Origin of the sequence: Nonlabens ponticola (assembly GCF_003966335.1) — a bacterium.
In the GTDB taxonomy this organism is placed as follows: domain Bacteria; phylum Bacteroidota; class Bacteroidia; order Flavobacteriales; family Flavobacteriaceae; genus Nonlabens; species Nonlabens ponticola.
Map to the genome: position 1 here is coordinate 1245930 of NZ_CP034549.1, position 922746 is coordinate 2168675.

The 922746-nt window shown below is 40.2% G+C and carries 872 protein-coding genes, 4 tRNA genes, 2 other RNA genes and 2 pseudogenes (2 of these 880 running past the window's edge); 445 read left to right on the plus strand and 435 right to left on the minus strand.

The window, feature by feature from the left end; genetic code table 11:
• The 3 genes from proS to rpsT form a co-directional block, all read left to right on the plus strand.
• A protein-coding gene (proS, locus tag EJ995_RS05520) for a proline--tRNA ligase (RefSeq protein ID WP_126446435.1) crosses the window boundary here: on the plus strand, positions 1-492 show its end. It extends 987 nt beyond the left edge of the window; 492 of the gene's 1479 nt are visible here — the last part of the coding sequence; the start codon falls outside the window, past its left edge; it ends in the stop codon at positions 490-492.
• A 78-nt stretch (positions 493-570) separates the two neighbouring features.
• Positions 571-642, plus strand: a tRNA-Glu gene (locus EJ995_RS05525).
• A gap of 45 nt (positions 643-687) precedes the next feature.
• Positions 688-939, plus strand: a complete 252-nt coding sequence (rpsT, locus tag EJ995_RS05530) for a 30S ribosomal protein S20 (protein WP_126446436.1) — start codon at positions 688-690, stop codon at positions 937-939.
• A 106-nt stretch (positions 940-1045) separates the two neighbouring features.
• Here rpsT and EJ995_RS05535 read toward each other — a convergent pair whose 3' ends face one another.
• On the minus strand, positions 1046-1633 hold the full coding sequence (locus tag EJ995_RS05535) for a hypothetical protein (protein WP_126446437.1): 588 nt from the start codon (positions 1631-1633) through the stop codon (positions 1046-1048).
• A gap of 173 nt (positions 1634-1806) precedes the next feature.
• Positions 1807-3507, minus strand: a complete 1701-nt coding sequence (gene rho, locus EJ995_RS05540) for a transcription termination factor Rho (protein ID WP_126446438.1) — start codon at positions 3505-3507, stop codon at positions 1807-1809.
• A 204-nt stretch (positions 3508-3711) separates the two neighbouring features.
• On the opposite strand from rho, the gene EJ995_RS05545 reads away from it, so the two are divergent.
• The 4 genes from EJ995_RS05545 (at position 3712) to EJ995_RS05560 (ending at position 8447) form a co-directional block, all read left to right on the plus strand.
• On the plus strand, positions 3712-4122 hold the full coding sequence (locus EJ995_RS05545; protein ID WP_126446439.1) for a DUF4293 domain-containing protein: 411 nt from the start codon (positions 3712-3714) through the stop codon (positions 4120-4122).
• Between the two features lie 172 nt (positions 4123-4294).
• Complete coding sequence (locus tag EJ995_RS05550) at positions 4295-5047, plus strand: LytR/AlgR family response regulator transcription factor (protein WP_126446440.1); 753 nt, start codon at positions 4295-4297, stop codon at positions 5045-5047.
• Complete coding sequence (locus tag EJ995_RS05555; RefSeq protein WP_126446441.1) at positions 5034-8033, plus strand: sensor histidine kinase; 3000 nt, start codon at positions 5034-5036, stop codon at positions 8031-8033. The genes EJ995_RS05550 and EJ995_RS05555 overlap by 14 nt, the downstream gene beginning before the upstream one ends.
• 93 nt (positions 8034-8126) lie before the next feature.
• Positions 8127-8447, plus strand: coding sequence for a TM2 domain-containing protein (locus EJ995_RS05560; protein ID WP_126446442.1), 321 nt, complete (start codon positions 8127-8129; stop codon positions 8445-8447).
• Positions 8448-8568: 121 nt separating this feature from the next.
• Here the strand turns inward: EJ995_RS05560 and EJ995_RS05565 are convergent, their stop codons facing one another.
• Positions 8569-9057 (minus strand): metallophosphoesterase family protein, encoded by a 489-nt coding sequence (locus EJ995_RS05565; protein WP_126446443.1) that lies wholly within the window; start codon positions 9055-9057, stop codon positions 8569-8571.
• Between the two features lie 390 nt (positions 9058-9447).
• Between EJ995_RS05565 and truA the strand changes: the two genes are divergently transcribed.
• Genes truA through EJ995_RS05580 form a run of 3 tightly spaced genes read left to right on the plus strand, consistent with a single transcriptional unit; the run spans position 9448 to position 12430 of the window.
• The gene (gene truA, locus EJ995_RS05570; protein ID WP_126446444.1) at positions 9448-10206 is read left to right on the plus strand and encodes a tRNA pseudouridine(38-40) synthase TruA; all 759 of its coding nucleotides are present in this window, start codon (positions 9448-9450) and stop codon (positions 10204-10206) included.
• Positions 10199-10654: a hypothetical protein gene (locus EJ995_RS05575; RefSeq protein ID WP_126446446.1), complete on the plus strand. Its 456-nt coding sequence runs from the start codon at positions 10199-10201 to the stop codon at positions 10652-10654. Before truA ends, EJ995_RS05575 begins: the two co-directional genes overlap by 8 nt.
• A 3-nt stretch (positions 10655-10657) precedes the next feature.
• Entirely contained in the window at positions 10658-12430 is a 1773-nt protein-coding gene (locus EJ995_RS05580) for an ABC transporter ATP-binding protein (RefSeq protein ID WP_126446447.1), read from the plus strand.
• Here EJ995_RS05580 and EJ995_RS05585 read toward each other — a convergent pair.
• From EJ995_RS05585 to folP, 3 genes are read right to left on the minus strand one after another with little or no spacing between them, the layout of a single operon-like run.
• Positions 12427-13233: a DUF3667 domain-containing protein gene (locus EJ995_RS05585; protein WP_241234699.1), complete on the minus strand. Its 807-nt coding sequence runs from the start codon at positions 13231-13233 to the stop codon at positions 12427-12429. The two genes, EJ995_RS05580 and EJ995_RS05585, sit on opposite strands and share 4 nt — an antisense overlap.
• A 29-nt stretch (positions 13234-13262) precedes the next feature.
• Positions 13263-14039 carry a diadenylate cyclase CdaA gene (cdaA, locus tag EJ995_RS05590; protein ID WP_126446452.1) on the minus strand — a complete coding sequence of 259 codons (777 nt, stop codon included), beginning with the start codon at positions 14037-14039 and terminating at the stop codon, positions 13263-13265.
• Positions 14040-14056: 17 nt separating this feature from the next.
• Positions 14057-14887 (minus strand): dihydropteroate synthase, encoded by an 831-nt coding sequence (gene folP, locus EJ995_RS05595; RefSeq protein WP_126446454.1) that lies wholly within the window; start codon positions 14885-14887, stop codon positions 14057-14059.
• A gap of 53 nt (positions 14888-14940) precedes the next feature.
• Here folP and EJ995_RS05600 point away from each other — a divergent pair, with 53 nt between their 5' ends.
• The 3 genes from EJ995_RS05600 to EJ995_RS05610 all read left to right on the plus strand — a co-directional run bounded on the left by EJ995_RS05600 (position 14941) and on the right by EJ995_RS05610 (position 16447).
• Positions 14941-15477: a DUF1599 domain-containing protein gene (locus EJ995_RS05600; protein WP_126446456.1), complete on the plus strand. Its 537-nt coding sequence runs from the start codon at positions 14941-14943 to the stop codon at positions 15475-15477.
• Entirely contained in the window at positions 15474-15893 is a 420-nt protein-coding gene (locus EJ995_RS05605) for a hypothetical protein (RefSeq protein WP_126446458.1), read from the plus strand. Before EJ995_RS05600 ends, EJ995_RS05605 begins: the two co-directional genes overlap by 4 nt.
• Before the next feature lie 71 nt (positions 15894-15964).
• Positions 15965-16447, plus strand: coding sequence for a hypothetical protein (locus tag EJ995_RS05610; protein ID WP_126446460.1), 483 nt, complete (start codon positions 15965-15967; stop codon positions 16445-16447).
• Between the two features lie 71 nt (positions 16448-16518).
• Here EJ995_RS05610 and EJ995_RS05615 read toward each other — a convergent pair whose 3' ends face one another.
• On the minus strand, positions 16519-17073 hold the full coding sequence (locus EJ995_RS05615; protein ID WP_126446462.1) for a thioredoxin family protein: 555 nt from the start codon (positions 17071-17073) through the stop codon (positions 16519-16521).
• Positions 17074-17194: 121 nt separating this feature from the next.
• Here EJ995_RS05615 and EJ995_RS05620 point away from each other — a divergent pair, with 121 nt between their 5' ends.
• The gene (locus EJ995_RS05620; RefSeq protein ID WP_126446464.1) at positions 17195-17509 is read left to right on the plus strand and encodes a phosphoribosylpyrophosphate synthetase; all 315 of its coding nucleotides are present in this window, start codon (positions 17195-17197) and stop codon (positions 17507-17509) included.
• Positions 17499-17840, plus strand: coding sequence for a tRNA-binding protein (locus EJ995_RS05625; RefSeq protein WP_126446466.1), 342 nt, complete (start codon positions 17499-17501; stop codon positions 17838-17840). Before EJ995_RS05620 ends, EJ995_RS05625 begins: the two co-directional genes overlap by 11 nt.
• A gap of 178 nt (positions 17841-18018) precedes the next feature.
• On the opposite strand, the gene EJ995_RS05630 is transcribed toward EJ995_RS05625, so the two are convergent.
• The 3 genes from EJ995_RS05630 to EJ995_RS05640 all read right to left on the minus strand — a co-directional run bounded on the left by EJ995_RS05630 (position 18019) and on the right by EJ995_RS05640 (position 22839).
• Positions 18019-20559: a M14 family metallopeptidase gene (locus tag EJ995_RS05630; protein WP_126446468.1), complete on the minus strand. Its 2541-nt coding sequence runs from the start codon at positions 20557-20559 to the stop codon at positions 18019-18021.
• A 75-nt stretch (positions 20560-20634) separates the two neighbouring features.
• The gene (locus tag EJ995_RS05635) at positions 20635-21021 is read right to left on the minus strand and encodes a PUR family DNA/RNA-binding protein (RefSeq protein WP_126446470.1); all 387 of its coding nucleotides are present in this window, start codon (positions 21019-21021) and stop codon (positions 20635-20637) included.
• A gap of 57 nt (positions 21022-21078) precedes the next feature.
• The gene (locus EJ995_RS05640; RefSeq protein WP_126446471.1) at positions 21079-22839 is read right to left on the minus strand and encodes an ABC transporter ATP-binding protein; all 1761 of its coding nucleotides are present in this window, start codon (positions 22837-22839) and stop codon (positions 21079-21081) included.
• Between the two features lie 126 nt (positions 22840-22965).
• Between EJ995_RS05640 and EJ995_RS05645 the strand changes: the two genes are divergently transcribed.
• The 4 genes from EJ995_RS05645 to yajC all read left to right on the plus strand — a co-directional run bounded on the left by EJ995_RS05645 (position 22966) and on the right by yajC (position 25957).
• On the plus strand, positions 22966-24069 hold the full coding sequence (locus EJ995_RS05645) for a Glu/Leu/Phe/Val family dehydrogenase (RefSeq protein WP_126446473.1): 1104 nt from the start codon (positions 22966-22968) through the stop codon (positions 24067-24069).
• Positions 24070-24180: 111 nt separating this feature from the next.
• On the plus strand, positions 24181-25119 hold the full coding sequence (locus tag EJ995_RS05650) for a transcription antitermination protein NusB (RefSeq protein ID WP_126446476.1): 939 nt from the start codon (positions 24181-24183) through the stop codon (positions 25117-25119).
• A 68-nt stretch (positions 25120-25187) separates the two neighbouring features.
• Positions 25188-25658 (plus strand): DUF1573 domain-containing protein, encoded by a 471-nt coding sequence (locus EJ995_RS05655; protein WP_126446478.1) that lies wholly within the window; start codon positions 25188-25190, stop codon positions 25656-25658.
• A gap of 8 nt (positions 25659-25666) precedes the next feature.
• On the plus strand, positions 25667-25957 hold the full coding sequence (yajC, locus tag EJ995_RS05660; RefSeq protein ID WP_126446480.1) for a preprotein translocase subunit YajC: 291 nt from the start codon (positions 25667-25669) through the stop codon (positions 25955-25957).
• A gap of 94 nt (positions 25958-26051) precedes the next feature.
• Here the strand turns inward: yajC and EJ995_RS05665 are convergent, their stop codons facing one another.
• Positions 26052-26540, minus strand: a complete 489-nt coding sequence (locus EJ995_RS05665; RefSeq protein ID WP_126446482.1) for an SRPBCC family protein — start codon at positions 26538-26540, stop codon at positions 26052-26054.
• Between the two features lie 106 nt (positions 26541-26646).
• On the opposite strand from EJ995_RS05665, the gene EJ995_RS05670 reads away from it, so the two are divergent.
• The 4 genes from EJ995_RS05670 (at position 26647) to EJ995_RS05685 (ending at position 32902) form a co-directional block, all read left to right on the plus strand.
• The gene (locus EJ995_RS05670) at positions 26647-28581 is read left to right on the plus strand and encodes an alpha-1,4-glucan--maltose-1-phosphate maltosyltransferase (RefSeq protein ID WP_126446484.1); all 1935 of its coding nucleotides are present in this window, start codon (positions 26647-26649) and stop codon (positions 28579-28581) included.
• 84 nt (positions 28582-28665) lie between these two features.
• Positions 28666-30288 carry a maltokinase N-terminal cap-like domain-containing protein gene (locus EJ995_RS05675; RefSeq protein ID WP_126446486.1) on the plus strand — a complete coding sequence of 541 codons (1623 nt, stop codon included), beginning with the start codon at positions 28666-28668 and terminating at the stop codon, positions 30286-30288.
• Positions 30289-30332: 44 nt separating this feature from the next.
• A complete protein-coding gene (gene glgB, locus EJ995_RS05680) occupies positions 30333-32231 on the plus strand; it encodes a 1,4-alpha-glucan branching protein GlgB (RefSeq protein WP_126446488.1) in 1899 nt (632 codons plus the stop codon).
• A 272-nt stretch (positions 32232-32503) separates the two neighbouring features.
• Positions 32504-32902 carry a GlcG/HbpS family heme-binding protein gene (locus EJ995_RS05685; RefSeq protein WP_126446491.1) on the plus strand — a complete coding sequence of 133 codons (399 nt, stop codon included), beginning with the start codon at positions 32504-32506 and terminating at the stop codon, positions 32900-32902.
• A 130-nt stretch (positions 32903-33032) separates the two neighbouring features.
• Here EJ995_RS05685 and EJ995_RS05690 read toward each other — a convergent pair whose 3' ends face one another.
• Positions 33033-33899, minus strand: coding sequence for a DUF4382 domain-containing protein (locus EJ995_RS05690; protein WP_241234700.1), 867 nt, complete (start codon positions 33897-33899; stop codon positions 33033-33035).
• A gap of 341 nt (positions 33900-34240) precedes the next feature.
• Between EJ995_RS05690 and EJ995_RS05695 the strand changes: the two genes are divergently transcribed.
• Entirely contained in the window at positions 34241-36643 is a 2403-nt protein-coding gene (locus EJ995_RS05695; RefSeq protein WP_126446493.1) for a glycoside hydrolase family 31 protein, read from the plus strand.
• Between the two features lie 182 nt (positions 36644-36825).
• Here EJ995_RS05695 and EJ995_RS05700 read toward each other — a convergent pair whose 3' ends face one another.
• The 6 genes from EJ995_RS05700 to EJ995_RS05725 form a co-directional block, all read right to left on the minus strand.
• Positions 36826-37422 (minus strand): DUF3575 domain-containing protein, encoded by a 597-nt coding sequence (locus EJ995_RS05700; RefSeq protein WP_126446495.1) that lies wholly within the window; start codon positions 37420-37422, stop codon positions 36826-36828.
• A gap of 103 nt (positions 37423-37525) precedes the next feature.
• Positions 37526-37891, minus strand: a complete 366-nt coding sequence (locus EJ995_RS05705; RefSeq protein ID WP_126446497.1) for a DUF1801 domain-containing protein — start codon at positions 37889-37891, stop codon at positions 37526-37528.
• A gap of 8 nt (positions 37892-37899) precedes the next feature.
• On the minus strand, positions 37900-39132 hold the full coding sequence (gene pepT / locus EJ995_RS05710) for a peptidase T (protein ID WP_126446499.1): 1233 nt from the start codon (positions 39130-39132) through the stop codon (positions 37900-37902).
• Between the two features lie 146 nt (positions 39133-39278).
• Complete coding sequence (locus EJ995_RS05715) at positions 39279-39689, minus strand: hypothetical protein (protein ID WP_126446501.1); 411 nt, start codon at positions 39687-39689, stop codon at positions 39279-39281.
• An 18-nt stretch (positions 39690-39707) separates the two neighbouring features.
• Entirely contained in the window at positions 39708-41123 is a 1416-nt protein-coding gene (locus EJ995_RS05720; RefSeq protein WP_241234715.1) for a CCA tRNA nucleotidyltransferase, read from the minus strand.
• A 12-nt stretch (positions 41124-41135) separates the two neighbouring features.
• On the minus strand, positions 41136-41738 hold the full coding sequence (locus tag EJ995_RS05725; RefSeq protein ID WP_126446503.1) for an L-threonylcarbamoyladenylate synthase: 603 nt from the start codon (positions 41736-41738) through the stop codon (positions 41136-41138).
• Between the two features lie 86 nt (positions 41739-41824).
• On the opposite strand from EJ995_RS05725, the gene EJ995_RS05730 reads away from it, so the two are divergent.
• Positions 41825-42889 carry a glycosyltransferase gene (locus EJ995_RS05730; protein ID WP_126446505.1) on the plus strand — a complete coding sequence of 355 codons (1065 nt, stop codon included), beginning with the start codon at positions 41825-41827 and terminating at the stop codon, positions 42887-42889.
• The gene (locus EJ995_RS05735; protein WP_126446507.1) at positions 42882-43814 is read left to right on the plus strand and encodes a glycosyltransferase; all 933 of its coding nucleotides are present in this window, start codon (positions 42882-42884) and stop codon (positions 43812-43814) included. The genes EJ995_RS05730 and EJ995_RS05735 overlap by 8 nt, the downstream gene beginning before the upstream one ends.
• On the opposite strand, the gene EJ995_RS05740 is transcribed toward EJ995_RS05735, so the two are convergent.
• On the minus strand, positions 43811-44734 hold the full coding sequence (locus EJ995_RS05740) for an ATP-grasp fold amidoligase family protein (protein WP_126446509.1): 924 nt from the start codon (positions 44732-44734) through the stop codon (positions 43811-43813). The genes EJ995_RS05735 and EJ995_RS05740 overlap by 4 nt on opposite strands.
• A 126-nt stretch (positions 44735-44860) precedes the next feature.
• Between EJ995_RS05740 and EJ995_RS05745 the strand changes: the two genes are divergently transcribed.
• Positions 44861-45619, plus strand: a complete 759-nt coding sequence (locus EJ995_RS05745; protein ID WP_126446510.1) for a lipopolysaccharide kinase InaA family protein — start codon at positions 44861-44863, stop codon at positions 45617-45619.
• Here EJ995_RS05745 and EJ995_RS05750 read toward each other — a convergent pair whose 3' ends face one another.
• A complete protein-coding gene (locus EJ995_RS05750; protein WP_126446512.1) occupies positions 45620-46384 on the minus strand; it encodes a glycosyltransferase family 2 protein in 765 nt (254 codons plus the stop codon). It lies immediately after the preceding gene.
• Between the two features lie 86 nt (positions 46385-46470).
• Here EJ995_RS05750 and EJ995_RS05755 point away from each other — a divergent pair, with 86 nt between their 5' ends.
• Positions 46471-47301 carry a glycosyltransferase family 2 protein gene (locus EJ995_RS05755; protein WP_126446514.1) on the plus strand — a complete coding sequence of 277 codons (831 nt, stop codon included), beginning with the start codon at positions 46471-46473 and terminating at the stop codon, positions 47299-47301.
• On the opposite strand, the gene EJ995_RS05760 is transcribed toward EJ995_RS05755, so the two are convergent.
• The gene (locus EJ995_RS05760) at positions 47298-48362 is read right to left on the minus strand and encodes a glycosyltransferase family 9 protein (RefSeq protein ID WP_241234701.1); all 1065 of its coding nucleotides are present in this window, start codon (positions 48360-48362) and stop codon (positions 47298-47300) included. The genes EJ995_RS05755 and EJ995_RS05760 overlap by 4 nt on opposite strands.
• Positions 48362-49177, minus strand: a complete 816-nt coding sequence (locus tag EJ995_RS05765) for a 2,3,4,5-tetrahydropyridine-2,6-dicarboxylate N-succinyltransferase (RefSeq protein ID WP_126446517.1) — start codon at positions 49175-49177, stop codon at positions 48362-48364. Before EJ995_RS05765 ends, EJ995_RS05760 begins: the two co-directional genes overlap by 1 nt.
• Positions 49178-49332: 155 nt before the next feature.
• Between EJ995_RS05765 and ruvX the strand changes: the two genes are divergently transcribed.
• The 3 genes from ruvX to EJ995_RS05780 are packed head-to-tail and all read left to right on the plus strand — an operon-like array spanning position 49333 to position 50806.
• Complete coding sequence (gene ruvX, locus EJ995_RS05770; protein ID WP_126446519.1) at positions 49333-49752, plus strand: Holliday junction resolvase RuvX; 420 nt, start codon at positions 49333-49335, stop codon at positions 49750-49752.
• A gap of 11 nt (positions 49753-49763) precedes the next feature.
• A complete protein-coding gene (gene def / locus EJ995_RS05775) occupies positions 49764-50354 on the plus strand; it encodes a peptide deformylase (protein ID WP_126446521.1) in 591 nt (196 codons plus the stop codon).
• Positions 50355-50395: 41 nt separating this feature from the next.
• Positions 50396-50806: a DUF5606 family protein gene (locus EJ995_RS05780; protein ID WP_126446523.1), complete on the plus strand. Its 411-nt coding sequence runs from the start codon at positions 50396-50398 to the stop codon at positions 50804-50806.
• A gap of 109 nt (positions 50807-50915) precedes the next feature.
• Here EJ995_RS05780 and EJ995_RS05785 read toward each other — a convergent pair whose 3' ends face one another.
• The 4 genes from EJ995_RS05785 to rlmD are packed head-to-tail and all read right to left on the minus strand — an operon-like array spanning position 50916 to position 55004.
• A complete protein-coding gene (locus EJ995_RS05785; protein ID WP_241234702.1) occupies positions 50916-51596 on the minus strand; it encodes a DUF6048 family protein in 681 nt (226 codons plus the stop codon).
• Between the two features lie 10 nt (positions 51597-51606).
• On the minus strand, positions 51607-52116 hold the full coding sequence (locus tag EJ995_RS05790) for a DUF6452 family protein (RefSeq protein ID WP_126446527.1): 510 nt from the start codon (positions 52114-52116) through the stop codon (positions 51607-51609).
• Complete coding sequence (locus EJ995_RS05795) at positions 52109-53587, minus strand: TlpA family protein disulfide reductase (RefSeq protein WP_126446529.1); 1479 nt, start codon at positions 53585-53587, stop codon at positions 52109-52111. The genes EJ995_RS05790 and EJ995_RS05795 overlap by 8 nt, the downstream gene beginning before the upstream one ends.
• Entirely contained in the window at positions 53580-55004 is a 1425-nt protein-coding gene (rlmD, locus tag EJ995_RS05800; RefSeq protein WP_126446531.1) for a 23S rRNA (uracil(1939)-C(5))-methyltransferase RlmD, read from the minus strand. Before rlmD ends, EJ995_RS05795 begins: the two co-directional genes overlap by 8 nt.
• 151 nt (positions 55005-55155) lie before the next feature.
• Here rlmD and rocD point away from each other — a divergent pair, with 151 nt between their 5' ends.
• Positions 55156-56430, plus strand: a complete 1275-nt coding sequence (gene rocD, locus EJ995_RS05805) for an ornithine--oxo-acid transaminase (RefSeq protein ID WP_126446533.1) — start codon at positions 55156-55158, stop codon at positions 56428-56430.
• Between the two features lie 56 nt (positions 56431-56486).
• On the opposite strand, the gene EJ995_RS05810 is transcribed toward rocD, so the two are convergent.
• The 5 genes from EJ995_RS05810 to EJ995_RS05830 all read right to left on the minus strand — a co-directional run bounded on the left by EJ995_RS05810 (position 56487) and on the right by EJ995_RS05830 (position 59953).
• On the minus strand, positions 56487-56873 hold the full coding sequence (locus EJ995_RS05810; RefSeq protein WP_126446535.1) for a CCC motif membrane protein: 387 nt from the start codon (positions 56871-56873) through the stop codon (positions 56487-56489).
• A 93-nt stretch (positions 56874-56966) separates the two neighbouring features.
• Positions 56967-57335 carry a CCC motif membrane protein gene (locus EJ995_RS05815; protein WP_126446537.1) on the minus strand — a complete coding sequence of 123 codons (369 nt, stop codon included), beginning with the start codon at positions 57333-57335 and terminating at the stop codon, positions 56967-56969.
• An 11-nt stretch (positions 57336-57346) separates the two neighbouring features.
• Complete coding sequence (locus tag EJ995_RS13240) at positions 57347-57712, minus strand: CCC motif membrane protein (RefSeq protein WP_126446539.1); 366 nt, start codon at positions 57710-57712, stop codon at positions 57347-57349.
• A 10-nt stretch (positions 57713-57722) separates the two neighbouring features.
• Positions 57723-57977, minus strand: coding sequence for a DUF2752 domain-containing protein (locus EJ995_RS05825; protein ID WP_241234703.1), 255 nt, complete (start codon positions 57975-57977; stop codon positions 57723-57725).
• Positions 57978-58018: 41 nt separating this feature from the next.
• Positions 58019-59953, minus strand: a complete 1935-nt coding sequence (locus tag EJ995_RS05830; RefSeq protein ID WP_126446543.1) for a T9SS type A sorting domain-containing protein — start codon at positions 59951-59953, stop codon at positions 58019-58021.
• Positions 59954-60065: 112 nt separating this feature from the next.
• On the opposite strand from EJ995_RS05830, the gene EJ995_RS05835 reads away from it, so the two are divergent.
• Positions 60066-60257 carry a hypothetical protein gene (locus EJ995_RS05835; RefSeq protein WP_126446545.1) on the plus strand — a complete coding sequence of 64 codons (192 nt, stop codon included), beginning with the start codon at positions 60066-60068 and terminating at the stop codon, positions 60255-60257.
• Positions 60250-60780, plus strand: coding sequence for a Smr/MutS family protein (locus tag EJ995_RS05840; protein ID WP_126446547.1), 531 nt, complete (start codon positions 60250-60252; stop codon positions 60778-60780). The genes EJ995_RS05835 and EJ995_RS05840 overlap by 8 nt, the downstream gene beginning before the upstream one ends.
• 3 nt (positions 60781-60783) lie before the next feature.
• On the opposite strand, the gene EJ995_RS05845 is transcribed toward EJ995_RS05840, so the two are convergent.
• Positions 60784-61689: a hypothetical protein gene (locus EJ995_RS05845; protein ID WP_126446549.1), complete on the minus strand. Its 906-nt coding sequence runs from the start codon at positions 61687-61689 to the stop codon at positions 60784-60786.
• A gap of 74 nt (positions 61690-61763) precedes the next feature.
• On the opposite strand from EJ995_RS05845, the gene EJ995_RS05850 reads away from it, so the two are divergent.
• Entirely contained in the window at positions 61764-62918 is a 1155-nt protein-coding gene (locus tag EJ995_RS05850; RefSeq protein WP_126446551.1) for a cysteine desulfurase family protein, read from the plus strand.
• Positions 62919-63004: 86 nt separating this feature from the next.
• Here the strand turns inward: EJ995_RS05850 and EJ995_RS05855 are convergent, their stop codons facing one another.
• Both EJ995_RS05855 and EJ995_RS05860 read right to left on the minus strand, forming a co-directional pair.
• Positions 63005-65485 carry a TonB-dependent receptor gene (locus EJ995_RS05855; RefSeq protein WP_126446553.1) on the minus strand — a complete coding sequence of 827 codons (2481 nt, stop codon included), beginning with the start codon at positions 65483-65485 and terminating at the stop codon, positions 63005-63007.
• 9 nt (positions 65486-65494) lie between these two features.
• Positions 65495-67201 (minus strand): M23 family metallopeptidase, encoded by a 1707-nt coding sequence (locus EJ995_RS05860; RefSeq protein ID WP_126446555.1) that lies wholly within the window; start codon positions 67199-67201, stop codon positions 65495-65497.
• Positions 67202-67317: 116 nt separating this feature from the next.
• On the opposite strand from EJ995_RS05860, the gene EJ995_RS05865 reads away from it, so the two are divergent.
• From EJ995_RS05865 to rny, 4 genes are all read left to right on the plus strand, one after another.
• A complete protein-coding gene (locus EJ995_RS05865; RefSeq protein ID WP_126446557.1) occupies positions 67318-67605 on the plus strand; it encodes a hypothetical protein in 288 nt (95 codons plus the stop codon).
• Position 67606: 1 nt separating this feature from the next.
• Positions 67607-67897 carry a cell division protein ZapA gene (locus tag EJ995_RS05870; protein WP_164549932.1) on the plus strand — a complete coding sequence of 97 codons (291 nt, stop codon included), beginning with the start codon at positions 67607-67609 and terminating at the stop codon, positions 67895-67897.
• 52 nt (positions 67898-67949) lie between these two features.
• A non-coding RNA gene (gene ssrS / locus EJ995_RS05875) (6S RNA) lies at positions 67950-68058 on the plus strand.
• A gap of 44 nt (positions 68059-68102) precedes the next feature.
• A complete protein-coding gene (gene rny, locus EJ995_RS05880; protein WP_126446561.1) occupies positions 68103-69677 on the plus strand; it encodes a ribonuclease Y in 1575 nt (524 codons plus the stop codon).
• 286 nt (positions 69678-69963) lie between these two features.
• Here the strand turns inward: rny and EJ995_RS05885 are convergent, their stop codons facing one another.
• Together EJ995_RS05885 and xerD are read right to left on the minus strand one after the other, a co-directional pair.
• Complete coding sequence (locus EJ995_RS05885) at positions 69964-70911, minus strand: aldo/keto reductase (RefSeq protein ID WP_126446563.1); 948 nt, start codon at positions 70909-70911, stop codon at positions 69964-69966.
• Between the two features lie 138 nt (positions 70912-71049).
• On the minus strand, positions 71050-71955 hold the full coding sequence (xerD, locus tag EJ995_RS05890) for a site-specific tyrosine recombinase XerD (RefSeq protein ID WP_126446565.1): 906 nt from the start codon (positions 71953-71955) through the stop codon (positions 71050-71052).
• 159 nt (positions 71956-72114) lie between these two features.
• Here xerD and EJ995_RS05895 point away from each other — a divergent pair, with 159 nt between their 5' ends.
• The 4 genes from EJ995_RS05895 (at position 72115) to aroQ (ending at position 74720) form a co-directional block, all read left to right on the plus strand.
• Positions 72115-72714 carry a porin family protein gene (locus EJ995_RS05895; protein ID WP_126446567.1) on the plus strand — a complete coding sequence of 200 codons (600 nt, stop codon included), beginning with the start codon at positions 72115-72117 and terminating at the stop codon, positions 72712-72714.
• A 205-nt stretch (positions 72715-72919) separates the two neighbouring features.
• Positions 72920-73519 carry a porin family protein gene (locus EJ995_RS05900; RefSeq protein ID WP_126446568.1) on the plus strand — a complete coding sequence of 200 codons (600 nt, stop codon included), beginning with the start codon at positions 72920-72922 and terminating at the stop codon, positions 73517-73519.
• A 117-nt stretch (positions 73520-73636) separates the two neighbouring features.
• Positions 73637-74245 carry a porin family protein gene (locus EJ995_RS05905; protein ID WP_164549874.1) on the plus strand — a complete coding sequence of 203 codons (609 nt, stop codon included), beginning with the start codon at positions 73637-73639 and terminating at the stop codon, positions 74243-74245.
• Positions 74246-74288: 43 nt separating this feature from the next.
• Positions 74289-74720 carry a type II 3-dehydroquinate dehydratase gene (aroQ, locus tag EJ995_RS05910; RefSeq protein WP_126446572.1) on the plus strand — a complete coding sequence of 144 codons (432 nt, stop codon included), beginning with the start codon at positions 74289-74291 and terminating at the stop codon, positions 74718-74720.
• 77 nt (positions 74721-74797) lie between these two features.
• On the opposite strand, the gene EJ995_RS05915 is transcribed toward aroQ, so the two are convergent.
• A complete protein-coding gene (locus EJ995_RS05915; protein WP_126446574.1) occupies positions 74798-75145 on the minus strand; it encodes a TM2 domain-containing protein in 348 nt (115 codons plus the stop codon).
• Positions 75146-75191: 46 nt separating this feature from the next.
• Here EJ995_RS05915 and EJ995_RS05920 point away from each other — a divergent pair, with 46 nt between their 5' ends.
• Positions 75192-76070, plus strand: a complete 879-nt coding sequence (locus EJ995_RS05920; RefSeq protein ID WP_126446576.1) for a hypothetical protein — start codon at positions 75192-75194, stop codon at positions 76068-76070.
• A gap of 83 nt (positions 76071-76153) precedes the next feature.
• Here EJ995_RS05920 and lpdA read toward each other — a convergent pair whose 3' ends face one another.
• Positions 76154-77545: a dihydrolipoyl dehydrogenase gene (gene lpdA, locus EJ995_RS05925; protein ID WP_126446578.1), complete on the minus strand. Its 1392-nt coding sequence runs from the start codon at positions 77543-77545 to the stop codon at positions 76154-76156.
• Between the two features lie 75 nt (positions 77546-77620).
• Between lpdA and EJ995_RS05930 the strand changes: the two genes are divergently transcribed.
• A complete protein-coding gene (locus tag EJ995_RS05930; protein WP_126446580.1) occupies positions 77621-78661 on the plus strand; it encodes a quinone-dependent dihydroorotate dehydrogenase in 1041 nt (346 codons plus the stop codon).
• A gap of 111 nt (positions 78662-78772) precedes the next feature.
• Positions 78773-79390, plus strand: coding sequence for a LysE family translocator (locus tag EJ995_RS05935; RefSeq protein WP_126446582.1), 618 nt, complete (start codon positions 78773-78775; stop codon positions 79388-79390).
• Positions 79391-79408: 18 nt separating this feature from the next.
• Here EJ995_RS05935 and EJ995_RS05940 read toward each other — a convergent pair whose 3' ends face one another.
• A complete protein-coding gene (locus EJ995_RS05940; protein WP_126446584.1) occupies positions 79409-80020 on the minus strand; it encodes a hypothetical protein in 612 nt (203 codons plus the stop codon).
• 21 nt (positions 80021-80041) lie between these two features.
• The gene (locus tag EJ995_RS05945) at positions 80042-81823 is read right to left on the minus strand and encodes a glycoside hydrolase family 15 protein (RefSeq protein WP_126446586.1); all 1782 of its coding nucleotides are present in this window, start codon (positions 81821-81823) and stop codon (positions 80042-80044) included.
• Between the two features lie 95 nt (positions 81824-81918).
• Between EJ995_RS05945 and EJ995_RS05950 the strand changes: the two genes are divergently transcribed.
• Together EJ995_RS05950 and EJ995_RS05955 are read left to right on the plus strand one after the other, a co-directional pair.
• The gene (locus tag EJ995_RS05950; RefSeq protein WP_126446588.1) at positions 81919-84126 is read left to right on the plus strand and encodes a bifunctional alpha,alpha-trehalose-phosphate synthase (UDP-forming)/trehalose-phosphatase; all 2208 of its coding nucleotides are present in this window, start codon (positions 81919-81921) and stop codon (positions 84124-84126) included.
• A gap of 175 nt (positions 84127-84301) precedes the next feature.
• Entirely contained in the window at positions 84302-85165 is an 864-nt protein-coding gene (locus EJ995_RS05955; protein ID WP_126446590.1) for a hydroxymethylglutaryl-CoA lyase, read from the plus strand.
• Between the two features lie 47 nt (positions 85166-85212).
• On the opposite strand, the gene EJ995_RS05960 is transcribed toward EJ995_RS05955, so the two are convergent.
• On the minus strand, positions 85213-86196 hold the full coding sequence (locus EJ995_RS05960) for an IS110 family RNA-guided transposase (protein ID WP_126446592.1): 984 nt from the start codon (positions 86194-86196) through the stop codon (positions 85213-85215).
• Positions 86197-86550: 354 nt separating this feature from the next.
• Here EJ995_RS05960 and EJ995_RS05965 point away from each other — a divergent pair, with 354 nt between their 5' ends.
• The 13 genes from EJ995_RS05965 (at position 86551) to EJ995_RS06025 (ending at position 99219) form a co-directional block, all read left to right on the plus strand.
• Positions 86551-87627, plus strand: coding sequence for a 2Fe-2S iron-sulfur cluster-binding protein (locus tag EJ995_RS05965; RefSeq protein ID WP_126446594.1), 1077 nt, complete (start codon positions 86551-86553; stop codon positions 87625-87627).
• A gap of 199 nt (positions 87628-87826) precedes the next feature.
• Positions 87827-88789: a 1,2-phenylacetyl-CoA epoxidase subunit PaaA gene (gene paaA, locus EJ995_RS05970; protein ID WP_126446596.1), complete on the plus strand. Its 963-nt coding sequence runs from the start codon at positions 87827-87829 to the stop codon at positions 88787-88789.
• 59 nt (positions 88790-88848) lie between these two features.
• The gene (paaB, locus tag EJ995_RS05975) at positions 88849-89139 is read left to right on the plus strand and encodes a 1,2-phenylacetyl-CoA epoxidase subunit PaaB (RefSeq protein ID WP_126446598.1); all 291 of its coding nucleotides are present in this window, start codon (positions 88849-88851) and stop codon (positions 89137-89139) included.
• A 41-nt stretch (positions 89140-89180) separates the two neighbouring features.
• Complete coding sequence (locus tag EJ995_RS05980; RefSeq protein ID WP_126446600.1) at positions 89181-89534, plus strand: four helix bundle protein; 354 nt, start codon at positions 89181-89183, stop codon at positions 89532-89534.
• A 52-nt stretch (positions 89535-89586) separates the two neighbouring features.
• A complete protein-coding gene (paaC, locus tag EJ995_RS05985) occupies positions 89587-90387 on the plus strand; it encodes a 1,2-phenylacetyl-CoA epoxidase subunit PaaC (RefSeq protein WP_126446602.1) in 801 nt (266 codons plus the stop codon).
• Positions 90381-90881 carry a 1,2-phenylacetyl-CoA epoxidase subunit PaaD gene (gene paaD, locus EJ995_RS05990; protein WP_126446604.1) on the plus strand — a complete coding sequence of 167 codons (501 nt, stop codon included), beginning with the start codon at positions 90381-90383 and terminating at the stop codon, positions 90879-90881. Before paaC ends, paaD begins: the two co-directional genes overlap by 7 nt.
• A gap of 104 nt (positions 90882-90985) precedes the next feature.
• On the plus strand, positions 90986-91765 hold the full coding sequence (locus EJ995_RS05995; protein ID WP_126446606.1) for an enoyl-CoA hydratase-related protein: 780 nt from the start codon (positions 90986-90988) through the stop codon (positions 91763-91765).
• Positions 91766-92776: a metal-dependent hydrolase gene (locus tag EJ995_RS06000; protein ID WP_126446608.1), complete on the plus strand. Its 1011-nt coding sequence runs from the start codon at positions 91766-91768 to the stop codon at positions 92774-92776.
• A gap of 17 nt (positions 92777-92793) precedes the next feature.
• Positions 92794-94014, plus strand: coding sequence for a 3-hydroxyacyl-CoA dehydrogenase NAD-binding domain-containing protein (locus tag EJ995_RS06005; RefSeq protein WP_126446610.1), 1221 nt, complete (start codon positions 92794-92796; stop codon positions 94012-94014).
• A complete protein-coding gene (locus EJ995_RS06010) occupies positions 94014-94418 on the plus strand; it encodes a PaaI family thioesterase (protein ID WP_126448882.1) in 405 nt (134 codons plus the stop codon). The genes EJ995_RS06005 and EJ995_RS06010 overlap by 1 nt, the downstream gene beginning before the upstream one ends.
• A 51-nt stretch (positions 94419-94469) precedes the next feature.
• Positions 94470-95567, plus strand: coding sequence for a hypothetical protein (locus EJ995_RS06015; RefSeq protein WP_126446612.1), 1098 nt, complete (start codon positions 94470-94472; stop codon positions 95565-95567).
• Between the two features lie 32 nt (positions 95568-95599).
• Positions 95600-96811, plus strand: coding sequence for an acetyl-CoA C-acyltransferase (locus EJ995_RS06020; RefSeq protein ID WP_126446614.1), 1212 nt, complete (start codon positions 95600-95602; stop codon positions 96809-96811).
• A gap of 98 nt (positions 96812-96909) precedes the next feature.
• Positions 96910-99219, plus strand: coding sequence for a hypothetical protein (locus EJ995_RS06025; RefSeq protein WP_126446616.1), 2310 nt, complete (start codon positions 96910-96912; stop codon positions 99217-99219).
• A gap of 97 nt (positions 99220-99316) precedes the next feature.
• Here EJ995_RS06025 and EJ995_RS06030 read toward each other — a convergent pair whose 3' ends face one another.
• Together EJ995_RS06030 and EJ995_RS06035 are read right to left on the minus strand one after the other, a co-directional pair.
• Positions 99317-100111: a hypothetical protein gene (locus EJ995_RS06030; RefSeq protein WP_126446617.1), complete on the minus strand. Its 795-nt coding sequence runs from the start codon at positions 100109-100111 to the stop codon at positions 99317-99319.
• Positions 100112-100801, minus strand: a complete 690-nt coding sequence (locus EJ995_RS06035) for a hypothetical protein (protein WP_126446619.1) — start codon at positions 100799-100801, stop codon at positions 100112-100114.
• Between the two features lie 358 nt (positions 100802-101159).
• Here EJ995_RS06035 and paaZ point away from each other — a divergent pair, with 358 nt between their 5' ends.
• From paaZ to EJ995_RS06075, 8 genes are all read left to right on the plus strand, one after another.
• On the plus strand, positions 101160-103703 hold the full coding sequence (gene paaZ / locus EJ995_RS06040; RefSeq protein ID WP_126446621.1) for a phenylacetic acid degradation bifunctional protein PaaZ: 2544 nt from the start codon (positions 101160-101162) through the stop codon (positions 103701-103703).
• Positions 103704-103815: 112 nt separating this feature from the next.
• Entirely contained in the window at positions 103816-104115 is a 300-nt protein-coding gene (locus tag EJ995_RS06045; protein ID WP_241234704.1) for a GIY-YIG nuclease family protein, read from the plus strand.
• 50 nt (positions 104116-104165) lie between these two features.
• Complete coding sequence (locus EJ995_RS06050) at positions 104166-104918, plus strand: enoyl-CoA hydratase/isomerase family protein (RefSeq protein WP_126446626.1); 753 nt, start codon at positions 104166-104168, stop codon at positions 104916-104918.
• 108 nt (positions 104919-105026) lie between these two features.
• Positions 105027-106307 carry a S41 family peptidase gene (locus EJ995_RS06055; protein WP_126446628.1) on the plus strand — a complete coding sequence of 427 codons (1281 nt, stop codon included), beginning with the start codon at positions 105027-105029 and terminating at the stop codon, positions 106305-106307.
• Positions 106308-106358: 51 nt separating this feature from the next.
• Positions 106359-106958 carry an acyltransferase gene (locus EJ995_RS06060; RefSeq protein ID WP_126446630.1) on the plus strand — a complete coding sequence of 200 codons (600 nt, stop codon included), beginning with the start codon at positions 106359-106361 and terminating at the stop codon, positions 106956-106958.
• A gap of 214 nt (positions 106959-107172) precedes the next feature.
• Complete coding sequence (locus tag EJ995_RS06065) at positions 107173-108534, plus strand: dihydrolipoamide acetyltransferase family protein (protein WP_126446632.1); 1362 nt, start codon at positions 107173-107175, stop codon at positions 108532-108534.
• Between the two features lie 13 nt (positions 108535-108547).
• Entirely contained in the window at positions 108548-108946 is a 399-nt protein-coding gene (locus EJ995_RS06070) for a GIY-YIG nuclease family protein (protein WP_317126817.1), read from the plus strand.
• Positions 108943-111039, plus strand: a complete 2097-nt coding sequence (locus EJ995_RS06075; RefSeq protein WP_126448883.1) for an alpha-ketoacid dehydrogenase subunit alpha/beta — start codon at positions 108943-108945, stop codon at positions 111037-111039. The genes EJ995_RS06070 and EJ995_RS06075 overlap by 4 nt, the downstream gene beginning before the upstream one ends.
• A gap of 68 nt (positions 111040-111107) precedes the next feature.
• Here EJ995_RS06075 and EJ995_RS06080 read toward each other — a convergent pair whose 3' ends face one another.
• From EJ995_RS06080 to EJ995_RS06090, 4 genes are all read right to left on the minus strand, one after another.
• Positions 111108-111533: an META domain-containing protein gene (locus EJ995_RS06080; RefSeq protein ID WP_164549875.1), complete on the minus strand. Its 426-nt coding sequence runs from the start codon at positions 111531-111533 to the stop codon at positions 111108-111110.
• Positions 111534-111639: 106 nt separating this feature from the next.
• Positions 111640-112170, minus strand: a complete 531-nt coding sequence (locus EJ995_RS06085) for a DUF4136 domain-containing protein (protein ID WP_126446638.1) — start codon at positions 112168-112170, stop codon at positions 111640-111642.
• 101 nt (positions 112171-112271) lie between these two features.
• Entirely contained in the window at positions 112272-112424 is a 153-nt protein-coding gene (locus EJ995_RS13140) for a DUF5522 domain-containing protein (protein ID WP_164549876.1), read from the minus strand.
• Positions 112425-112441: 17 nt separating this feature from the next.
• A complete protein-coding gene (locus EJ995_RS06090) occupies positions 112442-114358 on the minus strand; it encodes an autotransporter outer membrane beta-barrel domain-containing protein (protein ID WP_126446640.1) in 1917 nt (638 codons plus the stop codon).
• 245 nt (positions 114359-114603) lie between these two features.
• Between EJ995_RS06090 and EJ995_RS06095 the strand changes: the two genes are divergently transcribed.
• The 4 genes from EJ995_RS06095 to hemL are packed head-to-tail and all read left to right on the plus strand — an operon-like array spanning position 114604 to position 117984.
• Complete coding sequence (locus EJ995_RS06095) at positions 114604-114939, plus strand: hypothetical protein (protein ID WP_164549877.1); 336 nt, start codon at positions 114604-114606, stop codon at positions 114937-114939.
• Complete coding sequence (locus tag EJ995_RS06100) at positions 114936-115886, plus strand: 1-aminocyclopropane-1-carboxylate deaminase/D-cysteine desulfhydrase (RefSeq protein ID WP_126446642.1); 951 nt, start codon at positions 114936-114938, stop codon at positions 115884-115886. The genes EJ995_RS06095 and EJ995_RS06100 overlap by 4 nt, the downstream gene beginning before the upstream one ends.
• On the plus strand, positions 115867-116685 hold the full coding sequence (locus EJ995_RS06105; protein ID WP_126446644.1) for a glucosaminidase domain-containing protein: 819 nt from the start codon (positions 115867-115869) through the stop codon (positions 116683-116685). Before EJ995_RS06100 ends, EJ995_RS06105 begins: the two co-directional genes overlap by 20 nt.
• 6 nt (positions 116686-116691) lie before the next feature.
• Positions 116692-117984, plus strand: a complete 1293-nt coding sequence (hemL, locus tag EJ995_RS06110) for a glutamate-1-semialdehyde 2,1-aminomutase (RefSeq protein ID WP_126446646.1) — start codon at positions 116692-116694, stop codon at positions 117982-117984.
• A 33-nt stretch (positions 117985-118017) separates the two neighbouring features.
• Here the strand turns inward: hemL and EJ995_RS06115 are convergent, their stop codons facing one another.
• From EJ995_RS06115 to lysS, 3 genes are all read right to left on the minus strand, one after another.
• Entirely contained in the window at positions 118018-118494 is a 477-nt protein-coding gene (locus EJ995_RS06115) for a hypothetical protein (protein WP_126446648.1), read from the minus strand.
• Between the two features lie 221 nt (positions 118495-118715).
• The gene (locus tag EJ995_RS06120) at positions 118716-119147 is read right to left on the minus strand and encodes a hypothetical protein (protein WP_126446650.1); all 432 of its coding nucleotides are present in this window, start codon (positions 119145-119147) and stop codon (positions 118716-118718) included.
• A gap of 160 nt (positions 119148-119307) precedes the next feature.
• A complete protein-coding gene (lysS, locus tag EJ995_RS06125) occupies positions 119308-120999 on the minus strand; it encodes a lysine--tRNA ligase (protein WP_126446652.1) in 1692 nt (563 codons plus the stop codon).
• A gap of 199 nt (positions 121000-121198) precedes the next feature.
• Between lysS and EJ995_RS06130 the strand changes: the two genes are divergently transcribed.
• The 3 genes from EJ995_RS06130 to EJ995_RS06140 all read left to right on the plus strand — a co-directional run bounded on the left by EJ995_RS06130 (position 121199) and on the right by EJ995_RS06140 (position 123330).
• On the plus strand, positions 121199-121357 hold the full coding sequence (locus tag EJ995_RS06130; RefSeq protein WP_126446653.1) for a YqaE/Pmp3 family membrane protein: 159 nt from the start codon (positions 121199-121201) through the stop codon (positions 121355-121357).
• Between the two features lie 110 nt (positions 121358-121467).
• Positions 121468-122181, plus strand: a complete 714-nt coding sequence (lipB, locus tag EJ995_RS06135; protein ID WP_126446656.1) for a lipoyl(octanoyl) transferase LipB — start codon at positions 121468-121470, stop codon at positions 122179-122181.
• A gap of 60 nt (positions 122182-122241) precedes the next feature.
• Complete coding sequence (locus EJ995_RS06140) at positions 122242-123330, plus strand: DNA topoisomerase IB (protein WP_126446658.1); 1089 nt, start codon at positions 122242-122244, stop codon at positions 123328-123330.
• Here the strand turns inward: EJ995_RS06140 and EJ995_RS06145 are convergent, their stop codons facing one another.
• Together EJ995_RS06145 and EJ995_RS06150 are read right to left on the minus strand one after the other, a co-directional pair.
• Positions 123331-125772 carry a hypothetical protein gene (locus EJ995_RS06145; protein WP_126446660.1) on the minus strand — a complete coding sequence of 814 codons (2442 nt, stop codon included), beginning with the start codon at positions 125770-125772 and terminating at the stop codon, positions 123331-123333.
• A gap of 60 nt (positions 125773-125832) precedes the next feature.
• The gene (locus EJ995_RS06150; protein ID WP_126446662.1) at positions 125833-126432 is read right to left on the minus strand and encodes a ribonuclease HII; all 600 of its coding nucleotides are present in this window, start codon (positions 126430-126432) and stop codon (positions 125833-125835) included.
• A gap of 133 nt (positions 126433-126565) precedes the next feature.
• Between EJ995_RS06150 and EJ995_RS06155 the strand changes: the two genes are divergently transcribed.
• The 5 genes from EJ995_RS06155 to EJ995_RS06175 all read left to right on the plus strand — a co-directional run bounded on the left by EJ995_RS06155 (position 126566) and on the right by EJ995_RS06175 (position 133325).
• Positions 126566-128515: a putative porin gene (locus tag EJ995_RS06155; RefSeq protein ID WP_126446664.1), complete on the plus strand. Its 1950-nt coding sequence runs from the start codon at positions 126566-126568 to the stop codon at positions 128513-128515.
• Between the two features lie 204 nt (positions 128516-128719).
• Positions 128720-129799 (plus strand): hypothetical protein, encoded by a 1080-nt coding sequence (locus EJ995_RS06160; protein ID WP_164549878.1) that lies wholly within the window; start codon positions 128720-128722, stop codon positions 129797-129799.
• Between the two features lie 84 nt (positions 129800-129883).
• A complete protein-coding gene (locus tag EJ995_RS06165) occupies positions 129884-130174 on the plus strand; it encodes a hypothetical protein (protein ID WP_126446666.1) in 291 nt (96 codons plus the stop codon).
• Positions 130175-130224: 50 nt separating this feature from the next.
• Positions 130225-132681: a TonB-dependent receptor gene (locus EJ995_RS06170; protein WP_126446668.1), complete on the plus strand. Its 2457-nt coding sequence runs from the start codon at positions 130225-130227 to the stop codon at positions 132679-132681.
• Between the two features lie 56 nt (positions 132682-132737).
• Positions 132738-133325 (plus strand): type 1 periplasmic binding fold superfamily protein, encoded by a 588-nt coding sequence (locus tag EJ995_RS06175; RefSeq protein ID WP_126446670.1) that lies wholly within the window; start codon positions 132738-132740, stop codon positions 133323-133325.
• Between the two features lie 173 nt (positions 133326-133498).
• On the opposite strand, the gene EJ995_RS13145 is transcribed toward EJ995_RS06175, so the two are convergent.
• The 7 genes from EJ995_RS13145 to EJ995_RS06205 all read right to left on the minus strand — a co-directional run bounded on the left by EJ995_RS13145 (position 133499) and on the right by EJ995_RS06205 (position 141984).
• Positions 133499-133642, minus strand: coding sequence for a hypothetical protein (locus tag EJ995_RS13145; RefSeq protein WP_164549879.1), 144 nt, complete (start codon positions 133640-133642; stop codon positions 133499-133501).
• Between the two features lie 26 nt (positions 133643-133668).
• Entirely contained in the window at positions 133669-133830 is a 162-nt protein-coding gene (locus EJ995_RS06180; protein WP_126446672.1) for a lmo0937 family membrane protein, read from the minus strand.
• A gap of 132 nt (positions 133831-133962) precedes the next feature.
• Positions 133963-135513, minus strand: coding sequence for a cryptochrome/photolyase family protein (locus EJ995_RS06185; RefSeq protein ID WP_126446674.1), 1551 nt, complete (start codon positions 135511-135513; stop codon positions 133963-133965).
• 202 nt (positions 135514-135715) lie between these two features.
• Entirely contained in the window at positions 135716-137041 is a 1326-nt protein-coding gene (locus tag EJ995_RS06190; protein ID WP_126446676.1) for a DASH family cryptochrome, read from the minus strand.
• Between the two features lie 12 nt (positions 137042-137053).
• Positions 137054-137197 (minus strand): DUF2256 domain-containing protein, encoded by a 144-nt coding sequence (locus tag EJ995_RS06195; protein WP_126448886.1) that lies wholly within the window; start codon positions 137195-137197, stop codon positions 137054-137056.
• Entirely contained in the window at positions 137197-137844 is a 648-nt protein-coding gene (locus EJ995_RS06200; RefSeq protein WP_126446678.1) for a flavin reductase family protein, read from the minus strand. The genes EJ995_RS06195 and EJ995_RS06200 overlap by 1 nt, the downstream gene beginning before the upstream one ends.
• Before the next feature lie 117 nt (positions 137845-137961).
• Positions 137962-141984 (minus strand): fibronectin type III domain-containing protein, encoded by a 4023-nt coding sequence (locus EJ995_RS06205; protein WP_126446680.1) that lies wholly within the window; start codon positions 141982-141984, stop codon positions 137962-137964.
• A 277-nt stretch (positions 141985-142261) separates the two neighbouring features.
• Between EJ995_RS06205 and EJ995_RS06210 the strand changes: the two genes are divergently transcribed.
• Complete coding sequence (locus EJ995_RS06210) at positions 142262-143071, plus strand: class I SAM-dependent methyltransferase (protein ID WP_126446682.1); 810 nt, start codon at positions 142262-142264, stop codon at positions 143069-143071.
• Positions 143072-143152: 81 nt separating this feature from the next.
• A complete protein-coding gene (locus EJ995_RS06215; protein ID WP_126446684.1) occupies positions 143153-144682 on the plus strand; it encodes a GH3 family domain-containing protein in 1530 nt (509 codons plus the stop codon).
• 83 nt (positions 144683-144765) lie between these two features.
• On the opposite strand, the gene EJ995_RS06220 is transcribed toward EJ995_RS06215, so the two are convergent.
• The 4 genes from EJ995_RS06220 to EJ995_RS13150 form a co-directional block, all read right to left on the minus strand.
• Positions 144766-145350 carry a hypothetical protein gene (locus EJ995_RS06220; RefSeq protein WP_126446686.1) on the minus strand — a complete coding sequence of 195 codons (585 nt, stop codon included), beginning with the start codon at positions 145348-145350 and terminating at the stop codon, positions 144766-144768.
• A 102-nt stretch (positions 145351-145452) separates the two neighbouring features.
• Positions 145453-147654, minus strand: coding sequence for a TonB-dependent receptor family protein (locus tag EJ995_RS06225; RefSeq protein ID WP_126446688.1), 2202 nt, complete (start codon positions 147652-147654; stop codon positions 145453-145455).
• A 129-nt stretch (positions 147655-147783) separates the two neighbouring features.
• A complete protein-coding gene (gene hemG, locus EJ995_RS06230) occupies positions 147784-149094 on the minus strand; it encodes a protoporphyrinogen oxidase (protein WP_126446690.1) in 1311 nt (436 codons plus the stop codon).
• Positions 149095-149239: 145 nt separating this feature from the next.
• Positions 149240-149380: a hypothetical protein gene (locus EJ995_RS13150; protein WP_164549880.1), complete on the minus strand. Its 141-nt coding sequence runs from the start codon at positions 149378-149380 to the stop codon at positions 149240-149242.
• Between the two features lie 163 nt (positions 149381-149543).
• On the opposite strand from EJ995_RS13150, the gene guaB reads away from it, so the two are divergent.
• From guaB to EJ995_RS06280, 10 genes are all read left to right on the plus strand, one after another.
• Positions 149544-151019 carry an IMP dehydrogenase gene (gene guaB / locus EJ995_RS06235; RefSeq protein WP_126448887.1) on the plus strand — a complete coding sequence of 492 codons (1476 nt, stop codon included), beginning with the start codon at positions 149544-149546 and terminating at the stop codon, positions 151017-151019.
• Positions 151019-151633 (plus strand): fumarylacetoacetate hydrolase family protein, encoded by a 615-nt coding sequence (locus tag EJ995_RS06240; RefSeq protein WP_126446691.1) that lies wholly within the window; start codon positions 151019-151021, stop codon positions 151631-151633. The genes guaB and EJ995_RS06240 overlap by 1 nt, the downstream gene beginning before the upstream one ends.
• Positions 151630-151968: an Hpt domain-containing protein gene (locus tag EJ995_RS06245; protein WP_126446693.1), complete on the plus strand. Its 339-nt coding sequence runs from the start codon at positions 151630-151632 to the stop codon at positions 151966-151968. The genes EJ995_RS06240 and EJ995_RS06245 overlap by 4 nt, the downstream gene beginning before the upstream one ends.
• Positions 151965-153221, plus strand: coding sequence for a CinA family nicotinamide mononucleotide deamidase-related protein (locus tag EJ995_RS06250; protein WP_126446695.1), 1257 nt, complete (start codon positions 151965-151967; stop codon positions 153219-153221). The genes EJ995_RS06245 and EJ995_RS06250 overlap by 4 nt, the downstream gene beginning before the upstream one ends.
• A gap of 59 nt (positions 153222-153280) precedes the next feature.
• The gene (gene rpmB / locus EJ995_RS06255) at positions 153281-153520 is read left to right on the plus strand and encodes a 50S ribosomal protein L28 (protein WP_126446697.1); all 240 of its coding nucleotides are present in this window, start codon (positions 153281-153283) and stop codon (positions 153518-153520) included.
• A gap of 21 nt (positions 153521-153541) precedes the next feature.
• Positions 153542-153724, plus strand: a complete 183-nt coding sequence (gene rpmG / locus EJ995_RS06260; protein WP_126446699.1) for a 50S ribosomal protein L33 — start codon at positions 153542-153544, stop codon at positions 153722-153724.
• A gap of 6 nt (positions 153725-153730) precedes the next feature.
• Entirely contained in the window at positions 153731-153883 is a 153-nt protein-coding gene (locus tag EJ995_RS06265) for a DUF4295 domain-containing protein (protein WP_126446701.1), read from the plus strand.
• A 139-nt stretch (positions 153884-154022) separates the two neighbouring features.
• Positions 154023-154976: a signal recognition particle-docking protein FtsY gene (gene ftsY, locus EJ995_RS06270; protein ID WP_126446703.1), complete on the plus strand. Its 954-nt coding sequence runs from the start codon at positions 154023-154025 to the stop codon at positions 154974-154976.
• A gap of 81 nt (positions 154977-155057) precedes the next feature.
• Positions 155058-156725 (plus strand): amidase family protein, encoded by a 1668-nt coding sequence (locus EJ995_RS06275; protein WP_126446705.1) that lies wholly within the window; start codon positions 155058-155060, stop codon positions 156723-156725.
• Positions 156726-156755: 30 nt separating this feature from the next.
• Positions 156756-157058, plus strand: coding sequence for a hypothetical protein (locus EJ995_RS06280; protein ID WP_126446707.1), 303 nt, complete (start codon positions 156756-156758; stop codon positions 157056-157058).
• 75 nt (positions 157059-157133) lie between these two features.
• Here EJ995_RS06280 and EJ995_RS06285 read toward each other — a convergent pair whose 3' ends face one another.
• Positions 157134-158354: an outer membrane beta-barrel protein gene (locus EJ995_RS06285; RefSeq protein WP_126446708.1), complete on the minus strand. Its 1221-nt coding sequence runs from the start codon at positions 158352-158354 to the stop codon at positions 157134-157136.
• Between the two features lie 59 nt (positions 158355-158413).
• Positions 158414-159667: a hypothetical protein gene (locus tag EJ995_RS06290; protein ID WP_126446710.1), complete on the minus strand. Its 1254-nt coding sequence runs from the start codon at positions 159665-159667 to the stop codon at positions 158414-158416.
• Positions 159668-159834: 167 nt separating this feature from the next.
• Here EJ995_RS06290 and rimO point away from each other — a divergent pair, with 167 nt between their 5' ends.
• A complete protein-coding gene (rimO, locus tag EJ995_RS06295) occupies positions 159835-161139 on the plus strand; it encodes a 30S ribosomal protein S12 methylthiotransferase RimO (protein ID WP_126446712.1) in 1305 nt (434 codons plus the stop codon).
• A gap of 10 nt (positions 161140-161149) precedes the next feature.
• Positions 161150-161824, plus strand: coding sequence for a TlpA family protein disulfide reductase (locus EJ995_RS06300; protein ID WP_164549881.1), 675 nt, complete (start codon positions 161150-161152; stop codon positions 161822-161824).
• A gap of 54 nt (positions 161825-161878) precedes the next feature.
• On the opposite strand, the gene EJ995_RS06305 is transcribed toward EJ995_RS06300, so the two are convergent.
• Both EJ995_RS06305 and EJ995_RS06310 read right to left on the minus strand, forming a co-directional pair.
• On the minus strand, positions 161879-162070 hold the full coding sequence (locus EJ995_RS06305; protein WP_126446716.1) for a hypothetical protein: 192 nt from the start codon (positions 162068-162070) through the stop codon (positions 161879-161881).
• A gap of 147 nt (positions 162071-162217) precedes the next feature.
• Entirely contained in the window at positions 162218-164098 is a 1881-nt protein-coding gene (locus EJ995_RS06310) for an ABC-F family ATP-binding cassette domain-containing protein (protein WP_126446718.1), read from the minus strand.
• 293 nt (positions 164099-164391) lie between these two features.
• Here EJ995_RS06310 and EJ995_RS06320 point away from each other — a divergent pair, with 293 nt between their 5' ends.
• The 19 genes from EJ995_RS06320 to EJ995_RS06410 all read left to right on the plus strand — a co-directional run bounded on the left by EJ995_RS06320 (position 164392) and on the right by EJ995_RS06410 (position 186107).
• On the plus strand, positions 164392-165189 hold the full coding sequence (locus EJ995_RS06320; protein WP_126446722.1) for a polysaccharide biosynthesis/export family protein: 798 nt from the start codon (positions 164392-164394) through the stop codon (positions 165187-165189).
• 5 nt (positions 165190-165194) lie between these two features.
• Positions 165195-167669, plus strand: coding sequence for a polysaccharide biosynthesis tyrosine autokinase (locus EJ995_RS06325; protein ID WP_126446724.1), 2475 nt, complete (start codon positions 165195-165197; stop codon positions 167667-167669).
• 5 nt (positions 167670-167674) lie between these two features.
• Positions 167675-168541, plus strand: a complete 867-nt coding sequence (locus EJ995_RS06330; protein ID WP_126446726.1) for an ABC transporter permease — start codon at positions 167675-167677, stop codon at positions 168539-168541.
• A 2-nt stretch (positions 168542-168543) separates the two neighbouring features.
• Positions 168544-169818 carry an ABC transporter ATP-binding protein gene (locus EJ995_RS06335; RefSeq protein ID WP_126446728.1) on the plus strand — a complete coding sequence of 425 codons (1275 nt, stop codon included), beginning with the start codon at positions 168544-168546 and terminating at the stop codon, positions 169816-169818.
• A 33-nt stretch (positions 169819-169851) separates the two neighbouring features.
• Complete coding sequence (locus EJ995_RS06340; protein ID WP_164549882.1) at positions 169852-170643, plus strand: protein kinase domain-containing protein; 792 nt, start codon at positions 169852-169854, stop codon at positions 170641-170643.
• Positions 170636-171571, plus strand: a complete 936-nt coding sequence (locus tag EJ995_RS06345; protein WP_126446732.1) for a glycosyltransferase family 2 protein — start codon at positions 170636-170638, stop codon at positions 171569-171571. The genes EJ995_RS06340 and EJ995_RS06345 overlap by 8 nt, the downstream gene beginning before the upstream one ends.
• Entirely contained in the window at positions 171568-172524 is a 957-nt protein-coding gene (locus tag EJ995_RS06350) for a glycosyltransferase family 2 protein (RefSeq protein WP_126446734.1), read from the plus strand. The genes EJ995_RS06345 and EJ995_RS06350 overlap by 4 nt, the downstream gene beginning before the upstream one ends.
• Before the next feature lie 44 nt (positions 172525-172568).
• Positions 172569-173456, plus strand: coding sequence for a glycosyltransferase family 2 protein (locus EJ995_RS06355; protein ID WP_126446736.1), 888 nt, complete (start codon positions 172569-172571; stop codon positions 173454-173456).
• Positions 173456-174394, plus strand: coding sequence for a glycosyltransferase family 2 protein (locus tag EJ995_RS06360; protein ID WP_126446738.1), 939 nt, complete (start codon positions 173456-173458; stop codon positions 174392-174394). Before EJ995_RS06355 ends, EJ995_RS06360 begins: the two co-directional genes overlap by 1 nt.
• A gap of 4 nt (positions 174395-174398) precedes the next feature.
• The gene (locus EJ995_RS06365; protein WP_126446739.1) at positions 174399-175616 is read left to right on the plus strand and encodes a glycosyltransferase family protein; all 1218 of its coding nucleotides are present in this window, start codon (positions 174399-174401) and stop codon (positions 175614-175616) included.
• 110 nt (positions 175617-175726) lie between these two features.
• Positions 175727-176632, plus strand: coding sequence for a glycosyltransferase family A protein (locus EJ995_RS06370; protein WP_164549883.1), 906 nt, complete (start codon positions 175727-175729; stop codon positions 176630-176632).
• 76 nt (positions 176633-176708) lie between these two features.
• Positions 176709-177554: a glycosyltransferase family 2 protein gene (locus EJ995_RS06375; protein ID WP_241234705.1), complete on the plus strand. Its 846-nt coding sequence runs from the start codon at positions 176709-176711 to the stop codon at positions 177552-177554.
• 242 nt (positions 177555-177796) lie between these two features.
• Entirely contained in the window at positions 177797-178585 is a 789-nt protein-coding gene (locus EJ995_RS06380; protein ID WP_126446745.1) for a hypothetical protein, read from the plus strand.
• A 294-nt stretch (positions 178586-178879) separates the two neighbouring features.
• Positions 178880-180238, plus strand: a complete 1359-nt coding sequence (locus tag EJ995_RS06385) for a hypothetical protein (protein ID WP_241234706.1) — start codon at positions 178880-178882, stop codon at positions 180236-180238.
• The gene (locus EJ995_RS06390) at positions 180235-181332 is read left to right on the plus strand and encodes a glycosyltransferase family 4 protein (protein WP_126446749.1); all 1098 of its coding nucleotides are present in this window, start codon (positions 180235-180237) and stop codon (positions 181330-181332) included. Before EJ995_RS06385 ends, EJ995_RS06390 begins: the two co-directional genes overlap by 4 nt.
• Positions 181332-182465 (plus strand): glycosyltransferase family 4 protein, encoded by a 1134-nt coding sequence (locus EJ995_RS06395; RefSeq protein WP_126446751.1) that lies wholly within the window; start codon positions 181332-181334, stop codon positions 182463-182465. Before EJ995_RS06390 ends, EJ995_RS06395 begins: the two co-directional genes overlap by 1 nt.
• Positions 182465-184000: a glycosyltransferase family 2 protein gene (locus tag EJ995_RS06400; protein ID WP_241234707.1), complete on the plus strand. Its 1536-nt coding sequence runs from the start codon at positions 182465-182467 to the stop codon at positions 183998-184000. The genes EJ995_RS06395 and EJ995_RS06400 overlap by 1 nt, the downstream gene beginning before the upstream one ends.
• A 53-nt stretch (positions 184001-184053) precedes the next feature.
• Entirely contained in the window at positions 184054-184980 is a 927-nt protein-coding gene (locus EJ995_RS06405; protein ID WP_241234708.1) for a glycosyltransferase family A protein, read from the plus strand.
• Entirely contained in the window at positions 184977-186107 is a 1131-nt protein-coding gene (locus EJ995_RS06410) for a glycosyltransferase family 4 protein (protein WP_126446755.1), read from the plus strand. The genes EJ995_RS06405 and EJ995_RS06410 overlap by 4 nt, the downstream gene beginning before the upstream one ends.
• 118 nt (positions 186108-186225) lie before the next feature.
• Here EJ995_RS06410 and EJ995_RS06415 read toward each other — a convergent pair whose 3' ends face one another.
• Both EJ995_RS06415 and EJ995_RS06420 read right to left on the minus strand, forming a co-directional pair.
• Positions 186226-186915, minus strand: coding sequence for an ABC transporter ATP-binding protein (locus tag EJ995_RS06415; protein WP_126446757.1), 690 nt, complete (start codon positions 186913-186915; stop codon positions 186226-186228).
• A 51-nt stretch (positions 186916-186966) separates the two neighbouring features.
• Positions 186967-187734, minus strand: coding sequence for an O-methyltransferase (locus tag EJ995_RS06420; protein ID WP_164549884.1), 768 nt, complete (start codon positions 187732-187734; stop codon positions 186967-186969).
• On the opposite strand from EJ995_RS06420, the gene EJ995_RS06425 reads away from it, so the two are divergent.
• From EJ995_RS06425 to EJ995_RS06440, 4 genes are read left to right on the plus strand one after another with little or no spacing between them, the layout of a single operon-like run.
• Positions 187726-188886 carry a glycosyltransferase gene (locus EJ995_RS06425; protein ID WP_126446761.1) on the plus strand — a complete coding sequence of 387 codons (1161 nt, stop codon included), beginning with the start codon at positions 187726-187728 and terminating at the stop codon, positions 188884-188886. The two genes, EJ995_RS06420 and EJ995_RS06425, sit on opposite strands and share 9 nt — an antisense overlap.
• A 6-nt stretch (positions 188887-188892) precedes the next feature.
• Complete coding sequence (locus EJ995_RS06430) at positions 188893-190302, plus strand: O-antigen ligase family protein (RefSeq protein WP_126446763.1); 1410 nt, start codon at positions 188893-188895, stop codon at positions 190300-190302.
• Between the two features lie 34 nt (positions 190303-190336).
• Positions 190337-191344, plus strand: a complete 1008-nt coding sequence (locus EJ995_RS06435) for a glycosyltransferase family 4 protein (protein WP_126446765.1) — start codon at positions 190337-190339, stop codon at positions 191342-191344.
• 36 nt (positions 191345-191380) lie between these two features.
• A complete protein-coding gene (locus EJ995_RS06440) occupies positions 191381-192772 on the plus strand; it encodes a sugar transferase (RefSeq protein ID WP_126446767.1) in 1392 nt (463 codons plus the stop codon).
• Positions 192773-192776: 4 nt separating this feature from the next.
• Here EJ995_RS06440 and lnt read toward each other — a convergent pair whose 3' ends face one another.
• The gene (gene lnt, locus EJ995_RS06445) at positions 192777-194390 is read right to left on the minus strand and encodes an apolipoprotein N-acyltransferase (protein WP_126446769.1); all 1614 of its coding nucleotides are present in this window, start codon (positions 194388-194390) and stop codon (positions 192777-192779) included.
• Positions 194391-194443: 53 nt separating this feature from the next.
• Positions 194444-195511 carry a putative type IX sorting system protein PorV2 gene (locus EJ995_RS06450; protein WP_126446770.1) on the minus strand — a complete coding sequence of 356 codons (1068 nt, stop codon included), beginning with the start codon at positions 195509-195511 and terminating at the stop codon, positions 194444-194446.
• Between the two features lie 117 nt (positions 195512-195628).
• Here EJ995_RS06450 and EJ995_RS06455 point away from each other — a divergent pair, with 117 nt between their 5' ends.
• Positions 195629-196390 carry a CDP-alcohol phosphatidyltransferase family protein gene (locus EJ995_RS06455; RefSeq protein WP_126446772.1) on the plus strand — a complete coding sequence of 254 codons (762 nt, stop codon included), beginning with the start codon at positions 195629-195631 and terminating at the stop codon, positions 196388-196390.
• Positions 196391-196395: 5 nt separating this feature from the next.
• Here EJ995_RS06455 and lptB read toward each other — a convergent pair whose 3' ends face one another.
• Complete coding sequence (gene lptB, locus EJ995_RS06460; protein WP_126446774.1) at positions 196396-197142, minus strand: LPS export ABC transporter ATP-binding protein; 747 nt, start codon at positions 197140-197142, stop codon at positions 196396-196398.
• A gap of 80 nt (positions 197143-197222) precedes the next feature.
• On the opposite strand from lptB, the gene EJ995_RS06465 reads away from it, so the two are divergent.
• Together EJ995_RS06465 and EJ995_RS06470 are read left to right on the plus strand one after the other, a co-directional pair.
• Positions 197223-197453, plus strand: coding sequence for a hypothetical protein (locus tag EJ995_RS06465; RefSeq protein ID WP_126446776.1), 231 nt, complete (start codon positions 197223-197225; stop codon positions 197451-197453).
• Positions 197446-198015, plus strand: a complete 570-nt coding sequence (locus tag EJ995_RS06470) for a phosphatase PAP2 family protein (RefSeq protein WP_126446778.1) — start codon at positions 197446-197448, stop codon at positions 198013-198015. Before EJ995_RS06465 ends, EJ995_RS06470 begins: the two co-directional genes overlap by 8 nt.
• Positions 198016-198027: 12 nt before the next feature.
• On the opposite strand, the gene EJ995_RS06475 is transcribed toward EJ995_RS06470, so the two are convergent.
• The 11 genes from EJ995_RS06475 to EJ995_RS06525 all read right to left on the minus strand — a co-directional run bounded on the left by EJ995_RS06475 (position 198028) and on the right by EJ995_RS06525 (position 208788).
• Positions 198028-198903, minus strand: a complete 876-nt coding sequence (locus EJ995_RS06475; protein ID WP_126446780.1) for a carboxypeptidase-like regulatory domain-containing protein — start codon at positions 198901-198903, stop codon at positions 198028-198030.
• Positions 198903-199937, minus strand: coding sequence for a methylmalonyl Co-A mutase-associated GTPase MeaB (gene meaB / locus EJ995_RS06480; protein ID WP_126446782.1), 1035 nt, complete (start codon positions 199935-199937; stop codon positions 198903-198905). Before meaB ends, EJ995_RS06475 begins: the two co-directional genes overlap by 1 nt.
• A 31-nt stretch (positions 199938-199968) precedes the next feature.
• Positions 199969-200313, minus strand: a complete 345-nt coding sequence (locus EJ995_RS06485; protein WP_126446785.1) for a DUF3140 domain-containing protein — start codon at positions 200311-200313, stop codon at positions 199969-199971.
• A 99-nt stretch (positions 200314-200412) separates the two neighbouring features.
• The gene (locus tag EJ995_RS06490) at positions 200413-201507 is read right to left on the minus strand and encodes a hypothetical protein (protein WP_126446787.1); all 1095 of its coding nucleotides are present in this window, start codon (positions 201505-201507) and stop codon (positions 200413-200415) included.
• 125 nt (positions 201508-201632) lie between these two features.
• Positions 201633-205046 (minus strand): preprotein translocase subunit SecA, encoded by a 3414-nt coding sequence (secA, locus tag EJ995_RS06495; protein WP_126446789.1) that lies wholly within the window; start codon positions 205044-205046, stop codon positions 201633-201635.
• Between the two features lie 118 nt (positions 205047-205164).
• Positions 205165-205386, minus strand: a complete 222-nt coding sequence (locus EJ995_RS06500; protein ID WP_055413277.1) for a DUF2795 domain-containing protein — start codon at positions 205384-205386, stop codon at positions 205165-205167.
• A 197-nt stretch (positions 205387-205583) separates the two neighbouring features.
• Positions 205584-206156: a cob(I)yrinic acid a,c-diamide adenosyltransferase gene (locus EJ995_RS06505; RefSeq protein WP_126446790.1), complete on the minus strand. Its 573-nt coding sequence runs from the start codon at positions 206154-206156 to the stop codon at positions 205584-205586.
• A gap of 17 nt (positions 206157-206173) precedes the next feature.
• A complete protein-coding gene (locus EJ995_RS06510) occupies positions 206174-206626 on the minus strand; it encodes a PH domain-containing protein (RefSeq protein ID WP_126446792.1) in 453 nt (150 codons plus the stop codon).
• Positions 206627-206632: 6 nt separating this feature from the next.
• Positions 206633-206989 (minus strand): carboxymuconolactone decarboxylase family protein, encoded by a 357-nt coding sequence (locus EJ995_RS06515; protein ID WP_126446794.1) that lies wholly within the window; start codon positions 206987-206989, stop codon positions 206633-206635.
• The gene (tatC, locus tag EJ995_RS06520; protein WP_126446796.1) at positions 206986-207819 is read right to left on the minus strand and encodes a twin-arginine translocase subunit TatC; all 834 of its coding nucleotides are present in this window, start codon (positions 207817-207819) and stop codon (positions 206986-206988) included. Before tatC ends, EJ995_RS06515 begins: the two co-directional genes overlap by 4 nt.
• The gene (locus EJ995_RS06525) at positions 207820-208788 is read right to left on the minus strand and encodes a KpsF/GutQ family sugar-phosphate isomerase (protein WP_126446798.1); all 969 of its coding nucleotides are present in this window, start codon (positions 208786-208788) and stop codon (positions 207820-207822) included.
• Positions 208789-208874: 86 nt separating this feature from the next.
• On the opposite strand from EJ995_RS06525, the gene recQ reads away from it, so the two are divergent.
• Positions 208875-211064 (plus strand): DNA helicase RecQ, encoded by a 2190-nt coding sequence (gene recQ, locus EJ995_RS06530; protein WP_126446800.1) that lies wholly within the window; start codon positions 208875-208877, stop codon positions 211062-211064.
• 14 nt (positions 211065-211078) lie between these two features.
• Here the strand turns inward: recQ and EJ995_RS06535 are convergent, their stop codons facing one another.
• Together EJ995_RS06535 and EJ995_RS06540 are read right to left on the minus strand one after the other, a co-directional pair.
• Positions 211079-211519, minus strand: coding sequence for a hypothetical protein (locus tag EJ995_RS06535; protein WP_126446802.1), 441 nt, complete (start codon positions 211517-211519; stop codon positions 211079-211081).
• A 213-nt stretch (positions 211520-211732) separates the two neighbouring features.
• The gene (locus tag EJ995_RS06540) at positions 211733-212083 is read right to left on the minus strand and encodes a hypothetical protein (protein ID WP_126446804.1); all 351 of its coding nucleotides are present in this window, start codon (positions 212081-212083) and stop codon (positions 211733-211735) included.
• A gap of 328 nt (positions 212084-212411) precedes the next feature.
• Between EJ995_RS06540 and EJ995_RS06545 the strand changes: the two genes are divergently transcribed.
• From EJ995_RS06545 to EJ995_RS06580, 8 genes are all read left to right on the plus strand, one after another.
• Positions 212412-213011 (plus strand): hypothetical protein, encoded by a 600-nt coding sequence (locus tag EJ995_RS06545; RefSeq protein ID WP_126446806.1) that lies wholly within the window; start codon positions 212412-212414, stop codon positions 213009-213011.
• Positions 213012-213128: 117 nt separating this feature from the next.
• Positions 213129-214061 (plus strand): peptidylprolyl isomerase, encoded by a 933-nt coding sequence (locus EJ995_RS06550; RefSeq protein WP_126446808.1) that lies wholly within the window; start codon positions 213129-213131, stop codon positions 214059-214061.
• 114 nt (positions 214062-214175) lie between these two features.
• Positions 214176-215267 (plus strand): BT_3928 family protein, encoded by a 1092-nt coding sequence (locus tag EJ995_RS06555; RefSeq protein ID WP_126446810.1) that lies wholly within the window; start codon positions 214176-214178, stop codon positions 215265-215267.
• The gene (locus EJ995_RS06560) at positions 215264-216337 is read left to right on the plus strand and encodes an ABC transporter permease (RefSeq protein WP_126446813.1); all 1074 of its coding nucleotides are present in this window, start codon (positions 215264-215266) and stop codon (positions 216335-216337) included. The genes EJ995_RS06555 and EJ995_RS06560 overlap by 4 nt, the downstream gene beginning before the upstream one ends.
• An 87-nt stretch (positions 216338-216424) precedes the next feature.
• The gene (locus tag EJ995_RS06565) at positions 216425-217003 is read left to right on the plus strand and encodes a hypothetical protein (protein ID WP_126446815.1); all 579 of its coding nucleotides are present in this window, start codon (positions 216425-216427) and stop codon (positions 217001-217003) included.
• The gene (tpiA, locus tag EJ995_RS06570; protein ID WP_126446817.1) at positions 216993-217745 is read left to right on the plus strand and encodes a triose-phosphate isomerase; all 753 of its coding nucleotides are present in this window, start codon (positions 216993-216995) and stop codon (positions 217743-217745) included. Before EJ995_RS06565 ends, tpiA begins: the two co-directional genes overlap by 11 nt.
• Positions 217746-217748: 3 nt before the next feature.
• Positions 217749-218597 (plus strand): 50S ribosomal protein L11 methyltransferase, encoded by an 849-nt coding sequence (gene prmA / locus EJ995_RS06575; protein WP_126446819.1) that lies wholly within the window; start codon positions 217749-217751, stop codon positions 218595-218597.
• A gap of 60 nt (positions 218598-218657) precedes the next feature.
• Positions 218658-218933, plus strand: a complete 276-nt coding sequence (locus EJ995_RS06580) for an ATP-dependent Clp protease adaptor ClpS (protein WP_126446821.1) — start codon at positions 218658-218660, stop codon at positions 218931-218933.
• A 3-nt stretch (positions 218934-218936) separates the two neighbouring features.
• On the opposite strand, the gene EJ995_RS06585 is transcribed toward EJ995_RS06580, so the two are convergent.
• The gene (locus EJ995_RS06585) at positions 218937-219608 is read right to left on the minus strand and encodes a M24 family metallopeptidase (protein WP_126446823.1); all 672 of its coding nucleotides are present in this window, start codon (positions 219606-219608) and stop codon (positions 218937-218939) included.
• A 103-nt stretch (positions 219609-219711) separates the two neighbouring features.
• Between EJ995_RS06585 and EJ995_RS06590 the strand changes: the two genes are divergently transcribed.
• From EJ995_RS06590 to EJ995_RS06605, 4 genes are read left to right on the plus strand one after another with little or no spacing between them, the layout of a single operon-like run.
• On the plus strand, positions 219712-220392 hold the full coding sequence (locus EJ995_RS06590; RefSeq protein WP_126446826.1) for a TetR/AcrR family transcriptional regulator: 681 nt from the start codon (positions 219712-219714) through the stop codon (positions 220390-220392).
• Positions 220385-222079, plus strand: coding sequence for a peptidase domain-containing ABC transporter (locus EJ995_RS06595; protein WP_126446828.1), 1695 nt, complete (start codon positions 220385-220387; stop codon positions 222077-222079). Before EJ995_RS06590 ends, EJ995_RS06595 begins: the two co-directional genes overlap by 8 nt.
• The gene (locus EJ995_RS06600) at positions 222072-223427 is read left to right on the plus strand and encodes an HlyD family secretion protein (RefSeq protein ID WP_126446830.1); all 1356 of its coding nucleotides are present in this window, start codon (positions 222072-222074) and stop codon (positions 223425-223427) included. Before EJ995_RS06595 ends, EJ995_RS06600 begins: the two co-directional genes overlap by 8 nt.
• Before the next feature lie 25 nt (positions 223428-223452).
• On the plus strand, positions 223453-224874 hold the full coding sequence (locus EJ995_RS06605) for a TolC family protein (RefSeq protein ID WP_241234602.1): 1422 nt from the start codon (positions 223453-223455) through the stop codon (positions 224872-224874).
• A 5-nt stretch (positions 224875-224879) separates the two neighbouring features.
• On the opposite strand, the gene EJ995_RS06610 is transcribed toward EJ995_RS06605, so the two are convergent.
• The 3 genes from EJ995_RS06610 to EJ995_RS06620 all read right to left on the minus strand — a co-directional run bounded on the left by EJ995_RS06610 (position 224880) and on the right by EJ995_RS06620 (position 226960).
• A complete protein-coding gene (locus tag EJ995_RS06610) occupies positions 224880-225596 on the minus strand; it encodes an acetolactate decarboxylase (RefSeq protein WP_126446834.1) in 717 nt (238 codons plus the stop codon).
• Positions 225597-225617: 21 nt separating this feature from the next.
• The gene (gene rluF, locus EJ995_RS06615; protein WP_126446837.1) at positions 225618-226370 is read right to left on the minus strand and encodes a 23S rRNA pseudouridine(2604) synthase RluF; all 753 of its coding nucleotides are present in this window, start codon (positions 226368-226370) and stop codon (positions 225618-225620) included.
• Between the two features lie 251 nt (positions 226371-226621).
• Positions 226622-226960, minus strand: a complete 339-nt coding sequence (locus tag EJ995_RS06620) for a single-stranded DNA-binding protein (RefSeq protein ID WP_126446839.1) — start codon at positions 226958-226960, stop codon at positions 226622-226624.
• 276 nt (positions 226961-227236) lie between these two features.
• Between EJ995_RS06620 and EJ995_RS06625 the strand changes: the two genes are divergently transcribed.
• From EJ995_RS06625 to EJ995_RS06640, 4 genes are all read left to right on the plus strand, one after another.
• The gene (locus EJ995_RS06625) at positions 227237-228097 is read left to right on the plus strand and encodes a DUF5677 domain-containing protein (RefSeq protein WP_126446842.1); all 861 of its coding nucleotides are present in this window, start codon (positions 227237-227239) and stop codon (positions 228095-228097) included.
• Between the two features lie 150 nt (positions 228098-228247).
• On the plus strand, positions 228248-228631 hold the full coding sequence (locus tag EJ995_RS06630; protein WP_126446844.1) for a hypothetical protein: 384 nt from the start codon (positions 228248-228250) through the stop codon (positions 228629-228631).
• Positions 228632-228825: 194 nt separating this feature from the next.
• On the plus strand, positions 228826-229164 hold the full coding sequence (locus tag EJ995_RS06635) for a hypothetical protein (RefSeq protein ID WP_126446846.1): 339 nt from the start codon (positions 228826-228828) through the stop codon (positions 229162-229164).
• 144 nt (positions 229165-229308) lie between these two features.
• Positions 229309-229590 (plus strand): hypothetical protein, encoded by a 282-nt coding sequence (locus EJ995_RS06640; RefSeq protein ID WP_126446848.1) that lies wholly within the window; start codon positions 229309-229311, stop codon positions 229588-229590.
• Between the two features lie 87 nt (positions 229591-229677).
• On the opposite strand, the gene EJ995_RS06645 is transcribed toward EJ995_RS06640, so the two are convergent.
• From EJ995_RS06645 to thrS, 7 genes are all read right to left on the minus strand, one after another.
• Positions 229678-230880, minus strand: a complete 1203-nt coding sequence (locus EJ995_RS06645; RefSeq protein ID WP_126446850.1) for an acyloxyacyl hydrolase — start codon at positions 230878-230880, stop codon at positions 229678-229680.
• Between the two features lie 195 nt (positions 230881-231075).
• Positions 231076-232002: a 2-hydroxyacid dehydrogenase gene (locus EJ995_RS06650; RefSeq protein WP_126446852.1), complete on the minus strand. Its 927-nt coding sequence runs from the start codon at positions 232000-232002 to the stop codon at positions 231076-231078.
• Positions 231984-232355, minus strand: coding sequence for a hypothetical protein (locus EJ995_RS13155; protein WP_164549885.1), 372 nt, complete (start codon positions 232353-232355; stop codon positions 231984-231986). The genes EJ995_RS06650 and EJ995_RS13155 overlap by 19 nt, the downstream gene beginning before the upstream one ends.
• Before the next feature lie 309 nt (positions 232356-232664).
• Positions 232665-233009, minus strand: coding sequence for a 50S ribosomal protein L20 (gene rplT, locus EJ995_RS06660; RefSeq protein ID WP_126446854.1), 345 nt, complete (start codon positions 233007-233009; stop codon positions 232665-232667).
• A 99-nt stretch (positions 233010-233108) separates the two neighbouring features.
• Entirely contained in the window at positions 233109-233306 is a 198-nt protein-coding gene (rpmI, locus tag EJ995_RS06665) for a 50S ribosomal protein L35 (RefSeq protein WP_041496324.1), read from the minus strand.
• A gap of 259 nt (positions 233307-233565) precedes the next feature.
• Positions 233566-234057 (minus strand): translation initiation factor IF-3, encoded by a 492-nt coding sequence (infC, locus tag EJ995_RS06670; RefSeq protein ID WP_126446856.1) that lies wholly within the window; start codon positions 234055-234057, stop codon positions 233566-233568.
• Positions 234058-234136: 79 nt separating this feature from the next.
• Positions 234137-236083, minus strand: a complete 1947-nt coding sequence (thrS, locus tag EJ995_RS06675) for a threonine--tRNA ligase (protein WP_126446858.1) — start codon at positions 236081-236083, stop codon at positions 234137-234139.
• A gap of 125 nt (positions 236084-236208) precedes the next feature.
• On the opposite strand from thrS, the gene EJ995_RS06680 reads away from it, so the two are divergent.
• The 9 genes from EJ995_RS06680 to EJ995_RS06720 all read left to right on the plus strand — a co-directional run bounded on the left by EJ995_RS06680 (position 236209) and on the right by EJ995_RS06720 (position 244911).
• Positions 236209-237726, plus strand: a complete 1518-nt coding sequence (locus EJ995_RS06680; protein ID WP_126446860.1) for a hypothetical protein — start codon at positions 236209-236211, stop codon at positions 237724-237726.
• Positions 237726-238475: a hypothetical protein gene (locus EJ995_RS06685; RefSeq protein ID WP_126446862.1), complete on the plus strand. Its 750-nt coding sequence runs from the start codon at positions 237726-237728 to the stop codon at positions 238473-238475. The genes EJ995_RS06680 and EJ995_RS06685 overlap by 1 nt, the downstream gene beginning before the upstream one ends.
• A 238-nt stretch (positions 238476-238713) precedes the next feature.
• Positions 238714-239073 (plus strand): BlaI/MecI/CopY family transcriptional regulator, encoded by a 360-nt coding sequence (locus tag EJ995_RS06690; protein WP_126446864.1) that lies wholly within the window; start codon positions 238714-238716, stop codon positions 239071-239073.
• A 2-nt stretch (positions 239074-239075) separates the two neighbouring features.
• Positions 239076-241943, plus strand: coding sequence for a M56 family metallopeptidase (locus tag EJ995_RS06695; protein WP_126446866.1), 2868 nt, complete (start codon positions 239076-239078; stop codon positions 241941-241943).
• Positions 241944-242032: 89 nt separating this feature from the next.
• On the plus strand, positions 242033-242188 hold the full coding sequence (locus tag EJ995_RS06700; protein ID WP_126446868.1) for an SsrA-binding protein: 156 nt from the start codon (positions 242033-242035) through the stop codon (positions 242186-242188).
• The gene (locus EJ995_RS06705; protein ID WP_126446870.1) at positions 242189-242989 is read left to right on the plus strand and encodes a helical backbone metal receptor; all 801 of its coding nucleotides are present in this window, start codon (positions 242189-242191) and stop codon (positions 242987-242989) included.
• Positions 242990-243061: 72 nt separating this feature from the next.
• Positions 243062-243664, plus strand: coding sequence for a LemA family protein (locus EJ995_RS06710; protein ID WP_126446872.1), 603 nt, complete (start codon positions 243062-243064; stop codon positions 243662-243664).
• Positions 243665-243670: 6 nt separating this feature from the next.
• Positions 243671-244111: a TPM domain-containing protein gene (locus EJ995_RS06715; protein ID WP_126446874.1), complete on the plus strand. Its 441-nt coding sequence runs from the start codon at positions 243671-243673 to the stop codon at positions 244109-244111.
• Entirely contained in the window at positions 244108-244911 is an 804-nt protein-coding gene (locus tag EJ995_RS06720) for a TPM domain-containing protein (protein WP_126446876.1), read from the plus strand. The genes EJ995_RS06715 and EJ995_RS06720 overlap by 4 nt, the downstream gene beginning before the upstream one ends.
• Before the next feature lie 384 nt (positions 244912-245295).
• On the opposite strand, the gene EJ995_RS06725 is transcribed toward EJ995_RS06720, so the two are convergent.
• Entirely contained in the window at positions 245296-247365 is a 2070-nt protein-coding gene (locus EJ995_RS06725; protein ID WP_126446879.1) for a DUF3857 domain-containing transglutaminase family protein, read from the minus strand.
• A gap of 231 nt (positions 247366-247596) precedes the next feature.
• On the opposite strand from EJ995_RS06725, the gene EJ995_RS06730 reads away from it, so the two are divergent.
• Together EJ995_RS06730 and EJ995_RS13160 are read left to right on the plus strand one after the other, a co-directional pair.
• Positions 247597-248865: a DEAD/DEAH box helicase gene (locus EJ995_RS06730; protein ID WP_126446882.1), complete on the plus strand. Its 1269-nt coding sequence runs from the start codon at positions 247597-247599 to the stop codon at positions 248863-248865.
• Between the two features lie 109 nt (positions 248866-248974).
• On the plus strand, positions 248975-249127 hold the full coding sequence (locus tag EJ995_RS13160) for a hypothetical protein (RefSeq protein WP_164549886.1): 153 nt from the start codon (positions 248975-248977) through the stop codon (positions 249125-249127).
• A gap of 59 nt (positions 249128-249186) precedes the next feature.
• Here EJ995_RS13160 and EJ995_RS06735 read toward each other — a convergent pair whose 3' ends face one another.
• Positions 249187-249690, minus strand: a complete 504-nt coding sequence (locus tag EJ995_RS06735; RefSeq protein ID WP_126446884.1) for a GNAT family N-acetyltransferase — start codon at positions 249688-249690, stop codon at positions 249187-249189.
• Positions 249691-249794: 104 nt separating this feature from the next.
• Here EJ995_RS06735 and EJ995_RS06740 point away from each other — a divergent pair, with 104 nt between their 5' ends.
• Positions 249795-251408 (plus strand): SulP family inorganic anion transporter, encoded by a 1614-nt coding sequence (locus EJ995_RS06740; protein WP_126446886.1) that lies wholly within the window; start codon positions 249795-249797, stop codon positions 251406-251408.
• Here the strand turns inward: EJ995_RS06740 and EJ995_RS06745 are convergent, their stop codons facing one another.
• Together EJ995_RS06745 and EJ995_RS06750 are read right to left on the minus strand one after the other, a co-directional pair.
• The gene (locus tag EJ995_RS06745) at positions 251409-251942 is read right to left on the minus strand and encodes a GyrI-like domain-containing protein (protein WP_126446888.1); all 534 of its coding nucleotides are present in this window, start codon (positions 251940-251942) and stop codon (positions 251409-251411) included.
• A complete protein-coding gene (locus EJ995_RS06750; protein ID WP_126446890.1) occupies positions 251929-252660 on the minus strand; it encodes an SIMPL domain-containing protein in 732 nt (243 codons plus the stop codon). Before EJ995_RS06750 ends, EJ995_RS06745 begins: the two co-directional genes overlap by 14 nt.
• Before the next feature lie 87 nt (positions 252661-252747).
• Here EJ995_RS06750 and EJ995_RS06755 point away from each other — a divergent pair, with 87 nt between their 5' ends.
• The 5 genes from EJ995_RS06755 to EJ995_RS06775 all read left to right on the plus strand — a co-directional run bounded on the left by EJ995_RS06755 (position 252748) and on the right by EJ995_RS06775 (position 258344).
• Positions 252748-253299, plus strand: a complete 552-nt coding sequence (locus EJ995_RS06755; protein ID WP_126446892.1) for a hypothetical protein — start codon at positions 252748-252750, stop codon at positions 253297-253299.
• The gene (locus EJ995_RS06760; protein ID WP_126446894.1) at positions 253296-253817 is read left to right on the plus strand and encodes a hypothetical protein; all 522 of its coding nucleotides are present in this window, start codon (positions 253296-253298) and stop codon (positions 253815-253817) included. Before EJ995_RS06755 ends, EJ995_RS06760 begins: the two co-directional genes overlap by 4 nt.
• A gap of 46 nt (positions 253818-253863) precedes the next feature.
• Complete coding sequence (locus tag EJ995_RS06765; RefSeq protein WP_126446896.1) at positions 253864-254676, plus strand: M23 family metallopeptidase; 813 nt, start codon at positions 253864-253866, stop codon at positions 254674-254676.
• Between the two features lie 100 nt (positions 254677-254776).
• On the plus strand, positions 254777-256405 hold the full coding sequence (locus EJ995_RS06770; RefSeq protein WP_126446898.1) for an acyl-CoA carboxylase subunit beta: 1629 nt from the start codon (positions 254777-254779) through the stop codon (positions 256403-256405).
• Between the two features lie 187 nt (positions 256406-256592).
• The gene (locus tag EJ995_RS06775) at positions 256593-258344 is read left to right on the plus strand and encodes a mechanosensitive ion channel family protein (protein ID WP_126446900.1); all 1752 of its coding nucleotides are present in this window, start codon (positions 256593-256595) and stop codon (positions 258342-258344) included.
• Between the two features lies 1 nt (position 258345).
• Here the strand turns inward: EJ995_RS06775 and pyrF are convergent, their stop codons facing one another.
• The 4 genes from pyrF to prfA are packed head-to-tail and all read right to left on the minus strand — an operon-like array spanning position 258346 to position 261465.
• Positions 258346-259158 (minus strand): orotidine-5'-phosphate decarboxylase, encoded by an 813-nt coding sequence (gene pyrF, locus EJ995_RS06780; protein WP_126446902.1) that lies wholly within the window; start codon positions 259156-259158, stop codon positions 258346-258348.
• A gap of 4 nt (positions 259159-259162) precedes the next feature.
• Entirely contained in the window at positions 259163-259795 is a 633-nt protein-coding gene (locus tag EJ995_RS06785; RefSeq protein WP_126446904.1) for a hypothetical protein, read from the minus strand.
• Between the two features lie 19 nt (positions 259796-259814).
• Positions 259815-260333 (minus strand): hypothetical protein, encoded by a 519-nt coding sequence (locus EJ995_RS06790; RefSeq protein WP_126446906.1) that lies wholly within the window; start codon positions 260331-260333, stop codon positions 259815-259817.
• A 55-nt stretch (positions 260334-260388) separates the two neighbouring features.
• Entirely contained in the window at positions 260389-261465 is a 1077-nt protein-coding gene (gene prfA, locus EJ995_RS06795; RefSeq protein ID WP_126446908.1) for a peptide chain release factor 1, read from the minus strand.
• Positions 261466-261557: 92 nt separating this feature from the next.
• On the opposite strand from prfA, the gene EJ995_RS06800 reads away from it, so the two are divergent.
• The gene (locus EJ995_RS06800) at positions 261558-262160 is read left to right on the plus strand and encodes a hypothetical protein (protein WP_126446910.1); all 603 of its coding nucleotides are present in this window, start codon (positions 261558-261560) and stop codon (positions 262158-262160) included.
• A 9-nt stretch (positions 262161-262169) separates the two neighbouring features.
• A complete protein-coding gene (locus EJ995_RS06805; RefSeq protein WP_126446912.1) occupies positions 262170-262643 on the plus strand; it encodes a peptide-methionine (S)-S-oxide reductase in 474 nt (157 codons plus the stop codon).
• Here the strand turns inward: EJ995_RS06805 and EJ995_RS06810 are convergent.
• The 11 genes from EJ995_RS06810 to EJ995_RS06860 form a co-directional block, all read right to left on the minus strand.
• Entirely contained in the window at positions 262637-263815 is a 1179-nt protein-coding gene (locus tag EJ995_RS06810) for an AIR synthase related protein (protein ID WP_126446914.1), read from the minus strand. The two genes, EJ995_RS06805 and EJ995_RS06810, sit on opposite strands and share 7 nt — an antisense overlap.
• 54 nt (positions 263816-263869) lie before the next feature.
• Positions 263870-264478, minus strand: coding sequence for a hypothetical protein (locus EJ995_RS06815; RefSeq protein ID WP_126446916.1), 609 nt, complete (start codon positions 264476-264478; stop codon positions 263870-263872).
• A complete protein-coding gene (locus EJ995_RS06820) occupies positions 264475-265635 on the minus strand; it encodes a cytochrome-c peroxidase (RefSeq protein WP_241234603.1) in 1161 nt (386 codons plus the stop codon). Before EJ995_RS06820 ends, EJ995_RS06815 begins: the two co-directional genes overlap by 4 nt.
• Before the next feature lie 64 nt (positions 265636-265699).
• Complete coding sequence (locus EJ995_RS06825; RefSeq protein ID WP_126446918.1) at positions 265700-267184, minus strand: hypothetical protein; 1485 nt, start codon at positions 267182-267184, stop codon at positions 265700-265702.
• The gene (locus tag EJ995_RS06830) at positions 267171-268616 is read right to left on the minus strand and encodes a RagB/SusD family nutrient uptake outer membrane protein (RefSeq protein ID WP_126446921.1); all 1446 of its coding nucleotides are present in this window, start codon (positions 268614-268616) and stop codon (positions 267171-267173) included. The genes EJ995_RS06825 and EJ995_RS06830 overlap by 14 nt, the downstream gene beginning before the upstream one ends.
• Positions 268616-271618, minus strand: coding sequence for a SusC/RagA family TonB-linked outer membrane protein (locus EJ995_RS06835; protein WP_126446923.1), 3003 nt, complete (start codon positions 271616-271618; stop codon positions 268616-268618). The genes EJ995_RS06830 and EJ995_RS06835 overlap by 1 nt, the downstream gene beginning before the upstream one ends.
• Before the next feature lie 69 nt (positions 271619-271687).
• Positions 271688-273136 (minus strand): T9SS type A sorting domain-containing protein, encoded by a 1449-nt coding sequence (locus EJ995_RS06840; protein ID WP_126446925.1) that lies wholly within the window; start codon positions 273134-273136, stop codon positions 271688-271690.
• 180 nt (positions 273137-273316) lie between these two features.
• A complete protein-coding gene (locus EJ995_RS06845) occupies positions 273317-275503 on the minus strand; it encodes a glutamine synthetase III family protein (RefSeq protein ID WP_126446927.1) in 2187 nt (728 codons plus the stop codon).
• A 102-nt stretch (positions 275504-275605) separates the two neighbouring features.
• Complete coding sequence (locus EJ995_RS06850) at positions 275606-276568, minus strand: calcium/sodium antiporter (protein WP_126446929.1); 963 nt, start codon at positions 276566-276568, stop codon at positions 275606-275608.
• A gap of 44 nt (positions 276569-276612) precedes the next feature.
• Positions 276613-277170, minus strand: coding sequence for a DUF421 domain-containing protein (locus tag EJ995_RS06855; protein ID WP_241234604.1), 558 nt, complete (start codon positions 277168-277170; stop codon positions 276613-276615).
• Positions 277171-277214: 44 nt separating this feature from the next.
• Positions 277215-278036: an SUMF1/EgtB/PvdO family nonheme iron enzyme gene (locus tag EJ995_RS06860; RefSeq protein WP_126446931.1), complete on the minus strand. Its 822-nt coding sequence runs from the start codon at positions 278034-278036 to the stop codon at positions 277215-277217.
• 107 nt (positions 278037-278143) lie between these two features.
• Here EJ995_RS06860 and fsa point away from each other — a divergent pair, with 107 nt between their 5' ends.
• Complete coding sequence (gene fsa, locus EJ995_RS06865) at positions 278144-278800, plus strand: fructose-6-phosphate aldolase (RefSeq protein ID WP_126446938.1); 657 nt, start codon at positions 278144-278146, stop codon at positions 278798-278800.
• 81 nt (positions 278801-278881) lie between these two features.
• Here the strand turns inward: fsa and EJ995_RS06870 are convergent, their stop codons facing one another.
• The gene (locus EJ995_RS06870) at positions 278882-280330 is read right to left on the minus strand and encodes a TlpA family protein disulfide reductase (protein ID WP_126446940.1); all 1449 of its coding nucleotides are present in this window, start codon (positions 280328-280330) and stop codon (positions 278882-278884) included.
• A gap of 137 nt (positions 280331-280467) precedes the next feature.
• Between EJ995_RS06870 and EJ995_RS06875 the strand changes: the two genes are divergently transcribed.
• The 5 genes from EJ995_RS06875 (at position 280468) to EJ995_RS06895 (ending at position 285874) form a co-directional block, all read left to right on the plus strand.
• Positions 280468-282090 (plus strand): ABC-F family ATP-binding cassette domain-containing protein, encoded by a 1623-nt coding sequence (locus EJ995_RS06875; protein WP_126446942.1) that lies wholly within the window; start codon positions 280468-280470, stop codon positions 282088-282090.
• A 109-nt stretch (positions 282091-282199) separates the two neighbouring features.
• On the plus strand, positions 282200-282478 hold the full coding sequence (locus tag EJ995_RS06880) for a riboflavin synthase subunit beta (protein ID WP_126446944.1): 279 nt from the start codon (positions 282200-282202) through the stop codon (positions 282476-282478).
• A gap of 8 nt (positions 282479-282486) precedes the next feature.
• On the plus strand, positions 282487-284316 hold the full coding sequence (mutL, locus tag EJ995_RS06885; protein ID WP_126446946.1) for a DNA mismatch repair endonuclease MutL: 1830 nt from the start codon (positions 282487-282489) through the stop codon (positions 284314-284316).
• Positions 284316-285011, plus strand: coding sequence for a rhomboid family intramembrane serine protease (locus EJ995_RS06890; RefSeq protein WP_126446948.1), 696 nt, complete (start codon positions 284316-284318; stop codon positions 285009-285011). Before mutL ends, EJ995_RS06890 begins: the two co-directional genes overlap by 1 nt.
• Positions 285011-285874: a rhomboid family intramembrane serine protease gene (locus EJ995_RS06895; RefSeq protein ID WP_126446949.1), complete on the plus strand. Its 864-nt coding sequence runs from the start codon at positions 285011-285013 to the stop codon at positions 285872-285874. Before EJ995_RS06890 ends, EJ995_RS06895 begins: the two co-directional genes overlap by 1 nt.
• A gap of 94 nt (positions 285875-285968) precedes the next feature.
• On the opposite strand, the gene EJ995_RS06900 is transcribed toward EJ995_RS06895, so the two are convergent.
• From EJ995_RS06900 to EJ995_RS06910, 3 genes are read right to left on the minus strand one after another with little or no spacing between them, the layout of a single operon-like run.
• Positions 285969-286616: a hypothetical protein gene (locus EJ995_RS06900; RefSeq protein WP_126446951.1), complete on the minus strand. Its 648-nt coding sequence runs from the start codon at positions 286614-286616 to the stop codon at positions 285969-285971.
• Positions 286573-287214 (minus strand): trimeric intracellular cation channel family protein, encoded by a 642-nt coding sequence (locus EJ995_RS06905; protein ID WP_126446953.1) that lies wholly within the window; start codon positions 287212-287214, stop codon positions 286573-286575. The genes EJ995_RS06900 and EJ995_RS06905 overlap by 44 nt, the downstream gene beginning before the upstream one ends.
• A complete protein-coding gene (locus EJ995_RS06910; protein ID WP_126446955.1) occupies positions 287215-287937 on the minus strand; it encodes an RDD family protein in 723 nt (240 codons plus the stop codon).
• Positions 287938-287975: 38 nt separating this feature from the next.
• On the opposite strand from EJ995_RS06910, the gene EJ995_RS06915 reads away from it, so the two are divergent.
• From EJ995_RS06915 to EJ995_RS06940, 6 genes are read left to right on the plus strand one after another with little or no spacing between them, the layout of a single operon-like run.
• On the plus strand, positions 287976-288953 hold the full coding sequence (locus EJ995_RS06915) for a stage II sporulation protein M (RefSeq protein WP_126446957.1): 978 nt from the start codon (positions 287976-287978) through the stop codon (positions 288951-288953).
• Complete coding sequence (locus EJ995_RS06920) at positions 288925-289842, plus strand: hypothetical protein (protein WP_126446959.1); 918 nt, start codon at positions 288925-288927, stop codon at positions 289840-289842. Before EJ995_RS06915 ends, EJ995_RS06920 begins: the two co-directional genes overlap by 29 nt.
• Positions 289839-290597 (plus strand): hypothetical protein, encoded by a 759-nt coding sequence (locus EJ995_RS06925; RefSeq protein ID WP_126446961.1) that lies wholly within the window; start codon positions 289839-289841, stop codon positions 290595-290597. The genes EJ995_RS06920 and EJ995_RS06925 overlap by 4 nt, the downstream gene beginning before the upstream one ends.
• The gene (locus EJ995_RS06930) at positions 290597-291937 is read left to right on the plus strand and encodes a DUF4350 domain-containing protein (protein WP_164549887.1); all 1341 of its coding nucleotides are present in this window, start codon (positions 290597-290599) and stop codon (positions 291935-291937) included. The genes EJ995_RS06925 and EJ995_RS06930 overlap by 1 nt, the downstream gene beginning before the upstream one ends.
• Before the next feature lie 5 nt (positions 291938-291942).
• Positions 291943-293088 carry an AAA family ATPase gene (locus tag EJ995_RS06935; RefSeq protein WP_206482229.1) on the plus strand — a complete coding sequence of 382 codons (1146 nt, stop codon included), beginning with the start codon at positions 291943-291945 and terminating at the stop codon, positions 293086-293088.
• Positions 293088-294419, plus strand: a complete 1332-nt coding sequence (locus EJ995_RS06940; protein WP_126446965.1) for a DUF58 domain-containing protein — start codon at positions 293088-293090, stop codon at positions 294417-294419. The genes EJ995_RS06935 and EJ995_RS06940 overlap by 1 nt, the downstream gene beginning before the upstream one ends.
• A gap of 11 nt (positions 294420-294430) precedes the next feature.
• Here EJ995_RS06940 and EJ995_RS06945 read toward each other — a convergent pair whose 3' ends face one another.
• Positions 294431-294619 (minus strand): Lacal_2735 family protein, encoded by a 189-nt coding sequence (locus tag EJ995_RS06945; protein WP_126446967.1) that lies wholly within the window; start codon positions 294617-294619, stop codon positions 294431-294433.
• 100 nt (positions 294620-294719) lie between these two features.
• On the minus strand, positions 294720-295424 hold the full coding sequence (locus tag EJ995_RS06950) for a DUF4197 domain-containing protein (RefSeq protein ID WP_126446969.1): 705 nt from the start codon (positions 295422-295424) through the stop codon (positions 294720-294722).
• Positions 295425-295495: 71 nt separating this feature from the next.
• Here EJ995_RS06950 and EJ995_RS06955 point away from each other — a divergent pair, with 71 nt between their 5' ends.
• The gene (locus EJ995_RS06955) at positions 295496-296074 is read left to right on the plus strand and encodes a hypothetical protein (RefSeq protein ID WP_126446971.1); all 579 of its coding nucleotides are present in this window, start codon (positions 295496-295498) and stop codon (positions 296072-296074) included.
• A 107-nt stretch (positions 296075-296181) separates the two neighbouring features.
• Here the strand turns inward: EJ995_RS06955 and EJ995_RS06960 are convergent, their stop codons facing one another.
• From EJ995_RS06960 to EJ995_RS07005, 10 genes are all read right to left on the minus strand, one after another.
• The gene (locus EJ995_RS06960) at positions 296182-296430 is read right to left on the minus strand and encodes a DUF6952 family protein (RefSeq protein WP_126446973.1); all 249 of its coding nucleotides are present in this window, start codon (positions 296428-296430) and stop codon (positions 296182-296184) included.
• Complete coding sequence (locus EJ995_RS06965) at positions 296411-296722, minus strand: thioredoxin family protein (protein ID WP_126446974.1); 312 nt, start codon at positions 296720-296722, stop codon at positions 296411-296413. Before EJ995_RS06965 ends, EJ995_RS06960 begins: the two co-directional genes overlap by 20 nt.
• A 70-nt stretch (positions 296723-296792) precedes the next feature.
• Positions 296793-297428 carry a peroxiredoxin gene (locus EJ995_RS06970; RefSeq protein WP_126446976.1) on the minus strand — a complete coding sequence of 212 codons (636 nt, stop codon included), beginning with the start codon at positions 297426-297428 and terminating at the stop codon, positions 296793-296795.
• A 144-nt stretch (positions 297429-297572) separates the two neighbouring features.
• A complete protein-coding gene (locus EJ995_RS06975) occupies positions 297573-298484 on the minus strand; it encodes a patatin-like phospholipase family protein (protein WP_126446978.1) in 912 nt (303 codons plus the stop codon).
• Between the two features lie 3 nt (positions 298485-298487).
• Positions 298488-299384 carry an MBL fold metallo-hydrolase gene (locus EJ995_RS06980; RefSeq protein WP_126446980.1) on the minus strand — a complete coding sequence of 299 codons (897 nt, stop codon included), beginning with the start codon at positions 299382-299384 and terminating at the stop codon, positions 298488-298490.
• An 81-nt stretch (positions 299385-299465) separates the two neighbouring features.
• Positions 299466-300749 (minus strand): PQQ-dependent sugar dehydrogenase, encoded by a 1284-nt coding sequence (locus EJ995_RS06985; protein ID WP_126446983.1) that lies wholly within the window; start codon positions 300747-300749, stop codon positions 299466-299468.
• A 14-nt stretch (positions 300750-300763) separates the two neighbouring features.
• The gene (locus EJ995_RS06990) at positions 300764-301183 is read right to left on the minus strand and encodes a type II toxin-antitoxin system VapC family toxin (RefSeq protein WP_126446985.1); all 420 of its coding nucleotides are present in this window, start codon (positions 301181-301183) and stop codon (positions 300764-300766) included.
• Positions 301180-301425: a DUF6364 family protein gene (locus tag EJ995_RS06995; protein ID WP_126446987.1), complete on the minus strand. Its 246-nt coding sequence runs from the start codon at positions 301423-301425 to the stop codon at positions 301180-301182. The genes EJ995_RS06990 and EJ995_RS06995 overlap by 4 nt, the downstream gene beginning before the upstream one ends.
• 45 nt (positions 301426-301470) lie before the next feature.
• Positions 301471-302973 (minus strand): Na+/H+ antiporter NhaC family protein, encoded by a 1503-nt coding sequence (locus tag EJ995_RS07000; RefSeq protein ID WP_126446989.1) that lies wholly within the window; start codon positions 302971-302973, stop codon positions 301471-301473.
• A gap of 232 nt (positions 302974-303205) precedes the next feature.
• Positions 303206-303754 (minus strand): cupin domain-containing protein, encoded by a 549-nt coding sequence (locus EJ995_RS07005; RefSeq protein WP_126446991.1) that lies wholly within the window; start codon positions 303752-303754, stop codon positions 303206-303208.
• Between the two features lie 116 nt (positions 303755-303870).
• Between EJ995_RS07005 and trxB the strand changes: the two genes are divergently transcribed.
• Positions 303871-304857, plus strand: a complete 987-nt coding sequence (trxB, locus tag EJ995_RS07010; protein WP_126446993.1) for a thioredoxin-disulfide reductase — start codon at positions 303871-303873, stop codon at positions 304855-304857.
• A gap of 73 nt (positions 304858-304930) precedes the next feature.
• Here the strand turns inward: trxB and EJ995_RS07015 are convergent, their stop codons facing one another.
• The 5 genes from EJ995_RS07015 to EJ995_RS07035 form a co-directional block, all read right to left on the minus strand.
• Positions 304931-306430 carry a hypothetical protein gene (locus tag EJ995_RS07015; RefSeq protein ID WP_126446995.1) on the minus strand — a complete coding sequence of 500 codons (1500 nt, stop codon included), beginning with the start codon at positions 306428-306430 and terminating at the stop codon, positions 304931-304933.
• 93 nt (positions 306431-306523) lie between these two features.
• On the minus strand, positions 306524-307348 hold the full coding sequence (locus tag EJ995_RS07020) for a GIN domain-containing protein (protein WP_126446997.1): 825 nt from the start codon (positions 307346-307348) through the stop codon (positions 306524-306526).
• A gap of 114 nt (positions 307349-307462) precedes the next feature.
• Positions 307463-309139 (minus strand): PspC domain-containing protein, encoded by a 1677-nt coding sequence (locus EJ995_RS07025; RefSeq protein ID WP_126446999.1) that lies wholly within the window; start codon positions 309137-309139, stop codon positions 307463-307465.
• Complete coding sequence (locus tag EJ995_RS07030) at positions 309136-309477, minus strand: PadR family transcriptional regulator (RefSeq protein ID WP_126447001.1); 342 nt, start codon at positions 309475-309477, stop codon at positions 309136-309138. Before EJ995_RS07030 ends, EJ995_RS07025 begins: the two co-directional genes overlap by 4 nt.
• A gap of 1 nt (position 309478) precedes the next feature.
• Positions 309479-309976 (minus strand): DUF4870 domain-containing protein, encoded by a 498-nt coding sequence (locus tag EJ995_RS07035; protein WP_126447003.1) that lies wholly within the window; start codon positions 309974-309976, stop codon positions 309479-309481.
• Between the two features lie 303 nt (positions 309977-310279).
• Between EJ995_RS07035 and EJ995_RS07040 the strand changes: the two genes are divergently transcribed.
• The 4 genes from EJ995_RS07040 to EJ995_RS07055 all read left to right on the plus strand — a co-directional run bounded on the left by EJ995_RS07040 (position 310280) and on the right by EJ995_RS07055 (position 313856).
• A complete protein-coding gene (locus tag EJ995_RS07040; RefSeq protein WP_126447006.1) occupies positions 310280-310732 on the plus strand; it encodes a PaaI family thioesterase in 453 nt (150 codons plus the stop codon).
• Between the two features lie 62 nt (positions 310733-310794).
• On the plus strand, positions 310795-311874 hold the full coding sequence (locus EJ995_RS07045; protein WP_126447008.1) for an o-succinylbenzoate synthase: 1080 nt from the start codon (positions 310795-310797) through the stop codon (positions 311872-311874).
• Positions 311840-312802, plus strand: coding sequence for a CPBP family intramembrane glutamic endopeptidase (locus tag EJ995_RS07050; RefSeq protein WP_126447010.1), 963 nt, complete (start codon positions 311840-311842; stop codon positions 312800-312802). Before EJ995_RS07045 ends, EJ995_RS07050 begins: the two co-directional genes overlap by 35 nt.
• A gap of 7 nt (positions 312803-312809) precedes the next feature.
• Positions 312810-313856, plus strand: coding sequence for an AMP-binding protein (locus tag EJ995_RS07055; RefSeq protein ID WP_126447012.1), 1047 nt, complete (start codon positions 312810-312812; stop codon positions 313854-313856).
• A gap of 24 nt (positions 313857-313880) precedes the next feature.
• Here EJ995_RS07055 and EJ995_RS07060 read toward each other — a convergent pair whose 3' ends face one another.
• Positions 313881-314348: a low molecular weight protein-tyrosine-phosphatase gene (locus EJ995_RS07060; RefSeq protein WP_241234605.1), complete on the minus strand. Its 468-nt coding sequence runs from the start codon at positions 314346-314348 to the stop codon at positions 313881-313883.
• Positions 314349-314350: 2 nt separating this feature from the next.
• Positions 314351-315778: a chromosomal replication initiator protein DnaA gene (gene dnaA, locus EJ995_RS07065; RefSeq protein WP_126447014.1), complete on the minus strand. Its 1428-nt coding sequence runs from the start codon at positions 315776-315778 to the stop codon at positions 314351-314353.
• Between the two features lie 277 nt (positions 315779-316055).
• On the opposite strand from dnaA, the gene EJ995_RS07070 reads away from it, so the two are divergent.
• Both EJ995_RS07070 and EJ995_RS07075 read left to right on the plus strand, forming a co-directional pair.
• The gene (locus tag EJ995_RS07070; RefSeq protein ID WP_241234606.1) at positions 316056-316382 is read left to right on the plus strand and encodes an acyl-CoA thioesterase; all 327 of its coding nucleotides are present in this window, start codon (positions 316056-316058) and stop codon (positions 316380-316382) included.
• A gap of 13 nt (positions 316383-316395) precedes the next feature.
• Entirely contained in the window at positions 316396-316956 is a 561-nt protein-coding gene (locus EJ995_RS07075) for a pyridoxamine 5'-phosphate oxidase family protein (RefSeq protein ID WP_126447018.1), read from the plus strand.
• Here EJ995_RS07075 and EJ995_RS07080 read toward each other — a convergent pair.
• The 3 genes from EJ995_RS07080 to ribD are packed head-to-tail and all read right to left on the minus strand — an operon-like array spanning position 316953 to position 319515.
• A complete protein-coding gene (locus tag EJ995_RS07080) occupies positions 316953-317561 on the minus strand; it encodes an IMPACT family protein (protein WP_126447020.1) in 609 nt (202 codons plus the stop codon). The genes EJ995_RS07075 and EJ995_RS07080 overlap by 4 nt on opposite strands.
• Positions 317562-317617: 56 nt before the next feature.
• Entirely contained in the window at positions 317618-318484 is an 867-nt protein-coding gene (locus EJ995_RS07085; protein WP_126447022.1) for an EamA family transporter, read from the minus strand.
• Positions 318481-319515 (minus strand): bifunctional diaminohydroxyphosphoribosylaminopyrimidine deaminase/5-amino-6-(5-phosphoribosylamino)uracil reductase RibD, encoded by a 1035-nt coding sequence (gene ribD / locus EJ995_RS07090; RefSeq protein WP_241234607.1) that lies wholly within the window; start codon positions 319513-319515, stop codon positions 318481-318483. The genes EJ995_RS07085 and ribD overlap by 4 nt, the downstream gene beginning before the upstream one ends.
• 77 nt (positions 319516-319592) lie before the next feature.
• Between ribD and EJ995_RS07095 the strand changes: the two genes are divergently transcribed.
• The 4 genes from EJ995_RS07095 to EJ995_RS07110 are packed head-to-tail and all read left to right on the plus strand — an operon-like array spanning position 319593 to position 324249.
• A complete protein-coding gene (locus EJ995_RS07095; RefSeq protein ID WP_126447024.1) occupies positions 319593-320069 on the plus strand; it encodes a GNAT family N-acetyltransferase in 477 nt (158 codons plus the stop codon).
• A gap of 8 nt (positions 320070-320077) precedes the next feature.
• On the plus strand, positions 320078-320935 hold the full coding sequence (prmC, locus tag EJ995_RS07100) for a peptide chain release factor N(5)-glutamine methyltransferase (RefSeq protein WP_126447026.1): 858 nt from the start codon (positions 320078-320080) through the stop codon (positions 320933-320935).
• A 6-nt stretch (positions 320936-320941) separates the two neighbouring features.
• Positions 320942-323014 (plus strand): NAD-dependent DNA ligase LigA, encoded by a 2073-nt coding sequence (gene ligA / locus EJ995_RS07105; RefSeq protein ID WP_126447028.1) that lies wholly within the window; start codon positions 320942-320944, stop codon positions 323012-323014.
• 11 nt (positions 323015-323025) lie between these two features.
• Positions 323026-324249 (plus strand): hypothetical protein, encoded by a 1224-nt coding sequence (locus EJ995_RS07110; RefSeq protein ID WP_126447030.1) that lies wholly within the window; start codon positions 323026-323028, stop codon positions 324247-324249.
• 182 nt (positions 324250-324431) lie between these two features.
• Here EJ995_RS07110 and EJ995_RS07115 read toward each other — a convergent pair whose 3' ends face one another.
• Genes EJ995_RS07115 through EJ995_RS07125 form a run of 3 tightly spaced genes read right to left on the minus strand, consistent with a single transcriptional unit; the run spans position 324432 to position 326796 of the window.
• Positions 324432-325058, minus strand: coding sequence for a hypothetical protein (locus EJ995_RS07115; RefSeq protein ID WP_126447032.1), 627 nt, complete (start codon positions 325056-325058; stop codon positions 324432-324434).
• Positions 325059-325069: 11 nt separating this feature from the next.
• Entirely contained in the window at positions 325070-326005 is a 936-nt protein-coding gene (locus tag EJ995_RS07120; RefSeq protein WP_126448894.1) for a bifunctional metallophosphatase/5'-nucleotidase, read from the minus strand.
• Complete coding sequence (locus EJ995_RS07125) at positions 326005-326796, minus strand: 5'-nucleotidase C-terminal domain-containing protein (protein ID WP_241234608.1); 792 nt, start codon at positions 326794-326796, stop codon at positions 326005-326007. Before EJ995_RS07125 ends, EJ995_RS07120 begins: the two co-directional genes overlap by 1 nt.
• 36 nt (positions 326797-326832) lie before the next feature.
• Between EJ995_RS07125 and EJ995_RS07130 the strand changes: the two genes are divergently transcribed.
• The 13 genes from EJ995_RS07130 to EJ995_RS07190 all read left to right on the plus strand — a co-directional run bounded on the left by EJ995_RS07130 (position 326833) and on the right by EJ995_RS07190 (position 339181).
• The gene (locus EJ995_RS07130) at positions 326833-327339 is read left to right on the plus strand and encodes a DUF6913 domain-containing protein (RefSeq protein ID WP_126447034.1); all 507 of its coding nucleotides are present in this window, start codon (positions 326833-326835) and stop codon (positions 327337-327339) included.
• A gap of 1 nt (position 327340) precedes the next feature.
• On the plus strand, positions 327341-328240 hold the full coding sequence (gene dapA, locus EJ995_RS07135) for a 4-hydroxy-tetrahydrodipicolinate synthase (RefSeq protein ID WP_126447036.1): 900 nt from the start codon (positions 327341-327343) through the stop codon (positions 328238-328240).
• A 52-nt stretch (positions 328241-328292) separates the two neighbouring features.
• Complete coding sequence (locus EJ995_RS07140) at positions 328293-329096, plus strand: outer membrane protein assembly factor BamD (RefSeq protein WP_126447038.1); 804 nt, start codon at positions 328293-328295, stop codon at positions 329094-329096.
• Between the two features lie 18 nt (positions 329097-329114).
• A complete protein-coding gene (locus EJ995_RS07145) occupies positions 329115-329438 on the plus strand; it encodes a DNA-directed RNA polymerase subunit omega (RefSeq protein WP_126447040.1) in 324 nt (107 codons plus the stop codon).
• A gap of 6 nt (positions 329439-329444) precedes the next feature.
• Positions 329445-330650, plus strand: a complete 1206-nt coding sequence (coaBC, locus tag EJ995_RS07150) for a bifunctional phosphopantothenoylcysteine decarboxylase/phosphopantothenate--cysteine ligase CoaBC (RefSeq protein ID WP_126448896.1) — start codon at positions 329445-329447, stop codon at positions 330648-330650.
• Positions 330625-331533, plus strand: coding sequence for a type IX secretion system protein PorD (porD, locus tag EJ995_RS07155; RefSeq protein ID WP_126447042.1), 909 nt, complete (start codon positions 330625-330627; stop codon positions 331531-331533). The genes coaBC and porD overlap by 26 nt, the downstream gene beginning before the upstream one ends.
• 196 nt (positions 331534-331729) lie before the next feature.
• Positions 331730-333376 carry a DNA repair protein RecN gene (gene recN, locus EJ995_RS07160; protein ID WP_241234609.1) on the plus strand — a complete coding sequence of 549 codons (1647 nt, stop codon included), beginning with the start codon at positions 331730-331732 and terminating at the stop codon, positions 333374-333376.
• Positions 333377-333408: 32 nt separating this feature from the next.
• A complete protein-coding gene (locus tag EJ995_RS07165) occupies positions 333409-334215 on the plus strand; it encodes an enoyl-ACP reductase FabI (RefSeq protein WP_126447046.1) in 807 nt (268 codons plus the stop codon).
• A 53-nt stretch (positions 334216-334268) separates the two neighbouring features.
• Positions 334269-335267, plus strand: a complete 999-nt coding sequence (locus tag EJ995_RS07170; protein WP_126447048.1) for a glycosyltransferase — start codon at positions 334269-334271, stop codon at positions 335265-335267.
• A 14-nt stretch (positions 335268-335281) separates the two neighbouring features.
• Positions 335282-336208 (plus strand): YbbR-like domain-containing protein, encoded by a 927-nt coding sequence (locus EJ995_RS07175; RefSeq protein ID WP_126447050.1) that lies wholly within the window; start codon positions 335282-335284, stop codon positions 336206-336208.
• Positions 336205-336798 carry a dephospho-CoA kinase gene (gene coaE / locus EJ995_RS07180; protein WP_126447052.1) on the plus strand — a complete coding sequence of 198 codons (594 nt, stop codon included), beginning with the start codon at positions 336205-336207 and terminating at the stop codon, positions 336796-336798. Before EJ995_RS07175 ends, coaE begins: the two co-directional genes overlap by 4 nt.
• Positions 336799-336911: 113 nt before the next feature.
• Positions 336912-338447 (plus strand): sensor histidine kinase, encoded by a 1536-nt coding sequence (locus EJ995_RS07185; RefSeq protein WP_126447054.1) that lies wholly within the window; start codon positions 336912-336914, stop codon positions 338445-338447.
• Between the two features lie 17 nt (positions 338448-338464).
• On the plus strand, positions 338465-339181 hold the full coding sequence (locus EJ995_RS07190; protein ID WP_041496414.1) for a response regulator transcription factor: 717 nt from the start codon (positions 338465-338467) through the stop codon (positions 339179-339181).
• Positions 339182-339188: 7 nt separating this feature from the next.
• On the opposite strand, the gene miaA is transcribed toward EJ995_RS07190, so the two are convergent.
• The 6 genes from miaA to uvrA (EJ995_RS07220) all read right to left on the minus strand — a co-directional run bounded on the left by miaA (position 339189) and on the right by uvrA (EJ995_RS07220) (position 349899).
• The gene (gene miaA, locus EJ995_RS07195) at positions 339189-340106 is read right to left on the minus strand and encodes a tRNA (adenosine(37)-N6)-dimethylallyltransferase MiaA (protein WP_126447056.1); all 918 of its coding nucleotides are present in this window, start codon (positions 340104-340106) and stop codon (positions 339189-339191) included.
• Positions 340099-340980 (minus strand): ion transporter, encoded by an 882-nt coding sequence (locus EJ995_RS07200; RefSeq protein WP_126447058.1) that lies wholly within the window; start codon positions 340978-340980, stop codon positions 340099-340101. The genes miaA and EJ995_RS07200 overlap by 8 nt, the downstream gene beginning before the upstream one ends.
• Positions 340980-343394 carry an alpha-ketoacid dehydrogenase subunit alpha/beta gene (locus EJ995_RS07205; RefSeq protein WP_126447060.1) on the minus strand — a complete coding sequence of 805 codons (2415 nt, stop codon included), beginning with the start codon at positions 343392-343394 and terminating at the stop codon, positions 340980-340982. The genes EJ995_RS07200 and EJ995_RS07205 overlap by 1 nt, the downstream gene beginning before the upstream one ends.
• Before the next feature lie 57 nt (positions 343395-343451).
• Positions 343452-346271 carry a gluzincin family metallopeptidase gene (locus EJ995_RS07210; RefSeq protein ID WP_126447062.1) on the minus strand — a complete coding sequence of 940 codons (2820 nt, stop codon included), beginning with the start codon at positions 346269-346271 and terminating at the stop codon, positions 343452-343454.
• A 97-nt stretch (positions 346272-346368) separates the two neighbouring features.
• Positions 346369-347058: an LOG family protein gene (locus EJ995_RS07215; protein WP_126447064.1), complete on the minus strand. Its 690-nt coding sequence runs from the start codon at positions 347056-347058 to the stop codon at positions 346369-346371.
• A 9-nt stretch (positions 347059-347067) separates the two neighbouring features.
• Positions 347068-349899, minus strand: a complete 2832-nt coding sequence (uvrA, locus tag EJ995_RS07220; protein WP_126447066.1) for an excinuclease ABC subunit UvrA — start codon at positions 349897-349899, stop codon at positions 347068-347070.
• Positions 349900-350123: 224 nt separating this feature from the next.
• Between uvrA (EJ995_RS07220) and EJ995_RS07225 the strand changes: the two genes are divergently transcribed.
• Positions 350124-350582 (plus strand): MauE/DoxX family redox-associated membrane protein, encoded by a 459-nt coding sequence (locus EJ995_RS07225; protein ID WP_126447068.1) that lies wholly within the window; start codon positions 350124-350126, stop codon positions 350580-350582.
• Here EJ995_RS07225 and EJ995_RS07230 read toward each other — a convergent pair.
• Both EJ995_RS07230 and EJ995_RS07235 read right to left on the minus strand, forming a co-directional pair.
• Entirely contained in the window at positions 350554-351261 is a 708-nt protein-coding gene (locus tag EJ995_RS07230; protein ID WP_126447070.1) for a hypothetical protein, read from the minus strand. The genes EJ995_RS07225 and EJ995_RS07230 overlap by 29 nt on opposite strands.
• A 95-nt stretch (positions 351262-351356) precedes the next feature.
• Positions 351357-351893: an inorganic diphosphatase gene (locus EJ995_RS07235; protein ID WP_126447072.1), complete on the minus strand. Its 537-nt coding sequence runs from the start codon at positions 351891-351893 to the stop codon at positions 351357-351359.
• Positions 351894-352092: 199 nt separating this feature from the next.
• Here EJ995_RS07235 and EJ995_RS07240 point away from each other — a divergent pair, with 199 nt between their 5' ends.
• From EJ995_RS07240 to EJ995_RS07250, 3 genes are all read left to right on the plus strand, one after another.
• On the plus strand, positions 352093-353232 hold the full coding sequence (locus EJ995_RS07240; protein ID WP_126447074.1) for a vWA domain-containing protein: 1140 nt from the start codon (positions 352093-352095) through the stop codon (positions 353230-353232).
• A gap of 140 nt (positions 353233-353372) precedes the next feature.
• A complete protein-coding gene (locus EJ995_RS07245; RefSeq protein ID WP_126447076.1) occupies positions 353373-354836 on the plus strand; it encodes an AAA family ATPase in 1464 nt (487 codons plus the stop codon).
• Between the two features lie 69 nt (positions 354837-354905).
• The gene (locus EJ995_RS07250) at positions 354906-355769 is read left to right on the plus strand and encodes a hypothetical protein (protein WP_126447078.1); all 864 of its coding nucleotides are present in this window, start codon (positions 354906-354908) and stop codon (positions 355767-355769) included.
• A 3-nt stretch (positions 355770-355772) separates the two neighbouring features.
• On the opposite strand, the gene EJ995_RS07255 is transcribed toward EJ995_RS07250, so the two are convergent.
• A complete protein-coding gene (locus EJ995_RS07255; RefSeq protein WP_126447080.1) occupies positions 355773-356519 on the minus strand; it encodes a thioredoxin family protein in 747 nt (248 codons plus the stop codon).
• A gap of 150 nt (positions 356520-356669) precedes the next feature.
• Here EJ995_RS07255 and mazG point away from each other — a divergent pair, with 150 nt between their 5' ends.
• A complete protein-coding gene (gene mazG / locus EJ995_RS07260; protein WP_126447082.1) occupies positions 356670-357446 on the plus strand; it encodes a nucleoside triphosphate pyrophosphohydrolase in 777 nt (258 codons plus the stop codon).
• Between the two features lie 41 nt (positions 357447-357487).
• Here the strand turns inward: mazG and EJ995_RS07265 are convergent, their stop codons facing one another.
• The 7 genes from EJ995_RS07265 to EJ995_RS07295 form a co-directional block, all read right to left on the minus strand.
• Positions 357488-357643, minus strand: a complete 156-nt coding sequence (locus EJ995_RS07265; protein WP_126447084.1) for a YqaE/Pmp3 family membrane protein — start codon at positions 357641-357643, stop codon at positions 357488-357490.
• A gap of 85 nt (positions 357644-357728) precedes the next feature.
• Positions 357729-359063, minus strand: a complete 1335-nt coding sequence (purB, locus tag EJ995_RS07270; RefSeq protein ID WP_126447086.1) for an adenylosuccinate lyase — start codon at positions 359061-359063, stop codon at positions 357729-357731.
• Positions 359064-359129: 66 nt separating this feature from the next.
• Entirely contained in the window at positions 359130-359690 is a 561-nt protein-coding gene (locus EJ995_RS07275; protein WP_126447088.1) for an adenylosuccinate lyase, read from the minus strand.
• Positions 359691-359692: 2 nt separating this feature from the next.
• On the minus strand, positions 359693-360376 hold the full coding sequence (locus tag EJ995_RS07280; RefSeq protein ID WP_126447090.1) for an SIR2 family NAD-dependent protein deacylase: 684 nt from the start codon (positions 360374-360376) through the stop codon (positions 359693-359695).
• Between the two features lies 1 nt (position 360377).
• Complete coding sequence (locus EJ995_RS07285) at positions 360378-361544, minus strand: class I SAM-dependent methyltransferase (RefSeq protein WP_126447092.1); 1167 nt, start codon at positions 361542-361544, stop codon at positions 360378-360380.
• Positions 361545-361547: 3 nt separating this feature from the next.
• Positions 361548-362648, minus strand: coding sequence for an AI-2E family transporter (locus EJ995_RS07290; protein WP_126447094.1), 1101 nt, complete (start codon positions 362646-362648; stop codon positions 361548-361550).
• A gap of 7 nt (positions 362649-362655) precedes the next feature.
• On the minus strand, positions 362656-363309 hold the full coding sequence (locus EJ995_RS07295; RefSeq protein WP_126447095.1) for a DUF4159 domain-containing protein: 654 nt from the start codon (positions 363307-363309) through the stop codon (positions 362656-362658).
• Between the two features lie 97 nt (positions 363310-363406).
• On the opposite strand from EJ995_RS07295, the gene EJ995_RS07300 reads away from it, so the two are divergent.
• Positions 363407-364156, plus strand: a complete 750-nt coding sequence (locus EJ995_RS07300; RefSeq protein WP_164549889.1) for a DUF1223 domain-containing protein — start codon at positions 363407-363409, stop codon at positions 364154-364156.
• Here the strand turns inward: EJ995_RS07300 and EJ995_RS07305 are convergent.
• Both EJ995_RS07305 and tsaD read right to left on the minus strand, forming a co-directional pair.
• A complete protein-coding gene (locus EJ995_RS07305; protein ID WP_126447099.1) occupies positions 364137-364850 on the minus strand; it encodes a 16S rRNA (uracil(1498)-N(3))-methyltransferase in 714 nt (237 codons plus the stop codon). The genes EJ995_RS07300 and EJ995_RS07305 overlap by 20 nt on opposite strands.
• Positions 364850-365866: a tRNA (adenosine(37)-N6)-threonylcarbamoyltransferase complex transferase subunit TsaD gene (gene tsaD, locus EJ995_RS07310; RefSeq protein WP_126447101.1), complete on the minus strand. Its 1017-nt coding sequence runs from the start codon at positions 365864-365866 to the stop codon at positions 364850-364852. The genes EJ995_RS07305 and tsaD overlap by 1 nt, the downstream gene beginning before the upstream one ends.
• Before the next feature lie 108 nt (positions 365867-365974).
• Between tsaD and EJ995_RS07315 the strand changes: the two genes are divergently transcribed.
• Complete coding sequence (locus EJ995_RS07315; RefSeq protein WP_241234610.1) at positions 365975-370372, plus strand: translocation/assembly module TamB domain-containing protein; 4398 nt, start codon at positions 365975-365977, stop codon at positions 370370-370372.
• Between the two features lie 2 nt (positions 370373-370374).
• Here EJ995_RS07315 and EJ995_RS07320 read toward each other — a convergent pair whose 3' ends face one another.
• From EJ995_RS07320 to recF, 3 genes are read right to left on the minus strand one after another with little or no spacing between them, the layout of a single operon-like run.
• Positions 370375-370674 carry a DUF721 domain-containing protein gene (locus EJ995_RS07320; protein ID WP_126447103.1) on the minus strand — a complete coding sequence of 100 codons (300 nt, stop codon included), beginning with the start codon at positions 370672-370674 and terminating at the stop codon, positions 370375-370377.
• On the minus strand, positions 370664-371080 hold the full coding sequence (locus tag EJ995_RS07325) for a lipocalin-like domain-containing protein (protein ID WP_126447105.1): 417 nt from the start codon (positions 371078-371080) through the stop codon (positions 370664-370666). The genes EJ995_RS07320 and EJ995_RS07325 overlap by 11 nt, the downstream gene beginning before the upstream one ends.
• Positions 371077-372159 carry a DNA replication/repair protein RecF gene (gene recF / locus EJ995_RS07330; RefSeq protein WP_126447107.1) on the minus strand — a complete coding sequence of 361 codons (1083 nt, stop codon included), beginning with the start codon at positions 372157-372159 and terminating at the stop codon, positions 371077-371079. The genes EJ995_RS07325 and recF overlap by 4 nt, the downstream gene beginning before the upstream one ends.
• 185 nt (positions 372160-372344) lie before the next feature.
• On the opposite strand from recF, the gene EJ995_RS07335 reads away from it, so the two are divergent.
• Both EJ995_RS07335 and ribH read left to right on the plus strand, forming a co-directional pair.
• Positions 372345-373121 carry a tetratricopeptide repeat protein gene (locus tag EJ995_RS07335; protein ID WP_126447109.1) on the plus strand — a complete coding sequence of 259 codons (777 nt, stop codon included), beginning with the start codon at positions 372345-372347 and terminating at the stop codon, positions 373119-373121.
• Positions 373122-373124: 3 nt separating this feature from the next.
• A complete protein-coding gene (ribH, locus tag EJ995_RS07340) occupies positions 373125-373643 on the plus strand; it encodes a 6,7-dimethyl-8-ribityllumazine synthase (RefSeq protein WP_126447111.1) in 519 nt (172 codons plus the stop codon).
• Between the two features lie 7 nt (positions 373644-373650).
• Here the strand turns inward: ribH and EJ995_RS07345 are convergent, their stop codons facing one another.
• The 6 genes from EJ995_RS07345 to EJ995_RS07370 form a co-directional block, all read right to left on the minus strand.
• The gene (locus tag EJ995_RS07345; RefSeq protein ID WP_126447113.1) at positions 373651-373842 is read right to left on the minus strand and encodes a hypothetical protein; all 192 of its coding nucleotides are present in this window, start codon (positions 373840-373842) and stop codon (positions 373651-373653) included.
• On the minus strand, positions 373835-374032 hold the full coding sequence (locus tag EJ995_RS07350; RefSeq protein WP_126447115.1) for a hypothetical protein: 198 nt from the start codon (positions 374030-374032) through the stop codon (positions 373835-373837). Before EJ995_RS07350 ends, EJ995_RS07345 begins: the two co-directional genes overlap by 8 nt.
• Positions 374033-374122: 90 nt before the next feature.
• The gene (locus EJ995_RS07355) at positions 374123-374875 is read right to left on the minus strand and encodes a hypothetical protein (protein ID WP_317126794.1); all 753 of its coding nucleotides are present in this window, start codon (positions 374873-374875) and stop codon (positions 374123-374125) included.
• Between the two features lie 79 nt (positions 374876-374954).
• Positions 374955-377378 carry a phenylalanine--tRNA ligase subunit beta gene (gene pheT / locus EJ995_RS07360; protein WP_126447117.1) on the minus strand — a complete coding sequence of 808 codons (2424 nt, stop codon included), beginning with the start codon at positions 377376-377378 and terminating at the stop codon, positions 374955-374957.
• 93 nt (positions 377379-377471) lie between these two features.
• Positions 377472-378275 carry a lysophospholipid acyltransferase family protein gene (locus EJ995_RS07365; RefSeq protein ID WP_126447119.1) on the minus strand — a complete coding sequence of 268 codons (804 nt, stop codon included), beginning with the start codon at positions 378273-378275 and terminating at the stop codon, positions 377472-377474.
• Positions 378276-378359: 84 nt separating this feature from the next.
• Entirely contained in the window at positions 378360-379004 is a 645-nt protein-coding gene (locus EJ995_RS07370; protein WP_241234611.1) for an NUDIX hydrolase, read from the minus strand.
• Here EJ995_RS07370 and EJ995_RS07375 point away from each other — a divergent pair.
• A complete protein-coding gene (locus EJ995_RS07375; RefSeq protein WP_126447120.1) occupies positions 378995-379708 on the plus strand; it encodes a peptidylprolyl isomerase in 714 nt (237 codons plus the stop codon). The genes EJ995_RS07370 and EJ995_RS07375 overlap by 10 nt on opposite strands.
• Here the strand turns inward: EJ995_RS07375 and EJ995_RS07380 are convergent.
• The 4 genes from EJ995_RS07380 to gcvP form a co-directional block, all read right to left on the minus strand.
• Positions 379705-380445: a metallophosphoesterase gene (locus tag EJ995_RS07380; protein WP_126447122.1), complete on the minus strand. Its 741-nt coding sequence runs from the start codon at positions 380443-380445 to the stop codon at positions 379705-379707. The genes EJ995_RS07375 and EJ995_RS07380 overlap by 4 nt on opposite strands.
• A gap of 83 nt (positions 380446-380528) precedes the next feature.
• Complete coding sequence (locus EJ995_RS07385) at positions 380529-381146, minus strand: DUF5004 domain-containing protein (protein WP_126447124.1); 618 nt, start codon at positions 381144-381146, stop codon at positions 380529-380531.
• 5 nt (positions 381147-381151) lie between these two features.
• Positions 381152-382210 (minus strand): 3-oxoacyl-ACP synthase III family protein, encoded by a 1059-nt coding sequence (locus tag EJ995_RS07390; RefSeq protein WP_126447126.1) that lies wholly within the window; start codon positions 382208-382210, stop codon positions 381152-381154.
• A gap of 117 nt (positions 382211-382327) precedes the next feature.
• Positions 382328-385165: an aminomethyl-transferring glycine dehydrogenase gene (gcvP, locus tag EJ995_RS07395; RefSeq protein ID WP_126447128.1), complete on the minus strand. Its 2838-nt coding sequence runs from the start codon at positions 385163-385165 to the stop codon at positions 382328-382330.
• Between the two features lie 138 nt (positions 385166-385303).
• On the opposite strand from gcvP, the gene EJ995_RS07400 reads away from it, so the two are divergent.
• Positions 385304-386119 carry a UbiA prenyltransferase family protein gene (locus tag EJ995_RS07400; protein ID WP_126447130.1) on the plus strand — a complete coding sequence of 272 codons (816 nt, stop codon included), beginning with the start codon at positions 385304-385306 and terminating at the stop codon, positions 386117-386119.
• On the opposite strand, the gene EJ995_RS07405 is transcribed toward EJ995_RS07400, so the two are convergent.
• The 4 genes from EJ995_RS07405 to purE form a co-directional block, all read right to left on the minus strand.
• Positions 386116-386364 carry a hypothetical protein gene (locus tag EJ995_RS07405; protein WP_126447132.1) on the minus strand — a complete coding sequence of 83 codons (249 nt, stop codon included), beginning with the start codon at positions 386362-386364 and terminating at the stop codon, positions 386116-386118. The two genes, EJ995_RS07400 and EJ995_RS07405, sit on opposite strands and share 4 nt — an antisense overlap.
• Positions 386364-386930 carry a sigma-70 family RNA polymerase sigma factor gene (locus EJ995_RS07410; protein ID WP_126447134.1) on the minus strand — a complete coding sequence of 189 codons (567 nt, stop codon included), beginning with the start codon at positions 386928-386930 and terminating at the stop codon, positions 386364-386366. Before EJ995_RS07410 ends, EJ995_RS07405 begins: the two co-directional genes overlap by 1 nt.
• A 24-nt stretch (positions 386931-386954) precedes the next feature.
• Positions 386955-389009 (minus strand): M3 family metallopeptidase, encoded by a 2055-nt coding sequence (locus tag EJ995_RS07415; protein WP_126447136.1) that lies wholly within the window; start codon positions 389007-389009, stop codon positions 386955-386957.
• Positions 389010-389301: 292 nt separating this feature from the next.
• Positions 389302-389796 carry a 5-(carboxyamino)imidazole ribonucleotide mutase gene (purE, locus tag EJ995_RS07420; RefSeq protein WP_164549891.1) on the minus strand — a complete coding sequence of 165 codons (495 nt, stop codon included), beginning with the start codon at positions 389794-389796 and terminating at the stop codon, positions 389302-389304.
• 122 nt (positions 389797-389918) lie between these two features.
• On the opposite strand from purE, the gene msrB (EJ995_RS07425) reads away from it, so the two are divergent.
• A complete protein-coding gene (msrB, locus tag EJ995_RS07425) occupies positions 389919-390443 on the plus strand; it encodes a peptide-methionine (R)-S-oxide reductase MsrB (RefSeq protein ID WP_394342067.1) in 525 nt (174 codons plus the stop codon).
• 43 nt (positions 390444-390486) lie between these two features.
• Positions 390487-390861: a peptide-methionine (R)-S-oxide reductase MsrB gene (gene msrB / locus EJ995_RS07430; RefSeq protein ID WP_126447138.1), complete on the plus strand. Its 375-nt coding sequence runs from the start codon at positions 390487-390489 to the stop codon at positions 390859-390861.
• Between the two features lie 203 nt (positions 390862-391064).
• On the opposite strand, the gene EJ995_RS07435 is transcribed toward msrB (EJ995_RS07430), so the two are convergent.
• Positions 391065-392204 carry a DEAD/DEAH box helicase gene (locus EJ995_RS07435; protein WP_126447140.1) on the minus strand — a complete coding sequence of 380 codons (1140 nt, stop codon included), beginning with the start codon at positions 392202-392204 and terminating at the stop codon, positions 391065-391067.
• Between the two features lie 102 nt (positions 392205-392306).
• On the opposite strand from EJ995_RS07435, the gene EJ995_RS07440 reads away from it, so the two are divergent.
• From EJ995_RS07440 to EJ995_RS07485, 10 genes are all read left to right on the plus strand, one after another.
• Entirely contained in the window at positions 392307-392906 is a 600-nt protein-coding gene (locus tag EJ995_RS07440; protein WP_126447142.1) for a DNA-3-methyladenine glycosylase, read from the plus strand.
• Between the two features lie 156 nt (positions 392907-393062).
• Entirely contained in the window at positions 393063-394955 is a 1893-nt protein-coding gene (gene htpG / locus EJ995_RS07445; protein WP_126447144.1) for a molecular chaperone HtpG, read from the plus strand.
• A 505-nt stretch (positions 394956-395460) separates the two neighbouring features.
• Positions 395461-396774: a hypothetical protein gene (locus tag EJ995_RS07450; RefSeq protein ID WP_126447146.1), complete on the plus strand. Its 1314-nt coding sequence runs from the start codon at positions 395461-395463 to the stop codon at positions 396772-396774.
• Positions 396775-396828: 54 nt separating this feature from the next.
• Positions 396829-398097 carry a hypothetical protein gene (locus tag EJ995_RS07455; RefSeq protein ID WP_126447148.1) on the plus strand — a complete coding sequence of 423 codons (1269 nt, stop codon included), beginning with the start codon at positions 396829-396831 and terminating at the stop codon, positions 398095-398097.
• A gap of 59 nt (positions 398098-398156) precedes the next feature.
• Positions 398157-399431, plus strand: a complete 1275-nt coding sequence (locus EJ995_RS07460) for a hypothetical protein (RefSeq protein WP_126447150.1) — start codon at positions 398157-398159, stop codon at positions 399429-399431.
• Positions 399432-399497: 66 nt separating this feature from the next.
• Positions 399498-400004: a hypothetical protein gene (locus EJ995_RS07465; RefSeq protein WP_126447152.1), complete on the plus strand. Its 507-nt coding sequence runs from the start codon at positions 399498-399500 to the stop codon at positions 400002-400004.
• 1 nt (position 400005) lies between these two features.
• Positions 400006-400737 (plus strand): CsgE family curli-type amyloid fiber assembly protein, encoded by a 732-nt coding sequence (locus tag EJ995_RS07470; RefSeq protein ID WP_126447154.1) that lies wholly within the window; start codon positions 400006-400008, stop codon positions 400735-400737.
• 2 nt (positions 400738-400739) lie between these two features.
• Entirely contained in the window at positions 400740-401165 is a 426-nt protein-coding gene (locus EJ995_RS07475) for a curli production assembly/transport component CsgF (RefSeq protein WP_126447156.1), read from the plus strand.
• Positions 401166-401175: 10 nt separating this feature from the next.
• Positions 401176-402687: a CsgG/HfaB family protein gene (locus EJ995_RS07480; protein WP_126447158.1), complete on the plus strand. Its 1512-nt coding sequence runs from the start codon at positions 401176-401178 to the stop codon at positions 402685-402687.
• Positions 402688-402689: 2 nt separating this feature from the next.
• The gene (locus EJ995_RS07485) at positions 402690-404159 is read left to right on the plus strand and encodes a carboxypeptidase regulatory-like domain-containing protein (RefSeq protein WP_126447160.1); all 1470 of its coding nucleotides are present in this window, start codon (positions 402690-402692) and stop codon (positions 404157-404159) included.
• Positions 404160-404527: 368 nt separating this feature from the next.
• Here EJ995_RS07485 and EJ995_RS07490 read toward each other — a convergent pair whose 3' ends face one another.
• The 3 genes from EJ995_RS07490 to EJ995_RS07500 are packed head-to-tail and all read right to left on the minus strand — an operon-like array spanning position 404528 to position 407541.
• A complete protein-coding gene (locus tag EJ995_RS07490; RefSeq protein WP_126447162.1) occupies positions 404528-406069 on the minus strand; it encodes a right-handed parallel beta-helix repeat-containing protein in 1542 nt (513 codons plus the stop codon).
• Positions 406066-406473, minus strand: coding sequence for an acyl-CoA thioesterase (locus EJ995_RS07495; protein ID WP_126447164.1), 408 nt, complete (start codon positions 406471-406473; stop codon positions 406066-406068). The genes EJ995_RS07490 and EJ995_RS07495 overlap by 4 nt, the downstream gene beginning before the upstream one ends.
• Positions 406474-406479: 6 nt before the next feature.
• Positions 406480-407541 (minus strand): glutaminyl-peptide cyclotransferase, encoded by a 1062-nt coding sequence (locus EJ995_RS07500; protein ID WP_126447166.1) that lies wholly within the window; start codon positions 407539-407541, stop codon positions 406480-406482.
• A gap of 87 nt (positions 407542-407628) precedes the next feature.
• On the opposite strand from EJ995_RS07500, the gene ffs reads away from it, so the two are divergent.
• Positions 407629-407728, plus strand: an RNA gene (gene ffs, locus EJ995_RS07505) — signal recognition particle sRNA small type.
• Between the two features lie 45 nt (positions 407729-407773).
• Positions 407774-408580, plus strand: coding sequence for an SDR family oxidoreductase (locus EJ995_RS07510; RefSeq protein ID WP_126447168.1), 807 nt, complete (start codon positions 407774-407776; stop codon positions 408578-408580).
• A gap of 11 nt (positions 408581-408591) precedes the next feature.
• On the opposite strand, the gene EJ995_RS07515 is transcribed toward EJ995_RS07510, so the two are convergent.
• Positions 408592-409467, minus strand: coding sequence for a sterol desaturase family protein (locus tag EJ995_RS07515; protein ID WP_126447170.1), 876 nt, complete (start codon positions 409465-409467; stop codon positions 408592-408594).
• A gap of 106 nt (positions 409468-409573) precedes the next feature.
• Here EJ995_RS07515 and EJ995_RS07520 point away from each other — a divergent pair, with 106 nt between their 5' ends.
• The 3 genes from EJ995_RS07520 (at position 409574) to EJ995_RS07530 (ending at position 412269) form a co-directional block, all read left to right on the plus strand.
• Positions 409574-411244 (plus strand): alpha-amylase family glycosyl hydrolase, encoded by a 1671-nt coding sequence (locus EJ995_RS07520; RefSeq protein ID WP_126447172.1) that lies wholly within the window; start codon positions 409574-409576, stop codon positions 411242-411244.
• 171 nt (positions 411245-411415) lie between these two features.
• Positions 411416-411919 (plus strand): pyridoxamine 5'-phosphate oxidase family protein, encoded by a 504-nt coding sequence (locus EJ995_RS07525; protein ID WP_126447174.1) that lies wholly within the window; start codon positions 411416-411418, stop codon positions 411917-411919.
• Between the two features lie 11 nt (positions 411920-411930).
• The gene (locus EJ995_RS07530) at positions 411931-412269 is read left to right on the plus strand and encodes a DUF3140 domain-containing protein (RefSeq protein WP_126447176.1); all 339 of its coding nucleotides are present in this window, start codon (positions 411931-411933) and stop codon (positions 412267-412269) included.
• 52 nt (positions 412270-412321) lie between these two features.
• Here EJ995_RS07530 and EJ995_RS13295 read toward each other — a convergent pair whose 3' ends face one another.
• From EJ995_RS13295 to EJ995_RS07540, 3 genes are all read right to left on the minus strand, one after another.
• A complete protein-coding gene (locus EJ995_RS13295) occupies positions 412322-412444 on the minus strand; it encodes a hypothetical protein (protein WP_262707145.1) in 123 nt (40 codons plus the stop codon).
• 72 nt (positions 412445-412516) lie between these two features.
• Positions 412517-414091, minus strand: a complete 1575-nt coding sequence (locus tag EJ995_RS07535) for a protein adenylyltransferase SelO (protein WP_126447178.1) — start codon at positions 414089-414091, stop codon at positions 412517-412519.
• A 104-nt stretch (positions 414092-414195) separates the two neighbouring features.
• Complete coding sequence (locus EJ995_RS07540; RefSeq protein ID WP_126447180.1) at positions 414196-417507, minus strand: T9SS type A sorting domain-containing protein; 3312 nt, start codon at positions 417505-417507, stop codon at positions 414196-414198.
• A 541-nt stretch (positions 417508-418048) separates the two neighbouring features.
• Here EJ995_RS07540 and EJ995_RS07545 point away from each other — a divergent pair.
• Positions 418049-418999 carry a YihY/virulence factor BrkB family protein gene (locus EJ995_RS07545; RefSeq protein ID WP_126447183.1) on the plus strand — a complete coding sequence of 317 codons (951 nt, stop codon included), beginning with the start codon at positions 418049-418051 and terminating at the stop codon, positions 418997-418999.
• 1 nt (position 419000) lies between these two features.
• Here the strand turns inward: EJ995_RS07545 and EJ995_RS07550 are convergent, their stop codons facing one another.
• Positions 419001-419390, minus strand: a complete 390-nt coding sequence (locus EJ995_RS07550) for a BLUF domain-containing protein (RefSeq protein WP_164549892.1) — start codon at positions 419388-419390, stop codon at positions 419001-419003.
• A gap of 281 nt (positions 419391-419671) precedes the next feature.
• Between EJ995_RS07550 and EJ995_RS07555 the strand changes: the two genes are divergently transcribed.
• The 3 genes from EJ995_RS07555 to EJ995_RS07565 all read left to right on the plus strand — a co-directional run bounded on the left by EJ995_RS07555 (position 419672) and on the right by EJ995_RS07565 (position 423347).
• Positions 419672-420454, plus strand: coding sequence for an Fpg/Nei family DNA glycosylase (locus EJ995_RS07555; RefSeq protein ID WP_126447187.1), 783 nt, complete (start codon positions 419672-419674; stop codon positions 420452-420454).
• 229 nt (positions 420455-420683) lie between these two features.
• Positions 420684-422621, plus strand: a complete 1938-nt coding sequence (locus EJ995_RS07560; protein WP_126447189.1) for a tetratricopeptide repeat-containing sensor histidine kinase — start codon at positions 420684-420686, stop codon at positions 422619-422621.
• Positions 422622-423347, plus strand: coding sequence for a LytR/AlgR family response regulator transcription factor (locus EJ995_RS07565; protein ID WP_126447191.1), 726 nt, complete (start codon positions 422622-422624; stop codon positions 423345-423347).
• A gap of 295 nt (positions 423348-423642) precedes the next feature.
• Here the strand turns inward: EJ995_RS07565 and EJ995_RS07570 are convergent, their stop codons facing one another.
• On the minus strand, positions 423643-423927 hold the full coding sequence (locus EJ995_RS07570) for a GNAT family N-acetyltransferase (protein WP_126447193.1): 285 nt from the start codon (positions 423925-423927) through the stop codon (positions 423643-423645).
• 55 nt (positions 423928-423982) lie between these two features.
• A complete protein-coding gene (locus EJ995_RS07575) occupies positions 423983-425512 on the minus strand; it encodes a DUF4301 family protein (RefSeq protein ID WP_164549893.1) in 1530 nt (509 codons plus the stop codon).
• A 187-nt stretch (positions 425513-425699) separates the two neighbouring features.
• On the opposite strand from EJ995_RS07575, the gene EJ995_RS07580 reads away from it, so the two are divergent.
• The gene (locus EJ995_RS07580; RefSeq protein WP_126447197.1) at positions 425700-427412 is read left to right on the plus strand and encodes an FAD/NAD(P)-binding protein; all 1713 of its coding nucleotides are present in this window, start codon (positions 425700-425702) and stop codon (positions 427410-427412) included.
• 41 nt (positions 427413-427453) lie between these two features.
• On the opposite strand, the gene EJ995_RS07585 is transcribed toward EJ995_RS07580, so the two are convergent.
• Entirely contained in the window at positions 427454-427966 is a 513-nt protein-coding gene (locus EJ995_RS07585; protein WP_126447199.1) for a hypothetical protein, read from the minus strand.
• A gap of 285 nt (positions 427967-428251) precedes the next feature.
• Positions 428252-428893 (minus strand): DUF6266 family protein, encoded by a 642-nt coding sequence (locus tag EJ995_RS07590; RefSeq protein ID WP_126447201.1) that lies wholly within the window; start codon positions 428891-428893, stop codon positions 428252-428254.
• Between the two features lie 413 nt (positions 428894-429306).
• On the opposite strand from EJ995_RS07590, the gene EJ995_RS07595 reads away from it, so the two are divergent.
• Positions 429307-429906: a hypothetical protein gene (locus tag EJ995_RS07595; protein ID WP_126447203.1), complete on the plus strand. Its 600-nt coding sequence runs from the start codon at positions 429307-429309 to the stop codon at positions 429904-429906.
• Positions 429907-430627: 721 nt separating this feature from the next.
• Here the strand turns inward: EJ995_RS07595 and EJ995_RS07600 are convergent.
• From EJ995_RS07600 to mnmE, 14 genes are all read right to left on the minus strand, one after another.
• Positions 430628-431068: a hypothetical protein gene (locus tag EJ995_RS07600; RefSeq protein WP_126447205.1), complete on the minus strand. Its 441-nt coding sequence runs from the start codon at positions 431066-431068 to the stop codon at positions 430628-430630.
• Positions 431058-431561 (minus strand): Panacea domain-containing protein, encoded by a 504-nt coding sequence (locus EJ995_RS07605; RefSeq protein ID WP_126447207.1) that lies wholly within the window; start codon positions 431559-431561, stop codon positions 431058-431060. Before EJ995_RS07605 ends, EJ995_RS07600 begins: the two co-directional genes overlap by 11 nt.
• Positions 431562-431744: 183 nt before the next feature.
• Positions 431745-431981 (minus strand): hypothetical protein, encoded by a 237-nt coding sequence (locus tag EJ995_RS07610; protein WP_126447209.1) that lies wholly within the window; start codon positions 431979-431981, stop codon positions 431745-431747.
• Positions 431978-432256: a hypothetical protein gene (locus EJ995_RS07615; RefSeq protein WP_126447211.1), complete on the minus strand. Its 279-nt coding sequence runs from the start codon at positions 432254-432256 to the stop codon at positions 431978-431980. Before EJ995_RS07615 ends, EJ995_RS07610 begins: the two co-directional genes overlap by 4 nt.
• Positions 432257-432307: 51 nt before the next feature.
• Complete coding sequence (locus tag EJ995_RS07620) at positions 432308-434476, minus strand: AAA family ATPase (RefSeq protein ID WP_126447213.1); 2169 nt, start codon at positions 434474-434476, stop codon at positions 432308-432310.
• The gene (locus tag EJ995_RS07625) at positions 434473-435834 is read right to left on the minus strand and encodes a restriction endonuclease subunit S (protein WP_126447215.1); all 1362 of its coding nucleotides are present in this window, start codon (positions 435832-435834) and stop codon (positions 434473-434475) included. Before EJ995_RS07625 ends, EJ995_RS07620 begins: the two co-directional genes overlap by 4 nt.
• 2 nt (positions 435835-435836) lie before the next feature.
• Positions 435837-438113, minus strand: a complete 2277-nt coding sequence (locus EJ995_RS07630; protein WP_126447217.1) for an N-6 DNA methylase — start codon at positions 438111-438113, stop codon at positions 435837-435839.
• Positions 438114-438174: 61 nt separating this feature from the next.
• Complete coding sequence (locus EJ995_RS07635; RefSeq protein WP_126447219.1) at positions 438175-438459, minus strand: helix-turn-helix domain-containing protein; 285 nt, start codon at positions 438457-438459, stop codon at positions 438175-438177.
• Positions 438460-438514: 55 nt separating this feature from the next.
• A complete protein-coding gene (locus EJ995_RS07640) occupies positions 438515-439408 on the minus strand; it encodes a hypothetical protein (protein ID WP_126447221.1) in 894 nt (297 codons plus the stop codon).
• Between the two features lie 4 nt (positions 439409-439412).
• A complete protein-coding gene (locus tag EJ995_RS07645; RefSeq protein ID WP_126447223.1) occupies positions 439413-439706 on the minus strand; it encodes a helix-turn-helix domain-containing protein in 294 nt (97 codons plus the stop codon).
• 105 nt (positions 439707-439811) lie between these two features.
• On the minus strand, positions 439812-441146 hold the full coding sequence (locus EJ995_RS07650; protein ID WP_126447225.1) for a DUF6617 family protein: 1335 nt from the start codon (positions 441144-441146) through the stop codon (positions 439812-439814).
• 4 nt (positions 441147-441150) lie between these two features.
• Positions 441151-442257: a site-specific integrase gene (locus EJ995_RS07655; protein ID WP_126447227.1), complete on the minus strand. Its 1107-nt coding sequence runs from the start codon at positions 442255-442257 to the stop codon at positions 441151-441153.
• 11 nt (positions 442258-442268) lie between these two features.
• On the minus strand, positions 442269-442703 hold the full coding sequence (locus EJ995_RS07660) for a helix-turn-helix domain-containing protein (protein ID WP_241234612.1): 435 nt from the start codon (positions 442701-442703) through the stop codon (positions 442269-442271).
• Between the two features lie 143 nt (positions 442704-442846).
• Positions 442847-444283, minus strand: a complete 1437-nt coding sequence (gene mnmE / locus EJ995_RS07665) for a tRNA uridine-5-carboxymethylaminomethyl(34) synthesis GTPase MnmE (protein WP_126447229.1) — start codon at positions 444281-444283, stop codon at positions 442847-442849.
• 141 nt (positions 444284-444424) lie between these two features.
• Between mnmE and EJ995_RS07670 the strand changes: the two genes are divergently transcribed.
• A complete protein-coding gene (locus EJ995_RS07670) occupies positions 444425-446896 on the plus strand; it encodes an alpha/beta hydrolase family protein (protein WP_126447231.1) in 2472 nt (823 codons plus the stop codon).
• Positions 446897-447174: 278 nt separating this feature from the next.
• On the opposite strand, the gene EJ995_RS07675 is transcribed toward EJ995_RS07670, so the two are convergent.
• On the minus strand, positions 447175-449544 hold the full coding sequence (locus EJ995_RS07675; protein WP_126447233.1) for a T9SS type A sorting domain-containing protein: 2370 nt from the start codon (positions 449542-449544) through the stop codon (positions 447175-447177).
• A gap of 228 nt (positions 449545-449772) precedes the next feature.
• Between EJ995_RS07675 and EJ995_RS07680 the strand changes: the two genes are divergently transcribed.
• A complete protein-coding gene (locus EJ995_RS07680; RefSeq protein WP_126447235.1) occupies positions 449773-450201 on the plus strand; it encodes a DUF4268 domain-containing protein in 429 nt (142 codons plus the stop codon).
• Here the strand turns inward: EJ995_RS07680 and EJ995_RS07685 are convergent.
• Complete coding sequence (locus EJ995_RS07685; protein WP_164549894.1) at positions 450191-450562, minus strand: Hpt domain-containing protein; 372 nt, start codon at positions 450560-450562, stop codon at positions 450191-450193. The two genes, EJ995_RS07680 and EJ995_RS07685, sit on opposite strands and share 11 nt — an antisense overlap.
• Before the next feature lie 12 nt (positions 450563-450574).
• Positions 450575-452113: a YifB family Mg chelatase-like AAA ATPase gene (locus EJ995_RS07690; protein ID WP_126447239.1), complete on the minus strand. Its 1539-nt coding sequence runs from the start codon at positions 452111-452113 to the stop codon at positions 450575-450577.
• A gap of 512 nt (positions 452114-452625) precedes the next feature.
• On the opposite strand from EJ995_RS07690, the gene EJ995_RS07695 reads away from it, so the two are divergent.
• Complete coding sequence (locus tag EJ995_RS07695) at positions 452626-453198, plus strand: nitroreductase family protein (protein ID WP_126447241.1); 573 nt, start codon at positions 452626-452628, stop codon at positions 453196-453198.
• Positions 453199-453312: 114 nt separating this feature from the next.
• Positions 453313-455190, plus strand: coding sequence for a DEAD/DEAH box helicase (locus EJ995_RS07700; RefSeq protein ID WP_126447243.1), 1878 nt, complete (start codon positions 453313-453315; stop codon positions 455188-455190).
• A 60-nt stretch (positions 455191-455250) separates the two neighbouring features.
• Here EJ995_RS07700 and EJ995_RS07705 read toward each other — a convergent pair whose 3' ends face one another.
• The 3 genes from EJ995_RS07705 to EJ995_RS07715 all read right to left on the minus strand — a co-directional run bounded on the left by EJ995_RS07705 (position 455251) and on the right by EJ995_RS07715 (position 459183).
• Complete coding sequence (locus tag EJ995_RS07705) at positions 455251-456183, minus strand: hypothetical protein (protein ID WP_126447245.1); 933 nt, start codon at positions 456181-456183, stop codon at positions 455251-455253.
• Between the two features lie 106 nt (positions 456184-456289).
• Positions 456290-457174 carry a hypothetical protein gene (locus EJ995_RS07710; protein WP_126447247.1) on the minus strand — a complete coding sequence of 295 codons (885 nt, stop codon included), beginning with the start codon at positions 457172-457174 and terminating at the stop codon, positions 456290-456292.
• Positions 457175-457206: 32 nt separating this feature from the next.
• Positions 457207-459183 (minus strand): endonuclease, encoded by a 1977-nt coding sequence (locus tag EJ995_RS07715; RefSeq protein WP_126447249.1) that lies wholly within the window; start codon positions 459181-459183, stop codon positions 457207-457209.
• A gap of 124 nt (positions 459184-459307) precedes the next feature.
• Here EJ995_RS07715 and EJ995_RS07720 point away from each other — a divergent pair, with 124 nt between their 5' ends.
• Positions 459308-460468: a DUF3095 family protein gene (locus EJ995_RS07720; RefSeq protein ID WP_126447251.1), complete on the plus strand. Its 1161-nt coding sequence runs from the start codon at positions 459308-459310 to the stop codon at positions 460466-460468.
• Between the two features lie 85 nt (positions 460469-460553).
• On the opposite strand, the gene EJ995_RS07725 is transcribed toward EJ995_RS07720, so the two are convergent.
• Together EJ995_RS07725 and EJ995_RS07730 are read right to left on the minus strand one after the other, a co-directional pair.
• Positions 460554-462002, minus strand: coding sequence for a glyceraldehyde-3-phosphate dehydrogenase (locus EJ995_RS07725; RefSeq protein WP_126447253.1), 1449 nt, complete (start codon positions 462000-462002; stop codon positions 460554-460556).
• Positions 462003-462209: 207 nt separating this feature from the next.
• Complete coding sequence (locus EJ995_RS07730; RefSeq protein WP_126447255.1) at positions 462210-463622, minus strand: S1C family serine protease; 1413 nt, start codon at positions 463620-463622, stop codon at positions 462210-462212.
• A 112-nt stretch (positions 463623-463734) separates the two neighbouring features.
• On the opposite strand from EJ995_RS07730, the gene dapF reads away from it, so the two are divergent.
• The 4 genes from dapF to EJ995_RS07750 all read left to right on the plus strand — a co-directional run bounded on the left by dapF (position 463735) and on the right by EJ995_RS07750 (position 466992).
• Complete coding sequence (gene dapF / locus EJ995_RS07735; protein WP_126447257.1) at positions 463735-464520, plus strand: diaminopimelate epimerase; 786 nt, start codon at positions 463735-463737, stop codon at positions 464518-464520.
• Positions 464517-465041, plus strand: coding sequence for a GNAT family N-acetyltransferase (locus EJ995_RS07740; protein ID WP_126447259.1), 525 nt, complete (start codon positions 464517-464519; stop codon positions 465039-465041). Before dapF ends, EJ995_RS07740 begins: the two co-directional genes overlap by 4 nt.
• Entirely contained in the window at positions 465034-466080 is a 1047-nt protein-coding gene (gene mltG / locus EJ995_RS07745) for an endolytic transglycosylase MltG (protein WP_126447261.1), read from the plus strand. The genes EJ995_RS07740 and mltG overlap by 8 nt, the downstream gene beginning before the upstream one ends.
• A 255-nt stretch (positions 466081-466335) precedes the next feature.
• On the plus strand, positions 466336-466992 hold the full coding sequence (locus EJ995_RS07750; protein WP_126447263.1) for a peptidoglycan-binding protein LysM: 657 nt from the start codon (positions 466336-466338) through the stop codon (positions 466990-466992).
• A 5-nt stretch (positions 466993-466997) separates the two neighbouring features.
• On the opposite strand, the gene EJ995_RS07755 is transcribed toward EJ995_RS07750, so the two are convergent.
• The 5 genes from EJ995_RS07755 to EJ995_RS07775 are packed head-to-tail and all read right to left on the minus strand — an operon-like array spanning position 466998 to position 471309.
• Entirely contained in the window at positions 466998-467714 is a 717-nt protein-coding gene (locus tag EJ995_RS07755) for a YggS family pyridoxal phosphate-dependent enzyme (protein ID WP_126447265.1), read from the minus strand.
• Positions 467707-468933 carry a DUF1015 domain-containing protein gene (locus tag EJ995_RS07760; protein ID WP_126447267.1) on the minus strand — a complete coding sequence of 409 codons (1227 nt, stop codon included), beginning with the start codon at positions 468931-468933 and terminating at the stop codon, positions 467707-467709. Before EJ995_RS07760 ends, EJ995_RS07755 begins: the two co-directional genes overlap by 8 nt.
• Positions 468934-468985: 52 nt before the next feature.
• The gene (locus tag EJ995_RS07765; protein WP_126447269.1) at positions 468986-469420 is read right to left on the minus strand and encodes a hypothetical protein; all 435 of its coding nucleotides are present in this window, start codon (positions 469418-469420) and stop codon (positions 468986-468988) included.
• A gap of 3 nt (positions 469421-469423) precedes the next feature.
• Positions 469424-470311, minus strand: a complete 888-nt coding sequence (locus tag EJ995_RS07770; RefSeq protein ID WP_126447271.1) for a 3-hydroxybutyryl-CoA dehydrogenase — start codon at positions 470309-470311, stop codon at positions 469424-469426.
• Between the two features lie 29 nt (positions 470312-470340).
• A complete protein-coding gene (locus EJ995_RS07775) occupies positions 470341-471309 on the minus strand; it encodes a Gfo/Idh/MocA family protein (RefSeq protein ID WP_126447273.1) in 969 nt (322 codons plus the stop codon).
• Positions 471310-471512: 203 nt separating this feature from the next.
• Between EJ995_RS07775 and EJ995_RS07780 the strand changes: the two genes are divergently transcribed.
• Positions 471513-472103, plus strand: coding sequence for a protein-L-isoaspartate(D-aspartate) O-methyltransferase (locus EJ995_RS07780; protein ID WP_394342068.1), 591 nt, complete (start codon positions 471513-471515; stop codon positions 472101-472103).
• A 60-nt stretch (positions 472104-472163) separates the two neighbouring features.
• Here EJ995_RS07780 and EJ995_RS07785 read toward each other — a convergent pair whose 3' ends face one another.
• The 4 genes from EJ995_RS07785 to smpB all read right to left on the minus strand — a co-directional run bounded on the left by EJ995_RS07785 (position 472164) and on the right by smpB (position 477445).
• Positions 472164-473075 carry a helix-turn-helix domain-containing protein gene (locus EJ995_RS07785; RefSeq protein WP_241234613.1) on the minus strand — a complete coding sequence of 304 codons (912 nt, stop codon included), beginning with the start codon at positions 473073-473075 and terminating at the stop codon, positions 472164-472166.
• Positions 473076-473077: 2 nt separating this feature from the next.
• On the minus strand, positions 473078-473956 hold the full coding sequence (locus tag EJ995_RS07790; protein WP_126447277.1) for an NAD(P)H-binding protein: 879 nt from the start codon (positions 473954-473956) through the stop codon (positions 473078-473080).
• Positions 473957-474432: 476 nt separating this feature from the next.
• On the minus strand, positions 474433-476916 hold the full coding sequence (locus EJ995_RS07795) for a DUF5686 and carboxypeptidase regulatory-like domain-containing protein (protein ID WP_126447279.1): 2484 nt from the start codon (positions 476914-476916) through the stop codon (positions 474433-474435).
• 64 nt (positions 476917-476980) lie between these two features.
• On the minus strand, positions 476981-477445 hold the full coding sequence (gene smpB / locus EJ995_RS07800; RefSeq protein WP_126447281.1) for an SsrA-binding protein SmpB: 465 nt from the start codon (positions 477443-477445) through the stop codon (positions 476981-476983).
• A gap of 52 nt (positions 477446-477497) precedes the next feature.
• Between smpB and EJ995_RS07805 the strand changes: the two genes are divergently transcribed.
• From EJ995_RS07805 to EJ995_RS07835, 7 genes are all read left to right on the plus strand, one after another.
• Entirely contained in the window at positions 477498-478259 is a 762-nt protein-coding gene (locus EJ995_RS07805; RefSeq protein WP_126447283.1) for a DUF6503 family protein, read from the plus strand.
• Positions 478260-478375: 116 nt separating this feature from the next.
• Positions 478376-479707, plus strand: coding sequence for a histidine kinase (locus EJ995_RS07810; RefSeq protein WP_206482231.1), 1332 nt, complete (start codon positions 478376-478378; stop codon positions 479705-479707).
• A 2-nt stretch (positions 479708-479709) separates the two neighbouring features.
• Positions 479710-480006 carry a 2TM domain-containing protein gene (locus EJ995_RS07815; protein ID WP_126447285.1) on the plus strand — a complete coding sequence of 99 codons (297 nt, stop codon included), beginning with the start codon at positions 479710-479712 and terminating at the stop codon, positions 480004-480006.
• Between the two features lie 7 nt (positions 480007-480013).
• Positions 480014-480787 (plus strand): LytR/AlgR family response regulator transcription factor, encoded by a 774-nt coding sequence (locus EJ995_RS07820; RefSeq protein WP_126448905.1) that lies wholly within the window; start codon positions 480014-480016, stop codon positions 480785-480787.
• Between the two features lie 109 nt (positions 480788-480896).
• Positions 480897-481589, plus strand: coding sequence for a DUF4331 family protein (locus tag EJ995_RS07825; protein ID WP_126447287.1), 693 nt, complete (start codon positions 480897-480899; stop codon positions 481587-481589).
• A gap of 24 nt (positions 481590-481613) precedes the next feature.
• Positions 481614-482240: a DUF4331 family protein gene (locus EJ995_RS07830; RefSeq protein ID WP_126447289.1), complete on the plus strand. Its 627-nt coding sequence runs from the start codon at positions 481614-481616 to the stop codon at positions 482238-482240.
• A 73-nt stretch (positions 482241-482313) separates the two neighbouring features.
• Positions 482314-483609 (plus strand): tetratricopeptide repeat protein, encoded by a 1296-nt coding sequence (locus EJ995_RS07835; protein WP_126447291.1) that lies wholly within the window; start codon positions 482314-482316, stop codon positions 483607-483609.
• A 150-nt stretch (positions 483610-483759) separates the two neighbouring features.
• Here the strand turns inward: EJ995_RS07835 and EJ995_RS07840 are convergent, their stop codons facing one another.
• From EJ995_RS07840 to EJ995_RS07885, 10 genes are all read right to left on the minus strand, one after another.
• The gene (locus EJ995_RS07840) at positions 483760-483975 is read right to left on the minus strand and encodes a putative signal transducing protein (RefSeq protein ID WP_126447293.1); all 216 of its coding nucleotides are present in this window, start codon (positions 483973-483975) and stop codon (positions 483760-483762) included.
• A 16-nt stretch (positions 483976-483991) separates the two neighbouring features.
• On the minus strand, positions 483992-484693 hold the full coding sequence (locus EJ995_RS07845; RefSeq protein WP_126447295.1) for a hypothetical protein: 702 nt from the start codon (positions 484691-484693) through the stop codon (positions 483992-483994).
• Between the two features lie 348 nt (positions 484694-485041).
• Positions 485042-485857, minus strand: coding sequence for an anti-sigma factor (locus EJ995_RS07850; RefSeq protein ID WP_126447297.1), 816 nt, complete (start codon positions 485855-485857; stop codon positions 485042-485044).
• On the minus strand, positions 485821-486357 hold the full coding sequence (locus EJ995_RS07855; protein WP_126447299.1) for an RNA polymerase sigma factor: 537 nt from the start codon (positions 486355-486357) through the stop codon (positions 485821-485823). The genes EJ995_RS07850 and EJ995_RS07855 overlap by 37 nt, the downstream gene beginning before the upstream one ends.
• A gap of 81 nt (positions 486358-486438) precedes the next feature.
• Positions 486439-487035 (minus strand): superoxide dismutase family protein, encoded by a 597-nt coding sequence (locus EJ995_RS07860; protein ID WP_126447301.1) that lies wholly within the window; start codon positions 487033-487035, stop codon positions 486439-486441.
• A gap of 79 nt (positions 487036-487114) precedes the next feature.
• A complete protein-coding gene (locus EJ995_RS07865) occupies positions 487115-487606 on the minus strand; it encodes a DUF1905 domain-containing protein (protein WP_126447303.1) in 492 nt (163 codons plus the stop codon).
• Positions 487603-488817: a bifunctional alpha/beta hydrolase/OsmC family protein gene (locus EJ995_RS07870; RefSeq protein ID WP_126447305.1), complete on the minus strand. Its 1215-nt coding sequence runs from the start codon at positions 488815-488817 to the stop codon at positions 487603-487605. The genes EJ995_RS07865 and EJ995_RS07870 overlap by 4 nt, the downstream gene beginning before the upstream one ends.
• Before the next feature lie 14 nt (positions 488818-488831).
• Positions 488832-491966: a WD40/YVTN/BNR-like repeat-containing protein gene (locus tag EJ995_RS07875; RefSeq protein ID WP_126447307.1), complete on the minus strand. Its 3135-nt coding sequence runs from the start codon at positions 491964-491966 to the stop codon at positions 488832-488834.
• 99 nt (positions 491967-492065) lie between these two features.
• A complete protein-coding gene (locus EJ995_RS07880) occupies positions 492066-493130 on the minus strand; it encodes a flavin monoamine oxidase family protein (RefSeq protein WP_126447309.1) in 1065 nt (354 codons plus the stop codon).
• Between the two features lie 53 nt (positions 493131-493183).
• The gene (locus EJ995_RS07885) at positions 493184-494620 is read right to left on the minus strand and encodes a S41 family peptidase (protein ID WP_126447311.1); all 1437 of its coding nucleotides are present in this window, start codon (positions 494618-494620) and stop codon (positions 493184-493186) included.
• 169 nt (positions 494621-494789) lie between these two features.
• On the opposite strand from EJ995_RS07885, the gene EJ995_RS07890 reads away from it, so the two are divergent.
• The 6 genes from EJ995_RS07890 to EJ995_RS07915 all read left to right on the plus strand — a co-directional run bounded on the left by EJ995_RS07890 (position 494790) and on the right by EJ995_RS07915 (position 498223).
• The gene (locus EJ995_RS07890) at positions 494790-495299 is read left to right on the plus strand and encodes an RNA polymerase sigma factor (RefSeq protein WP_126447313.1); all 510 of its coding nucleotides are present in this window, start codon (positions 494790-494792) and stop codon (positions 495297-495299) included.
• Complete coding sequence (locus EJ995_RS07895) at positions 495296-495760, plus strand: hypothetical protein (protein WP_126447315.1); 465 nt, start codon at positions 495296-495298, stop codon at positions 495758-495760. The genes EJ995_RS07890 and EJ995_RS07895 overlap by 4 nt, the downstream gene beginning before the upstream one ends.
• 26 nt (positions 495761-495786) lie before the next feature.
• Entirely contained in the window at positions 495787-496308 is a 522-nt protein-coding gene (locus EJ995_RS07900; protein ID WP_126447317.1) for a DUF4252 domain-containing protein, read from the plus strand.
• A gap of 33 nt (positions 496309-496341) precedes the next feature.
• Positions 496342-496920 carry a DUF4252 domain-containing protein gene (locus EJ995_RS07905; protein WP_126447319.1) on the plus strand — a complete coding sequence of 193 codons (579 nt, stop codon included), beginning with the start codon at positions 496342-496344 and terminating at the stop codon, positions 496918-496920.
• A 123-nt stretch (positions 496921-497043) separates the two neighbouring features.
• A complete protein-coding gene (gene ychF / locus EJ995_RS07910; protein ID WP_126447321.1) occupies positions 497044-498138 on the plus strand; it encodes a redox-regulated ATPase YchF in 1095 nt (364 codons plus the stop codon).
• A gap of 11 nt (positions 498139-498149) precedes the next feature.
• Positions 498150-498223 (plus strand) — tRNA-Pro (locus EJ995_RS07915).
• Positions 498224-498488: 265 nt separating this feature from the next.
• Here the strand turns inward: EJ995_RS07915 and EJ995_RS07920 are convergent.
• The 3 genes from EJ995_RS07920 to EJ995_RS07930 all read right to left on the minus strand — a co-directional run bounded on the left by EJ995_RS07920 (position 498489) and on the right by EJ995_RS07930 (position 500098).
• Positions 498489-498950, minus strand: coding sequence for a hypothetical protein (locus EJ995_RS07920; protein WP_126447323.1), 462 nt, complete (start codon positions 498948-498950; stop codon positions 498489-498491).
• Positions 498951-499355: 405 nt separating this feature from the next.
• Positions 499356-499577 (minus strand): VF530 family protein, encoded by a 222-nt coding sequence (locus tag EJ995_RS07925; protein ID WP_126447325.1) that lies wholly within the window; start codon positions 499575-499577, stop codon positions 499356-499358.
• Entirely contained in the window at positions 499577-500098 is a 522-nt protein-coding gene (locus EJ995_RS07930; RefSeq protein ID WP_126447327.1) for a SixA phosphatase family protein, read from the minus strand. The genes EJ995_RS07925 and EJ995_RS07930 overlap by 1 nt, the downstream gene beginning before the upstream one ends.
• 32 nt (positions 500099-500130) lie before the next feature.
• Here EJ995_RS07930 and EJ995_RS13165 point away from each other — a divergent pair, with 32 nt between their 5' ends.
• The 5 genes from EJ995_RS13165 to mscL all read left to right on the plus strand — a co-directional run bounded on the left by EJ995_RS13165 (position 500131) and on the right by mscL (position 505683).
• Positions 500131-500274, plus strand: coding sequence for a hypothetical protein (locus EJ995_RS13165; RefSeq protein WP_164549896.1), 144 nt, complete (start codon positions 500131-500133; stop codon positions 500272-500274).
• Positions 500258-502117, plus strand: a complete 1860-nt coding sequence (locus EJ995_RS07935) for a DNA topoisomerase IV subunit B (RefSeq protein WP_126447329.1) — start codon at positions 500258-500260, stop codon at positions 502115-502117. Before EJ995_RS13165 ends, EJ995_RS07935 begins: the two co-directional genes overlap by 17 nt.
• Positions 502118-502258: 141 nt before the next feature.
• Entirely contained in the window at positions 502259-502438 is a 180-nt protein-coding gene (locus EJ995_RS07940; protein ID WP_126447331.1) for a hypothetical protein, read from the plus strand.
• Between the two features lie 35 nt (positions 502439-502473).
• Positions 502474-505167: a DNA gyrase/topoisomerase IV subunit A gene (locus tag EJ995_RS07945; protein WP_126447333.1), complete on the plus strand. Its 2694-nt coding sequence runs from the start codon at positions 502474-502476 to the stop codon at positions 505165-505167.
• Between the two features lie 69 nt (positions 505168-505236).
• Entirely contained in the window at positions 505237-505683 is a 447-nt protein-coding gene (mscL, locus tag EJ995_RS07950; RefSeq protein WP_126447335.1) for a large conductance mechanosensitive channel protein MscL, read from the plus strand.
• A 3-nt stretch (positions 505684-505686) separates the two neighbouring features.
• Here the strand turns inward: mscL and EJ995_RS07955 are convergent, their stop codons facing one another.
• The 3 genes from EJ995_RS07955 to EJ995_RS07965 all read right to left on the minus strand — a co-directional run bounded on the left by EJ995_RS07955 (position 505687) and on the right by EJ995_RS07965 (position 507177).
• Positions 505687-506064, minus strand: a complete 378-nt coding sequence (locus EJ995_RS07955; RefSeq protein ID WP_126447337.1) for a DNA topoisomerase IV — start codon at positions 506062-506064, stop codon at positions 505687-505689.
• The gene (locus tag EJ995_RS07960) at positions 506030-506638 is read right to left on the minus strand and encodes a hypothetical protein (RefSeq protein WP_126447339.1); all 609 of its coding nucleotides are present in this window, start codon (positions 506636-506638) and stop codon (positions 506030-506032) included. The genes EJ995_RS07955 and EJ995_RS07960 overlap by 35 nt, the downstream gene beginning before the upstream one ends.
• 80 nt (positions 506639-506718) lie before the next feature.
• A complete protein-coding gene (locus EJ995_RS07965) occupies positions 506719-507177 on the minus strand; it encodes a helix-turn-helix domain-containing protein (RefSeq protein ID WP_126447341.1) in 459 nt (152 codons plus the stop codon).
• Between the two features lie 370 nt (positions 507178-507547).
• Here EJ995_RS07965 and EJ995_RS07970 point away from each other — a divergent pair, with 370 nt between their 5' ends.
• From EJ995_RS07970 to EJ995_RS07985, 4 genes are all read left to right on the plus strand, one after another.
• Entirely contained in the window at positions 507548-508642 is a 1095-nt protein-coding gene (locus EJ995_RS07970; RefSeq protein ID WP_126447343.1) for a M14 family zinc carboxypeptidase, read from the plus strand.
• Positions 508643-508718: 76 nt separating this feature from the next.
• Positions 508719-509192 carry an Lrp/AsnC family transcriptional regulator gene (locus EJ995_RS07975; RefSeq protein ID WP_394342056.1) on the plus strand — a complete coding sequence of 158 codons (474 nt, stop codon included), beginning with the start codon at positions 508719-508721 and terminating at the stop codon, positions 509190-509192.
• Positions 509193-509708 (plus strand): DinB family protein, encoded by a 516-nt coding sequence (locus EJ995_RS07980; RefSeq protein WP_126447347.1) that lies wholly within the window; start codon positions 509193-509195, stop codon positions 509706-509708.
• 115 nt (positions 509709-509823) lie between these two features.
• The gene (locus tag EJ995_RS07985; protein ID WP_126447349.1) at positions 509824-510369 is read left to right on the plus strand and encodes a type 1 glutamine amidotransferase domain-containing protein; all 546 of its coding nucleotides are present in this window, start codon (positions 509824-509826) and stop codon (positions 510367-510369) included.
• Positions 510370-510438: 69 nt separating this feature from the next.
• Here EJ995_RS07985 and dnaN read toward each other — a convergent pair whose 3' ends face one another.
• Entirely contained in the window at positions 510439-511554 is a 1116-nt protein-coding gene (gene dnaN / locus EJ995_RS07990) for a DNA polymerase III subunit beta (RefSeq protein ID WP_126447351.1), read from the minus strand.
• Positions 511555-511718: 164 nt separating this feature from the next.
• On the opposite strand from dnaN, the gene EJ995_RS07995 reads away from it, so the two are divergent.
• Positions 511719-513614, plus strand: coding sequence for a S8 family serine peptidase (locus EJ995_RS07995; RefSeq protein WP_126447353.1), 1896 nt, complete (start codon positions 511719-511721; stop codon positions 513612-513614).
• A 75-nt stretch (positions 513615-513689) separates the two neighbouring features.
• Here EJ995_RS07995 and EJ995_RS08000 read toward each other — a convergent pair whose 3' ends face one another.
• Both EJ995_RS08000 and EJ995_RS08005 read right to left on the minus strand, forming a co-directional pair.
• The gene (locus EJ995_RS08000; protein ID WP_126447355.1) at positions 513690-514145 is read right to left on the minus strand and encodes a transcription elongation factor; all 456 of its coding nucleotides are present in this window, start codon (positions 514143-514145) and stop codon (positions 513690-513692) included.
• A gap of 69 nt (positions 514146-514214) precedes the next feature.
• Positions 514215-514628 carry a glyoxalase gene (locus tag EJ995_RS08005; protein ID WP_126447357.1) on the minus strand — a complete coding sequence of 138 codons (414 nt, stop codon included), beginning with the start codon at positions 514626-514628 and terminating at the stop codon, positions 514215-514217.
• 153 nt (positions 514629-514781) lie between these two features.
• Here EJ995_RS08005 and EJ995_RS08010 point away from each other — a divergent pair, with 153 nt between their 5' ends.
• The gene (locus EJ995_RS08010) at positions 514782-516146 is read left to right on the plus strand and encodes an NAD-dependent succinate-semialdehyde dehydrogenase (protein WP_126447359.1); all 1365 of its coding nucleotides are present in this window, start codon (positions 514782-514784) and stop codon (positions 516144-516146) included.
• Between the two features lie 35 nt (positions 516147-516181).
• On the opposite strand, the gene EJ995_RS08015 is transcribed toward EJ995_RS08010, so the two are convergent.
• On the minus strand, positions 516182-516763 hold the full coding sequence (locus tag EJ995_RS08015; protein ID WP_126447361.1) for an NUDIX domain-containing protein: 582 nt from the start codon (positions 516761-516763) through the stop codon (positions 516182-516184).
• 93 nt (positions 516764-516856) lie between these two features.
• On the opposite strand from EJ995_RS08015, the gene EJ995_RS08020 reads away from it, so the two are divergent.
• Together EJ995_RS08020 and EJ995_RS08025 are read left to right on the plus strand one after the other, a co-directional pair.
• On the plus strand, positions 516857-519304 hold the full coding sequence (locus EJ995_RS08020) for a zinc-dependent metalloprotease (RefSeq protein WP_126447363.1): 2448 nt from the start codon (positions 516857-516859) through the stop codon (positions 519302-519304).
• A 130-nt stretch (positions 519305-519434) separates the two neighbouring features.
• Positions 519435-520865, plus strand: a complete 1431-nt coding sequence (locus EJ995_RS08025) for a hypothetical protein (RefSeq protein WP_126447365.1) — start codon at positions 519435-519437, stop codon at positions 520863-520865.
• 113 nt (positions 520866-520978) lie between these two features.
• Here the strand turns inward: EJ995_RS08025 and EJ995_RS08030 are convergent, their stop codons facing one another.
• The 12 genes from EJ995_RS08030 to EJ995_RS08085 all read right to left on the minus strand — a co-directional run bounded on the left by EJ995_RS08030 (position 520979) and on the right by EJ995_RS08085 (position 529670).
• Positions 520979-521605: a hypothetical protein gene (locus EJ995_RS08030; protein ID WP_126447367.1), complete on the minus strand. Its 627-nt coding sequence runs from the start codon at positions 521603-521605 to the stop codon at positions 520979-520981.
• Positions 521606-521828: 223 nt separating this feature from the next.
• Positions 521829-522422 (minus strand): acyl carrier protein, encoded by a 594-nt coding sequence (locus EJ995_RS13325; RefSeq protein ID WP_126447369.1) that lies wholly within the window; start codon positions 522420-522422, stop codon positions 521829-521831.
• Positions 522423-522581: 159 nt separating this feature from the next.
• Positions 522582-523142, minus strand: coding sequence for a hypothetical protein (locus EJ995_RS08040; protein WP_126447371.1), 561 nt, complete (start codon positions 523140-523142; stop codon positions 522582-522584).
• Positions 523143-523377: 235 nt separating this feature from the next.
• The gene (locus EJ995_RS08045; RefSeq protein WP_126447373.1) at positions 523378-523836 is read right to left on the minus strand and encodes a PIN domain-containing protein; all 459 of its coding nucleotides are present in this window, start codon (positions 523834-523836) and stop codon (positions 523378-523380) included.
• Positions 523836-524105, minus strand: a complete 270-nt coding sequence (locus tag EJ995_RS08050) for a hypothetical protein (protein ID WP_126447375.1) — start codon at positions 524103-524105, stop codon at positions 523836-523838. The genes EJ995_RS08045 and EJ995_RS08050 overlap by 1 nt, the downstream gene beginning before the upstream one ends.
• Before the next feature lie 165 nt (positions 524106-524270).
• The gene (locus EJ995_RS08055; protein ID WP_126447377.1) at positions 524271-524873 is read right to left on the minus strand and encodes a hypothetical protein; all 603 of its coding nucleotides are present in this window, start codon (positions 524871-524873) and stop codon (positions 524271-524273) included.
• Between the two features lie 149 nt (positions 524874-525022).
• Positions 525023-525805 carry a hypothetical protein gene (locus EJ995_RS08060; RefSeq protein WP_054560261.1) on the minus strand — a complete coding sequence of 261 codons (783 nt, stop codon included), beginning with the start codon at positions 525803-525805 and terminating at the stop codon, positions 525023-525025.
• A 157-nt stretch (positions 525806-525962) separates the two neighbouring features.
• Positions 525963-527459, minus strand: a complete 1497-nt coding sequence (locus tag EJ995_RS08065; protein ID WP_126447379.1) for a protein kinase domain-containing protein — start codon at positions 527457-527459, stop codon at positions 525963-525965.
• A gap of 157 nt (positions 527460-527616) precedes the next feature.
• The gene (locus EJ995_RS08070; protein WP_126447381.1) at positions 527617-528006 is read right to left on the minus strand and encodes a hypothetical protein; all 390 of its coding nucleotides are present in this window, start codon (positions 528004-528006) and stop codon (positions 527617-527619) included.
• A 158-nt stretch (positions 528007-528164) separates the two neighbouring features.
• Positions 528165-528458 carry an FEKKY domain-containing protein gene (locus EJ995_RS08075; protein WP_126447383.1) on the minus strand — a complete coding sequence of 98 codons (294 nt, stop codon included), beginning with the start codon at positions 528456-528458 and terminating at the stop codon, positions 528165-528167.
• 42 nt (positions 528459-528500) lie between these two features.
• Entirely contained in the window at positions 528501-528761 is a 261-nt protein-coding gene (locus tag EJ995_RS08080) for a hypothetical protein (RefSeq protein ID WP_126447385.1), read from the minus strand.
• 144 nt (positions 528762-528905) lie between these two features.
• Positions 528906-529670, minus strand: a complete 765-nt coding sequence (locus EJ995_RS08085) for a hypothetical protein (protein ID WP_126447387.1) — start codon at positions 529668-529670, stop codon at positions 528906-528908.
• Between the two features lie 162 nt (positions 529671-529832).
• Between EJ995_RS08085 and EJ995_RS08090 the strand changes: the two genes are divergently transcribed.
• Positions 529833-530636: a tyrosine-type recombinase/integrase gene (locus EJ995_RS08090; RefSeq protein ID WP_241234614.1), complete on the plus strand. Its 804-nt coding sequence runs from the start codon at positions 529833-529835 to the stop codon at positions 530634-530636.
• 101 nt (positions 530637-530737) lie between these two features.
• Here EJ995_RS08090 and EJ995_RS08095 read toward each other — a convergent pair whose 3' ends face one another.
• From EJ995_RS08095 to EJ995_RS08105, 3 genes are read right to left on the minus strand one after another with little or no spacing between them, the layout of a single operon-like run.
• Positions 530738-532036 carry an amidohydrolase family protein gene (locus EJ995_RS08095; protein ID WP_317126795.1) on the minus strand — a complete coding sequence of 433 codons (1299 nt, stop codon included), beginning with the start codon at positions 532034-532036 and terminating at the stop codon, positions 530738-530740.
• Between the two features lie 10 nt (positions 532037-532046).
• Positions 532047-535025, minus strand: a complete 2979-nt coding sequence (locus EJ995_RS08100; protein WP_206482232.1) for an amidohydrolase family protein — start codon at positions 535023-535025, stop codon at positions 532047-532049.
• Between the two features lie 59 nt (positions 535026-535084).
• Positions 535085-536191: a DUF3810 domain-containing protein gene (locus EJ995_RS08105; protein WP_126447395.1), complete on the minus strand. Its 1107-nt coding sequence runs from the start codon at positions 536189-536191 to the stop codon at positions 535085-535087.
• A 79-nt stretch (positions 536192-536270) separates the two neighbouring features.
• On the opposite strand from EJ995_RS08105, the gene EJ995_RS08110 reads away from it, so the two are divergent.
• Entirely contained in the window at positions 536271-537443 is a 1173-nt protein-coding gene (locus EJ995_RS08110; protein WP_126447397.1) for a GlmU family protein, read from the plus strand.
• Here the strand turns inward: EJ995_RS08110 and EJ995_RS08115 are convergent.
• Positions 537440-537847 carry a hypothetical protein gene (locus EJ995_RS08115; protein WP_126447399.1) on the minus strand — a complete coding sequence of 136 codons (408 nt, stop codon included), beginning with the start codon at positions 537845-537847 and terminating at the stop codon, positions 537440-537442. The genes EJ995_RS08110 and EJ995_RS08115 overlap by 4 nt on opposite strands.
• Before the next feature lie 70 nt (positions 537848-537917).
• Here EJ995_RS08115 and EJ995_RS08120 point away from each other — a divergent pair, with 70 nt between their 5' ends.
• Positions 537918-540332 carry a zinc-dependent metalloprotease gene (locus EJ995_RS08120; protein WP_126447401.1) on the plus strand — a complete coding sequence of 805 codons (2415 nt, stop codon included), beginning with the start codon at positions 537918-537920 and terminating at the stop codon, positions 540330-540332.
• 399 nt (positions 540333-540731) lie between these two features.
• On the opposite strand, the gene EJ995_RS08125 is transcribed toward EJ995_RS08120, so the two are convergent.
• Together EJ995_RS08125 and EJ995_RS08130 are read right to left on the minus strand one after the other, a co-directional pair.
• Positions 540732-542288, minus strand: a complete 1557-nt coding sequence (locus tag EJ995_RS08125) for an NAD(P)/FAD-dependent oxidoreductase (protein ID WP_126447403.1) — start codon at positions 542286-542288, stop codon at positions 540732-540734.
• 26 nt (positions 542289-542314) lie between these two features.
• Entirely contained in the window at positions 542315-542947 is a 633-nt protein-coding gene (locus EJ995_RS08130) for a hypothetical protein (protein ID WP_126447405.1), read from the minus strand.
• Positions 542948-543014: 67 nt separating this feature from the next.
• Between EJ995_RS08130 and EJ995_RS08135 the strand changes: the two genes are divergently transcribed.
• Complete coding sequence (locus EJ995_RS08135; RefSeq protein ID WP_126447407.1) at positions 543015-544166, plus strand: serine hydrolase domain-containing protein; 1152 nt, start codon at positions 543015-543017, stop codon at positions 544164-544166.
• A 48-nt stretch (positions 544167-544214) separates the two neighbouring features.
• Positions 544215-546941, plus strand: coding sequence for a DEAD/DEAH box helicase family protein (locus EJ995_RS08140; protein ID WP_126447409.1), 2727 nt, complete (start codon positions 544215-544217; stop codon positions 546939-546941).
• Positions 546942-547064: 123 nt separating this feature from the next.
• On the opposite strand, the gene katG is transcribed toward EJ995_RS08140, so the two are convergent.
• The 4 genes from katG to EJ995_RS08160 form a co-directional block, all read right to left on the minus strand.
• Positions 547065-549359: a catalase/peroxidase HPI gene (katG, locus tag EJ995_RS08145; protein ID WP_126447411.1), complete on the minus strand. Its 2295-nt coding sequence runs from the start codon at positions 549357-549359 to the stop codon at positions 547065-547067.
• 247 nt (positions 549360-549606) lie between these two features.
• Positions 549607-550377, minus strand: coding sequence for a hypothetical protein (locus tag EJ995_RS08150; RefSeq protein WP_126447413.1), 771 nt, complete (start codon positions 550375-550377; stop codon positions 549607-549609).
• Positions 550378-550380: 3 nt separating this feature from the next.
• Entirely contained in the window at positions 550381-550980 is a 600-nt protein-coding gene (locus EJ995_RS08155; protein ID WP_126447415.1) for a class I SAM-dependent methyltransferase, read from the minus strand.
• Positions 550981-551010: 30 nt separating this feature from the next.
• A complete protein-coding gene (locus EJ995_RS08160; protein WP_126447417.1) occupies positions 551011-552741 on the minus strand; it encodes a sodium:solute symporter family protein in 1731 nt (576 codons plus the stop codon).
• Between the two features lie 221 nt (positions 552742-552962).
• Between EJ995_RS08160 and pfkA the strand changes: the two genes are divergently transcribed.
• From pfkA to EJ995_RS08175, 3 genes are all read left to right on the plus strand, one after another.
• Positions 552963-553949, plus strand: coding sequence for a 6-phosphofructokinase (gene pfkA, locus EJ995_RS08165; RefSeq protein ID WP_126447419.1), 987 nt, complete (start codon positions 552963-552965; stop codon positions 553947-553949).
• Between the two features lie 79 nt (positions 553950-554028).
• Complete coding sequence (gene gap, locus EJ995_RS08170) at positions 554029-555033, plus strand: type I glyceraldehyde-3-phosphate dehydrogenase (RefSeq protein WP_126447421.1); 1005 nt, start codon at positions 554029-554031, stop codon at positions 555031-555033.
• A gap of 68 nt (positions 555034-555101) precedes the next feature.
• A complete protein-coding gene (locus EJ995_RS08175; protein ID WP_126447423.1) occupies positions 555102-555956 on the plus strand; it encodes a BadF/BadG/BcrA/BcrD ATPase family protein in 855 nt (284 codons plus the stop codon).
• A gap of 64 nt (positions 555957-556020) precedes the next feature.
• On the opposite strand, the gene EJ995_RS08180 is transcribed toward EJ995_RS08175, so the two are convergent.
• From EJ995_RS08180 to EJ995_RS08230, 11 genes are all read right to left on the minus strand, one after another.
• Positions 556021-556542: a CIA30 family protein gene (locus EJ995_RS08180; protein WP_164549898.1), complete on the minus strand. Its 522-nt coding sequence runs from the start codon at positions 556540-556542 to the stop codon at positions 556021-556023.
• A gap of 40 nt (positions 556543-556582) precedes the next feature.
• Positions 556583-557260, minus strand: a complete 678-nt coding sequence (locus tag EJ995_RS08185; RefSeq protein WP_126447427.1) for a hypothetical protein — start codon at positions 557258-557260, stop codon at positions 556583-556585.
• A 63-nt stretch (positions 557261-557323) separates the two neighbouring features.
• On the minus strand, positions 557324-559459 hold the full coding sequence (locus EJ995_RS08190; protein ID WP_126447429.1) for a DUF349 domain-containing protein: 2136 nt from the start codon (positions 559457-559459) through the stop codon (positions 557324-557326).
• Positions 559460-559522: 63 nt separating this feature from the next.
• Entirely contained in the window at positions 559523-560314 is a 792-nt protein-coding gene (locus EJ995_RS08195) for a shikimate dehydrogenase family protein (protein ID WP_126447431.1), read from the minus strand.
• Positions 560289-561332, minus strand: coding sequence for a DUF368 domain-containing protein (locus EJ995_RS08200; protein ID WP_126447434.1), 1044 nt, complete (start codon positions 561330-561332; stop codon positions 560289-560291). The genes EJ995_RS08195 and EJ995_RS08200 overlap by 26 nt, the downstream gene beginning before the upstream one ends.
• Complete coding sequence (locus EJ995_RS08205; RefSeq protein WP_126447436.1) at positions 561311-562267, minus strand: DUF368 domain-containing protein; 957 nt, start codon at positions 562265-562267, stop codon at positions 561311-561313. The genes EJ995_RS08200 and EJ995_RS08205 overlap by 22 nt, the downstream gene beginning before the upstream one ends.
• Positions 562268-562305: 38 nt before the next feature.
• A complete protein-coding gene (locus tag EJ995_RS08210) occupies positions 562306-563577 on the minus strand; it encodes an adenylosuccinate synthase (RefSeq protein ID WP_126447438.1) in 1272 nt (423 codons plus the stop codon).
• Positions 563577-564044: a Fur family transcriptional regulator gene (locus EJ995_RS08215; RefSeq protein WP_126447440.1), complete on the minus strand. Its 468-nt coding sequence runs from the start codon at positions 564042-564044 to the stop codon at positions 563577-563579. The genes EJ995_RS08210 and EJ995_RS08215 overlap by 1 nt, the downstream gene beginning before the upstream one ends.
• Before the next feature lie 3 nt (positions 564045-564047).
• Complete coding sequence (locus tag EJ995_RS08220; protein WP_126447443.1) at positions 564048-566249, minus strand: RelA/SpoT family protein; 2202 nt, start codon at positions 566247-566249, stop codon at positions 564048-564050.
• Between the two features lie 110 nt (positions 566250-566359).
• Positions 566360-567589: a CotH kinase family protein gene (locus EJ995_RS08225; RefSeq protein ID WP_126447445.1), complete on the minus strand. Its 1230-nt coding sequence runs from the start codon at positions 567587-567589 to the stop codon at positions 566360-566362.
• 83 nt (positions 567590-567672) lie between these two features.
• Positions 567673-568917: a CotH kinase family protein gene (locus EJ995_RS08230; RefSeq protein WP_126447447.1), complete on the minus strand. Its 1245-nt coding sequence runs from the start codon at positions 568915-568917 to the stop codon at positions 567673-567675.
• 162 nt (positions 568918-569079) lie between these two features.
• Here EJ995_RS08230 and murA point away from each other — a divergent pair, with 162 nt between their 5' ends.
• The 3 genes from murA (at position 569080) to EJ995_RS08245 (ending at position 572000) form a co-directional block, all read left to right on the plus strand.
• Positions 569080-570390, plus strand: coding sequence for a UDP-N-acetylglucosamine 1-carboxyvinyltransferase (gene murA / locus EJ995_RS08235; protein WP_126447449.1), 1311 nt, complete (start codon positions 569080-569082; stop codon positions 570388-570390).
• Positions 570391-570542: 152 nt separating this feature from the next.
• Positions 570543-571154: a hypothetical protein gene (locus tag EJ995_RS08240; protein ID WP_126447451.1), complete on the plus strand. Its 612-nt coding sequence runs from the start codon at positions 570543-570545 to the stop codon at positions 571152-571154.
• A 9-nt stretch (positions 571155-571163) separates the two neighbouring features.
• Positions 571164-572000: a hypothetical protein gene (locus EJ995_RS08245; RefSeq protein WP_126447453.1), complete on the plus strand. Its 837-nt coding sequence runs from the start codon at positions 571164-571166 to the stop codon at positions 571998-572000.
• Between the two features lie 8 nt (positions 572001-572008).
• Here EJ995_RS08245 and EJ995_RS08250 read toward each other — a convergent pair whose 3' ends face one another.
• On the minus strand, positions 572009-572602 hold the full coding sequence (locus EJ995_RS08250; RefSeq protein WP_126447455.1) for a pseudouridine synthase: 594 nt from the start codon (positions 572600-572602) through the stop codon (positions 572009-572011).
• 65 nt (positions 572603-572667) lie between these two features.
• Here EJ995_RS08250 and EJ995_RS08255 point away from each other — a divergent pair, with 65 nt between their 5' ends.
• Positions 572668-573894 carry a TlpA family protein disulfide reductase gene (locus EJ995_RS08255; protein ID WP_126447457.1) on the plus strand — a complete coding sequence of 409 codons (1227 nt, stop codon included), beginning with the start codon at positions 572668-572670 and terminating at the stop codon, positions 573892-573894.
• A 114-nt stretch (positions 573895-574008) separates the two neighbouring features.
• Here EJ995_RS08255 and EJ995_RS08260 read toward each other — a convergent pair whose 3' ends face one another.
• From EJ995_RS08260 to EJ995_RS08305, 10 genes are all read right to left on the minus strand, one after another.
• Positions 574009-574638 carry a carbonic anhydrase gene (locus tag EJ995_RS08260; protein WP_126447459.1) on the minus strand — a complete coding sequence of 210 codons (630 nt, stop codon included), beginning with the start codon at positions 574636-574638 and terminating at the stop codon, positions 574009-574011.
• 63 nt (positions 574639-574701) lie between these two features.
• Positions 574702-575991: an ammonium transporter gene (locus EJ995_RS08265; RefSeq protein ID WP_126447461.1), complete on the minus strand. Its 1290-nt coding sequence runs from the start codon at positions 575989-575991 to the stop codon at positions 574702-574704.
• Between the two features lie 245 nt (positions 575992-576236).
• Positions 576237-577070 (minus strand): alpha/beta fold hydrolase, encoded by an 834-nt coding sequence (locus EJ995_RS08270; protein ID WP_126447463.1) that lies wholly within the window; start codon positions 577068-577070, stop codon positions 576237-576239.
• A gap of 92 nt (positions 577071-577162) precedes the next feature.
• Entirely contained in the window at positions 577163-577780 is a 618-nt protein-coding gene (locus EJ995_RS08275) for an L-threonylcarbamoyladenylate synthase (RefSeq protein ID WP_126447465.1), read from the minus strand.
• A 3-nt stretch (positions 577781-577783) separates the two neighbouring features.
• Entirely contained in the window at positions 577784-578047 is a 264-nt protein-coding gene (locus EJ995_RS08280; RefSeq protein ID WP_126447467.1) for a hypothetical protein, read from the minus strand.
• Between the two features lie 9 nt (positions 578048-578056).
• Positions 578057-578269, minus strand: a complete 213-nt coding sequence (locus EJ995_RS08285; RefSeq protein ID WP_126447469.1) for a hypervirulence associated TUDOR domain-containing protein — start codon at positions 578267-578269, stop codon at positions 578057-578059.
• A gap of 113 nt (positions 578270-578382) precedes the next feature.
• Positions 578383-579756, minus strand: coding sequence for an aldehyde dehydrogenase (locus EJ995_RS08290; RefSeq protein ID WP_126447472.1), 1374 nt, complete (start codon positions 579754-579756; stop codon positions 578383-578385).
• A 3-nt stretch (positions 579757-579759) separates the two neighbouring features.
• Positions 579760-580446 carry an RluA family pseudouridine synthase gene (locus tag EJ995_RS08295; RefSeq protein ID WP_126447474.1) on the minus strand — a complete coding sequence of 229 codons (687 nt, stop codon included), beginning with the start codon at positions 580444-580446 and terminating at the stop codon, positions 579760-579762.
• On the minus strand, positions 580446-581567 hold the full coding sequence (locus EJ995_RS08300; RefSeq protein WP_126447476.1) for a GTP cyclohydrolase: 1122 nt from the start codon (positions 581565-581567) through the stop codon (positions 580446-580448). Before EJ995_RS08300 ends, EJ995_RS08295 begins: the two co-directional genes overlap by 1 nt.
• A 21-nt stretch (positions 581568-581588) precedes the next feature.
• Positions 581589-582464, minus strand: a complete 876-nt coding sequence (locus tag EJ995_RS08305) for a transporter (protein WP_126448906.1) — start codon at positions 582462-582464, stop codon at positions 581589-581591.
• Positions 582465-582567: 103 nt separating this feature from the next.
• On the opposite strand from EJ995_RS08305, the gene EJ995_RS08310 reads away from it, so the two are divergent.
• From EJ995_RS08310 to EJ995_RS08325, 4 genes are read left to right on the plus strand one after another with little or no spacing between them, the layout of a single operon-like run.
• Positions 582568-582843 (plus strand): DUF4834 family protein, encoded by a 276-nt coding sequence (locus tag EJ995_RS08310; protein WP_126447478.1) that lies wholly within the window; start codon positions 582568-582570, stop codon positions 582841-582843.
• Between the two features lie 29 nt (positions 582844-582872).
• On the plus strand, positions 582873-585338 hold the full coding sequence (locus EJ995_RS08315; protein ID WP_126447480.1) for a YfhO family protein: 2466 nt from the start codon (positions 582873-582875) through the stop codon (positions 585336-585338).
• Positions 585338-586621 (plus strand): glycosyltransferase family protein, encoded by a 1284-nt coding sequence (locus tag EJ995_RS08320; protein WP_126447482.1) that lies wholly within the window; start codon positions 585338-585340, stop codon positions 586619-586621. Before EJ995_RS08315 ends, EJ995_RS08320 begins: the two co-directional genes overlap by 1 nt.
• Complete coding sequence (locus EJ995_RS08325) at positions 586621-588090, plus strand: oligosaccharide flippase family protein (RefSeq protein ID WP_126447484.1); 1470 nt, start codon at positions 586621-586623, stop codon at positions 588088-588090. Before EJ995_RS08320 ends, EJ995_RS08325 begins: the two co-directional genes overlap by 1 nt.
• Positions 588091-588126: 36 nt before the next feature.
• Here the strand turns inward: EJ995_RS08325 and EJ995_RS08330 are convergent, their stop codons facing one another.
• The 6 genes from EJ995_RS08330 to EJ995_RS08355 all read right to left on the minus strand — a co-directional run bounded on the left by EJ995_RS08330 (position 588127) and on the right by EJ995_RS08355 (position 593907).
• A complete protein-coding gene (locus EJ995_RS08330) occupies positions 588127-589599 on the minus strand; it encodes a hypothetical protein (protein WP_126447486.1) in 1473 nt (490 codons plus the stop codon).
• A 271-nt stretch (positions 589600-589870) separates the two neighbouring features.
• The gene (locus EJ995_RS08335; protein WP_126447488.1) at positions 589871-590611 is read right to left on the minus strand and encodes a hypothetical protein; all 741 of its coding nucleotides are present in this window, start codon (positions 590609-590611) and stop codon (positions 589871-589873) included.
• Entirely contained in the window at positions 590598-591917 is a 1320-nt protein-coding gene (locus EJ995_RS08340) for a cryptochrome/photolyase family protein (protein ID WP_126447490.1), read from the minus strand. Before EJ995_RS08340 ends, EJ995_RS08335 begins: the two co-directional genes overlap by 14 nt.
• A gap of 3 nt (positions 591918-591920) precedes the next feature.
• Positions 591921-592613, minus strand: coding sequence for an SDR family NAD(P)-dependent oxidoreductase (locus EJ995_RS08345; RefSeq protein WP_126447492.1), 693 nt, complete (start codon positions 592611-592613; stop codon positions 591921-591923).
• A 2-nt stretch (positions 592614-592615) separates the two neighbouring features.
• Positions 592616-593125, minus strand: a complete 510-nt coding sequence (locus EJ995_RS08350) for an SRPBCC family protein (RefSeq protein WP_126447494.1) — start codon at positions 593123-593125, stop codon at positions 592616-592618.
• Positions 593126-593190: 65 nt separating this feature from the next.
• On the minus strand, positions 593191-593907 hold the full coding sequence (locus EJ995_RS08355) for a hypothetical protein (protein WP_126447496.1): 717 nt from the start codon (positions 593905-593907) through the stop codon (positions 593191-593193).
• A 115-nt stretch (positions 593908-594022) separates the two neighbouring features.
• On the opposite strand from EJ995_RS08355, the gene EJ995_RS08360 reads away from it, so the two are divergent.
• From EJ995_RS08360 to EJ995_RS08395, 8 genes are all read left to right on the plus strand, one after another.
• Complete coding sequence (locus EJ995_RS08360; protein ID WP_126447498.1) at positions 594023-594211, plus strand: CsbD family protein; 189 nt, start codon at positions 594023-594025, stop codon at positions 594209-594211.
• A 1-nt stretch (position 594212) separates the two neighbouring features.
• Positions 594213-594500 carry a 4a-hydroxytetrahydrobiopterin dehydratase gene (locus EJ995_RS08365; protein ID WP_126447500.1) on the plus strand — a complete coding sequence of 96 codons (288 nt, stop codon included), beginning with the start codon at positions 594213-594215 and terminating at the stop codon, positions 594498-594500.
• 136 nt (positions 594501-594636) lie between these two features.
• Positions 594637-595011, plus strand: coding sequence for a hypothetical protein (locus EJ995_RS08370; RefSeq protein WP_126447502.1), 375 nt, complete (start codon positions 594637-594639; stop codon positions 595009-595011).
• A gap of 107 nt (positions 595012-595118) precedes the next feature.
• On the plus strand, positions 595119-595484 hold the full coding sequence (locus tag EJ995_RS08375) for a hypothetical protein (RefSeq protein ID WP_126447504.1): 366 nt from the start codon (positions 595119-595121) through the stop codon (positions 595482-595484).
• Between the two features lie 99 nt (positions 595485-595583).
• The gene (locus EJ995_RS08380) at positions 595584-596327 is read left to right on the plus strand and encodes a YebC/PmpR family DNA-binding transcriptional regulator (protein ID WP_126447506.1); all 744 of its coding nucleotides are present in this window, start codon (positions 595584-595586) and stop codon (positions 596325-596327) included.
• A gap of 74 nt (positions 596328-596401) precedes the next feature.
• Positions 596402-596779, plus strand: a complete 378-nt coding sequence (locus tag EJ995_RS08385; protein ID WP_206482233.1) for a LysM peptidoglycan-binding domain-containing protein — start codon at positions 596402-596404, stop codon at positions 596777-596779.
• 275 nt (positions 596780-597054) lie between these two features.
• On the plus strand, positions 597055-602046 hold the full coding sequence (locus tag EJ995_RS08390; RefSeq protein ID WP_164549899.1) for a LamG-like jellyroll fold domain-containing protein: 4992 nt from the start codon (positions 597055-597057) through the stop codon (positions 602044-602046).
• Positions 602047-602072: 26 nt separating this feature from the next.
• Positions 602073-606032 (plus strand): PQQ-dependent sugar dehydrogenase, encoded by a 3960-nt coding sequence (locus EJ995_RS08395; protein ID WP_126447512.1) that lies wholly within the window; start codon positions 602073-602075, stop codon positions 606030-606032.
• A gap of 27 nt (positions 606033-606059) precedes the next feature.
• On the opposite strand, the gene EJ995_RS08400 is transcribed toward EJ995_RS08395, so the two are convergent.
• Positions 606060-606662, minus strand: coding sequence for an acyl carrier protein phosphodiesterase (locus EJ995_RS08400; RefSeq protein WP_126447514.1), 603 nt, complete (start codon positions 606660-606662; stop codon positions 606060-606062).
• 62 nt (positions 606663-606724) lie between these two features.
• Here EJ995_RS08400 and glmM point away from each other — a divergent pair, with 62 nt between their 5' ends.
• The gene (gene glmM / locus EJ995_RS08405; protein WP_126447516.1) at positions 606725-608119 is read left to right on the plus strand and encodes a phosphoglucosamine mutase; all 1395 of its coding nucleotides are present in this window, start codon (positions 606725-606727) and stop codon (positions 608117-608119) included.
• Here glmM and EJ995_RS08410 read toward each other — a convergent pair.
• Positions 608079-608990 (minus strand): lysophospholipid acyltransferase family protein, encoded by a 912-nt coding sequence (locus tag EJ995_RS08410; RefSeq protein ID WP_126447518.1) that lies wholly within the window; start codon positions 608988-608990, stop codon positions 608079-608081. The genes glmM and EJ995_RS08410 overlap by 41 nt on opposite strands.
• Before the next feature lie 50 nt (positions 608991-609040).
• Here EJ995_RS08410 and EJ995_RS08415 point away from each other — a divergent pair, with 50 nt between their 5' ends.
• Positions 609041-609679, plus strand: a complete 639-nt coding sequence (locus tag EJ995_RS08415; RefSeq protein ID WP_126447520.1) for a rhomboid family intramembrane serine protease — start codon at positions 609041-609043, stop codon at positions 609677-609679.
• Here EJ995_RS08415 and EJ995_RS08420 read toward each other — a convergent pair.
• On the minus strand, positions 609676-610794 hold the full coding sequence (locus EJ995_RS08420; RefSeq protein WP_126447522.1) for a TlpA disulfide reductase family protein: 1119 nt from the start codon (positions 610792-610794) through the stop codon (positions 609676-609678). The genes EJ995_RS08415 and EJ995_RS08420 overlap by 4 nt on opposite strands.
• A gap of 114 nt (positions 610795-610908) precedes the next feature.
• On the opposite strand from EJ995_RS08420, the gene EJ995_RS08425 reads away from it, so the two are divergent.
• Positions 610909-613299: a GAF domain-containing protein gene (locus EJ995_RS08425; protein WP_126447524.1), complete on the plus strand. Its 2391-nt coding sequence runs from the start codon at positions 610909-610911 to the stop codon at positions 613297-613299.
• Here EJ995_RS08425 and EJ995_RS08430 read toward each other — a convergent pair.
• The gene (locus EJ995_RS08430) at positions 613256-614458 is read right to left on the minus strand and encodes a Pycsar system effector family protein (protein WP_126447526.1); all 1203 of its coding nucleotides are present in this window, start codon (positions 614456-614458) and stop codon (positions 613256-613258) included. The two genes, EJ995_RS08425 and EJ995_RS08430, sit on opposite strands and share 44 nt — an antisense overlap.
• 43 nt (positions 614459-614501) lie before the next feature.
• Between EJ995_RS08430 and EJ995_RS08435 the strand changes: the two genes are divergently transcribed.
• Positions 614502-618224 (plus strand): metallophosphoesterase, encoded by a 3723-nt coding sequence (locus EJ995_RS08435; RefSeq protein ID WP_126447528.1) that lies wholly within the window; start codon positions 614502-614504, stop codon positions 618222-618224.
• Between the two features lie 161 nt (positions 618225-618385).
• On the opposite strand, the gene EJ995_RS08440 is transcribed toward EJ995_RS08435, so the two are convergent.
• The 10 genes from EJ995_RS08440 to EJ995_RS08480 form a co-directional block, all read right to left on the minus strand.
• A complete protein-coding gene (locus tag EJ995_RS08440; RefSeq protein WP_126447531.1) occupies positions 618386-619258 on the minus strand; it encodes a hypothetical protein in 873 nt (290 codons plus the stop codon).
• Between the two features lie 59 nt (positions 619259-619317).
• A complete protein-coding gene (locus EJ995_RS08445) occupies positions 619318-619809 on the minus strand; it encodes a Dps family protein (protein WP_126447533.1) in 492 nt (163 codons plus the stop codon).
• Positions 619806-619937, minus strand: a complete 132-nt coding sequence (locus tag EJ995_RS13300; RefSeq protein WP_262707146.1) for a hypothetical protein — start codon at positions 619935-619937, stop codon at positions 619806-619808. Before EJ995_RS13300 ends, EJ995_RS08445 begins: the two co-directional genes overlap by 4 nt.
• An 86-nt stretch (positions 619938-620023) precedes the next feature.
• Entirely contained in the window at positions 620024-620890 is an 867-nt protein-coding gene (locus EJ995_RS08450; protein WP_126447535.1) for a DUF1853 family protein, read from the minus strand.
• The gene (locus EJ995_RS08455) at positions 620883-621506 is read right to left on the minus strand and encodes a WbqC family protein (protein WP_126447537.1); all 624 of its coding nucleotides are present in this window, start codon (positions 621504-621506) and stop codon (positions 620883-620885) included. The genes EJ995_RS08450 and EJ995_RS08455 overlap by 8 nt, the downstream gene beginning before the upstream one ends.
• On the minus strand, positions 621506-623107 hold the full coding sequence (gene lepB / locus EJ995_RS08460) for a signal peptidase I (protein WP_126447539.1): 1602 nt from the start codon (positions 623105-623107) through the stop codon (positions 621506-621508). The genes EJ995_RS08455 and lepB overlap by 1 nt, the downstream gene beginning before the upstream one ends.
• A 51-nt stretch (positions 623108-623158) precedes the next feature.
• Complete coding sequence (dapB, locus tag EJ995_RS08465) at positions 623159-623860, minus strand: 4-hydroxy-tetrahydrodipicolinate reductase (protein ID WP_126447541.1); 702 nt, start codon at positions 623858-623860, stop codon at positions 623159-623161.
• Positions 623861-624460 carry a DUF5683 domain-containing protein gene (locus tag EJ995_RS08470; RefSeq protein WP_241234615.1) on the minus strand — a complete coding sequence of 200 codons (600 nt, stop codon included), beginning with the start codon at positions 624458-624460 and terminating at the stop codon, positions 623861-623863. It abuts the gene before it with no gap.
• Positions 624453-625349 carry a ParB/RepB/Spo0J family partition protein gene (locus EJ995_RS08475; protein WP_126447542.1) on the minus strand — a complete coding sequence of 299 codons (897 nt, stop codon included), beginning with the start codon at positions 625347-625349 and terminating at the stop codon, positions 624453-624455. Before EJ995_RS08475 ends, EJ995_RS08470 begins: the two co-directional genes overlap by 8 nt.
• Complete coding sequence (locus EJ995_RS08480; protein ID WP_126447544.1) at positions 625333-626118, minus strand: ParA family protein; 786 nt, start codon at positions 626116-626118, stop codon at positions 625333-625335. Before EJ995_RS08480 ends, EJ995_RS08475 begins: the two co-directional genes overlap by 17 nt.
• A gap of 117 nt (positions 626119-626235) precedes the next feature.
• On the opposite strand from EJ995_RS08480, the gene EJ995_RS08485 reads away from it, so the two are divergent.
• On the plus strand, positions 626236-627477 hold the full coding sequence (locus EJ995_RS08485; protein WP_126447547.1) for a glycosyltransferase: 1242 nt from the start codon (positions 626236-626238) through the stop codon (positions 627475-627477).
• A 315-nt stretch (positions 627478-627792) separates the two neighbouring features.
• Positions 627793-632496, plus strand: a complete 4704-nt coding sequence (locus tag EJ995_RS08490; protein WP_126447549.1) for a LamG-like jellyroll fold domain-containing protein — start codon at positions 627793-627795, stop codon at positions 632494-632496.
• A 176-nt stretch (positions 632497-632672) separates the two neighbouring features.
• Here EJ995_RS08490 and EJ995_RS08495 read toward each other — a convergent pair whose 3' ends face one another.
• Both EJ995_RS08495 and EJ995_RS08500 read right to left on the minus strand, forming a co-directional pair.
• Positions 632673-633032, minus strand: coding sequence for a hypothetical protein (locus tag EJ995_RS08495; RefSeq protein ID WP_126447551.1), 360 nt, complete (start codon positions 633030-633032; stop codon positions 632673-632675).
• Between the two features lie 6 nt (positions 633033-633038).
• A complete protein-coding gene (locus tag EJ995_RS08500) occupies positions 633039-634355 on the minus strand; it encodes a DEAD/DEAH box helicase (RefSeq protein WP_126447553.1) in 1317 nt (438 codons plus the stop codon).
• Positions 634356-634616: 261 nt separating this feature from the next.
• Here EJ995_RS08500 and EJ995_RS08505 point away from each other — a divergent pair, with 261 nt between their 5' ends.
• Positions 634617-635366, plus strand: a complete 750-nt coding sequence (locus tag EJ995_RS08505; RefSeq protein ID WP_241234616.1) for a LuxR C-terminal-related transcriptional regulator — start codon at positions 634617-634619, stop codon at positions 635364-635366.
• 194 nt (positions 635367-635560) lie between these two features.
• Here EJ995_RS08505 and EJ995_RS08510 read toward each other — a convergent pair whose 3' ends face one another.
• The 4 genes from EJ995_RS08510 to dnaK all read right to left on the minus strand — a co-directional run bounded on the left by EJ995_RS08510 (position 635561) and on the right by dnaK (position 641417).
• Positions 635561-636424, minus strand: a complete 864-nt coding sequence (locus EJ995_RS08510; RefSeq protein ID WP_126447555.1) for an RNA helicase — start codon at positions 636422-636424, stop codon at positions 635561-635563.
• Positions 636425-636729: 305 nt separating this feature from the next.
• Positions 636730-637572: a hypothetical protein gene (locus tag EJ995_RS08515; RefSeq protein WP_126447557.1), complete on the minus strand. Its 843-nt coding sequence runs from the start codon at positions 637570-637572 to the stop codon at positions 636730-636732.
• A 646-nt stretch (positions 637573-638218) separates the two neighbouring features.
• Entirely contained in the window at positions 638219-638608 is a 390-nt protein-coding gene (locus EJ995_RS08520) for a hypothetical protein (RefSeq protein WP_126447381.1), read from the minus strand.
• 907 nt (positions 638609-639515) lie between these two features.
• Positions 639516-641417, minus strand: coding sequence for a molecular chaperone DnaK (gene dnaK, locus EJ995_RS08525; RefSeq protein WP_126447559.1), 1902 nt, complete (start codon positions 641415-641417; stop codon positions 639516-639518).
• 691 nt (positions 641418-642108) lie between these two features.
• On the opposite strand from dnaK, the pseudogene EJ995_RS13340 reads away from it, so the two are divergent.
• Together EJ995_RS13340 and EJ995_RS08535 are read left to right on the plus strand one after the other, a co-directional pair.
• Positions 642109-642414, plus strand: a pseudogene (locus tag EJ995_RS13340) (GIY-YIG nuclease family protein).
• Positions 642415-642812: 398 nt separating this feature from the next.
• The gene (locus EJ995_RS08535; RefSeq protein WP_126447561.1) at positions 642813-646481 is read left to right on the plus strand and encodes a metallophosphoesterase; all 3669 of its coding nucleotides are present in this window, start codon (positions 642813-642815) and stop codon (positions 646479-646481) included.
• Here the strand turns inward: EJ995_RS08535 and EJ995_RS08540 are convergent.
• From EJ995_RS08540 to EJ995_RS08550, 3 genes are all read right to left on the minus strand, one after another.
• On the minus strand, positions 646478-647206 hold the full coding sequence (locus EJ995_RS08540) for an SAM-dependent methyltransferase (RefSeq protein WP_126447563.1): 729 nt from the start codon (positions 647204-647206) through the stop codon (positions 646478-646480). The genes EJ995_RS08535 and EJ995_RS08540 overlap by 4 nt on opposite strands.
• 87 nt (positions 647207-647293) lie before the next feature.
• Positions 647294-648655 carry an exonuclease domain-containing protein gene (locus EJ995_RS08545; protein ID WP_126447565.1) on the minus strand — a complete coding sequence of 454 codons (1362 nt, stop codon included), beginning with the start codon at positions 648653-648655 and terminating at the stop codon, positions 647294-647296.
• Positions 648656-648773: 118 nt separating this feature from the next.
• Positions 648774-650552, minus strand: a complete 1779-nt coding sequence (locus EJ995_RS08550) for an AMP-dependent synthetase/ligase (RefSeq protein WP_126447567.1) — start codon at positions 650550-650552, stop codon at positions 648774-648776.
• 457 nt (positions 650553-651009) lie between these two features.
• On the opposite strand from EJ995_RS08550, the gene EJ995_RS08555 reads away from it, so the two are divergent.
• Positions 651010-655731 (plus strand): beta strand repeat-containing protein, encoded by a 4722-nt coding sequence (locus EJ995_RS08555; RefSeq protein WP_126447569.1) that lies wholly within the window; start codon positions 651010-651012, stop codon positions 655729-655731.
• Positions 655732-655893: 162 nt separating this feature from the next.
• Here EJ995_RS08555 and clpB read toward each other — a convergent pair whose 3' ends face one another.
• Complete coding sequence (gene clpB / locus EJ995_RS08560; protein WP_126447571.1) at positions 655894-658503, minus strand: ATP-dependent chaperone ClpB; 2610 nt, start codon at positions 658501-658503, stop codon at positions 655894-655896.
• 176 nt (positions 658504-658679) lie between these two features.
• Between clpB and ytxJ the strand changes: the two genes are divergently transcribed.
• The 3 genes from ytxJ to EJ995_RS08575 are packed head-to-tail and all read left to right on the plus strand — an operon-like array spanning position 658680 to position 661269.
• Entirely contained in the window at positions 658680-659066 is a 387-nt protein-coding gene (gene ytxJ / locus EJ995_RS08565) for a bacillithiol system redox-active protein YtxJ (protein WP_241234617.1), read from the plus strand.
• A 10-nt stretch (positions 659067-659076) separates the two neighbouring features.
• Positions 659077-659904, plus strand: a complete 828-nt coding sequence (locus tag EJ995_RS08570; protein ID WP_126447573.1) for a M48 family metallopeptidase — start codon at positions 659077-659079, stop codon at positions 659902-659904.
• 51 nt (positions 659905-659955) lie between these two features.
• On the plus strand, positions 659956-661269 hold the full coding sequence (locus tag EJ995_RS08575) for an MFS transporter (RefSeq protein WP_126447575.1): 1314 nt from the start codon (positions 659956-659958) through the stop codon (positions 661267-661269).
• On the opposite strand, the gene EJ995_RS08580 is transcribed toward EJ995_RS08575, so the two are convergent.
• The 5 genes from EJ995_RS08580 to EJ995_RS08600 all read right to left on the minus strand — a co-directional run bounded on the left by EJ995_RS08580 (position 661262) and on the right by EJ995_RS08600 (position 665095).
• A complete protein-coding gene (locus tag EJ995_RS08580; RefSeq protein WP_126447577.1) occupies positions 661262-662029 on the minus strand; it encodes a CDP-alcohol phosphatidyltransferase family protein in 768 nt (255 codons plus the stop codon). The genes EJ995_RS08575 and EJ995_RS08580 overlap by 8 nt on opposite strands.
• A gap of 126 nt (positions 662030-662155) precedes the next feature.
• Positions 662156-662884, minus strand: coding sequence for a head GIN domain-containing protein (locus EJ995_RS08585; RefSeq protein ID WP_126447579.1), 729 nt, complete (start codon positions 662882-662884; stop codon positions 662156-662158).
• A gap of 24 nt (positions 662885-662908) precedes the next feature.
• Entirely contained in the window at positions 662909-663985 is a 1077-nt protein-coding gene (locus EJ995_RS08590) for a hypothetical protein (RefSeq protein WP_126447581.1), read from the minus strand.
• Positions 663972-664553 carry a hypothetical protein gene (locus EJ995_RS08595; protein ID WP_126447583.1) on the minus strand — a complete coding sequence of 194 codons (582 nt, stop codon included), beginning with the start codon at positions 664551-664553 and terminating at the stop codon, positions 663972-663974. Before EJ995_RS08595 ends, EJ995_RS08590 begins: the two co-directional genes overlap by 14 nt.
• On the minus strand, positions 664550-665095 hold the full coding sequence (locus EJ995_RS08600) for an RNA polymerase sigma factor (RefSeq protein ID WP_241234618.1): 546 nt from the start codon (positions 665093-665095) through the stop codon (positions 664550-664552). The genes EJ995_RS08595 and EJ995_RS08600 overlap by 4 nt, the downstream gene beginning before the upstream one ends.
• A 310-nt stretch (positions 665096-665405) precedes the next feature.
• Here EJ995_RS08600 and lon point away from each other — a divergent pair, with 310 nt between their 5' ends.
• Both lon and EJ995_RS08610 read left to right on the plus strand, forming a co-directional pair.
• Entirely contained in the window at positions 665406-667826 is a 2421-nt protein-coding gene (lon, locus tag EJ995_RS08605) for an endopeptidase La (protein WP_394342057.1), read from the plus strand.
• A gap of 207 nt (positions 667827-668033) precedes the next feature.
• Positions 668034-668483 carry a KTSC domain-containing protein gene (locus EJ995_RS08610; RefSeq protein ID WP_126447586.1) on the plus strand — a complete coding sequence of 150 codons (450 nt, stop codon included), beginning with the start codon at positions 668034-668036 and terminating at the stop codon, positions 668481-668483.
• A gap of 81 nt (positions 668484-668564) precedes the next feature.
• Here the strand turns inward: EJ995_RS08610 and EJ995_RS08615 are convergent, their stop codons facing one another.
• The 7 genes from EJ995_RS08615 to EJ995_RS08645 all read right to left on the minus strand — a co-directional run bounded on the left by EJ995_RS08615 (position 668565) and on the right by EJ995_RS08645 (position 675912).
• Complete coding sequence (locus EJ995_RS08615) at positions 668565-668951, minus strand: DoxX family protein (RefSeq protein ID WP_126447588.1); 387 nt, start codon at positions 668949-668951, stop codon at positions 668565-668567.
• Positions 668938-669411 (minus strand): RTX iron-regulated FrpC family protein, encoded by a 474-nt coding sequence (locus EJ995_RS08620; RefSeq protein WP_126447590.1) that lies wholly within the window; start codon positions 669409-669411, stop codon positions 668938-668940. The genes EJ995_RS08615 and EJ995_RS08620 overlap by 14 nt, the downstream gene beginning before the upstream one ends.
• 8 nt (positions 669412-669419) lie before the next feature.
• Positions 669420-670013: a hypothetical protein gene (locus EJ995_RS08625; protein ID WP_126447592.1), complete on the minus strand. Its 594-nt coding sequence runs from the start codon at positions 670011-670013 to the stop codon at positions 669420-669422.
• A 66-nt stretch (positions 670014-670079) separates the two neighbouring features.
• On the minus strand, positions 670080-670703 hold the full coding sequence (locus tag EJ995_RS08630; RefSeq protein WP_126447594.1) for a hypothetical protein: 624 nt from the start codon (positions 670701-670703) through the stop codon (positions 670080-670082).
• Positions 670704-674345, minus strand: a complete 3642-nt coding sequence (purL, locus tag EJ995_RS08635; RefSeq protein WP_126447596.1) for a phosphoribosylformylglycinamidine synthase — start codon at positions 674343-674345, stop codon at positions 670704-670706. It lies immediately after the preceding gene.
• 111 nt (positions 674346-674456) lie between these two features.
• Entirely contained in the window at positions 674457-674918 is a 462-nt protein-coding gene (locus tag EJ995_RS08640; protein WP_164549900.1) for a GNAT family N-acetyltransferase, read from the minus strand.
• An 82-nt stretch (positions 674919-675000) separates the two neighbouring features.
• A complete protein-coding gene (locus EJ995_RS08645; RefSeq protein ID WP_126447600.1) occupies positions 675001-675912 on the minus strand; it encodes an NHL repeat-containing protein in 912 nt (303 codons plus the stop codon).
• Positions 675913-676090: 178 nt separating this feature from the next.
• On the opposite strand from EJ995_RS08645, the gene EJ995_RS08650 reads away from it, so the two are divergent.
• On the plus strand, positions 676091-677098 hold the full coding sequence (locus tag EJ995_RS08650) for an alcohol dehydrogenase (RefSeq protein ID WP_126447602.1): 1008 nt from the start codon (positions 676091-676093) through the stop codon (positions 677096-677098).
• An 82-nt stretch (positions 677099-677180) separates the two neighbouring features.
• Here EJ995_RS08650 and EJ995_RS08655 read toward each other — a convergent pair whose 3' ends face one another.
• Both EJ995_RS08655 and EJ995_RS08660 read right to left on the minus strand, forming a co-directional pair.
• The gene (locus EJ995_RS08655) at positions 677181-679187 is read right to left on the minus strand and encodes an endonuclease (protein ID WP_126447604.1); all 2007 of its coding nucleotides are present in this window, start codon (positions 679185-679187) and stop codon (positions 677181-677183) included.
• Positions 679188-679197: 10 nt separating this feature from the next.
• A complete protein-coding gene (locus EJ995_RS08660; RefSeq protein WP_126447606.1) occupies positions 679198-680409 on the minus strand; it encodes an RsmB/NOP family class I SAM-dependent RNA methyltransferase in 1212 nt (403 codons plus the stop codon).
• A gap of 181 nt (positions 680410-680590) precedes the next feature.
• Between EJ995_RS08660 and EJ995_RS08665 the strand changes: the two genes are divergently transcribed.
• Entirely contained in the window at positions 680591-681604 is a 1014-nt protein-coding gene (locus EJ995_RS08665) for a WD40/YVTN/BNR-like repeat-containing protein (RefSeq protein WP_206482234.1), read from the plus strand.
• 233 nt (positions 681605-681837) lie between these two features.
• On the opposite strand, the gene EJ995_RS08670 is transcribed toward EJ995_RS08665, so the two are convergent.
• Together EJ995_RS08670 and EJ995_RS08675 are read right to left on the minus strand one after the other, a co-directional pair.
• A complete protein-coding gene (locus EJ995_RS08670; RefSeq protein WP_126447610.1) occupies positions 681838-682794 on the minus strand; it encodes a tRNA dihydrouridine synthase in 957 nt (318 codons plus the stop codon).
• Complete coding sequence (locus EJ995_RS08675) at positions 682794-684407, minus strand: ABC transporter substrate-binding protein (RefSeq protein ID WP_126447612.1); 1614 nt, start codon at positions 684405-684407, stop codon at positions 682794-682796. The genes EJ995_RS08670 and EJ995_RS08675 overlap by 1 nt, the downstream gene beginning before the upstream one ends.
• Positions 684408-684487: 80 nt before the next feature.
• Between EJ995_RS08675 and mtaB the strand changes: the two genes are divergently transcribed.
• The 3 genes from mtaB (at position 684488) to EJ995_RS08690 (ending at position 687063) form a co-directional block, all read left to right on the plus strand.
• Entirely contained in the window at positions 684488-685816 is a 1329-nt protein-coding gene (gene mtaB, locus EJ995_RS08680) for a tRNA (N(6)-L-threonylcarbamoyladenosine(37)-C(2))-methylthiotransferase MtaB (RefSeq protein ID WP_126447614.1), read from the plus strand.
• A 207-nt stretch (positions 685817-686023) separates the two neighbouring features.
• The gene (locus tag EJ995_RS08685; RefSeq protein ID WP_126447616.1) at positions 686024-686356 is read left to right on the plus strand and encodes a PadR family transcriptional regulator; all 333 of its coding nucleotides are present in this window, start codon (positions 686024-686026) and stop codon (positions 686354-686356) included.
• A gap of 2 nt (positions 686357-686358) precedes the next feature.
• Positions 686359-687063 (plus strand): hypothetical protein, encoded by a 705-nt coding sequence (locus EJ995_RS08690; RefSeq protein WP_126447618.1) that lies wholly within the window; start codon positions 686359-686361, stop codon positions 687061-687063.
• A gap of 334 nt (positions 687064-687397) precedes the next feature.
• Here EJ995_RS08690 and EJ995_RS08695 read toward each other — a convergent pair whose 3' ends face one another.
• The 3 genes from EJ995_RS08695 to EJ995_RS08705 are packed head-to-tail and all read right to left on the minus strand — an operon-like array spanning position 687398 to position 689827.
• Complete coding sequence (locus EJ995_RS08695) at positions 687398-688180, minus strand: energy transducer TonB (RefSeq protein WP_126447620.1); 783 nt, start codon at positions 688178-688180, stop codon at positions 687398-687400.
• Positions 688181-688221: 41 nt separating this feature from the next.
• Positions 688222-689025, minus strand: a complete 804-nt coding sequence (locus EJ995_RS08700) for an energy transducer TonB (RefSeq protein WP_126447622.1) — start codon at positions 689023-689025, stop codon at positions 688222-688224.
• Between the two features lie 43 nt (positions 689026-689068).
• Positions 689069-689827, minus strand: coding sequence for a tol-pal system YbgF family protein (locus EJ995_RS08705; RefSeq protein WP_126447624.1), 759 nt, complete (start codon positions 689825-689827; stop codon positions 689069-689071).
• Between the two features lie 64 nt (positions 689828-689891).
• Here EJ995_RS08705 and aroC point away from each other — a divergent pair, with 64 nt between their 5' ends.
• From aroC to EJ995_RS08740, 7 genes are all read left to right on the plus strand, one after another.
• Positions 689892-690956, plus strand: coding sequence for a chorismate synthase (aroC, locus tag EJ995_RS08710; RefSeq protein WP_126447626.1), 1065 nt, complete (start codon positions 689892-689894; stop codon positions 690954-690956).
• On the plus strand, positions 690953-691453 hold the full coding sequence (locus EJ995_RS08715) for a hypothetical protein (RefSeq protein ID WP_126447628.1): 501 nt from the start codon (positions 690953-690955) through the stop codon (positions 691451-691453). Before aroC ends, EJ995_RS08715 begins: the two co-directional genes overlap by 4 nt.
• Before the next feature lie 9 nt (positions 691454-691462).
• Complete coding sequence (locus tag EJ995_RS08720) at positions 691463-692791, plus strand: dicarboxylate/amino acid:cation symporter (protein WP_126447630.1); 1329 nt, start codon at positions 691463-691465, stop codon at positions 692789-692791.
• 163 nt (positions 692792-692954) lie between these two features.
• A complete protein-coding gene (gene gshB, locus EJ995_RS08725; protein WP_126447632.1) occupies positions 692955-693986 on the plus strand; it encodes a glutathione synthase in 1032 nt (343 codons plus the stop codon).
• A 1-nt stretch (position 693987) separates the two neighbouring features.
• On the plus strand, positions 693988-694818 hold the full coding sequence (locus EJ995_RS08730; RefSeq protein WP_317126797.1) for an N-formylglutamate amidohydrolase: 831 nt from the start codon (positions 693988-693990) through the stop codon (positions 694816-694818).
• Between the two features lie 5 nt (positions 694819-694823).
• Complete coding sequence (locus EJ995_RS08735; protein WP_126447636.1) at positions 694824-695987, plus strand: flavohemoglobin expression-modulating QEGLA motif protein; 1164 nt, start codon at positions 694824-694826, stop codon at positions 695985-695987.
• A 76-nt stretch (positions 695988-696063) separates the two neighbouring features.
• Positions 696064-696636 carry a PhnA domain-containing protein gene (locus tag EJ995_RS08740; RefSeq protein WP_126447638.1) on the plus strand — a complete coding sequence of 191 codons (573 nt, stop codon included), beginning with the start codon at positions 696064-696066 and terminating at the stop codon, positions 696634-696636.
• Here the strand turns inward: EJ995_RS08740 and gldG are convergent.
• From gldG to EJ995_RS08760, 4 genes are read right to left on the minus strand one after another with little or no spacing between them, the layout of a single operon-like run.
• A complete protein-coding gene (gldG, locus tag EJ995_RS08745; protein ID WP_241234619.1) occupies positions 696633-698306 on the minus strand; it encodes a gliding motility-associated ABC transporter substrate-binding protein GldG in 1674 nt (557 codons plus the stop codon). The genes EJ995_RS08740 and gldG overlap by 4 nt on opposite strands.
• Positions 698307-698314: 8 nt before the next feature.
• Positions 698315-699043, minus strand: coding sequence for a gliding motility-associated ABC transporter permease subunit GldF (gene gldF / locus EJ995_RS08750; RefSeq protein WP_126447642.1), 729 nt, complete (start codon positions 699041-699043; stop codon positions 698315-698317).
• Positions 699040-699336, minus strand: coding sequence for a putative quinol monooxygenase (locus EJ995_RS08755; protein WP_126447644.1), 297 nt, complete (start codon positions 699334-699336; stop codon positions 699040-699042). Before EJ995_RS08755 ends, gldF begins: the two co-directional genes overlap by 4 nt.
• Positions 699333-700169 (minus strand): SAM hydrolase/SAM-dependent halogenase family protein, encoded by an 837-nt coding sequence (locus tag EJ995_RS08760; protein ID WP_126447646.1) that lies wholly within the window; start codon positions 700167-700169, stop codon positions 699333-699335. Before EJ995_RS08760 ends, EJ995_RS08755 begins: the two co-directional genes overlap by 4 nt.
• A gap of 150 nt (positions 700170-700319) precedes the next feature.
• Between EJ995_RS08760 and EJ995_RS08765 the strand changes: the two genes are divergently transcribed.
• Together EJ995_RS08765 and EJ995_RS08770 are read left to right on the plus strand one after the other, a co-directional pair.
• Entirely contained in the window at positions 700320-701270 is a 951-nt protein-coding gene (locus tag EJ995_RS08765; RefSeq protein WP_126447648.1) for a PhoH family protein, read from the plus strand.
• Positions 701271-701419: 149 nt separating this feature from the next.
• On the plus strand, positions 701420-702379 hold the full coding sequence (locus EJ995_RS08770) for a phosphoribosylaminoimidazolesuccinocarboxamide synthase (protein WP_126447650.1): 960 nt from the start codon (positions 701420-701422) through the stop codon (positions 702377-702379).
• A gap of 521 nt (positions 702380-702900) precedes the next feature.
• On the opposite strand, the gene EJ995_RS08775 is transcribed toward EJ995_RS08770, so the two are convergent.
• Together EJ995_RS08775 and EJ995_RS08780 are read right to left on the minus strand one after the other, a co-directional pair.
• Positions 702901-703287: an endonuclease domain-containing protein gene (locus EJ995_RS08775; protein WP_126447652.1), complete on the minus strand. Its 387-nt coding sequence runs from the start codon at positions 703285-703287 to the stop codon at positions 702901-702903.
• A gap of 133 nt (positions 703288-703420) precedes the next feature.
• Positions 703421-705253 carry an ABC transporter ATP-binding protein gene (locus EJ995_RS08780; protein ID WP_126447654.1) on the minus strand — a complete coding sequence of 611 codons (1833 nt, stop codon included), beginning with the start codon at positions 705251-705253 and terminating at the stop codon, positions 703421-703423.
• 199 nt (positions 705254-705452) lie between these two features.
• Here EJ995_RS08780 and EJ995_RS08785 point away from each other — a divergent pair, with 199 nt between their 5' ends.
• The 3 genes from EJ995_RS08785 to EJ995_RS08795 all read left to right on the plus strand — a co-directional run bounded on the left by EJ995_RS08785 (position 705453) and on the right by EJ995_RS08795 (position 707742).
• Entirely contained in the window at positions 705453-706088 is a 636-nt protein-coding gene (locus EJ995_RS08785) for a phosphoribosyl-AMP cyclohydrolase (RefSeq protein WP_241234620.1), read from the plus strand.
• 65 nt (positions 706089-706153) lie between these two features.
• Positions 706154-706852: a DUF2490 domain-containing protein gene (locus EJ995_RS08790; protein ID WP_126447656.1), complete on the plus strand. Its 699-nt coding sequence runs from the start codon at positions 706154-706156 to the stop codon at positions 706850-706852.
• Between the two features lie 149 nt (positions 706853-707001).
• Positions 707002-707742 (plus strand): hypothetical protein, encoded by a 741-nt coding sequence (locus tag EJ995_RS08795; protein ID WP_126447658.1) that lies wholly within the window; start codon positions 707002-707004, stop codon positions 707740-707742.
• A 48-nt stretch (positions 707743-707790) separates the two neighbouring features.
• On the opposite strand, the gene EJ995_RS08800 is transcribed toward EJ995_RS08795, so the two are convergent.
• On the minus strand, positions 707791-709035 hold the full coding sequence (locus EJ995_RS08800) for an MFS transporter (protein WP_126447660.1): 1245 nt from the start codon (positions 709033-709035) through the stop codon (positions 707791-707793).
• Between the two features lie 5 nt (positions 709036-709040).
• On the minus strand, positions 709041-710150 hold the full coding sequence (locus EJ995_RS08805; protein ID WP_126447662.1) for a M42 family metallopeptidase: 1110 nt from the start codon (positions 710148-710150) through the stop codon (positions 709041-709043).
• 105 nt (positions 710151-710255) lie between these two features.
• Here EJ995_RS08805 and EJ995_RS08810 point away from each other — a divergent pair, with 105 nt between their 5' ends.
• Positions 710256-711053 carry a DUF4294 domain-containing protein gene (locus EJ995_RS08810; protein WP_126447664.1) on the plus strand — a complete coding sequence of 266 codons (798 nt, stop codon included), beginning with the start codon at positions 710256-710258 and terminating at the stop codon, positions 711051-711053.
• Here the strand turns inward: EJ995_RS08810 and EJ995_RS08815 are convergent.
• The 4 genes from EJ995_RS08815 to EJ995_RS08830 form a co-directional block, all read right to left on the minus strand.
• Positions 711050-712288: a M48 family metallopeptidase gene (locus EJ995_RS08815; protein ID WP_126447666.1), complete on the minus strand. Its 1239-nt coding sequence runs from the start codon at positions 712286-712288 to the stop codon at positions 711050-711052. The two genes, EJ995_RS08810 and EJ995_RS08815, sit on opposite strands and share 4 nt — an antisense overlap.
• A gap of 74 nt (positions 712289-712362) precedes the next feature.
• The gene (locus EJ995_RS08820; RefSeq protein WP_126447668.1) at positions 712363-713175 is read right to left on the minus strand and encodes a TrmH family RNA methyltransferase; all 813 of its coding nucleotides are present in this window, start codon (positions 713173-713175) and stop codon (positions 712363-712365) included.
• A 21-nt stretch (positions 713176-713196) separates the two neighbouring features.
• Positions 713197-713490 (minus strand): DUF3817 domain-containing protein, encoded by a 294-nt coding sequence (locus tag EJ995_RS08825; RefSeq protein WP_126447670.1) that lies wholly within the window; start codon positions 713488-713490, stop codon positions 713197-713199.
• Positions 713477-714400 carry a mechanosensitive ion channel family protein gene (locus tag EJ995_RS08830; RefSeq protein WP_126447673.1) on the minus strand — a complete coding sequence of 308 codons (924 nt, stop codon included), beginning with the start codon at positions 714398-714400 and terminating at the stop codon, positions 713477-713479. Before EJ995_RS08830 ends, EJ995_RS08825 begins: the two co-directional genes overlap by 14 nt.
• A 100-nt stretch (positions 714401-714500) precedes the next feature.
• Between EJ995_RS08830 and EJ995_RS08835 the strand changes: the two genes are divergently transcribed.
• The gene (locus tag EJ995_RS08835) at positions 714501-715751 is read left to right on the plus strand and encodes a protoporphyrinogen/coproporphyrinogen oxidase (protein WP_126447675.1); all 1251 of its coding nucleotides are present in this window, start codon (positions 714501-714503) and stop codon (positions 715749-715751) included.
• On the opposite strand, the gene EJ995_RS08840 is transcribed toward EJ995_RS08835, so the two are convergent.
• Positions 715748-716971: a GAF domain-containing sensor histidine kinase gene (locus EJ995_RS08840; RefSeq protein ID WP_126447677.1), complete on the minus strand. Its 1224-nt coding sequence runs from the start codon at positions 716969-716971 to the stop codon at positions 715748-715750. The genes EJ995_RS08835 and EJ995_RS08840 overlap by 4 nt on opposite strands.
• 337 nt (positions 716972-717308) lie before the next feature.
• On the opposite strand from EJ995_RS08840, the gene EJ995_RS08845 reads away from it, so the two are divergent.
• Positions 717309-717746: a PepSY-like domain-containing protein gene (locus EJ995_RS08845; RefSeq protein ID WP_126447679.1), complete on the plus strand. Its 438-nt coding sequence runs from the start codon at positions 717309-717311 to the stop codon at positions 717744-717746.
• 13 nt (positions 717747-717759) lie between these two features.
• On the opposite strand, the gene EJ995_RS08850 is transcribed toward EJ995_RS08845, so the two are convergent.
• A complete protein-coding gene (locus EJ995_RS08850; protein WP_126447681.1) occupies positions 717760-718941 on the minus strand; it encodes a PAS domain-containing sensor histidine kinase in 1182 nt (393 codons plus the stop codon).
• Between the two features lie 431 nt (positions 718942-719372).
• Between EJ995_RS08850 and EJ995_RS08855 the strand changes: the two genes are divergently transcribed.
• The 11 genes from EJ995_RS08855 (at position 719373) to EJ995_RS08905 (ending at position 730159) form a co-directional block, all read left to right on the plus strand.
• Positions 719373-719996, plus strand: coding sequence for a GNAT family N-acetyltransferase (locus EJ995_RS08855; RefSeq protein WP_126447684.1), 624 nt, complete (start codon positions 719373-719375; stop codon positions 719994-719996).
• The gene (locus EJ995_RS08860; protein WP_126447686.1) at positions 719993-721180 is read left to right on the plus strand and encodes an argininosuccinate synthase; all 1188 of its coding nucleotides are present in this window, start codon (positions 719993-719995) and stop codon (positions 721178-721180) included. Before EJ995_RS08855 ends, EJ995_RS08860 begins: the two co-directional genes overlap by 4 nt.
• Entirely contained in the window at positions 721177-722154 is a 978-nt protein-coding gene (gene argC, locus EJ995_RS08865) for an N-acetyl-gamma-glutamyl-phosphate reductase (protein WP_126447688.1), read from the plus strand. Before EJ995_RS08860 ends, argC begins: the two co-directional genes overlap by 4 nt.
• Positions 722154-723293: an aspartate aminotransferase family protein gene (locus tag EJ995_RS08870; protein WP_126447690.1), complete on the plus strand. Its 1140-nt coding sequence runs from the start codon at positions 722154-722156 to the stop codon at positions 723291-723293. The genes argC and EJ995_RS08870 overlap by 1 nt, the downstream gene beginning before the upstream one ends.
• Positions 723290-724228, plus strand: coding sequence for a Rossmann-fold NAD(P)-binding domain-containing protein (locus EJ995_RS08875; protein ID WP_126447692.1), 939 nt, complete (start codon positions 723290-723292; stop codon positions 724226-724228). The genes EJ995_RS08870 and EJ995_RS08875 overlap by 4 nt, the downstream gene beginning before the upstream one ends.
• A gap of 55 nt (positions 724229-724283) precedes the next feature.
• Positions 724284-724802 (plus strand): GNAT family N-acetyltransferase, encoded by a 519-nt coding sequence (locus EJ995_RS08880; protein WP_126447694.1) that lies wholly within the window; start codon positions 724284-724286, stop codon positions 724800-724802.
• Between the two features lie 38 nt (positions 724803-724840).
• Positions 724841-725686 carry an acetylglutamate kinase gene (locus tag EJ995_RS08885; protein ID WP_164549901.1) on the plus strand — a complete coding sequence of 282 codons (846 nt, stop codon included), beginning with the start codon at positions 724841-724843 and terminating at the stop codon, positions 725684-725686.
• Positions 725683-726741, plus strand: a complete 1059-nt coding sequence (locus tag EJ995_RS08890; protein WP_126447699.1) for a M20 family metallo-hydrolase — start codon at positions 725683-725685, stop codon at positions 726739-726741. The genes EJ995_RS08885 and EJ995_RS08890 overlap by 4 nt, the downstream gene beginning before the upstream one ends.
• Positions 726742-727147: 406 nt before the next feature.
• Entirely contained in the window at positions 727148-728419 is a 1272-nt protein-coding gene (gene argH, locus EJ995_RS08895) for an argininosuccinate lyase (RefSeq protein ID WP_126447701.1), read from the plus strand.
• 137 nt (positions 728420-728556) lie between these two features.
• The gene (locus EJ995_RS08900) at positions 728557-729480 is read left to right on the plus strand and encodes an EamA family transporter (RefSeq protein ID WP_126447703.1); all 924 of its coding nucleotides are present in this window, start codon (positions 728557-728559) and stop codon (positions 729478-729480) included.
• A gap of 169 nt (positions 729481-729649) precedes the next feature.
• Positions 729650-730159, plus strand: coding sequence for a hypothetical protein (locus EJ995_RS08905; protein ID WP_126447705.1), 510 nt, complete (start codon positions 729650-729652; stop codon positions 730157-730159).
• A gap of 108 nt (positions 730160-730267) precedes the next feature.
• Here EJ995_RS08905 and EJ995_RS08910 read toward each other — a convergent pair whose 3' ends face one another.
• The 3 genes from EJ995_RS08910 to EJ995_RS08920 all read right to left on the minus strand — a co-directional run bounded on the left by EJ995_RS08910 (position 730268) and on the right by EJ995_RS08920 (position 733567).
• Positions 730268-731008 carry a PA3715 family protein gene (locus EJ995_RS08910; protein ID WP_126447707.1) on the minus strand — a complete coding sequence of 247 codons (741 nt, stop codon included), beginning with the start codon at positions 731006-731008 and terminating at the stop codon, positions 730268-730270.
• Between the two features lie 18 nt (positions 731009-731026).
• Positions 731027-732574: a M20/M25/M40 family metallo-hydrolase gene (locus EJ995_RS08915; protein ID WP_126447709.1), complete on the minus strand. Its 1548-nt coding sequence runs from the start codon at positions 732572-732574 to the stop codon at positions 731027-731029.
• A gap of 108 nt (positions 732575-732682) precedes the next feature.
• Complete coding sequence (locus EJ995_RS08920; protein ID WP_126447710.1) at positions 732683-733567, minus strand: dienelactone hydrolase family protein; 885 nt, start codon at positions 733565-733567, stop codon at positions 732683-732685.
• Between the two features lie 240 nt (positions 733568-733807).
• On the opposite strand from EJ995_RS08920, the gene EJ995_RS08925 reads away from it, so the two are divergent.
• Positions 733808-733999, plus strand: a complete 192-nt coding sequence (locus EJ995_RS08925) for a cold-shock protein (RefSeq protein WP_126447712.1) — start codon at positions 733808-733810, stop codon at positions 733997-733999.
• Positions 734000-734421: 422 nt separating this feature from the next.
• Here the strand turns inward: EJ995_RS08925 and EJ995_RS08930 are convergent, their stop codons facing one another.
• From EJ995_RS08930 to EJ995_RS08940, 3 genes are all read right to left on the minus strand, one after another.
• The gene (locus EJ995_RS08930) at positions 734422-735036 is read right to left on the minus strand and encodes a hypothetical protein (RefSeq protein WP_126447714.1); all 615 of its coding nucleotides are present in this window, start codon (positions 735034-735036) and stop codon (positions 734422-734424) included.
• A 77-nt stretch (positions 735037-735113) separates the two neighbouring features.
• Positions 735114-735683, minus strand: a complete 570-nt coding sequence (locus EJ995_RS08935; protein WP_126447716.1) for a DUF4251 domain-containing protein — start codon at positions 735681-735683, stop codon at positions 735114-735116.
• A gap of 84 nt (positions 735684-735767) precedes the next feature.
• Entirely contained in the window at positions 735768-737633 is a 1866-nt protein-coding gene (locus tag EJ995_RS08940) for a T9SS type B sorting domain-containing protein (RefSeq protein ID WP_126447718.1), read from the minus strand.
• A 224-nt stretch (positions 737634-737857) separates the two neighbouring features.
• Here EJ995_RS08940 and EJ995_RS08945 point away from each other — a divergent pair, with 224 nt between their 5' ends.
• From EJ995_RS08945 to EJ995_RS08960, 4 genes are all read left to right on the plus strand, one after another.
• Positions 737858-738160, plus strand: a complete 303-nt coding sequence (locus tag EJ995_RS08945; RefSeq protein ID WP_126447720.1) for an HPF/RaiA family ribosome-associated protein — start codon at positions 737858-737860, stop codon at positions 738158-738160.
• Between the two features lie 3 nt (positions 738161-738163).
• The gene (locus tag EJ995_RS08950) at positions 738164-738565 is read left to right on the plus strand and encodes an arsenate reductase family protein (protein WP_126447722.1); all 402 of its coding nucleotides are present in this window, start codon (positions 738164-738166) and stop codon (positions 738563-738565) included.
• 72 nt (positions 738566-738637) lie between these two features.
• A complete protein-coding gene (locus EJ995_RS08955) occupies positions 738638-739621 on the plus strand; it encodes a TerC family protein (RefSeq protein WP_126447724.1) in 984 nt (327 codons plus the stop codon).
• A 75-nt stretch (positions 739622-739696) separates the two neighbouring features.
• Positions 739697-740005 (plus strand): hypothetical protein, encoded by a 309-nt coding sequence (locus EJ995_RS08960; protein ID WP_126447726.1) that lies wholly within the window; start codon positions 739697-739699, stop codon positions 740003-740005.
• A 108-nt stretch (positions 740006-740113) separates the two neighbouring features.
• Here the strand turns inward: EJ995_RS08960 and EJ995_RS08965 are convergent, their stop codons facing one another.
• The 6 genes from EJ995_RS08965 to EJ995_RS08990 all read right to left on the minus strand — a co-directional run bounded on the left by EJ995_RS08965 (position 740114) and on the right by EJ995_RS08990 (position 746501).
• The gene (locus EJ995_RS08965) at positions 740114-740878 is read right to left on the minus strand and encodes an SDR family NAD(P)-dependent oxidoreductase (RefSeq protein WP_126447728.1); all 765 of its coding nucleotides are present in this window, start codon (positions 740876-740878) and stop codon (positions 740114-740116) included.
• Position 740879: 1 nt separating this feature from the next.
• Positions 740880-741503 (minus strand): nitroreductase family protein, encoded by a 624-nt coding sequence (locus EJ995_RS08970; RefSeq protein WP_126447730.1) that lies wholly within the window; start codon positions 741501-741503, stop codon positions 740880-740882.
• Positions 741504-742220, minus strand: coding sequence for an MBL fold metallo-hydrolase (locus EJ995_RS08975; protein WP_126447731.1), 717 nt, complete (start codon positions 742218-742220; stop codon positions 741504-741506). It abuts the gene before it with no gap.
• Positions 742221-742312: 92 nt separating this feature from the next.
• Positions 742313-744874, minus strand: coding sequence for a phosphoenolpyruvate carboxylase (locus EJ995_RS08980; protein ID WP_126447732.1), 2562 nt, complete (start codon positions 744872-744874; stop codon positions 742313-742315).
• Between the two features lie 52 nt (positions 744875-744926).
• Complete coding sequence (locus EJ995_RS08985; protein ID WP_126447734.1) at positions 744927-745178, minus strand: acyl carrier protein; 252 nt, start codon at positions 745176-745178, stop codon at positions 744927-744929.
• A 42-nt stretch (positions 745179-745220) separates the two neighbouring features.
• Entirely contained in the window at positions 745221-746501 is a 1281-nt protein-coding gene (locus EJ995_RS08990; protein WP_126447736.1) for a beta-ketoacyl-[acyl-carrier-protein] synthase family protein, read from the minus strand.
• A gap of 127 nt (positions 746502-746628) precedes the next feature.
• On the opposite strand from EJ995_RS08990, the gene EJ995_RS08995 reads away from it, so the two are divergent.
• Positions 746629-747897 carry a POTRA domain-containing protein gene (locus EJ995_RS08995; protein ID WP_126447738.1) on the plus strand — a complete coding sequence of 423 codons (1269 nt, stop codon included), beginning with the start codon at positions 746629-746631 and terminating at the stop codon, positions 747895-747897.
• Here the strand turns inward: EJ995_RS08995 and EJ995_RS09000 are convergent, their stop codons facing one another.
• The 7 genes from EJ995_RS09000 to EJ995_RS09030 form a co-directional block, all read right to left on the minus strand.
• Complete coding sequence (locus tag EJ995_RS09000; RefSeq protein ID WP_126447740.1) at positions 747898-748338, minus strand: 3-hydroxyacyl-ACP dehydratase FabZ family protein; 441 nt, start codon at positions 748336-748338, stop codon at positions 747898-747900.
• An 8-nt stretch (positions 748339-748346) separates the two neighbouring features.
• Entirely contained in the window at positions 748347-749126 is a 780-nt protein-coding gene (locus EJ995_RS09005; protein WP_126447742.1) for an SDR family oxidoreductase, read from the minus strand.
• Positions 749120-750175, minus strand: coding sequence for a type III polyketide synthase (locus EJ995_RS09010; RefSeq protein ID WP_126447745.1), 1056 nt, complete (start codon positions 750173-750175; stop codon positions 749120-749122). Before EJ995_RS09010 ends, EJ995_RS09005 begins: the two co-directional genes overlap by 7 nt.
• The gene (locus EJ995_RS09015; RefSeq protein WP_126447747.1) at positions 750165-750875 is read right to left on the minus strand and encodes a class I SAM-dependent methyltransferase; all 711 of its coding nucleotides are present in this window, start codon (positions 750873-750875) and stop codon (positions 750165-750167) included. The genes EJ995_RS09010 and EJ995_RS09015 overlap by 11 nt, the downstream gene beginning before the upstream one ends.
• A complete protein-coding gene (locus tag EJ995_RS09020; protein ID WP_126447749.1) occupies positions 750872-751987 on the minus strand; it encodes an NAD(P)/FAD-dependent oxidoreductase in 1116 nt (371 codons plus the stop codon). Before EJ995_RS09020 ends, EJ995_RS09015 begins: the two co-directional genes overlap by 4 nt.
• A gap of 40 nt (positions 751988-752027) precedes the next feature.
• Positions 752028-752246, minus strand: coding sequence for a hypothetical protein (locus EJ995_RS09025; protein WP_126447751.1), 219 nt, complete (start codon positions 752244-752246; stop codon positions 752028-752030).
• A gap of 63 nt (positions 752247-752309) precedes the next feature.
• Complete coding sequence (locus EJ995_RS09030) at positions 752310-754295, minus strand: alpha-ketoacid dehydrogenase subunit alpha/beta (RefSeq protein WP_126447753.1); 1986 nt, start codon at positions 754293-754295, stop codon at positions 752310-752312.
• Between the two features lie 186 nt (positions 754296-754481).
• Here EJ995_RS09030 and EJ995_RS09035 point away from each other — a divergent pair, with 186 nt between their 5' ends.
• Positions 754482-755432, plus strand: a complete 951-nt coding sequence (locus EJ995_RS09035; RefSeq protein WP_126447755.1) for an isopenicillin N synthase family dioxygenase — start codon at positions 754482-754484, stop codon at positions 755430-755432.
• Positions 755433-755501: 69 nt separating this feature from the next.
• On the opposite strand, the gene EJ995_RS09040 is transcribed toward EJ995_RS09035, so the two are convergent.
• Positions 755502-756554 carry an NAD(P)-dependent alcohol dehydrogenase gene (locus tag EJ995_RS09040; RefSeq protein ID WP_126447757.1) on the minus strand — a complete coding sequence of 351 codons (1053 nt, stop codon included), beginning with the start codon at positions 756552-756554 and terminating at the stop codon, positions 755502-755504.
• 104 nt (positions 756555-756658) lie between these two features.
• Here EJ995_RS09040 and EJ995_RS09045 point away from each other — a divergent pair, with 104 nt between their 5' ends.
• Complete coding sequence (locus EJ995_RS09045) at positions 756659-757006, plus strand: DoxX family protein (protein WP_126447759.1); 348 nt, start codon at positions 756659-756661, stop codon at positions 757004-757006.
• Here the strand turns inward: EJ995_RS09045 and EJ995_RS09050 are convergent.
• The 3 genes from EJ995_RS09050 to EJ995_RS09060 form a co-directional block, all read right to left on the minus strand.
• Positions 757003-757380, minus strand: a complete 378-nt coding sequence (locus EJ995_RS09050; protein ID WP_126447761.1) for a DoxX family protein — start codon at positions 757378-757380, stop codon at positions 757003-757005. The two genes, EJ995_RS09045 and EJ995_RS09050, sit on opposite strands and share 4 nt — an antisense overlap.
• A 119-nt stretch (positions 757381-757499) precedes the next feature.
• Entirely contained in the window at positions 757500-758186 is a 687-nt protein-coding gene (locus tag EJ995_RS09055) for an OmpA family protein (protein WP_126447763.1), read from the minus strand.
• 25 nt (positions 758187-758211) lie between these two features.
• Positions 758212-758691, minus strand: a complete 480-nt coding sequence (locus EJ995_RS09060) for a lipocalin family protein (protein ID WP_126447766.1) — start codon at positions 758689-758691, stop codon at positions 758212-758214.
• A 172-nt stretch (positions 758692-758863) separates the two neighbouring features.
• Here EJ995_RS09060 and EJ995_RS09065 point away from each other — a divergent pair, with 172 nt between their 5' ends.
• The 3 genes from EJ995_RS09065 to EJ995_RS09075 are packed head-to-tail and all read left to right on the plus strand — an operon-like array spanning position 758864 to position 760679.
• Complete coding sequence (locus tag EJ995_RS09065; protein WP_126447768.1) at positions 758864-759790, plus strand: septum formation inhibitor Maf; 927 nt, start codon at positions 758864-758866, stop codon at positions 759788-759790.
• A gap of 2 nt (positions 759791-759792) precedes the next feature.
• Complete coding sequence (locus EJ995_RS09070) at positions 759793-760350, plus strand: mechanosensitive ion channel family protein (protein WP_126447770.1); 558 nt, start codon at positions 759793-759795, stop codon at positions 760348-760350.
• Between the two features lie 5 nt (positions 760351-760355).
• Positions 760356-760679, plus strand: a complete 324-nt coding sequence (locus EJ995_RS09075; protein WP_126447772.1) for a translation initiation factor — start codon at positions 760356-760358, stop codon at positions 760677-760679.
• Positions 760680-760733: 54 nt separating this feature from the next.
• Here EJ995_RS09075 and EJ995_RS09080 read toward each other — a convergent pair whose 3' ends face one another.
• Positions 760734-760922 carry a hypothetical protein gene (locus tag EJ995_RS09080; RefSeq protein ID WP_126447774.1) on the minus strand — a complete coding sequence of 63 codons (189 nt, stop codon included), beginning with the start codon at positions 760920-760922 and terminating at the stop codon, positions 760734-760736.
• 217 nt (positions 760923-761139) lie between these two features.
• Between EJ995_RS09080 and fumC the strand changes: the two genes are divergently transcribed.
• Positions 761140-762534: a class II fumarate hydratase gene (gene fumC, locus EJ995_RS09085; protein ID WP_126447776.1), complete on the plus strand. Its 1395-nt coding sequence runs from the start codon at positions 761140-761142 to the stop codon at positions 762532-762534.
• 73 nt (positions 762535-762607) lie between these two features.
• Here fumC and ccsA read toward each other — a convergent pair whose 3' ends face one another.
• Positions 762608-766003 carry a cytochrome c biogenesis protein CcsA gene (ccsA, locus tag EJ995_RS09090; RefSeq protein ID WP_126447778.1) on the minus strand — a complete coding sequence of 1132 codons (3396 nt, stop codon included), beginning with the start codon at positions 766001-766003 and terminating at the stop codon, positions 762608-762610.
• 87 nt (positions 766004-766090) lie between these two features.
• On the opposite strand from ccsA, the gene EJ995_RS09095 reads away from it, so the two are divergent.
• The 5 genes from EJ995_RS09095 to EJ995_RS09115 are packed head-to-tail and all read left to right on the plus strand — an operon-like array spanning position 766091 to position 769245.
• Positions 766091-766837 carry a Rossmann-like and DUF2520 domain-containing protein gene (locus EJ995_RS09095; protein ID WP_164549902.1) on the plus strand — a complete coding sequence of 249 codons (747 nt, stop codon included), beginning with the start codon at positions 766091-766093 and terminating at the stop codon, positions 766835-766837.
• Positions 766830-767360 carry a KdsC family phosphatase gene (locus EJ995_RS09100; RefSeq protein WP_126447782.1) on the plus strand — a complete coding sequence of 177 codons (531 nt, stop codon included), beginning with the start codon at positions 766830-766832 and terminating at the stop codon, positions 767358-767360. The genes EJ995_RS09095 and EJ995_RS09100 overlap by 8 nt, the downstream gene beginning before the upstream one ends.
• Positions 767357-768256: a geranylgeranylglycerol-phosphate geranylgeranyltransferase gene (locus tag EJ995_RS09105; RefSeq protein ID WP_126447784.1), complete on the plus strand. Its 900-nt coding sequence runs from the start codon at positions 767357-767359 to the stop codon at positions 768254-768256. Before EJ995_RS09100 ends, EJ995_RS09105 begins: the two co-directional genes overlap by 4 nt.
• A gap of 3 nt (positions 768257-768259) precedes the next feature.
• The gene (locus EJ995_RS09110) at positions 768260-768844 is read left to right on the plus strand and encodes a Maf family nucleotide pyrophosphatase (protein WP_126447786.1); all 585 of its coding nucleotides are present in this window, start codon (positions 768260-768262) and stop codon (positions 768842-768844) included.
• 2 nt (positions 768845-768846) lie between these two features.
• On the plus strand, positions 768847-769245 hold the full coding sequence (locus EJ995_RS09115; protein ID WP_126447787.1) for a hypothetical protein: 399 nt from the start codon (positions 768847-768849) through the stop codon (positions 769243-769245).
• 297 nt (positions 769246-769542) lie between these two features.
• Here EJ995_RS09115 and EJ995_RS09120 read toward each other — a convergent pair whose 3' ends face one another.
• Positions 769543-769962 carry a nucleoside-diphosphate kinase gene (locus EJ995_RS09120; RefSeq protein WP_126447789.1) on the minus strand — a complete coding sequence of 140 codons (420 nt, stop codon included), beginning with the start codon at positions 769960-769962 and terminating at the stop codon, positions 769543-769545.
• Between the two features lie 107 nt (positions 769963-770069).
• On the opposite strand from EJ995_RS09120, the gene EJ995_RS09125 reads away from it, so the two are divergent.
• The 7 genes from EJ995_RS09125 to EJ995_RS09155 all read left to right on the plus strand — a co-directional run bounded on the left by EJ995_RS09125 (position 770070) and on the right by EJ995_RS09155 (position 777215).
• Positions 770070-771134, plus strand: coding sequence for a DHH family phosphoesterase (locus EJ995_RS09125; RefSeq protein WP_317126798.1), 1065 nt, complete (start codon positions 770070-770072; stop codon positions 771132-771134).
• Complete coding sequence (gldI, locus tag EJ995_RS09130) at positions 771103-771654, plus strand: gliding motility-associated peptidyl-prolyl isomerase GldI (protein WP_126447791.1); 552 nt, start codon at positions 771103-771105, stop codon at positions 771652-771654. The genes EJ995_RS09125 and gldI overlap by 32 nt, the downstream gene beginning before the upstream one ends.
• A 76-nt stretch (positions 771655-771730) precedes the next feature.
• Positions 771731-772891, plus strand: coding sequence for a peptidylprolyl isomerase (locus EJ995_RS09135; protein ID WP_126447793.1), 1161 nt, complete (start codon positions 771731-771733; stop codon positions 772889-772891).
• Positions 772892-772971: 80 nt separating this feature from the next.
• Positions 772972-773370, plus strand: a complete 399-nt coding sequence (locus EJ995_RS09140) for a Rid family detoxifying hydrolase (protein WP_126447795.1) — start codon at positions 772972-772974, stop codon at positions 773368-773370.
• Complete coding sequence (locus EJ995_RS09145) at positions 773370-774239, plus strand: nucleoside phosphorylase (RefSeq protein WP_126447797.1); 870 nt, start codon at positions 773370-773372, stop codon at positions 774237-774239. Before EJ995_RS09140 ends, EJ995_RS09145 begins: the two co-directional genes overlap by 1 nt.
• A 45-nt stretch (positions 774240-774284) precedes the next feature.
• A complete protein-coding gene (gene ppk1, locus EJ995_RS09150) occupies positions 774285-776333 on the plus strand; it encodes a polyphosphate kinase 1 (protein ID WP_126447799.1) in 2049 nt (682 codons plus the stop codon).
• Between the two features lie 9 nt (positions 776334-776342).
• Entirely contained in the window at positions 776343-777215 is an 873-nt protein-coding gene (locus EJ995_RS09155) for a substrate-binding domain-containing protein (protein ID WP_126447801.1), read from the plus strand.
• Here EJ995_RS09155 and ung read toward each other — a convergent pair whose 3' ends face one another.
• The gene (gene ung / locus EJ995_RS09160) at positions 777216-777881 is read right to left on the minus strand and encodes a uracil-DNA glycosylase (RefSeq protein WP_126447803.1); all 666 of its coding nucleotides are present in this window, start codon (positions 777879-777881) and stop codon (positions 777216-777218) included. It abuts the gene before it with no gap.
• Positions 777882-777996: 115 nt separating this feature from the next.
• On the opposite strand from ung, the gene EJ995_RS09165 reads away from it, so the two are divergent.
• Genes EJ995_RS09165 through EJ995_RS09180 form a run of 4 tightly spaced genes read left to right on the plus strand, consistent with a single transcriptional unit; the run spans position 777997 to position 782241 of the window.
• Positions 777997-780159, plus strand: coding sequence for an endonuclease MutS2 (locus EJ995_RS09165; RefSeq protein ID WP_126447805.1), 2163 nt, complete (start codon positions 777997-777999; stop codon positions 780157-780159).
• The gene (locus tag EJ995_RS09170) at positions 780159-780560 is read left to right on the plus strand and encodes a thiol-disulfide oxidoreductase DCC family protein (protein WP_126447807.1); all 402 of its coding nucleotides are present in this window, start codon (positions 780159-780161) and stop codon (positions 780558-780560) included. The genes EJ995_RS09165 and EJ995_RS09170 overlap by 1 nt, the downstream gene beginning before the upstream one ends.
• A gap of 60 nt (positions 780561-780620) precedes the next feature.
• Positions 780621-781718, plus strand: a complete 1098-nt coding sequence (locus EJ995_RS09175; RefSeq protein ID WP_126447809.1) for an OmpA family protein — start codon at positions 780621-780623, stop codon at positions 781716-781718.
• 4 nt (positions 781719-781722) lie between these two features.
• Positions 781723-782241 carry a hypothetical protein gene (locus tag EJ995_RS09180; RefSeq protein ID WP_126447811.1) on the plus strand — a complete coding sequence of 173 codons (519 nt, stop codon included), beginning with the start codon at positions 781723-781725 and terminating at the stop codon, positions 782239-782241.
• A 78-nt stretch (positions 782242-782319) separates the two neighbouring features.
• Here EJ995_RS09180 and EJ995_RS09185 read toward each other — a convergent pair whose 3' ends face one another.
• From EJ995_RS09185 to EJ995_RS09240, 12 genes are all read right to left on the minus strand, one after another.
• Entirely contained in the window at positions 782320-783135 is an 816-nt protein-coding gene (locus tag EJ995_RS09185; protein ID WP_126447813.1) for a prohibitin family protein, read from the minus strand.
• A gap of 9 nt (positions 783136-783144) precedes the next feature.
• On the minus strand, positions 783145-785160 hold the full coding sequence (locus EJ995_RS09190) for a hypothetical protein (RefSeq protein WP_126447815.1): 2016 nt from the start codon (positions 785158-785160) through the stop codon (positions 783145-783147).
• A 12-nt stretch (positions 785161-785172) separates the two neighbouring features.
• Entirely contained in the window at positions 785173-785919 is a 747-nt protein-coding gene (gene fabG / locus EJ995_RS09195) for a 3-oxoacyl-[acyl-carrier-protein] reductase (RefSeq protein WP_126447817.1), read from the minus strand.
• Entirely contained in the window at positions 785916-786455 is a 540-nt protein-coding gene (locus EJ995_RS09200; RefSeq protein ID WP_126447819.1) for a hypothetical protein, read from the minus strand. Before EJ995_RS09200 ends, fabG begins: the two co-directional genes overlap by 4 nt.
• 34 nt (positions 786456-786489) lie before the next feature.
• Positions 786490-787362 carry a succinate--CoA ligase subunit alpha gene (gene sucD, locus EJ995_RS09205; RefSeq protein WP_126447821.1) on the minus strand — a complete coding sequence of 291 codons (873 nt, stop codon included), beginning with the start codon at positions 787360-787362 and terminating at the stop codon, positions 786490-786492.
• Between the two features lie 29 nt (positions 787363-787391).
• Positions 787392-787763, minus strand: a complete 372-nt coding sequence (locus EJ995_RS09210; protein WP_126447823.1) for a nuclear transport factor 2 family protein — start codon at positions 787761-787763, stop codon at positions 787392-787394.
• Positions 787764-787824: 61 nt separating this feature from the next.
• The gene (locus tag EJ995_RS09215; protein WP_126447825.1) at positions 787825-788781 is read right to left on the minus strand and encodes a UDP-3-O-(3-hydroxymyristoyl)glucosamine N-acyltransferase; all 957 of its coding nucleotides are present in this window, start codon (positions 788779-788781) and stop codon (positions 787825-787827) included.
• Position 788782: 1 nt separating this feature from the next.
• The gene (gene efp, locus EJ995_RS09220; protein ID WP_126447827.1) at positions 788783-789349 is read right to left on the minus strand and encodes an elongation factor P; all 567 of its coding nucleotides are present in this window, start codon (positions 789347-789349) and stop codon (positions 788783-788785) included.
• Between the two features lie 3 nt (positions 789350-789352).
• On the minus strand, positions 789353-790138 hold the full coding sequence (lpxA, locus tag EJ995_RS09225) for an acyl-ACP--UDP-N-acetylglucosamine O-acyltransferase (RefSeq protein WP_126447829.1): 786 nt from the start codon (positions 790136-790138) through the stop codon (positions 789353-789355).
• Positions 790138-791538 (minus strand): bifunctional UDP-3-O-[3-hydroxymyristoyl] N-acetylglucosamine deacetylase/3-hydroxyacyl-ACP dehydratase, encoded by a 1401-nt coding sequence (locus EJ995_RS09230; protein WP_126447831.1) that lies wholly within the window; start codon positions 791536-791538, stop codon positions 790138-790140. Before EJ995_RS09230 ends, lpxA begins: the two co-directional genes overlap by 1 nt.
• Entirely contained in the window at positions 791539-792561 is a 1023-nt protein-coding gene (gene lpxD / locus EJ995_RS09235) for a UDP-3-O-(3-hydroxymyristoyl)glucosamine N-acyltransferase (protein WP_126447833.1), read from the minus strand.
• Between the two features lie 23 nt (positions 792562-792584).
• Positions 792585-793790 carry an HD domain-containing protein gene (locus tag EJ995_RS09240; protein ID WP_126447835.1) on the minus strand — a complete coding sequence of 402 codons (1206 nt, stop codon included), beginning with the start codon at positions 793788-793790 and terminating at the stop codon, positions 792585-792587.
• Positions 793791-793818: 28 nt separating this feature from the next.
• Here EJ995_RS09240 and porX point away from each other — a divergent pair, with 28 nt between their 5' ends.
• Both porX and tsaE read left to right on the plus strand, forming a co-directional pair.
• Positions 793819-795369: a T9SS response regulator signal transducer PorX gene (porX, locus tag EJ995_RS09245; RefSeq protein ID WP_126447837.1), complete on the plus strand. Its 1551-nt coding sequence runs from the start codon at positions 793819-793821 to the stop codon at positions 795367-795369.
• A complete protein-coding gene (tsaE, locus tag EJ995_RS09250) occupies positions 795369-795779 on the plus strand; it encodes a tRNA (adenosine(37)-N6)-threonylcarbamoyltransferase complex ATPase subunit type 1 TsaE (protein ID WP_126447839.1) in 411 nt (136 codons plus the stop codon). The genes porX and tsaE overlap by 1 nt, the downstream gene beginning before the upstream one ends.
• A 54-nt stretch (positions 795780-795833) precedes the next feature.
• On the opposite strand, the gene EJ995_RS09255 is transcribed toward tsaE, so the two are convergent.
• The gene (locus EJ995_RS09255) at positions 795834-796112 is read right to left on the minus strand and encodes a hypothetical protein (protein ID WP_126447841.1); all 279 of its coding nucleotides are present in this window, start codon (positions 796110-796112) and stop codon (positions 795834-795836) included.
• A gap of 98 nt (positions 796113-796210) precedes the next feature.
• Between EJ995_RS09255 and EJ995_RS13250 the strand changes: the two genes are divergently transcribed.
• Genes EJ995_RS13250 through EJ995_RS09270 form a run of 3 tightly spaced genes read left to right on the plus strand, consistent with a single transcriptional unit; the run spans position 796211 to position 798138 of the window.
• Positions 796211-796522 (plus strand): hypothetical protein, encoded by a 312-nt coding sequence (locus EJ995_RS13250; protein WP_241234621.1) that lies wholly within the window; start codon positions 796211-796213, stop codon positions 796520-796522.
• 26 nt (positions 796523-796548) lie between these two features.
• Positions 796549-797748 (plus strand): alanine dehydrogenase, encoded by a 1200-nt coding sequence (locus EJ995_RS09265; RefSeq protein ID WP_126447845.1) that lies wholly within the window; start codon positions 796549-796551, stop codon positions 797746-797748.
• Positions 797749-797757: 9 nt separating this feature from the next.
• Positions 797758-798138, plus strand: coding sequence for a DUF4258 domain-containing protein (locus tag EJ995_RS09270; protein ID WP_126447847.1), 381 nt, complete (start codon positions 797758-797760; stop codon positions 798136-798138).
• Here the strand turns inward: EJ995_RS09270 and EJ995_RS09275 are convergent.
• A complete protein-coding gene (locus tag EJ995_RS09275; protein ID WP_126447849.1) occupies positions 798135-799304 on the minus strand; it encodes a proline dehydrogenase family protein in 1170 nt (389 codons plus the stop codon). The genes EJ995_RS09270 and EJ995_RS09275 overlap by 4 nt on opposite strands.
• 146 nt (positions 799305-799450) lie before the next feature.
• Between EJ995_RS09275 and aroB the strand changes: the two genes are divergently transcribed.
• Together aroB and EJ995_RS09285 are read left to right on the plus strand one after the other, a co-directional pair.
• The gene (gene aroB, locus EJ995_RS09280; protein WP_126447851.1) at positions 799451-800521 is read left to right on the plus strand and encodes a 3-dehydroquinate synthase; all 1071 of its coding nucleotides are present in this window, start codon (positions 799451-799453) and stop codon (positions 800519-800521) included.
• Between the two features lie 72 nt (positions 800522-800593).
• On the plus strand, positions 800594-800914 hold the full coding sequence (locus EJ995_RS09285; protein WP_126447853.1) for a hypothetical protein: 321 nt from the start codon (positions 800594-800596) through the stop codon (positions 800912-800914).
• Between the two features lie 132 nt (positions 800915-801046).
• On the opposite strand, the gene sucC is transcribed toward EJ995_RS09285, so the two are convergent.
• The gene (gene sucC / locus EJ995_RS09290) at positions 801047-802240 is read right to left on the minus strand and encodes an ADP-forming succinate--CoA ligase subunit beta (RefSeq protein WP_126447855.1); all 1194 of its coding nucleotides are present in this window, start codon (positions 802238-802240) and stop codon (positions 801047-801049) included.
• A gap of 692 nt (positions 802241-802932) precedes the next feature.
• Between sucC and lysA the strand changes: the two genes are divergently transcribed.
• The 17 genes from lysA (at position 802933) to EJ995_RS09375 (ending at position 821127) form a co-directional block, all read left to right on the plus strand.
• Complete coding sequence (lysA, locus tag EJ995_RS09295; protein ID WP_126447857.1) at positions 802933-804165, plus strand: diaminopimelate decarboxylase; 1233 nt, start codon at positions 802933-802935, stop codon at positions 804163-804165.
• Between the two features lie 40 nt (positions 804166-804205).
• A complete protein-coding gene (locus EJ995_RS09300) occupies positions 804206-804676 on the plus strand; it encodes a hypothetical protein (protein ID WP_126447859.1) in 471 nt (156 codons plus the stop codon).
• 450 nt (positions 804677-805126) lie between these two features.
• Positions 805127-805717, plus strand: coding sequence for a hypothetical protein (locus tag EJ995_RS09305; protein WP_126447862.1), 591 nt, complete (start codon positions 805127-805129; stop codon positions 805715-805717).
• Positions 805704-806774 (plus strand): DUF262 domain-containing protein, encoded by a 1071-nt coding sequence (locus EJ995_RS09310; protein WP_126447864.1) that lies wholly within the window; start codon positions 805704-805706, stop codon positions 806772-806774. The genes EJ995_RS09305 and EJ995_RS09310 overlap by 14 nt, the downstream gene beginning before the upstream one ends.
• 236 nt (positions 806775-807010) lie before the next feature.
• Positions 807011-807505 carry a hypothetical protein gene (locus tag EJ995_RS09315; protein WP_126447866.1) on the plus strand — a complete coding sequence of 165 codons (495 nt, stop codon included), beginning with the start codon at positions 807011-807013 and terminating at the stop codon, positions 807503-807505.
• A gap of 67 nt (positions 807506-807572) precedes the next feature.
• Positions 807573-808145 carry a M23 family metallopeptidase gene (locus EJ995_RS09320; protein ID WP_126447868.1) on the plus strand — a complete coding sequence of 191 codons (573 nt, stop codon included), beginning with the start codon at positions 807573-807575 and terminating at the stop codon, positions 808143-808145.
• Between the two features lie 56 nt (positions 808146-808201).
• Positions 808202-808714, plus strand: coding sequence for a hypothetical protein (locus EJ995_RS09325; RefSeq protein WP_126447870.1), 513 nt, complete (start codon positions 808202-808204; stop codon positions 808712-808714).
• A gap of 10 nt (positions 808715-808724) precedes the next feature.
• A complete protein-coding gene (locus EJ995_RS09330) occupies positions 808725-809093 on the plus strand; it encodes a DUF2200 domain-containing protein (protein WP_126447872.1) in 369 nt (122 codons plus the stop codon).
• Positions 809094-809777: 684 nt separating this feature from the next.
• A complete protein-coding gene (gene ald / locus EJ995_RS09335; RefSeq protein WP_126447874.1) occupies positions 809778-810863 on the plus strand; it encodes an alanine dehydrogenase in 1086 nt (361 codons plus the stop codon).
• A gap of 92 nt (positions 810864-810955) precedes the next feature.
• Positions 810956-811840 (plus strand): DUF808 domain-containing protein, encoded by an 885-nt coding sequence (locus EJ995_RS09340; RefSeq protein ID WP_126447876.1) that lies wholly within the window; start codon positions 810956-810958, stop codon positions 811838-811840.
• A gap of 31 nt (positions 811841-811871) precedes the next feature.
• Complete coding sequence (locus tag EJ995_RS09345; protein ID WP_126447878.1) at positions 811872-813299, plus strand: FAD-dependent oxidoreductase; 1428 nt, start codon at positions 811872-811874, stop codon at positions 813297-813299.
• Between the two features lie 112 nt (positions 813300-813411).
• Positions 813412-815253: a PLP-dependent aminotransferase family protein gene (locus tag EJ995_RS09350; protein ID WP_126447880.1), complete on the plus strand. Its 1842-nt coding sequence runs from the start codon at positions 813412-813414 to the stop codon at positions 815251-815253.
• Positions 815254-815337: 84 nt separating this feature from the next.
• Positions 815338-816123, plus strand: coding sequence for a TrkA C-terminal domain-containing protein (locus tag EJ995_RS09355; protein WP_126447882.1), 786 nt, complete (start codon positions 815338-815340; stop codon positions 816121-816123).
• Positions 816124-816252: 129 nt separating this feature from the next.
• Positions 816253-817023 carry a S1/P1 nuclease gene (locus EJ995_RS09360; protein WP_126447883.1) on the plus strand — a complete coding sequence of 257 codons (771 nt, stop codon included), beginning with the start codon at positions 816253-816255 and terminating at the stop codon, positions 817021-817023.
• Between the two features lie 60 nt (positions 817024-817083).
• Positions 817084-818322: a CotH kinase family protein gene (locus EJ995_RS09365; protein WP_126447886.1), complete on the plus strand. Its 1239-nt coding sequence runs from the start codon at positions 817084-817086 to the stop codon at positions 818320-818322.
• 114 nt (positions 818323-818436) lie between these two features.
• Positions 818437-820347 carry an acetate--CoA ligase gene (gene acs, locus EJ995_RS09370; protein ID WP_126447888.1) on the plus strand — a complete coding sequence of 637 codons (1911 nt, stop codon included), beginning with the start codon at positions 818437-818439 and terminating at the stop codon, positions 820345-820347.
• 129 nt (positions 820348-820476) lie between these two features.
• A complete protein-coding gene (locus EJ995_RS09375) occupies positions 820477-821127 on the plus strand; it encodes a class I SAM-dependent methyltransferase (RefSeq protein ID WP_126447890.1) in 651 nt (216 codons plus the stop codon).
• 68 nt (positions 821128-821195) lie between these two features.
• Here the strand turns inward: EJ995_RS09375 and EJ995_RS09380 are convergent, their stop codons facing one another.
• Both EJ995_RS09380 and EJ995_RS09385 read right to left on the minus strand, forming a co-directional pair.
• Positions 821196-821870 carry a DUF4290 domain-containing protein gene (locus tag EJ995_RS09380; RefSeq protein ID WP_126447892.1) on the minus strand — a complete coding sequence of 225 codons (675 nt, stop codon included), beginning with the start codon at positions 821868-821870 and terminating at the stop codon, positions 821196-821198.
• An 86-nt stretch (positions 821871-821956) separates the two neighbouring features.
• On the minus strand, positions 821957-822244 hold the full coding sequence (locus tag EJ995_RS09385; protein WP_126447894.1) for a DUF493 family protein: 288 nt from the start codon (positions 822242-822244) through the stop codon (positions 821957-821959).
• A gap of 82 nt (positions 822245-822326) precedes the next feature.
• On the opposite strand from EJ995_RS09385, the gene EJ995_RS09390 reads away from it, so the two are divergent.
• The 5 genes from EJ995_RS09390 (at position 822327) to EJ995_RS09410 (ending at position 826798) form a co-directional block, all read left to right on the plus strand.
• On the plus strand, positions 822327-822857 hold the full coding sequence (locus EJ995_RS09390; protein WP_126448913.1) for an AAA family ATPase: 531 nt from the start codon (positions 822327-822329) through the stop codon (positions 822855-822857).
• Positions 822847-824742, plus strand: coding sequence for a RecQ family ATP-dependent DNA helicase (locus EJ995_RS09395; RefSeq protein WP_126447896.1), 1896 nt, complete (start codon positions 822847-822849; stop codon positions 824740-824742). Before EJ995_RS09390 ends, EJ995_RS09395 begins: the two co-directional genes overlap by 11 nt.
• A complete protein-coding gene (gene fmt, locus EJ995_RS09400; protein ID WP_126447898.1) occupies positions 824735-825691 on the plus strand; it encodes a methionyl-tRNA formyltransferase in 957 nt (318 codons plus the stop codon). Before EJ995_RS09395 ends, fmt begins: the two co-directional genes overlap by 8 nt.
• Positions 825692-825844: 153 nt before the next feature.
• Complete coding sequence (locus EJ995_RS09405; protein ID WP_126447900.1) at positions 825845-826117, plus strand: HU family DNA-binding protein; 273 nt, start codon at positions 825845-825847, stop codon at positions 826115-826117.
• A 120-nt stretch (positions 826118-826237) separates the two neighbouring features.
• On the plus strand, positions 826238-826798 hold the full coding sequence (locus EJ995_RS09410) for a YqgE/AlgH family protein (protein ID WP_126447902.1): 561 nt from the start codon (positions 826238-826240) through the stop codon (positions 826796-826798).
• On the opposite strand, the gene EJ995_RS09415 is transcribed toward EJ995_RS09410, so the two are convergent.
• Both EJ995_RS09415 and EJ995_RS09420 read right to left on the minus strand, forming a co-directional pair.
• Positions 826795-827631, minus strand: a complete 837-nt coding sequence (locus EJ995_RS09415) for an aminotransferase class IV (protein ID WP_126447904.1) — start codon at positions 827629-827631, stop codon at positions 826795-826797. The genes EJ995_RS09410 and EJ995_RS09415 overlap by 4 nt on opposite strands.
• Before the next feature lie 49 nt (positions 827632-827680).
• Complete coding sequence (locus tag EJ995_RS09420) at positions 827681-828070, minus strand: START-like domain-containing protein (RefSeq protein WP_126447905.1); 390 nt, start codon at positions 828068-828070, stop codon at positions 827681-827683.
• A 146-nt stretch (positions 828071-828216) separates the two neighbouring features.
• Here EJ995_RS09420 and EJ995_RS09425 point away from each other — a divergent pair.
• Positions 828217-828290, plus strand: a tRNA-Met gene (locus tag EJ995_RS09425).
• 32 nt (positions 828291-828322) lie between these two features.
• Here EJ995_RS09425 and EJ995_RS09430 read toward each other — a convergent pair.
• Positions 828323-829327 carry a LacI family DNA-binding transcriptional regulator gene (locus tag EJ995_RS09430; protein ID WP_126447906.1) on the minus strand — a complete coding sequence of 335 codons (1005 nt, stop codon included), beginning with the start codon at positions 829325-829327 and terminating at the stop codon, positions 828323-828325.
• Between the two features lie 202 nt (positions 829328-829529).
• Here EJ995_RS09430 and EJ995_RS09435 point away from each other — a divergent pair, with 202 nt between their 5' ends.
• Positions 829530-834887, plus strand: coding sequence for a LamG-like jellyroll fold domain-containing protein (locus tag EJ995_RS09435; RefSeq protein ID WP_126447907.1), 5358 nt, complete (start codon positions 829530-829532; stop codon positions 834885-834887).
• On the opposite strand, the gene hisS is transcribed toward EJ995_RS09435, so the two are convergent.
• Complete coding sequence (gene hisS, locus EJ995_RS09440) at positions 834879-836249, minus strand: histidine--tRNA ligase (RefSeq protein WP_126447908.1); 1371 nt, start codon at positions 836247-836249, stop codon at positions 834879-834881. The genes EJ995_RS09435 and hisS overlap by 9 nt on opposite strands.
• Positions 836250-836385: 136 nt before the next feature.
• Between hisS and EJ995_RS09445 the strand changes: the two genes are divergently transcribed.
• From EJ995_RS09445 to EJ995_RS09455, 3 genes are all read left to right on the plus strand, one after another.
• Positions 836386-837630 (plus strand): ABC transporter permease, encoded by a 1245-nt coding sequence (locus EJ995_RS09445; protein ID WP_126447909.1) that lies wholly within the window; start codon positions 836386-836388, stop codon positions 837628-837630.
• A gap of 75 nt (positions 837631-837705) precedes the next feature.
• Entirely contained in the window at positions 837706-837993 is a 288-nt protein-coding gene (locus tag EJ995_RS09450; RefSeq protein WP_126447910.1) for a hypothetical protein, read from the plus strand.
• 215 nt (positions 837994-838208) lie between these two features.
• The gene (locus tag EJ995_RS09455; protein WP_126447911.1) at positions 838209-838748 is read left to right on the plus strand and encodes a methylated-DNA--[protein]-cysteine S-methyltransferase; all 540 of its coding nucleotides are present in this window, start codon (positions 838209-838211) and stop codon (positions 838746-838748) included.
• Here the strand turns inward: EJ995_RS09455 and EJ995_RS09460 are convergent.
• The 4 genes from EJ995_RS09460 to rpsF all read right to left on the minus strand — a co-directional run bounded on the left by EJ995_RS09460 (position 838745) and on the right by rpsF (position 840417).
• Complete coding sequence (locus tag EJ995_RS09460) at positions 838745-839239, minus strand: DUF6495 family protein (protein WP_126447913.1); 495 nt, start codon at positions 839237-839239, stop codon at positions 838745-838747. The genes EJ995_RS09455 and EJ995_RS09460 overlap by 4 nt on opposite strands.
• 63 nt (positions 839240-839302) lie before the next feature.
• On the minus strand, positions 839303-839755 hold the full coding sequence (rplI, locus tag EJ995_RS09465) for a 50S ribosomal protein L9 (protein WP_126447915.1): 453 nt from the start codon (positions 839753-839755) through the stop codon (positions 839303-839305).
• Between the two features lie 18 nt (positions 839756-839773).
• Entirely contained in the window at positions 839774-840070 is a 297-nt protein-coding gene (gene rpsR, locus EJ995_RS09470) for a 30S ribosomal protein S18 (protein ID WP_126447917.1), read from the minus strand.
• A gap of 2 nt (positions 840071-840072) precedes the next feature.
• Positions 840073-840417 (minus strand): 30S ribosomal protein S6, encoded by a 345-nt coding sequence (gene rpsF, locus EJ995_RS09475; protein WP_126447919.1) that lies wholly within the window; start codon positions 840415-840417, stop codon positions 840073-840075.
• A 210-nt stretch (positions 840418-840627) separates the two neighbouring features.
• Between rpsF and EJ995_RS09480 the strand changes: the two genes are divergently transcribed.
• Together EJ995_RS09480 and EJ995_RS09485 are read left to right on the plus strand one after the other, a co-directional pair.
• Positions 840628-841332: a LytR/AlgR family response regulator transcription factor gene (locus tag EJ995_RS09480; protein WP_126447921.1), complete on the plus strand. Its 705-nt coding sequence runs from the start codon at positions 840628-840630 to the stop codon at positions 841330-841332.
• A gap of 56 nt (positions 841333-841388) precedes the next feature.
• Positions 841389-842111 (plus strand): alpha/beta fold hydrolase, encoded by a 723-nt coding sequence (locus EJ995_RS09485; RefSeq protein WP_126447922.1) that lies wholly within the window; start codon positions 841389-841391, stop codon positions 842109-842111.
• Positions 842112-842233: 122 nt separating this feature from the next.
• On the opposite strand, the gene priA is transcribed toward EJ995_RS09485, so the two are convergent.
• The 5 genes from priA to nadC all read right to left on the minus strand — a co-directional run bounded on the left by priA (position 842234) and on the right by nadC (position 847614).
• On the minus strand, positions 842234-844684 hold the full coding sequence (gene priA / locus EJ995_RS09490; protein ID WP_126447924.1) for a replication restart helicase PriA: 2451 nt from the start codon (positions 844682-844684) through the stop codon (positions 842234-842236).
• Between the two features lie 68 nt (positions 844685-844752).
• Positions 844753-845169 carry a DUF2147 domain-containing protein gene (locus tag EJ995_RS09495; RefSeq protein WP_126447926.1) on the minus strand — a complete coding sequence of 139 codons (417 nt, stop codon included), beginning with the start codon at positions 845167-845169 and terminating at the stop codon, positions 844753-844755.
• A 60-nt stretch (positions 845170-845229) separates the two neighbouring features.
• Positions 845230-845793: a chalcone isomerase family protein gene (locus tag EJ995_RS09500; protein WP_126447928.1), complete on the minus strand. Its 564-nt coding sequence runs from the start codon at positions 845791-845793 to the stop codon at positions 845230-845232.
• 29 nt (positions 845794-845822) lie between these two features.
• Complete coding sequence (locus EJ995_RS09505; protein ID WP_126447930.1) at positions 845823-846752, minus strand: YihY/virulence factor BrkB family protein; 930 nt, start codon at positions 846750-846752, stop codon at positions 845823-845825.
• A complete protein-coding gene (gene nadC, locus EJ995_RS09510; protein WP_126447932.1) occupies positions 846745-847614 on the minus strand; it encodes a carboxylating nicotinate-nucleotide diphosphorylase in 870 nt (289 codons plus the stop codon). The genes EJ995_RS09505 and nadC overlap by 8 nt, the downstream gene beginning before the upstream one ends.
• A 78-nt stretch (positions 847615-847692) precedes the next feature.
• Here nadC and rlmH point away from each other — a divergent pair, with 78 nt between their 5' ends.
• The 9 genes from rlmH (at position 847693) to EJ995_RS09555 (ending at position 856929) form a co-directional block, all read left to right on the plus strand.
• The gene (gene rlmH, locus EJ995_RS09515; protein WP_126447934.1) at positions 847693-848166 is read left to right on the plus strand and encodes a 23S rRNA (pseudouridine(1915)-N(3))-methyltransferase RlmH; all 474 of its coding nucleotides are present in this window, start codon (positions 847693-847695) and stop codon (positions 848164-848166) included.
• A gap of 80 nt (positions 848167-848246) precedes the next feature.
• Positions 848247-849917 (plus strand): FAD-dependent oxidoreductase, encoded by a 1671-nt coding sequence (locus tag EJ995_RS09520; protein WP_126447937.1) that lies wholly within the window; start codon positions 848247-848249, stop codon positions 849915-849917.
• 42 nt (positions 849918-849959) lie between these two features.
• On the plus strand, positions 849960-850568 hold the full coding sequence (gene udk / locus EJ995_RS09525) for a uridine kinase (protein ID WP_126447939.1): 609 nt from the start codon (positions 849960-849962) through the stop codon (positions 850566-850568).
• A gap of 18 nt (positions 850569-850586) precedes the next feature.
• On the plus strand, positions 850587-850925 hold the full coding sequence (locus EJ995_RS09530; RefSeq protein ID WP_126447941.1) for an FtsB family cell division protein: 339 nt from the start codon (positions 850587-850589) through the stop codon (positions 850923-850925).
• A complete protein-coding gene (locus EJ995_RS09535; protein ID WP_126447943.1) occupies positions 850915-852312 on the plus strand; it encodes a methylmalonyl-CoA mutase subunit beta in 1398 nt (465 codons plus the stop codon). The genes EJ995_RS09530 and EJ995_RS09535 overlap by 11 nt, the downstream gene beginning before the upstream one ends.
• Positions 852313-852404: 92 nt before the next feature.
• Positions 852405-852794 carry a DUF5004 domain-containing protein gene (locus EJ995_RS09540; RefSeq protein WP_126447945.1) on the plus strand — a complete coding sequence of 130 codons (390 nt, stop codon included), beginning with the start codon at positions 852405-852407 and terminating at the stop codon, positions 852792-852794.
• 44 nt (positions 852795-852838) lie between these two features.
• Complete coding sequence (locus EJ995_RS09545) at positions 852839-853300, plus strand: hypothetical protein (RefSeq protein WP_126447947.1); 462 nt, start codon at positions 852839-852841, stop codon at positions 853298-853300.
• 2 nt (positions 853301-853302) lie between these two features.
• Positions 853303-855432, plus strand: a complete 2130-nt coding sequence (gene scpA / locus EJ995_RS09550) for a methylmalonyl-CoA mutase (RefSeq protein ID WP_126447949.1) — start codon at positions 853303-853305, stop codon at positions 855430-855432.
• Between the two features lie 63 nt (positions 855433-855495).
• Positions 855496-856929: an alpha/beta hydrolase gene (locus tag EJ995_RS09555; protein ID WP_126447951.1), complete on the plus strand. Its 1434-nt coding sequence runs from the start codon at positions 855496-855498 to the stop codon at positions 856927-856929.
• A 6-nt stretch (positions 856930-856935) separates the two neighbouring features.
• Here the strand turns inward: EJ995_RS09555 and EJ995_RS09560 are convergent, their stop codons facing one another.
• Both EJ995_RS09560 and EJ995_RS09565 read right to left on the minus strand, forming a co-directional pair.
• Entirely contained in the window at positions 856936-857727 is a 792-nt protein-coding gene (locus EJ995_RS09560; RefSeq protein ID WP_206482235.1) for a porin family protein, read from the minus strand.
• Positions 857711-858418, minus strand: a complete 708-nt coding sequence (locus tag EJ995_RS09565; protein WP_126447954.1) for a hypothetical protein — start codon at positions 858416-858418, stop codon at positions 857711-857713. Before EJ995_RS09565 ends, EJ995_RS09560 begins: the two co-directional genes overlap by 17 nt.
• A gap of 169 nt (positions 858419-858587) precedes the next feature.
• On the opposite strand from EJ995_RS09565, the gene EJ995_RS09570 reads away from it, so the two are divergent.
• The gene (locus tag EJ995_RS09570; protein ID WP_241234622.1) at positions 858588-859100 is read left to right on the plus strand and encodes a CIA30 family protein; all 513 of its coding nucleotides are present in this window, start codon (positions 858588-858590) and stop codon (positions 859098-859100) included.
• 6 nt (positions 859101-859106) lie between these two features.
• Here EJ995_RS09570 and EJ995_RS09575 read toward each other — a convergent pair whose 3' ends face one another.
• Entirely contained in the window at positions 859107-859850 is a 744-nt protein-coding gene (locus EJ995_RS09575) for a DUF6503 family protein (protein ID WP_126447958.1), read from the minus strand.
• 63 nt (positions 859851-859913) lie between these two features.
• Positions 859914-860264, minus strand: a complete 351-nt coding sequence (locus EJ995_RS09580) for a 4Fe-4S dicluster domain-containing protein (protein ID WP_126447960.1) — start codon at positions 860262-860264, stop codon at positions 859914-859916.
• Between the two features lie 37 nt (positions 860265-860301).
• On the opposite strand from EJ995_RS09580, the gene EJ995_RS09585 reads away from it, so the two are divergent.
• The 15 genes from EJ995_RS09585 (at position 860302) to EJ995_RS09650 (ending at position 870319) form a co-directional block, all read left to right on the plus strand.
• Positions 860302-861408: an acyl-CoA reductase gene (locus tag EJ995_RS09585; RefSeq protein WP_126447962.1), complete on the plus strand. Its 1107-nt coding sequence runs from the start codon at positions 860302-860304 to the stop codon at positions 861406-861408.
• Between the two features lie 71 nt (positions 861409-861479).
• Positions 861480-862541 carry a 3-phosphoserine/phosphohydroxythreonine transaminase gene (gene serC, locus EJ995_RS09590; RefSeq protein ID WP_126447964.1) on the plus strand — a complete coding sequence of 354 codons (1062 nt, stop codon included), beginning with the start codon at positions 861480-861482 and terminating at the stop codon, positions 862539-862541.
• Between the two features lie 2 nt (positions 862542-862543).
• A complete protein-coding gene (locus tag EJ995_RS09595) occupies positions 862544-863260 on the plus strand; it encodes a class I SAM-dependent methyltransferase (protein ID WP_317126799.1) in 717 nt (238 codons plus the stop codon).
• 3 nt (positions 863261-863263) lie between these two features.
• Positions 863264-864223 carry an NAD(P)-dependent oxidoreductase gene (locus EJ995_RS09600; protein ID WP_126447966.1) on the plus strand — a complete coding sequence of 320 codons (960 nt, stop codon included), beginning with the start codon at positions 863264-863266 and terminating at the stop codon, positions 864221-864223.
• 120 nt (positions 864224-864343) lie between these two features.
• The gene (locus tag EJ995_RS09605; RefSeq protein ID WP_126447968.1) at positions 864344-864742 is read left to right on the plus strand and encodes an STAS/SEC14 domain-containing protein; all 399 of its coding nucleotides are present in this window, start codon (positions 864344-864346) and stop codon (positions 864740-864742) included.
• A gap of 11 nt (positions 864743-864753) precedes the next feature.
• Positions 864754-865833: a serine hydrolase domain-containing protein gene (locus EJ995_RS09610; protein WP_126447970.1), complete on the plus strand. Its 1080-nt coding sequence runs from the start codon at positions 864754-864756 to the stop codon at positions 865831-865833.
• A 117-nt stretch (positions 865834-865950) separates the two neighbouring features.
• The gene (locus tag EJ995_RS09615) at positions 865951-866589 is read left to right on the plus strand and encodes a DUF937 domain-containing protein (protein WP_126447972.1); all 639 of its coding nucleotides are present in this window, start codon (positions 865951-865953) and stop codon (positions 866587-866589) included.
• A gap of 7 nt (positions 866590-866596) precedes the next feature.
• Positions 866597-867013 carry a hypothetical protein gene (locus tag EJ995_RS09620; RefSeq protein WP_206482236.1) on the plus strand — a complete coding sequence of 139 codons (417 nt, stop codon included), beginning with the start codon at positions 866597-866599 and terminating at the stop codon, positions 867011-867013.
• A 14-nt stretch (positions 867014-867027) separates the two neighbouring features.
• Positions 867028-867531: a DUF6787 family protein gene (locus EJ995_RS09625; RefSeq protein WP_126447974.1), complete on the plus strand. Its 504-nt coding sequence runs from the start codon at positions 867028-867030 to the stop codon at positions 867529-867531.
• 84 nt (positions 867532-867615) lie between these two features.
• Positions 867616-867689 (plus strand) — tRNA-Arg (locus tag EJ995_RS09630).
• A gap of 81 nt (positions 867690-867770) precedes the next feature.
• Positions 867771-867893, plus strand: a complete 123-nt coding sequence (locus tag EJ995_RS13305; protein WP_262707148.1) for a hypothetical protein — start codon at positions 867771-867773, stop codon at positions 867891-867893.
• 250 nt (positions 867894-868143) lie between these two features.
• Positions 868144-868539, plus strand: a complete 396-nt coding sequence (locus tag EJ995_RS09635) for an RDD family protein (protein ID WP_126447976.1) — start codon at positions 868144-868146, stop codon at positions 868537-868539.
• A 146-nt stretch (positions 868540-868685) separates the two neighbouring features.
• Positions 868686-869237, plus strand: coding sequence for a hypothetical protein (locus EJ995_RS09640; protein ID WP_126447978.1), 552 nt, complete (start codon positions 868686-868688; stop codon positions 869235-869237).
• A 130-nt stretch (positions 869238-869367) separates the two neighbouring features.
• Positions 869368-869964 carry a GTP cyclohydrolase I FolE gene (gene folE, locus EJ995_RS09645; protein ID WP_126447980.1) on the plus strand — a complete coding sequence of 199 codons (597 nt, stop codon included), beginning with the start codon at positions 869368-869370 and terminating at the stop codon, positions 869962-869964.
• 49 nt (positions 869965-870013) lie between these two features.
• The gene (locus EJ995_RS09650; RefSeq protein ID WP_126447982.1) at positions 870014-870319 is read left to right on the plus strand and encodes a hypothetical protein; all 306 of its coding nucleotides are present in this window, start codon (positions 870014-870016) and stop codon (positions 870317-870319) included.
• Position 870320: 1 nt separating this feature from the next.
• Here EJ995_RS09650 and msrA read toward each other — a convergent pair whose 3' ends face one another.
• Positions 870321-870845 carry a peptide-methionine (S)-S-oxide reductase MsrA gene (gene msrA, locus EJ995_RS09655; RefSeq protein WP_126447985.1) on the minus strand — a complete coding sequence of 175 codons (525 nt, stop codon included), beginning with the start codon at positions 870843-870845 and terminating at the stop codon, positions 870321-870323.
• A 110-nt stretch (positions 870846-870955) separates the two neighbouring features.
• Here msrA and EJ995_RS09660 point away from each other — a divergent pair, with 110 nt between their 5' ends.
• From EJ995_RS09660 to EJ995_RS09700, 9 genes and pseudogenes are all read left to right on the plus strand, one after another.
• Positions 870956-873409 (plus strand): DUF5916 domain-containing protein, encoded by a 2454-nt coding sequence (locus EJ995_RS09660; protein WP_126447987.1) that lies wholly within the window; start codon positions 870956-870958, stop codon positions 873407-873409.
• Between the two features lie 18 nt (positions 873410-873427).
• On the plus strand, positions 873428-874096 hold the full coding sequence (locus EJ995_RS09665) for an ABC transporter ATP-binding protein (protein WP_126447989.1): 669 nt from the start codon (positions 873428-873430) through the stop codon (positions 874094-874096).
• Positions 874097-874504: pseudogene (locus EJ995_RS09670) on the plus strand (DUF2721 domain-containing protein).
• A 7-nt stretch (positions 874505-874511) separates the two neighbouring features.
• Positions 874512-875279, plus strand: a complete 768-nt coding sequence (locus EJ995_RS09675) for a TIGR02757 family protein (RefSeq protein ID WP_126447992.1) — start codon at positions 874512-874514, stop codon at positions 875277-875279.
• 72 nt (positions 875280-875351) lie between these two features.
• On the plus strand, positions 875352-876554 hold the full coding sequence (locus EJ995_RS09680) for a sensor histidine kinase (RefSeq protein ID WP_126447994.1): 1203 nt from the start codon (positions 875352-875354) through the stop codon (positions 876552-876554).
• Positions 876555-876606: 52 nt separating this feature from the next.
• On the plus strand, positions 876607-878505 hold the full coding sequence (locus EJ995_RS09685) for a BatA domain-containing protein (RefSeq protein WP_126447996.1): 1899 nt from the start codon (positions 876607-876609) through the stop codon (positions 878503-878505).
• Entirely contained in the window at positions 878502-879752 is a 1251-nt protein-coding gene (locus tag EJ995_RS09690) for a dihydroorotase (RefSeq protein WP_126447998.1), read from the plus strand. The genes EJ995_RS09685 and EJ995_RS09690 overlap by 4 nt, the downstream gene beginning before the upstream one ends.
• Complete coding sequence (locus EJ995_RS09695; RefSeq protein WP_126448000.1) at positions 879745-880101, plus strand: hypothetical protein; 357 nt, start codon at positions 879745-879747, stop codon at positions 880099-880101. Before EJ995_RS09690 ends, EJ995_RS09695 begins: the two co-directional genes overlap by 8 nt.
• Complete coding sequence (locus EJ995_RS09700; protein ID WP_126448002.1) at positions 880098-880769, plus strand: alpha/beta hydrolase; 672 nt, start codon at positions 880098-880100, stop codon at positions 880767-880769. Before EJ995_RS09695 ends, EJ995_RS09700 begins: the two co-directional genes overlap by 4 nt.
• Here EJ995_RS09700 and EJ995_RS09705 read toward each other — a convergent pair.
• Together EJ995_RS09705 and EJ995_RS09710 are read right to left on the minus strand one after the other, a co-directional pair.
• Positions 880766-881269 carry a hypothetical protein gene (locus EJ995_RS09705; protein WP_126448004.1) on the minus strand — a complete coding sequence of 168 codons (504 nt, stop codon included), beginning with the start codon at positions 881267-881269 and terminating at the stop codon, positions 880766-880768. The two genes, EJ995_RS09700 and EJ995_RS09705, sit on opposite strands and share 4 nt — an antisense overlap.
• Complete coding sequence (locus EJ995_RS09710) at positions 881266-882039, minus strand: MBL fold metallo-hydrolase (protein ID WP_126448006.1); 774 nt, start codon at positions 882037-882039, stop codon at positions 881266-881268. Before EJ995_RS09710 ends, EJ995_RS09705 begins: the two co-directional genes overlap by 4 nt.
• Positions 882040-882122: 83 nt before the next feature.
• Between EJ995_RS09710 and EJ995_RS09715 the strand changes: the two genes are divergently transcribed.
• Positions 882123-883574, plus strand: a complete 1452-nt coding sequence (locus EJ995_RS09715) for a TonB-dependent receptor (RefSeq protein ID WP_126448008.1) — start codon at positions 882123-882125, stop codon at positions 883572-883574.
• On the opposite strand, the gene bcp is transcribed toward EJ995_RS09715, so the two are convergent.
• A complete protein-coding gene (gene bcp / locus EJ995_RS09720; protein WP_126448010.1) occupies positions 883571-884020 on the minus strand; it encodes a thioredoxin-dependent thiol peroxidase in 450 nt (149 codons plus the stop codon). The genes EJ995_RS09715 and bcp overlap by 4 nt on opposite strands.
• A 34-nt stretch (positions 884021-884054) precedes the next feature.
• On the opposite strand from bcp, the gene EJ995_RS09725 reads away from it, so the two are divergent.
• The gene (locus tag EJ995_RS09725) at positions 884055-884723 is read left to right on the plus strand and encodes an endonuclease III domain-containing protein (protein ID WP_126448012.1); all 669 of its coding nucleotides are present in this window, start codon (positions 884055-884057) and stop codon (positions 884721-884723) included.
• Positions 884724-884960: 237 nt separating this feature from the next.
• Here EJ995_RS09725 and EJ995_RS09730 read toward each other — a convergent pair whose 3' ends face one another.
• A complete protein-coding gene (locus tag EJ995_RS09730) occupies positions 884961-885545 on the minus strand; it encodes an RNA polymerase sigma factor (protein ID WP_126448014.1) in 585 nt (194 codons plus the stop codon).
• 205 nt (positions 885546-885750) lie between these two features.
• Here EJ995_RS09730 and uvrA (EJ995_RS09735) point away from each other — a divergent pair, with 205 nt between their 5' ends.
• From uvrA (EJ995_RS09735) to EJ995_RS09745, 3 genes are all read left to right on the plus strand, one after another.
• Positions 885751-888555 carry an excinuclease ABC subunit UvrA gene (gene uvrA, locus EJ995_RS09735; RefSeq protein WP_126448016.1) on the plus strand — a complete coding sequence of 935 codons (2805 nt, stop codon included), beginning with the start codon at positions 885751-885753 and terminating at the stop codon, positions 888553-888555.
• 18 nt (positions 888556-888573) lie between these two features.
• On the plus strand, positions 888574-889647 hold the full coding sequence (gene corA / locus EJ995_RS09740) for a magnesium/cobalt transporter CorA (protein WP_126448018.1): 1074 nt from the start codon (positions 888574-888576) through the stop codon (positions 889645-889647).
• A gap of 186 nt (positions 889648-889833) precedes the next feature.
• Positions 889834-890424, plus strand: coding sequence for a hypothetical protein (locus EJ995_RS09745; protein ID WP_126448020.1), 591 nt, complete (start codon positions 889834-889836; stop codon positions 890422-890424).
• A 220-nt stretch (positions 890425-890644) separates the two neighbouring features.
• Here EJ995_RS09745 and EJ995_RS09750 read toward each other — a convergent pair whose 3' ends face one another.
• The 5 genes from EJ995_RS09750 to EJ995_RS09770 all read right to left on the minus strand — a co-directional run bounded on the left by EJ995_RS09750 (position 890645) and on the right by EJ995_RS09770 (position 896165).
• Positions 890645-891901: an aminotransferase class I/II-fold pyridoxal phosphate-dependent enzyme gene (locus tag EJ995_RS09750; protein ID WP_126448022.1), complete on the minus strand. Its 1257-nt coding sequence runs from the start codon at positions 891899-891901 to the stop codon at positions 890645-890647.
• Between the two features lie 168 nt (positions 891902-892069).
• Complete coding sequence (locus tag EJ995_RS09755; protein ID WP_126448024.1) at positions 892070-892420, minus strand: hypothetical protein; 351 nt, start codon at positions 892418-892420, stop codon at positions 892070-892072.
• A 17-nt stretch (positions 892421-892437) separates the two neighbouring features.
• A complete protein-coding gene (locus tag EJ995_RS09760; RefSeq protein ID WP_126448026.1) occupies positions 892438-892995 on the minus strand; it encodes a hypothetical protein in 558 nt (185 codons plus the stop codon).
• A 15-nt stretch (positions 892996-893010) separates the two neighbouring features.
• Positions 893011-894051, minus strand: coding sequence for a PLP-dependent cysteine synthase family protein (locus EJ995_RS09765; RefSeq protein WP_126448028.1), 1041 nt, complete (start codon positions 894049-894051; stop codon positions 893011-893013).
• A gap of 62 nt (positions 894052-894113) precedes the next feature.
• The gene (locus EJ995_RS09770; RefSeq protein ID WP_126448030.1) at positions 894114-896165 is read right to left on the minus strand and encodes a S9 family peptidase; all 2052 of its coding nucleotides are present in this window, start codon (positions 896163-896165) and stop codon (positions 894114-894116) included.
• Positions 896166-896270: 105 nt separating this feature from the next.
• Here EJ995_RS09770 and EJ995_RS09775 point away from each other — a divergent pair, with 105 nt between their 5' ends.
• Positions 896271-896594, plus strand: a complete 324-nt coding sequence (locus tag EJ995_RS09775) for a YbaB/EbfC family nucleoid-associated protein (protein WP_126448032.1) — start codon at positions 896271-896273, stop codon at positions 896592-896594.
• A gap of 179 nt (positions 896595-896773) precedes the next feature.
• Here EJ995_RS09775 and EJ995_RS09780 read toward each other — a convergent pair whose 3' ends face one another.
• Positions 896774-897787, minus strand: coding sequence for a threonine aldolase family protein (locus EJ995_RS09780; RefSeq protein WP_126448034.1), 1014 nt, complete (start codon positions 897785-897787; stop codon positions 896774-896776).
• Positions 897788-897954: 167 nt separating this feature from the next.
• Between EJ995_RS09780 and prfB the strand changes: the two genes are divergently transcribed.
• The 3 genes from prfB to EJ995_RS09795 all read left to right on the plus strand — a co-directional run bounded on the left by prfB (position 897955) and on the right by EJ995_RS09795 (position 902201).
• Positions 897955-899061: a peptide chain release factor 2 gene (prfB, locus tag EJ995_RS09785; protein WP_126448036.1), complete on the plus strand. Its 1107-nt coding sequence runs from the start codon at positions 897955-897957 to the stop codon at positions 899059-899061.
• Between the two features lie 101 nt (positions 899062-899162).
• Positions 899163-901616: an outer membrane beta-barrel family protein gene (locus tag EJ995_RS09790; RefSeq protein WP_126448038.1), complete on the plus strand. Its 2454-nt coding sequence runs from the start codon at positions 899163-899165 to the stop codon at positions 901614-901616.
• Positions 901617-901709: 93 nt separating this feature from the next.
• Positions 901710-902201, plus strand: coding sequence for a hypothetical protein (locus EJ995_RS09795; protein ID WP_126448040.1), 492 nt, complete (start codon positions 901710-901712; stop codon positions 902199-902201).
• A gap of 51 nt (positions 902202-902252) precedes the next feature.
• Here the strand turns inward: EJ995_RS09795 and EJ995_RS09800 are convergent, their stop codons facing one another.
• The 10 genes from EJ995_RS09800 to EJ995_RS09845 form a co-directional block, all read right to left on the minus strand.
• Positions 902253-902723, minus strand: a complete 471-nt coding sequence (locus EJ995_RS09800) for a protease complex subunit PrcB family protein (protein ID WP_126448042.1) — start codon at positions 902721-902723, stop codon at positions 902253-902255.
• Complete coding sequence (gene bshA / locus EJ995_RS09805) at positions 902686-903813, minus strand: N-acetyl-alpha-D-glucosaminyl L-malate synthase BshA (RefSeq protein WP_126448044.1); 1128 nt, start codon at positions 903811-903813, stop codon at positions 902686-902688. The genes EJ995_RS09800 and bshA overlap by 38 nt, the downstream gene beginning before the upstream one ends.
• 12 nt (positions 903814-903825) lie before the next feature.
• Complete coding sequence (locus EJ995_RS09810) at positions 903826-906750, minus strand: glycoside hydrolase family 3 N-terminal domain-containing protein (RefSeq protein WP_126448046.1); 2925 nt, start codon at positions 906748-906750, stop codon at positions 903826-903828.
• Between the two features lie 138 nt (positions 906751-906888).
• Entirely contained in the window at positions 906889-907371 is a 483-nt protein-coding gene (locus EJ995_RS09815; RefSeq protein WP_126448048.1) for an ABC transporter ATPase, read from the minus strand.
• A 40-nt stretch (positions 907372-907411) separates the two neighbouring features.
• The gene (locus tag EJ995_RS09820; protein ID WP_126448050.1) at positions 907412-907633 is read right to left on the minus strand and encodes a hypothetical protein; all 222 of its coding nucleotides are present in this window, start codon (positions 907631-907633) and stop codon (positions 907412-907414) included.
• Positions 907634-907637: 4 nt separating this feature from the next.
• On the minus strand, positions 907638-908429 hold the full coding sequence (locus EJ995_RS09825; protein WP_126448052.1) for a (Fe-S)-binding protein: 792 nt from the start codon (positions 908427-908429) through the stop codon (positions 907638-907640).
• 120 nt (positions 908430-908549) lie between these two features.
• On the minus strand, positions 908550-908975 hold the full coding sequence (locus tag EJ995_RS09830) for an LNS2 domain-containing protein (protein WP_126448054.1): 426 nt from the start codon (positions 908973-908975) through the stop codon (positions 908550-908552).
• Positions 908975-910333 carry a (Fe-S)-binding protein gene (locus EJ995_RS09835; protein ID WP_126448056.1) on the minus strand — a complete coding sequence of 453 codons (1359 nt, stop codon included), beginning with the start codon at positions 910331-910333 and terminating at the stop codon, positions 908975-908977. The genes EJ995_RS09830 and EJ995_RS09835 overlap by 1 nt, the downstream gene beginning before the upstream one ends.
• A 3-nt stretch (positions 910334-910336) precedes the next feature.
• Positions 910337-911290, minus strand: a complete 954-nt coding sequence (locus EJ995_RS09840; protein ID WP_126448058.1) for an MlaD family protein — start codon at positions 911288-911290, stop codon at positions 910337-910339.
• 77 nt (positions 911291-911367) lie between these two features.
• Positions 911368-912450: an N-acetylmuramoyl-L-alanine amidase gene (locus EJ995_RS09845; RefSeq protein ID WP_126448060.1), complete on the minus strand. Its 1083-nt coding sequence runs from the start codon at positions 912448-912450 to the stop codon at positions 911368-911370.
• A gap of 142 nt (positions 912451-912592) precedes the next feature.
• Here EJ995_RS09845 and EJ995_RS09850 point away from each other — a divergent pair, with 142 nt between their 5' ends.
• The gene (locus EJ995_RS09850; protein WP_126448062.1) at positions 912593-915304 is read left to right on the plus strand and encodes a putative LPS assembly protein LptD; all 2712 of its coding nucleotides are present in this window, start codon (positions 912593-912595) and stop codon (positions 915302-915304) included.
• A 21-nt stretch (positions 915305-915325) separates the two neighbouring features.
• Here the strand turns inward: EJ995_RS09850 and EJ995_RS09855 are convergent, their stop codons facing one another.
• From EJ995_RS09855 to EJ995_RS09865, 3 genes are all read right to left on the minus strand, one after another.
• A complete protein-coding gene (locus EJ995_RS09855; RefSeq protein WP_126448064.1) occupies positions 915326-916786 on the minus strand; it encodes an aminoacyl-histidine dipeptidase in 1461 nt (486 codons plus the stop codon).
• A gap of 88 nt (positions 916787-916874) precedes the next feature.
• A complete protein-coding gene (gene mnmD, locus EJ995_RS09860) occupies positions 916875-917552 on the minus strand; it encodes a tRNA (5-methylaminomethyl-2-thiouridine)(34)-methyltransferase MnmD (RefSeq protein ID WP_126448066.1) in 678 nt (225 codons plus the stop codon).
• Entirely contained in the window at positions 917552-918109 is a 558-nt protein-coding gene (locus tag EJ995_RS09865) for a DUF4920 domain-containing protein (RefSeq protein WP_126448068.1), read from the minus strand. The genes mnmD and EJ995_RS09865 overlap by 1 nt, the downstream gene beginning before the upstream one ends.
• Before the next feature lie 86 nt (positions 918110-918195).
• Between EJ995_RS09865 and EJ995_RS09870 the strand changes: the two genes are divergently transcribed.
• From EJ995_RS09870 to EJ995_RS09880, 3 genes are all read left to right on the plus strand, one after another.
• Positions 918196-919257, plus strand: a complete 1062-nt coding sequence (locus tag EJ995_RS09870; protein ID WP_126448070.1) for a branched-chain amino acid aminotransferase — start codon at positions 918196-918198, stop codon at positions 919255-919257.
• 113 nt (positions 919258-919370) lie between these two features.
• Positions 919371-921380: an excinuclease ABC subunit UvrB gene (gene uvrB / locus EJ995_RS09875; RefSeq protein ID WP_126448072.1), complete on the plus strand. Its 2010-nt coding sequence runs from the start codon at positions 919371-919373 to the stop codon at positions 921378-921380.
• Positions 921381-921546: 166 nt separating this feature from the next.
• Positions 921547-922746, plus strand: the 5' portion of a protein-coding gene (locus tag EJ995_RS09880) for a hypothetical protein (protein ID WP_126448074.1). It continues 156 nt past the right edge of the window; only the first 1200 of its 1356 coding nucleotides appear in the window; it begins with the start codon at positions 921547-921549; its stop codon lies off the right edge, out of view.

Here is a 922746-nt window from a genome sequence, read left to right on the forward strand (position 1 = left end):
CGATCAATAGGAATAACCGTGAAGTTTGATGATCGCGATACGATGCGTCCAGGTGCTAAATTTGCACAGCACGAATTACAAGGTGTGCCATTGCGCATCGCAATAGGGGCAAGAGATCTAGCCAATGGAACGGTAGAACTTGCAAGAAGAGATACGTTAAGTAAGGAAACTATTCCAGTAAATGGATTATCGCAGCGCATTAAAAGTCTATTGGAGCAAATCCAGTCAGATCTCTTTAATAAAGCAGAAGTTTATCGCAATGAACATGTGACTGCTGTCGATGATTTTGAATCTTTTAAAAAGACTTTAGAAGAGAAAGGTGGCTTCATATCAGCGCATTGGGATGGAACAGCAGAAACTGAAGATAAAATTAAAGAGCTAACGAAGGCAACTATACGCTGCATACCAGAAGATCAAAAGCAAGAATCAGGCGTTTGTGTGCTTTCTGGTAATCCTTCACAAGGTCGAGTTTTATTTGCAAAAGCATATTAATGCAAAAAAATCTCTATAGCGTTTGCAAGAAATAAAAAAGTGTTTATTTTTGCATCCGCTTAACGAGCAAAACTAAATGGCCCGTTCGTCTATCGGCTAGGACGCATGGTTTTCATCCATGTAAGAGGGGTTCGATTCCCCTACGGGCTACTATAACAAATCACCGGTTCCTTTGAGAGCCAAGTTTAAAAAGATATGGCAAATCACAAAAGTGCTTTAAAAAGAATACGTAGAAATGAGGCTGCACGAGTAAGAAATAAGTACCAGCACAAAACTACACGTAACGCAATCAAGAAGTTGAAGGAGACTGAAGATAAGTCTGCTGCAGAGAAGTTGTTTGTAGAAGTTACTTCTATGATCGACAAGCTTGCTAAAAAGAATATCATTCACGATAACAAAGCAGGTAACCTAAAGTCACAACTTGCTAAGCATATCAACGCGCTGTAAATAGTTGACAAGATTATATTGAAAAGCCTCTCAATTGAGAGGCTTTTTTTTGCTTTGATGTTACATCATGTCCTACTGCTGAAAGCAATTGGAAAGCTTAAAGCTTTTAGGCTTGTTCTTTTTTAAGCCTAGACAGCTTATTGCGCTCATCCTGTAATTGTCTGCCCAGCTTTTGTTCCTTTTCTATAGACTTGCGTCTCAGTTCTTCTAGTTCTGCTTCAGTTGTAGCGAGTTCTTTTTTTGACTGGCTGGTCACATAGTGACTCTTCTTGAATTGCAGAAATAACAAAACCAGAGCTGCTGCAAGTACGCCAACGATTGACCATACCATAATACTATAGGTTGACTTATCAAGAGGTAAGCCTAGAAAAGCAATGGAATCCTTGTCATCTTGCAACGCGACGATCTCACTATTTGCAGTGTCAAGTTGCGATTGCAATTGGGACTGCGCTTCTTGTTCACCTGCTAGCTTTTGCTCAAGGCTATTGATGCTTTGGTTTAACTCATCAATATGCTGGCTCGCATTTGATCTGAGCTGTTGGAGCTCATTGAATTTCACAACCTTATAATTCTGATAATTATTGGAACTTTTGATTAGCTCTTCAAACTGTTGATCAATGGGATTGTCTGTGGTTGTTTCTTGAGCATAAAATAATGCTGGCAAGAAAATGATTGAGAGAAAAAGTTTTTTCATAGGGGCAAAGTTTAGCTAGCAAAGGGATGCTAGTATGAGATATCTACAAATAACGTGATATCATTTTAAAACGTATAGTGTTAGAGTTGTTTTTTGTGTAGTTACGCTTTCTCGAAAGCATAATAAAAAATGCCCCACTTGACAGTAGGGCATTTATTGATATGGTATTATTTCTAGTCGTTCATCGTTGCAAGAAACTCCTCATTGTTACGAGTTTGTTTGATGCGCTGCGACATAAACTCCATGGCTTCCACAGGATTCATATCTGCCAGGTATTTTCTCATAATCCACATGCGCTGTACGGTGTCTTTTTCAAGTAATAGATCATCACGACGCGTGCTTGACGATGTAAGATCGATGGCTGGGAAAATACGTCTGTTAGAGATATTTCGATCCAGTTGCAGTTCCATGTTACCAGTACCTTTAAATTCTTCAAAGATGACCTCGTCCATCTTAGACCCAGTCTCCGTTAGAGCAGTGGCAATGATAGATAGTGATCCACCACCTTCAATATTACGGGCAGCACCAAAGAATCGTTTAGGCTTGTGCAGTGCATTTGCGTCCACACCACCAGAAAGTACTTTACCACTAGCTGGCTGTACCGTGTTGTAGGCACGAGCAAGACGCGTGATGGAGTCAAGTAGTATGACTACATCATGACCACATTCTACCATGCGTTTTGCTTTTTCCAGAACGATGTTTGCGACGCGCACGTGATCGTGAGCCTCTTTGTCAAATGTGGATGCGATAACTTCACCATCAACATGACGTTGCATATCCGTTACTTCTTCAGGTCTTTCATCGATGAGTAATATCAATTGATAAACTTCTGGATGATTTGCTGCGATGGCGTTTGCAATATCCTTAAGCAACATCGTTTTACCTGTCTTAGGTTGTGCGACGATCATACCGCGCTGTCCTTTTCCTATAGGTGCAAACAGATCCATAACACGCGTGGATACCGAAGCTCGACGGTCAGCTAGATTGAATTTCTCGTCAGGGAACAATGGTGTCAAGTGTTCAAAAGAGACACGGTCGCGTACCACCTTAGGATCCAGGCCATTGATCTGAGAGATCTTGATGAGTGGGAAATACTTTTCACCTTCTTTAGGTGGACGTACCATTCCTAAAACGGTATCACCGGTCTTTAAACCAAACAATCTTACCTGTGATTGAGAAACATAAATATCATCTGGCGATGCTAGGTAATTGTAATCACTACTGCGCAGGAAACCATATCCATCAGGCATCATGTCAAGGACACCTTCACTCTCTATAATACCGTCAAATTCAAAGTCTGGATCACGGTAACGATTACGGTTATCCTTATTTCCTTTAGGGACGTTATTCTGGTTGTTGTTATTGTTGCGAGGATTCTTCTGGCGATTATCATTGCGATTTGAATTATCGTTGCGAGAATTCTTGTCGTTGCGATTGTTGCGCTGGTCGTTTTTACCTTTTGAGTCGGTATTGTCGCTTTTATCGTTGCTGTCACTATGCTTAGAACGCTGCGGCTTATTTTCTTTAGCGTCCTTTGGTTTAGCTTCTCTAGGTTTGCGTGGCTGTTTTGGCTTCGCAGTGTCTTTTGAGTCAGCGTTATCTGACTTCTTTTCTTTTGCAGGAACCTCTTTGCGCTCTCTAGGCTTGCGTTCCTGCTTTGCTGGTTTGTTGTCGTTAGAGTCGTTGCTTTGGGCAGTGGAATCTGTATCGGTGTCTAGTTGCTTGACGACATCAGGATTTGATGCCTGCAAATCTAGAATTTTATAGACTAGATCTAGTTTGCGCATGGCGCGATACTTGGGTACGTTAAGGTCTTTGGCGATTTCCTGTAATTCAGGAAGTTTCTTTGATTTTAAATCAGCTATTTGAAACATGTAATTATAAAAAGTGAGTTATTTTGTAGGGGATTGAATGAAACCGGAACTATAATAGAACATTTTTCCAGCGGTACTTAACCGATAAAGAGGTGGTTAAGTAAATATTGCTGCAATGATAAGCTAAAAATGTTATATGCGCTCTTGTTTTTTGTGATAGAACCTTATTTTTGCCCTGCTTTAGAAAAACTTTAGCTTTATCTCATGATACAACGCATTCAAACGATCTGGTTAATACTTGCTGCAGCCTGTGCTGGTGGTTTGAGTTTTCTGGTGGATGTCATGCTGGATGGTGAGAGTAATGAGGCTGTACACATGGGCGACAGTGCATATTTTGGCGCATTTGTGACCAGCGCCGTACTGGCATTCATAGCTATTTTTCTATATCGCAATCGACAATTACAAACGGTGGTAAACCGTCTCAACATACTATTAAACCTCATTCTACTAGGAGTTTTTCTTTATCGAGCTCTAACGATGTCTGGAGAGACGGCGGTCTCTGAGAAAGGCATTGGGATGTTCATTCCTATCCTATCTATCGTTTTACTGGTCCTTGCAAATAGGGCTATAAGAAAGGATGAACAGCTCGTAAAATCTGTGGATCGATTAAGATAAACACGAGAATCTTAGTACTATTAGTGTGAAAACCTGTAGGGCGCCACCCTGCAGGTTTTTTTATGCGATGTGGTTTGTGATGATTACGCTTTCGCGAAAGCGGAATTCTTCAAAATCACTTTGCATCCATCTAAAGTCAAGATCAACAAATAGTTTTTCCTACTTTTAATGTATGATACATGTGGTAATCGTGGACGATGAGTCCCATGCGCGTTCTTTTTTAACCAATCTGTTGGCTAAAGAACTAGGAGATCAGTTCTATCTGGTAGATAGCTGTGCATCTGTAAAAGATGCAGTTGCTACTATTAAAAATAACAAAGTAGATCTGGTTTTTCTGGACATACAGATGCCTGAAGAGGATGGTTTTGAACTCATGGGTTATTTTGACGAGATTGATTTTGAAATCATTTTTGTGACTGCCTATGACCAGTATGCCATCAAGGCTTTCAATTGTAGTGCGCTGCATTATCTGCTCAAGCCACTCGATCCAGAAAAAGTAAAAGAAGCCGTCAACCGATTTAAAAAGACAAGCGAAAGCAAGAAAGCCATCCTCAAAAAATTTGACGTGCTGGAAGAGTATTTGGAACGCCAGCAGGAAAAGAAACGTATCGTTTTCAATACATCCAGCGGTTTTGATGTGGTGGTCCTCAAAGAAATCATGCACATTGAAGCTGCCGGCAATTATTGTCAGATTCACCTTAAAGACCAACCTAAAAAACTTATCACAAGTTCTATGAAAGCGATCATGGAGTGTTTGCCCGATAGTCATTTTTGCCGTATTCATGACAAATACATCGTGAATCTCAATGAGGTAAGCTGTTTTATAAATGCAGATAAAGAGGTGCAGTTGCGCAACGGTACTGAGCTCAAAGTGTCTGAGCGCAAGCTTAAATTCTTCAAAAGCCAGATAGGTGAGATGGCTTAGCTTGCTGTTGCTCTTGCTGGTTTGTAGTCTGACCAGCGCACAACAATTCCCATCCACGCATTATACAGATCGTGATATATTGCCCAACAATACGGTGCGCAACTTGTTCCAGGCGGCTGATGGCGCTCTGTGGATAGGCACCGATAATGGTCTGGTGCGTAAGTTCAACGATCGTGTCGATACCTATTTTAAAGAAGATGGTCTTGCCCAGAACAATGTATGGGCAATCGCACAAGATCCTTCAGGCCGTTTGTGGATAGGCAGTTACGGCAATGGACTGTCAGTATTTGAGGATGGCAAACTGCGCGTTTTTGCTGGAAATTCAAACTTGCCAGATCAAGAGGTCACAAGGCTTATGGTCCACGACCAATCCTTATATATAGGGACTAGTAATGGTATCGCGGTTGTAGATCTAGCAGATGTCGCTTCTGTAAAATCCATAAAGCCAAATCCCAAACTAGATGAACCTTTTATTGTCCAGGATTTTATGGTCATCAATGATGCGGTTTATGTGCTGAGTTACTCTAATGGTATCTATAAAATCGATACTTCTGAAGAGCAATTGCAGCTGGAACAGGTCTGGAATGAGAAGTACTTGTATTCTGCTCATGTCGCCAACGATACTATTTACTTTAGCGGTAAAGAATATTTCAAGAAAGTAGCTGCAACTAAATTTAGTAATCTGGAATCTTTGAGAAGATTGAAACCTCAAGGACAATCTATTATTTGGGATTATGAGCAAGCTGGCGATCAGCTATTTGCCGCCGCATGGGGAATTTATGCAAATGATGGTGGCATTTATGTACTTGAGAATGATGGTATGCGGCAGCGTAATGCAGACTTTGGCATTGCAAGCACTCAGGTTACAAGTTTAGCCTATGATCAGGATTTAAAATTGCTGTATGCTGGAACATTAGATGATGGGTTTTATGAAATAAGGCTGGATGAGAATGTGCTTTTCTTTCCCAACGACCACGAGCAAGTTATCGATTTTGCAAGTGTAGATGACATCACGGCAGCATTGTATAATGACGGCTTACAGATAGGCAGTACTGAAATCCCAGCAGAGCTATTCAAACAAAAGCAGGTTGAATATGTGGCACAACATCCTAACGACCTACCGCGCTATGAGGACTATTTCTATGAATTGGATTATGAAACCAGAGCAGAGGACATAGTATTTTACAGTGTCAAGAGCCAAAAAGACAGCTTCTGGGTAAACGCGTCTATAGGCAACTATCAGTTTGATAAAAGTGGCAAGTTGATCAACTACATGCCAGTTCATGCACTAGAAATAGGTTTTACCGCGAGTGGCCAGTTGTTGGAACCCAACTTTTTTCATGGCACGAGAATCTATGATTCCGTCGCGCCGATGAACTACAAATACTTTGATGAAACGGCAACAGAGCAGAATCCGCGATTTGTGGTTGGAGTCATGCGAAAAGGAGAAAAAACATACTTAACTTCCATCTTTGACGGACTCTACGTTTATATGAATGGAAAGTTCAATTCTTATGAGGCAAACGACATCTGGCAAGAAAAGCGATTGAGATTTGTAACAGATTTTGGCGCTGACCAGATTGCTGTGTCTAATGAAGATGGCGATGTCTTTATCCTTAACGATGATCCAGAGAATTTTACCGCCACAAAAATCAACCGAAATAACGCTCACGGCAGTACGATCACATTCCTAACCTCGTATAAGAATACTCTGATCATAGGAACGCCGAAAGGTGTAGTATTACATCACGACGGTCGAGAAATTTTTCTCGATGGCGAGCAAGGCTTGAATGGAAAGATTCATAATGGATTTGTCAAGGGTGATACTTTACTGTTGGGTAGCGATAATGGCAGTTATCAATTAAAACTGGCAGACATACTTAACCAAGAAAATAGAATTGACCGCATTGCCGTAAAATCCATTCGTGTCAATGGAAATACCAGGTCTTGGAATCCAGATCAAACGCTACAACTATCCTCAAACGAGAACGCGCTGGAGATACAACTGGGTGTTGAAAAACATCCATACCCTAACAAATTAACTTACCACTATAGCTTTAATAGAGCAAGCGGCTGGATCCCTATGGAAGACGCAACCTTGAGTCTGCCATCCATGGATTCTGGAAAGTATAGGCTGTTTGTGCAGGTGCTGGATTCGTCAACGGGAATGACGGTAAATCAAGAGGTTCTGGCTTTCCGAATTGCGACACCTTTCTACAAGAGTATTTGGTTTATTGCCCTTTGTTTCTTGTTGGTTATGGGTTTGATGTTGGTATATTTTCGCTTGAAGCGAAAACGTGCAAAGCAAAAAGCAGCACAACAGGAAGCTGCTACAAAACGTATCGAGGAAGTTAAGATGGAAGCCTTGTTGTCGCAGATGAATCCGCATTTTGTGTTCAACTCGCTTAATTCTGTGCAGTATTTTATCAGCAATGACGAGAATGAAAAAGCGATGCGGTATTTAAGTATTTTTTCAGACCTCATGCGAGCTAATTTGAACAACACGACAAAGCCATTCTTGAGGTTGGAAGAAGAAATTGACTACCTAAAAAAATATATCGCACTAGAAAATGCACGATTCTCAGATCGAGTACGTGTAACATTTGTAGTCGATCCTAAGCTGTCCGTAACAGATACAATGATTCCCACGATGCTGCTACAGCCATTTGTAGAGAATGCTTTTGTCCACGCATTTCCAGACCGTATCCAGTCGCCACGATTGGATATTTCTTTTGAAACGGTAAATCATGAAGACACAGATTTTCAGACAATCGCTAATCCTAAAGCTGATGCAAATTATTACCGCTGCATCATAAAAGATAACGGCATAGGTAGCGCCAGCCTCACCAAAAACAAACGCCATACCTCAAAAGGCACACAACTGGTCGAGGAACGCTTATCGTTTTTAGGTTACGATCAACAGACTGCACTTCGCGTCAATTATACTGCTACAGGAACTACTGTCATTCTTATTCTAGAGCGCTAACACTTATCCTGGATTTTAGGGCGGTTATGGATTTGATCGATTTTTTTTGAGGGATTGGGTTAGGTTTATAATCCAATCAATAAAAATTTAATTATGAATAAACACATGTTAATGTCCCAAATGAAGTCCACTGGGACTGCTTATCTATGTTTCTTTTTTGGAGCTTTTCATTACGCTTATTTGGGTAAATGGGGACTTCAATTTCTTTTTTGGTTCACCCTTGGTGGAGTTGGAATTTGGTGGCTAATAGACTTGTTTACTATATCATCCAAGGTTGATGCTCACAATTATATCATCAGTCAACAGATTGAACAAATTGAAAAAGGGGAAAAAGAAGACGCCCACATGCGTAATATGCAAATGATGGCAATGGCAACAGGTGGAAACCGCAACGTCAATCAAGGAACCGCATAATTTATTACAAATGACACCCATCAAACCCAAGAAAATTTGGGGGAATAATCTTGCAAGTTTGATGGCAATAAGCTGGAAGTAATACTTCCAGTTTTTTTATACGCCAAACTTTACAAATGAACTACCTATCCTTCTCAACAACCTCCAACCCAGAAATCTTTCCATCAGCGATCTCAAACCTGAGCATCGTGCGCTTTTTGTGAAAGCCATGCATGCCTACCGCGCCTGGATTCATGTGTAGACAATTGATTTTTTTATCATTAATTACTTTAAGGATATGACTGTGTCCGCAAATAAAAATATCTGGCGGATTTGAATAAATCTCTGATCTGACGCGCTGATTATATCGTCCAGGATAACCACCTATATGAGTTATCCAGATATCCATTCCTTCACAATTAAACCTATTATTTAATGGAAACTGAATACGCGCCTGATCATCATCAATATTCCCGTACACGGCACGCAAGGACTTAAGTGCTGCGATCTTGTCCGTTACTTCCAGATTCCCAATATCGCCAGCATGCCACACTTCATCTGCTTGCAGGATATACTTTTCCATGAAATCATCATAATGACTATGCGTGTCTGAAAGGAGTAGGATTTTCATAGCTCAAAGATACCATTGCCGATTGCCTATTTTTGATTTGCCGTCGCAAATCTCAATTGCTTATTACTTTCATCTGCAAGGCTCTCAATTCTTAGTCATAGCTTTATGCTCATTTTCAAATTCTTGAATTTTCAATTCAGAAAACAGTTGCTTTTCCAATCATATAAGTCAGTCATTAACTTGTTTCCTCCAACGGAGGAAATGCCGACAGGCAAAGGAGGCCCACGCAAGAGTAAACAGAACGAAAGTTTCATTTTCTATCCATCCTAATCTTCACATAAAATATCAGGCACGAGTTCAAATTCAAATTCAAGTTGAAGTTCAAGTTCAAGTTCAAGATCCATTCAAAATTCATCAACACTATTCTTGTATCATTTACCTTTGTAGTGCATGAAAAAGCAGCGGTATTTTATAGAGTTTGCCTATGATGGTACTGCTTACCATGGTTGGCAAAAACAACCTGAAGCTATCACCGTACAGCAGGTTCTAGAAGAAGGTCTGTCCAAAATATTGAGAACACCCATCATAGTGATGGGCGCTGGTCGTACCGATGCAGGCGTACATGCCACACAAATGTTTGCCCATTTTGATGCAGATATTGACATGGATCTTGAGCAGCTGGTTTATAGATTAAACCGCTGGCTGCCGAAGGATATCGCAATATTTGAAATCAAGCCTGTCACCGAAAAAGCACACGCACGATTTCACGCTACCCATCGTTCCTATGAATATAGGTTCAATTTGCGACCAGATCCATTTAAAAATAGAACGACCTATATACTGTATCGATTACCAGATGTTGATCGCATGCAGCAGGCAGCAGAAATATTATTGGACTATAAAGACTTTGAATGTTTCTCGAGATCAAATACAGATGTCAAAACATTCATTTGTGATGTCAATGAGGCAAGATTTGAACAACAAGGCTATGAACTTGTTTTTCATATTACAGCCAACAGATTTTTACGCAACATGGTACGCGCGATAGTAGGTACGTTATTGGAAATAGGTTATGGTAAGCGTGAGGTAAATGATATGCACGACATTATTAATTCAAAGGATAGAAATAAGGCAGGTGCTAGCGCACCAGCTCAAGGTCTATATCTGACTCAGGTGTTATATCCAGAAAACATTTGGGCTCATGAATAAAGTGCTATTTCATGAAGAACAGCAGTTTAGGCAATGGTGGCTGTGGTTAATAATTATAGTTGTACTGATTGTACCTACCGTTTTTGCAATTTTCTTTACCGAGACAATGACGACCGATTGGAAGATTATCGTTGGCATTTTTAATGCTCTGTTGGTTTGGTTTCTGTGGTATTTGAAGTTGGAAACGACGATAACTAGCGAACATATCGATATTAAATACAGATTACTCACGCATAAAATGATACCTTGGGATACGGTAGATAAGGCCCAGGTTCTGGATTACGGGTTTGTAGGTGGTTGGGGTTTAAGATTATGGACTATTTATGGTACCGTCTATAATGTCAGCGGCAGCAAAGGTCTCAATGTCAAGGTAGGATCAAAGCAATACACCATAGGCACTCAAAAAGAAGAAGAATTGCGATCCAGCATCGCACATTTATTAAAATAAAATATGGCATCAACCACAGGTAATGCATTCAATACGACTCTCTTTAAAAGGCTGTTGTCGTTTACCAGACCTTATCGAGGCACCTACTATTTTGTAGCTATCAGTGCTATTTTGCTAGCAGTTGTGGCCATCGGTATGCCTTACTTAATTAAGGTCGCGATTGATGATCATATCATTCCACGCGAGTTTGATGGTTTTACCGGTGTTATCATGATGATGATAGGTGTCCTTGCGGCAGATGTCATCTTGCAGCTCAGCTTTATATTTTATGCCAACTGGTTGGGTCAACAGGTGATTAGAGATTTAAGGCTCAAGCTGTTCAATCACATGCTCAATTTCAAGATGAAGTATTTTGATACAAGCGCAGTAGGTAAGCTGGTAACCAGAGCCGTGAGTGATATCGAGACCATCGCCAGCATTTTTTCCGAAGGTCTTTTTGTCATCATTTCAGACTTATTAAAGATGGTGGTGGTTCTTGGATTTATGGCCTATTCCAGCTGGCAGTTGACCTTGATCACTCTGGCTGTCATGCCATTTTTATTATACGCTACCCGATTGTTTCAAAAGGCTATGAAAACAGCTTTTGAAGAAGTGCGTAATCAGGTGAGCAACCTCAACAGTTTTGTACAAGAACGCGTTACAGGCATGAAAATCGTGCAGATTTTCAATCGCGAGCGAGTAGAGTATGAGGAATTCAAGGAGATCAACAACAAGCACCGTAAGGCTTGGGTAAAGACAGTCTGGTATAACAGCATCTTTTTCCCTATTGCAGAGATGGCTTCCAGCATCGTCATAGGACTCATCGTTTACATAGGCGTCGTCATGAATATAGGTGCAGAAGTCAAGATGGTCGAGATAGGAACCATCGTCATGTTCATCGACTTGTCCCAAAAATTATTCAGACCACTGCGACAAATTGCTGATAAGTTCAACACGTTACAAATGGGAATGGTGGCCGCAAATCGTGTGTTCAAGATATTGGATACAGATGCTCAAATCGAGGATCAAGGCGAGCTTATCGCAAGCGATTTAAAGGGCGCCATTGAATTCAAGAACGTGGATTTTGCCTATGTTGAGAATGAGCTAGTGCTCAAGAATCTCAATTTTAAGGTACAACCAGGCGAGACTGTCGCTATCGTGGGCGCGACCGGCGCTGGCAAGAGTACTATCATCAATTTGCTGTCTAGATTCTATGAGATCAATGCAGGAGAGATTTTGATTGATTCCGCTTCCTCGAAAGCGTACGACCTACAATCATTGCGATCCCAGATAGCAGTTGTGCTGCAAGATGTCTTCTTGTTTGCAGATACTATTTTTAACAATATCACGCTGCAAAACCCTGAAATCACCGAAGAAGACGTCATCAAAGCCGCCAAAAAAATAGGCGTGCACAAGTTCATTAAATCATTGCCCAATGGTTACCAATACAATGTAAAGGAACGTGGTGTGATGCTCAGCTCTGGACAACGCCAGCTGATTGCTTTCTTGAGAGCTTATGTGTCCAATCCCAGTATTTTAGTATTGGATGAAGCCACTAGTTCTATTGATGCCTACAGCGAGCAGCTTATTCAAGATGCGACCGATATTATTACCAAGGGCCGCACATCCATCGTCATCGCTCACAGGTTAGCAACTATCAAAAAAGCCGATAAGATCATCGTTATGGATGCTGGCGAGATCGTCGAGATAGGCACACACAGTGAGCTGCTAGAAAAAGAAGGTGGTTACTACAAGAATCTGTATGAGGTGCAGTTTTTACAGCAAGAGGTCGCCTAAGTTTGCGCTGGTAAAAAGCCACTCAAATCATATCCCATTTTACTAGCGACAATTACTGTTATTGCCACAGTAAATATGAATACTAGCATTAGTAAAACCGCAGTTGCCACAAATACTATAAGCGCAATGAGCGATCTTAGTATAGTTTCTGCAATGGTAAGTTGAAAGCAGCGCTTATAGCTTTGAGCAGAGTGAAATAACAAATAAGCTAGCGCTAGATACGACCAATAAAGAAAAATTTCTGGCGATAGATAGGCCAGCAAAATACTGATAGGTGTTGTGAAAATAATCATGTGCGCATATACGTACAGGAAAAACACTACATGCTCTGTATAATTAAAAAATTTCCTACCCCAAAATGATATGCGGCCCACCAGCGCTAGAAACGGTATAGTGAATAGTAAGAGCAATCCTTGATAGTCTAGGAACTTTGACGCAAATTTTTGTTGGGCTTCAATTTGCTCGTCACTATAATTAGCGAGTGTATCTGCAGTCAAGATAGAATCGGCCATGTAGTCTTCCATGACGTTGGTTTGCTTCAAGACAAAAACATAGATACCGGTAATGAATAGCGAGAGCAACAGATATCTCACCGCATCCATATAATACATACGACGTCCTTGAACGTATCCTAAAATCACCGCTTCAGGCTTCCTGAAAAGATCCACGAATGTGTGCATGAACTTTGTGTCAAGTCCTATGTATAAATCGCCAAAGTCTGCCGCAACGTTACGCATGGTGATGCGCTTCTCGATCCATTTGGCACCACAATGCGCGCAATGGGTATGCGTGGCATAAAGCATGTGGTCGCAATTTTTACAGTGTCGTTCCATCAGTCCATCAGGGCTTTCATCTTGCTAGATAGATCATCCATATCATCATAGCTCTCAAACTCGCCATCGACGACCAGCGATACCTTACCGGTTTCCTCACTCACGATGACGGCAATGGCGTTGGTCCTTTCGGTCAGGCCTACTGCTGCGCGGTGTCTCAGGCCAAAACGCTGTGGTATCTTGCGACTATCCGATACGGGCAACACTACTCGCGTCGCAGTAATTTTATTGTCCTCGATAATCATGGCACCATCGTGCAGCGTGCTGTTCTTGTAGAAAATACTTTGAATAATAGGTGCATTGACCACGATATCCATCTCGTCGCCGCTGTTCTTGAGAAAGTCCAGTGAACCGTCACGTTTTATGGCGATCAGTGCACCAGTTTTGGTCGCGCTCATACGTTTACAAGCCGTCACGACGTGATCAACGATAGCAAGATTGGCATTTTGCTCTTCCTTAAAAATGCGCAATTGCCGCAAGAATCGGCGTCTTGAGGTAAAATTGGTCGATCCTATCATCAATAAAAATCGTCTTATTTCCTGCTGGAAAACCACAATCAGCGCAAAAACACCAGCACCAGTAAAACCACCCAGCACACGCGACAACATTTCCATCTCTAGAAATACTGTTACCTCATAGATCAGATAAATGATCACGATCCCGATAAAAATATTGATCGCCGCGGTTCCCTTGACCAGTCGATACAGGTAAAAGATCAACGCTGCAAAAAGCAGGATATCAATCAGGTCAATAATTCTAAAATCCGGTAACTGCATGTACGGTAAAAATAGAATTATTTTCCTTGAAGTGCTTGGTATAATTTCATGGTCTCCATAGCTTCTTTCACATCATGAACACGCAATATGCTAGCCCCATTGAGTAGGCAGGCCATATGTAGCGCAGTCGTACCGTTGAGTGCGACGGCAGCATCAGTTCCTAGCGTCTTGTAGATCATGGATTTTCTGGAAACGCCCGCCAATAAAGGTACACCATGAGATAGTAGCAATTCTTGATGGCTAAAGAGTTCAAAGTTTTGAGCTGTGGTTTTGGCAAATCCATAACCTGGATCAATGATAATATCGTGAATGCCGTGACTCCGAGCCATTGCGATACGTTCGGCAAAATAGCGATTGATGTCTATGATGAGATCGTCGTAATCAGTCAGCGTTTTCATGGTTTGCGGCGTTCCACGCATGTGCATCATGATGTAAGGCACCTTATGTTTTCCAACGGTTTCCATCATTTTGCGATCTAGTTGTCCAGCACTTATATCGTTGACAATGTCAATGTTGTGTTGTAGAGCTGTTTTGATTACGCTTTCGCGAAAGCTGTCACAACTAATCATCGAGTCAGGAAAATTCCTTTTGACCAGCTCAATGATCGGGATAACACGTTGCTGCTCAACACTGGCAGAAATATCAGTGCCATCAGGACGGCTGCTGTAACCACCTATGTCGATAAATGTCGCGCCATCGTGCAACATTTTTTCTACCTGCTGCAGCACGTCGCTATCATTCTTAAGTTTGCCACCATCATAAAAAGAATCTGGCGTGACGTTGACGATGCCCATGACGCGTGGCGTGGAAAGGTCAACAAGGCTGCCGCGGCAATTTATGGTGTGCATGGTCTAGGCAAATTGAAATAGAAAGGCGAAATTTACGCAAAATACAACCGTCCATGAGTGCTACCAGCCAGCAATATGATGCCGTTATCGCCACCTGCCGCGAGCTTTTTATCAATAAAATGAAAGATTATGGTGCGGCCTGGCGCATCCTGCGATTACCATCGCTCACAGACCAGATTTTCATAAAAGCACAACGCATACGAGGCCTGCAAACCCTAGCCGAATCCAAGGTCGATGAAGGACAGGAAAGTGAATTTATAGGCATCATCAACTATAGCATCATGGCGCTGATCCAGCTAGAAAAAGGCGTGGTAGAACAACCAGATCTTGATGTTGCCACGGCAACCGAATTATACGACCAGCAAATGGCGATCACCAAACAACTCATGATGGACAAAAATCACGATTACGGTGAGGCCTGGCGCGGCATGCGTGTGAGTTCGCTAACTGACTTGATCTTGCAAAAACTATTGCGCGTCAAGCAAATTGAGGACAATGCTGGTAAAACTATTGTAAGTGAAGGCCTGGATGCCAACTATCAGGATATGGTCAACTATGCGGTTTTTGCGATGATACATATGGGTGCGTGATGAGAAACGGTGTCAAGAATTTCATGATCGCATGTGCGGTAGGCACAATCATTGGCTGCTACTCACCTGACTCTGATTTTGATGGCACATGGTATTATGAGGATGCAACCCATTCTATGACTCTTGAATTGAAACAAGAAAAAGATAGCTTGATAGGTCATCACTGTTTAGTAATAGGTAAACAAGGTAAATTCATCGATTGTGCTGACGATAATAAAATATCAGTCAAGGGAATTTACAACAAGGATAAACAGGCTTTTGAATTAGAAATAGTAAGCGAGTACTTATATGAGGACACTCTTAAAGGTTATTTAAAAGCCGATGTAAAAGATCAGTTGTTATGGCAAACTACGAGTGAAAAGTTAGTTGAAGGAAGATTGCCAAAGCGTTTGATACTTAAGTCAATACAAGAATGATACTGTTGGCTTTAAAAGGATTAAATACAATTTCACCTCTAATTTTGGCTAGAGTTCTTTTAATCAGTCTTATGGTTAATTCAGTTGCTGCTCAAGGCATAGTTTCTGATTGGGCTAGAGATTTTGAAGAGGTTATTTCCGCACAAAATAGAATCACAGTTCACAATTACTATATCGATGAAATATTGGATTTTGAACGGCATGTACGTTCTATTGACAGATTAGGATTGGAGACCAACACGGTATATTTACAGTTTTTCTCACAAATTAATGCAACCTTGATTTTGGAATTGAATGGTATACCAATACCCAGTATTGAGGTTGACACGAGAGTAATTAAGGGTAATGGTTTTCCAGACATGATTTGGTATCCCATAAAAATACCTGAAGGTGAAACGAGTGCTATCTCAAAAGTTTCAAGTGTTGAGTATGGTAGCTTTGAGACTAAATTACGCCACGATAGACCCATGCTGTACTTAAAGCATGTGGAAGGTGATTGGTATTTAGAGCATACTACAGTGTTCAGGCTCGCACCATTCTTCTTTACTTACTGATAATAGTTTAATAGTTTAATAGTTATAGGTATTATAAGGGTCTAGAATAATCAATTTTTTGAGCTATTCTCTCACTTCCACTTAATCCCACAACCCACACTAGGATTTTGAATGGCTGGTAGTGGTTTGTTACCTAGCAGGGCATCCAGCGCCTCGCGCAAGGACCTACCAGTAAGTGGTATGCCATTTCTAGGACGGCTATCGTCTAGCTGTCCACGATATACTAATTCCAGTTTCTCATCAAATAAATAAAAATCTGGCGTGCAGGCTGTATCATATGCTTTCGCGACTTCTTGAGTAGGGTCGTATAAATAGGGAAAAGGATAGGCATTGTCATAGGCGACCTTTTGCATCAGGTCTGGACTGTCTTGAGGGTACTTTTCTACATCGTTGCTCGAGATAGCTACAAAACCAAAACCAGTCGCACGATAGTCGTTAGCCAGCCTTACCAGTTCTTCGTTCACATGAATCACAAATGGACAGTGATTACAAATAAACATGACCACCGTTCCTTTCTCACCACGCACGTTCTGTAAACTCAATAGTTCTTCACTTACCGTATCCAGCAATTTGAAACCTGGAGCTTTGGTGCCCAGCGGCATCATGGTAGAAGGCGTCAGTGCCATAACAGTCTTTTTCTCAAAGGTAAAAGATGCAATCTTGTTCTAGTCGCTTGACTTTACTAAAATTTTGAAAAGCATGACCAGCACCTCTGTACTAGTCTGTATTTTTAATAAAAACAGAACCATGACCGACTTTAAAAACGGATACGATACACTTTCTCAAGCCATTGAAGATTTACAGGACAAAGGCTACACCATAGATTATGACCTGGTAGAAGATGGACTCAAATCAAAAGATCTCAAGAAAAAATGGAAGGCAGAAGAGCTGGATGTCGTCAAATTTTACCGATTTGAAGGCATGGCAGATCCTGGTGACAATACTATCCTATATGTGATAGAATGTAACGATGGTAATAAAGGACTATTGGTAGACGCATATGGCGCAGACGTTTATGTATCGCCTAAAATGATCGAAAAACTAAGAATGAATGACCAATAATCTTTCTTGGAGTGACTTTATGAAAATAGACATGCGCATCGGTACCATTATCGATGCGCAACTGTTTCCAGATGCTCGCAAACCTGCTTACAAACTGCACATCGATTTTGGTCCAGACATAGGTCATAAAAAAACCAGTGCCCAAATCACAGATCACTACACTATTGAGGATCTTATAGGTAAGCAAATCATCGCCGTTGTCAACTTTCCAGAAAAACAAATCGCCAATTTCATGAGCCAGTGCCTAGTGCTAGGCTCCGTTGATGATCAAGGAAAAGTAATTTTACTGCAGGCTGAACGCACCGCAAACAATGGTGATCGCATCGGGTAATTTTTTTAGTCAGCTTTCGCGAAAGCGTAATAGCACAAACACACTGCACTTTTACAGCCGCATAAATTAATCATTAGTAAAACAAATTCAGAGGTCTAAATTCTGAATTATTTTGTCATAAGTCATACGTCATACGTCATAAGTCAAACTCCAAGACTCAAGAACTCAAAGACTAAAACTACATCGCCTTACTGAAGAAAATAGCGTTCATCAACAGCTTGTTGGTTCCATACCAAAAAGCCCTGAAGTTGGTGTTGTCTGTAAAACCGATGACCTCGCCACGGCCGTAGCTGTTATGCTTGAACGGAACGGTGTTTTTCAAGGCCTCTAGATTAGGCTTAGAAATATAACCAGCCATAAGCGGCTCGTTAGTGTACTTAATAGGATTGCGATAAGAAACACTATCTGCCTCTACAAACAAGGTCGTGTTGCGGAACATAGGCAGCTGTTCATCCTTATAACCAAAAGCAATAGGGTGCGAGCGGTCCAGTCTAGTCTCAAAAATAGCACCGCCTATAACTTGAGCGCCGTTGAAATTGCTGCGCTGCTCAAAAGTCACATCTTTAGCAGGATTTTCGGTTTCCTTAAAAGTCAGCTGCAATAGTTTCTCTCTGGACATCCATCTCAACCCATTGCGATATCCTATAAGTGTACCACCAGCTCGAGTCCAAGATTTAAGTTTGCTTACAACATCTTCTTCTGGACCACCATAAGTTGCAGGAAAGATAATGGTGCTGTACTTGCTCAGGTCATATCGAGATAGGTTTTCCAGCTGCAATTTGGTCACCACCATATCATAGCGTTGGTCCATCAAGTGCCAAATCTCACCAGCATCGTACGGATTGATTCCGTCGCCCACGACCAGTGCGATGTTAGGTTTATCCAGCGATACAAATGAATTGGATCCCAAATCAATACCAGTCGTCAAACCCGTAGTTACAGAAACTACTTCTACATTATTGTCATCTGAGAGCTCGTACAATCTCTTGTTAAGCTCTTGAGCATTCATTTTTTGAGCACTTACGGGTATCATGATGGTCCCATAATCATAAGACTGGCCAGCAAGATCAAAAGGTTGCATGGCCACCTTGGCTCTGATGCCAGCGTTGAGAATATTGCTCAGCACTTTGGGTGCGCCATACTCATTCCAGCGCATGAGGTAGGCATATTGTGATACGGGTAGTGCTTTGCGAGCAATCGTATTTCGAGCTGTGTCCAGTTTACCAGTCTCCTTATCTAGCGATATTGTTCTTCCAGCTTCCGCACCACGGGCGTTTAAGCTGTAATCCATATCAAACGCTAGTGGAAACGTCCAGGCGCTTATGTCATAGAACAAGCTGTCCTGAAAAGTGGTGATCTTCTGGAACATCGCATCGACCAGCTTGCTTTTGGTTTGTGTTCTAGGAATCATGTAGGCATATCCAGCTTTATACTTCTTGCCATCTATGGTAGCATCGCTTTTAAGTTCCTGCACTTTGATATCGTGTCTTAATAGTATTTCGGCTAGCGCATCAGTACGGCCGCTGTCTGTATAATCGCCAAAGATGATGTTCCCGGATTTCTGATTGCTGCGCACCTGATCATAGAAGTCGGCTTGATAATTCATGAGTTTATCACGCATTTGGTAACTGGCTTCTAGCGTACTCATGGCAGCCGTCAACTGATTGCGTATGGTAAACGGGAAAGTCAGGACGCCATTTACGGAATTCTGTGCGTGTCCTCTAGAGCTCGCTTGTTCAAAAAGAATCCCAACGCTACCATTAACATCTGGAAAGGTGGATCCTTTACCATAATAAAAGTCATCAAAACTCTCTTCGGTATAATAAAAGGAACCAATTTTATCTAGCGCTGCAGCGTGATAATTCCCCATTTCTTTGGTCAGATCTTGATTTATTTGTGGCGTCAATGGATTAGTCCTAGACGGTATTCCTGGCTGAAAAAAGAAAGAACTATTGGTGCCCATCTCGTGATGATCGGTAAGCACATTAGGCATCCACTGATTAAAACTGGCGATGCGCGCTCGTGATTCTGGTAATTGTACTGGCAACCAATCGCGGTTCATGTCAAACCAATAGTGGTTGGTACGACCACCAGGCCAGACCTCGTCATATTCACGGTCGTTGCCGTCAGGATTGATGTTTTCGCTTTTGTGTTGATTCACCCAACCTGCAAAACGTTGCAGGCCATCTGGATTAAAACTAGGATCTAACAAAATCACTACATCGTCTAGTTTTTCCAAGGTCTCTGCATCTTGAGAAGCCGCTAGATGATAGGCATAGAGTAGCGCAGCGTTGGATCCACTAGGCTCGTTACCGTGAATGGAAAATCCTTGATAGATCACTACAGGTGCAGCGTCATTACTTGCGCCCGTGATGCGTTGCTGGCGCTGTTCTTTAATCTGATCGATGCGTGCATGGTTTGCTGGCGATGTGATGGTCAACAAGTACAGCGGTCTATCTTCATAGGTGGTGCCTCGATTCTCGATCGTTATGCGATCACTAGCATCCGCAAGGGCTAGCATATACTGCGATAATTTATCGTGTGTGACATGCCATTTGCCTGGAACATAACCTATAACTTCTGCTGGTGTTGCGATGTTTGGATTGTAATTGTTGCTGGCTGGTAGGTAGTAATCTAATTGCGGATCAACGGTGACTTGAGCTTGTACCGCTTTCGCGAAAGCTAAAACCATCAAAATCCCTACTATTAAATGTCTCATATCGTGCTGTTGAATGGGTTGTAAACTAAAAAGCCTTTCTGCATGAGAAAGGCTCTTGAATATAATATGTGGTTTCTAGATGTCGTCAAAATCAACGTTGGTAAAACTTGCAGGATGATTAGGTTCTGCTGCTTGATCTGCCGCTGGCGTTGCTGGTTCTTCTTTCTTGAAGTCTGCCTGGTGACGATCTGAAATGACCTCGTCGCCTTTTTTCTCTATGATAAAGTCGGTCACTTCTTTGAGCGTATCGCCAAATTCTGCAAAGTCCTCTTTGTACAAGTAGATCTTGTGCTTCTTGAAATGAAAGCTGCCGTCGTCGTTAGTGAACTTCTTGCTTTCAGTGATCGTTAGGTAGTAATCGTCTGCCTTTGTGGATCGCACATCAAAAAAGTAGGTGCGTCGACCTGCTCTTACAACTTTGGAAAAAATCTCTTCTTGGTCTTGGTAATCTCTATCGCTCATGGCCGTTAAGTGGGTTAGTAGTGTCTCAAAAATAGGGAAAAACTATGAAATCCCTATCTATGCGATGGGTTGTTGTTCCAGCATTTGATTTGCGTACAACTCTGCATAGAAACCACCATTGTTTACAAGTGATTGATGGTCACCTTGTTCGATGATTCTACCTTCATCCAATACTATGATCATGTCGGCATTTTTGGCGCTGCTCACACGGTGGCTCACGATGATAGTGGTCGTATCCTGAGTCACCTTTTTGAGATTGTTCAGTATCTTTTCTTCAGTCTCTGTATCAACGGCACTCAAACAATCGTCAAACAATAGGATTTTAGGTTGCTTAATAATCGCACGCGCAATGGAAACGCGTTGTTTTTGACCACCACTTAATGTGATGCCACGTTCACCTAGAACGGTGTCGTATCCAAGGGTGAAATTCTTAATGTTTTTATGCACCACTGCATTTTTGGCAGCAGTTTCAATCTCCTCTTGACTGGCATCATTTTTACCAAAGGCGATATTTTTACCTATCGTATCAGAAAACAGAAACGCATCTTGAGGTACATAACCTATAGCTTGTCGCAAATCGTCAAGATTTACAGACTGGATCGCATCGCCATCGATGGTCACGACACCATCAGTAACGTCATATAATCTACCAATTAACTCTAGTACGGTACTTTTACCGCTTCCTGTTTTACCTAAGATCGCGAGTGTTTTTCCTGCCGGCACTTCAAAGCTCAGGTCTTTCAATGCATGAATATTAGTATCCTCATAAACGAAGTTGACATTCTTAAATTCAATATGACCCGTAACCCGTGATGATTCTGGTACTAGATTTTGAATTTGTGGTTCAATGTCTAGGAATTGATTGATGCGTTTTTGAGAAGCCTCAGCCTGCTGGATCATGTTAGTCACCCAACCTACAATAGCTACTGGCCAGGTAAGCATATTAACATATATCAGGAATTCTGGAATGGTACCTACTTCAATCTCACCGCTGATCACCTGTCGCCCACCAATGTAAATAACGGCAATATTACTGGCACCTATGAGCAGCACCATCAAAGGAAAAAATAAGGCCTGCACTCTAGCGAGATCTATATTTTTATCCTTGCTGTCATTTGCTACCTGCGAGAACTGCTGGTTCATCTGCGGCGCTAGATTATATGCCTTAATTACTGAAATCCCGCTAAAGGCTTCTTGCGATATCGTGTTAAGATTAGAAAGATATTGTTGTACCAGTGTCGATCGCTTGTGGATCTCACGGCTTACAATGTAGATCGCTATCGATAGGAAAGGCAAAGGTACGATGGTGTAAAGTGCTAGTGTTGGTGCCGTATTGATCATGGCAGGTATTACCACCGCAAACAAAGTGATCATATTAATACCATACATAATCGATGGCCCCATGTACATGCGCACTTTAGAGACGTCCTCGCTTATACGATTCATCAAATCACCTGTACGGTTGTTTTTATAGAAACCCAATGATAATCGCTGGTATTGCTGATAAATAATATTCTTAAGGTCGTATTCCAGATGGCGTGAAACGACAATAATTAGCTGGCGCATGATAAAAGTAAGACCAGCAGCTAGTAATGTCGCGCCCAGAATAATCCCGACAAAAGTGAGTAGCTCGCTGCGCAAGAATTCCATGTCAGTCACATCGCCTTGATCATAATCTCTCAGGAGATTGATAATCTTACCTACATATTTAGGAAGCACCAGCGATAGGACGCGCGATATGATGGTAACAACGATACCACCTATCAATTGCCATTTATATTTTGCAAATAAACGGTTGAGCTTTTTAAGTTCTTTCATGTAAAATAGCTCGCTGTTTTGAACCTGCGGCGCGGTGTGATATTAATGATACTGGTTGGTCAATTTGTAAAATCAAAGTACTTTTGCCAGCCCTTAATTGGGAACAAAAGAGCTTAAAAAATCATTATGTCTCAACAACAATTTACGACTCTGGATCAAATAATCAATCAGGATCCCGTATTTGGACAACTGTCCTTTAATGACCATGAACAAGTTGTGTTTTGCAATGACAAAGATACAGGTTTAAAGGCCATCATAGGAATTCATAATACGGTGTTAGGCCCAGCTTTAGGTGGCACCAGAATGTGGAATTATGACAATGAGTGGTCTGCACTCAATGACGCGTTAAGGTTGTCACGTGGGATGACTTATAAAAGTGCGATTACTGGACTTAATCTAGGTGGTGGCAAGGCCGTGATTATAGGCGATGCAAAAACACAGAAAACGCCAGAAATGATGCGTAAGTTCGGTGAATTTGTGCATTCTTTGAGCGGTAAATACATCACTGCCGAAGACGTAGGAATGACTACAGAAGACATGGATACCGTGAGAGAAGTCACTCCTTATGTTACAGGAATCTCACAGGAAAAAGGTGGTGCAGGAAATCCATCGCCCATCACGGCCTACGGTGTTTTTATGGGAATGAAAGCAGCGGCTCAATATAAATTTGGCACTGATGTTCTTGAGGATAAAGTGATTTATGTAGAAGGTATAGGTAATGTAGGTGAGACGCTGGTCGAGCATTTAACTGAAGAAGGCGCCAAGGTCTTCATCGCAGATATCAATCGCGAACGGCTGGAAGAGGTGAGAGCAAAGTATGGCGCGACCATCTATGAAGGATCAGACCTGCATGCAGAGCCTATGGATATCTATGCACCTTGTGCGCTGGGCGCGACTGTCAATGATAATAGCATCAATAAGTTTCAGGCCAGTGTTATCGCTGGTGCCGCAAACAATCAGTTGGCAGATGAGCATAAGCACGGCATGTTATTGCAGCAGCGTGGTATCGTCTATGCGCCAGATTTCTTGATCAACGCAGGTGGAATCATCAATGTCTATGCAGAGCTGGAAGGCTATGACCGCAACGAGATCATGCGCAAGACAGAGAATATCTATACCACGACGCTGGAAATCTTTAATAAAGCACAGGAAAATGGCGTGACTACACACCTTGCAGCTCTTCAAATCGCCGAGGCTCGTATCAATGCCAGGAGAAAGGACAACCACTAGTCAATAATGTAGCAACAAGCTTGTTGATTGCAGTGGGCTTGTTGTAATTTTGCTTTCGCGAAAGCTGAATCACCAACAGCTTTCAAAACATACCAAAGAAATTACGTTCTTATGCTTACTAGACGACAATTGCGCATCAAGGTTATGCAGGCAGTATTTTCATTTCACAGGCAGCGACCTGATGATTTGAAGGATCTTGAGAAATTCCTGAATTCCAGCATGACGCAAACGTTGACCTTGTTTTTGTACATGGCACAATTACTTGTTCGTTTGCATGAAATAGCGGTAGAAAAACATAAGGCGGCACAGTCACGCCATTTAGGGTCTCAGGCAGAGAAAAATATCACCAGCGCACTTATCGATAATGTAGTTCTCAAGCAATTAGCAAGTAGCGAGGTGCTCAAAGAAGCCCTTGCAAAACGTAAGTTGAAACCTTGGGATCTAGACTCAAAATATGTTGAGAACATCTACAACGACATTATCAAGAGTAAGGAATATGTGATGTATGCTAGCGAGCCTAGCCCATCCATTAAAAAAGATCAAACTTTCATCACTAACATTTATACTGATGTAATCGCGCCCAGCGACCAACTCATGGATTATCTAGAAGATGTGCATATCACATGGATGGACGATTATCCACTAGTAAATACGGCGATGATCATGTTCCTGCGCAAAGTGAAGCCTAACAAAGAGGTGAAGCTTCCAGAACTAGTTAAGGATACTGATGATATCAAGTTTGCGATGGAGCTATTCCGCAAGACGATCTTGAATCATGATGAGCTGGCTAAAAGAGTAGAAGGTAAAACGCCTAACTGGGATAAAGATCGTATCGCACAGATAGATAGCGTCCTCATTATGATGGCGCAATGTGAGTTTTTATATTTTCCAACGATACCTGTTAAGGTAAGTCTCAATGAATATCTAGAGATTTCAAAGGATTATAGCTCACCTAAGAGTAGCGTTTTTATCAACGGTATCCTCGATAATCTCCTCAAACAATTTCAAAAGAACGATCAGATCAATAAGATAGGTCGTGGAACAATGTAAGTAAAGTACGAGCGTTGTAAACAAGTAGCCATTTAAGTATATTTGAACCCTTAATTAAACAGCATAAAATGAAAAGATTAGTATTGATAGTTGCAGCAGCAACAGCGACATTATTTACAAGTTGTAACGAGAGCGCATCTGCCAAAATTGATGAAGCAAACCTTACAGCAGCAGCACAGCGTGATGCAGTAAAGCAAGATTACCCTGAGATGACTTTTGACGAGACGTCTTATGACTTTGGTACCGTGACTGAAGGTACAGTAGTAGAACACGAGTACACTTTTACAAACACAGGTTCATCACCACTTGTAATTGTAAATGCAAAAGGTAGCTGTGGTTGTACCGTTCCTACATGGACTAAGGAACCAGTAGCGCCAGGCGAGAAAGGTATGATGCTAGTAAAGTTCAACACCAGCGGTAAGCCAGATGCACAGACTAAAACAGTAACGATCAAAACCAATACTAAGTCTGGACAAGAGTCTATCACAATCAATGGTTTTGTTACTCCACGCGGTCAAGCGGCAACGCCTAACGCTTAATACATTTCATGGAACAGATTTTACAGTTTGCGCCGTACATATTAATTGTACTGGTCTTTTATTTCTTAATCATTAGACCACAATCCAAACGACGCAAAGAAGAAAAACAATTTGCCGAATCTTTAAAAGTAGGTGATAGAGTCATCACAACCAGCGGTATTCATGGCAAGGTTAATCAGATCAATGCCGAGAAAGGTACCGTAATGGTGGACACCAATGCAGGAAAGCTACTTTTTGAAAGATCAGCTATATCAGTTGAGCTTACAAGAAAGCTGCAAGCACCTGCTGAGAAGAAGTAATTCTAAATCAAATAGTTTTCAAAAACCCTCGATATTCGAGGGTTTTTTGTTTTGCTTTCGAGTTGCCTTCGAGAAACGCCGATTAAGAAGCTAATCAATAATTTTCCCGCATTCCAGGCAAGTTTTTCCAGCGATCTGACTCGGCAAACTCTTTGAGTAATTGATTGCGACGCTTTAATAAATCAGTCATGTATTTTTTGAGGAAAATGGCATCTACTAGTGAGCCTAGGATACCTAATGGCGAGTCGTAGTCAAAAATGTCTCGCATTATACATCCATTACTTGAGGTTTCAAAAAAGTGCTCATGTTTGAATCTCTTGAAAGCGCCACTTTTCATCTCATCAGCAAAGTAGTGATGAGGTTGCACGGCTATGATTTTGCTGGTAAGTTTTTGGGTGATGCCTAGATGCTTGGCTTGCCAGGTTACGGTCTCGCCTTGTTGAACCAATCCAGATGTTCTGCCTGCAATGGCTTTCTCATTAGTATGCTCCATCGAGTGCTCGTGCAAATCAATACTACGCGCCAGATCAAAGACTAGTTCAATGGGTGCTTTGATTTCGGTTCTCAGATGAATGCTGGGCATGAAGCTGTGGTCGTTAGGTTGAATGGTTACGGTGATCGCAATCGCTTTCGTAAAAATAACCCACGAGTAACATGTCATTTCATACATTTGAGAAAACCTTACCAACATGAATCAGGAACGAGTTGTCATTGAGAACGTCCAGCCGCAAATCAACGCTGGTAGACATCCCATAAAACGCATTAGTCAGGAAACGGTCCATGTGAGCGCAAATGTTTTGGTGGACGGTCACGATATCGTTCAGGCCTCTGTCATGTACAAACATGAAAAGGCTCGCAAGTGGCAAGAGAACAGACTTTTAGATCAAGGCAATGACCTTTGGAGTGGTTCTTTCCAAGTAGAAAAACTGGGTTCTTATGAATATAAACTTGTGGGTTGGGTCGATTACGCACTCAATTGGCAGCATGGAATTTCCCGCAAACTGGCAGATGGTCAACACGTGAAAAGTGAGTTGCTTGATGGAGTGATTCATTTGGAGCACGCTTTCGCGAAAGCAAACAAAACAGAGTCATCATACCTTAAAAAAACCATCGAACTATTTCAAAACGATGCTGACTATGACGCCGCAGTTCAGATAGCCACATCAAGCGAGTTGCACGACATTTTCTACAAATATCCAGCTAGATTATTCCTAGCCAGCAGCGATAGTTATACGTGTACTGTCGATAGAAAAAAGGCACGATTCTCAACCTGGTATGAGTTTTTCCCACGCAGTGCAGGCAGCAATTATGAGCACGGTACATTCAAGGATTGTGAGAAACTGTTGCCATACGTGCAGGAAATGGGTTTTGATACCTTGTATTTTCCACCAGTTCATCCAGTTGGAGACGTAAATAGAAAGGGAAAGAACAATACTACGACCGCGCACGGCGACGATGTAGGTTCTTGTTGGGGTATCGGTTCTAAGCATGGTGGTCATATGGCGTTGCATCCACATCTGGGTAGTGAGGAAGATTTTAAGGAACTTATCCAGCAAGCCAAATCCTTAGGTATAGAAGTGTCAATGGATTATGCATTACAAGCAGCACCAGATCATCCATGGGTAAAGAAACACAAAGCGTGGTTCCGTTGGAGACCTGATGGTACGGTTCAGTATGCAGAAAATCCGCCGAAAAAATATCAGGATATTCTACCTATTTATTTCGAGACGCCAGACTGGAAAAATCTTTGGAAAGAATTGCTGAAAATCGCTTTGTATTGGGTAGAAGAGTTTGATATCAAAGTATTTAGAGTTGATAATCCGCATACCAAACCTTTTCATTTTTGGGAATACTTGATAAGCGAGGTCAAGAAAAAGCACAACGATGTGATCTTTCTTGCTGAGGCTTTTACCAAACCTAAGGTGATGCAGCAGCTTGCCAAGGTAGGCTTCCAGCAATCCTACACTTATTTCACCTGGCGCAACAACAAACACGAGCTCACCGAGTATTTGACAGAGCTTACCCAGAATCAAGAACGTGAATACATGCAGCCCAATTTCTGGCCCAACACTCCAGATATCAATCCATGGGCACTGCAGTCGGGAAATGAGAGTGTGCATTTACAACGCTATGCACTAGCCGCAACTTTAAGTTCCAGTATCGGGATTTATGGGCCTGTTTTTGAGCAAATGATATCGAGTGCCTTGCCAGGCAAGGAAGAATATCTAGATTCAGAAAAGTTCCAGATTGCTAACTACGACTGGAGTTTACGCAACAAACTCACACTCTTGATCACCAAAATCAATCAAGCGCGCCATGATTTGCCAGCCTTGCAACAAACCAATAACCTACAGTTTTTGCACAATGATAATGACCAGCTATTGACCTATTATAAGTGGAGTGATAATCATCAAAGTGAGGTGATCGTGGCGGTAAACTTGGATCCACATTATGAGCAGGAAAGTTGGGTTGCCATGCCACTAGAGCGCATGCAAATAGATGAGCATCATACCTACACCGTTAAAGATGTGATCACAGGTAGCAGTTACAACTGGAAAGGCACGCACAATTTTGTAAAACTCAACCCAGTTTTGCCGTTTCACATTTTTGAGGTGCAGCGATAGATATAGAAAGCAAATCTGAGGTATTGAAAACCTACAGAATTATTTATATCTTCAAGGACACTACAATCAACCACCTGACCTACCATGTCTAAAGTAAAACTGACCAATCCCACGCGATGGGAAAACCTGCTGGATGATCCAGCTTTCAAGAAACAATTGACTGAAGATGTACTAGAGAACTATGTGGTCTCACAACGATGGTACGGTGGCAAGAGTAGTACACTCAAATACCTAGAGATTAGTGAGTTTTTTACCATAGCGCATAAAGGCGATCACTTTTATGGCTTGCTGCTTGAAGTCAATTTTAAAGAAGCTTTTTACCAGCATTATTTTCTACCGCTAGGCTTTGTGGAGGACAAAAAGGCGGCTGGCGATGGTCTTATTGCGCCAGTTCAATTAGGTGAGAAGACAGGTTACTTGGTTGATGCTTTATACCTCGATTCCTTTAGAAAAGTTCTCTTTGAAAAAATTATTGAGTCGCATCCTGTAGAAGGATTGGGTACTATAACTTTTCACGCAGGCGAGCAACTGGAAGAAACGGAGTATATAAGCAGCAGATTCCTGGGTGCAGAGCAATCCAATACCAGCATCATTTTTAATGATAAACACATTATCAAATTCTTCCGCAGGATTTATAGCAGTACCAATCCAGATTACCAGATTTGCCGCTACCTGACTGAGCATACCAACTTTGACAGATCGCCTACCTATACCGGTTCGATTAATCTAAATATTGTAAAGCGGCACGATATCACGCTGGCATTAATGCAAAAACTGGTGCCCAATGACGGTGATGGTTGGGAATGGATGTTGGGAGAATTAAAGACTGTTTTTAGCACGCTTTCGCGAAAGCATATTGACCCAAACACCTTGCCAGAAGTACAATTATTTTCTAGGCTCAAGCTGCGCGAGGTACCGCACGAGATCGTCGACTGGACTGGGCTGGATTTGTTGAAACGCATCAGGACACTTGCGTTGCGCACGGCACAATTTCACGTGGCGATAGGAGCAGAGCGCAATGATTTGAAATTTACAGCAGATAAGTACAATGGAGATTATAACGTATGGCTTAAGAATAGGTTGCTGTACATGTTCCAAAATCGACTGAATACGGTAGAGAACAACCTACATAAATTGAAAGATGAAGCGCTGGAATTGGCTCAAGAATTATTGGAGCGCAAGAATGAGGTGCGTGCGCGATTTATAGAATTTGACTGGCACCACATGAAAGGTGAGCGCATTCGTATCCATGGTGATTACCATCTTGGGCAAGTGCTGGTAGATGGCGAGGATTTTTATTTACTGGATTTTGAAGGCGAGCCTGAAAGTACTATTCGTGATCGCAAGGTGAAGCAAATGCCACAAAAGGATCTTGCAGGAATGTTCCGCAGTTTTCATTATGCCATTTATTCAACCATTTTTGAGCATCGTGATCAACTAGGTTTACCAATAGAAGATTTGTATAAAGCGGGCGAACTGTTGTACAAGTATTTGATTTCCATATTTCTAGACACTTATCTGCATCATGTACATAACAACAACTTAAACATAGGCTACCAGAAAGAGGTCAATTTCTTGTTACAATTTTGTCTGCTTGAAAAGGCAATTTATGAACTGGGATACGAATTCAATTCTAGACCTAGCTGGGCGATCATACCACTGCGAGGTATTCAAAGCATTATGAATCACAAGCAGCAAAAAGTCTAATTTACATATTGCAATCTCTAAAATCTTCAATCAATAAACCAACCATGTCCACCGTACTCACACATTCCCTATTTACTGACTTTGATATTGACTTGTTCAAAGCAGGCAAGCATTATCGATTGTACGAGAAGTTTGGTTCTCATGTCATCACTAAAGATGGAGTAGAAGGAACCTATTTTGCGGTTTGGGCACCAAGTGCCAAGGCTGTTTCCGTCATTGGAGATTTCAATTTTTGGGTAGAAGGTGAACACCCATTGCATGTGCGTTGGGATAGTAGCGGTATTTGGGAAGGATTTGTTCCTGGAGTCAAGCATGGTGCGACTTACAAATACAAGATTCACAGTTCGCATAACGATATCAAAACAGAGAAAGCCGATCCATACGCACGTCGATGCGAGCATCCACCAAAAACCGCTAGCGTGGTTTGGGATTACAAACCCAACTGGACCGACAAAAAGTGGATGCAAAAGCGCGCCAAACACAATGCGCTGGATAGCGCTTATTCTGTTTATGAGGTGCATCTGGGCAGCTGGAAACGCAAGATAGAAGAAGACCGCAGCCTGAGTTTTCTAGAATTGGCTGACGAGCTCGTGGATTATGCCAAAAAGATGGAATTCACTCATATCGAGTTTATGCCGATTATGGAGTATCCGTATGATCCATCTTGGGGTTATCAGATCACAGGATACTTTGCGCCTACCTCAAGATTTGGTTATCCAGAAGAATTTGCACAGTTGGTAGATTCCATTCACAATGCAGGATTAGGAGTAATTCTAGATTGGGTGCCATCACATTTCCCAGAAGATGCGCACGGTCTAGGATTTTTTGACGGTACCGCTTTGTATGAGCATCCAGATCGCAGACGCGGTTATCATCCAGACTGGAAATCATTGATCTTTAATTATGGTCGTAATGAAGTCAAAAGTTTTTTAATATCCAACGCTCTTTTCTGGCTAGATCAATATCATGTAGATGGCTTGCGAGTTGACGCAGTGGCCAGCATGTTATTCCTAGATTATTCAAGAGAAGATGGAGAATGGGAACCTAATGTTCACGGTGGTCGTGAAAACCTGGAAGCCATTGCTTTTATGCGTGAGATGAACGAGGCAGTCTATCTCAATTATCCAGACACGCAAACCATTGCTGAGGAAAGCACCAGCTTTCCTATGGTAAGCAAGCCTACCAGCATAGGTGGTCTTGGTTTTGGGATGAAGTGGATGATGGGCTGGATGCACGACACGTTGGAATATTTCAAGAAAGAGCCTATTTATAGACGCCACCATCAAAATGATTTGACGTTCTCCATGACTTATGCTTTTACAGAGAATTTTATGTTGCCACTATCGCACGATGAGGTGGTTTACGGTAAGTCCAGTATTATAGGTCGCATGCCTGGAGACGATTGGCAGAAGTTTGCCAACCTGCGTTTGCTTTACAGCTACATGTTCACGCATCCAGGCGGTAATTTACTGATGATGGGATCAGAATTTGGCCAGCATGAAGAATGGAAATTTAATGGCAGTCTTGACTGGCATCTAACAGACTTTGAACCACATAAAGGAATTCAAGCGGTACTTACGGACTTGAACAAACTTTACAAAAAACAGCCAGAGCTGCACGAGCTACAGTTTGATGCAGCAGGTTTTGAATGGATCTCACATGAGGATGCTGACAATAGTGTGATAAGCTATGTGCGTAAAGGCAAAGACTCACATCTCGTCATCGTTTGTAACATGACGCCAGTACCTAGAGAAAATTATCGCATTGGTTTGCCAGAAAATAAGAACTATAAATTGCTATTCAATAGCGATGAGTCCAAGTACGGTGGTAGCGACTTTAAAGTCAAAAAATCTATCAAATCTCAAGAAGAGTCGTGGCAATACCGTGATCAAAGTGGAGTAGTGGACTTACCGCCGTTGGGAGTTTTGGTGTATGGTATTTGAATCTAGTCTATGACTGACGAAGAGAGCTAATTATGCTTCTAGATGTTTAGAAAAAATAAGTGATGAGTTGTCGATAGCTTATCAAGACGATGATGGCCTAGGAGAGATCGCTAAAGGAGTAAAAAAATACGTTTGGAAAATAGCAGATCTGGCATCTGATAAAGAGAATCAGTTAAAATAATCCACCAACGTTTCCATTACTGCCGTTAAACTTCCCACAATCACAGCTCGATCGCTCATCCATCCTCTAACTTGTAAGAAAACAAGAAATGATGAATATTACCTTAAAGCAGGCGGAAGCCTTAATTGAAAAAGCAAAGTCTAAAGCGGTAGAGCTAGATACCAAAATGAACATAAGCATCGTCGATGCAGGAGCAAATCAGGTTGCTTTTGTACGTATGGATGGTGCTTGGTTAGGTAGCGCAGACATTGCACTCAAGAAAGCCAAAACCGCTAGATTTTTTGATATGCCATCTGGTGAGATTGGTAAAATATCACAGCCTGGCGAGTCGCTATTCAATATTGAGCATTCTAATGGTGGTCTTATTACGTTTCCAGGTGGATTGCCGCTTAAAAATAAGGATGGCGAGATCATAGGCGCAGTTGGCGTAAGCGGCAGTACCGTAGAAAATGATCACGCAGTGGCTAGCGCAGCAGCACAGGCTATGTAAAATAATTGTTGCTATCAAAATAATAAAAGCTCAGTCTGATAAAGGCTGAGCTTTTTATGATTCATAATCTGTCACAAAAAAACGCGACCATAAAAATATGATCGCGCTTTGATAAGTTTTTGATCTCTACTTAATCTTGATCAAAGTCCACTAATTCAAGTGTAGTCACTGCACCTGTGGAGACCTCTACATCGTTTACTACGATAGTACGAGTTTCTGTAGTGTCATCGTCTTCATCATTATCATTGTCACTACCAGGAACTTCTTGTTCAAAAGTCACTGTGTAGGTTCCAGCTGGTACACCACTCAGGCGATAATTACCATCTGCATTGGTAAAGGTCGTGATCTCGTCAACACCATTGCTGGCTGTCACAAGCGTTTGAACATCAATAGGGTTTACAGATCCTGCGATCGCGCCAGACGCAGCCTCAAGCTGTGTGCGTATGACTGGTTTTAATGAAAATCCGCCATTACCTTGTCTTACGATCGACTTATCGGCATCAAAATCCAAAACGAAATTGTAAAGAATACCGCTTTCAATCTCTTCGTTTACCTGCAGTTTTAATCCAGATTGTTGTGCACTAGGTGTTCTCAAAGGGAAAGATTCACCATCAATCACAACCGAATTGTCATCACCTAAAATCAGGCGTATCTGGCTTATTCTACCCGCAGGAATTTCATCGTCTGCAAGGATCACGTTCTCACCACCAGTAAGTTCCAGTAGGTCATAAACGCCGGTGTTATCCATGTTGATGATAACCGTGTTCTCATCTTCATCGATATCGTCAATGTCGTCGCTGTCATTATCATCGTCCACATCTCCATTGTACTTTACCACAATTCCTTGAACATCAACAAAAACATTGTCATAATCGCCAGGAGCATCGACCAATTTAAAAGTAACACGCGCGGTGCCATCATTGTTGTCATCATCGCTACAGGAAACAATTCCTATAAACATCAATGGAATTAACATCCATTTCAATACATTTTTCATAATTAGGGTTTTAATTAAAAATTTAGGCAATTCTAAGGGCGAACTGCGCTATCAAGATTCGGCTTAACTTTCTTTAACTGCGATCTTAACACGTCATTAAACATCAGAAATTAAGATATATTGCTCAATAGCCCGTATTTCTTAGGGTGATAAGCATTTGTTGTATTAGAATGATGTTTTTGTTTATGCTTTCGCGAAAGCGTAATTATCGACAAACTGCACCGCAAACCTTTGCGCAACTAGATCACCATCAAGCATGAGAACTAGTGGGATTTTATTATTTTACCAAGCACTAGCAGTAGGGTTAATTACTGCTTCAAAATACTGAATATCATCATTTTATGATTACAAATACTGAATTAAATAATCAGGGAAATGTCTTCCCTGGAAAGTTGACGTCCTTTGATCACACGGTCGATACCTTAATGTTTTCAACAGATAATGGCGTGATACTGCAATTGCAGGTGCTGCGTGACAGTGTGCTACGTTTTAGGTACGGTGTAGGCGGCAAGATGGAAGATGATTTTTCCTATGCCATCGATCATAGCGGTAATCGTGGTTACAATAAGTTAGAAGTAAGCGAGCATAAAGATTATTATGAGGTGCAAACCAGTAAGGTGCTGTGCCGCATTTCTAAAGCAGATTTGCGCTCACGCATCTTTGATATAGATGGCAAGATCATTTGTGAGGATGAGCTAGGCTTTCACTATGAAGAGAGCTATCAATACGGCGGTGAGATCGTCAAGATGTCCAAAAAAGCACAGCCTGGCGAGAGCTACTACGGCCTAGGCGACAAGCCAGCAGATATGAACATGCGCGCCAAGCGTTTTGAGCTTTGGGGTACTGATCAATATGCTTTTGGAAAACAAACAGACCCACTTTATAAGAATGTACCATTTTACGTAGGATTGCAGAATAAAACGGCCTACGGTATTTTCTTTGACAATACATTTAGATCCTATTTTGATTTTGCCCACGAGCGTCATCACGTGACCAGCTTCTGGGCGCAAGGTGGTTCCATGGACTATTATTTTATCTACGGTCCAGATGTGAATAGCGTCGTGAGCGGTTATACAGAGTTGACTGGTAAACCCGAGTTGCCACCATTGTGGGCGCTGGGTTATCACCAGTGTAAGTGGAGTTACTATCCTGAAAGCAACGTGAGAGAAATCGCGGCAAAATTCCGCGAGCTGCAGATTCCTTGTGATGCGATCTATCTGGATATTGATTACATGGATGGATTCCGTTGTTTTACATGGGATAATGATAAGTTCCCAGATCCTACCAAAATGATTAGCGATTTGCGGGAAGATGGTTTCAAGACCATCGCCATCATCGATCCAGGAATTAAGGTAGATCCAGATTATAGTGTCTACCAAGAAGCCATGGACAACGATTACTTCTGTAAGCGTGCCGACGGTCCTTACATGAAAGGTAAAGTGTGGCCAGGCCAGTGCTATTTCCCAGATTACACCAATCCTGAAGTGCGTGAATGGTGGGCTGGATTGTTTAAAGGCTTGATTGCTGATAATGGATTATCGGGTATCTGGAATGATATGAACGAGCCTGCGGTCATGGAAGTGCCTAATAAGACGTTTCCAGACGACGTGCGCCACGATTATGACGGGCATCCTTGCTCGCATAGAAAAGCGCACAACATCTATGGAATGCAAATGGCACGCGCGACGTATGAAGGCGTGAAGAAATTTATTTACCCTAAGCGCCCTTTTGTAATTACACGATCTGCCTATTCTGGAACGCAGCGTTATACCAGCAGCTGGTTTGGCGATAATGTAGCGACTTGGGAACACTTGAGCATTGCAAATATCCAGGCACAACGCATGGCGCTATCAGGAATGTCCTTTGCAGGATCTGATATTGGTGGCTTTGCAGAACAGCCTACAGGCGAGCTTTTTGCCAGATGGATTGCGCTAGGTGTGTTCCATCCGTTTTGTAGGGTGCATTCCAGTGGTGATCATGGCGATCAAGAACCATGGACTTTTGACGAGAACGTTACCAACATCACAAGAAAGTTTGTGGAGTTGCGATATAAGTTATTGCCATACCTATACACCACTTTCTGGCAATATGCTGAAGAAGGCACACCAATGCTGAAGTCTCTAGTGATCTATGATCAAGAAGATGCTCAAACACATTACCGCAACGATGAGTTCATTTTTGGTGATCAGATACTGGTTTGTCCAGTATTGGAGCCTAATGCTAAAGGTCGTCGCATGTACATACCGCGAGGCGAGTGGTACAATTACTGGACTCGTGAGACCATCACAGGTGGTCGTGAGGAATGGGTAGATGCAGATATTGACAGCATTCCGCTATTTGTGAAATCTGGTTCAATCATACCGCGTTATCCAGTGATGCAGTATGTAGGCGAGAAGAAGATTGAGTTCCTGACGCTAGACGTTTATTACACCATAGGCAAAGAAAAGTCCATCGTGTATGAAGATGCTAATGATGGTTACGATTATAAGAAAGGCCGTTTCAGTTTACGTAATTTGAAGTTCAAAGGCTCTGAAAAAGAGATGGTGATTTCACAATACAAAGACGGTAAATTCAAAACGGAATATGAAACACTGCGTTTTAATTTCATCGGTTTGCCATTTGAGATTGATTATGTTGAGGTTGATAATGCAAAAATCCCGCTAGAAGAATTGAAGTATGATGTCAAGACCCAAACCATGTACATCCACAAAGAATTTAGTGAGTTACATGTGGTAGGGAAATAGTGTTTATCACTATAATGAAATAAACCTGACTGTTTTAGAGCGGTCAGGTTTTTTGTTTTAGTAATTGTTGCTGTTCCGCTTTCCTGCCTGCCGGCAGGCAGGCGCGAAAGCGTAAATAACCAATAGGTCAAAACAAAAAAGGCGATCCACTGGATCGCCTTTTGATGTGTTTGAAGTATGTTCTAGAATCTCCAACCGAAATTCACGCCACCGCGACCGGTTACCTCTGGTAGATAATCATCTTCTGGTTCGTCTGCCAGACCTAGATTACGGCCTATTCCCAAATTGATATCGATTAAGAAACCAGAATTGCTTACCCATTTCCAGCCTATTCCGGCACCGATGGCTGTCTCAAAATAAGACTCACTTGTAGTTGTAGAAAAACCTTGATTGCTGTCGAAGTTGTAATAATCATCCTCAAAAGTGTAGAATTTCAAAAACCCTTCTGCGTAAAAGCCTTTAGCACCATAGTCCTCTTTAGAGAAGAAGTACTGTCTGTAGTAGGGCGTTAAACTAAAGGTTTCTCTATAATCAAGGTCATCCTCATCTGCTATACCGATGTTTAAGTCTGCACCAACACCACTGTAGCGTCCTAGAACATATTCATAACGCGGATTGATCCCTAAACCTGCGATACCTGCTACTACGTCTAGGCTAACTTCATGGCGTTTTTGATTATTGAATTCTTCTAGTCTTCTTTCTGAATCAGTTTGGTCCGTATCCTGGGCAAATGCAGTACCTGCTGCTAGTATTGCAGCTACAAATAATAGTTTCTTCATGATTGATTGGTTTATTCTAAGATGCCGAAGATAAGCAAAGGTTGCATCAGCTTTAGAATTTACTTACGGATAGTAGATTATCAGAATGAAACAATTCACGCAATTATTGCGACGCTAGTTCTAAATCGATGCACTCTTGAACATATTTTGCAATCAAAGCCCGATCTAATACTTCACCTTGCTGAAATTTCATCTGTCTTAGCATTTTGGTTTTTCCTGGCTGCGCATTTACAAGTACACCAAATGGGTCTGACAATAAGCTTCCCTTGTGAAACCAGAGCGCGCAATGATGTTTAAAGGCTACCATTCCTATCAAATTTTTGCCCTTTAAGGTGTAGCACGGCGCGCCCCATTTAATTTCTGGTACAAGTATCGTGTCTTCCAGGATTTCCCGCATGATGGTAAGCTGTTGTTCCCATTGCGGGTACATAGCGATGTATTCAGTTGTGTTGGTGGCTTTCGTTTTCATTGCATAGACTATTTCTTCCGTGCCACCAACTCTGCTATGCGCACGATGACCTTACTGGCTGCGATCATACTTTCTACAGGCACATATTCATAAGGCCCGTGAAAATTATGTCCACCTGCAAAAATATTGGGACAAGGCAAACCCATATAGCTTAGTTGCGATCCATCAGTACCACCTCGTATGGGTTTAATGATGGGTTCAATATCTAGGTCTTTCATGGCCTGTTCTGCAATTTCGACGATGTGCATGACGGGCTCGACCTTTTCTTTCATGTTAAAATATTGATCCTTGATCTCGATGCTTACGGCATCTGTATCATATTGTGCGTTGAGGTCGGCCACTAGCTTGCGCATCATTTCCTTGCGAGCCTCAAAATGATCCTTGTCATGATCGCGTATGATATAGTGCAATTTGGTTTCCTCAACGGCACCTTCCATATCGTGTAAGTGGAAAAATCCTTGATAGTCCTCTGTATGTTCTGGTGTTTCCAGTCGTGGCAGCGACCCTATAAACTCTGTCGCAATGTACATTGAATTGATCATCTTGCCTTTGGCATATCCTGGATGTACAATCTTGCCTTTGACCGTTACTACGGCACCAGCAGCGTTGAAATTCTCATATTCCAGCTCACCTATCTGACTACCGTCCATAGTGTAAGCCCAATCTGCACCAAATTTTGCCACCTCAAATTTGTGCGCGCCACGACCTATTTCCTCATCTGGTGTAAAGCCTATTTTAATGTCGCCATGCTTGATTTCTGGATGATCCATGAGGTGTTTTGCCGCTGTCATGATCTCGGTTATTCCAGCCTTATCGTCTGCGGCAAGCAGTGTAGTACCGTCAGTTGTGATGATGGTCTGGCCTTTGTATTGCTTTAAATCTTCAAAATAGTCAGGCGATAGGATCAGATCGCTGCCTTTGAGAGGTATATCATCGCCGTCATAGTTTTCTATGATTTGCGGTTTGATGTTAGCACCCGTAAAGTCTGGCGTGCTGTCAAAATGTGATATAAAACCTATGGTAGGTGCTTCACGATCAAGGTTTGATGGTATAGTCGCCATCACATAGGCATTCTCATCAATCGATGCATCACTCAATCCCATGTCCAATAATTCCTGATGCAGCTTGCGCGCAAGATTCCATTGTTTTTCTGTACTAGGCGTGGTATCGCTGGCTGGATCAGACTCTGTATCAATGGTGATGTAACTTATAAATCTATCGGTAATCTCTTGGTGTGTCATGATGTGCTATGAAAAATCTCGAATTTTGAATGGTGTCAAGATAACACTTGCACGTATTTGGACATGCTAGGATCAGCTTAAAATTTGCAGGATGTTGTTGTTGATTACGCTTTCGCGAAAGCTAAATAGCCACCAAAATTCTAACGCTAGAATTGCATATTGCAAGCGAAAGGATTTTCTATCTGTGAAAAAATCGTGTTCTTGCCAGCCTCGTAGAGCGCGCGATTAGTGTACTTGTACTTCACAGCATACTGGTCAACCGAGGTAAAATTAATGAGCATATTCTCATACGTTTGCGACAACTGGTCCTGGTAATTGTCGATTTGCATAGGAGAGACTGAACTTTGTACTGAAAATACTTGTGCATTTACCTTTAATGGATTCCAAAACCTAAGTCTTGAGGTATTGGTTTTCATAGGTTTTGATATTACAGAAGTAGGTTGATAGGCCACCGTATTGAGTAATAATGACTGAGATTTTTGTGCACTGTTAGACTGATGCTGAGCCAAAGCAAAACTTGCCATGAGGATCGTAAAGAATGTGAACGCTACTTTCATACTCTTAAATTAATAAAATTAGTGAACCTCAAGTCCTAATTCTTTCCCTTTTTTGAGCATCAATTCATAGGCCGCATCATGCTCATTAGGTATATCGCCGTCTAGAATGGCTTCTTTGATAGTTGATTTAATGATACCAATTTCGCGGCACGGCTTCAAACCAAAGGCTTTCATGATTTCCTCTCCAGAAACTGGCGGCTGGAAGTTGCGCACGTGATCACGCTCCTCAACCTCTACTATCTTGTCGCGCACCTTCTGAAAATTGTTGTGGTATTTCTTGAATCTGCGTGGATTTTTGGTGGTAATGTCTGCTTCACACAGCGTCATGAGATCCTCGATATAATCGCCTGCATCATGAACCAATCTGCGCACTGCGCTATCAGTCGCGCTCTCGTCAATCACCGCAATAGGTCTAGAGGACATGCGCACCATCTTCTGAACAAATTTCATATGCTCATTAAGTGGCATGCGCAATCTCTTGAACAGGTGGAAAACCATCTGCGAGCCTTTAAATTCATGACCATGAAAAGTCCAGCCCACTTTCTTGCTGAATCTCTTAGTAGGTGCTTTACCAATATCGTGCAGTAGTGCTGCCCAGCGTAACCAAAGACTATCAGTTTGTTGTGAGATATTATCGACTACTTCTAGCGTGTGGTAAAAGTTGTCTTTGTGTGTCTGACCTTCTAATTCCTCGATGCCTTTAAGGGCTGTAAGCTCTGGCAGGATGTGATCCAGCAATCCGCTTTTTTCAAGTAATAGAAACCCTAGCGATGGTTTGTCGCACAGCATGATTTTGTGCAGCTCTACATGAATGCGCTCATTGGTGATGATCTTGATGCGGTCAGCGTTCTTCCTGATGCTTTCAAAAGATTCTTCTTCAATCCTAAAACCTAATTGACTCGCAAACCTGATTGCGCGCAGCATGCGCAATGGGTCATCGCTGTAGGTGATATCTGGATCTAGTGGCGTGCGTATAATACGATCTTTGAGATCTTGCATGCCGTTAAATGGATCTACCAGCTCGCCAAATGTTCCCGGCATTAAAGAAAAAGCCATGGCGTTGATGGTAAAATCCCTGCGATTTTGATCGTCTTCTAGCGTGCCGTTTTCAACAATGGGATTGCGACTTTCCTGCTGATAGCTCTCTTTGCGCGCACCTACAAATTCCAGTTCTAGATCGCCCGTTTTGAGCATGGCGGTACCATAATTTTTAAAGATGCTGATCTTGGTACTTTGATCAAGCAGCTCTTTGGTTTTTTTGGCAAGTTCAATGCCGCTGCCTACGGCAACCACATCAATATCTGTTGCCTTTCCTCTTTTCAAAAAGAAATCACGCACAAAACCACCTATCACAAAGCTAGGCATGCGTAACTCGCTAGCCGCTTTTGATAATATTTGGAATACAGGCGCTTCAAGCGCTTCAGGATATTTGATGGAATCAGACACTTACTTTCTGATGATTTTGATGACGCCATCACTGGAAATCTTCATGATGGAACTAGGCTTGATATCTTTACCAGGTAACGGTAGATCCACAACATAATCTACTTTATTCTTTAGCTCTTCAGAAATATCTGAAAAGTGAACTGGTGATGGGTCGCCACTGAAGTTAGCGCTAGTAGACACAATAGGCCTGCGCAATCTGCTGATGAGTTTGCGACATAGAGGATCGTTTGTGACTCTTATTCCGATGGTGTTGTCTGCAGCAACCAAATTTTCTGCCATGCCCTTAGGCCTGTCGTAGATAATAGTCAGTGGTTTCTTGTTTAATTTGAGAACTTCCCAAGCCATTTCTGGCACTTCTTCAACATATTGATCCAGCATCTGAAAGCTGTCCACCAGTATCAACATTGATTTAGAATGATCTCTCTTCTTGATCTCATAGATCTTTTCTACAGCATCATAATTTGTAGCGTCACAGCCTATACCGTAGATGGTGTCTGTAGGATACAGGATCACATTACCCTGTTTCAATTGCTTGATGGTTTCCTGCAGCAATTCTTCAGGAACTGGTAGATCTACATCTTGATATTTTTTCTTCTTTGCCATAGTCTTGCAAAATTAAGGTTTTGAGGGCAACATGGCTAGAAGTGCAGTAAAAGTGATTTGATAAATTACTCTAGATTTGTGAGCTCATGCATCAGGCTGGAACCATTATCGTTTTGCACAAATCAGGCGAGCCATCGCATTATAGAGCTTTGGTGCATGCTGCAAATGCAAATGGTGTCCAGGTTGTTTTTAGAGAGTTCTCTATAATTAGTAAACTCTTCAAGGGAATTATCAGATTTAATGGATCGATTGTCAAAAAACAGTTGGTCAATCTAACCACGTTGATTTCCTTATGGTTTTCAAAAAACAAATTTGTGGTGTTGGGCATCGCGCCTTATGACAGCAAGCTCATCAGGATCTTGAAAGTCTTGAAAAATCATCATGTATATTATCATACATCCTGGCCCATTTGGGATGGAACGGATTATCCTAAACGTAAAAAGGTCACAAACAAAGTTCTTACTCGCTGGAAGCAGTTTCTAGAAAAGGACGTCGAGCATATTTATACAGTTACTGCAACTGCAAAGGAATCCTTGCTAGAAAATTATCAAATCACAGCGCCTATCACGGTAGTAGGTCATAGCTATGATCCATCCGTATTTAAGACATCTGATGTTGAACGAATCTATGATGCCTGTTATGCTGGTAGATTGGTCTCAGAAAAAGGTATTGATGATTTGTTGAAATGGTCGCAGCAGCATCCCGAATTCAAATTTGCTTTCATGGGATCAGGCGATGATGTGGATGCGGTTAAAACGGCTGCTAATCAAAATGATCATTTGCATTACCTACCTGCATCACAATCTGCGGTTGAGGTGAGTAGATTGTTTCAGCAATCGGATTACTTGATTTTATATGCGCGCAGGACGCAGCGCTGGCAGGAATTGTTTGGTATGGTCATAATTGAAGCTATGGCTTGCGGTTGTATTCCAATAACCACAGATCATGTCGGCCCTAAGGAAATCATAGATCATGCTGTGAACGGATATATATTTGAGGAAGACGTCTTTATCGGCAAATTAGCATCCATTATGAAAGATAAACCTAGCGCAGAAATGAAGATCGCCGCCCGGAAAAGAGCCAGCGATTTTGCCATCGAGAGTATTTCAAGTCGATGGATCAATGTAGTCAAAAACGCTGCTTATGCTTGATGTTTCTTGTATCATCGTTAACTACAACACGGCACAATTAACAATTGAAGCCATAAAATCTATCCAAAAGTTTACTAGCGACAATCTAGACTATGAGATTGTTGTTGCAGATAACGCCTCCAAATATGAAGACTTTGAGCAATTGAAGACATTAATTGATCAAATTGCCGATTCTAGATTAAAATTGGTGCGCAGCAGGATAAATACAGGTTTTGGTTCAGGAAATATGCTTGCCGTTTCTCATGCGGCTCCATCTAAATATTATGCCTTTATCAATAGTGATGTACTGTTTGTTCAACAGAATACTTTGAAGGATTTGCAGAATTTCATGACTACAAATCCACATATAGGTGTTTGTTCACCACAAATGCTGGGTCCAGATAGGAGCTTTAGATCTACCTTAGATCACTATGCCACACCAGCAAGGCAACTACTCAAACGAGGTTTTCTTGAAAAATGGGACAGCACTCGATACCCAAAACGCAAGATCAAGTATAATAAACCCATCAAAGCAGATTACATGCAGGGCAGCTTCCTATTTGTCGATGCAGTTGCTTTTAATCAAGTAGGTGGATTTGACCAGCATTTATTCTTGTATTATGAAGAGAGCGATTTATGCATGCGGCTTAAAAAACTGCTGCAAAAGGACGCTTACCTATATCCACAGCAGGAATATATCCATTTGCAAGGTGCCAGCACGACTAAAAACATCGTGATTAAAATGGAGCAAAAAATCAGCCTGCTCTATTTGATCCACAAACATCATGGATTCTTAGCGCATCGATTTATGTTGTGCTTTTATGTTGTGAAGTACTTCTTTTCTAGTCTTGTAAAACCTAAAAATTGGAGACTTTTTCAACTGCTACTGCGTGGTGCGCCCCTAAGTGCCTCGCTTTCTCAAAAACAGAAAGTACTAGACCGCTAGTAACTTATTCCTAAATCTGTAATTTCTTTTTGACCTGCTGGAATTTTTGGCAAGGTGATTTTATCACCTAGAATTCTATTATACTCATAAGGCTCAAATTGTCTGCGCGCATCAGATGGATAGAATGTCATCTCGCCAAAAACGATCTTGCCAGCTATATTGTAGAAGTCGCAGCGTACGAAGGGCAGGCCATTGGTTAGTTTTTTGGCTAACTCGATCATCTCTTCAAAGTTCTCTGGTCTGGTGGGTATCGCATCGGTTCGTTCCCTATGGGAATGCTTGAAGATTGTAGGTATCCAGTCCAGGGTCATAAAATCCTTGAAGTAAACTCCATCAACATGCTGATTGACTTGGACAAAATCTGGCTCACCATTAAAACAATAGAATTTATAATCAATCAAGTCATCCATGCCAGGTTGCACCAGTAGTTTTTCTATCAAAATACGACGCTCGATGTTTTTGTAGGCCCATTCTAGACCGCGACGCATGTAGTAATCTTCTTTGAGATATTTTCTAAAGAAAGCATTGAATTCTTTGCGGTTTACTTTGCTTTTGTCTAGAATAATCTTGTTGCGTCCTGCGCTGTGATTGACTTTGGCAACAAATTGATCTGGTAAGTCATCCCAATTAATATCTTCTGGGCGCTTATAGATACCGTAAACTTCATTCAGGTAGGATTCACCTATCCTTGACTTAACAAACTCGCGCACCTTGACCTTATCAGCGAGTGTTGTGATCATGGGATCGTGCAAGTACATCTTCATCCACGTGATCTTTTCATTGATCAATTTAGGATCTTCAAGATCAAGCTCGTGGTTATTATAATACTTATAAAAAGCCTTATAAAAATGCTCTTTGGACAACAGTGGTGCCCATCTCAAAAACTTAAACCATTTGCGTTGTAGCGTTGCTTTTATCACGTCTATCCTTTGATTTGAACAAAAATAGGCAATTGAAAATTCTAGCCGTCGATGCTTTGTAAGGCGATACCACTTTAGCAGTTAAAACGGTAAATTTGCAGGCAATTCATTTAATGTTGTCGATGTATGTCTATGGTAGAGAGGTTTGAGAGTATTACGCTTTCGCGAAAGCGTGTTCACCACATTCTACAAAACTTCAAAAAATCGTCTCAACAACTGGGCGACGACCGTAACGCGATTAGGATAGTGGAAGATAAAGGCAAAAAACTCGTTGTAAAGTCATTCAAGATTCCAAATGCCGTCAACAAATTGGCCTACCGATTTTTAAGAGATAGCAAGGCAAAAAGATCCTATGAAAATGCAGTCTATCTACAGCAACATAATATAGGAACCCCAGCACCACTGGCTTATCTAGAGCGTGTCGATACGTTGTCTTTTAAAGATAGTTATTACATAAGCGAGTACGCTGAGCATGATTATACCTATAGAGAATTGATCAACGATAATACTATAGAAAATAAGGAAGAAGTCCTGAAAGCCTTTACAGCTTTCATGTTCAAGATGCATGAGGCGCATATTTATTTCCTGGATCATTCACCTGGCAACACGTTAATCAAAAAAGTAGGAGATAGCTATGAGTTTTTCCTGGTGGATCTCAACCGCATGAAATTCTATGATATACCCTATGAAGATCGATTGAAAAACTTTGAACGCCTGTCACCTAAAAAATGGATGTACGACATCATGGGTGCAGAGTATGCTAGACTTTCAGGAAAGGATCCAGCTGAATCTATTGCTACTATGTGGTCTTATACACAGAAGTTTCAAGAGAAATATCATCGCAAGAAGCGATTCAAAAAAAAGCTCAAGAGTATATTCTCGTAATTACTTGAGATTACGCCTGTACAACCACAGCTTTACATAGCGCATAAAAATCATGTAACCGCGCAGGTAAGCAATTACAAAACCTACAAAACCATCCAAGAATCCACGTTGTAAAAAATAGTGTTTGAAGAATCCGTAAGTGGGCTTTATAAGCATATGAAAGGCTGTGATCTTACCTGTTTTCTTATCATAATCCTGTGCCTGTAGGCTGGCATATCGTTGTAGTTTCACAATATGCTTATCAATGTCGTTATACTTGTAATGCAAGAATTTTTGATTTAGCGACTCTACGCGGCCATCGGTCACAATCTCTGCATGCACGTGTAGATCTAGGTAGCGACATTTTGATTTTTTGAAGAATCTAATGACTTTATCATTCTTCCAGCCGCTGTACCGTACTTGTTTGCCCATGAAAAAGTTGCGACGTCCTATCCAGAATCCGGCTAGGTCATCATCATTTTCTTCTTCAAGTTTTTTAATGATTTCTTCCTGCAATGCTGGCGTCACGCGCTCATCTGCATCGACAAGTAGGATCCATTCATATTTTGATTGGGGTATGGCCCAGTTTTTCTGGCTGGCACTGTGTTCATACTCTCTTTGAAGAACGACGTCTACATAAGGTTGAGCAAGTTCAACGGTCCTGTCAGTGCTAAAGCTATCTACCAGCATCACTTCATCACAAAAGGAAACACCCTTCAAGACCTCTATAATATTGTGCTCCTCATTGTAACATGGGATTAAGGCTGTGATTGGGTATTTCTTCATCAAAATCTAGCGTGCTTTCTGACAAAAATAGGCTGTAGGTTGGAAATGATGCAGGTATTGTGGACTTTTATAAAAAATTGTCCAAAATGCCCAGAAAGCCTATCATCTCGTTGATTTTGAGTACTTATAATTCACTAGAATGGCTCAAAAAGACCTTATGGAGTTATGAGCATCAAATCTTTAGAGAGTTTGAGATCATCATTGCGGACGATGGTTCGGGAAATGAGACGATAGACTTTATTAAAGAGTACACTAGTCAAAGCGACCGTGTCATTAAACATGTGTGGCATGAGGATGATGGTTTTCAAAAAAGTAAAATTTTAAATAAAGCCATACTCGCCTGCGCAGCAGATTATGTGGTGATGAGTGATGGTGATTGTATCGCTAGAGAAGATTTTCTACAGATACATTATGAACGCAGAGAGCCAGGTTATTTTTTATCGGGCGGTTATTATAAATTACCACTAGAGTTGTCACAACTCATTACCAAGGAGGACATTCTTACACAACGATGCTTTGACCTAGACTGGCTTCATTCTAAAGGTTTACCTGAGAGTTTTAAGAACAAAAAGCTATCAAGTGGTTTTGTGGAAGCAAGTGTTATGGAAGCAATAACGCCAACAAACGCTAGCTGGAATGGACATAATAGTAGTGGTTGGTTAAAAGACATCATCAAGGTAAATGGGTTTGATGAGCGCATGCAATATGGCGGTCAAGATCGTGAACTAGGCGAGCGACTTTACAACATCAAGATCAAGTCAAAGCAAATTAGATATAGTGCTGTTTGCTTGCATCTGGATCATTCTAGAGGATACAAAAACGAGGAAACGCTCAAGAAAAATAAAGCAATACGCAAGGCAACTCGCAAGGAGAAAAGACAATTTACTCCTCATGGAATTAACAAAGAAGTATCTTAATAATGATACTGTATGAATTGATCTAAGGATTTGATGATCAATCCAGCATCAAAATTTTGATACATTTCTAGACTGTTTGACTTGAATGCGGCTGGTTTTTTATCACCGTACAATTCTGGTTTCAAATCTTTGAGGTGGACTGATAGGTGTTGCTCACCATCTTCTGAAATGTTCCATGCCTCTTGTGGTACCCATGGACTGTAGATAGAGAAACTAGGGATATCAAGTGCTTTGGCCATGTTTATGGCGCCACCTTCATTACCTATGATTGCTGTGCAGTTTGCCAACACTTTTAAGAAGTCTCGCAAGCTGGCTGTAAAATCATCTATTAAAATATGTTCACGAGTTTGTGGTTTGCACAGATGGTAGATGGCAAACGCATCATCTTTTTGTGAAGGAATGTAGTTAAAGAAAATCTGTGTGTTGGTTTTCTCAACTAGATGATTTAACAATTGTGCCATGGTCGCAAATGGCAAGGTTTTGACCTCACTGGATCCCAAAACGCTTATCATCGTAATCGATTTGTCTAGCTGCGCGCCACTTTGTTCTAACCACTGCTTCCCAGATTCTACCTCGGTTTCAGTGAGATGTATGCGTGGCTTTACACTGTAGTCGATATCATCAGTAATTGGTTCCAGCAATCGCAAACGACTGCCTATGGCCCAACCACTAGGGAACTGTTGCTTATCTGCCTGGTCACTTACCTTTTCTTGATAGGCAAGAAAACCAAACCATTTATCATATCCTATTTTGTGCTCTGCCTTGAGTAGTGAGCAAAGAAAGCCACTGTTATTTTTGCTATAAGCATCAAATATGTGCGTGTATTTATTGTTATTCAGCTTTCGCGAAAGCGTAATTATTCCAGCCAAACTGCTAAATTCCTGTGGCTTGACAAGTATCAAATTGTCAATCGCTGGATGCCCTTGAACTACAGGAACAGCGTTGTGCACAATCAAGTAATCGACAATCGCATTAGGATTAGATCTTTTCAACTCGTCTGCAACCACGGTGCTGGTGAGCACGTCGCCTAGCATCTTATATTGAATAAGCAGAACGCGCACTAGACGGCTACATCATATTCTCTCAAGGCATCGTTGAGTGAGGTTTTCTTATTAGTGCTTTCCTTGCGCGTTCCTATAATGAGCGCGCATGGTACGTTGTAGGTTCCGGCTGAGAATTCCTTGGCATAACTACCGGGAATAACTACCGATCGTGCAGGTACAACTCCTTTCATTTCTTTTGGCTTATCGCCGGTGACGTCAATAATTTTGGTACTTGCTGTTAGGACGACATTAGCACCTAGAACGGCTTCTTTCTCTACGCGTACACCTTCTACCACGATGCATCTAGAACCTATAAAAGCGTTGTCCTCAATGATTACCGGCGCAGCTTGTAGTGGCTCAAGAACACCACCTATACCAACGCCACCACTTAAGTGAACATTTGCACCTATTTGCGCACAACTACCTACGGTTGCCCAAGTATCTACCATGGTACCTTCAGAAATATGAGCGCCTATGTTGACATAACTAGGCATCATGATCACACCTTTTGAAATATAAGCACCGTGTCTCGCCACAGCGTGCGGTACAACGCGTATCCCTTTTTCTTTATAACCAGTCTTGAGTGGTATTTTATCGTGAAATTCTAATGGGCCACATTCAATGGTCTCCATTTTCTGGATTGGGAAGTAGAGCACCACGGCTTTCTTGACCCATTCATTGACTTGCCATGAACCTTCAATAGGTTCTGCAACGCGCAGTTCACCTAGATCAAGTAAATTGACAACACTGCGTATAGCATTTTGAGTTACTGGATTTTCTAACATGGAGCGGTCGTCCCATGCGTTTTCTATGACATTCTTAAGTTGTTCCAAAGCGTGGTTGTTTTATATCCCAAAGATAAAGCACCGGTAGTTATTTTTGCTTGACTTCACAGTACGGTGTGGATCGATTTGCATGACTGCCTTAACTTGAGATACTAGTGTTTGCAGCTGTTTTACCGCTTTAAATACCTATTTTTGCAGCGATTATGGGACGTATACTAGCTATAGATTACGGTAAAAAGCGCACGGGCATCGCGGTGACTGATCCACTGCAAATGATTGCTAGCGCCCTATGCACCGTAAAGACCTATGAACTCAAGAAATTTCTAGAAGATTACCTTAATCAAGAAGAGGTTGAAGCCATTGTGATAGGTGAGCCCAAACAAATGGATTATACCGATAGTGAATTGGGTGGTGTGATTAATGCTTTTGCTGGCGAGCTCAAGGAAAAATATCCGCAGTTGAGTATTGAGCGCGTAGATGAGCGTTTCACTTCAAAAATGGCATTCCAGTCCATGATTGATAGTGGTATGAAAAAGAAACAACGTCGCGATAAAGGCATGGTTGATCAAATTGCCGCTGCTATTATCTTGCAAACCTATCTGGATAAAAAACAACGACATTAAAAAGTGAGAATATGATTTTACCTATTGTGGCATACGGCGATCCTGTCTTGAGAAAAGAAACAGTAGAGATCGATGCAGATTATCCCAAGTTACAGGACTTTATTGCCAACATGTGGGAAACGATGGAAAATGCCAGTGGTGTAGGTCTTGCCGCACCGCAAGTGGGCGTTGCAGTACGTGTATTTGTAGTAGATACCGCACCATTTAGTGATGATCCCAATTTATCTTCAGAGGAGCAAAAAGAACTGGCTGCCTTTAGAAAAGTATTTGTCAATGCACAAATTGAGGATGAATCTGGTGATGAGTGGATTTTTAATGAAGGTTGTTTGAGTATTCCCAATGTGCGTGAAGATGTCTCAAGGCAGGAAAATGTCACTATCACTTACTATGATGAGGAGTTTAAAAAACATACAGAGACTTATGATGGACTTATCGCACGTGTTATCCAACATGAGTACGATCATATAGAAGGAATTTTATTTACTGATAAAATCTCCAGCCTTAAAAAGCGTTTGATTAAAAATAAACTGAATAATATTTCCAAAGGAAAGACTAGCGTTGACTATCGCATGCGTTTTCCTGATGTGAAAGGCCGCAGATAACTTGTGTTTTATATATTTGCGCCGCTTAAAAAAAGAACTTCATGAGTCTAGATAATATTTTATCGATCACTGGTAAACCAGGTTTATATCAATTGAAAAATAAAGCCCGCAGTGGTTTTGTAGTTCAGTCTATCGTGGACAATAAGACCTCGATTGTAGGTATGAACCACAATGTGAGCGTTCTCAAGGATATCTCGATCTACACTTATGATGCAGAGATGCCATTAAAAGATGTTTTCAATAAAATGGCAGCCAAAGAAGATCAAGGCCCAGCGATCAATCATAAAAGCAGTAAGGAAGAATTGTCTGCCTACTTCAATGAAGTGCTTCCAGAATATGATGAGGATCGTGTTTATCCCAGTGATATTAAGAAAGTAGTGCAGTGGTACAACATCTTACAAAAGAATGATTTACTGCCTAGTGAAGAAGACGCTGCAAGTGAGGAAGAATAATTCCTGCAGCTACTCAATAATAAAAGAGCTTCTACTGTGGTAGAGGCTCTTTTGTTTTTCAGCTTTCCTGCCTGTCCGGCAGGCAGGCGCGAAAGCTAACGCACGACCATCATTTCTTAAAAAACGGAATGCGGTACTGTATTCCATACGTGTAACCAACGCCTATCTCGTTAGTATCAAAAGTTCTCCCAAATCCTGGCACAAAAAGATTATCAAATCCATCAGGTTGATCTTCATTGACCAGTCTTTTAAGCTGCACGTTTGCCACCATGTATAAGTTGTCAATCAATTCTACCTTGACGCCAACTTGCAGTTCTATCCAGAACGCAGTAAGGTTGTTAAATTCCTGCTGCGCTTCAATGCTGTCAATAGGGAAATAATTATTATCCTGATTGATGTCAAATCGATCCAGCTGCTGCGAGAATGTGCTAAAACCTGTCCTAAAACCTGCGTAGATCATGTTATCCATGTTTACCCAGTTGCGATAGAGATTAAAGTCTGCACCAGCTTTAATAAATGATCCATCGGTTTCAAAATCAACAGCAGCACTGGTGCGATCTATACTTTCAGTACCTATCTCACCGGCAACATACCAACGATCTGTAAGTCTATAATCGGCTAATAGTTGGAAACCTGTGTAATCATCATCCAGAGCCGTTCGCAATGGTGAGGCAATGTCGAGTCCTATTCTCAAGCCATAGGTAACGATGTTATAAGTGGAATCTTGTGGGACTTCAAGTGCCTCTTGAGGTTGCTGTTGCTGCGCATGACTAAAGCTACACAGTATCATGAAAAGTAGGCTAATGGCGTATCTCAACATGAATATCTTGATTGTCGTTAATTTCAGTTTCTAACACGATGATGCTATCAATCCATGGATCGTCTGCATTAGGCTGTAAAGTTGTTATGAGATTTTCATAAACGCTTTTAAAGCCGCAGGCGCGTGAAATATATTCTTGATCTACCTCATATTCAAACGCTACATCATCAAAACTGTCCACTTGATTTAGAGACTGTATAAAAGTAAAGTCTGTCAATCCTTGATCGCTGCGCAAGGGTAGCGCAATAGAGTCCACCTGTGTCAAACTAGTGGCGCCATCGCGATTAAGCGGAGCAAATTCATCGCGATCTACCTCATTCACTCTGAGACTGGCTACATCCTTACGCTCACTGGGATTGAGCCTATCGGTAAAAATGACAATCATTCTGGGTGTGGTGTCATCTTCTGGAATACACAGGTCGTCACGCTCACAAGATGAGGTCGATAGACCAATCAAAGCTATAAAAATGATTATGATACGATTATTCATTGATAAGTTGCTCTAGGATTGTTCTTGTAGGCCCGTAGCTGGGACGATGAATATAGTCAGATTTTACGATCTCACCATCTTTATTGATTATCGTGTATGTTGGGAAACCTTCAATATTCAAGGCCTGCTGCATCCATACAGATTGTTCATCTTCTAGAAAATAGTGTACACCTTTAATCTCATATTGCGCGATGCTGGGTAAATACGTTTCTTTTCTGCTATTATGACATAGGTAAACAAAGTACACTTGATCTTGATAATCTGCATGCAGCTTTTTAGACGCATCTTTAAATTCCTGAATGCACGGCTGGCACCAGGTAGCCCAGTTATCTATGTAAATAACCTTACCATTTGCAGCCCTGATAAGATCATCAAGAAATGCGCTGGACGATTCGGCATTAAATTCTTCTATAATAGCCTCTTCTGGAAGTGCTGGATCTTCTAGTAATTTTTTGAGTTCATCATATCTATCAGCCAATTCCTCATAGAGCTGTTTTTCTTCAATAAAATCTTGAAGCTGCTCACGAGTATCTTCAAAGACCTTGAGGTCTTGATCATCAAAGCTGCGCATGATTAATTTATGGGCGACATAGGAGTGAAGCAGTCGCCTGTCCTCATTGCTCAAAATAAGTTTAACTGCTTTGATGTCGTTTTGAGTTTTGTCAAATATGGGTTCTTCGGATCCTTGTACGGCCGCCCGCATAGGATAATGGTACGACAAATTGTAAATGAGCCTCGATACTAGATTTGTGTTGACCAGATCATCATTTTCCAGCTCAGGAATATCAGCGACGAAATCAAAAAATGAATCGTCAGGATCTGGAGCTGGATAACCTCTATAATTTCTATAATTGACATAATCGATGAGCGTTGCTGCTGCAAAGTACTTTTCTTCGGCGCTGGTGTATTTTTCAAAAAGCGGTGTGGTTTCCAACTCATTAAACTGCTTATTGTACATGGCGACTGGTCGCTGATCTAACAAATATTGTTTAAGGTCCTGTGAGCCATTTTCTAGCTCAAGGTCATAGAACTCGTCAATGCCCAGAGACATTTCCTCGCGATAAGCTTTCAATAAACGATTCTCTTTAGAACGATCACCTTTAAATTCAATGCTGTTGGAATATTCTACTGGATTTATGTGATCCACAAAATTGATATGAATGGAGTCGCCTGGAACGGCTATGATTGGCATGACATTATATGCGGTAATCATTACTTCTTGAGGCTGTTTGATGTCAACGATTGCTTTAAAAGAGCCATCAGTTTTTACCTTGATATCTTCTACCTGCATGCTTGCCGTAGTGTAATCATAAAACCGCAAGCTCACAGCATTTCCTGCGGTGCTATCAGTTACCGTGATCTTACCAGCAATAATTGTTTCTGCGTCAACGTCATACTCGATGGATTGATCTTCCACGCAAGATGAAAGCAGCAATACAAAACCTACAAGCAACATTATTATTCTATTCATTGCCTCTCAATTCTAGCATGACAACATTCTCGACATGGTGCGTTTGTGGGAACATATCTACCGGTTGTAGTTTTGTAATTTCATACTTCTCATCTAGTAACGCAAGATCACGTGCCTGTGTTGCACTGTTACAACTTACATATACTATGCGTTGCGCCGCAAGAACCAGTAGTTGGGCCACGACATCCTTATGCATACCATCACGCGGTGGATCTGTTATCACCACATCAGGTTTGCCGTGCGTCGCTATAAAGTCCTCATTGAAAACGTCTTTCATATCACCTACATAAAAACTAGCGTTCTCTATATTATTATTACGAGCATTTTCTTGAGCATCTGCAATCGCCTGTGGTATAGACTCGATGCCTACTACTTTTTGAGCCTTTGCAGCAACGAATTGGGCGATGGTTCCCGTACCTGTATATAAATCATAAACCGTTTCATTGCCTGTAAGTCCTGCAAAATCTCTGGTGATGCGATAAAGTTCCAGCGCTTGTTGAGAGTTGGTCTGGTAAAAGGATTTGGCACTTATCTTGAATTTCAAATGTTCCATTTGCTCCATGATGTGATCCTCGCCGTCGTATAAAATCACGTCTTGATCATAAATGGTGTCATTTGCCTTCTCATTGATGATATATTGCAGCGATTTTATCTCAGGAAATTGATTTTTGAGATGTTCCAGTAAGGCTATTCTATGCTGTTTATGATCTTCAAAAAACTGGATGACAACCATTACTTCGCCGGTCGACGCCATGCGCAACATCAACGTTCTCAAGGTACCGTGCTTTTCTCTTGGGTTGTAGTAGGATATCTGTTCCGCTTTCGCGAAAGCGTGCACACTTAAACGAATACGCTCACCAATAGCTGGGTGCAAGTGACATTCATCCAGGTGCAAGATCTTGTCCCACATGCCAGGAATGTGAAAACCCAGTGCTTTTTTATCATCGATCTCAACGTCAGATTGTATTTCTTCTAGCGTCAACCAGCGATTTGCAGAAAAGCTGAATTCCATCTTATTGCGGTAATAGTATTGCTCACTACTACCAGCGATAGGAGTGATCTCTGGCAATTCAAGATGACCTATGCGCGTGAGATTTTGCACCACTTCTTTTTCCTTGAAATATAACTGGCTCTCATAGGTCATGTGTTGCCACTTACAGCCGCCACAAGTGTCAAAATGCTTACAAACGGGCGTCGTCCTGCGGTCTGACTTCTTGTGAAAGTTTGTGACCTTGCCCTCATAGAAGGATTTACGTTTTTTGAAGGTAGTTATGTCAACAACATCTCCAGGAACGGCATCAGTTAGGAAAATGACTTCGCCAGCTTCTGTTTTGGCAACGCTTTTTCCTCGCGCACCAGCATCGACAACGGGTACATTTTCAAATGTTTTTTGGGCTCTTCTTCTTCGTTTTGACATAGAATGCAAAATTAAGCCAATCTGTAACAAATGCCGTTTGACAGGTGATAAAACTAGCAAGTTCATGACTTAGCTGGTAACAGATTTTATCCCAGCTTTAAGGATAAGCAGCGACAAGGTTTTGTAAATTGCAATAAACTGAAATATTTACATGGAGTCCACAATAGCAAGCAAATCACAAGAATATATAGAACTAGAAAATGAGCACGGCGCGCATAATTATCATCCACTGCCAGTAGTCCTGGATCGTGGTGATGGCGTATATGTTTGGGATGTAGAAGGAAAGCGCTATTATGACTTTTTAAGTGCCTACAGTGCTGTAAATCAAGGGCATTGTCATCCAGCGATTGTAAATGCGATGAATGAGCAGGCACAAACCCTGACACTTACCTCGCGCGCTTTTCACAATGATAAGCTAGGTGTTTATGAAAAGTACATGACAGACTATTTTGACTTTGACAAGGTGCTGCCCATGAATACCGGTGCAGAAGCTGTTGAAACTGCTATCAAGATTGCCCGTAAATGGGCCTATGAGAAAAAAGGTGTGCCAGAACATCAGGCACAAATCATCGTGGCTGAAAATAACTTTCATGGTAGAACTACAACCATCATAAGTTTCTCAAACGATGAAGGAGCAAGAAAAAACTTTGGACCCTATACTCCGGGATTTATCAAGGTAGCTTATGATGATGTTGATGCACTAGAGAATGCGTTAAAACAAGAGAATGTTGCTGGCTTCCTTATTGAGCCTATTCAAGGAGAAGCTGGTGTTTATACGCCAGATGATAATTACATGCGTGAAGCACGTGAGCTTTGTAAAAAGTATGAAGCACTGTTTATCGCAGACGAGATTCAAACAGGAATTGCTAGAACTGGAGCCTTGCTAGCCGTTTGTGGTAAATGTACGTGTCAAGGACACTGCGAGCGTCAACAAACCTATGCTAGACCTGATATTTTAATTTTAGGTAAGGCTTTATCAGGTGGTGCCTATCCTGTTAGTGCTGTCCTAGCCGATAATGATATCATGAATGTAATCAAGCCAGGTCAACATGGTAGTACCTTTGGAGGTAATCCAGTGGCCGCCGCAGTTGCCATGGCAGCGCTAGATGTGGTAAGAGATGAGTCATTAGCGCAAAATGCGAGAAAACTAGGAGAGCATTTCAGAAAACGAATTAACGAATACATATCAACTACAGATACCGTGACGCTGGTAAGAGGTCGTGGTCTGCTCAACGCCATCGTTGTGAACGATTCAGAAACATCTGATACGGCATGGAATATATGTTTGAGATTGCGCGACCATGGTTTATTGGCAAAACCTACCCATGGTAACATCATACGATTTGCGCCACCGCTGGTCATGACAATGGAACAGCTCGATGAGTGTATTGATATTATCATCAAGACACTTAAGGAGTTTGAATAAACATTTAGAATTTCTATGAACTAAAAAAGGAATGTGATAGCGTTCCTTTTTTGTTTCTATTCTTCTGGTTTTCTTGATGGAGCATCGATCTCGTCCGCTTGTTCTGCATTTTTTGACTGCTCGATAAAAGTGTCTGGTAGTCCTAGGGTTTCCATGATTTCTACTTGTCTTTCTATTCGCTCTTCTTCACTATAAGCGATGTAGTGATAAGCGATCAAGGCTACCATGATGCTGCATAGGGTCACAGATGCCAGCGCTACCTTTCTTGCCTTACGCATAGCATCACCGTTAGAGAAAATATCTGGATTGCGTTTGATTTTACGCAAACCAGAGTTTGCCATCATGAGCGCGATGATTGCAGGAACAATACCTAGACCAAAACAACAACCCAATATTCCCAGAGCAGATAGAGTGTAAACGGACGTCGTATTGAGTTTTTGCATTATATGATATTATTGGAAAGACAAAAATGGCAAATTTTAAAATAAAAAGGGAAAGCGATGGCTTTCCCTTTTTCTAATTTATACCGGATTAGTTTACATACAGCCTTCCTGTTCCATTGCATCATAGAACGGTGCAAGTTGCTCGTCAGTTACATCAGGATTATTCTTAGCAAAATCTATATACCATTCATAAATCTCACATTTGTTATCAAATTGCGAGAAGAAGATGATATATCCCACCAATACAACTGCTGAAAGAACTAGAGCCACAATGGCAACAATTCTAGCGTTTTTCATGGCCTTGCCATTCTCATATTGCTCTGGATTTTCTTTATACTTTGATGATCCTTTTTGAGCTATGAATAAGGCAATGGCACTAGGAATGATACCTAGTCCTACACAGCAACAGATAAAACCTGCAACGGATAGAATGTAAATGGCGGTTGTATTGAGTTTTTGCATTTATGTTGCTATTACTCGTCCATACTAGCTTCAGCATCCGCTCTTGCCTGGTCGATTACCTCTTGAGGTACACCTATCATTTCCATGATTTCAAGAGTTTGCTCCAGCTGCTCTTCTTCTGTAGTTGTGAAATAGTTAAAAGCAGTCCATGCTGTTACAAGTCCAGAAACTATAAGAGAAACTAGAGCTACGGTTCTAGCTGTTTTCATAGCTGGTCCATTTGAATATTGTTCTGGATTCTCAGCGTATTTTTTCAATTCTTTGTTGGCGATAACAAAGGCGATTATAGCGGCGACTAATCCTAGTCCCCAAGCGCAACAGCACAGAAAACCTACAATAGAAAGTATGTAAACTGTGGTTGTATTTAATTTTTGCATAATGGTTGGTTTAAAAAATGGTTATTTTAATAATATAACTGGTTATAATGGTGCCAATGGTAATGATGGTCGCCCATAGCTTTATGTGCTCAGTACCCTTAACCTTATAGAATAAATCAAATGTAAGGAAAAACAATAAAAACCCTAGAGGAAATAATCCAGGGTACATTAAAAACGAGTCGATGATCTCGCCCTTGAATAAAAGAGAAATGGACCGCTGGATACCACATCCAGGACAGTCCATTCCTATTATTTTTTTGGTCATGCAGGGCAACATCCATTCATCCTGCATGCTCTGTACTCTTATTAGTTAGACACGCTAACTTTAGTAGATATTTCTTGCTCATCTTGAGTCGTTACTCTCACGATATATATTCCAGCAGCATAGTTGGACGTATTAAACGTGTAACGCTCCGCTAGATCACTATTGCTTTCACTAGTAATTAGTCTACCAGCAAGATCGTAGATAGAGATATCGGCTACATCTTGCATGTCGCGATTTAGAACTGTAAGAGTTGCATTGGTGTTGTTTTGGAAAATATTGAAGCTATCTTCATTAGCTAGAACATCATCGTTGCTTAATGTGCTTTGCTCTTCGAAAACAATGCTGTAACGATCTTCAAACGTTCCTTTCTCTACAGTGATTTCGAAGCTGTCATTTAAAATGTCGTGATACGTGTTATTCAACTTATCGTGTATGAAGATGTCTTCTGTATCAAAATTGATCATGTCATAAACACGTACATCAAAAGTAGAAGTAGCTTCTTGAGATGCGAATCCTAGTGGCACATCAGTTTCCTCTTTATTGAATGGTACCGTTTGTATAACAAACTCATTGTTTGCTAGAGGCATAAACATATCCGTGGCAACACGATTTGCTGCATTACTTCCTTCTAGACCACGATCCCAACCTATGGTACTATCATCACCAAAGGCAAGCGTGATACTTCTGTTATACTGACCGTTGATAAATGCATTAATCTTAATTCTAGATCTCATGGGAGTACCATTGGAATCTAATGCTTGAACACTAGATGATCCAGGAGCAGATTTAAATAAACTTGATGTTGGGTTTTCCCTAACGAAAACACGATGAGAATTTTTAAAAGTAGCATATCCGTCAGTGTTGAGTGTAAAACCATCCTCTACATTTCTTTGGATAACAAATCCTTGACCTATCGCAGCATATCTTCTGGAGGCCGTATTACCTACTGGTGTAATACCGCCATCTCTTCCTACAGATCCACTCAAGGGCTCGCCGCTAGAATCATATCTTCTAAATGTTGCATTTTCATACATACCATCTGTACCATCAGTTGCGGTTCCTGGAGTATAAACACCATAACCACCTTCATAATCTACCAATTTGTGTGTAGTAGGTTGAGAATCCCAGAAATAAGCCTCAGCCGAAATCTCTGTATTTTCTAATAAAAATGTTTTTAAGTCAAGTGCTGATGGATATGGATTACCAACTAATGAAAAATCACCAGCTTTTACACCTACGGTGATATCACCAGAATTAGGAATACCTCTAAAATCATATCGTTGTCCAGAGCCTAGTTCAGATGACTCAATGTTTGGTCCAGTTCCTAAAACGCCTTTCATAGTGAAACCATATCCTGGTAAAACGATCGCCGTTGGGTCTGCAAAAGCTTGCCACCCACTATAACCGCCACCACCGCCAGAACCATCACCTACGCTATTGTAACTGTATAACCACCTTGAAGCAATACGTAGATCCTTAGTCACTATCGTTGGACCGCTTTCAGTAGAAGGATTTGTAAAATCTTGCTCATCTGTCCGACCATCATTTCTTGATCTTTCATATAGTCTAGCGCGGTTTGCATCAATTACCAGATCAGTTTCTCTAGCAAATCCTTCCATCAATAGTGGATAGTAAATCTGCGTGTTAGAAAATCCAACTCCAGAATTTACAGGAGCACTCCAATAGTTGTAGGTAAAATTATCTGCAACACCTTCTTGAAATACAGAAAAAGTTCCAGCGCCGCCGTTAGCTGTCGCGTTTGGCTCTAACTGTATCAGTTGCGCCTCATCGCGCATGTAAATTGCAGATCCAGGTGTATCTGCCACCTCATCAGGTGCGTCGCGCAATACAATACCTTGCTTCACGACGATGTCGGTTCCTTTTGAGTAAATGAAGGCATTATTGTTTACCTGTACCTGCGCCATCGCAAGGCTGGTAGTGAATAATGCAACTAGAATTATGGTAATGTTTTTCATAAAAAACGTCTATACTTATTACAAAAATATACTCTTTAAATGAGTAATATCGTTAATTTCAGGCATATTACTACCTAAATACAAATAGGTCGGCAAAATACATATAAAACCGATGAACGAAAACAATAAGCAGCTATTTAACGGTATTTTAATTATCGTTGGTGGTGCGTTACTCATTTATACTCTGACAGTTACCACGGCAAGCATCTATACTCAAATCTTGGGTATCATCTTTCTCATGGTAGGTGCTTATCGCGCTAGTAAACATTGGTCTATTCATAAAAATGACCATCTAGATGAGTAAGTTCAAGAAAGGAGATCAAGTGCTGGTAATTGACGATGATGTGAGTGGTGTGGTAGCTTTCGCGAAAGCGGAACAAGTAACCATCCTATCCACAGACGACATAGAGTTACAGTATCATGAACAGGAATTGATACTAGATCAGCGTTTCAATGTCAAGGGCATCGTACCTATGAAAAAGGAAGTTGTTAAAAAATCAAAGCGCCGCATACAATCACGTAAAAAAGCAGCGTTCATACCAGCGGTTGAGGTAGATCTACACATACACCAATTGACCGATAAATCGCAGTACATGGACAATTACGACATGCTCAACCTGCAAATCGACACCGCTAGAGATAAAATTGAATGGGCAAAAAGAGAACGAGTACCCAAACTCATTTTTATCCATGGAGTAGGTGAAGGCGTCCTAAAACAGGAACTAGAATTCCTGCTAGATCGCTATGAGTATCTCAAATACTATGATGCCGACTATCAAAAATACGGTCTAGGTGCTACCGAGGTTTACATCTATCAGAACAGCTAGAATCTAGTCCTCTACAAATTCTGGTGTAACTGTAATTGAAATACCTGATGTAGTGAAAGATCCAAAATCTAATTGGTCAAAGACCAATTCCTTGCCTTCGCCATTGAGTACCAGATTTTGAAAATCAAATTGGAGTGCGCTGCGTCTAGTATAGCTATTAGGTCTGTATTCGTTTATAGGCGTTGACGCTTCGGCTCTAATTTCTGCGTTTAGATAAAACGGCGTTTCATCTTCATCTAGATCATCTCGAGGGTCCAGATTACCATTGAGGTCTTCCTGTATTGTTGGGATGCCATCGCCGTCATCATCAGGATCTAGATAGTTAGGTATATTATCGCCGTCTGTATCTAGACTCAAGTTCATCGATATCTGTCCATTGACGATTACGACGCCTTCTTGATTTGTGGGGACATTGTCACCATCATCGTCTGTATCAATGTTATCTGGTAATCCATCATTATCTGAGTCTAGACCTGATTCAAGATCTGATGGTATGCCATCGTTATCATCAAGCGAAAAAGTAGTCGTGGTAATAATAAAGGTTCCGTTCTCTGCATCAAAGGATTCTGTTACTCGAGGTGAGACCGGTGGTACATTACCGCAAAAATAGTCTCTATCTGGAGCAGCGTTGTATCGACGATAATCAACAATGTTGTCGTTGTTTAAATCAAAGTCACTATAAGTACCATCAACCGTTAAAATATCATCGCTAGTAGAAAATTCAAGAGAAAGGCTTTCAAAATTGCTCTGGTCAATTTTATAGAATACGTAGTCTCGATCTCCTGTTGTAGCGGTAGGCAAACAGGCCTGTAGTGCCACGCCGTCAAAATCCAAATCCTCGACAACGATGTCACCGTCATCACAAGATAAGATGATGCTGGCAATTAATAAGGGTAATATCTTTTTCATGAATTCAAAGGTAAGCGATCAGTTTGAAGTTGATAAACGTTTAATATGTAGGTAGATTATATACTTTTGCAAACATGAAGCAAGTTTATCTAGACAATGCTGCCACCACACAAATGCGTCCTGAAGTTGTGGAGCGCATGGTGCAAGTCATGAGTGAGGTGCATGGTAACCCTAGTTCAACACACAGCTACGGTCGTAGTGCAAAATCGTTGATTGAAACAGCTCGTAAAAATATTGCAAAGCAACTTAACGTCACCGCAGCAGAAATCATTTTTACCTCTGGCGGCACTGAGGCTGATAATCTAGCTATCCATAGTTGCGTGCGTGATCTAGATGTAAAACGCATCATCACCACTGGTATTGAGCATCATGCAGTGGTTTATATTGTGGATTATTGTGCAGCAAAATATGGTACAACTGTACAGCATGTCAATCTGCAAGAATGCGGTACGCCAGATTATGAGCATCTAGAAAAACTACTTAACGCTAGTGATGAAAAAACGCTGGTTTCTCTCATGCATATCAATAATGAGATAGGTAATCAACTAGACCTAGATCGAGTAGGTAAGCTGTGTCGAGAACATGGTGCATTATTTCATAGTGATTGCGTACAATCTATAGGACACTATGAAGTAGATCTTAAAAATACACCTGTAGATTTTACGGCGGTGAGCGCGCACAAGTTTCATGGACCCAAAGGTGTTGGTTTTGCTTTTATACGTAAAGGTACTGGACTCAAACCATTGATTTTGGGTGGTTCCCAAGAGCGCGGCATACGTGCTGGTACAGAGAGCGTCCATAATATAGTGGGCATGGATATCGCGCTACAAATAGCGTACGATAATCTTGAAAAAGAGCGTGCTTATGTACGAGGTCTCAAAGAGTATTTTAAGCAAGAGCTAGAGAAGCAAATACCAGCGGTAAAATTCAATGGAAAATGTGGCGATCATGAAAACAGTACGTACACCTTGCTCAATGTTTGCTTGCCATGCGATGCAGACAAAGCTGCCATGCTATTATTTACCATGGACTTGAAAGGAATTGCCTGTTCAAAAGGTAGTGCCTGTCAAAGCGGTAGCCAGAAAGGATCTCACGTTTTATCGCAAGTCCTGAATGATGAGGATCTCAACAAACCAAGTTTAAGATTTAGCTTCTCGATCTATAATACTAGAGAAGAGCTGGATTATGTTGTTGGTGTTTTGAAGGAGTATTTGGACAGCCTAAAGTAATTTTCAAGCATTCTAGTCGTCTTGTTGTAATAAAGTCATTTGATAATTTAACTGACGACTGACAACTGACAACTGACGACTATTAATCAGAACCTCATCGCCAGCCTGAAATTAAGAACTCGTGGCGTCAAAAAATTAGGTATAGCTATCTGGCGTGAATTGGCGATGTCGCGTACCCATATATTAGTAATGCTATTTTGGTTGTCGAACATGTTGTACAGCTCAACGCCTATAAATACTTCATCAAATTTTGAGAAGGTACGGCTGTCATTCTGCGCATCCTTGAATACATAATTGATACCCACATCCGCACGACGATAATCTCGCAGTCGGAATTGGAAGTCATAAGGATCTGCATAATTGGGTGAGCCACCAGGTAATCCAGTATTATAAACAAGGTTCAAGTACATGCGCACTTGAGGTATGTTGGGCACATAATCCTGAAAAAGCATTGCAAATTTTAATCGCTGGTCTGTAGGTCTAGAGATAAAGCCGCGATCGTTTAGGTTTTCCTCAGTTTTAAGATAACCAGCAGATATCCAACTTTCCGTGCCTTTGATGAATTCACCATTTAAGCGTAGATCGGCTCCATAAGCGTAGGCAGTCGCCTCATTGTTTGCACGATAGCGTATGCGTACATTTTCTAATGTGTATGTGTTGACGTCGCTTAAATTTTTATAATAAGCCTCGCTCGTCAACTTAAAAGGTCTATCATTCCAGCTAAAACTCCAGTCATTACCCAGTACAAGGTGAAAGGATTGCTGTGCCTTAACATCTGGCACAACGGCTCCATTTTCATCGCGCAATTCTCTATAAAAAGGTGGTTGGTGATAAATACCTGTCGATAGCCTAAAGAGCATGTCCGTATTTGCCCAATCCGGTTTGATAGCAAACTGACCACGCGGCGAGAATACCGTTTGGGTAACACTCTCGATGCCATCACCACTTACATTCCAGGTATGTGTACGAGCTCCTAGATTCCAGAATATCTCATGATCACCTAGATAACCGCGACTGCTGTATTGCGCAAAGGCTTGTAATCGTTGTATGTCCACATCATTATCGGCTCTAATACTAGTAAAAGGCACCAGCGGCGCGCTAAATGGTGTGTAGGGTTCATCATTGCGCAAGTCTGCAAATGGTGGTCGCACGCTAAAACCAGCACTGTCAATCACCGTGTATTCTCTCACACGATCGCGTATATTCTCCACATTGACTTTAACGCCCCATTCCAGCAGATCGCTCTCCTTTTTGCCATCGTCAAATACATAAGTACCTCGATGCTCAACAGTCCCTATAAGTGCATCAAGATCATTGCGACCATGCTCTAATTCTGATCCTATTCCTGTGACAAAATCTACCTCACCTAGATCGTCGCTACCTATATCGGTATTAGGCCTGCCCAATCCATATCTGGCTAGAATGTCATAATGCTCTTGCTCTTGAGTCAAATAAACGCTACTGATAAACCTCAAATTAAGCTGTTCACTTACATCATAACTAGCCTTGAGCGCTCCAAAATAAGTTTCATACTGGTCTTCTTCCTGTCCATCATAATTAATGACCACTGCCTGTGGTTCTTGTACGGTACCAAAGTTTGTCTGTCGATCTTCTGGTTCAAAATCATAACTGTTGACAGCAATGTTTCCCAAAAAATCCAGCTGAAACTTTGGTGTGATCTGGTAGGTCAAATAGGCTTGCGCATCAAAGAATCGCGGCACGGCGTTGGCCTGTGTTTCTCTTGAGTTGATAAATAGACTGTTGTCCCTATAGCGCAGTCCGACAATGGCTGTTAACGCTTTCGCGAAAGCGGTACCCTCTACAAACGCACTTGCACCCAATAAGCTGGCGTCTATACCAGCGCCAAAATCTGTAGGGCGTCTATAATCAATATTCAAGACGCTACTCAATTTATCGCCATATTTTGCCTGGAAACCACCTGCTGAAAAATCTACCGAACGCACCAAATCAGAATTTACCACACTCAAACCTTCCTGTTGACCGCTGCGTATCAAGAATGGACGATATACCTCGATCTCATTAATATAAATCAAGTTCTCGTCATAATTACCGCCACGCACTGCATACTGCGTGCTTAATTCATTATTGTTATTCACGCCAGGTAAGGAAAGAAGGATGTTCTCAATACCTGGCTGCGCGCCTGGAATACGTCTTAAAAGTTCTGGTTCAATAGTGGTAATACCTCTAAATTCTCTAGTATTTCTATTAGTAATGACAACCTCTGCAAATTGCTCAACATTCACATCAAGCACTGGGTTGAATTCAAAAATCTCACCTGGCTTCAAACGCAAGTCTTTAATGACAACAGGTTTAAAATTGATGCTGGTAAACCTTATTTCTAGTGATTGATTTGATGGCACTTGTAATTGATAGAAACCAGTGGCATTACTTGCAGTTCCCGTGCTTGAATCGTTGGCTAGTGAGATATTTACATTAGCAATAGGTTGCTGATCCTTATTGAGTACAACACCTTGAAACGTAGCAGTTTGCGCCAGACTTGCTTGAATTAAAAATAAAGGTAATAGGAGTAAAAGTAAATTTCTCAATACTGCGATTTAACTCTTTCGGTTGAATGTGGCCTCAAATTTAGTGCTATTTCCCACATTATCTGTAACGATGACCTTGAGTTCATTATTGCTGTCGGTCACTACGCCATCGGCAAAATCGTGTGTCAAACTATTAGTCTTATAGTCATATTCCATCAAGATGAATTTGCCATTTACCGTAGCTCGGTAGCCGTCAATACCAGAGTCTTTATCGTCAATAGATAATTTAAGCGTTTTATTCTTGCTTATCCATTGACCATCTTTAAAATTGATTGTTTTAATGGTGGGCGCCTCGGTATCTTTTCTCACGCTATAAGTTCCCAAAGTTCTGGTGTAAGCGGTCAAGGTATTTCCCTTGAGTTTTGACCGCACGTGATACGCAGCGCCCCATGATGTGATTCTTGCGAGGTAGTATTTGCTCATGTCATCACCTTTCTTGCTATTCATATCATACGATATGATCATGTTTTTATGCAACGGTATCACATCGTGATGAATCTTGAGCGTGTCGGTATGTTGTTTGATGTTAAGCAAGGCGTCTTCATATAAACTACCTGTTGGTATGGTAAGGTCAAATGCTCCTAGGGTCTTAGTGAAGGTTTGTTGTGCAGGCACATAAGTAGCGTCACCGGCGTCTACCATTTCAATTTCTGTAGCTTCTTCATTGTAAATGTCCAGCAGCAGGACGCTTTCATTACCCTTGAAATCTTGGATTTCTGCCTTGAATTGATGCGTTGTCCCAGGATCAACTAGCGTTAGTTTACCATTGTCGATAGTCTTGCCATACAAACTTAAGGGACTGCCGTCAGGAACGTAGAATTTGGAAATTCTGCTCTTGGAATTTTTGAAATGTTCATAATCAATCATTTGATTGATGTATCGTGTCTCGGCAAATGTGTATTTGTCAAACGTCATTTCAAAATTCTTCTTACCGTTGAAATACGTATTGACATGATAGATCCCATTCTGGTTATTAGCCGCATCTAGTCGATCGTTGGTATTGACACCTATACCTATTTTTCCATATGCGCTAAATTTCTCAGTCTTGAACTTGCCATCTTTTAGAGGAATCACGCGCAATAATTTACTCTCATGTTTGCCATTTATAGTCGCATCATCACTCAATGGATATGCTTTGACTTGCTTAACAAGAGGTCTTCTAGAATCTGCCACATCAATCCCAAACATAAATGGATTCATGGGTCTGGCGCTGCTGTCGCGTATTTCAAAATGTAAATGCGGGCCACCACTGCCACCAGTATTACCGCTATAGGCAACTACTTCACCTTTATCCACGCGCAAGTCCAGATCATCAGGATATAATTGGATGGTATAACTCTCCGCAGCATATTGTTTTTTCTTGAGGTATTCTTCAATGCGTGGTGAGAAGTTCTTTAAATGCGCATAAACTGTTGTGTAGCCGTTAGGATGCGTTATATAAAGTGCCTTACCATAGCCGTAGTGTTCAATCTTGATACGACTCACATATCCAGAAGCTGCTGCGTACACTTTGGCACCAGTGCGTTGGTTTGTTTTAATGTCTAGACCGCTATGAAAGTGATTGGAACGCAACTCACCAAAGGTTCCGCTTAATTTGAGCTCTATATCAAGAGGATGCTGGAAATAATCCTGTGGTAGATTTTGTATAGTTTGGCTTTCGCCGAAGCGTAACATAAAAAAAGCAAGGAAAACAAATAGGAAGTATCGTGACTGCATGACTAAATATAGAGCGTGAATAATGGATGACAAAAGCTTTTCAAAGTTTGTTCCATAAATATTTGAATTGTCTATTGGGAAAGGTATTTTTGATATAACCGCATTATTTTGTCGTTATGTCCCAGTTTTTGAACCAGATTAACCAGATTGAACTCAAGATCAGGACATTGATTGAAGAGAATAATAGACTTGCGCAGGAACATGCTGCTAGTCAAGAACGTATCGCAAGTCTTGAAAAGGATTTGAATGATGCTCAAGAAACTCTTAAAACAAGCAACGAGCACATCGTTGCACTCAAGACGGCAAATGCGATGCTAGGTAGTGATGATTATAAAGCAAAAACAAAGCTCAAGATAAATGCGCTGGTGAGAGAAATTGACCAATGCATTGCACAACTGGCTTAATATCATGGATAAACTCAAGATCAACATATCGATTGCAGATAGAGTCTATCCTTTGAATATAGATCCTTCTAAAGAAGAAGGATTGCGCAAGGCGGCAAAAAGTATCCAGGAAATGATTACCCAACTGGAGAAAAGCTATGCCGTGCGCGATAAGCAAGATGTTCTTGCCATGTGTGCGCTGCAATTTGCAGCAAGATCAGAGCAAAAAAATATTGATAGTGATGCCCATGGTAGCGAGGCACTAGAACGATTACAGGTTCTGGACCAGCTACTACAGCAGCATATATCATAGACGTTCTTTAAATACAACAGTTACTACCTGCACTTGTTTCATTTTTTGGTGAACTCAACACATAATTCTTTAAAAAAGGTGAGTCGTGGTTGTAAAAGCAAGCCGGCCTAGAGCCGGATCCTTGATCAGCCAGTTAGCCTTAAACTTTATTTAAGGAGTTCATACAAAACCCTAACTCGTGCAGGTTTTTTTATATATTAATTCCATGGATACAACAACTATCATAGCGGCCGTAGTCGCTCTTATTATAGGTCTAGCAGTAGGCTTTTTTATTGCAAAGTCAATCGTCGAGAAAGGCAAGGCCTCACAACTCATCGCAGATGCTAAAAAAGAGGCAGCATCAATAGTCAAAGATGCCGAGGTGGAAGGCGAGAAAATCAAATCTGAAAAAACATATCGAGCCAAAGAAAAATTTATTGAGCTCAAGGCAAAGCATGAGAAAGAAATCATGCAGCGCGAGAAGAAAATAGGCGACAGCGAGAAACGCACCAGAGATAAGGAGTCTAAGGTTTCTAGCGAACTAGCCAACAGCAAGAAACTCAACCAGTCGCTAGAGAGCAAGCAAAAAGATCTTGATGAGAAGCGTAGCGCTATTCTCAAGAAACAAGAAGAGACTGAAAAGATGCACCAGCAGCAAATCAAGCAGCTTGAGGTAATCAGTGGTATGTCTGGAGAAGATGCTAAAAAACAGCTAGTAGAATCGCTTAAAGACACTGCGCGTACCGAGGCTATGTCTATTGTTCAAAGCACTATTGAAGAGGCAAAGCTTACCGCACAACAAGAAGCTCGCAAGGTGATCATCAATACCATACAACGCATAGGAACTGAAGAAGCAGTTGAAAACTGCGTATCAGTATTCAATCTAGAAAGTGACGATGTCAAGGGACGTATCATTGGTAGAGAAGGACGTAACATTAGAGCTATTGAAGCCGCTACTGGTGTAGAAATTATTGTGGATGATACTCCAGATGCTATCATACTTTCTTGTTTTGATGCAGTGCGTCGCGAGGTAGCTAGACTATCACTACACAAGTTGGTGACTGATGGTCGTATTCACCCAGCACGTATTGAAGAAGTAGTGCGCAAGACCAGAAAGCAGATTGATCAAGAAATTGCTGAGGTAGGAAAACGTACGGTAATCGATTTAGGAATTCATGGTTTACATCCAGAATTGATCAAAATGGTAGGACGTATGAAGTACCGTTCATCTTATGGTCAAAACCTATTACAACACAGCCGCGAGGTGGCAAAGTTATGTGGTACCATGGCATCAGAATTAGGGTTGAACCCCAAACTTGCCAAGCGCGCTGGACTGTTACATGATATAGGTAAAGTACCTGAAACTGAGGATGAGACTCCACACGCAATCCTAGGAATGAAACTAGCTGAAAAACATGGTGAAAAAGGAGAAGTGTGCAACGCTATTGGTGCTCACCACGATGAGATAGAGATGACATCCTTATTGTCACCTATTGTGCAGGTATGTGACGCGATAAGCGGCGCGAGACCAGGCGCGAGACGTCAGGTGTTAGATTCTTACATCCAGCGATTGAAAGATCTTGAGGATATAGCTTTTGGGTTTAATGGTGTTGAGAAAGCTTATGCTATCCAAGCAGGTAGAGAATTGCGAGTAATGGTAGAAAGTGAAAAAATAAGTGATGAGAAAGCTGGACAACTATCTTTTGAGATTTCACAAAAAATCCAGACCGATATGACTTATCCAGGTCAGGTAAAGGTCACCGTTATACGAGAAACCAGAGCGGTAAACATTGCTAAGTAATCACAGGACTTAAAATTATAGAACTAAAAAACCGCTCAACTGAGCGGTTTTTTGCTTTCAGGCCCCTAATCCTGAAAACTTAGATCAATTTACTTTTTGTAGCCCCTTAGGAGAAACAAGTTTCTCACTACTTTCCATAAATTGATATAACAAATACTGCCTTTAATTGAGATCAATGCGTTGAACGTGTGCATTGCTATTTTAAAGACATGGTAAATATCACTAGAACTTTAGGTAAAAAAAATACCCTTTAAAGGGTATTTTTATACTCAGTATTGTACGAATTTTACTCGTCATAAATATTTTCATATCCCTTTTCTGGCACCTCAAAGAATTTACCGGTCACATATCTATAGTGACGATCTAATCCAGCGAGGTCTTTCATGTCCTGTTCGTCAAAATTTACCGCAGCACTGGCAATGTTGTCCTTAATATGTCCTTCACTGGTAGATTTAGGTATTACTGCCGTACCGCGCTGGTGCGACCATGCAATGAGAATTTGTCCTGGCTCTACATTATGCTTATCGGCTAGGGCTTTTACTGTCTCTAGCTCCAGCATGTTGGGTTCATTTTCCTGTTTCATACCATCAGATCTATCGCCGCTACCCAACGGTGAATAGGCAGTAAGATGGATCCCTTGTTTTGAGCAATACTCAAAAAGATCATTTTGTTGTAATAATGGATGCAATTCCACTTGATTCATTTCAGGAACCTCGTTGGTTTTGGAAAGTAGATCCTTAAGCTTAGTAACAGAGAAGTTGGAGACACCTATGTGTTTTGCAAGTCCCTTGTTTTTGAGCTCAATCATCGCATTCCAGGTGTCTATCACTGGCGCTTCTTGTGGTGTTAGAAAATCTTTAGGACCTTCTGGATTCATCACATCTGGTTTGAATGCAACGGGCCAGTGCATCAAGTAAAGATCTAGATAATCCAGTTGCAGATCTTTCAATGTTTTTTCAATGGCAGGCTGTACATCTTTAGGTAAGTGTGAATTGTTCCACAATTTTGAAGTAATCCAGACATCCTCGCGTTTGATCTTGCCTTCACTGAAAACCTCTGCAAATGCCTCGCCTATTTCTGCCTCGTTGCCATAGATCAATGCACAATCAATATGACGATATCCAGCGTCCAGTGCCATTTTTACAGCTTGTTTGACCTCTCCAGGTTTGGATTTCCATGTTCCTAATCCTATTGCGTCAAGCTCGTCGCCGTTCTTAAATTTTAATGTTTTCATGAATTTTTTTTGACAAGTTAGCTTTCGCGAAAGCGTAATCCCAATAATCCACCACCGTTTGACATAATTTTAATAGCAAATCAAAATGCAGGTTAACAGGTGAGCATCGCTATTCTGACTAATATTGTAAGAAACTAATCACTCAAACGTGTTGCGAGGATGGTGTTTTTGCAGCATTTCATGAAGGTAGGCGCGATCCATGTGTACATATATCTCAGTCGTTGTGATACTCTCATGACCTAGCATGAGTTGGATTGAGCGCAGGTCGGCGCCATTCTCTAATAAGTGTGTGGCAAATGAATGCCTGAATGTATGCGGGCTTACTTTTTTCTTGATTCCAGCCGTACGCTTTAGGTCTTTTACAATGGTAAAAATCATGGCTCTGGTAAGACCCGTGCCGCGACGATTCAAGAAAACCGTATCAGTATGTTGCGGTTGGATAGGTAAGTGTACGCGTACCTGATTCAAATAATCGTCCATAATTTTTATGGTGGAGGCTCCTATAGGTACAAAACGCTGTTTGTCACCTTTACCGGTTACTTTGATAAAACCATCTGGAAAAACCAGGTCGCTGATCTTGAGGTTAATCAATTCAGACACTCGCAGGCCGCAACTGTATAGCGTTTCTAGAATCACACGATTGCGCTCGCCATGAGCCGTAGATCGATCGATGGCGGCAATAAGTTGATCAATTTCTTGTGTACTCAAGGTATCTGGCAGCTTGCGTCCTAATCTGGGCGATTGAATAAGCTCCATAGGATCGTCCTCTCTATAATCTTCTAGCATCAAGTAATTAAACAAACCTTTTAAACTGCTGATAGCGCGTGCTTGAGAACGTGGACTCACCGTTGCGGCTAGATGATGAATAAATAGAATAAGCCCATCATGTTTAATGGTTTTGGGATCGTATCCAGATTCCTGTTGATCAATCCATTCTATGAATTTCTCAAGATCACGCCGGTAGGCAGCGATGGTATTTGCAGCCATACCGCGCTCTAATTGCAAGTAGATTTTATAGTCTGTGAGCGCTTGTTGCCAGGTCATGTTAAATGAGAACTAGCGTGAATTTACAATATGTCCACGCTAGATTCCTAATATTTCAAATCGTTAAAAATCATGTAAATTCTATCTGCAATCTTAGCGAATTTTTGGGATTGTGATATTGTCGAGTGAATAATTTTGCCGCAAATAAACATTCAAATTATGAAAAAAGTATTTGTAACAGTAGCAATCGCTTTAGGTTTTATTTCAACGAGTATAGCTCAGGAAATTGACTTTGGAGTTCAGGTAGGGGCAAATTTTGCAAAATTATCTGGTGAAGATATTGAAGATGCAGATGGTCGTACAGGATTCAATGTGGGAATCACCGGTGAGGTTCAAACGTCTCAACAATTTGGAATTCTAGTGGGTGCGATTTACTCGCAGCAAGGACTTGATGGTGAGGTTTTTGGAGAAGAAGCTACCTTAAAGCTGGACTATATCAATGTTCCTGTGTTGGCAAAGTTTTATTTAGGAGGTTCAGGTCTGGCTCTCGAGGCAGGACCACAAATTGGTTTCCTTGTCAATGATGAAATCGAAGTTAATGGAACTGATTTTGATCAATCCATATTTGAAGCTCAAAATATCGACTTTAGTGCTGGTGGTGGCATGTCATACAAGTTTAAGGAAGGTACCACACTTGAAGGTCTTGCCTTTGGAGCACGTTATATGATTGGTCTAAATAATGTTTATGAAGACAACGAGACCTTTGATGATGATGTAACAAACTCGGTTCTTTCAATCAATTTAGGATACAAGTTCTAACAACTGAAATCAAACTTTTTATTAAAGCCGCTCTTCTAGAGCGGCTTTTTTTATCATTTGATAATTCTATTTGAGCTTTGAAAGAAGTTCAGCTTTTTGTAGCTAATTCATTGAGAATAGATGTAAGATATTCTTAATAGTATTGTAAACCGTAGTGAAAGATTTTTGTAAAATGATCATATTGCAACTTTAAACTTTATAAGTCATGCGTGTTACTATTCTACTTTCCGTTTTGTTTATTTCATCTCTTTGCCATGCTCAATTGTCTGGTGATGTGACTGTGACGCCATTTATAGGTATTTCTAATAGTGTATTTGCCTCGAGCGCTGATGTTGATTACAAGTCACAACAAGGAATATCTGCAGGTATTACGGGTAATTACTTCCTGTCAGAAAGTTGGAGTTTGAGAACAGGAGTAATGTACACTTCTATGGGTGGTGAAGAAAAGGCCACTGGACGCGAGGAGCGATTGGGATACATTGCTGTTCCTGTAAACATTAGTTTGCACGTCACTAAATACAAGGATTTATCATTCAACTTTGGACCTATGTTTCTTTTTAACACTGCCTCTGAAGAAATGAGGAGTGACAACAATGAAGTAGAACAAGACTTTATCACTAACGATTACGATTTTGGTGTCAATCTTGGAGTAGGTTATCGCATACCTCTTGACGATAGGTTTGATTTATATTTTGACGCCCAAGGTTATGCTGGGTTTATTGATGTTTATGATAATGTCAATGAATTGTTTGAGGTGCGCAATTTTGCTGTAGCAGTGCATGTTGGCACCCGTATAAAATTATAACTAAGCACGCGATTTTGCTGATTACGCTTTCGCGAAAGCGTAATTGAAAATCATATTCTCATATCATCATGATGAATGGTTTTATGCTACTTTAGCACCTTTTTAAAACCAACCATTATGAAAACAACTATTACCACATTACTTTTATTATTAGCAGGTGTCACATTGAATGCGCAGGCAAACGACAAGGGAGACATCACGATTGCACCGCTTTTGGGAGTAGCATTTAGCACCTATTCATCTAGTGAAGACGTCAGTTTTGACGCTCGTACCGCAATAGCTGCTGGCGCGACTGTTGACTTTTATTTAAGTGATAGATGGAGCCTTAGATCTGGTCTTTCATATGCACCTTACGGTGCCGAGGATGATTTTGGCAATGTTGACAAAATCAATTATTTGAAAATCCCATTAAATGCTAACTGGCATTTTGGAGGTAAGCGCAATTGGTATTTGAATTTTGGTTTCTCAGCAAATGTCCTGTTAAATGCGAAAGGTGAACTAGAAGATGGTCAAGAAATTGACCTTGAAGATTTTATTGAACCATTTGATCTGGGTCTTGATCTAGGTATAGGATACAAGTTTTACATTAGTGAGGACGTGCAATTCTACGGTGAGTATCAGGGTTACACAGGGTTCTTAAATCTTCTCGACGTCGGGCCAGATGTAGATGTAGAGTTGCGTAATGCAGCGTCAATTTTCAATGTAGGTGTGATACTCAAGTTATAAGAGGCCTTAAAGAACCATATTTTAGCTTTCAAATAAGATTACTATGAAACTACTTATCATAAACGGTCCCAACCTTAATTTGCTAGGGAAACGAGAGCCTGACGTATACGGTAATAAAAGCTTTGATGACTTTTTTGCTGACTTGCAGTTTCATTTTAAGGATATCGAGCTTGCCATGTTTCAATCCAATATTGAAGGTGAATTGGTCGACGAGCTGCAACAGGCAAGCGAGAGAGGATTTCATGGCATTGTACTCAATCCTGCCGCTTACACGCACACATCAATCGCGGTAGCAGATGCTGTCGCGGCAATTAGCATACCCGTGGTCGAGGTGCATATCTCAAATGTGATGGATCGCGAACGAATAAGACACACTTCGTACGTCTCAAAAAATGCCAGTGGAACCATCTCTGGTTTTGGCCTGGACGGTTACAAGTTAGCCATACAAGGACTCAAACAGCAATTGAAAGCTTAATTGCCAATAACTTTTACGAATAAAAAAAGCCCTTTTTGAAATATCAAAAAGGGCTTTTCATTTTGAGTAATCGCAACTTATAGTCCAGGATAGTTACCTGTCAAAATATCAATCAAGTCGATAATTGCCCAGATGCCTAATCCACCAAAAGTTAGGATATATAAAATGTTCCAACCTACAGGGCTGCCTAAGTACCATCTGTGTCCAGCAACGAAGCCAAGGAAAAACCACAATACTGTAGCGATAGTTTGACTTTCTTCCCACACCACAGCGGCTGGAGATGATAATACAGTTGTTGTTTCTTCTACAGCAGTTTCTACATTTATAGTAGTCACCACATTGCGCTCCACAGGAAAGGAAGCATAACTGATAGAGCTGATAAGCATGAAGATACTTACTACAGCAAGTGTAAAGTTTGATTTCATAAAAAGGTTTGTTTGTTAGTTATCTTTACCAAATATACCCAAATTAATGAAAAGCCTTACAACGTTTCTTTTGCTTTTTAACATGCTCGCGGCGACCTCTCAAACTGTTGAATACAGCGGTTTAATAGCCTTACCAGACAGCACATTCATAACGTACAAGGTGGATATTATAGAAAATGATGGCTATATTTCTGGATATTCCTACACAGATCTCAATGGTCCTCATGAGAGCAAGAATAGTATTGTCGGTCGCTATGATGATAAATCAAATCATCTAGAATTTAGAGAAGTTGATTTGATCTATACCAAGTCGCCCATCGACGAGCTGGATTTTTGCTACGTCTACTACAGTGGACAAATGCGTCGATTGAATGGTAAATCTAATCTTGAAGGCAACTTTAAAAGCTACTACGATGATCTGGAACCATGCATCAATGGAGAACTCATGCTACAAAGTGCGGAAAAGGCAGAGCGCAAATTAGAAAAATTGAAACGTAAAATCGATAAGACATCAAGGATCGCAGACAGTGTAAAGCAACGACTTAATGAAAGTTCATTCTTTAATGTCAATAAACGCCAAGGCTTAAAAGGAGGCGAGACGCTCAATGTCTTATGGAATAGTAAAGTAGCCTATCTTGAAATCTGGGATCCAGGAACGGTAGATGGTGATGCAATGTCCATTTCACTGAATGGAAAAACCCTAGAAAAAAGCTATGCACCTAAAAAGTCCAAGCGCAAAATACCATTGATTCTCGACAAGGATCAAAGTAAATTAACTCTTATCGCCTTGACAGAAGGAACTGAGCCACCCAACACTGCTCAAATCAGACTTACCGATGGAAACGGCAAAGAAATAAGCATGCTGTCCAGTTTTAAAGTAGGCGAGAAAGTTGAGGTAGTTTTCTACTTCAAAGACTTGAAATAAAAGCTCAATACCTATGAACAAAAAATGCTGGAGAATCTCTCCAGCATTTTTGAATTAGATCAATCTGTTAACTTTAAAATTCTCTACAAGTGAATCACTTCATCATAAGCATCTGCAACAGCCTCCATCACAGCCTCACTCATAGTCGGGTGTGGATGCACTGCTTTTAATACTTCGTGTCCAGTCGTTTCTAGCTTGCGCGCGACCACTGCTTCAGCGATCATGTCGGTTACGCCAGCACCTATCATGTGACATCCTAGCCACTCGCCATACTTGGCATCAAAAATTACTTTTACAAAGCCATCCTTAGTACCAGCAGCACTTGCCTTCCCTGATGCACTAAACGGAAACTTACCTACTTTAATATCATAACCAGCTTCTTTGGCTTGTGCTTCGGTATAACCTACGCTTGCAATTTCTGGAGTAGAGTAGGTACAACCAGGAATATTGCCATAATCAAGTGGCTCAACGTGCATGTCTGCTATTTTCTCTACACACAAGATACCTTCAGCACTTGCAACGTGAGCCAGCGCTGGGCCAGCGGTTATATCACCAATGGCATAGTAACCTGGGATGTTTGTCTGGTACCAGTCGTTGACTAATACTTTACCTCGATCTGTTGAGATACCAACTTCTTCAAGGCCTATGCTCTTGATGTTGGTTTCAATACCTACCGCGCTTAATACGATGTCTGCCTCAAGAGTTTCTTCACCTTTTTTAGTCTTCACGGTTGCCTTCACGCCATCACCACTTGTGTCAACACTAGTAACCTCGCTTGAAGTCATGATGTTGATGCCTGTTTTCTTAAAGCTGCGTTCCATTTGTTTTGAAACATCCACATCTTCAACAGGAACGATGCGATCTAGATATTCAACGATAGTAACCTCAGTGCCCATTGCGTTATAGAAGTATGCAAACTCAACGCCTATGGCGCCAGAACCTACAATGATCATCTTTTTAGGCTGGCTCTCTAGTGTCATCGCCTCACGATAACCTATAACCTTTTTGCCATCTTGTGGCAATGCTGGCAATTCGCGAGACTTTGCACCAGTGGCGATGATAATATGGTTAGCCTCAACAGTAGATGTTGATCCGTCTTCTGCCTTGACCTCAATTTTCTTTGCTTTTTTAAGCGTGCCGTAACCCATGATCACGTCGATCTTGTTCTTTTTCATCAAGAACTGCACACCTTTACTCATGCCATCTGCCACGTCGCGAGAACGTTTTACCACAGCATTAAAATCTTTATCTACATTATCTGCCTTCAAACCATAGTCTGCAGCATGATTCAAATAATTGAATACATCAGCACTTTTGATGAGCGCTTTTGTTGGGATACAACCCCAATTGAGACACACGCCACCTAGCGATTCCTTCTCTACAATAGCCACCTTCATTCCTAGTTGAGAGGCGCGTATGGCAGTCACATATCCACCAGGACCACTACCCAAAACGATAACATCGTACTTACTCATATCTGTCGATTTTTAAGAGCTGTAAAAATATAGAATAAACGCCAACTGATCGTATTTTTGACCAACCCATTTACCATGTACAAATCACTTGTCAGGCCGCTGCTGTTCCGTTTTGATCCAGAAGGCGTACACCATTTCTCATTCAAGGCTATTAAATTATTGAGCAAGGTGCCTGGTTTTAGCACGCTTTCGCGAAAGCGTTACAAGCTCCAGCATCCTGCATTAAAAAGAAATCTATTTGGGTTAGAGTTTGAAAATCCTGTAGGTCTGGCCGCAGGTTTTGATAAGGATGCCAAAGCATTTGCAGAGTTCTCCAATCTAGGTTTTGGATTTGTAGAAATAGGCACGCTCACGCCTAAACCTCAAGAAGGAAATCCGAAACAAAGGCTTTTCAGGCTTAAGGATGATGCGGCGATCGTCAATCGCATGGGCTTTAATAATGGCGGCGTTGACGCTGCAGTTGAGCGATTGAAAAATAATAAAGCCAGCGAGGACCGTGTACTGATAGGCGGCAATATAGGTAAGAACAAAACGACACCTAATGAGCAAGCTGTCGAGGATTACATTATTTGTTTTAATAAGCTCTTTAACCATGTGGACTATTTCACGGTCAATGTAAGCTCGCCCAACACACCAGGATTACGCGAACTGCAAGACCGCAAACCATTGACACATATCTTGCAGACACTGCAAGATTTGAATAATGCACGACCACAGCGCAAACCAATTTTACTCAAAATCGCACCAGACCTGACTGACGAGCAATTGCTGGACATCATAGGAATCGTAGAAGACACTCAAATTGACGGTGTTATAGCAACCAATACGACTATCGAGCGCAAGGAGCTTAAAAGCGATATCACCCTGCAAAAAGAAGCAGGTGGTTTGAGCGGCGCACCACTTACAAATCGTGCGACACAGGTCATCAAATTTCTATATGAAAAAAGCCATGGAGCTTTCCCAATCATCGGCGTTGGCGGAATCATGACCGCTCAAGATGCCATTGATAAAATAAAAGCTGGCGCCAGCCTCGTACAACTATACACTGGTTTTGTCTATGAAGGACCTGCTTTGGTAAGAGATATCAATAAAGAGATTCTAAGACAAGGCTTGTAGAATTTTGAGTTGTCATGCTGCACTCGATGCGGCATCGGCTAGACTCTAATTCAAAATTTATTGAGGTGTCTGCTTAAGAATTATTTCAATGTAATACACTTGTAATCACCAATGCTAGAAACCTACCTAACATTCTCTTTCACCGCATTCTTGCTAGCCCTATCGCCAGGTCCAGACAATATCTTCGTACTCACGCAGTCCATAGCAAGAGGTGCGAGATACGGCATCGCAGTTGCAAGCGGCTTGATTACAGGATGTATACTTCATACCTCGGTAGTAGCGCTTGGCTTTGCTGTAATTCTAAGAGATAATGAATGGTTGCTGCTGCTTATCAAGATTTTTGGAGCCTTGTACCTGTTGTTCCTTGCCTACAAAGTCAATCAATCCAGCGACGAAATTAAGCTGGACGCTAGTGTGGTCAACAACAACTCATGGTGGAAGCTTTATCGCATAGGCATCACCATGAATCTGCTGAATACCAAAGTAACATTGTTCTTCCTGGCATTACTGCCTCAATTTGTAGTTCCCAACTCTACAGAAGAGTGGATCCAGATATACATTCTAGGCGGTATTTTCATGCTAGTGTCACTCGCAGTCTTCTACAGCATAGCTTTTTTAGGCGGCAGCGCTGCAAGGTTCATAAGATCTTCAAGATGGTTTGCACCAGTAATGAAGTGGTTGCAGATTGTAGTATTTGTAGGTATTGCGGTTGCGATTTTTATTTTGTGATTAAAACTATCTAATTCCTTACATGACGAGGTTTCGATTATAATAATCGGCCTCAAATCTCACGAATTGAATATTAGAGTTTAGTACCTGAGTTAAATCTTTCCAGCTAAATGATTTTCCTCTGCGTTGAGTCATTGCATTGGTTAGAACGATTTTATAGTAATAATGAACAGCTATAAACAAAGCGGATATGCTTTCTAAAACATTTTTGAGATTTGCTTCATAATAAAATTCATTTCTTTCGTACTTTACCTTATTATGAATCGTCCACCAATTTGGAGCTTTGCTTGAGGACCAACCTTCGTATGGTTTAATGGGATTCAAATTAGATCCGATAAAAACAGATTCTGTGAATAAATCTGGTAGTTTGATTATTAAATCTTTTTGGTACTTGTAAATATTATCTGCTTTAGAGCTGCTCGTCAATTTTTTACAAATGTGTTTTAGAATAACATCAATTTCAGCGCAGCTCGATAATAGCAATCTTGTAAATTCTATCGAATATGACGAGAAGTTATCTTCTGTAAAGTCTATATATCTGGAGGCAATCTTCAAATCATATTCCAAAGCACAGAAATAATCCCAATACTTCATTGATAGATCTTCTTCTGTAAGATTTTGAATGACCATAAATCTATAATTTAATTTTTTTCATTTAGAGAGAGCGGAACTTTCATTAAAATTAATCGCAGTCTCGATTAATGCCAGGTGAGAATAGGCCTGTGGGAAATTGCCCAGCAAACGCTTAGTCTTGAAATCAATATCCTCGCTAAACAAGCCCAAGTGGTTGCTATAGGAAAGGAGCTGATCAAAATAGGCTCTTGCTTTCTCTGTCTCACCAATCTTGTGCAGGCTGTCAATCAGCCAAAAAGTGCAAATTGTAAATGAACTGCTAGGCTCGCCAAAGTCGTCATTGTTCTTATAACGATACATCAATCCATCGTTGCACAGCTCACGCTCAGTAGCTTGAACGGTACTCACAAATCGCGGATCGGTCGCCTCTATAAAACCGTACTGCTGCATTAACAACGTTGAAGCATCTAGGTCTGGTGAGCCGTAGGATTGTGTGTATGCCTGGACTTCATCATTCCAGCCGTTTTGATAGATATCATCATGGATGGTCTGCCTTAATTCTTGCCACTCTTGTAGATATCTACTTTTACCAATGATCTCGCTGATTTTGATCGCACGATCTATGGCCACCCAACACAATAGTTTTGAGAATACAAAATGCCTGTCCTCTGTACGCAGTTCCCAGATTCCTTTATCTGGTTTCTGCCAGTTTTTATTGACGATCGATGTGATGCTCTTTATTATAGTCCACAGTTCCTCGCTATTTTCCAGACTGGTCTCAAATTGGTCAAACTGCTGATAGATTACCTCCATCAGGATACCATAGATGTCATTTTGCTTCTGGATATAGGCAGCGTTTCCTATTCTTACTGGACTAGAATCTTTGTAACCAGAAAGGTGGTCAAGAAATTCTTCAGTCAGGTCTTTCTCACCATTGATACCATACATGATCTGGATTTTCTCATCTTTTTCTGGAATCAAGTTGACGATAAATTGTAGGAACCTCTTAGCAGACTTGGTATGACCCAAACTCGTGATAACTCTAATAACCATAGATGCATCACGTATCCAGCAAAATCTATAATCCCAATTCCTTACTTCACCGATGGTTTCGGGCAAGCTAGTGGTGGCAGCGGCAAGCACGGCACCAGATTTCTCATAGGTCAGCGCTTTTAGGGTAAGTGCACTGCGTACGATTTCTTCATTGTAAAGCTGGTAGCTAGTCGTGCGCTCACTCCAGTTCATCCAGTAGGTTTTGGTGCGCTGGAATTTCAAATAACAGCGATCCAGTGTCTGGCTGGTTAGTTTTTCGTGGTACGACAACAACAGAAAAGCATTCTTTTCTAAGGTGATAATCTCCTGATTGAGTACCGCATCATAGTCCAAATCACTATACAAAAATGCCGACTCGTACTCGCCATCCTGCGTATTGCTGTGTATGTATTCTCCTTTATTAGTAGAGTGCGTCTCAACCGCAGCATATTTCAATCTAGGATTATAAGAAATTTTGAATTGCGGCTTGCCTTTCAGCAGCCTTAAAAACCTCACGATATCTGGCGGTGAATAAAAAGTGCCGTCTTTTTGCTCGTATCTAGGCATGAAGTCAATGACCTGAAAAGCGTCAGTGCCATTGTCAAAAGTCGTGCTCAGGATATTGGTTTGCCATAAATATTCCTGGTGCACTTGATAATCATCGTTCAACTTAAACGAGAGGCTACCACCTTTCTCATCATCAAGGATTTTAGCAAAAACAGATGCGCTATCAAAAATGGGCAAGCAGCACCAGTCGATGGACGCATTTTTTGAAATAAGTGCCGCACTTCTGCAATTACCTATGATACCGTAATCCAAATTCTCCATAAAGTCCTTAATAAAACCAGCTGGCTGGCTATTTTAAATATGATTTGCCGAAATTTAAGGATTAAACATCCATTCCAGTAAAGTAAGACCAGTTTATGAGCAAAACCATCATAGTTTCAAATCGATTGCCACTTCAATTATCTATTGAAAACGACCAGGTGAGTTCGCACCCCAGCGTTGGTGGACTGGCGACAGGTTTGAAATCGGTACACAGAGACAACAATGGCTTATGGATAGGTTGGACTGGACTCACAAAGGAAGAGACGCCCGACCACCTCAAATCTGAAATACAGCAAGCAGTCACAAATCAACAGTGTGCTGCTGTGGAATTGACCCAGCGCGATATGGATGGCTTTTACTATGGTTTTAGCAATCGTACTATTTGGCCGCTGTTCCATTATTTTATGGAATATGCAGAATTTGATGATGAAAATTGGGAAATCTATAAAAGCGTAAATCAGAAGTTTGCTCAGGTCGTGCTGGAAAATCTAGAAGATGGCGACACCGTTTGGGTACACGATTATCAATTGATGTTGCTGCCACAAATGATCAAAGAGCAGCGACCCGACGTTTCCATTGGATTTTTCCTGCACATTCCGTTCCCATCCTACGAGGTTTTTAGGACCTTACCATGGCGTGAACAATTGCTCAATGGCCTGCTGGGTGCAGATTTGTTGGGCTTCCATACCTATGATTATGAGCGTCATTTCTTGAGTTCGGTAAGTAGGATTCTGGGGCATGAGGTAAGCTTCAATGAGATCACGTTCAAAGATCGTCTAATCAAGGTAGACAGCTTTCCCATGGGTATCGATTATGAGAAGTTTTCCGCTTCCGCGAAAGCGAACTATCAACAAACTGATAAAACACAAAGCGAGCTACAACGTCGATTGGATCTTCATGCAACGGCCACGCCAGATGCCAAAATGATTCTTTCCATAGATCGTTTGGATTACACAAAAGGGATCGCAAATAGGCTGCGTGCATTTGAACATTTTCTAGAGAAATATCCGCATTATTCTGAGAAAGTCAGACTAGTCATGCTAGCGGTACCTAGCCGATCAAATGTGCCACAATATCAAGTGTTGAAGAAAGAAATTGACGAGTTGGTAGGACGCATCAATGGTAAATTTTCTACCGTGAGCTGGACGCCAGTCTGGTATTTCTATAGATCCATGCCTTTCGAGAATCTTATCGATCTCTATACATCATGCGATGTCGCGTTGATCACACCTATACGCGATGGAATGAATCTGGTCGCCAAAGAATACGTCGCCACCAGAATCGACCGCACTGGCGTATTGATCCTGTCAGAAATGGCTGGTGCCGCCAAGGAAATGAACGAGGCACTACTCATCAACCCAAACAACATTAATCTGATTGCGGATACCATCAAAGAAGCGCTAGAAATGCCCGTAGAAGAACAAAAGAAGCGTAATAAGTTCATGCAAAGCCGCTTGAAACGTTACAATGTGGAAAAATGGGCGAGTGATTTCATGGTCAAACTAGACGCAGTAAAAGGCAATCAAACCGTAGTCAAGGCAAAGCATATCAATGAGAAAAGGCAAACGGTAATTCTCGAGCAATTTCAAAAAGCCAATAAGCGCATATTCTTCCTTGATTATGATGGCACATTGCGAGGTTTTGTCAATAATCCAGGCGATGCAAAACCTGATGTAGCATTGCTGGAAATGATCAAAAAGCTGCAAGCACCTGACCAAAACGAAGTGGTGATTATTAGCGGTCGCGACAGCGTGACGCTAGGCGAGTGGTTTCAGGACGTGCCTGTCACGCTAATTTCTGAGCATGGTGTGTTGAAAAAAACATACGGGCAGGATTGGGAACTTACCGAAACTATGAACAATGATTGGGTACCTACCATCCAGCCTGTATTGCAAACCTATGTAGACCGTACACCAGGAACTTTTATTGAAGAAAAAAACTACAGTATTGCCTGGCATTACCGCAAAGCAGATCCACAATTAGGTGAGCAGCGAGCCAATGAGCTATCAAACGTGATACGGGAATTAACCAGCAATCATGGGTTGAGCGTGCTGTCTGGGAACAAGGTCATTGAGATCAAGAGTAGCAATGTCCACAAGGGTAAGGCAGCTAACAATCATATCCTGAACAAGAACTATAACTTTATATTCTGCATAGGCGACGACTGGACAGACGAGTTCATGTTTCACGATCTACCAGAAACTGCCATCACAGTCAAGGTAGGACTTGCTAATACCGCAGCTCGCTACTACGTTGATGATACAGATCAAGTCAGAGACATGTTGCAAATGTTTATTAAGTAAATGGCTAAGTCGATATTGCTATGCTGAAGTTGGACTCAAGAAACAGCTCATGTCCCTTATTTATTGGATTTCAAAACGATAGCCAGGCGAGAACTTGACTCAAGGAAAAATGGTAATACGTGACTGATGACTTTTGAGTTTCCGCAAACGATAGCGTAATGGTATCTTTACGCCAATGGAACGAGTCAAAATAATCGAGTGCCCGCGTGACGCCATGCAAGGAATCAAGGAAATGATTCCTACCGCTACCAAGGTACAGTACATACAATCACTACTGCGATGCGGATTTGACACCATCGATTTTGGCAGTTTTGTATCGCCGCGAGCCATTCCTCAAATGGTGGATACTGCCCAAGTTTTGGCTCAATTAGATCTTTCAAAAACGGATTCTAAACTACTCGCAATCGTTGCCAATCTGCGCGGTGCGCAGGCAGCCTGCGAGCATCCAGAGATTGATTATTTGGGTTATCCGTTTTCCATAAGCGAGAACTTCCAGATGCGTAACACGCACAAAACCATTGCGCAATCTGTAGAGCTGCTTCAAGAGATTTTGGATCTCGCTTTCGCGAAAGGGAAAAAAGTAGTCGTTTATATATCGATGGGATTTGGTAATCCATACGGCGATCCATGGAATGTTGAGATCGTAGGCGAGTGGACGCAGCAATTAAGCGCCATGGGCGTGGAGATCTTGTCACTGTCTGATACGGTAGGAACATCAGATCCTGAATCTATTGAATACCTGTTTTCTAACCTGATTCCTGCTTATCCAGCTATCGAATTTGGTGCACACTTGCATACCACGCCAACAAAATGGCACGAAAAAGTGGATGCCGCCTACAAAGCTGGTTGCCGCAGATTTGATGGTGCAATTCAAGGTTTTGGCGGTTGCCCTATGGCCAAAGATGAACTCACCGGCAACATGCCTACCGAGAAAATGGTAAGTTATTTCAATCAAGCAAAAGCCGATTCAGGCATCAAAATGACCTCATTTGAAAGCAGCTATAATGAGGCGAGTACTATTTTTGGGAGGTATCATTGAGTGGCTTTGCTTCAATCCGTAAATAATAATTATTGTCATGCTGATTTCTATGACAATGACAAGCTATTTTTATAAATAGTTTGGTTTTTGATCAGTGCGTAGATGATGTGAATGATTTTGTTCCTGACGGCATTTAATACACTCATCTTATTTTTTCCTTCTGCAATTTTTCTCTGGTAATAGTACTTGAGGTCACATTCGAGTCTCACGGCTCTCATGGCGGCCATGTGCAACAAGGTCTTCATGGACTTATCTGCCATGTGGGACACCCTATTTCTAGATTTGAGTGATATTCCCGATTGATAGTTGAAGGGAACCACGCCAGCACTGCAGGCAAGTTTCCTGGGATCGGTGTAGGTGTTGAAGCCTTCGGTCTTGATGACGATAGCCGTCGAGAGCACCGTTCCCACACCTGGCACACTGCGTACCAGTTCTATCTGTTCCCTTATGGTTTGATCCATGTCTATCAACTCTTCCAAGATGGCTTCAAGATCCTTTATCTGTTGGCTTACCAGCTTTAGGCTCTTGTTGAACATATTGACAAGTCTGCGCTTGAGCCTTGGATCCTTGATCAGTTTCAGGTCTCTTTGCTGCTGGAGCAGCCTGGCGCGTGTCTTTATCTTCGATCTTCTTTCAGTCATCACGTACTTCATCTCCATGATCGTTTCACTGCACGGTTTCCACGGATCGAGTTCCTTATGATTCTTCTCGACAAAATTGGCGATGCGCTCTGCATCGACCTTATCATTCTTTCCTCTGACAAGTCCCAGGCTTTTCTTTAAATGGAAGGGATATATCACAAAGGTCTTTAGCTCCAGCGTCCGCAGGACCTCATAGAGATTGTAATTGTACCTTCCAGTGTTCTCCATACCCAGCAGTATGTTCCTGTCCTTACTCACCAATGGTACAAGGAACTTCTTGATGGCACCCACCTTATTCTTGATCACGAAGAACTGATCACATCGTTGCTCTCTGATACAGATATCCAATGTCTGGGCACTGATATCTATACCGATAATTAAATCTGTCATACCTTTATTTTTGATTAATAATGAAGAGAGGAGATCATCAATAATTCAATTCCTTAATAATGGGCTCGTATCCCTAATTTCTATTTGAAAATTTGATGATTAGATAGGCTCAGGTCTGTATCAGCATATTGATTGATCGATCAAGAACTTATTATAGTGTACCTGAACCTATCCTCTCTTTTTCTATTGAAAATAATACATGCAAGTCTAAAGGAACTGGTTTCAGCATCTTACGTGGTCACTTTACTTACAAATCATTGATACTGCAATACTACGAACAGATCACATTGTTAAATCCTTTGCACATCAAACTAACAAGTGTTAGTTTCGTTAGGAAATAACGACTCAATATTTGTGAATAAATTTCATGACATAACGCTTTCAGAGGTTTACAAAGAAACCGAGGATACAACGGTACTCACATTTGATGTGCCGCAAGAATTGCGTGAAGAATTTAATTATCGTCAAGGCCAGTTTTTGACCTTACGAGCTACTATAAATGATGAAGACGTACGCCGCAGTTACTCGCTGTGCAGCAGTCCGCTGGACAATGAATGGAAGGTTGCCGTAAAGGAGATTTTTGAAGGTAAGTTCTCGACCTATGTCAACAGAGAACTTAAGGTAGGCGACACGATTAAGGTCGCAGCACCTAGCGGTGATTTTGGGATTGAGTGTGCGGATGAAAAGCAGACTAAAAACTACGTTGCATTTGCCGCAGGTAGTGGTATTACACCCATGCTCAGCATCATCAAGACACACTTGAAAAAAGAGCCAAATGCCAAATTCAAGTTATTCTATTTAAATCGCACGGCAAAATCCATTATCTTCAAAGAAGAGATAGAGGCTCTGAAAAACAAGTACTTAAGTAGGTTTGAGGTCTTTTATTTCTTGAGTCGTGAACAAAGAGATATACCACTTTTCAATGGTCGATTTGATCAGGAAAAGTTGCAGCAGTTGACACAGACATTGATTAACGCACCGCATACCGATGATGCATTCATCTGCGGTCCAGAAGAGATGATTTTCTTGATAAGAGACGAGCTTGTTACTGCAGGAATGAATAAGGAAAACATCTATTACGAGCTTTTCGTGAGTGGATTGAGTGATGCAGACAAAGCTAGAGCAGCGGCCGCGCTGGAGAAAAAAGTAGATGGTGTTGACGTGACGATCATCGATGGGAGCAAGGAATTTCACTTTGTGCTAGGTGATGATCACGATAATGTATTGGATGCAGCGATTGCCGCTGGTGCAGATTTACCATATGCCTGCAAAGGTGGCGTATGCAGCACCTGCAAGTGCAAGGTAGAAGAAGGCAGCGTAGAGATGAAAGTCAACTATGCACTCACGGATGATGAGGTCGATAAGGGTTACGTATTAAGCTGCGTGAGTGTCCCAACCAGTAAAAAGTTGGTAGTGAATTATGATGTATAACTGTCATGCTGAATTTATTTCAGCATCTCTCAGTTTTTTGCAGTACAGTTTTTGATGATTACGCTTTCGCGAAAGCGGATTCATTAAAAATCTACCGAGTAAAACGAATAACTAAAGCCATCCTGCGAGGGCTTGAATAGATAAACGAAAATGTTGCAAGCTGGCTGTTAACCAGTAACCGACAACTAATAACTACATTATGAGCGAAGCAGAAATTAAAAGTCTAGAAGAGCAGTTTGATGCAAAAATTGCCCGTGATGAGAAAATTGAGCCGAAAGACTGGATGCCAGAGAAGTACCGCAAGACGCACATCAGGCAGATAAGTCAGCACGCGCATTCTGAAATTGTAGGGATGCTGCCTGAAGGTAATTGGATCACACGCGCGCCATCGTTGCGTCGCAAAGTTGCTTTATTAGCAAAGGTTCAAGACGAGGCTGGACATGGCTTGTATCTGTACAGCGCCTGTGAAACATTGGGCATTACTCGTGAGCAGATGTATGAAGATTTGCATTCCGGAAAAGCAAAATATTCTTCCATTTTTAATTATCCTACAGTCACTTGGGCAGATATGGGTGCGATAGGCTGGTTAGTCGATGGTGCTGCTATTATAAATCAAGTACCACTTTGCAGTACTTCATATGGGCCGTATGCAAGAGCCATGGTGCGTGTTTGTAAGGAAGAAAGCTTTCACCAGCGACAAGGTTATGAGATCATGCTATCCCTTTGTAATGGTACTGATGAGCAAAAAGAAATGGCACAAGACGCGCTTAATAGATGGTGGTGGCCATCACTCATGATGCTAGGCCCTACTGATGCGGCTAGTACACATACAGAGCAGTCCATGAAATGGAAGTTGAAGCGCAAGACCAACGATGAATTGCGCCAGCAGTTTATTGATCAAACCGTTCCTCAAGCTGATATTCTAGGGTTGACGATTCCTGATCCAGATTTGAAATGGAATGAAGAAACGGGACATTATGATTTTGGCGAGATTGATTGGGATGAATTCTGGCAAGTGGTCAAAGGTCATGGTCCTATGAACAAATCAAGACTAGATGCGCGACGCGACGCTTGGGAAAACGGTGCATGGGTACGCGAGGCTGCCACGGCTTATGCAAACAAACAACGAGAGCGTAAAGAAGAAGCTGCGCAGGCTTCATAAGTTTTACATTCAAGCCGTCGTAGGACGGCTTCGCTTTTTATTTATCAGAAATTCGAAATATGTCCTCTAATCAAGAAACACCTCTTTGGGAAGTTTTTATAAGATCAAAGAATGGTCTAGAACACAGGCACTGCGGTAGCCTGCACGCAGAAGATGCAGAAATGGCTCTCAACAACGCACGCGATGTATACACACGCCGCAATGAAGGTGTCAGCATCTGGGTTGTTGAATCCAAAAACATTACCGCCAGCAGTCCAGACGATAGTGGCTCTTTATTTGAACCTGCTAGTGATAAAGTTTACAGGCACCCAACGTTTTATGAGTTGCCTGACGAATTAAAACACATGTAAATCTTTAAGTTGAAGATCAAGTCTAAGATTAAGTATAACGAATGGACGAAAAGAAATATGATCTTGAAGATCGATTGATCAAGTTCGCTGTAGAAATTATCAATTTATCTAGAAAGGCAGATTGGAATGACTACGCTTCAAGGTATTATCAGCAACAGCTGATACGTTCCTCTGGATCTGTCGCTTTAAATTTTGGAGAATTTTTAGGTGCCAGTAGTCAAAAAGACAAACTCAATAAACTGAATATTGCTCACAAAGAGATTAAAGAATGTAGGAACAATATACTTATTCAAATTGGTGCAGAACTCAATATAGTGTCAGAACTCAAAATACTATCGCGAGAATCACTTGAATTAATCAAAATACTGAGAGCTATTATAAAATCTAAATCTTAAAGTGAAAGACAAGGGTTAAACTTACACTTATCCTTCAACTCAAACTTCTCTCATGAAACCTATAAAAGAACTCAATCCACAATTTCTCGAGTCAAAAGAAAACAAACAACACCTAATTGATTACTTGTTAGGCGTTGCAGATAATTACTTAATATTAGGCCAAAGATTAGGAGAATTGTGCGGTCATGGGCCTAACCTCGAGCCTGATATTGCGATTACTAATATTTCATTGGATTTGCTAGGTCAAGTGCGTAGTTACTATCAATACATTGCACAGCTTAAAGGAGATAAAACTACCGAAGATGATATCGCATTTCTACGCAAAGAGCGTGAGTACAAGAATGTCTTACTAGTTGAGCAACTTAATACTGACTTTGGTTACGTGATCGTTCGTCAGTATTTCTTTGATGTTTACAACAGATTGTTTTTGAACGCCTTACAACAAAGTGCAGATGAGACATTAAGAGCACTTGCTTTTAAAGGGATCAAAGAGGCTAGTTATCACGAGCGTTTTTCTGGTGATTGGTTAAAGCGATTTGGCGATGGTACAGAAGAAAGCCACAATCGAGTACAGCAAGCCGTCAACGACTTGTGGATTTATACAGATGAGCTTTTTCACAAAACAGATGCAGACAGAGCGATGATAGAGGCTGGCGTTGCACCAGACATGCTTCAATTGAAAGAGTATTACTATGAAAAAGTAGAAGAGCAGCTGCGCACCGCTACGCTTGATATTCCAGAAGTTGAGTATTTTCAAAAAGGCGGTAAACAAGGAATTCACAGCGAGCACATGGGACGCATCCTGGCTGAAATGCAGTACATGCAGAGAACTTATCCTAACTCGAGATGGTAAAGCAGCAATTTGATATCGATCCTTTAATTCTAGAGATACTTGAAAGCGTAAAAGACCCAGAAATTCCAGTACTCAACGTCATCGACCTTGGAGTCATAAGAGATGTTCAAGTTGAAGGTAATGAGATTAATATAAAACTAACACCTACTTACAGCGGCTGCCCTGCGATGGATGTCATTGGTGATGACCTAGAACGAGCATTTAAGAAACATGGTTACACCACGCATGTACAGCTAATCATGAGTCCGCCGTGGACGACAGATTGGATTACAGAAAGAGGTCGCAAGGCTCTTGAAGAATACGGTATCGCCGCGCCGCTTGATGAGACGGCCGACAAGGACGTCTTGCTCAATGAGAAAAAGTTGGTCAAGTGCACCAATTGTGGCTCTCAAAACACAAAGCTGGTCAGCCAATTTGGTTCTACGGCCTGCAAGGCCATGTTCCAATGTCAAGATTGTCAAGAGCCATTTGACTACTTTAAGTGTTTAAAGTAAGTAGTAGATTTGAATGTTTTCGCTATCGCGAAAGCGAAATTTTAAAAGTCATCAATTAAAATAATAACCTAAGTCGTTCTTTGGCGGCTTCTGAAACCAATAGAATGTCCCAATCCATACAATTAGAAATCAATAACGGCATTGCCCAGATTACTTTAAATCGTCCGCAAGTTTTCAATTCTTTCAATAAAGAAATGGCTTTTGCCATGCAAGATGCTTTGGATCGCTGCAAGCAAGGTGACGTAAGAGCAGTGATGATTACTGGTAGTGGTAAGGCATTTTGCGCGGGTCAGGATATTCAGGAAATAACAGATCCAGAAAAGAATCCAGGTTTTGAAGCCATACTTGATGATCATTACAATCCTATAGTTACGCGCATACGTGATTTAGAAAAGCCTGTTGTTGCTGCCGTGAACGGTGTCGCAGCCGGTGCTGGTGCTAATATTGCACTGTGTTGTGACGTCGTCATTGCTACCAAGAGCGCTGCATTTATTCAAGCATTTTCAAAAATAGGATTGATTCCAGATAGTGCGGGTACGTACTTTTTGCCTAAGTTGATAGGTTTTGGAAAGGCTAGTGCGGTTATGATGCTAGCAGACAAAATCACTGCAACCGAGGCTGATCAAATGGGAATGATCTATAAAGCAGTAGAGGATGATGAGTTTTCAGCTTTCGCGAAAGCGGTAACCGAAAAGCTATCAAAACTACCTACCATCGCTCTCGCAAACACAAAGAAAGCCTTGAACGAGAGCATGTCAAACACAGTAGAACAGCAACTCGCTCTAGAATCTAAGCTACAAATCCAAAGCGCCAACACCGCAGATTATGAAGAAGGCGTCGCTGCATTTATGGAAAAAAGAAAGCCAGAATTCAAAGGCCAATAATTGGATAGCTTAACCCAAATCGTATTAGGCGCCGCTACCGGCGAAGTTGTTTTAGGACGTAAAGTAGGCAACAAAGCCATGCTTTATGGAGCTATTGCCGGCACGATTCCCGACCTAGATGTGCTTGTCAAAAACTTTACCGACACGATTACAGCTACAGAGGCTCATCGTGGATTAAGCCATTCCATTGTTTTTTGCGTGCTGGCAGCACCATTGCTAGGTTGGCTGGTCAATAAAATCGAGCGTAAAGCAAATCTAGGCTGGAAACCTTGGGCGTGGTTATTCTTTTGGGGTTTGTTCACGCATCCTTTATTAGATGTGTTCACAACTTGGGGAACGCAGTTGTTCTGGCCATTTGACCTGCGACTTGCGTTCAATAGCATATTTGTGATTGATCCATTTTACACGATTCCGTTTCTGGGTTGCGTGATTTGGGCGATGTTCTTGAATAGAAAGTCTGCTCAACGCAGGAAAGTCAACTGGGCAGGAATAATCTGGAGTTCTTGTTACCTACTTTTGACTTTAGTATTGAAATCAATAGTTCACGGCAAATTTGAAAAAGCGCTAGAAGATAAGGGATATTCCTATTCAGAAATATCTACCAGGCCAGCTGCATTCAACACGATCTTGTGGAATGGCAATGTAGATGCGCGCGATGCCTATCTCATAAGTGACTATTCTTTTTTTGATACGCAGCCTATCGAGTTTGAGAGATTCCCAAAAAATCGCGCTCAAGAACCCAACTATGAACCGCAGCAAGCACAAATCAATCTTAAAAGACTTATTGATATTTCGCAGGGTTGGTATCTTATGGAACAAAAGAAAAACACCTGGTTTTTCTATGATTTAAGATTTGGCCGCATACCAGTGAGCGATAGTGAGCAGAATTTTGTTTTTGCTTATGAGCTGGATCAAACAAACGAAACCTTAATCGCAACAGAGACAGAGAAAGACTTTGACAATGTCGATTTTATTCTGGAAAAACTTTGGGAGCGTATCAAGGGCAATTAAAAACGATATAATAGTATATGAATATTCAAAAAGTAGGGATAGTTGGCGCAGGAACTATGGGTAGTGGTATCGCTCAAGTTGCCGCTACTGCAGGATGTAGCGTCACACTCTTTGATGTGAATAGCGATCAACTAGTCACAGCGCAAGATTCTTTAGAAAGGATCCTGGCAAGATTGGTAGAGAAGAATCGGATTGATAATGAAGAGAGAGATAGGATATTGGGTAATATCGCTTTCAAGGAGCTAGGCGACGCAGAAGTTCATGCCGAGCGCAGTCGAGGTACGAAAGCGGAATCAGAACTATCATCCTGCGATTTAATTATTGAGGCAATCGTTGAGAATCTTGAGGTCAAAAAGAAGGTTTTTCAGAATCTGGAGAAAATCGTGAACGACGACTGCGTTATTGCTACCAACACATCTAGCCTAAGCGTGACCAGTATTGCAGCCTCGCTAGAAAAGCCAGAACGTTGTATTGGAATCCATTTTTTTAATCCAGCACCTTTGATGAAACTGGTTGAAGTAGTGCCAGCCGTGCAAACCAATACTGAGATCACTGAAGGAATAGTTGAAACTATCAAAAGTTGGGGTAAAACGGTTGCCGTCGCAAAGGATACACCAGGCTTTATCGTCAATAGAGTGGCACGACCATTCTATAGTGAATCGCTGCGCATGCTGGAAGAAGGCATGGCAGATGTACCTACCATAGATAAACTGGTGCGTCAAATGGGATTCCGTATGGGGCCTTTTGAGCTGACAGATTTCATAGGCCATGATGTGAATTATGCTGTGACAGAATCTGTTTTTGCGGCCTTTTACTATGATCCACGCTACAAGCCGTCATTAACTCAAAAGCGATTGGTTGAAGCTGGATGGTTAGGTAAAAAAAGGGGCAAAGGTTTTTACACCTATCAAGATGGAAAGAAACAGGAGCTAGATCACAATCCAGAAATGATCACTGGCGCAGATGGAAAAGCGATGCAAGACCGCTTGCTGGTCATGCTCATCAATGAAGCTGCGGATGCACTTTATCTAAATATCGCCAGTGCTGAAGATCTAGACAATGCAATGACCAAAGGAGTAAATTACCCTAAAGGGCTACTCGCCTGGGCAGATGAGAAAGGACTGGACTGGTGTGTAAATCAGCTGGATGCTTTGTATGATTTCTATAGAGAAGACCGCTATCGCTGCTCGCCATTATTGCGCAGCAAGGCAAGTAAGAAGGAAAGGTTTTTCGCATGATGGATGGAAAAAGCATTCCCGCTAAAATGCTCTCTCTGGATCCTTTCTCGCAATGGCTGGGAATAGAAATATTGAGCGTTGAGGTAGGTCGCGTGAAACTGGGTTTGACCATACGACCAGAAATGCTCAACAGCATGGGCAAAGCTCATGGCGGTATAACTTACTCGCTTGCCGACACGGCATTTGGATTCACCTCAAACACGCACGGTAAAAAAGCGGTCTCCATTGAGACCAGCATCAACCACATAGAAGCCCTAGAAGCTGGCGATTACATCACTGCAGAATGCACGCTGGATAAAACCAAAACCAAAGTTGGTTTCAATATCGTCGAGATCAAAAAAGACGATGAGTTGGTGGCGCTATTTAAGGGTGTGGTTTATAGGACTAATAAAGATTGGGAATAGTTTCGCTTTCGCGAAAGCGAACATGGTTTAGAATGATTGTTAAGTAGAAATATGGCAGAAAAGAAAATCACTTATTTATTTGGAGCAGGAGCTAGTTATTATGCGGTGCCTATTTTGAATGGCTTATCGGATAAGTTTCGATTGGTAGCCAAAGAATTAAAACAGTCGGTAAGTGCAGGCAGTAGGTATGGTAGCTTTGATACGAAACCCTATCGCAATACGATATTTGAATTCTCGAGAGATCTAGAACACCTCGCAGAAATGAGTGAACAGTATGGTACACTTGACACTTATGCTAAAAAGTTAGATTTGAATGCTGAAAACGAATCATTACAAAAACTCAAGTTTTTAGTCAGCATATTCTTCACTATATGGCAAGGGCATTTTCATAAGAAAGAGGTAATTGAAGAAAATAAAAATCAAAAGCTATTCTACAACGATATTGACTCGCGATATAAAAGTTTAGTTGCAAACTATTTAATAAAAGCATCGAACGCTGCGCCTAAATTGGATAATAATGTGAGATTTTTAAGTTGGAACTATGATAACCAGTTAGAAAGTGCTTTTTCATTATTTTTTAAAAGCCGACTTAATTTAACAGAATTGAATGAGCAGATAAAATTTTTACCAAATAATGAAAGCAAATTTCAAAATAACGAAATTCTCCATCTTAATGGTGTTTCCAATTTTTGGATCAACGACTCACAAATTTTAGATAGGATATTCCAGCAAGATGATGAGTTATCAAATAATGGAATTGTACGAAGAATTGCAGAATTATATAATCCATCAAATTTCAGTAAATGTCTTAGCTTAATTAATTATGCTTGGGACGATAATTCTTCAAAACTGAAAGAAGCTACTAGAATTTTGAAGCAGACAGATATTCTCATTATTATAGGTTACTCTTTCCCTACTTTTAATAGAGCAATTGATTCAAAATTATTAAGTGGACATGACAACACATTTGAAAAAATAATTTATCAAGATCCTAATGCGTCAGAAGAATTATTGGAATTGTTTCATATAAATTTCGTGGGAAAGAGTGATTTTAGAATTCTCAAACAGGTTGATCAGTTTCACATACCACCAGAATATTTTCCTCAAGGTCGGAAACGTAAAAGATCAATAAAAGCTCAAGGCTATTAATAAAGTCAAAGAGCATAAAGTATTATAACATTATGAACACATACATAATAGACGGAATAAGAACACCGGTAGGTAACTACAAAGGAACCTTGTCAACGATACGGCCAGACGATCTTGCAGCTTATGTCATCAAAACCTTGGTTGAGAAACATCCAGAAATACCGCAAGAAGATTATGCAGATGTCATTATGGGCTGTGCTAATCAGGCAGGTGAGGACAATCGCAATGTCGCGCGCATGGCTGGATTACTGGCTGGATTACCTTACAGTGTTCCTGGAGAAACGGTAAATAGATTGTGCAGTTCTGGATTAAGCAGCATCGTACATGCGCACAGAGCAATTCAAACTGGCGATGGCGATATTTTTATATCAGGTGGTGTGGAAAACATGACTCGTGGACCGTTGGTAATTGCAAAACCAAGCAGTGCGTTTGGCACGGACGCTAAAATGTATGACAGCAGTTTTGGCTGGAGATTTGTCAACCAGAAAATGGCAGATATGTACGGCGTGGATGGCATGGGAAATACCGCCGAGAATCTGGTCGCCAAGTTTGATATATCACGTGAAGATCAAGATGCTTTTGCAGCATGGTCACAGCAAAAGGCGGCAGCCGCAAGAGAATCTGGTAGATTGGCTAAGGAAATTATCTCGGTTGAAATACCACAACGTAAAAAAGATCCTATCATATTCAAGGATGATGAGTTTATCAAACCTACTACCACTAAAGAGGTATTGGCAAAACTGCGACCAGCCTTCAAAAAAGAAGGTGGATCTGTCACCGCAGGTAATTCCAGTGGACTTAACGATGGTGCAGCAGCCACCATTGTTGCGAGTCAAGATGCGGTAGATAAATATGGTTTGAAACCACTCGCACGTATTTTAAGTAGTGCAGCAGTAGGCGTGGAGCCTAGAATTATGGGAATAGGTCCTGTAGAGGCCAGCAATCGTGCTCTCAAAAAAGCAGGTCTGACTATGGCTGACATGGATGTAATTGAACTTAACGAAGCTTTCGCTTCTCAAGCGCTGGCTTGTATTAGAGAATGGGGCTTGAAAGATGACGATCCTAGAATCAATCCTAATGGCGGTTCTATAGCGATAGGGCATCCACTAGGTATGACAGGAACAAGACTCGCTTTTACCGCAGCGTTGGAGTTATCGCTTTCGCGAAAGCGGTATGCTCTCATCACCATGTGTGTAGGCGTAGGTCAAGGTTACGCCATGGTTATAGAAAATGTTGCTCTTTAATATATTCTCATTCTTGATAAGCAAATAAATTGCTTAATTCCTACAAATCTACATTCTGGTATAGAGCTTGTTGCGTATTACCTTTTAGAATATAGCTTATGAAATATCTGTACTTACTGTTTTTATCATTTGGAGTTTTTAGTGCTGCTCAAGAAAATGTTGCAAAATCTATTAATACGACTGCGTATAAAGATCATTACAATGTTCCTCACGAGGCTCTTTATCTTCATTTGAATAAGAATGTTGTGGTGCCCAGCGAGCCCATAGGCTATAGTATTTATGTAAAAGATATCGCACAATCAGGCATAGATACCTTGGCTACTAATGTTTATGTCACTTTAGAGAATGACCAAGGAAAACGAGTAGTTAGTGACCTCAATCTTTTATCGAAAGGATATGGTCATGGTCTAATAACAACTGATTCACTGGAGACCGGAAACTATATACTTAAGGCTTTTACTGGCTGGATGCGCAATTTTGACAATCCGCATTTTTTCCAAGAAACAATTACCATAGTAGATCCTACTGAAAATATAACACGTGCCAATGCGGCTAGAGAATTCGACATTCAATTGATGCCAGAAGGTGGTCATTTGGTAGAAGGTATCCCGAATACGGTAGGTGTTGTCATTAAGGATCAATATGGCCAAGGTGTTGCGACAAAAGGTATTGTGGTAAATGATGATAACACGATAACCACCTTTAATACTGACTCAAGAGGATTAGGTCGTTTCACTCTTTTTCCACAAGGCGTCAAACAATATATATGTAAAGTCAATTTGAATGACAAATCATTGACTGAAGTTCTACCTATGGCAAAAAACGAAGGGTACAACCTGCAATTAATACCGTGGAGTAGCGATATCACCATTCAACTCAATAGAAGAAATAGGAATGATAAAGACGTCAAGGTCATACTTCATAAAGGGCAAAAGTTGGTAGTTTATGACCCAGTTTTTGTAGATGATAAAGCTGTTTATAGTCTCAAAAAATCTACTTTACCTACTGGTGTTAATAAGGTTACCGTCATTGAAAATGGTAAGGAGGTTCTTTCTCGTACACTTTTTAACGACTATGATTTTGAGGTATTAGATGTTTCAAATCCTAGTGTAATTGTAGAACAAGATAGTTTATCACTGTATGTATCAGCCGTAAAAAATTCGGGTGATTTAGTATCAAGTATTTCTGTGCTACCAGCTGGTAGTGTTGCCTATAACAACGACGCGTCAATTGTATCTTCTTTTATTCTACGTCCTTATATTAAAGGCTCTGTACAGGATCCTAATTATTACTTTGAAAATATGGATCGACGCAAATTATACGATCTTGATAATTTGTTGATTACACAAGGATGGAGCGCCTACAAATGGGAAGATTATAAAGAAGTCAATGTAAAGTATCCCTATGAAGAAGGCATAGGTGCTAGAATTGCAGTTAATGGCAAAGTACAGGAGAGCTATTTTGTGTTACCATTGAAAAATTCATCCAGCTCATTGTTTACTAAGGACGAGTTGGATGAGTCTAGAACATTTATGCTTAAGGGCTTAACGCCTACAAATAAGGAGCAACTCAAGGTCTCTGCTACAAAAAAGAATCAACGCCCGGTAAAACCATCGCTTGCTCCTACATTTTATCCTAGTATTGTTCCTGATTTTGATAATTCTTACGATTATATATTGAGTAATGATTTACCACAAATTGAAAGTGGACAAATGATCTCATCATTTTCGTCTGGGACCACTCAATTGAGTGAAGTATTAGTAAAAGCCAAAGCAAGAGAAGAGAGGCGTCAAAAGCTGGTTGATGAATCTTTCAATCAGGTTTATGTATTCAACGAGGCCGATAGAAGAAATACATTAAATCTCGCATTATGGCTCAACCAGCACGGATTTATTGCAAATCAAGATGGTGGATTTCTCACGGTCTCTAATAGAAATCCACAAAGCATTAATGCCTCTGTTGAGCCGCTGTTTGTAGTAGATGATGTCATTTATAACGATCCTTCAATTCTAGGTAATCTAGATATGAATACGGTAGATTATATTGAAATTAACCGACAAGGAAGTGGGTATGGTTTTAGAGGCTCTGGTGGCGTTATTATTATTAATACAGATCCTACATTATCCTCAGTAAATTCCACAAATGCCAACGTAAGTTCCTATAAATTTCCAATCACCTTTAAAAAGCCGCAAGAATATTTTAAACCAGCGTACCTAAGTACACAAACAGATGTTTTTCAAAAGCTAGGTGCAATACATTGGGAACCACGAGTCAATTTAACAGGTGAATCAATCGAGAAAATAAAGTTCACATCACAATACAGAGGTGATGCCTTGATGATTGTAGAAGGAATGAATGCTGATGGCGCGCTTGTGAGCCGGATAGTTAAGTTCAATATTCCTGAGTAAGGCTTTATGTTTTCAAGGTTGTTCCCTTATCTAGGAAATGGTTAAAACCCATGATATCATTTAATTACGCTTTCGCGAAAGCGGGACGTTTATAAATTTATATCAACTTCTCAATAAAGAAGAACGAGCTACCATTGTCTCGTAAATAAGTAGGTCCAGTACTGGCGCCAAAAGCTCTGTTGGTCCTGATGGTTATGATTTGTCCAGCAGTCACTTCAATAGTTTGGGTAAAAGAGATAGAGCCATTTTCCGTTGCAGTGCTGGTAGCATTAAGCTCTGTACTGCGGTATAGTGCTCCTTTACCTGTAACAGCACTACCATCGGCAGCACTGAGGTATAATCGTGCCTCGATCTCTGATTTATTAGTGGTTGCTGTGAGCGATATACCGACTGATATTTGATATCTACCAGATTCCAAAACTTGCAGCTCGCCACTGTTTAGGCGGTTGTATAACATCGCATTATCGTTAAATGTAGCTACAGATGCAAGCAAAGGAACAATAGCCCTGCCAGAATTGGGATTAAGATTGATGCTTGATGTTCCTGACGTTTCGTTCTCATATTTAGCCATTTGACCTACATAGGCGTTGAGCCGCTGCCATCTGTTACCATCCCAATAGTAATAACCTTTTCCTAGATCTGCATTGGTATTGAATACAAGGGTACCTTCCTCAATACTCAATGGTAAGGGTGCTGTGTTGTTTAAATCAGTAAGCGCTGTACTGGGTAATAGTACACCACTAGAATTGCTGGGATCATCCACATGCAACATAGTACCATTAGCAGGCGAGTCTATGCCAATGGCTACTTGAGCGAGAGCGGTATTACAAGATGCCATCAGCAATAGACCAAGGCATTTTGAAATAATCGATATTTTTAGCGCAGTATTCATCTAATCAATTTTAATTACAAAAAAGGTGCATTGTTCAGGATCTCTTAAATAGACAAGATCACTGTCTCTTTGCACGCCGTATGAAATAAGGCTTACCTCGTCACCAGCCTGCAATTCGTGAATCTCAGTAAAACTAACTGAGCCATCATCATCATTGCCACTGTCAGTATCTTGTAATTCATTACTCTCATAATAACCACCGGGAAAAGAGTCGCCACTTGAATTAGAAATTTTAATTCTCGTCTCAATTGTGTTCTCACCATCTTGACTTTCAAAACCTATTCCTAAGAAAAATTTATAACGTCCACTCGCTTTTATCTTTAACCTTGTGCGACCTATAACCTCATAAAGATCTGTGGTTTCATTAAAAATCGTTTTATCTAGAACCTCGAGCTCAACAGCATTTTCAGGCAATCGATTTAAGTTTGAGGCATCGCCTCCAGCAAATTGATTGGTGAATAATGCCTTTTTACCAATAAAAGGATCACGGTACTCCCATCTATGATTGGGGTCATCCCAGTAAACATAGCCAGGACCAGTTGCAGTATTTGTATTATAAACTATAGTGCCGTCAAGTATCCCGTTGGGTAGTGGTGACTCATCATTCAAATCAGGAATACTTGCCCTTGTCAATATGACGCCAGTTTCTTGTTGCGGGTCATGGACCTGCAACGCAACACCTGGGGCCATTTGCGTAATATTTATTCCAACCTGTGCTTGTAATTCCCCAATTATTAGCAGGCAGGAAATGAATAGTATTTTTTTCATCATCCCTATATGATACCACGAAGTTAGGACGATAACTGTTTATAAAATGCTAATACAGTCAGTTTGTCCTATAAATCGGTTATTAATGAATAATCGACGATTATCTGTCGTCAAAATACGCTGTTAATCTATAATTATCTATTAATAAGGCTATTACATCCTTGTGATTCAAGAATAATATATCCTATTTTTTATATGGCGATAATAGCTGGTTTGGCTAACGCCTGTTAGTTAAAGCAGGACCTTTTCAGTAAATTTGAAGTAAATCAATATCAATCTCATGAGCGTATTAGAGTCATATATTAATGGTCGCTGGACCGCCGGAAATGAAGACAGCGCAAAACCAATGTACGATGCCATCACGGGCGAGGTCATCGGACTTACAAGCACAAATGACTTGGATATACCATCGGTTTTACAATACGGTCGCGATCACGGCAAGGTATTGCGCGATATGACGTTCCAGCAGCGTGGCAATATGATCAAGAAATTAGCTCTGTACCTTGAAAAACGCAAGAAGCAGTTTTATGAGGTAAGCTACAAGACCGGCGCCACTCGTGCCGACTCTTGGGTAGATATAGAAGGTGGTTTCGGAAATCTATTTGCCAACGCCAGCCTGCGCAAGCTCTTTCCAGACCAGAGCTACGCGGTAGAAGGCGATCCTATTGATTTGTCTCGTGGTGGTCGCTTTATGGCGCATCACATTTTGGTACCCAAAAAAGGTGTTGCAGTACATATCAACGCTTTCAACTTCCCAGTTTGGGGTATGCTGGAAAAATGTGCCATTAACTGGATGGCAGGTATGCCAGCAGTGGTTTTGCCAGCGCCACAAACAGCATTCTTGACTGAGGCTGTAGCAAGAGAGATCATCAATTCTGGCATTTTGCCAGAAGGCGCTCTGCAATTACTCAGTGGTTTGACTACAAATATCCTGGATACCGTAAATTCTACTGATGTGGTCACATTTACTGGTAGCGCCGCAACAGGACGCAAGCTCAAGGCGCATCCACGATTGTTGGAAGAATCGGTGCCGTTTACTATGGAAGCAGATTCATTAAACTCTTCTGTGTTGGGACCAGATGCTGTTCCTGGCACGGCCGAGTTTGATATTTTTATCAAGGAAGTACGCAAAGAAATGACTTCTAAAGCTGGTCAAAAATGTACCGCCATACGCCGTATCATGGTGCCAGAAAACCTGATGGAAGATGTTCAAATTGCGTTAGGCAAGCAGCTATCTCAAACAGTCATTGGCGATCCATTATTGCGTGAGACGCGCATGGGCGCTTTGATCAATAACGATCAGTGTGACACATTGAAAGAACAAATAAAGAAAATTTCAAAAACCGCCAAGATTGTTTACGGCGATCTCGATGAAGTTGAAATTCAGGGCGATCGCGCGCAGAATGGCGCTTTCATGTCACCTATTTTGATGCGCGAGGACCAGCCGTTCAAGAACACGATGGTTCATGAGGTAGAATGTTTTGGCCCAGTCAGCACTTTGATGCCGTATAAGAATCTGGACGAGGCGATAGAGCTGGCTCATATGGGTAAAGGCTCGTTGGTGAGCAGCGTGGTTACTAGTGATGACGCTTTCGCGAAAGTGTACACCATAAACGCCGCATCTTCACACGGTAGAATTTTGACACTCAATAAAGAATCTGCACCACAATCCACGGGACATGGTTCACCATTACCATTATTGGTTCATGGAGGTCCAGGACGCGCCGGTGGCGGCGAGGAAATGGGTGGTTTGCGTGGTATTAAGCATTACATGCAACGTTGTGCAGTTCAAGGAAGTCCAACATCACTGACCGAAATTACAGGGATTTATCAGCCAAATGGCGCTTATAAAGAAGCCGAAAAGCATCCGTTTGCATATCATTATGAGGACATCAAACCCGGAATGTCGCTAGAAACTCATAAACGCACGCTGACAGATACCGATATCCAGAATTTTGCCAACCTCACATGGGATCATTTCTATGCGCATACTGATATCACAAGTCTTGAAGGCAGTATTTTCAAAAAGCGCACCGCACACGGTTACTTTATCATCAGCGCTGCGGCTGGACTTTTTGTGTATCCTAACAAAGGACCAGTAAGTGCCAACTACGGTCTGGAAGACATCAGATTCCTAAGACCGTTGTACCACAACGATACCATCTATGTGCGTTTGACTTGTAAGGAAAAACGTGAGCGCGACGTGAGTGGTCGCGAGCATCCATCGGGAATCGTCAAATGGTATGTAGAAGTATTTGATGCAGAGCCTGTAGATTATGAAAACGGCAAGACAGATGAAGAAGCTGATTCTCTCGTTGCCATTGCTACGATTTTGACGATGGTAGAAAAGAAACAGGATACTTTCAAAGAAATTACTGAAGATTATATCAAGTTCGCTTTCGCGAAATTGAACGCTGATTCAAAACCTCAATGGGGTTCTATGACTGCACAACATATGGTCGAGCATCTTGAAATGAGTTACCGTATCGCCAGCGGCGAGATTCAGGATTTTGAGGTAGCAACACCAGAAGAACATCTGGAAAAAGTAGCCGCTACTTTATGGAACTATAAAAAAATGCCACAAAACCACAAGATGCCACTCATGAAACAGGACGGCACTTTGGAAGACTTGAAATACGAAGACCTGGAAACGGCTAAAGAGAAGATGCTCGAAGCGAGACAGCAATACTTAAATTATTTCAAGCGTCATCCTAAGATCGTGACTAAGAATGCTGTTTTTGGGGAATTGAGTAAGTATGAGTGGTATTTACTCGAGAGGAAGCACTTGAATCACCACTTTGAGCAGTTCCAAATTTCCGCATAGGCTTCACAAATTTCTTTGATTGTCAAGCCGTCGCAGGACGGCTTCGCTTTAAATCTAACGCAATGACAGAATCAAACGACGATATGTAATGAAAACAATGTACACTTACATAATGGCTCATATTAAGAACCGTTTATTCTATGTGGGCGTTACAAACAATATTAAGCAACGAGTCTTTGACCATAAGCATGCGACCTTTGGGACACATACGGGTCATTACAATATCAAACAATTAGTTTGGTATGAGAAACATGACCAACCGTTGGAAGCGATCAGAAGAGAAAAGCAAATTAAAAAATGGAAACGAGAGTATAAAATCAATCTCATAGAGTCCATAAATCCTGAATGGATCGATCTTGCGGCAGATTGGGATTTTACTCGCTATTTGACAAGTAAGGAAAGATTTAAATAAACTATAAACCGAAGCCGTCCTGCGACGGCTTGACACATAAAACTAATATTTTGACTGCACCATACGTAAAAACAACTACAGAAAATCAAATACAAACCATAGAATTCTTCCATCCAGCGCACAACTCGCTGCCAGGAGATATTCTGGCGCAACTTGCACAAGCCATAACAGATGCTGGTAATGACGATGCCACCAAAGTCATCATCCTAAAATCTGGTGGCGAGCGCACCTTTTGTGCTGGAGCCAGTTTTAAGGAATTGATTGCCATCGATGACGCTCAGACTGGTGAGAAATTTTTTATGGGATTTGCAAATGTGATCAACGCCATGCGCAAATGTCCAAAGTTCATAATCGGGCGTGTACAAGGAAAAACAGTTGGTGGTGGCGTTGGTGTCGCTAGTGCAACAGATTATTGTTTTGCAACCAAATTTGCCAGCATCAAATTGAGCGAACTCAACATAGGTATTGGACCCTTTGTGGTTGGTCCAGCGGTAGAACGCAAACTAGGATTGAGTGGTATGAGCCAAATTGCGATCAACGCCAATGAATTTTACTCACCAGAATGGGCGCAACAAAAAGGATTGTTTGCTGAAGTGTATGAATCTACCGAAGCCATGGATGAAGCAGTACAAAAGTTTGCAGAAAATCTATGCAACTACAATCCAGAAGCCATGAAACACATGAAAGAAATGATGTGGTCTAATTGCAATCATTGGGATACTTTACTTGCGGAGCGAGCCAAGATTTCAGGAAAATTGGTGTTGAGCGAGTTTACTAAAAAGACCTTGAAGAGATTTAAGTAGAGCTGTAAGGCACCCATTTCATCGATACAATTATCTGATTCATAGATTTTGTTCTTCGTGACCTGTGTTGCGTGATGATATTGCAGTCATCATTCAAATAAGCAAGTCATGAAAACTGTCATCATTATCTCAGTTGTATTTTTTATCAGCAACTTCACTCGAGTATCTGCATCAGTTGATTGTGATTGTAAGCAAGAGCTTAACTTTTATTATAATTCACTTAAAGAGATTGAATCTTATGAGCAAATCAAAGGATCAAACGAGCAGGAATTTGATGAGCTATATGCTGACTTGATTCATTCAATCAGTGGTAATGTGACTAGAGTTGAATGTTTTAGAAAGATTTCTCAATTATCTGCGCTCATAAAAGATGAGCATGCGCTTCCAATCATGAAAGGTTTTCCTATCGAGAAAGGAGATAGCCTCACTAATCCTACAACGCTAGCACAGCTGCGATCTAGCGATTACTTTCAAGAATTGCCTAGAGTTTCAATGAATCTTGATTCATTGCAGACAGTACTTGAACCAAGACCTATAGATAAAGTTGAAGGATTATATCCTTTAAAAGACATGACATTGGGAATCGTCAAAACTTCCAACAATGAATACATCTCTGTCGTCATAACTTCAGAGTCAGATCTATGGGAGCCTGGTATGATTCAAGGTTATTATACCCAATTGCCATCAGGTAATTTTCAGGTCACATTTGCGCAGTTATCTCACAAACAATGGTACACTGTGCGCAATGAGAATTTTGCAAATGGTCGTTTTTTTATCACCAGACTCAAAAAAGAAAATTTGCCTCAATTCTATGACATTATCGATGAGAACGAGGCCAAATTTAGCTACAAGCGCATCAATAAGGATGTTGACTACCTAAGAATGGGTAGCTTCTCTCGCATGACTAATAATGTAGCACAATCTAAAGAGTTACTTGCTCAAGTAGAAGGTAAGCTAAACGGCGACCACTTAATTTTTGATTTGCGCAACAATAGCGGTGGTGCAGCTCGAGTTTCAAAGCCTTACCGCAAGCTGATCAAAAAATTTGCTAAAAACGGTAAAGTCTGGATTCTATTAAACAAATACTCGGCTAGCCAGGCAGAAATCACTGCATTAAGCTTGAAAGATCTTGACAACGTTAAATTGGTGGGACACAATACCTTTGGTGCATCGTCCTATGGCTCCAACTACGGCAAGGTTTCCGTTTCTCCATCGGGCAATTTTTACCACACGGTCACCGATATGAACGTTTCAGAAAACCTAGAGTATGAAGAAGTTGGTGTGCCGGTAGACATTGAGTTAGATCTACAAACAGACTGGATTGAGCAAGTTCTCAAATTGACTGCGATGCGAGATGTCGATAATGAGAGCGCTTTCGCGAAAGCGTAATTCCTGACAAACATTCTCACAAATCATTAAATTGCCGTAAGATTCAATCTTATGGCAATTTATAGTTTCAAGGGACATATTCCAGTAATCCATGAGTCCAGTTTCGTACATCCACAGGCGAGTGTGATTGGCAATGTGATCATCGGCGAGAATTGTTACGTTGGGCCTAGTGCGGTAATACGTGGTGATTGGGGCGAGATCATTTTGGAAGATGGTGTCAACGTGCAGGAAAATTGTACCGTACATATGTTTCCAGGTAAAAGTATCCGCTTTCGTGAAAGCGCACATATTGGCCACGGTGCCGTGATCCATGGAGCTAATTTGGGCAGAAACTGTTTGATAGGAATGAACAGCGTGATTATGGATGATGCTATTATCGGCGATGAGTGCATCGTTGGCGCCATGTCATTTGTAAAAGCTGAGGCTATTTTTGAGCCACGCTCTCTCATTGTGGGCAATCCTGCCAAAAAAATCAAAGAATTAAGCGATGAAATGATCGCCTGGAAAACTGCTGGAACTAGACTCTATCAGCAACTACCAGCCGATTGCCAAGCTACTATGAATGAGGTAGAACCGCTAAGAGAAATACCTGAAAATAGACCTGTTCAAGAAGATTTTTATAAAACGTTGCAGGAGATAAAGAAAAAGTAATTTTCAGCATGGAGCATAGACTTCAGACTTTCAAGTGTCAGGCCGAGCCTGTCGAAGCCGAATCAAATTCTCAAATGTCTTGTCGAGCGTAGTCGAGACCTCTTTTCTTAAAACAAATGACTTTGCTTTCGCGCCTGCCTGCCGGTCAGGCAGGAAAGCGAATTCCAACACAATCTTCACGACTAACAATTGTTAGTTTTTGTAAATTTGAGTCATGGCAACAACGACAGATTTCATACTGCCCAAAATGGGCGAATCCATTACCGAAGGTACCATTCTCAACTGGTTGGTTCAAGAAGGAGAATCCTTTATAGAAGGCGATATACTTGTAGAAGTAGGTACGGATAAAGTGGACAATGAAGTGCCAGCACCTTTCAATGGAGTGATGGTAAAACATCTAGCCAGCGACGGTGATGTAGTTGAAATAGGAAAGCCGGTGGCACAGATTGAGGCCAGTTCAGGAGATGCTGCTCAAAAGGTTGTACCAAACGATGATCATCAAGAGATCAAGAAGCCAGCAGGATTAGAAGATGTTGCGACGGACAAAGATTCCGATAGCCATCAGCAGATTCCGCATCAAGTGCGGAATGACAAGTCTAGATCTAAATCCTCTTCCGTTTCAAGTTCCTACGTCAACAAAGACCTATTTGTTAGCCCACTAATTGATAAAATCGCAAGGGAAAATCACATCTCGTATGAAGAACTTGCAAGAATTCCAGGTTCAGGAAACGAAGGAAGATTGCGCAAGAGTGATGTTATTCAATATCTTAAAGACGGAAGGCCTCACCAATTTGCCCAACCAGTAAGTGCAGAGCCAGACCCAACGGCTTACCGTATACCGCAATTAAAACTTGACAAAGGAACTGGCAGGATTGTAGAGATGGACCGCATGCGATCCATGATCGCAGATCATATGGTTTACAGCAAGCATACGAGTCCGCACGTGACGGCATATGTCGAGGCAGACCTTACCGATTTAGTTAAATGGCGCAACGCCAATAAGGCCGCTTTTCAAGAAAAACACGGCGAGCGATTGACTTTTACACCATTGTTTGTCGATGCAGTAGCAAAGGCAATTAAAGAATATCCAAATATCAATGCCAGTGTTGATGGCAAGAAAATCATTATCAAAGAAAATATCAATGTAGGGATGGCAACTGCATTGCCTTCAGGAAACTTAATCGTTCCTGTGGTAAAAAATGCAGATCAAAAAACCTTGCCACAAATCGCAGCAGATGTCAACCGCATGGCAAATCTCGCTAGAGAAAATAAATTGGGCGGCGATGACATCAAAGGCGGAACTTTTACTATTTCAAATGTTGGAACCTTCGGTTCGTTAATGGGTACACCAATTATCAATCAGCCTGAGGTTGCCATATTGGCCACTGGAATTATCAAAAAACGCGCTGAAGTAATCACGAGAGATGGTGAAGACAAAATAGAAATTAGGAGTATGATGATGCTTTCCTTATCGTTTGATCATCGAGTAGTGGATGGATTTTTAGGAGGATCATTTTTGAAGCAGGTGGCTGATAATTTGCAGCAAATTCCTGCCTACGCAGGAATCTCAGACTAAAATGTACCAACTCATGGATTCAACACCTACTTTTCACGTCTACATTATGACAAATAAAAAAGATGGTGCTCTATATATTGGATATACCAGCGACATTGAGTCACGAGTGATCGAACTTAAAACCAAATTGAATCCAAAATCCTTCACTGCAAAATACAATTGTGACAAGCTGGTTTATCTTGAAGAGCACCATACTCGAGCCACTGCAGAAAAACGAGAATCTCAGATGAAGAAATGGAAAAGAGAATGGAAAATAGAATTAATCGAGAAGTTAAATCCTGAATGGATGGATGTCGCGATGAATTGGTCGACTGATAGTCACATCACTTTAAAAAGTAAACGAATTAAAGCATCTATAGATTACTATAAGGACATTGGTAATCTAGATGTATGGGAAAGCACCGCATTATGAGCAACAATCAACGAGATTCCCACTTTCGTGGGAATTTAGGAACAGCATACCGTAATCTAACCACCGCCAAAGCAATGGCCGAACTCTACGAGGAAAACTTTAAGCAGGTTTCCAAGTACGTTCACGCCACAAGCCGCGGCCACGAGGTCATTCAGACTGCTGTAGGCATGCAGCTATTGCCACAGGATTATGCGTTTCCTTACTATAGAGACGACGCTATGCTCTTGGCTATAGGAATGAAGCCGTATGACTTGATGCTGCAATTGCTAGCAAAGAAAGCTGATCCATTTTCTGGCGGTCGTACTTATTACTCACATCCATCATTAAAGGATGATGACAAGCCTAAAATACCGCATCAATCCAGTGCTACTGGTATGCAGGCTATTCCTGCAACGGGTGTGGCAATGGGAATGTGGTACAAGGAAAGCCTCAATGAGGAACAGAAAGAGATGCTGAAACAAGTTCAGCATGACAGCAATGACGGTGTTGTCGTCTGTTCCCTAGGCGATGCGTCCGTTACCGAAGGCGAGATTGCTGAGGCCATGCAAATGGCCGCACTCAAACAGTTGCCTATTCTTTATTTGGTGCAGGATAATGGCTGGGACATTAGTGCCAATGCAGCCGAAACCAGAGCTCAGAACGCTGCCGAGTATGCGGCAGGTTTTCACGGCATCGAGGCGATTTCTATTGATGGAACTGATTTTGAGCAGAGCTACAACACGATCAATGAGGTCATAGAAAAAATCCGTAAGGAGCGCAGGCCATTTTTAGTACACGCGACCGTTCCCTTATTGAATCACCATACCAGCGGCGTGCGCATGGAATTTTATCGCGATGATTTGGAAGAATCTCGAGAGCGCGATCCATATCCTAAAATGAGGCAATTACTTCTTGACAATGGCTTTACTGTGCAGGAACTTGATGATTATGACGCTTTCGCGAAAGCGGAAACACAAAAAGCTCTACAACAAGCGACAGAAATGCCCGATCCAGAGCCAGCGGACTTGTTCACGCACGACTTTGCACCAACACCAATAACTGAGGAGCGCGGCGAGCGATCGCCAGCAGGTGCAGAAAAAGTGGTGATGGTAGATTGTGCGCTATTTGCCATAGAAGAATTGATGCGTAAACACCCAGAATGTTTGCTGTACGGTCAAGACGTTGGTGGTAGATTGGGCGGCGTTTTTAGAGAGGCAGCAACGCTGGCACAGAAATTTGGTGACAATAGAGTATTCAACACACCCATCCAGGAAGCATTTATCGTGGGTAGCACGGTAGGAATGAGCGCGGCAGGTTTGAAGCCCATCGTTGAGGTACAGTTTGCCGACTACATCTGGCCTGGTTTGAACCAATTATTTACTGAGGTTTCCAGGTCATGCTATTTAAGTAACGGTAAGTGGCCTGTATCCATGATATTGCGTGTACCGATAGGCGCATATGGATCTGGTGGGCCATATCATTCCAGCTCTGTAGAAAGTGTGATTACCAATATTAGAGGTCTTAAAATCGCCTATCCATCCAACGGTGCCGACTTGAAAGGCTTGATGAAAGCTGCTTATTATGACCCGAATCCAGTAGTGATCTTTGAACATAAAGGATTGTACTGGTCAAAAGTCAAAGGAACCAAAGGAGCAACCAGTATCGAACCTAGCGAGGATTATGTATTGCCTTTTGGTAAGGCTTGGGTGTTGCAGGAAATCTGGAAAAAGGAAGAAGAGGAAACCTTGAGCATTATCACCTATGGAATGGGCGTGCACTGGGCCATGAACGCTACGGCAGAACTTGGTTTACAGGATAGAGTAGAAGTAGTAGACTTGAGAACGCTGCATCCGCTGGATTATGATACGGTTTTTGCCAGCGTTAAGAAATGCGGTAAATGTCTTGTAGTTACTGAAGAGCCCAGCGATAACGGATTCTCTAGAGGCCTGCAAGGTCGTATACAGGAAGAATGCTTCAAATATCTGGATGCACCAGTAATGATCATAGGTTCTGAAAATATGCCTGCTATACCACTTAATTCAGTTCTTGAAGAAACGATGATACCTAGTACTGAGAAAGTGAAAGTGAAGATTCAAGAGGTGTTGAACTATTAATATATCTTACAAATCAAAAAGCGCTCAAATCACAAGATTTGAGCGCTTTTTGTATAGACGGACAACTTTTATTCAGTCTGGGCATTTGCTACAATTACCACATTGCTTTCTGCATCTGTAAGCGTCAATGTATTATCAGTTTTTGAATAGCGCGTGACTTTTTTGAGAGCCGCTAGAAACTGATTTTCAATATCCAGATTAGGACAACTTTTTCTTGTGACAGCGATCTCGCCAATAGATAGTTGCAAATTGTTTACTGTAAAATCTGCATTGTAATTGTTACAACCTGCAAAACCATTCACACTGCGAGACAATCCATTAAAATTAATCGTCTGGTTATTGCCACGCATGTTCTCGCCATCAACAAGGGTTACATCATACGCGCCGTTGAGCTCTATACGGCTTCCTGTATCCAGCGCCCTGCGTGTTTCTTCACAGCTATAGGATATTAAAGCGAGAAAAAGAATTGGAACTATTACTTTGAGAATTTTCATCGTTTTTATTTTAAAAATAGGAATTGCGCTCATCTCGTTTGCTTAACAAAGCCATAAAAAAAGTGTCATCCATAAGATGACACTTTAATTCTATCTGGTAATTTGCTTATTTGTTAGGTGGGAATTGCATCAGGATTTCCCTTACAATTTCGTTGGTTCTTTCCACTTTTTCGCGAGGTTCTGTCTTGAGAGGCGCTTGACCTATTCCTTGCCATATCAACTCCTTATCGTTTGCATCAATAAGGTCGATATAAAGAACACCTTCGGTAGTGCGAGAAACATTGTTACCAAATGGCCCGCCAAAACCAAAGCCGCCCCAACCCCAACCATAGCCAAAGTTCCAACCCCAATTATTGTAAACGTCAACACGTTCCTGCGTATCTGTAAATATGCTTACGAGTAAATCTGGATTTTCAGATTTGGTGAAGCCTTTAGCGCCCATTTCTGCATCAATAGCGCGCAGAATGCGTTTTTTGTCTAGTTCTGAAATGTTTGCCTCGTCCACACCTTGCTTGAAGTAAGCATAGGTTTTGTACTGATTAAAGTCTGTGCCTATCGCATAATCTTGCGATACACGTACGGTCTGGCAGCTCACCATAGCAGTAATGATTGCCATTAGAAGTAATGTCTTTTTCATGTCAATAGTTTTTTAGATTATTACGCTTTCGCGAAAGCAAAAACATGATCCATCAAATAAACATCAAAATCAATGCCGTATTGTAGCCCGCGATCATGGAATTAGTCGCGATCCTTATCATAGCCATACGGACAATGGCGACAGCCGCTCTTGCAACAATAGCCGCGTTTAAGATGATATTGTTCTGTAAAGCAGCGGTAACCTTCTGGAGTGAGGTAGTAATCGCCATCTTCCACAGGAATGATCTTTTTCATCCTGTAAAGGTAGTGGGTTATTTTACTTTGGTAATGGTAAAGTTTGCTGCACCTATGGAACGTATAACGACTGGCTCAGTACTTGTGGTTTCTCCTGAAACTAATATGGAAACATCATCGCCAGCCTGAAGCTCAACAGTTTCATTGATTATTATAGTACTCGCATCATGTGACTCTTGACGTCGTATGTAGCTATTTGAAGATGTTGCCCCAGTAATAATATCAACGCCACCTCTAGTGACCTCAATTTCTGCGTCAATATTTGTTCTATTGGTACCAGAGGTACGAATAATTGGAATATTTACCTTAATCTCATAACGTCCGTCTTCACCTATGATAAGGTCATTACCATTGGCAGACAATTCCACAGGTGCAAAGAGCGCATTATCATCATTCCATACCTGAAAACCAAATAGAGGCACCTCGTCGGCAGGATTGACATTTAGGTTGATTGTATTATTATTGCTTGTAAATCTTGCAGATCTGCTTTCGGGAGTTTGAGGCACCCAACGTGTGCCATTCCAGTAATAAAAGCCAGGCCGCACATCATTATTATAACCAGCAGGTGTGAAATTAGTTGCTGTATTGAATACCAATAATCCAGTCGCTGGATTTGCTATTGGGCCTTGTTGAGACGCGTCAGTCAAAGCAACTCGATTTATCAACAAGCCCTGATTTGTTGATCCCATATCTATCGCCGCACTTGCATTAGGTGTGGCATTGTCGATGCCTACAGATCCTGTCGCTTTAATATTAATGTTGTCTACAACTGTTAATGCAGTGTTACCATCGTTTTCAATACCAATACTGAGTAATGCATTCTCAGGACTAGTACCAACATTATTATTGTCATCAAATTGTATGTAGGCATAATCACTGCCTTTGTTTTCGGCACTAGGAAAGATTATGGACGATGAACCGCCTGCATCATTGTGTTCTATTATTAGTGAGCCTTGAGTTGGACTGGACTCAGTACCTACTTCCTCAACTATATGCAATTTACCTGCTGGGTCAGTAGTTCCTATACCAATATCACTGTTAGAATTTATGGCAAAAGTATCATTGTCATCGATTTTAAAATCGATGCTATTATTTGTAGCAAAGATGAACGGTGCATTGAGATCAGTAGGATCTGCAGGAATGATGTTCAAGTTGCGGTTTGCACTATTTTCAATTCTCAACAAATTGTCATTAGTTTGAATTGTACGATCACCTGTTAGTGTCCCATTCGTATTATAAATATTACCAGAGTATGCGCCTGTGTCTTGACGTACTACATCACCATTTGCATCAACGCCCAAAATGCCTGTGGCTGTTCCATTAAGGGTCGCATCAGCATATTCTGGTAGTGTAATGCTACCATTCTCATTAAGTTCCAGAGTGGATTCTACCAGACTAGGGTCAGGATTGTTGCCTTGTGTGGCAAAAACCAATTTACCTTGCGTAGCTGTATTCAAATAAATAGCAGCATCATAACTATTACCGCTATTGCGAAAGGCTATACCTAGAGAATCCGCGTTGCTGGTGCGTCTTAAAGTCAAGGCATTTTCTCCTAATGAGCTGTTGATTTGCAATCTATTATTAGCGGCGTTAATTTCTCTATCACCGCTTAAGTTTCCATCCGTATTGTAAACAGAGGTATCCTCATCTGCCTCAGCCAGTCGTTCCCAGGTGTTGCCATCCCAAAAATAAAAACCTTCACCAGTTGTAGTATTAGTATTATAAACCATGGTACCAACTGGAGTGCCGGTAGGTAAAGGTGTTACCGTGCCTAGATTTGCTATACTCGCCTTAGTGATAAGCAATCCTTCTGTACCATCACCTTCTAGGTGCAGCAGCGTACCATCTGCTGGGGTAGCCGTACCTATACCGACCTGTGCCTGTACAGTAATTGTTAATACAAATAAAAATAAACAGAGTAACCTTAAAATCATAATTTGATCGACTTTTTTAATTCGGCGCAAAGATAAACTGCGTATTTTCAGCGATATAGCGGTTTTATGCTAATTGATCGTTAAGCTTATGACCTTTAAATCTTAATATTTTATCTATTGTTAACTCAAAGCCGATAATTTTTCTGTTAATCGATACATTTAACATTTGGTAATTTAGAGAGTTACGTATAAATAATCGTTTGAAGTGACAATAGTTATTATATTGGCTTTTCAAATTAATCTAGGTGATTATCATACTCAAGCAATTGAAGCTTCTCAATATTGATGGTATCACCCTATATCCATTTGTCCTCCTGCGTGAACGTGAAATGTCACATGATAAACAATTGATAAATCATGAGTACATTCATTTGAGACAACAATTAGAGTTGCTCATCATTCCTTTTTATCTATGGTATATATTGGAGTATTTAGCTTTGAGATTGAAATACAGTCATCGTACTGCATACCGTAATATTGTTTTTGAGAAAGAGGCATATTCAATGGATACTAATCAAGAGTACCTAGAATCTAGATCTATCTGGGCGTTTGTGAAATTCTATAATGCAAGAACAAAATGACTTGGAATCTAATATTTGAACCTCAAGACTCCATCAATCAATTATTTAAAGATATTGGTGACACTCGCATCAATATAAAACGTGATGATTTATTACACCCTAGTGTATCGGGCAATAAACTGCGCAAGCTCAAATACAACCTAAGGGATTTCTTAAATTCGGATAAGAGCGCCGTGTTAACTTATGGCGGTGCGCATTCAAATCATATTGCAGCAACCGCTGCGGCAGGTCAACTATTAGGAATACAAACAATCGGTGTTATACGAGGAGAAGAATTAGCTCATGACATCGAGAAAACCTTACAACATAATAGCACTCTCAGGCTTGCCCATGACAAGGGTATGAAGTTGCATTTTATGGATCGTGAATCCTATAAACACAAGAATGCTCAAATAGTGCAAAACAGATTAGTAGAAGAGCATGGTAACTACTACGACATTCCCGAAGGCGGCACAAACGATCTAGCCATAAAAGGAACCGCCCAGATCTTAACTGAAAATGATAAAAACACCTACCAAATAATTGCCGTGGCGGCTGGTACCGGTGGTACCGCAGCTGGAATTATCGAATCTAGCAGTTCTAATCAATTTGTGTTCGTTTTTAGCGCTTTGAAGGGCGATTTTCTCAAGAAGGAGATTTCAAAATATACTAGGCGCACCAATTTTGAGGTAGTGAGTGAGAATACATTTGGTGGTTATGCACGATCTAATGATGTGTTGATTAGTTATATGAACGTTAGCTTTCGCGAAAGCGGAATTCCTCTCGATCCTATCTACACGGCAAAGATGATGTACGGTCTAGAACTGCTGATTCAGCAAGGTGTCATTAGCAGTAAAACTCGTATTTTAGCGATTCATACGGGCGGTTTACAAGGCATCAAAGATTACAATGCCATGCTGCTTAAAAAAGGTCGCATCACGATTGATTATGCAAGTGAGATTCTATAAATACGGTTGCTTTTTTTTACTACTCATCATCTTGACCAGTTGTGGATCTAAAAAGATTCCCACAACACGAGAAGATCAACGTACCACTAGACCACAACCGCGAGTGGTAAAGGAAACCGAAGAAAAAGTTACTCAAGAAATCAAGCCTGTTTTCAAGGATCAAGTATCTGCTTACATTGACGAGTTTGCACAAGATGCGATGGAAGAAATGGCACTCTATAAAATTCCTGCAAGCATTACACTGGCTCAAGGAATTCTAGAAAGTGGATCGGGAAAAGGTCGACTTGCCGTTGAGGCAAATAACCATTTTGGCGTTAAGTGCCATAAAGGCTGGACTGGCGGTAGGATTTATCACGATGACGATGCTGCGCAAGAATGTTTTAGAAAATACAAGGATGCTAGTTACAGTTATAGAGATCACTCCTTATTCTTGACGCAGCGCAAGCAGTATAGTAAATTGTTTGAATTAGATCTAGACGATTACAAAGCATGGGCTCGTGGATTGCGTGCTGCAGGTTATGCCACGGATATAAGGTATCCACAAAAACTCATCAGCCTTATCGAGCGTTACCAACTAGATCGATATGACGATGAAGTGTTGGGCAATACTAATGTACGCACTCAACCAGCAGCGATGGTTGCCGATCAGTTAAATTATACTATTAAGGCAGGCGACACGCTATACGGTCTTTCTAAAAAATTCAATACCAGCGTTAATCGCATTAAGATCATTAATGGACTCAAGAGTAATGAGATCGCCGTAGGCGCGACCATACTTATCGAGCCAGATTCAAAATAATATTTCATGTCTTTTACCTATCAACGTAGTAGCGCTCTATTTAAAGAGGCTCAACAATATATTCCTGGTGGTGTCAATTCTCCAGTACGCGCCTTTAACGCTGTAGGCGGCGATCCTGTTTATGTAGAAAAGGCCAAAGGTGCCTACCTACACACCGCAGATGGCAACCAGCTTATTGATTACATAGCTTCTTGGGGTCCCATGATTTTGGGACATGCATTTGAACCAGTGGTTGAGGCTGTGGTAAAAGCCACTAAGAATGGTACTTCTTATGGAATGCCCACCGAAATTGAGACTCAAATCGCAAAGCTCGTAGTGAGCATGGCACCTAATATTGATCAGGTGCGAATGGTAAATTCAGGAACCGAGGCGTGCATGAGTGCCGTGCGACTGGCTCGCGGTTTCACTGGTCGAGACAAGATCATCAAATTTGCTGGTTGTTATCACGGTCACAGCGATTCTTTCCTGATTCAAGCGGGTAGCGGTGCAGTAACCTTTGGTAGTCCCAATAGTCCTGGCGTTACCGCTGGTACCGCAAAAGATACTTTGCTAGCACCTTACAATAATCTGGATGCGGTGAAAGAAATCTTTGAGAAAAATATAGAACAGATTGCTTGTGTAATCATAGAGCCTATTGCTGGAAATATGGGCTGTATCATTCCGCAGGACGGTTTTCTAGAAGGTATTAGAGAATTGTGCGATGCACATGGCTCTTTGTTTGTGTTTGATGAGGTGATGACAGGCTTCCGCCTTGCGCCAGGTGGTGCCCAGGAAACAACAGGAGTCAAGGCAGACATTGTGACTTATGGTAAAGTAATAGGTGGTGGATTGCCGGTAGGTGCTTTTGCGGCACGTCAAGAAATTATGAACCATCTGGCGCCCATTGGTCCAGTGTATCAGGCAGGAACCTTGAGTGGTAATCCGTTAGCGATGAGTGCTGGTCTTGCCATGTTACATCATCTTAACTCCAATAAAGAAGTATTTACCAGTCTAGCAAAGAAAACAGAATACCTTCATAAAGGCATTGATGAAGCGTTGTCAAGCAAAGGAATCGATTACCAGATCAATAGATATGGCAGCATGATGTCGGTGCACTTTACAGACAAGCCAGTAGTTGATTTTCAAAGTGCTGCAACTGGAAATAACGATTGGTTTAAAAAATACTTTCATGGCTTGCTAGAACACGGTATTTATTTACCGCCTAGTGCTTTTGAAAGTTACTTTTTAAATGACGCGTTGAGTTATGCAGATCTAGATAAAACGATTCACGCCACTAGCGATGTTGTTGGTAGCTGGTAAGCGCCTAAGGTGTCTGAATATTAATTATATTTCTTAGCGTAAAAAACTCTTGCGATAGATAGCATAATTTTCTTCTCCTAAAAACTCGCGTAGTGCGGTAGGAAATCTTTTATTAGGTGTGGTAGATTCCTCACCAATTTTAGCTTTTACCGTGGTGTTTTCATTTGCTGGAACATTTTTATAGTTCTCTAGAAACGCTTGCAATTCAATTCTTCTACCTTCTAGTAATTGAGCAGCTTGCATGATACTTTGAACACTGGGTAGCTGGTTTACTGCTTGAATAGTTTTAAATGCTACTGGCTTTGCAACTATTTTTACGTCCATTGACTCAGCTTTTATGGGCGTACTGTTAGTTATGACTTGAAAAGGCTGGCGATTTTCAGCTGCGGTTGCTTTGGGAGTTGTTTCCTGGCTGGGTTTTAGGACATTAATTTTCTCAAATTTAACGGGAGCCTGTTGCGCACTAACGCCTAAACCACACAATAGAATTACTAAAACTAAATATCTCATGACACATATTTAAAAGAAATATATGCAATAGAAATCTTTTTCACCGATAAAGGAAGTGAAAAACCGACTAAGAACACCAATGTCTTTAAATCTGATCGGTGAATAACACTATTATCATATTTCTATCAGACGGCAGATTGTATTGATAAAGTACCGCATGGCAAGAAAAAAGCCTGAAAGCAATTACTGCAATCAGGCTCACATCATCAACCAAATAAAAATTATTTACCTCGTCTTGGACGATCTTCTCTGCGATCAGACATTCTTTTGCGAGCTTGCATTTTCTTACGAGCCATTTGCTTTTCAAATTTTTCGTATTGCTCTTCGTTCAAGATGTCTTTCATAGCGCGCTTCATTTCGATTTGCTTGGCAAGTCTTTCTTCTTGTAGCTCAAGCTTTTGCTCTGCGGTGAGTTTTTGACGTTCCTCGCGAGTCATTTTGTTTTCCTGACGATCCATTTGCTTTTCAAGAATTAATTGTTTGACTTGATTTTGCTGTTTATCAGATAAATCTAACGCCAATGTCATTTTTTGCGCCTGGATGGTTGCTGTCTGTTCAGGATTTGCATTTTTGGCTAGCATTCTAGGATTGCGTTGTGCATTGGCACCTATCATAGCAAAAATCATCACAAGTGGTAAAAGGAAATTTTTCATAGTGTATGTATTTGTTTGTTACACACTTATGACGCAGCTTTTCTGGTTAGGTTTAATGGTATGAAAGATTTCAGTCATATTTATTCAGGAAAATACAGACTTAGCTCAACAAAAAAGCCGCTGTTTGTACAGCGGCTTTTACTATAATTAAATATCGGGCTTATAACACCTCAATAAACAAACCGTCATCGGTTTTACTGACCTTGGCGACTTTCTTGCTTGTTAGTCCTTTTACAGCCTTATCCCATTTTTTATTGGATAATCCTGATTCTGCTTTTAGGTCATTCAGGTCAGCTTTTTGATGTTTTTTGAGTCTTTCAAATACTACTTTTTCATCCTCATTGAGCTCCACGCCAGCTTTTTTCTCTGGTCGCATTTGTGGGAAGAACAACACTTCTTGAATCGACGGATTATTGGTTAGGAACATAATCAAGCGATCCATACCTATTCCTAGTCCTGAAGTTGGTGGCATACCATATTCCAGCGCTCTCAAGAAATCCTGATCAATAAACATAGCCTCGTCATCACCACGATCTGCTAGTGCAGCCTGCGCTTCAAAACGCTCACGTTGATCGATAGGGTCATTCAACTCAGTATAGGCATTAGCGATTTCCTTACCGCAAACCATGAGTTCAAAACGCTCTGTCAAATTAGGATCGTCCCTATGTGATTTACACAACGGGCTCATTTCTTTGGGATAATCTGTAATGAAAGTCGGTTGGATAAAGTTGCCTTCGCATTTCTCACCAAAGATCTCGTCAATCAACTTGCCTTTCCCCATGGTTTCATCTACGTCGATTTGTTGCGCTTTCGCGAAAGCGTACAACTCTTGCTCACTTTTACCCGTAATGTCAAAACCAGTGTATTTGATGATCGCATCAGTCATGGTCACACGTGGGTACGGTGCTTTCCACTCAATCTCATGCTCACCAAAAGTACTTGTCGTCTTACCATTCACCTTTACCGCACAGTGCTCCAGCAGGTTCTCGGTAAACTCCATCATCCAGTTGTAATCCTTGTAGGCTACATAGATTTCCATCGCGGTAAATTCTGGATTGTGCGTGCGGTCCATACCTTCATTCCTGAAGTTCTTGCTGAATTCATACACACCATCAAAACCGCCCACGATCAAACGCTTCAGGTACAACTCATTGGCAATACGCATATATAGCGGTATGTCTAGCGAGTTGTGGTGCGTGATAAAAGGTTTGGCCGCGGCGCCACCTGGAATGGGTTGTAGGATAGGAGTTTCAACCTCAAAATACTCACGATTGTTGAAGAATGAACGCATGGCGTTGAAAAGCTTGGTGCGCTTGACAAAAACTTCCTTCACATCTGGATTGACCACAAGATCTGCATAGCGCTGGCGATAGCGCATTTCTGGATCATTAAACTCGTCGTATGTATTTCCATCAGCATCTGTTTTAGGTAATGGCAGTGGTTTTAATGCCTTGCTCAACAACTCAAAGTTCTTGACCATGATAGTTTGCTCGCCTACCTGCGTGGTAAAAAGCTCGCCTTCAATACCTATAAAATCACCTATGTCTAGTAATTTTTTATAGACCTCATTATATAATGTTTTATCATCATCAGGACATATCTCGTCACGATTAAAATAGACCTGGATTCTACCGGTGCTGTCCTGCAACTCTGCAAACGATGCCTTTCCTTGAATACGTCTCGACATCAATCGTCCAGCTACAATTACCTTTTTTTCTTCTTGAAAATCAGCTTTGATGGACGCCGCAGTCGCATCTACATGATATTGCGCCGCTGGATATGGATTGATTCCCATCTCACGCAATTTGTCTAGTTTATCTCTTCTTACGATTTCCTGTTCAGAAAGTGGCATAGTTACATCTTCTTTAAGCGGGCAAAGATAACCTTGCACATTGGTGTGACAAAGAGTATTAGCACGAGACTAACAAGGAGGATTTTAAAGTTTCCGCTTTCGCGAAAGCTGAATAACCACAATCTCACTGCAGCATTTATAATATCGTTTTAAATCATAGATTTGAAGTTATCTATTGATAGCATAAAAACTAAGACCTATGTCCATATGGAGAGTAATATTAGCGATCATTATGCCACCGCTAGCTGTGCTGGATAAAGGCTGTGGTTCTATTCTTATCGTTTTTATACTCACGCTGTTAGGATGGATTCCTGGTGTGATCGCGGCGTTGATTATTTTGAATAATCCAGATAGGTAAAGAGGTCTTTGATTAATCCCTATGGCAGCGCTATGTATATTTATACGTGTGGGTTCAAGTCCCATCCTAGGCACTGTGATCAATCCTAAAGCTATTCCTACCTTTACATCATGAATAAAAAAGTCATTTTTCAGGATTTAGGTCGTAAGGATTACAAGGAAACTTGGGATTTGCAGGAGCAGCTTTTTAAAGATGTTCTGGATACCAAAATCAAGAATAGGAGAGAAGACGCTGGACTGGAAACTAGAAATCATCTGCTATTTGTAGAACATGATCATGTGTACACGTTAGGTAAAAGTGGTGATGAGCAAAACTTGCTGGCCAATAAGGAATTACTTGAAAAAATAGGTGCAACCTATTACAAGATCAATCGAGGTGGTGATATTACCTACCATGGGCCAGGACAGATTACAGGCTATCCTATTCTGGATCTAGAAAACTTCTTTACTGATATTCATAAGTACCTGCGGTTTCTAGAAGAAATGTTTATTAATATTCTAGCTGACTATAATTTGAAAGGCGAGCGTAGTCCTGGTGAGACTGGCGTATGGCTAGATGTTGGTACTCCATTTGCACGCAAGATATGTGCATTAGGCGTGCGTGCTAGTCGCTGGGTAACCATGCACGGTTTTGCATTCAACGTCAATACTGATTTAGGTTACTTTGATCACATCATACCATGTGGCATTGAGGACAAGTCTGTCACTTCGCTCGCAGCAGAACTAAAACGAGATATTGATACTGATGAGATCAAGGAGAAAATAAAGCAGCAGTTTTCTCAACTTTTTGAGGCGCAGCTGATTGACGAGACAACAATATCATAAAAACTGCCAATTGGGTTTTCGTTAGGTTGCCATAAGTAGTCATCGTCCTACTTTAGTCACATGACATTGACACCAGAACAAATACGCGAGGCACTGACCCAGCCTGAAATGGCCGCACACCTAGCAGATCTGGTGTACATTCAAGATGAGCACCTGAGCATTCATCGCAAGAAACACGGTCGTGGTTTCACCTATCTTATCAACAATACAGAGAGAGTTAAGGATAAAGAAGAACTCAAGCGTATCAAGTCGCTGGTAATACCGCCAGCGTGGCAAGATGTGCGTATCTCCAGTGTGGCAAACGGTCACTTGCAATCTGTAGGTCGTGATGACAAAGGCCGCAAGGTGTATAGATATCATGATTTGTGGAGTCTTCTAAGAAACCAGACAAAGTTTTTTAAGATGTCCGCTTTCGCGAAAGCGTTACCCAAAATAAGAAAGCGATTAGAAAGTGACCTAGCATTAAAAGGAATGCCTCGTGAAAAGTGTCTAGCGCTGGTAGTGACTGTTATGGATCTAACACACATACGTGTTGGCAATCAATATTATGCGCGCAAAAACAAAACTTATGGACTCTCTACCCTACGCACTAAGCATGTAGAAGATGATGGTGACGGCGTGACCTTTAATTTTAAGGGTAAAAAGGGCGTGCAGCAATCACACACCATTACTGATGAAGAAATCGTAGAGCTAATACACCAGTGCGAGGAAATTCCGGGTTGGGAATTGTTTCAATATATCGATAAAGATGGATCGCATCATGGTATCGATAGCGGTATGATCAATGATTATATTCATGAGGTTGCTGGTGATATTTTTAGCGCCAAGGATTTTAGAACTTGGGGCGCGACCACTACTTTTTTTGAGAAGATGCTGGAATTGCCAGTGCCAGAAACAAAGAAACAACGCGATAAAAATATGCTAGAAGGATATGATGCTGCTGCAGAAGAATTAGGAAACACACGCAATGTGTGTCGTCAATATTATGTGCATCCTGAGATTCCCAATGTGTACGAAGAGGAAGATAAATTTGAGCAGTACCGTAAAAAGGTAAAAGATTATAACGACTACAAACGCTTCACGGCAGCCGAGCGTTGCGTGCAGGAAATCATTGAGAACTTTGAGATCGAGTTCAAGCTGGAAGATTAATTACCAACTATAAATCAACACTTCATTACCATCAACGGTCGCAATAAAGCGGCTGTTTAAACCACCTATTGTTGTCATTGCCTTACCGTAAACGGGTAAAAAAGGTACCATTTCACCTTTACTGTCAAAAATGTATACTTTGTTCTCACCAGTGTCGACCGTGTAAATAAAGTCTTTACCATTTATTGATTGGATTCTTGCTGGCGTGTAAGTACCGTATGGTAATTCAATGGAATTGTCGTTGATCTGCAGCTCGTTTTTTGACTGGCGAACTTGAGTGCGACTGGACATTTCAATGTAGTCGTCATTATTCAAGACTGTTTTAGTTGTGGTGATTTTACCAGTGGTTGGGTTGATTTTGATCAATTCTCTGTTCTTGTTCAAGGTTTGAATCAAATTGTCCTTGAAGTATAATTCGCTTGTATTATCAATGGTTTGACCAATTTCTGTTCTTACATCTCCAGTCCTACTCAATAACTTCAATTTATTAGAGCTGGTGGTAAAGGCAATGTAATCTTTGGAACCTTTTCTAAAATGCTGTGGTGATTCTGCAATCTCGCCGTCACTTGTGTATTTAAAGCCGTTGACTTTATTACCGCTACTGTTATACATGATTAATTCATCATCTAGGGTAAGTAGAATGCGGTAATTTTTATTGTTGTCATAGTCAAATAGACTCAACGGTTGTGTGATGTCATTACGGGTTTTTATCGGGAAACCATCCACATCATTGCCATTGCGATCTAATAGATATACTTGATTTTGTGTATTAAATAATAATTGACGACGTCCATTTTTATAAGTATCTACAGATTGAATGTCACCCATGATCTGGTTGTCCAGCTGTTTACTCCAGTAGGCCGTACCGTCAGGTGCGATAAGGGTAAGATTATATTCTACATCTTGAATAGCGATATCATAACTACCGTTGGTATGATTGGGAAATATAAATGGTCCAGCTACAATATCATTTGATGATTTGTAGGTTCCTACTTGAGCAACAAGCGGCGCGAGTTGTTGCTGATTGTTAATAGGAACAACCATGCGATAAGTTGCGAACTGGTTTTCATGAACATATTGATGAATGATTGCGGGAAAATCCTGCGCCTCAATTTTATCTAAAAGTTCGCGATCGTTCTTACTCAAGTTTTCTTCTGTGTCCTTATAAAATTGAGTGCTTATTACTTCAAGCAAGGAGCTGCTGGTTGCGAGCTCCTTTGATTGCTCTTGCCACCATGCTAGGCTAGATAGGGTAGAGCCATTCTGGTAATTGGCAATGATAAATTCCAGCGTTTCCACACTAGCTGTCCATACCATAAATTCATCGAGAACGATGACATGTTTATAGCTCCTATTGTCAATGAGTGGTAGCAGATTATTTGTTTTCCATGGCTCGCTCATCGTATAGATGACTTGATCGCGATAGGTGGTTTTGTCACTGCTCAAACTATCCAGATTGAGGAAAAGTTCCTCGTAGGGTTTTAAGTGCATCGCTATTGCGTTGCCCTTTTCTAATTCTAATTGCATGAGCTCATTGCTGTTTTCAAGAATAGCCGTTGTACGACCATCTTTCCCAGCAGCCTTGTTGTGGTAGGTCTTTAAATTAGTAATCAACTCTGCCTTGTCACCGTAGGTAATAGACCTGGCTTTGATAAAAGACACTGGTAGCAATTGAGCTACCTTATTCTCTTGTGCTTCTAGATTATTGTAAAGCGATTGCTTTTGTTTGATACTGTCCTTGTAGATCACAAGACCGTCAAGTTGCATCTTTGAATCGGTAGCATCTACTTCAGTTTGATACCAGTTTTTACTGTTGTTAGTTAGTTCAACAGTCTGATTAGTCATGAAATCCCAAAACCAAGATTTATTCTGCGATCTTATATAAAAGGATAGATCGTTACCATGAGTGCGATCGTATAAATCTTTGAACATACCGTCAAAAACAAAATCTCCTAGATTTCTTCTCAGGATACTTTCCATCACGATTTGTGAGGAACTAGTAATAGTCAGTCCATCTTTTATGGCTTGATAGTATGTATTGTCGTCAACCTCGCGGACATTAATTTTAATGTCATTGTACGTAATGGTTTTGGTAGTGGATAAGCTGTCAGGTACCTGTGATTTTTCAGCATAAGTAATCATGGTGATTACGGGCTGGTTCTTGCCTTCCATGCTCAAGGCTATGAGCGCTTCATCTTTTACAGGTGTGTTGAATAGAAATGAACCAACCGTTGCTAGATCTTGAAACCTGTCCAACTGATTCACAGCATTGATGATAGGGTTATTTGATAAAAACTCATTGAGTTGTGCCATGTCTGTTAGCGAGACTACGGCGATGGATTCAGATGGTAAGTAAGCGACTAGATCATCGCTAACGCTGTCTTCATCCTTGCAAGAATTGAAGATCACTAGCAAAACCAATAAATACCATACTCTTTTCATTCCCTATACTTTATCGCAAAAGTAAAATGATTACTCAAACTCAGCACTCGTTTAAGAAACTTATAATGGCAGTTCAAGTTGTTCTGGTAGTAATTTAAAGGTCATGCGGTGATAATCTGTCGTACCGTGATCGCGTATCGCTTGTCTATGTCGCATGGTTGGGTAACCCTGATTATTACACCAGTCATATTGTGGAAATTCCTGATCTAGCTGTTGCATGAGCGCATCGCGATGTGTCTTGGCTAGTATGGATGCCGCGGCAATATGCAAATACTTACCATCGCCCTTTATGACAGTAGTATGATTGATGCCAGGATATGCTTTGAATCTGTTACCATCAACTGCAATATGTTGAGGTTCAATTTTTAATCCTTTGACGGCTTCATGCATGGCTTGAATACTCGCATTGAGGATATTTATTTGTTCAATCACCCGCATGTCCACATGAGCCACATGGTAGGCAATGGCCTCTTTCTCTATAATAGTTCTTAGTTGGTTTCTACGCTTTCGCGAAAGCTTCTTACTATCATTCAACGCTGCACATTTAAAATCTTGTGGTAGAATCACGGCTGCCGCAGTCACAGGGCCAGCGAGGCAACCACGTCCAGCCTCGTCAGTACCGCACTCAATAATATCAGGATATATTTGTGGTAGGAGCATATTCAAAATTAGGAATTTGGGATGGTAAAGTTGACTGCAACCGCAAGAGGCTTTTTAATATAGTATTATAATGTGGTCGTGCTCATAATATTTCATGAGTATATGCGCTATTTATAAGTATTTTTGACCGCTCATGAGATATTGTTTTTTCTTCATTGTCCTATTTTCTTTGCCATGGTGCGTGAGTGCACAGCGCAGCGGTGGACTTACTCCTATAGGTCAGGATCAAGATGATAGACCTATAAGTAACAAGGAACTTACGGTAGATGGCGAGAAGCCGCCTATTACAGATTACCTAATAATTTCTCAGTCTCGTGACACAACATATGTTGACACGACACTATCGATTCAAAAAGACTACAAGTTCAATTACTTGAGAAGTGATGACTTTGAGCTCATGCCTTTTCAAAACATAGGGCAGCCCTATAATAAATTGGGCAAGCAAGTCCACATGCAACAAATCATGCCGGGTATGGGCGCTAATGCTAGACACGATAATTACTATGAGATTGACGATGTCTATGATTACTACGTTCCAACACCGTTAACAGAGTTGTATTTTAAAACTGCCGTAAACCAAGGTCAGCAACTCGATGCGTTTTTTACCAGTAACTTATCACCGCAGTTTAATTTCTCTATCAGTTATAAAGGAATGCGCAGCGCCGGTGAGTATGTCAATACACTTACTAGTACAGGAAACTTTAAATTTACTTCTAACTACTTTACCAAGGATAAAAAATACCGATTGCGATTACATACCACCTTTCAAGATTTGACTAATCAAGAGAGTGGTGGGCTTACAGTAGAATCACTTCAGGGATTTATAGATGAAGATGAAGATCTTGACGATCGTGGTAGGCTAGAGCCTAATTTGAACGATGCAGAAAGCTTATTGGAAGGTCGCAGATTTTACATCGATCACGATTATGAGTTGCTAGGGCAAAAAGACAGCACATCTTATTATAGCGCTAGGATTTATAACACCGCTTATTTTGAAGATAAATTCTACAGGTTTTCAGAGCCTACACCAACACCAGGATTTCTAGGCGAGTCTTATGTTTCTAGCGGTATTGAAGGTAAAACCAACTATGAGCATAGTCTGGTGGAGGCTGGCTTGACTTATGACCACTATATATTAGGATATTTCAAGGCTGGATTGGCACGTCGAGATTATAATTACGGCTATGATCGTATTGTAAACACGTCAAACGGCGTGGTGGATGATCGACTTATAGGTGAGGTGTATCAATTTAAAGCCGCTTTTGCTAAGCGATTGGGCGTTTTTGACTTTAAGGCAGATGGCGCGATCAATTTTGCAGGTGATCTAGATGGTCAGTATTTACGAGCCGCTGCTGGTCTGCAGTTAAAAGATGTATTGCTTACCGCCAGCGCGAGTGTAAACAGCGTCGCACCAGATTTCAATTTGCAACTTCACCAAAGTGATTACATCGCTTATAACTGGCAAAATAATTTTGAGAATATCAAGAAACAGCAATTCACTTTTAAGATTGACAGCGATAAATATCTAGATGCTCAAGTTGACTTTACCACAATGCAAGACCATGCATATTTCAATTATGAGAATGTCGGTGTACTATTTACACCGCAACCGGTGCAGACTGATCAGGATATTACCTACTTAAAAGTAAAGGTTCATAGAGGTTTTAGATTCTTAAATCATTTTGGTAGTGATCACACGTTGATGTATCAAAGTGTCACCCAGCAAGACAATATCTTCAATGTTCCAGAATTTGTAGCTCGCAATACCATTTACTACGAAGGAGAGTTTTTCAAAAAGGCTCTTAAGTTACAAACAGGCGTGACGCTCAAATACTTCAGTTCTTATTTCATGGATGCCTATGATCCTGTGCTGGGAGAATTCTACACACAAGATCGAGTAGAGTTGGGTGATTATCCACTTGTGGATATTTTCCTCAATGCCAAAATTCAGCAGACAAGGATTTTCTTTAAGTTAGAACATGCAAATTCACCATTTGCAGACCCTGATTACTTCAGTGCACCGTTGCATCCCTATCGAGATTTGACCTTGAGATTCGGGCTCGTTTGGAACTTTTTCTTGTAATTCCTATCGTTTTTATGGAGCATATCGGTGATCAACCGATTATTTTTTCTTTAGAATGTTAAAGTAAATAAGGTCTAATAACCATCATATGTTGAATTTAGGGTTGACAAATGTTAACCCTTGCAAATCTGTTAGTGTTTTATTAGCAACTGCAATGACTTATCGCACGTAGTTTTACTCAAAGAAAAATAATTTATTTACACTATGAAAATTAACAAATTAACAATTGCCTTATTGGCAACCGCAGTAATCGGCTTTACCTCATGTGACGATGATGATGACCTAGAGGAAGGAAGATTTGACAGAGCAGAATTATATGTAACAAGTGTCGCAAATGGTGATGTGACTGTTTATGATTTTGAAGATCGTGATGATGTTGATGTTACTACATTGACCAACAATTCAGACTCAAATGAAGGTATCATTTATGATGCAAGTAGAAACGAGCTTTTTGTAGCATCAAGAAGTAATCAAACTTTAAGTGCATATACAGGAATCGAGGATTTAATCGACGGTGGTGTATCAGGCGTTTCAGGAGTAGAGTCAGATGACGATCTAGAAAGCCCACGTGCCATTGCACGCAATGGTAGATTTATCGTTGTAGCAGATAACGATGGTGATGGCGATAATAGCGATGATTTAAGTGATGATGACGACGATAATGATGATGACGATGGTAATGAATTGTTTGTTTATGAAAGAACATCAAATGGTCTTGAATTAAGAGATCGTTTTGAAGTAGATTTTGCTCTATGGGGTATTGAATTTATAGGTGATGATCTTTATGCAGTAGTTGACCAGACTAATCAAATTGCTGTATTTGAAGACTTTCTAAACAACACTGAGGATGATGACGACGATGACGACGATGATCTTGATGCAGACAAAGTGGTGTCGATTGAAAACCTTACAAGAACTCACGGTATCGCATATGATAACACTGATGACGTGATGATATTGACTGATATAGGTGCAGCTAGTAGTGATAACGATGGTGGTCTTATCTTGATCCAAAACTTTCAAGATATATTTGACGCAACACCAGAAGGTGGAACGATCGCAACAGGCGCCCAAACAAGAGTGTATGGATCAAACACATTCTTGGGTAACCCAATTGATGTAGATTATGATACTGAAACAAACTCAGTATTAGTCGCAGAGGTTGCCAACGGTGGTGGTCGTGTATTAGGATTTAATAATATTGGTAACGGTGGTAACATTGCTCCAACTATTAATAATCTCTTGCCAGGTGCAAGTTCAGTAGACTTCTACCTAGAAGACTAATTAGAATTTTAAAATTTAAGAAAGCCAACTCACTAGAGTTGGCTTTTTTTGTTGGTAATAATTTTACATTTTATATATTTGAACGTGTCTATCATCAAAAAATACGCTTCATTAGTATTACTGCTGCTCTTTCTAGGAGTGCAGGCAACTTCTTTGCACGGTTTTTCTCATGAGGATGATGACACTTCATGTGAGCTATGTCTTGTAGTTCAAAATTTTCAGGAAGAAGAGTTTACGGGTCAAGATGCGATTATAATAGCACCACCAGTAATGATTCTTGTAAGTGTTGAGGTTGGTGATCATTACGCTTTCGCGAAAGCGGAATCCCAACCAACTTTCTACCCATCACGGCCACCGCCGTTTACCCATAGTTAGAATAACACGATCGCATCGGGCGATTGTACTACCTATGAAGTAAATACCCTATGTTTTTAAAAAATATCGTGGTAATTGTCCTTTTATCGGCAATTACCGCAACGGCTCAGGACTGTCGCATACAGTTAAAAGGTGTCGTTACTGATTTTCATGACGCAGCGCCACTAGAACTCGCTCAAGTTTACATTAAGGAAGCAGGAAAAACCGGCACCACTAATGAACTAGGTGAGTACCAGATCAAGAACCTGTGTGCAGGTGATTACACGGTTGTAGTGACCCATTTTTCTTGTGAGACAAAGACGTTGAATCTTAGTTTGAGACGTGATATGACTTATAACGTCAAGCTAGAACATCATATCAATGACTTAGAGCAAGTAGATATTCTAGCAGATGTTCACGATAATCATGACCAGACGCAGTCTAGTACACGTGTAGATCAGGAGACCATTAATAAATATAGTGGTGCAACATTAGGCGACGCGCTCGCGACTGTGCAAGGTGTATCAGCGCTCAAGACAGGCAATAGTGTGGTAAAGCCAGTTATTCATGGTGTTTACGGTAGTAGAGTAACTATAGTAAATAATGGTTTAAGGCAACAGGATCAGGAATGGGGTCTAGAGCATTCACCTAATATTGATGTGAACACCGCAGCAAATATTGAAGTTGTAAAAGGTGCAACGGCCTTGAGGTATGGTGGCGATGCCATTGGTGGAACGATTATTATTGAACCAGAGCGTTTCCTGGCTATGGACACCTTGAAAGGCAAACTCATAAGCCAACTGCAATCAAATGGTCGTGGTGGTAGCCTCACAGGAACTATTGGGAACTATAATAATAGTGGCTGGTACCAGCGTGTAACATTGACCGGTAAGCGATTGGGTGATTATGAAGCACCAGATTATGTCTTGAGTAATACAGGTGAGCAAACCTTCTCAGGTAACCTCGCGGTAGGGTACCAGCAATTTGAGTACGGTGGTAGCATCAATTACTCCTATTATAATACAGAGTTGGGAATCCTGCGTGCATCGCATATAGGTAATAGTACCAACCTTGTAAGATCTATAAACTCTGGTCAGCCTAATATTGTACGGGATTTCACCTATGATATCGATCCACCTAAACAGCAGGTAGAACATCATGGATTACAGCTTAAAGGCTTCAAGCGTTTTGCAAATCTGGGAAAACTCGAGGTAGATTATGCGTTTCAATTTAACAATAGGCTAGAATTTGACATACGTCGTGGTGCTAACGCTGGTCGTGCATCGCTGGATCTTGACTTGACGACACACACGCTGGCGGCATACTTACTGGTAGATTCGTTAGAAGATATAGAGTTGGAACTAGGTGTGGACGGTTTGCATCAAATCAACGAGCCTAATCCAGCTACTGGCATACGTCGATTGATACCAGATTATGATAGCCAGAAGATAGGTGGTTTTATCAGTGCCAATAAAAGATTCCATTCTAAGTGGCTTGTAGATGCTGGTGTGAGATATGATTTATATCGTATCGCTGCACAAAAGTTTTATCAGTTATCGCGCTGGGAAGACTTGGGCTATGACGAGCAATTCCCACAATTCGAGGTGCGAGAAACAAGTACTCAGATATTGACAAATCCTGAGTTTGATTACAGCCTACTGGCTTTCAGTGCAGGTGTCAAATACTTTGTGGATGACCATTATGACTTTGCGATTAATTTGAGTAGTGCCAGTCGAGCGCCTAATCCTAGTGAACTCTTCAGTGATGGGTTGCACCACGCACTGGCGACTATAGAATTGGGCCAGCTCGATTTAAGAAAAGAACGATCGTATAAGCTGAACTTGACGGCCCATGCTGGTAAAGGTGGTTTTAACGCCGTTGATATCGAGGTCAACCCTTATTTAAGTTTAGTAAAAGACTACATACAATTAGTACCGATTGGGTTGGAAACGACTACAAGAGGTGCATTTCCAGTGTATCAATATGAGCAGGTAGATGCTTTGCTAGCTGGTGTCGATGTAGGTGCCTCATGGGACATCGTTTATACTGAGCTTGTGGATCCTGAAGATCCAGATGGTAACCCAGAGCTTTTTGAATCCTTGAGACTCAACTCAAGATTTTCTTACATCTATGGCGAGAATACAACAGACGATGAACCGCTCATACTCATACCGCCTACACAATTTTACAATGAATTGGTCTGGAGCAATGGAATTATCGATAATCTAAGTTTTACACTGGCTAATCAATCAGTACTTACACAGACTCGATTTCCTGATGATGATTACGAAGTCAATATACCGGATGATCAGGGAAATTTTCAAACGGTTACTGTGGAAATAAGTGAAGCACCTAGTGGTTTTTCCTTGTGGAATGCTGGTGTCAGTTACGCTTTCGCGAAAGCGCAATTAAACCTGCGCGTAAACAACTTATTGAATACCAATTATAGAAACTATCTCAACAGGCAACGCTTTTATGCAGATGACATAGGGCGTGATTTTCAATTACAATTCATCTATAACTTTTAAACTCTCGAGCTATGAGAAACAACAATTTTAATTTTAACCCAGTAAACTTTACAACTATGAAAAAGCCAATTTTTAGATATGCACTAGCTGCATTACTAGTAACATCATTTGTTGCATGTGACGACGATGACGACTCACCAGAAGAGATCAACCCAGAAGAATTAATCACTACGGTTGAGTACACACTAACCAAAACTGACGACGATGACGATGATGATGACAACGACGATGATGTGATTGTTTTAAAAGCGGTAGATAATGATGGTGATGGCCCTGATGCACCAGTGATTACCGTTAGCGATAATCTTGATACAAATTCTACCTATTCAGGAAACATAAGATTCTTAAATGAGAGCGATCCCGGTGATGTTGAGAATATAACAGAAGAGGTACAGGATGAATCAAATGATCATGAGGTGTTTTATGCATCACCGATCAGCGGTTTGCAGATCACAAAAGATGATACAGACAATAATGGTAATCCACTCGGTTTGAGAACAACTGTAACTACAGGTGCAGCTGGTACGGGCAACTTGACTGTAACACTGCTTCATGAACCTAATAAGCCTAATAATGGTACGGTATCAAATGCAGGCGGTGAGCCGGATGCAGAGGTAGTGTTCCCTATCACTATAGAGGACTAGTTATACTTTAGGGGTATAATGAATGGCCGTCTGGACTGCAGAATCCAGGCGGTTTTTTATGCTTTATATTTCGAGAATTTGCATTTATATTGATACCACTTTATACATAAAGCGCATAAAAAAAGCCTTTTCAAATTTTTGAAAAGGCTTTTATATTTGATATGATAGATTGATTAATCTTCCATCTCGTCTTCTATGTCGTCTCCTGCATCTTCTATAGCATCGCCAACTTTTTCTCCAGTTGACTCTTCTCTACAGCTAGAAATACCTACTGTAAACATAGCTACCATTGCAAGTAATAATATTTTTTTGATCATAATTCTATAGTTTTAAAATTAAAATTTTATCTGCGACCAGATATGATGTTTATAAGGATCACGATTATTGCGATAACTAGCAATACGTGGATTAGACTACCTAAGCCCATACCATCGCCTACACCTACAAGTCCTAAGACCCAAATAATTAAACAGATTACTGCTACCAGCCATAAAATACTTCTCATAATTTTAGTTTTTTGATTTCATGAACAATTTAGACACTTGGTTTAAAGCAGTCTGTTAACAAACCATCAATTTTGCAAAATTTGTGATTTTAAAATGTAAGGTTTCTACAAAAGCAATTAGAAACTTATGAATCAATAATTCTGCGGATTCTCAATCACGTCTTGTGCGCGTTTTTTATGTGCCTTTAATTTATCGCTATCCATTTTCTTGAGATTTGACATGATCATGTTCATACGTTGGTTGTTCTCAAAATGAGATTTTTTCTCGTCTAGGAAATTCCAATACAGCGAATTGAAAGGACACGCGCCGTCCTCGCCACCTTTTTTGCTCACGCTATACTCGCAGTTCTTGCAGTAGTTGCTCATTTTATTGATGTAGCTACCGCTAGATACATAGGGCTTGGTAGCGATGATACCGCCGTCTGCAAATTGAGACATGCCGCGCACGTTGGTAATCTCTACCCATTCTACAGCATCGATATAAACACCTAGATACCACTCGTCTACATAACTAGGTTCCGTCATCGTTAGTAGTGCATAATTTCCTGTGATCATTAATCGCTGTATGTGGTGCGCATAGGCATTATCCAGTGAATTATTGATCGACTCGCTCAGGCATTTCATTTTGGTCTCGCCAGTCCAATAGAAATCTGGCAAGTCGTTCTTGTTATCCAGCTCGTTTTTAGATTGATAATCTGGCATTTCCTTCCAGTAGATACCACGCATGAATTCACGCCAGCCTAGAATTTGTCTTACAAAACCTTCAACCTGTGAGATCTCTATATCCTTACTATCACGATAAGCCTCGATGACTTTCTCAATCACTTCTTTTGGGCTTAGAAGCTTGCTGTTCATGGTAAAACTTAAACGTGAGTGGTACAGATATTCTTCCTCAGTATGCATGGCATCTTGATAGTCGCCAAAATGCACCAGCAAATTCTCACAGAAATAATTGAGTACATCAAGCGCGTCGCTGCGCGTTACTGGCCAGTTGAAATTCTTTTCGTCAATACGGCCAAAAGTCTTCACACCTTCATCTTCTAGCAACTTTACAATGTCACTCACATCCTTCCGGAACCCTTTCTCATGAGGGATTTCTGTATCATGTTCCCACTTTTGCCTGTTGCTCTTGTCATAGTTCCAGTCGCCACCTTCAGGTTCTTTGTCGCCTTCTATAAGTATATCGTGCTTCTTGCGCATATCACGGTAGAAATATTCCATCGTCATGCGCTTCTTGCCTTCAAAAAATTTCTCTACGTCTTTCCTTTTGGTATAAAAATGCTCTGTATCATAGCCTTCCCATTCTATATCGAGCGAGTCGCATATATCCTTGAGCTGTTTGTCCAGTCGCCACTCATCGGGAGCGAGGTATTCAAACTTTTCTATATCATGTTCTTTGATCAAGTTCTTAATGTTTTTCTCAAGATCTTGCTCATTGTCCTTATGGTCTAGCTCATAATAAACGGTTTCCCAGCCACGGTCATTCATCCATTCATTGAAACCACGCATGGCAAGAAAAAACGCACAAACCTTTTGAATATGGTGCTTGACATAGTCCGTTTCCTGGCGCATCTCTGCCATGTGGTAAATAATGTGCTCTTGATCGCCATTAAACCAGCTGTGTTTGTGGTTGAGTTGATCACCCAGTATAAATCGCAGTGTTTTTGGTTTGCTATCGCTCATAATTTTGGAAAGTAGAGTGTTTTTGGCTTTTTAAAGTCAGTAAATTACTACGTGACTGTTTTGATTTGCGTTAAGGCTTTCACAGAATTTGTTGAACCACGTGCAGTAAGAAATATGACTATTCCTGCATATTTTATGAGTAAAGTAGTTTTCATGATTACGCTTTCCTGCCTGCCGGCAGGCAGGCGCGAAAGCAAAATTATTACTCACTTAACCACAAGTCACGATATTCATGGTCGCCATCATAGCGATCTGCCTGCGATTGAATGTTGAAGGTGCGATTTCTAGGATCGTTGCCCACGCCGCTGTTGTACATCCAGTTACCGTAGTTGCTGTGTACGTCATAGTCAATGAGAATGTGTTCAAAATAGGCAGCGCCTATACGCCAATCCTGCTCGCGATGCATAGACCAATAGCTGGCTACATTTTGACGGCCACGGTTACTCATGAATCCAGTGGCGGCGATCTCCTTCATGTTTGCATTGACAAAATTCTCATGCGTCTCGCCTTGCATCCATTTCTTGAGTTCTTTATCGTTAGCCTTCCAATCATAATCTTTTTGTAGAATACCACCTATGTCAAAGATCTTCTCGCGATGTTTAAGTGATACATATTTGAAAAAATCTCGCCAGATTAATTCAAAAACCAACCAATACGTATCCTGATTTTTCTTGATCTCTTTCTCAAACTTTTTCACCTCATGATAGATCTCACGAGGGCTAATGCTACCTACTGCCAACCATGCGCTGAATTTGCTGCTGTAATCAGTTCCTACGAGTCCGTTTCTGGTTTTTTTGTAGCTTTTGAGTTGTTCTGTTTTCCAGAAATAATGCTGCAGTCGATTCCATGCCGTCTTGCTGCCGCCTTTCCATGGAAAAGCCGTGCGTTCATCTTTCTCAAAAGTCTCTAATCCTAAATCTTCTAGAGTTGGTAAGTCAGTGTTCTCAACATCGATCGCTTCTTGAGAATAATTATCAATCTCAATAAGATCGCGCACGCTGGATTCTTTTTCTAGTTTCTTGCGCAGCTCGGTAAATACCTTAGGGATTTTATCAAAACTATCAAACGGTATATCGTCAGGATGATATAAAAACTGATCGTAGAATCTGTGACCTTTTACTTGGTCTTTCAGTCCTTTTTCTTCCAACGCTTGGCCCAGCTCTTCTTCCTGCTCTATTTCATCACGCGTCCATTCCTTTTGCAGGTAAATGTTCTTGATATCATGTTTTTCAATCAATGATGGTATGACAGCAGCTGGCTTGTCATGAAATACCAATAACGGGATATTTATCTCATCCAATTGCCTGCGCAAATCCTCGACGGATTCTATTATGAATTGTGCGCGATATTTACCAGTACGGCTAAAAGGTAACTCTATATCCACGTTAAGATTGAAATCACTTTCTTTGTAGAATCGAGGGTCAAAAAAATACACGCCTATCACACTACCTTCTGCATCACAGGCAGCCTTAAGACTTACTTGATCTTGTGTTCTTAAATCATTTCTAAACCAGACTAAACTTGCCATTTTCTCTTCATATTATTTATTAGAACTGCATTTTTTACTACAGTAGATCACGCTTTCCCAATTCTTTTCCCACTTCTTGCGCCAGGTAAACTCTCGTTCACAAACGGGACAAACTTTAGTAGGTAGATTATGCGGATTGCGTGCTTTTTGTTTCATCATTTTTTGATCTCTATTTCCTCAAGCTTTTGATCAACCTTAGCATAACTCAATCGCTTTTCTACAGTAGCAGTTGCATAAGCGTCCAGTCCATTGATAGTTACTGTTCCTGCCTTATCAAGATTGACCCAACCATCATCCGTCTGGATTTCTGGAGCTAGAAAAATGTCTGTGATTCTGCAAATGACCAGCCGACAATCGTTTTCTTTAAGATAGTACTCGTTTTCATAGGTCGCTGCTACTTGTACATGAGCATATTTCACGAAAGGGGCTTTGAACCCATCACGCTTAAATCTTTCTATTCCTAGCAAATCAAATTCTGATAGTTTAGGATCATACTTGGCACTGCTTTGATGCGCTGCATCTACCAGATCCATGTTAATGTGATTAAGTGTTATAGAATTGGTTGCCTTTAAGTTCTCATAAGTGTGACCAGCGCCATGACCCAATGGTCTTTGTATGTATCCAAACAATGCTGGATCACTTCCTAGATGGGTTACACTGCTAAAAATCGCCACGTTGTCAACGCCATCTTCTGATCTTGTGGCTAATAAATTGGCACTCTTGAATCCGGTTATACTATTGATAAGATGACCACGATAGTGGCGCTCCATTTTTTTTATTTCGTATAGGCTGTAGTGTTTCATAATGCTATAATCTCAAAAGTAGGTTTAATCAATCCTTGAATAGGTTAAACAAAAATCAAAACATAAAAAAAGGCCGTTCCGTTAGGAACAGCCTTTCTTGCTGGTAAGCTAGAAGCCCTACTTAATAATGAATCGCTCTACGAGCGTTTCTTTTTTAGTCTCAATTTGTAGCATGTAAACACCTACGGCAAGATTACTCACGTTAATCGCTTGAGTGGTTTCACCTTGTAGTACCTGCTGTCCTTGCATGTTAAGCACACTATACTTGATGTTTTCAAGACTTGTCACTTTCACATTTAAGGTTCCGTTTTCAACTGGATTGGGATAAATCGAGAATAATGGCGCATCGTCTATTGGTGACTTATTCACCGCATATTGATAATCATTATTAGTAGCATTACCTAAACAGAAAGATTTTACATCTGTTCTAGTAAATGATCCACCTGATGCAAGTACAGCACCATTTGAACTGTTAGTCAATGCATAACTACCATTACCGTATTGGCAACAAATACCATCGCCGTAGGCATCAGTAAAAGTCAACGTATAACAATCCTCTGGCAACGTCAATGGAATGTTTACGGTAGAGCCGTCTGCTTGAGATGCATACGTTCCACCAGAGGCAACTGTTGCGCCCGAACTATTAACTAACGTCCAGCTTGTCTCTTCTGGGTAGTTGTCAAAAGTAATTCTCAAGTTAGCTGCTACGGGTTGTGCTGCTGCACCATCGGTGAGTTTCACATCATCGATAGCCATATCACCTTGCCATGTAGTTCCTGTAGTACCATTAAATCTCAATCTTACTGTTCCTGCACTATATGCTGATAAGTCAACGCTGGCATCTCTCCAGGCGTTACCTTGATTACCAGACTTGCTCCATACGGTTGACCAGCTCGCTCCATCATCTTCAGATGCTTGTAGCAATAGACCACCCATATTGGTAGCACCATACATATGATACTTGAAGGTAAGTGTAGCATCACTTACTCCAGCAAGATCAAAACATGGCGAGTTTAATATTGCGGTTTTGGTGCTGTAGTTAGGTGCCGATGATTCCATGTAAACATAGTTAGAACCTTCGCTTGCGCTTGATGGTCCAGTTGCATTAGACGGCGTGCCACCGCTTCTACGAGTCCAGTTAAAATCATCGCCAGTCCCTTGAGTCCAGCCACCTAAACCAGATTCAAAACCTTCTGCATAAGGTGTTCCAGCTGTAGCCACACATCCAGCAGACGCCTCTGGCTCTGTAGTAAAGCTCACTGCCGCACTTTGATTACTGATGTTTCCAGCAGCATCTTTAGCTGCCACTCTAACTGAATAGTTTGTTCCAGCGGTCAATCCAGTCAAGTTTGCAGTTGTTCCTGCAAGAGAGCCTAGTAATGCACCATTTGAATACACATCATATTCTGTCACGCCAACATTATCTGTAGAAGCATTCCAGTTTAAGGATGCTGTAGTTTGTGTGATCGCGCTTACTACCACATTTGCTGGCACGCTAGGCGCCGTTTGATCAACTGGTGTAACATTTACTACATTAGAAGCATTGGACTTGTTTCCAGCTGCATCAACAGCTACAATACTAAAGCTGTAGGTCGTCCCAATAAATAATCCATTTACTACTTGACTTGTGTTAGTTGTTGTAGTAAGTAGATTAGAACCATTATAAACTTCATAGCCAGTCACGCCTACATTATCACTTGATGCATTCCAGACCAGAGTTGCAGAGGTCTCACTCACGTTATTTGCAACAAGTGAGCCTGGCGCTGTCGGTGCTGTTGTATCAGCGACAACGCTTCCTACATTCACCGTGTAATCTTCTACCTCGCCATAGTCAAATGTTTCACAAGCTGTTGGCAACGCATTATATTTCATAGAAACTCTCAGGCGAGTTGCGCCACTCGCAGCACCACTCGGAACTGTAAATGATCCAGAAATCAGTACATTTTGCGATGGTGCAGCAGTGAAGACTTGCTCACCAGCATCGTTGAAATCGCCATCTTGATTGTAATCAATCCACATTGCATAAGCCTCATTATACTTAGTTCCAGTCCATGTAGGCGTTATTTCTAAGGTGTATGAATCGCCAACTGCTAGGTCTGTGCTTGAGGCTGTAAAGTTGCTATAACCAGCTGCATTGCCCGTACTTGATTTATTGATCGCATTTAATTTGAAATTGCTGATGTACTCATCTGCCACGCTATTTCCTTTAGACGCACAGTACTGAACACTGGTCGTAGAGAAATTGATTGTCGAGCTGTATGCACTTTGAGAACCGTCAGCACATACGCTTCTCACCTGAACTTGATAAGCTGTATTTGCAGTAAGTCCAGTAAGGTTTGCAGTCGCATTGTTAACTTGTTGTGTCGTCCATGCAGTTGTTCCGCTTTCGCGAAAGCGTACAACATAAGAAGCACTAGGAATTGCAGTCCATCCTATGGTGGCATCTTTGTCGCTTGCGCCGTTCAATTGAACGTTAGCCGGCACTGAAGCTACACATGGCTGTGCCTGTGCTGCGATTCCTGTAACGATCAATGAATAATTCTGAGAACCGCCGGTAAGCGTTCCTTTATGGGTAACTCTTATGGTATAGGTCCCAGAGGCATTTGCTACAGTAATGCGCTCATAAGGATCTCTTGAATTGTCACCTAGTCCATTGGTATTAACCCCAGTCAATCTCCAAGGTAAAAACGTTGAGCCATTTTTAGAGACACGCACGTCAAGGTCATTGACAAGTCTAGCTGTGTTGCTATTTGTTGCTGTAGTTGCAACTCCAGCACGGTCAGTCCAAGAGATAGAAGCCATTAAGTCATTGATGCCATCAGAGTTCACGGTAATCTCATATGTCTCACCAGCACTTAAAGTAAGTTCAGAAATTTGAGAAGCAGTTCCTTCATTGGTGATAACTTCTGCAGCCTTTTTAGTATTCATTAAACCCCAACCGTAAATTGGATCTGGACCTACCATTCCAGCATCATCTGCCGTGTGTAGTGCAAGACCTTTTACCGTCGCAGCTCTCATGTATGAACCTGCTGTCTCATTGTGCAGCTGTTGTAACAATAGGAGTGAACCCATCACATTAGGTGACGCCATGGACGTTCCTGTGATTGAGTTGTAAGCTGTGTCGCTAGTTTCATAGGTAGAAAATACCTGTGTACCGTTACCAGTAATGTCTGGCTTAATTCTCAAATCATCAGTAGGACCTTCACTACTACTAGAGTTTATGGTCACACTTCCTAAAGATCCGTCGCTGTTGATGACTGCGTCGTTTGCATTTGCTACTACCATGTTATTCTTTGCAGTTGCCGCGCCAGATAGTTTGTCATAAGCAGAATTGCCACCTAGTGGTGCACCATTGTAAGTATTCTGGTTACCATCGTTACCAGCGGCTTTTACCATTAAGAAATAAGGTGCATTGAACATCAACTCATCCCAATCCCTAGAATCTGTGATGTAGGCGCCAAAATAATAGTCCGGCAATTGATCACCTCTATAACCATAAGAGTGGTTGGACAATAACATACCGTTGGCAGCTTGTGCGGCAACCTCGGCAGTATCATTGTTCCAGTCATGACCTACAGCTTTAGCCTGTGGTGCCATACCTTTTGCATTGGCATTTGCTCCATAAGCGATCACGGTACCTGTAACGTGGGCTGCGTGAAAGTTGAGTGTGGTAGAATTATCACCTATGGTAAAACGATTGTTACCACCAGGTCCATCATATTCCTGGTGCGTGCCGCGAGCCAGACCACCATCCCAAATGTAACCAGTCATATTTTGACCTTCTACATTAAGTCCTAATCCACCATTGTTGTGCAGGAAATTAGCGCGGGTAGATTTTGCAGCTGCTACATTATAGGTAGTGTAGTAAATAAGCGTACCGTCTGGATCAATGCGCTGCAATTCTTGATAGGATCCATCACTGGATTTTTGAATCATCGGGATATTCCCAGCGATGGCAGCAGCTCTCACAGCAGCTTTTTCAATTTTTTCTTTGGCCTCAAATTTTTGAGACAACTGTTGCAGATTGCTCACATCCATTCTGGATTTGATCTGCGCACGATCCTGCTCGGTTTGAGCAAATGAGATCGAGGTCATTACCGTCATAAGGGAAACGGATAACCAGGTAGTTTTTAAATTCATTTGTTTGGGTTTTGATTAAAACAGGCTAGAAAGAAACCAAAATTTGTGTTAACCAACTAAGGATTTGTACAGAGTTATTACCAACTAATTATCATTTGTATAAACACGTATTATTATCCATCTCATAAACAGTTAATTACATAAAATTGACAAATGTTAAAATTTTAACTGCAGCTAAACGATTTATCATTTCACTCGGTTAAGTGCTTTAGTTTTGTTGTTTTAGCAAGTTTCTAGTCTCAAATAATGCTAGATCGATAATTTGATAGCCAAAATCATGAAAGACCAAAACCCAGACGTCTTAAAAGCCATCGAGATCAACAGGCAAACCTGGAACGATAGGACAAATGCTCATTATAGCAGTGGCTTTTATGATAGTTCCGCTTTCGCGAAAGCAAAAAATTCATTGAACTCCTACGAGATAAATGCTTTAGGAAATGTTACCGGCAAGTCTGTGCTGCACCTGCAATGTCATTTTGGGCAAGACAGTCTGAGTTGGGCGCATAAAGGTGCTACAGTCACAGGCGTAGACTTTTCAGAAACAGCAATCAACAAGGCGCGAGAACTAAGTGCTGAGTTGAAGATTCCAGCCAAATTTGTTTCATGCAATGTTTTTGATACAGCATCTCATATCGATAAGAAATTTGACATCGTTTTTACCAGCTATGGAGTGATAGGCTGGTTACCAGATTTAAAGCCATGGGCACAAATGATTGCCACCATGCTCAAACCTGGTGGTACCTTTTATATGGTAGAGTTTCACCCAATCGCATGGATGTTTGATTACCTAGAAAAGCCAGCCGTCATGAAATATCCATACTCAAATAAAGAGGTCATCTATGAGGAATACTCTGGCAGCTATGCCTCGACTGAAAGTGATTTGAACAGTAAGGAATATACTTGGAATCATCCCCTAAGCGAAGTGATACAATCCTTGATCGATGCAGGTCTCACCATCGAGCTTTTTGCAGAGCATGACGGCAGTCCATATAATGTATTCCCAGAAATGACAAAAAAAGGAGATTTATATTATTTAGAAAACCAATTGTACCCTACTATTTTTGAGATTAAAGCCACAAGATCCTAGCAGGTTAAACCTATGCTAATTGACCTGTGCTTATCACGCTAGCAAGTTGACTTAGTTATTTTTGACCAAATTTCAATTTTCATGGCAATCCTAGGTCCTATAATTAAAGCTGCACTCAACGTTCATGAGTATTTCACTCATGTAGATAATCATGTGGAGGCGCAGGAAAAAGTATTGCAGAATTTGCTTGATAAAGCAAAGGACACGGCCTTTGGAGAGAACTATGACTTTAATTCTATCCTGGCATCAGACGAGCCTGCGGCCATGTTTGCAGATGCAGTACCTTATCATGACTATAACTCTATGGATGAGAAATGGTGGCAACGTATTAAAAAAGGTGAGGAAAATGTAACCTGGCCTGGCTTGCCCAACTACATGGCGCGCAGCAGTGGCACTACTGGCAAGAAATCAAAGATGATTCCCGTAACAGACGAAATGCTGGATGCCATTAGAGCTGCCGGAACTCGACAAGTAAGCTCGCTAACCAATTTTGATCTGGATGCCGAGGTTTTTGAAAAAGAGGCGCTGGCACTAGGTAGCAGTACAGATCTTGATGAAGTTGATGGCTTTAAAGTAGGTGAGATTAGCGGTATCGCAGCCAGTAATATTCCTGAATTTCTGGAAAGTAAGTATCGTCCTGGTAGTGAGATCTCACGCATTGACGATTGGGATGAGCGTGTGGAGCGCATTGCACAGGAATCGGGTGATTGGGATATTGCCATGATAAGCGGCATACCGTCATGGCTAGAAATGATGCTTAAAAAAGTGATGGATCACCATGGTGTGGACAGCATTCACGATGTATGGCCTTCCTTGAGTGTTTATACATCAGGTGGCGTGGCGTTCGAGCCATATCGCAAAAGCTTTGAGAAGCTATTTTCAAAACCTGTTCAAATCGTGGACACCTATCTAGCGAGTGAAGGGTTCATCGCTTGCCAGCAGCGACAGGAGACAGATTCTATGCAATTGATTACGGATGGTGGCATCTACTTTGAATTTGTACCCTTTAAACCAGAATACATAGAGCCAGACGGCAGCATCTCGCAAAATGCACCAGCGCTTACCATGGCTCAAGTGGAAAAGGATGTGGATTACGTATTAATCATCTCCACGGTCAGTGGTGCATGGCGCTATTTGATAGGCGACACTATTGCTTTTACAGATGTCGATCACGCCGAAATCAAAATTACAGGTCGCACCAAATTCTTTTTAAACGTTGTTGGTAGCCAGCTTTCAGTTTTGAAAATGGAAAAAGCAGTTCAAGAACTGCAGGAGCAATTCAATACCAGTATCAAAGAGTTTACCGTGTATGCTCGACAGGATGATCAAGGAGATTTTTATCACTATTGGTATCTGGGAACTGATACAGAAACTAGTGAAGAAGACTTGAAAGAGGCCCTGGACCAATCATTACAGGAAGCTAACAAAAACTATAAGGTAGCTAGAACAAAAGCCTTGAAAGGAGTAAAAGTCACTAAGGTAGATCCAGATATTTTTGCTGCCTGGAACGAGCATCAAAAAAAGAAAGGCGGACAGGTAAAAATGGCCAAGGTATTATCTGACGATAAGCAAGAGGCTTGGGAAGAATTTGTTACTAATTACAAAGGGTAATCTAGCAATACAATTTAATAGGATTGCGCTTTCGCGAAAGCAAAACTTTACAAAACGTTATAAAGATGACGGACTCCTAAATGTTAACTCATTTCCTGCATACTAGGCTTCTCGCCAGTCTCGCCGTATCTGTTGATCAGCTCTGCAATTTCTTCTGGCGACAAGTAGAATTGGCGCATGTGGTTCTTGTATTTATCAGACAGACTAGTGTGATTTAAAATGAAGTTTTTGGTTTTTAAGATGTAATTACCCATGCCGTGCTTTACTGCATAGTCATCTGCTGCACGTTCAACTTCTTTGATATGTGCTTTGGAATACAAGTATTTTAAACCAAAAAAGATCATACCTATGGTAGATCGAGATCTATAATCCATCACGTGTCCCAATTCGTGACCCAACCAGCCTACCAACACATCATCAGGGATCTCATCAATAGTAAAAAATTTGTCTTCAACCTGAAACTTCTTGCTAATTAAAATGATGTAGGCTCGGTTTTTACGAGAGGTAAAAAGGCTTTTCCATTTAGGTTGCGCCTGCATAAAATTCTTGCGCACCATATCGTTGAATTTAAATTCAACCTCGGTGTCTTGCAATTCGGGATAATAAGATAGCGCTTGTTCTGCTTCATTTTGAATGCTTTGTGGCGCAATAAGTTTAGGATACTTCATTAATTGAAAGATACTGGTAATGCGTTCATAGGTCGTGAAAAATGCGTTAAATGAAAAAGCATCGCCGCCGCGATGCTTTTAAAAAATTGATAGGCTGGCCAATTAAAATCTACCAATAATTCCTGCATTGATACCAAATGGATGTCCAGGTCGCAAACCAGCTGGTTGTCTGGATACAGCATAATCGTTGTCCAGTAGATTTATCACATTAGTTGTCAGGCTTACACGAGGACTTAAATGATATCTAGCAGATAAGTCCACTACAAAGTTGCTGTCCACACGATTGGCAGTAGCAATATCACCGCTTCCTGCAATCGTGCGCATCTCGCCGACAAATCTTGCATTGGCATTGATATCAAATCTCGCATTGGTCAATCCAGCAATGATGTTCCATTGATGATTTGCTATATATGGTATCTCATCACCCACTTGAACCTCTCCATAAACATCACTATCAAACGCATTACGGAATTCTGTATCAGTATAAGTGTAGTTTACAGTGATAGGTAAGCCAAATCGTAAATTAGATTCCAGTAAATCATAACTCAAACTTAGCTCAAGACCGGCAACGTTGACTTCGCCAGCATTAAAAAGATCCGTGGTACCGCCACCACCAGCTGCTGCAAGATCACTACCTAATAAGTTACTGTAATCGTTAAAGAATAGGGTTGTCTCACCACGCAGTTTGCCGATAAGGTACCTACTTCCCAACTCATAATTGATGCTGCTTTCTTCCTCAACATCTGGCGAACTTCCTGGAGGCGAGAAACCTTTATGTACACCACCAAAGAATGCTAGTCGATTATTCCATCTATAATGAGCACCGATTCCTGGAATAAATACCGAAATGTTATTTTCTCTTGAGGAAAGATCGCTGCCAGTTCTATTGACGTCATCGCTACCAAAATTATTTCTGGACAGCTTGATATCCTCATATCGCAGGCCAGGCGTTAAGGTCAGTTTATTAAAGTTAAACGTGTAGAGTGCATGTAGAGCAATCGCTTGCGCATCGCTTACGCGATTTGCGTCGGTTCCTGGTGTGCCTGCTGTGGTACGATTTAAGGCACCGTTGTCTATTCCATAAAGATCTACCCATTGAAAACGATCTTCTTGATCCTCATGATAGCGAGCGCCAACTTCTAGTTCCTGTCTCGCTGTCTCACCCCAATTGATGCGAGCTACCGTTTGAACGCCACGAGAATAGTAAACGCGGTTATTGTTCTTTACTCCAAAAACATCATCATCTGTATCTTCTTGACTAGAGACTGCTGCAAACTCATCAGCAAATTCATCTGGTCGATCAAGAATATTGTTGATCTTGACTTTACCATCACCTGTATCTACATAATCAAGTTTGTACCAGTTGCGCTTGAAGTTATTGGAATATCCAGTTGTTGTTATGGATATGTTGCTCGCAGGTTTGATAAAATGAGTTAGCTGTATTTGATCATGCTCTTGATCAATTTGATCTGCTGCGCTGGATAAATAGCGACGGTAAGGATCTGTTTCAAAATCTGCATCGGTAAGGCCTAAGTAAGTCTCATTATCAAGGCCTTCACTGTATTGAAGTTTTAAGGTGACTGATTGAAATACTTTAGCATCTGCGCTGGAGTTGTAGCGCACTTTGGTAGTGTAATCATTGCGGTCAAAACCTGTGTTGCCGCCACCATCGAGACTTTTAAAGCCATCGCTATTGAAGTTGAGGTACTCTGCGACAAACCCAAAATGCTCGCCAGAATCACCTACTCGCAGTTCTGTTTGTCTCGTATTGTAATTTCCAAAATTGATGCGACCGTAGCCTTGCAAGTCAGATGGTACTGCGCTGGATACAAAATTGATAGCACCACCAGTAGTAAATGGGCCGTATTGAATCTGACTGCTACCTTTGAGAACCTCAACAGACTGCATGCGTGCTACATTAGGAAAATAATAAGCTGCTGGAGCAGAGTAGGGCGCTGGCGCGATCAATACACCATCTTCCATCAAGGTGATTTTAGAAGAACGTTCTGCTTGGGTTCCTCTTAGAGAGATATTAGGACGCAAACCAAAACCATCTTCTTCGGTAATATTCACACCAGGAACTTTCAATAGAACCCGATTGACATCTGTGTAATTGAATCTTTCCAGCTCTTCGGCGGTTACTTTGTATGAACTACCAGTGCGATTTAGCTTTTCAAATCGGCTTCCAAAAAGCGATCGCTGTTTCAAATAAATCGACTCAAGATTGTTGATGCTGTCATTAGTTTGAGCAAAAAGGGTACTTGCAGAAATCAGCGCCAATCCTGTTAAAAATATTCTTATCATTATTTAGACTTAGTATAAATAGAATTTCAGATTGCAAAACTAAAACCTTATTTAGATTTAATAAGAATAAGAAGCGAATAAATTTTTATGAAGTTTTCTAATCAAAAGATTTATAGTGATAGATAAATACTATTGTACTGTACTTGCTGCCATCTTACAATGTTCATCTATGCAATCACCCAGCGAAACACCGCTTACGAAATTACCAGCGACCTTGAATCCAGTATTCTGTAATTCCCATTGAGCAATATCATTCAGTAATTGGTGATGACCTACCTTTTTTTGTGGTATAGCCTGTGGCCAGTTTTTATGATCAAGCAGCTCCAGTTTAGCAGAGTAGCCTGTCCATTTTTCAAATAGCGGCTGGCACAAGGTATCTAATAGTTTTTTTGGCTCATTGGTTGCCGTATGATCTGGTTTGATGAAAAAATTGATCAAACCATGTGTTTCCGTACGAGCTGTTTCAAAAACTAGAGCATTATACATAACGCCTATCAAATCCTTGCGCTCAAAGCCAGAGGCTAGAAAGCCAAAACCTGTGCAGCATCGCTCTAATTCCGCAAGATCGACACGTGTTTGCAAGGTGAGCATCGGGTTGTAATCGATAATTAATTTTGGAAAGTCGGCTGGCATAATTCTAAGCAACGCATAGGATGGCAAGGTTGAGATGACTCGACTAGCAGTAATTTCTTCACCCGTGGATAATTTTATTTTCCAGTGCGCATCGTTCTTATTTACATTGACTACTTCAGTGTCAAGGTGCATATGATTGTTTTGCTTTCGCGAAAGCGTAACCACCAATGACTCTAAACCATTTTTCAAAGTAATGATCTTGCGACTGGCACCGGGCGAATTTTTAAGTCCTTTAAGTACGCTTCCAAATTCACGTTCCAACTCGACAAGCCGCGGGAAAACGCTCGCCATTTCAAGTTCTCTTGCATCACCAGCATAGATACCCGATACTATCGCACCGGCCATACGTTGCGCGACCTGAGTGCCAAATCTGCGCTCAAAAAAGTCATAGACGCTCTCGCCAGCAGGTGATTTCGATTTAATAAAAGGCTCTTTAAGGATACGCAGTTTCCCAGAAACAGACAGCAATCTAGTGGTAATCAAAGTGAGCGGCGACGCCTTGAGCGTGTGCAGCTGGTCATCCCAAAGTATCTGGCGTATGTTGCTCTCTTGACGTGCATGAATAATTTCTTTTTCCAGATCCAGCTCTTTTAAAAGTTCATTCACAGCTGGCGTGGCAACGAGACTATTAGGTCCGTATTCTATGGTCAGTCCATCAACATGCTTAGACTGTATCACGCCACCAGCTCTGGCTGACTTTTCAAGAACGGCATATTCCACGCCTTGTTTGTGCAATTCAAATCCAGCACTCAAACCAGACAGGCCAGCGCCCAGAACAAGTGTGTCATAATGTGATTTGAGTTGCATGATGCAAAGGTAAGTCTTGAATAGATTAGTTATCAGTTATCAGTTGACAGTCAACGGTTGTCGGTGGATAGCTGTCGTGGATCAGTTTTCAATGAACGATTATTGATTTTAACTTCTTAATTATGTGTTCCTTTCGGCCAATTCGTTATTTCCATATTCCATATTCCATATTCCATATTCCATATTCCATATTCCATATTCCATATTCCATATTCCATATTCCATATTCCGTACTCGATAGTTCAATTATAAGTTTAAGTTCAATATTCCGTACTCGATAGTTCAATTATAAGTTTAAGTTCAATCCATCTTCCTAAGTCATAACTCTTAAGTCATAAGTTTGCGATGTCATTCGTATCCAATATTTCAGCTGCTTTGCGATCCTAATTGTATCGATTCTCGAGCGTCACAATAAGCCGTATATTTGCATGCAATTAAATTTAATTGCGATGATCTCACACGATGCCAAGTTTGTTGGTGAAGGCCTTACTTATGACGATGTTCTTCTCGTCCCTGGCTACAGCGAGGTACTACCTAGAGAGGTAAGTATTTCTTCAAAATTCTCACGTAATATCACCTTGAATGTTCCAGTCATTTCGGCGGCGATGGATACGGTGACTGAAAGTCGTATGGCGATTGCCATGGCTCAAGAAGGTGGCATTGGTGTTTTACACAAGAATATGTCCATTGAGGCACAAGCTCAAAAAGTACGTCGCGTTAAACGTGCAGAAAGTGGTATGATCATCGATCCTGTCACCTTAACAGAAGATGCTACCATCGGCGATGCAAAAGCCAGCATGAGAGAGCACAGCATTGGTGGTATTCCCATCATAGATGCAGCAGGTTATATTAAAGGTATCGTTACAAATCGTGACTTGCGATTTGAAAAAGACGATGATAGATTAGTGACTGAGGTCATGACTTCAGAAAACTTAATCACTGCAAAAGCCGGCACATCGCTACAGCAAGCAGAATTGATATTGCAGGAACACAAGATTGAGAAACTACTGGTAGTTAGCGACGACGATAAGTTGGTAGGCTTGATAACCTTTAGAGATATTACAAAGCTCACATTAAAACCGCATGCCAATAAGGACCGATATGGTAGACTAAGAGTGGCTGCAGCCCTCGGCGTGACACACGATGCAGTCGATAGAGCAGCAGCGTTAGTAGAAGCTGGTGTTGATGCAGTCGTCATTGATACGGCACACGGTCATACTAAGGGTGTGGTCAACGTACTTAAAGAAGTAAAAAAACGATTTCCAGATCTAGACGTTGTGGTAGGTAATGTCGCTACTGCCGAGGCTGCAAAATATCTTGCAGATGCAGGCGCAGACGCCGTGAAAGTAGGAATAGGTCCAGGTTCTATCTGTACAACACGAGTGGTTGCTGGTGTAGGTTTCCCACAATTAAGTGCCGTGATGGAAGCATCTCATGCGCTCAAGGGAACTGGCGTTCCTGTCATTGCTGATGGTGGTATACGTTACACAGGTGATATACCTAAAGCACTAGCTGCTGGCGCAGATTGCGTAATGTTGGGATCGATGCTGGCAGGAACCACAGAGTCGCCAGGAGAAACAATTATATATGACGGGCGTAAGTTCAAGTCTTACCGTGGTATGGGATCGGTAGAAGCCATGAAAACTGGCTCTAAGGATCGATATTTCCAGGATGTAGAAGACGATATTAAAAAATTAGTGCCAGAAGGAATAGTTGGTCGTGTTCCTTTTAAAGGTGATTTGGTTGAAAGTATGACTCAATTTATAGGCGGCCTAAGAGCCGGAATGGGTTACTGCGGTGCAGGATCGATTGAGGAGCTTAAGGATAAAGGTAAGTTTGTAAAAATCACGGCTGCTGGTGTTCATGAGAGCCATCCACATGATGTGACCATTACCAAAGAGGCGCCTAATTACAGCCGCAAGTAATGAAAATCATTTGCATAGGCCGCAATTATGCCAAACATATTGAGGAGCTGGACAACGAGCGTCCCGTTGAGCCTGTAGTTTTCATGAAGCCGGATACATCCATTTTATTGGATAAGAATCCGTTTTTTATTCCAGAATTCTCAAATGATGTTCATCATGAAGTAGAGGTTGTGGTTAAGATCAATCGCTTGGGTAAGCACATCGATAAAAAATTTGCCCATAAATACTATCAAGAAATAGGTCTAGGTATTGATTTTACCGCACGAGATGTGCAACAACGTTGCAAGGAGCAAGGTTTGCCATGGGAAAAGGCAAAGGCCTTTGATGGTGCTACCGTAGTTTCTAGAAAGTTTATCGACAAGAATGATCTAGGTGATTTAGGACAGCTGGACTTTCAGTTACATAAAAATGGCGAGTTGCAACAAGATGGCAATACAAGTCACATGTTATGGAATATTGATGAGATCATAGCCTATGTTTCTACCTTTTTCACGCTTAAAATAGGAGACCTTATCTTTACCGGCACTCCATCAGGAGTTTCCCGCGTCATAGAGAATGACGAGCTAGTTGGCACTTTGAGTGGTCAACAATTATTTTCAATTAGAGTAAAATGAGTAAACGATATAATCTAGATAACATCAAGGTACTTTCAGACAACGACCCAGAGTTTATCAAATCCATGGTCGAGGTGTTTTGCCTGGAAATACCACAGGATCTAGAAAACCTGGCGACTGGTGTGGTAGAAGATGATAGGAATAAGGTACACGAGTACGCCCATAAGATCAAGCCTACGGTAGAGATGTTTGGTTTAAGTACGCATACAGATGTTCTAGTACTAGAAGCTTGGGGTAAGTCACAGGATCCTATGGATATCAGTGAGCACTTTATGCGCGTACAAGAGGATTTACAGGCTACGGTAAAGCAACTTAAAGAAGATTTTCCGCAATGATCGCGACCATCATTACCATAGGTGATGAAATCCTTATAGGTCAAATTGTCGATACTAATTCTGCATGGATGGCTCGAGAGCTTAATCGTGTTGGGGTTTCAGTTCTTGAGATCATGTCTATTAGTGATGATGAGGATCATATAGTTTCAGCTTTCGCGAAAGCGGAACAACAATCAGACATCGTTCTAGTCACCGGCGGATTGGGACCTACCAAAGACGACGTTACCAAGACTGCTTTATGCACATATTTTCAAGATGAGCTGGTACTTGACGAGGCTACCTTGCAACACGTCAAAGATCTGTTTGCCAAATATGTAAAAGACAAATTGTTGCCCGCTAATGAGACGCAGGCGATGCTACCGTCAAAAGCCACGATTTTAAAAAATGAATACGGCACCGCACCTGGAATGTTGTTGGTGAATAATGACACCACGTTTGTATCCATGCCAGGTGTGCCCTTTGAGATGAAGGCGTTGATGATCAATCACGTGATACCTTATATAGTAGAAAAAGGTGAGTTACCTTATATATATCACAGGACGATCTTGACAGCTGGACAAGGTGAGAGTACCATCGCGCACAGGATTGAGCAATGGGAAAACTTATTGCCAAGTCATGTAAGCCTTGCATATTTGCCTAGTTTAGGATCTGTAAGACTGCGATTGTCGTGCAAAGGAATGGACAAGGAACAGGTAACTCGCGATGTTGATGCGCAGGTGGATCAATTGTATGGATTGTTAGCAGATATTATAGTAGGCGAGAGCAACGACGAGACACTTTCACAACAGATAAGTGCCTTGTTTAAGAGTCAAGAAAAAACACTTGCCGTTGCAGAAAGTTGTACCGGCGGCCAAATCGCGCAACAATTGACACAACATCCAGGCGCGTCACAATTTTTCAAAGGAGCTTCTGTCACCTATGCAACCCAGTCAAAAGTGGATTTGCTAGACGTAGATCAAGCCTTGATAGATAAATATAGTGTGGTGAGTGAAGAAGTTGCTATTGCCATGGCAATAGGTGCGAGAAAAAAATTTAAGGCAGACGTTGCTGTTTCTACCACAGGTAACGCTGGTCCAGATAAGGGCGATAGTGATGTAGCCGTAGGAACTGTTTGTATAGGTATTGCTACTGGTGATCAACAATATGCTCTCAAATTCATGATGGGAAATCATAGAGAACGTGTGATTCAAAAAACAGTCAATAAGTCGATGGAACTATTGCAAAAAGAATTATTAAAAAAGGCAGTAATTTAGATTTGTGGGATTGAATTAATATTCGTTATTTTGCAGTCCGATTTTAAACACAGATAATCATGTCACGAGTTTGTGAACTTACTGGTAAGAGAGCGATGTCGGGAAACAATGTTTCTCACGCGATGAATAAGACTAAGCGTCGTTTTAACGTGAACCTTTTCAAGAAGCGTTTTTACCTACCTGAAGAAGATAAGTGGATCACACTACGTGTATCTGCAAGAGCGATAAAGAACATCAATAAAAAGGGAATTACCCAAGTTGTGAAAGAAGCACGTGCAAACGGCATCTTGAGCAAGTAATTCTATTTAATACATTACAAGATGGCAAAGAAAGGAAATAGAATTCAAGTAATCCTTGAATGTACTGAGCATAAAGAGACTGGTAAGCCAGGAACTTCTCGTTACATCACTACTAAGAATAAAAAGAATACGCCAGACCGCCTGGAATTGAAGAAATTCAACCCAGTATTGAAGCGTATGACTGTTCATAAAGAAATTAAATAATAAGACATGGCAAAGAAATCAGTAGCAACCCTACAAACTGGGTCAAAGAGATTAACTAAAGCCATTAAGATGGTTAAGTCACCTAAAACTGGTGCCTACACATTTGTGAGTGCTATCATGGCTCCAGAATTAGTAAACGACTTCTTGAACAAGAAGTAAGTTGGTTAGTTAAGATGATAAGACCGCGTTGCGATAGCAGCGCGGTCTTTTTTGTTTAATGATCGCGCATAACCAGCGATGCTTATAGCCCTGATTATTAAAGTTCACTTGACTAACTTTACAGCACCAACGATAAACTATGAGTTTTTTTAAAAACATATTTAATAAAGAGAAAAAGGAGACCCTTGATAAGGGTCTTGAGAAGTCCAAAAATAGTTTTCTCGACAAGCTAGGAAAGGCAGTTGCAGGTAAGTCCAAAGTTGACGATGACCTACTCGATGATCTTGAAGATGTACTGGTTTCAAGTGATGTAGGCGTTGCCACAACCATCAAAGTCATCAATAGGATTGAAGAGCGAGTTGCAAGAGATAAATATCTAGGAACCGAAGAGCTCAATAAAATACTGCGTGAGGAAATTGCAGGATTGCTAAGCGAGGTAAATAGCGGCAACGCTACGGAATTCTCCATACCAGAGACCAAAGGACCTTATGTAATCATGATTGTAGGCGTCAATGGTGTTGGTAAAACGACAACCATAGGTAAGCTGGCACATCAATTTAAGAAAGCTGGTAAAAAAGTAGTATTAGGAGCTGGCGATACCTTTAGAGCGGCAGCGGTGGATCAATTACAGATTTGGGCAGATAGAGTAGGCGTCGATATCGTCAAGCAAAAGATGGGAAGCGATCCAGCTAGCGTCGCATACGACACCTTGCAGAGTGCTGTCGCAAACAATGCCGATGTGGTATTGCTAGACACGGCAGGAAGACTACATAACAAGATCAACTTGATGAATGAGCTTACTAAAATCAAGCGCGTCATGGATAAAGTTATCCCAGAAGCACCGCACGATGTCATGCTGGTACTCGATGGTTCTACGGGACAAAATGCCTTTGAACAGGCAAAACAATTTACTGCTGCAACCGAAGTAAGCTCACTGGCGATTACTAAATTGGATGGTACTGCCAAAGGTGGTGTCGTCATAGGAATATCAGATCAATTCCAGATTCCTGTGAAATATATAGGAGTAGGTGAAGGCATGGAAGACCTGCAGGTATTCAATAAAATTGAATTTGTTGACAGCTTCTTTAATTAGACTGCATAAACTTGACATAAAACTCTCTGCTAGCGACGAGCCTGTGCAGAGAGTTTTCTATTTTTAGATAAATTAATTTCTATGAGATTTTTGTACTTATTTCTATTCGTTTTTATTGTTGCCTGTGGCCCATCTCAAAATGCTACCACGCAAGAAAATAATGGGGAACAAGAAGCCAAGGCTTCTCAAGAGCCTAAGGAGCTAGAAGAAATGGATTTCAAGGTACTGGATTCTAAATACATCACTAGAGATGATGTTTTTGCAGTTTTGAAGGCTGATGTGTTACGCTTTCGCGAAAGCTCGCCTAGCGGTAATCGCAAGAAAGACGAAATGAACGAGTACGTACTCGAGAAAACCATACCTGAAATACAAAGCGCGATTTATGAGAATAAATTTACCTATAGGGATCTAGCATTGTTTTATCTGGATAGGATTTATCGCTATGACCGCAATAACGAGCTTTCCTTAAACAGTGTCATCTCACTTAATCCTAAGGTCTTAGAACAAGCAACTGCTGCGGATAAGCGCATGGATCAAATGAAATCCTATGGCGAGTCCTTCAATCCATATACGATCACAGGTATGCCTATCCTATTAAAGGATAACATCAATACGGCCGACATGCCAACGACTGCTGGCGCTGCAACATTGATGGAAAATCAAACAAGAGATGCACAGATAGTGACCAATTTGAAAGATGCCGGTGCGATTATTTTAGGGAAGGCCAACTTGAGCGAATGGGCATATTTTTTCTGTGGAGATTGCCCAAGCGGCTACAGCGCTGTCGGTGGTCAAACATTAAGTCCCTATAAACGCAAGTTTATTGATACAGGTGGATCGAGTAGTGGTAGCGGTGTTAGTGTCGCTGCAAATCTAGCGGTTGCCGCGGTAGGATCAGAGACAAGTGGATCTATACTGTCACCTAGTTCTCAAAATTCTGTGGTTGGGTTCAAGCCTAAAGTGGGTACTTTATCTGGTGACGGCATCGTGCCTATTTCCAGTTATCTTGATACTGCTGGCCCGATGGCAAAAAGTGTAATAGATGCGGCTATACTTATGCAAGCGCTAACTGGTGATACGTCAAATGCTTTTATTGACAATACGTTACTTAAAAAACTTGATGAAGCTAGTTTGAAGGGTAGAAGATTTGGTATTTTCCCAGACTTTAAATCAAATCCATTGTATGCAAAAGCCATTCAAGATGTTAAGAATCTGGGTGGTGTCATCGTTGAATTGCCTGCACGAGAAGTGCAACTCAATAATTTCTTGACGGTCTTGAATGCAGATATGCGTCAAGATTTACCGGCTTATTTTAAGGAAAGTGCAAATAAGAAATACAATGGTTGGGATGTTGGTAAGGTAATGATGGAGAATCGCAAGGACAGTATCAATGCCATGCCTTATGGGCAAAGACTTTTTCAAGGAATCATGGACGAGAAAGAAATGACTGATGCTGAATTCCTTGCCGTCAAAAATAATATTACGGCAAACGCACAAAATTATTTTGATAGCTATATAAATGATTATGGACTGGATGGTTTTTTATCCATCAATAATTACAGTGCAGGAATAGCAGCGGTAGGATTTTATCCTGCATTGACTGTACCTATGGGTTATGACTTGAATGGTGTTCCCTATGGATTGACTTTTATAACTAAGGATGATTTGTCCCGACAGCTATTCGTATGGGCAGCAGCTTATGAAAACGCTTATCCTAAAAGAAAGATACCTTCTAATTATACCAAATAAGCATTGAACACCACAGATAAAAAACCACCCTTGTTTACAGATAAAAGTCTGGGCATTTTTACGAGAGTGCTGGTGATTTACGCAGCGTTTTTCATCCTAGTTGTGGTGGCAAAAAGTATAAGTGACCCTGTAAGCGATAATTCTCTAGCACCAGCAAATGGCTACTTGCCATCCTATGTGATTGCAGGCGTTCACTTTGTATTGCTAATGATCAATGGAGCCATGATTGTTCTCAAGCGATACAATTGGTTGATACCTTCTATCAGTGCTATCATTATGCTGTTGTGCCGCATCTATTTTCAAGATCTCTCATTGTGGATATGGAGTTGGTGATATAAAAGATAGTTATCTCTTCAAGTAAAAAGCCACTCAGATTGAGTGGCTTTCTTTCTATTTAGTAATATTTGATTAGAATAATCGATAGCCTACCATGACGTTAAACGTGGATAGGTTGATGTCAAAGCCAAAGTTTCTAAAGCTCGTGTCAGTATAAAATTGATATTGAGCTACCGCACTCACTTTTCTATTAAATTCTATACCTACTGACGGTTGCACCACAAATTGATTAGAAATATCACTCACGATATTCACACTAGGATCAATGGCATAAATTTTACTATCGCCACTCGATACTTTATATCCTACGGACAGTCCTGGAAAAATTGAAAGTTTATCATTGGCATATAAGTAAGTTCTCGCACCTAGCATTGCATCGATCGATTGATATTCAAAAGACGTAATCTTTCCTGAAACATTACCATCAATTTGCTCTTGTGATAATTCAGTGGACGACCCTGCCGTGTAAAACAACTCTCCTATTATTGACCAGGTATAGTTTATTCGATCTAGACTAAACTCAGCTATGCCGCCTACACGCAGTGCTGTGTTGCTAGGATCGTCAAAACCGTCAAAGCGATCAGCAGTTGGATCTAAATTTGCATAACTGAAGCCTACTCCAGCCATTGCAGTTGCGGAGAATGGTTTGAAGTTAAATCTCTGTTTAAAGATTTTACTATTGCTACCTTGACAATCATTGTAACGTTGTATGTAATCTTTTAAATCATTCTCATTGTAACTAGTTTCTGATAAAACCTTAAAATCATTTTTATTACACTTTAAATATTCATTGAGTATAGCTCGATATGTGGCTACATTTTTAACAACATTATCGGTTGTCATATATTTTTTAAAGGGCAGTAAAACAATACTGCTGGTGTCATTTTTAATATAGTATCTGGTATTATTTTCATTAGAGTGTAGATACAGATCAGCCTTACCTTGTATAATTTGCCTCAGGAAAATGGTGCTTTCTCGAGTTCTAATTTCAGAGCTATTAGTCAGCACTTCATCATTTGATAAGTCGATGGTTGTAGCGCTACTTATTAATTTAACATCGCCATTAGTCAATCCAACTTCGCGAGCGTTTTGCGGAGTGATTTTTACAGACTCATTACCTTCCGTTGAGCTATAAAAATTGATAGCGCTAGGCGTCTTATAATTGGTACTTGAATTTATAAAACCTTGAGTTTTCACGCCTTCGGTATCAATTACATAAGCGGGAATCCTTTGAGTTTGAGAGTTAGCTACTAATGTGATTAGACAAATGCATACGCATAATATTTTTTTCATGATGCTGGTTTTAGATCGTTATCTTGGATAAATCGGTAAATAAGATACCTTACACATATTTAAAATATACGGTATCCTAAAGTAGCGCGTAAGCCGCTGTAGGTTGGTTCAAATATAGGCGAGCCTTTTTCATCATTTACTACAGGGACAAAATAATCAACATTAAGGCTAAATTTATTAAACAGCTCAAACCCTAATCCAATTCCAAATAATGGTCGATCGTCCAACGATTCAATCACTTCAGTAAAGCGATCTTGAAATCTGATAAATGAATCCTCTGAAGTAAAGAGGTAACCTGCCTTGGCAGATGCTTGAAGGTTTAAATTATCATTTAAGTAAAAAGATTTTATAGCGCCAAAGGTCACGTCAATACTGCTCACCTCATAATTGACTGGAACTATCACCGTACCTAAAACAGGTAGTCCATCATCAGAACCTACAACACTTCTATATGAAACCTGAGAATTTCCTTCTTTCTTGGCATTGTACCCAATTTCAGTTATTAGCGACCAACCATTAATCGTCTTACTTATTCTTAGTTCTAATTGACCAGCCACCCTCAAACTACTACTGTTGTCAATATCAGATCCGTCAAATGAGTCAAATTGAGAATTTACCGTTAAATATTGTGTGTCCACTCCAGCTAAAATGCGAGCAGAAAATCCTTTCAAATTTTCTTGTTGTCTCAACACACTGTAATTATTGTTCTCACATTCATTATAAGCAACAATATATTCAATAAGATCTTCTTCTGTATAGCTCATCTCACCCATTGCTTTGAAATCAATTTTGCCACAGTTTAATTCTTCAGATAATACACGCTTATACGGTTCATTAGTTTCCACACCCGTAGACTCTGAATTTAAGAAAATCTGATATTCGAGCAATTGCACATCATTACCTTCTTTGCTTATGTAATAGCGCACATTATCATTGGTGCTGTATTTGTACAGGCTAGCAGGGCCATCAACAATTGTATTTAAGAATACAGTCCTATTAATAGTATTTATATCTTGTTCATTGACTAGTTGCTTATCATTTGCTTGATCTACAGGAATATTTTTGGCAATAAATTTCACTCGATTGTCTGTAGTACCATATTCCATAGTATTGCTAGGCGTCATGATAATTTTATCACCGTCAGTAGTTAAATAAAAATTTGTGGTAATAGGATTGAAGATATTTCTGGACGGCCTGATAAAACCATCAACCTTCTTACCATTGGTTAATATTCTGTAGGCTTCTATACGATTGTTCTGTGCGATAGTTGCAGTAAGCACAAGTAAAAAAGCGATGGTTAGTTTCTGTTTCATATTTTTTAATAGTTGCCGCAATATAACCATACTGTTATGATCATAACAATTAGTTAGTAAGGTCGTCGATTGTAATGGTATTAGTTTGTATTTCGCTTTCGCGAAAGCGTAATCACCACAACCACCATAACATACTACCTACATAAGTCGTAAATTTGCAGCCGCTTATGAGAACAAAAACAAGAAAAAAGAACCGTATCAATGTCGTCACTCTAGGATGTTCTAAGAATGTCTATGATAGCGAGGTCTTGATGGGTCAATTGAAGGCCAGTGGTAAAGATGTGGTTCATGAGGAAGAAGGTAATGTCGTGGTCATCAATACTTGTGGTTTTATTGATAATGCTAAGGAAGAATCTGTCAACACCATTCTTGACTTTGTCGAGCGCAAAAATCGTGGTGAGGTCGATCAGGTTTTTGTTTCAGGTTGTTTGTCAGAGCGTTACAAGCCAGACCTGCAAGAAGAGATTCCAGATGTGGATCAGTATTTTGGCACGACAGAGCTGCCATCACTTCTCAAGGCGCTGGGCGCAGATTATAAGCACGAACTCATAGGTGAGCGTGTAACAACAACACCTAAAAACTATGCCTACTTCAAGATTGCGGAAGGTTGTGATCGCCCATGTTCCTTCTGTGCGATACCGCTTATGCGTGGTGGACACAAGAGCACGCCCATAGAAAACCTAGTCATTGAGGCAGAAAAGCTTGCGTCAAATGGCGTTAAAGAATTGATACTCATTGCTCAAGATTTGACTTATTACGGTCTTGACCTTTATAAAAAACGCCGCCTAGCCGATTTACTAACTGAGCTTTGTAAAGTAGATGGTATTGAGTGGATAAGGATGCACTATGCGTTCCCAACTGGTTTCCCGACTGATGTTCTCGATGTCATGAATGCAGAGCCTAAGGTGTGTAATTACCTAGATATACCATTGCAACACATTTCCACACCAGTATTGAAGTCAATGCGACGCGGTACCACATTTGAGAAGACTAACGCGCTGCTAGAAAAATTCCGTGAGCAGGTGCCTGATATGGCGATTAGAACTACGCTTATTGTTGGTTATCCTGGTGAGACGCAAGAAGATTTTGACATCTTGAAGCAATGGGTAATTGACCAGCGATTTGAAAGAATGGGTTGCTTTACCTATTCTCATGAAGAAAACACACATGCCTACAAACTTGAGGACGATGTTCCTGCAGATGTCAAACAAGAGCGCGCCAATGAAATTATGGAGATCCAGTCACAGATATCATGGGAACTGAATCAAGAAAAAATAGGTAAGCAGTTCAAGGTCATGATTGACCGCAAGCGTGGCGGCTACTTTGTAGGCCGTACAGAATTTGACAGCCCAGACGTGGACAATGAAGTGCTCATCGATGCCAGCGAGCATTATTGCAGTGTTGGCGAGTTTGTAAATGTAGAAATAACTGCGGCTGAAGATTTTGATTTGTATGCGGTGCCAGTTGCCTAAATTAAGATGTATGAAAAATTGGTTTGTTCTAATATTTTTAATGGTGAGTTCGTTTTATCTCAACGCTCAAACCCTAGTTTATAAACTTGAAGATGGTGTCATTCTAACCGATAGTCAATACCATGATTATAAGGTAGAAATGTTACGTACTGATATGATGGGAACAATAACCAGAGTCAAAACGGTAGGTGACAGTATTATACGCAGTGTAGAGTTTAAGAATTTATCGTCCATGAATTCAGGATTAGTGGATTACCTTGGACCTCACTGGCGTAATTTGGGTAAATATTATCCGCTGGAAGCTATCGCAAGTCATGATAATGCCACCTTTGATTATGCTGACCTTAAAGGTAAACCCACGTTTATCAATTTTTATTTCACCAGCTGTCCACCGTGTATAGAAGAGATTCCTGCGCTCAATACACTGCGCGACGAGTATAAGGACAAAGTTAATTTTATTGCCATCACGTTTGACGATAGGCATAAAGTGCGTAGATATAGCAAGCGTTTCAATTTTGATTATGATCAGGTGGTCAACGCAAGAGACTTGACAAGTGGTTTAGGTGTTCAAGGTTTCCCTCTTAATTTATTACTTTCTAAAAATGAGGTTCAAACTCATGTGTATCCCATGTTGCATGATATTGAATCGGTCAAGCAAGATATAGAAGCCTTGCTGGATAATTAGATACTACTTAAGGTCAGTTGGTTATTTGCAGAAGTATTTAAGTACAGTGTTCACTTACTTCTTTTCAATGAAATCTGTTCCAGAATCAGATTGACGATCGGCACGTTTATCTCTAAAACTTTGTTTGAAGTTGCGACGTTTGCGTTGACCTAAAGACTTTTGCCTGCTTTTATTCCAGCCTAAAAAGACGAAGAATGCAATGATTACAGCGGCTATGTAGATCCAGTCAGCGTATTGATCAAACATGGTTACAAGTTTTATTTAAAGATAGGATTTAGTTGGTAATTACTAGTTTAAGTTTTCAGTTGCAGTGATTAGTTCATTCATAGTATAATTAACAACTAGCTACCATATTAGCTCACTGACTCCTCAACAAATTATATAATCAGATGGTCATACATCTAATTTTTCTGTCAACTCCAGCCATTGCATTTCTAGTTCTTCTAGCTCTGATTTTGTTTTCTCTAGTTTGATAGAGTTTGCTGTGACATCATCAGTAGATAGACTGGTATCTAGAAAGCTGTCTTGTAAGGTCTTCTTTTGCTGTTCTAGCTTTTTAATTCTGTTTTCTAGTCTAGAAAGTTCTTTTTGCTCTTCTCTTGTTGGTCCGCTTTTAGTCGCAGTCTTTATCGCAGGTTCAGCTGTTGGTGAAGGCTTAGATGGTGCTTTTGTTTCTGGCTCTAGCGCAATATCGGTACTACCTACATAGGATCTAAAGTCTGAATAGTTGCCAGGGAAATCTGTGATGTCGCCAGACTCGTTAAACACAAATAAGTGATCCACGATCTTATCCATAAAATATCTATCGTGGCTCACTACCAGAATACAGCCAGGAAAATCCATCAAGAAGTTCTCCAGCACATTGAGTGTTGGGATATCGAGATCATTAGTCGGCTCATCAAGAATCAAGAAATTAGGATTTTGTATCAGTACGGTACACAAATACAATCGCTTGCGCTCGCCACCGCTCAGTTTTTCTACAAAATCATGTTTTTTCTTGTTATCAAACATGAAACGCTCAAGCAGCTGGCTAGCACTGATGATCTTGCCTTTATTAAGTGGTATGTACTCGCCGTATTCCTTGACCACATCAATCACCTTTTGGCCTGGCTTGATGTCGATTCCCGTTTGGGTATAGTAACCCATACTAACTGTTTCTCCTACCACGACCTTACCAGTATCGGGCTTTAACTTACCAGTGAGTATATTGAGAAAGGTAGATTTACCGGTACCGTTTTTACCTATGATTCCCAACCGTTCACCACGCTGGAAATTATAGGAGAAGTTATCGATCAATTGCTTGCCAGTAAACGATTTTGAGATCTTGTGTAGTTCTACAATTTTAGTTCCCAGACGCTGCATGTTGATCTCCAGCTCCACTTGATGTTCCTTGCGACGGTTGAAGGCTGCTTCTTTGATGGTATAAAAATCATCGATGCGTGATTTGGACTTGGTTGTACGTGCCTTGGGCTGGCGACGCATCCATTGCAGCTCTTTTTTATAGAGTTGCTGGGCTTTTTCTTGCGTGGTTTGCTCAATATCAAGTCGCTCCTGTTTTTTCTCCACATAATAGGAGTAGTTACCTTTATATGTATAGAGATTGCCGCGATCCAATTCAATAATCTCCGTACACACGCGATCCAGAAAATAACGATCGTGCGTCACCATAAGAATAGTATAATCTTCCTGCTTAAAATAGCTCTCCAGCCACTCGATCATTTCTAGATCCAGGTGGTTTGTAGGCTCATCCATTATGAGCAATTGTGGATCAGACAATAGTGCGATGGCCATGGCGATGCGCTTTTTTTGACCACCACTCAATTTGCCTATGATTTGGGATAGGTCGTCGAGCTTTAGTTTGGATAAAATCTGTTTGTATTTGGTCTCAAAATCCCACGCATTGGCGGCATCCATTTGGTCAAATGCTGCCTGGTAGGCATCTGCGTCTTCCATGTTTTGCATGGCGCGCTCATAGTTTGCAATGATCTTAATGGTAGGAATGTCAGAATCCAGTATGGCTTGCTCAATAGTGATTTTGGGATCCAGATCAGGTTCCTGCGATAAAAAAGCCATGCGCAGGTCGTTGCGTCGATTGACCGTGCCGCTATCAGGTTGTTCCTTGCCAGCGATAATATTGAGTAGCGAGGACTTGCCGTAGCCGTTTTTGGCAACGAAACCTATTTTTTGCCCTTCATTAATTCCCAGCGACACATTTTCAAACAGTGCTTTATCAGCAAAGGCTCTGGATACATTCTCGACACTTATGTAATTCATGCAATAGCTTTTAGGGACAGATTATCGACCTGTGCAAAATTACGTTCAATTACTCGCTCTTGATCATGAGCAAGAAGCAAACTTGCAGTAATATTCATGAGTGTGGATAAGATGCTTTTATGGTTGCTGTTTTGGGTGATTATGCTTTCGCGAAAGCGGTACAAAACGACATACAACACTGCACCCTAAAATAAACCGAACGATAAAGAGTTATATAACGTGGGATCGTGTGGATTTTAATAGGCTTTTTCTTAACTAAATTTTATATTTACCGCTTACACCTCAAGGAAACTATGCGTAAAGCTAGCTTACTACTATGGATAGCAATGATGTTGCTCGCGGCATCCTGCGTTCCTACCAATAAAATCACCTATTTACAGGAGTCAAAATCACAAGTCGTGGACAGTTTGAGCTATGTGCGCAAATTGCCGGCGCCTTACCGATTGCAGGTAGGCGATGTGCTCACGATCAACATACGCACGGCGGTGGACGAAGAGAGTATCGCACCCATGTTTAGTATCGCGGGCGGCGCCACGGCCGATGACGGATCTGGCAATCCTTATTACACGGGTTACAATGTGGATACTCGAGGCGAGATACGCATGCCAGAGCTGGGCAAGATTAAGGTGCTGGGTCTCACGACAGATGAGGTGCGCATGAAACTGGAAAACAAGATCAATAGCGAATATCTAAAAGAGGTCGCACAACTTTATATAACTGTAAAACTGGCTGGACTGCGCTATACCATGGTAGGTGAGGTGAGTGGTACCGGGCAAAAGGTCATCTTTAGAGATCAGGTAAACGTGATTGAGGCCATTGCAGATGGTGGTGGCGTGCCGGTAACTGGCGACCTGACAAAGGTCAAGATCGTACGCAGTTATCCAGATGGTGTGCGCACGCACATCGTGGATGTTACAGATCTTGATATCGTGTACTCGCCATACTATTATATACAGCCCAATGACATGATTGTGGTAGATCCATTACCACAAAAAGCGCTGGGAACAGGTACCACTGGATTGAGTAGTTTTACCACTGTTTTATCCATCTTAACGGCGTTGACCACGGCAGTTTTACTTATTACTAGATAAAGCAGATGGAAGAAGATAAAGAGGTAAACGCGCTTTCAGGCATATTTGATATCAAGCAATTTTTCCGCAAATTGCTCAAGTTGTGGTGGTTGCTGTTATTATGTCTCGCGATAGGCTTTTCCTATGCGTATTATAAGAATCAATTTATACAAACCTATTATGACGCTAGTTCTTTGATTTCTATCAAAGACAATACAAACCCGCTATTCACTTCAAACCAAAGCCTTACTTTTAATTGGGGTGGCACTACTGACAAGGTGACTACCATTATTACTCAATTCAAGTCTCGTTCTCATGCAGAGCAGGTTGTTGATGATCTGCAATATTATGTGGAGTACATCAAGGAAGGCGATTATTATAATGTAGATGCCTATAAACAAACGCCATTTTTTGTTTATGTAGATACCAGTCAGGCTCAATTGTATGGTAAGGAGCTGCGCATCACGGTGCTGGATCAGGATACCTTTGAGCTTTCCACTACATTTACAGATGCCACAGCACCTGGATATGATTATGGTGGTAAAGAAAAGGTGACGCTCAAGGTTCCTGTAGGTGAGTGGAGCGAGCAGTTCAAATTTGGCGATCCAGTGGCTCTAGACTTTTTGCACATTGACGTACAGCGTCGTGAGGAAACCATACCTGTAGGTGGTGAGTGGCTCATCAAATTTTCGGACTATTGGGCAACGGTTAATACTTACAAGGCTATAAGTGTAAGACCAACAGATGATGGTAGTTCTATTTTAAAATTGACCCTATCTGGTAGAAACAAGCAACGTCTTATAGATTATATCAATAGGAGTAGTGAAGTATTAGTACGTCAAGAATTAGAGCGAAAGAATAAATTTGCCGTGAGTACTATTATTTATATTGATAGTAGTCTAGCTTCAGAGGCTGATAGGCTTAAAAAATCAGAAAATGCTCTGGAAAATTTTAGAGGTAATAGTCAGCTAATCGATGCTAGTACTCAAAGCACCGATTTCAACAATAAGTTGACTGATTATGAAATCCAGAAAAGAGATCTTAATAATAGGCTTAACTATCTTAACAATCTAGAGAGCTATCTGCGCAGCAAGACAGACTATACTAATATTCAAGCACCTAGTACGGTAGGTATATCCAGCGGTAGCATTTCACAATATGTAGGCCAGTTGGTACAATTATCTGCAGAGCGTAAGCGCAGGGAATTTAGCATGCGAGAGGACGCACCTATTTTTCAGGATCTTGATAGACGTATTGATGCAGTCAAGGATGTACTTTATGAGAATATCGAGAGTAATAAGGATTTACTGCAAGATGAATTACAGAGTCTGAGTCGTGAGATCAACAGACTGGAATCACAGATACGTAGATTGCCTAAAGAGCAGCAGGAATTATTGAAAATTCAAAGACAAGTTGATATTACCCAACAAAGTTTTGATCTATTTAAGGCAAAACGTGCTGAAGCAGAATTAGTCAAAGCAGCAAACGTGTCTGATATTTATATCATCGATGAAGCTAAGGATACTGGTAGTGGTGGAACTTCACGTGATGGTACCATAAATTATCTTATAGCTTTACTGATAGGTGTGACCATACCCATTACCGTAGCTTTCGTTTTTACCATGTTGGATAATTTTATCCACTCACCTAAGGATCTAGAAAAGATCTCGCCAGTGCCATTAATAGGTGTTATAGGACGGATAGACCATCCTAATAATCTCGTGGCTTATGAAAAACCTAGATCTGCCGTGGCAGAGGCTTTCCGCGGGCTACGATCCAGCTTGCATTTTATGTACTCCACGCCTGCAATTCAAGGTACACGCACTATCATGGTCACGAGTAGCGTGAGTGGTGAAGGGAAGACATTTACTAGTATTAATCTGGCGACCATCTTTGCCATAAGTGGTAAGCGCACCGTGCTGGTAGGTCTCGATTTGCGCAAGCCTAAAATCTTTGATGATTTTAATGTTAAGAACAAGGTAGGTGTTTCTAATTTTCTAGTAAATGATGCCAGTATTGACGAGATTACCATGTCCACAGAAATTGAGAATCTTGACGTGATTTTGTCTGGACCTACACCGCCCAATCCCAGTGAGTTGATCATGTCAGACAATATGGTGACCATGATTGAAAAGTTGAAGGAGCGTTATGATTATGTAATTCTTGACACGCCACCGGTAGGCCTGGTGGCAGACGCCATGGAAATTGCCCATTATGCAGATGCCACGCTTTATGTCGTGCGTCAAGGCTATACGCGCAAGGGTATGCTGGATATCGTCAATGAAAAGTATGTACGTAAAGAATTTAAGAATGTGAGCTTGTTATTCAATTTCTTTAAGGATCAAGCCAGCTACGGTTATGGTTACGGTTACGGCTATGGATACGGTTATGGAGCTTACGGTAATGGCTATCATGAGCAATATAAGAGTAAAAATAAGGCAGTACGTTTATTGCATAGATTAAGAAAGATTGTACCGCTTTCGCGAAAGCGTAATTCCTAACAGCTATGAAACAAGAAGAATGGCTGTATGAGATCAAGCCTAAAACTGCGCTTATACGCCTGAATTTTCAGGAGATATGGCGCTACCGTGACCTATTGATCCTGTTTGTAAAGCGCGACATAATTACTGTTTACAAGCAAACTATATTAGGACCTTTGTGGTATTTGATCCAGCCACTTTTTACCAGTGTGATTTTTACGTTGGTATTCAATGGTTTTGGTAATATCGATACGGGTGGCGTGAATCCCTTTCTATTCAATCTCGCTGGTATAACCATCTGGAATTATTTTAGGGATTGTTTGAATGGTACTAGTAACACCTTTGTGCAAAACGCTGGTATCTTTGGTAAGGTATATTTTCCGCGCGTGATTGTTCCTATGAGCGTGACCGTATCCAACGTTTTTAAGCTAGGGATACAGGTACTTATTTTTGTAGTGTTCTATATTTATTTCGCTTTTAAAGGTGGTGCAGGATCACCTAATGAGGCACTCGTATTATTTCCAGTGTACGTAGTTGTGATGGCACTCATAGGACTAGGGGCAGGCATGATCATAAGTAGTGCAACAACGAAATATAGAGACCTTACAGTTTTGGTGGGTTTTGGCGTGCAACTGTTGATGTACATTAGCGCCGTACCTTACTCTTTACAAGAGATCCAGGCATCAGACAAGGAATGGGTGCAAAAAGCCTTGCCCATTATAGAATGGAACCCACTGACACAGGTGATAGAAGGATTTAGATACATGACCATAGGTGTAGGATCTTTCGATATGGGCATGTTGGTTTATACCTGCGGGATAGGCGTTGTTGTTTTCTTATTGGGTTTGATAGTGTTTAATAGAACAGAGCGTTCTTTCATTGATACGGTTTAAGGATGAGCGATATAATTCTCAAAGCAGAAAATATAAGCAAACAGTACCGACTAGGTCTTATCGGTACAGGTACTCTGTCTCACGATTTGAATCGATGGTGGCATCTTATACGCGGTAAGGAAGATCCTTATTTAAAGGTAGGTGCGGTCAATAAGCGCTCAGAAAAAGCAAGTCAAGAATACGTTTGGGCCTTAAAGGACATCAATTTTGAAGTTAAAAAGGGCGAGGTTCTAGGCATCATAGGTAAGAACGGTGCTGGCAAATCTACCTTACTCAAAATTCTTTCCCGAGTGACAAGCCCTACTACTGGCAGCATAAAAACCAAAGGCCGTATAGCAAGTTTATTAGAGGTAGGAACTGGTTTTCACCCAGAATTGACAGGTCGTGAAAACATTTATTTGAACGGTGCTATCCTAGGAATGAATAAAGCAGAAATTTCAACAAAAATAGATGAAATCGTTGCCTTCTCAGGCTGTGAAATGTACATAGATACGCCGACTAAGCGTTACAGTAGCGGTATGACCGTCAGATTGGCCTTTGCGGTTGCGGCGTTTCTTGAACCAGACATACTAGTTGTAGATGAGGTTTTAGCAGTAGGTGATGCAGAGTTTCAAAAGAAGGCGATCGGTAAAATGCAGGATATTTCTAGCGGTGATGGACGTACCGTATTATTTGTAAGCCACAATATGGCTAGCGTTCAAAGTCTATGTACTAGAGGCATGATTCTTGAAAATGGATATGTATCCTTCTCTGGAAATATAGAAGAGTGTGTAGATAAGTATATCAATTCTTCAAGTCAAACGTTCTCTAGGGTAGATCTTGCTAGTAGAGATGGAATAGAAGTGTTAGATGTGTATATCAAAGATTTTCAACTTTTAAATCAGGAATCAAAGCCTGTGGAAACGGTGACGATTTCACAACCTGTAGGTTTTCAATTTGTGATTCCATCAAAACGAGAGATTGACATTACATCTCGCATTACAATCTTTGACTCATTTGATCAACGTCTTTTGGTATTTGACTCAGACCATAGTAATGATCGATTTTATCTCAAACCAGGCGAGAATGTTGTTGAAGCAAGCTTACCAGCAGGTTTAGAACTTAAACCAGGTAATTACTATATAAACATTTCTATAAGGCATACTAACGAGTATCTAGATAGCTACATTAGGGTTTTGGAATTTGAAATTCAAGAAGAAGACTATTTTAATTCAAAAAAGCCTATTTCAGGAAATCTACCATTAGTGCTCAAAAAGAGCAACTGGAAATTATCTTAAGCTTACAACTAATAATTTCTTTACAATTTGGATTTGGATAAGGAATACGAACTGCTTAGCAATAATACTGTTACTCACAACGGTAAAGAATACAGCTGCAGGACATTTAGTTTAGGTGATGTGATTTATAAAAAGGGAACCAATCCTATTTGCTTTAATGAAAATAGGTTTTTAAAAAAACTATCAAATTGTAAAAATTTCCCCAATGTTATAAATTTTGAGCAAGGCATTGAAGAATCTAGCATTACAATAAACTTTGTCAAAGGGCAGCCTCTAGAAGATGAAATCAAGGGCAGCCATTATTTATCACATGCTCAAATTTGCCAAATTTTAGGCGGTTGCCTAGATATATTAATGCAGCTCGCACGGTATCAAATTATCCATAGAGATATCAGACCAGACAATATTATAATATCAAAAAATAAAGAACAATACATTCCTGTTCTCATCGATTTTGGTTGGGGTAAATATGTACAAGAGCAAGATGTAATAACACCATCTTATCTGGGTGATATGCAGCGATTTCCTGGTACGCTTTTTAATGATAGCTATTCAATGGGATATTGTTTGATACCACTTAAAAGAACTGAGGCGTTGACTGAGCTCGTAAATAAATTCATGATGGTTGATCCAATTACGGATAAAAATTTTAATCATGTCACACTGGTATTGAATGATCTAAAACAGGATCTTAAACATTATGAATCTAAAAAGATACAGGAGCAGTTCTATCTATGGTTTGAGTTTTTGAAAAAGCGCATTTCAGAGTCAAGAATAGGAGCAGCTTACAGGAAATCAATCACGAAAGAAGTCATTCATGATTAAAGAAGATACTAGTGAGAAAATGGAGCATGCGCTTGCGATCGTAATACCCTACTACAAAAAAGATTTTTTCAATGAATGTTTAAATTCTTTAAAAAATCAAACAAATAAAGATTTTAATCTGTACGTTGGAGATGATGCATCACCAGATGATCCTATTGAAGTCCTAAAACAATTTAAAGACGATCTAGATGTTAAGTATGTGCGTTTTGATAATAATCTAGGATCGATTTCTTTGACTTCACAATGGATGCGTTGTCTAACCATGACATTAGATGAGCCATGGATAATGATATTGTGTGATGATGATTTACTATCACCAACTGTGGTAGATCAGTTTTATTTCCATAGACAACAAATAGAGAAGCATAATATTCAGGTAGTAAAATATGCTACTCAAGTAATAGATGGTAAAGGAGAACCCATCAGTAAAGTATATAAGCATCCTAGAATACAGCCTTATTCGAGAGTATTTGAAGAGCGTTTTTTTAAGGATGGACGCAGTTCTTTATCAGAGCATATGTTTACTCGTGGAGCTTATGAAAAACACGGTTTTAGAGACGTACCACTAGCTTGGCATGCAGATGATTATGCCTGGATGGACTTTTCTGAGTTTGGAGATATCTATAGTATTAACGATGCGCTGGTGTTTTTCAGAATGTCAGATCAAAATATTTCTAGGGCTGATTATGAGCAAATCACAAAATGGACTGAGACATTTAAGTATTTCAACTTTGTTCTAAAGCATAAGCGAGATTTTCTTCAAAAGGATCAGATCATTAAAGTAATCGATTATCTGGAATGGATGACTTATCAGTATGACATGAATAAGAAGGATCTAATTAACGCTATATTTTGGCAAACCTTGAGATATAAGGGTGGGATCAATCTTGCTAAATTTGTGCGCAGACTATATATAAACCGCTCATGAATAAAAATAAATTAGTCTCCATTCTAATACCTATCTACAATCGTGAACACCTTATTGAACAAACACTTCAATCAATTTCTATTCAAACGTATAAAAACTTTGAATGTATCATCGTGGATGACGGCTCTACTGACGATACTGTTGGTGTGATTTCTGCTTTCGCGAAAGCTGATCCAAGATTTAAAATTTTCATAAGATCAAAGGATCGAACTAAAGGAGCAAATTCATGTAGGAATATCGCTTTTGAGAAGTCACGAGGGGAAATTATAAAGTGGTTTGATAGTGATGACATAATGCTTGAAGATCATTTGCAGCTAGCTACTCATGCACTTGAAGACGAGCAAATAGATTTTGTAGTATCAGAAAGTGAAATTTTTGTTGATGATAAAAAAAAAGGTGCCGCTCCTTTTCATTCCTCTAAAGACGCCTCATTGATAAGCCCGGAAAACTATGCAAAGTTCGTCGTTGGTTGGATTACAAATGACTTTACTTGTAAAAGAAACACCATTCTTAATACGCGTTTTAATGAAAGATTTAGAACTGCTGGAGATGAGTATAACTTCTTCATTAAATACTTGCATAACACAACGGCAGGTGCCTTCATAGATAGAGTGACAACTCTTTATAGGCAACATGACATATCGTTAAGTAGCGATGTTGATGTTGATGAAGTAAAATACCACACTAATATTTGTGAGATAAAATACTTGTGTAGTAACGACATGATTGCTCTGAGTAATTATGAATTAGCAAATTGGTTTATGGACGGTTACATAAATCATGCACATATTTTAATGAGCAAATCCACAAGTATTCCTTTTCTACGATCGGCCTTTAAGGATCTAGAAATAATCAAAACGAGTACACATGCCAATTATTTAAGATTGGCTCAACTTTCGTTTAGAGTTTTTGGAAAGGGTTACTATTTCATTAGAAAAGCCCGCGGCAACTAATAAATTATAACTTGCAGATTTATTTCGCGATTTTCGTTTAATTCATGTCAGATCTAATTTCCATTATAATCCCTAGCTACAATCAATCTTCCTACATGGAGGAAACACTTTCTAGTGTTCAAAATCAAACGTTTAAAAATTGGGAATGTTTGATAATTGATGATGGTAGTACTGACAATACGCGAGAAGTTGCAGCAAGATGGACAGAAAAGGATTCAAGATTCAAGTATTATTTTAAAAAAAATGGCGGTGTAAGTTCTGCAAGAAATGTAGGATTGAATAACGCTTTGGGAGACTTCATACAGTTTTTAGATTGCGATGATATCTTGAAAAAGACAAAATTAGAGGTATCTATAAATGCATTTAATTCTAATCACCTAGTCACTAATATCGTATTGACCGATTTTAAAATGCTCAATCAAGGTAACATAGTCGGTGTTCCATATTGCAATTTGAAAAAAGAGTATTTCAATTTTGAAAGCGTACTTTTTGGCTGGAATTATGATTTTTCTATTCCCATTCATTGTGGACTGTTCAGAAAAGAGGTATTTGAAAAACTACGTTTCTCAGTTGAATTATCAGCTCAAGAAGATTGGCTTTTATGGGTCAAAATATTTAGAGATTACGGCGATGGTTATTTTTTAAATGAAGCATTGGTTTTATATCGCAAGAATGTTGACGGTAGAACGCAATCAGGTAGCTATATTCCGGATCAAATGGCGGTCTTAAAACTTCTCAAGAAGGAATTAAATCATCAGTTGTACGAGAAATTGCTATTTGTTCTGATTGAGCGTTACCTAAGAATCATAGAAGACAGAACTTCGGCATTGAATGGTATAAAGTCAACACGCTCATATCAATTGGGGCGCAAATTGAGAAGAGCTTTCACTAGAATTGGTATCATCAAATATTTTGAAAATCTTCTGCCCTGATGAATGATACTATGCTATCCATTATTATTCCTTATTATAAGATTGATTTCTTTGAAGACACCTTGAAATCATTATCGTTACAGACGGATAAGCGATTTAATGTTTTCATAGGTAATGACGGAAGTCCTGATGATCCATCAGCTTTGATTGAAAAATATCAAAACCACTTTGACCTTGAATACCATAAGTTTGATGAAAACCTGGGTAAATACTCTTTGATAAAACAATGGGAACGATGTATTGATCTAGTTCCTGATACTACTTGGATTCAAATAATTGGAGATGATGATATTTTGGAGCCTACATGTGTAGAAGCTTTTTATGAAAATCTAGATGAAATTAATCGTTCAGGTAGTCAGGTGGTTAGATATGCTACAAGAGTTATAGATGTTAGCAGTGATTTTTTAACTGACTCTTTTACTCATCCAAAAACTGAGACGTCGATTAATTTTTTTATTCGTAAGCTTAATGGTTTGACTCGTAGTTCTCTACCAGAATATGTTTTTAAATTTGAATCTTTCAAGGCCGTTGGCCTACGCGATTTTCCGCTAGCTTGGCATAGTGATGATATTTTGGTTTTAGAGGTTTCAGATTTTGGCAACATCTATACTATTAATGAGGCTAATGTGCTTTTCAGAAGTAGCGGTATCAACATAAGTTCAAAACAGGATAATAATGGGCCTAAGGCCTATGCTTCGTTTGCCTATTACAATCATCTAATCTCCTTGTATTCTAATCGATTTGATAAGAATCAATTGAATTTATTATTGGACAATTGGGAAAGAGCCTTCTACAATATCAAAAGCGTTCCTAAATTTTGGATACAGTTCTCCTCTTATTATTTATCACATGGTTTAGTTTTAAGATATACCAATTTTATTGGCAGATCTTTAAAGAGAACCATTCTCCACAAATTGAAAAATCGCAGTAAAAAATAGATTTATGGTCAAGAATGTTTTAGTGATTGCTCAGGATCTAAGGATTTCTGGAACCAGCGAGGGAATAGTATCACGATCCTTCATAAAGAGATTAAAAATGATCTGGCCTTCGACTCGTGTAGATGTTTTATACACCAGACTTCATGGTGTGAGCGATGAGAAAATAGAATTATTAAATGCAGATAATGTTCAAATAGAGAACGTCAATCGAGATATTCCATCTTATATAAAATGGCTCAATAAGTTTTATTGGAGGTCATTCCATGAATCATTGAACGATGCACACATAGTGAACAAAATATCTAATATTTATAAGTCTTTAGACTTTTCAAAATATGATGTTATTTTCCTGCGCAGCTCTGGACAAGATTATGAGAATATCCTTGCCGCAGTAGAATTTGATTTTTTAAAGAAGTCAATCGTCAATTTTCATGACCCGTATCCTGCATTCTGGGATCCTGGAAGTTCTAGCAATCTTGATATGTTAGAATTAAAGAAAGTAAAAAGAATGCATGAAGTAGTTGAAAAAGCAGGGATCAGTATATCACCTTCTCAATTGCTTTCCCAGGATATCTCTGTTTTATACAATCAATCCAAAAAACCACTGTCAACAATACCGCATCAATTTGAACCAACTGCCTTTGCCTTTAGTAAGTTGGATGCAGAATATAAGAAGAATAAAAAGTACTCAATAACTTATCATGGAACTTTGCAGTTGGGTCGGGACATTGAAATTATCATAGATGCCTTTAAAGATCTATTGACGAATACTTTGATTGAAAATAATTTTGAAATGATTTTACGGCTTAAAAGCGTTCACTATCATAAACTTGCGAGCAAATATTCTGGCATTGAGAACATACGGATATTGAAAGGTGCAAAATCGTCAATTTGTTTAAGTGAACAGATTTACAAGTCTGATGTAGCACTTCTTGTTGAAAATAATCTAGAGTACAGCAATATTTTACCAGGAAAGCTGCCAGTGCTCGCAAGTTCTAATGGAACGGTGTTCTCTGTCTGTCCAGATAAGAGTGAATCAAGACGTATAATTGAGGATGATAGGTTAGTAGCAAATAGCAAGAACAAAAAAGAAATTCAAGAGAAGCTTTCAGACCTACTATTGAGAATTATTAATAATGAAAAGGTAAAAAATCCTTATGCAGATTATTTTAGTCTTCAATCCTTTGAAAATATACTCAACAACTTAAGCTTAGTTTTTTGAGAGTCGGTTATAACCCAAATAGGAATCAACAACTATCAGACGCGGTATACACACATTTAGTCGTGGTGCCCGTTTATATTCCACATTTAAGAGATTACTATAAGGACAGTTTGAGAATTTTAGAAAGCTGTCTAAAATCTTTGATAAATTCTGTTCATTCAAATACGCTAATATCGGTTGTTGATAACGGGAGTTGTCAAGAAGTAAATTCTTTCCTAAGCGAGATGTTGAAAGAGCGCATCCTAGATGAGCTTATTACAACCGTAAATATTGGAAAATTGAATGCCATACTTAAAGGAGTGTCTGGTCATAAAGTTGACCTGATAACCATTTCTGACGCTGATATTTTATTTGTGAAAGGTTGGCAAAAAGAAACAGCAGATGTTTTCTTAAACATTAAAAAGGCGGCGGTAGTGGGATTGATCCCGCAATTCAAGATGTATTCGAGTTATAGCTCCAATTTAATATTTGACTATTTATTTTCAAGCAAATTGAAATTTAAACCAGTAGATAATCCCAGTGCCATGAGGGAATTTTATCGCAGTATCGGTTGGAAAGACAATTACAACAAAAATTATCTGAAATATCACTTAACCATTACCCATAATGATGTAGTGGCGGTCGTCGGATCTGGTCATGCGGTTGCTACCTATAAATCGGAAATATTCACCAAGATAAATCATGAGGTATCTACATTTAAACTTGGTGGAGGCTCAGAATCTCGTATTCTAGACTCTTCGGCGTTAAAACTCGATGGTTACCGACTTACAACAGCGCAAAACTTTGCATACCATATGGGGAACATTTTTGAGCCATGGATGGAAAGAACAAGTTTTGAAGGACGACCCAAAGTTTCTAACGATCATCTTTTAAGTTTCAAAAATAAACTTGAAAAAAGGCCGGTGAGATTTTATTTAAAAAGTAAAATGTTTAAAAGACTTTTCAAAGTTTCCATTTTTACTCGGCTCTTTCTCAGGACAAAGGGATTAACTTCAGATATTGCACGTAATTATTAAGTATATGAATTACATTTTTTCATTGCTAATATGCACTAAGGATAGGTTGGACCAGCTTTCAAGAACACTAAGTATAATGTCAGCACAAATATTATCAGAAGAGCTTGATGTTGTAATTATAGACGATGGATCCTCTGATGGCACATATGAATTTGTTAAAAACAATTACCCAGCAATTAGAGCTTTTAGAAACCAACGAAGTCTTGGACTTATGGCTTGTAGAAATTTTTTACTAGAAAATGCAAAGGGTAAATATTCTATCTCACTAGATGATGATGCGCACATACTCACTCCAGAGTACACTAAAAAATTGCTATCCTTTTTTAACGATAATCCAAAGTGCGCTGTTGCTGCACTACGAATATTTTGGTCTGTAGATGAGCCATCTAGAATAGACACCTTAGATAAACCTCAACAGGTTCAAAGTTTTGTGGGTTGTGGTCATGTTTGGAACATGCACGCGTGGAAGGAGATCGATCCGTATCCAGAATGGTTCGAGTTCTATGGTGAAGAAGATTATGCATCTTACCAATTATTTAAAAATGGGTGGAAGGTTCTATACTACCCAGCAATTTTGGTACAACATAGGGTGGACTTAAAACAACGTAAGAAGGATCGGGAAAACTATTATTCGCGATTAGGCAAAGGGATCAGGGCAGGTTGGTTCTTATATGCAATGTTTTATCCTTTAAAACCAGCTATTCGAATGATATCATATAGTCTCTGGATTAAGTTAAAAAATGACGTATTCAAAGGTGATTTAAGAATGCTATTGATTTTGATAAGTGTAGTTAAGGATTTCATATTCAATTGTCATCGATTTATCAATTCAAACAGGTTGACCATGAAAGAATACAAAGAATTTAAAAAGATTGATAAGGCTAAGATATATTGGACACCAAAAGAAAAACAATCACGGTAATCCAGCCAGAGGCGGCTCAAAGCAATTGGCCAGAAAAATTGATGCTATGTTAAATGATCTTAATGCGCTGGAACATCTTATAGCTTACGCGAAAGCTAAAATCCAGCATAATGACATTATGATAATAAATACGATTGATACTATTAATTTTACTGCATGTAATATTATGAAATGAGTAATGATATTAATATATATCTTGCCCTAGATATGGCATTGTATTTTCTTCAAAAAGGCCCATGTTCATGAGTGATGTATCTATTTTATCAACGGTCATCAATTTTGAGTTGTATAAGAAGACCTCACCACTGCACCCAACTGCGATAAATAGATTTGTCATCGATGGTCGCAATGGTATGCATGGATTATCCAGTCTGCGGTATGCCATCAGAAAATTAAAATCCCAAAAGGTTGACTGGCTACTCATGTGCGATGAAGATGTGATATTTCAGGATGCCAGCGCTATCGAGAAGATCAAAAATCACATGCTGGCAAACGATCAGGTAGTCGCAGGTGTACGCGACGGTGGTATGATATCGCACCGTGGTTATAATCCTTATGTTCCCAACACTTTTTTGTGCCTCATTCACTGGAGTAGAGTCATGGAATCATTCTCTATGAAAGAAATGCTACAGCAACAGTTCATTAAAGAGGCAGAGTTTGCAGATAAACTTCATCAGTTACCTTTCAAATTTGATCGCAAGAGTGTTTTTGAACCCTATTACAGATTCTTCTTCTATTTGCGCAGAAAAGGTTTCAAGATGCTATTCCTAGATTCACAGATGGCAACAGACGGTATTTCAAATCATATCTCATGGGACGATAAGATAATGGCAACACATACCTGGTATGCAAGATCCTATGGTGTCAATGAGAAGCATACAAAACGCATTAATGGCATTTTAAAGGATGCCACTTTTAATAATCTTCCTATTGATAATAGTGAGGTGATTTTATGGAAGGACCCAACCTATTTTCTCACGTCCAAGGTCAAAAAAATAGCACGCCGTATACATAACAGGTTTTCAAACTAACATTCTGACACCGCTTTTACTCTGTTAAACCGCTATTTCCTAGGATGAAATAGATAGAGGTTTATGCCGTTGAGGATACCATAAATGCTTGCTTGAAATAACAATCTTAAACTTGTTTGTACCCCAAAGACTCATGATTACAACTATGTCATGCCTAATATTGAAATTTGATCGGATCATTGGCTAGCTAATATCTTAACTTCAATATATTTGGCTACATCATAGATTTTTCAATTAGCACCAATCACAACAGACAAAAAACATAGAACATTAGGCCTAGTCATTACTGACGGCGTGGGCTACCGCAACTTTATATTGAGTGCGTTTACAAGTGCTGTTACAAATCATTTTGATCATGTGGTGATTTTTTCTGGCCTGCCAGCCGTTGTGTATCAGGATTTAAATCCAGATTATTTCACTGTTGTTGAGTTACCTATCTACCGCGAGAATAAAAAACAATGGTTTATACGTAAATTGAGAGAAACGGCGCATCTCAGGCTATTTCCAGATAATGATGGTATCGTAAACAATCTCAAAAAAAACTACAGGTCTGGCTGGCGACCTAATGATATTTTGGTAAAAGCGATTTACGCCATCAGCAGGATTGCGCCATCAGAAAAACGGGTGCAACAGTTTGAACGCTGGCGCGACAAGGACTTGAAAAAGAGCAGTATACACAAGGAGATAAATGCCTTGATGCAACAACATCGAGTAGATCAACTGTTTTTCACGCACCAGCGACCACCTTTTATCGCTTTGCTCGTGATTGCTGCTAGGGAATTGGGTATTCCTAGTACCACATTTATTTTTTCATGGGACAACCTAGCCTCCAAAGGTCGCATGGCAGCAACCTTTGATCATTATCTAGTATGGAGCGACCTTATGAAATCTGACTTATTGGAGTTTTATAAGTCCGTAGATTCAAAGCAGATAACCGTGGTGGGAACGCCGCAATTTGAACCTTATACGCTACCAGCATTTGAGCTTGAAAAGGAATGGTTCTTTGATCGATTTGATCTAGATGCAACTAAAAAAGTGATCTGTTACAGCTGTGCAGATAAATCGATAGGACCCAATGATCCGTTGGTAATATCTACCATAGCTCAAGCAATTAAAGACCAAAAAATAAAAAGCGCCCAATTGCTCGTGCGCACTTCACCAGCGGAAGATCCTGCTAGATTTAGGGAAGTGCAACGGCAATTCCCATCCATAAAATGGAACGAGCCATTATGGAAATCTACCAGAGACAACCATCCAGAGCCTTGGAGCCAACGCATACCTCAAAAAGCGGATATTGCAGAGCTGCGAGCAATATTAGAGTATTCAGATTTGAATATCAATATGCTCTCTACCATGAGCCTGGATTTCATGTTGTTTGACAAACCAGTCGTCAACACGGTATTTGGTAATAAGGAAAATGGACTCTATAACGATCAACGCTTTTTAAGCTACCAGCACTACAAGACTGTAGTCGATAGCGGCGCCGTTGAAATTGCCAAAAATGCTGAAGAGCTCATCACAGCGATCAACTATTCATTGGCACATCCAAAATCCAGGCTCAGCCAGCAGCGTGATATAATCAAATTACAAATAAGTAAACCGCTAGAAGGAACTTCAGCTCGCATCGCACAAACGCTGATAAATCTATCATGAGTGATTTAGCTGGTCATATAGCCGTGGTGTGCAATTATCAATTGCGTGAGGACAGGATAGGTGGCATGGATCGTTTTTTTGTGCGGTATGACGCTTTCGCGAAAGCTAACAATTACAAAGTCTCCTGGTATTTTTCCAACCATGAGGATCTAGAATTTTATCGTGAACTAGATATTGTTCCCAACTCTGGAAAATCTGCGGAACAGCATTTTATAGATCACTTGAATAGTTCAAAGTATTCCCACGTGGTGACGCATTTTACTTCCTTATGTAGCAATTTTCATAAAAAGATAAAGCAAGCACTACCAGATTCAAAATTGATGGTGGTGGATCACAATCCACGACCGTTGCATGGTTTTACGGTTAAAAAGCGCCTGAAAAATAGACTGAAAGCTATATTGTTTGCAAAGTATGTCGATCAATGGATAGGTGTATCAAATTATACGGTACATCATATCATCAAGGATCTTGGGAACCTTGTAAAGCCTAAAACAAGGTGTATTTACAACGGTATTGATGTTTCTGTGATTCCGTCTAGAGACATAATTGGCAACATCAATTTTACTGCGCATCGACCCTTGCGATTGATGATCGTCTCACACTTGCGTCATTCCAAAGGCATACAAGATGCCATAGCCGCCTTAGGTCGATTATCAATACAAGAATTGAATAGTATAGAAGTGACTATCTACGGTGAAGGTCCTTTTGAAGCTCAACTAAGACAGCAAGTAGCAGATAATAATTTGGACCTAGTAATCACCTTCAAGGGCAGCTCACCGATCATACCCCAATTACTGCAAGATTATGATTATTTGTTACAACCTACTTACATGGAATGTTTTAGTTTGTCTATTCTAGAGTCATTAGCGGCAAACTTGCCAGTCATTACCACTACCGTAGGTGGTAATCTAGAAGTGATCCATCATGAGAAAAATGGATTTATTTTTGAACCACAGGCTATTGATGATTTGGTTACTGTTTTACACGGTATTGTACATTCTCGACTCGCAATAGAAGAACCTACAAGGCCTTTGATCAAGCAGGAATTTTATCTTGACAAAATGGTGCAGGAACATTTTAATCTGATCGACTGATGCACATTCTTTTCCTTACTCCAGAATATCCGCATGAAGCTACAGGCGCTAGTGGTGGTTTGGGAACCAGTATCAAGAACTTAGTAATTGCTCTAGTGGACAAAGGTGTTGAGGTAAGCGTTGTAGTGCCTTATCAGGATGAGACAAGGATCATTCAAGAAAACGGCTGGACTTTATATAAAATAGCCAGTAAAAAATTCTCGTTTGCCAACTGGTTTTTTTACAAACGTCACGTGGGCAAACTTATCAATAAGTATTGCCAGCAAAAGAATGTTGATCTTATCGAGGTTCCTGACTGGACAGGCATATCTGCCTTCATGAATCTTAAAACAAAAATCTGCTCACGATTCAATGGTAGTGATGCCTATTTCTGTGAGCTGGATGGTCGTAAGCAATCCCGACGCAATTTTCTTCTAGAAAAACTCAACTTAAAAAATGCGTTGCATTATTGTTCGGCTAGTTCATTTACGGCACGACGTACTCGAGATATTTTCAAGCTGCATAAACCTATTCGAACGATTCACAACAGTATCGATCACGAGAATTTTGTGCCTATACAAAACGATAAGGATACGCAGACGATTCTTTATTTTGGCACTATCATACGCAAAAAAGGTGTTCTTGATCTTGCAGCAGCTTTTAACAAAGTAGCCAGCCAAAATCCCAAAGCTAAATTGATATGGCTGGGAAAGGACGCCAAGGATGTCTTTACAGGTTCATCCACGATCGAATTGGTTAAAGAGATTCTAGATGAAAATGCTGTAACGAGAACTACCTTTTTAAGCGAGATTCCTTATGATCAGGTACAACAAGAAATAGCAAAAGCAACCGTAATTTGTTTACCCAGCTATGCCGAGGCTTTTCCAATGACTTGGTTAGAATCCATGTCAATGGAAAAAGCCATGGTTACCAGCAACATAGGTTGGGCAAACGAGATGGTAGAAGATGAAGTCACAGGATATACCGTAACTCCTGAGAATCATGAATTATTCGCAAACCGAATATTGGAATTACTATCAGATCATAAAAAGAGAGAAAGCTTTGGAAAGGCAGCTCGCGCTAAGGTTATAAAAGAATTCAGTACTCAAGTGATTGTCGATCAAAATATCGATTTTTACAGCAAAATCATTTAATGATCCAGTTGTCCCCATATACTACAGCAACAGGTGTAGAATTACTTTATACAGGCAGTCCAGATGTGAAAATGTTGGATCAATTAGCTGATGGTCCAGGTGACATCTGGCATTCTGGGTTACAACAAGGCCTAGCAAATGCTTTTCCCGAATTAAAATATCAGGCTGCAACTTTTTGGTGGTATATCAATGATTTTCCTAATAATGATCAAGTGATCTCCTGGCGATTTCCGCTGGACAGCTTTGTCATACGCAAAAATGTTTGGAATCAAACTCAAGGAATTGATTCAGATTACGATGATGAGTTAATTTCTGGTTTAGATTTTGGGTATAGATTATTGAGATACGCTGGAGCAACGATTTTGCATATTGATGGTTTATTTGATGCAGATTCAAAAAGCTCACAAATTTCAGACAAAGACCTCGTGAGATTCTACTTGAAGTTTTTCAAGAAAGATCACTTGTATTACATGATTTCTAGGCAATCCATAGGTAGAGCAGCTCAAATAACGAGCTTGATGTTATCTCTCAAGAGCAAAGTGAAGCGATATCAAGAAGAACTCATAGAACCTAGAGAATTACAGGAAATCGCAGGTCAACCTACTGTAAGTTACATTATTCCAACTATGATGCGTCAGGAGATGACAGCTGCGTTGCTAGACGATCTTGCGGCACAAACTTATCCACCAACGCAGGTCATCATTATAGATGCAACACCAGAAAGCGATCGAGTAGATGATATTTATGATAAGAGGCTTCCATTTGAATTAATAGTAGAATGGCAAACGACCAAAGGTAGCTGCCGTGCACGCAATGAAGCTTTGGAACACGTGACGAGTGACTATGTCATTTTTGGGGATGATGATATTAAGATCCAACCACAGTTTGTAGAAAACCACTTAAGATTTCTACAAACCTATAAAGCAGATGCCTGCAACGGTTCAGATATCATGGCAGACCATGCTCAACAGGATTTAAGCGACTTGGCAAAAAAAGTAGGTCAATTAGACAAATCATTTTTTAGGACTGGCGTTTCTCAATCGTTTAATAACGCCAACTCTTGTGTGCGTCGTGAATGGATAGAAAAAATAGGTCCCAATGATGTTAATTATGATGGTGGCTATGGCGAGGACAGCGACTATGGTATTAGACTAGTCAAGAATGGTGCGGTGGTGCTATACAATCCGTTTTCCATCAATTTACATCTCAAGCCGCCCAAAGGTGGTTACCGTTTTTGGGGTGCGGAAAGTAAGAAGCTCGGAAAAGCGCGGAAAAAGCAACCATGGGAAGGCGATAGGCCTGTTCAAGATATCATACCTGTGCCAAGTCCGACAATTAATTATTTTAATATCAAGCACTTTACACCAGAGCAAAATCAAGAATACAAGCGTATTCATTTATTTAAAAAGTGGACCAAAAATGGTTTGGGTGGCATGTGGTATGCACTCAAAAATTCAAGTTATCAAAAAAAGCAATTTGCCGAGTCCATGATCTATGCAAGGGCCTTGCTTAAAAAAGGAGAGACCTACCGTTGAAACTCGCACTCATCATATGCACCTACCAGCGGCCTGATGCCATCATGCGCTTGATGAAAACAGTGCAGAATCAATCGGTAAAGCCTTATCAAATTCTAATTATTGATGGATCGCAGGATGATTTCACGGGATTACGCTTTCGCGAAAGCAAAATAGAAAACCTACATTATCACAAAGTGCCAGAGGAACATCGCGGACTCACCAGACAGCGCAATTATGGCGTGCAAAGAGTTGATAAGGAAATTAATGTAGTTGCATTTCTAGATGATGATGTCTTGCTGGAAGCCGACTATTTTGAGCAAATTCTTAATACGTACCATGAGCATCCTGATGCTCTCGCGGTCGGCGGCTATATTACCAATGAGGTTGAATGGAATAAATCTACAGACGCTAACAGCGGCTTTTGTATGGATGGTTATTGCCGTAGCCTAGGCAGCAGGCATAAACTGCGCAACAAGCTAGGACTTGCTCCAGATGTTCCACCAGGACACATGCCTGCATTTGGTCATGGCTATTCCGTAAGCTTTTTACCACCATCGGGCAAAACATATCCAGTCCAGCAATTAATGGGTGGCGTGGCAAGTTACCGGGCAAGTGTCTTCAAGAATCATATATTCTCATCTTACTTTGAAGGTTACGGTCTTTATGAGGATGCAGATTTTAGTTTACGATTGGCCAGAACAGGTAAGCTATACATCAATACTGCTGCGAGACTAGAGCATCACCATGACCCTAGTGGCAGGCCTAATTATTACAAGTATGGCAAGATGGTGGTGCGCAATGGCTGGTATGTATGGCACGTTGTGAATCCGCAACCTACACTCAAGGCAATTTTAAAGTGGTATGCCATCACAAAATTGCTCATTGCCATCCGTTTGAGTAATGTGATTACTGGACCAGATAGAAGTGCCGCTCTCAAAGAAAGTATTGGCCGTATCGCAGGATTATGCAGTTTACTATTTAATGCACCACGCCCATGAAATTACTCGTGATTTCTGATGCGCATATTGTAAAGCGTGATGGTCTCAAAGCTGCTTATGCGCCATATGTCAAAGAGATGGATCTCTGGATGAAACATGTGGATGAAGTCACGATCATCGCACCTGGAAACGAGCCCAAGAAATTATTAGCTCAGCCATTTAAGCGTCAAGATTTTGGCCATATTTCATTGCGCAGATTGGAATTTCATAGGTTAATGTCCATCATACTTTCTATTTTGTCACTGCCTTATCAAGCGATCGTATTGTATCGCAAGATGCGCAGCGCAGATCACATACACATGCGTGCACCAGGCAACCTTACCTTGTTGGCTGGGCTGGTTCAGATTTTGCTTCCACGTAAGGATAAATCCATTAAGTATGCAGGAAATTTTGATCCTGATGCTAACCAACCATTTGCTTACAGGTGGCAACGCAAATTATTTTCCAGCACTAGATGGACTAAAAATACAGCCATCATGGCTTACGGTAGCTGGCCTGGTTCATCAAGTAATGTCAAAGAGTTTTTTACCGCGACCTATTTAAATAAAGATCGAGCTATAGTTGATAGGAAATTATCAGTACCCATCAAGCTATTGTTCGTTGGGACGCTTACAAAAAATAAACGGCCTGAAACCTTGTTGCAGTTGCAAGAACAACTAAGTCAAGATAACATTGAATGCGAGGTGCATTTCTATGGCGATGGACCTCTAAGATTGGAACTTCAAGAAAAGGCTGACGCTAAAACTACTTTCTTGCACGGCAATCAACCTAGCGAGAAAGTGAAAGAAGCCTATAAGAATGCAGACTTTTTGGTACTGAATTCTCAAAGTGAAGGCTGGCCTAAAGTAGTTGCCGAAGCCATGTGGCACGGTTGCATACCTATCGCCAGTCCGGTAAGCTGTGTGCCGTGGATGTTAAATCGCGACCAGCAACATCTAGGTTTACCAGATCCATCTACCGCTCGTGGAATTATTTGCGAGAGCCTCGATCAAGTAGTAAAGGGGATTTTGTTTTTGATAGAACATCCACAAGATTACCATCAAATCTCAATTAACGCTCAAAATTGGTCGCAACAATACACCATGGAAACTTTTGAAGCTGCTATAGCCGCGTTATTGAAAGAATAAGATCAAAACGACAAATTTTAATCTACAGATAAAGGTGGCAAAATAATCTTGATTAAAATCATCAATTATTAGTCTAGTTTAAACTGAAAACTGCGACCAAAAATTCTTAACTCAAATATCACCTATTTCTCACATCACTCTCGATCACACCATCACGCAATCTGATAACTCTGTGGGCATGTTCTGCAATGTCTTCCTCGTGAGTTACTAGAATTACAGTATTACCATCTGCATGGATTTTATCAAAAAGTGCCATGATCTCGACGCCAGTTTTGGAATCAAGGTTACCAGTAGGCTCATCTGCCAGAATAATGGATGGATTGTTGACTAATGCTCGACCTACTGCCACGCGTTGACGTTGACCACCAGAAAGCTGGTTGGGTTTGTGATCCATACGATCTGCCAGGCCAACGCTGGTAAGTACATCGCTGGCGCGATCCATGCGATCCCTTTTGGATTTGCCGGCATAGATCATGGGTAATGCCACATTGTCAAGGGCTGTTGTACGTGGTAATAAGTTAAACGTCTGGAATACAAAACCAATCTCGGTGTTGCGTATATCGGCTAGCTGGTCATCGCTCAAACTGGAAACATCAGTACCATTTAATCGATACGTCCCAGAAGTGGCAGTATCCAGACAACCCAATAGATTCATAAATGTCGATTTACCAGAACCTGATGGTCCCATAAAAGCTACATAATCGCCACGTTTGATGTCAAGATCAATGCCTTTAAGTACTTTGACCTCTTCCTGGCCTAGCTTGAAATTACGTACGATATTGCGTACCTCGATCACATTTTCACTCATGGGATGACTTATTGTTATGGATGTTCATAGGACGTTTAAAGATACGATCTGTTACACATGGACGTGAAAAGTCTGCTGTCGCTGTTCCTTGCGCAAAAATATCAAGCCCCATTGAAACGTATCTATACACGCGGTCACTTTTGGATGGTTCTGCAAGGTTTTCCATGCTGTCGTCATACCAGTCGACCAATAAATATCATCGACAATCACGATGCTATCATCGTGCAGGTGCGGCAATAATCTCTCAAAATAATCAAGGGTAGCCGCACCATCATGGTGACCATCGATAAATACAAGATCATATTGGCTTTTCTGGTCAAGCTTATCGAGGAATACATCAAAAGTAGAACTGATCGACGTGATGTTAGAGATTTTAAAATCATCCCAACGTTGTCGCGCATAATCCAGCACTGCTGGGCTCGCCTCAACTGTGGTTATATCAGAAGTTAGCGATAGGGCATGAGCAGTTACTCCTAACGAGGTGCCTAATTCAAGAGCGTTCTCGACATTGAGATAATCTGCAATACGAGCTAATAATTGAGTCCTGTAGTGGCTGCTGCAATTGACTTTGAGGATTTGTGAAGTGTTCCGCAGTGATTTGTTAAGCTTTTTACTACCTGCACCGTGGTCAGTGATTTGCAGCGTTGCTGGATGGCTTGTTATGCTTTCGCGAAAGCGTAATAGTTCATCTTTCACTGCAAGAGACGATCCTTGTTGCAAGCAATCCTTGTTGAAGGCATAGATAAATGGCGAGTGGATGCCATGAAGATGTATCGATTTAAACCGATGCGCTAGGTAGTATTTGATCTGATGCCACACGTGGCAAAAATAGGTGATGTGCACGCCAGAGCAAGAAATCGGGCCATCAAAGAGCATAGAAGAAGGAATGATTGTATTTTGCCATCACGCATGAGAATAGTCCAACTTATCGACAGTTTACATCCTGGTGGTGCAGAGCGTATGGCGGTAAACATCGCTAACGAGCTTGCTGGTCGTGGCATAGCAAGTCACCTGATCGCTACCCGAGAAGAAGGCATTTTAAAGGACACATTAAGTCCCAAAGTCTCTTATTTGCATGCCAATCGTCAAGGTAAGGTAGGTATGAATGGTATCATGCGTATGAGGGCTTTCTTGAAGGAACAAAAGATCACGCATATTCATGCGCATAGTAGTTCCTATCTAGTAGGTGGTATTTTAAAGTTGTTACTTCCTGAGGTTAAATTGATCTGGCATGATCATTATGGAGCTAGAGTTAATAGCAAGGCGTCAGACTATAGAGGCCTGAGGTTTTTAAGCAGGCGATTTAATAGTATTATCGCCGTGAGCGAGCCTTTAAAAAAATGGTCACAGCGCGAATTAAATTGCGATCAGGTATTTTATTTTGCCAATTTTGTCCAGTCGAACGATCTTAAGGGAAATTATAGAAAAACTGAAAGCGATGAGGTTGTCAAAATAGTTTGCCTGGCAAATTTGCGACCGGACAAGGATCATGAAAATTTGATTAGAGCCTTCAAGATTTGTGTTGAAAGCAATCAAAATATAGAATTATCGTTGATAGGTAAAGTTGCGAACGATGATTATTCCAATAAAATTGAAGAGTTGATCAATGAGCTTGATCTTAATGAGCGCATTGTCATTCATGGTGAGCAAAATAATATACAACAATTGTTGCACGCTTATGACATTGCAATACTAAGTTCAAGATCTGAAGGCTTGCCCATTGCTTTATTGGAATATGGAGCTGCCGCACTACCGGTAGTTTGCACCGATGTAGGTCAGTGTAAAGACGTTCTCAATGATTGCGGCATAATAGTACCGTCTGAAAATTCCGAAGCTTTAAGCGTTGGATTGATGACTCTAGTAGATAATCCAGATTTGAGAAAAACGCTCGCACATCAATTCATTGCTCAGGTATTGTCTAATCACGGCTCAGATTCTTATATCAGACAGTTGTTACCTTTGTATCAGTAAACTGGCATGATTAAATTAGAAAATCTTCCTTACCCTGTATTGATTTTAGGTCATTTGATCCTAGCAATATTGACCGTTACGATTCCTTTTTTAGGCTATGTAACTCTCTATGGTATGCTGGGTTATTTTCTAATAAGAATTATCTCTAATCAAGATCGAGGTAATGAGGCACTGTTGGCAGCCTGTTATTTTGCGTCTTACGAGGTGCTTCTGCGCATGACTGATGTACTGTATTTCTATGAGATGATCAAATATCTGGTTCTCATATTTATGTTCATCGGCATCATTTTTAAAGGGTTTAGCATCAAGTCTTTACCATACGTTATCTATCTGTTACTGATGGTTCCTAGTATCGTTGTCGCCTCTCAAAATATACCTCTAGGTGAAAGCCTGCGTAAAGCCGTGGCCTTTAACCTTACAGGTCCTTTTACCCTAGGTGTAGTAGCCATCTATTGTTACCAGCGGCGCATCATGGTCTCACAATTGGATGCGATACTTAAACTATCGGTAGGACCTATTGCGATGTTGACTATGCATTTGTTCCTAGTCACGCCTGATATTCAGGATGTCCTTACGGGAACTGGATCTAACTTTGCAACCTCTGGAGGTTATGGTCCTAATCAGGTTTCTACGGCCTTAGGCATAGGCATGTTTTTATGTTTTGCAAGATTTTTACGAGTGCGCAATTTCTGGTACAATTGTATTGATATCGTGTTGCTCATAGGTATGACCTATCGGGCTTGGGTTACATTTTCCCGTGGTGGTGTCTACACTGCGGCAATGATGATAGGTGTCACCATTCTTGTACTGGCTTTATTTAATAGAAGTCAATTTAGATGGGCATTTTTGCCTAAGATCGCGGTTATGGTAATAGGTCTAGCGTTAACATGGGGTTTCACATCACTGGTGACTGAAGGTTTGATCGACAAACGTTATGCTAACCAAGATGCAGCCGGCCGTGCCAAAGAAGATCTTTCTACTGGTAGAGGTGAGTTAGCCACACTGGAATTTCAAGCATTTATAGAGAATCCAATCGTGGGAATAGGCGCTGGTCAATCTAAATATTATCGTGCCCAGCGTACTGGTAGTCTCGCGGCCTCACATAATGAAACCAGTCGCTTACTTTCTGAACATGGAGTTATAGGTATTTTATCCATTTTGATTCTAGTTTTCACGCCATTGATCTATCGATTATCACATAGGCGTAATATCTATTTTTATGCATTTCTCATATTTTGGTTTGCAACGATCAATCATAGCGCGATGCGTATTGCCGCGCCTTCCTTTTTCTATGGTCTAGCGCTACTCAATGTCGTACCCGACAAGAAAAAGGTCAAGCGATCTTTAGGTAAATGGGCAAAATATCCTCGATTGCTGCAAATAAAACGACAGCAGGAACAAAAGGCGCTGGCATGAGACAGATTCATCGTCACGTTCAATTCTACAGCCCATGAATATTATTTACATAGGCAATAAGTTGCAGAATAAAAATCGCACGGCAACAACGATCGATACGTTGGGTTCACGATTAGAAGCATTAGGTTTTAACATGAAGTATGCCTCTAGTAAATCCAACAAAATCTTACGGCTGCTAGACATGATTAACACCGTTATTACTTATTCAAGATGGGCTGATAAGGTTTTAATTGATACGTATAGCACTCAAAACTTTTGGTATGCGATAAGTTTGGCTCGCATCTGTAGATTGTTGGGTATTCCTTACATTCCTATATTACATGGAGGCAATTTGCCAGCACGATTGCAATCGCAGCCTAAGATTTTCAAGAGGTTTTTAAACGCAGCACAGCATATAGTTTGTCCTAGTGCTTATCTAGAGCAAGCTTTCGCGAAAGCTAACTTCTCAAATATCAATGTCATACCTAACAGCATTCAAGGTGAGCACTATACTTTTAACAAGCGAGAGTCTATAACTCCAAAATTATTGTGGGTGCGTTCACTAGCAGCGATCTACAATCCACAGATGGCAATACATGCCCTGAAATCCATTGCCGAAACATATCCCAACGCGAGCCTCACAATGGTAGGTCCAGATAAAGAGAACATGTTGCCAGAGTTGAGAAGACTGGCTAATGAGCACCATCTAGACATCACATTTACTGGTTTATTATCAATAGCTGAATGGATTGCATTGAGTGATGAACACGATATTTTTATCAACACCTCACATTTTGATAATCTGCCTGTGAGTCTACTTGAAGCTATGGCATTAGGGTTACCTGTAATATCTACTGAGGTTGGTGGTATTCCCAACTTGATTGATCATGGTAAAAACGGCATACTTATAGCAGACGATGATGCTCAACAAATGGCTGATCAGATCAAATTGTTGATACAAGATCCTGCTAAAGCCGCTGCCCTATCAATGAATGGCCGCTTGAAGGCCGAAAGCTATTTCTGGGAACAGGTTAAACAACAATGGTTCACCATATTGACATAAGAAACGATATATTTACCGTTGACAGATTCCCCAAGTATGTCCTCAAAGAACCACATACACTTTGAAATTTCTGAACGTAAAGTTCTCTTGCGTATCATTGATATTGCGGTAGTAATAGGTACATTATACCTAGTAGGAAGTGTTTTTGATCTATCATACTTTAAGATAAATGATCAACGATGGCTGTGGTCAATTGTGTTGGCAGTTTATCTATTTTTCTTTGCCAACGTATTTGAGCTGTATGACTTGCAAAAGGCAAGCAGAATAATGATAAGCTTGCGCAGTGTTATTTATACGGCGAGCATGACGGCGCTTATTTATCTATTAACGCCATTTTTGACGCCAGAATTACCAGAGAATCGATTACAAATACTTTATTTTTTTCTAGCTATTCTTGTCTCCTTGCTTGCCTGGCGAGCGGTTTATATTAAATTTTTCGCTAGCTCTAGATTTAACAAACGCATCGTTATAGTTGCCGATGCAGCTGATGCTCTTTCAGTAGTAGCTAACCTTGAAGAAGCAGATCCCAACGTTGAGATAGAAGGATATATAAACACCGATCAGACTAAGTTTGTAGTTGATCAAGATGGATTAACCCTTCTTACACGGTCAGATGCACAGAAAATGATTTCTAATAATCAGGTTTCAGAATTAATTATTGCTAGTGAAAACGTTGATGGCATAACACCAGAATTATACGCCTGGCTCATGGATTTGTTGGAAAGAGGTTTTTCTGTACGCGAGTACACACAGGTGTATGAAGAAATGACAGAGCGTGTTCCCGTAAGTTATGTGGGCCGCGATTTCTACCGATATTTCCCTTTTGCACGCAGTAATCATAATCAGCTATACAGGGTTTATCACCGTGCGTTTGATATTGTGGTAGCGATTTTGGGATTGGCTATAGGATTGGTGTTATTTCCCTTGATCCTGTTAGGAAATCTTATAGGAAATCGTGGCAGTTTGCTTTACACTCAAGAACGTGTAGGTCGTAACCGAAAGCTGTTCCAAATCATTAAGTACCGCACTATGGTAAAAGATGCTGAATCTGACGGTGCACAGTTTACCAAAAAACGTGATGTTAGAATAACTCCTTTTGGTAAATTCCTTAGGAAAACCAGATTGGACGAATTCCCGCAATTTTGGAATATCTTGATGGGTGACATGAGCGTTATAGGACCGCGGCCAGAACGACCTATATTTGTTGAGGTACTTACTAAGAAGATACCATTCTACGAGACTAGGCATATCGTAAAACCTGGGCTTACTGGCTGGGCACAAGTCAAAGCAGATTATGGAGAGTCAGATGAGCAACATCTCAAAAAGCTGCAATATGATTTGTACTACATAAAGAAACGTAGCATTTTTCTTGACATCAGAATATTGGTAAAAACACTGAGCACCGTCGTGTTTTTTAAAGGGCAGTAGATATTTATTTACGCTTCATCTTACCACGCTTAAATATTGCAAACAGTAAAGTGAATAGACCTAGTACGCTGGCAAGTCTAGCAATGTAATCGCCATGCGTATTGTAAAAAGTTATTTTGTCATACAGGTCGATAGTTCCTTTGATGGATCCTCGTTTTTCATAACCTAGCGATTGTTGAATAGTTCCCATAGGATCTATAATCGCACTAATACCAGTGTTGGCACTGCGTGCTATACTTCTTCTGGTTTCAACAGCTCGCAATCGCGCCAGGCTTAAATGCTGTTGATGACCTTGAGTGTTGTCCCACCACGCATCATTAGTAATAATAGCAAGAAATTGCGCGCCATTGTTGACATAATCTCCCACATAATCACCATAAACCGATTCATAGCATATGATTGGTGCAACGGCGATGCTATCATTAGATTTGAAAACGCTGCGTTCTTCTTGAGTAGTTTTGGTAGCTACTGTGCCACCTAGATCAATCATTGCATCGCCCAGAATAGGTTGCAAGATTCCTTTATACGGGAAATTCTCGACGCCTACCACAAGCTTTGATTTGTGATATAGTTCTGTCGCTCGATTTCCAGATAAGAAAAAGGCACTATTATAATCATCATAATAAAACCTGCCAGCGGCATAGTAATTAGTCTGTCGCTTGACGCGATTTTCTTCTCTAAATCGATCGATTAAAGAAACACCACCTAAAAATGAGGCGTCATCATATTGAGCTGTTAGATTTTTCAATTGATTCAAGCTGCGGTCATAAGGGACTCGTGATAGCTCGATGGATCTGGAAAGAACGGTTTCAGGCGCGATTATAAAATCAGGATTGTAGCTGGCTGGATCTGGTAGTAAATCCGATAATCTTGAGACAAACTCTGTATTCTCTAGATCGTATTTCTCGTCATAGGGATCAACATTGGGCTGCAAGATCACGACATCAACCTGTCCAATTGATTTTAGTTCTTGTTGTGCAATTAATAATGAGACTAGTAGCGGGCTTGCAATCAAGAATAGAGGTAATGCGATAGCTTTTAACATTCTAGAGAGGCTTGCTGGGTTTTTGCTTTGGCGAAAGCGTAATACCGACAAAAACACCACCACGTTTACCAGCCATATCCACAAGCTACCACCAAAGGTGCCCGTGTATTCATACCACTGAATCCATGAAGTATGCTCACTGAAACCATTACCCAAGTTAAGCCATGGCCAGGAAAATTCCCAATGCAGGTGCATCCATTCAAAAGCGATCCATAAACAAACCAGAAAGGTGAGTGATGCGCCAGTAGTGGAACGGCGCGCAAATAAATGATAAACCCAAAACACCAATGCCATGAGTAACGAGTTGACCAGCACTGCAAAGAACATCCCAAAGGCCGTTGAATTATATAACCAGCCTGTTGTCGCGTAATTCCACAACACAAAGGTGAGATAGGCGAGTCCCAAAACTTTCCAGCCTCGCGCTTTTTTTGACTCAACTCTTATAGATCGCTCTACCAGCAGCAACGGCACAAAGGCTACAAATAATAAAGCAGGAAAACCATAGGTAGGCCACCCCAACCAGAGCAATAGTGCGCTGATCAACGATAAACCTAAAAGTTGTGCGGTGGACAAAAGGATTGATTTTTTAAGACTGCAAAATAACAATCAATAGTGTCATATCGCGATTATCTAAAGACAGATAAATCAATATTGAGCGAGAAAACGTTGCTGTACAGCGCGGCACTTTGATCGCCTATATCAGTTAATGCATAATCTACTGATATGCCCTTGTACTTAAATCCTATCCCGATATTAGGCTGGAAAGTCACGTCATCATTGCCATCGAGTTGCTGTACATTCTGGAAATTACCGACTCCGGCACGCACAAATACCAAATCTGTATAACCGTATTGCAATCCTAGGGCTGGCGTGGCGCTTATGGAACCGCTGGAGAATATGTCGTTAGTCTGTATAAATCGCATGTTTAAATCGACCTCGGCGAGAAGCACATGATCATAGTGAAATACAAACTCGCGAGCAATGCCTAGTTGTAGTTTTGGTAAGGTGATTTCAGTCGTTTCTGGAAGTTCTTGATTTTGGTTTTCTACGGCATCGCTTACCGTCGCAAACTCGTCCTCATCGATGGACCACGTATTATAGGTGGTTGTAATATCTCTTACCATCGCGCCAAATTTCCATTTACCACGCTCCAATTGAACACCTAGATCAATACCAAAGCCAATTGAACTCGCAAAATCACCTATCACGCGACGTATGATCTTGACGTTACCACCATATGAAAAACCGTCCAGTTTTGATTCACGAGCATAGGATGCAGTGACAGCCCAATCTGCGGTAGAAAAGGTAGAAATACGATCATAATTAATGTTTCCTTGATCGTCGATAAGTTGTGTCGTATTCAAAATATCATCGACTGAAAATCTTATTACGGAAAATCCTATGGCACTTTGATCATCAATAGGCATAGCGTATGCACCGTAGTTGTATTGTGCGATGTTGGCAAAATAGCTTGAGTGCATCAGCGAGATTTCCTTTTCTTCCAGCTGCATGAGTCCTGCTGGATTCCAGTAACCTGCGTTGACATTGCTGGTGCTGGCAACCACGGCGTTGCTCATTCCCAATGCTGCTGCATCGACACCTATGTTCAAAAATTCATTGGAATAGGCTCTTGAGGTTTGCGCTTTCGCGAAAGCGGAACAAACTAAAATTAAAATAACACTATAGTATCTCAAGTAAAGGCTCGTTGTGATGGCAAATATCTAGGTTTATCAATTAATAACTATGTTTTATACGGGATATTGCCTCTGGCAGTTGCGTTTAAAGGATGATATTTATGCATATTTGTAGAAGTGAAGAAATACGTCCCAAATCTTATAACGCTAGGTAATTTATTCTGTGGTTGTATTGCTGCCATGTTTGCCTTTGCTGATGATATAGTTTGGGCAGGTGTTTTTGTAGCAGGTGGTATTTTTCTTGACTTTTTTGATGGTCTCGCTGCTAGATTATTAAACGTTTCTAGTGAGCTAGGTGGCCAGCTGGATTCACTGGCAGATATGGTGACAAGCGGTCTTGTTCCTGGGATCGTGATGTTTCAGATGTTATCAGATTCACTAGGAGTCGCATTTTTGGATGATATGGCATTTACAGCAGCTGCAGACCAAGCGATGTTCCTACTTCCTATAAAAAATTACATACCATTCATAGGCTTTTTAATTACGGCAGCTAGCTGTTACAGACTAGCAAAATTTAATATCGACACCAGACAAACCGATAGTTTTATAGGCTTGCCCACGCCAGCTAATGCTATTTTTATCATATCACTTGCTATCATTCTAGATATCACAGAGGTTGATTGGATTTATAACCTACTGGATAACCCGTACTTCTTGCTTGCCATAACAGGCTTGAGCTGCTTCATGCTTAATGCTGAGCTGCCATTATTTGCCCTTAAGTTCAAGAATTTTGGGTTTAAAGGGAATGAGATACGTTGGATCTTTGTCGCCGTATGTCTTTCCATGATAATACTGCTTAAGATTTATGCAGTGCCGTTGATTATCATATTGTACGTGGTAATGAGCGTGCTGAATTTGCAGTTGAATCACGCGAAGTAATCTTTCTACTCAAAAATCTTCTTCTTTCTCAATTCAAAGTTTTGTCCTAGATAGACGCGACGTACGACTTCGTCTTCGGCGAGTTCTTCTGGGTTTCCTTGTTTTAGGATTTTACCTTCAAACATGAGGTAAGTACGGTCTGTAATGGCGAGTGTTTCTTGAACGTTGTGATCGGTAATAAGAATACCAATATTCTTCTTAGTCAGCTGCGCGACTATACGTTGTATATCTTCTACCGCGACTGGATCCACACCAGCGAACGGCTCGTCCAGTAGTATAAAGTTAGGATTTGTCGCTAGTGCACGAGCGATCTCGGTGCGGCGTCGCTCACCACCAGAAAGTAGATCACCACGACGTTTGCGACGCTCTGTCAAACCAAATTCCTCCAGTAACAGGTCGCAACGCTCACGCTGCTCTTTTTTAGAAAGATCAGTTAATTGTAATACACCTAGAATGTTATCCTCGATGGATAGCTTGCGGAAAACCGATGCCTCTTGAGCCAGATAACCTATACCATTTTGTGCGCGCTTGTACATGGCATATTTGGTAATATCTATATCGTTTAAAAATACTTTGCCGGCCGTAGGCTTTACCAGACCTACCATCATATAGAATGTGGTAGTTTTGCCGGCACCATTGGGTCCTAGCAAACCCACAATCTCGCCTTGATTCACCTCGAGCGATACGCCTTTTACGACTGGTCTGCCTTTGTAGGCCTTCTGTAAATTGTCTGCGGTAAGAATTTCTTGCATGTCACAAATTTAGTTTTTCAATTTTACTTTATGTTATCTATATCTAGAATTTACTAGCTTGCGACTATATTACAATAAGCATGCAATTACCCAGATTTCTCATAGGTGATAACTCACAACATCCCGAAGATATTTTTGTGATACATCTAGATTATCCACGATTTATCATTAATCTCAAAGATGATGAGCTGGAGTTTCTCGAGGATATCGATAAGGCAGACAAGGAAGATCTAGCCGAGGAAACTAAAAACCTAGTAGAAGAAGCCAGCAGATTCTATGATACAGAGTCTGAATTTTACGAAAATGAATGATGTAAAAGAGCTGGATTGGGATGCTACCGTTGCGCTCAATGATTGGGGAAACGACGGCGTCGATCTGTTTTTCAATATCATCACTCACAAACTATATGCGATACCTTTTTATCTGGTGTTGCTTTATTTTTTTTACCAGAAACTAGGCTGGAAGAACACATTGATTTCTTTGCTAGCTATAGCAATTTTAATAGCGGCAAGTGACCAGATTGCAAATCTTTTCAAAGATGGATTTGAGCGTTTGCGACCTTTTAGAGAACCAGCGCTGGATGGTATAATTTCTAAAGTGGGCCGCAGTGGTGGTACCTATGGCTTTTACAGTGCACACGCCAGTAGCGCGATAGGTCTAGCGACATTTGTTTGTTTGCTTTTATGGCAATCGCAGCGAGTTTTATGCGTCGTAACCATCATTTGGGCTTTTTTAGTAGCCTACAGCCGTGTTTATTTAGGACTTCACTATCTAGGTGATGTGCTTATGGGCGGCATTATGGGCTTATTACTAGGTATATTGATTTTTAGAGGTTTTGCTTTCGCGAAAGCAAAATACAGAAAAACCAACTAGCAAATAATATGATCAATTGGTCATCACCAGCTCTATAGCAAGTTCATAATCATTGCCTTTATTGAAGTTATTCTCAAGAGAAAGCCATTTCCCACCTGAATATCTACTCAAGCTAGAATTCCTGAATTGCCTATCACGTACGGCGATTTTAGGTTCGTATGAAATACCGTCCTTTCGTTTTTTACCATCGCTATCAGTATAGGTATAGGTATGCTTATTCTCATCTATGATAAGAAATTCATATACAATCATCAATCCAGTATCTGGAAATCTAATATTCAATGAGTCCAGATCAACTTCGGTGATTTTCCTTCCCTTTTTAGCGTGACCGTAAATACGGTCGTCATGCAAGGGAAATTGTTTCAAACTATCATTTCCAGCATAGAGTTGTATCTCAAATTTGGCATCCTTGATATCACTGCTGGTGACCAGTTTTAATTTGGAGAGGAAAGGAGTGTTGTGATAAGCAGAATCCTTGGGTATAATCATCCCAATCTTCCATGGTTTCAAACCACATGATATATAGAGACTCGATTTTCTGCTTTTAATTGCGCCGTAAGATTTGATTTCCGTGCCTTTAGGTTTCTCAATTATGACATCCTCAAGCTGTGTTAGGCTTTCTTTTAAACTGATCGTTTGATCAAGCTCGTCAGCAGCAATTTCAAGAGATTGATACCCTAAGGCACTCAATATTAGAGTATCTTTTTCTTTAATCATAATCCCAAAACGGCCGCTTGCATCGCTCGTTGTACCAGTGTTAGAATTTTTAATCCAAATATTTACTAATGGAATACCAGCACCAGTGCTATCATCTACCACCTGAAATCCTGATTGAGCCGCTAGGCTATAGGTGCAAAAGCTGATGAGAATCACAAATAAGCTCTTCATTAAGATTGTTTTAGAATAGCATCTGCTGCATCAAAAGCTGTTATTTCTCGCTTTAAAATCTGTTGTTCCAAATTTTTAATTCTTGAAACTACATCTGTTTTATGGTAAAAGTCAGACTTCAATCGATCCTCGATGGTTTGATGGAACCAGTAAAGTTCTTGTTGCTCTCTGCGTTTTTGAAAGTGATGGCTCTCCTTTGTTTGGCTTTCAAAATCGGTAAGATGTTCATGTATATCCTCAATTCCAGATGAATTGATAGCGCTACATGTAAATGCTCTTACTAGGAATTGATGAGATTTTACTGGCAGCATGTGCACGGCATTTTGAAACTCTCGTCTAGCCCGTTGTGCGGCTGATTCATTGTCACCATCTGCCTTGTTGATCACGATAGCATCTGCCATTTCCATGATGCCACGCTTGATACCTTGTAAATCATCGCCGGCGCCGGCAAGTTTGAGCAGTAGAAAAAAGTCTGTCATACTGTGAACAGCGGTCTCGCTTTGACCTACACCAACTGTTTCAACTATGATAAAATCATAGCCAGCTGCCTCACATAAAATAATCGCCTCTCGAGTCTTGCGAGCCACACCACCTAATGTTGCACCGGCAGGACTAGGTCTGATAAAGGCTTTATCGCTCTTGACCAGCTCTTCCATACGGGTCTTATCGCCTAGAATACTACCACGCGATTGACTACTGGATGGATCAATCGCCAGCACGGCAACCTTTTTATCTGCAGTAATCAATTGAATTCCTAGCGCTTCAATAAATGTAGATTTACCAACGCCTGGCACGCCTGTTATTCCTAATCTAAATGATTTTCCAGAGTGAGGTAGGCTTTTTTTAAGTAACGCTTTCGCGAAAGCGGAATCGCCACCAGCAGTACTCTCAACCAAAGTAATTGCCTTGCTCAAGGCACTGATGTCGCCCTTTCTAAGATTGTAAAAAAGCAAATCCACGTCCAGATCCTTTTTAATGAATCGATGACGTGGATTGATGTGTGAGGTAGACAAATTGCGACTTTTAGGATGCATAAAGATCGCATTTTATCTCAATAGGAGATGACTAGCAGTCCATTTCTTTGCATGGATCGTGGCCCCAGTTTTTTAAACTGTATCTCCAGTCGCTTTCTTTAATATCGCTATCAGGAGTCTGTGCTTTATGTCTGTGTACATAGCCTATGACCTTATTCATGTGGTCATAATTGGTGTCTGTAAGCTCGTCTTTTTTCTTGTTTTTGATCTTGATGATCTTGCGTCCAGATTTATGACCTTTGGACTCGCCATCGCCGCTATCGCTGCCTACACTTTTTGATTTGTCTGTTTCTAGCCAGTCTTCCAGTTCGCTGGGCGTCATGTTGACTACATTATAGAACTCGTCATAGATCTCGTCTTTGCTTTTATCGCTCATCGTTTTTGTTGTCAAGATAAGAAGGATCAGGTAGGTATAAACTTTGAGGAATGTTAAGGTGAAAATTTTTCAGCAGTTGGTTCATGGGTCTTTGCTGAATCAAAAATCATCTATCGCTTTGGCCAAGTTTTTAAAATGCTTGCTTTGTAGGTTTTTGGTAAATAGACCTTTTAGCGCTCGATTGCTGAAGATCACTTTACCTGTTTGAGATTGAACGACTTCAATATATTGAGACCGGAAAAGGTCGACATACCTCAAATAATAAAAACTTTCTCCTGCCATGATCTTTTCGTTGATACTGTCTGTATCAACGACTTTGTACTCGTGATCATACTTCTTCATTTTTTTGATCAAAAAATCCTTGTCAACTTCGTAGACACTGCTCAGGATATTAAGTTTGATGCGCGTGTATGAAGGAATGTACAGAGTGTTTGTTTTAAGGTTTTGCAATTCTGAAGAGGCGGTATTGTCATATCTGCTTATGACAAAGTCATTTTGTATAGCATCACTTATGGCCTGTAAATAATTTTTAAGCATGCCGTAATCAAGATTGTAGTAATAATCCTTCTTATAGACATTAGTATAAATATCTGCGATATTGAGTTTGTCTTGATTTTTATCCATCAGCCCTTCGTCGACGAGTGAGCTCTTTTTATCTTTTAATACGCTTTGGTTAATATCAGCAACGGCAAGGTTATTATCGTGCAATGCTACAGTCGCAAACGATGTTTTTGATTGAACAATCATACGTTCTTTTGCCAAAGTATATTTTTCTTTATCAAAATCTGTAAGCCTCAGTTCTTCTAGATTTTCAAGCTGTTTAGATTTATCCCAAACATAAAAATCCAATTGATGATTTGCGAAATAGCTCATGAGACCATTAGTGGTAAGTGTGTTGACATTAGGAGAAAATCTGCAAACTGAATATTTGGGCAAACTGTACTCCAATGGATCGAATTCTGCATGATCTATGATCAAAAATGGTGATATAGACCAAACTTCTTCAATCAACGACTGAAGCTTTTGTTTTTCTAAGTAATCTGGTTTGACAAAAATCAATGTAGTATTTGAAAGCTGCTCTACAAATGACTCTTTTAATGGAGTAATTGTGCCCTTTTCTTCAATGCCCACATTTATTTGTCCCAGGCCAGTAGCTAAATAAAAGAATATGGCAAATTGCAGTGATCGTATCATTTATAAGTAAAAGAAGTGAAATCAAATATAAAATAATCGAAATGATGAAGTGTTACCCAACAAAAAATGCTCTACTATTTGCAGAGCATCTCTTATAATTACGCTTTCGCGAAAGCTACATCGCACTAGTATTTATCCAACACCCATTCACCTTTATTAATCAATGGGATTGCAGCTTTGTACTTACAATCCTTTGACTCACCTGTCATGATGTTTTTGATAGTGACTTTATCGTTGCGACCTATCTTAGGCTGCTCGCGTGTAATGGTCTCAGTCACCGGTTGACGTTGACGGCTGGCACCAGCACCTACGGCTCTTGATTGAGCTGCTCGCTCATCACTGTTTAAGACTTCATCCTTGCTAGTGGTCGTCTTTTCAGCCTTTTGTTGGCGCGCTTCCTGGATGGCCTGTGAATCTCTAGTAGGCAAATCTCCTTTAAATAAGAAACCAATTACCTCTTTATTCACCTTGTCAATCATCTCACGGAATAGCTCAAAAGCTTCAAACTTATAGATTAATAAAGGGTCTTTTTGCTCGTGAACGGCTAGCTGTACGCTTTGCTTCAATTCATCCATTTTACGCAAGTGCGTTTTCCATGAATCATCGATGATTGCTAGCGTGATGTTCTTTTCAAAATCGTTTACGAGCGTCTTTCCTTCACTTTCATAAGCATCCTTAAGGTTGGTAGAGACGTTGATGGTCTTGATACCATCAGTGAATGGAACCGCGATACGCTCATAATTGCGTTCATCATTTTCTACCACATTCTTAATTACTGGGAATACCTCTTGCGCGGTGCGCTCCATTTTTTCCTTGTAATGCTGGTAAGCAGCCTTGTAAACAATACCAGCAATTTGTTGATCGCTTTTAGATTTAAATTCTTCTTCGCTGATAGGACTGCTCATTGAGAAGTAGCGTATCAGTTCAAAGTCAAAGTTTTTAAAGTCTTGCGAGATTTTATTAGTCTGCGCGATATTTTCTGAAATATCATAGATCATGTTAGCAAGATCCACGGCAAGTCGATCACCGTTCAAGGCATTGAAACGACGCTTGTAAATAACTTCACGCTGTGCGTTCATGACATCATCATATTCCAATAAGCGCTTACGTACACCAAAGGCGTTTTCCTCTACTTTTTTCTGTGCTCGCTCGATGGACTTGGATATCATGGAATGCTGGATCACTTCGCCTTCCTTCATTCCTAGTCTGTCCATGGTCTTGGCCATACGCTCAGAGCCGAACAATCGCATCAAGTTATCTTCAAGCGACACGTAGAATTGTGAACTTCCTGGGTCTCCTTGACGACCAGCACGACCACGCAACTGTCTGTCTACACGACGAGAGTCATGACGCTCTGTACCAATAATGGCCAGACCACCAGCTTTTTTAACCTCGTCTGATAATTTGATGTCGGTACCACGACCTGCCATGTTGGTAGCGATGGTGATTTGTCCAGCGTTACCAGCGTCTGCAACGATCTCTGATTCTTTCTTGTGTTGTTTTGCATTCAATACGTTGTGCTCTATACCAGCACGTTGTAGTGTTCTACTCAATAGCTCAGATATATCAACAGATGTAGTACCTATAAGAACTGGCCTTCCTTGTTCTTTAAGTCTTGTAACTTCTTCTATAACGGCACCGTATTTTTCACGCTTAGTTTTATAAACAAGATCTTGACGGTCATCACGAGCGATAGGTCTATTGGTAGGAATTTCCACAACATCAAGTTTGTAGATTTCCCAGAATTCACCAGCCTCGGTTACTGCAGTACCTGTCATACCAGACAACTTGCGATACATGCGGAAGTAATTCTGCAGCGTGATGGTCGCAAATGTCTGCGTGGCATCCTGAATTTTTACGTTTTCCTTGGCCTCAATCGCCTGGTGCAATCCATCGCTGTATCGACGACCATCCATGATACGACCTGTTTGCTCATCAACGATCATCACTTGCTCCTCGCTGGTAGTTTTAACGCCACCAGTCGCAGCGTCGCGAACTTTCTTGTCTTTGGACATGACGACATATTCTGTATCACGTTCAAATAGGGTATAGGCTTTAAGTAATTGGTTAAGCGTGTGAATACGCTCTGACTTTACCGCAAATTCACGGAAGAGTTCTTCCTTCTTCTCAGCTTCTTCTTCCTTGCTTAATCCTTCACTCTCGATGCGACCTATTTCTAGACCTACTTCTGGCATTACAAAAAAGTCTGGATCGTCCTCACCAGATAGGAACTCAATACCTTTATCGGTAAGCTCTACCTGATTGTTTTTCTCGTCAATGACAAAGTAAAGTTCTGCATCTACTTTAGGCATCTCACGATTATTATCCTGCATGTAAAAGTTCTCAGTCTTTTGCAGCAATTGCTTGATTCCTTCTTCACTCAAGAATTTTATGAGAGCCTTATTTTTAGGTAATCCTCTATAAACACGCAATAGCTCAAGTCCACCTTCTTTAGTGTCGCCTTCACTGATAAGTTTTTTAGCTTTAGCCAGCGTCTGTACCAGTTGCTTGCGCTGTACACTAACAATATTTTCTACGGGTCTTTTAAGTACATCAAATTCCTGACGATCACCTTCTGGTACGGGTCCAGAGATAATCAAAGGTGTACGCGCATCATCAATCAAGACAGAGTCAATCTCATCTATGATCGCATAATTGTGCTTGCGTTGCACAAGATCCTTGGTGCTGTGCGCCATATTATCACGCAGGTAGTCAAAACCAAACTCATTATTGGTTCCGTAAGTGATATCTGCTAGATAGGCTTGCCTTCTGGAATCAGAATTAGGCTTGTGGTAATCAATACAGTCTATGGAAAGACCGTGAAATTCAAAAAGAGGTCCTATCCAGGCGCCATCACGCTTTGCCAGGTAATCATTCACGGTAACTACGTGTACACCGTTACCAGTTAAGGCATTTAAATAAACAGGCAAGGTTGCCACAAGCGTTTTACCTTCACCAGTTTGCATCTCGGCAATTTTGCCTTTGTGCAATGCTGCACCACCTATAAGTTGTACATCATAGTGAATCATGTCCCAGGTTACTGCTTTACCAGCGGCATCCCATGAGTTGTGCCATATGGCGTGATCACCATCTAGTTCTACATAGTCTTTCTCGCCGCTCAATTCTCGATCACGAGCAGTTGCCGTGACTCTAATTTCTGGGTTGTGGAAAAAGCGCTTTGCTGTTTCTTTCATCACGGCAAATGCCTCTGGCATGATCTCATGCAAGACATCTTCTGCCTGCTGGTATGCCACATCTTCTAGCGCGTCGATACGTTCATAGATTTCCTCACGAGCGTCGATATCTTCTTCCTTGTCAGCATCTTCTTTAAGAGTGGATATCTGTTGTAGTGTTTCCGCTTTCGCGAAAGCTATCTTCTCTTTAAACTCTACCGTTTTATGACGCAGTTCATCAATGCTCAATGCCTCTAGTGACGGTTCAATGGCGAGTACTTGATCAACATAAGGTCGCAGCTCTGCCACATCCTTTTTTGATTTATCGCCTACAAATATTTTTAAAACGGAATCTAATAGTCCCATGAATTGTTATATTACTGATTAATAGCTATTTAACTTAATTAAATCGCTCTTGCTAAGGTCTTAAATTTAAAACAAAAAAAAAGCCTCTTGCGAGACTTTTTTAAAGGGTCTATGACCATTAATACTCATCCTCATTCCAGAGGTAGTCGTCGTCTGTTGGGTAATCGGGCCAGATTTCCTGGATCGATTCATAAGAGTCACCTTCATCCTCAATGGCCTGAAGATTCTCCACTACCTCTAGAGGCGCACCCGTACGGATGGCATAGTCGATAAGTTCGTCCTTTTCTGCTGGCCAAGGTGCATCACTTAAATACGATGCTAGTTCTAGTGTCCAATACATAATTATACTCGTTTAATTTTTTGCAAAAATAGAATTATTGCCTACCTGTGCAAGTTTTTTTTAAATTTTAAGACTCAAGATTTGAAAGAGCGTTTAAGCTTCTAGAAATCAAATTGTTCCTGCAAAAATGGTGAAGTACTTTTTCCCCTTATTTTAACAATGGTGAGAGCATTACTATGCTTTCTACGACTCCATTATTAGTGCTTTTTTGGGATCCACTTGATCTCTTCTGCTTGTAGGTCTTTTGACAATTTACGTGCCAAGACAAAAAGGTAGTCAGATAGTCTATTGACGTACTTCAATACTTGAGGATCGACTGGCGTTTGCGCATTGAGTTCTGCACACAAACGCTCTGCACGACGGCAAACGGTGCGTGTGATGTGACAATATGACACAGATTCATGGCCGCCAGGCAATATAAAGTGAGTCATTTGTGGTAGGTCTTGATCCATGCGGTCCATCTCATGCTCCAATAGTTCAATATCTGCATCACTAATCTTTGAGATGTTTAGGCGTTCCTTACCGTTTTTTAAGGTCTCTTTTTCAGGTGGTGTCGCGAGAATGGCACCAATGGTAAAGAGGTGATGCTGTATGGTGATGATGGTAGCCTTAACAAGCGCATCTACATCTTGATCTCTTATCAATCCCATCCATGAATTAAGTTCATCAATAGTGCCGTAGCTATCAATGCGCAAATTGTGCTTGGGAACTCGCGTACCGCCAAAAAGTGCCGTAGTTCCTTCATCTCCTGTCTTAGTATATATTTTCATGGGGAATTGATTAGTAATTAAATAGAAGCATAATCCTCTTCATCGCTCACAATGATCTCTGGATTGAGTTCTAGCAAATGCTCAATGAATTTGTCGGCTCTTTTAGGACTTATGTACAGCTCGTCATAGCTGCCGTACTTAATAATGATACCGTTGCGAGCAGTGGCTGGTTTTAAACCTACCCAAAGCGTTGTATTCTTGATAATACGATTGATGTCCTTGATCTCAATCGACCCACGCAATGGACCAGAGACGTACTTGAGTTTTCCATCGCCTAGTTTGTAATAGGTTTGAAACAATATCCATAGCAGCAACAGCGGAATGATGAGCATGATGACAATACTAGGAATCCAAAAGGACAGTTCCTTCTGGCTATTGTGCAAGCCAGAATACATCAGGTAAAAAAGAATACTGCATACGGTAACAACTACCAATATCATTAAAAATCCTTTTTTGCTCCTGTATCTCATGTGATCTTATTGATTAGCCGCTTGCTCTTCAACAGCATCCCAATATTCATAGGCGCGTCTCAGATGTGGTATCACGATGGTGCCGCCTACCAGATTTGCAATGGCGAGCGCCTCAACAACCTCTTCTTTAGAAAGTCCAGCCTTATGACTTTCTTCTAGATGGTATTTTACACAGTCATCACAACGCAAAACCGTACTGGCGACAAGGCCTAGTAATTCTTTGGTTTTTTTATCTAGAGCACCTTCTGCAAAAGCGTTGGTGTCTAGATTAAAGATGCGTTTGATGATTTTATTGTTATCAGCTAGGATGGCATCGTTCATGCGAGCGCGATAGCTGTTAAATTCTTCTACTGGATTACTCATGTGGTATTTAATTTACGTTTGCGTCTTGCGTCGCGTTTCAAAACAAATTTTGAAATATAGATGCTTATCTCATAAAGTATAAGCACTGGAATAGCTACGATGACCTGGCTCGCTACGTCTGGTGGCGTTATAACAGCGGCAATCACCAGTACCGCAACGAGTGCAAACTTGCGGTATTTGCGCATGCCTTCTGGTGTGGCAAGACCTACTTTGGTCAAGAAATAAATGATGATAGGTAGCTCAAACAGGATACCACTGGCAAGTGCGCTGGCACGTATGTAGGCGATATAACTCTGCAAGCTAGGTTGGGTTTCTACCATGTCACTCAACTCATAGGTCAGCATAAAGTGAACGGATAGCGGCGCGATCACGTAGTAACCAAAAACTACTCCTATAAAAAAAAGTAAACTGCTTATTCCTATAAAACCCTTACTATACTTGCGCTCATTGGCCTTAAGACCTGGCGCGATAAATTGCCATACCTGCCACAGTACCCAGGGAAATGCCACGACAAAACCTACCGTGATCGACGTCCAGATGTGAGCCGAAAATAAGTCGGACATCTCACGGGACTGAATGATAAAGTTGAAATTAGGATCACAAAACTCGCTTTCAAAACCTAGAAATCTACCTATGTTACAGAATACCTCATAGGTGACAAAATTTCTCTTGATAGGCCCAAAAATGATGGTGTTGAAGATAAAGTCCTTAGCAATAAAGGCAATAATCGCTCCTATAAATATGCCTATCAAACTGCGTATAAGTGCCCAGCGCAGCTCTTCTACGTGGTCAAGAAAGGACATATTATTTGGATCAGCCTTGCGTGCCATTTATACGATACCTTCTCTTATAACATCGTGAATGTGCACCACACCAGCATAATTGCCATTTGCATCTACTGCGATAAGCTGCGATACATTAAGTTCTTCCATGAGCTCGCGTGCCTGCACGGCCATACTATCTACTGTTATCGTTTTAGGCTGGCCGCTCATGATATCTGTAGCTGTTAGACTATCGATATCCTTACCGCTGGACAGCATGCGACGCAAATCACCATCGGTAATAATGCCAACTAGTTGATTGTTTTCTACTACAGCTGTCATGCCTAGCATGTGTTCTGAAATGGTGACGATTACCTCACGCAAACTAGTCGCTGGCGATACGGCAGGTTTAGGACGTTGTTCTACTAGATCTTGAACGCGCAGATATAATTTTTTACCTAGCGCGCCACCTGGATGATAGCGTGCAAAATCCTGATCAGTAAATCCTTTGAGCTCTAATAAGCAAATAGCTAATGCATCACCAATGACAAGCTGCGCCGTCGTGCTAGTGGTGGGCGCTAGCCCATTGGGACACGCCTCTTCTTGAATAGGCGCGTGCAGGACATAATCTGCTTCTTGACCTAAGAATGATTCTCGATGACTTGTAATGGCGACAAGCTTGTTGTCAAAATTCTTGATCAGTGGCACGAGCACTTTGATCTCTGGCGTGTTTCCGCTTTTTGAGATACAGACTACCACGTCGTTTTTTTGAACGATGCCTAGATCTCCATGAATCGCATCTGCTGCATGCATGAATATGGCTGGCGTGCCCGTGCTGTTCATGGTAGCCACGATTTTCTGGGCGATGATAGCACTCTTGCCTATACCAGTAATGATGACTCTTCCTTGCGAGGAGTGTATGTGTTGTACCGCTTTCGCGAAAGCGGAATCAATAGAATTCTCTAACTCTTTAATAGCATTTGCCTCGATGCGCACAGTGCGTCGAGCCACTTGCAAGATTTGATCTACGGTATTCAAAAAAGCCTGCGGATTTAAAGTGTTTGTGTAAAAAGAATTTAATCGTAAATTGAGCATACAAAGATAAACAAAAAGCGAGCAGCCGTATGGCATTTAAGCAGTCTGAATTAGAAGCGCATCTCAAGAAATATTTTGGTTTTGATCAGTTTAGAGGACTGCAAAAACAAGTGATTACCTCATTACTCAATAAGGAAGATGTCTTTGTGATAATGCCTACTGGTGGCGGTAAATCCTTGTGTTATCAATTGCCTGCCTTGATGCAGGATGGTACAGCGATCGTCGTGTCACCGCTCATCGCACTCATGAAGAATCAAGTGGATGCCATACGTGGTATTTCTGACAATGATGGTGTGGCGCACGTACTCAACAGTAGCTTGACTAAAGGTGAGGTGCAGCAAGTCAAGGAAGACATCACTAATGGAGTTACCAAGTTATTGTACGTTGCACCAGAATCGCTCACTAAGGAAGAATATGCAGAGTTTTTAAAAGAGCAGAATATATCATTTCTTGCTGTCGATGAGGCTCATTGTATTAGTGAATGGGGTCATGATTTCAGGCCTGAATACCGCAACTTGCGCAAGATCATTGATCGCATAGGCGATGAGATTCCCATCATAGGACTTACCGCAACGGCAACGCCCAAGGTTCAGGAAGATATCCTCAAGAATTTACAAATACAGGATGCCACCACTTTTAAGGCATCGTTTAATAGACCCAATCTCTATTATGAGGTGCGACCTAAAACCGCACAGGTAGATGCAGATATCACACGTTTTATCAAGCAAAACGAGGGCAAGTCTGGCATCGTGTACTGCTTGTCTCGCAAGCGCGTAGAAGAGCTAGCTCAAGTACTGCAGGTAAACGGCATCAAGGCTGTTCCCTATCATGCTGGACTGGACGCCAAAACCAGAGCGCTGCATCAGGATCAATTCCTGATGGAAGATGTGGATGTGGTGGTGGCGACTATCGCCTTTGGTATGGGAATCGACAAGCCCGATGTGCGATTTGTCATTCACCATGACATTCCTAAAAGTATTGAATCCTATTATCAAGAAACAGGTCGTGCAGGTCGTGATGGTGGTGAAGGTCACTGTCTTGCCTACTATGCCTATAAGGACATTGAAAAGCTTGAAAAATTCATGAGCGGTAAACCCATTGCCGAACAGGAAATAGGACACGCGCTCTTGCAGGAAATGGTAGGCTACTCAGAAACTAGCATGAGTCGCAGGCAGTATATCCTACATTATTTTGGCGAAGAGTTTGATCCAGCCACTGGTCTAGGTGGCGATATGGATGACAATATGCGCAATCCCAAACCACAGCGCGAGGCCATTGATGACGTCAAGAAATTAATCAAGGTAGTTGATGCCGCTGGCGAGCGCTACAAGGCCAAAGACATAGTGCGCATCCTTATAGGAAAGAGCAACGCCATGATCTCAAGCCACAAGTTAGAGGAACAAGATTTCTTTGGTAGCGGTAAGGATAAAGAGGCGTCCTATTGGACGGCACTTATACGCCAGGTTCTCGTAGCGAGATACATAAGAAAGGACATTGAATCCTATGGCACCATCAAGATGACCGACGCTGGTCGTGCGTTCCTTAAATCAGGAACCAGCTTCATGATGAGCGACGACCATACCTATCATGATGATGCACCATCAGGCAATGCTGCCGTTGCTGGATCCATGGATGCCACGCTGGTAAAGATGCTCAAAGAGCTGCGTAAGAAAGTGGGCAAGCAAAAAAACGTGCCGCCCTACGTAGTCTTTCAGGATCCATCCATTGATGATATGGCGACAAAATATCCATTGACCATAGAGGAGCTGGCAAATATTCATGGTGTAGGCGATGGTAAGGCAAGGAAATTTGGTAAACCATTTATCGAGCTCATCAATCGATATGTCGAGGATAACGACATCTCGCGTCCCGACGAGATGGTCATTAAATCCACAGGTGCAAAAAGTGGTAATAAGCTTTATTTTATCACCAGTATCGACCGTAAACTAAGTTTTGAAGACATCGCCGACGCCAAGGGCATGGAGATGGACGAGCTTATCAAGGAACTGGAGAGCATCGTTTACAGCGGTACCAAACTCAACATAAGCTACTGGGTTGATGAGATGCTGGATGACGACCAGCAAGAAGAACTTCACGAGTACTTTCTAGAGGCAGATAATGACAGCATCGATGCCGCGATGGAAGAATTTGACGGCGATTATGACGATGATGAACTGCGCTTGTATCGCTTGAAGTTTATAAGCGAGGTAGGTAACTAGAATCTAAATCAATTCTAATTAGTTAATACATAGTCTACGTCAAGTATTTCGTATTCATTGATAATTCCATAAATGAGACTTTCTTCATAATCAACTGTAAATAGGCAGTTTGAATTTGCTTCAATGCTAGTGCAATTATTAGTAGCGATATTTCTAAAGAACGGACCACTGCCCGTAATTTCATCACTTCTTGTAGTCAAAATAGGTACACCTGTAACATCTTCATCACTCAAATTATTCATACGAATGCTGAAATTAAAGTATCTCGTATTATTACCAGTGTCAGGTATAAATTCAAAGGACTCAATCTCGTATGAGAATTCTGCAAGGTAAGGTGGTTCAATAACTTCTATTCCTGTAGGTTCTGGAAAATCGCAAGGTACTTCTAGGGAACTTTCTGTGGTAAAAGTTTGATTACCGACCGTATAAGATTGTGGAATTGTGATTGTTTTCATACAGTCCTCATCGTCGTCTGAGCTGCAGGAAATTATTACCAATGAAATAAGCATTATCAATAATAATCTGAATGTATTTATGCTAAGTTGTTTAAACATCATAATTCAAATCTATCAAAACTCTACATAAGATATGTGCTGTGCTAAAAAATATTGTGTCGTTCTAAAGGGTGTTTCTGAAATCTTAATACCAAAAATATACATGGTTTTTAGCTATTTCTCCAAAGCCTCATAAGACACTCGAGCCCTAGTCTTAACCTGTGTATCCAGATATAGTTCTTGATCCTTGAGCAAGTTGATTTTTTTAGTTTTTCCTTTTTTGACGGCTATTGTTTTGATGACTTTTCCCTGCTTTTGTATTCTAATAGAAAACTCTCGTTTGCCAATGTTTTCAATAACGGCAATACAATCTTGTCCAGTATAAGGATTGATGGTAGCGTCTTGACCTGGGCCTTTGCCCGTCATGATCATGCTTTGTGTGGGTTCCAATTCAAATTCGGTCTGGGCAGTAGCGCTAGTCATAAAGGCTACAGATATTATTGTGAGTAGGATTAAGGTTTTCATCGTCGCCTGCTTTGATCTTCAGATTACAAGATAATAGATATAAATCGATATTGTTATTCTTGGTTGGTTTCGCGTTAAGGATCGCAGCGGCATCCTTTTAATGGCTACCGTAGCCATAAAAAGATATAGCGTAGAGCCTGGCCAAGCGATGAGCGAGGAAACGCCCTTAAAATAATCCCATAGGATAAACTGCTTATTATCAGGTGATTTATAAGTTCTCTAAATACTAGTTACGCAAACGTTGTAGTAAATGGCACGATCGTTGAAATCTACCTAGCAAGCGGAAGCCGAAAAGCTACTAGAGTAGGCAGATCTTAAACTTATAGTCATGAAAAAACTATTACTATTTATGGCAGCTGGTCTCATGATGACCACTGCACAGGCAACCGACCAAAACATTGAAGGGCCGATAGACGGTTTTTCTAATCGCTACAGATGGATGGAACCGGTAACGTTCTCCATGAATCAAGCGGACTTTTATGTGTATCCAGATGGGCACATCGAGTTTGATCTGCGACGTAACAATCAAATCTATCACTACTCAAGACGTGCGGTAGATCGCCGTAGAGGCTTGCGCGGCAGACAGGTGCGATACAATCGTCAAGGCTTGCCGATACGGGTGAACAATACACAAATCTTTTATGATAGACGTGGTCGTGTAACGCAGATAGGTAGGGTAGATGTTGGGTACCATCGCGGCACGCTGGATTATGTAGGTGGCCTGGATGTGAGATATCACCGCAATGGTCAATTGCTGGCCGCTCGCGGACAGGTGAAGTTCTGGAAAAACTATGGTAGGAACGATCGTAGATTCCGCAACTTTGGAAAGATCGATAAGCGCCATTATAATGATGTTGCCTATAACGATCGCGGTCGTGGCAATAACAAGTATAAAGTCAAGGATAAAAAACGTAGAAGAGACTTCTAGAAAGCATATTAAATCAGGAACCCGATTCATGTAATCGGGTTTTTTTATGCGATGATGTTACTGTTGGCGAGCACGGTTTGTATGCTTTACCTTTGCACTTTTAAAAATTGATTTGATATGAACGATGGTATTTACGCACATTTTGACACGAGTAAAGGCGAGATTCTTGTGCAATTACACTATAAACGCACACCAGGAACGGTAGGAAATTTTGTTGCCCTTGCCGAAGGTAATCTAGAGAACGACGCCAAGGCTCAAGGAACGCATTATTACGACGGTCTTAAATTTCACCGTGTGATTCCTGACTTTATGATTCAAGGTGGTGATCCACAAGGAACTGGCGCTGGTGGCCCAGGTTACAAGTTTGATGATGAATTTCATCCAGAATTGCGTCACGACGGGCCTGGTGTCTTGAGTATGGCAAACGCTGGTCCTGGAACTAATGGATCCCAGTTTTTTATCACGCATGTGGAGACGGCATGGCTGGATGACAAGCACACCGTTTTTGGTAAGGTGGTAGAAGGCATGGATGTCGTCAATAAGATCGAGCAAGGTGACGAGATCAAATCGGTCACCATCAAACGACAAGGCGCCGATGCCGAGGCTTACAACGCCGTGGAATCTTTCAGAAAATTTGAAGGCGCTGCAAAGCTGCGTGAAGAGCAAGCTAGAAAACAAGCTGATCAGGAACTGGACGAGATCGCTGCTGGCTTTGATAAAACCGATAGCGGTTTGCGCTACAAGATCATCAACAAGGGTGATGGTAAAAAAGCCAATAAGGGCGATCAGGTAAGTGTGCACTATAAAGGTATGTTGCCAGATGGTAAGGTATTTGACTCTAGTTTTGAACGTAAGAAACCTATTGATTTTCAGGTAGGTGTAGGCCAGGTCATCGCTGGTTGGGATGAAGGAATCACCATGTTGCAGGTAGGCGATAAGGCGCGGTTTGTGATCCCATCGCACCTAGGTTACGGCAGTGCTGGCGCTGGTGGCGTGATACCGCCTAATGCGACGCTGGTTTTTGACGTAGAGTTAGTGGACGTTAAGTAGTCGATCCTTTAATGATATTATAAAGCCTTGGATCATTTGGTTCAAGGCTTTTTTGTGGGTTACGCTTTCGCGAAAGCTAACTAGCATCCTTATATTTAAACTTTTGAAAAGCTTATGAAGTTTCTAGTACAATTTTGCCGCTGTTTTGTTGGTATACTGTTCATTTTTAGTGGATTGGTAAAGCTCAATGATCCTGTAGGATTCTCGTTTAAGTTAGAAGAATACTTTAGCGCTGCGGTATTGGGTCTTGAGTTTTTGCAGCCATTTGCATTGCCGCTGGCTATATTTCTGGTGATTCTTGAAGTAGTGATGGGTGTGATGCTTATACTAGGATTTCAGCGCAGGTTTACCGTATGGTCGCTGCTGTTGATGATCTTGTTCTTTACCTTTCTCACATTTTATTCGGCTTACTTCAATAAGGTGACCGATTGTGGCTGTTTTGGTGATGCGATACCGCTGGTGCCATGGGAAAGTTTTGCCAAGGATGTGTTCCTACTCATCATGATTGTCATCTTGTTCATGAACGTTTCCTTGATCAAACCATTCTTTTCAAAATTCACATCGATGATAGTTACATTATTGGTGACGATTGCATGTTTTGGATTGGCTTATTATGTGTTGATGCATTTACCGGTGCTGGACTTTAGAGCTTTTAAAATAGGAACCAACATCGATCAAGCGATGCAGGAAGATCCTAATCGACCAGACGTGTATGGATTTGACTGGTACTATGAGGTAGATGGAGAAGAAGAAATAGTTACTACTAGCGGCTTACCACCAGAAGGAAGACCTAATTATTCTAAAGTGGAAACACGACTACTAGAAAAAGGATATGAGCCACCTATCCACGACTTTTCTATTATGCAAGGCGATCAGGATTATACGCAAGAATATTTGAATAAGGAAAAGGTAGTATTTGTCATCATGTACAGACTGGTACAATCAGAAAGTGATGGCATGTACAAATTACCAGAGTTTATTCAAAACGCTCAAAATAATGGATACGAAGTCATCGCGCTCACAGCATCAGGCCCTGATGATATTAACGAGGCAAAAGAGAATTACAACCTAGATATAGAATTCTACACTACAGATGCCACGGCGCTTAAAACCATGATACGTTCTAATCCTGGAATCATGGTGGTTGAAAATGGTGTGATCACACAAAAAGCGCACTGGAATGACCTGGAAGAAATTTCTCTATGATAGGCTACCTGCTGCGTAAATTAGGCTATGCTGTTCTAACTCTCTACGGTGTGGTTACCGTAGTATTTTTGCTGTTCTATCTGTTGCCTGGTGATCCAGCCCAAATGATGATGGGACAAAATGAAAGCGAGGAACAGCTAGAAAATCTTCGCAACAAGTACGGATTCAACCAGCCGCTGTTAACTCAGTATGGTTATTTCCTGAATGATTTGAGTCCGTTGTCTTTTCATAGCATGCAACCAGAAGATTTTACTTATGATGATGGTAAATACACAGGTATAGATGTGGTTACCGTATCATCTATTACGCTCATGTTCAAATGGCCTTATCTGCGAGAATCCTTTCAAAAAAACGGTAAGCGAGTAAGTGCTGTGATAGGCGAGACCTTGCCTAATACGCTATTGCTCGCCAGTAGTGCGATTTTGGTGGCATTGTTTCTAGGTGTTTTACTCGGTGTATTTTCTGCTTTGTACAGAGATTCATGGATTGATCGATTAATTCAAGTCGTGAGTACGTTGGGAATGAGTGTACCCAGCTTTTTTAGTGCGATCATCTTTGCATTTGTTTTTGGTTATGTGCTGCATGAGGTCACTGGTTTAAGCATGAGCGGTAGTCTTTATGAACTAGACGATTATGGTGAGAATCTAGAACTCAAATGTCGCAATTTGATCTTACCAGCAGTGGTTTTGGGAATACGTCCGCTAGCGGTAGTCACCCAATTGATGCGCAATAGCCTGCTGGAAGTATTGTGTCAAGAATACATCACAACCGCTTATGCCAAAGGTCTCACGCGCTATCAGGTCATCATGAAACATGCGCTTAAAAATGCACTCAATCCAGTCATCACCGCAGTGAGCGGCTGGTTTGCTAGTATGCTTGCAGGTGCCGTATTTGTGGAATATATCTTCAATTGGAATGGCATAGGCAAGGAAATTGTCGAGGCACTCAATACGTTGGATTTACCTATTGTAACTGGCGCTGTACTAGTCATCGCTACCATGTTTATCCTGATCAACTTGTTAGTTGATTTGATTTATGTCTGGCTGGATCCACGAGTAAATCTACAGTAGGCTTTCTAGAGGTCGTCACCTTATTTCTCTATCTTTGAGACAAAAATTACAGTAACTATGAACACGAGAATATTACAACCTGTTTTAATGCTTTTATTAGTCTTCACTTCCTGCGTGGGAACTTCTCAAAACGAAGAGGTAAAAGAGGACTTCAATAAATACATTAGCGCGATACAGGATAAAGAATACGAGAAAGCATTGGATCTTACAATCCCATCCATTTTTCATTTAGTTTCCAGAAAACAATTATCACAAAGCTGGAGAGCTGCTGTGTCTACTCCAGGTATGGACATGATCATAGGTGACGTAGAAATTTTAGCAGTCAATGAATTACAGGACGTAGAGGATACTGCCTACAAGACGCTAGAGTACAATCAAAATCTCAAAATGAGATTTGACGAGAAAACAATGAATGATAGCGGCGCTTCTCAAGATGAATTTTTGAAACAAACCGAAACGGCCATCAAGGCACAATTTGGTGAAGAGAATGTATCACTAGATCCAAATACCATGTACTTTACGATCAAGTCTAACAAAAAAGTACTAGCCGCGCAACCAGAAGATGCTGAACACTGGCAGTTTATGGTGCTAGAAAAAGGAAATGAGAACTATATCAAGCAACTCATTCCAGAAACTACTTATAACGAGGTGTACAATGAGAAATAATATACTAGCAGGAAACTGGAAAATGAACTGTGACCTACCGGGAACACAGTCGCTTATTGCAGAAATTCAAGCCGAAGGTATTGATAACCTAGATTGCGAGATCATGGTCGCGCCTTCCCATCTATTTCTTTACGCCGCTTTCAACGCCAGCCTCAATTCGCCTATTGAAGTCGTGGCGCAAAATGTATCACAACATCACAAAGGTGCTTACACCGGTGAGGTTTCTATCGATATGTTGCAAAGCGTTGGTATAAAGACTGTCATCATAGGTCATTCTGAGCGTCGCGATATTTTCAAGGAAAACGATGACCAGCTTAGAGGAAAAGTATCAGCCTGTATTAAAGAAGGTATGCGAGTGATTTTTTGCTGTGGTGAGCATCTTGATGAACGCAATAGTGGTAATCACTTTAAGACCGTAACAAACCAAGTAGAAAAAGCACTGTTTCAGCTAGAGGACAAAGACTGGAAACAGATCGTCATTGCCTATGAACCAGTCTGGGCCATAGGAACTGGTGAGACCGCATCACCAGAACAGGCTCAGGAAATGCACGCGCATTTACGCACATTTATTGAGAATAAATACGGTGGCAAAGTCGCTAGCAACACCAGCATTTTATATGGCGGTAGTGTAAAACCGGCCAACGCACGTGAGATTTTTGCAAAGCCAGATGTTGATGGTGGTCTAGTAGGCGGCGCATCGCTGGATGCCAACTCTTTTGTGCAAATCGCACGTTCTTTCTAGAATATGAGTAAGGTTACAGACCAGCTATATGTAGAGTACACGTTTACGGTAATGCCTGTGCAGCCTTGGGTCGATGTGCTTGCCGCGCAATTAGGTGAGCTAGGTTTTGAGAGCTTCATGGAGACTGAGACAGGACTTTTGGCTTATGTGCTGGAAGATATCGACAGCGATGACCTAGTAAAACAGTTGGACTTGTGGCAGTATGATGATGTTGAGTTAGCTTTCGCGAAAGCAAACATACCACCAACCAACTGGAATCATGAATGGGAAAAGAACTTTGAACCTATCACCGTGCAAGACCGCTGCGAGGTGCGAGCGCCATTTCACGAGTCCAAAGGCCTGGAATATGACATCGTGATAGAGCCAAAAATGAGTTTTGGCACGGGTCACCATCAAACAACGCACATGATGATCGAGCATCTACTCGAGTTAAATCCTACTGATCAAAAGGTACTGGATATGGGTAGCGGTACTGGGGTTCTCGCCATTCTTGCAAGGTTGACAGGTGCAGCGGCGGTAGATGCGATAGATATTGACACGTGGTGTTATGAAAATGCACTTGAAAATGTGCAGCGCAATCAAGTCGATAAGGTTGAGGTTATTCTGGGTGGTGCAGAGCAGCTTGGAGATCGCTACTATGATTTAATCATTGCAAATATCAACCGCAATATCCTACTGGCCGACATTCCAACTTATGCTGGTTGTTTGTCGAGCGGTGGCAAAATCTTGCTAAGCGGTTTTTATCTAGAAGATCTTGACCAGATAAAAGCAGCTTGCACACAGGTAGGACTAGAATACATATCGCATAGACAGCGCGATCAATGGGTGTCGCCATTGTTCATCAAAAAGTAAATGAGTAGTTAAAGATTTTTGAGCAAGGCATAGTTTTTATAATTTTGTACTGTTATGATGATGAGTACACAAATACAGGAGTTACCAGAATTAGATATTGAGGTAGCTGAAAAGAAAGAGAACAAGATCGTTCTTTTTAATGATGAGGTCAACACTTTTGACCACGTCATTGATATGCTCGTTGATGTATGTGAACACACGCCACTTCAAGCCGAACAATGCAGCCTGATCGTACATTATAAGGGCAAGTGCAATGTAAAAACCGGTGAATACGAGGATCTAGAGCCACGATGCAGCGCGTTGTTAGATGCAGGCCTGACGGCAGAAATACAGTAGACTCTAGACAGCTACCTGCTCAAAAAAAGCACCTATTTCTTTTTTCTTATCCACGATATGGATCTCGATGATCCAGTGACGTTGATTTCCTGATTGATCCAGTGCGTTCATTGGCACATGATTTTCTGGATGTATGTAATTGGTTTTCAATTCTTTTTCTAGCTGCTCATGTGGAAAGTGACCTATCAAGTGTCCAGCTATAGGTCCACCATATTCCCAACCGTGATCTGCAGCAAGTTCCGCACAGTACTCATACAATTGTGAACCAGTCATAGACGGATTGTCGGTCAAGTACTTCTGAGCGATATACCAAAGCTTTTCAGAATCTGCTGCTAGTTTCTTTTTTATTTCATCGTTTCCTAAGACGTAGGTACGGCCGTAATCAGCTTCCCATTCTTCTATGATAGGCCCGAAGTCAAGAAATACAATATCGTCTTCTTGAACCACTAGATTTTCTGGATTTTCTTCATATGGATGAAGCGTATTTCTACCAGCACGCACTATGCGTTTGTGCCAGTATTTCTCAATCCCGTATAATTCTCTGGCAAGCTTAAATATTGCCTCATTGATCTCTTTTTCAGTCTGTCCAGCACGTATGATGTTGCGCTTGACGGCTTCTTGAAAAAGGTTTTCCGCTTTTTGCTCTGCTTGCTTAAGGTGTTCAATACTTGTCATGATTCAAAGATACTACTCGCTGGTAAGACCTAGACGTGTTAAATAATACTAAATTAATCACTTAACGATAGTATTGCTATTAATTTCGTCTAAAACTAACCGTTTGGATACCATACTCAAAAATTTGAGAGTTGAGATCAACTCAAATATCTATGTCAAAGATCCTGAATCTTCTGATCTAGGTAAAAGAATCGTAGAATCAAGTATCTTGATGATACATGAAATGGGCTTTGAGACCTTTACTTTTAGAAAGCTAGGTAAGGCTATTGGTTCCAACGAGAGCTCCATTTACAGATACTTTGAGAATAAACATAAACTGTTGTTATACTTAACATCCTGGTATTGGGGTTGGATGGAATATCAGCTAGTTATTCAAACACTGTCTTTATCACAGCCAAAAGATAAGCTCAGAAAAGCTGTGCAAATTCTAACCAAAGAAATCGTACAGGATTTAGACTTTGATCATATTGATGAAGTGCTCCTCAGTAAAATAGTGGTAGAAGAATATTCAAAATCCTATTTGACTAAAGAAGTAGATCAAGAAAACAAGCAAGGTTACTTTTCAATCTACCAGCGACTGGTAACGAGATTGAAGGATTTGATTCACACGGTCAATCCACATTATAAGTTTCCAGCATCCTTGAGCAGTACGATTATTGAAGGCGCATTACACCAGCATTTTTTAAAAAGGCATTTTCCAGCGTTGACAGATTGTAACGCTACCGTTTCTCCTACACATTATTTTATGGATTTAATTGACTTAATAGCCGATAGCCATGAGTGATAATAAGAACAAAAATATACTTACCGCATGGCAACGTCTGGTACGCATGCTAGAATTAGACAAACGCGATGTTTATCAGATTTTTTACTATGCGATTTTTGCAGGACTAGTAGGTTTATCATTACCGCTAGGTATTCAAGCCATCATTAACTTGATACAAGGTGCACAGATCAGCTCTTCCTGGATTTTGTTAGTAGTCTTGGTGACGCTAGGTGTAGCCTTTGGTGGTGCGTTGCAGATCATGCAAATAAGAATCACAGAGAATATACAGCAGAAAATATTTACCAGATCATCTTTTGAATTCGCTTACCGATTCCCTAAGATCAAGATGAGCGAGTTGAGCAATTACTATCCGCCAGAGTTAGCCAATAGGTTTTTCGATACCCTAAATATCCAAAAAAGTCTATCAAAGTTGCTAGTTGATTATCCTACTGCGATTCTTCAAATTGTATTTGGATTATTGCTGCTCTCGTTTTACCATCCGTTTTTTATCGCCTATGGCTTCCTGCTATTGATGTTAGGATTACTATTATTCAAATACACCGCGGAACGTGGATTAAAAACCAGTATCAAAGAGTCAAAAAGTAAATATAAGGTTGCACACTGGCTACAGGAAGTTGCACGATCCATCATCAGTTTTAAACTATCAGGAAAAACATCTCATGCAGTAGAACGTAACGATGAATTAACAACCGAGTATCTAGTCTATCGAGAGAAGCACTTCAAAGTGCTGATTTTACAAGCTATACAGTTGATAGGATTTAAAGTGTTGGTGACCGCTGGTTTATTAATCATAGGTGGATTTTTGGTATTGAATCAAGAAATGAATATAGGTCAGTTTGTAGCGGCAGAGTTGATCATCATTATTATTATTGGTGCAGTTGAGAAGATCATCACCGGACTGGAATCCTTTTATGACATGCTGACCTCACTAGAAAAGTTAGGTGAGGTAGTAGATAAGGAATTGGAACAGGCAAAAGGCGATAAACCATTTAAAGAGAACGAAAACTTTGAGGTACAGTTAGAAAATGTATCCTACTCAGTTCCAGATAGGTCAGAACCTATTATTGATCAGGTCAATCTACACATGTCGAGAGACTGCTCGATATTACTCAATGGCGCTAACGGTAGTGGTAAAGCAACTTTGTTGCGATTAATCGCTGGTATTATTGAGCCTACAGGTGGTAACGTGTTTTTGAACAATATCAATTTAAAAGGAGTTAATCTGAATTACTATAGATCTAGTTTAGGTCAATCGCTAACTGAAGAAACACCATTTGAAGGAACCTTGCGCAACAATATCACTTTTGGAAACAAAGAAGTTTCAGATGATGATGTTTATAAGGTGATTGAGAATGTGGGCTTGACCAAATTCTTGAAAAGATTACCAGAAGGTCTTGATACCTTTTTGTTTCCAGAAGGTAAACGCCTTAGCTATACCATTAGTAAAAAGATCGTGTTGGCAAGAGGTATCGTCCGTAAACCAAAAATGTTGATACTCAAGGATCCATTGGATCAATTTGATAATGATGAAAGTGATCGCATCATGAATTTCCTTACTGATAAAAGTAACGGCTGGTCACTCATAGTGGTGAGTCAAAACGAGCGATGGCTCAACAAATGTGGTCGCATCGTGACCCTAGAGAAAGGTAGAATCATTGAAGATAAATCCATAAACAATGCTTAATATTTCCAAAACAGAACTGGTAAAGCGCTTGGATTTGGATGAATTTGATTCCGGCAAGCGTGTGTTGCACCGCACCCATTTTGAATACTTCAACAGGTTCTTAATTGGGTTTGCCATCATCATGATTATCGTGCTTTTCCTACCATGGACGCAAACCGTTACCGGTAATGGTTTTGTAACAACCTTGACACCAGATCAACGACCGCAAACCATACAATCACCTATTCCTGGTCGATTAGAGACATGGTTTGTTCGTGAAGGTGATCGTGTTTTCAAGGGCGATACGATCCTACAAATAAGCGAGGTAAAAAGTGAATACTTTGATCCAGAGCTGGTCAATCGTACCGATTTACAAATTGACGCCAAAGAGCAATCCGTTGAGTCATATGATTTTAAGATTCAATCGTTGAGGCAACAAACCGTTGCACTGCAGTCAGAGTTGCAATTAAAATTAAACCAGGCAGCAAACAAACTAGAACAAGCAAAGCTCAAGGTGGTGAGCGATAGTATCGATCTAGAAGCAGCAAGAACAAATCAAACCATTGCAGAGCGTCAACTGGAACGTACCGCAACACTTGAAGATGAAGGCCTCAAATCTCAGGTAGATGTAGAACAAAAACGCTTGAAACTACAAGAGACTCAAGCTAAATTAATATCGCAACGTCAAAAATTACTGCAAAGTAAAAATGAGGTGACCAATGCTCAAATCGAGATAAGTCGCACCAGACAAGAGTATGCAGAAAAGATAGCCAAAACTAGAAGCGATTTAGGTAGCGCCCAGTCAGACCAGCTGGATGTAGCTGTTCAAGTGAGTAAACTGCAATCTGACCGTGCAAATTACAGCATGAGAAACGATTTGTATTTTATCACAGCACCACAGGATGGCTTTATCAATAAAGCCATCAAATCGGGTTTAGGCGAGACTTTTAAAGAAGGTGAGCCGCTGGTCAACATCATGCCGTCCAACTATGATCTTGCGGTAGAGACTTTTGTCGAGCCTATCGACTTGCCGTTACTCCATAAAGGAGAACACGTACGCGTACAATTTGATGGATGGCCGGCAATCGTTTTCTCTGGATGGCCCAACGCTTCAGTAGGTACTTATGGAGCAGAGATTGTTGCCGTAGAAACCTTTACGTCAAGCAACGGTAAATACCGCGTGCTGCTGGCTCCTGACAACATCGATGATGAGTCCTGGCCAGAGGCACTGCGTCCTGGCGCCGGCGCCTACACCATCGCATTACTAGAAGATGTGCCTGTTTGGTACGAGATATGGCGACAATTGAATGGTTTCCCACCTGATTATTACACACCAGAAAGCGACAGCAAGGATGATAAGAAAAAGTAGCACCATACTGCTCTCGCTATGCACAATGATGACTTATGCAGTGCAGATTGATGAAGTTACGCTTTCGCGAAAGCTAACAAACCCACAAGCTACAGTGCAACCAGTGGAGGATACGGTAGTGCTAAGTTTGAGGGAATATCTGGGCTATGTCAAGCGTCATCATCCAGTAGCTTTACAGGCAGAATTGCTACTTGATGAAGGGCAAGCAAATTTACTGCAAGCGCGTGGCGGTTTTGATCCAAAAATCGAGGTAGATTATCGTCGCAAGGATTTCAAGGACATTGAGTATTACGATGAATTGACGGGTGTTTTTAAGATTCCAACCTGGTATGGCGTCGAGTTCAAAGCAGGAGCAGAGCGTAACGAAGGTGAGTTCCTGGATCCATCGCTAACTGTGCCTGACGGTGGTTTATACAGTGCTGGTGTGCAGGTAAATCTAGGTCAAGGATTGTGGATCAATGAACGTATGGCCACTTTGAGAAAAGCCAAGTTATTCCAACAACAATCACAGGCCGATCGCGATCTTGCAGTCAATGCGGTACTTTATGATGCGTCAAATGCTTATTTTGAATGGTGGCGCGCGACACAAGAAGTGGCTTTCTTCAAATCCATACTGGCAAATGCGATACAACGCAAGCAAGCTGTTGTGGTAAGTGCTAGGCTAGGAGATAAGGCCGCGATTGATACTGTAGAAGCGGGAATTGCTGTCCAGACAAGGAGATTGAGTCTTGAAAAAGCACAAATCCAATTGACTAAAAGACGATTGCAGGTATCCAATTTTCTATGGCTAGATGGCGTACCGGTTGAATTGCAGGATAATGTCGTACCGCAAGAGCAATTGCAAGAAGTGACCAACGATGTGCTGGCGCTAGAAGGTCAACAGCTCAATGAATTTAATGTAGAGAATCACCCAAAAATCGTATCACTCAATTTTAAGTTAGATCAACTAGATGTGGATCGACAACTCAAAGCCAATAAATTGTTGCCCAAAGTAACCGTCGATTACAACTTTATCACTCCAGACTGGAACGAACTTAATTCAATCAATCAAAATAATTACAAAGCTGGACTCACGTTTGCCTATCCTATTTTTACTAGGAAAGAACGTGGCGATTTGCGACTTGCCAAAATCAAGATCGACGATGCCAGATACGGCCTGCAATCTGAATCATTGATCCTGCGCAATAAAGTAATTGCTATATTCAATGAGCTAGATAGTTACCAGCGTCAAGTCATCCTAGCAGATGAGCTTGTCAACATGGCGGAAACCATGTTGCGAGCAGAGAATCGAAAATTTGAATTGGGTGATAGCTCGCTGTTTATTATCAACTCACGAGAGGCAAAATTGATTGATTCTCAAGTAAAAGCGTTGGAAGTTCAGGAAAAACTATTGAGCGTCAAAGCAGAACTTTTTCGTAGTCTAATGGTGTTGCCAGAAAATTTGTAGCATTTTTATTTTGCAAGAAATAGGGTCAACGCTTGTGGTTCAACTGCGTCCAGATGTCCCATGGCATTGCGGTTTGTAGTCATTAGATGAACGTGAATATTAGAATCGTGGTGCGTGTAAATTCCTTTATGGTGTTGAGAATAGAAACCTACCATGACTACTTCTTCATTTTCCAGTGTAAAATTTCGCTGGCCTTTATGAGCATCTTGAGGCGATTTTATAACAGATCCAGGCGCTAGATTTTGCACATGGATAAAAGCGTTGCTCACTTTTCCCTCTAATTTAAACATCGTTTCAATAGATTGATCTTTAAGTTGTGATTGAATAAATAGTTCGAGAGACGATAAGTCAGACACAGTGGCTGGAACTTCAATTTCCTTCCATTGATACGCTTGGGCATAGACAAAAAACGGTGCACTCGCGTTGGCAGTTTTCTCGACCTTCATGAGACCATCGTTTTCTATTCTTGATATATAGATATCACCATCAAACACCATGAGTTCACCAGTAAGCGCAGTCGCTGGACCTATACCGTACAAATTTTGAGTGTCAAGTGTATCGAGTTTGATGGTATTGCTTAGATCACCTCGCAGCATTACATTTCTCATGGCACCAGTATGCCGCACTTGAGAAGAAATACTCTCCGTTTTTTGATCGCAAGAAATAAGTAGGAACGAGAACAATATGGCAAGAACTGTAGTAGATATTTTCATTATTTTCATTTGATAGATTTTAGTAAGGCTCTAATCCATCTCGTCATCGACTATAGGTTCTATGGATTTACTGCTAGATGCCGTGAGTCTTTTGATCTCTTGTAATTCTTCGCTCGTTAGATTGCGATAGGTTCCCTGCGGTATGTCAAGCTCAACATTCATGATGCGCACGCGCTTGAGTTTGGTCACGCGATAATCTAGGTATTCACACATACGACGTATTTGCCTGTTGAGACCTTGCGTGAGCACAATTCTAAAGGTCTTACGGCCTAGTTGTTCTACCTCGCATTCTCTGGTAACGGTATTGAGAATAGGCACGCCAGCAGCCATACGTTTAATGAATTGATTGTTGATGCTGTGATTGACAGTCACAATGTATTCTTTCTCATGATTATTACGCGCTCGCAGGATTTTATTGACAATGTCGCCATCGTTCGTTAGGAAGATTAATCCTTCGCTGGGTTTGTCTAATCGACCTATGGGAAATATGCGTGTAGGATAATTGATAAAATCAATGATGTTGTCTTTTTCTACACGAGTGTCTGTGGTGCAAACGATACCAACAGGTTTATTGAAAGCTAGATAGACTGGTTGTTCTTTTTTGGTAGAGATAGGCTCGCCGTCAACGGCTACTTTGTCGCCACGCTTGACTTTGGTTCCCATAGCAGGTACTTTACCATTGATGGTAATGCGTTCTTGCTCGATGAGTTTATCGGCAGCGCGCCTTGAGCAAAATCCTTGCTCACTTAAATATTTATTGATGCGTGTTTCCTTCTCTATCATGGCCACAAAGGTAGGAATAGAATACAAGTGACAAGCCAAACTAGGCAGCTCTTCTCTTGTTCAATGGCTATGTTAAGGATTGTAGTGAAATGCCCGGAACTTGTGAGGACTTGTAATGGATAGGCCGACTGCGCCTAGCGCGGAAACACCAAGAAATATCATGAAAAAAAATGCCTTGAAGCGAGCTTCAAGGCATTTTGTGAATAGATACAAATTTTAGATCTATAGAAGGGCGCCATATTGTGTGGCGATTATGCCTTGCCACCTAGCATAAGGAGCTCGCTGCAGATAACCTCGGTCGTGTAACGCTTGTTTCCTTCTTTATCTTCCCATGTTCTAGTGGTGAGTTTTCCCTCGATCCCTATTTTGTTTCCTTTCTCGACATACTTCTCGATAATGTCCGCGGTCTTGTTCCAGGCAACGACATTGTGCCATTGGGTATCGCTTACCTGCTCGCCTTGTTTGTTTTTATATCTATCGGTTGTGGCGATGGAGAACTTGGCAATCTTTTTACCATCATTTAGGTTGATGATTTCTGGGTTAGCGCCTAGGTTACCGATCAATTGTACTTTGTTGTTTAAACTGCTCATAATAAATTAGTTTGTATGGATTAAAAAAAGTTTGTGCCATCTGTTTGTTGATGACGGTGCAAATATGTGGTGGCTTTTGAGTTTAAGAAGAGTTTTAAACAGTTGCTTTCGTTTATTTACGTTTGTAAACGTTTATGTATATTAAAGTTTGCATTACCAGGCCTATTGAGATTATGCTTGCGTCGCAGTATATGATGTTATTACAAATTGCTCTGTAAAGAAGATGTGAAAATGATTTGGTTAAATTTGTATATTGAGTAGTTGGCGGCAATTTGAATGACAGATAAGAAAGAAAATAAATCGGAAAAAATTAACTTCCTTGGGCTAATAGCCAAACGTTATATCGAGGACATTTCAGATATAATTCAGGAAGTAATATTAAACGATTTAGCCTCTTTGAATAAAGATGGATATAAACATTCTGTAAGAGCACTTCCGATTTTTGCAGTTAGAACTCTTCACATCTCAAACGGAATAATCAGTCTTATTTTAGAGGACAATATTTATAGCGCAAAAATTTTACTTCGTTCATTAGTAGAACACGCTTTCAAAATCAATTTTCTAACAGCAAAGTCCTTAGGAGATAATAACGGACAAATATTTGAGGATTACTATATTTTTTGCGATTTAGCTGAAAAACTTCAATATCAAAAAAGTTTAGACTATAAATCAACCGTTCTGACTGAAGATGATATTGACCAAGAATCTTGGGAAAAATTATTGAAAAATAAACCTGAAATAGAAAAATATAGCAAAACTCAAATTTTCAAAAAAGCTAACGAATTTACTTTCAGAAACATCTTCAAATTCAATATTGAAAACAAATCTGTTGATTATAAAAATGAAAAAAATGAATTAATGAAAAAGAGTTTTGAATCTTTTCTTATGCTCGGAGCAATATATTCTGACCTTTCTTCTTTTATTCACGGAGGACCTTTTGCTGAGTCTTATGCTTTTCCATCTAATGATAAAGAAGATGACAATTTCGAAATTCTAGACGTTATCGAAAACGTTATGATTACGCATTTTTATGCCAATATAAGTATATTGAACTTTTGGAATAATCTGAACAACAAGTACGATGATAAAATGTTGAAAGTTCACGAATTAATACTGGATTATTATAAAAATGTATAAAAACTACTGCCAACAATGAATAACCGCAATTCCAGCTTGTTTTCAATTCAACTTCTCAAAATAATTTAATTTCCTGACTTCAAATCCACATCACAAGGAACTGCGGTTATACAAGACCGTAATAACAAACAGCAAAACACTAATACAATAATGGCAGAACAAAAGAAAGGGTTTGAAAAAACATTAAGCGGAATATTAATTTGGTTACCCTCATTAGCAATTATACTATTCTACATTCCTAACGCTTTAGACAAATTGATCAATCATGATCAGACTGGAAAAGTAGTAGAAAGTAGTGCCGTAATGATTACAGCTGGAGTTTTTATTTTAATTGGGATTGCTCTTTTTTTATACAACAAAACCATACTAATTGGAACATCGATGTTAGTTCTATATATGACTTTTATTGTCCTAATTCATATGTATAAAGGAAAACCAGCAGAAATCGTAATTCTAATTCTAATTGCAACGGTATTAGCATCATACATTAGAAAACCAAAATTATTTTCATATACAACTGATTTGAAGAGTTGATTGGAATTACATTCTGAAAATATGATCTAACTGGCCTGAAAACCTGTGAAAAGACTGAAAATAATAACAAAAACATTTTCCAATGATAGCTGTAAGTTATTGCTTAGTCTCGCCAACTTCTTAAAATACGCGAGGATCATCAGCGCCATATTCCATATAAAAAAAAGCATCTTACCAACAAGATACCAACACCCATGAAAATCTTCCTAAAAATAGTAGCCTTTATCATACTAATCGCAGCAACAACTATTTGCGGTTGGAAAAGTGGCCGAGAAATGAAAAAGTCCAATCAATTTGGCGATGAGTATTTGGGTCAAAGCAAACAAGCAATTCTAGCAGAATTTGGCGAGCCAGAAATTTCGGTTCAAAAGTCAGCTTCAAAATACAATGATGATTTTGAGTTTTTCTATGATGGAGTCAATTGTCATCCAGAGGCGCAAGTTACCTACCTTAAATATGAACAGTTTTGGAATGATGTTGAGTTTTGGTTATTAAATACAAATAGTCAGGAAATTGTTGTTCTCGTCAAATAAATATAGGATCATATGTTTATCGTACTCACAATATTACTTTTTTGCGCCAACTATTTTTTATTTAGAAAGGTTGTTTTCAAAATCATTAGCTCTATCATAATCTTGTTATTTTTTGTAGTGTCTTACAATGCATCTCAACGATACATGAAGACACAAAAGTCAATTTATAATGCAAAAGACATAACATACGCATCCTTGATAGCAGAAGATGAAAACTTCACGATAGAGAACGAAACAAAGTATGCCTTAAAATCAATTCAGGACTACGATGTGCCTAAAAGAATTAGAATTCTGTCAGAATTTATAGACGACTGCAATGTTAACGACACGATTATTCAAGTCAACGCAATAGGCAAAATTCAAAATAGTCAATTTTGGTTCATCAAGAAGGATGATGCAGATCCAGTAGGATTTATAAGATTGTAGATTACAAGGGTTCAATGACTCCGACAATCAAGAAATCTTCGGTTTCCGCTTTTTCCAATAAATTATCGATCGTTCTCAATCACCACCCTAAAACCTCCTACCTATCTGAAAAACAATCGGCACCGCAACACCAGCGTTGCCGGTAAAGTTGTTGCCATTAGAGTAGTGAATGATCTTGAGCTCTGCATTCCATTTTCTATCCTTGCCCAGGTAGGCACCAGCAGCGACAAAATCCTGGTAGGTGATTCTAGGCCCAGTATCCAGGCCGTCGATATCTTCTTTAGTAATAAAAGTAGGTCCAATGACACTATAGGTGGCATAGGCATCAAATCCAGCCGCTCGCCAAAAGAAAAATCGCACCTGCGGATAGATGGAGAAAGCACCTATCCATTCCTTATCAAGACTGCTCTCAAATGCCGTGGCGCTAACTCCAAAACCTAAACTAAAAAACTTACGCGATCTATAGACGTCGCGCGTATAATTCACCAGTATCGTATTACTTGCCTTGGCATCACCGTACCAGAATATGGGAATTCCCAATCCACGAGTACCAGCCACACGCGCATTCATCGATAGGATCTTGTTAGGCGCATAACCTATAAAATCATTGCCATAACCTATTTGCAACGTGTTAACAGGAAAAAAGTTACCGCCGTTTTCAACACCAGTCTCATCGGCTGGCGCTAGATCACTCAGGTTATATTGAACACCCAGGTTATACTGCTGTATTGCCGGTTGATTATCCGTATCCTTAGGAATGTACACCGCATGAGCCATCAAGCTCCATTGGTCATTTAGTTTGTAGGACACGCCAGACGCAGTCAGTATACTCAAATATTGTTTGTCCCTAACAACTGTGTTTTCACCTAGTTCAAAACCCACTCGCGTGACATTCACCGGTCCAGCTTCGGCAAAAAGTGACCAGTTGGATGATAATTTAAAGTCTTTGCGAGCCGTGAGCGACCACGCGTTTGTCCACACCGTTTTGCTCAAGTCGGTACCTTGCACGTCATTAAATTCAAACCACGCCGCAGGTCGTATCACACCATATTGAATGGCCAAGTCCTCGGTAATTTTGTATCCAAATAATATCCTTCCAGAAAACGGATTGGCACTCGTTCCACCAGCGGTAAATCCTGGCTCTAGAACATCGCCGTCAAAGTCGTTGAATAACGCGCCCAGATTAAATTGCACATAAGTGCGAGACAAGAACGGATAGTCTTCATCTGGCGACTGCGCACTCATCAAGAATGCGGTACAAAACAATAAAGCAAACAGCTGTTTTTTCAAGGAAAACGGGTAATCGTTCAAAAGTACGTAGGTGACCTCGTACACTCAGTAACCTTACGATGTTTTTAAGGTTTCAGCTTTCGCGAAAGCGTAATTCTTCCCAGCATTCTATTTAATAATCAAACCGCGAATTAGATTTCTAGCCATACTGCAAGTTGGCTACGAGCTTCCTGATCAAGAGCTGCACATGGCAACTCAATACTGCTGGTCGATCGAGACCCTATTATGGAGCGCTTTGCCTTGTTGTAATAAGCGGTAATTCTCTACAACTTGATCTGCCACAGACGCTGGACTCGACACACTCGCCACGTGTGGTGTGATTAAAATGTCGTCACGATTCCAGAATGGATGATCGCTAGGCAACGGTTCCTCATGAAAAACATCTAGCGCAGCACCGCTCAATTGATTGTTCTCAAGCGCAGTCAATAGGTCGTCATCCACCACGTGGCCACCACGGGCAACATTGATGAGATAACAATCCTGTTTCAATTTGCTCAATAAATCAGCGTTGATAATGCCTCTAGTCTTATCAGTGAGCGGCAGTAGACATACCAATATATTGCACTGCGATAAAAAATTATTCAGCTCGTCTGATTTGTAGGTGTTGACACCATCGATTCTTTTGGCACTTTGTGACCATCCACAAACCTTGAAGCCTGCCGAGATCAACAAATTAGCTACCGCTTTGCCCAAAACGCCCATTCCCATGATTCCTACGGTCACGTTTTTATTCCGGCGATAGGAGATAGGCTTCCAATTTTTGGTAACCTGTTGCTCCTGATAAAAGCCAAAGTTCTTGATGTGCCGCATGCACAAGCCTAGAACAAATTCGGCCATGTCACCGCTTAGGTTGTTATCGACAATCCTAGTATAGGTCAAGCCTTGCGGTAGTGTAGAATCATCAAACAAGTGATCCACGCCAGCGCCCATGGAACCAATCACTTTAAGATTAGCCAAATCCTCAAAGCTGCCAGCAGGCGCTTTCCACGTAAGAGCCATCGTCACCTCGCTGCGATTTTGAATCGTTTCGGGAGTCACGACCTTTAAATCAGTATCGACCTGTTGGATGGCATCGATCCACGGCTGGTAGTTTTGATCGTTTCTTATAAGTAGTATGGACATGGTTGAAGTGTGTTTTGAAAATTATTTGGCGATCCAAAGGTCAAGTTTTTCAGGTTTATATCCCAAATCCCAAATCCCAAATCCCAAATCCCAAATCCCAAATCCCAAATCCCAAGTTCCAAATTCCAAATTCCAAATTCCAAATCCCAAATCCCAAATCCCAAGTTCCAAGTTCCAAGTTCCAAGTTCCAAGTTCCAAGTTCCAAGTTCCAAGTTCCAAGTTCCAAGTTCCAAGTTCCAAGTTCCAAGTTCCAAGTTCCAAGTTCCAAGTTCCAAGTTCCAAGTTCCAAATTCCAAATTCCAAATTCCAATTTCCAATTTCCAAACTCCAAAATCTGAATCTCAAATCTCAAATCTCACGTCTCAACTTCCAAGCTCCAAATCCCAAATCTCAAATCTCAAGCTCCAAGCTCCAAAACCTAGACTTGAGAATGATCCTGCTAACATTAAATTCATTTCTTGTCATGTCGAATTTATTTCAGCATCTATAGCATGAAAACATAAAGATAGAAGATAAGCACAATAGTGAGCTTTAACTTAATAATGCTGATGCTATCGTTCAATACTTCAGGTCGATATAAACTACTGCAAATGAATAAAACAAAAAAATCCCGATCATTGCTGATCGGGATTTTCAAATCTTGCGAGATGGTGGTTACACCTTATTTTACTTTGTTTACTACTGCTTCAAAAGCTTCTGGGTGATTCATTGCTAAATCAGCAAGAACTTTACGGTTTAACTCGATATCGTTCTTTTTGACTGCTCCCATAAACTGTGAGTAGCTCATTCCGTGAAGTCTTGCACCAGCGTTAATACGCGTGATCCACAATCTGCGGAATGTTCTTTTCTTGTTTCTTCGATCGCGGTATGAGTAAGACATTGCTTTCTCTACTGCGTTTTTAGCTACTGTCCATACGTTTTTACGGCGTCCGAAGTAACCTTTGGCCTGTTTCATGACCTTTTTTCTACGAGCTCTGCTCGCTACTCTGTTTGTTGCTCTAGGCATAATTTTAATTTTTTAATAGTAGGCGATCTTTTGATTCTTGTAAGCCTAGCTATTGGGTTTGTAAATAATTAATAAACCATCAAGGTTTACTGGTAGGTCTTACTTAAGACGCAACTGTAACTTGATATTGTCTTCATCTGCTTTGTGCACGAGTGTATCGTGGGTCAAAGCTAGTTTACGCTTCTTACTTTTCTTTGTCAGGATGTGACTTTTAAAAGCGTGCTTTCTCTTGATTTTACCAGTACCTGTAAGCTTGAAACGCTTCTTGGCACTAGATTTTGTTTTCATTTTAGGCATAATTCCTAGTTTTAAATTCTCGCAATTCCATAAATAGATCTAAAATGATCGTATTTAAGGGCTGCAAAAATAGGTGATTATTATCAAATAGCCGCTTGCAGACCGTTTAAATATTGCGGGATTCTTTCATCTTTTTAATGATTAGTACAATCTCGCTTTCCTGCCTGTACGGCAGGCAGGCACGAAAGCGTAAATCAAAAAAGACTGCTCCTAAAGGAACAGTCTTTAATGCTATTACGGTAGCTGAGCGCAGCTGAAGTTACTTCTTCTTAGGCGCGATAAACATATTCATACGTTTACCTTCCATTTTTGGCATTTGCTCTACTTTACCTAATTCTTCAAGATCCTGCGCTAGTCTCAATAAGAGAATCTCACCTTGATCTTTATAGATGATGGATCGTCCTTTAAAGAATACATAAGCTTTGAGCTTAGCGCCTTCTTTCAAGAATTTCTCTGCATGTTTTCTTTTGAATTCATAATCATGATCATCAGTATTTGGCCCGAAGCGTATTTCCTTGATCACAACTTTAGAAGCGTTTGCCTTCATGGCTTTCTCGCGCTTCTTTTGCTCATAGACAAATTTCTTGTAGTCCATGATCTTTGCCACTGGTGGATCTGCATTAGGCGAGATCTCAACGAGATCCATCTCCATTTCTTGCGCTTTGGCAAGTGCATCTCTGGTGTCGATAATTTGTGGCTCAACACCTTCGCCTACTAGGCGTACTTTTCTAGCTCGTATCTTTTGGTTGATTGCGTGCTTGTCCTCTTTGATAATCCGCGCTGGTCCGCGGCTTCTGCGTCTTCTTATTGCTATGGCTATATAATTTTAATTAAACTTCAAATGTTTTGATAGAGCTGGCTACTTCTTCTTTAATCATGCTGGCAAATTGTGCAGCGGTCATAGTTCCTAGGTCATCTCCACCATGTTTACGTACAGAAACAGTGCCATCTTTTTCTTCTTGCTCACCTACGATGAGCATATATGGCAATTTGTTCATTTCTGCCTCACGTATTTTCTTGCCCATGGTCTCGGCTCGATTATCCGTAAGTGTGCGAATTTCGTGATTTTCAAGAGTTTCTGCTATTTGTTTAGCATAATTTTCATATTTCTCACTCAAAGACAGCACGATACACTGCTCTGGCATTAACCACAATGGGAAATTACCACCAGTGTGTTCCAGTAATATCGCAATAAATCGCTCCATACTACCAAATGGCGCACGGTGAATCATCACAGGCCTGTGTGACTCATTGTCAGCACCTTTATAAGACAGGTCAAATCGTTCTGGCAGATTGTAGTCTACCTGAATCGTTCCCAACTGCCAGCTGCGACCTAAAGCGTCCTTGACCATAAAGTCAAGTTTAGGACCGTAGAAAGCTGCCTCACCTTCTTCGACAACAAAATCCAATCCTTTTGCTTTTGCAGCTCTCAAGATCGCGTTTTCTGCCTTTTCCCAGTTTTCTACATCACCTATATATTTCTCTGGCTTTTTAGGATCACGTATGCTCACTTGCGCCGTAAAGTTCTCAAAACCTAGAGATCCAAAAACATAAAGCACCAGGTCAATAACCTTCATGAATTCATCATCCAGTTGGTCTGGAGTACAGAATATATGCGCATCGTCCTGAGTGAAACCACGTACTCGAGTTAGACCATGCAACTCACCAGATTGCTCATAGCGATAAACGGTACCAAATTCTGCAAAGCGTTTAGGTAAATCACGGTAGGACCACTGGATGCTTTTATAGATCTCACAGTGATGTGGGCAATTCATTGGTTTAAGCAAGAACTCCTCATCTTCAGATGGTGTGGTGATAGGCTGGAAGCTGTCCTCTCCATATTTGGCATAATGACCACTGGTTTCATATAATTCCTTAGAACCTATATGTGGTGTCATGACCATTTCATAACCAGCTTTTTTCTGTGCGGCTTTTAGGAAATTCTCTAGTCGCTCACGCAGTGCTGCACCTTTAGGCAACCATAATGGCAGGCCTTGTCCTACACGCTGCGAGAACGTGAAAAGCTGTAACTCTTTACCTAATTTTCTATGATCACGCTTTTTTGCTTCTTCAAGCAATTCAAGGTATTCTTTTAAGTCTTTTTGCTTAGGGAAAGAAATACCATACAATCTAGTCAATTGCGTATTGTTCTCATCACCACGCCAGTAAGCACCAGCAATGCTCATGACTTTTACAGCCTTAATAATACCAGTATTAGGTATATGCCCACCACGACACAGATCTGTAAATGTTGCGTGATCACAAAAGGTAATCTCACCATCAGTCAGGTTCTCGATAAGTTCTACCTTATACTGGTTGCCTTCTTCTTTATATTTTGAGAGCGCATCAGCTTTTGAGACACTGCGCATTTCAAATTCATGCTTACCACGCGCGATCTCTATCATCTTTTTCTCAATGGCAGGAATATCAGATTCTGAAATCTGATGATCGCCAAAGTCAATATCGTAGTAAAATCCATTATCAATGGCTGGCCCGATCGTCAATTTAGAGCCAGGAAAAAGTTCCTCAACAGCTTGTGCCATTACGTGCGATGAACTGTGCCAGAACGCCTCTTTGCCTTCCTTATCACTAAAAGTATGTAGCGTGAGTGTGCCGTCTTCTTCCAGCGGTGTTTTGGTCTCGACCTTAGTGCCATTAAATGTGGCGCTTATCACATTGCGCGCAAGTCCATGAGAGATGCTCATAGCGACATCCATAGGAGTGGCGCCGCTTTCAAATTCTTTAATACTGCCGTCTGGCAAGGTGATTTTGATCATAATTACAAAATATGGTAGCACAAAGTTAAAGCGATTATAAGAATGCACAACCTTGTTTTACTCTTAATCTAGCGCCGCGCGATATTAATTTGAAAAACTTATTTTTACAGGACAATATCACCACAATGAGAACATTTTTAGGGAAATGTTATGTGTTGGGTTGTTTGATTGTTTTGGGGAATTATGCTTTCGCGAAAGCGCAACAGTCATCTACCGCAACCACAACCAGTCTGTCTATAGAACAGCCATTAAAGATTACCGCGGCTACATCCAGAACTCAATTATTTGAGGCTATAGAGCGTCTAGAGAACGATCATGGTATCAAGGCATCACTTACTAATTATAGTAAGGATGGAGACCTTATCATTCATCTAGGATTGAGAATATTGGACAAAACAGGCGTGACTCGACGCTGGGAACAAATGGCTAACGATGGGATTCCTGATTTATGCATTTATGTAAGTGGTGATAACAAATTAGAATCGTTAGTAAACTGTAATGAAGTGGTTACAAGTGCTATCGCTAATATTAAAAAGGAAGAAGCAGTTGTTGAAATGCCTGCCATTGCTGCACCGATATCTACGACAGCCACTATTTCTCGCATGGCTGGGAACGAGAATTCTACCCAGAAAAACACTGATCTATCTAAAACAGCTCGTGCCACTGTGAAGGAGGCAATAGCTCCAGATGTACAGCGTATAGACCAGGCGATCGATCGTAAGAAACAACAGTTGGATGGTTTGAAAAAACTTCAAGATCAAAAATTAGAGGAATCTCAACAAATAAAGGAACAGAATATTGATGCACGCGAGAGCTTGCGAGAACTTGAAAAAGAAAACAAGAGACAGATTGCACAGCGCAACAAACTCAAGTTTAATAATGCAAAAGAAAAACAGCGTCGCGATAGTCTTGCAGCACAACAAGCTAGACTAGAGAAGAAGCTCTTGATGCAGCAGCAATCTCTTGAAGAAAGTCGGATAAGACAAGCGCAACTACAAAAAGAGCTAGAACGTCAAGAACAACTCATTAGAGAGCAAGGTCTTAAGAACGAGACAGCGCAAGGCCTCAAAGCATATCGCACGGCCATTAATGGTACTACTGGTGATGAAGAGCTGTTAAGGCAAGGATATTTAGTTTTCGCAGGTGAGCAATGTCTATACAAGGTCTATGATGGTTACACTATCGTTTATGACAATCTAGGAAAATTACTGTTTACAATTAATAAGGAATTGGGTAGCGATTACCTGGAAGGCACCTTGAGGATGCAACGTGGCTCCTTCAATTATCAATACAATGATAATGTACTTATCCTGCGAGATAAGGATGGAAATACGGTCAACGAGCAAGGTGTTCCCATTAAGAATGAAGCATTGTTTGAAGCAGGACAAAATCTGAATACGGAAACTTTTACTATCACACAATCTAGCAGTGTGAGAGATTTACAGCAATTACAGTTGCAAGTACAGGATACAGGAGCAGACTTTAAGATACTTGAACAGGTGCGTAATGGCATGGGCGAGATAACTTCCATTAAAGTCTCTCTAGACAACAATGAGATGAAATTCATGCAACAAATGGGTGCTTTAAAGATCAAGATAATCGTGAACAATGTGCTTAGCACAACTAAAATTGAGCAACTATAATGAAACAAAGGAATAGAGGCATACGGTTGACAATTTTATTGGGCGTTTTACTTTTTTCAGGGTTGTCTCACGGTCAACTACCCATGATTGTTGATGACAATATTATTAGCTATCAGATCGATTCAAAAACCAGCAAAAATGATTTGCTCACTGCCATAGAAGCCTGGAAAGCTACCTATAGTGTAGATATTAAAATTGATCGTTTTGAAGTGAAACGTGATAAGCTAGCAGTTATCGATTTGATCATTTCAAGAGGTGGTCAACAATTGGATAGGTTGAACTATGCCAATAATTTTGGTATTCAAGATCACATTATCAGTTGGAATATTGATAGCAAGAATGTCGTGGTAAGCAAAGGTAAACTGCCATCAAAAACCGCACTCGTCAACAACCGTCGCAGTTCATCCAGCGACGACGATAAGACACTTGTTAAGTCGTTAAATCAGATGAACATGATCAACGAGGAACGATCGCTAGCTACCGCAGCAAGTGATCGAGGACAATACGTGATCTTCAATGGTGATTATTATACCTATTATATAAAGGACGACAAAACCGTAATTGTGGATCCCAATTACCGTAGCATCATGCTGCTGGATAAACCCTTGAAACAAGATGATTCACAGCCTAAGAATGGTAAAACGGTACTGAACAATAAATCTTATAACTACAATTGCAGCAGCAATATATTGACCGTTACAGACTCCAACGGCGCAAGAGTAAATCAGTATGGCGTTGTAGTGGATTAACGCAAGACCATAGGATTATAATCGTGTCGTAAACTCTTTGTAGACTTGTTAAATGGTGTGCTATATCCTGAGTTTCAACCCTTGTAAACGATATTTTTAGTTGAATAACTACAATTATAGTTTGTAAACTATAAAAATAGTTATATGTTTGGAATGCGTTAGGGATAGAGGCAAGCTACCGTGTAGCGCCGAAAGCCTGGTCGAGGCCGCGCCGAGAAACGCCCAAAACAACTGAAACATGGAAAAATTAACCAAAAAAGAAGAAGAGGTCATGCAGGTCTTATGGGATCTGGAAAAGGCTTTTGTCAAGGAAATGGTGCCGCATCTGGATGCCGGCAATCACTACAATACGGTGAGTACGATCGTGCGCAAGCTTGTGGATAAGGGCTTTGTGGGCTATGAGGCTTTTGGCAAGACGCATCGCTATTTCCCACTGGTAGAAAAAACGGCTTACCGCAACACGTTTGTGAGTAATGCGATGAGTAACTACTTCAATAATTCCTACAAGAATATGGTGTCGTTTTTTGCTAAGGAAGAGAAGATCTCCGCAGGTGAATTGCGTGAGATCCTGGAAATGATTGAATCTAAAGAGAAATAGTCATGGAGCAATTACTTGAATATTTGATGAAGTCGGCTGGCGTGCTCGCCATCTTTGTTTTGGCCTACCAGCTGCTGCTGCGCCGTCTCACGTTTTTCCGCAGTAATAGGTGGTTCTTGCTGTTGGGCATGGTAGCCAGCATCGCCGTTCCCTTTATTGAGATCACGCAAACCGTTTATGTAGAACAATTGGCGCAACCAGTGTTTTTACCTCAGAATTATGACCTGCAATTGATGGCTGCAGCCGCACCACAACCTGAGCCATGGATCTCGATGGATGAATTCTTGCTAGTGCTGTATCTATCCATAAGCTTGTTTTTTATAGGTAAAATGGCGGTTGAGTTGCTATCTCTGCGACGTTTGATTCTATCGGGTAAGATGCGAAGAGAGAATGGATTTGTGATGGTTGCGCTTTCGCGAAAGGTGACACCGTTTAGTTTTTTCAACTACATCTGTTATTACCGTAAGGACAAGAAAAAGGCTGGAATGGACCTGATCATGGATCATGAAAAAGTGCATGCGCGCGATTGGCATAGTATTGACCTGCTGATCTCACATCTGTATCGAGCTATTTTCTGGATCAATCCGCTAGCGTGGTTGCTCAAGCGACAAATAGGTGAGAATCTAGAATTCATCGCAGATGCCACTGCCAAGGTTCAAAATGAAACCGGCGTAAGCTATGAGCACACGCTGCTAAGTAGCGCGGCCAGCCACATGCAGCCAGCCCTAGCCAATAATTTTTTCACACCATTTATTAAAAAGCGAATTCAAATGTTACAAAAAGAAACCTCAAAACAGTGGAACGCCTACAAGTATGCGTTGATACTGCCAGTACTGGTCCTATTTCTCTACAGTTTTAATGTGGTAGAAAAGATTGAGTATATCAAAAAAGAAAAAGCAGTAGCGACAGCGCTGCAAAATGTTGACCCATTGGCATTTGACATCACCTTAAATACCACTCAGGCTCAATTGAATGAGTATGCAGCTAGAATCAATGCAAATACTGATTACAAAATCGAGTTAGTCAAGTCTAAAGATGATGATGGCACAGACCGATTGAGATTGAAATCGGCTTTTGGGAATGAGCAACTGCGTGAAAATGTGAGCATGATCTTGCGAGGTGGCGAGCTTATTATCTTGCTGGCTAGTGATGATGAGTTGCAATTGAATAACGCAGTCTCGTTAGAAACCTTTATTGTCAATGAGAATGGTACTTCTATCAAATCTGACGATCGAGTTGTTTATGGTACGTTTGAAGCAACGGATACCATTTCAAAACTAATAAAACACAAAATCGTCAACACGACGACAAAAGAAAGTCTTGATGACATAAAGGCATCGTTAAAGAAAAATCACAATGTGGATTTTGATTACAGCCGTGCACGATATAAAAGTGGTAAACTAACGAGATTGACAGTATCACTAGATGATAATGATGGTACAGTGATCAAACAATCCTTTGTAGATAATGATGGTATTGATAGCATTTGCATTACTGGTGTCATCACCGATGATGAAAAATCGTGGTCTATGGGTGACTGCGACGCTATTGGGTATACAGCAACAACATACTCCCAATCAATGTTTGATCCTGCAATGGCGTTTGCGATGAGAGACGCTTCTAAAGAGCTTGATTCATTGTTGAATACTTTAAATATTTCAAAGATCAACGATACCATACATTTTGAAGTTGAAGATTATATAACACTTCAAGAAGAAATGAAGCGCATGAACTTTGATAGCATACAGCAACAGGCCATGGAAGGATTGAAAGAGGCACAGATCGAGATGCAGAACATGAATTGGGATAGCATACAACAACAAGCCATGAAGGGATTGAAAGAAGCTCAAATTGAGATGCGAAACATGAATTGGGATAGCATCCAAGAGCTAGCCAAGCAAAATTTGAAACTGGCAAAGCTCGAATTTGAGCGCATGAATTGGGACAGCATCCAGCAAGTATCAAAAGAACAACTTAAAGAAGCTCGCCTTAAGTTCAGGTATTTTGATATGGACAGTTTGCGTCAAACTAACAAGCAGCGTATGAAAGAAGCTCGAGCAAGAATGGAGGAATCTCGTGCTCAAATGATGAAAGCACGTAAAGATTTTGCGCGCCTCAATACGGATAGCATCCGTGAGGTAAACAAGCAGCGCATGAAAGAATCGCGGGAAAGAATGGAAGAATCTCGTGCTCAAATGTTGGAAGCACGTAAAAACTTCAGGCGTCTTAACATGGACAGCATACGTGAGGTAAACAAGCAACGTATGGAAGAAGCTCGAGAAAGAATGGAAGAGTCTCGTGCTCGGTTTAGCAAAATGAATTTGGATAGTTTGAAGAAAGTAAATAGAAAAATGGTCACTTCACGATGGAGCATAGCCGATCCGCAGGATCCTATGACGATCATCGCAACTGATGACTTGCCTGATCCTTATACTCTCTATAATGGTAAGTCAAAACCATTATTCATTCTTGACGGCAAAGAGGCTGGAGAAGAAGAATTCAGAAATATCAATCCGCAACAAATTGAATCGGTAAGTGTACTGAAAGATGAGAATGCTATTAGCCTTTATGGTGATAAAGGTAAGAATGGAGTAATTATTATTGTGACTAAGACCTTAGATTCTAATAACTCATTCGCCATTACAGACTTTAATGATAATGCCATGCAAGCATTGGAGAGAAGATTGGAACAGTCAGGTCACACATTCAAAATAAGAACGCTCAAACGTAAAAATGGTAAACCAAGAAAAATCAAATTTGACCTTGATGATGGCAGTTACACTTTTGATTCTGATGATGGTTTAAAAAAAATGACCATCAGGTTTGACGATATCACAGGAGAACCACAAGTGTTATTTGAAAAGAAATAATGATTGACTGTTACCCAAAATAATAATAGCCACTCACTTAAAATTAAAAATCCAAGCCACCTATCGCTTGGATTTTTTACATTTAGGTCATGAAAAAATCAATTTTCAAAGCACTATCCAAGGTCAACAAGAAACTGCTGCCTAGCTACAGCAAGGATCATGATTTTGATTTGTCCAAAGCTTCTAAGTTGCAAATGGCTCTCATAGGATACAAGACTTGGGTGACAAAAAACGCACTCGATTAGATGATCTCTGTTAAAGATCAATTGAACAACCTTATCGAGCTAGCTCAGCCGGCTCAACGGATTGTTTCTCTAGTACCATCACAAACCGAATTACTTTTTGACCTAGGTCTTGAAGATCGCATTGTTGGAATAACGCGTTTTTGTGTTCATCCAGCGCGAGCGCTAGAAACCAAAACAGTGGTAGGCGGCACCAAGAAAGTGATCCAGAAAAGAATCAAAGAACTACAACCCGATCTCATTATCTGTAACAAGGAAGAAAACACCTGTGAGATGGTAACACGATGCCAGCAAATTGGACCAACCTATGTTTCTGATATCAAGACGTTGCAAGATTCTTTATACATGATCGCTGATATAGGCAAACTAACTGGAACTAGTGACAAAGCCACACACTTGATCAAAGAGATCTCGACTGCTTTTGACCACCTCAATTCATTCAAGGAATTGCGTGCGCTCTATCTCATCTGGAAAAATCCTTACATGAGTATTGGTCACGATACGTTTATCCACGACATGATGAGCCATGCGGGATTAGATAATGTGCTTATTTATCAAACGCGTTACCCAACATTGACCATTCAGCAAATTGTCGATCTAGCGCCACAGGTAATACTTTTCTCTAGTGAACCCTATAATTTTAAAGAAGTGGATATGCAGGATATCGTTTTAGCTTTCGCGAAAGCTGACAAATCACAACCCAACTGCATACTTGTTGATGGTGAGTTATTTGCATGGTACGGCAGTAGATTGTTGAAATCACCAGGTTATTTTAATGATTTGAGAGAAAGGCTTAAAGTCTAAGGCAAGAAATTGCTCAATTCTTGTAACTTTCCACACACAGAATCAACTAATCAATCCAGCTAATATATAATTATGAAAACAGGTTCAATTATAGGAATCGTACTTCTTGTACTCGTGGTGATCATAGGTTTTAATGCCTATTCATGGTACAATACTACCGTAACAGATAAGGAAGGCGTGCAGGCGCAATGGGGTAATGTCGAGTCCAGTTATCAGCGCAGGTCAGACCTTATTCCTAATATCGTCGCAACGGCAAAACAATATGCACAATTTGAGCAAGAAACGCTAACAGGCGTTATTGAGGCGCGTGCCAAGGCAACTTCTATCAATGTAGATGCAAGCAATTTGACTAGCGAGCAGATACAGCAGTTTAGCGAGGCACAAGGCGCGGTAAGTTCGGGTTTGGGACGTTTATTGGCCACTTATGAGAACTATCCAGACCTCAAGGCAAACGAGAATTTTAAGGAATTGATCAATGAGCTAGAACGTACGGAGAATCGCATCAATGTCGAACGCAATCGCTACAATGAGACCGTAAAAAAATATAATCTACAAGTCAATAGACTACCAGGTAAGTTTTACGCAGGTATCTTCGGTTTTGACGAGTCTCCATATTTCCAGGCAGATGAAGGTGCACAAAATGCACCAGATGTAGGCAACCTATTCGGTAACTAGAAATCCATGTCCAGCAAGGTAGAAGATTTTCTCACGGCTGCACAGGAACAAGAAATTGTTCAAGCCATACGTGATGCAGAGTTGCGCACTAGCGGCGAGATACGCGTGCATCTGGAATCCAATTGCAGCGGTGATGTTTATGAGCGCGCACAGGAATTGTTTCATGTACTTAAAATGGACAACACGCGCGATGCCAACGGCATACTATTTTATGTAGCCGTGGATGACCGCAAGTTTGCTTTATTGGGCGACACCGGTATCCATGCTGTGGTAGGAGCACAATTCTGGATAGATGTCAAGAATGAGATGGAATTACGCTTTCGCGAAAGCAAATTCACACAAGGCCTTACTGCTGCTATCCAGCTCGTAGGTGAGCGACTATCTGCCCACTTTCCATGGGATGAGGATGATGTCAATGAATTACCGGATCAAATTTCTACTAGTTGAGGTATTTACAAAATTTAGCGATCTTATTGATTTTGCTTGTTGGCAGCATAGCAACGGCACAGTTTGAGGTACCACCTAAACCAGCGAGTCTTAAAAATCAAAAGGCTATTTATGATTACGTAGAACTGCTCAGTAAATCCCAGCAGGCAGCATTGCAGAATAAATTAGAACGCTATGCAGATTCTACAAGTACCCAGATTGTAGTTTCCATAATAAAGAGCACTAATGGCGAGGACATCTCGATGCTTTCCACAAGATGGGCACAGGATTGGGGCGTTGGACAAGCGCAGGAAGACAACGGTATTTTCATTTTGCTTGCCTTAGAGGATCGCACCATAGATATTTCTACGGGTTATGGTATAGAGTACCGACTTACAGACCGTATGTCAGAGCGTATTATCAACCGCATCATAGTTCCCAACTTTAAGCGCAACGACTACTATGCTGGTCTCGATCAAGCCGCTGATGCTATTTTTCAGGCGCTTAATGGTGAGTTTGAAGAAACGAGAGACTTTAGCAAAAATGATTTTCCTATTGGCACATTGCTAGCATTGGGATTTTTCATTTTTATGATCGTTCTCGCCATACGCAACAATAAAAATGGCGGCAATAACAATGGCGGCAGGCGATCTGGTGCCAGCTTACTGGATGTCATTATCTTGAGTAATATGGGTCGCGGCGGTTTTGGCAGTGGTGGCGGTTTTGGCGGTGGTAGCTCAGGTGGCTTTGGCGGCGGCGGTTTCGGTGGTGGCTTCGGCGGAGGTGGTTTTGGCGGAGGTGGCGCTAGTGGTGGATGGTAATTTTTTTAAAATTCCAAATTCTCAAGTTCCAATTCGAGAACTGAGGCCTCTTGAAGTAAGAGTTTACAGGTTTCAAGCTTCAAATTCTAAATACTGTCTAGTGTAATTGTAGCGCTCAGTACATTCAACATGTTTTCAGCGTCTTAATAGAAGAATTCAGGTATCTGATTATCAGTTATTTATTTAGCTCGAAAACTGTCTCGAGATATGATCCATTCAGACTTTATCCTATTCATGATGCTTAGTATGTAAATCTTTTAATTGAAATGGATGTTCTAACGTTTGAAGAGTATTAAGGTATGGTTAGTGTCGATACACTCAGCTTAAGAAATATGTAAGGCTCGACAATAACAAAAGCCGCACTTATAAATGACTATTTAATTTCTAAACTTGATTGACCTTTTTCTTGTTATTGCGAGAAACCAACCATGTTATTACACCAACAATCGCAATAAAAATTAGAAAGTAGAAAATGATCTTTACAAATGCCATTATCGGCTCACTAGAAAATCCAGCAAGATTGTCTTTAGGGATGAAGATTGCGTAGCTGTAATTATTATTTATTTTTTGAACGTCATTTTGATAATCCTTGAAGTCCTTAGCTTCAACAATCGGTTTTAAAATCTTCAAATCATTCTTTATCACTAACTGGTTTTGTGATTTATTATAATTGATTTTTTGATTGTAATTAAAGACATCGTTTTTGGCCTCAACAGTCTCATTTTCTATGTTCCAATATTCTGGCAGGTTGACTATTGTTTCAAGACTTTTTGTTACAGGGTATGCTAGCTCGATAGAGTGTTTTCTGCTATCAGTATTTAGTACACTAAAAACTCCATCAAGTGCTGATGCTTGAAACTCTACAGCAATATTTTCAGGTTCATCAGGTATCTCTTTCCATATACTATCGACTATGTATTCCTCTTTGATAGTAACGACGTTTTTCTTGAAGTCATCAATTATTTCAGGATTTTTGACAATCTTGATACCTGCATGTTTATTAGCATAATATGCCTCGTACTCCTTAGCGATGTTGCTAAGGCTGCTATTTTTGAAGTATTCCCTTATCCTATCTGCTTCAATGTTATGATACGATGTAGTCACATGAAATTTACCAGATCCATTTACTTTATCTAGATCATACACTTCTTTGACCGTAGTCAGATTACTCGATTTACTTTCAATGGACTCTAGTTTATCATTTCCTTTTTTGATAGTAAGACCGTATTCGTAATTAGGAAAATGAACGTTGTCAAAAAGGCCACCTTGATTGGTAATAGTGGGATCATAGAAATAAGTGTTGCCATCATCTGCCACAACTTTTACAGTGCAGTGATTAAATACATAGGGTGAAGGCAAGATCTCATTCAAGGATCGCTTCATAGTAGTACTGATAAGTACAGGATAAGCTTCAATGCCCATTTCTTTGAGCATCGTTACCATGAGTAAACTCTTATCCTTACAATCTCCATAACGTTGATCAAAAACTTGATTAGGCGCATGAGGTTTATAACCACTTATACCATATTCCAGTCCTAGGTAGCGTATTTCATTCTGCACAAAATTTAATACCGACTGTATTTTTTCGCCTTCAGAACTATTATCATTTTCAATAGATGTGATTTCTTCTCTTAGAGCTGCACTAATAGGTTTGTCAATCTCAAAAAGTTCTAGACTCCAATCAATAACCTGTTTCCAGTTATTGTAAGTGGATACATAAACGGTAGGCATGTTAATTTCCCAAGTAGGAATAAATTCTTCATAATAAAATGGTTCTGGATTATTTACAGTCCATTGATAGTACCAAGTATCACCTGTTTTTTCGATCTCGGGCTTAAGCGTCGTATTGTAAAGTTGGTACTTGAGAGACTTATCTGATAAAATGGAGACATTGATTTTTCCTACTGGCGCATAGTCACAAAGAATGTATCCATCTGTAAACTCTCCTTTGTTAAGCGGGTTGAAACCAATTATAGAATAGTCGTAGTCAATAATATCGCCGTTGCGTACATCTGATAAATAAATCATGGCAGATAGGGAACCATCATATAAATAGTTCTCTGCATTGAGTTCACGTTTTATCACTTGAAAATCTACAGGATTTAACTTATCAATTACTTGATCACCACGTAATATTTTCAAGGAATGAAAAATTAGTTTTTGATAAGTAGGATCATAAACTGCACTAATGTTAGAAATAGCTTGAATTCCAACTGGATCAGTAATCTTATTGACGAACCTATAATAAGTTTGTTGTAGTGGTACATTAGTCTGATAATCGCTAAGTAATGTTACGGCGCCTTGTACGATTTCATCATTATCAATTGCTGGATTCAATTCATAATCAGTGTCTTGAATCCATGAAGATTTGTTTCCTGTTTTAATTTGAATTTGAGCGATGGTTGCTATTGGCAACACAAAAACGAAGAGAAATAAAATATAATTTTTGAGCACTGGCGTAACATTTTTCGAATTGGCAATTTATGAAATCTAACAATATTTTAAGATTTACAGATAACCCGTTTTTGCCCTAGGTAATAGAACCACAAAATAAAACCCGTTGAGAGATTACAAATTCATTCATTGTCGTCAATCTTTTATCTCAGTTTCCCTTACAACGACTCACGAACCCACCAACTATAACACTCTTCTTAATAACCGTACCTTTGCAGCTTAATACAATACATGACATTTAAACAATTGGGGCTCGACGAGTCCATCTTGAAAGCTTTACAAGACCAAGGATACGAGAATCCAACACCTATACAAGCACAATCAATACCAGTATTACTTAAAGGAAAAGACTTATTAGGAGTCGCTCAAACAGGAACCGGTAAAACCGCAGCCTTTTCAATCCCTATTTTACAGCAATTACTTGATGGTGATGGCCCACGTGGCAAGCGCAAGATAAGAGCACTCGTAGTCACGCCTACACGAGAACTGGCCATTCAGATAGATGAGAATTTCACTGCTTACTCAAAATACACAGGAATAAAAAATACCGTCATATTTGGTGGCGTTAAACAAACTAAGCAAGTTTATGCTCTTCATCAAGGCGTGGACGTATTGGTCGCAACACCAGGAAGATTACTGGACTTGATCAATCAGCGTTACATCTCGCTGGCAGATGTTGAATACTTCGTTCTTGACGAGGCAGACCAGATGCTGGACATGGGCTTTATCCATGATATTAAGAAACTACTCAAGCTCTTGCCTAATCAGCGACAGTCGCTTTTCTTTAGTGCGACCATGCCGCAGGCAATCGTTAAATTATCTCGCGAGATATTAGGAGACTTTGAGCGCGTGACTATAGAGCCAGAAAAAACTACTGCGGAGAAAGTAGAACAGGCGATTTATCACGTCAACAAAAAGAATAAAACCAAATTGCTCACCCATCTACTGGGAACAGACATGAACGGACCAACATTAGTTTTTTCTAGAACTAAACATGGTGCCAATAAGATTGTAAAAGACCTTGATAAAGCAGGAATCAAGAGCGCCGCGATTCATGGTAATAAATCACAAGGCGCGCGCCAGCGTGCATTGCAAAGCTTTAAGGACGGCGAGTTGCAAGCGCTAGTCGCTACCGACATTGCCGCTCGCGGTATTGATATCGACGAGCTTGCCTATGTGATCAATTATGATCTACCCAACATTGCAGAATCCTACGTGCACCGCATAGGTCGTACAGGTCGTGCAGGCGCAAGCGGTCTTGCAGCCAGTTTTTGTATGCTGGAAGAACGACCGTTTCTTAAGGATATAGAGAAGCTCATCCAGACTCATATTCCCGTGATCGACGATCATCCTTATGAATTCAAGATGGAAGATGCTGCAGAGCCTAGTTTGAAAAAACAAGGTCAGCGTGGTAGAAGACCTTCTCGCAATTCGGGAAACAGTAATCGTAGTAAATCTGGAAACAATAACAGAAACAGATCTTCAAATCGCAGCCGATAGTCTTTATCTAACGATTTAGGGAAAAATATATCATTGGTCAGGTCAAATGGAGCGATATGCAAGTTGTATGTCGCTCCATCTTTGTAGTGTAATTATTAAAACTACAATCATGAAAAATCAGATCAAATCCGTATTCAATCTTATCGATATTTTTAGAAACATGGGTCGTAGAAAATTCAAGAAAATGCTAGTGGTTCACGAACATTGTGCCTCAAAAAGCCTGCACGATTATTATTGTGATCAGGATCGCATCAATGCATAAAGAATGATTTTTAGTTGTTCCGCTTTCGCGAAAGCGGAATAATTAAAGTGATCATAACATCAAACAATACTTAGTTCATAGAAGTTATTGATCGAGTACATCATCTGTCGCTGGTAAACCTTTTTAAAGCCTAAATTTTCATAATACGCGCACAATCGTTCATTGCTAGAATCACAGTCTAACCGCAAAAGATAAATATCTTGTGTGACCGCTTTGTTTTTTACTTGCTCAATCACATGAGCACCTATTTTCTTACCGGTAAAAGCTGGCAGTATCACAAGAGAATGTATATAAAGCGCTGATTGTTCCTGATGGCCCCAATATTTTAAATCCTTGTGCATAATTCTAATCATTCCTGCAGTTTCTTTCTGGAACTGTATGAAATGGATCTCATTCAATTCAAAACCTTCTTGCAACCATTCAAGTCGCTCAGCTGGTGGATCTAGCCAGTAGCTCCATTGATCAATACCTTTATCAAGCAAATGTTGTGCTGCAGTTTTTAATATGGATAGCGCTTTTTGAAATTCGCTTGTATGTGCTAGTTTTAGCGTAGCTTCCTGCATGCTTCAAATTTACGAGACAGGATGTGAAAGTCATATCTAGCGAGGTTATCTGTTCTATGGCAATGAATTACCTTTGCGCGCTTAAATTCTAGCGACTCGATTCTATGGTAAAGCTGTTCAATAATTTTGTAGGCAATCCTAAAAATGATATTCTTTCTGGTCTCACGGTAGCACTAGCTCTTGTTCCAGAAGCTGTTGCTTTTGCATTTGTGGCTGGCGTTGATCCTATGGTTGGATTGTACGGTGCATTCATGATGGGAATAATTACTTCGCTTTTTGGCGGTCGTCCTGGGATGATATCTGGAGCTACAGGCGCCATGGCTATCGTGATGGTATTGCTTATCAAGACTGGAAATGAGGTAGGTCTTGCCATGGAAACCCCTTATGAGAACCTAGGTTTACAGTGGTTATTTATCACATTACTCATAGTAGGCGTGATCCAGATGAGTGCTGGGTTTTTGAGATTAGGAAAGTTTGTGAGATTGATACCGCATCCAGTAATGATGGGATTTGTAAACGGTCTCGCCATAGTGATTTTTCTAGCACAATTAGATTTCTTCAAGACAGGAACCGGCGATGATAAGTCATGGATGACAGGAACGCCACTTTATATTTTGTTGGCTCTTGTTGGACTTACCATGGCGATCATGTACTTCTTGCCTAAGTTAACCAAAGCTATTCCTGCCGCGCTGGCAGCCATAGCTGTGGTTGCAGCAATAACTATCTTTGGAAATCTTGATGTGGCGACGGTAGGTTCATTCATTCGCGATGGTGGTGGTACAGGAATGGAAGGCTCGTTGCCAGAATTTCAATTTCAGATATTCACATTGTTTGATACCCTACAAGGACACTGGGCAATCATTTTAGGGACTGCGGTGACACTGGCAGCGGTTGGTTTGATTGAATCATTAATGACATTAAATCTTGTCGACGATTTGACTGAGACACGTGGTAGCGGTAATCGTGAATGTGTGGCTCAAGGCGCAGCCAATATGGTCAACGGACTCTTTGGCGGTATGGGCGGTTGTGCCATGATAGGTCAATCAATTATCAATGTTAATTCAGGTGGTCGCGGTAGATTGTCGGGAGCAGTTGCGGCAAGTGCCTTATTGCTATTCATACTTTTTGGAGCACCGATTATTGAGCAAATCCCAATCGCAGCCTTAGTAGGTGTGATGTTAATGGTAGTGATAGGAACATTTGCGTGGTCTAGTTTTAGAATCATCAATAAAATTCCGATTTCAGATCTTATTGTTTTGATCGCGGTAAGTGCGATAACGGTATGGCAGGATCTTGCTATTGCCGTAGTCACCGGTGTGATCATGAGTGCTCTCGTGTTTGCCTGGAATAGTGCTAAACGCATTAGAGCTAGAAAAAGCATCAAAGATGACGGTACTAAAGTCTATGAAATATGGGGACCATTATTTTTTGGTTCTGTGACTGCTTTCAACAATAAGTTTGATCCCAAAACAGATCCAGAGAAGATCGAGATTGATTTCATTGAGTCTAGAGTTCAGGATCACAGTGGAGTAGAAGCCTTGCGCAATGTGGCTAACAAATATCTAGATCTAGGTAAGGAAATAAAACTCACGCATTTAAGTCCAGAATGTCAAGAATTACTGATGCGTCGCAATCCAGAATTTGAGAGCATTATTGAACGCAGTATTGAAGATCCACGTTACCATATTGCAACCGATCTTCTGGATGCTGAGGTGTAACTAGGATTTTTTCTTAACTGGTATCCAAACTTCTTCCTGAGAGCTAGGATTAGTATTACTGTATTTATCGCCAAGTACTTCAAAATGTGGTCGATGATCCAACACATAATCTGCATTAGGAAGCCATTCTGCAAAAATGAAATTTATGGTAGCGGGAAACTGAGCTGGCAAGCCCATATGTAGAAATACAGCGTACATGCCGCCTTTAAGCTCATAAGGTTGCATGCCTTCAGGTAGGTTGCCGTAGGCACTGACTTCGCTTAAAGCATATTTTTTAAAAGCTATAGTCGGATCAAAATGTTCAAGGCTTAGCGCCACAGGATATTCTTGTATTGAATACAGATCATTACCAACCGTATTTTGAATCTTGTTGCGATGCGGCATAAAGCTTTTCCAAAGCTCCGCAGTTTTATTATCAACCATGGACATCTCAAGAGATTTTCCTACTAGCTTTCTAGGTGCTAGCTTTTCAATTCTTAAGAATTTTGCCGTTGGTGAGTTCGAATCTTTAGACTCAGTTTTACTCTGACTCATATACGAGTTTCATGGTAATGCTGGCTGTTTTCTCTTTGCTAGAGGTATTGTAAGTGCCACCCCAGGAATAATCCTCAGCGCTGTTTTGTCCAGTGATTTGAAAAACCCCCATGCGAGCAGATCCTAAATCACCTAAGGAGCCACCGCTATTTTCAGCAATTTTTTCAGCTCTGATTCTGGCATCTTCTGTAGCACGAGAGATCATTTCGATTTTTAGGTCTGCTAGTTTTGTGTAGTAATATCTAGGCGATTGTGAGTAAAACTGTACACCTTGATTAAGCAATTCTGTAACTTCTCTAGAAATCTTTTCCACCTGTTCCACATTGCTGGATTCTACATTCACGCTTTGTGACAATTCATATCCTTCAAAACGCTCACCTTGATACTTGCCATTATCGCCATAAATAGGCGTTGTCTGTCTGCGAGTTTGCACCGCGCTAAAAACTAGAATAGAGTCTGCAATACCTTTTGATTTCAGGTAGGTACTCACGATCTCTTTATTTCGTGATAATTGGTCATAGGCTTCACTCAATACCTTGCTAGTACTGGTGTATCTTCCTTCCCATACGATCAGGTCGCTGGTAAAATCCTTGCTGCCCAATCCAGTAACTTCAATGGTGCCGTCTGCACGGCTGCGATCTACATATGCTTTTCCTAAAAATATGGAGGCAAGGACTATGGCAATCCCAAAAATAATAGCGCTGATGGTATTCTTCATGATCTCAAATTATATTTAAATATAACTAACTGTTGCGTCATAACGATGGTTACCAAAGTTATCCTATATTGTTAGCTTTAAAGTTTTATGAAAAAATTTTCCATCATACTATTCATCTATTTTTTTGGCAGCATAATGTCTTGCTGCTCAAATGGAGGTACTATTACCACGATAACAATAGAAAGCGTTTACAGCGAGCTATATTTTTATGAAGAACCAGAAGAAGATGGCCGTAGAATTAATCCAGAAATAGAAGAGCTTCTTGCTATTATAATAGACGCAGATAGCGTGTCACAGGAAGTTGATATCGTTGCAAATTTTTCTAATATGGACACGGCCATGGCTTGTGATGATGGTGATAGTTTTAGGGTTACAAATCTTATCGATTCAGTACAAGTATTTACCATTTATGATTTTGATCAAAATCATCCAGCAGGGACTTCCGTAAATGATATTCTTCAAAAATTTGGCAATCCAGAAAATGTAGCTGGACTACAAATCATTGATCTTGAAGATGATTTTTATCGGTTTAAATTTTTATCACAGCCACAAAACGATTCAATCCAGTTCTTAATTAGATGCAGAATCACAGAGCGCGGTAGAACCGAAACAAACACCCAGTTAATTATCACAGAATGAAACAATATTACCTTTTACTCATATTAGTGACCTCTATTGTTACGTCGGGCTGCAAAAATGATTCTGCACAAGATGAAACAATTGCTGATCCAGATGTAGAAAGTGCTCAAACGCGTCCTGTAGATCTTTCCAAAACCACTTTTGAGCTTAAAACCTATGAGATCAGGACCTCACGAGCCAATGAGGAAAGCTACATGCCACCAACTTATGCATTGTATATCAAACCATCCACTAGTACAGACAGTCTTGAGTTGGGTATTGATGTAGGCGGTAAATTGATCGATGAGCAGTTTGCCATTGATTTAGGTATGCCTAGTAAGGCTCAGTTTTATGTGCGCAGCTATTACGCTGGTGGCGGCAATTTATACTATGGAATGATGAACGATTCAGTCCTTGATGTCTATAAGGATTACAAAAAAGAACCTACACCAGATGCTGGAGCAGAGTCCCTGGATTTTGAATGGTTTTTGAGCGCCATCATCTACAAAGATATAATCGAGTTGCTAGACACTAAATAAAAGTTGGCATACGTTATGATCTTGAATTCGCACACAAGATCAGTTCATGTTTCGTTTTTTAATCATTCTGTTTTTATGCCTCGCCAACTATGCAGCTGCTCAAAAGTTGTTGGTAAAGAGTGGTGCGACTGCCATTGAGAATGGTTATGAATACAAAGTGACTAATCTAGAACCAGTTCCTATTACCGTTTATCTTGATTTCAAATTGCGCAATTTGCATGCAGATGTTGACTACGGCAAACCCTTTGTCGTGCCAGCGATGACGGCAGATTATAAGCTGCTTACTCTTAAGAATATCAGGCAAGATTCCTATGGTTATGACGCGAGTGCGTCCTATGTTTTTGGCGATCAGCGCATGGATCGAGTGGATAGGGATTACCTCTACCATTTACCGTATAAGCGATCTGTCGCATACCGTGTCTCACAAGGCAACAATGGTCGCAGTACGCATCGTGGCAAGAATGCCATCGATTTTAGTATGCCTATAGGTACGCCTGTTCATGCGGCTCGATCTGGTATTGTCGTGCAGGTAAAGCAAGATGGCAGTATAGGTTGCGCCAGGTCAAAATGTCTAGAGTACGGTAACTACATACGCATTCTACATGAGGACTGTACGATTGCAGAATATACGCACCTCAAGGTGAATGGATCTGTCGTACAAAAAGGTGATCATGTTGAGCAGGATCAGCACATAGGATATAGCGGCAACACAGGCTGGACAACTGGACCGCACCTTCATTTTACAGTATATCAGCCGCGCAAGGGTAAATCGCCACAGTCCATTCCCGTAAAATTTGTCGTTGGTCGCAATCAGGTAACCAGCAACTTGCAGGAAAACAGATACTACCGTAAACCATAAGCTTTGCAGGCGGTTTTTTTTGAGTCAGCTTTCGCGAAAGCGTAACAACCACACACATTCTAACACGCAAAATCGCTATTTTTGAGCAAAGACATTTTGCATGGACCTAGACTTCAATAAGAACGAAGATCACAATAAATTACTACTGTCAGATTTGCGACGCAGATTTGCCAAAGTTGCCCTAGGCGGTGGCGAGAAACGCATTGAAAAACATCATGCCAAAGGAAAAATGACGGCTCGCGAGCGCATCGATTACCTGCTGGATGATGCAGATAAAGCGGTTGAGATAGGTGCTTTTGCAGGTGACGGTATGTACGCAGAACACGGCGGTTGCCCTAGTGGTGGTGTGGTGGTTAAGATAGGTCACGTGAGTGGAAAGCAGGTGATCGTTGTGGCAAATGATGCCACGGTAAAAGCTGGTGCCTGGTTCCCGATTACTGGAAAAAAGAACCTACGCGCACAGGAAATCTCAATGGAAAATAGGTTGCCCATCATCTATCTAGTGGATAGTGCTGGTGTGTATTTGCCTATGCAGGATGAGATTTTTCCTGACAAGGAACATTTTGGCCGCATCTTTAGAAACAACGCCGTCATGAGTAGCATGGGAATCACCCAGATCGCTGCTGTCATGGGTAGTTGTGTGGCTGGTGGCGCTTACCTGCCTATAATGAGTGATGAGGCCATGATCGTTGATAAAACAGGAAGTATTTTTCTTGCTGGTAGTTATCTGGTGAAAGCTGCCATAGGCGAGAGTATTGATAATGAAACGTTGGGTGGTGCGACCACGCACTGCGAGATAAGTGGTGTGACCGATTATAAAGCCAAGGACGATAAAGATGCCCTTGATCGCATCAAGAGTGTGATGGGTAAGATTGGTGATTTTGATAAGGCTGGTTACAACAAAGTAAAAGCTGTCAAACCTGCCAAGGACCCTAAAGAATTATACGGTGTGCTGCCGCGACAGCGTAGCGCACAATACAACATGATGGAAATCATTGAGCGCGTGATTGATGCCGACTCTTTTGATGAATATAAGGAAGGATACGGCCAGACCATCATAACAGGATATGCGCGTGTCGATGGTTGGGCAGTTGGTATCGTTGCCAATCAGCGTCAAGTGGTGAAGACTAAAAAAGGCGAGATGCAATTTGGCGGTGTGATCTACAGTGATAGTGCCGATAAATCTACCCGATTTATCGCTAACTGTAATCAGAAGAAGATACCGCTGGTATTTTTACAGGATGTTACAGGTTTTATGGTAGGATCAAAATCAGAACATGGTGGTATCATAAAAGACGGTGCCAAGATGGTAAACGCCGTTTCTAACAGTGTGGTTCCTAAATTCACGATTGTGATAGGTAACAGCTACGGTGCCGGAAATTATGCGATGTGCGGTAAGGCCTACGATCCACGATTGATCGTCGCATGGCCTAGTGCAGAACTTGCCGTAATGAGTGGAAACAGTGCTGCCAAAGTATTGATGCAGATAGAAAAAGCATCGCTAGAAAAGTCAGGTAAGAAACTGACTGAGGAAGAAGAAAAAGAACTCTTTGCCAAAACTAAAGATCGCTACGACGAGCAAGTGTCACCATACTACGCAGCAGCAAGAATTTGGACAGATGCTATCATCGACCCAATGGATACTAGAAAATGGATTTCCACAGGAATCGAGGCTGCCAATCACGCACCGATCACCAAGGATTTCAATATGGGTGTGTTGCAGACTTGATAAGTGCTACGAAATCTTGATCAGCTTGAGATCAGATAAGTTTTTGAGCAATTTTAAAATAACATAGATCTGATTAATTTCAATTTAGCATCGCCACTGTTAGCTGCTTTTAGCCGAATAAATAGAGAGTAGGTGGTTTAACCTATTTCTAGGACTTTGCGATTAAAACCATACATAAATTTGAAGCATGGTAATCAGGATTCAGATTTTAGTGTTTTTAATCACTTTAGGTGGAGTATTCAGTTCAGCCCAACAAGATTCGACACAGCTTAAAAACCCTAAGAAGGAAATACGTTTCCCATTAGAGAATGATACGATTCCAGAAAATGGATCTTATCCGCCTAGTCCCTTAGGAGAATACAATAAGGCATATTATGCTATGGATGAGTTCAATACCAATATTGGTATGCCTCCTACGGATATTAATCTACAAACACCGCAGTCGGTTCTTGAGCATTTTGTAAAAGAGAGCAGGTCAGAAAACTTCAAGAGTGCAGCCTATGCTCTCAATCTCAATTTATTTCCTAACGATGTAACTATTGATGAAGCGGCTGAGCTTGCTGAAAAATTTTATTTTGTACTCAATAAAAAGCTAGCAATCGATTGGCAATCTTTACCCGATCGACCAGATGGACAAGTAGATATTACTACTAATACTAATAAATCAGTCGCAGGTGTTCCTAGGCGTAGTATTGATTTTGGAAAGCTAGACCTTGATGGTCGTGAGGTGGTCTTGCGTGTTCAACGAGTTAAGGTAAAAGATGGTGGGCCGTTTTGGGTTATTTCTGCAAACACTGTTGAAAATATTGAGCCGCTTTACGTTTTATACGGCCCTAGAAAGCTTGATCGAATGATGCCTAAATGGTCTCGAGCAAATGTCCTAGGTGTTCCATGGTGGAAGCTCATCGGAACATTCGTACTTCTTGTTTTATCTATAGTCGCTGGAAAATTAGCCAGCGCAACCGTTGAGAAGATTTTCAAGAATTCCAATAGGCGCTGGATGAACATGATCGCACATAAGTTAGCATCACCATCAGGTTTTGCTGCTGGTGTTTTAGTCTTTTATTTGACTCTAGAGAATTTAGTATCCTTTGGTGGACCATTTGCTCGATTTATTTATAGTGTTTTACTTATCGCTTTAATTGGCTCGATTGGATGGTTTATTATGCGAGTAGTCAATGGATTGATGATCTATTTTGCAGAACGCAGTTTAGGTGATGATACGCTAGAAGAAAATCCAGAGTACCGTAAGATGATGACCTACATCTCTGTAGCCAGGCGTTTGATCACATTGATCATCATTTTTATCGGTTTGTCCATTATAGCTTCTCAATTTCCATCTTTAGAGCGATTGGGTATCTCGTTGATGGCTTCTGCAGGTTTGGTGTCTATTGTGTTGGGTGTGGCAGCACAAGATACTTTAGGTAATATTTTGGCTGGTATCCAAATAGCACTAACCAGCCCTGCTAAAATAGGAGATACAATTCTCATAGAAGATGAATTAGGCATTGTTGAGGACATCACTTTTACTTATGTAGTGGTACGCACTTGGGATCAAAAACGATTAGTCATTCCTTGTAAAGAGGTAGTTTCCCAAATGTTTGAGAATTGGTCTATGACAAACTCTCATATCACTAAACCTATAGAACTTTATGTGGATTACACCACAGATGTGCAGATGATTAGGGATAAGTTTGATGAACTCCTGCGTGAATCTGAGGATTGGGATGAGAAAAACGATCCTGTTGTTGAGGTAGTCGATATGACAGAGAAATCTATGAAGATAAGAGCACTATGCAGTGCCAAAAATCCTGCTGTTGCTTGGGATCTACATTGTAAACTCAAAGAAGAGTTAGTGGCTTACATAGCACAACTTGAAAAGGGTAAATATCTAACTAAGGTAAGAGAGATAGATACTGTACATCAAGAAGAAGAATAGTTTAGTCAAGCAATGCTTCCATAGCCTGCTGCAACTCAAATGCTTCAGCCCTTGCGGCATCTTCAAAATCTTCTTCCTGTGATGCATATAGAATACCACGTGAAGAATTGACTAATAATCCTACTCGATCATTAGCTCCGTATTTGTAGACCTCTTCAAGGCTGCCGCCTTGAGCGCCTACTCCAGGTACTAGCAAAAATGAATCAGGAACTATCTGGCGTATTTCTTTCAGATACTCAGCTTTTGTGGCGCCTACGACATACATTAATCGGTCGCTGTTTTTGTATTGAGAGGCCGTTTTGAGTACCTGTTGATAAACCGGCAGTGCATCTGCAGTCAGTGTTTGATAATCATAGGCTCCAGCATTTGACGTCAAGGCTAGTAGGATGGCATACTTATCTTTAAACGCTAGAAATGGCTCGACGCCATCCTTACCCATATAGGGTGCAATGGTGACGCTGTCAAAATTGAGCTGCTCAAAAAAAGCTTTGGCATATCGGGTCGAGGTATTACCTATATCGCCACGTTTTGCATCTGCGATGGTGAAGTGATCTGGGTAATTCTCGTTGAGGTATTTGATGATTTTCTCAAGCGATTGCCAGCCTTTGACACCGTAAGCTTCAAAAAAGGCAGTATTAGGCTTGTAGGCCACACACAAGTCGTGGGTGGCGTCAATGATAGCTTTCGCGAAAGCAAAAATAGGATCATCCTCTTGCAATAAATGGGCTGGAATCTTCTCAAGATCAACGTCTAGACCTACACACAAGAAGGATTTCTTTTTCTGAATCTGATGATATAGTTGATCTAATGTCATAGTATTACTTAGTCGTTTCTTTATCAGGATCCATCATGTAATTAAGTCTAGCGATATAGTTGGCTACTTGTTCCTTGCTATAGTGAGAATTGCGCTGGAAAAAATCACCTTGCTTGTTAGCAACTAAAACCATCTCACAACCACGGGCATTCCGAAAGATTTTGTCAACCACATAACGCTCTTGATCATAGAAGTAATCATTGCCAAAAGTTGAGAAAGCAGGACCGTATTTTGAGTCTTCTTCTACATGCACAATGTAGGCACCGTTAGTAGCCACATTATCATAGAAATTATCCCACCATAATCTGGCTCTATCATATCGCTCTTTAACTTTTACAGTGCGTCCATAATTGATATCGCAGTTTTCATCACTGCGATTATAATTAATCACGATAAGGTTTTTGTTCCAGTCAAAGTTGGTAGTCAGATACTCCATTTGAGCCGCAGTCAAGGTGCCCGCATAATCATATCGCAGATTTTCTTGTGGATTACCCACGACCATCGTATCACTATCTGCGGTGATGATAGCTTGTGGTGGTGTGTAACAGCTGGTTATTATTAAGCAAGAACAGATTAAAAATAAGGATATACTTACTTTCCTATGTGAAAAAATTAAAGCAAAACCCTGATGTTTCATGAGTCTTTTTAATTTATATTTAATCATCTTCAGTCAACCAGAGTGAATAATTACTAATTTGTTCTTTAGAGATGTGCCACCCATCTTGATAATACTCGCCCTTTTGATTTATGACCAATATAGCAATACAGTTATCAGGCTTTGTAAAAAAGTTTTTTTGTAAGTAGTTGTTATAGTCCGGGTGAAAATCCTTATTAAGTTTATTTGTATTTACACCTATTTGTTCTACTAGATCAACGTGGACCACCTTTTTCGAATCTTGAATTATATAATCAAAATAAATATTTTCTGTATTCCTGCTTTCTGCTATTCTTTGTTCTGCCGTTGGAAGTTCGGATCTGCGGAAACCGCATATTCTAGGATCATGCATTGCAAAAATATAAAGCAACTCTTCATCATTCCAATCATAGTATTTCTTCAAAAAATCAATATTCTGAGTATTAAGAAAACCATGTCGCTCATAATCTAACGTCCAATCTTCCTTTTGAGAATTTTTATCAACATTATTTGCCCCACAGGAACTGACGATATGCGCCAAAAGGACTGCTAGAAAAATGAATTTACTTAGGCATCTCAAATCAGACAACCTAGATTTAAATCCCATCCTCATTCATCTTCAACTTTTCTGTATTGTCAACCAGTTGTAACTCGTCAATAATCTTCTGTATATCACCATTGATGATATTGTCTAGATCATAAAGTGTCAAATTGATCCTGTGATCTGTAACACGACCTTGTGGATAGTTGTACGTTCTAATTTTGGCACTACGGTCACCGCTACTTACCATGCTTTTACGTTTCTCGCTATCTGCTTCCATTTTTTTGGCGAGCTCTATTTCATAAAGTCTGGATCTCAAGACCTTAAGTGCTTTTTCAAGATTTTTGTGTGAGGATTTTTGATCCTGACAACTCACGATCATTCCCGTAGGCTCGTGGTGTAATTTGATGGCAGAGTAGGTGGTGTTCACAGATTGTCCACCAGGACCAGTTGAGGTAGTACGCTCAATGCGAACCTCGGTCATGTCAAGTTCTACATCAAATTCTTCTGCCTCTGGTAATACCATCACAGTTGCTGCACTGGTATGCACGCGACCTTGGGTTTCCGTTTGTGGGACGCGTTGTACGCGGTGCACGCCTGCTTCAAATTTTAATGTTCCATAAACGTCATCTCCGTTTACTTCAAGGATGATCTCCTTAAAACCACCGCTAGTACCATGGCTGGTGTCAACGATACTTGTGCTCCAGCCTTTACTGGAACAGTATTTCTCATACATTCTAAAGAGGTCACCCGCAAAAATACTTGCCTCATCACCACCAGCACCAGCGCGTATTTCCATGACGGCATTTTTGGCATCTTCTGGATCTTTGGGCACCAGCATCATGCGTATTTCCTCTTCTAGCTTAGGCATAGCTTCTTGAGCTTCCTCCAGCTGCATTTGTGCCATTTCTACCATATCTGGATCGCTGCCATCGGCTATGATTTCTTGCGCCTCTTTAAGGTTGTTGTCTATGGTTATATATTCCTCGCGTTTGTCCATTAGGTCTTTCAGGTCTTTATATTCCTTAGTCAACTGGACATAACGTTTTTGATCTGATATGATATCTGGCTGTATGATCAAGTCATTTACCTCGTCAAACCTGTTCTTTACTATGTTTAATTTATCTAGCATCTTCTTTTCTCAAGTCTTGCGAAAATACGGAAATTGCCTCTCATTTTTTCGGCATAATACTTGGTGATTTGGATCTTTTCAAAACACTGACCATGAAAAAATTCTTGTTTTCCATTTTTGCAATTTCTGCTTCCATCATGCATGCTCAATTATTTGAAATAGGTGCTGGCGCAGGTACTGGAGCTTATTATATGATTGAAGAAGCAGATAACAGCGTGATTACGGCCTATGATTCACCAGCATCGATTTATGTAGATGTCAAGTATAATTTTAAAGATCGCATTGATGGCTTGAAGCTCAGGTTTCAAAATACCAGCGTCAATGTAGTTGGTGAGGATTATCAAACTCAGAGAAGTCTAGACGGTATTGTCGAATCATTCACCACCTCATTGCTGTATGAGCGTCTACGAGCAGATAAAATATTCAACATAGGTTATAATGCTGGTATCGGCTACACTTTGCAAGAGTTTATACAGGTTAAAAATGAAAACAATGCAGCGCTAGAAGATCGATTTATGAGTGTTTCTTTTAATGGAATTTTCTCGTTGCGTCTTCAGGATAAGTTGCGTTTCAATCTAGATACTGGATTGCTGTGGACTGATCCTATCAATACATTCAGAGGTTCTGACGACTGGCAAACAGCTGGTGAAGACCTCAGTTTCTTGTCACAGTTAGGCGTATCCTACAGATTTTAAATAGTTGACTTGATTAAAACAATAGGATTAGGTGGTGGCTGCCACTGGTGTACTGAAGCTGTTTTTAAACGGGTATATGGCGTTAATCACGTGCGTCAAGGTTATATTAAAAGCGTGTCTCCCGATCATACTTTTAGCGAGGCAATTTTGCTCAAATTTGACGCTCGGGTTGTTTCTCTTGAACGATTGCTGGAAATCCATCTGGCCACGCATTCTTCTACATCCATGCACCAGCGCAGGACAGACTATCGCAGTGCTGCCTACTACCTTGACGATGCCACTGGTTTGTTGTTGAGTGATTTGATAGTTACGCTTTCGCGAAAGCATCATAAAAAATACATCCTGCAAGTGCTACCTATGGTCGCCTTTAAAGAATCGCGAGAGTCCATTAGAGATTACTATGCAACCAGACCAGACGCGCCATTTTGTAAACGCTATATCGAGCCAAAATTAGAAATCGTCAAAGCAATGCAGGATCAATAGGTGAACGTGCCGTACTCGCTATTTATGGTGAGCTTTTTATGATCGCTAGCCTCAACGCGACCCATGATTTGTGCATCTACATTGAATGATCTTGATACCTCCATAATTTGGTCTGCGATGGCTGGATTGACATACAGTTCCATTCGGTGACCCATGTTGAATACCTGATACATCTCTTTCCAATCAGTCCCAGATTCCTGCTGAATCAATTTGAACAGTGGTGGTATCTCAAACATGTTGTCTTTAATAATGTGTAAATCGTTGACAAAGTGCAACACCTTAGTCTGCGCGCCACCGCTACAATGCACCATGCCGTGCAGCTGCTCGCGATCGACTTGATCCAGGATACTCTTGATTATCGGCGCATAGGTACGAGTAGGCGAGAGCACCAATTTTCCAGCATCCAGCGGACTGCCGTCAACAGCATCCAGAAGATGTTTGCTACCCGAATAGACTAAATCTACCGGTACATGCGAGTCATAACTCTCTGGGAAATCTGCCGCTAGCTGCTTGTTGAACACGTCATGGCGTGCGCTGGTAAGACCGTTAGATCCCATACCACCATTGTATGCATGCTCATAAGTTGCTTGCCCGTAACTGGATAGACCTACTATTACGTCACCAGCCTGGATGTTAGCATTATCAATCACATTGCTGCGTTTCATGCGTGCGGTAACGGTAGAATCTACGATGATGGTGCGTACGAGGTCGCCAACATCTGCCGTCTCGCCACCGGTTGATATGATGTCAACGCCGTGTGTTTTGAGATCTTTAATGAGTTCTTCTGTACCATTGATGATGGCGCTGATGACCTCACCAGGAATAAGATTTTTATTGCGACCTATAGTGCTGGATAGGAGAATATTATCAGTAGCGCCTACACATAGTAGGTCGTCAATATTCATAATGAGCGCGTCCTGGGCAATACCTTTCCAGACTGATAAATCACCTGTTTGTTTCCAGTACATGTAGGCTAGACTAGACTTAGTTCCTGCACCATCTGCATGCATGATAAGGCAATGATCGTCGCTGCCCGTCAAATGGTCTGGTACAATCTTACAAAATGCTTGAGGGAACAAACCTTTATCTACATTCTTGATGGCATTGTGAACATCTTTTTTACCAGCGCTAACGCCGCGCTGCGCATATCGTTTGGAAATCTCTTGGCTCATGTGGCAAATTTAATCTTTCACGCGCAAGAAACTGAGTAACCTCAATCAATAATCTTAATTGTCATCATGGTCATCGCTGCCACGGGTTTGTCCACGACTAGCGAGAATTTCATCGACTCTAGCGAGTCTTCCTGGACTGTACCTAAAGGCGTGTTTCATGAGCTCCTTTGCGTTGAGTTTCTCAAGATCTTCATCTCGATCTAGAGACTTAGCTCTATCAGCGAGTTGTTCAATCAATTCATGATCTCTATCCAGCGATCGGTAAAAAGAAACCAGTTCAAATGGATACGCTAGACTTTTTTCCCGCGCAAGTTCCTTTACTTCATTAACATCTTTTAATAGATACCAGCTAGCGCGTTCCCATGAGTAGGACAGTTGCAATCGCGCACCACGTTGATCAGCAGGATTTTTCAATTCCTGCGCAAGCACCACAGTTAGTGAATCTGCATAATTAAGCGGTTCATCTGCTTTGAATTGAAAGTCTTTTTTCCATAGATCGAACTGGGCGCTGGTTGCGGTGATTTTATGATCATTATCTAAGTATTCATAGTTGTGATGCAACCATTTACCTAGTTCTTCCTGCTCACTTTCTTCTTGAGCAACGACATTGATAGCGCTTATCATTGCAAGTATGAATAGAAGATTTGATGTAAATTTTGTCATTTAGGCATTTTGATTAGGTTGACCCTTCTGGTTCTAGTCTCTAGCGAGCTCATAAACGCGATAACGGCGTCAATTTCTTCTCTTGTTAGATCGAGAGGTTTCAATAAGGGTGAAGTTGTAGGCACCAATGAATCACGACTTGTACCTAGATATTTAGATTGTATAGGAGCTGGATTCCCTAAATTATAAAGTTCTAACACATCAACTAGCGATGGAAAATGCCCATGGTGCATCCATGGACCTGTACGCGTTGTTTCCCTTAACGATGGCGTACGGAATTTCCCTAAATCATCAATGTCTCCAGTGACATAGTAACGACCAAAATCTTCATCTTTAGTCCCAAAAAGCGCCTGACCGTCATTGTGGTATTTATTATCGCTAAAGTAAGGTGTGTTGTGACAGTTAATGCACCGAGCCTTAGTCCTGAAAAGGTGCAGTCCTTTTACCTGTTGATCAGTAAGGGCATCTTTTTTTCCTTGAATGAAACGATCAAAATCACTGCGTGGGCTGCGCACGGTGCGTTCAAAAGTTGCTAGCGCATATTGAATGCGTTTAAAAGTTACTTCTTCATCGCCAAAGGCTTTCTTGAAAAGAGGCTTGTAACCTTCTACAGCAGCGATGTTATCGACCGCAATATCAAGATTTGAATTCATCTCTACCGCATCAGGAATAGGGAATCTCGCTTGATCTTCTAGACTAGTAGCACGACCATCCCAAAACAACTCATGTGCATAACCACTGTTCAATATCGTCATGGCATTGCGCTTGCCTTGCTGCCTATTATGGCCAAAGGACCTGGTCAAGTTATCTGTCCATGCCAACTCTGGATTGTGGCAGGAAGCACAGGCAATTTGTCCAGTACTGGATAATCGCGCGTCAAAAAACAGCATCTTGCCCAGCTCTTTTTTGGCTTTGGAGTATGGGTTGTACTTGGGATGTTTTACTTTAGGAAGTACGCCTAAATCCTGAAACTTGCTGCGGTTAATAAGTGAGTCAAGTTCAGGTGCTGGCCATAGTGAGACGTCTGGCTGGCTGTAAACGGCACGCAATTTTGACACCTCGCTGTAACCATCACTTTCCAGGCCGGATTTGCAGCCTGATAGGATCATTACAACCGCCATGAACAAGGCTGGTCTCAAAATAAACGTTTTACTCATTGTTATTATTTGTGTTGCGGTTTTTGCTTTCGCGAAAGCAAAATTATCAATATCAATTATCTTTTTAAAGGGCAATGGGAATCTTACAATCGATGGTTAACAAGGCTGGTTCTTCAAAATCACGGATGTTGTATAACCTGTATTCATCAGTTCTCGTACCACCAAAAAGTTGTTGGTTTGTCGCATTTAAAGCAAAATCTAACTCAAAGACGCCAGGACTGATTTCATTGTAGGTACCAGATCCACTAATTTGGATGAGCTCGCTGCCGCTATCGTTACCTATTTCAATGGTTTGATCTATTACAAGAACAATGCCTTGAGTGCTGGACGTACCATCAGTTGGGAAAAATTCTAGTGCTGGTACGATGTTCAATCCTGGTGATGTATCCTCATCAGTTCCTTCATTAGTGAACCATCTTCTCAAATTAAAAGGATTTGTGGTGCGACCTTCAAGAAAGGTTTTAAATCCAACTCTAAAGGCGTGATAATATATATCATCACTAGTATCTGCAGTGCCATTGTCATCGCCTAATACGGCGTTAGGATCGTCGCGATCGACAACCACCGGCTGTGTGAAGGTGTTATAATCATTCCATTCACATTCTCCATCCTGATTAAAATCAAACCAGTGAACACCGTATACTCTATAAAACTGGTCGTTTGTATCATAAAACTGAGAGGCGGTATTCAAGGTTATATCACGATCGGACAGTGGTCCACGAATCAATGTGACACCTGGATTTCCTATAACCTCATAGTCGCTCAACTCGTTAAGATTGAGGTTAGCACGATATGTTTGCTCATCAATGTCAAAATCTTCCAGCGTGCGGAATATGTACTGTATTTGGTTCTCGCTAGTTACCGGCAACGCCTCAATTTCAAAATTAAAGTTTGAATCTTGAGTTTCAAAAGGATCAAAATCTTCTACATCTTCTTGTAGAAAACCATTAGGGAATTCTATTGTTATGATGGATTCATCACCAGCTTCACTGCCTATTTCTACACGACTGTCTGACGAGATGCGGTACACTTGCTCGACTTCTTCTAGATTGATGGTGAGCACGTCATTAGTACGATCTGGATTGGGTGCGCCTATCTCGATGTTGGGATCACTAGCTTGTGTAAGCTGCAATACGATACTAGGTTCATCGTCTGCATCCCAGCGCTCATTGATCTGAATTAATAATGTATCAACGAGCTGAGTGCCTTGAAATGTCAATTGATCAGGCGTTATGGTATACTCATCAATATCATTATCGCTGACTTCATAATTTACGGTTACCAGTTCATCTAGTGGTGCTGAAGTTAATGCCACAGGAACCTTGAGGCTGAAACGATCACTCTTATCAAATACTGAGACAGCACTTGATCCCAATTCTATCTGAGGCGCAGTGATAGGATTGTTATCGCTATCAACTTGTAAAAAGAAGCGCACAAATTGGGTTTGTGATGCGTCAAAGCTGCGACCGTTATCATCTTCTTCGCATGATAGTATGGCTGCACAGCAAAAGGCAAGCAATAAAAATGATCTAATTTTAATAGCCTTCATTTTGTATCATGTTTTCGTTATTGATAACGCTCTCTTCTGGGATTGGTAATATGAAAAACGGTGATGGATAAGACAAATTACATACATTACTCAAGCAACCCTGATCGCGTTCTATGTCTTTCTCATAACGCATGAGGTCATATAGTAATTGTGATTCAAATGCGACTTCACGCCTGCGTTCCAAGAAGATTTCTTCAAGTAAATTGTCGGTACTATCAAGGCTTTCAATGCCAGCTCGATTTCTTATATCGTTCAATCTAGATAAGGCCAATCCATTATCAGTATTCAATCGAGCGAGTGCTTCGGCATGGATCAGATACATCTCGCTCAACCTAATAAACGTGGTTGCGTTATCTTCCTGATATTTGAGTGAGAAATTGTAATCTTCAAATTCTATTTCTCCAAATCTGCTAGTGGGTAAGGTCTGTTCTTGGTATAATTCTCGTCTTATGTCATCATCTTCAAACAGATCCAATAGGTCATCGCTGGCCACAAACCTGTTGTAGATATTTTGATTCGTAAATAGATAATAAGCTGAAACACTCGAAGACACATCACCTTCAGAAGTTTGTGGCGCGCTGAAAGTTAGTAAACCTTCATTTAAATCTTGATCGGTAAGCCATTGATCAACATACTGATCTTGTGATGTTAGAGAGACGTTTGAATTTGATATGACTTCGTTTGCTTGAAACGCTGCTGTTTCCCAATCATTATATTGCAGTGCGACTCTCGCATAAATTGCTCTAGTATTAGTTTCATTGAAATAAGATCTCTCTGGCCCAACGTCCAAAAACGAGGTTCCCGTAAAAAGTTCTAGAGCGCGTTCTAGATCTGCTTGCAATAGTTCATAAACTTCATTTACCGTATTTCTTGCAGGAAAATCGATACTTGCTTCCAGCTGTCTGGTATTATAAACAATTCCCAGATGGCTGCCGTCTGATGTAAAATTTCTATTTTGAGAAAAAAGTAAGCTTAACTGATAATGCGACAAGGCTCTTGCTGTCAACATTTCTGCTTCTAATTGATCTCTTTGACCATCAGTCAAGAATTCAAAAGAGTCAATGTTAGCAAGTATCAAGTTGATAGCATTGATGTCATCATATCCATTATCATAATAACTCTCAAAGTCAAAGCTATCTTCTCTGCTTTCAAAATTATACGTCAGATCAATATCAGAAGGCACCTCAAGTTCTCTATTACTTATACGTGGTGCAAAGGTGATATTACCACCAGTGATTCCAGGATAAGTATGCACAAATCCTGAAAGTTGAGCCTCGATTGAGAAGTAAATTCCTGATACTGCTTCCTCAACACCTTCTTGGGTAGATAATTGCTCGCTGATAGAAACCTGCTCGTCAGGCTCTACATCTAGAAAATCGCTACAGCTGGCTAGCATTATAATGAGCGAAATGTATAATAGTCGATTTCTCATTAGAAGGTAGTATTTAATCCTATAGATATGGTACGCTGCTGTGGATAGACGTTAGAAAGTTCTGCAATTGAATTGCGTCCAGATTGCCTACCATCACTGTACCAATAATAAAGGTTTGAACCATTGATATTAAAACTTAACGAGTTTACCGGCAATTTCCATTTGTCAACAGGTGCCGTGTAAGACAATGTGATACTTTTTAATTGGATGTTGCTGCCATCATACACATATCTAGAAGAATTTACCAGTGAATTGCTGTTGGTAGGCGCTGGATTTGCTGCTAGATCACCAGGTTGTCTCCATGCATCAAAAAAAACGTTGAGGTTTAGATTTCGGTTAGTGAGAACATTGTATCCATCAATGAGATTGCGATCCAGTCTTATGTCACCACCATAGGTAAATGAATTAATAATAGCGAGTTGAAAGGATTTGTAGCTCAATGTATTGCGCATACCACCATAAAAGTCAGGTTGTGTATCGCCGATTATTTGAGCGTCTGTAATGTCAAAAAGTTCACGAACCTCATTACTGTCATATATATTACCATCTACTCTAAATAACTCACGTCCCGTAGCAGGATCAATACCTATTGATTCATAACCAAATAGGGCAGTGGTAGGAGATCCTACTTGCTGCGCTCTAGCCGTTGCCGCAGCAGAAAATTCTGAGCTCGCTCCCGATAAGGACAATATCTCATTATCAAGCGATGCAGCATTGAAGTTTGTAGTCCAGCTGAAGTTTTCATTATTAAACCACTGCGCCTCGATGGAGAATTCAATGCCGCGATTGCGCATCGAGGATCCATTGATCTCAATATTGGTATAACCAGTTTCAGGTAACGCAGGTCGAGTTGTTATTATATCATCAATGCGATCATTGAAAAATTCTAGAGTGGCTCTAAAGCGCTGAGCAAAGTTGTAATCCAGTCCTATATTGAATTTATTGTTTTTTTCCCATCCTAGATTAGGGTTGGGTGCGGTGCCTTGAGGACTGGCTCGTCTGTCAGTTTGATTGTAACCACCATTATTGATGTCATATAATCCTAGTGCGGCATAACTACCTATGCGCGAATTTCCTGTGGTACCGTAGCTTACTCGTAGTCTCAAGAAGTCTGTAAAGTCTGCATCTTTTAAGAATTTCTCATTGGACAATACCCAACTAACTCCAGCGCCACCATTAAAAGCAGTGTTATTGTCATCACCAAAAGCAGAACTTTGATCTACCCTAAAATTGATCAAAGCAAAATAGGTCTTATCAAAGTCATAGGAAATCTGTGTGTATCCAGACCTACCGTAGCGCTCATTAGTATCTGTTTCTCTATCGATTTCCGCAGCACTTTCTATGGGTTGCGGTGTAGCAAAGTTTTCAAAGTCGGTACCAGCGATATAACTAAGTTCAACAACCTCACCGCGCGTCTCTATTCCCGCAATAGCACTTACATTATGGATATCATTAAAAGACTGCTCATAAGATGCCGTGGTACTCCAATTCCAGGATCTATTGTTGCGTTCACGCAGTATACGACGGCCAAACTCACCATTGTTGGTAATACCACTACCATTCAAACCAGAAAAAAACTTGTCCTCTTCCTTATTAGAGAAGTCAGTACCATAAAGCATGGTGATGTTAAATCTATTATTGAATTTATAATTGAGGTTGATATTTCCCAGCAAGGCAAAAGTGTTTGCTTCACTTACATTTTGTTGCGCTACCGCAATTGGGTTCCCTATATTGGGAAGTAGCGTTAGGTTACCATTTTCATCGCGTACAGGTAAGGTTGGGTCTAGCGGAAAGCTGCCCAATGTATTTGGATTATTTTTAGTTACCCATGATGGACTCAATTTAATTGCTGCATTAAATTTATCGGTAACTATGTTGGTTGTGAAGCTTGTATTCCATTGCTCAAAGCTATTGTTCACTTGGGCTTCTTGCCTGTTTTGGTAAGTTACGCTTCCGCGAAAGCGAACTATCTCACCACCTATATTACCACCTAAACTATATCTAGAAAAAGTACCGTCATCGTTCAATAAACCGAACCAATCTGTATCAACACCATTATAAGGACGTACCGCTCCAAAATCACCATTGTTAATGTTATAAATATTCCGCAGTTCATTGAACTGCTCGCCATTCATGTATTGAATTTGATCAAACGCAGTTGTACGACCACCTTGAATAGAGGCGTTGAGCCTTAGTTTTCCAGGTCGAGCACTTTTGGTGGTTATAAGGATCACACCGTTGGCAGCATCTGCACCGTATAAACCTACGGCAGCGGCATCTTTCAAGATTTCTATGGATTCAATATCCTGTATTCCTACACGCGCTAGCGGATTCAAGAAATTCTCTGAAAATCTACCAGTATCTGCATCAAAGAAATTATTTCCTTCAATGCCTAATTCTTCTGTGAGGATAATGCCGTCCACGATAATTAGTGGCTGTGTACTTGTACCAGATACGTTGCCGTCAAGCGGTGTCAGTGATCCTTGCCCGCGTATATCGATAGATACAGGCTCGCCTAGATTTACATTACTGTTGATGAGAACTCCAGCAACTTGACCTTCTAATAATTCATCGACGCTAGTGGCTGGCTGTTCAGTTGCTAGTTCCCGTGGTTTGATACTGCTTATACTACCCACAACTTCTTCACGACGTTTCTTAGTACCATAGGATGAGGTGACAACCACTGCATCAAGTGACTCGATGTCTTCTAGTAACGAAACGTTCACGATAGCTTGATTGTCAACCAGCACTTCCTTGGTTTCATAACCCAACGCTTTAAAGACTAGAGTAGGTGAAGTGTCGCTACTTGCAGGTATGCTTATGTTGTATTTACCATCAAAGTCTGTTACCGCGCCTGCATTGGTTCCTTTTATCTGTACCGTAACGCCAAAAAGTGGTTCACTCGTAGATTTATCTATCACGATACCGCTTACCCTAGTGCTATTTTGAGCATTGAGAAATCCAGTCATCAATAATAAAAGTAGAAGGAACCAAAATTTCATAAAGACATTTTATAAAAAAGGCTGTAAAGAGTAATCCTTTACAGCCTAATGTTTTAAGATGTAAAATTCTTACTTAACTGCAAATTTGATAGTCTTGCTTATTTCAGAGTTGCTTACACTTACAAAATAAACACCTGTTTTAAGATTATGCTTGATAGACGCGTTGTTGATCTCACCGCTTTGAACACTACGACCACTTAGATCATAAACATTATAGTTCATATCATTACTTACCGTACCAGTGAATCTAATTTCACCGTCAATGGATGGATTGGGATATAGAGTGATCGCACCATTCTCAAATCGTTCAATACTTGCTGTCGCAGCATTGAAAGAAAACAACTCTCTACCATCACCATTGTTACCCTCAAAAATTATCTGGTCACCTAATACTACGAGGTCATCCACATCGTCTACCGTGCCGTCGATCTTTCTTATTTCAGCACCGTTAGTTCTATACAAATTGCGTTCTCCATCATTATTTGCAGTACCCGCATAGTACACTGCATTGTTGTAAACTACATAGTCAGATGGATTGTGATCTTGAAATTCTCCAGAATTGTTGCTCAATTGAGTGATAATCCCAGTTTCTGTATCCAGTATCCACAGCTGATCACCAGCACCCGTGTCGCCTTCAAAAAGAACATCACCATTATATTCAAAGTAATTACTGGTTCCATTCATTCCCAATGAGGCAGCAGCTGGATTTTCTACAGTACCATCTGAAGTACCGTCGCTTTGCCATAAGTTGCCTTGAGCCTCAAAGTATAGCATATCGTTTGCGATCGTAAAATTGCTTATGCCACTATTTGCATCACCTGTTGCGATATCCTTAACGAGACTGTAAGTGCTAGTCGCAGGGTTGTAGGAATATAATTCACGTCCTAATTCTTCTTCTTGAAGATTGGTTTCCATATAGGCAAAAACAAGATCGTTGTAGAATGTTACTGCCGTTGCAGCAACGATTTCTCCATCGATAACGTTTGGTAAAACTTGGGCATCCGTACCATCAAATGAAGCTAATTGGTTATTACCATTGTCAAGATTCACTGTCAAGTAGGCAATATCACCGGCTACTACTGCATTGTTAGGAACGTCACCATTTCTTGCAGGGAAAAGGTCAACTTTGGTTGTTCCTTCTTCAGTACCATCGCTAGTCCACAATTCTGAGGCGCCATCGTTTGCTGTGAAATACAATTGATTGTTCAATACAAAGAAATTAAATGGGCTACTACCAGCGCCACTTCCTGGTCTAATATCTTTCACAAAATTGAGTTCAGAACCATTGGTAGCATACAATTCCCGACCCGCATCTTCACCATCAGTCAAAGATCCAGAGGCATCGTCGGCTCCAAAAAATACTTGATCACCAAAAACAAATAAATTGTTAGGCGCTGACTGGTTAGGATCACCATCTTCTTCAAATCCAGGATAGATGTCAAAAAGTTGTGTAGGTGTTTGAGCAAATGCAACTGCTGTGAGAAGCAATAGCGTAAACATTGAGTAGATTTTTTTCATAACGTCTTGATTTAGATGAAGTAATTTAACATTGTTGTCAAATTCTTGTTAAGTAAAATTAAATAAAATTTATAAGATCGATATGATTTTGCTTTCGCGAAAGCGAAAACGTTATCGCTATACTGCATAAAAAAACTCCTTGAAATCATTCAAGGAGTTTTATAAACGTTTTCTTACTATCTATCTGGTAAACAGCAGCTCACGATATTTGGTCAACGGCCAGATCTCATCATCAACCAGTATCTCTAGCTTATCACAGTGATATCTAATGTCGTCAAAATAAGGTTTGACTTTATCACAATATGCTGAAGCCGTTTTCTCTGCATTTTTTTCATTATTGGCTTTCTTACGAGCCTCGGTCATATCAGTAATTCCTTTATTGATATTCTCAATGTGTTCTGAGATTTCTTCAATGATGATCATCTGCTCTTTAGCGATTTTTTTGAAGTCTTTTCCATAAATCTCTTTAAGTCCGCGCACGTTTTCTATCAAGGTGTTTTGATACCTGATTGCGGTAGGAATGATATGATTGCGAGCAATATCGCCTAGCAATCTACCTTCAATCTGGATGCGCATTGCATACTCTTCTACCTCGATCTCATACCTAGCCTCAGACTCAACCTTGCTCATGATGTTCAGATCTTCAAAGAGTTTGATACTTTTCTTTGAAATCTTGGCCTTAAGAGCCGTTGGTGTCGTCTTATTATTGCTTAGCCCACGTTTTTTAGCTTCTTTTTCCCAAGCTTCTCCATATCCATCACCTTCAAATCTAATTTTCTTAGACTTCTTGATGTATTCTCTTAAGACATTGAAAATTGCCTCGTCTTTTTTAAGTTTTTTGTTCTTAATCAAGCTATCAACTTCTTCCTTGAACTCCATAAGTTGATTTGCAACAATAGCATTGAGAACGGTCATTGGGTTCGCACAGTTGGCCGTGCTACCTACAGCTCTCAATTCAAACTTATTACCTGTAAATGCAAATGGTGATGTGCGGTTACGGTCTGTGTTGTCAAGAATTACCTCTGGAATCTTACCTACTACATTGAGTTTGAGATCTGTTTTCTCTTCTGGTGATAATTTGCCGTCAGTTACTTTCTCAAGTTCATCCAGTACGGCTGTCAATTGTGATCCAATAAATACAGAGATAATTGCTGGTGGTGCCTCGTTAGCTCCTAGTCTGTGATCGTTTGATGCACTGGCAATAGTGGAACGTATTAATTCTTCATGATCATAAACCGCCTTGATCGTGTTCACAAAGAAGGTCAAGAACTGTAAATTCTTCATAGGTGTGCTACCTGGCGACAAAAGGTTTACACCTGTGTTGGTAGATAGCGACCAGTTGTTGTGCTTACCTGATCCATTGACGCCAGCAAATGGCTTCTCATGGAACAGCACTTTAAAGTGATGTCTTGACGCCACCTTGCGCATCACATCCATCAATAGAGAATTATGATCTACTGCTAGGTTAGCTTCTTCAAATATTGGCGCCAGCTCAAACTGATTAGGTGCAACCTCATTGTGACGAGTTTTAACTGGAATACCCAATAGCATACATTCAGTTTCCATATCGCGCATGAAATTCATGACACGTGATGGAATAGAACCAAAGTAATGATCGTCCAGTTGCTGACCCTTTGCACTTGCATGTCCTAACAAAGTGCGTCCTGCCAATTGTAAATCTGGTCTAGAATCTGCAAGCGCACTGTCGATCAAGAAATACTCTTGTTCCCAACCCAGCGTTGCGTTTACTTTATTGACATTTTTGTCAAAATATTTACAAACTGCTGTTGCTGCTTGATCTACCGTTTGAAGGGATCTTAATAACGGAGTTTTAAAGTCAAGCGCTTCACCAGTATATGCGATAAATACTGTAGGAATACACAAAGTGGTCCCCATGATAAACGCTGGTGATGTAGGATCCCAAGCGGTGTAACCACGAGCTTCAAAGGTGTTTCTTATACCTCCATTAGGGAAAGAGGATGCGTCTGGTTCTTGCTGTACCAGTTGTCCACCACCAAATTTTTCTAAGACCTCACCATCCATTTCTAATTCAAAGAAAGCATCGTGCTTCTCTGCAGTACCACCAGTAAGTGGCTGGAACCAGTGTGTGTAGTGAGTCGCGCCATTCTGGATGGCCCATTCCTTCATTCCAGTAGATATATGATCTGCGATGTCACGGCTTATTTTAGCACCTGTTTCCATGGCATCCATGACACTCTTGTAAGAGTCTTTGGTTAAGTGCTGGCGCATAGCAGATTTATTGAATACGTGCTTGCCAAATATCTCACTGCGACGTGCAGGTTCATTTACTTCAACTGGTTTGCGATTTAAAGTTTCTTTAATCGCCTGAAATCTAAGAGTGGACATAATTTTGTAAAATTTATGCCGCAAAAATAAGAATAAATGAAAATGACCCTCATTAAATTAGGGTTAAACTATCAACATGAATATGTTTTCTGTTTATAACCCTTAAAATATTGGGGTGCCAAAGGCGAATAGTAAAAATATGCAATAGGCTAGCAACAAAAAAACGCCTTTAAATCTGCCGATACTGTTCTTTATTGGTAAAAACGCTAGCGGTATAAACACTAAGACAAACCCTAGCATCCAGAACATGTCATTGCTCAAGAGGTTGCTGCTATTTTCCTCAATGACGATGGGCTGAATTATACCTGTAATTCCTAGAACAGAACCGATGTTAAAAATATTACTACCTACTAGATTCCCTAAGGATATAGCTTTTTCTTTTTTCAAGGCAGCGATAATGCTGGCAGCAAGCTCTGGTATGGATGTGCCTATCGCAATCATGGATACTGCGATCACACTTTCTGGAATATTGAGGCTCGTGGCAATATCAACAGCACCTTCAACAAGCCACTCAGATCCTAGCCATAACGCAATGCCGCCTAGAACAAGATAAACTATGATTTTCCACCATGGATTAGGTTGGATATCATCAGTAATTTCTATGTTCATGGTAGATTTATCCTTTCTCGCTTTACGTATAAGTGTCACTAGAAAAATTACCAGTAGTACCAGCAATAATGAACTTTCCCATCGTACAAGATCAGACCCAAGCCATAAGAACAACATCAATATTATCGTGAATGCCAGTAACCATGGCCAATTGAATTTGAAAAAGTCATTTTCAATATCTAGTGGCGCTATTAGGGCCGTGGCGCCTAGAACGATGCCAATGTTGGCAATGTTGCTGCCTAGCACATTTCCCAATGCTAGTCCTGAATAGCCGTCTAGCGCTCCTTGAACGCTTACAATCAACTCTGGTGCGCTTGTGGCAAAGGATACCACTGTCAATCCTATGATCATGCGCGATAGTGACAGCTTGAGCGATAGACCAACTGATGCCTTTACCAGTAAGTCACCACCGATTACTAACAGGATCAAGCCCACGATCAGGAGTAGGATGCTCATATCAAATTCTCACTTTACAGATTAAATTTAGGCGATGATGATTTTTAATTAATCAATTCAGGATAACCGTTCACATCTTGCATGATAAAGTCCTCTAGATCTTCATCGCCCGAAGTGTGCAGGACACTTACATCACCTGTTGTTTCTAGAACTACTGCACGCACCTCACTCAATCGCAGGACATTAGCTTCACGTAGCTTGCCTCTAATTTCGGTCATGGTGACCTTAGTTTTATTGAGATTTTCCTCGATCAATTCACCATTATACATCAGGATTATAGGCTTGTTATTGATAAGCCCTTGGATTTTGTTGCTTTTAAAAGAGATGAAGCTCACCAGATAATTAAGCAAATACAGGATACCTATAAGTAACGCGCCCACAAATAGAGATGGTGAACTCGTCGCCGCACTCATCGCTAGAAGATTACCAATAGCGACAGTATTCAAAAAGTCAAACCCAGTCATTTTACTGAAGCTCTTGAGCCCAAACATGCGCGTACACGCAATAACAAGCAGGTATAGCACGACCGTGCCCACAACCACTTCGGGCATGATTTCTAGATCTTCAGTAAAATGTTTCCAGGATATTTTTATGTTTTCCATGATGGTAGTTTGTTAGCTTTCGCGAAAGCGTAATTATTTTATACCTACTGCGTCGATTGATTGTTGTCAACTTCACAAACACATCTAAAACCAGTCTTGAGTTCACTAGGTTCATAGTATTGAAGAGGTTCATTAAATAGCGGGTTGTAAACTTTATCCTGACCTATCTCATTGAGTTCCATGATGACTAGTTTACCACTTTCCTGCAAGGATTTGAACGTGTAAATGCCCAATGGAGCTGAGAAAATTTCATCTTGATAATAAACCATCTCACCGCGAGCATTGACAGTATTTTCAATGTCTACCATCTCGCTTGCTGTGGGTAGTCGGTAGGTAACTTTATAAGGAAATTTTGAACGTTTTGATTTATTGTTGCTGCGCATGGCAAAAACGGCATTGGCAAGGTCGGTGCGCCAGAAACAAAATAACTCTGCTTGAAATTTACTGACATTGACTGCTGGATGATACTTGTATTGAGGTGAGCTGCTATAACTCCCTAATTGTAAATTGCGCTCGACAACAGCTTTAGGATCTTGAAATGTTGCCTCCATGTATAACCTTGTATTACCGGTCCAAGGCTGGAAAACAGTATCTGCGGACAATTTATATCGCGGGTAATTTTTCATCCTGTCATGTTTTTTCATACTCCAATAATTCTCTAGATTATCAAGGAACTCATTATACATGAGGTTAGTCACGGGAACGCGATCTATATATAAGGAATCGTTTACCTTAATGGTGCCTGGCGGTACTGATAATGACGCGGTTTTAGAAATGCCTAGTTGTGATCCAGAATTGCTGCTACCACAACCAGTAATTATAAGTAATAACAAAACGGTAAAAATGTAGCGGAATCGAGTTTGCATGGTTCAGGTTGTTAAAAACTAATAACAGATTGATACTCAAAAATACTCGATAAGGCAGGTGGTTAACGCATTTTTGTACTGGTAATTCAAATTAACAACAACTTGATATGAAATTTTTTATTGACACGGCAAATCTTGATCAAATCAAGGACGCTCAAGATCTAGGAGTTCTAGATGGTGTGACGACAAATCCATCACTCATGGCAAAGGAAGGTATCACCGGCGCCGACAATATCATTGAACATTATAAAAAGATATGTGAGATAGTCGATGGCGATGTCAGTGCCGAGGTTATCTCGACAGATTTTGATGGCATGGTCAAAGAAGGTGAAGAGCTTGCCAAATTACACGACCAGATCGTGGTTAAGATCCCGATGATTAAGGATGGTATCAAGGCGATTAAGTACTTTAGCGATAAGGGCATCAAGACTAACTGTACCCTAGTCTTCAGCGCTGGCCAGGCATTGCTCGCGGCAAAGGCTGGTGCTACTTATGTCTCACCATTCATAGGACGTCTTGATGATATCAGCACCGATGGTCTTAACCTGATTGCAGAGATCAGATTGATTTATGATAATTATGGCTTTGAGACAGAGATTCTTGCAGCATCGGTACGTCATACTATGCACGTACTAGAATGTGCAAAGCTAGGAGCAGATGTAATGACTGGACCGCTTTCTTCTATTGAAGGTCTCATGAAACACCCATTGACTGATATAGGCCTTGCTAAATTTCTAGCGGACTATAAAAAAGGAAATAGCTAGGCTGCTTAAGCTAGAAAGCTGGAATTAAAAAACCCTCAAGAAATGCAATTTCTTGAGGGTTTTTTTATGATAACACGACTGCTACCTATTAATGTATCCCAGAAGCACGGTCTCAATCTTATAGTAAAATAGATTTATACTGGGATCAATGATTGTCAAGTCATCGTTGATAACCATACTACGGTGATTATTGCGCAATGCCAGCTGGCTATTTACTGATGTCTTATCGACAATCTGGTACTCTAAAGAATTATTGAATCCATAATTTTGAATATATCCTTTCCATTCTTCATAGGATATATTGTCGATGTTGATACCTATAAATTCTATTTCGGGATATTTGATTTGTAGGTTTTTTACCTGATCGTGAATTTCTAGTGCATATTCCTCATCGTTGATGGACCAATAGTAAATGACACTCAAACCATCGACTTCATTAGACAGGTTGATAGACTCGTTAGTCATGCCGCGCAGGTCAAAATCAGGCAACATGTTTCCGGGATCTAGGTCTATATATGTGGCGGCCATTTGTGTAACCTCTGCATTGAGATTCCTGTCAGTAGATACCGCAAGAAAGTCTGTGACCAGTTTATTGATTTCAACAGCGTTTTTACGGGTGCGTATGAAGTTTTTTATTTCGGTGGCTGCAAGATGGTTTTTGGTAAATCGATCCTCGATCAAATCATCCATCACCTCGATACGTTGTTGGTGAAAGGTATAAGATGTCAAGTCAACATCAGCGTTTGTCTCATTTGACACCTTCTCAAACGCCTTGTTCGAGATCAATGCATTTATATAAGGACTAAAGGCAAAGTTGTTGAGCAATTTGGGATTTCCTAATTCTACTCTATCACGATGCGAGAAAAATTCCTCAGGCAATGATTGAGAATTATCTAGGTAAATATTCTGATCTCTATTTAATGGATATTGCTCTAGTTTGTAATAGGAATTGAGCTTAATGACAAAATCTGTCAAGGCAGTAAAGTGATCGTTGAAATTGTATTTTTCTGCACTTCTTTGCAAGGCTTCTTGACGCTGGTTTTGAACTTGTTTTACCTTATCATAAAACGTCTGTGGATCATCATTGATGATGCTTAGGAACTCCATATTAGAGCGCTCCATATCAAGAAACAAATCAAGTAGATAACTATTCTCTCTTGCGTGATCTCCAGTAAAGGATAGGCTCTCATCAAATTCCTTGGTATTGAACCGCAACCTCAAACTGTCGCCAGGAGCTAGAAAAAAAGACTGGTATTCACCTGGGTAACCTATGGTGTAAAAGCCTTCATCTGCATTTTTATAGCTTATATCAAAAATACCTTTTTCATCAAGTTTTATGGTGTCATTGACGGTAGCATAGTCAGTCAACACTACATAGGAAACTTCAGGATTAACCACTTTTCCCTTAATGATGGTTTTAGTTTCTGTAGGAGAATTGCAGGATGTAATTGATAATGCAGCGCACCACAATAGTAGGTATAGGTGACGGTAAGAAGTTAGCTTTCGCGAAAGCTTAAACATAATTCTCATTACTACAATTAATTAACTTGTTGCAAAACACGAGCATTGACTAGTTATTGCCAGTTAACAGGCTGTTAAATTGAGTGTTGCGATAGACTTGTGTGTCGATGCTTAAATCGTATTTTTGCACTCCTAAAAAATAGATCATGCTTACGGTTTCAAATCTATCGGTACAATTTGGAAAACGCGTCCTTTTTGATGAGGTGAACGCAAAATTTGGCGGTAGTAATTGCTATGGGATTATTGGCGCTAACGGTGCTGGTAAATCAACCTTTCTTAAAATGATGACAGGCCAGATGGAGCCTACTAGCGGTCACGTGCATCTAGAGGCAGGCAAGCGCATGAGTGTGCTGGAGCAAAACCACAATGCCTATGACGAGGATACTGTTCTAGAAACCGTCCTTAAAGGTAACAAGCCACTACACAAACTTAAGACAGAGATTGATGCGCTCTATGCAGATTATACTGACGAGAATGCTGAGAAAATAGGTGAGCTGCAGGTGAAGTTTGAAGAAATGGACGGCTGGAATGCAGAGAGTAGCGCGGCAAGCATGCTGTCAAACTTAGGGATAGGTGAAGAATATCACTATACCTTAATGGCAGATATGGACAGCAAGCTCAAGGTACGCGTTTTGCTGGCACAGGCATTATTTGGTACGCCAGACGTGCTGATAATGGATGAGCCTACCAATGATCTGGATTATGAAACCATCGCCTGGTTGGAAAACCTGCTGGCAAATTATGAGAACACGGTAATTGTGGTGAGTCACGACAGACACTTTCTAGACGCTGTGTGTACTCATATAGCAGACATCGATTTCGGAAAAATTAATCAGTACAGTGGTAACTATACTTTCTGGTATGAATCGTCACAGCTAGCGGCTAGACAACGCCAACAACAAAACAAAAAAGCTGAGGAAAAGAAAAAAGAGCTTCAAGAATTTATCGCACGATTTAGTGCCAATGTAGCCAAATCCAAACAGGCTACCTCTCGTAAGAAGATGATTGAGAAGCTTGATATTGCAGAGATAAAACCATCATCCAGACGTTATCCTGCCATCATATTTGATCGCGATCGTGAAGCTGGTGACCAGATATTGAATGTCGAGAAGCTCACAGGATCTGTAGATGGTGAGGTATTGTTTAAAGACATAGACCTCAATCTTGCTAAAGGTGATAAAGTCGTGCTGTTCTCTAAAGACAGCCGTGCGACTAGTTTGTTTTATGAGATCATCAACGGCAATGTAGATGCAGATTCAGGTAAGTTTTTATGGGGTGTGACAACGACGCAAAGTTATTTGCCAGTGGATAATGCCGCCTATTTTGATGTTGACATGAATCTGGTAGATTGGCTGAGACAGTACGCTCAAACCGAAGAAGAGCGTGAAGAAGTATTCTTGAGAGGTTTCCTAGGGAAAATGATATTTTCTGGTGAAGAAGCTTTGAAAAGCGCAAGAGTACTTTCTGGTGGTGAGAAAGTGCGATGCATGTTATCAAAAATGATGATGAAACGCGCTAATGTCTTAATGGTTGATGAACCAACTAACCACCTAGATCTAGAATCTATCCAAGCTTTTAATAATAGTCTCAAGAATTTTAAGGGAACAGTATTGTTGACTACACACGATCACCAATTTGCACAAACCGTAGGTAATAGAGTAGTAGAGCTTACTCCTAATGGCGTGATTGATCGCTACATGACCTTTGAGGACTACATGGATGATTCTAAAATCAAAGACTTACGCAAGAAAATGTACAATCTGGATTAGAGTGTAAAAATTATTCTGCCCGAATTTGTGGAAAAGAGGTCCTGTTGAGGTATGATCTTTGCTTTTTAAAGCAAGAGGTTATCCGTAAATTTGAAAAAGGTCACAGATCATGGGAGTTTTGCGCCGTAAGAATAAGAAGTACGATTATGAGCCACGCTATTATAAAAGCGAGGAAGGCTCAAAACCTTTTGAGATCAAGCATAAATTTGATGATCAACGCACAACCGTAAATAGATTAGGGTTGAAAGGCAAATTCAATAATGCCATGCGTGATTATAAGGAAGGCACTGATGCGCTGGCTAGAAAACGCATTTACATCATTGTTGCAGTTCTCGTGTTTTTGTTTTTGTGGCTTATTGATTTTGATTTATCCATCTTTAGTTTTTAATTGACTGTATGTCAGATATCATTAGGTTATTACCTGATCACGTTGCAAATCAAATTGCCGCTGGTGAAGTTGTTCAACGACCAGCCAGTGTCGTCAAAGAATTATTAGAGAATGCCATTGATGCTGACGCACGTGAGATTTCGTTAATTGTAAAGGATTCTGGTAAGACTTTGATCCAAGTGATCGATGATGGTAAGGGTATGAGCACCATGGATGCACGCATGGCTTTTGAAAGACATGCCACTTCAAAGATCCAGTCTGCTGACGAATTATTTAATCTTTCTACCAAAGGATTTAGGGGTGAGGCGCTAGCGTCAGTAGCCGCAGTATCTCATGTAACTATTAAGACAAAACGTCCAGAAGATGATCTGGGAACCACTATTTCTATTGAAGGTAGTAAAGTGATTGCTCAAGAACCTGCTGTGGCTCCGGTAGGAACGACTGTGAGTGTGCGCAATTTGTTTTACAATGTTCCTGCACGCCGCAAGTTTTTAAAATCGGACAATGTTGAGTTGCGTAATGTGACTAATGAGTTTCATCGTGTAGCACTAGCGCATCCCAAGATTCATTTCAAATTCTCACATAACGGCAGCGATTTATTCAATCTACCTGCAGGAACTTATCGGCAACGCATTGTCAATGTCATGGGTCATAAGGTGGACGATAAACTTGTTGAGATCAAGGAAGAAACAGAATTGCTCAATATCCATGGATACATAGGTAAACCAGAATATGCTAGAAAAACCAAAGGACTGCAATATTTCTTTGTCAACGATAGATTCATCAAGCACTCTTATCTTCATCATGCAGTTTCTAGCGCTTTTGAAGGATTGTTGTCTCAAGGCTCTAACCCTAGTTATTTTCTATTTCTGGATGTACCGCCAGATAGCGTGGATATCAATATACACCCAACTAAGACAGAGGTAAAGTTTGAGGATGAGCACAGCTTGTATGCGATCATAAGAGCAAGTGTTAAGCATGCCTTAGGACAATTTACCATTAACACTATCGATTTTCAAAAGGATACAGAACTTGATGTACCGTATGAAGTGAGTAGATCTGCTATTAAATCACCTCGTATAGAGGTAGATCCAGATTTTAATCCTTTCAATGATACGGGTTCATCTAGAAAGGTTCATCAACATATTCAAAAACCTGCTGGATCTTGGGAATCGTTGTATGCTGGACTAGATGATACGAGTGTATTGCATGATGAAACTGTGACTAGTCCCAGAAATTCTACTTCATTATTCAATGATGATGTAGAGCAAACGGGCTCCAGTATTTTCCAGTTGCAGCGCAAGTTTATTATTAGCACGCTGCAAAGTGGTTTACTGGTAATCAATCAACATCGAGCGCATGAGCGCGTATTGTACGAGCAATTATTGAGACAGCTTACCGTTCAAAATGGGGTGAGTCAGCAATTGTTATTTCCTGTAAAGATCAATCGATCACCAGATGAGGTTGATATTGTCAAACAATTACAAAGTCAATTAGAGAGCGTAGGGTTCTTATTTGGTATTATTGAAAATAATGTCATAGAAATTCAAGGTTTACCGCTGGACTTGAAAGAACCACAAGTAGAGCCACTACTGGATGTCGTGATAAAGTCAGAGCAAGAACAGGTACCGCAACAGCAAGATGCACAATTGCAGCGCATGGCGGCTCAATTGGCAGGACAAATGGCGATTAAGACAGGTGAGCAATTACGAGTAGAGCAAATGCAGCAAGTCATTGACGAGCTTTTTGCTTGCGAGGAACCAGCGCTATCACCAGCTGGTAAAAAAGTATTTATTACGATTACGGGCGATACGCTCAGTTCAAAATTTGACCATTAATGTTTAGTAATATCACACCTGTAGTACGCAATTTGATCATCTTGAATGTCGTGATGTACATAGGTACCGTTTTTCTCGCGCCACAGCTGTATTATGATTTCAGTTTATGGTTTTTTAAACATCCTGAATTCGATTTCTGGCAAATCTTCTCGCATATGTTTATGCATGATTCGCGCAGTTTCATGCATATCCTTTTTAATATGTATGGTTTGCTATTATTCGGGCCACTGTTGGAACGATGGATGGGATCCAACCGATTTATATTTTTTTATCTCGCTTCAGGAATTGGTGCTTATTTATTAACGACAGGAATAGATTATTTTCAATACGTTCAGACCGTTGCCGAATTAGAATCTAAAGGCTACAGCGCTAATGAAATACCTAATATCCTTTTCACCAAAACCTCACTGGCAGTTCCTATGGTAGGAGCAAGTGGTTGTCTCTTTGGTGTATTGGCAGGGTTTGCTTATTTGTATCCCAATCTAAAGTTGCAATTGCTGTTTATACCAGTACCAATTGCTGCAAAATGGTTGATAGGCGCTTACGTCGCTTATGAAACACTTGCCACCATTGGAATCATTAATTTACAAGACAATATTGGTCATGCAGCACACCTAGGTGGTGCGATATTTGGCTTTATTATGGTATGGTATTGGAAACGTAACGACTACGATCAATATAGAATAGACAACTGATGGATTTTATAGATTCTGTAAAACTTAAATATAAACAGCTTGACGTACTAGGTCAGCTCATTGCCACGGTGGTAGTAGTGAATCTGGTTATATATCTGGCTTCTTTATTGTATCAACCCATCTGGAGTTGGTTTGCGTTGCCCGCTGGCTTCATTGAACCATTATTGCAACCATGGGCTTTTATCACCTATGGGTTCTTGCATGGTGGCATTTTTCATCTATTGATAAACATGTACATCTTGTACATTATGGGTCAGTTTTTACTCAATTTATTTACTGGTAAACAATTACTATCGCTGTTTTGGGCAGGCGTTCTTGCCGGTGGTCTTGCATTTACGGCTGTCAGCGCCATTTTCACCGAATTTTTATTCAATACCCAATTAGTGGGTGCCAGCGCTGGTGTTTTTGCAGTGGTGTTTTTTGTATGCACCTATATGCCTGATCATGAGATACGCCTATTTTTTGTACTCAACGTTAAGCTCAAGTATTTGGCATTAGTGTTTTTAGGTTTTGACCTTATCGCCATTTTCACTGGCGTCAATGCTGGTGGTAGTATCGCTCATTTAGGTGGCGCCGCTTTGGGATATTATGCTGCAACGCGCATGAAAGATGGTATTGATGTATTGACAGGAGTTTCTGCTGCTGGTGATTGGTTAGGTAATTTATTCAAGTCATCTGGTAAGCCTGCCAAAAAATCCAAAATGAAAACCGTTTACAAAAGTGCCAACAAGAAAAAAGCCGCCGGAAATCCAAAAGATCAACAAGCGCGCATTGACGCTATACTTGACAAGATCAGTGCTTCTGGTTATGACAGCTTGAGCCGTGCCGAGAAGGATTTTCTCTTCAAGGCTGGAAAGGAGTAAAGTTGTTTTTTTGTTTACGCTTTCGCGAAAGCGTGATAACAAGAACTTCAACATTTTAGTAATGTCATTAATTCTTGTGCCTTCTTTATTACTGCTAATTTACACGTGGGTCTATACCACCCATCTTAGAATGGCTATAATTATATCCAAAAACGCTTTTAAGTTCACTACCGTCTTCCTTATACGGCTTGTAAAATTTCAAATGATCAATTGTTTCTTCAAAACTTTGGTCAGTCCACTCAAAGTCAATTTTGTAATATTGTTTGATGTCGATAATTTGATTATCAGAATTTAATTGATAAACGTGGCGATAGGGTACTTCTGAAGTTTGAAAGTCGTTCGCAATTTCATTTTCTGCGCTAAAAAATGTCTCGATTATTTTTTGATCAGTATAGTCATATCTTATTATAGGACCGCCGTAGAATCCAGATCCTGCCCAGTCTAATTCGTGTTTATAGTTGTAAAATCTTAATTCTGTAACTCTTCCTTTCTCATCGATCGTTTCTTGTACGTAGGAGATAGAATCAATGCTGTCCACATTCCATTTTTCTAAAATAATATTTGATGCCGTAAAGCTAATTTCATGATACTTCTTACTCTCGTTTTTTTCGCTTTCGCACGAAATGGTCGATAGAATAACAAAGAGCCACATTATTACAGTAGAAGTTCTAAATTTCTTTTTCAAATCTTTCTTTCCTTTAAAACCTAGTCTGCATTCCTTGTGCACCACCAGCCTTGCCATACGGGCTAGGTAGCTGCCATTTGAAGACAACCGCTAGCACGCGCATGGCAATAACGGCAATGGCAGATATAGGAAACACAAATTGCTCTAGCATACCTACTTTCAATAATAAAAAGTAAACGCCACCACCAAAAATACAGGCCGTAGCATACACATTTTTACGGAAGATTACTGGAATCTCATTAACGAGAATATCACGTATCACACCACCAAAACAGGCCGTGATACAACCCAATGTAATACAGATAAATGGATGGAGTCCTGTTTGGATTCCCATTTCGACACCAACGATGGTATAAAGACCTATACCTATGGCGTCAAATAGGAATAAGGTTTTACGCAGCTTGAGTAACCAGGTTCTAAAGATAAAAGTGATTACCACACATATCAATATGGTGTACACTAGGTTCATATTTGTCATCCAGGAAACAGGTTTGACACCTATCAATATGTCGCGCAACGTACCACCACCAGCTGATGTGACAAATGCAATAATCACGATACCAAAGGCATCCAGTCGTTTTGAAAATGCAGCAAGTGCGCCCGAGACTGCAAAGGCGATCGTGCCCAGCAAGTCCATAATTTCTATGATATTCATTTAATTTCCTTGTGTGAGATAAGTGTAATCCTTGAGCAGCGTACGTACAAATTCACCATCGCGCAGCTCTGATTTGATGCCCAATAATTCTTCCAGGCGCAAGCGTAGCAATTTGAGCGCTGCATAATCACGGCTTTGCCCGGCAAGACGATAGATTTCCTTTGCCTCGTTTATTGTGGGATCTGTCAATTGATGTGCGGTAATGAAAGTAGGCTTATAGTCCTCGCGTACTTGTTCAAGTATAGTGTGAGAGATTTTGGTCTTCTTGCGTGTGTCAATGACGATCGTATTTGATGCGATGCCGCCCAATCGTTGGTTTTTATCGGTAAAAATAATTGAGATGATTGCAACTCCAGGTCCAGTAAGCCATAAATCAACTAGCCGCATGATCCAGGTGATAAAATAATCGCTCCACGTGGCAGGTGAGCCGTCAACCTTTACCGTGCGCAACTGTAAAACAAATTTTCCAACCGTTTTACCGTTAAAAATGATGTTGAAGATGAGTGAGTAAAAGGCAATGGGTAAAAACAATAGTTGATACAATCCAATAGAGGTGAATCGGTCTAGAGCATTTTCAAGGTTAGAAAACACATATGCTAGGGCAGATACGTAAACTCCCAAGACGACGAGATCGATCAAAAACGCCAGTATACGATAGCCCAGACTGGCAACTGTGTAGTTGATGTTTACATTTTGGGCAGTATTTACGGCAGTGTTTGACATGCTGTATTTAGTTTTTATCTTTAGCCAAAACTACAAGAATGCGTGAGGCTGCTTTTGTGAAGCAAAATAAAGAAAAATGGATCGCATTTGAGCGCGCGCTGGATGCTAATTCTAACATTGCCGCAGATCGCCTTGCAGATCTTTACATACAGTTAACCAACGACCTCTCGTTTGCACAGACTTACTATCAAGAAAGTAAGACACTGCTGTATCTCAACTCGCTGGCATCACAGGCGCACCAGAAGATTTATAAGAATAAGAAAGAAAGTGGTAATAAGATATGGGACTTTTTCTCCTATGAATTCCCATTGTTTTTCGCAGACCATTTAAAGACCTTAGGATTTGCCTTTTTGATATTTATGGTGGCAGTAGCCATAGGAACGATCAGTACATTAAATGACGATTCTTTCTCGCGATTGATCTTGGGTGATAGTTACGTCAACATGACGCTTGAAAATATACGTGATGGTAATCCTACAGGCGTTTATCAGCAGGATGGTGCGTTTGGGATGTTTATCGCGATCACGGTCAATAATATCAAAGTAGGCATGTTCTGTTTTGCATTGGGTATCCTTACTTCTATAGGGACCAGTTACATTTTGTTTTCAAATGGAATTATGGTTGGAACATTTTTCAGTCTTTTTGCGCTTGAGAATGTAAGTCTAGAATCATGGAGTGTGATCATGTTGCACGGTACCATTGAGCTATCAGTTATTGTAGTATGTGGTGCCGCAGGAATGATCATGGGTAACTCGCTACTGTTTCCTAAAACGTATAGCAGGATTACTTCATTTACTCGTGGTGCAAAAAATGGGCTCAAGGTCATGATGAGTACGGTACCTTTATTTATCATTGCAGGCTTTATCGAGGGCTTTGTAACCAGATATGCGTTCATGCCATCGATTATCAAGTACGCTATTCTCCTTGTGAGCGCGGCAATCATTTTAGGGTATTATGTACTCTACCCTTTATATCTCAAGAAAAAACATGCAACCATACATAGAACCACGGCTTAGAAGAGACTTTGGTGGCGTCATCTCGGCCTTTTTTGAATTTTTAAGAGGAAACCTACGCGGTCTCATCAGTGTGTTTATAGGTTATAATGGGATATTTTTCATCCTGTTTCTCATCAGCGTTTATTTCTTAATAACGGGAATAGTTGATGTAACGATGATCTCGATTACCGGCGGCGACGAGGATACGGCCTTTATTTTAATTGCAGTTTCTCTCATCGCTTTGTTTGGTTTTATCATTTTGGCCTCCATGTTTAATTATGCGCTATCCAGTGCATATGTGTCATTATATGAGCAAGAAAAGGTCAACAATCTAGATCGTAAGAAAGTGTGGAGACTTGCCAAAGGTCATCTGTTCGGTATGTTCTTGTTCATGTTGTGTCTGGTGGTCATTTATTTTATCAACGCGATATTACAAGTCGTATTAGGCTTTATTCCTGTTTTAGGATTATTAGCATCGTTGGTAGTAAGTTTTGGTCTCAATAGCTGGATTAGTATGAGTATTTTTAGCTACGTGCATAATGAGAATCACAACGTTTTTGATGCTTTTGGCGAGGTATGGACGCTTTTATTTTCAGGATTTTGGAAAGCAATTGGCGCCAATTTTATCGTTGGAATTTTACTGCAACTAGGTTTTGCAGCTATGAGCATCGTACCTACTATTTTGTTGGGTACCACCGCATATTTAGTCATTGACTCACCACAGGAATTTGGTGATAACTTGTTTTTACAGATCTTAATCATACTTGTGGTAACTGCATTTTGTGTCATCGTTATGTTTATACAGATGCTGTCACAGATCATGAATGCTTTTCTATATTTCAACCTGCACGAGACAAAGAATAACATCTATTTACGCTCGCGTATTGAAAAATTGGGAACTACCGCATGAAATATATAATGTTCATGTTGATTGTTTTGGGTTCCGCTTTCGCGAAAGCGCAATCACTACAAGATCTAGTGCCACAAATAGAGCAACGTCCTCGACAAATCACTGACACGCTGGATCGTGACTACGACCAAAGAGCCGTTGAGGCACGAGCATTACCAGCCGATCTTGCAGATAATTATACGGGTGCCGATTTTGACTACACAGACACCACAAACGACGTCAACAATGTGTTTGAAGAGTTTTTTGAATGGTTGTTCCAGGGTATTGCATCCATTTTTGGTGTAGAGCTCAGTCCGTTTTGGCTTAAGTTTTTACAATACACGGTATATGTATTATTTGCTGCACTGGCTATTTATTTATTGGTTAGATTACTAGGTAAGGAACAGGCGTCTGGGCTTACCATCAAAGCAGGTAAGAAAAAAGCCAGCATACGAGCTGGAGAGACGCACATTGAAGAAATCGATTTAAACAAATTGATCGCCGATGCGGTAAATGGTAACGATTATCGCAGCGCCATACGTTATCAATATCTCAACGTCCTCAAAAAATTAAGTGCCGCTGGCGTGATTGTTTGGGATTATCAAAAGACCAATGCCGACTATTATCGAGAGATTAAAAAACAAGAAGTAAAGGATCAATTCAAACGCATTTCATATCTATACGATCATGTATGGTATGGTGAATTTGCAGTGGATAGAAAAGTGTATGATCAGGCGTTGGTGCAGTTTAATGACATTAAGAAAACAGCTGCTTGATGGATAAACGTACCAAATTCATTCTATACGCTATGCTAGTTGTCCTGATAGGTCTGGTAGTGTTAGAAAGCACACGTCCCAAGCCTGTAAATTGGAGGCCCAGTTACACCAGCGGTGATAAAATCCCATTAGGCGGTTATGTTTTTTATGATAATCTAGATGAGATGTTTCCCGATGCTCAGGTAAAAGCCATCGATCAGGTTCCTATTGATTTCTTGCGAGAGAATATTGATCTGACTGATGCTAACTATATTTTCTTGAATGACTATCTCGTTTTTGATGAGGTAGAGACTGATTATTTGATGGAATTTGCAGCTCGTGGTAATAAGGTTTTTATCTCTGCAGGATCCGCTTTTGGTGCTATGGCAGATACCTTGAAGCTAGAAACTAATTCTGGATCTTTTTACAGTTATGGAGCAGAAGATACGTTGCGCACAAGACTAGTCAATGAGAAATTCAAGGATCGTAGCTATGTGTATTCACGTGAAGGCTCATACCGATATTTTGAGAGTTATGATACGCTCAATTCTAAGGTATTAGGTGAGGTACTAGCTTTCAACCCTCAATCAACCTATCTGGAAGAATTGATCATGGGCGATAGCGACGATGAAGAAGAACTAGATAGAGAAGACTGGACAGACGAGGAAAAGGAAGAACAGGAAGAAGCAGAACAGTCTTTTGAGGAAATGCAACTGGCAGAGCTTAAAACTCGCAAAACACCACAGGTAAACTTTGTAGAGACTAGAGTAGGTGATGGTGCTATCTATTATCACTTGAATCCTATTGCATTTTCTAACTATTATATGCTCAATGGTAAGGAAAACTATGTGGCCGAGGCTATGTCTTACCTTAACGATGGCGATGTGTATTTTGATGATTATGGTAAGTCCGGTCGCAAGGTGATACAATCGCCTGTGCGATTTATACTATCAGATAGTGCATTGAGTGCCGCTTATTACCTGGCGATCGTCGCGATTTTATTATATATAATTTTTGTAAGCAAGCGAGAGCAACGTATTGTGCCTGTGGTAAAACCGTTAGAGAATGCAACAGTTGATTTCACTAAAACCATAGGCGATCTTTATTTTGAAAGTGGTGATTATGACGCGATCGTCGATAAGAAAATATTGTTTTTTCTAGAGAATATACGATCGCGATATTATCTGAATACTCAAGAATTGAACGACGTGTTTATGAATAGACTAGCGGTCAAATCAGGAAAGTCAGTCAAGCAAACGGCAGACATTATTAACTATATCAAATTACTTAAATCTAAAAGTATCAATTATGAGCATGAGTTGACACAACTCACCAGACGTATTGAAGCTTTTAATTCATAAAAATCATGCAAGATCACGACAATACCAACCCATCAAGCAATGATGAGGAAAACAAATTACCAGATGCTGCACAACAGCAGCATGTACACAAACCAGATGACGGTAATAACGCTTTAAAGGATAGCCCGATAGCGGACGAGATTGTTTCTGATGTACCTAAGGAAGATACAGAGGATAACGAGATAAACTTCTCATCAAGAGTTGATCTTTCTCAATTATCTAATGCGGTAAAGCAAATCAAAGAAGAGTTGCGCAAGGTGATCGTAGGTCAAGAAGAAATGATTGATTTGTTGATTGTATCCATCCTTGCCAATGGACACTCACTAATAGAAGGTGTACCAGGTGTGGCAAAAACTGTGACTGCTAAGTTACTTGCCAAAACCATGCAAGTAGACTTCTCAAGAATCCAATTCACGCCAGATTTAATGCCTAGTGATATTTTGGGAACTTCAGTTTTCTCCATGAAGGATAATGAATTTGAGTTTAAGGCTGGGCCTATTTTCTCAAACATCATTCTTATTGATGAGATCAATCGCGCACCAGCCAAAACACAGGCTGCGCTCTTTGAAGCAATGGCAGAACGCCAAGTAACCATTGATGGTAAGGAATATGCATTAGAGAATCCTTTTCTAGTATTTGCTACACAAAATCCAGTAGAACAAGAAGGAACCTACAGACTGCCAGAAGCCCAGCTAGACCGTTTCTTATTCAAGATCAATGTGGATTACCCAGATCTAGATGAAGAAATCCAAATTCTTGAAGGGAATCATAACCGTAAAAACGCTGATCCTGAATCCATGATTACAGGCATCATGACAGCACAGGAAATTGCTGATCATCAGCTAACTGTGAAAGGAATAATAGTTGAGCCAGCCTTGATCAAATACATCGCACAAATTGTATTGAATACTCGCAATAATGCCAATCTGTATTTAGGCGCATCACCAAGAGCATCCATTGCTATCATGAATGGTTCAAAGGCGTATGCAGCGATAATGGGTCGTGATTTTGTCACACCAGACGATGTGAAGTACATCGCCAAGGCTGTCATGAGACATCGTATCATTCTCACACCAGAACGTGAGATGGAAGGCTTCACGGCAGACAAAGCTATCGCTCAAATCCTAGAAACGATTGAAATACCTCGCTAGTGAAGAGATTTTATAAGAGCATTTATTTAACGCCTAGATTATTCACGGTCATCATTTGTCAGGTGGTATTCTTTATTCTAAGTTTTTTCTTTAGAAGATTAGAAGGATACGCCATGATAGGTGTTTACATTCTGCTGGGATTATTTCTAGTGGATATGCTTTTATTATATCGTGCTAGCGGCATTGACGCAACTCGCATATTGCCAGAGAAATTTTCCAATGGTGATGATAATCCAGTTCATATAACCGTAGTCAATAATTATCCTTACAAGATCAAAGTAGAGATCGTGGATGAATTGCCCGTTCAATTCCAGAAGCGTGATTTTAAATTAATGAATGATCTAGCCGCTGGCGGTACACATACTTCTATGTATGAGGCAAGACCAGTGGATCGAGGTGAGTACCATTTTGGGTCACTAAACATTTATGCAATCAGCGACATAGGTTTTATCAAGCGTCGATATCGATTTGATAGCGATGCAATGGTGCCCAATTATCCGTCATTTCTTCAAATGCGTAAGTATGAGCTCATGGCCTTCACCAACAAACTGCGTGATTATGGTATAAAAAAAATACGCAGGATAGGGCACACCATGGAATTTGAGCAGATTAAGGATTACACACAAGGTGATGACGTGCGCAATATCAATTGGAAAGCATCAGCTAAGCGTAATTCCTTGATGATCAATCAATATCAGGATGAGAAATCACAACCGGTATATAGCGTGATTGACAAAGGCCGCGTGATGAAAATGCCTTTTGAAGGCATGAAACTTGTCGATTATGCAATAAATGCAACGCTAGTCATATCTAATATCGCCTTGAAAAAAGGTGATAAGGCAGGAATGTTTAGTTTCTCAGATAAGGTTCAAAATCAAGTGATGGCTCAAAAACGCTCCTCACAAATGAATGTCATCCTTGAAACGCTTTACAATTTGGATACAGATTTTAAAGAGAGTGATTTCTCAAGATTATACATCGATATCAAACGTAGAATTACACAACGCAGTTTGCTATTGTTGTACAGTAATTTTGAAACACTAGACGCTCTACATAGACAATTGCCATACTTACAGGCTATTGCAAAGAACCATTTGTTGGTAGTTATTTTCTTTGAAAATACAGAGCTTAAAAAGCTTACCGATCTAGAAACTGAAAATACCCGACAGGTATTTCAACAAACGATTGCCCAAAAGTTTAGGTATGAAAAAAAGCTCGTTGTAAATGAGCTAAATAATTATGGTATTCAAACGATCCTTACAAAACCACAGGATCTTACAGTGAATACGATTAATAAATATTTAGAGATAAAAGCTAGAGGCTTGCTCTAATCTCCATGAGATTAAGCGTAGTCTAGCTTTCTTTTAGCTTCAGTTATTTCACGGAAAATTTGCATTGCTCTTTCGTGAATTTGGTTACTCTTCTCTCTATTAGTAGCAGCAACCTCAAACGATTTTCTCATTAAGTTGCAGTACTTAGATTCTTTCTTTGCTATTTGATCTTGTACCTCTTTCTTTTCCTCTATGCTCATGGATACTTCTTACTCAGTTCAGGAACGAATGTAAATTTATTGTTAGATATCTCTAGCTAACACTTTAACAATTGATTGTTAAAAAACATTTAAAACGTTGTTAGTCCTGCAATGCAAAGACTCTTCTCAATAAATCGGTAGTACGTTGATTGACATTTTCACGTATCAATATTTCCTCTTGAGCGATCATAGTGAATACACCTTCCAGCGCTTTTTGAGTGACATAATTTGTCAAATCAGGATCAACGTCATTCAATAAAGGAATGGTGTTGTATCTAGAAATTGCATCGCCCCATAACTTTGTGGCACCTACTTCACTCAGGTTGCGATCAATCACTGGTGAGAATTTGCTATATAAAGTCTCTAACGTCTTTTGTTCCAGATAGCTGGTGGCGGCACGTTGATCACCTAATAATATGTTCTTGGCATCATTGAATGTGATGTCCTTCACGGCATCTACAAAAATTGGTAGTGCCTCTTTGGTGGCCTCTTCAGCAGCACGGTTGAGTAGTTTGAGACCTTCATCTGCAACGCTGCCTAGACCTATTTTGCGCAGTCCGCTATCTACGTCCTGTAATTCTTGCGGTAATAAAATCTTTACCAGATCATTCTTATAAAAACCATCTGTACGCATGAGCGTGGTTACCTGCTGATTAATTCCCTTATCTAATGCCTGGCGTAAACCATTTCCTATGTCCGCTTGAGATAATGCTCCACCTTGTGGCAACTGGCTGGCGATTTGTTGCAGCTCAGCACAGGATTGCAAGGTAAATACAGCTATGAATAGTAGGGTAATTCTTTTCATGATCTTAGGCTTTACCCAAAGGTATGCTTTCAATCAAGTCGAAATGATTAAAGTGGCGTTAACACCGCGGCATGCGATTTGATACAGATCTTGCCTATTTGAAATCCATCACCATGCCCAGAATTATACTCTTGCTGCTCACTATTACCATTGTAAGCAGCTGTACCAGCTATAAACAACTAGCCAAGCAAGATCCTAACGAGACCACATACTACTATGATAAGAACCTAGAGGGCAGCTATGAAAACGAAGTCTCAGAAAATCAAAAAGTTAGTTTGTGGCAAGATTTGTATCGCGCCAGATACAATAAAGATATCCCGCACAGCGCCTACCGCACACAGGTCAAGATTAATGTGCCATCTGATCGCGAACTTATTGCAACGCTCTATCGAGATGGTCGTAAAGAGGATAGCCTACTATTTAAAGGCAAGCAAAAAGGTAAATACTTTGTCTTGCGTAAACGTAGCCGATTCTTACCATTATTTCCAATCTTACTAGCTTCCGAAGGCACGAAGACGATCATAGGCAACGACCTTGAAGGCAACCTCACATTGGTTCAAAAAATTTCTAGCTCTTCATCGTCACCTTTATTGAACACATCTTCAGGAATAGACGCAGAGGTGATCACCGCAGTTTATGCCAGAAAATAAAAACCCAACCATTGCTGGTTGGGCTTCCTATTTTTAATAAGTGTTGATATGCTCGTCGTGATTACGCTTTCGCGAAAGCGGTAACAGACAAACATCTTACAACTTATTTATCTATCGATGCTACCCATCACTTTTTGGGCAAAAGCATTGGACGCCTCAACGCCGCTCATTCCTTGCTCCACATTATGGTGAACCTCAATAGCACCACAAATGTTTGTTACGAGTTCACCTACCACGTCCATTTCCTCATCGGTCACAGATCTGTGCTCTGTAAAGTGCTCGAGAACTTCTAGCGTAGTTTCAAGTTGCTCCTTGGTAGCGCCTTTTTGAAGGTGTCTAATTACTGGTAACTTCATTGACTAAGTCTTTAAGGTTATCAAATTTGTTAGTCTGCAATTGGTTTACAAAGCTTCCGTTTTTGAAAGTTGCAAAGGTTGGTAAATTGTCTACCGTTGCTAGTTTGCGTGATTCTGGAAACTTCTCGGCATCGGCAAGGATAAAAATGGTGTCTTCATTCTCACCGGCCAATTTTTTAAATTTTGGTTTCATCAATCGACAGTTACCGCACCAACTAGCCATGTATTGCACGACTACTTTATCATTGCTGGCAACGATTTCCTGTAGGTTATCTTGTTCAAGAGTTTTCATATATTATAAATTTATTATTAAACAAAAAGCGATAGGTAAAGAATCACCTATCGCCTTGATTAAAGTCAACTTAGTTGGCAGAAAGATACTCTGCGGTCGCCTTGCGGTTTGCCTGCATAGCGTCTTTTCCTTCTTCCCAGTTTGCTGGACATACCTCACCGTTTTTCTGCACGTGAGCATACGCGTCTATCATGCGCAAGAATTCATTCACATTGCGTCCTACAGGCATGTGGTTTACACCTTCATGAAATACGGTACCTTCTTCATCAATTAGGTAAGTCGCACGGTAAGTCACGTTATCACCTGTAAGTAGGTAACCTTCTAAATCGTCATTGTACTCTTGCTCAACATCTAGAATGTCTAATAAATTAGCAAGGTTGCGATTGGTATCTGCAAGTATTGGGTAAGTCACACCTTCGATTCCACCATCATCCTTGGCAGTGTTCAACCAGGCAAAATGCACCTCTGGCGTGTCACATGACGCACCTATAACGATCGTGTTTCTTTTCTCAAACTCACCTAGAGCTTCTTGAAAAGCGTGGAGTTCCGTTGGGCATACAAAGGTGAAATCCTTTGGATACCAGAATAAAAGTACTTTCTTGTTATTGTTTTTTGCTTCCTCGAGCACATTCAATTTAAAGGTATCACCCATTTCATTCATTGCATCCACGTGTACATCTGGAAACTGTCTTCCTACTATAGCCATTTTGTAATTTTTATTATGTTGTTTGTAATGCTGCAAATTTAGGTCACGCTTTCGCGAAAGCTAAAACATCACAATCTTATAAGATAATAAAGCGATAGCCAGTATCTATAAGGAGTATTAAACACGATAGCTTATTGCTATCAATCAAGATTCAGGTTTGATCTCGTTGAGGTCTATATTTTTTTGCGCGGCATAGTCATAGCCGCGCTGCCACCATTGCGTCATCTTCTCTTTTTTAAAGATTAATGAATTGACAGTGAGTACCGTAGGCGTGTAGTATAGATTGATGATAGCGTCGTGATTATTTGCCGCAAACTTGCCTATGGCGATGTTTTGTTTCTCAATGCGATCCATCATAAAGCCATGTAGACTTGTGAGTAACGAGAATACATTGGTGGATGGTAACGAGTTGTAATAGGTGACCTCTGTCTCAAGAATGATAACATCAACCACAGTAGCGCCGCGATCAATGGCTTCTTTGATAGGCACCATACTGCCAAAACCGCCATCTGCATACTCGCAGCCATTCTTCTTGACTAGACTCATAAATGGTATGTAATTGCATGAGATCCAGATCCAGTCAATGAAATCCCCATAGGTAACATCCTTAATGGATTTATACTCTACCTCGTTGAGTGATAGGTTGCTCACGGTAACTACCACCTCTTTACCAGATTGCTGCAATTGTTGAAACTCTGCAACAGTCAGTGTTTTTTTGATTAGTTTTCTTAAATTATGACTCTCGCCAAAGGTCTTGCTGCCCTTCATAAAATTGCGCAGCACTTTCCAGTGATTGATGCTTATGCTTTGGTCTTGGAATTTATCGATTTTGGTTATAAAGGGTCGCGAGCTAAAAATAGAATCCTGGTTCACATGAGTATAGACATGCTTGATCTTATCGATCATGCCTAGTGCGAGGTGCGATATCAAGAGGCTACCAGTGCTGGTGCCTAGATAAAGATCATACTCATGCTTGAGTTCTTCAATGAGGTATTGGGCGACGCCACCGGCAAATGCGCCCTTGCTGCCGCCACCAGAAATGACTAGGGCTCGCATGTTTTAGTTTTTAGATTCTTGATCTACTTCTTCTAGGGAAATCAAGCTGTCATAAAAGGTACCACGCAAACGTTCTGGATTGATAAAGCCATTGCCATAGCCTTGAGCGTCATATCTTTTGGTGATTTTCTCATCTGCAAGGATGCGCTCACGTGATTTCTCTTGTGCTATTGCCAGTTTTACCTGACTGCGTATGTCCATAAGCATATTTACATGAGCTACAAGATCTTTATAGGTTCCCAAGTTACCATGGCCTGGAACGATTTGGGTGTCTGGATTAATGGTGGCCAGTACCCGCTGTTGTGCTTCTATGTATCCATTAACGCTACCGCCAGACTTAAGATCTATGTACGGATAACGACCATTAAAGAAAACATCGCCCATGTGCACGACATTACTCTTTGGGAAATAGACAAAGCTATCGCCATCTGTATGAGCATTGTGTACATGGATGATCATAGCATTCTCGTCTGGTAGATCAATGCGCATTTCTTCAACTAGAGTTATTTCAGGCAAATAACCATCTGGCTTATTAGCTTCTTGAAGTCGCTTAAGTACGTTTGCCTGAGCAACGATATTTAGGTTCTCGTTATTAAAGTTTTCATTACCACCAGTGTGATCGCCATGGTGATGCGTGTTGACAAGATAGGTGAGTGGCTTGTCAGTAATTGCAGCGATGGCCGTTTTAAGTTTATCACTCAATGGTGCAAATTGGGAATCAATCATCATGACCTCATCACTAGCTACTGCAATGAGAATGTTGCCGCCTCGACCTTCCAGCATGTAGAAATTATCTGTGAGTTGGGTTGTCTTTATTTCTACTTGATCTGGATTGATTTGGGCGATTGTAGAAGTAGCGAATAAAAGGCTGCAAGCTATGATTTGTAATGAATGTTTCATTCTCGATTGTTTATTGACAAAATTAAAGATGCATCACTTTTAAGTGATGCATCATAGTTCCTTACAAGTTAATCATTTTTCCTATTTCGCACTCACGCGCCAGACGATACCGCTATCATCATCATTAACAAGCAAACTACCGTCGTTATGAACGGTAACACCTACAGGACGACCATAGACATCCTTCTCACTATCAGGATCTGTAAAACCTGTCAAGAAATCCTGCGGCGGTTGCGGATTACCGGCCGCATCAAACGGAATGAAAACCACTTTGTAACCACTCAATGGCTTGCGGTTCCATGATCCATGTTGTCCTATGAAAGCTCCATTTTTATAGGTTGCTGGAAATTGATCTGCCGTGTAAAATTCAAAACCTAGGGACGCTGTATGAGATCCCAATGGCACATCTGGAACGATAGCTATATCTACAAGTTCTTGATGTGGATCATTTCTCCATCGTGGATCATTTATTTCACCGTAATAGGAGTATGGCCAGCCATACCAACCACCTTTCTTGACGCTCGTGGCATAATCTGGAACTAGATTATTACCCAATTTATCGCGCTCATTGACCGCTGTCCAAAGCTCACCAGTGATAGGATTCCAATCCATTCCTACTGGATTTCTCAAGCCTGTTGCATATTCTATCTCACCAGAACCATCAGGATTGATTTCAAGAATGGTAGCGCGACGCACCTCGTATTCCATGCCATTTTCACCGACATTGCTACCTGAACCTACAGAGATATAGATCTTGGATTGATCTGCATTGGTGATCAAATTACGCGTCCAGTGATTGTTGTAACCACCAGCTGGTAGGTCCAGAATTTTCTCGCCAGCACCAGTCAATTTTTCTTGACCTGTCTTGTAGGCATAGCGGTACAAACCATCGGTATTGGCTACATAGAAATAGTCATCAATGATCAACATTCCAAATGGCTGATTCAAACCACTTAAAAAGACTTCTCGATAATCTGCGGTGCCATCGCCGTTGGAATCGCGCAAGAGAGAGATTTGGTTAGCACTGTTGCGCGTGTTGCTTTCTACAACAAAAATGTCATTGTTTTCATGCACATACGTCCATCGCGGATGTTTTAAATCCGTTGCAAAAGCATTGACTTGAAATCCTGCTGGTGCGATGGGTTTATTGCCATCTTTCCAGCCTACTACATTGCTCACCAATACTTCAGATTCACTGTGATAGGGTGGTGGTAGTTCTAAATCACCAATGCTTGTTTCTACTATGGCGTTGTCGTTATCGCCTAGATTTTCCTTGAAGACTTCTGGAGTATTATCAGTTGCATTTTTGGTTTTGCAGGATGTAAAGGCTGCAAGAGCGAGCGATAGTAGTAATATTTTTTTCATGGTATTTTTTGTGTTCAAACCTTACCACTTGCTAGATATTCGCCAGCATTCATGATAGGTAAGTTTGTTGATTTAAAATCTTTCTTATTTCTAGTTATAATAATGTCCAGCTGATTTTCAACCGCTGTGTAATACTGCAGTCCGTCTTCAAAATCTTTGAAATTATTGTCGTTTAATGCCAACTCGATAATTTTCTCATCTAAAGATAAGACACCTACTATGATTTTGAATTTTCGTAAGATAGATCGAGCGTCACGAGCCGCCATGGATTTAGACAAAATATAGTTTGTATTGGCAAATGATAGTGATGATATAAATAACGAAACCTCTTGTCTATCTGCCTTTGAAAACAATAATGCAGCATCCTTGTAAAACGGTTCTCTTTGTGCTAATAGATCAATAACGATATTGGTGTCAACTAGCAAGCGTTTCATTGATACTTCTTTTCTAGATGATCAGTATAATCACTGGCGACATCTAGATCGTTCTCCAATTCTATCACACCGCTCAAACTTTGAATCAATGGTGTGATTTGGTTCTCTTCTTGGTCTTGCTTAGTCACGGATTGCAGATAAGACTCTATAAGTTTTGAAAGGCTCGTCTTATTCTTTTTGGCATATAGTTTTGCCTGTTCAATAATCAATTGATTCAAGCTTAAGGTGAGTTTCTTGTCCATAACAAAAAATTACGTACAAAAATACAAAAAGTTTACGTAAACTGTTTAGTCGATAGCTTGCGTACCGCTCAATTGCCTAATTTTAATCCTAAACGCAGCAAACAACAAGGTCATAAAAGGTGATAGCCAATTGAATATGGCGTAAACAAAATATTCGCCTACGCTCACTCCTAATGTTTCACTCTGGTATGCACCACAGGTGTTCCAAGGAATAAGTGCACTAGTAACGGTTCCACTGTCTTCAAGTGTACGAGAAAGATTTTCTGGCGCCAATCCTTTATCACGGAATGCACTCGAATACATCTTGCCAGGTACTACTAGTGCTAGGTATTGATCACTAGCTGTGACATTGATCGCTAAACAGCTCACCACAGTACTTGCAAATAAACCGAAAACACTGTCAAACAAATTTAGCAGTGCCCTACTTATAGTTGCTAAGGCCCCAATAGCATCCATGATACCACCAAATACCATAGCGCAGATGATTAGCCAAATAGTTCCTAGCATCTCTGCCATTCCTTTACCTTTAAATAAATCACTCATTTCTTCCGCAAGAACAGAATCATTTGTGATTGGTGGCACTTCCACTTTTACAGTAATACTATTCATAATGCCTTTATACATGCTCATGGCGTTCCAGTCTTCCATACCAGAAACTAAAAGAACCAATTCAGGTTGAAAGAATAGTGCAAATATTCCAGCTAAAAGAGTCCCAATGAGCAAGGCAAGCAATGGTGAGACTTTCTTTACTATCAATCCTATAACGATAACAGGCACCAGTAGTAACCATGGCGTGATATTAAATGTATCATCTAGCACCTTTTGGTATTTAGTTACGTCCGCATCACCGACTGAATCAAAAGTTAATCCTATAATTATAAAGGCTGTTAAGGTGACCAATATAGTGGGAACAGTCGTTAAACTCATATATTTTATATGTGTAAACAAATCAGTTCCAGCCATTGCTGGTGCCAGATTTGTCGTGTCGCTCAAAGGGCTTAATTTATCGCCAAAATAAGCGCCACTCAACACAGCACCAGCAGTCATTCCTGCGCTTATGTCTAAGGCAGCTGCAATTCCAATCAAGGCAATACCTACGGTCGCGGTGGTCGTCCAGCTACTTCCAGTGGAAACGCTTATCACCGCACAAATGATTACACAGGCAGCTAAAAAAATTGTGGGATTTAAGATTTCCATCCCATAATAAATCATGCTAGGAATAATACCGCTAATAAACCAGGTTCCAGCAAGCGCACCTACCATCAATAGAATTAATATTGCACCAGTAGTTGACTTCAAATTTTGAGCTACTTCTTCTATCATGGACTTGTAACTAACCTTATTAAAGTAACCTATAATCCCAGCGACTGTTGCTCCTAAGAGTAGTACAAACTGATTGGAACCTCCAAGACTATCATCCTCAAAAATGTAGACGTTGATAGCTAGCATAATTACCAGCGCAACAACGGGTATCAAAGCTTCCCAAATATTCAGCTTTCTGTTCTCTATAATTTTCTCGTCCTCGTGGTTGATATTTTGACTTTCCATGGAAAAATTTAGTTAACGTAATGTTACAACTTTGCGCGAGTTGTTGCAAACAGGAATGTTGGTCGGTGGTTAATCTATTTCTAGATATACCGCTTTCCTGCCTGCCGGCAGGCAGGCGCGAAAGCGTAATCATTCAAATAATGAATCTTTAATCCTTGCAGGATCGTCCTTTAAAAAATCCCTGCAAGCTGTTTCTAATTACAAAACTCACTTGCAGAGAAGCCTGATAGTCTTACTGCTTCACATATTTATTGTAAAGCTTTTTTTCAAAACCTAGCTTTCGCGAAAGCGTAAACAACACATTCAACAAAGGAAGCATCAGTCTAAACGGTAGTGAGTCGACTTGTGTGTCGCCCCATTTGAGTAATATGATGGCATAAAACGGATTGTAGGGAATCTGGTTGCTGCTGAAGGTTTTGCCGTCTCGCACCAATCCAAAAAGTGCCGCCATAAAATTTTCAAATCCGGGCGACCCTGGTTCCAGCCGCGCTTGAAAAACGATGGGCCTGTCCGTAGGATTGTAGAATCTATGGTTATCCGGCACGGGCACCTTGAAATCTTGACCTGGCGACAGCCTCAATTCCTTGCCTAGATAGTGCACTCCTAGTGTTCCTTTTTGCGGAATAAAGTGTTCAGTAAATCGTTTGTGATAATGAATGGGATTGCCGCCATCGGGCTGTAGTTCTACTTCGATTAAGGTGTATGCGCCATTGGTTTCGGCACTGGTTTCAAGGATGGTGGCTTGCTCTTTTGTAATAGGATTGATGTAGGTGGTAGGCATGTTTCAAAAGTAGGGTAGCGGCATGAGGTTGTTTGATAAAGTGATAATAAATAACAATTATCACGACCCTAGATCGCGGTAGAAGTATCTTATTTTTGTATGACAAAATTTGAATGATGGCAGATACAATTGAAAGAATCAAATGTTTGATTATAGGTTCTGGTCCTGCAGGTTATACAGCGGCGATCTATGCAGCTCGTGCAGATATGAAACCTGTGATGTACACGGGTATGGAGCCTGGTGGTCAATTGACTACTACAACCGAGGTGGATAATTTCCCTGGCTATCCTGACGGAATAGACGGACCAGCCATGATGGAAGATTTGAAGAAGCAGGCAGAGCGTTTTGGCACTGAAGTACGTTTTGGCATGGCAACCGAAGTTGATTTTGCCAGCGAAGAAGGTGGAATACACAAAGTGGTGATTGATGGTAAAACTACCGTAGAGGCAAACACGGTAATCATTTCTACTGGAGCATCCGCTAAATACTTAGGCTTACCTAGTGAGCAACGATTGCGCGGTGGTGGCGTTAGTGCCTGTGCCGTATGCGATGGTTTCTTTTATAAAGGACAAGATGTTGCGATAGTTGGTGCTGGCGATACAGCGGCAGAAGAGGCATCGTATCTCGCCAAAATCTGTAAATCTGTAACGATGCTAGTCCGTAAAGACTACATGAAAGCATCGAAAGCGATGCAACATCGCGTCAATAGTCTTGACAACATAACAGTAATGTACAACACAGAAGTTGATGAGGTTCTAGGCGATCAAGTGGTCGAAGGTTTGCGTATGGTCAACAACCAAACCAACGAGAAAACTGAAATTGAGATCACTGGTATCTTCATTGCGATAGGACACAAGCCTAATACAGATATATTCAAGGGCCAATTGGACATGGGTGAAGATGGTTATTTGAAAACAATACCAGGATCTACCAAAACAAACTTACCAGGTGTTTTTGCCAGTGGTGATGTACAAGATAAAATTTACAGACAGGCCATTACCGCTGCAGGAACTGGCTGTATGGCAGCCCTAGATGCAGAGCGCTACCTTGCTGAAATAGGTGTGGTAGAAGAAATGACGGCTGGTGATTACTATGTGGAGTAAACACGATATAACGTATAAAAAAAATGCCTTAAGGTTTTCTCAAGGCATTTTTTAATTCTATCAAATCTTTATTTTACTCCAAAGTCAGAAATGTTTTTTTTGTACCACCATCACTTATCATAACAAACCTTTGATAATCAAATGAGCCATAGTATGGTCGGTAAAAATGATTTCCTGCATTATCCTGTATTTTATTATAGGACGGCTCGCCATCACTTTCGAAGTCTATATCATATAACGCAGTGGTTTCAAACCAGCCTTTTGATAGCTTTGTTCTTCCGTCATTTTTTTCTGTAAGGTTTTTGCCAGAATTTAAAAGAACGTGTAACTGATCGTCGATTATAAAAGCATTATAAGAAGGGCTTTGTGATCTTTTAAATATGCTGCGACCCCATTCCAGTTTGCCTGTAGGATCAAATTTCAATATCAAGATGTCATCATAGTTGGGCGTGGTTCTCGTGAAACCTCCATTCATGCCATTTGCAACATACGTGGTGGAAAGATAAAATTCCTCGGCAATGAGATAGGCATTTCCAGCCGTGTCAGTAAGTATATAATCAATGTCAAAATTTCCCAGTTCTTTCTTCTTTTTGTTTTTCCTGTCGGCTCTTGCCTCGCCATAAAGATCTTCATAAACCTGTTTAGGTAATACTTGACTTTTTCTAGAAATCACTTTAAGGGCATCTTTATCTATACTAAATACACAACCGCCTTTTACCCAACGCTCTTGATTTTCTGAGTATAAACCGACTAGATTGAATTGGCCATCAACACTTGAGAAGCCCAGCGACTGGATCAACATATCCTGACCTAAATCAATCTTGAGGGTTTCATTAAGATCAGCCGCGATTTTATTAAGCACGATCTCATAGTTAGCGTCACCATCTTTATTCTTTTTTCTTGAGCCGTTTTCAAATAGCTTACCCAAAGAGTAAACATTCAGGTCATCATCGATGAAAAGATCATTATGTTCATAAAGGATTTCTTCTCCTTCCTGATATGATTTTTGATACACCAGCTTGCTACTGGCTGCCTCAAAAACACGTATGGTATGAGAGTTCTTATTCTTACGGTTGTTATCAGTGGCAATGGCAAAGTGAGCGCCATCTGGCGTTACTGAAAAGTTAGTGCGATGATTGCGACGAGAACCAAACAGACTTTGTTTTTTCTCAACTTCTTGCTCAAAAAGTGTTCTTGTAGTAACGTTTTTACTCGCCATATCGATCGTGTGAGAATACACGATTCGCTCATCTTTTTTGGGCGAGTAAACCGTAAAGAATCTCAACAAATCATCGGTTTTTATCGCACCGATAAATTTTTGCTTGCGTTCTCTATCGACAATTTGATGGTTAAGCTCACTAAAATTTTCATCGTAAAAGTGGACATGATATTTGCGCTTTGACCCGCGCACGGTCACGACATTGCCGTTTGCAGCAGAATGTATGGCGAGTATGCTTTCTGCTTTTGATTTGTCATCAAAAACTTTGCTTTTTGTGATTTCTAATTTACTGGCTTCCTGCGCACATAGCACTTGCGAGGCTAGAACGGACAATAGTAGAAATATGATTCTCATTTAAAAGTATTATAAAAGGCGGCAAAATACGCATAAATAAAAATCCTTACCACGTTGCCGTGATAAGGATAGATATGATTTAATAAGGATGTTTTACTTTTTCATCAACATGGCTTTGCCAGTGAACTCTGCCATCCCGATTTTTGGATTGTTGTAAAGTTCCACTTTTGCATCGCCGCTAGCTCTCAATTCTAGATTGTCTTTAGCATTCACTTGCGCATCGGCATTTCTAGTAATTTTTAGTTTAAGATCTTTAACTTCTAAATTCTTTCCTTCCATTTTTGATCTGCCCTCAAGCACCATCGTACTATTGTCTAGATCGCCTTCCATTCGACTCTCTGCGCGGTCAGTCAACATAAAGTCAACACGATCATACATAGTCAAGGCTTTAAGATTACTAGAACCAGATAAGTTGATCTGTGCACTAGAACCAGACAGATTACATTCTGCTCTAGAGTCTGCGCTACCATTAAAGACAAGCTCGTCCACCTGACCAGTGAGATAGACTCGTGCGTCATCCTTAAGGTTCACCTGCAGATTATCCATACGTAGATCGGTTAACGAACTCAACTGCGCATCGTCTTTGACATTAATAGTTGTAAACTCTTCTGTATAAATAATGTTGATCTTCAATTCCTTGCTACGACGTATCTCTGCCGTTTGATTGATGGTAAGGTTACCGTTTTGCACTAGAATGTTAATGAACGGCTGTATGTTAGAATCTGTAATGATCTCCACTTGCGGACTCGTTCCTTGAGCAATGGCAATTTCATAATCGCCACCTATTTCTATGGACTCAAACATGTCCACATCTATGATGCGTTTAGTAACTTCTTTATTTCCTTTGATTTTTGTGCGGTCTTGCGCTTTCGCGAAAGCGAAACTCAACAACAACATCACAACAACTATCTTTTTCATGTAATTATTTTAAGGTAAAAGTAACCAAAAACCGCTCCACAAACGTGAAACGGTTCTTAAGGTATTGCGCTATTTAACAGCAAATACAATGCAATATGTAAAAAATAAGTGCGATCATGGTTGGTTGTTTTTTTCTACACCGTCGTTGCCGTCGTATTTCCAATTGGCGTTTTCGGTAGTAGGTTCATCTGTGGTTTCTTTTGCCTGTGTTTCTTCAACGGGACAATCAACGCAAACAGCTTTTCCATTCTTGATTTGATACGTGTAGTCAATGTTATTTCCCAGCGTGATGGCGTCACGATTCATGTTTGATCGATAACGTTGCCCAAATCTTCTATTGAATCGAGCCTTTGTGCCTTCTGGTAAATAAATCGTCATTTGAAGATTGTGTTTAGGTATTCCAGAACCTTCTTGAACCAATACATAATCAGCACCCGTAAAGGTCGAATCTGTCAATTCATAATTGTATTTAATCAAATCTGCCTTGTTGCGTGCCTCATCAAAACTAGATCCATAGGCTTCATAAATCATCTCGACGCTCGCAAGACTATCAGTAGTGGTGCCTACAGCGACCCGAACATCATAAACCTTTAAGTAATTGATGCCGTCTTGCTCGCTCACTTCAAAGCCTATCTCATTATTATTGAGATTCATTGTGCGATCGTTACTAGTCTCCAACGCCATTTCAAAAACGATGTTATCGTCAATATTTGCCGTGTCAACTCGTTGCACGGTCGCGCTTGTCGCAGTGCTAGCAGCTAATTGACCTACCATAACACTGAGTACAATAACCGCTATAATCCAGACGCCAGTGAGTGACAAATAGGTTTTGCCACCTATAGATTTTAGTCTACTCACGAGCATTTTAAGTCCCAAAATAGCGAGTAGGAACAATGGTATTCCAGCCGCAAGGATGATGGCAAGTACAAACCACCAGCTTGCCTGCTCCGCAGGTATCACTACATTAAAAAATCTCAATAAGCTGTTGCCATCAACGTTCACAGCACTGGCAGTAATGGTAGATACAACAAGAGCAACTAGAGCAATTGACCCAGCAAGGAATAGGATAAGACCTAAAATCTTGACAAAAGCGATGGCAATACCCTTGATCAACCTACCCAAAAAGCTGAAGAACTTAACCGTACCTCGCTTTCCTCTTTGACCTACTACATTGCTGTGGCTGGCGTCGGTCTGCCCATCAGCCACGGGCTCAAAACCCGCTTTGAAGTTCTCTTCTATATTGGAGATATTAACTTCCTTACCCATCATGGTAAGACGTTGGTTTGTAGTTACCGCGTCTGGCACAAAAATCCACAATACTATATATCCTAAAATTGAATAACCGGCAGTCAAAAAGGCGAGTAGAACCATGAGTACACGCACCCATATCATCTCAATACCCAGATAGTAACTCAAACCAGCACTAACGCCACCTATGTATCCATTTTGGGTATCTCTAAACAATTGCTTGTTTGCGCCGCTGTACGATTTTCTTGATCGATTTTTAGGCTCGTCAAAGATTTCCTCGTCAACCTCATAATCTTCAGGTTGACCCATGATGGTGATCACTTCTTCTACATGTGACGCGCTAATGACCTGTTGATCGTTTGCTCTACGTTCGAGAAAAAGCTCTGCAATTCTCGATTCTATGTCGCTCATGATCTCATCGCTTCCAGTAGATCCTGCAAAGGATTTGCGTACGGCAGCGAGATATCGCTGTAATCTCAAGTAGGCATCTTCATCAATATGGAAGAACAACCCAGCGAGGTTTATGTTGATGGTCTTGTTCATGATTTTTTGGTTTTAGGTGTGGTAACAATGTTTACTGCGTTCTTTAGGTCTTCCCAGGTTCCAGACAATTCTGTCAAAAAAATACGTCCAGTCTCGGTGAGGCCGTAATATTTTCTAGGCGGTCCGCTGGTACTTTCTTCCCACCTGTAACCTAGTAGTCCAGCATTTTTAAGTCTGGTAAGCAATGGGTATATGGTACCTTCTACGACCAGCAACTTAGCGTCTTTGAGCTTCTCTAGAATCTCTGCCACATAAGCATCTTCTTCCTTGAGGATGGATAGGATGCAGTACTCGAGCACGCCTTTGCGCATTTGCGCTTTTGTGTTTTCTATCTTCATCTTATATGTTTTTATAATCTTCCTGAGCGGTGTCTTCTCTCAAGAAATTGATCGTTAATGGATAGCGGTAAATCTCGCCCTCATGAGCTCTAATAGCTGCTTTAACTGTACAGAACAAATCCACAACAGCAAGTGCAAAAATGATCGTTCCCGCAATGATACCGCTAGCTACAATAGTTGAGAAGGTTCCTAAATCCTGTGCAAAAGGAAAATCATTACCGTCCATGTGTTCCCATAGAGTAGGACCGCCAGAAATCATGCTTCCTATAATCACGCCACCACCTATGAAAGCGAGGATGACTGTGTATAAGGTAATGCTCAACTGGAAGTTGATCGCCTGTTTTCCATGCGTATCAATAAAGGATGATTTTTTAGAATGAATCATCCATAAGAGAATGGGTAGTATAAAATTCCCAAGTGGTATGAGCCATTTGCCAAAAGTGAGCAAATGGATCCCAGCGGCGATATTAAGATGATTTGAAGATGGTAAATTTTCCATGACCTATTATTTTCTTATGCAAATATATGTCTAAAAGATAGTATTATGCAATACAAAGTACCATATATTTTTGAAAAGAAGTTTGATTTTGAGGAGTACGCTTTCGCGAAAGCGTAACAATAGCAAGCCTTTTAACAAGAAATGAGCCCATGAAAAAAGTTATACTTTCTTCTAACGATTTTTTAGTATTATCCAGATATGAGAGATTTTGACTACAATTCGAAGTAATAAGTCAATCTCCAAATGCTATAAATAGATTAAAGATGTGTTCACGTATCTTCGTGCTTAATACAAATTACCATCATGATTTCAGCCTCTAAGATCAATACGTTTACCTTTTTTAAATTACCTAGTTGTTGGTGGTCTGGTGTACGAGCTATCCGTATTAGTGAGAAAGCTTGCGAGGTAAGCGTTAAGCACCGCTGGTTCAATCAAAACCCTTTTAATAGTATGTACTTTGCCGTGCAAGCAATGGCTGCGGAGCTTTCCACAGGCGCATTAGTAATGTCTTACATCAAGGAATCAAATGCTCGTGTATCGATGCTCGTGGCAAACAATGAGGCGACATTTACTAAAAAAGCTACCGGTCGCATCACTTTTACATGTGACGATGGATTAGCTATAAAAGAGGCGATAGAAGCAACTGTTGCTACTGGCGATGGTCAAACCGTATGGATGGAAGCTACTGGGGTCAATCAAGATGGCGTACAAGTGAGTAAGTTCAGGTTTGAATGGACGGTAAAGAAAAAGGGCTAGTTGCATACAATTTGCCATTATTCTAACATCTCGCGGCAGTCACAGCAGTTATCTTGCTGGTCATGAAGGCAACTTTTCACAAATACAATTTGGAATTTAAGCAACCTGCAGGAACCTCTCGCGGCGTCTTAAAAACGAAAGACACCTACTTTCTTGTCATTGATAACGGTGACGAGAAAGGAATAGGTGAGTGTAATCTTTTTAAAGGTTTGTCATACGATGACCGTCCAGATTATAAGCAAAAGCTACAATGGACCTGCGATAATATCGGGATGAAACCTAGCGAGATGCTCGATGAATTAGTTGAATGGCCGTCGATACGCTTTGGGTATGAGATGGCGATGAAATCTTTGCAATCTGCCACACCATATGAATTATTCCCGTCGCCATTCACGCAAGGTGAGGATTTTATCCCTATTAATGGACTGGTCTGGATGGGCGATGAGCAATTCATGCAACAACAGCTTGAGGATAAACTAGCGGCTGGATTTGATTGTATAAAAATGAAGATAGGAGCCATTGATTTTGAAGCAGAAATGAAACTGCTCAAATCCATCAGGTCAAGATTTAGCAAGAATGAAGTCACGATTAGAGTAGATGCTAACGGCGCGTTCCAACCAGACGAGGCGCTTGAGAAACTGGAACAACTTGCAGCTTACGACATTCATAGTATCGAGCAACCCATTAAACAAGGTCAATGGCAGGAGATGGCTAGGCTTTGCGAGCAGACTCCAGTTGATATTGCGCTCGACGAGGAGCTCATAGGAATTAACTACATGGATAAAATGGAAAATTGCCTTGAGACGATCAAACCTCAATACATCATCTTGAAACCAGCACTAGTTGGCGGATTTATGAGTTCCAGACAATGGATCAATCTTGCTACAGAGAAAAACATAGGTTGGTGGATCACCAGCGCACTAGAATCTAATGTAGGCCTAAATGCCATTGCGCAATTTACCTATACGCTGGGTGTCAAGCGGCCACAAGGACTGGGAACTGGTGGTTTGTTTGTCAATAATATTGATGCTCCATTAGAGATCATAAACGGATCTCTTACTTGTAACACGAGTAAGGAATGGGCTACTAACCTTTTAAAAAAGATAGATGTTCATAAAAAGAGCGGCAAATGCGCAAAATGAGTCATGGCGCTGGATACTTGGTTTTATAGCCATATTTGTAGGCTGCCAAGTTTTTGGTGCCTTTCCTTTTGTTTTAGCCTTGATTGTGAAAACTATTCAAGATGGAGGAAACTCTATGATGTTAGATGAAAGCAGTATGATGCAAGTATTCTCTCCTAACACTACATTGTTTCTACTTATGTTGACCTTTGTAATAGGTACCATCGTTTGGTATTTGTGGATCAAATATGTACATAAACTTAATTGGCATGAAGCAACGACTTCGCGATCTAAGTTTGACTGGAGTCGCGCATGGTTTGCATTTGCTGTGGTAGGAATTGTTTCAATAGTATTAACAGCTGTTGGCTATTATCTAGAACCTGAGATTTTCATATGGAATTATCAGCCAGATAAATTCTGGATTCTTGTCATCATTGCGGTAGCGTTGGTTCCTATTCAAACTACTTGGGAAGAACTGTATTTCAGATCCTACATGATGCAAGGATTAGGACTTATGGCAGGAAACAGAGCTGTACCCTACATTGTGACTTCAGTCATATTTGGAATGATGCATATTTTCAATCCAGAGGTAGCAAAACTGGGCTACGTGGTGATGTTTTGGTATGTTGGTACAGGATTCTTACTTGGAACATTCACGCTAATGGATGAAGGAACGGAGCTGGCCATAGGATTTCACGCGGCAAATAATCTTTTCATCGCATTGCTAGTCACCGCTGACTGGACAGCTTTTCAAACAGATTCCTTGCTTATTGACATCAGCGATCCAGAGGCTACTTTCACGACATTTTTACCTTTATTGATGTATTATCCGTTATTGATTTTGTTATTTAGCTGGAAGTATAAATGGAGCAATTGGAAAGAACGATTGCTAGGGCCAGTTCATTTAGACAAGCCTGTTGAAGATCCAGAATTTGAACAATTAAACTAATTATTACATGATACCAAAGGTTCATCCTACATTTAAATTAAACGGTAAATCGCTTGACCACAATGGTCTTATGACCGTTGCCTACAGCTATGTAAAAGAAGGTGAGTTATGGGAAAAACAAGTAGGTGATTTTATTCTCAACTGGCTGGATGATTTTGACTTTCATACCGTATATACCAGCGGTTCCACAGGAACACCCAAGGAAACAAGACTCGACAAGCAGCACATGATTAATAGTGCACAACTCACAGGTGAGCGATTCAATCTTGCTGCTGAAAGTGATGTGTTATGCTGTTTACCATTAAGCTATATCGCTGGTAAAATGATGATGGTACGAGCCATACATCTAGGATGGCATCTAGATCTCGTGCAGCCACAACGTGAGCCGCTGGAACATGTGGAAAAGCGCTACGATTTCACCGCTCTGACAGCATATCAGGCAAAGCACTCGATCGATTACCTATACAAGAGCCGCAAAACTATCATAGGTGGTGGCCCAGTAGATGATTTATTAATTAAAGCGTTGAATGGACGTCACACAAGAGCCTATCATACTTATGGAATGACCGAGACGTGCACTCACGTAGGTATCAAAGAATTGTACCCTAACAAGGAAGATCATTTTACCACCTTACCCAACATCAAGGTAGCTGCCAGCGACGATGGCTGTCTAATTGTTCACGCACCAGAGCTTGCCAGCGATCCTGTCCATACAAATGATCTGGTAGAGATTATTGATGAGCACTCTTTCAAAATTTTAGGTAGAGCAGACGATGTCATCATTACCGGTGGCGTCAAGGTGCATCCTGATGTGGTAGAAAACAAACTGTCCGCCATCATCGACCAGCGTTTCTTTATAGCTGGTTTACCCGACAATGACTTAGGAAATGAGGTTGTGTTAATTGTAGAAGGGCAGGAACAGGATTACGCTTTCGCGAAAGCTAAACTAGACAAATACGAGAAACCACGACAGGTTTTATTTGCAAACAAATTTACCGAGACCCATACAGGTAAAATTGATAAAATCGCAGTCTTGAAGTCGGTAACCGCTTAATTTGAGAGAATAAGGAATAGCTAATTATTTGCTTTCTAGCTCCTGTGCTATAACATCGGTAGCGCGATCTAGCATGGTATAGACATTTTGAAAGCCTTGTTCACCACCATAGTAAGGATCGGGAACATCCAGGTTTTCACCAGGAAAAGCCTGCTCTAATATTTTGTGCACCTTCTGCTTTTGTTCATCATTATGAGCTAATGCAACTACATCGTCATAATTGGATTGATCCATCACAAAAATGTGATCAAAATCCTCAAAATCGTTTTTGGTAAACTTTCTACTGCGTTGGCTAGAGATATCAATATCATGTTTGCGTGCAACGTCAATTGATCTTTTATCTGGAGCTTCACCCTTATGACCACCACTGGTACCAGCGCTGTCCACCGTGTACTTGGTGAAATTGAGTTTGCGTCGCATTAATCCTTCGGCGAGTGGTGAGCGACAAATGTTGCCCAAACATACCATTAGGATTCCTGTTTTATCAGCCATGTCTAGTTAGACAGTTTTTTACGCAGGTCTTCTACGTACTTATTGAATTGTTTATCTGTACTGGCAAGATTATCAACCGTTTTACAAGCGTGTAACACGGTAGCGTGATCGCGTTTTCCTATTTGAGAACCTATGCTTGCAAGTGAAGCTTTGGTCATTTTTTTGGAAAAGTACATAGCTAGTTGTCTTGCTTGTACAATATGACGCTTTCTAGTTTTAGATTGCAACGTCTCCACATCCATCTGGAAGTAATCACTTACCACTTTCTGGATTTGATCAATACTTATTTCACGCTTGGTATTCTTAACGTAGTTCTCAACTATTTTTTTAGCTAGTTCTATCGTGATTTCCTTGCGGTTAAAAGAAGAGTGAGCAATCAACGAAATGATAGCACCTTCCAACTCACGTATGTTAGTCTTGATGTTATCTGCAAGGTAGTTGATGATGTCCTCATCCATTTCTACACCGTCGCGGTATAGTTTGTTCTTGATGATGGATACACGAGTTTCATAATCAGGATGGTTAAGCTCTGCACTTAAACCCCATTTAAAACGTGACAATAGGCGCTGCTCTATATCTTGCATGTCCACTGGCTTCTTATCGCTAGTAAGAATTACCTGCTTGCCATTTTGATGCAAGTGATTGAATATGTGGAAGAAGACGTCTTGCGTTCCTGCCTTACCAGCAAAAAACTGTATGTCATCCACGATCAACACATCGACGATCTGATAGAAGTGAATAAAATCATTTCTGTTATTCTTACGTACAGACTCTATAAACTGCTGTGTAAATTTCTCTGCACTTATATATAAGACTGTCTTGTCAGGATAGTTTTCCTTGATGCCTACACCTATGGCATGAGCAAGGTGTGTCTTACCCAATCCTACACCACCAAATATCAATAACGGATTAAAAGAAGTACCACCTGGCTTATTGGCTACGGCCATACCTGCGCTACGAGCTAATCTATTTGAATCACCTTCTAGAAAGCTATCAAAATTATACGATGGATTAAGTTGTGACTCAATCTTTACATTACGTATTCCAGGAATCACAAATGGGTTCTTGAGCTCTGGACTTTTACTGCGCACTGGCGCATCTACTGATTGTGAATTTTTGATCGCACGATTGCTACTAGGAATCTTTTCGGTAAATGGTTCCATGCCTTTTAGGGCATTTTCCATTTTAATCGCATAGATCAATTTTGCACCTTCACCTAGCTCTTTTGTAAGGGCCGTCTTTAATAATTTGATGTAGTGCTCTTCTAACCATTCATAGAAAAAACGGCTAGGTACCTGAATACTTAAAGCGGTATCAGTAAGCTTAACGGCTTTAATAGGAGCAAACCATGTTCTATATGCTTGCGGGTTTATATTGTCCTTTATAAACGTGAGACAATTTTCCCATACCGATTCTGCCGTCGATGCCATAAAATCTTTTTTTCGTGGTTAGATTTGACCATCAAGAATAGAAAACGACACTATAAAAATGCCCTCTCGATGATGACGCAAATATGTGTATAAAAAAGCTCAAAAAAAACCGAAATTGGGTTTGATTTTTTACAAATTTAATTGCATGCAGGATAGAAGTCGAACTACCTAATTTTAATCCTTAAATTCTATGAAAACATCGTACATCGATATACTGCCTAGGTATTCAGAAACAGATCAAATGGGCATAGTTCATCATTCTAACTATTTGATATACATGGAACAAGCTAGACTTGAGTGGTTGAATAATTTAGGTTTTTCCTATCAAAAAATGGAGGAAGATGGCATCCTTTTACCTGTGTATCAAATAGACATAAAGTATAAAAATCCGATTAAGTTTGGTGATCAAATTAAGGTTAAAACTACCCTTAGGAATATCCCTACAACTAGGGTAGAGTTTGAGTATGAAATTAGCAATAACAGTAACCAGATTTGCGCTACGGCAAGTCTAACGCTTGTGTTCACTGATGCCAAAACTTTTAGACCCAGAAAACCGTTAGAATCCTTTCTTGAAAAATGTAAAAAAATGTCTTGGGACGATTAACAGCAACAAGAAAATGAGAGAAGATTTACAAGAATTTTTCGATAAAGTGGTTACAGAACTTAGAACCGGAATGGTAAAAAGAGGCCATCCCTATAAATATGTCACTCTCGCTACCATTGATTCAAAAAACTCACCTGTTTTGCGTACCGTGGTTCTTAGACAAATTACCCAAGATTTGATAGGAACCATTTATACCGATTCTCGATCTAACAAAGTGGTACACATAGAAACCAACAGCAGTGCAAGTATACTTGCCTACCATAAAGGGAAGAAGTTGCAAGTCTCACTCTCTGGAACATTAATGAAGATTGAGGATCAGGAACACATCAAAGCATTATTTCATAAAGTAAATCCCAACGCTTTAAAGGATTATACTACAGCTACTGCACCAGGTTCTACAATTGGCGATCCATCGCAAGTGACCTATAATCCTAGGTTGCTCAATTATTTCCAACCGCTTGAGTTTGTGACTAGTTTTATTGAAGTATTGCAATTGCAAGATCCGTTGCATCACCGTGCACGTTTTGTAAAACAGCCCGATGGATCGTGGAATGGTGACTGGCTCACTCCTTAATCAACTGCCACGCCTGTTATTGGGTACATTTTATTGACTTCTTCAACAACTTCTTCCTGTTGCGATTGAGGAACGGCAATAATCATGCGACAGGTATGTGTAAGTTCTTGTTGTTTAATGGTGTAGTTATTGGCGTCTATAAAGCGCATCACTTGGCTCATTTGCGCGTATTCAAAATCGATCTGCACCTCGCTGGTAATCAATCGTCGCATCAATCTTGCGGATTCTAAACTTAATCTTGCGGCCTCACGATAGGCCTGTATCAAACCGCCAACTCCCAACTTTGTCCCACCAAAAATTCTTGAAACAACCACCAAAACATCACTCACCTCATAGGCATTGACTTGAGATAATATAGGATCGCCAGCGCTGTGATTGGGTTCACCATCGTCATTGGATCGGTAATGATCCTCGCCAGCGCCTAGTTTCCATGCATAGCAATGATGACCAGCCTTAGGATATTTATTGCGTAAGGGCGCTATCAATCCTGGGACATCTTGCTCATCGTTTAAGGGAAATACGTGTCCATAGAATTTACTACCACGATCCTTGTGCAAAACTTCTTGCGTTGCTTCTGTAATCGTCAAGTAGCTGTCTGCACTCATGTCTATTACTGGATGGTAAGTTTAAGAGATTATAATTTTTTATTGCTGTTGGGTAATTACGCTTTCGCGAAAGCTATCAAAATAATAGCCGCTACTGCGACACCTATACCTATGTAATTCTTAGGAATCAACCGTTCCTTAAAGATCAATATTCCCAGGGCAGCTGTAAAAAGAACGGTACCCACATGATTAATCGGGAAAACCACACTACTCTCCATATCAGTCTTTAATGCGCGGATGATGAAAAATATCGAGAAATAGTTGGGAACGCCCAAAACAATTCCAGCGAGAATAGATCGGCCGTTCAAATAGTTGCCCTTGAACGCTTCATATACTAGCACAAGCGTACCCACGATAAAGGCAATCGCAAAACAAGTCGCGCTAAACAACGGCTCGTCGCCAGAAGGAACATGATTCTTTTCTGCATATTTGAGTGTGGTGTCGATCACGCCACTACCTATAAATAGAATGATAGGTAACGCCAGATAACCTTTGGTTAAATCAATGCCGCTCTTTTTCTTGAGGCTAGCCAGGTAAACGGCCACCAGAGCGAGAAGTATTCCTGCGATTTTGAGCAATCCCAAAGATTCCTCGTACACCCAAATGCCAAAAACCACTGGAATCACCAGTGACATCTTGCTAGCGACTGCCGCGACCGACAGGCCATTTTTTTGACTCGTGAGTGCCATGACATTAAAAATGCTGAAGAATAAAATGCCTAAACCTGCTGCGTACACGAGCCAGTTAGCCTCAGGAATGCTGGATATTGATGTATCGCCTTGATACATAAAATATCCAGTAATCGCAGCAACTAGATAATTAATCACAATAGCGTGCAGCGTATTTACTTTAAATACACTGAAATATTTGAAAATCACATACAGCAGACTAGATGTCGCGATGCTAAGAATCAACCACATCATGAGCGTGAGAAGATTTTATACACGTCGTCTTTAATGAGCTGTCTTGATTTCATGATTGCATTTTTGGGAATGATTGGTGCACTAATACCTTCTTTGAAATAGATTTTGGCACCCATGAATTGGTGGATTTCATCCCAACAATCGTTTTCTATAAATAGATCCAGTGTCTTGCGACCACCTTCTATGATAACTGATTGAAGTTGATGCTCATATAGAGATTTAATAATATTCTCAAAGCCGTTGCTAGGATCAATATTAATAGTTGGCGCTTCCTTGTTATAGATGTTGCTATGTACGTCAAGATTTCCTTTGGCGTCAAGTACGATGCGTGTAGGATTAATGCCACTCCAATCGCGAACGGTTAGACTTGGGTTATCTGCAACTAAGGTGTTGGTACCTACAAGAATTGATTGTTCCTGTGCGCGCAGTTTGTGTACGAGTTGCCTTGAGTACTTATTAGTGATCCAGACTGGCTCACGTTTGTCTCGCTTTACTGGCGCTATGAAACCGTCTGCAGTTTGTGCCCATTTCAAAACTATAAATGGACGGTGATTTTTATGGTAAGTAAAAAATCGTTTGTTTAATTGGTTGCATTCTTCTACCAGGACATCTGTTATCACCTCTATGTTTGAGTCGCGTAATAATTGCACGCCGCGACCCGCAACTTTCTTGTGTGGATCCAGTGTTCCTACGACCACTTTGTTGAATCCTTTGCGCACGATGAGGTCTGCACATGGTGGCGTTTTGCCATGATGTGAACATGGTTCTAGGTTTACGTATAAGGTAGCTTTCGCGAAAGCGGAATCGTTCCAGCCTCGCTGCTCTGCATCTTTGATCGCGTTGACTTCGGCATGCGGTTGACCTGATTTGTAATGAAAACCTTCTCCAAGAATGTCGCCATTTTCACCAACAATCACACTACCTACCAAAGGATTGGGATAGGTAGTTCCTAAACCATTGCTGGCTATATCTAGGCAGCGTTGCATGAATTTATCGTGTTGAGACATGCTCGCAAAAATAGGTTTTGCCATTTTAAGAATTGCTCGACGCGATTAACTTTAGCTTATTTCTATACTTTGCCTTATCCATACCTTGTATTTTTGATTGCATGAGAATACGACCTATAAAGCCGCAGGATAACGAGGCTGTAAAAGTTATTATACAAAGTGTCATCATGGAGCATGGTGCACCTAAAGAAGGTACTGCTTACAGTGATGCTGCAACCCAATCTATGTATGCGGCATATCAAAAACCACGAGCAGCATATTTCGTTCTAGAAAGCGTAGGAAAAATCATGGGCGTTGCTGGAGTAGCTGAGCTGGATAACTATGATGGTAACGTTTGCGAATTACAAAAAATGTATTTCCTGCCTGAAGCTAGAGGTAAAGGTCATGGTAAGAAGATGATTGAGCTATGCATGGCTACCGCTCGCAAATTTAAATATCAGCGCATGTATCTAGAGACCATGGATAATATGTATGATGCACAAGGATTGTACAAACGTGTGGGTTTTTCTATGCTGGATAAGCCAATGGGCGGCACTGGTCATTATAGTTGTCCCATTCACATGATACTAGATTTATAATTGCTGCAATGACGCTTCAAGACACTGAAAAAACATATCGTGATCGACTACAGGAATTATATCCTGTTGAAGAGATTGATTCTATCCTCAAAATTGTATGCGAGGATTTACTCAACTGGAGTCGTGCAGACATCATGATACGCGGTGCGGAACCACTTACTCACTTAAATGAGCAACTACTTCTCAATGCACTTGCGGAGCTAGAGACAGGAAAACCAGTGCAACACATCACAGGCAAATCCCATTTTTCCGGTCACGTATTTACCGTCAATGATCAAGTGTTAATTCCACGTCAGGAGACTGAAGAACTAGTAGATTGGGTAATCAAGGATTACCGCAAACATCCTAAGGTCACAATTCTTGATATAGGAACAGGCTCTGGTTGTATAGGAATAAGCCTAGCAGCAACTTTAAAAGAATCTAAGGTCACGCTGGCAGACATTTCGCCAGAAGCCCTAAAAGTTGCTATGAACAATTCTCAGAATGTTCTCAAGGATAACAAAGTAGAGCAAAAGCAACTAGATATCTTACAGATAGAAAATCTGCCTTTCTACGATGTTATTGTTAGCAATCCGCCGTATGTGCGAGAACTTGAAAAATCAGAATTACATACCAACGTACTGGATCACGACCCATCGTTGGCCTTGTTTGTTCCTAATAGCGATGCGCTCAAGTTTTATAGTGCGATATTAAAGCTAGCAAAGCCACATTTTAAAACAGTCGTGTACTTTGAGATCAATCAATATTTAGGCAATCAAATGAAGGAACTAGCGGCGAGTTTGGGATTTGAGTATGAGCTGCGGCAAGACCTAAATCGCAATGACCGCATGATGAAATGCTGGCAAGAACAAATCTCACAAGATTAATTAGCTATGGAAATAAAGAAGCAAATAGAAACACTGCGAGCAGAATTAAGGCAATACAATTATGAATATTATGTACAGGATAATGCCAGCGTTTCTGATTTTGAATTTGATAAAAAACTAGAGCAACTCAAAGCGCTAGAAGCTTCACATCCAGAGTTTGCAGATCTATCAAGTCCTAGCTTGAGAGTAGGTGGTGAAATCACTAAAAACTTTAAAACCGTCAAGCATATCAATCGCATGTACTCGCTTGACAACTCTTATGATGAGAACGATCTCAAGGATTGGGAAACACGCAATAGAAAGATAGTGGATGGCGATATCCAATATGTTTGCGAGTTGAAATACGACGGTGCAAGTATTAGCCTGCACTATGAGCAAGGCAAGTTTGTCCAGGCCGTAACTCGCGGTGACGGCTCACAAGGTGACGATGTAACAGCAAATGTGCGTACCATCAAATCAGTACCGTTACAACTACAAGGCGATAACATCCCAGAAAAATTTGAGATACGAGGCGAGATCGTTTTGCCATGGGATGGATTTCATAAAATGAATGAGGAACGAGAGGAACAAGGTCTAGAACTGTATCGCAATCCGCGTAATACGGCTAGCGGTAGTTTGAAATTACAGGATAGTAGTGTCGTCGCTTCAAGGCCGTTAGAATGTTTGCTTTATCAGTTGGTTGGTGACAATTTGCCTTTTGAAACCCAATACGCAGGATTAGAAGCAGCACGTTCTTGGGGCTTTAAAGTGCCGCAGGAAAGTGAATTGGTAAGCGGTGTTGATGGCGTTCTTGATTATGTTCAAAAATGGGATGAGCGTCGCAAGGATTTACCGTATGAAACTGATGGCGTTGTAATTAAAATCAATAGTCTTAGACAACAGGAAGAACTAGGTTTTACAGCCAAAGCACCTAGGTGGGCGATGGCCTATAAGTTTAGTGCAGAGCAAGTATCAACCATTCTTGAGGAAATAACCTATCAAGTGGGCCGTACGGGCGCGATCACGCCTGTGGCAAATTTGCAGCCTGTAGAGATATCGGGAACTACCGTGAAACGAGCTAGTCTGCACAACGCTGATCAAATAGAGCGATTGGATATAAGAGTCAATGATACCGTCCATGTGGAAAAAGGTGGCGAGATTATCCCTAAAATTGTTGCTGTAGATTTACTACAACGACCAGATTATAGCGAGCCAACAACCTATGCAACGCATTGTCCAGAATGTAATACAGCCTTAGAACGTAAAGCTGGCGAGGCGCAACATTTTTGTCCCAATGACATAGGTTGCCCACCACAAATTAAGGGTCGCATCCAGCATTTTATTTCACGCAAGGCAATGGATATTGACGGCATTGGTTCAGAGACGGTCGATCAATTGGTTGAAGCAGGAATGATCAATAATTATGCAGATTTGTATGATCTAACCGCTGATGACATCTTACCGCTGGAACGCATGGCACAAAAAAGCGCAGAAAATCTAGTGCAAGGTGTAGAGGCAAGCAAACAAGTAGAGTTTGAGCGCGTGCTATTTGCTTTGGGAATACGATATGTGGGTGAAACGGTCGCCAAAAAACTAGCGCATCACTACAATAGCATGGACAAACTCATGGCCATGCCGGCATCAGATGATTCAGAGTCTGACGACTTATTTAGTAGTGTAGACGATGGTTCCGCTTTCGCGAAAGCAGAAAAAATACAAGAGTTAATTGCAATTCCAGAAATAGGAGAACGCATTGCAGAATCGGTTGTAGATTTTATTACGGACGAGAAACATCGCGAAATAATCGGGCGTTTGAAACATCATGGACTCAATATGAAGTTAAGCGAGAAGCAGCTGGAAGGTCAAACAGATATTCTGGCAAGTAAAAGCATCGTCGTCTCTGGAGTATTTGAAATGTCTCGAACCGACCTCAAAAAGCTCATCGAGAAAAATGGTGGTAAAGTAAGCAGCTCAATCTCATCAAAAACAGACTACCTCATAAGAGGTGAAAAAATGGGCCCATCAAAACTTGAAAAAGCTGAGAAGTTAGGTGTAGAGATGATCAGTGAGGCTGAGTTTCTAGAATTGATTGCCAACTAAAACTATTGATTATGAAGTATCTGATTACCGTATTGATTGTAATATTCACTGCTAATGCCGTCGCGCAGGATTGGAATGCAGGAGAACTGCTAAAATCCATTGAGGTTGTCGATCCTATTGAAGCTCTGGGAAATTCTTTGAACCGTGTCAAAATGCAAAACGTGGAATCGGCAGATCCTAAGGCAAGCGCCATGGTCATAACTTATTATGAACTGGACGGCGATAGTCTTAAAAAATATAATGAACGCACTATTTCCATAGAAGAGGAGCGCAGCATTCAACCCGAATGGAGGTTTGTCAAGCAGAGAAAACTAGAAAATACGACCACAGCATTAGAGTTCGTCCGTGACGGTAAAACTTTTACCAGACATCACTTTATAGTTGATGGCGACCAGCTAATAACCAAATATTCTGAAACTGATAGTATTTCCTACCACTATGATTTGAAGAAAAGATTAGTAAGAACAGATTATTTTGAGCAAGAGGCAAGAATAAGAGATGGCAGCGTGGCTTATGAAGATGAGCAGTCTGACAATGGCGAGATGATCGTCAATGAAGAAACGGTGATTCAGGACAATGATGGTGATTATGAGGATGTAGAATTAATTGAAGAAGCTGCTGAGGTAATAGAAGTCGTAGAAGATGAATATACAGACGACATCATACGTTTGTTGCCAGCGCCTGTAATGAAACCTGTAAAAACTACCTTCTATACATATTATGAGAATGATAGAATTACCTCCATCCGTACTATTGAAAATCAAGCCTATCAGTACAATCCACAAGTAGATCTATTGACTGATAAATTAAAAAGCTTTACTTATGACGGTGAGAGAATGCTCACAGCGATTGAGTCAAAACGGTCGCTGGAAACCATTAAAGATCTTCCAGCAAATAATTCACTCGTTTACTGGGTCGAGAATGTAGTAGATGATCAAGTTCCATATAAAGTAGCAGAAACTGACATTGCACTTTCTTACACTGATGAGCCTAACGTATTTACACTTACAGAATATAGAACGCGACAAGGTGAGCGCAAACAACGAGTGAGTGTTTTGATAACACGAGGCAAGAACGGCGTGACCAGTATGGAAGGAACTAGTGATAATTATCGTTTCTTAAATACCTTTGAATATGATGAGAACGGCTACCTAATTAAAGAAACCGAGGAATCTTACAGAGATGGAGCGCTAGCAAGAAAATTGGTCAAGAAACGCGAGTTCTTGTATGAATAGTCAGGCTTTTTTTTATTGAAATAAGCGTCAAAGAATAGGTATTCTAACCCTTAATCAGTAATGGTCTCGTACACGTCTCGTATCGTTCAAATCAGCGATAAATTTGGCGATTTCTAAATACGCTTTAACTTCGATTAAGCAACTTCATAGCAATGAGTAAAATGTGTGATTGTCCACAGTGTTTACGTACGCTTTAGTTCAATGACTCCAAAAACATTATCATAACCGTATTTTAAATAGGCGTCAATTCCTTTATACACTTCTATTTGATAATTATATAAATCCGATTTTATTTTTTTGAGTTTTCTTTTCAACTTTCGATTCCTCTTCGGTTTTCTTTCCAGTAATCCGTAAGAATTGGCAATTGCATTTTCTTGTCGATATTTAATACTGTCAATGATATATGTTGTGTAACTTTTGTTTTTGAAGTCATCGTAAATAACATAGACTATTCCATCCACTTTGTTGAGCAGTGCTTTTCCGTCCTTCTCAATGTGAATTTCATTCAAAAAAGGATTGAAACCGTATTGCTTTATTTGGTTCGCGTCTTGTTTCGTTTCTTGGTCAGATTCTATTAAGATATTTCCCTCGTTGTTTGAGTAAGTCAGTTTTATTCTCAGTTGAGGTTGCATATGCACGTGAATAGAAATTAGTTCGACGACTGAGTCATTTTTAAATTCTAAATAGTGGTCTCGATTGATACTGTCAGAAGCTATTCCGTAATATACTTTGTTAAATTCCTGCGCATAAGATTCGCACGCAATGAGGAAAATCAGAAGAGTTATTAAAATTCTCAATGGTTTTTTCACATTGTGGGCAATTATATTTCATAAACAACCTCACTACCAGCTTCAAGGTTCCCTTGATTCATATAAAAATCGATGCGGCCTACATTGATACCGTAGCAGCCTACCTGGTTAACCATTACCGTTTTTCCAGCGGCGTTAGTGACCAGTTCTGGTTTATCGAGAAATGTATGCGTGTGACCACCTATGATCAGGTCGATGCCGCTGGTGGCTTTGGCGAGAGAGATGTCACTCACTTTATCGCCGCGATAGCTATATCCTAAGTGCGACATGCAAATCACAAGATCGCAGTTTTCTTCCTCGCGCAGCATTTTGACCATATCGCGAGCACGTTCTACAGGATCAAGGTATTGAGTTTCCTTATACATGCTAGGAGCAACTAATCCTTGCAATTCAATACCAATACCAAAAAGTCCTATACGCACGTCATCTTTAACAAAAACACGATGCGTTCTAGTCTTCCCATCCATGATGGTGTTTGAGAAATCATAATTGGAGATGACAAAATCAAAATCAGCATGCGGTAATTGTTTGTAAAGACCATCAATACCATTATCAAAATCATGATTCCCTATAGTTGCCGCGTCATATCCCATCATGGTCATGAGTTTAATCTCTAATTCACCACCAAAAAAGTTGAAATAAGGCGTGCCCTGAAAGATATCACCACAGTCCAACAACAGTGTGTTTGGATTTTCTGCTCTTACTTTATTTATCAATGCTGCTCGACGGGCAACGCCACCACGACCATCATTGCGACCACCGTTGATGGGCTCAATGTGAGAATGAGTATCGTTAGTGTGTAGGATGGTGATTTTTTTAGTTCTTAGTGATTTGTCTGCTTCAATAGTTGAACTAAAAAATCCATTTGCTATGGCTGTATTGCTCCACAAACCAGCACCTACCATCATTCCAGCGGTGGTGTTTTTAATAAATTTTCTGCGTTGGATCATGGCGTATTTTTTTGAGCGAAGCGATCGTCTGCTTTATAGCCTAGAGTATCGGTCATTTTAAAGTAGTCAATCATTGCATTGCGTATTTTGTAATCTGTTTTATAGCTGGCAACAGCCTTAGTAAAAAACTCCATATTGTCGCCGCCTGTGAGCAGGTAATCACTGGTCGCGACGTAGTAATCGCGATCATAAGCTATTGGTTTGCCATCCAGTAAAATTTCAATTGCTGTATCACCATCCATTGTTATTTTAAGTCCATCGATGGGATGCGCCTTCTTTCTCTCTACAAGGTAGGCAACTAGTTCTCTCATTTGTTGTGGTTGCAATTGTGCGACCACGATCTCATTATCAAATGGCATAACTTCATAGGCAGTGCGCGTCGTGACATATCCTGCATCGATTCCAGCCCGGATTCCACCATGATTGAGTAATACCATATCTATATCGTTACCCGTACGGCTTTTTACGACCGCTGTGGCTTGTTCTCTCACGATACCAGCCATCAAATTTCCTAGTCGCGTGTTGAGCGGCGTATCATTTTTATACATCGCCGCTGGATTGAAACTTAGCGGGTCGTTCATTTCCTGATCAAGACGTTCTTTGTAAGGTGCGATGAATCTCTCGAAAGTACTTACAGTAGCTTCTGTGGAGTCAATTTGCTCTTGCTGATAGACTGTTTTTTCTAGGGTGTAAGTTTCTGTCTTGCAAGATGTTGATAGTAGTAACGCTTTCGCGAAAGCTAAAACAACAAAAACTCTCATGCGCCCTTGTAGCAACTGTGTTATCATATGTGATTGTTATACCTTTGTGGTAAGTAAAAGTACATGATTTTTGACGTATTAAAGCATCGATGGCTGCGCCTTGAGGAGCAAAAAATCAAGCAAATGGGACGTGATCGCAGCATCTCGTCGATGGATAGTGCGATTGTTCTTTACAATACCGATGAGGTGCCGGATTTGACGGTTTTAAAAAGCTGGAAAGAGCTTCTAACTTTGAAAGAGCTCACTCCTGTAGGATTTACTAGCGATAAAAAAGCAGTTGCAAGACCTAATGAGGTGTTGCTTGATGAAGGTGCGATCAAATGGTCAGGCGGCCTGGCGAGTGATGACTTAAAAGAATTGTTGAGTAAAAAATTTGATCTTCAAATCAACTTTTTAAACCATACTACAATTATGCAGTCCTATGTATTACATGCCTTGCACTCAAAATTGAAGGTAGGTTTTCCTACTCAAGAAGAGTCGCATTATGACATTGCAATTGATGTAGGAATGAAGGATGTAGATACTTTTACTCGTGAGTTAAAAAAATATCTAACGATTATAAAAAATTAAAATGCAGGAACTTATAGGTACTGGCGTGGCGCTGGTAACACCTTTTACATCTAAAGGCACAATCGATCACGATTCATTAGCACGACTGGTGCAGTTTCAAATTGACAATGGTACTGATTATCTAGTAGTGATGGGAACCACTGGAGAAAGTGTGACTCTAACAAAAGAAGAAAAACAAGCAGCGATAAAAACCATCATTAAGGCCAACGACGGCAATTTACCTCTAGTAATAGGGATAGGTGGTAGCGATACACAAGTAGTTGTGGATCAAATAAAGGCTACCGATCTGGAACCTTTTTGTGCGATACTTTCTGTCTCGCCTGCATATAATAAACCCAGTCAACGCGGTATTTATGAACATTTTAAAGCTGTAGCTGCTGCCACTGACAAACCTATCATCTTGTATAATGTTCCTGGTCGTACAGGATCAAACATGGCGGTGCAAACTGTTGTGAGATTAGCTCACGATTGTGACAATGTCATTGGGATCAAGGAAGCCGCTGGCGATCTCGTACAAGCGATGAAACTGATACAGTATTCACCCAAGGATTTCATGGTGATCTCTGGCGACGATATGATTGCTTTGCCTATGACACTTGCTGGTGGCGCTGGCGTGATTTCGGTGATAGGGCAAGCCATGGCTAAGGATTTTAGTGATATGATACGTTACGGTCTTAACGGCGATGTTGATAAGGCGTATGAACTACATTATCAACTTGCAGCAAGTATCGATATGATTTTTGAACAAGGGAATCCTGCAGGAATCAAGTCGTTGCTCAAGCATTTAGGTATCTGTGAAGAATTTGTAAGATTACCACTAGTGACTGTTGATGATGATTTGCGAGCCAGGCTTCAATCATTTCTAGAGTCATACCAAAACCAAGAAGAAAGCGTTCAATAATTGAACTGTCAATAGGCAAAACGATACATTTGCCGTCCAGTAAATCAAGTAGATGAAGAAAAGTTTATTACTAGTACTCACAGCTATCGTTATTGCTAGCTGTTCCAATTATCAAAAGGCGCTTAAATCAACTGATAACCAGTTTAAAATACGCACCATCGATAGTTTGTATAATAAAGAGAAATATACTAAAGCTATTAATCTACTGGAGCAAGTTGTGCCTCAATATCGCGGTACTGATAGTGCAGCACCGCTAGCACTTAAACTCGCTAATGCATTGTATTTTGACAGGCGCTATCCAGAAAGCGGTTATCAGTTTGAGACTTTCAAGAATAGTTATATCACCAGTCCCAAAAGGGAATATGCCACTTTTATGGTAGGTAAAAGCCTCTATGAAATGGCACCTATCTATTCCAAAGATCAAGCACCTACTGAACGTGCAATGGCCAAGTTTCAGGATTATATCAATACTTATCCTAATGGCGAGTACGCTGACGAGGCAAACGCCTTGACGCAGGAACTGCGATTAAAGCTCGATAAAAAAGCCTTTGAAATTGCCCTACAATATTATAAACGAGCACCTTACCTTAATTTGAGAGGTGGATTTGTAACGGCGATAACCAGCTTTGAGAATTTTATCATCGAGCATCCTGGATCGGAATATCAGGACGATGCCCATTTCTATCTCATTGATTCACAGTACAATTATGCTATTAGAAGCGTGCCTGTATTGATTCCTGAAAGACTTGAAAAAGCTAAGGAATATTATAATACCTTTGCAACTCGTTATCCAGCGAGTGAATTTCAAGAAGATGCACAGGATTTGCTGGAAAAGATCAACGATTTTAATAACTAAGAATTTTACCCAATTACTATGGATACTAAAAATCTAAAAGCACCCAATACAAGTGTAACCTATGATAGAGATCTTCTAACGGCTCCAACAGGTAACATGTATGAAGCGATTTCTATCATTGCAAAACGTGCAGAACAAATAAATTCTGAAATCAAGGAAGAGCTTATCGAGAAGCTTGAAGAATTTGCTACTTACAATGACTCTCTAGAAGAAGTGTTTGAAAATAAAGAGCAGATTGAGGTTTCAAAATTCTATGAGAAATTACCAAAGCCACATTCTATCGCAGTAGAAGAGTGGATGGATGGTAAAATCTATCACAGAGACACCAGCGTTTCTGAATAATACATGATGAGTATTTTAAGCGGTAAAAACATATTGCTAGGTGTTACTGGTGGTATCGCTGCTTACAAATCAACTTTCCTAGTGCGCCTGCTTGTAAAAGCGGGCGCTGCTGTTAAGGTGGTAATGACGCCAGCAGCTAGAGACTTTGTCACGCCGCTTACCTTATCTACACTTTCAAAAAATCCCGTATTGTCATCTTTTACTAATGAAGATGATGAAAACGATTTATGGAATAATCATGTAGAGCTAGGTCTTTGGGCAGATTACATGATAATTGCGCCAGCAACTGCCAATACATTGTCCAAAATGGTCACTGGCAACGTCGATAACTTGCTGCTAGCTGTTTACAGTAGTGCAAAGTGTCCCGTGTATTTTGCTCCAGCCATGGATCTTGATATGTACAAGCATCCATCAACTACTGCAAATTTTGAACATCTCGAGGAATACGGTAACATTATGATTCCTGCTGGCGATGGTGAACTGGCAAGTGGGCTATCAGGAAAAGGCCGCATGGCAGAGCCTGAAGAAATCATCGAGTTTGTCCAGCAATCCATATTAAAAAATAAACCACTGTACGGTAAGAAGTGCCTGATAACCGCTGGTCCGACTTATGAGGCGATTGATCCCGTACGTTTTATAGGCAATCACAGCAGTGGTAAGATGGGCAGCGAGTTAGCTCATCAATTGCTAGATCAAGGCGCTGAGGTAACGCTGGTCATGGGACCTAGTCAAGTGACAACTTCAAGTTCTATCAATAGACTAGATGTAAAGAGCGCCCAAGAAATGTATGATGCCGTTCATGAACATATCAGCGATCAGGATATTGCCATATTTAGCGCTGCCGTGGCAGATTATCGTCCTGCAAATCCGGCGGACAGTAAAATAAAGAAAAGCGAGGATACGTTATCTTTAGAACTCGTGAAGAATCCAGATATTCTGGCGAGTGTAGGTGCGTTACAGCATCGACCTTTTCTCGTAGGCTTTGCTCTAGAGACAAATGATGAATTGGAGCACGCTTTCGCGAAAGCAAAAAAGAAAAACACCGATCTACTCATCTTAAACTCCATGCGAGATAAAGGTGCAGGTTTTGGTACAGATACTAACAAGATTACCATGATCCATCGATCAGGCGAGCATCAGGAATTTGCTCTAAAATCGAAGGCTGACGTGGCAAAAGATATTGTCAATGAAATTATTAAACAGGTCGTTTAAACTCGCCATACTTCTATTATTTATTGGTGCTTTTTCAACAGCCCAAGAATTCAATATGACAGTGCAGGTAAATGCGCAAAACGTGGCGCAGCCAGATGCATCCGTATTTGGGACGCTGGAACGATCTATACAAGAGTTTATCAATAACACTAAGTGGACTGACAAGGAATATAAAGATCACGAGCGTATCGATGCCAGTATGATCTTTGTGGTGTCAAATTTTGAGAATAATATTTTTGAGGGTAATTTCCAGTTGTCTTTGTCTAGACCTGTATTCAACTCTACGTACGCTACTAACACGTTTAATTTCAAGGATAACGATATACGTTTTCAATATGTTGAGAATGAGCCGTTGTTTTATAACAATGCCCAGTTTGAGAGTAATTTAATTTCTCTTTTATCCTTTTATGCTTACACGATGTTAGGTATTGATGCAGATACGTTTGCCTTGCGCGGTGGTGAAGAGTTCCATGAGGAAGCGCAACAAGTCGTCAACCTAGCGCAATCATCAAGAAACGTAGGCTGGAATCCTAATGATGGTAACGGTCGTGTTTCAAGATATCGATTGAACAATGATATGCTGTCAGAGACCTATGCAGCCTATCGTCAGGTCATGTTTGATTATCACCTTAACGGGCTAGATAAATTTGCGCTCAATCCTAAAGAGGTCAAGGAGAATTTACAAAGCTACATAGGACAATTTGAGGAATTGAGTCAACGCCGTCCTAACAATCTCTTGCAGCGTACCTTCTTTGATGCCAAGGCAGACGAGATCGCCAATATCTATTCTGGTGGGCCAGCGGTGAATATTAGAGATTTCAAGGCTTTGCTACAAAAGCTAGCGCCTAATCAGTCTTCTAAGTGGCGCAATATAAAGGTCTAGGTTCAAGAAACTTCTTGATTTGACCTTGTAAATGTCTCGATCATTTGTACAATTCACGTGATTATAATTTGGCTCACGAGGCATTGCGCATCGCAAGGTGATTTAGTAACTTTCCATCTTAGGACACTTTCAATATTACCTAAGTAACTAATCTGTAAATCAATTGCTTACCCACATTCACATTCAAAATTATGCCTTGATAGACGAGCTTGATCTTGATCTGTCTGCTGGTTTAAGTATGATCACTGGTGAGACCGGAGCAGGTAAGTCCATACTTTTGGGAGCCTTAGGATTGGTCACAGGAAAACGAGCAGATTTAAGTGCCGTCCGTGACACCAGCAGTAAGTGTATTGTTGAGGCTCACTATGACATTAGCAAGCTAGAATTAGAGGATTTCTTTACAGAATCTGGACTAGATCACGAGCAGCAAACCATACTGCGTAGAGAAATTTTACCATCGGGAAAAAGCCGCGCTTTCATTAATGATAGCCCGACGACTTTGTCTATAATGTCTCAATTAGGCGATCGACTTATTGATATTCATTCACAGCATCAAACCTTGCAGCTCTCTACCGATGCTTTTCAAGTCGAGGTACTCAATGCTTATGTCAACCATCAAACTAAGAAAGCAAAAGTAACTGGAGCCGATGTGCTACAGGATTATCAGGCAACACTCAAATCATACACACAGGAGCTTAAAAAGCTTAAAGAATTAGAAAGCAAACAAGCTGCCCTTATTAAAGAATCAGACTACAATAGTTTTCTACTCAATGAACTTGAAGATGCCGAACTAGATGGTGTCGATGTTGAACAGCTAGAAACCGAAAACGAGCAATTAAGCAACGTAGAACTCATTACAGAATCTTTGCAAGCAGTTGATTACGTGATTTTAAACGATGATCAAAATGTGCTGGATCAATTGCGTGATGTGCAATCTCGCATTAAAAGCATAGAAGGTTTTTCTACTGATTATAAGAGTTTGAAAGAGCGATTGTCATCGGTTATTCTGGAGTTGGAGGATTTGCAGGAAGAAAGTAGCAGACTCACCGATAATCTAGAGCAAGATCCCGAGCGATTGGAGCATATCAATATGAAGCTAGCACTGATCGATAACTTATATCGCAAGCATCAAGTAGATTCCGTTAAGCAATTGTTGGAGTTAAGAGATGAGTTAGCCGATAAGGTGCTTACCTCGCAAAGCATCGATGGCTCCATTAAAAAAGCAACGGCAGCCATTTCACAAACTGAAAACTCTTTGAGAGATTTAGGAAAGCAATTGCATGAATTGCGTTCTAAGCATCTTGCTTCATTAGAACAACACATACTTACTACGGTAAAAGAATTAGGAATGCCTGATGCACAGTTTAAGGTGCGTTTGCAAAAGCAAGAAACCTTCTTGTCTCATGGTATGGATATAATCCAGTTCACATTTACAGCAAATAGAGGATCAGACTTATTGCCGCTTGATAAAGCAGCTAGTGGTGGTGAGCTGTCGCGATTGATGCTCGCGATTAAAGCATTGCTTTCTCAATGCAAGCAGTTACCCACGATATTATTTGATGAGATTGACACCGGTGTGAGCGGCGCCATTGCAGATCGCATGGCCGTTATTATGAAAAATATGGCGTCCAGCATGCAAGTGATAACGATCACACACTTACCACAAATTGCAGCGGCAGGCGCACAACATATGGTGGTGCGCAAACAGGTAATCAATGACCGTACGGTTTCAACCATCCAGAATCTAGATAACGATAGTAGGATGGAAGAGATTGCTCAAATGTTGAGCGGCGGCGTTGTGTCAAACGCAGCGAGAGAAAACGCACGCATTTTACTTCAATAGATAATTTTATATTTGCGACTTACAATTAACTTATGGCTTACAACTTACTTAAAGGAAAACGAGGTATCATTTTTGGCGCATTGGACGAGAATTCCATCGCTTGGAAAACGGCAAAACTTGCTCACGATGAAGGCGCAACCTTTGTATTGACAAATGCTCCTGTAGCGATGCGTATGGGAGAAATCAATAAACTGGCAGAAGAAACCGGCAGCGAGATCATTCCAGCAGATGCAACGAGTATAGAGGATCTTGAAAACTTGGTCTCAAAATCTGTTGAGATCTTAGGTGGGAAACTTGATTTTGTACTTCACTCCATAGGTATGTCAGTCAATGTGCGTAAGGGCAAACATTATACTGATCAAAACTATTCATGGACTGAGAAAGGTTGGGACGTCAGCGCCGTTTCTTTTCATAAAGTGATGCAAACCTTACACAAGCACGACGCCATGAATGAATGGGGTAGCATTGTTGCACTTACTTATATGGCTGCACAACGCACGTTCCCAGACTATAATGATATGGCAGATAACAAAGCGTACCTTGAAAGTATTGCTAGGAGCTTTGGGTATTTCTTTGGTAAGGATAAAAAAGTACGTGTCAATACGATATCTCAATCACCAACACCTACTACGGCTGGTAGCGGCGTGAAAGGATTTGAAGGTTTCTTGAGTTATGCAGAAAAGATGAGCCCGTTAGGTAACGCAACCGCTCAAGACTGTGCAGAATATACGATGACACTATTCTCTGATTACACTAAAAAAGTTACCATGCAAAACCTTTTCCATGACGGTGGTTTCTCAAATACTGGTGTGAGCCAAGAGGTTATCGAGAAATTTTAAAAAACTTAAATTCATTAAATTAAAAGGCTGTCTCAACAGCCTTTTTCTGTTTTATGCAGCCACTAGAATACTCCTTTATCATACCTGTTTATAATCGACCAGATGAGGTCGAGGCATTACTCTCAAGCCTATCTCGATTAGAGTTTGAACGTGCATTTGAGGTGGTAATCATAGAAGATGGTTCTATGGACCGCTGTGATGGAGTATGTTCTCGCTTTCGCGAAAGCTTAAACATTTCATACTTCTACAAGAAAAACACAGGCCCTGGAGATTCTCGCAATTATGGCATGCAACACGCCAACGGAAATTATTTCATCATACTCGATAGTGATTGTATCATCCCAGATCAATATTTGAATCATGTGGACGCTTACCTGAGTATAAATTATGTGGACTGTTACGGTGGTCCAGATGCTGCTCATGAGAATTTCACAGTTCTGCAGAAGGCGATCAATTACAGTATGACATCTATTTTAACTACTGGCGGCATACGTGGCGGTGATGTGCAGGTGAATAAATTCCAGCCGCGCAGCTTTAATATGGGATTGAGTAAAGAGGCTTTTGAGGCGACAGGTGGTTACGGCAATATTCATCCTGGTGAAGATCCAGACCTGAGCATACGTTTGTGGAATGCAGGATATAAAACAGCGCTTATAAATGAGGCACATGTTTATCATGAGCGGCGTACCTCATGGAGATTATTTTACAAACAGGTTAGAAAATTTGGGATGGTGCGAGTGATTCTTAACAAGTGGCATCCTTCAACAGCAAAACTTACGTATTGGTTTCCCACTTTGTTTTGTGTCTTTGTCGCAATGGCGATTTTGTGGGCAATCTGTGGATGGTTCTGGTATCTCTATCTCGTCTTAGTTTATGTAGCAATCGTATTTATTCATTCTACTTTTAAGAATGGATTTAAGGTAGGTACCTATAGTGTTATGGCAACATTGATTCAATTTACTGGATATGGATTGGGCTTTTTGACTAGTTTTATACAAATCAATGTAAGAGGTCGTGACGAGCGAGAAGCATTTCCGCATTTATTTTTCTAACAAGATTGAGTCCTATGTCTTATAAAAAGTTTTTTGTTTTTTTTGTTTTCATTCTTGCAGCCGCGTTGATGTGGTTTTTATCAAGGTATAATTCTCAATATAGAGAACAGGTAGTTATTAAAACTAGCTTTGTCAGTGTGCCTAATCAAGTAAACCTTGATGTGCAGGACCGCAGTATTGACGTGATGACTACCATTGAGTCTAGTGGTTTTAGATTACTATGGATGAATTATCAATCGCTAGAATCTCAATTAGAATTTGACGAGGTAGTATCCTTAAATGATGGTGAATATATTTTTGATCCTCAACGAGCGCTATCAAGTTATGATGAACAACTAGGCGAACCATTTAAAGTGGTGTCCATTGATACGGATCCTATAACCTTGTCTTATTCCCGCTTCAAGTCAAAAACCATAATGCTTGAAAAAGATTTTGATGTCACCTTTACTGGTAGCTACCAACAACTGGGCGATGGTTTTTTCAATCAAGAGCAAGTAGAAGTAACAGGAAATGATGAGCGACTAGATAGCTTACAACGATTGAAAGTGACGATGCTTGATGTGGTAGTAAAAGATACAATGACAATAAAAACCATTGAATTAGACTCCTTATATCCAGATTTTAAATTTGAACCATCAGCTGTTACTTATAGCATTAGGGCCGCACAAATGACTGAAGGTAATTTGAGGATACCAGTCACAGTGATTAATAAACCATCAAACGTACTCGTGCGATTGATTCCAGAAAATGTCAACTTGGTTTTTACGGCACGATTAGATCAATTCGAAACGGTAACGGAGAATGATTTTAAAGTAACTATTGACTATCGCAAACTCGATAATGCAGATACGAGCGCGATACCAGATATCGAGATCCTAACAGACGCCGTTCTAGAAGCAAGAACACAACCTGCGGCGATTCAAGTATTGAGCATAGAATGAGAATCATAGGACTTACCGGTGGTATAGGTAGTGGTAAGACTACTGTTGCAAGAATGTTTGAAGATTTAGGCGTGCCCTTATTTATTGCAGATGATGTGTCAAAAACGATACTTGCGACTGATCTAGAGGCGCGAGTCGAGATTAAGAATCTTCTTGGCGAGCAAAGTTTTAAAACGATTAATGACGAGGTTGTACCCGACAAAAAATATATCGCAAGTCAAGTTTTTACGGATCAAGATAAGTTACAAGGACTAAACCGAATTCTTCATCCTAGAGTAAGAATTGCCTTTGAGAAGTGGCTGCATGATCAGAGATCCTCATTTATAATTTATGAAGCCGCCATTTTATTTGAGTCGGGTGGTGATGCAATTTGTGATGAGGTCATACTAGTAACTGCTCCAAAGCTTGAAAGAATATCTCGTGTTATGAAGCGCGATGGCTCAACTAAGACTGATGTAAGTAATAGATTACAAAACCAGTGGAATGACATCCAACGTCTGGAAAAGTCAAATTATGTTATTGTAAATAAGGATTTGCAACAAACTGAGTCTTTTGTAAAATATACTTATGATTTTCTGTTAAAAAATTAAATATTCATCAATATTTAAGATCGTTAATATTGGGTTAAAGGCTTATTAACACTTTGGCTAAATGTTAAATTTGCCTCGTGCAAAAGAATCTCCTTTTCTTCCTAATAGGGCTCATGAGCCTATCCCTAATTGGGATTATTATAGTGCAGGTTTACTGGATACTTAATAGTATCGAGAGTAAGGATGAGCAGTTCTCTCTCGCAGTAACTCAATCATTGATAAGTGTTGCCCGAGAACTAGAAAATAGCGAGTATGAGATTTACTATGACGCGTTAAGAGAGCTAGAAGATAGTTTAGGAAAGGATACAGATCCAGCCACACTGAGGAAAATATTACTGAAGCAACGCCGCAAAAGAGTAAGCACAAACGCACGTTTGTCTAACAATCCACTTTCTGAAAATACAAAGCTAGATCCACAATTTGAAAACATTGAGATTGACAGTGTGTTTCCTAATAGAGCCAACAAAATCAATAGATCTGAAATAAGTCAAATTAAAAGCCCTGGTAATACTAATACAGAATCAAGATTCGCTAGATTATTGGAAAGAGATAATTATGCTAGAAAGGTCACTGGTGAGTCAGTAAGTGAGTACAATAGCATGTTACCTATTACACAGCGTATATCGTCCACATTAGTACGCAATTTGATTTCGCAAGAGCTTGAAAAGCGACCAATTATCAATTCTCAATTTGAATTTGCCATTTATCAAGATGGCTTTGCCACTAGAATACAATCAGATAATTTTCAATATGTTGATGGTGGTACCTGGAGTTATCCTGTGTTGCGATCTAATAACTCTAATGTTGAGCCTTACTACCTGTATTTAAGTCTACCAGACCGTAAAAAAGAGATATTGAGCTCGGTTACTGGGATGGCATTGTTGTCATTGATTTTTACCACCGTAATAATTATCGCTTACTCAAATGCCATTAATCAAATTTTTAAGCAACGTCAAATTTCACAGATAAAAACAGACTTTATCAATAACATGACGCACGAGTTCAAGACGCCAATCGCTACTATTAATCTTGCACTAGACTCGCTCAAGCATCCTAAGATCAATAGCGATCCAGAGAAGGTGCAAAATTACCTGCGCATGATACGTGAGGAAAATAAACGTATGCATAGTCAAGTAGAAAATGTGCTGCGTATATCAAAGCTTGAGAAAAACAATCTTAATATTGAAAAGACTCGATTAGAAATGAATACTGTGATAGAGGACAGTATTACACACATACAATTACTGCTTGAGGAGAAAGGCGGTATTATTAAATCACATCTAGGTGCGTTGCGTACTGATGTTTTAGGAAATGAGAGCCACCTAACTAATGTAATTGTCAACGTCTTAGAAAATGCCATAAAGTACACTGAAGACGCGCCAATCATTGATGTATATACCGAGAATGTGAAAAACAAATTGGTCATAAAGATCAGAGATCAAGGAATAGGAATGACAAAAAGTGCACAGAAAAAGGCATTTCAAAAGTTCTTTAGAGAACACACAGGAGATATTCATAATGTAAAAGGTCACGGTTTAGGTCTCGCGTATTCAAAACGGATACTTGAAGATCACAACGGTGACATATTTGTACAAAGTTCAAAAGGAAATGGTAGTACCTTTTCAATCCATCTACCATTAATAGTTTAATCAATCAATCTATAATTATGGAAACTGAAAACAAAAAAATTCTGCTTGTTGAGGATGATCCAAATTTTGGAACAGTTCTCAAAGACTACCTAATCATGAATGATTTTGATGTCGTACATGCCAAAAACGGTATGGAAGGCTTTGAAAAATTCAAGAAAGACAACTATGATCTATGTATCCTAGACGTAATGATGCCTTACAAGGATGGCTTCACACTTGCTAAGGAGATCAGAGAAAAAAATGAAGATGTGCCTATCGTTTTCCTAACCGCTAAGGCGATGAAAGAAGACGTGTTAAGAGGTTACAAAGTAGGAGCAGACGACTACTTGAACAAGCCGTTTGACAGTGAGGTTTTACTCATGAAAGTAAAAGCGATCATACAACGCAAAGGCCAAGACAGCATCGCTGATTCTAAGGAGTTTGAATTCCAGATTGGTAATTTCCACCTGAATTCAAAGCTTAGATTCTTGTCCTACAATGATCAGGAGCCTATCAAGCTATCACCTAAGGAAAATGAGTTGCTTAGACTACTAGCGCTACACCTTAATGACTTGATGCCACGTGAGCTAGCATTGACTAAGATATGGAGAGATGACAATTACTTCACTTCAAGATCTATGGACGTTTACATCGCAAAACTGCGTAAGTATTTGAAACCAGACGATAATGTCGAGATCGTGAATATTCACGGTGAAGGTTTCCGTTTACTTGTAAAGGATCAAGTAGATTACTAGAAACTAATTACTGATTTTCCATAATTGATTTATGAACCTGCCGCACGATTTGCGTGTGGCTGGTTCTATAATCAAACCAGTTAATGTCTGGATCTTTGCGATACCAGGTCAACTGTCTTTTGGCAAATCTTCTAGAGTTGCGTTTGATCAATCTTATTGCTTCTTCAATGTCATAAGTTCCCTCTAGAAAAGGAAAAACCTCTTGATAGCCTACGGTTTTCATGGCTCTCAATTCTTTATGTGGTAATAATTCCTGCACTTCTTTTATTAGACCATTCTGCAGCATCACGTCTACACGCCTATTGATGCGATCATAGAGCTCTTCTCGTGGAGCTTCTAATCCTACTTTATAAATTGTAAATTCTCGTGTACTGGCAACACCTGTTTTAAATGAGCTGTATGGTTGACCGCTAGACCTTATGATGGATAAGGCTCTCAACACGCGTCTAGAATTATCTTGATCTATCTCATTAAAGGTCAGTAGATCTTTTTGTCTTAGCTCTTTTAGTAAGTATGACAATCCATGATTTTTGAGATCCGATTCTAGTTGATCGAGAATTGCTGGATCTACATCAGGAAAATAGTCAAGGCCATGAGTTACTGCTTTTTCATAAAGTGTGCTGCCGCCTACCATGATCGCGACATCATGTTTGTCAAATAATCTTTTCAATAGATCCATTGCGTCGCGTTCAAAATCACCAACGCTGTAATCATCGTGAATGCTTCTATTCTGGATAAAATGATGCCGCGCTACCTGTAATTCAACTTCGGTAGGCACAGCTGTTCCTATACTCATTTCCTTGAACAACTGTCTTGAATCGCAGGAAAGTATTTCGGTTTTGTACGCTTTCGCGAAAGCTAAACTCAACGCAGTCTTACCTACCGCAGTAGGGCCAACAATGCATATTAAATGTTTACTAGACATCTAAAGAATATCCACATTTATGGCAGTATTCTGCATCATCCTGATGTTTGCGAGCCATACAATTTTGACAAACTTGTGTGTTGACGTGGCGATAATTGGGATCTTCAATCTGTAGTTTGCCATTATCACTATCATCACTATCCTTGCCGCCAGTTGTATATTCTGCACTTACAATACCTGTAGGTACAGCGATGATACCATAACCCATAATCATAATAATAGTAGCCAGAAATTGACCCATAGGAGTGACGGGCGCAATATCACCAAAACCTACTGTGGTAAGTGTCACAATGCACCAATAAATTGATACGGGTATACTTACAAAGCCACTTTCTGCACCTTCTACTAGATACATGATGGTTCCCATGATGATTGAAATAACCAAGACGGCAAACAGAAATACCAGTATTTTGGGTAAGCTTGATTTGATTGCTTTACTCAATTTATCTGCCTCACCGATAAATCGTGTGATCTTAAGAATACGAAAAACCCTCAATAGACGTAAGGCGCGCACGGCTAATAATGCATTGATACCACCTATGAAAAAGGTCAGGTACAACGGTATTGTCGACAAAAAATCAATGATACCGTAAAAACTAAAAATATACTTAGTAGGTTTATTGATGGAGATGATGCGCAGTATGTACTCGATAGTGAAGAACACAGTGATGATCCATTCTGCCAGAATGAATTCATCTGCATACTTAGCGCCAAGCGCTGGAACGCTTTCCAGTAGTACCAGCAGCACGCTAATTATAATTACGATTAGCAGCGTCACGTCAAATGCCTTACCTACTGGTGTATCGGCCTCGTAAATTACTTCGTGAATTTTGCGGCGCCAGGCGCTAGATATTTTGGTAGTGCTTTTAGGCATTAAGCTTTGCTAGGGTATTTGCTTGGGTTTGCCTCATTCATAATGTTGTACGCCTTATCAAAAACATCATCTGCGCTAGGCTTAGAGAAATAGTCTCCATCAGTTCCGTATGCCGGTCTATGATCTTTGGCGGTCAAACATTGTGGTTTGCTATCCAAATATCTCCAGGCGTTTTGGCCATCAACTATAGATTGTAATATAAAGGCACTTGCACCACCTGGAACATCTTCATCCACGACTAGCAACCTGTTCGTTTTCTTAACGCTCTCAATAATCTCATGCTCTATATCAAATGGCAATAAGGATTGCACATCAATAACTTCTACGTCAACGCCTACTTGCGTTAGAAAATCTGCAGCTTCCATCACGATACGTAAGGTTGAGCCGTAAGAGACGATGGTTAGGTCGTTTCCTTCTTTCAAAGTTTCTATTTTACCTAATGGTGTCTTGAATTCGCCCAGATTTGAAGGTAATTGTTCTTTAAGGCGATAACCATTGAGACACTCAACTATTAAAGCTGGCTCGTCGCTAGCCATCATGGTGTTGTAAAATCCTGCAGCTTGAGTCATGTTTCTAGGTACCAAAACATGAATACCGCGCACTAGATTAATGATACCACCCATAGGTGAGCCACTGTGCCATATACCTTCCAATCGGTGACCTCTAGTTCTTATGATTACTGGAGCTTTTTGCCTACCACCAGTTCTATACTGTAAAGTGGCAAGGTCATCGCTCATGAGTTGCAGGCAGTAGAGTAGGTAATCTAGATATTGAATCTCTGCGATAGGGCGCAGGCCTCTCATGGCCATCCCAATACCTTGTCCTAGAATAGTTGCTTCACGTATCCCGGCATCTGCAACACGCAGCTCGCCATACTTTTCTTGCATTCCTTCTAGACCTTGATTTACATCGCCTATTTCTCCTGCATCTTCTCCAAAAATGAGTGACTCTGGATACTTGGCAAAAATCGCATCAAAATTATCACGCATGATCACGCGCGCATCAACTTCCTCAGGATTATCAGCATATTGCGGAGCAACCGATTCGATATTAGTTGCAGCCCACTGTGATTGACTATATAAGTGGCCACCGTACGTATCAGATAGGGTATTATTATAATTTGAGATCCATTCATTCAATTGCTTGATGGTATCATGGGTCTCACCTAATGTCAATCGTGCTATTTTTCTAGCAGTTGCAAGTACTTCCTTGCGTATAGGTTCTTTGATGTTTGATAACTCAGTAACCAATGGTTGAATAAAGTTCTTGTTTGAAGAAACTGAAACTACCTGGTTGAGTAATGACACTAGTTCATCACGCTCTGCAAGGATAGGAGCTAGGTAGTTATTCCACGCAGCTTTTTTGCCTTCACGCACTTGTTTTTTAATATCTTTTTCGAGGGCTTCCAACTCATCAGCGGTAGAAAGATTGTTTTCCAGAATCCACTCACGGAATTTTACATTACAATCATGTTCACGTTCCCACGCAAGTCTATCCTCATCTTTATAGCGTTCGTGTGATCCACTGGTACTGTGGCCTTGCGGTTGCGTGAGCTCATGCACGTGGATTAATATTGGTACATGCTCATCACGAGCGATGCTACCTGCTTTCTCATAGGTTTCAACAAGCTCTGGATAATTCCATCCTTTTACTTTGAATATTTCATAACCATCATGATTTTCATCACGCTGGAATCCTGCTTGAATGGTGCTTATATCTTCCTTAGTGGTTTGATGTCTCGCATGTACTGAGATACCGTACTCGTCGTCCCAAACGCTAATTACCATAGGTACTTGAAGCACGCCACCAGCATTAAAAGTTTCCCAGAAGTGACCTTCACTGGTACTTGCATTACCTATTGTACCCCAAGCAACTTCATTTCCTTTATTTGAGAAACCGTTATTATCATCTATGAGATCGTTGTGACGATATATTTTGGATGCTTGTGCCAGTCCTAATAATCTGGGCATTTGGGCAGCCGTTGGACTAATATCTGCACTAGAGTTTTTTTGATCTACTAGTCTTTTCCATGAGCCATCTTCATTCAAACTATGGGTTGCAAAATGACCACCCATTTGACGTCCGGCACTCATTGGTTCATGCGCTAGATCAGTATTTGCATACAATCCAGCAAAAAATTGTTCAATGGTTAATTCTCCTATCGCCATCATGAATGTCTGATCCCGATAGTATCCACTGCGAAAATCTCCATTCTTAAAAGCTCGTGCCCAGGCAATTTGCGGTAATTCCTTACCATCGCCAAAGATTCCAAACTTTGCCTTACCAGTAAGTACCTCACGACGACCCAGCAAACTACACTCACGGCTTGTGACTGCTAGCTTGTAATCGTTGATGACCTCGTGTTTAAAGTCTTGTTTTTGAAGTTCTTTTTCTGTGGTTTCCTGTACCTGCATTTGCGTGATTGTGTATCTAACAAAGGTAAGGGAAAGCCTATGTAGTTGCAACCACCGCTAGTACCAGCGTCTCTTGAATAATTTGATAAATAAGCCTAATTCCAGCGTAACGATAAAGCGTATTTTCTGGTCATAGTTTTCCTGCGCTATTTCCCAGCCATTATTACTGTAAACGGGAAAATATAATTCAAAGAAATCCTGTAACAAATTGAGTCTTATACCACTATCATAAACAAATTGCGGGTTCTCAAATTTGTTCTTTACAAAACCTACATCACCGTATGCAAAAATGTATTTCCAGATGCTGTAAGAAGCATTTGCCGTGGTAATCCATTCGTTGGCAAATGCAGGTTCTAATTGAGATTTAAAACCACCTTCTGCAACGATGTATTGTTGTGAGAATAAACCGCTATCCTCTGATCTACCGTAGTAATCATAGTCAAACAGATAATCTGTAGGTCGATCTAGTGCAAAAGAGAAGAAGTCATTATCACCAGTGTCATTATAAATAAAGCTGCCGGCATATAACCTCAAATTGAGCTGACGCTGGTCTTTAAAAAGTTTTCTCCATTCAATACGACCTGTCACTTTACCGAATTGTGCTGAGATTTCAGTACCTACATTGTACGAAAAGAAGCGCTTCAAATTAGGATCAGAATGATTCCAATTCAATGCAAACACATTGTAATCTGGATCTTCAACAGGACTGGCTGGATCGCGATCCCTATTTACCCAAATGTTACGTATAGTCAATGATTGTCTCATGTTACTACGCAAATCCTCTGGTCTGAACGCGAGATTCATAAAACCAGAAACACGCCTATACATCAAGTCATCCTCGTATGAAAAGGTATTGGCGCCAGCACCATATCTCACCTGGAATAATCGCTGGTCACGATCCTCTATGGGGTGCGCATAACTCAAACCAATAGAGCCCACAAGTTTGTTGGACCCAAAGCCATAAGTGGGTTTAATACTGTATCTAAAGGGCTTACTCAATAGATTACCGTTGTAAAAACGAGGTCCAATCGTCAATCCATCATAAAGATTGTACCCGACGTCTGGCATCACAAAAACCTCGGTTCTTGTCGGGTCTTCCACATCTTTGAACAGTTTTACACTTAGCGGTCTACTTAATGACGGCAAGCCTTTTAACGTGCGGTAGTTGTCACGCTGTGAGAATTCAGGTAGTAATTTTTCATAGTTAACGGCTACGCGGTTTGCAAGCTTTCGCGAAAGCGTAACAGTTGTATCGCCTATAAAACCAGGTATATACTTTTTGCTCACGATTGAATCATTGAACAAGCTGTAAACGGAAACAGGAATTACTCGATCAGATTTATTCTTGATCACAATATCCACCGAGTCCGTTGACTTTTTGACGCGTTTGATCTTCCAGTCCATGCGCTGGTGCTGGGTGATATAATCATCAAAAAACCAGGCAGTAGGCTGCTGGCTAGATTGTTCCAGCAATTCTTGAAAATCATGCCCGTCAACAATACGGTTGTTACTAAGTTGGTACAGCTGTTTGATGGCTTGCTCAACATTGTCATTGTCTAGGTAATCGTCCAGATACTGTAGCCCAACGGCTGCTTTGTAGGGTATTCCCAACTCTTGATTATACTTGACCAGCTCATCGGATGGCGTGGTAATCGCCTGATCTAGGTTAAGTCTAGATGTATTGAGATAGAGTAGTGGATATTGCTCGTTGAATTTGAGTTTGGCAGCATTGAAACTGCGCAGCCCAAAGAAATCACTAAATTTACCTGCAAGCTTCAGGTCAGGATAGTGAATTTCCTGATAATCCATTATGATACTCACGATAATCGCTTGTTGCAACCAGAAATTTTCTCTAGGATTAGTGCGCACTCCAGTCTCGACCCATTTACGAGTCAAGGTCTTAAGCATGCGTATCTCATAGCTAAAACCATCAGGAAACGGATTAATAAAATCTGGCAAACTGCTTAAACCATAAACAGGACTCTCACGATAATAACGGTCAGACAATAGTAGCTGGTCATGTTTATAGTCACCTAATCGTTCACCCAGATAAGCGGTGATCTTTTCATTGATCTTAAGCTTTTCATCAAAATTGAGATCCTTTTCTTGGATATCGCTTACAATGGTCGCCTGTGGTGTTGGGTAATAAGTAAATTTTCCTGGACGCTTATCTAGATGAAGCAAAATTTCTTGAAATCCTTCACCTTCAAATAGGTAGCTGTTCTTATTCTTACCGGGTGCGACAGTTATTGTGGTAATGTTACTTGTTGCATTGAGCGCTGACGGTATATGCAATGATACCTTGACATCTAGTGGCGCTCCATAAAAGTCGTCCAGATCCTTATGTGAGAAGTAGTCCCATTTGCCATCCTTGAATACCGCTGGATGCAAGTACCAGTATCTCAAATCATAATTACCGCTACTTGTTACTCCATAACTTGTAAAATCATTTTCAGGAATCTTTACCTCATAGTTCAATCGAAATTCTTGACTTGATCCTGGTAATAGTGGATTATCTAAATCAATTTTAAGGATGTCTGGCTGATTCTCGACCCGTGAAAAGTTGTAACGCGCTGCAGTAGCAGAATCGATTCTAGTATAACCACGATCTCTATCACTTGAGAATTCAAAGTTGTTTTTAAAATCTTGAGCAAACCTAGCAGCCAGCGGCGTTTGTGTATTTACAAACGCATTTGCCCAATCAAGAAAAATCACTTCATTCCATGCCTGATCGCTATCATTGACAACAACAATGGTTTGCCTGATAGTCATCACATCTTGATCTGCATCAAGAGTTGCTATAATATTGGTACTATGCTGTGCCGCAGCAAGCATAGGTATTACAAGGAATAAAAGCCTCAAAAATTTTAAGGACATACTATAGGTTAAACAAGGTTAAGGGTTGGCTTGTTTTGTACTGATAATCGCAGTTGCGTTTCATAGATGAGAGAGGCTGCAACTATTGAACCATAATCTAGAAGTTAGGGCTCAATGCATACTGATTGTAGAAGTCGTTTATGATCTTAACAGCTTCATCACTGGTGTCCACGACATGCAGCAAATCAATATCTTCTGGACTTATGGTAAAGAATTTTTTATCAAGCGTGCTTTTAATCCAGTCTAGCAGGCCTTCCCAAAATTCTGATCCCATTAATATAATTGGGAATCGTCCTATTTTTTTAGTCTGTATCAAGGTAATAGCTTCAAATAATTCATCCAGTGTACCAAAACCACCAGGCATCACCACAAATCCTTGAGAATACTTGACAAACATTACTTTGCGGGCAAAGAAGTAATCAAAATCAAGGCTTTTATCGCTATCAATATAAGGATTGTCGTGCTGCTCAAAAGGCAATGCAATATTCAAGCCGACTGATGTACCACCAGCAAGGTGTGCACCTTTGTTACCAGCTTCCATTATTCCTGGACCACCACCAGTAATCACACCGTAACCATTCTCGCAAATCTTCTCTGCAACTTCAGTCGCTAGTTGGTAGTATTCGTTGTCTGGTTTAAGCCTCGCACTACCAAAAATGGAAACACACGGCCCTATTCGGCTCATGCGCTCAAATCCCATTACAAATTCTGATAATATTTTGAAGGTTGCCCAACTATCGTTGGTTTTCAAATCATTCCAACCTTTCTCACGTATTTCTTTTCTCATATTCTCAATCTACTTCAATTCTTTTTTAAGGAAGCGTGCTGTATGGCTCACTTCGTTTTTGGCTACTTTTTCTGGTGTTCCTGTGGCGATCACCTCACCGCCGCCGCGACCGCCTTCAAGTCCTATGTCGATTACATGGTCTGCTATTTTTATAACATCCATATTATGCTCTATGACCAGTACGGTATTTCCTTTATCTACCAATTTATTAAGAACCTGTAATAATACTCTAATATCTTCAAAGTGCAATCCAGTTGTCGGCTCATCTAGTATATAAAAGGTATTTCCCGTATCGCGCTTTGAAAGCTCGGTTGCTAGTTTAATACGCTGCGCTTCACCACCAGATAGGGTTGTTGATTGTTGCCCTAAGGTAATGTAACCTAGACCTACATCCTTTATTGTTTTGAGTTTGCGATAAATTTTTGGGATAGGTTCAAAAAAGTCGGTCGCCTCGTTAATGGTCATGTTGAGAACATCGCTTATGGATTTTCCCTTGTAACGTATTTCAAGTGTTTCGCGGTTAAAACGCTTTCCTTGACAAGTCTCACAGGTAACGTAGACATCAGGCAAAAAATTCATTTCAATAACACGCAAGCCACCACCTTTACAAGTCTCACAGCGACCACCAGTGACATTAAAGCTAAAACGTCCTGGCTTATAACCTCTTATCAGCGCCTCAGGAGTTTTGGCAAACAAACTGCGTATCTCACTGAAGGTTCCCGTGTAGGTTGCAGGATTTGATCGCGGCGTGCGACCTATAGGGCTTTGGTTAATATCGATCACCTTATCGGCGTGGTCCAGACCCTTGATACTCTTGTAAGGCATAGGAACTTTTACACCATTAAAAAAGTGCGCGTTCATAATAGGATATAGCGTTTCATTAATAAGCGTGGATTTACCACTACCAGAAACACCACTGACCACAATCATTTTACCTAGCGGAAAGTCAACTGATACATTCTTTAAATTATTACCCGTACAACCTTTCAAACTTATCTTCTTACCGTTTCCTTTTCGGCGTTTTTTAGGAATCTCGATCTCCATTTTACCGTTTAGGTATTGAGCGGTAACGGTATCATGTGACAAAATTTCTTGCGGCGTTCCTTGACTAATGATCTCGCCGCCATATTTTCCCGCGCGCGGTCCTATATCGATGACATGATCTGCACGTTCAATCATGTCTTTATCGTGTTCTACTACAATCACGCTGTTACCTACATCGCGCAAGCTCTCGAGCGAGTTGATCAATTTCTCATTATCTCGTTGATGCAAGCCTATGCTAGGTTCATCAAGAATATACAGAACACCGACTAGCTGCGATCCTATTTGGGTTGCCAGCCTGATACGCTGTGCTTCACCACCAGATAATGATTTTGCACTTCTATTTAGGGATAAGTAATCAAGACCAACGTCCAGTAAAAATTGTAGACGCTCTTTTATCTCTTTCAATAATTCAGTGGCTATTTGTTTTTGCTTTCGCGAAAGCTTACTCTCCAAAACATTAAACCAATCAACCAACTGCACGATATCCATGTGGGCCAGCTGTGCGATATTTTTCTCATTTACCTTGAAATACATAGATTCTTTGCGCAATCTGCTGCCTTCACAAGTAGAACACATGACACGATCCATAAAACTCTTTGCCCAGCGTTGCAGGCTAGTGCTATCATTGTTCTTGTAGGTTTGCTCAATGAAATTTGCAATACCTTCAAAGTCAATCTTGTAATTGCGTTTAACGCCTAGTTCCTTGCTATTGACTTCTAATGAATCCTTGCCACCATAAAGAATCATCTGTATTGCCTCGTCAGGTACAGACTCTAAAGGATCTGTCAGTTTAAAGTCAAACTTTTGAGCAATAAGCTCCAGTTGCTTGAAAATCCAGTTTTTCTTGTTATCAGGATAGGGCGCAAGACCACCTTTTTTAATGGATAATGAGGTGTCTGGAATGATTTTTTTATCATTCACCTTGAAGAGTGTACCTATTCCATTACAGGTAGGACACGCACCTTTAGGTGAATTGAATGAGAAATTATTAGGCTCTGGCTCTGGATATGAGATGCCTGTCGATGGACACATAAGGTTTCTAGAAAAGTACCTGCCTTCTTTCTCGCCATGCGGTACGATCATGGCGATGTCGTTGCCATGGTAGAGTGCTGTCTTGATGGAGTCTTCCAGCCGCTTGCGGTCGTTCTCATCATCACTAACAGCCAGTCTATCGATGACCATTTCAATATCATGGGTTTTATAACGATCCAATTTCATGCCCTTGGTGATATCGACGATTACTCCATCGACGCGCACTTTGACAAAACCTTGTTTGGCAATTTGTTCAAACAATTCGCGATAGTGACCTTTTCTTGATCTTATGACGGGTGCAAGTATATTGATGCGCTGTCCATCATATTCTTCCATAATCAAGTCGCGTATCTGATCATCAGAATAACTTACCATTTTCTCACCAGTATTATAAGAGTAGGCATCGCTGGCACGAGCGTACAATAATCTCAAGAAATCATAGATTTCTGTAATGGTTCCCACGGTACTGCGAGGACTTTTTGAAGTGGTTTTTTGCTCAATAGCAATTACTGGAGAAAGTCCATCAATTTTATCAACATCTGGTCGTTCCAGTCCACCTAGAAATTGTCTGGCATAGGCACTGAATGTCTCGATGTATCTGCGCTGACCTTCGGCATAGATGGTGTCAAATGCTAGAGAACTTTTACCTGATCCAGATAGACCAGTGATTACCACAAGCTTTTCACGTGGTATGTTGACATCAATATTTTTAAGATTATGGACTCGTGCGCCTTGAACCTCTATAAATTCTTCTACTTGTGACATATTTCTAGCAATCGCGCGAAGTTACCGATTATCAAATCATGCGAATTATAAAGTAGTCTAAAATGTAAACTTACCATATTACCTATGTTCATTCGGTCATCGGTAAGCTACTGATGACTTTAATCGATTAATTAAGTCTTATAGCGTATAACCTCTTGATTTAAAACTATTTTATAAGTCGTACGTACGTCTCTAAGTATTTTTAAATGCTATTAAAAGAATAAATGAGAAATTTTTACTTAAGAACTGATATCAAAACCATTATCTATGGCATCACTAGAGTAGGTCTAGGTATTTACCTATTGAGTCATGCCGCCATGGCCTTTATGGATTTTGATCAATTCATGGCAACGGCACTTTCTTATTTTCCAGAAGATTCTGGACTTTCCTTTCTAGCTTATTTGACTCCTATAGTTCCGTTTATGGAATTTTTCTTAGCTGTAATGATCTTGGCAGGGATTTATACTAAACTAGCCTTAAAGTGGGCGATAGGTATAGGAATATTTTTCACCGTATTTTTTCATTACACAGGCGATCTCGATGGTGCATTGACACATTCCTATTCATTACTAGTCAAGATTTTCCTATTGTTTACAATCTTCTACAATAAGTTCTCACTAGATTACTACAATATGTGGAAGGTGTCTCAAGAATCTAGCGAGTCACACTCACACCTGTTATAGGTATTTCTATACCAAACACATTCTTATTATTCGCCAGGTAATATCCGTTTTCGGTTTGATACCAATCATTCCATCGCGCCTCAATACCATCTAGCGGTATGATGCTCACCCACATTTTAAAGGATGTAGGACGATAATTCTCGTCCAGTTCCCATAGGTAGGCATCACCAGGTGTACTGCCGCCGCTGGTATATTTTATAAGCAGCTTCTCAACGCCATCTTCTACTACCAATTCACGCTTAGTTCCTGGATCCATAACTTTATAAGGCGCAACCATCCAGAAACTATCGTTATTAAATTTTTTTAGGGCATAATCAATCGCTTCTTGAAGCTGCTCTCCTGTAAGATTTGTAGAATTGCGAGTTGCAATACTTTGTCCAGGGTTTTTGGTATTCAGCTTTACTGTTTTGTCATCCCATGAGACCGTTACTTGATTTTCTTGCATATACCACTGATAGTGGTTTACACCTCTAAAAGTCCATTCTAGGTAATCTGCCTTTTCAAAATCATGGCTATTAAGCGCGTCAAGCATTTTGAGCGCGAGTTCATCAGCTTGCTTACCGCTTTCTCCTTGAGGTACGTCGTCGTTGTAGATCAACTTGAGGACAAGAAAACCTAAAACAAGAACTGCTAGGACTGCTGCAATAGCTTTCCATAGAAAGGAGAAGAGTTTTTTCATGAGAAGGATGGTTTGTGTAACAAGTTATGTAAATCAAAGCAAAAAAAATCTGCCACAAGATGTTTATGGCAGATTCATATTATGAAGAGAGAAATCTACTTTTTAAATTTCTCTTTATAATCTACAATGGATTGCTGTACGATTTCCATGGCTTTCTCGCGCCCTTGAAAATCCTCAACGTCAACCGTTTTGTTTTCTAGCTTTTTATAATCTTCAAAGAAATTGCGCATTTCCTTAAGCCAGTATTCTGGTAGCTCATGCACGTCATTAAAGTGCGCGACACTCATGTCATTTGCAGCAACAGCAATGATCTTGTCATCCATCTCGCCACCATCCATCATTTGCATCACACCTATAACCTTAGCCTCTACAAGACACATAGGCACAATCTCAATTTGAGATAATACAAGTATATCCAGCGGGTCATTATCATCACAATAAGTTTGTGGTATAAAGCCATAATTGGTCGGGTAGTACATGCTGCTGTAGATCACTCGATCGAGGATCAACATACCAGACTCTTTATCTAACTCATATTTAGCTCTTGTATTTTTTGGTATCTCGATAATGCCGGTAACCGTTTCAGGAACATTATCTCCAGGCGATATATCGTGCCATGGGTGTGTTTTCATCTTCTGCAAATTTTTTAAAGGGTGGCAAATTTAAGGATATTAAGCTTTCGCGAAAGCGTAACCACCACAAAATCTATCCATAACAATAGCTACACCTATAAATCGATCATCGTGCACGATTGCTTTTCTCTATCCATAAACAGTTGTTAAAACCTCCAGAATTGTAAGTCAGGCAACAAGTGACGACTATCTTTATAATATGACGAGACAGGAAAGAAGCGGTTTTAAATTTGAGCATTATAGTGCCAAGGAACTGGATCCTTTTGACAAGCTATTTGACATCTTTAAAGAGCTTATCACACATACCTCAGGAGATTTTGACGAGGCGATCGACTGGTTGCGAGAGCTTGATAAGGAATACAAGCTGACCACGCCAGAATATACTATCGATGATTTTATTGAGGATTTAAAACAGCGCGGTTACATACGTGAAGAGTTTGATCCTAACGGCAGCGATGGAACTGGTGACGGTGAGAGCTCTTTTACCATCACCGCCAAAACTGAGCAATTATTGCGCAAACACGCGCTAGATCAGATTTTTGGTAACATGCGCAAGGGCAACAGCGGTAACCATAAGACTAAAAAGATGGGAACTGGCGACGAGCATACGGGCGAGTTTAGGGAATACAGATTTGGCGATGGGCTAGATCGTATTTCCATGACCGAGAGTTTGCGCAACGCACAGATCAATCACGGTATGGATGATTTTTATCTTTCAGAAAATGATTTGGTGGTCGAGGATACCCAATTCAAAGCGCAGATGAGCACGGTGCTCATGATTGATATATCTCACTCAATGATTTTATATGGTGAGGATCGCATCACACCAGCCAAGAAAGTTGCCATGGCGCTAGCAGAACTCATTACTAGTAGATATCCTAAGGATACGCTGGATATCATCGTTTTTGGTAACGATGCATGGCCTATTAAGATTGCAGATTTACCTTATTTAAAAGTAGGACCGTATCATACAAACACAGTTGCTGGATTGCAGCTTGCCATGGATATACTGCGTCGCAAACGCAATACCAACAAGCAAATTTTCATGATTACTGATGGTAAGCCCAGCTGCTTGCGGTTAAAGGATGGCAGGTATTATAAAAATAGTAATGGACTCGATGAGTACATTGTGGACAAGTGTTACACAATGGCCGCACAAGCCCGCAGATTACACATTCCTATCACGACCTTTATGATTGCAAACGATCCTTACCTGCAAAGATTTATAGATGAGTTTACTGAGGCCAATCAAGGCAAGGCATTTTACACTGGATTGCAAGGTTTAGGTGAAATGATCTTCCAGGATTATGAAGCAAACAGAAAGAAGAGGTTGAGGTAGTTGATTTGTTGATGCTCTAATTTGATAATGAGAGTATTGGTTAAAAATCAATTGGGTTTGAATTTTTAAACCAGCAGTACCAAATAAAATGTCAGGCTGAGCTTGTCGAAGCCGAAGTCATGCAGATTTACAAAATGAATATGAATATAGAAAGCATTAAAACACTAGGAGATCTCAAGAAATCTGGGTGGAAGTCAAAATCCATAAAGGACGAGTTAAGAGATAACCTAAAACAGAATATCAAAAATGGCGTGGAATCATTCACAGGAATACATGGTTATGAAAATACCGTAATTCCAGAATTGGAACGAGCTATTTTATCACGACACAACATCAACTTATTAGGATTGCGTGGACAGGCAAAAACACGTTTGGCACGTCTCATGACTGGATTACTGGATGAATACATTCCATATATTACAGAGAGTGAGATCCACGACGATCCACTTGCGCCGTTATCTAGTTCTGCACAGGCATTAGTTGACGAGCATGGAGATGACACACCTATATCGTGGCTTTATCGTGACGATCGATTCTATGAGAAGCTCGCCACACCAGACGTTACAGTGGCAGATTTGATTGGAGATATTGACCCAATTAAAGCAGCTAATCTAAGATTAAGTTATGCTGATGATCGCGTGATTCACTATGGTATGATACCACGTGCTAATCGATGCATTTTTGTTATCAACGAGTTACCAGATCTACAGGCTAGAATTCAGGTAGCATTATTCAACATTCTACAAGAAGGCGACATACAAATACGTGGTTTTAAATTGAGGCTAGCGCTGGATATGCAATTTATATTTACTGCAAATCCAGAAGACTATACCAATCGCGGTAGCATCGTGACACCGCTCAAGGATCGTATAGGTTCCCAAATCTTGACGCACTATCCAGAATCCATAGAGATAGCTAAAACCATCACTCAACAAGAGGCGCGTAACGATGCTCGACTTAAAGAAAGTATTTATGTGCCAGAGCTAGCCCAAGATATTTTGGAGCAAATAAGCTTTAGCGCGCGTGAGAGTGAGTATGTGGATGAAAAAAGTGGCGTGAGTGCTCGTATGAGCATCACCGCATATGAAAATTTACTGAGCACCGCAGAGCGTCGATCGCTCATCAATGGAGATGAAAAAACTACCATCAGGTTTTCAGACTTTACGGGAATCATTCCTGCGATTACTGGTAAGATTGAATTGGTGTATGAAGGGGAGCAAGAAGGTGCAGCCTTTGTAGCAAACGAGTTGATAGGTGAAGCCATTAAGACGTTGTTTGTTCAGTATTTTCCAGAAATCAAGAAACTTAAAAAGCCAGACGAGGAAACACCGTATGACAAACTAGTTGAGTGGTTCTTCAATAATGATGGCGTTGAACTGCTGGATGAATTAAGCGATAGTGATTACAAACAGCTGCTGGATCAAGTGACGCCACTTGAGGATTTGATACAAAAATATCAGCCAGAAGTACCTGCGAGCGACCGCTATTTCTACAAAGAGTTCATCTTATGGGCTCTTGTGGAACTTGATAAATTAAGCAAGAAACGATTTACTGAAGGTTATCAGTTCAACGACTTATACAGCGATTTTGTAAAAGGCATTTAATAGGTATCGTTGTCATCTTATAAAACAGGTCACAGGAATTTACTATTCTTGTGGCCTGTTTTTACTTTTATGAGAATCAATTACTTCCTTTTTCTAGTCCTGTTTTTACTCATTTCATGCAAACAAAAAGATACTGCACCTGGCGATGATAAAATAGATCTCAAACTAGAAGATGTAGGTGTCGAGATAGCAAACCATTATAATTATAACGAGCCAGATAGTTTGATTGCTTTGTTTGACCACAGGCAATTCTCAAAACGATTGGGTCAACCATTTTTTAATCTTGATAAGCGAGCGCAATCCTATGTCATAGGCATGGTGATGCAATATTATGATGAAACGAATAGGTTTGTCCTCAGTGAGATGCAGCAGCGTGGACTTTTTCTAGAATTATTAGCCGTAAATCAAGACGAGCAAGTGTCTAAACTGTTTTATCGCTTGATAAATCAATCTGGTGAGCGATTGTTCACCTATCTAGTGTTGTACGTGCAGCAGGATGCTAGTGGCGATTACAAGATTGTCAACCAGTATGATGTTTCCAAAGCATATAGCCTAGGCCAGAATAGTAAGATCACTATACGCAATATGCAAAAGAACCGTTCTTTTCAAAAGGGAGCAGAGAAGGCCTTTGCAATTCTAAGCCAAGCTGTTGCACTAGAAAAGACCCATGGATATGAGGCAGCCTACAAGATCATGGAAGATATCAAGCAACCATTCACGAGAATTCCTGCCATTGCAAATTATAGATTTATTCTAGCGTCCCATTTAGGTGCGCAGCCATTTATTCAAGAGGCAAAGTATCTCAAGAGTATCACGCCCAACGAGCAAAGCAAGATGTTTTATGATTGCATCATCATGGAACAGCAGGATCCATCAAATAAGGAAGCTGTGACCTCTTGCTATGAATCGTTCATCGAGCGACTAGTACAGTAAATATTATGAGAGCTGCGCAATCAGTTTGTTGATTTCCACTATTGATTGATTCTCTTGCAATAGTTGTTCTCTGGCGTTTTTGGCAGTTTCTAGAGCATCCTTCTTTCTGCCCAGACGCGATTCAAGGGCAGCAATTAAATGCATTTTCATACCTTCTTGAGCAATCTCATTAGATCTATTAGCAAGTACCAGGGCAGCTTTTAAATCACGAGCATCATTCAGGTTATTATGAATAGACATAGCCGTGGTCATGAGTTGTTTAGGACTATGCCACAATTTTTTTAGGTTGCGCTTGGTCAATTTCTTGTGTGAGCCAGCGACCAGTTGATATTGCGACGGTACTGGTTTGTACTGTAGGTACTCGCCAGATAAGGGCAACTCGTTGTTTTTATCAATCATGGATCTAAAATCAGCCTCTGGAATAGCACCTGTATGTTGACCCAATACCTGACCGTTTTTCACAAAAAAGAATGAAGGCACGCCTGGTACTTCCATTACATTATCTGTGATATTTTGATCAATATCCATACGGTAAATCGTAGCGTCTACGTTCTCGTCTGCCGCGGTACTTTCAATAAACGGCTTCATGTATTTACATGGACCACACCAGGTCGCAGTAAAATAAAACACCTTTAACTCATCATCTTGAGCCATTATTTTACTCTCGACTTGATCGTCAGTAATGTAGTCTTGCGCTTGAGCGCTTGTTAGGGCTAATAGTGATAAAAAAGATAAAACTATGTGCTTCATGATGCGTTGTTTGAACTTTTGACTGCTAATTTTATACCACAAATGGTGTGATGTAGATTGTTTGGGATTATGCTTTCGCGAAAGCTGACACCCAAAAATACGGGATAACAATCTACAACCTATAATGTACCCTTAAAATCTAATGACAAGATGGCTTCACGTAAAGAGCAACTCGCAGCGCTGGATAGATTATTGACGATCATGGACGAGTTGCGAGAGCAGTGTCCATGGGATAAAAAGCAAACCCTACAATCCTTGAGGCATTTGACCATTGAGGAAACCTATGAACTAGGCGATGCGATCCTGGATAACGATATGGAGGAAATACCTAAGGAGCTGGGTGATTTGTTGTTGCATATCGTGTTTTATGCAAAGATCGGTTCAGAAACTAATGACTTTGATATCGCTAGTGTTGCTCATGGCATTTGCGATAAATTGGTTTCTAGGCATCCGCACATTTATGGTGATGTAGTAGTGGCAAATGAAGAAGAAGTGAAGCAAAATTGGGAAGCGTTAAAACTGAAGGAAGGTAAAAAAAGTGTTTTGGAAGGTGTGCCCAAAAGTTTGCCAGCCCTGGTAAAAAGCTCCAGAATTCAAGACAAGGTAGCTGGCGTGGGCTTTGACTGGGAACATCCAGAACAGGTAAAGGAAAAGCTTGAAGAAGAGCTAGAGGAATTACAAGAAGAAGTAGATAAAGGCGACAAGGACGCTATTGAGGCCGAATTTGGCGATGTGCTATTCTCACTCGTGAATTACGCCAAGCATCTAGGCGTCAATCCAGAAGATGCGCTGGAACGCACCAATAAAAAATTCATCAAACGCTTTCAATACCTTGAATCAAAAGCTGGCGAGTTAGGTAAGAAATTGGGCGATATGACGCTGGATGAAATGGACGTATTCTGGAATGAGGCAAAGTCACTACCATAAAAAAACGCCATCCGGCGTCTTTTTTTATGCTGTTTATCATCCTACTTTGACGTCACATAAAATGCGTGGATAATTCCAGGAATAATCCCTAGAATGGTAAGTAGTAGATTGATTAAGAAGTCCTTACCTAATCCTTTATTGAGCGCTACACTCACAGGTGGTAATATGATGTTCAAGATGATGGTAATAATTCCCATGGTTGATGTTTTAGATTTTGGTGAAAATAATTTTAACCATCATCGTTAATCGTTAACTATCTGGGAATTGGGCTAGAATTAACGATTAAATACCAGTGAAATTTGAAGGCGTTATGGCACGCATCTCAATCTTCAGTTGGTCGCTCACATCCAGCTGATCGATAAATTGAGACATGCTCGCAGCCGTGATTTTTTCATTCGTTCTAGTAAGTTCCTTTAGCGCTTCATACGGATTGGGATAAGCCTCACGACGCAAGATCGTTTGAATGGCCTCTGCAACTACAGCCCAATTGTTCTCAAGATCTGCGGCAATCTTTTCCTCATTGAGTAATAGTTTGTTTAATCCTTTAAGCGTTGCTTTAAAGGCAATGATGGTATGAGCTAGTGGCACACCAACGTTGCGCAACACGGTAGAATCTGTTAGGTCGCGTTGCAATCTTGAGATAGGTAGTTTGCCTGCAAGGTGTTCAAACAACGCATTGGCGATACCTAGATTTCCTTCACTATTTTCAAAGTCAATCGGATTCACCTTGTGTGGCATCGCGCTGGAACCTATCTCTCCAGCCTTGATCTTTTGCTTGAAGTAATCCATGCTTATGTAGGTCCAGATATCCTTGTCTAGATCTAATAAAATGGTATTGATACGCTTGAGGTTGTCAAATAACGCAGCAATAAAATCATAGTGCTCAATTTGAGTAGTCGGGAAACTATGCGATAAGCCTAATTGCTTTTCTACAAATCGAGTACCAAAATCCTTCCAGTCCACCTGTGGAAAAGCCACGTGATGCGCATTATAATTTCCTGTAGCACCACCAAATTTTGCCGCATGCGGTACTTGATGCAGGCTTTCCTGCTGCTTTTTAAGTCTAGTTACATACACGTTAATCTCTTTGCCTAATCGCGTAGGTGATGCTGGTTGACCATGCGTGCGCGCCAGCATGGGGATATCTTTCCAGTCTGCCGCAAGTTGTTCCAGCCTGTCAATCACTTCTTGCAACTGGTTGTGGTAAACCTCGTGCATGGCATCCTTAATACTCAATGGTATCGCTGTATTATTGATGTCTTGAGAGGTAAGTCCAAAGTGGATAAACTCTTTATGTTTCGCCAGTCCTAACGCATCAAACTGGTCTTTGAGAAAATACTCAACTGCTTTGACGTCATGATTAGTGATCTTCTCGATGTCTTTGATCTTTTGAGCGTCTTCAAGACTAAACTTGTTATAAAGGTCTCTAAGTTGTTCTTGAGTTTGTGGGTCGAGAGGTTGTAGTTGGGAAATTCCGCTTTCGCTTAAAGCTATAAAATATTCAACCTCAATAAGTACACGATACTTTATGAGTGCGGCCTCAGAAAAATACTGGGATAGATCACTAACTTTTGAATGATAACGACCGTCGATGGGAGAAATAGCTTGTAAAGACATGATTATAACTTTAAAGCGCACAAAAATAGACGTTTGTCAATCAAAATGTGCGTGCTATAGGTACTATTATTCCAGCTTTTTAATGATGGCAATAGCACCGCTGCGGTATCCTTTATTATCTGGATTATCAAGATGTTTTTCAATCGCGTCTGGCAATTGCTCGTGAACCCATGAAAAATCTTGTCCCAATAAATACAGCGACTTGGTAGCAAATATCAAATTAGCCGACTTTCCTGTTGCTGCAATTAATTCACCAAAACAACCGTCGAGCAGCGTTGCGCGCATGTCTATTGTAAGAAGCTCATCATAAGGGCTTGATTTTTTATGATAAAATTGCTGGCATATAAGCAATGAGATTTTGAGCAAGGATCGCATACCTGAATGGTTGATAGGCAAGGCAAAGAGATTAATCAGTGAGCCTAAGTGTGGTAAACACTTTTCCTCATGGAGTAGGAATACTTGTTCCAGTACCCAGCAGGCTTGATGCGAAACGTCATGTTTGGGATGACAAAACTCAATGAGCTCAGGAATCTGATGATATTCTACCACTAGATTGCATAGATCGACTCGATCTGCCTTGTAAGCTTTGAGCGGTTCTAGGCGATTGTAGAGTTCTCGGCGATCCATGACTAGAATTCCATCGTGATCATATCACAAACCTTAGGAACGCCTTGAGTGGCTGCTTGTACAATAACTTTGAGATGCTCATTTCCTGCAAAACAAGGATTAGGATCAACGAGATATGTCATGGCATGCGATGGTGCGTAATGCATCAAACCAGCGGCTGGATATACTTGTAGTGAGGTGCCTATGATTATCACAATATCTGCATCATGGATCGTGTCAATGGCAATATCCATCATGGGTACATCTTCTCCAAACCAAACGATGTGTGGTCGCAGCTGACTACCATCAGTAGCCTTGTCACTTATCGCTATATCATCAACCCAATCTACCACTGTATTCAAGTCTTTGGTGCCACGAGCTTTGAGAAGCTCACCATGCAAATGGATAACATTAGTTGAGCCAGCACGCTCGTGTAGGTCATCTACATTTTGGGTAATTATATGAACGTCACAATTACGTTCTAGTGCTGCTAGGCAGTAATGCGCTTCATTAGGTTCTACTTCCTTAAGTTGCGCTCGTCGCTTATTATAAAAATCTAGAACAAGTTCAGGATTTGCTGCCCAACCTTGTGGTGATGCTACCTCCATGACATCGTGGCCTTCCCATAAACCATCGGCGTCTCTAAAGGTCGAGATACCACTTTCGGCACTGATGCCTGCTCCTGTAAGTGCGACGACTTTCTTCATGTTAGATTCTTATGGCTTTAATGACGATAGCTCCTAAGGACTTTGAGCTCGTGAAAAATAGATAATTTTTTGCATCTTCCTTGAGCTGATATTTCGCTCGCAATTGGTTGGCCGTGAGTCGCGAGTTTCTTGTCACTACGGTAAATGCCTGCTTCTGGAATTTGCGTTTGATTTCCTTAGGCTTGAAGGGTAGCACTTCCATAACCTCAAAGCAGCGTCCAGGAAAGTCGATGAGCTTATCGCTGGTAAATAGGTGCGCGTCTTGATCTAGTTTATCGATTTGAAACTGCCGTGCCACCTGAGCAAATGCCTGCAGCTTCATGATGGCCGCGTTGGGCTCGTACACATATGTTTTAGGTTCTGAAAAAGCAATATCTATGTCTAGATCATCCTCATAAGCAAACGGTGATTGATTTGTTTCTAGATTTACTGCCTTGTAGATCAATTTTATAGCCTGTGGATCCAGTAGCCATAGCAATTCCCTGACTTCGTTTTTAACGGCAACGACGTGAATTTCTGCTACATATTGTAACTCTTTCATACCTGCTGTGATATCCAGCATGGGTGATGTTTTAATCAGGATCTTCTTACCCTTTTGCAGTAATAGATCGGCGTGCTGGATGATGTTGGGTTCATAATCTTGCAAACACACTGCTTTGGAACTTGCCGCTGTTTTTCTGCTGGGATCGACGTATAGCAAATCCACTTGCTTGTCTAGTCTTTTTAAGAATTCTATGCCGTCGCCGTGATAACTTTTTGTGTTTGTTTTTAGTGCCTCTAGGTTATGAGCCGTCAATGCTTGCAATTGCTCGTCGAGTTCTAAATGGATGGTTGATTTGTAAGCTTTCGCGAAAGCATAAACGTCAACACCCATTCCACCAGTGACATCGATCATGGACTCACCACTGGCTATTTGGGATTTGTAGATCGCGGTAGTACTCGAACTGCTTTGCTCCAGATTGACTTTAGGTGGATACAGAATATTCTTATTTTCAAACCACTCGGGCAATTTCTTGCGAGCCTTTTGCAAGCCAAAAAGTTGTTGGGCTAATTCCTGGCTAGATATTTCTTCAAAAGGGTGCGATTTGAGAATGAAATCTGCAACATTAGTATGCAGATGATCCATTAAGTAGGTGCGTACCTTAGGCTGTAGCAACAGCTTGTTCATGATTTACAGGTCTTGTGTAAGTTTCTTTACGATCTTGTACTCGCTCAAGAATTCCTTAGAAATCACTTTGATAGCTGTGTACGTTGGGATTGCCAGCACTAATCCCATAACGCCAAACAGTAATCCAGCAATGAGAATCACAATGAATATCTCTAACGGATGAGACTTTACAGACTTACCAAAAATGAGCGGCTGATTGAGAAAATTATCAATGAGCTGGATGATGGCATAACCTATTCCTACCACAATTAATTTGGGTAAGATCACCTCAGTAAAGTTGGCTCCTAGGTTATCGCTTATTACAAATGCACCCATTAGCAGTACGCCAATGGCAGGTCCTAGGTAGGGTATCAAATTAAGCAGCGCACAGAAGAATGCAATTATGACTGCATTTTCTACGCCCAAGGCAAGTAGAATAACACTGTAGAGAACAAAAAGAATAAGGACCTGAAATATGAGGCCGATAAAATATCGAGAGAGCAGTTGCTTGATTTTAGTAAATGCTCTTAAAAATTGACCTTCGTTTCCTTTTTTAGAAAAAACCAAAACACCTTCAAGTAACAACCGACTGTCCTTAAGTAGGAAAAATGAAATGAATAAAATGGAGAATAAGCCAATGGTAAATTCTCCTAGTGTACCAAAGAATCCATTCACAAAGGTTGGGACAATCTCCATATCAAAATTTCTATAGAACTCCTGCTGTTTTATTCTGTCTAAAACGTTGACGCGCTCAATACCAAAGTAGTTGCTTATTTCCTGATTAAGAACCTCTAGTTGCTCTTTGACCTGTTCTACATCTATACGAGAAATGTTCTCACTTTGCTCTGTAATTATAGGTATCACTAATAAAATAATACCGACGATGATGCAAAATATCGATAACAGCGTCACAATAACAGCTAGCGTATTAGGGAAATTGAGCTTGTCCCTTAAGAATAGGACAATAGGTCTTCCTATCAATGAAACGACTGCAGCAACACCTATATATAATAGAACCGATTGTATTTCATATAAAAACCATAGCAATGCAAATACACCAGCAATGACAAGAAGTGCCCTAAGTAGGCCAAAGGCGATTATACGCGGCGTAATGTTCTTGCTCATACAGCAGTTAGTTGGTAAAAACGTACTTCACAATATTAGCACCCATATCTAGAGCCTTGCGTCGCACCTCTGGTGGATCATTGTGAACTTCTGGACTTTCCCAGCCATCACCTAGATCGCTTTCAAAAGTAAATAAAAGTAATAGCCTGTTATCCTTAAATATTCCCAATGCTTGTGGTCTTTTTCCATCGTGTTCATGAATTTTAGGTAATCCTTGAGGAAAATTCTTGTAGCTGTTAAATATGGGATGTGAGGCTGGTAGCTCTTGTAAAGGCAGGTCAGGAAATAATCTCACCAATTCTTTTTCTAAAAAAGGCTTCATACCGTAATTGTCATCGATATGTAAGAAACCACCACTTAGTAGATATTTTCTCAGATTTTCTATTTGTTGATCGTCAAATACAACATTACCATGACCTGTCATATGAATAAATGGATACTGAAATATTTGTGCACTTTGCGGCGTTACAATATCAACTTGTGTTTGAATGCTTGTTTCCAGCACATCGTTACAGTATTCTATCAAATTGGGAACCGCGGTAGGATTTGAATACCAGTCGCCACCGCCATCATATTTGAGTACCGCAAATTGTTGAGCGCTTACCATGCTGCAAGCCAACATGATTACAAAAAATAAAAAAGTTTTACTCAAAATTGACATTTGTTAATTTATTATTAAAATTATGTTGATTTATCTTGAAATAAGTTCAACATGTTTTTTACATTTAGCTCAACCAAGTAAATCTCTCTCTTTAATTATGGCTTATAAACCACTTACTAGAACCTTGATGCCCATTATTTCTATGCTATGTGCATTTGGAATACTGGCGTTTCAACATAATGAAAACCATGACCAAGATAATTCAATTGTCTCGCAACCTGTGGTTCAAGTTGTTGAATTATTTACCTCGCAAGGTTGTAGTAGCTGCCCACCAGCAGACAAATTACTAGGAACTATAACGGATAAGGAAAACGTTATTGCCTTGAGCTATCATGTAGATTACTGGAATAGGTTGGGATGGAAAGATCAATTTAGCGATTCTCAATTCTCTACATACCAACGCAATTATGCTAAAGCATTGAGATCTCGTGTTTACACACCTCAAATGGTGGTTAATGGCAGCAAAGAGTTTGTAGGTTCAAAGTCAATTGAATTAAAAAAGAATTTGAATTCAAAGTCTATGGTTGATTTATTGACAAAGCCAGAGGTGTCCCGAGAATCCAATCAACTTATCGCTCAAATAGATCTAACAGAAGCACCTAAGTATCAACAAGCATATGCTCTTGCAGTGCTGGACAAACATGTTACTCAGGTGACGCGTGGAGAAAATGCGCAAAAACAATTAATCAATTCAAATATCGTCATTGATCGCAAGGCGTTAAATTCAACGAATGCTAATATAACTTTTGATTTACCAGATGATCTAAATGGAAGTTATCGTATAGCAATCATTTTGCAGGATGATGATCTCAATATCGTGGGCGCGGCTATGAGCGATGCTTATTGATCAAATTAAAGGCAGTTACGGCATAGATGCCTGCGGTTTCAGTGCGTAATCTATTATTACCCAGAGCTATGGGAATAAAATCTGATTCTATAGCTTTCTTTATTTCTTGCGTTGAAAAATCTCCTTCTGGACCTATAAGGATGCATGCATCTTTATTCACTTCCAGCGCATCATCAATAAAAGTTTTATCCTGATCCTCACAATGTGCGATAAATCGATTTCCAAGCTTTTGAATTTCTAAAAATTCATCAATGCTAGTCAGCTTATTGATTACTGGTTTGTGAAACTGCAAAGATTGTTTCATGGCACTTATCGCTATCCTATCAAATCGCTCTACATTGATCTTGCGGCGCTCACTATTCTCACATAGAATAGGAGTGATGGTGGTGATACCCATTTCAGTTGCTTTTTCAATGAACCATTCCATTCGGTCGTTCATCTTGGTAGGTGCAATGGCAATGTGCAGTTCAGGTTGAGGTCGTGAGACGTGCTTTATATGAGTCAATTCTATCACGGTACGATTAGAAGTAATACTATCTATCTTGCCGTTAAATAGATCTCCTAGACCATTTGTGATATTGATTTGATCACCAGCTTTTTTTCTCAAGACTTTTGTCATGTGTCTCGTGTCCTCCTTTTCTAGAGATAAATTGCTTACATCTCGTGATGCCTGTGGGTAATAAAAGAGCTGCATTACATGGACATTCTAGGTGAAGAAGTACTTGAAAGGTCAGTAAAATCTTTTTGTAAATATTTGAAATAACCAGAAATACCTATCATCGCAGCGTTATCTGTGGTGTATTCAAAAGGTGGCATAAAAACCTTCCATCCTTTTTCTCGTTTGGCCAGTAGTCGCTCCCTTATTCCAGAATTCGCCGACACGCCACCACCTATCGCAACCTGCTTGATACCAGTTTGCTTCACTGCTTTGTCCAGTTTTTGAAAAAGTATTTCTATGATGGTATATTGAATGGATGCGCACAAATCTTCTAGGTTGTTCTTGATGAAGTCTGGATCCTTTTGCGTCTGCTTCTGCAAGAAATACAAGACGCTGGTCTTAAAACCGCTGAAACTATAGTCCAGATCAGGAGCAGTTGGTATGGGAAACTTAAAGGCTTTGGCATTTCCCTTTCGCGCAAGCTTATCTATCATAGGACCAGCAGGATAATCTAGTCCCATAAGTTTACCTGATTTATCAAATGCTTCACCTACTGCGTCATCCATCGTGCTGCCTATCACTTGCATATCGTGATAGTCGTTTACCTTCACAATTTGAGTGTGACCACCGCTTATTGTCAATGCAAGAAAAGGAAATTGAGGTTTTTCTTGACCACTATCAATAAAATGAGCGAGAATATGCGCCTGCATGTGATGCACTGCAATAAGAGGAATGTCCAGCGCGAGAGATAGCGATTTTGCAAAGCTGCTACCTACCAGTAAACTACCCATAAGTCCAGGTCCTTGAGTATAAGCGATTGCGGAAAGTTGACTTTTTGATATTCCTGCTTTTTTAATCGCTTGATCTACAACAGGAATTATATTAGATTGATGTGCCCTTGAGGCGAGCTCTGGTACAACACCACCGTACTGTTCATGCACTTTTTGGCTTGCTGTAACGTTTGATAATACTTGATCATTCTTGAGAATCGCGCATGAGGTGTCATCGCAAGAAGATTCTATGGCAAGTAGGTATGAAAATTGCTGTGGCATAGCGGTTAGCGCCTAGAAATTGGTAATCTTTGCAAAAGTAAATGATCTATTATTAAAAAGCTTTTTAAAATACTGGGCAGGATTCTCCTGATATTCATCGCATTATTTGTGATCCTAGTGGTGGCTTTTTCATTCCCTAGCGTACAAACGGCGACCGCAAAGCGTTTGACTAGATACTTGAATGATACTTATGACGTCGATGTTGCCATCGATCGTGTAGCGATTACTTACTCTGGTGATATAGAATTATTAAGATCTCGTGCGCTTGATGAGCGTCAAGACACTATTTTCTCCTTCCAATCCTTATCCTCAAGCGTTGCCAGTTTCTCAACTTTATTGACGCCTAATCCCATTATAGGAGATGTGACTATTGACAGCCTTTATTTTAATATGAAGCGTTATGAAGGCGATGAGAGCGATAATCTTACATCTTTCTTACGCAAGTTTGCACAGGAACCCAATCCTGATGCGCCACCTTTTACTTTGACCACTGGCGACGTGAATATCACCAACAGTCGTATAAGTATTATCGACGAGAACAACGAGTATCCACTGCTTTTTGGCGCACGTGATTTCAATATTGAGGCAAGTGACTTCAAAATTGATGGTTCTCAAATATTTGCAGATATTCAGCAAGCAAATTTCACCATGTCTATTGACGCGGTGAGCGCTCGCAACGGCGGTCAAGGCATGGAGATTAAGGATCTGGCCGCAGACTTTTATTACTCACCATCACAAATAAAAGCTGGAGACTTGAGGCTTGAGACTCGCGGTTCTCTGGTAAAAGGAGATTTGCAGTTTGACTACACACGAGAGGATTTTGCACAGTTTGTTGAGAAGGTTGAATGGACATTTGACATACAAGAAGGTTCTTTTGTTACTACCAATGATATCAGGATCTTTTATGATGAGCTCGTTGCAAATGAAGATATTCAGGTAACTGGATTCATGACTGGTACGCTCAACGATTTTAAGGTCGATGGATTAAGAATGCAGGCGCTCAACGATTTGAATATCGATGGCGATATGAGTTTTAAAAACTTGATTATTAATAATGAGGAATTTGTAATTGACGGTGATTTTAATCAATTACAGGTAAGTAACCGTGATTTAAAGACGTTGCTTCCTAATATTTTAGGGACTAGATTACCTAATAGTCTCAACCAATTGGGAGCTGTAAATGCCCACGGTTATGGACTTGTAGATAGAAATACCGTGGTAAGTCGATTGTCGGGAAATACGCGTCAGGGTAGCTTTGGTACAGATTTGCGGTTGACGGAAATAGGTTCTAGCGCCATAGGTTATCAAGGAAATATAAGAGCCAATAATCTTAATTTAAGGTCACTGACTGATGTCAAATCATTGGGCAAAACATCGCTCAACCTTAATGTAACTGGTCGTGGATTTGATCCTAACACAGCCAGATTATCATTGGATGGTAAGATCTCACAATTTGAATATAATGGTTATGTCTATCGGAACCTGAAAATTGATGGAGACTTACGCAAACCGGTTTTTAATGGAAAGCTGGTTGTGAACGATCCTAATTTGCAGTTAGATTTTGATGGGTTGGTAGATGTATCTAATGAGATCAATACCTATGACTTCAAGGCCTCCATCGATTATGCAGATTTGCGTGCCACAAACATTTTCACCCGTGATTCTACTGCAATTGTTAAAGGTGATATCGTGATTGATATGCATGGCACCACAATCAATGATGCCGAAGGGACGATCAACTTTACCGATGCTAGTTATCGCAACGACAACGACACCTACTTTTTTGAGGATTTTGCCATTGAGAGTAGTTTTCAAGATGACAATAGGTTGATCACTATTAACTCGCCGGACATCATTGAAGGTGAGGTTTCTGGTCAGTTCAAGATTGAGGAGATTCCAGAATTATTTAAGAATAGTATCGGTAATGTGTACACTAATTATCGATCTGAGAACATCACACAGGATCAGTTTCTGGATTATGAATTCAAGATTTATGATAAGATCGTGGATTTGATTTTTCCTGATATAGCTCTAGGCGAAAACACAATTCTCAAAGGCCAGGTTGCAAGTAATGAGGCACAGTTCAAAATGACCTTTAGAACACCACGTATCAAGATATTCGACCTAGATCTTAAACAAGTAAATGTTCAGGTCAATAACCAAAATCCTTTATTCAACACCTATATTAAGATTGATGACGTAAACAACGGTGTTTATGATTTGAATGATTTTAAACTCATCAATGTTACTAAACAGGATACGCTACTCTTCCGTACTGAGTTTGCTAGCGAGCAGCGAGACACAGATAAGTACAACCTGAGTTTTTACCACACGATTAATGATGAGAACAAATCGGTCGTTGGAATACGTAAAAGTGATTTAAAATATCAAGGTAAAAAATGGGTCATCAATCCAGCGGCAGATAACGTTAAGCTCACTTTTGATAATAATTTTACCAATTTCAAGCTGGACACACTCAGGCTACAGCATCTTAATGAAAAAATTACTGTAGCTGGTATGCTTGAAGGAAAAGAGACTAAAGACGTTAGCCTAAACTTTGACGGCGTGCGCATCTCGAGTCTCACAGCACCCATTGACAGCCTTAAGATGCGCGGTAGAATCGATGGTGATGTCAACCTAAAACAGATAGCTGGAAACTATGCACCTTCCAGCAACTTTAGCATCAGTGATTTTGAGGTCAATAATACACCACTAGGCGATTTTGATTTGCTGGTTGAGGGAAATGAGGATCTAAGCCAGTTTAATGTAGATGCCCAACTCAAAAATGACAAGTCACGTACGATGAGCGCGTCTGGCTTTATTAATACATCTGGAGATTATTCTACCATTGATGTGCAAACTAGATTTGATGAATTCAATCTAGTCGCATTAAGTCCGCTAGGTGGTATCGTAATCGACGATATACGTGGATTTGCCAGTGGTCTAGCGACCATCAAAGGCAAACTGACTGAGCCAGATGTAGAAGGTGAGCTTAAACTGCGCGAGGCAGGACTGCGAGTTCCTTACCTTAATACAGACTTTGATTTTGAAGATAACGAGACCGTGCAAATCACTAGCAATAGTTTTGATTTTGGTACCATTAACTTGCGTGATACAAAATATAATACCACAGGAACTTTATCAGGCTCGATCAATCATGTAAACTTTGGATTCTGGGAATTAGATCTAGCATTAGAATCAGATCGATTATTAGTTCTTGATACTGAACTTACTGAAGAATCGCTTTACTATGGTACTGCCTTCATTGACGGACGAGCTACCATCACAGGTCCAACTACAGGACTGTTTATTGATGTCACAGCGACTACTGGTGATGGAACCATTTTTAAAATCCCAATTGATGACGGTGAATCGTTAAGCGATACCTCTGCGATATACTTTTTGAGTCCAGAAGAAAAGGCAGCCAGATTATCAGGAAAACCAATCAAAATAAATAATGTCAGTGGTCTTGAATTAAGATTTGATCTTGAGGTAACACCAACAGCCGAGGTTGAAATCACCGTTGATCCAACAAATGGTAGTTACTTGCGAGGTAGCGGTTACGGTAATTTACTTTTAGAGATCAATACTAACGGTAAGTTTGTCATGAACGGTGACTTCATCGTTACCGAAGGTATCTATAACTTCAAATATGCAGGTCTGGTAAACAAGGAATTTATCATTGAGCCCGGTGGTACCGTTGACTGGAATGGTGACCCGACTAATGCAAATATCGATGTGAGTGCATCATATGCTACCAGAGCTAATCCATCTGTACTATTAGACAACCCTAACTTGAATGCTCAGATACCGGTTGAGGTAATCACTAGACTGGAAGGTGACCTGAGTTTCTTTGATCCAGAGTTTGAAATCACATTCCCTAATGCAAATAGTGTTGTAAAATCAGAACTTCAATACCGACTGGAAGATAAATCGCAACGTCAGCTACAAGCTTTATCTCTAGTTACCTCAGGTTCTTTTTACAATCCAAATAGTATTGGTCAAAATGCTGTTACTGGTAATATTGTAGAAAGTGTTTCCAGTATCGTGAACGATATTGTAAGTAGTGGTGATAGTAGGCTGGACTTTGGAGTAACTTATGAAGCATCAGAGCGTAATCCTAATAGTGATTTTCAGCGGTCAGATCGATTTGGTATCACGCTGACAACTCAAATAAACGATCGTGTATTCATTAACGGTAAGCTAGGTGTTCCCGTAGGTAGTACTACCGCTACAGAGCGTGCCATTATAGGTAATGTAGAAATTGAATTCCTACTCAATCAAACTGGATCGCTGCGCCTCAAGATTTTCAATAGGGAAAATGCACTGCAGCAAATAGGCCAACAAGAAGGATATGCACAAGGTGTAGGCCTTGAATACAGTATTGACTTTAACAGCTTGCAAGAACTGTATCAAAAGGTTTTCTATAAGACCTTAACTAAAGAACCTGCCAGAAAGAAAATCGAGACTGAAGAAGAATTCATTACAGAGCCTACTGAGAAATAGGACTATTTAAGCACCAGAGTTTTCACAACCTCTTTGCCCATATGCTCATTGATATTGGTAACGATCTTACTACGACCATAGCTCAATTCTTGTCTTAAGACACTACTGGATAAACTCACAATGAGTTTGTCACCATTAAGCTTTACTTGTGTTGTGTAGCTCTCAATTCCTGGTCCCATCACTTCTTTCCATGCATCATTAATATCAACCTTTAAGAAGCCACGAGATAGTTTTTTCTGGGATTTAAAGTCGTTGAGTGCCTCACTCATGTTCACAAAGCCGTCTTTTTTATTATTCCTCATAATCTGGTTTGTGAGAGGTATAGTTATAAATAGTGCCATCAGTATGCACTAGCTGTAATGTTTCTTCTGTTGCTTTTTCTACGGTTTGCTTATAGGATTGCTCTCCATCTTTAAACTGTAAGATCAAAGCATCATCCATCGCAGACCAACTAAATTTTACCGGATCGCCGTAAACTATAAAAGTCCCATCATAGGTAGGACTTACCCGACTTTTAGTTCCCTGAGAACCGTTAACTTCAAAAAAGTCCATGTGATTGGTAAAAGGAAATTCCTTGACTTCACCATCATCTTTAACGACAGTATCGATCGTCCAGTAGCCTTCAAGATGTTTCAGTTTTTCTACATGATTATTTTGCGAGCATGATGCTAGCAATAAGAATGATAGTAACCCGAATACAATTTTCATAATTGAAACATTTTATAGGATTGATGTGTTTCTTTAATCACACGCTCTGTACGATCAGGATGCGTATCACTTATAAATAGTTGACCAAATTGATCATTATTCACCATCTCAATAATTTGAGAGACGCGATCCTCATCTAATTTATCAAAAATATCATCCAGCAACAGGATAGGAGTGGTTCCGGTTTCATTTTTTATCAACTCAAATTGCGCTAGTTTCAAGGCAGTAAGAAAACTCTTTTGCTGGCCTTGACTACCATATTTTTTTACCGCATGACCATCCAGATTGAAAATTAGATCATCCTTGTGGACACCAGCACTGGTGTATTGTAATTGCAAGTCTTTCTGCTGCGCATTTTTAAAGACACTCGCAGGATCAACATCGGTAAAATCAGATTTGTAGAAAATATCGACCTGTTCACTCGCACTGCGAGAAATCTTTTGATAGAATTCTTTAAAAATAGGGGTGAAGCGTTCTAGAAATGACGTGCGTTGCTCATGAATATAAGTTCCTAATGGGATCATTTGCTCATCGTACACTGCCAGCGCATCACTGTCAAACTTATGATTAGCTGCAAAATATTTGAGCAAGGCATTGCGCTGGTCTTTGAGCTTATTATAATTAATAACACTCGTCAAATATTGATGATTACCCAGCGATATTACCGCATCTAGGAACTTGCGACGCGTGTCGCTACCTTCTATAATCAAATCACGATCTGCAGGTGAGATGATCACTAGAGGTATAAGTCCTATATGATCACTTATTTTTTCATACAGTTTACCATTGCGTTTCACAACGCGTTTTGCACCGCGTTTTGCGCTTACGACTACTTGTTCCTGTTTGTTTTTTTTTTCAAACTGACCATTGATTACAAAAAAATCCTGATCATGCCTGATATTTTGAAGTGTGATGGGATTGAAATAGCTTTTGGCAAAAGCCAGATGATAAACCGCGTCCAGCACATTTGTCTTGCCCACACCGTTATTACCTACAAAACAGTTGATCCTAGGATCCAATTCAAAATCTGCGCTATCAAAGCTTTTGTAATTGACCAGACTTAGATTGTTAAGACGCATAAATTGATGAAGGTAATTTAATGATAACTAGAGGTTTGAGAGAATTTTGCTTTCGCGAAAGCGTAATCCCAAAAAGCCTATCCACACAATTGCAAATTTAGTCTTTGAACCATAGAAGATTACATGGATGTGCGTTTTTTAATATGGATAAAAATTCTATTTTTGCGCGTTCAATAAATATAGGAATGGCGACATATAATAAAAGAGGTTACAAGCCTAAAACCCAAAAGGAAAAGGAAGAAGTTGTAGAAACGGATTCAGCAACAGCTGAGGTTTTTAGCTCTCTTGATGAAGGTGCAAATAAGACGGAAGAATGGGTGAGCGAGAACCAAAACATTATTCTTATTGTTGTTGGAGTGCTTGTAGCTATAGCTCTAGGATCATGGGCTTATCAGGTATTTAGAGTCGAGCCACGAGCAGAAGAAGCGCTCGTAGAATCTGCACAGGCAAATGAGTACTATTTGCAAGCAGTAAATGCTACTGGAGAGCAGCAAGATTCTTTATACAACATGGCCCTTGAGGATAGTAATGGTAAATACGGTCTTATCAAAATTGCCGAAAACTATTCAGGAACACCATCAGGAAACATTGCTAACTATCAAGCTGGTATGGCTTACCTAAACTTAGGTGGCGCTAATTACCAAAATGCGATCGATTATTTGACTGCTTATGATGGTGATGGCTCTATACTAGAAGCCTATGCCGCAGGTGGAATAGGTGACGCACTGGTACAAGTTGATCAAAAAGCTGATGCAGTTTCATACTATTTAAAAGCTGCAGATATTCAATCCAACGAATTCACAACGCCTAAATATCTATTGAAGGCCGCACAGGCTGCTCTGGATACTGGCGATAACTCAACGGCTGTTTCTAGCCTAGAGCGTATTGAGGAAGAATATCCAGATGCACCAGAAGCAAGTACAGCTAAGGTGTTACTGGCACAGGCTCAAATCGCCGACTAACAGATGGCGACCGCAGGCAAGAACTTATCTGATTACAATAAGCAGTTATTGCCCGACGCAACAGACATGCGCATAGGCATTGTCGTGTCTGAGTGGAACGCTGATATCACCGAAAATCTTTTTAAAGGAGCACTTGAAGCATTGCTGGATTGCGGTGTGCAAGCTGATAATATTCACAGACTTAATGTACCTGGATCTTTTGAATTGATCTATGGATCGCGCAAGTTGCAGGAAACTACCTTTAAGGTTTCTGGCCACAGGCAAAAAAGACATGTTGATGCCGTTATCGCCATCGGTAATGTGATTAGAGGCGAGACAGCTCATTTTGATTTTGTTTGTCAAGGCGTTACTCAAGGAATCAAAGACTTAAATCTCAACCAGTTTAATATTCCTGTAATCTTTTGTGTACTGACCGACGATACGCACGATCAGTCAGTCGCTAGAAGTGGTGGTGAGCACGGCAATAAAGGGTCAGAAGCTGCTATCGCTGCCATCAAGATGGTAGGCGTTAAAAATCTCTAGATTTTATTTATTTGTTTCTTCTGGCTGTAACACCACGGTATAGTTGGAATACTCCTAGCAGGATTAAGAATCCGGCAAGCACCGCTTGATAGGTCTCTGGTTTGTCTGCTGTATAATAGAACTCGTATAGTTTCCAGCTGCCAATACCTATAAACACCAGTGATAATAACAATGTATAGGTGGATTTTGTCTTATCCATTGTTTTGCTGTGATATGATGGTGTAAGCTACAAACAGTCCATATAGAATTAATGCACCAGCGATTAACAATCGCCATGTTGGAATATCAGCACCATTCACGAAATAATCGTAGAACCTAAAACTTCCAAAACCAATCATAATGATAGCAATGATTGCGCCTATATAAGGATTGCGAGTGCGTTGAGCCATAGAAAATTATTGAGGAAGCAAGATAAAGAAAATGCCCTCACAAAGAGGGCATTTTAATGAAAGCACTAAACACTTTAGGGAATAGTAGGTTTAAGCATTAAAATATTTTGAATTCCAGATGCTGGTATTAAAATTCTTTCCAGCTGCAAATGCGTAATATAATATCATGCTTGCGATGGATTTAAACGTAAAAAAGAATATAAGTACAAATTGTACACCAGTTGTATCCTTAGAAAACAAACCGTTAGGAACTGCCCAAGCGGCTAACAAGCTTATAAGTATGGTAACGACAATGAGATTTTCTAATGATTTGAACGGCCATGCCCATGCTTTTCTAAAAGCATTGAGGTCATTGCCCCATTTATGGATAAGATAAAAGTAACCATTACCTATAGGTGCAAATAACAATGGATCATCTGCATTCTCTAGCTTGAACATTTTTGAAGGCGCCACGATTTTAAAACCCTTGAGTGTGATGTCGTGATCTTTCTCTAGCTGCTTCACTTTGTTGATAGCTTCTAGTGGTATTTCGTTTTTAAAATACTTGGTATCTAGAAATCGCAATCTATAGTTCACGCAAATCTCACGTATCTGATCTACATGATAGATGCGATCTGTCTCCATGAGATCTAGATCAAAGTTGTTGCGAGGTGTAGGCTTTTGAGGGCTTTTCATCCTTGCGATGATATCATCCTGTTTTCTACCTTCTTCTTGAAGTATGTTGGCTACCTGTTTCAGTAGATCACCTTCAGTCACAGATTTGTTGCGCGCTTTTTGTAGCTTTTCCTCAATATTGGTACGACCTAGCATAGTGGTGGAATTAGGGTAATAATGTCCTTTCAAGATACGGATATTTCCTCACCTTAAAATGGTTGTCGTTACTCTCCTAATAACCTATCAGCAGGATCCTAAAAATCTTGAATTATCGCAATACGGCACCTGCCTGTTTCTCCAGTTGAGCTTGCAACTTGCCCATTGTCTTGTCGATTTGCTTATCAGTGAGTGTTTTTACTGGATCCTGTAGTGTAAAACTTAGTGCATAGGACTTCTTACCATCGGGTAGATTATCACCTTTGTAAACGTCAAATAGACTCACCTCCTTAAGTAGTTTCTTTTCAGTTTGTCTAGCTATAGTTTCTAGTTCTTTAAAGCTCGTTTGCTCATCAACAAGTAGCGCAAGATCTCGTTGCACTTCTGGAAACTTGGGTATGCCATTAATTGCCTTGCTGCCTGAGTCAAGCGTTTTCACAACTTCATTCCAATAGATATCTGCATAGAATACAGTTACATCAATACCGAATTTTTTGAGAACACTCTTTCTTACCACACCTAGATCTACCAATTTACCGCCACTATTGAGCGCCAAACCTTCACTTAAGAAATCTGATTTGGTTTTTTTCTCAGTAAGATTATTGATTCCCAATCTATTGAGCAATGCAACGACAACACCTTTTAGGTAAAAGAAATCTGCAGCAGCATCAGTAGCTTTCCAGCTATTGGCTTGTACCTGACCGGTTGTAAGAATGGTCAAGTGTTTTTGTTCTGTAAAGCTGCGCTCTTGATATTGATGATAGCTGTTACCTAATTCAAACAACTTCAGGTTATTCTGTTTACGGTTCAAATTATAGGCAATGGCTTCTAGACCACCGTACAGCAAACTCTGACGCATGACTGATAAGTCCGTACTTAAAGGATTGAGTATGCGCACTTCGTTCTTTGGATCAATTTGATCGGTGAGTTCGTGATGTTTTTCTGCTGTAAGACTATTTGCCATCATTTCTCTAAAACCTAATCCTACCAGCTGATTAGCAGCTGCATTCTCTAGCTTATAATTATCGAGTCTAGAGCTAGGTGCGATGGTGGCATTAAGTTTCACAGGAATATCGATGCGATCATAACCATAAACTCGCAGAATTTCCTCAATGACATCGACAGGTCGCTTTACATCATTGCGGTAAGCAGGTATTTGTAAACCCAGTCCACTTTCAGTAACGTTGCGTACCTCTATGTCTAGTGTTCTTAGAATACTTTTGATTTCTGCACGATCAATTTCTTGACCTATAAGAGAATTGATTTTCTCAAATGGCAGGAACACCTCAAACGACTCCATTTTTACTGGATAAACATCTGTTATGTCGCTTGATATCTCGCCACCGCCCAATTCTTTCATAAGCAAGGCAGCGCGTTTCAAGGCATACTCTGTAATATTGGGATCAATGCCGCGCTCAAATCTAAAGGACGCATCAGTATTAAAGCTGTGTCTCTTTGCCGTTTTACGTACACTTACTGGATTAAAGTATGCACTTTCTAGAAATACACTAGTTGTAGAATCTGTCACGCCACTATTCTCGCCGCCGTAAACTCCTGCTATACACAGAGGTTTCTCTTCATCACATATCATTAAGTCTTCCTCATGCAGCTCATGCTGTTCACCATCCAGTGTGGTAAATGGCGTGCCTGCTTCTAGCGTTTTTACTATAATCTTATTCCCAGCAATCTTAGCAGCGTCAAACGCATGTAACGGTTGTCCCAATTCATGCATCACATAGTTGGTGATGTCCACTAGATTATTTTTGGGCACAATTCCTATCGCTAGAAGTCTATTCTTAAGCCAATCTGGTGATGGTGCAACAGTTAATCCAGTCAAGGTAACACCACAATATCGCGGCGCACGTTCTGTATCCTGCACATCAATATCTACTCGTGCAGATCGTGATTCTACATGAAAACTACTCACGCTAGGTGTTATAAATTCTGGTGCAGCCTCGTTCACAGCGATACCTGCACGCAAGTCACGAGCAACGCCCATATGTGACATGGCATCAGCACGATTAGGCGTGAGACCTATCTCAATGACCTTATCTTGTTCCACCTCAAAGACTTGGGACATAGGCGTGCCTACTTCAAGAGTGTCATCTAGAATCATGATGCCGTCATGTGAGGCACCTAGTCCCAGCTCATCCTCAGCGCAGATCATACCGTGACTTTCCTCACCTCTTATCTTGCCTTTTTTGATTTTCCACGGCTCACCATCCTTGTCATAAAGTGTTGTGCCTATTGTGGCTACGGGAACTTTTTGGCCAGCGCCCACATTGGGTGCGCCACAAACTATTTGTACGACCTCGTTGCCTAGATCGACTTTGGTTAATTTCAATTTGTCCGCATTGGGATGTTTTACACATTCCAGGACGTGTCCCACCACGATTCCCTGCAATCCACCTTTTACACTTTCAAAATCTGTAATTCCTTCTACTTCAAGTCCCAAGGCCGTTAATAACGACTCGTGTTTTTCTATATCGTCGGGAATATTTATAAACTGTTTGAGCCAGTTGTAGGAAATTTTCATGAAGGTAATTTAATGGTGTAAAGATAGTGGTAATCACGCTTTCGCGAAAGCGTAACCATCCATAAACAGCGCTGCACAAATACTAGATAGAGACTAATATTCCCATTGACGTTTCTTGTTGAGTTCTTCCATCTCGTTCAATTCTTCTAAAGGAATGACCTTTAAGAAAGATTGATGTTGCTCAATGGCGTACTCGATTTGCTCAACGATCTTCTCAACGCTGTCGTTCTCATAATCAATGTCCAGTGGTTTTTTGATCACCATGGATTGCAGAATGTTGCGCTTTTTAATACGCAGGCCTTTCTTGTCAAAACTGCGTCTAAAGCCATCAATGACGACTGGCACAACAATAGGTTTGTACTGCTTGATGATGTGGGCAGTTCCCTTACGTATAGGCTTGAAAGGCTTGGTGGTTCCTTGAGGAAAGGTAATGACCCAACCGTCTTCTAATGCAATACCTATGTTTTTGGTATCATCTGGATTGACGTTGCGGTTGACTTCTTCACCTTTGGCGCGCCATGTGCGTTCTACGGTCACCGCACCAGCATAGGCCAGGATCTTGGGTAGGATACCGCTTTGCATGGTTTCCTTGGCAGCTACATAGTATATATTGAGTTTGGGATTCCATAAGTATCCTATGTTCTTGATGCTGTCCTCGCGACCAGACAGTGATGCATTAAATACATGAAACATACTCACGACATCTGCAAAATAGGTCTGGTGGTTAGAAACAAACAGAACGCCTGTATCGGGTAGATCTTTAATGATCTCACTACCATCAATGTGCAGCTCATTAAAACCACGATAGCGCCTGTGAGAAAGTGCTCCCAAAATCCTGATGAGCCAGCGTTTTACAAATAATATATGACCAAAAGGATTTGTCTTGAACAACCCCATAAAATTTCAAAATTTTACCGAAGGCTAATATAGTGCATGTGGGTAGAACATGCGTTAAAGCTTATCTGGCTTTATTGAAATATCCTACAATCCTGCTTGCTTAAACATGGCTTTGAATTCGCTAAGCATCATCGCTGTCGCACCCCAAACAATTTGCTCCTGTAAAAGAAAACAAGGCACTTCTACCTTGCTTAAATAACTGGTAGATAATATTTGGCTACTCACATTTGCTTCATCCATTAGTTGTTGAAGAGGCACTTCAATAACTGATTTTACCTCAGTTGCTTGAAGTTTGAAAATAGGTGAGTGATCAAGATATCCTAAATAAGGTCTAACCATAAAGTTACTAGGAGGAATGTACAGCGGTGTGCCAGCGGTAATCACTTTTTGTAGGGATATGGGAATCCCTATTTCCTCTTCAGTTTCTCGCAGCGCTGTGTATTCAAAATCCTTATCACCTTTTTCTGCTCGACCGCCAGGAAAAGCGATTTGACCACTGTGTTTACCAGTGGAAATCATTCGCTCAATCAAGACGAAATAGGATTCATCATTTTTAGGATATAAAAGCATCATGGTGGCTGCTTGCTTTGCATCTTTGCTTTTTTTAGCTACTAATTTCAATTCGTCAAGACGTTCCATGGCTGCCATGGATAATTGTGCTTCTTGACCAGGCAACGGCATATTGCTTAATTTTGAAACTTGAGATAAAAAATCATTGAATGAACTCACGACTGCTGATAGGTTTAATCATCGTTTTACTAGCGATGTCATGTAAAGATAATGAGGAAAGGCCAATGCCTGTGGTAGAGGAAAAAGTTGAAGTTGAAAAAAAAATTGATCTAGACGAGTTCTACCAACCCATGATCACCGAAGATGGCGATACCTTACTCAGCTATATACCACAAGATAGCGTTGAGCTGTTTTTTACTAGATACGGTAAGAAGAATCCAGAGAAGCGTGTCGAAATAGAAACCAAATATGGCAAGATTCAATTAGAGCTTTTTGAACAAACGCCGCTGTATCGAGCTAGCTTTATCTATCTGGTAAAAAATGGATACTATGATGAGACAGTTGTGCATCGTGTCGTACCTGACTTTATCGTACAAGCAGGCGATAGCGATAGACGAATCACCGCAACCAAGCGCAGCAGTGCAGGAAATTACATGTTACCACCAGCGATTCTAGATAATGTTCAACATACTTATGGAACGGTAAGCGCTGCAAAGCGCTGGGAAGACAATCCAGAAAACTGGCATAACCCTTTTGATTTTTTCATAACGTTGGGTAGCGCGAGCCATCTTGATGGCGAGCATACTATTTTTGGTAAAGTCACGAGCGGTATGGATGTGGCAGAAAAAATATCTAGGCTCAATCGCGATGAAGGCGACTGGCCTATTGAGACGGTTTATATTGATATGAAAGTAATCGACTAGAGATCGATCTCAACAACTTCTGCACGAGAGCCAAACCTGATAGGCACTCTACTGGTACCAATGCCTCGAGAAACATACATCGGTACTTTGTCCTCGTACCAGCCTTTTAAATAATCACCGCTACCACGAGGTGTGATAGGCGCGTAGCCCAGGAATGTCACTTGACCACCATGAGTGTGTCCAGAGAGAATGAGATCTATGCGATCAGCAAATTGAGAATCCTTTATGACATCGCTGTATTGCGGGCAATGATTGAGAACTATTGTTTTATCTGTTTCGGATAATTTTTTCATAGCTGTCATAATATCTGGGCGACCACCTAAAAAATCATCGGTGCCTGCTATGGCGATGCTTTGATTATTCACATTAATGGTAGCATTTTCATTGACGAGCAATTGGCAATTATGAGATGTATAAACTTCGTTCAATTGCTTCAAATCAACATTACCCCAATATTCCCAGTTTCCCAGAATAGCGAACTTGGGTATGTCCTGATCAATAAGTTTCAAAAAGCTATCGAGATACTGAATTTCTGTAGTTAGATTGATACTATCACCTGTAAAAACTATCAGGTCTGGCTTGATTTCATTAATCTTACGAGCAATGGACTTGTGAAAGGATCGCAGTCCGGTTATGTGTAAATCGCTTATTTGGATGAGTTTGATCTTAGATTCGGCTTCGTTTTTAGAACGATCAAAGTAGCTCCAGTCGATGACATACTTCTCAAACCAAAACATGTCTAGCAGCAATAAAGCTGCCGTACCAGATAGGATAAGAGTTATGAATTTACGTCTAGAAAGTTTTGACTTGATAATTTTAGCTATTGTTTGATCAAGCGCCTTCTCTTACCAATATCTAAATCCTTAATTATTAACATATCATCCTTGATACGTAGAATTTTCCAATTGGTCACATATTCTTCTCGCTCATCTATTTTGACCTCGACATCGTAATTCTTGCCAGCTGATACCTCAAACTCAGCAAGAGTATTTTGGTATATATTTTCAAGATAAAGAGTTCTTGATCTCGGCATTAATTTAAGTTCCGAAGGATTGTCGATTCGTTCACGCGATATTTCGCCTTTTAAAAAATATGTATTAAAAGACATAGAATCCCTATGGTTTATAATGCGAACATTAAAGTACTGCCAACCTTCTATTCGTTTGCTGTCTGTAATCTTTATATCAAAAACTTTAGGATTTTTAGACATCTCACGAACTGTACTCAACTTTATGTTTTGTTCATCTAAAGAATAAGTTCCGTTTTCAACAATTCCTAATCCGCAGTATTTGCCAAAAAACAGTGTTTGAAAACTACCGTCGGAATTAAAAGTCACCTCAAAATTAGAATTCTTGTCCTTATAAGTTCCTACCAAATCCTGACTAAAAACTTGAGATGAAGCCAATAGAAGAAAGACAAGAAAAAATCGGAAAATCATAGATATTAATACCTATAAACAATCGCATTGATATTCATGCCAGCGCCTACACTCGCAAACATGACTACATCACCTTTATTAACCTGGTGATCGTCCATCTTTCCTTTTACCACTAGATCCATAACGGTTGGTACTGTTGCAACGCTGCTGTTTCCTAGCTTATGAATGATCATGGGCATGATATGTTGAGGTACTTCCATATCATACAGCTTATAGAAACGCTGTACTATGGCCTCATCCATTTTTTCATTGGCCTGGTGGATAAAGATTTTTTTCAAATCCTTAATGTCAACACCAGAAGAATCTAACGCAGCCTTCATTCCTTCAGGAACCTTGGATAGTGCAAAATTATAGATACGACGCCCGTACATCTTGATGTACTTTGTCTTGTTCTCCAGTTTGGTGTTGTAGGATTCCTTATTAAATATGAAATAAGTTTCTTCTTCAGTATAAGTAGCTGTGGCCTGTCCTATAATGCCGTGATCATCATCACTGGATTCTACAATGGCAGCACCAGCACCATCACTATAAATCATGCTATCGCGATCATGCGGATCAACAACTCTTGAAAGAGCTTCTGCGCCTATGACTAGAACTTTTTTTGCAAGACCAGATTTGATAAAGCTATCGGCTTGAGTCAATCCCAACACCCAACCAGGACAACCAAATAACACATCGTACGCTACACAAGCTGGATTTTTAATACCCAACTTATTTTTGACACGACTGGCGAGGCTAGGTACCATATCGCTAGAACCACCATCTGGTTTTACATCACCATAATTATGCGCTACGATAATAAAGTCGATGGTTTCTGCGTCGATTGCTGCGTCAGCGATAGCGTTACGACCTGCAATAGCTGCAATATCACTTGTAAATAGATCGTCACTGATGTAACGACGTTCTTCAATACCTGTGATAGCGACAAACTTTTTGATGATCGTCGCGTTGTCACTACCAAAAGAGCTCCCATCATTATTGAGAAATTCATGATTCATGAACTCTTCATTCTTTCTAACGACATCAGGAATGTGACTTCCTATTCCAGTGATTTTAGCTCTCATAAATAAAGTATAATTAACAAAAGAAGAAATAATTACTCAAAGTTCCTATTTCTACTCCTGTTTTCTATGCGTGCATAGTATTCTAGCTGATATTTAATAATCAACATTCCGCAATCGTTACAAGTATTCTTCCATAGGTGCGCAAGTGCACATCAAGTTCCTGTCGCCATACGCATCATCTGCGCGGCGCACGGTAGGCCAGAATTTATTGTCTGCCACCCATTCTAGAGGATACGCAGCTTTCTCTCTTGTGTAAGGTAAATTCCAATCGTCTGCTGTGAGCATCTGCATGGTATGCGGTGCATTTTTCAATACGTTATTCGGCTCATCTTTATCTGCCGCCTCGATTTCCTTTCTTATAGCAATCATGGCATCACAAAAACGGTCAATCTCGGCCTTGCTTTCAGATTCCGTAGGTTCAATCATCATAGTGCCGTTTACAGGAAAGGACACTGTTGGTGCGTGAAAGCCGTAATCCATAAGACGTTTGGCGATATCAACAACCTCAATACCTTTTTCTTTAAATGGACGACAATCAATGATCATCTCATGAGCAGCACGACCTTGTTCACCAACGTACAAACAGTCATAGCTTCCATCCAGACGTTCCTTAATATAATTTGCATTTACAATGGCATACTCCGTTGATCTCTTCAAACCAGCGGCACCCAACATGCAGATGTACCCATATGAAATCACACAGGCAAGCGCGCTACCAAATGGCGCAGCACTAATAGGTGTAATCGCTTGATCGCCACCAGTAGGAATAATCGGGTTGGTAGGCAAGAAAGGAACCAACTGTTCTGCTACACAAATAGGGCCTACACCAGGACCACCACCACCGTGAGGTATGGCAAAAGTCTTATGCAGATTCAGGTGACAAACGTCTGCGCCTATATTTCCTGGATTGGTAAGACCAACTTGTGCATTCATATTAGCACCATCCATGTAAACCTGACCACCATTCTCATGAATGATGCCCGTAATTTCTTTAATCGCACTTTCATAAACGCCATGTGTCGATGGGTAGGTCACCATTAACGCTGCAAGATTGTCCTTATGCTCCAGTGCTTTGGCTCTCAAATCGTCTACGTCAATGTTCCCGTTTTCAAGCGCTTTGGTGACCACAACTTTCATCCCAGCCATCACCGCACTCGCTGGATTGGTTCCATGTGCGCTGGATGGTATCAAACAAATATTTCTATGATCATCACCTCTTGATAAATGGTAGGCGCGTATCGCCATAAGTCCTGCAAACTCACCTTGGGCGCCAGAATTAGGTTGTAATGAGGTTCCTGCAAATCCAGTTGCTTCATTGAGCTGTTCCTCCAGTTTTTTAAGCATGGTTTGATAACCTTGAGCTTGATCCAGCGGCACAAATGGGTGAATATTTCCCCATTGTGGATCTGACAACGGCAGCATTTCTGACGCCGCATTCAGCTTCATGGTACATGACCCCAAGGCAATCATTGAGTGGTTGAGTGCGAGATCTTTGCGTTCTAATTTCTTGATGTAGCGCATCAATTCGGTCTCACTGTGGTAGGAATTGAACACCTCATAGGTCATGAATTCTGTCTGGCGGCCTATTCCCAGGTGCTCAGTTTCCAGCAATTCTGTAATGGGTGTAAATTCTTTTTGTAACGCTTTCGCGAAAGCGGAAACAATATCATTCAAATCTGCAAGTGACGTAGTCTCGTTGATAGAAATCTGAATCGTATCTGCATCAGGATAGTAAAAGTTCAATTCTTTTTCTAATGCTATCTCACGGACTGGTAGCGTCGCAGTCTTAAAACATAAAGTATCAAAAAAGTTCTCATTAGTCTGATAAACGCCTAGTTTCTCAATAGCATCGGCTAGGGTAGCGGCGTGTTGGTGAACTTTTGTTGCAATGTATTTCAAACCACGTGGCCCATGGTAGACACCGTACATACCAGCCATAACCGCAAGTAAAACCTGTGCGGTACAAATATTAGAAGTTGCTTTATCTCTTTTAATGTGTTGCTCGCGCGTTTGTAGCGCCATACGCAAGGCACGCTTACCATCGGTATCTTTGGTCACACCAATGATACGTCCTGGAATTTGTCGTTTATATGCTTCACGAGTTGCAAAATATGCCGCATGCGGACCGCCATAACCCAATGGTATTCCGAATCTTTGTGTTGTTCCCACGACAACATCGGCACCCCAATTTCCAGGTGCTTCCAGTAGAACTAGGGACAGGATATCTGCCGCTACTGCTATCTTGATGTTTTTTTGAGAGCACGTTTTCGCGAAAGCGGTATAATCCACTACATTACCACTCGCACCAGGATATTGCAGTAAAATGGCATAGTAGCTATCGTCCAGATCCATTTCTAGTGGATTTCCCTCGACAAGTTCTATTCCCAGCGGTATGGCACGCGTTTTAAGAAGCTCTTTGGTCTGTGGCAGGCAGTCCTGATCGACAAAAAACTTAGAGTAGTTATTCTTCTTTTGATCACGCTCACGAACGGAAAAGAGTAGCGTCATCGCCTCGGCAGCGGCTGTGGACTCATCTAGCAATGAGGCATTTGCTAGCTCCATACCTGTAAGATCAGTAATCATTGTCTGGTAATTGAGCAGCGCTTCTAGTCTTCCTTGAGCAATTTCTGCCTGATATGGAGTGTAGGCCGTGTACCATCCTGGATTTTCAAGAATATTGCGCTGGATCACGGCTGGCGTGATGGCAGCATTATATCCCAAACCTATGTAGGATTTAAATTGCTTGTTCTGGTTGCCCAAAGCAGTTATATGCTGTGCAAACTCATATTCACTCATCGCTGGATCGAGATCCAGATCCTTTGAAAGTCTGATGCCGGCCGGCACCGTTTGACCAACCAATTCATCGATGCTGTCAACACCTATAGTGTCTAACATTTCTTTAAGGTCTGACTTGCGAGGACCTATATGTCTAAGGGCAAAACGATCTGTATTCATAGTACTTATATGGGCTATTAATAGATGATGCAAAAGTAGTCGATATTGCTGTGGTAACTAACAGTTGAAGCGGTTGTGAGAGCATCATTTTTCAACGATTTATCGTGAGTTGTTAACCGCTGCGATTACATTTGTTTTATGAACTTATCAAGGCGCTTGATTAAATTTTATGTGGACAGTAGTTTGCATGTTGCGCTTGGGCTCACATCGCTTACCATCGTTAGCTTTTTGAAGTTTAATTTGCCGATCGAATTGAAGACTATAGCGTTGGTATTTTTTAGCACAGTCTCAGGGTACAACTTGATCAAGTATAGTCACCAATGGCGCACAGATTTGAACCACCATTTGGCTATATTATGTTTGAGTACCGTTTTTGCCCTATTTAGTATGGTGCTATTGTCGTTTCATAATTGGTTGACAATTGCAATAATTGCTAGTGTTACATTTATCAGTGTTTGGTATGTCTTACCAAAACAATATGGCTTGAGCCTGCGTAGAATGCCCATAATGAAATTGATTGCCGTAGGTATAACGTGGGCATTGATGAGTATAGCGCTGCCAATTGCGGAAAGTGAGCTACTCTTCTTTTTTCTTAGAGTGCCTAGTTTTTTAACAATTTTATTTACACAGACAGTGCTGCTAGTAATGGTGTGGTGCTTGCCATTTGAAATAAGAGATCTTAAAGTTGATGACCCTAACTTAAAAACGTTGCCGCAACTTATCGGAGTTCCTTTAACAAAGGTTGTGGGCTACATATTATTGATCGCTTGTGGATTACTTGGGATTTTAGTCGACAATTATGACAATGGATGGAACGAGACTGATATATTAATTTATCTCTTAACAGCCCTGTTACTTTACTTTTCAACTCAAAGCAGGTCAGATTATTATGCCTCGCTTGTTGTGGAATCCATACCTGTCTTATGGATGATTTTGCTAATTATCGCTGATTAGCGGCTCATGTGCTTTTCTAGCAATTTCTTGATACGCAGTTTTTCCTTATCGGTTAATCTTACCCATTTGAGTTTATTGAGATTGCGCGAGAATGTAGCATTATTGGTATGAAAGGATCTACAACCTGGGCAATGCGTTTTATGAAGTTTGAGCCTGAATTTCTCCTTTGGGTTCAAGTCCCGATATTGATCGCGAGTGCTTAAAACCTGTGCGTCGTCGCACTTGATAAATATTCTTCCTGCCATTACTCGTTCTCGTTAAACCATTTATCTTTTAAGCATTCCATCAGCTGCACTCTAGCGCGGTGCAATATTACCCATAAATTTGACGGCGTCACATCATGTTCCTTACAGATAGTTTCTGTATCAATATTGTCAATAGACTTTTTCACAAAAATGGTAGCGTATCGTTCAGGTAGGTTTTGAATACAAGCGTTGAGTGCATCACCTAGCTCTTGCTGTTCAATCTCATCCTCGATGGTAGGATTGCGCATATCCTGTACACGTTCTTCCAGCCAGTCGCCCTCTTGATCTGATGTCTCCAGGTAGCTTACCCGCACTTCGGCGCGACCTTTTTTTGAATTTTGCTTGCGGTATTGATCAATAATCTTGCGTTTGAGAATTGAGACCAGCCATGTGCGCTCAGTACTATTTCCCTCAAAACGATGCGCACTTTTAAGTCCTGCGAGAAAAGTTTCTGAAACTATATCCTGCGCCAATGCCGAGTCATTCACTCGAGTAATGGTGTAATTGAATAGGTAGTCGCCGTAGCGATCTACCCATTTGTTAGGATCTAGTTTTACTTCTGGCATCGGGTTTTTAAGTTTAGTACTAGATTATGCGACGAGACCAGCTCTTTTGAGCAGCGCGTCTATTTTGGGTTCGCTTCCGCGGAAGCGAGTATATAACAACATTGGATTTTCAGTTCCACCTTTTGATAGCACATGGTCTTTAAACCTAGTGGCTACCTCACGGTTGAAAATGCCTTTCTCTTTAAATAATTCAAAAGCGTCAGCATCCAAGACTTCGGCCCATTTGTAAGAATAGTATCCTGCACTATATCCACCTTGAAAGATATGCGAGAAAGCGGTACTCATGCAACTACTTTCTACATCTGGATATAAATCTGTGTGTTCAAAGGTCTTGCGCTCATATTTCTTTACATTGTCAATTCCTGATGGATCTACACCATGCCAACTCATATCCAGCATACCAAAGGATAGTTGTCGTAATGTTTGCAAGCCCTCATGAAAGTTGGATGCTTTCTTGATTTTGTCGATATACTTTGCTGGAATGACTTCACCAGTCTCATAATGTTTGGCAAAAAGTTCTAGAGATTCTTTTTCATAGCACCAGTTTTCCAATACTTGACTAGGCAACTCTACAAAATCCCAAAATACTGATGTTCCTGACAATCCTTTATAGGTCGTGTTTGCAAGCATACCGTGAAGCGCATGTCCAAATTCATGAAATAGGGTCGTCACCTCATTGAATGTGAGCAGAGACGGTTTGGTTTGGGTTGGCTTGGTAAAATTACAGACGATAGATACATGCGGTCTCACGTTTTTATCGCTATCCATGTACTGTTCTTTGAAACTAGTCATCCACGCACCATTTCGCTTCCCTTTACGCGGAAAGAAATCTGCGTAGAAAATGCTGTTAAGTGAGCCATCTTCATTGCGTGCCTCATACACCATTACATCCTCGTGATAGGTGTCTATTTCTTTATTCAACTTAAAGCTCAGTCCATACAATCGCTGTGCAATTTCAAAGGCGCCATCAATTACATTTTCTAGCTTGAAATAAGGTTTGAGCAATTCATCATCAAGATCAAACCGCTGTTTTTTCATTTTCTCGACAAAATAAGCACCATCCCATTTTTGTAATTTCTTGATGGATGGCAGTTTATTTTCTTTAAGATATTGATGGGCAAAGCCAGTTAGTTCTTCAAACTCTGATTTGGCGGCCGGCTTTGCTTTCTCCAGCAATTCTTGTGAGAACTCATTGACGCGCTCTGGTGACATGGCCATGCGTTCTTCCAGCACAAAATGTGCATGAGTCTCATATCCTAGTAATTGCGCACGTTCATAACGCAGCTGTACAATTTCCAAAACATTATCCTGATTGCTATGCTCTCCGCTGTAGGCTCTAGCACCAAAGGCTTTCGATAATTTCTCACGCAGCTCACGATTGTCTGCATAAGTCATAAAAGGTAGGTAACTAGGATAATCCAATGTAAAAACGTAGCCCGATTTCTCGCGGCTTTTTGCCTCATCTGCTGCAGCTTCCAGCGCGGTATCTGGCAAACCAGCGAGTTGATCCTTGTCTTCAATGTGCAATTCAAATTCCTGCGTTGCGGCAAGAACGTTCTCACCAAATCCTAGCGTCAATTGCGCTAGGCGCACGTCAATCTCGCGTAATCTTGTCTTGCTTTCTTCTGTAAGATTGGCACCGTTGCGAGCAAATCTCTTGTATTGTTTTTCTAGTAGCGTTGCTTGTTCAGGATCAAGTGTTAACTCGTCGCGCTGATCATAAACGCTTTTGACTCGTTTGAAAAGCTCCTGATTGAGCGTCACATCGTTCCCAAATTTGGAGAGAATAGGACTCACCTCACGGGCGATGCGTTGGATCTCGTCAGTGGTTTCGGCACTGTTCAAATTGAAAAATATGGAACTTATACGGCTCAATGTATCACCGCTGCTGTCCAGCGCCTCGATGGTATTTGTGAATGTCGCTGGCTGGGAATTATTGACTATGTCGTCTATTTGAGATTGGGCTAGGGATATCGCTTTCGCGAAAGCGGGCTCAAAATGCGCCTCATCGATAGCGGAAAATGGTGCGGTATCAAACGGTGTCTTAAACGTGGACAGTAATGGATTGCTTTTACTCATGTAGGTAAAAGTACCATCCAAAAGATGAATGATGTATAGGGATTTGTTAAATACCGTGCGTTATAAGAAGATGTAACCGTAAGCGAAAAATATCATAGTAGCTGCTATATGTGCGTTGCCTAGCCAATTAATCCTGGCACTTGTGAATTGGCGATTGATAATGATGGCAAGTATAAAATGAATTGAGCCAGTGGTGAGAAAATGCCAGCGAACTTGATGGCGTAATGTTAGTTCATAACATAGCCATGCCGCGGTTAATATCAATGAAATAATAGAAAACCAGCGGTAATTGCTAGCCATTATCACGCAGTTGCTTTGATCCTGCAATCACTTTTTCCTTGAGCGATTGCTTGTAGGCCATAATTCTAGATCGCATATCTTCTTGAGTGGCACCAATTATTTGCGCTGCGAGAATACCTGCATTTTTACCACCATCAAGGGCTACCGTTGCCACAGGAACGCCACCTGGCATTTGTAGGATGGACAGCACGCTATCCCAGCCGTCGATGCTATTGCTAGACTTTACAGGAACACCGATTACAGGTAATGGTGATAAACTCGCCACCATACCAGGCAAGTGAGCTGCGCCGCCAGCGCCAGCGATAATTACAGCAATGCCACGCTCGTGAGCTGTGGTGCCAAAATCAAACATTTTCTCTGGTGTGCGATGCGCACTGACCACATCAACCTCGGTCTCGATGTCCAATTCCTTAAGAATATCAATGGCTTGCTGCATGATGGGCAGATCGCTGGTACTACCCATGATAATGGCGACTTTTTTATTCATAGAGTAAAAGTATGAAATATGAAAAGTATAAGCAGGTGTGATCCATAGTTTTGACAGGATTAACATAGCCGCAACAGTACATGGTATGGTTGTGGATTAATTTTAGAAAAAATAGAACAATGATCAAGCAATTTATAGCAGCTGCAATCCTGGTAAGTGCCGTTTCCTGTAAGTCTAACGCACAGGAAGGCAATGAAACTGCCATGGCAGACGACCAGCGAAAAGAATATGAAATCACTAAAACGGAGCAAGAATGGCAAAAGCAACTCACCGCCGAGGAATTCAATGTACTGCGCGAGGCAGGAACTGAGCGACCGTTCACAAGTCCGCTGAATGATGAGACGAGTCCAGGAACACTGGTTTGTGCAGCTTGCAAGGCGCCTGTTTATGACAACAAACACAAATTCAAGTCAGGAACTGGATGGCCTAGTTATGACCGCGCCATCGATGGTCAAGTAGAACGTGATGTAGATTATAAAATTGGCTATGCTCGTACGGAGCTCAAATGCGCGACTTGTGGTAGTCATTTGGGTCACGAGTTTGACGACGGACCAAGAGATACAACGGGTAAGCGTCACTGTATAAATGGTGTGGCACTGGATTTTGTGCCAGAAGGACAGGAACTGCCACCATTGAATAGAGATTAATACTGGTTACGCTTTCGCGAAAGCAAACTATCAAAATAGCATCATGACAGAAGAAGAATTCAAGAGTAAACTCACGCCAGAACAGTATCATATCCTTAGAGAAAAAGGCACTGAGCGACCATTTACAGGTGAGTATAACACACATTATGAAGATGGCGTGTATAGCTGTGCTGCTTGCGGTAACGAGCTCTACAAATCTGAAGCAAAATTTGACAGTGGTTGCGGCTGGCCATCCTTTGACGATGAGATTGAAGGTGCTATCGAGCGCAAACGCGATGCCACACACGGCATGATACGCACCGAGATTTTATGTGCCAATTGCGGTAGCCATTTGGGTCACGTATTCAATGATGGACCTACCAACACAGGCATCAGACACTGTGTAAATAGTTTGAGTCTTGACTTTGAGAAGAAGTAGTTTGAGTAGTTTAAGTAGTTAGTATGAAGTATTAAGACGGTTTTGTTTTTGATTTTTAGTCACAGTTCGCAGTGTTAAGTTTCGGTTTACAGTTTTCAGTCGCAGATTTCAGTTCTTAGTTGCTGTTTTTATGATCACTGAAAAAAGACAATTCTATTCAGGCATGGTCAACTATTAATCGATAACTGATAACTAAATACTATTTAGCTGTTCCACTCTGGTAAATCTTCCATCCAGACTTTCATTTTGGTTTTTTTCTGGATGACACGCATATGGTGGGATTCATCCGGCGTTACTAGATTGATAACCGTTCCTGGATTCTCGGCACGACCTGTGCGGCCTATGCGGTGAATGTAATCTTTTGGTGATCGAGGCAATTCATAGTTTATGACGTAAGGCAAGAACTCAATGTCAATACCACGAGATAGCAGATCTGTCGTTACTAGACAGCGCACACCAGTTTCTGCATAGTTTTTAAAGTCATTTAAATGACCTTGTCGTGTTCCTTGCGCTTTCTTACCGTGAATGGCTTTGGATTTGATTCCGTTAGTGTTGAGTTTGTCATTCACGTGTTCTACTTGATAAGTAGATGAACAAAATATCATGACCTGTTTCATGTCGTGCTGCTCAATTAAATGCCTGAGTAATACACCTTTCTTTTCAGGTGTTACTCGGTAGCCTAATTGCTTGATCAGTGATAGGTCCTCTTCAGGTACTTGAACGTTGATGACGACTGGATCAATTCCCATGCGCTGAATAACCAGCGATACTTTTTCTGTAAAGGTGGCAGAAAATAATAAGGATTGCTTTTTTGATGGTAAGTGGTCCAGAACCTTATCCATCTCATCCTTGAAACCCATGGATAGCATTTTGTCGGCTTCATCCAAAACAAGAATCTCAGTTTTCTTAAGACTTACCGCGTTTTTCTCTACCAATTCCAACAAACGGCCTGGCGTGGCAACTAGAATATCCACACTATTGATAATCATCATTTGCGGATTGATACTCACACCACCATAAACAGGCATGGTAATGAGTGGTTGCTTCATCGCTTTTGAGAAATGAATTAGCGCATCACTTACTTGGACGGCAAGCTCTCTAGTTGGAACCATCACCAGCGCAGCTATTTCTCTGTTTGCCGATTTTTTGCCATGCAATCGTTGCAAAAGCGGTAGGGCATAGGCAATCGTTTTTCCCGAACCAGTTTTAGCAATTCCCAGCACGTCCTTTCCATCAAGAATAGGCGGTATCGCCTGTTGTTGGATAGGTGTTGGATTAGGGAAATTATCCTTTTCAAGTTGGCTAATGAACGCGCCGTCAAGCTTTAAATCGCTAAAAGTCATAAAGTGTTGTGAGATGCAAAGGTAATGGTAAGAATTGCTAAACCTATGCTAAGTCACTGGATGGATAATTCAGTCTGATAGATCACTCTTTATATTTAGAGTATGAACAAATTACCGCAGTCCTATTATGAGAAACAAGACGTTGTTTTTCTCGCCAGAGATTTAATAGGTAAAACCATTGTATCTATAATTGATGGCAACCGCACTAGCGGAATCATCACAGAGACTGAAGCCTACAGAGGTTATGATGACAAAGCTTGTCATGCGCATTTAGGCAGGTTTACAGATCGCACCAAAATTATGTATGAGACTGGTGGCGTGGCTTACGTTTACCTATGTTACGGAATCCATCATTTGTTCAATATCATTACCAATACTCAGGATAATGCAGATGCGATATTAATACGAGCTGTGGAGCCTATTGATGGTATTGACATTATGAAGCAACGTCGTGGCAAGGAAAAGCTGGACAAGACTTTGACCTCAGGTCCTGGTAATTTTAGCAAGGCCTTTGCGCTGGACAAATCTCATTACGGCGCAGATCTTACCGGCGATACCGTATGGATTGAAGAATCAAATAAATCCATTGATCCTGAGGAAATCATTATAAGCAAGCGCATAGGTATTGACTATGCCGATGAGGATAAAGATCTACCGTGGCGTTTTTACCTCAATACTTCAAAATTTGTGAGCAAGCGTTAGACCGTGATCTTTTGACAGGTTTTAGTTAGGAATTCCAGGGCTAATCTGCCAGCATGTCAAAAAACTAGTTTGGTACTTGATTTGACCAGTGAGGTTGGTTGTGTTTTTGCTTTCGCGAAAGCGTAACTATCACAATTAAATTTAAACACATAAAATATGTCACAACAAGGAAAAATTAATGTTGCTGTAGAGAACATCTTCCCATTAATCAAGAAGTTCCTGTATAGCGATCACGAGATTTTTTTAAGAGAATTGATATCCAATGCGACCGATGCTACACTAAAATTGAAGCACCTAGCCAGCATAGGCGAGGCGAGTGTAGAGTTGGGCGACCAGCAAATTGAAGTGAAGATCGATAAGGACGGCAAGAAGCTGCATATTATTGATCAAGGTATAGGTATGACCGAGGATGAGGTGCAGAAGTACATCAATGAGGTGGCCTTTTCTGGAGCTGAGGAATTTCTAGAGAAATATAAAGATACGGCTAGCGATAGTGGTATTATTGGTCACTTTGGTCTTGGGTTTTATAGTGCCTTTATGGTGGCTGATAAGGTTGAGATCATGACCAAATCATATAAGGACGAGCCAGCAGTGCACTGGAGCTGTGATGGATCACCTAACTATACGATCGAGGCGGCAGATAAGAAAGACTTTGGTACCGAGATCATTTTGCACATCTCTGACGATGAGCAAGAGTTTCTAGAAGAAAGCCGCATACGTGAGCTATTGGTCAAGTACAATAAGTTCATGCCAGTGCCTATCAAATTTGGTACGAAGACTATCACGCTAGACAAGCCAGAAGACGCCAAAGAAGATGATCCAGCACCGACTGAAGAAGTCGATAATATCATCAATAATCCTAATCCAGCATGGACCAAGCAGCCTAGCGAGCTAGAAGACAAGGATTATAAGGAGTTTTATATAGAGTTGTACCCAATGCAATTTGAGGAGCCTCTCTTTAATATTCACCTGAATGTAGATTATCCATTCAACTTGACGGGTATCCTGTATTTCCCAAAAATGACACAGGACCTAAACGTGCAAAAGGATCGCATCCAGCTGTATCAAAATCAAGTGTTTGTAACGGATAATGTGGAAGGAATCGTACCAGAATTCCTGACTATGCTGCGTGGAGTCATCGACAGTCCAGATATACCACTGAATGTTTCTCGTTCTTATCTGCAAGCTGATGGTGCTGTTAAGAAAATATCCAGCTACATCACCCGTAAAGTAGCAGATAAGCTCAAGTCCTTATTCAACGAAGACCGCAAGGCTTTTGAAGAAAAGTGGAACGATATCAAGATCGTCATCGAGTACGGTATGTTGAGTGAGGAGAAATTCTTTGAGAAGAGCGATGCCTTTGCATTATATCCTACGGTCGATGGTACTTATTACACCTGGAGTGAGTTGATGGACAAGATCAAACCTACTCAAACTGATAAGGATGATAAGACGGTCATATTATATGCATCTAACAAGGACGAGCAGCACAGCTACTTGAAAGCTGCTAAAGACAAAGGTTATGAAGTTTTATTGTTAGACTCGCCGATCGTGAGCCACTTGATGCAAAAGCTAGAAACCTCTAAAGAGAAAGTAAGCTTTGCCCGTGTGGATGCAGATCATGTAGATAATTTGATTAAGAAAGAAGAAGATCAAATATCAAAGTTGTCTGATGACGAGAAGGAAGAATTGAAAACCAGTATCACAGAAGCTATAGACAACAGCAACTTCACTGTTCAAGTAGAACCTATGAGCAGTGATGCAGCGCCATTCATCATCACACAACCAGAGTTCATGCGTCGCATGAAAGAGATGCAGGCAACTGGTGGCGGTGGCGGCATGATGGGCTTTGGTAACATGCCAGACATGTACAATCTTGTAGTCAATGCAAACCATGAGTTGGTTCAAGAGATATTTAGTACTAAAACGAAGAAGAAAAAGGATCGATTGATCCAGCAATCTTTTGATTTGGCCAGGTTATCCCAAGGACTTTTAAAAGGTGAAGCGTTGACTCAATTTGTCAACAGAAGTTATGAGTTGATCAAGTAGATAAACTATATATTTTGATTAAAAGCTCCTATACGGGAGCTTTTTTTATGCTCTAAATCTAAAGCCTGAAGTTTCTTAAAATTATGTTTACTTTTTTATGGTAATTACTTCAACAAAAATTCCTTTTAAGATTCACATTTGCTAATTGCAGTTGTAGGAAATATTGTCAAACATTGTATTTCAACGTGTTAACAAAGATTTAACATATTCTTCTAATCCATTGATTTTGCAGATAAAATTTTATGTAAAAATTAGTCAAAAGCAATTATTCGATAAACGGTATTAGGAATATAGGTAGGAAGTAATGCTATATTTGACATGTCTGATTTGTAGTTGAGATCATGCCCCTTTTGATCTTAAAAATTAGCCAATGGTTATCCCCAAACTGTTGAAAGTGAAATTCCCTTGTTGAAATGGACTTGTGTCCCTGTAAATGTTGAATTAGATGCGTAAGATCTAATTTGATAGCTCATAATGTGTATTTATTAATTCTAAATATTTAATTATGAAAAGAGTAATTCTTTGTGCTTCGGCACTACTGGCAGGCGGCTTTGCGATGGCACAGCAACCAGCACCACAGACTGTTCCCACAAGAACAGCTCAAACTATCGCACCACGCGTGGTCACCATACCTACTGCAGGTGCAAGCGCAGGAAGCAACTATTCTGACATCGATCAGGCCGGTATAGGTAGTGATGCCACTGTGAAACAACAAGGTACAGCACAGGGCTCCTTTATTTCTCAAGTAGGAAGCGACAATGCCAATCGTAATGATGTTGTTGTAAGACAATGGGGTAATGTAACTGCTCTTAGTGGTGAAGGAAACTATGGAGAAGTTGATCAAAATGGTGCAGGTAATACATTTTACGGTACCCAAGAAGGTGACTTTAACCAGATGTTCTCTACTCAAGTAGGTCTAGACAATGATGTATACGTACAACAAGGTGATGACACTGCTGAGCAGGCTGAAGGGAATTTAGCAATAGTCGATCAGGATGGATCAATCAACGTAGCCTCTGTTGAGCAACGTTTTGATAACAATCAGTCATCAATCACTCAAAGAAATAGTGTTGGCGCGATCAGTGGTAACGTTTCCTACCAAGATCAGGTAGCTAATCCAAATCAGTCTGCGGGTCATGTAGCAATAGGTGAGCAATGGGGTGAAGGTAATGAATTGGCGCAATTTCAGGTAGGGCCTGGTGACGGTAACTATGCTGAGGCCTTACAAGGTAATGCAACAGATGCTGCTCAAGGAGGATTTGTGCAACAAGTTCAAACTGGTTCATTAAATGAAGCTTACGCAACTCAAATAGGAGTAGATAACACATTGTATCAAGAACAAGACGGTAGCGGCAACACAGCACAAGCTATTCAGGCTGATAATCCTGCAAGTGGTAATGATATGGTTGCTATGCAATATCAAAGTGGAGATGATCACAGTGCCTATGTAAAGCAAAATGGTTCTTTGAATGAGGCATATCAAGAACAATTTGGTGAAGGCAACATTTCTAACATTGAGCAAAGAGGTGGCGTGAATCCACTAGAAGCAAATCTAGCAACTACTTTACAAAGTGGAGCGTTGAACCAATCTGATATACTTCAAAAAACAAGAGGTAACGTATCATTTGTTGACCAATTAGGGAATGGTCACCAATCAATAATTAACCAAAATGCTAACGGAACATCAGCTCCAGGAGCACAAGGATTCAATACTGCAACTGTTTCTCAACGTAATGCAAACGTTTCTTTCTCGCCAGCTCAATCTCGCACTTTTGTAGGAACGCCAGCTGCTCAAAGAGTACGTAACAATAACAACTAAAACATTTTATCCAGGTGAGGTTTTTATCTCATCTGGATCTTTAAAACACACATTATGAAACATTTAATTATAACTGCTTCAGCTCTATTGGTAGGATCGATAGCTGCAGCACAATCGCAACAACCTATAGTGGCACCTGTTGCACAGACAATTTCAACTGCGAGCGCTGCGCAAGGTGGCAACTCTTCTAAGGTTGATCAATCAGGTATAGGTAGTGATGCTGTTGTGGCACAACAAGGTACCGCAAACGGTTCATTCATTGCTCAGGCAGGTACTGACAATGGAAATCGCAACGTGGCTGACGTACTACAACATGGTAATGTACAGCCTAGCATTAGCGGTCACTTAAACTACTCAGACATCGCACAGGTAGGAGCTGGAAATGAGTTTATGGTGACTCAACAAGGTGATCTAAACCAGATGTTTGGTACTCAAGATGGTGTTGATAATGCCGCACTGGTACAACAAGGCGCTGATGGACCGCAGCAAGCTGAAGGTAATTTAGCTTTAGTAGATCAGTCAGGTCTAGGCAATGATGCGGAAGTACAGCAGCGTTGGGATAACAATCAGTCAAGCATTTTACAAAGTAATGATGCGGTTGCGGGTGTAGGTAACAAATCATTCCAAAGTCAAAAAGCTAATCCTAACCAGTCTGCAGGACACCGTGCAATAGGTGAGCAGTATGGTGATGGTAATCAATTGGTCCAAATTCAAGAAGGTCCAGGTTCTGGAAACTACGCGCAATCTAATCAAGGTAATGCAACAACTGCAGCAACAACTGCTTTTGCACAGCAGGTACAGTCTGGTGAAGGAAATGAAGCATACAATACCCAATTTGGTGTGAATGATGAATCTTTCCAGGAGCAAGTTGGGTCTGACAACCTTGCAGAAGTAAAGCAAAATACACTTCCTACTATTGGTGCAGATAACTATGCGGCACAGTTCCAGGATGGATCTGATAATGAAGCTCGTGCTGATCAAAACGGATTTAATCAAGATGCTTTTCAAGAGCAGTACGGAACTAATAATGTCTCTACAATCAAACAACGCGCTGGACAAGTTGCTGGTAATCTAGCTCTTTCTATTCAAAGAGGAGATGCTAATATATCTGCAATTACTCAAAACCTTGATGGAAATAGTGCTATGGTAGATCAGTTAGGAGATGGCCATCACAGTGTGGTAAATCAAAATGCCTCTCAAAATGCATCTGCGAGACCTAATGCTGGCTTCAATACGGCAACCGTAACTCAAAGAAATGCAAACGTTTCATTGACTCGTGCGACTCAAAGAGCAGCAGCTGTCAAGAGACACTTCAACAATTAATCAACCTTTTTTAATCCACCAGTGAACACTGGTGGATTATTAATATTAAAAAACGAATTATGAAGTACACAATAATAACGGCTGCTATCCTTTTAGGTGGATCAGTAGCTATGGCTCAAGGTCCGGTACGTAAAGCGGTAACCACGCCAGTTGTAAAGACAAATCCTAAGGCAGGTGCTACTGTAGGTAGCAACTACTCTGAAATTGATCAGGTTGGAATAGGTAGTGATGCCTTTGTAGAACAACAAGGAACTGCAAATGGATCATTCATCCTACAAACAGGAGCTGCTAAAATGAACCGCAACTCGGTTGATTTACGTCAATGGGGTAATGTAACTGCCGCAAGTGGTGAGGCAAATTATTCATCAGCTATTCAAGATGGCTCTGGAAATAGTCTTGTTGCAGATCAATCTGGTGATGCAAACAGTCTATTCAGTACACAAGTAGGTCTTGATAACGAGGCAATTCTTGCGCAAGGAAGCATGACTGCTCAAAAGGCAGAAAATAACATATCTGTCATCGATCAAGACGGTAAGGATAACTTTGCCACCGTTTTTCAAGGATTTGATGATAATGAAGCATCTATCCTTCAAAGAAATGATCAAGTGACTGGTGTTGGTAATCGCGCTTTTCAAGATCAGCGCTCTAATCCTAATGGTAGTGCTCTCGCTAATACCGCGATAGGTACTCAGTATGGTGACGGCAACGACCTTGTACAAATTCAAAGTGGTCCTGGAAACGATAATTATGCTGAGGCCAATCAAGGTGATGCAGCAACAGCTGCTTCTGGAGCATTTGTACAACAAGTACAAACTGGAGACGGTAACGAGGCATTTGCTGATCAATTCTTGACTGGTGATACGGCCTTCCAAACGCAATCAGGTTCTGACAACGTTGCTGTGGCGAGACAAAATACCGCTGGTGTATCAACTGGAGGAAATAATTTGACCGATCAATGGCAAGAAGGAGAAAACAACAGAGCTACCTCTAATCAATTTGGAAACAACAACAGTTCTTTCCAGGAGCAGTACGGTGAGCGTAATAGTTCTGTAACTACTCAGGCGATGGGTCAAGATGCAGGAAATCTAGCAAATAGCATTCAATCTGGGATCAGAAATATTTCTCGTATTGATCAAGGAGCACATGGTAATGTATCATTTGTTGACCAGACAGGTGATAGACAACACAGTATCATAAAGCAAAATCGTCCAGGTATTGGTGGTACGGTAGCAGAAGGTTACAACACTGCAACTGTTACACAACGCAACGCAAATGTTGCTTTGACTGCTCAAACTCAAAGAGCAGCAACAATCAAGCGTCGTTTTGATGACTAATTAATTTAATAAATAATGTTGGGATGTGAAGTAGGGTAGCATCCCAACATTTTATAATTGAAGCTTATGAAATGGTATCTGATTTTAGTTTTATTCTTTTCCAGTTTTCTTGCAGTTGCTCAGACTTATAAAGAAGACAAGAAAGTCGTGAATTCAAACTCTTTAGAAACATCTAATGAGCAACTCAATTTTATTTCAAACAATCAAGCTAATGCCTCTAACAATCCTGTTACTAGAGGTAATTCTGTGTTTATTGAACAGGCAGGTTTTGGTAATCAGGCATCTGTTACGGCAGCGTCTGATAATAGCGAAATCAATCTATTCCAATCTGGAAATTTTAATCAAAGTTTTATAAAGCTTAATGCTACATCTATTAGAGAGAATGTATTGCAAAGGGGAAATAGCAATTTATTCATTGATTATAGTGTGCATGGAGCAAGAACACATAATGTTGATTTAATTCAAGACGGTAGTTACAATACGGTAATAAGTGCTGGTAGAAATAGCATTTCTGAAAGATTGCAAATCAATCAAACTGGTAACGGTGCTGCGGCATTTGTAATTCATTTTTAGAATGGCTAGAATCATTTTATTCTTATTAATGATCCCATGTTCAATGGTGCATGCTCAAGAAAGTTTTTACAATAGGGAAGTAAAGGCTGTTATTGAATTAGAGGATAAGGAAGGATTTGTAAACATTACCGGTATAGCAACTAATCTTACAAGTGCTGATCAGGGAATCAGGTATGAACTCGCAGTGATAAGAAAAGATACCGCAAGTGGTAACAGTACTAAAAATAAGCAAACAGGAAGAACAGTTCTCAAGGCTAGTGATAAGGTACTGTTGTCAAAAACAAGTGTCAATCTCAATATACCAGATTTGATAACGATCATGTTGTTAATATATGATGTTGATGATAAGTTACTAGGCAAGGAGATTAAAAGAATAGAACCCAATACTCGAGAAATCGCGGTAGTCCAATCAACAGCGTATGATGGTATAGAATTTAAAGGTATCGTGCTCAAAAAATTGCGCACTGCGCCTGCTCGCAAATTCTATGACTATTTCTATGAGAAATATAGGTTTTACAATATCAACGGTAGTGAAATCGTGACCATCAAAGAAGTATTTGGTCAAGGTAGAACTTCTAAGGTAGAAGTACTGGTAGGTAGAGATCTCGTATTTGAATTTTTTCTGAATCCTACTGAAAAGTATATAGAACAAATGGGCGATAATGCCATCTACAAAGTGTATAACAAATTTGAATCACTCAAGGCGCAAGAAGCCGCCATTAAAAATTATTAATAATGCTCAACAAAATTACAACACCGCTCACGTTGTTAATTTTACTTTGCCTTGCGGCAACAAGTAACGCTCAACAACTTGTTTATAAACCTATCAATCCAGCCTTTGGCGGTGATACGTTTAATTATCAGTGGCTTATTCAAAGTGCTGAACAACAAAATAAATTCACAGATCCCGCGCAACGTGGACTCAACGATCCACAATCAGAGCTTGATAGCTTTGCAGACGGACTTAACCGACAAATCTTAAGTCAATTATCCAGATCATTAATCAATGCTCAAATTGATCTTAATGATGGGTTAGAACCAGGAACTTTCAGTTTTGGTAGTCTAGAGGTAGAAGTTCTAGAGTCGTTAGATGGACTTGTGGTAAACATTCTCGATACTAACACAGGAGACACCACTCAAGTAGTTATACCTACAAATTAAAACGGTGTCCATGAAAAAATCAATCAACCCAATAGGGCTCGTACTCTTGTGCTTACTTTTTTCAAGTTGTGGAGCCTACTTTAATCAGCCACTTGATACTCAAAATGCGCGAGTAGGAGAAACTACAGACGCCACGTTGCGTTTGAGAGAATTGCCGCCACCTGTTGCACCAGCGGTTGTAGGCGTATATAAATTTGAGGATCAAACAGGACAGTTCAAACAGGCAGAGTCTGGTTCAACCTTTAGCAATGCCGTTACTCAAGGTGGTACTACTATTCTTGTAAAGGCACTAGAAGATTCTAAATGGTTCACACCGATAGAGCGAGAAAACTTAGGTAATCTTATTAATGAACGCAATATTATTCTTTCAACTCGCAAGGATTTTGCACAAAAGACAAACACCCAGGTAAAAGACTTGCCACCATTACTTTATGCGGGTGTCTTGATAGAAGGTGGTATCGTTTCTTATGATACTAATGTACTTACCGGTGGTGTCGGCGCGAGATACTTTGGCGCTGGTGGTTCTACAAAATATCGTCAAGATCGAGTTACCGTTTACTTAAGAGTAGTCTCTACTAAGAATGGTGCCATCATGAAAACGGTTTATGTTTCTAAATCTATTTACTCACAAGCTGTAGATGCGAGCCTTTTCAGGTACGTGAACTTCAAACGATTACTAGAGGCAGAAACCGGTTTCACGCGCAACGAGCCAGGACAATTAGCTGTAAAAGAAGCTATTGAAAAGGCCGTAGAAGCTCTTATAGTAGAAGGTATCAGCGCAGATTTATGGTATCCAGCAGGTGGCGAGCCAGTCGCTAATAAGATGATTGCTGACTACCGTCAGGAAAAAGAAGTGGCAGAGCGTACTGACGTTTATCAACGCGATCTTCTTGATCGACGCAGTCGCTGGAGACTGGATATAGGTGCTGGTGGAACCTATGCTAACAACGATTTACCTGACCCATACTATGAATATTCTATCACGGGTGGGTTGAAATATAATTTCTCACCACATCTGGGAATTTATGGTAGTATTAATAGATATCGATTGAAGAATACTGATTTATTCAATAGAGAATTTAGCAGTAGTGATCTCAATCTAGAGTTGACCGTGTTACCGTTTGAAAAATTCACTCCTTATGCCTATGGTGGCGCTGGACTCAATTATGCTAATTCTTTACAAGTAGTGGATTTTAAAGCTCAAGCAGGCCTAGGCTTTGAATACATGGCCACGCCAGCTATCGGGCTCAAGGTTTATGGAGAGTACAATGTCGTATTTTCTGATGAACTGGAAAACCTCGTTGCAGGACAGCAGGATGATCACTATTACAAATTTGGCGCTGGTATCAATATATACATTGGTGGTAGCAAGGCAAAGGATAATTCCGCGCGCTATCAACGTCGCAGGGCAGCTCGAGATGCAAGAAGAAAGAGTCGTCTAGAACCGCCCATTGATAGTAGTAATGATACTACGATTCCGCTTTCGCGAAAGCAAAATAATAACACATCTCAACAACTTTAATCATGAGAGCAAAAATCATATTTATTGTATCGATCCTAGTATTGGCTATTTCCTGTACGGAAGATACCGTTGAGGTCAACGGCAAGGGAACTGTAACAGGTAGAGTAGTGGCCGATGAAAGTTTTGAGCCACTAGCAAATGTCAAAATATCGACCAACCCAAATACGAGCACTACATTTACTGATGCAGATGGACAGTTCTCACTAGAAATTGAGAATGGCACCTATGCCGTAAAAGCAGAGAAAGATGGATTTCTAGTGGACTTTGAAAGTGCCGATGTAGAGACAGATGAGGAAACGACTCTCGTGTTTGAGTTAAAAGTAAGCACGGCAAATAATCAACCGCCTAGCGCACCAGAACTAATTTTTCCTGAGGATGAAGCGGTAGAAATACCCTTCAACTTTACGCTAGAATGGGAGTCTCTTGATGTAGATCAAGACAGCCTTACTTACACGGTTACCTTGAGGAATGCGAGCGATAACAGTGTTAGAACTTTTGAAGATATTGAGGAAGATGAGCTTGAGGTGACCGTTGAGTACGGCACTACCTATTTCTGGCAAGTGACGGTTAATGATGGTATCAACGATCCAGTAAATAGCTCTTTAAACAGCTTTACTACTCAATCAATACCTGCTAATCGATTCTTGTACGTGCGTAAAGATGATGACAATAATGTCATTTACAGTGCAGATCGTGATGGCAACGAGATTGCCCTTACGGACGAGTCGCGCAATAGTTGGCGCCCACGAGTCAATAAGCAAGTAGGGCGCATTGCTTTCTTGCGCAGTGTAGGTAGTAATACACAGCTTTTTACCATGAATTTAAACGGCAATGATGTACGACAGGTGAGTAGCAGTGTTCCCGTACGTGGTTTTAATCTGGATGAGATTGATATAGCTTGGGCAAACAATGGTTCGGCTATATATTATCCATCACAAAATCGACTTTACCGCATCAACACCAATGGTAGTGGCTTGACTCAAGTTTATCAAACGGTTAATGGCAATCTTATTAGTGAAGTTGATTATAATAATGGCGTCATAGCTTTAAAAACCAATGATCTAGATGGGTATAATGTTGAGATATTTACCATTAATGAGAGTGGTACGAGACTCAATACTGTTTTGACAGGAATCGATGGCGCTGCTGGTGGTCTTGATTTGAGCATCGATAATACACGCCTGTTATATAGCCGTGATGTGTCTGGGTTTGAAAGTAGTGATTACCGCAGATTAGACAGTCGCGTTTTTATACATCAGTTTAATAATCAATCAAACACTGAAATCTCCTTTAATAAACCTGGTGGTACTAATGATCTAGATCCTAGATTCTCACCTACTGATGCTCAAGTGATTGTTACCAATCGAGATAATGATGATACAGGCGTTGGTACAATTGATATACTAGAGTTGGGTCAGGTTGATCCACGTAATAACACCTTTGAAAATGCATTTATGCCAGATTGGGAATAGCATCCTTTTATCTATAAATGGGATGCGTATCCCGTTTTTAAGTCTTGAATCTCTGAGCAAGGTTCAACGGGCTAGATAACTGAATATGATACTTACGCAACATCAATATTTATGATGCTGTTCCTTCTGCATAAAATTGAAAAAGCCTAGCTGGATCTTAGGGAATCCGACTAGGCTTTTATTCTAAATATTAGTCAAATATAACACCCAAAAGCAAGAAACAGCGATTAAAGTATGTATTTACCAAAAATTTTGCTTTTAGTCGGTTAATCGATGGTTTCCAAATAAGCTTTAAGCTTTAATGTAGCAGGTCTATTAGGCTACTTTGCTATAGTTGACCAATTATAGAGATAGCAAGGATTTGGTAATTAGTCCTCTTCAAAAGTTACGCTCTCATAAGCGCCAGCATCTGGTGAGCCAGCATCGCGAGCCGCTTGAGTTATATCTAGAGACGCCACGGTCGCTGGATTTCCTAGTCCATTTGCCGCACTTTCATTGCTTATCTGCAATTCATTGCGAGCAGCGTTCTTGAAGAATGGTTCCTCATTGAGAATGACCTGCTCGTATAAATCTGTATTACTAAAATCATAAACAGAAATATCTTCCAACTCGCCAAATCGATCCTCAAACTTGATCAATGAGTTTTCAAATTTGAAATTTAGGTCACTCACCTCGTCATCAAGTATCAACAGTTCTAAATCTCTATCGCCATAGATGATGCAGTTGGTGAAAACCGCATTCTCCAAGGGTTCGCTCAATCCACTATTAGGAATTGTATTAGAAATGAATAACGCTGGATCCTGGCGTAGACCATTTGGGAAAAAGTTTGCGATCGTACAATTATTGAAGTTGTATTCACCACCTAACCGCAATACTACCGATGATTGACCAGAGTTATTGATCACAAGATTCTCCGCATCAATACTAGCTGTAGATGCAAGTATGCCGTTATTAGCGCTATTATAAATTTGCGTGTTATCTATGCGTAATGTAGCTCCATCATCGTCATCGCTCTGACTATCCATGATAATCCCAACACTCGAGTTGCGTATGGTAAGGTGTGAGATTTCATGATCTTTGCTACCTGCCGTAAGCCAGATGGCAGTCCATTGTCCAGGTAGGTCATTAAATGCAGGCTCTAGCCTGTCGCCTTGAAAGATCACCTCATTTTCTAATGCTTCGGTTAGGCTAGGAGCACCATTTACTTTAAGTGTTGATTCATTTGAGGCGATAATACCGCTGCCATCATGAAAAAATAATCTAGCGCCAGCTTCAATAGTTAGCGTTTGATCATTGGGTATGGCAGCAAATCCATAAATCACATATGGTTTTTCATTAGTAAAGGTGAGTTCATCCTCGTCTAGAACAAATCCTCTTATACGTATTTCATTCTCATCTTGGTCAACGCCTAATAACAAGGATTCCTCAATGCCTTCATCATCTCGCTCTGGGAAAAGAAAAATTGCATCCTTAATCAAGGTCACTAATTCTACAGATTGGAAATCACCTGAACTACCAAAATCGATCGTATCCAGATAAAGGAACTCATCATCATCGGTCTGTGTATTAATATCGACAGTGGTTTCAATAAAGACAAATAGGGAATCGTTTGCCAGTAATTCTACATTTTCAAAAACTCTACCAGGCACTCCATCAACAGCAAGTCGATACAGCGATTCATCACCTTGTCTTAATCGTACCTGTGGTATGAGAATATCCTCATCGCTGCGATTATAAACCTTTACGGTTCTCGTACTGCTACCTATATTGGTAAATACCGTGTCCAGAAAAACAGTGTCCTGTGAGAATTCTAGCGCGCCGACACTTTCAGTAAATTCAAAATCGTTGCGACAAGAAGCCAACAGAATAATTACAGTACCTAATAATATGGAGTACGCTATGTTTTTCATGAATGTATTTCAAATAAATCTCTCAATTCTTGAGAGATGCGGACAGGCTTACCTGATTTGTCAACTGCACACCAGTCGCTGGTGGTTTTAGCCAGCAGCTGCATGCCATCCTTTTTATAGATTTCTATAAAACGCTCATAGCGCACGTTTGTTGCTCGACCAACTTGTGTCTTAATGACGATCTCGTCATTTAGTTTAGCACTGTTTTTATATTCAATACAATGTTTGATCATGACCCAATCGTATGCGTCCTTCATCTCATCAGTGGCGGCATTCAACCAGTGGTCCATGGCGATATCATTTGCCCACTGCACATACATCACATTGTTTACATGATTCAGATGGTCAATTTCTGTTTCATTGACTGTGCGCTCCATGGTATAGATTGGTAAGTCGTCACGCATTTTATTCTAGTTCTGGATGGCAATTTCAAACAATTTATTCCAGCGTTTGCCAGTTACAAACAGTCTATCATTGCTGCTATCATAAGCAATACCGTTGAGAACATTGTCTTGATCATTCCAGTTTTCTACTACCGTTTTGTCCAGTCTGTCTTGCAAGCCGTTCATATCGATCACAGCTTCTAACGCACCGTTTTCTGGATTGACGATCATCACTACGTTTTGCTGGTAGATATTGGCATAAATTTTCCCATTGACCCATTCCAGCTCATTTATTTTCTCAAAAACTTTTTTATCAGATACTATCTGGATGTACTCCAGTTCTTCAAAAGTTTCTGGATCAATCTTCCATATTTTATTACTACCGTCACTCTTGTACAAGTACTCACCATCGTTGCACAAACCCCAACCTTCTTTACTGCGATTGTAGGCAAACTCGCCCGTGCGGTTTAGGTCTAGATCATAAGTGTAGGCATAACCGCTTTTCCACGTAAGTTGGTAAACTGTTTTGTCCAGTATAGTCAGACCTTCTGCAAAAACATTTTTATCTAGTTCCTTCTTTAGTAAAATCTCACCAGTTTCAACGTCAGTCGTGCGTATGTCTGATTCATTGTATTGTCCAGCGCTCTCATACAGGGTAGCATCATTAAACTCCAATCCTTGCGTGTAGGCATCACTGTGTGGATACTCGTTGACTACTTGATATTTGTATATTTTTGGCGCCTTCGTATTATACTTTTCGATAGTTTCCTTAGCTCTTGCTATGCGGCCATTTTGATAAATCGTGGCTTCATAGGTTAGTTTACCTAGTGGTTGGTTTGTTAGCTTTCGCGAAAGCGTAACTCCATCAACACCATCCAGCACACGACCGTTTTGTCTCCATACAACGCTGTCCATTCCCATGTTTGCATCATCTAGTAGCGAAAGATTTACCGTATCACCATCATTCCAGCTCGATTTTGGATTATTTACAACGACCTTATAATTCTTATTAAATTTTTCTAGCTCTGTTTTACAGGCTGATAATGAGAGCGCTATCGTTAGTAAAAAAACAGAATTTCTCCAGTTCATAATGGCATTTTATCTATGCGAAATATAGTGAGAAAAATGCAGGCTCAAAACCTTTGTGAGGTTGTATGAGCACTGTATATTTGCACTGGGCAAGTCCTACACAACCAGCTCCTGCTGAACTCCTCCAGGGCGGGAACGCAGCAAAGGTAAGCGGTCGTAGCGGTGTGATGTAGGTAGCTTGCCTTTTTTTGTGCGCTATACTCAAATTTAACTATCTGATATCTAGTTGTTTATGAAAAACGTGGTTTTAGTTACTGGTGGTTCATCTGGAATAGGAAAAGCTATCGCCCAGTATTTACACGATAGAAACTACAAAGTATACGGCACCAGCCGCAGTCCCGAGAAGTATGCAGACCTACCATTTACTCTCTTACAGCTTGATGTTCAAGATCAAATTTCTGTTAATAAGGCTGTTGAAGAATTAATCCAACGAGAAGGCAAACTTGATATACTTATAAATAACGCAGGTGTAGGAATCACGGGACCCATGGAAGAGACGCCTATCGATGAGGTTAAACATGCGATGGATACTAATTTTTATGGACCACTAAGAGTATTGCAAGCCGTGTTGCCTCATATGAGAAAGCAAAAATCTGGTCGTGTCATCAATATCACCAGTATCGCTGGCTATATGGGATTACCTTATAGAGGCATCTATAGTGCGAGTAAGGGTGCTCTAGAAATCGCTACAGAGGCATATCGCATGGAGTGCGCACACTTGAATATTCATTTTAGCAATGTGGCGCCAGGCGATTTTGCTACAAATATTTCCGCCGGTAGATTTCACGCGCCAGTAAAGGAGAACGGTGATTATGCAGCAGGTTACAAGCACACACTCAACCTTATTGACGAACATGTAGAGGATGGCAGCGATCCAATTGAAGTTGCGCAGGTGATTCACAAAATTCTACAGCAATCCAATCCAGGTATACACTATAAAGTAGGTAGCTTCCTGCAAAAGTTTTCTATCACACTCAAGAAAATACTACCAGAGAAATCCTATGAGAAAATGCTCAAGAAGCATTATGGGTTGAAGTAATCTGGTTTTGATTATTCACCTTTTTTGAAAGGATAGATCATTTGATTGGCAAGATCTTCAGGAAAATTCTCATCACCAGGAAAGCCTAATTCAAGCTCAGGATCATGATAGGGAACCACCGCTGTTCCAAAAAGATAATCCCAAACACTCAACGACAGCCCGTAGTTAACACCATACTTTCTGCCATTAGGTAGTTTGCGTGCATGATGCCATAGGTGCATTTTGGGATTATTCAAGATGTATTTGAAAGGGCCGTAATCCCAATTAAGGTTCGCATGATTTAAATGACCTATGAATACTCCTATCATATGTACCACAAAGAATTGTTGTATCCCAAAGCCAATCATTGCTAGTGGCAAGTACTGTAATGTCTTATAAATAATCGTTTCCATAAAGTGAAACCTGAACTGTGCGGCAAATCCCATTTCTTTTACACTATGGTGAACTTTGTGAAATTGCCACAACCATGGTACTCTATGTAATAATCTATGAATATTCCATTGCACAAAATCTGCAACTACAAACATGATGAGTAGCTGTGACCAGGCTGGCCAGGTTTGTAATTCAAACGCGACCATATTCTCAAGACCTATGCTTTGTAATAGATCATTGAATAGCTGCACGCCTATATTAGAAATCGCATTATAGCCAACCAGTGAGAACAAAAAGAAGTTGAAGAATAAATAAAATAGATCTAACCAGAAGTCCTTGCGCAGGATTTTTTGATTTTTACGCCAAGGCAACCATATCTCCAAACAAAACACAAGAACGGATAAACCTATTAACCAGTAGAAATAGTTATTCCACGCCGGTGTTGTGATCTCGCTCCATAGATAATTAGCGTAATCACTGAATGAGTTAAGAAATAGGTCTAGGTATGTGTCCATTATAAAGGGTGTCGCATTGCAATGATACTCTTTACAAAGGTTAGTAGGTTGAGATATATTTAAGTAAGACTCACTTTACTATTTTTGATGAACAAAATCTTCTCGAATGAAAAAGTATTTTCTTGCATCGCTAATCGTGGTATTGCTAATAGGTTGTAAAAATGATAAAACCCAAGAGAAAGAAATGAGCAAAGAGGTCGTTTCCAATTTTGATTGGGATGCGGCAAACGTCTATTTTTTATTGACAGATCGTTTCAATAACGGCGATAAAAGTAATGATAATACGGTTCCTAGAGATGAAGAGACGGCAACCTTACGTGGATTTGAAGGCGGTGATTTTGTTGGTATTCAAAATAAGATTGAAGAAAATTATTTCACAGACTTAGGCGTCAATGCGATCTGGCTCACACCCATCTTTGAACAAGTAAAAGGTGGAGTAGATGAGGGCACAGGTTACACCTATGCCTACCATGGCTATTGGGCCAAAGATTGGACAGCCATTGAGCCAGCATATGGAACGATGGAAGAATTTAAATCACTAGTCCAGGCGGCTCACGATAAAGGCATCAGAATATTACTTGACGTGGTCATCAATCATGCAGGTCCGGTAACTGAACAAGATCCCGTATGGCCAGAAGATTGGGTGCGCACAGGACCCGTGTGTACTTATCAAGATCAAGAGACAGCGGTGAGCTGTACACTTACTAATAATTTACCAGATGTTCTTACGGATAGTAAGGAAGAAGTGGAGCTACCACCAGCGCTAGTTCAAAAATGGAAAGATGAAGTCAGATATGAGGAAGAAGTACAGGAACTTGACGCCTTTTTTGAAGAATCTGGATTGGCAAGAACACCAGCTAATCATCTAATCAAATGGGTCACAGACTACGCTCGCGAGACTGGTGTAGATGGCTTTAGAATCGATACTGTTAAGCATGTTGAAGAAGAAGTATGGGCTACCTTTATTGAGCAGGCGCAAATTGCTTATGAGCAATGGAAAGACGAGCATCCAGATCTAATGATTCATAATGATCCGTTTTTTATCATTGGTGAGTTGTATGGTTATTACGCGGCTGGTGGTCGCGCGTACAATTTCAATGAGGTGCCCGTAGATTATTTTAATGTAGGGTATGATGCGATGATCAATTTTGGTTTTAAGGAAGATGCAGGACTTAATTATAAAGCCTTATTTCAAAAATATGCTGACATCAAATCAAATCTCAACAAGGAGACAGATAGCGATGTCGTTAGTTTCATGAATTATATAAGTTCACATGATGATGGCCAGCCATACGATCCTCAACGTGAGTCAGGTATAGAGGCAGGAACTAAGCTGCTATTATCGCCAGGAATTTCTCAAATCTATTACGGTGACGAGAGTTCAAGGATTTTAAGTGCTGACGGTGCAGAAGGCGATGCAAACCTGAGAACAAACATGAATTGGGACAATATGGATGATGCCACGTTAGAACATTGGCAGCAGCTGGGAAGATTCCGTAGGGATCATCCAGCAGTAGGTGCTGGTAAGCATTATAGTCTCGATCATACTGGTAGTGGCACGCTAGCGGCCAGATTTTATGAAAAAGACGATTATAAGGATGATGTCTTGATAGGAGCTGGACTAGAAAATGGTGAGATTACCATTGATGTGTCCAAGGTGTTTCCTGACATAGACGAGCTACGCAATGCCTACAGCGATACAATACATGTCGTTGAAGATGGTAAAATAATCACTACTGCGATAAATGGTGTAGTGCTGCTGGAGCCATATTTTTAATTAATTATCGTGTGGTGATTTTTGAATGATTACGCTTTCGCGAAAGCGTGATCCCAACAATCTACCTGTAACATTTCCAGCCTTAACACAAATTAGCAGTTTCCCGCATACTTTGATATTTCCTTGTGTATGTCAGGTGTGATCTCTAGTTATCTTTAAATAAAAACAACTATGAGCACCAATAACCTAAGTAATAAAGAAGCACAACAAAAGTTCAAGAAAATCGTGGAGAGCGTCGATTTTGCCATGATGTTGACACACCTAGATCAGACACCATTGCATGCGATACCCATGAGTACCAAACGAGTTGACGACAATGGTACGGTTTATTTTTTGAGTAATCGTGATAGTGAGCACAACAACAATATCGAGAACGATTCCCGCTGCCAGCTTATCTATTCAGAAAAGCACAGTATGGAATTTTTAAGTGTTTATGGTAAAGCATACATTAGTAATGATCGTGCGTTGATTCACAGTTTATATGGTTCAAGCGATGATAACTGGTTTGAAGGAAAGGATGATCCAGAGATTACAGTAATTACTTTTCACCCAGAAACTGGACATTACTGGGATTCAAAATCTAATGCACTGGTCAGTCTGTTTAAAATGGGTTATGGAGCCATCACAGGTGAGAAAATGGATGTAGGTGAGAGTGGCAGCTTGAGCAACCTGTAAAGATTGAGATTATGGCAGATTATAATAAAGAAGAAGTTTGGGACGAGTTTAAAGAAAAGCAAAACATGACTCATAATGAGTTGGAAAAATGGCTAGAAACTGAGGAGTCCAAAAATGCTGGCCGAGAAATGGACAACGGTGAGACAGTAGGTCACGCCAGCGGCCGTAGCATTTTGAAGATCAAGGAAAAGAACAAGAGCGATTTGACAGAAGCCAATTGGGATAAGATAAATGAAACCGTAGGTTATTACCATCAAAATCTACACGAGTCCCAAAAACCGTCTAGCGATGTTGAAAACAGCGCATGGTACTATGCCCTCAAAAATTGGGGTCACGATGCTTTAAAATAAATCTCAAAAATTAATTCAGAAAAAAAACCGATCATTAGATCGGTTTTTTTGTTTACAACCAGCTGGTAACAGCATTAATCGATTGTTGTAATAGATCATCTTCTTGATGATCATCGTTTTCTAATAGCCGCCGCTTGTAGTCGCTATAGCCATTTTCAGAGATGATAAGGTCCATGAGTATTTTTTTCTTTAAAAATAAATCCTCATCATTAAATTTCCTGTTAATGAAATCTTAGAAGCTATTTTTTTAGGAACTACAACTTAATTGAGAACAGCCAGGTTTATTTATGGCCCAATCTGGTCTTCTAGCATACCATTTGTCATATGCAGGTTGATCTGAATAAGGATTTTTAAGCATTTCAAATAATTCACTCATGATAGTGTAATCTCCTTGTTCTGCGGCCTCGATAGCAAGTTGAGCCATATAATTTCTCAGCACGTACTTGGGATTAGTGGCTCGCATTTTTTTGGCTCTTGCTTTCGCGAAAACGGAACTCCTATCAATCCTATCTATATATGACTGTAGCCATTCCAGCCATTGTTGTTTTATGCTAGACGGCATTATATCTATATCATAAATTGCTGGATGAATAATTTTCCAAGCAGTCAAGTGATCCATTTCTCCGTGAACTTTTATCAATTCTCTATAAAATATAGTCATATCTATAGGATGCACAGGTAATAAAGCTAGGAGACTATCAATTAGTTTTGCATCAGCATGATGGTCATCTATAAGTCCTAATTTTGCTTTCATCATTGCCTGTTGCTCAACAAGATAATTTGATTTGTACACATCTAAGATTTTTTCTAAACCATTAGTATCATCGATAACTAGGTAGAAGGAATTGGCGAGTTTCCATAGATTCCATAGAGCAATCTCAGGTTGTGATCGGTATTTATATCGTTTATGCTGATTATCTGTCGTATTAGGAGTCCAATCAGGATTATAATCGTCCATCCAGCCATAAGGACCATAATCGATGGTCAATCCCAAGACAGACATGTTATCTGTATTCATTACACCATGCACAAATCCTACACGCTGCCAATGCATGACCATCGTTAGAGTTTCATTACATATCTCTTTGAATAGCAATAGGTAGGGTTCCTTTTCTTGTGCTACAACCAATAAATGATTGAAAAGGGTCTTAATAGTGTAATCAAGAAGATTTTTCAGTAAAGTAGTATCACCACGTGAAGCAGGTAATTCAAAACTACCAAATCTTAGAAAGGACGGACTTACACGACAAACCATAGCACCCAATTCCTGAATGATAGTACCGTCATACATAGGATCTCTAGTTACTTTTTCTCCGGTAAGCGAGATACCTAAGGATCTAGTGGTTGGAATACCTAAATGATGCATCGCCTCACTGCACAAATGCTCTCTAATGCTTGATCGCAATACCGCAAAACCATCACCGCGCCTAGAGTAGGGTGTAGGTCCAGAACCTTTAAGCTGTAGATATTGTAACCCTAGATTAGTCTCAAAACCACCTAACATAATGGCGCGACCATCGCCCAACTGTCCAGCCCAATGGCCAAATTGATGACCACCATAATTCATAGCATAGGTCTTTAATTGAAGATCCAGTTGCTGGCCAGTCAACAGCTTTGCTATGTAGTTTGACTTCACCACCGATTTCTCAAGACCTAAATCCTTGGCTAACGCATTGTTGACATGAATGACGCTGGCATTTTTAAATGATTTAATCGCTACCGCAGAAAGCAGAAATTCAGGTACCTGCCTAGGAATATTACTTTCTATGGTATCGTATGGGAAATGCTGATCAATACTATTGGGATGAAGCTTTAATGACATGTCATAAAGATAAGTCAGTGACATACTCAGCGTTCATATGTAGACACAAAAAAAGCGGCGGTTTGAAACAAACCGCCGCTTAGGATATTAATAAAGTTTACTAATTATCTCTGTACTGAGATTTTGAAACTCTTAGTTGCTTGTGTAGAATTTACATTCAAGATGTAAAGACCATTAGCAATTGATGGATTCAAGTTGAATCTCATGCGTTGCGCTGTACCGTTATTACGATACTCTCTATCAAATGTAGCTACTTGCTTACCTGATAGGTCATACAATGCTGCTGTTACTTTCTCATTCTGTGGCAACTGTAGAGTGATATTTAATTCACCTGTAGTTGGGTTAGGATATGGAGCTACAACAAATGCTTCAACAAAATCATCGTTACTCAAAGTAATTATACCATCGTTCAATACAAGGAATACCTCTTCAGTGAAATCTGGTTCACCGTCTAAATTAGGAAGTATTCTAAATACTTGTGGAGTTCCTGCTGGTATATCATTTACAGTAAAGAAGAAACGCTCGAATTGATCATCGTTAACACTTTCTAGTGTCCCTAGGTCAACGTATGCATCTCTTTCAGGATTTTGTTGTTGAACTGTGTAGTTGTCAAAACCATAACCTGCAAAAGAAATACGAGCAGTTTGACGAGTAGAATCAGCATTGAATGTAGCTGCTATCGCTTCGTCCTGAATCGTTTGGAAGTCAAAGTCAAATCCACCTTCGTACGCCTCAGTAGACACACTTGTAAATGACTCACTGATTGCAAACTGACCAGTTACACCAGCTGTTGCCGCTGCGGCAGCTACACCATATCCAGCTTCTGCTTCTGCTTCGGCTTCAGCCTCTACCTCGCCAAATTGACCTCTTTCATTCTCACCTTCAGCATCTGTTTGTGCATTTGCTATATCACGGAAAGTAAAACCTTGGTTCTGTCCACCATCAAGTACACCTAGTAAAGCTCTTGGAGCTGCAACGTTGGCAGGATCAGTGTAGACTACTACTTCTACTTGAGCAAAAGTCGCACCTTCATCTTCAGCCTCTCTTTCATTGCTCTCACCATCTGGACGCGGTACACCAGCTACTGCTACTGCAACGGATACTTGTCTGTCTTGAGAATCATCTGCTCTTGCAAATGCTCTTACATTACCAGCATCACCTTCCATAGGTAGAGTAATACTTGTTGTTACTGTCTCACCAGCCGCCGCTGCTGCCGCTGCTGCGTGCAAGGTAGTTGCGATATCAGTACTTATCTGGATACCTTCATAACCTGCTGCTGCTGCAGCAACTGATGCTGCAGATGCGTTATAACCGACTTCAGCTTCAGCTTCAGTTTCAGTTTCTACTTCATATTCAAATGCGTCAAAATCAATTCCGAAATCTGGATAAGCCTCTTGTGGCTCAGGTAAAATCTCTTTTCTATCAGATTGATTGTTTGCCTCACCATCGTAGACACCAGTACTAGTTGCACTAGTAGCTACTGCAGATGCCTCAAATGGTAATGCACCATTTTTAGATTGCGCTGCATTTGAACCTGCTGCTGCTGCTGCTGCATTAAATCCTACTTCAGCTTCTGCTTCAGACTCAACTTCCGCCTCGTTTTCACTTACTTCTTCAAAAGTTCCTTTAGGGAAAAATCCTTGCTCGTTAGCAACGATCACGTCATCCCAATTACGCTCTGTCATTGTCAAGAAATCAAAATTTCTCTCACGCTCATTGAACATAGGATCTGCGATTCGTGTAGATTCTGTGGCGATATCACTATTGTCAATATCCTCTATAATCAACGTTGCAAATGCGATTGCATCACCAGCACTCACTGCACTAGCCGTTGTACCTTCAGTCGATGGCACACCACCACCAGCTTCTGCTTCGGATTCTGCCTCAGCCTCGGCGCTTGATGTAGGATTAGCATCAGTTACACTTTGATAACGATCAGACAATTCTTCAAATTGACCATTATCATCTACTTGTACTCCGTTATTGTCTACTGTTGATGTAGATACAGACGCTACAGATGCAGATGCAGCACTTGATACAGCACCATTTACACCAGCACCACCTACCGCAGCTACACCAGCTGCTGCTGATCCATTGTCCACTTCAGTTTCAGCTTCTACTTCAGATTCAACTTCGGCTTCAAAGCTATTAGCACCTTTACCATTAAATAGTTGTGGTATATCCGCTAATGAAGAGGCTTCACCAGTTTCGTTGTTGACTGAATTGAATGATCCAGTTGCAGTACCACCACCAGATCCATCGCCAGATCCTTCACCAGAACCACTACCTTCACCAGAACCTTCTTCTGGGTTGTCAGCCGTATTTCTTGACGGAGATTCAATTTCTGGTATATTAAAGAAAGATGGTTCTTCCTCAGTAACAACAGATGTTGATACAGATGTCGAAGTCTTTACATCAACAGCAGCTGTAGCAAAATCACCGGCTACCATTACAGCTGTACCAGCTGTAGCACCAGCACCAGCACCACCAGTTTCAGTTTCTACTTCAACTTCGGCCTCAGCCTCAACCTCAGTTTCACTGTCTACACCACTCGCGATTTGTGCTCCTATACGTTGTGCATTATCGCCAGTGTAATCAGCTAATCTTTCATAAGTAATCCCACTTCCTGGGAAAATCTCATTAGTAGCATCAGGGCTATTGATAGAATTGTTTGAAGAACCGCTGCCTTCGCCTGATCCAGAACCGTCACCGGATCCAGAACCGTCACCGGATCCAGAACCATCGCCTGATCCATTATCTGGATAATCTTCCTCGCCAAATTGGCTATTTGCCTCACCTTCTGCTGTTGCAGTTGGAGCTGCTGGGAACAAAATTTGGACTTCGCTTACAGATGCTTGGGTAGATGTGTTTGCATCAACACCACTTACAGAGTTGGTTGGAAACAAACCAGTCTGGCCAGTTTCACCAACTAGATATTCTGCAGCCGCAACACCAGCTGCACCAGCTGCTGTACCTGCAACAGCAACTGCTGCTCCATTCTCAACTTCAACTTCTACTTCAGATTCAACTTCAGCTTCTGCTTCAGCTAGGAAAAAATCTGCAGTTGTGTTTTTAGCTCTCAAGTCTCTACTAGAAGACTTTACTTTTTCTGGAGAATTAATTCCTGTTTCTGGCTCTTCACCAGTGGCAGCACTATCGGCTGGTTCTCTAGTTGCTGCACTAACGTTACCAGATAATTTAACTTTAGCTACAGAGTTAGGAAAGTTACTTGCTGCTGCTGCACCTAAGGCAACGGCACCAGCTACTCGTCCAGGTTCGGCCTCAGCCTCAACTTCAGCTTCTACCTCTACTTCTGGGTCTAAGATCTGCCGCGTTTCCTCTCCACCGCCATCCTGTGCATAAGCACCGGCTGCGCAGAATAGGGCTGCTAGGGTTAATACGTAATTTTTTTTCATGACATTAATTTTTTATGGATTACATTTTAATACGGTTTAAAATTACCTTTTATGTGTAAGGGGCGTCTCACAAGAAAGTCGTAAAATTTCTTACAATTGGCTGCATATTCATAAGGTTGTGTTAATGGCTTGTTGAACAATTTTATTGGAAAGTATGTTACTTCAATATCTTGGGATTGCCTATGATCCGTTAGTCAAATATCTTGTATACAATAAGTTATGAATGATTACGTCCAAGTTCACGTAAATTAAGCCTGTTCTTCTTCTTGTAAATCGAACCGTTAATCCATGTTTTCGCTAGAGATTATCACTATTTATTATGATTAGTTGTATGAAAAAACTATGGCCGTTTATGTCAAGATATAGATGAGTCAATTCTATTACTTATTTATATTATTTGTTGCGTACTATTTTGATTATTCCGCTTTCGCGAAAGCGTGATCTTAAAATATTTTCTACCTATAATAAGGACACGTTCTTCAATCGTTAATTTTTATGTAACCATGAAGTGGCTATCCTGCCATTGTTTTTATTTGTAATTATGAAAGTAAGTTTGAAAGGTTTTAAAACATTCCCGTGGCGGCGATTACCATATTTATTAATAGAGAGTGGCAAGCAATGGAACAAGGATGACGTGTGGCAGTTGAGTGCAAGTATTGCCTATTATGCAATATTGTCACTGCCTGGATTACTAGTAATCATCTTAAATGTAGTAGGACTTATCTGGGATCAAGAAATCGCGACTGGTAGATTGGTTACTGATCTATCAGGGTTGATAGGATGGGACGCAGCCGAAGATATCAATGAGCTGTTACAAACAGCAAATCAAGACGATGGCGTGATCGCTTCTATTATTGGTGTAGCGACGCTCATTTTTGGGGCAACAGGAATATTTTATCAGTTGCAGGTATCCTTAAATAAAATATGGAGACTTAAGGTTAATCCCAAAACCCCTTGGTGGAAGTTGCTTACTGATCGTGCCAAAAGCTTTGGTTTTATACTAGTTGTAGGTTTTCTTATAATGATAAGTTTTGTGCTTTCAGCATTTATTGCGGTTCTTCAAGGTTTAATTGAGGCAAACCTGCCCGATTACCTTATATATGTAGCTTATATCATCAATTTCTTGCTCTCGCTTGTAATCATCGCATTTTTATTTGCTCTTATGTTCAGGTACTTACCCGATGCATTAGTGAAATGGAAGATCATATGGCCTGGCGCAATTGTTACGGCCTTATTATTTGAATTAGGCAAATTCTTATTAGAAATCTATTTTACCAATTCATCACCTGCTAGTGCATATGGCGCTGCTGGTCTTGTGGTTCTGCTTTTATTATGGGTTTCTTATAGCGCACTCATCCTTTTCTACGGTGCTGAATTTGTCAAGATCTATGCTCAAGAATTTTTTGATGGTATTAAACCAAGTAGGAAAGCCATTAAATACAAGGAAGAGATTATTACTGTCATAGAACCTGACGATCCTATCATAGAATAGGCTAGTACAATTCTTCCATCATTAAAAATGGAGCTAGTAATCGTTCCAGCTTTTTACTAGTGCTGATCTCGCGATTATCTTGTAAGTATTGATTTATAGATTCAAGATCTTGCGTGGTCTTAACTATATTAAATTTTGAGCTGTAATGTAGGAAAACAGGATGAGCGGTAGGCTTATTATAGACTTCAAATATCTCACCGTGTCGATCGTCTTTTTTGATTTTTTCATAGAGTTCTTTAAGGTGTTTTTCATTCCCTTCAAGCACTTGAAAAAAGTTACCGATAGAATGTAGTAGAATACCACTGACATCGCACTCATCATTGCGTTCTTTAGAATATTCAAAGATGTTTGTAATATCCTCGTCAGATAGGTTTTCTGAGGTTTTGCTCAAGTAACAGATTGTATAATACAGCTTCATTTTTAATGGCGTAGAGTTAAACAAACATATTCTAATTTGTAGGAATATTTGACGTGTATATTCTGTAGGAAAAAACAGTAATTTTTTAAATTACTGATCATTAGATTTTTAGGTCTTCATTCTTACGGCTAATTATCATTTTTTTAACGCTATGCGACTGATTAGCACGATATTGTGAGACTAATGTTGTTCAAACTTTATTTTTGTGGTTTAAACAAAAGCTGCCTGTATCAGCTTTTTAAAAGTTAATAATCATGCCTGAATTACCAGAAGTACAAGGCTATAAAACCTATATCGACAGCACCTCTTTACATCATACAATTGAATCCATGGATTGTAGAGATGATCGATTGCTTAAAAAGGATATTAGAACGTTCAAGAAACATCTAGTCGGTGTTCAATTAAGTGGTACGAGACGTATAGGTAAGTATTCGTTTGTAGAAACAACCGGTGACAAGATACTTGTGATGCACTTTGGTATGACAGGAAAACCTACCTACTATAAGGATGCTGATGCCAGACCCAAATTTGGTCACATCGTATTATCATTTGAAAACGGTTTTCAGCTTGTTTTTGAGAACAAGAGAAAATTTGGTTGGTGGGATTTGATCGATGATATAGAAGCGTATAAAAAGGAGCACGATTTGAGCGATGACGCTCGAGAGTTGAGCCTTGATGACTTCAAAAAATCGTTGTCATCACGCAAGACTGATATAAAAAAGGTTATTATGGATCAAAGTGTAGCCGCCGGAATTGGTAACTGGCTTGCTGACGAAGTCTTATATCAAGCAAAAATACATCCTCAACTCAAGGTGGCTGATATGAGCGAAGAGCGCATTGAGCATTTACATAAAACCATGCAGGAAGTTATTGAGGTAACTATTGAGCATGATGCGCATTACAGCGATTTTCCTGATCATTATCTCATGCACATTAGAGAAGAAGGCGCTGACTGCCATCATACCAGCTCTAAAATCAAAAAAATCAAAGTAGGCGGTAGAGCTACCTATTTCTCACCGCAGTGGCAGGAGAAATGATGCCTTGTAATCTTTATGTATTGCAAGATGATGATATGATTACGCTTTCGCGAAAGCGGAATCATTAAAATTCTCTCAACAAACGACAGCGAGCGACGCTATCGCTAATCGTGTGAAGTAATCCTATTTATTTGTGAAGTGTTGCGATATTATGGAACTAGATTTTATTTACCGCAAAATAGCTTGATATTGTACACTAGAATTCACTGTTATCTATAGTTTTCTTAAAGTGATCATTTCAATTAAAGCGATAAGTAAAAACTTACCTACTATTCTTGTTTCTTGCAGCTTGCTACTGTTGGTCTCATGGCAGTCTTCAATTGATCCTGTAGTCAACCGCAATGATTTTAATAGAGTCATAAATGAAAGAAGAGAGATACAGCGTCAATTTAAAGATAGTGCGGTATATCTATTGCCATCAACCTATTTAGAGAGCTTTAAAAATGCCAATAGTTGGGCGCAAGCGGCAGGCACTGAAAGAGAAAAACAACAGGCCTATTTCAATTTACTGTTTTATTATTACAACCATCAGGATAGCGATAAAGTCATTGAAATCGCTAATCAATTACTTAGTGAACCGTCGTTCATGGAGGTACCTGAATCTGTCAGCACGCTAGAAGCCCTCAATTATTCTTACAATCGTATTGGGTTTTACAATAAGCAACTAGAAGTACTTCCGTTATTTATAGAACAGAATAAAAAATTTGGCTATCAGGTATTGAGTCGTGATTTTAAGGATTACCATGATCGTGCGATGATTTACTATAAACTCAAACAATATGCTAAAGCTAGAGAGAACTTTGAGCTACAGGCCGCAGCGTTTCAAGAAAATGGTAAAACCTTTAGATACGCTAGTATGCTCAACAACATTGCTCTTACTTATGAAGGACAAGGAGATTATGATAAAGCGCTTGAGACCTACTATCAAGCACTAGAAGCTCTTTCCAGCAGTGGTGCAGATGATTACTTTACTACTGAGTATCAACAGCATTTTACCAATGTGGTTCAATCAAATATTGCCAGTATTAGATTGCGGCAAGGTGACATTGAGCAAGCGGGAAAGACTTTCTTGCGTGAGATAAGCTCCAGCAAACAAGTAGGTGAGCCCAGGATCACCACACAGGCTTATATCAATATGGGTGAATGGTATTTGCTTAATAGTCAAGCGCGGCTTGCCAGTACTTATATTGATAGCGCTATTGCTTTGGAAAAGGAATTCAAGAATCCTGTGGCTAGAGCAAAAGCATTTGCGATGAAAGCCAAAGTGTTACACACAATAAGTGATGCAAAAGACGCCTATAAATATGATCTATTTGCCCAAGGAATAACCGATTCATTGTCCAGGATAAGCGCTCAGCTGCTTTTAGAAGAAGCGGCACTCAAGTATGACTTTGTCAAAGCTCGTAAAGAAGTCGATGAAGCTCGTGCCTTACTCAAAGAAAAAAACAAGCTAGAATGGCTACAGTGGATTATTGTAGGGATTTCAATAATACTGGTAGTCACATTTATTTTTCTGTATTTAAAGAGTCGCAAAGCGCGTCGTCTGTCAGAAGCTCAAAGCGAGCTCATGAGTAAAGCTGCTCACGAGAAGGAATTAATGCTGTACGAGATTCACCACAGGATTAAGAACAACTTGCAAACGGTTTCTGGAATTCTAGATTTAAAGACAAGTAATGTCGAGGATGCGCATTTTCGCAAGGTGATTGATGAATCCCAACAACTTATTCAAACTATGAATCTAGTGCACGACCAGCTATATCAATATGGCGAGGACACTGTCGTAGATATGCAAACTCATTTTGAAAAAATATGTAAAGGAATAATCGATCAATTTGACGCACAAGTTTCTTTGCATGTAAGTGCCAGAGACGCTGTGGTACACTCTGCAGATGCAACACCATTAGGTTTGATATTATGTGAGTTAGTAACAAACAGTCTCAAACATGGATTAAAAAATGAAAAGAAAGGGATCATAACCGTACTTCTCAAAAAAGAACACGAGAATTGGTACTTCAAGTATAAAGATAATGGTAGCGGACTCGAGGCAGTTGAAAGCAATGAAGATGGCAAAGTAGGATTACAATTAATCACTTTGCTGGTTGATGAGTTGGGTGGCACATGGGAATCAAGTAACAACAACGGTTTTATTTTTCAGATGAATTTTTAAATGAAAGGACTCTTAAAACAAACAGTGTATGTTGTCGAGGACATGGGCGTTACACGCGCCAGTTTACTCAATACATTAAGTCGCAATAATTTTCTTGTTATGGGTAGTGCCGCAACTGCAGAGACTGCATGGATGGAACTACAATCATTCAAGAAATGCCCAAATGTGGTATTGGTCGATATCAATCTTAAGGGTACAAAAAACGGCTTATGGCTGGGAAATAAAATCATGAACCATTTGAAAAGCGCGGTTGTATTCTTAACCGCTTCTAGCGATAAGAAACACTTGCGTGAAATTACAGAAATGCAAGCAGCTGGATATATCATGAAGCCATTCAATAATCCAACGCTACTCACGATGATTGATATGGCGCTGAGGCGTAATGAAGATAAGGTACAAGATGCTGCCGCTGCGACCAATAGTGTTTTTGTAAAAACTAGAAATGGGTTGCAAAAAATAAATCTTGAAGAGATCATCTACCTGCAATCAGAAGTGAACTATGTCCACATCCATCTATTGAATAATGTTCACACGTCAAGATCAAAACTTATTGAAATGAAAGAAGTGTTGAACTTGCCATCGAATTTTATAAGAGTGCATAGGCGGTACATCATCAATAAGAAACAGATCAAGAGCTTGCATTCTCAAAGTCTCACGATGATCGATGACCTAGAAATTGTATGGTCTAAAAAGTATATTGAGAGCAGTTCTATTTTATACCCTTAAAACCACAAGGTATTCGCGTCAAGAAGATCATATTTTCAAGGAGATTCTATCTTATTTCTCTTGTTCAAATAGTAAATGGCAACTAATAATCGGTGAACTGAGAGCCTAAACGTATTACTTCACAATTTGAGCCAACTACTTCACGGATTGGATCTCAATGAAAATGTTTGTCAATTGCTTAACTATATTTGAGTAATCAAGTAGCAGGATATATACTTTACATATTACAATAGCCATGAAATCCAGCAGGTGTAGGGACTTGTTAGATCTAATGGCTATTTATTTTTGAGTTTTTTTACTTTCTCAATACGTCCTGTATATCATCCAGTTTTTTAAACATTGCAGCTGCAAAAGGACACAGTGGCAAAATCTTAATATCCTTTTCACGAGCCATCTCTACAATTTTGTAGAGCAGTTCTTTACCAACGCTTTTACCAGCAAAATCGTCCTCAACCTCTGTATGATCAATGATAATAAAGTCTGACCCTGGAATGGAGTAGGTCATCACACCAGCGCGTTTACCATCTTCTCGTGCCATGGCAAAACCCTTATTGTCTCTTTCAGTTATCGTTATTTCCATGACTTAAAGATACGATGGGCAATGCAATTTCAACGCAAGAAGAAGTAAGCCCAAATTACTTTCTTAATCTGTTTCTGCGACGTGATTTTCCTTTTGGCAACAAGTCTGTCAAATCGTTTATAGGATTGAACACACTATCGTCTGCCTCGATAAAAATGGTAAGGTGGTCCTTCATTTTAGCGTTCCATAGTCCATCTTGCTCAATGAATTTCACTTGTTGGCCTTCAATAGATCTCTCAGTAATCGTACACGCGCCAGGCTCGCTGTAATCTGCAAGATCAAAATCGTTTCCCTTATAATCGTTAGTGTACAAGAACATACTTGCAAAGCTATAATGAGACGCACTTTCTAGTGCCGCTTTCTGATATTCGTCGCTAGAATCTATCTGGTTTTTGTTTATTATTTGAAGCGTCTCAATATTTCTTGAATTCGTTGCCCAGAAAGCGACATCGCCCGTATTATCTTTCATAGGCGCTACGGCAGCGACACGTATAGGTGCGTTGAGTAGGTGATAGATGGTACTTAAGGTACCTTCTGTACTTTGTTTAAGGGCAACCTTAAAATCAAGATGGAAGTAACGTTTTAAGAACTTCCCTAGTTTGCGTCGCTCCATTTTAGTCAGTTCACCGTTTTCTAATTTGGCAAGATATTTATGTACCTGATTCACCACATAGATGAGATAACCAGTCATGATTTTTTTATGCTTCACATATGCTTTCATGTTCACTCGTTGCGGTACATTATTTACGCTAGAGATATGAATGATTTCTGATTCTACATCGTTAAGATTAGACAACAAACTACCGTGACCAGATGGCTGCATCACTCGATCACCAGTTTGATCGATGGCCAGTTCATTATTCTCATTTAAACAGTATACATCGCTTGCAGGATCTTGAATAGTGGTTTGTATGTCAAGATCAGGAAATTGAGCTGCTTTTGATTCTAATTGCTCTTGAAATAGTTGGTTACGCTTTTGAGGCACTGTAAACGTCAGGTTACTCGCTGTAAATGTTGAAGCCAGGGCATCGTGCAAACTCACATGTTGATCAAAGGCTGTTGCAGCCTCATTGTCGGTACGATGTAGCGGTATTAATGCAACGGGCAAACTGGTTAGGTTAAGTTTATCGGTAGTTAATAAGAACTTCACCATATCTAATCTACCGTGATTGATGTCAACCGCATTTAATAAGGTTTCTTTGATCTCATCTTGCACCAATGGATAGAAAGGTAGCCGTTTCAGGTGCTTAAAAAAATCATTGAGATTATAGCAGCCATGACTATTGATGTAAGTACTAACGCTTTGCTCGCTGGGATCATAATTGTGGGCAAATTGCACCAGATCTTGCAATAATCTCGTTCCAGAACCACTTGCCGGTATAAAGTCTGTGTAGGAATATTGCGCTGCTTTTTTCTTGAATTTCTTTAGGAAACGCCTGCGTTTAGTCGCGCTCAGTTTTAAAATTCCATCCTTTAAACGTGCAGGCCTTGTGACCGTTGTATGATGATTGTCGTATAATATCGATTTGAGAATTTTATCTGCCTCGTCATAATTTTTTGTATCGGTAAGGGTCGCGTCGTTCATGGATAATAAATAATGGGTAGACAGCATTATTGCCGTCGCAAATGTTTGACAAATCTATCCTACGCTATTTCCTACAACGTTAACACTATTGGAATTACCAATTTCTTAAGAGCGATAATGTTAATCATCAGCGGTTTTTAAGATTATCTATGGTACAGGAACACGTATTAGAACCGTTCTTTGTCGCATGAGAAAAGGTGATGCATTTCTTGCAATAGTTGGTTTAGGAGCAAGAGGTTTACATGCACTAGAGCTGTTTTTTATTACGCTTTCGCGAAAGCAAAATCACAACAACCTCACTGCAATCATCTTTGAGTCTAGGAATATTCTAGGCACTGGACCGGCTTGGGATCCATGGCAATCGCCAGTAGTATTAAGCAACATCTCTGATAGGGCGCTCGAGACCTTGCACGGGCGTGAGGCATTCAAAATAGATAATGTTAGTATAGAAGAATTTCCCAGTTATTGGGAATGGTTGCGAGAAGAACGAGGTTCATTTTTGAGCGACGATATAGATACATTTTCACAGCGACAAACTACTGGCCAATACTTAAAAGAAAGAACCCAATCCATTCTTGAACCGCTTGTTGCGAATAATTTAGTGAGCATTGTTAGAGAAAGAATTATTGATTTACAGAAAACGGATTTTGACATAAAATTGACTACCGAGACTTCTAAGGATTATCGCGTACAACGTTTGATTCTCGCACAAGGTCGAGTAGACATGAAACAAACGACAGAAAATGAAGACTTTGCAGATCACGCAAATGAGCATCATCTAACTTTCATAGTAAAACCATACAACGTTAATTTAAAATCGATTTTGAGCGATTTTAAGACGGTCATAATAAAAGGCTTGGGCCTAGCAATGATTGATGTGGTGCACACTGCAGTAAGGAATAATGATCAGGTATTTGAGTCAAAAACTGATAGCATTTTCTTAAGGTATGTAGGAAACCATCACGGCACGCTGGTACCGTATTCACTAGATGGTTTACCGCCAGTTCCCAAACCCGTAGGTAAACAAATAGACGACCATTTTGACCCAGAACCACACAGCGCTAAAGAAATAATACAGCAATTATTTGAAAATATAGAAAACGGCAAGGTTACTACGCTTGATGATATTCTCATTCCTGTGTCACGATTGACTATGCGGGTTTATGCAAGGTTCAATCACAGATTTGCTGACACTATGCTAAGCGAAGATGATGGCGTTGATCTATTACTCAAGTGGTATCGTGATCATGAAATACAACATCCACATATTCTAGATACAACCATGCCTGTGGTGGATTATATGAAGCAAACTTGCGAGATGTCCCATAATTTGCGAGCATTTTCTCTTGATTACGCCGCTGGTCAAGTTTGGCGATACATACAAATTGAGATGTACCGATTGTATCGCCATGATAGATTATCTAGTGAGCTCATCCGTGAATATATTGCTGTAGAAGAGCGTGCAAAACGTTACAGCTTTGGACCGCCCATAAAAAGCATTTTACAACTTATCGCATTAGCAGATGCTGAAGTCCTCAATCTTCATTTTGTAAAAAGTCCAGAAGTAGATTTAAACTCAAATGGATTCCAATTAAAAGACCAAAATGTATCAATCACCAGCAAATGCTTGATCAATGCGGTTTTACCCAAATCAGATCTTTCTCGAATTGACGATCCATTGATGAAATCGATGCTCGACAAGAATTACATCGAGCAATTATCTAATGGTCTAGGCATCGCTGTTAATGCAAGAGCCAATCCGCTGGTAGATGATCAAGCCATCGACAATATTCACATATTAGGTAGAAATGCTCTAGGCTCAGAATACGGTGTGGACGCTCTCCTTGAATGTTTTAATAGTGAGTTGATGCAGGTGGTTATAGATGAGGTTTTGAATTAGAAAACCGTGCGTACTAGAATACTACACTTCGATTGCGATTATTAATTGATAATTATTTTTCTGTTTGCGAGCCTATTTGAGAAATCGCTGATTGGACCTGTCATATGGAATACTTCATGATCTCTTTTCCCAATTTGAAATTTACTAGCATGAATTTCAGTGGTTCCAGACATAAGGCTGCAAGAAGTGTTCATTAGTTCAATCGTATTTTCTCTTTTGTTTTTTCGGGCAATCGTTATTCTTAATTGGTCATCATTTCTCGATTGTGGATAGCAATAACCTCTTTCATAATGCATTAGAATTTGGTTTCCAGCTTCTGATTCCAGAACGGAATATGGTTTGTCATTATTAAAGGAATCCCAGTCTGCGGCTAGCCATTCCTTGAGTTGAACAAGATCGTACTTTTCATGCCTGTGTTCAATGATGAATTTATAATCATATTTTTCTAGATCAACATTATGCAGGTTGATGATGAACTCGCAGCTTGGGTCTTGGGCAAAAGCAACACTAGGTGCTAATAAAAATGTCGCTAGTAAGACGAAGGTGAGTCGCACAGATTGTAGCTAAGTTAATATTATAAAGACCATCATCAGTCGGAATAGATTAATTATTTCCTGAGAAGATTTTTTTATTTCCCGATACAAAATATAACTTTCCTTTATTAATAGTATTTAAGTAGGGTAGGGCAACAAATGGGAAACAAACCTTGATATAAAAAGAGAATATTAAGAATAGATATTAACAATAAGGCTATCTCTTTTATTCTCTCCAAAAATAAGTTATAAGCATAAATAAACCGCTCCATTAGGAACGGTTTTTCATTTACTATTTAGATGCGTTTAAGCTGCCGTACCAGAGCCTAAATAGATGCTGTTTGATACTTGACTACCATCTTCTGATACAAATGCCATAAATAGCTCCACATTGTCTCCAGAATAGGTGTTTGGTAAAGTGATCGTTTGAGAACCGACGGTTCTATTTGCACCTGTCAAGGTGTACATAGATTCTTTCTTTGATGGATTGTAAACCAATACCATAGCCTTATCGGTAATACTAGCATTTCCTTCTGCTGAATTATCTCCCCAACTAAAAGTAGCTTCTCCAACAGTTGTTATATCCACAGCACCGTTTAAAACACCTGATAATGAACCACGACTGATTAATGCGTTAGCATAATCAATCATAAAGTTAGGTGCTGTTCCTGTAATTGCATTATTTAGGATGTACGACATTGCTGCATTAAACTCTGTACGCTTGTTTGCAAAACTTTTATACCCAACTTTAATAAAAGCTTTATTGGCTTGTAAAAACGATAGAGTAGTAGTAAATTTAGTTCGTTGATTTACTTGTCCTTCTGTTCTTGGATTTGCAACGCTTGAAGGTTTGATTCTTATATAATCAATTCCTTTCCAGTTTCCACCGACTACGTTACCTACTTTTCCTGATAGTCCTCCTAAGATTCCTTGAGATATTTTTCCCATTACTTTATTGTTTAAAAATTAATATTCGTTTGGACTTGGTACGGACTTAATTCGGCTTAAACAAACTCAAGGCAATAATAAGGTAACTTGTCTTTGATTATAGAATAGTGGTTTCTTTTGCCCTCTATTGTTCTTTTTTAACTCTCAAACCCCACATAAATTTTTTAAAAAAGAAAAACAAAAAAAAGAAAACGATACTTCTGATGGCGTGGGGAATGGCGACAAGGTTTTTAGGAAAATTATTGCTTTATACCTGAAACATAGAAGTAATAAGAAACAGACTGCTGCAAAAATTTTTCTAAAACCCTTTAGGGCTTGACCTTTTCGGCATTATGCGGCTGGTGTGGTAGCCATCTATATTTGTGACCTTTTTTTATCTTTCTCAGATTATTGTAAAATAAATACAAACCCATATGAGCTATAAAATATCCATAAAACAAATTATACTGTCTTTGTTGTCTGTTAAAGAGCAACTATATAAGAATTTCAAAAATGATAATAGATATAATATGCTACTTGAATACCTTATGTCTAAAGACTTTTACTATGATGATGAATTACCAGTACCATCTGTAAAGCTTATCAGTGAGTCCACTGAAATAAATACTTACCAAGTAAGGAAAAGGATTATTGAACTGAATGAATTAATCTATAATGATGAAAATGATACCTTTTTAGAGTTTCCTGAAACAGAAATAGAATTTTCTGCAAGGAATTATGCAGGTTCTATGTTTTTAAAAATGAAGTCTATTAAAGAGGTTCCGCAAGTAGGTGATGATATTACGTTACCTCTATTGAGAGGTAAACTAAATACTGATATGTTTTTTGTTGAATCAAAGCATCATTTTTTTGAAGGAAATAAACAAATTATACATTGCTATCTACAGTCTGGTATGTATAATGAATATTGGCACTTGAGAAAATCTGAAGCTATTTTTAAAGATGAAATTCCGTTTAAAAAAAGGATTAAAATGGATGATTATGATATGAAGAAGGAATTAAGTTATTATTAAAGCAGGTAATCGCGCAGCTATAGCGCAGTAAGGAATGAAGCGCAGCGAAATGGATTGCTGTGATATAAAGCGAGCCGCCAGCGAGTTGAGCAAGGGTGGTATGGCAAATAGCGTGTAGCGATAGCGAAACGCTGCCATAGCTACGTGGTACACGCAGGGCTGGCGGTGTTTTTGATTCGGCAGTGGTTTGTTGAGATTATAAGGCTTAATTCAGTATTTAGATGATGTTTAAGTTTGCAAATATCAAAAACAGTGACAGCCCGATTAGCCCGAAGCGAGCAGCAGGCGAGCCAAATTATTAAACAGCGGTTTACCCTTAAAAAAAAATACTTGCGTAGCAAATCCTTATTGGATATTAAGGGTAAAAAGAGCTGTGAGTGAGGAAGGCGTGTAATGTGTGTAATAAAACAAATAAATAGCGCCAACGAGGACGTTTCGCCGCAGTGGTGCTATTTATGGTAAGCACAAAAGCGACCGCAGGAAGCTATTGTGATTATGTTTTATGGAACAAAATGGAAAAACTGACGAACACCTTATTACCTGCTACAATGTGCGCGCAAAGGCAAAAGGTGCTGGCTGTAATGCTGTAGCGTCTTATGATAATAAGGTGCGGAAGCGTTATAGCGAGTACCGCGCGGAACGGTAGGCTCTTGCGAGTGAATGAGTGTAGCTTGCGGAACGAATGAGCGAGTAAGTGCCATTAGTGTGGGGTTTTTTAGACCTAAGTGTTTTTTAATTCGGATTTCCAAAATTTGTGTTCTCCATCTAAAAACACAACGTAAAAAACATTTTTTACTATATGACCTATCACACATTGTTTTCCTGTTATATGTAATCTCGCCCAATTTGCGTCTTCTGGTATTTGCTCAGGTGGGTAGTACTCAGTTTTCTCATCTGGTGGAAAATCACCGTAGATCGTAAATTTTTGACCGTCAGTTTGATTAAGTAAAGTATCATTACAATAACCTGAAAGAACTTCAATAGAATGAGCTAACATAGCATTAGCTTCCCATTCATACAAATTATGCCCTTGTTCTTTGTCTAAATGTCTTAACGATAAGAGCATAAAAGAATCAGAATCTAAATCCTTATTAGATTTTTTCTTTTCTAATGTTTGCTTAATAATACTTTTTCGAAGATGTGGTTTTAATTTACCCGCCATAAACTTGAGACTTGTAATAATCTCTAATACATTCATTAGGAATTACAACTTCACATCTTTGACCAGCATCATAGCCTCTACGTGCGTATATCCAAGGCTCTTCGGAATGAGTCATATTCTCTAATTGAAGCCCAGAAAGTTCTTTCAATTCATCTATGACATCGTTAACAACCTCCATCTGAGAAGCAGTCAAAGTATCATTAACTATAATAGCAGGGTCAAGTTCGCCTTCATCTAAAACAAACTTAAGTTCTGTATGCAATATTGATAAATCTCTAGCAGAATTATAAATTTTACGAGATACTGGACCGTGCACCCAAGCTTGAAACTCATCTTCGATGATGGGCACGTCAAAATAGGCCAAATGATAAGCTTGAATGTAAAATAGTATTTTCTGAATTTTCAAATGAGACATAGCTCCTCCTCGTACTAAAATATAGTCGACAAGATTATTTGAATCTATTAGAGCCAGTTCTTTACGTTCAATACTCATTATGAAAGTTAATTATTATTATTATAAATATGGACTTTCTGATGCAAAGATATCATTTTAATTGTTTCAGTGGTCTGCAACACAATATTCCAAATGTGAAGAGTTGCTAACCGAGATACTGAAGCATCTTATAATAATAAGTTGCAAAAGCGTTATCGCGAGTTAGTACTGTCATTTAGCTTTTTAGGACTTAGATGTTATTTTATCTATCAAATACCCTAATAATATTATACCACCAATCGTAATTGCTGTTTTAAATACACCTTCTGCATTTTTATCTGCAACATATTTATCATATTGACTTTTAGTAATAGAATTACTTTTAAACAATAAACTCATATACTCATCCTTCTCAGATGTAGTTGCATTATTGGTATTAACTCTTTGGTTTAAATACCTAAGTCTTTCGTAATCTATCATTTCTTAGGTTTTTTAATTTTCGCAACAGCTTCTATTAAATCAGGAAGATGATTAAGTACTTGTGCTTGAAATGTATCTATGATTTGTTGTTGATTCTCATCACGTCCTCTAAGCTTTTCTAATTCTATTTCCTGATTATGTAACTTATCCTTTAGCTCGTTATATTTGTTATTGGTGTACTCTTTTAGATTGTGCTTAGTAGAGAAAAATGTAACTACCGCACTAAATGCCATAAGAGCTATACCTATTAATAATTGTACTGCTATGTTATCCATATTATTCAGTTATAGTGTAACTGCAATTCTTATTCCGAAATTTCATTAAGATTAAAGAGCCTTTTTAATCAACTCAATTAAGTTTGCGGTGTTATCATTTAATTTTAAAACTATTTCATAATCTCCATTACCCCAGTGACCTTTACCAGCAACATCCTTAGTTATTCCTTTTGGATCATCTAAAGTACCTTTCTTTTTATTTATCCAGATTTTTAATTGTTTTGTCTGGATTGTTATATCTACAACATTACTTTTCTTTTTAAAGGCTATATAATCCTTTTTAGGAACAACTTTTAAATTCTCATCAAGAGCAAGTATCTTATCTCTTAGATCTTTGTAATATTGAACTATTACACCTGTTCTATTTTTAAAATGGTCTTCTTCAGTATAAGAACCTTTTTGAGTATTGAGAGCAACAAGTTTTAATGGTTTCTTCTTTTCAGTTTTATCATTTTTATTAGAATCTTTCTTTTTATTTTGACTCATCATACTTTTTGCTTTCATCGCTGCTATTGAACTTATAGAATCCAATCGTATTTCTTCTAAATAGTCGAACAGTGGAATGAAATAATCAAAATCACTTTCTTCAAATTTTGTGCTATTTAATGAAAGTATATTCTTTGCTTTTAATTTAATATCCTCGCTTATATCGTCTATAGATTTGTTATTGAAATAGCCTTTTGATTGCTCTAATGACTCGATGTAAGCTTCTTCGAATTTGTCACAGCTATACATATTCTCAATTGTGCAATCTCCTTTAAATCCCTTAGGTTTAGGCAATGCTAAGGCGTAATAAGAATAATGCGAATAATCATTATCTTTTAATATTCTGTATTGTTTTCCTTTAATCGGTAGAAAGCCTCCTTTAGTTAATGAGCTATTACCGGCTGTGTCATTGTCATAAATGCCTATGTATAATTTGTTATTATTTAAACTGGCGTCTCTAATTCCCTTAAGCATTGGTGCGATATTCGTTTCACCTTTTAAAGAGAAAATATCAAAATCTAAAGATGGGTATTTGCTACTAAGAGCTTTGAAAGCTGTTTTTATATGCTTCAAGTCGTGTTTGCCTTCGACAAGTAAAATAATTTTTTTATCACTTGATAAAAATGAGCTTTGCTGATGTTTATTCCAAAAATCGCCTGTAAGATCATCAATGATTTCTTGTTTTTCTTTAGGTATTATTTTACCGTCATTTACCATAAATAGTGAATCATCATTTATGGATTTAGTGACTGTTGGTGAATGAGTAGTTACGACAATTTGTCTATTTGATTTATATGGATTAAAGGTTTTTATTATTTGTTCCTTGTTATTCAAATGAATATGAGCGTCAGGCTCATCCAAAATAAATAAACTATCTTCTTGACTTGCAAACTCAAATGCCGACTTAATTAGAAGTAATTTTTTCTCTCCTTCACTTAAGTCCTCTATACTAAGATGTTCATTAAAACGAATTACTATGTCAGAAATGATTTTTGTTGATTTAGGGGTGAATGCCACATAAAGTAATTTGTAAACGTCATCCGGTATATAGTCATTATCATTAATTAGTTTTTTAAATTCTTTCAACGTGTACTCACTTTTTTTATCAATTATTTTGATAAAATCGAGTACTGAGCCATCATTATATTCTGAATAATTATCCTTTTTAAATTGGAATGATATTTTATCTACTTGAGTTATACCTAAAACATCTTTAACGAACACTTTGTTATCATCTAAGTCAGAAATAATTAAAGCCAATAAAGAAATATGCCAATAAAACTTATTTAGATAAAGCATTTGCGGCATCAAAGAAACACTTTGTAACAGTCCTTGTTTGCTTGACTTATTAATATTTGAAACATAATCTCCGTAAAATGGAAAGTAACATTTGCGCCATAGTCTATCTTCCTCACCACTATATAATGCAATTACTTTTTTTGGCAAATACTGGCTTATATTTATTGTGCTAACATCATTAACAAAAGCAGTAGTTTTAGATTTCTTCTTTTCTATTTTGATGGTTTGCTGAGCTAAGTTGGTATATTCTATAAAATAGTCAAACGAGACCGTTTCTGTTTCACGATATAGACTTCTAAAAATATAACTAAGAGCTTCTAACAAATTACTTTTTCCACTCCCGTTATTACCAATTAAGGCAATGATATCTGAGCTGTGTACTAATTTGATTTCTAAATTTTTATAGCCATCAATTGCTAATTTTGTTATCTTCATTTCTGGCTAAATATTTCTTGTTCAAATTTCACTAATGCATCTTTCCTATTGTTTAATGCATTCACTTTTAAAATTTCAATACGTTGGTATATGCTTTGTAGCTTGTTAGCTATTGTATTTTGCAGTTGGATGGATGGTAGAGGAAAAATGATCTTTTTTAGATTGGTAATCCCTAACTCAGTTTGCTTAGTTGATTGTGCGGATTTAATGCTTTCTACTTGATATTGACCATACTTGCTATTAAATAAATAAGTAAAGAATAAGGGATTTACTTTTGTTTTATCTAATCTCAATAATAACAAATGACTATCGTACAAAAGATCTTCATTTTCAAAAGTAATTATTGATGCACGACCGATAGTTCCATCACCGGTAGAGTTAATTAATACATCTCCTTCTCTTGTAAAGAACTTTTTGTCAATTTTGTTATACCATTTGTCATTTACTGTTTTTACGTAGCTAAGATCTAATGCATTCCATCTATTACATTTTTGATTGAGAATAGTGCTATTACCTTCACTATCATATTTTGGACTTTTACCTCTAAATGCATCGTTGAATAATTCTGGTGAAATTGATAAAGAAGTTGTTTTATAAATATTAGACTGAAATCTTGAATTATCAATATTATATCCCCATTCGGCTATCTCTGTGTAAGACACAAAGGACAAACCTACCTTTGAAACTTTATTATCAATTTTATCTAATCCTAAATCTTTAAATAGTATTTTTTCTATTTCATTTTCTAATTGCGTTATTTCATTTTCCTGATTTTCAGCAATATCAAAATGATAATTATAATTGTCAATTATTCTCTTTTGCTCATTTATAGATGGTAAGGGTATTTTTATTTCATTGAGTAGTTGATCAGGTTTAATATATTTTCTATTTGTAGAGCCTGTTACAAATCCGTCCATATATTGATTTACCATTGGACTTTTGAATAGAAGTTGAACATAATCTATTAATACTTTAGATTTGTCTATGGTTGCAAAAGTCATATTAGAAGATGCTATACCCTTTTCAAAACGATCATCGATTATTCCAAAAGCACCATTTTTAGTGTCCACTTTACACCAAAATAAATGATCTTTAGGGGCAATTTGATAGGTTCGCATTTTTAAAGTATTGCCTTTTACAGTTCTATTGATAAATGTCCCCTTGCCATATGATCGAACACCTAAAATTCTGTATTCTTTGTGGTCAATAATTTTGGTTTTTTCAATAATTGGTTTACTCAAAAACTCACCAAATAAAACTAATGGCAATTTTTCTTTGAAAATATTTTGTAGTCTGAAATGATTTTTCACATCCCAAATTGCAAGTTCTGTATATTCTATAATTGTCAATTCTGCCATAATTATTTATAAAACAATTCTGGTTCTCTTGCTTCACTATTTTCAGATATAGGAATACGATACATTTTATTGTCTTCTACAATTTCATATTCCACCTTATTAATTATATTCCTCCAGAGCTTGTTTGAAATGCGATACTCTGTAAAGTCTTTGGCCAGTGGTACTAACTCATTTTCAATTTTTGCACCTGTTGTGCTTATTCCTGCTTTTTCTACTTCAGCTATTGGAATCTCATAATTAAAGTCTTCTTTAATTCGAGCTTTAATTTCTAAAGCTATTTGTTGCGTTAGCGTTTTTAGTTCTTGTCGCAATAGTTTCTTTTCATCTGCAGGAAGTGATTCCTTTCCTCTCAATGCTAATTTAGATTTGATAGGCGCAACTTGTGGTTGGTACTTAGCTTCAATATCTTTCTTAGCCTTCATCGCAATCTTTTTATATGATTTTGATTCTTCCTCTGTAAATTTCTTTAAGAATAGTAAGCTTGTAGTAACCGTAGCACCAGATGCAATAAACACATCTTGAGGAATAGAGGTTATGAGTAAAATTTTTGCTTTACTTTCAACAAAATCTCTGATTTTTTGAAGGTTAGAGTTGTTTAAGACGCCTTCTGGCAATACAACACCTATTCTACCTCCTGGTTTAAGTAAGTTCAAGCAACGTTCTAAAAAGAGTACTTCAGTAAGCGTAGTCATTGCACCTGTTTTGTACAAACTCAATAATGGTTTTCCTATGTTATCATTAATTTGCTTTAAAGCATTTTCATATTCCTTACCATATCGTTCTTTATACTTTGCGATTCTGCTTGTATCTCTATATTTATCAGCTTCAGTTATCTTTAAATTCTTTTCAACTCTTGCCCCAAAAGGTGGATTGGTAAGAATTACATCAAAGCGATTATCAAATATTCCATTTACATTTAATAACCCATCGTTATGATGCACACCACCGTGACCATCACCGTGCATAATCATATTCATTTTTGCTGTACGACTCATACGAGGATTAGCATCTGTACCAAAAATGCAATCGTAGCTTAATACAGTTAATCTACTCTTTGGATTAGTTATATCTAATTCTTGATTGAGTTTATTGAATAATTCATTTACAATTTCATCTACGCCTGCTTTTTTCTTTTCAGATAGCTTTTCATATTCATCCGTGTAATACAGTTTTTTTATTCTCTCTTTTTCTTGATGAATATCTTCTTCAATTTTAGCTCTTACATACTCAAAAGCTTTAATTAAAAAACCGCCAGAACCACAACAAGGATCACATATAATCTCACCTTCTTGAGGATCTAATACATCTACCATAAAATCAACTATAGTACGAGGTGTAAAGAATTGTCCTAATTCACCTCTAAATGTTCTACCTAAGAATTGCTCAAAGGCGATACCCTTAACATCATCAGATGTAGTTGAGAGATTGTACGTTTCCAGTTCTTTTACTATAGCTTCAAAGCTATTTTCACGTATTCTTATAGTTTCGTTACTATCAAATAGATCATCGTCTTTAAAATCTTCTTTTGTCCTATTGAATAATTGTTGATAAAATGGTAGTGCGTTTTTGACTCCCATTTCTTTATTTAATAATTCCTGTCTCTTTCTATTTTCTTCAAATCTTTCTTTTGAAAATATCTGCCCTTCATTATTATCTCTTTCGTATCTGATTTTAATAAATAGTATTTTACTTATTTCATCAAATGCAGCTTCTGGTGAGAGTTTGTCATTATTTCTAATGATGTTATGACATTTAAAAAGTAGTTTAGAAAATTCATCTCTGGTAAATGCTTTAGTTTGTTTTAATAAAGCTTCTACCTTCTTAGTATTGTTAATAATACTGGCATTTGGTATATCTACAACTTCGTCAAGTTCTTTAGGTAGTTTTCCTTTATTAACTCTAAATATTCTTGTCTCTTTGAGATTAGTAGTTACAAAGAAATCTGCACCTGCCCACGAAGCATAATTATAACCTTGAAAGTAATCTTCCTCACGTATGGTTATCATTTCTGCCTTACATTCAATTACAATTGCTGCGCTATTATTTTTAAGTTTATCCTCTTTAGATTTCCAGATAACTATATCTGCCATCGCTCTACCTTGACCACGTTGAGAGTTATTGACTTTAACTTCTTGAGCCATTTGCTCTGTTGAATAACCGTAATTTTCAATCAATCGCTGTATATAGAGCTGTCTTACCTTTTCTTCAGGCTTTAATACCAGCCACTTGCCTAATAGTGGTGCGTATATTTTATTGTCTTTAATTTCTATTTCTGCCATCTAATTCTTAAGTAAAATTCAATTTATAAAGTTAAAAAACATACTGACTTCTTTAACACTTTTAGTTGCTTTTCTTGAAAGGTCTATAGTGTAGATCAAGTAAGGTCTCAATATCACTCACTTTGTAGTAGATTTTATTTTCTATTTGTGAGTATGCAATGATACCTTTATTACGCCAGTTTTGTGCTGTGCTGGAACTTATATTCATTAGCTGTAAAAAGTCTGCGTTATCTATAAGTTGTGCCTGTAATGTAGTCTTTTTAATAATAGCTAATTCTGCTGTTAGCTTTTCTAAGCGTTGCTCTATTGCGTTGAGTCTTTCTTTATGTGGGTGCTGTAATTCCATAGCTTATATTTTTACCCTTGTTTTAGGGTATATTACAAGTTGTAAAACTTAGTGATTATAGATGGGCTTGTATTTTCGTTTTTAGTTTCTTTATGACCTGTTGATTAAAGGGATTTTCTTCAATCGTTTTCAATAGCTTAGAATAGTTTTTACGGTCTAATACATAACTGTGTTTATGATACTTTTTCAAGCCGTTTACGACTTCTTTATCATTCATTGCAGCCATTAGTTTTATTTCCTTAGGCTGCAAAGCAGCGTAGGGAATAATAGGTTTCTTTTTAAGCGTTGTATAGATTTCTAATAGGTTCATTAACAAATTTGTGTAATTCTCCTTGTTCACTAAATCACGTACTGTATAGATGGGTATGGCGTCCTTCTTTCGAGCATAATAATATTTTGCTTTAGCTTCTACCTCAAATCTGAAGTACGGCGCGTTTAATTGCTTTCTGTCATTATTCTTTACCTCATAGGTTTTGTCATAGCCCTTAATATTATAATTTGTTGCTTTATAGTGTGCTCCATATATTTTTGTGCCGTTGCGCATTACCTGAGGAAACTTACCCTTATAATCTGCCCAGCTTTCAAAAATTGGTTGCGCTACTTCTTGTATTACGATGCCGCAGGCAACGTATTTTACAATAGCATCGTAGATGCTGAAAGGGAAGTGGTTATCTAATATTTCTATGGCGTGCTGCGCTTTCGCGAAAGCGAACTCCTCATAGTTATTATCCATATAAAACTTATGTAATGAGTTTTTAATAATCAACTTATCGTCTTTGAGTTGCAACCAAAGATTCTTAATAACTGATTTGTAATACACGATATAACCACGATTGCTGTAATGTGGTGACCACTGTAATCCACACCATTCAAAAGGCTCTGTAGATCTTTGCACAGCCTTATGAGGCAGTTGTTGTAACTGCTTTTCTATGTGGATGGTGTCGTACAACTCACTAACTATTTCTAATGAGGTACTCTGTAGCTTGTGCGTCTATCTCGTCCTTTGTGATCTGGCGGTTGCGCTGTAGCCACTGGTCTAATTCTGTACGGTTGAAATACAACTTCTTGCCCTGTGGGCAGAAATGTGGTATTTGCTTTTGACTGGTTAATTTGTACAGGTGTGATGCGCTTATATCTAAATAGGCGGCAGCCTCATTTAGATTTAATACGTCTTTTTTGAGCAGGTTTTGCTCTTGCAACATCGTTTCGATGTTTGCGAGTTTTTGAAGAATGATTTCTTGTTCCATCGTAATGTATTTTTATGATTACGTGAACAAAGAAATTGAGATGCTTGAGCGTAGCAAAAACATCAATGACCGTGTACTGACATAAGTCAGTATAGTCATTGTTTTTTATTGCATTTCCTTAAATATTTTGTCTATGATTTCTTTTTCTTTTGGGTTACCAGTGTTTGCAGTACTCAAATTTGAACTGTTTAATACGGTAGTATTACTACTTAAAAATAACTTTGAATCTGACACATCAACAGATCTAAAACGAGTAAAGTAATCTTGCATTTTACTAATTATATATCTGAACTGGATATTTTCGCAATTCAAATGAACTTTTATATTTAAAATTGTAATGTCTTTAGCAAGTAATAGTTTATGAAATTGCTCGATACTGGTATGATCTGTTTTTAATAGATTTATCCTTAATTGTAAAGATTTAAGTACTGATAATAATTTTATATCATCACCTTTAAAACCAAAGGTTTTAATAGGTTCTTTGGGCTTGCGAGCTGCTTTAGCAGGTGCAGTCTTTAATTGTGGTGCAATCTCGTTGAAATAGGCTTTCTCGTTTTCCAACCATTTTTTGATGGTTTTTATGTATCGCTTTTCTCCTTTGGTATATTCTACGGTTAAGTCTTTTTGCTTAATTCTGTGTGACTCATTGATAAAATCAATTTTGGTCTTCTCTGCATCTGTAATGTGTCTATCTTTTACTAATTGTACCGTATCAACCGCTGATAGTAAATTATTAGTAAGATTATTTAAGTTGAGTACCAATTCTGTAGGTGTAACGATTTTAGCCTTAGTTAAGCCTAAGTATCTGTTGGTTCTCGTAGCATTCTTAATAATAGGAAACTGATTAGCGAAGTGCTTCTTAAGCTGTTCGTAAAATGGCAATTCAAATGGGAATGCTTTCAACCATTTGCTATATATACCAAAGAGTAAATTGAGATTTGTTTTCTCTTTAGCAGGTTCAGCATTCTGTAATTCCTTAAAGTAGTTTAATAATGCTTTGCGCTTGTGGTTGGGAATATCAACATCCTTGTTTTTTAAAAACAGCTCTACTAATTCTATGTAGATATGTGAACCAATAGCAGGTGTTCCCATACTCCAAGCACAAAATTCAAAATACTCTGTAATGTCCTCATACCAATCGTCATTATTAATGACCTCTAAAACTTTAAAATCAGTATACTGTACCGCACTTAAAATCCATATTGGAATATTACCATAGATAGCTTCTTTATTAAAATTAAACTTTTTAAAAAATTCTCTATGATTATCGCAGCAATTAGGAAAGCGATCTAAATAATCAGTTAATAATTTATAATTGTGTTTGTGGTTATCGCAACAATTGGGAAAATCTTCTGGTAATTCATAACCGTCAGGTTTAGGAATTTCAAAAGGATATTGAATAAAGTCCTTAGATTCTATTTCTATAAAAGGTTTTTCCATAACTCTATAAGTCTAATTGAATACGGTTAGCGGCTTCCATTTTCTTTTGGTCTATAACTTTTGCATAAATCTGCGTTGTCTTCAATTCTTTATGACCTAAAAGCTTTGATACCGTGTAAATATCTGTACCTAACGTTAATTGTAAGGTCGCATAGGTATGGCGAGCACAGTGAAACGTTATCGTTTTACTGATACCAGCTTTCATCATCCATTGTTGTAATTTGAGATTTGTCCAGGCACTATAATGTAACCCTTTAAACACGGTTTCATCATTTTCACCTTCTTCACCTAATAAATTTCTTGATTGCTCTGATATGTTTAGTGTTTCAGAACCTTTAGTTTTCTTCTGTCTGAATCTAATGTAGTGACCATTTTCTTTAGAATATTGCATTTCTGACCATACTAATTTTTCAATATCGCTCCATCTTAAACCAGTAAGACAACTAAAAATGAATGCTTTTTTAAGTTCTGGAAGTTCACATTCTACCTTGACGATTGCTTGCAATTCGTCATAGGTTAGAAACTCTCTTTGCGGATCACCTTGTTTGAATCCTTTTACTTGTTCTGCTGGATTAAGTCTTAAAATACCATCCTTTACGGCTTGTTTAAGCGCAGCATTAAACTTGCCGAAGTATGAATACTTTGTATTCAAGGAAAGTTCTTTATTTGCTCTTCCTATTGCTTTTTTGTCTAAGTACTCTTTAAACTCTTCAACAAACTTTTTATTGATTTGCTTAAAAGAAATACCCATCGGTTGGAAAGCTTTCATATGCTTAATAAGACTTAGCCAATTACCATAATTTCCCTTACTACTGCTACGTTTTTCTGCAAGTACTTCTAAATAACTTATAAAGCTACCTTTCATTTTTTCCTTATCCTGAAAGTCATATAAACCGCTCTGAATGGCAACGTGTTTTTTTGCTCTAATACTTTCTGCAAGTTCTAATGATGCTTTATTTTCATCTCGCTGAGCTTTTGTGAGCTTTCCTTGTTCTGGTTCAGGATGTAAATACAGTTTCAAATACTCGTAACTGCGATTTCCATTTTCATAGTAATCGAGGTAAAGGCTTATCTTATTTCCTTTCTTGCGTTGTCTTAAGGTAACTTTCATCTGGTACGGCTTTAGTTAAATAAGGATTCTATTTGGTATCGGGCAACAATATGTTTTCTGCCAAACGGGACAGCTTTAAGCTGGCCTCGCTTTATCATTCTTTGAATGGTCCATCTACTTACTCCAATGAGTTGTGAAGCTTCCGTAATGCTTAAAAAGTCTTTTTGATTTATTGCGGTTGTGCTTGAAGGAATAGCAACCTCTGGTTGCATTTCTTCTTTTAGAGTTGCTTGAACTTTTTCAGCACGCTTGCGTGCCTTGTAAGCGTACTTAGCGCATTTGCATCCACAGTACTTGGTTACTGTAGTTCGGGCAACAAAAGCGTTACCACAATACTGGCATTTTTTAGGAATATGTAAGTTGCTGCTCATAAATGGTGCGTTATGTAGCGAAATGGTGCAACGTGGGGCAATATGGTGCATCATTTCTCCCTTGATTGTTGCCATTGGATTTGGGCAACAAATCACAATAGTGGGCAACAGATAGGAAACAAATTTATCTTATAAACAACAAAAGGGCAACAAAAAAGAGAAGTAGATATTAAATAATATCAACAATAACAAGCAGTTACGATAAAAGAGAAAGAGGATTACTTCCCGATACAAAACTGCGAGAAAATATTACTCAGTAATTCATCATTAGTAATCTCGCCGGTAATCATTCCTATATGCTCCGCAGTAGCTTTAATGTCAATGGCAAGGAATTCACTTGAGATTTCATTGGCAATACCTTGCTGGACTTCCATGAGCGACGCGTACGCTTTTTGTAGTGCGTCGTAGTGTCTTGCATTGCTCACGATACTATCATCACCACTTAAGGCGCCACTTTGAAAGCTGGCGACAAGTGCGTCTTTTAATTCCTCAACACCAGTTCCTGATTTTGCACTTAGCGAAATGACAATTGTCTCTGGAGATCGCTTTTTTAGTTGTTTGGTAATCTCTGCATGCTCAAGGCCTGTGATTTCGTCTAGCTTATTCAAGACAACTACAACAGGTTTATCAGGAAATTTCTCTTTCATGATCTGGATGCGCATTAAACAATGCACAATCCGCGGATTGGTATTTAGTTGCGTTGCGTCAAGCAGGTAAAGCACTAGTCTTGATTGTTCTGCTTTTGCATAGCTGCGCTGGATTCCCATCGATTCAATAGTATCTGTGGTCTCACGAATTCCTGCGGTATCGATAAATCTAAAGCGTATGCCGTCAATATTAATCTCGTCCTCGATACTATCGCGCGTGGTTCCAGCAATGTCGCTTACGATGGCCTTTTCCTCATTTAGTAGGGCATTGAGTAAGGTGGATTTACCCACATTAGGCTCGCCCACAATGGCAATAGGAATTCCTGATTTGAGCACATTTCCCAGTGCAAAAGAATCTATAAGCTTACGCAGTGTTTGTTGGCTTTCAGCTAGTAATCTTTTTAAGTCATCACGATTGGCAAACTCTACATCTTCCTCGCTAAAATCTAGTTCCAGCTCAATCATACTGGAAAAATTGAGTAGCTGTGCGCGCAATTCCTGCAACTCGCTGGAAAAGCCGCCACGCATTTGTTGCAGGGCAATCTGGTGCGCGGTCTCACTTTCACTGGCGATGAGGTCTGCAACGGCTTCGGCTTGTGAGAGATCCATCTTGGCATTTAAGAATGCCTGCAGCGTGAATTCACCAGCTTTTGCTGCGCGAGAACCATTTTGCAGGCACAGTGCAATTATTTCTTGTTGTATGTAAATGGAACCGTGACATGAAATTTCCACGACGTGTTCGCCCGTATAGGACCGTGGCGCATCAAACCTTGTCAGTAGTACCTGATCTACGATTCTGTTGCCATCGTACACGCGTCCCAAAGTCACTGTATTGGGATGTAGTCTTTCAAATAGCTTTAATGATGGTCGTGAGTTAGCTTTCGCGAAAGCGGGAACAAAAACAGCCGCTGCAATCTCATGGGCATCTGGTCCAGACAAACGTATCACTGCAATGGCGCCTGAACCAGCTGGTGTGGCGAGTGCGACTATGGTATCATTTTTAAACATACCCAAAGGTACAAATGATGACGCGCACCACATAATGGCGTGCCTCGACAATTGGATTTTAATACAATGAGATTAAGGTCAGCTTTTGAGACTATTGGTGATATTTTCTTACCTTATCGATGTAATAAAAACCTATCCATCATGAAGATTTTGAATCGTGTACTATTACTTTTTATGATTTTTGCTTTCGCGAAAGCATACTCTCAAGAAAAGCTAAACTACCAACAACCATCAGAAGAAATAATGAAACTCGTGGACTATGATCGCCCGCCATGGACGCTCATCGACGATGATACAGAAAATATGGTACTGCTATACAGAGACACCTATAAATCCATCGCATCGCTGTCTGAAGAAGAGATGCGGCTAGGTGGATTGCGTATCAATCCAAAAACCAATATTGGTAGTCGCACGACTTTCTATGATAAAGTTGCCCTGCAAAAAGTAGGTTCCAAAACCTCAAAACCCGTAGCTGGATTACCAGAAAATGCCAAGCTCGCGTACATCAATTGGTCTCCTGATCAATCCATGATTGCTATGACTAATACCAATGAGACAGGAACGGCGGTCTGGATTCTTGATATAGAGAAAGGTAGTGCTCGACAGGCAACTGGATATAGTGTCAATGCAAACATGGGTAATCCCATCGACTGGTTTGAAGATGGTAGTGCGCTGTTGGTCAAGATGCTGGCAGATGATCGCAAACCACTCATTGATACCGACGTCGCCATACCAACTGGACCAACCATATCTACAAGCGACGGTTCCAAAGCGCAAAATAGAACCTATCAAGATTTATTGAAGAACCCAGCAGATGAGCACAACTTTGAACAATTGGCATTGAGTAAATTAGTCAAGGTGTCCATGGATGGAAAAGCGACTGATTTCTTGCCAGCAGCCATGTATAGAGGTGTGTCATTCTCTCCAGATGGATCTCACGTGATGGTTTCAAAGCTTCAAAAGCCATTTTCATACATCGTCACCTATGGTAGGTTCCCACAACAATCGACTGTCTATGATAATAAGGGAACGCTTGTACAGGTAGTGAATAATGTACCACTTATTGAAGAGATGCCACAAGGTTTCATGGCAGAGCGTACCGGCAAACGTGACGTGAGCTGGCGTGCTGACAAGCCACACACACTTATGTATGCAGAGGCACTTGACAACGGTGATCCAGCGATGGATGTTCCCTATCGCGATGCGGTCTATAGCTGGGAAGCACCATTTACTGATGCAACTAGCACCCTTATGTTGAAGACCAAAGATCGATTCTCTGGAATACAATTTGGCAACAAGAATACCGCAGTTGCCTATGATTACTGGTGGAATACGAGAAATACAAGAACCTACGTTTTTGATCCGTCCAATAATAAGGTGGAACCTAAAGTAATTTCAGACCGCAGCTATCAAGATGTTTATTCTGATCCAGGTGATTTTGTAACGACTAAAAATGAGTACGGCAACAATGTCCTAAAGCTAGATGGGACGACTGCTTATTTGATGGGTGATGGATACTCTGATGATGGACAGTTCCCATTTGTAAGTCAAATGAATCTCAAAACTGGAAATTCAAAAATGATGTACAAGTCGGCTTATACCGATAAGAAAGAAACACTTGTTGAAGCGCTGGACATGGATAAAGGAACGGTCCTAGTAAGAATTGAAGGACCTACGGAGTATCCTAATTACTATATACGCAATATCAAGAAAAAGAATAGTGTTGACCAGATCAGCTATTTTGAGAACCCTTTCTCAGGATTGCAAGATGTACATAAAGAATTAATTACCTACAAACGTGATGATGGTGTGGACTTGAGTGCAACGCTTTATTTGCCGCCTAATTATGATAAGTCGAGTAAGGAAAAATTGCCTATGCTGGTTTGGGCTTATCCGCGTGAATATAAGGATGCCAGCAGCGCAGGTCAAAACACTCAAAATCCTAATGAATTCATCTATCCCAGCTACGGTAGCTTTGTTTATTGGGTCATGAAAGGATATGCGGTAGTAGATGATGCTTCATTCCCTATCATAGGTGAAGGTGAAGAAGAGCCTAATGATACTTTCATACCACAATTGGTAGCCAATGGTAAAGCAGCTATTGATGCCGTTGATGAAATGGGTTATGTAGATAGAAATCGAGTAGGTGTAGGCGGTCATAGTTATGGTGCGTTTATGACGGCAAACTTGCTTGCGCATTCTGATTTATTTGCCGCTGGTATCGCACGATCTGGTGCTTATAATAGAACATTAACGCCGTTTGGTTTCCAGAGTGAGGAGCGCAACTATTGGGAAGCTCCAGATATCTACAATACGATGTCACCATTTATGAATGCAGAAAAAGTAGATGAACCTATTTTGTTAATTCATGGTCAGGCAGACAATAACAGTGGTACTTATCCTTTACAAAGTGAGCGTTATTTCAACGCTTTGAAAGGGCTAGGCGCAACAGCTAGATTAGTAATGTTACCTAAAGAAAGTCATGGTTATGCGGCCAAAGAATCTATCCTGCACGTACTTTGGGAACAAGATCAGTGGTTGGAGAAATATGTAAAGAACAAATCATCGCAGGCTGAAATTGATTCAGATGATAAAATCAAAGGAAAGCCATAGATAGACGTTGAGCATACTTAATAATTGATAAAATGCGATCCTGCTGTAGGATCGCATTTTTTGTTCAAAGATCCCAGCAAAAATGATTGAACTTAATGAAACACTGATTCATTATAACGCGAGAACCCTATTGAATACGCTCAAACCTGATAAATTGATGTTCTTGCTTACCGTCAAAACAACACAAAGACTTTGAAGTGCGATTCATATCCAATAACGAACGCAAATAAAAAGCCCATCGTGAGATGGGCTTTGAATCAACTTAGTGTATTATCAGTTTACTTTACCAGCAATCTTAGGCTTGCTGTAGCTTGATCGCTGTTTACAGTGACAAGGTAGATTCCTGTACTCAGTGAAGATACATCTAGCGTCGCTATGCCAGAGTTATCAAAAGATACCGCATTAGCTACGATAGTTTGACCCAAGGTATTTGAAACTGTAACTAGACTTTCAATACCTGACAACGAGTTTGCTTTTATAGTAACGATATCAGTACTTGCTGGATTAGGATAGATACTGAGGTTTGCTGCTAGCTCTACATCGTCATTTGAGGCAGTGCTTGACTCAAATTCAAGCGAGAATCTATCTGCTGCATCAGCATTTGTATCGGTGACCTCAAATGATACTGTGTTTTCACCATTCTCAAGTATTGTTCTAGTATTAGCAAATCGATCATTTAAGATAGCGACCATTCCACCAGGTAAGTTGCTTACATCTATTGAAAATACATAGGAGTCATTATCATAACCTCTTAGGTCTAGATCTAGAACCTCATTATTTTCTGGTAATGCTCTGTGTTCAACGCTAACAAGCTGACCATCAATAGAACGCGATAGATTTTCATCTGGATTGAAGATTTTTAATCCGTCGCGTAGATTCAAAACATTAGTATCATCAAATACGATAGATAGCTCATCATAAGTGATGACATCACTATTACCGCTGGTCAATTTCATGATAATCGATGTGGTCTGGTCATCACTAAACGTTGTGAGATTGGTGTTATTAGTACTGACATCGCCATAATCAAAACCTAAGGAAGCGGCACCATCTGCAGCTGTTGTTACAAAAAACGATTGTCCTGGTTGAATGAATTGTAATGGATTTACTACACCAGAAACATCTACGGTTTCATAGGCACCTCTAGTAGATGCGTTGGCGTTCCATACGTAGATAAAGTTAGGATTGACATTGCTTTTAGTCAACAATTCATAATCAACAACAGCCTGATAAGGATTACCTACAAGACTGAAGTTTCCTGCCGTTTCATTCAGATTATCAGCTGTAAAAGCATCGAGTTCAGGAGTTCCAGTTACTGGTAAAGTCACATTACTGTTAGGTGCTGGCGCATCAGTATCGCTCAAATCATAATTGCGATCGCCACGTACAAATATTCTAAACGGCTCACCTACGGCAAGTCCACGTACATCAGTATTGTCAACAGCATTCCATGCTTCACTTTGATTACTAGCTGTATTGTCAAATGTAAATAGAGAAGGTGCACCGCTTATCGTTGCATCAAATCCATTAGATCCATCAGTCGAACCAGTAATTTGAGTACCTATTCCAGCATCGCTGTTGCCATTGTCTTGCCAGTTTTGGTAAATGCTACCTTGACTAGCAACTGGTGACGATACAAATCTGAAAGCCCTACGGTTATTATCTGCCGCTGGAATAAATCGCTCTACCGTTATATTTCCAGTGACGGCAGCGCTTGATGTAGCAACCAATTGTGCTGTTCCAGCTGCATCGCTATCAAAAATGACCGTACCGTTATTATTCAATGCGCCGTTTAAGTTTAATACCTGTTCTCCAGCTATTGAGAGTGATCCATTTGATTCTACGGTAATTGAATTGTCAACGGTAATGTCAACATCGCCAGTAACATTATTTTTAATGATTATTTTCTCACTCGATATGGGAATTATACCATTTGTCCAGGTAGCTGTCGAGCTCCAATTACCATCGGCAATAGTTCTAGACGCTCCCGTAAAATTCAAGTTAGAAGTAAAGGTCACATCATCTGTACCTGGATTATTTGCAGGTAATCCATTACCATAACCTTCATTGCTTCTAAAAACGCCATTACCGCCAAAACCGTCCATGTAGGTAATCAAGAAATCAAAGCTGTTGGAATTAGGAATGCCTAAATCTTCCCATTTGAAAGAGAATGTGAAAGAAGCATCAGTATTGCTTGAAGGATTTCCAACCCCAACGACAAATGGGAATTCTGCATTTTCAACAAGTGTCCATAATCCACCAAAGCTCGTATTAATCGCAATAGCATAATCTGCTTCAAATCCAGCGGGAAAATTTACTACAGAGCGAGAAGCACCGTCAAATCCACCGAAACCAGCAATAGAACGCCTTAATTTATCACCCGAGCTTGGATCATTAAAATTTGCGGTAGAAGTAAAACCACCTGTTTTAGAATCAATGTAAATGACAAGCTCGTTATTAAAGTTATCGTTGGTTCCTCTGGTGAAAGTTCCAGTAACCGTCGTTCCATCATCAGTCAATTGCAGGCTACTTTGGCCAACTGGACCACCAAAACCACTATTACCATTACCAGAATAAGAACTTTGAGCACCGCTCAAGAATCCAACTGCAATGGCGATGAATAAAGTCAAAAAGTAATGTTTCTTCATGTCTTGAAATTTTAATCAAATATATCTTAATAAACGTAAAGTTATTCGATTGGATATGCGCTTAGACCTTAATTTTAAAGTCTTTATCGATTTTTCACCACCTTACACAGTATCTCTTTACGATCAAAGACTTCCTGACTTGAATTGTTGCTTTAAATGATTCCGCTTTCGCGAAAGCGGAACCCTAAATCATCTTTACGCTACTTAACAGCATCCTATATTTGAATTATGTATTCTAAGGAAGAAGCAAAGCAAGTGCGTCAGGATTTCTGGACGTTTTTTGGGAAGCGATATGATCGCAAGTGGTTGCTGTACAATACTGGCATTAAAGACCTAGTGCTCAAGTTTGAGTTTGAGGATAACCGTGCGATTGTAGGCATTGATTTAATGCACGACGATCAATTTTATAGAGAATACTATTTTGATAAATTACTGTCCTTAAAGGCCTTAATGTTTGAGGAAGTAAGTCAGGAATTAATCTTTGATCCAGATTATAGGACCGAGTCTGGTAAGATCATATCACGTATTTATGTATACTTAGACAATGTAAAAATCCAACGTAAAACAGACTGGCCGGCAGTATACAATTTCTACTATAAATACATGGATAGATTGGAACAATTCTATCTAGAGTATCGCGATTTTGTCAAGAATTGATACGCTCTTGCAAATGTTTAATGGTACGCATTACTTGTTTTAATCCTTCAGGATAAAGTGTTTCAAATTGCTCAAAAAGTGCAGGTATTTTTTCTACCTCGTCAGTTTCTTTAGCTCGGGTTTCTATTTCTTGTAGTAAAGTAGTTTCTTCCTGCATCCCTAGCATGCGGTAGCTAGATTTAACTTTATGGGCCAGCAATCCACTGGCATGATAATCCTGTTGAGCCATGTGCTGTTTGAGGTCATCGTAATCTTGAGGTACCTCTTGCATGAACATTTCTAGCACAGCTACAAATGTCTCTGGATCATCACCAAAGGAATCGTGTAATTGCTCTAATTCTAAAATTTCTTTTTTACTCATACTCATTACTATTTATCCTAGCCAGCCATCACGGTCTAGACTTCTATATTGTATGGCCTCTGCGATATGTGTTCCTGTCACTGCGTCAGATTCTTCTAGATCTGCGATGGTTCTTGCAACTTTAAGTATTCGATCATAAGCTCTAGCGCTTAAATTTAAGCGTTCCATGGCATTTTTAAGCATGTCTTTACTAGCATCATCAAGTTTACAGTGCTTACGTATTTCTTTGGTGCCCATTTGTGCATTGTAATGGGTCTTGTCGCTTTCTTTAAATCGTGCCGTTTGAATGTCTCTTGCAGCAGTCACGCGTTTTCGAATGACTGTCGATTTTTCTGCTGGTCGTTCCTCAGTGAGTTTTTCAAACGGTACTGGTGTTACCTCGATGTGAATGTCGATTCTATCCAATAGCGGCCCAGAAATTTTGCTCAGGTACCGCTGCATTTCGGCAGGGCTGCTTTGTACAGGTGCGTTCGGATCATTAAAATAGCCGCCTGGACTCGGGTTCATACTGGCAACTAACATAAAACTTGATGGATAGGTGATCGTGAACTTAGCTCGTGAGATGGTTACTTCACGATCTTCTAGCGGTTGTCGCATGACTTCAAGCACCGTACGTTTAAATTCAGGAAGTTCATCTAGAAACAAAACACCATTGTGACTTAACGATATCTCGCCAGGTTGCGGATAGGCGCCGCCGCCGACAAGTGCGACGTCAGAAATTGTGTGGTGCGGACTTCTAAAGGGACGCTGTGCCATCAATCCAGACTTTTCCAGCGTTCTGCCAGCGACGCTATGGATTTTGGTGGTTTCTAGCGCTTCTTGCAAGGTCATTGGCGGTAGGATAGACGGCAAGCGCTTTGCCAGCATAGTTTTTCCTGCGCCTGGTGGCCCGATCAAGATGATGTTGTGGCCGCCTGCGGCGGCAATCTCCATACATCGTTTGATGGACTCTTGACCTTTCACATCAGCAAAATCAAATTCTGGATGTTCCAGTGCTTGAAAAAATTCATCTCTAGTATCTACAATGGTTTCTTCTAGTGGCGCATCCTTATCAAAGAAGTTAATGACTTCAGAAATATTTTCGACACCGTACACAGCCAGATCATTGACAATCGCTGCCTCGCGGGCATTTTGTTTAGGTAGAATAAATCCCTTAAATCCTTCTTCTCTCGCTTTTATGGCGATGGGCAATGCTCCTTTTATAGGTTGTAGTGTGCCATCCAGCGAGACCTCGCCCATGATGATGTACTTATCTAGATCACCAGCTTGTATCAATCCAGCCGAAACCATAATACCGATAGCAATAGGTAAGTCATAAGCGCTGCCTTCCTTGCGCAAATCTGCTGGTGATAGGTTTATTATGAGCTTCTTGCCAGGCATTTTATAGCCCACGTTTGACAATGCGGCAGCAATACGATAAGAACTCTCACTAATAGCTTTATCGGGTAATCCAACAAGGTGATAACCTATACCAGTCGCAGCATTAACCTCGACGGTGATTGTTTGCGCCTCAACGCCAAAAACAGCACTACCATAAACTTTAGTCAGCATTGAAATACTTTAGATTCTGCAAAATATAATAATAGTACCCATATGAACAAACTTTAATGGTAGCACGACTACTTCAATTTGTAGGTTTTAGCTTACGCAGTTGATGTTTTTTTCTATATTTGTTTAGATAATTTGTTAAAACCGCCAATATTCTTAAACGCCTACTACTCATACCACTATTTAATATGTTCCTATTTGCCATCTTCCAAGGGATCGTATTTTATTTGTGTGAATATGTGTTAGACCTACATGGTTTGGCATTAATTGTAGTTGCAGGGATTACGGGATTTCTACAATTTGTCTTGTGCATTATCATGACCGTGGTGGCAAATTACCGCGACATGTGGGCACAAATGAGATTAGGTTGGTGTATATCCGGCTTTTTACTCCTCGCCGTTGGCTTTTCCTACTATAATTTCTTACTGGAATATTAAATCGTTTTTTGACTGGATGTTGATGGGTTGGTAACTATTTTGCTTTCGCGAAAGCATAATCACGACTATCTTTAAAACATGAAAACACTACTGGACAGCATCAAGCAGCGTCGATCGATTTTTCCTGCATCATATACAGGAGAGCCCATCGCCATACGAGATCTCAATCAAATCCTAGAAGCAGGCCGCTGGGCACCTAATCATAAAAAGACAGAGCCATGGAGATATGTTGTAATTACTGGTGATGCGAGAGTGCGATTGAGTGAATTTATGACCTCGCAAAAGGCGATATCAAAGGGTAAACCAAAAAGCTTCAAAATTAAAAGGCTCAAGGAAAAATTTAAAAAATCTACGGCTATCATTTTAATTTTTATGCATCGCGATCCCAAAGAGCGAATCCCTGAATGGGAAGAAATTGCTGCGGTATCGATGAGCGTGCAAAATATGTGGCTCACCGCTCATGATCTAGGTCACGGCTGTTATTGGAGCTCACCTAAAAAAGGTGTGGACATGTCTCAATTTGATGGTGTACCAGCTACCCAGCATGATTCATTTCTAGGATTTTTATATCTAGGTAAGGTTGACGAGCAACCTAGCGATTTGCCAGACCGCAAGTCACTTGATGAAGTAGTCACATTTCTAGAGTCCTAAGACTCATTTATTGGGCCTGATTTATAGTTTTAAAGGCTGATTTTCAAAACGTTAATTATTGACCGTCAATCGATTGAATAATCGTATTTTTGCAAAATAATTAAATGAAGTTATTTGAAAAATTTTGAAGCCTTAGGGCTCTCACAACCGTTACTTGACGGTCTCGCTGAAATGGGATTTGAAACCCCAACTGAGATTCAGCAACAGTCCATTCCCATTTTATTGCAACATGATGGAGACTTTATAGGTCTCGCGCAAACCGGTACGGGAAAAACTGCTGCTTTTGGTTTACCCTTATTGGATCTTATAGATATTAATTCTCGTGATACGCAGGCATTAATCCTAGCGCCCACGAGAGAACTTGCTCAACAAATTTGTGGGCAAATGGAGCAAATGTCCCAGAAGATGGGCAAGCTTAATGTGGTACCAGTTTTTGGTGGTGCTAGTATCATGAACCAGATACGTGACATACGTCGTGGCGCACAAATTGTGGTTGCCACGCCTGGTCGTCTCATGGATCTTATGAAGCGTAAGGAAGTCAAACTGGATTCCCTTAAATACATGGTCCTAGATGAGGCCGACGAGATGCTCAACATGGGCTTCAAGGAAGATATTGACTTTATCCTTTCAAAAAGTGATACCGGTAGAAATATCTGGCTCTTTAGTGCTACCATGGCACGTGAGATCAAGCGTATTGTTGATACTTACATGGTGCAGCCAGAAGAGGTGCGCATCAATAGAGAAAATATTGTAAACACAAATATTGAGCACCAGTCAGTACAGCTCAAGGCGTCTGATAAAATTGAAGCCTTGAGACGTTACCTTGACTATAATCAAGACATGTTCGGTGTGGTTTTTTGTCGCACAAAACGTGATACACAAAAAGTAGCAGACGAGCTTAATAATAATGGTTATGCAACTGAAGCCTTGCACGGCGACATGTCACAAGCGCAGCGTGATGCTGCGATGAAGAGATTCCGTAATAAGAATTTGAAGTTGCTTATTGCGACTGATGTTGCTGCTCGTGGTATCGATGTAGATGATATCACACACGTGATTCACTTTGCCTTGCCCGACGACCCAGAATTCTATACGCACCGCTCTGGTCGTACCGCACGTGCTGGTAAGAAAGGAGTATCACTTGCATTGATTACCAAAGGTGATAACCGAAAACTCAAATACATCGCTAGCAAGCTAGGTATTGAATTTGCTAAAGGTGAGGTGCCTGCTCTAGATGCGATTACTGAAAAGCGCATCGCACGCTGGTCAGAAAATTTAAAGAAGCAAGAAATCAATCCTAAGATTAGCGATGAGTTGATGAATGATGTGGTTGCTCAATTTGAGGAATTATCTAAGGAAGATCTCATTGCTAGATTGCTTACTAAGGAATACAACAGTATTTACAAGCGCAATTCCATCAAGGATGTAAACGACAGGAGTAAAGCTCGTGACGACGATCGCGGTGGTCGCAGAGAGCGCGGCCGCAAGAATGATAGAGGTAAGGAAGAAGGAATGAAGACTTTCTTCGTCAATCTAGGTCGCAAGGACAACATCAATAAAGGAGCCTTGCTAGGTTATATTTGTGATGTTACTGGTATTTCAGGTAATGATGTAGGTCGTATCGTGCTTGACGGTGCTCATTCTTTTATGGATGTAAAAGAAGAGGTTGCTGGCCAGATGCTCAAACTCAATGGTACCAATAGAGATGGTCGTGAATTAAGAGTTGACGAACACCACGGTAAAGTAGTAGAGACTAGAGATAGAGGTGGCCGCAGTGGTGGTGGTTATAAAGGCAAGAGAGATTCTGGAGGTGGCTTTAAAGGTCGCAGATCAGACCGCGACGATTCATCATCAAGATCGGGTGGTTTTAAGGGCCGTAGTAGAAGTAATGATGATCGATCTTCTAGATCCTCATCTGATGGTGGATCTAAACCAAAAGGCGGCAAGAAGGGCTCAGGACGATCAAAGTTCTTCGGTAAGAAATGGGATTAGACCTCATTGTTACTTGAACAAAAAATCCTGCTCAATGAGCAGGATTTTTTGTTTGCTTATTTACTTATCATAAACTAAGTAAACACCATAAAATCCTGATTTATCATCAAGGGCGCTGCCAGCTTCCTCTTCGAAATAGTAATAATATTTATTGGACATATCAAACTTCTTGCTTTTACCATCTAGGGCTTTGTCAAACGTCTTGTATTTAATTTTCTTGCCTTTGTAATAAACGCTTGGATCAGGTGCATTTGCATAATACCCGATGCCACCTAAATAATGCACCACTTTATTTGCTTTGAAAGTATGACCTTCATAAATCTCTTTATTCGTCAAAACATAATCTTCAGATTCAAAGCCATAACTTGTTTCTTCATGATTTACTGCATCTGAATATATTATTCTGAAAACGTTGTTTCCTTTGATCAGATCCTTAGGTATTTTAAGCTCAAAACTGCCATTTTTCGACGAATAGGTAGCGATTATTTTCGCTTTAGTAGCTAGTAATATTTTTGCATTTTCAATAGGTTTACCAGTGTCGTTAGCTACGACAAGCCCTTTAAAATTAAAAACGCTAGCATTAATAGGAATTGTAACTGTAGTTTCAATTACACCGAAGTTTGTTTTTCCTATGACCTCATTCTCCTCGTGAATACACATCTCGAGAGGTAAATTAGACTTTTTAGCTTCTATTGCGTGTGCGTTTGTTAAGGTCGATATTATTACAAGACCAGCAGCTACCTTTGAGTAATTGAACCATGGAGATTCGCCTTTTGGAAAATCAATAAGGGTTGTCTTTAATTCATTTTGAGATAGTCGACCACAAAAGTTATTTTCTTGAGCTAATCGTTTTCTAAGTTCTGCATTACTAAGATGTGTTAGGTCGACTACGCTCTTAGAGCATTTAATACAAAATTTACCTTCTTGAGAAAAAGACATTGAATTCCAATCCTCGCTGCATTGATTTTCGAAATTTAAAAGATGATCTCTCATTTGAAATAGAATTTAAATGAAGATATGATAATTTTATTTTTCCATTGATGTGAAAAAAAATCCTGCTCAATCAGCAGGATTTTTTGTTGGTATCAAGTCGTATAAATTAATCCTTGATGGTAAGCGTGGTGGCAACCTCAAGTGTCTTAGAAGATTTTGTATCCTTAACGCGTACACCTAGTCTCACTGGATTAGCAATCTCACCTTCAGATATGCTTAGTGTTACAGGAATAATACCATCTGATAGTTGACTTTCAGCAACCTCATTATCACCCATCTCGCTCAACACGTTAGGATTAGCAATCATGATATTACCATTGGCATCAGTCATTTTCACGCTAATAGCTGGTAGTACGTTGCCATTATTTGCTGTGAAACCTTGAAGTCCATTAAATAATAAAACGAGATTGCGACCATCCACAATTTGATCGCTTGTTACGGTTTGTTGCTTTCCTTGATTCCATAGATAAATGTGGTTGTAGCTCAAACCATCTGTAGATATATTCAAGAATTCACTTTCCTTCACTTGAAACGGATATTCATAGGTAAACGTACCGTCACTTTTTTGATCCTTGATTTCTACAACAGCGGTCAGATCTTCTTCCATTGGATAAACTACATTGAATCTAGCTGATAATTCTAGCGGCTCAATATCAGTACCTTGCTCACCAGTTTCCAATAGATTATCGAAGAAATCTAACGTGTCCAATTTTTCATCTAGGATGGCAACGGACATTTCGGGAAATGCTTTTCCATTAGTCATTTCAAACCCTTTAATATCCTTGAATTTAAAAACTGTTTTTTGACCGAATAGGAATTCTCCTTTATCAACGTTTTCTTGGTCAACACTTACCTCTATTTCTTCAACACTCAAGCCATTACCAGTCGCTACTGCACCAGAGTTGAGGTCCTTACTTATGGAGTTATTAAAATCACAAGATGTGATAAGTAAACAAACAACACTAATTATTAAAAACGAAGTCTTTTTCATACAAAAATTTAAGAAAGCGAATATAAGATCAATTACTCGATGATCAATTTCAATGTGCGAACCATCTCACCTTGATTCAATCTCACCAAGTAGATACCACTTGCAAGATTGGTGTTTATTTTAGCGTCACGATCAATTTGCGTGTAATAAGTCATTCTTCCCATAGCGTCATAAATGACTACCTCCATCGGCTGTTCTACATTAGAAATGAAAAATGAGCCTGGTGATGGATTAGGGTATATCGTGAGTTTTGTTAATTGATTACTCTCATTAGAAAGAGTAAAAGTCTCACCAGCTTGCTCACCCCAAATGAAATCTGCCAGCTCTGGATTGTCAATAAATGGATTGCGGTTGCGCTGCCATTCATAAATGACGTTGTTCCTGTTCATTTCAAAATCATCTGGTGGATCCTGCTCATTCCATTCCAATAATACATCAAGATCACCCATGGCGCCCACGGTGCTGTTATCTGGATTGCCTCTTACCAGATCCACATTGTTATAGCGCAATGCCATATAAAACATCGCGCGAGCAACATCACCATGCCAGCTTCCTTGACTTCTTTCAGGGCCGTTGTATTCTGGGTAATCTTGATTACCTCGGGAAGAATTTTCTGGACCATCTGTTGCTCTTAAGTGATGTGCATCGCTATTACCGTGACGCGTGCTATCTACACTGGTCTCGATCCACTCGTCAATACCATCAGCTGTCTCATCAAAGTCTTCTAGACTAAAGAAATTACCACGAGATCTGCTATAAATGTGTTCTCGATTCCAGGTTCCTTGATTATTGCTGCCGGTTTGAAAATCAATATCACGTCGATCCTGCTCTGTGTACATCAACCACACCTTATTTGAATTTTCTGGGCTGGCGTCTGCATCCTTAAGGATGGTAGTTACATCATCATAAGAGTGTATGCGTACTACACCAGTTTCTGCAATGAGATTAGTGATAGCCTGAGCGAGTTCATCACCAGACTTGCCTTCTAGATTGTCATAATATCCATCTGGTTGTGTGCTTGACACTACACCATAGGTAGGATTGAGTGGTGTACCATAAGCGGCTACTACAAAGTCATTATCGATGACAGCTGTTTCCTCATTGTCTTTTAATCGCTTGTAACCTATAGGTAAAGAATTACCTAAGTTTACTCTCAAGAATTCATCGCCTTCATCTAGATCGTCGTCGATTAAGGAATACGATAGAGTTTTGGTAGTTTCTCCTTCTTGAAAACTTACGCTGTTCGCGCCTGTATAATCTTGCGTATTAAATCCTCTATTGCTTAAAGAAAAACTAATGGTAAAGTCCTGATCAGCCGGCTTTGTAAGATTAAAGATGATGTCAAAATCCTGTCCTTCATCAAGGCGACCTTCAGGATCGAGAGTAAAATCAATACCTATGTATGATGGCTCGTCGGTATCATTGAAAGAGTGCGGCGTCGGCGCCTTCGTCTCATAAGTGCCGTCTGCCTTGCGCTGTATGGACTCTGTCGTCTGGCGGCCATTTTCATCCTCGTCATATTGTACCTGTTCTCCTAATAGTGTTAATAATGCTTGACTGTCAGTATCATCAGTATCATAAACAAGTGCGCTGATTAAATTCTCTTGAGTGGCAAACGTTCTATCTGGAAAATCTGCCGTACTACCTCTATAAACAGCTACGGCATCAGCACCCAGTTGAATGTTAGATTCTGCTAGTCTGCGGTCTGGTGCTGGAACCACTTTTGAACTTCCTAGAACGACCAGGCCATTAAAATCTGTCACAAGGCCATCTAGATCTACCGCATAATAACTGCGACCGTTTCCTGTGGTTGAGCTATTTGGATTTCCATTGAAGAATACCAGTACATAGTCGTCTAATTCCGTGAAGGGTTGTGGCGTCAACAACTCGACAAATTGCTTATCGTTGGTACTAGGTGTATCAGCATCTAGCTCGTTAATGACAACTTGTGAGTTAGCTTTCGCGAAAGCTAAAACACCAACAATTAATAACACATAAAAATTTCTCATGTAAGCCTTAATTTTTTGCAAAAATACCGCATTCCAGGGGCACTTCACAATATTAAATTGTTAAGTCTGCACCTGCTGCGTTCGTGCATACAACGATAATGCCACAGGATGCGTAAGTTTGAGTATGGCAAATAGATCGGTGCAATTTTACGGTGACCTGAATGTGTATGAGGGCAATCTACCTCAGATTTATGGCAAGAAATCAAATTTTGCGCGCTTTGATTCATCTTGGCATATTATTGTCACTGATGTGGAAAATAGTACCGCCGTGGTTGCCAGAGGTGACCATCAAGCAGTCAATCTTGCAGCTACAGGAAGTATTATTGCCTGCCTTAATATTGCACGTGACCACGGCGTGGATATACCATTTTTCTTTGGCGGTGATGGTGCGACGATCTTGATACCAGATAGTTTATTATCTGCTTGTTTACATGCACTGACGTTGCATCAAGAACGATGCACAACGGCCTTTGGGTTCTACCTGCGCGTGGGTCATAGAAGTGTGCAAGAGATGCTGGATCAAGAAGCTACTTTATTCATTTCAAAATACAAGCGCAATGCTTATCATATCATGCCACTGGTTTATGGTGATGCATTGCATCTCGCCGAAAAACAGATAAAAGGAGCAGAACCTCAAGACCTTAAACTACAACAGCTGCAATCCAGCATGCTCAATCTGGCAGGCATGGAATGTAAATGGGATGCCGTCTCGCCGCCGCAGGAAGAAGGTGAGGTGATTTCTTTTATTATCAATGCGGTACAAGTCGATTCCCAAAATGCCGTCTATGCAGATATTCTCGCTGCACTGGATGAAATATATGGTGACGACGCCACTCGCAATCCATTGACCTTGGAACGATTAAAATTGGTCAATAGTTTCAGCAAACTTAAAACCGAGGTAAAAATGAAATATGCTACCTCCAGTCTGCGTCACAAGCTATCAACGGCCTTGCGGGCAACCTTTGGTAAATATTATTTAAAGCATACACGCAAGGGTCGCAATTATCTTAATCAAATGATTCAATTGACAGAGGTGCTGCTTATAGATGGTGCCATAAACACTACCATCAGTGGTACTAGAGCACAACGTGAGAAACTGTTATCTATCCTTGACACCATGGAAGATGCTGGTAAGATCCAATATGGATATTATGTGAGCGACAGCAGTATTTTATCCTGTTATGTTACGGCACTCGACGACTATCACATCCATTTTCTAGATGGTGGTAATGGTGGATATACTCAAGCAAGCAAGGTTCTTAAAAAGAAGATGGTCGTCGTGTAATCTCACTTTTCCCTTAATAGTTTTGAGAAATACAAACGGCCGCGATTAATATCGCGGCCGTTAAGTTTTAAATGACATTCTAATTCTAATAGTAAGTGTAGCGACGCACTTTGGCAATATATTTTGCCAGGCGTATTACTTGATGGCTGTAGCCATACTCATTGTCGTACCATACATAGAGTACGACCTTTTTACCATCTGCATTGACGATCGTCGCATTGCTGTCATAAATGGAAGGCGCGTTAGATCCTACTATATCTGTAGAAACAAGTTCATTATCAATACTGTACTTTATTTGCTCAACAAGATCGCCTTCTAGTGCATACTTTTTCATTGTGGCGTTGAGCCAATCTTTGCTGGTTGCCGTTTCAAGTTCTAGATTCAATATAGCCAGTGATCCATTAGGAACAGGAACACGTATGGCATTTGAGGTAAGCTTACCTTCAAAGGATGGTAAGGCCTTACTTACTGCTTTTCCTGCGCCAGTCTCGGTAATGACCATATTAAGGGCAGCAGCACGACCACGACGGTACTTGCTGTGCATGTTGTCCACAAGATTCTGATCATTTGTATAAGCATGAATTGTTTCTAGATGACCGTTTATCACGCCATAGCTATCCTCAATTGCCTTAAGTACTGGCGTGATAGCATTTGTGGTACAACTTGCGGCACTAAATATATCTACCTTATCTGGATGATGCTCTGTATGATTGACGCCGTGAACGATGTTGGGAATGTTTTTTCCAGGCGCAGTAAGTAATACTTTATGAGCGCCCTTGGCTTTTAAGTGTCTTTTGAGAGCTTGATCATCTCTAAAAGCTCCCGTATTATCAATAATCAAAGCATCGTTAATACCGTATGCGGTGTAATCCACATCTTCAGGTGCGTTTGCACTTATCAATCTTACCGTCGTACCATTAATAATCAACGATTCTTGATCTACACTATAGGAGACCGTACCAGAAAAATCACCGTGAACCGAATCCTGTGCTAGGAGCGAGGCGCGTTTTTCAAGCACACTCTCGGTTATGATACCTCTGGTAACGATGGCTCGCAATCTCAACTGACTGCCTTTTCCTGCCTTACTCATCAATTCACGAGCCAGCAATCTACCTATGCGGCCAAAACCGTATAACACCACATCCTTTGGGACTACTTCATCAGACTGTTTTGCATCGCTCAACTTGGCAGATACAAATGCTCTAGCGTCCTGTAATTCGTTTTCTTCCAGATGATATTCATAGGTCAGTTTCCCTATATCTAGTTTAGCAGGCGGTAGATCCAATGATAGAATTGCCTGTGCAATTTCTACACTATCAAATATCGAGATAGGCTTTTGCACAAACTCGCCTGCGTACTCATGCAGATTGATAATCTCACTAACATTGCGATCGATCAATTGATTGCGGAATAGCACTAACTCAATAGATTTATCATACCATAGATCGCTCACCGCTTTGATAAAAGCAACGGCAGCGCGACGTCTATCGGTTTGAAAGGCTAACTCTTTTTCATAGGTATCTACCTGACTCATGGAAATGGGTTTTTATTTTTTGCAAAAATAAATGTTCTACAACGTTTTCGTGATTGTTGTAGAAGATTTTTAGTTGATAAATTACTATTTAGAGAATTACCATGTTGGTTGTGATTTTGCTTTCGCGAAAGCAAAATAGCCAGCCACATACCGACATAAAAAAAGCCTGATCGATGGATCAGGCTTCTTAACAATATTTCATTTCTACTAGTTTGCCGGTAGTCGCAGACGCTCGATTTCTCCATTAGGGCTTTTCATCTCAATATAAAGCATATCATTTCTCTCTACGCCATTTAATATCTGGCGCACTTCACTCACGCTATTGACGGCGACATTATTTATTTTGGTAATGACAAACTGTGATAACTGGCTGCTGTATGGCTTCAAATCGCCACGAGCATCCACAATGCGCACACCATTATCTACCTTAAATAGTCTTTTCTCGTCGCTATTGAGGTCTCTCAAATCCATCTCCAGACTAGGTATGGTCATGGTGGTATTCTCTGTAATAACAATGTCAAAATCTCTCATGCGATCACCTCGTACGGCCTTGACGCGCACCACATCACCTGGATTTTTACTACCTATATAACCTGTGAGATCTGCAAAAGTTCTAGTGCGCACGCCATCGATATTGATGATGATATCGCCTTCTCTCAAACCAGCTTCCTGTGCGCCACTATCTTCTACCACGCTGCCCACATAGATTCCTTCACTGCGATCCACGCCTAATTCTCTAGCTCGTGCGGTATTGAGATTACTACCTGAAATACCTAACATGCCCTTTTGCACAAAACCATACTCCATCAAATCTTCTATAATCTTGCGAGCATTATTTGATGGCACCGCAAAGGAGTAACCAGCATAGGAACCCGTAGGAGATTGTATCGCCGTATTGATACCTATCAACTCACCACGCGTGTTGACTAGCGCACCACCAGAATTTCCTGGATTCACCGCGGCATCTGTCTGTATAAAACTTTGTTGCGTGTTATCTCTAGTGTTTAGGTCACGACCCTTGGCACTTACAATACCAGCGGTCACGGTACTTGTCAAATTAAATGGATTACCTACTGCAAGTACCCATTCACCAATTTTTGCCTGGTCTGAGTCGCCAAAGGTCACATAAGGCAAATCCTCATCGGTCTCAATTTTTATAAGCGCAATGTCTGATGATGGCTCAGTTCCTACAACAGTGGCATTATAGGTTCTATTATTATTAAGTGTCACCTGCAACTCGTTGCTGTTGTCAATCACGTGATTGTTAGTCACGATATAACCATCTGGCGTGATGATCACGCCGCTACCAGTACCTATAGCATATTGAGGCTGGGCAGATCTTCCTTGATAAAAATCACGCAAGGTGATTTTACTCTTGGACATGGTTAGGTTCTTCACGTGAACCACTGCGTGTACGGTACGCTCTGCAGCTTGAGCAAAATCGTTGTTCATGGGTATGGAGCTACCCGTATAATTGACTGTGGTTATAGGCAAAGCATTATCACTTTCTACCACTAGTGGCAGTTGAGGTTCATCTTGTTCAACAAAAGTTATGTAGGAGCCCAAAACAATGGCGCCACCTAACATGGCTGCTCCGATAGTTTTAAGTGTAGATTTCATAAATGTTTTAATTTAATTCTCTGTTCAATTTATATAGGAAAAGCAAAAATTCCTGTAGGATTTTGACATCATTAACAGGTATAGGTTTAATCTCACGATGTACCTTTGTGTCATGTCCAGCATCGTTTTTTTCAAATACCAGGGAACAGGAAATGACTTTATTCTTGTTGATGATCGTCAAGGTCAATTCTCCAAAAAAGATACCAAACTCATTGCTCGTTTATGCGACCGTAAATTTGGCATAGGTGCCGATGGACTCATTTGTTTACAGGATCATGACCAGCATGATTTTACCATGCTATACTATAACGCAGATGGTCGCGAGAGTAGTATGTGCGGCAATGGTGGTAGATGTATCGTGAGCTTTGCGCAGCATTTAGGACTAGTTGAGGATACTGCAATTTTTGAAGCAGTTGATGGAATACACCACGCTCGTTTGTTTGACAACGGCCAAGTGAGTTTACAAATGAAGGACGTAGATCATGTTAATAAGGTAGGTAACCATTTATTTACTGATACAGGATCACCGCATCACGTGCAGCTTACCGATAATGTAGAACATACCGACGTTGTAGCCATGGGTCGAGCACTGCGTCATGATCTATATGGTGAGGCTGGTGCCAATATCAATTTTGTACAGCCGGTAACGGCGGCGACCTTTAAAGTGCGCACCTATGAGCGTGGAGTAGAGGACGAGACCTTGAGTTGTGGCACTGGTGTTACAGCCGTGGCACTTGCCATGCATGCCAGCCAGCAAACCACAGCGCATGAAGTCACCTTGCAAACGCCAGGTGGTGAGCTCAGGGTAGAATTTGACATAAATCCTAGTGGCGGTTATCACAACATCTGGCTCACAGGAGCAGCCACTCAAGTTTTTACAGGAAGTATTGACGTATGAACGTATTGACGACAGACATATGCAAACTTAGAGCCGTCGATCCAGAAGATCTTGACTTTATTTATGCCCTTGAAAACAATCCTGATCTTTGGGATGTAGGTCACACGTTGACACCCTATTCAAAATATACTATACGAGAGTATCTAGAGAACGCGCATCGTGATATTTATGAAGTAAAACAATTGCGTCTCGCCATTTGCAGGCAAGATGATTCTATTATAGGAGTGGTAGATTTATATGATTTTGATCCCTATCACAAGCGCGCTGGTGTAGGTATCGTGATTTCTAGCACCATCGACCGATCTAAAGGTTATGCCACGGCAGCGATGCAGCTCATGATCAATTATGCCTTCAGGCACTTGAGATTACACCAGTTGTATGCTGGTGTCTCAGAGGATAATCTGGCTAGTAGAAAATTATTTGAAAAGTTACGCTTTCGCGAAAGCGGAATAAAAAAAGACTGGATTGCTACCGAAACTGGATTCAAGGACGAGATCCACTATCAATTGATCAATGAATAATTACAAAAAAATCATATTAGGCGTTGTGTTGTTAGGTCTAGTAGGCATGGCCGTTTTTGCTTACAATGTGTATCAAACATTCTTTGGACCCAATACAAATTTTACCAGCGAGAATTATGAAGTCCTTATACCTACTGGTGCCGATTACAATGAGGCATTCCACATTATAGCCGATGCAGTCGAGGATCGTGACGCTTTTCACAATACCGCAGTACGTAAGGGCTATCATAAAAATGTGAAACCTGGACGTTATTTATTACGGCCTGGAATGAATAATAATGAGATAATCAATACCGTACGCAGTGTAAACGTTCCTGTCAAGTTGCGGTTCAATAATCAGGAGCGACTTGAGGATCTAGCTGGTAGAATTGCCATGCAGATCGAGCCTGATAGTTTGTCACTGCTCATGGCCATGCAGGACCCGACTTTTCTCAAGGCTCATGGTTTTACTCGCGAGAATGCGCTTGCCATGTATTTACCCAACCAATATGACACTTATTGGAATAGCAGCGCGACAGAATTTAGAGATAAAATGCTGCGTCAATATCAAGCTTACTGGAATAGTAACAGATTGCAAAAAGCCGCGCGGCTAGAAATGACACCACAAGAAGTGGTGACTCTGGCTTCTATCGTTCATAAGGAAACTGCCAAAGTTGACGAACGGCCGCGCGTCGCTGGTGTTTATATCAATAGGCTAGAAAGTGGTATCAAGCTAGATGCAGATCCAACGGTAATCTATGCTAAAAAAATGGCTGATAACGATTTTAATCAGGTTATCAAGCGCGTTCTATATAAGGATCTGGTCATAGATCAGCCGTACAATACATACCGTAATGCTGGATTACCACCAGGCCCTATCGTTACTCCAGATTTAAGCGCTATCGATGCGGTGCTCAATCATGAGGATCATGGGTACTATTTCTTCGTCGCAGACGTGGAAAACTTTGGTTATCACAAGTTTGCACGCACATTGAGCCAGCATAATGCAAATGCTGCGGCATATCGACGATGGGCAAATGAGCGCAAAATCACTCGATAATTCTCAAATTCGACGTTTTGCATGTAATTCATTCTCAATTCTTATGAGAATTACAACGTTTGCGTAGATTTTTCACATAATTATAGGAATTAACTTACACGTTTTAACGCTGTAATGGCGTGCCTTTGCTCGGTTTTATTGTAATATAAGCGGTATAAATAGCTGTTTAACAATATTTTAGATTGTAACTTGTTTAAAGTCGTAAATTTGCAGCGTTTTTAGAAAGAGTGACAGCAGCTTTCTCAATCACAAACTATGAGAACACAAATAACTCAATTGCTAGCATATCCGTTGATATTGATCATGGGATTCTTTCTTTTCAAAAAAGATCGTGTGAGTAAGATAAGTGTTAAGGCTCACCAAGAGTCAAGGATGACTTATATTAAGAGTAATGCAGCCTCACCTTACGGTCCATTTTTAGAGGATTACAACTTTGAGATTGATGATGTTAGAGATTTTTCTCTGGCTACATCATCTGCAGACTCATTTATCTCATTCAAAGAAGCTCTTGCATTTAAAGAATCTCAAGGTAAGTACTGGAAAGTAAATTCCTTAGGGTATCTAGGGAAATACCAGTTTGGTATGACCACACTCAACCAATTAGGTGTGCGTGATTCCTTAAGTTTCATGCGATCACGCAAATTGCAAGAGCGTGTTTTCCTTAAAAATATACGTTATAACCACAAGCAGCTACAAGATTATATTGATCGCTATGAAGGTCAAACGATTGGTGGTGTAGAAGTAACTGAGAGCGGTATTTTAGCCGCAGCTCACCTGAGTGGTGTAGGCGGCGTCAAGAAATATTTGCGCACTAACGGTCGTGGTCGCAGTCGCGATGCTTACGGTAGCTCCGTGCGTGGATACATGAAACGCTTTGCAGGTTATAATTTAAGTGAAGTGCTTACTAAATAGTCAGGCTATTTGCGCGCACCAAAGATGGCGCTGCCTATCCTAATCATCGTGCTTCCTTCTTCAAGGGCAATTTCATAATCACCAGTCATTCCCATAGATAATTCATCGAACTGGTGTCTTGAATCTAGTAATTTTTGTTGCTTTACTGTGTCAAAAAGTCCTTTGAGAACTTTAAACTCTTGACGTACTTGGTCCTTATCATCGGTAAAGGTGGCCATTCCCATCAAACCTCTTACTTGAACATTTTCTAAAGATTTGAAAGCATCACTTGCTAAGTAATCAAGCAGATCATCTTTATCAAAACCATATTTTGATTCCTCATCTGCGATATGCACTTGTAGCAATCCGTTGATGATTCTATCGTTTTTTATGGCTTCTTTATTCACTTCCTTGATGAGTCGCGGTGAATCAAGACTATGTATCAAATGCACATATGGAGCCATGTATTTCACCTTGTTACGTTGTGTATGACCTATCATGTGCCACTTGATATCTTTAGGTAATAGGTCATGCTTTTCGGTCATTTCTTGGATCTTATTTTCACCAAAATGGCGCTGACCAGCATTATAAGCCTGCTGCAAATCTTGTATGGGTTTTGTTTTGCTCACAGCCACTAGAGTAGCTTTGGGTTGTACGCTTTCGTCCCGTGTCGTTGCACGGGACAAACTCAAGTCGTCAATGACTTCCTTGAAGCGTAATATTGAAGAGGTTATATCACTCATTTTCAAATTCATATATGATTAAACCACTAGGCAATTTGGGTCTAATATAGGTGCTCTTAGGCGGCATTGTAAGGTCGGCATCTGCAATCGACTTCATTTGATCAACAGTGGCAGGAAAGAGTCCAAATCCTACCTCAAATTTGCCGCGATCAATGCGATCCTTCATTAAAAGCAGGTCAGACTTACCATAACTGTAATCGATGCGGCTGTCAGTACGCAAATCGCCAATTCCCAATAAAGGCTTAAGCACAAGATCATAAAGCATCTGTGTGTCTAGATCGTCCAGTGGTGTTTTGATCTCGTGACCATCCTTGCGCAAATACAAGCTATAAAACTCACCATCCAGATACATAGAAAAATGATGTTTTTTAGATGGTTTGTAGATCTCCAATCCTCGATTTTGAATCCTAAAATGTTGATCCAGTTGCATGAGGAATTGTTCTTTACTCAAACCGTTGAGATCCTTGACGAGCCTGTTAAACTCGTAAATGTTCAGCTGGCTTTCTGCAATCAAAAAACTCATGAAATAGTTGTAGCTATCATGCTTACTTCCCATTTCTTGAGCAAGAAGATGTGAACTAGCCGTGCGATGGTGACCATCTGCTATGTATAGATTCTTTTTTTGCGAAAAAATATTTTGAATGGTATCAATGGTATGCTCATCTGCAACTTTCCAGACCTGATGACAATTATGATCTGTAGTCATAAAATGATAATCAGGAGTGGTCGTCTTGATATTTGCGATAATCTCATTGAGAGAATCATCGTCTTTGTAGGTTAGTAATACAGGCTCTGCATTGAAGCCTACCGTATTCAAATAATCCTTGAATAAAACTTCCTTGTGATGCAGTGTGTTCTCGTGACGTTTGATATGATTATTTTCATAATCTAGTGTATTAGCGCCTGCAATGATTCCTGTGTAGCTATGGTGTGGATCTACATTTTCATAGATATAAAAGCAGGAAGTGTCTTCAGTAATGAGGTGTCTTTCTTCCTTAAATTCTAGGAATCTATTTCTTACCAAATTGAACCTCTCATTACCACTAATGTCATGGCTAAACTTATAGCCAGGATTCAAAATTTGTAAAAAGCTATATGGATTGTATTTAAGTTGCGCTTCAAGCTCGTCCATATCATAATCTTGATAAGTGCGAGATATGAGATGCGGCGCTTTGGCTGGTGTGGCTCTTGTAGCTTTAAAGGGTATTATGGATGGCATGATTATTCTCTATTTGAAGATATAAAACCTGGATTTTCAGGCTTTTTATTTCTTAGATGTCTTCTCTCAGCGTTAGAGATTGAAGTTTGGTAATTTTATTTTGAGAGCGTTTGTTTTCAAATACGATTTCATAGAAGTCATATTCTTCCTTGTTCAAAATCTCCTTTGAGACTAGTGAATCAATAGAAGCTTTGAACCTCAAGGCTTTTTTCTCTTCAGAAAGTTTGAGACCAGATTGTCGTATATAGATGACAAATCCTCGTTCCTCTATACCGTTGGTACTTCCAGATCTAAATCCGATGAAAACATTAGAAGCACTTGCAATAGATCCAACTTCATCTTTAAAATAGCTCGCACTATGATCATACTCAGGCATGCCCAAAGAATTTTCATCTCCAGACTTCAAGGCTCGTTTTATATCATCTCCTTCAATACAAGAGGTATTTATAACGCAGAGACCCAAAAAAACTAAAATCTTTATTCTCATAACCTATTGAAACGCTTTTGAAATCTTTTCTGCCTTTCTAGATTCAGAATAATCGTAGAAACCTTCTCCAGATTTCACCCCTTTTTTACCGGCCATCACCATGTTAACGAGCAATGGACACGGCGCATACTTGGGATTTTTGAATCCATCATACATCACATTGAGAATAGATAGACACACGTCAAGTCCTATAAAGTCTGCTAATTGTAATGGTCCCATTGGGTGTGCCATACCTAATTTCATAACCGTATCAATTTCTGCTACACCAGCCACGCCATTATACAAGGTTTCAATAGCCTCATTAATCATTGGCATCAAGATGCGGTTTGCTACAAATCCTGGGTAGTCGTTCACCTCAGTTGGTGTTTTTCCTAGCTTTCGCGAAAGCGTCATAATGGTCTCTGTCACTTCATCGCTGGTGCTATATCCACGTATGATCTCTACCAACTTCATGATCGGTACAGGATTCATAAAGTGCATACCAATTACCTTATCAGGTCGCTGTGTCACTGCTGCAATTTGAGTAATAGAAATGGATGAGGTATTTGTCGCTAGGATGCAATCTGCTGGCGCATGGGCATCTAACTCACCAAAAATCTTCAACTTGAGCTCCACATTTTCAGTAGCTGCTTCAACCACAAGGTCGGCTTCCTTGATGCCATCTGTAAGACTTGTAAATGTCTTGATATTGCCCAATGTACTTTCTTTATCTGCCTCGCTAATTTTTTCCCTAGCGATCATACGATCCAGATTCTTTCCTATCGTGGCGAGACCTCTATTAATATTTGCCTGTGACACATCAACAAGTGAAACCGTGAATCCTGATTGTGCAAAAGTGTGTGCAATCCCATTACCCATGGTGCCTGCGCCTATAACTGATATCTTTTTCATATAATATGTTTAGATCCTGAAATCAGGATTTATAGTTGTTTAAAATTCTCAATGATTTGCATGGCAACATCTAGTGCTCGTGTACCATCTTCCAGATTGACAATAGGCCTGGTATCATTTTCAATCGCATCTGCAAAGGTTTCCAATTCCATCAAAATGGCGTTGGTTGCGGCGATATCTGGATTGTCAAAATAGATTTGTTTTTTAATTCCTTCGGCATTTTGAAGGATCATGTCAAAGTCACCAGGCGTTTCTGGCGCGTCCTTCATGCGTACTACTTCAACAGCTTTGGTCAAGAAATCGACTGATATATAAGCATCACGCTGGAAGAATCGTGCTTTGCGCATTTTTTTGAGACTTATGCGACTTGCTGTAAGATTTGCCACACAACCGTTCTCAAACTCGATGCGTGCGTTGGCAATATCAGGAGTTTCTGAAATCACACTTACGCCACTAGCACTCACGCTTTTCACCTCGCTTTTCACGACGCTCAAGATGGCGTCTATATCATGTATCATTAGATCCAGCACCACGCTCACGTCAGTACCTCTTGGATTGAATTCTGCCAATCTATGTGACTCGATGAACATAGGATTATCGATGCGGTCGTGTACAGATCTAAAGGCGTCGTTAAAGCGCTCGACGTGTCCTACCTGGCCTTTGACATTATGCTTTCGCGAAAGCGTAATCAATTCCTGCGCCTGTGCAACAGTAACGGTAATAGGTTTTTCAATAAATAAGTGTTTACCAGCTTCTAGGACTTTCTTGCCGCTATCATGATGGTAGGTGGTAGGCGTCACGACGTCTATCATGTCACAAGCCTCAATGAGCTCGTCAAGATTATCATAGAATTTGTAACCTAATTCTTGCTCCAACTGCTTGCCGTGCACGGAATCGGTATCATAAAATCCAATTAGATCATATCGATCGCTTTGCTGTAAGAGTTTGAGGTGGATCTTGCCTAAATGGCCAGCTCCCATGACACCTGCTTTTAACATGTAGTTTGTGTTTCTGACAAAAATAGGGATTTTACAGGCTCTTTTAAGTGCCGTGGCTAGGTCATTTTATGAGTTGCGTGCTGTGAATAAATGGACCAGTAAATAGCCACTGCGCTATTTAATATGTGGTTTTTGAAGTTATTTTTGCAATCATCGAGGACAATTTTATACATAAAGGTAAACGTCGACAGTTGGTGCAATTAATGCGCGAGGAAGGCATACAAGATCAAGTGGTGCTGGATGCCATCAATCGGGTGCCTCGTCATTTGTTTCTGGACAGCTCTTTTCTAGAGCATGCTTACAAAAACAAGGCGTTCCCGATAGGTGCAGATCAAACGATTTCACATCCTTTTACCGTGGCTTTTCAAAGCGAATTATTACAAGCTTTGCCCGGCGATAAAGTGCTGGAAATAGGAACTGGTAGCGGTTATCAATGCGCTGTGCTGCTGGAAATGAAATTACAGGTTTACACAATTGAACGTCAAAACCAATTATTTAAATCAACGGGAAAGCTGTTCAATAAGCTGAAGTACCGACCTAGGAAATTCGTTTTTGGCGATGGTTACCAGGGTTTACCTCAAGAAGCACCGTTTGATTCAATTATTGTCACTTGTGGCGCCGAGAGCATACCGCAGCAATTATTGTTACAGCTAAAAATTGGAGGTAGGCTGGTCATTCCAGTAGGACAAGATCCACAGATCATGACACTCATCGTACGCAAGTCAGAAACAGAGTTTACCAAAAAGACCTATGGCGAATTTAGGTTTGTGCCGTTCTTAGGTGGTAAGGAGTGATTGATAAATTTACTGCTGCATCAGGAAAATAAAAATGCCTATGATGTTTTCGATGATATCCTAATTGAAAGACTGCCTGTATTCCAAAGGTGTCATCTCTGTCTTTCTCTTGAAAAGTTTGCCAAATGATTGTGGATGCTCAAAACCCAGCGCATAGGATATTTCACTTACAGACAGAGGCGTGTTGGCGAGCTGTAATTTGGCTCTTGAAATGATCGTCTCATGAATATGCTCTTGGGTACTTTTATTAGTTAGGGTCTTAAGTAATCGGCTCAAATAATTAGGAGATAAGTTGAGATCGTCAGCTATTTGTTTTACCGTTGGAATACCTGGGTTCAATAGTTTATTTTCAAAACTTTCGCGCAGTAAAATCTCAAATTTTTCCAGAACATCATGATGGACCTTACGCCTCGTGTGGAATTGACGCTCATAAAAACGTGCGCTGTATGTGAGCAGCAAATCAATCTGGGAAATAATTACATTGTGGCTATGAGAATCTATATTATTTTGCAGTTCTAGCTCTATTTGATTTAAGAGGTCATTAATGAGTTGTTGTTCCCTATCTGATAAATGCAATGCCTCGTTAAGATGGTATTCAAAAAAGTCATACGACTTCATCTTGCTAGCTAGACCAGTCTTGTAGATAAAATCAGGATGCATGAGTAACATTTTTCCTTTATGTTTGAGCTGTGACCCATCATTGACCTCTACACTCATGTTCTGGTGTGGTGCTAGAAATGCTAGCACGCCGTCTTTAAAATCATATTCCTGCAGGCCATATTTCATGGCGCCGTTTATCAAATCCTTGAGCGCTACACAGTAAAAACCAAAAGTCATTTTTCCCGTGGATTTATACTCTTGTTGCATGTCATTAAAGTCAACGATACTCAATAATGGGTGTAGTGGACTTTTCAAACCTTTCAGTTTGTGATAGGCAGTAATGCTGGATATGTGCAGGATTTCTGTTGTCATGATTATTTGTTATAGGCCATCGCAAAATCTTTGGCAAAATCTGCAAGGCCCACCTTTCCTAATTGCTTTGGTTTATGGTTATCATAATCTTGGTTAAGCCTGCCGTTTTCAAGACTTTGGTACATCTCAGTATAAAGTTGTGCGATGGACTCAGGTATCCCATTATCAATCATACCTTTTTTGACAGCTGCATCGTCAATAATTTCCCATTTTAAATCTGGTTTACCTATTGCCGCTCCTAGCGTTGCAGCAATCTCCTTACCTGTATGATGCGAGCTGGCGATGTACTTGAAAATACTGCTCTGTTCTTTTACAAGCTCTTGTGATGCTACGGTCGCGATGTCCCTAGGTGAGACTAATGGGAATGACTTACTTCCATAGTTTGCCATGATTTTACCTGTGTACTTGATCATATCAATATTGTGCATCAAATTGTAGTAGAAGTAGGTAGGCCTCAATATGGTCAATTCGATATTGGGTATCGCGCTTATTATTTGCTCTGTAAAGTAGGACCCTAATATAGGTCCAGTGCCGTAGCTCAAGTGAGCCCCAAAACTACTTAATAATACCACTCTCTTTACCGCAGTTAGTTCAATGGCTTTGGCATATACTGCCGCCGTCTTGCGATAATATTCTCGTATATCTGGCTGCTGGTAGTCTGGTGGACACATTAGGAATACTGATTCCGCTTTCGCGAAAGCGGAAACTAAAAAATCCACATCCTGCAATGATCCAATCATAGGCGTCGCGCCCAGATCCTCAATTTGTGAGGCTCTAGCTGGTGAATGGCTAATGATAGTCAGGTCGTGACCTTGTTCCTGCAATTGTTGCGCAAGCGGTTGACCAATGTTTCCCAAAGAGCTTGCAAGTGTGATATTCATAATATGATTTTAAGATACAAATATCAATCGCACTGTTAGAAGGAATGTATCTAGATCTATCTAACTGTAAGCCAAATAGTGCTTTCCATCTATTCTATATGTAATGCTCCTTGCGACCTATCCTTACTTTGGGCGCGGTCGAGATCCTTTGCTCTACAAATGCGAGTTCCTTTATATAAATGGTATTATGCGTGCCGTATTTCTCGACTCGCTGCCGCTTTCTGGTCTTTGGGTTGTAAGAGTAAGGAAGGAAATCATGATCCTATAGGCGTTGGAATATTTTATCTTTATCATATCCGTTTAGAAAGGATTATTTAAGCTACCGTACTTGGTATGAATCTAGAAAATTTAACCAGCGAGCGCAAAGATAATATGAGTAATTGCACCAACTTGTTTTTAAGTCGATCGGGAGCAAGTATGGGTGATGATTTAGATTAAATGTATAGGGATCACGCTTCTGCGAAAGCAAAATCATCCTACAACCCAAAGTTTATTCCAACCACAAACGCACCATAATTGCGATCGCTGGTGATACTGCGTATGTAGTCTACCCTAAATGGCCTGAAGCTACCAAAACCTATATTGTCAATACCTGCGCTTACTTCAAAGTACGGATTACGGTCTGTGACAAGCGCCTTACCACTCAATATCAAGTCATAATTGAGCAAATTGAGACCTGGTATTTTACCCAGAATAAACCCTTTAAAATCGTGTTGCAGATGTAATTGAGCATAATCGCTATTGGTACTGTAATCATAGTAATCCAGTAAACCAAAACCGTAAGTGTTCAACGCCTGCAACTTATAGCGCAATTGGTTGCCATTAAAATGTTGATAATCCACAAATGAGATATCGTCACCAGTATCTAGGAAAGTACCGCCATTTATCCAATAACTAGATCGTCCCACATTACCCATGTCAAACGTTTGAAAAATGCTTGCTTTCAATTGATGAAACTCGTTGCCATCATTACTAGCGGCAAAGCCACCTTCATAATTCACGGATACTACTGGGAATTTCTCGTTGGGAATATTGATCTTTTGATCTGGATAGCTCTGATATTTTTGACCTGGACGCCAGGTCAAGGTAATACCTGTTTTTATGATCTCGTGATCTCGAATAAATGCAAGGCGACTGTTATCTAAAGTCAAAGGATTGTTTCTCGTATAACTAGTATCATCCCAATCAAACCAAGTTTGATCTGTAGTATTTTCAAGCGGTTGCCTGCGCTCGTAGGCAACACTCGCGTTTAATGACAATCCATTAACTATTTCTTCATAATAATTTATACGTCCAAAATCAACCTCATAGAACTTGGCAAAATTCCTCTCAAATGCCAGTGTCGATAGGGTGTTTTCCAGCGTGGAAATAGGATTGCCATTATTTATTTGTCGAGCCTCGGTACCACCTGTGATTCCTATGTATCTGCGATTAATACGATTAAATCTATAGCCGGCTCTTGCTGTGTATCTCAAGCGATCGTCAGACACACCATACTCTGCATCGACACCAACATTAAATACTTGATTGTAATCATCATCAAATCCTTTTACAAATCGCAATCCTGTTCCTATTACAAATCCTTGAACGGTATTGAATCCTCTAAAGTTATCTAGACCTATCAATCCATCATAAGTAATGCTATAGTTCTCGTTACTGTCGCGATAGCTGTAACCAGTAATAGGATCTAACAGATTGAATTTATTATTTACCTGATCCACACTGTCCTTGTAAGCAGGGTCATTGCGCACGGCAGCAATACTGTCTTTTTTTACATATTCGTTAGATTCTTCTAGAGTCAACGGCACTGGACGTATGGTTCTCCAATACAAGCTATCCTTTTCATTTGCTTTGCTTTCAAAGGCTAGCGTTTCTCTACCAAAGGTTTTCTTATCAAACTGTGGTTCAAAGTCATAATCGGTATAGTTAGCAATAAATCGACCTGTCCCTTTAAATCCAAAGAGCCCGAAAGCAAATACAATATTTTGACCACGTTTTACCCATTGCTCACTGCTGGAATCATAGGTAAACTCTTGATTAAAGGTGAGCTCCTTAATGGCAGGTACATTTATATTTTGACCAGTCGTAGTGAGCTCAAGACCGTAAATGGTCCATTGATCCTCGACGATGTAGATGGTACCATTGAATGTATTGTCCTTAGGACGACGCGATATAACTTCTATCTTGTTGATTAAGAAATTATTGCTGTCATAAAAAGTTCCTAGCAGCTTGTATTTATAGTAAGAGAAAGCATAGTCTGCAATGGGTGAGACGATGCGGTTGTTTAGGTCAATATTATTCTCGTAAAAGTCAAAGTTTGCAGCCTCGGCACTATTGACGCTAAAGCCGTTATCATCACCACTCACCTTGCTCGCAGTTATATATTCTTTAAAGTTGTCAGGAGCCTTAAATGCAATATTGCTCACAGTTTCAGATAAATAGATGACGCCACTGCGTGTGATGCTATCTAGCGAGCCGCCTAGATCGCCCACTTCTTGTCCTAGAAATTTTTCTGGTACATCTTCCATACGCCACAGTCCACGAGAGTAGAAGTTAGCCGTATAGCTTTGTGTTTTTTGACCGTTCTTTTCTCGATTTTCAATTGCTGCGCGTATGACTCGGTTTGCTGGGTTTTCATCACTGCGCACCACGATTTCATCCAGCGACATGGTTTCTTCAATTAGAACAACATTTTCGGTATATGGAAAAGATTTGATCTCGATTGTCTTCTCGATAGTCTTGTATCCTAAACTTTGATAAACGATACGATAGGTGCCAGTTTGAGCAAGTTCCAGTGCATAAGATCCATTACTATTGGTAGTTGTGCCAGAGTAAGTGTCTTTTACATATATAGAGGCAAAAGCTATGGGCTCGTTTTTCTCATCAGTGATAACCCCAGTAAGTTGGGCTTGAGAAAATAATGATAAAAGAAAAAGCAGTGATAAGTAAACGTTTTTCATACTTCAGTGGTTGGTTAGTGATATAGCACTATCCTTATAGACACGATGAAGTTACAATAGTTTACTAGGCGTTATAAGTTTTTTTGATTTGATCAAGACGTTTTTTGTTATCGCGATTCTTGATCGTTTCACGTTTGTCAAACAATTTTTTACCCTTAGCAAGTGCTATTTGAACCTTGGCAAGGCCACGATCGCTAATGAACATGACCAGCGGTATTATAGTATTACCAGAGTTGGCTACGTCTTTTTCTAGCTTTTTAAGTTCGCGTTTGTTGAGTAAGAGTTTACGTGGCGCTTTGGGCGCATGGTTGTAATGGGTCGCGTGAGAATATTCTTGTATGGTCATGTTGATGATCCATAACTCGCCATCTTGGAATTCGCAAAACGCCTCGGCAATACTGGCTTTTCCTAAACGTATGGCCTTAATCTCGGTACCACCTAGCACGATGCCAGCCGTGTACTTATCCAGTATCTCATATTCAAATCGAGCCTTACGGTTCTTGATTCTTACATTGTTCTTTAAATCCATACAATCGCAAATATAATTTAATGAGTTGCAGGCATCGTTATATATTTGTGAAATGCAAAAAGCCCTTTTATCACTCCTATTATTAGTATTTATAACGATTGCCAGCTGTAATCAGGATCACATCAATCCTGCGACCATTGTCGAGGAAACAATGATGGCACACGGCACTGATGTCATGGATAATGCTACTGTTGATTTTAATTTTAGAGGTATCGACTATAGCGTGAGTCGTAGTAATGGTTATTTTGAGTACTCGCGCAGTTTTAATCAAGCAGGTAACAAGGTCGTGGATCGATTGACCAACGATGGTTTTACCAGGAGCATCAACGATAGCATTGTGCAATTGCCAGATTCTTTATCCAGCCGATATCGATCTAGCCTTAACAGCGTTGTATATTTCGCTCAGTTACCATACGGTCTGGACAATCCAGCAGTAAATCTTGAATATCTAGGAACTGACAGCATCAAGCAAAACAAGTATCACGAGATCAAGGTTACTTTTGATGAGACTGGTGGTGGCGAGGATCACGAGGATGAATTCTTGTACTGGATCAACGTGCAGGATTCCCTAATAGATTATTTAGCATATTCCTATTGCGAGGAAGATTGTGGATTACGCTTTCGCGAAAGCATAAACCGCAAAAACATAAAAGGAATCGTAATACAGGATTACAACAATTATAATCCAGAACAAGAGGCTGCAGAACTCGAGGATCTTGATCGTCTTTTTGAAAAAGACCAGCTCAATTTACTGAGCACCATACGTACAGAATTTCCAGAAGTAAGCCTCAATGACGAGGTCGCAGATCTATGATTACAGTTGGGTAGCCCTTTTTGACAGTTGGGTCACTCGCATTCTTGATCAAGTGATGTGGTAGTTCATATTTGTCGTGTTGATATTCTTTACATTTAAGAATTCATTACACGATTATGAATACAAAAAGCTTTTATCGGTTATTACTCATCGGCGCCATTATTGCCCTTGTTATTACGGCTAGTACGTTGCTTTTAAATAAGGCGAGTGTAAGCATCCCGATGCTTGCAGAATCTTTTGCGATAAACTTCTTGTTTGCCTTTACGCTCACGCTGGTCAATGAGACCTATTTTTCTTATCTCACGACCATATTTCCGTGGACAACCGCAGCGGTAAAAAGATTGCTGGTCGGGATTTTGGGATCTTGTGTCTTGACTATGATCGCGCTTTTTTTGGTTCGTGTATTTGTAGCCATCGTTATCTATGGTAGAACACTAGATAATTTCATCGAGAGTGAGCGCATGCAGTTCTACATTATTGGTGTCATTTTCACGTTGGTCATTTCTGTAATCTTCCATGCAATTTACTTTTATAAGGAGTTGCAGCAGGCTAAAATACAGGAGCAAAAAGTCATCGCAGGATCTGCCACCGCACAGTTTGATGCTCTTAAAAATCAGCTGGATCCGCATTTTTTGTTTAATAGCTTGAATGTACTTGTTTCTTTAATTGAAGAAAATCAGGACGCTGCTGTCAAATTCACAACCTCACTATCCAAGGTTTACCGTTATGTACTAGAACAACGTGGAAAGCAGCTGGTATCAGTACAAGAAGAGCTTGAGTTTGCTAGACTCTATGTGCAATTGCTCAAGATGCGATTTGAGGATAGTCTTATCGTTGATATTGCGGATTCATCTGTCTTACCAGATCAATATATCGTGCCGTTGTCTTTACAACTACTCATTGAGAATGCCGTAAAGCACAATGTTGTAAGCAGCTCACAGCCACTGCACCTGTCAATCCATCCAGCTGGTGATAAGCTAGTCGTATCAAATACCTTATCGCCTAAAAAGGTTTTATCTACTACCACAGGTGTTGGTTTACAAAACATTGCCAGTAGGTATGGTTTGATTTCTACCCAACAGATGAGCGTCTTGAAAAGTGAAACACATTTTAACGTGCAGCTACCCATGTTGCCTCTTAATCCTGAACTACCTAAAACTAAAGCTATGGAAATTCAATTAGAAGATCAAAAACTAGTCAATGCTCGCGAGAAAGTCAAGAACATGAAAGAATTTTATGATGAGCTCGTGCGATTCATATTCATTATTGCCTTCTTAGGATTACTTAACTATTTCACGAGTGATTTTCCTTGGGTGATTTTCCCTGCGATAGGGATGAGTATAGGATTATTTTTCAAATACATGAAAAACTTTGACCGTCACATCTTGCTGGGCAAAAACTGGGAAGAGCAAAAAATAAATAAATACATGAACGACTCAAATTTTTAATTATGACAACTACTACAGAGACTTATCAAGAAAAATATGCTAGGGCCAAAGCTCGCGTGAACGAGATCAGGTATTTTTATAACCATGTAGCCGTCTATTTACTTATCAATGCTGCACTTGCAGGGCTTAATTATTGGGAGAATCAATTTGCATTTCCATGGTTCCTATTCCCTTTATTAGGTTGGGGTATAGGTTTATTGAGCCATGCGGTAGGAACCTTTAGGCTCAATCCTTTTGTAAGTAAAGAATGGGAAGAGCGCAAACTGCGTGAGATCATGGAACAACAAGATAAATCCTAAGATGTCAATCAATGTCCTTATTATAGAAGATGAAAAGCCAGCGGCAAGACGATTGCAGCGCATGGCAGAAAAGCTAGATCTTACCGTCGCTGCGGTATTACACAGCGTGGCAGAATCTATTGCCCATCTATCATCACAGCCGCATCCAGATCTCATATTTCTGGATATACAATTAAGTGATGGGCTGTCCTTTGAAATTTTTGAACAGGTAAGCGTCAAGAGTTCTATAATCTTTACCACAGCCTATGATGAATATGCCTTACAAGCCTTCAAACTCAACAGCATTGATTATTTACTCAAACCTATAGATCAAGATGAGCTCGTGACAGCGGTAGATAAATTTAAGTCACGCTTTCGCGAAAGCGGAACAAACCCAAACACCTTACCTGCATCCATCATGCAGCAGATGGCACAAATGCTTTCTAACCCTGCAGGACAACAGTATCGTGATAGATTTACAGCTAGAGTAGGTGAGCATATCAAGATCTTTGCGGTCGATGAAGTGCAATTATTCTTCTCAGAGAATAAAGGCACCTATCTTAATGTTGCAAATGGTCGCAATTACCTGTTGGACTATAAAATGGAAGAAATGGAACAATTGCTGGATCCCAATAAATTCCACCGTATTTCTAGGCAGGCAATAGTTCATGTCAACGCTATCAATGACATCATAGCTTATACCAACTCACGTTTAAAAGTCAAAATAGACTCATTTAAGACTTATGATTTGATTGTAAGTAGAGAGCGTGTAAAGGACTTTAAGAAATGGCTCGAGCGATAATTGCCTAATTATTTGATTATCAATATGAAGAATTAATTGGGCTTTAACGTTTCCTTGTAAACCACAACATGTTTGCTCGCGTATGTTTACTGTAAACAAAAACATACACATGAAAAAAATTGCCCTATGGTCAAGCATTGCAATCTGCGCTATCGCAGGTCTGTTCATTGCCGCTGATCACCTTGATGCACCAGATGTTGCAGGAACAACATCAGACATCGCAGACTTTTATGCCTTTGAAGGACAAAACTCTGATGCTACAACATTTGTAGTAACTATTCCGGCCTCAGACGAGAATTCTCAATTTGATGAGAACGTTCTTATCGAGATCAACATTGATAATACCGGTCTAGATTCTGGTACTACTGGTGTCACTGAAGATTTAGTAATCCAGGCATTGCGCCAGGGCGACCAGATGTATTTCTTTGGACCATATGCTCCAGGATCAACAGGACTTAACAGTACTATTGATACTGATGAATTTTCTGCTTCTGTAGAAATAGGAAGTACTGAAACTACTGGTGGTGTTAGCTATTTTGCAGGACAACGTCAAGACGCGTTCTTCTTTGATTTTGAAGAGTTTAATAATGTAATTGGTAATGCACCAGCTGAAGGTTTTGGCGATGATGGTGATAACCTTTTTGAAGACTTCAATGTCAATGCAATTGTTATCGAGATTCCTAACTCCATGTTAGGTACTGCACCAACACACCTTGCTGATCAACTTGCTGCTGCAGTAGGTTTACCAGCATTCAATTTACCTAATGCATACAATGTATGGGTAGAAACTAAGCGTCGATAATCACAACCCTTTAAAAGAAAAGAAATGAAATTATTTAATATTAAATATGCTGTTGCTGCATTAGCACTAGCAACTATCACAATAAGTTGTGATGATGACGATGATGTAACAGGCTTTCCAGCTACAACTGATTTCTCCGGTACTTTTGTACAAGAAGATCAAATGGGTCGTCCTGGTATCAACACCGTTTTCACTCCAACTGAGGATGATGAGAATGAATTTAATGTAACCTTGCCAGCAAATGGTATCGCTAACTTTCAAGCTATCTTTCAAGATAGACTAGAAGCATACTACGACGCTTATGGTGCGGAATATGAAAACAACATTCTAGGTCTTGACATTGCAACATTGACGACTGTACTTGCACTTGATGTGTTACAAGTTGCTCCTAATGCAGATACTAGTTATTTTAATCCTAACACGGGCGTACCACTTACTGGTAGAAGGCTAACTGACGACGTTATTGACGTTTCTTTGATCCTCCTTTTTGGTGGTGAGAGCGGTGCACGTTTTGACGGTGGTGAAGGTAATGGTGATGACGACGATGATGATGATTCTAACAACGTACCTAACCTTGTTTCAGACAATGTAGGTGTTGAAGATGATGCTGTTCAAAACACATTCCCATACTTGACGCCAGCTGACTTCTAGAAGTTAGTTTGTGACATTATTTATAAGCCGATTTCTTTGTAAATCGGCTTTATTATTTACCCTATTTTGATTTATGAAAAACCTAATTATCATTTTGATTTTAATGTTGTTCATCACTAGCTGTGGTGACCGCAATGTTGATGTAGCATCCAGTACCATTACAGCTGCCGAGGATTATCAAGAATACCTGGAGAATGACAATACTAGTGAGATAGAAGCATTTAAGCAAGAGGTTGATTTTCTACGTGAAGTAGTTACAGAGGATAGTACCAGAATTGTAGTAATGAGCCAACTTGCAGGCAAACTAGATCGATTATTTGATCTTACTGGTGAAGTTGATTATTTGAATGAGTCAGTTAGCTTTCGCGAAAACGTAACCCAGAAAACATACATCAAACCAGAGAATGCAAAGCGTAATCTGGCACAAGCATACATAAAGCAACATCGCTTCAAAAAAGCCGATAGCCTGATGAAATCATTTACGGCAAATTATGCCAGTAAGGAAAGTCAGTTTGTCCAATTTGACATCGCCATGGAGTTGGGAGAATATCAAACGGCGCAGTTGCTGCTGGATTCCCTGCGCAATACAGGTGATTATAATTATTTAATTCGTGCTGCCAAATGGAATGATCACGACGGTAATCTGGAAAATACGATTAACCTCATGGAGCAGGCAAAGCAACTAGCTGATGAGAGTGGTAGTCAATCACGACAGTTGTGGAGTTATTCAAACATAGCAGATTATTATGGTCACAATGGCCAGTTAGAGGACTCTTATGAGCATTATTTAAAAACGCTAGAATTAGATCCAGGTAACACCTATGCCTTGAAAGGTATATCGTGGCTGGTTTATTCAAATGATCGCGATCCAGATCAAGCATTAGAAATATTGACAACGCTTAAAGAAAGGCATCCATTACCCGATTACAACCTAGAAATGGCTGAGGTTTATGAATACAAAGATGCCTCGCAAACTGCTGATTCTTTACGCGCTGTATTTCTTTCTCAAGTGAGTGATCCGGGTTATGGAGACATGTATAATGCCTATAAAATTGAGGAATTAATTGCAGCTGGTGAATCACAGCAAGCCGTTGATCTAGCACGTCTTGAAATTACCAATCGCGCTACTCCTGAGACTTATGATTTGTTGGGCTATGCTTTATTATCTAATGATGAGGCTGCTGCAGCTCTTGAAAATCATAAGAAATATGTCATCGGTAAAACATATGAACCGGTAGCGCAATTGCACACGGCTCAGATTTTGAAAGCAAATAACATGAACGAGATGGTAGAGAAACTCAAAAAGGAGCTTCTAGAGACTGAATATGAATTAGGGCCAGTAACCTATAAACAAATACAGGCATTGTAAAACCACAATTACCGTACACACGTATATAGTGTATAGTTGTTGCTCTAGAAGTTGAGAGAGCTAGAGCAATTGATTGGTTGGTTAGTTTAGATGTGCTCGGGTTTAGGGATCCGAGCATTTCTGTGTTTATATCTCACTTAAACGACCGTCTTATTGCCTGTACTCTTCAATGACTTTTTGAGCTTGCGGTAAATCTTTTTGAGCTACAAATAACTCAATGTCGTTAGGTGGCGCTCCAAATCCGGCAAGACGAGCAGATTCAGTATGATCTTTAATTAATGTAGCGATATTCTTCTCGTTGAGAAGCTGGGCTATTCTATTAATAGTTGTTGAGCTACCAGAAATGAGTTTGACTTCTTGTTGCATGATTAAAAATCAGGTTTTACTTCATTTGTGTATAGTCACAAATGGATTGTATAATTATTTTCTTGTCAATCTTCTTAGCCTCAATAAACCGTTCTATTTTTGAGACTCTTTTATCATAATTGATTGTTTTCCTTTCTAAATGTAATGATTTAGGAGCTTTGAAACCAGCTTTGAGCATTTCGTATTCGGTTGCAAAAGGTAAAAGCGGTGCATGGTATTTCATCTTGGGGTTTAATATATATGCTATGGATGCGAGCTTTTCACTGTCAACTTTTGTCTGGTCGGTATGTTTTAGAATCCATCTTTCATGGACGACATTATTAATAGTTGTATCATTTATTTGATTATAGGCAGTATATTCAATAACATCCTTAAACGGATTACTAAGTGGGTCAACATCACGGCAAGGAATACTAATAAACTCAGCTTTTATAAAGTCAGCCTTTTTCATTTTAGATTCAGATTTCAAGCCATTACGATCAAACATATATATCATGTAATTTTCATTGTCGTGAGGCATTAAAAGAGCATAGTAATCGCTAGTAGCCGAATTGGTCAAGTATAATTTTGTAACAGGATATTCTGTATCGTTTCCTGGCTTTACAAAATCTTCCACTAGTGTATATTGGTATTCTAAGACATGATCGAACTCATAGACCTTTTGCGCGCTGGCTTGTTGAATAAAGAAGATAAATACTAGTAAAGAAGAATATTTCATTAACTGTTTTTTGTTCAATTAAATTGATTTTATCTAAGTATAACGTAAAACATTTACCTGCCCAAATCATTCCTATTAAGATTCATTATCAGTCTTGAACTAAGAATTGTGATTAGAGCACTGGCCGATTTTTTTTTACAAAAAAAAGTATGCTTTTCTGATGCATCAAGCACAAACACCTGCGAATCAAAATTTAGTTGAGAATTGACTTAAGCTACTTTAAATTAATCACTGCTAATGTGGATTGCTCGTAGAAGAGCCGCGAGGTCAAAGCAATGTTAGCACTACTAAATTGCGTTGCATAACTCCAATTAAAAACGATTGTTTATTCAAATGCCAATCAACTGATCAATCAGTTGGCAAAGCGCCTAGTACATACAACCTTTCCAAAGTTGGCCCTTGACTACCGCCAGCAGGTTCTAGAGTAATCCCAAAGGCTTGAGTATCAAACTTGTTTTCTACCGCAAAGGCATCTTCTTGATAAGCCAGCACACCTAGGTCAGTTGGTGTTAATGGATTCAGCGTTAATGACCATAATTGATAAGTCATATTTTCTGGTGGTGCAGGAAGGTTTGCGATATCAATATAGGTGATGTTCAAGTCAGGATTATGGAAGGCGACGGCGCTGCTGCTCTCAAATCCAGCCTGACCAGCCAGCGGTACTTTCACTGTTTCTGGTGCTTTTATGAAATCCAGAGCTTCTTGATAATCAAGAGCAAGCTGCTCAGTTTGCTGTAATTCTTGATCTAGGAACTCATTGCGCTCCACGTTACCTCGTATTTCCTCTTTGAGATTTGTGTTGGATCTGTATAAAAATCCTGCGCTTATAAACAATAGTATCGCAGCTGCCCATCCTAGATATTGTCTCCATAGCGCGACACGATGTTCTTGTGAATGTTCTTTTATGTACGCGCGAATATTTTCTAGCATGGTGATGCCATCCAATTGTGGTGCTACACCTCTGGCGATAGTTTGGTATGCGTTTTCAATGCGTATTACTTCTTCCTCAACCTCAATGTGTTGATCAACCATTTGGGTGATTTCCACGCATCTTTTTGTGGGTAGAACACCACAAACATAGGCTTCTAATTCGCCACTCTCGATTAATTCATTTACTGTCAATTCCATCATCCTACCATCATTTTGCGTAGAGAATTTAGGCATTTACGGTGACGTGTTTTAAGCGTTCCCGACGGCATTCCTAATTCCTCAGCGCCGTCTTTAAAAGTGAAACCTTTAAAGAAAATAATATCAATAATTCTTACACACATTGGTTCTAATTTCTGCACCCATTCCTTTAAGAATAGGGTGTCTGTCTGTTCATCCAGATTATCTTTACTTACAATAATATCTACGAAATTATCTGTGCTTAAGTTCTTTAATTTGTTTTTATGACGTTTACTGCGCAGATAATCGATTGATGCATTGCGAGATATGTTGAGTGCCCAGGTGAAAAATCTACCAGCATCGGCATCGTAGGATGTTCTATTGCGCCATATTTTGACAAAAACATCTTGAAGTATTTCTTGAGCGACTTCTTCTTCCTTTACAATACCGTAAATAATGCCATAAAGCGCATCCTTGTAACGGTCATAAATTCTATTGAAAGCTACCTCGCTACCTTCTTGTAGCCTATTGATGAGCAGATCTGGTTGGGATTTCATGTGTAATCTTGAATTTTAAAGATGCAAAAAAAAATCTACAACCAGGTGGTTGTAGATTTTTAAATCGATTGGGATGTTCATTTACTCGACAACGCCACAAGCAACACGAGCACCAGCGGCGCCACTAGGCTGTGATGTAAAGTCATCGGCTTTTGCATGAACGATAACTCCTTTGCCAACAATGTTTTTATTTTCATCATCACATCCTATACACCACTTGTCAGTAGAGAAGACGAGCGATGCATTACCTTCAGCATCTGCTTGTAGATTTCCTATGTCCCCTTTATGGTGCTGATTATCGCCCCATGATCCATGATCTTCAGACGTTGGATTCCAGTGTCCACCAGCGCTTGAAGCATCATCGGCACTACAATCACCATTCTGGTGTAAATGGATGGCGTGCGATCCTTCTTCAAGACCTACTAGTTCAACTACCATTTCTACTTCATCACCTTTTTCGGTAAAAATGATAGAGCCAGTCACGTCACTACCGCTTTTTGATCCCATTGGGACGTTTACTGTTTTAGGTTCATCCATATTTTCATCTTCATTACTACTGTCCTCCATTTCCATGTCAGTATTGTTGCTGTCCATGTTTTCTTCTTCCTTGTTTTCTTTACAAGAAGCTATGCTTAATGTTAGTGCTAGTGCCAATAAGGCGATGTTTAATTTTTTCATTGGTTGTTATTTAAGTTAGTGAATGTAATAATTAGTACAGGCTTGACCTTGACTTTCACAATTCTTTATAGATGACAAATCAAGGATATAATTTCTCAAATTTCATAGGGTTGTTATTTCCTATCTTGAGATTTTCCATGGCATTAAGTGCGATGTCAACACGTTTTTGTGAATCCTTGACACCGTACACCATGAATATGATGTTACGCTGTTTGCCTGGCAATAGTTTTTCAAAGAGTTCGTAGGCTTCATGATCGCTCAATAAAACGGCTTCCAGCTCTTCGGTCATGGGAGCTTGATATTTGCTAGTATCTTCATGCATGCTTACATGAACCTCGTCGCCTTGATCTATATTGAGGAGTTTCTTGTTAGCCTTAGAACACATCAAGTAAAACATTCCTTTCTTCTTTATGACACCAGCATAAAGAGTAATTTCGTTTTTACCAGAAGTAACAGTGGCAACGACTCTTTTAATTTTGGATACAGTTAGTTGGTCTGCTATATCTTCAGGTATTGGCAAGGCGCCCATCCAGCCATCGGTACTCAACTGCGTTTCAAATTCAAAAATCATTCTACTACATTAGTTATAATCTGCGTTTGGGAATGCATGGTACGATGTACGGGACACTTATCGGCAATTTGTAGTAATTTCTCTAACTGTTTTTCATCTAAGTCGCCCGTGAATTTAATTTCTCTCGTAAACGTATCAATTTTTGATTTCTCGTCTTCGCAGTTTGCACAGTCGGCGGCGTGTTGTTTGTCATAATTCACGTGACATTCAATATTGTCTAGTGGCCATTCCTTGCGCCGCGCGTACATCTGTACGGTCATTACTGTACAGGACGCTAGTGCGCTAGACATGAGTTCATAAGGCGTTGGGCCAAAATCATTTCCCTGCACACTTTCTGGTTCATCAGCTATAAAATAATGTCTTCCAGCTTTCATCTGTGTGGTAAACATACTTTCTTGATCAAGACTGGCGACTACGTGATGATTAGTATCGATAGAATCTTCCTCTGGTATTTCTACATATCTGGAAGCCCATCCAGCAATGACCTCACCTACATACTTAGAATCATTTTTGTTGGTCAACAAATGATCTGCTCCATCCAAACTCACAAAACTCTTAGGATGGATTGCCGCATGATACAGCTTTTCTGCATGATTAATACTTACCGTATCATCCTGTGGTGAATGGCAAATGAGTAAAGGCTTGCGCAATTCTTTCAGCGTTTTGATGACCATTTGCTCATTGATATCACGCAAGAATTGCTTTTTAATCCTAAACGGTCTACCGCTCAACTGTACTACGGCTTCACCATTTGCTTCAATAGCTTTAATTTGATCGCCAAAAAGATGCTTCACATGATCAGTATCACTAGGAGCTCCGATTGTTGCAAGGGCTTTAATGGATTTCGCTTTCGCGGAAGCATAAACCACAGCAGCACCGCCCAAAGAATGACCTATCAGTAGGCTAGGAGCTTTGTAGTGCTGTGCCAGATGGTCGATCGCTGCAAGCAGATCGTCAACGTTTCCAGAGAAATTGGTATCACCAAAATCGCCCTCGGAATCGCCCAAGCCTGTAAAATCAAATCGCAATACACCATAACCAGCCGTCGTTAGGGCACGTGAGATATTGCGTGTAGCACTAAAGTTTTTACTGCAGGTAAAACAATGAGCAAACACCGCATAATTATGTGGATGCCTATCTGCCGGTAATTCGAGCCTGCCACTCAATTGATAGCCTGCTTGATTAGTAAACTCTATTTTTTCAAAATTCATGGAGCGCGTATTAGTTAATCTTCCCAGATGTCAAGTTCTACCTGCTTCATGGCTGTTTTATACTCGTCCCATTCCTTGTTAAGAAAAGCTCTACTTTTCATCATCGCTTGACTCGCAGCGTCTTGAGTTTGTTTTGTCAATTGTTCTTCAGTAGCCGTTTGAGCACCTTGTCTACTAGCGATATAGCTGCGAGCCGTTCCCAATCGTTGCATGACGGTAACGCCAGGATTACGTGTTATTCCTTGTCGATCATCAGTGGCACCAAAGTATCGCGCTTGCTCTTCTTCAATGCTTTTTATAATACTATCAGTAGCTTTAATTTGTTCTTTAAATGCTTCTTTGTCCTTGTCTTGTAACATTTTCTTGAAAGTGGTAGCCGTTTGTTTTGCTTTGGCCAGTTCCTGAGTCAATTCATAAATATCTCCAGATAACTTTTCATGATTTTTGAGTGCCTGATACTTTTCTTTTCTATCGGCAGCTGTTAATTCATCGATTCTTGGGTCATCTTGCACGGTAATCATAGTCTCGCTGCTGTAATCACCTAGTTCAAGCACAGCCTTGTAGGTACCAGGAAGCACGCTCACACCGGATGGCTCACGTGTAGATTTATTTACACTTCTAGATGGATAATTCTCACCGCTTTCCCTCAATCTCCAGCTCCATTCATGAACGCCAGCTTCCTTGGGAGTCTTGCTCTTCAAGGTTCTGATCAATCGATCACCGTCATAGATTTTAAGTTGAAGACTATCTGTTCCAACGGTGTCACTTTCTTTGAGCAAAGCTTTGTCAAAGAAATATTTGAATCTACCGCTGCTACCACGGTTTTCACCTTGGTACATCGCATCACCGCTAAATCTTGTTCCCGTAGGTTGCTGGTATCTCGCTTGATAAGCGACTGGTGGTTCAAATAATTTGATTGGTTTTTTAAATTTCGCATTCTGTGAAGCTATCTCACGCATAGGCCTGAGATCGTCCAGCACCCAAGCCGCACGACCAAAAGTTCCAATCACAAGGTCCTGCTCACGCGGATGAATTACTAGATCTTTAACCGAAACCGTTGGAAAACCATTGGTATATTTTGTCCAGTTATCACCAGCATCGATGCTCACATACAGTCCATCATCCGTTCCTAGAAAAACAAGGTTGTTTTCTTCTGGGTCTTCAACGATGGATAAGGTGTAACTCTCCACATCATCTGCATCTACAATGCGCGTCCAAGACTTTCCATAGTTGGTGGTGCGGTATGCATAAGGCTCATAGTTATAGCGACGGTAATCGTTTGCAATAAGTAGAGCGTGACCGGCTTTAGTCTGTGAGGCCTTAATTTGTGCGATCCAGCTACCCTTAGGCAAACCTTTGAGACCACTGCTTACATTTTTCCAGTTTTTACCACCATCCGTGGTTACATGAATTAATCCATCGTCAGATCCTGTATAGATTACGCCTTTTTCTACTGGACTAGGTTCTATCACCAGAATAGTCGTGTGATTTTCTGCGCCTGTAGCGTCCATGGTCAGTCCACCAGAATCGCTTTGCTTTTGCTTTTCTGGATCGTTGGTGGTAAGATCTGGACTTATAACTTTCCAGGTCAATCCTTTATCTGTGGATTTGTGTACAAATTGACTACCAAAATACAGCGTCGATGGATCAAAAGGATCAATATTTATCGCAGCATTCCAATTGAATCGCAGTTCCAAATTAGGATCTGGATGAGTAGGTCGCACGCTGTAATTATTGCCAGTTTCCCAGTCATAGCGACTTACATATCCTTGCTGGCTCATGCTATAACCATAGCGATTATTGGTAGGATCAGGTACCACGTCAAATCCATCACCAAAACTTATTTCCTGCCAGTAAGAATTTCTAATGCCCTGATCTCTCCAAGTGTAGGCTGGACCGCGCCAGCTACCATTATCCTGCATACCACCATACACATTATAAGGAATTTCCATATCCACATTAATGTGATAGAATTGAGCGACTGGCAAGTTTCCTATGAATCGCCATGTTTTACCGCGATCTCTTGTGATATTGAGACCACCATCATTACCATCAATCATAAACGATCCATCCTTTGGATGAATGTACCACGAGTGGTGATCTGGATGCACACCGTTATTCGCACCGTATGCGTTCATCAATTGATCAAAGTTTTTACCACCATCTTCTGAGACGTTCACGTAAGTGAAAATGGAATAAACTCGATTTTCATTTTGAGGATCCACATAGATTTCAGAATAGTAGAATGGTCTATTTCCTATATCGCTCTTGTCATTGATCATTTTCCAATTAAAACCACCATCGACAGATTTATAAAGCGCATTCTTTTTGGATTCAATAAGTGCATACACTGTTTTAGGATCGCTAGGAGCAATGGCAACACCTATTCTTCCTAGCTCGCCAGCTGGTAAGCCGTCGTCCTCGGTCATTTTTTTCCAATTCTCACCACCGTCGTAAGTGATGTACAAACCAGAGCCTTCACCACCTGATTTAAAAAACCATGGGTCGCGCTTGTGTTCCCACATGGCAGCGATCAATTTGTTGGGATTGGATGGATCTATAACAAGGTCTGCTGCGCCTGATCTATCGTTTGTGTAAAGAATCTTATTCCATGTTTTACCACCATCTGTTGTTTTGAAAACACCACGCTCTGGATGCTCACCCCATGGTGATCCTATGGCCGCGGCATAAACGACATTGGGATTTGTTGGATCGATGACAATTCTATGAATGTGGCGTGTTTCTTCAAGTCCCATGGATTTCCAGTTCTTACCACCATCCAGAGACTTGTAAATTCCATAACCGCCGTTGAGTGAGTTGCGAGGATTTCCTTCGCCAGTTCCTACCCAGATTACACTAGGATTTGATTGCTGTACGGCAACCGCACCTATGGATGCAGTCACCTGATCGTCAAAAATGGGCATCCATGCAATGCCGCCACTTTCTGATTTCCACAGGCCACCGCTGGCGGTACCAGCATAAATTACATCAGGATCATTCTCAACCACGTCGATGGATGTGATACGTCCAGACATACCACCTGGCCCGATGTTTCTAGGTTTCATATTCTTCACCAGTTCAAGATCTAATGGTTGCCCTAGACTCAAAACAGGTACAAGAAGTAATAATAGGATGGATAGTTTTTTCATGAAAATAAATTGAGATCTAAAGATAGTCAATCGTTACGCTTTCGCGAAACCTGCGCTGAGCGATGTCGACGTGGCGCAATCACCACAAACCTATAAACACTACAAAATATTCAAAGAGAGCACCTGTTCAAACGCAAGCTGTGCAGACCGTAGTGCGCCTTCCATATAGCCAGCGTGCTGGTCGCTCGTCTCGCTGCCAGCCATAATTAATGTGCCGCCATTTAAAGACTGTCTCAAGATGGGATGACCATTATTCTCATGAGGCGTGCGCAAATTTTGAGCATCTGGATTTGTGGAAGGTTGCTCGTTCCAAGCTGAAAGTTCAAACGATATATAATTATGAACCTCGATGCCCAATAATTCTGCTAATTGATCAACGATTACTTTTTTCCTTTCATCTGCTGGTAATCTCGTTGCGGTAGGATGAACAAATCCCATCAATGCAAACCGGCTAGATGGATAATGGCTGTAATCATAAAGTTCTGCAATCGGTCCAGAGTTGCTGAAGGCAGTCGCCGGAATGCCTTTTTCTTTCCAGAATGGTGACTTAAAGCCTAATCCAAATTTGACCGAATCTTCCATCCATGTCTGTGTACGTCGAGCTATATAGAGATAATTTATAGGCATCGATGGCTCAAAAGTAATGGCACTTGCCGTGATTTGTGGTGGTATGGTGTTGATGACTACATCTGCGTTATAAATAATATCATTGGTATGAATTTGATATGTATCGCGATGATGGACAACTCGTTGCACGGTGGTATTATATTTTACCTGACCTTCTTTGAGCACAGCATTGAGAGATAATATCAAGTTAGAACTGCCACCACGCAACCTATAGCTTGCTGGCTGGTTTGCTGGCATGTCAATCAATTGATAAGAGGTTCCTGGATGAGATTTGTACCACACCTTACTATCCATATGCTGCTCTTCATATTTTAGTCCTAGCTTGTCAATTAGGCTTAAAACTTCTCTATTGTAAGACCAGAACCAGGCTGCGCCCAGATCGATAGGAGTATGGTTGCCAGACATTTTGGTAAATATGCGGCCGCCAACACGATCCCTAGATTCTAGAATGGTTACCTCAATACCTTGCTGCTGCAGCTTGTAAGCAAGGCTTAAACCGGTCAAGCCGGCGCCTAATATGATAATAGATCTAGACATAAAAAAACTCCTGATATTGTCAGGAGTTCAAAAGTAAAATCTATTTGCGTTGCCTACTCGATAGGCAACGATAAGTTTTCATTCCACATATCATTACCTAGTAATTTAAGGTCGTTACTGCTGCTCACTTTATTAAATAATATGCGTGGTCTTGTTGGGAAGCTAGAAATAACACTACCGTCAATTATATCATCAAGACAGGCTCGTAATAATCGCTCATTAGGATCACCTAGAGTTCCCAAATTATCAATTTCTTCTACCAGTTCAATGTCAGGTTCTAGACCATCAAAATAATCAGTATTGCCAGCGCTATTCACACTGCGATATACTAATGGTTGCATGGCATAGGTATGTGCAGGATTGGCGCCTGCTCTTCTAAAGTCCTCACTATCATACACCGTAATGCTCGCCTGAAACTTCCCAGCAGTATTATCGCCTACCTGGATCACATTGATATAAGGAGCTAGCGAATTAATAACCAATTCACTGGCACTTGCCGTGCTAGGTGTTGTAATAATGTATACCTCACTTAAGCCTAGCTCATTAAGGGCAGAACCATCATCGGTACGATCTTTAAAAAAGTTAAGTAATTGGTCTGGATTATTGGCTTCTAGAAATTCTTGGATATCTGGGTTCCACTCTTCTCGAGTAAAGAGATCGCTTGTTGGGTTGCCAGAAATCAAGCTACCCAAAATGATAGCAGTATTTACTGATCCACCGCCATTGTATCTCAAATCAAGCACTAAATCAGTAATGCCTTGAGATTTAAAATCACCAAAAACATCATTCAAGTCCTCGTCAAACTGTCTCAAGAAACTACTATAAAACAGGTAGCCTACCTTACGGCCGTCTTCCTCTATAACCTTACTAATATGAATTGGATCTTCTTGAAAAGGCTCCTTAAATAGCGGTATTTCTTGATCTATGTCCTCTATTTCATCATCTTCTAGCGTTGCTAGACCCAGCGTATAAGTGCTTTGATTAAGTAACGTTCTAAAGTTGCTGCGTGTCAATTGAATGCCATCAATGCGATTGAAGATCATGCCTCGCTCCACGCCATTTTCTGCCGCGCTTGAATTATTTTGTGTATATCGTACAAATCCAAAAACGTTGGCATCATTATCTGGATATTCTACCAGGACAAATTCCATACCGTTGGATGGACTTTGTCCTGACAATACTTGCTCTAATGCTATATAATCATCGTAAATGATGGAGAATTTATCACGATCAAATTTAAGGGAATTGAAAAATTCTTCTGGTGAATCAAACTGCTTGTGATATTCCTCTAGCTCATTAACTGTTTCAAATCTATCGTCAGCCAGTACCGGAATCTCTGCCTTATATAGATAAAAGGCGTTCATGCCACGATATACAAAGTTCTTGATGGTGACATCACTGGCAAAGCGATCATCATTATCATCTGCACATCCAATAATTAAACTAGTTGCAGCAATAAAGGAAATAAGTAAAAGAGGTCTATAATTCATAAAGCAATTTTAAGTCAGCATTAAAAATAAAGAATTAAGCAGCATAAGGTTCAATCTATAGTGAAACTATTGTGCCATACCTACGATATAAAAGGCCTATTTGTTTTAAAAATTTGATGACCTTGTAACAAATTGAAAACAGGCTCGTCATGCCTATAGAGACGTTTACATGAACCAACCAACTTTCATAGCGACATTTCAAGACGTACAAAAAAGAATGTACCAATTGTCAAGAAGATTGCTCACCTCGCACGAGGAAGCAGCAGATGCCGTGCAGGAAACCATGCTCAAGCTATGGGAAAAGCGCGAGAAGTTGAAAGATGTAAATAATAAGGAAGCCTATGCCATGCAAATGGTGAAGAACTTCTCTCTAGATCGATTGAAGAGTAAGCAGGCTGGACATCTTAAAATTGTCCATAATAATTATGACTCAGGCGATCGCAACGCACAGGAAGAAATGGAGCGAGCTACCACGGTAAGCACCGTACAGCAGCTCATCGCAGATCTTCCAGAGAATTATAGAATGGTCATACAACTGCGTGACATACAGCAATATGACTATGAGGCGATAGAGAAAATAATGAATATGAAGGCAACGGCAGTGCGTGTTAGTTTAAGCCGGGCACGCAAGTTGCTTAAAGAACGAATAGAACAGTATCACAACACAGAAACAGCATGAATGATTTGTTAGAAAAATACTGGAATGGTGCTACCAGCCTGCAAGAAGAGCAGCAACTGCGCGATTATTTTGCAGGAGACTCTGTGGCGAGAAGCCACGAGGTGTACCGCAGCTTGTTCAACAGTTTTGAGCTGGAGAGTAGGTTAGAGGATGGTGATTATGACGCTTTCGCGAAAGTGAAATCAAAACAATCACAAGACCACATTTTTAACCGCAGAACATGGAAAGGAATCGCCATAGCAGCAAGCATGGCCGTGGCAGTAGCGGTAGGAACTGGATATTTTGAGACCCAGCAGCAACAAGATTTAGGCACCTATGAAACGCCTGAAGAAGCGTATGAAGCAACCGTGGCAGCGCTAGAAATGGTAAGTGCCAGAATCAATAAGGGTAAAAGCACCTTGCAGCCCATGAAAGAAATTAATCAACAAGCAGCGCCAGTCATACAGCTGGCTCAAAAATAATTATCAAAACAACAAAAATTAAAAACATGAAAAATTTACTTTACATAGCGACTTTTATTCTAGCAGGAATGACCGCTACCGCCCAAAACTTCAATAAGGTAGGCAACTTACCGAAGGTAAGTGAGACCTATATCACAGGAGAAATGTTCAAGATGATATCCGGCATTGATAGCGAGGATCCAGAATTTAATGAGCTCATGAAAAGCGTCGGTAACTTAACAGAGCTGCGTGTTTACACAACTCAAAATGCCTCAAGTGCTATACAAATGAAAAAGTTTACGGACGATTTTGTTACCACTAGCAAGATGCCATTACTCATGAGTGTTAAGGAAGGCAATCAAAAATTCACTTTTCACGCTCGTAAAGGTAGCAGCGATTCTAAGGTTAAAAATCTCGTGATGTTTATTGAAGGAATGGATAACAATATGGCAGATAGTGTTTTGCTAGTCATTTCTGGTGATATTGATTTGAATCAGATTGCTAAGATTACTGAAAAGATGGACGTTCCTGGACAGCGCCAGATAGAAAAGGCGACCAAAGGAAACTAAGTCAGTAAACCAGCTAACCAAAAAAACACTACTATGAATAGGCTAATATTTAAAGTTATCGCGTTGAGTCTAGTAGCATTATCCATGCTTACTTCATGCGAGAAACCAGAATCATTGCAGCAGTACTACTTAAACAGCCAGGAAAAAGACGGTTTCATAACCTCATCGATTCCTAAAGGTATCATGGAAATCAATACTGATAACATGAGTGATGAAGCACAAAATGCTTATAATTCCATAGACAAGGTCAATGTTCTTGCACTACCTGTAAATGAGGAGAATCGTGCTCAATACGATCTAGAATCGGTAAGGCTGAACAATGTATTTGCTAATGAAGATTACAAGCTGTTGATGTCTCACAATAGCGATAGTTTGAAGATTAAGATGATGTACGATGGTACTCAAAATGCGATTGATGAAATCATCGTTTACGGTAATTCACCTAAAATGGGATTAGGTGTGGCAAGAGTCATAGGTGATGATATGAATGTTGCCGCTATCATGGAGATGCTCAAGGAATTGGAGAATGATAAAAACGCCGCAAGTAACATTGAAGGATTGTTAGGTGATATGGGAATCTCTACAAGTGACATCAGCATAGACCCTAAATAATCGTCATTAGAATAATTTTAAAGCTCTTTGATTTGTAAGGATCAAAGAGCTTTTTTTGTTGGTGACCATTAATCGGTAAGCTATCAGCAGTTGTTATATTTGCAGCCGCTTAAAACATCATTTATGAAAGCTGGTATTGTAGGATTACCCAACGTTGGAAAATCAACCCTTTTTAATTGTCTATCAAACGCCAAGGCGCAAAGTGCCAACTTTCCGTTTTGTACGATTGAACCTAACGTGGGCGTGGTCAACGTGCCAGATCCACGTTTAAGAAAACTAGAAGAACTGGTCAATCCAGAAAAAGTAATTCCTGCAACCGTAGAGATTGTCGACATCGCTGGACTTGTTAAAGGAGCCAGTAAAGGAGAAGGTCTTGGGAATCAGTTTCTAGGCAACATTAGAGAAACTGATGCGATTATTCACGTATTGCGTTGTTTTGAGAACGATAACATTGTTCACGTTGATGGTAGCGTTGATCCTATTAGGGATAAGGAAACCATTGATATTGAGCTACAGCTCAAAGATCTTGAAACCGTCGATAAGAAACTTGAGAAAGTAAACAAGGCCGCTCGCACAGGAAATAAGGACGCGATTAAGGAACAAGAAGTCTTGCAGAAAATCAAGAATGCACTAGAGTCGGGAAAATCTGTCCGCACGGTCGAGCTAGACGAAGAAGTGCGCAAAGAGTACGTCAAGCCATTACAATTTATCACTGATAAGCCAGTCATGTATTTATGTAATGTAAATGATGACGATGCGGTATCTGGTAATAAATATGTAGATCAGGTGAAAGAGTTAGTAAAGGATGAAAATGCAGAGGTACTGGTTCTAGCCGTAGGAACAGAAGCCGACATTGCAGAGCTAGATGACTATGAAGAACGCAGGGAATTTCTTGCCGACATGGGACTTGATGAAGCAGGAAGCGCAAAACTCATACGATCTGCTTACAAATTACTGAATCAAGAAACATACTTCACTGCTGGTGAGAAAGAAGTACGTGCGTGGACCATCAATGCAGGTTCTACCGCACCACAAGCGGCTGGTGTCATCCACACAGATTTTGAAAAAGGATTCATACGTGCTGAGGTGATCAAATACGATACTTATGTAGAGTATGGATCAGAAGCGAAGGTTAAGGAAGCCGGTAAACTCAAGGTTGAGGGAAAGGAGTACACCGTGCAAGATGGCGATGTGATGCACTTCTTGTTTAACGTTTAATTGAAATATTACGGGATGTAGCGCAGCCTGGTAGCGCGCGCGCATGGGGTGCGTGAGGTCGCAGGTTCAAATCCTGTCATCCCGACAAGCAGATGTCCAGCGTTGAAAACGCTGGGCTTTTTTATTTGTGCCGCCTCTAGCGCAGCTAGAAAGGTGGCTAAAAATAAAAATGACCAGAGCCGCAAATGCGGCTGGACATCTATTTGCACCCAATGCGATGTAAAAGGATTATTGAAATCCTGCTAGAAATGCAACTAAAAATTAAAATGACTAGAGCCGCGATAGCGGCTCTAGTCATTTTATTATGTTATGCAGTGCAATAGCTCTAAAGCTATTTATACCAATAAAATTTAATAGCCCAAAAACTGAACACTCACCCAAGTGTCTAGATATTCATCCAGGCTTTCTGGATTTAATTGTTCGTATAGTTTGGCCAACTGCTTATTCTCTAAGTTAATAGTGAGTAATAAATGTTGCTCGTCCAATTCATTTTTGAATTCGGTTTTGTTGTCAGCTTTTCTAGCAGCTCTTCTCAGCATTCTCAAGACTACCTTTTTAGAATAAACTTCTGTTCCTAGAGAAAAGTCTGTTGTGGATTTTCCTGACTCTTTAGCAAATCGATGATAGTCAAATTCATCTATGGCGTTTATCTCCTTTACGATAGAAAACACCGCGGCCGTATTTGAAAGTTGACTGCTAGTCGATATAGTGACATCATCCAGATGAACCATTTTAGATGATGTATGCATGTGTTGTGCATATGAATTAAATGATAGTAAAATTGTCCCGATAGTAAAAAGTAAAGTTTTCATGATAGTTGTTTTTAATTACGGCACAAATATAGGTTTGTTATGTAGTTGAGTTGTTTTACATCATTCACTTGTAATGTTATATTATTCCTGTAATCGATATTTTAAGTAGATATAGAACGATTATAGGAAGGCGCGTAGTTAGGATGTCTGCTCGAGCGCAGTCGAGAGCTACCTCGTTCCGAGAAAGTTTTTGATTTGAAAAAGAGGTCTCGACGGCGCTCGACCAGACATTTCACGCCGCTAATCTTTTGATTTGAACTAGACCGCCACTCATATCACGACTATAGCTAGAAATAGCTACTTTTTTTAATAAAATTTAAGCAACTGAATTGAGCTGAGTCCCAGTAATATTAAAAAGTAGAAAGTATTTGCTCTAAACGACAAAATTATTCAACTGCCTTAAACCTAGTCTTCATGGAAAGTATCCAGGTACAATTGTTCGACCTTCTCGCGAGCCCATGGCGTACGACGCAAAAATTTGAGGCTGGATTTCACCGTCGGATTTGTATTAAAGGCATTGATGCGTATGTGGCCGCCTAGGTCGTGCCAGCCATAGTGATCGACTAGTTTCTCAACCATATCGGCCAGTTTCACGCCGTGTAGTGGATTGTTAGGTTGTGATTCCATCAATCTTCCTCGCTCATGACCATAGTTTCCTTGACCACGCCAGTATTGCCGTTTTTGTCAATGGTGACCTTAAAGAATGTTTCATAATCATCTTCTGATAGCTCGCCGTAGGTTTCATCGTTTTGTAGATCGTTGACATAACCGTTAATGGTGTTGCTATGACCATAAACCACTACCGTTTTACAGCGATAATCTTCTAGCAATTGTTTGCCGGTAAGTGTGCTCACATCATAAGTTTCTATAGCTACCTTTTGCGCCTTTGCAAGCGGTGTAGCGGTTGCCTGAGTGCGTTTAAAGTCAGATGACAGCACGTGATCCACATCTTTTAAGAAGAAATAATTTACCCATTCTTGTGCACGCTTCTGGCCAGCTGGTGCAAGCTCTGGATCGCTGCCTTGATCGGTTCGTTTTTCTGCATGGCGCATGAAATACAGTGTGGTCAAACCATCGTTTGATTGTGAATTTCCTTTTTCATTGCAGGAAACAAGCATCATCATAGCAAGCAGGAACGTGATTCTCATGAGATCTTCTTTGGTCTCAAAAATAGGCAATTATGCAGCAGCATGGAACCTACTCGTTATTCACAAATCGTGGTGAAATGATGTTGATTAATTTTGCTTTCGCGAAAGCTAACACACCACAATCTTTGTTACATTACAAGCTAGGACATAAGGAAGAAAATGGCTGGAGAAACTAAATATACCGAGGATAATATACGGTCGCTGGACTGGAAGGAACACATCAGGATGCGTCCTGGAATGTACATAGGTAAACTGGGCGATGGCTCAAGTGCTGATGATGGTATCTATATTTTATTGAAGGAAGTCATCGATAATTCTATCGATGAATTTGTCATGGGCGCTGGTAAAACCATTGAGGTTTCTATTCAAGGCGAGCGTGTGATCGTGCGCGATTACGGTCGCGGTATACCGCTGGGTAAGGTGGTTGATGTAGTGTCCAAAATGAATACCGGTGGTAAGTACGACAGTCGTGCCTTTAAAAAATCAGTAGGTCTTAATGGAGTAGGAACCAAGGCTGTGAACGCATTGTCCAACTACTTTAGGGTTGAGTCTACCAGAGACGGCAAGAGCGCCAGTGCAGAGTTTGAGCGTGGTGAATTGCAGGATAAAGAAATGCTTGACGAGACCAGCCGCCGTAAAGGAACCAAGATCACTTTTGTACCAGACGACGAGATCTTCAAGAATTTCAAATACCGTCCAGAGTATGTGGTGCGCATGTTGAAATATTATGTGTATCTCAATCCTGGCTTGACGATCATCTTTAATGGTGAGAAATATTACAGCGAGAATGGTCTAAAGGATCTATTAGGCGAGACGATTAATGAGAGTGACCGATTGTACCCAATCATTCACCTACGCGGCGAGGACATCGAGATTGCTCTTACACATAGTAAAACCCAGTACAGTGAGGAATACCACTCTTTCGTCAATGGTCAGAACACCACCCAAGGTGGTACGCATCAGGCAGCTTTTAGAGAAGCAATAGTCAAAACCATACGTGAGTTTTACAACAAGAATTATGACGCGAGCGATGTGCGCAAGTCCATTGTGAGCGCGATTGCGGTAAAAGTGATGGAGCCGGTTTTTGAATCACAGACCAAAACTAAACTAGGTTCTACCGAAATGGGTGGCAAACTACCAACGGTACGTACATTTATCAATGATTTTGTTAAGACTCAGCTAGATAATTACCTGCACAAGAATGCAGAAACTGCCGATGCGCTGCAACGCAAAATCATTCAGGCAGAACGTGAGCGCAAGGAATTATCAGGAATACGTAAACTAGCCAAGGATCGTGCTAAGAAAGCCAGCCTACACAACAAGAAACTGCGCGATTGCCGTGTTCATCTAACTGATAATAAGAAAGACGCGCACCTAGACAGCACGCTCTTCATTACGGAAGGTGATAGTGCTAGTGGATCCATAACTAAATCTCGTAATGTGAATACCCAAGCAGTGTTTTCGCTGCGTGGTAAGCCGCTTAACTCATACAACATGAGTAAGAAGATTGTCTATGAGAATGAGGAGTTTAACCTACTGCAAGCAGCATTGAATATTGAGGATAGCATGGAAGACCTGCGCTACAACAAGATCGTGATCGCTACCGATGCCGATGTTGATGGTATGCACATACGATTACTACTCATCACGTTCTTCCTGCAGTTTTTCCCGGAGCTTATCAAGAAAGGACATTTGTACATTTTGCAAACACCACTTTTTAGAGTACGTAACAAGAAAGAAACACGCTATTGCTACACGCCAGAAGAACGCGCTCAAGCACTAGCAGAACTGGGCAAAAACCCTGAAATCACTCGATTTAAGGGTCTAGGTGAGATAAGTCCAGACGAGTTCGTTCATTTCATAGGCGACGACATCAGATTGGATCCTATAATGCTAGACGAGAACATGAGCATCGAGGAATTACTCAAATTTTACATGGGTAAAAACACACCAGACCGTCAAGAATTTATCATCGATAATTTGAAAGTGGAGTTGGATGTGGTTGAGGAAAGTGCTTGATAGCTGTCAGTTGTCAGTTGACAGTTAACAGTTGCTTGTCGTAATGTGAGGACTGAGGCACTCGAAGTCCGATTTTAAGTAAAAATTAAAATTTATAAAGTGAATAGTAAAACCATCCTTGTAATAACCTTAGTAATCGCGATGCTACTAATCGTAACAGGCGCGCTATTCAAAATCCTGCATTGGGGTTTTGGCGAGAATGCTTTTATAAATGGTAATGTGATTTTGGCAACTGGATTGGCGCTGAAAGTGATGGCGTTGATTGTTTTCATGGGCAAGCTATTGAAAGCAAATAAGAGCGAAACAATTGATGAAAAATAGTTAACTGTTAACCAGCAACAGATAACCGACAACAAATGAGTAAAGAAAACCTAGAACAAGAAAATAACAATTTGCCGATAGAGGAACAGGCAACCGAAACCATCACACGTGTTACCGGCATGTATAAGGAATGGTTTCTGGATTATGCCAGTTATGTAATCTTAGAGCGTGCCGTACCGGCAATCGAGGACGGTTTTAAACCAGTACAGCGCCGTATCATGCAATCTATGAAAGATCTTGATGATGGTCGCTATAATAAGGTAGCCAATATTGTAGGTCACACCATGCAATATCACCCGCATGGTGATGCGTCCATAGGCGACGCGATGGTGCAGATAGGGCAGAAAGACTTGCTCATAGATATGCAGGGAAATTGGGGTAATATACTAACCGGTGATCCATCGGCTGCCTCGCGATATATTGAGGCACGATTATCTAAGTTTGCCCTAGAGGTACTCTTCAATGCCAAAATTACCGAGTGGCAATCCAGCTATGACGGTCGCCGCAAGGAGCCCATCAATCTACCGGTAAAATTCCCATTGCTACTCACTCAAGGCGCCGAAGGTATTGCCGTGGGTTTGAGTACCAAAGTCTTGCCACATAACTTCAACGAGATTATCGATGCCAGTATCAAGCACCTGCAAGGCAAGCGATTTAAGTTATTTCCAGATTTCCCAACAGGTGGTGAGGCAGATGTTTCCAATTATAATGATGGCATGCGTGGCGGCAAGGTGCGCGTACGTGCCAAAATGCACTCGCCAGACCGCAATACAATCATCATTACTGAGATCCCGTATTCCACGACTACTGGATCACTTATTGATTCTATCCTTAAAGCCAACGATAAAGGCAAGATCAAGATCAAAAAGATCGAGGATAACACCGCTGCAGATGTAGAAATTCAAATTCACTTGCCAGCAAACATCTCACCAGACAAAACAATGGATGCGCTGTATGCATTTACAAATTGTGAGGTAAGTATATCGCCACTAGGTTGTGTGATTGAGGATAATAAACCACTTTTTGTAGGTGTTACAGAGATGCTGCGCCGCAGCACTGATCACACAGTAGAATTGCTACGTCAAGAATTACAAATCCAGCTGGATGAAGTCGAGTCTCAATGGCATTTTGCTTCACTGGAACGTATTTTTATTGAGAACCGTATCTATCGCGATATCGAGGAAGAAGAAACTTGGGATGGCGTGATCAATGCGATTGACAAAGGCCTCAAGCCACATATTGGACATTTAAAAAGAGCCGTCACGGTTGATGACATTGTGCGATTGACAGAAATACGCATCAAGCGCATATCAAAATTTGATATAGACAAGGCACAGCAAAAGATTGAAGCACTTGAAGATCGCATAGCAGAACTCAAGAAAAATCTAGAGCATCTCATTGAATTTGCCATTGACTATTTCAAAAAGCTCAAGACTGATTACGGCAAGGATCGTGGTCGCAAGACAGAGCTCAAGGCTTTTGAAGATATAGTCGCCAGTAAGGTGGTCATTAGAAATACAAAACTGTACGTCAATCGTGAAGAAGGCTTTATAGGTACCAGTCTAAAGCGTGATGAATATGTCGCAGACTGTTCGGATATTGATGATATTATCGTTTTCACCAAAAGTGGAACCATGATAGTCACTAAGGTTGATGCCAAGACTTTCATAGGTAAAGGCATCTTGCACGTGGCTGTTTTCAAGAAAAAGGACAAGCGCACGATCTATAATCTTATTTATAGAGACGGTAAATCAGGACCTAGTTATGTCAAGCGATTTGCCGTGACCAGTATGACCCGTGATCGCGAGTATAGTGTTGGTAATGGCAATCCAGGAACACAGGTACATTATTTTAGTGCCAATCCTAATGGAGAGGCAGAAGTTGTGACCATTCATTTGAGACAACAAGGCAGCATCAAGAAACTGAAATGGGATCTTGATTTCAGCGATATACTGATTAAGGGTCGATCGTCTAAGGGAAATCTGGTAAGCAAATACAGCATCAAACGTGTTGAACTAAAAGAAGAAGGCGTGAGTACGCTCAAACCACGTAAAATCTGGTTTGACGATACTGTACAAAGACTTAACGTTGATGGTCGTGGCGAACTACTGGGTGAATTTAAAGGAGAAGATCGCCTACTTATCATTAATCAAAAAGGAGTGGTGCGCACTATTATTCCAGAGGTTACTGCGCGATTTGATGAAGACATGATCGTATTAGAAAAATGGCAACCTAATAAGCCGATAAGTGCGGTTTACTTTAATGGTGAACGCGACTTATTTTACGTCAAGCGATTCTTGGTCGAGAATGAAGACAAGGAAGAACTATTCATCACAGAGCATGATAATAGTTACTTAGAAGTGGTTTCTACAGATTATAAACCTGTCATAGAGTTGATTCACAACAAACCACGTGGCAAAGAGCAACCACCTAATGAAGAAGTAGAGTTAGAGGAATTTATCGCTGTCAAAGGAATAACGGCACAAGGAAACATGCTGACCAAAAGCAAGATCAAGCAAATCAACCTGCTGGATCCATTGCCACATGAGCCTGAACCAGAGATCGATCAAGAAGAACAAGCCGAACCTCAGGATGAAGAAAGTGAGTCTAATGTTGCTGATACTTCTCAATCTGAAAGTAGCACTGCGAATACTATTTCAGTAGATAAGCCGCAGGAAAGCAAGGACGATGATCCTAAGGGTGATGGCGAGCAAGGCAGTTTGTTTTAATGTAGAGAAGATTTAGGGTAATTTTGCTTTCGCGAAAGCGGAATAGTTCCCATTATAACAACAAATAATATGGCTTTAGGACTACTTAAGGAATTCAAGGAATTTGCCGTAAAGGGCAACATGATCGACATGGCGGTAGGTATCATTATAGGTACTGCGTTTAACAATGTGGTGCAGACTATTGTGAAAAAAGTGATGCTGCCACCACTTACCTTGATTACTGATGGTATAAGCTTTGCAGAGCGCAAATGGATTTTGCGAGATGCAGTGATTAATGAAGCTGGTGAGACCACGGCTGCTGAGGTGGCCATAGGTTATGGAGAACTCATTGAGGTGAGCATCGATTTTCTGGTGATAGGATTTACGGTATTTGTAGTGGTAAAACTTATGAACCAGTTGAGAAATAGGGCAGAAGATACTAAGGATAAAGAAGTAGTGACACCCAAGGATATTGAGTTGTTAAGTGACCTTAAAGGGCTCATGCAGGAACAAAATAAGCTGCTGGCTCAAAAATAGCGTCTATTCTACCTTTCTGGCTTCACCTCGATAGATCTCGTCGCGACCTGATTGTGTGAATTCAAATGTGTAAGAATTTGCTGTGGTGTTCAATATTTTGAAGAGATAAGCGCGGCTGTCTGCGTTTGTTTTGGGATTTACCGGTATGATACGCCATTCGCACTCGTTGACCCATTCCACTCGTGATGTATCGGTCACACCTTCAAAGGTTTCTATTTGCATATCCTCTGTTCTAACAAAAGTGGTTTTGAGTAGCTTGCCACCGGACTCTTGTTCCCACACAAAAGTACCTGTCCTGAAATCGTCACAATCTCGCTGATTCTCGTATTGTTTACAGGCAATACAACTAACGAGCAGTAGTAAAAGGAAAGTCTTTTTCATTGTGGTTTTTGAATAGATAATACAAGATAGCATAGACCAACATGTGTACAAATACCAATGCGATAAAAGCGTACACGGGAACGCCAAAGATCTGATAAGGCCAATAGTATTGCCATACACCAGCGGCGATAGCGATCATCTCACCATACGCAGGTATCACAATAGTCAAAAAGATCATGAGCAACACCTGATTTGTGAAAGATGGATTTTTAAGACATGGCGTCAGTTTTTTTTCTAATCTATATAGGTAATGAAAGGCAAGCATCCATGCAAAAGGTAACCACGCTGGCAAGCTTACTGTTACATCATTGTATTCCCAGTAATCGTTTGACGTGCCCCAATATTCACCAATGAGTCCAAAGATGCCTGTTAAAATCATTCCAGTAAATAAAATCCAATTATTCTCACCTGTCTTGAACACTTTCTTGTAGCAAACATGTGCCACACGCAAAAAAAGAATCGCAGCCAGCACCCAATGATATTCTCTCAATAAACCTAGGAGTAAACCAGCAATGGTGAGTTTGCCTAAATTCTTAAGGATTTCTAGAAAAAAAGTTTTGGGTTGTGATAGCATCTTGAACTTTGTGCAAAAATACTTTATAAAGCAAGCATGTAGATATGGACGGATAATAAATGTCAAAACCGTCTAGTCCATCATTTAGAGGTTAACTCTTCAAAAGTACCGTCGTTATATATCAAAATCACTTTTGATATATTTTTCCCTTTATTTATTTGATTAGATGATGGCGTGTTGTCAGTTACGATCGTTTTGTTTTGTGTAGGATCTGTCGGCTTTTTGATTTCCTCTTTAGATACATTTACTTTGATTGCCTCTGTTTTTTCTTCTACCTTGGAATTAACGGTTGCAGATTCTTTTGATTTTTTAATGGTAGAGTAGTCGTCTTTACCATTCAATAACCAGTCATAAGTGATGCCGTCAAACTGATCAACTACACTCATCACAAAATCTAGACTAGGCTTGTTGCGACCTGAAAGTATGTGCGAGATAGAGCTGCGACCCACGCCTATGAGCTGCGCAAAACTCGACGCATTAAGGTCGTGAGCGTCCATTATTTGCTCTAATCGCTTAGAAAATCTTTGTGAATCTGTCATGACTACAAATGTAGCAATTGATAAAATCATAAACGCTCAATTATGTTTACAATTGTACAATTTGCGGTTAATTCACGCCTATTGATAGCGTAACTAGATAAACTATCAGTTTAGATAAAACATTCTATTATTCTGAATTAAAGAATAGTATGATATATTGTTTTGACAAGTTTTAAAAGTAGCAAGAGTTCACAGCAATCATCACCAACTTGATCATCTTGACGTTCACATATGTAACACAATCAATATCAATCTTTGTTTACAAATGTAACAAACGCATTGTTTGCAATTGTAAACGCCGCCAAGATGTCTAGCGAACCACCGAATATTAGTACTTTTGGCGACTCATAATTATTTGTGCTTTTTGTCAATGATCAACTTACCTAGATATTATACCTACCAGCAATTTGAGAATGTCTTTATGAAAGTTGTAGAGCAACTGCCTCAAGATTTCTATAGGTTCTCATACCTAGGTTCATCAGTTCAGGATAGATCGATTTACGGTATTGAATTAGGAAACGGAAACACTAAAATTTTGGCATGGTCTCAAATGCACGGTAATGAATCATCCTCTACACGAGCGATCATCAAATTACTTCAAGATGCAGATTTGGTTGAGATATTGAAGAATGTAAGATTATATATTATTCCTGTTTTAAATCCAGATGGTGCAGACGCCTGGACACGATTCAATGCAAATGGCGTAGACTTAAATCGAGATGCTGTAGATCTTACTCAGCCTGAAAGTGATATTTTAAGAGAGGCGATAGATTTTTTTGAGCCAGATGTTGCTTTCAATCTACATGGTCAGCGATCCATATATGGTACAACTAACTCTAGCTTACCAGCCCAAATGTCATTTTTATCTCCAGCAGCAGATAAAGGAAAGAGCATCACACCTGCAAGAATCAAATCCATGGCGGTAATAAATGCTATACTTGGTACAGTTGGTAATAAGATACCAGCAAGCATTGCGAGATATGGTGACGACTTTAATATAAACTGCATAGGCGATTACTGTCAATCTTTAGGAATACCGACGGTATTGTTTGAGTCTGGACATGCAGGTAACGATTATTCTAGAGACGCCGTTACTGATTATACGTTAGATGCTATTAAAGTTGCAATCCGTTACGCTGACGATCTCAGTGTTATTAGTGAAGATGAAGTGGTACAGCAATATCAACAAATACCGGATATAAAGGCGAATTACTGTGACATCCTAATACATAACGTACCGCAAAATGACAGACTTGCCACAATTGCTGTAATGTATCATGAGCAAATAGTTGATGACAAGCTCTTGTTCATACCTATGGTCTATGCGATCAATCCAAAAGAGATTTTATATGGTCATCGATCAATTGATTTAAACGAGTTTAAAGATTTTAATGACGATCTGGTTATTGAGGATTCCATGCGAGTGAGTAGCACATCGCTGGACATCGACATATTTACTAATTAAGTGATAAACCTTCAATAAAATTAGGTATTCGTTGATGTGAATAGTTATTTTGTATTAAATCATAAAGAATATTTCTATGGCCAAGATTGATGACATTGATAAGCAAATACTCGATGTGTTAATTGAAAATACAAGAACTCCATTTACAGATATTGCCAAACGGCTCAATATTAGTGCAGGAACGGTACACGTGCGAGTGAAGAAGATGGAAGAGTCAGGAATCATTCACGGTTCTTCATTAACGGTAGATTACAAACAACTAGGCTATAATTTTATTGCGTACATAGGCGTCTATCTAGAAAAGACTAGTCAGACACAATTTGTATTGGGCCGCATAAAGGAGATTCCTTATGTTACAGTTGCCCATATCACGACAGGTAAATTCAACATCTTCTGTAAGATAAGAGCAAAGGACACTACTCACGCCAAGAAAATTATTTTCATCCTCGACGATATAGAAGGTGTTAACCGCACAGAGACTATGATAAGTCTTGAGGAAAGTATCAATGATAAGAAGCGATTGCTGCACAAGGTTTTTCAAGACCTATAAATGATATTTAGAAGAGATATCCAGCCGCGAGAATATGCGGCCTATTATGAGCCTTACATAAATACTGTTTCTGGGGACACAACAATGGTAGATGCTCTAGAATCGTCTTTAGTAAGCTGCTCCACAATACTTCAAGACATCATCAAACCTATGGATTATCGCTACGGCGATGATAAATGGACGATAGGACAATTGGTCTCGCATTGCATAGATACTGAGCGTATTTTCAATTATCGAGCACTTGCTTTTTTGAGAGATGATGCAGCCATGATTCCTGGTTTTGATCAGGATATTTATGCCAACAGTTTGAACGATTATGCTTTCGCGAAAGCGGAACTACTAAAATCCATGAAGGTGGTAAGAGCTGCAACGCTAGATTTATTTACTACTGCAAACCCTATGGCGATGCTCAAAACAGGTGTTGCTAGCGACAATATAATGTCAGTGAGAGCTATACCATTTATAATAGCAGGACATTACAACCACCATTTCCATATTTTGAAGGAGCGTTATTAACGCGAATTAAGACTTGCTAGAAGATTTTACCTATTCCCTAAGTATTTCTTCCGTTGCCTTTAACCCTTCTAAGTCCTTTTGTTTTAGAAATTTGGAACATCTAAAAATTAAAATCATGAAAAAGGTAGCTATACTAGCCACAAATGGCTTTGAAGAAGTAGAATTGACCAGCCCAAAAGAAGCGCTTGAGAGTAAAGGCGTCGCTGTACACATCATAAGTCCAGAAAAGGGCGAGATCAAAGCATGGAAAGATGGTAATTGGTCTAAATCATACAAAGTTGACAAACAGGTCGAGGAAGTAAGTGCTACTGACTACAATGCCTTGTTGCTACCTGGTGGCGTGCTCAATCCCGATCAGTTGAGGCAAGATGCAAAATCCATCGATTTTATCAAAGATTTTTTCAAGCAAGGAAAACCAGTGAGCGCTATATGCCATGGCTTACAAACCCTAATCGATGCTGACGTATTAAAAGGTAGAAAGGTGACTTCTTTTCCTTCAATTAAAAAAGATCTTGAAAATGCAGGCGCACATTGGGTTGATGAAGAAGTAGTGGTGGATTCAGGATTCACCACAAGTAGAACTCCAGACGATTTACCAGCCTTCAACAAGAAAGTGGTTGAGGAAGTTATGGAAGGAAAGCATGAAGAACAACATGCATAAAAATTGAATTGATATCAAATAAAAGGCTCGCAATTGCGAGCCTTTTTACATCTATAAAATGCTAATCACTTATTGATTCAGCATTACTGGCATAACTAGCATGGTGACGTTTTCACCTTCTTCAAGTCCGTCAACCGGTGTCAAGATTCCTGCGCGATTAGGCAAGGACATTTCTAGCGAGACATCGTCACAAGTCAAGTTGTTGAGCATCTCAATCAAGAATCTACTATTGAAGCCTATTTGCATGTCATCACCTTGATAATCGCAGGTCAGGCGCTCATCTGCCTTATTACTGTAGTCTAGATCTTCTGCAGAAATGTTCAATTCTGCACCAGCCATTTTAAGGCGTATCTGGTGTGTCGTTTTATTAGAGAAGATACTAACCCTGCGTACTGAGTTTAAGAACTGTGTACGTGATATCGTGAGTTTGTTAGGGTTCTCCTTAGGAATTACAGCTTCATAATTAGGATATTTACCATCTATCAATCGGCAGATGATCGTTGTATTCTCATAGGTGAATTGAGCGTTGCTCTCATTGTATTGAACAAGAACTTCAGCTTCATTACCTTGAAGTATAGACTTGAGAATGTTTAATGGCTTTTTAGGCATGATAAATTCTGCCGTGTCTTGAGCACTCACGTCTTCTCGTCTATAGCGTACTAGCTTGTGTGCATCGGTAGCTACAAAGGTCAATCCATCGCTCGCAAATTGAAAAAACACACCGCTCATCACTGGTCTTAGGTCATCATTACCAGCAGCAAATATCGTTTTATTGATCGCTGTTGCTAGCGTGTCACCCATAATCGTAGTGCTGCTAGGATCTGTAAGAGTTACTGTTTTAGGAAATTCCTCAGCAAGCGCACAGGCAATCTCTGACTTACCTTTATCATGACTCACAGTCATCATATTATCTTCACTGTGAAAGGTAAGCGGCTGCTCTGGAAATGTCTTGAGTGTATCTAGAAGTAATTTTGCTGGAACCGCAATGTTTCCATCGTCCTGGCTCTCCACTTCTAATCTAGTGGTGATTGTCGTCTCCATGTCAGATGCTGACACCTTTAACTCACTACCTTTTAACTCTAGTAAAAAATTGTCTAGGATAGGTAAGGTGTTGTTATTATTTATCACGCCACCTAACAGCTGTAGATTTTTTTGTAAGTAAGAACTAGAAACAATAAACTTCATCTTCTATAAATAAATTTGAATACCATGTTAATTAAATGTAAAGAATATGGTATAGATTTTGTAACTATATAATTAAATTGCGACTATGCAATTGAAGACAAAGATATTTTTTAATTGACCATTTAAAAAGTTTCTTATTAACAAATAGACCATACTTATACAATATGATGACCAAAAAACTACTAGTAGCCATTACGATCTTGACAAGCTTCAGTGCTCTTGCCCAAACACCAGCGCAACGTGCACGTATCACGGCAAACTACGATCACGATAAGATTGAATCTATTAAACAAGATTTCCTTAAGCAACAAGAGATCAATAAGTCAGAAGTTGAAGCTTATCTAGCTGCAAACCCATCCATCGCTAAATCTTTCATTCAAGGCGACGAGGACGAAGTATGGATTTCAGGAATAGATAGATACGGTCAACCAATCATTATCACAACAACAAATTTTGAAGGTGGTGAGACTATTGGGTCTGTACACCTTTATGATGGAGGCTCTTTGGGGCTCAATATAGACGGTAGCGGTATTACTGCTGGAATTTGGGATGGCGGTTATGCTCGTCAAAATCATGCTGAGTTTGGAAGGCGTGTGGATATAGGTGAAAGTGGTCAAGAAGATAGCGCGCATGGTACTCACGTAGGTGGTACTATGATTGCAGAAGGTAAGAATGATATAAGACTTAGAGGTATAGCTCCTAATGGAAATCTAATCACGTATCGATTTGACAACGATGCTTTTGAAATGCTTGAAGAGGCGCAGAACGGTATGCTTGTTTCTAATCACTCATATGGACGTGGAGTTACCGAGAATACTGATGTAGCAATATTTGGTAAATATGATGGCTCATCACAACAATTTGATATCATTACAGATGCTAATCCTTTTTATCTACCTGTTGTCAGTGCTGGTAATGATAGAGGTAAAGGCCTCAATGCAAGAAAAAGCGGTTATGATCTATTGACAGATAGAACTCTTTCTAAAAACAGCCTAGTGGTAGGTGCCATCCTTAGTGTTGAAGAATATGTAGATGAGGATGATGTAACAATGTCAACTTTCAGTTCTTGGGGTCCTAGCGACGATGGTAGAATCAAGCCAGATGTAGTTGCAAAAGGCGTTAATGTTTTAAGTACTTATAGTAGAAGTACTACAGACAGCGCTATACTTCAAGGAACAAGTATGTCAGCGCCTATGGTCTCTGGTGCTGTGATGTTGCTACAACAGTTGTATAGCGAGCAAGAAGGAACTTTTATGAAGTCTGCCACAGTAAGAGGTCTAGTATCAATGACCACAAAGGAAGCTGGTAAGAATGAAGGTCCAGATTATCAATACGGTTGGGGTCTCCTGGATGTTGAAGCAGCTGCCAAGATGATTTTAGGATTGAATGAAACATCATTTATTGAAGAAAAAACATTGTTCAATGGTCAGGCACAAGAGCAAACTTTTGCGACTCGTGATGATGATGAATTAACTTTTACCATTAGCTGGACAGATAGACCAGGACAACTTCCTAGTGAGGAGCGAGATGATCGTACACCGGTTTTAGTAAATAATCTTGATATTAAGGTTGTTGCCGAAGATGGTACCGAGTTCTTCCCATATTTGTTAGATCCTTCAAGCACTAGATCTTCTGCACAGCGCGGTATCAATAATGTTGATAATATCGAGGTAGTAAAAATCTCAAAACCATCGGGTAACTACAGAGTAATTGTAAGTAATCAAGGAATATTAGATGGTTTCCAGCAGGACTATACGATGATGGTAAACGGCGCAACGCCATCAACCGCATCAAACATACAGCAGGACATTGCTTCATTGAGTGTTTATCCTAATCCTGCCAGCAACTTCTTTAATGTGACGTTTAGCTCTGGAATAGATGGACGTGAGGTAGATATCAATGTTTACAATTCATTAGGTCAGCAAGTGATCTCAAAGACTTTTGATAACAACGGTAACTTTAATCAACGTATAAATACACAAGGTTTGAGTAGCGGTTTATACGTCGTACAAATAGGCGATGGCAATGTATCAACGACTCGCAAGTTGGTGATAAGATAACACAGTAACTCTTTTCTCAAAGTAAAAAACCTCGACCGTATGGTCGAGGTTTTTTGATTACGATACAATTGTAATCTAATAAATCTCTTTGATTTTGTATTCCTTATCGTTGAATTTAAATTCATCTCCTTCTTTAAGACCGTCCATAGCCTTGTATAGTGGTGCCTCTGTAGATATGGCATAAACCTTATCATGTCCTTCCATCATGGTAAGTTCACCCATTGGGATGCTCACTAGAAAAACATTATTCTCTGTCCTGACAATGGCACCTTGTTGCACGTCCTGCTTACCACCGTGAAAATCGATATTTCCCCATTTGATCAACATATCCTCATGCTCTTCACGCAATTGGGCATAACGTTCCAGATCGCCTAGAAGTTCGCCATGACTATCGTCATTATCATACCCATGTTTCACATCGCCACTTTCCAGTGTCTCGTTGATGTTTTCCATCTTCTCCTTATAAACAGCGGTGCGTTCCTGTATCTCTTTTTTGAGAGCAGCAACAGCAATCTTCTTCAAATCTTTCATAGTTGATTTTTGAAGTAAAGATATAGGCAGGCAATAGCGCTAATGGCTGTCTTAATTAAAATTTAGCATTCAGGAAAGATCGATGGATGGGCGCTCAAACATCTGTATACTGCTTATCAATCGCTCACGCACGATATTCATCATGCGCTTGTTTAGTGCGCTGCTATTGGCAATATAAGACGCATACTCAGGCATGGTAAACATACCTATGATAATGCCCTTAAGCGAGTTACGGAATTTTTGATCCCTATTCACCGCATTTTCAATGTAATCCACTCGCTTTACTGCTGTCAAACCGTAAAACACATTCTTATGCTTCCTGATGTAGTTATGAAAAACCTGTATAAGCAGGTCATGTTGCAGCTTTGCGACCGGTCGCAACGTTCTGTTTTGAAACTGCTCATCAGCACTCATCGTATCGTCCACACGCGCATTCGGCAATTCAGGTCTCAGGGCTACAAGATACTCGTCTCTATTTTTCATAATGGCAGTTTTTTAAATGTAGTGATGATGGTGATTTGTTAGCTTTCGCGAAAGCTAACTTTCTAAACAACCTTATCAACAGGAAGCAATAGTTAAACCCATGTAAAGTGATCCTGCACGGCGGCGGCATTGACTTATTTTTAAAATAAAAACATGATAACCACCATCAACCCATATACCGGCAATGTCCTTAAGGAGCATGTGCCAGACAGCGCAGATCAAATTGAAACTAAACTTAAAATAGCAGACAAAGCCTACAAACACTGGCGAGATACTGACATGGAGTTCCGTGCCCAATTGATACGTCGGGTAGGCGAATTTCTTAAGAAAAATGAAGATGAGTATGCAAAGCAAATGACCCTTGAAATGGGAAAACCTATCTCGCAATCCAGATCAGAACTTGAGAAATGTGCGTGGTTGTGTGAATATTATGCTGATAAGGCGCCAGAGTTTTTAAAAAGTGAATCCTTTGCCACTGAATATTTCAAATCCTATGTGAGCTATGAGCCTATAGGTGTCGTGCTAGCAGTCATGCCGTGGAACTATCCATTCTGGCAAGTAATGCGTTTTATCGTGCCAGCACTCATGGCCGGTAATGTAGGAGTGCTCAAGCATGCCAGTAGTGTGATGGGTAGCGCGCTATTACTTGAACAATTATTCAGTGATGCAGGATTTCCTGAAGGTTGTTTTACCAACCTTACTGTGAGTAGCGATCCTATAGAAGAGGTGATAAAAAATCCTATCATCAAGGCAGTAACGCTTACAGGTTCAAAACCTGCAGGTAGTGCCGTTGCTGGAACAGCTGGCTCACAAATCAAGAAAACTGTCTTGGAATTAGGCGGTAACAATGCGCTGGTTGTTTTTAAGGATGCACATATTGATAGTGCGGTGGAGACCTGTGTTACCGCCAGATATCAAAACACGGGACAAAGCTGTATTGCTGGCAAACGATTGTTATTACATGAGGATATCTATCATGAATTTCTCGCCAAATTTACCGATAAGGTAAAAAGTCTGAAATCAGGTAATCCACTAGACGAGGATACGTATATAGGAGTGATGGCACGTGAAGAACTCGCTGAAGAGCTGGAAGAATTAATGCACAAGTCTGTTGAGATGGGAGCACAATTTCATCTAGGTGGTAAACGTGATGGTGCTTATTTTCAGCCTACTATCTTGACGCATGTTACACGCCATATGCCTGTGTTTAAGGAAGAAACCTTTGGTCCACTTATTGCCGTCTCCAGTTTTACAACAGATGATGAAGCTATCGATATGATCAATGATTCGGATTTTGGATTAGGAGCTAGCCTTTTTTCTCAAGATCTGGAGCGCATGCAGAAGCTGAGTCCACGAATTGATGATGGTGCTGTATTTATCAATGAAAAAGTGACGAGTCATCCTAATTTACCTTTTGGAGGTACTGGAATTTCGGGTTACGGCCGTGAGCTGTCCGAGTTTGGTATCAGAGAATTTGTCAATATTAAAACTGTGGTGGTCAATTTATACCAAGAATAAAATTGCGGTCACATGAGTCTTGAACAGCCGTTGATCTAGCGATCAGCGGTTTTTTGGTTGAGAAAAAACCATTGTAATCCTATCAAACTTATGCTGTTGTTAATTTCTTGAGCCATGAGCATGCGGTAGGCTTCTTGTCTAGAAATTTTTACAAGTTCGATATCTTCCTTTTCTGCAGGATTTCCTGATGCATCATTTGTCCTATCGTGAGTACGGACTTGTGCATAGAATAATTGTATTTGTTCTGAGCAGCCACCTGGCGATGGAAAATAGCTAGCGATCCTTTCAAGGTCTTTAATTTGGTAACCTAATTCTTCTAAGGTTTCTCGTTTGGCACAAGCTTCTGGTTTTTCGTTTTTATCAATGGATCCAGCGACCAACTCCAACATCCATGGATGTTCACGTCGTGCACTAGGATACCTGAATTGTCTGGTAAAAATGAATTGATCAGTATCTTTTTCATAAATCAGCACTGCGGCGCTGTCACCTCGTTCTAGACATTCTCTCGTTGCATTGATCTTTTGATTATCATGAAAACGATCATGAATAACTTGTGCTTTTATCACCCTAAGAAATCCGTCGTATACAGCTTTCTCATTCTCGATTGTGTAGTTCATTAAAGTTTGGCTTGTGTGTCAAGTTAAGAATGTAGCTGCTCAACTGGCGCTTCGCTTTCAAATTCTTAACTTTATGGTCTAATCATTTTTTTCATGAACAAGAAATTATTGCTATCCATCCTGCTAGCAGGAACCCTAGGTTTTTCAGGATGTAAATCCAGTAAACCAGCAGTCGCTGCAAAAAAATCACAATCGTCAAAGGACGATAAAATGGAATCTTACTCAAAAGTCATAACCAGCAAGGCTGTGACTGATGAAGGATTGTTTGCAGTACATAAAGTAGGAGATAAGTATTATTATGAGATACCAGACAGTTTACTAGGCCGTGATATGCTGTTAGTAAGCCGTATTGCTCAAATACCAGCTAATCTAGGTGGTGGCTACCTTAATGCAGGAAGCAAGACTAATGAGCAAGTGGTTTCATGGGAGCGATTTCAGGATAATATTTTATTGAAGGTTAAATCTTTCGCAGAGATATCGTCTGATCCCAACGCTGCCATAGGAAATAGTGTACGCGTCAATAATTATGAACCGACGCTGCAAGCGTTTGAAATAAAAACCATCAATAACGACTCTACCGCAACTGTGATTGATGTGACAGGTTTCTTCAAGGACGATATACCTGCATTGAGCGGATTGAATTCAAGATTGCGTACCAGTTATAAAGTGAGGAATCTAGATAAGGATCGCAGTTTTATAAACTCTATGAAGAGTTTCCCAATGAATGTTGAGGTAAAACAAGACTTTACCTATAATGCATCAAATCCACCTTCTAATTCCTCAGTAGGTTCTATAAGTCTGCAAATGAATCAATCAATGATCTTGCTGCCAGAAGAGCCTATGCAACCTCGATTATTTGATCCTCGTGTAGGATTCTTTACTGTAGATCAAATAGATTATTCCAGCACTGCCTTAAAAGCAGATGAGAAAACTTACATAAGAAGATGGAAGCTAGAGCCTAAAGATCCTGAAGCTTATGCTCGCGGTGAGTTGGTAGAACCGATAAAGCCTATCGTGTATTACCTAGACCCAGGAACACCAGAAAGTCTCAAAAAATACATCAAACAAGGAATAGAGGATTGGCAAGGGCCGTTTGAAACAGCAGGTTTCAAAAATGCCATCATCGCCAAGGATGCTCCAACGGCAGAAGAAGATCCAGAATTTAGCCCAGAAGACATCAGGTATTCTGTTGTTCGTTATGTGGCGAGTACAACGCGTAATGCAGTTGGCCCAAGTGTAAGTGACCCAAGATCTGGTGAGATTATTGAGAGTGACATCATTTGGTATCACAATCACCTGAGATCTTATAGAAATAGATATTTATTGGAAACAGGTGCTGCGAATCCTTCAGCGCGCACGCTGGATACTCCAACCGAAGAAATAGGAGAGATGATGCGTCAGGTTATCGCCCATGAAGTAGGCCACGCGCTAGGTTTTCCACATAATATGGCCGCAAGTTATGCTTATGAGGTAGAAGATTATCGCGATGCCGCATTTACACAAGCAAATGGTATTGCTGCCAGTTTGATGGATTATGCTCGTTACAACTACATCGCACAGCCTGGTGATGAAGGTGTGAGATTTGTTCGTCAAATGGGACCTTATGATCACTATGCGGTTAATTGGGGTTATCGTGTACTACCAGATGCCGAAAGTCCAGAAGATGAAGTAGCAACACTTAACAAGTGGATTCTGGAAAAGGCAGATGATCCACGATATAAATTTGGCCGCCAGAGCAGCCGTTTTGATCCACAATCGCAGACAGAAGCCATAGGAAATGACCCGTTGAGAGCCAGTAGCTACGGAATCAAAAACCTAAAATACGTTGTTCAAAATTTGCCTAAATGGACGTCTGACACCACAAATGATTACGACGATTTAGAAGAATTGTACGGTGAATTATTAGGCGTTTGGTCTAGATATACTGGTCATGTTGTGACCAATGTAGGTGGCGTGAATGAGGATTTGAAGAAGCCAGAACAAAACGGCACGGTTTACTCTAATGTTGACAAAGAAACACAAGAGAAATCTGTGCAATGGTTGTTTGATAATGTGTTTGAAACACCTCAATGGTTGCTTGATAAAGACATTCTACAAAACATCGATTACTCTGGCTATGCAGAGCGTATGAGATCGATTCAGGTACGACAGCTTAATAATTTGTTGAGCTTGGACCGTATGGGTAGATTGATTAATGCAGAGACTGTGAGCGATGAATACTACAGTGCTAATGATTTACTGAGCGATGTTTCTCAAGGTATGTTCCAGCAGTCAGGCAGGCTGGATGTTTATCAACGTAATTTACAACGCGCTTATATTGATAGATTGGATTATTTAATGACTGGCGAGATGCAACGTGGTCGTAGCGGTTATTATTACGATGTCAATCAAAGCGATGTAAGAGCCATTACTCGTGGTGAACTCAATAGATTAAAGCGCACACTGGCTAGCAAAGCAAGAGGTACGCGTGATACGGTAACAAGATATCATTATGATGACCTTTTGGCGAGAGTAGATAATATTCTCAATCCAGAGAAATAGTATTTTAATAAAACAGAAAAGCAGGCAGTATGGCCTGCTTTTTTTATGCTTTGTTTTTTGTTTCTTGCATTACCATTTATCTCAAAATGGTAGCTTAGCGTAATGTATCATTAAACCTTCACCTACATAAATGCTCAGAGTAGTTAAACATATTCTTATTAAGTCAAAGGAGTACACGCTGATTGCATTTTTTCTCATGTCCACTAATGCACTAGCACATATCTCTGAAGCGCATGAACGCATAGAAAAGGAGGCATATAAACTATTGATAGAGCAAGAAGCTACTGAAAATCATCCAGATGGTCTTAGCATGTTCAACTATTTGGTAGCTCAAAATTATATTAAAGAATCTGATGAGGCGAGTAGTGCCTACCCAGATCTAGACTTGAGTCGTCAATTTCTTTCTGATAGACAGATTTATCATTTTATGGCAAGTAGTCGCTATGTAATGCAAGCGCTACGTCGTTATGATAACATAGATGAGCAGCAACATTATATTATCAGTAAAGCATTGCCAGAATGCATCAATCTGCTATACACCTTGACTCGTGAGACGATTGATAATCCAACTGGAGCCAATCAAGCAGGTCGCGGCATATACGTGTTGATGCACGCCATCACTGATTCCTATTCTAGGGAGCATACGATAAGGCAACCTATTACTCACAACATTCAAAATATTAAAAGTTGGAAACTGTCACGTCTATTTTGGCCAGAAGTAGCCAAGTTGAAGGCTGATAACTCAAATGATGAAGTTGAGACCTTGGTGTTTCTTCACTCTATTGAGGGCAAGGCAGATGCAGAATGGGTCGACGAAGAAGGAAATTTAAATGAAGAAGCAAAAGCAGCGGTAAATGCTATAAAAGAGCTGCTAATTATCATTTACCAAGCAACACAAAATAAAGCTGAGGTAGATTCATTGATCACTTCTTACATAGGCAAACATTTTCAGCCAGTTGGTGCGGTGGTGAATGACCAACAATTTGTCTTTGAGACTGAGAATACGACTATGGATTTGAGTTATGAAGATGGATATTTTGATAATTCAAATGTTCTAGAGTTAGACCGCTATCCACATTACTCACATATGCTTACTTTTCAAAATGGATTATCCCAAATTGAAAGACCATCTTTTGGGTATGAGTTAGGTATTCACATATCGCCCAGAGCTGCATTTTCCTCAACATCCTTTTTCCAGAGACTGCCTTACGGCATTGTGATAGGAATCAATGAGAATACTGATATTTTACCAGATGCATCGCTAGTAGAATCCTTACAATTCAAAGCCGCTGCCAAGGTGATGTTTTATCTACCGCTGCGCAATTTGGTACTGGAACCCAGATTAGGATTGGGAATGACGCCTCTCAATTCTAATGACAACAACCTTGGCTTACTTACGGGCTTTGATGTGGCATTCAATCTAGGTAGAGACAATAATCGCCAACGAACCAAACGTTTCTCCATAGGCTATGAGTACGATGCTTCTGGACTTCATTCTTACAACAGTATTTTGTTGAAAGCAGGTTTCAATAATTGGCAAGGGCGAGTTGTAAAGAAGTAAGGTTTTGAGTGGTTAGGAATGAAATTAAAATGCTGTAACGACTGTTGCCAAGCAAAAGCCCGATTTTTAAATATTATTTTCTCATATACAATGTTGTTTATAGTACTTACACGTTAACTTGTTGTATAATAGTTTATTAATAACTTGTCATCATTCCGCCATTCTAGCCAACCTTTTATTTTCCGTCCATTTTCACAATGTTCGCCTGTCTCAACTTCAATCCAATCATTCTGCATTCGTATTACGGTGAAACAGTCCTCTTTAGAACCCAATTTTACTATTTCTGAATTCGTAAATGGTTTTGAATAAATATTCTGTGTGTTTTTATCAACTCTTTCAATGCTAAACATATTTTGAAGATATTCTTCCCACGTGTGAAATTCAATGTAATCTGTATTCTTTATCCACATGGTTTTAGTGTCTGAAACATAAATTTCAAAACAGTCAGTTTCATTCGTTTTAGTCCTGAACGAGAATTGGTGATAATCTAACCATAACGATTCTGGCTGCAGCCATTGTTGTTGATTCTCCAAGTCTTTAATATTCCAACTATTGATAGACTCGTCTTTGAAGAACTCAATAGTTTTCACTTTTTTATTTAAATCTGAACCCTCGTAAAAGTCTATTAACGTGTTGTTGTTGTTGTTGAAATTTATTGAGACAATTCCGATTCCTAACTCACTTTGGGAAAGAGAAGTTAATGATACTAAATTTAAAACTAATAATATTATTATTCTCATTGGTTTTTTCGCATTATGCACAACGGTCTTGTGTATGGCTTGTTGCGTGCAAATTAGCGATTAATTTTCGGTTGAGCCACAAGCCAGATTTTTAAATTTTACTATTTATCTTTTTTCTTGGAAATCGTCAAATTTAAAAATTTGGCGACTTTCCAAATATACCTTAACTTTGGTTTAAGCAACTGATTAGCAATGAGCTATACACGTTGTTGGCAAACGTTTTTTAGTCAATTCCTAAATCATTTGTTATTGAGTGTTCCAATTTTATTTCGCTAATTGGTATTCCCAAGTTTTTGTTTATTATTCCAATTACAATTCGCTCAACCACGTATTTGTCCGTTATTTTTTCAATATCAATCAGTTTTTCTTGGTTCAAAGCGATTGTCCAGTCAACTAATTCGCGCAAAGTTCCGCTCGAAACAGGCGTGGTTCGTTTAATCGTTTTAATTCCAAAAATTTTGACGTGAGAACCTAATTCCGGATTAAAATCAAGTGCAACCAATTCAGGCAAATCAAGTCCGATTTCGGTTTTTAGTAGATGCCAATTTTCTTTCAATTCCGTTTGAGTGAGCAATTCCGATATTTTGGTTTCGGGTTTGATTTCTTTTTCGGTCAAATTTAAGTTCCGAAATGCTTTTCTAATTCGATAAAAGACAATTTGGGTTAAGCATTTTTCATTCGGATTGGTGATTATTTTACTGTAAACACAATCCACAAAATTTTGAACGGTATAAATCTTTTCCGCTTCGGAATCCTCAATTCGTATTCCAAATTTGTCTTCAACTGACATCAATAATTCAACGGAATCTAATCCCATTCTCAATTTGGTTTAAATGTTTGCCAACGGTTTCGGCTATGCGCAGTTGCGTACCTTATCCTTGTCTATCCAAATATACCCAAACCGTAGAAAATTTCGCAGAGATTTTCGTCTGAGCAAGAACCAAGCAATTGCGTATAGCCCTTGTTACCACACGTTTTATTCGCGTTGAAATTTCTTTTCGACGCTCAACTTAGCTATCAAATCTTCTGCTTTCTTATTCAGCTTTACAATAGGTAGTTCTTGGTTGTATTCGTAATTTAAATTTGGTTTTGAGATGAACGAAGTGCTATCTATTGACGTTGTCAAGTCAAATTTATCAAAATCCGAGGTATAATTCTTATTCTCTGCTGTGAACCAATAATATCTTAAAGGCTGATGTGTAACAGTTGTGTATTCATTTTCGCCTATTTGATATTGTTTAACTTCCGAGATGATAATTTCTTGCTTGTTATCTAGATAGTATTCTAATGGCTCTGATTGCGAAAGTTTAATTGGTTCAAATTTTCCGCAGTTATCAAATTTCTGAATGAAGTTTGATTCATTTTTGTTCCAGAATGCAAAGAGCTGGTAATAGGTTCTCTTTGGCAGGCAAACTTTCTTTTTCGAATATCCTTTTTTTATGAATGTTATAGTCCCGTATTGAATGTATTGTACAATGAAATAGTCTTTGACGCCCATTTCCTTCATCGATGATTGAATTTGAGAAATATGCTCCATAGCATCTAAGTCGGTGTTATTAATGTTAGAAGTTTTACAGCTAACAAGTAATAAGATTAATACTGTAGTGATTAAATGTCTCAATGTCCAAATGTGTGGTAACGGTCTTGTATAAGAATAGTGCGGTTTTGTGTGCGAGGATTTTCCGAAGGAAAATCAGACGTAACAAAATTGCACTAACCTTTGATTAAGCACTAAACTACGCATTATTTTTATACGTTGTTGTGTGCAGTTTTTATTGTTTTAATCTTTCATTTTTTAATTCTTTCATATCATAAACATTAACTCCAAGAGCTCTAGCATAGTCAGATAGAGCGGAGTCTGATGTTATGAGCATTTCGCAATCTTTGGCACATTCTAAAATCAGCGTATCTGCAAGTCCGAGGTCATAAAATGAATAATTGTTTTCAACCATTTTAGATTCAAGATACTTTTCGGAAGTTATTTTAATTGTTTCGATTATTCTTTTTACATATAATTCTTTTTGACTACCTGTGAACTTATTAAGTAAATTGTCAACTTCAGTCCAGATATTTGGAAGAACTACTATTGATTCTATTTTTTTAATTGCAGAAACTAAATTATGAAAATCTTCCTCTTCATAAATAGACGTTTTACTGTGCTTATTTATTAAAGCAGGATTCATTAATCCTAATATTAAAACTAAAAGAGAGTTAGAATCTATTAAAATCATTACTTTTCATAGATATAAAATCCAATAACATTTTTTTCATTGTCTATTTTTACTTTCTTATAAATTCTATGATATGTAAATCCAGATGTCAAAGCTCCTAGTGGAGACGTTGGTTTATTTGTGTTTTCGACTAAATATGAAACAACAATTTCCCAAATTTTTTCCTCTTTTTGATATTCAGCTTGTTCTAATCTGAAATCTGAATTGTCAAGTGATGAAAGTCCTGACAATTCAGTTTTAGCTATTTGATATAATTCTTTTAAATTCATATTGTCTTTGGTTTGTCAAATTGCACACAACGGTCTCGGCTATGAGTAGTTGCGTGGGTTAGCCTTGTTTTCTCAAATGTACCCAACCCGTAGAAAATTTCGTAGAAATTTTTGGATGACCACAAACCGAGCAATTGTGTATAGCCCGTGTTGTAAAACGTTTATTTAGTAGCAATGAAGCGTTCGATGTTCCTCTTCTTCGTGATAATTTATTTCGCCACTAATAGCGTCGATTAGTAGTATTTCATCCTTTGAATAACATTTCTCCTCGTAAAGCGTGTTGAAAACTTTCCATTCATATTTGTCAGTATGAATATTCCACTCCAATCTCATTGTTATAGGCGATACAGCTTTCTTTAATTTTATTTTCGATACGATGTTTTCGACTTGTTTTTTGGTCAGAAAATTTGAGTTTTCATTTTTGAGCAAATATTCCGGTATTCGCTCATCAAAATACATATCAATAAATTTCAATGAGGTATCAAATTCCATATAAACTCCAAGATGTACATTTTCGAACGTGAAATTTGGATGGTTTAAATCATATAAAACTTCATATCTATCAAAAGGCGAAGAAATCACATCTAAGCTATCAGTTTTGGCTAGCCGAGACTCTTTATCTAAACTGAAGTATTCAATTAAATGTTTTCCGAAATGGGCATTTAATACACTATCTGCTTTCACTAAAATTTGAGAGGCAGTATGATTTTGACCATTGCCATGGTAAGCCATTGAAACAAAAAAGAAAAATGTAATTAAAGGTTTCAATTCTAAATGTTTTACAACGGTCTCAGCTATGAGTAGTTGCGTGGTTTAGCACTTAACTTTGCAAGTACACACCTAACTGAAAATCCGCGAGGATTTTCAGAAGTAGGCGAGAACCAGCAATTACTTATAGCCATTGTTGTACACAGTATTTATTTACTTAATTCTATTTGAAATTTTGTCGCATTAAATGCTGCTTGCAAACCTCTTAAATTTGTTTCAGATTTATTTTGTTCAAATAATTCAGCCAAGTATTCAGCTTGTTTGGTCACATTATCATTCTCCTTTTTAAATATTTGATATTTTAAAAGAATCAAATTCGCCATGATTTTATCTGAAATAGTTATATCACCTTGGTTTAGGTATTCCTTTATTGTACTTCCTATCTCGGAATCGTTTTCAGATAGTTCATCGAATAAGTAAGCATTAGCCAAGTCAGATTTATTCATAGTTGAGTAATCGTTTTGGTCAGACATATCTTTTCGGTAAGTCATTTTGTTGCCATTTAGAAAATACCATCTGGTGTAAGAATCATTTTCCATTTTGATTTCTTTTTCAAAAGCTTTTTTCTTTACAGTCCAATTTGTGAAAGCAATCAAAAGTTCAGTTCCGTCATCTTTCTTTAATATGGTAAATCGAATCAAGTAATTTCTTTTCCCTGGTTTTTCAATTTCGATGTCTAATTTATTTTCTACAGAAACATATTTTTTCAATGCTTTTAGAACTGATGAAACATCTTCAGGACTTGCTTCAGGAAATAAGTTTTCTCTTAAAAACAAATCAATGTATAAGTAATGAGTTAAATAAAAATCATCCATTTTCAGATAATTCGCCTCTGTCAAATGTTCGGTTTTGATATTGATTTTGTCTGATTGAGAATATCCAAAATTTGTGAATATTGCTAAAAGTAAAAGTGTGATTATTTTTCTGTTCATTCTGTTGGGTTATATTGTGTACAACGGTCTCGGCTATGAGTAGTTGCGTGGTTTAGTACTTAACTTTGCAAGTACACACCAAGTTGGAAATTCCGCAGGAATTTCAAAAGTAGGCGAGTAGAAGCAATTACTTATAGCCATTGTTGTATGCTGGCTTTTAAAGTCTCATCATTACCTCCGTTAATTTATTTTTTCTAATTTTCCATTGAAATTCTCTTAACTCCTCTATTTCAATGTTGCCATCTTTCGCTTTTAAAGTTTCAATGAAATCTCTTACCGTTTTGTCATTCCTTTGCCTTAATATGCAATGGTAAGTTAGTCCAACAAAGAAATATCCATCTTCTTTAGCTCTTTCAATAAATTCGACTTTGTGGTCAGCTAGATCTACAACTTTACCATTAATTTCAGCGTACCCATTTTGATATTCACTGTATGATATGTGATGCTCATCATCAACAATTGCAGTATGAAATGTCTCTTCTCCTTCAACAATAAATGGTTCTGACTTATTATGATGAACTAAAATGAAGTCATTAAAAACACTGTTGTCATAGAATACCCAAATTTCTTTTATTGAGTATTCTGAATCCCAAAATTTCCAGGTAGCTAACCCTTTTCTTGTTAGTGTAAAATCAATATTTCCAGAACCATCGTGCCACCACAGTTTATTATCAAATAGTTCTTCATTATCCTTAAAGGTTTGGAAAAGACTATCTATTCGTTCTAAATCATTGCTATGAACAAAGCCCCAGTTATTTTTTGGAAAATTACTACGAACAACTCTATTAAAGTCGTACATATATTCGAAAATATCTTTTTCTCTACTATCCTTTATATATTGTTTGATGTCTGCAATGCTTTGGAATCTTTGGCTTGGTTCATTTTTTAAACAATTTTCAATAACTCCATTAAACATTCTCTCATCTTCTATTTTGAGAGAAATTCTTTTTCTTCCCGTGCCTCTGTGTGTATTTCCTGTAGCAAACCATTGTAGAATTTGGCCAATTGCATATATATCCATAGTCGGATGTGAATCTTTGCCGGCTATTTCTTGTTCTGGTGCAGAAAAAAGTCTATTACCAATTCTTTCATTCTTGACAGTTTTTGCTCGGATTTCAAAAATTTCAGGATTGTAACTGGCGATTCCAAAATCTGCTAAAACATATTTTCCATCTTTAACTAAAATGTTTTCTGGTTTTAAGTCTCGATGAATAATGCCTTGACTATGTATTTCATCTACTGCATCCAATAAAAAATTAAGTAGTTTAATGAAATTTTGACCCTTGTTTTCTGATTCATCAAGTTTTAATGAACTTTCATATTCCTTCATCATTATCACTGGAATAATCGCAGAACCCTCTTCATCCTCGAGGTTTAGCAAATCGTAATCCACATATTTAACGATGAAATTCGTTTTCTCAATAGTTACTATGTTGAAATATTCTGCTAAAAAACGCTCGGTCTTTGTTTTTAGAGATTTTCCAGAGGTATTACTCAAAAGAAATTTGAAAGCAAATGTCTTTCCGAAAATTTCACCTTTGTATACAATTCCGTTGCCACCTTCACCAATTTTATCAATCAAATTTATTTCTCCAACAGAAAGCTGAATCTTATTTTTATTGTCTTTTAAATATCTTGAAAATCGTTCTTTCATTTTGTTATTTCAGCTTGCATACAACGGTTATGTATAAATATAGTTGCGGGTTTGCGTGCGAAGAATTTCCGAAGGAAATTTAGATGTAGCAAATACGCAACTGCCTTTATTTTAGCACTAAACCGCAATTATTTTTATACGGTGTTGTGCATAGTTTTTATTCACATACTTTATTTTTTTCAATCCACGGATTAATAAATTTCCTTTCAGTTCCGAGTATTGTTTTCATTTCGGGTTCGTCGAAAATTAGATAGAAATTTTTGTCTTTTTCCACGTATTTAAATTTCAATTCAGTACAATATTTTCCAGTGCCGTGATTTACGAGCATACTTATAATTCCATCTTCAATTTTTATGTCTTTCACGGATTCCACCATAATAAAATTAACTTTTATATCAGAAGGAATTTCTTTTTCACTATAATTTCCAAGGTCATTCATTTCAATCATTTCGTCAACGATTTCTTGAATCCATTTGTCAATAGATTTTTCTTGGTTGATTTGGATGTTTGAAATTCCAATCAAAAATGTCAGTAAAATTATTTTCATATTCTGTTTCTCAAATTATGCACAACGGTTTGGGCTATGAACAGTTGCGTGGGTTAGCACGGACTTCTACAAGTAAACTGCAAGCTGAAAATTCCGCAGGAATTTTCAGGATAAGCCTGTAATAGCAATTGTTTATAGCCATTGTTGTAAAACGTTTTTTACTCCAAATATTCTACATCAGAACGAACTTTTTCACGCCATTTATTTCCGTATTTTTCGTCCATTAGTTCAAATATCCGTTCGTTATATTGTTCAATACATTCCGAAATTGGTGGTTCACAACCAAAATCAAAATATTTAACTTTAAATCTTTTCTCAAATCGATTGCCGGAAGGTGAGTTTGCAATTGGTGCAATTGAACCAACAAGTAATAAATTTGCCGTTCCGTTTTTCCAGTCAGATTCTGCACGTTCAGCATTATATTCACAATCCGCTTTTAATTCAAACGTCACGTTATTAATTCCGTTTTTCGTTTCGACGTCAAACTTTTGTTTTCAGTAACCGAATGCAGAGATCTCTATAATATATTTTTGATTAGGTTCAAGATATTCAATTCGGAAATTACCTAAACTGTCAGCCATAATTAATGGTTGTTTAGTAATCAATTCTTGAACATAAATATCCGAAATTGGTTTTTCTCCTGAAACTCCGCTAATCACCTTTCCTACGATTTCAGTTTGTCCGTATATAATTCCGCAAACTAATATTAAAATCAGTTTGATAATGTTTTTCTGTATGTTCAGATTTTTCTTCAAATGTTTTACAACGGTCTAGGCTATGCGCAGTTGCGCGGTTCATCCTTATTTTTCCAAATATATTCAAACCGTAGAAAATTCCGCAGGAATTTTCGGATGAGCAATGACAGAGCAATTGCGTATAGCCATTGTTGTAAAACGTTATTATTTATAAACTCTTTCATAAATTCCTATTTCGCAACCGCTACATGTGCTCAATATAGAATTTCTCTTTTTAATATGTTTAATTAGTATTTCATCCAACTTGCTTAGTTCGAAACTGGTGTTCTCGTCTAAATATTCCAAAGCGTCTACTCCGTAAGTTTGTAATTCTGGATTAAATGATTTTAACCATTCTCTAAACTTTTTCGCATTCCTTTTTTTATCGAATTTGAAATCATTATATCTTGGTATTTTGTAAGAAATAGGCGCATATCCACAAAAGTATCCGTAAATATGATAAGATAATACCTGACTGATAAAGTCTTCTTTTTTTAAGTTGGTTTGGTAGAATACATTATGATTACTTAAATATTCGTCAAACGTAGTTTCTTCAAAGTAAAATTCGGTGTCTTTTCGATAAGTATCAAAACTTATTAAACCTACTATGATATTATTTTTTTTGAACGTATGAACATTATACGATTTATTTTTTATCTGTTTGTTATCAGGATAATTAATGTTTACTTCATATACTGATTCGGTTAAACCGTAGTCGATATCTCTAGCATATAGGAATCCGCCAAAACTATATTTAGGATTAACCTCTCTTATGGTTTTGAAATCAATCAACTTTAAAGTGTCCAAATCAAAATTTTGGTATTCTTTAAAATAGTTCTGAATTTCAGCTACCGCGTTCATTTCCGCTTGACTTTGAGAAAAAGACAATAATGGAATAAGCAATAAAATAAAAAAGTTTAGTGTCCTCAAAGGTGTTTATTAAAATGTTTTACAACGGTTATATAAACAAACCTAAGCCATTTATTACCAGTTTACAATACTATATGGTAGGTATATGCAAACCTTTTGATAGATTTGAACATAATTCACTTTTGGTAGTATATGCAAACCTTTGACGATTTTAGGCAGTTAATGACCATTAAAAGGTATGCGCCCAACACTATTGATTCTTATCGTGGTTTACTCATTGCCTTTCAAAAATTCCTAGGGCATGATCATCCTATCGACGAGTTGCAGGATCGTCAAATAAAAGAGGCAGTAAGCGAGGTAGTCGTAGCAAAGTCTCTTGCCGTTGCCACGCAAAAGCAACTACTGTCTGCACTAAAACTCTATTTTAAAGAGATGCACAGACGCGATCTTGACTTTTATAGCGTCTATCCTAGAGTAAAGCCTAGACCTATTCCAGTGATTTTGAGCACGCAGGAAGTAGGAGCAATTTTATCGCATACCAAAAACTTGAAACATAAAGCCATGCTAACGCTAATTTATGCGTTGGGATTACGCAGCGGCGAGCTCATCAATCTCAAAATCAGCGACATCGACAAACATCGCAAGCTGGTACACATTAAAAGTTCCAAAAACAAAAAGGATCGTATCATTCCTTTTCCTGATGGTCTGGGCGAGCTTTTAAATAAGTACTACAAGGAATACCAACCTACGGAATTCTTATTCAACGGCCAGTCCACAAATCAGTACCACGCGCAAAGCCTGCGCAAGGTGTTCCACAAATCGTGTAAGCTTGCTGGAATCAACAAGAAAGTTACACTGCACAGTTTGCGCCACGCCTATGCCACGCACCTCATGGATGCAGGAACTGATTTGCGTGTCATTAAGGAATTGCTGGGTCACAACAGTATCAAGACAACATTGATCTACACGCATGTAACCAATAAAACGCTTCAACACTTGCCCAATCCGCTGGATTTTATCAAATAACTCACCGATCAAATTCATATTTGATATAAACTATTTCCACTTAATCAAAAAAGCCGATTCCATTAAGAATCGGCTTTGATAAATTAGAAAATAGCTATAAACTATTTTTGTCGCTCGTATTTACTCATGTAGCGCTCGTATAAATCTTTTTGCCTGGTGTCCAGCGAGATGTCACGGCCGTCGATAAAGGCGCGAGTCAATTTATTGGTACGCATGTCCAACGCATTGCCCTGTGATATGAATAGGGTAGCGCTCTTACCTTCTTCCAGCGAGCCATAATCAGCGTCTATGCCTAGGATCTTGGCAGGATTGAGCGTTATCATCATCAAGGCTTGTTCCGCATCCACGCCATGGCCAGTGAGCGTTCCTGCATAGAATGGCACGTTGCGCACCTGGTGACGCTCCATACTACCAGAATTCTCCAACGCAACGGTGACTCCAGCATCTGCTAGGATTTTTGGAAACTTGTACGGCATGTCAAAGTCGGCGTCCTCACGTGCCGGTAAGTTATGTACACGACCTGCGAGTACGGGAACTCCAGCGGCCGCAATGTCACCAGCTATTTCCTGTGCACCACGAGCTCCTACCAGTACTAGGTTTTTTACATTGTTAGCTTTCGCGAAAGCTAACACATCAACAATCGCCTTCTCACCAGATACATGCATGTACAAGTTTGCATTGCCGTCCAGAACACGTCGCATCGCCTCCATTTTCAAGTCCTTGTCTGCTGGATTGTCTGTAGATTTATAAGCGACCGCTTGACGCATAAAGTCGCGCAGTGCCTCAATGTCCTCATCATAATCCTTGCTAGGCTCGATAGGCCCGTAATTAGGCCACGATCCCGATCTACGGAAGCTGGCAGGCCAGTTCACATGAATACCATCATCCATGCGCACGGCAGCATCTTCCCAGTTCCACGCGTCTAGTTGCACCACGCTGGACTGTCCAGAGATGCGACCACCACGCGGTACCGTTTGAGCGATCAATATACCATTGGGCCTCATGGTTTCTACCACGCGAGACTCTGCATTGTAAGCAATTATACTACGTATATGCGGATTAAAAACTCCCAACTCGCGCTGGTCGTCACTGGCATTTACGGCATCAACTTCTACCAATCCTAGCGTAGTGTTGGCAGCAATAAAGCCAGGATACACGTGCATTCCTGTGGCATCAATAACCTCACCTTTGGGTGCCATTCTTACCGTGGTAGCATCTGCAATGGCGGTGACTTTCCCGTTTTCTATAACAATGACTGAATTTTCAATTACCTCGCCATTACCTATATGAGCGGTACCATTCATAATGGTGTAAGCTCCAGTCTGTGGTGCGGCTGGCATTTGTTGGGCTAGGGCAGTGGTGCCTAGCATCGCCAGTACTATATATAATATGTTTTTCATGTCTTTCATTTTACCAGTGTAGCGTTTCACATTCATACAAGGTCTTGGTGGATTGTTTGGCAAGCTGCGTTTTCAAGCCTTTGTTTTTTGCCATAATCATTTCGTTTGTCAACTGTTGACGTTCCTTTTTTATGCTTTCGCGAAAGCTAACATCACGAGATTTCTCAAAGAACACAATACCATCTACCAGGGTATATTCCGGGATCGCCTTGATGTCTAGCGGATTGTGGTTCCACAAAACGATATCTGCATCTTTACCTTCCTTGATGCTACCTACACGGTCGTCGATATGCAGCAGTTTTGCAGGATTGAGTGTGACAAACTTCCAGGCTTCTTCCTCGCTCACGCCACCGTATTTTACAGCCTTGGCAGCTTCCTGGTTCAAGCGTCGTGACATTTCTGCATCATCACTGTTAAACGCGGTAAGAACGCCTTGTGAATGCATGATGGCACCATTGTAAGGTATGGCGTCGTTCACTTCATACTTGTAAGCCCACCAGTCGCTAAAGGTTGATCCACCAGCGCCGTGTTCTCTCATCTTATCAGCCACCTTGTAACCTTCTAGAATATGCGTGAATGTGTTGAGTGTGAAACCGTATTTCTCGGCCACCTTCATCATCATGTTGATCTCGCTCTGTACATAAGAGTGGCAGGTCACATAGCGCTCGCCGTTGAGAATCTCAACCAGCGTTTCCATCTCCTCATCATAACGGAAGTTGTTATCGCCTCTAGACTTGTCATATTCCTGCGCACGTGTAAAGTAATCTTCAAAAACCTGCTCGACACCCATGCGCGTTTGCGGGAAACGTATGCCGTTCTGGTATCTGGACTGCTTCACGTTCTCACCCAGCGCAAACTTGATAAACTTAGGTGAATTGTCATAGATCATCTCCTGCGGGCTATAACCCCATTTAAGCTTGATGATCGCACTACGGCCACCAATGGGATTGGCACTACCGTGCAGCAGTTGCGAAGTCGTAACGCCACCAGCAAGATCACGGTAGATGTTGATGTCCTCGTGATCAACAACGTCCTCGATGGTAACCTCGGCAGTACTGTTATGTCCAGCCTCATTTACACCTTGATCAATGGCGATGTGCGAGTGCTCATCAATAATACCACTAGTTAGGTGCATGCCGCTGGCATCAACCACTCTAGCGCCACCAGCGCTCAGGTTTTTACCTACTTTAGAAATCTTACCGTTCTTGACCAGTACATCGGTATTCTCAAGAATACCAGCATCTTCATTAGTCCATACGGTCGCGTTTTTAAATAGGATGGTTTCTGCTTTGAGTTTTGTTTTAGAGCCGTAAGCCACATTAGGATAGGTCATGTTGCCTAGATCGGTGATCATTTCTTGATCGGCTTCATCCTCTTTATCGTCATCGTCTTTTTCATCTTCTGCTTTCTTATCGGCTTGTTTTCTAGCGACAAAGGATCTTTCAATCCCATTAGGTAAGTAAACCTTTCCTTTCAACATCTGCGGATTACTCTCGGTCAATTTCATGCTCCAGCGCGTGTAGGTTTTATCATCAGCGTCCTTTTGGGATGTCGTGATGGTAATCCAGTCGTCGTTGCGCACGATCTTGCTGCCTAATTTTGTGCTGTCCAGCATGACTTTAACCGTCTTTGCATCGCCGCTGATAGCCAATTCATATGTGTCGCCGTTTACTATGGCTTCATAAGTTCCATCCACGTTGAGTAAACCACGATCTTTCAACACATGCTTGGATCCTTGAACCCAATTTTCATAAACATCAGTGTCTTTTTCAAAAAGCTCGCCACTGGTAACGATAAAGTTTGCGTGCTTTCCTTTTTCCAAGGTTCCAATAGAAGAACTCAAGTTAAGCAATGCTGCTGGTGTGGTTGTTAGTGCAGCTAGTGCTTGATCTGCGGTCAATCCATATTGCATGGCACGCATCAATTTTGCATGAAGCTCGTCAGGTGATTTTAAACCATGTGTAGTAATACTGTATTTCACGCCAGCATCGGCCAATTTTTTAGGATTAGCAGGTGCTTGTTTCCACTCACGCATGTCAGCGAGATTCACGTACCATTCTTGGTAAGGGTCAGTCACGTCATAAGCATCTGGGAAATTGATCGGTAAAATTAGTTGTGCATTGGTAGCTTTAATGGCATCCACCATCTCTAGCGCATCTTCACCACCTACAATGACAAATTGCTTGCCTACGCGATCACCGACCTTATCTGCTCTTAATACATTTTTCTTATTTCCAGCTTCTATGTATTGAACCAGGTTCTTATTGGCATTCAATGCCTCTAGTGAGCGGTCTTTGGTTTTGGAATTGCCAGCGGCATACCAGTCTGCATCAAAGTGTGATTGACGTAACAAAGCCATAGTTCCCATAAGCGAAGTAGGATAGGACTGGTTCGTCTGTCTACTACGGTCAAATGAGAAAAACTGACCACTCTTATTATTCAGGATACGTTGCGAGTCGTCACCATTATTATTTAGCGCGACAACCATACCAGTACCACGAGCGATACCGTCGTGTAAGTGCGTTTGTACCACACCATAACCAGCTTTCATCATGCTTTCGGCTTTCTTTGAGTCGTACTCGTAAAAGTCGATGGCATCCTGCTCGGCACGTATGTGGTCGTTCCAGTAAAAACCTTGTCGACCTTCATCGTATTGTTGACCGCGTGACTCATTCTTAGGAACCGTCATTCCAAAGTCTGCATAGGTCTCAATGAACGATGGGTAAATAAAAGTGCCGGTAGCATCTTCTACTACGGCATTTTTAGGAATCTTAATGTTGCGACCTACGTCCACAATTTTGCCGTCCTTAATCAGGATCGAGGCGTTTTCTAACTTCTTTCCCGGACTCGTGATGATAGTCGCACCAGTCAAGGCACGCATCGACTTACTCACTGCCGATATATCATCATTATTGGGAAAGTATTCTTGGCCTTGCGCGGTCATCGCCGCCATCGCCAGAATGGAAAAAAGTATTTTTTTCATATACATGGTGGTTTAAAGACCTTAAAGATAGGAATAAGGAAATAGTGATAACAGCAAGATTAGCACTACTTATAATGATTAACTAACAATGCCACCACATAAGAATAGGTGCGCATACCATCAGGCTGGTTGTTTGCTTTGAGATAGGTGTTGTAGGTAGCCTGAGATGCTTGCTCGATAATGTTATTATCGTATGGTGCCCAAAAATCTCGCAGTTCTTGCCAGTTTTTAAAAACACCTCGCTTAATGTCAGGTTTTAATTCTTCATATAGAGCTGGATCGCGTCGGTACAAATCGTTAAGACAGTATTTCAATGCAAAAATACTCGCGCTGTATTGGAAATACAGGTCCTCATGATTCATGCCAGTGATGACGGCTATGAAATTGGCCTCGTTTTCCTTGGCAAACCCTAATTGGTGAGACATCTCATGCAAAATGAGTACTGGCGTCTTAAAGTTATTGATGTTACCGTTGGTATGTGCCTCGCCGGTAATGGGATTGAGGTAACCGCTATAACCCATATAGGTAAGCGGCCATGTAAGGAGCGATCTCTTGATACTAGGTTGTCCATAATCCAGCTGCGGATATACGCTTGCGATTCTTTCAAAACCGCTTGGAGCCAAATCAAATAGTTCTTCCTGAGAGCGATCAAAAGCCACAGCCAGCGTATCATTTTGCTGCAATTGACTGTGTAGCATATTACTGGTTGCAATCAATTGCTGCGATACTTGCTGTAATTCTGCCGTGGTATAATCTGCATCTATATTTAATACCTTATTCAGTGGCTGGCGGTAATAATTAAAACCCCAAGCCAGGTGAAAGAACAGCAATAGGATATTTGCAGTCAGGAATAGTTGCGTGTACCGCTTTCTTGCCTGCCGATAGGCACGGCGCGACTCCTGCATTGAGCGTAGTCGAAGTGGCGCAATAAGTTCCCATCGATAAACTATCAACCAGCGCAGCATCAATAGTCCACCGACTACATAAACAACATCGCCAAAAGAAAACGGCAGCCATCCTAAACCTATGCGCATGGCGCGAGCTATATACGGATAGATGCCGGTGCTGTAGTAGGTTTCTATGAAATTTGGGAATGACCTTAGGATACGGTAGCCTATAATTTGAATCGCAAGCGATGTAAAGGACAAGATAAGTACCCAGCTTTTCTTCATGACGCTAATCTATTAATAGGATTTTACAAACTAGGTATTGTGGTGACTTTTTCCCGACCTTTGATCAAAATAACATCCTATGAATATCGTCCTTGCCGACTTTAATCTACACACGCCGTTATTGCCTTTCACCTATACGCGACCAACATCGCACATACGTTGCGGTATATTGACCATGGCTCAACGATGGGAAAAAATGCTGGACGCAACAGCTAGCTATTTGACGCAGGATTATCTGCAAACCAAATACCAGCTTGAGGAAACCGATGATAACCTTGTAGTGGCTGGACATATCTTTGCTACTGAGAAACTCGCCAAAGCAATTCTCAATCTAGAGCTAGGTCAAAAACTCATGGGTGGTAATCATGTCATCGCTTATAGAGCCAGTAAGATCCATACACCAACTATCGAGCTCACTCAAGTGCTTTTTACAGATGAAGAAGTCGATGGAATTTTTAATACTTGGGATATCTTTTCAAAAAATGGTAAAGCACTACAAGCAGATTTTGAACTGATCACCGCTGGCAGAAAAAGCCAACCCATTCCAGAAACGGTACAGACTGTCAATCCAGAAAACATTTTTATTGAGGAAGGCGCAAAACTGCAATTTGCCATACTCAATGCATCGACTGGTCCGATTTATATTGGCAAAAATGCCGAGGTCATGGAAGGCAGCATCATACGCGGTGGTTTTGCACTATGTGAACACAGCGCTACAAAACTAGGAACTAAGGTCTATGGCCCGACGACGGTAGGCCCACATTCCAAAATTGGCGGTGAGGTCAACAATAGCGTCATCTTTGGTTATTCAAACAAAGGTCATGAAGGCTTCCTAGGCAACAGCGTACTAGGCGAGTGGTGTAACATCGGTGCAGATTCTAACACCAGCAATCTCAAAAACAATTATGCCGAGGTCAAATTGTGGAATTATGAAACAGGTAGGTTTGCAAAAACTGGTTTACAATTCTGTGGGCTCATGCTAGGCGATCACTCAAAATGTGGCATTAATACCATGTTCAATACAGGAACCGTAGTTGGTGTAAGTGCCAATATTTACGGTGCTGGCTACCCGCGCAATTTCATTCCATCCTTTAATTGGGGTGGCCCGCAAGGAAACATGGTTTACAAGACAGATAAGGCCTATGAAGTGGCAGATGTCGTGATGAAACGCCGTGGCTTATCGTTGCAGCAAGAAGATAAAGATATTCTCGACGCAGTTTTTGAGCGTACCAGACAGTATCGCAAGGCTTAATCTACCTTCTCATAACGTTCTGCACAGGCTTCCATACACTGATAGCGTACTTCAAGGATCTTACCATTAAGTTCAAAAGCTGCGATACAGCCGCCTTTATTGAAGCTCTTGGTGGTCATGTCTAGTTCGGCTGTTTTGCCAGCGGTAAAAAAGTTGCCCACACAAACGTTCTCGTTGGATACAACGGTACCTTCCTTTTTAAAAGTCAAGGTCTTATCGCTATCTGTTTCTTGAAATTTAGCACTGCCATTACCAGGATCTGCAAGAGAATGAGTGATTCTCCAGGTACCATAAATAGGCGATTTTGATTCGGTAGTATTTGATCCACAGGAGACAAAAAGTAGGGCAACTGCGATGATAGTTAGGGCTTTCAACGTGAGTAATTTAAGGTTAAGATACATCATTTATCGATATCAGGTCATTTTACATTTTCAATCATACTTTGCTATCTTTCCTGTTTATCAATTTATAAGCATGAGAATTCTAGTAATAATTGCAATAATCCTGGCTGGTAGCACCTTAACTTCTTGTAAGGCGAGAAAAAATGTTGATGATTTAGCTTTCGCGAAAGCGCAATCAACCAAAACACCTCAACAATTCAAGGGCTTCTTCAATTTCAATTATGATGTAAACAAGGGCGCTATATCGCTAGAAGTCAAAGATCTAGATAGCGAATTTCTCTACGTACACGCGCTGGCAACAGGATTGGGATCCAATGATATAGGATTGGATCGAGGCCAGTTGGGTGGTGGCGTTGTGGTAAAATGGATCAAGGCAGGCAACAAATTACTGCTCGTTCAACCCAATTTATCCTATCGTGCAATTACCGAAAATAACGAAGAACAAGCCAGCGTGGAAGAGGCTTTTGCACGATCTGTACTGTATGGATTTGAGATCAAAAAGACCGTTGATGACGTCCATACCATTGACTTGACACCATTCCTACTAGAAGATGCTCATGGCGTGGCACAACGATTAAAATCTAGAAACCAGGGAATCTACAAAATAGATAAATCGCGCAGCGCATTGTGGATGGAAAATACTATGGCATTTCCCGATAATGTGGAGTTTCAAGCCATGCTCACATTCACTGGTGAGCCTAAAGGTAGCGACCTGCGTAGCGTGGCTCCAGATGCGAGCAGCGTGAGTGTGATCCAGCATCACAGTTTTGTACGCTTGCCTGATGATCAGTATGAACCTAGAGAATTTCACCCGAGATCAGGATCATTTTACACTAGTTATCTAGATTACAGTACACCTATCTCGCAGCCCATTCGGAAGCGATTGATCACCAGACATAGACTCGCCAAAAAGAATCCAGAACTAGCTATGAGTGAGCCAGTAGAGCCTATCATCTACTATCTGGATCCTGGTACGCCACAACCAGTGCGCGATGCGCTTATCGATGGTGCCAGTTGGTGGAACGAGGCTTTTGAAGCTGCAGGATATAAAAATGCCTTTCAGGTAAAAATGTTACCTGCTGATGCACATCCACTAGATGTGCGCTACAATGTGATACAATGGGTGCATCGCAGTACGCGTGGCTGGAGTTATGGTGGCTCGATAACAGATCCTAGAACTGGCGAAATCATAAAAGGGCATGTTTCATTAGGTAGTTTGCGCATACGTCAGGATTACATGCTGGCGCAAGGAATGCTAGATAAGCCTTTTGCAAACGGTCAGGAATCACCAGAAATGCTAGAAATGGCACTGGCTCGTATCAGACAACTAGGCGCGCATGAGGTAGGTCACACGCTGGGTTTTGCCCATAATTTTGCTGCGAGCATGAGCGATCGCGCTAGTGTCATGGATTATCCGCATCCCAAGTATGATTTGAAAAATGGCAAGATTGATCTATCTGATGCTTATGATACAGGCATAGGTGAATGGGATAAATTGACGGTGCAATATTCTTATGGCGATCCAGCGGCTGGACAGTCGCAGGAAGAATACTTGCAATCCATTTTACAGAAAGCCATTGATCAAGATTTGCTCTTCATTACAGATAGTGATGCGCGCGCTAGCAGCGGTGCGAGTGCAGACGCACATTTATGGGATAGCGGAGAAAGCGCCGTCGATGAATTGGAACGTATCCTTAAGGTACGTCAGGTAGCTATGAAGCAATTTGGCCTGGATAATATTCCTAATGGGCAACCTATCAGTGTTCTGGAAGATGTTTTCGTACCAGTCTATTTCTCACACAGGTATCAGGTAGAGGCGGCTAGCAAGTTATTAGGTGGTATGAGATACAGCTATGCTATTAAAGGAGACCCTAAGTTCACTTATGTGCAAAAAGCAGAGCACGAAAAAGCGCTAAAAGTATTATTAAACACACTTGATGTGAATCAATTGACCATACCAGAAGATTTGTTGACTTTGTTTGCGCCTAGGTCTTATGGGTACAATCGCGACCGGGAAAGCTTCAAATCCCAAACGGGCGTCGCTTTTGATCCAGTTGCTGCAGCTGTCACTAGTGCTGACATCACACTGGATCTCATGCTCAATGCAACAAGACTCAACCGCATCGCACAACAAGAAATTTATGGTGATAATCTTGAATTGTCTGAGATGATTGAAGAACTAACCGATAAGATTTTCTCTAACGACACAAACACAGCTTATGAGCAATTAATTACTGACAGAATCAAAGAACAATACGTCAACAAATTGCTGATGGCTACTAATTCATCCAGTATCAATGCTGTGGTTAAAGGCCAAATTCTTGCTCAAATCAGTAGGATAGAGAGCCTATTAAGTAAATCGAGTAATCCAACGGATAAGGTATTGCTGCAAAGCATTGAACAAGCAAGACAGCATCCTGAAATGATCAAAGAATTACCAGTTGCAAAAATTCCAGATGGTAGTCCGATAGGTAGTTGTGGAATGTAGATTCTTGAAATCCCAAATCCCAAATCCCAAATTCCAAACTCCAAATCCAAAACTGAGGACTGAGGCTTCTCGAAGTCCGATTGTTAAAAATCCTAAATTCCAAATTTCGAGCAGAATGCTTGTTCGAGCGTAGTCGAGAACTACTTATGTGAGAAATCCCAAATCCCAAATCCCAAATCCCAAATCCCAAATCCCAAATCCCAAATCCCAAATTAAAGCAAAATGCGTGTTCGAACGCAGTCGAGAACTAATTGTCATGAAGTTTAAAATTCAGATTGTCAGTATCTAAATACTAAATACTAAATACTAAATACTGAATACTGAAAACCGAACACTGAATAATCGAGGACAGAGGCCACTCGAAGTCCGATTGAAAGTTTAAATAAAACAACGGATTCTTTACAATCCACCTACCGCAGCCTCAGCACAACGTTCACCGTCCATGGCTGCACTGACAATACCACCGGCGTAGCCACCACCTTCACCGCACGGATATAGATTTTTTATTTGTGGATGTTCCAGCGTTTCAGTGCGCGGTATTTTTACGGGAGATGATGTTCTAGATTCTACACCTACTATGTTGGCTTCATTGGTATTGTAGCCATGCATTTTGTGACCAAAAGCTGCAAAGCCTTTTCGCAATCTACTGCCTATGAGTTTGGGTAATAAACTATGTAACGGCGCACTATGCAATCCAGGCTGATAAGAGGTTTCATTGAGAGTATCGGACAGTTTACCATCAACAAAATCCGTCAATCGCTGTGCTGGAGCCGTTTGTGATTTACCGCCTGCGGTAAAAGAAAGTTGTTCTAGATTTTTTTGAAATTCCAATCCAGCCAGCGCGCCATGTTTTTCAAATGATTTGAGATCGGTATCGGCATTGATTTCGACCACTATGCCAGAGTTGGCAAACTTATTATTGCGTCGCGATGGCGACATACCATTGACTACGACTTCGCCAGATTGGGTGGCAGCAGGAACGATAAAACCACCAGGACACATACAAAAAGAATAGACGCCGCGGCCTTTTATTTGCTGTACCAGACTGTAAGACGCAGCTGGCAACAACTCGCTACGCTCGCCGTCACAACTGTATTGAATAGAATCAATGATATGTTGCGGATGCTCAACACGCACGCCCATGGCAAATGATTTGGCTTCAATCGTCACTTTTTTGCGATGCAGTAATTCAAAAATATCTCTAGCGGAATGGCCTGTTGCTAGTATCACTTTATTTACGGCGACTTCATCTTGATCATTTAATATTAATGAGGTTATCGCATCATTTCTTAAAATAAAATCAGTGACTCTCGTCTCAAAATGGATCTCACCACCATACTGTAAGATGGTTTCCCGTATGCGCTGGATGATTTTGGGTAGCTTGTTCGTACCTATATGCGGATGCGCATCTACTAGAATTTCGTTAGTCGCGCCATGAAAAACCAAGTTTTCAAAAATGCGACGCACATCGCCACGTTTCAAACTGCGCGTGTATAATTTACCATCGCTGTATGTTCCTGCGCCACCTTCGCCAAAACAATAGTTGGAATCCTCGTCAACCACATGATCCTGATTGATGGCCTTGATATCGCGACGTCGTTTTTGCACATCCTTGCCACGTTCATAAACTACTGGTTTGTAGCCTAATTCCATACAACGCAATGCTGCATACATTCCAGCTGGGCCAAAGCCGATGATATGAACTTTTGACGCCTTAGAAACGTCTTGATAATCAAATTTATATTCGGATTCTTGAGGTAGAGGCTCGTTTATGTAAACGGCTATCTTGTAATTAAAAACCACAATCTTTTTGCGTGCATCAATAGACTTACGCAATACCACGATGCCGTTGATATTTGACACATCTTCACCTAGGTGTAAAGCAGCTCTTCTTGTAAGATCAGGATCTTGCTCTTCTTCAGGCAAACTTACTCGCAGCTGTATCTCTTTAATCATGCTGCAAAGCTATGGATTATAAATGCTTATTCACTAACTCTAATATAGTGCGGACGCCTTTCTTTAACGTAATATTCTTTACGTTCATTTTCACTTTTGAAAATCAGAGGATCCATGCTATAACTCACAAAGTGACCATCATTCGTTCTAGTTCTTTTAGTGAATAGCAAATCATTCTTACCATCGTTTTTCATCTTGAACTCCCAAATATCACCAGTTGAGAATTTTAAAGTGATCATGTTATCTCCAAAGCCATTGATATCTTCAGGGTCAGGAACTATTCTGAATTCTTTGCGATCATAGAGAGTGTCATCTTTCTTTTTATAGAATTCAATTTCTCTAGATTCAATAATTATTTTCTCATGTTTTGGGTAATTGCTTATTTCTGAATTAAAGATCCATGTACCGCGCATCTTTTTAAATTCAGCCTCGTGATATCTAAACAAAATCCATTCAATTTGATCGCCTGCTTCACTCTTTTTTAGCTTCCTATAGTCGTGCATGTAGACCTTGTGATAATTTCTCAAAGCATCCAAATCATTAGAATCTTTTAATGCCTCGCGCGCTTTTGTAACAAAGTCGTTGAGTTTAGGCTCATCGTCTTGGCCATAGGAAAATACATAGCAAAAAAGAAGTAAGGTCAAAAGCTGGTACCTCATAACTTGATTTTTCAAATTTTGAATGATGTGGATGGACGATGGTCTTAATCCTATTATATTTAAAGATATGAAACAATCTATCTATTTCTTATTGACTTTTACGTCGTTCATTCTAAATGCACAACAACAGTATTTCCCACAATCAACCGCTAGCTGGGAAACTATTTCCTATCAAGAAGCTGGACTGGATGCAGATAAGATGGATGATGTGGTAGCTTTCGCGAAAGCTAACGAGTACAAAGGCTCCAGAGATTTGAGAATAGCTATTCTGGATGGATTCAAGAAAGAACCATTCCATGAGATATTGGGTCCTACCAAAAAGCGCGGTGGTCCAGCAGGCATGATCTTGAAAAATGGAAAGATCGTCAAGGCTTGGGGCGACGTAAATCGAGTGGACATGACATTTTCTGTCACAAAAAGTTTTCTATCAACCGTTGCAGGTATAGCATTGGATAAAGGATTAATTGCTAGCGAGAATGACACCGTAGCAAATTATGTTTGGGATGGCACCTTTGCTGGTAAGCAGAATTCGCAGATCACTTGGAGCCAATTATTACAACAAAACAGCGCCTGGCAAGGTGAGTTGTATGGCGTCAAGGACTGGGCAGACCGACCACCACGTGATGGTGACGTTGATGATTGGCAGTATGCGCAGCCTCATAAACCAGGTACGGTCATGGAATATAACGATGTGCGAGTAAATGTGCTAGCATACAGTTTATTGCAGGTGCATCGCAAACCGCTGCCTGTGGTCCTCAAGGAGAATATCATGGATCCAATAGGCGCGAGCATAACCTGGCGTTGGAAAGGCTATGATAACGCATGGGAAACGGTAGATGGTCTGCAAATGAAGTCGGTTACTGGTGGTGGCCACAGCGGTGCTGGAATGTTTATTAATACAACAGACATGGCGAGATTTGGCTTGCTATTTATCAATAATGGTAACTGGAACGGCAAGCAATTGATCTCACGGGAATTTATAGATCGCGCTTTGACACCATCGACTCCAAATCCCAATTACGGATACATGTGGTGGCTCAATAATGCGGATGGATCACGGCACTGGAATGGAGTAGGCGAGAACGTTTTTTATGCCGCTGGCTTTGGCGGTAACTTTATCATTGTTGATCGCGAGCACGACCTGGTGATCGTTACCAGGTGGTTGGAGCCTAGCAAGGTAGAGGAGTTTATGCAGCTGATTACTGCTGCTATTGACTGAGACAAATTATTGATGCGACTCCTTTAAAATAACTTAAGAAATAAGAGATTGACCGAATACCCAAAAGATATCCAATTCAAGTATCCGTGGAGAAAATATCAAGAAAAAGTGCTGCGTGAACTTAATCATCACTTAAGGGATAAACACCTACATATTATCGCACCTCCAGGATCAGGTAAGACTGTTTTGGGAATTGAAGTTGCTATAAGATTAAACAAACCTACCCTGATTCTTGGACCAACTTTGGCCATACGTAACCAATGGATACAACGGTTTTGTGAGCTTTTTCTACAAACCAATGTCACGCCAGATTGGATTTCGCGTGATATTAGAAATCCTGATTTTCTAACCGTGGTCACTTATCAAGGTTTACACGCAGCGTGCAATAATTGGAATCTTATAGAAGAAGAGTTTGAGGAAGAAGAGGATGCTGATGTTGAAGAAACACCATCAAGATCCTCTCGATCTGAACTTTCCAAGATTGTAGGATTGCTCCAATCTAAAAACATTGGGACTATTGTGGTAGACGAGGCACATCACCTGAAAAAAGAATGGTGGCATACTTTGATACAGATTAAGTCTGAATTAGATCCAGTAATTGTTGGACTAACAGCCACGCCACCTTATGATGTGAACTATACTCAATGGCATCGATACATAAGTTTAAATGGCCCGATTGATACCGAAATCTCAGTTCCAGAATTGGTAATTGAAGAAGACTTATGTCCGCATCAGGATTATGTCCATTTTACTATGCCTACCAAGGATGAGCGTCGTAAAATCATCAATTTCAGAACCAATGTTGGTAAACTGTATAGAGAGGTTAAGGCTGATGACACACTTGCAATAGCAGTAGAGCAGCATCCTATCTGGCAGAACCCATTGGATCATTTAGATTGGATCTATGACAATCTTCAGTACTATTCGGCTATTTTAATATTCTTGAAATCTTTTGGTAAAGAAATACCAGAGTCACATCAAGAGGTCATCAATGACAAAAATGCTGAGATTCCCGCTTTTGATTATAGATGGGCTGAAGAATTATTGGAATTTTATCTGTTTAGGGAAGAAGAAGCCTTTCCCGATTTTATAGAACACCAAAAAAGACTGTTAAGCAGACTCAAAAGATACGGAGCTGTTGAACGTAATAAAGTCAATTTTCTATACAATAGAAATCTGGCTGGTTTGCTTACATCAAGTATTAGCAAAATTAATAGCATTCAAGAAATCGTCGATTTTGAACGTTCACATCTAGGTTGCGATTTACGCCTGGTTATTCTTTCGGATTATATCCGTAAGGAGTATCTAATTAATGAAAATGAGAACAGTCTAGATCTAAATAAAATGGGAGTCATCCCAATTTTTGAGAAGTTGAGAAGATCTAATAGGGGTAAATCAAAAATAGGAGTTCTGACAGGTTCGATTATTATTATTCCTGACAACGCCTACGGTGCTTTACAAGCCAAAGCGTTCAAAAATGGTCTTGATGAGATCAACACAGTTACCTTAACCTATGATAATGAATACCTAATCATAAATCGCACAGAGCAGAACAAAAATCAAATCGTGCATCTAATTACAGAACTCTTTGAAGATGGAGAAATTGAAATTCTTGTGGGTACAAAATCTTTGCTGGGTGAAGGTTGGGATGCACCGTGTATCAACACATTGATTTTGGCAACATTTGTTGGGTCCTTTGTCTTGTCTAATCAGATGCGAGGTAGAGCCATCAGGACTCAAAATCTAAACTTAGATAAAACTGCCAATATATGGCATCTAGCTTGTATAGATAGCTCATCGCCTAATGGTGGTACTGACTTTGATCTTTTAAAAAGACGCTTTAGAGGTTTTGTAGGTGTGTCAAATAAAGAGAAAGGCGGTATAGAAAATGGCATGGATCGCTTGAATCTACCAGAATTAGTTCATCTTGAAAAGCAAGCAATACAGGCGAACCTGGAAATGTTCAAACAGGCTGGCAATAGAAAAAATCTAAAACAACGATGGGATGATGCCTTAAAAACAGGAGTAACGCTAGTAGAGGAACTTAAATTACCGTTTCCCAATAAGACCAATTACCAAGCGGTAAAAACCATTCATCTCAATGATACTATAACAAACTTTATCTACACGCTTATTGCAGCGATAGTAACGTTCTTCTTTGAAAATTTTTTAGGTGCTTTTAAAGATTTGTTCTTTGTAAAAACTACTTGGCAATTTTATACCATTCTCTTAGTGCCACTGATGATTCTGATTGTGACCTTTGGCGGTAAAACACTCAAAGCCTTTAGGTTATATTTCAAATACCGAGATATTTCAAAGGACTTGCATAAAATTGGAGACGTCTTATTACGTTCTTTAATTCATGCTAACGTTATTAAATCGAGCTACTCTAGCTATAAGGTGATTACATCGGTCAATGAGTATGGGACAGTTTATTGTCATCTAGAAGGTGGAACTACCTATGATAAGTCAACTTTCATAAATGCGCTTCAGGAGATTGTCTCAGTAGTTGATAATCCTAGATGCATCCTAATAAGGAAGAATAAACTGATGGGTTATCTGAGCCAAAAAGACTATCATGCCATTCCAGAAGTTTTGGGTCGCAATAAGAAAACAGCGTTATTTTTTAAAGACACTTGGGAGCAATACGTGGGTGATTGTGAGTTGATCTTTACAAGAACCGTAGAAGGTAGAAAGTTTGTTCTCACGTCAAGAATGAAGTCTCTTGCATCCCAATTTGATGAAGAGGCTGAACATGTCAATATATGGAGGTAGCAGATTAATTACTTTTACTCATTCCTTATTTCAACTACTTGATTCTTTACGATCAAGGAAAGAATTTTTGCAAAATAATAAAGCCCGATCTCTCGATCGGGCTTTATTTTAATCAAACAGGTTCTAGCTGTCTTTTACATCATAACGATCCAGCATCATGACCTTGTCCCATGCGGCGACAAAATCATGGATAAAACGATCATTTCCATCATCTGCAGCATAAACCTCGGCGATGTTGCGTAATTGGGCATTTGACCCAAAAACTAGATCATTGCGTGTTGCCGTATAATCTACCTGACCATTATCGCGTCTCTTTAAATCAAAGAGCAACTTGCTCGAACTTTTAGGCACCCATTCATAATCCATGCTGGTAAGCACCTGGAAAAAGTCGTTTGTCAATTGACCTGGGCGCTGCGTGAATACACCATGTTTAGAATAGTCATAATTCTGCTCAAGTACTCGTAATCCGCCTGTAAGAACGGTCCATTCTGGCGCGCTCAACGATAATAGATTTGCTCTGTCTAGAAAGATGCGCTCCTGAGCCACATGATAACCTACATTGTTGTTGTGGTAGTTTTTAAAGCCATCGGATACCGGTTTTAACCAATCAAAACTTTCTACATCAGTCCATTCAGGGCTAGCATCCATGCGGCCTGGCGTGAAAGGTACTTTTATAGTTTTTCCTGCATCGCTCGCTGCTTTTTCTATGGCGGCACAACCACCTAGCACCACAAGATCTGCAAGCGATATTTTTATATCGCCTGATGATTGATTGAAATCTGATTGGATATTTTTCAATGTATCCAGCACTTTGTTCAATTCTTTAGGTCTATTGAGGTCCCAATTGTTTTGCGGTTCCAGCGCTATTCTTGCTCCATTGGCGCCACCGCGCTTATCACTATGTCTGTAAGTGGATGCAGCTGACCATGCAGCATTTACAAGTGCAGACACGCTCAAACTGCTGTCAAGAATCTGCTTTTTAAGATCTGATATTTGTTGGTCATTCACCAATTTATGATCTACCGCAGGTATCGGGTCTTGCCAGATTAGATCTTCAGCTGGTACTTCTGTTCCTAGGTAACGATCCTTAGGTCCCATGTCACGATGGGTTAGTTTGTACCACGCTTTCGCGAAAGCGGTAGTGAAATAATCAAAATCTTCCATGAATTTCTCACACACCTTGCGATAAGCCGGATCTACCTTGAGCGCTAGGTCAGACGTCATCATCATGATAGGCTCTGACTTACCAGGAATATGTGCATCTGGTGTTTGTGGAGCATCCTCTTGAACTGGTGTCCATTGAATCGCACCAATCGGACTTTTAGTCTGTTTGTAATCGTATTTGAATAGGTTGATCAGGTAATCATTATCCCAATTGGTTGGATTTGATGTCCACGAACCCTCGATACCATTGGTCATCGTATTTTCCGCATTACCGTTGCCTACTGGATTATGCCAGCCAAAACCTTGTGCCTCCATAGGTGCTGCTTCTGGTGCTGCTCCCAATTTGTCAGGTTCTACCATACCATGACTTTTTCCAAAGGCGTGACCACCAGCAATAAGCGCCACAGTCTCTTCATCATTCATCGCCATACGCGCAAAAGATTCCCGTATGTTTCTTGCACTGTCCATAGGATCACCGTTAGCGCCAGGTCCTTCTGGATTTACATAAATTAGGTTGGAGTGCGTCGCAGCTAGCGGATTCTCAAGATCGTGGTATTCTTCCTTAGGATCACCTTTCCATCGCAGGTTATTGTTCACCATCTCTTCTGGATGACCCTTGCGGTTGACACCAGTTTGCGATTCTTCATATTTCTTGCCGTCCCAAAATTCTGGACCCCAATAGGTACTGCGATCTGGTTCCCATGCGTCGCGGCGACCGCCGGCAAAACCATAAGTAGGAAAGCCCATGATCTCTAGCGCGCAGTTACCTGTGAGGACGATCAAATCTGCCCATGAGAGTGCCGCACCATATTTTTTCTTTATAGGCCAGATAAGTCGTTGCGACTTATCAATGTTACCATTGTCCCACCAGGAATTAATAGGCGCAAAACGTTGCATGCCCTGACCAGCGCCGCCGCGACCGTCTGCGATGCGATAGGTACCAGCACTATGCCACGCCATGCGTATCATTTGCGGTCCATAATTGCCATAATCTGCAGGCCACCAGTCTTGAGAACTCACTAGAACCTCTTTGATATCTTTCTTGAGTTGATCATAGTCCAGGCTATTAAACGCAGCCTTATAATCCTCATCACTCAAAGGGTTGGAGATGGGTTGTTCCTGGTGCAAGAATTCCACTTGTAGTCTGTTGGGCCACCAATCATCAGTCGTAGGTGTGGATACAATGGCGCCGCCTATACGTGTACCTCTAAAGGGGCACATTGCTAGGTTTTCTGGGTTGCTTATATCTTTCATAGATGTAATTTGATAGGTTATAGGTGAAAGCGCATTAAGAAACGATGCTTTACCGCATTGCTTAAAGCTATAAAAAAATAGCATCATTCAAATGATCTTCCTATGCTTTGTGGTAATATTAGTATTAGAAAAAAATAAATTATCAACTAGTACTGCCTCGTTGAAATTAGTCAAAAAGCCGTAAGTTTTCCAATATAATACAAATCGGTTTATCTGAAATTGCGACAATGGATGTTGCGAGAAGTGTTTAACCTATTCTATCACTGACTATTTTTTTTCTCAGCAGTTTTCGTGAGAAAAAATCTCTAGGGAAGTTTTTTGATACATAACTAGTCTGCATATGTGTTGCACGGTATTTTGAACAATCACGCATAAAGGAGTCTATTCTTTTTTCAAAAAGATCACCACCATAGACTGGATAACGCTGTGAATCCTGGTGGTCATGACTATAAATATTCTCTTTGAATACTGCGGTCTCGATCAGATAGGCTTGATCTGAGAAGCCTTGACTGATGGCAAATGGTTCTACTACTTTCGTTGATTCATTTTGAACCTGATCAAAGGCAAAATTCCAAGCAGGATTCACGCAGATCACGTCCTTATTATTTTTGAGCAGTTGCACACCATCGGGAATCCACGTTGCCTGATCTTTCGGTATCCAGCTATCTCCAGATAGGTGGAACAGAAATGGAGTAGGACATTGTTGTATACCAACAATTTCAGCTATGGAGTAGACGTATCCTGCGCCAAAATGCGTCTTATCCAATTGAAAATGTTCTAGTGTTTCTTTTTCATGATCATGTACTGCATGGTAGCTGTCAATGACTCCATTATTAATAAGTCGATCACAATGCTTTTTTACTCCGTTAAGATCTTTGACATTATTGATGATGATCTGTCTGTGATCAAACTCATGGTTACAGTAGTCTATGACTTTCTTGAGATAATTGTTCTTGAGAATAAACTCCCAATCCTTTTCCCATACTTTGGTCTCAAAAGTAACTTGATCTGTAAGCATGGACTATACAATTATTCCTAAGCCATTATGATGAGGGTAGTTATATACCTTCTTACCCGTCTTTTTGGCAATGTCATAAACAGCATGACGTACTTCCATGAACGATTCTGTATCATGAAAAATAGCACAAGAAGAATGCGTAGCTGCCCATAATCCACATTGATATGTGTGTTTATAATCGTGGATGATGTCTACATGGATGAGATCATGTTGATCTTCATTGTTTTTGATATACTCTTGATAGGTAGACTGGATCAGGTGTATGTTGTTAAATTTTTCTACCGATTCGCTGGTTGACTCATAATGATCTTGCTTAATTCCAGAATGGTCATCACCTATGAATGTGTCCACACCTATAACTTTATCAAAATAATTGGAGAGTGCCACTGTGGAGAAACAAAATTCTGTACCAAATTCCAGACAGCTATCAGTATTAAGATTAAATCGTTCTATAATATCTGGAATGATTTGTTCCAATCCTTTCCATGCAGAGTGTATCTCAAGCATTTTAGATGCTTGCTGCAGCTGTTTGGGCTCATAAGTAGGCAGATTATATTTTGCTCTTAAGGCCTTGTTTTTAATTCTTTTTACAAAATACTTCATCGCGCTCCATGTGATTATAAGTTGCAGGTGCTAAAATAACTTTTTTCGCACCGCTAAAATTCCAGTTGTGCAAAGGAAAAATACTCCTAGAAGTACAAAACCGATCATGGTCTCGCCATAAATCAGTTTGCCGATCGCGAATAACAAGCTGTAAACACCAGCGACACCGAGTAAAAAGGCAATAGTTTTAAACTGAAAATTGTGAAATTTTGACTGGTCACCATGAATTGTTTGGTGAAATGTCTTTAGAGTTTCCGCACTGCTTGATGATGTCACAAACGTCACCGCTAACCATGCGACGCTGGTAATCAATACGTTGCTGCATATTTTCTCATAACTTGCAAGATCAGGAAATAGTGCCGCATCATATCGGGCATTGATGAAAAACAGTATCGCCATGATAAAGGAAACGATCATCGCAGTAATCTCTGACCACGGATTGATACGATACCAAAACCATCGCAATATGAATAACAATCCAGATCCAGCACCTATTTGTATGACGAGATCAAAGGCATCTTTTGCCTCTTCCAACACTAATGACAGCAGGCCAGCCAAAATCATCATTACAATGATACTAGTTCTACCTATGATGATTTTTTGTTTTTCGCTGGCGTCTCTATTAATAAAGCGTGCATAAAAGTCATTCACGATGTAACTGGAACCCCAATTAAGATGTGTTGAAATCGTACTCATAAATGCTGCGACAAGCGAGGTCACTACAAGACCTAGCAATCCTGCGGGCAAGAAAACGAGCATCGCTGGATAACTCAAGTCATTTTTTATGAATTGCGATTCCAGTTCTGGAAAGGCGTTAGCCAGTGCGTCTAGATTGGGATAAATGATCAATGATGCCAAACCTATAATGATCCAGGGCCATGGTCTTAGCGCATAGTGAGCCAAATTGAAAAATAGCACTGCCCACGTGGCATTTTTTTCATCCTTAGCAGCCAGCATGCGCTGTGCTACATAGCCACCACCACCAGGTTCTGCACCAGGATACCAAGTGCTCCACCACTGTACGGCGATAGGTATGATAAAAATGGCAGCAACTAGCTCAGTATTTGAGAAGTCGGGTAGCATGTCAATTTTTCCAGCAACATTGGGATGCGTTATGAGATTTTGCATACCGCCTATTTCTGGCATGTCAAGAATGTAGATGGTAGCCCAGATAGAACCTACCATAGCAATTATGAATTGTATGAAGTCTGTAATAAGAACTCCTTTCAAACCACCCAACAATGAATAGGCAACGGTAACTATGGATGCAATGATAAGTGTGCGTCCAGCACTGAAGCCGAACATCACATGACCTATCTTGATAGCGGCCAGACAAACGGTTCCCATGATGATGACGTTGAAGATGACACCTAAATAAATCGCTCTAAAACCTCTCAAGAATGCGGCGCTTTTCCCGTCATATCTCAATTCATAAAATTCAAGATCTGTTGTGATGCCGCTGCGTCGCCATAATCGTGCGTAGAAAAAGACCGTCAGCATTCCTGTCAATAAAAATGCCCACCATTCCCAATTTCCAGCGACACCAGTCGTACGCACTATTCCTGCAACTAGATTAGGCGTATCGGCAGCAAAGGTGGTTGCCACCATGGAAACTCCTAGCAACCACCACGGCATGGATCTGCCCGATAAGAAAAAGGAGTCGGCATTCTTAGAGCTTTGGCGTGATACCACGATACCTACAACGAGAGATATTACAAAAAAAGCGATGATGATCGCAAAATCGATGAACTCTAGAGCCATGGTTTACTTGTGTTAAAAATTTATGAATGATAAATATATAGGAATATGTGAGCACGCTTTCGCGAAAGCGGAATAATTACCAACTGCACTGCAAACATGAAATTAGGATTAAAAGTTATCAACGAAAACGTTTGAAATTTCTAGAATAGAGAAATTCTCATTGATACAGCGTGTAACTTGCTGTTTCTTTAATAGATTAGCAAGGATATTGTGAATGTAACATGAGTAAGAAGATTGAAAGAATAGGAGTGATGACGAGTGGTGGCGATTCTCCAGGAATGAATGCCGCTATAAGGTCTGTTGTGCGTACGTGTGCTTATCACAAGTTAGAGTGCGTGGGCATTTATCGTGGTTATCAAGGACTGATTGAAGGCGATTTTAAAACGCTGGATGCTCGTAGCGTCAATAACATTATAAATAAGGGTGGTACGATATTAAAGAGTGCGAGATCCAAAGAATTTAGAACAAGAGAAGGCCGTGATATTGCCTTCAAAATGGCTAAGGAAAAAGGTCTTGATGCACTCGTGGTGATAGGTGGTGATGGTAGTTTCACCGGTGCAATGATTTTTTCCCAGGAAAATGATTTTCCAGTAATGGGAATTCCTGGAACCATAGATAATGATATATATGGAACGAGCAGCACGCTAGGATATGACACCGCACTTAATACTGTCGTCGAGGCTATAGATAAAATACGCGATACTGCGAGTTCACATAACAGACTGTTTTTTGTTGAGGTTATGGGACGTGATGTAGGTCACATTGCACTCAATGCTGGAGTTGGCGCTGGTGCAGAGGAAATATTGATACCCGAAGAAGACCTAGGTAAAGAGCGATTGATTGAAAGCTTAAAGCGCAGCCGCGCCTCAGGCAAATCATCCAGTATCGTGGTGGTTGCCGAAGGTGATAAAACAGGTGAAAACGTCTTTGATCTTAAGTATTATGTAGAAGAAAACCTACCTGAATATGAAGTAAGAGTTTCCGTACTTGGGCACATGCAACGTGGTGGATCACCATCCTGTTGGGATCGTGTGCTTGCCAGTCGCATGGGCGTAAAAGCTGTCGAAAGCCTATTAGATGGTAAAACGAATTACATGGTAGGTATAAAGGATAGTATGATGGCGCTTACACCTATTGATCAGGCAGTGAAAGGAAAGACTGATATTGATCTTGAGCTCTTACGTGTAAGTGATATCATGACAACATAAGAGATTAACAATTTAAAGGAGTACATAAAATTTAATCATAAGCTGCTGTAAATAAGCAGTCTAAATAAATAAGAATATTATGAGTAAGAAGTTAAGATTAGGAATCAACGGTTTTGGTAGAATAGGACGTATCGTCTTTAGAGCAACGCTCGAGCGTGATAATGTCGAAGTTGTTGCTATCAACGACCTTGTTGATGTGGAGCAACTTGCATACCTACTAGAATATGATTCTGTACATGGTCGTTATGGTGGATCTATCGAGATTAAAGATGGTAACCTTATCATCGATGGAGTCCATGTGCGCGTTACTGCAGAGCGTGATCCAAAGAATCTTAAATGGGACGATGTGGATGTAGATGTTGTTGCAGACTGCACAGGAATCTTTACAGACCTTGACACGGCACAAGCGCATATCGACGCTGGTGCTAAGAAAGTGGTGATTTCCGCTCCATCAAAAACAGCTCCTATGTTTGTGATGGGTGTCAATGACAATGAGCTAACAGCAGATCATACTATAGTATCAAACGCATCTTGTACTACTAACTGTCTAGCGCCTATGGCAAAGATCCTGGATGATAACTTTGGTATCGAGGAAGCATTGATGACAACGGTACACGCAGCCACAGCTACCCAGGCTACTGTTGATGGACCTAGCAAGAAGAACTATAGATTAGGTCGTAGTGCCTTGAATAATATTATACCTACATCTACCGGTGCAGCTGTTGCCGTGACTAAGGTAATACCTTCACTAAAGGGTAAATTGACTGGTATGGCCTTCCGCGTGCCAACTGCTGACGTATCTGTGGTTGACCTAACTGTAAAACTAAAGAAAGAAACATCTTTAGAAGAAGTGAGCGCAGCCTTTAAAAAAGCATCTCAAGGTGCTATGAAAGGTGTAGTAGGATATACTGATGAGCCTGTGGTATCACAGGATTTTGTTAGCGATGCACGTACAAGCATCTATGATGCTGATGCAGCGATTGAGTTAAACCCTACTTTTTACAAATTAGTGAGCTGGTATGACAATGAGTTTGGTTACTCAAACAAGCTTGTTGACCTTGCAGAAAAAGTAAATTCTCTCTAACCAACCATTCCCTAAAGCTGCTAGTATTTTACTAGCAGCTTTTTTATGTTTAAATAATACCATCTTTTATGATACTTATTACTGATAGCGGTTCAACAAAATGCGACTGGATTGCGCTCGATGAAAAAGGCGAGCAGCTATTTAAAACGCGCACTGAGGGCATGAATCCAGCAATCCTATCAGTAGAAGAGCTGCAATCTCGTATGGTGAGCAGTGAAGAGTTGGTATCCAGTAAAGATGAGGTAACCCAAGTGTTTTTTTACGGTGCTGGTTGTGGTACAGAAAAGCCCAGAATGGCTTTGCAAGTATTGTTACAAACCTATTTCTCTAATGCAGAGGTAACTGTAAAAGAAGATACAGCAGCAGCGGTATATGCAGCAGTAGGCGATAAGCCTGGTGTGGTTTGCATTCTAGGTACCGGATCAAATTGTTGCTTCTCTGATGGTAAGAACATCACTCATAAGGTAACCAGCTTAGGTTATACACTTATGGATGAGGCTAGTGGTAACTGGTATGGGAAAGAATTGATAAGAGATTATTACTTCAAAAATATGCCAGAAGATCTGAGAAAATCGTTTGCCGTGGCCTATGACATGGAAAGTGATCATATCAAATTTAATCTTTATAAACAGCCCAACCCAAACGCTTATCTAGCAAAGCATGCAGAATTTATTTTTCAGAATTTAGACGAGCGCTACATTAAAAAATTACTGCGTCGTGGTTTGCGCAAATTTTCCCGTAACATGATCCTTCAATTCCATGAAGAGATTAAGGCGCATCAAGTCCATTTTGTGGGTAGCATCGCACATTTTGCTGAGCGTCGCATCAAGCAAGTTGCTGGTGAGTTTGACTATGAGGTAGGCAATATAGTACGCAGACCTATAGAAGGCCTAGTGGATTATCATCGCGCGAAGTTGGCGTAAATAGATGTGCTGCTTTAAAAGTCAATGGTGCCATTAGCATGAAGAAAATGCGATCTTTTTTGTTTTAATGAAACTTGATATATTCAATATCTAGTTTAAAGTCGCTGGATTCATCACGTAGATGAAGGAAGTTATATCTTAAAATGGTTTCCTTAAATTCATCTTTAGGCCTGCGTGTCATGTAGCCTTCTTGCATATTGAATAACTTGAGGTCATCCATATCAACATGCCAGGTAGTCCAATGATCTTTTACAAGATCAATGGTAACACTCAACTTCTCGTCCTGCCAACCTTCTTTATATTCCATTTGAAATTCAAATGGTTGACCATCAGTACGCAATCTTATCTCAATAAAATTATAATTACTTAAATCTTGAATTTTTCTTTTAGAACGCAGCGCTGCCCATCTTAAAATACCAGATTTTTTGATGTGGCCTGACATTTCAAGATACTCCTCATGTTGAATTAAGTCGGCTTTACTCAAGCCGCCTGCGATCTTATCTGTAATAGCAGTCCATTCAAATTCTCGTTGATTTTCTTCAAAAAGAATTTCAATAGGTGTGATTTTATAATTTCTAAAGTCCAATGGTAGTATTATTCCTTCTAAAGATAATTAGAAACATTTTTTAAAGCGATTGTTTGAAATGAATAGTTTCGAGATTTTTTGGATCAAGAAAGCAGTAAATCATGATGTCACTATCTGGAACTTGGTATTGAAATAAAAATTTCAACGGTTTTATAATTCGATAATCGACATCATTGATAAGCCATTGTGGATATCCAGCTAGTTGATTTGACGATGGTTGATTATTCTGACTTTTTGTTGACAGCATTTTATTTTTTGCTTCACGATATAATGTCCAAGGATGATTTGGGGAAAGCGCTACAATTTTATGATGTAATTCTGGATTGATGTGAATGATCGCTTCCCACATAGGTAGAGAATAATTCTCGTTTGCAATCTTTACAGAATTATCAACTTGACTGACATTCACCTCCATGAAATCTTTGCTACTTTGCTTAACCGCTTTTGTAAGTAAGTAGACATCAAGATTATAATCTGGATGATGCAAGGTTGCTAGATATGGTAAACGATTTATTTCCTTTCCAGTATGACTTAAATGGCTACCATTTAATAATTTATCAACTGAAAATGGGTAAGAAGTCAGTAGTAAAGGTCTTATTAATTCAATTACTTCTTCAATCGCGGAATCATTTATTCTAGGCACCTTGTCGCGAGTGCGCATGAGTTGCTCATAATAGCTTAAAACATTACCCCAATGCTTTTCCAGATACTTCCACATAAACTAAAAATAAGAAAAGCATCCAATCATTGGATGCTTTTCAATAATGGATTTGATAAAGAATTAATTCTCTTCTTGTTCGTCATTCTCCGTTTCAGTTTCAGGCGCGTTGTCTTTTTCTATCTGGCGTTGTAGAATATTCAACTGCTTTTGCTTTTCCTTGATCACATCCAGCTCTTTTTGAAGAGCGTCAATATTCTTGCGCTGTTGGATAAGCAGTGGATTCTTATCGTCCTTTGCATTAAAGAATTGCAGATTGTTCTCAAGCTGACGCATCTCGTCCTGAATCTCATCGCGACGCTTGCGCAGGTAGAAACGTTCATTTTTAAAATCTCGTTCTTCACCTTCTTTGAGGCTGGATAACTTGTTCTCGTACTTGATCATTTCTGCATCGACAGCGCTCAATCCAGCTGCCGTCAATTTAGATTTTACTAGCTTGTCAAACTTATCGTGGATATGACGCTTTGAGTGAGGAACGCGACCTATGGTAGCCCATTCATCCATAATGGCTTTTACCTGAGATTGCATGGCGTCTTGATCATCTTGAGGCAACAATTCCTTGAGCTTATCATATACTTTTACTTTCTCCTCAAAGTTTGCAAGCTCCTCTTTGTTCTCTGCTTTTTTCTGGGCGTTTTTTTGATCAAAGAATGCGTTACAAGCTTTCTGGAATCGTTTCCAGATCCTGTCGCTATCCTTCCGTGGCACATGACCTATTTTTTTCCAGTCTGCTTGAATACGTTTCATGATATCCAGCGATTCCTGAAAATTCTCTGAATCTTGATGCTGCTCTGCAATGGCAATGAGCTTCATCTTCTTATCAAGATTTTTCTGCTGTTCCTCTTTTAAGGACTTATAGTAATCATTTTTGGCTTTATTGAATTCTCTAGTTGCCGTACGGAAGTTATTCCATACCTGATTATTTACTTTTTTAGGCGCTGGACCAGTTTGCATAAACAGTTCACGCAACGCGTTCACTTCTTTTAAACGTTCTTGCCAATCTTTATGGGACTTAGGCTCACTTTCTACAATGCGCTCAATCTCTGCAATAATGTTCTCCTTAATGACTTGATTCTTCTCAGCTTGTTTATCTCGTTCAGCATAGTATTCTTGACGCTTCTCATGGATCACGTCACTAGCAGCTTTGAATTCATCCCAGATTGGATCTCTCATTTCTTTGGCAACAGGACCGCTGTCTTCTTTCCACATACGGTGTAGTTCCTGCAGCTCACGCAGTGCTTTGTGAATGTCTTGCTCCTCAGCAAGTTCCTTAGCTCTCGCAATAATCTTGTGTCTAAATTCAAGATTACGTTCAAAATCCTTATCGCGTAACTCCTTACTTAAAGAGATGTAGTCATAAAAATTCTGTACATGCAAGCGGTAATCTTCCCAGATGATATTGTAGGCATCATGTGGTATGCTACCCGTGTTTTTCCATTCATCCTGATATTGATTGAATTTTTTGAACGTGGTTCCTATATTCTCTTCTTCATCGATTAGATTCTTTATACCTTCAATGATAGCGCGACGTTTCTCAAGATTACTTTCTTGTTCTTTTCTAATCGCACGCTGGTGTTCACCTTTTTTCTTGCGGTATAAGCTATGTAAGTCGGTAAAAGCCTTACTGTCCTTGTTATTGTATTCAAAAGTTGATCTATCAGCTTCTGGTAAGGTTTCTTGATCAGCGGTAAACCGCTTAAGATCTGCTGCCTTTAGTTCCTCGTCTTTAAGCTTAAATGCCTTTTCAATCTCAATGGCCTGCTTTTTAAAACTATTGATAGGATATTCCTGTATCAATTCTCGCAACTCATCAGATAGTTGAGCAATCGTCAGGTTAGAATAATCCTTTGCTTCTGGAGATTTGGAATTTTCATCTGTAGATACATCTTCCTCTTCATCCTCATCTTCATCTTCTTCGTCAACCTCGACAATAGGATCGTTGGTGGTTTCTACTTTTTTCTTCTCTTCAACAATAGCATCTTCATGTGTGCTTGAATCGTCCACAGGTGCATCGACCTTGTTATTGCCAGGCACGGTTTTCTCGGCAGATTCTGGTTCTACCTCGATGTGTTCTTCGTTTTTGGCTTTTTCAGATTCTTCGACGATCGCTTTTTCATGCGCGTCTGGTCTGTTGGCTGCCTCTTCTTGAGAGGTTATTTTTCCATCTGCTTTAGGTTGCAGGTTGTCATTCGTTTCCATGGTAAATGGTTTTAAAGGATGGCAAGATAATTAGAATATACACGGTTGCCAATGATCGTCACACTAGTTATTCCACAATTCCCAGGCCTTTTCTGCTTGATGGACAAGCATCTGGTAACCGTTAGAGACTCTGGCGCCATGCTGTAAGCCCAGTTTCATAAATAGGGTAGTAGGTGGATTGTAGACCAGATCAAACAGTACGTGGCTCCCATTTAAATGCTCATAAGGAATTGCAGGTTTACCGCTTACATCTGGATGCGTTCCCAGCGGTGTGGTATTTACAATGAGCCCTATCTGATCCAGCACATTTTTATTAATCGATTTATAATCTATGGTGTGCTCGTCTTGTGGATCGCGACTCACTTTTAAATAAGGAATCGACAGTGCCTCCAGCGTATAAGCAATCGCCATTGATGCGCCACCAGTACCTAAAATAAGCGCGTTACTATTGATAGGCAAGAATGGTTCTAGACCTTTCCCAAAGCCATAGGCATCTGTATTATGACCTATCCACACATTATCCTCAATGGTAATCGTATTGATGGCACCTATTTTTTGTGCCTCGTCACTCACATGGTCCATGATCTTAAAAACACTTTGCTTATACGGTATTGTCACGTTAAGGCCTCTAATGATCTCGTGTTTTCCTTGTGTTGTGCGCTGTCGTTTGTTGTATGTTACGCTTTCGCGAAAGCTAACTAAATCATCCTCGTGCGCTATTTCAAAATTGCGGTAGTGATGATCTTTGAGCCCTAATTCCTCAAATTTATTACTGAAATAAGAGCGTGAAAAGCTATAATCCAGTCGTTCACCAATAAGGCCAAAAATGCTATGCGGGATTTGCTTGATTTCCATAATGATCTAACAGATAAATGATGCCAAAACCTAGTCCAATAACCACGATCGCGATCCATGTGTGCGGTTCCTGCAATGATGGGAAATAACGGGCATAGTTCTCAAGGATGGGATCACCAGCGGCATCCATCATGGTCGTACCATTCTCGGTTACTTTGTAAACCTCTTTCTTCCACGGCCATACAACGCCCAATGAGCCAGTGATAAATCCTATGATACTCGCGTTAGTCTCACCACGGTAATGTTTCATTGTCCAGCCCAATAAATGCGACAGAGTAATCAAACCCACCAGTGATCCTAAAATAAAAACGGCTAGAATTATAAGTAGATCTGTTTGAGTATCGTCATACCACCATTCAAAATTCCAGCTGAAAATCTTGACAATGGCATTGAGAAATGCGTTGATGCTATCGACCATGAGTAATACATAATTGCCTAATAATATAAGCAGAAATGAACCACTCAAACCAGGTATGGCCATACCTGAAATGCTCACCATACCACAAAAGAATATGAAAATCAAGTTGGTATTGGTCGTTGCTGGATCTAGCAACGACGTGCCTATACCTACCACGGCGCCGCCTAACAAAAACATGACCCTGCGACTGGTCCAGTTTTCATAATTGCGAGATAGGTAATATATCGAGCCCAGAATCATCCCAAAGAATAGTGCCCAAACGAGAATAGGGTAGTAGCTTATCAATACATCAAAGCCCAGACTTACCGTGAAGTAACTAATGAATTCTCCCAAAATCAATAGGAACAAAAACCGACCATTCACATACTCATAAAAACTACGGAATCTACCGCCCAACAATAATTGAAATGAGACGCCATTGAGCCGCTGGAAGGAATATAGAAACTCTTCATAAAAACCTGCTACGTATGCTACCACGCCACCACTGACACCAGGAACCTTATTGGCGGTTCCCATAGCCATACCTTTAAGCACTAGAAAGAACTTGTCTGAAAGACTGCGAGTAGGTTGTGGATGTACTATGGTTTTTGACTTGCCCATCGCTCTAAGATAAGTATAAGGGCTAGACCTATCACTGTTAAAACGATCACTAATAATATCTGCGGATCACCATCAAATTGACTTGGTAAAACGCTTCTTTCAAGAAATGGAACTTCTTGACCTTCAGAATTTAATCGGGTAGAGATAACCTCTTTCCATGGCCATAGTTTGTTAAGCGACCCAATCATGAAACCTGTTAAAAGTGCGAGCGTTAAGTTTTCTTTATGTTCAAATAACCACGTTAACGCGCGTGAAAACACCTTAATTCCTAGAATGGCGCCGATACCAATTAGCGCAATGTTTCCTAGATTGGATAACGCTTCTTTCCACTCGCCGGCTGCAATACTTTCTACCAGTCCTGTAATAGAATTGAGAACGGTTTGATAACTACCTAAAAGTAGTAATAAAAATGCGCCAGAAACACCAGGAAGTATCATCGCGATGATAGCAATAAAACCAGAAAATATTAAGTACCACCAACTATCTGGCGATCCCAATGGCTCTGCAATGGTTATATAGTAAGATATTGCCGTGCCGCTTATGATAGCTATAATCACCAGCACATTCCAATGTTTGATCTGTTTACCTATATACCAGATGCTCGCGAGCACTAATCCAAAGAAAAAAGCCCAAACCAGTACTGGATGTTCTTCAAGCAAATAGGTGATAACCTTGGACAGACTCAATATGCTGATTAAAATACCTCCAAAAAGCGCCACGAGAAATCCTAGATTGTATTTTTTGATGGTGGCGTTGAATCCTAATTCCTTGAAATCTTTGAAAATTCCCAGATCTAGATCGTCAATTGTTCTAATCAGCTCTTCATAAATTCCTGTGATAAATGCAATAGTACCACCACTAACGCCAGGTACTACATCTGCTGCACCCATGAGTATTCCTTTTAATATTACGCTTATGTTGCGTGGTAATGCCATGAGAACGACTAGTTATGAAATTGACTTAAAATGAAAATCTACCTGTGGATTGTCTGCGTTCTGTCTGGACCTACACTAACTATTTTGATAGGAATATTGAGTTCTTTCTCAAGAAACGAGATGTAATCATTCAGCTCTTTAGGGAGCTGATCTTCAGATCTTAATTTAGTCAGGTCTTCTTTCCATCCTGGCATCTCTTCATAGATAGGAGTAACGTTCTCTGGCTCGATATTGTATGGTAAATGCTCGATGCGTTCACCTCTATACTTATAAGCTGTTGCGACTTTGATTTTATCAAAACCACTCATCACATCACCTTTCATCATCATTAGCTGGGTAACGCCGTTGATTTCACAAGCATATTTTAATGCAACTAGATCCAACCAGCCACATCGCCTTGCGCGTCCTGTTGTAGCGCCAAATTCATTACCTACACGTGCCATTATCTCGCCGTACTCGTCATCAAGTTCCGTTGGGAAAGGACCACTACCTACACGTGTGGTGTATGCTTTGAATATGCCGTACACTTCACCTATTTGTGTAGGTGCAACACCCAATCCGGTACAAGCACCAGCTGCTGTCGTATTAGATGATGTAACAAATGGGTAGGTTCCAAAATCTATATCAAGTAAGGATCCTTGAGCACCTTCCGCAAGAATAGACTTGCCGCTTCTTTGCGCTTGTTGCAGGTATTCTTCAGAATCTATAAAGGTGAGTTCTTTCAATTCTTTTACAGCTGCAAAAAACTCTTTTTCCAGCTCTTTGAGATCGTATTGTATATCCACATTGTGAAACCCAATCATCGCCTCGTGTTTATCTGCTAGATTGCGGTACTTTTCTTTCCAGGTAGGCAATTCAAGATCGCCTAGACGAATACCGTTTCGGCCTGTTTTGTCCATATAAGTTGGACCTATACCTTTGAGTGTAGAACCAATTTTTGCTTTACCCTTAGAGGCCTCACTGGCCGCATCCAGCAACCTGTGCGTTGGTAGGATGAGATGCGCCTTTCGCGAAAGCAATAACACCTTTTTTATATCCAGATCAAACTGTTTAAGATTGTCCAGCTCTTTCTTAAAAATCACGGGATCAATCACAACGCCATTACCTACCACATTGATAGCTTCCTTGTGAAATATACCGCTGGGAATGGTGTGTAGGACATGCTTGATGCCGTCAAATTCTAGCGTATGACCAGCGTTGGGACCGCCTTGAAATCTGGCAATGATGTCATAGTTGGAGGTGAGTACATCAACAATTTTTCCTTTTCCCTCGTCGCCCCATTGCAAGCCGAGCAATAAATCTACTGCCATTATGTGTTCTTTTCGGTTGTGTTTTTAATACCGTAAAAGTATAAAGAATGATTGGTTATGGTTACATCAAACACCTCTTCAATCGTCTTTTTTATCGACTCGATTCTAGGGTCGCAAAACTCAATTACTTCATGAGTATCATTAAGTATCAAGTGGTCATGCTGGCGATCAAAATAAGACTTCTCATAATGTGCTTGATTTTGACCAAATTGATGACGACGCACCAGTCCACAATCGAGTAACAATTCAATTGTATTATACAGCGTGGCGCGGCTCACGCGGTAGTTCTGGTTCTTCATTTTGATGTACAAAGATTCTACATCAAAATGTTCTTCACTCGCATATATCTCATCAAGAATAGCATAACGCTCAGGTGTTTTACGGTGCTTGTTATCGTTCAAAAACTGGGTAAAAACATTGCGTACAATTTCCTGTTCTTTCTCTAGATTGTTGATAATTTCTTTCATGAATTAGGATCTTGTAACGGTATCGATACCATTTAATTTATTGAGATTTTGCATGAGCTTTGTCAGCATACCACTATTGGGAACCACAACGGTTATTTGACCTTTAAAAACACCATCATCACTATTAAAACTAATGTTGCGTATGTTGACATGCATATTTTGAGAAATGAGCTGTGTGATCTCCTGTACTAATCCCATGCGATCTAGACCTGTCAGATGAATATCTGCCTTGTGCTCTTTTTGTGTACTATCAATCCATTTTGCACTGATGATTCGGTAGGCAAACTTGCTTTGCAAACTTATGGCATTAGGGCAATTTTTTTTATGAACTTTAATGCCATCACTTACGGTGGTAAAACCAAAAACAGGATCACCTGGAATAGGATTACAACATTGCGATAAGGTATAATCCAATTGGGATTCCTCTTTACCGAAGACCAGTTCATCATACTTTTGAGTAACCTCATCCTTATGCAAGTCCACATTCTCTGGTGCCTTGCGTATTTTATTTTTGAAAAAGGAATACAGTGCATTGCTGCGACTGTTTGCATAGTCCTTGATCATTTTATTGTCAATGCTACCTATACCAACGCGATAAAATAAATCCTGACTCGTTTTGAGTTTGAAAAATGTCACCATCTGATTGACGGTATTCTCGTCAAGCGGTATTTTTTGTGACTTGAGCTTGCGCATCAAGATCACTTTTCCTTCTTCAGAAATTGATTTTTGATCTTCCTTGAGCGAGCTCTTGATTTTTGATCTTGCTCTTGCAGTCGTTGCATAATCCAACCAGTTTTTAGTTGGTTTTTGATTGTCACTGGTGATAATATCTACCTGATCACCGCTATTGAGCGTGTGAGATAATGGTATCAGCTTACCATTGACTCTAGCGCCACGAGTGTGAAGACCAACTTCTGTATGAATAGCAAAAGCAAAATCAAGTGGTGTAGCGCCTTTAGGTAAGGATTTGAGTTCGCCCTTAGGTGTAAAAACAAAGATTTCCTTACTATACAAGTTGAGTTTGAATTGCTCTACAAAATCGACGGCATTAGTCTCTGAGTTTTCAAGCGCTTCTTGTAGCCTATTGAGCCACTCGTCCAAGCCATCTTCCTTGCTGCCTTGTTTGTATTTGTAGTGTGCTGCATATCCTTTTTCTGCGATCTCGTGCATACGCTCACTGCGTATCTGGACTTCTACCCAATGACCATCTGGTCCCATGACAGTTATATGTAGTGCTTCATAACCAGTGGATTTAGGTGAGCTTATCCAGTCGCGCAATCGCACTGGATTAGGCCTGAAGTGATCTGTAACGATACTATAAATCTTCCATGCTAGGAATTTCTCGTTGGCACGATCACTGCGAAAAACGATGCGCACCGCAAACTTGTCATAAACTTCTTCAAAAGCAACATTTTGCTTGAGCATCTTGCGACGTATGGAGAAAACTGACTTAGGTCTTCCCTGAATTTTATATTCCAGTCCTTCTCTAGTCAAGCTCTCATCAATAATGTTACTGAATTGCTTGATGTAAGCATCTTGTTCCTCTTTACTATCAGCAATAGATTTTGTAATGTCCTGAAAAACCTCAGGCTCTGTGTATTTCAGGCCTAGATCTTCAAGCTCTGTCTTGATATTGTATAATCCTAGACGATGTGCGATGGGCGCATATATATACAGCGTCTCACTAGCTATCTTCACCTGTTTATGAGGTGGCATGCTGTCCATGGTTTGCATGTTGTGCAGACGGTCAGCAATCTTGATGATGATCACACGGACGTCTTCATTGAGCGTCAAGAGCATCTTACGGAAGTTCTCTGCCTGTGACGAGATATCGGCCTCATTTTTAAGGTGCGAGATCTTTGTCAAGCCATCAACAATGCGGGCAATGGTGACATTAAAAAGTTGTTCAATATCTGCCAGCGTGTAGGCCGTATCTTCAACCACATCATGAAGTAGGGCAGCGGCTATGGCTGTGGCGTCTAGGCCTATTTGTTTTGCAACAATTTTGGCGACGGCGATAGGATGAAAAATATAGGCTTCTCCAGATTTGCGACGTTGTGGGCTGTGCGCCTCGACGGCAATATCAAACGCCTTGCGTATAAGAGCCTTGTCATCGTCACTAAGCGCCTGATAACTTATACGCAAGAGTTCCTTGTACTCCTTGGCAATACGTTTATTTTCTTCCTTGACGGCAACTGTACTCATACAGTAAAGTTACAGCAGTTTCAAGGATAAATCAATAGGCGATGCACTCAATGTTGGTGGGTTTGTTACGCTTTCGCGAAAGCGTAATTCTTAAAATCCATATGGTAAACTTATTGCACAGAAATAGTATCCTGTTTAATTACAAATTCCTCATTGAGGTAGTCCATGCGTTGCGAAAGCCATTGTTTAAGATCTTCTACATACTCCATGTATGTTGTAAAAATGACTCTATTAGGCCAGGTCTCTCGTGCCATCATGTGGTACTTTTTATGATTGCTGATGACAGTGGGCTCAATAATTGCAGCTTGATTATCTAGGAAGGATAATAGGCGATCTTTTTGCTCATAAAAATAGCTATATCGCTTCTTGCGCAAGGCAATAAACTCTGGATCTTCTAAGATATACTTGAGCCATTCATTATCGTCCAGTAGGTAACCTTCGATTTCATAATTATCACTGTAATTAATATTTCCAAAGCCTATATCAAAATCCCAAACTGGACCAAATTTCAATTTTCCACCTGGCTTGTAGGTAAAGTAGACACTTGAATAAAAGTTGGCATCTTGATTACGTGATATCTCTTGAAGAATGTACCAATCCACCAGCGTCTCCATATCTACATACTCCTTATAAGTGCTGTAATCATTTTCATTTGAATTGAAGAAAGCCTGCTCTGTGTCTAGTATAAATTGCTTGACATCTTTGAACTCTTGATCGTCCACTGTAATGTCAGGTTCTTTGATTTTAATTGTATATTTCTTTGTGTAAATGGAGGCGTCATCTGGTTTTAATCGCGACACGTGATCTAATTCAAGAAGGTATCCATTATCCTTGGTAATTCTGTTTTTCTGGAGTTCTATCTTTTCTGTTACCAGGAACAATCCATGCCAGTCGCCATCTATATTGACATTAAAAAATTGACTTTGAGGAGTGTAGGATAGTTTGCTCATGCGGCTCATCTCAAACGCCAGACTATTGCGCAACATGGTTTTATCATAATAATTTGCCAGTAGAATCCATTTTTTGGCGGGCGGCATGTTGCCTATCGCATTAGATTTATCCAGCTTCATTTGATAAGGCTTCTTTGGTGCGAGCCATGTACTGTGCCCGCGATGTCTTATTTTACCACCCAGCACTGTATTACTCAAGAATGCTTCGGGATTTTCTTGTACCGTAATTACTGTATAATCATCACGAGCAATACTATCTTGAATGTTAACTTTATGAATATCAAGCGTTGGTATAGACTTACCTGGCGTGGATAGCAATATAATTGCGGCTACCACTGCGGTGACAACTATAGCCACAGTACCTAAAATAATCAATTTTCCTTTTTTCATTCAGACTGTTTCTGCTTTCATGTAGATGAGGATAAGTCATTTCCTATCTTAAAAGTCCTCATCTGGTAAATTATACTTTATTACTACTCATTTACAAATTCATTATTTAGATAATCCATGCGTTTTGTAAGCCAATCTTTAAGGTCATTTACTTCTTCCTCGTATGTCATCCGCGCGACTCTATTAGGCCATAATTTGCGCCCCAAAAGATTGTACTTCTTATGATTTCTTTGAGCGTTTTCTTGTAGCATGTTACTGGTGTCATCAATAAATTTAATCAATGCATCTTTCTTACTGTAAAAATAGGCATAGCGCTCTTTGCGCCTGGCTATAAATTTGGGATCATCCATGATATATTTGAGCCAGTCATTACCTTCAAAAAGTAAACCCTCTATCTTGTAGCTATTGCTATAATTGATGTTGCCAAATGCGATGTCATAATCCCAAATAGGCCCTATTTTCAATTTCTCGCCAGGCTGCCAGGTCCAGTAGACGCTGCTATAAAAACTCGCGTCGTTGTTGCGAGAGATTTCTTGAATAATGTACCAATCTACAAAACTATCCATATCTACATAATCTTTATAGGCCGTGTAATTATCTTGTTTAGCATTGAGAAATGCATCCTCAGTTTTCAATAGAAAATCTTCTATTTGTTGATACTCAGGCTCACCTGATACAAGATTGGGTTCTTTTATTTTAAATTGATAATGTTCAGTTTTTACATAAACATCTTCCTCGTCCATCCTGTCTTTAGGCTCTATTTCCAGTAAGAAGGTGTTCTTTTTTGGTATTCTATTTTTTTGCAACTCAACTTTTTCAGTAAGTAGGTAGAGCCCGCGTGAGTCACCATTAAGTGTAACCTCATAAAATTTACTATCAGGTGTAAATTCTAATTGACTTAATCTGCTTAATTCAAAGGCTAGACTATTGCGCAGCATAGTCTTGTCATAATAATTAGCAAGTAATATCCATTTTTTGGCTGCTGGAATTCCTGCAATGGATACTGATTCATTCAGTTTTATTTGATATGGTTTTTTGGCAGTTTGCCAAGTTGTGTTACCGCGACCTCTTATTTTTCCTTCAATAACATTTCCAAAAAGAGCATTTGTTGAGTCTTTGAATGTAAAGACAGTCTCAACATAATCATCCTTGGGCACCACTTCTGCAAGATCAGGATTATCATCATCTATTTGAAAACTTATGTGCCCGATAAAACTATTTGCTTTACTCTTTGCGATTTCTTGTTGCGATATGCAATGTGTTGAGATCGAGGCACAAAACATAAGTAATAGAAGTTTTGATTTGCCGTAAGCTATTTCCTTCTTCATTAATCATTTCATTTTATGGTAAATATAAGATGGCCAATGCAAACTGCGTGTAAGGACGCGCCTTAACCACTGTATGCAATATTGTTGATCATAAATTTTCTTACATACCGTCGTTTAAAAACAATCTACTTATTTTTAAATTTTTTAACCAATCATATTTACATGGGAACATTTATTATAGAAGGCGGTCACCAACTTAAAGGCGATATACAACCACAAGGAGCTAAAAATGAGGCTCTACAAATATTATGTGCAGTATTATTGACTGCAGAGCCAGTGGTGATCAACAATGTTCCAGATATCATTGATGTCAATAAACTCATCGCATTACTCAACAACCTAGGCGTGCGCGTTACTAAAAATGGTACGGCATCATACACCTTTCAAGCAGATGAGGTAAATCTCGATTTTTTGCAATCAGAGGATTACAAAATTCAAGGACGTGGACTGCGCGGTTCTATAATGCTGGTTGGGCCATTATTGGCACGTTTTGGAAAAGGATACATACCACGACCTGGTGGTGATAAAATAGGTCGTCGCAGGCTGGACACACACTTTGAAGGCTTCATCAAGCTGGGCGCAACCTTTAGATACAATAAGGAAGAATATTTCTATGGAGTAGAAGCAGACAAGCTTACAGGCGCACAAATGCTGCTGGATGAAGCATCTGTTACTGGTACGGCAAACATCGTTATGGCTGCGGTACTTGCATCTGGCACGACTACTATTTATAATGCCGCGTGTGAACCATACTTGCAGCAGCTGTGTAAAATGTTGGTGCGCATGGGTGCCAAAATCGAAGGTATAGGATCTAATTTGCTCACTATTACAGGTGTCAAAAAGCTAGGTGGAACTACACATTCCATTTTACCAGATATGATTGAGATAGGTAGTTGGATAGGACTTGCTGCTATGACCAAAAGTGAGATCACCATCAAGAATGTCGCTTATGATGAGTTGGGAATTATTCCTGCAACCTTCCGCAAATTGGGAATAACTATAGAGCGCAAGGGCGATGACATCTACATTCCTGCGCATACTGATGGATATGAGATACAAAATTATATTGATGGGTCCATCCTGACGATCTCTGATGCGCCATGGCCTGGTTTTACACCAGATCTCCTGAGTATAGTTTTAGTCGTTGCCACACAAGCACGTGGTAGTGTTCTCATACACCAGAAGATGTTTGAAAGCCGTTTATTCTTCGTGGATAAACTCATCGATATGGGCGCCAAAATCATTTTATGCGATCCACACCGTGCGAGCGTTATAGGTCATGATTTTGAGTCTAATCTTAAGGCAACCACCATGACATCACCAGACATACGTGCTGGAATTTCTCTATTGATTGCTGCATTGAGTGCCAAAGGTACCAGCACCATTCATAACATTGAGCAGATTGACCGCGGTTATCAAAATATTGATACGAGACTGCAACGTATAGGAGCAAAGATTCAGAGATTGAGTTAGGTTGCGATTATGTTGCAGTTGGGTTGTTGTGATTACGCTTTCGCGAAAGCATAATCACATAGAAGAATTTCAACTATTGACATTTTTAGTGATCAAAAGCTAAATAAACACGCTTACCGTAAGTTAGGCAAGGAATTTGCTACCTTTAGAATATGAAACGATCACTATTAATCGCGTTTTTACTTATCGCTTTTTGCGCACAGGCGCAAGAAACGTCAAGATCATCAACTCGCAAGATTGATCCTGTACCAGAAACTGAAGAAGGTGGCTCGCTATTATTTCCTAAGAAGAAAGAATCTACACCTATTTACAAAAGACCTAGTACCAAACCAATGGTCAACATGCGTACGGAGCGCGAATTGTTGGATCCTGGAGTACAATTTACCCAACAGAAATTCTTTAAGGATGAAGGTAATAGTATAGGTTTTAAAAGCGATACGTTTTTAGGAGAAATACGTACTGGTGAAGCCGTTCTTGAAATGGTATGCCGAGATCATAAGGCACAAGATGGAGATCGAGTACGCGTGTGGATCGATGATAAGATGGTGGTCAAGGAAATCTATTTAACCAACGCCTTTCAAGGATTTAAAATAAATCTAAAACCAGGTTTCAATAAAATTGAGATTGAAGCGCTCAACCAAGGACTTTCTGGACCTAATACTGCTGAGTTTAAGGTCATGAATGAAAAAGGTGAAGTCCTTTCTAAAAATGTCTGGAATCTTGCTAGTGGCGTACGAGCAACTATGATAGTGATCAAGAGTTAAATAGGTTAGATGAAGCTTTATCTTTCCATTCTAACACTGGTATTTTCAACAAATCTTCTTCCTTCTCAAATTCCTGTCGAAACTTATCGGGAAGAAATCTCATCTCTAAACGGTGACCAAGAAATATTCAATTATTGGAAAAAACTAGAAGCCGTTGATCAAGAAATTCTTGTGAATTTGACAGATGTAAGAAAGGCAGACAGCCTTTCTATAGATCAAATGATTCGCACTGCACTGGTTTTTGAAATTCACGGAACTAATAAGTACACAAAATACAACAGTGTTCCCATTATTAATCTATCACATAATTATGTAGGGTCAAGTCAGCTTGCTTTCTGGCCAATTATTGAAAGATGTTCAGAAATCGGTGGCGTGATTGATACTATTGGTGGTGAGTATCCTGCATACGTTCTAGAAAGTGTCTCATTGACGTTTTATAACTATTCTTTATTTGCACAAGAATCAAAATATCCTGAATTATTAGAACACCTATCACATGAGCATACAACTAATGTTGTTGCTGAATTAGAAGAATCGTTTCAAACTCAAAGAACCTTATCAAATTTGAGATTAATTGAAGTCATGAATTCATGGTATAATCAATCGTATAAAGAAATTGATAGATCTAAAACTTTTTCTCTAGTAGAGATGTCTGACGGCAAAGTGTACATCAATCATCATGGTCGTTTCCAACAATTAGATCTCATTCAAGGACTGCATGATTCACAGACTTATAGAATTGTCAATGAACCTTTTGGCTGGAGTTACATTTATAGGAACGATGGCTCCTTATCACTTGTTGATAAAGATGGATCAATACTAATGGAATATACTATTGCAGATTAGATCAAACTTTATAAGCTAATATCATTCACTTGCTGTTGAGTCAATTCAATCACATCACCACTTTTCATAGATCCAGTTTTTAAATTACCAATACGCACTCTTGCCAATCTCAAAGTAGGAAAACCAACTTTAGCAGTCATTTTACGTACTTGTCTAAATTTCCCTTCGGTCAATGTGATGCTTATCCAGCTAGTAGGACCATGCCTTTCATCCCTAATTTTTTGTCTTGTCGGTGGTAAATTTGGATCTTTCCCTATAATGCGCGCTTGACAATTCGTTGTTTTGTAATCATTACCATTGATACTAATAATTAATCCATTTTTTATTTTTTCAATCGCGTCATCCGTAATTTGTCCATCTAATTGAGCGTAGTATTCTTTCTCTGTCTTATCAGTTGTATTAATCTTATAGCTTAAAGAGCCATCGGTTGTGATAATGAGTAAACCTTCGCTGGTCTCATCTAGTCTGCCTACCGCCATACTATTTGTAGGGAAATCAAACAGCTCACTCAAAAATCGCTTGTTTTTTTGATGCCTGTCATGTGTGATGAACTGACTCAACATTTTATAGGGTTTGTAGATTAAAAAGTGCTTATGCTGCATGCAATTATAAATTCTATCTATTTACTAGGGTTATAGCTGTGCGAGAATCTACTTAACATTGTACCATGAAAAGATTATGGAGTTTACTGACCTTAGTTTTATTGATTCTTGCAAGTTGTAAAGATAAATCACCTGTATCTCTCAAGGCTGGTGACTGGCGACTTACCTTGGATTTAGGAAACGGTAATATGTTACCACAGCAAACAAGCGTCAGCGAGTTAGAAGTGTGGAATCTCATCAATGATACTGAGATCATTGAAGTCACTGAGATAGAAATAAAAGGCGATAGTATCTATTTAAGACCACCTGTTTTTGAAGGGTATTTTGCTGGAGTTTTTAAGAGCGAGAATCTTATTCAAGGGTCATTCATTAAACCCAGTCTCAATAGAGTAGTACCATTTTCACTAGAATATGGGAACGGCAATAGGTTTGAGAAGTCTTCATCATCTGATAAAGTTGCAAAGGTCAATGAGGTCTGGGAAGTCGTATTTAGCCCAGAAGCTGCCCAGGATCGATATATTGCAAAAGGTGTTTTCAATCAAACAGGCAGCAAAGTCACGGGCACGTTTGAAACCACCACGGGAGATTATCGTTATCTGGAAGGAACCGCGACGGCAGACAGTTTGTTTTTATCAACTTTTGATGGTGCGCATGCCTTCTTATTTAAAGCAGCTATAAATGATGATGAGATGTCAGGAATTTTTTACAGCGGTAATCACTGGCAAGAACCTTTCATAGGTAAGGTCAATGCAGATTATCAGCTGCCCAGCGCGACCGATCTTACTTACTTGAAAGAAGGTTTTGATCGCTTTGAATTTGAATTCCCAAATAAAGATGGCCAGATGGTCAGCCTTAATGATCCTATGTTCAATGACAAAGTGGTTATCGTACAATTAATGGGTAGCTGGTGTCCCAATTGTCTTGATGAGACTAGGTTTTACGTGGACTATATAAACAATAAGCAACATGATGATGTTCAGTTTGTTGCCCTGGCTTTTGAATATGCCTCAACACAAGAAAAAGCTTTTGAGTCGATCGAGAAGTTGAAACAATCGGTAGGAATTCCCTATCCGGTTTTGCTCGCTCAGCACGGCAATGTAGATAAGAATATTGCTGCACAAAAACTTCCTATGCTCAATCACGTATTATCCTATCCAACCTCTATTTTTATTGATAAATCAGGAGAAGTGCGCAGGATTCATACAGGCTATAACGGTCCAGCAACTGGCGTTTCCCATGAGCGCTTTAGAGAAGATTTCTATAGTTTTGTAGATAGCCTGAGAGCTGGATAAGTGTTGATTGGTGTTGGGTTTGTACGCTTTCGCGAAAGCGTAATCACAACCAATTACAACCATAAAAAAAGCTCCATCTGGTAGATGAAGCCTTGTAAGATAGGAAGCTAAAATCTAGCTCACTTGATAGATATCCATTTCTTCCTTGATGAGTTTATCTACATCAACCTTGAGGTCGATAAGCTTACCACTTGCGAGATCAAATACCCAACCGTGGATTTTTATGCCTCTCGATTTGTATGCGGCTTGCACATCCTCGTTTTTGAGCATATTTACCACTTGTTCCTGTACATTAAGTTCGATCAATCGCTCATAGCGCTTGTCCTCATTACTTATAGCAGACAATTCTTTTTTATGAGTTCTATAGACGTCTCTAATATTGCGCAAGTAGGGATTCAAAATTCCTAGATCGCTGTTGCCCATGGCTGCCTTTACACCACCACAACCGTAGTGTCCACATATAACTATATGATCAACACCTAGATGCTTTACGGCATAATTTGTCACGCCTAGTGCGCTGATGTCAGTATTTGACACCATGTTGGCAATATTTCTATGTACAAATACTTCACCAGGACCTAGTCCCATGATTTCTTCGGCAGTGGCGCGACTGTCACTACATCCTATGTATAGAATTGAAGGGCTTTGACCTGAAGCCAATTTATCAAAGTACGCATCATCTTCTGCCAACTTTGATTTGATCCATTCTTTATTATTCTCAAAAACCGTTTCTAAATTTTTCATTGATTGTTGTTTGAGTCTTAAAATACAATCAATCCAGTGGTGGATAAAATTTATTAGAAATATTTAAGAAACCTCATAGCTCTCACCATGTTGAGATTGATCCAGCCCACGATCCTCTTGATCTTCTCGCACGCGTATTGGGATCATTTTATTCACTACCCAATATAAGATCCAGCTACCACCAAAGGTGAATATGGAAACCAAAACCAAAGCGATGATATGCCACATAAACGTATCAGTCTCGCCGTAGATTAGACCTACTTCTTTGGCAAAGACAGCGGTAAGAATCATACCGACAATACCACCAATACCGTGCGATGGGAAAACGTCTAGTGTATCATCAAGAGTGGTTTTATTTTTTAATCGAATAGCATAATTACTTATCAATGCAGCAATAAAACCTATAAAGATGGACTGTCCTAAACTCACAAAACCAGCAGCTGGTGTAATCGCAACTAGTCCAACAATGGCACCTATACAGGCGTTGAGCGCACTCATCTTGCGGCCCGCAAAACGATCATAAAATATCCAAGTGATCATAGCGGTAGCACTAGCAAGATTAGTGTTTGCAAAAGCTATAATAGTATCACTGTTGACGCCTAGCGCAGATCCAGCATTAAACCCGAACCAGCCGAACCAGAGTAAGGCTGTTCCCAAAATTATATAAGGTGTATTTGACGTCTGATGGATCACTTCTTTGCGTTTACCTAAAAACACCGCACCAGCAAGTGCTGCAAATCCAGCGCTCATGTGAACTACGGTACCACCAGCAAAATCAAGTACACCCCAATTGCGCAGCAATCCATCTGGATGCCAAGTCATGTGAGCGAGCGGCGCATAAATGAATAAAATGAACAGGACGATAAAAAGAATATAACTGCGGAAGCGGATGCGACCAGCAAAACTACCTGTAATCAACGCTGGCGTGATGATGGCAAACTTTAATTGAAAAAAAGCAAACAAAAGAAATGGGATTGTTGCTCCAAAATCCTCGTTGGGTGACAGGCTTACACCATTAAAATTGAGATACGTGCGTGGATCACCTATGATACCACCTATGCTGTCGCCAAAGGCCAAACTAAAGCCCACGATGATCCATAATACACTTACAATACCTAGCGCGACAAAACTTTGCAGCATGGTGCTAATGACATTCTTGCTATTGACCATACCACCATAAAAAAATGCCAGACCTGGAGTCATGAGTAATACAAAGGCGCTTGCTACCAGCATCCATGCAGTATCTCCTTTATCAATAGAGTCAGGAACAGCACCCATCTCATAATTGTTGCCCCAAACGAGAACGATTAAAACAAGGATGACGAGAACAATAAAATTCCACTTTTTTTGCATGACTTTATTTTTTGCTAAAGTCAAATATCTAATACCGTGATTATTAGTGTAGGATTATTTGCAGATCAATTTTCACAAATCCTATTTTAATGTTAATAGAGTTTTATATTAAACTGATAGTCAGATTTTTAAATAAGTAGATAAGATTTGCTGTGATTGAACTTGCCTAATAATATGACATAAAAAAGCTCCAATAATTGAATATTTCTCAATTAGTGGAGCACTATGATATTTACTGTTAAGAGCTAGTCAATAAAATCGATAAGTAATTTATTGAGCTCTTGTTTATGAGTAAGATACAAGCCGTGTGGCGCATCTTTTATTATTTCCAGTTTAGAATCTTTTACGAGTTCATGACCTTGCTTTGAGGTAGGTTCCATGGGAACTACATTGTCAGCATCACCGTGAATGAATAGGGTAGGAACGTCTATTTTTTTCATAGCGTCTCTTAAGTCTGTTTTACCAAAAGCATCGATACAACCCAATGTTGCTTTAGGTGACGCGGCAACGGCAATATTGAAATTGTAATCCAATTGTCCTTGAGAGACTTTGTCTTTATTATCATTGTAATTGACAAAATTCTCGCCGAAGTCTGGCAAGAAACCTGCACGATCACTACTTACTGCTGCTTTCATATCTTCAAATACTTTTTTAGGTACACCATTCTCGTTATCGTCGGTTTTCAACATAAACGGAGCAATGGAGCTTACAAAAATCAATTTATGCAAACGCTCATTACCAAAAATATCGACGTATTGAGCAATCTCGCCACCACCCATGGAAAATCCAACAAGAGTTACATCTTGTAAATCCAGCTTATCCATTAGATCCTTGAGATCCTCGGCCATGGCTTTGTATGTATAACCATCCCATGGTCGCGATGAATGCCCAAAACCACGTCGATCGTATTGAATTACTCTATATCCAGCATCTATAAGTGCTGGTGTTTGATATTCCCACATAGCACTGCTCAATGGCCAGCCGTGTATAAGTATGACAGGCTTACCAGTTCCATAATCCTCATAAAAAATGGAAATGTTGGAGTCTGCTGCTGCGGTTGTTTTATCTAGATAAGGCATAAAGTTGTTTTCCTTCTAAGTTAAGTAGAAGTAGCCGCCTCGATAAAAAAACTATGTGAATTTGCTTTTTATTTGGACTGAGAGCGCCTCAATTACAACTCAATACTGCCTTTTCCTTCACGTATCAGGGTAGGCTCGCTAGTCGTTAGGTCAATGACTGTAGAACCTATATTGCCACCATAACCAGCATCAATAATTATATCTACTAGTTTACCCCATTTTTCTTCAATTAGGCTAGGATCAGTAGTGTATTCTAGGACTTCATCATCGTCCTTAATGGATGTAGAGATTATTGGGTTGCCTAGTGCTTTTACCAGTCCTGTAGCTATAGCATTGTCAGGAACTCTTATACCTACTGTTTTTTTCTTCTTAAAAACACTAGGTAGATTGTTATTGCCGTTTAGGACAAAAGTGTATGGACCAGGCAAGTTGCGCTTGAGTAATTTAAAAGTGGAGCTGTCAATCTGTGCGGTGTAATCGCTCAGGTTACTCAAGTCTTCACAAATGAAAGAGAAGTTTGCTTTTTCAAGTTTCACGCCCTTGAGATGTGCTACTTTTTCAAGTGCCGCTTTATTAGTAATGTCACAGCCTAGACCATAAACAGTATCGGTAGGATAGATCACCAAGGCACCATCACGCATGGCTTTTGCAATTTTTATAAGTTGCTTTTGATCAGTATTCTCCTCGTATAACTTGATAACCTGTGCCATAATTTACGATCTATTAAGTAAAAAATCCAGTGGCATGAATAAGATGCTTGCCACAATGAGAAAAATCAAAATTTTCAACCAATTAGGAAACGGTGTAGCCTCATTTGCTGGTACACGATGGTAGCTATGTTTACCATCTTTTCTTATGCGTATAGCAATATGGTCCTTATCCTTATTGATTTTAAAATTTGCAAATAACAGCAGTGCCACTAGAATCGCAATGATAATAAAGGCACTCATTCCATCTGTTATGGCAATTGCTGTCATCTTTTGTTTTTAGTCAACTCTTTCAACTTCACTCTCTAACTTGAGCACGGCGTCGCCATCGTCTTGCTTGATGTAAAGCGCTTTGTTTCCTTCTTCACCTTTACGGGTGATCTCGCTTCCGTCAATTGTTCTTGTCACTTCTTTGGTAAACGTTGATTGCACTTCGCCTTCTGCGGTGCCGTTTCCCCAATCCCATTTTACTCTTGTACCTTCCTTGATCATAGCTTTTTCTTTTAAAGATAGTATAAGTTAGCTTTCGCGAAAGCGTAATAACAACAACTTAACGTACTACTAGTAAAATTCTAAACAAGATTAAATGTCTGTGCCTTAAGAGGCTAAAACCACTTGAGAAACTTTTTTGTCACGGATAACTTGCCCTTATATGGCGGATATTTTACAGGAATATCAAGCCAGGTGCCGCGATGAACCACGCTCTTGTAATGGGAAAACGTCTTGAAAGTATCTTTACCATGATAACTGCCTATACCGCTATTGCCTACGCCGCCAAAAGGCAATCGCTCATTCACAAATTGAACGATGCTGTCATTGACTGCGCCACCACCAAAGGAAAATCGATTCAAGAACCATTTGCTAAATTTTTTATCGCTGGTGTAAACATATGCGCCAAGCGGTTTTTCATAACTTTCAATCCACGTGACGATATCCTGTTTATCCTTGTAGGTCACCACTGGCAGAATAGGGCCAAAAATTTCTTGCTGCATCACCTTGCTGTCACGAGTAGGCTCATTGACCACCGTAGGTGCTATATACAAATTGTCCTTGTCGTGATCGCCGCCTATACTAATGTCTTCACCTTGCAATAACTCTACAAGACTATCAAAATGCTGCTCACGAATAATGCGCGGATAGTCTGGTGAGGACTTGACATTGTCGCCAAAGAATTGCGTTATGTATTTTGAAATTGCGTCGATCAACGGCTGCTTGATAGACTCATGCACCACTAGATAGTCTGGCGCGATACAGGTTTGACCTGCGTTGAGAAATTTTGCCCATACAATGCGCTGTGCGCAAACATTAACATCAGCACTTTCATGAATAACCGCTGGATTTTTACCGCCCAATTCTAGGGTTACTGGCGTCATGAATTGCGCGGCGGCCTGATAGATTTTTTTACCTACCGCTGGACTACCTGTAAAGAAAATGTAATCCCATTGTAGGCTCGTGAGTTGTTGTGCGATCTCGCCATCACCCAAAATCACGCTTGCATGACCTAGTTCAAAACTTTGTTCTATGATGTTCTTTAACAAATCACTCGTGGCTGGTGAGAATTCACTAGGTTTTAAGGTCACTGTGTTTCCAGCAGCGATGGCGCCAATTAATGGAGCCATAGCCAGCTGGAATGGATAGTTCCAAGGTGCAATAATCAACGTGCAACCATAAGGCTCTGGATATTTGCGAGCACTTGATGGGAAGTTGAGTAAAGAGGAACTTACCTTAATCGGTCGTGCCCATTGAGGCGTTTTCTTGATGTAGCGATCGACTTCCTTAAGTACGACTTGGTATTCGGTCACAAAGGATTCAAACTCTGATTTTGCAAGATCGCTAGCAAGCGCTTTGTAAACTTCCTGCTCTTGATCAATGAGTACGTTCTTTAGCTTTTTTAAGGCAGCTATCCTATAATTAAGGTCATAGGTCTTGCGGCTATCAAAATGTGATCGCTGCAGCTTGTGTAGTTCTTGTGGTGTCATAGATTAGGAAGATACGGCTTTCCAGATAGCATCGTGCGCAGGTACCGGCGCAATAATCGTTATAAGTTCTTTCTTGACAGGATGTATAAAAGATAGCGATCGGGCATGTAAATGGATGCTGGCATCTTTATTACTGCGACGCGCACCATATTTTAAATCACCTTTAATTACCTTGCCAACTTTGCTTAGCTGGGATCGTATTTGATGATGGCGTCCTGTTTCTAGTTGAATTTCTAGTGCCGTATAATTATCCAATTTCTTGAGAAGCGAGTAGGTGAGTACCGCTTTTTTAGAATTGGGAACCTCGTGATCGTGGGCATAGCTTTTGTTTTGCTTAGGGTTGCGCAACAAGTAGTGAACTAATTTCTCACTTTTCTTCTTGACTTGACCTTCAACCACTGCCCAATAAGTTTTATCGGTTTTATGATCTGCAAATAGCTTATTCATGCGCGAGAGCGCTTTGGAAGTTTTGGTAAAAATCACAACGCCGCTTGTCGGGCGATCCAGCCTGTGAGTAACGCCTAGGTAAACGGCGCCAGGTTTGTCATATTTAACGGCTATGTATTCCTTGATTAGATCTGGTAAGGTGACATCACCTGTCTTATCTCCTTGAACCAAATCACCAGAAAATTTATTGACGGCAATCAAATGATTGTCCTCATATAATATGCGATTAGGATCTAGTTGCATTATAAATCCTTGCGGTAAATACGACGTCGCTTGTGTAGGATAGGTTCATAGTCTTTCCATAGAGCTTGTACCGCTATATTATCCTCAAGCTCTGGATTGGTCTCACACAACTCAATGCCATAATCCATAAAGTTTTGCGTCACGTTGCGGAACATCATCGCGGTAACACCTTTACCCTGTAAACGTGGATGAATACCTATCAGGTAAAAAGCTGCACGATCATTTTTCTTTTTAGCTTTCAATAAATGCATAAAACCAAAAGGCCATAGTTTTCCTTTTGCTTTTTGAAGAGCTTTAGAAAATGAGGGCATCGTAATGGCAAATGCTACCAGCTTACCTTCTTTATCCACCACGCATTCCAAATAATCTGGATTGATAAACGGCAGGTACTTTTCACGATAAAGATCGATCTGATATTGCTGGATAGGCACGAAGGTTACCAGGTTTGAATAGGTCTGATTGAGCAATTCAAACATGGCATCGACATAGGGCTCTACTTCTTTGATATTCTTGAACTTCAAGGTGGTGAGCTCATATCTTTTGGCGATGAGATCTGCAAACTTGTGGAAGCGTTCTGGAATTGGGTTGGGTGGTATGAATTTAAACTCGACCCATTCAGCACTTTTTATGTAGCCTAGTTGTTCTAGATGTTCCTTATAATAAGGATGATTGTACCAGGTAATCATGGTGGCTAGCTCATCATAACCTTTAACAAGCATTCCTGCTTTATCCATAAGCGTAAAACCTACTGGACCTTCTGTGTACTCTAGCTTGTTCTCGCTGCCTATCTTTCGAACTTCGGCGAGTAAAGCTTTAGTCACTTCAATATCGTCGATCATATCTAACCAACCGAATCGCATCTTAGGTTTGCCTTGCTCTTTTACTTCTAGATGATTGATGATTGCAGCGATGCGTCCTACTATTTTGCTTTCGCGATAAGCAAGAAATAGCCAGCAATCTGCATTTTGAAAAACCTGATTTTTATCAGGATCAAAATTGTCGATCTCGTCATTTATAATAGGAGGTACGTAGTATGGATTATCCTTGTAAAGCTCCATGGGAAACTTGACAAACTTTTTAATATCCTTGCGTGAGGTAATACGTTGAACAGTTAAACTCATAAATAATCGCTGGATAGAAAATTACTGCTTTGGCGCTGGGTCTTTGTGAAAATCAAGTCGGTAACTCATACCTACATTGACCTGATAAAAACTGGGCGTATCCTTAAAATTGACCGCGCCACTGGCGTCAACTTGCCAGTCCTGATTAATCAAATAGGCTACGCCAGCACGACCTATGTCGTCACTGTAAAAGTCAGAAATCAAGGTTTGAAACTCACCGAATGCTGCCCAGCGGCGATTAATGCTATGCGTCATGGTTGCAATACCACCATAGCTAGGAAAATCCGTAGTAGCACGATCGGCAATGAAATTGAGAACAAGTGCCCAAGGACCCCAATTGTTTTGTGTAATCAACTCAAATCGCGGTGAGATGCTAGGATCTCCTGGTGGCAGCAAGGAGTTTCTCTCGCTCAAATCAAAATTAGCTCCTACATAAACAGAAACCGCTGGAATGAGATCACGCCATTTAATGCGTCGATTGTCTTTGTAGCTATAGATATTAATCTCGCGCTCGCCCCATTTTTTAATTGGATCGAATACCAGATACTTTGCTCCAATCGTGCTGCGAGAAAAGTTAGAAAAACTGTTATCAACGCTACCAAAACCACGATTAATAGTCTCATCAACACTGTTAAAAGTCCCAAAATAAGAGAGCTCTAATTCTTCAACGAGAAATCCATATCGTATCTGGAATGCAAGTCCTGTAAAATCTCTTTCATATCTAAGGATATCATGCTCCTCGCTACGGTAAAAAGCAGAACCTTCAAATTGCACCACATTTGTACCAACTGAAAATGCTCCTTGTGAGCGCCCAGGATTATTAGTATTAATGGTCTCAGTATATTGAGCGATCGCAAATAGTGGTAAAGACAATACGACTACCAGTGCGATTCTCATCAATTTATTCACTTGCATAAATCTATCTTGTACTCAAATTTAAGATTAATTAAAGAGTATCGTGAATATGCCTCTTTAATTTTGATTGCAAAGATACTTTACCTTGAAATTATTACAGGCCGTTCTTATCATTCTATTAGTATATATGACGGTGCGCATCGTTGTAAAATACTTTGGCAAATCTATTTTGAGATGGGCTGGAGCGAAGGCTATGGAGCGCGTACAGCGCAACTTTAACCAAGAAAATAGCACAAGTGCAAAGAGGTCAACGGTTGCTGAAGGTGAAGTTAAAGTAGAGCGCAAATCAACTACTCAACGTGCTCGCAGTAATCCAAATAAAACAGTAGGCGAGTACGTGGACTATGAAGAAATTGATTAATTTTCATTTTTAATCAGTTTTTCCTTTTTATGAGCTTTGACTTTAAAAAAATAGCACCGCATCTAGTGGTGTTTGTCATTTTTATAATTGCCGCTTTAGCTTACTTTCATCCAGTTCTCAGCAATAAAAAACTTTACCAAAGCGACATCGTCCAGTACAAAGGAAATGCTCGCCAACTCATAGAAAATAGGGCAGAGACTGGTGAGGAAATTTATTGGACCAATGCCGTTTTTGGCGGGATGCCTACTTATCAACTAGGCGCTCGATATCCTTATGACTTTATAGATGCATTGGATCGCGGATTGCGCTTCATGCCGCGACCAGCTGATTATTTGTTTCTCTATTTTATTAGTTTTTATGTGTTGATGCTGGTGTTGAGAGTTGACTGGCAGCTAGGATTGATAGGTGCATTTGCCTTTGGATTCTCGACATATCTAGTAATTATTCTAGGTGTAGGCCACAATGCCAAGGCTCATGCCATCGCTTATTTCCCACTCGTGTTAAGTGGTATTATTCTGGTTTTTCAAAAGCGTTATGTAATAGGTGGGTTGCTCACGGCGCTTGCCGTTGCGCTAGAATTGCAGGCCAACCATCCACAAATGACTTATTACTTGTTTATTGCGACAGTCATTCTGGGTATTGCATATCTCATTGATGCCGTGCGTCGCCAGCAATTGCCTCATTATTTCAAATCTGTCGCGATTATGGCCGTTGCCGCGTTAATAGGTTTAGGGACCAATGCTGCAAATTTGCTAGCCACGCAGCAGTATAGTCAAGAAAGTACTCGTGGACCTTCTGATCTTACTATTTCAGCTCAAGGCGAAAGCGTGCAGCCCACAGACGGTCTTGCATATGACTATATCACTCAATATAGTTATGGCCTTACCGAGAGCTTTAACCTAATCATACCTAGGTTTGCTGGCGGCGGCAGTGGCGCTAGACCAGATGAAGATTCTAATACTGTTGAGTTTTTAGAAAAATTAGGTTTACCTAAAGCTAGCGCGATGGATTTTGTACAAAATCAAGTGCCCTTATATTGGGGCGACCAGATCATCGTCGAGGCACCAGCCTATATAGGAATTACGGTGTTCTTTCTGGCCGTCATTGCTTTATTCTTAATTAAAGGAAGACTCAAATGGTGGACGTTGGGAACAGCTATTTTGGCACTCTTACTTTCTTATGGAAAGAACTTAGATTTTCTTACTCGATTCTTCGTGGATTATGTGCCATTATATGACAAATTTAGAGCGGTTACTTCTATACAGGTATTGATTGAGTTGGTCATCCCAATTCTAGCAGTAGTCGGGTTGTATCAATTATTCAATAAGAACAACAAGCTGGAAGAAAAAGGTAAGGCATTGCTGTATGCAGCCATAGGTGTTGGCGGTTTGCTTGCCGTATTTGCAGCATTCGGTAATCAATTATTTGATTTTGCAGGAGCTTATGATGCAGCTTACTTGCAACAAGAACAATTAGGCAGTGGCTTTGTCGATGCCTTGAGGCAAGATCGATTTGAAGTGATGCGAGCAGATAGTTTACGTGGCTTGTTTTACATAGGCGTGATTAGTCTTGCTTTATGGTTGTATTTTAAATCAAAGTTGCAAGAAAACGCGGTACTCATAATTGTTGGGATTTTTATTCTAGTGGATTTAGTAAGTTTTGATTTGAACTATGTAAACGAGGATGATTATGTGAGCGCTAGCCAATATGACAATGCATTTCAGCGCACGCCTATAGATGAGCAGGTGTTACAAGATGATGGTTACTTCAGGGTTTATGATCAATTGATGAATCCTTTCAATAGTGCAAGAGCGCCTTATTTTCATAATGCTTTAGGTGGTTATCATGGTGCCAAGCCACGTCGCATTCAGGAGATAGCAGACTTCTATCTTTTTGATCCACAATTGGGAATGCGCTCAGGCCTCAACGAGCAAAATCAACAGATCTTGAGCATGTTCAATGTCAAGTATTTGATCGACGTTGATGAGGAAGGTTTACAATTAGTTGAGAATAGAGAAAACTTGGGTGCCGCATGGTTTGTGAAAGAGTTGCAAGTAGTCAATAACGCTGATGAAGAAATGCTAGCACTAGCAAACCTTGATGGTAAGAAACGAGCTATCATGCAGCAATCAGAACTGGAGAAAATAAGTTTGAGTAATATCTCTGTAGATTCCACAGCACAAATCAGATTGATCAGTCACTCACCAGAACAAATGGTGTATCAAAGCACCAATAGCAGCGATGCACTTGCCGTATTTTCTGAGGCCTATTATCCGCATGGTTGGATTGCAACTATTGATGGATTAGAAGTTCCTATCGCCAGGGCAAACTATGCCTTGCGTGCGCTCAAGGTTCCTGCTGGTAGCCATAAGATAGAATTCACTTTTGAACCAGACGTAGTTGAGACCGGAACGGCTATCATGTTGACAAGCAACGTCTTGCTGATTTTGCTATTGCTAGGAGGTACTTTTTATCTCGTACGTAAAAAGAACTGATGCAATCTTCTATATACATCGTTTGCTATTACTGGCCACCGGCTGGCGGACCTGGCGTGCAGCGATGGTTGACAATGTCTCATTATTTAGTTGAATCTAATTACCACGTCACCGTCGTGATTCCAGAAAATGCTGATTACCCAGTCACAGATGCAAGCCTGACCAATGACATAAATCCAAAAATCACCATCAAAAAAATTGCCATCAAGGAACCAACCCGATGGATAAAAAAGATTCTAGGTGGTAAGACTGCACAGCTACAAAAAGGTATCTTAAATAAAAAACCTGGACTGCTGGAACGCGCATTACTTTGGGTGCGTGGTAATTATTTTATTCCAGATGCTCGTAAATCATGGGCTGATAGAGTAGTGCAGGAGCTAGAAAATGATTCTGCTTTCGCGAAAGCAAAAACTCTCATAACGACTGGACCACCACATTCTGTACATCTCGTAGGATTGAAATTAAAAAAGAGGTTTACTAAAAACATCGAGTGGATCGCGGACTTTAGGGATCCATGGACTACCATAGGCTATCACGACAAATTGCGATTATCGCTAAATGCTCAAGAAAAACACTTAAAACTTGAAAAGCAAGTGCTAGACAGCGCAGATAAATTGCTGGTAACAAGTCCTACAACAAGAGCAGAATTTGAAGCCAAAACCAAAACAGCAATAACTGTCATCACCAATGGCTTCAACATAGAACCTAACAATACATCACAACCAGCTGGAAAGTTCACGTTGAGCCACATAGGTACGCTACTCGCAGATCGCAATCCTATTCATTTATGGATAACGCTTGCAGAACTTATAGAGATCAGAGAAGACTTTGCTGCAGATTTTAAATTACAATTGGCAGGAAATGTAGGTGACGACATTATTAACAGTCTAAAAGAATGTCAATTACTTAATTACACAAACCTTAAAGGATACTTATCGCATCAAGAAGCGGTCAATGCGATGTACAACTCACAAGCATTATTGTTAATCGAGATTGATAGTGCAGATACCCAGGCGATCATTCCTGGAAAATTATTTGAATATATCGCAAGCCGCAGACCAGTCATAGCAATCGGGCCAGAGCAATCAGATATTATTCAAATATTGTATGAAAGTAATGCAGGAACGTATTTTAAATACCGCGACCCACATTTATCGCGACACATCCTAGAACTTTATCAAGCTTACAAAAAGAATGAGTTACTAGGAAATCATCAGGAGATCAATAATTACCATCGCTCAAACTTAACCGATCAATTGATCAAAATTATCCAGAAGCGCTAATGGGAATGGTCATTAAACATAGCAGTTGGAATCTGGTTATTACCGCAATTGGTTTTGTGTTGGGTGCCGTGAACGTTCTACTACTTGCGACAACCTATCTAAATGACAATTACTACGGTTTATGGGGTTACGTGCTATCTACCTCATTTTTAATTTTCCCGTTGATGTCCTTTGGGATTCATAATACGATTGTCAAATTTTATAGTTCGTATAAAACCAAAGAGGAGCGTGATAATTTTCTTTCTCAAATGCTATTGTGGCCATTAGTAGCCCTCACGTTTATCATTGGATTGATCTACATCTATCAGACCGATCTAAGGCTATTTATCTCATCACGTAATCAAATCTCTGGTGACTATTTGTGGGCAATAGTTCTGGTAGCAGTTTTTCAAGCCTATTTTGAAATATGGTACAGCTGGACCAAAGTTCACTACAAAACCATAGGAGGTAATTTTCTCAAAGAGGTTTTCTATCGCGCTGCCGCAACTGTAATGCTTTGCCTGGTGGCACTAGACATAATCACTCAAACGCAGTTTATCTATAGCCTGGTTCTCATCTATTTTTTGCGCATGTTACTAATGGCCATCGTTGCCTTGAGAGTTTATACTCCGGTTTTTGAGATAAAAAAACTTGTTGCCGTGCGAGAGCTGGTTTACTACTCTGTGTTGATGATTATTGCTGGGTCAGTGGCGACAGCTTTGCTCGATCTGGATAAAACGATGATCAATCAATACATTGACATCGCCAATATCGCTTACTACAATGTTCCTGTTTTCATGGCGACCGTGGTGGCGATTCCGTCGCGTGGTATGGCGCAGATAATCCACCCATTGACAGCACGCTTTTTCAATGGCAATCAGCTAGATGAAGTTGAGAATTTGTATAAACGCAGTTCTTTGAATCTCACGATTATTGCTGGACTATTGCTGTTACTTGTTTTGTGTAACGCATCACAATTCTATCTTTTTCTGCCGCCAGAATTTGCGGTTGCTTTACCGGTATTATTTTTCATTTGCATCGTGAAGTTTACTGAGAATGTGCTGGGCAGCAACAACGCGATACTCTACAGCACAAATCTTTATCAGGTCACATTGTGGCTAGGCCTTGCACTTGCTGTGGTGGCATGGCTCCTCAACATGTGGCTGATACCGTTGTATGGTTTGACGGGTGCTGCGATAGCTACCTGTGTGGCTTATGTGTGTTACGCTTTCGCGAAAGCGGTATACGTAAAAATAAAACTCAACATGCATCCATGGACTAGGGAAACGACCGTCGTCTTGCTAGTGGTCGTCGTACTATTAGTTGCGTTTTATTTCTGGGATTTTCCTTTTGACAAATACACCAACATCCTATTGAAGTCAACGCTTATATCTTTATTGTACATAGCGAGTGTATACAGATTGAAGTTATCTAGCGAGATCAATGATCTAGTTCATAAAGGCATAGAAAAAATAAAGCGTCGACCATAACTGGCCGACGCTCTACTCACTCACGCAACTTTATAATTATCCTCTTCTGGATGATCTACCAGATGATCTTTTACTGCTTGATCCACGGCTGCTTCTAGCTTTGGATTGTGATCTTTTAGGTGCGCTCGTTCTTGCTTTTGAAGAAGAACGACTAGGTGCGCTTGATCTTGCCTTAGACTGTGATCTTTTAGGCGTGCTAGTTCTTGCACTTGATCTATTAGATCTTTTGGGTGCAGTCGTTCTAGCTCTTGAGCCACGATTGCTTGAGGTGCGTGCACTTGATCCTCTATTATCAGATCGTGAAGTTCTCGCACTGCTCTTGCGATCAGATCTTTGAGATCTTTGTGTCGTAGTTCCACGTGAACCTCTTGAAGCAGTTCTTGAGTCTCTAGTTATTGCTTTTCTATTGCCTGCAGTAGATCGTGAACTGCGTCCAGCGCTACTTCTTGCATTATCTGAAGTTCTAGAATTTCCTCTAGTGCTTACACCACTACGATTAGAGTTTCCTCTGGCAGTTCTTGTACCCACCTTGTTCTGGGTACTTCTACCTCTAGAACTAGTCGCTCTATTATTAGAACTTCTACCAGTAGATCGATTGTTGATACTGCGACCATTGCGATCATTACCAGTTATCTTTCTACCATTATTAGAGCGAGAAGCAAGACCACTTGATCTACCATTGCGAGATTGACTCGCACGTCTGCCTACATTGTCATTACTGCGTCTCAAGGATTTTCTACCACTAGCATACGCGTTGCGAGTATCAATCGCTCTACGACCGGTCGCGATAGCACGACCTCGATTGTTCCTGCGACCTCTCTCATAATCTCTATAGACTACTCGATCATAAGGTCTGTAAAAAGTTCTATAGGCTCTATTGGAAACAAAGCATCCATTATAATAGGTAGGAGAATTCCAGTAGGTTCTATGATAGTTCCATGAAAATCTAATAGGGTTATAGAATCTTCTATAAGGCGTGTTATATACTATCACACGATCCACTATCGGCGCTGCATAAAACCTGTGCCATGGTCTGAAAGTGTAGAACCTATTAAAGTTATTGATATAACCACGATAGTTCAATATCACACCAGGACGCGCATAGTTTACATAAAGATTACCAATGTTGTGTACGTATCCATTGCGGTAATTGATTATCACATTACCAGCCTGAATGATACGACCATATTCATCATAGTAAATAGGCGTATTCTCGATCTGGATCACGGCACCATAGGTGTCGTACTGTACAAATCTATTGTAATCAAAACCTGTATTGAAAGATATATTGACGTTACCAAGATTTGCATTGACGCCAAACTGTGGTCCATAGTCTAGGAAATTGAAATCAAATTGTCCATCAGGGAAAACGGCAAACTCAATTCCACCTTCATTAAAAATAAAATTGTCTGTGTAACCGCGGTAGCGATCTACATCTTCAGACTTCTCGGCGTGTGCCAGTCCCAATCCTAGGAACAGCATCACAAAAACTGCGGAGAGATTTTTCATAGTAGTAGGGTATTAATGATAAGTTTCATTACTCATCTACTTAGGTATTACAACCAGCGTGCCAAACGACGAATTACTACCATAAATAATAGTAATACTATTAAATGTGATTATTTCAACTTGTTGAAATTCAGTAAAATACCCACTTTTGAAACTGTGCAGAAAAAGTTTTGGGCTTACGAGTACGTTGTAGTTTGAGCTTAAATTATAGAACAGTTTTCTTTGAAAAGATCAGTATACGGATACATTTGATCTCAAAACAATTCAGAGCCTAAAACTGAATGTAAAGTATCTCTGTATCATCCTCTAGATCGATAGGCTCATAGATACCATAACTACTATCCATTCTGAATCCTATGGAGCCAATATTTACAAAAACTCGTGCCTCGATTTCACTACCATAGGCCACTGGATTTTCATAAGTAGCGCTTAATTCACCAAAAGTATGCCCTGGACTTATCATATCATCTGGGACGCCAGCACTGTCTATGATCTCAATGGTGGTGATGTTGCCACTCTCGTGGTAGAAATATGCCACATCAATATCTTCATACACCAATTTATATATATTAAAAGTGCCATCACCTGTTTCCAGAATATCATCTTTTAAGAAATATCCTTTATCAAGATTACTTCCAAGCAAAGCTTCAACAGATCTATTCTCATTTAAGGCAGCTAGACCTAGATATTGCAACACTCTTGTGGAATCAAAGGGCAAATAAACAAACTCTGGGTAGTCTTCTTCGTCATCTTCCAGATTTTCCAGAAGCTCAGCAGACTTTTCAACTACTTTTCTAACAGTCTCATTTAAGCTGGTATCTTGATCAGTGACATTTTTATACAGATCTGGTTTTGATCGTTTTTTATAATCTGGTTCTAAAGTCTCGCCAACCGAGTTCTCGCGACTTTCCTCTTTGTAATCTTTACAGCTTATCAAAAGAACAAATAATAATAGGGCATAGGCCGGAATGCAAATTCTCGTAATAGTGCCATGTGATTTAAGCCACTGCATCTTTATAGGTTTTAAGACAACGTTCACGTGCTTCCTTGTGATCCACCATCATATCGGGATATTTGTCCGTATCATGTTCTGGTACAAACTCTTCTATATACTCACGGTTTTTGTCAAACTTATCCTTTTGAGTAATTGGGTTGAATATCCTGAAATAAGGTGCCGCATCAACACCACTGCCAGCGGCCCATTGCCAATTACCTACATTGCTGGACATTTCATAATCTAGAAGCTTCTCGGCAAAATAGGACTCGCCCCAACGCCAGTCGATGAGTAAATGCTTGCATAAAAAACTAGCGACAAGCATGCGCACGCGGTTGTGCATGTAGCCTGTCTGGTTGAGTTGTCGCATGCCTGCATCCACTAGTTTGTATCCAGTCTCACCTTTTTTCCACTTTTCAAACTCATCCTCATTATTGCGCCATTCAATACGATCATATTTGGATCTAAACGCATTATCTCGCGTTTCAGGAAAGTGAAACAATATCTGCATGAAGAATTCACGCCAGATCAATTCTGATAGGAATGTCATGTTTTTTGATTGCAATCCTTTCTTGACCATTTTACGCGGACTAGCAACACCAAACCTCAGATAAACTCCTAATCTAGTAGTTCCTTCTTGTGCTGGATAATTTCTGGTATCCTCGTAATTCTCAATCGTGGTAGGCTTCACGTCATATTCGGGAACCTCAATGCTACTTTTTTTGAAACCCATATCGGATAAGGTCAGATTAGGTAATCTTGAGTGATCAATACAATTCTCAAGTACAGAGCTGGTGTAGTAAACTCTTAAGCCATCAGCATCGCCGTGTTCTTCTTCAAAACGTTCCAGCCATTTATTTTTATAAGGTGTGTAAACCACATAAGGATCGCCATCGTTCTTGACAACCTCACTCTTTTCAAAAATGACTTGGTCTTTAAAGGTTTTGAACTTAATGTTATGATCGTTCAAAAACTTCTCAATCTCGCCATCGCGATCCTTGGCATAGGGTTCATAATCGCGGTTAGTATAGACACTGGAAACATTGTATTCATCGACCAGATCCTTCCATATTTCGTCTGGTTTGCCGTAGTACATGGCGATGGAACTGCCAACTTCATCTTGCAGTTTGCTACGCATGCGTTGTAATTCTTCAAAGATAAAAGTCACTCGTGCATCATCTTCTGGTAGCTCGTCAAGGATATTCTTGTCAAAAATGAAAATAGGCAGGACAGGCAAATCATCATTGAGAGCCTCATAGAAACCCACATTATCATCCAGCCTCAAATCCCTGCGGAACCAAAAGATATTTACTTTATCAGCCATAAATTATACGGATAAGGATCCTTTACCACCATTAATTCCTAATACTTGACCAGTCATCCAGCCTGCATTTTGTTCCAGTAAATAGACAGCAAGTCCAGCAACATCTTCTGGTGTTCCTACACGCTTTAATGGGTGTAGCTCATCCATTTTTTCTTTTTTGGAATCGTTACTAAGTAATCTACCTGCTAGTGGTGTGTCCACTAGCGATGGTGCGATCACATTGACTCTTACCGTTGGCGCATATTCTGCTGCTAGTGCTTTTGCAAAACCTTCAATGGCACCTTTAGCCGCTGCTACACTGGTATGAAAAGGCATACCTGTTGCCACCGCAACTGTTGAGAAGAATACCGCGCTGCTGCTTTCTGCTTTGGTCAAAAGTGGCATGACTGCTCTGGTTACTTTTACCAGTGAGAAAAAGTTGATCTGCATATCTTCTTCAAACACTTCTTGCTTCAGCATTTTGAAAGGCTTGAGATTGATGCTTCCTGGACAATACACAAAACCATGCAGTGCTTCTGGCAAAGAACTAGTATCTAATTCATCACTCGTTGCATCAAACGGAATGTGGGTCACGCCATCGGGCAAGTTTTCATTCTCGCGTGAGGCAACAAAAACATTGTTGCCATCATGCATGTGTTGGACTATGGCATTCCCTATACCGTGGCTTCCGCCTATGAGTAGAATATTCTTGGACATAATTAGTTGAGTATATCTTGTTTAAGAGTTTGATCGTGATTGCTGGGCTCGTTATAAGCTCCAAAATGTTTGATGAGTGCGCTTTCGCGAAAGCGGAATATTTCTTCTAGCTTGGGTTTTACTAGAAATGGCTGTACCATTTTACCTAGAAATCCCAGCGGTAATCTGTAATGTACCACATCTTCCATAAGCGTGCCGCCTGGAATCTCGCTCACAAAATGTTTGTGGTGCCAGGTCGCGTATGGTCCATACATCTGCTCATCGACAAAGAATTTCTTCTCCTCAACCTGTGTGATGTGTGTGACCCAATTAGTCTTGAAAAAGGGTAGTGGCTTGACGCTGTACTCAATGAGCTGGCCTGGATACATGCCGCGCTCTGTACCGTAGAGTACGGTCATTTCCATTTCTGGTGGCGTGAGCAGTTTGAGGTTGTTGGGATCTGTCAAAAACTCCCAAGCCTCGTCTAGTGAGATAGGTAGTTTTTGTTTGGTGTGTATTTGGTAGAGTTTCAAGCTGTTTTTGTTTGAACTATAAAGATATAGGCCATACAAAAGGCTTGCTGTAAGATCGTGTTAAATTAGAAATCGTCCTTGCGCAACTCACCGTTTGAGTAACGCTTGCCTAAGGAGAATTTGACACCAAAGGATACTATAAAATTGCTCAAATTGTACTCAACCAACTCACGAGCGACTTGTGGTTGTGAGCTAACGGCCGGTCCAAGAATATTATACTCTAGTGGCGATCCTATTGTTGTCACGTATTGTGGTGAGAAAAAAACCTGCACGCTGCGACGGAAGTAATAATTAAACCGGACTCCAGCATCAAAAATTGTAGATACAGACGTTATGCTTTGATTTTCATTTGTGTAAAAGATTTCATTATTCCCATTGAGAAAGGTTCCTCTTCTGGTATCTAGAAAACCAATACCAGTCCTGCCATAAACATCAATTTGAAATCGATTATAAGTCTTACTACCCAAAACTCCAGCGGTAAGAGCATATAAAGTCTCATTTTTTGGGATTCCCGTGCCTGAATTTTCAAAAGCAGTCTCATTATATAGGTGTTTTACAGCCGCCGTAAATGCAAATCGCTTGTTGAAGTAATAATCGTAACTACCTGCAATAGAGAGTCCGCTCAAGGCGATGTTGCCATAATCACCTATAGGCAACGCGACACCTGTTTCCACCATTAAATTATATCTAGGCACTTCTCGCAAATGCACGGGAATACTGTCATTGGACTGCTGTGCGCATAGCAGGCACGGTAAAACGAGTAATAGGATCAAGTACCTCATGCGGTAAAGATAGAAAGAGACTTGGGAAAGCTTTAGGTAAGATTATGATTTTGTTTGTCACGCTTTCGCGAAAGCGGGCTAATTTTAAACATAATAACAATTAAAAATTACTATCATGAGCGATAAAGAGCTAGAAGGAAAATTTGACCAGGCAAAAGGAAAAGTGAAAGAGGAGTACGGTAAATTGACCGACAATGAGAAGAAAGAAGCCGAAGGAAAAGCGGAACAAGCCGAAGGAAAGGCCAAAGAGGCATTTGGTGAAGCAAAAAGAAAAGTGAAGAACGCATTAGGAGGCGATAGCTAGAATGGAAAAGTTGACTGAAGACCAGATTGAAAAACATCTGCAAAAAGTTGAAGGTTGGGATTATTATGATGATGCCATTCATACAACGTTCGAATTTGACAATTTCATGGACGCTTTCTCTGTAATGACGAGAATTGCGCTAGAGGCTGAAAAGATGGAACACCATCCAGACTGGCATAATGTTTACAACACGCTTGAGATCACGCTCAACACACATGATGTAGGCGGCTTGACTGAGAAGGATTTTAAATTAGCAGCAGCCATTGAACATATAGTAGGAGACGAGTAGTCGTCTCCAGCTATTTAAAAATCCCTTAATCGACAGGTTAAGGGATTTTTTGTTTCACAAAGCTTTATATCTGTTTTAATGTAGGATTAAGAATACAATGACCTGCATTGAGGTAACTTTAAAATAAAAGAGAAAGATGAAAAAAATACTGATGATTATTGCGTTTATGGGATCCTTAAGTCTAGGCGCACAAGAGTACATCGCACCTAGTGCAGATGACGATGTGAGTAAAATGGCTAAGGAAATGGCCTTTGACTTTGATAAAAAACTCTCACTGACTGAAAAGCAGTTGTTGATGGTAGAAAAACTGAATGAAGAATTTTTACAGCGTCAAGGTTTAATTTTTGATAATGAAGAACTAACGATAGCCGAGAAGAATTATAGAATGAAAGAAATGTATGAAGAGCAGTCCCGAGAAATGGCAGATATTTTGACTAGACCGCAGTTGGCACGCTACAGGAAAATACGTGGTGAGATACAACCATTAGTAATAATAGAAGAAGAGGATTGATAAAAACCGCCGCAAGGCGGTTTTTTATTTGCATTCTATTGAGAATGATTTAGTTAAGCCTTAAGATTATGTATGGTGAACTCGTTGTAGATTTAAATAAAAATGTCATGAAAAATCTTACTCTACTCTTATTATTAATGGGATGCTTGCAATTGAGTGCGCAAGCATACGTTGAACCTTATGCAGATCAAGAGATCAGTCAAGAAGCAAAAAATCTTGCTCTTGAATTTGATCAGGAACTATCTTTAACTGAGAGGCAACTCATGCTTACAGAAAGAAAAAATGAAGAATTTATTAAACGCTATCAAGAAGTTATTGACGATGATAGTATTGATGTTTCATTAAAGAACAATCTACTAAGTGATCTTTATAGAGAGCAAGGTCGAGAAATGGCTGATATTCTCACGAGACCACAATTGCTAGTTTATAGTAGGATAAGGGATGAGTTGCAACCATTGATTGTTATCAGATAGATAGATGAAATTATAACCGCCGCGAGGCGGTTTTTTTATGCCTTGTTGCAAACACGATGGCATAGCCTTAATTTTACTTTTTTAAACTAGACAGATTACATGGGAAGAGCATTTGAATTCCGCAAGGCGCGCAAGATGAAACGATGGAGCGCCATGTCCAAGGCATTTACAAGAATAGGTAAGGATATCGTTATTGCTGTAAAAGAAGGTGGTCCAGATCCTGATGCCAACGCTCGATTGAGAGCGGTCATACAAAACGCGAAATCTGTGAACATGCCTAAGGCAAACGTGGAGCGCGCTATCAAAAAGGCAAGCGATAAGGACACGGCAAACTATGAAACGGTTCTTTTTGAAGGATATGCGCCTCATGGTATTGCAGTTCTAGTTGAAACCTCTACCGACAATAATAATAGGACTGTAGCAAATGTGCGCAGTTACTTTAATAAGTATGATGGTAGTCTGGGAACCAGTGGATCAGTTGAATTTATGTTTGATCACAAGTGCCATTTTAGGATTCCGGCTGCAGATCACGATCTTGAGGAGCTAGAATTAGAACTTATTGATTATGGTGCAGAAGAGCTATTTCTAGACGAGAAAGATGATGATGATGATAACAGCGTCGATGGTATCATGATCTATGCAGAGTTTCAAAACTATGGTGCGTTGCAAAAAGGGTTGGAAGAAATGGGAATCGAGATTTTGAGTTCTGATTTTGAGTACATACCTACCGTGCAAAAAGAATTGACTGCCGAACAAAGAGAAGATGTGGATAAGCTGCTAGAAAAGCTTGATGAGGATGATGATGTAAATAATGTTTACACGACAATCAAAGAGGATGAGTAATACTTTAATAAAACATTGCCATAGCATTGATCATCTTGACTGTATATTTAAACTCAACCAATAAATTTTAAATCATGGTAAAACAGAAATATCAAAGTGTCCTAGATCTAGGAGAAAAGCTTAACATCATAGGAGGCGACGTCAAAGTAAATGGCGATAAACTTGAGATAAGCGGCACGACAGCCAATCAGTACCAGAAGGATCAATTATGGGATGCAATCAAAGCAGCTGGTGGCGAGAATCCGTCAGATATAAGTGCAGACATTAAGGTCGCTGACAAATCAGTCTATGCGATGCATACGGTTGAAAAAGGCGAATCCTTGAGTTTGATTGCCAAAAAATATTATGGAGACCCTATGAAATACAAAAAGATCTTTGAGGCAAATACAGACAAGCTCAAGAATCCAGATGTAATTCATCCAGGTCAAGAATTGATTATTCCCAATAAATAGGAAGTGTCTAAATAAATTAAAAACCCTGCCAATCGGCAGGGTTTTTTGTTGACGAAATGTTGCATTATCCTGATTTTTAAGTCAATAAACTTACCAAACTTAGTTTTTGCAAATTTCATCGATTAAAAGCAGGTGTTTAGACATTTATTTCACAAAACAGCCTCTTTAATGCATTTCATTGGGAAAATATTACGTTTTATCGCAATTTGATATAGAATTATCATACTACCATCATGATGAAAACTATACTTAAAATCAGTCGATTAGCATCAAGCATGTCATTCTACAGGGGTTTCAATGATTTCTCATTTCTTAAAAAAATTAAAACAAGTAAGAGGCAAACGATTCTAAGCTTTTCTGCCTTTTTCGCTTTTTTTGCTAGTCATGCTCAATGTACTGTCCGCGATACAGGTAGTCAAGATGCTGCTGACGAAATTTATTTCAAAAGAGTTCAAATAGGCAGTATTGACAATGACCAAACTACAGCCACGCCATTTACAGTTATCGCACCATTTGGTTATCAGGACTACTCAGCACTATCCACTGATATTGCTAGAGGAACAACGTTATCTTTCAATTTTGAAACAGGTAGTGATTCTAGCAACCTACAGACAGCTAGCCGATTTTCCATCTACATTGACTGGAACAACGATGGGGATTTTGTCGACGCTGGCGAGATTATTTATAGGACACAAACTCTTTTTGACACTTTTTTCTCTTTTGATTATGGCATTCCCAGCAACGCGTCCGTCGGATTAAAACGTGTTCGTGTAAAAACGGCATATGACTGGAATGCGTCAAATCCATGTCTAGAATCTTGGGAATCTAGAGTTGAGGTTGAGGACTATAGTATCAATGTTGTAAAACCAGCTTTTGACACCACGGTATTGTCAAATGCGCTCGTGATTGATAACAATGATATAACACCAACAGGTTCAGACAATACAAACTTTGGTTCATTTGATTTGAACTCTGGAGAAGTACAAAATACATTTACCATCTTCAACAATGGAGCTAATACAGTGGAATTAGCAAACAGTAAACCTAGCCGTATTCAATTAATAGGCGATGCTCAATTTAGGGTTGTGACTCAGCCACCGATCAAGACACTTCTTTCAGGACAATCAACCACGTTTGTTATAGGATATGATCCGACGGCAATTGAGACCAACAATGCCGTTGTTTCCATACAAACTTCTGACCCAATAAAAAATCCTTATACTTTTCATATTACCGGAGAAGGAAAACAAACATTTCCTGATACAGACGGAGATGGAGTTACTGATAACATTGATATAGATGATGACAATGATGGAATTGTAGATGCAACAGAACAATCCAGTTGTGTTTTTGTACCGAGTTCTACAGTAGTTGAAAGAGAATTTTTAAATGAAACCTTTGGTACAGGAACCACTACTGTTCGTATTAATGATAACAATCCTAATGTTACTACTACGTATTTCTTTGAAGATAATACAAACTCACAGGCGGCAGATGAAAATGACACAGACGCCAATCTTAACGATGGCGAGTACACCGTAGGACCATCGGCTCAAATTACAACTTGGGCACCTGCTTATTGGCATATGGGAAAAGATCACACGTCTGGTGATAGTAACGGTAGAATGGCGATTTTCAATGCAAGTATCGATCCAGGTGAATTCTATAAAACTAAGATTGATGGTGTAATTGCTAATGTTCCGGTAACTTACTCATTTTGGGTTTTGAATATAGATAGAGTCGATGCCCCAGGAATCGACACTAGATTGAGGCCACGTATTAGAGTCGAATTTACAGATGAATCAGGCAACGCAATAATTGACCAGGCAGATCCTGGTACATCCACGACACTCTTGACTGGAGATATCGCTCCTACCATTGTAACAACTGAAGAAGGCAGCTGGCAACAATTTACCAGAACTTTCACGCCTACGGTATCGACGTTTACTGTCACGTTTATCAATGACCAATTAGGTGGATTGGGTAATGATGTAGCCCTCGATGATATAGTAATTACCCAACAACTTTGTGACCTGGATCGAGATGGTGTTGCAGATGTTATTGATATAGATAGTGATAACGACGGCATCCCTAATGTGATAGAAATAGGTAGACCAGCAGGTTTGGTGGGCGTAGTTGATGCAGATAGAGATGGAACCACCTATAATTCTAACAATCTGGGTAGTGCAGAATGGATTGACCTGAATGGCAATGGCATGCATGACGCGTATGAATCGCACACACCTGCAGATACTGATGGTGATGGTGTTCCTAACCATCTAGATCTCGATAGTGATAATGATGGATTACTAGATGTCCTTGAAAATGACGGTTTCGGAGATTTAGACGTGGATGCTGACGGTATGGGTGAAGGCACGGATGCCGATGATAAGGACTCTACCACAGATAGTGATGGCGATGGATTCTTGACTGGAAATAACTTTAGCGACTTTGATACAAATGACGCTGATAATGATATTTATGGATTTCTAGATCATGGTACAGGAACTTACAATCTTCCTATTGACACTGATGTTGACGGCATCCCTGATTTTCTAGATATTGACAGCAATGATCCACTCAATGACCTATCAAATGGTAGCGATATAGATGATTCATACTATAGAAATCAGGATTTAAATAATGATGGTAAGGTTGACGGTACAGAAGATGTGGATAAGGATGGCGTTATCGACACTACCAATGATTATGATACCGTACTCTTTGGCGCACCCATTAATTTATCAGACGACTATACCATTGACTTTGATGGACGCAACGATTACGTTCAATCTAGCGCTCCATTATCAGCTGGTTTACAGGATTATACTTTAATGGCTTGGGTCATGCTAGATCCTAGTTATTCAGGTACACGCACCGTTTTCAATGATTCTGGAATAGAATTATCCGTTATGAATGATAGAAAAGTGAATATCGCGAGCAAACTTACGAGCAGTACGGTATTGCTCACCTCTAACACTAGCCTCGATCCTGGCAAGTGGCATCATATATCTGTCACATTTAGTGCTGGAAATGAGGTCAAAATTTTCTTGAATGGTTTAGAAGATGCTTCGAGAACAGCGACAAGTGGATCCTTGAGAATAGACGTATCAGAACCTTTCACGATAGGTGCCAAGGCTTCTTCAGGTACAGTCAGCAAGTTCTTCGACGGTGCCATTGATGAGGTGCGTCTCTTTAATAAGGTTCTAGAATTAAAGGAATTGCGCCGTATGATCTATCAAGAAGTGCAAGACGACAGCGGCGTCATATCAGGATCTTTCTTAAGTACGCAGCTCAATGAATCTTATACGAGTATGATTGGATATTTCCCATTCTCGCAATTTACTAGATCAACCATGTTTGACAAGGCAGCCGTTGCCGTGCCATCGACAATGTATAACATAAAAAAGATACAACCACAAACGGCACCATTACCTTATGTGACAGCACAAAATGGCGATTTGAGTCTGGATGCTACCTATACACATCCAGATGTATGGGATGCAGATGATATCGCAAATACCGACTTTACCATTGTTCATGTAAAACATAACGTTACACAAATTCTTGACTATAACATGGTAGGCTTGAAAGTGGACGCTGGCAAGACCGTTACTGTTGCCACAGACAAACTGCTAGCAAACAGCTATCAACTTATACTAGATGGTACCATCGATCTACAGGATGATGCACAACTCATTCAAGAAGAGGAAAGTGTATTGATCGCTGGAGCAAGCGGTGGACTTAAAAGAAGACAAGAAGGCACGGCAGATGTTCATTCCTATAACTACTGGAGCTCTCCTGTCACGACTCATAATTTAGGTGCTTCAAATGCCTCATTTAGATTAAGTCAATTAAAGGATGGCAGTGATTATGTAAACTTTACACCTGCTGAAACACCATCATTCACCATACCGGCAACCGTAAGCTCAGACTGGTTGTATACTATGTTCAATGGTACAGGTTACGCAGACTGGACCAGAGTTGATCCTGCTACCACTGATATTCGTCCAGGACTCGGTTGGACACAAAAAGGTCCCAACGCGCCTAGTGCCTTACATCAATTCACTTTTGAAGGTGTACCTAACAACGGCACGATATTAATACCTGCCATTGATGCAGATGGTGATCCACTTGTTAATGAGACCATTTCTGTTTTGGGTAATCCTTATCCATCTGCTATTGATTTACACAAGTTTATCGATGATAATACGGTTCCTGGCAGTGAGGTAATTGATGGAACTATTTTTCTATGGCAGCAATTTAAAGGTACAGATCATATCCTTGCTAATTATGAAGGTGGTTATGCCACGGTAACTAAACTAGGCGTTCTCAAAGCCACTCAATACGATGGCTTGGGAGCTCTTGATGCGTTAAATCTGAGTGAGCTTCTTGCCTTTGCTCCTAAAAGATACCTACCGGTGGCACAAGGATTTCTAGTGAATGTAGTAGCAGACGGTAACATCGAGTTCAACAATTCGCAACGATACTTTGCCACAGAATCTAGTGGTGGCTCCGTATTCTTTAACGCTCCAGGTAGCGGCTTGCCACAGGAAGATCGCACACCTTATCAAAACACAGAAATACCTCTCATTAGGTTAGGTTTTGAATCGGAAAAAGGAGCAAATCGTGAATTCTATATTGGATTCAGCGAGACGTTCACAAATGGTCGTGACTATGGTTATGATGCAGTTACAAACCTTGCTGGTAGTGGATCAGACATGGTTTTGCAAGGATTTGACGAGCAGTATCTCAACATGGCAGCATTGCCTATGATTACTGGCGCAACAGCCATAGGAATTACCGTAAGAGGTGAAATAAATACCGATTACAGTATCAACGCCATACAGCTTCAAAATATTGATGAGAGCCAACCTGTTTACCTCCATGATGCGACCTTGGGGATTTATCACGACTTGCGCTCTGGAGAGTACCTATATCAAATGGCTACGGCTGGAAAGGATGAGAATAGATTTGCCCTGGTGTTTTCGAACTCCACATTGTCCAACGATGATATTTCAAGCCAGCAAACACTTAGTCTATTCTATAGCAACAATCGTCAGGAATTGAAACTCGTTGATCCAACTGGTTCTGCTAGCGAGGTTGTTGTTTATGACCTGTTGGGTAAGGAACTATTACGCTTTCGCGAAAGCGGAATAACTAATCTCCTCAACGGTTATTCAATGCCAATGGTAGCATCAGGTATCTACTTAGCCGAAATAATTGCTGATTCTAAGACAATTAGCACTAAATTTATCATTAACTAAACCTTAACAAATCTATCATTTTAAGGATGAAGAAAACTCTACTCTCAATTGCAGTAGCCATTACTGCAATGCAAGGAATTCAAGCACAGCAGTTTGAAGTTGATGCAGATGAATGGAAAGTCACTAAGATCACCAACTTACAATCGCCAGACGGTAATCAAATTGTAAATAATGCCAATGAAATTACTGAAGGTCCCGACGGCTGGCTATGGATTACAGAGCGTCAAGTACTAACGACTGCGCAAGGTGGTACTGACAACGGCGCGAGCGTCGTACGTATCAATCCTGATACAGGTGAGAAGGAAATAATGCTGGATTTGCGATCAAAGGTGTTTTCAAACGCTGGCCAAGATGGTCTCATGGGTATGGCTATCCATCCAAGTCTGTACACCAACAATCCTACTGATCCTTATGTATATCTAGCATACACCTATGAAGCAAATGCAGCAACTGATATCTATACGGTAAGTGGTCTTAGAGAATTGCGTATCGAGCGCTACACATATCGTCCAGGAAGCGATGATCTAGATCCCGATTCTGGCTTTACCTTGATAGATAAGCTTGCCGGTAGTAATGATCACAGTAGCGCGCGCATGAAGATAGGGCCAGACGGTATGCTGTATTTTACTAGTGGTGATTTGGGTTACAATCAATTTAAGAATAAGTGCGTGGTCATACAATCACAATCACTGCCTACACAACAAGAAGTCAATAATAAGGAGTGGAGAGATTATAAGGGAAAAATCCTGCGCATGACACTTACCGGTGGCATTCCAGCAGATAATCCTACTTTCCTACCGCACGATGTACTTAGCGATGATGGAGTTACAGTAGATAATACGAACTATACATTTTCTGATCAAAGCGCCAGCGGCACTCGAGTGCGTAGTCATATATATAGTTATGGACATAGAAATGCTCAAGGAATCATTTTTGCTGCTGATGGTACGCTCTATAGCAGTGAGCACGGTGATCGGGTAGATGATGAAGTAAACATTATTACTGCTGGTGGTAATTACGGCTGGCCGTTCATTGTTGGTGATCGTGATGGTATTGGGTTCACGCATTGTAAAAAACAATCGCTGTGCGCCACGAATTCTACTTATGCGGGAAATGGTAATAATGATTGTTCTTTTGACGGTGATAGTGCAGATGTTTACCCTGAATTGGATCAAGCACGGCCTAGTGATCTTGTAGATCCTATAGCAAATTATAATTCTAATAATGGCGAGAATCCACCAGGAGGTTTTAGAACTTGGCCTACCATTGCACCATCAAGCATTGATATTTATGAAGGCAATGGTGATATACCATGGAATAAAAGCATCTTGATTCCATCACTCAAATCAGGAACAATTTATCGTTATGAGCTTAATGCAGCTGGTGATGGTATCGTTGGTGGTGGTACTACAAATGGTTTGATTTCATTTCACGCGACGGTAGATAGATATCGGGATATCGCTATGAGCGCTGACGGCAAGACTATCTACGCCATAACGGATAGCAAGGGTCAAACCAGTGGTCCATCAGGAACAGATGGTTTGCCAATTGAAAATCCTGGTGCTATTTTCAAATTTGAATATATCAAGAAACCCAGTATTTATATAAGTGAGGTAACTAATCCTAGTGATGATAGAGAAGGTGTTTTTGTTGAGATCTATAACTACGGTGATCAGGACGTGGACCTCGCTGAAACTGGCGTCGTTCTAGGTCGTCAACGCAGCGGTGATAATACTAATCAAGAAGAGCTAGCACTTACAGGCACGGTTGCGCCTGGACAGTATTTCGTAGTGGGTCGTGATGGCTTCAATGCCATTTATGGTCAAGCACCAGATTTGGTAGCTAGTGACGATTTGTTAGGTGGTGATGGCGACGATCCCTATGCGTTAGTGTATCAAAACAGCTTTAATTCTTTAGCCTATGTAGCCCTTGATTCCTATGGTAATTTAGATCAAGATGGAGCAGGTCAGGATTGGGACTTTAGCAATAATAGAAGGATTAGTCGCAAGCGATCCCAGAATTCTAGAGCAGCCGTATTTGATCTGGCACAATGGAATAGGAGTGACACTGGTAGTTTGACAACTGATGCTACACCATTTGAACCAGATCCATTGACATTTATATATGCCAGCAACGCGATTACACCGCAATCTCCTGTGAACTTAACGACTCGATTTGATAATTTAATTGTTCAGGATGGCTCATATCGTTTGCCGCAAAATCTAACATTTAAAAATGTTACGGTAGACAATGGTGCGACTCTAGATCTGGACGATTCAATAATTGACGTGGCTGGTAATCTAACGATCAATGGCGCGATCAATGACAGTAACGGCACCATGCGATTGACTGTCGATGGTGCGCACAGCATCAATGGTTCTGCAGCTTCTATTCATAATTTAGAAACGAATGCAGCTGTTACTATAAATGCCGATGTGAGTGTTACCAATATTTTGACTGCCGCATCTGGCCAGATTGATATTACCTCGGGCAACAAGATTATTCTTAAAAGTACTGCTGCTGGAACGGCCTATGTAGATCAGGTTCCTAGCGGTGTTACTATCAATGGAGATGTTCAGGTAGAACGATTTATACCGGGTAAACGGGCTTTTAGATTTATTAGCTCTCCAGTGACCACGACATCCAGTATCTATGAGAACTGGCAGGAAAGCGGGTCAGTGGTCTCAGGTCAAGGAACGCATATAACAGGTGACGCAAGCGGTGCAAATGGCTTTGACGCAACAGCCACTGGTAATCCTAGTTTATATAGTTTTGACAATACAGCCAGTAACTGGACCGCAGTTACAAGTACAAATTCTGCAACTGATGTGCTTGTCGCGGGAAAACCGTATAGATTGTTTGTACGCGGTGATAGAACTGTAGATCTGAGTAATAATGAGGCAACGGCGACTGCAACGACTTTGAGAATGACGGGAGAACTTGTCACACAGCAAGTAAACCAAACTAACTTGAGTCAAAATGCTGGCGACTTTAATATGATAGGTAATCCATACCAGGCTCCAGTTGATTTATCTCAGGTTATTGCCGCTTCCACCAATGTGAGTCAGACTGATATTTATATGTGGGATCCTACTATCAACGAGCGTGGTGCTTATGTAAATCTATTATTGGATACAAATACAAATACCGTTGATGGATCAGCAATTAATAAATTCTTACAGCCTAATACAGCATTCTTTATAACGACCAGCAATGATGGTAGTGCTAGTATCGCTTTCGCGGAAGCTAACAAAAATACTGCTCAAGAGACACTAGATGTTTACAGCATACCATCGATGGTACGAGTATCGCTATATCCTGAAAATGAAATAGATGGAGAAACCGCACTTGACGGAACCATTGCTATTTTCAAGGAAGACTATAGCGCGCTAGCTACAAATGAAGATGCTGCCAAGTTTATGAATCTAGACGAGAGTATTTACACTATTGTCAACGATACAAAGCTGAGTGTAAATCGTCTTCCTAGCATAGAGAACAATGACAAGATCGAGATAGGATTAAATCATCTGCGCAGTGATCGCTACAGATTATCTATAGATGCCACACGGTATGATAAAGATCTATTCCTATATGATGCTGTGACTGATAATTATACGCCATTATCCAAATCGGAAAAAAGCTGGTATGCTTTTGACAAAAATGAAGATGATAACGACGCAGTAAATCGCTTTACCATTGTCTCAACTCAAAGCACGCTTTCTAATAGTGATTTTGAGTCACTCGACTTAACAGTGTATCCTAACCCAACTTCAGGCAAATTGTTTATTAGCGCTACAAGCCTATCCGGATTGACCACCATAAGTCTCACTAATTTGTTAGGTCAAGAAGTTTATAGCCATGAGATTACTGCCGTTGCAAACCAATCTATAGAAGTCCATTTACCAGCTAATATCAACACAGGTAATTTCATTCTTAAAGTGGTAAATGATGGACAAATAATGACAGAGAAAATCATTATCCAATAATCGCAATCAATGCGACTGATATAATAATCAAAGCCTATCCATATTGGTTAGGCTTTCTTTTTGATGGCTCACATACTCTTCCAACTCTGCCATGTATTGATCAAAATGCGATTGCAACACATTGTAATGCTTTTCAAGATCTATGGCAGCAAATTGCATCTTGCTTTTACCTCTTGTTCTCTTATTCATTTGATGTAGGATACGACTCATTCCTTCAACCGTACGATAGGAGTAGAGCCAATTATATTCAATCATTATAGGCAGGAATCGTTGAACTTTTGAAGGTAGTACGGCATAGTACTCCTTTAAATCGGCATAAAAATTTTCGGTAAAAGGCAGTAGTTGCATCTCGTTATATTCAGACCATTGAGCTGCTAGAAAATGATCATAAAATAGATCTATAATCACACTGCTCCACAAACCGTATTTAGGTCTAATGATCTCCTTACTTTGGGACACAATAGGATGCGAGTCTGTATAGGTGTCAATCTTGCGGTGTAGAATTATTCCATCTGAAACGCGTCTAGGAAACATCTTGAAGTTTTTACCACGCACGCTGTCGGCAATGAAATTACCTATGCGCAATTCCTTGTCATCACCTGATAGATAGACGTGAGCTAGATAATTCATGAGAGCTTTTGTGGTTGAGTGTGCATACACCTACATTTGTGGTAAATGTAAGATTCTTAAGCATGACACTCATAAAATCTATTTCAGGAATACGTGGCACCATAGGCGGCAGGCCATCAGACAATTTAACGCCCTTAGACGCCGTCAAATTTGCCAGCGCGTATGGTAAATGGATTAAAGAAGCTTCAGGTAAAAAATCACCTGTCGTAGTTATAGGTCGCGATGCGCGTATAAGTGGTGCTATGATACAGTCCTTAGTTCAAAATACTCTCATAGGAATGGGTTGCAATGTCGTAGATCTAGGTTTGAGCACCACACCAACTGTAGAAATAGCCGTACCAGCAGAGAAAGCCGATGGTGGCATTATCTTGACTGCGAGCCATAATCCTAAACAGTGGAACGCTCTCAAATTACTGAATAATAAAGGTGAGTTTCTTGATGGAGTAGAAGGTCAAAAAATTCTGGATGCAGCTGCTGCAGAAGATTTTGAATATGCAGAAGTCGATGATCTAGGAACCGTAAGTGAGCGAGATGATTACATTGACATACATATCCAACAAGTTCTTGACCTCAAAGAAGTTGAAGTTGAGGCTATTAAAAGTGCTGGATTTAAAGTAGTCGTAGACGGCGTTAATTCCACAGGTGGTATCGCTGTTCCAGCTTTGTGTAAAGCATTGGGCGTTGAGGTCATTGAGTTGTATTGCGATCCTACCGGACATTTCCCGCATAATCCAGAACCGCTCAAGGAACATTTGGGTGATTTATGTAAAGCGGTTGTTGAGCACGAGGCTGACTTTGGCATCACTGTCGATCCAGACGTTGACCGACTTGCATTTATTACCGAAGAAGGCGAGATGTTTGGTGAAGAATATACCTTGGTAGCGTGCGCCGATTTTATCTTGTCTCGTGTAAAAGGAAACACTGTAAGCAACCTATCATCCTCAAGAGCCTTACACGATGTTACCGTCAAACATGGCGGCACCTATACGGCTGCGGCTGTAGGTGAGGTGAATGTGGTTAAAAAAATGAAAGAAGTAAATGCGGTTATAGGAGGCGAAGGTAACGGTGGTATCATTTATCCAGACTCACACTATGGTCGAGATGCGTTGGTAGGAATAGCGCTATTCATGTCGTTACTTACTGAGAAGAAAGTTAAAGTAAGTGAATTACGCGCCAGCTACCCAAGCTATTTCATGGGTAAGAAAAAAGTTCAACTAACACCAGGAATGCCCGTGGATGCCATTCTTGAAGATGTAAAGCAACAGTATTTAAATGAAAATTTGACTACTATTGATGGTGTCAAGATTGACTTTGAAAATGAATGGGTGCACTTGCGCAAATCAAACACAGAGCCTATAATCAGGATCTATACTGAAGCAAGATCACAGGAACAAGCTAACCAACTCGCTGACCGCTTCATTGCGGAACTCGAGGTGATAGCTCAACAGCACGCGTAGCATCCTTGAGAGAAGTTTTCCAACGCTTGTGCGACCACAAGTAATATTCTGGCTGGCGTTTGATTTGGTCTTCTAACAATTCAAAGAAACAATCGGTTACCATCCAGTCGACTTCTTTTGAAGCATCATCAGTGATTTTTTCAAAAGTAGCATGATAAAAACCACGTTTTAGTTTCTTTACTCTCAAGAAGAAAACTGGCATCCCATATTGTTTTGCCATGCGCTCACCACCCTTAAGTACCGCAGTAGTTCTTTCAAAAAACTGTGTAAAATACTGTGCTTTATAAGGTTTAGGTGCTTGATCTGCCACCAGCGCGTACAGTCCAGTAACGCTCTTTTGGCTTTGTCTAATCAAGTTGTAGGCTTTCTTCATAGGTAAGAGAGTAGTGCCAAATTTTGATCTCACTTCTCTTATTAATTTGTCAAAATAAGGATTCTTGATCGGTTTGTAAACCGCATAGGATTGGTGTTCTAGAGCCTCGTCCAGAGCGATGGTCCATTCATAACTAGCCTGGTGCCCTAGCATGATGACTACTGGTTGTTCCGCTTTCGCGAAAGCGTTAACAACATCAACATTATCACAGGTAAAGCGCTTTTCAACTTGGGTCTTGCTTATACCCAATGATTTAATAATCTCTATAAAATTGTCGCAAAAGTGCTGCATGCTTTCACGTGCGATCCTTTTTTTCTCCTGATAAGACTTTTCTGGGAAAGCAATATCTAGATTATTCATGATCACCTTCTTACGATATCTTGTTAGGTAATAAACAATGACAAAAACCAGATCGCTAATGCGATACAGCAACCAAAAAGGCAAGCGAGCCAGCACCCAAATGAACGGGTAAACAAGATAAAATACAAAGGCTTGCATGGGTTGGGTTTTGGCAAATATAGTATCTTGTCTGCTAAGAGAATTATCCTATGTTTTCAAATATTGATCTTGTAACTATTGTCATCATTGGTGTTACCTGTCTAGTTAGTTTTAAGGGCTTTCAAGATTTTGTGTTTTTTGACAATTATAAATTCAATATAGGTGGTATCCAACGTGGTGAACAGTATAGATTTTTTTCTAGTGGATTCTTGCATCTAGATATTCAACATTTGTTATTCAATATGTTGACCCTATACTTTTTTGCTTGGATTGTGATAGAAAGCTTAGGGACAATACCGTTTTTAATTGTTTATCTGGTGAGTATGTTAGGTGGTAATTTACTGAGTTACCTATTTCATAAAGATGAATACCAGTACAGTGCGATAGGAGCCAGTGGTGCCGTGTCTGGAATTATATATGCTGGAATCTTGCTTTTTCCCGAAATGATGATTTACGGCATTATTCCGGGCTACATTTTTGGAATAGGGTATTTAATCTATACGATTTATGGAATTAAGAATAGAATTGGGAATATTGGTCATGATGCGCACTTTGGTGGTGCTGCAACAGGATATGCCATTACCTTGATTTATGATCCTCAATTGATTTTTCAAGAAACTTTAATTGTGGTGGCCTTACTCATCCCAATCATCATCTTATTTATCTTGATGAAGCTGGGCAAGATCTAGTCTAATAGTCTAGATAATTTTTCATGCAGTGCCTGACCTCTCAAATCCTTACCTATGATGATACCATTTTCATCTAATAGGAAGCTTGCCGGTATGCCTTTTACCTGATACTTTTTGGCAATAGGGTCGCTCCAGTGAGCAAGTCTTGAAATATGATTCCATGCGAGACTATCTTGCTTTATCGCTGCTACCCATTTCTCTTTTTCGCCAGGTTTATCTAGGCTTACACCTATGATATTAAATCCGCTATCATGATATTTATTGTAAGCGCTGACAATATTCAGATTTTCCTTGCGACAAGGGCCACACCAGGATGCCCAAAAATCTACCAAGGTGACCTTGCCTAAGACTTCAGGTAATTTTATGATGCTACCATCTGGACTGCGACCTTCAAAATAAGGAGCTTTGCTGCCTATGGCTACGGTTTCTAAATCCGCTAGATCCCTATCTAGCATTTTGGCATCTGGATGTTGCTTCATCCGATCTGATAGCATGTTATATACTTCTCGTGACTCTTTAGGTGTAATGAGTGCGCCGATAGCCATCTCACTTAAATACACAAGGTTTAATGGATCGTCTGGAGATTCCTGGATAATTGAAATTAATGAATCGGTAAACACGTTAGTACGATTTTCAAGCTTTTCTAACGCGATAATGCTGCGTGCGGAATCATTCCTAGCCGTACGAGCTGATTGCTTTAAGTCTAGGTATACTTTTTTGAACTTTTCTCTGGCTTTTGAATAGCTCTCATACCTTTGATTGATTGGTCCACCTTGAATGGTAGATGCCTCAATATTACTTTTATTCAAAGCTATTTGTACTGCATCATTTTCTGATAAGAAGATGGCAAACCCTGAACTTCCGTCTAATGATAAAAATCGCTTACGATTGTAATCGACTTTATCTAGTTCACCAAAGTCAAACTCGTTGTTCATGACGATCGCAGTATCAATGCGCTTTAATTGACCATTGAGCTCGTTGACCTCAAAAAGATAAATACGCATGCCATTTAAAACATCTGGAGCTATTCCTGTTATTCTAGGCTCTGCTGGCTTGTAGTCTTTACATCCATTGAACAATAAAGCTACAGCTATGAATAGGAAAATGTGGCGCATTATTTTTTATTCAAAAATAGCTTTTAGGTAGTAATCCTCAAAGGTTAAAGAAATACAAAAGAACTGTGTATAAACCGCTAGGGCTCTAGAATTAGTATCTTTATCTATTAAGATATGGCAAAGAAAAAGCACGATTATAAAAACTTTGATGCAGTACTGAGTTTTGATAAGCTCATCAATCAGTACAGAAATCGTGTGGAGAATTCCCAAAACAGATTTAAGAAACTGTATTTCTCTGCATTGTTACAAGCCATTGAAAAAGATGATTTTTTATCTGTTGAAATTGAGGCTCATAATCTTCATGAATATGCAGACTCAATTCATCTTGTCTTGGCAGAGCTTTTTCCCGAATCACTCACTAATAATGAGATTAAGGCGGCTACCATACCTTTTTCCACAACGCTTTTTAATTGCACCAGACGATTAGAGAATTTGTTGAAAGATGCTGGTGAAGATTTTGATTTTGATTTCATGGAGAACTCGCAGTTCAATCAATTTCGTCTAGCATGCGGTATTATTCTCAATAAAATTTATAATCAAAAGCTTGATATAGGTACATTGATCCATTGCGAGATTCCTGACAAGAACGGTAATATTAGGACTTACAGGATTACTTTCAATGCTGACTTCGTAGAGGTAATTCCTAAGAATAATAAACCATCATTAGACAAAAAAGCTATTGATGGATTATTGCGTGCACCGGACGATGAGAATTTATGGAGATCTAGTTTCCCACAAGATAGCTATAGGTTTGAAGGATTTGGTATCATCTCATTGACTGATGTCACCGTTGATGCCGCAATATCAGACCTTAAGACGATATTGCTCAACAATCCTGAATCTCAAAGCACCCAGCAAGAACAGATCGAGAAGATTTTTCAAAAGATGTTCAATCTTGACAAGATACATGTAGGATTCACGTCTTTTGATCAATATGACAAAAGTTTTGAGCGTATGCTTTACAGCGACTCTCATAGCTACATGTTGGGAACCAGTCATGAGAAAAATTGTGAGAATGCCTTATGTTCTGATAGTTACAACGCTATTATAAAAAAGAAAAAGCCACTTATTATTCCTGATGTGGTTGTGTATGCAGATGAACAAAAAAATAAGTTTCTAACAAACAACTTGCTTGAGGCTAATCTTAAAAGCGTCATTCTATATCCTGTAACTAAAAACCGCAAACTTTTAGGTGTGCTTGAGATAGGTAGTGAGATAGCCTATGCACTTAATAGCTTTAACGCTACACGTATAGACAGTGTTATAGAATACATCAAGTCAGCCCTTGTACGTGCTGAGGATGAATATGAAAATAGAATAAAAGCTATCATTCAAACGGAATGTACGTCGATACACCCTAGCGTACAATGGAAGTTTGAAAAAGAGGCTAGAAGAATACTTAAGTTGAGATCCGAAGGTCAAGATGAGACCTTTAAAGATATTCGTTTTCAAGATGTATATCCACTGTATGGTCAAATAGATGTAGTAGGTAGTAGTGATGCGAGAAACAACGCTATTAAAGAGGATTTAAGTGATCAATTAGTGATTGTATGTGAGATTTTTGAAATGGCTAAGAAGTTTGAAGATCTACCTATATATGATCAAATTTCTTTTAGGGTTTTTGAATATCGTAAAGAATTGACTGACGGCAAGATTGACGCAAATGCAGAACGTAGCATCATAAAACTGCTGACTGAGGAGATCAATCCTATAATGGATCATTTGAAAACCTTATCGCCAGATTTAAAGAACAAGGTCGTTCATTATCAAAAAGAGCTGGATCCTGGTAGTGGTGTTATTTACAAGAAACGCAATAATTACGACAATACCGTGCAAACCATCAATGAAGCATTGTCAAGATATGTTGATAAGCGTCAAGTTGCTGCGCAGAAAATTTACACACACTTCTTTGAACGATTCAAGACCGATGGTGTTGAGCATAATATTTATGTAGGTAAGAGCATTCAATCTAATGAAGAATTCAATCCGGTATATCTATATAACTTGAGGTTGTGGCAATTGCAAACTATGATTGAGATGGAGGATAAATTCTATCGCATTCAAGAAAACCTTCCGTCACAACTAGACGCAGCGTCTATGATATTGGTATTTGACAATACTTTGAGCATCCGCTATCGCATAGATGAGAAACGATTTGATGTGGATGGAACCTACAACGCTCGCTACGAGGTAATAAAAAAGCGTATTGACAAAGCGCACATTAAAGGAACGGAAGAACGCGTTACCCAAAAAGGTACCATATCAATTATATATACCAACAAAGAAAATGAACGCGAATACATGCGTTATGTAAATTTCTTACAGCACAAGGATTATTTAGGGGACAAAATAGAAAGACTTGAACTTGAAGATGTACAAGGAGTTATAGGTCTCAAAGCGCTGAGAATAAATATACTCTACGGATTCAAAGCCAGTGAAGATCGAATGACCTATGCAGATCTTATCCAGGAATTACACCTGCAACAGCCTCATAATCATAAGTAGTAAAGGCAATTACAAAAGCAAGTACTGATGATATGATACCTATCATAAAGATAGTGTATGTCCATCGCAGTAACGTGTACTTTCTATTAAGTACCACACCCAGCAACCATAAATCTTTCAACAAGGATTGATAGACTTCTTCCTTATCGTCAAGTAATCCCATCAATGCTTTTTCATATCTCTTGAAAGGTACCTTGTGAAAATTTCCAAAGAATAATAAATTAACTTCTCGCTTCTCCACTTGCTCATCAGTAAACTCGCCACTCGTTACATTAGGTCTTGTACTCAAGATGGAAAGGATAATACTAGCTACGGAAAATAAGATTAATATTAATGTAGGATACAACAAGTGTCTGTTACTTACCGCATCAAGTTTAGGAATGATGTTGGCTAGTGCCAGCGATATAATAATCGCATTTACTGATAATAGAATATTGGCCTTTGTATCAGCAATATCACTTAATTTGATGTGATTACGCAATGTGGTTCTAAAAAGCGTTTGTATGGCTCGCTCTGGACTTTGATTTTTCAAATCAACCTTTAGTTGCTCTTTTTTAATCTTTTGCTTGCTCTTCTTACGTTTTTTGAACAGTTTCATCAAGTTCTCATTCTTGAGAACATTCCAATTCTTAACCGCATAATCGCAATAGTACCGGTGCTTTTCAGTAAATACTTGAATGTTTTCCTTGCGCCATTCTTTACGTGAGTAATCCTTACCCCTTAACTTTAATTCCTGTTTGAGTAGTTCGCTGGTCTCAAAATAGTAGTCCTTGGCAAAGTGTGACGCATCTGCATCACGCAGCATTTCTTCAAGCTTGCCATCAGGTTGATTATTAAATTTTGTAGCACGTATCAATTGCTGTACTAATTGAATAGTATCTGGCTCGACATTTTGAGATTCTAGGAAGGATTTTGCGATCTTGGCGCTTTCTTCTTCATGTCCATCAGCGCCTTTGATATAGCCAGTATCGTGCAGATATGCTGCCAGCAATAGAGCCTTTTCCTCTTTAACATCTAATTGAGAGTTGTCAATGATTTCCTGTGTACTTTTAACAACTCTTTTAGTATGTGTGTAATTGTGATAAACGTAGATTTCATCAAGCTCATCCTTAAAAAGATGTAGCACATAATCATCAGTCGCTTTAAATATATCGGCCATAGAAATTTATTGATCGCATAAACTTACCATGAATTCTTATTACATGAATAAAAATCCTCTTATTTTTTTGATAGCCGTATTTATCATTTCTAGCTGTGCTAGCTACAAAGCTCAATATAAAGAAGGTGAAGAAAGTTTTAAGCCGTCGATCAATGACGATGATATCGTCAAATCATTTTATCTCATAGGCGATGTAGGCAAATCTCCCATAGGTGGTAAGAGTGATGGACTGCTCGCACTCGAGGCATACATGAAAGGAAAGGATACTAAAAATGACCACCTAATTTTTTTGGGTGACAATATTTACCCTACGGGTATGCCCAAAAAGGATACTGAATTTAGACCCATTGCCGAAAATCATCTAGATGCTCAGATAGCAGTTGCTAAACAATTTGAAGGGAAAACCATTTTCATTCCAGGTAATCATGATTATTACGACGAGAACCTAGACAATGTAGAGCGAGAAAAAAAATATATAGAAGAAGCTCTAGATAACAAAGACGTCTGGAGTCCCAAAGTAGGCTGTCCCATTGATAGCCGTGAGATTTCAAAAGACATTCAATTGATTATCGTTGATAGTCAATGGTATCTGGCCAAATGGGATGAAATTCCTACTATCAATGACAACTGTGATCAAATTAAAACTAGAGAGCAGTTTTTCCTTGAAATAGAAAGTGAACTCAAGAAAAACCAGGGTAAGACTATACTCATCACAACGCACCACCCAATATTTACTAATGGTATCCACGGCGGTCAATATGCTGCCATTAAGCACCTTTATCCTACACAAAACAACATACCTATTCCTGTATTGGGATCACTTACCAGCCTTATACGTACTAGTGGTGGCGTGAGTGCACAAGACAAGCAAAACAAGCGATACCAGAGCTATGCAGATCGTATGACATCGCTTATTGTAGCATCAGGTGCACCACGTGTGATGCTAGCCAGCGGTCATGAACATACCTTGCAGTATATTGTAAATGAAGGAGTTAGACAAATAGTATCTGGATCTGGAGCAAAGAAAAGCTATGTAGCTCTTAGTGACGATGGGCTATTTGCATACGGTGGAAAGGGCTTTGCAAAAATGGATGTTCTCAAGGATGGCAGTTCTACCGTTACCTATTACGGTTTTGAGAACGGTACCTACAAAAGCCTTTATAGTAAAAATGCCATTGATGCGCCACCAGTGTTTGATATGAGTAGCTTGCCTGATAGTATTCCCGCTTTCGCGAAAGCTAACATATACAACGATGATCGCACCGATAAGTCTAAGTTTTATGAAGGTTTCTGGGGTGAGAAGTATCGTGAACTGTACAATACTGATATTAATGCACATGTGGCATTGCTTGATACATTAAAAGGAGGCTTGAGTGTGGTTAGACCAGGTGGTGGACACCAGACACGTAGCTTGAGACTCGTCGATAAAGATGGTAAAGAATATAATTTAAGGGCTCTCAAAAAAAGTGCCGTACAATTTTTACAAACCACGGTATTCAAAGACAAAAACGTTGCCGATGGTTTTGATGACACCACTGCCGAGGATTTACTTTTTGATTTTTACACAGCAGCACATCCATATGGAGCACTGGTCATTCCCACATTAGCTGATGCTGTAGGTGTTTACCATACCAATCCTGAAATATATTACGTGCCTAAACAAGATGCATTAGGAAATTACAATACAGAATATGGCGATGAGCTCTATATGCTGGTTGAGAGACCAGAAGAGAATCACAAGGAATTGGAGAGCTTTGGTAAACCAGATAATATTGAAAGCACGGCCGATGTGATTGAAAAACTGCGTCGTGATGAAAAATATAGTATCGATCAGGATGCATATGTCCGCGCTAGGATGTTTGACATGTTAATTGGTGATTGGGACCGTCATCAAGATCAATGGCGCTGGTCGGAATTTGATAATGAAGATGGAACGACAATTTTTAAACCTATTCCTAGAGATCGCGATCAAGTCTTTTCAAATTTTGATGGTGCGGTGTTCGCGACTTTACGCACGCTGGTAGGAATTACAAATCAGTTTGCAACGTATGGCGACGATCTGGATAATGTCAAGTGGTTTAATACGGCTGCGACTTATTTGGACCGCAGTCTAGGTCAAGAAGCAACGAGAGAAACTTGGCTGGCACAAGCTCGTTATATTCAGGATAATCTAAGTGATGAAGAAATTGACATCGCATTTAAAGAACTGCCACCAGCCATATATCCGCATAAAAGCACAAAGATCATTATAGAGAGTATGAAAGCTCGCCGCGATAACCTTGTTGATATAGCAAGTAGATACTATGACGTTCTTGCTCGACTAGCTATCATTACTGGGACAGATAAAGATGATTATGTAATCGTTGATAGGATAGAAGCAGGCAAGACTAAAGTTTCTATATACCGCAATAAAGATGGCGAGATTGCAGATCTAGTTAGAGAGCGTGTATATGATAAGAAATATACCGATGAAATTTGGGTCTATGCTCTTGACGACGACGATATTATTAAAACGACGGGTAACGCTCGCAATCCTATTAAGGTGCGCATAATTGGAGGACAGAACAATGATATTTATAAGTTGGAAACCGGTAAGGCAATTTCGGTATATGATCATAAAACTAAGGACAATACTTTTGAGGAACTAGCTGGCGCTCGTTTGAGAAAGTCTGATAATTATGACGTCAATCTATACAATCCTCGTAAGAATATACAGTCCAATAATGTGCTTACACCTGCCATAGGCTTTAATCCTGATGATGGAATACGTGTTGGATTGCAAAATGTGTATACAGTAAATGGATTTAATAGAAACCCAAACACACGGGTACACAAGCTGACGGCTGGTTACTATTTTGCCACAGACGGTTATCAAATAGCTTATGAAGGTGAGTTTGCAGGAGTTTTTAGAGGCTTTAATCTGCTAGTTAAGGGTCGTTATACTGGGCCTACATTTGCAGTAAACTTCTTTGGTTTTGGTAATGAGACGCCCAATTTTGATGATGATTTAGGTTTTGACTTTAATCGTGTGCGATTGAGTAGGATAGAAGGTGGGTTAGGTGGCGTTTACCGTGGTGAATACGGTTCAATTTTACAAGTAGGCACAACCATTCAAGGAATCGAAGTTGAGCGAGATGCAGATAGATTTATTGCAGATTTTCCAGCGATGGAAAATGAAGAGGAATTCTTTGAGCGCAGCTGGTTTAGTGATGTAAATATCACCTATAGATATTCATCATACGATAACCCTATCAACCCGACTCGTGGGATGAAATTTGTTTTTGACAATGGTATAACCGCAGACGTTCAAGATTTTGATGATGTGTTTTATTATATCAAGCCGCAGCTGGGTTTTCACAATGCGCTTACTCGGGATCGCAAACTAGTGTTGAAGACACTTGCGCAAGCTCACGTCATAGTTGGTGACGATTTTGAATTCTACCAGAGTGCTCAACTGGGTCAGAATACTGGTTTACGTGGATATAGAACTCAAAGATTCTCTGGAGAAAGTGCCTTTGCTACCAGTGCAGATGTACGATATAGCTTTGACCAATTCAAGACAGGTCTTATACCGTTACAAATGGGAGTTTTCCTAGGTGGTGATGTAGGCCGTGTGTGGTTGGATGGACAACGTAGCAAGCGCTGGAATAACGATTATGGTGGTGGTATATTCATCAACAGTGCCGAGGCTATTGGGGCGACCTTCAATTTATTTACGGGTGATGACGGCCTGCGTTTTAGTTTTCAAGTAGGATTCAATTTTTAGAAATTAATGTAACTCAGACATGCAATTCAATGTTAGAGGTAGTATAATTCTCATCGCCCTAGGAAGCGTCATCGTGCTTTTAGGTATTATTATGTATTTTTTTGAAATCCTTGGTGCTACTGGAATGATAGGCTTTGGAATCGTGATAGAAATCTTTGGAGCTATTTCTTTGTGGCGAGCTTTAAAAAAGAATCGCGCAAAGTAAACTGGTACATATTGCCACCGGTACCTTTCTTCAATTCATCAGCTAGATAAAGAGTACTGTCGTTTATATACGTCAAGCCCTCTTTTTGTGAGCTATGCTTTAGATCATAAACTTTAGGTACAACTAAAGATTTTTTAAGTTGATTAAATGGATATGTAAATACATATCTACGTGATAGCAATGCGACTTGCCCAACATCGTTGATATCTGCCGCGGTGACCTTTTGTTTGTTTGGCAGATTTTCAATGCCTATTTCATATTGCTTTTTTAATTCCTTATCGCCCAATCTAGCTGCAAACACTTTACTGAAGAAATCATAACCTTTTTCTGATTCTTTTGAAAATACAAAAACGGAATCATTGCGATAGATTACAGCTTCTGCATTGCGGCTTTTACCGTTTTTATAAGTCATATTATAGGTAGTTCCACTTATAGATTCTGGCATTATACCATCTTTAGGTAATGGTACTTTGATGAGCTGTATGTCATCTCGTGACTGGCTGTTATCGCCTATATCAGCAATAATGATATCAGTGGCATGACCTGATCCATCTTTAATAACGGTCACATCTTCCCAATCTTTATTCTTGACGCCTTGTATAGTTATTGAATGAATCCTTGAATTATCCTGGTATAAGTAAAGGCTAGCGCTATTACCAGAATCATTGATTGCGGCAAGAAAAGGTTTGTCAAAGCCTTCTAATTTTACTAGTTGTAATCCACTAATCTCATCGAGCGAAGTTGGTACATTGTCGATCAGCTTTAAGTTACCAGGATCCATGCAGCCTAGTAAACAAGCTAAAAAGAAAAATGCAAACACGTATCTCATAAATCGGGTAAACAAAAAAGCCGCAACTTTTGGTTGCGGCTTCAATATTAAAATTAATTCTAGATCGCCTTATGCGTGTCGCTGGTTTTCATTCTCCAGGCGTCTAGCATCCAACTAGTCGTCTCAAGTTCTCTTATGTAAGCACCAATTAAGTCAATAGTACCTTCATCGTCACATTTTCCAGCAACCTCAACTACTTTGCTCATTTGCTTGAGTAGTGTGCCATGATCCTCCAATAAATTGGTGACCATCGCCGTGTCATCAAGCTCTGACTTACTTTCCTTGATGTTACTCATCTTGATGTAATCACTATAATTACTAGTTGGTTGATAACGCAATGTCAATATGCGCTCTGCAATCTCATCGATTTTTAATACAGCATCATCATACATTTCTTCAAATTTAACATGCAGGTCAAAAAATGATCTACCTACCACGTTCCAGTGATAATTTCTCAATTTTTGGTAATACATGTGGTAATCTGCGAGTAACACATTCAATTCCTTGCTGGTATCCTGTGCTTTCTCGGTATTAAAATTCAAATAATTCATTTCTTGTCTTTTTCTTTATTTTTTTTATTAATGCTGTCGGTTCCTAAGTCAAAATCCTTCGGCTTTGAGCGATCGCCCAATTTTCCTAAGGGTGCCTCTTTATCTTTTCTTTCAAATTTGCGTTCCATGATACTTGTTTTATTTTAAAGATACCGTGCAATCATGCCTGTTTATAGCAAATTCACGTTAAAACCTGTTGTCAAATCCTTAAAGGCTAGCGGCTCGCAACGATAAAGAATCGCTCAAAAGTTCCATCTGCCAGTTGCATCCAGATCAAAGGAGCAAACCCGCGTTGTAGGCTATCTATCGCTATGGGTAAACTTTGGGCGTGTGTGTAACTGCTTTCTAGTTCATGCGGTTGCATCTTCCACGCATGCTTTTCTGGTAGGTAGTAGGTGTTTGAAGTTTCAGCTTTCGCGAAAGCTAACTCATCCATATAGTAACCAACAATACACCGTTTGTTGATGTATTTAGAGTCATCTTGCCAGTTTTGTCTAGGAATAAAAACGTGTGCGAGAAAGCACACCTGCTGCTGGACGGCACCAACATCGATTTGCTGCTCCTCAAGAAAAGTCGCAGTCTCTGGCTTGTAGAGTAGTGGTAATTGACGGGATTGCAAGTGGTCAAACTTCTTGATGAATGAATCACGCCTGTTAGGTCCTATGTATCTAGAAAGATGCAAATTCTGGTCGGCACTTAGGAACTTTGACGTACGTTGATGCCCATCTTCAACGATGTAAAATTTATAGACCAACTCAACATGCAGCACCTGCTGTGTCGCCTCTTCTCTGATTATATAATCCAGCTCGCCTATGGTAGTCTTATTCTTGAAGATTTGGGTGTTTGCCGCCAGCAATTCATAGTTAGCGCTTTGCTCTATGCAGAATTTAAAGAAGTATTCCGCACGTTTTCCTAGCACGGTTCCCATAGGAATTCTAGGAAGTTCTAGCGACTCTTCAGATTCCTGTAAGTGCTTGAAATTCAATTGTGATAATTGAAACTGCTGCACGCCAGCAAGTTTTCCAGTCCATAGACTGGCGGTTTGTGCAAAAGCCTTGAACCTGTCATAGGTGCTATGCATGCCCAGTTGCTTTGAGCGATAGTTTTAATAAATACACACGGCTAGCAGCTCCTAAATTGAAAAGCAAATCTAGTATGCTCAAATGCTGTACAAACCCATGCTTTTCTTGAAAAACCTGGATGTAAGGTGGTAGTTTTTCCAGGTACTGTTTTTTGGCAGTAATCAAATAAGTTGCTTGACTATCAAATTGATAAATTGGGTTTTGAACAATAGGCTGGTCCATATGAAGTTGCTTAGCCACCCAATGCACACAGGCAAGATTCCATTGCTGTAAAGAATTTATTTCTTGATCATAAAGCTTGATCAAGTCATCCTGATAATATTCAAAATAAGGACTGCTCTTGTATGCGCTAGCAATACTTTTCAAATGCTGTGATTTCCACGGCTGCGATTGATCTATATCAATATCAGCATATGACACAGACTCCTTTTTCCCTTGATGAACTATGGGAATATTAAGCGCCAGTTGACCGTTAGCAGCAGCGATGTAGCATCGATTGCGATAGGTTTGCTTGACATAGCTATCTCCTAGGTCTAAGGTGATGGTATCGCTGCGTATGAGTTTGCTCCATGTAAGCACATCCATAAAATATCCAGGATGTACGATGGTATTCATTACTTCTTTTTTGCCTTACGTCGTTTGTAGATTTTCATCCCTACAAAATATGCGATCAAGACAACAAGAAAGTAGACTAGATATGACTGTGGTGTACCGCTACCATTAACGGTCGTGAATAATCTTTCCCATCGTATAGAATCTGGGAACGATCTGTTCTGGTTGACGCTCATCCATACAAAAACCGGTTTTCCTACCACGTGAGTTTCTGGCACATAACCCCATACACGGCTGTCCTCACTATTATGGCGGTTGTCACCCATCAACCAATAGTAGTTTTGTTTGAAGGTATAGCTGGTGAGTGGTTTACCGTTGAGTAGGACATCGTTTCCTTGTAGATCGACTCTATTAAATGTGTCCATCTCTGATCCCTCATAAACCTCAATAATCCTACGGAAGTACGCGATATTGCGCGCTGTAATATCTACCGTCATTCCAGCAGCAGGAATAAGGAATGGACTCATATTGTCGTATCCGTTCATCTCAAGACCAGTGTATGGGAAATATTTGCCCAGTCTTAATCCACCACGTGTGATATTCTCGTCATAGTCAAATCGGGTCGCTTGTTTGATGCGTCCGTTTTGTTCTAGCTTAGAAAGTGCCTCTTGAGATGCCGCACTGAAGTATATGGCAGGCTCACCTGTTTGAGGATCTTTTCCTTGCTGGACCTCATCAGTAATGTCATATTCCTCGATTAATTCATCTCTAGAGAACTGGCCACCGCTCATTTCTGCTACATAGGAATATTGAATCTTGGCCCGATCGGGTAATTCTAGCGGCTTGCCATTGATGTGAACTTTACCATCAATAATCGATAGTGTATCGCCTGGAATCCCAACGCAACGTTTTACATAGTTGGACTTTTTATCGATAGGCTTGTAGTGGTATTCTCCATCATTGTAAGGAAACGAATTGATGGTATCAGTAGGATAATTAAAAACCACTATATCATTGCGCTCAACATCAGTAAAACCTGGTAGTCTTAAATACGGTAGTTGTGGTCGTGCGAGATAACTCTTGACACCCATTACAGGAATAGTATCGTGAACCATAGGTGCTGCCACGGTTGTCATAGGAAATCTAGGGCCGTAATGAAATTTTGATACAAACAAAAAGTCGCCTGTCATCAAGGTTTTCTCCAATGATGGTGTAGGTATAATAAATGGCTGCATCACATAGGTATGCACTATGGTTGCGGCAACAACCGCAAACAAGATGCTACTCGTCCATTCACCAGCTGTAGATTCTGGCGTTAGCGATCGATCTTCTTTATAATTAAGTGGCTGTGTGTAATTTATGTAATAGATGTAAAATCCTAGTGTTACCACACCTAGAATGGTATCTATTAATCTATTGTATCTAAAGCTGCGCAGGATCTCTACCCAAACCACAATGAACATGATTAAATTCACTACTGGCAGGAACAGTAATATCGTCCACCAGATAGGTCGATTAATAATCTTCATGAGAATAACAGCATTGTAGATAGGGGCAAAGGCTTCCCATGCCTGACGACCAGCCGCCTTGTAAATTTTCCACGTTCCTAGACCGTGAACTATTTGGATGATTATAAATACTATTAGCCAGGCTGTCCAACTCATTCTTTTACTTTCTTTTTAATTGTTTCATAAGTGTCATATAACACATCGGCGTTACAATCCTAGCACATCTTTCATGGTGAATACTCCTTTTTTATCCATGAGCCATTCTGCAGCAATGACGGCTCCTAATGCAAAACCATTGCGACTATGCGCCGTATGTTTAATTTGGATTTGATCCACCTCACTATCATAATTGATGATATGTGTTCCCTTGACATCTTCTTCTCTCAAGGCTTCTATAGGTAATATATGATCCTGTGGTTCACTACCTAATTCCCATGATTGTACATTGGTATTTGATATGATACCTTCTGCCAGCGTGATGGCAGTACCGCTGGGCGCATCTAGTTTTTGTGTGTGATGTATTTCTTGCATGCTCACTTGATACTGATCAAACTTTTGCATCATTCTAGCTAGCTTTTTGTTAAGCTCAAAAAACAAATTCACACCTAGACTAAAATTTGACGCATACACAAGACCGCATTTTTTCTCCTGTACATGATAACTTACATTACTCAATTCATCATTCCAACCGGTGGTACCACATACTATAGGTACACCTAGATCGATACAGGTATTGATGTTATTGAGAACACTATCCGGTGTAGAGAACTCTATGACGACATGAGCCTTTGATACTTGATTAATATCATCGTTCCTGCCTATGCGGGCGACGATTTCATGACCTCGTGATTGGGCGATAGCATCGATAACCTTGCCCATTTTACCATAACCTAGTAAAGCAATTTTCATTTAGAAATTATATGAGAGAGAAAAGCCATAGCTCGTGCCTACGGCAGATTGATTGTAGTCCATATACGGCTTAAAGCTCAAATCGCGATCTACATTAAATTGACTCAGGTGTCCATCAACATTGGCATCAATAATTTGAACTGCATAGATCGCAGCCGCGATGAGCAAACTCAATTCTTTATTGCGTTGTGAGGTGCGTTGTGCGCGCTCCAGACCATCAGTACTGATGATAGGTGTTCCATCTTCTCTAGAAAATTCATCATTGGTACCTCCTTGTAATCTTATTTGGAATGCTTCTCGCAGTCCGTCATATTCTTCATCGTTAAGTATATAAGCATAAACGGCACCACCTAATGCTGCATACGCGATAGGAATTTTCCAATACTTCTTGTTGTATGCCTGCCCTAATCCTGGAATCACGGCACTATAAAAAGCCGCTCGTGATGGACGATTGGCATCATAGGCCTCTTGAACAGCATCGGCAGCGATGATGAGATCATCGGTTTTTGCATCTACAATAATAGTGTCCTTAGGTTGTTGTGTCTGTGCGACAGCCCATCCAGAAACCAGCATTAATAAGATGATGAGAATCCTAGCCATTGATAATTTTTGTGATGCGTTCCAGATCATCCTTTGAGGTGAAAGCTATCGTCAATTTTCCTTTTCCAGACTTGGTCGTAGTTGCCGTAACCTTTGTATTTAAGGCATCACTTAGATAGCTAATGGACTTCTCAACATGTGCAGGAAGGCTTTTAGTTTTGTTCTGCTTTCGCGAAAGCTGACCACCCTTCAAACCCTTTACCAATGCCTCAGTATCACGTACTGATAAGTTGTCTGACAATATTTTTTGATAGATATCCAATTGATCCTCAAGACTCTCAACGCTTATGAGTGCGCGACCATGCCCCATACTAATGAAGTTGTCGCGCATACCAGTCTGTATGATCGGGTCTAATTTTAATAGGCGCAAATAGTTGGCAATCGCGCTACGGCTCTTGCCCACACGATCACTCATTTGTTCTTGAGTCAGATCAATTTCTTCAATCAATCGCTGGTATGATAAAGCAATTTCAATAGGATCTAAATCTTGACGCTGTATGTTCTCAACCAAGGCCATTTCCAACGATTCCTGATCGTTAGCAATACGCACATAAGCAGGAATGGTCCTGAGCCCCAATAATTTTGATGCACGGCATCGACGCTCACCTGAGACCAGTTCAAACTTGCCAAAACCTTTCTTGCGCACCGTGATAGGTTGTATCACGCCTAATTCTTTTATAGAAGAGGCAAGTTCACGTAGCTGCTCCTCGTTAAAACTAGTTCTAGGCTGGAAAGGATTCATCTCAATATCATCCAGCGGTAAATCCACAACATTGCCTACAATCTTATCGGCATTCTTGTCTTTAACGCTATTGATATCGTTGGTTGGATCTTTTAAAAGAGCCGATAAACCGCGGCCTAGGGCTTGTTTTTTAGTTGCTTTGGCCATGTGATTGAGCGTTTTTTTGGATTAATTCATTGGCAAGGCTCAGATAATTTTCTGATCCTTTACTGGATGCATCATAATTGATAATGCTCTCACCATAAGATGGCGCTTCACTCAAACGCACATTACGCTGAATGATTGTATTAAAGGTAAGCCCTTTAAAATGTTGATTCACTTCTTCAACCACCTGATTTGATAGGCGCAACCTACTGTCATACATGGTAAGCAGCAAGCCTTCAATATCTAGATCGTCGTTATGGATGTTTTGCACGCTTTTAATGGTATTGAGCAGTTTGCCCAAACCTTCGAGCGCAAAATACTCACATTGTATTGGGATTAGGACACTATCACTAGCCGTGAGCGCATTCAAGGTAAGTAGTCCCAATGATGGTGCGCAGTCAATAATAAGATAGTCATATTGATCCTTGATAGGTGCAAGCGCCTTGCGCATCATATATTCACGTTGCTCGACGTCCACTAACTCAATCTCAATCGCTACCAGATCAATATGTGCTGGTATGATGTCAAGATTGGGTGATTGGGTTTTTACAATGAGATCTGCAGCTGAGACGGTATGCTCTAGCAATTGGTAAGTTCCTTGCTCTACCTGATCAACGTCAATGCCTAGACCACTTGAGGCATTTGCCTGTGGATCTGCATCAATGAGCAGTACCGATTTTTCAAGGACACCTAATGATGCAGCGAGATTGACGGCAGTTGTTGTCTTTCCTACACCACCTTTTTGGTTTGCTATTGCAATAATTTTACCCATGTAAACTGTCGAGAATTTAAGAATGCTAAAGTAAATATTATTGCGCTCTTTATACAATCAAACAACGCCGACTTATACAAACTCATTGTTTACAGCTAGCTTGACTATTTTTGACACATGAGCAAATTACTAGTCATAGGATTCACATGGCCAGAGCCACAACGCACCGCAGCCGGTTATAGGATGATGCAGTTGTTGAACATGTTTCAAGAAATGGGGCATGAGGTAGTTTTTTGCTGTGCAGCGCGATTGTTGGAACGACATGAAAACTATCTAGCAGCACTCAAAATAAAGCCACGACGTATTTCATTGACTGATGACAGTCTCGATCAAGTACTTGCTGGGTTTAATCCTCAATTGGTAATGTATGATAGGTATCTCATTGAGGAGCAATACGGCTGGAAAGTACGTGAGTACGACCATAAAATCATCCAGATCCTGGATACAGAGGATTTACATTGCTTAAGACATGCTCGCGAGCAAGAATTAATACACGGTGTCGATATCAACGTAGCTCTGACGGATACGATTGCTCTACGTGAGATTAGTAGTATCATGCGCTGTCAACTTACTTTGATAATATCAAGGTACGAGATGAAATTGTTGCATGATTTTTATGAAGTGCCATCTCATTTACTATTGCACGTTCCTTTTTTGTGTAAGAAAGAGACCATCGATGATGCTAGTGAAAAATTGGTAGGCTTCAATGATCGTAGGGATTATTGTGCTATCGGTAACTTCAAACATGCTCCCAATATGGATGCTGTGCGTCAACTCAAATACTATATCTGGCCCGCGATAAGGAAATTAGACCCTAATGTTCATCTATACATTTATGGAGCCAACCCAACCGCCGAGGCTATGGCTATGCACCATCCAGATGACCATTTTCATATTAGAGCACAGACACCAGATATTCATAAAGTTTTGAGCACTCATCGAGTGATGCTGGCGCCGTTGCGTTTTGGTGCTGGTCTTAAAGGTAAACTGTACGACGCACTACTTAATGGTTTGCCTACGGTAATGACGCCCATCGCTGCAGAGTCGATGTATGTTGAGAATTTTATGCCTGGAGTCGTGGTGGATGATCTTGATCAATTTGCAACTGCTGCGGTGAGTCTTTACCGTGATGGAACTAGATGGAATCTTTATCAGCAATATTCTTCTTTTAATTTGAATACACTTTATGAGGATACTGCTTTCGCGAAATCGGTACAATTAAAAATTAATGATCTACAACGTGATCCATCTAGTAACGCTCAGACTTTTATACACGAGATGCTATCCTATCACGGTCAAGAACATTTCAAATTTAAAGGCTATTGGATACGATTGAAAAACGGCGCAAAATCTTCATAGAAGAAGAACCTTTACCAAAGTGTATTACATCGATAAAATTTTATTAAATCCGTTTAAACGACGTTTTCAGCTCTTTTAATGTTAAAAATAACGTCAAAACAAGACTTTTAATCGATTATTTTATTTATCAAATGTTCTGAAAATCGATTAAATGCACTAGTTGTAAGCATTCAAAATTATATTATGCATGCATAAGACACTGTTTTTGAGTTGGTTATACTACTTGTATTTAATTTGATAATATTTGGTTACAAATCAGTTTGTAATTATTTAGAAGCCTGTTATCCTTGTTATGTTACCCCTAAACGATATGACATGTCTAAATCTTTACTCTACTATCGATTTATTTTACTTTCTTCCATTCTATTAATTGGAGCTATCAGTCATGCCCAGCGCGTGGAAATTTTCAACGCGAATTTTAGTGATGACGTTGGTGATAACGCAGGTTGGTATCAACAATCGTCCTATATAAGTGGCGGTTATATTGTAAATAAAACTAACGCATGGATGAGAGGAGCAGATGCTGCTTATCCCGGAGCTGAGGGTAGTTTTTACCATTTACGTAGAGACTATAACTCCAATCGTACTTATAGAAGTTACATGTCTTCTTATTTGTATTCACCTATTATTAATCTCACGGGAAAAGATAAATTGTCCATGTCTTTTGAATGGTGGTTAGATACCTATCCAGGAACTGGAGCTGAAGGTTTTAAGATAGAATACTCTATTGATGGTGGCACTACTTGGAGGGTTTTGGGTGATCACACTGATGAGTTAGCGGTAAATTGGTATCCTAGTCTAGCAAATGGTGTATTAGATGGGTATGATGAATTTGGGGACCCTATAGAAGAAGGCGGATGGACTACCGATACAGGTGCATGGGTTTTTTCTTCAATTGATTTGCCAGCACAAGCTTTCAACGATAATTCCCAAACTCAGTTTAGATTTTATTTTGAAAGTGACGGTTATTTATCAAATATAGCTAAGGGTCTTGCCATAGATAATTTTAAAATTATTGGGGACGATATCAAAGTAAAAAATTATTCTGATTGTGGCTTGGGTATAGGTCAAAATTTGGAGCTATGGCTCAACGGTAGAACATTAGCTAGTTACAGCGATGGTGACAAAGTAGATCAGTGGACAAACATTTCATCCTTGGACCCTGCTGCTAATATTAGTAGTGAATGGACAAGTGCGACTTCTAAAGGTGCTGAAAGGCCAACCTATTATGATAACCCAACTGATAATGTGAATTTCAATCCAGTGGTTTCATTTGATGGTACAAACGCGATGTATGGAAAGTCTGGTTTTTATAGTCAAGACATCTATATGGTCATTAATCCAGCACTAGGAATTACTGCATCAAGACCAACTGAGGATGTTTTTCATGGTGACGATTATGAGACGGATATAGGTAGCCAGGACGTTACGGGAATCTCGATTAATAATACTAGCGCACGATACGGTGCGTTGCCAGATATCGCAGCTTACAATCAAGGAGCACAAACAAGTTATGGTAAGGCCATTATACATCCTACACTATCTTATACACGACCAGTTCTATTTAATGCTCGTGTAAAAGCAGACGGTTCTGGAATGGATCTTTATCTAGATGGTATTGATTTAGGAGTTACGCTAAGTGCAAGTCTTTCAGACGAGCAAAATATCGAGACTTTCAAAGATATTCTCGATAGTAGATATTGGTTGGGAAGATCAGAATTTTGGGGAACATCTTTTACAGGAGACATCATGGAGGTTATGAGTTTTTCTGAAAGAAAAAGTGATGCAGATCGTGCGAGACTAGAATCTTATTTAGCCGTCAAATTTGGTATTACACTAGGCTTGTTCCCTGTGGATGAAATTGCATTACCGCATGTTCCAGGAGCGTACTTTGATAGTGCAGGTAATGCTTTATGGAATGGGGCTTTACACCCAGGATTTACTTACAATGTGACTGGTATAGGTCGTGACGATTGTTCTTTATTGCATCAAAAACAAGCAAAAAGTGTTGACCCTAATACATTCATTACCGTAGGTCTAGGAGATATTGCTGCGACAAATGCTCAAAACACCAATGCATTTCAATCTGATGGAGATTTCTTAATGTGGGGTAGCACACCATCAACATTAGTAGCACTGCCTACACCGTTAGTTGTGAATTTGGGTCCTAGCGTCGTGACAACCTTTACAGATGTCACAGAGCGCACATGGAAATTTAAAGAGATTTCATTAGTAGGAAATGACATTCCAGAAGTAAAGCTATCTGTTGAAACTAGTGGTTTGACCTCATTACCTGTCATCACAGGCAATGATGCATACGTGATGATTGTAGCAGACGATGCAGCATTTATTACCAATGTGGAAACCATATTCCTAAAAACAGTAGGTGACCGCCAGGAATGTAATTATGATTTTGACGGTGAGAAGTATGTGAAATTTGGAGTTGCTCATGAAGTAATCACGCCACGACATGTAAACTTTGACGGGACTAATGATTATGTTGCGATGGATGATGAACTAGATATGACAGGAGACTTCAGCATATCGGCTTGGGTCTACACTACAGGATCCAACAGTAGTAATAATTCAAAAACTATCGTATCAAAAAGAGCTGGGGTCAATGAAGGTTATCATTTCTTGATAAGAGATTCAAATGAGCTTCAAGTGAACTTTAGAGATGGTGTTTCAATTAGATCAAACACTCGCATCAATAATAATGCATGGACTTATGTAGCATTTGTCTATGAAGGTGGTGAAGGAAGATTGTATATCGATGGAATTCTGGATACATCTAAATCAATGGCGGCTATGGTCGATAATGATAATAAGTTTTGTATTGGTGCTAGGTATATATCAAAGAATAATTTGAATAACTATTTTAAAGGTAGGTTAGAAGAAATCAGAATGTTTGATACTGCAATCACGGTAGATCAATTACGATTTATGATGAACCAAGAGATACTTAAAGATGGTACGGGTATCAAAGGGACAATTATTCCTACTTCTGTAACTAAGAATGATTTATCCGGACTCCAAGAAACAAATCTTGCTGCTTACTTCAATATGAATACCTATATAGGAACGCATCTTAATGATGCTTCAGGAAATGGACATAGAGGTAGCTTGAAGAGTCCTGAGAATTTTGAGATACAGGTGCAATCGGCACCGTTGCCTTACATCGCGATAGGTGATGGACAATGGGATGATCCTAGCAACTGGATGAATGGAACTGAAGGGTATTTCCCAGGATTCACACGAGTTATCAATGGTAGAACGGAGAAAATAGACTGGAACATAGTACGCACAGCACAGGATATATCACTGACAAATGAAGATGTGACCTTATTAGGCCTTGAGGTCTTAGGAGGTGAATTGAGCGTTAAGAACGACCACGGTTTAACAGTGACGCATCATTTAATCCTCAACGGGACTATCGATCTAGAAGGAGAATCACAACTCGTACAAACAACAAACAGTGATTTGATCGCCACAGCATTAGGAAAGATTGAACGCGATCAACAAGGAACATCTGATGGATTTAATTACAATTTCTGGTCATCGCCAGTAAGTAAATCATCTACTGGAGCCAACTCTGGCTTTAGTCTGGAAGACGTGCTGAGAGACGGCACAGACGTCAATAATATAAAACCTCTTAACTACACCAATTCTAGTGTAAATAATGGAGCACCAGCGACAGCGACCAGTGCTGCTACCATATCTGGTAGATGGTTGTACAAGTATAGCAACTTTGCGAGTGGTACGTATTCAAACTGGTTGTATATGCCACCATCCATGGACAATCTTACTGGTGAAGGCTGGACCATGAAAGGTACCTTTGCTAGTGGTGGTGAACAAAACTACACTTTTGTTGGTACGCCTAATAATGGTGATATTACTTTACCAATAAGCAATGGCAGTGATTACCTGATTGGTAATCCATATCCTAGTGCTATCGACGCGCACCAATTTTTACAGGATAATCCAGATCTAGATGGTACCGTTTATTTCTGGGAACATTGGGGTGGCAATAGCCACACACTCAAGGAATATCAAGGCGGTTATAGCACGTACAATCTTTCTGGTGGTGTAGGTAACGCTACGCTAGGAACATCACATCCATTGGTAAATTCTGGTGGTGTGGCTGTTAAGGTGCCTAAGAGATATATTCCTGTAGCACAAGGTTTCTTTGTCACAGGAACAAGCGATGGCACCATCACCTTCAACAATTCACAGCGACAGTTTGAGACTGAAGGTTCAGGTAACAGCATATTTACCGCGGCTCCTGGTAGCGGTCAAGTTACCGCAAGTGAATATCACGATACTAGTGACTCACGTGCCAAAATACGTCTAGGTTTCAATTCACCTAACAAGATTCACCGTCAGCTGTTGCTCACGGTAGATAGCAGTGCCACCGCAGGATATGATCGTGGTTATGATGGTCTTATGTATGGTGAGCAGTATGATGATATGTCATGGGTGGTAGAGAACGAGAAATACGTCATTCAAGGAATAGATGATTTAAAGGACGATACCGTTTTACCTTTACAGATCAAGTTGCGCGACGCTGGTCCAATAAGCATTGTTATTGACGAGTTATCCAACTTCCCTGTCGATCAAGACATATATATTTATGATAATAAAACAGGAGTATATTCCAACCTGAGAGATGAGGAGTTTACGGTGGACTATCTGTATGGTGGAAAACACACTGATCGTTTCTTCCTAGTCTTTGAAGAACAAAGCACATTAAGTAACGATGATGTAGATGATCTAACCGTAGGGTTACAAGTTTATAAGCCGGCAAGTCAATCACATATTGTTGTAAAAAACAACACGGGCTTAGGTATCAATCAAGTGCGATTGACCAATATGTTGGGACAGCAGGTTGCCCAATGGGAAGCTGATAATCAACAACTACAGCAACAGTTCAATTACAGCGGTTTGAGTACTGGTAATTATATTGTTAGCGTTGTGATGCAGGATGACAGCGTGAGCAGTCATAAAATTCGCATAGAGTAAACACAGCTAGCGTAATTAAATAAGAAACCCATCGTTATTGATGGGTTTTTGTTTTGTGATAAAGTTGGTCATTATTACGCTTTCGCGAAAGCAAAATTCTCAATCACCTTATGACTATTTAATAGTTCAAAGGTTCATCAAATCATTTTGCAAGCTGTGATTGGAGTTTCAACCAATTACTGTCTATCCAGCAGCTTTTGAGATACTTTAAACTCTGCACGGTACAGCATGTTTTTGTGAGTTCTCTTGAATTTGCCAAATGCCGTCTTGTACCATTGCGGCATAGTCGCTTTCTTGCGGTAAGCTTCATGATTGTCCGTTCTTACCAGCATTTTGTCCTTGTAGGCTTCGATTTTGTAAATGGCGATACCATAATGTTCTGCTCTGATTAGGATGGTGGCAAAATCTGATTCAGAAAAATAGTTTTTATCCTGATCTAGGCCTTCATTGTGATTTTCCAGATCAAAGAAGACTTTCTCCACCAGAAAGCTTTGTTGTTTTTGCAGGTGATCGGTGTCGTTTGTATAGTCGCTCATAGTGTTTTAATCTTCTAATAAAGAGATGCGCAATTTACGTTTCTTGATGCGGCTATTATTGAGTTTGTCGATTAATTCAATGGTCTTTTCATGCGGCACAGCTACAAAAGCACATTCTTGCTTAAGCTCAATAACACCCAACTCGTTCTTCTCAAGGTTACCCTGCTTGAAGAATAGGCCAGCGATATCACCCTTAGAAATTTTATCGCGCCTACCACCAGAAATGTAGAGGGTTTCCCATTGAGGATTTTGTGATGCAGACTCACGAAGATTCATCGATAGAGTAGTGGCGCCGTCAATAAAATCAGGTAGTTCTCTTTCTTTGTCCTTGAGTAAAATTGCCGTTCCTGTAGTATTCATCCTGGCAGTGCGACCGTTTCTATGAATAAATTCATCTTTTCTAGCTGGCAACTGGTAATGAATGATAAAGTCAAGTGCAGGAACATCGATACCACGAGCCGCAAGGTCTGTGGCAAGCAAAATGGTGTGTGTACCGTTTCTAAATTTGATAAGCGCCCGCTCACGATCTTGTTGTTCAAGCCCACCATAAAAAACGGAATGCCTCAAATCATTATTCCATAAATGATCACTTACCTCGCCAATGGTATCCTTAAAATTGCAGAATATTATACCGCGCTTATTGCCCAATAGCCCTAACAAATTAGTCAATGTCTTGAGTTTATCATCTTTATATTCAACGAACTTAAGTTGTATTTCTGGACGCTGTTGATCCAGGAAATTAAGTCGGGTAGGTGAGTTCATTTTCATGAATTTGGGTATGCCTACCTTTTGCGTTGCGCTGGTCAATATTTTGTTGGTTAGCTGTGGTAATGATCCTACTATTTGGGACATTTCTTGTTCAAAACCAGTTTCTAGTGATTTGTCAAATTCGTCGAGAACGAGAACGGATAATTTGCCGGTGTCAACCTGGTCACGTCTTAAATGATCTGCCACGCGACCTGGTGTACCTATGAGAATCGCTGGTGGCGTTGTGAGTAATATTTTATCACTTGAACCAGATCTACCACCATATACCGCGTTGACCTTATAACCACTACCCATTTCTCGCACCACTTGTTCTATCTGTATGGCGAGTTCTCTTGAAGGCACAAGTATCAAGGCTTGTACTAGTTCTACATCAGGGTTCAATAGCTCTAATAGCGGTAGCAAAAAAGCGACTGTCTTTCCAGATCCTGTTGGTGAGAGCAGTACAACTTCATCGTTATTCAATATCGCTTGTTGGGTAGCGAGTTGCATCTGGTTGAGCTGCTCGATATTAAGTTTGGCTAGTAATTCTTTATTAGTCTTTAGAGAGTTGGTCATGCCGCAAAGGTAACGCGATTAGGCGGTAGATGTCGACCTGTTCATATACCGGTGGTTATCCATACATCTTAATAATGAGTAGAAGGCTTTCTTGCAAATAGTTTGAATTATTGGATAAACAAATTATTGAGATAGTGATTTGTGAGAATTATGCTTTCGCGAAAGCGTAACAGAGAAAAACCTTACAGGTAAATTAATAACAGTAACATGTAATATTTATATGTTTGTTAACAAACGCTCTCCCTAGAAACGTAGGAATATATGAAGTCATTATTAGAGATTCATCAAGATCTATTGCGCAATCAGCAGGCAATCGATAAAGATGAAGTTGAGCAATTCCTGTCAAGGTTTGAGCAAAATGTAATGGCGACGGCACCGCGCAATTCCCTAAGCTATGCGCTGGATCTCAAAACAATGAAATATGTTTACGTTAGTGCCAATTGTAGCATTTTTACTGGGAAAACGGTAGAGGATTTTAAGAATAAGGGAATGGACTTGCTGCTAGAGATCATGCACAAAGCAGATTTTAAAGCGTTGTCGTATGATTTGTTTCCCGCAATGCAGGAAAAGTATCTAGAACTCTCACTTGAGGATCGCAAGAATACTGTTTTTGAATTGTATTACCGGTTGATACACGCCGGTACTGGAATGGAAACGCCGGTTGTAGAATACAGCAGTTATGCCCGATATGATGATGAAGGATCGCCTACTTTTTCTACTGGTGTGATTTATGAATCACCCTTAGCAATGGATGGTGTGCGAGGTATTGTGCGCCATATTGATAGTGACGCTCAAACTACATTGTTTGATCGCTGCGATTTTCATGCGCTTGATGTACTTACCAAAACGGAGAAAGCCATTGTGCAATCCTTCATTAAAAATCAATCCAGAGATTGTATCGCTGCAGACTTGAATATCTCTATCCACACGGTACGCACGCATTTTAAAAATATCTACAAGAAGCTCGATATCAATAAGGAAGCAGATTTACTGGGTGTGGTGAAAATCTAATAAGCTTTTATCATTTCAAGCAATATTGCCTTGATGTGATAAAGGATATTTTTAAATGAAGACAACGGTCTGAGATATAAGTAGTTGCGTGGGTTAGCGTTAAACTTTGCAAGTACATGCCAAACTGAAAATCCGCTAGGATTTTCAGAAGTAGGCGAGAACAAGCAATTACTTATAGCTATTGTTGTAAAACGTTATTTGTCTTCTTTCGATTTAATTTCAAAGTATTTCTCTATGTAAAGTATGATGTCTCTTTTACGAGGTATAAAGTTACTTTGATTACTTACTTCTTCACTTATAATGTCTACAAATCCATTCTTGATGTCTTCATAGGTCAAATGACTATTCTTGTCTAAAAATTCATATACTAGTTTTCGAGTTCTCATTCTTCTCGTTAACGGACTTATTTCTCTTTGAACAACTTCCTCGTTTATTCCGTTTTGTTCCAATCTCATCAACATTAATTCTTTAGATAAATTATCAAGCTTTGAAAGTATATATTTGCTTTCAGCAATTTCAGTCTGATTAATTTTTGCGGGAACTATAGTTTTACCGAAACTTTTTAAGAATGGCGAATAATTTGCTTCAGATTTTGCTTTATCATAAGTAGCATTAATCCTTTTTACCAATTCAGATTTGAATTCTACAATTTTATTAAATCTTAAAGATGATGGATAGTTTAAATGTTCAATAACTCCAGTATCAAATGAATACCCTGTCTTTTCGTCCTTTATAATAATTGTTGGCTTGTCAAATGCTAATCTCAATCCAAGTTCAAACATAACATTAGGATTTTTAGAACTAACATCACAAATAACAATTTCATCATTATAAATATTATTTACTATTCTTTCGTGTATTAAACCAATAGCAACATCATCACTAACAAGTCTTGGCTCAAATTCTGTTTGTTTCACAGTATCAACTAAAATCGACAGAACCTCTTTCCAGTGTTCTTTAGAATATTCTGGATGTGAGGCAATGGGCATAATTATACCACATTTTTTTTGTTGCTTCTTAAGTACTTCTTTCTTTACTGCTTCTTTTTTCTCTGGCATTGGTTATTATGTTTTACGACGACAAAGGTATAATGCGCCTCAGGCGTCCCAAACTTTTTATGGTCGTTTATATTGATATTGTTTTGTTGAATATAGCGATTACTTTGATTATATTGAGCCTTATGGGAAGTAGCTTGAATTCAAGAAATGAAGAATGAGCGAGAGAAAGACATCAAGACGCGCATGAAGGCAACTGGCTCGAACGGTCTTATTTAAGAAAAGTAGTGGATTAAACTCTTCCTAACCATCAGTTTTAAAAAAGACCGCTAATTGGTTCCTATTGTTGCGATTGAGAGTTTAAACTGCTATTTCTTATAAATGGGTGTCCGTTTGGCTAAAAATGCTAAAGTTATTTTGTAGGCATCTTGGGTTTGCCAAAAAGACGCATGCTCTTTACTAAATAGATTGTCGCCTTTGTCATTATAAATATTCATAGTTATGTTGGTAGAAAAATTTTGAGTTGAAGAACTATACGTGCTGCTTGAACTAATCCTTTTATTATCATTCCAAATATCACCGATTATATGACCTTTTTTATCTACGTGCGCTGTAGTGGATTGAGATTTTGTCGCGGTATTACTATAATTGGTGACGGTAGATTTTTCAATAGAGACTAAACCTTGTACCAAATATTCCACACCTAGAATATTGCTTATTTCACCCATAGTATATCCTGCGAGATTATTGTTGTCTAGACCAGCTTTCGCTAATAAAGCATTCGTGGTGGTTGGATCTTGAAACTCAAGATTCTGAGATTTCTTTTTAAAAATAGTATAGGTTTCCTGTTGGATTTTTCTGGTCATTAAAGCATTACTTGTTTCGAGATCTTTTATGTAACCAAAAGGTAGAATTGCGACCTTATTATGGTGATCTTCTAGGTTCAAATCTGAATTTTTAGTAGCATTATTATAAAATTCAACTCGTCCAGACGCAAAGGTAATTTTTGCTATATCAGATTTCTCCACAGTATATTCAATTGTTTCATTTTGATAGATAAATTGAAGGTCGGCTGAATTAATTTTAATGACTTTCCCTTTCATCTCATCGCCATTAACTTTTAAAATAACATCACTTTGAGCTGCAGCTAGGTGTATAAGTAATAGGCACAATGTAATTAGCGATACTTGTTTTGAACAAATTTTAGACATAATATTTGGTATTAGTGATTTGTTATGTTGAAGATTAAAAGCGCGTCAGGCGTCTCAACCTTTGTATAGTCGGTTAGATTGATGTTGTTTTGGTATGTTGAAGATAGCGATTAGTTGGATTATATTGAGCCTAGCAGGAAGCCGCTAGCATCCGACGAGCGAAGAATGAGCGAGAGGAATGCATTATCTTTCATTTATACATTGTTCGCTCCAGTTGGTTGTGGCGACCTTGACCGTGCCAAGTATGCACTAGCTAACCTTAAGGCGTTTCACACCTTTGCCGACTTGTCTCCGACGAGCCGCTAGGCGAGAGGAAGACACACCAATTGAGTAGATCGGGAGTCTTGAAAATCAGATTTTATCTGACGCTCGCTTTGCTTTTGAATTGAGTAGTGTATATCTGTTTCAGGTCCTTGCTTGCGGATCAAAATCTGATTTTCATATTGTCTCCGACGAGTGAGTTTGCGAACGAGAGGAAGACATCTAGATACGTCCGCAGGCAATTGGCTCGAACGGTTATGTATAAATATAGTTGCGGGTTTGCGTGCGAAGAATTTCCGAAGGAAATTTAGATGTAGCAAATACGCAACTGCCTTTATTTTAGCACTAAACCGCAATTATTTTTATACGGTGTTGTGCATAGTTTTTATTCACATACTTTATTTTTTTCAATCCACGGATTAATAAATTTCCTTTCAGTTCCGAGTATTGTTTTCATTTCGGGTTCGTCGAAAATTAGATAGAAATTTTTGTCTTTTTCCACGTATTTAAATTTCAATTCAGTACAATATTTTCCAGTGCCGTGATTTACGAGCATACTTATAATTCCATCTTCAATTTTTATGTCTTTCACGGATTCCACCATAATAAAATTAACTTTTATATCAGAAGGAATTTCTTTTTCACTATAATTTCCAAGGTCATTCATTTCAATCATTTCGTCAACGATTTCTTGAATCCATTTGTCAATAGATTTTTCTTGGTTGATTTGGATGTTTGAAATTCCAATCAAAAATGTCAGTAAAATTATTTTCATATTCTGTTTCTCAAATTATGCACAACGGCCAGATATATGAACCGTAGCATCTAAAGATAGAGAAATCTTCGATTTTGCAGGCAGCCAATTTTATCAAATCTTGCGAACGACCTTTTATATATCGGTAGCCAAATTTGATAAAATTTGGCGGAAACCGGTTGAAACAGAACCCAGCAATCCAATCCAAGCGATAGCTATGGTTTATATATGTTGTTGTGAAACGTGGTAGAAGATTGATGCGAGCGCAGGCGATCACGTAAAAATGGCGGCTCAAAACACCAGCTTTCAATGTTTGAAATACAACCGACCGATTTGCACGAACAGAACGTGCAAACGTATCAAGACGCAACCGCTTTAAAAACCCAAACCAAAGCTCTTTTGATTCCCAAACCGAACTGTCGCCATTTTTTCAAAACACAGAACTCGCTGGAATTTGAAGTCGAAGAGTAGATCAGTCAAGCCGATGGAAGCGGAAACCTAAAGCCGTAAAACCAAGGTCGTCAAGCTCAACCACCATGTTTCACAACGGTTATATAAACAAACCTAAGCCAAATCTTACCACTTTACAATACTGATTATAGGGTATATACAAACCTTTTGAGGTGGTTGGGTAAATTTCCCAATTGGGTTGTATATGCAAACCTTTACGATTTTAAACGTTTAATGTACTTCAAGAGACTAACCAGCTCAATTGCAATAATAACAATCGCGTTTCAACTTTCGGGCCTGCCTGCCGCGGGCAGGCCAGCAAAACCCAAAAACAACCAACAAAAAAAGACCCTGAAATCAATCAGAGTCTTTTTCATATTTACAGTTACCTATTAACTAATAACAGAAATCCAATAACTAAATAAGCGCAGCTTATTTCACTTCTTCAAAGTCTATGCTTCGACAAGCTCAACACAGGCTACTTGACTTCTTCGAAATCTACGTCTTCAACATCGCTGGTGTCATCTGCACTCGTAGCATCAGCACCTGCATCTGCTCCGGGCGCGCCAGCCGCATCGGCCTGCGCTTTGTACATCTCTTCACTAGCTGCTGTCCAGACGGTATTAAGCTTCTCAAGAGCTGGATCGATCTTCTCGATCTCCTTAGTCTCATAAGCCGCTTTCAACTCGTCTAGAGCCTCAGTAATTGGCGCCTTCTTGTCGTCACTTAGCTTATCGCCAAATTCTTCCAACTGCTTCTCAGTTTGGAAAATCATCTGGTCAGCTGCGTTCAGCTTATCTACTTTCTCTTTGGCTTTTGCATCAGCTTCAGCGTTTGCCTCAGCTTCCTGCTTCATCTTTTGGATTTCTTCTTCAGTCAATCCAGACGATGCCTCGATGCGTATGTCCTGCTTCTTATTAGTCGCTTTATCCTCGGCACTTACCTTGATGATACCATTGGCATCAATATCAAAGGTTACTTCAATCTGCGGTGTACCGCGACGTGCTGGTGGTATTCCATCTAGGTGAAATCTACCTATCGTCTTATTATCGGTCGCCATAGAGCGCTCTCCTTGCAGTACATGGATCTCAACACTTGGCTGATTGTCTGCTGCTGTAGAGAACACCTGTGACTTCTTGGTTGGGATCGTGGTATTGGCCTCGATCAACTTAGTCATCACGCCACCCATGGTCTCGATACCTAGAGATAACGGAGTCACATCTAATAAAAGAACATCCTTAACATCACCAGTCAATACACCACCTTGGATCGCTGCACCTACGGCAACCACTTCGTCAGGATTCACACCTTTTGATGGCTTCTTGCCAAAGAATTTCTCAACAGCTTCCTGCACGGCAGGAATACGAGTAGATCCACCAACTAGGATAATCTCATCGATATCGCCTGTTGATAGTCCAGCAGCTTTAAGCGCTGTTTGACATGGCTCGATAGTTCTTTTTACAAGGTCGCTGATCAATTGCTCAAACTTTGAACGAGTCAATGTTTTTACAAGGTGTTTAGGACCGCTGGCCGTTGCCGTTACATAAGGCAAGTTAATTTCAGTCTGTGCACTAGATGATAGCTCAATTTTGGCTTTCTCTGCCGCTTCTTTCAAACGCTGTAACGCCATGGCATCTTTGCGTAAATCGATATCCTCATCTGCCTTAAACTCATCTGCTAGCCAGTTGATGATTTTCTCATCTACATCGTCACCACCTAGGTGCGTGTCACCATCAGTTGATAGTACCTCAAATACACCATCACCCAATTCTAGGATAGATACATCGTGTGTACCACCACCAAAGTCAAATACCACAATCTTCTGGTCGGTATCCTTCTTGTCCATACCATAAGCAAGCGCTGCTGCAGTAGGCTCATTGATGATACGCTCTACTTTCAATCCAGCGATCTCACCAGCTTCTTTAGTCGCCTGGCGCTGGCTATCGTTAAAGTAGGCAGGTACCGTGATCACGGCGCCAGTTACTTCTTGACCTAGGTAATCCTCGGCCGTTTTCTTCATTTTTTGCAGGATCATCGCACTCAATTCTTGCGGCGTGTACAAGCGACCGTCAATGTCCACACGTGGCGTGTCGTTATCACCTTTTACCACTTTGTACGGTACACGTTCTGCCTCCTTTTGAGACTCGCTGTACTTGTTACCCATAAAACGTTTGATCGAGTAGATCGTTTTCTCTGGGTTCGTTACCGCTTGACGCTTTGCAGGATCACCTACCTTGATCTCACCACCTTCTACAAAGGCAATGACAGATGGCGTCGTGCGCTTTCCTTCTGCATTAGGGATCACCGTAGGCTCGCTACCTTCCATTACAGATACACAGCTGTTGGTCGTCCCTAAATCAATTCCTATGATTTTACTCATTATATATACTTTTAGTTAAGATTCATTTTTAAACTCAACTCAAATAGTCAATGTTTGTGCCACCACAATCCCAGTGACAAGCTGTCAGAATCTTGCTCAAAATGACAGTTTCATGCACAACGATGGTCACGATACCGCTTTCGCGAAAGCAAAATGCATAACAATTCACCAAAAGAAAAACAGTTCACAACCACCATAAATTATCCTGCAAGATGGCACTTGAACTCATGCACCAAGGTTTTCCATAGCACTTGTCATGCTGAATTTATTTCAGCATCTCACTAAAGTCAAAAACTTGCACAGACCCTGAAATCAATTCAGGGTGACAATAACAAAAACCTTGTCATGCTGAACTGGTTTCAGCATCTAACTATATTTTGTAAACTCTAGGAAACCATTTCGAGCGACAGTCGAGAAAAGGTGGTTAGTCTATCCCAGCATCTCACCAACGTCAGAACCTAGCAAAGACCCTGAAATAAATTCAGGGTGACAATAACAAAAACCGTGTCATGCTGAACTAGTTTCAGCATCCTACAAGAGTCAAAACCTTGCAAAGACCATGAATCAAGTTCAGAGTGGCAATCGTAAGTTTCTCTGTCATGCTGAATTCATTTCAGCATCTCATAGCAGATCATAACTTCCTTAAAACTCAATCCAATCATTTATCTTTAAATCAAACAAACCAAACCCATTGCCACGCCGCCACTACCACAACTACACTGTATATATTCTCACAAACAAAAAGAATGGTGTTCTATACATAGGCGTCACAGGTGGCATCGATGATCGCATGGAACGACATCCTTCGGGAACTGGCTCAAAGTTCACGGCTAAGTAAAACACCAAAAGACTCGTTTATTTTGAAGAATTTCAATACATCAACGATGCGATCGCAAGAGAAAAACAGCTCAAAAACTGGCGCCGACAATGGAAGATCAATCTAATAGAAAAAGAAAATCCCGAATGGCTTGATCTGTATAAACCGCTGGATAAATAAACTACCGTCATGCTGAACTAATTTCAGCATCTCACAAGAGTCAAAATCTAGCACAGGCCCTGAAATAAATTCAGGGTGACAATAACAAAAACCTTGTCATGCTGAACTGGTTTCAGCATCTCTCGTAAGTCAGACTCTAGCACAGACCCTGAACCAAGTTCAGGGTGACAATCGTGAGTTTCTCTGTCATGCTGAACTGGTTTCAGCACCTCAACAAAGCAAGAGCATTGCACAGACCCTGAAATCAATTCAGGGTGACATTCAAAACCACCACTGTCATGCTGAACTGGTTTCAGCATCTCACCAATGAATAATTGCACCATCAAAACCGTACACCTTTTGTTAAACCTTACGGCTCATTTCACGATAATTATATTTTTGCGCTATACATATGTTGCATGAATCAGATTTACAAGATTGTCGCCACTTTACTACTGTTAATTATTCTCAGCGCCTGCGCAAGACGCGCCGTACAGATTTCAGGCGACCAAGTCAATATCCAGAACGAGAAGCCTTTCCAACGATTTTATCTTTTTGGAAATGTAGGTGTCAATGACCCAGACTCGCCAGCAGCCTTTGACGCGATGTTGCAGCATATTAATGAAAATTCAAAAAAAGATGATTATCTATTATTACTAGGAGATAATGTCCTTGCTAATTCTATCAGGAAAGATGATGAAGATAATAAGGATGCCAATCAATTTAAAAAGCAGCTAGAACAAATTGCCAAAATCGATATCAATACGCTCGTGCTACCAGGAGATCACGATTGGAATGACGAGGGCATGGACGGCCTCAAAAAGATAGAAGAGTTTACTGAGGAGTATCTGGATAACGACGAGGCTTTTCAACCAGAAAATGCCTGTCCATTAGAAGAATTAAACATAAGCGATCAAGTAGAAATGCTTATCGTGGATAGTCAATGGTATATTGAAGATTGGGATAAAAACCCCAACTTTAATGACGAGTGCGAGATCAACACAAGAGAAAAATTTATCAAAGTGTTGGCAGATGAATTGCGCAAGGCAAGACACAAAACAATTATACTCGCCATGCATCATCCTTTATATACCAATGGTGTACATGGTGGTCAATTGGGTATGCGTATGGTTACCACACCCAAACAGGAGAATGCCTACATTCCTGGATTGGGTTTTGCCTATAGTTTTGTACGCTCTCAGGCTGGTCTATTTCCGCAGGATAGATACAATCCATTGATGAATGATTTGATGCGCGAGATTGAAACCGCTGGATCTGGTATCGATAGACTATTGGTAGTATCGTCTCATGAGGAAAGTCTACAATACATAGATCGCGATAATATTAAGCAAGTAGTTTCTGGAGCGACCGTTTCTCAAAACATTGTCTCTTTAGGTAAAAAGGGAAAGTTTGCGGCTGGAAAAATAGGTTTCAGTGAGGTGCGCGTGTTTGAGGATCAAAGTTCGCAAGTATTGTTCTACTTAGTTGATGAGCAAGGTAATCTTGAGCAAGTATATTCTAACAAGCTTTTTGACGAGAAAAAACCTTATGATATTGATGGGATCACCGTCACTAATAAGGATGCCATCGCTGCCAGTATTTACAGCAAAGAAGAAACTGAAATGTCTGCAAAAGATGAGGAGTTTTACGGCAAGCATTACCGGGAACTTTACGGCATTGATGTCAAGGCACCAGTAGTAATGCTGGACACGCTATACGGTGGTTTGAGAGTTGAGCGGGCTGGTGGTGGTAATCAAACGCAAGGACTTAGACTAATAGGAAAAGGAGATCGCGAATACAACATGCGTGCACTTGAAAAGGATGCATTACAATTCTTAAAAAGCGCCGGTTTTAATGAGCTTGATGCCGAGAGATATTTTGGCGAGACGTTACCTCAAGAACTTATAAGGGATTTTTACACTTCAGCACATCCGTATGGCGCATTTGCAGTACCCAGATTAGCTGGCGCCATAAAACTTAATCATACACACCCTAAGTTATTCTGGATACCTAAGCAACCTGTTTTAGGTGATTTTAATGACATTCATGGTGATCGTTTATACATGATTGTGGAGAAACCAGATGATTCTTTTGACTCGCCACACATGTTCGGTTACAACAAAGACGTGGAGAGCACAGACGACTTGTTTGCTAAAATCAGGGAAGACGAGAAATATACGGTAGATGAGGAAATGTACATACGTGCTCGCGTATTTGACATGTTGCTAGGCGATTGGGATCGCCATGAGGATCAATGGCGCTGGGCAGAAATTAAAGATAGTGAAGACTCAGAGAAAAGTCGCTTTGTCGCGGTGCCGCGAGATCGTGATCAGGTTTTTGCTAGGTTTGATGGTAAACTATTGGAGTTTTTAAACAGCACCATTGGCGTGACTAAACAGTTCGGTAATTATGGACCTGACATTGAGCACATCAATGAATTCAGTCAGAGTGCTAAATATTTAGATCATGCCGTGCTACAAAGAACCACTCGCGAGGACTGGCTTACCGCTGTAAACTATATACAGAAGAATATAGATGAGAACGTGGTAAAAATGGCCTTTAACGAGATGCCAAAAGAAGTTAAAGATGACTTATGGCAACAGACTCAAGAAGATTTACTTGCTAGAAAATCAAATTTGGAAAACATTGTCAATCGCTATTATGATAACTTCATATTGTTTCAAACCTTGAAAGGAACTGACAAGGATGATATATTCTTCATTGAGCGTCTCGATAAGGAAACCACAGTAAAAGCCTACCGCAATAAGGATGGAGAAGCGGCAGATGTACTTTTTGAAAGAAGTTTTAAGGATAATAAAACTGAAGAAATTTGGATTTACGGTCTTGACGATGACGATGAGTTTACCATAAGCGGTTCTGGTAATTCAAAAATTCAAATAGTAATCGTTGGAGGAAAAGGCGATGATAAATACACTATTGAGAATGGCAAGAATGTAAAGATCTATGATTTTGAAAGTGAGAAGAATGAGGTTGAAAAACGAAACGGTGCTAGTGTCGTACTGCGCGATGATTATGATATTAATCATTACAACCATAGAAAAGCACCAACTAGCAAATTGGGTTTTGGTGCTCAGGTAACCTACAATCCTGATGACGGCGTGAGACCACAAATAAGCATTTCAAAATCAGTGTTGGGTTATGAACGCAATCCATACAGTTTAAAATATGGCATTGAGGCAGACTACAGATCCCTAACTCAAGCAGCCATTTTTCAAGGACATCTTGCCAAGGCAAATATTCTAGGTCACTGGAACCTGCGAGCAGATGCCTTGATCACGACAAACAATTATACCCAAAACTTCTTTGGTTACGGCAACAACACCACATTTGATGGCGACACAGATTTTGACGACAATCGCGTGCTAATGCAAAGACAAGAGGCGAGTCTTTCTATTTACAAGCATGGTGATTATGGTAGCGATTTCCAATTCGGTATCCAGTATAGAGGTATAGAGGTAGAACCTGATATCACCAGATCAGCATTAATTGATAACCAGCGAGATGATTATCTCGACTATACCTTTAAATATCTATTTGACAGCTACGACAACGAGCGTTTTAAGACTCGTGGTATGCATCTAGAAAACGTTTTGTCCTTTACAGACAATCTGGCAAATGGCGAGAATTTTTTGAGCATAGATCCATCACTAACCTTTTGGAATGCCCTTGATGATGAACGCAAATTGATTGTGCAGTCTCGAGTTGCTGGACAATTGCGCATAGGTGATGAGCCAGTGTTTTATCAAGCTGCAAGATTAGGAGCAGATCGTGGTTTACGAAGTTATAGACAAGATAGATTTACAGGAAATTATGCGGCTAATGCCAGCCTTGATTTGAAGTATGATGCCAGACCTATTAAAACCAAATTACTGCCATTATACTGGATGCCGTTTATAGGAGTAGATGCAGGACGAGTGTGGATCACTGGTGAATCTAGTGATAGGATCCACTATAGTTACGGCGGTGGTGCGCATTTATCACTAACAGGACTAGGTAGGATAGAGGCAACTTATTTCCATGGACCAGAAGGTGGTCGATTGGGCGTCGGGCTATTTTTGGGATTCTAGAAATTAGGATCCATTGCCTGAATCATAAAGATTGCTGGACGTTTGTGTAGATCTACCTTGTGGCTTTTCCAGGCCCGGGCAGCCATGGTTTTTATAAATTCATTGGGCAAGGTGATATCACAAGCCACACTTATTTGAGTGTCAGGATGCAGGCTATTGCTCAGTTCTTCAAGCATCTTATTGTTGCGATAAGGCGTCTCAATGAATAATTGAGCCTGTTCTTCACTGCGCGAACGTTTTTCTAACTGTTGTATTTTATTCTTGCGTTCTTTGGAATCGATGGGTAAGTACCCATTAAAGGCAAAATTCTGACCGCTCAAACCACTTGACATTACCGCCATTAAGATAGAGCTAGGACCTACCAGCGGTTGTACTCTAATTCCTTTTTCATGGGCAATGCGCACGATATCTGCACCAGGATCAGCAACGCCTGGGACGCCAGCCTCACTCATCAATCCCATGGTTTTACCTTGTAGGCACGGTTCTAAAAAGCTGGGCAGCTCGCTGGCATCGGTAAATTTATTGAGAACGGAAAAGGATAATTCTGATTGCTTTTTTGAAGGTACCAGCTTTTTAATGGCACGGCGTGCCGTTTTTTCGTTCTCTACAATATAATGATCCACAGCTTCCACGACCTTTTTCACGCTCATGGGCAACACTTCCAATGGATTTATATCGCCTAAGGTTACAGGAATCAAGAATAATCTACCGCCAAAATCAGCCATGTCAATAAGTGTTTATACTAACAAATATAAGTGGTGTGTGAATATGATTTTAAAAGGTTACGCTTTCGCGAAAGCGTAATCAACCAACTACAATTCAACAACGCGACGTACGGCCTTGTGTCTCAGGAAAGAGCGGACTATATGCCTAACGTTTGCGGCGTCATCGATTGGTGTAAGCAGATTTCTCAAAATATCGGGATCAGTAAACTGTAGTTGCAGATCAACAAACGAATATCCCTTAACCTCGCCATTTTCTATGAGAATGGCACTACGCTCGGTAGCAGTGCGGCCGCGATCGATCAATATTTGATTGACAGTGTCAAACCTTAGTTCTTCTATAAGCGATTGTGCTCGCTCATTATATTGCGCGGGCGTTTCCTTTCCTGTACAGGCTCCTAGGCATGAGGTGTCCTCTTGATCTATGCACGGGCCGTTGGCGCTATTAATGCCAGAGAATGTCGCGCATAGCTCATACTCCTCTACTTTTTTACCCAAAAAAGTTCTAGCAGCCTTGACATTTGAAAAAGTCATGAGATACTTGCTGTCCTGTCTCGTTGACTTGACATGAAACCTGATGTAGCCTGCACCATCAACGCTCGTATAAATACCATGACTAAAGATATTACCCTTAATTTTTCTGTTTTGGCTAGGTTGGTGCTTTTTAAGCTCGATGTATTCCTTAATGTTTGCAATAAGATCATTACCAGTTTTTTCAAACGTGATATCGTCAACTAGTTTTCTTAGGGTAATAGATTTGCGCTGCGAGCTGGTAAAATGCTGTCTCACGCGCTTTCTCATATTACGCGCTTTTCCTATGTAAATGATTTGCTTTTGATCATTGTAGAAATATAGCACACCAGTGGTTGATGGTACCTTTTCTATTAGTGCCTTGTGGTCTGCATCTACGGTGATGCGAGGCATGGTCTTTAGACTCTGCTGTATAATCTGCTTATCTAGATCTTTATCCAGCAATAATTTAAAAAGTTTTACTGTGGCAAGTGCGTCACCAGTGGCGCGATGTCTATCAGTAATTGGGATGCCTAGTGATTTAACCAGCTTTCCCAAGCTATAACTCTCTTGTTCTGGCAGCAGTTTTTGAGCAACTTCTACTGTGCACAACGTTGGAATATCAAATTTGTATCCCAGTCGATCAAATTCCAGTCGCAACATACGATTGTCAAACTCGGCATTGTGAGCGACAAGCGTTGCATCCTTAGTAATTTCTAAAATGCGCTTTGCAACCTCATAGAATTTGGGTGCTTTTACAAGCATCTTATTATTGATGCCCGTGAGTTTGACTACAAATGGTTGTATGGGTTGTTCTGGATTGATCAAGCTTGCAAATTGATCTACAATGTCATGACCGTCAAACCTGTAGATCGCAATCTCAGTAATTCCTTCTTCATTATAAGCGCCACCTGTGGACTCTACATCAATTATTGCGTACAAATACTATTATTTAAACTTGGGTAGATTAATATGTCAAATGTAATGATATAAAAGCGTTTAACTAAAGCAAAAAAGCAGCCCATCGGGCTGCTCCTTATTTTTAATTATGAGTTGAAAATCAAATTTTCTCGCCATAAATCTTATCGTATAAATCCTTGTAACGCTCCTTAATGTTGCGACGTTTCAACTTCATGGTAGGAGTGAGGTGCTCTTCTTCTATACTCCATACCTCAGGAGTAAGTTCAAATCGCTTGACGCGTTCCCACTTACCAAATTTCTCATTGTGCTCATCGATCTCGCGCTGGTAACGTTCCAATACGCGTTCATTTGATATAAGATCGCTAATGTCGTTGTAGTTTACTCCCTTACGTTTTGCCCAGTCTTCAAGAAATTCAAAGTTAGGCTGGATCAAGGCTGCAGGCATTTTCTCGCCTTCACCTACTACCATGATCTGCTCTATGAATCGACTTTGTTTCATTGTGTTCTCTATGAGTTGTGGCGCCACATATTTTCCACCAGAGGTTTTGAACATCTCTTTTTTGCGATCTGTAATACGCAGGAATCCATCGCTGTCAATCTCACCTATATCACCAGTGTGAAAATATCCATTCTCATCGATAGCTTCTCTAGTTTTCTCTTCATCCTTATAGTAACCCAACATGCGCTGTGGACCATTAATGATGATCTCGCCATCTTCGGCGATTTTCACATCCGTATCCGGTAGTGGTTTACCTACGGTTCCTATTTTAAAACCACCTTCTCGCATATCATTCACTGATACTACTGGACTGGTCTCGGTAAGACCGTAACCTTCCATCACTGGAACGCCAGCCGCGTTAAATACACGTGCTAGCCTAGGTTGCAAGGCTGCGCTACCACTAGCAATAGCTTTCAAGTTACCACCTAATGCTTCTTGCCATTTTGAGAAGATTAATTTTTTGGCGATGCCCAATTTCTTTTCATACCACCAGCCGTTCTTGCCGTATGGTTCCCATTCCAGTCCTAGTTCTACAGCCCAGAAGAATAGTTTTTTCTTGACGCCTTCAAGATCTGCGCCTTTGGCGATGATTTTATCATATACTTTTTCCAGCAGGCGCGGTACAGCACTCATTACTTCTGGCTGTACTTCTTTCAAGTTATCAGATATGGTCTCTAGTGACTCTGCAAAGTATATTCCTGAACCTGTGTAGATATAGAGGTACTGCAACATACGCTCATAAATATGGCATACTGGTAAAAAACTTAAGGCCTTGGATTTACCTAATTCGATAGGCAACCTAGTCTCTGAATACATAGCATTACTGGCGATGTTTTTATGCGATAGCATCACGCCTTTAGGACGTCCAGTAGTTCCAGAGGTGTAAATAAGAGTTGCAAGATCATCTTCCTTGATGCTTTCCATGATAATGGTAAGTGAGTCATCATCTTCTTTGGACTTACCTAATTCTTTTACTTCTTCCCAACTGCGGCATCCAGGAATATCATCAAAACTGTAAACTTCTTTTAAGGATTCTACTTGATCTTTAATCGCCATGACCTTGTCATAAACTTCCTGATCACTTACAAAAACGTATTGCGATTCACTGTGGTTCAGAACGTATGCATATTCATCCTCAGATATGGTAGGGTAGATAGGCACGTCTTGAGCACCAGTTTGCATGATACCTATATCCATGATATTCCACTCAGTTCTATTCACAGTAGAAATGAGCGCAATTTTGTCATTTTGTTTGACACCCATTTTAATCAAACCGCGAGATACCGCTCTAGCTTGATCAACAAATTCTTGAGTAGAAGTTTTTACCCATTGACCATTTTTCTTGGTCACGAGCGCATCCGGTCTAGGAAATTTTTCTAATTGATAGTAAGGAAAATCAAATAATCTTTTGAATTGCATGGATATACCGTTTAGTAGTCGCAAAATAGTGAAAGATCGGTAGTAAACAAATGAAAATTTTGTAGGATCAATAATACCATTCAACTGATTGTATTCTATAAATGGATTCACTCATTTTTCAATTAAACAATATATATATTGTCATAAGATCTATTATTCTTTCTCTTTATAATACTTGAAGTTGATAAAATTGTTGGTATTCCGCTCTCGCGAAAGCGTAACAGGCTAAAAAACTGAGAGATGATTGTGACTGTTATTTTATAGATTCAAACAATTTTTTGAAATTAAATCACGTGTTAATAAAACCAAAAAGCAAGTAATTACGTTGTCAATATTTTCTGTTAATTTTAGTTAATTATTGTGTAATGCCTTGTGAATTAACAATTAACGATACTTAGTTGTACATACATTTAAAGCATGGTGAAAGGGTTTCACTTTACAACTAATTACTTTTTACATGAAAAAAAATACTTCAAAGCTGTTGACATTTCTGTTCGTGGTTTTTGTTTCAGCTGGGCTTCAGGCTCAGGTAGTTACCAAAACCGTGGATGATAATACAGACGGCACGTTAAGAAACGAGATTGCTGATGCCGGCATAGGCGGCACGGTGACCTTTGATCCTTCTATTGCAGGACAGACCATCAATGTTACCCAAGGACCTATTGAAGTAGGGACTTTAGGTAATATTAGCATAGAAGGCCTTAATGGTGAGAGCAGGACCACTATCGCTGGTACTTCTTCAAATCGCATTTTCAATATTGATGCGACTGTGGCCAGTATCATAAATCTTTCTGATTTGAATTTCACATCAGGTACAGCATCAAGTGGTGGTGCCATACAAGTGAGCGGTGCCACAACGGTCCTAAACTTGAATAATACAGACTTTACCGGTAATACAGCGACCGGTAATGCCGCAACTGAAGGTGGTGGTGCTATTTTCAACAACGGTGCTGTGGTGAACGTTTCCGGTTCTTCTCAATTTGAATCAAATGCTGCAACCGGTACTGCTGGTAGCGGTGGTGCGATTCTCAATTCATCAGCTGGAGTTCTTTCTATTGATGGCGCGACCTTCAACTTAAATTCTTCACAACGTGCTGGTGGCGCTATAGAAGATAACGCTAATAGCGGTGCAGTTATCGTTGTAGATAATTCCACTTTCTCTAGTAATAATGCAGGATCTAGTCCTGGTAATGGTGGTGCATTACATATTACCGGCTCTTCTTCATACACCTTCAACGGCGGTCTAATTGATGCAAATATTGCTGGCAAAGAAGGTGGTGGTCTATGGAATGGATCTGGAGTTCTTACAATTAATGGTGCTACCATATCGAATAATGATGCACAAGGAGACTTAGTACCAGCTGATGCTACAGCAGGAACATCAGTACAAATTGTTGGTGGTGGCGGAATTTTTGCCAACGACGGTCCTGGATCTGTTGTGATCAATGAAGGAACTATCATTTCTAACAATGTCGCTACAGGAGTACAAGGTTCTGGTGGTGGTATTTTAATGGCCACAGGAACAACCTTGACTATCAATGGAAGTGGCGATAATCCAGTAGAAATCAATAATAACAGCGCCAGTAGAGCTGGTGGTGGTATTGAAGACTGGTCGCTAGATGCAAACGCTAACACACTTACCAATGTGAATTTCTCTGGAAATACCGCTGGTGCTGACGCGACAGGTTTTACCGCTAATGGCGGCCCTGGAAACGGTGGTGCTATTCACGTGACTGGACCTGGAGACAATGTTATCACAGGCGGTACGGTTGACGGTAATACGGCTGCCAATGAAGGTGGTGGATTCTGGAATGGATCTGGAACCATGAGCGTTTCTGGAACTACAATCACAAACAACATCGCTGCAGGTAATGATACTGAAGTTGCTGGTGCTGCTGGTGGTGGTGGACTTTTCAATGAAGGCGGTACTCTAAATGTTACCAACAATACAACAGTTTCTAACAACAGCGCTACTGGAGCACAATCAACTGGTGGTGGAATTTTAAACGCTGCTGGAGTTTTGGTAGTAAGTGATTCTGAGATTTCTGGCAATGAATCAAATCGCGCTGGTGGTGGTATTGAGACTAATGGAGACAGTTCTGTAGAACTTAACAATGTAACTCTTGATTCAAACTTTACCGGTGTTGTAACTGGTATGGGCGCGCCAGGCAATGGTGGTGGACTGCACGTGAGTGGTGCTGCACCTGTAACCATTAATGGTGGTACGGTTAATAACAATATCGCTGCCAAAGAAGGTGGTGGATTATGGAACAATCAAGGTGTCATGACTATTAATGGAACAACCATTTCTGGTAATGATGCTCGTGGCGATCTTGTACCAGCAGATGCAACCGCAGGAACATCAGTACAAATCGTTGGTGGTGGTGGAATCTTTGCTGAAGATGGCAATGGATCTGTTGTGATCAATGAAGGAACCGTCATTGCTAACAATGTAGCAACTGGAGTTCAAGGTTCTGGTGGTGGTATTTTAATGGCCACAGGAACAACACTAACAATTAACGGTAGTGAAGCGAGTCCTGTAGAAATCAATAACAATAGCGCCAGTAGAGCTGGTGGTGGTATTGAAGACTGGTCTTTGAGTGCCAATGAAAATACCATGACGAATGTGAATTTCTCTGGCAATACCGTTGGTGTTGACGCGACAGATTTTACCGCTAATGGCGGCCCTGGAAACGGTGGTGCTATTCACGTGACTGGACCTGGAGATAATGTTATCACAGGCGGTACGGTTGACGGTAATACAGCAGCGAATGAAGGTGGTGGATTCTGGAATGGATCTGGAACCATGAGCGTTTCTGGAACTACAATCATAAACAATATTGCTGCAGGTAATGATACTGAAGTTGCTGGTGCTGCTGGTGGTGGTGGACTTTTCAATGAAGGCGGTACTCTTAATGTTACCAACAATACAACCGTTTCTAACAACAGCGCTACTGGAGCACAATCAACTGGTGGTGGAATTTTAAACGCTGCTGGAGTTTTGGTAGTGAGTGATTCTGAGATTTCAAGTAACGAGTCAAATCGTGCTGGTGGTGGTATTGAGACTAATGGCGAAAGTTCTGTAGAACTTAACAATGTAACTCTTGATTCAAACTTTACCGGTGTTGTAACTGGTATGGGCGCACCAGGTAATGGTGGTGGACTCCACGTGAGTGGAGCAGCACCTGTAACCATTAATGGTGGTACGGTTAATAACAACATCGCTGCCAAAGAAGGTGGTGGACTATGGAACAATCAAGGTGTCATGACTATTAATGGAACAACCATTTCTAGTAATGATGCTCGTGGCGATCTTGTCCCAGCCGATGCGACCGCAGGAACCTCAGTACAGATAGTCGGTGGTGGTGGAATCTTTGCTGAAGATGGAGCTGGATCTGTCGTGATCAATGAAGGAACCGTCATTTCTAACAATATGGCAACTGGAGTACAAGGTTCTGGTGGTGGTATTTTAATGGCCACAGGAACTACACTAACAATCAATGGTAGTGAAGCTAGTCCGGTAGAAATCAATAACAACAGCGCCAGTAGAGCTGGTGGTGGTATTGAAGACTGGACGTTGGACACAAACTCAAACACACTTACCAACGTTAATTTTACAGGTAATTCTGTAGGACTAGATGTTGATAGTGACAGTGATAGCGATACTGGTTTTACCGCAAACGGTGGTCCTGGTAACGGTGGTGCGATTCACGTCACTGGCCCAGGAAGCAATACGATTACAAATGCATCTGTTGACGGTAATCTAGCGGCTGCCGAAGGTGGTGGTTTCTGGAATGGATCTGGTACCATGACGGTATCTGACAGTGACTTTAACGCCAACATCGCTTCCGGTGATGCTGCAGACAATGGTGGTGGTGCATTATTCAATAACGGTGGTACCATGAATATTGAAAACGTTGAGGCCACGGGAAATCTCGCTAATGGAGCATCTGGTTCTGGTGGTGCTTTTTTCAGTACTAATGGGCTAATAGAAATGGAGAATGTATCCTTTACTGGAAACTCAGCCAATAGAGCTGGTGGAGCCATTGAGGTTATTGATGGTCAGGTTAATATCAATAATTCAGATATTTCTGGTAATGACGTCAATGGAACAGCTGGAACGGCTGCTCCTGGTAATGGCGGCGCGCTGCATATAAGTGGTAGCACAGATGTGACTATTGAAAACAGTACGATTAACAATAATGTTGCTGCATCAGAAGGTGGCGCGTTGTGGAATCAAAGAAATAGCACACTAACTGTTATCAACTCGACTCTAGATGGCAATAGTACAGAAGGTACAGCGGCAGATACTGGTGGTGGTGCAATTTTTAACAACGGTGGTGATACAGAGGTACTCAATAGTACTATCTCAAACAACACCAGTGCCTCAAACGGTGGTGGTATATCCAATCAGGAAGGAGACCTTACGGTTGACCTATCAACGATTGCTCAAAACGAAGCTACCCTAGATGGTGGTGGAATTTACAACGCTGGCTCTAGTGCTACTTTGAGAGCTGTCACAGTAGGTCGTAATACGGCTGGTGGTACTGGTGGTGGACTAGCGTCTGATGCTGGTATCTTTACTATCAACAGTACTTTGGTTGCTGAAAATGAAGCATCTTCTGATTTCAATGTCTCTCGAGTTACATCTGCTGATTATAACTTGATTGAAATTGATGACCTAGGCAGCTTTACCGCGATGTCAAATGATATTGTGGGTAGTGTTGAGGATCCAGAATTTGGTTCTCTAGGCGAACTGCAAGATAATGGTGGCGACAATTTCACGCTAGCCTTGCTTAACGGTACCAGAGCTCAAGACGCTGGTGATCCATCGTTGACATTCAACGATCAGATAGGACAAGCTAATTTTGGAGCACGCGATATAGGTTCTTTTGAATCTCAAGCTACCTTATCGATTGATGAAGTAGGTAGTGCGCTCGCAGGATTGAGACTTTATCCTAATCCTAGCATCGATGGTCAGGTAAGCATTGAATTGCCTGTACAATTAGATACTACAGCTTCTTATCAAGTGATAGATATGACAGGAAAGCAGATTCAGGCAAATAGTCTACAATCTGGTGTAAATAACCTACAGCTAGGTAATCTAGCAACTGGAATTTACATCGTGCGCATCAATGCAGCCAATCAATCCCAAAGCTTGAAATTGATCAAGAAATAAGATTAATTATTTTTAAAAACAAAGCCCATTCTGGTAATCAGAATGGGCTTTTTTATACACCATTTTGCAGTAAGGCTATAACGACTCTCAATGTAGGTTGTTGTTGACGCCAGTTTATCATTATTACGCTTTCGCGAAAGCGTTACACCACTTATCCTAGTGCTATTCTACATCTACTGTTTTGTTCTCATTCCTAAAAACAATCTGGTTTTCAAAGGCATCAATAAGGATCACATCTTCAGAATTTATTTCGCCTGCAAGAATCTTCTTGGAAAGCTCGTTGAGTATTAGCTTTTGTAGTACGCGCTTTACAGGTCTTGCACCATATTGTGGTTCGTAACCATTCCTCGCCAATAGTTGAACAGCTTCTTGCGTGGTGTCAATCACAATGCCTTGTTGATTTAGCATTCTTGCAACTCCTTTTACTTGCAATTCTACAATCTGCTCAATCTCATTCTTATTGAGTGGCGTGAACATCACGATATCATCAATCCTATTGATGAATTCTGGTCGCACTCGCTGTTTTAGGGCGCCTACTACTTCAATCTTAGTAGCTTCAATGACTGACTCAATGTTTCCCTCAAAGTTTTCAAACTTCTCTTGTATGATTTCAGCACCCATGTTGGAGGTCATGATGATGATGGCGTTCTTGAAATCTGCCACACGGCCTTTATTATCAGTAAGCCGTCCTTCATCCAGTACTTGCAATAAAATGTTGAAGGTGTCAGGATGTGCCTTTTCTATCTCGTCCAGCAACACTACTGAATACGGTTTGCGACGCACAGCCTCAGTCAACTGGCCGCCTTCGTCATACCCAACATATCCTGGTGGCGCACCTACTAGACGGCTCACGCTGTGACGTTCTTGATACTCGCTCATATCAATACGTGTCATCGCATTGTCATCATTGAAAAGATAATCTGCAAGGGCTTTAGCAAGCTCGGTTTTTCCAACACCGGTAGTACCTAGGAAAAGGAACGAGCCAACGGGCTTTTTCTGATCCTGTAAACCAGCGCGACTGCGTCTTACGGCATCACTTACAGCAGCAATCGCTTCTTCCTGACCCACTACACGCTTGTGTAATTCATCTTCAAGTTTCAATAGCTTTTCTCGCTCGCTTTGTAGCATTTTAGTGACTGGTATGCCAGTCCATTTAGCTACCACCTCGGCGATATCATCATAGGTAACTTCTTCTTGTACCAAAGCTGTTTCCTGATCAGTATCTGCAACCTGTTGTTGCAGATTTTCTAATTTCTCCTGACTTTCTTTGATTTTACCATAACGCAGCTCTGCTACCTTACCGTAGTCACCATCACGTTCTGCTCTTTCGGCTTCTGCTTTATAGGTCTCGATATCGGTCTTGACCGCTTGAATGTTGTCAATAACTTCCTTTTCATTTTCCCATTGTGCGTTGAGCTCGTTGCGCTGTTCCTTGAGATTTGCTAGTTCACTGTGTAGCGTCTTGAGTTTGACCTCATCCTTTTCACGCTTTATGGCCTCAATTTCAATCTCGATTTGCATGATCTTGCGATCCAACACATCCAATTCTTCAGGCTTGGAATTAATTTCCATACGTAGTTTTGCTGCAGCCTCATCCATCAAGTCAATCGCTTTATCTGGCAAGAATCGACTTGTAATGTATCGCTGTGATAATTCTACCGCACCTATGATAGCGTCGTCCTTAATACGCACCTTGTGGTGTGTCTCATATTTATCCTTGATACCACGCAGAATGGATATGGCGCTTTCAGTATCTGGTTCATTTACCTGAACCTTCTGGAAGCGGCGTTCCAAAGCCTTGTCTTTCTCAAAGTACTTCTGGTACTCGTCTAGGGTAGTGGCACCTATGGCTCTAAGCTCGCCTCGAGCCAGTGCAGGTTTCAGGATATTTGCCGCATCCATCGCACCTTGACCACCACCAGCACCTACTAGTGTGTGAATCTCATCGATAAATAATACGATGTCGCCATCGCTACCAGTTACCTCTTTGATAACCGCTTTTAATCTTTCTTCAAACTCACCTTTATATTTTGCTCCAGCGATGAGCGCTCCCATATCAAGAGAGAAGATCTGCTTATTTTTTAGATTTTCAGGAACATCACCAGCGACAATACGGTGTGCAAGACCTTCAGCAATGGCAGTCTTACCTACACCAGGTTCACCTACCAGCATAGGATTGTTCTTTGTTCTCCTTGAAAGGATCTGTAATATCCTACGTATTTCTTCATCACGACCTATAACTGGATCTAGTTTGCCTTGATCAGCCAGCTGATTCAGATTTTTGGCATATTTAGAAAGGCTATTGTAGGTTTCCTCTGCGCTTTGTGAGGTCACCTTGTTTCCTTGTCTCAATTCTTCAATGGCTTTTTCCAGTTCTTTGATTTTTAGACCTTGATCTTTTAGTATTTGGGCAGTTTTTGACTTGCCATCTACCATACTCAAAAGCAAATGTTCAATCGACACAAACTCATCACCCATCTTATTGGCGAGTGACATTGCGTTATTTATGACACGACTTGTTTCTCTTGACATTTGAAGATCACCACCTTCTACAGTAGGCAGAGATTTGATTTGGCTATCCAATAGATTGGAAACTAAACCTAGATTGATATTCAACTTTTTAAATAAAAATGTAATAACATTCTCATCGACCATCGTGATGGCCTTAAGTAAATGTGAATTCTCAATCTGTGCTTGTTTATTCTCTTGTGCAAGTTGCTGCGCTTGTTGTATCGCTTCTTGCGATTTTATAGTTAGATTATTTATGTTCATAGTTTTCAGTTTTACAGTCAGGCTAAGTCAATTCATGTACCAATTCTTGACTTGTCAAAAAGTCATATTTTTATCTTAAAAATACTGACAGATTGACTGTTTATTAAACTATTAGCATTTGTGACGTCGTGCTATAACTATATTTGTTTATCAAAATTGACGATTTTATGGGTCTCATGGATAAGTTATTTAGGTCTCAGCGAGATATTGCTAAAGACGATCTTGAAGGTATCATTTGGGAACCTCTGGAATCAATTGATCAATTTCATAATCTAGTTCGCAACTCAAAGCTCAAGAAAAAGGTAATCTTTAAACACAGCACGCGCTGTGGTATATCGCGAATGGCTCTTAATTCTTTTGAGCGCAATTACGTTCCTAAAGATCAAAATGTCACATACTACTTACTTGATCTTTTAGAAAACAGAGATGTAAGCAACGCCATTGCAGAAGAGCTTAACGTGACACATCAATCACCGCAAGTGATCATATTAGACAACGAGCAAGTGATACATACCGAAAGTCATCACGGCATCGACATTAAAAAAATTCAAGAATTACTATAAAATAATGACTATGAAAATTACCCGTATATCACTAGTAGCAGCCATGTTGCTGCTGTTTTCTTGTAAGACAAATGTCTTTACAGGAGAACGTACTTTAAACTTTGTCTCTAACGAGCAAATTTTTCCAGCTGCCTTTGCTCAATATGATCAAGTATTAGAGCAAAGTACGGTAGAGAGAGAAACCGCCGAGGCAAGAATGGTAAAAAGAGTAGGTCAAAATATAAAGGTAGCAGCAGAGCGTTGGTTGAATGCCTTGGGACATCCTGAATATTTAGATGGATATAACTGGGAATACAATCTCATCAAGGATGATCAAGTCAACGCTTGGGCCATGCCAGGTGGTAAAATTGCCTTTTACACAGGAATCCTTCCTATCGCTCAAGAAGAAACAGGCGTTGCGGTAATTATGGGACATGAGGTAGCTCACGCACTAGCAAATCACGGTGCACAGCGTATGAGTAGACAACAAGCGGCATCTATCGTAGGTACTGGTGTTGCGGTAGCTGCTAGCGGTCGCAGCCAGACTACACAACAAATTATCGGACAAGCCTATGGACTAGGTGCACAATATGGTGCAATTCTTCCTTTCTCAAGAAAAAACGAGCAGGAAGCAGATAAAATAGGTTTGATTTTAACAGCAATAGCAGGTTATGATCCTGATGAAGGCGCGAGATTGTGGGAACGTATGAAAGCAAATTCAGCTCAAAATGGTCAAGAGGCACCGCCGGAATTTCTAAGCACGCACCCTTCTTATGATACTCGCATTCAGAATTTGAGAAAGTTAGCACCAATTGCCAAAGCAGAAGCAGCGAAATATGGAGTGACAACTTTCAAGTAGTAGCTCTAATTGCATTACATTTAAAGGGTTCTTAACAAGAACCCTTTTTTTATGAAACAATATCTACCTAAAGGACATCCTAGACTGCTAGGAGCGTGGGCATTTTATGATTGGGCCAATAGTGTTTATTCGCTAGTTATAGCTAGTGCCATATTTCCTATTTATTACAGTGGTATCAGTAAAGCGGCCTTTGAACAAGGTAACGTCCCAGCGATCCTAGCTAATGTAAATAATGAGAGCATCATTATTGTTACCACAGCGATTGCCTTCGCGATTGTTAGTATTATTTCACCCATTTTATCTGGTGTTGCAGATTACTCAGGGAACAAGAAACTGTTTTTAAAACTCTTTTGCTATTTAGGTGGATTGTCAAGTATTGCATTGGCGTTTTTCTCATTTGATTATTTATTTGCTAGTCTGGCGGTCTATCTTTTGGCATTGGTTGGTTTTTGGGGTTCGCTAGTTTTTTACAATAGTTATTTACCTGACGTTGCGCATCCTGAACAACAAGATGCAGTGAGTGCGCGAGGATTTTCTATGGGTTATATAGGTAGCGTAATTTTGTTAGTCATTTGTCTGGTCCTCATTGAAGGCGGCATTTTTGAAGATCAAGTGTTACCCACTCAAATTTCTTTTGTTTTGGTAGGCGTCTGGTGGATGGGATTTGCGCAATACACCTATAAATACTTACCCAAAGGCACAAAAAAAGATCGCTCTCAAGTAAAGAATGTTTGGACCAACGGCTTTAAGGAATTGAAGCACATATGGAAACAATTATCTGCCAACCTGCAGATGAAAAGATATCTAGGCGCATTCTTTATTTACAGTATGGCGGTTCAAACAGTGATGCTTGTTGCTACCTATTTTGGGACTGAAGAAGTCGCTTGGGGTCCAGATGGCGCCACCATGGGTTTGATTATCTCTATACTACTCATACAGCTGGTTGCCATTGTAGGAGCATGGCTCGCTAGTAAGCTTTCGCGAAAGCTAGGAAACATCAAAACACTTATTGCAATTAATATAATCTGGGCTCTGGTATGCATCTATGGTTATTATGTAGTCTCGCCCATACAGTTTTATATCACAGCTGGTTTTGTGGGTCTCGTAATGGGTTCTATTCAATCATTGTCGCGTAGTACCTATTCCAAAATGATTCCTGAAGGCACCACCGACACGGCGTCATACTTCAGTTTTTATGACGTTGCGGAGAAAATTGGGATCGTAATAGGTATGCTCATATTTGCCATAGTAGGTGAGGTGAGTGGTTCGATGCGCGGCAGCATATTGTTCCTAGTATTATTCTTTGTAATCGGAATTATCCTTCTTTATCGAGTTCCTAAAGTGAAAACTGGAAGCTCTATTTGATAAATAGCCTCCTGATAGCTATAAAAACAAAGATAAACAGCGTCATACCTAAAATACCTGGTATAATCGCCTGCTGCCAGCCAGTCACAAGCAATAATGCCATTAGCAATAGTTGAAATCCTAATCCATAAATCGATAAAGAAGTCATAAACCATTTAGGAAATGATTTGGTATGAACAGCTTCAGGATCCAACCAATGTATAAATTGATCAAACGGCCCATAAAGCACATTGTAAATGCTGTGACATAAGTTGACCATTGACTGTTTCTCGCCTGGCAACGCAATGGGTTGCACCTCTTCTGAAATGCGGCTCGTAATATCGCCATTGACATTATTACGCAGTATTACATAATAGTAGTGATACAGCGTTCCTTGTAATTGTAAACCTATGAACGCCACGAGCGTCCAGATAATAGTCGATCCTGTTATTTGCATAAATGCCAATAGAAATAATAGATTCAAGATCAAATCTGCAATGGAATCAAAATACCTACCTACATAGGATGGCGTTTTCTTCAATCGAGCCAACTCACCATCTGCCGCATCTATTACAGATTTAAGAATCAAAAACAGGGCTGCTAGTACATAATCGCCATGCAGTATGCAACCTATAGCGAATAGACCGCTTATGATGAATAAAACGGTCACATGAATAGGAGTGAATCGGGTATCCTGCAGCATGCGTGCGATCCATCGACCACCAGGTCTACCGTAATCTGATAAATCTATAAAACGATACTGTGCAGGAAGTTTTGACATAAATAGTTGCGGTCTACGCGGTTGCAAAACTAAGGCTTTATCAGGTATGGATATTTACCAATAATATCAATAAAAAAAGCCTTCCTGAGTTATCAGGAAGGCTTTAAAATATGACTTAGAATGTGTTTACATCTTGGTAATATCACCACTACCCATCACTGATTTTTTGATGTCGCTAGTTTTTCCTTTATATCTCAAATCACCTGATCCAACGATACTAGCATTCATCTTACCACCATTACAAAAAACAGATACGTCACCGCTACCTGCAATGCTGGCGCGTACATTATTTGCCTTGAGGCCGTAAGCACTGATGTCACCACTACCAGCAACTGATGCATTTAAATTTTCAGTACGACCGCTCATTTTAAGATCACCACTACCAGCGACATTTAATTCAAGAGCTCTAGATTCCGTAGTGAGTGTGATATCGCCGCTACCAGCAACAGATACTTCCATTTTGTCTGATTTTAAGGTTAAATCGCTTGAGATATCACCGCTACCAGCCATACTTATTCTGCTTATATCCTTCACAGGAACGGTGACCATGATCCCTTTGCGCGTGTTGATATTGATACCATCCTTAACGCCTATTTCTAATTTATCACCTTTGGTCTCTATTTCTAGGTATTCCATGATGTTAGATTCTGCTTCTACCTCGATAGTACCTTCGGTACCAGCAACGAGTACCACATCCATCGATCCAGCTACTTTAATCTGATCATAATCATCGGTGTTAAAAGTTTGGGTGATCACGTCACCGTTACCAGACACTTTTTTATTACTGCTCCACCATTGTGCATTTGTTGATTGAAATGCGATAAGAGCGATTGCTACTATAATTACTTTTTTCATGTTATTTAATTTTAAGATTGATTATTAGTTATTAGGATTTAAAGATACACTGCCAAAACTGCTGTTCACCGTGATTCTATTGGAACTCTTATTGTCGAGGTGATAACCTTCTTTAAATTTCTCTGTACCATCACTGCGTGATTGCGTGGTTGTCAATGAGCTATTTACTTTGAGTGAACCAAATTCAGTATCCAGCTCATAGGTAAATGCCGCTGCAGGGTCGTAACCTATTTTAACCGTTGTATAGTCTGATTTTACATCGATCATCTTGAAGCCATTCATTGCTTTCCCAATATTCACGGTTCCAAAGTCTGCATTAAAATCACCGCTCTCTTTGATGTAGTCGATGGACACGTTTGAATAATCGCCACGGCCGTCGACGTTGTCAACACCTTCAACATTTATGGTGCTAAAATCACTATTGTATTTCAAGTTCTTGATCTGTGGTAGCTTTGCCTTGGTATAATCTCCTGAAAAATCTAGATTATCAGCGCCGTAGATTCTAAAATTGCTAAAGTCTGCCTTGATGATGGCCTCTTTTACATAATCGATGTTACTATTATCAGTGTAATCAAATGATAGCTTATTGTCTGTATGCAATAATTGACCTATTTGCAGGCGACCAAAGTCACAGGAAATATCAGTAGGTGCGCTCAACTTTTCTATAATAACAGCACCATAATCATTGCTCAATTCAAGCGGTGATGCTACTGGGATTTTCACGAGGTAATTCACCTGTATATTAGCGTTTTTACTGGCTTTCCACCAGTTCCACACGCCTGATGATGTTGACGGTATATAAGTCTCTGCGCTTACTCGAGAACTAGAGGCATTAAAAGTGACGTCCACTTCTCTCAATTTCTCATCGACGATGTTCTCATCATTACCGCTTACTTCTACATAAACCTCGATGCTCACAATATTTTTATCCCACGTTTCAATCGTCACATCGCCAAAGCTGTTCTCAATATCTACCAACGCATCGCTGTTGACATTGTAGGATTGCTTGATGCTCTTAGTTTTATTAAACTTATCTATAGGTACAGCGAGCGCGATGGCTGGCAGCAATATCAATACTATAAGTGTGTTATATAATTTCATTTTTTTGTTCTTTGATTTGTTGTTGGGCACTTCTTATTTGATCCTTGGCGTCCTCGAGTAACTGGATCCTATTTTGATAATTCTGTATCATCGCGTCGATGACCTTGGGATTATCGGCATTGACTTTAAAGTCTTTTTGAATCTTTTTAAAATCTGTTTCCAGCATGGCTAGATTTGCCTTGACATCTGCAATGATTCGCTCTGTTTCTGGAGCTTGCATTCTGTCCAGTGCCGCGAGTTGTGACTTGATAGCTAGATCATAGAAGTCTTGCTTCTGTGCAAGTTCTGGTGTCACAGTTGGTGTTAGGGATTGATTGTATTGACCTACTATGAAATTTCCCATTCCTAGCAACACAAGGATTGCTGCTGCGATGCCCCATTTTTTAATAATGGCTAGGGTGAATAATTTACCGCTAGGCTTTTCATCAATATCGTCACTTGTACCATCTGTATGTTGATCTTCACAGGCATCATCCAGCTTTTGTAAAAATCTAGCAGCGTGACCGTCTTTGAGGTCAGCAGTGTCAAAGTCTTGCTGCTCAAACCATTCCTTCATTGATTCTTTCATAGGGCTTGCATTTTATTTTTAAGACTTGTTTTAGCACGCGATAAGGTTGTTCTACACATCCCATGACTAATGTTCATGATGTGACTTATTTCCTCATTATCCATTCCTTCTATCAGGTGCAAATTCAATATTTGTCTATAACTTTCTTTAAGGGTTTTCATTACTTCAAGCACTTTTGTAGCGGTTGCGCCACTTTCTGCGAGATCCAGTGGCTCATCGTCTGGTACCTGCTCATATTGCTCATCATCCATAGCCACCATGGGCATGCGTTTATTTTTTCTCAAGTAGGTCAAGCTGTTATTGACTACTATGCGCTTTAACCAGCTGCCAAAGGTTGCCGTACGATTCCAGTCGGCCATCTTAGCAAAGGCTGTGATCATGCTTTCCTGCATAATATCTTCGGCCTGTGCAGTGTCCTGCACGATACGTAACGAGACGTTATACATACCGCGTGCATAATCGTTGTACACTTTCATTTGCGCCTTGCGGCTGCCTTGCTGGCACAGGTCAAAAAGATCGTTTTCGGTTGGTTGTAAATTCACTTGGTCAGTGTTTCTGTATTAAAGATGCAACTTTTGCGATCATGTTACAGTCGGTGGCATTGATTTTGAAAAAATGTTTGTAGTAAGGTGGTTGTAGAAGTCACGATACCATCTTGTTTACCTGATTATTGAGAGTACAATAATTTGATTAACAGGTGATTGACTTTTAATGTGTTAGCTTTCGCGAAAGCGTAATAATCCAACAACATCTTGCAAACAATTTTTATACTAACAAGAAGCCAACTGTGTGCTGACATAGTGGCGAGTTTAATGATATATGCGTAAACCAAAGAAATTTCATATTGACATAATGTCACAGGATCAGTTTGATCAAGATGCGGAATTTATACCGCTGCTGAGCAGCGAGGATGAGAAAGAAATGAATGCCGAGGCGGTTCCAGAATCCTTGCCTATACTGCCATTGCGTAACATGGTGTTGTTTCCAGGTGTGGTAATTCCCATCACCGCAGGACGTGATCAATCCATAAAATTATTGCAGGAAGCCAACAAGGCGAGCGAGGTCATAGGTGTGGTTGCTCAAAAAGACGAGACCATTGAAGATCCTACCAAAGATGATCTACATGCTACAGGCGTGGTGGCACGTATTCTCAAGGTATTCAAGATGCCTGATGGTAATACGACCGTGATTATTCAGGGTAAAAAACGTTTTGAGCTAGGTGAAATCACTGATACAGACCCTTATTTGCGTGCCACCACGATAGCTGTTGATGAGGCTAGACCAGCCGCAGATAATGAGGAGTTCAAGGCGATCATTGATAATATCAAAGAATTATCGTTAGAGATCATTAAGGAAAGTCCCAACATTCCTAGCGAGGCGTCGTTTGCGATTAAGAATATCGAGTCAAGTTCATTCCTTGTGAACTTTGTCTCGTCCAATATGAACCTGAAGGTTGAGGACAAACAAAAGCTTTTGGAAATCAATGACCTCAAAGAGCGAGCGCTGGAAACATTGCGTTTCATGAACATCGAGCGCCAGAAGTTAGAGCTCAAAAATGATATCCAGTCTAGAGTCCAGACCGATATCAACAAGCAGCAGCGTGAGTATTTCCTACATCAACAAATGAAGACCATCCAGGAAGAATTGGGTGGTGGCGTGAGTTCTCATCAAGAGATTGATGAAATGCGACAACGCGCCAAGAGTAAAAAGTGGGACGACAAGGTCAAAGAGCATTTTGAAAAAGAACTTGCCAAGATGCAACGCATGAATCCGCAAGTTGCAGAATTTTCCATACAGCGCAATTACCTGGATCTGTTCCTCGATTTGCCATGGAACGAGTTTTCAAAAGATAATTTTGACCTGAAACGCGCGATGCGCATTTTGGATCGCGATCATTATGGTCTAGACGAGGTTAAGAAGCGCATCATTGAATATCTAGCGGTATTAAAACTGCGCAACGATATGAAATCGCCCATTTTATGTTTGTATGGACCACCAGGTGTTGGTAAAACATCACTAGGTAAATCTATTGCAGAGGCTTTGGGCCGAGAATATGTACGCATCTCGCTAGGAGGTTTGCGCGATGAAGCAGAAATACGCGGGCACCGTAAAACCTATATAGGCGCGATGCCTGGACGTATTATTCAAAGCATCAAGAAAGCTAAAACCTCTAATCCGGTTTTTGTTTTGGATGAAATTGATAAGCTGAGCAATTCACACAATGGTGATCCATCAAGCGCCATGTTAGAGGTACTAGATCCAGAACAAAACAACAGTTTTTATGATAATTTCCTAGAGATGGGATTTGATTTGAGTAAGGTGATGTTTGTCGCAACTTGTAACAGTTTACAGACGATACAACCAGCCTTGCGCGATCGTATGGAAATCATCAATGTGACTGGTTATACTATTGAGGAAAAAGTTGAGATAGGAAAGAAACACCTATTACCTAAACAACTTAAGGAACACGGACTTGATAATTCACACCTTAAAATAGGGAAGAAGCAAATTGAAAAAATAGTTGAAGGCTACACTCGCGAGAGTGGCGTACGTACGCTAGACAAGCAAATGGCCCAAATGGTGCGCTATGCAGCCAAGAGTATTGCCATGGAAGAAGAATATGATCTCAAAGTCACTAACGAGACAGTTGTCGAAGTATTGGGATCGCCTAAAATGCAGCGTGATAAGTATGAGAATAATGAGGTTGCTGGTGTAGTAACTGGACTTGCCTGGACGAGAGTAGGTGGTGATATTCTTTTTATTGAATCCATCCTTAGTAAAGGAAAAGGACAGCTTTCCATCACAGGAAACTTAGGTAAAGTGATGAAAGAAAGTGCAACCATCGCTATGGAATACATCAAATCCAATGCAGATGTGTTGGGTATTGATCCAGAGATTTTTGGTAAGTACAATGTGCACGTTCACGTACCAGAAGGAGCAACGCCTAAAGATGGTCCTAGCGCAGGTATCACGATGCTGACTTCGCTAGTATCGCTATTTACTCAGCGCAAGGTCAAGAAAAGCATTGCTATGACTGGTGAAATCACACTACGCGGTAAAGTCCTACCAGTAGGCGGAATCAAAGAAAAGATTCTAGCTGCAAAACGTGCACGAATCAAAGAAATCTTGCTCTGCGAGCAAAACCGCCGCGATATTGAAGAGATCAAACCAGAATACCTCAAAGGCTTGACGTTTCATTATGTAAGCGATATGAGCAATGTTTTGGAATTGGCATTAACTAAGCAGAAAGTTAAGAATGCTAAGAAATTGTAGGTATTAATTTATTTGAAAGACGAAGCCTAGCATTATTGCTGGGCTTTCTTATTTCATGATTTTGCTTCAGTTTCATTTGTGGTACGTATTAACATGTCCTTGTTGTCAAGCCTTTGGTGGTTTTTGCTAGCCATAAATTAATTATCAGGGCATAAATAATTTGAGGTCATTTAAAGCAGTACTTTTGCACGCTCAAAAATAGGCGTGATGAAACGAATCAATCAGTACAAAAAAATGTTCCATGTAGAAGGAAACATTGACCTCAAGGAACTTAAAAAGTCCTATCGCAATCTTGTGAAGGAATGGCATCCAGATAAGTTTCAAGACGGAGACAATAAAAAAGACGAGGCAGAAGTCATGAGCCGCCAAATCATTGACGGCTATCATTTTCTAGTAAGTATTGCACCAGAAACTAAGGAAGCTAACCTCGATGCATACAAGCAGACAACTACTAATTCTGGAATTGAAGACTTTGATCACAAAGGTCAAGTTCTAGAAATCACTTTTCTTGATGGCAGTACTTATGAATACTTTGGTGTGCAAAAAAACATTTTCCAAAAATTAATCAACGCACCTAACCGCTATAGATATGCTAAGCGTAACATTTTCAATAACTATCTATATCGCAAGAGTAAAAAAGATAAAGAAATGGCATAAGGTCGATGGATAGGCGTAAAAGCTTCCTCATTTAAGGAAGTTTTTTAATGAATAGTATCTACCAGCTTTGTAAGGTTTTATTTATAATCGTGCACCACCATATTTGGAAACCCCATAAGCCCACCAAATCAACAATGGGTGAATAACAATAAGACGTGCCCAACCAATCCACGGATCAAGACATAAATCGCCAGCGCAACTATCGTTCATAATGAAGTAAATATGCGAGATGGTAAAAGCGAGCAGCATGGCTACTGCTAGTAAGCCAGCTGTTTTTCTGGTGCGATTGAATATAACGAGAATGGCCACCAACAGCTCAGTAGCGCCAGCGAGGTAATTAATGATGGCTGGATCACCTAACCAATCTGGAATTACCGGAAAATAGACTTCAGGATTTACAAAATGGACGACTCCTGCGACACCATAAAAGATAATGAATGCGAAGACCGAGACTTTACTCCAGTTCATTAATATTTTGTTTCTGGATGTATTTGATTAGATAATCAAAATCTGGATTGCTCTGTATCAACGTGTCATTTTGAACTTTTATGGTTTCACAATACTGGGTATCCTCGTACCACAAATATGAATAGCCTTGTGCATTGGTTTTACCATTGCAGGAATAGCTCAAAGTATAAGTTTTGAATTCTGGCTCTTCCGCAAGTCCTTCTGAGATAAGCTTTGCGCTGTTTTCTTTAAAAATAAAAGTACTGTATGGATAATCAATGCGTGTCCAGGTACCTTGTAATTGATCTTCTAGCCGACCAATCTTTTCTTCGTAACGTTCCTTATTTTCTTTTTTCGTAGAATTCTCAACGTCCTGAACCTCTATAAACTCTTGATCCGCTTTATCTCTTTTATTTTTATCGTCACAGGAAATGATCAATACTGATGATACAAACAAAATAAACAGACCAACCTTTTTCATAAGACCTATTATTGAGCAGACAGCATCGCGTCAATATTTATGTAAAAGAAAAGTCCGATTACAAGAACAAATCCAATCATGATACACGCATAGGATATCTCGATATACTTAAATGATTGCTTGATGCGGTGTTCAAAAGAGAACATAGCTCGTACCTGGTTACCTACCTGCAAATCTTGACGTTCGAACAGCTCGTCATAGGCTTGTTCATATTCTTCCAAGGTTTTATTGTCGTTCATACCTACGGTGAATAAGTTAGAACTAAGCGATGGGTATTTCTTTTTCACTTTCTCTCGATAGTTAAGAGCTAGTGAGTATATGTGCGGTCTGGATGCATTAATGGCAAACAGGAGCGAGAAAAAACAAAACAGCACTAATGTCAATCCCATAGCTCTGCCATATGGCATCTCACGTATTTGCTGAAAGAAAATGATGATCGCAGAAATAATTGTCGCATTAATCCTAATCATAATCGCAGCCTTGCGGTCAATCATATTAAAACTGTTTACGTACAGCTTGTTTTGATTGCGCAAATAAGAATGAAAGGCGCGATTAAATTCCTTCTTTTTGTCTTTATTTTCCTTAGGTAATTCTTCAATCATAGCATTTCAAAAATACTCTATTGTTTCTATAATTCTTACGAGAACTTAGATTTCCATATTATGGGATCAAAAGGTTACAGATACGTTTGAAGATTGGGTAATTTGTTTCCTGCAAATATGCTCAGCTTTAATGGGATCATCTAGGTTTTCTAAATACAATTGGTCTGGTTTTACGACCGTTTGCTTATTAGATTTTTTAGTTGTTCCAGTACGTAGATCAATTATAAGACTGCCACGACCTTTATAATTTAATACCTCAATAGTTCCCGTAAAGGCAGACCATTCATAACTTTTATAGTTCGAAGAACCGTAACTAATCAATCTGGTATCCGTAGCAATGAAACCACCACCAGGTTTGAATAAGGTCCACAGAGTATAGCCTATTAATGATAAACCCACGATAACAAATAGCCCAATAAATAAGGCTGGAAAGAGCAGTGGTTCCCAGTCGTCAAGACTACCTGTAACGGGAACATCGTTCTGGGTAAAAGACACTTTTCCTTCTGTGATTAAAGGCCCGAAGAACATAGTGGCTATGACACCAACAAATAAATTCCAAAATAACGCAAACCCCATAAGTTTGTAAGATTTGCGTCTAGGATAAAACCATCGATTTTTAGTTTTAAATAAAACTTCTTCTTTATCAATTACTTGATAGATGTGTGATGGTATGTTGCCAGCAAAATTCATTTATTTATCCGCTAACCATACACGAGCATTCACAAATGCTGCCAACCATGGTGTAACTTCATCTTCTCTGTGATCGTCTGGATAAAACGCCCAATTCCATGTAAAAGTAGATCTTTCTAAATGTGGCATCATCACCAAGTGACGGCCATCATCGCTGTTCAGCATTGCAGCATTATAGGCAGACCCATTAGGATTAGCTGGATAGCTATTATATGCATAGGTCGCAGGAATGTTGTAAGCATTTCGCTCTTTAGGTAAGTGAAATTTACCTTCACCGTGCGCCGCCCATATTCCTAATTTGCTACCGGCTAGACTTTTGAGCATAATAGAATTGTTTTCTACGATTTCTACACTGGTGAAACTACATTCAAATTTACCAGAATCGTTATGTAGCATTTTAGGCTTGTCATCATGATCTGGATTGATCAAACCTAACTCCACAAATAGTTGGCATCCATTACAAACGCCCAGGCTCATCGTGTCTTCACGAGCAAAGAAATTCGTCAGCGCCTTATTCGCCTTGTCATTGTATTTGAATGCACCAGCCCAACCTTTGGCACTTCCCAAAACATCACTATTTGAAAATCCACCAACAGCTGCTATGAACTGAACCTCTTCCAGCGTTTCTCTACCAGTTATCAAATCTGTCATGTGAACGTCCAGTACTTCAAAACCTGCTAGATATAAGGCTCTTGCCATTTCCCGCTCACTATTACTTCCTTTTTCACGTATGATGGCTGCCTTAATTTTCTTCTTAGGCAATTCAGGTAATTTCCCAGTGTGCTGCTCAGGGAATTTGAATTTTAGCGGTTGGTTTTTATAGTTCTCAAAGCGCTCATCGGCTTTTTGTTCACCTGATTGATGAGCATCGAGTAGGTGCGAGGTCTCATACCATTGATCGCGATACTTCGCCACATCTAATTCTAGATCGTTAATGACAACTTGACCAGTGGTAGTAGCATGTCCAATGTGATAAAACGGTATTCCAGTATCAGATAGTTCTTTCTCGATACTGCGATCGGCGGTTTGCAGGATGATTCCAGCATTTTCTGCAAAAAGGATCTTGATAATATCACCACCCAATTCGGCGAGATCCAATTGCATTCCTACATTGCTAGATGGGAAACACATTTCTAATAAGCTAGTGATCAAACCACCGCTTGCAACGTCGTGTCCTGCTAGCACACCACCTTTTTTAATGTGTTGTTGTATGGTTGTCCACGCTTTCGCGAAAGCGGAACTATCAACAATCGTAGGCACTTCTTGACCAACAGCACCACGAGTTTGACCAAAACTAGAACCACCTAATTTATGAGCATCACCACTCATATTGATGTAGTAAACAGGTGCGTCCTCTATGGGTTGCAACACAGGTTCAACGACTTGAGTAATGGCGTCGCAACTACCTACCGCAGTGATGATAACGGTTCCAGGCGAGAGTACTTCCTTATCTGGATACTTTTGCTTCATGCTCAGGCTATCCTTACCGGTGGGAATGTTGATACCCAACTCAATGGCAAAGTTGCTAACTGCCTCAACAGCGGCATATAATCTAGCGTCCTCGCCAGGATTGTTACATGGCCACATCCAGTTGGCGCTCAGGCTAACTCCAGCCAGGCCTTTTTCCATCGGTGCAAAAACAAGGTTCGTCAATGCCTCGGCAATACTGTTTCTGGCGCCAGCTACTGGATCAATCAATCCGCTGATTGGGCTGTGACCTAAAGTCGTGGCAATGCCGTTGACTCCATTATAATCCATGGCCATAACGCCTACATTATTGAGAGGTAATTGTAGCTCACCGCAAGTTTGTTGCTTGGCAACTCTACCACTTACACAACGATCTACTTTGTTGGTTAGCCAGTCTTTACATGCTACAGCCTCAAGTTTTAGTACATCTGTAATGTAGCTGGTAATTTCTTGTTGCTTATACTCGATTTCTTGATACTTACGATCAACGGTTTCATCCTTCATGATGGTTTTAGGACTGGAACCAAACATATCTTCCAGCGCGAGATCCATCGGGCTGCGACCATCCTTTTCACTAAAAACGAACTTATTATCACCAGTCACTTTTCCAACCTTATAGAATGGTGCTCGTTCTCGTTGTGCAATGCGCTCTAAATGCGCTGTATCCTTAGAATCCATGACTAGACCCATACGTTCTTGGGACTCATTACCTATCAATTCCTTGCGCGATAGAGTAGGATCACCTACTGGCAATGCGTCTACATCGATCGTACCACCAGTTTCCTCAACCAACTCTGATAAACAATTAAGATGTCCACCAGCACCGTGGTCGTGAATGGATTTGATGAGATTATTATCACTTTCTACCATGGCACGCACAGCATTTGCTGCACGTTTTTGCATTTCTGGATTGGATCGTTGTACCGCGTTGAGTTCAATGCCGCTATCCATGGCGCCAGTATCTGCACTGCTTACCGCAGCGCCGCCCATTCCTATACGGTAGTTGTCGCCACCCATGACGACGATATCATCGCCTGGTGCCGGCGTGATTTTAAGTGCCTGTGAATGTTTACCATAACCAACGCCACCAGCTTGCATGATGACTTTATCATAGCCTAGATTTTGTCCAGCTTCCTGATGCTCAAACGTCAGTACCGAACCAGCGATGAGCGGCTGGCCAAATTTGTTGCCAAAATCACTGGCACCATTAGATGCCTTGATTAAAATATCCAGCGGTGTTTGATACAACCAGTCACGCGCTTCAAAATTTTGTTCCCACGGCCTGTCTTGCGCCAGTCGTGAATAGCTGGTCATGTAAACGGCTGTTCCTGCGAGTGGTAGCGAACCTTGACCACCAGCAAGTCTATCGCGTATCTCACCACCAGAACCAGTTGCCGCGCCATTGAATGGCTCAACGGTCGTTGGGAAATTATGCGTTTCGGCTTTTAAAGAGATGACACTATCAAACAAACTGGTTTGATAAACATCAGGCTTGTCGGCGGTTGCAGGTGCAAACTGTTCTGCTTGCGGTCCTTTTATAAAAGCCACATTGTCTGAATAGGCACTGATAATCTCGTTAGGATTTTCCTTGCTGGTCTTTTTTATAAGTTGAAATAGAGAGCTGTTCTTTTCCTCACCATCGATGATAAATGTGCCGTTGAATATCTTGTGACGGCAGTGCTCACTATTTACTTGCGAGAACCCAAAAACTTCAGAATCAGTTAGTGGTCGTTCCAGTTTTTTTGATAAGCCCATTAGGTAATCGATCTCATCGTCACTTAGTGATAAGCCTTCCTGCATGTTGTATGCAGCAATGTCTTCAATTTCTTGAACGCCAGCGGCCTCAACATCGATTGTAAAACGATCCTGATCTAATTGATCACATTTCATCAATAGCATCTTGTCATAGTCACTATCTGCGGTACAAGCGTTGAATTGTTCAATACGCTTGATACCGTCAATTTGCATGTTCTGGGTGATTTCCACAGCATTCGTTGACCATGGTGTAATAGTCGTGGCACGAGGTCCAGTGAAATATCCTGGAATAGATTTAGCCTCTATTTTTGGCATGTTGCCAAAAAGCCACTGCAACTTTTTGTCATCTTCATCACTCAGTTCTTGTGTAGTTTGAACGGCATAAACTAGGGTAGATGGGTCGCCATAAAAGTGGATCATGAGGTGCTATTTTTGGATCACACAAAGATACTTTTTTATGAGTAGATTGATGGTTGTTACGCTTTCGCGAAAGCGGAATTATAACCACCTTTTTAACACTGAAATGACTAGTTATAAATTCAATTTCATGCGATACATGCCACGATATGTTGATCGCATGCTAGGGCTATCGAGAACAAAAGCGTGATCAATTTCAAAACCAACTTTTTTATAAAACTGAATCGCTTGTTGCTGACTGTCCATCGATTCTAACCATATGCAATCAAAATTTTGCTTTCTAGCGTAAGCTATTAGCCAGCTAATAAGCTCTTTGCCTATGCCCAAACCATGAACTGCTGGATCAAGGTATAAGCGAAGTAGTTTGATGGCTTTTGTATTTTTTATTGACGGCATCACAGCTTCTATAAACCTGAATATTCCAACAATTTGCTTGTTAAAATTGACGAAGTAGTAAACGGCGTTTGAGTCTGCTAGATCTGTTTTAAGTTGCTCTTCATTATACTGTGAATATACATACTCGCTACCATCATCAAACCATAGATGCTGGTAAACGGGTCGATAAATACGCATCATGAGATCGAGAAGTTGTTCATGATCCTTATGAAAAATACGCTCAAGTTGTAGGTTTTGGTAAATAATTATCGAGTCCTTCAACTTACCTCACGCTATAAATTTGAACTTTATTTTGACGGTTAAGCGGCAACACCATCAATTGTTTATCCTGAATGTATAGAATATCACCAACGCTAAATTCTGAAGTGAAAAAATCTTCAAAGCCACCATCTTTTGAAGCTTTGTGAATGGTGCCGGCACTCCAATCTGATATAAGAAAATGGCTCTCATCAAACAGCTGCACACCGTCTAGATTACCTTGCGGTGATGCGGTAATATTGGTAACTTTCTTTGAATAAGGATCAACTTTTAAAAATCTACCAGAAGATTTTTCACCTTCAACTTTTGACGGCAAACCCCATGCAGCCACATATAATTGATTATTGACAGCTAAGAGTCCATTAGGATTTTCTAGCAATGGCGAGGTCATCCATCGCGCATAAACGCGGTTAGGAGATAACCTATAAATAGATGATGATCGCATATCAGATACGTACACGTTGCCTTGATCATCTACTGCCACATCATTTAGGAACTGTTCATCACCTAGACTATATTCTTGTTTGATTTTACCTGATTTACGATCAATCGCGACAAGTTTTGTGACATCTGAAACATAGATTGCGTCATTTTTGATGGCAATCCCTTTTGGATTATCTAGACCAGTGGTAAATGTTAGATCGAGTACATTGCCTTGAAGATCAAGTGTTGCAATACTGCCGTCACCAGGTTCTTGCTCACCTTGAACAGACACGTAAAGCCGATCGTATATAGGATCATAAAAGACAGATTCTGCATGTGCGAGATTAGGCGTTTCAGATAAAAGCGTGATGACTGGTGGCGTCGATATGGACAACCGCTTTTCATTAGTTTCTTGAACTTTTGAATTTTGCGTGTTTTGAGTTTTGCAGGAAACAATCGCTAGAAATATCAAGGCGAGAGAAATAGTCTTCATCGTGTTTTATTTGAGATTTAAAAGTACGGTTTCTGTAATTGTGAGCATGATGGATTCTTGCGACATGAGATTGGTGTGTTAGCTTTCGCAAAAGCGTAACCGCAATCAATCGTTAAGCTTATTTAAAGGACGAGTCATTAATCATTGAGATCTCGTAAATTTTGGAAAAACATAATCAATGAAAGCAGCAAGATTTATGGAACAAGGTGGCGATCTACAGATCGTAGATGTGCCAAAACCAAGTCCAGAAAAAAACGAAATACTTATTAAAGTACAAGCCTGTGGAATATGCCACAGCGATAATTTTGTCAAGCAAGGTGCCATGGGCAACGAGTTCCCGCGCACGCCAGGACATGAAGTTGTGGGAATAATTGAAGAGGTAGGCAGTGATTTAACCAGTCTAGAAAAAGGCCAGCGCGTGGGAATAGGATGGCATGGCGGTCATTGTTTTACTTGTGATCCTTGTAGACGCGGTAAATTTATCAATTGTGAGAATGCAAAAATCTCTGGGATATCCTATGATGGCGGCTATGCAGAATATATGACCGCTCCATACGAGGCAGCAGCCATCGTTCCTGAGGATCTAAAGAGTACAGAAGCAGCGCCATTACTTTGTGCAGGAATCACCGTTTTTAATGGTATGCGCAATGCAGGATTGAGAGCTGGCGACACTGTTGCCGTTCAAGGAATAGGTGGTCTAGGTCACCTTGCCATTCAGTATGCTAATAAAATGGGAATGAAAACCATCGCGCTGAGTACGACCGAGGATAAAAAGGATCTCGCCATGAAACTAGGCGCACATCACTTTATCGCCACTGATGATGTGGATGCGGTAGAAAAACTACAGGAATTAGGTGGCGCAGATCTCATCGTTGCCACCGCGCCTCATGCAGATGCCATATCGAGTGTCATTGATGGTCTAGGTATTGACGGTACGATGCTGTTAATCGCTGCGGCTGGTGATGATATAAAGGTGTCGCCATTGCAGTTATTACAAGCTCGTAAGAGCCTCAAAGGCTGGCCAAGTGGTGTCGCGCCTGATAGTGAAGACACGCTCAATTTTAGCGCACGTACTGGTGCGTTACCAATGATTGAGGAATTTAAACTTGACGATGCTCATAAAGCCTTTGAAAAGATGATGAGTAATGAAACCAGATTTAGAGCAGTTTTAAATATGGAAATGTAGAGTTCTTGAGTTAGTGAAAATGAAAAACGCCCAGTGATTAAAATCATTGGGCGTTTTAGTGTATTATGAAATCGCTACTATGCTATTCAACAACCACCTTAAAGCTGCGTACTGCATCTGCAAATTCAATTTTAACAATGTATATTCCAGCTTTTTCTACAATAAAGCTGTCGCCTAAGACTCTTTCTTTTTTGATCTGGCGTCCTGCAAGGTCATAAACTGTCACGGTTGGTTGTTGTATATCACCCTTGATGAAGAACAAACCAGTGCTTGAAGGATTAGGGTAGAGTAGTAGGTTGGCTAATACTTCATCACCAACGCTAGCAGTAGTTCCAAAAGTATGAGAGCCTAGATCATCAAACGTATTTATTGGGAATTCATTCCATTCCGCAGCTAGATTAAAAGAAACTGTTGGTCCTGTAACTTCTGGCTTGCGTACTAAGGTCACGTTTTGCGCAAAATCTGCACCACCGCCACCAAAGTTTCCTACTATGTCGATCAACTCATCATTTTTGAACAAGCCGACTGGATCATTACCATTAAAGTCTAATGCCGTGCCGCTGTTGACAAGAACATCTGCCTCATCAGTTATTTCAGAATCCGCACCACTGTTGGCAATAACAAACACCTCACCATCAGCCAATGTGCCTGTTAGAGGCGTGTCGCTAGACCAATTGCCACCACCATTGGTATCACGTTGCAAACTGTAATTTGATAGATCCACAGCTTCACCAGTGAAGTTGGCAATCTCAATCGCTTTATTTACACCACTGCCTTCAATGTATTCTGATATAAATAGTTCGGAGGACTCGGTAGAACCATCGCGTGCCTCTAGACTAACGACCGTTCTATCATCTGGAAACTCGTCATTATCAGTATCTACGTTAGTATCATCATCCGGATCATCACTGATAGCCGTTACAATTTCTCCATCTAAGGTTTCCTCGCTATTTCCGGTCGCCGTTACCTGATTGCTTACACAGTTACACTCGCTATCAATGTCTTCTTGTGTAATAGAGTAGCGCAATATACCAGATGGAATCTCAGACGACAAGCCAGGAGCAAGACTTTCTAGGTTTTTAGGTTCTTCAAAGATACCTTTCTCTGCACCTACTGAAATTTGCCACACGGTACTGGTACCACGATTTGTAATTGTGTAGGTGTATTGTATTTCATCACCTACATTCACTTCATCATCATTATTCAAGTCTACATAAGTTCCTGATAATGTAACAGCGAGAATATTCGTCTCTTCTGGAGTTCCCCAAATTTGATTCACGTATTGTGGTACATCTATGAAAGGATTGCGATTATTTTGATGTTCAAAAATCTCGTTGTTTCTATCAATCTCACGATCACTTACTGGATCTTCTGCATGCCATTTAAGTAGCAAATTAATGTACCAATCCTCATAAAATTGCCCTCTAGATCCATCACGTGGATCACGATCTACATTGGGACTATCCCAAGAACTATCGTCAAATCGATCTTGGTATCTTGTAGCAAAGTATAATAATGATCTAGCTACATCACCTTTAAATTCATCGATGGGTTCAAAAGCGGTACCGCTATATCCATCGACACTTGATGGACCACGCTTACTACCATTGCTAGAAGTATATTCTGGATTATTTACCTCACTAAAAGGCCAGCTACCGCGCGCACCGTTAACCGATCCATCGGTAGGCACTACGTGGTGAGCATCGCTGCGCATAGGCTCTTGACTATTGAATCGTCCTTGAGGAAAAATGTGCTCGCGATTATAGCAGGTACCTTCTGCGCCTACATTACCACAGTTTTCTGAAAACTCATAATTATAAGGGTCTGGACCATCCGGATTTTCAGAATAGATATCAAGGATAGTATTGGTTTGTGTACCACCATCATAAAACTCGTCATTATCGCTTGTCTGATATAAAGTAAGCAGCGCATTATAGCTGCGACCATTGTATCCATCGCTTATGATTTGAGATAATGCGGTTTTAAGTTCAAAGCCATCAAGACCTTGGGCGTCGTCGTAATAACCAGCTGGTGGTTGGGCCGTTGCCAGTGCGGCTAACAGCAGGAAGAATAAGGTAACATTTTTCATAATAGCAATTTTAATTTTTCAATAGTCTGGCCATATAAAAGCCATCAAATCCATCTTTATGTGCAAGTAGCGATTGCGATTCTTGCAGCGTAAAAGTCGATCCAGCTTCAGATTTTAAAAAGGCTTCTACTTGTCCTTCATTTTCTGATGGTAAGATAGAGCAGGTCGCATATACCATACTTCCGCCTGACTTTACAACACGGCTGTAAGATTGCAATATTTCCTGTTGTGTAGTCTTAATTTCTTCTATAAATTCTGGCTGCAATTTCCATTTTGCATCTGGATTACGTCTCAACACGCCTATACCACTACACGGTGCGTCTATTAATAAACGATCCATCTTGCCATCCAGTTTTTTTATGACTTTAGTACTATCGATATGTCTGGATTCAATATTGTGAGCGCCCGCGCGTCTAGCGCGTCTTTTAAGCTCATGCAACTTATTTTTATAAATATCTGTCGCAATAATTTGACCTTTGTTTTCCATAATGGCGGCGAGATGCAATGTCTTGCCACCAGCTCCAGCGCAAGAATCCATCACACGCAATCCTGAATCTACTCGTAGATAAGGTGCAATGGTTTGAGAACCAGCATCTTGTACTTCAAATAACCCATCCTGGAATAATTGTGTTTGGAACACGTTGGCGCGTTCTTCTAAGATCAAGGCATCAGGAAATCTATCATCAGTTGTAGTTGCAATCTCAAGGGCTTGTAATTTTTCTTTCAATGTTTTGCGATCTGTCTTGAGCGTGTTGGTGCGTAGGACAACGTCTGCTTGTTTGTTTAGAGCAGCAAGCTCTGCCGTCCATAATTCTTCTCCCAATTCTGCCACGCATAGTTCATCCATCCAGTCTGGAATGCTTTCGCGGTATTTGCGAATTGATGATAACTCGTCAAACCTGCCCTTGATGCGACGCACAGGCGTGTTATAATATTCTTCCCATGCTGGGATTTCATATCCTTTAAGTACGATCCACACTGCGGTCATGCGCCATAGATCTGCCGGCTTGAAAGGTTCCTTGACGCTGGCGATTTCAGCATACAAGCGCTTGTACCTAACTATATCATAGGTAGTTTCTGCAATGAAGCCACGATCTCGCGAGCCCCAACGAGTGTCTCTTTTTAGGATTTTCTGGATCGCTTGATCTGCATATTTCCCATCATTAAATATCTGGTGAAGTGCATCTACGGTTGCCTGTAGCAAGTTGTGGTGAAATCTCATTTTGCAAAAATAAGGCGTTAAACTGCGAGAAGATATAGTTGCGATGGTTATTTGTTAAGATGTTGTTGGTTAATTACGCTTTCGCGAAAGCATAATTATCACCATTTTTACCACAAAAATTACAGTTATGCGGTACTTACTACCCTTATTGCTATTGTGCCTTGTGTCCTGCCGAAAAAACATGGCAGAAGATATCATGGATCGCAGTATGCAGGCTTCTATGGAGATCAAGACAATTTCTCAAGACTCGATTAGTGTGCGCGCACTGCAACATGCTGATGATACTTTCTGGTTTGCAGGTAGTAATGGGACTTACGGGATGATTAATGACACGACTTACATCGTGGAAAGTGGACTGGTTAATTATAACGGTAATAGCAATCTTGAATTTAGATCTATCGCTAGTACTGAAAATTATACCTACATGTTAACGGCTGGATCGCCAGCACTTATCTATAAAATTGATAAGCAGGATAAGTCTGCCACTCTAGTATATAAAGAAGAAGGTGAGAAAGTGTTTTATGATAGTATGAAATTCTGGTTTGATCGTGAAGGTATCGCCATGGGTGATCCTCAAGATGGTTGTTTGACCATCTTACGCACTTTTAATGCAGGTCAGGATTGGATCAAAGTTCCTTGTAGTGACTTGCCTGCAATTGTTGAAGGTGAAGCAGCTTTTGCAGCTAGTAATTCCAATATATCGATTTATAGAGACCACGTATGGATTGTAAGCGGTGGCGCGGCGGCACGAGTTTATCATAGCGCAGATCGCGGCGAGACGTGGACAGTCACAGACTCACCAATTAAGAGTGGTGGCGAGATGACAGGAATTTATGCTGTTGATTTTTATGATGAAAATACTGGTGTCATCATAGGCGGCGATTGGAATGATAAAGACAGTAGCGATGCTAATAAGGCAATCACTCATGATGGTGGTAAAACCTGGTCATTACTTAACGATAGTGATGGTCCAGGATATTGCAGCGACATTACTTTTATTCCTGATACTGCTGGTCAAGAATTGCTAGCAGTAGGAAGTCCTGGTATCTGGTGGAGCGGCAATCAAGGTGATGACTGGATCAAATTGTCAGACCAAGGATTCTATACCGTAGCTTTTGAAAACAAACAGAAAGGTGTTCTCGCTGGAGCTAACCATATAGCCAAATTTGATATTGATCGCTATTGGGAAAAATAGTAATCGATGAACGGCAAGCGTCAACTCGCAGAAAAACAATTAGTTAACGTTTTAACCATCTTTAATTAGCTACTTTAATCGATGTAGACACGTAGTTGATCTATATTTGAACAGGTTTAAGTAGTTAGCAAACAGTTTTATTTTTGATTAAGAATAAAATAAAAGCGGTGGAGACCGCTAGTTTCATGATAAGAAAAGAGAGAAGCAATTCTCTCTTTTTTTATGCCGTCAACTCAATTGTTTACTGAATTTAATATCTCGCTAACCGCAGCCTTGTAAGCGCGCGGATTATTAGCCTTCTTTATTTTCTTGAATGTCTTTTGTGGATTATCAAACTGCTGTGCAAAATAATTCCAGAATCCCTGCATCTTCATCTTGATAGGAGTAGGCCCTTGAAGAAAGGCATCATATTGCTCATAAATTGTGTCGTGAAATTCACTGAAGCGTGACCAACGATCTGCAGGATAGTTGTTGAGGTCGTTTTTAATCATGTTAGGCAACCATGGGTCTGCAATGAGGCCGCGACCAATCATCCAATGGTTTACTGCAGGAAACCTCTCTTGACGTTGCTTAAATACTTCAACACTGGTAATATCACCATTATAGTATAAGGTATGCGGCGCAGCATCAAGACATGCTTGAAAAGCATCCAGATGCACGCCACCTTTATAGAGTTGTTTACCTGTGCGCGCATGGATGGCAATACTCTTGAGCGGATATTTCTCTAGTGTTTCAAAACTCTCAAGAATCTCACCCGTGTGTTCATAGCCCAATCTCATTTTCATGGATATCTTGATGTCAACTTCTTGATGTACTCGATCAAGTATGGCGTCAATTTGATCGATGTTTGCTATCAAGCCGCTTCCCATTCCACGTTTAGTAACCATAGGATAAGGACAACCTAAGTTCCAGTTGAGCTCGTCATAGCCTAGGTCTTTCACATAGTTAGCAGCGAGCTGGAACTCATCAACGCTAGCCGTCATTACCTGTGGTATTAGGATAGGAACCTCATTATTATCTGGATTTAGATCACGCTGGTAGGAAGATTTGATTTCTGGTTTACCGTTGAATCTTATATATGGGGCGTAGAAAACATCAATACCTCCAAAATACTTGTGCAACGCATTACGAAATCTAAAGTCTGTAAAACCTTGAAGAGGTGATGAAAGAAGGGTGAACGGCTGTGGCATTAATTCGTTTTATAGACCCTAGTTAAATCAAGCATGTTCACGCCATTGGTTTGAAGACCGTGAATTTTCTTACTGATAAAACGCACACTTTGATCATAGTATAATGGCAAGATGGCTGCCTGATCGATGATTAAAGAATCCATCTTGCGATATAGATCGAGTCTTAACTCATCATCAGTAGTAAGTAATGATTTCTCATACCATTCATCATACGCATCGCTAGAGAAGTGCGTATAATTAGGCCCGTTGGGCGCAAAGTTTCCAGAGTAAAACAGCGCTAGATAGTTTTGGGCATCTGGATAATCCGCAATCCAGCTGGATCTAAATATATCTAATTGGCCAGCGCTGCGCGCCTGCCTCAAAGTTGATGGCGGCATGACCTCTAAATTTACCGTGATACCTATATTCTTTAATTCTCGTTGAATAAATTCGCACAGATCTAGATAGTTGGCATTAGTACTAATGGTTATCGACGGCTCGTTATCACCCGTTTCTTGCATGTACTCTGCGACTAATTGAGTCGCTGCTTTCGGGTCATACTTAAAACCTTCTATCTCGCCGCCAGCAGGCAGTCCAGCTGGTATGAATCCATGAATAGCTGGCGTACCTATATTATTACGCAGGTATTGAATCATCTTCTCTCGATCAAATCCTAGATTGATAGCACGTCTCAGCTTTAGGCTTTGCAATTCTGGAACCTTGTTGTCCAGTTTTATTCCTAAATATTCTGTGTTGAGAAAAGGTGCTTTTACCATGTTTACGCTGCTGGTATAAGCAGGTTTTAGCTCACCTGTGCTGGTTAATAATTCATCCTTATAACTAGGATCAATGGCGTTGACAAAATCTAGATTGCCTTGAGCGAACTCAAGAAATTCAGATTGTTTATCGCTTTTAAAACTTATGGCAACTGCCTCTAGATAGGGTAGTTGTGCGCCAGCACTATCAGTCTCATGGTAACGATCATTGCGTCGCAGTACCAATTTGATGTTTTCTTCCCATCGTTTCTTGTAAAATGGTCCTGTTCCTACCGGGTTGTCTCGCAGTTCATGATCAGGCAGCAATCTGCTAGACTCGGGAACTATGGAGCAAAATTTCATCGATAGCAATCCTAAAAACGCTGGAAACGGCTGTTTCAACTTGATTTCAACAACCTTATCATTAACAGCTTTTATGCTATCTACCTCGCTCAATACCCAGAAACCTGGTGAGGCAACGGCTGGATCTCGCAGTCTTTCTAGAGAATATTTGACATCCGCAGCGGTTACTTTGTAGGGTTGTGGTTGTGATTTTTCCGCTTTCGCGAAAGCGGAATCATTATAAAACTCTATACCATCCTTGAGAGTAAAGCGGTAGGTCAATCCATCGTCGCTGATCGTCCATGATGCCGCTAGGTCAGGAACTACCTTCAAATCTTGATCTAATTTGACCAGTCCATTGTAAAGCAGGTTGCAAGCCCAAATGTTGCGCTGATCCTTGGCAAATGCTGGGTCGAGGCTGGTAATATTAGCATGCTCGTTGTATCTAAAAACTGTACTGTCATCGATATCGCTGGACCGATCATTACAACTAGCAATCAATGTGGCGAGAATTATAAAAAGGATACCATTTTTCACGTCTCAAAGATAGCAGAGTTTGCGCTGTTGTTGGGTTTTAAAAGCTGTAGTTGTTTTATTTTTGCAGCGCATAAACTGTTATGATACAAACTGCACAGGATAAAAAATCAGTCGCCTTTTACACGCTGGGTTGTAAGCTCAACTTTAGCGAGACTTCTACTATTGCTCGTGATTTTGATAAGCACGGTTATGAAAAAAAAGAGTTTGACGAGCCTGCAGATATTTATGTCATCAATACATGCAGCGTTACAGAGAATGCTGACAAGCGTTTCAAGTCCATCGTCAAGCGTGCCCAAAAGCAAAATGCTGATGCCTTTACTATTGCAGTAGGTTGTTACGCACAACTCAAACCAGAAGAACTGGCTGCTGTAGATGGAGTTGATCTTGTGCTGGGCGCGACTGAAAAATTCAAGATTACCGATTACATTAATCAGCTTTCTAAGGATGAGCCAGCGCAGATTCATTCTTGTGAAATCGATGAGGCAGATTTTTATGTGGGCTCCTATAGTATAGGTGATCGCACGCGTGCTTTTTTAAAGGTTCAGGATGGCTGTGATTATAAATGCACCTATTGTACTATACCACTAGCACGTGGAATATCGCGCAGTGACACCATGGAAAATGTCCTGCAAAACGCAAGCGATATTGCCGCCCAAGATATCAAGGAGATCGTACTTACAGGTGTGAACATAGGTGATTATGGCAAGGGTGAGTTTGGTAACAAAAAGCACGAGCACACTTTTCTTGATCTCGTCACACAATTGGATCAAGTTGAAGGCATTGAGCGATTGCGTATATCGTCTATCGAGCCCAATTTGCTTAAGAACGAGACGATAGAATTAGTTGCAAGATCAAGAGCTTTTGTGCCGCACTTTCACATACCACTGCAATCGGGAAATAACGAATTGCTGGGCAAGATGAAGCGTCGTTACAGACGTGAATTGTACGTTGATCGTGTTGCTAAAATTAAAGAAGTGATGCCTGATTGTTGCATAGGTGTTGATGTGATAGTTGGTTTTCCAGGCGAGAGCGATGATCACTTTCTAGACACTTACAACTTCTTAAGTGAGTTGGATATTTCCTATTTACATGTTTTCACGTACTCAGAACGTGAGAATACCGAGGCTGCTGTGATGAAAGATGTGGTGCCCATAAGTGTACGTAAAAAACGTTCCAAAATGTTGCGTGGACTGTCTGTCAAAAAACGCCGTGCATTTTATGAGAGCCAATTGGGCAAATCAAAAACCGTCCTCTGGGAAGCAGAAAACAAGGAGGGCTTCATCCATGGATTTACCGAGAATTATGTCAAGGTCAAGACTTATTATAATCCTGAATTGATCAATCAGTTGCAAGCGGTAAAACTTGTTGAGATCGATGAAGATGGCCTCGTGCGCGTTGAGATTTTGTAGTCGGGCATCTATTTGAGGATTAGCGTCTTTTATTTTGAATTCTTGGTGGTTTTATGACCAGAGTAGCTGCCTAATTATTTTGTTGAAATTTGGTTTTTGATTTATAGTAGTAGACTTTATGATCTTGCTTTCGCGAAAGCAAAATTTATATAACACCTATTGCAACATTCAAATTAAATACTACATTTATACCTAAGTTACCTAGGTATGCAAAATACGTCATTATTCAAGGGGAATCTCACGACTATCGTCCTGCAATTGCTGGATCGCGAGGGCATGATGTACGGTTATGAGATTACTCAAAAGGTTAAGGAAGAAACCAATGGTTCGCTTGAAATAAAAGAAGGTGCCTTGTATCCAGTGCTACATAAGCTGGAAGCACAAGGTTTTTTGCAGGTAGAAGCGCGTAAGGTTGATAATCGCATACGTAAGTACTATAAGATTACCGAGGCTGGAAATGAAGAGCGTATATCCCAGCTAGATGCACTGCGTGACTATCTAGAAACCATGCAGCAGCTATTAATCCCTAAACCCATCTAATCATGAAGACACTTAATGAGCAGCAAATTGATGAGCTTTACATATTTACTCGTCAACATTTTGTAGAACATTTTGATCTACAAACAGAGCTGGTTGATCACATGGCGCATGGTATAGAGGCGCAATGGGCACGCAATGAGCAATTAACTTTTGAACAGGCGCGAGATCTTGAGTTTAAGAAATTTGGCGTGTTCGGGTTCATGGAAGTGGTGGAAAAACGGCAAGCTGCGCTAGGTAAGAAATATATGAGAATCATATGGACACATTTTAAGCAATACATGAGACTGCCTAGAGTGTTGGGTTTTATCGCAATTATTCTAGGCTTCTATTACCTGCTAGCGATAAACCATGAATACACGCACGAGATCATCATGAGTCTTCTAGGCATTTTTGTAGTGACATACATAGGATTGCTTTTTTATCAAAAGCGACAACTCAAAAAATCACAGCAGCAAACCGGTAAGAAGTGGCTATTCAAGGAAATAATATTCACCAATGGCGCCGGTTGGGGCTTTTTTGTTATACCTACACATCTGTTCAATGTATTTATTATAGGTGGTCATGATGGTTACAGCAATTGGGTACTGTTCATTTTTAGCATTGTATTATGTTCGATGGTCTTGATGTTTTACATCATGTGTTTTGAGATTACCACTAGGGCAGACGAGTACCTGGAAGAAACCTATCCTGAGTATAAACTAGTTTAAGCTTATTAGAGATTTAGTTGCCTGTAGCAAAGTTCATCATGCTACCATTCATCTAATTCGTTCGTAGCATATGTATACTATGAAACCTGCGAGTAAAGTTTTTTGATTTCCCAACAGCAGCAATGATCCTTTTTAGGCACTTAAAATTTTTATAGAAAGCTGGAAGTTTCGCTTCTAAACGTTTTTACCTACTTAGAACGTGAAAACACTAAAGCTGCCGAAATGCAAGAAATTATTTCAGTGAGCTTGCGTAAATAATTTTTCAAGGTGTTGCGTGGACTATCGAAAGAGAAGAAGTTTCGTGCTTTATTTAAAAGCCAGTAAGGCAGCTTAGTTATTGCATATCAAAAATTATTGGTAATTCATACATCACACGTACTGGCTCACCTCTTTGATAGCCTGGTTTAAATTCAGGCAATTGTTGTAGAACATTTAAAGCTTCATATTCCAAAAGAGGATTTAAGGCATCAACCTTAAAGGACTCAGCTTTTCCTTCTTTATTAATGGTGAATTGTGTTTCTATCTCAATTGCACCAGATAAACCAGTATGACCAGCGATACCTTTATTGAATTTTCTTGAAACAAGAAGCGCTATGTTTTTTTGCATACAATTTTTGCGACCTTTATTTGGTCGCTCTTTAAAGCAGCCTGGGTAAACAGGCACTTTTTCTATAAAAGAAATCGCTATTTCTGACTCTTTATCTGATTGATTTAATTCTTCGTCAAGGTTTTGAAGATCATTTTCACGACTTATATGATCCTTTGATCGAATTAAGCCTATTCGAGATCTTTTGACAATTGAGCTACTAGGCTTACTTAGTTGAATAGCCTTAGTATAAGCATCTTTTGCATCCTCATAGTTTGCCAATGCAAACTCTATATCACCTTTAATTTGATAAACATATGCTTGCTTACTCAAATTCTCATTTTGTAGATTTTTCTCTACTTGTTTTTTAGCCCACTCGAATTTTTGTAGCGAATACGATTTTCTAGTCTCATTGAAGATCGCAACATCGCTGAGACTAGTATTTTTATTGAGTTGTGAGTAGGTACTAATACTCGTAAGTATTACAACGAGGATAAAGATATTTCTGGTGGTCATAATGGCAAGGTTCATTTGTCTTTTCTAAAACTTAGTATTGATTTGCTGATGGTCAATTATTCCACGTAAAAGATAATAGGCAATGCATATACCACGCTTACTGGCACACCTTTTTGTTCGCCGGGCTGCATTTGTGTTATGCTTGATACTACACGAATAGCTTCTTCTTCTAGGATAGGATTAATTGATTTTGCATGTACATCAACAACCTTTCCAGTATCATCAATTTTAAATTGAACACGTATAGAGATCTTTCCTAGAATCCCAGTAAGAGTGGCAATATCGGTATCGAATTCATTTGACACATGAGCGCTTACAGCATCTTGCATGCAAGCTTTTAATTCAAGATTGGTTTGGTTTGCATCACAACCAGGATAGACTGGTACTCTTTCAATAATTGCAAAAGGCACAGTAGTCAGTGATGTATCTATTGTGGTTTTCTTTTTTGCGATCGAATCCTTTTTAACTTTAGGTAGCTTATTAGCATCAAAATCTTTTTCTCTCATTATTCTTTCTACAGATCGAGAGATACCTATCTGTGCAATATTAGTGAGCGGACTTCCAATAGGAGCGCTTTCTAATGTTTTGAGATAAGCTTCTTTTGCTTTATTCATATCTCGTTCAGCAAAATAGATATGGGCATCCAATAATTGAACCTGACTCAAATCCTTGAGATCATCAGACTGCAAACATTTATTCATCAATTTGCGAGCGCTGTCAAAATCTTGCGTAGCATAAGCCTTAAAAGTTTTGTCGATTTTCTTTTTATCTCGGCGCGATAAATCATCAAGTGTTTGACTAAAAGAAATAGTCGGCAGAATAAATAGCAAAAGGAAAAAAGTAATAAAAGGTTTATTCATTTGGTAATGTTATGCGGAATTAATTTTTTAATTCAATCGTTATCTACAAATGTACATGCAGGTTCTCACGCAATCTTACGGCGTTCCCATCATAGATAGCTGGCTCGATGTCAGTAATACTTTGTAAAATTCTAATCGCCTCTAATTCAAATAATGGGTGCGATGAAAACGGCTGTATATCAGATAGTGAACCATCTTTTTCAATAGTAAAATGACCGCCTATAAAAGCATGCCCTTTCCAATTAATAGCATCATATAGACCGTCATCAAAATTATAAGTCACTAAATCATTTATATAATAGTGCAGACATTTATCGGTTGCCGTAGCGGTTTCTTCTTTCTCACAACCGCGGTAGGTCGCCATCTTATCAAGGCTTTCTATTTTTTCATTGCTGCTCATGTAGATTAAATCGTTTTTTAGATCTTCCTGGATACTATTGTTAGGATGGCAGTTGTTTCCAGAATGTTTGATGTGGACCTTTGCTCTTGCTATGTAATTCTGCAATAGAATTACCTTGTCGCTTCCTATTTTCAAGGATTGTATTGCTTCTAGATAGGCTTTTTGAGCCTCTTTATATTCTTGATTTGCATAATATAAATTTCCTAGAAAAATTTGAGCGTCAGCATTTACGGAACCCTCATTTTTCTCAAATGCTTTTATGCATTGGCGTATGGCACGGGCATATTTATGTTTTTGATAAAGCTTGATAGATCTCCTATAGTCCTTAGATAACTCGCTTGTTTGGGCATAAGAATTCAAGGCAAATAGTGACATCATCATCACCAATAGAGTACGTTTCAAAAGATCAACTTTAAAAGTTAAAGAACTCTCAAAGTTAACTATCTCAAACCTTATATTTGTTCGCATGGCAGGAAATACCTTTGGACAACTTTTTAAGCTCACCACCTTTGGTGAGTCACACGGTATAGCAATAGGTGGAATCATTGACGGCTGTCCGGCTGGGCTCCAGTTGGATCTCAAAGCCGTGCAACGTGATCTTGATCGCCGTAAACCTGGCCAAAGCAAGATCGTGACCCAGCGCAAGGAATCAGATACTGTGCAGATTCTTTCTGGGATTTTTGAAGGTGTTACTACGGGAACGCCTATTGGTTTTCAAATCGTCAACGAGAACCAAAAATCAAAGGATTACTCACATATAAAAGACACGTACAGACCTAGTCATGCAGATAAGGTTTACGACGATAAATACGGTACTCGCGATTATCGTGGTGGTGGTCGCAGCAGCGCTCGTGAGACCGCTAGTAGGGTGGTGGCTGGCGCGGTGGCAAAACAGCTTTTGGCTCACATGAAAATTTATGCGTTTACCACGGCTGTAGGTGATCTAGAACAAGACAAGCCTTATCAAGAGCTTGATTTTAACGAGATCGAGAATAATGCAGTAAGGTGTGCAGATTCCGCTTTCGCGAAAGCGTGCACTCAAAAAATCCTTGAGGTCAGAAAGGCAGGTGACACTATAGGTGGCGTCATAACATGCGTTATCCAGAATGTTGACTCTGGTCTGGGCGAGCCAGTCTTTGACAAACTACATGCAGATCTTGCCAAAGCCATGCTGTCCATCAACGCGGTAAAAGGTTTTGAATACGGTAGTGGCTTTGAAGGAAGCAAGATGCTGGGCAGCGAGCATAACGATCTTTACAATCAGGACGGCACCACTCAAACCAACTTGAGCGGTGGTATTCAAGGTGGTATATCCAATGGTATGGACATCTATTTCAAAGTTGCCTTTAAACCAGTTGCCACCATCATGCAAGATCAGCCAACGATTAATTCTAAGGGTGAACAAACGCAGATGCAAGGAAAAGGGCGGCACGATCCATGTGTGGTACCTAGAGCGGTTCCTATTGTTGAAGCCATGGCCGCGCTCGTATTGGCAGACCATTATCTGAGAAGTAGAACATCACGAGTATGATTACTATTAAGGATTTTTTACGTTTAGCGCTCAAAGCGATAGGCATCCTATTGTTTTTTGAATGTGTTTTAACTTTGATTTCATATCTGTTTTTAGCCACGACCTATGAAAGTAATGAGTACATGATAGCTATAGGGTCAATGATTGTATCATTGGCACTTATCGTTCTTATATTTTTTGCAGGTACAGATCATGTCATCAAGTGGCTGCTTCTAGATAAACATTTTGAGGGAAAGACAATTTCTACCGAGGTAAAGACCTCTCAGATTTTTGAAATAGTCATTTTTGGGATTGGTTTCTATTTTATAATGATTTCATTACCAGACATTATTTACTGGATCGTGGCACGATTTAGTGAATCTGTAAGTAATAATGCGGGATCGTTATCTGCTTACTTCAGCTTTACTGAGGCTCAATTAGGAAACAATATCATCGTTTTTATACTGTCGCTACTAATCATAGTGTGCAGAAAACCCATCATTAGATTCTTGAACTAATAACATTACATGAAAAAATTAGCATTACACTGGCAAATATTAATCGGGATGACCGCTGGAATCATCTTTGGTTTCATCATGGTGCAGCCATCTTGGGGTCCTGAATTTGTAGCAGATTGGATCAATCCATTCGGTACCATATTTGTCAATTTGCTCAAGCTTATTGCAGTGCCACTTATTCTAGCCTCCTTGATCAAAGGAATTTCTGATCTTAAGGATATTGCGAAATTCCGCAACATGGGATTACGTACTATTATCATTTACATAGCAACCACGATAATTGCTATAACACTAGGATTAGGACTGGTTAATTTATTGAATCCTGGTTCAGGAATCTCTCAAGACACCATCGAGAATTTGAGTTCAACCTATGAGGGTAATTCAAACATCGCAGGCAAATTAGCCACCGCAGCAGCGCAAAAAGATGCAGGGCCACTACAAGCTCTAGTAGATATGGTTCCAGATAATGCTGTCGCTGCCATGTCTAATAACAGCCTTATGCTACAGGTGATTTTCTTCGCCATATTTCTAGGTATTTCCATGCTATTAATAGGTGAGGATCGAGCGAAACCACTTAAAGATTTCTTTGATTCACTCAATGATGTAGTGCTTAAAATGGTGGATCTGATTATGCTCACGGCTCCTTTTGCGGTGTTTGCACTACTTGCTAATGTGGTTGTAAGTGCTGACGATCCAGAGATCCTTCTGGCATTATTATTCTATGCAGGAACCGTTGTTTTGGGATTACTGTGTATGATTGCGGTTTACTGTTTGATATTTTGGTTTTATGTGGGTAAATCACCACTATGGTTTCTCAATAAGATTGCACCAGCTCAATTACTTGCATTCTCAACCAGCTCCAGTGCTGCCACCTTACCTGTCACCATGGAACGTGTTGAGGAACACATGGGCGTTGAGAAAGAGGTTGCCAGTTTCGTATTACCAGTAGGTGCGACCATTAACATGGACGGTACAAGTTTGTATCAGGCAGTTGCAGCCGTATTCGTATGTCAAGCATTGGGAATTGATCTTACGTTGGGCGCACAACTAACTATCATTCTAACGGCTTTACTAGCATCCATAGGTAGTGCCGCGGTTCCTGGTGCTGGTATGGTGATGCTGGTTATCGTGTTGGAGTCCATCGATTTTCCTGCTGAGCTTCTTCCAGTCGCACTAGCGCTCATCTTTGCGGTAGATCGACCTCTAGACATGCTACGCACCACAGTCAATGTGACTGGTGATGCAACGGTTGCTTCGGTGGTGGCAAAATCGCTGGGCAAATTCGGCGAGCCAGATGTGAAGGATTGGGATGATAATCTTGATGAAGTTACTTCATAGAAGTCGCAATTGATATGCGGTAATGCTTGATGTAATTACGCTTTCGCGAAAGCGTAACTATCAACAATCTACCTGCACAATCCTGTAAAATCATTGCATTTACTTAACAGGTCTTACTAGTATTTATTCATAGTTTGCGCGTACCAACCAATACCTAGACTCTATGAATGTTTGTTTTATCATGTATCCATGGGAAGAAATCGTGCCAGAAAACGACACGACTCTTGCCTTAATCCACGAGTGCGTTAAGCGCGGTCATACCGTTGCTATCGCGACTCCTGCAAACTTGACAATACGTGATAGTATTGCTTATGCGTTTTCTAAAGTATTGCGCAGAATGGATAAGGTGCCTGCGCAACTCAAATCATTCTATAAACGTGCGGAACTTAAGGAAAAAATGTTGCCGCTGGCAGGATTTGATGTGATCATGATGAGAGCAAATCCACCACTGGATCCTATCGCGCTCAATTTTCTGGACAGTGTTAAGGATGATACGTTTATCGTAAATGATATAGAAGGATTGCGCAAAGCAAATAACAAACTCTATACGGCATGTTTTGATGATCCTGATAACACGATCATACCACGTACGCATGTTTCTAAAAACAAAGAGTACCTAAAATCTGTCATTAAGGAAAACCCTAGAGATCGTATGATTATGAAGCCATTAAATGGTTTTGGCGGTAGTGGCGTGATCATGATTGAGAAAAACGCGATGCACAATGTGAACTCTCTCATGGATTTTTACATTGATAATAAGGACGGTACAACCAACTATATCATTTTGCAGGACTATATCGAGGGCGCAGAACAAGGCGACTCTCGTATTCTGTTGTTAAATGGTCAACCTATAGGCGCTGTACGACGTGTTCCAGGTAGTGAAGATCATAGATCAAACATAAGCGCTGGTGGTACTTTTGAAAGGCACGTGCTCAATAAAGCGGAAAAAGCATTGTGCCGCAAAATAGGGCAGAAGCTCGTTGATGACGGCTTGTACTTTGTAGGTATAGACGTAATCAACGGCATGCTGGTAGAGGTAAATGTAATGTCGCCAGGCGGCATTACCTACATCAATAAAGTAAGCAAGGTCAAGTTGCAAGAGAAAGTGATTGACTTTTTTGAAGATAAAACGGAAGAACAAGTAAAAGCCTTGCACCGCAAGACCAAATTAAAAAATAGCCTTATCGATGAATAAAATGTCCATCAGAGAAATCCTGCGCAAGATCGAGAACGAAGAAATTTTTCATGCCGTGGCAGATGATTACTCATTCTCTATAAAAATTGATGATTACGTTCCCTATGCTTGTGCGGCGATTCACGATGGTCACAACTTCAGTAAAGATCTGTGGTCTAACTGTTTGCATACTGCCCACGATCGCTGGTATGAGGAAGATCCTGCGACCGGCACCATGATTTCATCTTTACCCATTACCATTATCTCTCACGATAGCAGGTTTGAATACGACCTTAATCGATCACCTGAAGATGCTATTTATGATACCGCTTGGGGCAAGAAATTATGGAAACATCCATTGAGTGATGATCTTAAACAACGTGCACTTGATAAGCATGAGGCATTTTATCGAGTCGTGTTGCAGCTTATTGTGAAGTTGGAAGAACTATTTGGTAGTGTTGTTTTTTATGATCTACATTCTTATAACAAGAATCGCTGGGATCGAGAGGTTCCCGTTTTTAATTTAGGAACATCAAATGTCGATCAAAATGAATACAGACAAGCGATTGAGCAATGGCAGGAATTTTTGAACAAAATGACCTTGCCAATTGACCAAAAGGTAACCTGTGCAATCAATGATGTCTTTCAGGGCAATGGATTCTTTTTGAAATATATTACTGATAACTCTGTAAACTCGTTAGTTCTCGCGACTGAGGTTTCTAAAATCTACTGCGATGAAGATACAGGTGTGATATATCCAGAGGTTGTACATGCATTAAGCGATCAACTCAAGTATTACATACAATCGCATGCCCATCGATTTTATGACAGACACCACACACAAGATTTTTAGTATTTATGAATGATGCAGTGAGAGAAGAGTACCAGGTGGTACTTGACATTGATGATAATATTAATAGACTGGTACGCAATTTGGAATTGCTGGCATTTATCAATCCGTTGAATATAGCTGCGGAGCGTAAGCAATTTTACCGCGCAAAATACCGATACAACCCACAATTCAAGTATCGTAAGGTGCGATTTGATACCTATAAGCTACATCGCTTATTCTACAGCCAGCGATTAAAGGATATTCAGGATGATCGATTGAGAGAGTTATACAAGGATGTAATCTATACCTACAGTGGCTTATTACAATGTATTGAAAGCATAGCGCAGCCCGATAATAAATTCTATTTCAATAGTTTGCGATTTTATGGCACACCAACAGATCGCATGGTTGAAAATGCAAAATTCATACTGCATTACGAGTCTGACGTTCAGGAATCTGCCCAGTTTCAAAATAACATCTCTACCCAAGATGCGATTGAATTTTTCAATGAGTACAAGCGTTTGTATTCCTTTGATTTTGATATAAAGACCAGTAGTGCGATGAGCGCCAGTGCCATGGTTTCTAATAAGGATCAGCGGTTAATTCTTAAGAAAAATCATTTATTCTCACAGCACCAACTCAATGTGTTGGCGCATCACGAGATAGGTGTGCACCTAGTGACAACCTTTAATGCAGACGCACAACCGTTGAAGATTTTCAGCAATGGTTTTCCCAATAATGTAGAGACCCAAGAAGGCCTCGCTGTCTATGCAGAATATATGAGCGGCAACCTAACGCTCACCAGACTCAAAGAGCTTGCTTATAGGGTTATCGCAACCGATAGCTTGATCAAAGGCAATGACTTCATGGAAACATTTGACCTCATTCACGGCCATTACAAATTAGATCGAGATAAGGCTTTCAACATCACGTTGCGAACGCATCGTGGTGGCGGTTTTACTAAGGATGCTTTATATCTTTCTGGCTTGCAAAAAGTATATAGCAGGCACCAACAGGACATCGGTATGGATCACATACTGTTAGGTAAATGTTCTATTGAATATGAAGACACGGTCAAGTACATGGAACAATTGGGTCTTGTTACACCTATGGCTCATCAATCGTTATCATTGCAAAACAACCACAACACAGACAAGCGTGTAGAGTGGATTTTAAATAATTTGAAGTAGATTTTATTCACCCAGCTATTAGGTTGTTACGCTTTCGCGAAAGCGTAATCATCAAACTACATTATACCAACAAACCATGTCAGATCAATTAAAAGACTTACAGGAACGATCAGAAAATCAATGTGAATTGTGTTCTTCTCGAGAATCCTTGCTCATATACGAGATTCCTGATTCACCTGCTGATGTGAAGGATACGAGCATTTTGGCATGCAGTACCTGTGTAGATCAATTGACAGATGCAAATCAAGTGCAGCCCAATCACTGGCGTGCTCTTAATGATAGTATGTGGAGCACCGTGCCAGCCGTCCAGGTAGTTGCTTACCGCATGTTGCATCAGCTTAAGAATGAAGGCTGGCCAGCAGATTTACTCGATATGATGTATCTAGAAGATGATGTTAAAAATTGGGCTGAAGCCGGCATTCAACGCGGTCCAAAAATGATACATCGCGACTCAAACGGTCATGTACTAACCAAAGGCGATAGCATCGTGCTCATCAAAGATCTTGATGTGAAAGGTGCCAACTTTACAGCAAAGCGCGGTACAGCAGTTCGTAATATTTCACTGGTTCATGACAATGAGAATCACATTGAAGGTAAAGTTAATGGTCAACACATTGTGATACTGACGCAGTACGTGAAGAAAAGCTAGTGAGCGTATCGCCTTTTGCGCAACGCGATAAATAAGGCACCAAATCCAAAGACCAATAGAATAGGAGCAACAATGTTCAGGAGCTGCCATAAGATACGTTGATCATAGGATCGCTCCACGTCCAGAAAGGCTATTTGATAATCCTTATTACGTAGATTGATCAATCCGTCATCGGCAAGGATGGAATTAACTACATTGAGCAAAAATTCCTTGTTGCCATAAAGCTGTCCAGTTCTCAAGTCATATCCTAGATCCAGCGGTTGTCCTCTATCTACTTGATTCTTCATAATATCGCCATCAGCACTTAGGAATATGCAGCTGTAATTGCTTTGATCTTTATGATCTGGATTGTCGAACGGCTTGACTCTATTTTTGAAGGCGCTTGTAAAATTACCTTGAGATATAACCGACAGTATCTGACTGTCTGATTGATAGTTATCCGGGTTGATGTCACGCTCTAGTTCAGATAGGGATATAGCGGTTGGCAAGGTGACAACTCGGGTGTTTTCACTGCTTGAAAGCAAAATTTGTTTTCGGTTTGAACTGTTCAACGTGTCGATGCTGCCTGTGTATTCAAACTTGACTTCTTCAAGATTTTTGGTAATGGCGATATCCTGACTACCTGAAGCGATAGGGTAGTACGGCCATTTAAATGCCTCGTATTGTGTATTCCTACCTTGACCTGTGGCAAGTGCGATTGGACCGCTCTGCAAGTCTTTAATCAATCCCTTTTTAAGCCGCAATCCATAACGGAATAGCATCTCGTCAAGGTTGAGATCTCTGGGTAGCGCATAAGCTGTTTGTTGCTCATTTGCTAGGCTATCATTTTCCATAATGATTGGATCAGCAGCGAGTAGCAAATTACCTCCATTCATCAAGTATTGATCTAGAATGTAGTTTTTGGTTTGTGAGAAAGCTATCGTTGGTTTGGCCTCGATAACAAGATCATATTGATTCAATGCGTTGAGTACTTGTCTAGGTTGGACGCTGTCGCTCGTGGTTACAAACTCAATTCCAAACGGTGCTACTTTATAATAGGCCTGCAGTGATCTTATAAAATCTGCTATTTGCAAATCACTCAATTCACCGCTATCGCGCAATATGGCGATGGACTTCTCTTTCTCTCTAGAAACCTTGCGCAAACCATCAATTAATTGATATTCCAGCTGCTGAATACTGGAATTTACGCGTTGTTCAGTTGTCGATCTTGCTACCGACTTTAACAGCGGTATCGCCGTACGTTTACCATCGTAGGCAATAATAGCATAAGGAAAAACAACGATATTAGTTTCTTTTCCTTGATCTAGAATGGTTGTTCTCGCAGCTTGCACGCCTTCACGAGCCAACTGTTGGATTACTTGATTACGCTCTTGCTCGTTAAGACCTTCGGTAGGATCTATAAATTCATATTTCAACTCTGGATGCTCATTACTCATCTCTTCCAGCAACTGTCGTGTTTCTTGCTTAAGTTTCAAGAACTCTGCAGGTAACTCGCCATCCAGGAATACGTCTATAAGAATTGGCAGCTCTGCATCATTCAAGTAATCTAGAGCTGTTGATGATAGCGTGTAGCGGTCATCGTCTGTCATGTCAATGCGTTCATAAAACTGCGTTGACAGCAAATTGACTAGAATCAATCCTGCTACCAGTAATACAAGCTTTTTGATCATTGACCTATTCATGACTTATCAATACTGTTTTCAAGAGTAAAAACTCCTAGTAAATAGAAAAAAGCTGCAACACTTATAAAGTAAATAAGATCTCGTGTGTCAATAACGCCGCGCGCCATACTTTCATAATGGTACTTCATGCCTAATGCAGTAACCGTATTGTCTGTATTCAAATAACCAGCAATACCTTCAAATCCAAAGTAGAAGAAAAAGCAAATTACCGCTGCTAATAGAAATGCCACGATTTGATTATAAGCGATGATGCTACACCAAATGGCGATCGCGATAAATATTAACGAAGACAATATTGCTCCTAGATAGCCACTGATGGTACTTCCAGTATCCAGATTGAAACTTTGCTCACCTAAAATTCCAATGCTAATTACATAAATTAAGGTTGGAATCAACGCAAAAAGGACAAGTGTGAAAACCGCCAAGTATTTTCCTAAAACTAATTGCCATGCAGCAATTGGCCTTGTAATGAGTAATTCTAGTGTTCCCAACTCTCTTTCCGCAGTGAAAGATCGCATACACACGGCAGGAATCAAGAAGATAAACAACCAAGGCAACAACATAAAAAACGGAGTCATATCTGCAAAGCCATAATTAAGCAGATTGCTGTCGCTGTCCATGACAAAGGTCATCAATCCACTCACAAGCAGGAACAAGGCAATAATCAGGTAGCCAGTCAGCGTACTGAAGTATCCCTTAAGTTCCTTGAAGTAGATCGCTATCATTTTAAGATCTGGATTTTGTTTACCGTATTGGCACTGGCAGGTTGTGAGAACATAGCCTTGGTTTTAGGCCAGATTTCCTTAAATAACGAGCTGTGTCGGTAATTATTGAGGTCATTTTCCGTATTCCAGTAGCTGTAAGTAAAAAATACGGTCTCATCGTGGGCATCCTGATACAGTTCTAGCAACGAGCAACCGGTCTGTTTGCGTATATCATCTTTGATCTCGTCAAACATGGTCTTGAAATCTTCAACTTTATCCTGCTCAAAATGCATTTTTACAATACGTGTAATCATGATGCATTAAAATTTATAACTACTGGTGTGTCTAGACGCAAACCAAATAACGTACTCGCGCTTCCTACCGTCAGTGGATTTGATTTATAGGTAGCGATTTCTATAAATCCTGCGGTATTAAATATAACCAAACCTCGACCATCAACATCGCGCTTTGCTACCGGTGTATCAAATTTTACAATGTCACTATATCGATTAAAGATTTGCTTGTGTTTCTCGCTGCGAGCCGATAATTCAAACGAGCGACCGCGACCTACACTTTCAAATAATTCACGATTGATATTGGTGACACTATTGCCATAATTATCAATATAAATAACTTGACCATTGATGTAGCTCTTATTCTCAGACACGGTAGGATGGATGCCCGATATATTTTTAAGGCTTTTAATGGGTTTTCCTATTACTTCAAGAGTACCGCCACGAGCGATGTGACAAGCGGTTTTGACAAATACATCTAACGTAGTAAAGTTTGACGAGATACGGTCGTGTATGTTAATCTCCACCATGCGCTCTGCGTTGAGTTTACTCATTATAAGGCACAGGACACCATTATCAGCACATATAAAATAATGATCGTTCAATTTTACGGCAACATGCTTGTTTTCTACCGTATGTTCTGCATCAACACCTATTATGTGAATAGAACCTTTAGGAAATGATGAATAGGCATTTTGAATGATGTAAGCTGCCTCAGCGATATGAAATGGTGAAACGTCGTGTGAGATATCAACAACATTTACCTGTTCCAACTCATTGTAGATAGCTCCTTTAACGGCACCAACATAGGGATCTTTCCATCCAAAATCTGTCGTCAAAGTTATTACGGCCATGCGGTAACCTGCGGTTGTTGATTAATTCGATATTAATTAAGAAAATAGCATTGGGGCAACTAGCCTATATTTCTTACTTTCATACAGCACATGTGTGCTTGAACAAAACTAAAAAATAATAGACGCAATAAGTCACTTAATTCACCGCATTTGAACGAACTTATCATTGACCTGGCAGAATCCAATCCACGCGAATTCTTTGGCGTAAAAAATAAGAACCTAGCCTTTTTAAAGCAGCATTACCCTAAACTCAAGATTGTCGCTCGCGGCTCTATCATGAAGGTTTATGGTGATGAGGAACGCCTGCAGGAATTTGACAGCAAATTGGAAATGCTATTAAAATACTTCAGCAAATACAATAAGATCGACGAGAATGTGATTGAACGATTGCTCACATCTAATGAGACTGAGGCCTTTGATAGTAAAGGCTCCGGTGATGTTTTGGTTCATGGAAATAATGGAATGCTTATCAGGCCCAAAACGCCTAACCAGCGTAAACTTGTCGCTTTGTGCAAGAAGAATGACATGGTATTTGCCATAGGCCCTGCAGGAACTGGTAAAACCTACATAGGTGTTGCCCTTGCGGTACAGGCACTTAAAAATAAAGAAGTCAAACGCATTATTATTACGCGACCAGCAGTTGAGGCTGGCGAGAATTTAGGTTTTTTACCAGGCGATCTCAAGGAAAAATTAGATCCTTATATGCAGCCTATCTACGACGCTTTGCGAGACATGGTACCGACTGAGCGTCTTGCCAGTTACATCGAGAAGGGTACCATTCAAATCGCACCGCTAGCTTTCATGCGCGGTCGCACACTGGATCAAGCTTATGTAATTCTGGATGAATCACAAAACACCACACACGCACAGATGAAAATGTTCCTGACCAGAATGGGTAAGGATGCAAAATTCTTCATCACTGGCGATCCAGGACAAATCGATTTGCCACGCCGCACCATTTCAGGGCTTAAAGAGGCGTTGCTCATCCTTAAAGATGTCGATGGAGTAGGCATGATGTACCTGGATGATAGCGATGTAGTGCGACACAGACTAGTCAAAAAGGTCATAGCAGCCTACAAGGATATTGAAAACCGTAATTAAAATAAGTGGTTTCATGATGGTGATAATTACGCTTTCGCGAAAGCATAATCCCAGCTATCATCGTCAATAACTATTGAATAAAAAGGAGTCCTATTTGCTTAATTGCAAGTGGGATTTCTCAATTTTACCGAAGATTTAAACAAGGCAACATGTTTCTTTTTGACACGATAACCGATACTAATTTTCAATTTCCAAAACAGCAGAAAGTCTATAAAGGCAAGGTGCGCGAGGTGTACACGCTAGAAGATGATTTGCTTGTTATGATTGCTAGCGATCGCTTGAGTGCCTTTGACGTCGTGATGCCTAGAGGTATTCCTTTTAAAGGACAAATCCTTAATCAAATCGCGACCAAAATGATGGCCGCTACCTCAGACATTGTTCCCAATTGGCTTATCGCAACACCAGATCCTAATGTTGCCATAGGTAACAACTGTGATCCATTCAAGGTAGAAATGGTGATACGTGGATATTTGAGTGGTCATGCAGCCAGAGAGTACAAATCGGGTAAACGCGAGCTTTGTGGTGTTGCAATGCCTGATGGCATGAAGGAAAACGATAAGTTCCCACAACCAATTATAACACCAGCCACCAAAGCCGAAATGGGCGATCATGATGAAGATATTTCACGCGAGGATATCCTTGCTCGTGGAATCGTATCTGCGGCAGACTATGAAGTTTTGGAAAACTATACACGAGCTCTTTTTGAAAGAGGCACCCAGCTAGCTGCAGATCGAGGCTTGATCTTAGTGGACACCAAATATGAATTTGGTAAAACCGCAGATGGTACCATCGTGCTTATTGATGAGATCCATACACCAGATTCGTCTAGATATTTTTATGCTGATGGTTATCAAGAACGTCAAGATAACAATGAGGCACAAAAGCAATTGAGCAAAGAGTTTGTGCGTCAATGGTTGATTTCCAATGATTTTCAAGGCCTAGAAGGTCAACAAGTTCCAGAAATGAGTGATGAATATATCTTATCAGTAAGTGAACGCTATATTGAGCTTTACGAGAAAATTACCGGCGAGGAATTTCAAAAAGCAGACACCAATAATATACTGGATAGGATAGAAGCAAATGTTATGGAGTGGCTTAAGACGAACTAGTTATGTTTTAAATCTAAATCAAAGTCTAAATCAAAGTCTAAGTCTAAGTCTAAGTTGAAGTTGAAGTTTAATTACGACTTTTAGTCCAACTTGGAATTTAAGTCCCGTTGAAGTATAAAATCAAATAAAACTGAGACTATAAGTTGCAACTACAAACTGTGACTAGAATACGACCGGAAACTGCGACTGATGACTGTCAACTGCCAACTAAAACTGAGAACTCCAAACTGCAAAAGCAACTGTAAACTGTAAACTGCGACTGGAGACTGTTAACCGTCGACTGAAAACTCAAACACTATTGATACCCAGCGGCCTGCAGATTAAATAATCTAGAATAAAATCGCAGTCAAATGCGTGTTACTCATTCATAAGTAAATCAACATTTTTATAGTATTGCTATTTGATTTGGAACTAGTATCAAATTCCTTGCCTTAGATAAGGCGAGGACAGAAGTAAAACTTGTTTTGCTTCAGGAGTGGTTGAATACTAATGCCTGAGAAAGATGGATCAGATTAATAATATTACTCAATTTCCTTTTCTAGGATTCCACAATGCTTACGTATATCATTTAAAACATGAGGTAATTCAGAAAAAACATATTGATTTTCATATCTCAAAACGGTAAAACCATTTTTCCCTAGGTATAGATCTCGTAATTGATCTTTTTCTAACTGTTCAGGTTGATCATGACCTTCACCATCTAATTCAATAATCAAATTATGTTGAGCACAGTAGAAGTCAACGATATAATTTTTTATAGAGTGCTGTCTCCTAAATTTCAGTCCATCTAGCTTTTTTGAACCTAAGAAAGTCCACAAGTATGCTTCTGCTGGTGTGAGATTCTTGCGCAAACTCTTCCTGTATTTTTTGAGGTGCTTAAGGTTATGAGTTGGTGGATGTTTTTTCACAATAGAAAAATATCAATTTCAATCGTTATTACAAAAAATCGGGTTTTTCAACCTATCCGTCTCACAAACGGCTATCACCTTTTTGTGATCCACCTTTCCTTAACTAAGGAAAGGAGTTATTAAAAGAGTAATTTTACTGATACCCAGCAGCCTGCAGATTAAATAATCTAGAATACAACTGCGGATTTTCCATGAGCTCCTCATGTGTTCCTATTTCAGCAATTTTGCCATCTTGTAGCACCAGAATACGATCTGCCATGCGCACGGTGGAGAAGCGGTGTGATATGATAATGCTAGTCTTGCCTTTTGTCAATCCAATAAATCGTTCAAAAACATCATATTCTGCCTGTGCATCTAGCGCGCTGGTAGGTTCATCCAGTACCATGATGTCTGCATCCTTCATGTAGGCTCTTGCGAGCGCAACTTTTTGCCATTGTCCACCGCTTAACTCTTGACCTTTGGCAAATCTGCGTCCCAGTTGCTGGTCGATACCATCCATCATGGTTTCTATTACCTGATTGGCAAGACTGCGATCTGCTGCATCGAGAATCATGGGATCGTTAGAGATCTCGTCTATGTTTCCGACGGCTATGTTTTCGCGCAAGCGGAATTCATATTTAAAGAAATCCTGAAAGATGACGCCAAAACGAGCACGATATTCTTCTTTACTAAAGCGATTGATGTTGATGCCGTCCAATAGTATTTCACCGCTTGTAGGTTTATAAAACCTAAGAATGAGTTTTATAAGCGTCGTTTTACCAGCGCCATTTTGACCTACAAAAGCGATTTTCTCACCTGCTTTGATTTCAAAGTTCACACCTTCTAGCACTGGTGTATCACTACCTGGGTAATTAAATCGAACGTCCTTGAGTTCAAAACCGGATTTGATGACCTCAGGAATGGCAACAGGATTTTGAGTTTCTTGAGATAAAGGAATATCTAAGAAGTCAAAATAATCTCTCAAATACAGGGCGCTTTCTGAAATGCGCGTAAAACGAGAGAAGAATTGCTGTAAGTTGTTGCGCAGTCTATTGAATGAACCTGATAAGAATGTCAATTCACCAATGGTGAGCACACCAGCGATCACCTTAATTATGATAAAAATGTAAGCCCCATAATAAGACAGTGTCCCTAGAATATTGAAAAGAGAACCGTACAAGCTTTGTTTTAGTGATAGATTTTTATTAATCAAATAATATTTATGGGACAGCTTACTGAAGCGTTGCGCGATATAATCAGTCAGGCCGAATAGTTTCACCTCTTTGGCAGTGGTATTATTTGCTCCTACATATCTCAAATAATCCAGCTCGCGACGCTCGGCAGTCCAGCTGCGTGCTAGGGAATATCGATGGCCGCTATATTTTGCCTCATTGATAAATGACGGTATGATACTGAGAACCAATAAAACTATAAGCCATGGTTCAAAATAGATGAGCGCGGCAATTAAGGAGACGATAGAAATGATAGCTTGCACTTGGCTCAGCGCATCACTCATCAGGTTTACACGACCATTGGTTTGCTGTCGCGCACGCTCAAGCTTATCATAGAACTCAGGATCTTCTAGTTGCTCAAGCGTTAACTCATTTGTCTTGCGTATTATTTTTTCCGACGAGGCATTTGAGTATAGATCTCCTATCAATCCATCTGTTAGCGTGATGCCGCGATTAAGAATTTCTGTGAACACAACAACACCTAATTCTATACCAACGAAAGTCCAAAGTCTGGTTAAATCCTGATTTTCTAGGCTTATTTGTAGGATAATCTCGTCAATGATGATCTTACCTATCCACAAGGTAACCACCGGTGACAGCGCAGTGAGTAATCGTGCAAATGTGTTGAGCGTAAATAACTTCGGACTTACTCTCCAGATCTCCTTAAAAAATCGTGGTATCGCAGATAATGAGTCCAGTGAAAAGACTGATGTTTTTTTCTTATCTGTAATCGATTGTAATCGCGGTCTTGCCATCTAGCAAAGATACTGGAGCATCTCGTTTAATTCTAGATAATGCTGAATGGGTAGGTATATTATCAACCTTCAAAAATAAAAAATGATAGCAATAGTATCATAACTAATAGTAATGCTATTAATTAAAAGTTAATTACTATTAGTTGGTAGAATTCTACTCGTATGTTTGTCTCAACAAAAACAAAAAAGATTAAACATTATGAAAAACCTATTTAAACTCAATTTTATCGCTTTATTAGCTATCAGTAGCTTAATGGTCTCTTGTGATCAGAATAAAGCGGCTCAAAATTCATCAATTAACAAGGCAGCCGAGCAAAGCGAGAGCGAGGACACAAGTCAAGATCCTCTTCTTTACTCAGATGAGTGCATTTCTGAACGTGAAGTAGTAGAAGCACAAAAACTATGGGGTGCCGGTATTGTGCGCATCGGTAAAGTTTATACAGATGATGGTGATTACAGTAATGAGGCAGCAGACTTTATTCAAGACATGTATGCATATGATCTGAGTAGTGTTTTATTTAAACCTACATTGGCTTCTGATGATCAATTTAGATCAAGCTTTGATGCAGCACTTTCATATTTTGTTGCAGGTAATGAAGCTTATCCAGAAGATAAGGGGTTTGCAATTAAACCTTATAATAAAGTTACCTTTGATAATACTGGTATCATAAATAATAGTTGTCGTATGGCGGTGGCAATGGGTAATTATTACTTTACAGCCCTTGACGGTAGTGAGACAAAAGTTGAATACACTTTTGCCTATGTCAAAGACAAAACTGGAAAACTAAGAATAGTAGCACACCAGTCTTCACTGCCCTATGCACCAGTAAAATAACATCATTAAATCTTGTCATGCCCAACTTCATAATTAAAGTTGGGTATGATTTTTAAATCAAACTCATGAGAAACTATTTTTTACTACTCCTAATTTCCGTAGGATTTACCACATCCATCAATGCTCAAGGTCCAGATGAAGATCAATTAGGAGCATGGTACATGTATTTTTGGAATACAACTTTTAACGAGTCAAATTGGGGTGTGCAAGGAGACTATCAATATCGTGATTGGAGAGGTTTGGGTGACCGAGAGCAGCTGCTATTGCGCACAGGTGTGACGTACACACCAACAGACTCTGGCGTAAAGTTTACCCTAGGTTATGCAAATATTACATCCGGACAATACGGTACGGACATAGATGCACCGTCAACTGAAAATAGAATTTATCAAGAAACTCTTTTTGGTCAGACTATTCTAAAGAAAATGTTATTGACTCATAGAATCAGGTATGAACAACGATTTGTTGAAGATCAGGATTTTAGAACCCGATATCGATATAATCTCTTTGTAAATGTTCCATTCACGGGCACTACACTGGATAAGAACACTATGTATTTTGCATTCTATAATGAGATATTCATAAATGGTGAACGCAATATAGGTGAAGGTCGTAACGTCCAATTTTTTGATCGCAATCGAACTTATTTAGGATTAGGTTATGCTGTGAACGATAACGTACGGTTTCAGTTAGGATGGATGGAACAAACGACCGCTAGCTTTCAAAAAGGACAATTACAATTCAGTATGCATCATACATTTTAATATACTCAATTTTTTATCATTACTAAAAATCTCATGATTTTGCGATTTCATTCAAGCGAATTTACAGACTGATTTACAGGATGCGAGGCTTAATTATTAGATTACCTGTATGTTATATGCAAGTTGTATCTTTGAATAACAATGTGATTATGAAAAAGACTTTTTACATTATAGTTCTTCTCCTTACTGTCAATACAATAAATGCCCAGGTAGGTATAGGGACACCTATGCCAGATCCATCTACTATTCTTGATATTGTTGATACAGAGCGTGGTGTGTTACTACCTAGAATGACTAATGCACAACGAGATGCCATTGTCGATCCAGCGCCAGGATTGCTATTTTATAATGTGGATGCAGATCAAATCCAGATCAATGCCAATAGTGCAGCGGCGCCTGTTTGGGAAGAATTTAGCCTCGTACCTGCAACAGCAAGTGCGCCTGGAGATTCTATAAAGTATGAAAATACAGATGTGACTACGGATATTAATGCCAACACGGCTTATAGCAACTTACCTATTTTTGGCACAGAATTGTGGAATGACAATACATCACTATATAGTGTAACTGGTGAAGAATTGACAATAGCGATCGCTGGTCGATACAATTTAAGAACTAACGTTTCCATAATCAATCCAGGAACTAATGGTGCTAGGCAATCACCGGAACTGCGATACTTTGTCAATGGAGTTGCTGTTGGTTCTTACGCTTCAACTGGATATATAAGACGTACTGGTGGACACCAAGAAAGTAGCTTACATCTCGATGAAACTTTTGATATCCCAGCCGATGCTGTAGTTACCGTTAGAGTTCGCAGGATTGGTAGCACTGGACCAGTAAATCTAAGAGAAGTAGGTGCATCCAATATCCTTATTACTAAGATTAGATAGAATTCCGTTTTCCTGCCTGCCCGCAGACAGGTACGAAGGCAACAATGGTCACTTATCTGAACTTATCCTGCTGAAAATCGTAGCTGCCACCAAACCAATTAAAGAAAATACGGCCAGCATCATAAACACATATTGATGTCCTCGCTCACCAGGCCAGCCATCAAGAAAATAACCAATCGCTGGTCCCATGAATATATCGGGAGTATAACCAACAAGCGAAATCAACCCAATCGCAGTACCGGTCACCGCAACGGGAATCTGTCCTTCTTGCAAGGCGGCAAAATATAATGTTCTAAAAGCATAAACGCCTGTAGCGACTATAAGGATTGATCCTAAGAATAGAGTAGTGGTAGATGGTTCTATCCAGCCGGCGGCAAATAATATGGATCCTACAAGCATTATACAAAAACCTAACATCATCATAAGTGATGTTTTGGTTTTATCAGCTAGCAATCCTATCGTGACTCCTATGATGGGTCTTATGTATAATAAATAAGTTCCCACTTGGGCTGATTCTACATCATTCATTCCCATGACATCACTGGCGTATAATGAGAAAACATCAGTTATTTTGTAACCCGTGTAGGCACATAAAATAATGATCATAAGCAGGTAAACCGCTGGTATTTTGATGACAGTTGCAAAATTGTCGAATAAATCTCGCCAATTAATTGCAACTGAATTTGTTTCTTCCACAGGTTTAAGAAAAAACAGTATCAATAAACCAACCAGCCCAATGATTGCACTGCTCACAAGTATCACTTGGCTAAAGGCTTCTTGTCGATCTTCTAGCGATAAATTTATCTCTTGCTCTGGTAGAAACAGCGAGAATACCAATATTCCTAAGGATCCAAAACCTGCTGCTACCAAACCACGACCACCATCCAATAATCCAAAAGCCAAGCCTTGATTATCACTGCCACCCCAAATTCTAGTAGCCTTTAACATCGCCGCCCAAAAAAGAAATATGGTAGTGAAACCCCAGTAACCGTACAGAATCTGCAAGGTCCAGAATTCAGGAAAGCCAGAATATACAAGGCCGCCTGCCGCTGTACTGAACAAGGCGATAGCAATCAAATATCTGGGAGCAAACTTATCTGCTATGGAGCCACCAAATAAATAGGAAACAAAAGCGACCACACCATAGGTAGAAAAACAGGCACCTAGTTCAACATTGTTGATTTGAAAAACCTCAAGAACTGTTGGCCTAAAAACTCTAGCTAGTACAAACGGCAGTATAAAAACTGCCTCACCAGCTAGAATTAATAACGCTATGTTGAGCCATTTTTTGATAGGCTTTAAATCAACTTTTTACTAGGCTTATCAAAATAGGAGAAACTCTGATCTGCCTTGAGTTCGAGTAAAGTTTCATAAATCATCTTGATCACATTCTCAACGTCGTCACGATGAACCATTTCTACCGTTGTATGCATGTATCTTAACGGTAACGAGATCAACGCGCTAGGCACGCCACCATTACTGTATGCAAAAGCATCGGTGTCTGTTCCTGTAGATCTACTGGTAGCACGACGCTGGAAAGGTATTTTCTTAGCCGTGGCCGTATCTAGAATCAAGTTGCGCAATCTGTTTTGCACAGCTGGCGCATAGGCTACTACTGGACCTTTACCAATGGCCGCATCACCATTTGATTTTTTATCAATCATAGGCGTGGTTGTGTCGTGTGTTACATCAGTAACAATCGCGACGTTGGGTTTGATGGTTTGTGTGATCATCTCAGCACCACGCAGGCCTATTTCTTCTTGAACACTGTTCGTTACGTATAGCCCAAAATCCAGTTCTTTCTTATTTTCCTTGAGTAGTCTGGCAACTTCGGCAATCATGAAACCGCCCATGCGATTATCCAGCGCGCGACAAACAAACTTGTTTTTATTGAGCACGATAAATTCATCTGGATAGGTAATCACACAACCTACATCAACACCTAGTTTTAAAACTTCTTCTTTGTTTTCTGCACCTACATCAATAAAGATATTGTCCTGCTTTGGTGCTTCTTCCTTGCTTTTATTGCGCGTGTGGATCGCTGGCCAACCAAAGACTCCAGTAACAATTCCTTTATCAGTATGGATATTCACGCGTTTTGAAGGTGCGATTTGATGATCGCTACCACCGTTGCGCACGACATAAATAAGACCATCATCAGTGATATAATTCACATACCAGGCAATTTCATCTGCGTGACCTTCAATGACCACCTTATATTTTGCCTCTGGATTGATGACACCAACGGCGCTACCATAGTTATCGGTGATAAACTCATCAACATACGGTTTCAAGTAGTCCATCCATACTTGTTGACCGTTCCATTCATAGCCTGTAGGCGATGCGGTATTAAGGTATTCCTCGAGAAATTTGAGTGATTTATCAGTTAGGATGCTATTTTTTGCCATGGATATTGATTTTTGCGTGAAGATAAGAACCACCTACATATTAGGTAGGTTAAAGCTGGTTATTCTTATTTTTGGAACGCTTTTTGGCAGCTATTTATCATGTGTATGACCAGATTACTTGTTGTGATGTTGTTGTTGGGTTCTGCTTTCGCGAAAGCGCAATCCACACCAGCCGACTCTACAAAAACACCAGACCTAGAATACTACTATGTAGATGGTGACAGTGTGAGTTCTATCGAGCTTGAAGAAGTCCTGTTAATACCAGAGCTCAAATTTACCAGTCGATATGAACGAGTACGCTATGCCATCCTACAGCGAAAGACCAAAAAAGTATGGCCATACGCAAAGCTTGCCGCAGAACGTCTAACAGAACTTGACCGCCGACTCGCAACGATAGAAAACAAGCGCGATCAAAGGCGATATGCCAAAATGGTAGAGAATTATATAGAAGATGAATTCACAGCAGAGCTTAAAAAACTAACTACTACCGAAGGTCAAATACTCATCAAACTAATTCACAGGCAAACTGGTGATAACGCCTTTGAGCTTATCAAAAGACTGCGCAGTGGCTGGAGTGCTTTTTGGTTTCATAATACCGCAAAGGTTTTTGATATCTCGCTCAAAGAGGAATTCAAACCCACTACGATTGTAGAAGATTTTTACATCGAAGATATTTTACAGCAGCAATTTAAACGCGAGACCTTAGAAAGTCAGTCGCCAGCCATTCCCATAGATTACTATACTGGTCGCAGCCTATGGAAAGAATATGAACGCAACCTACCGGCAGATTATGACTCCATCAATCTTGCCAAACGATCTGCACGCATCGCAGAATATCGCGCCAAGAAACGAAAGGAAGCGCAAAAAGCTAGCCGTCGTAAAAAACGTAGGAATAAGAATTAATCCAATTCATTCATCGCCTCGATGCGCTGTTGCAAACTAGGATGTGAGTAGTGCAGGAAAACGTAGGCTGGATGTGGCGTGAGATTACTCAAGCTGGTTTTTGACAATGTTTTTAATGCATTGATAAGCGGTTGTGATTTATACGTACGACTTGCATACTCATCGGCCTGGTATTCAAATTTTCTGGATAACCAGCTCATCACGATTCCTGTGATGGTAGAAATAGGCGAGTAGAGCAGTCCAAAGGCCACCAAACCTACATGAAAAGATGGTGTAGCCACTCCTAATGCTTGGGATAACGTCTCGCTATCAACGACTAATGAGAAAATCCAAAGGGTAAATCCAGTAGTTAGCGTGCTAGCAATCAAATTATAGATGATATGTTTTTTCTTGTAATGACCTACTTCATGAGCAAGCACTGCCACGATCTCATCATGGGATAGTTTGTCAATTAATGTATCATATAAAGTCACGCGTTTCTCACTGCCGAATCCGCTGAAATAAGCATTGGCCTTTGTCGATCGTTTGCTGCCATCTATCACAAAAATTTTATCCAGTTGAAAACCAACGCTACTCGCATAAGTATTGATAGAGCTTTTTAGATCTCCTTCGCTCAACGGCACTTGTTTATTAAATAGCGGTACAATCAATCGTGCATAAAACATATTCATGATCATGGTAATCATGAAGGCTAATATCCAAACATACCACCAGAAGTTATCGCCAGCCCATCGATAGCATAGTATTACCAGCGCAAGAAAGCCACCGCCTAAAATTGCCGTGAGCAACCAACCCTTGATTTTGTCTATAATAAATAGTTTTTTGGTTGTCTTATTAAAACCAAATCGTTCCTCTATAACAAAAGTGCCGACATAGGAGAATGGCAAAGAAATGAGTTCACCAGCAGCCGCGATAATTCCAAAAAAAATGATCGCTACTAAAATATCGTTATCAGTATAAGTTCTTGCCCATGAATCTACAATCGCAAAGCCATCAACCATGAGGAAAATCAAAATTGCCAGAAAGGAAAACGAACTTGAAATGGTACCAAATCTAAAATTGACCCTTTTGTAATCTTGCGATTTACGGTATTCCTCTTCATCATAGACATCACTTAGAGAGTCTGGAACAGGTTTAGAATACCACGTATAATTAAGATAGCTCAATGTACGTTCCAGAGCAAAGTCAAAGACCAGAATCCCAATGATGATGTAGAACAAAGTTTGTGCTTCCATGGGGCTAAAGTACTATTATCTAATAGTGTACTTGAAACAATTGCTTTGAACTTATTAACGCCACTCAGGATGTTTCAGAAACCTCGCTGGCGTGCTGCTTCAAATAACAAAATTGCCGCACTTACTGATACGTTCATGCTATCAATGGCACCGCGCATAGGTATGATCACATTTTGCACCGCAGCATCTCGCATCTCTTGTGATAGTCCTGTAGCTTCTGTTCCTACCGCAATGGCAGTGCTGCTGGTATAATTGATCAAATCATAGCGTTCACTAGCCTGCAACGTGGCAGCATATAAATTGATGTTTTGCTCCTTCAAAAACAAGATGGTTTCTGTGGTCGATGATGTGATTACAGGAACGGTGAATACACAACCTACACTTGACCTGATGACATTAGGATTATAAAGATCTGTAATGGAATTTGTAATGATCACGGCATCTACTTTTGCAGCGTCTGCAGTACGCAATAGCGCTCCTAAGTTGCCTGGTTTCTCTGGCGATTCTGCAATAAGTATGAGTGGATTGGTATCTAATTGTAATGAGGATAATTGTTGGGATTTTGCTTTCGCGAAAGCAATACAACCTTCAGTACCGCTGCGATAGGCGAGCTTCTCATAGACCTCACTGCTCACCGCGATAACCTCGGTAGATTCCTTAATATTGATGTGCTTTTCAATTTGATCTCTGGTAAATTCACTACTTTCTAGGAATACCTCACCACAAATTAGTAACTGCGTCAACTCAAAGCCACCATCTAGCGCTAATTGTATTTCCCTTTTTCCTTCAACGAGAAACAAGCCCTCTTTTTTGCGAGCTTTACTCTTGCGCTGCAGCTGTTCCGCAAGACGTATGGTGGCATTATGTGGGCTCGAGATGAATTTCAAAAGCAAGATATTGCTGTGTGATTAAGCCGTTTGAACATCGTTAAGATACCTTTCCTTAACCCAAAAGGTTCCAAAAGGCACTACGCTCATCAATACGACGATGATGGTAGTCTTGAAATTCCACTTGAGCAATTGACTTACTACAATCGCCAGTGCTACATAAGCCAAGAACAAAAATCCATGAGCCATACCTACCACAGTATTAGGCAAACCTATGCCGCCTAAATATTTTAAGGGCATGGTGACGAATAGCAATAGCAAAAAGGAGTAACCTTCTGCAATGGATAAATATTTAAAAATCTTAACTACTTGCATCTTTCTTCAGGTCTTTCATAGACAAAGGTATGTCAGATTCACGACCATAGAGCTTGATTTCCTGAATATCTGCAGGTAGATAGAAGCCTTCCTTCATAAGCTCCATCTTGACGTGTCCTATCACGCGTCCACGAGTCTCAGTCGCGATGCGGCCAAAATCCTTGGTATCTACCCAAAAATAGACCTTGAGGTTTACAGTACTAGTGGCAAGTTCATCTTCAGCTACAAAATTGACATGTTCATCATCACTTATGACCTTACTATCGTTTTTTAAGGCGCGCATAATGCATTCCTTGGCTAGATTTATATCGTCTTCATAATCAACACCTACTAGGAAGTCCCAACGATAGAAACCATCCTCGGTAAAATTGGTCACTGGCTGTGTAATCACATCACTATTAGGTATATAAACATCCTTGCCATCAAATGTCTTGAGTTTAGTATATCTAAATTCCAAGGTTTTTACCTTACCAAAGTTATCGCCTATCTCAACGGTGTCGTTCACATTGAAGGGTCTATTGAAACTTAAAATGATACCTGCGATAAAATTTTGCCCAACGTCTTTAAAAGCAAAACCCAATACCACGGCACTCGCACCAGCTGCGGCCAGTATTCCTGCACTAACGTCACCCAATCCTGCAGCACGCAATGAGAGCATGATAAAGACAATAATGATAGAGAAACGTATGGCCTTACCCAAAAACCTACTCATTAATGGATCGTTGGTTGTACTGCGTACGCGTTTACGAACAAATGAACCTATAAGGCCAGCGATGAGAACACCTATAACTATGATAGCGATACCAAAACCCAACCGCGGTAGGAACTCGACAAAACTCTCATAAAATGTTTGCGCGCTCGTGGTAATTTCTTCAGTAAATTCAGTAGTTGTGCTAGCTTGATCCTGCATTTGTATTGATTTGAGGTAAATATAAATTGCTGCTTTGCATACTTATGTTAAGCTTACATAAAAAAGTCAGGGCTTATTGTTCAGCACTTATTTTTGTGACATGCAAAACAATTTATCTACAATTACAATCATAGGTGCTGGCGTGAGCGGCCTGGCAGCTGCGATGACGCTGCATAAAGCTGGTTATAGCTCGACAATATTAGAAGCCGGTAGTCAGGTAGGCGGCCGCGTGCAAACCGATTATGATAATTCCATGATACTGGATCACGGTTTTCAGGTATTGCTGGATGCTTATCCAGCATCTATGGAGTTTTTAGATTATGATAAACTACAACTCATCAATTTTAAGCCTGGTGCGGTCCTATTTAATAACGGTAAGAAAGAAAAGGTTGGCGACCCGACTAGAGATGCGAGTTTTCTAATTTATACTGCTATTGCTAGTATAGGAAGTGTGCAGGATAAATGGTTGATGTTTCAGCTTTCGCGAAAGCTGAAAAAGAAATCTCTTCAAAACATATTTGCATCACCCGAACTAACCACACAGCAGTATCTAGAGGATTATGGGTTCTCTCAAAAGATTATTGACAAGTTCTTTAGACCTTTCTATGCTGGAATTTTTCTCGAGGACAAACTATCTACAAGCAGCCGCATGTTTGAGTTTGTTTTCAAGATGTTTGCGATAGGAAATGCCACGTTACCAGCAAAAGGAATACAGGCTATTCCTGAACAGATGGCTAGCGCACTGCCAGACAGTTCTATAAAATTGAGTACCACTGTAGAACGTGTTGTGGGCAGTCAAATAACGCTCGCTGGTGGTGAGCAATTGGAGTCAGATTACACCATTATTGCCTCACAGGCAGATCAACTTGTACCTAATTTACCCATATCAAATCTGCCATGGCATCAGGTAAGTGTACTGTATTTTGAGACCACATATGAAGGTTTGGGCAATCCAATGATAGGTCTAATTGCAGATGAAGATGCACTATGTAATAATTTTCATTTTTTGCAAGATGTATTCCCAAATCATAACAGTGTGCTGAGTGTTAGCGTGGTGAAAAAACATGATTTAAGCGATACTGAGCTAGAAAGGAAGGCAAGAGAAGAAATGAAGCGGCATGCACAAATTGACTGCGGCAAGTTGATTAAATGCCAGCATATAAAAAAGGCGTTACCCAAATTGGGAAGCATTAATTACAGCATGGAACCTACAGAGACGCAACTAACTGAACATGTTTATCTTGCAGGCGACCATTTAAGTAATGGTTCACTCAACGCTGCAATGCTTAATGGTAAAGCCGCAGCGCAAGCCATCATTGAGAAAATTGAAAATAGAGTAGTGGTTGGCTAGGCTGCTGGTCGCTTGATATTCTTGGGAAATTTCATCAGGATACTGGTGCCAACACCATATTCTGACTCGATGCTTATGGTACCCTCAAGATGTTCCAATAATCTTTTAGTCGTTGCGAGACCTATTCCTGTTCCTTTATTTCCATTGCGATCCTGCTCAGAAGCTGTGTAGAACAGTTTAAACACGCTATCTAATTTGTCACTCTCGATACCGCGCCCGTTATCCTCTACCTGGATAGTATAGTGGTCGTCAAATTCTTTCATTTGAACATGGATGATCGTTTGAGCCTTATCACCGTACTTAACGCTGTTGGTGACTAGATTGAGTAGAATTTGCTGCAATGCCGCCTTGCTGGTATGCATGGATACATCCATCTCTGGAGCATAAGTGACAAGAACATCTTCCTTAGTTACTGCCATGGTGATAACATCTTCAATCATATCGACATAGCTCACATCCTCATGTTGCTGATTTACTAACTCATCACTCTTGTAAAACATTAGCATACCATCTATGTAACGGCTCAAGCTAATTCCTGCTTCATTGAGATAGGACAAATAATTAATAGACTTCTCGCTTAAAATATCTTGATTCTCTTTCTTGAGCAATCCAGCAATCATCATGATATTTGAAAGTGGCGCCTTAAGGTCATGAGATACAATACCCGCAAAATCTTTTAACTCCTCATTGCGCTCCTTAAGTTCGTTCTGTGTTTTAAGTAATTGTTTGACGCTATAGCGTTCTTCAAATAATAACATGACATGATTTGCCATGGATTTAAGAGCACTTAATTGAGAGTCATTAAGTTCTCGAGGTTTAGAATCAAAAACACATAAGCTACCTAACTTATAACCATTCTTATCTATGAGTGGAACTCCAGCATAAAAAATTGCTGTACCACTAGTAACAAAAGGATTGTCCCTAAACCGCTCATCTTCTCTAGCATCAGTAACAATCATCACATCATCTTCTTGAACAATAGTATGTGCACAAAACGAAATATCTCGTGGTGCAGAACCCAAGTCAACACCATATTGGGATTTGAAGAAGGTTTTGTCCTTATGGACTAGATTAATTAATGCTATAGGAGCTTGACATATACTTGCAGTTACCGCTGTAATATCGTCATAAGCCTGCTCTGGCATCGTATCGATCAAATCATATTTATCCAGCGCTTGTAAACGTCGTTTATCATCGGCAAGTATAGGTGCTGGTATCATAAAAATATAAGGTTGCTGCAAAATAGTATTATCTACCACGACCCATGCAGGACACAGGTATTAATTATATGCTAAAAAAAGATGCCATTAATACTGATCGGCCGATGCGGGAATCAAATTCAGAAAATACCAGTCTCTATGATGCATGCTGGTTTACAAGACATTCTTTCTATAAATAAAATTTAAAATAGGTCTATAGACGCCTAATAACCTATGAATCATGATTATGTAATTTTTTGTAATAAAAGTCCCTTTGTGGTAAGCTTAAGCCAAAAAGCTTGTGTTCATCGGCTCGTACCACAGTATCTACATAACTTTGAATTTTTCCCCATTGTTTATGAAAAACATTACGATTCTACTCGCATTATTATTTATTGCCACTTCTGCATCATGTCAAAAATCTAAGAAGAGCGAAGTTCCTCAAGCCGTACAAGCAAATTTCATGTCAAAGTATCCAGGAGAAAATGATCCGGACTGGAAACTAGATGATCACGGATATTGGGAATCGCACTTTAAAATTGAGGGCATTAAATACCGTGCAGACTTTGAAGCAAATGGTGCTTGGGTCGAGACGGAAACTAGTATTTCTAAAAAGGATTTACCAGAAGCCATTAAAAGCGTCATCAAAGACAAGTACGCAGACCGCAAAATTACAGAAGTTGAGTTGGTTCAACACTTCAGTAAAGGGCAGTTTTACGATGTGGAGTTCAAACAAAAAGGTAAAAATATGGATGTCGAGTTTAGGAGTGATGGCTCCATTATTGAGGTCAACTAATTTGATGACTTAATTATTTTTCACCTTTAGAAACAATTTTAATAGGTAGGCGCACGGTTATCGTCGTACCCTTTTTATTTCCAGTTATAAAAGTGATGTCACCTTCATGAAGCTCTGCAATCATTTTTGCGATATAAGTACCTAAACCAGTACCACGCTCCTTACCCGAAGTCACGTATTTACTAAAAAAGTTCTCGCGCACATCTTTAGGAATATTCCCTTTATTAGTGATGTGGACTAAAAGCACATCATCAGTATTCAACTTGATTTTAATACGCTCCTTTTTAGGCGATGCCTCGATAGCATTGCTTAATAAGTTTTGAAACAGGTGATCTAGATAAAATTTATCTGCTTTGATTCTCAGCGATGTTTCACCAGGGATCACTTCTTCGCCATCAAGCTTCATGGTAAGCTTAAGCTTCTTGCGATTGATAAGATCTTTATAATCCTTAGTCATCGTTTCTAAGGATTGGATAAGATCAAATTCTTCAATTTTTGGTTCATAATCACCACGCTCCATATCGGCATAATCCTTGGCACTGGTGAGCAATTGTAGCGTATCGATCCCTATGTGTTTGATGGTCTCGATCCATTTCATTTGCTTCTCATCCACATCAGTCTTTGCAAGAATATCAGCTACTGACACAATAGTTGCTAGACGATTGCGCATGTCATGTTCAGCAAGTCTATGTGCAAGATCTTGAGTTTCTAATTTGCGTTCTAGAATTTCTATTGACGTCTCAAGTCGAGCAATGGTCCTGTGCAGCTCATCAGCCCTTACTACAAGAGTCATCTTTCTTATATCTTCCTCATCATTTTCTGTATCGTATTCCTTGAGAAAGGCAGCGTTTGTGATGATCTCAAATTTCTCTTTGGACTTACCGTAAACAGTCCATCGACCAGTCAATTCATATTCATCCTTAAGAAATCTCTCATGCAGATTTACCAGTTGATCCTGGGATTCATCAGGCACCACCATGGTAAACGGGTTCCCTATAAGTTCCTCACGAGTATAACCATAGATATCACAGTAGGTAGCATTAACATCAGTAAAATGACCGTTAGCATTAGTAACACAAATACCTATGGGCATGTGTTGAAAAACCTTGAAGGACAATTCATGATCGTGTTCAAATAGACCCTTAATAGTATTGAGTCCTTGCTGGGCATTATCTTTCTGCTGAGAAACAGACATAACCTTGTTTAAGTTTTGAGGTTAAAGTATAAACAAATTTAAAATATTTTTAATAATAAAAAGTTGTTTCCTACATTTTGAGGCGCATTCTTACAATTGTTACGCTTTCGCGAAAGCGTAATCTCCACTAAAACCTAGCATTTAAAATTATCCTAAGTTTTTTTTCTTACATTTGACTATGCTTACAGTAGAATTATACACCAGAATTGAAAACCGCCGTCGCTGTCGCTAGACCTCGAGTGCATTGCCGTTTAATCAATTGTAAAATTTCTACCTATGTTTTTCCTTCCATATTTATCGAGCAATAGTAATCCAAGAATGGTTATGTTGTTGCGCCGCCGCCGTTAAAGGCTGTTAATTTTTTACAGAACTTTAGGTGTGTCCAGTTCTCTTTTCGTTAAACATTTTACTCACTTATTAATTCTCTTACAATGAATATTGTAATTGCAAATGAATCGCATTTCAAATATGCTTATATTATATGCGAGACCATCAACAAATCAGCGGTCGAGCGTGACACTGGTATCGCAAAGCGTACCCCAGAATATATTACTACCAAGATGCAAAACGGGAATGCCGTCATCGCTCTTGATAATCAAAAGTTCACGGGTTTTTGCTACATAGAGCGATGGGATCATGGCAAGTATGTAGCCAATTCTGGATTGATCGTACATCACGATTATCGTGGTAAAGGATATGCAAAACTGATCAAGAAAAAAATCTTTGAACTATCACGCGAGAAATTCCCTGATGCCAAAATCTTTGGGATTACCACGGGCTTACCGGTCATGAAAATCAATTATGAGCTAGGATATCAACCCACTACATTTTCTGAGTTGACTACAGACGATGCATTTTGGAAAGGCTGTCAAACGTGCAAAAACTTTGATGTACTTACACGTACCAATAGAAAGATGTGCTTGTGCACTGGTATGATATACGATCCAGCTAGAAGCATTCCCAAACCAGAAAAAAAGGTCGTGACAAAATCCCTGCATGACCGTTTACAAAACATAAAGAAATCCATTCTCTTTAAAAAAGATCCTACCAAATGAAAAAATTAGTTCTCGCATATAGCGGTGGTCTTGACACATCCTATTGTGCTGTTCACCTATCAAAAGATCTGGGCTATGAAGTCCATGCCGTTAGTGTCAATACAGGTGGTTTTACAATCGATGAAATCGCGCACATAGAATCCAATGCGTATAAAATGGGAGTAAAGACCTATGAAAATATTGACGCCGTTGAGACTTTCTATGATAAAATCGTTAAGTATTTGATTTTTGGCAATGTGCTTAAAAACAATACGTATCCATTATCAGTAAGTTCTGAGCGTATCATTCAAGCCATTGAAATCATTAATTATGCTAATGAAATTGGGGCCACGGCGATTGCCCACGGTTCTACCGGTGCAGGAAATGACCAGGTGCGATTTGATATGATCTTTCAAACTTTTGCACCAGATATGGAGATCATCACTCCAATACGTGATCAAAAGTTATCGCGACAGCAAGAAATTGAATACCTCAAGTTAAATGGTGTCGACATGAATTGGGAAAAGTCTCAGTATAGTGTCAACAAAGGTTTGTGGGGAACCAGCGTCGGCGGTGCTGAGACGCTCACTTCAAACAAGTCATTACCAGAATCTGCTTATCCATCGCAACTGCAGGAAAAGGAACCCAAACAAATAGCATTGAGTTTCACTAATGGCGAACTCACAGCTATTGATGACCACGTTGGCGAATCTCATCATCTCATTGAGCAGCTCAACGATGTCGCATCAGCTTATGCAATAGGACGTGATATTCATGTGGGCGATACCATTGTCGGTATTAAAGGTAGAGTAGGCTTTGAGGCTGCTGCTTCACTGATTCTGGTAAAAGCCCATCATTTGCTGGAAAAGCATACCTTGAGTAAATGGCAACTGCAACACAAGGAATACTTATCCAGTTTCTATGGGATGCATTTGCATGAAGGTCTTTATCTTGATCCGGTCATGCGCAACATTGAGGCGTTTTTACAAAGCAGCCAGAAAAGTGTCACAGGAAAAGTATTTGTTACCTTAAAACCTTATCAGTTTTTATTGGATGGCATTGAATCAGACTTTGATTTGATGAACGCTGGATATGGAACCTACGGTGAGGAAAATAAGGCATGGAGCGCTGATGATGCCAAGGGTTTTATAAAGATCTACAGCAATGCGCAAAAGATCTATCAACAAGTAAATAAGGGCTCATGATTAAGGCAGGAATTATAGGTGGTAGCGGTTTTACTGCTGGTGAACTCATAAGGTTGTTGACCCATCATCCAGCAGTAACGATTGATTTTGTCTTCACAACTTCAAAATCAGGACAATCTATAAGTGATGTCCATCAAGATCTTTATGGTATAATCGACTTAGCGTTTACCGATCAAGTGAACCTTAACGTAGATGTGGTTTTTCTATGTCTGGGCCATGGTAATAGTTCTAAATTTTTGGAGACACATCATTTCTCAAACCAGACTATTATAATTGATTTGAGCAACGATTTCAGGTTAGCGGCAGACTCAGTTTTTCAAGACAGAAAATTTGTTTATGGACTACCTGAATTAAATAGTGAAGAAATTGAGAATTCAAAGAATATTGCAAATCCAGGTTGTTTTGCCACGGCAATACAGCAAGCGATATTACCACTGGCCGTAAATGAAATAATCAAAACAGATGTACATGTCAACGCTGTAACAGGTGCCACCGGTGCTGGAGCGAGCTTGTCTGATACCACAAGTTTCGTTTGGCGCGACAATAACTTCAGTAACTATAAGGCTTTTAATCATCAGCATCTAGATGAAATCTATCAATCTATAACTCAACTGCAATCTGCTTTTGAGCAGAAGGTTCATTTTATTCCTAATCGTGGTAATTTCTCCCGAGGGATTTTTGCCACGGTCTATACTCAATATGATGGTACGTTAGAAGATGCGCAAGGGGTTTATAAGAAATATTATAAGCATGCAGTTTTCACGCATGTGAGCAACAAGCCTATACATTTAAAACAAGTTGTGAATACAAATAATTGCATTCTTCATTTAGAAAAACACGGCGACCAATTGCTGATTACCAGCGCGATCGATAATTTATTAAAAGGTGCGTCAGGTCAAGCTGTTCATAATATGAATCTCGTTTTTGGACTTGAGGAGAAACTAGGTCTTGACCTTAAAGCAAGCTATTTCTAATGGGACTTTTCAATGTATATCCGTTATTTGACATCACGCCAGTTCGTGCGCAAGATGTCTATATCTATGATAAAGACGATAACGAGTACCTAGATCTTTATGGCGGTCATGCTGTAATTTCCATAGGTCACTCGCATCCTACGTATGTAAAAAGACTTTCTGATCAACTCGACAAGATTGCTTTTTACAGTAATTCAATTCAAAATCCATTGCAGCAGCAAATGGCTGATAAGTTGGCACGCCTTTCTGGTTGCCATGATTATGATTTATTCTTATGTAATTCTGGAGCTGAGGCTAATGAAAATGCGCTTAAGGTCGCATCCTTTGCAACAGGCAAAAAGAAAGTGATTGCTTTTAACAACAGTTTTCATGGCCGGACCAGTGCGGCAGTTGCAGTTACTGATAACCCCAAAATTGTAGCGCCTATCAATGCACAGCAGGAAGTCATATTTTGTGAATTGGGTGATGTTAATGCCGTAGAAAAAGCGCTAGAAACAGGTGATGTTTGTTGCATTATCATCGAGACGATTCAAGGCGTTGGTGGACTCGATGAGGCTACTACTAGCTTTTTTGATTTGATAGTTACGCTTTCGCGAAAGCATAATTGTCTCATCATCGCAGACGAGGTACAGTCTGGATTTGGTAGGACAGGAGATTTCTTTGCCTTTCAAAAACACAAATGGACACCTGACTTAATACCAATTGCCAAAGGAATGGGCAACGGATTTCCCGTTGGTGGTGTGTTGATTCATCATGATATCAAAGCAAGTTTTGGGATGCTGGGAACGACTTTTGGCGGCAATCATCTGGCTTGTACTGCGGTAAACGCAGTGCTAGATGTGATAGAAAGCGAAAACCTAATGCAAAAAGCAAACGATACTTCTACTTACTTTCTTGACCAAATCAAAGAGATTAAAGAAATCAAACGAGTGAAGGGTCGTGGCTTGATGTTGGGATTAGAATTTGATTTCCCAATCGCAGAGCTACGTAAAGATTTGATTCTTAATCATAGGATTTTTACAGGGAATTCCAAAAACCCTAATCTAATACGCATATTACCGTCATTGACGGTACAACAACATCATTTAGATCATTTTGTAACAGCCTTGAAGAAAGCCTTAAAAACTAGAACCTCATGAATCATTATAGCGACTTAAAAGATCTTAAGGATTTTCAAGCGACCGTTGATCTGGCCTTAGAACTTAAAAACGATCCGTATGCTTATGAAGACCTAGGCAAGCGCAAAACTATTGCGATGGTTTTCTTCAATAACAGTTTGCGCACAAGATTAAGTACAGAAAAAGCCGCACGCAACCTAGGAATGGATGTGATGGTACTTAATGTATCAAACTCATGGAATCTAGAATTTGAAGATGGCACCATCATGAATCTTGACACGGCAGAGCATATCAAAGAAGCCACACAGGTCATCGCTCAATATGCGGATATTATTGCGGTACGTGCCTTTGCTAATTTGAAAGACAAAATTGAAGACCAACAGGAAAAGATATTGAACGCCTTCATCAAGAACGCTGGTGTGCCGATAGTCAATATGGAAAGTGCGTTATCACATCCTTTGCAAGGATTGACCGATGCGATTACCATTAAAGAGCAAGAATTGAAGAAAAGACCAAAGGTAGTCTTATCGTGGGCTCCGCATCCACGATCGTTGCCGCATGCGGTAGCAAATAGTTTTATCACCGCAATGAAAATGAGTGATGTCGATTTAGTAATAACAAATCCGCGCGGATATGACCTCGATCCAGAAATCACGGCCGGTACTGAAATCAACAATGACCAGATAGAAGCCTGTAAAAATGCCGATATTATATATGTCAAGAATTGGAGCAGTTTTGACAGCTATGGTAAAGTCATACAGCAAGATATCGATTGGATGATGACTCAAGAAAAATTAGGCCATGCGAAATTCATGCATTGTCTACCGGTGAGGCGCAACGTGGTGGTAGAAGATGCTGTCATTGACAGTGATCAATCAGTAGTGATTGAGCAAGCTGGAAATAGGACGTTTGCGGCGCAGGCTGTTTTGAAGTTGCTGCTTAAAGACTTAAACTAATACAACAGGTGCTATAATTTAAAATACTTAAAATTAAATAGTTAATTAAAAGAGATTGAAGATATTTGAAACAGATCGATTGGAAGTGAGAAGGCTTAAACAATCTGATGAATTGTATTTCACAGAATTGTTGACGAGTGCCGTTATCTTGGAAAAAATTCCTGTAAAACCAGCTACAGCAGAAATCGTAAAGGATCGATTTGAAACCTTCCAAAAAATGGAATTATCAGATTTAGGTTCAACAAAATGTTTTTGTGCGATTGTGGAGAAAGGAAAGGATGAAGCGATAGGACTTGCATTATTTCTTATTGAGAATAATGAACAGGAACTGGGTTATCGATTTAGACCAGATTATTGGAGAAAAGGATATGGCACCGAGGTCGCAAAAGGTATGCTGGACTACTATTTTAATGTGTTAAGAGTGTCTAAGGTTATTGCAAATGCAAACGTTGAAAATCCGGGTTCCATAAGGATCTTGAGCAAATTGATGAATTTTGAAAAGGAGTTTTTCAATGTTGAATTGAATTGCACAGATCGCAGTTACTCAATAACAAAAACCGAATGGAGTGATTAATTCTAATTATCACGTCTCACGACTGACAAAATATCAAAATGAACGATCTTAAAATTATAAAAATAGGAGGTAAGCTCATCGATGATGAGGCTATGTTGAATGCTTTTTTAAAAGACTTTGCAGAGATAAAAGAACCAAAAGTACTGATTCATGGCGGTGGTACTATTGCGTCTCAAATTTCCAACGAGCTAGGAATAACAGTAAAGCAGATTGATGGTCGCCGCATTACCGACGATGCGACGCTAGACATCATCACGATGGCCTATGCAGGCAAGATCAACAAGAATATTGTTGCCAGATTGCAAGCTTTGGATTGCAATGCGTTAGGACTTACAGGCGCCGATGGTAACAGCATAACCTCTAAAATAAGAGACAAAAGTCCTATTGATTTTGGCCATGTGGGTGATCCAGTAAAGGTCAATACGACTTTTATTCAAAGTCTGCTGGATCAAGAAATCACCTCAGTTTTTTGCGCTATTACACACGATGGTGCTGGTCAATTACTCAATACTAATGCAGATACCGTTGCGGCAGTTTTAAGTTCCGCTTTCGCGCTCCGCAATGAGCCTGCCGGAGAGCGTCGTCCTGAGTTTGTCGAAGGGCGCCGTCCTAAGCCTGTTGAAGAAAAAGCATACAGAACAAAGCTCTATTACTGCTTTGAAAAAGCTGGAGTATTGAGAAATATAAACGATGAATCAAGTTTGATTGAGCACATAAACTTCAAACAATACCAGCAATTAAAAAATGATGGAGTAATTGCAGATGGAATGTTACCCAAATTGCAAAACAGTTTTGAAGCCCTTGAAAATGGTGTATCAAGCGTGCACATAGGGTTGCCATCTATGATAAACAGCAATATTAATCATACAACCTTGAGTTTATGAATTTACTGACACAAGAAGCGATTGAATTGCTCAAGAGTTTGATACAGACACCATCATTTTCAGAGGAAGAAGATAAAACCGCAGATTTAATTGCTGATTGGTTGATAAACCATCAGGTAGAAGTGAAGCGAGACAGAAACAACATATGGGCTACCAATAAGCATTTTGAAGAAGGTAAACCTACGCTATTGCTCAATTCGCACCACGATACCGTAAAACCCAACAAGGCCTACACTCGTGACCCATTTACAGCGACTGTAGAAAATGATAGGTTGTATGGCCTAGGAAGCAATGATGCAGGCGGTTGTCTAGTGAGCTTGCTGGCGACTTTTGTTCATTTTTATGACCACCAACATTTGAATTACAATCTCGTCATCGTCGCCAGCGCCGAAGAGGAAAATAGCGGCACCAATGGCTTATGCAGCATGTTGGATATCATTCCGCATATTGATGTGGCAGTCGTTGGAGAACCTACACAGATGCATCTTGCGGTAGCAGAAAAAGGGTTGGTGGTCTTTGATGCCGTCGTTACAGGAACAGCAAGTCATGCGGCACATCCTAATGATGATAATGCGATTTACAATACCATTCCTGTGTTAGAATGGTTTAAGAATTTCGCTTTCGCGAAAGCGTCACTTGTATTAGGTCCAGTAAAAATGACGGTCACACAAATCAATGCAGGCGTCCAGCACAACGCCATACCATCACAGGTAGAATTAGTGATCGATGTGCGCGTTAACGATGCTTACTCAAATCAGGAAATAGCCGATATCTTAACAGCAGAATCACCGTGCGATAGCATCATACCACGTAGTCTGCGGTTAAATTCATCGAGCATTCCCTTGGATCATGATATTGTCAAGGCAGGCATTGCTTTAGGCAGAGAAACATACGGCTCACCAACGCTATCTGACCAGGCCGTGCTAACCTGTCCATCGGTAAAATTGGGACCAGGTTTAAGCCAGCGATCACACACTGCAGATGAGTTCATTTATGTAAGCGAGATCGTGGAAGGAATAGAGATTTATAGGGAGATATTAGAAAACATCTTGTAAGTATTAAAGAAGAAAGATTAAAGACTTGAAGAATAGAGGATTAGAGGATTTGATGGAAAATAAGAGGGCTTTTTGAAATTGGCATTGGCAAGTCTGTCGTAAAAAATGAAGCTATCGTAGCGTTTAAAAGAAAATTTGTCGGTATGCAGTTAAGTGGTGATCAGTTTAAAACATATGATAGGAACGAAATGAATGTTCCAACGAAAGCGGTTTAATTTTCTTTAGCGCAGGAAGCGAAATTTTTAGACAGGTGTGCCACAGCCTAGACTTTTTGGTTACTTTTTCGGTAATGGAAAAAGTAACAAACGAATAAATTGAATTAAATGCTTCGTCAAATAATTAATATGAAACGACAGAGCATTTCATCATATAACTCGAATTAAGGCAGTAAAGAATAAAAAACAATATGAAACTTTGGGATAAAGGACTTAAAATAGATGATCGCATAGAGCAATTCACGGTTGGGAACGATCGTGAAATTGATTTACATATTGCGGCTTATGATGTTCAAGCATCTGCTGCACATGCTAAAATGCTTAATAAAATCGGTATTCTGGATGCGACAGAGTTGGATCAATTGCTGCAAGGTCTTGAAAAGCTCAAAACACAAATCACCAATGGTGAGTTTGTTATTGAGGACACGTTTGAAGATGTACATTCTAAAATTGAGCACGAGCTTACCGTAATGTACGGCGACGTTGGTAAAAAAATCCACACGGCAAGATCACGTAACGATCAGGTGATTACTGCCTTGCAATTATTTTACAAGGAACAATTGCAAGACATTCAGTCCAAAACTCACGAACTTTTTGAAACACTACTGAACCTATCCGATAAACACAAAGACCAATTATTACCAGGCTACACCCATCTACAAGTTGCAATGCCATCATCGTTCGGTTTATGGTTTTCTGCGTATGCAGAGTTATTGGTGGACGACAATTATTTGTTAGATGCAGCTTTAAAAACTGTGGATCAAAATCCACTAGGAAGTGCGGCTGGTTATGGTAGTTCATTCCCGATCGATAGAAGCGTGACGACCCAAGAAATGGGATTCGCCACCATGAAATACAACGTGGTTGCAGCACAAATGGCTCGCGGTAAAAGCGAGCGTACCATTAGTTATGCTTTGGGTAGTCTTGCCAACACACTTTCACGATTCTCGATGGACATATGCTTGTACTTGAGCCAAAATTTTGGTTTTGTGAGTTTTCCTGATGAATTGACGACTGGCAGCAGCATCATGCCACACAAAAAGAATCCAGATGTCTTTGAATTAATTAGAGGTAAGTGTAATCGCATTCAGGCACTGCAAAGCGAGATGGTGTTGATTACTAATAACTTGCCCAGCGGTTATCATCGCGATTACCAGCTACTCAAAGAGTCCATGATTAGAGCAATCATCGATATGCAGGATTGCCTCGCAATCATGAACTACTCTATAAAACAAGTAATTGTAAAAGATATAGATCTCAACGATCCCAAATATCAATACCTGTTTACAGTAGATAGCATCAACAACCTAGTCGTTGATGGCGCTGCCTTTAGAGATGCATATAAAACCATTGGCGGTCAAGTCGAGGCAGGAACCTATCAACCAGATTATTCTAAAAAGCATAGCCATGAAGGCAGTATTCATAATCTCAATCTAGCAGAGATTAGAAATAAGTGGCAATAGATTTTCAATCCAATACCATTGGGTACAACAATAATTCTGTGCTTTAATCTATTGGCAAAATCGATTCTTGCAATAGTACATTACGGTCATAGAATGTTCTAGCTTTGCCCGCTTAATTGGAATAAGTCCAGCCTACAATGAGTATTTCTAAAAAAACATGGTTACTTATTATTGCATTTTTTTGCGTGTATGTTTTTTGGGGTAGTACGTTCCTATGGAACAAGATGGCCGTCAAGGAATTACCACCATTTTTCCTAGCTTCAATTCGTTTTACAAGCGCTGGTCTGTTGGTTTTTGCCATCTCTATTGCTACTAGAAAAAGCCTTGCCATTACACGTAAGCAGCTTCTCAATTGTACGCTCGCTGGATTTCTATTTCTCGCCTACGGCAATGGTGTATTTGTCTGGGCGCTCAAATGGGTAGATACAGGCTTTGCTTCCTTGTTAGCTTCCTTACAACCGCTCATAATTTTACTCATGATGCGCGTGATACAACGCAAGAAACTACAATGGAAATCCATGGTAGGCGTGACGCTGGGTATTATTGGTATGTACCTGCTGGTAAGCCAGAAAGATATAATCTCAAAGGAAGGAATGGTCATTGGGATCCTGATGATCCTAAGTTGCCTGATTGCCTGGTGTAGCGGTAGCCTGTTTGTTGCCAAAGCTGATTTACCAAAGAACTTTTTTGTCGCCACCGCTTACCAGATGATCGCAGCTGGAGTGATACTAGTCATTGCCAGCCTATGTTTTCAAGAACCGTGGAAATCACCGCTAGTCTGGCAGGACAACACACAAATCGCTATTATTTGTTTGATTTTATTTGGTAGCATTGCGGCCTTCACGTCATTCAATTATTTGTTGAAACATGTCTCGCCAGAGAAGGTCACCACTTCCAGCTTTGTGAATCCTGTAATAGCTATTTTATTAGGTTGGTATTTCCTAGAGGAATCAATCAGTTTACAGACAGGTATTGCGGCTTTGTTATTGCTCACTGGTGTATATTTTATCAATAGCAGGAAGCGAGATAAGCCAGTGGTAGTGGCTAAGACAAAAGTTTGACTCGTGCGATATGATTGTACTAAGTTAGCTTTCGCGAAAGCGTAATTCTAACCATCATCCTGACTTTTCCAATTACAAATGTGCGACATCATGTAATTATGACAATCTCATCTCATGGATGTATTCCCTAAGGATCATCACTTATTTTTGCAGCTTTTAAAATCTTGAAATGGGCAGGAAGACATCTAACAAAATGCGATTGTATCACAGGAATCTAGGGTTCTTTCTGGCTGGTATCATGGCGGTCTATGCAATAAGTGGTATTGCCTTGATATTTAGAGATACCGATTACTTGAAAAAAGAGGTAATTCATGAAAAGCGTATCGCCACAAATCTAGACCAAGCCGCGCTGCGCACCGAGCTGCGGATCAAGAAATTAGAAGTCATTAAAACCTCTAACGATACACTTTACTTTAAAGAAGGAACTTATAATACGGCGACTGGCGATGCCGTGTTTACTAAAATGCAAACACCTTATTTGCTTGATAAACTCCAGCATTTTCATAAAGCCAAAACTGGCGATCCACTTTACTATCTCAATATCTTTTTTGGCGTTGGGCTGCTGTTCTTTGTAGTATCCGCTTTTTGGATGTTCATGCCATCAACACCTATCTTTAAAAAAGGTGTTTTGTTTGCCGCGGCTGGACTGGTGTTGACTTTACTACTATTGTTCATTTAAGGCTCAACGGTTGGTCTTGAATCATATGAATACAAAAAGCGAGTGAATCTGTGGATTTACTCGCTTTTGTATTTATTTGAGATTCATAAGTTTATGTAGCAATGATTTTTATTGCTCCTTTACCACAATGTATTTTTTGTCTGCTTCACTATACGTAAGAAACTCACTGAAACTGCTTGTCCTATCAATTATTTCTTTATCGCAATTTTCATCATAGCGATAATTGGTAGTTATCGAATTAAGAGATATTGGTTTAAAGCGATTTCCTGTATGTAGCTGCGTGAAAAAAATAATTTTTGATTTTTCGAAAGATACATTCTCACACGATCCATCAGTATGGCCATGTGATTCCTCAATTTTAAAACTGTTTAAGATTTCAACGATCTTCTTATTTTCAACATAATATAAATTTAAATATACAGCATGGTAGGGATCTATTCTTGAGCTACCACCATAATTATAGGTAAGTCCAAAAGCTGTTTTATAATTATTTATATTTTGAAATGAAAGGTCAATTTCTATCGAACTTAAATACAAAGCATCTGATGTCCACGCGTTTTGTTTGACGTAGTGTGTGTAAAATTCTTTTGTTTGACTATTCCAAATGACAGTATGATTATCAATGTCATAGCAATAATCACAATCCTCATATCTACCAGAAATTACTGGTAGTACAGCGATTATCCTGTCACTGCTATATTCATCAAAGGCAACTTTGTCTCTCAACAAATCATTTTCATCTATATCGAGAAATTGAATAGCAGCTTTTACCAGTTCATCTTCTATTGCTTCTTGAGCACTACTTAAAGTGGCAACTAATAAAGCTGCTAAGCACAACATCTTACGCATAATTCAAATATTACGGTATCATTCATCTATCGTCCTGATAGGCGATCGTGGTGTAGGCCATTCTCGGCGTTCGCCAGTACGGCTATCAATAGGCAATACAGCTTGTTCACGACTGGTTTTATCTGGATCTTCGCTGGCTTTATAGGCCAATATTGCTGTCAAAATAGCGTTGTTGCGCACATCATCAAAAACGATCTTGTCATACGTATCGCGATTAGTGTGCCAGGTGTAATTCCAGTAATCCCAACTCAATGAACTCAAACTAAACGCCGGCGCGCCAGCTGCCTGAAAGCTCGCATAATCAGAACCGCCACGAGCTGGTGATCCAGGAAAACTTGTCTCAATCTTATCAGTTATGTCGTTAGGAACAGCGTTGAGCCAACTGCTCAAATAATCATAGGATTGCAAGAAACCACCGCCAGAAAGTCTTACCACGCGACCAGTACCATTGTCTTGATTGAATACGGCTTGTACGCCAGCTACAATTTCTGGATGATCTTCAACGTAGGCTCTTGAACCGTTGAGACCTTGTTCCTCGCTACCCCATAAACCAACAATGATGGTGCGTTTAGGGTTAGGGTAGTGCTTCTTTAAAATACGTGCTGCTTCCATCATCGTGATAGATCCAGTACCGTTATCTGTAGCACCGGTACCGCCATCCCATGAATCATAGTGAGCACTCAGGATCACATATTCTTCGGGTTTTTCAGTTCCTTTAATGGTTGCGATAGTGTTGAATGTAGGTTGTTTACCTAGATCTTTTGATTGGGCGTTGATGTGCAGTTTTGGCGTGTGGCCTGATGCTGCCAGGCGATAGAGTAGTCCATAATCTTCTAGTTCTAGGTCGATGGTAGGAATCTCTTTAGTGCGAGCACTGAAGATTTTATTGACGCCAAATCCTCTTGACCAATTGGAACCTATTATAGCAACCGCTCCAGCTTTTTCAAGTGCCTCGTCTATAGATCTAGAGTTGTGACCCATATTGCGCAAGTTGTCTCTATAGGAGTCACGCATGCTGTCTCGATCCTTTTTCATTTTTTCAAAAGAAGCATCAGTCGCATATTCTTCCCAGTTTTCATCGGGTCGTCCAGTAGGCTGTGGCATGGACGTGAGAACGATCTTTCCCTTGATGGTCTTGAGCCAGTTGTTGAATTGATCTTCATTTTCTATCGTTGGTAAGATTACAACCTGTGCTTCAAGGCCTTTTTTGCTGGTGCTAGGACTCCATGCGAGTTGGGTTCCTTGTAGGCTCTCGACTCTAGGTTCTAGCATATCGACGTGCGTGATACCACGCTGCCAGCCTTGCCAGTCACCATAATTTTCTAGTTGTGCATCGATGCCCCAGGAATTAAACTTTTGTACGGCCCATTTGCCAGCCTGCTTCATCTGTGGCGATCCTACCAGTCGCGGCCCGATAACATCCATCATCTCGTGTGCTAGGGATTCTAATTGAGAGTTTTCGGTAGCTTCCTTTATAATGGCGTCGACTACTGGATCATTTTCTTGTGCGATCAAGGTTCCTGTGCATAAAATTACGGATAGGAGTGTGGTGGCTAACTTGTTCATATTTCTATTGTTTGTCTTTATATCTGTGGTTAGTGATGTGGTTTTTGATGATTTTGCTTTCGCGAAAGCTGACACGGTAAATGCATCATGCAAATTATTATATATCGATCAAGAAAGATGCTTTTCAAAAAAGTCGATAGTTCTAGACCAGGCCAGTTGCGCTGCCTCTTTATCATATCGAGGCGTCGAGTAATTGTGAAAACCATGATTGGCGCCATCGTAAAAATGAGCAGTGTGTTCAATGTTGTTGCGTTCAAGAACTTCTTTATAATCAGGCCAGCCGGCATTTACTCTATCATCAAGCCCAGCATATTGCAATAGTAGCGGAGCACTGATTTCCGCAGCTTGAGAAGCATCAGGTTGCCTGCCATAGAATGGTACGGCGGCACCTAGATCAGGTAGTTGTACGGCCATCATGTTTGCGATCCAGCCGCCAAAACAGAAACCAACCACACCAACATTGCCGGTGCAATCTGGAAGGTTTTTCAAATAATGGTACGCGGCAATAAAATCTTCTAGCATCTCTAATCGATCACGAGTGCGCTGCATCGCACGACCTTCATCATCATTACTAGGATAACCACCTAGTGGGCTAAGTGCATCTGGTGCCAGTGTGATGAAACCATCGATGGCGCCTTGACGACCTACATCTTCTACATAAGGATTGAGGCCTCGATTTTCATGAACCACGATAATGCCGTGTACTTTTTTATCAAGCTGTGACGGTCTTGAAAGTAGTCCTGTAATATCGCCGCCACCTTTAGGTGAACTATATGTTATGTACTCACTTTTAAATCGATCGTCATCGATTGCCACTGTTGGATTATCATAGTCAGGTTGTACAAAACTGAGCAGGCTAGGTAGCGTGAGAGCGCCTACGGCAAAGACCGATAATCGCTCTACAAAGGCGCGACGATCAATTTTATTATGTGCATAATCGTCATAAAGATCCAGTACTTCTTGAGAAATATCCTCGCGTTTGAGCTGCGCCATGATGTAGGTGGTTTAAGATTCTTAAAGCTATTACTTTTTTGACTAATGCATAGGCAGTAGAGTAGTGCAAGTGCCACTGATAAAGGATCATGATAATTACCATTACTTGTGCACCCGAAGTTTGTAATAAGACAACATGCTAACCATCAACGAAGTAACTTATTGAATGTTAGGGAAATAATTATGATTATTGTGGTTTAAATAGTCCATCTTTGTACTTTAATAATTTATAACAATAACATGAGTACAGGAACAGTAAAATTTTTTAACGAGACAAAAGGATTTGGATTTATCACTGAAGAAGGTGTAGAGAAAGATCACTTTGTACACGTGACAGGCTTGATCGATGAAATACGTGAAGGCGACGAGGTTTCTTTTGACCTTAAAGAAGGTAACAAGGGACTTAACGCAGTAAACGTAAAAGTACTATAATATATACTTGACACTATTGCATTCTGTGATGCTAACCCATCCAGAATTACACTTAAAACCCATCATTTTGATGGGTTTTTTTGTGGCTTGAATTAAATTTATTTTCTGTGGAACGATTCGCCTTCAGAGTTTTAAATAACAGCGATGAATTTTCCCATATACGGAACAGCCTAATTAATGACTTAATTGAATTTGAGCGTATCATGGCGAAGACGATTCCTGTTGTGGATTTGCATATAAGTGACGACAGTTTGTTAGTGGCTCGCTGTGACGATTAGGGTGTTGGTACTTATAAGATTTGTAATGTTTAGGAATTTAACATTGCAAGAAAAGATAAATATGACTTATGTTCTATAATATATATTATGTCAAATAAATGAGCATCACTGACTAAGGTGACACTCCAACAATATCCTATTTAATTAGCGTGATGCAACAGCATCTACTTGCATCGACTTCGCTCTAATAATATATCCATTAAACGATTGTCTAAGCGCAAAGGTCCTGTTCTTGAATTTTCCAATGCCAGGCGAATACTCTAACAATACTTTATTAGGTTCATTTGGCTGTGCTGCATAAATATATTGAATGACTGAAGCAAGAAATCTATTGTCACCTTCATAGATATCAAATTCTACTTTGTATCTATTTTTATTAAGTTCTGGTGTGACTTTTAGATTTCTTTTCAAACCTTGAATCTTGTGACGTTCGTTAGATTTCAAGGTTTGTTGTGGCCTATCATTATTTAAGAATTGACCCGCTGAACTATTGAACTCAAGCAACAATCCTATTGAATCATTATTCACGTTGACATATTGTTGAACAAACTGTGGAATTTTTTTCTCACCTAAATCATCTACATTAACTAAATCTGCATCAAACTCAAAACCAATAAGATATTCTTGGTTTTGTACTATCGATGCTAATTCATCTAATTCCAATTGCGATGCGGATTCATCTTCAATTTTAGCACTATTACAACTGGTAATAGCAAAGACAAAAAAGATGAAACCGAAAAATTTATAAAACTGATTCATAATAAAATTTATATTGATTCCTAAAATAAAATGCCACAAGTATCATTCCAAGCAAACTGATAGTAAAAGATTGATCTTTAATCTTGGCTTACAGAATTGATGGTACCTCTATACTCCATCCTAGTACGCTGATTACTATTTACATAGATTACGGCATTCTTGTTGGCAAACAGAATGAGATCCACATTATAGTTCTCAGTTCCTTGATTTACCTCAAAGCTTATATCGTAACGGCGTTTATTATCATCAGCACTGATTTCATAATCATCTGGTGAATCTTCAAAAACAATTCCTGTGTCTCCATCAGTACCTGCATAACTACCTGCCTGACGGCGCTCACCATAAAAAGGCAAATTAGCCATCACTTGATCGTTGCCTATTTGCATGAAATGTCCATCGCCACTTATATCTATACGTGCTGCGCTATCGCCGGTATTAGTCAATACCTGATTGATGACTTGCTGGCTTGCATAAGTATTGCTGGGATAAGCGGCCTGTGCTTCAATACGCAATTCACCGCTGTTGATCATAGCTTGTAATTCTTGCCATTCTTCTGTAGTTCCAGTTTTCTGTACACTGCACGAGCTTATTACAGCCAAAATCATTGATAAACCAATCCATTGTAAACTCTTTGACATCTTTCTCATCTTCTCTTTTTACCCAAAAGATAGCGAGTTAGCGTATATCTCTATGAGAATAACATCTTAAAATTCAAGAGGATGTGATCCAGCTTATCTCTTAAGCGTAAAATTTCCTGAAATTTCCTGGTTGACATAATAAATACGATACCAATAATCTGCACTGGGTAATGGCTCATTATTGATGGTACCATCCCAAAAATTATTATCAGCATCAATCAAGGCAACTAGCTTACCATAGCGATCAAAGATTTCCACTCGAGCATCGGGAAAGGATTCAATATTTCCCAGAGTCCATGTGTCGTTGAATCCATCTCCATTAGGCGTGAAAAATTGGTCGATTCCCAATTTATTGAAAACATCGCGCACAATGACACATCCATTAGAATCTGTCACCGCGATTCTAACTTGTAAGAGGTTTGCTATTTCAATGTTATTGCTTGTTTGAAAAGGCTCCTCATTGAAGCTATACAGGAAATCACCGTCGTTGGTTACCACAGTCAAAACATCATCTACTTCAGCTATGGATAGAATTTGTGGTACCACTACTTCTCTCACTTCAAAGGTTGCCGTATCGCTACATCCTGCATCATTAGTCACTATAACGTTATAAGTACCTGCGGTACTTACGTTGATGCTAGGTGATTGCTCACCACTACTCCACTCATAACTAGCATTCCCTGTAAACATTGGGTTGAGTTCAATTTCTTCATTGGGACAAATAAGGAATGTACCACCTGAGAGCCGTGGCTTCTCACCAATGATAAATTCAATCGCTGCTCGCTCATCGCTGATACAACCTGTGGCTGCGTCTCGATTTTGGGCATAATAAAAGCCAGTCTCACTTACCCGTAAAGAATTACTGGCAGTAACGATAGGTGTACCACCAACTGCTTGATCAAACCACGCCACTTCTACACCATCATTTGCCTGAACTTCCAGCAAGCCTTCTTCTCCTTCACAAACGACGACCTCGCTTTCAAGTGCAATAGGAATTGGGACTTCGGTAACTGTATATTGAAATGCTTCAGAAATATTGGCGCACTCATTACCTACTAGATTAGCCGCATCTTCGGCTATTTTGATACGGTAAAAGGTCGTTTCTTCAATCATTTCAGTGATCAATACAGGATTGTTTGCACCAGCGATGTCATCATAGTTCTCTCCATCAATACTGGATTGCCATTGATATTCTGGTGAGTCAAATACGGCTTCCTGTGTGTTGACACTTAGTTCAATGGATTCTGCCATATCGCTACCGCATCGTCCAGAGGCAATTTCACCATTTTGATCACGCAGTTCTACAGCATCGCCACAGGTTTTAAAAGTGATGTCATCTATCGCCAGATCATTACCGCAACCGCCTTCACCTTCATTAATCATTTTTAGGATACAGCCATTTTGCCCAGCGCTGGTGGTAAACGTGAGGCCATATTGTATCCAGATGGGATCATCCTCTGCAAATCGTGGTTGCATAACACCTTCAGCTAGCCTATTAGTATCGGTCGCATCCCATATCTCAAAACGCACTTGCACGGGAATCTCGATACCAGCACAAGCATTAGGTGAGCCATCCAACAAATTGATAATCCAGGCACTGAATTCATAATTTGTATCACCACACAAACCGTTAATGGTCGTTTGAAAAAATTGATCAGGCTCAAAAGATGCATTGACAATTAGCGCCTTCCCATCTTGATCGCCAGTGTGATCGCCTACCACATGAAGACTGTTGAGTTGTCTCAAATTGCTAGAAATCGTGTATTCACCATCCTGCGTTCCCGAGTTGACAAAGCGGTAGCTGGTTTGCATACTACTCAATGGCGGCCCACTTGTGGTACCTGACCCAAACGTTTCCTTAAATATATCCTCACTGGATGCACCGGTGCAAAATCCTAGTTGCGCTTTCGCGAAAGCGGAAAAAACAACCATCATCACAACGACCAGTAAATATCTCATAGGCGACTAAGATAAACAGGAGTTGCGGATTTCAAATTGATCAGCAGAGTTTTAAGTGGCAAGCCATACTGCTGACTCATAGTCGCTTAAGTACAAATCTCAACAAGTAACTTAAATATTGCGCAATTCAAACGTCTAACAAATGCTTAAACGATTGCTAAAGAATATCTAAAGTGCCTTTTGTTTATCAACGCTAGCGGTATCTTTAAGTAAAATAATGATTTATGAACGTAGTATATAATTACCAACACGTCACAGGCAGCCAGGAACTTGAAGCCTATACAGAAGAAAGACTTAAAACAATTTTTGAGAGATATAATTGGGTGACCCGTGCAGATGTATTTTTTAGAAATGAGAACACGTCCAGCCGCGAGACTGGAATGATCGCCGAGATACGCTTGAGCGCTCCAGGACCACGTCTATATGCTGAAGAGTCGCACAGCACTTTTAAAGAATCAGTTGCCAAAGTAGTGCAACAATTGAAAACGCAGTGCGAGAAGCGCAAGGCAGACATGATATCTCATTAGATTATGATTTCTCTTGCAACTGACGAGCGAGAAATTGTCTTGCTCTACGACTCAAACAACAAGAATCATCGAGAGATTTATGCCTATGCTGTAGCGGCCAAAAAACCGCTCAATGCTATTGACGTCAATAAGCAGCATACAACAGGAACTCAATGGAGTGAGATTGCCAACAAACTTGATAAAGACGTAAAAGACTTGATCGATACAGATCACAGCATTTTTATCGAGAAGCATGGTAAAAAAGTAAGTCTTACTAATGATGGTGCCATCAAATTGTTGCAAAATGATCCAGAGATGCTACTTTTCCCGATTGCTGTTCAAGGCGATAAAGCAAAGGTGCTACATCTTTACGGTGACATGACAGACTTTATTGGACCTGATACCGCAGCGGTTAACATACCATAACTATTGAATTGAATGATCTATTAAAATCCAGTCTTAAAGGCTGGATTTTATTTTATACTAACTTGCCCTAATATGATTATCTGGATCTCCTTTATTATCATGGTCGGTATCTTTTTGATATTAGACCTTTTTGTTTTTAATCGCAAGGCTCATGTTATTGATACCAAAGAGGCCAGCAAGTACACGGCACTATGGGTAGGAATCGCACTGTTGTTCACGATTGCTGTTTATTTTATTTACGATTACGGCGCGGTAGCAAATCCAGACAATCTTACCGCCGGCAATGCTGCCATAAAATATTTGACAGGTTATTTGATAGAGCTCTCACTAAGTATCGATAACATTTTTGTTATCGCTGTGATCTTTAAATCATTTGCGATCCAGCAAAAATATCAGCATCGCGTGCTCTTTTGGGGTATTGTCGGTGCTCTTGTATTTAGAGCACTCATGATCCTTTTTGGTGTAGCGCTTATAAGTCAAGTTAGCTGGATGACTTATGTCTTTGGAGCGTTCCTATTATACACGGCATTTAAGATGTTGACCTCGCACGATGAGGAATTTGACCCTAAGCAAAGTGCTGTATATAAGTTGGCTAGAAAAATGTTCCCTGTGACTGACCGTATTGATGGTCAAAAGCTATTTGTACGCAAGATGGGTAAACGCATAGCCACTCCTCTATTTTTAGCACTGGTAGTTATTGAATTGACTGATGTACTTTTTGCTCTGGATTCTATTCCAGCGATTCTTGCCATAACTGCAGACCCATTTCTAGTATTTGCCAGTAATATTCTTGCCATAATGGGATTGCGTAGTATGTACTTTTTCCTATCAAACTTGCTTGATAAATTTCAATACATACATTATAGCCTAGTTGCGATATTAGCTTTTGTAGGAATCAAGATGATCCTGGTACATCATTTTCACTTTCCAGAATGGGTATCTCTAGGCTTCATCTTTCTAGCTCTAGGTGTAGGAATGTTGTTCTCAAGCCTCAAAAAAACAACTAAAAAGGATGAACAAGAGTTAAAAGAATCGTTGAACACCACTAAAGATTAACAAAAACGACTAAATCATACGTTTAAACGATATTATTACCGATTATCTGTATATTTGAGTAAATACATTCGGTATATGGTACATTTTAACTATTCACATTTAACGCGCAGTAAGAAGCTTGAAGACTTCATTGAAAGTTCATTAGCAACTATTATCACTAATGATGTGCCGGTTTCTAGCGTCTATTGTTTCTTGAGTCGTGCCTTTGATCATCGTGATCGATTAAAAAGCACCTTAAAGATGCAGGTAAGACTAGAATCAAGTGACAGTTTTGTCCTTGAAAAGTCTGCTGGTAATTTTAAATCTGCCTACAAACAGATGGCTGAAGAACTGCAATACATGTTTAAGAAGTCTGATCCTGATCAGGCTCTGGCATCTGCTTAAAAATTAAAAAATCCCAACATTGCGACATGTTGGGATTTTTTTATTGTAGAACCTAAGCGTATTGGACTGGAACGTGTAATGATACACTAGTACTACGTTTATACAAGCTTAGGACTTGAAAGCACCGTATCCACCGTCGGCCATTAGATTTGTAGCATTAATACTACTTGCTGCATCGCTGGCGAGAAATGCTACCACTTTACCTATTTCCGTAGGATCATTGAATTGCGAATCAGGTATTTGGCTTTTCCAATGTTCCAAAGTCTCTGGACTATCGCTACCTACTTCTTCTAGTATGCTAGTTGCCGTATAGCCAGGCGAAACACTATTGACTCTTATTCCTTTATCGGCTAGATTAACACCTAAGGTGCGCGTCATTTGTACGATACCAGCTTTCGCCACATCATAACCTATATGATTTTCTGGACTCACTACATAATGTGCGCTGATGGAAGCAATGTTTACAATTACACCACCATTACCACGCTTTATCATTTGTTGCGCAAAATCCCGGCAGCAAAAGAACGTACTGTTCAAATTAATATTCATCATTTGGTGCCAGTCATCATCTGTATATTCTAAGGATGGTATATCGTTAGCTACTCCAGCATTATTTATCAAAATATCAATATCATGCTCTTTAGAAGCCTTATTGATTTGATCATTATTGGTGACATCCAGAATGATGTAGCTTGCCTCAATGTTTTTGAGCTTCAATTGGTGCTGCGCATCCTTCAATTGATCTTCATCAATATCGCTCAAAATTATATTGGCACCTACAAGACCTAGCTCGGTTGCTATTGCAAGACCTATTCCTTGAGCACTGCCAGTGATCAAGGCGCTTTTTCCAGAAAGATTAACCAGATGTTGCATATCAATCCTTATCTACATGTGCACGATCTACATAATCGCCGTTATAAGTGAATTCTTCTTGTTTTTTGCGAGAGCGTTCTTTGGTTTCTTCACTTCTTAAATCCTCAGGCACTTCATCTAGTTCGCCTCCGTAGTAACCTACCGCGATTGCCGTAGCAACGTGAAAAGTGTCTGGAAACTTGAATTCTTTCTTAGCTTTCTCGTGGTCCACTCCAGCCATTTGATGTAATGCGATACCCATACTCTGCGCCTGGATTGCCATGTTTGCCGCAAATTGACCTAGATCATGCAACGCATGAAAATTGTCCTTGCCATCTGGCGTTTTCTTATCAAACACTCCTAATAACAACACAGGAGCATTTTTTGCCCATCCTTGATTAAATTCAACAAGAACGTCCATGATACGATCGTAGGATTCACTTCCTTTCACGCCCCATACAATATGCCAGGGCTGGAAGTTATTGCTACTCGCTGCCCAGCGACCAGCCTCAAATAATGATTGTAAATCGGTATTACTTACTGGTGTATCCGCAAATTTTCTAGGACTCCAGCGATTCTTGATGAGATCATGTACTTTGTGATCTGTTGGTGTATTCTTTAATACGTCTGTTTTAGGTTGACTCATTTATAAATTTTTAGTTGATTCTTCTTTAGTTAAATTTCTCATGATTCTTTCTCTTTCCTCATCATCAATCTCAAATTGTGGCTTACCATGCAGCGGCAATAAATGTTCAAAATCTACCGAAATACTGCGCAGACTCTCACGCAGTCCTAAGTCTGCCTGCTCGCTAGCGATAGGTGGTCGCTCAAAATAGTATTCATCCTTTTCATACGGCGACCCAATCGCACTATCTCCGGTAAACAAGGCTTTATTGAATTCACAATATATAGCTACAGATCCTTTAGTATGTCCAGGCGTATGGTAAACCTTGATACCAAATGCATCAAATACATCATTAGGTTCATCAATCGCTGCTAACTGTGTGTTGTTCTTGTCAAGTGGATGTATGTAAATCGTAGTATCCAGATCCTTGGCAATGTTGTCGACATCATCATAGGCTTGTGAAATCAAGTCTGCATGGGTTAATAATATTGCTTTAATGTGATAACCGCTTTCGCGAAAGCGTGCAATCTCTTCCTTGTGCTCTTTTATGACCGCATCAATAAGAATAATATCATGCCTGTTCTTGTGGCGCAACATGTATCCATTACCAAAGTGGTGTACGTGCTTATCGTACTTGAGTAAAAAAGTATCTGGTAAAATCTTGACCGATTCTCCAAAAACAGCTGTTCTCAATTCATCTAGCCTGCTATAAACATCTATGCGATCTACTTGTTCCATTGTTTTTTATTTCAATTTACAATGCGATCACAATAGCTGCTTTGCGATTAAGATAGTTACAACAACATATTGAGATGGCTTTAACGTTGCGCTTAGGCAGAGTTGCGGCTAGCGTTAATATTGCCATAAAGAGATCTGGTCACCATCTTTTCATAAATCTCTCGTTGATCATTATTAGTATCACCCATTTCTTGAATTCGCTTTAGAGCAAATTGCTGTATAGTAAGCAACGGTAACACGATGTTTTCACGTGCCATGATACTCGCCTTTCCTGCTGGTTCATTTTCCATCAATTCGTTCATACCAGATAGTTCCAACATAAGTTTTTTGGTACGTTGATACTCTTCAAAAATCATGGTCCAGAATGCACCATACTCTTTGTCGTCTTTCATATAACTAGTTAAACCAAAGAATGACTTAGTCAAACTCATCATACTGTTATTCAATAGCGTACGGAAAAACTTTGAGTTAGTATAGAGATCCTCTATAGCAGCCCATTTACCATTATTTTTCATTTTTTCAAGTGCTGTTCCTACGCCATAAAATCCTGGTACATTTTGCTTGAGCTGACTCCAGGATCCTACAAAGGGTATGGCTCGCAGGTCCTTAAATCGTAGCTCGCTATTACCACCACGTTTACTAGGACGACTGCCTATGTTTGTTTTTGCATAATATTTGAGCGTGCTCATATGCTCTAGATACGGCAAGAATTTATCATGCTGTTTAAAAGCCGTGTAGGCGTCATAACTATGTTGTGATAATTCATCCATAGTTGCGCTATCTGCATCAGTAAAGTCATTGGCCTTGCTATCATAAATAGCGTTTGAAACACCACTACTCAATAGTTGCTCTAGATTGTATTGGCAACTTTCTAGTGTACCAAATTTTGAGCTTATCGTTTGTCCTTGAACAGTCAACTGTATTTGCTTTGACTCAATCTTGCTACCCATGGATGCATAAAATTCATGCGTTTGTCCACCACCACGAGCTGGTGGCCCACCACGACCGTCAAAGAAGATTACCTCAATGCCATGCTCTCGTGATACGGCTGTCAATGCTTCTTTTGCCTTGTAAATACTCCAATTAGCCATTAAGTATCCACCATCCTTGGTGCCATCACTAAAACCTAGCATAATATGCTGTTGCTCGCCACGACGCTTTACGTGGTTGCGATAATTCTCATTAGAATACAACTGCCTCATCACATCTGGCGCAGCCTTTAGATCTGGCACCGTTTCAAAAAGTGGTACGACATCGACGCTAGGTTTGTGCAAACCGCATAGTTGTAGCATCGCATAGGCTTGCACGATGTGTTCTACGTTTTGGGTATTTGAAATGATATAACGATGACATGCACGCTCACCATTGAGTTCTTGAATCTGCTTGATAGCTTTGATGCTACCAATAGTTTTTCTTGTATTCTCACTCTCAAAATCCTCTTCCTGCAGCTTACCTGTCAAGGTAGTCAGATGGTTTAATCTTTGCTCTATGGGTAATTCCAGATAGTTGGATGGTAGTTTCGCTTTCGCGAAAGCAAACATATCATCAAAAACTAATTCATGGATACTGCTGTCCTGCCTGATATCCAGCGCAGAGAAATGCAGTCCGAACAGCTCGATCTTATTGATGAGTGACTGCAACTTATCTGCAAATAAGCCATTGTGTTTCTCATCTACCGTTTCCTTGATATCGCGTAATTTTTCCTGTAATTCCTGAGCAGTGAAGTTTAAAGTGCCTCTTTTCTCAATCGCTTGATATAACTGATGTTCCAGCTTCTTAAGAGGTTGTTCAACACCTGAAAATGTCAATCTGCGAGAGAGTTTGCGCAGATCACGGTAGTAATTTTTAATAATGGTACTGCGCAACTTATGAGCCACGTCTAGTGTTATTTGCGTGGTCACAAATGGGTTGCCATCACGATCACCACCTGGCCAGAAGCCTACCTCAATCAGCTGATTTTTAAAATCAATGTTATTGGGAAGATTAGATTTTACGTAATCGTATATATTACCAATGGCGTGATAAAAGATATTCTCCAGATACCAGACGAGACTCGTTGCCTCGTCAAACGGTGTGGGCTTTTCTTTTTTAAAAAATGGTGTCTTACCTAATTGCGCTAGTAATAACTTGACCTCTTTGATGTCATTTTTACTCACGGCAGCGCTCAAATCATTTATAATTCCCAGTACTGATCCCGGATAGAATTGTGTAGGGTGTGCCGTCAGTACGGGCTTGATCTTAAGTTCCTTGAGATAATTGACTAATTCTTGTTCTTTTTGCAGCGCCTGTGCTTCTTCTTTAATGCTGCGCAGCGTACCGCGACCATCCAGATTTTGAACGGTTGCAAATGCAGCATCTTCTATCGCATCAAAAAGTACTACCTGACGTTCAATATATTGTATGAACCTGAATAGTTGCTGCTCGCGTTCTTGCTGCGTTGCCTCTCGCATGTAGCTGTCAAAGAAGAATTCTACAATTTCTGCAGGATTTTTTCCTCGATCAAAACCATCACGACATATCTGGCTAAAGAGCGGCAACAAGCCACCGGTATTAGAAATTTTATCAAAAGGCAGCGTCATGAAAATACCATTGAATATCTGGTATTTTGAGGCTACTTCGTTCTCGAATCGTTGTAGTTTAGGTAATCTTGCCATAGTCCTACTAAGGTAGGATTCCTGTCATAGACCACAATGATTTTAACGTGATTTAGGCGGTAATTTTCTCTTGTACGATGCGCACGGCATCTTCTACAGTTTGCATGTTCTCCATGTCTTTCTCATCAAGGATGATGTCAAACTCGTCCTCTACATCAAGAGCAATGTCCACAAGATGCGCGCTATTTATATTCAAATCATTCATCAAGTGGCTATTGGATTTGATCGCCGTGGCATCGACGTCCTGTGGTAGATAGGTCTTGACAATGGTAAATAGCTTGTCTTGTATTTCTGCTTGAGTCATGATTCTTATTCTTGCCAGCAAGATAGCATTCTATTTGTAAGATTAGCCATCAATTTTTTGAAGAACTACACAGGCATTCACATCACCAAAACCGAAACTTGCCTTGATAACAGTCTTTAAATCGGCCTCGATAGTTTCTTTAGGAATTTTATCCTCATTAATAATTGCAGCTATCTCAGGATGCAATTGATCAATATTACTATTACCATAAACCAGCTGATTTTTAAGCTGTAGGATCGTGCCAACTAATTCAATACTTCCTGCCGCAGCCAGGCAGTGGCCTATGTTTGACTTAAAACTATTAATGTAAGGAAAATTGGTTGCCGTTGTACCTAGAGCCTTCTTCCAATTCTCCACTTCAAAGGCATCTTTTCCCGTGGCTGTAACGTGACCGTTGATCGCGTCAATCTCATTAGCTTGAACGCAAGAATTTTCAAGTGCTGACTTAATTACGTTAACAACGGCATCTCCATTAGGCGCCGTCATACTACCATCACCACGCTGGCCGCCAGAATTAATGTCGCCACCCAGAATTTCTGCATAAATAGTAGCTCCTCTTGATACTGCAGATTCTAAACTCTCAATAATCAAAGCGCCAGCACCACTACCAGGCACGAACCCTGAAGCATCTGCGGCAAATGGCCTGCTAGCGCTAGCCGGATTATCATTATACTTTGTAGGTAATATGCGCATCGCGTCAAAACCACCCCAAATGTACGGCCCAGAATCGCTGGTGCTTCCTACCAGCATTTGGGTGGCTAGTCCGTATTTGATACGCTCATAGCCCATCAATAAAGCTTCAGTTCCTGTGGCGCATGCACTAGAATTGCTGGTCACCATATTACCAGCACCCAATTCACCTGCAAGCCATGCGCTTATACCGCTGGTCATGGTTTGTATGACGCTCGTGCTACCTAATCTGCGCACTTTTCCTTCATCAATCAGGTTGATGGCTTCTCTAAACTTCTCGCCACCCGATTGACCTGTGCCAAATATGACGCCTAACTGGTCATGTGCATGATCTGCTGGTGCGACTTCTAGCCCAGCATCTTTGTATGCCTCTTTACCAGCTATAATACCGTAAAGCATGCCGCTTGCCCTGAATCCTCGTTGTTGTAAAGGTGTTAGGTATTCATCAATCATTTCTTGAGATACCTGCGGCGTTCCAGCCACTTGACAGCCAAAATTCAAATCTGCCAACTGCTGCTCAAATCTGATGCCACTGATCCCTTTTCTCAAGGCTGCCTCAAACTCTGGTACAGTAATAGCGTTAGGCGCTACAACGCCAAGACCGGTTACCACTACTCTATTATTTACTGACATATCCTGCTAATCTATAAACAATACAGCTTTAATCACTATATGAAAGGAAGTATGTACATGAAAATGTGAAGCGATTGAGATATTCTTGCAACATCTTGTGATTATCATTGCCCTTCAAAGTGCTATCATGATTTTAAGATTCATATTCATATTTGTTTTCTCGGGTTATTCTGTATCTATAACCGCTCAGTCTTTCCAGATCAACGAGCTTGAATTTAGTGGTCTTGACAAAACAAAAGAGTCATTTTTAAGGCGTATTCTCAAGACAAAGCCAAAATCTAAAATCGACTCTACCAGAATTGCTATTGATCTAGAACGACTGAACAGATTACCAGGAATCGCAAAGGCGACGGTTACAAAGCAATTACAATCTAACGGTGTGTATGATTTACTGTTTCAAATAGAAGAAAACTTCACTATAATTCCCGGCATACGAGTCAATACAGCGCCCAACGGTGATTTTGCATTTAGATTATCGCTGTTTGAATTCAATGCTCTTGGTGCTAATCATTTGATTGGTGGTTACTATCAAAACGAGGTTTTCTCATCCTATGGAGGTTTTATCGAGTCAAGGTATCTATTTACTAATAAATTAGGTTTAGGCATCAACTATCAGGATAACAACACCTTTGAAAATATCTTCTTTGATAATGAGACCGAGACTAATTATAGATACCAAAGACAATCATTTGAAAGCTATCTCATGTATGAATATGACTTTCATAACAGAGCGGAATTAGGATTCGAATTTGCTGCCGATGAATACACCTATGAGGATGGATTTATTAATGATCAACTACCAGAAAACCTTGAGGCAAACAAACTCAATTTACGTGGTCAATATGAATACATCAATCTCTTAAGAGACTATCAATATTTCACAGGCTGGCGCAATCAAACAGACGTACGGTATGAGACTGGTGGTGATGGATTTCTAGATGATAATGTGATTATCACAAATGACCTTGAGAACTTCACACGCGTAGGTAAAAGAGGTAATTGGGCCACACGTTTGAGATTGGGTTACATGACCAATAATCAAACGCCATTTTCTCCTCTCATCATTGATAATCAGCGCAATGTAAGAGGTGCAGGAAATGTTGTGGATCGCGGTAGCGCTAGTATCACTTTAAACACAGAATATCGACATACATTACTAGAAAAAGGCTGGTTTGTCCTGCAAAGCAATACTTTTCTGGATCTCAATACACAACGGCAAATCAATGAGGATTTTGGTAGTGCGTTTGATTCTACCAGTTTTAGAGCTTCTCCAGGATTGGGCGTGCGTTTCATTCATAAACGCATATTTAATGCAGTCATTAGATTGGATTACGGCTTTGGGATTGGTGAGAATGCGGCGAGTGGTCTCGTGTTTGGGATAGGTCAGTATTTTTAATCAGCCTTTCAGGATCATGCCGCTTAGGAATCCTTCGGCTATTTTTTGTTCATTCTCATCGAGCATTTGCACAGCAACCTTGAGTTTATTGAATTTAAAATATTCTTTCCTAGCACTAACAATCACGGTCGTATTAGGTAGTACCAGATTAATAAAATTAACGTGAGCCTCTGTAAAGACAAATTGTGGCTTTATCGCTCTTTCCTTGACAAGATGGCTGCCCAGACAGGCCAGTCCAATTTGCGCCATACATTCTTGCAGGATGACTCCAGGCGTTACAGGTTTGGTATTAAAATGGTGTTTGTAGAAGTATTCGCTTTCGCGAAAGCGGTACACGCCAATTACATGGTCGTTAGATAGCTCCAATATCTTATCGACAAACTTAAAACCATCACCGTAAGGCAAGTTGGCTACAATTTTATCGTGGTCATCAAGAATCATAGGTGTAGTTAAATTAAGGATTCACCACCATCAACCTTGATGATCGTACCGTTGATAAAGTCACTTTCTGGACGACATAATACATACACAACGTTTGCCACATCTTCTGGTTGTGTGAGTCGATTCATGGGATTGCGCTCTAAGCTATGCGCCTTGAGCTGCTCATAATTAGGAATGCGTTGAAGACTTTCGGTATCAGTAACGCCGGCCTGTATGCAATTTGTGGTGATGCCGTGTCGTGCAAATTCTAGTGCCATGTTGCGTGTTATGGCTTCTAATGTTGCTTTGGCAGCGCTGACCGCAGCGTAGCCCGGCATTGGTCTTTGATTTCCCTCGCTAGTGAAACTTATGATACGTGCTGGATTGGCTATAAGTTCTTTGCTTATCAATGCTTGCGACCATTCATAAAGACTGATGCCCATTGAATGTACGGTTTGCTCAAAATCGCCAACATTTAGCGGATTGTCGCCGGTCATGGGTTTTAAATTTCCTTTGGAAATACTATGTAATAGCAAATAGATTTTTCTTTTATCCAGAAACGCGGTGACTTGCTCTATGATGGATGGTAGCTTGATAGATGATGTCGCATCTGCATTGATGTATAAATGTTGTGCGGCATGTTCGAGAGTATCAAATCGTGCTTGAATAGTGTTTACTTGAATTCTAGATGCGCGGTAAACAATAATCAATCTCATACCATGCGCTGCCAGCTTTTGAGCACTCGCAAAACCTAAACCGCTGCTGCCTCCTAAAATCAGGCCTACCTTGCCATCCAGATCCTTTACCATTGCAATAAAATACGTTGCGCAGTAAATCCAGGCCCAAAGCTGAGCATCAATCCATGATCGCCAGATTTCACGTCTTTTCTTCTCATAAAACGATCCAATACAAAAAGTACGGTGGCGCTGCTCATATTACCGTAAAGTCTCAAAACTTCTTTAGTATCATCGATATTTTTCCCTAAATCGCTGAACAATACCTCAACCGTCTGTACGATTTTCTTACCGCCTGGATGAAAAATCAGATGATCAACGTTTGCAATTTCCAGATCATTCTTTTCCAAGAATGGATGTATAATCGCTGGAAAATGGCTTGCGATGGTCTCTGGAACCGACTTGTCCAATACCATCTTAAGACCGCTATTAACAAGATCAAAACCCATCATGTGGGTCGCGTCTGGAAAGTGGTACATCTCATGCGCTTTTACTGTTGGACCGCTGGTATGATCATCAGATGAGAGCAACACACAAGCACAACCATCACCAAAGATCGCTGCACTGACCATATTTGCCATGGAATAATCATTTAACTGAAACGTAGCCGTAGGCGCTTCAATAGCTATTACTGCTGCTTTTTTACCTGGATTTGCTGTGAGGAAATTAGTTGCATAAATAAGACCTGATATTCCAGCAACGCAGCCCATTTCAGTTACCGGTAATCGTACAATGTCCTGACGCATGTGCAGATCATTGATTAAGTACGCATCGATGGACGGAATCATAATTCCTGTGCAGCTCACGGTAATGATGTAATCAAGATCCTGCGCTTTCCAGCTAGCTTGATGGAGTGCTTTTTCAACAGCCTGGCGCGCAAGAGGAACTACTTCTCTCTTGTAGATGTCGTTGCGGTCTTGAAACGACGTTCTCGTGAATACTTCAATAGGATCCATGATAGAATATCGCTTGTCTACTGCGGCGCCCTCAAAAATCTTGATGGTCTTGCGTCGCAGGCGTTCATCTTGATCTGCGAGCCATGTTTCCACAAACGGTAAAATTTCGGCTGTTTCCTTATAGTATGCTGGTGTGACCGTAGCCACCGTTGCTATTTTAACGCTCATTAATCGGGATCTCCCATATATAACGGAACGACCACTTCCATGTCAATCGGTCATTGGTAATACTGCATTTATCGGCATATCTCTTAAAGTCTGAACGCTTAAATCCTGATGCAATAGAGATAAGTCCATCATGCCTAGAAATACGATGCTTGATAAAAATAGGACTAAAAAACTTAAAGAAATAGAATGCAAGAATATTCCTATGCAAGTCATTGATGATGATTCTAGTACTTGTAATCTCTTGAAATTTGTTGAGAAATTTCGGTATTTGTTCTTCATTAAAATGGTGCAATGTCAACGTACATAGCATGATATCGCAATTCAATTGTTCTGGTGGTGTTTTGAGAATATCGCTTTCGCGAAAGCTAATACGTGAATAATTCTTACACTTCTCACGAGCATTTGAAATAGATTTAGTGCTCAAATCAACTCCTATGTAATCAATATTATCATGTGCCAAATGATCACTTAAATATCGCAACATAGCACCGTCGCTGCAACCCAGGTCGATAATCGTGTAAGAGTCTTTTGGATTATTTTGAAGAGCTTTCTTGACAGCATTAAGTGTAAACTTATAACCACCTAGATACGTATTTACTTTGTTAACGTCATTTACAGCATGACGCAGCTGCTCTTGGCTAATGCTGGGATCGTCCATCATTTCAGGCAATGTACTGCGCTTACTCGAACTATATATCATGCAGAAACTGGTTTGCCATGTGTTTTTCTAATAATCAATTTTAAACTAGACGGCACTAGTTTGAGAGCATTGTACATGATTCTTGTCAATTGAGGATTTATTAAAATGGACTGTATCCAGCGACCGTAACGCATACGATTACCAAAGTTTTTTTTCCAACTTTTTTGATATTCTGCAAGCATGGTTTTTCTTGAAATGGTATTGTCCATATATTTCTTCACCAATTTACTCGCGATATGAGCACTATGAATAGCCATTGCCATGCCGTTGCCGCATAATGGATGAATCAATCCTGCGGCGTCACCTATGAATAAAAAATCGCTTTTAGTCTTACCACGCTTATCAAAGGATATTTGAGAGATACTTATGGGCTTGTCCCAAAGCGGTATGGCATTCTCAAAAAAAGCTTTCAAATGAGGATTTGCTGAAAGCACATGCTTATTAAATTGTTCTATTTCCTTGAATTGTTGAAAAGACTTGAAAGTCGTCAAATAACAGAGATTAACAGCGCCTGATTCTACTCTAGATAATCCAGCATAGCCACCATTAAAATTATGCAGCTGCACCTCATTCCATGACATGTCATATTGATAATGCATCTTTACAGCAAGCCATTCGTTTTTCTTGAAAGCGAAATCTCTATCTAATGCCTTATCAAGAATGGATCGTTTTCCAGTAGCGATAATAAATTGCCTGCAAGAGAAACTTTCACGGTCCGTGGTAATCTCATGGCAATCATCAGTTGATTTTGCATTCAACACCTTTGCGGTGATGATCGTGGCTTTTTTACTTGCTATTTTAAATAGTTCATGATCTAGGCAATATCTTGATACGCCATAACCTCCTAGCGGTAAATCATTTTGAATGAGATCACCATTGGTGGTTGACACTTTAAACTTTTGAATGTGTGCGCTGGTTAATGTTTTTAAATTGACGCCATAAGATGCGAGCACGTCATAAATTTCGGCACTTAGGTATTCTCCACACATCTTATGACGTGGATATTCATGAGGATCAATAAGTAAAACTTGGTATTCTTGAGATAGCTCAATAGCAGCACAAAGTCCAGAAAGACCACCACCAGCAATAATAATATCGTATGAATTCACCACTACTCAAAGATAGTGGTAAGCAAACTTAAATGAGGTTCAATTAAGCTTCAGAAGTTTCAGATTTCTCTGTAAAATACCTGCGTTGTATCAACTTAAGAATCAAGTAGATAACAAGTAGCGAGCTGAAAAGTCCTAACAGTAATCTTCCAGTGTACCCTAATGTTCCCTCGCTAGGTCCAAATGCTACTAAAAGAGAGAACAGAATTGTCAGAAACCATAGAACGTATCTAAAGTTATCTGCTTCATCCATAAATTTCATAGCTATAGTTTTAAATGGTTACTTAGGGGCTGCGTAAAAATAGCAAATGCAACCTGTAAAAATTTAATACTCCAGCAGTTTTTTTACAGCAATTTCTAGCTTTTGTTTAGGTAAATACTGATTTTCTAATCCTTTTTCAAAAGGTATAGGCGTATCTATACTACCTAACCTCATTACTGGAGCATCTAGACTTTCAAAACAGTGTTCACCTATCCATGCCGCTATATCACTAGCAACACTACCTGTAAGGTTATCCTCACATAGTACAATAACCTTACCCGTTTTCAATACACTTGTCTCAATGGCTTCATAGTCTAGAGGCTGCAAACACCTTAAGTCAACTAAATCGATATCGTAGTGCATTTTATCGATTATTTCTAATACCCAATGAACGCAGGCACCATAGGTGATGACGGTTAACGCTTCACCTTTGTTAATTATCTTGGCTTTTCCTAGTTCGATTTTATACGATCCTTGCGGTACATCGCCATAAACAGAACGATACAATGCCTTATGCTCAAAAAATAAGACTGGATTAGGATCTTCAATAGCTGCTTGTAATAAACCCTTGGCGTCGTCTGGAAATGCAGGGTAAACAATCTTGAGTCCAGGAATCGTGTAGAACCAAGCCTCATTTGATTGTGAATGGAATGGCCCAGCGCCAACGCCAGCACCACACGGCATCCTTATAACGACATCTGCTGGCTGTGACCAGCGGTAATGTGATTTGGCTAGATAATTTACAATAGGATTAAATCCACTACTAACAAAGTCTGCAAATTGCATCTCTACAACGGCTTTCATTCCTGCGATGCTCAAACCCATTCCAGTCTCGACTACAGCGCTCTCACAAATAGGTGTATTACGCACTCGATCTGCGCCAAATTCTTCTAGAAATGCCTCGGTTATCTTGAAAACACCACCGTAGTCAGCGATATCTTGTCCCATAAGAACCAAATCAGGAAATTTACGCATGGATTCCAGCAAACCATCTCGTATCGCGTCGATAAGTCGGATATTGGTGATGGAGTTACTAGGTTCACTTGCAGTAAAGCTATATGGTGCGTACACATCATTTATTTCTTGCTCGATGGTTGATGATGGTAACGCTTTCGCGAAAGCGGTATCCAAACCATCATTAATATGCTGTTTAAATTCTTGTGTAAAATCATCAATCATCATACAAGTGAGCATTCCTTGATCAAGCAACTGATCTTCTAATCGACTGATTGGGTCAAGCGTTTCCCAATGAGCTATAAGGTCATCAGGAACGTATGCAGTACCACTGGCTTCCTCATGTCCACGACGCCTAAAGGTTTTAAATTCTAGCAGCACCGGTCGCGGATTTTCTCGAATATCCTCGAGAAGCTTACGAACCTGATGATAAACCTGCAGTACATCGTTACCGTCGATTATACGAGACTCCATGCCGTAACCCACTGCCCTATCTGCAAGATCCTTGCAAGCGTATTGCTGGCTGGTAGGCGTACTCAAACCGTAACCATTATTTTCAATACAAAACATAACGGGCAATTGCCACACACTTGCAATGTTTAGCGCTTCATGAAAGTCGCCTTCGCTTGTGCCGCCTTCACCGGTAAAAACGATGGTCGCTTTTTTCTCGGCTCGTATTTTGTGAGCTAGGGCAATTCCATCTGCGACACCCATTTGCGGTCCTAGATGAGAAATCATCCCAATGATTTTGTGCTCTTGAGATCCAAAATGAAAACTGCGATCGCGACCCTTAGTAAACCCATCTGCCTTTCCTTGCCATTGTGCAAAAAGCTTCCATAACGGAATATCTCTAGTTGTAAAAACGCCCAGATTGCGATGCATGGGTAGTATGTACTCATCGTCATTTGCTGCCATGGTCACACCTACTGAAATTGCTTCTTGCCCAATACCAGAGAACCACTTGGATATTTTTCCTTGTCTCAATAGAATGAGCATCTTCTCCTCTATCAATCGAGGCAGCAGCATTGCTTTATATAATGCTAGTTGCTGGTCGTGTGAAACCACAGACGAGCGTTCTTGATGAGTTTGTTGCATGATTAAATATAAACTTATCGTCCTTATGATATTATTGAGGCACTAAAAATTACTAACTAATGATAAACAGATTCGCCATATTCAAGAATGTTAACGCTTCATTTTATAGAAATGCCAAAGAATGGTATCTTTAAATTATAATCTAGTGTGACTGCAATATGCAGTCATCTATAATGATTTTACTACATGAACAATATCCCTAGCGTCGATCTAGCCGACTTTTTGAGCGATGATCCAGAGAGAAAGAAAAAATTTATCAGTGAAATAGGTAAAGCTTATGAAGACATAGGTTTTGTTGCCTTGAAGAACCACTTTCTATCTGATGAGTTGGTTGAAAAATTATATACTGAAGTTGAAAAGTTCTTTCAATTACCTGTAGAAACCAAGAAAGGTTATGAACGTGAGGAAATAGGCGGCCAGCGCGGTTATGTGTCTTTTGGAAAAGAGCATGCCAAGGGCAAGAAAGAAGGTGACCTCAAGGAATTCTGGCATTTTGGACAAGAACCAGCTACCGATGCCGATCTAGGTGAAGAGTATCCTGACAATGTTATCGTTAAGGAACTACCAGACTTTAATGAGACCGGTATGGAAGCTTATAGGATGCTTGAGAAAACAGGTATTCATGTCTTGAGAGCATTAGCACTTCACATAGGATTGCAAGAGAATTATTTTGATCATTGGGCAAGCAATGGGAATTCCATCTTAAGACCTATTCACTATCCACCTATAAAATCAGAGCCGGAAAACGCTGTGCGTGCTGGAGCTCATGGTGACATTAACCTTATTACTTTATTGATGGGTGCAAGTGCGCCTGGACTGCAGGTTCAAAATCGCAATGGCGACTGGATCGATGCTATAGCTCAAGAGGACGAACTAGTTATCAATGTAGGTGACATGTTACAGCGGCATACTAATAATAAACTGCGATCCACGATTCACCGCGTGGTGAATCCACCGCGCGAGCTGTGGCACACGCATCGCTACAGCATACCGTTTTTCTTGCATCCACGCAGCGACATGCGCCTGGATTGCCTAGAAGAATGTATTGATGAGGATAATCCTAAACATTATGAAGACATCACCGCTGGTGAATTCTTGCATCAGCGTCTCGTAGAGATAGGATTGATTAAAAAGTAACTTAATCTAACTATATAACAATAAAGCCCGATCTCGCGATCGGGCTTTATCATTTGATACAAAATCACTTTAATTTTTAAGCGATTCCATATCAATTACAAATCGATATTTCACATCGCTATCAGTAACACGATCAAATGCAGTATTGATCTCTTGCATGTCGATCATTTCTACATCACAAACAATGTTATTCTCACCGCAAAAGTCTAGCATCTCTTGAGTTTCTTTGATACCGCCAATGAGTGATCCTGCAATTGACTTGCGACCCATGATGATGTTACCACCGTTCATAGGCTCAAGTGGCTCAATAGCACCTACCATGACCATGGTCGCATCTCTACCTAGCAGTTGCAAGTATGGATTAACATCGTGCTTTACTGGTACAGTATTCAAGATGAAGTCAAAAGTGCCACGATGCTTTTTCATTTGCTCGTCGTCCTTTGAAATAAGAACGCCGTCTGCTCCTAGTCTTTTGGCATCATCTGCTTTTTCTGGTGATGTTGTGATCATGATGGTTTCTGCACCCATAGCGGCTGCAAACTTAATTCCCATGTGACCCAAACCGCCTAAACCTACCACACCTACTTTATCACCTTTTTTAATCTTCCAGTGATTAAGTGGTGAGAACGTTGTGATACCAGCACATAATAAAGGTGCGACTGCTTTGATGTCAAGATTGGTTGGGATCTTGAGAACAAAATGCTCTCTTACCGTAACGCTGGTCGAATAACCACCAAAAGTATGACCACCCAGGTGTTTGTCTTTACCATTATAAGTTCCTACCATACCATTCTCGCAAAATTGCTCAAGATCATCCTCGCATGCGCTACAGGATAAACATGAGTCCACCATACAACCTACACCAACTAGATCGTCCACTTTAAAGTCAGTAACCTTGTCACCTACCTCTACTACCTTACCAACGATCTCGTGACCTGGAACGATTGGATATTTTGCATTACCCCAATCGTTGCGTGCCGCATGAATATCGCTGTGACAAACACCACAGTATAAGATATCAATCTTGACATCATTATCATTGAGTTCGCGACGTTCGATCGTCATCTCTTTTAAATCTGCATGCTCATCTTGAGCGCCGTATGCTTTAATAGTACTAGACATATTTTGTTTATTAGATGGTATCGAGTGATACCTTTATTTGAATTGTTATTTTTAAAGTTATGTTGTTACGCTTTCGCGAAAGCTAAATACCGTAAATTCATCGCATGAAACTACTTGAGATACTCACCTATTTTTCTGCTATATCTTTCTTTTTCTTTGGAATAACTTGTCTGGTGACGCCGCATATGAAACTGGAATTTACCAGATTTGGCTTGACGACACGACAGCGTCAACTAACAGGTGTACTGCAGTTAATAGGTGCCGCTGGGTTGTTATTCTACCAGTATAACATTGTAGTGACGATGGCCGCAGCGGCTGGACTATCATTACTCATGCTTTTAGGATTCTATGTGCGTCTTAAAATCAAAGACAGCATCTATCAAAGCTCGCCTGCATTGATCTATATGTTGCTTAACGCGTTGATAGTTTTCCAGATCTGGCAAGGTCTCTAGATGAATATTGTCGCTAGCGACAATACTAGAAATAATGCTGCTGGAAATGATTTCTTGATTGGGTCACCTACTTTAAAGTGCATTGAAATGGCAACTGCCATAAGTAAAACAATTCCTGCAGCGCCAACCCATTCTACACTTGGATAAAAAATAGAGATCAACAATAATACGGCGCAAAAACATTTAATGGTTCCCACGATGATCATCATACTTTTTGATAAGCCATAAACAGCAAATTCCTCTCTCATGTTAGTGGCATCTTGCGCACGAAACTGACTATTCTTATTTCTATTAATTAGCCAAACGTTGAGAATACTCAAACCAACGATGAGTTTGAAAATGATTTCTAAAATTTCTAAAAAACTGTAATCCATGGTTGTTAGTTAAGGGTAATACTACTAAGGTATAATTCAGGCAGAGGCATTATTGTAAATTAATTCACAAAAAAACCGCTGAATTTTCCAGCGGTTTCTGTTTTACATTTTGGATTTTCTTATCCTTTCACTTCTTGTTCTGCTTCACGACGCATTTCTTCACCAGCTACAATACCTATCTCTACACGACGGTTTTGTGCTCTACCTTCGGCCGTCTCGTTGGTTGCCTTAGGATCAGTCTCACCAGAATATGTTACTGCCATACGTGATGACGCAATGCCATCCTCGACTAGATAGTCTCTTACGGCAAATGCTCTTTTTCTAGATAACTCTAAATTATAAGCTGCATCACCTGTACTATCGGTATGACCAGAAACTAGAATTTCTGTACCTGGATAATCATTCATTACACTTACTAACTTATCAAGTGTAGCTTTTGAACCTGCATTGAGTGTAGATTGATTAGTGGCAAATTTGATACCGCTACCTTCATCAAAAGTTACAACAATACCTTCACCTACTCTTTCAACTTCGGCACCTGGAAGCTCTTGCTGAATTTCCTGCGCTTGCTTGTCCATTCTACGACCAATCACATTACCCGCAACACCACCTACAACTGCACCGATAACGGCACCTTCAGTTTGATTATCACCATCACCAACATTGTTACCTATGATAGTTCCTAAAATGGCACCACCAGCGGCACCTATGGCGGTACCACGTTGTTGCTTATTACTATTTTTTATTGATTCACAACCAGTAAATAATACTACTGCCATTGCGATACTTAAGATTCTTGTTTTCATGTTTATTGTTTTATTAAGGGTAAAATTATTCTGCTAATTTTCTAAAATTCATACTTACTATTACCGTGCGACCATCAACTAAAACACTTTGGTTCCATGTCATGCTATTTTCTGTGATATTCTTTACATTGACACGGTATCCTGCGTCAGTCTCGCTCTTGTAGTTATCGCCAGTAGGCTTGATCAACAGATCACCTTCAATGATGTCCTTTGATCCAGGTACAGACCAGATAAAATTGCGCGTTCCTGTAGTACATGATGGGTCTTCAATACTGTAATTACCTCGATTATTATTGGCAACAAAATACCACATGCTACCTTCAAAACATTGGCCAGTAACATCCTGCAATAAGGTAGATTCAAATTGACCGTTACCGCTGTAAGTCACGCTATCGATAGTCCAGTTACCACCTACATTATTTTCGGTTTGTTTTACAGCGTTTTTGGTACCACAGCCTACAAGAAGTAAGGCCGCAAACAATGATGTAAAAAGATACTTTTTCATAATTCCTTTTTAAGTTAAAGTAATAGCAATATTATAAGGATCTAAAGCATCCATTACAGTGTTTAACTATGTTTAACAGCAATCAGTTAAAATGCCATTAAGGGATCAAGAACTTATAAAATCTGGTGAACTGTCCGACAAAATGTACCTTTGTGGTAATATTTTGATTATTATGAAAAATCTATTGCTACTACTCTTATTAGCTGCTTGTATAGGCTGCGAAACACCATCAGAAAATGAAAAGAATGAAGTTGATAGCACAACTAATGAAGTAGCTTATGAACCATCAACGGCACCAGCTAGAAATTTATCTCAAGATTTTAAAGATTACTGGTATGCTGGCGTTGCAGAGATTTGTAGCTATGAACTTAATCAATCACGCTACGGTCAAAACCGACCAGGTGATGCTGTTCTGATTTTTGTGACAGAGCCCTTTAATCCTGTAGATCAAGTAAAAGCAGATGCACAAAACGACACGAATAGATCAGTTCTAAAACTCAACGCCACGCGCAACTTTAATACTGGCATCTATCCATATACTATTATGAGTAGTACCTTCTTACCACTTGATAAACAAGACAACGCCATTAAGGTGGCTACTTCCATTCAAGAATGGTGTGGACATACTTATATGCAACTTAATAATCGACAGGATCAATACGATGTAATGTTGCACAGCTATTTTCAAAGTGAAGGAAACAAAGAATTTGCGGTCGATAATGTAATGTTGGAAAATCAAGTCCCTAGTCAATTGAGACTAGATCCTCGGTCAATGCCAATTGGTCAAATAAAGATGATACCATCTACTGAATATCTAAGGCTGGTACACAAAGAAACTAAGGCAATGGATGCAACAGCAAGCCTTATTGAAAATCAAGATAATTTGATCTATAACATTAAATACAACGACGATTCTCGCAGCATTGCTTACACTGTAGAATCTGCTTTTCCTTATAAGGTTATGTCATGGGAAGAAACCTATCAAGAAAGAGGAAGAACAGCTACCACGACTGCACAGCTCAAAGAAACCTTACGTACTGCCTACTGGAGTCAAAATAGCAATGAGTATAACTACTTAAGAGATAGCTTGGCTTTATGAACATGAATGACATTTTGAGTAACAAGGAGCTAGTACTCTCTATCATTGTATTGATTATTGCCTTTGTCACGCATAGAATCGTGATATGGAGCGCGGCCAAAATAAGTAAAAAGGTAGAGCGATCTGCCCTGCGCAAACAGTACCTCAATAGATATGTAGGCTACATTATCTGGACGCTTGCAACGATCACTATTGTTTTTGTTTGGGGAATTTCACGCGATGGTTTTTGGGTCGCATTGGGATCAACTTTTGCCGTTGTCGGCGTGGCATTATTTGCCAACTGGAGTATTTTGAGCAACGTTACGGCAAGCTTCATTTTATATTTCACGTTTCCGTTCAAGATTGGAGATCGTGTACGCATTCACGATAAAGATTTACCGGTAACAGCTATTATAGAAGACATCAAGGGATTCTACACATTCCTGCGCACTGCCGAAGGTGAAGTCATCACCTACCCTAACAACTTACTATTACAAAAGGGCGTGAGTATTTTAAGAGGACGCAAGGAATCTATTTTTGACATTGATAAAGATGAGGAAACTGACCCAACCGCTAGATAATTATTATGGATTTAAAAGATCAACTTAAGAACCTATTTCCAGAGCACGAGGTGCCAGAAACGCCACTAGAGGAAAAAAGTAATGTATGGATGCAGGACGACCCGTTAGAATGCAGATTTGAAAAACGCAAGGGAAAAGTCAACACCATCATCGCTGGCTACACAGGTGCAACTGCTGACTTTAAAATTTTGGCCAAAGAACTGAAAACAAACCTAGGTGTAGGCGGTAGTTTTAAAAATGATCAGATAATCATTCAAGGTGATTATCGTGATAGAATAATGGAATTACTCAAGGAGAAAGGTTTTAAAGTCAAACGTGTAGGTGGCTAAAACTAAAAAACCACGCTGTCTAGCGTGGTTTTTCAATATATATTAATCGGTAGTTTATAATGTACCGTTTTTCTCTTCTAGCTCCTTACGTTTTGCTTCCTTTTTCATTTTACGCTTCTCTAGCGCAACACCAGTAATCCAATATGGAATAGCAAATGCTGTCAAGAATATCATTAACCAAAATCCCAAGGTCAATATTCCCAAAAATGCTAGAAATCCTAAGTACTGATCAAATTCGAACATAACAAATCGTTTAAGTCCTGCAAAGATAAGGGCTTTGAGCAAGAATCAAAATGTGCGTAGAGCATTTATTCACAAAAAAATGATGAAATATGTTAATAAGGCTTGTGATTGTTACGCTTTCGCGAAAGCGTAGTCACCTAAAATCCTACCATCACATTAAGAGATTTTTTAAACTACCAACCTAGTCATACCGCTATATTTGTGAAAAATCAAACCAATGGAATACCGCATAGATAAAGACACGATAGGTGAAGTAAAAGTCCCAGCCGACAAGCTATGGGGCGCGCAAACACAGCGTTCTCGAGAAAACTTCAAAATAGGACCGGCCGGCAGCATGCCACTTGAAATCATTTACGGATTTGCTTACTTGAAAAAAGCAGCTGCTTACACAAATGCTGAGCTAGGCGTGCTGAGCGAGGAAAAACGTGATCAAATTGCAGCGGTTTGTGATGAAATATTAGACGGTAAGCATGATGATGAATTCCCTCTTGTGATCTGGCAAACAGGATCAGGTACACAGTCCAACATGAATGTGAATGAGGTGATTGCCAACCGCGCACATCAACTTGCTGGGAAAACCATAGGTGAAGGCGAGAAAACCTTACAGCCCAATGATGACGTGAATAAATCACAAAGTAGTAATGATACGTTCCCGACAGGAATGCACATTGCGATCTATAAGAAGGTGGTTGAACAAACCATTCCTGGAATCATCCAGCTACGTAACACACTACATAATAAGAGTATCGAATTTGACGAGGTAGTGAAAATAGGTCGTACACATATGATGGATGCGACACCATTGACGTTGGGACAAGAGTTTTCTGGGTATGTATCGCAATTGGATCACGGTATCATCGCACTAGAAAATACGCTAGACCACATGAGCGAACTCGCGCTGGGTGGTACGGCTGTTGGCACAGGACTCAACACACCAGATGGTTATGATGTTAAGGTAGCCCAATACATCGCAGACTTTACTGAACTGCCGTTTAAAACAGCAGCCAATAAATTTGAAGCATTAGCGGCACACGATGCTCTTGTAGAAACTCATGGCGCTCTCAAGCAGGTGGCTGTATCATTAAATAAAATTGCAAACGACATAAGAATGCTTGCCAGTGGTCCACGCAGTGGTATTGGAGAAATTACCATTCCAGCAAACGAACCTGGATCATCCATCATGCCTGGTAAGGTAAACCCAACACAATGCGAGGCTATCACTATGGTTTGCGCGCAAGTTATGGGTAATGACGTGACGGTTACTGTAGGTGGAACACAAGGTCACTATGAACTTAATGTATTCAAACCAGTTATGGCAGCAGCTGTCTTACAAAGCGCTACTTTAATTGCCGATGCATGCCGCAGTTTTGAAGAAAACTGTGCGGCTGGTATTGAACCCAATCACGATCGTATCAAGAATCTACTCGATAATTCTTTGATGCTAGTAACAGCCTTGAATACAAAAATAGGTTACTACAAAGCCGCTGAAATTGCTAATAAAGCTCATGAAGAAGGAACTACTCTTAAAGCTGCAGCCGTCGCAACTGGCTACCTAACTGCTGAGGAATTTGACGAATGGGTTAAACCTGAAGACATGGTCGGTAGACGATAGTTTGAAACAAATCATATTAAAAAGTCCAGCAAATGCTGGACTTTTTTATTTTCATGTATGGATAAATTCGCAATTACTTCAACCTCTTATTCCCGTAATACTTCTTCTCTCGCCATCTAGCAAATCCTGCTATAACGCCTATTACAACTAGAGAAATGACTATGGCGTTATAAGAAAAGATCTGGTCACCACTTGCATAGCTATGTAATCCTGATAGATAAAAATTCACACCAAAGTAGGTCATCAAAACGCTGTAGAAAGCGAGTATGGACCACAAGTTAAAGGTCCAGCGACCTTTCAAACCTGGCACCAGTCTCAAGTGCAATACAAACGCGTATACAAATATGCTGATGAGCGCCCAGGTTTCTTTAGGATCCCAACCCCAATAACGACCCCAAGATTCATTTGCCCACATGCCGCCCAAGAAGTTACCGATGGTAAGCATTATCAAACCTACCGTTAAAGCGATCTCATTGATATAAGTGATCTCTTTGATATTAAGATCCATGATATCCTTATTCTTTGCTGTGGTAAAAATCATAAGTAAGAAACTCACGAGACCTAATATCATTCCCAAAGCAAAAGGGCCATAACTTCCCACAATGACAGCCACGTGTATCATTAACCAATAAGAATCCAGTACCGGCTGCAAGTTAGAAATAGAAGGATCTAACCAATTCCAGCTTGCTACCATCAAGATGATGGCAACCACTATGGCCGTACTGGCTATGGTCATTTTACTCTTGCGACCAAAGGCTAAACCAAAAGCCATCGTTGCCCAAGCTACGTAAATTAAACTCTCATAAGCATCAGACCATGGTGCGTGACCGCTTAAATACCATCTTATAATAAGAGCGGCCATGTGAACTACAAAAATCCCGATGATCACGTATTTATGAAATGTTATTGCCCAACCTATCTCTTTCATAGGTTTGATAATCTGCGTTATTAAAAGGATCAACATGAAGATACCAAACCAGTAATACCACAGATGCAGTTTCTTAAAGACATCGTACTTATTATAAAGAATCTCTGCTTCAATTTTGTCTTCTGATGGCATGACGTCTTCACCATAAGCACGTTGAAATTCAAATAGACTGTTCAAAGCAGTATTTGCCCTTAAGTAATCACCACTTTCTTTGCCCTGAGCGAGCAATGTCGTGTAAGCTGGAACAAAGTCTCTAACAAAATTATAATCGCCTTCACGCGTATATCCAGCTTCTTCTAATTCAGGTCTCGCATACCATCGATCATTTTCAGAATCTGGTTTTGGGAATATCTTTAAAATGTTTCCTGTCACTACTTGACTTAATATGGCAAAAGCAAAATCTGTCTGGATAAAATCTTTTTGAAATGCTGTTTTAATATCAGATCTATTGGCCTCATCAAGATAATCGTTGAGTACATAAGGAACGCGCTCGCCATCTTTATCTCTCAAAAAGTCCATCAAACTGGCATATTTTCTAGAGCGATCTATCTGCAAAATATCACGTATGCTATCGTTACCTCGTTTCAATTTAATCAATGGGACTTCATACCATAGTTGACCCAACTGCATCATACTGATGATGGTTTGCTCTGGTGTCAATTTCACAATGCTGTCGCCTACCTGCGCTTCATAATAATCACGTTCAGATACGCGTCGTAAAATCTCCGATGCCAGCGTACTCATAGGCTTCATACGACCTTCGTCCTGTACCACTACTCTACCAAAACGTTCTGCTTGGGCTTCTGGAACTAGGTTCAAGACAATAATGCTATCCAGTAATCTTCTAGGTATTTCTGGATATACTTCTGGAGCTAGAGATTCTGCAGGTTCTGGGTTATTGTACAAATGTTCTCCTGAGTCTAGATTGGTACTTTGACCATCTCGATTTTCAAACGATGTATCGTTATCTTGAACTTCATGATTATGTCCGGTGTGATCTTCCTGCACCACTTGTTGTTGTGCATGGTTATGACCAGTATGATCTTCATGATCTGTCGTTTGTGCAAACGATAATCCACTAGTCATTAATATTGCAATCATGGCCAGCTTTTTAGCCTTGCGCTTTTCTACTCTATTGATAAGCCTGCGCAATTCACCAAATCGTGTATTAGGATCGATTATCAATGCCAGCAACCCTATGTACAATAGATAATATCCAGCATAAGTAACTGTCTTACCCCAAAAATCATGATTGACAGATAGATGTGTTCCACCTTCATCATTATCAAATCCAGACTGGAAAAATCGATAGCCTTCTTTATCAAGTACGTTATTCATATAAATGCGTTCCTTCTTTTCGGTGCCATCTGGATCGATTACCGTTACCTGACTTTCAAAAGAACTGTATCCTTTTTCAGTACCTGGATATTTATTGGCGATAAAATCATCCAGCTGTATTTCAAATGGCACCGTACGTTCTCTTGATCCGTAGCGTACATACACATCCATATCATCCAGTTTAAAGCTGGAATAATCTGTCAGCATTCCTTTACCACCACGCAATTCTAGCGGCTGGACATCATCGCCCACAGCGATGGTTCCAAAAAGTCCTAGTGCTTTTGCTTCGGTAGGTTCTGGGCTTTCAATGATACCAACCTCACCTTCAAGTATAGGATCAGGTATCACAAACTGCATTCCTGCAACACTATATAGGGATCGCAATTGCAATGGCTGTATGGAATCCTGGAAGACCTCGCCTTCTTGCTGGTCTGCCATGCGCATATAATCGCCAGCAAATGGCGTTTGCAATTGATAGCCGTTCCAGTTCTCAATAATGTTGATCACGCCTTCTTTTTCAGCTAGATCTGGATCAAGATTCACACCGAATAATACACCATGAATACTTGCTTTCTCACCATCCTTGAGAAGGTGATCATGCCTGTTTCCGCCACCAGCCTCAACAATTTTCAGGAATCTGTCACCACCATTTTCAACCGGTTTTAAACCTTCCACGGCATCATAAATCAAAGAATCTACCGTAATCACGATGTCCTTATCATAAAAATCAAATGTCTCCTTGCGCTTGTAATCATATTGTGAGATGAGCATCTCTTCCATGACCTCACGTTGCATGGGATTGCCATCTGGATCAGTTCCCTGGATGACAACGTCAAAATAGGTTTCGGTACTCAGGAACGTATCTTCTACAGCACCTTCACGTATCAACATCATTCCTTCAAAAGATACGTATCTAGTGATTCCAGCGCCAATTATGATAAGAATCCACGACAAGTGCAGTGTCAGCGTTGCCCACTTTTTCCACTGCCATAGATTATATCGCTTGATATTGTAGATAAAATTGATCATTAACCACAGCATCAACAATGAGAACCACCACTCATTATATACCCAAAGCTTTGAGGTAGGCGTGTCATAAGAATTCTCAATAAAGGTTCCTACGGCCATGCTTATCGCAAAAACCAGTAGCAAAATAGACATCGTTCTTGTAGAAAATAAAAACGCCTTGATACGGTCTTTCATAGTAGAATTTAAACGGCTGCAAAGATACTTTACAAAAGCCTTAACACCATGCCTTGTAGGTCGCATGTTCCTGTGTATTTTTACAGTATGACGCGAGTTTTTATAATAGGTACAGGCAATCTAGGCAGGCAATTGATCACGCGCTTTCAACAAGCCATGAAGACTGATATTGAGCTAGTAGGTTATCGCAATTTATCAGGCGAGAAACTGCCCACGGTAAGCGCGCCGCTGAGCATGGAATCCATTCCTACATGCGACCTCATTATTCTAGCTGTGCCAGATGATCGCATAAGCTCTATCAGCGATTCACTAGACAATCCCAACGTGACCATCGCCCACACTAGTGGTAGCGTTTCCATTGCAGCTTTAAATCGTCACGAGAGACGTGGCGTGCTTTACATACCACAAACTTTCAGTAAACATAGATCGGTAGATTTATCTCAAGTAACAATTTGCCTAGAAGCTAGTAACGATAATGTTATGAAGCAGTTAGAGATGGTTTCTGTTACGCTTTCGCGAAAGCTAACACACATCAATTCTCATCAACGTAAAAAGCTACATCTTGCTGCCGTTTACATGAACAATTTTGTCAATCATTGTTATACCAAAGCTGCTGAAATCGCTCAGGAATCTGCCATCGATCAAGAATTATTATATCCATTGATGGAGGAAACCATGCTCAAGGCGCAGGAACTGGGCGCGTCAAATGCGCAATCAGGTCCAGCCATGCGAGGCGATAAAGATACCATTGCCAGACAATTAGAGCAGTTACCAGAAGAGGATCGTGCCATGTACGAGGCTATCACACAATCAATCAAACATACTCATGGATAAAAATTATAAGGAATTATTGCATCAGATCAAGGCTTTCGTTTTTGACGTGGATGGTGTACTTACTGATGGTCGCCTACTCATTTCAGAAAGTGGTGAACTGTTGCGCACGATGAATGCCAAGGATGGCTATGCCATGAAAACTGCACTCAACAATGGCTACAAGGTTTGCATTATTACTGGTGGTAAGAATGAAGGTGTAAAATCAAGACTGGTAGGTCTTGGTGTGACTGATGTTTTTTTAAATGCTAACGATAAGATCATCCAGCTGGAGCAATACATGAAAAAACATGGTTTGCAGGCTCATGAGATTCTATACATGGGTGACGATATGCCGGATATTCCCGTGATGCAGGAAGTTGGTCTGGCCTGCTGCCCGCAAGATGCTATTCCCGAAGTTAAAGCCGTAAGTCATTACATATCCCACAAACATGGTGGTGATGCCTGTGTACGTGATGTCATTGAACAAGTCATGAAAGTCCATAAAAAATGGAACAATGACGCGATAAACGCTGCAAGTTCTTGAAATATCTTAATCTAATAAGATGGCCCAATGTGTTGATGACGCTCATCACACAAGTCATCATATTGTATTGGTTTTTACCTGAGTCCAATGCAGATTTAACCTTGGCACTCTGGCAACAACTAGTAATTATATTTTCCACGTGCTGCATTGTTGCCGCAGGAAACGTGATAAATGACATCTATGATGCCGATGTGGATCGCATCAACAAACCTGATCAAGTAATTGTAGGTAGATTGCTATCCATAAAAAGTTCTAACAGGTTATATATAGGACTTACGTTTACCGCTGTCGTTGGTGGTTTTGTAGTTGCCAATAGCATTGACCGTGCTGGTATGGCGAGTATTTTTATCGTGGTTTCCTTCCTGTTATATTATTATGCAACGACATTAAAAAAACAACTGGTCATAGGCAATGTTGTGATCTCATTGCTTGTAGGACTCGTAATGCTCCTTACTGCTGTAGTTGAATTATATCCAGCATTAAATGACGCTAACCAATCTGAGCAAGGAAAAGTACTGTTGCTATTAACAGGATTTGCTGTACTGGCATTTTTTGTCAATTTATTGCGCGAATGGATCAAGGATGCTCAAGATATTAATGGAGATCTTGCTGGTGGACGTAGCTCTTTGCCACTGGTTTTAGGAAAACAACGCGCCTGCAGAGTGATGGCAGTGTACACCTTAACCCTAGCCGCTGTCCTAGCCTATTGGTTTACAAACATTTTTTACCAATTGTCAAACACCTTTTATTATTCTCTTTTTGCGATCATTGCACCGCTTATGTATATAGGAATACGCTTGTGGAATGTCGAGAATGATAAAGAATTAAAAATCCTATCCTTAGTATGCAAGCTGGTATTATTAGCAGGGATCGTTTTGATAGGCTTATCACAATAAATTATGCTGAGACAAAAATTCAACCAAATAGATTTTATTCTCGCGAGTCAAAGTCCGCGTAGACAGGAATTGCTTAAAGGTCTAGATATCGATTTTTCTATTGAGACAAGACCCGTGGACGAGGTTTATGATGAGAACTTGAAGGGTGGCGAGATCACCGCGTACCTATCCAAACTCAAAGCCAGCAAGTTTGATGATATTAAAGAAAACCAGTTGGTGATAACCAGTGACACCATCGTATGGCTGGATGGTAAAGCTTTAGGAAAACCTAAAAATCACGTTCAAGCGGTTGCTATGCTCACCAGCATGAGTGGCAAGATGCACGAGGTGTTTACATCGGTTTGCTTTACTATGGCAAATCAACAAGATGTGATTACCGATTGTACCAAAGTTTATTTTAAGTCCTTATCTCAAGACGAAATAGAACACTATGTCAAGACCTACCAACCGTTTGATCGTGCTGGCGCTTACGGGATACAAGACTGGATAGGCTATACAAGTATTGATAAATTGGACGGCTGTTATTATAATGTCATGGGATTACCGCTGCCTAAGGTTTATGAATGGTTGAAAAGTGTAAATTTATAGATATGAAATACACCGTATTATTCACGCTACTAATTTGCTTCACAGCATGCAAAACAGACAAAACAGCTGATCTTGTAGAGGTCATTGATTGCACAGATGTCAAGGAAGGAAAATTTGCCTACAATGATCCCATCTATGGTGATTGGATCATCGAACGCAAAGGTGATAAGAACATTGAAACTAGTCCAGATACCGATCTCAAGATCTATAGTGATATCAAATGGATTACAGATTGCGAGTATGAATTACATGTGCAAGACGTAGGCAACAGTGATAATATGGCCGTCGTTTCTAGCACCATACGCATTCTAATTACTGAAGTGACTGAGAACGGTTACAAATGCATTGCCTATACTAATGAAGGACCGCAAGAACTAGAAATGATAAGAGTTGATGGATAGTAGATTTAGAAAAGGATTGCTAGTAGCAGGTTTTGCTGTACTCGCATTGTCGTTATTGTTTTATAGTTCACAAATCAATTTCCAGTATCGTTACTTTAATTGGTTGCACTTTGGTAAGTCACTTGTCGTGCCTGCTTTTACCTTCGCTATAACAGCGTACAGCTTAATTAAGGAGCAAAAGCGGTTCTGCAAGGAAGATAATTGAACTCCTATTTAAAAACTGTCCATTTCTATTCCACAAAAAAATCCGAATCAGTTACCTGATTCGGTTTTTCAATATGTGTTGAGAAATGTTTTTTAAAACATCTCACGACCAGCAAAATGGAACGCTGCTTCAATGGCTGCATTCTCATCGCTATCACTACCGTGAACGGCATTCTCGCCTACACTTTTTGCAAATAACTTTCTGATGGTTCCATCAGCAGCTTCCGCTGGATTTGTTGCACCTATAAGTGTACGGAAATCTGCTACGGCATTATCTTTTTCAAGTACTGCTGCCACAATCGGGCCGCGAGACATGAATTCTACAAGCTCGCCATAAAATGGACGCTCGCTGTGAACTGCATAGAATTCCTGAGCATCAGCCACAGTCATCTGAGTAAGTTTCAATGCTGCGATTTTAAAACCACTGCTCGTTATTTTTTCTAGTATTGCACCTATGTGTCCATCCTCGACAGCATCAGGCTTAATCATGGTAAATGTTCTATTAGTTGCCATTTTCATCTTTTAAATTGCCGTGCAAAAGTACGGCTTTATGGCACTTTAGGCCATAAAACAGTGGCATTTTAACGTCCATACATGTTCCTGTTGCTATTATTATTTTCTTGAAGCAGATTCTACAACCTAGTAATTACTTTTGCAGCATGAATGAAGAAATGATTATTGGCGTTAAGCAATTGCTTGAAACACCCAAGAAAATAGTAATAGTGCCACATAAAAGTCCTGATGGCGATGCCATTGGTTCTATAACCGCACTTTATTCTTATCTCAATAAATTGGGTCACGAGACGACCATGATTTCACCTAACGATTACCCAAAATTTTTAAGCTGGCTTGATCATACCGATAAGATCATCAATTTTGAAAAGCAAAATAGCCAAGCTTTAACTGCCATCGATGAAGCACAAATCATTTTTATTCTAGATCATAATGCGTTGCACCGTGCCGGCGATATGGAACAACAACTCACTGCAAGTGATGCTACTTTTGTAATGATTGATCATCATCAACAACCAGATGATTTTGCACGATTCATGTACAGTGATACTAGCATGAGCAGTACGTGCGAGATGGTATATCATTTTTTAGATCAGCTAGATGCACTAGATCTTATTGATCAAGGAATGGCGACCAGTTTATATACAGGAATACTGACAGATACTGGCAGTTTCAAGTATAGGTCTACCACTTCTACAACATTGCGAGTAGCTGCAAACCTTGTGGATAAAGGTGCCGATAGCGAGAAGATCAACCGCCGTATCTATGATGTCAACTCTCCATCGCGTATGAAGCTTCTTGGAGTTGCGCTTAGCAACCTAATCATTTTGCCAGAGTATCGTGCGGCATTCATCACTTTGACGCAACAAGAGCTTGATGATAACAACTTTGAAAAAGGCGATACTGAAGGTTTTGTAAATTATGCATTGAGTCTTGATGACATAGTATTTGCACAGATATTTATTGAGAAAGCAGACGAGAGCATGATAAAAACATCATTGCGTTCTAAAGGTGATTTTGATGTCAACAAAATGGCTCGTGAGCACTGGAATGGTGGTGGTCACAAGAATGCCGCTGGTGGTAGGTCAGAGGCCAGCATGCAAGAAACAGTAGATAAATTAATTAGTATATTGCCGCAGTATGAGAGCGATCTTAAAAGCACCATTATATAAAATTACACTATTGGCAACGCTCGCTATGGCCAGCAGTTGTAAGAATCTGGAGGCTCGCGAGGCCATCAGTACTCGCACCAGTACAACAACTGATTTTTCGATAGAACGCAACAAGGAACTTTACGCAGCTCAAGAAGCACAAATTGAAGAAATAATTGCTGCAGATTCCCTAGATTATCAGCGGTCTGCCAGCGGATTTTATTACACCTTTATAAAACAGGATAGTATCATCACAGATCGTGCAAAATATGGCGATCGTGTCACCATTGAGTACAATATATCAAGTATTGACAACCAGCCCATTTACACGACCAGCGAGTTGTCACCACTCACTAAAAGTCTAGAACAAGAATACGGCATATTTAAAGGCCTGCGAGAAGGTCTCAAACTCATGCAGGAAAATGATGAGGCCATATTTTATTTTCCATCCTATGCAGCCTACGGCTTCTACGGCGATCAGGACCGCATAGGCATCAACACACCTATACGCAGCCGTGTTAAATTGCTTAAAATTGAGTAATGATGATGGCTATGATTTTGCTTTCGCGAAAGCGTAACTCCATAAAATTAACCCTAACACCTTTAAAATAATTAACATGAGAAAAATTCACGGATTATTGCTGATCCTAGCTGTCATTCTAACCGCATCGTCTTGTGAAGACAAATACAAGGATGCCAACGACGGTATCTATGCTGAAATCAATACGAGCAAAGGAACCATGTTTGCCAAATTATATCACGAGGCAGCACCAGCAACGGTTGCCAACTTTGTTGCACTGGCCGAAGGTGAACATCCACTGGTAGCAGACTCATTAAAAGGAAAACCATTCTACAATGGTTTGATCTTTCATCGAGTAATTGAAGACTTTATGATTCAAGGTGGTGATATCACCGGTACAGGATCAGGAAACATAGGTTATAAATTTGATCAGGAAATCAACGATACGCTTAATCACGATGCCAAGGGAATCTTATCCATGGCCAATGCAGGTCCTAATACTAACGGTTCTCAATTCTTCATCATGCATAAAGAACGTCCACAGTTGGATGGTCGTTACAACGTGTTTGGAAAGGTGATGGAAGGTCTTGAGGTAATAGATTCTATAGCAACCGTTACTACTGATGGTCGCGATAGACCACTAGATAGCATTGTTATCAATGAGATTAATATTATACGCAAAGGAAAAGCTGCCAGAAAATGGGATGCCCCTAAAGTATTCAAAGAACAAAAAGAAAAGGCAGAGCAAAAAGCTGAAGAAGAAAGAAGAATTGCTACTGAGCGTCGTGAGCGAGCGCCAGCGGTACGCAAAGCAAAAGCGGAAGAGCTTGCAGCGCTGGAGAAAAAAGCTAAAGAACTTCCTGGTGGCGTTAAAATCTACACTATAGAAAAAGGTACTGGCGGTAGACCTGCAGATAAGACTAGGGTCATGATTAATTACAGCGGCTTTTTTGAAGACGGTAGACTGTTTGATTCGAGCTACCTAACCGTTGCCCAGGACTTTGATAACGTTGATCCTCGCAAGTTGAGCGGTAAAGCCTATCGTCCTATGCCAGTAATTTTTGATCCAGCAGCAGGAATGGTTCAAGGTTTTAAGGACGCTATGTTGAGTATGGAATACGGCGATAAGATTGTTGCATATATACCATCTGATCTTGCCTATGGTGAGCGCGGTGCCGGTAATGTTATCCCACCTAACAGTGATTTAATTTTTGAAATGGAGATGATGGAGCCTGTAGAGATTGAAGCAGAAGACTAGAGAATATTCGCAAATAAAATTTAAGCGCACTGACCTCAGTGCGCTTTTTTTAATGCCACGTATTGACCTACCTTTAAAACATGAAAGAAATTATTTACACAAAAGATGCTCCTAATCCCATAGGACCCTATAATCAAGCGGTTTTATGGAAGTGTACTAATCAACAAACACTGTACACCAGCGGTCAAATTGCCATTGATCCAGCAACTGGAGAACTAGATATTGAGGATTTAAAAACCGAAACTCATCTAGTGATGAAGAATTTGAAAGCGGTGGTTGAAAAAGCAGGCATGACGCTGGAGCATGTGGTAAAGACTTCTATCTTCTTGAGTGATATGAACACCTTTGCGACAGTGAATGAAATTTATGGCAGCTATTTTAATGAAGCATCTGCGCCCGCGAGAGAAACGGTCGAGGTTGCCAACCTACCTAAATTTGTAAACGTAGAGATTTCTGCCATTGCCATAAACCATAATTAATGAGTCTTAAAGAATCAGAGTTAATACTTAATGACGATGGCAGCATTTACCATCTTAATCTCAAACCACAACAGCTAGCGCATACCGTTATTACCGTAGGCGATCCAGAACGTGTTGCGGCTGTATCGAGATACTTTGACAGTATAGAAATACAAGTTTCAAAACGAGAGTTTCATACTCATACAGGAATTTATAAAGGAAAACGTATCACCGTTATTTCAACAGGAATTGGAACTGATAATATTGACATAGTTTTCAATGAGCTGGATGCGCTGGTTAATGTAGATTTTCAAACACGAACCATCAAGAAGGATTTGACAACTCTCGATATTATAAGGATAGGCACAACAGGTGCGGTACAACCATCTATTCCTGTTGACTCCTTTTTACTTTCTCAAAGAGCCATAGGTTTTGACAGCTTGCTGCACTGGTACGACCATGATCTCGAGGATCAGAAAATGGCTCAAGATCTAGCCAAAAAATTAAAACTTTCTAAAAACGTAGCTACACCGTATCTCGTCAACTGCAACAAAGAGCTTGCCTCTCAATTTCAAAGCATCGATATGACCAATGGCACGACGATCACCAACGTAGGATTCTATGGCCCGCAAAGCCGTAGCATTAGATTACAACCAGCTCATAAAGACTTAAATGAGCTGATGGCAAACTATGAATTTGATGGACATAAAGTTTCAAACCTAGAGATGGAAACAGCTGGAATTTATGCCATGTCAACAATGCTAGGACATCGAGCGGTTTCCTTGAATGCGGTGCTTGCTAATCGAGCGACTGGAACTTTCTCAACTTCTCCTACTCAAACAGTCGATCGATTGATTAAGTTCTCACTAGATGCCATAGCTAGCTTTTAACAGGAACTTTAAAAGCAATATTACAGCTATGGGTAAATTAGCCATGTGGAAGAAAAATTAGAATATCCGTATCAACATCGCGATATAAATTGGCTTAGTTTCAATGATCGCGTGCTACAAGAAGCCGCTGATGAGAGTAATCCGCTATATGAGCGACTCAAATTTGTAGCCATTTTTTCATCAAATCTAGATGAATATTTTAGGGTACGAGTATCTCAATTGCGTCAATTAAAGCGTGTGGATAAAAGCCTGCGTAAAAAGCTGGTGCTCAAGCCAACTAAGTTTGTCAAGCAAATTCTAGCCAAAGTAGGTGAGCAACAAAATAGATTAGGAGATATTTTTTTTGACGACATCGTGCCTCAATTGGCAGATCACAACATTCACTTACTAGATAAGAATCAAGTTGCTGGTCGTTTCATAAATGAAGCAACGGCTTACTTCAAAGAACATTTGCAGGATATCGTAAAAACTAAATACGTCCAGGCGAGCAAAACCAGCGATATATTTCTAGAAAATCAGCATTTATATCTAATTGTAACCTTTGAAAATGAAAAGCATTATGGTGTGGTCAACATTCCTTCTCAAGATCACAAACGATTTATTGAACTAGCATCAAACGACGATAAGCACTACATAGTATTTCTAGATGATGTTATAAAATCACAACTAGATCAATTATTTCCTGATGAAATCATCACAGGTCGATACAGCGTCAAGCTTTCACGCGATGCAGAATTATATATTGATCAAGAACTCGATGGTGACCTAGCCGATCGTATTTATGCGTCCTTAGGACAACGTCAGCAAGGGCAACCCACAAGATTCTTGTATGATGAAGATATGCCTAAAGAGGTTAAGCGTAATCTGCGCAAGAGTCTAGCCTTAGGTAAAATTGATATGGTTCCAGGAGGTACTTATCACAATTTTGATGATTTCTTTGGTTTTCCAGATCCAACGAATAATGAAAAATTACATGCACAGCCTTTAAAAACTATTAGACATCGCAGCCTTGATGATTCAAGTTCCTATTTCCCAATCATCAAGAAACGCGACCAGTTAGTCCATTTTCCATTTATGTCATTTGATTATGTGCAGCGATTCATTGATCAGTCTGCCACAGATCCTGACGTGGTCGAGATAAAGATAAGTCTGTATCGAGTCGCGGACGAGAGTGCCTTGACAGATTCACTGCTTACAGCATTGAAAAATGGGAAAAAAGTCACCGTTTTCGTAGAGGCCAAAGCTCGATTTGATGAGGAAAACAATATTAAATGGGGTCGCATTTTTGAAGAACATGGCGCACGAGTGATATATAGTTATCCGCGTATAAAAGTGCATAGCAAGGTGATGCTTGTACTGCGCAAGGAAAAAGAAAAACTCAAGCGATATGCCTACATAGGCACTGGTAATTTTAATGCCAAAACCTCAAAAATCTACTGCGACCATGGCCTATTCACCGCAGATAAAAACATTACCAAGGATCTAAAGAGAGTATTTGAAGTCCTACAAGGTGAACTTATAATACCTAGAGCGCAGCATCTACTGATATCGCCATTTACTACGAGAAGAACCTTTGAAGATCTTATCAGGAAAGAAATTGAAAGTGCGCGCGCAGGAAAGCCAGCGGCCATTATTGCCAAAATGAATCAGCTGGAAGATCCTGGAATGATTAACCTACTCTATCAAGCAAGTCAGGCTGGAGTTACCATACGATTATTAGTGCGTGGTTTTACCTGTCTTGTTCCTGGAATCAAAGATATGAGTGAGAACATCATGATGACCTCGATAGTAGACAGATTTCTTGAACACGGTCGTATTTACAAATTTCATAACAATGGTGAGCCACTCATGTTTATGGGTAGCGCAGACTGGATGTCACGCAATCTTGACCGTCGCATAGAAGTCCTCGCTCCTATCTATGATGATCTAGTATTTAAGGAACTGGATGATATTCTGGAATTACAACTACAGGATAATGTCAAGGCACGTATCCACACGACACAGGAAGATAATCCCTACGTTCAGGACGACCAGGAATCATTGCGATCTCAAGATGCTATCTATCAGTACTTAAAAGATATTCACAAGTCATAATATCATACCATGACAACCATCAATATAGGCGGCGTTCCAGAACATTTTAATTTGCCATGGCATTTGGCTATTGAGGATTCCGCTTTCGCGAAAGCGGGCATCAATCTATCATGGCAGGACGTACCAGAAGGTACAGGTAGAATGTGTAATCTTTTACGAGAATCAGAGCTCGATGTAGCCTGTATCCTTACCGACGGTATTGTAAAAGACATTATGGCTGGCAATCCAGCTAAAATCATTCAAGTTTATGTGGACTCTCCATTACTTTGGGGCGTCCACGCACCAGCAGACTTGATTGAAGAAGATACCGCGCAATTTGACAACCCAACATTTGCCATAAGTAGATATGGTAGTGGTTCGCACTTGATGAGTTTTTTATTAGCTGCCAGACACAAATGGAATCCTGAAAAATTAAGGTTTAAACTGGTAAATACCATTGACGGCGCAGTCACTGCATTGACAAATCACGAGGCACAACTCTTTTTATGGGAACGTTACATGACCCAACCGCTGGTAGATAATGGCACCTTTAAAAGAATGCAAACGGTGGCAACGCCATGGCCCAGTTTTGTCATCGCAGCTACGGACAAATGCATCGCAGACAAGCAGGACGCTCTTGCCAAAATGCTTAGTATAATCAACAACTATACTGCTGATTTTAAAGAGATACCAAGCATTGACCGCACAATCGCTTCACATTATGATTTACAGGTAGGCGACGTTCAACAATGGTTACTGCGTACAGAGTTTAGCGATAAACAGCTACAAGAAAAAACGGTGAACATCATCAACGAGCAATTTTTAAAAGTTGGAATATCTGATAAGAAAGTTGCCTTGAAAGATCTAGTTTTTGATCTTCCTAAAATTGACGAAGAAGAATAATTACCAATCAATAGGTTTCATACCTCGTTCTTGCAGGTAGCGATTACATCTTGAGAAATGCTTGTTGTCAAACCAGTAACCACGGTTAGCGCTTAATGGTGATGGATGACCTGTGGTGAGCACAAAATGTCTTTTTTCATCAATGAGTTTAGCTTTTCCTTTGGCAAATCCACCCCAAAGCAAGAATACAAGATTCTCACGCTCGTCGCTTAACAATTTTATAACCCTATCAGTAAAGATTTCCCAACCTTTTTTCTGGTGGCTTCCGGCTTGTCTTTTTTCTACAGTGAGTACGGTGTTGAGCAGTAATACACCTTGATCTGCCCAGCGCTCAAGATTACCACTTGCTGGAATAGGTATTTTTAAATCCTGATTGATTTCCCTAAAGATATTGATAAGTGATGGAGGTTTGGGAACACCATCTGCTACTGAAAAGCATAGTCCATTTGCCTGACCTGGACCATGATAGGGATCTTGCCCTATAATGACGACCTTTACCTTTTCAAAAGGCGTGCGATCAAAAGCTGCAAAAATCTTCTTTCCAGGAGGATAGCATGTAGTACGCTCGTATTCCTGTTTTACAAATGCAATAAGTTGTTCAAAATATTCCTTATTGAATTCCTCTCGCAGCATTTCTTTCCAGCTGGGTTCTATGTTTACGCTCATTCAGTCGCTTTATAATTACAAGCCTTGAATTTACTAGAAAGGCTCGTTCCATAGGATTAAAAAAACTATAACATCAAGAACATACTGCAGTGGCTTAATTATTTTTGTGTGGCACATGAGAAAAATATCACGCAAGACCACTGAAGATCTTGAATTTAATACAGTAATTGATCAGGCGAGCGCCTATTGCGTCACAGACGATGGTCGAGATCTTTTAAAAAAGCTACAACCATTTGCTTCTAGCAATAAAGTCCTGCGATCACTGGATTTTACTCATGAATACCTGCAGTCATTCTCATCAGACTACTCCATTCCTAATCATGGATTTGACCCTATTGATAAAGAACTACAGCTGCTGGGCATTGATAACAGCACGTTGGAAAAGGAATCTATACGCAGGCTGGTTCAACTGCCTAGAACGGTAAACGATCACATCAAATTTTTTAAGAAAACTCGAGAGCATTTTGAGCGTTTGTATGAGCGCACGACAAATCTTGAGTATAACACCGCAGTTCCAGATCAGGTAGATCAGGTCATGGATCGATTTGGCGAGATAAAGGATGATGCATCACCCATTCTCAAAGATGTACGCAGGCAAATGAATACGGTGCGTGGCGAGCTTAACGGTAGCTTTGGCGCTGCTTTATCTCATTATCTCAAACTTGATTATCTGGACGATATCAGAGAAACAGTGGTAGATAATCGTCGCGTTCTCGCTGTAAAATCTATGCATAGACGCAAAGTAAAGGGTAAGATTATGGGCAGCTCAAAAACCGGTAGCATCTCATACATTGAGCCAGAGCGCGTGTTAAAGCTTTCGCGAAAGCTAACAGAATTAGAGATTGAGGAGCACGAGGAAATTCAACGTATCCTTAAAGAGTTAACCAATTTCCTGAGGTTATTCATCCCAAAATTTGAACAGCAACGCAGCTACCTAGCAGAGACCGACACCATTGCTGCCAAAGCGAAATATGCACGCAAAATCAATGCGCTGCTACCTATAATGGTACAACATAAAGAATTAGAATTAGTTGATGCCTATCACCCATTGTTGCTTATTGCCAATCGTGAGCGAGATGAAAAGACCTACCCGCAAACCATACGATTAGATGTCGACAATAGAATCATCGTTATTTCTGGACCTAATGCTGGTGGTAAATCCATCACGCTCAAAACAGTAGGTTTATTGCAATTAATGATTCAATCAGGAATGTTGATTCCAGTTCATGAGAAAAGTCGAGTTTGTATTTTTAAACAGGTGATGACTGATATAGGAGATAATCAAAGTATTGATAATCATTTGAGTACCTACAGTTATCGACTTAAAAACATGCGTGGTTTTCTGCGCAAGGCTGATGATAATACGTTATTTTTAATTGACGAATTTGGAACTGGATCAGATCCAGAATTAGGTGGTGCTCTGGCCGAAAGCATGCTGGAAGAATTGTACGCACGCAAGTCCTATGGTATCATCACGACGCATTATACAAATCTAAAGATGCTGGCCAACGAGTTGCCAGAAATGAATAATGCTAACATGTTGTTTGACAGCCAATCGTTAGAGCCTATATATCAGTTACAATTGGGTGAAGCTGGTAGCTCCTTTACATTTGAAGTAGCACAAAAAAACGGTATCCCATTTTCATTGATCAATAAGGCCAAAAAGAAAGTGGAACGTGGCAAAATACGTTTTGACAAATCAATTGCCGCACTGCAAAAAGAGCGTTCACACCTGCGTAAAAACAATGAATCATTGCGTGAACGCGAGATGAAGGCCACACAAAAAGCTAATAAGCTAGACGATACACAGGAACGCATCCAGCAAAAGCTAGAGGATTTTCAAGAGTTGTACGACACGTATCAACGTCATATTCAATTGGGGAAAAAGTTTGACCAGTTAGCTAGTGATTACAATAAGAACAAGAAAAAACGACAGTTGCTGGATGAACTAATGAAACTTGTCATTACCGAGAATGTCAAACGTCAACCACCACCAAAAAAGAAAACGGCTGCAGCCAAAGATAAGGGCAGACAAAAACAGGCTGAAAACGAACTGATCCAAAAGGCAACCAAAATACGTAAGGAAAAAAAGACGGTAAATAAGCCAGCTATAGAAAACCCTAAACCAAAAGTGAATTTTAAAGTAAATGATCGCGTGCGTTTGATCGATTCACGATCAGTAGGAACTATAGACAATATCGAAAAAGGAAAAGCTACCGTGAATTACGGTATGTTTACTACGCTCGTGAGTGTAGAACAATTAGAACCTGTGAAGTAATGGAAAAGCAAATCGTACTTTTTGATGGAGTGTGTAACCTATGTAATAAGGCAGTAACTTTTATTATTGAACGTGATAAAAAGAATGTATTCAACTTTGGTGCCCTGCAAAACGAGAAAGGAAAAGCGCTTCTCAATAAATACGACATTGATCCTGAAGAAACGGACAGTATCATTTTGATAAAAAATGACAAGGCATATATCAAATCAACAGCGGCTCTTCATATAGCTAAAAACCTTTCTGGAGGCTGGCCACTACTCTACACATTTATCATTCTGCCTAAGTTCATTCGTGATAGTATCTATGATTGGGTGGCACGCAATAGATATGGATGGTTCGGTAAAAAGGACAACTGCATGATCCCAAATGCTGACCTACGTTCAAAGTTTATTGATAACTAACACGCTTACTGCTAAAGTTTTAAGCCAAGTAGTATATATTTAAGGTCAAATTGCTTTCTAGTGAAACGTTTTCTGTTCAGTTTTCTATTATTTGCCGTTTATCTGTCGGCATGTATAGCGATTCTTAATTACAGTCTAGAAAATAAGATTCTAGATCTGGATGCAATTAAAACCAGTGACGCAACTGAAATCACTAGAGATCAAGATGTATCGACGTATAAATCTGTGATTGATCCAGAGATAACAGTAAATGATCAAGAGGATAAAGTAAACTCTGTCCCGACCACAGACTCATTGGTTTTAGATAATCCGGATGCGCTTGAGCAGGCACAAGGTTCTTTAGCAACCGTTGATGTGGAGAACGATGATTTACCTTACGTGGACGACCAGCAGACCGTTCAGGTGCTTCAAGGTGATGGGTACTTCAATATTACCTTACCTGATGGCAGCAATCTATTGGAATGTCAAGATTACACCATCGTATATCGTAATAAATCAAAAGTAAAAATACCTTACTCATGCAGAGAATATGGTCTGGCCATCAGAGCGTATTTGAGAGAGAACCCTCAAAGCAAATTAAAGATTACTACATTCCACGATGATAAGGAAAGCGAACAAATAGGCGAGGCTCGTGCAGATTACATTATAAAATTACTTACAGGAGTAGGTATAGAAGAATCTAGTATGGTGGCTGTGGTGAAGAAAGCAAATCTTGACATAGCAAAAGGATATGCCACAGGTGGCGTTAATCTCGAATTATTTGACTCTAGTATTCCTGAAGTTGAAAAGAATGCTAAATTTCCAACGAATGATGTAGACGAGCCAATTAACAGACGTAAGACATTACTGGCTCAAAAGTTCTCTTCTGGATTTCAGGGTGTTTATTATTATGGAGATACTAGATTTACATCCTATTTGTCACAGGTGAAAAGCATATTACGTTCCAATCCTAGCGCACAGGTTTATGTCTATAGCTATGCTGAAAAATCTGGTGATAGTAAAGAAAATTATGCCGTAACCAGAGATAATGCGAGCACTGCTAGAAAGCTCATGATTCAAAATGGTATTGATAAAACCAAAATTGAAGCGGTCGCACAAGGCGAAAAATCCAGCGGTACTTCTGGAACTAATCAATGCATCATTCTAGTTGTAAAATAATTTTATGGATCACATTTATGCTAATCTATACTTATATGTAATCTTTGGTTTTATGCTGTTGGGAGCATTCATCTTGGGTTATGTTTCTAGCAGATTTAATGCAAGAAATACAAATGAACAATCGGTAAGCTTCCACACAGGACTAGATAAGGACATTATAAATGCAGATGTTGAAAGAGAAATCTCAAAAATTGTGCAGCCTGGATCTATACGTGCCCAGCGAACCAGAGATAGATCTGGAATATTGAGTGATGATGCAAAACGTAGCATGATTGAAAATCAAATAGATTTTGAATCTATCGGTACCGGTAACGCTGCTGATAAGGATGACTTACAGCAAATTACTGGTATTGGCCCTTTTGTTGAAGAAAAACTCAATGCCATCGGTATCTATAATTTTTCTCAGTTAGCTCGCATGAGTGATGAGGATATCAATGCTATCGCCGCACTCATTGAGTTTTTTCCCGGCAGGATACAACGCGATGAATGGAAAGAGCAAGCGCAGGCGCTTTCTAAAGATTAAATATTGCAGTAATAACAAAACTCAAAAAGCCTTTCTTGCATTTCAAGAAAGGCTTTTGATTATTAGATTGAGAATAAATTACTGGTTGCCGAGTATTATAGGTAATCCACCACTTTCAGATCCACCTACAACTACTACTTTAGAATTGGGTGATTCCGCTAATCTTAGGGTTGCTTCTATTCCTTTCTCAGTAAGGATCTTATCGGTAAGCGATGCACTCAATATCTTATTTGCCACTGCTTTACCTTCGGCATCAATTTTTTGTCTTTCGGCTTCTTTGGTAGCTTTTGCAAGACGGAATTCATATTCCAGCGCTTCTTGCTCCTGACGTAGCTTGCGCTCAATTGCTTCCTTGATTTTAGTAGGTAGCGTTACATCTTCTACGAGCACTCGATTTACTTGCACGTATTGTGTTTTCAATTCATTGCGTACCTCTTCCAGAATCTCGGTTTGAATGACGTCACGTTTACTACTGTACAATTGCTCAGGTGTATATCGACCTACTACACTACGAGCAGCTGCACTAATCGCAGGCGCCAGTATTTCTGACTCGTAATTACGACCTTTTTCCTGGTGCAGGTAAGGCAACTTATCATATTGAGGTTGATACCATACCGTACCATCAACTGATACTTCAAGACCATTTACTGATAGCACGCGCATCTTATCGCTTATTGATAATTGACGTACTGGATAGATGATCATATCATTCCACGGTGCGATGATGTGAAAACCTTCACCATAGGTATTTTCTGTATCAACACCTTCACTGAATGGTCTAAATAGTACACCAGCCTGACCTGCCTCGATCACGACACTACTCTTAAAAATGATAATTAATAAAATAACTGCACCTATGAGTGTAAAAACAAGTGCTTTAGGTAATCTTTCCATATTTGGGTTTTAAATAAGTCCGTTATATTTTCTTAGAATCCACTCTAAAGCTAGTAAGATAAGGATAAAGATCAAGAGAACACGCCAATCTATCAATGATTCAAAGCTGGTTTGCTCGCGTTGAATGGTAGATAATAAACTGTCATTTTTTAAAGTACTTTTTAACTCACTTATTTGATCCGGTGTGAATACTATACCGTTAGTAGCAATTGAACGCAAGTCCTTATAGTTAGCACTCACAAATTGACTCTCAATATCAAATTCCAACACTTTAAAAGAACCAGATTTGCGCAGATTGCTTGATTGCACAGAAGTTGTAAAATTATACGATCCTGGCGCGAGTCCAGATAAATCAACCGTATAGTCGATACCTCTAGAAATAAACGGTCGCTGTGATCGCTCACCCGTTTCCTTGTTCTCAATATACAAGTCAAGAACAGCGTCATCTCGCTCCTCAAAATTTTCATCAAGGTATGTCGCCATCAATAGTATACGATCATTTTCATAGTAGAACCGCTCATAATCCACCTCTAACCTATCGCGTTTATCGTCGCTGGATAAAAACTGGATCTGTGAACTTACTAGATCATCAAATTCCTGAAAATTTGCATCGCGCAAGTAAGCCTCGCTGCGCCAGCGCCATAACCCAGAGCCCATAGTTACTGCATGTTTGGAATCTACCTCATTGTAAGTGAACCACAATGGCTGTTGGGTTTCTACGGCACCTATCTTTTTATAAAATAGAACGTCAATATTTCCAAAGGCACTAACCTCGCCAAAAGGAACCTGCAATGGTGGGAAATCCGCAAGATCAAAACGTTCCAAATTAAAACTTTGGTAGTTTTGATTCATCACCGGTTGCACCTCGTCTTTTTGTGCATAAACCTCGGCAGTGAAAATTTCTTGTGATCGATTCAAGTACCTTAGATCAGGTTTTGGACCGACGATAGTCCAGGTATTTTTGTTGAGATTTTTGATGGCTGTTTCAGCTTTCGCGAAAGCGGAACCAACACCATACTTCACAACTAGATCATATTCGGAAATTACAAATGGCTCATCTACAGTTTTGATCGTGGCACGGCGAAATTTATTGGACTCAATAGATTTTTTTAGCGCTGCCAAATCAGGATGCAAATATTCCGCTAGAATCAAAATTTGTGATTGTTGATCGATGACTTCAACAGCAAAATTGCGATTGTTGTTTGCTGTATTCTTCTCTTGAGAAATAGTGCTGATGCTGGCCGTGTAGGATTGCACACCTATATCAGTACTCTTAAGTAGAATACTTTGCACCGACGCCCTATTATTGCTGTCGAAACTAACAGGAATACTCTTGAGTCGTTTGCCGTCTTGATTAATAGTAAGGCTTATATTTACAGGTATTTCTCCTGAATATGAAACAAGGATTTCTACAGGAAACTCGTTATCTAAATAGGAGAATTTATTGACATTAATTTGAGTAATCTTGATGTCTGCGTAGCTTGTGGTGTCGCCATAAACTACTGAATACAGGTGCGTATTCTTATCTAGAACGGTGTATTTATAACTACTACCTATGGTTTGATTACCATCTGTCATCATGACGATGGCTTTATTGCGACTTGCATTAAGACGCTGGACTTTTGTAATTGCATTATCCAGATCCGTTTGATCCTGATTAAAGGATAGACTATCGGCTAGTGTGATGTCATCACCCATCTTATAAAGAGATACGTCATAATCATCTAGCCATTCTTGATCGTTCATTAATACCTGCAAATCCTGATCAATTAGTGCACTAGCTCCCAACTTTTCTATCGATCTAGAATCATCTACTACGATAGCCATTTGCGGCTTGACGTCAGTGTAGGTTGTTGATTCAAACTGTGGTGCAAGCAATAATAATAGAATAGAAAAAACCGTGATTGCTCTTAAAACAGCAAACCACGGTTGTTTTTTCTTATTAGATTTTACTAAAAAACCATACTGGAACAATGCAATAAGAACAGCAACTATGGCTGCTAGAATGATCCAGATGTAAGTCATATAGAGATTGAATTAGGTAAGCATACCACCATCAACATGTAACGTTTGACCTGTTACATAAGTACTCAAGTCACTTGCAAGAAAGGCACAAGCATTAGCTACATCTTCAGGACTACCGCCACGTTTCAGTGGTATAGCATCTCTCCAACTTTGAACTGTCTCATCGTTAAGAGCACCTGTCATCTCTGTTTCAATAAATCCTGGTGCGATTGAGTTACAACGTATGTTTCGAGATCCTAGTTCTAATGCAACAGACTTAGTAAAACCAATAATTCCAGCCTTACTTGCGGCATAATTTGTTTGCCCTGCATTTCCCTTAACACCAACGATGCTACTCATATTTATGATGCTACCACTGCGTTGTTTGAGCATGGTGCGTTGCACAGCCTTTGTCATATTGAAGACTGACTTTAAGTTCACTTCAATTACCTTGTCAAAGTCCTCTTCACTTATTCTCATAAGCAAGTTATCCTTTGTAATACCAGCATTATTAATGAGCACATCGATGCTATCAAAATCCTTAGTCACTTGAGCGATTAAATCTTGAGACTCTTGAAAACTTGACGCATCACTCTTGTAACAGTGAGCCTTGACGCCCATATCTTGGAGCTCTTTTTCAAGTTCCTTGGCTGGCTGTTCAGAACTGCTGTAGGTAAATGCAACATTTGCTCCATGTTGCGCAAAGACTTGTGCTATTCCTTTACCTATACCACGACTTGCGCCTGTTATAATGACATTCTTACCTTCTAGTAGCTTCATTTAGCAACGATTTTATCAATGAAATTTTGTTGTAATAATCCTTCTCTTTCAAACCATTCTCTAAGCCCCATGTACTTAGTTCTAGAACCCTTAATGGCATAAGTATCAATCTTACCTTGTTTTGATCTTAAGACAAAAGCTGCTGCAATTATCTTTTTGCGCACTTTATCAAAGTGTGTAGGATCTATGTTCTTTATGGCGATAGCGTGACTAGCCATATCATCATAGGACAGCGGCGTTTGAGTAGATTTGAGTCGGCTTAATATAAATTTTCCCCAAATAGACTTGCGACCAGGCTTTTTCTTGTACTTGCGCTTAGGTTCTGCCTTGGTCTTTGGTCGTTGTCCGCGATCGTTTTGCGGTGATACTTCTGGAATATCCACAACAAAATTATCAGTAATTCCACTGTCAACTTCAGATAGTTGATCTAATACCGATTTGAGTTCTGAGAGCTTCTTCAAAGTCTCAGAGTACTCTTGCTGGTAATGTAGCTTCATCTTTATAGCGATTTCCTCGCTTATTTTGATATCGGACATTTTGGGGGAAATTTAAATTAAACTTCAATAAGGTCTATCCTAATACTTCGGCGACCTTTTTACCTATTTCTGCTGGAGAATCAACAACATGAATTCCTGATTCTCTCATGATTTTCTTTTTTGCTTGAGCTGTATCCTCAGATCCACCGACTATGGCACCTGCATGACCCATAGTACGTCCAGCTGGTGCAGTTTCACCTGCGATAAATCCTATGACCGGCTTTTTGTTACCTGTTTCTTTGATCCATTTTGCCGCATCAGCTTCTAATTGACCACCTATTTCACCTATCATGACGATAGCCTCGGTTTCTGGATCATTCATGAATAATTCAACAGCTTCTTTGGTTGTGGTCCCGATGATTGGGTCACCACCTATGCCTATTGCTGTAGAGATTCCATAACCTTCTTTCACTACTTGATCAGAAGCTTCATAAGTAAGTGTACCAGATTTTGAAACGATACCAACCTTACCTTTTTTAAATACGAAGCCTGGCATGATACCGACTTTCGCTTCTTCTGGAGTGATAACACCTGGACAGTTAGGTCCAACAAGACGACAATCTTTATCCTTGATGTAATCAGCAGCTTTTACCATATCTGCAACTGGGATACCTTCAGTAATTGCAATGATGACTTTAATACCAGCGTCAGCAGCTTCCATGATGGCATCTGCAGCAAATGCCGGTGGCACAAAAATGATTGTTACATCAGCACCTTCTTTCTCTACTGCTTCCTGCACGGTATTAAAAACTGGCTTGTCAAGGTGTGTTTGGCCACCTTTACCTGGTGTCACACCACCTACTACATTGGTACCATACTCGATCATTTGACCAGCATGAAAAGTACCTTCACTACCTGTAAAGCCTTGAACAATAATTTTTGAATTCTTGTTTACTAAAACACTCATTTATATCTATTTAGATTTGATAATTTATTTTAAATGGCTGGATGACTTGTCTGATGACATTCTATCAACTGTCCATCCTGCACTTTCCATATACTGATAAAGTACCCGATAGGCACCTCTTCATTTGGATTTTCTATTGTCTTGACGTAAAGCGTGTATCGAGCAACAACTTCATCTTTCTCACTCAACATATGGGATACATCATATCGCAAGCTCTCATAGGATTGTGCGGCAGATTCTATAAGTTCCCAATAGCTGGATTGATCATACACATTATACCCTGTACTGGAATGCCAATAAACCTGCAAATCAGGATGTATAAATTGCTCATAAGTTGATTTATCGCTAAATGCGCTAGAATCAAAAAAAGAATTTAATAATTTTTTAGCCGCTGCTGACATTCCTTATTTTATTTCAAATATAACGTGCAAACCTTGTTGTACCGCACACTTTACAAGTACTTTAGGCTTCCTTTTCCTTAGTTTGTAATTCTTTTAATTGAGCCATCATTTCTGGTATTTTCTTGATGGATGCTATTTCCTTGTATTTGGATCTAAAATCATCTGCTGGTATACCAAAGTATCTCTTATTTGCCTCCAATGACTTGCTAACACCTGCCTTAGCCGATATCACTGCCTTACTGCCGATAGTAATACCGCTGGTGATTCCTACTTGACCCCAAATAGTTACTTCATCTTGTACCACAACACAGCCAGCAATACCTACCTGACTAGCGATGAGCACGTGTTTACCAATAATGGTATCATGACCTATCTGGACTTGATTATCCAGCTTTGAACCATATTCTATGGTAGTATCGCCAGTGACGCCGCGATCGATGGTACACAGCGCACCTATCTCAACATTGTCTTCAATAACAACACGACCACCACTCAATAATTTGTCGTATCCATCTGGCCTGCGCTTATAGTAAAAAGCGTCTGCACCTAGGACTGTTCCCGAATGAATAATCACATTATTGCCAATGACGCTTCCGTTATTGATGGAAACATTGCTGTGAATCACACAATTATCGCCAATCACGACGTCATTTGCAATGAAGACATTAGGTTGTACCACAGTATTTTGTCCTATGGTGTATTTGGGTTGTTCCGCTTTCGCGAAAGCTGAAAAAGGATTAAAGTATTGTGTTAAACGATTGAAATCCCTAAACGGGTCATCGCTTATTAACAAGGCTTTTCCAGAAGGACACTCTACCTGTTTATTGATCAAAATCACTGTCGCAGCACTTTCTAGGGCCTTATCGTAATATTTAGGATGATCAACAAATACGATGTCTCCAGGCGTTACCACGTGAATCTCGTTCATGCCTTTTACAGGAAATGATTCATCGCCTACATAAGTGCAGTCGATGATTTGAGCGATTTGCGCTAGTGTATGAGTTATCTTGAATTTCAAACTACTGCTTCATGCGCTCCTGGTAGGAACCCTTTTCTGTGTCAATGCGTATAATATCACCTTCATTAATAAACAGTGGTACATTGACGGTCGCACCAGTCTCTACCGTGGCTGGTTTTGTCGCGTTGGTTGCGGTATTTCCCTTAACTCCTGGCTCAGTCGCAGTGACTTCAAGCACCACATACTGTGGCATATCTACTGACAAAGGCGAATTATCTTCGGTATTTATCTGGATGGTCACATTCTCACCTTCTTTCAATAAATCAGGTGTGTCCAATGAGCTTTCTAGCAATCTTATTTGTGTGTAATCTTCATTATTCATGAAGTGATAGAACTCACCATCATTGTATAAATATTGAAACTTGTGCGTCTCTACACGTATGTCTTCAATCTTGTGACCAGCCGAAAATGTATTGTCGATGACCTTACCAGTGGTTACACTTTTTAATTTGGTTCTTACAAATGCTGGACCTTTACCAGGCTTAACGTGTAAAAATTCAATGATTTTATAAATATCGTTGTTGTACCTGATGCACAATCCTTTTCTAATGTCGCTAGTTGATGCCATATGTTAGTTACTTCCTAGGTATCCTCTCATGATACCTCGTTTTGAGTTTTTAATAAATTCTAATATTTCGTCACGCTCAGTGGTGGCGCTCATCTCTGCCTCGATGATTTCGACGGCCTGTGAGACGTTATAGTTCTTTTGATATAGGATTCTGAAGATATCCTGTATCTCACGTATTTTTTCTAATTGAAATCCACGACGTCTCAACCCTACCGAATTAATACCTACATAACTTAACGGTTCGCGACCAGCCTTAACATACGGTGGTACATCTTTTCTCACAAGTGAGCCACCAGTCACGAAAGAGTGACTACCTACTTGACAGAATTGCTGTACGGCAGCCATACCTGCCAAAACCACGTGATCACCAACGGTGATGTGGCCAGCTAGTGTACTATTGTTTGAAAAAATACAGTGATCACCAACGATACAATCATGGGCAATATGACAGTAAGCCATAATCCAGCAATTGTTACCGATGACGGTCTTACCGCGATCGCTCGTACCACGATTGATGGTAACACATTCTCTTATGGTTGTGTTATCTCCTATAATAGTTACCGTATCCTCATCTTCAAACTTCTTGTCTTGTGGGATGGCACTGATTACAGCGCCTGGAAAAATGCTCACATTTTTACCTATGCGAGCACCTTCCATGATGGTTACATTGGATCCAATCCACGTGCCATCGCCAATTACAACATCATTATGAATGGTTGTAAAGGGTTCAATGACCACATTTTTGGCAATTTTGGCTCCTGGATGGACGTATGCTAGTGGTTGATTCATTATTTGACTTTTGAAATTTGTGCCATGAGTTCTGCCTCTGCACATAAAACTCCGTTTGCGTACGCGTACGCTTGCATGTGGGCAATTCCTCTTCTTATAGGTGTTATTAATTCCGCCTTAAAGATGAGTGTATCGCCTGGAGATACCATGCGTTTAAATTTGACGTTGTCCATTTTCATGAAAAAGGTCAAATAGTTTTCGGGATCTGGTACGGTGCTTAAAACTAGAATACCACCATTTTGCGCCATTGCCTCAACAATAAGCACTCCTGGCATCACGGGTTTGCCAGGAAAATGACCTACAAAGAACGGCTCGTTCATTGTGACATTCTTAAGACCGATCACCTCAGTATCTGTAAGCTTAAATATTTTATCAACTAATAAGAATGGTGGTCTATGCGGCAACACTTCCATGATCTTCACAGTATCCATAAGTGGCTCTGCATGTATATCAACTACGGGAACGTTGTCTCGTATTTCTTTCTTAATGATTTTAGAAAGCTTTTTGGCAAACTGTGTATTGACATAATGGCCTGGCTTAGTCGCGATGACTTTACCTCTTATGCGATAGCCGACTAATGCTAGATCTCCTATAACATCCAGCAGCTTGTGTCTCGCTGCCTCATTAGGATGATGCAATGTCAGGTTGTCAAGAATACCATTAGGCTTGATGGAAATATTCTCTTTGTTAAAGGCCTTTTTGAGACTGTTCATTGTCTTTTCAGAAAGCTCTTTGTCTACATATACAATGGCATTGTTGAGATCGCCACCTTGAATCAATCCATGATCAAGCAACATTTCAATCTCATGTAAAAAACTAAATGTTCTTGAACTAGAGATCTCTTTCTTAAAATCAGAAAGTTTATTAAGCGTAGCGTTTTGAGTACCAAGGACTTTAGTACCAAAGTCCACCATAGTGGTGACCTGATAATTATCGGCAGGCATCAGTATTATCTCACTACCCGTTTCTTCATCCTTGTAAGAGATAATGTCCTTTACCACAAACTCCTTACGCACCTTATCTAATTCTTTCTTACCAGCTTTTTCAAGAGCTTCTACAAAGAATTTTGAGGATCCATCCATTATCGGTGGCTCGCTACTGTTTATTTCTATTAGACAGTTGTCTATTTCCATTCCTACCAATGCCGCAAGAACGTGCTCACAGGTATTGATTTGAACCCCATTTTTATCTAACGTAGTTCCTCGCTTAGTATCAGTCACATAACTAGCTGAAGCTTCAATCACTGGTTGCCCTTCAAGATCTGATCTCTGGAAAGCATATCCGTGATCTGCTGGTGCTGGTTTGAAGTTGAGAGTTACCGATTTGCCGGTATGCAAGCCAACACCTGTTAGCTCTACCTCTTTTTCAATAGTGGTTTGCTTAAATTCTGTTGCCGTCATTTATGCGTTTATATTTTTCTCGACTGCGCGCAGTCGTTGTTCTATAGTTGGTAAATTTTTAAAATTGACATAGGATCTATTCCATGAACCGTAGTCAAAAGCTGGTGAGCCTTGAATGTTGGAATTATCTTTAATATTCTTTCCAATACCACTTTGAGCCTGGACACCTACATTATCACCTATGGTAATATGACCGGCAATACCTACTTGACCACCTATACGGCAGTTTTTCCCAATTTTAGCAGATCCTGCGATCCCAGTTTGGGAAGCGATGACGGTATTTTCTCCTATTTCAACATTGTGAGCTACCTGTATCTGGTTATCTAGCTTCACTCCTTTTCTAATAATGGTACTGCCTAAAGTGGCTCTATCAATAGTGGTTAACGCACCTATATCAACAAAATCCTCTAAAATAACATTACCTGTTTGTGGCACTTTGGAATAGCTACCATCTTCATTAGGTGAAAAACCAAAACCGTCGGCACCAATAACGCATCCAGAATTGATGACTACGCTGTTTCCTATGATGGTATCAGACATGATTTTTGCACCAGAATAAATCACACAATTATCTCCGATAGTGACATTCTCTGCAATATGAACGTTGGGAAATATCTTAACTCCATTACCGATTTTCACATTCTCAGATATATAACTAAACGCTCCTAGATAAATATCCTGCGCAACCGTTACTGATTCATGGACAAAGCTAGGCTGCTCGATGCCAGATTTATTAAGCTTGGCAGCTTGATAGTACTCTAATAAAGTGGAAAATGCCTTGTATGAATCCTTGACTTTTATCAGGGCACAAGAAATCTCTTGTTCTGGCACAAAAGTATCATTGACAATAACAGCTGTTGCCTGAGTGGTATAAATGTATGAGGTGTATTTGGGATTTGATAGAAAGCTCAAACTACCATGAGTTCCTTCTTCTATCTTAGAAAGTTTATCCACTTGTTTTTGTGGATCACCGACAACGGTTCCTTCTAGAATTCCAGCAATCTGTTCAAGACTAAATTTCATTGAAACAAAAGTAAGGATTTAAATCAATCTTGATTTTTGGGATAGCAATAGTAATGTTTTGAAACACTTTGTCCCAATGCTTTAAAGCTAGGTTCTTTACTAGCCCTTAAAAACTCTTTGATCTTTCCTGTTTTGGTAAGGATTTTTATGGGTTTCGCTTTCGCGTAAGCGGTATTATCAACCACACCGCTAAACACAAAATAAGCAGCCTCGTGAGTACTGAAGTTGTACGCCGTCATTAATTTCTCAATCTTACTATTGATTTTTTTATTCGAAATCTCAGTTTTTGAAAACTTGATTTTAAGCAATTGTCGATTCAATATCATGGTGCACAATTCACGCAGGACATGATCATCATTTTGCATATTAGCTTTGAGCAAGTGGATGATATCGCTGTCGTCAATTAAAGCAAATTGCTTTAAACTAAATTCCTGATGTCCAAAAAACGGTTTGAGCGTCATAGGAATATGAACTTCGTGCTCTAGCTGCACCAGTTCGTGCACTCGTTTGATGACTGACTGCAGTAAATGTTCTGCTCCTATTCCCGTTTTATGTAAATAGACTTGCCAGTACATCAAACGACGGCCTGACAGGAAGTTCTCAACGCTATACAGGGCTTTTTCCTCTACCACTAGTTGGTCATCAACAACGTTGAGCATACTGATGAGTCGCTGGCTGTTGATATTACCTTCTGCAACACCTGTATAAAAACTATCTCGCTTTAAGTAATCTAATCGATCAATATCCAGCTGGCTTGAAATGAGCTCCAGCATGAACGGTCGATGATACTCACCTTTAAATATTTGAATTGCTAGGGTTAAACTCCCGTTAAAAAGGTCGTTCAACTCTTCCATATATAGGAGCGATATTTCCTCGTGGCTTTTGCTTGAAACCAGCAGATTTTCCAGCGCATGGCTAAATGGCCCGTGACCTATATCGTGTAATAAAATAGCCTTATACAATGCGTCCTCTTCACTTGCAGATATTTCAACCGCCTTGCTTCTAAGTACTTGAACCGCTTTTTGCATTAAGTGTAAACAGCCTAGAGCATGATGAAATCGTGTATGGTGTGCTCCAGGATACACCAGATAACTCAAGCCCATTTGAGTGATGCGACGCAACCGCTGGAAGTATGGATGCTCGATCAATCTATAGATCTCATCGCTTGGGATTGAAATAAACCCGTAGATGGGATCGTTTAATATTTTAAGTTTGTTGGGCTGTTTCAAACGCTACAGTTTTAATCAAAGATACTATATGGCTGCAATCAAAATATTATGGGTAGATGATGAAGTTGATCTACTCAAACCGCACATCATTTTTTTAGAATCCAAGGGTTATTCCATCGACACCAGAATCTCAGGAAGTGAGGCTCTTGAGGCGATTGATGAAGAGTTATACGACATAGTTCTTCTGGATGAAAATATGCCAGGTATCACTGGTCTTGAAACTTTGCATGAAATCAAGGAAAAACAAGCTAATCTTCCAGTCATCATGATTACCAAAAGTGAGGAAGAATACATCATGGAAGAAGCCATAGGTTCAAAGATTGCCGATTATCTGATTAAACCGGTGAACCCTAATCAAATTTTGCTTTCTCTCAAAAAGAATCTGGATCATTCAAGACTAGTGAATGCAAAGACCACTAGTGATTACCAGCGAGAATTCCGTAAGATAGCAATGGATTTGTCGATGATCAATAGTTATGATGAATGGGTGCAGCTGTATCAAAAGTTGCTCTTTTGGGAACTTGAACTAGAAGATATTGACGACACAGGAATGTTTGAAATATTGACGGCTCAAAAAACAGAGGCCAATCAACAATTCTGCAAATTTATTGATCGCAATTATTCCGGCTGGTTTGACGATGAAGAAGACGCGCCTACCTTGAGTCATACTTTATTTAAACAAAGGGTTGCACCACATCTTAAAGAGAAACAACCTGTGTTACTAGTCGTTATTGATAATTTAAGGTATGATCAATTCAAGGCGTTTGAAAATATCATCAATAATCATTACAAGAAAGTTGAAGAGGATCCATACTGTTCTATTTTACCTACGGCAACACAGTATGCGCGCAATGCCATATTCTCTGGACTCATGCCGGCAGATATGGAAAAAAGACATCCTAATTTGTGGCTCAACGATACCGATGAAGGTGGTAAGAATATGCACGAGAACGAGTTCCTAGAAGCGCAGCTCAAACGATTAGGGTTAAACATCAACCATCAATATCATAAGATTACCAATGAGAGCAGTGGCCGCAAGCTAGCGGAGAATTTCAAAACTCAAAAGGATAATGATCTCACGGTGATCGTTTATAATTTTGTGGATATGTTATCACATTCTAAAACCGAGATGGAAGTCATCAAGGATCTTGCAAGCACTGATAAATCCTATAGGTCTCTTACCGTTAGTTGGTTCAAGAACTCGCCATTGTTAGAAATGATACAGCGCGGTCAAGAAATGGGCATGAAACTCATACTTACAACCGATCACGGTACGATCAACGTATCGCAACCTAGTAAGGTGGTTGGCGACAAGAACACAAGTTTGAATCTGCGTTATAAGACCGGTCGCAGCTTGAGTTATGAAGACAAAGACGTGGTTGCCGCAACAGACCCGGCAACTATTAAGCTACCTAAGATCAATATGAGCAGTAGCTTCATATTTGCCAAGGGTGATCTATTCTTTGCCTATCCCAACAACTATAACCATTATGTAAGCTATTATCGCAATACTTATCAACATGGTGGTGTCTCGTTAGAAGAAATGCTTATTCCCTACGCGGTTTTTACTCCTAGATAATGGAATATACTCTCGATCAGATTGATGAGGCAGCGCAGTATGTTCTTGCTTGCGCGAAAGCTGACACATTATTATTTCCAGCAGAAATGGGAACAGGTAAGACAACACTTATCAAGGCTATTTGCAAGCTGGCTGGTGTGCAAGACGAAATCACCTCACCTACGTTTAGTCTTGTGAATGAGTATCAAGCCTCGCGTAACAAAATTTTCCACTTTGATTTGTACAGAATCAAGTCACTCGATGAACTACACGATATAGGAGTTGAAGATTATTTGGACAGTGCTCATTTAAAACTCGTTGAGTGGCCAGAGGTTTTGATGCCGCTTCTTACTCGTTATCAGTTAATCGATATGCAAATTATTGATAAAAACAAAAGAGCTGTTCGAGTAAGTGATGTCGTTAATCGATAAAAAGTTTTATCTTTAAGCAACGTTTTATGTTAGTATTAAGAGATATTGAGTCTTTTAACTAGTAATACTGTTTTTTACCCATGGTTTTAACATAACGGTAAAAAAAAGAGGTTGTGCGATTAGGTTTGTCTCAACAAATAACTTAAACCTCAATATCATGACTAAGAAATCACTCAAAGCTTTTGCATTTTTATCTCTATTTGCAGTATCTTTAGCTGCAACAGCAACAACTTTCTCACCTGAAGACACAGCTAAAAAAGACATCGAAAAAGCGAGGATCAAGTTACCTAGTCGCGGGTAGTTTTGTGGCAGTAATACTAGCCATAACTCCATACTTTTTTTATTTATATGAAATTGTTCCCGATCAGAAGATTTGGAACAATTTTTTATTTGAATACGAGTCAGGTTGGTATGAATCTGCAACCCTGTCGATGTGGACGATCATGGGTAAGTTTATTCCATTCTACTTGATGGTTCTTTGGTTCTTAACTTGTAAACACTGGTGGTATCACTGCATTATTATTCCAATGGCAATGTTTGCATTTCAAATGTATAGTGCCATCAATGACGATCTAGAGTTTATGGATCAATCTGATGAACTAGCTTTTCTGGTTCCCGTAGTTATTGCCGCACTATCCATGAGTTATCTGGCGCGTACTGTCGTATTTGACAAAGTTCACGGTATTGATATTTCAGAAATTGAACAAGGAATAAAGAAACCTAGTGATAGATTCTTTAAATAAAAAAGAACCCAAACAAGCTTTCTCCCATGGGCTCTATTCAAACACCTTTTACTAAGGATCAACTCATACCGCAAGAAGAGCGGTTAGAAATACAACGTAGCAAAAAGGAATTGCTCATTGGGATCCCTAAGGAAAACCAGCAGTATGAAAAGCGCATTTGTCTTACACCAGATGCCGTTGCTGCTATCACTGCACACGGCCATCGCATATTGTTTGAAAAAGGTGCTGGTAGTGAGAGTAATTTCACAGACCAGCAATACCTAGACGCAGGTGCAGAACTTACGGCTGATAAAAGCAAGGTTTTTTCCTGTCCTACTATTCTCAAAGTAGCTCCACCTAGCACAGAAGAGATAGACTTGATCAAACCACAAACAGTTTTGATAAGTGCCCTGCAACTCAAGACTAGGAATAAATCATACTTTGAAAAATTAGCTGCCAAAAAAGTCACGGCACTAGCTTTTGAATTTATTCAAGATGAGCACGGACATCATGTTGCAACTACAGCTCTTAGTGAGATATCAGGGGTAGCATCAGTCCTCATTGCTGCAGAGCTTCTCACAAGCGGTGCAAATCGTACTGGACAATTATTCGGTAACATAACGGGCGTTCCACCTATAGAGGTAGTTGTCATGGGTGCTGGCGTGGTAGGTGAATTTGCCATACGCACTGCTATTGGTCTAGGAGCCAATGTCAAGGTTTTTGATAACAGCATCGCAAACTTAAGACGCGTCAAGGATAACATTAGCCAAAGTTTATATACCTCTACCCTGCAACCTAAATATTTATCCAAAGCATTACGCCGCTGCGATGTGGTCATTGCGGCTTTAAGTGGTCAAAATCGCGCCCCTGTAGTGGTTTCCCAAACCATGGTAGAAAACATGAAAGCTGGTGCCGTCATTATTGATATTAGTATTGACATGGGTGGTTGTTTTGAAACAAGCGAACTCACCACACATGAGAAGCCAACATTTGTAAAATACGGTGTGACACACTATTGTGTTCCCAACTTGCCGTCCAGATATTCAAGAACCGCTAGCATATCGTTGAGCAATATTTTCACTTCATACTTACTCAACATTGCAGATGACGGCGGTATTGAGCATAGCATAAGAATGGACAAAGGACTCAAGAATGGTATCTATTTATATCACGGTATCGTGACCAACAAATCTGTTGGAGAGTGGTATGACTTACCTTGCAGCGATGTAAATTTGCTCATCTTTTAAAATCACTACATGAATTTTGTTAAGCGCCTAGGATATTATATGGGCGGTTTTGCCATAGGTCTAGTATTTCTAGTTTTTTTTCTTACTGGTAAAAGAGCGCAATGCAACTGGTTTCCAGAAGATCGCGTCATGGCAGATTTTAAAAGAAAATCAATCACACTATCACCAGAAGTGCGTGAATTACTCAAAAATCAAGAGCTAGATACACTTACCATACAGATGATCCTGCTATACGGTGATGTAGATTTTTCAAAGTCAAATACAGATACTGTTCCTTGCAGCTTTTACTATGTGAATGGCAGGAAGGAAATGGAAAAAACGGCTCTTAGAGTGCGCAACTGTGATAAGATTCTTCGGGTAGAAGAAGTTATTTACGAGAAAGAAAATTAGATACCGCGGCGTTCGATTTCCTGTTCAATCAACGCTAGCTCTCTTCCTACCTGACCAGCTACAGACGTGTTTTCCTGCGCGCGACGTATTAAATAAGGCATCACATCTTTTATCGGGCCAAAAGGTAAAATCTTAAACACATTATGACGCAGCGCTGCCAGATTAAAGGATAGATTATCACTCATACCGTACAGTTGACCGAACCAAACGTCCTTATTATTTGCATCAATTCCTTTTTCCTGCAAGGTTTTCATGGCAGCCAGCGTGCTTTCTTCATTATGCGTTCCTATACATAACTTGATCACATCCAGTCGATCTAGAATAAAATGCATAACACTGTTAAAAACTTCGTCTGTTTCTTCCTTATCAGCACAAATAGGTGAAGTGTAATTGAATTGCTTTGCGCGCGCGCGTTCTTTCTCCATGTAAGCGCCTCGAACGATTTTGGCACCTACGATAAAGTCATTCTCAACCGCGTCTTTATATAACTCCTTTATGTAATCTAGGCGATCGTGACGATAACACTGTACAGTATTATAGATATAGGCTTTACCCTTATTGTACCGTGCCATCATATCTCTTATAAGTTCATCGGCGGCGTCTTGCATCCAGCTTTCTTCGCCGTCAAATAGTAAAGCAATATCACTTTCTACGGCCGTCTTACATAGTAGATCCACACGATTGATAACTCGTTCCCATTCTAATTGTTCAGGTTCTGTCAATTCTTTTTTCTCACTCAGCTTTTGCCACAAATAAAATCTACCGATGCCGGTAGGTTTCACCACCTCAAATGGTAGTGCATCATTGCTAGCTGCAGCATGAATCAAGGTTAATTTTTTACCTACGACGTTGTCAAAATCTGCCTCGCTTTCCTTGCCTTCAACGCTGTAATCAAGAATGGAACTCACACCTTTCTCATACATTGCATCGACTACCGGCATACATTCATCCTCAGTCGTACCGCCACAAAATTGATCAAACACGGTATGACGCACCAGCTTTTTTATAGGCAAGCCCATTTTAAGACCTGTCATGGTCAATTTTGAGCCCACATCAACCAGCCATTGCCTTCCCATCATGCTAAAAATGAATTGAGACTTCTTCAAATCCTTATCAGATTTCAAAGCAAATGCAGTCGCGGTATCGTTAAAAATGTTTTGATTCATAGTAGCAAATATAAATAGGTCACGGCTCCCATTTGTTAGGGAAATCATACTTTTGATGCAGTTAGAAAAATGTTGAGATGAGTAGTGATTACGCTTTCGCGAAAGCTAACTCAAACACCAACTTTCCTGCATAATCCTATATCCTCATGACCAGTATAATCAGTTCAAATTATGCCATCCATTTTGCTCAAACGGCCTATACAGAACTCAATAAATTCATCGCAAACAAGCAACCAAGCAGCATTTTTATCCTCGTGGATGAAAATACGATGCAACACTGTTATGCACCATTCATACAACAAGTAGAAACTAGTGCGCGTATAGAAGTCATTGAGGTTGAAGCTGGTGAAGAATTCAAGACCATTGATACTTGCAGTGGCGTATGGAATGCTCTCATTGAATTAGGTGTTGATCGCAACAGCCTTTTTATAAGTTTAGGTGGTGGAGTTATTACCGATCTAGGTGGATTTATAGCAGCAACCATTAAACGTGGTATAGATTTTATTCATGTACCTACTAGCTTGTTGGGTATGGTAGATGCTGCTATAGGCGGCAAGAATGGTGTAGATCTAGGTCATTTGAAAAACCAAATAGGTGTGATACAACCACCAGCGATGACACTGGTTGATCCATTGTTTCTGGATACGTTACCGCAACAACAGTTGCTTAATGGCAGTATCGAGATGTTTAAGCACGGACTCATCGCAGATCGCAGATACTGGGAAAATATGCTGGACCTGCAATTGAATTTTGATCACGACCGTCTTGATCCATTGATCTATCAATCGGTTGTTATTAAAAATGATGTCGTCATGGGCGATCCTTTTGAAAAAGGTGCTCGCAAATCTCTCAATTACGGTCATACAATAGGACATGCTATTGAATCCTACTGCATGAGCAGTCAAGATCACGAGACCTTACTACATGGTGAAGCGATTGCAGCTGGTATCCTTATAGAATCATATCTAAGCAGCCAGTTTACTGGTTTGAGCGATGCGGATTTTGATCAAATTAAAAAATGGTATCAATCTCTTGAATTGGACATAAAGTTTGATATTAAGGATGTCGAGGCGATGATTGGACTTATGGCTCACGATAAGAAAAACGTCAATGGCGAGACTAGATTTGTGTTACTGGAAAGCATAGGAGCATTTAAAACAGATTGCACCGTTCCTGTTGATGATATTCTTACTGGTTTTAAATTATACCTAAGCTAGATGAAATTGCCATCTAGATTGTGATGTCTCAATATTTTTAATAATTTCCCATTTTCAATGTAAACTCTTATCATGAGAAATGTTATTGTAGATTATAAAAAACTTACACCAGACGTCCTGCAGCTACTGGTAGAACGCTATCCTGACGGTTATGGCGATGACGATGTCATATCGTTTAAGAATCATAAGTATGAGACGATTCACGCCGTCGAGGTTAAGACTGAAGACACTAAATATCTTGTCAAAATATCGCAAAAATTAGAAATGCAAATGGAGGCATTTGACGTGGATGATTATGATGACCACCAGATGGACGACCCTGAAGCCCTACCAGAAATGGATCCCAACGAAGTAGCTGATGACGTTGCAGATGATGAAGCTGACGAAGATTAGTTAGCAGTTAGCAGTTAGCAGAAAAATATTAAAGGTTTAGAAAATTGATGCAAATACATCGCTTTTCTAAACCTTTATCTCTTTAATACTAATTCAGTAGCTACTAATTATAAGCAACCAAGAAGTAGATGACTATGCGAGTACTGCTTGTACCTTGTCTGCGGCTTCTTGGAACTGTACAGCACTTTGTACGTCCATACCACTGTTATCTATAAGTTCTTTAGCGATCTCTGCATTAGTTCCTTGTAGTCTTACAATCAATGGAACGTTCATGGCATCACCCATACTTTTCTTAGCATCGATTATTCCTTGTGCCACACGGTCACAACGTACAATACCACCAAAGATGTTGACCAATATTGCCTTTACACCTTTATCCTTTAAGATGATCTTGAATGCTTCTTCTACACGCTTAGCATCTGCAGTACCACCTACATCTAGGAAGTTTGCTGGTGATCCACCCGATTGTTTGATCAAATCCATGGTAGCCATAGCAAGTCCAGCACCGTTTACCATACATCCTACATTACCATCAAGGTCAACATAGTTCAAGCCTACAGCCTTTGCCTCTACCTCTACTGGATTTTCTTCACGTACATCACGCATTGCCTCTAGATCCTTGTGACGGAATAATGCATTCTCGTCCAAAGTGATTTTACAGTCAACTGCAATGATGCGCTCATCACTTGCCTTTAATACTGGATTGATTTCAAAAAGTGCGCTGTCAGATCCTACATAGGCTGCATATAGTTTAGAAACGAACTTGGTCATTTCCTTAAATGCCTTACCGCTCAAACCTAGATTAAAAGCAATCTTACGAGCCTGGAATCCTAAAAGACCCAATGCTGGATCTACAACCTCAGTAAATATTAAATGTGGAGTTTCTTCTGCAACTGTTTCTATGTCCATTCCACCTTCGGTAGAATACATGATCATATTTTTTCCTTGTGCACGATCTAGTAATACAGACATGTAGAATTCCTCTACCTCTACCTCACCTGGCTCATAAACATCTTCTGCGATCAACACTTGGTGAACCCTTTTACCTTCGGCAGTGGTTTGTGGAGTTACTAGATCCATACCTATAATTTCTCCAGCGATTGTTTTTACATCGTCAAGGCTTTTTGCAAGTTTTACACCACCACCTTTACCACGTCCACCAGCGTGAACCTGTGCTTTGATGACGTGCCATCCTGTACCGGTTTCCTCAGTAAGTTCCTTGGCAGCTGCAACAGCTTCATCAGCTGTAGTGGCCACTTTACCACGTTGAATGGTAACACCGTAACTAGCTAAAATTTCTTTTCCTTGATATTCGTGAAGGTTCATATATGTTGTTTAATTACTGTAATTGTTTGAGCAAAAATAATGAAGCATATCGCTATTGCGAAATTATTACCCTTAAAAGGATGTTAGTTGTTGGTGTGGTAGGTATCACTATTGTTTTTGGTTCATGTTTGTTCTTAATATCTTGAATCCTTTGCTTGACAACCAAGGTTTCACGACTGCACTTCGACTAAGCTCAGTGACCGTCGTTAGAAATAGTTTCCTACGCGATTACGTGGAGTCAGATGCTGAAATAAATTCAGCATGACAAACATGGTTGTGATTGTCACCCTGAATTTATTTCAGGGTCTGTGCGATGTTCTGACCCATGTCAGATGCTGAAACCAGTTCAGCATGACAGAAGTTTGCTGCGTTAGGGACCTGCCTGTCGTGCCTCGGGCAGGCAGGTTGTAGTGAAAAACCTTTTTAAGCCTTTTTTACAGGAAACATTTTGGCTTAAAAAGATTGCAGCGGAAAGCCCGGCCGCAGGCGCTGCGATGAGCAGTGCCGTAGTGCAACGCCCAATTGAAAAACACCATGAAAGCTAAAGCGAAAAACAACATCTTAACTCAAGTTATAAATGGCCTGTAACCACGCAAAATAACGATGCGCTCTATAAACTTCTCGTTAATAATAGGGTAAAATGGTCTTGCCCTATTACTTTTGTTGGCTTAATCAATTTTAATCGCATAACAATGAATGCACAAGATCTATTAAACATTGCACAGGAACACGGTAGTCCTGTCTATGTCTATGATGCGGCGACGATGGTGTCGCAGTATGAACGTTTGACGTCCGCTTTTGCGAAAGTGGAAAACCTTAGAATTCACTACGCTGTAAAGGCGTTGTCAAACATTTCTATCTTGAAGCTTTTTAAACAGTTAGGCGCCAGACTCGATACCGTGAGTCTACAGGAAGTCAAGCTGGGTCTAGCGGCTGGCGTGGATCCCGCTAAAATTATCTATACGCCTAATGGCGTTTCCCTTGAGGAAATTGAGCGCGTGGCTGAGATGGGCGTGCAGATCAATATTGACAATTTATCTATTCTTGAACAATTTGGTGCCAAGCATCCTACGGTTCCCGTTTGTGTGCGTATCAACCCGCATGTAATGGCTGGTGGTAATGCTAATATTAGCGTTGGGCATATTGATTCTAAGTTTGGTATTTCCATTCATCAAATTCCGCTATTGTTGCGCATCGTCGAGAATACAGGCATGAAAGTGAATGGCGTGCATATGCATACCGGTAGCGATATTCTGGATATAGGCGTGTTTTTATACGCAACGGAAATTCTTTTTGAAACGGCGGCGAAGTTTAAGGATCTGGAATTTATTGACTTTGGCAGTGGTTTTAAGGTTCCTTATAAGGAAGGCGATGTATCGACTGATATTGAAGAACTAGGCGATCAACTGAGCGATAGGTTCAATGAATTTTGTAAGTCCTATGGTAAGGATATAGCGCTGGCGTTTGAGCCTGGTAAGTTTCTGGTATCGCAATCGGGCCACTTTCTGGCTCAAGTGAATGTGATCAAGCAGACGACGAGCACGGTTTTCGCACACATAGATACTGGTTTTAACCACTTGATACGTCCTATGATGTATGGTTCCTACCATGGTATTACCAACATATCTAACATAGATGGTAAAAACCGATTCTATAGCGTGGTAGGCTACATCTGTGAAACGGACACGTTTGCTAACAACAGACAAATTTCAGAAATCGCCGAAGGTGATATCCTGTCGTTCTCTAATGCGGGTGCGTACTGTTTCTCCATGGCTAGCAATTACAACAGCCGCTACAGACCTGCTGAGGTGCTATGGCACAACGGCAAAGCCCACTTGATACGTGAGCGCGAGACGTTTGACGACATCTTGAACAAGCAAGTGGATGTTGAGATTGAAGTGGGTGGCGAGTTTGTTGAAGCTTAGTTTGCATCATATTATTAGATATGCTGTCATGATGATTTTGATGGCTCTTTTGGCAAGCTGTTCAGTTATTAAATCAGACGCCGATGAAGTCGATAAGATTAGAAAAAATCAAGATTTCACGGTAATCACACCAGAAGGCTGGACACCATTTGTTGATCACCACTACTTAAGCTATACTCCTCATAAAACTGGTAAATTATTCAGGACTTACGTGAGCGTAGAAAAATTGCCCTTAGAAGATGTTTACACTACTCTGGATGATTATGTAGATTATTGGATTAAGTATCGCAAGACAGATGAAGTAAAAAAAGCTATTTCTAGTGATTTTGATAATGCTATTCAAACAAGTACTGAACGTATTGATTACGATGGTCAAAAGCGGCGTTCAATGAATATTTATTTTGAATATGATAATTACTATTACCAATTTGTATATTCATCAGTAGATGAAGATTACGACCAGTATTTTGAACCTGCTATGCAGATTTATGATAGTATCTCTTTTAAGTAAATGGTATTAAACTCTCAATCTTTTCAAAGATTGAGAGTTTTTAAATTACACATTGTTCTGTTTTGTTTACCTGGCCTGAGCTAGACGAAGGGTCTCAGCATATCACAGTCGATTACCTAAATACTACATAGCTATCTATTCATGATGTAATAGATAGCTTTTTATTTACGTGGATACCGCTTTCGCGAAAGTTTGCTTTTTGAAAGATTCTGCGGTGTTTGAAGTGGTTTGTTGGATGTTGATGTGGTTATTGCAAGTTGGTTTTGTGTTTCTTTACCAAGATTGATGTTGGTGAAAGTCGACTTCTTTTAGAATAACGTTGCATAATACACCAGTAGAGTGTTATGTGCAAATGATTCAAACCGATCACATAACATTCTTTCTGATTCTGTATAGGTGATATAGTTTTGGGTATGTTTGTATATCTACCAATAAGGCATAACTAATAAAATGAATAAAGAAGAACTAATAGAACATTTGATTTCCAAATCTGAATTGGACATTTACTATGATTATCTTTTAGGTCAAGAGGTTTGGTATTTTAAGAACAATGGAGATGACTTTAGTTCCGATTACGACTCTTTTAAAAAGTTTATTTCTCGAAATCTAAATATCCCATTTAACAATATTTCAATTGTTGGTAGTGCTAAAACCAGATACAGCTTTTCACCGTCTAAAAAATTGTCCGAGTTCCACGAGCATTCAGATTTTGATTTAATAATTGTTTCAAATAAACTTTTCCGAAACATTTGGGAAGCTTTTAGGGATATTTCTTCAGGACAATATTTACAAAATTACAATCAAAAATGCGGTAATGTGTTCAGTGGATTCATAAGTATAAAAGACGACGACCCAACATACGGAAATGAAACACTCGAAAATTGGCAGAGGTCAGTACTAGCTTTTAAAGCGGAACTGCAGTTAACATTCAATATACAGCATGAAATAAACTATCGAATATACTCAGATTGGGAATCGGTTGAAGAATATCATCTGAAAGGAATAACAAAACTAAAAAACTCAGTGAATGAAACTAATTGAACAAATTGACATACAACCACAAACATCTAAATGGCTTTATGACCTTAGCCAAAAAGGATTGTTAGAAGTAGATAATTCATTTCAGCGTAATTACGTTTGGACAGTAAAAAATCAAATTCAACTAATTGAGTCAATTCTTATTGGTTACCCGATACCAGAAATTTATTTATGGAATACGGGAACAGATGAAAATACAGGAGATACTAAGTATTCAATTATTGATGGGCAACAACGATGCGGTGCTGTTTTTCAATTTATAGCCAACACTTATAAGCTCAAAGAAAGTCACCTTGATGAGAATAATCCTAAACTTTCGACAATCAAAAATAGATTTTTCAAAGATTTGGAAACGGAAGATAAAAAGGCAATTTGGTCTTATGTGTTTTCAATACGATTGGTAAGAAATCAGGTGGAACGAGTATCTATTGTGAATATGTTTTTACGCCTTAACAGTAATAATATGACTCTGAATCCTCAAGAACTAAGAAATGCCGAATTTGAGGGTGAATTCATGAGTTTAGCTTCTAAACTATCTGAACTTAATTTTTGGGATGAAAACAAAATATTTGGTGTCGCCGATAGAAGAAGAATGAGAGATATCTCCTTTGTAAGTACGCTTTTAGTTTTCATGAAAAAAGGAATTGGTGAAGATATCGGTAATGCCAATTTAAATCAGATTTATGATTTGTATAATGACGAATACCCTGATAAAGAAAAGGATAAGAGCAAATTCACTTCGATAATCGATGAAATACATAAGATTATTGATAGTAATACAGAGAGAATTAAAATCTTAAAACGTCAAGTACATTTTTATACCTTATTTACAGTTTTATTTGACTTGTTAAACAATCAGGCTAATTTGACGGACAAACAAATTTCCAACTACCGCGATTTCATTGATAATTACGAAAATGAAGTTGTTTTAGCAAAATACTTCCCAGAATTAATTAGAGATATTTATCTATACAAATCTTTAGTAAAAGAAGGAACAAGACAGAAGTCTAACAGGTTTGAGAGACACAGAATATTGAAAAAAATAGTTCTGAGTAAATAGCTATGCTCAGAATTGACCATACGTAAAACTAACTAAATCGCTAAAATGGACGCATTTTATCTAAACACCAAACGAAAAGCAAAGTTCGATGAATTTCTACGCTACGCATAGCCAATATAGTTTTAGCCTATTGCCAGCATGCTTAACTTCTTGTTTTCTTCTCACTCACATACTCGCTCGTCAGAGCAAGGATGAAAATCAGATTTTGAAAACGATCTTGTCAAGAAATTCATCCTATGAAAAACTCCTTTAAACTACTGGTACTCTCTTCATGCATTATCTCATGCACTCCATCAATTAATTTTGAAAAAGCTGAAGAATTGACCAATTTAATCGAGAGCAACAGTAAAATTTATCGATTCTCTATAAATGAGAATACAACGACTATAAATGGTAAAGAAATAATTACCAATGAAGAAGATATTGGGTATGTAAAGGAAAAGGGTTTGATGTTTGAATCTAAACGAGACAACTTACAAGAGTTGGAAATGTCAATTGAAGATTTGGAATCTTTCTTTTTCATATTTGAAAACACAAAAGCATATAGTGTAGATTTTAAGGATGGCAAAGCATATTTCATTGTGGATAGTTTTTTGGATAATTCTAAAGGATACCTATACTCAAAAGAAGAGTTAAATACTGATAAAAGCTCAATAAAACTAAATGACGGTAATATTAAAGTTTTGGATAAAATCAGACCAAATTGGTATAAAGCAACCGCATGGCACTAAGTGTGAATAATTTTTCAAAATGATCTTATTCATAATCCGATTTTGTAGATTCTCTTTTTTCACAGGTATGCTGCTATTAACTAGCTGCAAACAAGATAAACCAGCAGCCACGAGTCAATCGATAAATAAAAAAGCTACTACCATAACGGTATCTGAAACTCCAGTTTTCAAATACGACTCTCTTTACATTGCAAATTCATTTGATTATCCTGTAGGTAAACCTAGTGCCAAAGGCTACTACAACGCACAGAAGTTTCAAGAGAATAATCATCTAGGTGATGACTGGAATGCTGTGACCGGTGGCAATTCTGATTTGGGCGATCCCATTTATTCCATTGCAAATGGTTATGTCAAATCTACTCAAGATCATGGTGGTGGTTGGGGAAAAGTCGTCAGAATCATTCATCAAATGCCAAATGGCAATTTTATGGAGTCTTTGTACGCGCATTGTGAGAGCATTCTTGTACAAGAAGGCAAATACGTAGGTAAGGGCGATCAAATCGCTACCATGGGAAACGCAGATGCAGCCTACCTCGCTCACTTGCATCTAGAGATTAGAGATAGTATTAACAGGCAACTAGGTGCTGGTTATTCTACAGATACAGATGGTTATGTGGATCCTACTGCGTTTATTTCATAGCATCGATAGCAGCTACATTCACTATATTTAAGTCTCTTTAGTTGATTTAAAAAGCCATGAAAAAATATCTAGTATTTATTTTCATTTTGACCGCAGCAAAAAGTTTTGCTTGTAATTGCGGAATAGTGAGACTATCAGATTTGCAACAATCAGAATTGGCAAAATCAGAATGCATATTTATAGGTGAGGTTATAGAGATCGATGATACTAATCTTACATTCAAAATAATAGTAACTGAATCTCTCGATAGCGGTGATGCTATAGGAAATACTTACCTAGGCAAGAATTGGAAGTCATGTTCACCGGTCGTGGACGCACATGGACAATGGATCATGTACGGGCAAATGAAAGATGGGTTTTTACGACCTAATTTATGTGGTATAAGCAGAAGCTTTGAAGACCCAATCGTTAGAAAGGTATCAAATAATCCAAACCTCTACAGCAAAAACATCAACGACGAGGAAAGAAAAAGGCTTTTCAATAAATTACAAATTGAAAACAAGCGAAAAGCAATCACCGACCTAGATCATGAAATCAACGCCCTGCGCAGATTAAGAGACGAGAAATAAATCCACCACCATGCAAGTTACAGCCGCCAAAAATGAAAAAGTAGCCCAAATGATATTTGGTAATATCTATCCGCTTTACTTAGATAGATTGATAAAAAAGGGTCGTACCAAAGAAGAACTAGACCAGGTCATCAAGTGGCTTACTGGTTATGATCAAGCAACGCTGGAACAGCTTATTGAAGAAAAGGTAACCTACCAGACCTTTTTCCAAAATGAAACCATGCACCAAAATGCCCAGATGATCAAAGGCGTAGTCTGCGGCTATCGCATAGAAGAAATCCCAGCAGAGTTTGCTGTTTATAAGCAATGCCGACAGTTAGAAAAACTTATTGATGAACTCGCTCGAGGCCGCAAAATGGAAAAGATATTACGTTCTTGAAAAGTCACGCTTGACGCAATCTTATTTACTATTCTGCTTTTTCAAAGTTTTGAAATAGATTATTTATGTAAAGCAACTACCTATCGATAGTTGAACTTCCAATCGATATCCTATCAAATTCTTTAGAAATCTGCCATTTAGCACTCTTTCGCGAAAGCGGTATCCCAAATACTTTATCTAGGACCTAGGAAAAATTGTTCTAGCGTTGACAGGTGCTTACTGGCTTGGTGAATTACAAGACTATATCGAGAAAGTGACCTTTGCAGAGATCGCAATGCTTCCTAAAGCAGCTTTAACAATCAGTCGCTTTGTATTAAAATTTGGGATTGAGATATCATTATTTAAGAAGTGAATAAAAAACACTTAAAAATCGACATCATCCCTAACCTTGTCAGTCCAAAGTGTACCGTAGATGGTAAACGTTGGATTATAGCCATCAAAGAATTAGGCGTTGAAGATCAAATTGAAATCGAGAGGAGTCCTTTTCAACTCAATTCATAGCGACTGATTTTACATTACAACCAGTAGTGAAATTTGTGATTAAATTAAAAATAATGTAACATACCCCATAAAAAACAGGGTTGTAAACACTAAATATGTATTTTGTGAAAAACAAACCCCATCGTTTTTACACCTAGCGTCAAAATAATTCGAAATTGCTGAAGTAAACTAAAAACGCGCACCATGATCGTAGGCATTCCCAAAGAAATTAAAAATAATGAAAGTAGAGTCAGTTTGACGCCTGCCGGCGTTTATGAACTGGTTAAAAACAATCACACGGTCTATGTGCAGACGCAAGCCGGTATAGGCAGCGGTTTTACTGATGATCATTACTTAAAGGCTGGCGCTACTATCCTGGATACGATTGAGGAAGTCTATGCCATTAGTGAGATGATAGTCAAGGTCAAGGAACCTATTGCGCATGAATATAAGTTGGTTCGCGCGGGACAGGTACTGTTTACCTACTTCCATTTTGCTTCCAGTAAATCGTTGACAGAGGCTATGATCAAGTCCAAAGCCGTTTGCATTGCCTATGAAACGGTAGAAGACGATGAAGGGTCACTGGTGCTGCTCACGCCCATGTCTGAAGTAGCAGGAAGACTTGCCATACAGCAAGGTGCCAAGTATCTAGAAAAACCTGTAAAAGGTCGTGGCGTTCTTTTGGGCGGCGTTCCAGGTGTCGCACCGGGAAAAGTGCTGGTTTTGGGTGCTGGCGTTGTCGGTATTCAAGCAGCCAAAATGGCGGCAGGACTAGGCGCGCATGTGACCATCATGGATGTCAACATGAAGCGCCTGCGTTATGTCAATGATGTCATGCCACCGCATGTGGTGACCGAGTTCTCTAATGAATTTAATATCAGGAAGCACATTAAAACGCATGACCTTATCATAGGTGGTGTGCTCCTCAAAGGTGCCAAAGCGCCCAATCTAATCACTCGTGATATGCTCAAGGAAATGCGACCAGGTACGGTTATCGTTGATGTTGCCGTGGATCAAGGTGGTTGTGTAGAAACCACCAGACCTACCACGCATGAAGATCCTATATACATCATTGACGATGTGGTGCATTATTCGGTTGCCAATATGCCTGGAGCCGTACCATATACATCGACCGTGGCATTAACAAATGTGACCTTACCGTATGTACTGCGATTGGCAAATCAAGGTTGGGAAACAGCTTGTGGGAATGACCCTAGTTTACACAAGGGTTTGAACATCATTGATGGAAAAGTGATGTACCATGAGATTAATGAAGCGTTTGGTTGGTAAGTAAAATAGTGAACTCACGGTGCCTGTATCAAAATGCAAATCTAATCCCGATTAAAAATTTGATATTTTTGTAGTTCAATCAATTTCCTTACATGGCCTCAGGATTCTTCGCACTATTAGACGACATCGCAGTACTTATGGACGATGTTGCGGCTATGAGTAAAGTCGCAACCAAAAAAACTGCAGGAATTCTAGGTGACGATCTTGCTGTAAATGCAGAGAAGGCATCTGGATTTGTTTCTTCGCGAGAAATACCTGTTTTGTGGGCAATTACCAAAGGTTCTGCTTTAAACAAGCTCATCATCTTACCTATCGCATTTTTGCTCAGTGCGTTCTTACCAGTTGCGGTCACGATTATTTTATTGTTGGGTGGCGTTTATCTAGCCTTTGAAGGTGCCGAGAAGATCTACGAGTGGATTTTTCCGCATGCTGCTCCAGAGATTGACATCCCATCTAGAGAATTGACAGAAGATGAGATTGTTGCTCATGAAAAGGAAAAAATTAAAAGCGCTATTGTTACAGACTTTATTCTTTCGGTTGAGATTGTCATTATCGCATTAAGCGCCGTCGTGACAGAACCTATTCTTAATCAAATTCTGGTCGTTACGGTGGTAGCGATAGTTGCGACAATTGGCGTGTATGGTATCGTTGCAGCCATAGTACGCATGGATGATCTAGGTGCGCGTTTAATACGCAATAGTGGTGATACCGGCATCATAAACGGTATCGGTAAATTTCTAGTGGCGGCGCTGCCATGGATTGTGAAGAGTCTTTCTGTGATTGGTACGATTGCGTTGCTCCTAGTTGCTGGTGGCATTTTTGTTCATGAATTACATTTTATTCATGACTTACTGCACGGCTTGCCTTCCATAGTTGCCGAGGCGCTTACCGGTTTAGTGGTTGGCTTTGTGGCTTTGTCATTGTATAAATTACTTAAGTTTCTGTTCTTTAAAAAAACATCCTCAACTGATCACTAGAACAGAATAAGTGAGCGACAAAATTGCTAGAATGTATTGGACTGTTTGCCCAAGCTGCAAGGGCCGCGGCTCAACACGTGGTCGTATTAAGAAAAAAGCAAAACTCGATTACCAGCGAAAACTAGAAACCTACCTGCAATCAAATCAGCTAGGCTATGCGCCTATAAAACCACGAGCTATTTTATCAACTTGCAAAAATTGTCAAGGTTCTGGGCTGGTAAAATCAGGTGAACCTACTCCAATCAATAACGATTTACCGCAGGTGGCTATTGTCGGTGCAGGAATTGGTGGTACGGCACTGGCTGTTGCTTGCCAGCATCGTGGTATCCCATTTACCTTATTTGAGCGCGATGGCAGTTTTGACGAGCGATCGCAAGGTTATGGATTGACGTTGCAACAGGCACACAAGGCGATGCAGGGCTTCGGTATCGAGCAGCTAGAAAATGGCGTGGTAAGTACGAGACATGTGGTTCATGATACTGCTGGTAATATTCTAGGAGAATGGGGTTTGCGAAAATGGCTTGAAAACAATAAGCCAGCAGCCAATAAAAACACCAATATTCATATAGCGCGCCAGACATTACGTCAAAGTCTGATGGATATGCTTGACAATCCAGAACAAATCAAATGGGATCACCAATTGACAGATCTTCAAACCATTGAAAACAATCAGATTCAATTATCCTTTCAGCACAATGATACCGCTGTAAGCTTCAAAGCAGATCTAGCTGTCGGTGCAGATGGCATACGCAGCAAGACACGTGAACTTATCTTGGGCGATACGATAGAATCCTTGAGGTATTTAGAATGTATCGTTATGTTAGGGATATGTCCGTTAGAGAATATTAAAGATCTAAATCATGAATTGCTGGATAACGCTACTGTTTTTCAAACGGCTAATGGTCACGAGCGCATGTACATGATGCCGTACAAGCAAGATCAGATCATGTGGCAATTTAGTTATCCGATTGATGAAGAAGCTGCCACGAGGTTGAGCAAGGCTGGCACTACAGCTCTTAAGAAAGATGTACTGCTACGGACTAAGAGTTGGCACGATCCTATTCCACAAATTATTGAGGCAACTAGTGAGACTTTAATCACTGGTTATCCAGTTTATGATCGTGATGTTTTGAATGATTACGCTTTCGCGAAAGCGGAAAATTCAACATTATTAGGAGATGCTGCTCATCCCATGAGTCCATTCAAGGGTCAAGGCGCTAATCAGGCATTACTGGATGCGTTATCGCTAGCACGAAATATCTATCACGGTTGCAGACCTCAATCCAACTGGCGAGAAAAAGGAATAAGAAAAAGTGCTTTGATGCAGTACGAAAGAGAAATGATCCAGCGCAGCTCAGTCAAGGTAAAAGAATCTGCAAGAGCAGCCAGATTCCTGCATACTGATGAAGTCATGAAAAAAATGGACGCACCACGCGGCAGAGCAGCTAGTGACTCATAACATCGGATCATTTTCCTGACAGCCACTCGCCTATCTTTAACCTTATCTTCTTATTGAGATCGCGCTCGTCGATGGCTCAATTCCTACCTTTGCAATAGGAAATTTGAATTTTATGACACAGCACAGCGCTACCGATTTTATTACCAAAACACTGGAAAACAAACCTCAAGACTGGCTAGGATTGACCACACACAGGCTGGATATCTATGAAGAGAAGTTTGCCAAAGTCCAGTTTCTAGAACAATATGAGCAGCTGTTTAATGAAAACAATCATAGCACGCAAGCTCTAGCAAAGTTGCCTACAGCATATGATTACATACGATTGGGTCATCCACTTTCTTGTGTTCTAGAATGGGGAATTTCTCAACAATACAAGGTGCCAGCAGACAATGTCATCAGTTTTCAATCTCAAACGGTTCCCATATTGGCTGTTTTGAGAAAAAATCTTCTTGATAATCGCAAGACCCTTATTGTTTACAAGGACCAGTTACCAGCACATTTTGATGCTGAAACGGTACGCAAGGTCTATGGTTACAACTTTGAACTACAACAGGTGAGCAATATCAACGAGGTTCAATCCTTTAATGGAAATGTTATCTATCTGTTTGAATCTGCTACTATAGGAGATTTTGAACTTCATGAAAGTATTGATTTTTATGTGAGTACACATAGTTCATTGGGTAGTGTTTTGCTCATGGATAACAGCGTGAGTAACTACGTGAGCGACGTCCAGCACGTACGTCGTCGCGAGACGGTAGCAATGACGCCTAGCAATTCACTCATCGCCTTAAATGCATTTGTAGCTAATGCTTCTGTGGATCTAACGGCTCATGATTTTGAGAATGATAAACGCAGTGTGCTCAAATCTGTAAAAGATATTACTGGCACTAGCTTGCAGCCCATCGTTGGTTCCAGCGGTTTGAGCGTGCAGTATGCTATTATGATGGGATTGATCGATCACGCCATTGAGCATCATCCCAATAAGCCTATCAAGTTTGTCGTGCCACCCAATTGCTACGGTGGTACCAATGATCAAGCACGTCGCGTCGCCGCCTGTCTCGATAATGTCGAGGTCGTGGATCTACCAGTTGATGGTAATAACGACATGGTACGCAGCGTGGATCGGGTATTGGACGATTTGGCCCAACAGGACGCTATTCCCTACATCATTGCAGAGATTCCTACCAATCCTCGTGTAGAAGTTCCTGTACTGGAAGATTTACGGGATGCGCTTTCGCGAAAGCGTAACACACCTAATAACACCACTGCTATCGATCCAGTTTTTATCCTAGATCAAACATTTTGTCCTAACTATGAGTTTTTGGGTGAAGGCAAAATTTTATCTGAGGTAAGAACCATATCCTATGCTAGTGGATCCAAGTTTCCTAGCGGCGGTAGATGCACGGCAGGTTATGCGGTAGGGAATAATAAGGTGGCAGACTTGATGGAAAAACTTGAGTTGCACCTGCAATTATGCGATAATGAGGCTACTGCGCAACAGTATGAAATCCTGGCAGAACAGTTGCCGTCAATGAATAAGCGTATCGCTGCAGCTTATGAAAACACTCGAGAATTTGTAGAATTCATCAAGGAAACACTTCCAGCGGCTAAAATCAATTTTGTTAGTGAAGAACTAGCATCGCATGGATTTACACCATCGGTTTTTTCAATGGACTTACCTACTAAGGGTGACACCGCAGAGGAGCGCGAGCAATACAAACGCGATCTCAATCTTAAATTGATACATAAAATGATCGACGAGATTCCAGCAGAAAGTAAGTTTTGTGTCAGTTATGGTCAACTGAAAGGCTGTTACTGGACGGTACCAGCAACGAGCACTCAAGGAACTACTAAAGAAGGTGATAAGGACTATATCGTTCGTGCCTCACTATCACCAGACCTGGATCTTGAGAAACACAAGCAAGTTTTTAAAGATTTTGTTGAACATTTATAAGAGCCTATTTTAAAACACCTTTAAGGTAATCATGATACACGGCGTACATTATTTGACCTAATTTAGACTTCTATTTGACTTGAAATGATCGCAGCAGTAACCTTATTTCTTATAGTTTCTTTATCGGCATTGATTACCAAAATCGCTGCCATAGCTCTCACGCACACAGGTTTGTCGACTGAGGTTGCAAAGTTTCAGGCAAGGTCTGCCTACACAGGTGCAGGATATAGCACGGCAGAGTCTGAGAATATCATGAACCATCCAGTGCGTCGCAAGATCATCTACAATTTGATGTTGATAGGTAATGCAGGTATCGTCACCGCCATGTCCTCGCTCATATTGACATTTGTCTTGCCCGACACGCTAGCCTCAAGGCTATACGGATTACTCATCGTGGTAACTGGTATGGCATTTTTGTTTTGGGCGATACGCAGTAAATGGGTAGATCGTGGACTTTCTAGAATTATTGACCGACTGCTCAAAAAGTACACTGATATTGAGATCCATGACTTTGCCGCGGTACTTCATCTCAAGGATGACTACAAGATCAGCAAAGCGACTGTCGATACTGATGGCTGGATGTGCCACCGCACCTTGATGGAACTTAATTTGCGAGAAGAAGGAATTACCATTCTGGGCGTTGATCGAGGCGACAATCAGTATTTTGGCTCACCTTCAGGCGAATTCAAGATCTTACCTCACGATATTGTCACCATTTATGGTAAGGCAGATGGTATCAAAAGTCTCTACAATCGCAAGAAAGATCATTACGCCAGATTGGAACACGACAAGGCAGTAAAACAAGAAGAACAACGCAGAAAAGAAGAACAAAATCGTGTTAAGGAAAAGGAAACCGAGCAATCAAATTAAATTGTAGCTATTAATCTTTTAGTATTACGCTTTCGCGCCTGCCTGCCGGCAGGCAGGAAAGCGTAATTATTAATACACACTTAAACTAGGTACGGTCATTGTCGTTGTATCTTGCCGCAAAAACAAGCCATGCGCGTATTACTACTATCCATTTTTTTACTTTCCACTACCCTATCGCATGCCTATGATTGGGGTAAAACGGGCCACAGAGCCACAGGTGCCATTGCCCAAAAATACTTGAACAAAAAAGCACGCAAGGCGGTCGCAGAATTACTGGATGGTGAGTCACTGGCATTAGTTTCCACTTATGCAGACGAGATTAAGAGCGATAAACAGTATAGATCTTACGGTCCATGGCATTATGTAAACGTACCATTTGAGACAACTTATGATAAACACGAGCCAAGTGATCGTGGCGATTTAATTACTGGTATTGACAAATGCATTGAGATATTAAAATCAGACGATGCCAGCAAGGAGATCAAAGCGTTTCACCTGCGATTATTGGTTCATCTTGTAGGTGATTTACACCAGCCTATGCATACAGGATTGAGTGAGGATAAAGGCGGTAATGATTTTCAAGTACAGTGGTATAATGACGGTACTAATTTACATTCCGTTTGGGATACGCGTATGATTGAAAGCTACGGCATGTCTTACACTGAGCTTGCTGACAATGCTGATCGCATCTCAAAAAAAGAGCGCAAAGCAATGGCCGCAGGCACACATCGTGAGTGGATGGAAGACAGCCGCGACCTTGTAAAAGATATTTATAGAAACACAAATAAAGGCGATAAGCTAGGCTACCGTTACATGTACGATTACATGGATATCTTGAGGGATCAATTGCAAAAAGGTGGAGTACGACTGGCTGCGCTGCTTAACGATGTATTAGGCTAAAAGCAATTTTTTATTACTGTATAAGCTATAAATGTGTAAATAAATGCACATTTGTAAACGATGCTATTTTACAGAAACCCTTATTCTTTATCTAAGCAGCTATTATGTTTCTGTTTAGTTTTAGCAACTCAATTTGCTTTTGGCCAAGAAATCCCGGTCAAATTTCAAGCAATAGAGCTACTACAAATACATATACAAACAACAGATAGTCTAGAGATACTGGATGATCAAGAATATGTGACAGCCACCCTAAGACTAAAAAAGGACGATGCGCTGATCATTATTGATGAGCCTCTTAAAATAAGAACTCGTGGTAATTCTACCAGTTCGTTTCCTAAACGACCATATCAATTAAAGTTTTACGACAAGCAGCGCATGGTAAGCATGCCAGCAGACAAACGCTGGGTCCTGCTAGCTAATTACTCTGATAAAACAATGCTGCGCAATTCCATAGGATTTGCCTTAGGGCATTATAGTCAACTAGATTTCACTCCTATGAGTAAACACGTAGAGCTGTTTATTAATAACCAATATCAAGGGTTATACCTGCTTGCTCAAAAAGTTGAAGAAAGTAAGAACAGAGTTGACCTGAGTGAAGATGGTTTTCTCATCGAGGTAGAATTAGAAAATCGCATAGAAGAAGATGATAGTTGTTTCTCCACATCACATGAAACCTATTGCATTAAATATCCAGAAATATCAAAAAAAGATAATCGATTTGCTGAAATCAAAAAACAGGTAACTGAGATAGAAGAATCAATCTATAATTTTACTACTGATAGCAGCGGCGTGCGATCCTATGAAAAATATCTTGATGTAGAATCAGTCATCGACTGGTACCTGATCAATGAAATTACTAAAAACAATGACGCTAAATTTCATACCAGTGTCTTTATGAGTAAAGCAGCTAATGGCAAATTGAAACTAGGTCCAGTTTGGGATTTTGACATTAGCATGGGAAATATTGATTACAATGGTAATATGAATCCAGAAGGCTTCTGGGTAAAAAAGGCTGATTGGTTCAAGGCTCTTTTTAAAGACCCACAATTTGCAGGTCGTGTGCGCAATAGGTTCTTTGAATTTTATGACAACAGGAATCTAATTTTTGAATTGATCGACAACCACGCACATCAGTTGAGAGAAGCGCAAATACGCGATGATCAGCAATGGAATATCATAGGAACAAAAGTCTGGCCCAATTACAAAGTCTTTGATACCTATCAAGAAGAAGTCGACTATTTAAAAGACTGGCTAGAAACACGTTATCAATGGCTGGACGCTGCCTATAGGCGACTATAATTCTTTTATTGTTTAATTTAATGGCAATTTTAAGCAATGGCTTTGAAACACTGCTTACTTTTACCCTATCAGTTAAGTAGGGTAATAAATTTGCTACTACATTAAACAGCATCAATGAGTAATTATCATATCAAGGGTCTAGAGGAATATTTTCAAGTGTACCGTAAATCCGTACATCAACCAGAAGAATTCTGGGCAGAAATTGCCCAAGAGAATTTCTTATGGAGAAAAAAATGGGATCGTGTCCTAGAGTGGGATTTTGAAAAGCCTTCAATTAAATGGTTTCAAGGAGCCCAGCTTAATATCACTGAGAACTGTCTGGACAGGCATCTCTATTCTCACGGCGATAAGACTGCTATCATTTTTGAGCCCAACAATCCAGATGAAGATGCAAAGCATATAACGTATAAGGAGCTACACCAGCGAGTTTGTAAAATGGCTCTTGTTCTCAAGTCTCAAGGAATAGAAAAAGGTGATCGCGTTTGTATTTATCTACCCATGATTCCAGAATTGGCGATTTCTTTGTTAGCCTGCGCGAGAATTGGTGCTGTTCATTCAGTAGTATTTGCTGGTTTTTCTAGTCAGGCGTTACAATCCAGAATCAATGATGCAACTTGTAAAATGGTGATCACCAGCGATGGTTCCTATCGCGGTGCAAAGACGATTGACTTAAAAGGAATCGTAGATAGATCACTAGAAAACACTCCAAGTGTTGAATCAGTCATTGTTGTCAAAAGAATAGCAAGCGAGACTGCAATGCAATCCGGTCGTGATTACTGGTTGCACGATTTATTAGAAAAGGAAACTCAAGATGATTGTCCTATAGAAATCATGGATGCAGAAGATCCACTCTTTATTCTTTATACGTCTGGATCTACTGGCAAACCTAAAGGCATGCTACATACCACGGCTGGCTATATGGTTTATAGCGCCTATACATTTAAGAATGTCTTTCAATATGAAGAAGGTGATGTCTATTGGTGCAGTGCAGATATAGGTTGGATCACCGGTCACAGTTACATTGTTTATGGGCCGTTGGCTAACGGCGCGACGACCGTTATGTATGAAGGCGTGCCCAACCATCCTGATTGGGGTAGATTCTGGAAAATAATTGATAAGCATCACGTTAATCAATTTTATACAGCGCCGACTGCTATTAGAGCATTGGCAAAAGAAAGTTTGTCACACGTCGAGTCGCATGATTTGAGCTCGCTCAAGGTTCTGGCCACCGTTGGTGAACCAATCAATGAAGAAGCCTGGCATTGGTATAACGAGAACATAGGCAAGAAAAACAGCCCAATAGCTGATACCTGGTTTCAAACAGAAACCGGTGGCATCATGATAAGCCCTATTCCTTATGCGACGCCCACAATTCCAACTTTTGCGACCTTGCCGCTGCCAGGTATACAACCTGCGTTGATGGATGAAAACGGTCAGGAAATTAAAGGAAATCAAGTGAGCGGTAGGATGACCATTAAATTTCCATGGCCTGGAATGGCTAGAACTATTTACGGTGATCATGAGCGGTTTAAAGACACTTATTTCTCTGCTTACAACAATTATTACTTCACGGGTGATGGCGCTAACCGTGATAGCACTGGTTACTATCGTATCACGGGTCGTGTGGATGATGTGATTATTGTTTCAGGGCATAATCTAGGAACCGCGCCTATTGAAGATGCCATCAATGAGCATCCAGCTGTTGCAGAGAGTGCGATCGTTGGTTTCCCGCACGACATCAAGGGGAATTCCCTTTATGGATTTATTATACTCAAAGAAACAGGTAGTGATCGCAATCAAGAAAACCTCAAAAAAGAAATCAATCAAGTTATTACTGAACGTATAGGTCCTATCGCCAAGATGGAAAAAATACAGTTCGTTCCTGGTCTCCCTAAAACTAGATCAGGCAAAATCATGAGACGCATTTTACGCAAGATTGCAGCGAATGAGCTAGATCAATTAGGCGATATATCAACGTTGCTCAATCCAGAGGTTGTGGATGATGTTATTAAAAATAGATTGTAGTTGGTTGGTAGTTACGCTTTCGCGAAAGCGTAATAAATAAAATATCATGACATATTTTAAACGTGAATATCTGCGACTTTCACACTAACAATATTTGAGTAATCTTTGTGGGATTCACTTTCAATCCACATGGAATACAAAACGAAGTCTCACAAATACTACAGCAACTTAAGACCAGAAATGCAAGCCTTATTGCCAAAAACCGCACGTCGTGTATTGGATGTAGGTTGCGGTGCTGGCGCCATGGCATACCAACTTAAGGAAAGATATAAGCTGGAAGTTTGGGGAATTGAGTTTTATGAGGCAGAGGCTCTAGAAGCTCAAAAAGTACTGGACAAAGCTTATATCGGCGGTATTGAAGAGAACCTCGAGTATTTACCTGATGATTATTTTGATGCGATATACTTGAACGATGTACTTGAACATCTCGCTAATCCCAATCAGGTGTTGGATGGATTGAAGTCAAAGTTGAACGTGGAAGGAGTTATCATCAGCTCTATTCCTAATGCGCGATACCATAAAGTGATGAGACAGTACATTTTTGGAAAAGATTGGAAATATACCAAAGCTGGCATCATGGATTTTACGCACCTGCGTTTCTTCACATCGCTTAGTATAAAACGTATGTACAAAGAGTTGGGATATGAGATACAGCTGCATAAAGGCATTAACAAGACTAGTTCACTAATGCCATACCTTCTCAACATACCTTTATTGGGTACTGGTGGCGATCTATTTTATACGCAGTTTGCAACAGTAGCCAGTAAGGCTAAATCTTAAGCATATCTTTTATAGCAAACAAAAAAGCAGCTCAAGGAGCTGCTTTTTTTGTCAATACACGTCGCTAGTTAATTACGTCTGCGGCGATTGTTGTTGTTGCGGTTACTGCCTTTTTTTGACCTGCCGCGGTTGTTATTATTATTGTTATTACGACTGCGGTGCGTGTTGGTATTACGATAAATCAAGGATTTTGATTCTAGTAAATCCTCGTCTTTGGCAGCGAGATTAATCTCACCATTACTTAGTTCAAAAAGATGCTTAAAGATTACTGCATCATCCACGCTGTCCTTATTCCAATTAAGGAAGGACTTTTTCATGTGGTTGGCGATGATAAAGGTAAGTGCCTCGCGCTTCTCACCTTTTTCCCATGACAAGGCCACATTAATCATGCTCTGGATATTGTTACCATAAAAACGGTAACGTGGTTTCTTTTGTGGATAAGGCATTCTAGGCGGTTGTGCCTGCAATTCTTCTCTAGTAGGTTTAGGAAACGGTGAATCAACATCAAGGTCAAAATCTGCGATGATGAATAATTGATCCCAAAGCTTGTGTTGAAAATCTGCTACATCTCTCAAATGCGGATTTAAATTTCCCATCACGCCGACGATGGCATTAGCCATGCGGTTACGCTCTGCTGGGTCCTCTAGAGACTTGCAGTGCTCAACTAATTTCTGGATGTGACGACCATATTCAGGTATATTGAGCTGATTGCGCTCAGTATTATATTCTAGGGATGATATCAAAATGTATTGGTATTCTTAATTGTGAAGTGCTGCAAAATACTCAAAAAGCAAATAATAAAGCCAAAATTATATCTAAATAGCTACTGTTACAGTGAAATAACGCCTTTTACAACACTTACTTCCTTATACTTAGCAATAACGGCGTCAGGATTTTTCATCTGCACGACGATGGAAACACTGGTGTATTTTCCTTTACTCGACTGTTTTGTGGTAATGACAGCTCCCATGTTATCAAATATATCCTCAATCTGTTGGATCTTGTTATCGTCAGATGGTACGATAAACTTGTACAGGTATTTATTGGGCCACAAACTAGTATCGGCTAGTTGTGCTTTAAGCTTGATGTAAAACTCGTCTGATGATGGATCGTTCATAAATAATAAAGATGTGCAAATATAATCATGGCTAGATCGGGTTGCATCACTCCTATTTAGTTAATTTGTAATTGTGAAAAAAATGCAACGCATACTTCTTATAGGTGGCCCAGGAACTGGTAAATCCACCTTGATCAATGATTTAGAAAATCGAGGCTTCAAAGTGCATCATGAGATTTCTCGTGAAGTTACCGCGCGAGCACAGCAACAAGGAATAGAGCAACTGTTCTTGACAGACCCGATGGCTTTTAGCAATCAATTGCTCGCTGGTAGGATCCAACAATTTGTGGATGCTGTGCCTGGAATTAATTTCTATGATCGTGGAATTCCCGATGTACCTGCCTATCATAAATTTACCGGCGATCACATTCCCGAGAATTATCTTGAAGCATCCAAAAATTATAAATACGACCAGGTATTTCACCTAGCACCATGGGAAGAAATCTATGCTCAGGATAGCGAGCGCTATGAGAGTTTTAGCCAGGCCAGTGCGATTGATAAGGCGCTTAAAAACTTTTACCGTGGATTGGGTTATGATTTAATCACCATACCTCAAACCACAGTAGAAAATCGAATTAACTTCATACTAGACCATGTAAATCTTGAAGCATAAACCTATTGACATATTAAAGCAGGTTTATGGTTATGATCGCTTTAGAAGCAATCAGGAAAACATTATTAACTCTATTCTATCAGGAAAGGACACACTTGCCTTATTACCTACTGGTGGCGGCAAATCATTGTGCTATCAAATACCAGGATTGGTTCGTGACGGAATTTGTGTAGTCATCTCTCCATTGATTGCATTAATGCAGGATCAGGTGAACCAATTAAAGCAACGAGGTATCAAGGCGATAGCCCTGACTGGTGGTATATCGTATCGAGATCTCGATGAAATGCTAGATAATTGCATTTATGGCAATTATAAATTCCTATATATGAGCCCAGAGCGGCTCAAGCAATCGCTAGTACAAACGCGATTAAAGCGTATGAACATTAATTTGATTGCTATTGATGAGGCGCACTGTATCAGTCAATGGGGTCACGATTTTAGACCAGCATATCGCGATATAGCGACTCTCAAAGATCTCTTGGGCGATATACCCATGATTGCCGTTACTGCTACGGCAACACAACAAGTAAGGCAAGACATTGTCAAAAACTTGAAAATTGATGATGCACAGGTTTTTGTTTCCAGTTTCAAGAGAGATAACATTTCCTATCGCAAGCTTGACACACCCGATAAGCGCATGGCGTTGCTATCGTTTTATAAATCACATAGCGGTAGCTCAATTACCTATGTGCGTAGCAGAAAAAATACTCTTGAATTCTCGCACTTACTTAATAATCATGAGATAGCTGCCAGCCAATATCATGGCGGGCTAGATCACAAGACCAGAAACACGGCGGCCCAGCGATGGATGAAAAATCGAACGCAAGTGATGGTGGCGACAAACGCCTTTGGTATGGGAATCGATAAACCTGACGTGCGCAGCGTGGTGCATTTACAATTACCCGAAAGCATCGAGAGTTACTATCAAGAAACAGGTCGTTGCGGTCGAGATGGCAAATCCAGCGTCGCTCAATTTATTTATAACATCAATGATTTAAAGCACGCACACAATCAGTTTATAAAGGCTTTACCTACGGTTGCAATCCTGAAAGAAGTGTACAAAACCCTGCATAATTATTTGCAAGTTGCCATGCATGAAGGCGCAGACACAGTTCATGACCTATCCTTTGCCATCTACTGCCGTCGCTATAAACATGATCCTACCGTTTGTTATCAAGCCCTACTTACATTGAATCGATTAGGTATCATTGAGTTTAATCAACAAGGTGGTCGTGGTACGGTATTACGCTTTCGCGAAAGCGTAACAACTATCAATACCTTAACAAGTAATGATCCTAAAACTAGTGCCATCATCCAGTCTCTATTGCGCACACACGGTGGCAGTACACAACAAGAAAACAGATTGAATATCGGTATGATTGCAACACGCAGTAATGTGACCGAAGATGAAGTTGTAGCGTTGCTACAAGCACTAGAGGCTAAGGAACTTATTGATTTACAACTGGGGCAAAGTGATATGCAAGTAACCCTACTTCTCCCAAGAGATGATGATCACGCAGTTAGTAAATATGCACCGCTCATAAAGCAACAAAACCAAGTCAAAACGCAACAGTTGCAAGCAATGATGGCGTTATTGCAAGAAAACAAGAAATGCTTGCAACAAATCATACTAGAATATTTTGATGAAAAGCATAGCACTCCATGCGGTACTTGTTCAAATTGCCTAAAACAAACCAAGTCTCAAAGTCCTAAAAATATCTCTCTGCAAATTCTAAATATGTTGTCTGGAAAATGCCTAAGCGCACAGGAATTAGTTAACGCATTACATGTCAATCTAGAAGAAGTTCTTACAGCTGTGAAAAGCCTAATGGAACAGCAAAAAATTACCATCACCTCTCATAATAAATACAAATTGAATGGATAAGAAATTGAAAATTGTCTTCTACGGTACGCCAGAGTTTGCCACTGGTGTTCTAGAAACGCTACATAAGTCACCGCATGAGATAGTAGGTGTAGTTACCGCACCAGATAAGCCTGCTGGACGTGGTCGCAAGATTCAGGAAAGTCATGTAAAACAGTATGCCGTGCAAAATAATTTGAACGTGCTGCAGCCTACTAATCTTAAAGCTCAAGAATTTCTGGACGACTTACAAAGCCTTGAGGCAGATTTGCAAGTTGTCGTTGCCTTTAGAATGTTGCCTAAAGCTGTGTGGAGTATGCCGTCACGAGGAACTTTTAATTTGCACGCCAGCCTATTGCCTCAATATCGTGGAGCAGCACCTATTAACTGGGCAATCATCAATCAAGAGAAGGTTACTGGTGTTACAACCTTTTTTATTGATGAAAAAATAGATACTGGAGCCATTATAGATCAAGAGAGCATTTCTATAGAGAAAGACGAGAATGTTGGTTCTTTATATAGTACGCTAATGCAATTGGGAGCTCAACTCACTCTCAAAACGGTAAATGCCATTGCCAAAGGCGATGTAAGCACTACCATTCAAAAGAATGCACAAGATCTTAAGGAAGCACCCAAACTAAATGCCAAAAACACAACCATAGATTTTGAAAAATCAGCTAGAGAGGTTGATGCCTTGGTACGTGGCTTGAATCCCTATCCTGTCGCAAAGGCTAGTTTAATACAAGATGGAGAGCAGATGACAGTGAAAATTTTTGAAACGAGGATTATTGAAAAAGATCACCACATGACGGCTGGCAGCATCGTCATTGACGATAAGAGGATGATAGTTGCTTGTGAAGATAATTGGGTCGAGATCATCGAGATACAATTGCCCAATAAGAAACGAATGAAGATCGCTGATCTTCTTAACGGCTATTCATTCGCGCCGGATGCTAGATTTGGCAAGGCATAGCGATAAAATGATACGAACGCCAATGAGTTATTAACAATTGTTCGTGTTTATGAACATTTTATCGGTTTTATTGCTGTAATCCTTGTGTGGTAGCATAATTCGGATAAATTTGTTTCACATTTTAGTTTAACCAACATTAATTTAAACTCCGTTATGAACAAAACAGATTTAATTGAAGCAATGGCAGAAGATGCTGGCGTTTCAAAAGCAGCAGCAAAAAAAGCACTAGAGTCATTTCTAGGAAACGTTGAAAAGAGCCTTAAAAAAGGTGACCGTGTATCTCTAGTAGGATTTGGTTCTTTTTCAGTTTCTAAAAGAGCAGCTCGTGAAGGTAGAAACCCACAAACTGGTAAGACGATCAAGATCGCTGCTAAGAAAGTAGTAAAATTCAAAGCAGGTAGCGATTTACAGAAAGCTGTAAACTAGTCTCACTAGCTTAAAGATTTAAACCCGCTTTTTAAAGCGGGTTTTTTTATACCTAAGTGACAAAATTAAAAGTTTTGTTAATGTTGAAAAATAGTGTATGTTTAAACAAGGCTAATAAGCATGGAAACGATCAAACCACAAAAAGGTAAACTACTGGTTGCTGAACCTAGCATCATAGGCGATGAATCTTTCTCGAGATCTGTGGTCTTACTAACGGAGTTTAATCAGGAAGGCATCGTTGGTTTCATTGTCAACAAGCCGCTTGATTACACATTAAGTGAATTATTACCTGAGGTTGATTGTGATTTTGAAGTCTACAACGGCGGCCCGGTAAGTACAGACAACCTTTACTTCTTGCATACGGTTCCAGATCTTATTCCAGGCTCCCATCATATACAGGATGGCATATTTTGGGGTGGTGATTTTAAAACAGTTTCACAGCTTATCAATGACAATAAGCTTGATCACAATGACATAAAGTTCTTCTTAGGTTACACTGGTTGGGCAAGCTTGCAATTAGAACAAGAACTTAAACTCAAATCATGGGTTGTGATTGACAATGAGGACCATGAGAACATCTTGTCAGACAAGATGCACGACATCTGGAAAGTTAAGATGCGTGATCTAGGCGATGGCTATGAAATCTGGTCAAACGCTCCAGAAAATCCTGCCTACAATTAACACAATAGTTTCTCGTTGAAATACTCGCGCAATTCTTGTGCGGCTTCTTGAGTATAGCTTTTCTTTCTATACTTAGTAATACTTTTTATTCCTTGAATAGAATTAGTAAAGAATAGCTCATCAGCTCGTTGTAACTCAAACGGTGTGATACTTTCCTCCTTAAATTCATAGCTCATCATGCGCTTTATTTGAGTAAGTACTTGCTCTCTCATGATGCCGTTGAGACAACCGTCTGATAACGGTGGTGTTTTAATGATGTTTCCTTGTCGCAGGAATAGATTTCCTGATATACATTCTGCCACCATCTTGTTATCATTAAGTAATAACATATCCTGGTAGTCATTCTCTTCTGCAAAAATACCAGCGAGTATGTTGACGGTTTTGGTAGTCGTCTTAAGATTAGTTAATAAGCTGGCCTGTACATAGAAATCTTTGAAGAGTTCAACCTCATAATTCGTGGAATCAGTAAAAACTTGATCAAGAGTAGATAATTCCATACTCCATTGCACATTATTATCAGTAGGCGTATAATATCCGCCTTGTTTGCGCCATACGGTAATGCGTATCCTGCTGTGATCTAATGACGATGATTGCTGGTTGTGTAATAAATCTATTTGCTCTTTAAAAAACTCAAGCGTGAAATTATCAGGTATTTCCATACGCAGCATGCGCATTGATGACATGAGCCTAAAGTAATGCGACTCAAGAAATATAGGAGCCGTTTTAAAACAGCGTATTGTTTCAAACAATCCATCACCGTAGTAGGTACCACGATTGTTGTATGAGATTGTCGCATCGTTTTGTGCTACTAAGTTGCCGTTCAATAAGATCATAAAAAAAGCCCTGAATTACAGGGCTTAAAATTACAGCTTATGTAAGTGTTTATCTAGATCCTAGAATCTTTTTTAGTCCACTTATCTGGTTTTCCCAGAACATTTTTTGCTCCTCAACTTCATCCTCATCATCACCAAAGTCAGTGATCATCAAGGAAACATCTTTGGTGATATCATCTACCTCAATGCGCAATTCAAAAAACTTTTTGGTATCCTCGTCATAATCCCATTGGAATCTTGCACGTTCCTCGCCTACACGTTTGATAATTTTGGCTTTTTCTTCTTGCCCATCCCATATAAAACGGAAGTACTCACCGCGGCTATTAACATTGTCAGCAAACCACTCAGACATTCCAGATGGTGTGGCTATATATTGATACAATAGAGATGGCGATACTTGGACCACAAACTCCATTTCAAACTTTATTGGATCTTGCATTTAAATTTACTTTGACGGCAATATACTGTATTACACTTAAGAGTTGAAAGTAATAATCATGAAAATTTAAGTGCAAGGCATTTGGTCACCATATCAAATTAAAGTTATATTTGCACCCGCTTAAATGCTTGTGTGTTTAAGCCTCTGGCGTGGTAGCTCAGCTGGTTAGAGCGCAGCACTCATAATGCTGAGGTCGGCGGATCGTGCCCGCCTCACGCTACTTAAAACCTCTATCAATTTGATAGAGGTTTTTTATTTTCTGGTAGTTCCTCTCTCTAGTAAAGAAGTCTTGAGCGTATGAATGCGTGTCACTTTGATATCATCTTCATTATCAATGAGATTGCGCATTCTTATAAATGCCTTATTTCCCAATTCACGAGCGTGCTGATCAATTACCGTCATTTTAGGATAAGAATATCGTGATAAAATACCATTAGAATATCCTATGATCTGTAGATCCTGAGGTATGGCAATATTGAGTTCATTAGCTTTATTTAATGCAATGATTGCTGCTGCTTGATCAAGCGCTATCACAGCGTCAATACCATCATAGCGCAACGCATCTTCCATGCGTTTCTCAAATTGAGCCTCTTCGGTAGAAGTTATTACATTGAGGATGACATCCTCATGGGATTCCATCGCCTTGCGCACGCCTTGTTCTCGCAACTGCCCTACATTGATCTGACTTATGGAGCTGGCCATACAAATGTGCTTATCACCACGATCTACTAGGAACTCTACCGCACGAGCTGCGGATAGAACGTCATCAACCACAATCTTATCACATTCTACGTCATCGATACTGCGGTCAAACATCACCATAGGTATGTTTTTATCGACCACTCGTTGTAAATGAGTAATTTGATTACTTGTTTGAGTTTCTTTGGCTGCTGCGATGATTATTCCATCAATACTGTTATCATCCAGTACATCAAGATATGCTACCTCCTTATCCAGCGACTCATTGGTAAGACAAGTGATGACTTTATAATTATGTTGAGTAGCTACTTCTTCTATACCTGTTAGGACTTGTGCAAAAAAGTCATTAATCACGTCAGGAATGACTACGGCGACGATTTTGTTCGTCTTAGGATTGACAACGGTACCTTTGTAACCCAACCTTTTGGCTGCTTCTATTACGAGCAGTTTAGTCTCTTCACTAATCTCATCGCTATCCTTGAGCGATTTTGAGATAGTTGATATAGACAGTCCTACTTCTTTTGCTAGTACGTTCAGGGTGACTTTGTTACGTTTCAAGAATGTCGTTTTAATGGTAAAGGTAACTCATGATTGTTCAAGTGAAAGTTGTGATTACGCTTTCGCGAAAGCATAATAATTATAAATAAAAATCTTAAAACATCGTTTAAAAGCGTTTTCATATCGTTTAAATACATAATAATAGGTTAATTACCGTTTATTAGGATGAAATACACTAGGTTTATATCAGAAGTGTACGATTATGAAACTTATTACTCTACAAAAATTTACGATCGCTCTACTTTTCTTAAGTCTTTCTCTATCAGGACAAACCAGTTATGTTGAGGTAGAAGCATTCTTTGAAAATGGCGATAGTTTTCAAGCTGCACAAATATTTGACAGCGCTGGCAACGTTGTTCTCACAGTATGTGATGATGCTAATTGCTACGACGGCACCACCCAAAATAATTATAGCATTGCTGGAAACATAGGTTGTATCGCAAACGGCACCTATACATTGAGAACATATGACCGTAGTCCGGATGGCAACTGGAATGGAAATTCTTTTTTCAGGATCGTTGTTGCAGGCGTTGAGGTAGTCAATAGATCTCATACCAGCGGTACACAAACACAGGACAATACCTTTAGCATTTCAGGAGGCGGCACACAGTGTGCAGCTGATATTAATATTCAAGGCGCCGGAAACGATATTATAGATGGTGATACTACACCATCTATCAATGATGGCACTGACCATGGTAACGTTACTGTTTCTCAAACAAGTACCAAGACATTTATCGTACAGAATACAGGTACTAATGACCTCAATCTAAATAGTGGCACTCCGGTACAAATTTCGGGAGCGGACGCTGCGGACTTTAGTATTACCTCACTACCTGCTTCTACAATCTCTGGTGGTGGAAACAGTACTTTTGAGATTACCTATACGGCACGTAGTACGGCACCATACACAAGTAATGCGACTGTTACAATCGCCAACAATGATCCTGATGAAGGATCCTACTCTTTTAATATCTCAGGTAATACCACTCGTGATTTATCCAATTTCCCACTTACAAACATCGCTTATTACAATTTTGAAACAAATCTAGTAGGATGGACTACCGCTGGTACAAATCTGACTTGGGTAGTAGGAAGAAACGCAGAGAAAGGTGAAGGCGATTATGCCTACACCAGCAACTTTAACGATTACCCTAGTAATTCAAGCGCTTATTTAATCTCACCAATTATTAGCACCGTAGGATTTGATAATCTAGAACTGTCGCTGGACTTTTTCACGAACACCGCAGACGCTGAAGACGGCATGCGTGTAGAATATAGTCCCGATGGCGGCGCAAGCTGGTTTGTTTTGGGTAGCACAACTTCGGGATCTAATTGGTATGATACCACAACAGTTACTGGAATAAGCGCGACGGCAAATGCCTGGACTGGATTAAGTAGTACACTAGATTCATCAATTAGTAGATTTGAAACTGGGAAGCATGAGCTGCCTGCTACCCTAGAAAATAATCCTAATGTTCAAATAAGAGTTCTATTTGCCGCTAATGGATCGGGAAACAGCGATGGTGTAGCTGTTGACAATATGATTGTCTCTGGACGACCACTAACTTATAGCGCACCTCTGGTTGGTCCGGCAAATGAAACCTCTCAACTATCCTTATGGCTAGATGCATCAACTCTAAGTGCTGCAAATGGCAGTAAACTAACTCAATGGGATGATCAGGCCGAAAACAATAACGCAGCCGAAACTACCGCAAATGCACCTACATACACTGATAATGTCAATGACAATGTAAACTTTAATCCTGCGGTAACCTTTGATAGAAGTCAAGGGCAACACATGAGAGGCTCCGGTGGTTTCAATTCTCAAGATTACTGGATTGTCGTGCGCAGTACGCTAGACATATCAAATGAACTAGCTGATGAGACATTGCTGCTAGGTTCCAAATACTCTGTAGATAACTCTTCAAATGATCCATCAGGACTAGGTTGGGGAACGGTATCTATACGTTATGACGATGAAGTGCTGGCTCACAGTATTGATCCTGTTTCTCAATCTGACGTGAACACACCTAGTTATGGTCGCGCCTTTACCGATGCCAGTAGAAGATTTGATGATGTCAACATTATCAATGTAAAAACCAACGCTGCTGGAACCCAGACAGAGCTTTATATCAATGGTCGTCGTGTGGACAACACAACAGGCCAAACAACGCAAAGCTTTGAGCAACTCTTGTTCAATGAATTTACCAACACACCATATTATTTAGGTGTAGGTCGCTATACATTAACTGGACTACCCTTTGAAAGTCATCTTGATGGTCAAATTACTGAAGTTATCAGTTTTAGGGATTCAAGATCTGCGGCAGCTCAGCAAAAGATTTTCTCTTACCTCGCTATAAAAAACGGAGTGTCATTACACAATCCTAATAGTGCCTTGACTATAGACGATCATATAGCCAATTGGGATTACGTAAACTCTGATAACACTGTGATTTGGGATGCAAGCGCAAATACAACTCACAATTATGACGTTGCAGCAATAGGTCGCGATGATGTCCTAGGATTAGAGCAAAAACAATCGCAGAGTGAGAATAGCACGAGCATACTTTCCATCGGACTAGTTAATGTTACTGATCTAGGAACACAAAATTCTAATGCTTTTTTAAGCGACAAACAGTTTTTGATTTGGGGTCATGATAATGGTTCATTGGCAAAGAGCCCTGCAGATATCAATCATACCGTGGGAACTACAATATCCGTACCTACACAAATGACTAGAATTAATAGATCCTGGAAGATTCATGAAGTAGGTTCTGGCGATATAGAAGTTGCAGAAGTTAGGGTGCCAACATCAGCGTTTGCATCGCTGGGTGCGATAAGTGGCGATCAAGAAAGAGTTTTGATCATTGCAGACGATGCTAATTTCACTAGCAACGTTAGAACAGTATTTTTTAAGACGGATGGGATTTATGAGCGAGTAAAAGTCGATATCGATGGTGTCAAATACTTTACACTTGGTAAGGCAGATGTGGTTTATTCTGCACAAGGGCTTGAATTTGATGGTATAGATGACTATGTAGAGATTCTAGGTGGTAACGATATATCTACCTCATTTACGGTAAGCTCTTGGGTAAAAAGCACTGGTTCCAATAACACTAATAGTGTCAAAACGATCGTAGCAAAGAGAAACAATGCAGACGGTTTTCATTTCTTCATTAGAAATGATAACAAATTGGGCGTTTATTGGAATAATGGCACAGCACAAAGCCTTGTTTCCAATACCGCATTATCAAATAACGCATGGAGACATGTAGCGGTTACATTCAATGGTTCTCAAGTAAAATTGTACATAGATGGCGTCCTTGATAGGCAAGCAAATCGCACCGCTCCTATTGTAAATTCAAACATCATGTCCTTAGGTGCTCGCAAAAGGGCAAAAAATAATATCGTAAACAACTTTAAAGGTAAACTCGACGAGGTGCGTATCTGGAATCAAGCTTTGACTCAGGATCAATTAAGATATGTCATGAATCAAGAATTAGAAGATAATTCAAGTTTTGTAAGCGGTAAAATCATGCCTCTTGATGTGACCAAAGATGTCATTAAAACCGTTGACTGGAACAACCTACAGGCATATTACGACATGAACACCTTTATAGGTACAGCACTTAATGATCATTCATTGAATAAAAGCCATGGTCAACTAGCCTATGAAGATGAGTACACCATGACGCAGCAAACCGCACCACTACCTTATGTGACTGCGTCAAGTGGATCTTGGGAAGATTCCGTAAACTGGGAAAATGGTAATGAGCTATTTATACCAGGTACCACAAGAGTCATCAATGGTAATACGGTATCAATTGACTGGAATATTGTACAAACTAGACACGATATAAACATCAACTCAACTGATGCTACTTTGCTAGGATTATTTGTAGAATCAAATGAATTGAGCGTGAATAATGACCACGGTCTTACAGTAACTCATTACCTAAAATTAGATGGTATTATTGATCTTGTAGGAGAATCACAGTTAGTCCAGACAGACTTAAGTGACTTTGACCCTACATCAAGTGGTACTTTAGAAAGAGATCAACAAGGAACTTATGACAAGTACAATTACAATTATTGGTCATCGCCAGTAAGCTACCTAAATAATTCAACTATAAATGATGGATACGATATTGAGACCGTCATGAAAGATGGTACTGATGTTAATAATCCAGTAACACTCAATTTTACTCCAGAATCTCAAGGTGATGGCGCACCGGCAAGCGGTTCAACAGCCGCTACAATATCAGGAAGATGGTTGTATAAGTATGCTAACTTGACTTCAGGCACCTATTCTAACTGGCAATATGTTGGTAAGGATGGCGCGCTCAACGCTGCCGAAGGTTTTACTATGAAAGGTACTGGCAGCAGCGCAGATCAAAATTATGTGTTTGTGGGAAAACCTAACAATGGTGATATTGAACTAGACATTTTTAATGGTAACGACTACCTAGTTGGTAACCCATACCCTAGCGCCATGGATTCTCATGAGTTTATTATGGACAATCCAGATCTTGATGGGACACTATACTTCTGGGAACATTGGGGTGGCAATTCTCACACGCTTGCAGAATATCAAGGTGGTTATGCTATGTATAATTTATCTGGTAGCACTCCTAATGCTACCATGGGAACCTCTAGCCCATTGGTGAATCAAGGTGGTGTTGCTACAAAACTTCCAGGTCGTTACATTCCTGTCGCTCAAGGATTTTTTGTCACAGGAACAAGAGATGGTAAAATCAATTTTGCTAACTCACAACGCGTATTTGAGAAGGAAAGTTTTGGAAATAGCATCTTTGTTTCTGCACCTGTTAGTGACAACAGTAATACCGCCCAAATGTATCAAGCTCAAGAAGATGATCGTACTAAAATACGTCTGGGCTTCAATTCTCCTCAAGGCATTCACCGACAATTATTATTGACGATTGACCCTAATGCAACCATGGGATATGATCGTGGTTATGATGGTCGATTGTTTGAAAACCAAATAGATGACATGGCATTTCTAGTAGACAATTCTAGAGTTTCCATTCAAGGCATCCCTAATTCAGGAGAATCCATAGAATTACCATTGAGCGTAAAAATGGGCGACCAAGGTTATATGGAAATTATTATTGATCACCTAGAGAATGTAAGTGATGACACAGAACTTTTCCTACTAGACAAGAAAACAAATACCTATCATAACTTGAGAGAAGAGTCCTATAAAAGTCCATTTTTATACACGGGTACTTACAAGGATAGGTTTGCTCTTACCTTCAAGATGCCACAAACATTGAGCAATGATGATATTACAGATAACAACGCGATTAAGGTTTACACGCCAGCGTCCAATCAGTTCATCGTTATTGAATCAAACAATGCCCAAAAGATTGAATATGTAGAACTTATAAACATGTTGGGTCAGCGAGTAATGAATATGGATACCATGAATAACACAGGTCGTATTGAGGTTCCTAGAGCAGGATTGAGCAGTGGAACTTACGTTGTAAAGATGAACAGCGGCAGCGACTCTCAATCAACCAAAGTTATTCTAAGATAATCTACTGATAATATCGCCAGGAGTAAGTGATTGTTGCTCGCCAGTAAGCATATTCTTTAGAGTAAGTTTACCAGCTGCAATTTCATCTTCGCCAGCTAGAACGACATAAGGAATAGCGTTCTTGTCGGCATAGGTCATTTGCTTTTTCATCTTTGCATCGTCTGGATAAAGCTCTGTTTTGATTCCGCTTTCGCGAAAGCGGAACACCCAATCAACACAGTAACTAGCTTCTTGCTTTCCAAAATTGATAAACAATACCTGCACGCCAGCTCTCACGGTTTCTGGAAAAAGATCCAGTTCTTCAAGAACTAGATAGATACGATCCAATCCAAAACTGATGCCAACGCCGCTCATATCCTTCATACCAAAAATACTGGTCAAATCGTCATAACGGCCACCGCCACTGATGCTTCCCATGCTTACTCCATGAGGAGCAGCAACTTCAAAGATGCAACCCGTATAATAATTGAGGCCTCTAGCCAGTGTTATGTCTAGGTCTAATAAAGTGGTTTTGAGTCCTAATGTTGAGACATGATCAAGCACCGTTTCAACCTCAATGATACCTTCTTGACCTGTTGTTGATGTCTGGAGTAACTCTTTCATTACTACCAGCTTTTCTTGAGCAGTACCAACAAGAGCAAACACGGGCGATAATTGGTCAATAGCATCACGGCTTATGCCTTTATCAATCATCTCTTGCTTAACCTTGTCCTCTCCTATTTTATCAAGCTTATCAAGAGCAACTGTAAAATCAATGAGCTTATCCTGCGCACCGATTACTTCGGCAATTCCAGCTAAAATTTTGCGATTGTTTATTTTGATGGTGCAGCCGTTCAATCCTAAATCTGAATAGACATCGTCAAATAGTTTCACTAGCTCTACTTCTTGTAGCAAACTATCGCTACCTACAACATCTGCATCGCATTGTGTGAATTCCCTGTATCTACCTTTTTGCGGTCTATCGGCACGCCAGACGTTTTGAATCTGGTATCTTTTGAAGGGAAAAGCAATCTCATTCTGGTGTTGCACAACATATCTCGCAAATGGTACAGTAAGATCATATTTTAAGGCACGGTCGCTAATCACGCTTGTGATTTTTGTCTCATCCTTATCAGCTAATAAGGCTGAGTCTACTTTTCTTAAATACTCACCATTATTAAGCACCTTAAAAATCAAACGATCACCTTCATCTCCATACTTACCCATCAAGGTCTCGCTATTTTCAAAGCTAGGCGTCTCAATAGGCATAAAACCATACAGCTCAAAATGCTTCTTGATCGTATCGATGATATAGGATCTGCGCGATACTTCCAGCGGATTGAAATCTCTTGTACCTTTAGGTATAGACGGTTTTTGTGCCATGGTTTAATTTGAAGTGCAAATATAAAAAGCTAGAACCGTACCTACACGACGATCATGTTCTAATACAGGAGAGTCATCACTTTAATTATTCTCTGTATTACTGTAACTTTTACCATTGTAAACAGTCAAACAAACCATGAAGGGATTACTACGCGAGAATATTAGTATTGCTCAAGGAAGCATCAAGGGTCAACTGCTTCGCACCATTCTTACGGTTTTTATTATTGCTATAGGTATCACGGCACTTGTAGGTATCTTGAGTGCGGTCAATGCGCTAGAAACCAACTTAGCAAGTGGATTTTCTGGAATAGGAACTAATACGTTTAACATACAACGTTATGAACGATCGTTCAATAGACGCGGTGGCGGCGAGGAACGAAAGATAAATCCCATCATAAGTTACAGCGATGTACGAGAGTTTGAAACAAAATTTGAGTACCCTTATTCTCAGGTAGGAACCAGTTTTCAAGCCACCTCACAAGCTGAGGTAAAAAGCGGTGATGAAAAAACCAAACCTAAAGTAATTGTTACTGGAGTCAATGAAAATTACATCGAGAACAGCGGCACGACCATTCTAGAAGGTCGTGGTTTCTCAAATCTTGACATTGAGAACAACGCTCGCGTTTGCCTTATAGGTAGTGATATGGAAGATGCCTTGTTCAATGGCTTAAACCCAATTGGCCAGCAATTATCCATAAGAGGTAACAAGTTTAGAGTTATAGGTTTACTGGAAGAAAAGGGTTCTACCTTTGGTAATAATGTTGACCTTAGAGTATTGATTCCTATAGGTATCGCTCGTGGGATTTATACGGCTCCCAATATAAATTATGAATTAAGTGTCAAGGTACGCGACAAGCAGCTTTTGGAAGGTGCACAAGACCGCGCCATTGTTACTATGCGCAATGTTCGTGGACTGGAGCCGCTCGACGAAAACAACTTTGGAATTATTAAACGTGATGAATTATTGTCATCGCTTAATGAAGCAAGCACTGCACTCAACGCCGCAGCCATCATTATTAGTGTAATAACCATCTTTGGATCCAGTATCGCGCTTATGAATATCATGCTCGTATCAGTAACAGAGCGTACTAGAGAAATAGGAGTGCGCAAAGCTCTAGGTGCAAAACGTAGTACTATCTCATGGCAATTTTTTATTGAAACGCTACTTATAAGTCAATACGGCAGTATTCTAGGAATCTTATTAGGAATGTTGATCGGTTGGATTGTATCGTCAGCCGTATTTGATATACCGTTTGAAATTCCATGGGGTGCGATTATCGCAGCGACGATCATATCTATTGTAATTGCAATTTTCTCTGGTATCATACCAGCGATAAAAGCTGCAAGGCTCGATCCTATTGAGGCATTGAGATATGAATAACAACATGGATTAAGTTAGAGTTAAGCTAATTAGACTTATAAGCCTAATAGATGTATTAGCTTTAAAATAAAAATCATGAAACGTACACTACTCAACCTCTCACTATTCTCAATGATGGTCATAGGTGTTATATCTTGTGGCGACGATAAGACCAAACTTGAAAAGCTAGAAGAAGAACTTGAGCAAAGATCTGACGACCTAGAAGACGCTGCAGATGATATAGGCAACGCTGCCGAAGATATCGAGGATGCGCTCAAGAGCTTTGAAGATGCCTTACAAGAAGTTGAAAACGCCGAGGATCGCGCTGCCATACGAGAGCGCGTCAATAAGATATTTGACGAGATGGACGTGCGCTTGCAATAAGCATTTACCACGATTAAAAACCAATATCCCTAGGCGGTTGCCTAGGGATATTTTTTTTGAAGGTAATCGTTGATAAAAATACATTAGCAGATAATTTCTAATCAAATTCTCGTTTATCTAGAGTTGGTAGAACCGCGATAGTGACTACAAACTCGTAAGCTACAGAATAGGTAGATTACGATAATCACCTACCTTGTAAGTCTCTTTTGACCACTATGAAGACTGATCACATTTTCATACAGCAATTTAAATCCAGGTTTGGCAAGTTGATCATAGGCGTTCACAATGATAAGTTATGCCTGTGCGACTGGAAATATCGAGCAAAAAGACAGCAAATAGATGAACGCATAAAGCAATATCTCAATGCAGAATTTGTGCAAAAAAATCATGAGCTGATAGATGAGACCGTCAATCAGCTTAATAAATATTTTATTGGAGATCTTCGATCATTTACAGTACCCATAAAATTGAGTGGTACCGACTTTCAAAAAAGTGTTTGGAATGATTTAATGACGATTCCTTACGGCAAGACTTTGTCGTATGGTCAGCTTTCGCGAAAGCGTAACAATCCTAAAAGCATTAGAGCAATCGCCGCAGCAAACAGTGCAAACGCCATATCGATCCTCATACCTTGTCATAGAATTATAGGCAGCGATGGCTCATTGGTAGGCTATGCTGGTGGCTTAAAAGCAAAAGAACAATTACTAAAATTGGAAGGCGTGGACTTAACTAACGGTCAGCAACAGCTGTTCTAAAAACCATTTTTCTCATTACCCATTTCCATGAGGTCGTCAAAATAACGGTATAAATCACCCTTTGTAATTGAGGCGCCAGTCTCGATGAGTTTGAACTTATCAGCATTGGCATCCTCACCATAGGACTTGTTTGCTGTAAAAATCTTTACCTCTTCATCCATTAGGTTTTTTTGTAACCATTGATAGCCAGTAGACGTAGTGATATCAATTTTATCATCACCTACAATGATAGATATGAGTGACATCTGCTTTTCCTGAAGTTCAAAGAGATTCATAGTTTGCGGCGAGATATGTTCCAGGTATTGAGCGCTGGTAAGTACACGTTCCCAAACAAGATCAGAGAATATATCCAATTCATCTTCAGCTACTTGTGGTTTTTCTTTTTTAATCTTTTCCCACTCATCACCAGTAATTGATTGAGTCGCTAGAAAGGTGATAAATTCTTGATGTAGCTCTTCTAATTGTTCTTGTGTAAGTCTTCTATATTTCATGACATGCTATAAAAAAACCGTCTTAGGAAAACCCAAGACGGTAGTTGTAATTTTAGGAAGCAATTAGTTTGCTGCTCCTACTACTTCAAAAGTAAATGTTGTCTGTACTGCTCTGTGAAAACGTACGGTTGCTTCATATTGTCCTAAACGCTTGATGTTACCACCAGCGATAGAGATAAACTTCTTGTCGATCTCGATACCTTCTTTTGCAAGTGCATCAGATACATCTGCTGTTGTAACAGATCCAAAGAGTTTATCACCTTCTCCAGCTTTTGCAGTCATTTTAAGGTCAAGATCTGAAAGTTTATCAGCTTGTTTCTGCGCTGCCTTGATATTTGATTCTTCTTTGTGAGCGCGCTGCTTTAATGTTTCTGCAAGTTGCTTCTTTGCTCCGGTCGTTGCCATTGTAGCAAGACCTTGTGGTATTAAGAAGTTGCGACCATAACCAGGCTTAACTGTAACCACGTCGTCAGTAAAACCTAAGTGTTCTACGTCTTTTTTTAATATTAGTTCCATTCTATAAGTCTGATTAAATTATTTTAAAAGGTCTCCTACGTATGGCATAAGAGCTAGGTGGCGAGCACGCTTAACAGCTACTGCTACCTTGCGCTGATACTTAAGTGATGTACCTGTCAAACGACGTGGTAACAATTTACCTTGCTCGTTTACTAGTCCCATCAAGAAATCAGGATCCTTGTAATCTATGTATTTAATACCACTGCGTTGAAAACGGCAGTACTTTTTTCTCTCTTGAGTCTCTATCTTTAAAGGAGACAGGTAACGTATGTCACCGTCCTTTTTACCTTTAGCTTGTTGTTGTAATGTTGCCATGATTAAGCTTTTGATTTTTTAGACATTCTACTTCTTCTCTTCTCTGCCCACTCAATAGCATATTTATCAAGTCTTACAGTAAGGTAACGCATGATGCGCTCATCACGACGGAACTCAGTCTCATAATCGTTGATGATCTCACCAGGAGCTTCAAATTGGAAAAGGTGGTAGAAACCACTTTTCTTGTTCTCGATTGCATAGGCTAGTTTTTTCAAGCCCCAATCTTCTTTAGCTACCATTTTGGCACCTCGCTCAGTAAGGAAATTCTCAAACTTCTTTACTGTTTCCTTTACCTGGTCATCAGATAAAACGGGATTCAAAATGAAAACAGTTTCGTATTGATTCATAATTTGTTATTTTAAACGGTTGCAAAAATACTTCTTTTCTACATTTTACACAATAATAAATTTTAAGCAGATTTCTCCTTTTGCAGGCTTTAATCAGCGATAATGATGATTCGTTATAGAACTTATAAAAATCGATTAAATACATTTATTACTTGCAAAACCAATTTAAACATATTAGTATTGTATGGTTAACTTAATTTGGGGAAATAGATGACTGATACTATACTTAAGTGTTTTGTAGTAGATGATTCCAGCATTCAAAGGCTGGCAATTGTTAAACTCATTGAGAATCACCCCAATCTCAAGCTTTCAGGAGAATTTAGCAATGCAATAGAAACCAAGGCAGCCATCAAGGATGCTGGCGTGGATCTCATCTTTCTAGATGTGGAAATGCCTATACTCACAGGATTTGACCTACTAGATGATATAACTGAAAAACCAGGTGTCATTTTTGTAACGGGTCAAACTAAGTATGCTTTCAAAGCATTTGACTATGCCGCCATTGACTATCTACAGAAGCCCATAAAAAAAGACCGTTTTCTATACGCAGTAGAACGTGCCCTACTTTCTCACAAGATGCGCAACGAGATGGTCGAGGATAAGGGTGAGTTCATCTTTGTCAAGAGTAATTTAAAAAAACGTAAAGTTTACCTCAACGACCTTAAGTTTATTCAGGCATTAGGCGATTACGTAAAACTAATTACCGAAAATGAGAGCCTAGTAGTTCTTTCTACCATGAAAGCCTTTGAGCAACAATTACCTAAAGAAGACTTCTTGCGCATTCACAAATCCTACATCGTGAACTTGAAACGTGTTGAAAAATTCAACAGCAAGGCGGTAGAGCTTGATAACGAGGTACTTCCATTGAGCCGAAACCGCAAGTCAGAGTTAGTTGAGGCGCTGTCGCAATTTTAATTTTCCAATTCTAATAGAGGATTTTACAGATGCAGGTGGCGTCATGATATTCTATTATGAAAAAGTATGTAAAACTTATAGGGATTGTCTGGATTCTAGCCGGATTCAGCTTCTTTGTTTACATGTACTTCACATTTATGGCACAAGGTGTAAATGCAGATGTACACAGCGATACTAAAGTAGTTTCCGTTACCCGATCTTCTAACTTTGATCTTTTTGAACCTAACGAGAATTCTAAAGGAACCATTTTCTTTTTTCCTGGTGCGCTAGTTGATCCAGCAGCCTATGCTCCTATTTGCCGTGAGCTTTCTCTAAATAATTACAAGACATACCTAATTCACATGCCTTGGCGCATGGCTAGTCTGGGATACCAGTCAATACTTGAGGATAGTCTTATAGTAAAGGAAGAAAATAATATTTTAATTGGTCATTCTCAAGGCGCCAAAATGGCCGCCCAGTTTACCCAAGAACATCCAGAGCTGATAAATGGACTGGTTTTATTGGGAACCACACATCCACGAGATTACGCTCTAACGGCAAACGATGTTCAGGTGCTCAAGATTTATGGCGGCAATGATCAAGTAGCACCAGTAGATAAAGTATTGCTAAACAAAGTAAACCTTCCTGAGCACACGATTTATGAAGAAATTGATGGTGGAAATCATTCTCAATTTGGACACTACGGGCAACAAATTGGCGATGGCTCTGCCTCTATCTCTCGTGAAAAACAACAGGAGAAAACCATCAATCATATTCTTCAATTTCTGGAAAATCTTTGACCTTCAAGATTTAAAATAGAAACACGTTATAATGACATTTTGCTGTGGAAATGCTTTTAGAATATTCCGCTTTCGCGAAAGCGTAAACACGAATAACCAAATCACAATAGCTAAATTATCTACTAATAACAATCTACATCAATAATACAACGCACTGACCTGAAAGCTTTAGCAGCTTCAAAACTGCGTTTTACTTTATTAATAAAAGCTTTTACCGCTGCTGGATTTTGCTGCTTATTCATTTTTACTAGGACGTTGATCAGGTACAGATTTCTTACACGAGAAACTGGTGGGAATTCTGGACCCAGCACCTCAACGCCATGATCCAGCTGATTTAGTGCGCCCACAAACCACTCGCCTGCTTGCAGCGTGAGCTGGTAATTACGATGCTTCAACGTGATGCGTATCAATCGCTCGTATGGTGGATATTTAAACTGATACCTATCGTAAAGCTGTTCCTTGAACATAGTCGCATAGTCATACGTACTCACCTGTTGCATGATCCTATGTTCTGGATGGTATGTTTGTATAAGCACTTGACCGCGCTTTGACGTACGGCCGGCACGACCTGCTACTTGAGTTAATAATTGAAAGCAACGCTCGTGCGCTCTAAAGTCAGGAAAATTAAGCATGGTATCTGCATTGAGGACACCAACCAGCGACACTTGACGAAAGTCCAAACCCTTGGTCAACATTTGCGTTCCTACCAGACAATCGACTTCTTTATTTTCTACTTTTTCTATCAGTTTTTGGTAACTATGCTTACCTCTTGTAGTATCAAGATCCATCCTGGCAATCTTATAATCAGGAAATAGTTCTTTGAACTCTTCCTCAATCTGTTCAGTTCCAAAACCTTTGGTATCAATCTCTACGCTACTACAGGCTGCACATTCTTTGGGTAATAGAGTATGATATCCACAATAATGACAACGCAGCTCATTGCGGTGCTGATGCACAGTAAGACTTACATCACAATTAGGGCACTGTGGCGCATGACCACAGGTGTTGCATTCTAATACAGGAGCAAAACCGCGCCTATTTTGAAACAAAATCACCTGTTCTTGATTCTTAAACGCTGTTTCCATCTGTTCAATCAACGTGTCAGAAAAGTGATGCTGCATTCTTTTTTTACGATGCTTTTCTTTGATATCTACCAGCTGTATGGCTGGCATCAATACATTATTGAATCGTTTTTTAAGCTCAACGAGATCATATTTCCCAGTAGTTGCATTATGATAAGTTTCTAGCGCTGGCGTGGCACTACCCATGAGTACGTTTGCTTGTTTGATTTTGGCAAGAACTACAGCAGCGTCGCGAGCATGATATCGCGGTGCTGGGTCAAACTGTTTGAAACTGGTCTCATGCTCCTCATCAACAATGATTAGCTTGAGATTCTGGTAAGGCAATAACACCGCGCTGCGCGCTCCTATCACCACATAGGGTTCTTCATCATTAAGAACATGATTCCATACTTCTTGACGCTCATTGGTGGTATATCTCGAGTGATAGACCAGCACTTGATGCTTGAAAAAATATTGAAGCCTAGCAATCAATTGCGTGGTCAAGGCAATCTCTGGTAACAAATAAAGAACCTGCTCACCTCGATCTAATGCTTCCTTGATGAGATGCACATAAATCTCGGTCTTACCGCTGCTAGTGACGCCATGCAACAAACACACCTTGTCATTCTCAAAACTGGTTCTGATTTGTTCTAAAGCAGTTTGCTGATATTCATTGAGCTCATAAGTATCGCTACCTGCTTGCTCGTCCATAAGCATGCGACTTACCTCTTGCTCAGTCTCAATCAGGATGTTCTTTTCGATCAAGGTTTTAATAATTGCACGACTAGTACCAGCTCGTTTCTCAAGTTCTTTGCTTTTGACCAATTTATTGCTGGTTCCCATTATAAATAAGGTCATGATGACCTCGCGCTGTTTGGGCGCACGCGATAGTTCGTCTAGCAAGACTTTAAGCGTTTCCTCATCCTGATACTCTGCCGCTAGCTGGATGTACTTCTCAGTTTTTGCACTATAAGAGTTGGTCATTTCTTCTTGTAGAAGAATGGCGCCTTTGGCAAGCATGTTTTTTAGAATAGGTAATACTGTTTTGCGATCAAGTATCGCGATTACATCGTCAATCTTTAGTGCCTTGCGATGTTCTAGTGCTTCTAGCACAAGAAACTCTTGATCTGTGAGGTCGCTCTCATCAAAGCTGCCTTCTTCATCGCGCTGTATGATAGTCTCGCTTTCCAGCAATAAGGATCGCGGCATGGCCGCGCGCATTACTTGACCTACACTACACATGTAGTAGGATGCTATCCATTCCCAAAACTTGATTTGATCTTTATGAACCACTGGCTCATCATCAATGATAAACTCAATGTCCTTGATCTCATACGTGGCTTTCACATCATTGCGCACGGCGATAGCAATACCTGTATAAAGTCTCGATTTGCCAAATGGAACGGCAATCCGCATTCCTGGTTTGATAACCTCAGCCTCGGCAGCATTGATGCGATAAGAGAAGTATCGATCTAGCGGTAATGGTAGAACAACATCTAGAAAATAGGCCATAAAAAAATCGGTTATGTAAAAATAACCGATCTATAAATGTTGCCTATTATTAAAACTACAATTTTACTTTAAAGACGCTGCCATTGTTGCGTGCGATAAAAAAATGCTACATAACCACGTACATTAAGTGTGTTCTTATCCTCAAGCCAGATTTTACAGTCATATGATTTACCATTTTTGGGGTCGATCACAGTACCATCCTCATATTTATCGCCATCTTTCTCTAGCCCATACATGATGACCATTCCTTCAATAGGTTGATCCTTGCGTGATCCTGGGCAATAAACACATAAAGCAGGATCTGGCGCATCTGGGTCAAGAACCTTGAGAACTTTACCCTTGATCTGGTCACCGTCACGATAGATTTCTACATGAGACATTACATTACCAGTATTATCGTCGATGGTTTTCCAGGTTCCTGTGACGTCTTGAGAGTTAGCTTTCGCGAAAGCAAAACACAACAAAACCGCAACTACATATTTCATAATTCTAGGGTATTAAAAAGCCCATGAAGACATGGGCTTTGATATTATAAATAAAGATAATTACTTACCTAAAAGACCATCTTTAAGATCGTCATCTGCTGGCTTATCGCCCAACCATATACCGAATAGAGCTTTTTTGAAGTCCATTCCTTCAATCGTTCCTAAAAGTGCGCCGTTCTTATGCACCATTGTTCCTTTACCAGGCACATAGGATAACTGAAACTCGTTACCACTCACGATAGGCTTATTGAAGAAACCGATGAATTTATCAATCTTAGGTTGCAATGCCTTACGTTCTGCCTTTGAGGTACTAGCTTGAAAACCTTCTTCTACAGAGCTAATCATCTTATCTTGAGTTACTAATTTACTCACGATATCTAATGTAATAGCCATAAACTCGTCGGCATTTACAATTGCTTTACCATCAGAAGATTTTGTAGTAGTATAAAGACCACCTACATAAAGATCGATCCATAATTTCTCGCGCAGACCAGCACCGTTAAGCATGAGTTCCTTACCATCAACGGTAACAGATTTCTCAACAGTAACGTCTTCTACAACGATCTGTGCATCAGCAGTATAAATTCCCATAAATGCCACAGCAACAAGAAGTAATTTTTTCATTTTATAAATTTTAGTTGTTTAAATATACACTATACTTTCAAATTCCGTGCCTTTAATGATCTTATGGATGCATTAAGCTCGTATCCCAGCAATAATAGGTTTGCATTGAGCCATATATAGATCATTAAAATGATCAACGCGCCTATGGATCCATATATCTCATTGTAGGAAGCAAAATTATCTAGGTAAATACCGTATAAATAAGAAATGATAATGATCAAAACGGTTGTCATCACAGAACCTATTGAAAAGAAATGTGTATCACGTCCTTCCTTAGTTCCTGTATAGTATAGAGTCGCTACAAATAAATAGAGTAAAAGAATTGCCGTAGAAATCCTGATGATGATAAGCCAGATCTCAGTAGAGCTTTGAGTCATAAAATCTTGTGCCCGCAAGTCATTGATCCAGAATTCAAACGTACCCGTGATAATAACCATTACTAATAAAAACAACGATAATAATAAAGACACACCTACTGATATAATGTATTGCCTGATCATATTACGGTTAAAAGAGCTATGGTAACTGCGCTCAAAACCGTCAAAGACCGCATTGATACCGTTGCTCATAAAGAACAATGAGGTCACAAACGATATCGTCAATAGACCTGTGTTTTCTTGCAGCGCTATCTCTCTAAAAATATTATCAAAAGAACCTGCAGCCTGCGCTGGCAATAAATCATTGACAAAAGAGAGAAATTCTATCTGAAAATCATCAATAGGCACAAACGGTATCAAATTCAAAATAAAGATGATAAACGGAAAAATGGCCATGAAGAAACTGTAGCTTATAGCACTGGCACGCAGTGTAAAAGCACCTTGGACAATACCTACACTATAAGTTTCCCACAGATCATAGGCAGTCATACCTTCAAATCCTGGCAAACGTGCACGGCTACTTACGGCCACAAGCCAAGAAATTACAGGTATTCTATCCAGTATTTCCTTAAGTTTACTCATGCACTGCTTTAAGACTCAAATCCAAATTGTAAACACTATGTGTAAGTGCGCCGCTTGAGATGTAATCAACGCCGCATTCTGCATACTGGCGTACGGTATCGAGTGTGATGCCGCCACTACTTTCGGTTAGGCACTTATCGCCTATTAATTTGACAGCCGCTCGTGTATCCTCATAATTAAAGTTGTCGATAAGAATACGATAAACATGCTCGTGGGATTCCAGTATTTCCTTTATCTCTTCCATATCTCGCGCCTCTACAATAATTTTCAAGTCACGACCTAGCTCTTCAAGGTAAGCTACCGTCTTGCGTATTGCCTGCGTGATGCCACCAGCAAAATCAATGTGGTTGTCTTTAAGCATAATCACATCGTACAATCCTTGACGATGATTGACGCCACCACCTATATGTACTGCCCACTTTTCCAACAGCCTTATTCCTGGTGTGGTTTTTCTGGTGTCCAGAATCTTAGTTCCAGTACCTTCAAGTTTCTCAACAAAGGTTTTGGTTTTGGTAGCAATCGCACTCATACGTTGCATGCTGTTCAGTACAAATCTTTCTGCCAGCAATATGGATTGAGATGATCCAGATACATGAAATACCTCATCACCATGCGTTACTTGATCACCGTCGTTAAAACACGTGGCAATTTTTATGTTGGGGTCGACTTTGTGGAATACCGCTTTCGCGAAAGCTACACCAGCAACAACACCTGTGTCTTTGACTAGCAACCGTGCTTTGCCCATAGCACTTGCAGGGATGCATGCGAGACTGCTGTGATCGCCGTCACCTACATCTTCTCGTATGGCATTAGCGATGATACGATCTTGTTCCCTTTCAAATTGGGAGCCACTATATTTCATAAATGGAATGGTTATTACCTCAAAAGTAATTAGGAATAAGGCAATCACCACATATTTAAAGAATTTACCTTTGCGTTTATGAAAATCACCTTGCTTGCCGTAGGAAAAACTGATGACCAGCGCATTGCAGACCTAACTGATGTGTACGTGCGGCGCTTAGGTCATTATATAGACTTTGAGTTACTCATAATTCCAGACCTCAAACGCACAAAAAACCTGAGCGAAGACCAGCAAAAGTCAAAAGAAGGTGAGATTATTATTAAACAGTTGGAAAAAAGTGACTTTGTCACTTTGCTAGATGAAAAAGGAAAACAGATGTCCAGCATGCAATTTGCTCAATTGATCAATAAACGAAGCGTAGCAGGATTGAAACGACTGGTATTTGTAATTGGTGGCCCGTACGGATTTTCAAGCGATGTCTACGATCGAGCCAACTCAAAATTGAGTCTAAGCAGCATGACTTTTTCACATCAAATGGTGCGCTTATTTGCTGTCGAGCAACTTTATAGAGCGTTCACTATCCTCAAGAATGAACCTTATCATCACGAGTAGATTCTGACTGGTAAAAAATCGCAAACTATCGTACTTTTATAGGAACCAGCAACCCATCAATTTGCTGTTGTCTACTATTCATGAAAGATCCACGATTTCCCGAACTTACTGCACGCCAAATAAAGATTTTAAAAGAATACGGCGAGGTAAAATCCTTTGATAAACCAGAACGCATCTTCTCGCTGGGTGAACAGCGTTATAAATTCTTTGTCGTTCTTGATGGCGTCGTCAATATTGAAGATCCAACTAACGACAACAAGATTATTGTAGAACATGGCAAAAATGAGTTTACCGGTGACGCTGGAATGCTATCCAATCGTGGTGCACAATTTCATGCGGTAGCACAGCCTGGAACCAGCGTACTATCCATAAATCCAGATCGTATTCATGAGATTATTTCAAAGCACAGCGATATAAGTGACACGTTGCTTAATGCTTTTTTACAGAGACAGGAAACGGTACTCAATGAATTTACGGGCGGCTTGAAGCTTATAGGTTCTGGTAAATCCAATACGACCTATGAAATAAGAGACTTTCTTGAAAAAAATCACATCTGGCATAACTTCTTGAACGTGGATAGTTCTAAGGAAGCAGTCGAGCTATTGGATCAATTCAGCATTTGTCCAGATGACTTGCCTATCTTGATCAATGCAGATGGTAAGGTTTGCGCACAGCCCAATCTTGATGAGTTGGCTAGATACACTGGTGTATTGATGGATTTTGAAGATCGCGTCTTTGATGTGTTAGTAATAGGCGCTGGCCCATCTGGACTGGCTGCGAGCGTTTATGCAGCATCAGAAGGTTTGAGCACCGTTACCATTGATAGTAGTGCGCCAGGTGGACAGGCTGGTAAAAGTTCTAAAATTGAAAACTATTTAGGGTTTCCTACAGGTATCTCAGGAAGCGATCTTGCTAATCGTGCCTACATTCAAGCGCAAAAGTTTGGGTGTAACATATCGATCCCACATAAGGCGGAAAGTATTGAGCATACAGGCGACCATTTTATTTTGTGCGCATCTAACGGTAAGGAAATTAAAACAAGAGCTTTGGTGGCCGCGACAGGTGCCAATTACCGCAGATTGCCTGTTGATAATCTAGAGAAGTATGAAGGTAGCGGCGTTTACTATAGTGCAACAGGAATGGATGCCAGTGGTTGTGAAAATGAACTCGTAGGAATCGTTGGTGGCGGAAACAGCGCTGGACAAGCTGCTATGTTTCTGGCAAAATTTGCCAAGCACGTTCATGTGATTTTACGAGGTGATGATCTAGGTGCTAAGATGAGTGATTATCTGGTTCAACGCATTATGGCGTCTGAAAGAATCACATTGCACAAGAATACAGAGGTTACTGAACTGCATGGAGATCATTCTCTAGAAAAATGTACACTGATCACACCTGGTGGTGATGAGCAAATGGAAATTACAAACCTATTCACCTTCATAGGAGCAAAACCTTGTACAGAATGGCTGGGTGATTTGGTTGTGACAGATCCTAAAGGTTTCATTTGCACTGGACCCGATATCAGAAATACTGAGAAAAGTACCTGTAGTATTTATAAACAACGTGATCCACAATCCTTAGAAACTAGTATTCCAGGCTTTTTTGCCGTTGGTGATGTACGCAACGGTTCTGTCAAGCGTGTGGCGAGTGCCGTAGGTGAAGGTTCTATGGTAATAAGCCAGGTGCACCGATTTTTAGGAGAATTGCGTACTAATGAAAATGTAGATATGGAAGTTGCTTCCAACTCTTAAAATTCGTGCAATCCTACTACCTTTGCACAAAATTCTTTTTTCATGCTCATATTAGGAATTGCTGGTGGTACTGGTAGTGGTAAAACAACCGTGGTCAATCAGGTAGCACACGAGTATCCAGACAGCGATGTTACAGTTATATCGCAAGATTCCTATTATAAAGATACCAGTCATTTGACTTATGAGGAACGTGTCAACATTAACTTTGACCATCCTAATTCAATAGATTTTGATCTACTTGAACAACACTTGCATGAACTGCGCAAAGGAAATACAATTGAACAGCCAGTTTATTCTTTTGTGGATCATAATCGCACTCAAGAAACAGTCACCACGGCACCCAGTAAAGTTATTATTGTTGAAGGAATTTTGATATTGACGCAGCCAGCGATACGTACATTGTTCGATATCAAGGTTTATATAGACTGCGATAGTGATGAGCGATTGATCAGAAGATTAAAACGTGATATCGCAGATCGTGGTCGTGATCTTGATGAGGTTCTTGATCGTTATCAAAACACGCTCAAACCTATGCACCAGCAATTTATTGAGCCTACTAAGGCTTATGCAGATGTCATCATACCTACCAATAAAATCAACCGCGTAGGTGTTAAAATCTTACGCTCTATTCTGGACAACCGCCTAGGCTAATTTCTTACCTTAGACCTCATGAAATGGAAGGATCTGAAGCAACAATGGTACTGGAAGTATGCAACTAATAAGTACATACTTATAACTATTGTCTTTGTAATCTGGATGTTGTTCCTTGATGGCAACGCATGGCTCACATCACATCGAGCGATGGACAAGAAGATTCAAGAAAAAGAACAAACTGCAGACTTTTACATGCGTGGTATTGCGCGAGATCAAGAGCGCATCAAGCAACTCAAAGACAGCAACGGTATAGAAAAGTTTGCACGAGAGCGCTATTTAATGAAGCGAGACAATGAGGAAATCTACATCATTGAGTATGCAGATTCCATAAAAAATGAAGACGATGAGCGATAAACTATTTACAGAGTTTGATCCAGTAAGCGAGGCGCAATGGAAACAGAAAATACAGTACGATCTCAAGGGCGCGGACTATAATGAGACGCTCATAACCAAAACTCCATCGGGCATTCATATCAAGCCATTATATCTTCCAGATAGCCAGGTAGAAATGAATTTACCATCACGAGCCACGCATGATGGCGGCTGGTACATTTCGCAAAAAATCTATTGTGGCAATGCCGCCGCAGCTAATAAAAAAGCGCTGGATATACTCAATCGAGGTGCCGAAGGTTTGATCCTAGACATACCAAAGGCTGATGTTGATCTGGAACAACTCTTTGACAACCTGCCAGCAGTTGGTATTCAAGTACATCCACGGTTCATGGATTTGGATTTTTTGGACAGACTCCACAAAATTGCCCCTAATGCTTATGTGCATTTTGATATTCTACACGAGTTGGGTCATCGCGGCAATTGGTTCAAAAATCAAAAAGTTGATTTTGAAAAGCACTCAAAATTTCTAAAAAACTACAAGGGCTATTTCTCAAATATAACGATCACCACCAGTCATTATCAGCAGGCTGGAGCTACTGTAGTTCAGGAGTTGGCTTACTACGCTGCGCATTTGCATGAATATTTGAATGCTTATTGCCATGATGCTAGCTTGCAGGATGATGGTATTTATTCCGCTTTCGCGAAAGCTGACAAACGAATAAACATCGATACAACCATTGGGCCTGATTACTTCATGCAAATTGCTAAATACAGGGCTTACCGAGTCATCACCAAGTCCGTTGGAAAGCTATATGATTTGAATCTTGAAGCATACATCACGGCAACGCCTAGTTTGCGCAACAAATCACTATTGGATTACAACGTTAACCTGCTGCGCACAACAACCGAATGCATGAGTGCGGTCTTGGGTGGCGCAGATACGGTACACAACCTAGCTTATGATGCTTTCTTTCATAAGGAAAACGAATTTGGCGACAGGATCGCTCGCAATCAGTTGCTCATTCTCAAGGAAGAGGCTTACCTGAACAAAGTAGCTAACGTCGCAGATGGCACTTACTATATCAACGCACTCACTAAAGAACTGACGGAAAAGGCCATGCAAATTTTCAAAGAAATTGAAAAAGCAGGTGGTTTGGTTCAGTCGCTATTTGAAGGTACTATCCAGCGCAAGACCAAGGAAAGTGACACGTCGGAGCGTGAAAAAGTGCAAAACGGCAACCAGATCATGGTAGGTGTCAACAAATTTCCAAACACAGCGCAACCGCTGCAAAGCGAATACGAAATCCTGCCGTTTCAAAAAATTGAACATCGCAAAACCTTAGTGACGCCTATCTCATTCAAACGACTTGCCGAAGAAATAGAAAAATCAGAAATGCCGAAAAAATGATTTTAAATGTAAATATCTCAACTAACCGTTTTGCCTCAATAATTTCTAGTGTACTAGTAATCATGTTGGCAACGACTTCCTGCAAAACCGCGATGGAAACCAAGAGTCTTAAAGGAACTTGGGAGATAGTAAGCGTTATAGATGTGGATAAACAAGATGGTGTCAAAAACGTACCTAGACGAGGCGATTTTGGAAAGATCAAGATCTATTTCCATACTGGTGATACGTACAGTTTTAAAGATAAAAATGTGCTTTGGGTAGAAAGAGCTACATCTAACTGGCCGCGACCTAATTTTTGGGATATCAATGAAGATCAAGAATTGCAACTATTCTTGAGAGATCCTAACGAAATTGAGGATTTAGGTGAACTTGTCAAGTTTCAGATTGTAGATTGGGATGATGAAAAGTTTATCATTCAATCCATAAGCGATACCAGAGTTGAAAATGCTCAGGCTACACTCAAAAGAGTGAATGATAATTAAGCGGTCAAGTGGTTAAATCAATAAAGAAATATAGAATATCAGGAATGAAAGCTGTTAACAGATTTGCCTGTATATCTTGTTTCTACATATGTCTTTTATTTCTTGCTACTTCATGCCATGACAATGAATTAGAGCAGCAATTGATAGGGTCGTGGGAAGTGGTAAGCAGTGAAATAATGGAAAAACCGCTACCAGAAACAGCACCTGATGAAAATCGAGGCAACCCCAATTCCTACTTTACCATAGGCGACGGCTGGAGATTTACTGATGAAAATGATATTTATCTTTCTGGTGCGATTACAAGTCAATTATCGCCACCTCGATATTTTGAGATCGTGGGCGATCGGCTCCATCTATTTCTGCGCAGGAAAAATGAAAAGTACAGTAGTCAATATCCGCCCATGGCGACTTTTAAAACTACCATGGACAGCGACTCAACTTTGCTTGTGCAATCTTTACGCAGTGCACAGCATGAAAATGTGCAGGTGACCCTTAAGAAACAATAATTATGAGTAGAAAAGATATTTCAAACCTAGAAATCATATTTGATGACGCAACTAGCGTTTCTAAACAGGTCAATGAATCTACTTATGAGACTTCAGAAGGTATTCATCTTAAAAATCATTATTCAAAAGATGATATAGCAGATCTAGAACACCTAGAATTTGCCGCTGGAATAGCACCTAATTTACGTGGTCCCTACTCTACCATGTACGTGCGCAGACCTTGGACCATAAGGCAATACGCTGGCTTCTCTAGTGCGACAGAATCCAATGCATTTTACCGTAGAAATCTTGCTGCAGGACAAAAAGGTCTTTCTGTAGCATTTGATCTAGCCACACATCGCGGTTATGACAGCGATCATGAGCGTGTGATAGGTGACGTAGGTAAAGCTGGTGTTGCCATTGATAGTGTCGAGGATATGAAAATCCTTTTTGATCAGATACCATTGGATAAAATGTCTGTGTCCATGACCATGAACGGTGCCGTGTTGCCTATTATGGCTTTTTACATCGTGGCTGCTATGGAGCAAGAAGTTGACGTCGATAAATTAAGCGGTACGATACAGAATGATATCCTAAAGGAATTCATGGTGCGCAACACCTATATCTATCCGCCTACACCTAGTATGCAGATCATCTCCGACATTTTTGAGTACACCAGTAAGAACATGCCTAAGTTCAATTCCATCTCTATTTCTGGTTATCACATGTATGAAGCTGGTGCGACGAGTGATATTGAACTAGCCTACACACTGGCAGATGGATTAGAATATGTGCGCAAGGGTCTAGCCGCAGGAATGGACATCGACACCTTTGCACCACGCTTGTCATTCTTTTGGGCTATAGGCATGAATCACTTTATGGAAATTGCCAAGATGCGCGCAGCACGCATGCTGTGGGCAAAAATGATCAAGCAATTCAATCCTAAAAATCCCAAATCGCTGGCATTACGCACGCATTGCCAGACATCAGGCTGGTCTCTGGCAGAACAAGATCCGTTCAACAACGTTGCGCGAACAACTATCGAGGCTGCCGCTGCCGCATTTGGTGGTACGCAGAGTTTGCATACCAATGCCCTTGACGAGGCCATTGCCTTGCCTACAGATTTCAGCGCGCGTATCGCTAGGAACACGCAGATATATCTGCAGGAAGAGACTGGAATTACTAACACGGTCGATCCTTGGGCTGGCTCCTATTATGTTGAATCGCTTACCGATCAAATCGCTCACAAATCCTGGGAACTTATACAAGAAGTTGAGAAATTAGGCGGAATGACCAAGGCCATTGAGGCTGGCATTCCTAAAATGCGTATAGAAGAAGCAGCCGCCAAAAAACAGGCACGTATTGATTCAAATCAGGACGTGATTGTTGGCGTCAACAAATATCCTAGTCCAGACGAGGATCACATAGACACCCTTGAGGTGGACAACGCTGCCGTGCGCGCAGATCAAATCAACCGCCTAGAAAAGATCAAGGCAGAACGTGACAACGATAAAGTCAATGCAGCACTGGACGCTTTAACGGCACGCGCAAAGACTGGCGATGGCAATTTGCTGGAACTAGCCGTTACCGCTGCAAAGGAACGCGCCACTTTAGGTGAAATTTCAGATGCTTTGGAAAAGGAATTCGGTCGCTATCGTGCACAGATCAAGAGTGTTCAAGGTGTTTATAAAAAAGAGATTATGGATGATTCCGCTTTCGCGAAAGCGCAACAATTAGCAGACGAGTTTGCAAAAAAAGAAGGTCGTCGTCCACGCATCATGATCGCAAAAATGGGTCAAGACGGTCACGACCGTGGTGCCAAAGTAGTCGCAACAGGCTATGCAGACGTAGGATTTGACGTGGACATAGGACCACTATTCCAAACACCAGCCGAAGCAGCCAAACAAGCCGTGGAAAATGATGTGCATGTTCTAGGTGTTTCCTCACTTGCGGCAGGTCACAAAACACTTGTACCACAAGTCATGGCAGAGCTCAAGAAGTATGGCCGCGACGACATCATGATTATAGTTGGCGGCGTGATACCGCGAAAAGACTATGAATTCCTATTTGAATGCGGCGTGGCAGCAGTCTTTGGCCCTGGTACTAAGATCAGTGATGCGGCAATTGATATATTGACGTTGCTGGAAGCCTAGAATTATGTTGCTGTAACATATCAGCTTTTTTCCAGTCATCTAACAGAACCCAAACCACAAAAGATGTATCGCTCGATCATAGTTTTTCTCTCATTATTTATCAGTATAACTTCAGGCGCACAGCAATTAGAGTTAGCGCCTTATGAGTTTACGTCAAGATCAGGTGACACCATAAATGCACAGTTAGGATCATTTAAAGTTCCATTAGATAGAGCTAGCGCTACTTCTACGGATTCAATCGACATAAGATTTGTCAGGTTTAAGAGCACGAATCCTAATCCACAGGCACCCATTGTATATCTAGCTGGTGGACCTGGCGGTGCTGGAACAGGCGCGGCATCGGGTAATCGCTTTGAGCTTTTCATGAAATTGCGTGAGGTTGCAGATGTCATTGCCTATGATCAACGTGGTACTGGATTATCTTATCAGCCACCTGTTTGCCCTTATGACATAGCGTTTGAAACTGATCGTGCGATTGATCGCAAAGAATATGCCGATAGAACCACAGCAGGATTGAAAAAATGCATTGAGTTTTGGGAAGAAGAAAATGTCAATCCTATGGCATATAACACGAGCGAAAACGCTCAGGACATAGATGACCTTAGAAAAATACTAGGCGCTGATAAATTATCACTTTGGGGAATAAGCTATGGATCACATCTCGCCTTTGAATACATAAGACTGTTTAATGATCAGGTCGATAAGGTTGTGCTTGCAAGTCTAGAAGGCCCCAATCAAACACTGAAATTACCAGTAAATCAAGATCAATTTCTTCAAAATATTATCGACCGCGCTGCAGACAATTATGGCACTGATCGAAAGTATCCTGATTTACAAATGAAAATCAATTCGGTTCATGAGCGATTAAAGGATAGTCCAGTTACGGTTTCTTACAAGGATCGAAGAAATGAAGATCAAACCGTTACGTTTTCAAATTTTGAGCTGCAAACCATAATCAGTACGTTCTATTTGAAAAATCCAGGTGATTCTAAGGTGATACCGCAACTTTATTCACAGATGTATGAGGGCGATTTTACTGGTGTCGCATCATGGATAACTATTTTTAAAAGGTATTTATTCTCGCGTATGGACGTCATGTCAACGATGATGGATTTACGTGGTGGCGCCACTTTGGAAAGGCTTGAAAAAATTGAAAAACAGATCCCAACAACCATTCTTGGTGGCAATGTAAATTTTGTGCTCTACGAGTGGCAACGTGATCTAGGAATTGAACCACTGCCTAATGCGTTTAGAACACTACCCAATAATAACGTGAATGCACTTTTACTGTCCGGCACGATGGATGGCCGCACGTATGTAAATAGCGCCAAAGAAATAGCTGCAAGTTTCAATAAGGGAACGCACGTCATCCTTGAAAATGCTGGTCACGATTTGTTTATGCAGGATCCACTAGTATCTGATTTGGTGATAGACTTCTTTAAAGGTATTAAACCTGTTAGCACGTATTTCACTTTACCTGTGGTGGCTTTTGAGTAAGTTTTATTAATTTTTGTTTCTTCTCTCTCGTCTTTCCTGGCGTTCTTTATTACGCTTATAAAAATAGATTCTGCGCCTTTCTTTGACGGTTAGGTCGTTGGAGTCTTGCTTTAATAATTCCTGCATTTCAGCTACCTCTGATTTTGAAATGCTTTTCTCATTGCGCATGCTGGGATTGTATCTTACACCTAAAGCAAAACTGAGATAATTACCATTATCAAAATCATCACCTAGTGCATCGGCTGTACTAATATTGTAAGAAACAAGCTCATAACTAGGGCTTACAAATACAGAAATATCCTTATTGAATGAGTAATCAATACTTGATGTAAATCTCAAGACATTACCACTGTCTCTAAAGCGTCCAGATCCCTGATCAAAGTTTTGTCTATTTTTATTCTGGCTATATCCGTAACCTATGTCTGCGGTTGCATTCCACGTCTCATTTATCCTAAAATCGTACCCTACAAATAGGTAGGCGTTGAATTTTGTGCTGCGATCAAACTCACCAATAACATTCGTGTCTTGCACATCAAAATAGTCCAAGCTTAATGCACCACCTACATAAATATCATCATATACCTTAAATGCCAATCGCGAACCAAAACCATAGCCAAATTCAAGTCCATTGCCTATAAAATTGTCACCTGAAGGAACCGTACGCTGCATGTGTAAATCAAACATAAAGGCGCGTTCTAGGACTTCATCCTTATCGTTAGCTATAATGGACTGCCCTTGACAAAAAGAATAGCCAGTAACAAGCATCAAAAAAACCAAACTTTTAATAATTGATCTCATAGCGCTCTTCTGGATTATTTACGGGAAATTCTTGAGTGATATCGTTGCCTTCGGTATCCGTGTAGTCAATACTAATAATTGATGGAAAGAAAGCTAGTAGCTGTGTGCTCTCATCTGAGTTTTCAGCGTTGATGGTAACTCGTGACTCATCGCTAAATTCACAAAATTCATCTATGACAAATTCATCGTTGATATAAAATTCATTGCAAAAAGTGGCAAAGTAATTTAGTCTAACTTCGATAGGATCTGTTGTACCGCTCACATTCTCAAAGTCAATGATAATTTGTGAAACTTTTCTTATGACAATTTCCTCAATCTCGAGAGTTAAATCCTCATCAAAGCTTGTTTCATCAACCTCGATAACACGTACTTCCTCATTGGACATTTCAATAGTGACGTAGTACCTGAAGTTTGTATCGTATAGCGTTAGAAAAGAGACCTCGCCGTTTGCATCGGTCATTCCTTGACCCAAGAGAAAATCTTCATCAGCTGGCGAGAATTTGGAAATGTTCTGGTTTGAAAAACGAAAATCATTAGTTCTAAAGGTAGTTAGCTTGACTTTTAGATTGTCCATCGGCGCACCGCTGGCATTGACAACTCTTGTTTTAAAAAATCCACGTTTGTCGTTGTCAAGCCGTGCCTCGCAAGAAACGAGCAGACTTACCAGAATTAATAATATCAATTTTTTCATAGGTTGGATTTGAGGTAAGATGCATAAAGACCTTATAGGATGCGTGTGCAATTGTTAATTGCTTGATAAATGAGTGCTAACGTTACATTAGAATTGAACGTTCTACCATCAAACCATTCTATCTTTCAGCATGATACGATTCACACTCAGCATTTTATTTATCGCTCTTATGTCTTGCAATACCAACACTGCTACCCTATTTGATTTTGAAAAGGGAGCCGATATCTCAAATTGGCAAATCGAGGACGACAGAGTCATGGGTGGCATTTCTCAAGGAAATTTCGAATTAAACGATGACGGTCATGGTCATTTTCATGGTATTGTCACAGTAGAAAGTAACGGTGGATTTAGTTCTGTACAGAACAATTCATATGACGTAAATGTTGATCCAAGCAATCATATTAAATTGAGAGTCAAAGGTGATGGACACACTTACCAGCTTAGAGTTAAGGATCAGCAAAGCACTCGTCACAGTTATGTAGCCGACTTTGAGACAAGTGGCAACTGGCAAACGGTTGAAATACTACTATCTAGTATGAAACCTACCTATCGAGGAAGATCTGTTGACCAACCTAATTTTGATAAAAACTATTTGAGCCAAGTAAGAATTATGATAGGCACCAAAAAGAAACAAGAGCCTTTTGATCTCTTGATTGACAAGATTGAGTTGGTTACTGAGTAGAATTAGCTATTCTTTTGGCTCTATAGCTTTCATCATATCCAGCGCAAGAAAACTAGTATCCTTGTTGTAATACCAATGGCGATATGCTGGAATTTTGATATCGTCAATTATTTCTTCCCTAGAAAGTAATATATACTCACCCGACTGTGGATCAATCGCACCATCTTCTTTTGTCTTAAAAAATTGATAGGCCTTGAGCTTGTAGCTTTCTGGATCAAAATAGAAAAACCAGACATCGCTACCGACTTCTGGGTCATAAGTGACTTTGATCTTCAAGTAATCCGAACCCCATTGGGTCACCTCTTCTACTTCTTCGTGAACCATCGTGCCTTGATCCTTGAGTTTCATAGGCAGTCCATATAGATAAGTGTAATAGTCGCGCATGAAATAACCACGATCGATCCTGTCTTGATCTGGACTTGAAACCAGCTCGCCGTTGTTTCTGTAAATTACTTTCTCTGGCGTGACCAGGTATTGCTGCGATACTGTATCCACCATACTGGTGAGTATGAAACGCTCTTTAGGCAAATTAATATCTACGTGGCTCAGCCTTTCTGGTCGATCTGGCATGCGCATGAGGACTTCAAACTCACCTTGAAACGTGGGCCAGCTGTTGCTAGGATCGTGATACTGTATGGATTTGCCGATGATTTCTTGTGCAGTGAGCTGTTGGGATTCCGCCACTTCGACTTGGCTCAGTGCAGGTTTCGCGAAAGCAAAAACCAAAACAACCATCATTACATATTTCATAATACGGGAATTAAAAAATGCCATCAGAAACCTGATAGCATTGTAAAAATAAGTGGTTTGTAATTAATCCTTGTGCATGAAAGCCTGCTTGGCTCTCAAGGTTGCCTCATCCTCTACCACATCTTCATCTGGTACGCAACAGTCCACGGGACATACGGCGGCACATTGTGGCTCTTCATGGAAGCCTACACACTCTGTACACTTGTCTGGCACGATGTAGTAGAACTCGTCACTTACAGGTTCCTGCGTCTCATTGGCATCGACTTCTTTGCCTGATGGCAGGACCACATTGCCGTCAAGATCAGTACCGTCTGCATAGCGCCAATCGTCAGCTGCCTCATAAATAGCCGTGTTGGGACATTCAGGCTCGCAAGCGCCGCAGTTGATACATTCGTCTGTGATGATGATCGCCATAGCTGTTTTCTTTACTTTTGTGCAAAAATAACTACCATTGTCTGTAGCGCCAATTAATACCTCGTTAAATGATCGTATTCAAGCCTTTGCTCACGCTGGCACAGTGCTTTCCGATTACCTAAAGTCAGATGATCATCAAGATCAGAGTCATGCACAACTTATTGAGGATGCACTGATTAGCGCACAGCAAAACAACTCGTGGTTTACTCGTGACAATCTGGTATTTGCCTTGCACGAATGGAGTGAAGCATTGACAGTAGAAAATCTAGAGTCCTGGCTTGCGCCCTATCACATAAGCAATATCAAGCCAGTAACTGTTGGTGTAATTGCCGCAGGAAATATACCGTTGGTTGGTTTACACGATGTACTCTCCATCATTCTGGTGGGTCATCACGCGTTAATAAAGACCAGTTCTAACGATCAGGTATTACTGCCCATGGTTCTAGAATTAGCAGCAAGCCACAAACCAGAACTCAAGAATTCTTACACCATCACCGATGGTAGACTAGAGAATTATGATGCGGTCATTGCGACAGGTAGCGATAATACGGCTCGATATTTTGAGCATTACTTTGGCCAAAAGCCTAATATCATACGCAAAAACCGAAATTCCATTGCCGTACTGGATGGAACGGAATCTCACGAGCAGCTGGTCGCCTTAAGTGATGATGTGTTTTTGTTTTTTGGATTGGGTTGTCGCAGCGTGAGCCATCTTAAGGTGCCTGTTGATTATAATTTTGATGCATTTTTCAAGGCTATGTATGAGAAAAGAGAAATTATCAGTTACTTCAAGTATGCCAATAACTATGATTACAACAAGGCAGTTTATTTGATGAGCGAGTTCAAATTGCTGGACAATGAATTCTTAATCCTTAAAGAAGAAGCAGATTCCTATGCCTCGCCTATTGCATCATTAGGTTACAGTCATTATCAGGATCTTGACGATATCAAATCTGAGATTGCCACAAATGCAGAAAAACTACAATGCGTGGCCTGCACATCCAGCATGCAGGAACAATTAGCACCAGCAATTGCAAACTTGCAAACGCCACAATTGGTTGACTTAGGTAATACCCAGAAACCTAGACTACAAGATTATGCAGATGGCGTTGACACCGTGCAGTTTCTGTTGACATTATCTTAAAAACTTAGTGTTTTGGTAACACAAATAGCACAGCAATTTTTGATCTTTGAATAAATCTAAAAATCTGTTTGATGCTCAAGCACAACTTTAGCGCAGGACCCTGCGTACTACCTCAAGAAGTATTTAAAAAAGCTGCTGATGCAGTTTTAAACTTCAACGATCTCAGCATACTAGAAATTTCTCACCGCAGCAAGGATTTTGTCGAGGTGATGGAAAAGGCTAGATCACTTGCATTAGAGCATTTAGGATTGACTGGCAAGGGCTACACCGCACTGTATTTAGGTGGTGGTGCGAGCATGCAATTTCTCATGGTAGCCTATAACCTACTTGAGAATAAAGCTGCTTATTTGGATACAGGAACCTGGTCTGCCAAGGCGATCAAAGAAGCCAAAATGTTTGGCGATGTGAATGTTGTGGCTTCTTCCAAGGAGTCTAACTACAACTATATTCCTAAAGACTACACCGTACCAACTGATGTGGATTACTTCCACTTTCAAACCAACAACACCATTTTTGGAACTCAGTTGCATGAAACACCAGATGTTAAGGTGCCGCTGGTATGTGATATGAGTAGTGATATCATGTCCAGACAACGCAACTTTGACGCTTATGACTTAATTTATGCTGGCGCACAGAAAAACATGGGTCCTGCTGGAGCCACATTGATAGTGGTCAAGGATGAAATCTTAGGCAAAGTAAGCCGTCAAATTCCGTCCATGCTGGACTATAAGGTTCATGCGAGTAAAGATTCCATGTTTAATACGCCACCTGTTTTCCCAATCTATGTGACTATGCTCACGCTAGAATGGCTCAAGGCAAACGGTGGTATCGACTGGGTTGAGACCTTGAATAAAGAAAAAGCAGCCAAAATCTATAATGAGATCGATAATAATCCGCTATTTAAGGGGTTTGTAACAAATCCAGAAGATCGTTCCATCATGAACGTTACGTTCTCGCTACACGATGAGAGCCTAAAGGACCGATTTGATACGTTGTGGAAAGAAGCTGGCATCAACGGCTTGAATGGTCACAGATCTGTAGGTGGTTACCGTGCTAGTATTTATAATGCTCTTACCATAGACAGCATCGATGCATTGGTGGCAACCATGAAAGAACTGGAGCGCACTGCATAGTGATGATAGTTACGCTTTCGCGAAAGCGTAATTATCAAAATCTCACTACAAGAAACAACAAACAAACAAACCAATTCAAAATTTCTAACAAGTTGATGATGAGCGACTGGAAAAACATGTGGGACGAGCGATATGCAAAGGATGAATATGCTTATGGCTTGCTGCCCAATGTGTTTTTTGCCCAGCAATTAGATCAGCTGGCCAACGGTAAATTATTACTGCCAGCAGAAGGTGAAGGCCGCAATGCTGTGCACGCAGCACGCAGCGGTTGGGAAGTTCACGCGTTTGACATAAGTGAGCAAGCCCAAGAAAAGGCGCAGAAACTTGCCGAGAATAATGATGTAGAGTTGCATTATCAAGTAGGTGATCTACCTGATCTAGATTATGAAGAAGAATCCTTTGATGCCATAGCATTGGTTTTTGGGCATTTCCCAGCAGATATTCGGCAGGATTATCATAAGCGACTCATCAAACTGCTCAAAAAAGGTGGTGTTTTGATTCTGGAAGGATTTGACGAGCAGCACCTAGCATACAGAGAAAAAAATCCAAAAGTAGGCGGTCCTAAAACTGAGGACTTGCTCTTTACTAAGGATGAGATTACAGAAACTTTCCAGGATTTTGAAATCAAAAGACTGGAACAAGCTGAAGTAGAACTAAAAGAAGGAAACTACCATGATGGCACTGGTCATGTGATACGTTTCGTTGGAATAAAAAATTAGAACATGAGTAAAAAAGTATTAGCAAATGACGGCGTATCACAAAGTGGCGTTGAAAAACTAGAGGAAGCTGGATATGAGGTGATCACGACAAACGTGGCTCAAGATCAGCTAAAGGATTATATCAATAAGCATGAAATTGATGTATTGCTGGTGCGATCTGCGACCACCGTGCGTCAAGAATTAATTGACGCCTGCCCTAGCCTAAAGATTATAGGTCGTGGTGGCGTTGGTATGGATAATATTGATGTGGCTTATGCTCGTGAGAAAGGTCTTAAGGTCATCAACACGCCAGCAGCCAGCAGCGCTAGTGTGGCCGAGCTGGTTTTTGCACACCTTTATGGTGGTGTACGATTCTTGTATGATGCCAATCGCAGCATGCCGCTAGAAGGCGATAGCAATTTCAAAGGTTTGAAGAAAGCCTATGCTAAAGGCGTTGAGCTGCGCGGTAAAACTATAGGTATCATAGGAATAGGCCGTATAGGTCAAGAAGTGGCTAAAATTGCCGCTGGAGTAGGAATGAACATAATCGCTCACGACAGCTATGCAGATGGCGCACCTACAGTTTCGTGGAAACTTTTTGATGGTCAGGAAATAAGCGTTCAAATACCACTAGTTGGTAAAGATGAGCTACTCAAACAAGCTGACTTTATCACGTTGCATGTTCCTGCGCAAGATGATTATGTGTTAGGTGCTGACGAATTCAAAGCCATGAAAAAAGGTGCCGCTGTAGTCAATGCTGCACGTGGTGGTGTTCTTGATGAGGTTGCACTTGTTGCAGCGTTAGAAAATGAGCACTTGAGCTTTGCTGCGCTGGATGTTTTTGAAAAAGAACCACAACCAGAAATCACCTTGATGATGAATAGCAAGTTGTCGCTCACGCCGCACATTGGCGCAGCTACCAACGAGGCACAAGATCGCATAGGCGTCGAGCTGGCAGATCAAATCATTGCAGAATTAGGATAATTATTATTCTACATTGAATCTAAAGCCTGCACAATGTGCAGGTTTTCTTACATCATAAGGCTATTTAAGCTAGGAAAATTTATATAACTTAGGAATCAATAATCAACTAAAGATTCCGTCATGATCAAACGTACTTCAATAGGAAACGAGAATATTTTATCTGTAAAGGTTATTGAAGATCTTAATAACGATGACATGGACTGGTTGACTACCTTGATTGATAAAAAAGCAAATGATGATAAGGTGCAAAATATATTACTCTATATCGAGTTTGAGGATTTTGCCGATATGTCTATTGAAAACATGATTAAATATTTCAAACTTTTTATAAGTAAGGGACATAATTTAATGCAACGAGTTAGCCGCGCCGCCGCTATTACAGATGATACCATGTTAGCAAATAAATTGGCATTAGAATTTAGTTTATTACCTAGTACCAAATTCAAAAGCTATAAGCCAGAACACAAAGAAAATGCCTTGCAATGGCTCCGCGGTGATGAGCTTGTAGAACCAGTATAGGTTTGAGTATTATGCTGCGACACACTGGATTACTTATCACTTTATTCACGATACTATGTGTCCAACAAACCTGTCAAGGACAATCCAGAAAGCTTAAGAATGTTAGAGAACAGTTTTTAAAAGAAGCCGAAGTTCAAAAAGTCCCATCGATAGACGCGATAATCTGGTCACCAAAAGACTCGCTTGCCATTGATTACCATAATCCTGATGTACTTAATATTCATGAATATGGTTTAGGAAGCACCACCAAGATGCTAAGCGCTATCGTAGTCATGGACCTAATTGAAAGGGACTCGATAGATCTAGAGATACCTATTAATTACTATTTGCGTGAGCAGGGTCGTGAGGCATGGCAAGGCATTAAGGTCAAGCAACTCCTGAACCATACTAGTGGTATCGTTGATTACACGCGCAACCCAGATTGGATCAAGATGGTCACGGCACAGCAATCACCACGAACTACACAAGAGCGATTAGCTTTGGTAATTGATAGTTTGTCACAGCCACAAGGAATATTTCACTACAGCAATACCAATTATGTTTTGCTGGAACTTTTGATCGAAACAATTACCGGCGATAATTATTCCATTGTCTTTAATGATTTCTTTAAGCAACGTGATCTAGACGGTATATATTTACCTACAAGCATAGACTCGACACAGACCTTTTTTGCTCAAGATTTAACAGCGGTGAGCAATGTAACAAACACACAGGAGTATTACGGCTATGCAGGCGATGCGAGAGCCAGTCCGCGCGATCTGCTAGACCTATTCAAAAAACTTTTCATTGACCACAGCATACTCAAACCAGAAACGCTGCAACTCATGCAATCCTGGATCACGATGGGAACTATGACGATTCAAATGGATAATGCTGGCATACAAAATTATGGCTACGGCTTCATGAAATTAGACTTTGGAGACACTCAATTGCTGGGTCACAGTGGTGGCACCTTAAAATATCAATCCTTTGCCTTTATCGATCCTGCAACGCAAACCGTGATCGTTGCGATGACTAATGCCAGCGGCGCTCATTACAACAACGCATTTGTGCAGCATCTCATTCCCATACTGTTGACAGCAATAGATTAGATCAAGCTCAGTAAGTCTTGTGGTGAGTTAGCTTTCGCGAAAGCGTAACAATCAACCATCCATTACACCTGATAAAAGTCATTTATGTTGTAATTTGAGAGCTTAACAAACATACTCATGGCTTCTATACTCGATTTATTACAAACAGACCTGGGACAAACTTTGATTCAAGGAGCGTCCAAAAAAACCAATACCACACCAGACAAAACAGCTAATGTTTTATCACAGGCAATGCCCTTGATTCTAGGAGCCATGCAGCGCAATGCGAGAACACCACAAGGTGCGCAATCGCTTAACAACGCCTTGAGCAATCCCAAACACAATGGTGGCGTGCTAGATATATTGGGCGGCCTTTTTGGCGACGGTCCTGGTACTCCAGATGATCTAGTGAATGAAGGGTCTGGGATTTTGGGACACGTTCTAGGACAAAAACAACCGCAGGTAGAAAGTGCTATATCAACATCAAGTGGCGTTGACGCACAATCAGTAGGACAAATTTTAAAGATCGCGGCGCCTATTATCATGGGATTACTGGGTAAGCAAAAACAGGAGCAACAAGTTAATGATAACGGAATAGGTGATCTACTTGGTTCTGTTCTAGGACAATCTGGTTCACAAGATCAATCCTTTATCTCTACCCTACTCGATGCAGACGGTGATGGCAGCATGATCGATGATGTAGCTGGAATGGTGTTAGGCGGCGATAAGAAAAAATCAGGTCTAGGCGGTATGCTGGGTGGCCTTTTTGGAAAATAAAGGCACGGTGAAAAATGTGCTTTCATATTTTGTGATTCTGGTATCTATAGTGATTCTAGCATCCTGCGGTAGCAATCAAGCTAAATATCCCAACGATACTGAACCTACTGCAGTTGCTGGCGATACTATACGTATAGCCAACGATAGCCTAGAATATGAGATCATAATCATCGAACCTGGATTCAATGCCTGGCTAGCTACTCAACCACCACGAGGTTACTTTACTCCAGCGATCATGGATGCGTCCAACGATCGCAAGGTGTTGGAATACAATTTAAGAGTGAATGCGCCGCTTAATTATGATCCTAGTTTATATGTTTTTAGGATAGATTATGATCGCGATGTTGATTATGGTGATGAGGTAACCTTCTTACTGTTTAACTATTTTAGATTCTTTGAACAGCGGTATAATCAGCGATTGTAGCCTATTTTTGCAGTATGCAAAAGATTAAGGAAAACTGGGAAATAACCGAGAGCTGGCAATTTATCTACATTTTTCTAGGTGTTGTGGCATTACTTGCTTGTGGTTTTTATGTAGCGTTTAAACTACTGCCTAGCACGTTTGAAGATGTGACGTATGAGTATTTGTTTGTCGGCGCTGTAACGTTGGTATTGGCTTACATATTTTATAGGATTAGCCTTTGGCTCTTTGAAAAGCTAAAACCACGTTGGGCTGTTGAATATCGATGGGAATTGATTGCCATATTTATTGTTTTTGCTATTACCGGTTCAGCATCTGCTAGATTATCTGGACCTGTGCTTGAATGGATAGGATTAGATCGAGAAACCACTAATGCCTGGATATTTTGGCCGTTGCGCCTACTGATTATCTTTCCTTTTTATCAAGTGTTACTCGTAGTTATGGGCTGGATCTTCGGTCAGTTTGATTTTTTCTGGGCTTTTGAGAAGAAGATGTTAGCAAGGTTTGGTATTAAGCTTTAAAAACTGAAGTAATAGTTAAAGTAAAGGCATTGTCTTTTTAAAAATCCTGTATATTTGCAACCGCTTTTAAAAAAGCATAAGTAAGGTCGCGTAGCTCAGCTGGATAGAGCATCTGCCTTCTAAGCAGACGGTCACAGGTTCGAATCCTGTCGCGATCACGACACTCAATCAACCATGCTCAAAATGAGCATGGTTTTGTTTTTTTCAGGCATGTCAAAAGCCATAGCTTATGTAAGTGCATGAAAAGAATAAAACTAAACGCGACCAAAGGAGCGGCTGGGTTGATTTTTTGCAACATTGAGTTCTCTTGGGATCTTGTGAATAATCCTGTCGCGATCACGACACTCACAACTGCGTTGTGATTTAAATAAGAAAAATCCAACAAGCAATAAGCTTGATTGGATTTTTTGTTTTAAAGCACCTAGGCTTCATAAGCCTGGGCAGTTGTATTTGCAACATTGAGCTCTATCAGGATCTTGCGAATAATCCTGTCGCGAGCACACTTTAATTTAGAAATCCTTGTAAAATCAATGTATTTGGTAGCTAGAGTTTTTTATTGCGATCAAATAAGTATTTTGACACGCACTAATCACTTAATAATTCTACTAGTTTATGTCTTACCAGTATGCTTCACTACCAGACCGGATCAAAGCAGCCATCATTGACGGTATCATTCTAATCATCGCCATGTATCTGACCACTGATATCTTGAGTAGGTTCGACCACGTTTCAGACTTTGTCAGGATCACGATTTTTGTTATTCTATTTTTTCTTTATGATCCATTAATGGTTTCAATCTTTGGAGGAACCTTAGGTCACTTACTAAGTGATATATCAGTTAAAAAACATCAGGATGAAACTACTAATATCAATTTTATAAAGTCAATAGTTCGTTTTTTTCTCAAGATCACTCTAGGCTGGTTGTCATTACTTACCGTTACTGGCAATGAAAGAAAACAAGCTATTCACGATCTAGCCGTTGGATCTGTAGTGTTAAGAGATGTTTAGTTTAATGTTATAATAGTATTTTAATTCCTGACAAACGCAACAAAATTCCTTCAACTGTCGATCTTTAGAGATTCTGATGGCTTCTAGTCAGGCTCACTATTATGACAAACTTCAACCATGATTAATAGATTCTATTATACCAACTAATGAAAACCATCGTACTCCTTTTCATTTTATGCTCAGCGTGTGCAATCAACGCGCAATCCTTTCATACAGAGCATAATTATAAATCAAAAGGCATTATCATCCAGAACAGTTACCCAAAAGGTGGACAACGGTTCACAGCACCAGATGGGAAAGAATATGTTTATGTAATCTTTTGGACTTCTATCACCAATAGTAGCGATGCTTCTATGCAGTTAAACCTAGCGTTCTCTGCAAATTCATTTACTATTCCATCATCAGGTGACATCAATTTTAATGTATACCTGCCAGATACTGAAATGAAGCCCGAAAAGGCTGCACTACCTAATTATGGTCTGGATATAATCTCTTATTTAAATAAAAATCTAGATAGCAAAACTAAATTAGGTGCGACAATAACGCCTCATAGTTCATACAGCTTTTATACGGTGGCCATTGCCAATCAAGGTGTTGAAGGTACTATGCGTGCAGGATTTGAATTGCAAAATGAGGAGTTGATATACGGCCTCAATAACCATAAAATTTCTAGCGGGACAATACAATTGGTAAAATAGCATATAAATTACGTTCAACGAGTTGCTCAGTATGGTACAGTTGAGCATTCTCTTTCACAAAATAATCTTACAATCCGCTACCCTTGTTATTCCTGTTCTAACTTTACGACCTACAATAAAAACCAACCACATGCCTTATAGAATGTTTGAAGAGTATAATATCGAGGTCACAGACGATATAAAGGATAAATACAAAAGCGTTATTACAGATCTAGGTGAAGATGTAGAACGTGAAGGCCTACTCAAAACACCAGAGCGTGCCGCCAAAGCAATGCAGTTCCTAACATCAGGATATGATCAGGATCCAGCAGCTGTGCTCAAGGGAGCCATGTTTGCCGAGGATTATAAGGATATGGTTATTATCAAGGATATTGAATTGTACTCGCTTTGCGAGCATCACATGCTACCGTTTTTTGGTAAAGCGCACATCGCTTACATTCCTAACGGTCATATTGTGGGATTATCTAAGATTCCTCGTATCGTAGATATTTTTGCACGACGCTTGCAGGTACAAGAACGTTTAACGCACGATATTCTAGAGTGTATTCATAATACATTGCAACCTCAAGGTGTTGCTGTGGTGATAGAAGCTTCACACATGTGTATGATGATGCGCGGTGTACAAAAGCAAAACAGCTCTACCACTACCAGCGGTTTCCGCGGGCAATTTGAAAAAGTAGAGACTCGTACTGAGTTCCTAAAGCTAATCGCAAGCGACCTGCACTAAAACCAGACTTTGGAACGTTTTTTGACTATTTCTTGTCAAAAAACAACCAATGTTCAATTCTAAAGCATCAAAATTATTTTTTAGTGTCGTCTTTGACCTGGTGGGTATGGCGTCTTATGCTATTCCTGTCGTGGGCGAACTCATCGACATCGTTTGGGCACCGATTGCCGGTTACCTCATGACGCGAGTTTATCCTGGACAAACGGGTAAAGCAGCTGGAATCCTAACCACTATTGAAGAACTTGTTCCTGGGCTGGACATCATTCCTACCTTCACGCTCACATGGATTTACACCTACATCATAAAGAAGGAACAAACGGAAACGGTCGAAGCTCTAGAGCTACCGCAAGCATAGACTATTTAGCCAGATCAGCGTGATGTTTCATCAACTTGCTGATTTTAGGATCAATAATCGCCGTGCAATAGCCTTGCTGGCGATTGTTATTATAGTAATCTTTATGATACGCCTCTGCATGATAGAATTCAGTAGCTGGAGCAATCTCGGTCACGATAGGATCTTTAAACGCATTGCTATCTTCTAGCGATTGCACATATTCTCGTGCGATTTTTTCCTGCTCCTCATTCATATATAAAATTGCGCTGCGATAGTGCGTTCCCACGTCATATCCTTGCCTGTTGAGCGTGGTAGGATCATGGGTCGCCATAAATACTTGTAGCAATTGGCGATAGGTTACTACATCTGGATCATAGGTTATCAAGATGGCTTCTGCATGGCCAGTGCGACCTTGCACTACTTCACGATACGGTGGATTCTTTATAAAACCACCGCAAAAACCTGGCTCCACATCGCTTACACCTTTCACTCGCTGAAAAACCGCCTCAGTACACCAGAAACAACCACCTGCCAATATCGCCTGCATATATTTTTTTAAGCAAGTTACTTGCCGCGCCAGCGATAGCCGCGAGTATTAACAAGGCTTTAAAAGTTACTGGGCTTTAACATTTTATTTTTGTCATTTTGTAGTTACCTATGTTTAAATATTCTTTGATTGTTTTATTGATTTTTATGTGTTCCGCTTTCGCGAAAGCGCAATCACCACAGTCTACTCAACAAATCAAGAGAAAAACCTACAAGGCAACAAGAGTCGATGACGCGCCTACCATCGACGGTAAGCCCTTTGAAGAATTTTGGGATGCTATACCGCGAGGTGGGAATTTTGTTATGGTGGAGCCTACAAACGGCCAGCCAGAACGAGACACGCACCGCACGGAATTTAAGATCGCATACGACGATAATGCGTTGTACGTCGCTGGTTACCTGTACGATAGCGATCCTTCACAAATATTTAGACAGTTCTCACAGCGTGATGAGATTTTTGCCCAAGCAGACCTATTCGGTTTCTTTGTCAATACTTATAACAATCAGATCAACCAAACCCGATTTTTTGCCACTAGCGCCAATGCATTGGGTGATGCCGTTTCAGAAAACGGTCGTGAGGATTTTAGCTTCAACGTGGTATTTCAATCAGAGACGTCCATCGATGAGCAAGGATGGTTTGTTGAAATGCGCATACCGTATAGAACCTTGCGATTTACAGAAACGCCGGTCCAGGATTGGAGTTTCCAGATATTCCGCAGGATCAGGCACCTCAATGAAGACTATTCTTATAATTATATAGATATTACACAAGGTAACAGCTCGCAGTATGACGCGCTACTTACGGGTGTAGAAAACATCAATCCACCACTGCGATTGAATCTTTATCCTTTTGCATCGGTAGTATATGACACTTTTGAGGGTGAGTCTACGACAGACTTTGCTGCTGGTATGGACTTGAAATATGGTATCAACGACGCCTTCACACTAGATGCTACTTTGATTCCAGATTTTAGCCAGGTTGCATTTGATCAGGTACAATTAAACTTAGGTCCTTTTGAACAGCTCTTTGGAGAAAATCGAGCCTTCTTTGCAGAAGGTACTGACCTTTTTCAAAAAGGTGATATCTTCTTCTCACGTCGCATAGGTCAGACGCCATCTGGTTTTAGAAACATAGATCGTTTTGAAGATGAAGATATCATTGATAATCCAGACAAGAGCCAGCTGCTCAACGCGGTAAAAGTTACTGGTCGCAATCGCAATGGTCTAGGAATAGGTTTTTTAAATGCCATCACCAGTAAAACTGAGGCAACACTCTTCAATAACGTTACCGAGGAATCAAGAAAGGTAACGACGGAGCCTTTGACTAATTACAATGTCCTAGTCCTGGATCAACAATACGGCAGCAACAGCTCAATATCCTATGTTAATGCAAGCACTTGGCGCAGCGGTAATTTTACTGATGCAAATGTTACTGCTATAGTTTCTAATCACAATGACAAGGAACTCAGAAATAATTACCGTGGAGAGTTTAAAGTAAGTAATCGATTTACACCTGATGGTGGCGTAGTTGGCTTCAGCACTGAGGCTCGATGGAGACAGACAAGCGGTAACTGGCGTGGTAGAGTGGATCATTTTTTCCAGGATAAAAACTGGGATCCTAATGATCTGGGTAGAAACTTTAGAAATAACTTTCATCAAGTAAATGGTGAGATACAATTCAATCAATTTACACCAGTTGGCGCATTCAATAGTTACAGCATCGAGCTGCGCGGCAGCCACAGACGATCTGCAGATCCTGATTTTCACATACGTAGTAATGCTAGAGTTGCAGCGAGATTCCGCACCAGAGAACGCAATTCATTTGGTGCAGACGTTGGCGCCAGCACGCGCAATTTGAATAGGTTTGAATCAAGAATTGATGGACTCAATGTGAGATATGCTCCTAATGTAAATTCTGGAGCGTTTATCTCTACAGACTACCGCAAGAAATTTGCGATTGATATACGTGCTGGATACTTTGAACTATTTGGAGATCCAGAAGTTGGTTACAATTACAACATTGCTCCTAGATATCGATTCTCTGATAAATTTATCTTGATCTATAGATTTGATTGGGGTAAAAACGATCAACGCATTAGTTATGTGACGCTTACTGATGATGGTGAAACTTCAATCTTGAGTAGACGCGACACGCATACAGTAGAAAATAGTGTATCTGGGACATTCAATTTTGATAACAGGCGAGCATTGAGTTTATCTTTTAGAAATTTCTGGTCTAGAGCTAAATTCTCTAGAGATTTTGAGGAATTGCAAAGCGATGGACGTACCATACCATCAGACTTTGAACTAGAAGAAGGTGACAATCCCGATGCTAACTTTAATGTATGGAACCTTGATCTTGCCTACCGTTGGCGATTTGCACCTGGTAGCGAGGCAACACTACTGTACCGTAATAATATTTTCAATTTTGACAATCAGGGACGCATAGCATTTGAAGATAGTTTGTCAGATCTGTTTGATCAATCTATTCGTCATAATCTATCACTGCGTGTGAGTTACTTCTTTGATGTAAACCGCGCAGTCAATTGGTTTAAATCTGCTTAAGTACCTTACCTTTAAATCATGATAAAGGCGCAACATATTTACAAGTCGTACGGTGATCTCGAGGTACTCAAGGATGTAGATCTCGATATTAAACAAGGTGAGATTGTAAGTGTGGTAGGTACTTCTGGCGCTGGTAAAACAACCTTATTACATATTCTAGGTACTCTAGAACCGGCTGATAAGCGTAAGGAGACCTCACTAATCATTGATAATACAGACGTAACAAAACTGAGCAAAAAGCAATTGAGCAACTTTAGGAATCAATCACTAGGTTTCATCTTTCAATTTCACCAACTATTACCTGAATTTACCGCTTTAGAGAATGTTTGTATTCCAGCATTCATCAAAGGAACCAGCAAGGAAAAAGCAGAAAAGCGTGCCAAAGAACTACTTACATACCTTAAGCTATCAGACCGCATGAATAATAAGCCAGGTGCATTATCTGGTGGTGAGCAACAACGTGTGGCAGTGGCGAGAGCGTTGATTAACAATCCTAAGGTTATCCTAGCCGATGAGCCTACTGGAAATCTAGATAGTAATACCGCGCAAGATCTTCATGAGCTTATCATAGACTTGCGAAAAAAATTCAATCAGACTTTTGTGATCGTCACACATAATCATGAGCTCGCTAGCCTCGCAGACCGCACGCTCACCATGCGCGATGGTAAATTTGTAGAACAACTGTAGATGGAAAATCTCACGCTAACAACGCCAGCCTTACTCTTTAGCGCTATTTCCTTGATCATGCTCGCTTACACCAATAGATTCCTGGCGTATGCGGCAGTAATTAGAAATCTACATGCGGTTTATAAAGAGAATCACGACACCTCATTGCTGCGTCAAATCAACAACTTAAAGAGACGTTTAAATTTGACTAAATACATGCAAATTCTCGGGATTTTGAGTTTGCTTTTATGTGTGCTCACTATGTTCTTAATTTAAATAGGATTTAAACTTGCGGCGATTTATACTTTTGGCGTTGGTTTATTCCTACTCATACTATCACTTGCTTTTCTCATACGCGAGATTCAAATTTCTACACAGGCACTACAGTATCACATCAGCGACATAGAGGTACATCTCAAGAATAAATAGGACGATTGTGAAAAAGGCTGAGCTCAAGGAATTTTTAGATGAGAAAGTGCTCATTTACAATAATCCAGACTTCATACCGCACGACCCTATCCAGATACCGCATCAATTCTCATCGCCCGATGACATTGAAATTTCTGGTTTCTTGATCGCCACCATCGCTTGGGGCAACAGGAAATCCATTATCAATAATGGTAACAAACTCATGCAGTTGATGGATCACGCACCTGCAGATTTTATTCGCAATTTTGAGCGTCAGGATTTAGAACGTTTTGACGGTTTTGTCCATCGCACGTTCAATGCAGACGATGCTAGAACCTTTATGCTAGCGTTACAGGACATTGAGCGTGAAGATGATGGACTCGAGTCAGCTTTCGCGAAAGCTTACAAATTATCCAGCAACCTGCAAGAAGGAATTTCAAAGTTTAAACAACGATTCTTCAACATAGAGCATTTACCGCGCACCCAAAAACACGTGAGCGACCCGATGAAAAACAGCAGTGCCAAAAGAATAAATATGTTCCTGCGCTGGATGGTCAGGAAAGATAATGCTGGAGTAGATTTTGGGATATGGAATTCTATTCCTGCCAGCGCTTTATCGTTGCCACTCGACGTACACACGGGTAATATTTCTCGAAAATTAAAACTGCTTAAACGCAAACAAAACGACGGTAAGGCAGTCGCAGAGCTAGATAGCGCATTGCGCAAGCTGGATCCAGAAGATCCTGTGAAATATGATTTTGCGCTTTTTGGCCTAGGTGCATTTAAAGATTTGTAGGAAATCTTAAGTTTAGGTTAAAGTTATTTATAAAAAGAGTATGTTTACCATTCCCTACCTTGAAGCCATAAAATGATAACTGCACCGCTACATAGCCATGAAAATGAGCGACTTGAATATCTGGATCAATTCAGGATTGAGCGCGGAGCAGTGGCAGATCTCGACGAGCTGCTGGATATGGCTTGTAGGATGATCGATATTCCTAAGGGACTAATTTCCATCGTAGAAAGTGACGAGGTCTTCTTTAAATCAGAATATGGTCTGGATCTAGGTTCCAGTCCTAGGGATTTGAGTTTTTGCTCACATGCCATCGCTAGTGGGAAACCTCTCTTTTATATTGAAGATGCTACACAGCATCCAGAATTTCATGATCATCCATATGTAACCGCAGCTGATCCTGTCGTGTTTTATGCAGGTGTTCCCATTATGGATGAAAATGAGTTGCCATTAGGGACTGTTTGTGTGATTGACAACAAACCTAGGTCACTAGACACGCACCATAAAAAATCGCTCAAGTTCATTGCTCAAATGATCATGAAGTACCTAGAGCTACAAAAACGCAATGCAGAGTTACAAAAGCAAGGTACCGTACTTGAGGAAAAAAACCTGATGTTGCGCAACTTTGCCCATGTAGTGTCACACGATCTTAAAATGCCACTAGCAAATGTTGTAATGACCACAGATCTAATGACCGCTAAATATGCTGAATCATTAGATACCAAAGGAATACAATATTTGAAAGGCATGAAGTCCAGCGCACTATCTATGTCTGAATATATTGACAATATTCTCAAGCATTATGAAAGTGAGCAGCCTGTACGAGGTACTCGCGATGATTTCAACATTAATGAATTATTGATCAACATCCAGCAAATGTTGGGTATTGATGAAGATCAGGTACATTTCGTTTTGCCCGAAGACGATCTGGACATAAGCGCAGATCGCGCAGCGGTAGAGCAAATATTGCTCAATCTCATTGGCAATAGCCTCAAATATAATTTTCAGGACCGCATACGCATACAGATCAATGCTACTGAAAGTAAGAAGTATTACCGTATATCGGTCATAGATAACGGTATTGGAATTCCCAAAGGCAAACAGGAAAAGATCTTTGAATTATTCACAACGCTCAACCAAACCGACAGGAACGGAAATAGCGGAACTGGAATAGGATTATCTACCGTCAAGATCCTTGTTGATAAGCTAGGTGGCGTGATTACCTGTAAATCCAGAAAAAATCAAGGCACAGAGTTTACTTTTACCATCGCTAAATAATCACTTGTCGTGTTGAGTAAACGGCCTATCTTTGATCAATCCTTGATAATCGATGCTGTTTAAATACCCTGCTGTACTTTACGGGCTTTTCTTCCTACTCTTACCGATTCTCATTCATCTTTTCCAGCTGCGACGCTTTAAGAAAAAGGCATTTACTAATGTTGCTTTTCTAAAACCACTTGTCACTCAAACTAGAAAAAGTCGCAGCCTTAAGAAATGGTTAGTGCTTTTAACCCGATTGTTGGCTGCGGCATGTATTATCATTGCCTTTGCACAACCATTCTTTTCTAACCCAGAAATCGAAACTTCTAAAGGTGACCTAATCATCTACTTGGATGATTCCGCAAGTATGGAGCGACAAGGAAAAGACGGTAAATTATTGCAAGAAGCTATTAGAGAATTACTAGAACATCTAGATCCATCACAGACCTTTACCTTATTTACCAACAAAGAAGAGTTTCCAGCCGTAAATAAAACCCAGATTGCCAACCAGCTACAAAGGATTAAAGCAACTGGCGTTTCTCTTTCTCCAGAAGATGTTATTTTAAAAGCAAATAATCTTGCTGGACGAGAAAGTCAAAACACTCAATTCTTATGGATTTCTGACTTCCAGCAATTGGATAACGAAAGTTTTCCAGATTCTACCTATACGCTGCAAACAAGTTTAGTTGCCTTGAAACCACAGGAATCAAACAACATCAGTATCGATAGTGCTTTTATTAAAGATAAATCGATCAGTGAAACAATCATTGAGGTTCAACTGTCTGCTGATAACGAGACTGACAAACCTGTCACGCTTTCCTTGTCAAATACTTCTAGCTTGATCGCCAAAAGCACAACCACTATAAATAGTGGTAAAGGCGTAGCAAGCTTTAGTTTGCCAGCTAATGAGCAGTTTATTGGAAATATACTTATTGAAGACAATTCAATGACTTTTGATAATGTGGTTCATCTCGCTATTAATAAGAATAGCAAGGTGAAAGTTTTGCACGTAAACGATAGTCCGTCTGATTTCCTGAACCGAATTTTCACTGCAGATGAGTTTGAGTATGTGACCACAACCAGCAACAAACTCAACTATAACTTAATTAAAGATCAACAAGTTGTAGTACTAAATGAGGTAGGCAATATCCCAACAGCATTGGTGTCACAAATTAATTCATTTACGAGATCTGGTGGCGTGGTATTGCTAATTCCACCTAGCAACCAGCATAATTACGATCAGTTTACAGCAGTTTCTTCCAGTGAAATTGTAAACCAAGGAAATAAAATTACCAGTATCAATTTTGACCATCCACTGTTACAAGGTGTATTTAATAAACGTATTCAGAACTTTCAGTATCCCAGCGTAAACTCTACGAGCATACAAAGTAACAGCCGCAACAAAATTTTGAGCTATGCAGATGGTAGTCCGTTCTTGTATCAATCAGGAAATATCTATGTATTCACCGCAGCGCTGAATCAGGAAAATAGCAATTTTCAAAATTCACCTCTTATAGTTCCAGTTATCTATAATATAGGTTTGTCGACTAGCAACAAGCAACAATTATATGTTGGGATGGATAGGCAAACGGCTATCAATATTCCTACAACCGTGCAAGACGATCAAGTTCTTGAACTTACAAGAAATGACGTTACAATTATACCACCGCAACGAGCGTACGATTCTTATGTGCAGATTGAAACTGGTCAAGAAATACCAGTTGCTGGAATCTACGATGTGAGGAACGGTGACAACGTCGTCTATAACATTGCCTACAACGAGAATAGAATTGAGAATACTCAAAACACTTACAACCTTTCAAGTCTAGAAAATGTTGAGACAGATATAGCGAGCGTATTGATTAAGCGCAATGAAAACGCTCTTGAAAGCACCTTATGGAAATGGTTTCTCATGGGTGGTCTACTCTTTCTCATTGTTGAATTACTCATCCTTAAATTTGTCAAATGATCTTACTCAAAAAAGTTACGGTAATCGATAAGCAATCATCATGGCATCACAAGACCATCGACATATTGATTGAGGATGATATAATTAAAGCGATTGCAAGCACAATCGATGATGAGGATGCTACGGTCATCGAGGAAGAAAATCTGCATGTCTCCATCGGTTGGATTGATTCTAGCGTTTGCCTGGGTGAACCTGGCTTTGAAGATCGACAAACTATTAAGAATGGTCTAGACACAGCTGCGGCTTCAGGTTTCACTCATATCATGATGAATCCTGATAATCAGCCCAATCCGCAAGATGCCAGCGGCATCAAGAATTTGAAGAATAGTTTACCAGAACATGCAGTAAGTATTTTACCCGTAGGAAATCTATCTATAAATCAAGAAGGAAAACATCTTGCAGAATTATATGACATGCAGCAAGCTGGTGCAGTCTCGTTTTATGATTTCAAGAAGAGTATTGGAAATAGTAATCTTCTCAAGTTAGCACTGGAATATTCCGGGCCTTTTCATGGAGTAATTCAATCATTCCCACAAGATAATCACGTCGCGGGCAATGGCTTAATCAGTGAAGATGAGACAAGCGTACAATTAGGGATAAAGTCTATCCCTAAAATGGCTGAATCAATACAAATCGCCAGAGACCTAGCCATCGCAGCTTATTCTGGTAATCATTTACACATTCCTACCGTTTCCACAATTGCTGGATTAGAACTTATAAAAGCTGCAAAGCAAAAAGGAACTAAGGTAACTTGCAGCGTTGCCATTGCCAATTTTGCGACTGCTAGTCCTGCATTACTAGATTATGACACACGGTTTAAATTGCAACCACCATTGAGAGACGAGCAGGAAATCTCGGGTATAAAGGATTTTATAGAGGATGGAACTATTGATATGATTACCAGCGATCATATACCTAGAACCATAGAATCAAAAAAGGTGGAATTTGATCACGCAGATTACGGTAGTGCAAGTTTAGAAAGCGCCTTTGGCATCGCAAACCTACTGTTGGATTCTAATAAGACGGTCGAACTTTTTACAGCCGCCTACAATGTCTTCAATCTTCCAACAACTAAAATTGAGGAAGGACAACGAGCTAATCTCACGCTTTTCAATCCTGATGAGATATATATTATGAAGAAACATAACATGCACTGCACTTCAAAAAATAATATGTTTCTAGATCGACAACATAAAGGCAAGGTGATAGGTATCATCAATAAAGGAAAACTGCACCTCAATGACTAATCAAACAGACGGCAAACTATTAGCGCTACTCGCCTATGCTAGTGCTCTATTTTTATACTTGCATCTAGTCATATTCCTGGCGTTTTTAGGAACCTTCATCTTGTTAAACATGGGAAGAAATCGAGAGTTTGTAGCCTTTCATCACAGGCAAATGTTTGGGATAGGGCTTATCGCAATTCTTGTAAACTCATTGGCAAACGTGGTTCCCAATGGCTGGATTGCATTATTATTTATCACAGGAGTCGTCATGATCGCCGCCATAGGTTTTCTAGCCGCAATAAAAAATCTTAAAACACCACTACCCTACATCGGTGAGAAATTCCAACAGTGGTTTAAATTTATTCAATGAGTCTACACAAAGAACTAAGCCTACAATATCGCCTGCGTCCATCAAGCATTGAGAATCCACCATTGCTATTGCTGGTGCATGGTTACGGTAGTAATGAGGACGATCTATTTTCTTTCGCTCCTTACATGACTGATGAATTGCTGATCGTCTCAGTAAGGGCACCATATGACATGCCGCCACAAGGTGCTGCGTGGTATGCCATTGATTATACAGCTGCTGGTGGGAAATTCAGTGACTTAAATCAGGCTCGTGAGAGTATGCAATTGATCGAGAAGTTTCTCAATGAATTAAAAGCGCATCATAATTATAATCAAGATAGCGTCAACATACTTGGATTCTCACAAGGAGCAATTTTGTCCTTGGCAATGAGTCTTAACAACCCAGCATTATTCAAAAATGTTGTGGCCATGAGTGGTTACCTTAATGTTGATCTCGTGCAGGCAATGGATGATGTGGAGTTACGCTTTCGCGAAAGCAAAATCAAACCCAATTATTTCATATCACACGGTTCCATGGATCAAGTCATACCTGCGGACTGGGCACGACGCACTGCTCCTATTCTCAAGAAATTAGAGGTCGATCAGGTTTATAAAGAATATGCCGCTGGTCATGGCGTGGCACCAGACAACTTTGCCGACATGAAATCCTGGCTAGAAGCTAGACTCTAGCGATACTTGTCGTAAAGTACCGAATGAAGTGTGGTCAACTCAATCTGGTTGTCCTCGCTTATGTTGTAATTGATTAATAATTCACCCCATTGATAATTATCGCTATAATTGGCAAGTACCCACTTGTGATTGACAAATTTAGTGTCATTGATTTGAAAGCCACGACCTTGACCAATATAGGGAACTAGAGGATTGCCGCCTTCTTCTAGGTTAAGGTCCAATAGTTTATCGACCACTTGCTGTTCAATTTGTTGCTGTGTGTATCCTAACTTCTCTAGATAGTCTTGAGCCTCTTGATTACCAGTGAGACTAAATGTTTTGCCCTGAAGCATGGCGGCGTCCTCTATACTGTCTAATTCGCGTTCTTGTTTGTAGGCTTTGGCTCTTAAACTAGTCACATCCTTCTCTAGAGCTTCCTGATATTTTCTACCATTGATGTAAAATACGAGCGCAATTAAAGATGCAAAAATGAATAAGTACAGATATAAGTTTCTTCTCATGGATTTGATTCAATAACAAGGTTGTCATAGGCCAAAAATACATTCTCTGGCAAGCTTTCTTGTACAGTCGCATGAAAACCTAAATGATGACTAATATGTGTAAAATATGTGCGTGCTGGCTTGAGTTCCTCGATAAGCTCCAGTGCTTCTTCAAAATTTAAGTGCGTGCAGTGTGGTTCTATACGCAGCATATTTATGATAAGAACATCTAGATTCTTAAGTTTTTCCTTTTCCTCTTCTTCTATGGTTTTGACGTCAGTCATGTAGGCTACATCACCTACTCTAAAACCATGAACCGGTATAAAACCATGATCCGCTAGAACTGGTGTGATACTCACTCCTTTGACTTCAACTTTTTCCTTATCAAAAATTCTCACATCGAGATCTGCGACGCCTGGATATTTGTTTTCTTCTACAAACATGTAGTTGAAACGTTGCTTAAGCGCCTCGTGAACACGAGTTGTCATGTAACAAGGAATAGCGCCTTGTCTAAAGAAAAAAGGCCTCAAATCATCAAGACCAGCTGTATGATCTGCATGTTCATGGGTGAAAAGAAGCGCATCAAACGATGTTATCTCGTTGACCAGCATTTGTTGCCTGAAGTCTGGACCACAATCAATTAGCAGCCTACAATCATCAGTCTCTATCATTGCACTTACACGCAAACGCTTGTCACGTGGGTCATCGCTATGGCATACAGGATGATCACTACCTATTACAGGTATTCCTTGTGATGTTCCAGTGCCCAGTATAGTGAGTTTTACTTTCATTAAGTTAGGTTAAAAATATTGATATTATTTCATTCGGCTATGAGGTTTGCTACCTTTGTTAACACATCGATAAAGCACCATGCATGGCTATTACCTTACCAGGAGATAATGAATTTGAAACGGTACCTTCGTTAAAAAACAAAGCACTACGCATTAATCTCAATAGAAACATCTACGGAACCTTTGCAGAGATAGGCGCCGGACAAGAAACGGTAAGACATTTTTTTAGAGCTGGTGGCGCTTCTGGGACTATCGCAAAGGCGATGAGCGCCTATGACAAGGACTTTTCTGATGCGGTTTATGGTGTACAAGACGATGGCCGCTACGTGACGGAATCTCGTTTGCGCAAGATGTTGCGCTATGAAACAGATCTTATAGAAGAACGCATATCTCGAGAGAAACACCCTGAAAAACTATTCTTTACCTATGCAAATACCGTTGCAACCATTGATTTTGCTAAAAAATTCTTGGGTCACGGTTGGGTAGGAATTAAGTTTCAGGTCGCGCCAGGTGAAGAATATTCAGAAATTATACTTCACGTACGTTTCAAGGAACGTGATGCACGATTACAGCAAATCACCCTAGGTATTTTGGGAACCAACTTGATCTACGGTGCTTTCTACAAGCATGACCAGCCTAAAAAGCTGCTCAAATATTTATATGATCATATTGATAAGGACAAAATTGAGATCGATTTGATCAACTTTGATGGTCCACGATTCAAGAATGTAGATAATCGCTTGATGAGCCTGCAATTATTACGCAATGAAATGACTGAGGCCGTCATGTTCGGTCCAGATGGTAATAATATTCTGGCAGCGCGTATTCTTTATAAGAAAAACGTATTGGCCTTGCGAGGTAGCTTTAGACCTGTTACCAAGGTAAATATGGACATGTATCGCACTGCCAAAGCAATGTTTATAGAATCGGGAACAGTCAAAGAAGATCGATTAGAGACCATTTTTGAAATCACATTAAGTAATCTCAAGGCATCGGGAGAAATTGATGAAGAAGACTTCCTGCACCGTGCAGAATTATTGGGGTCGCTGGGTCAAACCGTTATGATTTCCAACTTTAAGGAATACTATAGACTGGTAGAATTTTTAAACAACTATACTAAGGAACGTATAGGTCTCGTGATGGGCGTCAATAATCTTGTAGATGTATTCGATACGCAATATTATACTCATTTAAGTGGAGGTATTCTAGAAGCCTTTGGTAAGTTATTCTTCAAGAATTTGAGAGTTTATTTATATCCTATGCAGGATCCAGAAACTGGAGAGCTCATTACCAGCGACAACCTCAAGGTTCATCCTCGAATGAAAGAATTGTACAAATTCTTTAAATACAATGGCAAAGTCAAGGATATAACTGACTATGACGACAGCATAGGCCATATCTATTCGCGCGAAGTGCTGCGCATGATTGATGAAGGCGAGGACGGCTGGAGAGAAATGTTACCAGAAGGCATTGCCCGACTTATAGACGAGCAAAACCTCTTTGGTTGTAATGTGACTCAAGACATGGATGCCTAGAGAATTTGGTCTGCGTGAGCTTTGGTTTTCACCTTAGTAATCACATCTTCTATCACGCCATTCTCATCAATGACAAAGGTCGTGCGGTGGATACCGTCGTATTCCTTGCCCATAAATTTCTTCGGACCCCAAACTTGGTAGGCATTCAGCAGCTCGTGATCTTCATCAGCTAGTAGATCGTATGGCAATTCATACTTGTTTTTAAAATTACTCTGGCGTTTAGGACTATCGGCACTTGCTCCTAGTATTTCATATCCGCTTTCGCGAAAGCGTGACACGTTATCTCGCAAATTGCAAGCCTCTGCAGTGCATCCAGGTGTACTCGCTTTGGGATAGAAGAACAGGACTAACTTCTTACCTTTGAAATCGGATAGAGAAACGGTCTCGCCATCTTGGTTAGGTATGCTAAATTCTGGTGCTTTATCGCCTGGTTTAAGAGTGGTCATAGGTAGTTTTTTTGGTTATAAGTAAAGATACAACATGAACAAAAAGGAAAAAGTAAACTTTGTAATTCAAAAGCTGGAAGAGCTCTACCCTACTATTCCTATACCTCTTGATCATAAAGATCCATACACATTGCTAATCGCCGTTCTATTGAGCGCTCAAAGCACCGATGTGCGCGTGAATCAAATAACACCATTACTTTTTGAACGAGCAGACAATCCTTATGACATGATAAAAATATCCATAGAGGAAATCAGAGAAATCATCAAACCTGTAGGCTTGTCACCCATGAAGTCTAAAGGTATTCACGGTCTATCCCATATATTGATCGATAAACATGAGGGTCAGGTGCCACAAACCTATGAGGATCTAGAGGCCTTGCCTGCCGTGGGTCACAAAACGGCTGCGGTGGTGATGTCACAGGCCTTTGGGATACCGGCTTTTCCCGTGGACACTCATATTCATAGGTTGATGTACCGTTGGAATTTAACCAATGGAAAAAACGTGGTGCAAACTGAAAAAGATGCCAAACGCTTGTTTCCAGAAGAAAAATGGAATGATTTACACCTGCAAATAATATGGTACGGTCGTGAATACAGTCCAGCTCGTGGCTGGGATCTGGAAAAAGATATCATCACAAGTACTGTAGGAAGAAAAAAGGTACTGGATGATTACTATAAAAAGAGAATCCGCACTAAAAAATAGTGCGGATTCTCGATCTGAAAACAAAAATCTAATTGTTAAGCGTCTCAAATATCATGTTCTTGTATCGCGTGACACTTAATGCTTTTGAGTAGTTGAGTATACTACTAATGGTTTCTGGCCTTGGACCTGTAGGTTTCAAACGTTCAGGTGTTGATGAATTGTAAAGTTTTGGCATGTTTGTATCGTTTATTGATAGTAAAACGATACTTGCTTTAAATTATTATCTATTTAATCCTCTTATTTTGTAAGAATAATATTATGCTTATCGATCACTTTTCGCAAATTGATGAGTGCATATCTCATTCTGCCTAGAGCAGTGTTGATACTTACATCAGTTTGTTCTGCAATTTCTTTAAAGGACATTTCCTTGTAGATGCGCATGATGAGTACCTCTCGTTGATCGTCTGGTAATTCATCTACTAACTTGCGCACATCACTGTGAACTTGGCTTGTAATCAAATCTGACTCGATGCTCTCACATCCATCACTAATGACGTCAAAAATGTCAAAGTCGTTTCTTGCCTGAAACTTAGGCATGCGCTTATTACGACGGAAGTGGTCGATGACAAGATTGTGACTTATCCTCATGACCCATGGCAAGAACTTACCTTCCTCATTATACTTACCACGTTTTAGGGTACGTATCACTTTAATAAAGGTATCCTGAAAGATATCTTCTGTGATATCACGATTCATGACCTTAGAAAAAATAAAGCTGTAGAGTCTTTGTTTGTGGCGATTGACCAGTACTTCTAGAGCACTTTCATTTCCATCCATGTACTGTCTCACGAGGACAGCATCGTTAACGTTGTTCTTTTCCATATAGCAACTACTTAATAGCTAGTTTTTTATCAACCAGAATTTTTAGAGAGTAGTTTTATGGAATACGCAGATTGTTTATAAATTGTTAACGGGATAAATATAGCAACTTTTATTCCACAATAGCAAAAATCTATTTTACAATTTAACAATTTAATAGATTTGACCGTTTATCATATCGATCAACGGCTGCTTATCTTTGTTAGCTATGGCTACAAATCAATTGTTTGATAATATAGATTCTCTAAGTCCCAAAGAGAATATTCTCATAAAAGGTGCACAATTGCACAACCTCAAAAATCTCAATGCCGTCATACCACGCAACGAGCTGGTTGTGATAACTGGTTTATCCGGTAGCGGTAAATCATCGCTAGCATTTGATACCTTGTATGCCGAAGGTCAACGCAGGTATGTCGAGAGTCTATCGTCTTATGCACGCCAGTTTTTAGGAAGGCTCAATAAGCCTAAAGTGGAGTACATAAAAGGAATTGCACCAGCCATCGCGATTGAACAGAAAGTAAATTCTACCAATCCACGATCTACGGTAGGAACCACGACAGAGGTTTATGATTATCTCAAGTTGCTATTTGCCCGTATAGGTCGCACCATCTCGCCTATCTCTGGCGATGAAGTAAAGAAAGATACGATTACAGATGTTGTCAATTATATAAAAGAGCAAGAAGAAGGCACCAAACTTTTGCTCACGACAAGACTTCTTATTAAAGGTAAGCGTGATGTAAAGGAGCAGCTAGCAGTGCTTTTACAGCAAGGATTTACCAGGATAAAAGTCAATGATCAGGTAGTGCGCATTGATCAGGATGATTTAAACGTATCAAAAAAAGATGAAGTTTTCATAGTCATCGATCGTATTATCAAACGAGATGATGAGGATTTTTTCAATCGCCTGGCAGATGCTATTGATACTGCGTTTTTTGAAGGTAAAGGTGTCGCCTATATTGAACACATGGATGGCAGCAAACGTCGTGAGTTTACTAATAAATTTGAGCTGGACGGCATGGAGTTTCTGGAACCTAATCCTCATTTATTCAGTTTTAATAATCCGTATGGCGCCTGTCCTAAATGCGAAGGTTATGGCGATGTCATAGGGATTGATGAGGATCTTGTGATACCCAACACAGCTTTATCGGTTTATGAGAGCGCAGTCTTCCCATGGCGCGGTGAGAATATGAAATGGTACAAAGAGCAACTCATAAAAAATGCTGACAAATTTAATTTCCCTATACATAGGCCTTGGTTTGAATTGACTGAACAGGAAAAGAATCTAGTTTGGGATGGTAACAAATACTTTAGTGGTATCAATGATTTTTTTGCAGAGCTTGAAGCCAAAGCCTACAAAATTCAAAATCGTGTGATGCTTTCTCGCTATCGCGGTAAGACTAGATGTTTACAGTGTAAAGGCAAGCGATTGCGCAAAGAGGCCAACTATGTGAAGATCAATGGAACCACCATTACAGATCTTGTTGAGATGCCTATCAAGAAGTTGAAACCATTTTTTGACGAGCTAGAACTCAATACTACCGAAGAGCAAATTGCCAAAAGATTACTTAAAGAAATCAGATCGCGACTCAATTTCCTGTCAGATGTTGGGCTTAATTATTTGACACTCAACCGTAAGTCAAACACCTTATCCGGTGGTGAATCCCAGCGCATCAATCTTGCTACTTCGCTGGGCAGCAGCTTGGTTGGCAGTATGTATATTCTAGATGAACCTAGCATAGGGCTACATCCTCGAGATACGGCGCGACTCATCAAGGTGCTCAAGAACTTGCGCGATCTAGGCAACACGGTTATCGTCGTCGAGCATGATGAGGAAATCATGCAGGCCGCAGATCGCATCATTGATATAGGTCCTGAGGCTGGCACCCATGGTGGTGAGGTCGTTGCGGCAGGCACACTTGCAGAGATACTGGAAAGTAGCAGCTTAACCGCTAGCTATCTCAATGGGTCTATGGAGATTCCGCTTCCGCGAAAGCGTAACAAGCACAAATATTACATTGACATTAAAGGAGCGCGCGAGAATAACTTGAAAAACATTGATGTGCGCTTCCCACTAGGTGTACTTACCATGGTCACTGGTGTTTCAGGTAGTGGAAAAAGTACGCTCGTAAAGCAGATACTGTATCCAGCTATCATGAAAAAGCTAGGTGGTTACGGTCAAAAACCAGGACAATTCACGGATATATCTGGAAAGTATGAGAACCTAAAAACCGTTGAGTTTATTGACCAGAATCCCATAGGTCGTAGCTCGCGTTCCAATCCTGTGACGTATATCAAAGCCTATGATGACATACGTAATTTGATGTCCAACCAAAAGTTGTCTCATATCAGGAATTATAAACCAAAGCATTTCTCATTTAATGTGGACGGCGGTCGCTGTGAAACCTGTAAAGGTGATGGTGAGGTAACAATCGAGATGCAGTTCATGGCAGATGTCACACTGGTTTGCGAGACCTGTAATGGCAAGCGATTCAAGAAAGATATACTAGAGGTCACGTTTGTAGATAAAAATATTGACGATATTCTGAATCTGACGATTGATGACGCCATGGATTTTTTCACAGCGCAAGGAGAAGATAAAATTGCTCGTAAAATCAAGCCGTTAAAAGATGTAGGTCTAGGATATGTGACTTTGGGACAAAGCAGCTCTACTCTGTCTGGTGGTGAGGCACAAAGAATAAAACTTGCTAGTTTCTTGGTTAAAGGAACAACCAAGGACAAGACGCTATTCATTTTTGACGAGCCTACAACAGGACTTCACTTTCATGATATCAATAAACTATTGGACAGTTTTAATGCACTTATTGAAAAGGGACATAGCGTGATTGTTATTGAACACAACATGGATCTTGCAAAATGTGCCGATCATATCATCGATCTTGGTCCCAATGGTGGTGCAGATGGTGGATATCTAGTGGCGTCAGGAACACCGGAAGAAGTTGCACAGGTAACCGAAAGTTATACGGCACCTTATATAGCAGAAAAGCTATCTTAGTAATCTAATCAATGATCTATGATGATTAAGCCTAGATTCCGCAGACGTGCGACGCCCAAAAGCATCAATACCGTTTTTCAACCACCAGGAACTATATCTTATGTAGGTGAACAACGCACAGAAGAGGTTACCACCGAGACCATTCTTTATAATGAACATGAGTTCTCACAGCAAGAAGGAATATTACTAGATCGTCTAGAGGATGACCAGGTCAATTGGTATAATATCGATGGAGTACATGATATCAATCTTCTTGAGCGTGTAGGTGATAAATTCAACATCCATCCTTTGTTACTAGAGGACATTGCAAACACAACACAGCGACCCAAAACAGAGTTCTATCCTGAAGGTATCTATCAATGTATCAAGATGATAAGCTATGATGCGACCCATCATGAGTTGATGGATGAGCAAGTAAGCATTTTATTGACTCAACATGCGGTTCTCACCTTTCAAGAAAAGACAGGCGACGTCTTTGAAAGTATCAGGGAACGCATTGCAAATTCACGCGGCCGCATAAGAACTAGTGGTAACGACTATTTGTTCTATGCACTCATGGACAGCATCATAGACCATTATTTTGTGGCTATTGAGCAAATAGGTGAATATCTCAACAATCTAGAAGATGAGATATTTGACGAGCCTGATAAGGAATCGTTAGAGAAAGTTCAAAAAAATAAAAGACTACTGCTGACATTGAGACGTGCGATCTATCCGCTTAGAGAATCCATAAGTCGCCTATTGAAAGAAGAAAGTCCTTTTATGGACAATCAGATTAAAAGTTACTTGCAGGATGCTTATGACCACTGTATTCAAATAATAGAAACAGTCGAGTCCTATCGTGAAATTAATGCTGGATTACGCGATATGTATTTATCAAGTGTGAGTCATAAGATGAATCAGATCATGCAGGTTCTTACCATCATGTCGTCCATTTTTATACCTATGACCTTTCTCGCAGGTATCTATGGGATGAACTTTGAACATATTCCAGAACTTACCTGGGAACACGGTTATAGATACTTCTGGATTATGTGTGGTATCATGTTTATATCCTTACTGGGATTCTTTAAATGGAAGAAGTGGCTGTGATTTATTATGCGTGCATACTATTTTGGCACGCGCTTTGTAATATGTATTACGAGAGTCATTTACAGAGTTTAAATTTCTTTCAAATAAAGTTTTTTGGTTGGTTAGTTGGAAATCCTGAGTAGTCTTCTTGACACTCGGGATTTCTTTTTACATAGGTCTTTCTAGTCTAATGAATATCTTTATCCTATGAAACAACTCTTTTACTTTATAGCGCTCGTACTATTAATTTCTTGCAACAATCCAGAATCGCAGACTAATGCTTCTCCAATTTCAGAAGTTTCAACAGACTCAATCGTGGAGACCAAGAAAATGAAAAAATTCCCAGAAGACTTTCTAGGAATCTATAAGGGTGATTTGATCGTTACAAATAGCGCTGGAGATCAAATAGTTCCTATGGAATTTCAAATGCTCGCTACCCAAAATAAGGATAAGTATATCTATAAGATCAAATACGGTGTTGAGAAAGAAACCCGCAACTATAATCTTGAGCGTACAAGCAATCCCAATCTTTTTTTAGTGGATGAAAATAATGGTATAATTCTCGAAAGTGCATATGCTAACCAGACACTCTACAGTATTTATGAAGTTCAGGGAAACCTATTGCAAAGCACAGAGATATTCTATGATGACCGCATGGAGTTTATGATAGGTCTGGCGAGAGTAAGAGACACTTCATTGACAGGAAATGAGGAAAGTGCGAAAGTTAAAAATTATCCGTTATCTGTAATGCAGCGTGCGACACTTATGAAGCAGCAGGATTCCACAGCTACAAATTGAAATTATTCTGGCACGGTTTAAAGTTCTAGAAGATTATTTTGAGGAAGAATTTTTAAACAATCACTTCGGCCGCTGACAAGGATTAAAAAATAAGACTTTAAAATTAAATTTTATCAGTCCACTAAAACCGCGTGTAGCCGTCTGAAATTAAACAACGCTCTTGAAAATCAAGAGCGTTTATGATATTTAATAGTTACGCTTTCGCGAAAGCTAACTTATATTATGCCATAGCTGCTGCTACACCAGCACTCATACGTTTATATATACCTTTATCTAGGCGTTCTCTAATAGCGTCAAAGGCATCCAGAGTTTCCTCGATATCTTGCATAGTATGCGATGCGGTTGGTATCAATCTCAACAAGATCAATCCTTTAGGTATTACTGGATACACCACTATACTACAGAATACACCATAGTTTTCACGCAGGTCTTTTACCAGAGCCATGGCTTCTGGTATACTACCCTTTAAGTAAACAGGTGTTACACAACTTTGTGTGGTACCTATATCAAAACCTCTTTTCTTGAGGCCTGACTGCAAGGCATTTACATTATCCCAAAGTTTTTCTTTTAACTCTGGCATCGTGCGCAACATGTCAAGACGCTTTAAAGCACCTTTAACTAGTTGCATTTGCAATGATTTAGCAAACATCTGCGAGCGCAGATTGTATTTCAAGTAATCTATGATCTCTTTATCAGCAGCAATAAAAGCACCTGTACTTGCAAGAGACTTTGCAAATGTGGCAAAGTACACATCAATTTGATCTTGAACACCTTGCTCCTGTCCTGCTCCAGCACCTGTTTTTCCTAATGTTCCAAAACCGTGCGCATCATCGACAAAAAGACGGAAGTTGTACTTCTCTTTAAGTGCGACAATCTCCTTCAACTTTCCTTGCTCACCGCGCATACCGAAAACACCTTCTGAAATCACTAGGATTCCGCCGCCAGTTTCCTCTGCGATTTTTGTCGCGCGTTGCAAGTTCTTTTCTATACTTTCAAGATCATTGTGCTTGTAAGTAAATCGCTTACCGTGGTGCAATCTCACACCATCAATGATACAAGCATGTGCATCGACATCATAAACGATAACATCATCTTTGGAAACCAATGCATCAACGGTAGATACCATTCCTTGATAACCGAAGTTCAATAGGTAAGCTGCTTCTTTCTCAACAAACTCTGCTAACTCGTCTTGAAGTTGCTCGTGCATATCAGTGTGACCACTCATCATACGAGCACCCATTGGGTAAGCACTACCATACTCTGCAGCTGCCTCTGCATCTACTTTGCGTACTTCTGGGTGATTAGCGAGTCCTAGATAGTCATTGACACTCCAGGTAATTACCTCACGACCATTAAATTGCATACGGTTTGCAATAGGCCCTTCAAGTTTTGGGAATACAAAGTAACCTTCGGCAACAGATGCCCATTTACCTAGTGGTCCTTTGTCTTTATAAATCTTATCAAATAAGTCTTTCATCCTACAAATTAAGTAGGCAAATATACGACAGAAACCGCATTATTCCTATGCTAACGAGCGATCTACGAAAGCGTTATAGTTAATAACTTGTTGAAATGTAGCGTGTTGAATTTGAAAGGAGTTGATACTGGAAGAAATGAAAATCTGTTAGTCTAATACATAATATACTCACTCATCGTCCAATCTCACATCGGTGACTTTATAAAATTGTTCGGGAAACAAATTTGCTGTACAAATGAAAATCCCTTCTTCCGATCGTTCCATTTGAAACGTGATGTTTATTCCTTCAGTCTTAAATTGATCAGGTAGTGTTGCGGTGATTATATCGTATTCAAAAAAATCAACCTCAATGGAATAAGCCGAATCGCCTGCATCTGTAGAACATGAAGCTGGACCGACAACTGTACCGTTCACCATGTCATTATCAGCATCATCATCTGATGAGCAGCTACTAAGGAAACATAGAAATATGGTGAATAGAATACCGATATATTTGAAGCGTTGAAGAAGAAAATACATATACTGAAAATTAATTATTAATCACGCCCTAAATTAATAACAATGATTTTATTTGAATCTTCATGAGTAGTGATAATAGTGAAGAAATATTCATACGATATTAATTTTTGCAACCTTGGTTTTGCAATATTCTCGGCATCACAGAAATAAAATTTTCGCGTTTTTGAATTTTCAAGTGCAAGTTTTTGAGTGTAGTACAGTTGAAATAAATTTAATTGATCCGCCAACTTGTTCCAGCCCTCATTTCTCCAATAACAGATATACTCCTCAATCTTTAATAAGTAATCTTCGTAGTTTAATTCTATAAAATCCGATTCAACGATACTACCCTTGATGATAGGACCGTACAACTCGATTACATCACTTTCTTCAGGAAACGATTTGAAATAGCTTTTAAATTTATCGTTCCTAATCTTGAGTTGATCATCACTATAGAAATATGGTTTTTTCAACAAACCGAATTTTAGGAGATCCTTAAGGCTAGCGTTCGGATTATCAGATTCCAAAACATTAAACACACCAAATCCATTCTCATCAATGATTTTGAATTCGTGCTCTATATGATTTAAAAGCATAAATGGAAAATAAACCTACTTCACATACTCGATCGTCTGCGATTCTGCGGTAGAAACTCGATCAAAGAAACCTTGCTCCTCCATCCATTGATCATTGTAAATCTTACTCATGTAACGTGAACCATGATCTGGGAATATGACTACCACGACAGAGTCTTTATCAAACATACCTTGCTTCTCTAATTGCTTAGTTGCTTGCATCGCCGCGCCACTGGTGTAGCCTACAAACATACCTTCGGTCTGTGAAATGCGGCGTGCCATGTGTGCTGCGTCCTCGTCTTTCACTTTGGTAAAGCTATCGATCACGTCAAAGTAGGTAGCCGTTGGTATCAAATTCTTTCCTAGACCTTCAATGCGGTATGGATAAATCTCGTCCTTATCAAATTCTTGCGTTTCATGATATTTTTTGAGAACACTACCATAGGCATCAACTCCAAGAATCTGAACATTTGGATTTTGTTCTTTGAGGTATTTTGCTGTTCCTGATATAGTACCGCCAGTACCACTACACGCTACAAGGTGTGTTATTTTACCTGCTGTTTGCTTCCATATTTCTGGACCAGTTGATAGATAATGAGCTTCTGTATTGAGCTCATTGAAATATTGATTGATATAGATACTATTCTTGATCTCGTTGTGTAGACGCTTGGCAACCTCATAATAACTACGTGGATCATCTGCGCTCACGTGTGCTGGACACACATAAACTTTAGCGCCCATGGACTTGAGCATATCAATCTTGTCTGCACTAGATTTTGAACTTACCGCAAGAATACAATCATAGCCCTTGATACGGCTTACCATCGCAATACTAAAACCAGTATTACCACTAGTGGTCTCGATTATGGTATCACCAGGCTTGAGAATTCCTTTCTTCTCTGCCTGCTCTATAATATGTAACGCGATGCGATCTTTGGATGAGTGTCCTGGATTAAATGCCTCAACTTTGGCATAATACGATCCTGGGAAATCTGCTACGGTGCTTGAAAGTTTTACAAGTGGCGTCTCGCCTATTAATTCAAGAACATTATTGTAGGCCTGTATGTCTCCGTTCATAAAGTTTGTTTATGCTTTGACTTTAAAAAAGCGCAAAACGTGGCAAATTTACATAAAAATTATCATCGCTCCTGATTCTCAAGATCTAGCAGGAAGGCAAACTCTAGCGCGACTTCTTTTAATGCGTCGTATCTACCAGAGGCACCGCTGTGTCCACTGGACATATCTGTTTTGAAAAGGATTTGTTGATCACCCGTATGATATTCACGCAAGCGAGCGACCCATTTAGCTGGCTCCCAATATTGTACCTGACTATCATGGTAACCAGTGGTTACAAAGGTATTAGGATAAGACTGACTACTCACCTGATCATATGGCGAGTACGACAGCATGTACTCATAGCTGTCTTTATTATTAGGATTTCCCCATTCGTCATATTCACCTGTAGTTAGTGGTATCGTGTCGTCCAGCATAGTTGTCACGACATCGACAAAAGGCACCGCAGCAAGGATACCGTTGTATAAATGCGGTGCCAGATTCATGATGGCACCCATTAACAATCCACCTGCAGATCCACCGCTGGCGTATAAGTGTCCCGCTTTCGCGAAAGCGTGATCCAACAAATATTCACTACAAGCAATAAAGTCGGTAAAGGTGTTGCGCTTCTCAAACATGCGGCCTTGCTCGTACCATTCACGGCCTAGATACTCGCCGCCACGCACATGGGCAATAGCAAAGACAAAACCGCGATCCAATAAACTAAGTCTAGAAATTGAGAAATAAGGATCTATAGTCGATCCATAACTACCATAGCCGTACTGCAGTAATGGATTGCCATCTTCCTGCTTCAAGTCTTTTCTATATACCAGACTTATTGGGATGCGCTTGCCATCACTCGCTGTTGCCCAAACTCGTTGGGAATCATAGTTGTTGGGATCAAAATCAGGATCCTCGATGGGTTGAGTTTTGAGAACTCGCTCCTCTTGAGTATCCATATTAAATTCCATAATTGATGGTGGCGTGGTGAGCGAATTGTAGGCATATCGCAGCCACACATTTTCAAATTGAAAATTGGCACTCGTATATGCAGTATAGGTTTCACTTGAAAAAGGTAAAAAATAATCCACCGTACCATCCCAAGCCTTGATTCGTATTCTATTGAGACCGTTAAATCGATCTGTAATCACCAGATACTTCTTGAAAATATCAATGTCTTCAAGAAGTGATTTAGGATCATGCGGTATGACGTCCACCCAATTTTCCATTTGTGGTGTCTCAATCATGGTTTTCATTACCTTAAAATTGAAGGCTCCATCCTTATTAGTCATCATGTAAAAGGAGTCTTGATAATGAGAAACACTGTATTCCATTTCAGGCACTCTACTTTGTATGACCTTGAAGGTGCTGTCAGGTTTTGCGGCCTCAATGTATCTCACTTCATCACTCATAGTAGATGAAGACTTGATCATGATGTACTTCTCTGACATGGTTTTATAGACAAAGGAGCTGAAGGTTTCGTCCTTTTCTTCATACACTACGGAAGCACTATCTACTGGTTGACCCCATAAATAGCGGTAGATTTTGTTTGCTCTTAAGGTTTGTGGATCCTTGCGAGCAAAGAACAAGGTCGCGTTATCATTTGCCCAGACAGAGCTGCCTGTAGTGCCAAGTACACATTCTTCCTTGATCTGGCCAGTAGAAAGGTCTTTCACAAATAAAGAATATTCCCTTCGGCCTATGCTGTCGACACCATAAGCCACCAAATTATTATTAGGTGAAATGTTGAGGCCAACTAGTTTGTAGAATTCGTGGCCTTCAGCCATTTCATTGACATTGAACAGTAGTATATCTTCATCAGTACCATCCTTGCGTCGGTAATAGAATGGATAGGACTCGCCTTGTTCCATCTTAGTAAAATACCAGTAGCCATTGTATAAATAAGGAACAGACTGATCATCTTCCTTTATGCGTGCTTTGATTTCTTCAAAGAGACTGTTCTTGAGCTCTGTAGTGTGAGCAGTCATTTGCTCATAGTAATCATTTTCTTCTTCTAGATACTGGATTACCTCAGGAGCATCGCGATCACGCATCCAGTGATAAGGATCTATGCGTTCATGATCGTGTTTGCTGTGTACGTGATTGATTTTTTTAGCTACTGGTGGCTTGATAGACATAGGGAATTTTACAGAATAAAAAGGCTGCAAGATAATCAACAGCACGCAGGTATATCAATTGCAGGGAACTCGTATTTTTGTAGTACAATTTAAAAAGAGCAGAATATGTTTGGCGATATGATGGGCATGATGGGAAAACTTAAAGAAACCCAGAAAAAGGTTGAAGAAACTAAAAACAGAATGACTACAGTCCTTATCGATGAGAAGTCTAGTGATGACCTTCTTAACGTGACAGTAACCGCAGATAGATCGATAAAGAAAATCGATATTGCAGATGAGCTGCTTGCTGATAAAGAACAACTTGAGGACTATCTAATAGTAACGCTCAACAAGGCCTTGTCAAGAGCTAGTGACATTTATGACAAAGAGGTCGCTGCTGTTGCCAGTGAAGGAATGCCTAACATTCCAGGTATGGACATGTTTAAATAGTGGATTAGTGGATTAGTGGATTAGTGGATTAGTGGATTAGTGGATTAGTGGATTAGTGGATTAGTGGATTAGTGGATTAGTGGATTAGTGGATTAGTGGAAGTTGAAATTTTGAGCTGAATCGAGAGATATTCTAAGGTATTTTCAAATTAAAATCAAACATTGCATTCCGATTCAAGTTCAATTACCAAATTCACTCATCAACCTCATAAACTCATCATGCTGCTCATCGGTATAATCTAGATGCGTTACTAGTCTCAACTTACCAGAACCCATATTACTGATGATGATATCATTTTTGGCGCAAAAATTCATCACGGCAATCTCGTCCTGAACCTCAAAGATCACTATGTTGGTTTCTACTGGTTCTACTTTTTCCACCCATGACAACGTGGACAAAAATGTGCCTAATGCTATTGCTTTATCGTGATCCTGTTTAAGCCTATCTATATTATGATCTAGTGCATAAATCGCCGCAGCCGCCATGTAGCCTGTCTGGCGCATGCCACCGCCCAAGACTTTGCGCACGCGCATCGCTTTTTTCATGATCTCAGCTTTTCCTGCAAGCACAGTGCCTTGTGGCGTTCCCATTCCTTTTGAGAAACAAACGGAAACTGTGTCAAATATTTCGCCGTATTCCGTAGGATTTTGACCTGTTTTGACTAGTGCATTCCACAATCTAGCGCCATCCAGGTGTAATCCCAACTCGTGCTCATCGGCAACCTCTTTGATCTCTTTTACAATATTCCAGTTATAACAAGCGCCGCCACCTTTATTGGTCGTGTTTTCTAAACAGACAAGACTGGTGAATGGACTGTGATAGAAATCTGGTGGGTTGATCGCATCCTCAACCTGCTGTGCGGTAATCATACCTCTAGAACCGTCGACTAGTTTACAGGAAACACCACTATTGAAAGACACGCCACCACCTTCATAATTATAGACGTGCGCGTACTTATCACATATCAATTGCTCGCCAGGTTGCGTGTGCATCTTGATCGCGGCCTGATTTGCCATGCTACCTGTAGGGAAAAAGAGCGCGTCATCCATCCCAAACATTTCGGCAACGCGACGTTCAAGCTCATTGACGGTAGGATCTTCCTTATATACGTCATCGCCAACTTCGGCATTGAACATGGCATCCAGCATGCCTTTGCTAGGCTTCGTTACCGTGTCACTTCTTAAATCAATCATAGTATATATTTGCGATGATGGTGTTGGATTACGCACTTGAGTTAGCTCTGCACACGCTTTCGCGAAAGCGGTACAACCACAAATCTAATAAACTATTCTAAAGCACCATTGCTTCTAGAAAGTTCCCTGCAAATAGCCGTATTTTTACCATCCAAAATTGTCCATTTATGATCACAGCAGACCAAGTAGCGCAACTCAAAGAACGTATCCTTGCGCTCAAGGATTATCTGCAAATTGAAGCTAAGGAGATCGAAATCAGAAATCTAGAGGAAAAAACCTTCTCGCCAGACTTCTGGAACGATTCCAAAGAAGCTGAAGGAATAATGAAAGTCTTGCGTAATAAAAAGGCGTGGACAACTGACTATGCAACCGCCATCACTCTCAATGAAGATCTAGAAGTGCTCTACGAATTCTTTAAAGAGGATGAGGCGACCGAGGCTGATGTGACCAACAAGTACAACGCCGCACTGGAACTTGTGGAAAAGCTTGAGTTCAAGAACATGCTTTCAAATGAAGGCGATGATTTAAGTGCTGTCCTTCAAATTACTGCTGGCGCTGGTGGTACCGAGTCATGCGATTGGGCAGAAATGCTCATGCGCATGTACATCATGTGGGCAGAGAAAAGTGGTTATAAGGTAAAAGAATTAAACCATCAATCTGGTGATGTAGCTGGTATTAAGACCGTGACACTAGAAATTGAGGGCGATTATAGTTTTGGTTGGTTAAAAGGCGAGAACGGTGTTCATAGATTGGTGCGTATTTCTCCGTTTGATTCAAATGCAAAACGTCATACATCCTTTGCATCAGTATACGTATATCCACTAGCAGATGATACGATTGAAATTGACATCAATCCAGCAGATATCTCATGGGATTTTGCTAGATCCAGCGGCGCTGGTGGACAAAATGTCAATAAAGTTGAAACTAAAGCCATACTAACGCACCATCCTTCAGGCATTATCATTCATAATTCTGAAACGCGATCGCAACTTGAAAATCGTGAAAAAGCCATGCAGATGTTGAAGTCACAATTGTATGAAATTGAGTTGCAAAAGAAGAATGCCGCTCGTGATGAGATTGAGGCCGGCAAGATGAAAATTGAATGGGGTTCTCAAATACGCAATTATGTTCTACATCCTTACAAATTGATCAAGGATGTAAGAACAGCACATGAGACTGGTAATGTAGATGCTGTACTTAACGGCGATCTTGACGCTTTCTTGAAGGCTTTCCTTATGGAGTCTGGACAAGAAAAACCTAGTGACCAATTGTAGGTATGTTGTGGTCGTGTATAGGTCATATTAACTTAGGATTGGCATTCTTGCATTGAACCTGTAGATAGCTTCGTGGTCTTAATGACTTACTTCTATCTATTATGAAAATTATCATTTCCAGCGTATTTCTTTTAGTTTGTCTTAATAGTCTAGCGCAAAAACCGGTAGAAATTAAGGGGAAAGTTATTGAGGAAACGACTGGAGCGCCGTTAGAATTTGCAACAGTTTCATTTGCTAGCAACGATCCTGATGTATCACCGCAAGGTGGTATTACAGATATTGATGGTAATTATCAATTTCTTGTTACCCCAGGAACATATACAGTCAAATGGGAGTTCATATCCTTTAAATCAAAATCTCAAGAGAATGTAATTATTAATGCTGATAGAGACTTCGGCATCACAACTCTTGCACAAGACATTGCTACTCTAGATGCAACAGTGGTCATTGCAGAAAAGACTACCGTTGACTTGAGATTGGATAAGAAGATTTATAACATAGGCAAAGACCTGACCGTGCGAGGCGGCACCGCAAGTGATGTTTTAGATAATGTACCATCCGTTTCAGTCGATGTTGAAGGTAATGTAGCATTGAGAGGAAATGATAACGTTAGGATATTAATTGATGGAAGACCTAGCGCTCTAGTAGGCTTTAATGGTGCTGAAGCCTTGAGACAAATACCGTCTGAAGCCATTGAGAAAATAGAGGTAATCACATCGCCTAGCGCAAGATATGATGCCGAAGGTACTGCTGGTATCCTCAATATCATTCTACGCAAGAATAGATTACAGGGTTTTAATGGCGTACTTAATTTGAATGCTGGTTATCCAGAGCAATATGGTGCTTCAATCAATGCTAATTATCGCACACAAAATTGGAATTTCTTTTCTAATACGGGTTATAATTATCGCACGTCACCGGGAAATGCTTCTTCTCAAACTGAGTTTTTCAATGGGACGTCTGAGAATGTATTTATAAATGAGCAGCGTGATTTTGATCGATTAGGTAGAAATTATTTTACCAGTTTAGGTGCCGAGTATTTTATAGATGACAGCAGTAGCATTATCGGTAATATTGTTTATCGATTAGGAAATGACGATGATGTTACCACGAACAATATCCAGCGATTTGCAGCAGACCGTAGTTTGAATGAGGCAACTTTTAGAGAGGAACAAGAAGGTGAAGATGAAGATAGCTTTCAGATAAGCTTTGATTATCAAAATGAATTAGATGATAATGGTCAAAAATTACAGGCCAGCATTCAATATTCTACTGATCTTGAAGAAAAGGTTTCAAACATTTTTGAACGTGAGACTACCACTAATACTATTAATGATGTTGAATTTGTCTTTGAAGAACAAGATGAGCGCGAGGCACTAATTCAAGTTGATTGGGAGAAACCTGTAGGTGAAAATATCCAATACGAGGCTGGTTATAGAGGTAATTACCGTCAGATCTCTAACAGTTTTTTTCTATCAGAAATCCCACAGGATTCATTACCCAATGGTGCATTAGTCCCAGATGCTGGTTTGAACAATACGTTTGTCTATGAAGAATTTGTAAACGCTGCCTATGGGCAATATGGTCAAGAATTTGGTGATTTTTCAGTTCTTGCTGGATTAAGATTTGAGCAAACTAATATCAATATAGATCAAGAAACTACAAATGTTACCGACACTAAAGAGTATAGCAGCCTATTCCCTACTTTGAATTTAGGATATGAATTTCAAGAAGGAGAGAATATTACGTTGGGCTATAACCGTAGGATAAGCAGACCACGTGGTAGATCTCTTAATCCATTTCCTAGTAGATCTAGTGAGTCTAATATTTTTCAAGGAAACATTGACCTTGACCCTACTTTTAGCAATGCTGTTGATCTAGGATACCTAAGACGCTGGAAAAAATTGACTCTAAGTACTTCTATTTACTACAATCGCAGTGATGATAATGTCGAGCGTATACAACAAGAAGTTTTGAACGATGATGGTACCGCTGCATTAACAGACAATGGTGATCAAATCATCAGACGATTTCCAGTAAACCTATCGACACAAGATAGATTGGGTTATGAACTTACCTTGACCTACAGACCATTTGATTGGTGGACCATCAATGCAGATGCAAACGTTTTTAGGGTTACCACAGATGGAGATTTTGATGGTCAAAATTTTGACTTTGAAAACACCACCTATTTTGCGAGACTCAATCAAAAGTTTGAATTGCCATTTAAAACTGATTTTCAAGCTAGAATCTTTTATCGCGGCGCATCTGAAGACGCACAAGGAACGCAAAATGGTATCGCTACAGTAAATCTAGCGGCTAGCAAGGATATTATTAATGACAAGGCATCGATTACCTTTAATGTAAGTGATTTATTCAACTCTAGACGTCGTGAATCTACAACGATTACACCCAACTTTATTCAAGACAGCGAGTTTCAATGGCGCGAGCGACAATTCACGGTAGCATTTATCTATCGCTTTAACCAGAAAAAGCAGCGAGAGCGCGGCGATCGCCGTGGCGACGGTGATGACGATTTTGAATTTGAGGGTTGATAAATTGTAAGAAACAACTCAACTAATTCTTAACATATAATACAGAATCCTTGACTTTACATAGATGCATATTTGTCTAAACAAATTATCATTATGAAAAAAATTCTTTTAACTCTCGTTGTAGCACTAGGTGCAGTAACGATCTCTCAAGCTCAAGAAATTTCTAAAAATGCTATCGGTCTTAGATTTGGTGATGGTGATGGTCTAGGTACTGAAATTAGTTACCAGCGCGGTCTGGGCGATAACAATCGTCTTGAGCTGGACTTAGGTTATGAAAACAACGATAGATTTGACGCTTTTAAACTTACTGGGGTATACCAGTGGTTATGGAACATCGACGGCGGTTTTAATTGGTATGCTGGTGTAGGTGGTGGTTTAGGAAGCATTGATATCGATGATGACTTTAGAGGTCGTGATGACGATGACGATGAATTCTTCTTACTGGCTGCTGGACAGGTAGGTATCGAGTATAACTTTGATATTCCGCTTTTAATATCACTTGATATAAGACCAGAGTTTTATTTCAACGATTTTAGAGATGATACTGAGATTGATATTGCACTAGGTGTGCGTTACCAATTCTAATCTTGTAATATGACAAATTAAAAAGGGAGCCAATTGGCTCCCTTTTTTGGTTTAGAATGTGACAACTACTTCTTTCTTAGGGTAAGGAACTTTGATGACTTTAAATGGTGTTGTCAAAGCCATGGTGACTTTCTCCTTTTTACCAGGATTTTGAACTTCAAAAGTGTAAGAGACACGCTCATCAGGATTTACTTGAACCTCACTAATGTTGATACTATGACCACCTGTATTAAATTGCCCAGCGTGCGCCACGATTATTGCTTCCTTGCGCCAGTTTACTTTAGGTAATTTAATTTTATTACCATTTGACTGCATCATCGCAACGAGAGCTTCTGCATCTTCTTTTGATCCTAACACTTCTACATCACGATCTTGCATACCACTGTTACTGCCTTCCATGATCACTTCATAGTAACTTTCCTGACCAAACATTTCGTTAGCATTGTGCTTCTTGCTTGATCCACAGGAGATGAGAAATGCTGTGCTAACTATTGCTAATAAGGCTTTGGTATAATTCTTCATATTGTGGTATAATTAATTGAATGTCAAATTGTTTTGCTTTCGCGAAAGCGGAATTCTTAAATTTCTCTAACACATCATCATCCTTGAGAATACTAATGGCATGTTGCGCCATTTCTTGGACGTTTCCCACATCACTCGTGTATCCAGTCACGCCATGGTCATTCACCTCAGGTAATCCACCAGTATTGGTCGAGATCACTGGCGTATGGTTCGCCATGGCTTCAAGCGCAGCGAGACCAAAGCTTTCCTTCTCAGATGGCAACAGGAATAGATCAGAAAAACACAAGATGCGGTCAATCTCTGTACTATTACCCAGCCATTTGATTTTGAGCTGTAGATTTTTCTTGCGTGCGTACTCTTCTGCTTCTGCGCGGTCTGTGCCGTCGCCTACCATTACTAGAATACTAGGTACTTCTTTCTCAATAAGTTCAAAGATCTTGACAACATCTTTAATGCGTTTTACAGGTCGCATATTACTGATGTGAGTGATGATACGTTCTTGTGGGAATGCCATAAAAGATCGATCGCAATTATCAAACTCTGTCTTGTAAAGCGACATATCGATGAAGTTGGGAACGACATTGATTTCTTTGGTAATGTCAAATAAGTCAAGAGTGTCCTGTCGCAAACTAGCAGATACCGAAGTAACCACATCGCTATTATTGATACTAAAGGTTACCGAGGGTTTATAAACTGGATGATTACCTACAAGAGTAATATCTGTGCCATGCAAGGTGGTCACCATAGGTAGATGGATATTTTGCTCCTTCAACATTTGCTGCGCCATGTAACCTGCATAAGCATGTGGTATAGCATAATGCACGTGCAACACATCAATCCCATATTCCTGTACCACATTGACCAACTTACTACTCAAGGCAAGATCATACGGCTGGTAATGAAATAACGGATATTCCTCTACATCAACCTCATGAAAGTAGATCTGATGACTCAACAGCTCAAGACGTACAGGCATTTTGTAAGTGACAAAATGTACCTCGTGACCACGATGAGCGAGAGCCGTTCCCAGCATGGTTGCTACTACACCACTACCGCCAAATGTTGGATAACAAACAATCGCAATTTTCATGAATGATATTCTTTACTCAATGATCGCATCATAGATTATTTGCTGAATTTTAGTCCTGATATCTTCCTTAATCAAATACCGATTGCTGGCATCTGGATGAACACGGTTTGCCAGGAAAACGTAAACTAGTTCCTCTTCAGGATCTGCCCATGTGTAGGCGCCTGTAAAACCACTGTGACCAAAGCTTTTATTACTTAAACAGTTACAGGTATTGCCTACAGTGCCGTCAATCGACGGCTTGTCAAAACCGACGCCGCGACGTACATCGTCATCAGCGTAATATTGAAAATTGAACTTATCAAACGTCTCTTCTTTAAAATATCGCTTACCACCGTAAGTTCCTTTTTGAAGGTACATCTGCATGATTTTGGCAACATCATTTGCAGTACTAAATAATCCTGCATGACCACCTATGCCACCTTGCATGGCAGCACCTTGATCGTGGACATAACCGTGCACTAATTGCCTGCGAAATAGCGTGTCATTCTCAGTAGGTGCGATTTGAATTTTAGGAAATCTCTTTAATGGCAAATAACCTGTATGATTCATTCCCATGGATTGGTAAAAATGGTCCTGGGTTAATTCATTCAGATCTTTAGAATAATAGCTTTCCACATAATCTTTCATCATGTAATAAGGCAAATCGCTGTATTTGTATCCTTCACGTTCCCGCAAATCGCTTGATACAATACGATTGAGCATGGTGTCGCTCACAATAGATCGAGCATAGAAATGGTCAGCTATTTCGGTTTGAAAGTCTTTTCTTCTAGATTTTGCATAAAGGTTGTCCAATGGCTCATTGGTAATAGAATCAAGCGTATACCTGTAAAAAGGTATCCAGGCTTGCAATTGTGCCACGTGAGAAAGGATTTGCTTTACCGTTAGCGTGTCTTTATTGGTATTAGCATATTTAGGAAGCAAACTACCTATGGTTGACTCAAGACTCATTACTTGCCGCTCTTCTAATTCCATGACCAGCGGTAATGTGGCCAGTATTTTAGTTACCGATGCTACATCATAAATATTATCATCTTTTACGGGCGTATTCATACTGTAATCCAGATGGCCATAATTTTTATCAAAAATTACTTTTCCCTTACGCGCCACAACGATTTGCATGCCTGGCGCACCTTTTTCTTCAATAGTAAGGTTTGCGATAGAATCAATTTTATTAAGCATTGATCCATTCATACCTACACTACTGGGCGTGTGACCATAAGAAAGTCTATTGATAGAGGTCACGTCGATTCCAGCACCTACTTTAAACTCACCAGAGCTTACGGGTAATCTACCTTCTATCTCACGAGCACCAAAAATCATTTGAGCACTTATCTTCTGGCTCCACTCGCTATTTTGATAAGACATCAAGACAGCTTCTATGGACTCAATACCAGTAAGTTGTTCAAGCATATATGGTCGCAAAAATAAGTCAAGAATGACGACATTTTGCTGTGCAAGTTGTTTGATCAGTTCAAGTTCTGATTTTTTGAGTGTGTATGATTTCCAAGGTGTTGCATTACTGCGATGAGCACCAATGATAATAGTATTATACTGTTGAGCGCGATTGAGAATGGTGGCGTTACTTCCTGAAAGCTGATCAACTTGAGTGTAACGCTTCAATTCCTTGAAAAACATAGATCCATCATCATCACCTACTTTGACATAAGCAATTTTTTTAGTCTCTAGATTTTTAATAGGTAGTAATGAATCTTGATTTTTTAGCAACGTGATACTGCTAGCCATGGCTCGCTCGTGAACTACCTCGTCGATTTCTTGATTGAGATCACTCACCAAATTTACAGTGTCAATTGGCTGATAATTAGCTAGACCTACTTTGTATTTGGTCATCAATATTTTCTTCACACTATGCTCTAGGCGATCCTTAGTAACGTCACCGTCAAGGATGGCTTTATTAATCAGCTTAATGGACTTTGGGATATCCTCAGAAATTAATAGCACATCATTACCTGCTTTAAAAGCTGCCAAATCAATAGCTCCAGGTTCACTGTAATTACTAGCGCCTTTCATATTGAGAGCATCTGTAAAAATCAAACCTTTAAAATCCAATTGTTCTTTGAGCATTCCAGTCACTACTTTCTTGCTGATACTGGTAGGATAACCAGATCTGCTTTCTAGGCTTGGAATATTCAAATGCGCCACCATCACACTAGCTAGACCATTATTGATCAGTTTTCTATAAGGATAAAGCTCTACACTATCAATGCGCTGCGCAGTGAATTTGACTGTCGGTAATGTTTTATGACTATCTTGATCTGTATCGCCGTGACCTGGGAAATGCTTTGCACACGCCAGTGTTCCTGTACTTTGCATGCCTTGCATAAATGCATAAGCCTTGCTCGTTACATTGCCACGATCCTCGCCAAAACTACGGTTCCCAATAATCGGATTCTTAGGATTTGTATTGATATCCACGTCAGGAGCAAAATTGATATGAACTCCTAGCCTTTTACAATGTTCGCCAATACGCTCGCCTACTTCATAGCTGCTTCTTTCAGTTTGAGATGCACCTAGGGTCATATTCCAGGGAAAGGCGTGTACGCTATCCAATCTCATCGCAAGACCCCATTCGGCATCCATAGCAATGAGCATGGGCGTTTTAGAGACTGCCTGTAATTCATTTGTTAAAGCAGCTTGTTGCATAGGGCCACCTTTTGAGAATATGATGCCGCCTATTTTTTGCTTCTTGACCAGTTCGCGCACTTTGTTGATATGCGCTGTTCCTTTATTGGAGAATAAATCCACCATAAACAATTGGCCTATTTTCTCCTCTTGCGTCAAGCTGTTGTACACGCTGTCGACCCATTGTTGTTGGGCTTGAACTTCTATGGCCTGTAGTGGTTGTCTTGCAAGTGCTGCTTGAGAGTTTGCTTTCGCGAAAGCAAAAACCCCTAAAATCAACAATACTATTCTATGCATTTGTGTAAATATCAATCGTATAAACAAGTTGTTTCAACAACCGTTCCCATTGACTTAAAGATATTGAAAATTGATGGGTGATAAGTGCAAAGTAAGCCCAAATATGTTAAGCTTGCTAACTAGTTTTAAAGGATCTTTCTAGAAAAATCGCGCATGCCAGCTTTCACTTGCTGGAACTTCCCAGTGATCTTTATACTCGCCTACGGTTTGTACTAAATTGTTAAATACAATAGTTTTTGCACTAACCGACTTTGCCTTAGCCATCTTGCGGAAGTCTGCTAGATCCTTGTAGGCGACATACTCGCCATTCTTAAAACTTACATTCATCTTATCCATAAGATCAACGTTATACTTCTTCTCGACGGCTTGAATAAAGTGCACTGATGCATCAATGCTACAACCAGTCGCTTGAGCACTTGATTGATCCAATCCTATCACAATAAAACGGTTGTATGGCAAATCATAAGCGGCTTGCAAATCTTGACCGTGCGCTGTCCATTGCTCCAGAAAGGCATCGAGCTCTTTCTTAAGTGTCGATAACTCCTCATCGCTTATGGTTCTATTTGCTTGATAGATCCATACTCGTGCATCGTCTGGTAATTCTTTAAAATCTGTGAGCATGCTTGTGATTATACCTTTAATTCTATTATTATAAGAATGATTATTTCTTTTCGGCTTTCTTAAGAAACAAGTAAGAGGTTAGAAACATTCCCAAAAACATAAACAAGGTATGGAATATCACCAACCAAATTGATGGCACAAAATCATCCATCAAATACCTGAAGCCAAAATAAAAAACACTAGTCAATGGTGCAGTGATAGTAGCAAATAACAACCTCACTTTTAGACTTGCTCTGTTCTCGTTGTTCGCAAGAAATCCCATAAGTCTATAAGTCTTCGGCAGTGGCGATAAGTTCGGCTAGGTCAAGTACTTCTACTTGCCCTTCTTTATTAGCAGCCTTGATACCGTCGCTCATCATCGTATTACAAAATGGACAAGCTGCGGCAATAACGTCTGCACCTGTTTCTAGAGCTTCTTCAGTGCGTTCAATGTTGATGTCCTTTTTACCTTCTTCTGGTTCTTTAAACATTTGTGCGCCGCCCGCACCACAACATAAACCGTTACGCTTACTGCGTTTCATTTCTACCAGCGCAGCATCTAGCTTTTCTATAAGGTCACGCGGTGCCTCATAAATATCGTTAGCACGACCTAAGTAACATGGATCGTGATAGGTGATTTTTTTACCCTTAAACTTACCGCCTTCAATTGTCAATTTACCAGTTGCGATAAGATCCTTAAGAAATGAGGTGTGGTGAATGACTTCATAATTACCGCCTAATTCTGGGTACTCATTTTTAAGTGTATTAAAACAGTGAGGACAAGCGGTGACAATTTTCTTGATCTCATAGCCGTTGAGTACCTCAATATTCATCATCGCCTGCATCTGGAATAAGAACTCGTTACCAGCACGTTTTGCAGGGTCGCCCGTACAGCTTTCTTCAGCTCCCAATACTGCAAACTCGACGCCTGCCTTGTTAAGAAGCTTAACAAAAGCCTTAGTTATCTTCTTTGACCTATCGTCAAAACTACCACTACAGCCCACCCAGAATAATACTTCTGGTTGTTTGCCTTGTGCAACATACTCTGCAACTGTTGGTACTTTTATGGTCTCACTCATGTTACTGTAATTTTGGTTGATGGTTTAAAGCCATCTTGTAATTGGATAGTTGATTGTTCAATCATTCTTTTTAAACGAATTGACGTTGATGTTTTTGCTTTCGCGAAAGCGTAATCCTTATTAATCCTTAAACACCTCAATGGTTGCTTTTTTCTCGACGAGATCTGTGAACTCGCCTTTATATCTAGTGGCACGCACCATATGATTATCAATCCAGTGGTAATTGCCGCCGCGAGGCTTTCCCATCAATAGACTGTGAAATTTAAAACCGTGTTTGTTCAACCAGTTTTCGGTCACTTCTCGATGCTCCTCAGTTCTTGATGTAAAGAAACAAATCTTGTGACCATTGTCGTACCAACCGTTCAAGGTTTCTAAGGCATCAGGAAAAGGCTCGCAGGTCTCCATGCGTTCTGGCTCTTCGTTAGGTACATCTTCAGTTACGGTACCATCTATATCAATCAAATAATTTTTTACGCCATCAGCAAGTACGGGACTTATCAGCGATCCATCTTCTGCTTTGGTTTCTATAAAATTGTTGTCGCTCATTATAATTCGTTTGCCCAGTTTAAACGGTCTTGTTGATTGTACGGCCATGGTGCGCCGTTGTTCTCGATGTTACTCATGGTAACGTTAAGCTCTGTAGGTGCTGCGCTGTTTTCTAATACTAGATAACGTCTCATGTCCATAATGATACTCAATGGATCGATACCTATAGGACAGGCCTCGACACAGGCATTACATGTAGTACATGCCCAAAGTTCTTCAACGCTTATGTAATCATTCAACAATTTTTTACCATCATCCTCAAACTTGCCTTTCTTATTTATGATTTCTCCTACATCTTCTAGTCGATCACGCGTGTCCATCATGATTTTACGTGGACTCAATTTCTTACCGGTAATATTTGCAGGACATTCTGCAGTACAACGACCGCACTCTGTACAAGTGTATGCGTTGAGCAACTGTACTTGATTCAAGTCAAATATATCGCTAGCTCCTAGGGATGCTGGTTCTTCATCTGCCGCCACAGGATCTGGTGCGGCAAAAGGATCTGCATTAGGATCCATCATGAGCTTTACCTCGGCAGTAACGGCCTCCATGTTAGTAAACTGACCTTTAGGTGTGAGTTTTGCAAAATACACATTGGGAAAAGCAAGCATGATGTGCAAGTGCTTTGACCAATATAAATAGTTCAAGAAAATCAAGATACCTACAATGTGTGCCCACCAGCATGCACGCTCAATTAAATGCAGCGTGTCAAAGCTCATACCATCAAATAATGGAGTAATCCATGAACTAATGGGGAAACTACCGGCCTGTACGTAATGAGTTGCTGCCTCGCTAGTAAACTGTCCAGCTGCGACGCCTTGCTGGATCGCAAGATCTGCGGCATTCATGGTAAGGAACAGCAACATCAATACCACTTCAAAGTAAAGAATATAATTGGCATCGTTTTTAGGCCAACCTTTAAGTTCACGAGCTAGAAAACGTCTGATATTCATCACGTTCCTGCGTATCCAGAAAATAATTACGGTAGCCAGAACTAGGAAAGCCAATATTTCAAAGGTCGCGATCAATACATCATAAAGACCACCCAAAAATGGTGCGAAAATCCTGTGCTGGCCCGTTAAACCATCGATGATGATTTCAAGCACTTCAATATTAATGATTACAAAACCTACATAGACCACGAAGTGCAGGATTCCAGCGATAGGCCTGCGTACCATTTTTGATTGCCCTAATGCGATGCGAGCAGTTTGTGCCCAGCGTTCACCCTTATTATCCGATCGATCTACTTCTCTACCCAACTTGACGTTGCGTATCATCCTGCGTATGTTTCTTGTAAAAAAACCTACCATACCTATAAGTAGTATGGCAAAAACGATCATTGGTAGGTACTCCATAAATTACTGGTTACGGTTGTCTGGTTGTACGTATTCTTCCTGCTTTTTACCAAAGACAGAAACGTTCACGTATCTCTTAGGGTTTAATTTGATGTCTTGCAGCAACATTTCTGCTTGACGAGTGGCACGTTCTAGGTTTGTGTACAATGCGTCGTCAGTCATGAGCTTACCTAACGAGCCTTCACCACTACTCACATCATCCAGCAAGCCATTGAATTTACCGATGGATGTTTCTAGGTCTGCCACTACTGCTGCTATCTCTACTTTAGAAAGCTCGTCAGATATTCCTGCAAAATTCTCTGTAGTACGATCAAGATTCTTAATGGTATTGCTCAATTCCTGCTCGTTGTTAGCCAGGAAACCATTTGCTTGATTAGATAATTGTCTTATCTCTACCAGCGTGCGATTGACCTCTTCTAGACTTTGTGTAATCGCCTTACGTGTATTAGGATTGAGTGTCCTGTTGACATTTGTAAGAACTGAATCTGCACTGACGATCATGTTTTCTATCTTATCCTTGAGCGGTAAGAATTCATCCATGATTTGCCCTTCAATACCGGCATCTGTTTTTGAGCTCAAGGTATCACCTGGTTGTGCCAATCTACTATCAGATTCAAAATCTGGAACAATGGCAAGTGCCTTACCACCTATAAGTCCAGTGCTGTAAACCGTTGCGGAACTTTCCTTGGAAAATTTAAATGATTCATCTACATGAAATTTTACCAATAGTCTACCACGACTATCTAGAAACGATATGTCATCGATATTACCAACTATAAGACCATTGATGGTTACAGGTGCAGATTTAGTAAGGCCTTCTACATTATTATAAACGGCATAAAAAGAGCGATCTGCTCTCAATAAGTTGCGCCCTTTAAGGAAGCTGTAGCCAAAAATGAATAATGCGATTGCTGCTACCGTGAGTAGTCCTACTTTAATTTCTTTTGTGAATTTCATTGCAAGGGCAGTTTCAACAAATGTAAAGATAAGATATGCCCAATGAATAAGGCTAACATTTATTTAGTAGTTAATTCTTACAACCTACTATACACGCCATTCTCGACAACGACAATGAACGCTGTTTTATAACCTTTCTTTATGGCTTTTGCCCTCAAGTCATTTGCCTTTTCTAGTGAGTCAAATGAACCACTGTAATAACGATATATATTACCTGATTTAACCCGACTAATTTCAGGTAACTTATTGAAGTTGTATGATTTTGCCGCAATAGCTTTACTTCCAGCTGCTATTTGAACTTTATAAATAGCATCATTGCTCACTGGATCAACGGCAACGCCACTTGTGTTTCCATCACTTACCGTGGATAAATTTACATCTCTGGTTTCCCTATACTTTAGGATACCATCATAAATACTCTTAACCACAGCGTCGTGTCCTTTTTTACTAGTCAAGTAGTCACGCTCGCTAGGGTTTGATAAAAAGCCTATTTCTATTAAGACACTAGGCATGTATGATTTGAGCAGCACTACAAACCAGTTTTGTTTTACACCACGATTGACTCGCTTTACATTTTGAGCAAAATTGCCTTGGATCATGGCAGCCAGTTCAATACTATCTTCCATAAACTGTTCTTGAGTTAACAAGCTTGTCACATATGCTGATGGATCATTAGGATCATAACCCTTATAGTTCTCCTCATAATTTTCTTCTAGTAGGATTACATTGTTCTCGCGCATCACCACATCAAGGTTGTCCTTACTTTTAGTTAGTCCTAGAACCCACGTCTCATTACCATTTGCTTGACTCTTATGAAAACTGTTACAATGAATGGATACAAAAAGATCTGCTTTTGCCTTATTGGCGATATCCGCACGTTTATTAAGTGGTATGAAAACATCAGTCTTGCGGGTATAAATCACCTCAAAACCACCATGAGCTTCCAGCTTTTTCCCTACTGCTAGTACTGCCTTGAGTGCGACATTTTTCTCATAAACACCATGATGTGAGTTACCGCCATCATCGCCGCCGTGTCCGGCATCAAGGACCACAACAAACTTTGCCATACCATCCGGTGGATTGAGATTAGAATCAACAGCTGCAGCAGTCGATGCCATTGCGGTGATAAAGGCAATAAAGAAAAATATGTTCGTTCTCATAGGGACTATAAACATTGTGAGTGGTTTGTTTTTATTATGCTTTCGCGAAAGCGTAATTACCAAAAATCACTTTGAAATTATATGTAGTTTTGACAATTCAAAAACCAGACCATTTCCATTAACGAATATACCCTAGTATAGATTGCATTCCATTTACAGGCATATAATTTTATTCATAGTCTTTTTAACAGGAAGTGCGGTAATGGTGGCTCAAGACGTGCCTAATTCTGGTAAAGAAATTGAACCAGTTAGAGAGATTGAGCCTGGTGAAGAAGTAATACCCAAACCACCTATAATTGAGAGTGATAGCATTGAAAATGATAGTCTCAAGAACCCCAATTATCTAGAATACAAACTAGAAACACAGGCCGCAAATTATAGACGCCTAGATCGACGCAATAATACCATCACGCTGTATGATCAAGCAGTGATCATATACGGTGATATCAAATTAGAAGCTGGTAAAATTATCGTGAATAATAATACTGGTGATGTGTTTGCCTATGGTATTGTTGACGACAGTACAGGGGCTTATGTGCAAACGCCTGTTTTTACCCAAGGTGCCAACGTGGTCAAACCTGACAGTATTGTTTTCAATAAAAACTCTCAAAAGGCGCTTACCTACAATAGTCGCACAGCCCAAGGCGAGTTCAATGTAGTTGCAGAAGTCACTAAAAAAGTAAATGATTCCGTTTTCTTTATGCGTAATGCGAGATTCACTACCTCAAAAAACCCAGAAAATCCTGAGTATTATTTCCTGGCGCGCAAGATCAAGTTTGTACCTAAAAAGAAAATCGTCACGGGTCTTGTCAACATGTACATTGCTGATGTCCCAACACCAATTGGTTTACCATTTGCCTTTTTCCCGATGACAAGCGAGCGTCGCAGCGGTATTATACTGCCCTCATTTGGTAATAATAATAGTCAAGGCTATTTCTTGCAAAATGGTGGATACTATTTTGCCGTTAGCGATTACTTTGACCTTACGGTTCTAGGTGATTATTTCACAAATGGTAGTTATGGCGCGCGTGTAGAGAGTGATTATAAGGTGCGCTACAAGTTCAACGGTAGCTTGAGATTCCTGTATGAAAACCAACTTAGAAGTGAGCGTGGTTTTTCTGACTTTAATCAAACTAGTAGATATAATATCAACTGGGTTCACAATCAAGATCCTAATAGCAATCCCAATTCTAGATTTAGTGCTAGTGTGAACTTAGGTAGCTCTACTTTTTTCCAAAATAGTTTTAACCAGACAAATCAAAGTGCTTCATTGGTTAATACGCTGGCCAGTTCCATTTCTTATTCTAAAACCTTTCCTGGAGAACCACAGATTAATCTTAACACCGCAGTCTCGGTGAATCAAAGTACCCGTGATAATCTGGTAAACCTAACCCTACCGACTTTTCAAGGAAGTGTCTCCAGAGTATTCCCATTTGCACCTAAACAAGGTTCTAAAAGTGGCATTATCGAGAACATCAACCTGCAATACAACGTACGTGCAGAAAACCGAGTTACCACAACTGACGACCGCATCTTTAGCTCAGACGTAGTTGAAAACGGCCGCATGGGCGTGGAACATAGCATACCTATATCCACTAACTTTAAGGTAGCCAAATTCTTCTCAATAAGCGCCAACGCCAGCCTTGAAGAAAACTGGGTGTTTGAAACCATTGATCAAACGCTGTTTTTAAATGAAGACAATAGGATCGAGACCAGACGAGACACGATAAGTGGTTTTGATCGCTACCTTACTTATAGGTATGGTGCCAATATAGGTACCACGATCTATGGTAATTTCTCCTCATCAAATCCTGATGCAAAATTTGCCGCAGTACGACACGTCATACGTCCTAATATAAGCTACAGTGCCAACCCTAGTTTTGATCAATTTTATGAGCAATTGCTTGATGAGCAAGGATTAGACATCAGTGAAGAAGAAAGATTTTTCTCGAGATTTGAAGGAACATTAGCTGGCGCACCTAGCCAAAATTTCTCTAGCAGCATAGGTTTCTCAATACAAAATACTCTAGAAGCCAAAGTACGTGACAAGGACGACCCAGATGCAGACTTGAGGTTAGTAAAATTGATTAAAAGTTTGAATTTAAATACTGGCTACAATCTTGCGGGTGATTCTCTCAATATCAATCCGGTAAGAATAAGTGGTGTGATCCCATTGACTAAAAAGGTGGATTTAAACATGGATGCTAATCTAGATCCATATGCTCTTGACAACAACAATCAGCGTGTGGATGAATTCAATATTGATAACGGCGGTAGCCTATTTAGATTGACAAGAGCTGGCGCGCGAGTCAATTTTAAATTAAGTAACAAAGACTTTGAAAAAAATACGGAGGAAGAAGAAGGTGAAGAATTGAACCGTGCAGACAATACCACATTACGCAATGGTGGTCGTGAGGATGATCTCTTTGGCAAACCTATCGATCCTGCTGACGGTGTTTATTATGAGGATGAAGAACCTGTAGAAGAAAACGTCGATATCGACAAGAGCCGCTATAGATTTAAGATCCCATGGTCACTCAATGTCGCCTACACAATGACGTACAACAATGCTCAACGTCAAAATGAGATCAATCGTCAAAGTCTCATGGTAAGCGGTGATCTAGAACTATCACCGCGCTGGAGTATAGGTGGTAACACTGGTTATGATTTTGCCAATAAAGGAATCTCGTTTACCACATTGAGATTTCAGCGCGATCTAGAGAGCTTCCGTATGAGTTTTAATTGGAATCCTATAGGAGATCGACGCAGCTGGTTCTTCTTTATAGGAATAAAGGCTGGTGCTTTAAGCGATATAAAGTACGACCAGCGACAGCAGCCTGACCCAAGGTTCTAGACGATACACTCAAATTTTCACTTAGTTAAGAACAGGTGTCTCCTTTAAAATCTCCTTCAAGAATTTCCAGAATTTTTGAACTGATTTGATTTCTACAAATTCGTCTGGACTGTGTGCTCGTCTTATATTAGGGCCAAAGGAGATCATGTCTAAACCTGGATAACGCTCGCCCAGAATGCCACACTCCAATCCTGCGTGACAAGCCACTACCCTAGGCTTTTCTTGAAACAGGATTTTGTATTGAGCCTCGGCAATTTTGAGCATCTCGCTGTTCAAATTTGGCTGCCAGCCTGGATAATCACCAGTAAATTCGACGTCAAGACCATTGAGACGCATCACACCGGCGATGGTTCCTTTTAGATCATCTTTCTGGCTCTCGACTGATGATCGAGATAGACAGGCAACTTCTAAAGCACCATCTTCCAAAACGACTCTTGCAAGATTATTACTGGATTGCACCAAGTCATCAAAATCGGGACTCCAGCGGTAAACACCATTGACTATTCCCAACAGCATGTAAATAAGGTTTGCGGTATCAATTTCGCTTAAGGCCTTATGACTTTCGGTACTTTCAATCTCGATAGACATGTTAGGTTCCAGACTTTCATATTCAGCAAGAATTGCAGTTTTACACCTTTTAAATGCATCAATGATTTTTTTGTTCTCGCTTTCGCGAAAGCTAACCACGCTAACTGCTTCTCTAGGTATAGCATTTCTCAAACCACCGCCATTAAATTCCTGCAAGTGGATTTTACCATTGTTGCGCATGGCGTCCATAAGGCGTGTGATGATCTTGTTAGCGTTAGCTAGACCTTTATGAATATCCATACCGCTATGACCGCCTTTGAGACCTTTTACAGTAATCTTGTGCGCTTTAAAGTCGTTATCTAGACCTTCTTGAACATAATTTCTCGTTCCCGTTATATCGACACCACCAGCGCAGCCCACATCAATCTCGTCATCTTCCTCAGTATCAAGATTAAGCAGGATGCTGGAAGTGAGAACTTTTTGGTCGAGCTTTTTGGCTCCAGTCATTCCTGTTTCTTCATCAATGGTAAACAGTGCCTCGATAGGTGGATGCGGTAAATCAGTCGATGATAGAATCGCCATAATCGCGGCAACACCTATACCATTATCGGCACCTAGCGTGGTGCCACGAGCCGTGACATGACCATTTTCTATGAGCATGTCTATGCCTTGTGTATCAAAATCAAAGGTGGTATCATTATTCTTTTGATGTACCATGTCTAGATGCGATTGCAGGATGACGCTTTTACGCGATTCCATTCCGACGGTGGCTCCTTTCTTGATGATGACGTTGCCTATATCATCCACAATGGAGATTAAATCGTGTTTTGCGGCAAAATCCAACATGAATTGTCGCACGCGCTCTTCCTGTTTAGAAGGTCGTGGTACGGCATTTAGATCTGCAAAATGGTTCCAAAGTGACTTAGGTTCTAGCTCACGTATTTCTTTACTCATGTTCTCGTATTTGCTCATTTGTATGTACAAGAGCAAAATACCATGCGCAACGCGGTATTCCCGTGAATTTTATATTAAAAAAATACGTCTATTTAGTAGCTCGCAGCATCTCTCGTTTGCCTGGTGGCCCAGCTAAACGTTCTACCTTAAAACCAGCTGCTTGCATATTACGGCGCACTTGTCCAGCGGCACAATAAGTAGTCAATACGCCTTTTTCCTTCAATGATTTGTAAGCTGCATTGAAGATTTCCTGACTCCACAATTCTGGCTGGGTGCGCGGCCCAAAGGCATCAAAATAGATAAGGTCGTATTGATTTAATTCTGCAAAGTCCTCAAATTTGAGCTGGCTTTTAATTAAATAAAAATTGGGTCTCAACTCTATTTCCTTTTCCCAAGCGGCAGCATGCAAGTCAGTATATAAAGACTTATCAGCAACTAGCTCGCCATAATCCATTGCAGCAATTTCCTCATCGGTTATTGGAAAAGCCTCTATGCCTTTATAATATGTCCTAATTCGGTGCTCCTCGAGAAATTTTACTGTGAGCATGGCATTAAGTCCAGTGCCTAGGCCATACTCTAAAATGGTTATTGTGTTTAATGCCTCAAGATCACCTAATCTTGTATCCAGCAAATACCTTAAACCTGTTTGTATAAACACGTGACGCGCTTCTTGAAGCGCGCCGTGTTTAGAATGATATTGTTCATTGAGGTCTGGCATGTGAATAGTTTTGGAACCATCACCAGTCACCATGATCTCTCTTTTCATTATTCCGCTGTTTGAGTTTCAGGTGTGAAAACGTCTGGATTCTCATAAGATTCAACAAGTGCGCCATCTGCTTCAAAAGCTAGGGTCACTTCATCTTCTGTAATCGCATCAATTTCTTCCTGGCTCTTTTTGGCATCCATTGCATAGTGCTTCAAGTCTTCCATAGGCGTGATAGATTTGTAGATTTTACCATTAAGCACTACCTCTTTACCTTGTGAATCACGCGGTAGAAAGAATCCATAATCCTTGAAGGTCACTCTGGCTTCTTGACCATTCTCTAGTGGTATCTTGATCCAGCAACCTTTTTTTGCGCAAACCTCATTCACTATAGTTTTTACTTTTACTTGCACGGTATCTGCTGGTTTGAGCAATTCATAAACGTCCATCAACTCGGCAGATGTCATGACGGTCTCGTCATCAATCTCATCGCCGTAGGATAGGTACGCCACTTCTTCTACTTGTTCATCATTAACAGCAGGCATTTCTTCTTGTTCAGATTCGTTCCTACAACTAGTAATTGCGATTGCTACAATAAAAAGGGTGATAAAATATTTCATTGTTATTATTTAGCTACAAAATTAAGAATTTGACAATGATAAATTAATTGGAGTATCCATTATCTTTGCAAAAAATTAAAAAACTGATGACAAGCACTCACGACATCGTTGTAGATCAAGTTCAAGAATCAAGAGTTGGCACGACCAATTTTGATAATTTGATTTTTGGAAAAACCTTTACAGACCATATGCTGGAATGCACGTGGCGCGATGGCAAATGGGAAACCGCTCACATCAAACCTTACGGGCCTATTATGGTAGAGCCTAGTAGTAAAGTCTTTCATTATGGGCAAGCTATTTTTGAAGGTATGAAAGCCTTTAAAGATGCTCAAGGCAACGTGCATCTATTTAGACCAGAAGATAATTGGATACGTTTTAATGAAAGCGCCAAGCGTCTTGCAATGCCTACCGTACCAGAAGAAATCTTCATGGATGGCCTCAAGAAACTTGTAGATCTAGATCGTGAATGGGTACGACAAGGTGATGGCGTGTCGCTATACTTGAGACCTTTTATGATTGCCAGTGAGAATGGAGTTGCCGCAGCACCATCGACTGAGTATAAATTCATGATTGTTATGTCACCAGCAAGAGCTTATTATAGAGGCGATGTTAGGGTCATCATAGCTTCTCAATTCTCTCGCGCTGCTGATGGTGGTGTAGGTTATGCCAAAGCCGCTGGAAATTATGCCGCGAGTTTTTATCCTAACAATCTCGCGCTGGAAGAAGGTTACCAGCAAATCATATGGACAGACGCTGCAACTCATGAGTATCTTGAAGAAGCTGGTACCATGAACATTTTTGTACGCATAGGTGATAAGCTATTGACCTCACCACACAATGATAGGATTCTCAATGGTGTGACGCGCCGCAGTGTCATACAGCTGGCTAAGGATCATAACATTGATGTAGAAGAGCGTAGAGTAAGTGTCAAAGAAATGAATGAAGCCGCTGCTAACGGTGAACTTAAAGAAATTTTTGGAACAGGAACAGCCGCTGTGATCGTGCCAGTATTAGGTTACAAGCATGAAGACTTTGTGCATGACTTGCCTGCCGTGGACGACAGCTATGCTACATTATTTAAACAAAAACTGAGTGACATACATTACAATCGCGTTAATGATGAGCATGAGTGGCTTGTAAAAATCTAAGAAACTTAAAAGCCTCGATAAGAGGCTTTTTTTATGCTTGATTGTTGCAGGTAGGCTATTTTTAACCTTGCTTTCGCGAAAGCGGAACAAACCACCCACTATTTTTACACTTCATGGAATTTAAGATAGAGTCAGACTTTCAACCTACTGGTGATCAACCGGCAGCCATCAAGAAGTTGGTAAAGGGAATTGAGAATCAGGATCGATACCAGACGCTGCTGGGTGTGACTGGTAGTGGTAAGACGTTTACCATGGCAAACGTGGTCGAGAGTGTACAGAAGCCAACACTGGTATTATGTCACAATAAAACACTGGCTGCTCAATTATACAGCGAGTTCAAATCGTTCTTTCCTGAGAATGCGGTTGAATATTTTGTTTCCTATTATGATTATTATCAGCCAGAAGCATTTATACCAACTAGCAGCACGTATATAGAGAAGGATCTTTCTATCAATGAAGAGATCGAGAAGATGCGATTGAGCACAACTTCTTCTCTACTTTCTGGACGTCGTGACATCATTGTCGTAGCATCAGTTTCTTGTTTGTACGGTATAGGGAATCCTATTGAATTCCAAAAAAACGTGGTGCGTCTGGCCAAAGATCAAGTTATAGCTCGAACGGACTTGCTCAAGCAATTGGTTCAAAGTCTTTACTCTCGCACAACAGCAGAGTTCGGCCGTGGAAACTTCCGCATCAAAGGCGATACGATTGATGTATTTCCTAGCTATGCAGATACGGCGTTTAGAATACACTTTTTTGGTGATGAGATTGAGGAAATCGAGCGTTTTAATCCTACGGACGGTCGCGTGATTGAAAAGTACGAGCAAATCACAATCTATCCGGCAAACATGTTTGTAACATCACCAGACAGATTGCAAAATGCGATCCACTCGATTCAAGAAGACCTTGTCAAACAGGTGGAATATTTCAAAGAAATAGGCAAGCCTCTTGAAGCTAAACGTATTGAAGAACGTACGGAGTTTGATCTAGAAATGATACGTGAACTAGGCTATTGTAGCGGTATTGAGAACTACAGTAGATACCTGGATGGTAGAATGCCTGGCACGAGACCATTTTGTTTGCTGGACTACTTTCCAGATGATTTCTTGATGGTCATCGATGAGAGCCATGTGAGCGTTCCACAAGTGGGCGCTATGTATGGTGGCGATAGGTCTAGAAAAGTTAATCTGGTAGATTACGGCTTTAGATTGCCAGCCGCCATGGACAATCGTCCACTCAAGTTTGAAGAGTTTGAAGCCTTGCAAAACCAGGTAGTTTACGTGAGCGCCACACCGGCAGACTATGAGCTGGAGAAAAGTGAAGGTGTTGTGGTTGAGCAGATTATAAGACCAACAGGATTGCTGGATCCCATTATCGAAGTAAGACCTAGTCAAAATCAAATTGACGACCTGGTTGAAGAAATACGCGTGCGAGAAGAGCGCGATGAACGTGTCTTGATTACGACGCTTACCAAGCGTATGGCAGAAGAGCTTACCAAATACCTTACTCGCATCAACGTGCGCTGTAGATATATTCACAGTGATGTTGATACCCTTGAACGGGTAGAGATCATGAGTGACTTGAGACGTGGTTTATTTGATGTGCTAATAGGAGTTAATTTATTGCGTGAAGGTCTTGACCTACCTGAGGTTTCTCTTGTAGCGATTCTAGATGCTGATAAAGAAGGTTTCTTGCGCAACAATCGATCGCTCACGCAAACCATAGGACGTGCCGCACGTAACGTTAACGGACTTGCCATTTTATATGCTGACAAGATCACAGAAAGTATGCAAAAGACAATCGACGAGACAGAATATCGTCGATCAAAACAAATTGCTTACAATGAGGAACATGGACTGACGCCTACTGCGATTAAAAAGAGTCTAGATAGCGCACTTGCCGGAAAAACCAAAGCCGTATACGCCATAGAGGAAACGCTCAATCTCGCTGCCGCAGAAGAAGAAGCTAGCTATATGAGTGTAGGCGATCTTGAGAAGAAAATACGCAGTACTCGCAAAAAAATGGAGACTGCGGCTAAAGAATTGGACTTTATGGAAGCGGCACGTTTACGCGACCAAATCAAGATGTTTCAAGAGAAATTAGCTGCTGAAAAAGCCAATTAATTCTTAATTCATTGGACGATTATTTTATTGCTTTCAACGTTTATTTAAGACCACCTACCACTTGAAACGTTTAACTGCTTAATTGCAGGTAGCACAAGGCTTTACGCCAGTTTTCCACTGTTATGTTTTCTATTTTTACAGACTATTTCAATAGAAATTTCTGAAAATGAAACATTTATATTCTACTCTACTTATTTGTTTAATCGGGTCTTTTGCCACTGCACAAGTCGGTCTAAATACCATCACACCTACAGCAGACCTTGAGATTGTCTCAAAAGCCTCACTTGAAGCTGGTGAATACAATGGTGTTATCTTACCTCGAGTTACAGCGCTTCCTGTGTCTGGCGATGCTACTTTTCCTACCGCTAATCAGCGAGGATTGATGCTTTACCTAGATACTACCGATGGTACCGAAGGTATTTATATGTTTGATGGAACTCAGTACATCAAGCAGGAGAACGCAGCACCTAGCAGTGCTTTTTATAACGATGGATCGACAGATTTCGCTACCACAGTAGATGCTGAAGCATTTAGAACTGGAAGAACCAGATTTGGTAGAGATAGTTCAACCGCAGCCATAGTAACTATTGAAAATGAAACTGGTGCTAGCCAAGATCGCACCACATTGAGCGTGACTAATAGGCATACAAGCTCTGTAGGCAACAGTTTTGGTATTAGTATCAACAATACGGCTTCAAGTGACAATAAAGTAGGTATTCTTAACAATGTTTCTTTATCTGGTGACGGCGTACATACTGGAATTGAGAATATTGTTGCAGTAAGAGACGATAATGCTCCAGAAGTTGAAAATTATGGTTTAAAATCTGTGGTAGGTGATGCTGCAAGTACAGGAACTATTTATGGGGTTTACAGCGAAGTAAATAGTGATGCGGCTGCCACGGCTTATTCAGGTTATTTTGTCGGTTCAAAATTCGGTATCCGACAAGATAATACAGCTTCATCTGCAGGATATGATTTAACTACAGATACTGGTACCGCTGGTCAAGTTCTAACAACTGATGGAGCTGGTCAAGCTACGTGGGCTGATGCCAATACTCCTGCCACTATTTATGTGAAGGCTACAGGTTCGCAATCATCGCTTTCCAACCCAAATCAAAATAATAGTATGGATGATTGGAACGATTTAATCTACGCGACTGAAGTTGTCGATGATGGTTCTGGTTACGATAATAATACTGGTATCTTCACGGCGCCTGTTGATGGAATATATCAAGTCAATTCCATGTACGTTATTACAAGTGCAAATGCCACTGTAGATCAATTCGGTATCGGCATCCAGGTAGATCCTGATGGTGTTGGAGGTCCTTCTGATTTTGATTTTGTTCTGATTAGCGAACCAAATCAT

Excerpts from the sequence above, each read along its gene's own strand:
- EJ995_RS06545 (WP_126446806.1), top strand. The coding sequence starts at position 212,412 with ATGAAAAAACTATTACTATTTATGGCAGCTGGTCTCATGATGACCACT.
- EJ995_RS07675 (WP_126447233.1), bottom strand. The coding sequence starts at position 449,544 with ATGAAGAAACATTACTTTTTGACTTTATTCATCGCCATTGCAGTTGGA.
- EJ995_RS08090 (WP_241234614.1), top strand. The coding sequence starts at position 529,833 with ATGACCATTAAAAGGTATGCGCCCAACACTATTGATTCTTATCGTGGT.
- EJ995_RS07975 (WP_394342056.1), top strand. The coding sequence starts at position 508,719 with ATGGCCAAGATTGATGACATTGATAAGCAAATACTCGATGTGTTAATT.
- truA (WP_126446444.1), top strand. The coding sequence starts at position 9,448 with ATGAAAAAGCAGCGGTATTTTATAGAGTTTGCCTATGATGGTACTGCT.
- EJ995_RS09855 (WP_126448064.1), bottom strand. The coding sequence starts at position 916,786 with ATGAGTAAAGAAATACGTGAGCTAGAACCTAAGTCACTTTGGAACCAT.
- EJ995_RS08485 (WP_126447547.1), top strand. The coding sequence starts at position 626,236 with ATGAGCAAATTACTAGTCATAGGATTCACATGGCCAGAGCCACAACGC.
- pyrF (WP_126446902.1), bottom strand. The coding sequence starts at position 259,158 with ATGACATTAGATCAACTATATCATCAGATTCAGAAAAAGAAATCCTTC.
- EJ995_RS07325 (WP_126447105.1), bottom strand. The coding sequence starts at position 371,080 with ATGAAAATTGTATTCGGGTTACTATCATTCTTATTGCTAGCATCATGC.
- EJ995_RS08245 (WP_126447453.1), top strand. The coding sequence starts at position 571,164 with ATGAAGCTTTATCTTTCCATTCTAACACTGGTATTTTCAACAAATCTT.
- EJ995_RS09485 (WP_126447922.1), top strand. The coding sequence starts at position 841,389 with ATGAAAAAGTATGTAAAACTTATAGGGATTGTCTGGATTCTAGCCGGA.
- EJ995_RS06290 (WP_126446710.1), bottom strand. The coding sequence starts at position 159,667 with ATGAAACAGAAACTAACCATCGCTTTTTTACTTGTGCTTACTGCAACT.
- EJ995_RS09750 (WP_126448022.1), bottom strand. The coding sequence starts at position 891,901 with ATGAAAGACTTATTTGATAAGATTTATAAAGACAAAGGACCACTAGGT.
- EJ995_RS08935 (WP_126447716.1), bottom strand. The coding sequence starts at position 735,683 with ATGAGAAAGATGTCAAAGAGTTTACAATGGATTGGTTTATCAATGATT.
- EJ995_RS08570 (WP_126447573.1), top strand. The coding sequence starts at position 659,077 with ATGAAAATTACCCGTATATCACTAGTAGCAGCCATGTTGCTGCTGTTT.
- EJ995_RS09775 (WP_126448032.1), top strand. The coding sequence starts at position 896,271 with ATGTTTGGCGATATGATGGGCATGATGGGAAAACTTAAAGAAACCCAG.
- EJ995_RS08905 (WP_126447705.1), top strand. The coding sequence starts at position 729,650 with ATGGGCAGGAAGACATCTAACAAAATGCGATTGTATCACAGGAATCTA.
- EJ995_RS06510 (WP_126446792.1), bottom strand. The coding sequence starts at position 206,626 with ATGAGATACAGGAGCAAAAAAGGATTTTTAATGATATTGGTAGTTGTT.
- mutL (WP_126446946.1), top strand. The coding sequence starts at position 282,487 with ATGTCAGATATCATTAGGTTATTACCTGATCACGTTGCAAATCAAATT.
- EJ995_RS07045 (WP_126447008.1), top strand. The coding sequence starts at position 310,795 with ATGAAGGCAACTTTTCACAAATACAATTTGGAATTTAAGCAACCTGCA.
- EJ995_RS07685 (WP_164549894.1), bottom strand. The coding sequence starts at position 450,562 with ATGAGTAAAAAAGAAATTTTAGAATTAGAGCAATTACACGATTCCTTT.
- EJ995_RS07620 (WP_126447213.1), bottom strand. The coding sequence starts at position 434,476 with ATGAAGATAACAAAATTAGCAATTGATGGCTATAAAAATTTAGAAATC.
- EJ995_RS13300 (WP_262707146.1), bottom strand. The coding sequence starts at position 619,937 with ATGGAACGCAAATTTGAAAGAAAAGATAAAGAGGCACCCTTAGGAAAA.
- EJ995_RS08795 (WP_126447658.1), top strand. The coding sequence starts at position 707,002 with ATGAAAAAGACTTTTTACATTATAGTTCTTCTCCTTACTGTCAATACA.
- EJ995_RS06060 (WP_126446630.1), top strand. The coding sequence starts at position 106,359 with ATGGCAATTTATAGTTTCAAGGGACATATTCCAGTAATCCATGAGTCC.
- EJ995_RS07070 (WP_241234606.1), top strand. The coding sequence starts at position 316,056 with ATGGAACAAGCTAGACTTGAGTGGTTGAATAATTTAGGTTTTTCCTAT.
- EJ995_RS09730 (WP_126448014.1), bottom strand. The coding sequence starts at position 885,545 with ATGGAAAAGAACAACGTTAACGATGCTGTCCTCGTGAGACAGTACATG.
- dnaN (WP_126447351.1), bottom strand. The coding sequence starts at position 511,554 with ATGAAGTTTATTGTTTCTAGTTCTTACTTACAAAAAAATCTACAGCTG.
- EJ995_RS06140 (WP_126446658.1), top strand. The coding sequence starts at position 122,242 with ATGACATTGACACCAGAACAAATACGCGAGGCACTGACCCAGCCTGAA.
- EJ995_RS09495 (WP_126447926.1), bottom strand. The coding sequence starts at position 845,169 with ATGAAATATGTAGTTGCGGTTTTGTTGTGTTTTGCTTTCGCGAAAGCT.
- EJ995_RS06620 (WP_126446839.1), bottom strand. The coding sequence starts at position 226,960 with ATGAGCAGTTTAAACAACAAAGTACAATTGATCGGTAACCTAGGCGCT.
- EJ995_RS05600 (WP_126446456.1), top strand. The coding sequence starts at position 14,941 with ATGAGTGCTACCAGCCAGCAATATGATGCCGTTATCGCCACCTGCCGC.
- EJ995_RS07750 (WP_126447263.1), top strand. The coding sequence starts at position 466,336 with ATGAGAACACAAATAACTCAATTGCTAGCATATCCGTTGATATTGATC.
- EJ995_RS08220 (WP_126447443.1), bottom strand. The coding sequence starts at position 566,249 with ATGAGTACAGTTGCCGTCAAGGAAGAAAATAAACGTATTGCCAAGGAG.
- EJ995_RS09640 (WP_126447978.1), top strand. The coding sequence starts at position 868,686 with ATGAAAACCATCGTACTCCTTTTCATTTTATGCTCAGCGTGTGCAATC.
- EJ995_RS05835 (WP_126446545.1), top strand. The coding sequence starts at position 60,066 with ATGAACGAAAACAATAAGCAGCTATTTAACGGTATTTTAATTATCGTT.
- EJ995_RS06025 (WP_126446616.1), top strand. The coding sequence starts at position 96,910 with ATGAAATATCTGTACTTACTGTTTTTATCATTTGGAGTTTTTAGTGCT.
- EJ995_RS09365 (WP_126447886.1), top strand. The coding sequence starts at position 817,084 with ATGCTATTTTACAGAAACCCTTATTCTTTATCTAAGCAGCTATTATGT.
- lptB (WP_126446774.1), bottom strand. The coding sequence starts at position 197,142 with ATGCAAGAAATTCTTACCGCAGACAATTTACAGAAGGCCTACAAAGGC.
- EJ995_RS08225 (WP_126447445.1), bottom strand. The coding sequence starts at position 567,589 with ATGAAAAAAGGAAAATTGATTATTTTAGGTACTGTGGCTATAGTTGTC.
- EJ995_RS07835 (WP_126447291.1), top strand. The coding sequence starts at position 482,314 with ATGAAAAACCTAATTATCATTTTGATTTTAATGTTGTTCATCACTAGC.
- EJ995_RS07320 (WP_126447103.1), bottom strand. The coding sequence starts at position 370,674 with ATGAGGAATAATAAAAAAGACGGCTTTGTGAACATGAGTGAGGCACTC.
- EJ995_RS13140 (WP_164549876.1), bottom strand. The coding sequence starts at position 112,424 with ATGAAAAAGATCATTCCTGTGGAAGATGGCGATTACTACCTCACTCCA.
- EJ995_RS08625 (WP_126447592.1), bottom strand. The coding sequence starts at position 670,013 with ATGATTGAAGAATTACCTAAGGAAAATAAAGACAAAAAGAAGGAATTT.
- EJ995_RS07695 (WP_126447241.1), top strand. The coding sequence starts at position 452,626 with ATGAAAACACTACTGGACAGCATCAAGCAGCGTCGATCGATTTTTCCT.
- EJ995_RS05625 (WP_126446466.1), top strand. The coding sequence starts at position 17,499 with ATGACCAATAATCTTTCTTGGAGTGACTTTATGAAAATAGACATGCGC.
- EJ995_RS08535 (WP_126447561.1), top strand. The coding sequence starts at position 642,813 with ATGAATCAGATTTACAAGATTGTCGCCACTTTACTACTGTTAATTATT.
- EJ995_RS09865 (WP_126448068.1), bottom strand. The coding sequence starts at position 918,109 with ATGAAATATTTTATCACCCTTTTTATTGTAGCAATCGCAATTACTAGT.
- EJ995_RS06765 (WP_126446896.1), top strand. The coding sequence starts at position 253,864 with ATGTTTCGTTTTTTAATCATTCTGTTTTTATGCCTCGCCAACTATGCA.
- EJ995_RS06855 (WP_241234604.1), bottom strand. The coding sequence starts at position 277,170 with ATGGAAAACATAAAAATATCCTGGAAACATTTTACTGAAGATCTAGAA.
- EJ995_RS09045 (WP_126447759.1), top strand. The coding sequence starts at position 756,659 with ATGAAACTACTTGAGATACTCACCTATTTTTCTGCTATATCTTTCTTT.
- EJ995_RS09115 (WP_126447787.1), top strand. The coding sequence starts at position 768,847 with ATGAAATACACCGTATTATTCACGCTACTAATTTGCTTCACAGCATGC.
- EJ995_RS09275 (WP_126447849.1), bottom strand. The coding sequence starts at position 799,304 with ATGAATCAAAACATTTTTAACGATACCGCGACTGCATTTGCTTTGAAA.
- EJ995_RS06745 (WP_126446888.1), bottom strand. The coding sequence starts at position 251,942 with ATGAGTCAGAGTAAAACTGAGTCTAAAGATTCGAACTCACCAACGGCA.
- EJ995_RS06070 (WP_317126817.1), top strand. The coding sequence starts at position 108,548 with ATGGATTCAACACCTACTTTTCACGTCTACATTATGACAAATAAAAAA.
- EJ995_RS09110 (WP_126447786.1), top strand. The coding sequence starts at position 768,260 with ATGCTGAGACAAAAATTCAACCAAATAGATTTTATTCTCGCGAGTCAA.
- EJ995_RS07145 (WP_126447040.1), top strand. The coding sequence starts at position 329,115 with ATGGATACTAAAAATCTAAAAGCACCCAATACAAGTGTAACCTATGAT.
- EJ995_RS05695 (WP_126446493.1), top strand. The coding sequence starts at position 34,241 with ATGATTACAAATACTGAATTAAATAATCAGGGAAATGTCTTCCCTGGA.
- EJ995_RS07565 (WP_126447191.1), top strand. The coding sequence starts at position 422,622 with ATGAAAGGACTCTTAAAACAAACAGTGTATGTTGTCGAGGACATGGGC.
- EJ995_RS09140 (WP_126447795.1), top strand. The coding sequence starts at position 772,972 with ATGAAAGAAATTATTTACACAAAAGATGCTCCTAATCCCATAGGACCC.
- EJ995_RS06965 (WP_126446974.1), bottom strand. The coding sequence starts at position 296,722 with ATGAAAACTCTTGAACAAGATAACCTACAGGAAATCGTTGCCAGCAAT.
- rpmI (WP_041496324.1), bottom strand. The coding sequence starts at position 233,306 with ATGCCTAAAATGAAAACAAAATCTAGTGCCAAGAAGCGTTTCAAGCTT.
- ribH (WP_126447111.1), top strand. The coding sequence starts at position 373,125 with ATGGCGACCGCAGGCAAGAACTTATCTGATTACAATAAGCAGTTATTG.
- EJ995_RS09305 (WP_126447862.1), top strand. The coding sequence starts at position 805,127 with ATGAATAAAGAAGAACTAATAGAACATTTGATTTCCAAATCTGAATTG.
- EJ995_RS08580 (WP_126447577.1), bottom strand. The coding sequence starts at position 662,029 with ATGTCAAAACTTCCTGCACAGTATCGTTTTATAGATTTATCAGATTAC.
- EJ995_RS09080 (WP_126447774.1), bottom strand. The coding sequence starts at position 760,922 with ATGTTCGAATTTGATCAGTACTTAGGATTTCTAGCATTTTTGGGAATA.
- EJ995_RS06220 (WP_126446686.1), bottom strand. The coding sequence starts at position 145,350 with ATGAAGTATCCTAAACTTATTGCGCCACAAAGCATTCAAAATGAAGCA.
- EJ995_RS08660 (WP_126447606.1), bottom strand. The coding sequence starts at position 680,409 with ATGAGATTTCACCACAACTTGCTACAGGCAACCGTAGATGCACTTCAC.
- EJ995_RS07925 (WP_126447325.1), bottom strand. The coding sequence starts at position 499,577 with ATGGAATCACAACCTAACAATCCACTACACGGCGTGAAACTGGCCGAT.
- EJ995_RS05920 (WP_126446576.1), top strand. The coding sequence starts at position 75,192 with ATGAAAAGCCTTACAACGTTTCTTTTGCTTTTTAACATGCTCGCGGCG.
- EJ995_RS07075 (WP_126447018.1), top strand. The coding sequence starts at position 316,396 with ATGAGAGAAGATTTACAAGAATTTTTCGATAAAGTGGTTACAGAACTT.
- EJ995_RS07880 (WP_126447309.1), bottom strand. The coding sequence starts at position 493,130 with ATGTCTAGATCTATTATCATATTAGGCGCCGGCTTGACCGGTTTAAGC.
- EJ995_RS06835 (WP_126446923.1), bottom strand. The coding sequence starts at position 271,618 with ATGAAATTTTGGTTCCTTCTACTTTTATTATTGATGACTGGATTTCTC.
- EJ995_RS07795 (WP_126447279.1), bottom strand. The coding sequence starts at position 476,916 with ATGAAAAACGTTTACTTATCACTGCTTTTTCTTTTATCATTATTTTCT.
- EJ995_RS06955 (WP_126446971.1), top strand. The coding sequence starts at position 295,496 with ATGCGATTTGATACAGATCTTGCCTATTTGAAATCCATCACCATGCCC.
- EJ995_RS08480 (WP_126447544.1), bottom strand. The coding sequence starts at position 626,118 with ATGGGTAAAATTATTGCAATAGCAAACCAAAAAGGTGGTGTAGGAAAG.
- ung (WP_126447803.1), bottom strand. The coding sequence starts at position 777,881 with ATGAGCGTAAACATAGAACCCAGCTGGAAAGAAATGCTGCGAGAGGAA.
- EJ995_RS09760 (WP_126448026.1), bottom strand. The coding sequence starts at position 892,995 with ATGCTTTTAAATCATATAGAGCACGAATTCAAAATCATTGATGAGAAT.
- EJ995_RS07895 (WP_126447315.1), top strand. The coding sequence starts at position 495,296 with ATGAATGATTTGTTAGAAAAATACTGGAATGGTGCTACCAGCCTGCAA.
- EJ995_RS09340 (WP_126447876.1), top strand. The coding sequence starts at position 810,956 with ATGGCCTCAGGATTCTTCGCACTATTAGACGACATCGCAGTACTTATG.
- EJ995_RS07705 (WP_126447245.1), bottom strand. The coding sequence starts at position 456,183 with ATGAGAGATCATCTTTTAAATTTCGAAAATCAATGCAGCGAGGATTGG.
- ytxJ (WP_241234617.1), top strand. The coding sequence starts at position 658,680 with ATGGATAAGTTATTTAGGTCTCAGCGAGATATTGCTAAAGACGATCTT.
- paaB (WP_126446598.1), top strand. The coding sequence starts at position 88,849 with ATGTCCTCTAATCAAGAAACACCTCTTTGGGAAGTTTTTATAAGATCA.
- EJ995_RS09355 (WP_126447882.1), top strand. The coding sequence starts at position 815,338 with ATGATCGCAGCAGTAACCTTATTTCTTATAGTTTCTTTATCGGCATTG.
- EJ995_RS06635 (WP_126446846.1), top strand. The coding sequence starts at position 228,826 with ATGAAAATCTTCCTAAAAATAGTAGCCTTTATCATACTAATCGCAGCA.
- EJ995_RS07390 (WP_126447126.1), bottom strand. The coding sequence starts at position 382,210 with ATGAGAGCTAAAATCACTGGAATAGGAAGTCACATTCCTGATGTCGTT.
- EJ995_RS06130 (WP_126446653.1), top strand. The coding sequence starts at position 121,199 with ATGTCCATATGGAGAGTAATATTAGCGATCATTATGCCACCGCTAGCT.
- fumC (WP_126447776.1), top strand. The coding sequence starts at position 761,140 with ATGGAATACCGCATAGATAAAGACACGATAGGTGAAGTAAAAGTCCCA.
- EJ995_RS09705 (WP_126448004.1), bottom strand. The coding sequence starts at position 881,269 with ATGAGAAGAAACTTATATCTGTACTTATTCATTTTTGCATCTTTAATT.
- EJ995_RS06750 (WP_126446890.1), bottom strand. The coding sequence starts at position 252,660 with ATGAAGAATACCATCAGCGCTATTATTTTTGGGATTGCCATAGTCCTT.
- EJ995_RS08925 (WP_126447712.1), top strand. The coding sequence starts at position 733,808 with ATGAGTACAGGAACAGTAAAATTTTTTAACGAGACAAAAGGATTTGGA.
- EJ995_RS06695 (WP_126446866.1), top strand. The coding sequence starts at position 239,076 with ATGGAGCAATTACTTGAATATTTGATGAAGTCGGCTGGCGTGCTCGCC.
- EJ995_RS07670 (WP_126447231.1), top strand. The coding sequence starts at position 444,425 with ATGAAGATTTTGAATCGTGTACTATTACTTTTTATGATTTTTGCTTTC.
- EJ995_RS06625 (WP_126446842.1), top strand. The coding sequence starts at position 227,237 with ATGACAGATAAGAAAGAAAATAAATCGGAAAAAATTAACTTCCTTGGG.
- EJ995_RS06515 (WP_126446794.1), bottom strand. The coding sequence starts at position 206,989 with ATGAGTAATCCAGTAGAAGAATTTAACAGCTATCGCGCTCGCATGAAC.
- EJ995_RS07625 (WP_126447215.1), bottom strand. The coding sequence starts at position 435,834 with ATGGCAGAATTGACAATTATAGAATATACAGAACTTGCAATTTGGGAT.
- EJ995_RS09060 (WP_126447766.1), bottom strand. The coding sequence starts at position 758,691 with ATGAAAAAGTATCTTTTTACATCATTGTTTGCGGCCTTACTTCTTGTA.
- EJ995_RS08155 (WP_126447415.1), bottom strand. The coding sequence starts at position 550,980 with ATGAAGTATTTTGTAAAAAGAATTAAAAACAAGGCCTTAAGAGCAAAA.
- EJ995_RS06770 (WP_126446898.1), top strand. The coding sequence starts at position 254,777 with ATGGACCTAGACTTCAATAAGAACGAAGATCACAATAAATTACTACTG.
- EJ995_RS09545 (WP_126447947.1), top strand. The coding sequence starts at position 852,839 with ATGAAAGCTGTTAACAGATTTGCCTGTATATCTTGTTTCTACATATGT.
- EJ995_RS09840 (WP_126448058.1), bottom strand. The coding sequence starts at position 911,290 with ATGAAATTCACAAAAGAAATTAAAGTAGGACTACTCACGGTAGCAGCA.
- aroB (WP_126447851.1), top strand. The coding sequence starts at position 799,451 with ATGACCAGTATAATCAGTTCAAATTATGCCATCCATTTTGCTCAAACG.
- EJ995_RS09330 (WP_126447872.1), top strand. The coding sequence starts at position 808,725 with ATGCAAGTTACAGCCGCCAAAAATGAAAAAGTAGCCCAAATGATATTT.
- EJ995_RS07530 (WP_126447176.1), top strand. The coding sequence starts at position 411,931 with ATGGCAGATTATAATAAAGAAGAAGTTTGGGACGAGTTTAAAGAAAAG.
- EJ995_RS07235 (WP_126447072.1), bottom strand. The coding sequence starts at position 351,893 with ATGAAAACACACCCATGGCACGATATATCGCCTGGAGATAATGTTCCT.
- EJ995_RS05980 (WP_126446600.1), top strand. The coding sequence starts at position 89,181 with ATGGACGAAAAGAAATATGATCTTGAAGATCGATTGATCAAGTTCGCT.
- glmM (WP_126447516.1), top strand. The coding sequence starts at position 606,725 with ATGACACTCATAAAATCTATTTCAGGAATACGTGGCACCATAGGCGGC.
- EJ995_RS07510 (WP_126447168.1), top strand. The coding sequence starts at position 407,774 with ATGAAAAACGTGGTTTTAGTTACTGGTGGTTCATCTGGAATAGGAAAA.
- EJ995_RS08340 (WP_126447490.1), bottom strand. The coding sequence starts at position 591,917 with ATGGCTGATAAAGTAAATATCTTTTGGTTCCGCAGGGATTTGAGGCTG.
- EJ995_RS06875 (WP_126446942.1), top strand. The coding sequence starts at position 280,468 with ATGCTTACGGTTTCAAATCTATCGGTACAATTTGGAAAACGCGTCCTT.
- EJ995_RS09025 (WP_126447751.1), bottom strand. The coding sequence starts at position 752,246 with ATGAAATTTATGGATGAAGCAGATAACTTTAGATACGTTCTATGGTTT.
- EJ995_RS07205 (WP_126447060.1), bottom strand. The coding sequence starts at position 343,394 with ATGCAGGTACAGGAAACCACAGAAAAAGAACTTCAAAAACAAGACTTT.
- EJ995_RS09835 (WP_126448056.1), bottom strand. The coding sequence starts at position 910,333 with ATGGAGTACCTACCAATGATCGTTTTTGCCATACTACTTATAGGTATG.
- lysS (WP_126446652.1), bottom strand. The coding sequence starts at position 120,999 with ATGCCACTTTCTGAACAGGAAATCGTAAGAAGAGATAAACTAGACAAA.
- EJ995_RS08205 (WP_126447436.1), bottom strand. The coding sequence starts at position 562,267 with ATGGCATTACCACGCAACATAAGCGTAATATTAAAAGGAATACTCATG.
- mltG (WP_126447261.1), top strand. The coding sequence starts at position 465,034 with ATGAATAATTACAAAAAAATCATATTAGGCGTTGTGTTGTTAGGTCTA.
- EJ995_RS06935 (WP_206482229.1), top strand. The coding sequence starts at position 291,943 with ATGCAAGATCACGACAATACCAACCCATCAAGCAATGATGAGGAAAAC.
- rplI (WP_126447915.1), bottom strand. The coding sequence starts at position 839,755 with ATGGAACTAATATTAAAAAAAGACGTAGAACACTTAGGTTTTACTGAC.
- EJ995_RS06090 (WP_126446640.1), bottom strand. The coding sequence starts at position 114,358 with ATGATTTTAAGGTTACTCTGTTTATTTTTATTTGTATTAACAATTACT.
- EJ995_RS09030 (WP_126447753.1), bottom strand. The coding sequence starts at position 754,295 with ATGCAACAAACTCATCAAGAACGCTCGTCTGTGGTTTCACACGACCAG.
- EJ995_RS09100 (WP_126447782.1), top strand. The coding sequence starts at position 766,830 with ATGGATAAAAATTATAAGGAATTATTGCATCAGATCAAGGCTTTCGTT.
- EJ995_RS06350 (WP_126446734.1), top strand. The coding sequence starts at position 171,568 with ATGAATAAAAATAAATTAGTCTCCATTCTAATACCTATCTACAATCGT.
- cdaA (WP_126446452.1), bottom strand. The coding sequence starts at position 14,039 with ATGCAGTTACCGGATTTTAGAATTATTGACCTGATTGATATCCTGCTT.
- xerD (WP_126446565.1), bottom strand. The coding sequence starts at position 71,955 with ATGACCTGGCAACAAGCGCTCACAGACTATAAAATCTACTTGCAATTA.
- uvrB (WP_126448072.1), top strand. The coding sequence starts at position 919,371 with ATGGAATTTAAGATAGAGTCAGACTTTCAACCTACTGGTGATCAACCG.
- EJ995_RS06265 (WP_126446701.1), top strand. The coding sequence starts at position 153,731 with ATGGCAAAGAAATCAGTAGCAACCCTACAAACTGGGTCAAAGAGATTA.
- prmC (WP_126447026.1), top strand. The coding sequence starts at position 320,078 with ATGACGCTTCAAGACACTGAAAAAACATATCGTGATCGACTACAGGAA.
- EJ995_RS06355 (WP_126446736.1), top strand. The coding sequence starts at position 172,569 with ATGTCAGATCTAATTTCCATTATAATCCCTAGCTACAATCAATCTTCC.
- EJ995_RS08360 (WP_126447498.1), top strand. The coding sequence starts at position 594,023 with ATGAGCGATAAAGAGCTAGAAGGAAAATTTGACCAGGCAAAAGGAAAA.
- EJ995_RS06430 (WP_126446763.1), top strand. The coding sequence starts at position 188,893 with ATGATTAAATTAGAAAATCTTCCTTACCCTGTATTGATTTTAGGTCAT.
- EJ995_RS06080 (WP_164549875.1), bottom strand. The coding sequence starts at position 111,533 with ATGAAAATTCTCAAAGTAATAGTTCCAATTCTTTTTCTCGCTTTAATA.
- EJ995_RS06630 (WP_126446844.1), top strand. The coding sequence starts at position 228,248 with ATGGCAGAACAAAAGAAAGGGTTTGAAAAAACATTAAGCGGAATATTA.
- rpmB (WP_126446697.1), top strand. The coding sequence starts at position 153,281 with ATGTCACGAGTTTGTGAACTTACTGGTAAGAGAGCGATGTCGGGAAAC.
- EJ995_RS07455 (WP_126447148.1), top strand. The coding sequence starts at position 396,829 with ATGAAACATTTAATTATAACTGCTTCAGCTCTATTGGTAGGATCGATA.
- EJ995_RS09435 (WP_126447907.1), top strand. The coding sequence starts at position 829,530 with ATGAAACTTATTACTCTACAAAAATTTACGATCGCTCTACTTTTCTTA.
- EJ995_RS06895 (WP_126446949.1), top strand. The coding sequence starts at position 285,011 with ATGGATTTTATAGATTCTGTAAAACTTAAATATAAACAGCTTGACGTA.
- EJ995_RS05860 (WP_126446555.1), bottom strand. The coding sequence starts at position 67,201 with ATGCAGTCACGATACTTCCTATTTGTTTTCCTTGCTTTTTTTATGTTA.
- EJ995_RS09605 (WP_126447968.1), top strand. The coding sequence starts at position 864,344 with ATGATCAAACGTACTTCAATAGGAAACGAGAATATTTTATCTGTAAAG.
- EJ995_RS06905 (WP_126446953.1), bottom strand. The coding sequence starts at position 287,214 with ATGAATATCATAGAAATTATGGACTTGCTGGGCACGATCGCCTTTGCA.
- EJ995_RS05795 (WP_126446529.1), bottom strand. The coding sequence starts at position 53,587 with ATGAATAGAATAATAATGTTGCTTGTAGGTTTTGTATTGCTGCTTTCA.
- EJ995_RS06240 (WP_126446691.1), top strand. The coding sequence starts at position 151,019 with ATGAAAATCATTTGCATAGGCCGCAATTATGCCAAACATATTGAGGAG.
- EJ995_RS08130 (WP_126447405.1), bottom strand. The coding sequence starts at position 542,947 with ATGAGGTACCAGCTTTTGACCTTACTTCTTTTTTGCTATGTATTTTCC.
- EJ995_RS09270 (WP_126447847.1), top strand. The coding sequence starts at position 797,758 with ATGAATTTTGTTAAGCGCCTAGGATATTATATGGGCGGTTTTGCCATA.
- EJ995_RS09795 (WP_126448040.1), top strand. The coding sequence starts at position 901,710 with ATGAAAAAAATTCTTTTAACTCTCGTTGTAGCACTAGGTGCAGTAACG.
- EJ995_RS09005 (WP_126447742.1), bottom strand. The coding sequence starts at position 749,126 with ATGGTAAAGGATCTGGATGGCAAGGTAGGCCTGATTTTAGGAGGCAGC.
- EJ995_RS07385 (WP_126447124.1), bottom strand. The coding sequence starts at position 381,146 with ATGATTTTCCGATTTTTTCTTGTCTTTCTTCTATTGGCTTCATCTCAA.
- EJ995_RS09790 (WP_126448038.1), top strand. The coding sequence starts at position 899,163 with ATGAAAATTATCATTTCCAGCGTATTTCTTTTAGTTTGTCTTAATAGT.
- EJ995_RS06490 (WP_126446787.1), bottom strand. The coding sequence starts at position 201,507 with ATGATACGATCACTGCAATTTGCCATATTCTTTTATTTAGCTACTGGC.
- EJ995_RS07780 (WP_394342068.1), top strand. The coding sequence starts at position 471,513 with ATGCGCGAGGAAGGCATACAAGATCAAGTGGTGCTGGATGCCATCAAT.
- dapB (WP_126447541.1), bottom strand. The coding sequence starts at position 623,860 with ATGAAAATTGCTTTACTAGGTTATGGTAAAATGGGCAAGGTTATCGAT.
- EJ995_RS06550 (WP_126446808.1), top strand. The coding sequence starts at position 213,129 with ATGAACGATGGTATTTACGCACATTTTGACACGAGTAAAGGCGAGATT.
- EJ995_RS08260 (WP_126447459.1), bottom strand. The coding sequence starts at position 574,638 with ATGAAAAATTTAGAAACGGTTTTTGAGAATAATAAAGAATGGATCAAA.
- EJ995_RS08280 (WP_126447467.1), bottom strand. The coding sequence starts at position 578,047 with ATGACAGCAATTGCCATAACAGATGGAATGAGTGCCTTTATTATCATT.
- EJ995_RS05930 (WP_126446580.1), top strand. The coding sequence starts at position 77,621 with ATGTACAAATCACTTGTCAGGCCGCTGCTGTTCCGTTTTGATCCAGAA.
- EJ995_RS06640 (WP_126446848.1), top strand. The coding sequence starts at position 229,309 with ATGAAGACACAAAAGTCAATTTATAATGCAAAAGACATAACATACGCA.
- hisS (WP_126447908.1), bottom strand. The coding sequence starts at position 836,249 with ATGGCACAAAAACCGTCTATACCTAAAGGTACAAGAGATTTCAATCCG.
- EJ995_RS08945 (WP_126447720.1), top strand. The coding sequence starts at position 737,858 with ATGAACGTAGTATATAATTACCAACACGTCACAGGCAGCCAGGAACTT.
- EJ995_RS06020 (WP_126446614.1), top strand. The coding sequence starts at position 95,600 with ATGAACACATACATAATAGACGGAATAAGAACACCGGTAGGTAACTAC.
- EJ995_RS08275 (WP_126447465.1), bottom strand. The coding sequence starts at position 577,780 with ATGGCACAGGTTATCAAGTTATACGAGGAGAATACTGATCAAAAGCAA.
- EJ995_RS05655 (WP_126446478.1), top strand. The coding sequence starts at position 25,188 with ATGAAAAGATTAGTATTGATAGTTGCAGCAGCAACAGCGACATTATTT.
- EJ995_RS05745 (WP_126446510.1), top strand. The coding sequence starts at position 44,861 with ATGTCTATGGTAGAGAGGTTTGAGAGTATTACGCTTTCGCGAAAGCGT.
- EJ995_RS07055 (WP_126447012.1), top strand. The coding sequence starts at position 312,810 with ATGATACCAAAGGTTCATCCTACATTTAAATTAAACGGTAAATCGCTT.
- EJ995_RS05705 (WP_126446497.1), bottom strand. The coding sequence starts at position 37,891 with ATGAAAACGAAAGCCACCAACACAACTGAATACATCGCTATGTACCCG.
- yajC (WP_126446480.1), top strand. The coding sequence starts at position 25,667 with ATGGAACAGATTTTACAGTTTGCGCCGTACATATTAATTGTACTGGTC.
- EJ995_RS06985 (WP_126446983.1), bottom strand. The coding sequence starts at position 300,749 with ATGAAAAAAATATTACTACTATCGCTCGCTCTTGCAGCCTTTACATCC.
- EJ995_RS06005 (WP_126446610.1), top strand. The coding sequence starts at position 92,794 with ATGAATATTCAAAAAGTAGGGATAGTTGGCGCAGGAACTATGGGTAGT.
- EJ995_RS08315 (WP_126447480.1), top strand. The coding sequence starts at position 582,873 with ATGAGCTTTGACTTTAAAAAAATAGCACCGCATCTAGTGGTGTTTGTC.
- EJ995_RS05650 (WP_126446476.1), top strand. The coding sequence starts at position 24,181 with ATGCTTACTAGACGACAATTGCGCATCAAGGTTATGCAGGCAGTATTT.
- EJ995_RS07860 (WP_126447301.1), bottom strand. The coding sequence starts at position 487,035 with ATGAAAAAATTAAACATCGCCTTATTGGCACTAGCACTAACATTAAGC.
- EJ995_RS09610 (WP_126447970.1), top strand. The coding sequence starts at position 864,754 with ATGCTGCGACACACTGGATTACTTATCACTTTATTCACGATACTATGT.
- EJ995_RS06605 (WP_241234602.1), top strand. The coding sequence starts at position 223,453 with ATGATGACTTATGCAGTGCAGATTGATGAAGTTACGCTTTCGCGAAAG.
- EJ995_RS07845 (WP_126447295.1), bottom strand. The coding sequence starts at position 484,693 with ATGAAATATTCTTCTTTACTAGTATTTATCTTCTTTATTCAACAAGCC.
- scpA (WP_126447949.1), top strand. The coding sequence starts at position 853,303 with ATGAGTAGAAAAGATATTTCAAACCTAGAAATCATATTTGATGACGCA.
- EJ995_RS05955 (WP_126446590.1), top strand. The coding sequence starts at position 84,302 with ATGGAACGAGTCAAAATAATCGAGTGCCCGCGTGACGCCATGCAAGGA.
- EJ995_RS08930 (WP_126447714.1), bottom strand. The coding sequence starts at position 735,036 with ATGAATCAGTTTTATAAATTTTTCGGTTTCATCTTTTTTGTCTTTGCT.
- EJ995_RS07280 (WP_126447090.1), bottom strand. The coding sequence starts at position 360,376 with ATGAAGAAAGTCGTCGCACTTACAGGAGCAGGCATCAGTGCCGAAAGT.
- mazG (WP_126447082.1), top strand. The coding sequence starts at position 356,670 with ATGGCTTCACGTAAAGAGCAACTCGCAGCGCTGGATAGATTATTGACG.
- EJ995_RS06595 (WP_126446828.1), top strand. The coding sequence starts at position 220,385 with ATGAGTGATAATAAGAACAAAAATATACTTACCGCATGGCAACGTCTG.
- EJ995_RS07855 (WP_126447299.1), bottom strand. The coding sequence starts at position 486,357 with ATGAAATCCCAACCAGATCTGCTCATCAATAGGCTACAAGAAGGTAGC.
- EJ995_RS06410 (WP_126446755.1), top strand. The coding sequence starts at position 184,977 with ATGAAATTACTCGTGATTTCTGATGCGCATATTGTAAAGCGTGATGGT.
- EJ995_RS07580 (WP_126447197.1), top strand. The coding sequence starts at position 425,700 with ATGAGAAAAGGTGATGCATTTCTTGCAATAGTTGGTTTAGGAGCAAGA.
- EJ995_RS06155 (WP_126446664.1), top strand. The coding sequence starts at position 126,566 with ATGAGATATTGTTTTTTCTTCATTGTCCTATTTTCTTTGCCATGGTGC.
- EJ995_RS08620 (WP_126447590.1), bottom strand. The coding sequence starts at position 669,411 with ATGAAAAAGGTTGGTCTGTTTATTTTGTTTGTATCATCAGTATTGATC.
- folE (WP_126447980.1), top strand. The coding sequence starts at position 869,368 with ATGCCTTATAGAATGTTTGAAGAGTATAATATCGAGGTCACAGACGAT.
- EJ995_RS09540 (WP_126447945.1), top strand. The coding sequence starts at position 852,405 with ATGGAAACCAAGAGTCTTAAAGGAACTTGGGAGATAGTAAGCGTTATA.
- EJ995_RS07655 (WP_126447227.1), bottom strand. The coding sequence starts at position 442,257 with ATGAAAGTTACCTTAAGACAACGCAAGAAAGGAAATAAGATAAGCCTT.
- EJ995_RS07450 (WP_126447146.1), top strand. The coding sequence starts at position 395,461 with ATGAAAAGAGTAATTCTTTGTGCTTCGGCACTACTGGCAGGCGGCTTT.
- EJ995_RS06840 (WP_126446925.1), bottom strand. The coding sequence starts at position 273,136 with ATGAAAAAAATCTACTCAATGTTTACGCTATTGCTTCTCACAGCAGTT.
- EJ995_RS09310 (WP_126447864.1), top strand. The coding sequence starts at position 805,704 with ATGAAACTAATTGAACAAATTGACATACAACCACAAACATCTAAATGG.
- EJ995_RS07650 (WP_126447225.1), bottom strand. The coding sequence starts at position 441,146 with ATGGAAAAACCTTTTATAGAAATAGAATCTAAGGACTTTATTCAATAT.
- EJ995_RS08515 (WP_126447557.1), bottom strand. The coding sequence starts at position 637,572 with ATGTCTAAAATTTGTTCAAAACAAGTATCGCTAATTACATTGTGCCTA.
- EJ995_RS08900 (WP_126447703.1), top strand. The coding sequence starts at position 728,557 with ATGAGTATTTCTAAAAAAACATGGTTACTTATTATTGCATTTTTTTGC.
- EJ995_RS08125 (WP_126447403.1), bottom strand. The coding sequence starts at position 542,288 with ATGATTAAAGAGATACAGCTGCGAGTAAGTTTGCCTGAAGAAGAGCAA.
- fsa (WP_126446938.1), top strand. The coding sequence starts at position 278,144 with ATGAAATTTTTTATTGACACGGCAAATCTTGATCAAATCAAGGACGCT.
- EJ995_RS09055 (WP_126447763.1), bottom strand. The coding sequence starts at position 758,186 with ATGAAAACAAGAATCTTAAGTATCGCAATGGCAGTAGTATTATTTACT.
- EJ995_RS09625 (WP_126447974.1), top strand. The coding sequence starts at position 867,028 with ATGCAAAAGATTAAGGAAAACTGGGAAATAACCGAGAGCTGGCAATTT.
- EJ995_RS06930 (WP_164549887.1), top strand. The coding sequence starts at position 290,597 with ATGGATAAACGTACCAAATTCATTCTATACGCTATGCTAGTTGTCCTG.
- mscL (WP_126447335.1), top strand. The coding sequence starts at position 505,237 with ATGGCTTTAGGACTACTTAAGGAATTCAAGGAATTTGCCGTAAAGGGC.
- EJ995_RS07890 (WP_126447313.1), top strand. The coding sequence starts at position 494,790 with ATGAACCAACCAACTTTCATAGCGACATTTCAAGACGTACAAAAAAGA.
- recF (WP_126447107.1), bottom strand. The coding sequence starts at position 372,159 with ATGCGTCTTAACAATCTAAGTCTGGTCAATTACAAAAGCTTTGATAGC.
- EJ995_RS08610 (WP_126447586.1), top strand. The coding sequence starts at position 668,034 with ATGAAACGAATCAATCAGTACAAAAAAATGTTCCATGTAGAAGGAAAC.
- EJ995_RS06150 (WP_126446662.1), bottom strand. The coding sequence starts at position 126,432 with ATGCTCCTACCACAAATATATCCTGATATTATTGAGTGCGGTACTGAC.
- EJ995_RS09700 (WP_126448002.1), top strand. The coding sequence starts at position 880,098 with ATGAGTCTACACAAAGAACTAAGCCTACAATATCGCCTGCGTCCATCA.
- EJ995_RS05615 (WP_126446462.1), bottom strand. The coding sequence starts at position 17,073 with ATGGCACTGACGCCTTCTACCATGATGCCGCTGGGCACCAAAGCTCCA.
- EJ995_RS08630 (WP_126447594.1), bottom strand. The coding sequence starts at position 670,703 with ATGAATTTTGCTGGCAACATACCATCACACATCTATCAAGTAATTGAT.
- EJ995_RS09725 (WP_126448012.1), top strand. The coding sequence starts at position 884,055 with ATGAACAAAAAGGAAAAAGTAAACTTTGTAATTCAAAAGCTGGAAGAG.
- EJ995_RS08540 (WP_126447563.1), bottom strand. The coding sequence starts at position 647,206 with ATGGCTGATTTTGGCGGTAGATTATTCTTGATTCCTGTAACCTTAGGC.
- EJ995_RS07905 (WP_126447319.1), top strand. The coding sequence starts at position 496,342 with ATGAATAGGCTAATATTTAAAGTTATCGCGTTGAGTCTAGTAGCATTA.
- EJ995_RS08590 (WP_126447581.1), bottom strand. The coding sequence starts at position 663,985 with ATGAAATTATATAACACACTTATAGTATTGATATTGCTGCCAGCCATC.
- EJ995_RS08370 (WP_126447502.1), top strand. The coding sequence starts at position 594,637 with ATGAAAAAAATACTGATGATTATTGCGTTTATGGGATCCTTAAGTCTA.
- smpB (WP_126447281.1), bottom strand. The coding sequence starts at position 477,445 with ATGGATTTAAAGAACAATGTAAGAATCAAGAACCGTAAGGCTCGATTT.
- EJ995_RS07095 (WP_126447024.1), top strand. The coding sequence starts at position 319,593 with ATGAGAATACGACCTATAAAGCCGCAGGATAACGAGGCTGTAAAAGTT.
- rlmH (WP_126447934.1), top strand. The coding sequence starts at position 847,693 with ATGAAAATCACCTTGCTTGCCGTAGGAAAAACTGATGACCAGCGCATT.
- EJ995_RS08985 (WP_126447734.1), bottom strand. The coding sequence starts at position 745,178 with ATGACTCAAGCAGAAATACAAGACAAGCTATTTACCATTGTCAAGACC.
- porD (WP_126447042.1), top strand. The coding sequence starts at position 330,625 with ATGAAATTATTAAACAGGTCGTTTAAACTCGCCATACTTCTATTATTT.
- EJ995_RS08850 (WP_126447681.1), bottom strand. The coding sequence starts at position 718,941 with ATGTCTGTTTCTCAGCAGAAAGATAATGCCCAGCAAGGACTCAATACT.
- EJ995_RS08095 (WP_317126795.1), bottom strand. The coding sequence starts at position 532,036 with ATGAAAAACATATTATATATAGTACTGGCGATGCTAGGCACCACTGCC.
- EJ995_RS06045 (WP_241234704.1), top strand. The coding sequence starts at position 103,816 with ATGGCTCATATTAAGAACCGTTTATTCTATGTGGGCGTTACAAACAAT.
- EJ995_RS06400 (WP_241234707.1), top strand. The coding sequence starts at position 182,465 with ATGATCCAGTTGTCCCCATATACTACAGCAACAGGTGTAGAATTACTT.
- EJ995_RS08585 (WP_126447579.1), bottom strand. The coding sequence starts at position 662,884 with ATGAAAAAAGTAATTATAGTAGCAATCGCTCTTATCGCATTTCAATCA.
- fmt (WP_126447898.1), top strand. The coding sequence starts at position 824,735 with ATGGATAAGAAATTGAAAATTGTCTTCTACGGTACGCCAGAGTTTGCC.
- EJ995_RS09255 (WP_126447841.1), bottom strand. The coding sequence starts at position 796,112 with ATGGAGTTATGGCTAGTATTACTGCCACAAAACTACCCGCGACTAGGT.
- EJ995_RS07485 (WP_126447160.1), top strand. The coding sequence starts at position 402,690 with ATGAGAGCAAAAATCATATTTATTGTATCGATCCTAGTATTGGCTATT.
- EJ995_RS08520 (WP_126447381.1), bottom strand. The coding sequence starts at position 638,608 with ATGAAAATAATTTTACTGACATTTTTGATTGGAATTTCAAACATCCAA.
- EJ995_RS06015 (WP_126446612.1), top strand. The coding sequence starts at position 94,470 with ATGGCAGAAAAGAAAATCACTTATTTATTTGGAGCAGGAGCTAGTTAT.
- EJ995_RS07405 (WP_126447132.1), bottom strand. The coding sequence starts at position 386,364 with ATGGCAGGAAGAATATTTATCAAGTGCGACGACGCACAGGTTTTAAGC.
- EJ995_RS08435 (WP_126447528.1), top strand. The coding sequence starts at position 614,502 with ATGAATAAAAATCCTCTTATTTTTTTGATAGCCGTATTTATCATTTCT.
- EJ995_RS06890 (WP_126446948.1), top strand. The coding sequence starts at position 284,316 with ATGTTTAGTAATATCACACCTGTAGTACGCAATTTGATCATCTTGAAT.
- EJ995_RS08890 (WP_126447699.1), top strand. The coding sequence starts at position 725,683 with ATGAATTTACTGACACAAGAAGCGATTGAATTGCTCAAGAGTTTGATA.
- EJ995_RS07970 (WP_126447343.1), top strand. The coding sequence starts at position 507,548 with ATGATCAACTTACCTAGATATTATACCTACCAGCAATTTGAGAATGTC.
- EJ995_RS07380 (WP_126447122.1), bottom strand. The coding sequence starts at position 380,445 with ATGTTTTGGTTTGAGAAGTATGTCATCGACTGGAGCTACTTTGATCGT.
- prfB (WP_126448036.1), top strand. The coding sequence starts at position 897,955 with ATGATCACAGCAGACCAAGTAGCGCAACTCAAAGAACGTATCCTTGCG.
- EJ995_RS09065 (WP_126447768.1), top strand. The coding sequence starts at position 758,864 with ATGAAAAATCTATTGCTACTACTCTTATTAGCTGCTTGTATAGGCTGC.
- EJ995_RS09595 (WP_317126799.1), top strand. The coding sequence starts at position 862,544 with ATGATAGTTACGCTTTCGCGAAAGCGTAATTATCAAAATCTCACTACA.
- EJ995_RS06365 (WP_126446739.1), top strand. The coding sequence starts at position 174,399 with ATGGTCAAGAATGTTTTAGTGATTGCTCAGGATCTAAGGATTTCTGGA.
- EJ995_RS08445 (WP_126447533.1), bottom strand. The coding sequence starts at position 619,809 with ATGAATTATTTGAATTTTAATACCGAGAAAGCACAGGATACCAGCAAG.
- EJ995_RS06980 (WP_126446980.1), bottom strand. The coding sequence starts at position 299,384 with ATGAAACATTCATTACAAATCATAGCTTGCAGCCTTTTATTCGCTACT.
- EJ995_RS08390 (WP_164549899.1), top strand. The coding sequence starts at position 597,055 with ATGTCATTCTACAGGGGTTTCAATGATTTCTCATTTCTTAAAAAAATT.
- mnmD (WP_126448066.1), bottom strand. The coding sequence starts at position 917,552 with ATGAAAAGAGAGATCATGGTGACTGGTGATGGTTCCAAAACTATTCAC.
- EJ995_RS09570 (WP_241234622.1), top strand. The coding sequence starts at position 858,588 with ATGTCTTGCAATACCAACACTGCTACCCTATTTGATTTTGAAAAGGGA.
- EJ995_RS08270 (WP_126447463.1), bottom strand. The coding sequence starts at position 577,070 with ATGCCTTATCTAGATAAAACAACCGCAGCAGCAGACTCCAACATTTCC.
- EJ995_RS09685 (WP_126447996.1), top strand. The coding sequence starts at position 876,607 with ATGCTGTTTAAATACCCTGCTGTACTTTACGGGCTTTTCTTCCTACTC.
- EJ995_RS07965 (WP_126447341.1), bottom strand. The coding sequence starts at position 507,177 with ATGACAGATTCACAAAGATTTTCTAAGCGATTAGAGCAAATAATGGAC.
- EJ995_RS08885 (WP_164549901.1), top strand. The coding sequence starts at position 724,841 with ATGAACGATCTTAAAATTATAAAAATAGGAGGTAAGCTCATCGATGAT.
- nadC (WP_126447932.1), bottom strand. The coding sequence starts at position 847,614 with ATGAAATATAGTGGCTCCCAATTTGAAAGGGAACAAGATCGTATCATC.
- EJ995_RS09040 (WP_126447757.1), bottom strand. The coding sequence starts at position 756,554 with ATGTCTAGTACTATTAAAGCATACGGCGCTCAAGATGAGCATGCAGAT.
- dapF (WP_126447257.1), top strand. The coding sequence starts at position 463,735 with ATGTCCAGCATCGTTTTTTTCAAATACCAGGGAACAGGAAATGACTTT.
- EJ995_RS06285 (WP_126446708.1), bottom strand. The coding sequence starts at position 158,354 with ATGAAAAAAATATTATGCGTATGCATTTGTCTAATCACATTAGTAGCT.
- EJ995_RS08410 (WP_126447518.1), bottom strand. The coding sequence starts at position 608,990 with ATGCAAGCCTTTGTATTTTATCTTGTTTACCCGTTCATTTGGGTGCTG.
- EJ995_RS07660 (WP_241234612.1), bottom strand. The coding sequence starts at position 442,703 with ATGGCAACAATCAAGGGAGAAATGATGCACCATATTGCCCCACGTTGC.
- EJ995_RS07900 (WP_126447317.1), top strand. The coding sequence starts at position 495,787 with ATGAAAAATTTACTTTACATAGCGACTTTTATTCTAGCAGGAATGACC.
- EJ995_RS07610 (WP_126447209.1), bottom strand. The coding sequence starts at position 431,981 with ATGATAGATTACGAAAGACTTAGGTATTTAAACCAAAGAGTTAATACC.
- EJ995_RS09815 (WP_126448048.1), bottom strand. The coding sequence starts at position 907,371 with ATGCTCACAGATTTTAAAGAATTACCAGACGATGCACGAGTATGGATC.
- EJ995_RS08500 (WP_126447553.1), bottom strand. The coding sequence starts at position 634,355 with ATGACCAACTCTCTAAAGACTAATAAAGAATTACTAGCCAAACTTAAT.
- dapA (WP_126447036.1), top strand. The coding sequence starts at position 327,341 with ATGCAGGAACTTATAGGTACTGGCGTGGCGCTGGTAACACCTTTTACA.
- EJ995_RS06105 (WP_126446644.1), top strand. The coding sequence starts at position 115,867 with ATGCAAGTGAGATTCTATAAATACGGTTGCTTTTTTTTACTACTCATC.
- pepT (WP_126446499.1), bottom strand. The coding sequence starts at position 39,132 with ATGACACACCAAGAGATTACCGATAGATTTATAAGTTACATCACCATT.
- EJ995_RS07175 (WP_126447050.1), top strand. The coding sequence starts at position 335,282 with ATGTCTTATAAAAAGTTTTTTGTTTTTTTTGTTTTCATTCTTGCAGCC.
- EJ995_RS06470 (WP_126446778.1), top strand. The coding sequence starts at position 197,446 with ATGAATGATGTAAAAGAGCTGGATTGGGATGCTACCGTTGCGCTCAAT.
- rluF (WP_126446837.1), bottom strand. The coding sequence starts at position 226,370 with ATGATAGAGAAGGAAACACGCATCAATAAATATTTAAGTGAGCAAGGA.
- paaZ (WP_126446621.1), top strand. The coding sequence starts at position 101,160 with ATGAGCGTATTAGAGTCATATATTAATGGTCGCTGGACCGCCGGAAAT.
- EJ995_RS07785 (WP_241234613.1), bottom strand. The coding sequence starts at position 473,075 with ATGACAACAGAAATCCTGCACATATCCAGCATTACTGCCTATCACAAA.
- EJ995_RS07030 (WP_126447001.1), bottom strand. The coding sequence starts at position 309,477 with ATGAAGATAGAAAACACAAAAGCGCAAATGCGCAAAGGCGTGCTCGAG.
- rpsF (WP_126447919.1), bottom strand. The coding sequence starts at position 840,417 with ATGAATCAATACGAAACTGTTTTCATTTTGAATCCCGTTTTATCTGAT.
- EJ995_RS08135 (WP_126447407.1), top strand. The coding sequence starts at position 543,015 with ATGAAACAATCTATCTATTTCTTATTGACTTTTACGTCGTTCATTCTA.
- EJ995_RS07515 (WP_126447170.1), bottom strand. The coding sequence starts at position 409,467 with ATGGACACATACCTAGACCTATTTCTTAACTCATTCAGTGATTACGCT.
- EJ995_RS06960 (WP_126446973.1), bottom strand. The coding sequence starts at position 296,430 with ATGAAGTTACCAGTAATTAGACACCTTCAAAAAGGCGCTACCAAGGAG.
- EJ995_RS09075 (WP_126447772.1), top strand. The coding sequence starts at position 760,356 with ATGGATTTAAAAGATCAACTTAAGAACCTATTTCCAGAGCACGAGGTG.
- EJ995_RS09780 (WP_126448034.1), bottom strand. The coding sequence starts at position 897,787 with ATGATTGATTTAAGAAGTGACACGGTAACGAAGCCTAGCAAAGGCATG.
- EJ995_RS05735 (WP_126446507.1), top strand. The coding sequence starts at position 42,882 with ATGCTTGATGTTTCTTGTATCATCGTTAACTACAACACGGCACAATTA.
- EJ995_RS06970 (WP_126446976.1), bottom strand. The coding sequence starts at position 297,428 with ATGGCTATAGTAGGAAGACAGTTTCCAGATGTACACGTGGATGCAATG.
- EJ995_RS06810 (WP_126446914.1), bottom strand. The coding sequence starts at position 263,815 with ATGAGCCAAGAGATTTCCAAACGATATGCGCAGCGCGGCGTTAGCGCT.
- glgB (WP_126446488.1), top strand. The coding sequence starts at position 30,333 with ATGTCCACCGTACTCACACATTCCCTATTTACTGACTTTGATATTGAC.
- EJ995_RS08190 (WP_126447429.1), bottom strand. The coding sequence starts at position 559,459 with ATGGAAACGAATGACAACCTGCAACCTAAAGCAGATGGAAAAATAACC.
- EJ995_RS07775 (WP_126447273.1), bottom strand. The coding sequence starts at position 471,309 with ATGTTAAAAGCAGGTGTCATGGGAGCTGGCCATTTAGGCAAGATCCAC.
- EJ995_RS05675 (WP_126446486.1), top strand. The coding sequence starts at position 28,666 with ATGTCTAAAGTAAAACTGACCAATCCCACGCGATGGGAAAACCTGCTG.
- EJ995_RS07645 (WP_126447223.1), bottom strand. The coding sequence starts at position 439,706 with ATGGAACAAGAAATCATTCTTCAAAAACTCGCAAACATCGAAACGATG.
- EJ995_RS07535 (WP_126447178.1), bottom strand. The coding sequence starts at position 414,091 with ATGTCATTAAAGCTTCATCCCAATAGTATTGATCAGCATTTCCCATAC.
- EJ995_RS09420 (WP_126447905.1), bottom strand. The coding sequence starts at position 828,070 with ATGCAAGATCCAATAAAGTTTGAAATGGAGTTTGTGGTCCAAGTATCG.
- EJ995_RS05620 (WP_126446464.1), top strand. The coding sequence starts at position 17,195 with ATGACCGACTTTAAAAACGGATACGATACACTTTCTCAAGCCATTGAA.
- EJ995_RS06915 (WP_126446957.1), top strand. The coding sequence starts at position 287,976 with ATGCGTGAGGCTGCTTTTGTGAAGCAAAATAAAGAAAAATGGATCGCA.
- EJ995_RS05750 (WP_126446512.1), bottom strand. The coding sequence starts at position 46,384 with ATGAAGAAATACCCAATCACAGCCTTAATCCCATGTTACAATGAGGAG.
- gshB (WP_126447632.1), top strand. The coding sequence starts at position 692,955 with ATGAATGTTTGTTTTATCATGTATCCATGGGAAGAAATCGTGCCAGAA.
- EJ995_RS08785 (WP_241234620.1), top strand. The coding sequence starts at position 705,453 with ATGAAAAACCTATTTAAACTCAATTTTATCGCTTTATTAGCTATCAGT.
- EJ995_RS08150 (WP_126447413.1), bottom strand. The coding sequence starts at position 550,377 with ATGCTTACAGATCAAGTTACTTTTGAGACCAAAGTATGGGAAAAGGAT.
- EJ995_RS09000 (WP_126447740.1), bottom strand. The coding sequence starts at position 748,338 with ATGATTCTTGATGACCACGATAAAATTGTAGCCAACTTGCCTTACGGT.
- lpxA (WP_126447829.1), bottom strand. The coding sequence starts at position 790,138 with ATGAATCAACCACTAGCATACGTCCATCCAGGAGCCAAAATTGCCAAA.
- EJ995_RS08045 (WP_126447373.1), bottom strand. The coding sequence starts at position 523,836 with ATGATTTTAATAGATTCTAACTCTCTTTTAGTTTTAATATTAGGATTA.
- EJ995_RS05825 (WP_241234703.1), bottom strand. The coding sequence starts at position 57,977 with ATGACCAAAAAAATAATAGGAATGGACTGTCCTGGATGTGGTATCCAG.
- EJ995_RS08100 (WP_206482232.1), bottom strand. The coding sequence starts at position 535,025 with ATGTATATGAAAAAAATACTTTTTTCCATTCTGGCGATGGCGGCGATG.
- EJ995_RS08920 (WP_126447710.1), bottom strand. The coding sequence starts at position 733,567 with ATGGCGCAGCTCAAACGCGAGGATATTTCTCAAGAAGTACTGGATCTT.
- EJ995_RS06585 (WP_126446823.1), bottom strand. The coding sequence starts at position 219,608 with ATGACAAGTATTGAACACCTTAAGCAAGCAGAGCAAAAAGCGGAAAAC.
- ribD (WP_241234607.1), bottom strand. The coding sequence starts at position 319,515 with ATGGCAAAACCTATTTTTGCGAGCATGTCTCAACACGATAAATTCATG.
- EJ995_RS06825 (WP_126446918.1), bottom strand. The coding sequence starts at position 267,184 with ATGAAGGCTATTAAAATTAGATCATTTTTATTGCTTGCCTTTTGCTGT.
- EJ995_RS08455 (WP_126447537.1), bottom strand. The coding sequence starts at position 621,506 with ATGAATACCATCGTACATCCTGGATATTTTATGGATGTGCTTACATGG.
- aroC (WP_126447626.1), top strand. The coding sequence starts at position 689,892 with ATGGCAGGAAATACCTTTGGACAACTTTTTAAGCTCACCACCTTTGGT.
- dnaK (WP_126447559.1), bottom strand. The coding sequence starts at position 641,417 with ATGAGTAAAATCATAGGAATTGATTTAGGGACGACCAACAGCTGTGTA.
- EJ995_RS09505 (WP_126447930.1), bottom strand. The coding sequence starts at position 846,752 with ATGAGTAAACTTAAGGAAATACTGGATAGAATACCTGTAATTTCTTGG.
- corA (WP_126448018.1), top strand. The coding sequence starts at position 888,574 with ATGATGATTAAGCCTAGATTCCGCAGACGTGCGACGCCCAAAAGCATC.
- coaE (WP_126447052.1), top strand. The coding sequence starts at position 336,205 with ATGAGAATCATAGGACTTACCGGTGGTATAGGTAGTGGTAAGACTACT.
- EJ995_RS06945 (WP_126446967.1), bottom strand. The coding sequence starts at position 294,619 with ATGAGCATAGAGGAAAAGAAAGAGGTACAAGATCAAATAGCAAAGAAA.
- thrS (WP_126446858.1), bottom strand. The coding sequence starts at position 236,083 with ATGATCAAAATCACCTTGCCAGACGGCAGTATTAAAGAATTTGAAAGC.
- EJ995_RS07525 (WP_126447174.1), top strand. The coding sequence starts at position 411,416 with ATGAGCACCAATAACCTAAGTAATAAAGAAGCACAACAAAAGTTCAAG.
- EJ995_RS08505 (WP_241234616.1), top strand. The coding sequence starts at position 634,617 with ATGAAGTCATTATTAGAGATTCATCAAGATCTATTGCGCAATCAGCAG.
- rlmD (WP_126446531.1), bottom strand. The coding sequence starts at position 55,004 with ATGTCAAAACGAAGAAGAAGAGCCCAAAAAACATTTGAAAATGTACCC.
- lipB (WP_126446656.1), top strand. The coding sequence starts at position 121,468 with ATGAATAAAAAAGTCATTTTTCAGGATTTAGGTCGTAAGGATTACAAG.
- EJ995_RS06250 (WP_126446695.1), top strand. The coding sequence starts at position 151,965 with ATGATCGCGACCATCATTACCATAGGTGATGAAATCCTTATAGGTCAA.
- EJ995_RS09450 (WP_126447910.1), top strand. The coding sequence starts at position 837,706 with ATGAAACGTACACTACTCAACCTCTCACTATTCTCAATGATGGTCATA.
- EJ995_RS09375 (WP_126447890.1), top strand. The coding sequence starts at position 820,477 with ATGGAATACAAAACGAAGTCTCACAAATACTACAGCAACTTAAGACCA.
- EJ995_RS06900 (WP_126446951.1), bottom strand. The coding sequence starts at position 286,616 with ATGGCAAGGCTGGTGGTGCACAAGGAATGCAGACTAGGTTTTAAAGGA.
- EJ995_RS08230 (WP_126447447.1), bottom strand. The coding sequence starts at position 568,917 with ATGAAGAAGGAAATAGCTTACGGCAAATCAAAACTTCTATTACTTATG.
- EJ995_RS07230 (WP_126447070.1), bottom strand. The coding sequence starts at position 351,261 with ATGAAAAAACTCTTCTCCTTTCTATGGAAAGCTATTGCAGCAGTCCTA.
- meaB (WP_126446782.1), bottom strand. The coding sequence starts at position 199,937 with ATGCATCCTAAAAGTCGCAATTTGTCTACCTCACACATCAATCCACGT.
- EJ995_RS07765 (WP_126447269.1), bottom strand. The coding sequence starts at position 469,420 with ATGAGAATAAAGATTTTAGTTTTTTTGGGTCTCTGCGTTATAAATACC.
- EJ995_RS05810 (WP_126446535.1), bottom strand. The coding sequence starts at position 56,873 with ATGCAAAAACTCAATACGACGTCCGTTTACACTCTATCTGCTCTGGGA.
- EJ995_RS07040 (WP_126447006.1), top strand. The coding sequence starts at position 310,280 with ATGATTTCAGCCTCTAAGATCAATACGTTTACCTTTTTTAAATTACCT.
- EJ995_RS07345 (WP_126447113.1), bottom strand. The coding sequence starts at position 373,842 with ATGGATAAGACAAAATCCACCTATACATTGTTATTATCACTGGTGTTT.
- EJ995_RS07540 (WP_126447180.1), bottom strand. The coding sequence starts at position 417,507 with ATGAAAAAAAATTACGTATTAACCCTAGCAGCCCTATTCTGCGCAGCC.
- coaBC (WP_126448896.1), top strand. The coding sequence starts at position 329,445 with ATGAGTATTTTAAGCGGTAAAAACATATTGCTAGGTGTTACTGGTGGT.
- EJ995_RS06405 (WP_241234708.1), top strand. The coding sequence starts at position 184,054 with ATGAAAACAGTGCAGAATCAATCGGTAAAGCCTTATCAAATTCTAATT.
- uvrA (WP_126447066.1), bottom strand. The coding sequence starts at position 349,899 with ATGTCACAAGTAGAAGAATTTATAGAGGTTCAAGGCGCACGAGTCCAT.
- EJ995_RS05885 (WP_126446563.1), bottom strand. The coding sequence starts at position 70,911 with ATGAAAACATTAAAATTTAAGAACGGCGACGAGCTTGACGCAATAGGA.
- EJ995_RS08305 (WP_126448906.1), bottom strand. The coding sequence starts at position 582,464 with ATGAGAATCGCACTGGTAGTCGTATTGTCTTTACCACTATTTGCGATC.
- EJ995_RS06390 (WP_126446749.1), top strand. The coding sequence starts at position 180,235 with ATGAGTGATTTAGCTGGTCATATAGCCGTGGTGTGCAATTATCAATTG.
- EJ995_RS06330 (WP_126446726.1), top strand. The coding sequence starts at position 167,675 with ATGAAACAAGAAGAATGGCTGTATGAGATCAAGCCTAAAACTGCGCTT.
- EJ995_RS06845 (WP_126446927.1), bottom strand. The coding sequence starts at position 275,503 with ATGTCCACTCTTAGATTTCAGGCGATTAAAGAAACTTTAAATCGCAAA.
- EJ995_RS06375 (WP_241234705.1), top strand. The coding sequence starts at position 176,709 with ATGTCAGCACAAATATTATCAGAAGAGCTTGATGTTGTAATTATAGAC.
- EJ995_RS13325 (WP_126447369.1), bottom strand. The coding sequence starts at position 522,422 with ATGGGATTAGATTCCGTTGAATTATTGATGTCAGTTGAAGACAAATTT.
- sucC (WP_126447855.1), bottom strand. The coding sequence starts at position 802,240 with ATGAACCTTCACGAATATCAAGGAAAAGAAATTTTAGCTAGTTACGGT.
- EJ995_RS08720 (WP_126447630.1), top strand. The coding sequence starts at position 691,463 with ATGAAAAAATTAGCATTACACTGGCAAATATTAATCGGGATGACCGCT.
- EJ995_RS06245 (WP_126446693.1), top strand. The coding sequence starts at position 151,630 with ATGAGTAAACGATATAATCTAGATAACATCAAGGTACTTTCAGACAAC.
- EJ995_RS07000 (WP_126446989.1), bottom strand. The coding sequence starts at position 302,973 with ATGGAAAGTCAAAATATCAACCACGAGGACGAGAAAATTATAGAGAAC.
- EJ995_RS06950 (WP_126446969.1), bottom strand. The coding sequence starts at position 295,424 with ATGAAAAGAATTACCCTACTATTCATAGCTGTATTTACCTTGCAATCC.
- EJ995_RS06300 (WP_164549881.1), top strand. The coding sequence starts at position 161,150 with ATGAAAAATTGGTTTGTTCTAATATTTTTAATGGTGAGTTCGTTTTAT.
- lpdA (WP_126446578.1), bottom strand. The coding sequence starts at position 77,545 with ATGAGTAAGTACGATGTTATCGTTTTGGGTAGTGGTCCTGGTGGATAT.
- EJ995_RS06345 (WP_126446732.1), top strand. The coding sequence starts at position 170,636 with ATGATTAAAGAAGATACTAGTGAGAAAATGGAGCATGCGCTTGCGATC.
- EJ995_RS07760 (WP_126447267.1), bottom strand. The coding sequence starts at position 468,933 with ATGCCATCCATAATACCCTTTAAAGCTACAAGAGCCACACCAGCCAAA.
- udk (WP_126447939.1), top strand. The coding sequence starts at position 849,960 with ATGCTCATATTAGGAATTGCTGGTGGTACTGGTAGTGGTAAAACAACC.
- EJ995_RS08255 (WP_126447457.1), top strand. The coding sequence starts at position 572,668 with ATGAAAAGATTATGGAGTTTACTGACCTTAGTTTTATTGATTCTTGCA.
- EJ995_RS09410 (WP_126447902.1), top strand. The coding sequence starts at position 826,238 with ATGGAAACGATCAAACCACAAAAAGGTAAACTACTGGTTGCTGAACCT.
- EJ995_RS08415 (WP_126447520.1), top strand. The coding sequence starts at position 609,041 with ATGTTTTCAAATATTGATCTTGTAACTATTGTCATCATTGGTGTTACC.
- EJ995_RS07460 (WP_126447150.1), top strand. The coding sequence starts at position 398,157 with ATGAAGTACACAATAATAACGGCTGCTATCCTTTTAGGTGGATCAGTA.
- EJ995_RS08240 (WP_126447451.1), top strand. The coding sequence starts at position 570,543 with ATGAAACGATCACTATTAATCGCGTTTTTACTTATCGCTTTTTGCGCA.
- EJ995_RS07810 (WP_206482231.1), top strand. The coding sequence starts at position 478,376 with ATGAATACAAAAAGCTTTTATCGGTTATTACTCATCGGCGCCATTATT.
- EJ995_RS07605 (WP_126447207.1), bottom strand. The coding sequence starts at position 431,561 with ATGAGTATTGAACGTAAAGAACTGGCTCTAATAGATTCAAATAATCTT.
- EJ995_RS08450 (WP_126447535.1), bottom strand. The coding sequence starts at position 620,890 with ATGCATAGCACCTATGACAGGTTCAAGGCTTTTGCACAAACCGCCAGT.
- EJ995_RS05840 (WP_126446547.1), top strand. The coding sequence starts at position 60,250 with ATGAGTAAGTTCAAGAAAGGAGATCAAGTGCTGGTAATTGACGATGAT.
- EJ995_RS05945 (WP_126446586.1), bottom strand. The coding sequence starts at position 81,823 with ATGGAGAATTTGGATTACGGTATCATAGGTAATTGCAGAAGTGCGGCA.
- EJ995_RS06775 (WP_126446900.1), top strand. The coding sequence starts at position 256,593 with ATGGTAATCAGGATTCAGATTTTAGTGTTTTTAATCACTTTAGGTGGA.
- def (WP_126446521.1), top strand. The coding sequence starts at position 49,764 with ATGATTTTACCTATTGTGGCATACGGCGATCCTGTCTTGAGAAAAGAA.
- EJ995_RS08790 (WP_126447656.1), top strand. The coding sequence starts at position 706,154 with ATGAGAAACTATTTTTTACTACTCCTAATTTCCGTAGGATTTACCACA.
- EJ995_RS05665 (WP_126446482.1), bottom strand. The coding sequence starts at position 26,540 with ATGCCCAGCATTCATCTGAGAACCGAAATCAAAGCACCCATTGAACTA.
- EJ995_RS08835 (WP_126447675.1), top strand. The coding sequence starts at position 714,501 with ATGCAAAACAATTTATCTACAATTACAATCATAGGTGCTGGCGTGAGC.
- EJ995_RS06815 (WP_126446916.1), bottom strand. The coding sequence starts at position 264,478 with ATGACAAAATTTACATCAAATCTTCTATTCATACTTGCAATGATAAGC.
- EJ995_RS07570 (WP_126447193.1), bottom strand. The coding sequence starts at position 423,927 with ATGGAAATAACGATAACTGAAAGAGACAATAAGGGTTTTGCCATGGCA.
- EJ995_RS08860 (WP_126447686.1), top strand. The coding sequence starts at position 719,993 with ATGAAAAAATTAGTTCTCGCATATAGCGGTGGTCTTGACACATCCTAT.
- rplT (WP_126446854.1), bottom strand. The coding sequence starts at position 233,009 with ATGCCTAGAGCAACAAACAGAGTAGCGAGCAGAGCTCGTAGAAAAAAG.
- tsaD (WP_126447101.1), bottom strand. The coding sequence starts at position 365,866 with ATGCCACAGCAATTTTCATACCTACTTGCCATAGAATCTTCTTGCGAT.
- EJ995_RS06560 (WP_126446813.1), top strand. The coding sequence starts at position 215,264 with ATGATAGGCTACCTGCTGCGTAAATTAGGCTATGCTGTTCTAACTCTC.
- EJ995_RS06705 (WP_126446870.1), top strand. The coding sequence starts at position 242,189 with ATGATCTCTGTTAAAGATCAATTGAACAACCTTATCGAGCTAGCTCAG.
- EJ995_RS09825 (WP_126448052.1), bottom strand. The coding sequence starts at position 908,429 with ATGAGTGAGACCATAAAAGTACCAACAGTTGCAGAGTATGTTGCACAA.
- EJ995_RS09555 (WP_126447951.1), top strand. The coding sequence starts at position 855,496 with ATGTATCGCTCGATCATAGTTTTTCTCTCATTATTTATCAGTATAACT.
- EJ995_RS06335 (WP_126446728.1), top strand. The coding sequence starts at position 168,544 with ATGAGCGATATAATTCTCAAAGCAGAAAATATAAGCAAACAGTACCGA.
- EJ995_RS06120 (WP_126446650.1), bottom strand. The coding sequence starts at position 119,147 with ATGAAAAATTTCCTTTTACCACTTGTGATGATTTTTGCTATGATAGGT.
- tsaE (WP_126447839.1), top strand. The coding sequence starts at position 795,369 with ATGGAATATACTCTCGATCAGATTGATGAGGCAGCGCAGTATGTTCTT.
- priA (WP_126447924.1), bottom strand. The coding sequence starts at position 844,684 with ATGGCCTATTTTCTAGATGTTGTTCTACCATTACCGCTAGATCGATAC.
- EJ995_RS07590 (WP_126447201.1), bottom strand. The coding sequence starts at position 428,893 with ATGGGAAAAATATCTCAAGGAATCTTAGGAGGACTATCAGGAAAAGTA.
- EJ995_RS09565 (WP_126447954.1), bottom strand. The coding sequence starts at position 858,418 with ATGAAAAAATTGATATTATTAATTCTGGTAAGTCTGCTCGTTTCTTGC.
- EJ995_RS09180 (WP_126447811.1), top strand. The coding sequence starts at position 781,723 with ATGGATCACATTTATGCTAATCTATACTTATATGTAATCTTTGGTTTT.
- EJ995_RS06820 (WP_241234603.1), bottom strand. The coding sequence starts at position 265,635 with ATGAGTAAAACGTTTATTTTGAGACCAGCCTTGTTCATGGCGGTTGTA.
- EJ995_RS07720 (WP_126447251.1), top strand. The coding sequence starts at position 459,308 with ATGGCAAATAGATCGGTGCAATTTTACGGTGACCTGAATGTGTATGAG.
- efp (WP_126447827.1), bottom strand. The coding sequence starts at position 789,349 with ATGGCATCAACTAGCGACATTAGAAAAGGATTGTGCATCAGGTACAAC.
- EJ995_RS06650 (WP_126446852.1), bottom strand. The coding sequence starts at position 232,002 with ATGTCCATACTACTTATAAGAAACGATCAAAACTACCAGCCGTGGATC.
- EJ995_RS08840 (WP_126447677.1), bottom strand. The coding sequence starts at position 716,971 with ATGATACCAGCACCTATACTTGCCGATGATAAACGACGTTTACAAGCG.
- EJ995_RS06785 (WP_126446904.1), bottom strand. The coding sequence starts at position 259,795 with ATGAAACATCAGGGTTTTGCTTTAATTTTTTCACATAGGAAAGTAAGT.
- EJ995_RS08510 (WP_126447555.1), bottom strand. The coding sequence starts at position 636,424 with ATGCCAGAGAAAAAAGAAGCAGTAAAGAAAGAAGTACTTAAGAAGCAA.
- EJ995_RS06215 (WP_126446684.1), top strand. The coding sequence starts at position 143,153 with ATGGCAATCCTAGGTCCTATAATTAAAGCTGCACTCAACGTTCATGAG.
- EJ995_RS05585 (WP_241234699.1), bottom strand. The coding sequence starts at position 13,233 with ATGCTTTATGCCACGCATACCCATTGCGCGCATTGTGGTGCCAAATGG.
- EJ995_RS07755 (WP_126447265.1), bottom strand. The coding sequence starts at position 467,714 with ATGAGTGATATAACCTCTTCAATATTACGCTTCAAGGAAGTCATTGAC.
- EJ995_RS06860 (WP_126446931.1), bottom strand. The coding sequence starts at position 278,036 with ATGCAAACTCGATTCCGCTACATTTTTACCGTTTTGTTATTACTTATA.
- EJ995_RS07470 (WP_126447154.1), top strand. The coding sequence starts at position 400,006 with ATGGCTAGAATCATTTTATTCTTATTAATGATCCCATGTTCAATGGTG.
- EJ995_RS06740 (WP_126446886.1), top strand. The coding sequence starts at position 249,795 with ATGGTAAAGCTGTTCAATAATTTTGTAGGCAATCCTAAAAATGATATT.
- ruvX (WP_126446519.1), top strand. The coding sequence starts at position 49,333 with ATGGGACGTATACTAGCTATAGATTACGGTAAAAAGCGCACGGGCATC.
- EJ995_RS08555 (WP_126447569.1), top strand. The coding sequence starts at position 651,010 with ATGAAAAAAAATACTTCAAAGCTGTTGACATTTCTGTTCGTGGTTTTT.
- EJ995_RS06170 (WP_126446668.1), top strand. The coding sequence starts at position 130,225 with ATGTTTTTAAAAAATATCGTGGTAATTGTCCTTTTATCGGCAATTACC.
- EJ995_RS08645 (WP_126447600.1), bottom strand. The coding sequence starts at position 675,912 with ATGAAGACTATTTCTCTCGCCTTGATATTTCTAGCGATTGTTTCCTGC.
- EJ995_RS08105 (WP_126447395.1), bottom strand. The coding sequence starts at position 536,191 with ATGAAGAAAAGCTGGGTACTTATCTTGTCCTTTACATCGCTTGCGATT.
- EJ995_RS07125 (WP_241234608.1), bottom strand. The coding sequence starts at position 326,796 with ATGATAACACAGTTGCTACAAGGGCGCATGAGAGTTTTTGTTGTTTTA.
- recQ (WP_126446800.1), top strand. The coding sequence starts at position 208,875 with ATGGCATTTAAGCAGTCTGAATTAGAAGCGCATCTCAAGAAATATTTT.
- EJ995_RS07240 (WP_126447074.1), top strand. The coding sequence starts at position 352,093 with ATGACGAGACAGGAAAGAAGCGGTTTTAAATTTGAGCATTATAGTGCC.
- EJ995_RS07275 (WP_126447088.1), bottom strand. The coding sequence starts at position 359,690 with ATGGATCGCCGAGAACTCTACAATCGCCTAGAACCGCTCAAAGCTTAC.
- EJ995_RS08060 (WP_054560261.1), bottom strand. The coding sequence starts at position 525,805 with ATGAACAGAAAAATAATCACACTTTTACTTTTAGCAATATTCACAAAT.
- EJ995_RS07980 (WP_126447347.1), top strand. The coding sequence starts at position 509,193 with ATGATATTTAGAAGAGATATCCAGCCGCGAGAATATGCGGCCTATTAT.
- EJ995_RS09325 (WP_126447870.1), top strand. The coding sequence starts at position 808,202 with ATGAAAAAATATCTAGTATTTATTTTCATTTTGACCGCAGCAAAAAGT.
- EJ995_RS09615 (WP_126447972.1), top strand. The coding sequence starts at position 865,951 with ATGGCTTCTATACTCGATTTATTACAAACAGACCTGGGACAAACTTTG.
- EJ995_RS09680 (WP_126447994.1), top strand. The coding sequence starts at position 875,352 with ATGATAACTGCACCGCTACATAGCCATGAAAATGAGCGACTTGAATAT.
- msrB (WP_126447138.1), top strand. The coding sequence starts at position 390,487 with ATGACAGAAGAAGAATTCAAGAGTAAACTCACGCCAGAACAGTATCAT.
- EJ995_RS05900 (WP_126446568.1), top strand. The coding sequence starts at position 72,920 with ATGCGTGTTACTATTCTACTTTCCGTTTTGTTTATTTCATCTCTTTGC.
- EJ995_RS09315 (WP_126447866.1), top strand. The coding sequence starts at position 807,011 with ATGAAAAACTCCTTTAAACTACTGGTACTCTCTTCATGCATTATCTCA.
- EJ995_RS08670 (WP_126447610.1), bottom strand. The coding sequence starts at position 682,794 with ATGCCACAGCCGTTCACCCTTCTTTCATCACCTCTTCAAGGTTTTACA.
- gap (WP_126447421.1), top strand. The coding sequence starts at position 554,029 with ATGAGTAAGAAGTTAAGATTAGGAATCAACGGTTTTGGTAGAATAGGA.
- EJ995_RS09145 (WP_126447797.1), top strand. The coding sequence starts at position 773,370 with ATGAGTCTTAAAGAATCAGAGTTAATACTTAATGACGATGGCAGCATT.
- EJ995_RS05575 (WP_126446446.1), top strand. The coding sequence starts at position 10,199 with ATGAATAAAGTGCTATTTCATGAAGAACAGCAGTTTAGGCAATGGTGG.
- EJ995_RS09845 (WP_126448060.1), bottom strand. The coding sequence starts at position 912,450 with ATGAGAACGAACATATTTTTCTTTATTGCCTTTATCACCGCAATGGCA.
- EJ995_RS07595 (WP_126447203.1), top strand. The coding sequence starts at position 429,307 with ATGAGCTATAAAATATCCATAAAACAAATTATACTGTCTTTGTTGTCT.
- EJ995_RS09095 (WP_164549902.1), top strand. The coding sequence starts at position 766,091 with ATGACGCGAGTTTTTATAATAGGTACAGGCAATCTAGGCAGGCAATTG.
- EJ995_RS06555 (WP_126446810.1), top strand. The coding sequence starts at position 214,176 with ATGAAGTTTCTAGTACAATTTTGCCGCTGTTTTGTTGGTATACTGTTC.
- dnaA (WP_126447014.1), bottom strand. The coding sequence starts at position 315,778 with ATGGCATCGACGGCAGAATCGGTATGGGAAAATTGTCTCACGTTTATA.
- EJ995_RS06870 (WP_126446940.1), bottom strand. The coding sequence starts at position 280,330 with ATGAGAATTATGTTTAAGCTTTCGCGAAAGCTAACTTCTTACCGTCAC.
- EJ995_RS08005 (WP_126447357.1), bottom strand. The coding sequence starts at position 514,628 with ATGAAAAATAGAGACGAGTATCTTGTAGCCCTGAGACCTGAATTGCCG.
- EJ995_RS13250 (WP_241234621.1), top strand. The coding sequence starts at position 796,211 with ATGTGGACGATCATGGGTAAGTTTATTCCATTCTACTTGATGGTTCTT.
- EJ995_RS05935 (WP_126446582.1), top strand. The coding sequence starts at position 78,773 with ATGCTAGAAACCTACCTAACATTCTCTTTCACCGCATTCTTGCTAGCC.
- EJ995_RS08200 (WP_126447434.1), bottom strand. The coding sequence starts at position 561,332 with ATGGGCAAGTCAAAAACCATAGTACATCCACAACCTACTCGCAGTCTT.
- EJ995_RS07165 (WP_126447046.1), top strand. The coding sequence starts at position 333,409 with ATGGCTTACAACTTACTTAAAGGAAAACGAGGTATCATTTTTGGCGCA.
- EJ995_RS09360 (WP_126447883.1), top strand. The coding sequence starts at position 816,253 with ATGCGCGTATTACTACTATCCATTTTTTTACTTTCCACTACCCTATCG.
- EJ995_RS08355 (WP_126447496.1), bottom strand. The coding sequence starts at position 593,907 with ATGAGGTACTTGATCCTATTACTCGTTTTACCGTGCCTGCTATGCGCA.
- EJ995_RS06010 (WP_126448882.1), top strand. The coding sequence starts at position 94,014 with ATGGATGGAAAAAGCATTCCCGCTAAAATGCTCTCTCTGGATCCTTTC.
- EJ995_RS07955 (WP_126447337.1), bottom strand. The coding sequence starts at position 506,064 with ATGAAAAAGACTTTCCTTTTACTACTGCTCGTTAGTTGTATTGCCTGT.
- EJ995_RS07140 (WP_126447038.1), top strand. The coding sequence starts at position 328,293 with ATGAAGAAAAGTTTATTACTAGTACTCACAGCTATCGTTATTGCTAGC.
- EJ995_RS09695 (WP_126448000.1), top strand. The coding sequence starts at position 879,745 with ATGACTAATCAAACAGACGGCAAACTATTAGCGCTACTCGCCTATGCT.
- EJ995_RS07865 (WP_126447303.1), bottom strand. The coding sequence starts at position 487,606 with ATGATTTTTGAATTTGAAACGCAGTTGAGTACCGATGGCTGGATGGGC.
- EJ995_RS07210 (WP_126447062.1), bottom strand. The coding sequence starts at position 346,271 with ATGTCCTTAAAATTTTTGAGGCTTTTATTCCTTGTAATACCTATGCTT.
- EJ995_RS05785 (WP_241234702.1), bottom strand. The coding sequence starts at position 51,596 with ATGATACTGTGTAGCTTTAGTCATGCGCAGCAACAGCAACCTCAAGAG.
- rpsT (WP_126446436.1), top strand. The coding sequence starts at position 688 with ATGGCAAATCACAAAAGTGCTTTAAAAAGAATACGTAGAAATGAGGCT.
- EJ995_RS09660 (WP_126447987.1), top strand. The coding sequence starts at position 870,956 with ATGTTTAAATATTCTTTGATTGTTTTATTGATTTTTATGTGTTCCGCT.
- EJ995_RS09390 (WP_126448913.1), top strand. The coding sequence starts at position 822,327 with ATGCAACGCATACTTCTTATAGGTGGCCCAGGAACTGGTAAATCCACC.
- EJ995_RS07365 (WP_126447119.1), bottom strand. The coding sequence starts at position 378,275 with ATGGGGTTGTTCAAGACAAATCCTTTTGGTCATATATTATTTGTAAAA.
- EJ995_RS07035 (WP_126447003.1), bottom strand. The coding sequence starts at position 309,976 with ATGGAAAATTTACCATCTTCAAATCATCTTAATATCGCCGCTGGGATC.
- EJ995_RS05560 (WP_126446442.1), top strand. The coding sequence starts at position 8,127 with ATGAATAAACACATGTTAATGTCCCAAATGAAGTCCACTGGGACTGCT.
- msrA (WP_126447985.1), bottom strand. The coding sequence starts at position 870,845 with ATGCAGGCGATATTGGCAGGTGGTTGTTTCTGGTGTACTGAGGCGGTT.
- EJ995_RS06205 (WP_126446680.1), bottom strand. The coding sequence starts at position 141,984 with ATGAATTTAAAAACTACCTGGTTATCCGTTTCCCTTATGACGGTAATG.
- paaD (WP_126446604.1), top strand. The coding sequence starts at position 90,381 with ATGGTAAAGCAGCAATTTGATATCGATCCTTTAATTCTAGAGATACTT.
- EJ995_RS07465 (WP_126447152.1), top strand. The coding sequence starts at position 399,498 with ATGAAATGGTATCTGATTTTAGTTTTATTCTTTTCCAGTTTTCTTGCA.
- EJ995_RS07110 (WP_126447030.1), top strand. The coding sequence starts at position 323,026 with ATGAAGTATCTGATTACCGTATTGATTGTAATATTCACTGCTAATGCC.
- EJ995_RS09715 (WP_126448008.1), top strand. The coding sequence starts at position 882,123 with ATGGCTATTACCTTACCAGGAGATAATGAATTTGAAACGGTACCTTCG.
- EJ995_RS08175 (WP_126447423.1), top strand. The coding sequence starts at position 555,102 with ATGATACTTATTACTGATAGCGGTTCAACAAAATGCGACTGGATTGCG.
- EJ995_RS07940 (WP_126447331.1), top strand. The coding sequence starts at position 502,259 with ATGCTACTAATCGTAACAGGCGCGCTATTCAAAATCCTGCATTGGGGT.
- EJ995_RS08345 (WP_126447492.1), bottom strand. The coding sequence starts at position 592,613 with ATGTCCAAGAATATTCTACTCATAGGCGGAAGCCACGGTATAGGGAAT.
- EJ995_RS09350 (WP_126447880.1), top strand. The coding sequence starts at position 813,412 with ATGACACAGCACAGCGCTACCGATTTTATTACCAAAACACTGGAAAAC.
- EJ995_RS08365 (WP_126447500.1), top strand. The coding sequence starts at position 594,213 with ATGGAAAAGTTGACTGAAGACCAGATTGAAAAACATCTGCAAAAAGTT.
- EJ995_RS09710 (WP_126448006.1), bottom strand. The coding sequence starts at position 882,039 with ATGAAAGTAAAACTCACTATACTGGGCACTGGAACATCACAAGGAATA.
- EJ995_RS07730 (WP_126447255.1), bottom strand. The coding sequence starts at position 463,622 with ATGAAATCTACACTTAAAACTATCGGAGCAGCCATGTTAGGTGGCGCC.
- EJ995_RS08735 (WP_126447636.1), top strand. The coding sequence starts at position 694,824 with ATGAATGATGCAGTGAGAGAAGAGTACCAGGTGGTACTTGACATTGAT.
- EJ995_RS07495 (WP_126447164.1), bottom strand. The coding sequence starts at position 406,473 with ATGCGTGACGACTTACCAATCTATACCATGGAGCGCACAGTCAATGAA.
- EJ995_RS07710 (WP_126447247.1), bottom strand. The coding sequence starts at position 457,174 with ATGAAAAAGACTTCGTTTTTAATAATTAGTGTTGTTTGTTTACTTATC.
- EJ995_RS13305 (WP_262707148.1), top strand. The coding sequence starts at position 867,771 with ATGAAAAGAATAAAACTAAACGCGACCAAAGGAGCGGCTGGGTTGATT.
- secA (WP_126446789.1), bottom strand. The coding sequence starts at position 205,046 with ATGGGACTATTAGATTCCGTTTTAAAAATATTTGTAGGCGATAAATCA.
- EJ995_RS05790 (WP_126446527.1), bottom strand. The coding sequence starts at position 52,116 with ATGAATAATCGTATCATAATCATTTTTATAGCTTTGATTGGTCTATCG.
- hemG (WP_126446690.1), bottom strand. The coding sequence starts at position 149,094 with ATGCAACTCAAATCACATTATGACACACTTGTTCTGGGCGCTGGCCTG.
- EJ995_RS09755 (WP_126448024.1), bottom strand. The coding sequence starts at position 892,420 with ATGTATTTTCTTCTTCAACGCTTCAAATATATCGGTATTCTATTCACC.
- EJ995_RS08655 (WP_126447604.1), bottom strand. The coding sequence starts at position 679,187 with ATGAAAAATGTTACCTTATTCTTCCTGCTGTTAGCCGCACTGGCAACG.
- lon (WP_394342057.1), top strand. The coding sequence starts at position 665,406 with ATGTCACAGGATCAGTTTGATCAAGATGCGGAATTTATACCGCTGCTG.
- EJ995_RS08040 (WP_126447371.1), bottom strand. The coding sequence starts at position 523,142 with ATGGAGCATATTTCTCAAATTCAATCATCGATGAAGGAAATGGGCGTC.
- EJ995_RS08030 (WP_126447367.1), bottom strand. The coding sequence starts at position 521,605 with ATGAGAATAATAATATTATTAGTTTTAAATTTAGTATCATTAACTTCT.
- EJ995_RS06075 (WP_126448883.1), top strand. The coding sequence starts at position 108,943 with ATGAGCAACAATCAACGAGATTCCCACTTTCGTGGGAATTTAGGAACA.
- EJ995_RS07415 (WP_126447136.1), bottom strand. The coding sequence starts at position 389,009 with ATGAGTAAAAGCAATCCATTACTGTCCACGTTTAAGACACCGTTTGAT.
- EJ995_RS07435 (WP_126447140.1), bottom strand. The coding sequence starts at position 392,204 with ATGACTTTTAGCGATTTAAAGCTTGACGGCGCGTTCATTAGCCAACTT.
- EJ995_RS05545 (WP_126446439.1), top strand. The coding sequence starts at position 3,712 with ATGATACAACGCATTCAAACGATCTGGTTAATACTTGCTGCAGCCTGT.
- EJ995_RS06305 (WP_126446716.1), bottom strand. The coding sequence starts at position 162,070 with ATGTTTGATCAATACGCTGACTGGATCTACATAGCCGCTGTAATCATT.
- EJ995_RS06320 (WP_126446722.1), top strand. The coding sequence starts at position 164,392 with ATGCGTAAAGCTAGCTTACTACTATGGATAGCAATGATGTTGCTCGCG.
- EJ995_RS09575 (WP_126447958.1), bottom strand. The coding sequence starts at position 859,850 with ATGAAATATGTAATGATGGTTGTTTTGGTTTTTGCTTTCGCGAAACCT.
- EJ995_RS08940 (WP_126447718.1), bottom strand. The coding sequence starts at position 737,633 with ATGAGATATTTACTGGTCGTTGTGATGATGGTTGTTTTTTCCGCTTTC.
- EJ995_RS08550 (WP_126447567.1), bottom strand. The coding sequence starts at position 650,552 with ATGCAATTCAAAAGATTATTTGATTTTCCTTACTATCAATTAGAAAAA.
- EJ995_RS08250 (WP_126447455.1), bottom strand. The coding sequence starts at position 572,602 with ATGCAGCATAAGCACTTTTTAATCTACAAACCCTATAAAATGTTGAGT.
- EJ995_RS08300 (WP_126447476.1), bottom strand. The coding sequence starts at position 581,567 with ATGAGTTTAACTGTTCAACGTATTACCTCACGCAAGGATATTAAAAAG.
- tpiA (WP_126446817.1), top strand. The coding sequence starts at position 216,993 with ATGAGAAATAATATACTAGCAGGAAACTGGAAAATGAACTGTGACCTA.
- EJ995_RS08990 (WP_126447736.1), bottom strand. The coding sequence starts at position 746,501 with ATGTCAGTAAATAATAGAGTAGTGGTAACCGGTCTTGGCGTTGTAGCG.
- EJ995_RS08210 (WP_126447438.1), bottom strand. The coding sequence starts at position 563,577 with ATGGCAGTAGATTTATTGCTCGGCTTGCAATGGGGCGACGAGGGAAAA.
- EJ995_RS09765 (WP_126448028.1), bottom strand. The coding sequence starts at position 894,051 with ATGAACGGAGACATACAGGCCTACAATAATGTTCTTGAATTAATAGGC.
- EJ995_RS09210 (WP_126447823.1), bottom strand. The coding sequence starts at position 787,763 with ATGTCAGCAGCGGCTAAAAAATTATTAAATTCTTTTTTTGATTCTAGC.
- EJ995_RS07285 (WP_126447092.1), bottom strand. The coding sequence starts at position 361,544 with ATGAACAAGCTGTTGCTACAGCCTAAGGTACGCACCTACTTAATGGAT.
- EJ995_RS05645 (WP_126446473.1), top strand. The coding sequence starts at position 22,966 with ATGTCTCAACAACAATTTACGACTCTGGATCAAATAATCAATCAGGAT.
- EJ995_RS06830 (WP_126446921.1), bottom strand. The coding sequence starts at position 268,616 with ATGAGAAATCGACTATTATACATTTCGCTCATTATAATGCTAGCCAGC.
- EJ995_RS07680 (WP_126447235.1), top strand. The coding sequence starts at position 449,773 with ATGTATTCTAAGGAAGAAGCAAAGCAAGTGCGTCAGGATTTCTGGACG.
- EJ995_RS07290 (WP_126447094.1), bottom strand. The coding sequence starts at position 362,648 with ATGAGCAAGAACATTACGCCGCGTATAATCGCCTTTGGCCTACTTAGG.
- EJ995_RS06055 (WP_126446628.1), top strand. The coding sequence starts at position 105,027 with ATGAAAACTGTCATCATTATCTCAGTTGTATTTTTTATCAGCAACTTC.
- EJ995_RS09770 (WP_126448030.1), bottom strand. The coding sequence starts at position 896,165 with ATGTCTATCAAGCCACCAGTAGCTAAAAAAATCAATCACGTACACAGC.
- EJ995_RS08395 (WP_126447512.1), top strand. The coding sequence starts at position 602,073 with ATGAAGAAAACTCTACTCTCAATTGCAGTAGCCATTACTGCAATGCAA.
- EJ995_RS06145 (WP_126446660.1), bottom strand. The coding sequence starts at position 125,772 with ATGAAAAGAGTATGGTATTTATTGGTTTTGCTAGTGATCTTCAATTCT.
- EJ995_RS08810 (WP_126447664.1), top strand. The coding sequence starts at position 710,256 with ATGACCAGATTACTTGTTGTGATGTTGTTGTTGGGTTCTGCTTTCGCG.
- EJ995_RS07840 (WP_126447293.1), bottom strand. The coding sequence starts at position 483,975 with ATGCAACAAGAAGTCAAACTCATTTCTGGTAGCTCAACAACTATTAAT.
- EJ995_RS06685 (WP_126446862.1), top strand. The coding sequence starts at position 237,726 with ATGAAACAAAGGAATAGAGGCATACGGTTGACAATTTTATTGGGCGTT.
- EJ995_RS09050 (WP_126447761.1), bottom strand. The coding sequence starts at position 757,380 with ATGGATTACAGTTTTTTAGAAATTTTAGAAATCATTTTCAAACTCATC.
- EJ995_RS08020 (WP_126447363.1), top strand. The coding sequence starts at position 516,857 with ATGAACAAGAAATTATTGCTATCCATCCTGCTAGCAGGAACCCTAGGT.
- EJ995_RS08805 (WP_126447662.1), bottom strand. The coding sequence starts at position 710,150 with ATGGCAAAAAATAGCATCCTAACTGATAAATCACTCAAATTTCTCGAG.
- EJ995_RS06415 (WP_126446757.1), bottom strand. The coding sequence starts at position 186,915 with ATGAGTGAAAATGTGATCGAGGTACGCAATATCGTACGTAATTTCAAG.
- EJ995_RS08185 (WP_126447427.1), bottom strand. The coding sequence starts at position 557,260 with ATGTGGAAGTATCTGGAAAAGCATTGGGGTAATGTTTTAAGCTATTAT.
- EJ995_RS08780 (WP_126447654.1), bottom strand. The coding sequence starts at position 705,253 with ATGGCAAGACCGCGATTACAATCGATTACAGATAAGAAAAAAACATCA.
- prfA (WP_126446908.1), bottom strand. The coding sequence starts at position 261,465 with ATGCTAGATAAATTAAACATAGTAAAGAACAGGTTTGACGAGGTAAAT.
- EJ995_RS08375 (WP_126447504.1), top strand. The coding sequence starts at position 595,119 with ATGAAAAATCTTACTCTACTCTTATTATTAATGGGATGCTTGCAATTG.
- argH (WP_126447701.1), top strand. The coding sequence starts at position 727,148 with ATGAAACTTTGGGATAAAGGACTTAAAATAGATGATCGCATAGAGCAA.
- rpmG (WP_126446699.1), top strand. The coding sequence starts at position 153,542 with ATGGCAAAGAAAGGAAATAGAATTCAAGTAATCCTTGAATGTACTGAG.
- EJ995_RS05905 (WP_164549874.1), top strand. The coding sequence starts at position 73,637 with ATGAAAACAACTATTACCACATTACTTTTATTATTAGCAGGTGTCACA.
- EJ995_RS09820 (WP_126448050.1), bottom strand. The coding sequence starts at position 907,633 with ATGGGATTTCTTGCGAACAACGAGAACAGAGCAAGTCTAAAAGTGAGG.
- EJ995_RS08000 (WP_126447355.1), bottom strand. The coding sequence starts at position 514,145 with ATGAAAGATTTGAAGAAGATTGCTGTTGCTGCTCTCAAAAAAGAGATA.
- EJ995_RS08665 (WP_206482234.1), top strand. The coding sequence starts at position 680,591 with ATGGCAGAAGATATCATGGATCGCAGTATGCAGGCTTCTATGGAGATC.
- EJ995_RS06730 (WP_126446882.1), top strand. The coding sequence starts at position 247,597 with ATGACATTTAAACAATTGGGGCTCGACGAGTCCATCTTGAAAGCTTTA.
- EJ995_RS06680 (WP_126446860.1), top strand. The coding sequence starts at position 236,209 with ATGAGAACATTTTTAGGGAAATGTTATGTGTTGGGTTGTTTGATTGTT.
- EJ995_RS06535 (WP_126446802.1), bottom strand. The coding sequence starts at position 211,519 with ATGAAAACAATCACAATTCCACAATCTTATACGGTCGGTAATCAAACT.
- EJ995_RS06065 (WP_126446632.1), top strand. The coding sequence starts at position 107,173 with ATGGCAACAACGACAGATTTCATACTGCCCAAAATGGGCGAATCCATT.
- EJ995_RS06540 (WP_126446804.1), bottom strand. The coding sequence starts at position 212,083 with ATGAAAACCTTAATCCTACTCACAATAATATCTGTAGCCTTTATGACT.
- EJ995_RS08440 (WP_126447531.1), bottom strand. The coding sequence starts at position 619,258 with ATGAGATACGTGTTTGCATTTTTCTTTTTAGCTTGTTTACTAGGCTGC.
- EJ995_RS07170 (WP_126447048.1), top strand. The coding sequence starts at position 334,269 with ATGCAGCCACTAGAATACTCCTTTATCATACCTGTTTATAATCGACCA.
- argC (WP_126447688.1), top strand. The coding sequence starts at position 721,177 with ATGATTAAGGCAGGAATTATAGGTGGTAGCGGTTTTACTGCTGGTGAA.
- EJ995_RS08690 (WP_126447618.1), top strand. The coding sequence starts at position 686,359 with ATGAAGACACTTAATGAGCAGCAAATTGATGAGCTTTACATATTTACT.
- EJ995_RS07930 (WP_126447327.1), bottom strand. The coding sequence starts at position 500,098 with ATGAGAATCACGTTCCTGCTTGCTATGATGATGCTTGTTTCCTGCAAT.
- EJ995_RS09190 (WP_126447815.1), bottom strand. The coding sequence starts at position 785,160 with ATGACTTACATCTGGATCATTCTAGCAGCCATAGTTGCTGTTCTTATT.
- EJ995_RS08050 (WP_126447375.1), bottom strand. The coding sequence starts at position 524,105 with ATGAATTTAAAAGAATTATATCAAATAGCTAAAACTGAATTGTCAGGA.
- EJ995_RS07335 (WP_126447109.1), top strand. The coding sequence starts at position 372,345 with ATGGCGACATATAATAAAAGAGGTTACAAGCCTAAAACCCAAAAGGAA.
- EJ995_RS07995 (WP_126447353.1), top strand. The coding sequence starts at position 511,719 with ATGATGACCAAAAAACTACTAGTAGCCATTACGATCTTGACAAGCTTC.
- EJ995_RS07215 (WP_126447064.1), bottom strand. The coding sequence starts at position 347,058 with ATGAGAAAAGAAATACGTGAGAAAGGTTGGAATGATTTGAAAACCAAC.
- EJ995_RS07255 (WP_126447080.1), bottom strand. The coding sequence starts at position 356,519 with ATGAAGCACATAGTTTTATCTTTTTTATCACTATTAGCCCTAACAAGC.
- EJ995_RS06610 (WP_126446834.1), bottom strand. The coding sequence starts at position 225,596 with ATGAAAATAATGAAAATATCTACTACAGTTCTTGCCATATTGTTCTCG.
- EJ995_RS09800 (WP_126448042.1), bottom strand. The coding sequence starts at position 902,723 with ATGAAGAATTATACCAAAGCCTTATTAGCAATAGTTAGCACAGCATTT.
- EJ995_RS08495 (WP_126447551.1), bottom strand. The coding sequence starts at position 633,032 with ATGAGCGACTATACAAACGACACCGATCACCTGCAAAAACAACAAAGC.
- EJ995_RS08330 (WP_126447486.1), bottom strand. The coding sequence starts at position 589,599 with ATGAAAAATCTCTCCGCAGTTTTTGTGATGCTGTTCCTAGGATTGGGA.
- EJ995_RS06710 (WP_126446872.1), top strand. The coding sequence starts at position 243,062 with ATGAAAACAGGTTCAATTATAGGAATCGTACTTCTTGTACTCGTGGTG.
- ald (WP_126447874.1), top strand. The coding sequence starts at position 809,778 with ATGATCGTAGGCATTCCCAAAGAAATTAAAAATAATGAAAGTAGAGTC.
- EJ995_RS09455 (WP_126447911.1), top strand. The coding sequence starts at position 838,209 with ATGAAGACTGATCACATTTTCATACAGCAATTTAAATCCAGGTTTGGC.
- EJ995_RS08195 (WP_126447431.1), bottom strand. The coding sequence starts at position 560,314 with ATGGAAATCAAGCAAATCCCGCATAGCATTTTTGGCCTTATTGGTGAA.
- EJ995_RS08285 (WP_126447469.1), bottom strand. The coding sequence starts at position 578,269 with ATGATCAAGGAAGGTACAAGAGTAAAATGGGATTGGGGAAACGGCACC.
- EJ995_RS07715 (WP_126447249.1), bottom strand. The coding sequence starts at position 459,183 with ATGAGAAATTTTTATGTGTTATTAATTGTTGGTGTTTTAGCTTTCGCG.
- EJ995_RS09120 (WP_126447789.1), bottom strand. The coding sequence starts at position 769,962 with ATGGCAACTAATAGAACATTTACCATGATTAAGCCTGATGCTGTCGAG.
- EJ995_RS09405 (WP_126447900.1), top strand. The coding sequence starts at position 825,845 with ATGAACAAAACAGATTTAATTGAAGCAATGGCAGAAGATGCTGGCGTT.
- EJ995_RS06310 (WP_126446718.1), bottom strand. The coding sequence starts at position 164,098 with ATGAATTACATAAGTGTCGAGAATGTATCCAGAGCCTTTGCTGATAAA.
- ychF (WP_126447321.1), top strand. The coding sequence starts at position 497,044 with ATGAAAGCTGGTATTGTAGGATTACCCAACGTTGGAAAATCAACCCTT.
- EJ995_RS07085 (WP_126447022.1), bottom strand. The coding sequence starts at position 318,484 with ATGATGTGGTTGATTCTTAGCATCGCGACATCTAGTCTGCTGTATGTG.
- EJ995_RS05670 (WP_126446484.1), top strand. The coding sequence starts at position 26,647 with ATGAATCAGGAACGAGTTGTCATTGAGAACGTCCAGCCGCAAATCAAC.
- EJ995_RS08910 (WP_126447707.1), bottom strand. The coding sequence starts at position 731,008 with ATGCGTAAGATGTTGTGCTTAGCAGCTTTATTAGTTGCCACTTTAAGT.
- EJ995_RS06360 (WP_126446738.1), top strand. The coding sequence starts at position 173,456 with ATGAATGATACTATGCTATCCATTATTATTCCTTATTATAAGATTGAT.
- EJ995_RS08015 (WP_126447361.1), bottom strand. The coding sequence starts at position 516,763 with ATGAACTACACAATCGAGAATGAGAAAGCTGTATACGACGGATTTCTT.
- EJ995_RS06600 (WP_126446830.1), top strand. The coding sequence starts at position 222,072 with ATGCTTAATATTTCCAAAACAGAACTGGTAAAGCGCTTGGATTTGGAT.
- EJ995_RS07050 (WP_126447010.1), top strand. The coding sequence starts at position 311,840 with ATGTTCATAAAAAGAGCGGCAAATGCGCAAAATGAGTCATGGCGCTGG.
- EJ995_RS06925 (WP_126446961.1), top strand. The coding sequence starts at position 289,839 with ATGAAATATATAATGTTCATGTTGATTGTTTTGGGTTCCGCTTTCGCG.
- EJ995_RS09165 (WP_126447805.1), top strand. The coding sequence starts at position 777,997 with ATGAGAAAAATATCACGCAAGACCACTGAAGATCTTGAATTTAATACA.
- EJ995_RS09580 (WP_126447960.1), bottom strand. The coding sequence starts at position 860,264 with ATGGCGATCATCATCACAGACGAATGTATCAACTGCGGCGCTTGCGAG.
- EJ995_RS06850 (WP_126446929.1), bottom strand. The coding sequence starts at position 276,568 with ATGAGCATCCTACTCCTGATCGTGGGCTTGATCCTGTTAGTAATCGGT.
- EJ995_RS06185 (WP_126446674.1), bottom strand. The coding sequence starts at position 135,513 with ATGAGCGATAGCAAACCAAAAACACTGCGATTTATACTGGGTGATCAA.
- murA (WP_126447449.1), top strand. The coding sequence starts at position 569,080 with ATGGGAACATTTATTATAGAAGGCGGTCACCAACTTAAAGGCGATATA.
- EJ995_RS07200 (WP_126447058.1), bottom strand. The coding sequence starts at position 340,980 with ATGCCTAAAAGCACTACCAAAATATCTAGCGCCTGGCGCCGCAAAATT.
- EJ995_RS08430 (WP_126447526.1), bottom strand. The coding sequence starts at position 614,458 with ATGGCCGATATATTTAAAGCGACTGATGATTATGTGCTACATCTTTTT.
- EJ995_RS08290 (WP_126447472.1), bottom strand. The coding sequence starts at position 579,756 with ATGACACCACAAGAACTACACAAGCTGCAGCGATCACATTTTGATAGC.
- trxB (WP_126446993.1), top strand. The coding sequence starts at position 303,871 with ATGGCAGATACAATTGAAAGAATCAAATGTTTGATTATAGGTTCTGGT.
- EJ995_RS05535 (WP_126446437.1), bottom strand. The coding sequence starts at position 1,633 with ATGAAAAAACTTTTTCTCTCAATCATTTTCTTGCCAGCATTATTTTAT.
- rimO (WP_126446712.1), top strand. The coding sequence starts at position 159,835 with ATGAGAACAAAAACAAGAAAAAAGAACCGTATCAATGTCGTCACTCTA.
- rny (WP_126446561.1), top strand. The coding sequence starts at position 68,103 with ATGGATACAACAACTATCATAGCGGCCGTAGTCGCTCTTATTATAGGT.
- lysA (WP_126447857.1), top strand. The coding sequence starts at position 802,933 with ATGAATGCACAAGATCTATTAAACATTGCACAGGAACACGGTAGTCCT.
- EJ995_RS06580 (WP_126446821.1), top strand. The coding sequence starts at position 218,658 with ATGAGTACACAAATACAGGAGTTACCAGAATTAGATATTGAGGTAGCT.
- EJ995_RS08955 (WP_126447724.1), top strand. The coding sequence starts at position 738,638 with ATGATTATCTGGATCTCCTTTATTATCATGGTCGGTATCTTTTTGATA.
- EJ995_RS09155 (WP_126447801.1), top strand. The coding sequence starts at position 776,343 with ATGACAACCATCAATATAGGCGGCGTTCCAGAACATTTTAATTTGCCA.
- EJ995_RS07015 (WP_126446995.1), bottom strand. The coding sequence starts at position 306,430 with ATGAGAATCATATTTCTACTATTGTCCGTTCTAGCCTCGCAAGTGCTA.
- EJ995_RS07830 (WP_126447289.1), top strand. The coding sequence starts at position 481,614 with ATGAAATTATTTAATATTAAATATGCTGTTGCTGCATTAGCACTAGCA.
- pfkA (WP_126447419.1), top strand. The coding sequence starts at position 552,963 with ATGAGTAAGAAGATTGAAAGAATAGGAGTGATGACGAGTGGTGGCGAT.
- EJ995_RS13240 (WP_126446539.1), bottom strand. The coding sequence starts at position 57,712 with ATGCAAAAATTAAATACAACCACAGTTTACATACTTTCTATTGTAGGT.
- EJ995_RS08110 (WP_126447397.1), top strand. The coding sequence starts at position 536,271 with ATGAATATCGTCCTTGCCGACTTTAATCTACACACGCCGTTATTGCCT.
- EJ995_RS08065 (WP_126447379.1), bottom strand. The coding sequence starts at position 527,459 with ATGAAAGAACGATTTTCAAGATATTTAAAAGACAATAAAAATAAGATT.
- ftsY (WP_126446703.1), top strand. The coding sequence starts at position 154,023 with ATGAGTTTTTTTAAAAACATATTTAATAAAGAGAAAAAGGAGACCCTT.
- EJ995_RS07960 (WP_126447339.1), bottom strand. The coding sequence starts at position 506,638 with ATGCTATCACAACCCAAAACTTTTTTTCTAGAAATCCTTAAGAATTTA.
- purB (WP_126447086.1), bottom strand. The coding sequence starts at position 359,063 with ATGTCTTTACAAGCTATTTCTCCCATCGACGGTCGTTATCATTCAAAA.
- EJ995_RS08160 (WP_126447417.1), bottom strand. The coding sequence starts at position 552,741 with ATGGCTCTAGAGTTCATCGATTTTGCGATCATCATCGCTTTTTTTGTA.
- EJ995_RS09635 (WP_126447976.1), top strand. The coding sequence starts at position 868,144 with ATGTCTTACCAGTATGCTTCACTACCAGACCGGATCAAAGCAGCCATC.
- paaA (WP_126446596.1), top strand. The coding sequence starts at position 87,827 with ATGAGCGAAGCAGAAATTAAAAGTCTAGAAGAGCAGTTTGATGCAAAA.
- EJ995_RS08830 (WP_126447673.1), bottom strand. The coding sequence starts at position 714,400 with ATGCAGGATCAAGCTAGCACAACTACTGAATTTACTGAAGAAATTACC.
- EJ995_RS09320 (WP_126447868.1), top strand. The coding sequence starts at position 807,573 with ATGCTGCTATTAACTAGCTGCAAACAAGATAAACCAGCAGCCACGAGT.
- EJ995_RS09520 (WP_126447937.1), top strand. The coding sequence starts at position 848,247 with ATGAAAGATCCACGATTTCCCGAACTTACTGCACGCCAAATAAAGATT.
- EJ995_RS09170 (WP_126447807.1), top strand. The coding sequence starts at position 780,159 with ATGGAAAAGCAAATCGTACTTTTTGATGGAGTGTGTAACCTATGTAAT.
- ccsA (WP_126447778.1), bottom strand. The coding sequence starts at position 766,003 with ATGAAAGACCGTATCAAGGCGTTTTTATTTTCTACAAGAACGATGTCT.
- EJ995_RS07815 (WP_126447285.1), top strand. The coding sequence starts at position 479,710 with ATGACAACTACTACAGAGACTTATCAAGAAAAATATGCTAGGGCCAAA.
- hemL (WP_126446646.1), top strand. The coding sequence starts at position 116,692 with ATGTCTTTTACCTATCAACGTAGTAGCGCTCTATTTAAAGAGGCTCAA.
- paaC (WP_126446602.1), top strand. The coding sequence starts at position 89,587 with ATGAAACCTATAAAAGAACTCAATCCACAATTTCTCGAGTCAAAAGAA.
- EJ995_RS08980 (WP_126447732.1), bottom strand. The coding sequence starts at position 744,874 with ATGGCAAGATTACCTAAACTACAACGATTCGAGAACGAAGTAGCCTCA.
- gldG (WP_241234619.1), bottom strand. The coding sequence starts at position 698,306 with ATGATCAAAAAGCTTGTATTACTGGTAGCAGGATTGATTCTAGTCAAT.
- EJ995_RS08975 (WP_126447731.1), bottom strand. The coding sequence starts at position 742,220 with ATGGAACAAGTAGATCGCATAGATGTTTATAGCAGGCTAGATGAATTG.
- EJ995_RS08970 (WP_126447730.1), bottom strand. The coding sequence starts at position 741,503 with ATGAGTCAACCTAAAACAGACGTATTAAAGAATACACCAACAGATCAC.
- EJ995_RS09415 (WP_126447904.1), bottom strand. The coding sequence starts at position 827,631 with ATGATCTTATTGAACGGCAACTTAGTAGCACAAAACGATGCGACAATC.
- EJ995_RS06735 (WP_126446884.1), bottom strand. The coding sequence starts at position 249,690 with ATGCAGGAAGCTACGCTAAAACTAGCACATACAAGCGAATTTCAAAAA.
- EJ995_RS05915 (WP_126446574.1), bottom strand. The coding sequence starts at position 75,145 with ATGAAATCAAACTTTACACTTGCTGTAGTAAGTATCTTCATGCTTATC.
- EJ995_RS07615 (WP_126447211.1), bottom strand. The coding sequence starts at position 432,256 with ATGGATAACATAGCAGTACAATTATTAATAGGTATAGCTCTTATGGCA.
- EJ995_RS07440 (WP_126447142.1), top strand. The coding sequence starts at position 392,307 with ATGAACAAATTACCGCAGTCCTATTATGAGAAACAAGACGTTGTTTTT.
- EJ995_RS13160 (WP_164549886.1), top strand. The coding sequence starts at position 248,975 with ATGAAAAATCAGATCAAATCCGTATTCAATCTTATCGATATTTTTAGA.
- EJ995_RS05635 (WP_126446470.1), bottom strand. The coding sequence starts at position 21,021 with ATGAGCGATAGAGATTACCAAGACCAAGAAGAGATTTTTTCCAAAGTT.
- mnmE (WP_126447229.1), bottom strand. The coding sequence starts at position 444,283 with ATGTTTAAAAATGATACCATAGTCGCACTCGCCACACCAGCTGGTTCA.
- EJ995_RS06190 (WP_126446676.1), bottom strand. The coding sequence starts at position 137,041 with ATGGCAAGTTTAGTCTGGTTTAGAAATGATTTAAGAACACAAGATCAA.
- EJ995_RS05685 (WP_126446491.1), top strand. The coding sequence starts at position 32,504 with ATGAATATTACCTTAAAGCAGGCGGAAGCCTTAATTGAAAAAGCAAAG.
- EJ995_RS09690 (WP_126447998.1), top strand. The coding sequence starts at position 878,502 with ATGATCTTACTCAAAAAAGTTACGGTAATCGATAAGCAATCATCATGG.
- EJ995_RS09650 (WP_126447982.1), top strand. The coding sequence starts at position 870,014 with ATGTTCAATTCTAAAGCATCAAAATTATTTTTTAGTGTCGTCTTTGAC.
- EJ995_RS08425 (WP_126447524.1), top strand. The coding sequence starts at position 610,909 with ATGGCAAAGAAAAAGCACGATTATAAAAACTTTGATGCAGTACTGAGT.
- EJ995_RS09385 (WP_126447894.1), bottom strand. The coding sequence starts at position 822,244 with ATGAACGATCCATCATCAGACGAGTTTTACATCAAGCTTAAAGCACAA.
- serC (WP_126447964.1), top strand. The coding sequence starts at position 861,480 with ATGCTCAAGCACAACTTTAGCGCAGGACCCTGCGTACTACCTCAAGAA.
- EJ995_RS05640 (WP_126446471.1), bottom strand. The coding sequence starts at position 22,839 with ATGAAAGAACTTAAAAAGCTCAACCGTTTATTTGCAAAATATAAATGG.
- fabG (WP_126447817.1), bottom strand. The coding sequence starts at position 785,919 with ATGAAGCTACTAGAAGGTAAGAATGTCATTATAACAGGCGCAAGTCGT.
- EJ995_RS08730 (WP_317126797.1), top strand. The coding sequence starts at position 693,988 with ATGTCCATCAGAGAAATCCTGCGCAAGATCGAGAACGAAGAAATTTTT.
- EJ995_RS07545 (WP_126447183.1), top strand. The coding sequence starts at position 418,049 with ATGAAAGTAAGTTTGAAAGGTTTTAAAACATTCCCGTGGCGGCGATTA.
- EJ995_RS08615 (WP_126447588.1), bottom strand. The coding sequence starts at position 668,951 with ATGAACTGGAGTAAAGTCTCGGTCTTCGCATTCATTATCTTTTATGGT.
- purE (WP_164549891.1), bottom strand. The coding sequence starts at position 389,796 with ATGAATAAAAAAGTCGCCATTATCATGGGTAGTACCAGCGATCTGCCC.
- EJ995_RS08875 (WP_126447692.1), top strand. The coding sequence starts at position 723,290 with ATGAATCATTATAGCGACTTAAAAGATCTTAAGGATTTTCAAGCGACC.
- EJ995_RS09200 (WP_126447819.1), bottom strand. The coding sequence starts at position 786,455 with ATGTCCGATATCAAAATAAGCGAGGAAATCGCTATAAAGATGAAGCTA.
- EJ995_RS09265 (WP_126447845.1), top strand. The coding sequence starts at position 796,549 with ATGGGCTCTATTCAAACACCTTTTACTAAGGATCAACTCATACCGCAA.
- EJ995_RS08855 (WP_126447684.1), top strand. The coding sequence starts at position 719,373 with ATGAATATTGTAATTGCAAATGAATCGCATTTCAAATATGCTTATATT.
- EJ995_RS07945 (WP_126447333.1), top strand. The coding sequence starts at position 502,474 with ATGAGTAAAGAAAACCTAGAACAAGAAAATAACAATTTGCCGATAGAG.
- EJ995_RS05725 (WP_126446503.1), bottom strand. The coding sequence starts at position 41,738 with ATGGCAAAGAAGAAAAAATATCAAGATGTAGATCTACCAGTTCCTGAA.
- EJ995_RS07305 (WP_126447099.1), bottom strand. The coding sequence starts at position 364,850 with ATGCAGCTCTTTTATTACCCACAGGCATCACGAGATGTAAGCAATTTA.
- EJ995_RS08400 (WP_126447514.1), bottom strand. The coding sequence starts at position 606,662 with ATGAATTATCTAGCTCACGTCTATCTATCAGGTGATGACAAGGAATTG.
- EJ995_RS09870 (WP_126448070.1), top strand. The coding sequence starts at position 918,196 with ATGACAAGCACTCACGACATCGTTGTAGATCAAGTTCAAGAATCAAGA.
- EJ995_RS08470 (WP_241234615.1), bottom strand. The coding sequence starts at position 624,460 with ATGGCTAGGATTCTCATCATCTTATTAATGCTGGTTTCTGGATGGGCT.
- EJ995_RS07480 (WP_126447158.1), top strand. The coding sequence starts at position 401,176 with ATGAAAAAATCAATCAACCCAATAGGGCTCGTACTCTTGTGCTTACTT.
- EJ995_RS06485 (WP_126446785.1), bottom strand. The coding sequence starts at position 200,313 with ATGAGCGATAAAAGCAAAGACGAGATCTATGACGAGTTCTATAATGTA.
- EJ995_RS06990 (WP_126446985.1), bottom strand. The coding sequence starts at position 301,183 with ATGAAACGCTTGCTAGTTGACACCAATATCGTTATTGATCTATTAGCA.
- EJ995_RS09135 (WP_126447793.1), top strand. The coding sequence starts at position 771,731 with ATGAGAAAAATTCACGGATTATTGCTGATCCTAGCTGTCATTCTAACC.
- uvrA (WP_126448016.1), top strand. The coding sequence starts at position 885,751 with ATGGCTACAAATCAATTGTTTGATAATATAGATTCTCTAAGTCCCAAA.
- prmA (WP_126446819.1), top strand. The coding sequence starts at position 217,749 with ATGAGTAAGGTTACAGACCAGCTATATGTAGAGTACACGTTTACGGTA.
- bcp (WP_126448010.1), bottom strand. The coding sequence starts at position 884,020 with ATGACCACTCTTAAACCAGGCGATAAAGCACCAGAATTTAGCATACCT.
- EJ995_RS08715 (WP_126447628.1), top strand. The coding sequence starts at position 690,953 with ATGATTACTATTAAGGATTTTTTACGTTTAGCGCTCAAAGCGATAGGC.
- EJ995_RS06435 (WP_126446765.1), top strand. The coding sequence starts at position 190,337 with ATGAATATTATTTACATAGGCAATAAGTTGCAGAATAAAAATCGCACG.
- EJ995_RS06210 (WP_126446682.1), top strand. The coding sequence starts at position 142,262 with ATGAAAGACCAAAACCCAGACGTCTTAAAAGCCATCGAGATCAACAGG.
- EJ995_RS06325 (WP_126446724.1), top strand. The coding sequence starts at position 165,195 with ATGGAAGAAGATAAAGAGGTAAACGCGCTTTCAGGCATATTTGATATC.
- EJ995_RS07250 (WP_126447078.1), top strand. The coding sequence starts at position 354,906 with ATGAGAATCAATTACTTCCTTTTTCTAGTCCTGTTTTTACTCATTTCA.
- EJ995_RS06920 (WP_126446959.1), top strand. The coding sequence starts at position 288,925 with ATGCAACCATACATAGAACCACGGCTTAGAAGAGACTTTGGTGGCGTC.
- EJ995_RS07875 (WP_126447307.1), bottom strand. The coding sequence starts at position 491,966 with ATGAAAAAACTATCCATCCTATTATTACTTCTTGTACCTGTTTTGAGT.
- EJ995_RS07985 (WP_126447349.1), top strand. The coding sequence starts at position 509,824 with ATGAAAAAGGTAGCTATACTAGCCACAAATGGCTTTGAAGAAGTAGAA.
- miaA (WP_126447056.1), bottom strand. The coding sequence starts at position 340,106 with ATGTCTAGTAAACATTTAATATGCATTGTTGGCCCTACTGCGGTAGGT.
- EJ995_RS06565 (WP_126446815.1), top strand. The coding sequence starts at position 216,425 with ATGCTTTTATTAGTCTTCACTTCCTGCGTGGGAACTTCTCAAAACGAA.
- EJ995_RS08215 (WP_126447440.1), bottom strand. The coding sequence starts at position 564,044 with ATGAAAGAAATTATCAACAATCTAGAGAAAGAACAGGAAATTGTACGC.
- EJ995_RS09480 (WP_126447921.1), top strand. The coding sequence starts at position 840,628 with ATGACTGATACTATACTTAAGTGTTTTGTAGTAGATGATTCCAGCATT.
- EJ995_RS07410 (WP_126447134.1), bottom strand. The coding sequence starts at position 386,930 with ATGCCAGAAGTAAAACTAGATCCTAACAAATGGGTAGATCGCTACGGC.
- EJ995_RS06275 (WP_126446705.1), top strand. The coding sequence starts at position 155,058 with ATGAGATTTTTGTACTTATTTCTATTCGTTTTTATTGTTGCCTGTGGC.
- EJ995_RS08325 (WP_126447484.1), top strand. The coding sequence starts at position 586,621 with ATGGGAATGGTCATTAAACATAGCAGTTGGAATCTGGTTATTACCGCA.
- guaB (WP_126448887.1), top strand. The coding sequence starts at position 149,544 with ATGATCTCACACGATGCCAAGTTTGTTGGTGAAGGCCTTACTTATGAC.
- EJ995_RS07575 (WP_164549893.1), bottom strand. The coding sequence starts at position 425,512 with ATGAACGACGCGACCCTTACCGATACAAAAAATTATGACGAGGCAGAT.
- EJ995_RS07185 (WP_126447054.1), top strand. The coding sequence starts at position 336,912 with ATGAGCCTATCCCTAATTGGGATTATTATAGTGCAGGTTTACTGGATA.
- EJ995_RS08950 (WP_126447722.1), top strand. The coding sequence starts at position 738,164 with ATGATTTCTCTTGCAACTGACGAGCGAGAAATTGTCTTGCTCTACGAC.
- EJ995_RS09560 (WP_206482235.1), bottom strand. The coding sequence starts at position 857,727 with ATGAGATCAATTATTAAAAGTTTGGTTTTTTTGATGCTTGTTACTGGC.
- EJ995_RS08385 (WP_206482233.1), top strand. The coding sequence starts at position 596,402 with ATGGTAAAACAGAAATATCAAAGTGTCCTAGATCTAGGAGAAAAGCTT.
- clpB (WP_126447571.1), bottom strand. The coding sequence starts at position 658,503 with ATGAACATAAATAATCTAACTATAAAATCGCAAGAAGCGATACAACAA.
- EJ995_RS08740 (WP_126447638.1), top strand. The coding sequence starts at position 696,064 with ATGTCAGATCAATTAAAAGACTTACAGGAACGATCAGAAAATCAATGT.
- EJ995_RS09535 (WP_126447943.1), top strand. The coding sequence starts at position 850,915 with ATGAGCGATAAACTATTTACAGAGTTTGATCCAGTAAGCGAGGCGCAA.
- EJ995_RS05730 (WP_126446505.1), top strand. The coding sequence starts at position 41,825 with ATGCATCAGGCTGGAACCATTATCGTTTTGCACAAATCAGGCGAGCCA.
- EJ995_RS06755 (WP_126446892.1), top strand. The coding sequence starts at position 252,748 with ATGAAAAAATTTTCCATCATACTATTCATCTATTTTTTTGGCAGCATA.
- EJ995_RS05780 (WP_126446523.1), top strand. The coding sequence starts at position 50,396 with ATGAGTCTAGATAATATTTTATCGATCACTGGTAAACCAGGTTTATAT.
- rocD (WP_126446533.1), top strand. The coding sequence starts at position 55,156 with ATGGAGTCCACAATAGCAAGCAAATCACAAGAATATATAGAACTAGAA.
- EJ995_RS06505 (WP_126446790.1), bottom strand. The coding sequence starts at position 206,156 with ATGAAAATATATACTAAGACAGGAGATGAAGGAACTACGGCACTTTTT.
- EJ995_RS08685 (WP_126447616.1), top strand. The coding sequence starts at position 686,024 with ATGCAAAATACGTCATTATTCAAGGGGAATCTCACGACTATCGTCCTG.
- EJ995_RS06425 (WP_126446761.1), top strand. The coding sequence starts at position 187,726 with ATGCCACACGTGGCAAAAATAGGTGATGTGCACGCCAGAGCAAGAAAT.
- lpxD (WP_126447833.1), bottom strand. The coding sequence starts at position 792,561 with ATGAAATTTAGTCTTGAACAGATTGCTGGAATTCTAGAAGGAACCGTT.
- EJ995_RS07725 (WP_126447253.1), bottom strand. The coding sequence starts at position 462,002 with ATGAGTCAGGTAGATACCTATGAAAAAGAGTTAGCCTTTCAAACCGAT.
- EJ995_RS08695 (WP_126447620.1), bottom strand. The coding sequence starts at position 688,180 with ATGAACCTTGCCATTATGACCACCAGAAATATCTTTATCCTCGTTGTA.
- EJ995_RS06160 (WP_164549878.1), top strand. The coding sequence starts at position 128,720 with ATGAAAATTAACAAATTAACAATTGCCTTATTGGCAACCGCAGTAATC.
- acs (WP_126447888.1), top strand. The coding sequence starts at position 818,437 with ATGAGTAATTATCATATCAAGGGTCTAGAGGAATATTTTCAAGTGTAC.
- EJ995_RS07825 (WP_126447287.1), top strand. The coding sequence starts at position 480,897 with ATGAAAAAAATTGCCCTATGGTCAAGCATTGCAATCTGCGCTATCGCA.
- EJ995_RS05940 (WP_126446584.1), bottom strand. The coding sequence starts at position 80,020 with ATGGTCATTCAAAATCTTACAGAAGAAGATCTATCAATGAAGTATTGG.
- EJ995_RS07935 (WP_126447329.1), top strand. The coding sequence starts at position 500,258 with ATGGCTGGAGAAACTAAATATACCGAGGATAATATACGGTCGCTGGAC.
- EJ995_RS05630 (WP_126446468.1), bottom strand. The coding sequence starts at position 20,559 with ATGAGACATTTAATAGTAGGGATTTTGATGGTTTTAGCTTTCGCGAAA.
- EJ995_RS07885 (WP_126447311.1), bottom strand. The coding sequence starts at position 494,620 with ATGAATTATAGACCTCTTTTACTTATTTCCTTTATTGCTGCAACTAGT.
- EJ995_RS08320 (WP_126447482.1), top strand. The coding sequence starts at position 585,338 with ATGCAATCTTCTATATACATCGTTTGCTATTACTGGCCACCGGCTGGC.
- EJ995_RS06760 (WP_126446894.1), top strand. The coding sequence starts at position 253,296 with ATGAAACAATATTACCTTTTACTCATATTAGTGACCTCTATTGTTACG.
- EJ995_RS06800 (WP_126446910.1), top strand. The coding sequence starts at position 261,558 with ATGAAAAAATTCTTGTTTTCCATTTTTGCAATTTCTGCTTCCATCATG.
- EJ995_RS08815 (WP_126447666.1), bottom strand. The coding sequence starts at position 712,288 with ATGGAAGCACAAACTTTGTTCTACATCATCATTGGGATTCTGGTCTTT.
- EJ995_RS07740 (WP_126447259.1), top strand. The coding sequence starts at position 464,517 with ATGAACGTATTGACGACAGACATATGCAAACTTAGAGCCGTCGATCCA.
- gcvP (WP_126447128.1), bottom strand. The coding sequence starts at position 385,165 with ATGAATACAGATCGTTTTGCCCTTAGACATATAGGTCCTCGCAAGTCA.
- EJ995_RS08120 (WP_126447401.1), top strand. The coding sequence starts at position 537,918 with ATGAGAATTCTAGTAATAATTGCAATAATCCTGGCTGGTAGCACCTTA.
- rho (WP_126446438.1), bottom strand. The coding sequence starts at position 3,507 with ATGTTTCAAATAGCTGATTTAAAATCAAAGAAACTTCCTGAATTACAG.
- EJ995_RS08640 (WP_164549900.1), bottom strand. The coding sequence starts at position 674,918 with ATGATGCGTATTTATCGACCCGTTTACCAGCATCTATGGTTTGATGAT.
- htpG (WP_126447144.1), top strand. The coding sequence starts at position 393,063 with ATGTCACAACAAGGAAAAATTAATGTTGCTGTAGAGAACATCTTCCCA.
- EJ995_RS05865 (WP_126446557.1), top strand. The coding sequence starts at position 67,318 with ATGTCCCAGTTTTTGAACCAGATTAACCAGATTGAACTCAAGATCAGG.
- EJ995_RS08825 (WP_126447670.1), bottom strand. The coding sequence starts at position 713,490 with ATGCAAGTAGTTAAGATTTTTAAATATTTATCCATTGCAGAAGGTTAC.
- rpsR (WP_126447917.1), bottom strand. The coding sequence starts at position 840,070 with ATGGCAACATTACAACAACAAGCTAAAGGTAAAAAGGACGGTGACATA.
- EJ995_RS08490 (WP_126447549.1), top strand. The coding sequence starts at position 627,793 with ATGTCTAAATCTTTACTCTACTATCGATTTATTTTACTTTCTTCCATT.
- EJ995_RS08700 (WP_126447622.1), bottom strand. The coding sequence starts at position 689,025 with ATGAATAAACCTTTTATTACTTTTTTCCTTTTGCTATTTATTCTGCCG.
- EJ995_RS05950 (WP_126446588.1), top strand. The coding sequence starts at position 81,919 with ATGAGCAAAACCATCATAGTTTCAAATCGATTGCCACTTCAATTATCT.
- EJ995_RS07475 (WP_126447156.1), top strand. The coding sequence starts at position 400,740 with ATGCTCAACAAAATTACAACACCGCTCACGTTGTTAATTTTACTTTGC.
- EJ995_RS05580 (WP_126446447.1), top strand. The coding sequence starts at position 10,658 with ATGGCATCAACCACAGGTAATGCATTCAATACGACTCTCTTTAAAAGG.
- EJ995_RS05960 (WP_126446592.1), bottom strand. The coding sequence starts at position 86,196 with ATGACAGATTTAATTATCGGTATAGATATCAGTGCCCAGACATTGGAT.
- EJ995_RS05755 (WP_126446514.1), top strand. The coding sequence starts at position 46,471 with ATGCCCAGAAAGCCTATCATCTCGTTGATTTTGAGTACTTATAATTCA.
- EJ995_RS07490 (WP_126447162.1), bottom strand. The coding sequence starts at position 406,069 with ATGAAAAACATAGCGTACTCCATATTATTAGGTACTGTAATTATTCTG.
- porX (WP_126447837.1), top strand. The coding sequence starts at position 793,819 with ATGGCTGCAATCAAAATATTATGGGTAGATGATGAAGTTGATCTACTC.
- EJ995_RS06225 (WP_126446688.1), bottom strand. The coding sequence starts at position 147,654 with ATGATAAGAATATTTTTAACAGGATTGGCGCTGATTTCTGCAAGTACC.
- EJ995_RS08770 (WP_126447650.1), top strand. The coding sequence starts at position 701,420 with ATGTTTCTTTTTGACACGATAACCGATACTAATTTTCAATTTCCAAAA.
- EJ995_RS05610 (WP_126446460.1), top strand. The coding sequence starts at position 15,965 with ATGGTTAATTCAGTTGCTGCTCAAGGCATAGTTTCTGATTGGGCTAGA.
- EJ995_RS13165 (WP_164549896.1), top strand. The coding sequence starts at position 500,131 with ATGCAGCAGCATGGAACCTACTCGTTATTCACAAATCGTGGTGAAATG.
- EJ995_RS06475 (WP_126446780.1), bottom strand. The coding sequence starts at position 198,903 with ATGAAGAGCTTATTTGTGATTCTCATCAGCTTTTGCACCTATAGCCTA.
- gldI (WP_126447791.1), top strand. The coding sequence starts at position 771,103 with ATGAGAGCGATCTTAAAAGCACCATTATATAAAATTACACTATTGGCA.
- EJ995_RS09665 (WP_126447989.1), top strand. The coding sequence starts at position 873,428 with ATGATAAAGGCGCAACATATTTACAAGTCGTACGGTGATCTCGAGGTA.
- EJ995_RS06085 (WP_126446638.1), bottom strand. The coding sequence starts at position 112,170 with ATGAAAAAGACATTACTTCTAATGGCAATCATTACTGCTATGGTGAGC.
- EJ995_RS07060 (WP_241234605.1), bottom strand. The coding sequence starts at position 314,348 with ATGGCTGATAAAACAGGAATCCTAATGGTATGTTTGGGCAACATTTGT.
- EJ995_RS09830 (WP_126448054.1), bottom strand. The coding sequence starts at position 908,975 with ATGAGCGACAACAATTTTATAGAAACCAAAGCAGAAGATGGATCGCTG.
- EJ995_RS08960 (WP_126447726.1), top strand. The coding sequence starts at position 739,697 with ATGGTACATTTTAACTATTCACATTTAACGCGCAGTAAGAAGCTTGAA.
- EJ995_RS08755 (WP_126447644.1), bottom strand. The coding sequence starts at position 699,336 with ATGATTACACGTATTGTAAAAATGCATTTTGAGCAGGATAAAGTTGAA.
- EJ995_RS08475 (WP_126447542.1), bottom strand. The coding sequence starts at position 625,349 with ATGGCCAAAGCAACTAAAAAACAAGCCCTAGGCCGCGGTTTATCGGCT.
- EJ995_RS13145 (WP_164549879.1), bottom strand. The coding sequence starts at position 133,642 with ATGATCAAAAAAATATTATTACTTGCAATGGTAGCTATGTTTACAGTA.
- EJ995_RS07295 (WP_126447095.1), bottom strand. The coding sequence starts at position 363,309 with ATGTCAATTTTGAGTAAAACTTTTTTATTTTTTGTAATCATGTTGGCT.
- EJ995_RS09500 (WP_126447928.1), bottom strand. The coding sequence starts at position 845,793 with ATGAAAAAATTACTTCTTGTTGCTGTGGCATTTATGGGAATTTATACT.
- EJ995_RS09185 (WP_126447813.1), bottom strand. The coding sequence starts at position 783,135 with ATGGAAAGATTACCTAAAGCACTTGTTTTTACACTCATAGGTGCAGTT.
- EJ995_RS08650 (WP_126447602.1), top strand. The coding sequence starts at position 676,091 with ATGAAAGCAGCAAGATTTATGGAACAAGGTGGCGATCTACAGATCGTA.
- EJ995_RS07635 (WP_126447219.1), bottom strand. The coding sequence starts at position 438,459 with ATGGAATTACAGCACCCACATAAAGAAAGACTCAACGCAATAGAGCAA.
- EJ995_RS07025 (WP_126446999.1), bottom strand. The coding sequence starts at position 309,139 with ATGAACAAGACCATCAACATAAACCTCGCTGGGTTGTTCTTCCATATT.
- EJ995_RS06700 (WP_126446868.1), top strand. The coding sequence starts at position 242,033 with ATGAAAAAATCAATTTTCAAAGCACTATCCAAGGTCAACAAGAAACTG.
- EJ995_RS06030 (WP_126446617.1), bottom strand. The coding sequence starts at position 100,111 with ATGAATACTGCGCTAAAAATATCGATTATTTCAAAATGCCTTGGTCTA.
- purL (WP_126447596.1), bottom strand. The coding sequence starts at position 674,345 with ATGATCCACTTTTATGGCGACCCATCTACCCTAGTTTATGCCGTTCAA.
- EJ995_RS09530 (WP_126447941.1), top strand. The coding sequence starts at position 850,587 with ATGAAATGGAAGGATCTGAAGCAACAATGGTACTGGAAGTATGCAACT.
- EJ995_RS06395 (WP_126446751.1), top strand. The coding sequence starts at position 181,332 with ATGCACATTCTTTTCCTTACTCCAGAATATCCGCATGAAGCTACAGGC.
- EJ995_RS08915 (WP_126447709.1), bottom strand. The coding sequence starts at position 732,574 with ATGAACAAGTTAGCCACCACACTCCTATCCGTAATTTTATGCACAGGA.
- EJ995_RS07920 (WP_126447323.1), bottom strand. The coding sequence starts at position 498,950 with ATGAAAACTTTACTTTTTACTATCGGGACAATTTTACTATCATTTAAT.
- EJ995_RS08575 (WP_126447575.1), top strand. The coding sequence starts at position 659,956 with ATGAAACAATATCTACCTAAAGGACATCCTAGACTGCTAGGAGCGTGG.
- EJ995_RS09070 (WP_126447770.1), top strand. The coding sequence starts at position 759,793 with ATGAATGACATTTTGAGTAACAAGGAGCTAGTACTCTCTATCATTGTA.
- tatC (WP_126446796.1), bottom strand. The coding sequence starts at position 207,819 with ATGGCACGCAAGGCTGATCCAAATAATATGTCCTTTCTTGACCACGTA.
- EJ995_RS08420 (WP_126447522.1), bottom strand. The coding sequence starts at position 610,794 with ATGCGCCACATTTTCCTATTCATAGCTGTAGCTTTATTGTTCAATGGA.
- EJ995_RS06200 (WP_126446678.1), bottom strand. The coding sequence starts at position 137,844 with ATGAAACACTACAGCCTATACGAAATAAAAAAAATGGAGCGCCACTAT.
- EJ995_RS07080 (WP_126447020.1), bottom strand. The coding sequence starts at position 317,561 with ATGAGTGCAGACAGCTACTTGACGATTACAGAAGCAACGCAAGAAGTT.
- EJ995_RS09810 (WP_126448046.1), bottom strand. The coding sequence starts at position 906,750 with ATGCATAGAATAGTATTGTTGATTTTAGGGGTTTTTGCTTTCGCGAAA.
- EJ995_RS08870 (WP_126447690.1), top strand. The coding sequence starts at position 722,154 with ATGGGACTTTTCAATGTATATCCGTTATTTGACATCACGCCAGTTCGT.
- EJ995_RS09285 (WP_126447853.1), top strand. The coding sequence starts at position 800,594 with ATGAGAAATGTTATTGTAGATTATAAAAAACTTACACCAGACGTCCTG.
- EJ995_RS05690 (WP_241234700.1), bottom strand. The coding sequence starts at position 33,899 with ATGAAAAATGTATTGAAATGGATGTTAATTCCATTGATGTTTATAGGA.
- EJ995_RS07555 (WP_126447187.1), top strand. The coding sequence starts at position 419,672 with ATGCCTGAATTACCAGAAGTACAAGGCTATAAAACCTATATCGACAGC.
- EJ995_RS06440 (WP_126446767.1), top strand. The coding sequence starts at position 191,381 with ATGTCCTCAAAGAACCACATACACTTTGAAATTTCTGAACGTAAAGTT.
- EJ995_RS08335 (WP_126447488.1), bottom strand. The coding sequence starts at position 590,611 with ATGCAGTGGCTTAAATCACATGGCACTATTACGAGAATTTGCATTCCG.
- EJ995_RS07500 (WP_126447166.1), bottom strand. The coding sequence starts at position 407,541 with ATGAACTGGAGAAATTCTGTTTTTTTACTAACGATAGCGCTCTCATTA.
- EJ995_RS06115 (WP_126446648.1), bottom strand. The coding sequence starts at position 118,494 with ATGAGATATTTAGTTTTAGTAATTCTATTGTGTGGTTTAGGCGTTAGT.
- EJ995_RS05700 (WP_126446495.1), bottom strand. The coding sequence starts at position 37,422 with ATGAAGAAACTATTATTTGTAGCTGCAATACTAGCAGCAGGTACTGCA.
- EJ995_RS06180 (WP_126446672.1), bottom strand. The coding sequence starts at position 133,830 with ATGAGAAGTATTTTATGGCTGGTAGCAGTAATCTGTTTAATTATTTGG.
- EJ995_RS06035 (WP_126446619.1), bottom strand. The coding sequence starts at position 100,801 with ATGGCCCCAGGTGTTGCGTTGCAGGTCCATGACCCGCAACAAGAAACT.
- EJ995_RS07130 (WP_126447034.1), top strand. The coding sequence starts at position 326,833 with ATGATTTTTGACGTATTAAAGCATCGATGGCTGCGCCTTGAGGAGCAA.
- ligA (WP_126447028.1), top strand. The coding sequence starts at position 320,942 with ATGGAAATAAAGAAGCAAATAGAAACACTGCGAGCAGAATTAAGGCAA.
- folP (WP_126446454.1), bottom strand. The coding sequence starts at position 14,887 with ATGCACACCATAAATTGCCGCGGCAGCCTTGTTGACCTTTCCACGCCA.
- lepB (WP_126447539.1), bottom strand. The coding sequence starts at position 623,107 with ATGAGTTGGACAGCCTGGCTAATAGTATTTATAATCATCCAAATAGTT.
- EJ995_RS06195 (WP_126448886.1), bottom strand. The coding sequence starts at position 137,197 with ATGAAACAAAAAGCACGCAATCCGCATAATCTACCTACTAAAGTTTGT.
- EJ995_RS07020 (WP_126446997.1), bottom strand. The coding sequence starts at position 307,348 with ATGAAAAAGATAGTTGTTGTGATGTTGTTGTTGAGTTTCGCTTTCGCG.
- EJ995_RS07225 (WP_126447068.1), top strand. The coding sequence starts at position 350,124 with ATGAGAAATTTTTACTTAAGAACTGATATCAAAACCATTATCTATGGC.
- EJ995_RS07850 (WP_126447297.1), bottom strand. The coding sequence starts at position 485,857 with ATGCCTAAATTCTCTACGCAAAATGATGGTAGGATGATGGAATTGACA.
- EJ995_RS07400 (WP_126447130.1), top strand. The coding sequence starts at position 385,304 with ATGAACTTATCAAGGCGCTTGATTAAATTTTATGTGGACAGTAGTTTG.
- EJ995_RS08295 (WP_126447474.1), bottom strand. The coding sequence starts at position 580,446 with ATGCAACTAGATCCTAATCGCATATTATATGAGGACAATCATTTGATT.
- EJ995_RS05895 (WP_126446567.1), top strand. The coding sequence starts at position 72,115 with ATGAAAAAAGTATTTGTAACAGTAGCAATCGCTTTAGGTTTTATTTCA.
- EJ995_RS05565 (WP_126446443.1), bottom strand. The coding sequence starts at position 9,057 with ATGAAAATCCTACTCCTTTCAGACACGCATAGTCATTATGATGATTTC.
- sucD (WP_126447821.1), bottom strand. The coding sequence starts at position 787,362 with ATGAGTGTTTTAGTAAACAAGAATTCAAAAATTATTGTTCAAGGCTTT.
- EJ995_RS07190 (WP_041496414.1), top strand. The coding sequence starts at position 338,465 with ATGGAAACTGAAAACAAAAAAATTCTGCTTGTTGAGGATGATCCAAAT.
- pheT (WP_126447117.1), bottom strand. The coding sequence starts at position 377,378 with ATGAAAATTTCCTACAACTGGCTCAAACAGTTTATAAATATTCCCGAC.
- EJ995_RS08380 (WP_126447506.1), top strand. The coding sequence starts at position 595,584 with ATGGGAAGAGCATTTGAATTCCGCAAGGCGCGCAAGATGAAACGATGG.
- EJ995_RS08995 (WP_126447738.1), top strand. The coding sequence starts at position 746,629 with ATGATTTTAAGATTCATATTCATATTTGTTTTCTCGGGTTATTCTGTA.
- EJ995_RS07005 (WP_126446991.1), bottom strand. The coding sequence starts at position 303,754 with ATGCCTACCACCTACATCAATCCTATTACAAAAGAGCAAGCCACCATC.
- EJ995_RS09600 (WP_126447966.1), top strand. The coding sequence starts at position 863,264 with ATGAGTAAAAAAGTATTAGCAAATGACGGCGTATCACAAAGTGGCGTT.
- EJ995_RS06100 (WP_126446642.1), top strand. The coding sequence starts at position 114,936 with ATGACTTGGAATCTAATATTTGAACCTCAAGACTCCATCAATCAATTA.
- EJ995_RS09345 (WP_126447878.1), top strand. The coding sequence starts at position 811,872 with ATGTATTGGACTGTTTGCCCAAGCTGCAAGGGCCGCGGCTCAACACGT.
- EJ995_RS08025 (WP_126447365.1), top strand. The coding sequence starts at position 519,435 with ATGCTCAGAGTAGTTAAACATATTCTTATTAAGTCAAAGGAGTACACG.
- EJ995_RS07600 (WP_126447205.1), bottom strand. The coding sequence starts at position 431,068 with ATGGCGGGTAAATTAAAACCACATCTTCGAAAAAGTATTATTAAGCAA.
- EJ995_RS07805 (WP_126447283.1), top strand. The coding sequence starts at position 477,498 with ATGCAAAAAGCCCTTTTATCACTCCTATTATTAGTATTTATAACGATT.
- EJ995_RS09015 (WP_126447747.1), bottom strand. The coding sequence starts at position 750,875 with ATGATATATAGTTCGAGTAAGCGCAGTACATTGCCTGAAATGATGGAC.
- EJ995_RS08070 (WP_126447381.1), bottom strand. The coding sequence starts at position 528,006 with ATGAAAATAATTTTACTGACATTTTTGATTGGAATTTCAAACATCCAA.
- EJ995_RS09010 (WP_126447745.1), bottom strand. The coding sequence starts at position 750,175 with ATGAGCGTTAAAATAGCAACGGTGGCTACGGTCACACCAGCATACTAT.
- EJ995_RS09035 (WP_126447755.1), top strand. The coding sequence starts at position 754,482 with ATGAACAATATCCCTAGCGTCGATCTAGCCGACTTTTTGAGCGATGAT.
- EJ995_RS08595 (WP_126447583.1), bottom strand. The coding sequence starts at position 664,553 with ATGAAAGAATCAATGAAGGAATGGTTTGAGCAGCAAGACTTTGACACT.
- EJ995_RS07375 (WP_126447120.1), top strand. The coding sequence starts at position 378,995 with ATGAACTCACGACTGCTGATAGGTTTAATCATCGTTTTACTAGCGATG.
- EJ995_RS06975 (WP_126446978.1), bottom strand. The coding sequence starts at position 298,484 with ATGCGAGCCCTAGTCATTTCTGGTGGCGGCAGCAAGGGCGCATTTGCC.
- EJ995_RS09230 (WP_126447831.1), bottom strand. The coding sequence starts at position 791,538 with ATGACGGCAACAGAATTTAAGCAAACCACTATTGAAAAAGAGGTAGAG.
- EJ995_RS06690 (WP_126446864.1), top strand. The coding sequence starts at position 238,714 with ATGGAAAAATTAACCAAAAAAGAAGAAGAGGTCATGCAGGTCTTATGG.
- bshA (WP_126448044.1), bottom strand. The coding sequence starts at position 903,813 with ATGAAAATTGCGATTGTTTGTTATCCAACATTTGGCGGTAGTGGTGTA.
- EJ995_RS05845 (WP_126446549.1), bottom strand. The coding sequence starts at position 61,689 with ATGAAAAAGATATTACCCTTATTAATTGCCAGCATCATCTTATCTTGT.
- EJ995_RS09460 (WP_126447913.1), bottom strand. The coding sequence starts at position 839,239 with ATGAAATATAGAAGACTTACACAAGAACAATTAGAAGAGCTACATCAA.
- mtaB (WP_126447614.1), top strand. The coding sequence starts at position 684,488 with ATGATACAAACTGCACAGGATAAAAAATCAGTCGCCTTTTACACGCTG.
- EJ995_RS06175 (WP_126446670.1), top strand. The coding sequence starts at position 132,738 with ATGAAAAAGCCAATTTTTAGATATGCACTAGCTGCATTACTAGTAACA.
- EJ995_RS07790 (WP_126447277.1), bottom strand. The coding sequence starts at position 473,956 with ATGAATATCACACTTGCAAGCTCTTTGGGAAACATTGGTCAACCGCTT.
- EJ995_RS07300 (WP_164549889.1), top strand. The coding sequence starts at position 363,407 with ATGGCTTATAAACCACTTACTAGAACCTTGATGCCCATTATTTCTATG.
- EJ995_RS06880 (WP_126446944.1), top strand. The coding sequence starts at position 282,200 with ATGGGAGTTTTGCGCCGTAAGAATAAGAAGTACGATTATGAGCCACGC.
- EJ995_RS07690 (WP_126447239.1), bottom strand. The coding sequence starts at position 452,113 with ATGCTGACTAAAGTTTATGGTAGTGCTGTTTTTGGCGTTGAGGCGCAA.
- EJ995_RS06995 (WP_126446987.1), bottom strand. The coding sequence starts at position 301,425 with ATGGACAAGAAACTCACCTTAAGCTTGAATCAATTGATTATTGAACAG.
- katG (WP_126447411.1), bottom strand. The coding sequence starts at position 549,359 with ATGAAAGATATAAGCAACCCAGAAAACCTAGCAATGTGCCCCTTTAGA.
- EJ995_RS05715 (WP_126446501.1), bottom strand. The coding sequence starts at position 39,689 with ATGAAAGTAGCGTTCACATTCTTTACGATCCTCATGGCAAGTTTTGCT.
- EJ995_RS07350 (WP_126447115.1), bottom strand. The coding sequence starts at position 374,032 with ATGGCTCAACGCACTCGCAATCCTTATATAGGCGCAATCATTGCTATC.
- EJ995_RS08115 (WP_126447399.1), bottom strand. The coding sequence starts at position 537,847 with ATGATGTATCTTAACCTTAAATTACTCACGTTGAAAGCCCTAACTATC.
- aroQ (WP_126446572.1), top strand. The coding sequence starts at position 74,289 with ATGAAACTACTTATCATAAACGGTCCCAACCTTAATTTGCTAGGGAAA.
- EJ995_RS06715 (WP_126446874.1), top strand. The coding sequence starts at position 243,671 with ATGTCCAGCAAGGTAGAAGATTTTCTCACGGCTGCACAGGAACAAGAA.
- EJ995_RS08760 (WP_126447646.1), bottom strand. The coding sequence starts at position 700,169 with ATGGCCGTAATAACTTTGACGACAGATTTTGGATGGAAAGATCCCTAT.
- EJ995_RS05830 (WP_126446543.1), bottom strand. The coding sequence starts at position 59,953 with ATGAAAAACATTACCATAATTCTAGTTGCATTATTCACTACCAGCCTT.
- EJ995_RS08010 (WP_126447359.1), top strand. The coding sequence starts at position 514,782 with ATGATAACCACCATCAACCCATATACCGGCAATGTCCTTAAGGAGCAT.
- EJ995_RS05815 (WP_126446537.1), bottom strand. The coding sequence starts at position 57,335 with ATGCAAAAACTCAATACAACCGCCATTTACATTCTATCCGTTGCAGGT.
- EJ995_RS06910 (WP_126446955.1), bottom strand. The coding sequence starts at position 287,937 with ATGTCAAACACTGCCGTAAATACTGCCCAAAATGTAAACATCAACTAC.
- EJ995_RS08965 (WP_126447728.1), bottom strand. The coding sequence starts at position 740,878 with ATGCAACATCTGGTTAATCTTTCTGGAAAAAGCGCCTTGATCACTGGC.
- EJ995_RS07870 (WP_126447305.1), bottom strand. The coding sequence starts at position 488,817 with ATGAATTTTGAAAAAATAGAGTTTACTAATCAAGCAGGCTATCAATTG.
- EJ995_RS08845 (WP_126447679.1), top strand. The coding sequence starts at position 717,309 with ATGAAAAACATTACGATTCTACTCGCATTATTATTTATTGCCACTTCT.
- EJ995_RS07770 (WP_126447271.1), bottom strand. The coding sequence starts at position 470,311 with ATGAAAAAGATATCAGTTATAGGCGCAGGCACCATGGGTAATGGGATT.
- EJ995_RS09745 (WP_126448020.1), top strand. The coding sequence starts at position 889,834 with ATGAAACAACTCTTTTACTTTATAGCGCTCGTACTATTAATTTCTTGC.
- EJ995_RS05995 (WP_126446606.1), top strand. The coding sequence starts at position 90,986 with ATGTCCCAATCCATACAATTAGAAATCAATAACGGCATTGCCCAGATT.
- EJ995_RS05850 (WP_126446551.1), top strand. The coding sequence starts at position 61,764 with ATGAAGCAAGTTTATCTAGACAATGCTGCCACCACACAAATGCGTCCT.
- EJ995_RS06380 (WP_126446745.1), top strand. The coding sequence starts at position 177,797 with ATGAGTGATGTATCTATTTTATCAACGGTCATCAATTTTGAGTTGTAT.
- EJ995_RS09300 (WP_126447859.1), top strand. The coding sequence starts at position 804,206 with ATGGCTCTTTTGGCAAGCTGTTCAGTTATTAAATCAGACGCCGATGAA.
- EJ995_RS06500 (WP_055413277.1), bottom strand. The coding sequence starts at position 205,386 with ATGTATTGGACACTAGAACTAGCATCGTATTTAAGTGATGCACCTTGG.
- EJ995_RS06465 (WP_126446776.1), top strand. The coding sequence starts at position 197,223 with ATGCAATTACCCAGATTTCTCATAGGTGATAACTCACAACATCCCGAA.
- EJ995_RS07630 (WP_126447217.1), bottom strand. The coding sequence starts at position 438,113 with ATGGCAGAAATAGAAATTAAAGACAATAAAATATACGCACCACTATTA.
- EJ995_RS13295 (WP_262707145.1), bottom strand. The coding sequence starts at position 412,444 with ATGGACCTTATCATCTCTGAAAATGGCTATAGCGACTACAAGCGGCGG.
- EJ995_RS07245 (WP_126447076.1), top strand. The coding sequence starts at position 353,373 with ATGAATATAGAAAGCATTAAAACACTAGGAGATCTCAAGAAATCTGGG.
- EJ995_RS07520 (WP_126447172.1), top strand. The coding sequence starts at position 409,574 with ATGAAAAAGTATTTTCTTGCATCGCTAATCGTGGTATTGCTAATAGGT.
- EJ995_RS05550 (WP_126446440.1), top strand. The coding sequence starts at position 4,295 with ATGATACATGTGGTAATCGTGGACGATGAGTCCCATGCGCGTTCTTTT.
- gldF (WP_126447642.1), bottom strand. The coding sequence starts at position 699,043 with ATGATAGCGATCTACTTCAAGGAACTTAAGGGATACTTCAGTACGCTG.
- EJ995_RS09445 (WP_126447909.1), top strand. The coding sequence starts at position 836,386 with ATGAAGGGATTACTACGCGAGAATATTAGTATTGCTCAAGGAAGCATC.
- EJ995_RS07265 (WP_126447084.1), bottom strand. The coding sequence starts at position 357,643 with ATGGGAATTATTACCATCATCTTGAACATCATATTACCACCTGTGAGT.
- EJ995_RS08265 (WP_126447461.1), bottom strand. The coding sequence starts at position 575,991 with ATGCAAAAAAAGTGGAATTTTATTGTTCTCGTCATCCTTGTTTTAATC.